Below are 820,784 nucleotides of genomic sequence, written 5' to 3' on the forward strand. Positions count from 1 at the left end.
GGTGGTGGTCTTGTCGCCGGTGTGTGTGAGGTCGTCGATGCCGGCTGACGCGGACGTCATGACGGCCTCGGTGCGCAGCGGGTTGATCTCCGAGACGGCGCCGACGAACGTGGTCTTGCCCACGCCGAAGCCGCCCGCCACCACGATCTTCGCACTGGTGGTTGAGCGGGCAGCACCGCCGCTAGAGCTTGCGAAGTCCACTGAGCACCCTTTCGAGCAGTGTCACGTCTGGCTGGCCGCCGGCGGTCTCGTCACCGCCGGGCTGGTGGATGGCGACGAGTCCGGCCTCGGCCAGGTCGGCTACGAGGATCCGGGCGACGCCGAGGGGGATGGAGAGGAGTGCCGAGATCTCGGCTACCGACTTGATCTCGAAGCACAGCCGGCAGATCCGCTGGTGCTCGGGCAACTGCCCTTGCAGCCGCGCGGGATCGGCCGTGGTGCTGACCAGCGCCTCGATGGCGAGCTGGTAGCGGGGCCGGGTCCGGCCGCCGGTCATCGCGTACGGACGCACCAAGGGGTTGCTGCCGCCCGACGCGGAAGCCGGCTCCGGGGCCTGGCGGGGATTCGCCGGACGGCTCCGGGGCCCCTGCGGCTGGTGGTACGACGGGTCGTACGGCTGCTGCGGCCGCTGGTAGGGCTGGGGACCACCGCCCCTGCTCGGTGAAGAGGGGAAGTTGAAGCGGTTCTGAGCGTGCTGACCCGGAGACTGCCGGGCCCCTTCGTATGGGTGTCCGCCTGGTGGTGTTGCCACGATTCCTCCTCCGAGTGCCCTACGCCGGTCCGTGTCCCTGTGGAGCCGCGCCACCGCACCCTATGGTGCGGTGGCCGCGAACGCACTGCCGTTCAGCTAGTTGAGAAGACTTCCCTGGAGTTCGGCGCGCAGGTCCGGGGTGAGGACGGTGCCTGCGCGGTCGACGAGGAGGGCCATCTCGTAGCCCACGAGGCCGATGTCCGCGTCCGGGTGGGCGAGTACGGCCAGTGAGGAGCCGTCGGAGATGGACATGATGAAGAGGAAGCCGCGTTCCATCTCCACGACGGTCTGGTTGACCGCGCCTCCTTCGAAGATCCTGGACGCCCCCGCGGTCAGCGAGGTCAGTCCGGACGCCACCGCCGCCAGCTGGTCGGCGCGGTCGCGCGGAAACCCTTCGGACATCGCCAGCAGGAGTCCGTCGGCGGAGACCACCACGGTGTGGGACACCCCGGGGGTGTTGTCCACGAAGTTGGTGATCAACCAGTTCAGATTCTGCGCCGCCTGGCTCATCGGGCTCACACTAACGCTCCTGGTTGTAGGTACTGCCCGGGCCGAAGCCCGATCCGTTCGTGTCCGTTCCCGCGCTGCGTCCCCGCTGGACGCCGCGCCGCAGGTTGCTCAACCTGCCACGCACGTCCTCAGGGGCGCGGGACACCTGAGGGCCGCTCTGCGGGGTCTGCTCCGCCGTGCCCTCGATCAGATTGGCCTTGGGAACCCGGCGGGGAAGCCCTGACGAGGTGACTCCGCCGGCCGCAGGCTTGCGGAGCTTCTCGGCCCGCTGCCAGCGCTCGTCGTTCCTCGAGCGCCACTCGTCGGAGCCGTCCGCCTCCGTGCCTCCGGCCTGGGCCGGCTGGGGGGCCTGCTCGGCCTGTCCCCCCGCCCGGCCGCCGCCGGCGGTGGAGGACTGCCACTGCGCTCCCTGCTGCGCCGGCTGTCCCTGCTGTCCTGGCTGGCTGCTGCCGCGGCGCGGCAGACCGGCGTCGGTCATCTGGTGGCCGGAACCGGTGGCCGGACCCGGACGTTCGAAGCCTACGCGCTCAGCGCCGTTCGCGGGAGCGGGGGGAGCAGATTCCGCATCCGGCCGGTACTCCGGCTCGTACGCCTCCTGGTACGTGCTCCGGTCCGTCCACTCCCCCTGGCGGGACCGGGAGGCGTGGCCGTTGCCGTACTCCGGTGCGGAGCCCTGCGGACCATCGTACGAGGCTTCCGGATACGCCTGCTCCCGGTGCTCCGGGTAACCGCCGGAAACCTGGAACTCGCCGGTGTTCTCGAAGCCGTTGGCGTCGTAGCCGTTCCGGCCGTAGCCGCCGCGGTCGTAGCCGTCGGGCTCGTAGCCGTTCTGCTCGTACCCGTTCTGCTCGTACGAGGGCTGCCGCTCCTGTGCGTAGCCCTGCTCGTACTGCTCCTCGGCGTAGCTCCCCTGATCCGCGTAGCCCTGCTCGGTGTCCTCGTGGAACGGCGGGTGGTCGCCGCCTGTCTGCGCCTCCAGCACGGCACGACGTTCCTCGCGCATCAGCGACCGGTTGACCGGGTCCAGCTCACGGGAGCCGCCGTCCGGCTGCTCCTCGTAGCGGGAGTCGTCGAAACCGAGTTCCGCGGCGGTGAGCGCCGGAGCGGTGTCGAAGGACGGCTGCGCCGGGATCATCTGGGAGACCGTGAAGTCGTCCTCCGGGACCTCCTCGCCACCGCCACCGTGGGTGATCGCGTCCGGGAGCATGACCAGCGACGTCGTACCGGCCTGCTCGCCCGAGGGGCGGAGCTGGACGCGGATGCCGTGGCGGTCGGACAGCCGGCCGACCACGAAGAGGCCCATCCGCTGCGAGACGGCGGCGTCCACCGTCGGCGGGTTGGCCAGCTTGTGGTTGATGTCGGCGAAGTCCTCGGCGGTCAGGCCGATGCCCTTGTCGTGGATCTCGACCATGACCCGGCCGTCGGGCAGCCGCGTCGCGGTGACACGGACCTTCGTCTGCGGGGAGGAGAACGTCGTGGCGTTCTCCAGCAGCTCGGCGAGCAGGTGCACCAGGTCGGTCACGGCCCGGCCGTGGATCTCGGTCTCCGGGACGCCGGTGAGTTCGATGCGCTCGTAGGACTCCACCTCGGAGGAGGCGGCCCGGAGCACGTCGACCAGCGGCACCGGCTGGTTCCAGCGGCGGCCGGGCTCCTCGCCGGCCAGCACGAGGAGGTTCTCGCCGTTGCGTCGCATACGGGTCGCCAGGTGGTCCAGCCTGAAGAGGTTCTCCAGCTGGTCCGGGTCGGCCTCGTTGTTCTCCAGGTCGGTGATCAGGGTCAGCTGCCCCTCGATCAGGGACTGGTTGCGGCGCGACAGATTGGTGAAGATCGCGTTGACGTTGCCGCGGAGCATGGCCTGCTCGGCGGCGAGCCGCACGGCCTCGCGGTGGACCTGGTCGAAGGCGCGGGCGACCTCGCCGATCTCGTCCCGGCTGTCGATCGGGATCGGCTGCACACGGGTGTCCACCCGGCCAGGCTCGGTGCGCGAGAGCTGGTCGACCAGCATCGGCAGGCGCTGCTCGGCGATACCGAAGGCGGCGGTGCGCAGCCGGTGCATCGAGCGGCTCATCTGGCGGGCCACCATGCCGGCCAGGATGAACGCGGTGAACAGGGCGACGACGACGATCAGACCGTTGACGAAGGCGTCGGTCCTGGCCTCGTCGGAGATCCGCGCCGCCTCGGCCACGGCCTTGTCGACGAGTTCCTTCTCGACCTCGCTGTAGCCCTCGAACTTGGCGGTGGCGGCGGGCATCCAGACGTCCTTGGTGACGCCGATCTCCGCGAGCTCGTCGGGGTCGGCACCGGTGCTGATCGCACCGACCATGCCGCCGAGGACCGAGCCGTCCTCGTCCTTGGGCGGGGGCTGGAAGTCCTGCCCCGAGGCGGCCGCGGCGGTGGCGGCGGCGGCCAGCGCCTTCCGGCCCTCCTCCGTCTTCTTGGCCATGACCTCCCTCAGCCTGTCCACGTCCGCCTGAGTGCCACCGGACTGGTACTCACCGAGTGCGATGGCCTCGAGGTAGGCGTAGGAGGTGAAGGCGATGGTCTGACCGGTCCTGATGTCCTGCTTCTTGCTCGGGCGGACGAGCAGTTCCATGCCGATCGAGCGCTGGAGCGACTCGGCGGCCTTGGCCAGCTGGATCGCGTACACCATCCGGCCGTAGCTCGTGACGTTGCCGGTGCCGAGGCCGAGTTCGTTGGCGAACTCCATCAGGTAGTGCTGGACGCCGACGTAGCTCTCCTGGGTGGCGACCGGGCCCCGCAGGTCGTCGGACGGGTCGTCGGGGTCCTCGCCCTCGGACTTGGCAGCCGTCTCGAACTGGGTCGTGTAGGCGGCCTCGCGCAGCTGCTCGAGGCCGGGTTCCGCTGCACGGAACAGGTTCAGGCGCCGCTGGAGGCCCTCCTTCGGCGGCATGTCCTCGACGGCCTCGTCGAACTTCCGCTTGGCGGCGTCCGTGGCGGCTCGCGCCTCCGTGACGACCCTGCTCTCCCTGTCGCCCTTCAGCAGGGGCTCCGCGGTGAGGTCCCGCTCGTTGAGGAGGGCCTGGCCGTACTCCGACGCGGCGCGGACGATGAGCGCCGTCTTCTCGGCGTCCTGGGCCTCGTTCCAGGTGTCGATCGACCCCTTCACCTGGAAGCCGCCCATGACGAGGCCGACCAGCACGGGTATGAGGAGGATCGCGTTCAGCCGGGTCGGCACACGCCAGTTGCGCGGCGACAGCCTGCTGGAGCTGCCACCGGCGGTGGCGGGCTCCGCGGGCTGCGCCTCCGGGGGCGACGCTGCGCGCAGGGGCGGGGTGAAGTTGCCCCGCGACTGCTGCTCCGCGGAGCTCGTCTTGCTTCGCCTCACTCGACCAACAACCTCTCGGCGTCGGCACCTAGGTTGTGCCGATAATTGTTCAGGGCCGTACTACTCATGAGTTCGTTGATTTCAGCACGCCGGGGGGGTCGGCTCCAAACAGCGGGAACCGGCCGATCCGGGCTCGTCGAACCGGAGATAAAACGGGCATAAATAGCGAGCCCCGGCAAAAACAGGGGCTTGCGTGAGCACAGCGATACCAGCCGGATGCGTCGGGTGTCCGAGCCCTCCGAATTCTCTGTCGAAACGTTATGAACATGGAGGCGGGCCGTGTCGAACAACACGGCCCGCTCATCAAGGTCTACGACAACTGCCTTGTGATCACTTCTACTTGAGGCGGGCCATGAGTGCGTGTTCGACGAGGGTGATGAGGGCGCTCTTGGCGTCGGCGCGGTGGCGGGCGTCGGTGGTGATGATGGGTGCGTCGGGTCCGATCTGGAGGGCTTCGCGGACTTCGTCGGGGGTGTAGGGCTGGTGTCCGTCGAAGCCGTTGAGGGCGATGACGAAGGGGAGGCCGCTGTTCTCGAAGTAGTCGACGGCGGGGAAGCAGTCGGCGAGTCTGCGGGTGTCGACGAGGACGACGGCGCCGATGGCGCCGCGGACGAGGTCGTCCCACATGAACCAGAAGCGGTCCTGTCCGGGGGTGCCGAAGAGGTAGAGGATGAGGTCCTGGTCGAGTGTGATGCGGCCGAAGTCCATGGCGACCGTGGTGGTGGTCTTGTCGCCGGTGTGTGTGAGGTCGTCGATGCCGGCTGACGCGGACGTCATGACGGCCTCGGTGCGCAGCGGGTTGATCTCCGAGACGGCGCCGACGAACGTGGTCTTGCCCACGCCGAAGCCGCCCGCCACCACGATCTTCGCACTGGTGGTTGAGCGGGCAGCACCGCCGCTAGAGCTTGCGAAGTCCACTGAGCACCCTTTCGAGCAGTGTCACGTCCGGCGTTCCGCCGGCCTCTCCGTTACCCGGCTGGTGGATCGCCACCATGCCGGCCTCCGCCAGGTCCGCCACCAGGATCCGCGCCACGCCCAGCGGCATCGACAGCAGCGCCGACACCTCGGCCACGGATTTGACCTCCCGGCAGAGATGGCAGATCCGCTGGTGCTCGGGCAGCAGCGTCGACAGGTGCGCCGGGTCGGCCGTCGTGCTGACCAGCGCCTCGATGGCGAGCTGGTAGCGGGGCCGGGTCCGGCCGCCGGTCATCGCGTACGGACGCACCAGCGGCTGGTCGCCTTCATGACCGTAGTCGGTGTCCATGGGGACACCGTACGGATCGTGAGAGGCGGGGGGCGGGGTCATGAATCCTCCGGGCGTGACAGCAAGTGGTCGGCTGTGCCGTCTGGGTGGGCCGGGTGGGGGCCGGTTGGGGCGGCCGGGCGGTGAGTGGACGGTTGAGGGGTGCCTGGGGCGCATCCCGCGGGCGGCGGGCTCGCCGACGGTTCCTAGTGAAGAAGGCTCCCCTGGAGTTCGGCGCGCAGGTCCGGGGTGAGGACGGTGCCTGCGCGGTCGACGAGGAGGGCCATCTCGTAGCCCACGAGGCCGATGTCCGCGTCCGGGTGGGCGAGCACGGCCAGTGAGGAGCCGTCGGAGATGGACATGATGAAGAGGAAGCCGCGTTCCATCTCCACGACGGTCTGGTTGACCGCGCCTCCTTCGAAGATCCTGGACGCCCCCGCGGTCAGCGAGGTCAGTCCGGACGCCACCGCCGCCAGCTGGTCGGCGCGGTCGCGCGGAAACCCTTCGGACATCGCCAGCAGCAGTCCGTCGGCGGAGACCACCACGGTGTGGGACACCCCGGGGGTGTTGTCCACGAAGTTGGTGATCAACCAGTTCAGATTCTGCGCCGCCTGGCTCATCGGGCTCAACTAACGCTCCTGCTGGTGAGTGGGGCCGACGTTGAAGCTGCCGGTGTTTCCGGAGCCGCCCGCCTGACGCCCCTGCTGGATGCCCCGGCGGAGATTGGTCAGCCGGCCCCGCACGTCGTCCGGCGCGCGGGACACCTGCGGACCGGCCTGGTGGGGCTGCTCCTGCGCGGTTCCCGGCACGAGGTTGGCGCGCGGGACCCGCCGGGGCAGACCCGAGGTGGTGACACCGCCGGCCGCGGGCTTGCGGACCCGCTCGGCCTGGCGCACCAGCTCGTCGTTGGGCGAGGTCCGCCACGAGGCGGCACCCGCGTTGTGCTGGCCGTCCTGGCCCGGCCGGCCCTGGTCGGCCCCCGGGTGGCGGGACGGACCCGACGGGGCGGGGCGCCCGGCCGGCTGGGACTGCGGCGGCGCGGCCGGGGGCTGCCCGGCTCCGTTCGCCCCGCCGCCCTGGCTCTGGTGGAACCAGTTCGTCTCCAGTGTGTCGTACAGCGGAGTGCGGCCGTCGCCGGGGCCGGACGCCGGCGGCAGTGCCTCCGGCTGCGGCTGGGCGGGCAGGCTGCCCACGGCCGGACGCGGGGCGCCGAAGTCGGCACCGCCGCGGCGCGGACGCGGGGCTCCTGGCCGGCCGTCGCCCGCCGCGGGCGGACGCGGGGCGCTGAAGTCGGGACGCTCGAACTGCTCGGTGGCCGCCGGGTCCTGGGCCGGGGGCCGGCCCCCGTAGCCGTAGCCGTCGCCGCCGGGCGCGGCGAACCGGCCCGTGGACTCCGGGTCCTCGTGGCCCCGCGGCGCCTCCTGGGCGGAACGCGACTGCTCCCCGCCCCACTCGACGGGCTGCGGGCGCTGCTGCCGGCCGCCGCCGGGCAGTTCGGCGCGCGGCCCGCCGCCGGGCGCCGGGCGCCCGGAGTCACGGCCCGGCTCGCCCCGACCGCGGTCCTGCATTCCCGGTCCGGGTGTACGGCCGCGCCCGGGGTCCGCGCCGAACGGGGCGAACGTACCCGTGGAGGCGCCGCCCTGCCGGGAGAAGTCCTGCCGGGAGAAGTCCTGTCCGGGGAAGTCCTGTCCGGCGAAGTCCTGCCCGGGGAAGTCCTGCTGTGCGGGCCCCTGGGCCGGACCGCCCTGCTGCGGGCCGCCGTCGCGGCCGGGGAGCGCCGCACGGGGAGCCGACCCCGCGCCGACCTGCCCGCGCTCTCCGCCCGGGGCGGGGCGGCCGCCCGGACCGGCCTGGGGGCCGCTGCCGAGACCGGGGCGTCCACCGCCGGCGGGAGCCTGCGGAGCGCCGTTCTGGCCGCCCGCACCGGGCTTGCCCGGCGCCCGCTTGCCGCCGTGGGCGACGTCGACGGGGAGCATGACCAGCGCGGTGGTGCCACCGGAGTCGGAGGGGCGGAGCTGGATGCGGATGCCGTGCCGCAGGGACAGCCGGCCGACCACGAACAGACCCATGCGGCGGGACACCGAGACGTCCACGGTCGGCGGCGAGGCCAGCCGCTCGTTGATCGCGGCGAGGTCCTCGGGGGAGAGGCCGATACCGGTGTCGTGGATCTCGACGAGCACCCGGCCGTCGGGCAGCGCGTGGCCGGTCACGCGCACCTTGGTCTGCGGGGAGGAGAACGACGTCGCGTTCTCCAGCAGCTCGGCGAGGAGGTGCACGAGGTCGTTGACCACACGGCCCGCGACCTCCGTCGCCGGGACGGAGGCCAGCTCGATGCGCTCGTACTGCTCCACCTCGGAGGCGGCTGCCCGGAGCACGTCGACCAGGGGGACGGGCCTGGTCCAGCGGCGGCCCGGCTCCTCGCCCGCGAGGACGAGGAGGTTCTCGCCGTTGCGTCGCATACGGGTCGCCAGGTGGTCCAGCTTGAAGAGGGAGGAGAGCTGGTCCGGGTCGGCCTCGCGGGACTCCAGCTCGGAGATCAGCGACAGCTGACGCTGGATGAGACCCTGCGAACGGCGCGACAGGTTGGTGAACATCGCGTTGACGTTGCCTCGCAGGAGGGCCTGCTCGGCGGCGAGGCGGACCGCCTCGCGGTGCACGTCGTCGAAGGCCGCGGCCACCTGCCCGATCTCGTCCCGGGAGTGCACGCCCACGGACTCGACCGTGGTGTCCACGTCCTGCGGGTCGGTCTCGGAGAGCTGCCTGACCAGTTCGGGCAGGCGGTCCTGGGCGACCCTGGTGGCGGTGTCCTGCAGCCGGCGCAGCGAGCGGATCATCGACCGGGCCACGACGAAGGCGCCGACCAGCGACACACCGAGCACCAGCAGGATGAGCGCACCGTTGATGATGGCGTCCTGCTGCGACTCCTGCTTGAGTTCGCGGGCCTTGCTCTCCATCTCACCGAGAAGCGTCTTCTCGATGGTGTTCATCGCGTCGATCTTGGTGTCGGCCTGGTCCGTCCAGTCCTTGTAGCCGCGGCGCTCGGCACCGGCCAGGCCGCTGGGGCGGCCGAGGACGCGGGTGGCGTACTCGTTCGCCTCCTCGATCTCGGAGTTGCCGTCCACCAGCGGGGCGGTCAGCTCCTCGGCGTTGCCGCCGAGAGAGGCGTAGGTGCGCTTGAACGAGGCGAGGGCCTGCTTCTCGTTCTCGGCGGCGTCGTCGCCCGTGAGGCGGTCGTTCTCGCTCATCTCGCCGGCGGACTTGGCGTTGGCCGGGAGCGCGGCCGCGATGATCGCGCGCTGGATGGACGCGTACTCCTTGGCGGCGGAGAAGGCCGCCAGGGCACGCGTGCGCTTGATCATCTCGGGGTTGTTGGTGGCCTGGGCCATGTCCTGGGACAGCGTGAGCAGCGACGTGATCAGCCGGTTGTACCGGTTGACCGTCTGGGTGGTCGAACCCTCGCCGTCGTAGGCGGTGCCCCGGATCTTGGCGATCGTCGTCACCTGCTGGGCGATCTGGCTGACGTTGGCGTGGATGCTCTCCAGCGCCTCGTCGCCCGAGGTGTCGCCGATGGAGACGGTCGCGGCGAGGAAGGCCTCCCTCCGGCGGTCCGTCTCCCGGCGGGGCTGGGCGACCTCGAAGGCGTCGGCGTTGCCGTTGTTCGCCAGCGGACCGGCCGCGTGGTCGCGCTCCTCCTGGAGGGCCTCGGCGAGGGCCGTGGCCTCCTTGGTCAGCTTGGTGAGCAGCTGCATGTGGTCCAGCTGCTCGATGTCGCTCATCGACTCGTTGATACGCAGGCCACCCAGGGTGGTCGCCGCGACGACGGGGAGCGCGAGCAGGGAGACCAGCCGGGTGCTGATGCGCCAGTTGCGCAGGGCGATACGGGAGCCCGTGTCGGAGGGGCTCTTGGCCTTGGGGCGGTCCGCCGGTTCCGCGGCGGCCGGGGCCGCGCCATGGCGCGCTCCGCGTTCACCGCCGTCGCCTGCCGGCCCCTGGTTCTGGGCGTGCTGGGGCGAGGGGCCGCGGTCGCCCGCGCCGCGCGGCTCCTTCTCAGCGGCAGCTTCCCCTTGGCCCTTGCGGGCCTGGGGACGCCCCATGCCATCCCTCTTGAAACGTCCCTGCACTAGCGTCGCAACCTCTGGACCAGGCGTCCCCCGCGGTACGGAAGGACGGTGTCGGCGTCATAGGGGCGGTGGAGGCGCCCCCAGGTGGTCGTGGACCGGCGCTTCCCCCCTTCTCCGCCGCCACTCGGCGCTGCGTTGCGCCCCCTGCGCGCCGGTCGTAACCCGCGGCGGTGCGTGGAATTCCAGCACAGTGCCGGATCTCCAACAAGGGCCGTGTACCGGCCTGTGACCTGAGTGACGGGGTGTGAGGGGAACGTCACAAGGTGTAGAAACGGATCGCGGAGGAATCGGGCGTTTATTGACGAGTCACTTACGGGCGGGGGGTGTCCCAGTCGCGATGATCGGGAGCGGAATGGCGTGTTCAGGTCCGCGATGTCCGTTTCCGAGCGAGCGTTCGGTTGCCTGGAATGACGGAATTGCGCTCGACTGCGTGAGCAAACTCACACGTAGATCGTTGGCTCTTCCGTGCTTTCGCAGGGAAATCGCTGCTTAGCCTGACGCTTTACAAGCACCGGTACACCGACTAGGCGAGCGATGAAGACGACGACGATGTTCCGCAACATAGCCAACCCCCGCCGCACGACCCTGGCGCACCTCGACGACGCCGGCGAGTTGCAGCCGGAGGCACGGCCGGAAGCGTCCGCCGCCCTCCCCGCCCAGACGGCCAACCCCCGCCGCACGACCATCGTGGACGCCCCCGCGGCGTTCTGACCCGGCGGGACGGCCCTCTCCCGCGCGTTAGCCTGGAGCGTCAGACTCCGGCCAGCGGATACAGAGGGGCGCGAGGCACCCGTGCGGATCGCCAGATTCTCCATCGACGGCAATGTCGCCTTCGGCGCGGTCGAGGGCGAGGGGACCGGCGATCCGGCCGGCCTCGTCCTGGACGTCATCAAGGGCGTCCCCTACGGCGACTTCGAGCTCTCGGGCACGAAGATCCCGGTGAGCGGGGTCAGGCTGCTGCCGCCCGTCCTGCCGAACAAGGTGGTGGCCATCGGCCGCAACTACGCGGAGCACGCCGCGGAGCTGGGCAACGAGGTCCCCGAGGCGCCGGTCGCCTTCCTCAAGCCCACCACCTCGGTGATCGGCACCGGTGACGCGATCGAGTACCCGTCCTTCTCCGAAGAGGTGCACCACGAGGCCGAACTCGCCGTCGTGATCGGCCGGATGTGCCGCGACGTCCCGCGCGACCGGGTCAAGGACGTCATCCTCGGCTACACCTGCGCCAACGACGTCACCGCCCGCGACGCCCAGCGGCGCGAGAAGCAGTGGGCCCGGGCCAAGGGCTTCGACACGTCCTGCCCGCTCGGCCCCTGGGTGGAGACCGGCATCGACCCGGCCCGCGCCGGCGACCTCACCATCCAGTGCACGGTCAACGGCGAGCAGCGCCAGCTGGGCCGCACCAGCGACATGATCCGCTCCGTCGAGGACCTGGTCGTCCACATCACCGAGGCCATGACGCTGCTGCCCGGAGACGTCATCCTCACCGGCACACCCGCCGGGGTCGGCCCCCTCAACGTCGGCGACGAGGTCGCCGTCACCATCGAAGGCATCGGCACTCTCACCAACAAGGTGATCAAGCGTGGCTAACGGACCCTCCCCCCTGCTCTCGGCTCCGCTCGGGCAGGGGGTACCCCCCCGCGTACGTTTCTGTCCCTCGCCGACCGGCAACCCCCATGTGGGTCTGGTCCGCACCGCCCTGTTCAACTGGGCCTTCGCCCGGCACAACAAGGGCACCATGGTCTTCCGCATCGAGGACACGGACGCGGCGCGCGACTCCGAGGAGTCGTACGACCAGCTCCTGGACTCGCTGCGCTGGCTGGGGCTCGACTGGGACGAGGGGCCCGAGGTCGGCGGGCCGCACGAGCCGTACCGCCAGTCGCGGCGCATGGACCTCTACCGGGACGTCGCCGGGAAGCTGCTGGCCGGCGGGTACGCCTACCGCTGCTACTGCACGGTCACCGAGCTCGACGAGCGCCGGGAGGCCGCCCGCGCCGCCGGCCGGCCCTCCGGCTACGACGGCCACTGCCGCGACCTGCCCGACGACCGGAAGGCCGCCTACGAGCGGGAGGGCCGCGAGCCGATCATCCGGTTCCGGATGCCCGACGAGCCGATCACCTTCACCGACCTGGTCCGCGGCGAACTCACCTTCACCCCGGACAACGTGCCGGACTACGGCATCGTCCGGGCCAACGGCGCGCCCCTCTACACCCTGGTCAACCCGGTCGACGACGCGCTGATGGACATCACCCACGTGCTGCGCGGCGAGGACCTGCTCTCCTCCACCCCCCGCCAGATCGCGCTCTACGGGGCGCTGATCGAACTCGGCGTCGCCCACCGGATCCCCGCCTTCGGGCATCTGCCGTACGTCATGGGAGAGGGCAACAAGAAGCTCTCCAAGCGCGACCCGCAGTCGTCCCTCAACCTCTACCGGGAGCGCGGCTTCCTGCCGGAGGGCCTGCTCAACTACCTCTCCCTGCTCGGCTGGTCCTTCTCCGCGGACCAGGACGTCTTCTCCGTCGCCGAGATGGTCGGAAGGTTCGACATCGCGGACGTCAACGCCAACCCGGCCCGCTTCGACCTCAGGAAGGCCGAGGCGATCAACGCCGACCACATCCGCCGGCTGGACGTGAAGGCCTTCGCCGAGGCCTGCGAGCCGTGGCTGCGGGCCCCGCACGCGAACTGGGAGCCCGAGGACTTCGACCGGTCCGCGTGGGAGGCCGTCGCCCCGTACGCCCAGACCCGGCTGACGGTCCTCTCCGACATCACCGCCAACGTCGACTTCCTCTTCCGCAGGGAGCCGGTCGAGGACGGGGCGTCCTGGCAGAAGGCCATGAAGGAGGGCTCCGGCGCCCTGCTGCGTACGGCCCGCGAGAAGCTCGCGGCCGCCGACTGGGCCCACCCGGAGGCGCTGAAGGAGGCGGTCCTGGCCGCGGGCGAGGAGCACGGCCTCAAGCTCGGCAAGGCGCAGGCCCCCGTACGCGTCGCGGTCACCGGCCGCACGGTGGGCCTGCCGCTCTTCGAGTCGTTGCAGATCCTGGGCCGCGGGAAGTCGCTGGCGCGCATCGACGCGGCGCTGGAGAAGCTCGGGGCGTAGCCCCTCGCCGTGCGTACCCGGGGCGGCGGCCGCGTGCCGCCGCCCTCCGGGCCGCCCGCCGCGTCCTTTCCCGGCCGGGCGGCCGCCCCTTCGGCGTAGCCTCGGACCATGCCGATCCGAGCCGTCCTGTGGGACATCGACGACACGATCTTCGACTACGCCGGAGCCGACCGCGCGGGCATGGGGCGGCACCTCCGGGCCGAGGGCCTGGCCGAGGCCTACGCGTCCGTCGACCGGGCCCTGGCCCGCTGGAAGGAACTCACGCTGATCCACTGGCGGCGCTTCGAGGCCGGGGGAGTGGACTTCGAGGCCCAGCGGCGCGACCGGGTCAGGGACTTCCTCGGTCAGCCGGCCATGAGCGACGCCCTGGCGGAGGAGTGGTTCGCCCGCTACGTCGCCCACTACGAGGCCGCATGGCGGCTGTTCCCCGACGCCGTGCCCGCGCTGGACCGGCTGGCGAACGGCTTCCGGCACGCCGTGCTGTCGAACTCCTCCCTCCGCAACCAGCACCGCAAGCTGACGGTGCTGGGCGTCCGCGACCGCTTCGAGGCGGTCGTCTGCGCCGCGGAGCTGGGCGTCGCCAAGCCCCGGGCCGCCGCCTTCCACGCCGCGTGCGACGCGCTCGGGCTGCCCCCGGGGCAGGTGGCGCACGTCGGCGACCACCCGGACATCGACGCCCGGGGAGCCGTCGCCGCCGGGCTCGCCGGCATCTGGCTGGACCGCGTCGGGGCGGGCGGCCGGCCGGAGCTGACCAGGATCACCGGTCTCAGCGAGCTGCCCGCCCTGTTGCGGGGCGATACCCGTTTTGGAGCGCCGTCCTCCTTCGGGTAATGTTCTTCCTGCGCCGAGGGAAGCGGGCCGAAAGGCCGAAACCGGAAGCGCACAACCTGAACGAAACCCCCGCAGGGGGGTTGAGTTTTGGTGGCCTATGGTGTAATTGGCAGCACGACTGATTCTGGTTCAGTTAGTCTTGGTTCGAGTCCAGGTAGGCCAGCTCGCAGAGCTCATCTGCAAAGCCCCCGTTGTGTAGCGGCCTAGCACGCCGCCCTCTCAAGGCGGTAGCGCCGGTTCGAATCCGGTCGGGGGTACAGATCCTTCCCGTGTGATCACCGGGTCGCTCCCGGTGGTCCCGCAGTGAAAAAACATCCGGTTCCAGCCGGGTGGGGATCGTCCAGGCCCCCGTTGTGTAGCGGCCTAGCACGCCGCCCTCTCAAGGCGGTAGCGCCGGTTCGAATCCGGTCGGGGGTACCAACTGGTCTAAACCACCAGTGGCCTATGGTGTAATTGGCAGCACGACTGATTCTGGTTCAGTTAGTCTTGGTTCGAGTCCAGGTAGGCCAGCTGATCCGCCTTCGACGGATCAAGATCTTGCCCCCGTTGTGTAGCGGCCTAGCACGCCGCCCTCTCAAGGCGGTAGCGCCGGTTCGAATCCGGTCGGGGGTACACCGAGGAGAGGTCCTCCCGTCCGGGAGGGCCTCTCCGTCTTTCCCGCTGTTTTCCCGCTCGGCCGTTCCCTGCTGTTTCCTGCTGTTTCCTGCCGTTCGTCCCTTCCTGTTCCTGCCTTCCTGCTCGGCGGGTCCCCTCCCGGTCAGCCGAAGCGCCGGTTCGACTCCTCGGCCTGGGCCAGCCTGCGCAGTCCGAGCAGCACCGGCTCGTAGAGCACGGTCAGTGCCACCGCCGCCTCCACCTGTTCCTCCCCGGGCTCGTACCGCTCCACCAAGTCCAGGTCCGTGACGGCCAGTTCGGCCGCGCTCCGGCCGTACGGCAGCAGCTGGCCGACATCGCAGGGATATCCGAGGCGCACCATCGTGGCGATCCCGGAGACCACCATCCGGTAGGCGGGTGACTGCGCGCCCGCCTCCCGGCCGAACGTCCAGCCCAGCTGGTCCAGCAGGGCGTCCACCGCGCGGCGTGCCTCGTCGGCGGCCGGGTCGTCCTCGCCCTGCTCCGGGTCGTCCGGGATGGCCCAGACGGCCGCGCCGAGCCGCCTGTGGGGGTCGAGGCCGTCGTCGGCGACTGCCGCGAGCACCTCGCGCGCCGTCGCCACCGGCATCCGGCCGACCTGGATCAGCGCGCGGACCAGGCGGAGCCGGCGCAGATGCCCCTCGTCGTACTCGGACTGCCTGGCGCTGACCCGCCGGCCGGGCGGCAGCAGCCGCTCACGCAGGTAGTACTTGATCGTCGGTATCGGCACCCCGCTGCGTTCGCTGAGCTCCGCGAGCCTCATGCACTTGCGCCCCTTCTTGGAGAGTGTCACTATCCAAGCATGGATAGCAGAACTATCCAAGGTGAGTCCAAGGGGAAACAGCGATGGGCAGCACTCCGATCCAGGGTCGTATGACCGCCGATGCGCAGGGCGACGTGATCGTCTTCCTCATCGGGATGCGTATCAACAGCTTCCGCGCGGTGCGGAGTTGGTGGCCGGTGTTCCGGGCCATGACGCGGATGCTCAAGGAACTGTCGCGGGACGAGGGGGGCGGGCTGCTCGGCCACCGGCTGCTGCTGGGCGGGCCGCGTGTCCTGTTCGTCGTCCAGTACTGGGACAGTGTGGAGAAGCTCTTCGCCTACGCGGCGGACCAGGACAGGGGGCACCGCCCGGCCTGGGCGGCGTTCAACAGGCGGATGCGCGAGGGCAGGGGCCGCGTCGGCTTCTGGCACGAGACCTACATCGTGCCGGCGGGCTCGTACGAGAACGTCTATGTGAACATGCCCGCGTACGGGCTGGGGGCGGCGACCGGTGTCGTCCCCGTCGCCCGCCGCGGCGACCGGGCGGCGGAGCGCCTGCGCTCCGCGTGATCGCGGGGCGCCCGGCCGTGCGCCCCGCCACCGCCGGAGGGGGCCTGCTCTTCGGGCGCGGCGGAAGGGCTCCGCCCGCGCCTGGGCCCACGCCGGGCACGGGAGCGGGAGCGGGCACGGGACGGCCGCCGGAGTGTCCGACTGCGGCCACACGTTCCGGCCGGGCGCGGGCGCGGGGCGGCCGCCGGGGGAGCGCCGAGGCGGGAGAGGTGTCAGCCGGAGCGGCGCAGGGCGTCGGACAGGCGCGCCGCCGCGTCGATCACGGCCTGGGCGTGCATCCGGCCGGGGTGCCGGGTGAGGCGCTCGATCGGTCCCGAGACCGAGACGGCGGCGACGACCCGGCTGGAGGGGCCGCGCACCGGTGCCGAGACGGAGGCGACGCCCGGCTCGCGCTCGCCGATCGACTGCGCCCAGCCCCGGCGCCGTACGCCGGACAGCGCCGTCGCCGTGAAACGGGCCCCCTGCAGCCCCCGGTGCAGTCGCTCCGGCTCCTCCCACGCCATCAGGATCTGGGCCGAGGAGCCCGCCTTCATGGTGAGCGTGGAGCCGACGGGTACCGTGTCCCGCAGTCCGGACAGCCGCTCGGCGGCCGCCACGCAGATGCGCATGTCTCCCTGGCGCCGGTACAGCTGCGCGCTCTCGCCCGTGACGTCGCGCAGATGCGTCAGCACCGGCCCGGCCGTGGCCAGCAGCCGGTCCTCGCCCGCCGCGGCGGCCAGCTCCGCCAGTCGCGGGCCGAGGATGAACCGGCCCTGCATGTCCCTCGCCACCATCCGGTGGTGTTCCAGAGCCACGGCGAGGCGATGGGCCGTGGGTCGTGCGAGCCCTGTCGCCGCGACCAGCCCGGCGAGGGTGGCCGGACCGGACTCCAGGGCGCTCAGCACCAGAGCTGCCTTGTCGAGAACGCCGACACCGCTAGAGTTGTCCATGCAACGATACTCACGTCTCACTCTGTGAAACGCAAGTTCACATTCCCCGAGAAGTTGCGACTCTGGAGGTGTGCCCGCACAAGGGCCCGTGCTCTCCGCCCGGCCCGACATGCGGACGGAGGTGCAATCGATCTCTAGTTGGTGCCCGGCGGCGCTGCCGGGCCGGAGGGAAAGCGATGGGCAGGACACTCGCGGAGAAGGTCTGGGACGACCATGTCGTCCGGCGCGCCGAGGGCGAGCCAGACCTCCTCTTCATCGATCTCCATCTCCTGCACGAGGTGACGAGCCCGCAGGCGTTCGACGGTCTCCGCCAGAACGGCCGGCGGGTGCGGAGGCTCGACCTCACCATCGCTACCGAGGACCACAACACCCCGACGCTGGACATCGACAAGCCCATCGCGGACCCGGTGTCCCGGGCCCAGCTGGAGACCCTGCGCAAGAACTGCGCGGAGTTCGGGGTCCGGCTGCACCCGCTGGGCGACGTCGAGCAGGGCGTGGTGCACGTGGTGGGGCCGCAGCTGGGGCTGACCCAGCCGGGTACCACGGTGGTCTGCGGCGATTCCCACACCTCGACCCATGGCGCTTTCGGCGCGCTGGCGTTCGGGATCGGCACCTCGCAGGTCGAGCACGTGCTGGCCACCCAGACGCTGCCCCTGACGCGCCCCAGGACGATGGCGATCACCGTCGAGGGGGAACTGCCCGAAGGGGTCACCGCCAAGGACCTGATCCTTGCCATCATCGCCAGGATCGGCACCGGCGGCGGCCAGGGCTACGTCCTGGAGTACCGGGGCTCCGCCATCGAGAAGCTCTCGATGGAGGCGCGCATGACCGTCTGCAACATGTCGATCGAGGCCGGCGCCCGGGCGGGCATGATCGCCCCCGACCGGACCACGTTCGACTACCTGGAGGGACGCGACCACGCACCCAGGGGCGCGGAGTGGGATGCCGCGGTCGCCTACTGGGAGACCCTGCGCACCGACGACGACGCGGTCTTCGACGCCGAGGTGTTCATCGACGCCGCCGAACTGTCCCCCTTCGTCACCTGGGGCACCAACCCCGGCCAGGGCGCACCGCTGTCCGCCAGTGTCCCCGACCCGGCGTCGTACGAGGACGCATCGGAGCGCCACGCCGCCGAAAAGGCCCTGGAGTACATGGGGTTGACCGCCGGGCAGCCGCTGCGCGACATCCGGGTCGACACCGTCTTCGTAGGCTCCTGCACCAACGGCCGTATCGAGGACCTGCGCGCCGCCGCGGACGTCCTCGGCGGCCGCAAAGTCGCCGACGGCGTGCGGATGCTGGTCGTCCCCGGCTCGGTACGCGTCGCGCTCCAGGCCGTCGAGGAGGGCCTGGACAAGGTCTTCAAGGCGGCGGGTGCCGAATGGCGGCACGCGGGTTGCTCGATGTGCCTGGGCATGAACCCCGACCAGCTCGCTCCCGGGGAGCGCTCGGCCTCCACCTCCAACCGCAACTTCGAGGGGCGCCAGGGCAAGGGCGGCCGCACCCATCTGGTCTCGCCGCAGGTCGCCGCCGCCACCGCGGTCCTCGGCCACCTCGCCTCCCCCGCCGACCTGACCGACGCGTCCGCCACGCCCGCACCAGCCGGAGTCTGACCGCCATGGAAGCCTTCACCACCCACACCGGCCGGGTCGTCCCGCTGCGCCGCAGCAACGTCGACACCGACCAGATCATCCCCGCGCACTGGCTGAAGAAGGTCACCCGCGACGGGTTCGAGGACGGACTGTTCGAGGCCTGGCGGAAGAACGACGACTTCGTCCTCAACCAGCGCGAACGGCAGGGCGCGACCGTCCTGGTCACCGGCCCCGACTTCGGCACCGGCTCGTCCCGGGAGCACGCCGTGTGGGCCCTGCAGAACTACGGCTTCAAGGCGGTGATCTCCTCCCGCTTCGCCGACATCTTCCGCGGCAACTCCCTCAAGAACGGCCTGCTGACCGTGGTCCTCCCGCAGGGCACGGTGGACCGGCTGTGGGAGCTGACCGAGGCCGACCCCGGCGCGGAGATCACCGTCGACCTGCATGCCCGGGAGGTCCGCGCCCAGGGCCTCACCGCCGCCTTCGAACTCGACGAGAACGCCCGGTGGAGGCTGCTGAACGGACTCGACGACATCAGCCTCACCCTTCAGAACGAAGCGGACATCGCGGCGCACGAAGCCTCCAGGCAGTCCTTCAAGCCCCGCACGATGGAGGTCTGAACAGCGGTTTCCCGGCGCTGCGCCCCTCACCGCCCGGTGGGGGGCGCAGTCGTGTGTTGAGGCCCCCCGGGGCGACAACTCGCCCCAGATGGCACAATCGGTGCATGGAACGCGACAGTCAACTCGAGCTCTACGAGGCGGTCGCTGCCCGACTGAAGGAAGCGCACACAAGGGTGCGCGAACTGCATGTTCCGGAGAGCGTGCGGCTGGCGCTGTCCCGGAAGCTGCTGGCGGTGACGGCCGTGGCGAAGCACGATCTCGCAGACGCCGCAAGGCGCCTGGACCGGCTGATGAAGGACCTCGATGAAGGTCGATTCCCCCAAGGCGACTGACCGTCCGGCGGCGGGGCCGATATGCGACGCGGTCGCGTGCCGCGACGGTCGACTTCGTTGCGGCACTAGGGTGATTAGCCCGTTTCGTGTTTGATTTGCGGTATATATCTGCCTAACGTGCGAAATAGCTTGAACAGTTTCGTTCCGGCGATGTCTCCGAAGGGGAAGACGTGAACAAGGCGCAGCTCGTAGAAGCGATTGCCGACAAGATGGGCGGCCGGCAGCAGGCCGCCGACGCTGTCGACGCGGTCCTCGACGCGATCGTCCGCGCGGTTGTCGGCGGCGACCGGGTTTCGGTCACCGGCTTCGGCTCGTTCGAGAAGGTGGACCGTCCGGCCCGCTACGCCCGCAACCCGCAGACGGGCGAGCGCGTGCGGGTCAAGAAGACCTCGGTGCCGCGATTCCGCGCGGGCCAGGGCTTCAAGGACCTGGTGAGCGGCACGAAGAAGCTCCCCAGGGGTGGCGAAGTGTCCGTCAAGAAGGCTCCCAAGGGCAGCCTCCAGATGGGAGCCGCCGCGAAGAAGGCCGCAGCCAAGAAGGCGACGGCGAAGAAGGCGGCGGCGAAGAAGACCACCGCCAAGAAGACCACGGCGAAGAAGGCGGCGGCGAAGAAGACCACCGCCAAGAAGACCACGGCGAAGAAGGCGGCGGCGAAGAAGACCACCGCGAAGAAGACGGCCGCGGCGAAGAAGACCGCTCCCGCCAAGAAGGCGGCGGCCAAGAAGGCGCCGGCGAAGAAGGCCAGCGCGCGCAAGACCTCCGCCAAGAAGGCCACCGCCCGCAAGAAGTAGGCGGCGCAGCAGTTCAGGGCCACTCACGCGACGGGCCGGACTCCCCTGGGGGAGCCCGGCCCGCGGCGTTTCCCGGATCGCCCCGTACCGTCCCGTCCGGGGCGGGTCACAGCGTCTGCAGGGTCACAGCGTCTGCAGGGTGACCAGGGTGATGCGGAGATCGCCGCCCTCGCCCTCGGTCTCGATACGGACCCGCTGACCCGGGCGCAGCAGCAGAAGCCCCCCGGCGTCGAACGCCGCGGTGCCGAAGTCCACCGGAGTCCCGTCGTCGAGCAGCACGCTCCCGCTGCGGGTCGATGGGTCGTACGTGTACGCGGTCGCCTGCATGCCCCGAGCCTATCCGGCGCCGGCGGAGGACGTTCCGCCCCGGTCCGGGCCCGGTTCCGGGCAATCCCGGCCGTCCGGGACCGGCGGCGCGGGTTCAGCGGCACCAGGCGGCCGGTGCCGCGGCGCACCGGGCGGCGGTTCGGGGACCGACGCCCAGCGCGAGGGCCGCCCGCAGATCGTCCCCGGTGTCCACGTCGCGGCGCACCGAGTCCACCGCGTCCAATTCGATTTCCACGGCACCCGAGGCCGAATGCCGGTGCCGCGAGGGACCGCCGAATGCGGGACGCAATTCCGTGCCGGGTGCCGCCGACAGGAATGTCGTGCCAATTCCGGCGGCATCCGCCAGGAAAGCCCTGGGGAATTTCCGGGCCGCGGCGAGCACCCGTTCCAATTCCGCCGGGCGCAGGGCCGGCAGGTCCGCGTTGAGCGCCGCCACCGCGGCGGCCGGCCGCCGCGCACGCACCTCCGCGGCCCCGTGGGCCAGTGCCGCGTTGAGCCCGGCGCCCGGCGCGTCCGGGACGGTGCGCGCGCCCAGCGCGGCCAGCTCGGCCGCCGCCAGCGGATCGTCGGTGACGACCAGCACGTCCCGCACCGCACGGCAGCGCAGCGCCCCGGAGACCGTGTCCTGCGCGAAGGCGAGCGCGAACCGCGGGCGCATCGCACCGCCCGCGGCCTCCGACAGCCGGCTCTTGGCCAGTGCCAGCGGTTTCAGGGGGACGACCAGTGACCAGTGCACGGGCACATTGTCACCCGCGCCCGTGGCGGCCCGGCGGCCCGGTGTCACGGGCGGGGCGTACGGTGTCCTCGACAGACCAGGGGCCCGGGGCGACACTTGACCCCCAGCAGCCGGGCACCAGCCGGGCGGCCGTCAGGTCCGAAGAGGAAGGTGTCCGAGTGTCCCGCCGCAGAATCGGCTTCTGGTACCGCCTTGCAGCGGCCATCGCGAAACCGCCGCTGGTGGTTCTGTTCAAGCGGGACTGGCGGGGAATGGAGCACATTCCGGCCGACGGCGGATTCATCACCGCGGTCAATCACAACTCCTACCTGGACCCGCTGTCCTACGCGCACTACCAGTACAACACCGGACGCGTCCCGCGCTTCCTCGCGAAGGCCGGGCTCTTCGAGGGCTCCTTCGTCGGCATGATGCTTCGCCGAACAGGCCAGATCCCCGTCTACCGGGAGACGACGAACGCCCTCGACGCCTTCCGGTCCGCCGTCGACGCCATCGAACGCGGCGAGTGCGTCGCGTTCTACCCGGAGGGCACGCTGACCCGGGACCCCGCGATGTGGCCGATGGCCGGCAAGACCGGCGCCGCCCGCGTCGCGCTCCTCACCAAGGCCCCGGTCGTCCCCGTCGCCCAGTGGGGCGCCAACCTGGCGATGCCGCCGTACGCACGGGAGGACAAGCTGCGGCTGTTCCCCCGCAAGACCCTGATCGTGCAGGCGGGACCGCCCGTGGACCTGTCCCGTTTCCACGGTGTGGAGCCCACCCCCGACGTCCTGCGCGAGGCCACCGAGGTCATCATGGCCGCGATCACCGCGCAGCTGGAGGAGATCCGCGGTGAGCTGGCCCCGGCCATGCCGCACGACCACCGCGGGGCGCGGGCCGATCAGCGGCGCGACGCCGCGGGGGAGGGGACGCAGTGACTCGTTCCGTCAAAGCCGCCGTCTTCGGCACGGGCTCCTGGGGCACGGCCTTCTCGATGGTCCTGGCCGACGCCGGCTGCGAGGTGACCCTCTGGGGCCGCCGCGCCGGGCTCGTCGACGCCGTCAACAGCACCCGCACCAACCCCGACTACCTGCCGGGGGTCCTGCTCCCCGAGGCGGTCCGGGCCACGACCGACCCCGCCGAGGCGGCCCGGGACGCCGACTTCACCGTCCTCGTCGTCCCCTCCCAGACCCTGCGCGCCAACCTCACGGAATGGGCGCCGCTGCTGGCCCCCGGCACCGTGCTGGTCTCGCTGATGAAGGGGGTCGAACTCGGCACCGCCAGGCGGATGAGCGAGGTCGTCGAGGAGGTGGTCGCCAAGGCGCCCGCCGGGGGCGCCCCGGACGACGTCAGGCGGAGGGTGGCCGTCCTCACCGGGCCCAACCTGGCCAGGGAGATCGCCGCCCGCCAGCCCGCCGCCGCGGTGGTGGCCTGCGCCGACGAGGACGTCGCCCGGCGCCTCCAGTCCGCCTGTATGACCCCGTACTTCCGCGCCTACACCAACACCGACGTCGTCGGCTGCGAACTCGGCGGCGCCGTCAAGAACGTGATCGGCCTGGCCGTCGGCATCGCGGACGGCATGGGTCTCGGCGACAACTCCAAGGCCACCCTCATCACCCGCGGACTCGCCGAGACGACCCGCCTCGGACTCGCCATGGGCGCCGACCCGATGACGTTCTCGGGCCTCGCCGGCCTCGGCGACCTCGTGGCCACCTGCTCCTCGCCGCTCTCCCGGAACCACACCTTCGGCACCAACCTCGGCCGCGGGATGACGCTCCGCGAGACCATCGCCGCGACCAGGCAGACGGCCGAGGGCGTGAAGTCCTGCGAGTCCGTCCTGGATCTGGCCCGCCGGCACGGCGTCGACATGCCCATCACCGAGACGGTCGTGTCGATCGTCCACGAGGGCAAGCCACCGGTCGTCGCTCTCAAGGAGCTGATGTCCCGCAGCGCCAAGCCCGAGCGCCACTGAGGAGAGGCAGCCGGATCCTGCTCTTCCGTTCGGCGGCCGCGCGCCCCTTCGACCCGGCGGAGGCGCAGGGTACGCTCGTCGCGATATGAGCGAGAACCAGTCCCAGAGCACCGGCCCTGCCCCCACCGGCGGCGAGGCGCTCCGCAAGCCGCGCGTCGCGGTCGTCTTCGGCGGCCGAAGCTCCGAGCACGCGATCTCCGTCGTGACGGCCGGCGCCGTGCTGCGCGCCATCGACCGCACCAAGTACGAGGTCCTGCCCATCGGCATCACCGCGGACGGCCGCTGGGCGCTCACCGCCGACGAGCCCGGCCGGATGGCCATCGCCGACCGGCGGCTGCCGTCCGTCGACGACCTCGCGGAGTCCGCCGAGGGCGGTGTGGTCCTCTCCGTCGACCCCGCCAACCGCGAGGTCGTCTACAGCGAGCCGGGCTGCGTCCCCAAGGCCCTCGGCGAGGTCGACGCCGTCTTCCCCGTGCTGCACGGCCCGTACGGTGAGGACGGCACGCTCCAGGGCCTGCTGGAACTCGCCGGAGTCCCGTACGTGGGATCCGGCGTCCTCGCCTCGGCCGTCGGCCAGGACAAGGAGTACATGAAGCGCGTCTTCGCGTCCTTCGGACTGCCGGTCGGCCCCTACACGGTGATCAGGCCCCGAGAGTGGGAGCAGGACCCTTCCGCCGCCCGCAGGAAGGTCGTCGACTTCGCCGGCGAGCACGGCTGGCCGCTGTTCGTGAAGCCCGCCCGCGCCGGTTCCTCGATCGGCATCACCAAGGTCGACGGCCTCGACGGGCTGGACGAGGCCGTGCGGGAGGCCCGGCGCCACGACCCCAAGGTCATCGTGGAGGCACTGCTGCGCGGACGCGAGATCGAGTGCGGTGTGCTGGAGTTCGAGGACGGCCCCCGCGCCAGCGTCCCGGCCGAGATCCCGCCCGTCTCCTCGCACGACTTCTACGACTTCGAGGCCAAGTACATCGACTCGGCCACCGGGCTGGTGCCCGCGCCGCTCACCGACGGGCAGACCGCCGAGGTGCGGCGCCTCGCGGTCGAGGCGTTCGAGGCCGCGTCCTGCGAGGGGCTGGTCCGCGCGGACTTCTTCCTCACCGAGGCGGGCGAGTTCGTGATCAACGAGATCAACACCATGCCGGGCTTCACGCCCATCTCCATGTACCCGCGCATGTGGCAGGAGTCCGGAGTCGACTACGCGGAACTCGTCGACCGCCTCCTCCAGGCGGCGCTCCGGCGTTCCACCGGCCTGCGCTGAACCGCCTCCCCCGCACCCGCCGGCGGGTGCGGGGGAGGCGGTTCACACCGAACAGGGCAGAGGCCGGGAGCCGGCCGGCCCCGCCGACCCGGGACCACTTCGCTGCGGCGGGGCTGCGCCCCGCGTTCGCCGAGGACGGCACGCGCGCCGGCGGACCCCCGAGCCCGGCGGGCCGGTCCGGACACCGCGTGGCCGGCCGGGCGCACTCGCCGGCCGTCGGCGCCTGCGGTCCTCGCCGGTCCGGCACCACCCCGGCGCCCTGCGGCCGACCGGGGCGCGCAGTCACGGCGGACGAACTGGCTCCCCGGCTAGGGAGTCCCGGTGAAGCGCGGCGGGACGGCCCCGGCGACCGGTTCCGCCAGGTCCGTCAGCGGCCCCATGTCCGTGAACCGCTCCGAGAGCGTCACCTCGACATACGTCCTGCGGTACGTGGTGGTGAACCTGGCGCCGTCCGCCAGTTCCTCGGAGAACCAGCCGACGCCGTTCACCTCCACCCCGTCCGCCTGCGCGCTCTGCATCCCCGCGGGGCGGGGGACGCCGCAGCGCAGTACGATCGCGGCGTCCCCCCACCCGGCGGTCAGTTCGGAGCGGGGCTCGGGATCCCGGCGGCTCTCACCGGCCACCGACTCCGGCAGCGCCTTGTGCAGCGCCAGGCACAGGGCCTTCTCCTCGGCGGGGGGAGCGGGAACGGCGACCGGCCGGGCGGCGTCCGCGGAGGAGCAGCCCGCGGCGGCCACCAGCACGGCGGCGAGGGGCAGGAACGGGAGCCGGCGGTGAGACGTCACCGGCCAAGCGTAGACGGGGGCTAGAGGTGCACGACGGGGCAGGTGAGCGTACGGGTGATGCCGTCCACTTGCTGGACCTTGGCGACCACCATCCGGCCCAGTTCGTCGACGGTGTCGGCCTGCGCGCGCACGATCACGTCGTAGGGACCCGTCACGTCCTCGGCCTGGATCACTCCCGGGATCTTGGAGATGGTCTCGGCGACCGTCGACGCCTTGCCCACCTCGGTCTGGATGAGGATGTACGCCTGTACCACGGAACCTCCAGGGCGGCTACGAGGATCATGTGGGGAGAAGGGACGCCACGGTATCGCGTCGTCGCGGGCCGCGGGGAGACCCGCGCGCCCCGGGGCGCGCGCAGCGTGGCGTACCGGGCACGGAAGTTGACGGCCGACGGGGCCTACTCGACGGTACCGACAGCGGTGACGGCTCGCGACCGCACGGACAGCAGGTGGGCCGGGCCGTCCGGCGGCACCGCGGCGACGAAGGGCATGACGAGATGAAGGGCACTGTGGGCGAGCTGGGGGAGTTCGGGCTCATCAAGGAGCTCACCTCCAGGCTCACCTCCACCCCCGCGGTACGGCTCGGACCCGGCGACGACGCCGCGGTCGTGTCCGCACCCGACCGCCGGGTCGTGGCCAGCACCGACCTGCTGCTGGAGGGGCGGCACTTCCGGCGTGACTGGTCCACCGCCTACGACGTGGGCCGCAAGGCCGCCGCGCAGAACCTCGCCGACATCGCCGCCATGGGAGCCGTGCCGACCGCGCTGCTGCTCGGCCTGGTGGTGCCCACCGACCTGCCGGTCACCTGGGCCACCGAGCTGATGGACGGCATCCGGGACGAGTGCCAGGTCGCCGGCGCGGCCGTCGTCGGCGGCGACGTCGTCCGCGGCGACACGATCACCCTGGCGATCACCGCTCTCGGCGACCTCCGCAACCACGACCCGGTGACCAGGGCAGGGGCCCAGCCCGGCGATGTCGTCGCCTACACCGGGTGGTTGGGCTGGTCCGCCGCCGGTCATGCGGTGCTGTCGCGCGGGTTCCGCTCGCCGCGCGCGTTCGTCGAGGCGCACCGGCGCCCCGAACCGCCGTACCACGCGGGTCCCGCCGCCGCCGGACTGGGCGCCACGGCCATGACCGACGTCAGCGACGGCCTGGTCGCCGACCTCGGCCACATCGCCGAGGCCAGCAAGGTCCGCATCGATCTGCGCTCCGGACTGATCGACATCCCCTCGCAGATGAACGACATCGGCCAGGCCGTCGGCGTCGACCCCCTCCAGTGGGTGCTCAGCGGCGGCGAGGACCACGCGATCGTCGCCACCTTCCCGCCCGACGCGAAGCTGCCCGCCCGGTGGAAGGTGATCGGCGAGGTGCTCAACCCGTCGGCGCTGCCCCAGGTGACCGTCGACGGCGCGCCCTGGACCGGCAAGGGCGGCTGGGACCACTTCGGGGCGGAGGCGTGACGCGGCAGGCACCGCCGAGGGTGCTCACCGTCGCCGGATCCGACTCCGGCGGCGGCGCCGGAATCCAGGCGGACCTCAAGGCCATGCTCGCCCTCGGCGTGCACGGGATGAGCGTCGTCACGGCCGTCACCGCGCAGAACTCGCTCGGGGTGCAGGGGGCCTGGGAGCTGCCGGCCGAGGCGGTACGGGCCCAGTACCGGAGTGTCGTGGACGACATCGGGGTCCAGGCCGTGAAGACCGGGATGCTCGCCTCCGCGGGACTCGTCGAGGCCGTGGCGGACCTGCTGGCCGGTACGGACGCCCCCGTGGTCGTCGACCCGGTCGGCGTCTCCAAGCACGGCGACTCCCTGCTGGCCGCGTCCGCCCTCGAGGCCGTCCGGCGGGAACTGCTGCCGACGGCCACGGTCGCGACCCCCAACCTCGACGAGGTCGCCAGGCTCACCGGTGTGCGCGTGGAGAGCGAGGACGACCTGCCCCGTGCGGCGGACGCGGTGCTCGCGCTCGGGCCGCGCTGGGCGCTGGTCAAAGGCGGCCATCTCGCCGGGGACGCGGTGGACCTGCTCACCGACGGCGCCGCGACGCACTGGCTGCGCGCCCCGCGGCACGACAACCGGCACACCCACGGGACCGGCTGCACCCTCGCCTCGGCCGTCGCGGCGGAACTCGCCAAGGGGCTGGACGTCCCGGAGGCCGTCGCGGCCGCCAAGGCGTATGTGACGGGCGCGATCGCCGCCGGTTTCCCGCTCGGCGGCGGGATCGGGCCCGTCGACCACGCCTGGCAGCGGCGCCGGCCGGGCGGCTGACGGCGCCGCGGGCCGGGCACGCCCCGCGCCGGGGGCACGCCCGTACGCTCGTACGCCCGCGCACCGGTACGCCCGCGCCGGTGCCCGGCAGCCCCGGCCCGCCCGGTCCGGCCCCCGGCCAGGCGGCGCCGCGAGCGCTGAAAAGCCGGCCCACCGAGAGGTGGACCGGCTTTCAAGGCAACCGGAGGGCTGCGCTACGACGGAGCGTCGGCGGGATCATCCCCGCACGAGCGCGGGGAGCATCACTTAGCGCGAGACCTTGCCGGCCTTGATGCACGAGGTGCAGACGTTGAGCCGCTTCGGCGTCCGACCGACCACGGCACGCACACGCTGGATGTTCGGGTTCCAGCGACGGGACGTACGGCGGTGCGAGTGGGAGATGTTGTTGCCGAAGCCCGGCCCCTTGCCGCAGACGTCGCAGTTGGCAGCCACGGGTCACTCCAAAGACTTCAGATGCACTTACGGTGAAATCCGGCGTGCCGGAATCAGTGGTCTGAAGTGGCTTGCCGGGGGAATGGCCCGATTCTCATCGGGCAACCGGAGCAGCATACAACGGCTGCGTCCGTAGAACGAAACTACCACGGTCGTCAGCGCCCCCACCCCGGCTCCGGGCCCTGCCCGGGTCTACCCTGCGGTGCAGCCCAGCCTCCCCGCCCACGTCCGCCCCGCGGTGTGGCGGGACCGCCGAAGGAGGACCTCGTTGCCCCAGCCCCTCGATGCCCTGGCGGTCCGCACCTGGTGCTCGCTCGCGCTGGACGCACTGGGCCGGGAGCGCGAGGAGATCGACGCGATCAACGTCTACCCGGTCGCGGACGGTGACACCGGAACCAACCTCTATCTGACCGTCGAGTCGGCGGCCACCGCCGTGGAGGCGGTGTTCGCGGCGTACGAGACCGGCTCGGCCGCGCCCGCGCTCGCCGACACCGTGCGGGCCATGGCGCACGGCGCGCTGATCGGGGCGCGGGGCAACTCGGGAACGATCCTGGCGCAGCTGCTGCGCGGTATGGCCGAGGTGCTCGGGGAGAGCGGCGGCGGGGCCGCCGGCGCGCTCCGGCGGGCCGCGGAGTCCGCGCACCGGGCGGTGGCGCACCCCGTGGAGGGCACGATCCTGAGCGTCGCCTCCGCCGCCGCCCGGGCAGCGGGCGGCACGGCACCCGGCGACGACGCGGCGGCCGTCACGGCGGCCCACGCGGCCGCCCGCCGCGCCCTGGAGGAGACTCCGGGGCAGCTCGACGTGCTGGGGCGGGCGGGCGTGGTGGACGCGGGCGGGCAGGGTCTGGTGGCGGTGCTGGGCGCCCTGGCCGAGGCCGTCACGGGAGAGGCCCCGCTACGCCCCGCACCACGGGCCCACCCGGGCGTGGCGACGGCCGCCGGGGGGTGCGCCGGCGGCGGGCCCGCCTTCGAGGTGATCTTTCTGCTGGAGGCCGGCGACGACGCCGTGGCCCGGCTGAGGGCCCGGCTCGACGCGCTCGGCGACTCACTGGTCGTGGTAGGCGGGGATGGCCTGTGGAACGTCCACGTCCACGCCGACGACGCGGGCGCGGCGGTGGAGGCCGGTGTGGAGGCGGGCCGGCCGTACCGGATCCGGATCTCCCACCTCGCGGCGGCCGGGCACCCCGAGCCGCGGGAGCGCGTCCAGCGGGCCGTCGTCGCCGTGGTGCCGGGGGAGGGGCTGGCCGGGCTCTGCGCCGAGGCCGGTGCGACCACGCTGCTGGCACGGCCGGGGGAGCCGCCCGCCAGCGGCGAACTCGTGGAGGCCATCCGGCGTGCGCACGCCCGCGAGGTGGTGCTCCTCCCGAACGACACCGAGCTGCGGCACACCGCCGCGGCGGCTGCGGAACAGGCCCGGCACGAGGGTGTCCGGGTCGCCCTCATCCCCACCCGCTCCGCGGTCCAGGGCATCGCCGCGCTCGCCGTCCACGAACCCGGGCGCCGCTTCGACGAGGACGTCGTCGCCATGACCTCGGCGGCGGGGGCCACGCGCTACGGCGAACTGGCCGTCGCCGAACGGCAGTCCTTCACCTCCGCCGGCGTCTGCCAGGCGGGCGACGTGCTGGGGCTCATCGAGGGCGATGTGGCGGTGATCGGCGCGGACCTCGCGACCACCGCCGAAACGGTTCTGGACCGGATGCTCTCGGCCGGCGGCGAACTCGTCACCCTGGTCCTCCCCGAGGACGCTCCGCCGGGGCTGGGCGAGCGGCTGGAAGCGCATGTGCGCGCGGGCCACCTGGCGGTGGACACGGTGATCTACCACGGGGGAGCGGGAGCCCCGCTCCTGGTGGGTGTGGAGTGACCGCCCGCCCGCGGACGGTGGCGCCCCGGCGCTCCCGGCGGTCTGCGGGACGCCCCGGCTCCGGCCGCGGGCCATCCGCGCCTCCCCGCGCTTCCGGGGGCGCCGCGCACAGGAGGCGCACAGGAGGCGCCCGGGAGGGCGTGCAGGAGGGCCCACAAGAGGGCCCACAAGAGGACACACAAGAGGGCACGGTGCACGCGGGTCGCTCCCGGCCGGGAACGGCCGGTCGCGGAACGCGCCGTTCGAGCGGGCGCGCGACGGTTGTCGGTGCCGTGGTGTGCAATGGACGGCGTGCTGGACGAACCGCTGACCAAGACGCTCGGCCCCGCGACCGCCAAGGTCATGGCCGAGAACCTCGACCTGCGCACCGTCGGTGATCTGCTGCACCACTATCCCCGCCGGTACGAGGAGCGCGGACAGCTGACCCGGCTCGCCGAGCTGCCGCTGGACGAGCATGTGACCGTCGTCGCACAGGTCGCCGACGCCCGTGTGCTCACCTTCAACGGCGGGCGGGGCCGGCGGCTGGAGGTCACCGTCACCGACGGCAGCGGACGGCTCCAGCTGGTGTTCTTCGGGCGCGGCGTCCACCGGCCCCACACGGACCTGCTGCCCGGCACCCGCGCCATGTTCGCGGGCAAGGTCTCGGTGTTCAACCGCAGGCTCCAGCTCGCCCACCCCACGTACGAGCGGCTCGACGCCGACAGCGGCGAGGGCGCCGTCAGCGCCTTCGCCGGAAGGCTCATCCCGATCTACCCGGCCTGCAAGGGCCTGGAGTCCTGGAAGATCGCCAAGGCCGTCGACGCCGTCCTCCCGCACGCGACGGAGGCCGTCGACCCGCTGCCGCCCGCGCTGCGCGAGGGCCGCGGTCTCGTCCCTCTCCCGCAGGCCCTGCTGAAGATCCACCGCCCGCAGACCAGGGCCGACGTGGAGGCCGCGAGACAGCGGCTGAAGTGGGACGAGGCCTTCGTCCTCCAAGTCGCCCTCGCCCGGCGCCGGTACGCGGACGCGCAGCTCCCCGCCGTCGCCCGCAGGCCCGTGCCGGACGGACTGCTCGACGCCTTCGACGCGCGGCTGCCGTTCACCCTCACCGAGGGCCAGCGGGAGGTCTCCGCCGAGATCTTCGGCGATCTGGCCACGGAGCATCCGATGCACCGGCTGCTCCAAGGGGAGGTCGGCAGCGGCAAGACCCTGGTCGCCCTGCGCGCCATGCTCGCCGTGGCGGACGCGGGCGGGCAGTCGGCGATGCTGGCGCCCACCGAGGTCCTCGCCCAGCAGCACCACCGGTCCGTCGCCGAGATGATGGGCGACCTCGCCGAGGGCGGGATGCTCGGCGGCGCCGAACGCGCCACCAAGGTCGTGCTGCTCACCGGATCGATGGGGGCGGCCGCCCGCCGCCATGCTCTGCTCGACCTCGCCACCGGCGAGGCGGGGATCGTCATCGGCACGCACGCCCTGATCGAGGACAAGGTGCGGTTCCACGACCTGGGCCTGGTCGTCGTGGACGAGCAGCACCGTTTCGGCGTCGAGCAGCGCGACGCCCTGCGTGGCAAGGGCAGGCAGCCGCCGCATCTGCTGGTGATGACCGCCACCCCGATCCCCCGCACGGTGGCCATGACCGTCTTCGGCGATCTGGAGACGTCCGTGCTGGACCAACTGCCCGCCGGGCGCTCGCCGATCGCCTCGCACGTGGTCCCCGCCGCGGACAAGCCGCACTTCCTGGCGCGGGCCTGGGAGCGGGTGCGCGAGGAGGTGGAGACCGGTCACCAGGCGTACGTCGTCTGCCCGCGCATCGGCGACGACCTCGACGGCTCCGCCGAGGCCCGGCCGAAGTCGCCCGAGGACGAGGCCGAGAAGCGGCCCCCGCTGGCCGTGCTGGACGTGGCCGGGCAGCTGGCGGCCGGACCGCTGAAGGACCTGCGGGTGGAGGTGCTGCACGGCCGGATGGCGCCCGACGACAAGGACGCGGTCATGCGCCGCTTCGCCGCGGGCGAGGTGGACGTGCTCGTCGCCACGACCGTCATCGAGGTCGGCGTGAACGTACCCAACGCCACCGCGATGGTGGTCATGGACGCCGACCGTTTCGGCGTCTCCCAGCTCCACCAGCTGCGGGGCCGGGTCGGCCGCGGATCGGCTCCCGGACTCTGCCTGCTCGTCACGGAGATGCCCGAGGCGAGCCCCGCACGCGCCCGGCTCGGCGCGGTCGCCGCGACCCTGGACGGCTTCGAGCTCTCCCGTATCGACCTCGAACAGCGCCGCGAGGGGGATGTGCTGGGCCAGGCGCAGTCGGGGGCGCGCTCCTCGCTGCGGGTCCTCGAGGTCATCGAGGACGAGGAGATCATCGCCGCGGCCCGTGAGGAGGCCGCGTCCGCGGTCGCCGCCGACCCCGAGCTGGCGGCGCTCCCCGGACTGCGGACCGCCCTGGGCGCCCTGCTGGACGAGGACCGCGAGCAGTACCTGGACAAGGGCTGAGCCGACGGGCCGCGCGGGATGCGCCCGCGGCTCCGGTCCGGTCCGGTCCGGGCGTCCTTTCCCGGGCGGGCCCGGACGGGAGGGGGCCGCGGCCGCGCGCAGCCCATATCGTGGAGACGACCGGATCGGTCCGACCGCCTCGACCAGGCCGGCGAGCCGATCGAGCGACGTCTTCGCGAAGGACCCAGATGACCCGCGTGATCGCCGGTGCGGCCGGCGGACGCCGCCTGGCCGTGCCGCCGGGCGACGGCACCCGCCCCACCTCCGACCGGGCCCGTGAGGGGCTGTTCTCCACCTGGGAGTCGCTGCTCGGCCCCCTCGGGGGACTGCGTGTCGCGGATCTCTACGCGGGCTCGGGCGCCGTCGGCCTGGAGGCGCTGTCCCGCGGCGCGTCCCACGCCCTGCTCGTGGAGGCCGACGCCCGCGCCGCCCGCACCGTCAGGGAGAACGCCGGGACCCTGGCCCTGCCCGGAGCCGAGGTCCGGTCCGGCCGGGCCGAGCGGATCGTCCAGGGGCCGCCGCCGGCGGAACCGTACGACCTGGTGTTCCTCGACCCGCCGTACGCCGTCACGGACGACGATCTTCGCGAGATTCTCCTCACACTCCGCTCCGGGGGCTGGCTCGCGGAGGGCGCCGTCGTCACCGTGGAGCGCAGCACCAGGGGCGGGGAGTTCGCCTGGCCGGACGGGATCGAGCCGTTGCGGGCCCGCCGCTACGGCGAGGGGACGCTTTGGTACGGTCGCGCCGCCGCCGCGTGCGAAGACGCACCATGACCGGACCGGAGAGCGAGGGAGTTCAGTTGCGCCGCGCCGTCTGTCCGGGGTCGTTCGACCCCATCACCAATGGACACCTCGACATCATCGCCCGCGCCTCCAAGCTGTACGACGTGGTGCACGTGGTGGTGATGATCAACCAGTCCAAGCAGGGGCTGTTCACCGTGGACGAGCGGATCGGGCTGATCCGCGACGTGACCGCCGAGTACGGCAACGTCGAGGTCGAGGCGTACCACGGGCTGCTCGTCGACTACTGCAAGGAACGGGACATCCCCGCCATCGTCAAGGGCCTGCGGGCGGTCAGCGACTTCGACTACGAGCTGCAGATGGCCCAGATGAACAACGGCCTGTCGGGTGTCGAGACGCTCTTCGTGCCGACCGGCCCGACCTACAGCTTCCTGTCGTCCTCGCTGGTCAAGGAAGTCGCGGCCTGGGGCGGGGACGTCTCCCACCTGGTGCCGCCGGCCGTCCTCGCGGCGCTCACCGAACGGCTACCGGGGAAGCGGCGCGGGTGACGGGCCCGACGCCGCGTCCGGCGTACCGCTGACGTTCCGTCACCCGCTGTCGGACCGGCACCGGCTGCCCTTACAGTCGTTGCGTCCGGCTCCAAAACGGCTGTAGTGACTGTAGAGAGTGGCGAGCACACGGTGGACGTGCAGAAGAAGCTCGACGACATCGTCGAGGCGGTCGGGAACGCCCGGTCCATGCCCATGTCGGCCTCCTGCGTGGTCAACCGCGCCGAACTGCTCGCGCTGCTCGAAGAGGTCCGGCAGGCGCTGCCCGGCTCCCTCGCCCAGGCCCGGGAGCTGATCGGCGACCGCGAGCAGATGGTCGAGCAGGCCCGCCAGGAGGCCGACCGGATCATCCAGGCCGCCCACTCCGAGCGGGGCACCCTGCTCTCCGGCACGCAGATCGCGCGGCAGTCCCAGGGGGAGGCCGACCGGATCCTCGCCGAGGCCCGCCGGGAGGCCGAGGAGATCCGTGCCGAGGCCGACGACTACGTCGACTCCAAACTCGCCAACTTCGAGGTCGTCCTCAACAAGACCATCGGCTCCGTGGACCGGGGCCGCGAGAAGCTGCTCGGCCGCGGCCCCGGGGCCGCCGACCCCGCCGACGACGACGCCCCCGAGTACAGCGCGGACCCGCAGACCCTGGTCCGGCGCGCGGACGACTACGTGGACGCCAAGCTCAGCGCCTTCGAGGCGGTGCTCTCCAAGACGCTGGAGGCTGTCGGCCGGGGCAGGCAGAAGCTGCACGGCCGGATCGCGACGGACGATCTCGGCGCGCACATGGCGGCACAGGAGTCCGCCGGCACCGTGCAGCACACCAGCGACGCCGACTACCTCGCCGGGCTGGCGGCGCTGGCGGACCCGGAGCCGCAGCAGCAGGCCCGGCAGCCCCTCGTCCCGGCCCAGGCCGAGCCGTACCACTACCAGCCCGCGGCGGCCCAGGCCCAGGACGGGTACGCGTACCCGCAGGACCCCTACACCGGCGGCTACGGGCAGCAGCAGGGCTACGACCAGACGTACGCCGGGGGCTACGGCCAGGGGTACGACCAGGGCTCGTACCCCGGAGGCTACGGCGCCCGGCAGCAGACCGATCAGGGCCATGCCCAGCCCGCCCCGCTGGACGAGACCAGCTTCTTCGACACCAGCATGATCGACATGGAGCGGCTGCGGCGCTACGAGCAGGGCGGCTGATCCGGTACGGACCGGATTGGGCCTGGAGCGAACGGTCAAGTATCCTGGCTCTTCGGTCGCGGGAGCGTTGCTTGACGCTGCGCTGGAATCGCGGCCCCCCACATTCGATCCGAAAGCAGGAAGAGCCCTGAACGCCCGCCTCGACCACCGCAACCCCCTCGTGTTCGACACGCACGAGCTGGGCCGGCGGCCCGGTGCGCTCCAGCGGCTCTCCCGTTCCGTGCCGGCGCCCGCCGCGCCCGCGGTCCTCGGCATCGAAGGGGTCATCGGCGTGCCCGAGGGCGCGCCCGTGGAGCTGGAGCTCCGCCTCGAGTCCGTGATGGAAGGGGTGCTCGTCACGGGCACCGCCGGTGCCGCGGCCGAGGGGGAGTGCGTAAGGTGTCTGGAGCCGCTGCGCCAAGAGGTCGAGGCGGACTTCCAGGAGATGTTCTCGTACCCCGACGCCGACGACCGGGGCCGCGCCAGGGAGCCGGCGCCCGGCGACGACGCCGAGGACGAGGGCGTGGTCTTCCTCGAGGACGGACTGTTCGACCTCGAGCCCGTGCTGCGCGACGCGGTGGTGCTCGCACTGCCGATGCAGCCGGTGTGCCGGGAGGACTGTGCAGGGCTGTGCTCCGAATGCGGGGCCGACCTGAACGCCGAACCGGACCACCACCACGACGCCGTCGACATCCGTTGGGCGGCACTGCAGGGACTCGCCGATTCACTCGGAACCGGTGAGAAGGACAAGAAGAGCGGCGACGCGCCTCGATCAGCACGCGTCGACGAGAAGCAGGAGAAGTAGCCGTGGCTGTTCCGAAGCGGAAGATGTCGCGCAGCAACACGCGCCACCGCCGGTCGCAGTGGAAGGCTGCGGTCCCCACCCTGGTTTCGTGTGAGCGCTGCCAGGAGCCGAAGCAGCAGCACATCGCGTGCCCGAGCTGCGGTACCTACAACAAGCGCCAGGTCCTCGAGGTCTGAGCGGCTGGTGAGAGGCGCGATGTCCGACAGCATCAGTTCGGCCTCGTCCCACACGCTTCTGGAAGGGCGGCTCGGGTATCGGCTCGAGTCCGCCCTTCTGGTGCGTGCGCTGACCCATCGCTCGTACGCGTACGAGAACGGCGGTCTGCCCACCAACGAGCGGTTGGAGTTCCTCGGGGACTCGGTGCTCGGCCTGGTGGTCACCGACACGCTGTACCGAACCCACCCCGACCTGCCCGAGGGCCAGCTGGCCAAACTGCGGGCCGCGGTGGTCAACTCGCGTGCGCTGGCGCAGGTCGGCCGGAGTCTCGATCTCGGGTCCTTCATCCGCCTCGGCCGGGGCGAAGAGGGCACGGGCGGGCGGGACAAGGCGTCCATCCTCGCCGACACCCTGGAAGCGGTGATCGGCGCGGTCTATCTCGACCAGGGCCTCGACGCGGCGTCCGAGCTGGTGCACCGGCTCTTCGACCCGCTGATCGAGAAGTCCTCGAACCTCGGTGCCGGCCTGGACTGGAAGACCAGCCTCCAGGAGCTGACGGCCGCCGAGGCGCTCGGAGTGCCTGAGTACCTGGTCTCCGAGACGGGCCCGGACCACGAGAAGACCTTCACCGCTGCCGCCCGCGTCGGTGGTGTCTCGTACGGCACCGGCACCGGCCGCAGCAAGAAGGAAGCGGAACAGCAGGCGGCGGAGTCCGCGTGGCGGGCTATCCGGGCCGCGGCGGACGAGCGTGCCGCGGCGGCGCAGGCCGCCGAAGCCGCCGGAACCACCGGGATCGCGGAGGCCGAAGGGGCCGCCGACACCCCTTCGTCCCGCGCCACGGCCTGACGGTCCGCTTCCCGGCCCCGCCGTGCCCCGCACGGCGGGGTCCTCTCCTTCCCGCCGGTCCCCGTCCCCGCCCGTCCCCGCCGGTCCCCGTGCCCGTCTCCGCCCGTCTCCGCCCGTCCCCGTCCTGTCCCCGGACCGGCCGGGGAGCCGTAGGCCCGCGTCTCCGTGCGGCGGCCGTCCGGTGAACCGGCCCGCGGCCCGTCGGAAGGCGGCGCGGAGGTACGCTGCGGGCGTCGAGTCGGTCGAGATCCGGAGGAGACACGTGCCCGAGCTGCCCGAGGTGGAAGTCGTGCGCCGGGGACTCGAGCGATGGGTCTCGGGGCGGACCGTGGGCGGCGTGGAGGTCCTGCACCCGCGGGCCGTACGCCGGCACATCGGGGGCGGGAGCGACTTCGCGGCCAGGCTCCTCGGCTGGCGGATCGGGACCGCCCGGCGGCGCGGGAAGTACCTGTGGCTACCGCTGGAGGACGGCGCCGGCGCCGTCCTGGGACACCTCGGGATGAGCGGGCAACTGCTGGTCCGGCCGGAGGCGGCCGTGGACGAGAAGCACCTGAGGATCCGGATCCGCTTCGGAGACGGCCTCGGCACCGAACTCCGCTTCGTCGACCAGCGCACCTTCGGAGGTCTGTCGCTCCACGACACCAGCCCGGACGGGCTGCCCGACGCCATCGCCCACATCGCCCGGGACCCCCTCGACCCCGAGTTCGACGACGCCGCCTTCCACCGGGCGATCCGGCTGCGCCGGACCACGGTCAAGCGCGCCCTGCTCGACCAGTCCCTGGTCAGCGGCATCGGCAACATCTACGCCGACGAGGCCCTGTGGCGCGCTGCGCTCCACTACGACCGGCCCACGGCCGGCCTCACCCGTGCCCGGTCTGCCGAACTCCTCGGCCATGTAAGGGACGTGATGAACGCCGCCCTCGCCGTCGGAGGTACCAGCTTCGACAGCCTCTACGTCAACGTGAACGGCGAGTCGGGCTACTTCGACCGCTCGCTCGACGCGTACGGACGCGAGGACGAGCCCTGCCGCCGCTGCGGTACGGCGATGCGCCGGCGCCCCTGGATGAACCGCTCGAGCTACTTCTGCCCGCGCTGCCAGCGCCCACCGCGGCCGTCCCGGCGGCCGCGTTCGCTCCCGCACGCCACCTCGTAGCGTCCGCGTACGGCCGGCGCATCGGGTGTCCCCTGCGCGGGTGAGCAGCCGCTCACCGGGTGCCCGTCCGTGCCGGTGAGCCCGCGGGCGTCCCTTCCACTCCCACCGGCACGCGACGCCTGCACGGGACCCGAACGACGGACGGACGACCCGGGCGATACCGCGATACCGCGGTGACGTGCTGTCCAGGTGTCGAGGTGTCGAGGCGCCCGAGATGACGCCCCTGGTCGGCACCGTACGGGTGGCCAACCGGGCGGACCTCACGAGTCGGCGGCGGGCAGGCGGGCGGGCCGCCGCGAGGTGGGTCGGGTGCGGCACACGGCCGCCGCGAATGCCGACGACGGCCCCGGGGCTGCCCGGGAAGTCACGCGGGTCGCCGGGGTGCGGCCCGCCGGGTCGGGGCTCGCTCCTGGAGTGGAAGCCGATGAGGTGAAGGCCCGGGTTTCCGACCTGCGGCCGTGCTCTTGACCGACGCCGCAACCTGCGATCCGGTTGTCGCTGATGGTCAGTGTTGGTCGCCGTTGCGCGCCCTCGAACGGCCCCGGACGGCCTCGACACTCGCAGCGACGTACTCGCTTGAGCCTTGATCGACGACCGTTCAGGCTGGTACCGACACCCCCTGGTGTACGAAGTGAGCAAACAACGAGACGACGACCGTATTGATCCCATAGCGTGACCGCCGGAGGTTTGAATGGCCCGCTTGCAGTACGTGGTTCTGGCTGAGTATGCGCGTGTTGATGCTGGCGGCCTTCTGACCGTCGCCGGTGCCGGCTTCGATCGCATCGTCGTCAACGCACTGCCTGGTCAAGTGCCTCTGGCGTGCGCCATGAGGGTCCTTCTCGCCGAGCCAGAGAAGGATGCCCGCCTGGCTGTGGCCTTGCGCCCGCCGAGCGGTGTGGGGTTGCGGTTGGAAACCGTACTCACGCCGCCTCCGGAAGCGAAGTCTCACGAAGGGCTCATCGGCGTAGCGTTTGCCGCGACGTTCGGCTTGCCGGTGTCATCGCCGGGTACGTATGTCCTCGAGGTCTCGGTCGACGACGCTCCTGCAGAGCGAATCTCCTTCGAGGTGGAGGTTCAGCGGCCTCCGGGGCAGGCCGATGTGTAATGGTCCTGACGTACACGTACCATGCACGGCAGCGGATGCGTCGTCGGCGGGTTGCCGAAGCTGATGTAGAGCATGCTCTACGCCATCACGTGGAGCGCGTGACGACGCCGAAGGACAGCATCAGGTATCGCGGTCCGGGCGTGAACGGGGGGATACTCAAGGTCTGGGTTGTCCCCGATGCGGGCCTGACTGCTGACAAGATCATCAAGAGTGTTGCCTGGGATGGAGTTGGTGATGACTGAGTCAATGATTCAGGTCGAGATCGACCCCGTCGCCGCCCTTGCGTACGTGGAACTCGGGCACGGCGACGTGGCTCGTACGGTCCAGTTCACCGATGAGGTCACGATTGACCTGGACCCGTACGGCATGGTGCTCGGCGTTGAGTTCCTGACGCTGACTGCCGACCTGGATCCGGACCTGCGGGCACGGCTCGAGTCCCAGTACCACGTTCCGTCTCAGGTGCTTGACGTGTTGCCCGCCGCGCTGGCCGCTGTGGCCAACTGGAATCGGCAGGCTGCCTCGCGTCGTGTCGCGCGGGAGCAGAGCCGCCGCCCCTCCTATGGAGTGCTCCGGCCGACTGCCGTGCTGACTGAGTCCAGCAGCTGATCGCTCGACCGCCCGAACGCCTCAGACTCCCCAGACGGAACCGTCCGGTCTCGGGGTGCCTTGCTGCGTAGAGCCGCGGAGCCGACCGCCCCGGCCACACGGGGGTTCACCCCATCCACCCCTCGCCCGGCTGGCGTGCCGGCCGGCGGCCGGGCCGGAGCGGGGCGGAGACGGGAGCGCGGCCCGAGCCGCCGGGCCGTGCGATGCCGCGCCGTGCGCGGCGGGGGCGCCTTGACGGTGGGGGCGCCTTGACGGTGGGGAAACCTGTAGCAGGTCTTGGCCGCTCCAGTGCGGTTTCGTGGTCTGCCCGGCGGCTTCGTGGACGGATCGTGGTCGGGCTGTTGCCTGGGGTGGCGTCTGCGCCGGTGGGACCGGGGACCGGCGCGGCAGTCTGGCCGCGGTCACGGGAAGCCCCATGCCCCGGGCTTCACCCCGCGGACCTGCACGCGCCTGATGCCGCCGAGCGGGACGCGTGCGCGAGCCGCTGTCGACGCAGTCCGGACCGCCTCGGTCGCCGACTGCGGCCCCGAGACGGCCCAGGGCAGCTGCAAGGTCGCCGACCTGCGGCTATCTCAGAAGCCGAAGTCCTGGGTCCACCACGGGCCGCCCTGGGCGAAGGAGACCCCCACACCCAGCGTCCGGTAGTCGCAGTTGAGGATGTTCGCCCGGTGACCGTCGCTGTTCATCCAGGCGTTCATGACGGTACGCGCGTCGGCCTGGCCGCGGGCGATGTTCTCGGCCCCCAGTCCGCTGACGCCCGCCTGGGCGGCGCGGTCCCAGGGGCTGTCGCCCTCCGGGTCGGTGTGGTCGAAGAAGTTCCGCGCCGCCATGTCGGAGCTGAACCTGCCGGCGAGGCGGGCCAGGGACGCGTCCGGGTGCACCGGGGCGCAGCCCACCTTCGCGCGTTCCTTGTTGACCAGGGCGAGGACCTCGGCCTCCGCCGCGGTCTCGCCGGACGGCGCCTTGGGCCGGGGCTCGGCCGGGGCGGGTGCGGCCCGGTGTTCGGGGGTGCTGCCGCTGCCCTGCGCGGTGCCGCTCCCGGGAGTCACGGCTTTCTCCGGCGCCGCCGCCTTCGACCCGGGTGCCTTCTTCGCGGGTGCCTCGGCCGCCGCCGGCTTCTCTGCGGGTGCCGTCGGCTTCTCTGCGGGCGCCTTAGCCGCCGGTGTCCTCGTCGCCGGCGGCTTCGTGCCCGGCACGGCGGTCGACGGCGAGTCCTTCCCCGAGGTCGAGGACAGCCCCTTCGACGGGCTGGGGGCCGGCTGGGCCGAGGAGCGCCCGGTCGGGGAGGGGGAGGGGGAGGGGCTGCCCTGGGCCTCCTTGCCGCCGGCGGCCACCTCACGCACCTGCTGGGCGGTGGTCTCGCCGTCTCCCGCGGTGAGCACGCCGCCGCCCGGCAGCAGCCCGGCCGCGACGGCCACGGCGCCCACCGCGGCAGCGGCGGCGATCCCGAGCAGCCCGTTGCGTACGGGCCCGGGAACCCGCTTCTTCCGGCGGTGGCGTCCCATCCGCTCGCCCTTCCGGTCTCGACTTCGTCTGGATCAGTGGAAGGACTCGCCCGAACGGGCGAAGTCCGTTGCGTCGCGACTGTACGCGATGTCTGGAGTGGGCGATGTGACCCGAGTGGCGTTCCCCGGTGCACGTCCGTGTAGGTTTCGCGCATGCATGAGCACGCACGGATGACCGCATGGGTGCGCGGCCGCGTACAGGGAGTCGGCTTCCGTTGGTTCACCAGGGAAAACGCCCTGGAGATCGGCGGCCTCCGCGGGTTCGCGCTGAACCTCGACGACGGCAGGGTGCAGATCGTGGCGGAGGGTCCGCGTGAGAATTGCCACCGTCTCCTGAAGTGGCTGCGGTCGTCCGACACGCCCGGTGCCGTTGCCGGTGTCACCGAGATCTGGGGCCGCCCGCGCGGCGGTTACGACGGATTCGCGATCCGCTGATCCGCGGACCCGGCCCACGGGTACGTGATGTGCTCATCCGACTGCCCACTGCGTGCGTGTTCGAGTGAAACGCGCTGGTGGTTGCCAATACCGGGTCCGTCGTGCCAGGCTGCGCCAGTAGCGATGATCTCCGGCCCCGCGGGCCTCCACGAGAGCCGCCGCCGTGTGCGCCACGGCCGCCGGCCCGCGCCCCGTCGCCGATACGGGGTGTGATCGTGTTGACCGTCAAACTTTTTGGTGAGACGCTGGAAGCCCCGCGCACCCTGGCTGTTCGGTGGCAGGAAACGCAGTGAACACAAGCGCTGCCGAGCACCGCGGGTGCGGAAATCCCTCACGACCCACACCGCATCGGTCGGTCACTCAGTGTGGAGGACCATCCATCATGGCAAAGGCGCTTCTCGGTTACGTCGGCGGTTCCGACCCGCGACTCCTCGCCGAGATGCGACGGCTTCAGCAGCGCGTCCAGGACCTGGAATCCGAACTCGTACGGATCCAGACCGAGAACGACGCGCTGAGCGCTGCCGCCGCACGGCACCATGGCGAGTCGTTGCTCGAAGGCATCGACATCGACGTACCCAAGGGCGAGCCGGCGCTCACCTGATTCCCGATCCCATCGGGATCCGGTGAGGAACTCTCTCGCACGGCAGGTATGTATGCAAGGGACGCTTCGGCGTCCCTTCTTTTTGTTTCCCCCTCTGTAGCGCGTTGCCTACCGTCTGATGTGCCCTGCATATTCAGCGATGAAACCGCCGCGCCTTCGGCGATGAAACCGCGGCGCGTTTCCATCGCGCCGCTTCGGGGGAACTGCGCCGCCCGCGATCTCCGGGTGCCGGGGGGTAGAGTCCGGCGGCGTGCACCTCAAGGCCCTGACCCTCCGCGGGTTCAAATCCTTCGCCTCGGCGACGACGCTTCGCTTCGAGCCCGGTATCACCTGCGTCGTGGGGCCGAACGGCTCCGGCAAGTCCAACGTCGTGGACGCGCTGTCCTGGGTCATGGGCGAGCAGGGGGCGAAGTCCCTGCGCGGCGGGAAGATGGAGGACGTGATCTTCGCCGGGACGACCGGGCGCCCGCCGCTCGGCCGGGCGGAGGTATCCCTCACGATCGACAATTCCGACGGGGCGCTCCCGATCGAGTACGCCGAAGTCACGATCACGCGGATCATGTTCCGCAACGGCGGCAGCGAATACCAGATCAACGGGGACACCTGCCGGCTGCTGGACATTCAGGAACTTCTCTCCGACTCGGGTATCGGGCGTGAGATGCATGTCATCGTCGGGCAGGGCCGGCTCGACTCCGTGCTCCACGCGGACCCCATGGGACGCCGGGCGTTCATCGAGGAGGCCGCGGGCGTCCTCAAGCACCGCAAGCGCAAGGAGAAGGCCCTGCGGAAGCTCGACGCGATGCGGGCGAACCTTGCTCGCGTCCAGGACCTCACGGACGAACTCCGGCGGCAGCTCAAGCCGCTGGGCCGGCAGGCCGCCGTTGCGCGCCGGGCCGCGGTCATCCAGGCCGACCTGCGCGACGCCCGCCTGCGCCTCCTCGCCGACGACCTCGTGCGCATGCGCGAGGCGCTCAGGACCGAAGTCGCCGACGAGGCCGCGCTCAAGGAGCGCAAGGAAGCCGCGGAGGCGGAGCTGAAGAGGGCCCTGGCCCGGGAGGCGGACCTGGAGGACGAGGTGCGCCGGCTGGCGCCCCGGCTGCAACGGGCCCGCCAGACCTGGTACGAGCTGTCCCAGCTGGCCGAGCGGGTGCGTGGCACGGTGTCGCTGGCCGAGGCACGGGTGAAGAGTGCCACCTCGGTGCCCGCGGAGGAGCGGCGCGGCCGCGACCCGGAGGACATGGAACGCGAGGCCGCGCGGATCCGCGAGCAGGAGGCCGAGCTCGAGGCCGCGCTGGAGGCCGCTGAGCGCGCGCTGGAGGACACCGTCGCCCACCGAGCCGAACTCGAGCGTGAACTGGTGGCCGAGGAAAGGCGGTTGAGGGACGTGGCCCGGGCGGTCGCCGATCGCCGCGAAGGACTTGCCCGGCTGAACGGGCAGGTCAACGCCGCCCGTTCACGCGCCGCCTCGGCCCAGGCGGAGATCGACCGGCTGGCGGCCGCCCGGGACGAGGCGCGCGAGCGGGCCACCGCGGCCCAGGAGGAGTACGAGCAGCTCAGGGCGGAGGTCGACGGGCTGGCGGTGGACGACGCCGCGCTGGCGGAACGCCACGACGCGGCGAGGCGTGAACTGTCGGAGGCCGAGGAGGCCCTGTCGGCCGCCCGGGAGGCGGCCACGGCGGCCGAGCGCGAGCGTGCCGCGGTCGCCGCACGCCACGACGCCCTCGCGCAGGGGCTGCGCCGCAAGGACGGCACCGGCGCGCTGCTGTCCGCCCGGGACCGGCTCGCCGGAGTGCTGGGCCCCGCCGCGGAGCTGCTGACGGTCGCCCCCGGTTACGAACTCCCGGTGGCGGCCGCCCTCGGCGCGGCCGCCGACGCCGTCGCCGTCGCGGACCCCGCCACGGCGGCGGACGCCATCCGGCTGCTCCGGAAGCAGGACGCGGGCCGTGCGTCCCTGCTGCTGTCCGCGCCGGTTCAGGGCGTTCCTCGTCCCGGGTCCTCCCGCTCGAACCCGGGCAGCTCTCCGAGGCGGAGATCATGGCCCGGCTCTGCCTGATCGCCGCCGGCCAGGGCGCCGACGCCGACCCCGCCGCGGTCGACGAGACGGTGCTCGGCGAACTCCTCGGCGCCGGGGTCCAGATCCCCGGCTCCCCCTTCGAGGGCATGGAGGTCGCCGAGGCCCGCGCCCTGCTCGACGGCGACAGCGGCCCCGAGCTGATGCTCGACGCGATGCTGCGCCTCGGCCCGTACGGGCTCTCCCTCGCCGAACTGCGGGAGCACCCCCACGGGATCGACCTCGGCCCGCTCGAGCCGCGGCTGAAGGAGGTGCTCGGCACGGAGTCGGGACTCGTCCGGCTCGCCCCCGCCGAGCTGGGCGGGGAGATCGGCCGGCTGAACGAGCGGCTCGCCGCCCCGGCCCCGCCGATGGTGCTCATCGGCAGGCGCCAGCTCCGCTCCAACAACAGCTGGCTGCACAACATCCCGTCGCTGACGGGCGGCAGCAACCGGTGCACGCTGCACATCCACCCCGACGACGTGGCCCGGCTGGGTCTGGACACCCACGCGAGGATCGTCTCCGCAACCGGCGACCTGGTCGTGCCCGTCGAGCCCGTCGACCGCATCATGCCGGGCGTCGTCAGCCTGCCCCACGGCTGGGGACACGCCGGGTCGGCGCAGCGCACCGCCTCGCTCCACCCGGGCGTGAACGCCAACGCCCTCACCGACGACTCCGTGACCGACGCACTTTCCGGCAACGCCGTCTTCAACGGCGCCCCGGTCACGGTCGCCCCCGCCCCGGCTCCCGCCGGCACCGACGAGACCGCCGCCCCGCAGCGGGTCCCGCTCCCGGTCGTCACGGCCTGAGGCCGTTCCCGCGTTCCGCCCCGATCCCCCGACTGGAGGACCCATGCATCCCGCCCCGGACGACACCGTCGTCATCGAGGCATGGCTGTCCGAGTTCCCGTTCCCCGACTTCCTGGAGCCGATCCGGGAACGCGCCCGGGAGTTCGAGAAGGCCCACCCCGGGCACCGGATCAACATCCGCGGCTTCTCCTACCAGGAGCTTCCCGACGCGATCGCCCGGGCGGCCGCCGCGGGCCGGGCCCCCGCGGTCGCCACCTACTACGCCGGAGCCTCGCAGCTGGCGCGCGACGCCCGCGCCCAGGACGGCAGCCCGCTCTTCGTCTCCGTGGAGAAGGCCGTCGCCGGACGCACGGAGATCCTCGGCGAGGCGGTCGTCCTCGACGACTTCCTGCCGGGCGTCCGCGAGTACTACACCGTCGACGGCGACTTCACGACGATGCCGCTGACCCTCTCGACCATGCTGCTCTACGCCAACACCACCGTGCTGCGCCGCGCCGGGGTCGCCGCCGCGCCCCGGACCTGGGAGGACACCACGGCCGCGTGCGAGGCCGTCGCCCGCCTCGCCGACGGCCCCCGGCACGGCATCGCCTGGCCCGTCGACGGCAAGTTCCTGCAACACGCGGTCGCCCAGCAGGGCGCCCCGCTCGCCGACGCGGGCAACGGGCGACACGGCCGGGCCACCCGCATCGACCTGGCCTCCGACGCGGTGAAGGCGTACGTGGACTGGTGGCGCGGCCTGCACCGGGCCGGGCACTACCTGCACACCGGCGTGCAGGAGGACTGGGCCGGCACCTTCAGGGCCTTCGCCGACCAGGAGGTGGCCCTGCGGCTGAGCTCGTCCTTCGACGCCAACTACATGGTGCGGGCGGCGGCCGCCGCCGGCTTCGACATCGAGGTCGGCGTCCTGCCCCGCAACGGTGCCCTGCCCTGCGCCGGCAACTGGATCGGCGGGGACTCGCTCTGGCTCGCGGACGGCCTGGACGAGGCGACCCGGGACGGCGCGCTGGCGTTCATGCAGTACCTGAACAGCCCCCGCGCGGCGGCCGCCTGGCACAAGGCCAGCGGCTCCGCCCCGGCGACGTACGGGTGCATCGCCCTGCTGGAGGAGGAGGGCTGGTTCGACGCGCACCCGCACCACCGGGCCACGAGCGAGCAGCTCGAACTGCGCGCCGGCCCGCCCGAGGCCCACGGCGCGGTGCTGGGCGCGTTCCATGCGGTGCAGATCGTGTTCATGGCCGCGATGGAGGAGATCCTGGCCGAGGGCGCCGACCCGGACGCCCGCCTCGCCCGGGCCACCGCCGAAGCCCAGGGGCACCTCGACGCGTACAACGCCTACGCGCTCGGGACCGGCCCGGAGACCCCCGACTGCCTCACGGTCCGCATCTGACCGGCGCGGCTGTTCCGCACGGCGATCGCCATCTCGGGTGGTCAAGTGAACGTGCGGCACAGCGGGAGCAGAGGCGTGCGGGCAAGTAGGTCACGCTCGACGGTAGCGCCGCATCCGGCGACGTTCGCCCCGTCGCGACGCCCACGGCAGGCTCGGCGAATCGCTGCGTTGCCGAATCAACCGAGGCCCACGACGAGGCCGATGCGGCGCCTTGCGATGCACCGCATCGGACGCCGCTCACCGACGGGCAAACCGTTCCTGACGTAGTGCTAGCTACTTGGTGGTCTGGCTGGGCGGCAGGGTGCGGCGACGGCGGCGAACGGTGGCTTCCGTCGCGTGTGGGGCGCTGACGGTGCAGTCCTGCGGGATGCCGCGGATGGCGAGGGCGACGCCGCTGGTGATCTGACATCGACGGCCGATAGCGACGCCGGGACCGATGCTGATGCTGTTGCCGGTCTGGGTGTCGTCGCCGATGACAGCCCCGAACTGGGTTGTTCCACAGCGGTAGAGGCCGAGGCCAGTGCGGATGATGACCTCGCGGTCGGGCCTGCGCATGTCGGTGGTCATATTGATGGCGGCCACGGTGACGCTCGCGGAGAGGTGCGCTCTCGCTCCGATGATCGTCCGGTTCACGCCGATCCGGTGTCCCAAGACGGCGTCCTCTCCCACGAATGCCGCGGTGACCTCGCAGTTGAAGCCGACTTGCGCCCCAGCACAGAGGACGCTGCCTTTGCGGACGGTGGTGAACTCGTGGACTTTGACGTTCGGGCCGATGATCACGTCTTCCCCGATGATCGCCGTGGGGTGGATGGACGCACTCGGATGGATGCGCTGGTCTTCGCCGAGCATGGTCAGGGCCTCGTGCTGGAGGCCCCGCCACCGGGCCAGGAAGTCGGCCAGTCCGAACTTCTCCAGCCCCCGGTAAGTAGTGGTGGCGATGGCACCGACGGTGGGGGCGGTGATGTAGTTGCCGAGGACGATGGGATCCATGTGTGAGCCTTTCGGATGAGTGCGGCAGCAGGTTTCGGCCGGGATAGGCTCGCCGTTCACCTAATGCTGGCTTGAGGGAAGTGGTGATGGTCTTGACCCGGCCGCGTGTGGGTGTTGCCGTGCTGACCATGGGCGACCGCATGCCTGAGCTGCTGGCCTTGCTGGAGTCGGTGGCCAAGCAGGACGAGCCCGCCACCAGGGTTGTCGTCGTCGGGAACGGGACGGCTCTCATGGGGTTGCCGGACGGCGTGATCGCGGTGGAACTGGATGAGAACCTCGGGGTGCCAAGTGGCCGCAACGTCGCTTGGCAACGGCTGCGCGAGTTCGGTGACGTGGACGTGCTCGTGGACCTGGACGACGACGGGCTCCTGATCGACACAGGCGTGTTCCGGCGGATCGCGGACCTGTACTGGGAGGACCCCCATTTGGGCATCGTCAGTTTCCGGATCGCGGACGAGACCGGCACGACCCAGCGGCGCCACGTGCCCCGCCTGCGGGCCAAAAATCCGATGCGGCCAGGTCTTGTGACGACGTTCCTGGGCGGCGGGCACGCACTGTCGATGCCTATGCTGGAGCAAACCGGTGGCTGGCCGGACGCGTTCTTCTTCACACATGAGGAGACCGATTTGGCCTGGCGTGCAATCGACCGGGACTGGGACGTCCTCTACGAGCCGCGACTCGTTCTCCAGCACCCGAAGACCTCGCCGGCCCGGCACACCATCTACCACCGGATGACGGCACGGAACCGGGTGTGGCTTGCCAAGCGGCATCTGCCTGCGCCTCTCGTGCCGGTCTACCTCGGGGTGTGGGTGGTGCTGACCGTGGTCCGTGCGAAGTCCCTGGCGGGATTGCGGGCGTCGTTCGGCGGGTTCGCCGAGGGCATCCGGACCAGCGGGGGCCCTCGGCGTCCCATCAGGTGGTGGACGGTGTGGCGGATGTCCCGACTGGGCAGACCGCCGGTCGTCTAAGCCGCCGTGGACTCCCGCAGCCAGCCGGGGGCGGCGGCCGGGGTGTCCCTCAGCCAGTTGACGTAGCGGGCCACGCCCTGGGCGACGGTGACCTTCGGCTTCCAGCCCAGGATGTTCTCCATCCGGCGGGTGGCCGCGTACCCGCCGAGCGGATCGCCGGCGGGCAGTGGGGTGTCCAAGAAGCCCGTGTTCGGGTAGTGCTCACGGACCAGTTCCGCGACCTGGCGGACGCTGGTCGGGATGCCGGTCCCGATGTTCACGGTCTCGGTGTGGGCACGCGGGCTGACCAGGGCCCGCAGTGTGCCCTCGGCGATGTCATCCACGTGCACCATGTCCCGCATCTGTCGGCCACCTCCATTGAGGTGCAGGGGAAGCCCCAGATGAGCGCGGGCGGCGAACCAGGCGACCACCCAGGAGTGCGAGTTCGGCTTGACAGTCTGCGGTTCGCCGTAGACGGAGAAGTACCGGACGATCGCGTACGAGGTCCCTACCTGGCCGAGGATGAGAGAGGTCTGTTCCTCGCCCCATGCCTTGGTGTTCCCGTAGACCGACACTGGCCGACGGCGGGTGAACTCGTGGAACTGCGGCGGGATGCGGCCGAGCACCGACTCCAGCAACTGCCGCATGGTCAGCAGCTCGGGAGTGTCGGTCTCCTCCGGGTTGCCGTCGCCGTAGACGCTCGCGGAGGAGACGAACACCATGCGCCGGATACGGTCCGTTGCGGCAACAGCGTCCAGGACACTCTGGGTGCCGGCGATGTTGGTGTCGATGGCGGCCAGCGGTTCACGGGTGCACGCAGCCACGTCCGCTAGAGCCAAGGCCGTTCAGTTTGCGGATGGGTGGGGTTGTCCAGGGTCCGTAAGCTGCGGTTTCGCGGACATGAGGAGCGGAGCCCCGGTAGAACTGGCAGTCGACCAAGACAAGCCGTTCACAAGGACCGGAGGCTCCGCTGTCCGGACAGTGTGCCATCACTCGTGTCGTCACGGTGGCCGGAGGCCGGTTCGCACCCGGTCATCTCGGTGAACTCACCCAGTGCATCCCCTTCGAAATGGTCGACGAGGCATTGAAGGCCACGGGCAGGGTCCAGGAGCGGCTGCGGGACCTGCCATCCCGGGTGGTCGTCTACCTGCTGCTGGCCGGGTGCCTGTTCCCGGAGGTCGGATACCTCGGGGTCTGGCGCAAGCTCACCGGCGCTCTGGCCGGTCTGCCACTGGCCGCGCCGTCGGCAAGCGCGCTGGCCCAGGCCCGCCGCCGTATCGGCGCCACACCGCTGAAATGGCTGTTCGACCTGCTGAAAGGCCCGGTGGCCGGGCCACGGACACCGGGAGCATGGTGGCACGGTCTGCTGGTGATCGCGCTCGACGGCACCACCCTGACGGTCCCCGACACCCCTGCCGTCCTGACCCGGTTCACCAAGCAGGCGGGCAACCACGGCGGGACCGGCTACCCGCAGGTCCGCCTGCTGACCCTGGTCGCCTGCGGCACCCGCACCCTCATCGACGCGGTCTTCGGACCCACCACATCGGGTGAGACCACCCACGCCCCGCGCCTGCTGCCCAGCCTGCGGCCGGGGATGATCCTGCTGGCCGACCGCAACTTCGCCGCCCAGGGGCTGATCAACGACATCGCGGCCACCGGGGCCGAGGTCCTGGTCCGGCTCAAGAACGGCCGCCGGATGCCGATCCTGGCCCGCTACCGGGACGGCTCCTACCTCTCCGCCCTCGGCCCGGTACCCGTGCGCGTCGTCGACTGCGAGATCACCATCACCACCACCGCCGGGAAACACACCGGCCTCTACCGGCTCGCCACCACTCTGCTCGACCACCACCGCCACCCCGCCGGTGAACTGGCCATGCTCTACCACCAGCGCTGGGAGATCGAAACCGCCTACCTGGAACTGAAATCGACCATCCTCGGCGGCCGGGTCCTGCGCGCCCGCACCCCCGAGGGCATCGACCAGGAGATCTACGCCCTGCTGGTGGTCCACCAACTGCTGCGGACCGCCATGGCGGACGCCACCAGCACCCAGCCCGGCACCGACCCGGACCGGGCCGGCTTCTCCATCGCCTGGCAGGCCGCCCGCGACCAGCTCGTCCTGGCCGCGGGCATCATCGCCGACCCGGTCGTCGACCTCGTCGGCATCATCGGTCGGCACGTCCTGGCCGGCCTGCTGCCCCAGCGGCGGCTACGGGTCAGCCCCCGCATCGTCAAACGCGCCATCTCGAAGTACCAGGCACGAGGGCCCTGTATCGACCGGACCAGCTACAAGGCCACCACCGGCATCGAGATCCTCGCAGCCGCAGGCCCTTGACGACACGGCCCAGCCGCAAACTTCACGGCCTTGCCGCTAGAGCGGCAGCGTGGATCACGTAGTCCGAGTCGGAGACGAGCTTGCGGACCAGCGCCGTGTCCCGGATATCGCCCAGGACCACATCGGGGTCCGACACGTGGACCCCGAACAAGTCGGCGTATACGCGCTCGGGGTAGGCGCTCATGGTGCACAGAGCGACGGGGCGGGCGCCCAGAACCCGGAGCTGGGCGACGATCCGGGAACCGATGAGGCCCGCGCCGCCGGTCACCAGCACGGTGCTGCCGGCCAGGGCGGATAGGTCTGAGGGGTGGTGCACGATGCCTCCAGAAGCTGGTTCGGGTGGAACTCGCGACGGTTCGGGCGGCCAACTCGTCGGCCGCGGGTCGAGGGGCTGGTTTTGCGGGCCCCAGGGGGCGGACAGTGGACGCCGCTTCGGTGTCCGAGGCTGAGGCGGCGACAGCCGCGTGTGGGACATCAAGCCCGGTGGCGGAGCGTTTCTACAGGCGACCCTCGTCAGGGGTCGGCGTCGTGGGTGCTGAGCGCGGGGTCCACGGTCAGGCCGTGGACGGTGTCGTGCTCGCCGTGGGTGAGCAGGCCGAGCAGGGTGGGCCTGGTTGCGGCCCCGAGCGTCCAACACCCACGACAGGAGGAGGGGCTCCAGGAGGTCGGACAGGGCGGGGGCTCACAGGCCCTGTGCCCCGGCGTCGAGCCCCCTCTGCCGCCGGTCGATGGCTTGGGCGAGCTGGATGCTGAGGAGTTCCACTCGGCCTGGCTCCACCCTCATGACTGTGGGGAGGCGGGTTCCGCCGCGGAAATGGACCTCTACCGGCATCAGCATCTCGTCGCGGGTGCCGTCGTAGCGCAGGTCCCGGGCGATCGGCGCGATGTGGGAGACGAACGGCAAGGTGTCGGTGGCGACTTCATCGGCTGCGGCGCGGTGTGACATCTCCCCGTCCGTAGGCGGCGGTAGGGCCTCGCGGACGCTGGAGTTGTGGGCGGGCGTCGTGGCCATCGTTGCTGTCCTTTCGCCGGGCAGGCGCAGATCGGCCCTGATCAGGGCCGATCTGCGCCAATCGAGATTGGAGTGGGTGATGTTCAGTCAACGGCGGTTCGTGATTCGAGGACAGGGCCCACGATGTAGTCCTGCGTAATCCCGCGTAATCCAGGTGGGGAGGGTGACAGGGTGCCGAGGAATCCGGTCGTCGCGGAATTGATCAGCCAGGCGTGCGAGACGAGGGGCTGGGGGCCCTCCGAGCTTGCCCGCGCTCTCGGTATGGCTGAGAGTGGTGATCCCCGCCGCTTACAACGCCAGCACGCTCGCCGCTGGATGATCGGCGAGCGGAGCCCGGAGCACTGGTGGCCGTACATCGCCCAGGTCCTCAACCTGGACCCGGAGTCGATCAACCTTCCCGAGACCGGGCCGGGTGAACTCCTCACGGATACCGTTGCATCAGTCCTATGCCTGGGAAGGAGCGATGTGGACCGCCGGATCTTCATCACCGCGTCCAGCGGATATGCCCTGGCGGCCCTTGGTCTGCCCGACCCCGAGAGCATCATCCGCCGCACCCGCGGCACCCCAGCCGGAGCGGTCCGCGTAGGCAGGGGCGAAGTGGCTGCCGTCAAGCAGATGGTCAAGGCTCTGGGCGACTCCGCTTCCGAACTCGGCGGAGGCCACGCTCGCCATCTGGCCGTGCGCTACCTCACCGAAGACGTCCGCCCTTGGCTGAACGGGCGGTTCACCGCAGCCACCGGCCGAGAGCTGTACGCCGCGGCCTCCCAGCTCGTCCACCTGGCCGGATGGATGGCCCAGGACGAGGGCGACACCCCACATCTGCGGGGGCTCGCCCAGGGCTACTACGCGCATGCCTTCCGTCTCGCCGCCGAGGCCGGGGAGCCCGAGTTGTCCGCCACTGCCTTGCGGGGACTCGCAGTGCAGTGCGTCGAGCTGGGCTTCCGGGCGGAGGCCGTGCAACTCGGCGAAGCCTGTGTCGAGTACGGCGGTCACGTACGCAACGGCCGCGCCGTCGCCTACTACGAGGCCACCCTCGCGAACGCCGCCGCCCAGGACGACGACCGCAGGACGGCCACCCGGCATCTGGGCCTGTCCGAGACGGCGATCGGCAAGCCGACCGCGACCGGCGGCGAGTCTTGGGCGGCTCACTACTCGCCCGGCCGGTGGGCCCACGAGTCCGGGATGATCCTCTCCCGGCTCGGCGACCTCGATGCCGCCGAGGAACACCTCCATCTCGCTCTGGAGATCCACGGTGTGGACCGGCGTCGCACCCGTGCCATCGTCCTGGCCGACCTCGGCTGCGTTCGCCTCCGCCAAGGCGACGTGGACGGTGCCCTCGACACCTGGAGCGACTTCGTCGAGTGTGCCGACGGCATCCAGTCGGTGAAGGTACAGGCCGCTCTGCGAGACATGCGCGTACGGTTGTGCCGCTTCCAGAGCCTGCCCCGGGCCCAGGACCTTCGCGAGCGGGCCGGCCGCATCGACGGCTGACAACCTCCCTCCTCCACCCGGGACGACGCCCACCGGCGCGAGGGCGAACCGTCCTCGGCCCCGCCCGCCCGCTACGCCGCCGCCGTCAGTCCGGCCGCGCGGGAGGAGGGCCGGGCGGGAGCGGGGTAGAGGGCGTCCACGCAGGCCGTCGCGAGGGCGTCCAGGCTGGAGACCGTCGCCGCCGCGGGCAGCCCGGACGCGTCGTAGGCCAGCGGAAGTTCCGTGCACGCGGTCAGCACCGGCAGGCGCTCCTCGCGCCACAGCGGGCGGACGGCCGACGCGAGCAGCCGCCCGCCCTCGTCCGTACGGCCCGCCTTGACCAGGACGGCGGCGTGGTGGATCCGCGCCCGGACCGCCGGGCCGGGGACGGCCAGCCGGTAGCCCAGCTCCGCGGCCCGCCGCTGGTAGAGGCCGCTGGCGACGGTACCGGTGGTGGCGGCCAGCCAGCCGCCCTCCGGGCTGAGGGCCATCGCCGCCCGCAGCGTCGCGTCGACGATGTGGACGACGGGGACCGGCAGTTCCGCCCGGATCCGGTCGATGTACACGTGCGCGGTGTTGCACGGCACGGCCAGCAGGTCGGCGCCCCAGCGGGCCAGGGTCGCCAGTCCCTTCCGGATGGCGGGCAGCGGGGCGTCGCCGCCCTCCAGCAGGGCGGTGGACCGGTCGGGGACCGACGGGTCGGACAGCATGACGATACGGGGATGGTGCTGGTCATCCGCCGCCGGCACCCGGGCGGCGAGCAGCCGCAGGAACTCGGCTGTCGCGGCGGGCCCCATCCCGCCGAGGACACCGAGTGTCCCGGCGGGCGTCGGCGCCGGCGCCGAAACCGGTCCGGGCTCGGGCACCCGCTCCGGCTCCGGTCCCGGGGCCGTCATGGTGCCGCTGGGTCCGCGGCCGCCGTCAGCCGGCGCGCCACCCGCTCGGGTACCGCGGCGGCGAGCAGCCGGCCCCGCGGGCCGGGCGGGCACCACCAGTCCAGGTGGAGCACCCCCTGCCGGACCACGCCGCTGACCGTCACCGCGTCCCGGCCGGTCCCGGGCAGGACGGTGAAGTCGGCCTCGTCCGCGGCGACGAGCGCGAAGGGGGAGCCGGCCGGCAGCAGCGCGGCGAGGTCGCCGAAGTGCTCGTAGCGGATCGGTGCGGGCGCGCCGGACGACGGGGCCTGTGCCAGGGCCCACCGGCCGATGCCCCGGGGCCCGTCCTCGGCCGTGTGGTCGAGGACCTCGACGCCCGGCTCGTCGCCCAGGTCGGCGAGGACCGCCGACAGCGCCGCGGCCACCCGCGTCGCGCTCGCGGGCGCGCCGCAGTCCGTCCGGATCCGTACCGGCTCCCGTGCGCCGGCGTCCGCCGCCGGTGACCGCGCCGGGCCCGGACCCGGGCGGCCGAAGCGGTCGGCCGCGCCCGGCGCGACGGCCGCCGCGCGGTGCAGAAACGACTCCGTCGGCGGGAGCGGCGTCTCTCCGCCGGCTGCCCAGAGAGCGGACAGGTCCCGCAGCAGCGTCCGCCAGGAGCGGATGTCGGCCAGCAGTTCGTGCACGACGAGGAGCAGCCGGGCCGGGAGCGGACCGCGGTCGACCAGGGCGAACTGCAGCAGCGGGCCGTCGGTGAGGCTGATCCGCGACCGCAGCCGGTCCACGGCCGCGTGCAGCAGCCCGGCCTCCGCCGGGGCGTCCCGCCCGGAGGCGTCCAGGCGCAGCACGGGAAGGGCACCGGACACCCCGGCGTCGTACTGCTCCCACCCGCCGTCGCGCTCGGCGAACCGCAGCCGCAGCGCCTCGTGGTGCAGCAGGAGCGCCAGCGTCGACCGGCGGGCCAGGGCGGAGTCGGCCGGGTCCTTCGCCTCGAGGAGCAGGGCCCTGCCCTGGCGGCCGGGGGTGTTCCCGGCGCGGGCCAGCACCTGCCGCTGAGCGGGCGTCAGCGGCGTGCGGCGCCCGTCGGCCGCGGAGACGGTGGCGGCCGCGGAGTCGCCGTCGGCCGTGGAGGCAGTGGCGGCCGTGGGGGCAGTGGCGGTCGCGGGCAGGGTCCGTTCCGCCGCCGGGGCACCGGCCGCGGGGCGGACCGTCCCCGCCTCGGGGAGCGGGTAGCCGATCCGCAGCAGCATCTTGCGCACCCGCGGGGTCGCGGCCGGCATGCGCAGTTCCTCGTCCGCCTCCGCCCGCTCCAGGTGCCCGAGGCGCACCTCCCAACGGGTGGGCGCCTCGTAGTTGTGGAAGCCGCGCTCACGGGTGTGCACGAGGACACCCGCGTCGTTGATCATGCAGTTGGAGCTGCAGAAGCCGGTGTCGCCCGGCTGCGCCCACAGGTCGGAGCGCTCGTGCAGCAGCGCCCGGATGCCGTCCTTGGTGACGTCGGAGTACCGGTAGTAGTCGACGACCTCGACGGAGTCGACCACCTCGGGGGCGATGCCCCCGCCTGCCTGGTGGTAGACCCGGCGGCCCTCTTTCAGACCCGGCTCGATCTCGGCCGGGTCGAAGATGCCCTGACGGTGGAACCAGGACAGCCGCTCGTCCATGATCTGACCGCGCGACAGGCCCGTGACGATGGTCGGGATGCCGAGGTCGTGGGCGTGCCGGGTGCTCAGGTCCAGCAGGGAGCGGAAGCAGCCGTTGCACACGCTCTTGTGCTGCTGGAGGCTGCGCAGGAAGACCCTGTCCTGGTCGGCGTGGGTGGCGGTGACGTGCTCGATGCCGAGTTCGGAGGTGATCTTCTCCACGTTGCGCAGGGCGGTCCTGGAGATGAAGCCGTTGTCGAAGGTGAAGGTCCGCACGCGCAGGCCGAGATCGATCAGCCGGTACAGCACGTACGAGCTGTCCTTGCCGCCGCTGTAGAGCAGCAGGCAGTCGACGTCGGAGCCGCGCTCCGCGGCCCGGGCGCGGACCAGCGAGACGAATCGCTCCACGTCGCCGAAGTAGGCGTCGATCTCGGTCCCGTGGCGCTCGTACATCGTGCACAGGTCGCAGATGCCGGCCGCGTCGAAGGCGATGCCGGGGTAGCGGCCGCTGATCCCGCAGCGGGCGCAGGCCCGCTCGGGGGTGCCGGTGCCGGTCTCGGCCGCAGCGGTGGTCGCAGGAGCGGGGTGCGTGGTCATCGGAGATCCGGTCCCTGGATGGCGAAGAGGTCGTCGAGTGGCGCGTCGGCTGCCAGCAGCTCCTTCTCGACCGCCGCTGCGAGGCCCGCGACCGTCGGCGACAGCAGGAAGTCCCGCAGCGGCACGGTGACCGCGAAGGTCTGGTTCACCAGGGCGAGCAGCGAGACGACGAGCAGCGAGGTGCCGCCCGAGGCGAAGAAGTCGTCGTCCCGGCCGGCACCGGAGACGGGCAGGGTCCGGAGCCACAGCACCGCCACCGTCCGCTCCGTCGTGGTACGGGGCGGCTCGCCTGCGGTGCGGTCCGCGGCGCGGGGCGAGGGGGCGGGCAGCGCACGCCGGTCGATCTTGCCGCTGAGGGTGCGGGGAAGCTCGGCGAGCGGGACGAACCGCGCCGGCACCGCGCTGTCGGGCAGCCGTTCGCGCAGATAGCCGCGCAGCTCCCTGTCGAACGCCTCGGGCGCGGCGCCGGCCGGGGCGTCACGGAGTTCCAGGTATGCGCGGAGATGGGCCGCGCCGGCCTCCTCGACGGCGACCACGGCGGCGTCCGCGACGGCCGGATGGTCGCGCAGTACGCACTCGACGCCCTCCAGCTCGACCCGTACCCCGCCGATCTTGACCTGGTGGTCCTTGCGGCCGAGGAACTCCAGGGCGCCGTCGTCGAGCAGGCGGCCGTAGTCCCCGGTGCGGTAGACGAGGTCGGTTCGGTCGCCGGTGACCGGGTGGGGCACGAAGGCCCGGGCGGTCTCCCGGGGGTGGCCGTGGTAGCCCAGGGACCGGTGCGGGGTGCGCAGATGGATCTCGCCGACCGTGCCGGGCTCGGCGGGCCGCCCGTGCTCGTCGACGAGCAGCACCTCCGCGTCCGGGATCGGGCGGCCGACGGGGATCGACGGGCGGGCGAGGTCCTGGCGGGTGACGACGTGGAAGGTCTTCGTCATCGTCGTCTCCGACGGCCCGTACAGGTTCAGCAGCCGGATCCGGTCACCGTACCGGCCGAAGAGGAGTTCGGCGTCCGAGGTCGCGAGCCGCTCACCGGACAGGGCCACCCAGCGCAGCGAGCCGAGCGTGCGGTCCCCGGCGATCGCGGCCGAGACCAGGCCCCGGAACAGCGACGGGACGGTGTGCACCAGGTCGATGCGCTCCTCGTCGGTCCAGCGGGCCAGGGCCGCCGGGTCGAGGACCGTCTCCGGGGGCGGGACGACGATCGTGCCGCCGGTGGTCAGCGGGACGAACAGGTCGCGCAGCACGGCGTCGAAGGACGGGGAGACCAGCTGGCTGACCCGCCAGCCCGGCTCCACGCCCAGCAGCCCGGTCTCCCACCGGATGTACGGCGCGATGGAGCCGAGCCGGCCCACGATGCCCTTGGGGCGGCCCGTGGTGCCGGAGGTGAAGAAGACGTACGCCGGGTCGTCCGCGCCGGAACGGTGGTGCTCCCGGCGGACTCCGGGGGAGGCGGCGGGACCGGCGGTGACGGTACGGGCGGTGGGCGCGGCCTCGGACAGCGCCTGGAGCGCGGCCGGGTCGGCGGGGGAGCCGACGACGGCCCACTCGGGCGCGACCTCGAGGAGCGTCGCCCGCAGCCGGGTGGGTGGGGCGGCCAGGTCCAGGGGGACGAAGACGCCGCCGATCCGCAGGATGCCGAGCACGGCGGCGACGAGGTCGCGGCGGTCCCGGACCAGGACGGGGACGAAGGCGCCGGCGCCCGCCCCCGCGGCCTTCAGGGCGTCCGCCACATGTGCGGCGCGCGCGTCCAGTTCCGCGTAGCCGAGGGCCCCCTGCGGGGTCTCGACGGCCACCTGGTCCGGCGATCGCCCGATCGTCCTGCCCACCAGGTCGTGGATGGCTTCGAACGTCATCAGTGTTCCTTACGAGTGGTCCGGCAGGGAGAAGGTGTCCAGGAGGATTCCGAAGGTCAGGACGGTGAGCAGCAGGTCGTCGCCGTAGTGGGGATGGACCTCGAAGCCGTCGCCGGTGTAGCGGGCCCGGAGCCTCTCCACGGCCGCCGGGTCGAAGTACCCCTGCCGCCTGATCCGCGCGGGGGAGAGCATGTCGCCGACCCATTCGACGCCGGCGCGCAGCAGCGCCGGGCTGCCCGGCGCGCGGAAGCCGAACTTCTCGCGGTCGATGATCTCCGGGGGCACCAGGCCCTGCGCGGCCTGCCGCACGACGTACTTCTCACCGAGCGGGTGCACCTTGAGATGGGCGGGGACCCGGGTGGCGAACTCCACGACCTCCCGGTCCAGGAAGGGGTAACGGGCCTCCACGGAGTGGGCCATCGCCATCCGGTCGCCGTGGTCGGAGAGCAGATGGTCCGACAGCCGCAGCCGGAAGTCGAGATAGGAGCGCTGGTCCAGCGGGTCCCGTCCGGCCAGCCGGGCCCGGTCCACGGGAGGCAGGCGCAGGCAGTCCACTTCGCGGAACGCCTCGCGGACCCCCGCGGAGTAGATGCCGAGCTTGGCCTCGCGCCAGGCGTGGTAGCGGCGTTCGTAGAACAGGCCGGCGTCGCCCCACAGCCGCCGCCGCACGTCGTCCTCCAGCGCGTCCGCGAGGTCGTCGCCGGAGCTGCCGGCGCCGCGGCCGAGCCGGTCGAAGCGGTAGCCGACATAGCCGCCGAAGAGTTCGTCGGCGCCCTCGCCGGTGAGGACCACCGTGGTGCCGCTCTCGCGGACCTGCCGCGCCAGCGCCAGTGAGCAGGTGTTGTACGTCTCCTTCACCGGCGTCTCGGCGTGCAGCACCATCCGGTGCAGGCCCTCGGCGATGTCCGCGGTGGTGAACCGCACCTCGTGGTGGCGGGAGCCGGCCTTCTGGGCCATCAGGCGCTGGTAGCCCGACTCGTCGATCTCCGCGTCGGGGAAGGTGACGGAGAACGAGTCGGCCGGGGGCGCCAGCTCCCCGACGAGACCGGCGATGAGCGAGGAGTCGAGCCCGCCGCTGAGGTAGAAGCCGACCGGCACGTCGGCGTCCAGCCGGCGCCGTACCGCCTCGGTCAGCAACTCGCGCAGCCGCTCGGCGTAGTACGCGTCCGGCCTCGGCGCGAGTTCGCCGGCGCGCGGGTAGTCGAGGTCCCAGTACGGCACCTCCCGTACGGCACCGTCCTCGACGAGCAGGTAGTGGCCGGCGCGCAGGCTGCTGACGCCCTGGAACATGGTCCGGGGGCTGACCAGGCCGGGGAAGGTGAGCACCTGGTCGAGGCCGGTCAGGTCCACCGCGCGGTCTACGCCGGGATGTTCCAGGACGGCCTTGGCCTCCGAGCCGAAGACGAAGTGGTCGGCGGTCGTCGCGTAGTGCAGGGGGAGGATGCCGGCATGGTCGCGGGCGAGGAAGAGACGGCGCCTCGGCCGGTCGAGGATGGCGAACGCGAACTGCCCGTTCAGCCGGTGCAGCAGCTCGGTGCCCTCCTCCTCGTAGAGGTGTACGAGGACCTCGACGTCGCAGTCGGTGCGGAAGCGGTGTCCCCTGCCGACGAGTTCGGCGCGCAGCCGGCGGTGGTTGAAGATCTCGCCGTTGCACACCATGACGACGGCGCCGTCCTCGCTGGACATCGGCTGGGCGCCGCCGTCGAGGTCGTTGATGCTCAGACGGCGGAATCCGAGCCCGACGCCGTCCTCGGCGAACACCCCGTCGGAGTCCGGACCCCGGTGCAGCAGGGTCGCCGTCATGCGCGCGAGCGCCCGGGAGTCCACCCCCACACCGTTGCGCAGGCCCATGGCCCCGGCGATGCCGCACATGTGACGGATCCTCCTTCATCGGACAGCCGAGCACCGGGCAGGGAAGAGCGGAACGAAGGAAGAACCGGCCGGCGCCGCGGCGCCGGCCCACGGGCTTCCCGCAACAAGTAACACGTGCCCGGGCCGCGGCCACAAGCGAATCCCGGGCGCACCCCGGCCTTGAGCAATCTGGAAGAACGGGCCGGCGCGGGCGATGCGCACGGCGGGAGAAGACATCCGCGGCACGCCTCGTTCACGCTGGTGGCGGCCCCGGGCCGGGCGGCCCGAGCGGGCCCCCGGCCGCCCGCCCCGATGGAGGAACGACGTGACCGAGACGGACATCCCCGCCTTCGCAGCCGCCACGATCACCGCGGACGACCCGCGGTACCCGAGCCTGGTCCTGGGGACCAACCACCGGTTCCCCGGCCGGCCGGACTACGTCCGGGTGGTGACCACGACCGCGCAGGTGGCGGCCGCGGTGACCGAGGCCGTGGCGGCCGGCCGGCGGATATCCGTGCGCAGCGGCGGGCACGGCTTCGAGGACCTGGCCACCAACGGCGTCGAGGTCCTCCTCGACATGTCCGAGATGACCGAGGTGCGTTACGACGAGGAGCGGCGCGCCTTCGCCATCGAGGCCGGCGCGACGCTCGGCCACGTCTACCGCGTGCTGTTCAAGGGCTGGGGCGTGACCATCCCGGCCGGCGAGTGCCCCGAGGTCGGGGTCGGCGGGCACATCGTCGGCGGGGGCTACGGCCCGCTGTCCCGCAGCCTCGGCGCGGTGGTCGACTACCTGTACGCGGTGGAGGTCGTCGTGGTCGGCGAGGACGGCGTCGCCCGGGCCGTCGTGGCCACCCGGGAGGACGGCGATCCGCACCGCGACCTGTGGTGGGCCCACACCGGGGGCGGTGGCGGCACCTTCGGCGTGGTGACGCGCTACTGGATGAGGGCCCCCGGTGCCGACTCCGGCTCCGACGACCCGGCGGAGCTGCTGCCGAAAGCTCCCGCCGCCTGGCGCAGCGGGATGGCCGTGTGGTCCTGGGAGACGATGACGGAGGAGTCGTTCGCCGCCCTCCAGGCGAACTTCGGCGCCTGGTTCGAGCGCAACAGCGACCCCGACTCGCCGTACGCGGCGCTGGCCGGGTTCTTCCACGGCACCCACCGCTCCGGCTTCGGACTGACCGTCGGCGCCCACATGGACGACGCCACCGCGGACGCCGAGCGCCTGATGACCTCGTTCTTCGAGGAGATCACGGCAGGCGTGGACGCCCGGCCGCTCTTCGTCGACCAGCAGGTCAGGCCCTGGCTGTACATGTCGTCCTATCCCGGCTGGGGCGACCCGGGCGACCCGTTCACCCGCCGCATCAAGATCAAGGCCGCGTATCTGCGCAAGGGGTACTCGGCCACGCAGACGGCGGCGCTGTACCGGCATCTGACGGCCGGTGAGGCCAGCCCCGTCCAGCTCATCCTCATCGGGTACGGGGGCCGGGTGAACGCCGTCGCCCCGGACGCCACCGCCGCCGCCCAGCGCGACTCGGTCCTGAAGGCCGCGTACATGGCCGTGTGGGGGGCCGAGGCCGACGATGAGACGAACATCCGGCGGGTGCGGGAGATGTACCGCGAGGTGTACGCGGAGACCGGCGGGGTGCCGGTGCCGAACGACGCCAACGACGGCTCGTACGTGAACTACGCCGACACCGACCTGGCCGACCCGGAGTGGAACACCTCGGGTGTGCCCTGGCACACCCTGTACTTCAAGGACAACTACCCGCGCCTGCAGCGGGTCAAGAAGCGCTACGACCCGCGGAACGTGTTCCGCCACGCCCTGTCCGTCGGACTGCCCGGTTGAGGCAGCGCGTGCCGGTGCCCGGGCCCCGCTCAGAGCGGGGCCCGGGCACCGGCACGCGGCTGGCGGTCAGGCGTCCGCCACGGCGGGCAGCACCCGCTCGCCGACCAGATCGATCCCGCGCACCTGGTCCGGACCCTCAAGGATGCCGATCACCCGTGTGACGCCGGCACCGGCGATCGTGCGCAGCACCCCGGCCAACTCGTCCGCGGAGGCCGTGTCGCCGGCCGTGAACGGCATGATGCAGGTCTTCTCGATCGCGTCGTAGTCCCGTCCCTCCGCCTCGCAGTGCCGGCGCAGGACCGCCAGCTTGCCGCCCAGGTCGGGGCCCGGGTAGAGGTTGCAGGCGTCCGCGTACCGGGCGACCAGGCGCAGGGTCTTCTTCTCGCCGCCGCCGCCGATCATGATCCGGGGACGGGTCAGGTTCTGCGGGACGTTCAGCGCCCGGTCCACGCGGTGGTGCCGGCCGGTGACCGGCTTCTCGCAGCCCCTCTCGCCGTCCCACATGCCCAGGCAGATCCGGACGGCCTCCTCGAGCCGCTCGAACCGCTCGGCCACCGGCGGGAAGTCGATGCCGAGGCCGCGCGCCTCCTCCTCGTACCAGCCGGCCCCGATGCCCAGGTCCGCGCGGCCGCCGGAGAGGACGTCGAGCGTGGTGACGGTCTTCGCCAGCAGGCCCGGGGCGCGGAAGTGGACCCCGGCGACCATCGGCATGAGGCGGATGCGGCGGGTGTGCGCGGCGATGGTGGCCAGCGTGGTGAAGCACTCCAGCATCGGCTGCTCGGCCCCGCCCATGTGGGGGCCCTGCCAGACGTGGTCGGCGACGCCGATGACGTCGAAGCCGGCGTCGTCGGCGGAGCGGGACATCGCCGCCAGGGTTTCCGCCATGCGCACCGCTCCGCCCTCCCAGGCGTAATCCGCGAATGCCAGACCGATTTTCATGGCCGATCTCCCAACAGGTGCTCGATGACGGTGGGTGGTGGGTGGTGGCTGTGCGCCCGCTGCGAGGTCGTCGGGCGGGCGACCGGACAAGTCGGCGGGGCAACCGCAGAATAGGGCGGATGCCCCCTCTCCCCATTCTTCGATCGTGCTCGATGGGGGCGAACCCGGAGAGGCGGGCGACGCCGTGGAGAGGGCAATCACCGAGATGCGCGGGGCAGCGGCCGACGGAAGCATGACGGGATGGACCATCGTGAGCCCGAACAACCGACGGCGCCGGCGGACGGGCGGGCCGGACACCCGGTGTCCGGCCGGCCGAGTCACGCCGCAGGCGCTCATCCCGTGCCGCTTCTCGACGAGACGATAGGCGCCAACCTCCGGCGGTCGGTCGCCTCCTTCCCCGACCGGGACGCACTGGTCGACCGCGCGGGCGGCGGCCGCCGCTGGAGCTACGCCGAACTCGACGCGCAGACCGACGCCCTCGCGGCGGGGCTGCTGGACCTGGGCGTCCGCGCGGGCGACCGGATCGGACTGTGGTCCCCCAACAACGCCGAGTGGGTGCTCACCCAGTACGCGGCGGCGAAGATCGGGGCGATCCTGGTCAACATCAACCCCGCGTACCGGACCTACGAGCTGGAGCACGTGCTCGGTCACTCCGGTGTCCGGGTCGTGGTGGCCGCGCCGGCACTGCGCACCGGCGACGCCGCCGCCATGATCGCCGAGGTCGCGCCGCGCTGCCCCTCCCTGCGCCACACGGTCCTCATCGGCGGCGCGGAGTGGGACTCCCTGCTGACCCCGCCCGACGCGTACGGCGCGCGCCGGCTCGCCGAGGCCGGGACCTCGCTCCACCCCGACGACCCGATCAACATCCAGTACACCTCGGGGACGACGGGCTCGCCCAAGGGCGCGACCCTGACACACCGCAACATCCTCAACAACGGCTTCTTCACCGGTGAGCTGCTGGAGTACACGCAGGCCGACCGCGTCTGCCTGCCCGTGCCCTTCTACCACTGCTTCGGCATGGTGATGGGCACCATCGCGGCGCTCAGCCACGGCGCGTGCGTCGTCATCCCGGGCCCGTTCTTCGACGCCCGCGCGACCCTGGAGGCGGTCGAGGCGGAGCGCTGCACCTCGCTGTACGGGGTTCCCACGATGTTCATCGCCGAGCTCAACCACCCCGACTTCGGCTCCTTCGACCTGTCCCGACTGCGGACCGGCATCATGTCCGGCACCCCCTGCCCGGTCGAGGTGATGCGGCAGGTCGTCGACCGGATGCACATGGCGCGGGTGACGATCTGCTACGGCATGACCGAGACCTCCCCCGTGGCCTGCCAGACCCGGCCCGGCGACTCGCTCGAACGCCGGGTGTCCACCGTCGGCCGGGCCGGCCCGCACGTCGAGATCAAGATCGTCGACCCGGAGACGGGGGAGACCGTGCCGCGCGGCACCCAGGGCGAGTTCTGCACCCGCGGCTACTCGGTGATGAGCGGCTACTGGCGGCAGCCCGACAAGACCGCCGAGGCCGTCGACGAGGACGGCTGGATGCACACCGGGGACCTCGCCGTGATGGACGACGACGGGTACGTCGGCATCACCGGCCGGATCAAGGACATGGTCATCCGGGGCGGCGAGAACATCTACCCGCGCGAGGTCGAGGAGTTCCTCCACACCCACCCCGACATCCTCGACGCGCAGGTCGTCGGCGTCCCCGACCGGTACTACGGCGAGGAGCTCATCGCCTGGATCCGCCTGCGGGACGGCGCCGCGCCGATGTCGGCCACCGAACTGTGGGCGTACTGCGCCGGCAGGCTCGCCCACTTCAAGATCCCGCGCTATGTGGCGGTCACCGACTCGTTCCCGATGACCGCCAGCGGCAAGGTCCGCAAGGTCGAACTGCGCGAGCGGAGCGCCGCCCTGATCGCCGGCCGCCTCGCCCCCGCCGCCTGACGGCACACCGAAGGGGCCCCACCGGTGCAGGGCCCCTTCGGCGTCGCCCCGTACCGGTCAGGCGGCGGCCGGCAGCCCCAGGCCGCGGGCGATCAGCATCCGCTGCACCTCGCTCGTGCCCTCGCCGACCTCCAGCACCTTGGCGTCGCGGTAGAAGCGGGCCACCGGGTAGTCGTTGAGGCAGCCGTAGCCGCCGAAGATCTGCGTCGCGTCCCGGGCGTTGTCCATCGCCGCGCCCGAGGAGACGAGCTTCGCGATCGACGCCTCCCTGCCGAACGGCTCCCCACGCAGCATCCTCGTCACGGCGTGGTAGTACGCGAGCCGCGCGCTCTGAGCCCGTACCTCCATGTCCGCGATCTTGAACTGGATCGCCTGGTTGGCGCCGATGCTGCGCCCGAACGCCGCGCGCTCCTCGGCGTGGCGCACGCTCTCGTCGACACAGCCCTGCGCGACGCCCGCGCCCACCGCGGAGATGGCGATCCGGCTCTCGTCCAGCACCGACAGGAACTGGGACAGGCCCCGGCCCTCCCGTCCGAGCAGGTTCCCGGCCGGCACCCGCACATCGGTGAAGGCCAGGCCGCGGGTGTCCGACGAGTTCCAGCCCGCCTTGGAGTACTTCGGCGCGACCTCGAGGCCGGGCGTGCCCGCGGGCACGACGATGGTCGAGGCCTCCTGCCGGCCGTCCGCGCGCACCCCCGTCACAGCCGTGACCGTGACCAGGCGGGTGATGTCCGTGCCGGAGTTGGTGATGAACGACTTGGCGCCGTTGATCACCCATGCGCCACCGTCGCGCACGGCGGTCGTGGTGAGCGCGGCGATGTCGGTGCCGCCGCCGGGTTCGGTCAGCCCGAACGCGCTGAGCGCCTCACCGGAGCACAGCCCCGGCATCCAGCGCTCCTTCTGCTCGGGCGTGCCGAAGCGGTGGATCGGCATGGCCCCCAGCGAGACCCCGGCGGAGAGTGTGATCGCGACCGAGGTGTCGACGCGGGCGAGTTCCTCCAGTGCCACGCACAGGGCCAGGAAGTCGCGGCCCCCGCCGCCGTACTCCCGCTCGAAGGGCAGACCGAACAGGCCCATCCGGCCCATCTCGGCCACCAGGGTGTAGGGGAACTCGTCGCGTTTGTAGAGGTCGCCGATGGCCGGGGCCACGGCGGTGCGCGCGAAGTCCTCCACCCTCTTGCGCAGGACCTCGTACTCCTCGTCGAGCCGGAAGCCGATCACGGTACTCCTTGTGGTCACGCGCCCCGCAGGGGGCGAGGGGGGAAGGCCCGGCCCGAAGGCCGGTCAGCCGGTCAGCCGGCGGCCGGCGGCCGGCGGACGATGGCCGGCGGACGATGGGCGGCGGGCGGCGGGCGGCGGGCGGCGGGCCGGTCCGGTCGTCAGGCCGGGACGGAGCCGACGAGGCCGCCGTCGACGACGAACTCCTGCCCGGTGACGTACGCCGCCCGCGGCGAGAGCAGGAACAGCACCGTCTCGGCGATGTCCTGCGGGGTGCCGAGCGTGCCCAGCGCGACCTGGCCGCGGAAGAAGTCGCGGACCTCCTCGACCGGGGCGACCGCATCGAACATCTCGGTGCGGATGTGGCCCGGGGTGACCGCGTTGACCCGGATGCCGCGCTCGGCCAGGTCCGGGGCGAGGGTCTGCGGCAGGTTGAGCACGGCCGCCTTGCTGGCCGCGTAGACCGAGCCCGGGCCCATGCCGCGGTGCACCAGCCAGGACGAGTTCAGCACCACCGAGGAGCCCTCGGCGAGCAGCGGTAGCGCCTTCTGCACGGTGAAGAACGCGCCCTTGAAGTTGGTGCCGACGACCCTGTCGAAGTCCTCCTCGGACACGTCCGCGGTACGGGCGTTGAGGCCGACACCGGCGTTGGCGAAGACGCCGTGCAGGCTCCCGAAGCGGGCGCTGACCTGCTCGAAGGCCGCTTCGAGCTCGGCCGGGCGCGCCACGTCCAGGGCCACGGCGAGCACCCGGTCGCCGCCGTCCAGCTCCTTGACGGCCCGGTCGAGGCGGTCGGCGTCGCGGCCGGCGATCACCACGTTGGCGCCCTCGTCGAGCAGACGGCGGGCGGTGGCGAAGCCGATGCCGCTGCCGCCGCCGGTGATGAAGTACGTCTTGTTCGCGAAGTCAGTCATGCGGTCAGCGTCGGGGCCGCGTACCGGCATGCGCATCTCCCGGATTGCGCATGGCCCCGCGTGCCGCTCGGACCGCCAGGGGCGCGAGCCGACCGGGCACGGGTGAGCAATATGGAAGATGCGCAGGGCCCGTGGGGCCGGGGAGGCTGGAGGTGTGGACACCACGCCTGCGCGCAACGCCGTCGTCGTGGAGTGCACCGGACCACGCAGACAGTCACGCACTGAAGGAGAGCCCCATGGCTCAGTTCGCGGTTTTCATCTACGAGGCGGAGATCCCCGGTGGTTGGGAGAACGCCCCCAAGGAGCTGCTGGAGGCCCACGAGGCGTTCCCGGGCAAGGTCGAGAAGCTCGGCGCCAAGATCCTCAACGGTCTGGCACTGCAGCCGGCCGGTACCGCCAAGAACGTCCGTGACGGCGCCGTCGGCGACGGACCGTTCGCCGACACCCGCGAGTCGATCGGCGGCGCCTTCGTGCTGGAGGCCAAGGACCTCGACCACGCGCTCGAGGTCGCCAAGGTCGTCCCCGTCAACGACGGCGGCGTCGAGGTCCGCCCCCTGTTCGACGCTCCCGAGGCGTGACCGTGGCGGACACGGCGGCCCTGAACGAGATCACCGTCACCCGCGTCCTCGACGCCCCCCGCGCCGCGGTGTACCGCGCGTGGACCGAGCCCGGGCAGTTCGCCCGGTGGTGGGGGCCGCGCGGCTTCACCACCGACCCGTCCACGGTCGAGCTCGACGTGCGCGTCGGCGGCACGTGGAAGGCCACCATGGCCGCCGAGGGCATCGGCGAGTTCCCGTTCACGGGTGTCTACCGCGAGGTCGTGCCGGACGAGCGTCTCGTGTTCACCCTGGTCGACCCGAATGACGAGAACGTCGCGGCGCGCGCCGAGCGGGGCGAGGCGGAGGAGCTGACCACGGTCACCTTCGCCGACCACGAGGGAGGCACGAAGCTCTCCTTCCAGCAGGTCGGTCAGGTCGAGCCGGAGAAGACCGCGGAGGTCGAGGCGGGCTGGAACAGCTTCCTCGACTGCCTGGCGGACCACCTGGCCGGCGCCTGAGCCGAACGGCGGGCACGACGAGCACGACGAACACGGGGAGCGTGACGATCAGGCGAACACGGGGAGCGGTACGGGTCCTGGGGCCCGTACCGCTCCCCGTCGCCGCTCCCGGCCGTCCACCGGCGTACCCCCTCCCCGGCCGCCCCCGGCCAACACCGCAATACGCAAGATGCGGCCCCTCAGCGGCCCCCGGAACCCTGGTCCCGTCTCTTCGCTGATCAGGGGGTCGGTCCGGTGGCCATCACCACAACCAGATCTCCCGAGGCCGTCAGCGGCACCCGCACCACCGAGCGCCGGTTCTTCCCGGAACTCGAGGGAATGCGCGGGGTCGCGGCCATGGGAGTGCTCGTCACACACGTCGCGTTCAGCTCCGGCATGGTCGGATTCATGGACAAGGAACCCAACGGGTTCCTCGGCGTCATGCTCCAGCAGCTGCACGTGAGCCTGCCCATCTTCTTCGTGCTCTCCGGCATGCTGCTCTACCGGCCGTTCGCCCTCGCGACGATCGCCGGCACCCGCAAGCCCGAGATCAAGCCCTACTTCTGGCGTCGCGCGCTGCGCACGCTGCCCGCCTACTGGGTGCTGGTCGCCGTCGCGCTGCTCACCCTCAACCGCGAGGCCGTCCACGGAATCTGGCAGGTCGTCAGGCCCGTGCTGCTGCTGCAGGTCTACCAGATCGACGCCCGCCTCGTCGGCCGGGGCCTCGAACAGACCTGGACCCTGGCGACCGAGGTCGCCTTCTACGCCGCCCTGCCGCTGCTCGCCTGGGCGCTGGACAGGTTCGCCCGCCGCACCGCCGACCCGGGCGCACGTGTGCGCCGCATCCTGTGGGGCCTGAGCCCGCTCGTCGTCATCGGCTTCGCGTACGCCGCCTACACCTTCCTTCCCTCCATGGGCGCGTACCCCATCCAGAACGAGTGGCCGCCGAAGTGGCTCGGGTTCATCGCCGTCGGCATGGGCCTCGCCGCCCTGTCCGCGGGCGCGGACACCGCCCCGAAGAGCGTCCCGGCGTTCTACCGCTTCGTCCAGAACAAGCCGGTGTGGTGCTGGGTCCTCGCGGCCTCCGTCTACCTCGTCGCCTGCCTCCGCCCGATCGGCCGGCCCGGCCACGCCGACTACCCGTCGATGGCCGGCGGCATGACGGAGCACCTCCTGTACACGCTCTTCGGCCTGCTCCTCGTCGCCCCGGTGACCGTGCCCAACCCCTCGCGCTTCGTCGTCGCCGTGATGAGCAACCCGGTGATGCGCTTCCTCGGCCGCATCTCCTACGGCCTGTACCTGTGGCACATCGCCGTCATCTACTTCTGGCACGGCAGCCTCTTCGAGGCCGGCGGCTTCCTGGAACTGCTCGCCGTCACCCTGGGCGGCTCCGTGGTCCTCGCCACGGCCAGCTACTACCTCGTCGAGAGCCCCGCCATGCGGCTGCGTGAGCGCCTCGGCAAGGCCTCGGCCAAACCCAGCGTCGAGACGATCTCCTCGTGAGCTGGATCCGCACGCTGCGGACCGCTCCCCCGGGAGCGGTCCGCCTGGTGTGCCTTCCCCACGCGGGGGGCTCCGCGCACGCCTGGATCCCACTGGCCGAGGCACTCGGACCGGGCGTGGAGGTGCTGGCGGCCCAGTACCCGGGCCGCCATGACCGGCTGGCCGAACCCCCGCTCGGCGACCTGAAGCTGATGGCCGGTCATATCGTCGCCTCGCTGCTTCCGCTGCGTGATGCGCCGCTGGCCCTGTTCGGGCACAGCCTCGGTGCCGTCCTCGCGTACGAGATCGCCGCCCGGCTGCAGGCGACCGGCCCCGCCCCCCGCCATCTCTTCGCCTCGGCGATGCTCGCGCCCTCGCGACACCGCCACGAAGGCGTGCACCTGCGCGACGACGACGGAATCCTCGCGGAGGTCGACCGACTCAGCGGCACGCCGACCCGCTCGCCCGGCGAGGAGATGCTGCTGCGCCTGCTGCTGCCGGCGATCCGCGGCGACTACCGGGCGTTCGAGACGTACACCGACCCGGGGCACGTGCTGTCCTGCCCGGTCACCGTCTTCCTGGGCGACGCCGACCCGCTGGTGCAGGCCCGGGACGCCCACGCGTGGGCCGAGCACACCACCGGCCCCAGCACCCTGCGGGTGCTGCCCGGCGGCCACTTCTACCTGACCGAGCCCGGGAACACGGCGGAGATCGCCCGTGCGGTGTCCGGGCAGCTCACGGGCCCCACGGAGCCGGCCCGGCATTCCGTGTCCGCCCCATCCTGAGAAAGGACCCCGCACATGACCCACCCCACGACGTCCCCGGCGGTCGCCGACCTCCTCGCCGCCTTCGTGGCGGCCCCGGACGAGCGGCTGGAGGAGGAGTTCCTGCGTCTGGCCGGCACGGTGTGGTCGGCCGACGGCCCCGTGGGCGGCGCGGCGGAGCACACCCCCGCCCTCGTGGCGGCGCTGGACGGCGCCGATGCCCGGCGCACCGGCCACCTGGCCGTCCTGCTGGGCCTGCTCGCCGAGTCCGAGTACCGGGAGCACCCGGCCGGTGACGGTCCCGTCCGGACCGCCGTCCATCGGGGCCTGGACCGCTACCTGGAACTCCTCGCGGGCAGTGGCGCGGGAACTCCCCTGACCACCGCCCTGCTGTACCTGCTCGCCCACTTCCCCGAGGACCGTGCGCGGATCCTCACCGCGGCCAGCGTCGACGAGCTCCTGCTCGACGAGCACGACCTCACCCGCCTCGAACGCGCCCTGCGCGCGCTCGACCCCGACGACCCCGACCTCGGCCGCTGCTGGCCCTCGCCCGCGGCCTGGAACCTCAACGAGGACGAGCGCGGCTTCGACAAGGCGTCGATCAAGGCGCTCGCCCCCGAGCAGATCGTCGCCAACTGGAACAACGACACCCGCACCGTACTGGCCTACGCGGGTATGAAGGCCTACTGGGCCGTGCGCCACGGCGCGGCCCTGGAGACCTCCTACCCGGCCCCCGCCGCCCAGTCCGCCGAGGCCGCCGCCGAACTGGGCCCGCAGGCCTTCGCCCGCCATGCCGACGCCCTGCGCTGCCCCTCCTGCGACGGCGGCCTCGACTACACCGACGGCGTCCGCTGCGCGGCCTGCGCCACCGCCTTCCCCCTCGCCCAGGGCCTGCTGGACCTCTCCCGCGGCGCGACCGGCTCGCAGGCCTCCGAGGAGGACGACACCGCCGACCTGTTGCAGAAGCTCGCCGCGATGCCGAGCATGGGCGTCTACTACGAGACGGTGCTGCGCCCGGCGTTCCTCCGCATCGCCGGACTGAACTGGGACGACGCCGTCACCCCGGCCGACGAGGACGCCTACCTCCTCGCCCGCACCCGGCCCGTCGACGGCCCCGTGCTCGACCTGTGCGCGGGAGCCGGCCGCTGGACCGCCGTCCTGGAGCAGGCCGTCGGCACCGATCGGCTCATCGCACAGGACCTCGGCCTGCCCATGCTCACCGCCCTGCGCCGCGCCCTGCCCGAGGTGCCGGCCGTCGTCGCCAGCGCTCTCACACTGCCCTACGGCGACGCCACCTTCGGCGCGGTCAACTGCTGGAACGCCCTGCAGGCCTTCCCCGAGCAGGCCGGCATCGCCATCGCCGAGATCGGCCGGGTCCTCAAGCCCGGCGGCACCTTCACCCTGCTGACCTTCCGCTGGGCCGACGACCCCGTGGACCGCTACTTCCAGGGGTCGCACTTCTTCCCGAGCCGCCCCGCCGGCATGCTCCTGTTCGAGCTGGACGAGATCGCGAAATGGCTCGCCGACGCGGGCCTGACGATCCGTGAGCAGTCGGGCACCGGCTCCTTCGTCTTCATCACCGCCGAGCGCACGCCCCAGGGCTGATGCCGCGTCAGGCGACGTTCGCCCCGTCGCGACGCCCGGCACGGCGACTCGCCGCGTCGCCGAACCAACCGGGCAGGCCCACCAAGAGGCCGACCCGGCGCCTCGCGACGCACCGCACCGGACGCCGCTCCGCGCCGCCGCCGACGGGCAGACCCCGCCTGACGCGGCACCGGCACCGCCCGTCCCACGGCACGGCCGGCCCGCACCCCCGCCCGGGTGGGCGGGCCGGCCTTCCCGGCACCCACCACCCGTGGAGGAACCACCCATGACCACCCTCGACGAGCACCCCGCGGACTTCGCGCGGCGCGGGGAGGCGGCCTACGAGGCGGCCACCCGGGTGTTCAACCTCTTCGCCCCCGTGGCCCCCGCGGCGGCCGTCACCGCGCGCTCCACCGCGGAGATCCGCGCCGCGGTCACCCGTGCCCGCGCCCGGGGACTGGGGGTGCGGGTGCACACGACCGGCCACGCCTCCGCGACCGCCCGCCCCATGCGGGACGCGCTGCTCATCCGCACCGAACCGGCCGGCGGCGTCGAGATCGACCCGCGGCGCCGGATCGCCAGGATTCCCGCCGGTACCCGCTGGGGCGCGGTCGTCGAGGCCGCCGCCCCGTACGGACTGGCCGCGCCGCACGGCTCCTCGCCGGCCGTCGGCGCCGTCGGCTACCTGCTGGGCGGCGGCCTGAGCATGTACGCCCGCCACACCGGCCTCGCCGTCAACAGCGTCCGCGCGGTCGAACTCGTCACGGCCGACGGCGAACAGCGCCGGGTCGACGCGGACAGCGACCCGGAACTCTTCTGGGCGCTCCGCGGCGGCGGCGGCGGATTCGGCGTCGTCACCGCCGTCGAGGTCGCCCTCTTCCCGGTGACGGGCGTCGTCACCGGAGCCGCCTTCTGGCCGGCCGCGCAGGCCGCCCGGCTGCTGCCCCGGTGGCGGGCATGGACCGAGCGGGCCCCCCGCGAGGCGACCACGTCCGTCCGGGTGATGAACCTGCCCGAACTCCCCGAGGTGCCCGCGGTCCTCAGCGCCGGGCCCGTCCTGTGCCTGGACGGTGTCGTCGTCGCCCCGGGCGGCGACGACCTCGCCGGAGCCCGACGGCAGGCCGGCGAACTGCTCGCCCCGCTGCGCGCGCTCGCCGACCCGCTGATGGACACCTGGCACGAGGCCGGCCCGCTCGCCGTGCCCGAGACGCACATGGACCCGCCCGAGCCGGTTCCCGTCCTCGGCGACCACCTGCTCCTGCGCGAACTCGGCGACGAGGGCGTCGCCGCGTTTCTGCACGCCACCGTGGACCGCCCCCACTGCGCGCTCACCGTCGCCGAGCTGCGCCAGCTCGGCGGCGGCCTGAGCACCCCCGCACCCGGGGCCGGGGCCCTCGGGCACCTGGACGCGCGCTTCGCCTACTCCGGTGCCGGCGTACCGGGGTTCGGCGGCCCGGAGGAGGAGATCCGCGCCCACTGCGCGGACGTACGCCGCGCGCTGAGCCCCTGGGACACCGGCCGGACCGCCCCCACGTTCGTCGCGAGCCTCGAACAGCCCCAGGGGCACCTCGACGCCGACGCCGTCCTGGCCGCCGACCGGGTGCGCGCGCGGGTCGACCCCGAGGGACTGTTCCGCGGCGACATCGCCCCCGGCTGCTCCGCCGTCCGCTGACCGGGGCCGGCCGGCGGCGAAGGGCCGCCGGCCGGACGCATCCGCCGGCCCCGCGTCGTACACCCACGGCACAGGGCCGGCCGGCGACCTCGACCCGGCGGTCACACCACGGCGCGCACGCTACCCGCGCGGCCGAGACGACCGCGCAGCCGAGACGACCACGCGGCCGTCGTCGCGCGCCCGCGGGGTTCACGGGACGGAACACCCAAGGCGCCCGCGAACACGCGCCACTACGCGTCCGCCTTGCGGTCGAAGCTCACCCGGCGGGCTCGGGGGACCGGGAACGGCGGCCGCCGTACATCCGGTCCTGGCCGCGGCGCCCGGTCCGCTCGATCCACCAGTGGACGAGGAGGAGGTTGCCGACCCAGCCGACCCATCGGGCCGCCTCCGAGACGTATGTGACGTCGACGGCGACCGGCAGGCTGAAGAGCGCCATGCCGATGACGAAGCCCCAGACGGTCTGGCCCCAGACGATCGCGAAGCTGTACAGCATCCAGCGGCGGTGCTCGGCGTACCGTCCCTGCCGTGCCCGGACCCAGCCGACCACCGAGGTCACCGCCCACAGGATCCCCGACATCAGCACGGCCACGCTGCCCGGCTTGAAGGCGAACGGGAACAGGACCAGCGCCAGCAGTGCCGAGGGAAGCGCCCCGCCGAACACGTAGAGCAGACCGCTCCAGCGGTGCACCGCCGGGTGGTTGCGGCGCAGCCACGGCCAGAGCTGGAGGACGAGCGTCACCATCGTCACCCCACCGGTCAGCACGTGCGCGGCCAGGATCGCGTAGTGCAGGGGGAACTGCGAGGCGATGTGCGTACGGGACGGGTCCAGTGTCAGGTACGGCGGCAGCTGGTACAGCAGGTAGGCCGCGGCGGCCACGGCCAGCGGGATGATGTAGTTGCGGCCGAACCAGCCCCGGCGGACCGGGCGACCGTTCCGGGCGGACGATCCGGTCGCCGGACCGTCCGCGCGGATCGGCGGGGCTCCTTCGGTCGGGGGGAGGGGTCTTTCTGCGCTCTGGGTCTGGGTCACGGCGGGGTGCTCCCGTTCGGCGGACGGATCACGGAGGAGGCGGATGTCGGAGAAGACGGGTCACGGAGAAGACGGGTCACGGAGAAGACGGGTCACGGAGGTGGCGGACGACGGAGGAGACGGGTCAGCGCGGGGCGACCACGGTGCCCGTGTGCGCGGGGAGTCCGCCGGCGATCAGTAACCGGTATGTGTCGACGAGGGCCTCCGGCCCGGACCGCCGGGTGATCGAGAGCCATGACCGGGCGTTCTCTACGAGGGCGTTCTCGGCCTGCTGGTAGCGGGTCCGGTAGGCGTCCTCGCCCTCCTTCTCGATGAGCCGCTGCTCCTCGGACGGTGTGAAGAAGATCCACGGCTCGGGGGCGGTCAGTCCCTCCGGCGGTTCGATCTCGGCGCCGGGGTGGGTGTAACCCACGAGCAGCGCGTCCTTCAGCGCGGTGCCGAGCCGCTCGTACACGGAGAACAACCGCCCGGCCTCGCCGGTGAAGTCGACGAGTACGACGGGCTCGGGGACCTCGCCCCAGGCCGGCTCGTCATAGGTGGTCACCATGTCGTAGTGCCCCAGGCCCCGGACGAAGCCGAGGTTGCCCTGGGAGGTCACCCCGAGCGTGGTGATGCCCTCCTGGCGGGACAGCAGCGCGGCCAGTCCCACGGCGGTCTTGCTGGAGGCGCTGGTGATCAGGACGGCGGCCGTGGGGTGCTCGCGCACGAGGAACTCGGCGAGGTTGAAGGACGCCGGGTAGAGCGGCTTGAGCAGCAGCCGGTGGTCGTCCTGCGGGTCGAGTTCCCCGACGCGCAGATAGCCGCGGTACCACGGATGCAGAAAGTCGCGCTCGGGCGCGACGTCGTCGAAGCCCCGCTCGGTCGGCTCGGCGGCGAGGGTGACATGCGTCGACAAGGGCAGGAAGCCGAAGTAGCGGGCTCCGACGGGGATCTCGGGGCGGCGCGACTCCTCGACCCGGGCGTAGCCCCAGGTCGGGACGCGACCATAGCCCTCCGGGCCGGCGAAGGCGTCGAAGAAGGGGAGTTCCGACTCGCCCAGACGGGCATAGGTGGCCGTGATGGCGGTCAGGGCGAACCTCTCCGCCGCCAGCCGCACCTCACCCGGACGCAGTGGGGCCGCCGGAGCCTGCCGTACCTCGGCCGCCGTGAGGTCGTCCCGTCGGACCATCAGATCCCAGTTGTCCTGAACAGGCACGTCCGCCTCCCCATCGTCATCGCCGCGGCGGCCCGGTTCGGCCCGCACGGGCCATGGTCGGCATCGGGCTGCACGTGACGCATCTCCTGGAGTGCGGTCATGGTCCGGTTCCCGCCTGGAGGGCGGCCTGACCGCACATCAGGCAATTTCGAAGATGCCTGGCAGAAAGGGGAGTTGGCACCCTCGCGGGGATCTGATCCGGCCAGACGCACGGGAAAGCGAGCCCCATGACAGACCGACCGAAGAGACCCGGGAGCGGCACCGCCGAAGCGCCGTCCCGGCTTCCTGCGCTGACCGGGATGCGGTTCGTCGCCGCCGCGCTGGTCTTCTTCTTCCACGCCAACTACCAGGGCTTCTTCGCCGACCCGGACAGCGCGTCCGTCTTCGAGTCGGCCGTCTACCAGGGCGGCTGGACCGGCGTCGGCTTCTTCTTCATCCTCAGCGGTTTCGTCCTCGCCTGGTCGGCACGTGCCGACGACACCGCCCCGGCCTTCCTGCGCCGCCGCTTCTTCAAGATCTACCCGCTCCACCTGCTCACGTTCGTCGTCGCGGCGGTGCTCCTGGTCCAGGTGGCCGGCATGCCCTTCGACGGCGGGACCGCGCTCCTCCAGGTCCTTCTGCTGCAGTCCTGGTCCCCGGACATCTTCGTCCGCGGCAGCTTCAACGGCGTGGCCTGGTCGCTCTCCTGCGAACTGCTCTTCTACGCGCTCTTCCCGCTCCTGCTGCGGCTGATCAGCCGCATCCGGCCCGAGCGGTTGTGGGCGGCGGCCGGTGCCGTGGTGGCCCTCGTCTTCGCCGTGCCGTTCCTCGCCCGCTTCCTGCCGGACCAATCGCCGATCCCGATGGTGGACATCAGCTCCGCGGAGATGTGGTTCGTCTACCAGTTCCCGGCGACCCGGCTCCTAGACTTCGTCTTCGGGATCATCCTGGCACGCATCGTCGCCGAGGGACGCCGCCTGCCGCTCGGCTTCGGCAGCGCGCTGCTCCTCACCGTCGCCGCGTATGTCGTCGCCCCGTACTTCCCGCCCTCCCACCACCTGGTGGCCGTCATGCTCGTTCCGCTGGGCCTGCTCATCGCCGCCGCCGCCCGCGCGGACACGGAAGGCCGCCGCACCTGGTTCTCCGACCGGGGCATGGTCAGGCTGGGCGAGGTGTCCTTCGCCCTCTACCTCACCCACCAGCTCGTCCTCGGCTACGGCCATCGCCTCCTGGGCTTCGGCGAGAGCTGGGGCACCTTGAGGGCCGTCGGCACGCTCGCCCTGCTGTTCGCCGCGACCCTGCTGGTGTCGTGGCTGCTCTTCACACTGGTCGAGCGCCCGGTGATGCGGCGCTTCGGCACCTCCCGGCGCAGGGCAGTCCGTGTCGCTCAGGCGATGCAGGCGGCGGGGCCGGTCCCGGTACGGATCGTCGGGAGCGCCGAGCCGGCCGAGGAGCGGCGGCCGTCCCTGGTCTGAACCGCTCGTACGGTGCGTGCCGCCCGGTCTCGCCGTCCGCGGGACCGGGCGACAGGCACCATGAGGGGCTGTCAGCCCCCGGAGGCCGTGACGGCGGCCGGCTCGGCGCGCGCGTCGGTGCCGTCCCCGGGCCCGTTCCCAGGTCCGTCCCCGTCCCCGTCCCCCGACTCGGGCCCGGTGGGCACGGTGTGTGCCGCCCCGCCGAGCGGCGGCACATGGCGCAGCACACGCGCGACCAGCACGGCCAGGCCCGAGAGAAGGACGGCGGTGAGGGCCACGACCGTGTGCATACCGGTCGTGAACGCCTCGGCGGCCGGGCCGAGGACCCGCGCGGCGAGCCCCTCCGGCAGCGCCCTGCCCGCGGCCACGGCGCCCGCGACGCTCTCCCGGGCGGCGTCCGCCACTCCGGCGGGCAGACCAGCGGGCAGGGCCCCGGCCATCTCGTGGCGGTACACGGCGGTGCCGAGGGTGCCGACGACGGCGATGCCCAGGCCGTAGCCGAACTCGTTGCTGGTCTGGGAGAGCGAGGCGGCCGAACCGGCCTTCTCCGGCGGGGCGGAGCCGACGACCAGGTTGGTGCCGAGCGACACCAGCGGACCGCCCCCGATCCCGTTCAGCGCCCATCCCGCGATCAGCCAGGCGGTCCCGGACGCCGCGTCGGCCTGGAACAGCAGGACGAAGCCGACGACCACCACGGCGAGGCCGCCCGCGATGAGATACGCGGGCCTGATCCTGCGGGCCAGGACCGGGGCGAGGGTGATGCCCGCGATCGACCCGGCCATGCCCGGCAGCAGCCCGAGCCCGGCCGCCAGCGGGGTCATTCCGTCGACCGCCTGGAAGTACTGGGTGAGGAACAGCATCGTCGTGCCGGTCAGCATGCTGTAGAAGAGCATGCTCACCAGCGCCGTGCTGAAGGAGGCATCGCCGAACAGGGTGAGGTCGAGGAGGGGGTCTTTGAGGGTTTTCTGTCGGCGGACGAAGAGGATGGCGATGAGGATGCCGGTGATGAGGGCGGTGAGGGGGAGGGGTTCGGGTCCTTGGCGGGCGGCTTCTTTGAGTCCGTAGATGAAGGGGAGGACGGCGGCGAGGGAGAGGGCGACGCTGGGGAGGTCGAGGCGGCCGGCGTCGGGTGCTTTGTATTCGGGCAGGAGGGTGGGGCCGAGGATCAGGAGGAGGATCATGACGGGGACGCCGATGAGGAAGACGGAGCCCCACCAGAAGTGGTTGAGGAGTGCGCCGCCTGCGATGGGGCCGATGATGGCGCCGATGGAGAAGCTGCCCGCCCAGATGCCGATGGCGGTGCCCATCTGCTTGGGGTCGCGGAACATGTTGCTGATGAGGGCGAGGGTGGAGGGTGCGAGGGTGGCGCCGGAGATGCCGAGGAGGGTGCGGGCGGCGATGAGCATCTCGGGTGTGGTGGAGAAGGCGGCGAGGAGCGAGGCGAGTCCGAAGACCACGGCGCCGATGAGCAGCAGGCGGCGGCGGCCGATGCGGTCGCCGAGGGTGCCCATGGTGACGAGGAAGCCGCCGACCATGAACCCGTAGATGTCCATGATCCACAACTGCTGGGTGCTGCTCGCCCCCAGGTCCGAACTCAGCTGAGGCAACGCCAGCAGTATGGCGAACACGTCGAACGAGACGAGAAGGGTGGGCAGCGTCAGGATCGCGAGACCCATCCACTCCCGGCGCCCCGCCCGGGGCGTGGTGTCTGTCGTCACGGACTGGTTCCTCTCGGGAAAGGGAAGGAGGCCGCGGCGTCAGCCACGGCCTCCACGGTGTCGTCGCGGTACGGGTCAGCCCGTGGTCGAGGGGAGGGGTGCCTCCTGCTCGCCGGACTGCTCGCCGGACTGCTCCGCGGACGGGTCGCCCGGCGCATCCGGGCCCTGACCGCCGCCGCCCTGCGGGGCGCCGAAGGCGGGGACCTGCCGCAGCAGCACGATGACGGTGACGACGATGACACTCATGAGGATCATCGCCGTCAGGCCCACGGCGCTGACCCCGCTGGCGAACGCCCCCCGGGCGGCGGACAGCAGCGCGTCACCCGCGCCGCCGGACAGCCTCGCGGCCTCCGACACGGCGCCCGCGAGGCTCTCCTCGACCGCGGCGACCGCACCGGCGGGCAGACCGTCCGGCATGGCGTCGGAGATCTCGTCGCGGTAGACGGCCATCCCCAGGGTGCCGACGACGGCGATGCCCAGACCGGCGCCGAACTCGTTGCTGGTCTGGGAGAGCGAGGCGGCCGAACCGGCCTTCTCCGGCGGGGCGGAGCCGACGACCAGGTTGGTGCCGAGCGACACCAGCGGACCGCCGCCCAGGCTCGCCAGGGCGAAGCCGGCCATCAGCAGCGCCGGGCTGGAGTCGGCCTCCGCCAGGAAGTACAGCAGGTAGCCGACGATCGAGAGCACCAGGCCGCCCGCGATGAGATACGCGGGCCGGATCGTACGCGCCAGAGCCGGGGCGAGCGACATGCCCGCGATGGACACGACCAGACCCGGCACCAGCGCCAGGCCCGCCTGCAACGGCGTCAGCCCGGAGACGAGCTGGAAGAACTGACCGAGGAACAGCAGGCTCGCGCCACCGAGCATGCTGAAGGCCAGCAGGCTGACCAGGGCGCCGCTCAGCGCCTTGTTGGAGAACAGGGTGAGGTCGAGGAGGGGGTCTTTGAGGGTTTTCTGTCGGCGGACGAAGAGGATGGCGATGAGGATGCCGGTGATGAGGGCGGTGAGGGGGAGGGGTTCGGGTCCTTGGCGGGCGGCTTCTTTGAGTCCGTAGATGAAGGGGAGGACGGCGGCGAGGGAGAGGGCGACGCTGGGGAGGTCGAGGCGGCCGGCGTCGGGTGCTTTGTATTCGGGCAGGAGGGTGGGGCCGAGGATCAGGAGGAGGATCATGACGGGGACGCCGATGAGGAAGACGGAGCCCCACCAGAAGTGGTTGAGGAGTGCGCCGCCTGCGATGGGGCCGATGATGGCGCCGATGGAGAAGCTGCCCGCCCAGATGCCGATGGCGGTGCCCATCTGCTTGGGGTCGCGGAACATGTTGCTGATGAGGGCGAGGGTGGAGGGTGCGAGGGTGGCGCCGGAGATGCCGAGGAGGGTGCGGGCGGCGATGAGCATCTCGGGTGTGGTGGAGAAGGCGGCGAGGAGCGAGGCGAGTCCGAAGACCACGGCGCCGATGAGCAGCAGGCGGCGGCGGCCGATGCGGTCGCCGAGGGTGCCCATGGTGACGAGGAAGCCGCCGACCATGAACCCGTAGATGTCCATGATCCACAGCTGTTGGGTGCTGCTCGCCCCCAGGTCCGAACTCAGCTGAGGCAACGCCAGCAGCAGCACGAACATGTCGAAGGAGACGAGCGTCGCCGGGAGAGCGAGGATCGCGAGACCCATCCACTCCCGGCGCCCCGCCCGGGGCGTGGTGTCTGTCGTCACGGTCCAGTCCTTTCGTTGTCGGGCTGCCGCTGCCCGTCTGTCTTGATGCGCATGGTTCTCTGGGTCCCGGACGTCAGCGCGGCTCGTCGGCGGGCGGGATGTTGCTGTTCCGGCGGAACAGGTTCGTCGGGTCGTACGCGCGCTTGACGGCACGCAGCCGCTCCCAGGTCCCCGCCGGGTACGCCTCCCGGATGCGGGCCTCGCTGTCCTCGGCGAGGAAGTTGACGTACACGCCGGGTACGCCCTTCTGCAGCGCCGCGGTCAGCTCGTCGGCCCAGCGGGTGTGGAGCTCGGCCTCTTCGGGTTCCTGGTACATGGCCGCGACGTTGATGAGGATCTTCCGGTCGCGGTGCGCGAACGCGGTCGCGTCCGCGGGCACCCGGGCCATCGCGCCGCCGAGCACCCGCAGCTGGACCGCCGGCATGGCGGCGCTCGAGGAGGCGATCTGTTCCAGGACCAGCTTCGCGTCGTCGACGCCGAAGCTGTCCGTGAACAGGCTGCGGGCGGCGGCGACCGGGTGGAAGCCCTCCTCCTCCGGCGGGTAGACGCCCGGGAACGGCATCGCCTGTATCATGTCGGCGATCGGCGCCGCCAGCCCGCGGAACGGCGCGAGAGCCGCCTCGGCCGCCTCGCCCTCGCCCGCGTAGACCAGAATGGCCAGGACGATGGGCGTGCCGTGCAGTTCCTCGGGCACGAACGGCATCGGCGGCGACGGCATCACGTTGGCGATCGTGGACAGCTCCTCCGGGGCGTTCTCCGCCGCCTCGACGAAGCCGGCGACGACCTCCGGGGTGGCCGGCAGCAGCAGCAGACCGCCGGTGACGGTGCCCAGCTCGTGCAGCCGGAAGTTCAGCCGCGTCACCACGCCGAAGTTGCCGCCGCCGCCGCGGATCGCCCAGAACAGGTCGGGCTCGTGCTCGGCGTCGACCTGCAGCAGCCGGCCGTCTGCGGTGACCACCTCGGCCGCCAGCAGGTCGTCGACGGTGAGCCCGTACTTGCGGACCAGATAGCCGATGCCGCCGCCGACGGTGATTCCGCCGATGCCGACACTGCCGGTGTCGCCGAAGCCGGTGACGAGGCCGTGCTCGGCGGCGGCCTTGGAGTACTCGCCGGCGTTCAGGCCCGCTCCGGCCCAGGCCGTACGCGTCTCGGGGTCGATGTCCAGGTCGCGCAGGGACGACGTGTCGAGCACGATGCCGCCGTCGTTGAGGCAGAACATGCTGTGCCCGCCGCCCTTGACGGCCAGCGGCAGCTCGTCCTCCCGGGCCAGTGCGACGACCCGTGCCACGTCCCCGGCGTCGGCCGGCTGCACGATCACCGCGGGGCGCTGGTCCATCCCGCCCAGGTAGACGGTGCGCGCCTCCTCGTAGTCGGCGTCGCCGGGCACCAGGACCCGGCCGCTTACCAGGGCGCGCAACCGCGCGACCGGCACGGTGCCCCGCTCGATGCCCGTGTTGGTGTCCACCATGAAAGGTCTCCTCATTCGTGCTGCGCCACCGCACGGCGAGCGAACCGGCCATGACAGGCCGTCGGACGCTCCACGTGGGGGGTCAGGGATGTCCACCGCCATCCTGGTCCGCCGACGGGCTTCGGCGCATCTTCCGTATTGCTGTCTGCGATGCGAACACCGTCGTCAGCGCGGCTTGCGGGCACAGGCGACGACATAGCCGATCTGGTCCCTGCGGGGCGCGAAGAACCCTCGGTGCAGGCGGGAGAACTCCGCGATGTCCGCCTCGCCGAACTTCCCGGCCACCCCCTCGCGCCGGTCCATCGCGGCCTGGAGGTACTTGCTCTTCATCCCGAACACCCGCGGACCGCACTGGGTGTACTCCTCCACGTCGAAGCCGGCGGTACGCAGATACGACAGCCACTGCGGGAGGGTGGGCAGCACGGGCAGCTTCAGCGTCGTCATGAACTGCTCCACCCGCTCCGGCTCGGCACCCGCCTTCTCCAGGCTGAAGTCCGAGAAGGCGAGCCGGCCGCCCGGCCGCAGCACCCGGAACAGCTCCCCGAGCACCTGCCCGAGGTCGGGCGCGTTCTGCAGCGACTCCAGGGCCAGGACGGCGTCGAAGGACCCGTCCTCGAACGGCAGCCGCATGTAGTCGCCGTACCCGAAGCCGGCCACGTCGGCGAGGCCCGCGGCCACGGCCCGCTCGCGGGCCCGGTCGAGCTCGTACTCGCTCACCGTCACGCCCGTCACCCGCACGCCGTGGCGGCGGGCCAGATACAGCGACGCCTCACCCGAACCGCACCCGGCATCCAGGACGTGCTCCCCGGGACGCAGGCCCAGGACGTCGGTGACCTTGCGGGTGATGCGGTGGACGGCCTCCGGCAGCGGGGCGTCGTCGTCGCGGTCGTACCAGTACCACATGTGCAACTGGCCGCCGCGGAACTCGTCGCCGATGGGCGCCCGCTCGTCGTAGTGCCTTCCGATCTCCGCAGAGCCCGTCACGTCGAGCATGAACCGTCAACTCCCCTCATGGCGCCACACTCTTCGAGCGGCACGGCGGCCCATCCTTCGGCCTACTCTCCGACGAACGCATCTCTGCCGTTGCTTGGTCTGCCGAAGTCGCTCCGGGAGCCGGACGGAGCACGATCGGATAAGGGGCCCGGGGGCCGCCGGTGCCACGATCGGACCGGGCCCTCCGCGCCCGCGGGCGCGGAACGCCCGGTGTGCCGTCCCGCGCACCGGTGAACCGACGAGGGGAAGACATGCTCAAGCGACGTGTGCTGCTGGGAGCCGGTGGCGTGGTGGCGACCGGTGCCGCCCTGGCCTGGCCCGTCCGGGTGGCGAGCCGCCCGGCCGCGACCGCGGCCGCGGACGCCCACGCCCACCCGGCGTCCGAGCACATCCTGCGCATGGGCAGGGCCGCGATGGCCTCGCCCCGGCAGGCCGCCCAGCCGTTCACCGTGCGCATGCCCGTGCCGCGGGTGGCGACGCCCGTCCGCAGGACCGCCGACACCGACGTCTACACACTCGCCCTCCGGCCCGCACAGGTCGAGATCCTGCCGGGTACGACCACCGCGGCGCTCACCTACGGCGGGACCTTCGTCGGCCCCACCATCAAGGCCAGGACCGGCCGCAAGGTCCAGGTCACCTACGTCAACGCGCTCGACAAGCCCGCCAACGTGCATCTGCACGGCGGCCACGTCCCCCCGGAGAGCGACGGCTACCCGATGGACCTCATCGCCGTCGGCGCCTCGCGCACCTTCGACTACCCCAACCGGCAGGCCGGCTCCACGCTCTGGTACCACGACCACACGCACCACATGGAGGCCGAGCACGTCTACCGCGGCATGCACGGCTTCTACCTCGTCGAGGGCCCGCAGGAGCGCCGCCTGGGCCTGCCGCGCGGACGCCACGACGTCCCGATCATGTTGCGCGACGCCCACTTCGACGCCACCGGCGGTCTGATCCTCGACGTCGAGCACCCCGAGGCCCGCTCCACGCTGCTGGCCAACGGCCGCCCGCTGCCCTACTTCCCGGTGGACGCGGCCGGGTACCGGCTGCGGCTGCTCAACTCCTCCATCCACAGGATATTCCGGCTCGACCTCGGCGGCGTGGAGATGGTGCAGATCGCCTCGGACGGCGGTCTGCTGCCCGAGCCCGTCCCCCGTACCACGCTCACCCTCGCACCCGCCGAACGCGCCGAGATCGTCGTCGACTTCGGCAGGCACGCGATCGGCAGCAAGCTCGTCCTCTCCGACGCCAAGGGCCCCGTGATGCGCTTCGACGTCACCCGCCGCGTCCCCGACACCAGCCGCGTCCCCTCCACGCTGCGCACGCTGCCCCCACTGCCGGCCTCCCCGACCACCCGCCGCATGAAGCTCGGCGTCGCCCCCTCCAAGACGGCGTACGCCATCAACGACCTGACCTGGGACGCCGACCGTGTCGACGCCCGGATCACCGAGGGCACCAGCGAGATCTGGGAGATCTACAACGCGGACACCGTGGACTCCGAGTTCGGCGGCATCGACCACACCTTCCATCTGCACCTCGTGCAGTTCCGGGTCCTCGACCGCGACGGCGGGCCCCCGCTGCCGGGCGAGTCGGGCTTCAAGGACACCGTGCTCGTACGGCCCGGCGAGCGGATGCGGATCCAGGCCACCTTCACGGGCTGGCCGGGCCGGTACGTCTACCACTGCCACATGCAGGAGCACAACGTCGCCGGAATGATGGCCCAGCTCGAGATCGTCCGGTAGCCGGTCAGCGCGCCGAACGGAGACCCCACCATGACGACGAGGACGATCGTGCGGGCCGTACTGCGGGGCTCACTGCGCGACATCCACCATGTGCAGGCCGTTGCCCCGGGCCGCGCCCGGGGGCTGACCGCCGCCGTGTACACCCAGGCCGAGCGGGAGTTCGGGGTGATCGCACCGCCGCTGGCGCTGCACTCCGCCTCCCCGGGCCCGCTCGCGGCGAGCTGGCTGCTGCTGCGCGAGACCCTGCTGGTCGAGAGCCGGGTCGACCGTGCGGCCAAGGAGGCCGTGGCCACCGAGGTGTCCCGGGCCAACTCCTGCTCGTACTGCGTCGACGTCCACCAGGCCACCGCGGAGACCCTGCCGCCGCCCCCGCCCGGGGCACCGGGCGCCGACGCGGCCGCCTGGCTGCGGGCCGGGCCGGGCGACCGCGGCCCGGCCCCCTTCACCGCCGAAGAGGCACCGGAGATCCTCGGGGTGGCGCTCACCTTCCACCACCTCAACCGCATGGTCGGCCTCTTCCTCGACGACTCGCCCGTACCCGACCGGGCGCCGGCCGGCCTGCGCGGCCCCATCCTGCGCACCGTCGCCCGGACCATGCGCCCCGTCGCGGGCCCCCTCGAAGCCGGCGCCGCCCTCGGCCTGCTGCCCGCCGCCCCGCTCCCGCCGGAGCTGGCCTGGGCCGCGCCCAACCCGGAGGTGGCCCAGGCCCTGGCCCGCGCCCGCGCCGCCGTCGACCGCGCGGCGCACTGGGTGCCCGAACCGGTCCGCGAGCTGCTCGGCGACCACCTCGACACCTGGGACGGCACCCCGCCCGGCATCAGCCGCGCCTGGCTGAACTCCCCGCTCACCGCCCTGCCTCCGGCCCACCACCCGGCGGCCCGCCTCGCCCTGCTGACCGCGCTCGCCCCCCACCAGGCCACCGGCGCCGACGTCACCGCCTTCCGCGCCCACCACCCGACCGACCGGGAGCTGATCGACCTCACCTCCTGGGCGGCCCTGACGACCGCGGTCGCGCTGACGGCCCGGCTGGCCGCGCCACCGCGCGCCTGAGGCCCGTACGGCCATGGCCGGGGGCGTCCCGCCCCGATGGGGGTGGGACGCCCCCGGCGCTGCCCGCGGACGCCGCGCGTCCGGACGGCGGCCCCGTACCGGGCAGTCCGCCGGCCTCCGCCGAAGCGGCAGGGCGCTCCAGGGCCCGCGGCCGTACCGCCCGGGGCCCGGACGGTGCGCCCCCCTGAATCTCCGCCCCCGGGCACCCCGGCAGGGGGCGGCGGCCGCAGAGTTCCCTCGCCGCGGGTGAACCCCCGCGCACGGCGCCGACTTACCGAAGACGCACCGAGGCCCGGACGGCCGTTCTCGACGCCGGGGGCGAGTAGGTATCGTTGCGTCAGACGCCGGGACAGGACTCGGTCGGGAGCCCTGCCCCTCTCCGGACGCCGTCGGCCCGCGCACGCGGTGTGCGGACGTTCGGTCGCGTGCGGTCCGTCGTCCGCGGCTGGTCGGAGCGCCGTCCGTGGTCCGTCGCGTGCGGTCGGCCGAGACTAATCCGGCAGTTCCGTAGGCATGCGGTACCGGGTGACCGCGCACGCGCCCTGCACGGCGAGGATGCGGCAGAGCGCCACGTGGTCGTGCAGATCACCCGTATCCATGGTCACCAGGGCCCGGCCGCAGCCGCCCGCGCGCAGTTCGGCGAGGGCTGCGGTGAGCAGGGAGAGGCCGATGCCGAGTCCCCGGAAGGCGGGGGCGACGGCGAGTTCGAGCACGCGTCCCTCCCAGCCCGCGGCCCGTGCCAGGACGTACCCCGCGGGACGGCCGGACACCTCCAGCAGCAGCGCCGCGCCGCCCGCCTCGCGGAGCTCGCGCAGGCGGGCGCGGAAGGCACGCGCGTCCTCGGTCCGGGGAGCCGAGGTCCGGCTGCGCAGGTGCACCGCGTGCAGAGCGCCGTCGTACACATCGGCCCGCCGGATGCTTCCCTCGTCGGGCGGCAGCGGCGGCAGGGGCGGTACCGACAGGTCGATGTCGAGCTGAGCCGCCGTGAAGTCGGGGACGAACCCGGCCAGCCTCAGCACGGGAGGGACCACGGGGTCGCCGCTGAGCACACCGCTCACGGTTAAGCCTAACCGCCTGCCGTGCTGCGCGATGAGCTCGTCGGCCCGGTCCAGCAGAAGGCACATCAGAGCCCGCGCCGCGCTCTCGCCGTGCCGGCCCGCCAGTGCGGTCAGCGTGCCGTCGAGGGTGTCGCCTCGCGGTGTCAGCGACGCCCAGGCGACCACCTCGTCATCTGCTCCGGTCAGGCACCAGTTGTTCATCCCGTACCCGGGAGCGGCGGTGTGGGACAGGATGTCCTCCCGGGTACGCATGGCCCTCCCCGTGATGCTCTTCTCATGGGACCTCACCAGGCGTACCAGACTGTCCACAGGGACCTCGGCGGCGCTCTTGGCGGTGAGCCGTCCGTGCATGGTCATGAGTTCGTGTCGCCCTTCCCGGCGAGTCGGCTCCGGCGGTCGGGCCGGAGTGGCCGGGACCCCCCGTGCCTGGTCGGCGGCACGGGCGAATCGTCGGCGAGCGGAACCCCGGAAGGCGAAACGACTGGGGAGACGAATGCGCTGGAACGGATTCTCACGGGTACTCACAGCGCTCCACCTTTCCCCTTCGACGGTCGCTCACGCTGCCGATCGGGTTTCTCTGACAACGTCTTCCGGATGCTACTTGCCGCCTCCCCGGCGGGCGTTCTCCGAGAATGCTGTCCCGGTTCGTCCACCTTCCGAAGACCGCACGAACCGGGATGCGCACAAACCGAGATGCGCGCGGACCGCCACGTGGACGACGCTTCCTCACCGAGGCCCGGGCCAAGGGCGGGTGCAAGGGGGTGGTGCGCGCATGCTCAGCGACGTCATCGAGGCGGAGCCGGAGGCGGCATTCCCACCCGGCCGCGCCCGCCGGCGGAAGCAGCCACAGGGACGCCCCGCCACCGCGGACACCCTCGTCCCCGGGCTCGCGGCCGCCGTACTCCGGCACCGGAACGAACTGCTCTCGGTCCTCACCCGCGTCGCCACCGCCCAGGCCGCCACCGACGAGATCCTCCGGTCGCTGCGCGCCCTGTCCGGTGCCCCGTGGGAACTGCTGCGCAACGCCCCCCGCCGGCTCGGACGGCTGGCGACGTTCCTGCCGTCCAACAACCTGCTCTACTCCTACGTCCTGTTCGGTGTGATCCCCTCGCTCTACGCCGACGAGGTGCTACTCCGCCCCTCGGCCCGGGTGGCGCCCGCAGCCCTGAGCGTGCACGAGATCCTCCAGCCGCACCTGCGCGGCCGCGGCAGCGGACGGATCACCATGGCCCCCGCGACGCAGAGGGAGTTCCTCGCCGACTGCGCACGCTCCGACGCCGTGGTCTTCACCGGGAAGCCGGACAACGCCGAGACGGTCGCCGCCCACCTGCCCGGCGACACCCTGCTGCTCACCTTCGGATCCGGCCCCAACCCGGTGGTCGCCGGCGCCGGGGCGGACCCCGACGTGGTCTGCCGCGCCGTACTCGACTCCCGGCTGTACAACGCGGGCCAGGACTGCCTGTGCACCGACATCGTCTTCGTCCACCGCTCGCTCACCCGCGAGGTCGTCCCGCGGCTCGCCGACGCCCTGGCCGCCGTCCCCGTCGGCGACCGCCGCGACCCCGGCACCAGGGTCGCGCCGCTGGTCTACCCCGACGCGGTGGAGGGCGCGGCCCGGTTCCTCACCCGGCACCGCGAGTTCACCGTCCGCGGCGGGCGGGTGGACCCGGCCCTCGGCACCGTGCAGCCGACACTGCTGCACCTGCCGTGGCAGGAGGCCTTCCACCCGCCGGAGTTCTTCTCCCCGATCGTCCTCACGATGGAGTACGACGATCCCCGGCAACTCACCGGCTGGCTGCACTCCGCCGAGGAGACCGCCCGCGGCATGTACCTCTCCACCTTCGGCGAACCGGCCCTCGCGGGAGCCGCCCGGATCGCGACCAGCGTCGTCTGCGAGGAGCGGATCACCTTCGACGCCGAGGACGGCAACCGGCCGTTCGGCGGCTACGGCCCGCGCTCCGGCGCCGTACGCCGCCACGGCACCACCACCGGCCGCCCGCTGCTGCTCTCCGCCGAGGCGGCCGCCGGAGCGGGCGCCGGAGCCCAGCCATGAACCCCCGCCCCCGCCCGGTCCGTGAATCCCCCCTCCGCCCGGCCGGTGGCCGAACCATCCCCACCACCCCCCGAGGAGCAGCCGTGAGCGACATCCGTCCCTGGCACGTCGCCGCCCTTACCCTCGCCGACGCCGGGTGCGACGTCGTCGTGGGCCTCCCCTCCGACGAGCCCGGGCTGATGGACGCGGCGCGGTCCGTGCCCGGCCTGCGGGTCCTGCGGGTGCGGGACCAGCGGGCCGGGGCCTGCGCGGTGATCGGCCACGCGGCCGTCTCCGGGCGGCCCGCCGTCCTCGCCGTCACCTCCGGCCCGAGCTTCGCCAACGCCCTCACCGGCCTGCTGGAGGCGTCCTCCCTGGGTGCCCCGGTCGTCGTCGTCACCACCCGGGTACCCGTCCTGGGCATCGGCCGCGGCGGCTTCCAGCACACCGACCAGGCCGCCATGGCCGGCCCCCTGACGAAGTGGAACGTCCTCGTGGAGGACCCGCGGCAGCTGACCTGGGCGCTGCGCCGGGCCGTCCACCTCGCGGTCAACGGAGGCCCCGGCGTGGTCCTGGTGGAGATCGCCGACGAGGTGCTGCGAGGCCCGGCGCCCGAGCACCGCCCCGCCCGGCCCGTACGCCGCCTGCGCTGCGCCGCCGACAGCGAGGAGGTGCGCCGGGCCGCCCGGCTGCTCGCCGCGGCCCGGCGGCCCGTCGTCGTCGCCGGCGGCGGCTGCAAGCCCGCCGGCGCGGGCCCCGCCCTGCGGCGCCTGGCCGAACTGCTGGGCGCACCCGTCTTCACCACCGCCGCCGGACGAGGCGTCCTCGACGAGGAACACCCCCTGGCCTGCGGCCTGGTGGGCCTCTACACCACACCCCCGGCGGACGGCCTGCTCGCCGAAGCCGACGCGGTCCTCGCGATCGGCTCCCGACTGGAGGAGACCGCCCGCATGGGCTGGGACGCCCTCGCGGAGACGACACTCGTGCACGTCGACATCGACCCGGCCGCCTTCTTCACCGCCCTGGAACCCGAGGTCGCCCTGCTCGGCGACGCCGCGGTGGTCGCCGGTCAGCTCGCCGCCGAACTCCAGGCGGACCCGCCGGCCGCGACCGAGGCAGGCGCCGCCCGCCTGGCCGAAGTGGCCTCCGTACGCGCGCAGATGCACACCCGCCACCTCGCACCCGCCGCCCCGGATGACCCGGACGCCCCGGACGGCGGGGGGCTGACCGCTCCCGAGGCGCTGCGCCTGCTCCAGGAGGCGGTCGGACGCGACGCCACCCTCGTCCAGGAGAACGGCCTGCACGACATGTGGGCCTACCACCACCCCGTGGTGTCCGTCGGCGCGCGGGCCCGCGTCATCACCCCCGGCGAGCAGACCATGGTCGGCTTCGGGCTGCCGGCCGCCGTCGGCGCGGCGCTCGCGGACCCCTCCCGGCGCACCGTCCTCGTCTGCGGCGACGGCGCGCTCGAGATGGGCCTGGCCGCGCTGCCCACCGCCGTCGAAGAGGGCCTCGGCCTGACCGTCCTGGTCCTGGACAACGGCGGCTACGGCTGGCCCCGCTTCGTGCGCGCCGAGGAGGGGGCACCCGACACACTCACCCGCTTCACCGCCCCGGCGCACACCGCGGCCGCCGTCCGCGCTCTCGGCGGCCGCACCGCCCGCTGCACCTCAGCCGAGGACCTCGCCAACGCCCTTGACGACGCGGCCAAGACCCACGCCGAGGGACGCGTCACCGTCCTCACGGTCCCGGTCCGCGACGCCGACGTGCCCGTCGGTGTCCGCCGTGTGTTCGCCACCACCCCACCCGCCGGAGCCGCGGCGTGACCCGACGCCCGGGAACGCCCCCACTACCGCGCCTGACCGTCGACGGGGCGCACGTCCCGCCCTCCCACCTGGCCCGGCTGGCGACCCGTACCGCCCGAGAACTCGCCGCGACCGGAGCCCGGCCCGGCCGGGCCGCCGCGCTCGCCTGCGACCACCCGCTGACCGCCGTCGTCACCGCGCTTGCCGCGGACGCCGTCGGCGCGCCCCTGCTGCTCGACGGCCCGGCCCCCGCCCGCCGCATCGCCCCGGCGGCCGTCGTGCGCACCTCCACCTCCGGGGAGCCCGTCGTCACCGGCACGCGAGCGAGGCCGCTGGACCTCCCCGAGGAGACCGCTGCCGTCTTCTGGACCTCCGGCAGCTCCGGCGACCCCAAGGCGGTCGCCGTGTCCGCCGCCGCCCTCGCCCATCAGGGCCTGGCCACCGCAGCCCGGATGGGGGTCACCGCCGGCGACCGGCTGCTGCTCCCGCTGCCGCTGCGCCACGCCTACGGCCACAGCGTCCTGCGGGTGTGGCGGTCCACCGGCGCGCAACTGTACGCCGAGTCCGGATTCCACCTGCGCGGCCTGCTCTCCCGCCTCGCAACCGAGGGCATCACCTCACTGGACGGCGTGCCCACCATGTACCGGATGCTGGCGGCCGAGGCGGTCAGGGACCCCGAGACGGCCCGGCTGCTGGCCGGCCCCCGGATCCGCGGCTGCGGCGGCGACGTCCTCACACCCGCCCTGTACGGCGACTTCCTCACGGCCACCGGCGCGCCCCTGCACGACGGCTACGGGCTCAGCGAAGCCGGTCCGAACGTCGCCCTCAACGCCCCCGGCGACCTGTGTCCCGGCACCGTCGGGCGGCCCCTCGACGGGGTCCGCGCCCGGGTGACCGGTCCCGCCCGCGAGATCGAGATCGACAGCCCGAGCCTGATGCTCGGCTACCTCGACCCGGTCCGCGGCACCCTCGACCGCACCGCGTTCACGCCGGACGGATGGCTGCGCACCGGGGACACCGGCGCACTCACGGCCGACGGACGTCTCACCGTCGGCGGCCGCGTGAAAGAGGTCCTCGTCGTCCACGGCGAGACGGTCGCCCCCGCCCTCGTCGAGGACGCGGTGCGCACGGCGGCCGGTGTGGCCGACGCCGCCGTCGTCGGTGTCCGCCAGGGCGACCGGGGCGACACCGTCTGGGCGTTCGTGGAGAGCCCGGACGGCGACCCGGCAGCCGTGGCCGGCCGCGTCACCGCCGCGTGCCGCCACCGGCTCCCGCCGCACGTACGCCCGCGCACCGTCCGCGTCATGACCGCCCTGCCACGCACCTCAACCGGCAAGCACGATCGCGTACGCCTCCGCGCCTGGGCCGCCGCCGACCGCCTGGCGGCGGCCGCCTGACACCTCGCCGCCCGGCGGCCCCGGCCCACCTGCCCCCGGCGGTATCCGCGGCGGGACTCAGGCGACGGCCCCCAGCACCGGCGTACGGGCAGCGCTCCGGGCCCTGCCCAGCCACACCGCCTGGGACACCATCTCGATCAGCCGCGCCGCGTCGGTACCGGGCTCCGCACCGCCCGCGGACGGCTCCGCCGGCACCTGGGCGACGGCCACCCCCACCGGCGTCGGCCAGCCGCGCAGCGCGTGTCCGACCGTGCGGAGCGTGGTCAGCGTCGAGACCGCGCCCTGCGCGCCCGCGCCCACCGCGACCGTGCCGATCGCGCGCCCCTCCAGATACGGCAGCGGACCGCCCATGTCGTTGACGTAGTCCAGGGCGTTCTTCAGCAGCCCCGACACGGACGCGTGATACGTCGGCGACACCAGGATCACGCCGTCGGCGGAGCGCAGTTCGCCGAGGAGGGCGGCCGCGCCCTCGTGCGTCTCGGCCAGACCCGGCCGGTACGCCGGGAAATCGACCTCCGCACCGGTGAAAACACGTGTCGTTGCACCCTGTTCGGCACACCGGCGGGCACACCACTGCGCCACCTGGTCCGAGGTCGATCCCGTGCGCAGCGATCCGCTGATCAGCACGATGTGCGGCGGTCTCATGGCGGTGTCCCCCTTCTCCGTACTGACGGTGGTCGTCGGACCCGGTTGCCCGGTCCGGGCCGGACGCCGGGGACGCGGCCGCCAGCCGAGGACGTCGGCGAGCGCCGTGTCCTGGCGGCCCGCGGACTTCGTCCACGTGCCGCGCCGTTCCGCGCCCGGGCGGTCCGCGCCGGGGTCCAGCGCGCCCAGACGGCGCGAGGCGAGCACCACCGCAGCCGCCCGGTCCGTCCGCTCCGCCGCGTACGCGGCGAGGGCGCCCGGGACGTCGGCCGACGACGCCAGCACCTCGGCGAGCACGGCCGCGTCCTCCAGTGCCATGTTGGCGCCCTGGCCCAGGGCCGGGACCATCGGGTGCGCGGCGTCGCCGAGCAGTACGACCCGTCCGTCCACCCAGCCCGGGACGGGGTCGCGGTCGTGGATGTCGGTGATGACGAGGTCCTCGGGTTCGGCACCCGCCACCAGGTCGACGACGGGCCCGTACCAGCCGTCCAGGGCCTCGAGCAGGGCGCTTCGGGCCCCGGCCGCGCTCAGGGCGGGCCACACCCCGGGCGGAGCGGTGATCTCGGCGGTCCAGTACAGGGCGTCCCCGCCGACCGGGGCGATGAGCAGCCGGATGCCGTGACCGTTCACGACATGGCCGCGCTGCCCGAGGACGGAGCCGCGGGTGCACCCCCGCACCGACGTGTAGCCGCGGTACTGCGGAGGACCGTCACCCAGCATCCGCGCCCGGACCGCCGAGTGGATCCCGTCCGCGCCCACCAGGGCCTCGCTGTCGACCGTCTCCCCGTCCGACAGCTGCACGGTGACCGAGTCGCCGACCGGCGTGTAGTCCGTGACGGCCGTCGCCAGACGCACGGCCACCCCCGCGGTGAGCGCCTCGTCGAGAAGCACCCGGTGCAGGGCGGAGCGCAGCACGGGGACCTGCGGGGCGCCCAGCGCCTCGGCAGCGGCGCCGATCTGCTCCTCGGCGAGCACCGTGCCCTCGGCGTCCATCAGCACGCGGACCTCGCCGGGCCCGGTGACATGGCCGGCGGCCCGGATCCGGCCGCCGAGCCGCTCGCTCAACGCGTCAGCGGCCCTCACCCCGTTCGAGTAGATCACCAGCCCGGAACCACCGGCTCCGATCCGCCCCGCCCGTTCCACGACGGTGACGTCGATGCCGCGGACGGCCAGGCCCGCGGCCGCCGCGAGGCCCCCGATCCCGCCGCCCGCCACCACCACGGAACGTCTTCTGGCCATGCGTCATCCCTCCCCGCGGCGGCCGCCGCGGTCCGTGTCCCGCCCGCGCCCGCCAGGTGGCCAGCAATCCTTCCGAAACGTCAGAAGCCCTGTACTCCCGTGGCGGGTGGGCCGCGCAGGCATCGGAGCGCGGTACGCCCTCCCGCCACGGGAGGGGAGCCCGGCAGCGGCCGGACGGGGCCCCGGCCGGGCAGGACGGCGCCGATCACATCACGTGCCGAAGCCCACGGCAACAGGCCTCGTCGTCGCACGGCGACTTCACCAACTCGGCCCGCGCGGCGGAGCAGCGGGCACCGGACCGACGTGTTCAAGCATCACCGGATCCGCCGCCGCTTCCGACACTCGGCCAAGTCCGCTTGCGGGCCGACGGTGGCCGCGGATCTCATGCGCCCCATGACGAAACGGCTGTTCACCTCGGAGTCCGTGACCGAGGGTCATCCTGACAAGATCGCTGACCAGATCAGTGACACCATCCTCGATGCGTTGTTGCGGGAGGATCCGTCTTCCCGGGTTGCTGTGGAGACGTTGGTCACTACCGGTTTGGTGCATGTTGCCGGTGAGGTGACGACGAAGGCGTGGGCGGATATTCCCACGTTGGTGCGGGGCAGGATTCTGGAGATCGGCTACGGGCCTTCAGTTCGTCGTCTGACACTGCCGATTTTGGTTGTTCTGAGCAGCGTAGCATCGGCACGCGAAGCGATCCGCCACAGCCAGCGCAACCGAAGATCGTAAGCGTTTCGAAAGCTGGCTTGCAGGAAAGGGGGTGTTTGTATGTGGGCGGCCCTGTATGTACGTACCTGGTCATACCCGCTGCTCGGTCCCGCCAGGCGCCCTCCGGGCGTCAACCGTCCTGCACCTGGTCAACTCTCCCATGTCCCCAGAGGGGCCCCCTAGCGGCTCCGACTACGGCGCGGACACTCCCGACGCTGGACGCAAAAAAGGCCGGCGATCCGCACGGCCTTTATATTTTTCGTTACCTTTTCGTTACTCCGGATAGAACTCCGGCGACAGAACCTGCTCGGGCGTCCACGGCCACTGCTCGGGGAACACGTCCAGGCCAGTCTCGTCCACGGCCGCCGAGACCGCATCCGCCCAGATCTCTTCCTTCCAATCCGGATCAGCCAACATCGGCTGCAGGCTGGGCGTCCGATGCAGCCGCGCCAGAATTGCGCGACGCTGCTCCTTGACCGTGCGCTGCCAGCTCGAACCCCGACGACCCGGCTGATATTGCCACTTGAGCAAATGCGCCAGCAGTACCGCCATGCGGCTTGCCAACTCCCGCTGTTCGCTCTTGCCCACGTCCTCAATCTCCTCCGCGATGTGCCGAATGTCGATGTCTGAAAGCTTGCCGGACCGCAACAGTGCCGCCTGCTCCCTGGCCCACGCCACCACGTCCACTTCGTAGCTCGTTCCCATGACGCGCTCCCTCTGATAACCACGCCATTTTACGTTATGTGTTACGCCTGCCGCCGCGTCATCGCGGCAATCAACTGCGCGAGCTGGTTATCGGTCACCTTCGTGTTGCCAACAACACCATCCTTCCAGGATATGCCCTCGCGGATATCCAGCAGAGCAGACTTCGAGCGTGCCTTGGCCGCCTGCGAAAGCAGATCCACCATCGCGGCGAACGAGACCGGATTTCCGTTACTCGGCGTAACGGATTTTTCCTGCAGCAGCCGCTTCTTCAACTGAAGGACCTCGCGACCCAGTTCTTCGGCCTTGTCACGCTGCTCACGCATCCCGCGCCAAGCAATGTCCTTCTCACGGCGAACCTCATCGAGCTGCGCGACCACCTGGTTATGCGCCTGCACTGTCTCCGCCAGCTCAAAGCGCAAGGCGTCAACCTGTTCCTGGCAATCGTCATAGGCGTCCACCTCAGCAACCTTTTTCGTTACCGTAACGCTCCGATCGGAGGGCTGTTCAGCCTTGCGGCGAGCCCGGAAGGCTGCCTGACGCTCCGCATTGGTCATGGCGTGCGCCTTGCGTGGACGACCACGGCCGCGCTTTTGCTCCATCCCCGGCAGATCGACCGTCACATTATCCGTTACGTCACGCATATTCGGCTCCCGATTTGATGATTCCATTTTACGTTACTGGTAACGAAAATTCAATTATCGTTACAATTTAGTTCGTAACGGGAATTTCGCGAGCAGCCCCGGCGCTAGACGCCCTCAGCGGGCTTTGGAGCCGTTTTTTCTGGCTGGGCGGTCGCAGGGGCCAGCTGCGCCGAAATTGGCTCCTGCGCCGCTTGTGGCTCGCGGTAGGGGTCAAACGGCGGCTTTCTGATCCACTCCCGACACTGCATGTCATCGAGGCCGGCATCCGTGCCTTGGGCCGTGTAGCACGTGCACCTGGTCGACGTGCAGGCACCGCCGATCACCGTCGGCATCGACCGAATCTGGCGCAACTGCGCATAGGCCGGCGCTGTCTCAGGCCGGCCAGAGACAGCAGGGACAAACGCCGCGAGGATCTCCGCCCCGTCCGTCGCCGCGGCGGACGGACCCGCCTTGACCGCTACCGCTGGAGCTGACGCCACACCGCCCCTGCCCTGCTCGGCCGCAACAGGCTTAGCCGGAGTCGCCGTCGTCAACTGGCCGGTACGGTAGTAGACCCGGTACGCCAGGAACGCCGCGATCAGCACGCAGGCGATGAACAGCATCAGCACAGGCGGCACGGTGTACTTGCGCTTGATGTGCAGACTGGAGGACTTGTACAGGCCAAAGCTGGACTTCGGCAGGCTCCACTTCTTCTTGATCGGCGCAGTGTTGAACGTCTCCGGGTTCGCGCACTCCGGCCATTCGTAGTACCAGCGTCCGAGCAAGCCAGCGTCCCGCAGGTGGACATGCTGCCCCACCAGCTTGCGGATATGACTGTCCAGGAACGTCGGGTTCTGCGTGATCAGAACAAACGTCACGCCGGTATGCCGCACCGTCTCAAACGCCGCCACGTGGTCAGGCACCTTAGACCCGGCCGTGCGGACGCGAAACACCCGCTGCGCCTCATCCAGCACGATCAGCGAGTTCGGCGGGAAGGTGAAGTACGGCAGCATCATCCCTGGGTTTTCAGGGTCTTCGCGCAGCTCCGTCCAGTCCGAAACCGCCGGCGTCGGGATATACGGCAGCTTCAGCTCCGGGATGCCCATGACGAAGAGCGGACGCCCCTGGTCGACGGCTGCCTTCATCATCTGGACCGCCAACGCGGTCTTCCCGCCACCAGGCGTCGCCGTGATCAGCGTGATCGGTTGCGTTGCGCTCATGTCAGCTTGCCCAGCCGCTTCAGAGTGATCATGGAGATGCGCGCGGTGATGCCGCCGGCGATGATCGACAGCCCGGTAAAGACACCGCCCCGCGCCAGGATGGCCGCAGCAACGGCAGGCATGCCGGCCAGACTACTCTTGGCCGCGCCCAGGGCAGCGCTCACCGCCGCATCCAACCCGACATAGGTGATCAGACCGATCCCGAGCGACACCAGTAGCTGACGCGCGAGTGGCCCAACGAGGGCCATGAGAAAGCCGGCGAGCGGCATCATTCTTCCCCTTTACGGCCTACGCCGATGACGATCAGCGCAGCGCCCAACCATGCGCACGCGATGATGACCGGGCGGAACATGTCAGCACCGTCACAGACCGGTTTGAGCGACCAAGAGATCGGCATGCCGTGAATGGACGCGGTTAGATCAGACGGACACGGTGCGGTATCTGCGCCCCAACCGCTGTCCGGCGTGACCTTCACGTTGACCTGCTGCTCCTTGAGATCGGGACCATCCGGTATCTCGCCTTGCTCGATACAACCCATGCGCGTCTCATGGCCCGAGCACTGGTCGTCCTGCTTCTCCGGAGCCTTGCCGTTACCAGTCGCCGGATCCGTCGCCGGATTGCCGTTCGCATCCACCTCCTGCTTACCTGTCGTCAACGTGGCTGTCTTGCCATCGGAATTTGGCGTGACCGTAGCAACATCGCGATAACGCTTACCTGTAACGGGATCAACGTATGGGTCGCTCAGATTGACGTTGACTGGAGTGGTGGACGGCGTGAGTTTCACCGGAATCGGCACCTTAGCTGCGGACATATCGCTAGCAACAGCAGCGGGCAGCGGATACGTCAACGCCTTATTCCAATCAGCATCCGACGCCCCCTGCTTCGGCGCATTGGGATCGGACTTGCACGCACCATCGGTCACAACATAGCCGGTCACACACGTCGATTGCCGCGAAACACCAGCGTCAAACGAAAAACTCCCGTTGGAATCATTGGCAGTACAGACGTACGACTCAACCGATGCCCCCTGCCTACACCCCGCAAAAACAGCATCAGAATGCGTAGCAATACATGCCTGTCCAGCAGCTATAGGGCTATCAAAATAGCCAGCGCACGAACGCCACTGATAGCCGTTGAAACCAAGGTCGCCCGAATTCGCACTCAGCTTCGACGTGCACCACGTACCATCCAAGCACTTCTGGATGCCGATCTGCGCCAAGTACGCCAACGTTGTTGCAGTCGCAATCGCGGGCATCGCACGAAGCGCGGCAAGCGCAACAGCAGCAGCCCCTTCACCCACCGTCATCGTTGCGGCGATCGTGGCGGCACCTGCGCCAACCGCGGCACGCATCTCGGTAGCCGTCGCAACTTCAGACAGCGTCACAGCACCAGTCGTGACATACCCAGTCCCCGTCAACACGATGTTCGGCGGCGGAATCAACGGGATGGTCGAAGCCCACGCGGACGACGCCCACCAGCAGAGCAGCAGCACGAGCACGCGCATCACACCCCCCTGAAAATGATTACTGCCGGCAGAACCGGCAGCAGGAATCCGGCCCAGAGCCAGAAATCGATCGCGAGCATCACAGCCCCTTTTTCATCACCACCAGCGCCCAGGCCGCCACCATCGCGGCAACGACGCCCCACCCCATCGTCATGCCATCCTTGAAGCTCTCTTGCGGGTCACATGCCGGAAACGACAGCGACGGCAACGACGCATCGGTCAGCGTGCCGACGCTCCCATCACTGCCCACCTGGTACCGCCGCAGCACCCACCCGCCCGTCGTCTTGACGAACTCAGACAGATAGGTGACTGCCCCAGGTGTCTGCGACGGAGCGACGGCGCTGTAGTAGGCGTCCGTGGCCATGCCCACATCGGCAAAGCACCGTGCGCCCACCAACGCGCCGTCAGCAGCCATCACACGCTCCGACGCATGTACTTGAACGTCGCAATGCCGATCACGATGATCAGCGCCAGGCCCGCCAGCGTGGCGGTGTCCGCCTTCGAATCGGACATGGCGGTAGCAACGTCGGTCGGCACCGCAGCCATCGCCGAACCGGCCAGTGCGACGGTACCCGCGGCAACAGCAGCCGCCTTGCTCTTGATGCTCTTGAACATGGTTTTCTCCTTGAGATGGAGGTTGAGAAAAGCTCCGGGCCGTTCAACTCCCAGAGCCAGGGAACGCATCACGCCTTCTTGGGCTCGGCCTCGGCACGCTGCAGCGGCTTGATGCTCGTGACGACCTTCTGACCGCCCTTATCCTTGCCGTTGCTCGTCTCGACCATCGAGACTTCCGCGATGAACGGGAACGGGTTGTGGATGATCGCCTTCACAACCGCAGAGCTCTCGCACTTCAGCTCCTGCGTGCAGGTGCCCTTCGAGTCTTCGCCACGCAGCTCCACATCCGTGTAGATCTTCCCGGTGTCCAGCTGCTTGCCATCCATGTTGCCAACCCACGTCTTGGCGCCCCGGATGGTCACGCGTGCAATCATTTCCATGGTTTCACTCCTCAGGTTTCGGCACTGGATCGTGCGTGCCGTACACGTGCCTCGCCAGGGCGGATTTATGCAGCTGAGCCGGTACGCCCTGACGGCGTATCGCGACAACCAGCGCGGCGATGTCTTCCTCTGTGCAGCGCAGCTCGTAATCGACCGTGGGGCCGAACTGCGTCTGGATGTGCTTGAGCTTGCGTTCGCGGATGGTCTCGTCCTGAAGCTCCAAGGCCTTGACCTGGTCAGTAGGAACGCGCTGCGGATCCGCAGCCATGAAGGCCTCCAGGGCCTTGTACGCACCAGCGAAGTACTGGTCGCGCTTGATGAGAATCTCGTGCGGGATCACGCGATCCTTGGCTCCAAACTCGATCTCCAGACGCACCCACTCGCTATCCTGATTGCCGAGCTGGCGGCCCTTCTCGTAAGCCCGCAACATCTTGCCGTTCGCCCGACGGCCAATCTCGAACGTCGTACCGCGACAGCCCTTGCTGCCCGCTACGCCGCTCTCGATCTTGCGATACGTCGGAATACGCCCGCCCGCGTTGAAGTCGCCGGCGTAGTACAGCTCTTCCATCTGCGCGATGCTCACCTCGCCCTGGCAGAAGTCCATCGCAAGGTCGCAACGCGTGATCCGCGCGTCGAGGTCCTGCACCATCGCGTAGACGGCTTGCCAGTCGCCAATCGCGGTGCAGCCCTGCCCCGGCCAGTCCACCAGGATCGTGCCGCCAACGTGCTCGCCGCCACAGGCAACGATCCCGAGCTTCATCGTCTCGCCGTTGATGAACGCCAGCAGGTCGTAGCTGAACTCATACCGGCGGAACCCTTTGCCCGCAGGCTTCATCGTCACCGGCACCGAGAACACCAGCTGGAAGTACCTGCGCAGCTGCTCCAGGGCGTCGCTGATGCTGCCGTCGGGCAGGAACGTGAACTTGAACCAGTCCACGATCGCACCTGCCTTGCGTTCGGGACTTTCCCCGGGTTTTACCGGACCCGGGGAACGGCCTGTCGGCCGCCCAGCCTCGCTCCGCTCGGCCCGGTCGGCCGCCATGCCGTTCTCGCGTGCGAGCGCCGGCCCATGAACTCCATACGCAATGCCAGTGCGATCAAGATGACGAGACGGGGTAGGACGGACGCGCATCAGCGTGCGCCCTCGCGGCGATACCAGTTCGCCAGCTCGGCCTGGCGCGAGTTCTTGAGAAGGTCATCAATGCGATGCATCGCAGGACGCGATTGCAGGCAGCAGGCGCCGCGCAGAACGGCAGCCATCACGATGGCCAGCTGCGCACCGTGCGGGTGGAGCACGTCGCCAATCAGGTCCAGCTGCCGGTGATCCCTCTGCTGCATCGTTTACCCCCCCACCCGGGTTAACCGGGTATATTTCGGCGTAATCACATTACGTGATTCATCACATGGCATGATTATCATCACGCATCGTAATAAGTCAAGCGGGAGGCGCTTAAATGAGAGTTGAAAAATACTTAGATGACGCGATCGCGCGGCACGGCCTGAAGAACGACACGGCACTCGCCAAGCTGCTGGGTGTAAAGCAAAACGCCGTCAGCCAATACCGCAGCGGCGCGCGAACAATGGACAACGAAATGTGTCTGCGCCTGGCACAACTGCTCGACATGGAGAACCCGCTGCCGATCATCATGGCCGCCGACATGGACCGCGCCGAACGTGCTGGCCAGCACTCTCTCTGGGAAGTTTTTTCGACGAGGATGGCAGCCAGTAACGCGACAGCCGCCCTCCTCCTGGTACTGGTCGCGAGCGCAACAAATTTTGTTGCGCCCTCTCCCGCCGAAGCCGCGCCGTTGAGCCATTCGACAGGTCAACGATTTATCTTATGTAAAATCGCTCGCCGACTTCGGGAGCGCCTACAGCAAGTGCTGCGTGCAGTCCAAACAAGCCGGCGGGCTCGTAGGGACTCTGCTGCGGCGGGGGCGCCGGGTGCTGCTGCCCCCCGGGCCGCTGCTGGGCATGCGGCTGCTGGGCGTGCGGCTGCGGGGGCGGGGGCGGGGAGAGCATCCAGTCGTCGTCACCGGCGCTCAGCGGCTGCTGCGGAGGAGCCGGGACGGCCTGCGGGAAGCCGGGAGGCGCCGGCGGGCCGGACGGGTACCCGTACTGCGGCTGGGCCGCCGGCCGGCTGAACTCGGGCGGGCCGGCGGGGCGCTGCTGCCCGGGCGCGGTGAGGTAGGGCCTGCCACGTCGGATTGCACGCTTCCGGTTCGCGCGCGCCGCGCGGGCGCGGGCGCGGAGCCGGACTCGAACCGGCACGGCCCGGAGGCCAGGCGCGCGCCGCGCGGGCACGGGCGCGGTCGGACAACCGCACCGAGAACAGCGCCTCGGCGACGCGCGCGCCGCGCGGGCGCGGTGACCCGCACCGGTCAGACGCGGCCTCGGCACAACTCCAGCAGCGTCATGGCCAGCGCGGTCCCCGGCTTGCCGAGTGCGTCCCGGTAGCGGCCGAGCACCTCCATCTCGCGGGAGAGGTTCACCCGGCGGCCCCCGGACGTGATCCGGGCCTCCTGGATGGCGGCCGAGACGGCCGTCCGTTCCCGGATCAGCCCGATGATCCGTTCGTCGAGGGCGTCGATGCGCTCACGGGCGCCGGTGATCAGGTCCGCGGCGTCGTCGGTGCGGGCGCCGGTGTCGGGACGGGCGCCGGTGTCGGGGCGGGTGGCGTCGTCGGCGCGGGTGGCGGTGTCCGGGCGAGTGGCGGCGTCCGGACGGGCTGCGGTGTCGGTGGCGGGCACAGGGGCTCCTCGGGGTGCGGGTGCCCCGGAACGGCCGGACCCGGAAACGACAGGACGCCCCGGGCCTTGCCGGCCCGGGGCGCCTGGGAAGTCGCTTGTCAGTTGCTCAAGCGGCACGACCACGGCAGCCGGCGGGCCGGTTGCCATAGGTAAAGACGAAGGTCGTGTGCTTGCGCATGGGGGAAGTATGGCCCTGCTGCCCCGGCGGGGCCAACGCGGGCTCGGATGCTGAGACGGGGGGCGCCGCCCGGCGCCGGTAGAATCGACGGACAGAGCCCCCTCCTCCCACCGCCGGAAGGCCGCCGTAGTGTCATCAGCGTCTCCCGCTGCCGCGCCCGACGTCACCAACCCGGACACGACCCCGGACGTGGTCCTCGTTGTCGACTTCGGCGCACAGTACGCCCAGCTCATCGCCCGCCGCGTCCGTGAGGCGCGGGTCTACAGCGAGATCGTCCCGTCCACCATGCCGGTGCAGGAGATGCTGGCCAGGAGGCCCGCGGCGATCGTGCTCTCCGGCGGCCCGTCCTCCGTGTACGCGGAGGGCGCCCCGCGCCTGGACCGCGCGCTGTTCGAGGCGGGAGTACCCGTGTTCGGCATGTGCTACGGGTTCCAGCTGATGGCGCAGGCGCTCGGCGGCACCGTCGACAACTCCGGCGCCCGTGAGTACGGCCGCACCGACCTGCACGTCAGCAAGGCCGGCTCCACGCTCTTCGAGGGCACCCCGGCCGAGCAGCAGGTCTGGATGTCGCACGGCGACGCCTGCTCCGCCGCCCCCGAGGGCTTCACCGTCACCGCGTCCACGGCCGTCGTGCCCGTGGCCGCGTTCGAGAACGACGAGAAGAAGCTCTACGGCGTCCAGCACCACCCCGAGGTGATGCACTCCACCTACGGCCAGCAGGTGCTGGAGCACTTCCTCTACCGCGGTGCCGGCATCGAGCCGAACTGGACGACCGGCAATGTGATCGAGGAGCAGGTCGCCGCGATCCGCGAGCAGGTCGGCGACAAACGCGCCATCTGCGGACTGTCCGGCGGCGTCGACTCCGCCGTCGCGGCCGCGCTGGTGCAGAAGGCCATCGGCTCCCAGCTGACCTGCGTCTACGTCGACCACGGCCTGATGCGCAAGGGCGAGACCGAGCAGGTCGAGAAGGACTTCGTCGCCGCGACCGGCGTCTCGCTGAAGGTCGTCGACGCCGAGCAGCGCTTCCTCGACGCGCTCGCCGGGGTCTCCGACCCCGAGGAGAAGCGGAAGATCATCGGCCGGGAGTTCATCCGGGTCTTCGAGCAGGCGCAGGCCGAGATCGTCGCCGAGGCCGGTGAACACGGCGGGCAGCCGGTGCAGTTCCTCGTACAGGGCACCCTCTACCCGGACGTGGTGGAGTCCGGCGGCGGTACGGGCACCGCGAACATCAAGTCGCACCACAACGTCGGCGGCCTCCCCGAGGACCTCGAGTTCGAGCTGATCGAGCCGCTGCGGAAGCTGTTCAAGGACGAGGTCCGGATGGTCGGCCAGGAACTGGGCCTGCCGGAGGAGATCGTCCAGCGGCAGCCCTTCCCGGGCCCGGGACTCGGCATCCGCATCGTCGGCGAGGTCACCAGGGAGCGCCTGGACCTGCTGCGCGAGGCCGACGCCATCGCCCGCGAGGAGCTGACCGCCGCCGGCCTCGACCGCGACATCTGGCAGTGCCCGGTGGTGCTGCTCGCCGATGTCCGCTCCGTCGGGGTGCAGGGCGACGGCCGCACCTACGGCCACCCGATCGTGCTCCGCCCGGTGTCGTCCGAGGACGCGATGACGGCGGACTGGACGCGCATGCCCTACGACGTGCTGGCGAAGATCTCGACCCGCATCACCAACGAGGTCGCCGACGTCAACCGCGTCGTCCTCGATGTGACGTCGAAGCCGCCGGGCACCATCGAGTGGGAGTGACCTGACCGCCCTCCGCGGGCCGGGCCTTCGCGGACCGGGCCTTCGCGGACCGGGCCTTCGTGAGTCGATCTTCTGTGAGTCAACCCGACGCCGTCGCTCATTCGTTTGAGCGGCGGCATCGGCGTTTCCGCCGGGTCGTCTGATCGCACGTACCAGACTCACGCCCATGGGAGCACTCGTGAGCGCGGAGATCTCGCACCACTGGCCGGTGCCACCGCGAGAGGGCTACACCGTGGAGGACCTGCTCACCCTGCCCGACCTCCCGCCGCACACCGAGTTGATCGACGGGACCCTGGTCTTCGTGAGTCCGCAGTGCTGTTTCCACAGCCTCGCGATAGACCTGCTGGTGCAGGGTCTGCGGAGCACGGCGCCGCCCGAGCTGAGGGTCGTCCGGGAGATGACCGTCGTGGTCGACGGGCGCAACGGACCCGAGCCCGACGTCTCGGTGGTCCGGGCCGCCGCCGCGCGGAGCCGGGAGCAGACCTACTTCCAGGTCAGGGACGTGCTGCTGGCGGTCGAGGTGGTCTCGCCGGACTCCGAGGCGCGTGACACCGACACCAAGCCGCACAAGTATGCGGGCGCGGGCATCCCCTACTTCTGGCGCGTCGAGATGGCCGCCGACGAACGGCCGGTGGTCCATGTCTTCGAACTCGACGAGGAGAGGCGCGTATATGTGCCGGGCGGCACGTTCCGCGACCGGCTCAAGGTCTCCGTCCCCTTCGGCATCGACATCGACCTCGCGGAAATCGACCGCCTCTGAGCCCGGCCGTCACGGCGGAGCCACGCGCCCGCCGCTCACCCCTCCTCCAGCGTGAAGTCCTCGAAGTGGAAGCCCGGCGATACCACGCAGCTCACCAGGACCGGTTCGTCGCCCGCCGGTTCGGCCGACTGCCAGGTGCCCGCCGGGACCAGCAGTTGGGGCCGTTCACCGGATTCGACGCCGGGGCCCAGGACCAGGGGCGTGGTGGAGCGGTCGGGCCCCTCGCCGGTGCCGGCCAGGGACAGCCGGAGCGGTCCGCCGCGGTGCCAGAGCCACACCTCGTCGGAGCGGACCCGGTGCGGGCGGGAACGTTCGCCCGGGTGGAGCAGGAAGTAGATCCCGGTGGCGTAGGCGCGCTCGCCGGGATAGCCGGGCGGGGCGGTCGAGCCCTCCGTACGCCATGTCTCGCGGAACCATCCGCCCTCGATGTGCGGTTCCAGGCCGAGTAGTTCGACGAGCGGGGAGGTCGGGTGCGTGATGGGGTGCGTCATCGGGTTCTCCTTCGTGGACACCCTCGGCTTCAGCCGGGGGAGGGGAACGAAGCTGCTGCGGAGCAGGGCGGGGAAAGCCGGTTCGCCGCCAGGGCGGACCGGCGTCCACCTCCGACAGCCTTCACCGCGTCACCAAGTGATGGGCGCATTCTCCCCGGTGATGTGCCGGGTGTGCGCCGCGGGCGGCCGGTCGGCGCATCCCGAGGTGTTGTTGGGACCGGCGCCCGTGTGGCGGGACCGCCGCAGCCGTTCCTGACCCATATCGTCGTACGTCAATTCGATCGTGCGTAAATCACCCTCCCATCGGGTCACCGGTGCGTGCGCGGCACCGCCGGTACGGCACAATTCCTTTGAATTGCAAGGTGGTTGCCGAAGCCGCCTACCGGGGAAGGGTGCGTCGCCGTGGCGGTGCAGGATGCGGGACAGAGCGTGCACGGAGGCGGCTGCACCTGCGGCGACTGCCCGCACGGCCGACGTGAGGGACACCGGAGGGCCGTCGCCCGGTTCCTGGCCAGGCGGGACGAACTCGCCGGGGGGCGGGGGCTGCCCGCCCAGGTCGCCTCCTCCGCGGGAGGGACCCGCCAGTGGATCTCCGACGAGCTGACCGAGTCGGCCCGGGTCGTCGCCGAGCGCAGCCGGGCCGCGGGCGAGTCATGGCTCGCCCGGGTCTGGCGGCGCACCCTGCTGGTGCTGTGGGGCGGGGTCGTGCTGCTGCTCCTGGCGCAGACCGTGACCGCGATCGACTCCGGCTGGTCCGTGGCGCGCACCGCGGGACTCGCCGCCGCGGCCTGCCTCGCCGGGCTGCTGACGGCCGCCGCCCGGCTCCACCGGGCGCACGGCGGGCTGCTCGCACCGCTCGTCGGCGAGGACAACCGGCTGTCGACCTCCCGGGCCGTGGCCGCCGTGTGGGTGCTGTTCGCCGCCTACGCCGTGCTGTTCCTGGCCTTCCGGCTCGCCGCTTCCGCGCCCGCCGGGCTCGGCCTCGCCCAGGGGGCCGGACTGCTCACCGTCGTGGCCGTCGTCTGCCTGATCGCGGTCGTGGTGCGCCGTGTGGTCGCCGTGCGCATCATCACCCAGCGGCTGCAGAAGGTGGGGGCGGACCGGCCCCGCCCCGCGGACCTGGTCTGCGATGACGCCGGTCGCGGCAGCTTCCCGGACGCGCAGTACGTGCTCGTCGGCGCCGTCGCCCTGGTGTGCGCGGCGGTGCTGCTCGCCCGCCGGCCGGACCGGCTGCCGGAGCTGCCGTGGGGCCTGACCGCGCTGGTCCTGGTCTCCGCGGCGGTCTACCTCGCCGGGAAGTACGCGGAGGGCGGCCGCCCGGTCGTCCTGTCCGTCGTGCGGGCCCGGGAGCCCGGCGGTCTCGACGGCCCCGTGCGCATCGGGGACGACATCGAGATCCGGGGCGCCGGGTTCGTGCCACCCGGTGCCGGGAGCCCCGACCGGCTGGCTCTGATGACCGTCCGGATCGGTGCCGTGCACGTCCATGTGCCGCTGGTCCCGGTCCCCGGCGGATTCACCAGCCCCAGTGATACGAGCATCACCGTCCCGGTGCCGGCCGAGGTCGAGCCCGGCCGGGTCGAGGTGCAGGTCGTGACGGCGGCGGGCGCCGAGTCGAACCGGGTGGCCGTCGACGTCGTCGACTGACAGCGCTCGGCCGTACGGCAGACCGGGCTGAGCCGTACGGCCGTCGCCCCCGTATTCGCGGAGACGGGACGTGGGGACAATCGTCCCAGCCGGGTGAGACACGGAGGCGACGATGACGCATGTGGACCGGACGACGGCGACCTACGCGTCCGACGACGTGAGCACCGACCGGAGGGAGCGCACGGCGCAGTACGCGCTTCTGCCGCTGCGGCTGTTCCTCGGAGTGACCTTCGTCTACGCGGGGCTGGACAAGCTCTTCGACAGCGCGTTCCTCTCGGCGACCGGGACCGGCTCGATCGGCGAGCTGATGAGTAGTGTGCGGAACACCTCCGCCGTCCCCGCACTCGTGGACATGGCCCTGAAGAGCCCCGAGGGCTTCGGCTATGCGATGGCCTTCGGCGAACTGGCCGTCGGCCTGGGTACCCTGCTGGGCCTGCTCGCCCGGCCGGCCGCCCTCGGCGGCGCGCTGATCTCGCTGAGCCTGTGGCTGACCGTCAGCTGGCAGACCGAGCCGTACTACTACGGAAACGACCTGGCCTACCTGATCGCCTGGCTGCCGCTGGTGCTCGCCGGGGCCTCCGTGTTCTCGCTGGACGCGGCCGTCGCGGAACGGCGCCGACGCAGCCGGTAGTGGACGGCGGTGGCGACCGCGGCCAGGGCCAGACCGCCGGACATCACCGGCAGGGCGGTGAACCACGGAATCCGCCAGGCCCCGGCGGCGCCCCCCAGATAGGCGGCCGCGGTCCCCAGGGCCGCGGCGCCCGCTATCAGCCTGCCGGGACGGAACTCATGGCGCAGCACGGGTGACCTCCACCTCTCCGAGCGCGACCGCCAGATCGAGGTCGAGCGTACCCGCGGGCCCCGCGCCGGGTGGCGGAGCGAGCGTACGTGTGCGGCTGCCGTCCGGGGCGACGTCCACCTCGTCCACCGGATCCCCCGGCAGCCGGACGTCACCGATCCCCGCGTGCGCCCGGATCCGCACCACGGCGTCACCGGGCAGCACCACCCGCAGCCGGCCCGCCCCGACCTCCGCCGCGGTGCTCACCGTGCGTTGCGGCGGCACGGCCACCCGGCTCAGGTCGAGCGTGGCCATGCCCGAGCCCAGCTCGTACCGCGGGGCGACGGCGGCGGCCGTCGCGGGCCGCCACTCCGCCCGTACCCACCGCGTGTCGATCTCCTCGGGCAGCAGCGAGGCGCCCACCAGCAGCCCGGCCGTGACCAGGGACAGCAGGATCGTGCCGAAGCCGATCCGGCCGAGGAGACTGCCCGTCGCCAGGCCGAGCCCGAACACGGCCAGCGCGCAGGCCAGCCCGATCTGCAGGCTGGTGCCGAGCGGCTGCGACTCCCAGGACAGCCCGGTGCCGAGTCCGCCCGCGAGCAGAGCCAGCAGGAAGACGATCCCGGCGATCCCGGCGATCCCGGTGACGCCGTGGGGGCCGTGGGGGCCGTGGGCCCGGGGCGCCGCGGTTGCGGCCCGCCGGTCGCGGGGGAGCGGCGCGGCGCCCGCTGACGCGTCCGGCGGGCCCCACAGATAGCCGGTCGCCACCGGCCCGGTGGTGCCGTCCTTGACGATGGGATCGCGCCACCAGGAGGGGCTGTCGGGAGTGGGGGGCGCCTTGGCTTCCGGCGGGGCCTCCGCCACGGTGTGCGCGCTCGCCCCGTCCGGCGTCCCGCCCTCCGGGGCGGCCGCGGTACGCCGCCGCGACCACACGGCGGCGCCCGCGACGGCGAGCGACAGCAGCGCGGAGAACGCCAGCGTCCCGTCGTTGCCCAGCATCGAGAGGAACAGCCCGCAGCCGAGCAGCGCCAGCAGCACGGCCACCAGGGCTGCCCCGTCGACCCGGCCGGACAGGGCGCGCCGTGCCTCGTTCTCCTCCTCGCCCTCCAGCGGGATCAGCAGCCAGGCGAAGCCGTAGAAGATCAGGCCGATGCCGCCGGTCGCCGACAGCACTCCCACGGCGATACGGAAGATCACCGGGTCCACTTCGCAGTACCGGCCGAGCCCGCCGCAGACGCCGCCGGCGACCTTGTGCCGCGCGGTCCGGCGCAGCAGCGCGGGCGGCGGCCGGTGCTCCGGCGGCGGCGCGGTCGGCGGGGCGGTCGGCTGAGTCATGCCTCCATGGTGACGGGCCGCCGCCGCGTGCGGCAGCGGTCCCGACCCTGGCCCGTCCCTGATATCGCACCCCGGTATCGCCCACCGGTACTGCCCACCGGTGGGGCCCGCCGGTGGGGCCCGTCCCACCGCGACGCGGCGCCGTGCGCCCGAGGCCGGTGGCGGTGGTGGTGGCGGTGGCCGAGGCCGGTGGCGGTGGCGTGCGCCCGAGACCGGTGGCGGTGGTGGTGGCGGTGGCCGAGGCCGGTGGCGGTGGCGTGCGCGCGAGGCCGGTGGCGGTGGCCGTGGAGGGGGCTGCGGAGTCCTACGGCACCTGGGAGTCAGGGTCTCTCTCAGGGACGGCCCTGATGACCCCGCGGACGGGCCCGTGTGACCATCGGGGGCATGCCCGTCGCCGCCGCCCGCCCGCCCGAGGCCGAAGAGCCCCCCGTCCGCAGGCTGTACCGCAGCGCGGAGGGCCGGTGGCTGGGCGGTGTGGCGCGCGGCCTCGCGGGGCATCTGGGCCTGCCGGTGACCTGGGTCCGGCTCGTCTTCCTCGGGCTCTTCATGGCGGACGGCCTCGGCACGCTGCTTTACGCGGTGTTCTGGATCGCCGTGCCGCTCGGTGTCGGGGGCAGGTCGGCCGAGCCCAGACCGGTCTTCGAGACCGCCCCGGACGGCAGACGGCGGCTGCGCAAACCCGACAGGGGGCAGCTCTTCGCGCTCGTCGCCCTGCTGGTCGGCGCCGTCGTGTTCGTCGCCAACACCGACCTCGGCGGCCCCGCGAACCGCTATGTCTGGCCGGTGCTGCTGACCGGCGCCGGTGTCGTGCTGGTGTGGCGGCAGGCGGACAACGCCCGTCGGGCGCGGTGGACCGGCGACGGCAGGCGCCGCAGGCTGCTGCCGCTCGCGCGCGGACTGGCGGGGGTCGCGCTCGTCGGCACGGGACTCACGGTCTTCGTGGTGGTCCGGGGCTCCGCGGCGCAGCTCGGCAATGTCCTTACCGCCGCCCTGGCCGTTATCGTCGGCGTCGCCCTGCTGGCCGGCCCGTGGCTGGTGCGGATGACCCAGGACCTCTCCGAGGAGCGCCTGATGCGGATTCGTGCCCAGGAGCGCGCCGAGGTCGCCGCCCATGTCCACGACTCCGTACTGCACACCCTCACCCTGATCCAGCGGAACGCGGACGACGCGGGCGAGGTGCGCCGGCTCGCCCGTGCCCAGGAGCGCGAGCTGCGCAACTGGCTGTACCGGCCGGAGGGCACCGGCAAGGACGAGGCGGAGGAGCCCGCCACGTTTGCGGACGCGGTGAAGCGGGCCGCCGCGGAGGTCGAGGACAAGCACGGTGTCCCGCTGGAGGTGGTGGTCGTGGGGGACTGCCCGCTCGACGAGCGGCTCACGGCCCAGTTGCAGGCCGCGCGCGAAGCGATGGTCAACGCCGCGAAGTACGGTGGCCGGGGAGGCGCCGTGCAGGTCTACGCGGAGGTCGAGGTCCGTACGGTGTTCGTCTCGGTGCGCGACCGGGGTCCGGGGTTCGACCCCGGCGCGGTACCGGAGGACCGCATGGGCGTACGAGAATCGATCGTCGGCCGTATGCAGCGCAACGGGGGGACGGCGCGGCTGCGGTCCGTGCCCGGCGGGGGCACCGAAGTGGAGCTGGAGATGGAGAGGGCGGACGGATGACCGAGCAGACCGACGCAACCGGCGGCACGGAGCGCCGGGTGAGGGTCGTCCTCGTCGACGACCACCGGATGTTCCGTGCGGGGGTGCAGGCCGAGATCGGGAGGACCGAGGAGACGGGCGTGGAGGTCGTCGGCGAGGCCGCCGACGTCGACCAGGCCGTCGCCGTGATCACGGCGACCCGGCCCGAGGTGGTGCTCCTCGACGTGCATCTGCCCGGTGGCGGGGGAGTGGAGGTGCTGCGCCGGTGCGCCGGGCTGGTGGTGGCCCCCGAGCACCCGGTCCGCTTCCTGGCGCTGTCCGTGTCGGACGCCGCCGAGGACGTCATCGGGGTGATCCGCGGCGGAGCCCGCGGCTATGTGACGAAGACGATCACCGGTGCCGATCTGGTCGACTCGGTCTTCCGGGTCCAGGAGGGGGACGCGGTGTTCTCGCCGCGGCTGGCGGGGTTCGTCCTGGACGCCTTCGCCTCCACGGACGCTCCCCCCGTGGACGAGGACCTCGACCGGCTCACCCAGCGGGAGCGCGAGGTGTTGCGGCTGATCGCCCGCGGATACGCGTACAAGGAGATCGCCAAGCAGCTCTTCATCTCGGTGAAGACGGTGGAGTCGCATGTGTCGGCGGTGCTGAGGAAGCTTCAGCTGTCGAACCGTCACGAGCTGACGCGCTGGGCGACGGCACGCCGGCTGGTCTGAGCCCGGCTGCCGGGCGGCCCGGCGGCCGGCCTCTCGGTCCGCTTGCCCGGCCGTGACGGCCGGACCCTTGGCGACCAGGGTCGTGACGGCCGGACCTGTGGCGCCCCGGGTCGCCCCCGCGAACGGCATCCGGACCGTGGCCGGCGAACTCAGCGGGTGCACCAGGGTTCCGCTTGCCCGGGTCGTGACGGCCGGACTGGGCGACCCGGGTCGTGACGGCCGGACCCTGGGCGACCCGGGTCGCCCCCGCGAACGGCATCCGGACCGTGGCCGGCGAACTCAGCGGGTGCACCAGGGTCCCGCTTGCCCGGGTCGTGACGGCCGGACTGGGCGACCCGGGTCGTGACGGCCGGACCCTAGGCGACCCGGGCCGCCCCCGCGAACGGCATCTGGTCGATGGGCGCGATCCGCACGGGCGCTCCCGGGCGAGGTGCGTGGATCATCCGGCCCCCGCCGATGTAGAGCCCGACGTGCGAGACCCCGGAGTAGAAGAAGACCAGGTCTCCCGGCGCGAGCCGTGACCTGGGCACCCGCTGTCCCGCGTTGATCTGGGTGTACGTGGTGCGGGGCAGCGTGACCCCGGCGGAGCGCCAGGCGGCCTGGGTCAGCCCCGAGCAGTCGAAGGCGGCCGGCCCGGTGGCGCCCCAGACGTAGGGTTTGCCGAGCGCTCCGTAGGCGTAGGCGACCGCCTGCGCGGCCCGGGGGTTGGGCGCGGGGGCGGCGGGCGCGCGGCGGACGGCGTCGCGGTGCGCGCGGTCCGCGGGGGCGTCGTCCCGGCCGGAATAGGCGGCGCGCTCCTCGGCGCTCAGCCGTGTCAGCATGGCCTCGGCGGCGGCGAGCTTCTCCCGTACCGCCGCGCGGTGCCTTTCCGCTCGTGCCCGCTGCCTCTCCAACTCGGCCAGCCGTCGGCCGGCTTCGGCCCGCACCTGCTCGAGTTCCCTCATCTGCCGGCGCACCGCCGCCACGGCCGAGGCCTGGCGGTCCCCGACCCACTCGGTCAGTTCGGCGCCGGCGAGGTAGCGGGAGGGGTCGGAGTCGAGTACGAGCCGGAGGGCGGGGTCGAGGCCGCCCGCCCGGTACTGCGCGGTCGCGAAGGAACCCAGCGCGTTGCGGGAGGTGTTCAGGCGCTCGGTGCGCCGGGCGGCCTCGTCGCGGAGTTCCCCGGCCTCCCTGCGCGCCCTCTCGGCCCTCTCCCTCGCCCCGTTGTACTTCTCCGTCGCCGCCTCCGCCTCCCGGTGGAGGCGGTCGGCCCCGGCCCGTACGTCGTCCGGTGCGGGTGCGGGTGCGGGTGCGGGGGCGGCGTGCCCGGGGCCCTCGAAGGCGGTGGCGGTGGCCGCGCCGGCGAGTGCGAGGGTGGCGGAGAAGCGTGCGGCGGTGCCGGGAAGCGTGCGCTGCCTGGGCTTGCGGTGCGCTGCCACGAGGGCCAGTCCTTCCGTCGGGGCCCGCCGGTGCGGCCACCGGTGGCGGACCGTGCAGGGGGAGCGGTCCACCACCGGCTCTTCCGGCGGGGGCGGCCGGGAGCAGCCGCCCGGACACGGACGGCGGTGGAACCGGCCACCTGGGGGAGGACGCTAAGCCTTCGGGTTGCGACAAAGGGGTGTTATGACCGGAATTGGCCGTAGAAGGACCGCCGCGGATCGCCTGGGACCGTACGGCTAGGCTCCGGTGCCATGGACGTACTCATCAATGTCTTTGTCGCCCTTCACATCATCGGAATCGCCGCGCTGCTCGGCGGCTTCCTCACGCAGATGAAGGCGATGGGGGAGGGCACGGCGCGCTTCACCCCGGGGATGCTGCACGGCGCGCTCACCATGCTGGTGACGGGCGTGGCACTGGTGGGACTGAACCAGGCGGACGGCCAGCCCGTGAACAACCTCAAGGTCGGTGTCAAGCTGGCCGTGCTCGTGGTGGTCCTGGCACTGGTCTACGTCAAGCGGGACGAGGAAGCCGTGGACAAGCGGGCGTTCGGGGCGGTCGGCACTCTGACCTTGGTGAACATCCTGATCGCGACGCTCTGGACATGATTGACCCCCGCACCGGGTGCGGGAGCCCGGTGTACGTGACCGCGTGAGGGGCTCCCGCGTACGCGCGGGGATCCCTACCCGTACGCCTGCTCCGGGTCCTCGTCGATCGGGGCTCCCGCGTACGCGCGGGGATCCCCACATAGCCCGAGTTGGGGCGCAACCGGCACTCGGGGCTCCCGCGTACGCGCGGGATCCCGGGGCGCGGGGATCCCGGGGTGTGCTCAGTCACGGCGGTGCGGGGATGCCCTGGGCATGGCCGCACTCGCCGAGCACGGCGCACCCCGCACCCGCCGAGCACGGCGCACCCCGGGCCCGCCGAGCACGGCGCACCCCGGGCCCGCGTGCCGCTCCCCCACGGGTCCGGGATTCGCCGGAGCGCACGGACCCGAGCGGCCCCGGAGCCTCGTTCCGGAGAGGGACCCGGGCCCTTCCCCGGCTGCACCGCAGGACCGCCGCCCCCGCACGTACCGGTCCTGCGGCCGGACGCGGCGGCGCTACGCGGGGCGGACGCTGCCGTGGACCGGCATGTAGTAGATCGACTCCGCGCGGACGTTCGCGCCCGGCTCGGGGGCGTGGATCATCATGCCGTCGCCCGCGTAGATCCCGACATGGCTGATGTCGTCGTAGAAGAAGACCAGGTCACCGGGGAGCAGATCGGCCGTGGCCACTCGCTGCCCGGCCCCCATCTGGTCCCAGGTGGTGCGGGGCAGATCGACGCCCGCCGCGCGCCAGGCCGCCTGGGTGAGCCCCGAGGAGTCGTACGAACTCGGGCCGGTCGCGCCCCGGACGTACGGCTTGCCTATCTGGGCGTGCGCGAAGGACAGCACCTTCTCGGCCTTGGCCGCGTATGTGCCGCCGGCCGTCGCGGAACCGCCCTCCCTGCCCGTCGCAGTGCCCGTGCCCGTCGCGGTGCCCGTGCCCGTGCCGCCGTCCGTCCCTTCCCATGCCTGCCGCTCGCGCTCCTGGAACCGCCACTCGACCTCGGCCACCGTGCCGGCCGAGGCTTCGGCCTCCGCCCTGGCCTCCGCCTTCCGGCGGGCCTGCTGCTCCTTCGCGCGCTCGACTTCGGCGAGCCGCGTCCGGTCATCGGCGGTCAGCCGCGACAGCAGCTCCCTCGCCCCCGCGAGCTTCTGCTGGGCGGCCTGCTTCCTGGCGCGCAGCGGCTCCTGCGAGTCCGTGAGCGGCTCCAGGTTCCCGGCGGCCTGCCGGGCCTGCCCGGGTCGCTCGGCCTGCTCGGCCTGCCCGGGTCGCTCGGCCTGTTCGGCGGCCTCGGCCGACCGGGTCCGGTGCTCGGTGACGGCGCCGTGCTGCTGCCCGGCCGGCAGGTCCACCGGCTGCGCCTGGTCGGTGTGGACCCGCGGGTCTTCGGCGAGCAGCAGCGCGGTGGCCGGGGCGACGGCGCCCGTGCGGTCCGGGGTCGCGGCCTGGACGCCCAGGGCGCGCCGGGACTCGCCGAACGCCTCCGTGCGCGCGGCGGTTTCGTCGAGGGAACGGTCCACCGTGCGGCGCTGCTGCCCGGTGGCCTCCTTCGCCCTGCCGTGCTCCTTCGCCCTGCCGAACTCCTGGTTCGGCGAACCCGCCTGCCGGTAGAGGTCGTCGACCTTCTTCTGGACCTCCTCGACGGTGGGCTTCGTGCCGGCTGTCGCGTTCTGGGCCGAGAGGAGCGAGACTCCCGCTATGGCGGCCGTCGTGAACCCGACGGCGGGTGTGCTGGTACGTGTGCGGCTGCGCGGCTTGCGGTGCGACGCCAAGGCCGGCATCTCCTTCCGTGGAACGCCTACCGGGTTAGCTGTCGGGTTCGGACGGAACGGAAGGCTGCCCTACGGGCCGGGTGAAGGCCGGCCCGATTCACCCCGGTTGTGCTTGATGAGTGGGTCCCCGGTTCCGAACTCCTTTGCAAGAGCAACGGATTCGGCGCGGCTGCCCGGCTGGCGTGGTTCGCCGAAGGGGGTACGGGCCGCCTGGGCGAGCACGCTAGCCAAAGTGTGGTGCTGCTGTGAAGGAGGGTGTTCGATATGCCCGATACATTTCCGTTACCTTGGCGCTGCGTGTCCGTGTCATGACCAGAGGTGTCCGGTACTGATTCCCCGGAAGGCGGCGGCGGACCGTCAGTGGGGCCGCCTAGACTCGGAGAGCGATGAGCAGCCTCTTTGACGACAGTTTCCTGGCGGACCTCCGGCGGACCCCGGTCCCGGAGGAGCCCCCGCCGCCGGAGGACCACGAGCACCTTCCGGCGGAGGAGGTCCCGCACGACCTCTTCGAGGGCGGGTTCGACGAGCCCGGACCCGGTGACGCCTTCTACCGGGACGGCGCCCCGCGCCCGGTCATCGACCCGGCCGCCCTGCTGAGCGGGCTGAACGAGCAGCAGCGTGCCGCCGTCGTCCACACCGGCTCCCCGCTGCTCATCGTCGCCGGTGCCGGCTCCGGCAAGACCCGGGTGCTGACCCACCGGATCGCCCATCTGCTGGCGACCCGCGAGGTGCACCCCGGCCAGATACTGGCGATCACCTTCACCAACAAGGCCGCGGGCGAGATGAAGGAGCGCGTCGAGCAGCTCGTCGGCCCGCGCGCCCGCGCCATGTGGGTCTCCACCTTCCACAGCGCCTGCGTCCGCATACTGCGCAGGGAGAGCAAGAAGCTCGGCTTCACCTCGTCCTTCTCGATCTACGACGCCGCCGACTCCAAGCGGTTGATGGCACTGGTCTGCCGCGATCTGGACCTCGATCCGAAGCGCTACCCGCCGAAGGCGTTCAGCGCCAAGATCTCGAACCTGAAGAACGAGCTGGTCGACGAGGAGGCCTTCGCCGCCGAGGCCGGGGGTGCCGGCCGGTCCGACGGCTCCGGGGGAGGCTTCGAGCAGACGCTGGCCGAGGCGTACCGGATGTACCAGGCCCGGCTGCGCGAGGCCAACGCGCTGGACTTCGACGACATCATCATGACCACGGTCCATCTGCTGCAGGCGTTCCCGGAGGTCGCCGAGCACTACCGGCGCCGGTTCCGCCACGTCCTGGTCGACGAGTACCAGGACACCAACCACGCCCAGTACACCCTCGTGCGCGAGCTGGTCGGCACGGGGTACGACGACCTCGGCCCCGCCGAGCTGTGCGTGGTGGGCGACGCCGACCAGTCGATCTACGCCTTCCGCGGTGCCACCATCCGCAACATCCTCCAGTTCGAGGAGGACTACCCGGACGCGACCACGATCCTGCTCGAGCAGAACTACCGCTCGTCCCAGACGATCCTCTCCGCGGCCAACGCGGTGATCGAGCGCAACGAGAGCCGCCGTCCCAAGAACCTGTGGACGAACGCGGGCGCGGGCGCGCGGATCACCGGCTACGTCGCGGACACCGAGCACGACGAGGCCCAGTTCGTCGCCGACGAGATCGACCGGCTGGCGGACGCCGGCGAGGCCAGGGCCGGCGAAGTGGCGGTCTTCTACCGGACCAACGCGCAGTCCCGTGTCTTCGAGGAGATCTTCATCCGCGTCGGCCTGCCCTACAAGGTCGTCGGCGGTGTGCGCTTCTACGAGCGCAAGGAGGTCCGGGACGTCCTGGCGTACCTGAGGGTCCTCGCCAACCCCGAGGACAACGTGCCGCTGCGGCGCATCCTGAACGTACCGAAGCGCGGCATCGGCGAGCGCGCCGAGGCGATGATCGACGCCCTCGCGCTGCGGGAGCGGATCACCTTCCCGCAGGCGCTGCGCCGAGTCGACGAGGCGTACGGCATGGCCGCCCGCTCCGCCAACGCCGTGAAGCGCTTCAACACGCTCATGGAGGAGCTGCGCACCGTCGTCGACTCGGGCGCCGGTCCCGCGGTGGTGCTGGAAGCCGTGCTGGAGCGGACCGGCTATCTCGCCGAACTCCAGGCGTCCACCGACCCCCAGGACGAGACCCGTATCGAGAACCTCCAGGAACTCGCGGCGGTGGCCCTGGAGTTCGAGCAGGAGCGCGGCGCCGAGGAGGGGTCGGGCACCCTCGCGGAGTTCCTGGAGCAGGTCGCGCTCGTCGCCGACTCCGACCAGATCCCCGACGACGAGGAGGGCGGCGGCGTCATCACGCTGATGACGCTGCACACCGCGAAGGGCCTGGAGTTCCCCGTCGTGTTCCTCACCGGCATGGAGGACGGCGTCTTCCCGCACATGCGGGCGCTCGGCCAGACCAAGGAACTGGAGGAGGAGCGCCGGCTGGCGTACGTGGGGATCACCCGTGCCCGGGAGCGCCTCTATCTGACGCGTTCCTCGATGCGCAGCGCCTGGGGCCAGCCCGCCTACAACCCGCCCTCGCGCTTCCTGGAGGAGATCCCCGACGCCCACCTGGAGTGGAAGCGGACGGGCCGGACGGCGGCGCCCGCCGGGCCGGCGCCCGGCGTCGTCTCGGCACTGTCGTCGTCCCGGTCCCGCTCCGGCCCGTCCGGCTTCGCGACCCGGCGGACGACGGACAAGCCGGTGATCGCCCTGGCCGTCGGGGACCGGGTCACCCACGACCAGTTCGGGCTGGGCACCGTGATGGCGGTGACGGGTTCGGGTGGCGACGCCCAGGCGACGATCGACTTCGGCGACGCCAAGCCGAAGCGGCTGCTGCTGCGGTACGCGCCGGTGGAGAAGCTCTGACGAGCCGGGAGGCCGCGCGCCCGGGGCCGTTCCGCGGGGAACTTCCGCGGGGCCCGGGCCGGTGCCGGTACGCCCTCCGGGTGAGCGGGCACGAGTAGGGCGGGCCGGCGCGAGTGGGACGCGTGCGTCGGGCGTGCCGGCGCGAGTAGGGCGGGCGTGCGTCGGGCATGGGCGGACGCGCGTCGGGCATGGACGGGCCGGGGCGGGCCGGCTGGGAGCCGGACCGCGCCGCTGCCGGGGGGATCAGGCGGGGCTCAGGCCGTGGCTGCGCAGCCACGCGAGCGGGTCGATCGCCGACCCGCCGCCGGGCCGCACCTCGAAGTGGAGATGCGGGCCGGTGGAGTTGCCCGAGTTGCCGGAGTACGCGATCACGTCACCGGCCTTGACCTGGCCGGAGCGGATCTTGGTGCTGCTCAGATGGCAGTACCAGGTCTCCGTGCCGTCGGCGGCGGTGACGATGGCCATGTTGCCGTAGGCGCTGTTCCACTGCGTCCGCACGGTGCCGTCGGTCGCGGCCATCACCGGCGTACCGTACGAGACCGGGAAGTCGATCCCGGTGTGCATGGACATCCAGTTGACCCCGGCCTGACCGTAGTAGGCGCTGAGGCCGCGCTGGGCGACGGGGAGGGCGAACTTCGGCCGCAGTTTCTCGCGGAGGACGGCCTCCTCCTCGCGCTTCTTGCGCTCCGCCTCCTGACGCGCCTTGAGGTCGATGCGCTCCTGGGTCCGGCTCGCGCGGTCACCGAAGTCGCGGGCGTCGGCGCTGAGCGCGGCGAGCTGGGTGTCGAGCGCGTTGTTGGCGACGACGGGCTTCACGGCCGGCTTGTCGGCGGCCGTGACCGCGGACTTGCCGTCCTGCGGCTGGTCGCCGTCGGTGAGCCCGCCGACCGAGGCGGCCGCCACACCGGCGACCCCCATCACGCAGACGGACGGTACGGCGACGGTGAGCAGTGCCGAACGCTTGGCGGGGGTGCGGCGGCGGCCGCGGGCGCCGCCCGCCCTGCGCACGGGGCGGGCCGGGTCGGCGGAGGCGAGGGTGACGGCCGGTGCCGTGACGGTGGCGGCGGCGGCGATCAGCTCGGCCTCGTGGTCATGACCGGAGGGCACGTCCTCGCCGTACGCGTCCGCCGCCGACCGCTGCGGCTCGTACTCGGCGTACTCCGCGTGCTCTTCGGTGGTCCCGGTCCCGCCGACGGCTCCGGTCTCGGTCCAGGTCGCTGTCTCGGTCTCGGTCCAGGTCGTGGTCTCCGCGACGGCCCCGGTCTCGGTCCAGGTCGCGGTCTCGCCGCCGAGGCCGGCTTCGGTCTCCCAGCCGTTCCCGGTGCCGTTCCCGGTGCCGGGCCGCGTCGCCTGCGGTGCGCCGAACTCGGTGGCGGGAGAGAACTGTTCGGGGATGAACGCCGAGGCTTGATCGTGCGGATCCCCGTGCACCGCGTACCCGGAGTGCTCGGGTTCCGGCGTCTGCCCGGCGTGGTCGCCGTACGGGGGGTGGACGGCGGTGGTGTCGGCTCCCGCGGAGTTCCACGCGGTGGCGTCGTAGGCACCGGTCTCGTACGACGTCGCCGCGGCGTGGCCGGTCGCCGTCCAGTGGCCGCCCGTGTCGTAAGGCTGCGACTGCGGCTGCAACTCGAACTGCTCGGCCGTGAACTGCCCCGCCTCGTTCCAGGCGTTGGCGTCCCACTGGCCGGTCGCGTCGTACTGGCCGTTGGCCTCGTGGTGGCCGGCTGCGTCGTAGTGGCCGGAGGCGTCGTACTGCGCGGTGCCGAAATGCGTTGCGTCGTACTGCTGCCCGTACGCATGCTGGGGGTTGCCGTAGTCGTCGTAGCCCGTCGGGGGGCCGGCCGGCCACTGCTCCGTGCCGTACAGCCCGCCGTGGGCGAGGTGAGCGTCCTCGGGACCGCCGGGCAGGGCGCCGAAGAGAGGGTCGGTGCCGAAGCCGCCGGTGGCGTACGCGTCGTACCCGGCGTGGGGGTGCTGGTCGTTCACCAACTTCTCTCTCGCCTCGACAGCAGGACCAGATCCGGGGTCACCCTGCGCGGGTTCGCCCGAGGCAACGCAGTGGCGCGACTGTACCCGGCGGTTTGCGACGCCGACAATCTTCGGCAGGTTTTGTGAGAGCGGGAAACGGGCATTCGGCGGTGTTTCGGCGGACTGTAGGCCGAGCTTTGGCCTTACGTTCGACTGTTGTTCGACTTCATGCCGCCGGAACGGCACCGGCCGGCGGGATCTCCGCGCCGGAGATGTCGAGAGCCTCGCGGATGCCCGCCGCGACCGCCGGGTGGACCGGGAGCGCCAGATGCCCGATCCCGCTCACGCGGACGTTCCGCACCGTCAGATCGGGATGCGCCAGCCGGGCGGTCTCCAGGGGCACCATGATCTGGTCCAGATCGCTCCAGAAGCTGACGAACCTGGTGCGGCAGCCCGGGGCGGGCAGTGCCAGCTCTTCGATCACGGCGGACCCCGGGCGCATCTGGCGCACGATGGGGTGCGCGCTGGCGAGCGGGGCGACGCTGGTGCCCGTGTGGGGTGTGCCGAGCGTGACCAGCGTCCGCACACGCCGGTCACCGCCGAGCCGCTGGACGTAGTACCGCGCGATCAGTCCGCCGAGGCTGTGGCCGACGACGTCGACGCGCCGCCGGCCGGTGCGGGCGCATATCTCCTCGACATGACGGCCCAGCAGCTCCGCGGCTGCCCGGATGTCGCAGGTCAGCGGCGAGTAGTTGAGCGACTCCACATGGCGGCCGTCCTGGCGGACCAGGGACCGGCGCAACAGGACGAAGACGGACCGGTTGTCCGCGAAGCCGTGGAGCAGGACGGCCGGCGGGCGCGACGGCGACGGCGCCGGGAGGGCCGACGGCGCCGCCGGGGTGCTGTGCCCGGCCGTGAGGCCGTGGGCTGCGGAGGAGTCCTGGGGCGGCGGACCGGTGGGGGCGGGCCCGGAGGCCCGGCGCTCCGGGATCAGGCCCGACGGGTACACGACCATGTGCGCGGCCAGGACGGCCAGCTCCAGGGCGGTGGCACGCAGCAGGGCGACCGGCATCCCCGTCCGCAGCGGCGGCAGGAAACCCATGGCCGACCTCCCGACCGGCGCACGGGGGGCGGCTCCGTCCCCCGTGCGCCCTCATGGGGCTGCCCACGGTCGGGACCGCAGGGCCGCGCGGCGGGCGGCACGGTGATCACGGCGACCGAACAGCGGCTCCCTCGCGCGGTCCCGACCGCTGCCCGGGGCACTTCGGCGGGTACGGCGCGTAGCGAATATGTCCCACATGTGATTTCCCCCTCGCTCTCCACCGCGAAACCGCGGCTTGCGGGATGCTGTAGATCTGTGGATAACGTTCGTTCACCTCCCGGGCGCGTGTCGGCCCGGGGCGCGGCACGGGATCCGTGCCACGGCGGCGCACCGCGCGCGTCGGTCGGCGCGCCTGGGCGCCAATGAGGGCACAGTGCCAATGGCGGCACCGTCGGTATGTGGAGGCAGTGATGGGTGTGACCGGTCCGATCCGCGTGGTGGTGGCCAAGCCGGGTCTCGACGGCCACGATCGCGGCGCGAAGGTGATCGCACGGGCCCTGCGGGACGCCGGTATGGAGGTCGTCTACACCGGGCTGCACCAGACCCCCGAGCAGATCGTGGACACCGCGATCCAGGAGGACGCCGACGCGATCGGCCTCTCCATCCTCTCCGGCGCGCACAACACCCTCTTCGCGAAGGTGATCGAGCTGCTGAAGGAGCGCGACGCGGAGGACATCAAGGTCTTCGGCGGGGGCATCATCCCCGAGGCGGACATCCCGCCGCTGAAGGAGAAGGGCGTCGCGGAGATCTTCACCCCGGGTGCGACGACGGCGTCGATCGTCGACTGGGTCAACGCGAACGTCCGCCAGCCGGCGTAGGGCCGGAGGCCGCGTCCGCGTTCACCGTCGCCCCTTCCGCCGGGCGGCGCCTCAGGCATCGTGCCGCGGGAGGCCGCACGCCTGGTGCCCGGTGCTCGTACGCGGCCTGGTGCCTGGTGCCTGGTGCTTGCGTGGCACTCGGGCGCGCGGTGCTCGGGCGCGCGGTGCTCGCGTGGCGCTTCGGCGCGGGCGGCTTCGGCGGTGCGGCGGAAGCGCCCGGTCCGGGAGTGCGGCGCCGGTCGTTGCGCACGGAGTGCCCGAACGTCCCGGCACGGGAGCGCGAGCCCTCTGGTACGGGGCTCGCACACCCTGGGCCGGGAGCCCGAGCGTCCTGGTGGGCGCGGGGTGCGCCGGCGAGCCGCGGCTACGCCGACAGCTCGGCCTGCATCGCCGCACGCAGCCGGAGCGTCGAGACCAGTCGGCGGAAGGCCTCGGACCAGTAGCCGCCCGCTCCCGGTGACGCACCCTCGGGCTCGTCGGGGGTGGCGGTGAGGAGTTCGAGCCGGCTCGCCTCACCGGGATCGAGGCAGCGCTCCGCCAGCCCCATGACTCCGCTGAAGCTCCACGGATGGCTTCCCGCGTCCCGGGCGATGTCGAGCGCGTCGACCACCGCACGGCCGAGCGGCTCCGCCCAGGGCACGGGGCAGACGCCCAGCAGCTGGAACGCCTCGGAGAGGCCGTGCGCGGAGACGAACCCGGCCACCCATTCGGCCCGTTCCCCCGCCGGGAGCGTCCCGAGCAGACTCGCCCGCTCGGCGAGCGAGGACGCGCCCGGGCCCCTCGCGGTCGGCTGGGAGGACACCCCCAGCAGCGCACGGGCCCAGTGCGGGTCGCGCTGCCGCACCGCCGCACGGCACCAGGCGGCGTGCAGCTCGTCGCCCCAGCCGTCGGCGGCAGGCAGGGCGACGATCTCCTCCGGCGTCCGGCCGCCCAACCGCTCCGGCCAGACGGCGAGCGGGGCCGCCTCCACCAGCCGGCCGAGCCACCAGGAACGTTCGCCACGCCCTGAGGGGGGCGCCGGGGCGACTCCGTCACGCTCCATTCCGGCGTCGCACGCGTACGGCGCCTCGACGGCGATCGCCGCGACCTTCGCCATGCGGTCCAGGCCGACGCACTCTGCCGCGCGGGCCGCCATCCGCCCGGCGAGCGCGGAACCCGGAAGCGCGGACAGCAGTTCGGCCGCTGTCGCCCGGACGTTGCGGCTGCGGTCGGACAGGGCCTGCTCCAGGAACGGCTCGTCCGCGTCGGAGAGCCCCGTGCGCAGGGAGTCCAGGAACATCAACCGGTCCTCGGCCCGTTCGGTCCGCCATGTCTCCGACAGCAGCGCCACCGCCGCACCCGGGTCGTGCGCGCGTACCGATCCCAGCAGGGCGACCCGCTCCGCGAACAGGCCCTCCTCCCACAGCCGGCGGACGGCGGGCCCGTCCCCGGGCGCCGGCAGAGCCGTGCCCGCCGCGGTGCCGCGGAGGGCGAACCTCCACTCGGCGTTGTGACCGGCCAGCCAGATCCCGCGCGGTCCGGCGAAGCGCAGCGCCAGGGGCCGCAGATCGGTGCGGGCGCGGGCGGCGTCCAGCAGCGCGGGCAGTGCCGAGGCCGGTGCGCGGTAGCCGTGCGCCTCGGCGGCGGCGAGCCACTGCGGCAGCAGTTCGGTCAGGTCCGGCGCGGCTCCCCGCCGCCCGGCGGAGCCCGCGGGCGCGACCCGGTCGGCGAGCAGTGCGGCCAGCCGCCGCCGAGCGGGCCCGGGCAGCTCCCGCCGGTCGTCCCGCGGCGCGGGATCCGGCCGGGGCCGCGCCGTCGACGGCCGCAGCCCGGCTCGACGCCGCACCGTGTGGACCGCTGCGGCGTCGAGCAGCGCCAGGGGCGCCTGGCTGCCCGGTGCCGGCGCACCGTCCGGCGGGGTGCGCCGGTCGGTGCCGAGCATCGCCGAGGTGACGAGGTCGTCCCAGGTCGTCGTAGGAGTGGTGCGGGACATCGGGCCCTCCGGGTGCGTTCGGCGTGATCCTTCGGGGAACCTCCGGGCCTTCGGGCCCGGGAGCGTCCCGGTCCGAGCCGGCCGGTGCGGAGCGCCGCCGCATCGCCCGGTGCCGTTCAGGACAGCGCGGTCGAGGTGAGGGCGACCGTCTCGGGGCTGTCCCCGGACCAGGCCGCCAATGGAGCGAAGCCCCGGTGGCCGCATTCGCCGAAGACCGTGACCGGGCCGCCGCCGGAGACGGCGAGGAGTCTCCACAGCCCGGACCGGAACCCTGCGGCGGGCGCGACCGGCAGCGCCGACGGCCCTCGGGCGTCGGCCAGTTGCCAGCCGTCGTCGGAGGGCACCGGCACCACGTCCTCCAGCGTGACCGGCCACGCGTCCAGCCAGGGATCGTCGCGCAGCGCCCTCCCGTACGCCGCGAGCGCCTCCTCCGTGGAACCGCCCGGCGGCGGCGCCTTGACGGGCACCGGGGTGCCGAACCGCTCGCGCAGTTCGGCCCGCAGCCGCCCCGCGCCCCCGTAGGGCACGATCTCGGCGTCGATCACCAGCCCGGGGGGCAGCGCGAGCCCTGGCGCGCGGCCGGCCGCGCCGTAGGAGAGCAGCAGCGCCGTACGGCCCGTCTCCCGGCCGCGCAACCAGATCCGGCGGGTGGTCAGCTTGGCGTCCGCCGAGTCGTACTGCGCCAGGACCAGCCAGTCGTCGCGGACCGCCGGGCCCCCTGCCGTGGCCGTCAGGCCCACTCTGGTGCGCACGACGGCGGCGAGTGGTTCCGGAAGCCGGTCGATCTCCAGCCAGGCGCGGTCAAGCAGGTGCACCAGCGCGGACTCCTCCAGCAGCCGGGCCGGCCAGCCCTGGCCGGAGCCGGCCAGGGCACCCAACTCCCGGACGCGTGCGGCAAGTCCGGGGGCCTGTGCGTCCACCATACGCGCGGCCGTCTCCTCCCACGGCCCGTACCCGGACTGCGCGGCGGAAGCCAGTCCGCCGCGGAGCAGATCCGCGAGCCGCTGCTCGAGCTCCCGCGCTCCGGCGGTGATCCGGGCGGCCCGGCGCTCCGCCCGCCGCCGGGCCGCCCCCGCGTCACCCGCCGTCGTGTCACCCGCCGTCGTGTCCGCCGCCGTCGTGTCCGCCGCACTCGTGGACGGCCCGCCGTGAGCCGCCCGCTCCTCCCGTCGCCGGGCGGGACTGCTCCGCCCGGCCAGCCACTCCTCGGCCCAGCCGGGCGCCTCGGCGTCCGGCACCGCCCCCGCGCCGCCGGCCCAGAGCAGCAGCAGCCCGAGCGCGTGCTTGCACGGGGCCCGCCGGCTCGGGCAACTGCACCGGTAGGCCGGACCGGTTGAGTCGACGACCGTCCGGTACGGCCTGCCGTCGCTGCCCCTGCACAGGCCCCAGACTGCCCCGGTGCCGCTGCCGCCCGTCTCCGACCACGGGCCGGGCAGGCCCAGTCCGCTTCCCGCTCTGCGCGACGCCGCGTCAGGAGCCAGGGCAAGCACCTGTTCAGCCGTCCAGCGCACCCCCTGCTGATTCATGGCGACGACGCTACGGGCAGGCACTGACAATCGCCTCCCACCTGCGTGAACGGGCTGTTGTCAGTGCCGTGGTGCACGGTGGGAACGTATTCGGCAGGCGATCCGGAGGGGGATCCATGACCGTGCCCGGAACCGGAGCGGAAACCGGAGCAGAGGATGCCGGAGCAGACGGAGCCGGAGCGGTGACCGGAGCCGGCACCGGCACCGGCACCGAAGTCCTGCGCCCGCACGCGGAGGACGCCTTCGCCGGCGAACTCGGGGCGCTGGCCCGGGCCGACGACCGGCCCCGCCCCGCCCGCTGGCGGTTGTCGCCATGGGCGGTGGCCACCTATCTGCTCGGCGGCGCACTGCCCGACGGCACGGTGATCACCCCGAAGTACGTGGGACCGCGCCGGATCGTCGAGGTCGCCGTCTCGACGCTCGCCACCGACCGCGCGCTGCTCCTCCTCGGTGTGCCCGGCACGGCCAAGACGTGGCTTTCGGAGCATCTGGCCGCGGCGGTCAGCGGCGACTCCACCCTGCTGGTGCAGGGCACCGCGGGCACACCGGAGGAGGCGTTCCGGTACGGGTGGAACTACGCGCGGCTGCTCGCCCACGGTCCCGGCCGCGACGCCCTCGTGCCCGGCCCGGTGATGCGGGCGATGTCCGAGGGCATGACCGCACGGGTCGAGGAACTCACCCGCATCCCCGCGGACGTGCAGGACTCGCTCATCACGGTCCTGTCCGAGAAGACCCTGCCGATCCCGGAGCTGGGGCAGGAGGTCCAGGCGGTCCGCGGGTTCAACCTCATCGCCACCGCCAACGACCGCGACCGCGGCGTCAACGACCTGTCGAGCGCGCTGCGCCGCCGGTTCGGCACCGTGGTGCTGCCGCTGCCCGCGACGGCCGAGGCGGAGGTCGACATAGTGTCCCGGCGCGTCGGCCAGATGGGGCGTTCGCTGGACCTGCCCCCCGCGCCGGAGGGCATCGACGAGATCCGCCGGGTCGTCACCGTCTTCCGCGAACTGCGGGACGGTGTCACGTCGGACGGGCGCACCAGGCTCAAGTCGCCCTCGGGGACCCTCTCCACCGCGGAGGCGATCTCCGTCGTCACCAACGGGCTGGCGCTCGCCGCGCACTTCGGCGACGGAGTGCTGCGGTCCGGAGACGTGGCGGCGGGCATCCACGGAGCCGTCGTCCGGGACCAGGCCGCCGACCGGGTGGTCTGGCAGGAGTACCTGGAGACGGTGGTCCGCGAGCGGGACGGCTGGAAGGACTTCTACCGGGCCTGCCGGGAGGTGAGCGCATGACGGGGCGGACGGAGTCCCCGCCCCGGGCGCCCGGCGGCGCGGGACACCCGGACCGGGTGTGGCCCTGCGACGGGCCCCTGGTGCTCGGCGTGCGGCACCACGGGCCGGGCTCGGCCAGAGCGGTGCTGGCCGCGCTGGACGCGGCGGAGCCGGGGGCCGTACTGATCGAAGGCCCCCCTGAGGCGGACGCGCTGCTGCCGCTCGCCGCCGACGCCGGGATGGTGCCGCCCGTGGCCCTGCTGGCCCATGCGGTGGACGACCCGGGGCGCGCGGCCTTCTGGCCGTTCGCCGGGTTCTCCCCGGAGTGGGTGGCGCTTCGCTGGGCGCTGGCCCACGACGCGGCGGTGCGGTTCATCGACCTGCCCGCCGCCCACACCCTGGCCGCCGACCCCTCATGGGGCGACGAGGCGGACGCCGCTCCCGGTGCCGAGCCGCTGCCGCGTGCCGACCCGATCGGCGCGCTCGCCGAAGCCGCCGGGTACGACGACCCGGAGCGCTGGTGGGAGGACGTGGTCGAGCACCGCACCGGCCCGGGCGGGACGGGAAGCCCGGGCGGGACGGGAAGTGCCGGCGGGACGGGAAGCGCGGGCGGGACGGGGAGTGCCGGCGGGACGGGAAGCACGGGCGGGACGGGAAGCGCGGGCCCGGCGGGTCGCGTTCTCGCACCGTTCGCCGCCGTCGGGGAGGCGATGGCCGCCCTCCGCGAGCGGTACGGCCACGGAGGCCGTCCCCGGGACCTCGTCCGCGAGGCCCATATGCGGATCCGGCTGCGGGCGGCACGGCGGGAGTTCGGGGACGAGGTGGCAGTCGTCTGCGGCGCCTGGCACGTGCCGGCGTTGACGGCCCCGTCCACCGCCGCGGCGGACCGCGCCCTGCTGAAGGGCCTGCCGAGAGTCAGGACCGAGGTGACCTGGGTGCCCTGGACCCACCGCAGGCTCGCCCGCCGCGGGGCACCCCCGGGGCCGGGCTCCGCGGGAGGATACGGGGCGGGTGTCGAGGCACCGGGCTGGTACGCCCATCTGTTCGACGCCCCCGACCGGCCCGTGGAGCGCTGGATCACCAGGGCGGCCGGGCTGCTCAGGGACGAGGACCGGATGGTGTCCTCGGCCCATGTCATCGAGGCCGTCCGGCTGGCCCGGACCCTCGCGGCCCTGCGCGACCGCCCGCTCGCCGGGCTCGGGGAGACGACCGACGCGATCCGGGCCGTGATGTGCGACGGCTCGGACGTCGCCCTCGCGCTGGTGCACGACAGGCTCACCATCGGGGACGTTCTCGGCGAGGTCCCGGACGCGGCCCCCGCGGTGCCGATGCAGCGCGATCTGGCCCGCCTCCAGCGCAGCCTGCGGCTCCGACCCGAGCCGTCCGAGCGGGAGCTGGAACTCGACCTGCGCAAGGACAACGACGCCGCCCGCAGCCGGCTGCTGCACCGGCTGCGGCTCCTCGGTGTCGGCTGGGGGCGCCCGGAGGCGGGCCGCGGCTCGACCGGCACGTTCCGGGAGACCTGGCGGCTGCGCTGGGAGCCCGAGCTGCACGTCCGGGTCGCCGAGGCGGGTGTCTGGGGGACCACCGTGCTCTCCGCGGCCACCGCCAAGGCGGAGTCGGAGGCGGCATCGGCGACCGCCCTGGCCGACGTCACCGCCCTGGCCGAGCGGTGTCTGCTCGCCGGACTCCCCGCGGCCCTCCCGGTGGTGATGCGGGCGGTCGCCGACCGGGCCGCGCTGGACGCGGATGCGGGCCGTCTCGCCGAGGCCCTGCCCGCGCTCGCCCGCTCGCTCCGGTACGGGGACGTACGTGCGACGGACACCGCGGCGCTCGGTGAGGTGGCCACCGGACTCGCGGAGCGCGTCTGCGTCGCCCTGCCGCCCGTGTGCGCCGGGCTCGACGCCGACGCCGCGGCCCGGATGCGCGACCGGCTCGACGGAGTCCACCGCGCGATCGCACTGCTGCCGCAGGCGGCGGGGTTGGGCGGGCGCTGGGCGGACGCGCTGCGCGGAATCGTCCGGCGGGACACCGTGCCCGGGCTGATACGGGGCCGTTCGGCCAGGCTGCTGCTGGACGACGGACGTCTCGAGGAGGAGGCGGCGGCCCGGCTGATGGGCCTGGCCCTCTCGCCCGGTACCCCGCCCTCCGACGCGGCAGCGTGGATCGAGGGCTTCCTCGGCGGCGCGTCGGGAGGTGGGATGCTCCTCGTCCACGACGAGCGCCTCCGCGGCCTCGTCGACGCCTGGCTGACCTCGGTCCCGGCCGGCGCGTTCACGGCCGTCCTCCCGCTGCTGCGCCGCACGTTCTCGGCGTACGAGGCCGGTGTGCGCCGCACCCTCGGGGAACTGATACGGACGGGGCGCGCGGCCTCGGGGCCGGTGGGGGAGGGGGCCGGGGCGCCCGGCTTCGGGGCCGGGCTCGACGAGCGGCGGGCCGACGCGGTGCTGCCCGTGCTGCGGCTCATTCTGGAGGGGGAGCGGGTGTGAGCGGGACGGAGGCGGCGGCGGGCGCCGCGGGAGCGGGGACGGCGCCCGACGAGAGGCTGCGGCGCTGGCGGCTGGTGCTCGGCGGAGGGCCGGCGGAGGGCACGGGCCGCACACTGACGGGACCGGACCGGGCCATGGACGGTGCGCTCGCCTCGCTCTACGGAAGCTGCGACGGCAAGGAGCAGGGCAGCGGCGGACGTTCGGCCGGGCCGGCGGGCTCCGCGCCCTCCGTCGTCCGCTGGCTGGGCGACATCCGTACGTACTTCCCGAGTTCCGTCGTCCAGGTCATGCAGCGGGACGCCGTCGACCGGCTCGGGCTGTCCGCGCTGCTGCTGGAACCCGAGATGCTGGAGGCCGTCGAGGCCGACGTCCATCTGGTCGGCACGCTGCTGTCGCTCGGAGAGGCGATACCGGAGACCACGAGGGAGACCGCTCGCGCCGTCGTCCGCAAGGTCGTCGGGGAGCTGGGGAAGCGGCTGGCGACACACACCCGCGCCACGCTCACCGGCGCGCTCGACCGCGGCGCGCGCGTCGGCCGGCCCCGGCACCGGGACATCGACTGGGACCGCACGATCCGGGCGAACCTCGGCAACTACCTTCCCGAGTACGCCACGGTGGTGCCCGAGCGGCTCATCGGGCACGGCCGAGCCGCCCGCTCCGTGCGCAAGGACGTCGTACTGTGCGTCGACCAGTCCGGGTCGATGGCGGCGTCCGTCGTCCACGCCTCGGTGTTCGGCGCGGTCCTCGCCTCCATACGGGCGATCACGACCCGGCTCGTCGTCTTCGACACCGCGGTCGCCGACCTGACGGACCTGCTTGACGACCCCGTCGACCTCCTGTTCGGCACCCGGCTCGGTGGCGGCACGGACATCGACCGCGCGCTCGCGTACTGCGAGTCGCGGATCACCCGGCCCGCCGACACCGTCGTCGTGCTGATCAGCGATCTCCACGAGGGCGGTGTACGCGGGGGGATGCTGAAGCGGGTCGCCTCGATGAAGGCGTCCGGTGTGCAGTTCATCGCCCTGCTCGCACTCTCGGACGAGGGGACGCCGGCGTACGACCGCGATCACGCGGCGGCGCTGGCGGCCCTGGGCGCACCCGCGTTCGCGTGCACGCCCGACCTGTTCCCCGACGTCATGGCGGCTGCGATCGAGAGGAGGCCGCTGCCGGTTCCGGCCGGCATATGAGCGCCCCGGCCCGGCGACCGGCCCGGCGACCGGCCGGTCGACCGGCCCGGCGACCGGCCCGCCGGGTGGTTCCTTCGCCGGGTGGTTCCGGGGGCCCACCGGTTGGTGCCAGGGCCCGTCGGGTGGTTCCGTGGCTCGTCGGGCTGCGCGCGGCCGCCGGGTTCGGGTCAGTGTGAGGACGGTCCGGCGTGCGCACCCGCTTCGGGTCCGAACGCGCTCGCGCCTCGTCGTCCAGGCGGTGTTCCGACGGCCGGTCCGGTGCCCGGGGGTGACCGTGCTCCGCGCCGTTCCCGGCCTGCCGGGAGGATCGCGTCCCGCCGGGTGGTGTAGGGGATCAGGACGGCGGAAGCCGCAGGTCGGAGACGGTGACTCGGCCGGATTGGATGTTCAACCCGTTTCAGCGGGACGCTTCGTGGGTTGCCGTCCCCACGGAGATCGCCATGGGCCTCGAACCGGAACGTGGAGCACTTGATCACCTACACCACTTCGCGGGGCACGACCGCCGGGAGGGCCGGGCCCGCGCGGACGCCCGGTCGCCGTGGGTCCTCGGTGCCGGACCGTGCCGGCATGCGGCCGCCCCGTAACCCCGGGTTCCCTGGTGCGCGCGATCTGTGACAGGTATCACCGCCCGGTTGTGATCCGTGATTTAGGGAGCCACGGCCCACGGGGATAACCTGCAAGGCGGACATGCCGCGTGCCCGGACACCGTGTACGCCTCCCCAGTGACCGCGCAGTCACGCTGCCCTTCGCGGCACGCCCATGCAGACAACGAACCGCGGATCACTACTGCGACGATGAGAAGCAAAGGGACGGACGCGCGTGGACCTGTTCGAGTACCAGGCGAGGGACCTCTTCGCCAAGCACGGTGTACCGGTGCTGGCCGGTGAAGTCATCGACACGCCTGAGGCGGCGCGCGAGGCGACCGAGCGACTGGGCGGCCGTTCGGTCGTCAAGGCGCAGGTGAAGGTCGGCGGCCGCGGCAAGGCCGGCGGTGTCAAGCTGGCCGCCACGCCGGACGAGGCCGTCGCCCGCGCGACGGACATCCTCGGCATGGACATCAAGGGCCACACGGTCCACAAGGTCATGATCGCCGAGACGGCTCCCGAGATCGCCGAGGAGTACTACGTCTCCTACCTGCTCGACCGCGCCAACCGCACCTTCCTGGCCATGGCCTCGGTCGCGGGCGGCATGGACATCGAGGAGGTCGCCGCGACGACCCCCGAGAAGCTCGCCAAGATCCCCGTCGACGCCAACGAGGGCGTCACCGCCGCGAAGGCCCGTGAGATCGTCGAGGCCGCGCAGTTCCCGGCCGACGTGGCCGAGCAGGTCGCCGAGATCCTCGTGACCCTGTGGAAGACCTTCGTCGCCGAGGACGCCCTCCTCGTCGAGGTCAACCCCCTCGCCAAGGTCGCCGACGGCCGCGTCATCGCGCTGGACGGCAAGGTGTCGCTGGACGCCAACGCCGAGTTCCGCCAGCCGGAGCACGAGGCGCTCGAGGACAAGGCCTCGGCCAACCCGCTCGAGGCCGCGGCCAAGGCCAAGGGCCTCAACTACGTCAAGCTCGACGGCGAGGTCGGCATCATCGGCAACGGCGCGGGCCTGGTCATGTCGACCCTCGACGTCGTCGCCTACGCGGGTGAGAAGCACAGCGGCGTCAAGCCCGCCAACTTCCTCGACATCGGCGGCGGCGCCTCCGCGGAGGTCATGGCCAACGGCCTGGAGATCATCCTCGGCGACCCGGACGTGAAGTCCGTCTTCGTCAACGTCTTCGGCGGCATCACCGCTTGCGACGCGGTCGCCAACGGCATCGTGCAGGCCCTGGAACTCCTCGAGGCCAAGGGCGAGGCCGTGACGAAGCCGCTGGTCGTGCGTCTCGACGGCAACAACGCGGAGCTGGGTCGCCAGATCCTCGCGGACCGCAACCACCCGCTCGTCGAGCGTGTGGACACCATGGACGGCGCGGCCGACAAGGCCGCCGAGCTGGCTGCGAAGTAAGGGACGAGGGACACCACACCATGGCTATCTTCCTCACCAAGGAATCCAAGGTCATCGTCCAGGGCATGACCGGCTCCGAGGGCCAGAAGCACACCAGGCGCATGCTGGCCTCCGGCACGAACGTCGTCGGTGGCGTCAACCCGCGCAAGGCGGGCACCACCGTCGACTTCGACGGGTCGGAGATCCCGGTCTTCGGGTCCGTCAAGGAGGCGGTCGAGCAGACCGGCGCCGACGTCACCGTCATCTTCGTGCCGGAGAAGTTCACCAAGGACGCGGTCATCGAGGCGATCGACGCCGAGATCGGTCTCGCCGTCGTGATCACCGAGGGCGTCGCGGTCCACGACACCGCGCAGTTCTGGGCACACGCCGGGGCCAAGGGCGGCAAGACCCGCATCATCGGCCCGAACTGCCCGGGCCTGATCACCCCCGGACAGTCCAACGCCGGCATCATCCCCGCCGACATCACCAAGCCCGGCCGCATCGGTCTCGTGTCCAAGTCCGGCACGCTGACCTACCAGATGATGTACGAGCTCCGCGACATCGGTTTCAGCTCCTGCGTGGGCATCGGCGGTGACCCGATCATCGGCACCACCCACATCGACGCCCTGGCGGCCTTCGAGGCCGACCCGGACACCGACCTGATCGTGATGATCGGCGAGATCGGCGGCGACGCCGAGGAGCGTGCCGCCGACTTCATCAAGGCCAACGTCACCAAGCCGGTCGTCGGCTATGTCGCCGGCTTCACCGCTCCGGAGGGCAAGACCATGGGCCACGCCGGCGCCATCGTCTCCGGCTCCTCCGGCACCGCTCAGGCCAAGAAGGAGGCCCTGGAGGCCGCGGGCGTGAAGGTCGGCAAGACCCCGACCGAGACCGCCGAGCTGGCACGGGAGATCCTGATCGGCTGATCCCGTCGGGGAGCGGCCGCGACGGCCGCCCCTGCGGGAAGGCGTGCGACTGGGCCCGCACCCCGGATCTCCGGGGTGCGGGCCCAGTCGCATCCCCCGCCGACCCCGGGAGCCCCTGCGCCGACGCCCGGGCTCACGTGACGTGAACTCGACGTCTGCGTCCCGCCTGCGTGACGTCTGCGTCCGGGCTTACGTCCGCGTCCGGGCCCGCGTCCGGGCTTACGTCCACGTTCGGGCTTACGTCCACGTTCGGGCTTACGTCCACGTTCGGGCTTACGTCCACGTTCGGGCTTACGCCCGCGTTCGGGCTTACGCCCGCGTCCGGGCTCAGCGGGCCAGTGGGACGAGGCGGGCCGGGCCCGCGGCGGGGTGGGAGCGGAGCTGGACGCGAAGGCGGTGGTCCTCCTTGGAGTACGGCTCCGGTCCGTGTCTCGGCGGCACTCCGCCGACCCGCTCACCGGGTGCCTGCGGCGGTTCGTAGTGATCCTCGGTGACGGCCATGGTGACGGCGGCGGCTCCCAGGATCAGCACGGTGAGTCCGATCGCGGCGCGCGTCCACAGCTCGGCACGGCGCTCGCTGCCGCCGCGCACGGAGTGGGCCGGGGAGAGCCGCGGCGTCGCCAGGTTCTCCACCAGATCGCTCAGCTCGTGCTGGAGCGCCTCCGGTTCGGCCAGTTCGGGGATCTGCTCGGCCATCGCGGCGCGGGCGTTCAGCAGCCGGTTCGCGGCGGCCGGTGTGCTCGCCTCCGTCTCGGCCGCGGTCTCCGGGAGGTCGAGGCCCAGGCCGTCGTACAGCAGCAGCGTGCGGCGGTACGACGGCGGCAGCCCGAGCAGGGCTTCGCGGAGCGTCCGCCCACCGGGGTACGCGACCGCGGCCGGACGGGCCGACGCGACCGGGTCCGGGCGGCGGTGGGCGCGGCGCAGACCGTGCCAGGGCGACAGTGCGTAGTCGTAGGCTGCCGCGCGTGCCCAGCCGCCGGGATCGCGGTCCACGGCGACCTCGGGCCAGCGCTGCCAGGCCAGGTGGAAGGCGCGTTCCACGGCCTCAAGCGAGAGTGACTCCCGCCCGGTGAGCAGCAGCGTCTGGCGGGCGAGGCCGGGGGCGGTGCGGTCGTACAGCTCGTCGAACGCCTGTTCCGCGGTGAGCGCGGCCCGGTCCCGGGCGGGGGGCGGGGCGGATTCCGGGGGTCCACCGGGGCGGGACGGCCCGGTGGGGCACGAAGTGCCGGAGGGCGGCGTGGGGCGGGCGGTTCCGGCCGACTCAGCGGGGCGCACTCGGCCGGCGGCCTTTCCCCGGCTCTGCTCCTGCTCCCGTCCCCGGCTCTGTTCCTGCTTCTGCCCTCGACTCTGCCCCTGCTCCCGTCCCCGGCTCTGTTCCTGCTTCTGCCCTCGGCTCTGCTCCTGCTCCCGTCCCCGGCTCTGTTCCTGCTTCTGCCCTCGACTCTGCCCCTGCTCCGGCTCTTGGCCCTGGCCCTGGCTCTGGCCATGGCGCTGTTCCCGGCCCGTGCGCCGGGCGCTTGCCGCCGACTCCTCACGCTTGCCTTTGCGTCCGCCGCCGGCCTTGCCTCCGCGTTCGCCTTCGCGCTGGGTTCCGCACCGGGCTTGGCGCGGTCCTTCGTACTGCTCGTCGGCGGCCCGGGCGAGAGCCGTCCCGGGGTACGGACGCGGGGGCTCCAGGGGAGGCGGCGGCACGGGGGCCCCGGACGGGTGGGCACCCGCCTGCCGGTAACCGGGCGCGGCGCTTCCGGCGCTGCTCTCGGCCGGTCCTCCGGTGGCGGCGGGGTCCGCGGTGGGGCCTCCGGCGGTGTGCTCCCCGGCCCGGGCGGGGCCTTTGTCGACGGGAGCCCCGGTGGCGGTGGTGCCGGTGCCCCCGGGCGCCGGGCCGGTCGCCGCGTTCCCGGCGGGTTCCGCTCGTCCGGGACGCCGGACGGCGCCGGGTCGGCCCTCCGGTGGGAGCGCGGGACGTCCCCACGGCTTCCGGCCCGCGTGCCCGGTCTCGCCCGCGTGCCCGGTCCGGCCCGCCTGCTCGGCCCCGCCCGCCCGCCCGGGCTGGTACGAGGAATCCGCGCCGTGGTCCTCGTCCGTGCCGGGCTTCCGGGGCGACGACTCGGCCTCGTATGCGGCGAGCAGCTTCGCGTACGCTTCGCGCTTGCGGCCGCGAGGATCACCGCGGCCCGTCTCCCAGGCCCTGACCGTCGCCTTGGTGACGCCCAGAACCTCCGCCAGCTCGGCCTCGGACAGCGCCTTGGCCTCGCGCAGTCTGCGGCGTTCCTTGGGCGGTGGCAACGGAGGAACGGCCTCTTCGGTGCTGTCCGCGGTGCTCTTCGTCATGAAGACCTCTCGGGGAGGGCGTAGCGAGCCGAAAAGTACATAAGAGTATTTTTAGCGACACAGCGAGCAATCTCCTGTTACGCGGATAAAGCGCGTGTCGTTGGCAGCATGGCCGGGTGAACCAGACGACCGATCGCGGCCCCGGCTCCGTGGCCGTGCAGGGTGGCCCTTCCGCAGCCGCGTTGGTGGCGGGCCTGATGCGCGGGGCGATCGCCGCGGGCCTCGGGCTCGGTGCGATCGCCGCACTCGTGACGGTGATGTGGATCAGCTCGCCCTACCCGGACAGTGGGCCCGAGGGAGCACTCCACGCCGCGGCCGCCCTGTGGCTGCTCGCCCACGGGACGGAGCTGATCAGAGTCGAGACCCTGTCCGAGGCGCCCGCGCCCGTCGGGCTCGTGCCACTGCTGCTCGCGGCGATGCCGGCCTTTCTGGTGTACCGGGCGGCGCGCGATGCCGTCGAGACGGCGGAAGGCTGGCGGCAGCCGTCAGCGAGCACCGCACTCATCGGGGTGAGCTGCGGATATCTGCTTGTGGCGGCCGGTGCGGTGCTCTACTCCGGAGGCGGCGAACTCGCCGCGGAACCCCTCAGCGCGCTGCTGCACGTACCTCCGCTGGTGGTGCTCATGGCCGGGGTGGGGGTGTGGACGGCGTACGGGCGCCGGGTCGGGCCGCTGCCCCCGTGGGTCCCCCGGGGGGTGCGGATCGCGCTGGCCCGCTCCTGGGCGATCGTGGCGTTGCGGGCCGCGGGGCTCGCGGTCGCGGTGCTGCTCGGCGGCGGAGCGCTGATCGTCGGCGCCTCGCTGGTGGGGCATGCGGACGCTGCGCAGGAGGCGTTCGCGCGACTCGCGCATGACTGGCAGGGCAGATTCGCGCTGCTGCTGCTCTTGCTGGCCCTGATGCCGAACGCGGCGGTCTGGGCGGCCTCGTACGGACTGGGCCCGGGTTTCGTGCTCGGCGCCGGGGCGACCGCCACCCCGCTGGGAATCGCGGGGACGCCGGCTCTGCCTCCCTTCCCGCTGCTCGCCGCGGTACCGCTCGACCGCGCGGGGGCTCCGGTGGGCCTTGCCACGGCGGTGCTGCCGGTCGCGGCGGGACTGGCGCTGGGCTGGTGCACGGCCCCGCGGGCGGAGTCCCCGGAGCCGGCTGCTGTACGGGCTGCGGGGGCCCGTGCCGCGACTGTCCCGGCGACAGTCCCGGCGACGGGGACGCCCGCCGGGGCGCCCGCCGGGGAGGCGCCGGTGAGCCGCCGTGCCACCGTGCTCACCGCGCTGCTGGCGGCGGTCGTGTGCGGGGCTCTGATGTCCCTTCTGGCCGCGGTGTCCGGCGGGGCGCTCGGTACGGGCGCCCTGGCCGCCCTCGGTCCCGTCTGGTGGCTCACGGGCCCGGCAGCGTTCCTCTGGACGGGCGCGGTGGGGGTACCGGTGGCCCTGGCGCTCCGCGTCTGGCGCTTCCGCGACGCCGACCGGCCGCTGAGGGTCCCCCGCTGGGAGGCCATCAAGCAGGCGTCGGGCGGTCTGATGGCGGCGATCCCGTCTCCGTCACCGGCCGTGTCGTCACCCGCCGTGTCGTCCTCGGTCTTGCCTTCCTCGGTCGCGTCGTCCCCGTCGGCGAGCCAGGCGGGTCCGGACTCCGCCCGTCCGGACCCGGCCGGTCGGGCCACTCCCGAGGCACCCGGCGAAGCCGCTTCCCCGACCGGAGCCGGGCTGGATCCGCCGGGGGCGGGCCTCCTGCCCGGTGCCGACGTCTTCCACGACGAGGCCGGCCCGAACGGCTTCACCGGCCTCACCGACCCGACCGGATCAAGCGGCCCGACCGGATCAAGCGGCCTGATCGGATCAAGCGATCCCACCGAATCGAGCGGCCCGACCGGATCAAGCAGCCCGACCGGATCAAGCGGCTCGACCGGCCCGGCCATTCCCGGTGGGTCGATCCGCGCGCCCCGTCCGACCTCCGCGACAGTCCCCGAGCCGTCCCCGGCCGTGCCCAAGGAACCGGACGCGGGCCTGTTTCCCCGGCTCGCGATGCCCGTCGGAGGCCCCGGAACCAACGGGGGCGCCTCGGGCGACCTTCCGCTCGTCCTCGCGAAGTCCGGCCGGGCACTGGCAGGGCCGGGCGCGGTATCCGCCGGGCCGGGCCGGGAGGCGGCTCCGTCGCCTGGCCACCCGGGCACCGCCCCGGAGACCCCGGCTGAAACCGCGTCGGGAGCGCCCGCGCCCGCACCGGATCCCGGAGCGGGCAGCTCCGTAGAAGCCGTACCCGGTCCCGGCGGTGACCCAGCGGGACTCCGGGCACCTGCGTCCGGCCCGGTAGGCCCGGTAGGCGGCAGCGGACTCGGCGACTGGCAGGGTGTCTCCGGCACGCGGACGCAGGGGCCCGACCGTTCCGTACCCCCCGTGGAACCACGCGCTGAGGACGCGCCCCCGGGCGGCGACGCCGCACCGTTGCGGGAACCCGACGCACTGTGACAGGTGCCCACGGGCGACCGCGTCCGCACCTCCCGCGCGGGCGGCCGTGCCGGCCTGTCCGGACCGGAGCGCCTGGGATCGACCGGGCATCGATGCGGTCGACCTGCCGACCGCATCGATGCCCGGTGGATCTCCAGTGGATCGATCGGATCGATCGGATCGATTGGATCGATTGGATCGATGTCCGGTGGACCGGCGGAAACCGGACCGGGCCGGGCGGTCGGCCGTGACATCCGCACAGACCGGGGGTGTCCCCGTCCCACCGGTGTGGTTGCCGCTCCCGCCGGCGCGGTTGCCTTCCCTCCGGCGCCCGGCTACTCCTTGACGCCGATGACCCCGCGCAGCGGCTCCGGCAGCAGGTTGTTGCAGGACACCTGGCCGGCGTTGGTCAGCGAGTCGGACACACAGGTGTAGAAGTCGCGGTAGACCAGCTGCATCGTGAACGTCATCGCCACGATCGTGAGCGCGACCACGGCCATCACCAGTCCGCTCACCGCGGCCGTCACCTGCGGCCGGCCGGCCGGCTGTCCCGGGGCCCCCGGCGACGGAGTGGCCTGGGGCGCCGCCGCTCCCTGTCCAGGGCGGCGGGACTTGGCGCGCAGTGAGCTGCCGCCCCAGTAGATCGCCAGTGCCCCGAGGAGCAGGGCGATCTCGGGGAAGTCGAAGAGGGCGAAGAAGAAGGCCCACATCCCGCCGAGCAGTGCGTACCGGGCGCGGCGCTGCACCGGGTCCGTCGGGTCCCAGCGCAGGCCGGTGCCCTGGCCGGGGCCCTTCTCCGGGCCGCCCTGGCCGCCGCCGCTTCCGCCCTCGCCGCCCGACCGGCCGCCGAAGCCGCCCTGGGAACGGCCGGGCTGGCGGCTGCTCCACTTGCCGCCCCGGGAGCCACGTCCCTCGCCGCGCTCGCCGTCGTCATCCGGACCGCGCCCTTCCCGGCCCGACGAGGAGTCGTCCTCCGCCCCGTGCCTCGGGTGCCACGGCCGGTCCGGTGACCCCTCCGGCGGAGGTGCGAACGGATTGCTCCCGTCCTTGGGTGATTCCGTGGGCTCCGCGGACTGGCGTTCCCGCAGCAGCAGGGAGCCCCGCTCGGCGGAGAGCGGGGGGCGGAGTGCCGTGCGGCGGCGACGGTCCGGCATGGTGGTGAACTTCTTCCCCTCTTGTACCTCGGTACGCGGGTACTCCGTCTGGGGACGGGCCCTGCCCCCAGACGCTACCTCCCGGCCAGGCCCCCGTCCCGCGGGGGCCGCTCGGTGTGCCGGTATCGTTGCCGACGGTCGACGGCTTCGTAGAGTTCCCCCATCGCCGGACTCATTTCATTCGTACGACCATACAAACAGGAACCGCAACGCGAAAAGAGTCCCCCGTGGCTGCCGCCCGCCTCGTCGTCCTGGTCTCCGGATCCGGCACCAATCTCCAGGCGCTGCTCGACGCCATCGGCGGCGATCCCGAGGGCTTCGGCGCCCGGATCGTCGCCGTGGGCGCGGACCGGGACGGCATCGCCGGTCTCGAGCGGGCCCGGGCCGCCGGGATTCCCACCTTCGTGTGCAGGGTCAAGGACCATCCGACCCGCGAGGAGTGGGACCGCGCGCTGGCCGGGGCCGCGGCCGCGTACGAGCCGGACCTCGTCGTCTCGGCCGGCTTCATGAAGATCGTCGGCAGGGACTTCCTCGCCCGCTTCGGCGGCCGGTTCGTGAACACGCACCCCGCCCTGCTGCCCAGTTTTCCCGGTGCCCACGGTGTGCGCGACGCGCTCGCGTACGGGGTGAAGGTCACCGGCTGCACCGTCCACTTCGTCGACGACGGCGTCGACACCGGACCGATCATCGCCCAGGGCGTGGTCGCGGTCCGCGGTGAGGACGACGAATCCGCTCTTCACGAGCGCATCAAGGAAGTCGAGCGCCAGTTGCTCGTCGAGGTCGTGGGGCGTCTGGCCCGCAACGGCTACCGCATTGAGGGACGAAAGGTTCATGTCGGTGAATAAGCCCATCCGTCGCGCGTTGGTCAGTGTCTACGACAAGACGGGGCTGGAGGAGCTCGCCCGAGGGCTCCACGAGGCCGGCGTCGAGCTCGTCTCCACCGGTTCCACCGCGGGGAGGATCGCCGCGGCGGGCGTCCCGGTGACCGGTGTGGAGGAGCTGACCGGCTTCCCCGAGTGCCTCGACGGCCGCGTCAAGACGCTGCACCCGCGCGTGCACGCCGGGATCCTCGCCGACCTCCGCCTCGACGCGCACCGCGAGCAGCTCGCGGAGCTGGGCGTGGAGCCGTTCGACCTGGTGGTCGTGAACCTGTACCCGTTCCGGGAGACGGTGGCCTCGGGGGCGAGCCCCGACGAGTGTGTCGAGCAGATCGACATCGGCGGCCCGTCGATGGTCCGCGCGGCCGCCAAGAACCACCCCTCGGTCGCGGTCGTCACCAGCCCGGCACGCTACGCCGACGTACTCACCGCGGTCACGGCGGGCGGCTTCGACCTCGCCGCGCGCAGGCGCCTCGCCGCCGAGGCGTTCCAGCACACGGCCGCGTACGACGTGGCCGTCGCGACCTGGTTCGCCTCCTCGTACGCCCCGGCCGGCACGGCGTCCGGCAGCGGTTCGGCCGCAGGCGCGCTCCCCGACTTCCTGGGCGCCGTCTACCACCGCTCGAAGGTCCTGCGCTACGGCGAGAACCCGCACCAGGACGCCGCTCTCTACGCCGCCGAGCAGGGGGGCGGGCTCGCCCAGGCCGAGCAGCTGCACGGCAAGGAGATGTCGTTCAACAACTACACCGACACGGAGGCGGCCCGCCGTGCCGCGTACGACCACGGTGAGCCGTGCGTGGCCGTCGTCAAGCACGCCAACCCGTGCGGCATCGCGGTCGGAGCCGATGTCGCCGAGGCGCACCGCAAGGCCCACGCCTGCGATCCGCTGTCGGCGTTCGGCGGGGTGATCGCGGTCAACCGCCCGGTGTCGGTGGCGATGGCCGAGCAGGTCGCCGAGATCTTCACCGAGGTCATCGTGGCCCCGGACTACGAGGACGGCGCCGTCGAGGTACTGGCCCGCAAGAAGAACATCCGTGTGCTGCGCTGCCCCGACGCCCCGTCAGAGCGCTGGGAGATCAAGCCGATCGACGGCGGAGCACTGCTCCAGGCCGCCGACCGCCTCCAGGCCGAGGGCGACGACCCGGCCGGCTGGACCCTCGCCACCGGTGAGCCGCTCCCGGCGGACGAACTCGCCGAACTCGCCTTCGCCTGGCGGGCCTGCCGGGCCGTCAAGTCCAACGCGATCCTCCTCGCCAAGGGCGGGGCGAGCGTGGGCGTCGGCATGGGCCAGGTCAACCGGGTCGACTCCGCGAGGCTCGCGGTCGAGCGGGCCGGTGAGGACCGGGCGGCCGGGGCCTACGCGGCGTCCGACGCGTTCTTCCCGTTCCCCGACGGGCTGGAGATCCTGACCGCGGCCGGCGTCAAGGCCGTGGTCCAGCCCGGTGGTTCGGTCCGAGACGAGCAGGTCGTCGAGGCGGCACGCAAGGCCGGCGTGACGATGTACTTCACGGGTACGCGTCACTTCTTCCACTGACACCGGTCCCGGAGTGTCCGGTCCCGGGGTGTCCGGTCTCGGGGGTCCGGTCCCGGGGTGTCCGGTTCCGGGGGTCCGGTCCCGGGGTGTCCGGTCCCGTCCGTGGTGCGGTGCTCGTGTCCCCGCCCCTCCCGGCGGAGGGGGCTGCGGCCGCTGCTTGTGCCGCGCGGGGTGCCGGGCGCCCCGCCGGGTGCGCGCCCTGCCGAAGGACGCCACCGCGCCACCGTGCCACCGCGCCACCGCGCCACCGCGCCACCGCGCCACCGCGCCACCGTGCCACCGCGCCGCGGGGCCGGGTGCGCGAAAGGGAAAGGCCGTGGCGCCCGCGGTCGAGCGAGCGTCACGGCCTGGAGTCGGCGGCTGGGCGAACGGGCCTCAGTACCACCTTCGGGGACGAACGAATCTCAGTACCGCGGGCGGTTGAACCACGCTGCTCCGTCGGCCTTGCCGACGAACACGGCGACGAGGACGGCGAGCACCGTGTGGACGAGGCCGACGAGGACGAAGGGGTAGATCCCGAGGACCGCCGTGATGACGCCGAAGACCAGGGCGGCGATCCGGATGCCGTTGCCGCCGTTGCCGAACTTGGCGCCGAGAACGATCGCGAACGCACCCCAGCCGAGTATGAGCAGTGTCACGAACCAGAGTCCGCCGGCCGACCAGTCGGCGATCTCCTGGAACTGGATGTCGTCCCGCAGTGTGGGGTCGCTCTTGGCCGCGCTGATGCCCACGGCGGTGAGCGCGGCGAAACCGGCGCCGAGCACCTGGAGGCCGCCGATGACGAAGAGCATCACGCGCGCGGCCTTCACGCCTCCCGGCATCTCCGTCATCAGCGCACCGGGGTAGCCGGCTCCGTAGGGGTGGACGGGCGGGGCCTGGGGATAGCCGTAACCGGGCTGGGGCGGCTGGTGCTTGCCCTGCGGGTAGCCGTAGTCCGGCCGGCCCTGCTGCTGGCCGTACGGGTTGTTCGGGTCGCCGAAGCTCATGGCGGGTTTCCTCCGTCGGGGTTCTGCGGGGACGACGCGGGCCTGACCGGAGGAACGTCACAGCCAACCAAGCGGTCTGCCCCCCGACACTGCCGCGACACTGCGGGGTTAATCGTGGTGTTGCCATCGACTTCTTGTCCAGTCGAAATGCGAACGTGTTGTGCGAGTGCAACCTTGTGTACCGCCGGGCGAGCCACGCGGCGGCATGCCGGGAGGATCCGGGCATGGCCGGTGCGAACTCCGCCGGCCCGTACCGTGGCGGGGCCCCGTACGGCGCCGGTGCCCCGTACCGTGCTGGTGCCCCGTACGGCGCCGGTGCCACGGACGCCGGTCCGCGCCGTGCGGCTGCCGCCCGCGCCGTGCCGCCGCCGCCCGCGCCGGCACGCGGGCGGCGCCCGGCCGCCCCGAGCGAACCTGATTGGAACCGGGGCGGGGTCATCCGCGAGGATGGGGGCATGACCGCCCAGATTCTCGATGGCAAGGCCACCGCGGCCGAGATCAAGTCCGAACTGGCCGCCCGGGTGGCGGCGCTCAAGGCGAGGGGAATCAGGCCCGGCCTCGGGACCGTCCTGGTCGGCGACGACGTCGGCAGCCGCAAGTACGTGGCCGGCAAGCACCGGGACTGCGCGGAGGTGGGCATCGGCTCCATCCAGCGCGAACTGCCGGAGACCGCCACTCAGGAGGAGATCGAGGCGGTCGTCCGCGAACTGAACGAGAACCCGGAGTGCACCGGCTACATCGTGCAGCTGCCGCTGCCGAAGGGCATCGACGAGAACCGGGTGCTGGAGCTGATCGACCCGGTGAAGGACGCGGACGGCCTGCACCCGACGAACCTGGGCCGCCTCGTGCTCAACGAGCCCGCACCGCTGCCGTGCACACCGAACGGCGTGATCCGGTTGCTGCGCCGGTACGAGGTGGAGCTGAACGGCGCACATGTGGTCGTGGTGGGCCGGGGCACCACCATCGGTCGCTCGCTGCCGCTGATGCTCACCCGCCGCTCCGAGAACTCCACGGTCACCCAGTGCCATACGGGGACGCGGGACCTCTCCTCGCATCTTCGCCAGGCCGACATCATCGTGGCCGCGGCGGGCTCGGGGCATCTGGTCCGTCCCGAGGACGTCAGGCCGGGGGCGGCCGTGCTGGACGTCGGCGTCAGCCGCGACGGCAACGGGAAGATCGTCGGCGACGTCCACCCGGATGTCGCGCAGGTCGCCGGCTGGCTCTCGCCCAACCCGGGCGGGGTCGGTCCGATGACCCGCGCCATGCTCCTCGTCAACGTCGTCGAGGCGGCCGAGCAGGCGGCCGCGGACTGAGATCCATGGACTCCCCCTCTTCCGGCGACCACGCCGACTCCGCTGCCGGCCGCCGACCGGCCCGACCGGCCCGACCGGCCCGTACGGCTAAGACGGCTAGGACGGCCAAGACGGACGGTACGGCCAGGACGGACGGTACGGCCAGGACGGACGGTACGGCCAGGACGGACGGTACGGCCAGGACGGACGGTACGGTCCGGGGCCCGCGGGACGTGCCGTCGGGTGCTCCGGGCACAGCCGGTACCGCCCCCTCGGCAAGCGGCGCCGACCGCACGGAGGACCGCACGATGAAGACGGACGGGGCCCGGCCCGAGGCGCCCGCCGAAACCGCGGCGCGGAACGGCGCGGGGCCCGCCCGGCGTGACGGAGGCGGCCCGGCCCGCTCCGCCCGTACCGGGGACCGTACGGCGTCGAACCGCTCGGCGGACGGCGAGAACCGTACGGCGTCCAACGGCCCGGCGAGTGCCGGGGGGCGTGCCGGGGCGAACGGACCGGCGAGCGGCGGGGAACGGGCGGCCGCATCCGGCGGCGCGGTGGATGCAGCCGGTGAGCCGGAACCGCCGAGCGGTTCCCGCCCGGGGTCCGCAGGAGACCCGGGAGGCGTGCGGGAGAGGGCCGCCGGCCGGTCGCGGCGCCCGCCCACCGTCACCCGCGACACCGCGCGCCCCGAGGGCGGCGGACGCGCAGCGCCCGGTGACGCGCCTGCTCCCGCACGTCAGTGGCCGCTGTTGACGGTGCTCGGGCTCGCGACCCTCGGTCTGCTGATCGTCGGTGCGGACCCGTTCGAGCAGGCCTTCAGGATCGGCACGATGCTCGTGGGCTCCGCCCTGCTCACCGGAGCGGCGCTGCGCCGGATGCTGCCGTCCGTGGGCATGCTGGCGGTGCGCTCGCGCTTCACCGACATGGTCACCTACGGCGTGCTCGGCACCGTCATCGTGCTGCTCGCCCTGATGGTCCAGCCGAGGCCGTGGCTGGAGGTCCCGTTTCTCGAGGAGGCGGTGCGCTTCACCGTGCGATAGGGCACCCGGGCGCACCGGCCCGGTCCGAGTGCGCGGGTCCCGCACCTCCCGGTGGGTGCGGAGACGTCTCCGCCCTGCCCGCGCGACCGCTGCGCGCAGCCCGCTCCGGCCCATGGCGGCCGGCCCAGGGCCGCCGGTCCGCACCGGCCGCTCGTCCGCGCCCGCCCGGGTGCCTGGTGCGCGGGTGCCTGGTGCGCGGTGACGCCGACCGCCGCGTATGAGGCGCCGGCCGGCGGGCGCGAGGCGGCGGCCGGTGGGCGCGCGGGTGACGGGCACCCCGACCTCGATATCACCGAGCACGGGCTCGGCGGCCGGCGGGCGTGCGGGTGACGGCGGCCGTCCCCTCCCCCGAGGAGGACGGACACCGCCGCCCGATTCAGGGTCATGCACGTGCCAAACAGTCACAAGGGAATTTCGGTGTCTGTGGCACGGAAGTGACCGTTCCGCCATGGTGTGATCGCCGGGCAGCGGATGCGAGACTGAGGCCGGCTTTCGGAACGGCGGCGCACAGCGGGTTACGGCATCGTCCCGAATGCCCCCGTGCGCCCCGGAGCCAGGAACTGTCATCCTGGCTTCGCGCATCCCTCCGGGTAGTCCACAGGACGCGGACCCGTAGGCGTGGCGGGGGGCACCACGGCGCGGGGCACATCAGGCACGTATTTCGGGGGACAAGGGGGAGGCAATGCCTCGTTGGAAGGCGCTACCGGAAGAACTCGATCCGCAGGTCAGGGAGTTCGCGGGCCAGTTGCGCAGGCTCGTCGACCGCAGCGGGCTGAGCATCGCCGCGCTCTCGGACCGCACCGGATACAGCAAGACGTCGTGGGAGCGCTTTCTGAACGGACGGCTCCTCGCGCCCAAGGGCGCGATCGTCGCCCTGGCCGAGGTCACCGGCACCAACCCGATCCACCTCACCACCATGTGGGAGCTGGCCGAGCGCGCCTGGAGCCGCGCCGAGATGCGCCACGACATGACGATGGAGGCCATACGGATATCCCAGGCGCGGGCCGCTCTGGGTGAGTCCGGCCCGAACGGGCCGGCCGCCCCGTCCGGCCGCGGCGCCGGGCTGACCACCGCCCTGCCGGGCGGGGATGGCCCGCGCGAGCGGCCTCGGGTGCCCACCCAGCCGAGCAGCGGGTCGGGACGGGCCGCCGGGCGCCGGTCGGACACCCCGCACGCCGGTGCCCCGTCCGGCGGCCCTGGCCGGGGGCGGGGACGGGGCAGGGCGGCGGTGTTCGTGGCGGGGCTCGTCGGCGCGCTGCTGGTGATCGCGGCCGCGGTGCTGCTGACCGACCTCGGCGGGGCCGGCGACGAGCCGGGGGCCGACGTCGCCAAGTCGCCCTCCGCGGCGCCCGAGACCAGCGAGCCGGCGCTGCCCGTGGGGGTGAAGTGCTTCGGCCCCGACTGCACGGGCCAGGACCCGGAGAGCATGGGGTGCGGCGGACAGTTCGCCACGACCGCCTCCAGGACGACCGTCGGCACCGCCCTCGTCGAGGTGCGCTACAGCAGTACGTGCGGGGCCGCGTGGGCGCGGATCACCCAGGCGACACCGGGTGACAAGGTGCGGATCAGCGCCGGTGGCGAGAGCGGGGACGGACTCGTCAACGCGGACAAGGACGCCTACACCCCGATGGTCGCCGTGGCCGCCGAGTCCGAGGCGAAGGCGTGCGCCACGCTGATGACGGGGGACGAGGGGTGCACGACGGAGCAGTAGCGCGCTCCAGTGAGCCGCACCACAGGGTTCCGGGGGTTCCGGGGGGCCCGGGTCGGATAGCCTGACCGCTGGATATCTCTTCACGTCGAGAGATCGATCACCGCGATCATCCACCGCGGTCACCGCGGTCCGTGCGACCGGTACCGACCGGTACCGACCCGTGTCGGCCCGTGCCGGCCCGGCTGGGTGGGCGCCGATCGCGTGCATCGCGCCGATCGGGGTGGTGCCGATCACTACGGTGGAGATGTCCAGCACCAGGGGCAGGGACCCCCACCGCCAGCTGTCTTACGGAGATCGCCATGACCCGCACTCCCGTGAATGTCACCGTCACCGGCGCCGCCGGCCAGATCGGCTACGCGCTGCTCTTCCGCATCGCCTCGGGCCAACTGCTCGGCGCGGACGTGCCGGTCAGGCTGCGCCTCCTCGAGATCCCGCAGGGTTTGAAGGCCGCCGAGGGCACCGCCATGGAACTCGACGACTGCGCCTTCCCGCTGCTCCGGGGCATCGACATCACCGACGACCCGAACACCGCCTTCGACGGTGCCAACGTGGCACTGCTCGTCGGCGCCCGCCCGCGTACCAAGGGCATGGAGCGCGGTGACCTGCTGGAGGCCAACGGCGGCATCTTCAAGCCGCAGGGCAAGGCCATCAACGACCACGCGGCGGACGACGTCAAGGTTCTCGTCGTGGGCAACCCCGCCAACACCAACGCGCTCATCGCGCAGGCCGCCGCCCCGGACGTACCGGCGGAGCGCTTCACCGCGATGACCCGCCTCGACCACAACCGCGCGCTGTCGCAGCTGGCCGCCAGGACCGGTGTCCCGGTCTCCGAGATCAGGCGCCTCACCATCTGGGGCAACCACTCCGCGACCCAGTACCCGGACGTCTTCCACGCGGAGATCGCGGGCAAGAACGCCGCGGAGGTCATCGACGACCAGGCCTGGCTCGCCGACACCTTCATCCCGACCGTCGCCAAGCGCGGTGCCGCGATCATCGAGGCCCGCGGTGCCTCCTCGGCCGCATCCGCCGCGAACGCGGCCATCGACCACGTCCACACCTGGGTCAACGGCACCGCCGAGGGCGACTGGACCTCCATGGGCATCCCGTCGGACGGCTCCTACGGCGTCGCGGAGGGGCTGATCTCCTCCTTCCCGGTCACCTGCAAGGACGGCACGTACGAGATCGTCCAGGGCCTGGACGTCAACGAGTTCTCCCGCACCCGCATCGACGCGTCGGTGAAGGAACTCGAGGAGGAGCGCGAAGCGGTCCGCGGCCTCGGCCTGATCTGACGGCCGGCACCGGTCAACGCCTGTGGGGCGCCGCACGAACGTGCGGCGCCCCACAGGCGTTTCACTCCGGCCTTTCCTCGGGCGCGGCACGGCGCGGCACGGCAAGGGGAAGGGAAGGGACGGCGCGGCAAGGGACGGGACGTGGCCGGGCAGGGGCGCCGCGGTGCGCGGATGCCGCGTCCGGTCGGCGGGCTCGGCGGATGCCAAAGGCTCGACGGGCTCGACGGGCTCGAGCGGGAAAGGCTCGACGGGCTGCGGGCTGCGGACCGCGGGGCTCGGCGGGCTCGGGTTGGAGGGCTCGGCAGGGGATACCGGAACACGACGTGCCGGAGCGCGATATGTGCCGGAACACGACAGTCCCCGGTGATCCGGGCGGATTCCCACGCGCCGGTCGTCGCCGGTCGCGCTGGTCCTCGCACTTCTCGCCGGGGGCCTGGCCAGAGCCGAGGGGGTCACGCCCTTCGGCAGGACGTCTCCTCCGACGGGGCGCGGCTCTCTGCGGTTTTCTGGTGTAATGCCCAGTTTCCTCCCGATTCGGTGGAAGTCAAGAGTGCTCGGCGACGGCCTGCGGTCCGTCGTGCGCCGTCCCGGCGCGATGCCGTCCGGGGCGCCACCGGCTCACCTTCCGTGACGAGTCGCTACGCGACTCCCTCCTCTCCCCGCGGAGTGACACGCGTTACTTCCGGCCATCCGTCGCGCATGCTTTCCGATCCCCGGGGCAGGCGACCCGCTCGCCAGTCCTTACTGGTGAGAGACATAACGGGAACGGAAGGCGAAACGCGACGTGTCGGCACAACTGACCATCCACGTGGCCGGAGAATGGCGCAAAGCCGTCTCCGGGGCCACGCGCGAGATCCTCGACCCCGCTGACGCCACGCCCTTCGCCGTCGTGGCCGAAGGCGGGGCCGAGGACACCGACGCCGCGATCGCCGCCGCACGCGAGGCGTTCGACCGGGGGGACTGGCCCCGCACGCCGGTGGCCGAGCGGGCGGCGCTGCTGCGCCGCGTCGCCGGGCTGCTGGAGCGTGACCGCGAGGAACTCGGGCGCCTGGAGAGCCGCGACGCCGGAAAGACCGTGGAGGAGGGCCGTGTCGACGTCGACTGCGTCGCCGACGCCTTCCGCTACTTCGCCGACCTCGTCGTCAACGAGAACGGCCGCGTGGTGGACGCCGGCTCCCCCGACATCCACAGCGTGGTCGTGCACGAACCGGTGGGCGTGTGCGGTCTGATCACCCCGTGGAACTACCCGCTGTTGCAGGCCAGCTGGAAGATCGCCCCGGCCCTGGCGGCCGGGAACACCTTCGTCGTCAAGCCGAGCGAGATCACCCCGCTCAGCACCGTCGCGCTGATCCGCCTCCTGTCGGAGGCCGGACTCCCGGACGGCGTCGCCAACCTCGTCACCGGCCCCGGTGACCCGGTCGGGGCCCGACTGGCGGACCACCCCGACGTCGACCTCGTCTCCTTCACCGGCGGGCTCGCCAGCGGCACCAAGGTCATGCGGGCCGCCGCCGACACGGTCAAGAAGGTCGCCCTCGAACTCGGCGGCAAGAACCCCAACGTGGTGTTCGCCGACGCCTGCACCGACGACGAGAGCTTCGACACCGCCGTCGACCAGGCACTGAACGCGGCGTTCATCCACAGCGGCCAGGTCTGCTCCGCCGGCTCCCGCCTCATCGTCGAGGAGTCCCTCCGCGAGCGCTTCGTCGCCGAACTCGCCCGCCGGGCCGAGCTGATCCGGCTCGGCCCCGGATCGGCCGACGGCGTCGAGTGCGGACCGCTCGTCTCCGCGCGGCAGCTGGCGAAGACCGAGGACTACGTGGCCTCCGCGCTCGCCGAGGGCGCGGTGCTGCGCGCCGGCGGCAAGCGGCCCGACGGGCCCGGCTACTTCTACCGGCCGACCGTCCTCGACCGGTGCGACCGCACCATGCGCGTGGTGCGCGAGGAGGTCTTCGGCCCGGTGCTCACCGTCGAGACCTTCCGTACCGAGGACGAGGCCGTCGCGCTCGCCAACGACACCGAGTACGGGCTCGCGGGCGGCGTCTGGAGCGGCGACCCCGGACGGGCCCGGCGGGTCGCGGCACGGCTGCGCCACGGCACCGTCTGGATCAACGACTTCCACCCGTACCTGCCTCAGGCGGAGTGGGGCGGCTTCGGCAGGTCCGGCATCGGCCGGGAACTCGGCCCCGCCGGGCTGGCCGAGTACCGCGAGACCAAGCACATCTATCAGAACCTCGCCCCGCGCCCCGTGCGCTGGTTCGCGGGCTGATCACGGGGAGCAGGAGCAACCACCACCATGACCGAGCACGAGTACAAGCACGAGCACGAGCACGAGTACGACTACGTCGTCGTCGGGGGCGGCACCGCCGGATCGGTGATCGCCTCCCGTCTGACGGAGGACCCGGACGTCACCGTGGCCGTCATCGAGGGCGGCCCGAGCGACGTGGACCGCGAGGACGTCCTCACCCTGCGCCGCTGGATGGGCCTCCTCGGCGGGGAACTCGACTACGACTACCCCACCACCGAACAGCCGCGCGGCAACTCCCACATCCGGCACAGCCGCGCCCGGGTGCTCGGCGGTTGCTCCTCGCACAACACCCTCATCGCCTTCAGGCCGCTGCCGTCCGACTGGGACGAATGGGCCGAGGCGGGCGCCGACGGCTGGGACGCCGCCGCGATGGACCCGTACTTCGGCAGGCTGCTGAACAACGTTGTCCCGGTCGACGAGGCCGACCGCAACGCCATCGCGCGGGACTTCGTGGAGGCCGCCCAGGCGGCGCTCGGCGTGCCGCGGGTCGAGGGCTTCAACAGGAAGCCCTTCCACGAGGGCGCCGGCTTCTTCGACCTCGCGTACCACCCCGAGAACAACAAGCGCTCGTCGGCGTCGGTGGCCTACCTCCATCCGGTGATGGACGACCGGGCCAACCTCACCCTGCTGCTGGAGACCTGGGCGTACCGGCTGGAGCTGGACGGCACCCGGGCCCGCGGGGTCCACGTCCGCACCGAGGACGGCGGGGAGCGGCTGCTCCGGGCCCGCCGCGAGGTGGTCGTCTGCGCCGGGGCCGTGGACACCCCGCGGCTGCTGATGCACTCCGGCATCGGGCCCAGGGCCGATCTGGAGGCCCTCGGCATCCCCGTGGCCCACGACCTGCCGGGCGTCGGGGAGAACCTGCTCGACCATCCCGAGTCGGTGATCGTGTGGGAGACCCACGGGCCGATTCCGGAGAACTCGGCGATGGACTCGGACGCCGGTCTGTTCGTGCGCCGCGACGACACCGAGCGCGGCCCCGACCTGATGTTCCACTTCTACCAGATCCCGTTCACCGACAATCCGGAGCGGCTGGGCTACGAACGGCCCCCGCACGGCGTGTCGATGACGCCGAACATCCCCAAGCCGCGCAGCCGCGGCCGCCTCTACCTGACCAGCGCGGACCCGGAGACCAAGCCCGCTCTGGACTTCCGCTACTTCACCGACGAGGACGACTACGACGGCCGGACCCTCGTCGACGGCATCCGGCTCGCCCGGCAGATCGCGCGGTCCGAACCGCTGGCCGGATGGCTCAAGCGGGAGGTCTGCCCGGGACCGGACGTCACCGGCGACGAGGAGCTGAGCGAGTACGCGCGCAAGGTCGCCCACACCGTGTACCACCCGGCCGGAACCTGCCGCATGGGCTCCTCCGCCGACGAACTGGCCGTGGTCGACCCGGAACTGAGGATCAGGGGACTCGACGGGATCCGGATCGCCGACGCGTCCGTCTTCCCGACCATGCCGGCGGTCAACCCGATGATCGGGGTGCTGATGGTCGGCGAGAAGTGTGCGGATCTGCTCAGGCCGACGGGAGACGAGGCGCGATGAACGGCGACACCATGGAGACGACCGGCGCCGGGACCAAGTCCGAGGCCAAGGCCGGGGCCAAGGCCGGGACCACGGCCGGGACCAAGGCCGCCGCCCCGGCGGGTGACGACGGCACCGGGCACCCGGAACCGCCCGTGTTCGCGGTGCGCGACCTGTGGAAGGTGTTCGGCCCCAAGGCCGACCGCGTGCCCGCCTCGGCCGAACTCGCCGCGCTGAGCCCCACCGAACTGCGCGAGCGCACCGGCTGCACGGCCGCCGTGCGGGATGTCGGCTTCGACGTCCGCAAGGGGGAGGTCTTCGTCGTCATGGGCCTCTCCGGTTCCGGCAAGTCCACCCTGGTGCGCACGCTGACCCGGCTGATCGAGCCCACCTCGGGCTCCATCGCCATCGACGGCGAGGACGTGCTCTCGATGGACAAGGCCCGGCTGCGCGAACTGCGCCGGCACCGCGCCGCCATGGTCTTCCAGCACTTCGGTCTGCTGCCGCACCGCACCGTCCTCGACAACGTCGCCTACGGGCTGGAGATCCAGGGCGTGGGCAGGACCGAGCGGCGCGCCAGGGCCGCCGAGGTCGTCGCCAAGGTCGGCCTCGGCGGTCTGGAGGAGCGCCGCCCCGGCCAGCTCTCCGGCGGCCAGCAGCAGCGCGTCGGCCTCGCCCGGGCCCTCGCCGTCGACCCCGAGGTGCTGCTCTTCGACGAGCCGTTCAGCGCGCTCGACCCGCTGATCCGCCGCGACATGCAGGAGGAGGTGATCCGCCTGCACCGCGAGGAGGGCCGCACCATGGTCTTCATCACCCACGACCTGAACGAGGCGCTGCGCCTCGGCGACCGGATCGCCCTGATGCGGGACGGGCGCATCGTCCAGCTCGGCACCCCCGAGGAGATCGTCGGCTCACCCGCCGACGACTACGTACGGGACTTCGTCCGCGACGTGCCGCGCGAGCAGGTCATGACCGTCCGCACGGCCATGCGCCCCGCGGACGGCCGGGCCGAGGCCGAGCACGGCCCCGCGGTCGCCCCCGGCGCGACGGTCTCCGAGGCGATCGAGGCGGTCGCCCGCTCCGGCGCCCCGGTCCGGGTCGTCGAGGGCGGACGCTGCCTGGGCGTCGTCGACCACGCCGCGCTGCTCGCGGTCGTGGCGGGTGTCACCGCCCAGGAGGTCGCGGCATGAGACAGACCCGCACCACGGGGCGGCGCCCCGCGCGCGAACCGGCCCCCGGCACCGGCGGGTGGGGCCGATGAGCGCCACCGCCACCACCGTCTCCAAGCCCGGGACCGCCGCGGGCGAGACCCGGGCCCGGCACTCCGGCGGCGGACTGCGCGACGCCGTACGGCGCCGCCGCGGGCTGCTCACGGGCGGCGGGGCGCTCGCCGCCCTCCTCGTCCTCGGCGCCGTACTGCTCGGCGGCGGCACCTGGCCCGCCGGGCTGACCGCCGACATATCGGCGCCGCTCGACGCGGCCAACGAATGGGTCGTGGACAACCGCGACTCCCACCCGCTGTTCCTGTACTTCCTGCTCCACCTCTCCAATACCGCCACGGACGCCGTCGACGCCGTCTACCAGGGCCTTGACGCCCTCGGCTGGCTCGGTGTCGCGGCCGCCGCCGTGCTCGTCGCCTGGCGGGCCGCCGGCCTGGGCCGGCGCGGGCTGCGCGTCGCGCTCACCGCGCTCGGCGCGTTCGCCGTCTGCGGGCTGCTCGGGATGTGGGACGCCACGCTCCTCACCATCGCCCTGATGGTGGTGTCCGTCGCGGCCGCGGCAGTGCTCGGCACGCTGATCGGTCTCGCCGCGGGCCTCTCGGACCGGGTGGACCGGGCGCTGCGCCCGGTGCTCGACACCATGCAGGTGATGCCGGCCTTCGCCTACCTCCTGCCGTTCGTGCTGGTCTTCGGCACCGGGACCCCGGCCGCGCTGTTCTGCACCGTCATCTACGCCGCCCCGCCGATGGCCCGGCTCACCGCGCTCGGGCTGCGCGGCGCGGACCCGGCGGCGCTGGAGGCCGCGGTGTCGCTCGGCGCGAACGGCCGGCAGCGCCTGTGGACCGCGCGGCTCCCGCTCGCCCGCAGGCAGATGCTCCTCGGACTCAACCAGACGATCATGTTGGCGCTGTCCATGGTGGTCATCGCCGCGCTCGTCGGCGCCGGCGGTCTCGGCGAGGAGGTGTACTCCGCGCTGGCGACCACGGACGTCGGCAAGGCGTTCGCCGCCGGCCTGCCGATCGTGCTCATCGCGGTCTGGCTGGACCGTACGACGGCGGCCGCGGGCGACGCCATCGGCACGTCCGCCCCCGCCGGGGGCTGGCTGCACGGCGGCCGGGCCTGGGCGCTGGTGGCGGCCGCGGTCGCCGCGGCGGCAGCCGTGCGCACCGCCGGCTGGCCCGAGGCCTGGACGTACGACATCTCCGCACCGGTCAACCGGGCGCAGGAGTGGATCACCGCGAACCTGACCTTCACCGAGGTCTGGGCGCGCGAGTTCACCCTGTGGCTCCTCAACCCGCTGCGCGACGCGCTGCTCTGGCTGCCCTGGTGGTCCGTCCTGCTGCTGGTCGCCGCCGCGGCCCGGCTCGTCGGCAACTGGCTCTCCGCGGTCACCGCGACCGCGGCGATGGCCGCGATCGGCGTGCTCGGCGTGTGGACCAAGTCCCTGAACACGCTCTCCCAGGTGCTCGCCGCGCTGGTGGTCACCCTGGTGCTCGGCTTCCTCGCGGGTGTGCTGTGCGCACGCGCCGGGCGCCTCGAACGATGGGTGCGGCCGCTGCTGGACGCCATGCAGACGATGCCGCAGTTCGTGTACCTCATCCCGGTCGTCGCGCTGTTCGGCGCAACCCGTACCTCGGCGATCGTCGCGGCCGTCGTCTACGCGCTGCCCGCCGTCGTCCGCATCACCACCCAGGGCCTGCGCGAGGTCGACCCGGCGGCCGTGGAGGCGTCCCGCTCGCTCGGCGCCTCCACGCGCCAGCAGCTCTTCGGCGTCCAGCTGCCGCTGGCCCGTCCCGCACTGCAACTCGCCGTCAACCAGGGCGTGGTACTGGTCCTCGCCGTGGTCGTGGTCGGCGGGCTCGTCGGCGGCGGCGCGCTCGGCTACGACGTGATCAAGGGGCTGTCCCGGGGCGAGATGGGCCTCGGCATGACCGCCGGAATCGCGATCGTCTGCCTCGGGCTCGTCCTGGACCGCGTCACCCAGCGGACCTCCCGCACCGCCCGCTGAACCCGACCCCTTCCGCACCGCCCGCCGACCCACCGCTTCCGCACCGCCCGCCGACCCAATCCCTTCCGCCCCACCCGACAGGAGCACCATGCGCACCGCCAGAACCCTCCGTACCGCCGTCGCCGTTGCCGGAGCCCTCGGCGTCCTCTCCCTCACCGCCTGCGGAGCCGCCGACACCGGCAAGAGCAGCGCCGCCGGCGGCGACAAGACCGTCAAGCTGACCGTGCCGTCCTGGGTCGGCGCCCAGGCGAACGTCGCCGTGGCCGAGCGGATCCTCGAGGAGGAGCTCGGCTACCAGGTCAAGACCCAGCAGATGGGCGAGGTCCTCGCCTGGGACGCGCTGTCCAAGGGCGACATCGACGCGATCCTCGAGGACTGGGGCCACCCCAAGGAGGAGGAGCAGTACGTCGAGACCAAGAAGACCGTCGTCAAGGGCGGCGACCTCGGCGTCACCGGCCACATCGGCTGGTTCGTCCCGAAGTACTTCGCGGACGAGCACCCCGATGTGACGGACTGGAAGAACCTCAACAAGTACGCCGAGGAGTTCCGGACCGCGGAGAGCGGCCAGAAGGGCGAACTGCTGGAGGGCTCGCCCGACTACGTCACCCACGACGACGCCATCATCAGCAACCTGAAGCTGAACCTGAAGACCAAGTACGCGGGCTCCGAGGCCGCGCAGATCACGGCCATCAAGAAGTACGCGAAGGCGGAGAAGCCCTTCCTGACGTACTGGTGGACCCCGCAGTGGCTGAACGCCGAGGTCGACATGGTCGAGGTCAAGCTGCCGGAGTACAAGGAGGGCTGCGACGCCGACCCGGAGAAGGTCGCGTGCGCCTACCCGAACACACCGCTCCAGAAGTTCCTCAACGCCGACTTCGCGAAGGACGGCGGCGAGGCCGCCGAGTTCCTGAAGAACTTCAACTGGACGACCGAGCAGCAGAACGAGGTCGCGCTGATGATCGCCGGCGAGAAGATGTCGCCGGAGGCCGCGGCGGAGAAGTGGGTGAAGGAGAACGAGGCGACCTGGAAGGCCTGGCTCCCCAAGAAGTGACGCGGTACGGCGGGGCCCCCGCGCCCGGAGGCCGGGCCGGGTGCGGGGGCCGCCCCTGACCGTCAGGGCAGGCGCAGCGCACCGGGGCTCGCTCCGGGCCGGGCCGCGGCGTCGCCGGGCCGTGTTCCCCGGCCGGCGGGTCGTGCTCCCCGGCCGGCGGCCGTGCGGCCGCCGCGCACCCGCGGAGCGCGGCGAACCGCGTGGGAGGACGCCGCTTCCGCGGAAGGCGCTTACCGCCGGGCGCTCGGCGCTCGGCGCTCGATCCGACCGGTGCTCGGCACTCCGGCCGGCCCGGTGCTGAGCGCCTGGACCGGCCTGGTGCTGAGCGCCCGGACCGGCCCGGTGCTCAGCGCTTGAACTGGCCGGGCGTGTAGTGGCCCGGCACCATCCGCGTCGTCACGGCGAAGCGGTTCCAGGCGTTGATGACGGTGATCGCCGCGATCAGCTGCGCCAGCTCCGCCTCCTCGAAGTGCTTCGCGGCCCTCTCGTACACCTCGTCCGGGACGAAACCGTCCGTCAGCACCGTGACGGCTTCGGTCAGTTCGACGGCCGCGATCTCCCTGGCCGTGTAGAAGTGCCGCGACTCCTGCCAGGCGCTCAGCTGGATGATCCTGTCCACCGACTCGCCCGCGGCGAGGGCGTCCTTGGTGTGCATGTCGAGGCAGTAGGCGCAGTGGTTCAGCTGCGACGCGCGGATCTTCACCAGCTCCAGCAGCGTGGGGTCGATCCCCTTCCGGGCGGCCGCGTCCAGCCTGACCATGGCCTTGAACACCTCGGGAGCGTGCTCGGCCCACTGCATGCGCGGGTTGTGCTCGTGGTTGCTGACGTCGTTCCTGGTCTCGGTCATACCGTCGATCGTACGTGGTGCAAGGCACCTCGCTACGGTCCATTTCCATGGCGAAAGAGCGGGCCGCTCTCCCGTCCGGTACCGGCGCCGACCTCCACGTCGACCTCCGCTTCGACCTCAACGTCGACCTCCGCTTCGAGCCGCGCGGAACCGGACTGCGCAGCGGGCTGACGGACGCGCTGCGGGACGCCGGCGGTACGCAGTCCGGGCAACGGGTGCCGCCGCACTGGCACTTGGGCCACCTGAGTGCGTCGCCAGGGGCAAGGTCCGCCCCCTCCGACTCCATCTCGCTCTTCTGCACCACGAGAACGCCCTGACTGCCGAAAGCACCGGTCAGGAGGGAAGGAAACCGTCGTGCTTCGCCGCGCTTCACGGCCACCGGGGCACCTCCGGAAGATCAACCCCCATGGTGGCCGGTACGAGGGTCTGACGACGCCGTTGCCGCCGCGCTTCTTCCCGTCGCTCGTGAGCGATCAGATACGGGCGGACGAGCCCCACGTCCTCACCCCTCAGCGGGGCCACACGGGGCTTTCCGGCGTCCGGGGCGTCCGGGGCGGTCGGGGCCGGCCGTAGGGCTTACGCCGCCCGGTGACGCCCCTCAGCAGGCCGTAAGTCCCGAAGTGTTGGACCTGTTCCCGTCGGCGCGCTCCAGGGACCGGGCCCGGAGCGGGTGGCGTACCTCGGTACGGCGAGCAAGTCGCCGGCTCCCGGCCCGCGGCCGGCGTGGATGGCCGTCCCGGAGGCGCTGGTGGGTGAAGTGGTGTCCGCCAAGGGGGAGTCGGACCGGGGCTCGGGCGTGCTGGACCAGCTGACCCTGGCCGAGTTCATCTCCTCCGGCGCCTACGACCGGCATGTGCGGGCCATGCGGCTGCGCTACCGGCGCCGGCGCGACCAACTCGTCGAGGCGCCGGCGGAGCGCGCCCCGGGGTCCGGGTGAGCGGCATCGCGGCCGGGATGCATGCGGTGCTGGAACTCCCGCCGGGCACCGAGCGCGCGGTCGTCCAGGCCGCGGCCTGGCAGGGCCCGGCCGTCGAGGGCCTCGGCCGTCTCCACCACCCCTCCGCACCCCCGGGCCCCGACGCCCTCGTCGTCGGCTACGGAACCCCCGCGGACAGCGCGCGGTCGGGGGCGCTGGACGCCCTGTGCCGGGTGCTTCCCTGATCCCTGATCCCTGATCCCTGATCCCCGGTCCCTGATCCCCGGTCCCTGATCCCCGGTCCCTGATCCCCGGTCCCTGATCTCTGCCCCTGATGTCTGCCCCCTGCTCCCAACCCGCCCACAGGACGACCCCGCGACGACCCGGCACGACCCCGCCACGACCCCGGACGGGGACGGTTCCCGGCCCGGCTTACGGACGGCCCGCGATGGCATCTAGTCTGTCCGGCGGCCGGTCGACGGCCGGAACTGCTCGAACGCCCAGGGGGAGGCCCGGAGGATGGCACGTGGCAGGTTGAGGTCGAGCACCGTGGTGCTCGGCGGTATGGGCGTGCTCGCGGCGACGATCACCTCGTGCGGTTCGGAACCCGACCGGCGTTGTGTCGATCCGATCAGCCGTGACGTGCTGCCGAGCTACGAATGCGACGACGGCAAGGGCACCGGAAGCGGTACCTACTACTACGGCGGCAGCAAGTCGGGCGGCAAGGTCTCCGGTGGCAGCTTCGACAAGGCCGCGGTGGAGCGGGGCGGTTTCGGCTGCTCCGGCTCCGGCGGCGGCTGAGCGGCCGGCGGTATGAAGCGGCACACCACCGAACCCCGCCCCGGCTGGCAGCGGATCGTCGAGGAGCAGGGTCTCGTCTACCCCCTCACCCGCTATCCGGACGGTTCGCTGCGGCCGTACTGGGACGAGAGCGCCTACTACGAGTTCTCACTGCCGGAGGTCGAGGCGCTGGAGGAGGTCGTCGAGGAACTGCACGCCATGTGTCTCGCCGCGGCGGCGCACATCGTGGAGCACGGCCGTTTCGCGGACCTCGGCATCACCGATCCCCGGCTCGCCCGACTCGTCGCCCAGTCCTGGCACCGGCGCGCCGAACTCCCCTCCCTGTACGGGCGCTTCGACCTGCGCTACGACGGTGCCGGACCGGCCAGGATGCTGGAGTACAACGCCGACACCCCCACGTCGCTGGTTGAGGCGGCCAGCCCCCAATGGTTCTGGATGGAGGACCGCTTCCCCGGCGCCGACCAGTGGAACTCGCTGCATGAGCGCCTGGTCGACGCCTGGCGGCGGCAGGCCCCGCTGCTGCCGCCCGGCCCGCTGCACTTCGCGCACTCCGACGGCGACGAACTGGGCGAGGACCTGATGACGGTCGCCTATCTGCGCGAGACCGCCCAGCAGGCGGGTCTGACCACCGAGGCGCTGTCCGTGGAGCGGATCGGCTGGGACCGGTTGTCGGGCCGTTTCGTGGACGAACAGCTCCGCTTCATCCGCAGCTGCTTCAAGCTGTATCCCTGGGAGTGGCTGACCACGGACCGCTTCGGCCCGTACGTCCTGGACACCCTGGACAACGGCGGCGGCACCGGCAGCACCTGCTGGATCGAACCCGTCTGGAAGATGCTGCTCTCCAACAAGGCGCTGCTCGCGGTGCTGTGGGAACTCTATCCGGGACACCCCAATCTGCTGCCGGCCTATCTCGACGGTCCGCGTGAACTCGCCGCTTCCACCGGCTGGGTCGCCAAACCGCTCCTCGGCCGGGAGGGCTCGGGCATCACGGTCCATCGGCCGGGGGCCTCCCCCGAGCCGCGTGACGAGCCCTGCTGCTACCAGCAACTGGCGCCGCTGCCCGACCTGTCGGCGACCCGGGGCGACGGCTCCGGGGGAGGGAACCGGGTGGTGCTCGGCGCCTGGGTCGTCGGGAACGAGGCGGCCGGGCTCGGCATCCGCGAGTCCTCGGGACTGGTCACGGACGAGTACGCCCGCTTCCTGCCGCACGTGATCCTCTGACGGTCCGGCTGACGGCCCGGCTGACGGCCCGGCTGGCGGCCCGACCTGCCGGGTGCGACCGCGGCGGTGGCCCGGCCCGGCAGCGGCGCGCCCGGGGGCTGCGACGGCGTCACCCGGGCCCGTACCGGAACCCCGCCTCGGCCCTGCGCCGGCTCCGGCCACGCCCCGCCTCGGCCCCGCGCCGGCTTCGGCCGCCCCCGCCCCCCGTACCCACACCGCCACGGACCGGACCACCCCTTTCTGCGGTCCGCACCCGGGTCAGGCCGGGCGCCCTCCGGGACCCCGCTCCCACCACCCGCTCACGCGCCCGCCAGCACCTCGCGCAACCGGTCGAGCCCCCAGTCCAGGTCCTCCTTGCCGATCACGAGCGGCGGGGCGATCCGGATCGTCGAGCCGTGGGTGTCCTTGACCAGGACACCGCGGTCCATGAGCTTCTCGGAGATCTCCCGGCCGGTGCCGTGCGAGGGCGCGATGTCGACACCGGCCCACAGCCCCCGCCCGCGCACCGCGTCCACCGCGCCGCCGCCCACCAGCAGCCCGAGTTCATGGTGCAGATGGTCGCCCAGTTCGCTCGCCCGCTGCTGGAGTTCGCCGGTGCGCAGCATCGCGACGACCTCCAGCGCCACCGCGCAGGCCAGCGGGTTGCCGCCGAACGTCGAACCGTGCTCGCCCGGCCGGTAGACCCCGAGGACCTCGGAGGAGGACACCACGGCGGACACCGGGACGACACCGCCGCCGAGGGCCTTGCCGAGGACGTACATGTCCGGGACGACGCCCTCGTGCTCACAGGCGAAGGTGCGTCCGGTGCGGCCCAGGCCGGACTGGATCTCGTCGGCGATGAACAGCACGTTCCGTTCGCGGGTCAGCTCCCGCACCCCGGCGAGATAGCCGGCCGGCGGCACCAGCACCCCGGCCTCGCCCTGGATCGGCTCCAGCAGCACCGCCACCGTGTTCGCGCTGCACGCGGCCTGGAGCGCGGTGAGATCGCCGTACGGCACGATCTCGAAGCCCGGTGTGTACGGACCGAAGTCGGCGCGGGCCTCCTGGTCCGTGGAGAAGCTGACGATCGTCGTCGTCCGGCCGTGGAAGTTGTTCGCCGCGACGACGATCTTGGCCTGGCCGGGCGGGACGCCCTTGACCTGGTAGCCCCACTTGCGGGCGGTCTTCACCGCGGTCTCCACCGCTTCCGCCCCGGTGTTCATCGGCAGCACCATCTCCATGCCGCACAGCTCGGCGAGCTGGGTGCAGAAGTCGGCGAAGCGGTCGTGGTGGAACGCCCGCGAGGTCAGCGTCACCCGCTCCAGCTGGGCTTTCGCGGCGTCGATCAGGCGCCGGTTGCCATGGCCGAAGTTGAGCGCCGAGTATCCGGCGAGCATGTCGAGGAAGCGCCGGCCCTCGACGTCGGTCATCCAGGCGCCGTCCGCCGTCGCCACGACGACGGGCAGCGGGTGGTAGTTGTGGGCGCTGTGCGCCTCCGTGGAGGCGATGGCTCTCTCCGTTGCGGACACGGGGTCTCCGTTCGTACTGCGGCATGGCTCCGCTGCGGCGGGGCCGCCCGGTCGGACCGGGGCCGGGGTGCGTGGCCCCTTTCTATCGTCGCTCGCCCACCGGCCGGAGAAACATCGGGATTCCGGTGGGGTTCGCCGTTCCCCGGCCCTTCGCGCACCCCGCCGGCATCGCCGTCGCCCCGCACGGGGCGGCCCCGCCGGGCGCGCGAGGACGGCGGGGCTGGACCGGTGACTTCAACGACGGGTACAACGGCCCCGGCGGGCGCGCGAGGACGGCGGGCACTTCATCCCCGTCCGTCGGCCGGCGCCCACGGCCCGGCCGCGCCCGCGAGGACGGTGGGCGCACTGTGTTTCTCGTCTCATCGGTTCGGCTCGGTTCGGCTCGGTTCGGCCTCGCTCGGCTTCGCTGGGCTCGGCTTCGCTCGGCTCGGCTTCGCCGCGCGGCGCGAGCGCCCGGCCCGGCGACGGCGGGTCCGCCCCGGCCGCCCCGGCCGCCGTGGACCGGCCGGGGCGTCAACCACGACAAGAGCCACCGCCCCCGGCGGCAGGACCGGCCCGAGGACTTCCTGGAGACCGGGGCCGCCTACGCCATGGACGCCCGGGCCTTCCGCGTCCAAGGGCACCGCTTCTTCGGGCGAACCGCGCTCGTCGAGACCGACCCCGCCCGGGTCCTGGAGATCGACGATCCACACGACCTCACCCGTGCCCGTGCCCTGGCGCCGCTGCTCGACACGGTGGACGTCCCCACCCGCGCGGACGTGGACGCCGTCGTCCTCGACCGTCCAGCTCGTAGGTGTGAACCGCGGGGAGGCCGTTTCCGTCCTCGATGCGCCAGAGATGACGGATGCCCGCGACGGCGGGTCCGCCCCGGCCGCCCCGGCCGCCGTGGACCGGCCGCGCCTTTCCGGGACCGGAGCCCGGCGGGCGGTACGCACCGGAGCGGGCGCACCGCCCCGCACCTCCGTGCCGGAGCCGACTGCGCAGGCCAACGCCGCCCTCGGTGCCCCCGCGGTCCGCGCGCCCACCCGCTCCGCACACGGCCAGGCCCCGTCGGGGCGCACCCGAGCGACCACCTCGGCCCCGGCGGCGGCGGCCGGGGTGCCGCCCCTTCCGGGTCCCCCTCCCGTCCGCCCGCACCACCCGTGCACCGCGCGTCGGCCATCGGTTCCCGACCTGTCGGCGGCACCTGCGAGAATGCTGGACATGGTCTCTGAACGTCCTCGTGTGCTCTCGGGAATCCAGCCCACCTCCGGCTCGTTCCACCTCGGCAACTATCTCGGCGCGGTCCGCCAGTGGGTCGCGCTGCAGGAGACCCACGACGCGTTCTACATGGTGGTCGACCTGCACGCGATCACGATCCCGCAGGATCCGGCCGAGCTGCGCGCCAACACCCGCCTCGCCGCCGCACAACTGCTCGCCGCGGGTCTCGCCCCGGAGCGCTGCACGCTGTTCGTCCAGAGCCATGTCCCCGAGCACGCCCAGCTGGGCTGGGTGATGAACTGCCTCACCGGCTTCGGCGAGGCCTCGCGCATGACGCAGTTCAAGGACAAGTCCGCCAGGCAGGGCGCGGACCGGGCCACCGTCGGCCTGTTCACGTACCCGGTCCTCCAGGTCGCCGACATCCTGCTGTACCAGGCCGACCAGGTCCCGGTCGGTGAGGACCAGCGGCAGCACATCGAACTCACCCGCGATCTCGCCGAGCGCTTCAACACCCGCTTCGGCCCGACGTTCACGCTCCCCGCGCCGTACATCCTGAAGGAGACGGGGAAGATCTACGACCTTCAGGACCCGCAGATCAAGATGAGCAAGTCGGCGTCCACCCCCAAGGGCCTGGTCAATCTGCTCGACGAGCCGAAGGTGACCGCGAAGAAGGTCAGGAGCGCCGTCACCGACACCGACACGGTCATCCGCTTCGACCCGGTGGAGAAGCCCGGCGTCAGCAATCTGCTCACGATCCAGTCCACCCTCACCGGGACGAGCGTCGCGGAACTGGAGCAGAGGTACGAGGGCAAGGGGTACGGCGCGCTCAAGTCCGACCTCGCGGAGGCCATGGTCGACTTCGTCACCCCGTTCCGGTCCCGCACCCAGGAGCTGCTGGACGACCCGGAGACGCTCGACTCCCTGCTCGCCAAGGGCGCGGAGAAGGCCCGCGCGGTCGCCGCGGAGACCCTCGCCGAGACGTACGACAGGGTGGGGTTCCTGCCCGCCAAGCACTGAGACCGGGGGATCCCGCCGGGCACCGGCGCGAAAAGGACCCTGGCGGGACCACAGCCGCAGGCGCCACACTGGCGCCTGCGCAGACCGCGAGAAGCCGGAGGAGGAGAACGACGTGGGGACCGTAACGCTGGGCGTTTCGATCGCGGTCCCGGAGCCCTTCGGCGGCCTGCTCCAGGAGCGGCGCGCGGGCTTCGGGGATCCCGCCGCGCACGGCATCCCCACGCATGTGACGCTGCTCCCGCCCACGGAGGCCGACGCGTCGGTCCTGGCCGAGGTCGAGGCGCATCTGGCGGAGGTCGCGGCCGCGGGCCGGCCGTTCCCCATGAGGCTGTCCGGCACCGGCACGTTCCGCCCGCTGTCGCCCGTGGTGTTCGTCAGGGTGGTCGAGGGCGTGGAGGCCTGCACCCGGCTCCAGCAGCAGGTACGGGACGAGTCGGGGCCGCTCGTGCGCGAGCTGCAGTGGCCGTACCACCCGCATGTGACCGTGGCGCACGGTATCGCGGAGGACGCGATGGACCGGGCGTACGAGGAACTGGCCGGCTACGAGGCCGCCTGGACGTGCTCCTCCTTCGCGCTCTACGAGCAGGGCGCGGACGGAGTGTGGCGCAAGCTGCGCGAGTACGCCTTCGGCGGTGCCGCCGCGGGTGTCCCACCGCAGAGCGCACCGCTGGACGAGCCGGCCGCCACACACCACTGACCCCGCGGCGGCCTGTCCGCGTCCGCGGTCTCCGCGCTCGACCGCGTCGGGGGCCGACGCGCGCCACGGGCCCGGGGTTGGGCGCGCGTGGCTCGTGCGCCCCGGGGCGGCGCGGGCGTGGCTCGCGGGGGCCCGGGGTTGGGCGGGCGTGGTTCGTACGGCCCCGGTGCGGGGCGCCTCAGGCCCGGGTCGTCCCCGTCGCCGGCACGCTTCGGGAGGCACGGCGGGGGAGAGCCCCGGGGGCGGCCCCCTGACACCAGGGAGAGACCGTACGGTCCCGGGCCGCCCGGTCGCGGCGAGACCGCATCGGTCCGCGAGGTCCCGGTGGACGCCGGCCGCTCAGACCGGGAGGCGGCGGAACAGCGGGCGGGGGACGTGCCGCAGCGCCGACATCACCACCCGCAGCACCCCCGGAACCCACACGGTCTCGGAGCGCCGCCGCAGCCCCCTCTCGATCGCCCGCGCCACCTGGTCGGGCGTCGTCGCCAGCGGTGCCTCCGCCATCCCCGCCGTCATCCTCGACCGCACGAAGCCCGGTCTGACGACCATCACGTGCACCCCCGTGCCGTGCAGGGCGTCACCGAGTCCCTGGGCGAAGGCGTCGAGCCCGGCCTTGCTCGAACCGTAGATGAAGTTGGCCCGCCGGGCCCGCTCGCCCGCCACCGACGACAGCACGACGAGTGAGCCGTGCCCCTGTGCCTGCAGCGCACCGGCGCAGATCAGCCCGGAGGACACCGCACCGGTGTAGTTGGTCTGGGCGACGCGGACCGCGGCGAGCGGCCTGGCCTCGTCGTGCGCCTGGTCGCCCAGCACACCGAAGGCGAGCAGCACCATGTCGATGTCCCCCTCCGCGAACACCTTGCCGAGGAGTTCCTCGTGCCCGGACGGGTCCAGGGCGTCGAAGGGCACGGTGCGCACGTCGGCACCGAGTTCGCGCAGTCCGTCGGCGGCTGAGTCCAGCGAGGGGGAGGGGCGGCCGGCGAGCCAGACCGTGCGGGCGCGGCGGGCCACCAGCCTACGGGCCGTGGCCAGGCCGATCTCGGACGTGCCGCCGAGGACGAGCAGGGTCTGGGGAGTGCCGAATGCGTCCTTCATGGTGCGTGCTCCTTCATGGTGCGTGCTCCTTCGTCCCGCGGGTGGGGCCGGCGGAGGGTCACAGGGACAGCCGGCGGGCCAGGTCGGACACGAACACCCCGCGCGGGTCGATCCGTGCGCGCAGTGCCCGGAACCGGTCGAGGCCGGGGTACATCACGGTCAGCAACTCCGGCCGCAGCCGGGAGTCCTTGGCCAGGTAGACCCGCCCGCCGGCGTCGGCCACCACCTGGTCGAGCCCGTCCAGGAACGCATCGAGGCCCGGAAGCCCGGCCGGTACGTCGAGGGCGAGCGTCCAGCCGGGCATCGGGAACGACAGCCAGCCCGGGTCGCCCTCGCCGAACCTCTTCAGCACGGCGAGGAAGGACGGGCACCCCCGCCCGGCGACGCGCCGCACGACCTCGCGCAGCGCCTCCTCCCGCCCGTGGCCGACCACGAACTGGTACTGGACGAAGCCCCCCCGGCCGTACACGCGGTTCCAGTGGGGGACGCCGTCGAGCGGGTGGAAGAAGGCCGGGATGCCCTGCATCCGCCCCCGGCGGGCGCGCGGGGCCCGGCGGTACCAGAGTTCGTTGAAGACGGACACCGACGTGCGGCCGAGCAGGCCTCCGGGGACGGGCCCGGGCGGTGCGGGGAGCCGGCGGGGGCGGAACTCCAGCGGCCGGCGCCGTGCGCGCGCAGGGAGCGCGTCGAGCGGGGCGTGGTCCCCGCGGGTGAGCACCGCGCGGCCCGTGGCCGCCCCGCGTGCGAGCAGGTCGATCCACGCGACCGAGTAGCGGTAGCGGTCGTCGCCGGTGGTCAGACGGGCCATCAGGTCGTCCAGATCGGTGGTGCGTTCGGTGTCCACCGACATCAGCGACGTCTGGACCGGGTGCAGCCGGAGCGTGGTGGAGAGGACGACGCCGGTCAGTCCCATACCGCCGGCCGTCGCGTCGAACAGCTCGGTGCCGGGGAGTACCGTGCGCACCTCGCCGTCGGCGGTCAGCAGCTCCAGCGACAGGACGTGGCGGGAGAAGGAGCCCGACACATGGTGGTTCTTGCCGTGGATGTCGGCGCAGACGGCACCGCCCACCGTGACGTAGCGGGTCCCCGGCGTGACCGGCACGAACCAGCCCAGCGGCAGCAGCACCTCCATCAGCCGGTGAAGGCTGACCCCGGCGTCGCAGACCACTACGCCGCCCTCGGCGTCGATGGTGCGGATGCGGTCCAGCCCGGTCATGTCGAGGACCGCCCCGCCGGCGTTCTGCGCCGCGTCGCCGTAGGCCCGGCCCAGTCCGCGGGCGATCGCACCCCGGCTGCCGCAGTGGTGGACGGCCGCCACGGCCTCGTCGTGGGTGCGGGGGCGCATCAGCAGCGCGGCGGAGGGCGCGGTGCGCCCCCAGCCGGTCACCGGCACCGGCAGGTAGCCGTCCCGGCCGGCGGTCGGAGCGGGCGTCACGGGCGTCACGGGCGCGGGCGGCGCGGTGTGTTCGGTGGGGGTGGCGGGGGCGCGCTCGGCAGACATGCGCGCGACGGTATCGCCCTCTATGGGGGATATTCGATCAATGTCCCTGACTCGCCGAAACGGGTGATTAAACGAGTGTCACAAAATATGACCGCACATTTCGGCCCCGCGTTGAGAAGAGTCGCTTCCGTCCCATCGAAAGGGGCGGCAGATGCGCGACGCCGACAGGACACCCGGGCCGAACCGGCCGAACCGACGTGATCGGCCGAACCGGCTGAACCGGCCCGACCCGTCGGACCCGTCGGACCCGTCAGAGCCACTCCACCCGCTCGCTCCGCACGCTCCGCTCGCTCCGCACGGCGGGCACGGCGGGCAGCGCCGGTGGGAGCGGTCCGGCTGGACCGCCGCCGAGCGGCGGCTGCTGGCCGTGTTGCGCGGCTGCGGTGACGACCCCCGGGTCGCCGCCGCAGCCCGCACGCTCTCGCACGGCGGCGAGCACGCCGCCGTCTGGCTCGCGGCCGGCCTGGTCTGCTCGGTGGCGGACCGCGAGCGGCGGGTCGGCTGGCTGCGCGGCACCGCGCTGGTGGCGGCCGCCCATCTGACCAGCGTGGGGGTCAAGCAGCTGGTCCGACGCCCCCGGCCCCTGCTGTCCGTCGGCGAACCGCTCGTCCGCACCGCGGGACGGCACTCCTTCCCCAGCTCGCACGCCGCCTCGGCCGCTGCCGCGGCCGTGACCTTCGGGGTGCTGCGCCCGGCGGGCCGCGCGGTGGTCCGGCCGCTCGCGGCCGCCATGTGCGTCTCCCGCCTGGTGGCCGGGGTCCACTACCCCACCGATGTGGCGGCGGGGGCGCTGCTCGGCGGACTGCTGGCCCGCGGCGGAGCGGCGTGGCTGTCCGGCGGCGTGCGTCCGAGCGGCGCGGGGCGGGCGGGCGCAGATCTGCCCGGTCGCGTACGTACGCCCGGCCGAGTCCGTACGCCCGGTCGCGTACGTACGCCCGGCCGTGTCCGTACGCCGGGCCGTGTCCGTACGCCGGGCCGTGTCCGTACGCCCGGTGCGGGCCGGTCCGGTCGGGGGCGCCGTGTCTGAGCGCAGCACCGCGCTGCTGGAGCAGCCGGGAGAGCCCGGGCGGCCACCCACGTCCGGCGGGGGCGCCCGGGTACGCCGGCGGCTGAGCCTGCCGATCGGCCTGGCCAGGACCGCAAGACCCCGCCAGTGGATCAAGAACGTGCTGGTCGGGGCGGCTCCCGCCGCGGCCGGCGAGCTGGTGTCCCGGCATACCGCCGTCCAACTCGCGCTCGTCTTCGTCCTGTTCACCGCGGCCGCGTCCGCCGTGTACCTGATCAACGACGCGCTGGACGTGGAAGCCGACCGCGCACACCCCCTGAAGCGCCTGCGCCCGGTAGCCCGCGGGGACGTGCCGGTGCCCGTCGCGTACACCGCCGGGGCGCTGCTCGCCGCGCTGTCGACCGCCTCCGCCGCCGTCCTGTGCAACGCCATGACGGCCGTGCTGCTGACGGCGTACGTGGTGATGCAGCTCGCCTACTGCGTCCGGCTCAAGCACGTCCTCGTGGTCGATCTCGCCATCGTCACCACGGGGTTCCTGATGCGCGCCGTGGTCGGCGGGGTGGCGCTGTCCATTCCGCTCTCCCGCTGGTTCCTGATCACCACCGGCTTCGGAGCGCTGTTCATGGTGGCCGCGAAACGCTACTCCGAGGCCGTCCAGACGGAGGGCTCCGGCGGTGCGACCCGGGCCCTGCTCAGCTCGTACTCGAGCGGCTACCTCCGCTTCGTGTGGCAGCTCGCGGCCGGTGCCGCGGTCCTCGGCTACTGCCTCTGGGCGCTGGAAGGCGGCGGGCCCGCCGACGGTTCGCTACTGCCCTGGCGCCAGCTCTCGATGATCGCCTTCACCCTGGCCGTCCTGCGGTACGCGGTGTTCGCCGACCGGGGCGCCGCGGGCGCCCCCGAGGACGTCGTCCTGCGCGACCGACCGCTCGCCGTCATCGGACTGGCCTGGTTGGCCATCTACGCGATGGCGGTCGCGGACCTCTGACCGGGCCGCCGTACCGCGCCCTCTGCCCGTCCGGCCTGCCGTATCGCACCCCTGCCCGTCCGGCCAGCCGTATCGCACCCCCTGCCCGTCCGGCCCGCCCGGCGATCCGGGGACTCGTGCAACCTTCCCCGGATCAAGCGCGCCGACCGGGGAAGGCGTACCCCATGGACTGGCTGACCCGGCTTCCCGTCATCGGACCGCATGTGCGGCGCCTGATGCGGACGCACGCATGGCGTTCGTACGAAACCCTCGAGGAGGCGCGCTGGACCCGGCTGGCCGCGGCGATCACGTTCATCAGCTTCCTCGCGCTGTTCCCGCTGATCACCGTCGCCGCCGCGATCGGCGCGGCGCTGCTCAGCCAGGAGCAGCTGCGGGCGCTTCAGGACAAGCTCACCGAGCAGGTGCCGGGCATCTCCGACCAGCTCGACCTCGGAGCGCTGGTGGACAACGCCGGCACCGTCGGTCTGATCGCCGGTGCGCTGCTGCTGCTCGCCGGTATCGGCTGGGTCGGCTCGCTTCGGGAGTGCCTGCGGGTCGTCTGGGGTCTCGACGACAAGGAGCAGGGCAACCCGGTCGCCCGCAAGGGCAAGGACGCCGTGGTCCTGCTCGGCCTGGGGGGCGTGGGGCTCGCCTCGGCCACCGCGTCGGCGCTCGGCTCCAGCGCCGTCGGCTGGACCGCTGACCGGGTCGGCATCGGCGGCGGCGGGGCCGGCGGGGTACTGCTCCAGACCGCCGCCGTCGCCGTCGCCGTCGTCGCCGGCTTCCTGATGCTGCTGTACGTGCTGACACTGCTGCCCGGCGTCCATCCGCCGCGCCGGCGGCTGATCGTGGCCGCGCTGATCGGGGCCGTCGGCTTCGAGATGCTGAAGCTGCTGCTCAGCGGCTATATCTCCGGTGTGGCGGCGAACTCGATGTACGGCGCGTTCGGGGTACCCGTCGCCCTGCTGCTGTGGATCAACTTCACGGCCAGGCTGCTGCTGTACTGCGCGGCGTGGACGGCGACGGGCAGCGGCTCGGACGCGGAGCGGCCCGTCAGCGACGCGGCCGGCGACGGGCCGGATCGGGCAGCGGCCACCGCCGGTTGACCAGGAACCCGGCCACCGCGAGCAGCACCAGCACGACGATGGCCACCGAGACCGCCACGCCCGCGCCGGTGGTCCCGCCCCGGCTCGCGGCGGACGCCTCGTCCGGGCCGTACGGCTCCTTCCCGCTCTGCCCGCCACCCGGAGCCGACTCGTCCGCATCACCCCTCGCACCGCCGTCGGAGTCGCCCGATGAGCCCGTGTCCGCCGACCTGGGGGGCACCAGCTCGCCGACCGGCTCCACCTTCCCGGCCGCCGCGAAGCCCCAGTCGAGCAGGCGCGCGGTCTCCTTGTAGACCGCGTGGCCCTCCTTCGACGACGGGTTCATCACGGTGACCAGCAGCACCTTGCCGTCGCGCTCGGCCACCCCGGTGAAGGTGGAGCCGGCCATCGTGGTGGTGCCGTTCTTCACCCCCGCCATGCCCTGGTAGGGGGCGACGCCGAAGTCGCCGGTGAGCAGCCGGTTGGTGTTCTGGATCTGGAACGACTCGCGCTTCTTGCCGGGCTTCTGCTCACCGGGGAACTGCGCGCGGGCGGTCGCGCAGTACTCCCGGAAGTCCTTCTTCTGCAGACCGCTCCGGGCGATCAGCGTCAGGTCGTACGCGCTCGACACCTGGCCCTGCTCGTCGTACCCGTCCGGCGTGACGACCCGGGTGTCGAGGGCCTGCAACTCCTCCGCGTGCTCCTGCATCTCCCGCACGGTCCGCGGGATGCCGCCGTTCATCGCGGACAGCACGTGGACCGCGTCGTTCCCCGAGCGGAGGAACACGCCGAGCCAGAGGTCGTGGACGGAGTAGGTCTGGTCCTCCTTGATGCCGACGAGGCTGCTGCCCACGCCGACACCGCCGAGTTCGCCGCGGGTGACCGTGTGCTGCTGCTCCCTGGGCAGCTTGGGCAGCACCGTGTCCGCGAAGAGCATCTTCAGCGTGGAGGCGGGAGGCAGCCGCCAGTGCGCGTTGTGCGCGGCCAGCACCTCGCCGCTCTCGGCGTCCGCGACGATCCAGGAACGGCCCGTGACGTCCTTGGGGAGGACGGGGGCGCCCGCCGCCAGCCTGACCTGGGTGCCGGGCCTGCCGAGCTGGGCGCCGCCGACGGTGGACATCACCGCCGGGGGCTTGGGGGCCTTCTCGTCCGTCGTGCCGGCCTCGGCCGCGGCGGCCGCGGGTGCGGCGGTGAGCGCGGGCAGCAACGCGACGGCGACCGCCCATGCGGTTCTCCTCGAAGCAGACACGGACGAGAACGTACAGGGACCCGGCGGGGGGTCCGACACCGGGCGGGTGACCCGCCGCGAGCTCCGCCGGTACAGCCCAGCCCGGTCCGCGACGGGTCCGCGCGCCCCGGAACCGCCCGCCGCGGGCCTGTTCGCCGCGGTCCTGCCCGGCTCGGAACCGTGCGCCCCGGACCTGCCCGCCCCGGACCCGGTTGGTGTGGAGCCGGTGGGTGTGGAGCCGGTGGGTGCGGAGCCCGTTGGCGTGGAGCCGGTGGGCGTGGACCCGGCGGACGCGGACGCCGCGTGCGGTGCCACCGGACCCCGTCGCCGCGAGGAAGGGGACTGCGGCGATACTGATTCCATGAAGCTCAGTCGCCCCGTCTCCTGGTTCCTGCTCGCGTTCGGGGTGTGGAGCTGGGTCATCTGGGTCACTTTCGTGAGGAACCTGTGGCAGGACGCCAGCGGGCTCGCCTTCGACGACGCCGGTGACCCGACCGCGTACTTCTGGGTCCATCTGCTGCTCGCCGTCACGTCCTTGCTCCTGGGGACGGCGATCGGCGCGATCGGGTTCCGTGGCGTACGCGCCCTGCGCCGCGACCGTGGATAAGGGGAACGCTGCCGTGCTGGTCGTCCTGCTTGTGATCGCTGCCGTCCTCACCCTGCTGGTGGCGGTGCACTGGTACGTATGGCGGCGCCTGGTCCGCGACACCACGGCGGGGCCCGGTGCGGCACGCCGCGCGGGCACTGCCGCCGTGATCGTGCTGCCGCTGCTCACCGTCGGCGCGTTCACCGTCGGCCGGGCCGACGCACCCTTCTGGCTCAAGCAGACCTTCGCATGGCCGGGCTACTTCTGGCTGGCCATGCTGCTCTACCTGACGCTCGCCCTGTTCGCGGGCGAGGCGGTACGCCCCCTCCTGCGCCGCGCCCTGGACCGCCGGGCGGCGCGCCGCCCGGCGGCTCCCGGGGAGCCCCTCGCCGCCGGTGCGGAGGCGGACGCGCCTCCGGCGGACGCGCTTGCGGCGGACGGAGCAGCCGCCGGGGCGGTTCCGCCCACCCACGGCCGGCCGCCCGCCCCGTCGGGTGGCGGCGCACCGTCCGGGGACGCCGTCGCGGTCTCCCCGGCCGGCTCCCCGACGTCCGCTCAGACGTCGCAGACGTCCGCACAGGGGGCCGTGGAGGCGTCCGCGCAGGGGGCCGTGAAGGGGGCCGTGGAGGCGTCCGCGCCCGGCTCCGGTCAGGAAGCCGCGACGACCGCGGTCGCCACGCCGGCCGTGGAGAGCCCCGGCGCCGCCGGGCGCGCCGCCGGGCCGGCCCCCGCGACGGCCGAGGTCCCCGCGGCGGCCGAGGCCCCCGGCGCACCGGTGACGGCGGACGTCTCGCCTGCGGACGGGCGCCCGGCGGGCGGTGTGACGCGCAGGCTGTTCGTCGCGCGGGTCGTCGGAGGGGCGGCCGCTGCCGCCGCCGCGGGGACGGTTGGCTACGGGACGTACGGCGTCCTCCGCGGACCGAGCGTCAAGCGGGTCACCGTGCCGCTGGCGAGGCTCCCGCGCGCCGCGCACGGCTACCGGATCGCGGTCGTCAGCGACATCCACATCGGGCCGGTCCTGGGCCGCGCCCACACGCAGCGGATCGTCGACGCGATCAACGCCACGCAGCCCGACCTCGTCGCCGTCGTCGGCGACCTCGTGGACGGCAGCGTGGCGGACCTCGGCAGCGCCGCCGAACCCCTCGCCCGGCTCCGTGCGCGCGACGGCTCGTTCTTCGTCACGGGCAACCACGAGTACTTCTCCGGCGCCGACGCCTGGGTCGACCATGTGCGCGAACTCGGTCTGACCCCGCTGCGCAACGACCGTGTGGAGATCGGCGGTTTCGACCTCGCCGGGGTCGACGACGTGGCGGGCGAGCGGGAGGGCCAGGGGCCGGACTTCGCACGGGCGCTCGGCGACCGGGACCGCGCCCGCGCCGCCGTGCTCCTCGCCCACCAGCCGGTCGTCATCCACGAGGCGGTACGCCACGGAGTGGACCTCCAGTTGTCCGGTCACACCCACGGCGGTCAGCTCTGGCCCGCCAACTACCTGGCGGCCATGGCCAATCCGACCCTCGCCGGCCTGGAGCGGTACGGCGACACCCAGCTCTACGTCTCGCGCGGCGCCGGGGCCTGGGGCCCGCCGGTGCGGGTAGGTGCCCCGTCCGACATCACCGTGGTGGAACTCGCCTCCCGCGACACCTGACGGCTGCCGGGAGCCGAGGGGAAGCGACTCCGGTCGCGCACCTCGGGTGACGGGCTGACCGCCGCACGAACAGGGCCGGGCGGGAAGGGCATTCGGGCGATGCCCTCGATCCGGGGCATGCGTCCACGGGAGCCCGGCCCGGTACGACGCCCTCGCACCACCCCGGTGGCCCGGCCGGTCGAGCGGTCCGACCACCCCGGCGGCCCGACCACCCCGGCGGCCCGACCACCTGGGCGGTGCGACCACCTGGGCGGTGCGGCCGGTCGTGCGGTGCGGCCACCTGGGCGGTGCGGCCGGTCGTGCGGTGCGGCCACCTGGGCGGTGCGGCCGGTCGAGCGGTACGGCCACCCGGGTGGTGCGGCCACCCGTGCGGTGCGGCCACCCGTGCGGATTCATGCCGTGGTGCCGCGCTCCCGGCGTTCGCGGCCGCCGGCGCCCGGGCCGGCGCCCGTGTCGCCTCCGTAGCCGCCTCCGTAGCCGCCCCTGCCACCCGGCGGGGCCGAGGAGCTGCGGTCCGCCGCCCGCCCGGGCTTGCCCGAGGCGGCCATCCCCGCGGCCGTCGGCATGAAGTCCCTGAGCAGCTCGTGGGTCTCCTGCACGAGGGGGCGCAGGACACGGAACCGGGAGAGCGAGATCGCCCGGGCGGTGACCGGCGCGAGCCGCTCCACGAGGCGGCGGCTGTTGGCGCAGCCCTCGGAGCGGTCGTACACCCAGAACAGCACGAGCCCCATCTGCTGGAGCCAGAGCAGCCGCGGCAGCGCGTCGGCGAGTTCGGGGTCGACCTTGACGGCGGCCCCGGACAGCACCCGCCGGTGGACGTCGACGGCCGCCTCCCGCGGCCCCTCCGACTCGGGTGAGAAGGGGCTGAGCGGGCTGTCCGGGTCGGCCGCGTTCTTGAAGAACTGGGACGCGAACTCGTGGTACGGCTCGGCGATGTCCAGCCAGCCGAGCAGGACCCCGCGGATGCGCCTCGCGAGGTCCTTCTCGCCGCCGTCCAGGACCTCCGCGACGGCCGCCTGGTGCTGTTCGGCGATCCGGTCGTAGAAGCCCTGGACGAGGTGTTCCTTGGAGGAGAAGTAGTAGTAGGCGTTGCCCACGGAGACCCCGGCCTCCTGGGCGATGGCCCGCATCGTCGTCCTGTCGTAGCCGCGTTCCTGGAAGAGCCGGAGTGCGGTCTCGAGGATGAGGGTGCGGGTCTGCTCGCTCTTCGCGGGCTTCGCGGCGCGGCCCTGCTTCTCGTCCGTCGCGTCGTTCACGGTGAGCGAGCCTAGCCGGGCGGTGCCGGTACCTCGCACCGCCCTTCGCAGGGGGCGGCCGTGAACTCGCGGTACTTCGCCGCGGCGAGGACCGCCACCCTGGCGAACGGCTGCCCGGCGGGGGTGCTCAGCCAGTGCGCCCTGGGCCGGTGCTCGGCCAGCGCCCAGAGGCAGACGATCCACGCGGCGGCGGACCGGTACACCTGGCCCCGGTCGCCGATCACGGTGATCTCCCGCAGGGTGCTCCCGTGGTCGAGGTCCGGGAAGCGGCGCCTGGCCTCCGCGGAGGCCGCCGGGACGAGGTCGAGCGGGACGAGCTGACGCTGTCGCAGCAGCCAGTGGCGCAGATGGACGCAGAGCGGGCACTGCGCGTCGTAGAGCACCGTCAGCCGCTGCACGGGGACCCCCACGGTGTTCACGCGCCTGTGGCGGGCGCTGTCCAGGGCCCCTGGCCGGCCGGCCCCGTCCAGCCCTGCGGCGGGACCGGCGGGGTCTGCTCGCGCTCCATCACTCCGCGCCGGCGGATCCGGTTGAGCACGTAGACGTTGGCGAGGTGCATCACACCGAGGACGAGCAGGACGACCCCGAGCTTCACCGAGAGGGCCTCGAACAGGCGTCGGGCGTCGGCCACGGCGTCGTCCTGGCCGAGGTGGAGGGCGACGAAACCGAGGTTGACGAGGTAGAAGCCCACCACCAGCAGGTGGTTGACGGCGTCCGCGAGTTTCTCGTTCCCGTGCAGGACGTCGGCGAGGAAGATCCGTCCGTTTCTGCTGAGCGTACGGGCCACCCAGACGGTGAGGGCGACGCTGATCAGCAGGTAGACGACGTACGCGACAACAGTGAGGTCCATGCCCCACCCTCCCTTGAACGTGTTCAAAAGGCGTGTCCACGACTGTAGCGGCCCTCTTGAACACGTTCAAGTCGGCAGGGGCGGTGGGATGCCGGCGGGCGGAGTGGGCTCGGGGTGCATAGGCCCGGCCGGATGACACCCGCCTACGACGCGGCGGGGGACGGCCCGGCGGTGGCGCTCCCGCGTTCCCCGGTCTGCGACCGCCGGATGTGGGACGGACAGCGGGACGCGCTGACCGAAGCCGGATACCGCGTCGTGCGACCCGGCTTCAGGGGCCTCGGCGGGCTTCGGCGGGCCTGGGCGGGCTTTGGGCGACACCCCGGCCCAGGCCGTGCGCCCCTACCGCGACGCGGACGGCGTCCCCGCTCTTCCGGACACCCTGGGGATCGGGCGGGCGGCCCTCGCCGGGGCCTCGTTCGGGGGCGGCGTCGCCGTCGAGACCACCGCGCGGTGCCCGGAGTGGGTGTCGGCGCTCGCGCTGCTCCGCGCCGGGCTGCCGGGCCGTGAACCGGGCCCGGATCCGCCGGCCTTCGACGGGGAGGAGGACGAACTCGTGCGCGCGGGCGGCCTCGACGCTACGGTCGAGCTGAACGGGAGGACCTGGCTGGGCCCGGAAGCCGGTGGGGCCGTATGCCTCTGCGCGGCCGTACAACGGCGGGTACGGGCCGTGCGGCGGTACGCCTTCGAGGGCCGGCTCGCCGCGGACGCCGAGGCGGAGCGGGCCCGTGCGGCGGGACAGGCAGGTGCGGCGGAGCGCGCCCGTGCGGCGGGACAGGTCGGTGCGGCGGAGCAGGTCGGTGCGGGGCCCGGGGACGGCCTCGGCCGTCGACCCGGCCGCGATCGGCGCACCCGCCCCCGTGGTGTCGGGCGGTCAGGACCTCGGGGACTTCCGGGCCGTGTCGGGGCGCGTCGCCGAACTGGTCCCGGCGGCCCGCTCCGTGGTGCTTCCGCGGGCCGGGCACCCGCCCTCACCGGAGTGGCCGGCCGAAGTGGCGGACCTGCTCGTCGGCTTCCTCCGGGATCCGGCTCCCGCCCCGGGGAAGGCGCCGAGGGAGCCCGTAGGCCCCGGGCGGGCCGGGCTGGCCCGGGCGTTCCCGGCGGGACGCGGGCCGGACGCGCCCCGGTCGGCGGGTTCCCGCACAGGGAGCCGTGAGCCGTGCGCCCCGTGCGGCCGGCGGCTCGCGGTCTCGATGTCGCCCGGTGGGCAACCGCCGACCGTGCGCCCCGTGCGGCCGGCGGCACGCGGCGGACGGACCGCCCGTCGGGACGTGGTGCCCCGGAGCCCCGGACCGGCCCGCCGGTCCGGACAGCCGTCCGGACCGGGCGAACCGGTGGCTCAGACCAGGTGGACCGGAAGCTCAGACCGGGCGAACCGGCGGTTCAGACGAGCTGGACCGGAAGCTCAGACCGGGCGAACCGGTGGCTCAGACGAGCTGGACCGGAAGCTCAGACCGGGCGAACCGGTGGCTCAGACGAGCTGGACCGGAAGCTCAGACCAGGTGGACCGGAAGTTCGTACAGGTCGTTCTGGGTGACGACGGGCTTGTTGCGCAGCTCCTTGGGGTGCACGGCCAGCCTCAGTTCGGGGAATCGCGCGTAGAGCGCGGGCAGCGCCACCCCCGCCTCAAGCCGGGACAGCGCGGCGCCGGGGCAGACATGCGGGCCGTGGCCGAAGGCGATGTGCCGGTTGGGCGAGCGGGTGATGTCGAAGACCCCGGCCGTGGGGCCGTGCGCCTGCTCGTCGCGGCCGATCGCCGCGTAGGAGACGATCAGGGCGTCCCCCGCGGGGATCACCCGGTCGCCGACCGGCACGTCCTCGGTGGCGAACCGGATCAGGACGTGCGAGGTGGGGGTGGACCAGCGGAGCGTCTCCTCGACCACCGCGTCCCAGCCCACCTCGCCGGAGCGGACGAGCGCGAGCTGCTCGGGGTGGGTGGAGAGGTTGACCACGGCGTTCACGATCAGCGAGATGGTGGTCTCGTGACCGGCGGCGATCATCAGCTGGAGGGTGTTGACGATCTCCTCGTCGGTCAGCCGGTCGCCGTCCTCCGAGGCCTGGATCAGGGCGCTGGTGAGGTCGTCGCCGGGTTCGGCGCGGCGGGCTTCGACGATCCGGCTCATCATCCCGCCCAGCTCGCTGAGGGTGGCGACCACCTCTTCCGGAGGCGTCTGGGTGGAGAAGAAGCGGTCGAAGAGCACCTTGAGCCGGGGGTGGTCCTCGCGGGCGATGCCCATCAGTTCGCTGACGACGTTCATCGGCAGCGGATAGGCGAACTCGGCCTTCAGGTCGACGACGTCACCGGGGCCGTGGGAGGCCAGCCCGTCGAGCAGCTCCTCCGTCATTTCGCCGACGCGGTCGCGCAGCAGCTCCACCCGGCGGGGGGTGAGGGCCTGGGCCACCAGGGTCCGCAGCCGCCGGTGGTCCGCTCCGTCCACGGTGAGCATGGAGCGGCCCGGGTTGGCCAGGCCGATCAGCGGCCAGTCCGCGGGTATCTCGCCGCGCCGCCACGCCCCCCAGACCTCGATGTCCTTGACCAGCCGGGGGTCGGTGAGGAGGCGGCGCGCCTCGGCGTGGTGCGTGACCGCCCAGACGGGGACCCCGCCGGGGAGTTCCACCCCGGCGAGCGGCCCTGCGGCACGCAGCAGGGCGCTCTCCGCCTCCAGGTCGGTGACGAAGGGGTCGAGGGCGATGCGTTCGGCGCTGCTCTGGGTCATCTTCCGGCGTCTCCAAGTACGGGGGTGGGGGTGAATCGCACGGGCAGTGAGGTCAGGCCGCGCAGCCACGGGGACGGCCGACGGGTGAGGGATTCGGCGGGGACGGCGAGATCGAGGTCGGGCAGTCGGTCGAGCACCACTTCGATCCCGGTCCTCGCGATCACCTCCGCGACCTCCTGGGCGGCGAACGGGCAGCGGTGCTCGCCGTGGCCGAAGGAGAAGAAGGCGTTGTTGCCGCCCGTGAACGCCGCGCCGTCGACGCGGACCTGGGGGTCGGAGTTGGCCGCGGCGAGGCCGAGCAGCAGCAGGTCACCGGACCTGATGTGCCGTCCGCCGAGCACGGTGTCGCGGGCGGCCCAGCGGCCGGCCACGTTCTGGGTGGGGGTGTCCTCCCACAGGACCTCGTTCATCGCCTCGGCGACGCTGTGCCGGCCGCCGAACAGGGACGCGGCGAAACGGCCGTCGGTGAGCATCAGCCGCAGCGAGTTGCCGATCCAGTCGGCGGTCGGCTGGTGGCCCGCGGCCATCATCACCATCAGGTCCTGCATGATCTCTTCGTCGGTGAAGCCGGAGTCGTCCTCCAGCATCCGGGAGATCACGTCGTCGCCGGGCTCGGCGTGCTTCTCGGCCAGCAGGCGCTGCATCGACCCCGCCAGATGGCTCTGTCCGGCCAGCGCGCCCTCCCTGCCGTTGATCATGTCGTTGAGGGCGGTGACCAGGCCCGGCCCCTCCTCGTCGGGGAAGCCGTACAGCCGTGCCAGCACCCGCAGCGGCAGCAGCATCGCGTAGTCGCCGATGACCTCGGCCGATCCCTTGTCGCAGAAGGAGTCGACCAGTTCGTCCGCGAAGCGCTCGGCGTGGCGGATGAGTTCGGTCGCCTCGACCCCCTCCAGGGCGTTGCCGATCATCGCCGCGCGCTGCCGGTGGCGCTCGCCGACGGTGTAGAGGATGGACGGCTGCTTGCGGCCGATCATGGGCAGCAGGGGCCAGTTCTCGGGGACGGCGTCCCACTGGTTCCACAGGTCGGAGTCACGGCTGAAGAGCGCCGGGTCGCCGGTCACCTGGTGCAGCTCGCGGTAGCCCAGCACCAGCCATGCGGGTATGTCGCCGTCGAGGAGCACGGGGACCACTGAACCGTGGTCCCGCCGCATCTCCCGGTACAGCTGGGCGGGTTCGGTCTGGAAACGGGGGCCCGACAGGGGGACGGCCGTATGTCCGTCGGGGCTGGTCAAGGGGCGCTCTCCTGGGTGGCGTACAGGGACTGGACATGCTGGGCGAGAGAGATGAGGACGTTCTTGCTGGAGCCCCGGGATCGGGCGTCGCAGCTGACCAGCGGCACCGCGGGGTCGAGGTCGAGTGCCTCGCGCACCTGCTCGTGGCTGTACGGCGTACCGCCGAAGTCGTTGCAGGCCACGATGAACGGGGTGCCGTGCGCCTCCAGTCGGTCGATCGCGTACCAGGAGTCCGCGATCCGGCGGACGTCCACCAGGACCACCGCGCCGAGCGTGCCCGAGAAGAGCCGGTCCCACAGGAACCAGAAGCGCTCCTGGCCGGGCGCGCCGAAGAGGTAGAGGACGTTGTGCTCGTCCAGGGAGATGCGGCCGAAGTCGAACGCGACGGTCGTGGAGGTCTTGGCGCTGACCTCGGTCGTGTCGTCGACGGACTCCCCGGCGAGGGTCATCGTCTCCTCGGTGTTGAGGGGACGGATCTCGCTCACGGAACGGACCATCGTGGTCTTGCCGACGCCGAAACCCCCGACGATCACGATCTTGATGCCGTTGTCGGAGGTGGCGTGCAGTGCGGGGCGTGCTGACGGCTGGTCGACGGCCGGCCGGTCAGAGGTTGCGGAGGCCAACGAGCACCTGCTCCAGGAGGTCGGGGGCGGGAAGGCGGTGAGTCGGGTCGGCCGGGCGGGGGTGCCGGGCACTGACGTGCCCGACGTCCAGCAGGTCCGACAGCAGCACCCGGACGATGCTCACCGGGAGGCGCAGCTCGGCGGCGATCTCCACCACGGCCGTGGGGCGCTCGCACATCCGCAGGATCACGGCGTGCTCGGACTGCATCCCGGGCGCCGGCGCGCGGTCCGCGACGATCAGCGTCACCAGGTCGAGCGAGTCCGACCCTGCGCTGCTGCGGCCCCCGGTGAGTGTGTACAGCCGCTCCGGTGAATCGTCTCTGCCGGGACGGCTCATGACCCGCCGGCCGCACGCGGGGCGGCGCGCAGGTAAACGCCGATCTGCTCCACCAGTTCGCTGACGTTGTGCCCGATGAGTCCGGCGTCGGCGTCCTCGGCGGCCACCACCGCGAGATGCGCGCCCTCGCCCGCCTCCACGATGAACAGGATCCCCCCGTAGAACTCCGTCATGGCCGAGCGCACCCCGCCGGAGCCGTCACCGAACTCGATCGACGCGCCGTGGGACAGCGACTGGATGCCGGCGGCTATCGCGGCGAGCTGGTCGGCCTGGTCCACCGACAGCTCCGGGGTGCGGCAGAGCTTCAGGCCGTCCCTGGAGAGGACGAGCGCGTGCCGGGTGCCGGGTGTCCGCTCCAGCAGGTTGCCCAGCAGCCAGTCCAGGCTCTCGTCGGTGGTCGCGGTGGGGTTGTGGGCGGTAGTGGTCATCGGGGGGTGTCGCCTTCCGGGTGCGAGGACGTGGCCGGGGCCCGGCCGGGAAGCGTGGTGGGGGCGATGTCGTCAGGGTCCGGGGGTGCCGTGGTGTCGTCGCCGGGAGCAGTCCGTACGGCCTGCCGGAAACTGCTGAACCTGGCGATGCCGGACTTCACGTCGCGGGGTGGGGAGGTCTCGGGGTCCGGAGGCGCGGGCCGGGTGCTCTCGGCCGCCGCCAGGGTCTGCCCGCGGCGGCGGCGGGGGAGCCGGCCGGGGTCCGCGGCCGCGGGCTCCGGCGCACCCGCGGGCGCGGGCTGCGGCCGGACCGGGGGCGCGGGCCGCCGGTCGTCGGAGGAGCGCGCCTGCGCGGGGACGGCCGCGCCGGGCAGGGCACGGCGCTGTGCGGGGACCGTGACCGGGAGGGCGCCGGGGGTGGAGCGGGGCGCCCGGGAGGCGACCGAGGGGGCGCCGGGGGCGGCGCCGACCCGGCCGTCGCGCCCGGCGGGCCGGCTGAGCAGTTCGTGCGGGATGAGCACCAGCACACCCGTGCCGCCGCGTGCGGAGGGACGGAAGGAGACCGTCAGCCCGTGCTTGCGGGCGAGGCGCCCCACCACCGCGAGGCCGAGCCGGGTGCCGGACAGACCCCCGAGGTCGGTCACGTCCCCGCTCACGGCGTGCATGGCGCGGCGCAGTTGGACCTCGCCCATCACCAGGCCGCTGTCTTCCACGGAGACGATGGCCCCGGCCGGCACCTCCTCCACGTACACATGGACCTCGGCGGTCGGGGGCGAGAAGTTCGCCGCGTTGTCGAGGAGTTCGGCGATCGTGTGGATCACGCCCTCGGCCGCGTGACCGGCCACGGCGACCTCGCTCACCGAGTGCACCCGCACCCGCTGGTAGCCGGCGATACGGCTCATCGCGCCTCGCAACACGGATTCCATTCCGATCGGCCTGGCCCAGCGGCGGCCCGATCGCGAGCCGGTCAGCACGGCGATGGAGTCGGCCAGACGGCCGGCCTGCGCGGCCCGGTGGTCGAGATGGAGGAGGTCGCCGAGGGCCCGCTCGTCGGTGTGGCGCTCCTCCATCTCGCGCAGGTCGGCGAGCATGCTGGTGATCAGAGCCTGCATGCGACCGGCGGACTTGGCGCAGGCGGAGAGCGCGGACGCGCGGTCGGCCACGGCGCGGCGGGACTGGGCGACGAGCCGTGCGTTCTCCTCCGCCAGCGTCTCGCGTTCGCGGGTGTGCTCCTCCAGCATGCGCTCGCGTTCGCGGGTGTGCTCATCCACCAGTTGCCTGCGCTCCCTGGTGTGGTCCTGCATCAACTGGCCCCGCTCCAGCACGTGTTCGGCGTTGATGCGGTCCCGTTCACGGATGTGCTCGGCGGTCAGCCGCTCACGCTCCGACCTGAGCTCCTCGGCGAGGCGCGCGTGCTCCCGGGTCAGTTCCTCGGTGCGCCAGGACAACTCGCCGGTCAGCCGCGACCGTTCCTTGGCCATCTCCGCGGACAGGGCCTCCCGGTCGCGGCGCAGCCCGTCGGCGTCCTGGGCGGTGGCCATCAGGCGGAGTTGGAGGATGCGCGAGGACTGGACCGCATGGGTCGCCAACGCGACCGCGCAGCACAGCAGCACCGCGCCGGCGCCCATGGCCCAACCGAGCGCGGAACGGGCCTCTTCCGGGGCGGCGGCGGTGGCGAAAACCACTGTCGCCGAGCTGACCAGGGCTGTTGCCAGGAGGGCAAACAGGGACGCCCTCAGGGGGCCTCGTTCGTCGTCCATGGCGGGAGGGGCAGGCGACGCCGTCATCAGTGTCCTTGGAGTGGCTCGCGGCACCGGGCTCACTGAGGCGTCGTCGAGCATGACCGTCACACCACGGCCATTAGGCGGCAACTATAAGTGATGAGGTGACAGTTATGGAAAGCCGATGACCGTCGAATTTTCTCCCTGTGCCAAACCTGTGAGAGAAGACGGAGGTTGGAGCGACTTTCGGCCACGGAATGCCGGCGGGGGCGGCGGGCCTCTCCCGAGGGTACCCCCAACTCAACGCATCTGAACGGCTGTTCGGTTGCCGGGGGGCTCCCGCGAGAGGTATGACGGGGAGCCGGGCACTCGCCGGCCGATCCGCGCGCTCGTCCTCCCTGCGCGCTCACCGTCCTCCCGGCGCGCCGACGCCTGCCCTGAGGGCGTTCGCCGTGGTGGAGGACCAGGGAACGCGGAGCCTGTTTCCGGGATGGCCGACGGCGGCGCCGCGACGAACGCACTGCTGTCCGGTCCGCGCGAAGGCCGCCTGCCGTCTGCCGCCTGCCGTCTGCCACCTGCCGCATGTCACCTCCCGTCTGCCGTCTGCCACCTCCCAGCTGCCGTCTGCCGTACGTCCGGTGCCTCTCGGCGCGTCCGGCTCCGGGGTGCCCGAGGCGGGGTGCCCGAGCCGGGGTGCCGGCACCACCCGGCCGCAGCGGTGTCCCTCTCGCGGGTGGCGGCGCCGTCGGCGTTCCGGGCCCGCCCTCGGAAGAGGCCGCGCCCTCAGAAGAAGTGGCGCAGGAGGCGGGACTTCAGGGTGGTGAAGGGCGGGTAGGCGAGTCGGAGGGGGTCGGCGAGCAGGGGCTTGTCGAAGACGGCCTTGGTGTGGCTGAAGGTGTCGATGGAGTACTCCCCGTGGTAGTGGCCGAGACCGCTTTCGCCGACGCCGCCGAAGGGGAGGCCGGGTACGGCGAGGTGGACGATGGGAGCCCCGAACGACAGGGCGCCCGAGGAGGTTTCCGAGGCGAGGCGGCGCTTGGACGCCGCGGAGGCGGTGAAGGCGTACAGGGCGAGGGGCTTGTCCCGGGCGGTGATGAAGTCGATCGCGGCGTCGAGGTCGGGGACGCGGATGATCGGCAGTACGGGGCCGAAGATCTCCTCGCTCATCAGGGGCCCGTCGGTGTCGACGTCGGTGAGGACGGTCGGGGCGAGGTAGCGGGTGGCGCGATCGTGGTCGCCGCCGGTGACGATCCGGCCGTCGCCGAGGAGGCCCGTCAGGCGGTCGAAGTGGCGCTCGTCGACGATGCGGCCGTAGTCGGCGCTCCCAGCCGGATCGGCGCCGTACATCTCGCGAATCGCGGTGGTCAGGTGCTGTTCGAGCGCGGTCGAGGTCTCGCCGACGGCGAGGACGTAGTCGGGGGCGACGCAGGTCTGACCGGCGTTCATGAACTTGCCCCAGGCGATGCGGCGGGCCGCGGTCGCGAGGTCGGCGCCCGGCTCCACGACGGCAGGGCTCTTACCGCCCAGTTCCAGGGTGACCGGGGTGAGGTGGCGCGCGGCGGCGGTCATGACGACGCGGCCGACCTTGCCGTTGCCGGTGTAGAAGACGTGGTCGAATCGCTGTTCCAGCAGGGCCGTCGTCTCCGGTACGGCTCCCTCGACCACGGTCACGGCCTGCGGGTCCAGCGTGCGGGGCAGCCAGTGGGCGAGCGCGGCCGACGTGGCCGGGGCCAGTTCGCTGGGCTTGACCACCGCGGTGTTGCCCGCGGCGATCGCGCCGACCAGCGGAGCGAGGGCGAGCTGAAGAGGGTAGTTCCACGGGGCGATGACCAGGACGGTGCCGAGCGGCTCGCGCACGGTGCGGGCGCGGGCCGGCCGCAGCCCGAGGGGCACCGAGGCGCGCCGCGGGCGCAACCAGCGGTCGAGATGGCGCAGGGTGTGGTCGATCTCGTTGATCGTCGACGCGATCTCGGTGGTGTACGCCTCGGTGGCGCTCTTGGCCAGGTCGGCATGGAGCGCGGCGGTGAAGACGTCCGTCTGCTCGACGAGCAGGCGTCGCAGGGCGCGCAGCTGGGTCTTTCGCCAGGCGGTGGACTTGGTGCGGCCGGTGGCGAAGGTGGCGTTCAGTCGGGCGACGAGGTCCGCCGCGCCGGTCGGGGTGAGGGTCTCGACGTGTGTGGGAGCGCTCATGCCGACGAGCATATATGAAACGGAATGTTTTCGTTTCGTTGTCCGGTATCATCGCGGCATGACCCGCACCACCCCTCCGGCCCCGCAGCCCGACGCAGCCCCGTCCGCTCGGCGGCGAGGACGCCCCCGCGACGCGGCGCGGGATCGGGCGCTGCTGGACGCGACGCTTGCCGTGCTGGTCGAGAGCGGCTTCGGCGGGCTGACCACGGCCGCCGTCGCCACCCGTGCGGGGGTCTCCACCGCCACCCTCTACCGGCGCTGGTCGTCCAAGGAGGAACTGGTGGTCGCGGCCGCGGCCACCTGCACCGAGCCCCACGAACCGCCGGCCACCGGCACCCTCGAAGGCGACCTGCGGGTGGTGCTCCGGGACAAGGCCGCCGCCATGACCGGCGAGGGCGGTCGGCTGATGCGGGCCCTGGTCGGCGAGGCCGCACACAACACGGCCCTCGCGCAGGCGCTGACGGCCGCCGTTCTCGAACCGGCGTACCGGAGGGTCGCCGACGTCGTGCGAAGCGCGGTCGAGCGGGGCGAGATCCCGCCCGTGGAGGACCTGGGCCTCCTCGGAGACGTGGTGCTCGGTCCCGTCATGAGCAGTTTCTTCTTCACCTCCCGGCTGCCGGAGCACATCGGCCCGGCCGCCGCGCGGGAGCGGGCGGACCGCCTTCTGCCCTTCGCCCTGAGCGCCGTCGGCGGCGGGCGGCCCCCGTCTCGCGACGCGTCCACCGGGTCGGCGGACGCCGACGCCGGGGGCGGCGGCGCCGAGTCGCTGCCACGGGAGCCGCTGCCGCCGCCGGGCGCGGCCCGGACCTGAAGAGTGAAGAGCGCCAAGCACGGCTCGCCCGGTCCGGTCCGTTCCGGTTCGATTCGGTCCGGTTCGGTTCGGCACGACCTGGCCCGGTCTCGCGCGGGTCGGCGAGGACCGGTGAGGTGTGCGCCCGTGGGGCGAGGACCGGTGGGGCGAGGACCGGTGGGGCGAGGACCGGTGGGGCGAGGGCCCGTGGGGTGAGGGCCCGTGGGGTGAGGGCCGGTGAGGCGTGCGCCCCTGGGGCGAGGACCGGTGGGGCGAGCGCCCGTGGGTGAGGGCCGGTGCGGCGAGTACCGGCGAGGAGAGGGCGCGGCCACCGGAGAGCGGTGGCCGGGGCGGGCCCCCTCGGGCGGAGGTCCGGGTCGCATGTGAGGTCCGGGCGCCGGGAGCGGCGGCGCGGTACCCCGGGCGGGGCGCCGGGGGAGCGGGCCGAACGGCTATGCGCTCAGCAGGCGCGCATGGGCGACCTGCCCCATGACCCAGTACAGGGTCTCCGGACCGGTCGCCGGGATCAGCGTGGTGTGGTGGCGGCCGCCGCCGGCGACGCCGACCTGGACGTAGCCGGTCGTCCGCCGCTCCTTCATGAGCAGGAAGAGCAGCCCGAGGAGGCAGAAGACGGAGAAGACCACCGCCAGCACGATGGCGTGCGTGGGGGTCTTCTCCTCGGTGCGGGACAGGTCCGTCACGTTCCACACCGCCCCCTTGAGGGGCAGCGTCCCGTTCGGGGTCATGACGGAGTCCTGGACGACGGTGATGTCGCCGATCATCAGCGGGGGTGAGCCCGGAAAGCCCGGAAAGCCCGGAGCACCCTGGGCGCCCAGTGGCGCGGGCGGTGCCGGGGCGAAGCCGTGACCGTACTCGGCCGCGTCCGGCGGGTACGCCGGGCCCCACCGGTAGTCGCGGCCGTCCTGGTAGTCGCGGCCGTCCTGGTAGTCGTGGCCGTCCTGGTAGGGGTTCGGCTTGTCCATCGGTCCCCGCTCTCGCATCACAGAAGCCGGCACGGCAGAAGCACGTGTGACGGAAACAGCGGCCAAGGGCCCGTTTCCGCACTGCGAGCGTACAGAAACGGGCCCTTGACGGGGCGTCTGACTCCGCGCTCAGAAGCGGCGGGTGATCAGCGCGCGCTTGACCTCCTGGATCGCCTTGGTGACCTCGATGCCGCGCGGGCAGGCGTCCGTGCAGTTGAACGTCGTGCGGCAGCGCCACACGCCGTCCTTCTCGTTGAGGATCTCCAGGCGCTGCTCGCCCGCCTCGTCACGCGAGTCGAAGATGAAGCGGTGCGCGTTGACGATCGCCGCGGGGCCGAAGTACTGCCCGTCGTTCCAGAACACCGGGCAGGACGACGTGCAGGCGGCGCACAGGATGCACTTGGTGGTGTCGTCGAACCGCTCGCGGTCCTCGGCCGACTGCAACCGCTCGCGCGTCGGCTCGTTGCCGGTGGTGACCAGGAACGGCATGACGTCCCGGTACGCCTGGAAGAACGGCTCCATGTCCACGATCAGGTCCTTGAGGACCGTCAGGCCCTTTATGGCCTCGATCGTGATGGGCTTGTCCGGGTTGATGTCCTTGATCAGCGTCTTGCAGGCGAGCCTGTTCTTGCCGTTGATCCGCATCGCGTCGGAGCCGCAGATGCCGTGGGCGCAGGAGCGCCGGAACGTCAGCGTGCCGTCGACATCCCACTTGATCTTGTGGAGGCCGTCGAGGACGCGCTCCTTGGGGTCGATCTCGATCCGGAAGTCCTCCCACACGGCCTCGGCGGAGACCTCGGGGTCGAAGCGGCGGATCCGGAAGGTGACCGTGATGTACGGGGAGGCGGGCTGCGCCTCGGCCTCGGCCTTGTCCAGTACGGGGGTAGCCATCAGTACTTACGCTCCATCGGCTGGTAGCGGGTCTGGACGACGGGCTTGTAGTCGAGACGCACGGTCTCGGTGCCGTCGGCGCCGACCTCGCGGTACGCCATGGTGTGGCGCATGAAGTTGACGTCGTCGCGGTTCGGGAAGTCCTCGCGGTAGTGGCCGCCGCGCGACTCCTTGCGGGCCAGCGCGGAGACGGCCATGACCTCCGCCAGGTCGAGCAGGTTGCCCAGCTCGACGGCCTCCAGCAGGTCCGTGTTGAACCGCTTGCCCTTGTCCTGGACGGACACGTTCTTGTAGCGCTCGCGCAGCTCGGTGATCTTCTCGACGGCCGTCTTGATGGTCTGCTCCGTACGGAAGACCATCACGTTGGCGTCCATCGTCTCCTGCAGCTCGCGGCGGAGTTCGGCGACCCGCTCGCCGCCGGTGGAGTGCCGCAGGCGCTCGATCTGCTCCTCGACGAGGGCGGCGGGGTTCTCCGGCAGGTCGACCCACTCGGCCTCCGCCGCGTAGTCGGCGGCGGCGATCCCGGCGCGCTTGCCGAAGACGTTGATGTCGAGGAGGGAGTTGGTGCCGAGGCGGTTGGCGCCGTGCACGGACACGCAGGCGACCTCGCCCGCGGCGTACAGGCCCGGCACGACGGTGGTGTTGTCCGCCAGGACCTCGCCCTCGACGTTGGTCGGGATGCCGCCCATCGCGTAGTGCGCGGTCGGCTGGATCGGGATCGGGTCCGTGTAGGGCTCGATGCCGAGGTAGGTGCGCGCGAACTCGGTGATGTCGGGGAGCTTGGCGTCCAGCTGCTCCGGCGGGAGGTGCGTCAGGTCCAGGAAGACATGGTCGCCCTCGGGGCCGCAGCCGCGGCCCTCGCGGATCTCGGTGTAGATCGAGCGGGAGACGACGTCGCGGGAGGCGAGGTCCTTCATGACGGGCGCGTACTTCTCCATGAAGCGCTCGCCGTCCTTGTTGCGGAGGATGCCGCCCTCGCCGCGGGCGCCCTCGGTGAGGAGGATGCCCATGCGCCAGATGCCCGTCGGGTGGAACTGGAAGAACTCCATGTCCTCCAGCGGCAGGCCGCGCCGGTAGCAGGCCGCCTGGCCGTCGCCGGTGAGGGTGTGCGCGTTGGAGGTGACCTTGAAGAACTTGCCGGTGCCGCCGGAGGCGTAGATCACGGACTTCGCCTGGAAGACGTGGATCTCGCCGGTGGCCAGCTCGTATGCGACCACTCCGGCCGACTGCCTGACCCCGTCGACCTCGGTGATCAGCTGGTCCAGGACGTAGAACTCGTTGAAGAACTCCACGCCCTCCTTGACGCAGTTCTGGTACAGCGTCTGGAGGATCATGTGACCGGTGCGGTCCGCCGCGTAGCAGGACCGGCGTACCGGGGCCTCGCCGTGGTTGCGGGAGTGGCCGCCGAAGCGCCGCTGGTCGATGGTGCCCTGCGGCGTCCGGTTGAACGGCAGGCCCATCTTCTCCAGGTCCAGGACCGCGTCGATGGCCTCCTTCGCCAGGATCTCGGCGGCGTCCTGGTCGACCAGGTAGTCACCGCCCTTGACCGTGTCGAAGGTGTGCCACTCCCAGTTGTCCTCCTCCACGTTCGCCAGCGCGGCGGCCATGCCGCCCTGCGCGGCGCCCGTGTGGGACCGGGTCGGGTAGAGCTTCGTCAGCACGGCGGTACGGCTGCGCTTCGTCGCCTCGATGGCGGCGCGCATGCCGGCGCCGCCGGCGCCGACGATGACGGTGTCGTACTTGTGAATCTTCATGGTGTGGAACCTCAGCCCCGTGCCTAGCGGATGTTCGGGTCGAAGGTGAAGATCACCAGCGTGCCCAGAAGGATGGTGAACACCGTGGCGGTGTACAGCAGGCCCTTGAGCCACAGGCGCGTGTTCGGCCGCTCGGCGTAGTCGTTGACGACGGTACGCAGGCCGTTGGCGCCGTGCAGCATCGCCAGCCACAGCATCAGCAGGTCCCAGGTCTGCCAGAACGGGGACGCCCAGCGGCCCGCGACGAACGCGAAGCCGATCTTGGAGACGCCGCCGTCCAGCACGAGCTGGATCACCAGGTGGCCGATGACCAGCACGACGAGCACCACGCCCGAGAGGCGCATGAAGAGCCACGCGGCCATCTCGAAGTTGCCGCGGGTCGACCGGGGGGTCCGGCCGGTCCGCTTGCGCGGGGGCTCGATGTACGGCGCGGGGTTGTCGGGACCGTAGGCGGCGCCCTCGACGGCGCCGATCGCGGAAGGGGTCTCAGCGGACATGTCTGGCGTCAGCTCCCGAACAGTTCACGTGCGGCGTGGCCGAGCACCGGGTAGACGGCGCCGGCCATCAGGACGACCCAGATGCCCATGACGGTCCAGAGCATCTGCTTCTGGTAGCGGGGGCCCTTGGACCAGAAGTCCACGGCGATGACGCGAAGGCCGTTCAGCGCGTGGAAGAGGATGGCGGCCACCAGGCCGTACTCCAGCAGCGCGACGATCGGCGTCTTGTACGTCGCGACGACCTCGTCGTACGCCTCGGGGGAGACGCGGACGAGGGCGGTGTCCAGCACGTGTACGAACAGGAAGAAGAAGATGAGGACGCCGGTGACTCGGTGAGCCACCCAGGACCACATACCTTCCCGGCCGCGGTACAGCGTTCCAGCCGGCACGGAAAAACCCTCCGGGAGCGGGGATTGGAGCCGGCCGCCAGCGTCCTTTCAAGGTGACAGCTCTGTCGGTCTGGCCCGGCCGGGTACGGTCCACCGGCCCTCGCCATCGTAGCGACGACTTGTCGGTTCCCTCGCCCGGGGTCCGCCGGTGTGATCAAACAGGCACGGACGGGCTACCGGGCCGACTGCCGGGCAGGCTCCCGGGTCGACTGCCGGGCAGGCTCCCGGCTCGACTAGCGGGCCGGCTGCCGCGGTGGGTGCCGGGGCGGCTGCGGGGGGCGGCCGGAGTCGGGCTCTCCGGGGCGGTCGGCCACCATGCCCGCCAGCCGGGCCCGGGCCAGCCGGCGCAGTTCCTCGGCCGCGACCGCCCGCTCCTCGTCGGGGTCGTTGGTGAGCCTCGCGCGGATCCCGGCCAGCACCCGGTCGGGCCGCTCGTCGGCGCGGACGCCGTCCAGGCAGATCACGAAGGCATGGCCGAAGCCGGCCTCGTAGGCGGCGTGGGCGGCCCGCAGGGCGGTGTGCGCGGCCGCCGGGGCGGCGGGGTGCAGCTCGGAGGACGACTCCGCGGCGAGTGCCTCGTCCAGGTCGGCGGAGGACAGGTCGTACCCGGCCTCGTCCGCGGCGGCGAGGAGGGCGGCGAGGTCGGGGTAGGGGCGGTGGGCGGCGAGCCGCAGGGCCCAGCGGCGGCTTCCGCAGCAGGACAGGAGGGCCGCGCTGGCGGCGGTGCGGGCGGCGGTGTTGAACCGCTCCAGTCCGGGCAGGGGTGCGCCGGCGGCCGGGCGCGGGCCGGGAGCGGACGCCGGGGACGCCGGGGACGCCGGGGAGGCCGGTCCGGCGGGGGCGGGGATCCGCACGACCGGGGGAAGCGTGGGTGGTCGCTGCGGGAGGCCGGTGTGCGGTTCGCGGGACAGCATGGACTCCGGGGCGACTGGGAAGCGTGGGGTCTTTGGGCCGCAACGCTATCGAGGCGCGCCGGAAGGTGTCCGAAGGATGCGCGAATTTCACCCGAACGGGAGAGTTTGAGTGCGTCCGGTGGACGACTGGGCTGGAATGGGCCGATGGGCCAGTGTTTGTCATACTTCTCCGGGAAGAGGAGGTTGGTTCTGTGATGTGGCTGTCCGGGCGAACGCGGCGAGCGGTCCCCGCCGTCGCGGCCGCCGTGGCCCTGTCGGCGGCCCTCTCCTGCTCGGCAGGCGGGTCCGGGGGAGCACAGGCCCGGGAGGCCGGCGGGGACCGGGCCGCCCCGGCCCCGTCGCCGGCGGCGTCCTCCCCGGAGTCGGCCCCCTCCCCGGAACCCTCCTACCCGCTGTCCGGCGAGCCCCGGACCATCCCCTCCGTCCGCGATCACGAGGCCGCCCGCGGACCGGGCTGGCGCCCCGCGGCGGGCAGCGCCGTCGTCGTCGCCAAGGGGAGCGAGGCACTCGCCGACGAGGGCAGGCTGCTGGCCGGGGAGCTGAAGACCGGCTTCCGCGGCAACGGGCCGGTGAACGCCGGCGACGTGGAGCTGTCGCTCGACCCGGCGGGCGGCGGCACGCCCGAGTCGTACACCCTCACCACGCGAGACGACCGCGTCCGGATCACCGGGCCGGACGAGGCGGGGGTGTTCTACGGCACCCGCACCCTGAAGCAGGCCGTGCGCGCCGGCGGTGCGATGCCCGAGGGCGTCGTCCGCGACCGTCCCGACCGGCCGCAGCGCGGCCTGAACGTCGACATCGCGCGCAAGCACTTCTCCGTCGGCTGGCTCGAGGCGCGGCTGCGCGAGATGGCCGACCTCAAGCTCAACATGCTCGGACTGCACTTCTCCGACGACCAGGGATTCCGGATCGCCTCCGACACCCACCCCGAGGTCGTCTCCCGGGACCACCTGAGCAAGGCCGAGGTGCGCCGGATCCTCGCCCTCGCCCGGAGCCTGCACATCACCGTCGTCCCCGAGATCGACTCCCCCGGGCACCTCGGCGCGGTCCTGCGGGCGCACCCCGGACTCCAGCTGCGCGACGCCCGGGGCGTGCCCCGGCAGGGCGCCATCGACATCTCCGACCCGGAGTCCGCCCGGATCGTCGACGACCTGCTGCGGGAGTACGCGCAGCTCTTCCCCGGCCGCTGGTTCCACGTCGGCGCCGACGAGTACCAGGCGCTGACCGTGCGCGACCCGCAGGCCTCCTACCCGCGGCTGGCCCGGGCGGCCGTGGCGAAGTACGGGCCGAACGCCACCGTGCGGGACCTGGCGACCGGCTGGCTCAACGACCGGGCCTCGGTGGTGCGCGCCGCGCAGAAGCAGCCCAAGGCGTGGAACGACGGCTTCTTCCGCGGCGGCGCGGTCTCCCCCGACAAGGCCATCGAGGTCGAGTACTGGACGGGCAGGGAGATCGGCGCCCGGCAGCCCGTCGAGTACCTCGCGGAGGGCCGCAAGGTCGTCAACCTCAACGACGAGTACCTCTACTACGTGCTCGGCGAGCCCAACGAGTTCACCTACCCGACGGGCCGGCGCATCTACGAGGAGTGGACCCCGCTGGTGCTGCGGGGCACGACCCCCGTCCCCGCGCGCTACTCGGACCAGATCCTCGGCGGCCGCCTCGCCGTCTGGGGCGACCGCGCCCAGGCGCAGACCGAGGACCAGGTGGCGGCGGGCATCCGCATGCCGCTGCGCGCGGTGGCCCAGAAGCTGTGGACCCCGGGGCCGCCCGCGCTCTCCTGGGCGGACTTCAGCGCGCTGGCGGACAGGCTCGGCTGAGGCCGGGGGCTGCCCCGTGGAACCCGGGGGAGCGGCGCCCGGCGCCGGGTGCGGTGCGTCCCACGGCGGAGGGCCGCCCTCACGGCGGGCGCCGCACGGGGGCGGTCCGTCACCACGGCGGGCGCCGCACGGAGGCGGTCCGGCAGCACGGCGCGGTGCCGCACGGAGGCGGTCCGTCACCAAGGCGCGGTGCCGTGGCCCTCGGCGCGCGCCCGCCGGGGGTTCCGGGGCGGCCCCGAGGGTCCGGGGGCGGCCGTTCTCGTAGGGTTGTCCGGTGCGCTGCCCCGGGGAGGGGCGCGCCTCCGGTCTTCGTGTCACCTGGGGAACGTCCTTGATGCCGCACACGCCCGTGCCCGGGCCCGTACCGCCGGTGCACGCACCCGGCCGCGCACTCCGCTCGCCCGTCGGGCTCTCGTACGCCGTCATCGCGCTGCTCGGCGTCGTGATCGTCGCCGATCTCCTGATGGTCGCGGCCTCGGTCGACATGCGGTCGTTCCTCAACGGCGCCGCCTCGGGCTCGGCCGGCTTCGACGAGGACGAGGCGAACCGCGCCGACTACGCGATGGCCGGATCTGGTGGGCTGTACGTCGCCGCGCTGCCGGCGGTGGCCACGCTCTTCATCATCTGGTTCCACCGGGTCCGGTGGAACGCCGAGGTCTTCGCGCCCGACACCCAGCGCAGGACCCCGGGCTGGGCGATCGGCGCGTGGTTCATCCCGATCGCCAACCTGTGGATCCCGCGGGGCATCGCCGCCGACGTGCTGCGGGCGAGCCGCACCGACCCCTACGGCGGCGCGCCGGTGGGCCGCGGTCTCCTCAACGCCTGGTGGGGCGCCTGGGTCTGGGCGGTGGTCTTCGACCGGTACGCGAGCAGGATGTACGACAGGGCCCAGGGCGCCGACGCGATCCACTACGCCGCGGGGCTGATGACGGCCGGCGCCGGGTTCGACCTGCTCGCCGCGGTGCTGGCCGTTCTCTTCGTGCGCAGGCTGACGGCCATGCAGCACGCCAAGGCCCTCGCGGTGCGGACCGTGCCGCCGGGATGACCCCCGGACGAGCGGGCGTCATCCGGGCGGTTTTCGGCCGCGGGGGTGACGTTTTCCGGCCACTCGGCGCTGTATGTGACGTACGCGAACGCACAGTCGGGGAGCGGGGAGGCGTCGATGGGCCTGGTGCAACTGATCGCGGAGGCCGACGGGCGGAGCCTGGCCGCGAGTGGTCTCGCGTGCCTGGACCGGTGCCGGCCCCTGCTCGACGAGGAACCCGACGTGCTCCGGCCCCTGTGGGCGGGCATCGCCGAGGGTGAGGAGAGCTGGGCGGGCCGGCTGGCCGCGGTGCGGACGGCACTGGAAGCGGCGCCCGCCGACGAGGCGTCGAGCGAGGACTGGGCCCCGGTGCGGAAGATGATCGCCGCCGCTCCGTCGGAGTGGGCCGCAGGCCCGCTCGGCGAGTGGGCGGCGGCGTGCTCCGGCCTCGCACTCGAACTGCACCGGGAACTCGACCCGGTGCGCGGCCCCCGCGGCCCGCTCGCCGCCGGCGAGGAGCGCCGGCAGGTCCAGATCCTCGAACTCCTCGCCGCCAACCCGGACGGTGCCGCGCTCCGCCGCGCCCTGGACCTCTCGACGGAGGGCCGTCGCGTGCTGCGCGCGGCCCTGTCCCGGCGGGCGAGGGGCGGGGCGGACCCTTCCTGACGGCTCAGCCCCTGACGGCTCTGCCCCTGCCGGCTCAGCCCCTCCTGCCGACTCTGCTCTTCCTGCCGGCTCAGCCCGGGCGGGTGCGGGGCCGGGGCCGGCCCGGCCGCTCCGGCTACCCGGCGGGCGGGGCCGCCCCGTTCCCGGGCACCGTGAGCCCCGGCGGCCCGCCGCTCGCGATCACCTCGTGCCCGTCGAGGAGATCCCCGTAGCCGTCGCCGTCCGGGTCCGCCACGGTCAGAGCCCCGGCGTCCGCGCCCACCGCGAGCGCGGGCGCCCCCGCAGTGCTCAGACCGGTCGCCGAACCGTGGTACGTCACGATCCCCCGCCCGGTGGACACCGCCAGGTCGTCGAACCCGTCGCCGTTCACGTCGCCCGAGGCGAGGGCGGATCCGCCGGCGCCCATCAGGACGGTCGGCGAGGCGGTCCCGCGCCCCCGCCCGGGACCGCTCAGCACGACGAGCGCGAGGGCCCCCTCCGGTGTGCGGAAGGCGACCGCCAGATCCCCGTCCCCGTCCCCGTCGAAGTCACCGCCGGCGGAGTCCTGTTCCACGGCGCCGTCCGGTACGACCGCCGCCGTTTCTGCCCCGGGGGCCGGCGGCCAGGGCGACCCGGAGGGCTCCGGCTCGCCGGCGCCGGACCCGTCGCCCGGTGCCGCGGCGGACCGGCGGACGGCGGGCAGGTCGGCGTAGAGATGGGCGCCGGGGCACTCGGTCCGGTACGCGTCGCGGTGCCCCGGCAGGCGCGGCAGGACGACGCGCTCCCCTCGCCGGAACTTGCCGTTGTCCGCGGACGCCGTGAGCGTCGTGGTCCCGTCGACGGCCAGGCCGTAGAGGCCGAGCTTCCAGGCGGCGAGTCTCGCCACGGCGTCGCGGGCCGCGGGCGTGGTGGCCGCGGTGCTGTAGTCGCCGATCACCGACACACTGCTCGTGTCGACGTTGAAGCCGTATGTGTGGGCCCCCTGGACCGGCCGGTCGATGCCGCCGGCCCGGCCCTCGAAGATCCTGCCGCACTTGTCGACCAGGAAGTGGTATCCGATGTCGTTCCACCCCTGGCCCTCCACGTGGTAGGTGAAGACGGCCCGCACGATCGCGGGCGAGTCGGCGCACTGGTAGGTGTTCGACCCGGCGGTGTGGTGGACGAACACCGCCTTGGTGGTGGAGTTGTACGTGGGCGGCCCGCCGACCTTGGACTCGTCCGCGCCCCAGCCGGCCCGCATGGTCATCGGCGGAGCGTCCGCCGGCGCCTCCGCACGGGCGGACGGCGGTGCCGTGACGCCGTCCTGGGGGTCCACGAGCTCGACGCGCAGCCCGCGGGGCAGCGCCGTCCCCTCCGCCCGCAGCTCCACCCCGTCCGAGGGCCCGGTCCACAGCGGGAGGCTGCCCGCCCGCAGTCCGGCGGAGGCCGCCCCGGGGCCGGCCTCGGACGTCCGTACGTCCACCTCGAGCGCGTGCCAGGGCGACCACAGGCCGGTACGGCTGTCCCGGGTGCGGACTTCGGCGGTGCCCGGGAGTTCCGCGTCCGGGTCGTCCCAGGTGATGCCGACCAGGCTGAACGGTTCGGTGGTGCGCGCCGGGAGTGTCCGCCGTGCCGGGTCGCTGCCGGGGACCGGCACGCTGTGGATCTCTCCGGCACCCGGCGACGGGGACGCGCGCCCGGTCACGGCCTCGGACCGGAACGGAAAAGGGGGGAGCGGTGAGTGGGGTGAGGAGGGGAACGGGGAGCCGGAAGCCGGGAGGGGCGCGGCGGCCGTGAGGCCGGTGAGACAGATGGCGGCGGTGCACACGGCGGTGAAGGCCATGGGGCGGCATCTCATGGGGCCGGAGCATAGGGAAGCAGCGGGCATATGGTGTGCAATGACGCTACGGCCGGGACGGTGACACCGGGAACGAACGGGTGACTGACGGGCTGTCCGAAAACACTCGCCCGAACTGCCGTTCCGTCGGCGTTGGTACCGTCCCGTCATGGCCGTTGATCAGGCGTCGGACCTTTCGGACGCATCAGAGGAAACGACGAGAACACCCGTTACCGCCGACGACGTGCAGCACGCCGTCCGGCTGGCGCTCACCACCCTGCGGGCCGGCCTCGGCGCCGACTGGGACACCAGGGCCGGCCAACTGGATTGGACCTGCTGGGAGACCGTCGAGCATCTCGCCGACGACCTCTTCGCCTACGCCGCACAGCTCGGGCCCGAGTCCCCTCCGCTGGACGGCGATGTTCCCTTCGACTGGAGGACGCGTCGCACCGGCGGACCGGCGAACATCACCTTCGCCGACCGGGCCGCCGGGCCCCGGGGGCTGCTCCTGATGCTCGACGCCTGCGGAGGCGTGCTCACGTCGATGGTGCGCACGGCCCCCGCGGAGGCCCGTGCCTACCACACCTTCGGGACGTCCGATGCCGAGGGCTTCGCCGCCATGGGTGTGGTCGAGACACTCGTCCACACCCATGACGTGGCCCAGGGCCTCGGCCTCCCCTGGTCCCCGCCGGCCGGCCTGTGCGGCCGTGCCCTCGTCCGTCTCTTCCCCCACGCCCCGGCGGACACGGACCGCTGGCAGACGCTCCTCTGGGCCACGGGCCGCGGCGAACTGCCGGGCCGGGGGCGCCTGGAGTCCTGGCGGTGGTACTCGGCCGTCGCCCGCTGATGTCCGGCCCGCGCCCGACCGCGGACGTCGCGCGGATCGCCCCGGTGGTCCACCGTGTGCCGGACCGTGTGCCGGACCGTGTGCCGGGGTCGGGGTCGGGGTCGGGGCCGGGGCCGGGGCCGTCCCGGATCCGCCCGACCCGCATCCTGCCGGACCCCCGGGAACCGGCCGTCGCGCCCCTGGCCGACCGCGTGCAGGCGGCCGGCGGCAACCGTCAGCGGAGGGAGGCGACCGTCAGCGGAGGGGGCGGGTGTCCGACGGGGGTGCGCGGTGCCGGCGCGGCGGACGGCCGGAGGTGGGGACCGGCGAGACCGCCGGGGTGTGCCGAGCCCGCGCTCACACGAGACGACCGGGGCCGCCACCCCCCACAGGAGAGGCCCCGGTCGTCGTCCGCGAGGGCTGCGAAGCGGCCCTGTACTCCTCTCAGCGCCACGGGTGCGCTTTCTGTCACACCGAGCCTCCACAGCACAATGTTGCAAGTTGTACTAGACGTGGACGCGGCCCCCGTGGAGGACGTAGCGTGGCGCTGCGCGCTGGGCCGTGCGGCGGTGATGACCAGCCGCGATAACGAACGGGTAGTGGGAGTGCTGGGGGACGACGCGGAGCTGACCGCCGCGGTGCGCGCGGCGCAGGACGGACACGAGGACGCCTTCCGGGCCGTGTACCGCGCCGTTCACCCGCGGCTGCTCGGGTACATCAGGACGCTGGTCGGCGAGGCGGAGGCCGAGGACGTGGCGTCCGAGGCCTGGCTCCAGATCGCCCGGGACCTCGACCGGTTCAACGGCGACGCCGACCGCTTCCGCGGCTGGGCGGCACGTATCGCGCGCAACCGCGCCCTCGACCACATCCGGATGCGCGGCAGGCGCCCGGCGGTCGGCGGGGACGAGACCGAACTGACCGGGAGGGCCGCCGAGTCCGACACCGCCGGCGAGGCCATGGAGGCCCTGGCGACCGGCCGTGCCATGGCCCTGATCGCCCAGCTCCCCCAGGACCAGGCGGAGGCCGTCGTACTGCGAGTGGTCGTGGGCCTCGACGCGAAGAGCGCGGCGAAGACCCTGGGCAAGCGGCCCGGCGCGGTGCGCACCGCGGCCCACCGGGGTCTGAAGCGCCTCGCGGAACTCCTGGGAGTGGAGCAGGAAGGGGCGCATGAGGCCCCGGCGGGGGACGAGACGGGGCTCGGCGCGGTACCCTCCCCGCGCACTGCTCGCCCCGGCGCGGCCCGCTCCACCGGTGTGACGCATTCGCGTCTGCGGACGCAGAAGGACATGTGATGGCCGACGAGCGTGACAACTGGCTCGACCAGGAGGCCGCGGAGCGGTTGCTCCGAGGTGAACCGGTCGAACCCGTCGGCGTCGACGCGCGTCACCAGGCCCTTCTGCTGGCAGGGCTGCTCGACGAGGCGGCCGCGCGCGGCCCGGTGACCGAGCCGCTGAGAGGTGAGGACGCCGCGCTCGCCGCGTTCCGCAAGGCGCGTGACGGCGGCGCGGCGGAGCTGCTGCCGACGGTGCGGCTGACGCCGGAGGCCGGCCCCGTCCCCTGGGCCCGTTCGGTGCACTGGGGGCTGGCGGCCTCGCTGGCCGGACTCGCGGTCGGCGGCGTGGCCGTCGCCGCGGGGACCGGGGTGCTGCCGACCCCGTTCGGAGCCCCTCAGCCGGCGCCCGCCTCCTCCGTCCCGGGTGCCGTCACCCCCGGGCCGGTCACCTCCGAGTCCCCGGCCGACCGGCTGCGCAGCCCCGACGCGCCGTCCCCCGCGGGCACCTCCTCCTCGCCGAGTGCTCCGGCGGTTCCCGGCGCCACCCGAACCCCGGGCGCGGACAGGTCGGGAGCCGGTCAGGGCGACGCGTCCGCGGCGCCGCGGGACCGCCGCACGGAGGACACCGGTAGCGGGGACTGGTACGGCAAGACGGTCCAGGCCTGCCGCGACTACCGCGACGGCACGCTGGACGAGGAGCGCAAGCACACACTGGAGGCCGCGGCGCAGGGCGTGGACCGGGTGAAGCGGTTCTGCGACCGGATGCTGACCGCGAACATCGACGGCGACGGCGACCGTGACGGCGACGGCGACCGTGATGCTGACGGCGACGAGGGCGGCGGTCAGAACGGCGGTCAGGGCGGCGGCGACAGCCAGGACGACGATGACGATGACGACGACGACGATGACGACGACGACGGCGGCGGCTTCGATTCGGGTGGCTTCCCGCGCTCCCCGTTCCTGCCCCCCGCCTCCGTACGCCCCGCTCCCGCCGGGCGGCCGCTCGTGCCGCCGGCGGATGTGTGGCGCGTCTCCGGGTTCGAGGTTCCGGCAGTGTCCCTCGCTGCCCTCTAGAGTCGCGTCAGGCGACGTTCGCCCCGTCGCGACGCCCGGCACGGCGACTCGCCGCGTCGCCGAACCAACCGGGTAGACCCACTACGAGGTCGATCCGGAGTCTTGTGATCCACCGCACCGGACGCCGCACCCCGACGGGCGAACCCCGCCTGACGCGGCACTGGTTCCCGGGAGCCCTCCGCGGCCGGCCGCGGTTGGCCCCACCGACTTGACCTGCGGTTCTCCCCGTCCCGGAAAGTTTTCCGGCCAGGTGTGACGTTTTTCGGCTGAGTGGCGCAGTAGTAAGTGAGCCGACTGGTCATCGGCGATGCCTGAGCCGGGGTTCCCCCCGTACCCACGGCTCAGAGCACACAGGCGCGGGCGGGACACGTTCCCCCGGTCCCGCCCGCGCCCTCACTCCCCACTCCCCACTCCCCACTCCCCACTCCCAATTTCTCACTCCCCACTTCTCACCTCGTCCGCCCGGGCCGGCCGCTCCGCCCCGTGCGGCGGCCCCGCCCCGCCGTGCCCTTCTGCGGGAGCGCGCCGCCTCACCAGTGGACGACGACCTTGTCGCCGACCTTCACCTGGCCGAACACCGAAGCGATCTTCTTCCTGTCCCGGACGTTGACACAGCCGTGCGAGGCGCCGCTGTAGCCGCGGGCGGCGAAGTCCGGTGAGTAGTGCACCGCCTGGCCACCGCTGAAGAACATCGCGTACGGCATGGGTGTGTGGTAGAGCGTCGACTCCCAGTCCTCTGCCTTCCAGCCCACGCTGAACGTTCCCTCACGGGTGGGCGTGTTCTCCGAGCCGAAGCGCACGTCCATCGCCGCCACCACCGTGCCGTCGATCATCCATGCGAGTGTCCTGCTCTCCTTGCTGATGCAGAGCACGCGCCCCTTCAGGCACCGGGGGTCGGGTTCGTCGAGTTCCTGGGTCGTGGCGGGCCGCAGTTCGTCGCCGGTCGGCGTGCGGGTCACCGCGAGCAGCCGCCGCCAGGTGGTCCCGTCGACCGACCCGGTCTCCGCGAGCCCCCGCTTCCGCTGGAAACCGCTGACCGCCTCGGCCGTCATCGAGCCGTAGAACGCGGTCGGACTGCGGTGGAAGTGGCCGATCTGGCGCAGCCGCGCCTGTAGTTCGCGGACCTGCTCGCTCTCGCTGCCCTCCGTCATCCGCACCTCGGGCTCCGCCGTCCGCAGCTCGGGCTCCGCCGTCCGGGCGTCCGGCGTCCCGGGGGAGGGGGCGGGGGGCTTGGCGTCGTCGGCCGCGGCGGTCGCAGGGGTGGGGGTGGGGGTGGCGACGGTGGCGACCGGGGCCCGCGAGGGTTCGCCCGGGACGGCCGGGACGGCCGGGGGCTCGTCGCTCCCCCCACCGGTCCCCCGACCGGTGCACCCGGCGGCCAGGGTCAGGGCCAGGGACGCGAGGACCAGGAGCGGTCTGCGGAGAACGGACGTACGGTGCATAGGTGTGCCCCCCCAAGGATCGTGTGTGAACGGGGATGCTTCGCAGCCCCGCCTGGTTGCGGCCGAAGGAGCATGCTGTGAGCAAGGTCTCAGTCGAGGGCACGCCGTTGCTCGCGGACCCGCCGGTGCGGGCCGCCGCGAGGGTTGCGTACCAGCGAGTATTCGTACCGGGAGGCACACCGCATGGCGCGCGAGTCGGAGTCGGGTCTGCCCATCGAGCCGGTCTGGGGACCGGACGACCTCGAAGGGTGGGATCCCGGCGAGAAGCTGGGTGAGCCCGGTTCGTACCCCTTCACCCGGGGTGTCCATCCGACCATGTACACGGGCCGCCTGTGGACCATGCGACAGTACGCGGGCTTCGGCACGGCCGCCGAGTCCAACGCCCGCTACAAGCAGCTCATCGAACACGGCACGACCGGCCTGTCCGTCGCCTTCGACCTGCCGACGCAGATGGGGCACGACTCCGACGCGCCGATCGCGCACGGCGAGGTCGGCAAGGTGGGCGTGGCCGTCGACTCGATCGACGACATGAGGACGCTGCTGGACGGCATCCCGCTGGACCGGGTCTCCACGTCCATGACGATCAACGCGCCCGCCGCTCTGCTGCTCCTCCTCTACCAACTGGTCGGCGAGGAGCAGGGGGTGCCGGCGGACCGGCTGACCGGCACCGTCCAGAACGACGTGCTCAAGGAGTACATCGCCCGGGGCACCTACATCTTCCCGCCCAGGCCCTCGCTGCGGCTGGTCGCCGACCTCTTCGGCTACTGCAGGACCGAGATCCCCCGGTGGAACACGATCTCGATCTCCGGCTACCACATGGCCGAGGCCGGGGCGACGCCCGTGCAGGAGGTGGCCTTCACCCTCGCGGACGGCATCGAGTACGTCCGTACGGCCCTGGCGGCCGGACTGGACGTGGACGACTTCGCGCCCCGGCTGTCGTTCTTCTTCGTCGCCCGCACGGCCCTCCTGGAGGAGGTCGCGAAGTTCCGCGCCGCGCGCCGCATCTGGGCCCGGGTGATGCGCGACGAGTTCGGCGCGCGGAACCCGAAGTCGCTCATGCTGCGCTTCCACACCCAGACCGCCGGGGTGCAGCTCACCGCCCAGCAGCCCGAGGTGAACCTGGTGCGGGTCGCCGTGCAGGGCCTGGCGGCCGTCCTCGGCGGCACCCAGTCGCTGCACACCAACTCCTTCGACGAGGCGATCGCGCTGCCGACCGCCAAGTCGGCCCGGCTGGCCCTGCGCACCCAGCAGGTCCTCGCGTACGAGACCGACGTCGCCGCCACCGTCGACCCGTTCGCCGGGTCGTACGCGGTCGAGAGCATGACGGACGCCATGGAGGCGGCGGTACTGGAACTGATGGGCAGGGTGGCGGACCTCGGCGGCGCGGTGAACGCCATCGAACGCGGCTTCCAGAAGGGCGAGATCGAGCGCAGCGCCTACCGCGTCACCCGGGAGACGGACGGCGGCGAACGCGTCGTCGTCGGCGTCAACCGCTTCACCCTCGACGAGGAGGAGCCGTACGAGCCGCTGCGCGTCGACCCGGCGATCGAGGCACGGCAGGCCGAACGGCTGGCGGAGCTGAGGGCCGGGCGCGACCGGGCCGCCGTCGACGCGGCCCTCGGCGGTCTGCGGGACGCCGCGTCCGGGACGGGCAACGTGCTGTACCCGATGAAGGAGGCGCTGCGGGCGCGTGCCACGGTCGGCGAGGTGTGCGGCGCCCTGCGCGAGGTGTGGGGCACCTACGTCCCGAGCGAGGTGTTCTGATCACCTTTCCGCGTTCTGATCGGCTTTCCACCATCCGGAACGCAGAGGTGGGGAGTCGTACCCGTGTGCGACACTCCGCCTCATGCTGGGTGTCACCGATCTGCCGACGTATCTCGCGGGACTTGTCCTGATCATCCTCCTCCCGGGGCCGAACTCGCTCTATGTGCTCTCGGTCGCCGCCCGCCGGGGTGTGCGCACGGCATACCAGGCCGCCGCGGGTGTGTGGTGCGGCGACACCGTGCTGATGGTGCTGTCGGCGGCGGGCGTCGCCTCGCTGCTCCAGGCCAACGCCGTGCTGTTCTCGGCGGTGAAGTTCGCGGGCGCGGGCTATCTGACCTGGCTCGCCATCGGCATGCTGCGCGCCGCCTGGTCGATGTGGCGCTCGCGCCGGGAGCTGGCGGAACCCCTGGACGGGCAGGCGGCGGACGCGTCCGCGGCGGGTGAGCGGCCGTTCCGCAGGGCCCTGGTGATCAGCCTGGTCAACCCGAAGGCCATCCTCTTCTTCATCGCCTTCTTCGTGCAGTTCGTGGACCCCGGCTACGCCTATCCGGCGGTGTCCTTCGCCGTGCTCGGCGCTCTCGCCCAGCTGGCGAGCTTCCTCTACCTCACCCTGCTGATCTTCACCGGCACCCATCTGGCCGCCGCCTTCCGCCGCCGCCGGAGGCTGTCGGCCGGTGCGACGTCGGCGGCGGGCGCGCTGTTCCTCGGCTTCGCCGTGAAGCTCTCGCTCAGCAGCGCCTGACCCGGCGGACGGACGCGCCCGCCGGGGGTGGTCCGCTGCCTGCGGGCGAGTCCGCCCGCCGTGAGGCGAAGGCGGTTGCCGTGAGGCGAGTCCGCCCGCCGTGAGGTGAAGGCGGCTGCCGCGCAGGCAAAGCGGCTGCCGTGAGGCGAAGGCCGCCGACGTCCACCCGTTGGGTATCCAGCCGTGCCGTCGGCCAGGCCACCCGCTCGGCGTCCAACCCGCGCCGCCGTCCACCTGTCGGGCGCCCTCCCCTCGGCCTTCAACGGACCGTCGACGCCTCGTGAGCCGAACCGGGCGGTCGCATACCCGCAGCGCCCTCTCCGGGCAGTTCGCACCAGACGGTCTTGGTACCGGGCCCCTCGTCCACGCCCCAGCGCACGGCCACGGCATCGAGCAGGGCGAGGCCGCGGCCGGTCTCGTCGTCGGCGGCAGCGGCCCGGCATCGGACGGGCGAGGCGCGCGGGGCCGGGTGGTTGACCTCCAGCCGCGTACGACCGCCCACGGCGGCGCGGGTTACGCGGATCGTGACCGGCACCCCGTCCCCGAGATGCCGGATGACGTTCGTGAGCAGCTCGCTCACACACAGCTGGAGGTCGGCGCAGGGCACGCCGCCGAGGTACTCGCGCACGGTGCGGCGCACGCCGGGTACGGCCTCCGGCGTCGCGAGGAGATCCAGAGTCAGCCGTCGCATCGGGCAGCCCCCTTGCGGAGGGCCGCGACCAGCGCTCGGGCGGTGGTCAGGTTGCAGTTGCCCAGCGAGATGAGGGGCCGGCCGGGGCCACGGGCCGCGAAGCTCGGCAGGTCGATGCCGAGAGACGGCAGCGTGATGCCGTGGGCGGCGAGGGCGGCGCGGAGCTGTTCGGTGCACTCGTCCGCGTCCGTCGCGTCGTACATGGGGGGCATGCCTTCCTGTGCGCTCTGTGACGAATCACTCACACACTGGCGTGGCGGGCCTACCGTGAAAGAGGTTCGGGTTCCCGGCCGTGAACGGCGTGCATACCACCGGCAGGTGGGAAAGAACGGTGAACGATGGCGCGACGCAAGCACATCGACGGCTCGGAGGGTGTCCCCACCTTCTACGGCAAGGAATTGCGTTGGCAGCGGGAGCAGGCCGGGCTCACCCTCCAGCAGCTGGTCGAGGGCAGCTTCTACGGCCCCAGCCACCTGAGCGAGATCGAGCGCGGCGAGCGGCGGATGCCGGCGGAGCTGGCGGAACACGCGGACCGGGTGCTCAAGACGGACGGCTTCTTCAAGCGGCGGTGCGAGGACGTGAGGAAGGCCAGACGGCGGGGGCACGCGCAGTACTTCGAGCGCGTGCTGGAGGCGGAGAAGCACGCGGAGACGATCGAGGAGTGGAGCCCGACGCTGATTCCGGGCCTGCTGCAGACGGAGGCGTACGCGCGGGCGGTGGTGCGCGCGACGCACCCGCTGGCGCCAGACGAGGAAGTGGAGGAGAGGGTCAACGCCCGCATGCCGAGGGCTCATCTCTTCGAGACCGACCACAAGATCCCGATGTACTGGGTGGTTGTGTCCGAGGCACTGCTCCGTCAGCCGATCCTCTCGCCCGAGGAGATGGCCGAACAGCTGAATCGTGTCGCGGCGTTGGCGCGCCGTCACCGGATCGTTCCACAGATCCTTCCGTGGAACCGCGGCCCGCATCCCTTCATGCTCGGCACTGCCATGATCATGACCTTTCCGGACGCACCGCCCTTGGTTTACACCGAGGCGCTGCACACCGGCGACACCATCGACGATCCGGCCCTCGTGAAGGAGTACCGCCGGTCGTACGATCTGCTCAGGGCCGCCGCACTACCGCCCGAGGCGTCCCTCGCCCTGATCGAGGAAGCGGCTGATGACTACCGAAACGGCAAGCATCCGGATTGACTTGAGCACTGTCGCGTGGCGCAAGAGCAGCTACAGCAACGGCAGCGGAGGCAACTGTGTCGAGGTCGCGGAAGGGTTCCTCGGCGCCGCCCGCTGGCGCAAGAGCAGCTACAGCAACGGCAGCGGAGGCAACTGCCTCGAGGTCGCGGAGGGCTTCCTCGGCGCCGCCCGCTGGCGCAAGAGCAGCCACAGCAACGGCAGCGGAGGCGATTGCGTCGAGGTCACCGACGGCCTCGCCGGCGTCGTCCCCGTCCGTGACTCCAAGCTGCCCGACGGCCCCGTCCTCGTGGTCCCGGCCCGCGCCTGGGCGTCATTCGTCAGGACCCTCAAGGAGGCGGTCGAGTAGGCCATGTGGAGAGTGCGGTGTGCTGTCACATGATGCGGCACCCGGGTCGAGCCGGCTGTTCGCTGTGCCGCCTGGATGATGAGGCGATTGACCCCGAGGGTGGGGTTTCTGCGCGCGGATGTGGAGCGGCCGGGCCGGTCGGCGGTGGAGGCGACGACTTCGGCGGGTGCCTCCTCGGGGTTGTCCAGGAGCCTTCCCCGGAACTGCACGGTGCCGACCTGAATACCGTAGCCGGGCTGCGCTCTCGCACCCCGGCGCCCCATCGCCCGCCGCCGCGCGGCGCGGTCCAGCAGTAAGGAACCGGCCATCTGCCCGCCGTCCGGTGCGGCGCTGAACATGCCGCAGCCGGGGCGCTGTTCGTCACTCGGGAACGCCGCCGGACCCCGCCCTTCTGTGCTCTGCGTCCTGTGGTGCCGGACGGCGCTCACCATGAATCGTGTGATCGGGCACCACGCTCTCGGGGGCCGCCGGGTAGGCGTGGAGGCCCCGAGTTGGTCGGTGGGGGCGCGTGTGCGCGCGATCAGCGCCCGGAGAGGGGGAGTTGCTGCCATTCTGGTCGTGGATGTGGCGGCTTGGATCGTGGGGGAAGTATGCGGCGAGGTCTTCGGTGGGTGGTGGCGGGACTGGTCACGGCCGTGGCGTTCACGGTGCCTACGTGGCTGGGCGGGGCGGTGTTCCTGCCGTCGGCGGTGACGGATGACGCGATCCGCTGGTCGCTGTCCTCGGCGCTCGGGGTGGTGCTGGCCACGCTGGCCGGAGCATGGGGCCAGGGCTTCGCCACCCGTACGCCTCGTCCGGACGACGCGTCAGCCCCGTCGCCCGATGGTCCGGTCACGGCGTCCGGCCCGCGCAGTGTCGCCGTCAAGGGCGATCCGACGGGCCCCATCTCCACGGGTGACACCGTGGTACGCGCCGCCCCGGACGGCTCTGCGGGCCGCCCGGAACCCGACTCCCCGAACACCCCCGCACCCGCCCCCGCCCCCGCCCCTGCACCGGAACCCGCACCGGAACCCGCACCGGAACCGGCTCCGGGATCGTCTCAGCCCCGGCCCGAACCGGGGGGTCGGCCGGGTTCGGTGACGGCGTCCGGGGAGCGGTCGATCGCCGTCGACGGCAACCCGCGGGGCGGCATCTCCACCGGCGACCACCTCGGGCAGGACCCCGCGTGAAGTGGTCCTTCAGGAAGCGGACCGCGAAACCACGAGCGCATCAGCCCGACGGTGTCCCCAGCGTGGTCGAGGCGTCCGGAACCCGGTCCGTCGCGATTGACACCGGCGGCGGGGCCCTTCTGGGCAGCGTGCTCACCGGGGACAGTGCCACCGCGATCCAGTTACCGCCCGAAGCGTTCGTGCCCCCGGCCCATGTCCCGGCCCCACCGGGGTTGGACAACCTCCCGGCGCGCCCGGCGCTGTTCGTGGGACGGGCCCGCGAGTTGGAGCGTCTGGACGCCGCGCTCGCCTCGCAGGGTCAGGCGGTGGTCCAGGCGGTGCACGGGCTCGGCGGGATCGGCAAGAGCGCCCTGGCCGCGCACTGGGCCGCCACCCGCCCCCACGGCCACACACCCCTCCGTTGGATCACCGCCGACAGCGCCGCCGCCGTCCAGCAGGGCCTGGCCGACCTCGCCACCGCCCTGCAACCCGCCCTCGCCCGCGCCCTGACCGCCCAGGAACTCGCCGAACGCGCCGCGCAGTGGCTGGCCACCCACACCGGCTGGCTGATCGTCCTGGACAACGTCAACGACCCCGCCGACATCGCCGCCCTGACCGCCCGCGCCCGAGGCGGACGCTTCCTGATCACCAGCCGCCTCGCCACCGCCTGGACCCACGCCACCACCGTGGTGCGCCTCGACATCCTCACACCCGCAGAGTCCCTGGCCCTGTTCACCCGCATCACCACAGCCCAGCACCCCGGACGCGACCTCGACGGCGCCACCGAACTGTGCGAGGAACTCGGCCATCTCCCCCTGGCCATCGAACAAGCCGCCGCCTACCTGGCCCAGAACCCGCTCACCACCCCCCGCACCTACCTCCACTTCCTCGCCCGGCATCCCGCGGACATGTACCGCCACACCGCCGCCACCACCCCCACCGAACACACCATCGCCCGCACCTGGAACATCACCCTCCACCGCATCACCACCCTCCAACCCCACGCCGCCCACCTGCTACGCACCCTCGCCTGGTACGCCCCCGATCACATCCCCACCACCCTGACCGGACCCGCCGACCCGCCCACCCGCGACGCGGCACTCGGCCTGCTGGCCGCCTACAGCATGATCACCCCCGATGCCCCGACCGGCACCGTCGCCGTCCACCGCCTCGTCCAGGCCCTCACCCGCACCCCCGACCCCCACGACCCCCACCGCACCCCCGAACTCGTCGACCAGGCCCGCCAACAAGCCACCACCAACCTCCACACCGCCCTCCCCGACACCTGGAGCACCCCCGCCACCTGGCCCACCTGGCGCACCCTCCTCCCCCACATCGACGCCTTCACCGAGCACACCACCCTCGACACCGACACCACAACCACCGCCTACATCCTCAACAAAACCGGACTCTTCCTCGACAACCAGGGCCAGCCCGGCCGCACCATCACATACCTCCAACGCGCCCACGTCGACTACCTGCGGGTGCTGGGCGAGGACCACCCCGACACCCTGACCTCCCGTAACAACCTCGCCTACGCCTACCGGTCGGTGGGGGATCTGGGGCGGGCGATCCCGTTGTTCGAGCGGACCCTCACCGACCGCACCCGGGTGCTGGGCGAGGACCACCCCGACACCCTGACCTCCCGTAACAACCTCGCCTACGCCTACCGGTCGGTGGGGGATCTGGGGCGGGCGATCCCGTTGTTCGAGCGGACCCTCACCGACCGCACCCGGGTGCTGGGCGAGGACCACCCCTCCACCCTGACCTCCCGTAACAACCTCGCCGGCGCCTACGAGTCGGTGGGGGATCTGGGGCGGGCGATCCCGTTGTTCGAGCGGACCCTCACCGACCGCACCCGGGTGCTGGGCGAGGACCACCCCTCCACCCTGGCCTCCCGCAACAACCTCGCCTACGCCTACGAGTCGGTGGGGGATCTGGGGCGGGCGATCCCGCTGTTCGAGCAGACCCTCACCGACCGCACCCGGGTGCTGGGCGAGGACCACCCCGACACCCTGACCTCCCGCAACAACCTCGCCGGCGCCTACGAGTCGGCGGGGGACCTGGGGCGGGCCATCCCCCTGTACGAACAGACCCTCACCGACGCCGAGCGGGTGCTGGGGCAAGAGCATCCGATCACGGTGACGGTCCGAGGCAATCTCACTGCAGCCATCGCCGAGCGCGAAGGCCGCGCCAAGCCGTCGTGATCACGGCGTCACAACCATGGATGTGACACAGGAGCAGAGCCGTCGGCGCGTGATCACGTTCCCGCAGGTCGCCCTGTGTCGCCCCACCGGGGCGGGCGAAGCGGGGCGCCAGGCTTCGTTACCAGCGCGCTCGCTCCCGCCGGGGAAGCCCCGTCAACCGAGCGCGGCGCGCTTGATGCGGCGGACTCGGCGGGCCACGCGGCGGATCGCGGCGTGCCGGGGGACCGGGAGACCGCCGGGGAGGCCCAGGACCGTCAGGCGGCGGCGCTTGAAGTAGCGGGCGTTGCCGTCCGTGAGACGGGCCGTCAGATACGCCTCCGCCGCAGGGCGCAGATCCGCCCGGATCTGCGGCTGCATGGCGAAGCCGACCGCCCGGACCAGCCCCGACAGTTCCCCGTCGGCGGGGCACGGGGCGCCGGGGCGGCCGCTCTCCAGGTCCGGGATCAGCGCGTCGACCAGTGTCACCGGAACCCGGTTGCTGTTCTGGTACGGCTTCAGCCGGTCGAGCAGCGGCGCCGTCCCGACCCGCGCGACCGGGATGCCGTAGAAGGTGCTCGCGGTCATCAGTGCCGTGGAGAAGCACCCCACCACCAGCGCGGGCCTGAGCTGCCGGTACAGCACCTCCGCCAGCACCGGCCGGTCCACCAGGGTCAGTTCGGCGCCCAGCTTCTCCGCCTCGCGCTCCAGTGCCCGCGACCACGCCGAGGGCGCCACCGGGTGCGGTTTGAAGACCAGCCGGCGATGGCCGTGGGCGACCGCGCCCCGGACCATCCGCAGATGCAGGGCCTCCTCCTCCTCGGCGGTGAGGATTCCCAGGGACGCGAGGTACTGCCCGAGCAGTAGCGCGGGCTGCTCGCCGGGACGGTCGGCGGAACCGTCGGAGGCGCGGTCGGAGGCGCGGTCGGAGGCGCCGGCCGTGGCGCCCGCTGCATCGAGTCCGGCGAGTCCGGCGAGTTCGGCGAGTTCGGCGAGTTCGGTGGGGTCGGTGGGGTCGGCGAGTTCGGCGGCCACCTTGGTGAACGCCTCGGTCGGTACCGTTTCCGGCCGGGCCCCGAATTCCTCCAGCAGCAGCGGCGTCAGCCCCGGCACCAGATCGAGGTGCAGCAGCCTGCGCACCCGCTCGCCCACCAGCGGGTCGATCTTGTTGCGGGTCGGGCCGTAGCTCATCAGCCCGTCCGCGTACACGTCGAGACGGGCGTCCGGGAACAACTGGGCCACCGCGAGCGCCGGATTGACCTGGATGGATTCCAGGGCCAGCTCGATCCGGTCGTCGCCCAGGTCCCACAGCATCCGCAGATACCGCTCCCACATCGGTGCATCAACCGGGCGGGGCGACCAGCCGCCCGGATGGAAGGGGGCGATCGCCTCGTTCCACGACAGCACTCCGTCGAAGCGGCCGCGCAGCCGCTCGAAGCCCGGCATCCGGTCGACCGGGGTCGCCGTCTCCGGGGTCGCCGCGTTGTTGCTCACCAGCAGTAGCCGCCGGTCCGCCGGGGCGAAGCAGCCGCTGTCGAGCGCGGCCGCCAGTGTCGCCGCGCCGTACAGGGTGGAGGCGAAGAAGATCTGCGTGGTCCGTGCGGTGTTCGTGCCCGGGGCGGTGGCTGTGCGCGGCGCGGTGTTCGTACCAGGGCCGGTGTTCGTGCCAGGGCCGGTGTTCGTGTGCGGGGCGGCGCTCGTGTCCGGGGCGGTGCCCGTGCCCCGGACCGTGTTGGTGTCCGTACGCATCAGGCCGCTCCCGCCATGGCGGAGGCGGAGACCGCCGGTGCGCCGGCCGGGCGCCTGCGCAGTCTGCGCAGCCGGGAGGAGCGTTCTCGGTCCATGCCGTCGAGTGCCTTCCCGAGAATGTCCTGCGGCATTCTGCGCAGGGCGTCCGCGCTCATTGCACGCAGTTTCCGGGCCACGGCCGGTTCGAATCTCTCGATCGATCCCAGGTGATGGGAGATGACGGCGCAGTAGGTCCGGACGGCCTTCGGCAGCAGCCGCTCGGATTCCGGGTCGTTCGCGGTCTCCTCGATTACCTGGTCGAATGCCCTGATGAAATCGAGCTGCCGTACGTCGCCGATCTGCGTCAGCGACGAGGCGACCCCCCGGCGGTAGAAGACCCCCAGCAGGCCGACCGCGGCGAAGGACTCCGCCTCGCGGTGCAGCCGCCATATCCAGGGCCGGTCCTCGGCGGTGCGCAGCCCGTCCGTGAAGTGCAGCAGTCCCCGGTCCAGCAGCTCGCGCCGGTAGATCCCGGCCCAGGCCATCGGGTAGTCGACGGAGGTGGACCGGTCGGCGGGCAGGATCGCGTCACGCGGCCGGAGCACCTCGTTCCGGCGGCCGACGGGCACCCGGAAGACCTTGCGTTCCCGGCCGGTGCACTGCACATGGTCGGTGCGGAGGAAGTCGGTGCCGAGTTCCTCGGCCGCCGCGAGCAGCCGCGCGTAGTAGCCCGGAGCCAGCCAGTCGTCGCCGTCGAGGAAGGCGATGTAGTCGCCGCGGGCGGCGTCCAGGCCGGTGTTGCGGGCCGTGGCCAGCCCGCCGTTCCGCTCGTGTCTGATGAGCACCGCCCCCGGTACCTCGCGTTCCGCACGCTCCAGGACCTCCGGCGTCCCGTCCGTCGAGCAGTCGTCGACGAGCAGGAACTCGAAGTCCTCGCGGGCGTTCGCCCGGAGGCTTCCCAGAGTGTCGGGCGCAAATGCCTGGACGTTGTAGAAGGGCACGATGACCGAGAGCTTGACCACCCGCCGGACCTTAGGCGCGGGCCCCGTCATCCGTTCTGACCGCCGAAAGGACGGCGGGTGAACAAGGTGCGGCAAAACCGTTAACCCGGACGCCTCCCGTGCCTTTCCCGGGCGCTTTCGCCTTCCGTCGACGCGCTGTTAACCATCTGTTGCTGCCGAGTTGGGCCGCCGAGCCGAATGCCTTTCTAACGTCCTCGGCGTGCCGTCACGTACCAGTCAGCCGCCGCGCGTCGCCGTGCTCGCCGACTCCGATACCCGGTGGAAGTGGGGCGCGCTCACCGCGCGCCGCATCGCCGCCGCGGACCGCCCCGACCGCCCCGATCACCCCGGTCGCCTCGGCCACCCCGACCGCCCCGACCGCCTCGGCCACCCCGACCGCCCCGACCGCCCCGGCCAACCCGTCGAACCGGCCGGGTTCCTGCTGCGGGGGAGGGCGACGCCCACCGCGCGGCAGCTCACCGAGGTCGGCGTCGGGACGGACTCCGTGCGCGAGGTCACCGGCGCCCGGTTCCTCCGCGCGATCCGCGAAGAGGGGTACGACGTCGTCGTCCTCGCCCTCGTCGGCGGCGCCGTGCAGGCCATGCTCCACGGCATCGCGGCCCTGCGGCTGCCCCGCCGGCCCGTGCTGGTCACCGGCTACGTCGGCGTCGTGTACGAGAAGCTCGCCGACGGGCTGCTGCTGCGGCACGGCGCGGACGTCGTGCTCGCCAACTCCCGCCACGACGCGGACCGGTTCCGCGCCGTGTACGAGGGTGTCGGTGCCGACGCCTCGGCGGTGACCGAGGCCGCGCTGCCGTTCCTCGGCGGTTCCCCGTACGAGCGGCGGGAGGGCCGGGACACGGTCGTCTTCGCCGTCCAGCCGTCCGTTCCGGAGAGCCGGGCCGACCGGATGTACCTGCTCGGCAGGCTCGCCGGGCACGCCAGGCTCCACCCGTCCCGCGAGGTGCTGCTCAAGCTCCGCTCCCGGCCCGGGGAGCACACCACGCACCTGGAGGAGCTGCCGTACCAGCGGCTCGCCGAGCGGCTCCCCGGCGGGCTGCCGCCGAACCTCGGCCTGGTGTACGGGCACATGGGCGAGGTCCTGGACCGGACCGACCTGCTGGTCACCGTCTCCTCGACCGCCGCGCTCGAAGCGCTCCACCGGCGCGTCCCCACCGCGATCCTCACCGACCTCGGTGTCCGCGAGGCGCTGGGCAACCACCACTTCCTCGGCTCCGGCCTGCTCACCTCCTGGGACCGGCTCGACGCCGGGCACCGGCCCGAACCGGACGGGGAGTGGCTGGCCAGGCAGGGCGTCGCCGCCGACGGGACGTACGAGAAGGCCTTCGACGCGGCCCGTGAACGCGTCGCCGGGCTGCTGCGGCAGCCGGAACTCCCGCCCGTCGCCCCCTACTACACCCCCGCGACCGCGCCCGGCTATCTGCCGGGGATCCTCGCCCGCCACCGCCTCGCCGCGGACGGCGGCCCGCTGCCCGGAACCGCACCGGCCGACGAGCCCACGGGGGTGCGCCGGGTCCTGCGCGAAACGGTGCGCCGCGCGGCACGCGGCGCCTACCGCCACGGTGTGCAGCGCGTGGCGCCCGCCATCCGCCGGATGGGCGAGCTGTGACCGATCCGAAGGACCGAAGGAGTCCCACCCCATGACCACCGTCCTCGCCGTGATCCCCGCGAGGGGCGGCTCCAAGGGCCTGCCCGGCAAGAACCTCGCCGCGGTCGGCGGCGTCCCGCTCGTCGCGCGGGCCGTACGGGCCTGCGTCGGATCGGCCCTGGTCACCGATGTCGTGGTGTCCACCGACGACCCGGCGATCGCGGACGCGGCGCGGGCGGCCGGGGCGGCCCTCGGCGCGGCCGGCCGGGTGCACTGGGTCGACCGTCCGGCGGACATCGCGGACGACACCGCGACCAGCGAGTCCGCGGTGCTCCACGCCATGGACGCCTACGAGGCGGCGCACGGCCGCACCGTCGACGTCGTCCTCCTCGTCCAGTGCACCAGCCCCTTCCTGACCTGCGACGACATCGACGGGGTCGCCTCGGCGGTGGCCAAGGAGGGGGCCGACACCGCGGTCACGGTCGCCCCGTTCCACGCCTTCGTGTGGCGCCGCGGGCCGGCGGCGGGCACTCCCGCGTCCACCACCGCCCCCGCGTCCACCACCGTCCCCGCGTCCACCACCGTCCCCGCGTCCGCCACCGTCCCCGCGTCCGCGGGCGGTGGATCGGCGGGCGCCACCCTCGCTCCCACCGCCGTTCCCCCCGGCACCGCCGTTCCCCCCGGCACCGCCGGGGACGGCGGCCGGGGCGTCAACCACGACAAGAGCCACCGCCCCCGGCGGCAGGACCGGCCCGAGGACTTCCTGGAGACCGGGGCCGCCTACGCCATGGACGCCCGGGCCTTCCGCGTCCAAGGGCACCGCTTCTTCGGGCGAACCGCGCTCGTCGAGACCGACCCCGCCCGGGTCCTGGAGATCGACGATCCACACGACCTCACCCGTGCCCGTGCCCTGGCGCCGCTGCTCGACACGGTGGACGTCCCCACCCGCGCGGACGTGGACGCCGTCGTCCTCGACTTCGACGGCACCCAGACCGACGACCGCGTCCTCGTCGACTCCGACGGCCGCGAACTCGTCGCCGTGCACCGGGGTGACGGCCTCGGCGTCGCAGCCCTGCGCCGCGCCGGGCTGAAGCTGCTGATCCTCTCCACCGAGCAGAACCCCGTCGTCGCGGCCCGCGCCCGCAAGCTCAACCTCCCCGTCCTGCACGGCGTCGACCGCAAGGACGCCGCCCTGAAGCGGTGGTGCGAGGAGAGCGGGGTCGCGCCCGAACGGGTCCTCTACGCCGGCAACGACGTCAACGACCTGCCCTGCTTCGGGCTGGTCGGCTGGCCCGTCGCCGTCGCGAGCGCACACGACTCCGTGCGTGCCGCCGCGCGTGCCGTCACCACCACCCCCGGTGGCGCCGGCGCCGTCCGGGAGATCGCCACCTGGCTTCTCGGTCCCACCCTCGCCACCCCCACCCAGTAAGCCGAACCGTGAGGAACCCCCTGATGAACTCCCGTCTGCGCACCCTCGGCAGCAGGACCGCCGGCCCCGGCCGGCCCGTCTACGTCACCGGTGAGATCGGCATCAACCACAACGGCGACCTGGACAACGCCCTCGCGCTGATCGACGCCGCCGCCGACGCGGGCTGCGACGCGGTCAAGTTCCAGAAGCGCACCCCGGAGATCTGCACCCCCCGCGACCAGTGGGACATCGAGCGGGACACGCCCTGGGGCCGGATGACGTACATCGACTACCGCCACCGTGTGGAGTTCGGCGAGGACGAGTACCGGGCCATAGACGCGCACTGCCGCGAGCGCGGCATCGACTGGTTCGCCTCCCCGTGGGACACCGAGGCCGTCGCCTTCCTGGAGAAGTTCGACGTCCCCGCCCACAAGGTGGCCTCGGCCTCCCTCACGGACGACGAACTGCTGCGCGAACTGCGCGCCACCGGCAGGACGGTCGTCCTCTCCACCGGCATGTCGACGCCGAAGCAGATCCGGCACGCCGTGGAGGTCCTCGGCAGCGAGAACATCCTCCTCTGCCACGCCACCTCGACGTACCCGGCCAGGGCGGAGGAACTGAACCTCCGGGTCATCAACACCCTGATGCGGGAGTACCCGAACATCCCGATCGGCTACTCCGGGCACGAGACCGGGTTGCAGACCACTCTCGCGGCCGTCGCGCTGGGCGCCGCGTTCGTCGAGCGCCACATCACCCTCGACCGCGCCATGTGGGGCTCGGACCAGGCGGCCTCCGTCGAGCCCGGGGGGCTTCAGCGCATGGTTCGCGACATCCGCACCATCGAGGCCGCCCTCGGCGACGGCGTGAAGAAGGTCTACGACTCCGAACTCGCCCCGATGAAGAAGCTCCGCCGAGTCCCCGGCGTCGTCGCCCAGTCCCAGTCCCAGTCCCAGTCCCAGTCCCAGCCCCAGTCCGATTCCGATTCCGATTCTGGTGCTGGTGCTGGTGCTGGTGCTGGTGCTGGTGCCGGAGCCGGGGCCGGAGCCGAGTCCGGTGCCGGTGCCGAGTCCGAGTCCGAGTCCGGTGCCGAGGCCAGCGAGCGGGCCGAGCCGGTCGCGGTCTGACGGCATGGACCTCGCCTTCGTCGAGAGCCCGGTCCAGCTGCTGAACGTCCTGGAGTGGGCACACGCGCCCGCCCCGGCCGCGGCGCCCGCCCAGCCGGGGCCGGACGCGGCCCGGGGCGCGGTGGTCCGAGGCGGCGACCTGACGGTCGTCGTGCTCTCGCCCACCGACCCCATGTCCCGCGGGCAGCTCCGCCGGATGGCCGAGCTGGCCCGCGACGAGGGGATCGCGGTGCGCTGGCAGGAGGCCCGGGGCGGCGTGCACGCGGTGGTGCGGACCGTGCGCGCGCTTGGCCCCCTGCTGCGGCGGGCCGAGCGCATCGTCATCGGCGACCCGTTCTCCCGCTATGTGCAGCTTCTGCTCACCCTGGTGGGAACCCGGCGGCTGACCGTGGTCGACGACGGCACGGCGACCATGGAGTTCGTGGCGCAGCTGGCCCGTGGCGAACGGCTGGTGCGCTGGCACCGGCGGGGCCGCCGCGGCCCGCGCGAGCTGCTGCTCGCGCCGGTCTCGGCGGCCGCCCGGCGCCGGCTCGACCCGTGCGGCGGCCGCGAGGTCGAGCTGTTCACGGCGATGCCCGTGGAGGAGGAGGCGCCGGAGGGCGTCACCGTCGCCCCGAACCGCTTCCGGTGGACCCGCTCGCGGTTCGGCCCGCCGCTGCTCACCCGGGGTGCGGACCTGGTGGGGACGTCGCTGGTGGAGACCGGAGTGGTCGGTCCCGGGCCCTATCTTGAGGCCGTCGCCATGCTGGCCCGGACCCATGGTGCCCACCGCTACTTCGCCCATCGCCGGGAGGGCGCCGACAAGCTGCACCGGCTGGCGGCGGCCACCGGTCTGGAGATCGTCCGGCCCGATCTCCCGCTGGAGCTGATCGCCCGGCGCGGGCCGGTCGCACGCACGGTGCTGAGCTTCCCCTCCACCGTCGTGCACACGCTGCCGCTCGCGCTGGCGGGCACCGGTGTGACGGTGGCGGTCTGCGACATCGCCCCGGAGTGGCTCAGGGACACGGCGTCCCCCCGGGCCCGGGGCTTCCTCGCAGGGGTCACCGGAACGGCGCGGCACGTGCACCGGCTCTCGGCGCCCGCCTGACCCGCGGCCGGGAACGGTGGCGGAGGGCCTGCGGGTACGGGTGGGCCCGCCTCTCGGGGGCCGGCCCGCCACGGAGGGACATGCCGGGGGAGCGTTCGCCCCACGGCTGAGCGCACCGGCGGGCGCCCGCCGGAGCTGGGGAGAGCCGTGGAGCCGCGCGAAGAGACGAAGAGCCGCGCGGAAGACACGCGGAAGACAGGTGGGCAGCCGTGGAGCCGTGCGAAGACACGAAGAGCCACGCGCAACCACGCGCAACCGTGCGGAGCCGTGCGCAACCACGCGCAACCGTGGGGAGCCGTGCGCAACCACGCGTAACCACGCGCAACCGTGGGGAGCCGTGCGGAAGGAGGCGTACCGCGGGGAGCCGTACGTTCCCGCCGCCCGGCCCGGGGTCACCCGTACGGTCGACCCGGACGCGACAGGAGGCCGGAGAGTCCATATCGTGGTCAGAAGCGGGTGAGCTTACCCACACCGAACGTCGCCCAAGCTTCGTCAGACGCATTTTCTTCCCCCTGTAGGGCTGAACTTTTGTTGATCTCGAGTTAGTTGGGCCTGGAAGGGGCCTACTCTTCAACGGGTGAACCAGTTGATGTCCCGCGAGCCCGACGCCGGCCTCCCCGGCGAGTCCGAGCTGCCCGGCGGCCACGTTCTGCCCGGCACGCTGCCCGACGCCCTGCGCACCGAACTCATCGCCTTCCGCCGGGACTTGCACATGCACCCGGAACTCGGGAACCAGGAGTTCCGCACGACTGCCGCGATCAGGACGCGGCTGGAGGCCGCCGGCCTCCACCCGCAGGTGCTCTCGACCGGCACGGGACTCGTGTGCGACGTGGGTGCCGACCGGGTGCGGCCCATGCTCGCGCTGCGCGCGGACATCGACGGGCTGCCGATCCCGGACACCAAGGCGGGGGTGCCGTACCGCTCGACCGTGCCGGACCGGGCCCACGCCTGCGGCCACGACGTTCACACCACGGTGGTGCTCGGCGCCGGGCTGGTGCTCGCCGACCTCGACCGGCAGGGGCTGCTGCCCCACCCGGTGCGGTTGATCTTCCAGCCGGCGGAGGAGGTGCTGCCGGGCGGCGCGGCCGACGCGATCGAGTCCGGGGTGCTGGACGGAGTGGGCCGGATCATCGCGGTGCACTGCGACCCGCGGGTCGACGCCGGCCGGATCGGACTGCGCGCCGGTCCCATCACCTCGGCGTGCGACCGGCTGGAGATCACCCTCGACGGCCCCGGCGGCCACACCGCCCGCCCGCATCTGACCACGGACCTGGTCACGGCCGCCGCCAAGATCGTCACCGAGGTCCCCGCGCTGTTGGCCCGCCGGGTCGACACCCGTTCCGGACTCGCTCTGACCTGGGGCCGCATCGAGTCCGGGCACGCCTGCAACGTGATCCCGCAGCACGCGGAACTCGCGGGTACCGTCCGCTGCCTGGACCTGCCGGCCTGGCGGGAGGCCCCGGACCTGGTGCACGCGGCGGTCGACGAGATCGCGACCCTGCACCGGGCGAAGTCCCAGATCAACTACATCCGCGGGGTGCCGCCCGTGGTCAACGACCCCGTGGTCGCCGAGCTGCTGCACGACGCGCATGCCGCGCGGCGCGGATCGCAGGCGATCGAGGACACCGAGCAGAGCCTCGGCGGTGAGGACTTCTCCTGGTACCTGGAACACGTCCCGGGCGCCATGGCGCGCCTGGGCGTCCGTGCCCCTGGGTCGGGCACCCGCCTCGACCTGCACCGGGGCGACTTCGATGTGGACGAGGAGGCCATCCGTGTCGGCGTCGAACTCTTCACCGCGGCGGCGCTGCTCGACGACCACCGATCGTAACCGGACAGTTCACCTTGTGTTCGCCGAACGCGACGATCCGATAACGGCTGTCGAACACGTCTTTACCTGACATCTACGCGCGTTACGATCGCCGCAAAACCAGCGCCGGAAGTGGCGCTTTCGGTCAGGTTTATAAGGAGCCTCTCAGTGCGCCGGATCACCAGGATCGCCACCGTGGGCATAGCGTCCGCGGCTCTCGCGCTGTCCGCCACCGCGTGTGGCGGCAAGACCTCGTCCGAGACCGGCTCGGACGGTGGTACCAAGGCCGCCATCGCCTACGACATCGGCGGTCGCGGCGACCAGTCGTTCAACGACGCCGCCTACACGGGCCTCGCCAAGGCCGAGAAGGAACTCGGCGTCAAGGGCACCGAGGCCGAGCCCAGCGAGGGCGAGGCGGACCCGGACAAGGTCCAGCGCCTCACGTCGCTGGCCCGCGCCGGCAACAACCCGGTGATCGGCGTCGGCTTCGCCTACGCTCCGGCCATCGCCGAGGTCGCTCCGAAGTTCCCGGACACCACCTTCGGTCTCATCGACGACACCTCCAAGACCGGCAAGAACATCGCCAACCTGGTCTTCAACGAGGAGCAGGGCTCGTACCTGGCCGGTGTCGCCGCCGCCAAGGTGACGAAGTCCGACACCGTCGGCTTCATCGGCGGCGTCGAGACCCCGCTGATCAAGAAGTTCGAGGCGGGCTACGTCCAGGGTGTCAAGGACACCAACAAGGACGTCAACGTCAAGGTCCAGTACCTGACCCAGCCGCCGGACTTCGGCGGCTTCTCGAAGCCGGACCTCGGCAAGGCCGCCGCGCAGGGCCAGCTCGACGCCGGCGCCGACGTGATCTACGCCGCCGCCGGTCTCGCGGGCTCCGGCTCGATCGAGGCGGCTGCCAAGGCCAAGAAGTGGGCCATCGGCGTCGACTCGGACCAGTACAACCAGCAGGGCCTGGCCGCGTACAAGGACTTCATCCTCACCTCGGTGACCAAGGACATCTCGGACGCCGTCTTCAACCTGATCAAGTCGGTCAAGGACGGCAAGCCGCAGTCCGGTGAGATCCGCTACGGCCTGGACAAGGACGGCGTGGGCCTGGCCACCTCCAACCCGGCCTTCACCAAGATGACGGACGTCGTCGCCGCGGTCGACAAGGCCAAGGCCGACATCATCGCCGGCAAGATCGACGTCAAGTCCGCTCCGTAGCCGAGCGGTCCGATCCGATGGTCCCCGGGTCCGGAAGGGCGGTGCGAGCCGCCCTTCCGGACCCCGGGCCGGGTTCTGGCCGTCGGTTTTCGCTATTCGATATCGCTACGCGCGTAGAGCCCCTGTGGGCGCGGTAACTTCGCCCCACTCCCTGCCCGCGACACCCTTGTGGCGTCCGCCCTGCCCACTGCTTCTCGCTCCTTCCCCGCCAAGGAGAGTGCGTCATCAACGCGTCCAGTCCGTCAACGCCGCCGGCTGTAGAACTGCGCGGCATCACCAAGCGCTTCCCCGGCGTCGTCGCCAACCACGACATCGACATCACCATCGGCAAGGGCACGGTCCACGCTCTCGTCGGTGAGAACGGTGCCGGCAAGTCGACCCTGATGAAGATCCTCTACGGCATGCAGAAGCCGGACGAGGGGACGATCACGATCGACGGCGGGCAGGTCGGCTTCCACAGCCCGGCCGACGCCATCGCGGCCGGCATCGGCATGGTCCACCAGCATTTCATGCTGGCGGACAACCTCACCGTGCTGGAGAACGTCGTGCTCGGCGGCGAGAAGCTGTACGGGATCGGGGCGAAGGCCCGCGACAGGATCAGGGAGATCTCCGACGCGTACGGGCTGAACATCCGCCCCGACGTCCTCGTCGAGCAGCTCGGTGTCGCCGACCGCCAGCGCGTCGAGATCCTCAAGGTGCTCTACCGCGGCGCCCGCACCCTGATCCTCGACGAGCCGACCGCGGTGCTGGTGCCCCAGGAGGTCGACGCGCTCTTCGACAACCTCCGCGAGCTCAAGGCCGAGGGCCTGACCGTCATCTTCATCTCCCACAAGCTGGGCGAGGTGCTCTCGGTGGCCGACGAGATCACCGTCATCCGCCGCGGCACCACCGTCGGCACCGCCGACCCGCGCGGCACCACCCCGAAGCAGCTCGCCGAGCTGATGGTGGGCAGCGAGCTGCCCTCGCCGGAGACCCGCGAGTCGACCGTGACCGACGTTCCGATGCTGGACGTCGACGGGCTGCGGCTGACCGCGACCGACCCCGACGGCGTCGTCCGGGAGGTCCTCGACGGCATCACCCTCACCATCCACAAGGGCGAGGTCATGGGCATCGCCGGTGTCGAGGGCAACGGCCAGACCGAGCTCATCGAGGCGCTGATGGGCATGCGCGACCCCGACGGCGGCGTCATCACCCTCGACGGGACGGACATCTCCCGTGTGCCGACCCGCAAGCGCCGCGAGGACGGCATCGGCTACATCCCCGAGGACCGCCACCGCCACGGACTGCTGCTCGAGTCGCCGCTCTGGGAGAACCGCATCCTCGGCCACGTCACCGAGCGGCCCAACAGCGTCAAGGGCCTGCTCGACCTCAAGGCGGCCCGCAAGGACACCGAGCGGATCGTCCGCGAGTACGACGTCCGCACCCCCGGCATCGAGGTCACGGCCGCGTCCCTGTCCGGCGGCAACCAGCAGAAGCTGATCGTCGGCCGCGAGATGAGCCACAACCCCAAGCTGCTGATCGCCGCCCACCCCACCCGGGGCGTGGACGTCGGCGCGCAGGCGCAGATCTGGGACCAGATCCGCGAGGCGCGGCGGGAGGGCCTGGCGGTGCTGCTGATCTCCGCCGACCTGGACGAGCTGATCGGGCTCTCCGACACCCTGCGGGTGATGTACCGCGGCCGGCTGGTCGCGGACGCCGACCCCGCCACGATCACCCCCGAGGAGCTGGGTTCGGCCATGACCGGCGCTGCCACCGGGCACCTCGAGCACAACGAGAACGGTGAGGGCCGATGAAGAAGTTCGACAAGGACCGGCTGCTCCTCGGCCTCGCCGGCCCGGGCCTCGCCCTGGTCGTGGCGTTCCTGCTCACCTCGGTGGTGCTGCTCGTCTCGGACCGCGACCCGATCGAGCCGTACCGCCTGATGTTCCAGACGGCCGAGTTCACGGACGTCCAGGTCAACATCGTCAACCAGGCCGGCACGTACTACCTCGCCGCGCTCGCCGTGGCCGTCGGCTTCCGGATGAACCTGTTCAACATCGGTGTGGACGGCCAGTACCGCCTCGCCGTGATGCTCGCCGCCGTCGTCGGCGCGTCCGTCGAACTGCCCGGCCCCCTGCACATCCTGCTGATCGTGATCGTCGCCATGCTGGTCGGGGCGCTCTGGGCCGGTATCGCCGGAATCCTCAAGACCACCCGCGGGGTCAGCGAGGTCGTCTCCACGATCATGCTCAACGCGATCGCCACCAGCCTGATCGCCTGGATGATCCTCCCCGCCAACCTCGGCGAGCAGCTGCCCGGCTCGAACGACCTGACCACCGGCGAGATCGCCGAGTCCGGCTGGTTCCCCGGCCTGTCGATGGAGGGCGGCACCATCTACGGCTTCACCCTCGTCGCCTTCGCCCTCGGCATCGTCTACTGGTTCACGCTCAACCGCACCCGCTTCGGCTTCGACCTGCGCGCCACCGGCGCCAGCGAGTCCGCGGCGCAGGCGAGCGGTGTCGACTCCAAGAAGATGATCCTCACCGCCATGCTGATCTCGGGCGCGGTGGCCGGTCTCGTCGGCATGCCGCTGCTGCTGGGCCAGACCCACACGTACAGCCTGAGCTTCCCGGCCGGCGTCGGCTTCACCGGCATCACCATCGCCCTGCTGGGCCGCAACAACCCGATCGGCATCTTCTTCGCCGCGCTCCTCATCTCCTTCATCGAGAAGACCTCGGCCGACCTGGACCAGTTCGGCTACGAGAAGGAGATCGCGACGATCATGCAGGGGCTCATCGTGATCTCCGTCGTCGTGTCCTACGAACTCGTCCGCCAGTACGGGCTCCGCCGCCAGCAGCAGAAGGTCGGCGAGGAACTCGCCGCCCAGGCCCGCAGGAACAGGGAAGAGGTCGCGCTGTGAGCGACGCGCGCGCGGCCGCCGGGCCGCAGACGACGACGAAGGCCGCGGCCCTGCGCCGCGGGAGCGGAGAACGGGTCACCGCCCAGGCGTCAGCGCCGGGGGAGAACGAAATGAGGACGGCATGAGCGAGTCCACGAGCACGGTCTCGACGACGAGCACCGCGCCCCGGAAGGGCGGTGGACGCCCCACGCTGTCGCTGCCCGTCATCCTGCTGGCCGTCGCGGCCGGTCTCGCGCTGTTCTCACTGGTCCGAGTGATCAGCGGAGCCAACGACCTGACCTCGGTCGGCCAGGTCTCCGGAGCCCTGCAACTGGCCGTGCCGATCGGCCTCGCCGGTCTCGGCGGCCTGTGGGCCGAACGGGCCGGTGTGATCAACATCGGCCTCGAAGGCATGATGATCATGGGCACCTGGTTCGGCGCCTGGGCCGGGTTCCAGTGGGGCCCCTGGTCCGGTGTCCTGATGGGCGTCGTCGGCGGCGCGCTCGGCGGCCTGCTGCACGCGATCATGACGGTGACGTTCAACGTGAACCACATCGTCTCGGGTGTGGCCATCAACATCCTCGCCGTCGGCGTCACCCGCTACCTGTCGAACTTCACCTTCGCCGAGGAGCCCGGCGGCTCCTCGAAGCAGTCCCCGCGCATCGACGAGATCCCCGAGATCACCATCCCCGGGCTCTCGGAGGCCCTGGCGGACCTCCAGGCCAGACACTGGTTCTTCGTATCCGACCTGGCGGGCGTGCTCGGCGGCCTGGTCACCGACCTGTCCCTGCTGACGGTGATCGCACTGCTGCTGGTGCCCGCCACCTGGTTGATCCTGTGGCGCACCGGCTTCGGCCTGCGGCTGCGGTCCTGCGGTGAGAACCCCGTCGCCGCCGAGACCCTCGGCGTCAACGTCTACAAGTACAAGTACATCGCGGTGATCGCCTCCGGCGGGCTCGCCGGACTCGGCGGCGCCTTCCTCGTGATCGTCTCCACCGGCATCTACCAGGAGGGCCAGACCGGCGGCCGCGGCTACATCGGTCTCGCCGCGATGATCTTCGGCAACTGGATGCCGGGAGGAATGGCACTCGGAGCCGGACTGTTCGGCTTCACCGACAGCCTCAAGCTGCGCGGCGGCGCCGAGAACGTCCACGCCATGCTTCTGCTGCTGGCGATCCTGCTGGTGCTGGCCTTCGCCTGGCAGCTGTACAAGAAGAAGTACTGGCAGGGCGCGATCTCCCTCGCCGTCGCCGGCATGCTCTTCACCTGGTACGGACTCACCGACGCGCTGCCCAGCCAGTTCGTGGACGCCGCTCCCTATGTCACCACCCTGCTGGTCCTCGCGCTCTCGGCACAGCGCCTCAGGCCGCCGAAGGCCGACGGTCAGCCGTACCGGAAGGGGCAGGGCAAGTGACGCCCGGCCCCGCCCCGGCCGCCGAGGCCGGAGCCGCCGACTGGGCGGCCCTGCGCGAGGCCGCACGGGACGCGATGTCCCACGCGTACGTCCCCTACTCGGGCTACCCGGTCGGTGCGGCCGCCCTCGTCGACGACGGCCGCACCGTCAGCGGCTGCAACGTCGAGAACGCCTCGTACGGCCTGTCGCTGTGCGCCGAGTGCGGACTCGTGTCGCAGTTGCAGGCCTCGGGCGGCGGCCGGCTCACCCACTTCACCTGTGTGGACGGCAACGGCGACGTGCTGATGCCGTGCGGCCGCTGCCGCCAGCTCCTGTACGAGTTCGGCGGGCCCGCCCTGCTGCTGGACACCGAGGCGGGCATCCTGCCCCTCTCCGAGATGCTGCCCCTGGCCTTCGGCCCGCAGAAGCTGGGCCCCGGCGGGCCCGGCCCGGACCGGCCGGGGTCGCAGGAACCGGGCCCGGAGAAATCCGGCCCGGAGGGATCCGGCCCGGAAGGGCTCCGCTAGCGCCCGGAGGGCACCGGGCCCCGCGGGCCATGACCCGGCGGCCCCTCCGCCGCTCCGGCGGAGGGGCCGCGCCATCTTTCGCACCACCTCGTTCGCACCCGGAAGGACCCCACAGCACATGGACGCCATCTCCGTCATCCGCACCAAGCGCGACCGAGGCGAACTCTCCCCCGAGCAGATCGACTGGGTCATCGACGCGTACACCCGCGGCGAGGTCGCCGACGAGCAGATGTCGGCCCTGGCGATGGCGATCCTGCTCAACGGCATGAACCGCACCGAGATCGCCCGCTGGACCGCCGCCATGATCGCCTCCGGCGAGCGCATGGACTTCTCGTCGCTGTCCCGCCCGACCGCCGACAAGCACTCCACCGGCGGCGTGGGCGACAAGATCACGCTTCCGCTGGCACCGCTGGTCGCCGCCTGCGGCGCCGCCGTGCCGCAGCTGTCCGGCCGCGGCCTCGGCCACACCGGCGGCACCCTCGACAAGCTGGAGTCCATCCCCGGCTGGCGGGCGCTGCTGTCCAACGAGGAGATGCTGCGGGTCCTCGACACCACCGGTGCGGTCATCTGCGCCGCGGGCGACGGGCTCGCCCCCGCCGACAAGAAGCTCTACGCGCTGCGCGACGTCACCGGCACGGTCGAGGCGATCCCGCTGATCGCCTCCTCGATCATGTCCAAGAAGATCGCCGAGGGCACCGGCTCGCTCGTGCTGGACGTGAAGGTGGGCTCCGGTGCCTTCATGAAGAACGTCCGGGACGCCCGGGAACTGGCCTCCACCATGGTCGGCCTCGGCACGGACCACGGCGTGAGGACCGTGGCGCTGCTCACCGACATGTCCACCCCGCTCGGCCTCACCGCCGGCAACGCCCTGGAGGTCCGCGAGTCCGTCGAGGTGCTGGCGGGCGGCGGCCCCGCCGACGTCGTCGAGCTGACCCTCGCGCTGGCCCGCGAGATGCTCGACGCGGCCGGCGTCGGGGACGCCGACCCGGCGAAGGCCCTGGCCGACGGTTCGGCGATGGACGTATGGCGCCGCATGGTCGCCGCGCAGGGCGGAGACCCGGACGCCGCGCTCCCGGTCGCCCGCGAGCAGCATGTGGTCACGGCAACGGCCTCGGGCGTGCTGACCCGCCTCGACGCCTACCGGGTCGGCGTCGCGGCCTGGCGCCTGGGCGCCGGCCGGGCCCGCAAGGAGGACCCCGTGCAGGCGGGCGCCGGCGTCGAACTGCACGCCAAGCCCGGCGACGAGGTCACCGCGGGCGCCCCGCTGATGACCCTGCACACGGACACCCCCGAGAAGTTCGACTACGCCCTGCGGTCCCTGGAGGGCTCCTTCGACATCGCCGCACCGGGCACCGCCCACGAGGCGACCCCGGTGGTGCTGGAGCGCATCGCCTGATCCGGGCTTGCGCGTCACCCGTCCCCGACGCGTTCCGGGGCGGTGACGTCCTCCCGGTCGCCGACCCGTTCCCGGTCGGCGACTTCCTCCGGGTGAACGGGACCGGCGGTGGCCGCCGGTCCCGTTCGGCATGCTGCTGGACTCGGTGACGCACCGGCAGAGGAGACCGCCATGAGCGCACTCAGCGTCGACCCACCGGCCCCTCACGGCCGGGAGTGGGACGACCTCGTCCGACTCCGGGAGGAGACGGACGCGCCCGAGGGCTGCAAGGCGGAGATCGTCGAGGGGATCGCCACCGTGTCACCCACGCCTGCGAACAGCCACAACAGCGTCGCCCAGCGGGTCCAGCGGCAGCCGTACACGGTGATTCCCGAGGACTGGGGCGTCTACCAGACCCTGGCCGTGGCCATTCCCTCTCGGCTGGGCATGTTCGTTCCGGACCTGGTCGTGGCGCCCGAGGCGGCTCTCGGCGAACCCGGCCACCACATCCCCGCCGCGGCCGCCCTGCTCGTCGTCGAGACCACCTCGAAGTCCAGCGCCGACCACGACCGGATCGAGAAGCTGCACGGCTGCGCGACGGCCGGAGTGCCCTTGTATCCGCTGCTCGACAGCCGGCACTCGGGGCGGCCCACAGCGACCCTGTACGGACATCCCGGGAACGCCACGTACCGCGTACTCGACACGGTGGAGTACGGAGAAGGGCTGCACATCTCCGCCCCCTTCGACCTCACGATCGACACCGGCGCCTTCCCCGCCGGCTGACAGCGCGCGCGGACTTCCCTGCCCGCCCCTGCCCGCCTCGCGCGGGTTGTGACCGCGCCGCTCCGATGAGTTGCCGCGGCGGGCGCGGTCTCCTCTCCTATGGACAGCATCGAGCAGCCCGTCGTTCTGGAACTCAGCGGCCGGATCACCCCGGCCGATGTGCCGTTGCTGTGCGCCCGGCTGTGGAGACACACCGCCGCCGGAGGTGCCGGCGGGGAGATCGTGTGCGACGCGGGCCGGCTGGCCGTCGCCGATCTGACGGCCGTGCACGCCGTGGCCCGGCTGCGGCTGACCGCGCGGAGACTGGGCCGGGAGCTGCGGCTGGTGAACGCCGGTCCCGAACTGCTCGCCCTGCTCGACCTCACCGGGCTGGGCGGCGACGACCCGGGCCGGGCGGCTCCGGTCAGCCCCCGGTGCTGAGCCGCTGTGCACTCAGCCCCCGGCGCTGAGCCGCTCCGGCACTCGGCCCCCGGCGCTGAGCCGCTCCGGCAGCCCGAACAGCGGGAACCACCGCTCGGTGTCGAGGAAGAAGTCCATCGCGCCGATCCGGCCGCCGGTGACCTCCAGGACGATCAGCGCCCACGGCGTGTAGCCCTCGCAGTCCCGGCCGCGGTGGTACTGCGCGAAGGCCGGCGAACCGTTGGCCACCGTCGGGAGCAGCTTCGAGCCGCGGCACACCTCCCCGGGACCGAGCATCCAGCCCGTGATGTCGTCGTGGCCGCGCAGCCACAGGTCGTACGGGGGCATGGACATCGTGGCGTCCTCGTGGAGCAGCGCCGTCAGCGCCCGCATGTCGTACCCCTGGAAGGCGGCGACATAGCGCTCCAGCAACTGCTGCTGCTCCTCGTCGAGCGGGTCCGCCGCATCGGAGTCCGAGGGGTCGTAGTCGGCGAGGGAGGCGCGGGCCCGCTGGAGCGCGCTGTTGACCGAGGCGGTGGACGTGCCCAGGAGTTCGGCCACTTCGGCGGCCTTCCACGCCAGCACCTCCCGCAGGATCAGCACCGCGCGCTGCCTCGCGGGCAGGTGCTGGAGCGCCGCGACGAACGCCAGCCTGATCGACTCGCGCTCCACCGCCGTGTCGGCCGGGTCGGCCACGGACGGCAGCACCCGCCCGTCCGGCACCGGCTCCAGCCAGGTGATCTCCGGACGGGCGGTGAGCCGGGCCCGCGCCACCGGGGTGGCCTCGGTCAGGTCCATCGGACGGGCCCGGCGGTTGCCCGCCTGAAGCATGTCCAGGCACACGTTGGTGGCGATGCGGTACAGCCAGGACCGCAGCGAGGACCTGCCCTCGAACTTCCCGAGGTTCTTCCAGGCCCGCACCATGGTGTCCTGGACCGCGTCCTCCGCCTCGAAGGCGGAGCCGAGCATGCGGTAGCAGTATCCGGTCAGCTCCCTCCGGTGGCCCTCCAGCCTGGATTCGAGGTCCCGTGCCGTCGCCTGATCATCCATGGGTCTGTCCTGTCGCCGTCCGCTCCAGCCCTCGGGACGCTACAGGGCGGCACTGACAGAGGGCCTCAGGTGCCGGGCTTGCGACCGTAGACGTGCACGTCGTCCCCGTTCCTGAGCAGGTTCCAGTACGCCTTGGCGTCCGCCGGCCGCATATTGACGCACCCTCCGGAGCCGGGCGGGTTGTACATGCTCTTGGTGACCGAGTGGAACGCCTGCCCGCCGTCGAAGAACTGCGAGTGCGGCATCCACACCTTGTAGATCGTCGACCAGTGGTTGGCGCTGCGGTAGTAGATCCGCTTCGCGCCGGTCCGGGTCTCCGCGCCGTCCCGCCCGGTCCGCACCGGGACCGGCCCGTACGTCAGCTTCGCCCCGTCCTGGATCCAGCTCAGCTGCCTGGTCAGGTCGACGCAGGCGATGCGCCCCTTGGTGGTCGGGCAGACGCCGGCCTTGTTCGGGGTCGTGCCCGCGGCCCGCTGGGCGAGGATGGTGCTCATCGTGCGCCAGGTGACCGGACCCGCGTAGCCGACGGTCGGGGTGATCCCGTGCCACCGCTGGAAGGTCTGGATCGCCTTGCAGTCCGACGGCGACTGCCGCCCGTCGACCTTCAGGCCCATGAACTTCTCGACCTCCTTCTGGTAGGGCCCGGTCGACGTCGTGCACGACGCCGCCTGGGCCGGCGCGGCGCCGAGCGCCAGGCTCAGCGGCACCACCAGCCCGGCGGCGCCGAGGGCGACGCCACCCCGTCTCCGTATGGTCCCCCACTGCCCTGTGCGTCCCACGGTCACCAACTCCCCTGCACGCCCGGTGCGGTTGCCTTGAACCTTGGACGCGTACGGGCGAGCCGTGGTTGTAGGGAGGAGGGCACGGATTCGGCAGAACCGCCGGGGCCGGGCCGGGGGTCGGGGCGAGGGCCGGGGCGGGATGCGGTGGGGCCGGGGTGGGGCCGGGGTGGGGCCGGGGTGGGACTCCGCCACCGCCGTCACAGCAGCCTCAGTGGCCCACCGCCGCCGCGGAGAGCACGGGACGGCGTTCCCGCACCCGCGCCGCGTACGAGCCGTACAGCGTGATCGACACGACCCCGAGCACCGCCAGCAGCCCCAGCAGGACCGTGCCCGCCCAGCCCCCGGAGTGGAAGGCGACGGCGCCCAGCGTGCCGCCCGCGCTGCTGCCCAGGTAGTACGCGGACTGGTAGAGGGCAGAAGCCTGCGCGCGGCCCGTCGCCGCGGTACGGCTGACCGAGGAGGAGGCCACCGCGTGCCCCGCGAAGAAGCCCGCCGTGATCAGCACCAGGCCCGCCAGCACCGCGGTCAGCGAGTCGGCGAGCGACAGCAGCAGACCCGCCGCCGTCGTGCCGACCGCCAGGTACAGCGCACCGCGCCGGCCCAGCCTCCCCACCAGGCGGCCCGCCGCGGCCGACGACACCGTACCGACCAGATAGACCAGGAAGACGGAGCCGACGACCCCCTGGGACAGCCCGAACGGGTCGGCCGCGAGGCGGTAGCCGATCACGGTGTACACCGCGCCGAAGACCGTCATGAACAGCGCGCCGATCCCGTACAGCCGCATCAGCAGCGGGTCCGACAGATGACCGCGGACGGTGCGCGCCAGCGCGCCCGGGTCCAGCGGGCCGGGTGCGAAGTGCCGCGCCTTCGGCAGCAGCAGCCGGAACGCCACGGTGCAGACCACCGCCATCAGCCCGACCGCGGCGAGGGCCGCCCGCCAGCCCCACAGCTGCGCGACCCAGCCCGTCACGATCCGGCCGCTCATCCCGCCGACGCTGCTGCCCGCGACGAACAGCCCGATCGCCCCGATCAGCGCCTTCGGGCGCACCTCCTCCGCCAGGTACGCCATCGCCGAGGCGGGGATGCCCGCCAGCGCCGCGCCCTGCACCGCGCGCAGGGCCACCAGCCACTCCGGGCCGGGCGCGAACGGGACCAGCAGCCCGAGGGCCGTCGCCACCACCAGGGACACCGTCATCAGCCGCACCCGGCCGAACCGCTCGGACAGCGCGCTGAGCGGCAGTACGCACAGGGCGAGCGCCCCGGTGGCCGCGGAGACGGTCCAACTGGCCGTGCTCGCGGTCACGCCGAACTCGGCGGACACGGCGGGCAGCAGGGCCTGGGTGGAGTAGAGGAGGGCGAAGGCGGCGACACCGGCGGCGAAGAGCGCGAGGTTCATCCTCCGGTAGCCGGGGCGCCCGGGGGCGAGCCGGGGCGGGGCGGGTTCGGGGGACGGCGAGGAGAGGGCACCCACGGTGGCGGGCGCCCCGGTACTGGCGGAAGGCATACCCCGAAGGTAGGCACGGTCTTCTGATGCGTCCAATGCATAGAACGGCTTTAATCGTTCCCATGGTGCATGACCGCAGTCCACGGCCCCGCCTGTCACCGAGCAGTTACGAAGAAGACATGCGTCTGCTGCTCGCGCCGCGACTCGCGTACTTCGCCGGGGTCGCCCGCCACGAGCATGTGACCAGGGCCGCACAGGAACTCGGCGTGCCCCAGTCGACGCTCTCGCGCGCCATGGTCCGTCTCGAACAGGACCTGGGCGTGGTGCTGTTCGCCCGCAAGGGCCGCACCGTGTCGCTGACACCCGCCGGCCGCGACTTCCTCGCCTCGGTGGAGCGGGCACTCGGCGAGGTCGAGCGGGCGGCGGAGTCGGTACGCGCGGACGCCGACCCGTCCGGGGGCAAGGTCGCCTTCGGATTCCTGCACACCATGGGCTCCGAGACCGTGCCCGAGCTGATCCGGGCGTTCCGCGTCGACCACCCCCGGGTCCGCTTCACGCTGGTCCAGAACTACGGCGAGGCCATGATCGAACGGCTCCGGGCCGGCGAACTCGACCTCTGCCTCACCTCACCGGTCCCCGACGCGCCCGACCTGGTCGCCCGGCGCCTCGACGAGCAGCGGCTGCGGCTCGTCGTGCCGGACGACCACCGGCTCGCCACCCGCAGGCGCATCCGGCTGGCCGAGGCCGCGGACGAGACGTTCGTGACCCTCGAACCCGGCTACGGGCTGCGCCGCATCACCGACGCGCTCTGCGCCGAAGCGGGCTTCTCACCGCGCGTCGCCTTCGAGGGCGAGGAGGCGGAGACACTCCGCGGCCTCGTCGCCGCCGGCCTCGGCGTCGCCCTGCTGCCGCCGCCGGCGGTGCCGCGCCCCGGGGTGGTCGAACTGACCGTGACGGCACCGCGGGCGATCCGGGAGGTGGGGGTGGCGTGGCTCGACGGGCACCCGGACACCCCGCCGGTGGCGGCGTTCAAGAAGTTCCTGCTGTCGCGCCGGGGGAAGCTGCTCCCGGACTGAAGCTGCTCCCGGACCGAAGCCGTCGGGGGAAGCTGCTCCCGGACCGAGCCGCGCGAGCCGGGACTGCCCGCCCGGCGGGGACGAGGGCGCTCCTGCCCGCGGGCTCCCATGACCGTACGCCTGACCGGCTCGGCTCGGCTCGCGCCCGCAGCCGGGCCGTACGCCGGGGGCTGCGCCAGTACGCCCGGCCGGGCTTGTGCCCGCCCGGCTCGGCGTCCGCACGCTCAGCCCGTGCGCCCGGCTGGATTTGCGCACGCCCGGCTCGGCGTCCGCACGCCGGCGTGCGGGAGGGCTTTCCGTACCGCCGCCGCAACTCCGGGCACGCACCGGTTCTCCGGAGCCCCCGCGCCGTCAGTGCCCCCCGCGCCGTCGGTGTCGTCAGTGCCCCTCGTGAGGCCAGCACCGTCAGCACCATCAGTGCAGTCAGCACCGCCGGCACCGCCGGCACCGTCAGTGCCGTCAGTGCCGCAACGCCCGCCCGAAGCCCGCCGCCAGGGGCATGCGGAGGCCCAGCGGCGGGGGAGCGGCGAGCGCGTCCGCGACGGGACGGGCGTAGGCGCGCGAGAACAGCGAGCCGAGGACGAAGTCCGCTGCCAGCGCCTGTACTTCGGCCTGGTACTGCCGCAGCGCGTGCCCGTCCGAGTGGACCTCGAACCGGCAGGTGTCGCGGTTGGTCTTCTTCGCCCGTTCCGCCAGCCGGTACGACAGTTCCGGAGCGCTCCTGGCGTCGTCGGTGCCGTGCACGATCAGCACCCGGCGGCCCACGAGCTGCTTCACCGGTTCGGGGTCCGCCGCCGTGTCGCCCTCCGGCAGCCAAGGGGCGAGTGCCAGCACCGAGTTGACGGCGTTGTGGCCGGCCGCGTACAGCGCGGCGCGGCCTCCCATGCCCTGGCCGGCCAGGCACACGGGGACGTCGCCGTAGCGCCGTACCGCCTCGTCCACCGCCCGGGACGCGTCCCCGGCGAGCCGGGCCTCCGCGCCGTTCCAGCCGCGACCGCGGTAGCGCACCACATGCGCGGCGAGACCGTCCGCGCGGCCGGCCCGGGCGAGTGAGCGCGCCAGCGGCAGCGCGAAGGCGCGGGAGAGTGCGGAGGGGCCGCGTGCCGACCGGGGATCGCCGTCCGGAAGTACCAGCACCACTGCGGTGACGACCCCGTCCGCCGACTCCCCGAACGTCCGGACCGCGCGGCCCAGCCCGGCCCGCGCATCGCCGTCGCCTTCCCGTTCCTCCCGCACCGCGCTTCCCTCGAACCGTGCGCGGACCGACCCCGCCGCGCCCGCCATACGCCCCCACCACCGGGGCAGTGCCTGGTGTGCCATCCCAGAACAGTCTCAGAAGGGCAGGTGTACGCCACCCGTCCGCACGGTCACCGTTGCGTATCGACAGTCGATTCGTGCAGATGCCTTCTACGCGCGTAGGTAATAGAGTGCGGAGATGACGAGCCAGAAACCCCACGCGTCCTCCGGGGGAAGCGCCCCCGGGCACCAGGGGCCGACCGCGGAGCAGATCCGCCGCGCCCCCAAGGTTCTTCTGCACGACCACCTCGACGGCGGGCTGCGCCCCGGGACGGTCATCGACCTCGCCCGAGCGGTCGGCTACGACAGACTGCCCGAGACCGAGCCGGACAAACTCGGCGTCTGGTTCCACGAGGCCGCCGACTCCGGCTCGCTGGAACGCTATCTGGAGACGTTCGCGCACACCTGTGCCGTCATGCAGACCCGGGAGGCCCTCGAACGCGTCGCCGTCGAGTGCGCCGAGGACCTGGCCGAGGACGGCGTCGTCTACGCCGAGGTGCGCTACGCGCCGGAGCAGCACCTCGAAGCGGGGCTGACCCTGGAAGAGGTCGTCGAGGCCGTCAACGAGGGATTCCGTGAGGGCGAGCGCCGCGCCCGGGCCAACGGCCACCGCATCCGGGTCGGCGCCCTGCTGACCGCCATGCGGCACGCCGCCCGTGCCCTGGAGATCGCCGAGGTCGCCAACCGCTACCGCGACGAGGGCGTCGTGGGCTTCGACATCGCGGGTGCCGAGGCCGGCTACCCGCCCACCCGCCACCTGGACGCCTTCGAGTACCTCAAGCGGGAGAACAACCACTTCACGATCCACGCCGGGGAGGGGTTCGGGCTGCCGTCCATCTGGCAGGCCCTGCAGTGGTGCGGCGCCGACCGGCTCGGTCACGGCGTCCGCATCATCGACGACATCGAGGTCGCCGCCGACGGCGGTGTGAAGCTGGGGCGGCTGGCCGCGTACGTCCGGGACAAGCGGATCCCGCTGGAGCTGTGCCCGACGTCCAATCTCCAGACCGGTGCGGCGCCCTCGTACGAGGAGCACCCCATCGGGCTGCTGCGCCGGCTGCACTTCCGGGCCACCGTCAACACGGACAACCGGCTGATGAGCAACACGAGCATGAGTCGTGAATTCGAGCTGCTGACCGAGACGTTCGGCTACACGCTCGACGACATGCAGTGGTTCACCGTCAATGCGATGAAGTCGGCGTTCATTCCTTTTGATGAGCGACTCGCGATGATCAATGATGTCATCAAGCCGGGATACGCTGAACTCAGGTCCGAGTGGCTCTTTCGGCAGACGGCCACGACCAGCGGTTCCGGCTCCGAACAGGGCTGAGTCGAGGAGACGGGAAAACGGCCGGGATTGTCAACCCCCCGGTCCTTTTCCTGTTCCCGGGTGTTTGCGGGTCCGGGGAAGTGCTGGCTAGCTTGCGAAGCCGTGTCATTCTCCTCTCCCCCCTCACCAAGGAAACCCACCTGATGAAGCAAGCTGCTGCCAAGACCCTCGGTGCCGCCGCCCTGGGCGCCGCCTTCGCCGCTGCCGCCGCCGGTTCCGCGTCGGCGACGACGGCCCTCCCCGACGTCGGCACACCGCTCGACGCCCTCTCCGCCGTCCAGCCGGCCGCGCTGCCCGCCGTCCAGGACCTCGCCGGGCGGAACCTCGCCGGGCAGTCCGGCCCCCGGCTCCTGCCCGCGCCCGCCCCGGCCGGCGGCCTGCTGGGCGGTCTGCCGGTCGGCGCGACGCCGCTGAACGGCCTCCCGCTGAACGGTCTTCCGCTGCCCATGTAACGCGGGTGAGCGCCCGTGCGGCGCGGGTGTGGTGCCCGTGTGGCGCGGGTGGCGCCTGTGCGGCGCGCGTGTGGCGGGCGGGCGCCGAGGGATCCGCCGGGCACCGGTCGGGCACCGGACGAGCCGAGCCCTGGATACACGGGGCGCGCACCCGGCAACGGGGTGCGCGCCCCGCTCCTGGCCGCGGCGGCCGTCACCAGGTGGTGGACGCGGGCTTCTCCGCCGGCAGCAGCAGCCACAGCGCCAGATAGAGCAGGAACTGCGGGCCGGGCAGCAGACAGGACACCAGGAAGATCACGCGCACGGTGGTCGCGGAGATGCCGAAGCGCCGTGCCAGCGCCGCGCACACTCCGCCGATCATCCTTCCCCCACTCCTCCGGAGCGGGCGGTGCCCCCAGTCACGGGGTCGGGTGAGTGCGGCCATGGTGGGCTCCTTCGCGAGTCCTTCGGGGAGCCGTTCCGTCGGGCTCCCGATGACTCCATCGTCTCCCGGAACAAGCGGAGCAAGCGTCGCTCTAGGGGGCGATCCCGACCCTGGGAATCGTCGGGGTGGGACCCTGGGGGACGTCGTCCCGGAGCACACGCCCCCGCCCTCCGCCGCGGCCCGCCGGACGGCGTCCGGAACCCCCGCGCCGCAGCCGGGCCCGCCCGGCGGGGACGACGAGGAGATGGGCCAGCGCCACCCCCGCGGTGTTGAGGAGCAGCGAGTCCACGTCGACGACCCGGCCCGGTACCGCGGTCTGGAGCAGTTCGATACCCAGGGACATCAGCGCCCCCGCCGCGACCGTACGCGCCAGCGAGGCCCACGGTGAGACGGCGATCCTGCCGCCCGCCATCGGAAGCAGTATCCCGAGGGGCGCCAGGAGCAGCAGCCCCTCGCCGATCCGGCGTGCCGCCTGGACGGGGCCCGCCGCGAGGTCCGCCTTGATGCCCGCCAGCGGCTCCAGATTCGCCGCCGTCACCCACGGCACGTCCAGTGGGCGGAGCGTCAGCCACGCCACGACGGCGAGATGTGCGAAGAGGAGGACGCCTCCCGCCACGCGGAAGCGGATGGCGGCACTGCCGCCCGAACCTTGACGCTGCACGCCCCCCAAGACGCGATGGCCGGTGGGATCGGTTCCGCACGGACGCACCCGTGTTGTGAGCCCCGCCGAAGCCGCCCCGGCCGTCCTGCTCGGCGGTTCACCCGCACGGGACGTCCCCGGCGGCCCTGCTCGGCAGTCCTGCTCGCCGGTCCTGCTCGGCAGTCCTCGCCGGGAGCGCTGCTCAGGAGGCCGGGGCAGGGGCCGGCAGGGCGGTGGTCGGCAGGGCGCTGTCGGGCCGCTGCCTGACCGAGTCCGTACAGCGGTAGCCGCGCGGTGCGTCGTCGCCCGGTCCGGCCAGGACCACCGTGCCGCTCTCGGCCGCCGCCGGGCTTTCCGCCAGCGTGCACACGACCTGCGCCAGTGCCGCCGCGGCCAGGTCCTCGGGCCGGCGGCTCAGTCGCAGCGTGCCCGCCGGATCGCCGTCGCGCGGTGCGGAGACGGTCAGCGCCCCCCGTACGAGGCTCGCGAACCCGGCTTCCCGCTCGGTCGCCGAAGGCTGCTCCAGCAGCTCGCCCAGGAGGATCCCGGCGGTGCGCACCCGGTCGCCGGTCCGTCCCTCGGAGACCGTGACGGTGCGCTCCACCGCCTTGAGCGCCGAAGCGCACACCAGGTACACGCGCACCGGCATCTGCTGCGGTGCCGGGGCGGTGGTCTCCTTGCCGGCGAGCGTGCACGGCACCCGGGAGGGCGCCGGGCCCGCGTCGACCGGCACCGCGGTCGTCCTGATGCCGCAGCCGGCGGCGGCAGCGAGGGCGACCGCGGCCGCCAGGGCCGCGGCCGCCCGGCGTGCCCTGGGCCGGGGGGCGCCGCGACCCGGCCCGGCGGGTCCGGAGTCCGCCGTCGCGTCCGCCGCGGGGGGTCGCTGCTGCCCGCGTCCTCGGATCACCGCGCGTCGCCCGCCTCTCCCTGACCTGTGTCGTGCGCTGAGTCGGACTCCGGGCCGGACCCTGTGTCGCGGCCTGGGCCGGACCCTGTGTCGTGCCCTGGGCCGGACCCTGGGCCGGACCCTGTGTCGCGGCCTGGGCCGGACCCTGTGTCGCGGCCTGAGCCGGACCCTGTGTCGTGCCCTGGGCCGGACCCTGTGTCGTGCCCTGGGCCGGACCCCGGGCCGGACCCTGTGTCGCGGCCTGGGCCGGACCCTGTGTCGTGCGCTGAGCCGGACCCCGGGCCGGACCCTGCGTCGTGCCCTGAGCCGGACCCCGGGCCGGACCCTGCGTCGTGCCCTGAGCCGGACCCTGCGTCGTGGCCTGTGTCGTGCGCTGAGCCGGACCCTGTGTCGTGCGCTGAGTCGGACCCCGATCCGGCCCGCCCGTGGTCCTCGGGGGTGATGCCGGAGGCGTCGCGGGGCAGCCGCAGTACGAAGACCGCACCGCCGTCGCCGTCCGCCGAGTTGGCCGCGGTGATGCCGCCACCGTGGATCAGGGCGTTCTCCATCGCGATGGAGAGCCCCAGTCCACTGCCCTCGGACCGCGGCCGCGAGGCGCTGGCCTTGTAGAACCGGTCGAAGACGTGCGGCAGGACCTCCTCCGGGATGCCCGGCCCGTGGTCCCGCACCTCGATGAGCAGTTCCTCGCCCTCCGTGCGCACCGCCACCCGCACCGGCGACCCGCCGTGCTTCAGCGCGTTGCCGATCAGATTGGCGAGTATGACGTCGAGGCGGCGCGGGTCGAGGCGGGCCATGATGCCGCGCTCCGCGTCCAGTTCGACGGCGTCCAGCCAGGCCCGGGCGTCGATGCAGGCGGTGACCTGGTCGGCGACGTCGACGTCGTCGAGGACCAGCCGGGCCGTGCCCGCGTCGAAGCGGGTCACCTCCATCAGGTTCTCCACCAGGTCGTTCAGCCGCCGTGTCTCGCTCACCACCAGCTCCACCGCCGGGGCGATCATCGGGTCGAGGGCGTCCTGCTCACCCTCCAGGATCTCCGTCACCGCGGTCAGCGCGGTGAGCGGGGTACGCAGTTCGTGCGACATGTCGGCGACGAAGCGGCGGCTGGACTCCTCCCGCGCGCTCATGTCCGCCATCTTCTTCTCCAGCGACTCCGCCGCCCTGTTGAAGGTCCGGGACAGCTCCGCCAGTTCGTCCGTGCCGGACACCTGGAGCCGGGTGTCCAGTTTGCCCTCGCCGAGCTGTCTGGCCGCCTGCCCGAGCCGCTGGACCGGCTTGAGCACGGTCGTCGCCGCGGCCTGTGCCAGCAGCGCCGAGCCGGCCAGGGCCAGGGCCGTGGCGATACCCAGCGACCAGGCCAGCGAGTTGAGGTCCTGCCGCTCCTGGTCGAGGGACTTGAGCAGATAGCCGGTGGGGCCGCCGCCGACGACCCGGGTACCGGCCACCAGATAGGGGGTGTCGCCGCGCTGGGTGCGCACCCAGAACAGGTGCGGTTGCTCGGCGACCGCCTTCCGGAGCTCCGCGGGCACGTCGCGGAGTGTGAAGACGTCCGGGTCGGAGGCGCCGACGACGGGCCTGCCGGCCGCCCGCTCGCCGAGCAGCAGCACGCTGTAGCCGGCGTCGCCGCCGGCCATCTGCTCGGCGGTCGTCCGGAGTTCCCCTTCCGTGGGCCGCGCCGGCAGCGACGCGGCACGGTTCTGCATCTGCTGCCGGAAGTCGCCGAGCGCCGCGTCCTGCGTACGGGTCAGCACGGCCTCGCGGTTCAGCCAGTACGCGATGCCGGAGGCGGACACGGCGGCGGTCAGGGCGACCAGGCCGAAGACGACGACGAGGCGCAGTCTGAGACTGGTCCAGCCGAGTCCCGCGAGTATGGCCCGCTTCGCGGCACCGCTCACTGGGGCGTGTCCAGCCGGTAGCCCACACCTCTGACCGTGCGGATCAGCGTCGGCGAGGACGGTACGTCCTCCACCTTCGCCCGCAGCCGCTGGACGCAGGCGTCCACCAGGCGGGAGTCGCCGAGGTAGTCGTGCTCCCAGACCAGGCGCAGCAGCTGCTGGCGCGACAGGGCCTGGCCGGGACGGCGGCTCAGCTCCAGCAGGAGACGCAGCTCGGTCGGCGTGAGTTGCAGATCCTCGCCGTTCTTGGTGACCGTCATGGCTGAGCGGTCGATCACCAGCGAGCCGAAGGTCGCCGAGTCCGTGGACTCGCGCTCACCGCGCCGCAGCACGGCTCGGATCCGGGCGTCGAGGACCCGCCCCTGCACCGGTTTGACGACGTAGTCGTCGGCGCCCGACTCCAGGCCGACGACGACGTCGATGTCGTCGCTGCGCGCGGTCAGCAGGATGATCGGCAACTGGTCCGTGCGCCTGATCCGCCGGCACACCTCGAAACCGTCGATGCCGGGCAGCATCACGTCCAGCACGATCAGGTCCGGCCGCTGCTCGCGCAGCAGCTTCAGGCCGTCCTCGCCCGTCGCCGCGGTGGCCACACGGTGGCCCTGGCGTGACAGCGAGAGTTCGAGGGCCGTGCGGATGGCGTCGTCGTCCTCGATCAGCAACAGGAAAGGCACGGCATTCATTCTGGCCCATGCGGCCCCGACAGTTCGACCGCCGGACCGCCGCGACCCGGCCGCCGGACCGCCGCCGCCCCTCCCACCGGCGAAGAGGGGCCTGTGACAGGTCTGTGACAGTCGGCGGACAGCGGTGTGAAGTCCCCCGGGCAGAGTCTTCACCACGAGATGGGAACGGACTCCAGCCGACGGGGGGCGCGAGATGAACTCACCGCACAGCACCGCTTCGAGCGCGGTTGTCACGCGTCTCCACGACGTCGTGCGGAACACCGAGAAGTCCGGCGCCGTGAACGTGCGGGGGTGCGCTCGCGGCGCCGGGCGTCAGCACAAGCCGTCAGCCGCGGAGCAGGGGCGTACGTCCTGGATGACGGTCGTTGACGCGAAGGCCGAGGGGGGCCACGGGGGAAGCGCGTACGGGGAGGGGCCGGGGGAGCGGAGCCGTCCGGAGGGGCGGGCGGACGCCGAAGCGGCGTTCACCGCCTACGTCCGGGAGCGCCGGGCCTCCCTGTACGCGGCGGCGTACCACCTGACCGGTGACCGCTACGAGGCGGAGGACCTGCTGCAGAGCGCGCTGTTCTCCACCTACCGGGCCTGGGACCGGATCAGCGACAAGGCGGCGCTCGGCGGCTACCTGCGCAGGACGATGACGAACCTGCACATCAGCGCGTGGCGCCGGCGCAAGATCGACGAGTACCCGACCGAGGAGCTCCCGGAGACGGTGGGCGACACGGACGCGATGCGCGGCACGGAACTGCGGGCGGTCCTGTGGCAGGCCCTGGCCCGGCTTCCCGAGTTGCAGCGCACGATGCTGGTGCTGCGCTACTACGAGGGGCGCACGGATCCGGAGATCGCGGACATCCTCGGCATCAGTGTCGGCACGGTGAAGTCGAGCATCTGGCGCTCCCTGCGCCGGATGCGCGAGGACGGGGCCCTCAGCTTCGGCCGTGACCAGGAGGAGTCCTTCGGCGAGCTGGTGGCCTGAGGGCCGGGTAGCTCCTGCGGGGCGAGCCTGTACGGGCGGGTGACCTCGGTCGGATAGCGGGGGCGCGGGGGACCCGCGCGGGCCACGGGGGAGTTGTTGCGGGGGCCCTCGGGAACGACGGGGCCCTCGGGAACGACGGGGTCCCCGGGAACGACGGGGGAGGGAAACGGGGGACCGCGGGGGAAGGCGGGGCGGGGCTGTACGGGACCGGGGGGTCCTGCACAGCCCCGCTTCGCGTGCCCGCGGCCGCGGCCGGAGCCGTGTGCCGCGGCCGCAGGCGCGTGCCGGACGGGTCAGCCGGGAGGGGCGCGGCGCCGGATGCCGTGGTCCCGCCGGGCCCTGGGCCCCAGCGAGCGGGCCGTCTCGGTCGGGCAGCCGGGTCCCCGGGCCGCTGTGAGCGGGCCGTCTCAGTCGGGCAGGAGGAGGTTGACGTCTCCGAACTCGCCCCACAGGTAGCGTTCGGCGCGCGCCTGCGCGTAACAGGCGGTGAGCAGCTCCGCTCCGGCCAAGACCTCCAGAAGCCTCAGATGGGACGCCTCGGCCTGGTGCAGCCCGGTGAGGAGACCGGAGACCGTCCGGATCGCCCGTCGCGGGCCGATGACGAGATCGGTCCAGCCGCGGGCCGCTCGCACGCCGCCTCGCGGGTCGGCGGCGGACTCGAGGGCACGGACGGCGGTCGTACCGACGGCGATGATCCTCCCGCCGGATGCACGCACATGGTTGATCAAGTGTGCCGTGGCCGGGGGAACCGCGAACAGCTCCGGGCCGGGCGGCCGGCTCGGGGCACCGGGGGTCGGCCGGGTGTGGAGTTCGATCGGTGCGATCACCACGCCCCGCGTCACCAGGGCGGTCACCAGCTGGTCGGTGAAGGGACGGGCCGCGCTGGGCAGCTCCGCGGACTGGTGGGTGGGCGCTCCCGACGCCACTTCCGCCGCCTCGGCGAAGACCGTCTGCTGCGCGGACGGCGGATGGCAGTCCCCGGCACCCTCGTGGAACGGGCGTCCCCGGAGCCGGAGACGCTCCGTCGCGGGCCCCGACGCCAGGAAACGTGCCAGCCACAACCGGTTCGATCCCGGCTCCAGCCTGTGGTCGAGCACCACCCGGACCCGGGCGTGGTCGTCAACGGCGACCACGGTCCCGGGCACACAGGTGCCGGCGGGCGTACCGCCCTCCGCGGAGGACAGCTCCACCACCCAGCGGCCGTCGTCCAACCGGGTGGAGAACCGCAGGGTCACCGGTTCCGATCCGGCCCGGCCGTCGACCTTGGGGGGTGCGGTCGCGGAGGTGTTCACCACCAGGACGTCCAGCGGGCGCAGCAGGCGGGGCAGTTCGGAGAAGTGATGGTGGGTCACCTCGCCCGACGCCTTCCTCCCCACCAGCAGCCTCACGTCGCCACGGTCGACACCGTGCTCCTCCGGCGGCACGTTCGCCTTCAGGTTCGCGGGTAGGGAGAAGTTCCCGCGGGAGAGGCCGGTGCTCCCGCGGGCCGGTGGCCTCCGCCCGCCGCGCTGCGTATCGGGAGCGGAGGCGGAGGTGCCGTCGGTGGGGCCGGTGCCGTTGGTGCCGTTGGTGCCGTCGGTGGGGCCGGCGGGGTCGGTGCTGTTAGTGCCGTCGGTGGGGCCGGTGGGGCCGGTGGGCAAGGAGGTTCCCGCCCCGGCGCCCCGGAGGATCTCGGCCGTGTCGTAGTGGCCGGACGGGGCGCCGTGCTCCAGCAGCTCCAGCAGGGCGGGGACCTGCGTGTGGTCGTCGGAGTCGACGGTCCAGACGCGCACGAGCGGTTCCTCGATCGCGATCTCGGCCGCCAGCCGGTCCAGCGCCGCCTTGACCGCGTCGTACCCGCCGTGGGGGCCGCCGGGCTCCGCGCCGGTGTGGGGGCTGACGGCCGCAACGACGCCTCGCGACTCCCGCAGGAGCGGCAGAGCCGTGCGGAGCAGACCGAGGGGTGCCAGTACGGTCACGTCCAGCAGGCGGCGGAACGCGTCGGGTGGCTGGTCGCACAGCGCGAGCGGCGGCCGAACTCCGGCGTTGCTCACCAGGAGGTCGAGCCCTCCGAGGCCGCGGGCGGCCTCGACGAGCGCCGTCTGGTGGCTCTCGTCGCGGACGTCTCCGGCCAGCGCGGTCACGGGAGTCCTCGCCGAGGCTCCGACGCCGTCCACGGCACCGGCGTCGGCGGTGTCCAGCACCAGCGACCAGCCCCGGCCGTGCAGCCGACGGGCCAGCTCGAGAGTCGGCGCGTCCAGGGAGCCCGCGATGACCGCAGTGCGCATGCCACTCTCCAGACTCTGCGCCCCGCTTCTCATCGTATGCCCCTCCCGGGCGGTTCGTGGGCGGTGCTCCGTCCACCGACGATCCTGGAAGGCCCGCGGCGGCCACGTGCCCGCGTCGCCGAACCGATTGCGCGGCGGCCCCTGGGGCGGGACGCGCCACCGGCCCCGCCGTGCGGTGGGCCGGCGTCCCTCCGGTCCCTGCGCCGTCGGTCCCTGTGCCGTGCCGGGCCGACCGCGTACCCCGCGGGCAGGTCGCCCGCTGCGGGTTCCGCGAGCCGCCGGACCCTCCGGTCACGGCAGGGGTGCCGCCCCGGGCCCCGGCCGCCCGCCGCCGCGTCGCCCCGCGTCGCACTCGGCGAGCGGCCCCGGGTAGGCGCAGCCCCGGGCCCCGGCCCCCGCCGCCCCGGCGGACGGCGGATCCCGCCGGGACGCCCCCGCTCCCCGGCTCTCCCGTTCCCCGGCTCTCCCGTTCTCCGTGTCGTCCGGGCGCCCGTGCCACAGGGGCACCGCGGCCAGCGCGCGACGCGGGCCTCGGTCTTGTCGAAGACGTCTACACCGTCTCCCCGGCGGGCACGCGGCAGTTGCCGAGCGTGGCGGTGGCGAGGCGGACGAGTGCCTCGTCCGCGGCACAGGGGTGGGCGCCGAGCGCCGCCTGGCGCGCGACGATGCCGCGCTCCGCGCGCATCAGCCGCCAGCCCCGCCGGAGCAGGAAGGGCACGGACTTGCGGCCTTCGCGCAGATCCCGCACCAGGCGGCGGCGGAAGGTCGTCGAGGGCCGTCCGCGCAGGCACAGGGCGTCCGCGAGGAGGCCCAGCTCCCGGCAGCGGTCCACGATGTCCGCGGCGAAGATGCCCTCCGCGACGAAGAGCGGGGTGCGGGAGATGTCGACGGTCTCGCGGCCGGTCCGGGAGCTGGTGGCGATGTCGTACACGGGGACCGTCGTCCGCCCCGTGCGGCACAGCTCGGCGACCGCGCGGACCGCGGCGTCGGCGTCCCAGGAGGCGGGGGAGTCCCAGTCGACGGCCGCGGTGCCGGCCATCAGCGGGAGGCTCGGGTCGTCGCCCTCCTTGTAGAAGTCGTCGAGGCGCAGCACCGGGAGGCCGGAACGCGCGGCGAGGGACGATTTTCCGGAACCGGAGGGCCCGGACAGCAGGACGACGCGCGTCGGCGGGGGTTGGGAACTCACGGGACACCAGTGTGAGGCATTGACCCGTGCGTGGGATCCCCCGGAGGTCCGGTTGGTATCGAGCGTCACATCGCAACTACGCTGCGTCGTCGAACGGTTACTTCTGGAGGCAGGATTCCCATGGCAGGCACGAAGTTGCTCAGGGCGGCCGGGCTGACCGTGACCGCGCTGGGCGCGGCGCTCGGCGCCGGGGCCGCACCGGCCCAGGCGGCGCCCGCGGACGGCCACGGCCCGGCGGCGGTGAACGCCCTCGCGGACACCGTCGGGTACGTCGGCGCACCCGTCGAGAGCATCCCGCTGAACCCGCTCGCGCACACCGGTGTGGACCCGCTCGACAACGGGGTCGGCACGCAGGTCGCCGACTTCCAGGCGCTGGACACCCGGTATGTCACCGGCTCGCTGGGCAGCCCACGGGAGATCCCGGTCGCCGGTCCGCTGCTCGGCGGGCTGATCCCGGGCTGATCCGGGGCTGGTCCGGGGCTGGTCCCCGGCTGGTTCCGGGTCGATCCGGGGCCGATCCCGGGCTGGTCCCCGGCTGGTTCCGATCCGGGGCCGATCCCGGGCTGGTCCCCGGCTGGTTCCGATCCGGGGCCGATCCCGGGCTGGTTCCGGGTCGATCCGGGGCCGGTCTCTCGGCGGGTTCCGGGTCGGTGGTGAGGATGCGCCGTGGCTTCGGCGGTGAGGACGAGCGGTCGCTGCGCCGCCGGGTCCGCACCATGGCCGACGGGGAGCGGCACGGCGGGCCCGCGGGGGCTCGCCCCCGCGGGCCCGCCGCCGTGCGGCGGGACGCGCGGCAGGTGCGCCGCGCGTCCCGCCGACGGGGACGCGTCAGTAGGCGGAGCCGGAAGCCCCCAGTGAACCCGTCGGGTGCCAGACCGTCTTGGTCTCCAGGAAGGCCGTCATCCGGTCCGTGCCGGGATCGGCCGTCCAGTCCTCCGCGCGGGGCCGCAGCACCCGCTTGAGGTTGTCCGCCGCGGCGACCTCCAACTCCCCGGCGAGCTGCGCCCCGGCCCCGGAGAGGTCGATCGCGTTGACGTCCTGGTGCGCGGCCAGCGGGGCGGCGATCTCCGCCGTGCGGCCGGACAGGATGTTGACCACCCCGCCGGGAAGGTCGGACGTGGCCAGCACCTCGCCCAGCGACAGCGCGGGCAGCGGCGCCCGCTCCGAGGCGACGGCCACGACCGTGTTTCCCGTCGCGATCGCGGGGGCGATCACCGAGACCAGCCCGAGGAGGGACGACTCCTGCGGTGCGAGCACGGCGACGACACCGGTCGGCTCGGGCGTCGACAGGTTGAAGTACGGGCCCGCTACCGGGTTCGCCCCGCCGGCGACCTGGCCGATCTTGTCCGTCCAGCCCGCGTACCACACCCAGCGGTCGATCGCGGCGTCCACGACCGCGCCCGCCTTGGACTTCGACAGTCCCTCGGCGGCGGCCACCTCGCGGACGAACTGCTCCCTGCGGCCCTCCAGCATCTCGGCGACGCGGTAGAGGACCTGGCCCCGGTTGTAGGCCGTGGCACCCGACCAGCCGCCGAACGCCTTGCGCGCGGCGACGACCGCGTCCCGGGCGTCCTTGCGGGAGGAGAGGGGCGCGTTGGCCAGCCACTCGCCCTCGCCGGAGCCCTCGCCGGCGACCCCGCTCTTGCCCTTGCCCGCCGCGCCGGCGGCTGATGTCGCCCTGGTCACCTCGTACACCCGGCCGCTCTCGCTGCGGGGGAACCTGCCCCCGACGTACAGCTTGTAGGTCTTGAAGACGGACAGACGCGTCGGCTCAGACATCGAGGTAGGCCTCCAGACCGTGGCGGCCGCCCTCGCGGCCGAAGCCCGACTCCTTGTATCCGCCGAACGGCGAGGTCGGGTCGAACTTGTTGAAGGTGTTGGCCCACACGACTCCGGCGCGGAGCCTGTTCGCCACCGCGAGGATGCGCGAGCCCTTCTCCGTCCAGATGCCCGCGGAAAGGCCGTACTGGCTGTTGTTGGCCTTGGCGACGGCCTCGTCCGGGGTCCGGAACGTCAGCACCGAAAGCACCGGGCCGAAGATCTCGTCCCGGGCGACGGTGTGGGCCTGGGTGACGTTGGTGAACAGCGTCGGGGCGAACCAGTAGCCGGCCGACGGCAGTTCGCACGGGGCCGTCCAGCGCTCGGCGCCCTCCGCCTCACCGGTCTCGGCGAGGGCCGTGATCCGGGCCAGCTGCTCGGCCGAGTTGATGGCGCCGATGTCGGTGTTCTTGTCCAGCGGGTCCCCGAGGCGCAGGGTCGACAGCCGCCGCTTGAGGGAGTCCAGCAGCTCGTCGTGTACCGACTCCTGGACGAGGAGGCGGGAGCCCGCGCAGCAGACCTGGCCCTGGTTGAAGAAGATGCCGCCGACGATGCCCTCGACGGCCTGGTCGAGGGGGGCGTCGTCGAAGACGATGTTGGCGCCCTTGCCGCCCAGTTCCAGCGTGAGCTTCTTGTCCGTGCCGGCGACCTCGCGGGCGATGGCCTTGCCCACCGCGGTGGAACCGGTGAAGGCCACCTTGTTCACGTCCGGGTGGGCGACGAGAGCCGCGCCCGCGTCGCCGTAGCCGGGGACGATGTTGACGACGCCCTTGGGCAGTCCGGCCCGGCGGCAGACGTCGGCGAAGAAGAGCGCGGACAGCGGGGTGGTCTCGGCGGGCTTGAGGACCACCGTGTTGCCGGTGGCGAGCGCCGGGGCGATCTTCCACGCCAGCATCAGCAGCGGGAAGTTCCAGGGGATGACCTGGCCCGCGACGCCGAGCGGCCGCGGCTCGGGCCCGTACCCCGCGTGGCCGAGCTTGTCCGCCCAGCCCGCGTAGTAGAAGAAGTGCGCCGCGACCAGCGGGAGGTCGGCGTCGCGGGTCTCCCTGATCGGCTTGCCGTTGTCCAGCGTCTCCAGGACGGCGAACTCGCGCGAGCGCTCCTGGATGATCCGGGCGATGCGGAAGAGGTACTTGGCGCGCTCGGAGCCCGGCAGCGCGGACCACTTCGCGAACGCCCTGCGCGCCGCCCCCACCGCGCGGTCGACGTCCTCGGCGCCCGCCCGGGCGACCTCGGACAGGACCTCCTCGGTGGAGGGCGAGACGGTCTTGAAGACCCTGCCGTCGGCGGCGTCGGTGAACTCGCCGTCGATGAAGAGCCCGTACGACGGGGCGATGTCGACGACCGACCGCGACTCGGGCGCGGGTGCGTACTCGAACGCCGAAAGCTTGTCCATGGTCATGGGTCTCAGTCCACCGTCACGTAGTCGGGGCCGGAGTAGCGGCCGGTCGCCAGCTTCTGGCGCTGCATCAGCAGGTCGTTGAGCAGGCTGGACGCACCGAACCGGAACCAGTGGTTGTCCAGCCAGTCCCGGCCCGCGGTCTCGTTGACGAGCACCAGGAACTTGACGGCGTCCTTGCTGGTGCGGATGCCGCCGGCCGGCTTCACCCCGACCTGCACGCCGGTCTGCGCCCGGAAGTCGCGGACGGCCTCCAGCATGAGCAGGGTGTTGGCCGGGGTCGCGTTGACGGCGACCTTGCCGGTCGACGTCTTGATGAAGTCCGCTCCGGCCATCATGCCGAGCCAGGAGGCGCGGCGGATGTTGTCGTACGTGGAGAGCTCGCCGGTCTCGAAGATGACCTTCAGCCGGGCCGGGCCCGAGGCCTCCTTCACGGCGCGGATCTCCTCGAAGACCTTCAGATAGCCGCCCGCGAGGAAGGCACCGCGGTCGATCACCATGTCGATCTCGTCGGCCCCGGCCTCGACGGCGTCGCGGGTGTCCGCGAGCTTGACGTCCAGCGCGGCGCGGCCGGCGGGGAAGGCGGTGGCGACGGAGGCGACCTTCACGTCCGTCCCGGCCAGCGCGGCCTTGGCGGTGGCCGCCATGTCGGGGTAGACGCAGACGGCGGCGGTCGTCGGCGTGGTGCGGTCGGTCGGATCGGGATGGACGGCCTTGGCGGCGAGCGCCCGGACCTTGCCCGGGGTGTCCGCGCCTTCGAGCGTCGTCAGGTCGATCATCGAGATGGCCAGGTCGATGGCGTAGGCCTTGGCCGTCGTCTTGATCGAGCGGGTGCCGAGAGACGCGGCGCGCGCTTCCAGGCCGACAGGATCGACCCCGGGCAGCCCGTGCAGGAAGCGGCGCAGTGCGCTGTCGGACGAGGTCACGTCAGCGAATGCGGGTGCAATGGTGGGCATGGTCACCAGACCAGCATATCTACGCGCGTAGCAACATGTACAGGGGGCACCGGGGACTCGTCACCGGCCGCACCGGCCCGCCCTGGCCCGGGCCCTGGCCCGCACCGGCCCGCGCCCCGACCCGCACCGGCCCGCGCCCCGACCCGTACCGGCCCGCCAGGGGCCCATGCGGCAGAATCGTGGGCATGGACAACCCCCAGCAGCCGACCGCCGAGCCGGTCCACGCCGACCGCGCCTACCGTTCGCTTTCCGGTATCGCCGCCGGTGTGCTGCTGCTCGCACTCACCGGCTGGATCGGCGGTGACGCACTCGTCCGCGGCGAGGGGCTGACCCCGTGGGTCGCGTTCGCGGGGCTCCTGGTGCTGGTGCCGCTGATCGTCGCCTTCACGCTGCGGCCCGCGGTCTTCGCCAACGACGACCGGCTCCGCGTCAGGAACCCCTTCCGCACCATCGTCCTGCCCTGGCAGACGGTCGCGGACGTGCGCGCCGGGTACTCCAGCGAGGTCCTCACCGAGGACGGTGCCACGTACCAGCTGTGGGCCGTGCCGGTGTCGCTGCGGCAGCGCAAGACGGCCGCCCGCAGGCAGTCGAGGGCCGCGGCCGGGCGCGATTCCGACCGCACCCGGCCGGGAGGCGCCCTGGCCGGCGGCGGCGCGCCGCACGTGGCGCCCGGTGACCGGACGATCGCCGAACTCAGGGAGCTCTCGGAGCAGGCCGGGCACCGGCCGACCGCCGGAGGAGAACGGCGGGTGCGCTGGGCGTACGAGATCGCCGGCCCGGTCGTGGTGGGATCGGTCGCCCTGCTGGTCCTGCTCGCCGTCGGCTGACACTCCGCTCGCCGGTACCTCGCCGGTACCTCGCCGGTACCTCGCCGGTACCTCGCCGGTACCTCGCCGGTACCTCGCCGGTACGGCTGCGGGCGGGGTCGTGCACCCGTCAGGGCGGCCCCTGCCACACCAGTAGCAGATGCCCGCCCAGCCAGGCCGAGGACAGCACCGCCCCGCCCAGGACCAGCAGCGCCGCCGCCCTGCGGGCCCGCGCCACCGCCAGCGCGACCGGCAGCAGCAGCGGGAAGGCGGGAAGCAGGAACCGGGCCCGGGGGAAGTAGACGCCACCGCTGCCGAGGACGACGAGCAGCAGCACACCGGTGAACACCACCAGCACCAGCGGCTGCCGGTCGGCCAGGCACAGCAGGAACAGCCCGGTGGCCAGCACCAGGACCACGGAGACGAGCACCATCAGCAGATGCGGGTCCGCGTCGTACGCCAGGTGCCGGGTCAGTTCCTCCAGCGTCGCCCTTCCGCCGTCCCACACGTTGGTCCACCGCTGCTGCACGGCGAAGTAGCCGTCCCAGCGCCCGAGGCGGAGCCCCACCCAGGCCACATAGCCGCACCATCCCAGCGGGGCCAGCAGCGCCCCCGCGAGCGCACGCCGGCCGCGGGTGCGGACGAACGCGGTCAGCCCGGCCACCGCCACCGCCGCTGCGATCGCGACGCCCGTCGGCCGGGTGAGCCCGGCGAGGGCCGCGAGCCAGCCCGCCCAGAGCCAGCGGCCGGTGAGTGCCGCGTACAGCGACCAGGCCGCCAGCGCCGTGAACAGCGACTCGGTGTAGCCCATCCACTGGACGACGGCCACCGGCATCGCGCCCCAGAGCACCGCCAGCACGGTTCCGGTCCGCCGTCCGTGCAGCCGGTCGCCGACGGCGAAGACGCCCCACGCCGCGGCGAGTGACGCCACCACGGCGATGGCCAGGGCCGCCGAGGCGGGGCTGCCCGGCGTCACCGCGGAGACGGCCCTCACCAGCAGCGGGTAGAGCGGGAAGAACGCCAGGTTGCTGGTGTTCGGCGCGGTGCCCAGCTCGTGATGGTAACCGCGGTCCGCGATGCCCAGGTACCACTGGCTGTCCCAGGAGGCGGCCAGCGCCGGCCAGAGGCTCTCGCCCTTGAGGTGCGCCCACCGCGCGAGCACCAGAAGCCCCGTCAGCCGCACCGCGAGATAGCCGAGCAGTGCCGGGGCAGCCCGGTCCAGGGCGCGGAGCAGCCTGCTCTGCCGACCGGGAGCGGCGCCGCCTCCCGAGCCGGGGCCGCGGCGGGAGGCGGGGACGGTGGCGTGGTGGGTCGCGGTCGGGGGCACGGGGACTGCTCCGGTGTTCGGCGGGCGCTGGGGCGTGTGGCGAAGGTCCCTCCTGGCCCGCGGCGCCCGGCACGTACTCCCCCGTCACCCGGGCACGGGAGGTGCCCACGCGCCGCTCTGCCGGAGTCGTCCGAGTACGTCCGGTGCGAGGATGATCCTCCGGACCCTCCGTCTCGCGATCGCACGCACCGGACGCCGCAGGCCCCGCCCTGCGGGCGGACGGAGCCACCTTCCCAACACGCCCTTACCGCCACCCTCGCCCGCCGGGTACGGAGGGGCAGGGGCCGGTAGGTCGGTTGCCGTAGGGAAATCACCCGCAGGAACACCCCGCCCGGGTACGGCTCCTGCCCGACCCGACCCGACCCGACCCGACCCGACCTGATCTGACCCGGCTCGGCCCGCCGCGTATGCTCCGCCGCCGCGTGCGGTGCCCCGCCCCCGCCCCGCGCCCGGCCCTCTTCGTGCCCGGGTTCCGCACCTGCCCGGGTTCCGCACCTGTTCCGCACCTGCCCGGCTCCCGCCCGCGCCGGTCGCAGGCCCGCGCCGCATCGGTCCGGGTCCGGGTTCGTGTGCGCGCCCGAGCCCGAGCCCGCGCCCGTGCCCGTGCCCGTGTGCGTGTCCGCGTCGGTACGACACGCGCGCCCGGTCCGCGCCCGGTCGGAACCCGCGTACGGTGCCCCGCTTCCGGACCCGAAGGGCCGTCAGATCCCGGCGGCCCGCGCCAGGTCCCGCTTGACGGCCGCGAGGACCTCGGCGGCACGGGCCCGCGCGGCCGGCAGCCCGCTCGGCCCGGCGACCGGCACCACGACCTCCAGGTAGCACTTGAGCTTGGGCTCGGTGCCGCTGGGGCGGACGATGACCCGGGCGTCGTACTCGCCCTCCAGGTAGTACCTCAGGCCGTCCGTGGGCGGCAGTGCCCCGGAGCCCTCCGAGAGGTCCTCCGCCGACGCCACGCGCAGACCGGCCAGGGCCGCGGGCGGCTTGTCCCGCAACCGTCGCATGGCCTCCGCGATGACGCCCGGATCCTCCACCCGTACCGACAGCTGGTCCGTGGCGTGCAGGCCGTGGGCGACGGCGAGGTCGTCCAGCAGGTCCGTGAGGGTGCGGCCCTCGGCCTTGAGTTCCGAGGCCAGTTCGGCGACCAGCAGTGCGGCGGTGATGCCGTCCTTGTCGCGTACGCCGTCCGGGTCGACGCAGTAGCCGAGGGCCTCCTCGTAGCCGTACCGCAGGCCCTCCGCCCGGGAGATCCACTTGAAGCCGGTCAGCGTCTCCTCGTAGCCGAGTCCCGCCGCCCGGGCGATCCGGCCGAGCAGCGACGAGGACACGATCGACGTGGCGAACGTGCCGCTCGCCCCCACCGCCGGGACGCCGTCCGACGTGCCGTCCGACGCGCTGTCGGAAGCCCCGTCGGAAGCCCCGTCCGAAGCGTGCGCCGACCCGCCCTTGCGGACGAGGTGCGCACCGAGCAGCACGCCGACCTCGTCGCCGCGGAGCATGCGCCAGCCGCCGTCCGCGGTCCCGTCGGGGACCGCCACCGCGCAGCGGTCGGCGTCGGGGTCGTTGGCGAGGACGATGTCCGGACCGGCCTCGCGCGCCTTCGCGAAGGCGAGGTCCATCGCGCCCGGCTCCTCCGGGTTGGGGAAGGCGACGGTGGGGAAGTCCGGGTCGGGCTCGGCCTGCTCGCCGACGAGTACGGGGGCGGGGAAGCCGGCCCGCTCCCAGGCCGCCAGCACCACGTCGGTGCCGACGCCGTGCAGGGCCGTGTGGACGACGCGGGCCGTCCGCGGCGAGTGCGGGCTGAGGACCGCGTCGGTGCGCTCCAGATAGGACCGCAGGACCTCGTCCCCGAGCGTCTCCCAGCCGTTCTCGGGACGCGGCAGGTCGTGGATGCTGCCGACCGCCTCGATCGCCGCGGCGATCGAGGCGTCGGCCGGGGGCACGATCTGCGCGCCGTCGCCGAGGTAGACCTTGTAGCCGTTGTCGCGCGGCGGGTTGTGGCTCGCGGTGACCTCGACACCGGCGACGGCGCCCAGGTGCCGGATCGCGAACGCGAGCACGGGTGTGGGCAGCGGGCGCGGCAGCAGCGCTGCGCGCAGCCCGGCGCCGGTCATCACGGCGGCGGTGTCACGGGCGAAGTCCGCCGACTTGTGGCGGGCGTCGTAGCCGATCACGACCAGACCGCCGGCGTGGCCCCGGGCCTTGAGGTACGCGGCCAGCCCGGCTGCCGCGCGGATCACGACGACGCGGTTCATCCGCATCGGCCCGGCCCCGAGCTCGCCGCGCAGACCGGCCGTGCCGAACTGCAGCGTCCCGGCGAACCGGGCGCCCAGCTCCGCCGTGTCCCCTGCGTCGATGATCCGGGCCAGCTCGTCCCGGGTCTCCGCGTCGGGGTCCTCGGCCAGCCAGGTCCGGGCCTGCGCGATCAGGTCCTGCGCCACGGTGATGTGCCTCTCTGAAGTCGTCGTGAGCGTGGGCGGCGCCGGCTGTGTCCCCTCCGGCGCCGGTGCCTGCGCCTGCCCGCCCGTCCCGGGCGGCGGCGGATTCCTCTGCGTCCCGGCCCGCCGCCGGGGCGCCGGGGGTGCGGGTCCGCGCCCGGCGCCGCTCCGGCTCCGAGGCGGGGACCCGTCAGATCCTGGCCAGTACCCGGGTCAGCAGCTCGCCCATCCGGGCCGCGGAGTCGCGTCCGGCCTGGAGCACCTCCTCGTGGTTGAGCGGCTCGCCCGAGAGCCCGGCCGCGAGGTTGGTGACCAGGGAGATCCCGAGCACCTCGGCACCGGCCTCACGGGCCGCGATCGCCTCGAGCACGGTGGACATGCCCACCAGGTCGCCGCCCATCACCCGGACCATGTTGATCTCGGCGGGGGTCTCGTAGTGCGGGCCTGGGAACTGGACGTAGACGCCCTCCTCGAGCGTCGGGTCCACCTCCTTGCACAGCGCCCGCAGCCTCGGCGAGTACAGGTCGGTCAGGTCCACGAAGTTGGCGCCGGCGATCGGGGACGCGGCGGTGAGGTTGATGTGGTCGCTGATCAGGACCGGCTGCCCGGGCCGCATGCCCTCGCGCAGACCGCCGCAGCCGTTGGTCAGGACGACGGTCTTGCAGCCGGAGGCCACCGCGGTGCGCACACCGTGCGCCACGGCGGCGACGCCCCGGCCCTCGTAGTAGTGCGTGCGGCCGAGGAAGACGAGTGCGCGCTTGTCGCCGATCCGGTACGAGCGGACCTTGCCGCCGTGGCCCTCGACCGCCGGGGGCGGGAAGCCGGGCAGCTCGGTGACCGGGAACTCGGCCTCGGGGGCGCCGAGGGCGTCGACCGCCGGCGCCCAGCCCGAGCCCATCACCAGGGCGACGTCATGGGTGTCGGCGCCGGTCAGCTCTCGCAGGCGCGCGGCCGCGGCGTCGGCGGCGGCATGGGGGTCCGGGGTAAGGGAAACGTTCACGGGAAAAGCCTAGCCTGAGAAACCCTACGCGCGTAGATGAGGATGTTCACGACTCCGCAACCCTTTCCTCGTGGAAACGCACAAGGAGTGTGCGGGGGCCCGCGCCGCGCCGTCCGCCGGTCGCGGCGGACCGGCTCCGCGCCCGGTCCGGACGCCCGGTCGCGGGGGCTCCCGGGGTCAGCAAGGACGCTTGCGCAGCTCCATCACATAGTCGTGCGGGGCGCCCGCCGACTCGGCCGCGTCGGCGATCTCGCCGAGGTAGCGGGCGGAGGGCAGGCCGCCCTCGTACCCGTTCAGTACGTACACCCAGGCCGGCTCCTCGCCGTCCAGCGTGTGCACCCGCAGGCGCATGCGCCGGTAGATGTCGAGCCCGACGCCCTCCCAGCGGTCCATCGAGTCCTCGTCGAGCGGGGCGATGTCGTACAGCGCGACGAACACCTGCGAGCGGGGGGCCTCCACGATCGTGGCCAGCGCCCCTTCCCAGCCCATCTGCTCGCCGCCGAAGGTCAGCCGCCAGCCGTTGAGCCAGCCCGTGCCGCGCAGCGGGGAGTGCGGTGCGCGGCGGGTCATCAGCCGCGCGTCGAGGTTGCCGGCGTACGCGGCGTAGAGCGACATGGGATCGAGGGTACGGGAGGGGAAGCCGTGGCCGCCCGCCCCGATGCCCCGGGGCGGGCGGCCGGGATACGTCGGCCCGGGGCGTGTCCGGGCGGGGGTGCGCGCGGGTGCGGGAGGGCGGGGACGGCCTGAGGTGGTCGGGGACGGCCGGGAACGGGCGAAGGCGGCCGGGAACGGCCGGAGGTGGTCGGGGACCGGCCGGGGGTCGTCGCCGTCGGGTCCGTGGGGGTCTTGGTCGGGGCGGGGTTGCGGGGAGGGGTTGCGGGGAGGGCGCTTCGGCGGGTGCGGGCGGTCGGGTGCGTCCGGGCGGGTGTGCGCGGACCGGCCGGGCAGCGAGGAGTACCTCGACTCGGAGAGGTGCGTCCGGGCGGGTGTGCGCGGACCCGGCGCGGCCGGGCGGGACCCGTCGCCGGGTCGCCCGCCGCGCTCCTCGCCCCGGAGAGCCCCCGGGGCGAGGCGGGCTCCGGCGTGCGGGAGAATGGGTGGGACGGACACCCGGCAGAGCGAGAGCGCGAGGCGTAACCCCAGTGACCCGGATCGTGATCATCGGTGGCGGACCCGGCGGATACGAGGCGGCTCTGGTGGCCGCCCAGCTCGGCGCGGAGGTGACCGTCGTCGACTGCGACGGCCTCGGCGGAGCGTCCGTCCTCACCGACTGCGTACCCTCCAAGACCCTGATCGCCACCGCCGAGGTGATGACCAACTTCGACTCCTCGCACGAGGAACTCGGCATCATCGTCGCGGACGACACCCCGCACATCGACCAGCCCGCCCGGATCGTGGGCGTCGACCTCGGCAAGGTCAACCGCCGGGTGAAGCGGCTCGCGCTCGCCCAGTCCCACGACATCACCGCCGCCGTGACCCGCGCGGGCGCGCGGGTCATGCGCGGCCGCGGCCGGCTGGAGGGCGGGCAGGCGCGCGACGGCTCCCGCAGGGTGGTCGTCACCGCCGCCGACGGCGGCGAGGAGACGCTCACCGCCGACGCCGTGCTGATCGCCACCGGCGGGCATCCGCGCGAGATCCCCGACGCGCAGCCCGACGGCGAGCGGATCCTCAACTGGACCCAGGTGTACGACCTGGACGAGCTGCCCGAAGAGCTGATCGTGGTCGGCTCGGGCGTGACGGGTGCCGAGTTCGCCGGTGCCTACCAGGCGCTCGGTTCCCGCGTCACGCTGGTCTCGTCCCGCGACCGGGTGCTGCCGGGCGAGGACCCGGACGCCGCCGCGGTCCTCGAGGACGTCTTCCGGCGCCGCGGCATGAACGTCATGGCCCGCTCCCGCGCCCAGTCCGCCAAGCGGGTCGGCGACCGGGTCGAGGTGACGCTGGCCGACGGCCGGGTGATCACCGGCACGCACTGCCTGATGGCCGTCGGCGCCATCCCCAACTCCGCCGGCATGGGCCTGGAGGAGGCCGGGGTCAGGCTCACCGAGTCCGGGCACGTCTGGACCGACAAGGTCTCGCGGACGACCGCGCCGGGGGTGTACGCGGCCGGCGACGTCACCGGTGTCTTCGCGCTGGCGTCGGTGGCGGCGATGCAGGGGCGTATCGCCGTGTACCACTTCCTCGGCGACGCGGTGACCCCGCTCAACCTCAAGACCGTGTCCTCGAACGTCTTCACCGACCCGGAGATCGCGACGGTCGGTTACACGCAGGCGGACGTGGACGGCGGAGTCATCGACGCCCGGGTCGTCAAGCTGCCGCTGCTGCGCAACCCGCGCGCCAAGATGCAGGGCATCAGGGACGGCTTCGTGAAGATCTTCTGCCGGCCCGGCACCGGCATCGTGGTCGGCGGAGTGGTCGTGGCCCCGCGGGCCTCGGAACTGATCCATCCCATCTCGATCGCGGTCGACAACAACCTGACGGTGGAACAGATCGCAAACGCCTTCACCGTGTACCCGTCGTTGTCGGGCTCGATCGCGGAAGTCGCCCGCCAGTTGCACACCCGGAAGGCGACGGGCGAGGCATAGCGCGGGATCCGCGGGACCAACCCCGGCAAGCCGGGACGATAGGGCATGGCGCCTATACCACTACCGGTACCCCGCTGTTGGCAACTTCTCGTATTCGGCGCAAAGTGCTGAAAAGCATCAACGGCTGGGGTTACTGTCAGTTCCGTGTTCGCTGCAGAACGTCGTCAATTGATCCTCGAAATGGTGCGCGCCAACGGAGCCGTATCGCTCCGTGAGCTCGCCCGTGTCGTCCAGACCTCCGAAGTGACCGTACGGCGGGACGTGCGGGCCCTGGAGGCAGAAGGACTGCTCGACCGCCGGCACGGCGGTGCGGTGTTGCCGGGCGGATTCACGCGAGAATCCGGCTTCCCGCAGAAATCCCATCTCGCGACCGCGGAGAAGACGGCCATCGCCGATCTCGCCGCGGGCCTGGTCGAAGAAGGCGAGGCCATCGTGGTCGGCGCCGGCACGACCACACAGGAGCTGGCCCGCCGGCTCGCCCGGGTCCCCGGGCTCACCGTGGTCACCAACTCGCTGCTCGTCGCGCAGGCCCTGGCGCACGCCAACCGGGTCGAGGTCGTGATGACCGGCGGCACACTGCGCGGGTCGAACTACGCGCTGGTCGGCAGCGGGGCGGAGCAGTCCCTCCAGGGGCTGCGGGTCTCCCGCGCCTTCCTGTCCGGCAGCGGCCTCACGGCCGAACGCGGGCTGTCCACCTCCAACATGCTGTCGGCGAGTGTGGACCGGGCATTGGTGCAGGCGGCCTCGGAGGTCGTGGTGCTGGCCGACCACACCAAGCTTGGCACCGACACGATGTTCCAGACCGTGCCGACCGACGTGATCACCCGCCTGGTCACGGACGAGCCGCCCCCGCACGACGAACGGGCGGCAACGGAGTTGCAGGCGCTCGCGGACCAGGGGGTCGAGGTCGCCGTGGCGGGCGCGGCGGTCGACGCGGCCCATCCGCGCCGTGAGGTCCCCCTCCCCGGCCAGCGCCGCACCGCCCACCCGACGACCCCACTCCGTCAGGCCGCGGCCCTCACCGCCGAACCCCCGGACCGGCGCGTGGCGGACCTGCGCCGCCGCTGAGGGCCGCGGCCGGGCGGACCGGATGCCCAGGGCCGGTCGCGGCTCCGCGCCCGGCGGTCGCGGGCCACGCCCCGCCCGGGCCCGGTGCACGGCCGCCGGGCGCGCGGGCAGGCGGGCAGGCGGGCAGGTCGGTCCCTGCGGGGCGGCGGCCGGACCGCGACGGCGAGCCGCGCGCGGGCACGGCCCGCAGGTGCCTCCGAGCGGGGACCGGCCTGCGGCCGCGCGCCGGGCCGTCCCCGCGGCCTCTGCCGCCCCTGTTGCTGGTGCCGCTCCTGTTGCCTCTGCCGACTCGGCCGTCTGCGCCGTCTGGGCCGTCTGGGCCGTCTGCGCTGTCTGCGCTGTCTGGGCGGCCCGCGGCTTTCGCGCCTTCCGCGGTTGTCCCGGTCCGTGGGGCCCCCGGTCCGCGTGCCTGCGGGTCGGTGCGTCTGCGTCTGCGGGTCTGTGTGCCTGCGGGGCTGTGTGCCTGCGGGGCTGTGTGTCTGCGTCTGCGGGTCTGTGTCCCTGCGGGGCTGTGTGTCTGCGGGGCCTTGGGTTCCGGGACTTCTGATGTTGTCGGGGGTGTCGGGGGTGTCGGGGGTGTCGGGGGTGTCGGGGGTGTCGGGGGTGCCGGGTGCACTGGGTGTATCGGAAGTGCCGGGGTTTCCCGAGGCGGGAGCGGAGCCCGCGGTCCGGAGCCGTTGGGGCGGGTTCGGCGGTCGCCGCCACGAGCCCCTGCCACCAGAAGGCGACGGGCGCCGCGAGTGCCGCGCCGGGTGCCGGCGCTCCGGCGGGCGGTACTCGGTTTCGGCGGCCGCGACCCCTCCCTCTGCCCCAGCCTCTGCCCCCTGCCCTCTGCCTCGGCCCCTGCCCCCTGCCTACGCGGCCCGCGCCTTTAGACCGCGCAGTGTCAGCGTCAGCAGACGGTCGGCGAGTTCCGGGTCGGCGGGGGCCTGCTCGGCGGCCAGCGCGATGGCGTTGGTGAGCTGGAGGAGGTCGGTGATGGACACGTCCTCCCGGACCGCGCCGGCCGCCTGGGCGCGGGAGAGCAGCCGGGAGCCCGCCTCGCGGAGCGGCACGCTGCACTGGGAGAGCGCGGAACCGCTGTCGTGCGAGGCCGACATGAGGGCCCGGGCCACCCCGCGGTATTCACCCGCATGAGTGATGAGGGCGCGTAGCCATTCCACGAGTGCGCCGCACGGCCGGTCCGCCGAGGCCAGTTCCGCGGACCGGGTGAGCAGTGACGCCAGCGCGTCCTGGAAGACCGCGTTCATCAGCGCGTGCCGGTTCGGGAAATGGCGGTACAACGTGCCGATTCCCACGCCCGCCCGCCTGGCGACGTCCTCCAGGGACGCGTCCGTGCCGTGCTCGGCGAACGCCCTGCGCGCCTCGGCCAGCAACCGCTCGTAGTTGCGGCGTGCGTCGGCCCGCATCGGCCGTACCGCGCCCGCCGCGTCGCCGGCCGCCGTACTCGTCGTCATGGCACCCAGCATGCCATCGGTGCGGGGGCGCGGGGCCCGCCCCGTCCGCGAGCGGCCGAGGGGCGAGGTCAGTCCTTGATCTCGCAGATCACCGCGCCGGACGTGATCGACGCGCCGACCTCGGCGCTGAGGCCCTTCACGGTGCCGGAGCGGTGCGCGTTGAGCGGCTGCTCCATCTTCATCGCTTCCAGGACGACGACGAGGTCGCCTTCGTCGACCCGCTGGCCCTCCTCGACGGCGATCTTGACGATGGTGCCCTGCATCGGCGAGGCGAGGGTGTCGCCGGAGGCGGCCGGGCCGGACTTCCTGGCGGCACGGCGCTTGGGGCGGGCACCGCCGGCCGCGGCGGTCCGGGCCAGCGTCATGCCCAGTGAGGACGGCAGTGAGACCTCGAGGCGCTTGCCGCCGACCTCGACGACGACGGTCTCGCGGCCCGGCTCGTCCTCGGCCTCGGTGTCGGCCGGGGCGGCGAAGGGCCTGATCTCGTTGGCGAACTCGGTCTCGATCCAGCGGGTGTGGACCGTGAACGGGGTGCCGTCCGCCGGGGCGAACGCCGGGTCGGTGACGACGGCGCGGTGGAACGGGATCGCGGTCGCCATGCCCTCGACCTGGAACTCGGCCAGGGCGCGGGCGGCTCGTTGCAGAGCCTGCTCACGGGTGGCGCCGGTGACGATCAGCTTGGCGAGCAGCGAGTCCCACGCGGGGCCGATCACACTGCCGGACTCCACGCCCGCGTCCAGCCGGACACCCGGCCCGGAGGGCGGGACGAATGAGGTGACCGTGCCGGGCGCGGGAAGGAAGTTGCGGCCCGGGTCCTCGCCGTTGATGCGGAACTCGAAGGAGTGGCCCCGCCGCGGCGGGTCGTCGTAGCCCAGCTTCTCCCCGTCCGCGATGCGGAACATCTCCCGCACCAGGTCGATGCCGGTGACCTCCTCGGTGACCGGGTGCTCGACCTGGAGCCGGGTGTTGACCTCGAGGAAGGAGATCGTGCCGTCGTTGCCGACGAGGAACTCCACGGTGCCCGCGCCGACGTAGCCGGCCTCCTTGAGGATGGCCTTGGACGCCCGGTACAACTCGGCGTTCTGCTCCTCGGAGAGGAACGGCGCGGGGGCCTCCTCCACCAGCTTCTGATGCCGGCGCTGGAGCGAGCAGTCACGGGTCGACACGACCACCACGTTGCCGTGCTGGTCGGCCAGGCACTGGGTCTCGACATGGCGCGGCCTGTCCAGGTACCGCTCGACGAAGCACTCGCCGCGGCCGAACGCCGCGACGGCCTCGCGCACCGCCGAGTCGTACAGCTCGGGGACCTCCTCCAGCGTGCGGGCGACCTTGAGACCGCGCCCGCCGCCGCCGAAGGCGGCCTTGATCGCGATCGGGAGGCCGTGCCCCTCGGCGAAGGCGACGACCTCGTCCGCGCCGGACACCGGGTCGGAGGTGCCGGCCACCAGCGGGGCGCCGGCGCGCTGGGCGATATGACGGGCCGCCACCTTGTCGCCCAGGTCGCGGATCGCGGCGGGCGGGGGGCCGATCCAGGTCAGGCCGGCGTCGATGACCGCCTGGGCGAAATCGGCGTTCTCGGAGAGGAAGCCGTATCCGGGGTGGATGGCGTCCGCGCCCGAGTCCGCTGCGGCCTGGAGGACCTTGCCCATGTCCAGGTAGCTGGCGGCCGGGGTGTCACCGCCCAGGGCGAACGCTTCGTCGGCCGCGCGGACGTGCAGAGCGTCACGGTCCGGGTCGGCGTAGACGGCTACGCTCGCGATCCCGGCGTCCCGGCATGCACGGGCAACGCGGACAGCGATCTCGCCTCGGTTGGCGATGAGCACCTTGCGCACGATGGCTCCCTCCTTGCTGTTGTCCGGGTGTAGACGTCCCGGTTTGCGGCTACGCCGCGGGCCGGTCCCCGTCCGGGCGCGCCGGCCGGAGCACTCGGCGGGTCACCGCGCCGAAGACTTCGCTGAAACACGCTGAGTTTAGGGACTGCCGACACGGCCTTTCGACCCGTTCCCGGTCGTGAGCTTCCCCACACGGAGGGTGATCCGGGGCGTGGCCGTGCGGTGTATTCCCTTGTCGCACCACGGTACGTCGGTTTTCTCCTGTGCAGAGTAGCCGTCACGTGTGGTCAAGGTCTCTGCCCCGGCGGCCAGCGGCTTCGCGCGTTTCTTTGTGGAGTCCCTACGAATGGCCGAATGGTTCTTTGCCTGTGCCCGGACCCTTGTCCGGGGGTTTACCCGTTAGTAGCGTTCGCCGTGTCGCTCGTAGTGCCGTTCGCCGTGTCGCTCGCAGTGTCGTTCGCAGTGTCGTTCGTACCGCTGGTAACTGAGAGCTGGGAAGCCCGAGGGGGGTGGGTGCCGTGGTGCGCAGAACGGTGGCCGTGGTCGCCGCGATCGTGCTCTGCCTGGAAGCCGTCGGCATCGTGGTGATCAACGGCATCATGGCCACCTTCGTGAACAACCAGAACATGTCCCTCGACGGCCTCGATCCCGATCTCATGGCCGCCGGCACCTGGGCGTTGGGCGGGGTGTCCGGGCTCTTCCTCGCCGTCTGCGGCGCCCTCTTCCTCGTCGCCGCGGCGCGCGACCGCGGCCCGGGCCGCTGGGGACGGGTGCTCCTGGTCGGCTGCGCGGTGGTGCATGGAGTGCTGGGCGCGCTGGTCGTGGGGCCGGTCGGCTGGCAGGCGTTCGCGTTCCTGATGTCGGTACTGGGGCTGGTCGTGTTCGCCCTGTTGCAGTACGGCGGGACGGAGCCGGCTGGAGGCGCGGAAGGCGCCCCGCCCGCCGGCGAGGCTCCTCCGACATCCCCGGACAAGGGGCCCGTCGTCGGCGACGGGCCGGCCAGGGCCTGACGAGACCGCCGTACGCGTCTCCGGCGGCGCGCGGTCACGTCCGCCGTCACGGCCGACATCACGTCCGCCGTTACGTCCGCCGTCACGGCCGCGGTCACGGCCGCGGTCACGGCCGCGGTCACGGCCGCGGTCACGGCCGCGGTCACGGCGCGGGCCGCGAGGCCGCCGCACGCGTCCCCGGCGGTGTCCGGAGGAGGGCGCGGGCCGCCCGGTTTCGGCGTACCGGCCGCATCACGCCCAGAGGTCGGTGATGCCGATCCCCAGGTCCGCCAGCAGCCGGCGCAGCAGCGGAAGGGACAGCCCGATCACATTGCCATGGCTGCCCTCGATCGAGTCGACGAACGGGGCGGACCTGCCGTCCAGGGTGAACGCGCCCGCCACGTGCAGCGGTTCGCCGCTCGCCACGTACGCGGCGATCTCGGCGTCCGTGGGGTCGCCGAAGCGCACGGTGGTGGACTCCGTGGCGGACGCCCGGCGGCCGGTCGCGGTGTCGACGACGCAGTGGCCCGTCAGCAGCGCGCCCGCACGGCCGCGCATGGACTTCCAACGGGCGGTCGCCTCCTCCTCGTCCGCCGGCTTGCCGAGGGCCTCGCCGTCGAGTTCGAGTACGGAGTCGCAGCCGATGACGAGCGCGCCGGCCGCCTCGGGGCGGGCGGCGACCGCGTCCGCCTTGGCCTCGGCGAGGACGAGGGCCAGCGTGCCGGGGTCGGGGGCGGTCAGCGCGTCCTCGTCCACACCGCTGACGACGACCTCGGGGGCGAGCCCGGCAGCGCGCAGCAGTCCCAGGCGGGCGGGTGAGGCGGAGGCGAGGACGACACGGCGGCGCTGATCGGTCATGCGGGCCATCGTAGGCGGCCGGGGCGGTGTCCCGGAGTCCGCTGCGGCAGCCCGCCCGTTCCGGGGGCGCCCCCACGGCACGGCGGCCGCACGGTCCCCGCACGCCCGCTCGCATGTACGGCCCTCCCCGCATGCCTGCTGGCATGTACGGCCCCGCGTCCGCCGCGACCGCTGCGACCTCGTATGCCCGCTCGCATGTACGGCCCTCCCCGCATGCCTGCTGGCATGTACGGCCCCGCGTCCGCCGCGTCCGCTGCGACCTCGTATGCCCGCTCGCATGTACGGCCCTCCCCGCATGCCTGCTGGCATGTACGGCCCCGCGTCCGCCGCGTCCGCCGCGACCTCGTACGCCCGCTCGCATGTACGGCCCTCCCCGCATGCCCGCTCGTATGCCCGCTCGTACGCCCGCGCGCATGTTCGTCAGCGCGGATGTCCCCCGCGCGCACAAGGCCCTCAGCGCGCGCCCCTGCGGCTCCGCCCGAACCGTCGCACCCGCGCTCCGCCCGCGGCGGCCGTCAGCGCAGCCCCACGGTGATCATCGCGACGACCATGGCGAGCGCCACCAGGACGCCCACACGGCGCATCATCGCCTGCGTCTCGCGCATCTCCTGCGGAGGTTCGTTCTCCGGGTCGGACCACAGCATGGTTCCGATCGTGGTGGCGGCAGGCACCGCGGCGCCTGAGTACGGATACTCAGGCGCCCCGGTGCCTTTGGACCAGTCACGGGCCGGCGGGGGCCGTCGTGCGCCCCCGCCCGCGTGCTCAGCCCGGCCAGTACGTGCGGGACCACGACCGCGGCCCGGGCCGCAGCGCCCGCGCCCGCGCGATACGGGCCGGGTCCGACCACTCCTCGGGCGGCAGCGGCGCGCCGGACACGGCGGAGGCCGTCGCCGCGGCGCGGGCCTGGACCACCGCCAGGGCGGCGGCCAGCTCCTCCGGGGTGGGGTTACCCCGTACGACCTTGATCATCGGTACTCCTCGGGGCCCTCGGGGTCTACAGGGGGATGTTGCCGTGCTTCTTCGGGGGCAGGTTCTCCCGCTTCGTCCGCAGCTGGCGCAGGCCCTTCACGATCTGGGCGCGGGTGTCGGACGGCATGATCACGGCGTCGATGTAGCCGCGCTCGGCCGCGATGTACGGGTTGAGGAGGGTGTCCTCGTACGCCGTGACCAGCTCGGCCCGCAGCTCCTCCCGGGCTTCGGCGTCCTCGGCGGCGGCGAGGGTGCGACGGTGCAGGATGTTCACCGCGCCCTGCGCGCCCATCACCGCGATCTGCGCGGTCGGCCAGGCCAGGTTCAGATCGGCGCCCAGGTGCTTGGAGCCCATGACGTCGTACGCGCCGCCGAAGGCCTTGCGCGTGATCACGGTGATGAGCGGGACGGTCGCCTCGGCATAGGCGTAGATCAGCTTGGCGCCGCGCCGGATGATGCCGCCGTACTCCTGGTCCACACCCGGCAGGAAGCCGGGAACGTCGACGAAGGTGATGACGGGGATGTTGAACGCGTCGCAGGTGCGGACGAAGCGCGCGGCCTTCTCGCTCGCGTCGATGTCGAGGCAGCCCGCGAACTGCATCGGCTGGTTGGCGACGATGCCGACCGGGAAGCCCTCCACCCGCCCGAAGCCGGTGACGATGTTCGGCGCGAACATCGCCTGGGTCTCCAGGAACTCGCCGTCGTCCAGCACGTGCTCGATGATCGTGTGCATGTCGTACGGCTGGTTGGCGCTGTCCGGCATCAGCGTGTCCAGCTCCCGGTCCTCGGCGGTGAGGTCCAGGGAGGCGTCCTCGGGGTAGGACGGCGGCTCGGACAGGTTGTTGGACGGCAGGTACGACAGCAGCGACTTGACGTACTCGATCGCGTCCTTCTCGTCGCCGGCCATGTGGTGGGCGACACCGGACGTGGCGTTGTGTGTGCGGGCACCGCCCAGCTCCTCGAAGCCCACGTCCTCGCCGGTGACCGTCTTGATGACGTCGGGGCCGGTGATGAACATGTGCGAGGTCCGGTCGACCATCACCGTGAAGTCGGTGATCGCGGGCGAGTACACCGCGCCGCCCGCGCAGGGTCCCACCACGAGGGAGATCTGCGGGATCACCCCGGACGCGTGGGTGTTGCGGCGGAAGATCTCGCCGTACATCCCCAGCGCGCTGACGCCCTCCTGGATGCGCGCGCCACCGGAGTCGTTGATCCCGACGACCGGGCAACCGGTCTTCAGCGCGAAGTCCATCACCTTGATGATCTTCTGGCCGAACACCTCGCCCAGCGCCCCGCCGAAGACCGTGAAGTCCTGCGAGAAGACGGCCACCGGCCGGCCGTCCACGGTGCCGTAGCCGGTGACCACGCCGTCGCCGTAGGGGCGGGTCCTCTCCAGGCCGAAGTTGGTGGAGCGGTGCCGCGCGAGTTCGTCCAGCTCGACGAACGACCCCTCGTCGAGGAGGAGTTCGATCCGCTCGCGGGCGGTCAGCTTGCCCTTGGCGTGCTGCTTCTCGACCGCGCGCTCGGAGCCCGCGTGCGTCGCCTCGTGGACACGGCGCTGGTAATCCGCGAGCTTGCCAGCGGTGGTGTGGATGTCGATCTCCTGGTGCTCTGCCGGCTCGGACATCGGGATGCGGCTCCCTGCCTGGTCACGGGGGTTGGCTACGTAAAGAGCGGTGGGCTACTGATTCGTAGCGTATCGGCGCGGATACCGTTCGGCAGTGCGGCGTTGGCCACACCCCGGAGCGCTTGCGCACACGGCTCGGCACGGCTCGGTCTCTCCGCGGTACGGTACGGCTTGGCTCGGTCTCTCGGCGGCTCGGCACGGCACGCCTCGGCTCCGTCTCCCCGCGGTTCGGTACGGCTCGGCTCGGTCTCTCGGCGGCTCGGCACGGCACGCCTCGGCTCCGTCTCCCCGCGGTACGGCTCGGCTCGGTCTCTCCGCGGTTCGCCTCGGCACGCCTCGGCTCGGTCTCCCCGCGGCTCGGCTCGGCTCGGTACGACACGGTCTCCCCGCGGTTCGCCTCGCGCGGACGGAAGGGGCCAAGCTGTGCGGTATGACGCCTCATGACACCCCCGGCGGTCCGCTCGGCGGTCGCGGAACCTCCGGCGGTCCGCTCGGCGGTCGCGGAAGCCCCGGCAGCGCCTCCGGCCCCTCCGCCGGTGGGCGCTGGTCCGATCTCGACCGCCCGCCGCTGAACGCGGCCGCCCTGCGCCGCGCACTGATCCGCCCCGGCGGGCTGTGGACCTCGCTCGACGTCGTCGAGCGCGTCGGCTCCACCAACTCCGACCTGGTGGACCGGGCCGCGGAACTCGGCGAGGGGGCCGTGCTCGTCGCCGAGGAGCAGACGTCCGGTCGCGGCCGCCTCGACCGCAGCTGGACCGCGCCCCCGCGCTCCGGACTCTTCCTCTCCGTCCTGCTGAAGCCCTGTGTGCCCGTCGCCCGCTGGGGGTGGCTGCCGCTGCTGACCGGCGTCGCCGCGGCGACGGGCCTGGCCCGGGCGGCCGGTGCCGACTTCGCCCTGAAGTGGCCGAACGACCTGATGGTGAAGGTCGGCGGGGAGGAGCGGAAGGCCGGCGGGATCCTCGCCGAGCGGGTGGGCGGCGATGGCGTCGTCATCGGTATCGGGGTCAACGTCACCCTGCGCGAGGACGAGCTCCCCGTACCGCAGGCGGGCTCCCTGGCCCTCGCGAACGCCGTCTCCACCGACCGCGACCCCCTGCTGCGGGCGCTGCTGCGCTCCCTGGAGGACTGGTACGGCGTCTGGCGGGCGGCGAACGGCGACGCCCGTGCCTCGCGGCTTCAGGAGACGTACGCGGCCGGCTGCTCGACCCTGGGCCTCACGGTACGCGCAGAGCTCCCCGGCGACCGGAGCCTGATCGGCGAGGCCGTCGCGATCGACGGCGACGGACGGCTGGTGGTGACCACCCCCGACGGAAGGGACCACCCCGTCGGGGCCGGGGACATCGTCCACCTGCGGCCGGACGGCCGGTGACCGGGGTGCGCCCGCCCGGTGTGCTCGGCCGGACACCCCGGAGCGGCCGCGCCACCGGGACGTGAGCCAGGGCACACCTGCCGTATCGTTGAGGCCGCGCCGGGCTTCCCGCGGCCGTACGCGGACCGGCAGGCACCACAGATCGGCAGGGCAGTGCGCAGGGAACGGGCAGGAGGCGGCCGGTGACCGTCGACGACAGCGCATCCGGCGCGGACGCTTCCGGCGGGGACTCCCCGGGCGGGGACTCCCCGGGCGGGAGCGTGCCGGGGACAGAACCCTCCGGCGGGGGCTCGTCCGCCCGGGCCGACTCCTCCGGGGGCGGCCCGGGCCGCAGGCAGACCTCCGACGTCCATCCGACGCCGCACCACGATGTGGACCACACCGCCGAGCCGACCAAGGACCCGCTGGCCATCCGGCTGGAACAGCTGATCCTCGGCGCGGACCGCCGCTACACCCCCTTCCAGGCGGCCCGCACCGCCGGGGTCTCGATGGATCTCGCGTCCCGCTTCTGGCGGGCCATGGGTTTCGCCGACATCGGCCAGGCCAAGGCCCTCACCGAGGCCGATGTGCTCGCGCTGCGCCGGCTGGCCGGTCTGGTCGAGGCCGGGCTGCTCAGCGAGCCGATGGCGGTCCAGGTGGCGCGGTCCACCGGCCAGACCACCGCGCGGCTCGCCGAGTGGCAGATCGACTCCTTCCTGGAGGGCCTCACCGAGCCGCCCGAGCCGGGCATGACCCGGACCGAGGTCACCTATCCCCTGGTCGAGCTGCTGCTGCCGGAGTTGGAGGAGTTCATCGTCTATGTGTGGCGCCGCCAGCTCGCCGCCGCCACCGGCCGGGTCGTGCAGGCCGCGGACGACGAGGAGATGGTCGACCGGCGGCTCGCCGTCGGCTTCGCCGACCTCGTCGGCTTCACCCGGTTGACCCGGCGCCTGGAGGAGGAGGAGCTGGGCGAGCTGGTCGAGGCGTTCGAGACCACCTGCGCCGACCTGGTCGCCGCGCACGGCGGACGGCTGATCAAGACGCTCGGTGACGAGGTGCTGTTCGCGGCGGACGACGCGGGGACGGCCGCGGAGATCGCGATGCGGCTGATCGAGACCCTGGCGAACGACGAGACGATGCCCGCGCTGCGGGTCGGCATCTCCTTCGGGACGGTCACGACCCGGATGGGAGACGTGTTCGGCACGACGGTGAACCTGGCGAGCCGGCTGACCTCGATAGCACCGAAGGACGCCGTCCTGGTGGACGGGGCGTTCGCCAAGGAGCTGTCGCGCACCGGCGACGCGCCCGTGTCGGAGGCCGAGGCCGCGGAGGCGGCGGCCGCGGCCGAGAAGGAGGGCGAGGAGCCCCCGTCGTACCGCTTCGCGCTTCAGCCCATGTGGCAGCGGCCGGTGCGCGGGCTCGGAGTGGTGGAGCCCTGGCTGCTGACGCGCCGCCCGGCCTAGGATTCCCGCCGGTGAACCGTCGTTAACCGGGAGGTCGTCGATCATGTCCGAGGTCAGGTCCCAGGTCAGGTCCCAGGTCAGCCCCGAGAGCGGGTCCGAGGGTGGGTCCGAGGGTGGGTCCGGAGTCGGGTCCGAGGGTGGGTCCGAAGGTGGGTCCGGAGTCGGGTCCGAGAACGGGTCCGAGGGTGGGTCCGAGAGGCCGGCCGAGCAGCGCTTCGGGGAGTTCGTCGCCGTACGCCGCCACGAGGCCGGGCACGTCGCCGAGCTGGTGCTCGACCGGCCCAAGGCCATGAACGCGGTCTCCACGGAGATGGCCCGCTCGATCGCCGCCGCCTGCGGCGCCCTGGCGGCGGACCGGTCCGTCAGGGTGACCGTGGTGACCTCGTCGAACGACCGGGCCTTCTGCGTCGGCGCGGACCTCAAGGAACGCAACTCCTTCACGGACGCGGAGCTGCTCCGGCAGCGGCCGACCGCCCGTGCCGCGTACACCGGGGTGCTGGAACTGCCGATGCCGACGATCGCGGCGGTGCACGGCTTCGCCCTGGGCGGCGGGTTCGAACTGGCGCTGTCCTGCGATCTGATCGTGGCCGACGCGACGGCCGTGGTCGGGCTGCCGGAGGTGTCCGTCGGAGTGATCCCCGGCGGCGGTGGCACACAGCTGCTGCCGCGGCGGGTGGGGGCCGCGCGGGCGGCCGAGCTGGTGTTCACGGCCCGTCGGGTGGAGGCGGCCGAGGCGCGGGAGTTGGGGCTGGTGGACGAACTGGCCGGCGACGCCCGTCCCGCCGCCCTCGCCCTGGCCGCCCGGATGGCCGCGAACTCCCCGGTCGGCCTGCGGGCCGCCAAGCGGGCGCTGCGGCTCGGCCAGGGCCTGGACCTGCGGGCGGGGCTCGAGGTCGAGGACGCCGCCTGGCGTTCGGTGGCGTTCTCCGGAGATCGGGCCGAGGGTGTCGCGGCCTTCAACGAGAAGCGGACGCCGGAGTGGCCCGGCGAGTGAAACGCCCGTAAAAATCCCTAAGCTGGGGTGATGGGTGAGGATGTCCGGTTGCGTGCCGTCGTCGCGCTCGCGCAGGCGATGGCGGCCGCACGCACACCGCGGGAGCTGTGGCGGGGCGCGGCGGTGGCCGCCTGCGACGCGCTGGGCGGGAGCTTCGCCGCACTGTCCGTCTGGGAGCGGGACCGGGGTCGGCTGAAGGTGCTGGTGAACGCCGGGGCCCGTGCACCGGACGAGGAGGAGTTCCCCGACGGCGAGACGTACCCGGTGCACCGCTTCCCCGAGATCACCGAGTTCCTTCACGAGCAGTGGGCCGGGGGCGGTGCCCCGCGCGCCTGGGTGGAGACGGCCGACGGCCCCGCGGAGGGCGGGCACGGCTACAGCCACCAGCGGGTCGACGCGCTGCGACGGCGCGGACGCGGCTGCTGCGTCGTCGCGCCGATCGTGCTGCACGGCCGGGCCTGGGGCGAACTGTACGTGGCCAGGGCCGCGGGCGAGCCCGTGTTCGGCCGGGACGACGCCGGTTTCGCGACCGTGCTGGCCCAGGTCGTGGCGGCCGGGATCGCCCAGCAGGAGCGGCTCGAGGAGGTCCGCAGGCTCGCGTTCACCGATCCGCTGACCGGGCTCGCCAACCGGCGGGCCGTCGACGTCCGCCTCGACGAGGTGCTGGAACGGCATCGGGCGGACGGCACGGTGGTGTCCCTGGTGGTGTGCGACCTCAACGGCCTCAAGCGGGTCAACGACACCCACGGCCATGCTGCGGGGGACCGGCTGCTCGAGCGCTTCGGCTCGGTGCTGTCGCTGTGCGGCGCGATGCTGCCGGGGGCACTGGCCGCCCGGCTCGGGGGAGACGAGTTCTGCCTGCTCACCGCGGGTCCGTCGGCCGACGACGTGGTCGGGGTCGCCGAGGAGCTCTGCGAGCGGGCGGGCGGGCTGAAACTGGGGGAGGGGGTGGCCTGCGGTGTCGCGTCGACGGGCGACCCGATCGGCGCGGTGCGCTCCGGCCGCAGGCTGTTCCGGCTCGCGGACGCCGCGCAGTACCGCGCGAAGGCCGCCCGGGCGACGGGGCCGGTGGTCGCGGGCCGGGACGACTCGGTCCTCCCGCTCGCCGACACGCCTCCGCCGTCACCGCAGGACCGCCGCCGCTTCCGCGACGCCCGCGGCTGAGCCGGCGGTGCCGTCTCGGCGCGGTGGGTGCGGGGGTGCCGCCTCGGCGCGATGGGTGCGGTCGGCGCCGCCGAAACGCCGAAACGCCGAAACGGCGGAGGGACGGAGGAGGCGGGGGAGTTCCTGTGCCACTCGCGGCTGAGGGGCGGCGGGGCTCCCGCGCCACTCGCGGCCCGAGCGGTGCCGCCGCCGGTCGGTGCCGCGCCCGAGCGGTGCCGCCGCTTCCGCGCGGCCGCGCTGCCGGACCGTCCCCGTGCCGGGCCGTCCCCGTGCCGGGCCGTTCCCGTGCCGGGCCGTTCCCGTGCCGGGTCGTTCCCGTGCCGGGTCGTTCCCGTGTCGGGTCGTTCCCGTGCCGGGCCGTTCCCGTGCCGGGCCGTCCCTGTGCCGGGCCGGGACCGGCGCCGAGCCGCAGCCCGTGTCGGGTCGTTCCCGTGTCGGGTCGTTCCCGTGCCGGGCCGTCCCTGTGCCGGGCCGGGACCGGCGCCGAGCCGCAGCCCGTGTCGGGTCGTTCCCGTGTCGGGTCGTTCCCGTGCCGGACCGTTCCCCTGCCGGGCCGTCCCTGTGCCGGACCGTTCCCGTGCCGGGCCGAGACCGGCGCCGAGCCGCAGCCCGTGTCGGCGGTGTCTGCCGGCGTATGGCGTTGTCTGTCAGCGTCTGTCGGCGTCTGTCGGCGTCTGTCAGTGTCTGCCGATGTCTGTCGGCGTCTGCCGGTGCCCGCCCCGATCGCGGCCGGCCACCCCGTGACAGAGAGGGATTCAATCCGTAGGGTGCTGAATATGGATATGCACACTGTCGTGGTGGGGACGTCCGGGACCACCGCCGAAGACGTCATCGCCGTGGCTCGCGGCAACGCCCGGATCGAGCTCTCCGGTGACGCGCTCTCCGCGCTCGCCGCCGCGCGCGCGATCGTGGACGCCCTCGCCGCGAAGCCCGAGCCGGTGTACGGGGTCTCGACCGGGTTCGGCGCCCTGGCGACCCGGCACATCGGTCACGACCTGCGCACCCAGCTCCAGCGCAACATCGTCCGCTCGCACGCCGCCGGCATGGGCCCCCGGGTCGAGCGGGAGGTCGTCCGCGCCCTGATGTTCCTCCGGCTGAAGACGGTGGCGTCCGGGCACACCGGCGTACGCCCCGAGGTCGCGCAGACCATGGCGGACGTCCTCAACGCCGGGATCACACCCGTCGTGCACGAGTACGGCTCCCTCGGCTGCTCCGGCGACCTCGCGCCGCTGTCGCACTGCGCGCTGACGCTGATGGGGGAGGGCGACGCCGAAGGCCCCGACGGCACCCTCCGCCCCGCCGGCGAACTCCTCGCCGCCCACGGCATCAAGCCGGTCGAACTGCACGAGAAGGAGGGCCTCGCCCTCCTCAACGGCACCGACGGCATGCTCGGCATGCTGATCATGGCTCTCGACGACCTGCGCAGGCTCTACACCTCCGCCGACATCACCGCCGCCCTCACCCTGGAAGGGCTGCTCGGCACCGACACCGTGCTCGCGCCGGACCTGCACGCCATCCGCCCCCACCCGGGACAGGCCGCCTCCGCCGCCAACATGCGCGCCGTCCTGCACGGCTCCGAGCTGACCGGCCACTACCAGGAGGAGGAGGCTCCCCGGGTCCAGGACGCCTACTCGGTGCGCTGCGCGCCGCAGGTCGCCGGCGCCGGCCGGGACACCATCGCCCACGCCGCACTCGTCGCCGAACGCGAACTCGCCGCCGCCATCGACAATCCGGTGGTGCTGCCCGGAGGCACCGCCCCGGACGGGGGCTCCCGGGGAGGCCGGGTCGAGTCCAACGGCAACTTCCACGGCGCGCCCGTCGCATACGTGCTCGACTTCCTCGCCATCGCCGCCGCCGACCTCGGCTCCATCGCCGAACGCCGCACCGACCGGCTGCTGGACAAGAACCGCTCCCACGGCCTGCCGCCCTTCCTCGCCGACGATCCGGGCGTGGACTCCGGCCTGATGATCGCCCAGTACACGCAGGCGGCGCTCGTCAGCGAGATGAAGCGGCTCGCCGTACCGGCCTCCGCCGACTCCATCCCCTCCTCCGCCATGCAGGAGGACCATGTCTCCATGGGCTGGTCGGCCGCGCGCAAACTGCGCACCGCCGTCGACAACCTGACCCGGGTCATCGCGGTCGAGCTCTACGCGGCGGCCCGCGCGATCGGGCTGCGCCGGGGGCTCACCCCGGCACCCGCCTCCCAGGCGGTCATGGCGGCCCTGCGCGCGGCTGGTGTGGACGGCCCCGGGCCGGATCGTTTCCTCGCCCCGGACCTGGCGGCCGCCGAGGCGTTCGTCCGGGACGGGCGGCTGATCGAGGCCGTGCAGCCGGTGACCGGTCCGCTGGCGTAGCGCGGAACACGCCGCAGGCGCCCCAGACCGCCAGACCGCCCGACCGCCCGTTCGGAAGTTCGGAAGTTCGGAAGTTCGGACGTTCGGACGTTCGGACGTGCTGCGTGCCACGCCGCCCGACCCCGCCCCACCCCCCACCGCAAGGCGGGGACGGGACGGGGTCGGGCAGGTGCGCGAACCTGCCGCACCAACGACAGCCGGAATCGAGGGACCGTTCCCAAGCCGAAGCCCGCACGCTCTGGTGGTGTGGCGGACCTTCCGGCCCGGAGTACCCGGAGTACCCGGAGTACCCGGAACACCGAGGCCTGACTACGGTCTCGGCAACGGCCGCTCAGTGCGTACGCGGGTGCCGAGGGCCCCTTCGGCGGCCCGTCCGAGGGGCCCGGTGCCGCGGGCCGGACCGTCCCCTGGGCTCAGCGTCGAGGCGAACCGGTATCCCTGGGCCATGTCGTGCGCGGGACGGGCGGCCGCCGTGCGCACGGTGGCCGGCCCCGGAGCGCCGGGTGGCGGCCGGTGCCGGACCCGCGAGGCGCCGGGCACCGCCCCGAAGCGGGGCGCGGCAGCCGGCCCGTCGGCTCCGGCCGGCCCTGGCCCTGGACCCGGCCCCGGCGCCTGCGCCTGCGCCGGCCCCGGGTCCGGCAGACTGACCTCCACCTGCCCGGCGCCGGCCCTGCGGCGCTGCCCGGCCCAGTCCTCCACCTGGCTGCGGCAGGCGAGGTCGAGGTGGGTCGCACCGCTGAGGTCCACATGGACGCGGGGTTCGGCGGCCACCGACTCCAGCGCGTCGATCAGGCGGGGCAGCCGCAGGAAGGTCGCGTTGCCGCTCAGTGTCAGGCGGGTGACGCCGTCCGCCGAGGTGATCCGGGCCGTCATCCGGGACATGCGCACGGCTGCCAGGACGATGGCGACGGCCAGGCCCGCGAGCACGCCCTCCAGGAGGTTGGAGACGACGATCGCCACGGTGGTGATCACCATGACGACCCCCTCGCCGCGGTCGGTCCGCCACATCCGCGGGAAGGCCCCCGGGTCGAAGAGCTTCCAGCCGGCGTGGACGAGTATCCCCGCGAGCACCGCCACGGGGACGAGGCCCAGCAGCCCGGGGAGCAGCAGCCCGAAGGCCAGCAGCCAGCCGCCGTGCACCACTCGGGAGACCTTGGTCCGCGCACCGGCCTGTACGTTGGCCGAACTCCGGGCGATCACCGCGGTGATGGGCAGTGCGCCCAGCAGCCCGCACAGGGAGTTGCCGACGCCCTGCGAGACCAGTTCGGCGTTGTACCGGGTTCGGGGCCCGTTGTGCATCCGGTCGACGGCCGCCGCGCTGAACAGGGTCTCCGCCGAGGCGATGACGGCGAAGGTGACGACCGTGGTGAGCACCCCGATGTCGAGGAGCCCGGCGAAGTCCCCCGGATCCGGCACCGCGACCGCGTCGCGCAGGTCGCCGAAGGAGACGCGCTGGACGTCGAACCCGGGGAAGGTCGCCACGACCGTGCCGATCACCACCACGGCCAGCGGGGCGGGCACCTTGCCGACCGGGCCGGGGACCTTCCGCCACGCGAAGCACAGGGCGACCGACAGCACCCCGAGCAGGAGCGCGGCGCTGCGGTGCGGCTCGGCGAGCGTGCGGCCGAGGAGGTCGGGGAGGCCCGCAAGGTTCCCCAGGGCCGATCCGGTCTGCGAGGAGTCCGCGAGGGCGTAGGTCTGACTCAGTATCAGCGGAAGGCCGATTCCGGCGAGCATGCCCTGGACGACGGCGAGCGAGATGGACTGGAAGGCACGTCCCATCCGCAGTGCCCCGAGCAGCACCTGGAGCAGGCCCGTGGCCAGGACGACCGGCCCCAGCAGGCCGATCCCGTGCTCGCCGACGAACTCCAGTACGAGGGCCGCGAGTCCGGCCGCCGGACCACTGACCTGGATGCTGCTGCCGGGGAGGAATCCGACGACCAGTCCGCCGACGATCCCGGAGACGATGCCCAGGGCCACGGGCACGCCGGAGGCCACCGCGATTCCGATGCACAGGGGCACGGCGACCAGGAAGACCACGAGCGAGGCGAGGAGGTCCGTACCGAGCGAGGACATGCCGCCGCCGGCCGGTGCGGAGGGCCGCGGTGCCCGGTACGCGTGGCGCGGCGGCTGTTTCCGTGAGAGGGGGAGCGTTGACACGATGGTCCTTTCGCGCGCACCGCTGGCCGGTGCGCGCCGGGAAGGGCGTGGGGGGCGCGGTTTCAGCAGCGGCGAGGGTCGCCGAACACCGCGGTGATCTCCTTCACCTCGCCGGTGTCGACGCGGTAGTACCAGGCGTGCAGTCCGAGGCGGCCCGCGGCGACCGCGCGCTCGATCTGCGGGTAGCCCCGCAGCGCCTCGACCTGGGCCGCGACATGGCACTGGACGTGGGCCTCCAGTTCGGCGTCGTCCGGTGCGGCGCCGCGCAGCGACGACAGCGCGGGGCGGGAGGGTTCGAGCCAGGTCGCGACGCTGGGCAGCGTGCTCAGGTCGTCGCCGCGGGCCAGCGCGGCCACCGCGCCGCAGTGCGAGTGGCCGCAGACGATGACGTCGCGCACCCGCAGCACGTCGATCGCGTACTCGATGGTGGCGGCCTCCGCGCACCTCGCCTCGGCCGTGTACGGGGGGACGACATGTCCGGCGGTGCGCAACTCGAAGAGTTCGCCCGGATGCGCGTCGGTGATGAGGCACGGCACCACGCGGGAGTCGGAACAGGTGATGAACAGCGCGGCGGGGGCCTGGCCGGCGGCGAGACTGCGGTAGTAGCCCCGGTCGCGGACGATCCGCTGCCGGAAGGACCGGGCGCGTTCGAGCAGGTCGTTCACTGGTGGTTCTCCTGTGCGGCGGGCGTCCCGGGCGGACGCCGTTCGCGAGAAGCCTGCAAGGGCGGTATGAGCCGGGTGTGAGCCGGCGATGAGAGAGGCCTCACCGACGGCCCGGACGCCGCCCGGGTGGAGCGCGAGGGGCGGCGCCGGGCCGGACCGAGCCTCCGTCGCGGCGGGGTCAGCCCGCGCAGATGCGCCTCCGCGCTCGTGGGAGCCCGTGCATGTGCGCTTCCGTGCTCGGGTGCTTCCGTGCTCGGGCGCCCGCGAGGACCGTTCGGGTGCGAACCGCTCGTGTACGGCCCGTTCGTGTACGGCCCGTTCGGGTACGGACCGTTCGAGTACGGACCGTTCGAGTACGGCCCGAACTCAGCGCGTGCCGCTCGCCCTCGCTGCCGGCGGCGGCGGTGGCACGCAGGCACGCAGCCGGTAGCCGACGCCGCGTACGGTCTCCAGCCGTTCGGCGCCCAGCTTGCGGCGCAGGTAACGCACGTACACGTCGACGATGTTCGAGCCCGGGTCGTAGTCGAACCCCCACACCCGGGACAGCAGTTGCTCGCGGGTCAGCACATGGTCGGGATTGCGCAGGAACACCTCGGCCAGGCCGAACTCCCGGGAGGACAGTTCCACGGCACGGCCGTCCACATGGGCCCGGCGGGTACGCAGATCGAGGGCGAGGTCCCCGGCCCGCAGCAGGGACGCCTCGGGGGCGCTCTCCCTGCGCAGCCTCAACCGCACCCGCGCCAGCAGTTCCTCGAACACGAAGGGCTTGGACATGTAGTCGTCGGCGCCGCCCTCCAGCCCCGCGACCACGTCGGACACGCTGTCGCGGGCGGTCAGGATGATCACCGGGAGCGCCACCCTGCTCTCCCGGAGCTTGCGCAGCACGGTGAAGCCGTCGCAGGACGGCAGGCCCAGGTCCAGGATCACCAGGTCGCAGGCGCCCGACCGCGCGTGCTCGTAGGCGTCGAGACCGTCAGCGACGACCGTGGTCACGAAGCCGTTGCAGCGCAGGCCTTTTTCGACGAACGAGGCGATCCTTGGCTCGTCCTCCGCGATGAGTATCCGGTTCATGGTCACCTTCCACGTACGGGGTCCGCAGGGGCAGGTCCATGACGAAGCGCGCGCCCCCGGTCCGCACGTCCTCGACCCTCGCCGTGCCTCCGTGCGCCTGGGCGATCTCGAGGACGATCGCCAGTCCGAGCCCGATACCGGCGCGGGTGGCGTCACGGGCACCCGAGCGGACCGCCTGGGCGAAGCGGTCGAAGATCCGTTCCCGGTCGTGGGGACCCACTCCGGGGCCGGTGTCGCGCACCCAGAGCAGCACCCGGTCACCGCGTACGAGGGAGCCCATCTCGATCAGGTCGCCGTTCTCGGTGTGGCCCACGGCGTTGGAGGCGAGCTGCATCAGCGCCTGAGTCACACGCTGGCCGTCGAGCAGCACCGTGGCCTCGGACACATGGGCGACCATCCAGTTCCGCTGCCCCAGGGCGCGGGCCTTGGCCACGGCGTCCACCACGAGATCGGTGAGATGGGTGCTCCCCACGGTGAGGAAGTCGGGCCTCTCCGCCTTGGCCAGTAGCAACAGGTCTCGCACGATCCGGCCCATCCGGTCGAGTTCGTCCACGACGAGGGCCCTCGTGGCCCCCTGCTCGGCCGCTCCGCCGTCCATCAGCTCCAGGTGGCCGCGGATCACGGTGATCGGCGTGCGGAGTTCGTGCGCGACCTCGTCGAGGAAGCGGCGCTGAGCGGTGAAGGCGTTCTCCAGCCGGTCCAGCATGCGATTGAACGTGTGTGCCAGCGCGGCCACGTCGTCGGAACCCGACACCTCCAGGCGCCGTCGCAGATCGTCCTCGCCGATGCGTTCCGCGGTCCTCCGCACCAGCCGGATCGGGGCCAGGACCCGGCCGGCGACGAGCCAGCTGGCCAGACCTGCCAGCACCAGGGCCGCGGCCCCGGCGCCGAGCAGCATCCGGGCCACACGGTGCTCCTGGTGCTGCTGGCGGTCCCTGAACTCCAGCACCACGAGGCGCACATCGCGGGGGTCACCCGACACACGCACGGGAATCACCCCGTACCGCACCCTTCCGACCGGCGAGTCGACCCAGCCGATCGCGGTACCGGGGACTGCGGCGAGCCGGGCCACCAGGGCGGGATCCTTGTCGAGCCTGGTCGGCGGGTCGGCCGGGCTGCGCCGGTCCGCCCGGCCGTCGACGATGCTGAACAGCGTGGCGTCACGGCGCGGCAGGTTGACGGACATGTACGCGGTGAGCAGCGCGGCGCCGTCGGAGTACGGCCGCCCCGTGCCCGGCTCCCGGGCGGCCCCGGCGAACCTCCTCAGCTCGTCGGCCTCCTGCCGCAACTGCTCGTCCACCTGGGCGTCCAGCTGCCGCTGCCACACGGTCGTGATACCCACGGCCGGTACGGCCAGGGCGGTGGTGACGAGGAGCATCATCCAGCCGACGATGCGCGATCGTGCGCTGGGCGCATAGCGGATCCACTCCCGGATCCTCCCCACCGTCACCGCCCTCGCCGTCCCCGCTGTCGCCGCCGCCCCTGCCGGCCTCTCTCCTCCCGCGGCCCTCGCCGTCGCCGTCCTCGTCCCCTCCCTCGCCGTCGCCGTCGTCCCCCCTGTCTCCGTCCTCGTCGTCTTCGTCGTCCCCGTCGTCTTCGTCGTCCGGGTCGGCCACCGCGCCGCGACCGTCCCCCCAGCCGCCGCCCGACCCGTCCTCAGGCACGCCCGAGTCGTCACTGCGCGGAGGAACCGGCGGCGGCACGGCCCGACCGCCGGGGACCCGGGCGGACGGGCCGGAACGGGGCGGTGAGTGCGAGGGCCGGGGCGCGGAAGCCGTAGGAGCCTGCGACGGGGACGAGGACGGGGACGGGGACGGCCGGACCACCGACGGCGCGGACGGTCCGCCGACAGCGCCGTCGGTGCCGTGGGCCGGGACGAACACCTCCGGCCCCAGGGACGGAGCCCCCTCCGCACCCGTCCACACCCGACCGACCGTCATACCGGCAACTACGCAGAAGCACACGGCGACGTTCAGCGCACCGATTCTTCGTATACCCATTCGGCCAGTCTGGTGCGCCCGTCCCCGGGGCGACCCGAAGAGGAGAAGACTCTCATCCGGACGGTCGGCGGGCCGCCGGGAGACCGGGGCCGGGCCCCGCGGTCCGGCTCAGACCGGCCGGCTGCCGCTCCTGCGGGACGCATGGCTCACGAACCCGGCACCGACCACGAGGAACAGCGTGCCTCCGACCAGATACGGCGTCGTGTCCACGCTGCCCGTGTCGGCCAGCGCCAGGCCCTGCTCTTCGCCCCGCGGTTCCCCGGCGCCCGTCGGCGCACCGTCCGCGGCCGGGACGTCCCCCGCCACACCGGAGGGGGACACGGCCGGGGAACCGCCCGCCGCACCCGCGTCGCGTGCGCCGTCTTCCCTGCCTCGGCCGCCTTCCCCGCCTCCGGCGTCTTCCCCGCCTCCGCCGCCTCCGCCGCTTTCGCTGCCTTGGCCGCCTTCCCCGCCTTCGGCGCTCTCGCCGTCCTCGGCACTCTCCTCGTCTTCGGCAGTCTCGGCGCGTTCGCCGTCTTCGACGCCGGAAGCGGAAGCTCCGGACCGGGATTGATCCGGCTGTCCGTACTCACCGTCCGCCGTCGCGTTCGCCGAGGGCACGAACCACAGCGCGCAGAGCAGGGAACCGGCGGCTGCGGCGGTCAGCAGCGGTCGGAGGGCGACGGACACGGGAAAACGATCCCCCTTGTGGCAGCGGTGAGTTGACCGCGTGAGGCGATACTCCGGCGATGCTAATGAACACAGCGGGTCGCAGGAAAGTCGGGAGGCCCCGCACTCTAGTCTCCGTCGTATGACCCCTTCTGAGACATCACGCTATGTGCGGCTACACGTCGAATTGGTGCTGGAGGTGGCCGAACCGGAAGAGCTGACCGGGGCGGCCCTCGACCGTGTCGAGACCGACGAACTCATGCCCGAGGAGGAGCGTGCGCACGCCTCGTCGTCGGTGCGCGACGACGCCGCGGAGGCCCTCGCGTATCTCGTCGACCCCTTCGACCTGATCGGCGACGTTCCCGGCGTGGAACTCGCCCAGGCCTCGTGGAGCTGCGAGCAGGTCGACTACGACCCCGATGCCGGCGACTGGGATATCGACGAGGAAGATGGGGAGACGGACGAGGACGGTCGGGGCGACGGGACGGAACCCGCACGCCACCCGTGAGGTGACGGGACGTGACGCAACTGGACCTGACGAGCCTGATGAACCTGACGGTCCGGATGAACCAGGTGAACCGGATGAATCGGGTGGACCGGACGAACCGGACGAACCGGACGGATCGGATGGGTCGTATGCATCAGGCGGATCAGGCGGATCAGATGGATCAGACGGACCAGATGGACCAGACGGACGGACCAGACGGATGGGCCACGCGGTTCAGCCGGGCCAGGCGGGCATCGGGCGCCGAGGGTGGCGAAACCGGGCCCGCTCCCCGTACGGCCCGCGGGGCGGCGGTGAAGGGCCGCCGGGGCGGGAACGCAGGGTGCAACCGCAACCGACGCGCCCCCGGCTGCGTCGATGAGTGGTGTTGCCCACAAAAACCGCCGGGAGTGGAACCAGGCCGGGCGGTTTGGGTCTTCTTGACAGAGATCGCAGGTCAATCGGTGACGATGGAGAAGCGTGTGATGACGGACAGCAAGCGGCGCGGACGACTGGCCGTGTCCGCCCTGCTCGGTGGAGTACTGGTACTCACGGGCTGCAGCAGCGCCGATGCCGACGGCTCTGCCGCCGAGAGCTCCACGAAGTCGCAGGAGCAGGTGGACGAGGCGGCAGCCAAGGAAACCTCGGACGCCCGAATAGTCATCTCGCCCAAGAACGGCGCGGCCAACGCCGGCATCAACAACGACGCGAAGGTCACCGTCAGCGAGGGCAAGCTCACCAAGGTGACCATGACCACCGCCGACGGCGGCGCCGTGGAGGGCACGCTCGCCGGCGACGGCAGGAGCTGGAAGCCGAACGGCCAGCTGGAGCGCGCGACCGTCTACAAGATCTCGGCCACCGCCGAGGACGCGAAGGGCCGCGAGGCGCACGAGAACTCCTCGTTCACCACGGTCTCGCCCGACAACAGCTTCATCGGCAACTTCACCCCCGAGGACGGTTCCACCGTCGGCGTCGGCATGCCCGTCTCGATCAACTTCAACAAGGCGATCACGGACCGCAAGGCCGTGCAGTCCGGCATCACCGTCTCCTCCAGCAGCGGCCAGGAGGTCGTCGGCCACTGGTTCAACTCCCAGCGGCTCGACTTCCGCCCGGACGACTACTGGAAGGAGGGCTCCACCGTCACGCTGAAGCTGGAGCTGGACGGCGTCGAGGGCGCCGACGGAGTCTTCGGCGTGCAGCAGAAGACGGTGTCCTTCACCATCGGCCGCAACCAGGTCTCCACCGTCGACGCCGCCGCGAAGACCATGACGGTCACCCAGGACGGCAAGACGGTCAAGACCATCCCGATATCCGCCGGCTCGCCCGAGAACCCGACCTACAACGGTCAGATGGTCATCTCGGAGAAGTTCAAGGAGACCCGGATGAACGGGGCGACCGTGGGCTTCACGGACGACGACGGCAAGGGCGAGTACGACATCAAGGACGTCCCGCACGCCATGCGGCTGTCCACCTCCGGCACGTTCATCCACGGCAACTACTGGGGCGCCGACTCGATCTTCGGCAGTGCCAACACCAGTCACGGCTGCGTGGGCCTGAACGACGTCAAGGGCGCCGACGACCCGAAGCAGCCCGGTGCCTGGTTCTACGACAACTCGATCATCGGTGACGTCGTCGTCGTCAAGAACTCCAAGGACAAGACGATCCAGCCCGACAACGGCCTCAACGGCTGGAACATGAGCTGGGCGGACTGGAAGGCCGGCTCGGCGGTCTGAGCCCGCCCGGAGGTCTGAGCCCGCCCGGCGGGGAATGCCGGCTTCCGAGCCCGCCCGGCTGCCGACCGGCGCCCCGCTGACCCCGGCGCCCCGCTGACCACCGGCGCCCGGGCCCCGAACACACCGGCGGCGTCGACGTGACCCGGTCCCTCAGGACCGGGTCACGTCTGCGTCCCGTGCTCGGCGGCCGCCGGGTACGCCTCCTCGTCGACGCCCCACTTCGCCAGCAGCCCCAGTGACTCCTCGGACGCCGAGCCCGGCTCCGCGTGATAGGTCACCAGGGACAGATCGTGGTCGTCGGGGACCCTCAGCGTCTCGTAGGACAGCGTCATCCCGCCCACCAGCCGGTGATGCAGCCGCTTCGTCCCGTGCCCCTTCTCCTGCACCGTGTGAGCCGCCCACAGGGTGCGGAAGTCGTCGCTCTTCACCGACAGCTCGCCCACCAGCGAGGAGAGGTCGCGATCGTCCGGGTAGCAGCCCGCGCACAGCCGCAGCGCGCTCACCACCTCGACCGCCTTGCACTCCCAGTCCACGTACAGATCGCGCGTGCCCGGGTCGAGGAACACCATCCGTGCGAAGTTCCGCCGCTCGGGCGGCCGGGCCGCGAAGTCCCCGAACAGGGCGGACGCCATCCGGTTCCAGCCCAGGACCTCCATCCGGCGCCCGAGGTACAGGGCCGGTACCGCGTCCATCGCGTCGATCAGCACCTGGAGCTGAGGCCGCAGCGTATGGCCCGGTCGCGAGGACCTTTTCTTCTTCTTCTGGTTCGGCTTCGCCAGATGTGTCAGATGGTCGCGCTCGGTGTCCGAGAGCCGCAGGGCCCGCGCGATCGAGTCGAGCACCTCGAAGGACACGTTCTGCCCGTGGCCCTGCTCGAGCCGGGTGTAGTACGCCACGGACACCCCGGCCAGCTGCGCCAGCTCCTCCCGGCGCAGCCCGGGCACCCGGCGGTGGCGGCCGAAGTCGGGCAGGCCGACGTCCGCCGGCTTCAGCCGGGCCCGGCGCGAGCGCAGGAATTCACTGAGTTCGGCACGCTGGTCCATACGTCAAGTATTCAGGCTCCGGACGGCGGCAGGCGTGCCGAGCCTGACCCTGCCAGTGGTAGGCACGGCGGACGTACGAAGAACAGAGGGCTGGGTGATCCCGGGGAGAGGCGTCAGCCTCGATCCATGAGCACACAAGCGACCACTGTTCCCGCCTACGCGGCACCCGCCGCGAAGGCCCCGCTGGAGCGCACCGCCATCCCGCGGAGGGCGGTCGGTGAGCACGACGTCCTGATCGAGATCAAGTACGCCGGCGTCTGCCATTCGGACATCCACCAGGCCCGCGACGGCTGGGGCGAGGGCATCTTCCCGATGGTCCCCGGCCACGAGATCGCCGGCGTCGTCACCGAGACGGGCCCCGGGGTCACCGGGTTCGCCGTCGGGGACCGCGTCGGCGTCGGCTGCATGGTGGACTCCTGCCGGGTCTGCGACAACTGCCGGGCCGGGCTTCAGCAGCACTGCGCCAACGGCAGCGTCATGACGTACAACGCCCTCGACAGGAGCGGGGAGCCCACGTACGGCGGCTACTCCACGCACATCGTCGTGGACGAGGCGTTCACCGTGCGGATCCCCGACGGGCTCTCCCTCGACGTGGCCGCACCGCTGCTGTGCGCCGGGATCACGGTCTACTCCCCGCTGCGCCACTGGAACGCGGGGCCCGGCGTGAAGGTCGCCGTCGTCGGGCTCGGCGGCCTCGGCCACATGGCCGTCAAGATCGCCAACGCGCTGGGGGCGGAGGTGACCGTGCTGTCCCAGTCGCTGCGCAAGAAGGACGACGGGCTGGCGCTCGGCGCCCGGCACTACTACGCCACCAGCGACGACGCCACCTTCGAGGCCCTCGCCGGCACCTTCGACCTGATCATCAGCACCGTCTCGGCGCCGCTGCCCCTCGACAGGTTCCTGGGCCTGCTGAGGACGGACGGCACGATGGTGAACGTCGGCGCCCCCGAGGAGCCCGTCTCGCTGAACCTCTTCTCCCTGATCGGGGGCCGCAAGGCCCTCGCCGGCTCCACGATCGGCGGCATCCCGGAGACCCAGGAGATGCTCGACTTCTGCGCCGAGCACGGCCTGGGGGCCGAGATCGAGGTGATCCGCGCGGACCAGGTCAACGAGGCGTACGAGCGGGTGCTGCGCAGTGATGTGCGCTACCGGTTCGTGATCGACACCGCCACGATCTGACCGCCGTCGCCCTGAGGGGCCGTGCCGCCGGAGGACCGGCCGCACGGCCCCGAGTGCTGCGGGTACCGCGGTCCCGAGCCCTGCGGGTACCGCGGTTCCGAGCCCTGCGGGTACCGAGTGCTGCGGGTACCGCGGTTCCGAGCGCCGCGGGTATCGAGCGCCGCGGGTACCGCGGCCGGGCGGACCTGCGGGGCCCGGCACACGCACCGGCCCGTACGCCCCCGGCCGCCGCTCCGGCTCACCCGCGCGGCCCACCGCCCGGCATGGTACGAATCGGACAGTGGTCTCACGGGGCACGGCGAGTGGAGCACGCGTGATCCGGGTAATGGTGGTCGACGACGAAGCCCTGATCCGCACGGGCTTCCAGCACATCCTCGACGCGGCCGACGACATCGAGGTGGTGGCCGCGGTGCCCGGCGCCGAAGCCGTCCGGACCGCCGAGGAGACCCGCCCCGACGTCGTGCTGCTGGACATCCGGATGCCGGACGTCGACGGGATCACCGTCCTCGGCGGCCTGCGCCGCCTGCCGCACCCTCCCGTCGTCGCCATGCTCACGACGTTCGACATGGACGAGTACGTGGCCACCGCCCTGCGGGCCGGCGCCGCCGGCTTCCTGCTCAAGGACACCGACCCCGAGGCCCTGCCGTTCCTCGTGCGGACCCTCGCCGACGGGGGTTCCGTCCTGTCCTCCAAGGTCACCAGGACCGTCGTCGACGGCTACCTCGACGCGGGCCCCGAGGAGACCGCCGTACGCGGAATCGCCCGGCTGACCGACCGTGAGCGCGCCGTGCTCGTGCTGATCGGCGAGGGACTGTCCAACGCCGACATCGCCGCCCGTATGCACCTGGGCACCGGCACGGTGAAGGACCACGTCAGCGCCATCCTCACCAAACTCGAAGTGGCGGGCCGCGTCCAGGCCGCCCTGCTCGCCGAGCGGGCCGGCCTGCTCAGGCAGCCCAGGGACCAGGAGGCGCCATGACCTCCCGTCGAGTACCGCCCCCGCTGACAGACGCCGTGCTGGTCGTCGTGGCGCTGCTCGACGTCTGGGTCAACGTCACCCCGGCCGAGCCGTTCCGCATGGGCTTCGCCCTGGCAGCCGCGTTCGCGCTGGCGCTGCGCCGCCGGGTGCCGCTGCTCGTCTTCCTGATCACGCTGCCCGCCGTCGCCCTGAGCGACGCGATCTTCGCCGGACTGGCCGCCCTCTACACCCTGGCCTCGCTGTCCCGCCGCCGGACCCTGCTCGTGCTCTGCGCGCTGGCCTTCACGCTCTGCGACATGACCTCGCTGCCGTCCCCGGAGTTCGACCTGACGAAGACCGCCACCCTCATCACCCTCGGCTACACCGCCGCCACGGCGGCCGCCCCCGTGTTCCTCGGCCAGCTCGTCCAGACCCGGCGCGACCTGTCGCTGCGGCTGGCGGAGATCTCCGAGGCCCGGGACCACGAGCGGCTGCTGACCACCCAGACCGTCCTCGCCAAGGAACGGGCCCAGCTCGCCCGCGAGATGCACGACGTGGTCTCCCACCAGGTCAGCCTGATCGCCGTACGGGCCGGAGCGCTCCAGGTCGGCACCGGAGACCCGGAGGTCAGGGACGCCGCGAGCACGATCCGCAGGCTGAGCGTGCAGACCCTGGACGAACTGCGCCACATGGTCAGCGTGCTGCGGGCCTCCGGCGGGCGGCTCGCCGAACTGACCCCCCAGCCGTCCCTGGCGGACCTTCAGCGGCTCGTCGACGGCAGCGGTATCGAGGCCGAACTGCACACGGACCTGCCGTCCCCCGGAAACCCGCCGCACCCCCTCGCGGAACCGGGCGGGAACGGCACCGGCCCCGGTCCGGCCGACGGCACGCGGGACCCGGACGGGCTCCCGCCGACCGTCCAGCGCGCCATCTACCGCACCGTCCAGGAGGCCCTGACCAACGTCCGCAAGCACGCCCCGGGCGCCACCGCCACGGTCCGGGTGCGGCGCGACGGCGGCGCGGTCCGCGTCACGGTCACCAACACCGCCCCCACCCGGCCCGCCCTGCCCCTTCCCAGCGCCCATTACGGTCTGGTCGGCCTGCGCCAGCGTGCCGAACTCCTGGGCGGCACGTTCGACTCCGGCCCGACCGCGGACGGCGGCTACGAACTGCGGCTGGAACTCCCGGCACAGGACCGCCGCTGAGCGGGTCCGCTTGCGGGGGACACACCTGTTCGGCGGAGTGCGGCCGCCGCACCGGGCCGCGGTGCGCCGGCCGCACCGCGGCCGGCGACCGAGGAGCAGGCCGTCGCGCGCCCCGCGCCCCGCGCCCCGCGCGCGCCGTTCGGACGGCTGCCCTTCGCCCCCTGCGTGTACGAGCGGCGCTTCGCGGCGCAGAGGCTAGGTTCGGTGGCGGGACAACGCCCGAGACGTGGCGGGACAACGCCCGAAATGAGGTCGGCTTGTGGTGGTACTGCTCCAGGGGCACGCCTGGGTGGCCGGAGTCGTCGTCGTACTGGGAACCTCCGCCGCGGGCCTGGGGCTGCTGTTCCTCGTCCGCCGTGCCTCCGCCAGGAAGCCGTACGAACCGCACAACGCCGTGCTCGCGGGTTGCCTGGGGTTCGTCGGGACGATCTACGCGATCACCTCTGTCTTCACCATGTTCCACGAGCTGGGCGGCTACGACCGGCTTCGTCAGGACCTGCGGAAGGAGGCCTTCGTCGTCGCGTCGATCGCGATGGACAGCTCGGTCATGGGAGGCGCCGCACAGCGGGGCATCGAGGAGGCGGTCCGGTCCTACAACGAGACGGTGCTCGCCGAGTGGCCGCGCACGGCCCGCGGCGAGTTCAGTACGAGGGTCGAGACGGCGCGGAAGCAGTTGATGGGCGAACTGGCGGAGTTGCGGCCTCGGACGGAGGCGCAACGGACCTACGTCAGCGAGTCACTCAAGGCGGTCCAAGAGGCCACGGCGGGGCAGGAGTACCAGCTGTTCGTCGCCCGGAGCGGTCTGCTGGAAGCCGTCGTGTGGTGCGCCCTCCTCGTCTCGGCCGCCGCGGCACTCCTCTTCTGCTGTCTCTTCCGCCTCCGGGAATGGCGGTTGCAGGCCCTCCTGGTGGCGGTGATCGGCCTCGTCGTGGGAAGCAACCTGTTTCTCGTCCTGGACCTGAGCTATCCCATGGCCGGTCTCCTCTCGGTCAGTCCCGACGGGTACGCCGAGGTGATGCATCTCTTCCTCAGGCGGTGAGGGACCCGAGAGCGCCGGCAACCGCCCACGGACCCGGCCGCCCCTGCCGGGCCCTGCGCCCCGCACGACGGTCGCGGGACGTGCTGCGGGACACGGCGAGCGCGAGCCGCTCCGCCGACCGCTCCGTATGGTGACCGCAGTCGGGGGCCATGAGCATGTGATGTCTGCTGAAGGCGGCCCGGACACCGGTCGGATCGCAGCCGCGATCGTAAGACGGCCACGGCTCGGTGCTCCTGGCCGGTCGGGTCACTCGTCGGCTGTCGGCGCCGACGCGACGCCGACCGGGCAGGAGACCCCCGTGCCGCCGATGCCGCAGTAGCCCGCCGGATTCTTGTCGAGGTACTGCTGGTGGTATCCCTCGGCCGGGTAGAAGGGCCGGCCCTCCGCGGGCAGGATCTCCGTCGTGATCGTGCCGTGGCCCGCGCCCGTCAGCACCTTCTGGTAGGCGTCGCGCGAGGCCTCCGCGGCGCCGGCCTGGGCCGGGGTGCGGGTGTAGAGCGCCGAGCGGTACTGCGTGCCCACGTCGTTGCCCTGGCGGAAGCCCTGGGTCGGGTCGTGGGCCTCCCAGAAGACCTTCAGCAGCTGTGCGTAGGAGACGACGGACGGGTCGTACACCACGCGCACGGCCTCGGTGTGACCGGTCAGGCCCGAGCAGACCTCTTCGTACGTCGGGTTGGGGGTGTGGCCGCCCTGGTAGCCGACGAGCGTGGTCCACACGCCCTCGGTCTGCCAGAACTTGCGCTCGGCGCCCCAGAAGCAGCCCAGTCCGAAGTCGGCGACCTCAAGGCCCTCGGGGTAGGGGCCCAGGAGGGGGTTGCCGAGGACGGTGTGCCGGGCGGGGACGTCGAACTCGGGGGTTTCGCGACCGCGCAGGGCCTGGGCGGGGGTGGGCAGCTCAGGGACGCGGCGGTTCAGGAACATGCGAATCTCCTCCGGGAGTGGTTGCACACACCACAACGCGCACCGGGCCCGCGGGATTCCCCCCTCGGGCCCGGTACGGCAGTGTCGCGCGGCTGCCGGCCCTCCCTCGGGCCCGGTGCGGCAGCGTCGCGCGGCGGCCGGTCCCCGCGCCGTCAGTGCGGCAGCGTCGCGGGGCTGCCGCCGTTCGCCTCGTAGCCGGCGACCGCGAGCGCCCGGAAGACCGCGTACTCCCCGGCCGGGTCGCCGCCGTGGGTCCAGGGCAGGGCGCCGACATGGCCGTCGACCCGGACGAGCTGGTGCATGGCCTCGGCCCAGCGCTCGGACCTGACCAGGAAGAAGATCAGCAGATGGCGGACGTGTGGGAGGACGGGGTGGTCCTCGGGCGCGTGGTGCGCGGCGTGCAGCGCGCCCTCCACGGCCCTGCCGACGACCGCGCTCTGGTAGAAGCCGGACACCAGGTTGACCTCGGGCAGGTGCTCGAAGACGGCGAACAACGGCAGCGCGGAGAGCAGCGAGCCCCTGGGCGCGCGGGCCGCCGAGGTGGTGGCGAAGTGGTCGGCCTCCTCGCGGGAGCCGTGCCACTTCTCGCACCAGTAGTGCAGGGCGGCCAGGTGGGCGCCCATGTGCGCGGGGGCACGGTCGATCACCTTCGCCCAGAGCCGGTCGAACTGCTCCGGGGAGTAGCCGAGCCCGCGGGCCACGGCCAGTTCCACGATGTAGGGGACGGGGTCCCCCGGTGCCAGCAGGGCGGCCTCCCCGCAGACCGAGCGGGCCTCCTCCAGGATGATCCGGAAGTCGTCGCTGCCGACCCCACCGGACGCCCGCCAGGCCTGCTGCACCAGGAACTCCGCCTGGACGGCGGCGCCGCCCGCGTCCTTCGGAGACTCCGAACGCCAGGACCGCAGCCATGATCCCCCTGACCCGGGCTGCTGCTGGAGTTCCAGGGCGGCGGCGCCCGCGAACGCCTGCACCCGCTGCCAGCGCCGCTCGCTCTCCTTCCCGGTGCCCGCGAGCAGCTGGGACGCCGCCCGCCAGTCCTGGGTGCGCTGCACCAGGTCGAGTACGTCGAGGAGGTCCTGGTCGGGCCCGGGCAGCCGCAGGTCGAGTTCCTCCTGGCGGACGAATCCGTAGGTCGCGGGGTCGGCGGCGTCGGGCGAGCCGGGCATGACCTGCCGTACGGCGTGGCGGCGGCGCATCACGAACGGGCCGATCGCCGCGGCCAGCAGCCCCAGCGCGATCAGGAACCAGAGAATCTCCATGGGGCCATTGTCCCGGACGGCGACGCGGTGCGAACGAGCCGGGGAGCGGGGTGGGAACGAGTGGGGGAGCGGGGCGGTGCGAACGAGCCGGGGAGCGGGCGGGCCCCCGGGTGCGGGCAGGGCGGCGGGAACGAGCCGGGCAGGGTGCCGGGAACCGGTCGGGCAGGGCCGAGGGCCCGATGGGGGACTACCCTCGAGTCGCATGACTGACCAGCACGGTTTTGAGACCCTCGCCATCCACGCGGGCAACACCGCCGACCCGCTGACCGGCGCGGTCGTCCCGCCCATCTACCAGGTGTCCACCTACAAGCAGGACGGTGTGGGCGGACTGCGCGGCGGTTACGAGTACAGCCGCAGCGCCAACCCGACCCGGACGGCGCTGGAGGAGAACCTCGCCGCGCTGGAGGGCGGCCGGCGCGGCCTCGCCTTCGCCTCCGGACTCGCCGCCGAGGACTGCCTGCTGCGCGCGCTCCTTGCGCCGGGGGACCATGTGGTGATCCCGAACGACGCCTACGGCGGAACGTTCCGGCTGTTCGCCAAGGTGGTGCAGCGCTGGGGCGTGGAGTACTCGGTGGCGGACACCTCCGACGCCGCCTCGGTGCGCGCCGCCCTCACCGACCGTACGAAGGTGATCTGGGTCGAGACCCCGTCCAACCCGCTGCTCGGCATCACCGACATCGCCGCCGTCGCGGACGTCGCCCGTACGGCCGGGGCGAAGCTCGTCGTGGACAACACCTTCGCCAGCCCCTACCTCCAGCAGCCGCTCGCGCTCGGCGCGGACGTGGTCGTCCACTCGCTCACCAAGTACATGGGCGGGCACTCGGACGTCGTCGGCGGGGCGCTGGTCGCGGCCGACGCCGGTCTCGGCGAGGAACTGGCCTACCACCAGAACGCGATGGGCGCGGTGGCCGGGCCGTTCGACTCGTGGATCGTGCTGCGCGGCATCAAGACGCTCGCGGTCCGGATGGACCGCCACTGCGAGAACGCGGCCCGGGTCGCCGAGATGCTCGGCGGTCACCCGAAGGTGGCGCGTGTGCTGTACCCGGGGCTGGAGGAGCACCCCGGGCACGAGATCGCCGCCAAGCAGATGAAGGGCTTCGGCGGGATGGTCTCGTTCCAGGTCCACGGCGGCGAGGAGGCGGCCGTGGAGGTCTGCGACCGTGCCAGGCTGTTCACCCTCGGCGAGTCCCTGGGCGGTGTCGAGTCCCTGATCGAGCACCCGGGCCGGATGACGCACGCCAGTGTCGCCGGCTCCGCGCTGGAGGTCCCGGCGGACCTGGTACGGCTGTCGGTGGGCATCGAGTCGGCGGACGACCTGCTGGCCGACCTGCACCAGGCGCTCGGCGGTTGAGCGGCCGGGCCGTGTGTCCGGGCGGCGGGTCCGGATGGCGGGTCCGGGCCGTGTGTCCGGGCGGCGGGTCCGGGCTCCGGCCTCCCGCGCGTCCGGGCGCCCGGTCCTCCTCGTGGCGGGGGTGAACGGCCGGGCACGCGTGCCCGGCCGGCCGGGTGGGCGGCCCGGTTGCCCCGCCGGGATCGGCTCGGGTGGCCTGTCCGGCTTGAGCGGACGGTCGGCTCGGGTGGGCGGCCCGGTCCGAGCGGACGGTCGGCTCGGGTGGTCTGTCCGGCGCTTCCGCCCGGTCCGCTTCCGCCGCCCGGTCCACCCGGGTGGGCGGCCTCCTGCGTGATGCGGTGTGCGGGCGGGCGTCGCTGACCGTGTGTCAGGCGCCGGCCTTCTCCTCCTCGAGGATTCCGCGTATCTGCTCACGGAGTTCGGGCGACTCCGGGTGGCCGTGGACGGAGACGGCGTGGTCGGTCGCGGCCCGCAGGACTTCGTCCTCCTCGCCCGAGATGGTGAGGGTGCAGCCGGTCTCGCTCGGGAACTTGCGGCAGTCGGCAACTTTTCTGGTCATGGCGACCTCCTGGTGCTGAGGCGTTGCGCCGCTGGTTCCAGGATAGGTCCGGCCGCTCCGGCCGCTCCGGTCGCTCCGGTCGCTCGGGTCGTTCCGGTCGTCGGGTCGTTCCGGTCGCCGCGACCGCCGCGGTCGTCCGGCCGCCCCGCTCGCACGGCCGGTCCGGCCTCCACCGGCGCCCACCGGCGCCCACCGGCCTTCACCAGCCGTCGATCTCCGGGGTGGTCGCCGAGGGTGGTGCGACCCACGGCTCGACGGCCGCCGCCCACAGCGCGAAGCCGATCGCCGCCGCCAGCAGCAGCGCGCAGCCCAGGTGGTGGAGCGTGCGGCGACGGCGGCGCAGCCGGGCCCCGCGGCGGGCCGCGCGGACGTGCAGGTCGGCCGGTACCGGCGGGTGCGGGAGGTCCAGCATGCGCCGGACCTCCTCCTCCTTGCGTCCCGGGCGGTTCATCGGGTGTCCGCCCGGTCGCCGGTCCAGCGCGGTGCGCGCAGCCGGGGCGGCCGGGTGCTGCGCAACAGGGAGACCGCTCGGGTGCCGAGCGCACGGACCCGCTCCGGTGGAAGCCCCAGCAGTGCGGCCGTCTGCTCCTCGGGCACCCCCTCGTACAGCGTCAGCACCAGGACGAGGCGTTCCTGCGGACCGAGCCGGGCCAGCACCCCGTACTCCGCGCCCGTGTCCCAGGTGCGGGCGCGCCGGTGCGGGTGCCAGGCGCCGCGTGCGAAGCGGGCGACCAGCTCCTGGCGGGTGCGGTCGTAGGGGTCCTCGTCCCGCAGCCGGTCCCACTGCGCGTACAGCCGGGCCAGCGCGCCGACCAGCAGCCGCTGCGCCCGCGGGCACCGGGCGGAGGGTTCCGCGGTCAGCAGGGTCGCGACGTGCAGCAGCCGGCCACCGGCCCCCGCGACGAACGCCTCGAACTCGCGGGCGCGGCGACCGGTGAGCGTGGACTGCCGGCTCTCGCGCACGTCCTCATACCAGGGCAGGCGGGGGTCCCGGTCAAGAGGCCGGGGGCGCCTCCGCCGCTTCCGGGGGCGGTCCGGCCTGCCGAGCGGAGAGCGCCGAGTTGAAACGGGTGAGCAGGGTGCAGAACGACTCCCGCTCCTCCGGCGTCCAGTCGTCCGTCACCCAGGCCATCAGCGCGCGCCTGGAGGATCGGACCTCCTCCAGGCGGGCCTGGCCGCGGGGGGACAGCTGGAGCACGACGGCGCGGCCGTCCTCCGGGTGGGACGTGCGCTTCACCAGGCCGGTGTCGACGAGCGGCGCGACCTGGCGGGTGACGGTGGAGGAGTCGATGCCCATGCCGGCCGCGAGGGCCTTCACCCCCATCGGGCCTTCCTGGTCGAGCCGGTTGAGCAGCAGATAGGCGGCTCGGTCCATCGAGTTGCGGACCTGGCCGACGCCGCCCAGTCTCGTCTGCTCGGCTCTGCGCGCGAAGACGGCAACCTGGTGCTGGAGGGCATCGAGGAGGCCGGCGTCAAGATCAGTCGTCATGTCCTGAGATGTGGGCATGGCTGCGGGGCTCTCTCGTGCGGCGGTCGTTTGGTGGGGGACAGAGTACGCGGAGGCGGGCTGGTGCGTACCGGCCCTTCGGAAACCGGTGGGAGCCGGTTCCCCGGGGCTGGCCCGGGACCGCCCGGGGGCCGCTGAGCTGCGAGACTGCTGTCATGAGCTTCCGTACCACTGGCCCCTTTCACCCCGTCATCCTCGATGATGTGCGAGGGGCGCAGAAGATGCTCTCCGGGGTCGCGCGGCTGACGCCGATGGAGGGCAGCCGCCACCTGTCGGGACTGGTGGGTTCCCCGGTGCACCTGAAGTGCGAGAACCTCCAGCGGACGGGCTCGTTCAAGCTGCGCGGCGCCTATGTGCGGATCTCCGGGCTGCGGCCCGAGGAGCGGGCCGCCGGCGTCGTCGCCGCCTCGGCGGGCAACCACGCGCAGGGCGTCGCGCTCGCCTCCTCGCTGCTCGGTGTGCGCTCCACGGTCTTCATGCCGAAGGGGGCCCCGCTGCCGAAGGTCGCCGCGACCCGTGACTACGGCGCCGATGTGAGGCTCCATGGGCATGTCGTCGACGAGACCCTGGCCGCGGCGCAGGAGTACGCGCACCGGACGGGCGCCGTCTTCATCCACCCCTTCGACCACCCGGACATCATCGCCGGGCAGGGCACGGTGGGGCTGGAGATCCTCGAGCAGTGCCCGGAGGTGCGGACGATCGTCGTCGGGCTGGGCGGCGGCGGTCTCGCCGCGGGGATCGCGGTCGCGGTCAAGGCGCTGCGGCCCGACGTGAGGCTGATCGGGGTCCAGGCGGAGGGGTCGGCCGCGTACCCGCCGTCGCTCGCGGCGGGGCGGCCGGTGTCGATCGAGTCCCCGGCCACGATGGCCGACGGCATCAGGGTGGGCCGGCCCGGGGACGTCCCGTACGCGCTGGTCGAGGAGTTGGTCGACGAGGTGCGCACGGTCCCCGAGGACGCGCTGTCCTCGGCGCTGCTGCTGTGTCTGGAACGGGCCAAGCTGGTGGTCGAACCGGCGGGGGCGAGCCCTGTGGCGGCGCTGCTGAGCGACCCGCAGGCATACGGGGGGCCGGTCGTGGCGGTGCTGTCGGGCGGCAATGTGGACCCGCTGCTGATGCAGCGCGTGCTGCGGCACGGTATGGCCGCCGGGGGCCGCTACCTGTCCCTGCGGCTCCGCCTTCCGGACCGGCCCGGCGCGCTGGCGACCCTGCTGGGCGTGCTGTCGGTGGCGGACGCGAACGTGCTGGACGTCGGGCATGTGCGGACCGACCCCGGGCTCGGACTGACGGAGGTCGAGGTGGAGCTCCACCTCGAGACGAAGGGCCCGGAGCACTGTGCGGAGGTCTCCTCGGCGCTCCGCGAGGCGGGCTACCGGGTCACCGGCTGACCGAGGGGCGGGCGTGTGGGTCACCTGCTGATCGAGGAGCGGGCTACCGGGCCATCGGTTGACCGAGGGGTGGGCCTGTGGGTCACCTGCTGATCGAGGGGCGGGCTACCGGGCCATCGGTTGACCGAGGGGTGGGCCTGTGGGTCACCTGCTGATCGAGGGGCGGGCCCGTGGGTCACCTGCTGATCGAGGAGCGGGCTTGCGGGTCGCCGGCTGACCGAGGGGCGGGCCCACGGCTCGCGTGCCGGGCAGGGCACTCGTGCCCCGGGGGTGCGGGCGGTCCCCCGGCGCACCCGGGGAGGCTGGCGAATCGCGATGTATCGCGTTACAGTGCGTCCCGGTCGTAAATTCACCTGCGTCGGCGATCGTTGAAACCTAGGCTTGCGCAGCGATCGTCTGAATCAGGCAGGCGACAGCAACCACCTCCACCACGTGACTGGGAGTACCCACATGCCAGGCGCCATTTACGCCGAGGGTCTGGTCAAGACCTTCGGCGAGGTACGGGCTCTGGACGGAGTTGATCTCGACGTTCCCGAGGGCACCGTCCTCGGCCTCCTCGGCCCGAACGGCGCGGGCAAGACCACCGCCGTGCGCGTCCTGACCACCCTGCTCCGCCCCGACAGCGGCAGGGCCGTCGTGGCGGGCATCGACGTCCTCCAGCGCCCCAACGACGTCCGGCGTTCCATCGGGCTCTCCGGCCAGTTCGCGGCGGTCGACGAGTACCTCACCGGCCGCGAGAACCTGCAGATGGTCGGCCGGCTCTACCAGATGAACGCGAAGGCGGCGAAGGCCAGGGCGGGCGAGCTGCTGGAGCGGTTCAACCTCGCCGACGCCGCCGACCGGCCGGCCAAGACCTACTCCGGCGGTATGCGCCGCCGTCTCGACCTCGCCGCCGCGCTGGTCGTCTCCCCGCCCGTGATGTTCATGGACGAGCCCACGACGGGTCTCGACCCGCGCAACCGCCAGGCCCTGTGGGAGGTCATCAAGGAACTCGTCGGCGGCGGTACGACCCTGCTGCTGACCACCCAGTACCTGGAGGAGGCGGACCATCTCGCCGACGACATCTGCGTCGTCGACCACGGCAGGGTCATCGCCCGGGGCACCGCGGACCAGCTCAAGGCCCGCACCGGCGGGGAGCGCGTCGAGGTCGTCGTCCACCGGCCCGAGGAGATCGCCCCGGCCCGAGGCGTCCTCCGGCGCTTCGGCGCGGAGGGGGAGGACGCGGGCGACATCGCGGTCGACGAGCACACCCGCAGGCTCACGGTTCCGGTGACCGGCGGGGCCAAGCTGCTCGCCGAGGTGATCCGTGAGCTGGACGCCGTCGGCATCGAGATCGACGACATCGGCCTGCGCCGCCCGACCCTCGACGACGTCTTCATCTCCCTGACCGGCCGCCATGCCGAACAGGACGCCGAGGAAGGCGCGGATGAGGGCGGCGAGGTGCCGACCGCCCGGCAGGACAGGGGCCGCAAGGCCGGAAAGGAGGCCGTGAAGTGACCACCGTCCAGGAATCGGCGGAGCGCGTGGCGGCGCCCCGCCCGCACGGCGGCATCGCGCAGTCGGTGAACGACTCGCTCGTCGTCGCCAAGCGCAATCTGATCCGGATGACCCGGATTCCGGAGATGATCATCTTCGGGATGATCCAGCCGATCATGTTCGTGGTGCTGTTCAGCTACGTCTTCGGCGGATCCATGCAGATCGGCGGGTCGACTTCCCCGTCCGTCTACCGGGAGTTCCTGATGGCGGGCATCTTCGCCCAGACCGTCACGTTCGCGACCGCGGGAGCCGGGGCGGGCATCGCCGACGACATGCACAAGGGCCTGATCGACCGCTTCCGGTCGCTGCCCATGACGCGCGGCGCGGTCCTCACCGGCCGTACCCTCGCCGACCTGGTGCAGACCGCGCTCACGGTCGTGGTCCTCGCCGTCGTCGCCCTGCTGGTCGGCTGGCGGGTCCACGAGGGTGTCCTGAAGGCGCTGGCGGCCTTCGCCCTGCTGCTGCTGCTCGGTTACGCCTTCTCGTGGATCGGCGCGCTGATCGGCCTGTCGGTCCGCACGCCCGAGGCGGCCACGTCCGGCGGGCTGATCTGGCTCTTCCCGGTGACGTTCATCTCGAACGCGTTCGTCGACTCCAGCAAGATGGTGCCGTGGCTCCAGACCCTCGCGGAGTGGAACCCGTTCAGCGCCACCGTCCAGGCCTGCCGCGAACTCTTCGGCAACCCGGGGGTCTCGACGTCCGACGCCTGGCCCATGCAGCACCCGGTACTCGCGTCGGTGATCTACTCCATCCTGATCATCGCGGTCTTCCGCACCCTCGCGGTGCGCAAGTACCGCTCGGCGGTCTGACACCGCCACGTCCCTCGTGCCGTGCCGCCCCGCGGACGCCGGAAGGCCCCGGCAGCGTCGATCGCTGCCGGGGCCTTCCGGCGCACGGGGCCGGGGTGCGGTGTGTCAGCCCCGGTAGGGCTTGGCCTCGAGGACCCTCACCATGGCCGTCCTGCCGTTCGGGAGCTCGTACTCGGCGTCCTGGCCGACCTTCTTGCCGTTCACGCCCGCGCCGAGCGGGGACTGCGGCGAGTACGTCGAGATGTCGCCCGACGCGTACTCGCGGGAAGCGAGCAGGAAGGTCTCGGTGTCGCTCTCGTCACCGCCGAAGGCGACGGTCACCACCATGCCGGGGGCCACCGTGCCGTTGTCCGCCGGGGCCTCGCCGACCTTGGCCTTCTCCAGGAGCTGGGTCAGCTGGCGCACCCGGAGCTCCTGCTTGCCCTGCTCCTCCTTGGCCGCGTGGTACCCGCCGTTCTCCCGCAGGTCGCCCTCCTCACGGGCCGCCTCGATCTTCTTCGCGATCTCGACGCGCGCGGGACCAGACAGGTGCTCCAGCTCGGCCTTGAGCTGGTTGTACGCCTCCTGGGTGAGCCAGGTGACGTTCTCGCTGGTCTGGGTCACAGGTGCTCCTCGTAGGTACTGGGATACAAAGCATCGCCCTACCCAGAAGGATGTACCTCCAGGAGTGGGCGAAACCACGAGCCTAACAATTGGCGGCGGAGAGGGGGAGGACCGAAAGCCCCCGAATTGCGTGAGCGCAGGTCAGGGCAGGCCAGGGCAGGGCGGGGCGGTTCGGTGCGGTTCGGGCGAAGCGGGCCGGTGCGGCTCGGTGAGGCTCGGTGAGGATCGGTGCGGCTCGGTGTGGATCGGTGCCGTTCGGGCCGGTGCGGGGCAGGCCGGTGCCGGTCGGTGCCGGTCGGCGCGGGTAGGCACCGGCGGGGCCGGGAGGCGTCAGCCGTTCGGCCCGGGGTCCGCCGTGCAGCCCAGGAGTTCGGCACTCGTCGCCCTGGCCGTCGTGCGCACCGTGACCACCTGGTCCACCCGCGTCTCGGGCATGTCGAAGCGGACGTCGCGCCGACCGACCTCGGAGCCGTCCTCGGCGCGTGAGCGCAGGGTGCAGTAGCCCTGGGCGTCGCCGTCCTTCCGGACCTCGAGGTGCACCTGTACGCGGTCCTGACCGCTGATGTCGAACTTGATGATCTCGGCGCTGATCCGCTGGCCGCTGACGTGGTCGTAGCCGAACCAGGCGATCATGGCGACGAAGCCGGCGCCGAGCACCGCGCCGATGATCCTGAGCCTGCGGTCGGCGCGCTCGTCCGCCGAGCGCCCGTAACGGCCCTCGGGGAGCCCCTCGCGCACCGCGCCCATGATCGTCCTCACCTTTCCGAAAGACTCCGGAATTTTCGCCCCCCGGTTTCCGTCACTATAGAAGCCGTCCGATGCGACACATCACCGAGGATCGAGTCTTGACTGAGCAGCTGCGACTGATGGCCGTCCACGCCCACCCCGACGACGAGTCGAGCAAGGGCGCGGCCACGATGGCCAAGTACGTGTCCGAGGGGGTGGACGTGCTGGTCGTGACCTGCACGGGAGGAGAGCGCGGCTCTGTCCTCAACCCCAGGCTCCAGGGTGACCGGTACATCCGGGAGAACATTCACGAGGTACGCCGCAAGGAGATGGACGAGGCCCGCGAGATCCTGGGCGTGCGGCAGGAGTGGCTCGGCTTCGTCGACTCCGGCCTGCCGGAGGGCGACCCGCTGCCCCCGCTTCCCGAGGGCTGCTTCGCGCTGGAGGACGTCGACAAGGCGGCGGGCGAACTGGTGCGGAGGATCCGCTCCTTCCGCCCGCACGTCGTCACCACGTACGACGAGAACGGCGGTTACCCGCACCCCGACCACATCATGACCCACAAGATCACGATGGTGGCCTTCGAGGGCGCGGCGGACACCGAGAAGTACCCGGAGTCCGCGTACGGCCAGGCCTGGCAGACCCGGAAGCTCTACTACAACCAGGGCTTCAACCGTCCGCGCACCGTCGCCCTCCACGAGGCGCTGCTGGCACGCGGTCTGGAGTCCCCGTACGGCGAGTGGCTGGAGCGCTGGAAGGAGTTCCAGCGTGCCGAGCGGACCCTCACCACGTACGTGCCGTGCGGCGACTTCTTCGAGACCCGTGACCGGGCGCTGATCGCCCACGCCACCCAGATCGATCCGGACGGCGGCTGGTTCCGCGTCCCGATGGAGATCCAGCGGGAGGTATGGCCGACCGAGGAGTACGAGCTGGTCAAGTCCCTCGTCGACACCTCCCTGCCCGAGGACGACCTGTTCGCCGGAGTCCGCGAGAGCGCCTGAACCGGCCCTCCCCCCGCTGCCGCCCCTCCCCCTCCCGGCCCTCCCTCCCCCGGCCCCGGGTGGGCCGGGGGAGGACGGCTCGTACGCCCGGGTATGGTCGGTACATCCACCCAAGGAGCGACCGATGAGCAGCACAGGCCTGGCGATGACGCACCTCGTCCCTCTCGCCAAGGAGCTCGACGAGAACAAGGTGACGCCCGGCGTCCTCGGATTCATCGTCTTCGCGGTGATGGCGGCCGGCGTCTGGCTGCTGATGAAGTCGATGAACCGCCATATGAACCGGGTGAACTTCGAGCAGGCCCCGGCGCCGAAGGCGCCCGCGGGCACCGCGTCCCCGTCGGCCGGTGCCGAGCCGGCGAAGGGCGAGTAGAACCCGTCCCCGGAAACGGTTCCGCAAGCGGCCCCGGTGCCCCGAAGCCGGGGCCGGGGCCGGGGCAGATCAGGGGCAGGGGCAGGGGCAGGGGCAGCCGGCGGCGCGGACGGCGTGGACGATGCCGGTTGGCGCCGGTTGGCGCCGATGAGCGCCGATGGGCGCCGGGGTGCGCCCGGGCCGGCCCGGACGGGATTCAGTCCACGGGTACGCCCATCACCTCCCTGGCGTGCCGGCCGGGCACCATGCCCAGCGGCCACGCCTGCCAGCCGTCCTCAAGACGCACTCCGCGCTCCAGGACCAGGCCGAACGCCTCCACGCAGCCCTCCAGGCGGGCGTCGCGGGCCGGGTGGGACCCGGCCCGCAGAGCCGCCAGCTCCTCCTGTGCGACCGCGGTGCCCACCTCCACCCCGCCCGCCGACGCGTACGGCAGCAGTGTGCAGCGCAGGAAGGCGGCCCAGTCCGCGCCCCGGCGGTCGCCGTACGAGGCGAACAGCGCCGCGGCCTCGTCGCAGAGCGCCAGCGCCTGCGCGGAGCGGCCGTTGCCGGCGTCGACCACGGCCAGCTCCAGGCAGGTCCACGCCTCCCCGTGGGCCACGCCGATGCGCTGGAAGTCCGAGCGGGCGTCGACCAGGAGCTGGCGGGCGAACCCGGAGTTGCGCAGGTTGCCGGTCTGCGCGGCGCGCTGGTCGCGGGTGGCGCGCCCGGAGTGGTGGCGGGCGCAGGCCAGCCCGTACACATCCCGCATCCGGGAGAACATCGTCCGGGCGCGTTCCAACTCGCGCACCGCCCGGTCGCGTTCGCCCCCCTCCTCCAGCGCCTGCCCCAGGTAGTACAGGGTCCACGCCTCACCGCGCGCGTCCTCGTTCTCGCGGTGCCGGGCGAGGGCCCCGTTCAGCTGCTCGACCGCCGGCGACGGGTCGCCGGCCACCAGCCTGGCCCGGGCCAGCTGGGTCAGCGCCCACGCCTCCCCCCGCTCGTCCTGGGTGCGCCCGTACAGGTCGAGCGCCAGCCGCAGGGAGGACTCCGCCTCGGGCACCCTGCCCAGGCGCAGATGCACCTGCCCGAACTGGAAGTGGGACCAGGCCTCGCCGTGCAGCGACTCGCTCTCCCTGTGCAGCCGTACGGCGGTGGTGAGCAGCGCCAGGGCCTCGGCGATGTTCGCCCGGTCCCGCTCCACCGCCGCCAGCGCGTGCAGGGTCCACGCCCGGTCGGCGGCCAGTTCCCCGGACGACTGCAGCTCGATCGCCTCGCGCAGCCTCGCCGACGCCTCGGTCAGATTGCCCTGGTGGTGCAGGGTGATGCCGAGGGAGCACAGGGCCCGGGCCGCACCCGCGTCGTGCTGTGCCTCGCGGTACAGGTCCACCACGGAGGTCAGGGTGGTGCGCGCCTTGTCCAGCTCGCCGAGCTGCCGGGCGGCGATACCGGTGCGCCACTGCACAGAGCGGACCAGCAGGCCCTGGTCGACGGCCTGCGTCAGTTCGCTGATCTCCCCGAGCCGGTAGAGGTCGCCGCGCAGCAGGCAGTAGTCGCACAGGGCGCCGAGGAGGTTCAGTACGGCCCGCTGGTCCACGCCCTCGGCGTGCCGGAGTGCCGCCGTGATGAAGCTCGACTCGTCGTCCAGCCAGCGCAGCGCCGCGTCCAGCGAGGTGAAGCCGTGGCCGGCGGAGGTCCGGGCGAACATGTCGGCACGGGTCGAGGTCTTCCCGTCGACCAGCCGGATCACCGTGTCGGCGAGCTCCGCGTACCCGATGATCAACCGCTCCTGGGCGGCCGTGCGCTCGGCCTGCTCCTCCTCGTCCAGCAGCCGCGCCTGGGCGAAGGCGCGCACGGCGTCGTGCAGCCGGTAGCGCTCCCCGCCTCCTTCCCCCGCGGCCCGCGGACGCGGCGGGGCTCCCGGCGGAGCGGCGGAACCGCCGCGCACACGGTCCAGCAACCCGGCGCGGGCCAGCTCCGACAGCTGCCGCTGCGCCTCGGACTCGTCCGTGCCCAGCAGCGCCGACGCGGCGGCGGCACCCAGGGAAGCCCGGCCCGCGAGGGCGAGCCTGCGCAGCAGCCGGCGGCCCTGGTCCGGCAGATCCGTGTAGCGCAGCCAGAGCGCCCGCTCCACCGGGCTCACCGGGCCGTGGGAGGCGAGTCCGGCGGCCAGTGACTGCGGGGTGCGGGCGCCCAGGGAAGAGCCCGCGATCCGCAGTGCCAGCGGCAGCCCGCCGGACAGGTCGCGGATCGCGTCCATCGCCCGGGAGTCGTGCGGGCCCGCGGGGGGCTCCCCGGCGGACGCCGCGAGCAGTTCCCCGGCGCCCGCCGCGTCCAGGGCCTTCACCGGCAGCCGGTACACCCACGCGGGGACGTCCGCCGGGAGCTCCAGCGGCTCGCGGGCCGTGACCAGCACCAGGCTGTCCGAGCGTTCCGGAACGAGGGCCCGCACCTGCCGGGGGTCGCTCGCGTCGTCCAGTACGACGGTGACGGGCAGCCCGGTCAGATACCGGTGGTACAGCTCGCCGAGGCGGCGCAGCTGCTGCTCGGGCGACGACCGCTCCCGGAACAGCAGCTGCTCCCGGGGCGCGCCGAGCCGGTTCAGCAGATGCAGCAGCGCTTCCCGCGTCGAGAGCGGCTGCTCGTCGGACCCGCCGCGCAGGTCCACCAGGCACGCGCCCCGGAACTGGTCCCTCAGCTCGTGGGCCGCCCGCAGCGCGAGGGTCGTGCGGCCGGACCCGGGCTCGCCGTGCAGCACCACGACCGTCGGCCTGGTCTCCGTCGACGCCCGCGCGGCGTGCACCCACTGCGCGATCTGCGCCATCGCCTCCCGGCGCCCGGCGAACGGCCCCCCGGGCCGCGGAAGATGGGTGAACGACTGCTCCAGCACACTGCGCCTGCGCGCGGCCTGGCTGCGGTCCACCGCGCGCAGCGGCGGGCCCGCCGCCTTCCTCGGCGGGCGGGCGGTGGCGGCCGCCAGAATCCGCTGCTGGTCCAGGAAGGGGCGGACACCCCGGACCTCGAGTGCCGTCAGCCACTGCAGCCTCAACTGCTCGGGGCCACCCGGCTGTCCGAGCGCACCGGCCCTGCGATGGGCCGCCGGCCAGTGGGCGGCCGTCACCCTGGCGACGGTCGCCGCCGCTCCCGCCACCGCGACCACGGCCCCGGCGCCGAGCGCCGTGCCCGTCGCCGTGCCCAGGGCCATGTCGGCGCCGACGGCGGCGGCCGCCGCGACCGCGGTGACCAGCAGGGGGGTCGACACCGCCTGCCGGCTGAACCGCTCGGTCAGGGACGAGCGCCCGGCCTCCGCCTCCTCCAGCGCGCCGAGGTACGCCGTGTACTCCTCGCCGGCGCTCGCCGCCATCGCGTCCAGTGCCTCGCGGCCGCGTGCGAGCATGGCCGCCGGATCCGTTCTGCCGCCCGAGCGGCGCGCCTCCTCCTCGACGGCCCGTACCAACAGCCGCTCGGCTTCCGCCCGGTGGCCGTCCCGCATGTGGTCCCCCTCCGACAGCTTCCGCGTCCCTTTCCGGTGCCAGTGTCCTGCGGGACGCGCGCCCGCGCGAGGGAGTCCGCCGATCAAGCCCCTTCCGGGGTGGTCCCGCCGTGTACTCCGGAACTCACCCTTCAAGGGATATCACCCTATTGGCGGGCGTTTGTCCTGACGGGGCCCGGGCAGCCGCTCGATGACGGACTCGGCGGCCACGAAGGGAGGGCCCCCTGGCAGACATCCAAGTCCCTTGTCCCGACTGCGAGGAGGAGGACGCCACGAGCAGAAGAAGCCTCAGTTGAGTGGCGGCTCCGGGTGGTTCCGGCGAAGTCCCGCTGCGCTGCTTCCCGCCGACCGCCACCCGGAAGCCGCCGCGGCCGCCGGACGGCAGCCGAGCCCGCCGTCGCGCCGGGCCGCCGACACCCGGCCCGGCGGGAGCGGGGAGGGACGCGGGTCTCTCCCCGCTTCGCCGTGTCGCGGCCCGGACACCGTCGCCGGCGCCCGCCGGGCGGCACCGTGTGCCGTGCGGGGAGTGCCGACCCCGGACCGCCGCGATCTCCGGATCACCCTGCAGCAGTCCCGTGACGGGCATGAAGCGGGGGCGGCTCCCCACGCGGCTCGTTCCCGGCGAGAACATGCAGGTCGGCACCTGGTTTGAAGCTCTGCATCCTCTCTTCGGACCGCCTACGACGGCTCCGGGCCGAGCCGCGGGTCGATGCCCAGAGGCCCCCGGTTGCGGACATGTCTTCGCCCACAGGACGTCGGAGCCGCCGAGGGCGCGGGCGATTCCTCGTCGCTCACAGGGTCCCGAGGTCGACCGTGACAGGGAACGGCGCGGTGGCCTTCACGGTGCCGGTGAACACCTCGCCGTCCCGGTAGGCCCTGTTGGCCGGGTCGAGGACGTAGGTGTACACGATCGGGACACCGGTGGCTGCCTGCTCGACCCGCCAGTAGAAGGCGATGCCGGCCTTGGCGTACTGGTCAACCTTCACGATCCGGTCGGTGGTCTCTGACCCCGGGGAGACGACCTCGACGACCAGGAGCACGTGCTCGGGGCGGGTGGGCGTGAGGTCGACGGTATCCGACCGGTACACGATGACGTCCGGACGGCGGTTGGTGAGCGGCACGTCCTGCAGGCGGACGTCGAAGTACGTGTCGGCGTTCCAGTCCGGGCCTGCGGCTGCGTCCAGGGCGTTGGCCAGGATCCGCGCCAGCCGGTTGTGCCGCTTGGAGGCGCTCGGGCTCACAACGACCATCCCGTCCACGATCTCGATGCCGGCGCACTGCTCCTCGGACCAGGAGTCGTACTGCTCCGCGCTGATCTGCGAGTGCATCCACGCGGGCGCCACCATCTCGGCGGTCATGGAGTACCTCCTTCGAGGATGCGATGCTGCTCGACTCAGCGTACTGCCCGCTTCCAGTCGGGCACCGGCTTCGGGTCAGGGCGGAACTTCCAGTGTCCGCAGGGCGACCTGGATGGAAAAGGGGCGATCCGCCTTCACCACGTGAGGGCGTATGAGTGCGAAAACGGCCGAGTGGGGCGGGGGCTTGCGGGCTGAACCGGCAGGGCCGTGTCGGCATGAGAGCCTGGGCCGTATGAACCGGTTGGCTGGTGTGACCTCGCCGTATCTGCTTCAGCATGCCGACAACCCGGTGGACTGGTGGCCCTGGCAGCCGGAGGCGTTCGACGAGGCGAGGCGGCGCGACGTACCCGTGCTGCTGTCGGTCGGCTACTCGGCGTGCCACTGGTGCCACGTCATGGCGCACGAGTCCTTCGAGGACGACGGCACCGCCGCGTACATGAACGAGCACTTCGTGTCCGTCAAGGTGGACCGCGAGGAGCGGCCCGACGTGGACGCGGTCTACATGGAGGCCGTGCAGGCCGCCACCGGGCAGGGCGGCTGGCCCATGACCGTGTTCATGACGCCGGACGGGGAGCCGTTCTACTTCGGGACCTACTTCCCGCCGGAGCCCCGCCCCGGGACGCCGTCCTTCCGGCAGGTACTCGAAGGCGTCCACGGCGCGTGGACGAGCCGGCGCGACGAAGTGGGCGAAGTCGCCGCGAAGATCACCAGGGACCTTGCCGGGCGCGAGCTGAGGACCGGGGACGCCGGGTTGCCCACCGACGAGACCCAGGCCATGGCGCTCCTCCGGCTGACCCGGGACATCGACCCCGCGACCGGCTGGTTCAGGGGGGACACCAGGTTCCCGCCGTCGATGGTGATCGAGTTCCTGTTGCGCCACCATGCGCGGGCCGGCTCCGTGGCGGCGCTGGAGATGGCGGAGGGGCTGTGCGGCGCGATGGCCCGTTCGAGCCTGTACGACCAGGTGGGCGGGGGGTTCCACCGCTACGTACTCACGCCGGCGCCCGGTGCGCCCCTGGTGCCCCACTTCGAGAAGATGCTCTACGACAACGCCCTGCTCTGCCGGGTGTACGCCCATCTGTGGCGGCTCACCGGCAGCGCCCCGGCCCGCCGGGTCGCCCTGGAGACCGCCGACTTCATGGTGCGGGAGCTGAGGACCCCGGAGGGCGGCTTCGCCTCCGCGCTCGACGCCGACAGCGCGCTGCCCGACGGTTCCGGGAAGCACGCCGAGGGCGCGTACTACGTCTGGACGCCGGGCGGGCTGAGGGAGGTGCTGGGCGAGGAGGACGCCGAGTTCGCCATGCGGTACTTCGGTGTGACCGAGGAGGGCACGTTCGAGCACGGCTCCTCCGTGCTCCGGCTGCCGGGGGACGCGGAGGACGCGGGGGACGCCGGGGACGCCGGGGACGCGAGGGATGCCCGGGACACGGGGGATGCCGGGGACGCGGGGGACGCCGGGGATGCGAGGGATGCCGGGGACGCGGGGGACGCCGGGGACGCCGGGAGGGTCGCGTCGGTGCGCGGGCGCCTGCTGGCCGCGCGGGAGGAGCGCCCGCGCCCGGGCCGCGACGACAAGATCGTCGCCGCGTGGAACGGTCTGGCGATCGCCGCCCTGGCCGAGGTGGGCGGGTACTTCGACCGGCCGGACCTGGTCGAGCGGGCCACCGAGGCGGCCGACCTGCTCGTCCGGCTCCACATGGACGACGCCGCCCGGCTGGCCCGTACCTCCAGGGACGGCCGCGCCGGTGCCAACGCCGGAGTGCTGGAGGACTACGCCGACGCCGCCGAGGGCTTCCTCGCCCTGGCCTCCGTCACCGGCGAGGGCGCGTGGCTGGATTTCGCCGGTCTTCTGTTGGATGGCGTCCTGGAGCGGTTCACCGGTTCCGAGGGGCAGTTGTACGACACGGCCCAGGACGCCGAGCGCCTGATCCGGCGGCCGCAGGACCCCACGGACAACGCGGCCCCCGCCGGCTGGACGGCCGCCGCGGGGGCGCTGCTCTCGTATGCCGCGCACACCGGATCCCGGGCGCACCGCACCGCGGCGGAGCGGGCGCTTGGCGTGGTGCGGGCCCTCGGCCCGCGTGCCCCACGGTTCATGGGCTGGGGGCTCGCCGTCGCCGAGGCGCTGCTCGACGGGCCGCGGGAGGTGGCGGTCGTCGGGACGCCCGGGGAGGCCGGGATGCGGAAGCTGCACCGGGCCGCGCTGCTGGGGGCCGCGCCGGGCGCGGTGGTCGCCGCCGGGGGACCGGACAGCGGCGAGTTCCCGCTGCTGGCGGACCGCCCGCTCGTCGACGGGAAGCCGGCGGCCTATGTCTGCCGGCACTTCGTCTGCGCCGCCCCCGTCACCGAAGTGGACGCGCTGCGTGAGGAGTTGACTCCCGGGGCGTGACCGCCGTCGGGCGGTTTTCGGCGACCTGCCCGAAACGCGCCATTCATCGAAAGAGGCGTACGTCGGTCACACAATCCTCCTATTCTCTTCAGCGCTGACACGGCAGCTGTGCGTGCGGCGGATCCGTACGGCGGTTCCGCCTGCCCGCGCAGGGGGGTTCCAGGGGGGAGCAGCGCGGTGGGCGAGGGGGCCCGCCGCGGCGGTCGCCCCTGTCGTTGGGGGGCACATTGCTCATGTCCTTGCTCATCGGCGCCATCTCCTTGGCGCTCTTCTGGATGGCGGCGTTCACGCTCTGGTGGCAGATGCACGCCTGGCGCACGCCGGAGACGCTCGCGTCGACCCGCTTCGAGAGCCCGGCGGGCGGGGAGCGGCTGTCGTTCTCCCTGCTGCTTCCCGCCCGGCATGAACAGCTGGTGCTCGAGCACACGATCGACAGGCTGCTGGAGTCCGGCCACCGGGACTTCGAGATCATCGTCATCGTCGGGCACGACGACCCGGAGACCGCGGACGTCGCCGCCCGGGCCGCGTCCCGCGACCCCGGCCGGGTGCGGGTCGTCGTCGACACCCATGAGACCAAGAACAAGCCGAAGGCGCTCAACACGGCCCTCCCGCACTGCCGCGGGGACGTCGTCGGCGTCTTCGACGCCGAGGACCAGGTCCACCCGGAACTCCTGGCCCATGTCGACCACGCCTTCACCGCCACCGGCGCCGACGTCGTCCAGGGCGGCGTCCAGCTGATCAACTTCCACTCCTCCTGGTACGCGCTGCGCAACTGCCTGGAGTACTTCTTCTGGTTCCGCTCGCGTCTCCACCTGCACGCCGCCAAGGGCTTCATCCCGCTCGGCGGCAACACCGTCTTCGTCCGCACCGACGTGCTGCGCGAGGCCGGCGGCTGGGACCAGGACTGCCTGGCCGAGGACTGCGATCTCGGGGTGCGCCTGTCGAGCCGGGGCCGCAGGGTCGTCGTCGCCTACGACGCCGACATGGTCACCCGCGAGGAGACCCCCGGCACGCTGATGTCGCTGCTGAAGCAGCGCACCCGCTGGAACCAGGGCTTCCTTCAGGTGTACCGGAAGCGGGACTGGCGGCAACTGCCCACGCTCGGGCAGCGGATGCTCGCCCGCTACACGCTGATGACCCCGTTCATGCAGGCCTTCACCGGCGTGGTCATCCCCGTCAACGCCGCCGCCGCGCTGCTGCTCGACGTGCCCGTCGGTGTCGCCTTCCTCAGCTTCCTTCCGCTGGTCACGGCCGTGATGACCTTCGTCTTCGAGATCGTCGGTCTGCACGACTTCGGAACCCAGTACGGGCTGCGGGTCCGCTTTCCGCACTATCTCAAGCTCATCGCCGGCGGCCCCCTCTACCAGGTGCTCCTCGCGGGCGCGGCCGTCCGGGCCGTCTGGCGCGAGCAGCGCGGCCGCAACGAGTGGGAGCTGACCAGCCATGTCGGCGCGCACCTCACCCGAGAGGACGTCCCCGCGTGACCTCCACCCTCACGGCGGCGCCGGTGCCGGCGGCCGCCCGCTCCGCCGACCCCCGAAACGGGCCGGCCGTCCGGCCCGCCGTCCGCTTCCGGTCCTCCCGGCCCGATCTGCTGCTCTGCGGCGCGCTGCTGACCGCCATCCTGGTCGTGCAGGGCTGGAACATCGGGCACTTCCCCACCCTCAGCGACGACGAGGGCACCTATCTCGCCCAGGCCTGGGCCGTCCAGCAGGGCCAGGGCCTCGCCCACTACACCTACTGGTACGACCATCCCCCGCTCGGCTGGATCCAGCTCGCCGGGCTGACCTGGATCCCCTCCCTCATCGCGCCCGACGCGATGACGGTCGCCACGATGCGCGCGGCGATGCTGCTGGTCAGCGCGGCGAGCGCGGTGCTCCTCTACGTCCTGGCGCGCCGGCTGTGGCTGCCCCGCTGGGCCGCCGGGCTGGCCATGGCCCTCTTCGGGCTGTCACCGCTGTCCGTGGTCCTGCAGCGGGAGATCTTCCTCGACAACCTCGCCGTGATGTGGATCCTGCTGGCCTTCTGCCTCGCGGCCTCGCCCAGGCGCCACCTCTGGCACCACTTCGGGGCCGGGATCGCCGCCGCCACCGCGGTGCTCACCAAGGAGACCATGCTGGTCGTCCTGCCCGCACTGCTGGTGACGATGTGGCGCTTCAGCCACCGGGACACCCGCAAGTTCGCGGTCACCGGCGCCGTCGCCGCCTGCGCGCTGATCGGCTTCTCGTACCCGCTGTTCGCGCTCCTCAAGGGCGAACTGCTGCCCGGCGAGGGGCATGTGTCGCTGTGGGAGGGCGTCGCGTACCAGATGAGCCGGCCCGGCTCCGGGTTCGTCCTCGGCGAGGGGACCGGCTCGAACGGTGTGCTGCGGTCCTGGCTCTACTACGACCGGGTGCTGCCGGTCGGAGGTCTCGCCGCCGCCGCTCTGCTGCTGCTGACACCGCGCTGGTCGGTGACCGCGCGGGCGCTCGCCGGGCCCGCGCTCGCGGTGGCCGTCCTGGCGGTCGTGGCCCTGCGCCCGTCGGGCTACCTCCCGGCGATGTACGTCATCCAGGCGCTGCCGTTCCTGGCGCTGGTGCTGGCCGGCGTCGCCGCGAGCGCCGGGCACGCGGTGCTGCGCAGGTGGCGGCGCCCCGGCGAGGCGCGGCCGCTCGTCCTCGCCAGGCGGGCCGCGGCCGTCGCGCTCGCGCTCGCCGCGGCCGGGTACGTCGGACCCCGCTGGTACGACGGCGACCGCACCGCGATGACGGCCGACGCCAACGTCCCGTACCGGGCCGCCGCGGCGTGGCTGAGCACCGAGGTGCCCGAGCCCTCCCGCACCCGGGTGCTCGTCGACGACGCCCTCTGGCTCGACCTGGTGCACGCCGGGTACCGGCCGGGGCTCGGGGCCATCTGGTTCTACAAGGCCGACCTGGACCCGGCGGTGGCGAAGACCATGCCGCGCGGCTGGCGGGACCTCCACTACGTGGTCGCCTCACCGACGGTCCGCCGCGACGCCCGCGACCTGCCCACCGTGCGGGACGCGCTGGAGAACTCCGCGCCGGTCGCCGTGTTCGGGGCGGGCGAGGACCGCATCGAGATCCGCGAAATCGGGGGAGCCGACCACACATGACGAGCCATCACACACCCTCGGCGGACGGGCTGGGGTACAGCCCCGGAGCGCTGGAGGACACGCTCGGCGAGACCGCGGGCCTCGCCGAACCGGCGGCCGTCACCGTCGTGATCCCCACCTTCAACGAGTCCGCGAACATCCGCGAACTGCTGCACCGGCTCACCGACTCGGTGCCGGCGCGCCTCCCCTGCGAGGTGGTGTTCGTCGACGACTCCTTCGACGACACCCCGGCCGTGATCGCCGAGGCCGCGCAGGACTGCCCGTTCCCCGTCACCGTCATCCACCGGGACGTGCCCGACGGCGGGCTCGGCGGCGCGGTGGTGGAGGGCATCAAGGCCGCCGGGTCCGGCTGGATCGTGGTCATGGACGCCGATCTCCAGCATCCGCCGTCCCTGATCCCCGAACTCGTCGCCACCGGCGAGAAGGAGTCCGCCGACCTCGTCGTCGCCAGCCGCTATCTGCCCGGTGGAAGCCGCGCGGGGCTCGCGGGCGGCTACCGGGTGGCCGTCTCCCGGGGGGCGACCTGGCTCGCCAAGGGGCTCTTCCCCCGCGCCCTGCGCGGCATCAGCGACCCCATGAGCGGCTTCTTCGCCATCCGCCGGTCGGCGGTGGCCGCGGAGGCGCTGAAGCCGCTCGGCTACAAGATCCTGCTGGAGCTGGCCGTACGCTGCCGCCCGGGAGAGGCCGCGGAGGTGCCGTTCGCCTTCCAGGACCGGTTCGCCGGCGAGTCGAAGTCGACGGCCAGGGAGGGGCTGCGCTTCCTGCGCCACCTGGCCGGGCTGCGGAGCGCCTCCCCGTTCGCGCGGATGGCCGCCTTCGGGCTCATCGGGCTCACCGGCTTCGTCCCCAACCTGCTGGCGCTGCACGCGCTGGTGACCGCCGGGCTGCACTACCTGCCCGCCGAGATCATCGCCAACCAGGCCGGCGTGCTGTGGAACTTCGCCCTCATCGAACTGCTGCTGTTCCGCGACCGGCGCCACCACCGGCACTGGGCGGACCGGGTGGGCCGCTTCGCGCTGCTCGCCAACGCCGACCTGGTACTGAGAATCCCGCTGATCGCCCTGCTCGTCGGGCAGTTCCGACTGGCCGTGCTGCCCGCCACCACGCTCGCGCTGCTGACGACGTTCGTGCTGCGTTTCGCCGGGACCGAGGCGCTCGTCTACCTGCCGCGCAGAGGCGGTACGGCAAGGAGCCGTACCGCGAGGAGCCGTACGGCAAGGAGCCGTACCGGTACCGCGAGGAGCACCAGTTGAGACCACCCGGGCGTACCCGCAGACCCATCCACCCCACCCGACTCATCCACATCAGCCGACTCATCCGGCCCGCCCGACGCACCCGACCCACCCGACCCACCCGACGTACCCACTCCACCCTTCAGTCCCGTAGGACGACCGCCCTGCTCGCCGTCGCCGCCATGACCACGGGACTGCTGCTCGCCGCCCAGCAGCCGGCCGCGGCGGGACCCAACCTCGTCAAGAACCCCGGCTTCGAGACCCCCGGCAGCGGCGACATGCCGTTCTGCTGGGCGAAGTCGGGCTGGGGCGACAACGACTTCACCTTCACCACCACCACGGACGCGCACACCGGCTCCGCCGCGATGCGGGTGGAACTCACCCGCCGGCTGGACGGCGACCGCAAGGCGCTCATCACGGAGTCCGCCGCCTGCGCCCCGCACGTCGTCCCGGAGCGGCAGTACGACCTGTCCTTCTGGTACAAGTCGACGACCCCCGACACCGCCCTCACCCTCTTCCGCCACGACACCAACTCGGGCTGGCAGTACTGGACCGACCTGCGCACCCTCCCCGTGGAGGGCGACTGGACCCGCAGCGAGGTCCGCACCCCGGTCATCCCACCCGACACGGACCAGATCACCTGGGGCGTCTCCGTCTTCGGCACCGGCAGCGTCACCACCGACGACTACGCGATGGAGGAGGTCGCCCCGCCGCCGCCGGAGCCGGAGTGCACGGCCACCGCGGAGGAGTGCGCCAAGGGCCGCTGGGACGTGCTGCCCACCAGGAACCCGGTGCGCTCGGTGCACTCGGTGGTGCTCCACGGCGGTACCCCCACCCGGGCCGGGGGCTCCGGCGGAGGCAAGGTGCTGCTGATCGCCGGTTCCGGGAACGACCCGGCGATGTTCGAGGCGGGGACGTTCACCACCGCCTTGTACGACCCGGTGACCGGGACCTACAAGGACATCCCGACGCCCGCGGACATGTTCTGCGCCGGACACGTCCAACTGTCCGACGGCCGGGTGCTGGTGATGAGCGGCAACAAGGGCTACCCGTCGGCCGACGGCTCGATCGGCTACCAGGGCCTGAAGGACTCGTACATCTTCGACCCGGTCACCGAGACGTACACGAGGACCAACGACATGAACGGGGGCCACTGGTACCCGTCGGCGACGATCCTCGGCAACGGCGACGTCATCTCCTTCGGCGGGCTGAAGGAGGACTCGACGGGCAATGTGACGGCGGAGAAGTTCTCGGCCGCCGAGAACCGGTGGCTGCCGCTCCACCAGGTCAACCAGACCTGGTCGTTCTGGGGCCTGTACCCGTCGATGATCCTGATGCAGGACGGCCGCCTCTTCTACTCGGGCAGCCATGTCTTCGGCAACGGCACCCCCGGCACCGGCGCCTCGATCTACGACTACGACGCCAACACCGTCACCGACGTGCCGGGTCTGCGGAACAAGGACCAGCGCGACGAGAGCGCCAGCGTGCTGCTGCCCCCGGCGCAGGACCAGCGGGTCCTGACCATCGGCGGCGGCAACAACGAGACCAACCCGGCGGCCAACCGGACCACCGACATCATCGACCTGAAGCAGCCCGACCCGCGGTACACGGCGGGTCCGCCGCTGCCGCAGGGCCTCGTCGACCAGGGCCAGGGCAAGCGCCCGCAGACCGGTGACGAGGGCAAGATGTACGTCTCGGCGGTGCTGCTGCCCGACGGCAAGGTGCTGGAGACCGGCGGCGGGCTGCACGACCGGGCCGACCCGGTGTACGAGGCGTCCTTCTTCGACCCGGTGACCGACACCTACGAGGAGGGCCTCGCGGCCGACCCGATCCCGCGCACCTACCACTCGTCGGCGTTCCTGCTGCCGGACGGCCGGGTCATGGCCGTGGGCGACAACCCCGGCAACGGCACCTACAACCACAACGTGTCCGTCTACACCCCGCCGTACCTGCTCAAGGGCCCCCGCCCGCGGATCACCTCGGTGGCCGAGGGCGAGTGGCGGTACGGCGACACCCAGCGGATCACGGTGGACCGGCCGATCGTCCGGGCGGAGCTGATCCGCCCGGCCGCGGTCACCCACTCCTCGGACCCGAACCAGCGGTTCGTGGACCTTCCGATGAGCGTGGTGGACGACACGACGATCGACCTCAACGTCACCGGCAACCCCAACCTCGCCCCGCCCGGCTGGTACATGCTCTTCGGAGTGGACGCGGCCGGAATCCCGTCGGTGGCCGAGTGGGTGCACCTGGGGGACCCGTCCGCCGCGGCGGGGGCCGGGCACGGCGCCGCGTCCGGGCATGACGCCCCGTCCGGGCACGGTGCCCCGTCCGCGCATGACGCCCCGTCCGCCCATATCCACGACTTCGCCGGGGATCTCGGCAGGTCCCCGAAGAAGAACGGCGAGAAGCGGTCCTCGGCTCCGGTCAGCCCGAAGATCGCGGGCTGCGACCGCAACTACGGCACGGCCGGCGTCTGCGTGCCGCTGGCCTTCCCGGCTCCGGTGAAGGCCACCACCGGGTCCCGCTGCGACTGGCTCGCCGCGCACGGATACGGCCGGCTGAAGGTCAACGGCAAGCACGACCCGCTCCGGTTGGACCCGGACCGGGACGGCCGCGCCTGCGGGAAGGGCGACCTGAGGAGGCAGCGGGGCCGGTAGCCCCGCGCACCGGGCCCTGCCGGAGCCGTCGCCGTCGGAGCCGTCGGCCCCGCCCCGTCCGGACCCGTTCCGGCCCGTCCGAGCCGTCGAGCCCGGTCGGCTCGCCGGGGGTCCGACGGGTGGGTCAGACGGGTCCGGCAGAGTCGGACGGGGCGGGGGCCGGTGGGCAGGACGGCGCGCTCCGGCGCCGACCGACCGGCGCCGACCGACCGGCGCCGACCGGCGGCCCCGTGCCGCGTGTCCCGTGCCGCGTGTCCGGTGCCGCGTGTCCGGTGGCTCGCTGTCCCGTGCCGCCTGTCCGGTGGCTCGGCGGTTCCACCAGCCGGGCAGGGGCCCGCCCCGGGCCCCTGCCCTCCGGAGCGCCTTCGTCCCCGGGTGCGTCGGCCGGTAAGGCCCGCCGGCCTTACCGGCCGACGCACCCGGGGCGGCCGGTCCGCGTCAGGGTGCCCGCGGGCCGCCCCTTCCCCGCGCCTCAGGAGTGCTGGTAGGCGACCAGGGAGATCCCCACGTAGTGGACGACGAAGGCGGCCAGGGTGAGGGAGTGGAAGACCTCGTGGAAGCCGAACCAGCGCGGCGACGGGTTCGGCCGCTTCATCCCGTAGATCACGCCCCCGGCGCTGTACAGGAGCCCCCCGACGATCACCAGCACCAGGACGGCGATGCCGCCCGTGCGCAGGAAGTCGGGCAGGAAGAACACCGCGGCCCAGCCCATCGCGATGTAGCAGGGCGTGTACAGCCACCGGGGCGCGCCCACCCAGAACACCCGGAAGGCGATTCCGGCGACCGCTGCCGCCCATACCGCCCACAACAGCACTCGTCCGGTGGAGTCCGGCAGGAGCAGCAGGGTCAGCGGGGTATACGTACCGGCGATGATCAGGAAGATGTTGGCGTGATCCAGCCGGCGGAGTACGGCCGTCGCGCGGGGGCCCCAGGTGCCCCGGTGGTAGAGCGCGCTCACACCGAAGAGCAGACAGGCGGTGAGCACGTATATGCCGCAGGCGATCCTGCCGCGGGTCGAGTCCGCGAGGGCGGTCAGCACGATCCCCGCGACCAGCACGGCGGGGAACATCCCCGCGTGCAGCCAGCCCCGCAACCGCGGCTTCACCGGAGGTGGATCGATCTCGGTCTCATCGGTCGCGTCGGGCCGCGCTGCAGTCATGGCGGCATGCTATCCACGGGCCCGCAGGGGGCCGACCCCGAGTGGCAATGCTCACGTGAGGGGTCCTCTGGACAGATGGGCGCCGGGCGCGGATGATCAGATGAGTGCGGTCGGCACCGGATGAGCGGCTACGAAGCGTCCGGGTCGCAGCCCCCACGGGGCGACAACCTCAAACCCCTCATTTAGGAGCAATCGTGGCGCGCGACATCGCGGCTCCCGGCAACGCCCCCACCAACCACCGGGAACTGATCGCCTGGGTCGACGAGATCGCGGAACTGACGCAGCCGGACCGGGTGGTCTGGTGCGACGGTTCCGAGGCCGAGTACGACCGCCTGGCCGAGGAACTGGTCGCCAAGGGCACGTTCCGCAGGCTGGACCCGATCAAGCGCCCCAACTCCTACTACGCCGCCTCCGACCCCACGGACGTGGCGCGCGTCGAGGACCGCACCTTCATCTGCTCCGAGAAGGAGGAGGACGCCGGCCCGACGAACCACTGGAAGGCCCCCGCGGAGATGCGGGAGGTCTTCTCCGGCGAGAAGGGAGTCTTCCGCGGTTCGATGAAGGGCCGGACGATGTACGTCGTCCCCTTCTGCATGGGCCCCCTCGGCTCGCCGCTCTCCGCCCTGGGCGTCGAGATCACCGACTCCGCCTACGTCGCCGTCGCCATGCGCACCATGACCCGGATGGGCCAGGCCGTCCTGGACGAACTCGGCTCCGACGGCTTCTTCGTGAAGGCCGTGCACACCCTCGGCGCACCGCTGGAGCCGGGCCAGGAGGACGTTCCGTGGCCGTGCAACTCCACCAAGTACATCTCGCACTTCCCCGAGTCCCGTGAGATCTGGTCCTACGGCTCCGGCTACGGCGGCAACGCCCTCCTGGGCAAGAAGTGCTACGCCCTGCGCATCGCCTCCGTGATGGCACGCGACGAGGGCTGGCTCGCCGAGCACATGCTCATCCTCAAGCTGACCCCGCCGCAGGGCGAGCCGAAGTACGTGGCCGCGGCCTTCCCCTCGGCCTGCGGCAAGACCAACCTGGCCATGCTGGAGCCCACGATCTCCGGCTGGACGGTGGAGACCATCGGCGACGACATCGCCTGGATGCGGTTCGGCGAGGACGGCCGCCTTCACGCGATCAACCCCGAGGCCGGCTTCTTCGGCGTCGCACCCGGCACCGGCGAACACACCAACGCCAACGCCATGAAGACCCTGTGGGGCAACGCGGTCTTCACCAACGTCGCCCTCACCGACGACGGCGACATCTGGTGGGAGGGCATGACGGAGGACACTCCGGCCCATCTGACCGACTGGAAGGGCAACGACTGGACGCCGGAGTCCGGCACCCCGGCCGCCCACCCGAACGCCCGCTTCACCGTCCCGGCCGCGCAGTGCCCGATCATCGCGCCGGAGTGGGAGGACCCGAAGGGCGTGCCGATCTCGGCGATCCTCTTCGGCGGGCGCCGCGCCTCCGCCGTCCCGCTGGTGACGGAGTCCTTCGACTGGCAGCACGGCGTCTTCCTGGGCGCGAACGTCGCCTCCGAGAAGACCGCGGCCGCCGAGGGCAGGGTCGGCGAGCTGCGCCGCGACCCGTTCGCGATGCTGCCCTTCTGCGGCTACAACATGGGCGACTACATGGCCCACTGGATCAAGGTCGGCAAGGACGCCGACCAGTCCGCGCTCCCGAAGATCTACTACGTGAACTGGTTCCGCAAGAACGACGCCGGCGAGTTCGTGTGGCCGGGCTTCGGCGAGAACAGCCGCGTGCTGAAGTGGATCGTGGAGCGTCTGGAGGGCCGGGCCGAGGGCGTCGAGACGCCGATCGGCATCCTCCCCACCCGGAAGTCCCTGGACACCGACGGCCTGGAGCTGTCCGACGAGGACCTGGACTTCCTGCTCAAGGTCGACGCGGACGTCTGGCGCGAGGAGGCCGCGCTGGTCCCGGAGCACCTCAACACCTTCGGTGACCACACCCCGAAGGAGCTGTGGGACGAGTACCGCGCACTGGTCGCCCGACTGGGCTGAACCCCCACTCGGAGCCGGGGCCGGGGCCCGCACCGTACAACGGCGTACGGAGCGGGCCCCGGCCCTTTCCGGCGATGGCGTCCCGCCGGGTGTCCGCCGGGTGGTGCAGCCGATCGGGGCACCGGCGGCGGTGCGAGGCGGCCGGCTTCCTGCCCGGGACGGGCGAGTGGCGCCCGGTCCGCGCGTCTCCTGGCACGCGGACCGGGGCCGTCAGGGGGCGCCGACCAGCCGCGCGTCTCGCAGGGCGGCGGTGTGCGCGTCGATCCGCTCGGCGGACAGGATCGCGACGGCGGTGTCGGCGCGGGAGGCGGCCACCACCAGGGCGCGCCCGGCCAGTGCCAGGGCGCGGCGGTGGAGGGCGGCCGGGTCGGCGCCGCTGAGCCCGGCGTGGCGGGCGGGCGGGGCGCCGCGCAGCCGGGCGACCTGCCCGGCGATGCGTTCCGCCTCGGCGTCGAGTCCGAGTTCGTCGGTGACGGCGAGCAGCGCGGCGAGGTGCCCGGCGAGCTGGATGTCCAGCTCCTCCTCGCGGCTGCGGTGGGGGAAGTCGCACTCGCCGGCCATCGAGTGCACCGACTTGGAGCGGATCGGTTCGTACATGGGACGGCCTCCTGCAATAGCTCTGGAGCCATCCTAGCTTAGATCGCGTCTAAAGTTGAGTGCTGTCCGGAAGGTGGGGTGGCCGGCCGGTCCGTGCGAACTCCGTACCCCCGCCGCATCAGGGCTGGCTGTAGCCGTCCAGGAAGCTGCCGATCCGGGTGACCGCCTCCGACAGGTCCGTCACGTTCGGCAGGGTGACGATCCGGAAGTGGTCCGGCTCGTGCCAGTTGAAGCCCGTCCCGTGGACGACCATGATCTTCTCGGTGCGCAGCAGGTCCAGCACCATCTGCCGGTCGTCCTTGATCTTGTAGACCCCCGGGTCGAGCCGCGGGAACAGGTAGAGCGCGCCCTTGGGCTTCACGCAGGTCACGCCCGGGATCTGCGTCAGCAGGTCGTATGCCGCGTCGCGCTGCTCCAGCAGCCGTCCGCCCGGAAGGACCAAATCCTCGATCGACTGCCGCCCCTGGAGCGCGGCGGCCACCGCGTGCTGCGCCGGCATGTTTGCGCACAGCCGCATGTTCGCCAGGATCGTCAGGCCCTCGATGTACGAGGTCGCGTGGGCCTTGGGCCCGCAGACCGCGAGCCAGCCGCTGCGGTAGCCCGCGACCCGGTAGTTCTTCGACATGCCGTTGAAGGTGAGGACCAGCAGGTCCGGCGCGATCGCGGCGGTCGGGGTGTGGGTGGCCCCGTCGAAGAGGATCTTGTCGTAGATCTCGTCCGAGCACACCACCAGCCCGTGCCGGCGGGCGACGTCCGTGAGCTGCCGCAGCATCTCGTCGTCGTAGACGGCGCCGGTGGGGTTGTTCGGATTGATGATCACGATCGCCTTGGTGCGGTCGGTGATCTTCCGCTCGATGTCGGCGACGTCCGGCATCCAGTCGGACCCCTCGTCGCAGCGGTAGTGCACGGCGGTCCCGCCGGAGAGTGACACGGCGGCCGTCCAGAGCGGGTAGTCCGGCGCCGGGACCAGCACCTCGTCACCGTCGTCGAGCAGCGCCTGCATGGACATCTGGATCAGCTCGGAGACCCCGTTGCCGAGATAGACGTCGTCGACGGAGAGCGCGACGCCCTTGGTCTCGTAGTGGCTCATGATCGCCCGGCGTGCGCTCAGCAGGCCCTTCGCGTCGCCGTAGCCGTGGGCGTCGCCCACGTTCCGCAGCACGTCCTCGAGGATCGCCGGGGGGCACTCGAAGCCGAAGGCGGCCGGGTTCCCGGTGTTCAGCTTGAGGATGCGGTGACCGGCGGCCTCCAGCCGCATCGCCTCCTCGAGCACCGGACCGCGGATCTCGTAACAGACGTTGGCGAGCTTGGTCGACTGGATCACCTGCATGACGCGAGCTTACGGGCCCGTGGCGGGCCGCGCTCCGTGTTTTGGGCCACCCCGGTCGTGTGCCGGTTCCGGTTCCGGTGCCGGTGCCGGTGCCGGTTCCGGTGGTGCCCGTACCCGTACCCGTGTCCGTGTCCGTGGCGGGGGCGGTGCCCGTGCCGTGCCGGGGCGAGCAGCCGGGGGTGGTCCCGGCTTCGCGTCGAATAGCTCATGTGTTCGGTTTCTGGGTACTGTGGAGGCATGCCAGTCCACCTCCAGGGTTCGCTCTTCGACCAGAGCGACGAGATACGGCTCGGCCCGCTGACCGGTGTCCGCCGTACGGTGCTCGGGCAGGGCGCCTGGCTCGACGTGCTGCCGGGCTGGCTCGGCGGCGCCGACGCGTTGTTCCGGGAGCTGGCGGAGGGGGTCCCCTGGCGGGCGGAGCGGCGCCGGATGTACGAGCGCGAGGTCGACGTGCCCCGGCTGCTCGCCCACTACCGCGAGGGCGAGGCACTGCCGCACCCCGTTCTCGCCGAGGCCCGCGACACGCTGACCGCGCACTACGCCGCCGAACTCGGCGAGCCCTTCGCGACGGCCGGGCTCTGTTACTACCGCGACGGCCACGACAGCGTCGCCTGGCACGGCGACCGCATCGGCCGGGGAGCCCGCGAGGACACGATGGTCGCCATCCTCTCCGTCGGCACCCCGCGCGACCTCGCGCTCCGGCCCGTGAACGGCCGCGGCGCCACGGTACGGAAGGCCCTCGGCCACGGCGATCTCGTCGTCATGGGCGGATCCTGCCAGCGGACGTGGGAGCACGCCGTCCCCAAGACCGGCCGGGCGGTGGGAGCCAGGGTCAGCGTCCAGTTCCGGCCGCGCGGGGTGAACTGAGGGGCCGCCCGTCCGGTGCGCGGCCCCGGGCGGCTGCCCGGCGGCGTGCCGCCGCGATCCCCGACGACCCGGTCCGGTACGAGGAGCACCAGGGGCCGGGTCCGGTACGAGGAGCACCAGGGGCCGGGTCCGGTACGAGGAGCACCAGGGGCCGGCCGCTCGTGTCGAGCGGCCGGCCCCTGCCGTGACTCCTCCCGCGCGGTCCGCGCCGCAGCCGGGATCAGGTCAGTTTCAGACGGGTGTGCCCACGACGTGAGCGAACCCGGGTGCGCACGCGGAGGCGATGGTCGACTCGGTGAGCGGCACTCCCGGTGTGACGTCGCACCGGGCCTGGTAGATGTGCCCGCTGCCGGCCAGCAGGGTGATGAGGAACTCGCGCGTGGCCGAGCCGGCGTCGCCGTCGGCGGCGGTGACGTCGAGGTCCTCGGTGCACTCCGGGGCCCCCGGGACGTACCGGAGGGGGATCCAGACGCCGGGGTTGGCGCTGTCGTAGAGGTAGGCGTTGCCCTTGCGGTCGGTCGTGGCCTTCACCTCCCTGTCCGGCACTCCTGTTGCCGAGTCGCCCACGACGGCGGCGCTGACGTCGCGCTCCGCGATCCGGCACCGCTTGCCGTTGTCGTCCCCGAGCGCGAGGCCGCTCACCTCATGGGCGATGGTCATGGCGTCGGGCATGGCCTCGGGCATGGTGTCCGCGGCCGCGGACGGGGCCATCACCGCGCCGGCGAGCACGGCCCCCGTGACTGCCGCAAGGCCCTTGGTGGCCCAAGCGAGCTTCTTCATGCTTGCGTTCCCTTTCGACGAGTGCGAGGTCCGTCGAATGCCGGGAGGGTGTGGAGCCCTGCCGCCTCCGCCGCCGCGTGCCCCGGGCGGAGCTTGCCGATGCGCCCGTGGACGGCGGCCGAGTCCGGCGTTACGCCCTTCCCCTCATCAGTGCGTGGCGGACCTTCCCGCACTCGAATATCCACGCGGGCGGGAACGCGCCCGTGTGCCGCGCCGGGCCGTCACCCGGCCGGGCGCCGTCGTGCGCCGAACGGTCCACGGCGCGCTCGGGCGGGAAACGGTCCCGGGTGCGCTCTGCCGTGCCGGGAGCCGGGAGCCGGAAGCCGGAAGAGCGGGGGGAGAGGGGGGAGCGGGGGAGCCGGGAGCGGGGTGAGGGGTGAGGGGGAGCGGTGGAGCGGGCGACGGGGTCCGCGCCCCGCCCGGACCGGGAGACGGGTTTCCGCCGTGCCGGGAGTGGACGACGGGGTCCGCGCCGCACCGGGTCCGCGCCGGGTCCGCGCCGCACCGGGAACGGGCCCGGGCGGAGCGGAAGCCTGCCCTCGCGGTGCTCAGCCCCGCCCGGCGGGGTGCAGCCGGCAGCGCGCCGGCCCCTTCGGGCGCAGGGTGATGCCCGCGTCGACCGGGACCCGCTGGTCCACCGCCTCCAGTTCGTACGCGCTCAGCACCATGGCCAGCGCGAGTACCGACTCCAGCATCGAGAAGTGCTGGCCGATGCAGGCCCGCGGCCCGCCGCCGAAGGGGAACCAGGCGTAGCGCGGGCGGTCCTTCTCCGCGCCGGGGGCGAAACGCTCCGGGTCGAAGCGGTCCGGGTCCTCCCAGTAGCGTGGGTGCCGGTGTGTCACCCACGGCGCCACGACCACGTCCACCCCGGCCGGGATGGTGTGCCCGTCCACGACCGCGTCCGCGACCCCGCGGCGGCCGACGACCGGCGCGGCCGGATAGAGCCGCATCGCCTCCTTCAGCACCTGGGTGAGGTACGGCAGCGCGTCGAGGTCGCACGCCTCGGGCGTACGGCCTCCCAGGACGCGCACCGCCTCCGCGCGTGCCCGCGACTGCTGCTCCGGATGCCGGGCGAGCAGATGGAGTGCGAACGCCAGCGAGGTGGCCGTCGTCTCGTGCCCCGCGAGCAGGAAGATCAGCACCTGGTCCCGGATCTCGGAGGCGTCCAGGGCGTCGCCCTCGGGGCCTTCCGCGGATCCCGACGCCCGGGCGAGCATGGTGAGCAGGTCGTCGCCCTCCGCCGCGTCCCCCTCCGCGCGCCGCTCCTCGATGATGCGGTCGCAGACCCCGTACAGCTCCTCCATCGCGGACGCGGCCCGGCGGTTGCCGGGGGTGGGCCAGTCGCGTGGCGGGTTGGCGGGGGAGTACCCGCGCCGTAACGTGTACTCGCCGATGACCGGGAAGCAGCGCTCGACGACGGGCACCGCCGCCTCGACGTCCGTGCCGAACAGGATGCGGGCCACCGCCCGCAGCGCCAGTCGGGTCATCTCGTCGACGACGTCCACCGTGCCGCCGGGGGCGGTCGACCACCGGTCGAGGAGCCCGGCGGTCTCGTCGGTGACGGCGGCGGCGTAGCAGTCCACCCGCTTGCGGGTGAACAGCGGCTGCATCAACCGCCGTTGCCGGAGGTAGTCCTCGTCCTGGCTGGTGAGCAGCCCGTTGCCGAAGGACTCCCGGATCTCCTGGTAGAAGGCGCTGTCCTTGCGGAAGTTGGCCGAGTCGGTCGCCAGGATCTGCTGGGCGCCCTCCGCGGAGAACACCGCGTACAGCTCCATCCGCAGCCCCGGCGGCCCCGCGGTGAAGCGGACGACGTCGCCGTGTGCCCGGCGGGCGGCGAGATAGGTGCCGAGGGAGTCCCGCTTGAGGTCGAACATCGAACCCAGCAGAGGCAGACCGGCCGGACCGGGTACGCGCGTGCTCGTCGTCATGCCCCGACACCGCCCAGGAACCGCGTCCACGCGGCACCGGCGACGGCGAAGCGCGGGCCGTCCTCGCCGAGCTTGGAGTCGCGGATGTGGACGGTGTGGGGGCAGGCGGCCATCTCGACGCAGGCGCCGCCCTGGTCATCGCTGTAGCTGGACTTGCGCCAGTCGAGGGCGACTTCGACGCAGTCGCCGCCCTGGCTGTCGCTGTAGCTGGATTTGAACCACGTGAGTATGTCGCTCATAGCTCGTCGGCCACCTTTCTGATGAACTCGGCTGAGTCCTCAATGCAGAGGGCGTGCCTGCGGATCATGTCATGACGCTGGGTCAGCTCACTGATCTTGGCGGTTTCGGCGTGGAGCGCGCTGGTCGTCTGTACCTCGGAATAGGCGTAGTGCTCATGCTCCGGAGTCTCCAGCAGGACCAACGGGCCTGCCAGTGCCAGGCCGCTGCATCGGCCCATGGGCAGCGCCTGGACGGAGACGTTCCGCATTTCGGCTGCTTCGAGTAGCCGTTGGAGCTGGAGTTTCATCGACTCGCCGCCGCCCACCATGCTGCGCAACGCCGCCTCTTGCAGTACAAAACTGAACATGGTGCTCGACCTGCGCGACAGTGCCTCCTGCCGCCGCAGCCTGGCCCCCACCCGCTCTTCGACCGTCTCGTCGTCCAGCGGCGGGCAGCTCTCGCTGATCAGCGCTCGGGCGTACTCCTCGGTCTGCAGCAGCCCGGGGATCAGCAGGGGCTCGTACCAGTGGAGTGCGATCGCTTCGGCCTCGATCGCCATGTACTCCTGCGAGCGGGCCGGAAACGGCTCGGGCTTCAGGAACTCCAGCGCCGCCAGCAGCTTCCCCTGCGCCCCGCACATCTGGTCCGCCACCTGGAGCAGCCTGGCGCTCGGCTTGCGGCGCCCCTGCTCCATCGACTTCACCGTCTCGTACTCGTAGTTGGCCTCCTTGCCGAGTTCCTCGCGGCTGACGCCCGCCTCCGTGCGCCACAGTTTGATCTGGTTGCCGCAGTACCGCCAGGTCTCCGTCATGGTGCGTCGCCCTCCCCGTCCCGGATGTACGCGTCGGGTACAACCACCGTGCGTACTCATGTCGTTACTTCATCAGGCCGGGGCGGCGCCAGCAGCGTATGAGCCATGATTCAGCACATCGAGTGGCGGCTGCCCCGCAGCCCGCGCAGTGCGGGCCGGGCCCGCACGTTCCTGGCCGAGCAGTCGCGGGAGTGGAAGCTCCCCGACGAGGTGGCGGAGACGGCCGTGCTGCTGCTCAGCGAGCTGGTGACGAACGCCTGCCGGCACGCCCGCGTCCCGCCCGGCCGCCAGGTGCGGGCGCGGTGCGTACTGGGGAGCGACGGTGTGCTGAGGGTCGAGGTGTCGGACGCGAGCGAGGTGCTGCCGTGCCCGCGTACCGCCGGGCCGGACGACGAGTCGGGGCGCGGACTCGCGCTGGTCGCGGCGCTCGCGGACGCGTGGGGCGCCCACCCGCGGGAGTGCGGCGTCGGGAAGACGGTGTGGTTCGAGATCGGCGACGGCGTGCGGGGGCGTCCCGGGTGTGCTGATCTGGGGGGACTGGAGGGAGCGGACGACGCGCGTCACGACCCGGGTCCGCCGGAAGGCGGGCCCCGGCCCGCCGCCACGGTTCCCGCGACCGTGGACGGCGGGCCGTGGCAAGGAGGAGTCATGTCCGACCCGGCGAAGCCGTCCCGGCACCTGAGCGGTATGCGGGACGAGAGGTACGGCGAGGTCGTGCTGATCTCGCCCGACGGGAACGGCGGCCTCAGGGGAGCCGTCTACACCACCTACGGCCTCAACGACTGCCCGCCCGACAAGTGGAACGCACTGGACGCGGGCGCCCTGGCGGCGCGGTTCGGCGTCCCCGCCGTCTTCCTCAACGGGCCCCGGTTCTGGACGATCGACGAGGTCACGACCTACGACTGGGGCGGCGTCGAGCTGTTCGACGGCCTGGAGGCCCGCTGGGCCGCCGATGTCCGCATCCCGCCGGACGTCGACTTCTCCGCCGGGGCCGGCGGGAAGCACTATGTGCCCACCACCGTGGACCGGGACACCGAGTACGTGCTGAAGGCCGGCAGGCCGGTGTACACCCTGGAGGACCCCGACGGCCGGACGTTCGTGCTCCAGGCGTACTCCCACACCGTGGACCCCGGCCTGACGGCGGACTCCCTGGCCTCCCTCGGCGACCGGCTGCGGCTGCCGGACGGCTGGCGGTTCCGCACCCACACCCCGGATGAGGACCTGCACGTCAGGACGGCGGACAACAAGGCGACCGTCGTACAGGACGAGCTGGAGAACACGTACATGCTCCACGCCCGCTGAGCCGACCCGGCCCCGCCCCCGGCTGGTCCGTCCGGCCGTCCCGGCTTCCCCGGCCTCGACATCGGTAGGCGTCGTTGATCGTGTGGTCGATGTTCGGCTGAACGCTGTCGTGGATGGGGAGCCGGGTGTCAGTGGCTGTGGTCGCGTCCGTCCCGTGGGGCGAAGGCCGCGAGGGCGTCGGCGTCGGTCGCGCGAGCGTGCAGGAAGTAGTCGGCCCATTCGGTGATGCCGGGGTAGGACGAGTCCTGGTTGAGCTGGGTGGCTGCGGCTTGGAGGTCGAAGTGCGTGGTGCGGAGTTCGACGCCCGGGCCCAGGAGGGCCCAGTGTGCTCCGGTTCGTCCGTAGGGCATGCCGATGCTGCCGGGGTTGATCACGAGTCGGCCGTGGGCGAGGCGGACGAACGGCATGTGGGTGTGGCCGCAGACCACGGTGCGGGTGTCGGTGTCGAGTCCCTCGAAGACTTCCTTCCAGCGGTCGAGGCGGGAGTCGACCAGGACCACCTCCTCGTCGTCGCGGGGGGTGGCATGGCAGAACAGCACCTTTCCCAGGCCGTTCACGGACAGGGAGAGTGATCGTGGAAGTGAGCTGAGAAGGTCGAGATGGTCCTCTCGGAGCTGTTCGGCTGCCCAGGGGGCGATCGGGTCGGGGATCGTGTCGCGTTGCCCCCGGCGGTATTCGAGGAGTTCGCGATCGGCGTTGCCGCTGATCCAGATGACGCGGTCGTCGAGGCTGGTCAGCAGGTCGAGAACCTGGGCCGGTTGCGGACCGGCGGTGATGTCGCCGGTGAGGACGATGCGATCGGCGGTGCTGACGTCTGGTTCGGCGAGTACTGCCTCCAGGGCCGGCAGGACTCCGTGGATATCGGACAGGACGGCTACTCGGTTCAGCATGGTCACCACTGTGGGGTGAAGACGGTCGAGCGGTGTGGTCTTTCGCCCGGCGCGTAGTCCAAGGGGGCCGGTCAGCGTGTGTGGTCGCCGGGCGCGTGGTTCTCTTCCAGGGGGCTCCGGCTTCGGCGGCGATACGGGTGGTGCTCTTGTCGTGGCAGCCCAGTGCCCGGGCGATGACGGGCGCCGGGGCTTGGAGGACGAGCCGGCGGATGGCGGACGTGCGGCCTTTCCCGGCCGGGACGCCGCGTTTCCGCAGTGCGTCGCGCGACGTGCCCGGGGTTCATCGGCCGGCTCGGGCGTCGGCCAGGGAAGAGCCGGGGCGAGTTCTGGTCGATGGCAAAAGGGTGTTGGCGGGCAGGGCCCCGAGGTAGTCGAGCAGGAGGGCCGCCAAGGGCGCTGTAGGCTCGGCAGTCCTTGTGACCCGGCTGCGTGCCCCGGCTGCGATCCGGCGCCGGCCGGCCGGCCTGGTGGGGACGGAACTGCTGCTCATGTGGATGCGGAGTGCGACCGGCGCGCGCCGGCTGGGGACGGCCGGGGCGCTGGCCGTCGCGGCCGGGGGCACCGTCGCCGGAGCCCTGCCGGTGCGCGAGCCCTGGGGGCTCTGGGCCGGCTACGGGCCCGCGGCGACCACGGCGGGCGCCGTCCTCGCGTACACCGGGCTGACGCTGCTGGTGCTCGCCTGGTGGACGTACGGCAGGCTGCTCGCCGGTGGCCGGAGCCCGGGCGTCCGGTACACCCTCGTCACCCTCGGCTGCTGGGCCGCGCCGCTCCTCCTCGCGCCACCGCTGCACAGCGCCGACGTCTACAGCTACATCGCCCAGGGCGCGATGGTCCTCGAAGGCCACGACGTGTACGCGCACGGGCCGTCGGTGCTCGGCCCGGACTCGTCCGGCGCCGACGCGGCGGCGAGCGTCGGCGGGCACTGGACGGACACCCCGGCGCCGTACGGACCGGTGTTCCTGCTGCTGGCGAAGGCCGTGGTGGCGGGCACGGGCGGCATCCTCGTGCCCGCCGTGCTCGGGATGCGGCTGCTCGCCGTCGCCGCGCTCGTCCTCGTCGCCTGGGCGGTACGGGGGCTCGCCGCCGAGTGCGGGGCGGATCCGTCCCGGGCGCTGTGGCTGGCCGTGCTCAACCCGCTTCTGCTGCTGCACGTCGTCGGCGGCATGCACAACGACGGCCTGATGATCGGTCTCATGCTGACCGGGGTGCTGCTGGCGCTGCGCGGGCGGCCGCTGACGGGCAGCGCGGTGGTCGCCCTCGCCGTGATGGTCAAGTCCCCGGCGGTGCTCGCCCTGCTCTTCATCGGGCTGATCGCGGTACGCCGGAGCGAAGGACCCCTGGCACGGCGCCTGGTGAAGGGCCTGACCGGACCCGCGCTGGTGGCCGCCGCGGTCGTGGCCGCGGCGTCGCTGCTCGGCGGCACCGGCTTCGGCTGGCTGCTGACGCAGGGCGTCGCCGGGACCATACACACGCCCCTGTCGCTCACCAGCGACCTCGGCCAGGCCGCGGGCCTCGCCGCCCGTGCCCTCACCGGTGCCGAACTCACCGCCGTGAAGGGCGCGGTGCAGACCCTCGGCCTCGCCGCCGCGCTCGCGGTGATCGCCTTCCTCTCCTTCCGGACGCTGTACCCGTGGCGCGGCCGCCGGGCTCTCGATCCCGTGTACGGCCTGGGGTTGGCGCTCCTCGCGCTGGTCGCGCTGTCGCCGATGGTGCAGCCCTGGTACCTGCTGTGGGGGACGGCAGCCGTCGCGGCGACGGTACCCGCTGGGGACTCCGGGCTCGTCCGGGTGCTGACGGTGCTCTCCGCCGGGCTGGTGTACGAGACGGCCCCCTCGGGCCACACCCCGCCGTACGGCTTCGTGCTGGGGGCGCTGGCCTGCGCGGTGGCTCTCGTCGCCCTGCGCCGACGCCCCGCGAGTCCGGTACTCACCGGCCCCGGCGGGGTGACCGTCCCGCCAGGGCGTCCGTCCGTTTCCCGTCCTCGATGAACCGGGGTGCCGTCGATCAGGACGTGGACACGGGGGCGCCCTGCCGGTGACGCCCGCGAGCTCTTCCGCCCGCTCGCGGTGTCCACTCGCCGACCACTTGATCCGTCCGGCGCACCGGCGCCGGCGGACCGAGCTGACGGTACAGCCCCTACCGGCCCGCGGCGGGGCCGGCGAGCTGCCAGTGCCAGGTGCCGCCCCGGCAGGTCAGGACCGTGCCGCCGTCGCTCACGTACAGGACGTCCTCCTGTTCGTCCCAGGCCATGCGCAGCAACTCGTCCTGGGAGTCGCCGCGCAGTACCCGCTTCCACAGCGGGTCGGCCGGGGCCCCGGCGGTGTCCATGCTGATGGAGTGCACGCCGTGCAGAACCAGTGACACGGGCCCGAGCGGCCGGTACGGCGCCGACTCGGACTCCGTGTAGGCAGCGGAGAACGCCAGCTCGATACGCAGGGAGCCGTCCGCGGGCAGCACGGACATGCGGTAGCCCTCCGACTCGACGTCCATCTCCCCGATGCCCGGAAGCTCCCAGCCGGTGATCTCCCGTCGGGGCGGGTCGAGTTCCGCGCCCAGGACCGGGGTACAGCCATCCCACATGGCGCTACCTTTCCTCTCTCAGCGGATCAGCTGGCCACAGTACGATCCGGAACCGCGTCGTGATATCCGCAGGCACATCTCTGCTGTTCACCAACTCTCGCAACTCGGCGGCCTGTTCCATGGAGAGTTCCACACCGAGACCCCCTGCCACATAAGATCAAGTAATGCTGACGGAATCATAAGACACTAGTGCTCTCCCGGGAACGATCGAGATGGTCAATTCAGAAGCCGAATGGCCACTCGGTCGGGGAGTGTCTTGCTTAGCTCTCTGCATCGATAACTCTGAGACTCGTCGCGCCAGCTCTGCGAGCTGATTCTACGAGGTCATTGCCTGTCAAATCGCCCATGGCTACCCACACGGGACTACTGATACCCGAAGCGGAGAAGAACTGCTCGCCCTCGACCCAAGATTCACAGCCGATCACGCGGTGGGCGAGCAGCGAGAAGGATCGGCGATCACCGTCATTGGTCAGGTGCAAGTCACAGCCCATATAGGGATCTTGCTGACGCAGCAGCCTAGTGAGGAAACTGGTCCGACTGGGCGGGGTGGCCGCATCTCCTCTTGACCGCAGGGTGGTGAACGCCTCCCGTGCATCGCCAACCAGGTCATCTTCGTTGTCGACATAGAGGTTGATTGTCGTCCTTGCTTTCCGCAGCGCCAAGGCCTTTCCTAGATGCTGGAGGAATATCTCCATGTCGATTTCATTCTCGGCCGTTATGAGCACTCTAATTCCTCCGATCCGCTCCCTTTGGTAGGCGCGGACTGTGCGGGTGCTGAGAATTATCCGCACAGTCCGCGCCTTTCGCGGCGACGTGGTCAGTGATGCCGCTTACCGGCTCCGCCGACGGAGACCCAGCCTCACCCGTGCGGGCGGGCGCCTGCCCAGCGGCGTCCGCGCGCTTCCCGTGCTCGATGCCGGACGCGCCGTCGATGGCTATGTGCCGTCGATCGGGGCGCACGGCATGCAGGTCGGTGAGGCGGTGGGGCGGTGGGGCGGGGCGGGGCGGCCGGGTGGCCCGGTGAGGTGGCCCGATGGGGCGGTCAGAAGAAGGTGCGGATGAAGTCCGTGACGCTCCCGTCGGGCTCCACCACCGGGATCAGCTGCCACTTGTCGAACGACGTGCACGGATGAGACAGGCCCATGCCGACCCAGTCCCCGACCTCCAGGTCCGCGTCCGCGTCCGTGGTCAGCCAGGCGTGCTGGTCCGACAGCCGGGTGACGGTGATGCCGGAGGCGGGGCGCACCGAGCCGTCGCGGGCGTCCCGGACGACCTGGGCCTCGGGGAGGTGGAGGTCGTGCGCCGCGTCGCGCTTGCCCGCGTTGACGAACGCCTGGTGCCCGGTCGGCCGGGACACGACCTGGGCCCAGAGCCGGAACGCCGGCTCCAGCGCGCCCTCCTCGGGCACCCGGTTGAACGGCGTCAGACGCCGGTACTGGCCGTCGTCGTGGGAGACGTACGCGCCGGAGCGCAGCAGCTTCAGCACCGGGCGGGACAGCGCGGGAAGCTCCGCGAACACCTCGGCGACGGTGTCGAACCACGCGCTGCCGCCGGCGCTCACCACGATCTCGTCCGTGTCCGCGAAGCGGCCGTCCCTGTCGAAGGAGACGGCGAGCGAGACGAGCCGGTGCAGCCAGTCGCGTACCCGCTCCGGGGTCGCGTCCGGCACCTCGCCCTCGTAACCCGCGACACCGACCAGCCGCAGGGTCGTCGTCGCGGCGACGGCTTCGGCGACGGCGGTGCAGTCGGCCTCGCTGCGGGCGCCGGTGCGCGCGTCCTCGCCTGCGCCGAGTTCGACCACGACGTCCACGGGCCGGGCGGTACCGCCCAGCGCCTCGTCCATCAGCTCCACGCCGCGCACGGAGTCGACGTAGCAGACGAACCGGAAGTCCGGGTCCCGTTCCAGCTCGGCGGCGAGCCAGCGCAGCGCCACCGGGTCGACGAGCTCGTTGGCGAGGAAGACGCTCCGGATCCCGTGGGCGCGGTAGACGCGGAGCTGGTGCGGGACGGCGGCGGTGATGCCCCAGGCCCCGCGCTCCAGCTGCCGGGCGAAGAGCTGCGGCGACATGGAGGTCTTGCCGTGCGGGGCGAACGCCAGGCCGTGGCGCTCGGCGTAGGTCTCCAGCAGGGCGAGGTTGTGCTCCAGGGCAGCCGCGGAGAGGGCGAGCACGGGAGTGGTGAAGCCACCGGTGAAGAGGTTGCGCCGCTGCGCTGCGAGTTCGCCGACGGTGAGGCCCTCGGCGTCCGGGGGGAGCCCCTTGAAACGGTGGTCGACGGTCTCGCGGTCGAGCCGGTCGAGCCGGTCGAGCCGGTCGGACCGGTCCGATCGGTCGAGCCGGTCGGGGCCTTCGACGGTGCTGTCGGCGGTGCTGTCGGCGGGCATGGTGTGCCTCCTCCGCGTGCGGTCGTGTGCAGCGCGGAGCGCGTCGATCGTCGATCGTCGCGCGGCACGCTCGGACTGGCCGGTGTCCCGGCCGGGTGCCGGGGCAGTGGACCCATCAGACCAGGCCGCGCCCGCGGGAAGCACGTCAGGGGGCCGCGTGCGCCGCAGTGGGCGGTTGGGGCCGGGTGCGGGGTCCCGCCGGCGGGACCCCGGTTCCGTATCCGCTCTCGTGCCGCCGCTTTCGTACTGCCGGTCTCGTGCCGCCGCTCTCGTGCTGCGGCCCTCGCGTACGAGGTCCGTACGAGGTCCGTACGAGGTCCGTACGAGGTCCGCACCCCGTCCCCACGCGGTCCGCACCCGGCCGTCCGTATGCGGCCCGCGACCGCTCGGCGCTCGGCCCGCGTCGATGCCCGTGGCCCGTGCGCACCCGGACCGACCCGTCCCCGTGGGGGCGTGCGGAGAGGAAGAGCAAGGGGCGCAGGCCCGGCGGGAACCCGCCGGGCCTGCGCCGTCACCGCCCGCTCGGGCGGATCGTACGGTTCAGGAGCAGTACTGCTGCTCCTTGCCGATCGAGCGGTACATGCAGTCCGCGTTCTCCAGCAGTTGCAGCACCGCGTCGCGGTTGCGGCTGGTCTCCCGCTCGATCACCTCGTCGGGCGGGTAGAAGCCGCCGCCGATGAAGCTCCTCGGGTACAGCTCGAAGGTGTAGCCGAAGATCCGCTGGTCGCCCCACAGCCAGTCGTCGATCGACCCGTCCGTGATGTACAGGTCGCTGGACTGCTCGGGGGTGTACCCGTTGCTCGCGGCCATCTTCTGGCCGACGGCGGCGAAGGCGTCGCGGTCGTCCTGGGTCATGCCCGGGGCGGTGTCGGCCTTGGTGTAGCCGTACGGCCACAGGATCAGCTCGCTGTAGGTGTGGAAGTCGATGCCCGCCGTGATCTGCTGCTCGCCTCCGACGACGCGGGAGCGCACGAAGTCGGCGACGACCTTCACCTCGGGGGCGGACTCGGCGGACTTGCCGCGGTAGGTGTCCGAGCTGGGGGAGCCGGAGGAGCCGCCGCAGCAGCCGAACTTGTAGTCCCAGTTGCGGTTCAGGTCCGTACCGACGGCCGACGAACCGGAGTTGGGCTGGCGGTTCTTGCGCCAGCTCCGGTAGGAACCGGTGGCGATGTCGTACTCGCCGCCGTCCGGGTTGAGGTCCGGCACGATCCAGATCTCCCGGCTGTCGACCGCGTTGGTGATCCGGGAGTCGGAGCCGTAGTCGTCGCCGAGTTCGCGCAGCAGGTAGAGGGCCATCTCCACGGTGAGGTGCTCACGGGCGTGCTGGTGGTGGGTGAAGAGGACCTCGGGCTCGTTCTCGTCGGTGCCGACATTGTCGCTGATCTTGATGGCGACGATGTCCCGGCCCTGGTACGACTTGCCGATCACCCGTTTGCTCATGATGTCCGGGTGCGCGGCGACGCGCTGGTCGATCTCCGCGGTCATCTCGGCGTAGTTGTGGTAGCGGGAGTCCGCGGGCGGGAAGTCGAACGGCTGCACCGCGACGCCCGCCGTCTTGCGGGACGGCGGAGCGGGCAGCGGTTCGAGGTCGTGGCCGAGGGCGCGGAGCCGCTCGGCCTGGGCGGTGTCGGCGCTGACCACGACCGTGTGGTCGTGGACCTCGTCGAGGGAGACGCCGGTGGCCGCGATGGCGGTGCGCTCGGCGACGGTCGACGGCCCGTGGATCTCGTACTGGCGGGTCCGCTCGTCCGCTGCGGTGGTCGCGGGGGCCGACGGTTCGGGGGCCGGTGAGGCGGTCGCCGTGAAGGGCGCGGCCACGGCGAGTGCCAGCAGGCCGGCGAGGGTGGCGGACCGGGTGGCGGATCTCCGGCCGTGGCGCCCGCCGGCGCGGCCGGGGATGCCGGAGCCGCGTGTGCGAAGTCGCATGCTGTCTCCTGGGTGGGGAGTGTGGGGGTTGCTGGATGCGACGTGCGGATGTGCTGACGGTTGTTCGGGTGTGTCGGGCACATGGTCGGGGTATGGCATGCCCCGGTCAATAGCACAGGCCGGTCACTCTTCGGCTGACCGGCGGGACGCACGGCACGAACGGGAAGGCAGGACCACACGCATGGCGGACACGGTGGAGGAGCCGGCAGGACGGACGGCGGGCCCGGTGACGCGCAGGGCCGGTTGGCGGCACATCGGCCCCGGCATCGTCGTCGCCGCGACCGGCGTCGGCGCGGGCGACCTCGTCGCGACCCTGATCGCGGGCAGCAAGTTCGGCTACACGCTGCTGTGGGCGGCGGTCGTCGGCTGCCTGGTGAAGATCTCACTGGCCGAGGCGGCGGGGCGCTGGCACCTCGCCACCGGCCGAACCCTCTTCGACGGCTGGCGCAGCCTCGGACGGTGGACCACGATCTACTTCATCGGGTACGTGGTCGTCTGGGGCTTCGTCTACGGAGCAGCGGCGATGTCCTCCAGCGCGCTGCCGCTCGGCGCGCTGTTCCCGGACGTGATGGACCTCAAGTGGTGGGGCATCCTCTGCGGGCTGGCCGGACTGGCGTTCGTCTGGTTCAACCGGTACGCCGTGTTCGAGAAGGTCATGACGGTCATGGTGGGCGTGATGTTCGTCATCACCGTCTATCTGGCGGTGCGCGTCGCACCGAACCTCGGCGACGCCTTCGCGGGCCTCGTCCCGGTCCTCCCGGAAGGCTCACTCGTGTACACACTCGGCCTGGTCGGCGGAGTGGGCGGCACCATCACGCTCGCCGCGTACGGGTACTGGGTCAACGCCAAGGGATGGAAGGACAGCGGCTGGATGAAGGTGATGCGGCTCGACAACCGCGTCGCCTACCTCACCACCGGGGTCTTCGTGGTCGCGATGCTCTTCGTCGGTGCCGAGCTGCTGCACGCCTCCGGAGTCGCGATCGCCAAGGGCGACAAGGGCCTGCTGGACCTCGGCACGATCCTGGCGGACCGCTACGGTGCCGCCACGGCGAAGCTCTTCCTCGTCGGCTTCTTCGCCACCTCCTTCACCTCGCTGATCGGCGTCTGGCACGGTGTCAGCCTGCTGTTCGCCGACTTCGTCGCCCACTACCGCCCGTCGCCGGCGCCGGCCGGGACACCGCGGGACAGGTCACGGGCCTTCCGCGGCTACCTGCTGTGGCTCACCTTCCCGCCGATCTCGCTGCTCTTCCTCGACCAGCCCTTCGGCCTCGTCATCGCCTACGGCGTGATCGGAGCCTTCTTCATGCCGTTCCTGGCGCTGACCCTGGTCTGGCTGCTCAACTCGGAGCGCGTCCGGCGGGAGTGGCGCAACGGCCCGCTGAGCAACGGCATGCTGGGCGCGGCGGGACTGCTGTTCATCGTGCTGTGCGTGCAGCAGGTGCGTGAACTCCCGTGGTGAGGGACCTGTCGCAACGGCCGGTGCGGCTTGCGGCGGAGCACCCGGCGGAGCATCCGGCGGTGGAACCGGCGGCGCAGCGGCCGGTACGGCGCACGGCGGCCCCCGCGTAAGGCCGCTCCTGGCACGCGGCGCGGTCCGCGCCACGGGCGGCACGGCACGCGGCGGCGGTACGGCAGGCTTCAGGCGGCACACGGCGGCGGTATGGCAGGCGGTAGGAGGTAGGCGGTACGGCGCACGGCAGGCGGCGGCGGTACGGCCGTCGGGATTCGGCCGGCCGGCCGGCCCGCGCCCGAACGGCGGCAGCGCCACCGGTGGGGACGGTGGCGCTGCCTGTCCGGGGGACAGGGACGGCCGGGAGGGGGCGCGAAGGGAGGGAAGAGCCGGGTGCGCAGCCGCGCGGCGGGCGGCGGGGGACCAGCCGGACGGATCAGGGCAGGCTGTGGACGTGCGGTCCGACCGCGTCGGACCAGGTGCTGCCGGCCGTCGCGTCCCAGTTCGTCGACCAGGTCATCGCACCGCGCAGGGCGGGGTACGTACGAGCCGGCCTGAACGAGCCGCAGTGGGTGCCGCGGGTCAGGCAGTCCAGCGCGTTCCGCACGATCTGCGGATCGACATAGCCGCTGCCGGCCGCCCTGGGCGACGCGGGGACCCCGATGCCCACCTGGGACGCGTCCAGCCCGCCCTCGAGCTGTATGCAGGCGAGCGCGGTGATGAAGTCCACCGTTCCCTGCGAATGGACCTTCCGGTCGCAGCCCAGCATCGAACCGCTGTTGTAGTACTGGGTGTTGACGACGGTGAGGATGTCCTTCACGGCGAGGGCGGTCCTGAAGTACTCCGTCCCGGTGCTCTGCATGTCGATGGTCTGCGGGGCCATCGTCAGTACCAGCGAGGGGCCGGCACGGTGCGACAACCGCCTCAGTGCCTTGGTCAGATACTCCGCGTTGATGCCGTGCTCGAGGTCGATGTCGATACCGTTGAAGCCGTAGCTCCGCATCAGGGAGTACGCGCTGTCGGCGAAGGCCGTCGCGGAGGCGTCGCTGTTGATCACGACATTGCCCCGCTCACCGCCGACGGAGAGGACGACCGACTTCCCGGCGCGCTTCTTGGCGGCGATGTCGTTCCTGAACTCGTCCACCGAGCCGTAGCCGACGGCCGGGTCCAGGTTGAAGGCGATCTCACCTGCGGTCGCCGTGGAGTCGGCGAACGAGACCGCGATGATGTCGTACTGCGCCGACACGTCCCGCAGTCTCTGCACGGTCGCGCCGTTGTCGAAGTTCTGCCAGTAGCCGGTCAGCGCGTGCCTCGGCACCGAGGGGCCGCCGGGGTCGCCGCCGCCCGACGTGGTCGCGGTCACCGCCGCCGACTTCGCCGACTCTCCGGCCGCGTTCGCGGCGGACACCTGGAAGCGGTAGGACGTCGAGGCGGTCAGCCCGCTCACGGTCGCGGAGGTCCCCGTGACCGACAGGACCCTGGTGCCGTCCCGGTACACGTGGTAGGAGGCCGCGCCGGGGGAGGCCGACCAGTTGAGCGCCACGGACGAGGAGGTCACCGCGCCGGCGGTGAGTCCGGCCGGGACCGGGGGGACCACCGGGTCGGGGTCCCCGCCGCCGCCCCCGTCGGGCCCGAACACCGAGACGTCGTCGGCGTGGTAGGCGGGCTGCCCGTACCAGCCGTGCAGGTAGACCGTCACCGACGTGGTGCCGGGGCCCGTGGTGAAGGCGGTGCTCAACTGGGACCAGCCGGAGCCCCCGGGAGTCCAGGTCGACACATCGGTCGTGCCCGTCCCGCTCGCGCCGAGGTATACGTACGAGCCCTGCACCCAGGCGCTGAGCCGGTAGGTCGAGCCGGGTCGCACGGACACCGTCTGCGAGCACCTCGCGTTGTCCTGCCCGGAGGGCGTGCCCCGGAGTGCCGCCGCCCCGGTGCGGACCGGTGACGACACGGCGGCTCCGCTCCCGGCCGAGCACGTCCAGGCGGTCAGCCCCGACTCGAACCCGGCGTTCCGCGCGTTGTTGACATCGGCGGCCAGGGCGGTGCCGGCCCCGCCGGTCAGCCCCAGCCCGGCGCCCATGGCAAGCGCCAGCACTCCGCGGAGCCAGCCGCGTCTGCGTCTGCGTGTGGTGCGGTCCACTTTGTCGCCTCCGTGGGGGAGTGGGGGGAGCCAGGGGAGTTGGGGGAGCCAGGGGAACGGGGAGCGGAGGAGGTGCGGAGGTGCGGAGGTGCGGAGGTGCGGAGGTGCGGAGGTGCGGAGGTGCGGAGGTGCGGAGGTGCGGAGGTGCGGAACGGTGGCCACCGCACGACCAAGTTGGTCCAGACCAATAGGGATGTCAATACCTCCGGCTGAAGCCCGCACGCGCCGGGGGCAGGTCTGCCACGGCCTCGGTCTGCCACGAGTTCGGTCCGCCGCGCTCGGTCCGCCATGCGCTCGGTCTGCCACGCGCTCGGTCTGCCGCGGGGCCGTTGCGCCGCAGGGTCGTCGCGCCGCGAAGCCGTCGCGCCGCGGGGCCCGCGGGCGGACGGTGTGTGGCGAGGCGTGCACTCCGGTGATCAACCCACAGGAGCCAGCCGGCGAAACCCTGTCGCTGATACGGGAGTTAAGCTCTGGCGGCTTCGTCCCCTTTGGCCGGTGAGTATTGCGTGAGGGTTGGGTTTCCGGGTTCCGAAAGCAGTTCTCCGAACCGGTCGGACGTGGCTAAAGTGCTGATACACGGGGAGCACGAAGAACAGGGGACCTGCGGCCGCCGTCCCTGCGGCGGCCGGAGTCGAACGGGGAATCAGCGTGCCGACCGCGATTGCTGTGACCAGCGCCGACCTGGTGCTGCCGCCGACGGACAGCCATACACCCACCGCGGCGCTGCTGCACGCGCCGGACGCCCAGCCGCTGGAGGCGGCACTCGCCGACATGCAGGTCCTGGTGGAGCAGAACGGCTATGTGGTCGCCCTATACCCCGCGTCCATCCCCACCTCCCACGAACGCAGACTGCACACGGTCCGCTCCGTCCTGGAAAGCGACCGGATCGCTCTGCTGAAGCTCGATCTGCCGCCACTCGGGGTGGCCGTGCTGGCCAGGCAGCTGCGCCAGCTGTCCGTCTGCGACTTCAGCGCCGGAGTGGTCGCCTCGGCCGCCAGGCTGCTGTCCCACTACGTCTGGGCGGGTGCCCTGCTCAACTCGGTCACCAGACTCGACCGCGTGCCCGTGGGCCTCAAGTCCCACGCCAGGTCCTGGGTTCCCGGGGCGCAGTTCGGGGTCGTGGCCAACCCCGAACCCCAACTGGTCAGGATCGGCCATGGCGAGCTGACCGGGCCCCAGTTCGCCACCCGGCTCATGGTGGCCCGGGGGCAGTTGCAGTCGGAGTGGGTGCACACGGCCCTCGCCCCCGGCTGGCAGGTCCGGGGGATCGAGGAGACCGACCTGCCTGCCGACTCCCCCCAGTGGTGGGGCACTTCGCGGCTGGTCGAGTTCGCCGCCTTTCTCGCCGACATCTCCGTGGTCTACCAGCTGGTCTCCTCGGTGCGGCGGGAGGTGTGCACCTGGTGCCGTATCGAACTCATCGGTGACCGCTGCGGTTTCTGCTCGGCGCCACTGGCCCCGGCCGGACACCGGACGCGCTCCGCAGGCGCCCTCGGTGAAGGAACGCCGATGCGCCAGGGACCGTAGTGCACCGCCGGCGCGGTGGGCGCGGACCGACGGCGGCCCGGACGTATGCCCACCCCACCGTACGCACCAGTCCGCCGTCCGCCGTCAGCCCACGTCTTCCATCGAGGTTGCCCCGCTCATGAATTCACGCCAACGCCGTGGCGTCGTCCTGCTGCTCCTCTCGGTCCTGTGTGCCCTCGGCGCGTTCGCCGGCGTGCTCTCGGTGATCAGTGACGTGAATTCCAAGGTCGGACCCGAGGTCGCCGCATACCGGGTGAAGTCCGATGTCGTTCCGTACCAGGCGCTGCGGCCGAACCAGTTCGAGAAGATCACCATGCCGGAGCGCTGGCTCTCCGAGAACGCGGTGACCGATGTCTCGGTCGTCGACGGGAAGGTGGCCGTCACCCGGCTCAAGAAGGGTTCACTGCTCCAGGACGACATGTTCGTCACACGCCCGGCACTCGAACGCGACGAGCAGGAGATAGCCATCATGATCGACGCCGCCACGGGCGTGGCGGGCAAGATCAGGGCCGGTGACTCCGTCAACATCTACGCCACCTTCGCAGCCGACGACAAGGACCGGACGCAGGCGCAGTCCCGCGTCATCGTCCCCAACGCCCGGGTGATCGACGTAGGCCGGCTCACCGCCCTCGAGCCCGGGCAGGACGACAGGCGGCGCAGCCTGCGCGAGGCCGTCCCGATCACCTTCGCGCTCACCACCAGGGACGCCCAGCGCGTCGCGTACGCCGAGTCGTTCGCGGTCAACGTGCGGCTCGCGCTGCTCGCCGACGGCGGTTCGACCGAGCTGCGCGCCGGGGAGGGTACCTACACCCTCGAAGGCGACAAGTGAGAGACGGATGACGACCAGAATCCTCCCGGCCGCCGGCGACGCCGACGCCGCCCGGTCCGTGACCACCCTGCTCAGCCAGCTCCCCGACGCGGAGCCGGCGGGGCCGGTCGGTGACTCGACAGCGCTGATCGACACCCTGGCACGGCTGGCCGCGGAGTCCGTGGACGAACTCCCCGAGGTCGTCGTCGTACACGAGCGGATCGGTCCGGTGCCCGTCCTCGAACTGATCCGGGAGGTGGCGCTCCGCTTCCCCGCGGTGGGGGTGGTCCTGGTCACCGCGGACGTGAGCCCCGGCCTGTACTCGGCCGCGATGGACTCCGGGGCCCGCGGGCTGGTCGGTCTGCCCCTGTCCTACGAGGAGCTGGCCCAGCGGGTGCAGGCCGCGGCAGCGTGGTCGGCCGGCGTCCGGCGCCATCTGGGCACCGGCGGGGACGTGTTCACCGGCCCCGGCGGCACGGTCGTCACGGTCAGCGGAGCCAAGGGCGGTGTCGGCGCCACGGTCACCGCCGTCCAGCTCGCGCTCGCCGCCAGAGCGGGCGGGATGACCGTTGCCCTCGCCGACCTCGACCTGCAGTCGGGCGACGTGGCCTCCTACCTCGACGTCCAGTTCCGGCGCTCCATCGTCGACCTGGCCGCCATCCAGGACATCTCTCCGCGCGTCCTCCAGGACGCGGTCTACGCCCACGAGACCGGGGTCGGTCTGCTGCTCGCCCCCGGCGAGGGCGAACGGAGCGAGGAGATCACCGACCGCTCCGTGCGCCAGATCGTCAGCGCCCTGCGCAACCGCTACGAGGTCGTGGTCGTCGACTGCGGCAGCTGGATGAACGGCGCCAACGCGGCGGCGATCGAGATGGCCGACACGACACTGCTCGTCACCACACCGGACGTGGTCGCCGTACGCGCGGCCAAGCGGATGGTGAAGCTCTGGGACCGGCTCCAGATCCGCAAGGCGGAGGAGACCGTCACCGTACTCAACCGGTACACGCGCAACACGGAGATACAGCCTCCGCTCGTCGAGCGGATCACCGCCACCCGCGTCTCCCGGACCGTGATCCCCGCCAACTTCAGGGAACTCCAGGCGCTCGTCGACGCGGGCCGGATGCAGGACCTGGAGGCCAGGTCCACGGTCAAGCAGGCTCTGTGGGGACTGGCGGGAGAGCTCGGACTCGTGAAGCAGAGCGAAGCACCGCGAAAGCAGGGCAGGCTGAAGAGCGACCGGGGTGCCCCGGGCATCAGGAAAAGGTCCTGAGGAGCCGGAGACCGAGGGGGCGAGCTGAAGCGATGCATGTTGCGGCAGGTATCGACCGGAGGGCTACCGGCCGGCCCCGGGTCGGCGTGCGGGCCGTCCGGGGCCGGATGACGGGCCGGTGGATGGCCGGCCGACGGGTCGCCGGCCGGTGGATGGCCGGGGGACGGCGCACGGTGGGCGGGGCGGCCGTCCGCAGCCGGGGCGTGCCGAGCCGGAACGTCCTGAGGGGGACGGTCCTGAGCCGGACCTCGGTGAGGGACGACCGCGGGCAGACCGCGGTGGAGTTCACCGGCATGGTGCCGATCATCCTGGCGACGCTGGTCCTGCTCTGGCAGGCGGCCCTCGTCGGGTACGCGTTCGCGCTCGCGGGAAACTCGGCGGACGAGGGCGCACGGGCGGGTGCGGCGGCCGGACCGGGGGGCGGGGCCCAGGCGTGCGAGACGGCGGCACGGAAGAACCTGCCGGACTCCTGGGAGGCCGAAGTCGCCTGCTCGGTCGGCGGCGACCTGTACGACGCGGAGGTCGGCGTGGTCGTCCCGGTCCTGTATCCGGGCTTGATCGACTTCTCGTTCACCGCGCCCGGGCGGGCCTCCGCCGTGTGGGAGGACTGAACCATGCGGAAGTGCATGTTCCGGCGGAGGGGTGCCGACCGGCACGAGCGTGTCGGACCGGCCGCCCGCGGGCGTCGCGACCCCGTCCGCGGGCGTCGCGACCGGGGTCAGACCGCGATCGAGTACCTCGGCTGGATCCCGGTCCTGCTGCTCGTCGCACTCGCCGCGATCCAGCTCGGCATCGCCGTGTACGCGGTGCAGCAGGCCGGGACGGCGGCACGGGCGGCGGCGCGTACGTACTCGATGCAGAACGGCGACGCGGTGGGAGCCGGAAAGGCGGCGATGAGCGGCTGGCTGGCCGACGGCACCGAGATCTCGTCGGGCGGCGCCGGTTTCGAGGAGATCACCATGACCGCTCGTGTCTCGATCCCGTCCGTCGTCCCGGGCATCCAGGACTTCGGCCGGGCCACCCGCTCCGCGACCATGCCCGTCACCGACCGCTGACCCCCGACTGCTGACCCCCGACCGCTGACCCCCGACTGCTGACCCCCGACCGCTGACCCCCGGTTGCCGAATGCCGACCGCGGAATCCCGAATCCCGAATCCCGACTGCCGACCCTCGACCGCCGACCCCCGGCCGCTGATTCCGGCCGCCGCCGTCCGGACCCGCCGGGTCCGGTCAACCTCGTGAAGGAGCCGAGCACATGAGCCTCCGGGCGCGTATGAGCAATCCCGACCCGAGCCCCGGCCACGGTTCGGACGCCCGGCTCGTCGGGACATACCGCGCCAAGCTCCTGGAGGAGATCGACCTCGCGGAGATGTCCACGCTGCAGGCCGCCGAGCGGCGTGCGCGGCTGGAGCGGGTGCTCGGCCACATCATCAGCCGTGAGGGGCCGGTGCTCTCGTCGGTCGAGCGTTCGCAGCTCATCCGCCGGGTCGTCGACGAGGCCCTGGGCCTCGGCATTCTGGAGCCGCTGCTCGAGGACGCCTCCATCAGCGAGATCATGGTGAACGGCCCCGAGCAGGTCTTCGTCGAGCGCCGCGGCCGACTGGAACTGCTGCCCATGCGGTTCAGCTCGAACGAGCAGCTCATGCAGACCATCGAGCGCATCGTCTCGACCGTGAACCGCCGCGTCGACGAGGCGAACCCGATGGTGGACGCCCGGCTGCCCAGCGGCGAACGAGTCAACGTGATCATCCCGCCGCTCTCGCTCAGCGGCCCGATCCTCACCATCCGGCGCTTTCCGCACGCCTTCTCGCTCCACGAGATGATCGAACTCGGTTCCCTCGACGAGCAGATGACGATGCTGCTCTCCGGCCTCGTCCGGGCGAGGTTCAACGTGATCGTCTCCGGGGCCACCGGTACCGGCAAGACCACCCTGCTCAACGCCCTCTCGGGGCTCGTCCCCGACGGGGAGCGGATCGTCACCATCGAGGACTCCGCGGAACTCCAGCTCCAGCAGAACCATGTGATCACCCTGGAGAGCCGACCCGCGAACGTCGAGGGCAAGGGCCGGATCACCATTCGGGACCTGGTTCGCAACTCGCTCCGCATGCGCCCCGACCGCATCATCGTCGGTGAGGTCCGAGGCGGCGAGACCCTCGACATGCTCCAGGCGATGTCGACCGGTCACGACGGCTCCCTCGCCACCGTCCACGCCAACAGCGCCGAAGACGCGTTGATGCGCCTGCAGACCCTGGCCTCCATGTCCGAGGTCGAGATCCCGTTCGTGGCGATCAGGGACCAGATCAACAGCGCCGTCGACGTGATCGTCCAGCTCACCCGGCACGCCGACGGATCCCGCCGGATCACCGAGATCGCCATCCTGGACTCGCACGGCCGGGAGGAGTACCGCATCGTCACGGTGTGCCGGTTCAACGCCCGGCCGATGTCCGCCGACGGGCTGGTCCACGGCGCCTTCGAGTACCTGCCGCTGCCGCGCCGGGTCGCCGAGCGGCTGTACCTGAAGAACGAGCCCATCCCGCCCGCCTTCGGCGTCGCCGACTCGGAGGACCAGCTCATGCTCCGCAGGGCGGTGGCATGAGCCCGATGCGCCAGCAGACGGCCCTCCTGGTCCCGCCGCGTCCCACAGGCCCCGAAGTCCGCCCGGCGCGCGCCTCGACGGCCGGCCGCCGCGAGGACACACGTACCGTCCCCGACCGCTACGGAAGGTTCAGCCCGTGGCCGATCTCCCCCTCCTGACCATCGGTGTCGCCCTGCTCGCGTGCCTGCTCGGCGTCATCGGCGTGCACGTCTACGCCTCGGGCAAAGCCCAGCGGCAGGCGCTCCTCGACCGGATGTCCCAGACCGGACAGCTCGCCCCGCCCGCGGGCCGGCGGCGCCGCTTCCGAGGCGTCGACCGGCGGCTGCGCGGCACCGCCCTCGGCAGACGGATCGAGCGCAAGATCGCCATGACCGGCCTGCCCCTCACCCCGGGCGAGTACGTCGTGTACGTGATCGGCGCCCTGCTCGCCGTCTACTTCAGCGTCGGGGCCGTCTTCGCGCCGTTCTTCGGCGTCCTGGCCGCCGTGATCGGCCTCTGGGGTGCCGACGCCTATCTCGACTGGCAGCGGGCCAAGCGGACCGAGGCGTTCATCAACCAGCTCCCCGAACTCACCCGCGTCCTCGCCAACGCCACCCAGGCCGGACTCGCCATGCGCACCGCGCTCGCCATGGCCGCGGAGGAACTGGACGACCCGGCCGGGGAGGAACTCATGCGCGTCGCCGACCAGCTCACCCTGGGCCACAGCCTCGACGACGCGCTGGGCGCGCTGGCCGAACGCCTGCCCTCCCGCGAACTGGTCGTCCTCGTCACGACGGTCGTCCTCTCCAACCGGGCGGGCGGCCAGGTCGTCAGCTCACTGCGCAACCTGACCGAGACGCTCGAGGAGCGCAAGGAGACCCGGAGGGAGGTCACGACCCTGCTCTCGCAGGTGAAGGTGACCGCGCTAGCCGTTCCGCTCCTCGGACTCAGCTTCCTGCTGCTGATCAACGGAATGCGCCCGGGCGCCCTGGACAGTATGACCGCCTCGGTCGCCGGCCAGTTCGCGGTCGTCGTCGCCTTCGGCATGTACGCCGTCGGTTTCTTCCTCATCCGCCGGATGTCCCGGATCCGGGTGTGAGAACGCACCAGGGGACGGAGACCAAGGGCACCGCGGACCGGGTTGAGAGGGATCGGGACCGGGGCCGGACGGACCGGATTCAGATGGACCGGGATCGGGATCGGGACCGGGGCCGGACGGACCGGATTCAGATGGACCGGGATCGGGATCGGGATCGGGACCGGGGCCGGACGGACCGGATTCAGATGGACCGGGATCGGGAGATCAGGGAAACAGGGGACATCTCATGGGACTTCTGCTGGCAGCCGTCTTCGGCCTCGCTGTGTACGGGGCCTTCCACGGCGTCCGGATGTACCGGGCCGACGCCAAACTTCCCGCCGACCTCGCGGTGGCACTCGAGGTCGGCGCGACCCGCACCACCGCGGTCGGCTCCGGCATCGACCGCATCGGCATGCGCTTCGCACCGACCGTGCTCTCCATGATGGGGCCGAAGCGCGTCGACTCCCTGCGCCACAGGCTCGACATGGCGGGCAACCCCGGCGGTATGACCGTCGACCGCTACGCGGCCCGCCGCGCCGTCTACGGCATGCTGGGCGGGGCCGCCGCCCTCTCCCTCCTCCTGCGCGGGCAGGCGGCCATCGGCCTGATGGCGCTGGTGTACGGGCTCGTCTGGACCGACGTCCTGCTGCGTCTGGCGATCCGCCGCCGACGCGACGATATCGAGCGCACCCTGCCCGACTTCCTCGACGTGCTCGCCGTCGTCGTCTCCGCGGGGCTCAACTTCCGGCAGGCACTGGAGCGGGTCGCCGAGAGGTACCAGGGACCCTGGGCAGACGAACTCCGCATCACCCTGCGCCAGATGGACATGGGCGTCAGCCGCCGCGACGCGTTCGAGCAGCTCCGCAGGCGGAACTCCTCCGAGCAGGTGTCGATGTTCGTCACCGCCCTCCAGCAGGGGGAGGAACTCGGCGCCCCGATCGTCGACACGCTCATCCAGATCGCGACGGACATGCGGCGGACGGACGCGCAGAACGCCCGGCGCTCCGCGTCCAAGGCCATCCCCAAGACGACGCTCGTGGTGACGATGGTCATGCTCCCCGCGACCATGATCCTGATCGTCATGAGCTTCTACTACGGCTCCGGGGTGGACTTCGCCGGCATCCTGGGCGGTGGCTGACCGCGCCGGCACGACGGGAGAACCGCGGTAGGGGCACCCCGGCACCGTCTCGACGAAGCGGGACCGCACGGCCGCCACGGCCACGGCACAGCGGAGCAGTACCGGAAGTACGAACACGACGGAGCGGGACGCGACCGGCGGAGCGGGACCGCACCGCGAGGTACCGGCACCACGCGGGCGCGAGCGACCGGAACAGGAGGTGACCCGCATGGGTCTGAGGACCACCGTCACGGGAGGACGCGGCGGCACCGGACCCGGCAGCGGACCCGGCACCGGACCCGGTGGCGGCAGCGGGACCGGCAGCGGCAGCGGACCCGGCTCCGGTGGCGGCAGCGGACCCGGCTCCGGACCCGGCCACGGGATCGGCGAACAGGTCGGCGAACAGGTCGGTGGCAAGGCCTCTGGCAAGGTCGGCGACCAGGCCCGTTGCGAAGCAGGTGGCCGACGCCGGGGCGGCGCCGACGCGGAGATCGGGGACGGAATCGACGGCGGTGATCCCCCGCAGGCCGCTGCCGCCGGTCCCGAGCAGGCGCCGCCGCTGCCCATCCAGGTCAGTGCCCTCCAGGCGCTCTGCCGGCAGGTCTTCGGCTTCCGGCTGGCCACGATCGCGCTGGCCACGCCGTTTGCACTGGACAACACCCCGCCGGGGCTGGGCACCTGGCTCGTCGGCTCCGCCGTGATCGTCACCTTCATGGTGTCCTACATCCCGCTACGGGACTGGGAGCGCTTCGGACCCTTCCTGCTCCGGCACCCCGCCCTTCTCGCGGTGGACTCGCTCTTCGGCGCGCTGCTCCTGGCCACCGCCTCGCCCGAGTCGATCCTCGCCTACGTCACCCTCTGCACCCCGCTGCTCGCCGGACTCGTCTACGGCTGGCGCGGGGCGGCGGTCTTCGCCGTGCTCCAGTCGCTCGTCATCGGCGGCGCGTTCGCGGTCAACCCGGTTGCGGACGCCGGAATCGGCGATCTGCTGCTGCCCGGACTGTGCGTCATCGCAGGAGCGGCCGGCAGCACCCTGCGCAACCTCCTGCTCGGCTTCGGCACCGCCGCCCAGGCCCTCACCGAGGTGCGCGCCCGGCTCGCCTCCAACGAGGCGGTGGAGGAGGAACGCGCCCGCCTCGCACGGGAGATGCATGACTCGCTGGCCAAGACGCTCCACGGTCTGGCGCTCGCCGCAGAGGGCCTGGCCGGCTCGGCGGGCCGGCTGGATCCACTCACCGTCAAGCACCAGGCGGAACTCGTCGCCCGCTCGGCGCGCCGGGCGGCCGCCGAGTCCCGGGAGCTGCTGTCCGACCTCCGCCGCCAGTCCGGCCTCGACGGCGGGGTCGATGTGCTCTCCGAACTTGCCGCGCGCACCGCGGACTTCGCCCGACGCTGCGAAGTGCGGGCACGATTCCGCCGACTGGGCCCGGACCCGGTGGCCACGGTGCCCCAGGTCGTCGCGCGCCAACTGCTCACCATCGCGTCCGAGGCCATGGAGAACGCCCACCGCCACGGGCACCCCGCGCAGCTCGACGTCTCGGCGGGCGTCGTCGGCGGCGTGCTGCGCATCAGTGTCTACGACGACGGGGAGGGCCTGCCCCCTGGCACCACACTCGACGGCCTCCGCCGTGCCGGCCACTTCGGCCTCGTCGGCATGGTCGAGCGCGCCGCGTCCATCGGGTCCCGCATCCGCGTCGGGCGGGGTCCCCACCCGCGAGGGACGGAGGTACGGCTAGAGCTGCCGCTGACCGCCGTCGCCCCGGATCCGCTGGACGTGCTCCCCGGACAGCAGCGCGAGACCCCGCTCCTCAACTGACCGCGCACGGGCCCCCGGACGGGCATCGACCGCCCTGTGACCGGGCGCCGTCCACGTCCACGCTCCGGCCCTCCTGAGTCCCTTGATACCAACCCCGGTCATCCATATGAACCTGCATGCCGACGGAATCGTCCAAGTCCGCGACGACTCCACTCCGAGTCCACACTGAATCCGCTCCGAAGCCACCCCGCCCACTCCGCACCCACTCCGCACCCACTCCGAAGCCACTCCGAGAGGAGGCCGCAACCATGCCGGACGACACCTCCCGAACGTCGGGACGGCGACCGACAGGGCAACCCCACGTGCCGCGGCGCACGCCCTCACGATCCACGCCGCTCGCTCCCGACCCTTCCTCCGCACCGTCCGTCTTCTCCGCTCCCCGGGGGCCGGGGAGCGCGGCATCCGGTGACCACACGGCGCTGCCCGTCCCCGTGGCGTCCGCCCCCACGCTCAGGGTCGTCGTCGCCGACGACAACCCGGTGGTGCGAGCGGGGCTTACCGTGCTGCTCCAGGGCCGCCAGGACATCCGGGTCGTCGCCGAGGCCGCCGACGGACGTCAGGCGTACGATGCGGCCGTACGCCACCGGCCGGACGTGATCCTGCTCGACGTGCGGATGCCCGGAGTCGACGGCATCACCGCCCTTCCGCACCTGGTACGGCTCGCGCCGGTGCTGATGACGACGTACAGCCGGAGGAGCGAGGTCGTCCACGAGGCCCTGCGCCGCGGCGCGAGCGGCTATCTGGTGCACGGCGAGTTCACCGTGGACCAGCTCGTCGCCGCCGTCCTCGACACCAGGAAGGGCCGGCCCTCCTTCACCTCCTCCGCCTCCGGTGCCCTGCTCGCGGCGGCGCGCGCTGCCACCGGCCCAGCGGAACGGCCACGGTCAACCCTGCCGGACGGTCCGGAGACGGCGTTAGGGGAAGAGCCTCGCCAGCGCCACCACGAACCGTCTGCAACCGCACACGGAGTCAGCCCTTCACCCTTCGGCACATCATCAACAAATAAGCAGTACAGCTCAGTTGACCGCCAAGGCACTGTGCAAAAATTCAACTTCCACTCTTCGCTTTCGCAAGCGGATGTGGCACATTCTTCTCCAGGGGCGGTCTTCTCGGGGACCGTCCCGGAGGCAGGTCCCGGGGGACTGCCGACCGGGCTGAGTCAGCGGGAGGGGGAAGTGATGGACCTGATCGCATCGGGCATGACGAATCAGCAGATCGCCGCCACCTGCTTCATCAGCCAGAAGACCGTCAAGAACCACATCAACCGCATCTTCGCCAAGCTGGACGCCGGGAGCCGCGGCGAGGCCATCGCCATCTGGCACCGCCTGGCCCGAAGGGTGGCGGCGAGTCATGGCTGACACGACCGGGATCACGGGCCCTCCCAGCGCCCAATCTCCAGAACCGGCCCTCGGTTGGGCCCTGAGACCCATGCCGAGTGGTGCTCTTCCCCCGTACCCTTCGCATGCCGCCGCCGAGGCCGCCCGGGAGGAAGCCGGAGCCGCGAGTGGCACCGAGGACCCGTACGAGCCGGTCGGCAAGCGGCCGGCCGTCCCAGGAGGGGAACACCATGTCGAACAGCACTCCCAGCGCCGCGACCAACGCCCGTGTCCGCGCGGGCAACTGGGCGAAGACGACAGCCGAGGCGATCCGTCGCCGGGGCGACCGGGGCCAGGGGGCCGTCGAGTACGTGGGTGTGATCGTGCTGGTCGCGCTGATCATCGCGGCGCTGGTGGGCTCGGGCGTGGCGGAGACGATCGCGAACGGACTGACGACACAGGTCGGCAACATCCTGGGCGGTTGATACAGGGCAGTTCTCGCGAGGAAGGGCAGGTCGCCCCCGCCTATGTGGTGGTGGTTGCGAGCCTGCTCTTCCTTGCGCTCGCGTTCTTCGCGGTCGGCCAGGCCGGCGCCACACGCAATGGCGCACAGACGGGCGCCGACGCGGCCGCACTCGCGGCGGCCAAGGAGTCCCGGGACCAGTTCGAGCTGGAACTGCAGGCCGGCCTCGACCCGGCGTTCCTGGCCGCGGTCTTCAATCTGGGGCAGTTCGGGAGCTTCCGCGGCTGTGAGGAGGCCTTCCCCATGGCCGAGCAGAACGACACCGTGGTGACGGCGGGTGGGTGCCGCCCCGCCCACAACGGCGGTTGGGCCTTCACCGTCGAGGTCGAGACAAGGAAGCCGGTGGGGGACACCGTGCTGCCGGGGACCGAGACGAAGAAGGCCACGGCCGACGCCACGGCCGCACTCACATCCCGATGCCGTTACACGCCCGCCCCCGAGCCGCTGGGGACGCTGACGTGTGAGGGGACCGTCCCATGGCTGGTGGGCGAAGGCCCGCCGCCGGAAGGGCCTGACCTCTTCGACATCCGGCTGGCCGAGAACTGACCGCGAACGAACGCAGAAGGAATGACACGCATGAGTCATCGCTACGGAGTGACCACGCGAAGGGCGGTCGCCGCCGCCTTCCTGGCCGCGGTGCTGCCCCTCTCGCTCACGGCCTGTGGCGGGGACGACGCAGAGTCGGCGAAGGGCAAGGGGAGCAGCAGCTCGGCACCCGCCAACTCGGAGAGCAGCAAGACCCAGGACGGGGCCAACACCGTTCCGGACACAACCACGACTCTCGCAACCATCAAGGGCAGCAATGGCTTCCACTTTGTCATCCATGGGGCCGTCCGCGATCAGGGCGGCTTCCTGACGGTCACAGGTACGCTTAGGAACACCTCTGGCAAGAGGGCATTCGCACCCATCGAGTGGAACGGTCAGGAGACCAGCGTGCGCCGCACCGGCCGTTCCCTCGCGGGAATGACGCTGGTCGACAAGGCCGAGAAGAAGCGCTACTACGTCCTTCGTGATACGGAAGGATTTCCGCTTACGACCACGGGGATCACCGGCGTCGATGCCGGAGACAACGGCATCTCGTTCTTCGCCCAGTTCCCCTCGCCACCCGAGGAGACCACTCAGGTCGACATCCAGATCCCCCTCATGCCCACCGCCACGATTGAGATTTCCTGATGACCGCCTCCACGCCCCGCATGCGGAGGGGCGCGGCCTCGGCCCTCGCAGCGGCCGCGCTGGTCGTCAGCATGCAGTTCGCCGCCGCCGGTGGCGTCCGGGCGGACGAGACACCCGCTCCGGGCACACCTCCGGGTACGGAGTCGACCTCGCCGCCGCCCGAGGTCGACGGCAACTCGCCGGGGCTCAAGCTCCGTGACGGCGCGACCCTCGCGTCCGCCCGGGTGCTCGACATCGTTTCCGTCGTCGAGTCCGAGGGCGGCGAGGAGCGCCGTGAGGAGACCAGTTCCAACCTGAAGTTCGCGCTTCAGGCAGAAGTACTCTTCGGCAAGGACAGCGCCAAGCTGTCCGGTGCCGCCAATACCCGCATCGCCGAGATCGCCTCGGAGATCCGCAACCAGGGCGCCAAGAGGGTCCGCGTCTTCGGCTTCACCGACAACCTGGGCTCGGCCGCCCACGGTGACGTGCTGTCCAAGCAGCGGGCGGACGCCGTGCACAAGGTCCTGTCGCGGCAACTCAGCGGCTCGGGAATCAGTTACGAGATCCGTGGCTATGGCGAGGACTACCCGATCGCCGACAACGGCACCGAGGACGGCCGCAAGAAGAACCGCCGGGTGGAGGTCTCCTTCCCGCGTGGCGAGGGGGGTTCCGCACAGAGCTGAGCCCGTGTCCTGCGCGGGAGACCGTCCCACCGTGCCTCGATGCCCCGGGGTGGACGCCTCCCCCGGCGTCCGCCCCGGGCCCCCGCTCCGGGCGAGCTGACGCTGTCCGGAGACGTCGGCATGTCAGCCCGGCATGGGCGAGGAGATGGCGAGGAGACCCGGCCCGGCGTGCCGCGAAACCAACTCGGTTGCCGTCGGCAGCAGGGCTGCACCGCACCGAAACGCGGAACTCCCCCGTCCCCCGTCCCCCGTTTCCCCCTTCCGGCAGGCGGTCTCTCGGCCTTCCTCGCCCTCCCCCGTGCGATCAGATCCTTCCAGGCGTGCGGTCCCGTTCGCGTTGCCGACCACCGGCAGTCTTTACGTATCCTCGATGCCTGCCGCCGTTCGCCGGAAGGGGTGCCAGCCCGGTCCCCGGCGTCGGGAGGTCGTCTTCGGCGTGCCGGAAGCGGGAAACGGGGGAACGGGTTGTGACGGTGCTTGATACCGCGTCGTATCTGGAGGGGTACGCCGAGGTGCTGTCCGGTGCCTGTGCCACCAGCCGGAGGCTCACCCGCGACGAACTCGCCTCACTCCGCGCCCAGGGGGAGCGCGCCGCGGAGGCGGGTATCGGACTGCGCACCATGGTTCGGGCCCACCTGGCCGCCGCGCGTGCGATACGTCCGGGACTGAACGCGGCGGCGGCCGACCACCTTCTCGCCGCGACCGAGCAGGCCGTGGACGCCTTCGCCGAGGGTCATGAGCGGGCGCAGCGTCTCGCGGTGCGGCAAGAGGAGGCGGCGCGACGGGAGTTCGTCGACGATCTGCTCTACGGGCGCAGCGACCTCGGCCGGCTGGCCGAGCGGGCCGTACGCTTCGGGCTGCTGCTTTCCCAGGCCCATGCGGTGGCTGTGGCCCAGGGCCCGGAGTCGTACGACGACGGCCATCCTCTCACCCGCCGGATCGGCGCCTCGCTCGTCGCCCGCTTCGGGGACCGTCACATCCTCCTCACCACGAAGGACGGTCGGTTGATCTGCATCGCGCCGGGTGACCAGTCCGACGTCCTCGGCTACTTCGCCAAGCAGGCGTACGCGGCGACGGATGGCGGGCGAGTGGCCGTGGGGCGCGCCCATCCCGGTGCGGGCGGGGTGGTCCACTCCTATGAGGAGGCACTGAACGCGCTGGACCTGGCCGATCGCATGGGCCTGGACGATCCGGTGCTGCAAGCGTCTGACCTGCTGGTGTACCCGGTGTTGACGCGCGACCGGCAGGCCATGGCCGACCTTGTGCTCAGCGCCCTCGGCCCGCTCAGGCAGGCCCGCGGCGGAGCCCGGCCGCTGCTCGACACCCTCGCGGCGTATTTCGACACGGGGTGCGTGGCGGCCGAGGCGGCGCGGCGGCTCAACCTGAGTGTTCGGGCTCTGACATACCGGCTCGACCGTATACACCGGCTCACCGGTGCCGATCCGGGCGATCCCGTGCACAGATACACCCTTCAGACGGCGGTCATCGGGGCCAGACTGCTCGACTGGCCGCGGCAGGAGATCTGACGACGTATCGGGGGCGAGGTCCGCTCCGCGCGGCCCGGCGGCCGGCCCCCGTCTGCGGCCCGCTCTGCGCCTTCCGGCCTTCGCCTTCCGCTCTTCGCCTTCCGGCCTTCGCCTTCCGGCCTCCCGCCTCCCGCGGAGGTGGGCGTTCCTCCGCGTGGTACGCCTCCGCCCTCTCGCTCTCCGGCGCCGGGCCGCAGCGGTGCCGGTCGCCGGGCCGGTACCAGTAGCGGTAGCGGTACCAGCCAGGCGGGCGGGCCCGTCCGCCTGGGGAAGCCCCCGAATCCGTCGCCCGGTACCGTCCTCACTACTGGACCCCCTGGACCCCCGGATCCCGGACCCCGGCGCGTGAGCGGGCGCGGGCAGGCGTGGGCAGGGGCGGCGCGAGGGCGGTCCCTTCGCCCGGCGATCGGTCGCTCCCGACGCGCGGCGATAATCGGGCGCATGTCCGACCGGTCCGTGTCCGCACCACGGGGTGACCATCCGCGCAGCGCGCCCCCGCCTCCCGGGATATCCCGTGCCGCCCCCGCGCTGCTGGGGTACGCGGCGGTCCGGGCGCTGGGAACGGCGATCCTCCTGGTGGCCGCCGCGGCGCAGGGGAAGGACGCCCTGCACAGGCTGAACGGACGCTGGGACTCCGTCTGGTATGTCCGGATCGCCGAGAACGGCTACGGATACGACGTGACACTGCCCGATGGCGGCGTCCATTCCGATCTGGCCTTCTTCCCCCTGCTGCCCGCACTGGAGCGGGGGGTGTCCGAGGTGCTTCCGGTCGGCGCCGCCACGGCGGGACTGGCGATCGGCTGGCTCGCGGCCTTCGCCGCCGCCTGGGGCATCCACGCGGTCGGTGCGCATGTGGCCGGACAGCGGGCCGGGGTGCTGCTGGCCGTGCTGTGGGGTGTCTACCCGACCGCCTTCGTGCAGTCGATGGCGTACACCGAGACGCTGTTCACCGCGCTGGCCGCCTGGTCCCTGTACGCCGTGCTGACCGACCGCTGGATCGCCGCCGGGACGCTCTGCGCGCTCGCCGGACTCACCAGGCCCTCGGCCGTCGCGCTCGTCGCAGCCCTCGGCGTGACCACGCTGGTACGGCTGTTCCGGAGGGACCTGACGTGGCGGACGGTCTTCGGCGTGGCCATCGCGCCGCTCGGATGGCTGGGTTACGTCGCCTTCGTCGCGGTGCGCCGGGGCGGCCCCACGGCGTACTTCGAGGTCCAGGCCGCCTGGGGCAACGAGATCGACGGCGGGGTCGCCCTCGCCCGTTTCGTCGGCGGGCACCTGACCGGGCCCGCCCCGCTCGCCGGAGCCGGGCTCGTCGCCGTGATCGGGTTGCTCGGTTGGGTGCTGTGGCTGTGCGTGAAGCAGCGCCAGCCGCTGCCGCTGCTGGGGTACACGGCCGGGATCGTCGTCATCTCGCTGATCGGCGCCGCGTACTTCGGATCCCGCCCGCGGTTGATCATGCCCGCGTTCCCGCTGCTGCTGCCCGCTGCTACCGCCCTCGCCGGGCCCGCCCGCCGGTCCGCCGCCGTCGTGGTGGTGGCCCTGCTCGCCGTCGCGTCGGGGGTGTACGGCGCGTTCACCCTGCTCGGTACGGGGCCGCCCTGATGCAGGGTGCCGGAGGCAGCGGGCCGCGGTCGTCAGCTCGTGGCACCGGGCGCCGCGAAGGCGCCGCGAAGGCGGTGCGACGGTCCGGCCTGTCCGGCCTCTCAGGTCTCTCAGGACTGTCGGGACTGTCGGGACTCTCGGGCCTGTCCGGTCTGTTCGGCCGGTCAGGCCGCCGGGCGCTGCGGCGGTCCGATCGCGAGCCGGACCCCCGGTCGTACGCCCCACCGCGCCATCGCGCCCGCCTCCGCCTCCAGGACGTGCCGGCTGCGCGGCCTCGGCAGCCCGAGCCGTCCGGGGCGCATGGTGCGTACGTCCAGGACGCGCAACTCCTTGTCGAGGTAGGCCACATCGATGGTGAATCGCATCCGGAAGGTGTGCACACTCGCGCACGGCGTCAGCATGAGCGCGCCGTGCAGACCGTCTCGGCCGAGAAGGCCGCGATAGCGCGCGCCGTACGACGCGGCGATCAGAAGGTCGACGGGACCCTCCTCCCGGCCGGGGACCGTCAGCGTGCCGTTGCCGTCCTGCCATGCGCCCATGGGCCAGGACCGTAGCGGGAGTCGGGAGGGTATGGGCCCCGGTTTCCGGCGAGTGGGCCCGTGGACCCATGACCGCCCGCCGCCCACCGCCCTAGGGTTCGGACCGTGGAGTACGCGTACGTGACGCTGATCGCCGCCGCGGCGTGGGGGACCGCGGCCGGTGTGCTCGTGCCGCGCCCCGCCTATCGGATGTCCGTCGAGCCGGGGGAGGCGTGGCGGACCGCCTGCCCCGCCGGGCATCCGATCACCGGGCCCGCGCGCGGCTGGTTGGGGCCCGCGCGCTGCCCGCGCTGCGGGCCACCCGAGCCCGGGCGGCCCGCGGTCGCGCCCGTCGGGGTGCCGGGGGCCGGGGGACTGGAAGCGCCCGGTGCCCGGGGCGGTGCGGCCGGTTCGGCGGACGCGGAGGGGCGGGGTGGCGCTAACGGGCCGGGTGGTGTGGGTCGATCGGACGGTGTGGCCGGGGTGTCAGCGGCCGGGGTGCCAGGGCGCGGGCCGGGTGGTGCGCGTCGACCGGACGGTGTGGCCGGGGTATCAGCGGCCGGGTCGGGTGTCGCGTCCGCGCCCGAAGGCGCGGACGCCCGCGGGACCGCCGCCTTCCGATGCCCGCTCCTCGTGCCGGCGGCCACCGCGCTCTCCTGCGCGGCACTCGCCGCGGCCGTCGGGCCCCGGCCGGAGCTGGTGGTGTGGCTGCTGCTCGTGCCTGTCGCCGTCCTGCTCGCCCTGGTCGACCGCAATGTCCACCGGCTCCCGGACCAGCTGACGCTTCCGCTTGCCGCAGCGGCCGCCGTACTGCTCGGTGGTGCGGCGGCTCTGCCCGGCGCAGGCGGGTCGTGGACGACCGCGCTGCTCGGCGGTCCCGTGCTGGGCGCCGGGTACCTCGTGCTCTTCCTCGTCCATCCGAACGGCATGGGCTTCGGCGATGTGAAGCTGGCCCTGTCGCTCGGTGTGGTGCTCGGCTGGTACGGCTGGGAGGTGCTCTTCGTGGGGGCCTTCGCGGGGTTCCTGCTCGGCGCCGTGTACGGGCTCGGTCTCGTCGTCCTCCGCGGGGCGAGGCGCGATACGGCCATCCCGTTCGGGCCGTTCATGGTCTCGGGCACGCTGGTCGGGCTGCTGCTGGGCGGGCTCGCCGCAGCCTGAGCGGTGCGCGGCGCGTGCGTGCCGGTTCACCGGTTCCGCGCGGCGGGAGGCCGGGGAGGCCGGGGAAGGCGGGCCCGTGCGCCTACCGGGCGTGCCCCGCGGCACCCGGTCGTCCCGGGCAGACTGGGGGCCATGGACCTCACACCCGTCAACCTGACCGAGGCACTCGCCTCTTTCGGCGATGTGTACAGCCCCCGCGTCGTCGCCCGGATGAACGACTACGACGTACGCGTGGCGCACGTGGCCGGGGAGCACGTCTGGCACGTCCACGAGGACACCGACGAGTTCTTCCTCGTCCTCGACGGCCGCTTCGACATCGCGATGCGGGATGCCGACGGAGTCGAGAGCACCGTCGGACTCCGCAAGGGGGACGTGTTCGTCGTGCCGAGGGGCACCGAGCACAAGCCGTCGTCGCCGGGCGGCTCGATCCTGATGTTCGAGCCGGCCGGCACGAAGTCCACAGGCGACCGCCACGAGGGGGAGATCCCGGCCCATGTGGACAGCACCACAGGTCACGCCCTCTAGCATGCGGACGCATGCGGACATTCTCTGACATTTCGGCGGTCTCGCGTGCGCAGTCGAAGCCGGTTGCGGCTTCCGCGGACGACCGGCCGACGGAAGGTCCCTCCGCCGCCCTCCTCCCCTGGGGTTGGGCGGCGGTCCTGTCCCTGCTCTACGCGACCGTCGCCGTGCGCCGCCACCAGCTCCTCCGCACCACGGGCTACGACCTGGGCATCTTCGAGCAGGCGGTGAGCGCCTACGCCCGGCTCCAGGCTCCCGTCGTCCCGTTGCGCGGCGACGGCTTCAACCTGCTCGGCGACCACTTCCATCCGCTGCTCGCCGCCCTCGCCCCGCTCTACGGGCTCTGGCCGTCCCCGCTCTGCCTGCTCGTGGCCCAGTCCGCCATGCTCGCCCTCGCCGTCGTCCCGCTGGCCCGCTGGGCGGTCCGGACGCTCGGCCGCCGCGCCGCGCACGTCGTCGCGTTCGGCTACGGCGTGAGCTGGGGCATCGCCTCGGCGGCCGCTTTCGACTTCCACGAGGTGGCCCTGGCCGTACCGCTCCTGGCCTTCGCCCTCGAGGCGCTCGGCCGGCGGCGCTGGGGGCCGGCCGTCGCCTGGGCCGCGCCCCTGCTGCTGGTCAAGGAGGACCTGGGGCTGACCCTGGCGGCCGTGGGCGCCTATGTGGCGTGGAAGGGGCCCCGGAGGCTGGGGATCGCGACGGCCGCGGCCGGGCTCGTCGGTAGCGCCGTCGAGATCAAGCTGCTGCTGCCGGCCTTCAACCCCGGCGGCGGGTACGCCCACGGAGGCAACCTCGCCGACGGGCACGGCTCGCTCCTCGCCACGCTGGCCTTCGCGCCGCTCGACGCGCTGCGCCCCGACGTCAAGGCCATGACCCTCGTGCTGGTGTTCGCCCCCGGCGCGCTCCTGGCCCTGCGGTCGCCGCTGTCGCTGATCGCCGTGCCGACGCTCGCCTGGCGGATGCTCTCGGAGAACGCGTTCCACTGGGGGACGGCCTTCCACTACAGCGCGGTGCTGATGCCCGTCGTCTTCGCCGGGCTCGTCGACGCCCTGGACCGCTACCGGCAGTCCGGTGATCCGCTCGCGGCCCGCCATGTGCGCGCCTCCCTGGTCACGGTCCTCGCCGTGGCGGTGGTGATGCTGCCGTCCTTTCCGCTCGCACAGCTGGCGCAGCGGGCCACCTGGCGCACCACCCCGCACATCGAGGCCGCCCGGTCGCTGCTGAAGCGGATCCCGGACGGGGTGACGGTCGCCGCCTCCAACCGGCTCGCGCCCCAGCTCACCTCCCGCTGCCACGTCGTGCTCTTCCCGACCTGGCCGGTCGAGGGGCGGCTGTACGAGTACGACGGGAAGCGGACGCCCCGGCCCACCGCGGAATGGATCATCCACGACAGCAGGGCCCCGGAGGCGTGGCCGTACCGTACGGGCCACTGGCCCTATCCGCCCGAGCGGCAGCTGGCCGAACTGGACGCGGCGCAGCGGGCGTACGGCTACGAGCGTGTCGCGGCCCTCGACGGCATCACGCTGCTGAGGCGCACCCGGTGACCCTCGCCTCGGGCGCGGGTCCGGCCGGCGCGGGCCGGGGAGGCGGGCGGGCCGCCTGGTGGCCCTCTGGCGCGGGGCCGGTGGGAGCCGCCCGTACCGCAGTCCGCCCGGCCTCTCGTGGGCGGCATGGCCGCGTCGCCGGGCGCGGCCGTTCGGCGCGGGCCGCGTCAACCGGGTGCACGCTGGGCCGTTCCCCCGTAGGGAGTACGGGTCGCACTCCGTGCGGAGGCCCGACCCGGCCGCTGCCCAGGGCCTTTGCCCTTTCCGCAGTGCAGTCGCCCGACTCCGGAGAGTAGTGACCGCCTGCCGTGGCGCGCGGTCGCCTGCGGGAAGGGTTATGGTGGAACTCCCCCCCTCGGGCCGGTCCGTATCCCCCCCACGGACCGGCCCGTTTCTTTGCCCCCGCGTCGGAGCCCGCGTCGGCCCCCGCTTTCGGAGCCCGAGCGGCCCCGAGAGCCGTTCGGGCTCCCCGGACAGAACATCCAGGGCACTCGGGCTACCCCGAGGGCCCCCGTGCCCCGTGCCCCGTGCCCCCGGCGCCCCCAGCGCCCTCGGGTGGGCCGGGGCGCGGGCATCAGCCGCGGTCGGCCCAGATGTTCGTCCCCGCGGTGTCCACCGCGAAGACGTCGATCTCCTTCAGCTCCTCGTCGGTGAGCGGCGCCGCGTGGAGCGCGGCCACGTTCTCCTCCAGCTGGCCGACACTGCTCGCGCCGATCAGGGCCGAGGTCATCCGGTCGTCGCGCAGCACCCAGCCGAGCGCCAGCTGGGCGAGCGTCTGGCCGCGCCGCCGCGCTATCCCGTCGAGGCCCCGCAGCCGGCGCAGCACCTCCTCGGAGAGCAGGTCCGGGTCGAGGGACTTGCCCTGGGCCGCCCGCGAGCCCTCCGGTACGCCGGTGAGGTACTTGCCGGTGAGGAGCCCCTGGGCGAGCGGCACGAAGGCGATGCAGCCCATACCCGCAGCCTCCAGGGTGTCGAGGATCCCGTCGTCCTCGATCCAGCGGTTGATCATCGAGTAGGACGGCTGGTGGATGAGCGCCGGGACGCCCATCTCCCTCAGCAGCCGTGCCGCCTCGGCGGTCTGCTCGGAGTTGTACGAGGAGACGCCCACGTAGAGGGCCTTGCCCTGCTGGACGGCGGACGCCAGGGCGCCCATCGTCTCCTCCAGCGGGGTATGCGGGTCGAAGCGGTGCGAGTAGAAGATGTCGACGTAGTCCAGGCCCATCCGCTTCAGCGAAGCGTCCAGCGAGGACATCAGGTACTTGCGGGAGCCCCACTCGCCGTAGGGCCCGGGGTGCATCAGATAGCCGGCCTTCGTGGAGACGACCAGTTCGTCGCGGTACGGCGCGAAGTCCTGGGCGAAGATCTTGCCGAAGTTCAGCTCGGCCGAGCCGGGGGGCGGCCCGTAGTTGTTCGCCAGGTCGAAATGGGTGACGCCGAGGTCGAAGGCGCGGCGCAGGATCGCCCGCTGCGAGGCGAGCGCGCGGTCGTCGCCGAAGTTGTGCCACAGGCCCAGGGAGATCGCGGGCAGCCTCAGCCCGCTGCGGCCGGTCCGGCGGTACTCCATCGAGGTGTAGCGGTCCTCGGCGGCACGGTAATAGGGGGAGTCGTTCACGCTTCCCTGCCTATCACGGACTTGTGACAGACCGGGTTGGGTGCGCCCGGCCGCTCCGCAGTAGTGTGACGGGCGTCGGGGGGCCAGCCACAGCACGGAGGGGTTAAGGACTGTGAACCTGCGCGACCTGGTGTACGGGCTCTACGCACGCCGGGTGGAGGGTCGCCTCGACCACGACCAGGTGCCCAAGCACATCGGTGTCATCCTCGACGGCAACCGGCGCTGGGCGAAGGCGTCGGGTGGCACGGCCGCGGAGGGGCACCGGGCCGGGGCGGAAAAGATCTCCGAGCTGCTGGGCTGGTGCGCCGAGACCGACGTCGAGGTGGTCACGCTCTGGATGCTGTCCACGGACAACTTCGACCGGCCGGAGGAGGAGCTGCGCCCGCTTCTCGGCATCATCGAGAACACCGTGCGCAACCTGGCCTCCGACGGCCGGTGGCGGGTGCACCACGTGGGCACCATGGACCTGCTTCCCGACGGGACCCAGTCGGTGCTCAAGGAAGCCCAGCAGTCGACCGCCGGCATCGACGGGATACTGGTCAACGTCGCGGTGGGCTACGGCGGTCGCCAGGAGATCGCGGACGCGGTGCGCTCCCTGCTGAACGAGCACGCCGCCAGGGGGACGACCTTCGAGGAACTCGCGGAGATCGTCGACACCGACATGATCGCCTCCCACCTCTACACGCGCGGGCAGCCCGACCCCGACCTGGTGATCCGCACGAGCGGCGAGCAGCGTCTGTCGGGCTTCATGCTCTGGCAGAGCGCGCACTCCGAGTACTACTTCTGCGAGGTGTTCTGGCCGGCCTTCCGCAAGGTCGACTTCCTTCGCGCACTCCGCGACTACGCGGCCCGCCACCGCCGCTACGGGGCCTGACGCCGGGCCGCGCCGGCAGGCCCTTCCGCCCGGGCCTTCCGCCCGGGCCTTCCGTCGGGGCCTTCCGCCCGGGCCCTCGGGGCCGTGTCCGCGCGGGGCCGCCGGTTCCGTACGGGGCCGCCGCACCAGTGCCTGTCCCGTGGGGGGTCCACCGTGGGGTGTCCACCGTGGGGTGCCGCTCGGGACGAGGGCCCTTCCCCACCGCCTCTGACCGGAATCCCGCTGCGGTGGTGCCGGACGTCGGTGCCGGGTCGCGGACGTCGGTGCTGGGTCGCGGACGTTGGACGTCGGGTGCCGGGGTGCCGGGGTGCCGGGATGCCGGACGCCGTGTGGCGGACGTCGGATGCCGGGATCTTGACGACCCGTCCCCCGTTCGGCGCAGGAGCAGTGGGCCGGCCGGGTGGCGGCAGGGCACTCCTGGGAGTGGTCCCGGGCAGGGACACCGCATGTTCGTCGACACGTCGTCATATGCCATGGCATGGCGGCGCTTGTTCGAGGGAATATCCCTGACAGGTCGACATCCGGACACCCGCTCCGGATGCCGTTCTACAGCGCGCGGCACCGAGCCGCTCGCCCGGGAGGCCCTTTGCGCCAGGACGACCGTGCGGCCAGCACGGAAGGAACGGGGGGCCGGTGCCCGGCCCGTGCATCGTGGCCGGAGACCGGTCCGGTCCCCTGCCGTTCGGTGGGGAGACCCCCAGCCCGCGACGCCGTCGCACCCCGATCTCAGCCGAGGGGGTACGTCCTTCCGTGGTGAACAGCACAAAGCGCCGCATGTCCGACAGGCGCACCTACGTCATCGACACCAGCGTCCTGCTGGCCGACCCCAACGCCGTCTCGCGCTTCGACGAGCACGAGGTCGTGCTCCCGATCGTCGTCGTGACGGAGCTGGAGGCCAAGAGACACCACCCGGAGCTCGGGTACTTCGCCAGGCAGGCGCTGCGCCTGCTCGACGACTACCGGGTCCGGTACGGCCGCCTGGACGCACCCATCCCGATGGGCGACCTCGGCGGCACGCTGCGCGTCGAGCTCAACCACTCGGACCCCGGTGTGCTTCCCGCCGGCTACCGGCTGGGTGACAACGACTCACGGATCCTCGCGGTGGCACGGAACCTCCAGGCGGAGGGGTACGACGTCACCGTCGTCTCCAAGGACCTGCCGCTGCGCATCAAGGCGTCCTCCGTCGGCCTCCTCGCCGAGGAGTACCGCGCGGAACTCGCGGTCACGGATTCCGGCTGGACCGGGATGTCCGAACTGGCGCTGTCCGCGGAGCAGGTGGACATCCTCTTCGAGGAGGAGCACCTGCAGGTGCCGGAGGTGTCCGGCCTGCCCGTCCACACCGGACTCGTCCTCCAGTCGGAGCGGGGCAAGGCCCTCGGCCGGGTCGCCTCCGACGGAGGCGTCCGGCTCGTCCGGGGCGACCGCGAGGCCTTCGGTATCCGCGGCCGCAGTGCCGAGCAGCGCATCGCCCTCGATCTGCTGCTCGACCCGGACGTCGGCATCCTCTCGCTGGGCGGCCGGGCGGGTACCGGCAAGTCGGCGCTGGCGCTCTGCGCCGGACTGGAGGCCGTGCTGGAGCGCCGGCAGCACCAGAAGGTGATGGTCTTCCGGCCGCTGTACGCGGTCGGCGGGCAGGAGCTGGGCTATCTGCCGGGTACCGAGGCCGAGAAGATGAGCCCCTGGGCCCAGGCGGTCTTCGACACGCTCTCCGCGGTGGCCGGACGCGAGGTCATCGAGGAGGTCCTCGGCAGGGGCATGCTCGAGGTGCTGCCGCTGACCCACATCCGCGGACGCTCGCTGCACGACGCGTTCGTCATCGTGGACGAGGCCCAGTCCCTGGAGCGGAACGTCCTGCTGACGGTGCTGTCCCGGATCGGGGCCAACTCGCGGGTCGTGCTGACCCATGACGTGGCGCAACGGGACAATCTTCGCGTGGGCCGCTACGACGGGGTCGTCGCCGTCGTCGAGAAGCTGAAGGGGCACCCGCTCTTCGCGCACGTCACGCTCACCCGGTCCGAGCGCTCGCAGATCGCCGCGCTGGTGACCGAGATGCTGGAGGACGGGCCGATCTGACGGGCCCCGTCCGGCCCGGAAGCCGACGCCGCCCGGCGAAGCGCAGGAGCTTAGCCGGGCGGCGCCGTGCTGCGCCGCCCTTTCCACAAAACTCCTGGCACAAACGGCATGTGAGCTTTCACACGCGGCCATGAATTGCCTTGCGGCATCCGCGTCCGGCAGAGTCTGGGTTCCGTCAGGCCCCGCATACGGCACAGCTGCACCCTCGGGGGTGCGGTACCACACAACTCCACAGACGCCGCCGTATGCCGCCCGAGCACCACGCGGCACTCCCGCAGGGGAGCGCCCACCGGGCCCGTGCCTCCCGTGACCTAGCAACAGGGAGTGCCAGTGCCAGGGGCACGATTGCGCCCGCGAGGTCACCTGTGCGGGCGGTGCTGGAAGGAAACCTTGTGAGCCGGATCTCGGTCCGGGGATTCGCAGTGGCGTCCGCCACCGCGGTCACCACTGTCGGCGCTGTCGTGGGTGTTGCCTCGGGCAACTCCCTTCCCGCGAACGGCGACAACCTGGAGACGACCGCGGCGGACGCGACGCTGCTCGCGGACATCCCCGTCGGTGAGCAGGCCCAGGTTCAGGTCGCGTCCCTGACCCAGCAGGCCGACGCGCAGGCGGCCGCCGCCGACGCGGCCGCGAGGAAGTCCGCGGAGGAGGCGGCTCGCCTCCAGGCCGCCAAGGACGCCGAGGCGAAGAAGGAAGCGGCCGAGGAGAAGGCGCAGGCTGAGGCCGAGGCCGAGGCCCGGGAGGCCAAGGAGGCCGAGGAGCGCGCCAGCCGCTCCGCCGTCCGGGAAGCCTCCAGCTTCTCGACGCAGTCGTCGTACAGCATCTCCGAGGTCCAGGCGATCGCCCGCCAGATGGTCCCCGGCGACCAGTTCCAGTGCTTCAGCAACATCGTGGACCACGAGTCCACCTGGAACTACCGGGCCCAGAACCCGTCCTCGGGTGCGTACGGCCTCGTCCAGGCGCTCCCGGGCTCCAAGATGGCGTCCGCCGGCGCCGACTGGCAGACCAACCCCGCCACCCAGATCAAGTGGGGCCTGAGCTACATGAACGACCGCTACGGCAGCCCCTGCGGCGCCTGGTCGTTCTGGCAGGCCAACCGCTGGTACTAGTGCCGCGTCAGACAGGGTCCGACCCGCCGCGACGGGGCGGACCCTGCCCGCCAGGGCACTAGCCTGTTCCGGCCGATGGCCCGCGCCGGCCGGACCCGGGATCCGGGATCCCGGAGCGTCCCTGCCGCCCGACTCCGCTGAGCCCCTCACCGTCCGACGGTGGGGGGCTCGGCCCGTGTACGGTCGGGACGGACCTTGGGGGGAGAGGGAAGCACGAGATGTCGAAGACACCGGCGTGGCTGGGTCGGCTGGGGGCCGGACTGTCCCGGCTCGGGGCGCGGTTCGAGGAGCGGCGGGCCGCCGCCGAGGCGGCGGGGGACCCCGGCGGTGAGCCCGGTGACGGGCATCCGGGCGCGCCGAACCCTCCCGACCGGGACCGGGTGCCACCACCGCCCGCCTACGCCCCCGCCGTTCCCGCGCGACCCCATCCGGTCGAGGCCCTCCCCTGGGGGATGAGGGTCGCGGCCGAGGCGGGCTGGCGGTTGCTGGTCCTGGCCGGCACGCTCTGGGTGCTGATGCGCGTCATCAGCTCGGTGCGGCTCGTGGTGCTCGCCTTCGTCGCCGCCCTCCTGGTCACCGCGCTGCTCCAGCCGACCGTTGCCCGTCTGAGGGGGGCCGGGCTGCCGCGCGGGCTCGCCACGGCCGTCACGGCGGTCCTCGGCTTCGTCATCATCGGCCTCGTCGGCTGGTTCGTCGTCTGGCAGGTGACGGACAACCTCGGTGATGTCGCCGACCGGGTGAAGGACGGCATCGAGGAGCTCAAACGCTGGCTGCTCAACAGCCCGTTCCATGTGACCGAGCGCCAGATCAACGACATCGCGAACAACCTCCAGGACAGCATCGGCACCAACACGCAGGAGATCACCTCCGCCGGGCTCCAGGGCGTGACCGTGATGGTGGAGATCCTCACCGGGATACTGCTGGCGCTGTTCTCCACCCTCTTCCTGCTCTACGACGGGCCGCGGATCTGGCAGTGGTCCCTGAAGCTGGTGCCCGCCGCGGCCCGCCCCGGTGTCGCCGGCGCCGGTCCGCGTGCCTGGCGTACCCTCACGGCGTATGTACGGGGCACGGTGGTGGTCGCCCTCATCGACGCCATCTTCATCGGCCTGGGCATCTACTTCCTCGACGTGCCGCTGGCCGTCCCGCTCGCCGTCTTCATCTTCCTGTTCTCCTTCATCCCCCTGGTGGGCGCGGTCGTCTCGGGTGCCCTGGCGGTCGTCGTCGCCCTGGTCACCCAGGGGGTGTTCACCGCCTTCATGGTGCTGCTGGTGGTGCTCGCCGTGCAGCAGATCGAAGGGCATGTGCTGCAACCGTTCATCCTGGGCCGCGCGGTCCGCGTCCATCCGCTGGCCGTCGTCCTCGCGGTCGCCACGGGCGGTCTGACGGCGGGGATCGGCGGCGCGGTGGTCGCGGTGCCGCTGGTGGCGGTGACGAACACGGTGGTCACCTACCTCCGTGCGTACGGTCAGGGCCAGGGGGGCCGGATCGGCCCCGCTCCGCACGGGGCGACGGCGATGGCCCTGGCTCCGACCCCGGCCTCGCCCCCGCCCTCCTCCTCTCCGTCCTCACCCCCCGCGACCCCGCCCTCGACCCCGCTTCTGCCTCCGGCCGCGCCGAAGTCCGAACCCCCGCCCCCGGAGGGCGAGGGGCGCACCTGACGCGCCGGCCGCGGCCGGCGGCCGGGGGAGCGGTGCCGGCCCTGGTACGGGCGGGCCGGCGCGGTGGCCGGGGGAGCGGTTCCGCCCGCCCGCTTCCGGCGATGCCGGGCCTGGCCGCCCGGTGCGCGGGCAGGCACCCCACCGGGTCCGCCGACGAGGGTGCCGCACCCGGTCCGCCGACAAGGGCGCCCCGCCCGGTCCGCCGACGAGGGTGCCGCACCCGGTCCGCCGACAAGTCCACCCCACCCGGTCCGCCGGCGAGGGTGCCGCACCCGGTGCGCCGACGAGGGCGCCCCACCCGGCACGCGGCCGGGCGGGGCGCCCTGTGCACGATCCGGCCGTCCGGCCGATACGTCGCTACCCGGCCAGCGCGGCTTCCGCGTCCAGCGTCGTGCCGACGGCCTGGATCACCGAGGCGATCTTGAAGGCCTCCTGGATGACGTCGCGCTCGACGCCCGCCTTGCGGAGCACCTGCTCGTGCGAGTCGAGGCACTGACCGCAGCCGTTGATCGCGGAGACGGCCAGCGACCACAGCTCGAAGTCGGTCTTCTCGACACCGGGGTTGCCGATGACGTTCATCCGCAGACCGGCGCGCAGCGTCCCGTACTCGGGGTCCGACAGCAGGTGCCGGGTCCGGTAGAAGACGTTGTTCATCGCCATGACCGCGGCGGCGGACTTGGCGGCGGTGTACGCCTCACCGGACAGGTTGGCCTTGGCCTCGGGCTCCAGTTCGCGCAGCACGATCGACGAGCGGGAGGCGATCGCGCAGGCCAGGACCGTGCCCCACAGCTGCTGCTGCGGGAGGTCGCTGTTGCCGATCACCGAACCGAGGTTCAGCTTGAGGTCCTTGGCGTAGTCCGGCAGGGCGGACTTCAGCTCGGCGAGCGCCATCCTCACTCACCGGCCAGGAGCTTGGCCGCGTCCAGGGTGTCCTCGCCCTTGGACCAGTTGCAGGGGCAGAGCTCGTCGGTCTGGAGGGCGTCGAGGACCCGCAGCACCTCCTTGGGGTTACGGCCGACGGAGCCGGCGGTCACCATGGTGAACTGGATCTCGTTGTTCGGGTCGACGACGAAGACGGCGCGCTGGGCGAAGCCGTCCTCGCCCTCGATGCCGAGGTCGCGCATCAGCTCGTGCCGGGAGTCGGCCATCATCGGGAAGGGCAGGTCACGCAGGTCGGCGTGGTCCTTGCGCCAGGCGTGGTGGACGAACTCGGAGTCGCCGGAGAAGCCGAGGACCTGGGCGTCGCGGTCGGCGAACTCGTCGTTCAGCTTGCCGAACGCCGCGATCTCGGTGGGGCAGACGAAGGTGAAGTCCTTGGGCCACGCGAAGACGACCTTCCACTTGCCCTCGTAGGACTTGTGGGTGATCTGCTCGAACTCCTTGCCGCTCTCCAGCGAGACGCAGGCGGTCAGCTCGAAGGTGGGGAACTGGTCACCGACAGTGAGCACGCGCTCTCCTTGCAACGGGAAGTCCCTCGTGGGGGCTTCCGGGGATTGGACGGAACCCCACCCTGGCACAGAGTGCATTGATCACAGAAATAGCTAGACTGGGTCGCCGTGATCGGAGGTGCTTATCAGTGAGAGGGGCGAATCCGGTGAATCGGGGCAAACAGCCCAGCTTGTCTCAACTTCGTGCCTTCGCCGCCGTCGCCGAGCATCTGCACTTCCGGGACGCGGCCGCCGCGATCGGGATGAGCCAGCCCGCGCTGTCCGGAGCCGTGTCGGCGCTGGAGGAGGCGCTCGGTGTCCAGCTGCTGGAGCGTACGACGCGGAAGGTCCTGCTGTCGCCCGCGGGCGAGCGGCTCGCGGTCCGCGCCAAGGCGGTCCTCGACGCCGTCGGCGAACTGCTGGAGGAGGCCGAGGCGGTGCGCGCGCCCTTCACCGGAGTGCTGCGGCTCGGAGTGATCCCGACCGTCGCTCCCTATCTGCTGCCGAGCGTGCTGAGGCTCGTCCGCGAGCGGTACCCGGAACTCGATCTCCAGGTCCACGAGGAGCAGACGTCGTCGCTGCTGGAGGGGCTCTCGGCGGGCAGGCTCGATCTGCTGCTCCTCGCCGTACCGCTCGGGGTGCCCGGGGTGACGGAACTTCCGCTGTTCGACGAGGACTTCGTGCTGGTGACGTACGGCGACCACTGGCTCGGCGGCCGCGAGGGCATTCCGCGCGACGCGCTCAGGGACCTTCCGCTACTGCTGCTCGACGAGGGCCACTGCCTGCGCGACCAGGCCCTCGACATCTGCCGGGAGGCGGGCCGCTCGGACGGGGCGCCGGTCACCACCACCGCCGCCGGACTGTCCACCCTGGTCCAGCTGGTGGCGGGCGGACTGGGCGTCACCCTGCTGCCGCACACCGCCGTCCAGGTCGAGGCAGGCCGGAATCCGGCCCTGGCCACCGGCTACTTCGCGGACCCGGCCCCGGCCCGCCGGGTCGCCCTGGCGATGCGCGCGGGGGCCGCCCGCCAGGGGGAGTTCGAGCAGTTCGCGGGCGCGCTCCGGGAGGTGCTCAAGGACCTCCCGGTACGCGTGCTCCACGACGGCGGGGGTCCTCCGCCGGGAGTCCTGCCGGGCGCAACGGGCGCAACGGTCGCAACGGTCGCGCCCGGCGCGTCTGCGGGCTGAGGCTGCGGACTGGGGCTGCGGACTGGGGCTGCGGACCACCGCCGGGGGCGTGGTGCCGACGCCCGCCGCGCCCGCCACGGTCCCTCGGTGGTACCGGCTCCGGCCCCTCGGCGGCACCGGCTCCGCGTGCCGCCCGGCCGCAGCTCCCGGTTGCAGCTCCCGGCCGTAGCGCCCGGCCCTTGCGGAGTGCCGGAGTGCCGGAGCGCCGGAGTGCTGGGGTGCCGGCCCGGCACCTGCGGCTCCGGCTTCGCGCCGGTCTACCCGGAGAAAGAGAAGAGTCCGGCTACTCCCCGGACGGCTCCTTCGCTGTCGGCGGCCGTCCCCGGCGGGGGATCGGCTTGACGCCGCCGGGGAGCCGGCCCGCCTCCGACAGGGCCCGGCGCAGCAGGAACTCGATCTGGGCGTTGGCGCTGCGCAGTTCGTCCGACGCCCAGCGCGCCAGCGCCTCGTAGACCGACGGGTCGAGCCGCAGCAGCACCTGTTTCCGTTCGGAGGGAGTCACTGGTAGAGCGTGCCGGTGTTCAGGACGGGCTGCGCCGCGCGGTCCCCGCAGAGCACCACCATCAGGTTCGAGATCATCGCCGCCTTGCGCTCGTCGTCCAGTTCCACCAGGCCGTCCTCGGTGATCCGTGCCAGTGCGGCCTCCACCATGCCGACCGCGCCGTCCACGATCTGCCGGCGGGCCGCGACGACGGCCCCGGCCTGCTGCCGCTGGAGCATCGCCGAGGCGATCTCGGGAGCGTACGCGAGGTGGGTGAAGCGCGACTCGACGATGTGGACGCCCGCGGCCTCCACCCGGGCGCGCAGTTCCAGGGCCAGCTTCTCGGTGATCTCCTCGGCGTTGCCGCGCAGCGACAGCCCGTCCTCGTCATGGGCGTCGTACGGGTACTCGATCGCGATGTGCCGCACCGCCGCCTCGGTCTGGGTGGAGACGAACTCCCGGAAGTCGTCCACCTCGAACATCGCCTGCGCGGTGTCCTCGACCTTCCACACGACCACCGCGGCGAGTTCGATCGGGTTGCCGTAGGCGTCGTTGACCTTGAGCACCGCCGTCTCGTGGTTGCGGATCCGGGTGGAGATCTTCGCCCGGGTGGTCAGCGGGTTGACCCAGCGCAGCCCGTCCGTGCGGACGGTGCCCCGGTAGCGGCCGAAGAGCTGCACCACCCGGGCCTCGCCCGGGGCGATCATGTTGAGCCCGAACATCGCGACGGCGGCGGTGACCACCACCAGCACTCCGCAGAGGATGAGCAGGGCCTTCGCTGCCCCCGCCGCCGAGGCGCCCGCCGTCATCAGCAGCACACCGGCCGCGAGTCCGGCCAGGCCGAGCAGCAGGGCCAGGCCGCCGCCGATGCTGTGTGCGGCGAACTCCCCGACTCTCGGCCCGGGCATCTCCGGTGCGTCGTGGTGGTGGAGAGATGTACCGGTAGCAGGCATGTGCGCCCCCCGTTCCGCGGGCCGCGACCGCGGCCCCAGTGACTAGCAATGTGATTACACATTAATCCGACTCGCAACCCTGCGCACCCCTCGTGAGTCGGTTCCTTCGAGACGGGTGCTGATTCTCACGTCCGGAAAAGACCGGATCGGTAGCCCTTTGTCTGGACGGCCGGTGTTAGCTTTCAGAGCTGATCTGGCGGCAACCGCCGGTGTGCGGCACGGCGGCGGCCGGCGGACGGCGGCCGACGGCCGGCGACGAGCGCGGAACAGAGAGCGGGGCAACGGAGCGATGGGCCGAGCGGAAGCGCGGAGGGCCCGGCAGCGCGACGCGCGCCGGGAGGGCAGGGCCGGGGGCATACGGGGCTTCCTCACCGTGAGGAGGCTGCTGGGCACCTTCCTCACGGTCTGCCTGCTGGGCGTGGGCGCGCTCTTCGTCGTCTATCTGCTGGTGCCGGTCCCCACGGCCAACGCGCAGGCCGAGAAGGAGAGCAACGTCTACAAGTACGCGGACGGCTCGCTCCTCGCCCGCACCGGAACGGTCAACCGCGAGATCGTCGGCCTTGACAAGATCCCGGACGACGTGGAGAAGGCCTTCGTCGCCGCCGAGAACAAGACCTTCTACAAGGACTCCGGCATCGACCTGAAGGGCACCGCCCGCGGTGTGTTCAACACCCTGACCGGCGGGGGCAGGCAGGGCGGCTCGACGATCACCCAGCAGTACGTCAAGAACTACTACCTCAACCAGGACCAGACGGTCACCCGCAAGCTCAAGGAGCTGGTGATCTCACTGAAGGTGGACCAGCAGAAGGGCAAGGAGGAGATCCTCGCCGGCTATCTGAACACCAGCTACTACGGGCGCGGCGCCTACGGCATCCAGGCCGCGGCCCAGGCGTACTACCGCAAGGACGCCCAGAAGCTCACGGTCGCCGAGGGCGCCTATCTCGCCGCCCTGCTCCAGGCCCCCAGCCAGTACGACTGGGCGGTCGCCTCGCCGACCGGCAGGAAGCTGGTGAGCGAGCGCTGGAACTACGTCCTGGACAACATGGTCGGGCAGAACTGGCTGGACGCGTCGACCCGTTCGGGCCTGGAGTTCCCCGTGCCGAAGGAGCCGAAGGCCGCCCCGGGCATGGAGGGGCAGACCGGTTACCTCGTCAAGGCGGCCAACGCCGAACTCGCCAGGCGCGGTGTCAGCGAGGACCAGATCGAGGCAGGCGGCTGGACCATCACGCTCAGCATCGAGAAGAAGCGCCAGGACGCCCTCGTGGAGGCCGTCGACGAGCAGCTGGAGAAGAAGCTCGACCGCGACGGCGACGAGGGCGACGCGACCGTCCAGGCCGGCGCGACCTCGGTCGACCCCGGCAGCGGCAAGGTCGTCGCCCTGTACGGCGGGGTCGGAGCGACCGAGCACTGGATCTCCAACGCCACCCGCCGTGACTACCAGCCCGCCTCCACCTTCAAGCCCGTCGTGCTCGCCACCGCCCTGGAGACCGGGGCGCAGACCCAGGACGGCCGGCCGATCGGACTGGAGACGATCTACGACGGCACCAGCAAGCGCCCGGTGGAGGGCGGCGACACGCCGTTCGCGCCGGAGAACGAGGACGACCGCAGCTACGGGCCCGTCACCGTCCAGAAGGCCACCGACAGCTCCGTCAACTCGGTGTACGCGCAGATGATCGTGGACGTCGGTCCCGGCAAGGTGAAGGAGACCGCGCTCGGCCTCGGCATGCAGGACGGGGACGGCTGGCCGGTGCGGCCCGCGATGTCGCTGGGCACGATGGGCGCCTCGACCTGGGACATGGCCGCGGTCTACGCCACCCTCGACAACCACGGAGAGAAGGTCACGCCGTCGATCGTGAAGGACGCCACGCACCGGACCCGCGAGGTGGCGGCCGCACCCGAGGGCGGTGACCGGGTCATCAGCAGGGAGGCCGCCGACACCGTGACCAAGGCCATGACCGGCGTGGTGCGCGACGGCTCCGGCCGCAACGCCCGGGGCGACTACCACGCGGCGGGCAAGACCGGTACCTCGGAGAACAACCGCTCGGCCTGGTTCGTCGGCTACACGCCCGAACTCGTCACCGCCGTCGCGCTGTTCGGCGAGAACCCCGAGGGCGGCCAGGTCACGCTGACCGACACCGTCAACGCGGGCCGCGCCAACGGCGGTGGTGTGCCCGCCCTGATCTGGCAGCAGTACACCACCGGCGCCCTCGGCGGCGGCTCGGACAAGCGGTTCGACCTGGAACTCCTGAGGCCGGTGCCGGAGGAACCGCCGGCGAGCCCGAGCGGGACGCCCTCCGGGAGCGAGGAGCCCGAGGAGCCCTCGGAGGAGCCGTCGCAGCCGGAGGAGCCGGACGACCCCCCGAGCGACTCGCCCGACCCGTCGCCGTCGGACGACCGGCCCACCCGGCCGGGCGACACGGCCGGCACCACGGAGGGCACCGACAGCGGTACCACCGAGGGCGGCGGGACCGACTCGGGCACCACGGAGGGCGGCGAGAGCGACGGCGGTGCCGCCAACGCGGGCACCGCGGAAGGGACGACGGAGGGGACGACGGCCGGCGTACAGCCCCGGCCGAGGGCCTCCTGAAGGGAAGCGGCCGGGCCGCGCGCACCGGAGCCCGGCCGGGCTCCACGCAGCACAGGTGGAGCCCGGCCGGGCTGCACGCAGCAGCGGCCCGGCCGCGGTCTTCGCGCCGGGCGCGCCGGGACCTGCGGCCGTCCCCGGCCCCGGGCCCGGCCCCGGCCCCGGGCCACTTCCGGCTCTGGGCGTGGCTCCGCCGCTGCCCGGCCTCCGGTCCCGGGCGCGTCCCCGGCCTTCGCGCCGCCGCCGCCGGCGCCGGCGGCGCCGGCGATCAGCCTCCGTTGACCTCCCGGGAGATCCGGTCGCCGATCTCCTTGTCGACGTTGCGCCAGTACTGCACCGCGCGGTCCAGCACGGGCCGTGAGACGCCCTGCTTCAGATGGCCGCTGACGTTCGACACCAGCCGCGAACGGGCGGCGTCGTCGAGGACGTGGCGGACCATCGTGCCCGCCTGCCCCCAGTCGTCGTCCTCACGGTGCGGCCTGTACGCCTCGCGCACCATCTCGCCGGCCGTCGCCCACCCCGCGGGGTCGCCGAAGCGCGCGAAGTCGGCGTCCGGGCCGCCGTAGGAGTTGGGGGCGTACGGCCGGGCCGGGTACGAGGGCGCGTACCGCATCGGACCGTCCTTGGCGTACGAGTTCACCGGCGCGTGCGGCCGGTTCGGCGGCAGCTGGGCGTAGTTGGGGCCGATCCGGTACCGGTGGGTGTCCGGGTACGAGAACAGCCGGCCGAGCAGCATCTTGTCCGGCGAGGGGCCGATGCCGGGAACCATGTTCGACGGCTCGAAGGCGGCCTGCTCGATATGGACGAAGTAGTCCTCCGGATTCCGGTTCAGCGTCATCCGGCCCACGTCGATCAGCGGGTAGTCCCCGTGCGGCCACACCTTCGTCAGGTCGAAGGGGTTGAAGCGGTAGTCCGCGGCGTCCTCGAACGGCATGATCTGGACCTTCAGCGACCACGAGGGCGCGTCCCCGGCCTCGATCGACTCGTACAGGTCGCGCCGGTGCCGGTCGGCGTCGGAACCGGCGAGGTCGTCGGCCTCCTCCTGGGTGAGGAAGTCGATGCCCTGGTCGGTCTTGAAGTGGTACTTCACCCAGAACCGCTCACCGGCGCCGTTGATCCACATATAGGTGTGGGAGCCGTAGCCGTTCATGTGCCGGTAGGTCTTGGGGATGCCCCGGTCGCCCATCAGCCAGGTGACCTGGTGTGCCGACTCGGGGGAGAGGGTCCAGAAGTCCCACTGCATGTCGTTGTCGCGCAGCCCGGTGACCGGATGGCGCTTCTGCGACCTGATGAAGTCCTGGAACTTGATCGTGTCGCGTACGAAGAAGACCGGCGTGTTGTTGCCGACCAGGTCGTAGTTGCCGTGCTCGGTGTAGAACTTCAGCGCGAACCCGCGCGGGTCGCGCCAGGTGTCCGGGGAGCCCTGCTCACCGGCGACCGTCGAGAAGCGGGCCAGCATCTCGGTGCGCCGGCCCGGCTGGAAGAGGTCCGCCTTGGTGAACTGGCCGACGTCGTTGGTGACTTCGAAGAAGCCGTACGCGCCGGAACCCTTGGCGTGCACCACCCTTTCGGGCACGCGTTCCCGGTTGAACTGGGCCATCTTCTCGATCAGGTAGTGGTCCTGGAGAAGGATGGGGCCGTCCGGCCCCACCGTCAGTGAGTGCTCGTCGCTCTCCACGGGAATGCCGTGGCTGTTCGTGGTGTACGGCGCTTCGGGGGGTGACTCGGTCACGAGCGTCCTCCCGTCGATCGTGGGAATGTGGTCGCATCGGCCGTGTGCCCCAGTCAACTCCTCACATGCGAGGACGGCAACATCTGGACCCGGTCCGGAACCGGCCCGGGTCCGAACCGGCTGGACGGTCCTCAGGTGGCCAGCTCGAACCACACGACCTTGCCCGACGACAGCCGGGTCGCTCCCCACCGTCTGGCCAGCCGGTTCACCAGGAACAGCCCGCGGCCGCCCTCGTCCGTGTCCCTGGCCCGCCGCTGGCGCGGCAGCTGCGGGGAGTCGTCCCCGACCTCGCAGCGCAGCACGTCGGTGCGCAGCAGCCGCAGCGTCACCGGTCGCTCCGCGTATCGCACCGCGTTGGTCACCACCTCGCTGACCAGCAGCTCAACCGAGTCGGACAACTCCTCCAGACCCCAGCGGGCCAGTGCCCTGCGGGCCAGCCGGCGGGCCCGGCCGGGGGCGGAGTCCTCCGGGTCCAGGAACCAGTAGGCGACATCACTCGGTGCGATCCCGTCGAAACGGGCCGCGAGCAGGGCGATGTCGTCGTCCCGGTCGCCCGGGCCCAGCATGTCCAGCACGTCGTCGCAGAGCGCCTCCAGCGGCGGCGGGTGGTCGGGCCCGGTGAGCTGCGCCGTCGCGGCCAGCCGCTCCCTCAGCTGCTCGATTCCGGTCCACACGTCCCGTAGCCGCGACTCCACCAGCCCGTCGGTGTAGAGCAGCAGGGTGGCCCCGGCGGGCGCGTCCAGCTCGACGGCCTCGAAGTCCACCCCGCCCACGCCGATGGGGGCGCCCGGCGGCACCCGCAGTACCTCCGCCCGGCCACCGAGGTGCAGCAGTACCGGCGGCGGATGGCCGGCGTTGGCGATGGTGATGCGGTGCGAGACCGGGTCGTAGACCGCGTACAGGCAGGTCGCCATGCGGTCGGTGCCGAGCCGCTGCGCCTGCTCGTCGAGGTGGTGCAGCACCTCCTGCGGCGGCAGGTCCAGACCGGCCAGGGTCTGGGCCGTCGTCCGCAGCTGGCCCATGATCGCGGCAGATGTCATGGAGTGGCCCATGACGTCGCCGACGACCAGCGCGACCCTGCTGCCGGGCAGCGGGATGGCGTCGTACCAGTCGCCGCCGACCCGGGCCGTCTCGGCGGCCGGGAGATACCGGGAGGCCAGCCGTACCCCGGTCGGCTGCGGCAGCCCCTCGGGCAGCATCGTGCGCTGCAGCTCGTCCGCGATGTAGGCCTCACGGCCGTACAGCACCGCCTTGTCGATGCCCAGCGCGGTGTGCGTGGCCAGCTGGGCGGCCACGAGGAGGTCGTCCGGCTCGAAGGCCGGCCGGTCGGGACGGCGCAGGAAGATCGCGGCACCGGTGACCCGGCGACGGCCGCGCAGCGGGGCCAGGATCGACCGGTGCCCCGCGGGCAGGGTCCTGCCGTCGCCCAGCAGCTCGGGCAGGGCCGCCCGGGCGGCGGCCGAGTCGCCGAAGACGGGACGCACGCCGCGCAGCACCTCCGCCAGCGCGCCGCCCGCGGTCACCTCGCACAGCGCGCCGCCCGCGGTCACCCCGCACAGCTCGGCGGCCGACGCGACCTCGGCCGGCGCACCGAGCACCGGCACCTGGAAGCCGCCCAGCAGGGCGCCGTCGGTGTCCTCGTCTGCTAAACGCAGCCTGTCGGTCCGCCGCAGCCGCAGCACGAACGGCTCGACGGGCCGCTCGTCGCCCACCGGCAGCGGATCCCGCAGGTAGACGAGGATCGCGTCGGAGAACGTGGGCACCGTGGCCCGGCACAGCCCGAGCACGATCTCGTCCAGGTCTATTCCGCGGGCGATCCGCCGGGTCGCCGCACCGACGAACCGCAGCCGGTCGCCCTCACGGCGGGCCGGCCCCGCGGCGTCCTGCGGCGGCTCCGCGGGTGCGGGCGGCTGCGGCGGGACCGCCGCCGCCGGCCGCGCCGCGGGGCATGGGCGGCGGCCTCCTGCCGCGGCCGGGTGCGCTCCTGCGGCCGGGCGGCGACAGGCTGCCGGCCTTCGTGGGAGGTGGGATGCTCCGTCACGCCTGGGATTCCGTCCGTCCGGGCCGGTGGTACGAGGCTGGGAACCGTCCTGCCGACCCTGCCGGGCACGGCACGACCGCGACCGCGGCGGCGCCCGGCTTCCCGGGTGCCACCGGGCGCCTCCGGGGGCGGTGACGATCGCGGCTGCGCCGCGGTTCCCGGGGCCGCCGGGCGAACGCACCCGGGTCCCGGGGCGGCAACGCCCCTGGAAGGTCGATATAGCCCATACCCAATCCGGGCGAGGCATCGACAGGTCGGGGGGCGTCCGGGCGCACATCCGGCACGGTTCGGTCCCCCTTGTGATGACTTGCGGTCAGTTCTCGTACGGCGAGCAGTGTTTGATGCGACGTGGTGTTGCGGAGGACGATCCTACGTTTGAACCCCGGGGGCGCATCAAGGGTCTCACGCGGTCCTCATGCGGACGTGGCCGCCCGGGTCCGGTTCCAGTCGGCCGGCAGCTCCGGCACAGGCCAGCGGGGATCGGGCCGCCAGTCCTCCCAGCCGTCGGAATACGGCGGACCCCAGTCCCTGATCAGCGCGACCGCGTCCAGACCCGCCGCACGAACCCGCCGCGCCTGCTCCTCGGCCATCAGCCCGGCCGACCGGGCCTGGTCGAACTCGTCCTCGTCCAGCCAGCACCAGCTGCGGTCCGGCTGCACGGCGATGTCCAGGAAGTGGTCTTCGGAGTCGATCCCCCCGGACCAACGCAGATGCGGCTCCTCCAGGTTCACGTACCAGTTCCTGAACCGCCAGCCCTGCTCCCAGAAGAGCCACACCGACCACGCGTCGCCGGGCCGGGCGAGCTTCAGCACACCCGTGCCGGACCAGCGGGCGCGCACGGTCGTCCGGGGCGCCGTGTAGCGCGTGGCGAGCGGTTCCTCGTGCACCGGCGTCCCGTCGGCGAGCACCGGCTTGACGCACTCGGTACCCGGGGCCATCCACACCGCCAGCAGCTCCTCGGTGTCCCGGACCACGGTAACGGGCCGGCAGATGTGCACCTCGGAGGAGCCGTTGCCGCGATACCGCCAGAGGATCTGCTCCCCCGGCGCCCAGTGCTCGAAGCCCGCCGATCCCGCCATGCGGAGATCCTAGTGCCGCGGCCGGCGGCGCCGGCCCGTCGGGCGGCACCGTGCGGGGTGGTGCGGTGCGTCCCCCGCGGTGCGGCCGGTGCGGGGTGGTGCGGCGCGGGGTGGTGCGGGGTGGTGCGGTGCGGGGCCGGCCGGCGCTCCCGGCGGCGGAGGGCACACGGCTCGCGGCCGGCGCGGCGAGCGTGCGCACCGGGAGGCCTCTTCCCGGGCCCTCTCCCCGGGCCTCTTCCCGGGGGCCTCTTCCCGGGGGCACCGCGGTGCCCCCGGGAAGAGGCCCCCGGTGCGGGGCTGCCGGGGTGGGAGGGGCCCCGGGCGCGGCGGGGAGCGCTGCGCTGCGCGGCAGCCGGCGGCCCACCGGGACCCGGCGGCCGAGCGGCCTCAGGGACGCGTCATCCGCAGCACGTCAAGCGCCTCGTCCAGCTGCTCCACCGTCAGGGCCCCGCGTTCCACGTAACCGCCCTCCAGCACCACCTCGCGGATCGTCTTCCGCTCCGCCAGGGACCTCTTGGCGACCCTCGCGGCCTCCTCGTACCCGATGTACCTGTTGAGCGGGGTGACGACGGACGGCGACGACTCGGCGTACTCGCGGGCCCGGTCCTCGTCGGCGGTGATCCCGTCCACCGTGCGGTCGGCGAGCAGCCGGGACGCGTTCGCGAGGAGGCGCACCGACTCCAGCAGGTTCTTGGCCATCACGGGGAGCATCACGTTCAGCTCGAAGTTCCCCGCGGCGCCCGCCACCGCGACCGTCGTGTCATTGCCCATGACCTGCGCGGCCACCATGAGGACTGCTTCGGGGACGACCGGGTTGACCTTGCCGGGCATGATCGAGGAACCCGGCTGGAGGTCGGGCAGCCGGATCTCGGCGAGGCCGGTGCGCGGGCCGCTCGCCATCCAGCGCAGATCGTTCGAGATCTTGGTCAGCGAGACGGCGACCGTCCGCAGCTGGCCGCTGGTCTCCACGAGTCCGTCGCGTGCCCCCTGCGCCTCGAAGTGGTCCCGCGCCTCCGTCAGCGGCAGCCCGGTCGCGCGCGCCACCTCGGCGATGACGGCCGCCGGGAACCCCGGCGGCGTGTTGATGCCCGTGCCGACCGCCGTACCGCCGAGCGGGAGTTCGGCGAGCCGGGGGAGCGAGGCCTTGAGCCGTTCGATCCCGTACCGGATCTGCGCTGCGTAGCCGCCGAACTCCTGGCCGAGGGTGACCGGTGTCGCATCCATCAGATGGGTGCGGCCGGCCTTCACCACACCGGCGAACTCCGCCGCCTTGCGCTCCAGCGCCTCCGCCAGGTGCTCCAGCGCCGGGACGAGATCCCGCGTCACGGCGGCCGTCGCGGCGATGTGGATCGACGAGGGGAAGACGTCGTTGGACGACTGCGAGGCGTTGACGTGGTCGTTCGGGTGGACGTCGCGGCCGAGCCGCTCACCGGCGAGGGTGGCCAGCACCTCGTTCATGTTCATGTTGGACGACGTCCCCGAACCGGTCTGGAAGACGTCGACGGGGAAGTGCTCGTCCCAGAGGCCCTCGGCGACCTCGGCGGCCGCTTCCCGGATGGCCCCCGCGATGTCCTCGTCGAGCACGCCGAGTTCCGCGTTGACCTTGGCGGCACCCTCTTTGATCCGGGCCAGGGCCTCCACATGGGCGCGTTCCAGCCGCAGCCCGGAGAGGGGGAAGTTCTCCACCGCACGCTGGGTCTGGGCACGCCACTTCGCGTGCTCCGGCACGCGCACCGATCCCATGGAATCGTGTTCGATCCGGTGGCGGCCTGCGTTCTCGCTCATGTCGGGCATCGTCGAAACCTCCTGGTCAGGGTCAGCCCCCCTCTGGTAGCGGGTATTCCCGGGCGCCCCGGCTTACGCCCGGGTGCTCCGGCGGTCCGGGCGTGGCGCGGTCCGGGCGTGCGGCGGTTCCGGCGTACGGCGGTCGATGCGTGCGGCGGTCCGGCGGTCCGGGCGTGGCGCGGTCCGGGTGTACGGCGGTCCCGGCGTACGGCGGTCGATGCGTGCGGCGGTCCGGCGGTCCGGGCGTGGCGCGGTCCGGGTGTACGGCGGTTCCGGCGTACGGCGGTCGATGCGTGCGGCGGTCCGGCGGTCCGGGCGTGGCGCGGTCCGGGTGTACGGCGGTTCCGGCGTACGGCGGTCGATGCGTGCGGCGGTCCGGCGGTCCGGGCGTGGCGCGGTCCGGGCGTGCGGCGGTTCCGGCGTACGGCGGTCGATGCGAACGGGGGCCGGTGGAACGCGCGGTGCGGGCGGGCGCTCATTCCCGCATTCCCGGGTTCCCGGGCCTACCACCGGAGAGCGCCCGCCCGTCCCTCCGGGGTCCCCCGTCCGGGGACGGGCAGGCCCTCTCGGGGCGGCGGCAGGTTGTGCGGGGCCCGGCTCCGCCGCGCGGCCCCGGAGGCGTCCGGGAGGAATCGGGAGGAATCGGGAGGATTCCAGAGCCCCGGGTTCAGGCCTGACCGGGGCCGCGGACCGGGATGGAGGTGAAGGTCGGCGCGGGCGCGGGGTCCTGGAAGAAGTCGCCGCCCTTGTCGTCGACGACGATGAACGCCGGGAAGTCCTCGACCTCGATCTTCCAGACGGCCTCCATGCCGAGCTCCTCGTACTCGACCACCTCGACCTTCCTGATGCAGTCCTGGGCGAGGCGCGCCGCGGGGCCGCCGATCGAGCCGAGGTAGAAGCCGCCGTGCTCCTTGCAGGCGTCCGTGACCTGCCTGCTCCGGTTGCCCTTGGCCAGCATGACCTTGGAGCCGCCCGCCGCCTGGAACTGCTCGACGTAGGAGTCCATCCGCCCGGCCGTCGTCGGGCCGAAGGAGCCGGACGCGTAGCCCTCCGGGGTCTTCGCCGGACCGGCGTAGTAGACCGGGTGGTCCCTGAGGTACTGCGGCATCGCCTCTCCCGCGTCCAGCCGCTCCTTGATCTTGGCGTGCGCGATGTCGCGGGCCACGACGAGCGGGCCGGTGAGCGAGAGCCGCGTCTTGACCGGGTACCTGGTCAGCTCGGCGAGGATCTCGTCCATCGGCCGGTTGAGGTCGATCCTGACCACGTCGCCGCTCTCGTCGAGCTGCTCGCCGGTGGTCTCCGGCAGGAAGCGCGCCGGGTCCGTCTCCAGCTGCTCCAGGAAGACGCCCTCGGCGGTGATCTTCGCGACCGCCTGGCGGTCGGCGGAGCAGGACACGGCGATCGCCACGGGGCAGGACGCGCCGTGCCGCGGGAGCCGCACCACCCGCACGTCGTGGCAGAAGTACTTGCCGCCGAACTGCGCGCCGATGCCGATCCGCTGCGTCAGCTCGAAGACCTTCTGCTCAAGCTCCTTGTCCCGGAAGCCGTGCCCGAGGCCCGAACCCTCCTGCGGCAGCTCGTCCAGGTAGTGCGCGGAGGCGTACTTGGCGGTCTTCAGCGCGTACTCGGCCGACGTGCCGCCGACGACGACCGCCAGGTGGTACGGCGGGCACGCGGCCGTGCCCAGCGAGCGGATCTTCTCCTCCAGGAATTTCATCATGGCGGCCTCGTTCAGGACCGCCTTCGTCTCCTGGTAGAGGAACGACTTGTTGGCGGAGCCGCCGCCCTTCGCCATGAAGAGGAACTTGTACGCGCCGCCGTCCGTCGCGTACAGCTCGATCTGCGCGGGCAGGTTAGTGCCGGTGTTCCTCTCCTCCCACATGGTGACCGGCGCCATCTGGGAGTAGCGCAGGTTGAGCCTGGTGTAGGCGTCGAAGACGCCGCGGCTCAGGGCCTCCTCGTCGCCGCCCTCGGTGAGGACGTTCTGCCCGCGCTTGCCCATGACGATCGCCGTGCCGGTGTCCTGGCACATGGGGAGCACGCCCGCCGCCGCGATGTTCGCGTTCTTCAGCAGGTCCAGCGCGACGAACTTGTCGTTCGCCGACGCCTCGGGGTCGTCGATGATCCTTCGCAGCTGGGCCAGGTGCGCGGGGCGGAGGAAGTGCTGGATGTCGTGTACGGCCTCCTCCGCGAGCCTGCGCAGCGCCTCCGGCTCGACCTTGAGGAACGTACGCCCGTCGGCCTCGAAGGTGGAGACGCCCTCGGCGGTGACGAGGCGGTAGGGGGTGGTGTCCTCCCCCAGGGGCAGCAGATCGGTGTAGGCGAACGCAGGGTGGGTCGGGTGGGAATCGGCAGGGTGGGTCGGGCGGGAATCGGCAGGGTGGGTCGGGTGGGAATCGGCAGGGTGGGTTGGGCGGGAGACAGGGGGCATTACGGCCATTCCTCACTCGGCAGACGGCGGCTGGCATCCTCGGGCAGCGCGCCCACAAGGGTAAGACGCCCGTTGCCGTCCGGGCTTGTGAGGTAGGGCTCAGTCGGAGCCCGGAGCCCGGAGCCCGGAGCCCGGAGCCCGGAGCCCGGAGCCCGGAGCCCGGAGCCCGGAGCCCGGAGCCCGGAGAGCCGGAGCCCGGAGAGCCGGAATCGGAACCGCCGGATCCTTCCGGGATCGGTATCGGGACGGGGCCTATGCCGGGGATCGATTCGGGGGTCGGTGTCGGTGTCGGGGCCCGGCGCCCGGGGGCGTGTGCCGGGGTGACGGGCCGGGCGGGCTCGGGAGAGCGGTGCGTGGTCCGCGTCCGGGTCCGGGTGCCCGTGCGCGCGCCGTCGGGGCACGGAGTGCCAGGGCGGGGTCGTCTGCGGGGTGGGGGCGTGACGGTGTGCGTTCCGTCGCGAGGTCGCGGCGCGTGCGCTCGCCCCGGAGCTGCCGCGCGCGGCCACTAGTCGCGATCTATCGCGTATCGCTAGGGTGTCGGTGTGGACCTCGACAAGCACGACTCAGCGGACCCCGGGCGCCGACAGCCCCAGACTCCGGTCGCGCCCGCGGACCCCGCCGGGGCCGTTCGGGCTTCCGACGCCGACCGCGACCGGACGGCGGACATCCTCCGGGAGGCCCTCGCCGAGGGACGGCTCGACGCCGAGGAGCACGCCGAGCGGATCGACGCGGTCTACCGCGCCAAGACCGTCGGCGAGCTGGAGCCGATCGTCCGCGACCTCCCGGCGGGCGGCTCGCCCCGCTCGGAGTCCGCCTCGTACGCCCACGGCTCCGATGCCGCCGCCGGCCCCGCGGAGAACCTCGTCGCCGTCTTCTCCAGTTCCACCCGCAAGGGGCGTTGGCGGGTAGGCGCCCGGACCCAGGCGTTCTCGCTCTTCGGCAACATCGAGATCGACCTGACCGAGGCCATGTTCGGCCAGCGGCTCAGCGTCATCAACGCCACCTCGATCTTCGGCAATGTGGAGGTCCGGGTCCCCGAGAACATCTCGCTGCGCGGCAGCGGTACGGGCGTCTTCGGGAGCTTCGAGGTCGTCACGCTGGAGGCCGCCGACCCGGAGGCCCCGGTCGTGGTCGTCAACGGCTATTCCGTTTTCGGCAATGTGGAGGCGAAGCCGAAGCGCGGCAAGCGCGTCGCGGACCTCCAGGACCGGCTGCGCAAACATCCGGGGCACTGACGGCGGCAGCGGCCGGAGCGGCCGCCTGCGGTTCCGGCCCGCGGAACGCGATGCCACTCAGTGCATAGGCGCGCGTACAGCGGGTAGGCCTTGCTGCATCGTCTCTCGCTCGCGAAGCCGTCGTCAGGAGTAGACCGTGCTGCAACTGCCGCATCAGTCCCTGCAGGTAGCCGTTCCTCCCCAGCGTTCCGCCGCTCGGGAAGACCAGGACGCGCCCTGGCACACGGAGGCCGTGTGCCGCCGGGACGAGGCCGGACTGTTCTTCGCGCCCTCCAAGGAACCGACGGCGGCGCGGCTCTCGCGCGAGGACGCCGCCAAGCGGGTGTGCGCCCGCTGCCCCGTCATGGTCGAGTGCCGGGAGCACGCACTGCTCCAGCCCGAGCCCTACGGTGTGTGGGGCGGGCTGACCGCGGCCGAGCGCCGGGTCGTCCTGGCCCGTCGCCGCAGGCGCGAGACGGAGATCAAGAAGGCGGCTTCGGCGGCCTGACGGAGACCGCGGCATCCTGACACACGGACGGGGGCGCCCCACCGCACATGGGGCGCCCCCGTAAGTGTGTGCCGGGATGCCGCGGTCGCGACCCGTGCCCTACTTGGCGCGGTCGAAGTCGATGGCGCTGTAGGCGCGCAGCTTCGACAGGCGATGGCTCGAGTCGATCTGCCGGATGGTGCCCGACTTGGAGCGCATGACGAGTGACTGGGTGGTCGCGGTCGCGGAGCGGTAGCGCACCCCGCGGAGCAGCTCGCCGTCCGTGATTCCGGTCGCGACGAAGAACACGTTGTCGCCGCTGACCAGGTCGTCCATGAGAAGCACACGGTCCAGGTCGTGGCCGGCGTCGACGGCGCGCTGCCGCTCCTCCTCGTCCTTCGGCCACAGCTTGCCCTGGATGGTGCCGCCGAGGCACTTGATCGCGCACGCGGCGATGATGCCCTCCGGTGTGCCGCCGATGCCCATCAGCATGTCGACGCCGGTGCCCTCGCGCACGGCCATGATCGCGCCCGCGACATCGCCGTCCGAGATGAACTTGATGCGGGCGCCCGTCTCGCGGATCTCCTTGACGATGCCCTCGTGGCGGGGGCGGTCCAGGATGACGACGGTGACGTCCTCGGGGGAGGAGCTCTTCGCCTTGGCCACCCGGCGGATGTTCACCGAGACCGGGGCGTTGATGTCGACGAAGTCGGCGGCCTCGGGGCCGGTGACCAGCTTGTCCATGTAGAACACCGCGGACGGGTCGAACATGGTGCCCCGGTCGGCCGCCGCGAGTACCGCGATCGCGTTCGGCATGCCCTTGGCGGTGAGCGTGGTGCCGTCGATCGGGTCCACGGCGATGTCGCACTCCGCGCCCGTCCCGTCGCCGATCCGCTCTCCGTTGAACAGCATCGGGGCCTCGTCCTTCTCGCCCTCCCCGATCACTACGACACCGTTCATCGACACGGTGCTCACGAGGGTGCGCATGGCCTTGACGGCCGCGCCGTCGGCGCCGTTCTTGTCACCGCGGCCGACCCAGCGTCCGGCGGCCATGGCGGCGGCCTCGGTGACGCGTACGAGCTCCAGGGCGAGGTTGCGGTCCGGGGCCTCGGGCGAGACCTCGAGCTGGGACGGAAGATGATGCTCGGTCATCGGAGCGCACCTTTCTGTACGACGACGGCCGGGATGAAGAGGGTGCTGTGACTCTATCGGTACGTCGACAAAATGAGCAGAGGGGCCCACGTCTGAGCGGACGGCCTTGATGCGACGATAGTGCGGTGGCAGGCAAGCGTGGCAACCAGACAGTGCGCGGAATGATCCAGTCGATGGCGGTCATCTGCGCGTTCGCAGGCGTCATCTACCTCTTCATCCCGCACGACGACTCCCTGGACCCGATCCAGCCCGTCGACTACAGGGTGGAACTGGTGACGGCCCGCCGGGCGGCACCCTATCCGGTGGCGGCCCCCGCGGGGCTGCCCGCCGACTGGAAGCCGACCTCGGTCACCTTCCGGCGCGAGGACGGCCACGCCTGGCACCTCGGCTTCCTGGACCCGGACGGGCAGTACGTGGCGGTCGAGCAGTCCACGGAGGCGCCGCGGCAGTACGTCCCGAGGGTCACTCAGCAGGCGGCCCCGACCGACACCACCCAGTCGGTCGGCGGAGAGAGCTGGCAGCGCTGGGAGGGCCCGAAGTACGACGCTCTGGTCCGCACCGACCAGGGCTCGACGACGGTGGTGACGGGGACGGCCTCGTACGAGCGGCTCGCGCAGATGGCCGCGGCGCTGGAGTCGGAGTCCGGCGCCACGCCGTCGCCGGTGCCGTCCGCCGCCGCCTCCTCCTGACCCGGGCCCCGTGCCGGACGCAGGGCCGGACGCCGTGCCGGACGCAGGGCCGGACGCCGTGCCGGGCCCGTGCCGGACGCAGGGCCGGACGCAGGGCCGGACGCCGTCGACCCGCACGCCGGCCTGATCGGCCCGCCGGGCAGGCCCGGCTCCGGAGCGCGCACCTGTTGCCGCGGCTTCGCCGCGTTCGGGGCCGCCCGAACCCCTGAGCGCGGCGAAGCCGCCGCACCGGACGGTGCGGCGGCCCGTGTGCCGCGGTGGCCCCGGCGGCGGGCGGCGCTTCCACCGCGGCAACGGCGTGGCGGCGCGCGGTGCGGAGATGCGTGCGGCGTGGCGGCGCGCGGTGCGGAGGGGTGTGTGGAGGGGCGGCGCGCGGTGCGGAGGGGCGTGTGGAGGCGCGGAGGGGTGCTCAGACGGTGGTGACCACGTCGTCGAACGGCAACCGCGGCGACCGCGGGAACCAGGCGTGCTCGCCCGGCCTGCCGATGTTGACCACCATCAGCGGGGTGTGGTCGTCGTCCAGGAACTCCTTCTTCACACCGGCGGAGTCGAAGCCCGTCATGGGGCCGGCGGCCAGACCGGCTGCGCGGACCCCGATGATGAAGTACGCGGCCTGGAGCGCGGCGTTCAGCGCGGCGGACTGCTCACGGACCGGGCGCTCGGCGAAGAAGGCGTCCTTCGCCTGCGGGTAGTGCGGGAACAGCGCGGGCAGCTCCTGGTGGAACTCGTTGTCGGCGGCGAGGATCGCCACCAGCGGAGCGGTGGACGTCTTGGGGCGGTTGCCTTCGGCCATGTGCCGCACCAGACGTTCACGGGCCTCGGCGGAGCGCACCAGGACGACGCGCAGCGGGGACTGGTTGAAGGCCGTGGGCCCGTACTTGACCAGGTCGTAGACCGCCTGCACCTGCTCCTCGGTCACCGGCTCGTCGGTGAAGGTGTTGGCGGTGTGGGCCTCCCGGAAGAGGAGGTCCTGGGCGGTGCGGTCGAGAACGAGGGACATGGTGCTTGCCTTCCGGATGGGCTGGGGGGTCGGGCCGATGGCTCACCGTACGACCGAGATAGGTGAAGATTCAACTAAATCGGACTCCGGGTGAGTCAAGTCACGCAACTTTCAATAGCTCAAGGTTCAACTAAATTGGCTGCGCGGTTATGCCCCGCTCTGCTCCTGGGTATCCGGAACCGTCGTCCCCGGCGGTGCGGGCGGCCTCGGCGTGGTCGCCCGCACCGCCGGCCCGGTGTCGGCCCGGTGTCGGCCCGATGCCGCCCCATGCGTCCGGCCGTCCGCCGGCCGGTGGTGCGGTGCCACTGCGGCCTGCCCGCTCAGGCTTCGCACCCGGCCCCGTCCGTGCTTCCCCCGTGGCCCGGCGTCCGATGGCCTGGCGCTCGATGGGCTGACATCCGAAGGCCTGACATCCGAAGGCCCGGCTGCCTCAGCGGCCCGGTCCGGCCTCGCCCCCGCCGACGTCCCCGCTCACACCGTCGCTGCCGCTGCCGCTGTCCGCGGTCGTCCTGGCAGCGCCCGGAGCACCCTGGCCCCCGGGCTCGTCCCGCTCCGTCAGCGCCGCGTCCAGCCGTGCGCGGGCGCCGTCGAGCCAGCGGCGGCACACCTTGGCCAGTTCCTCGCCGCGCTCCCACAGCGCCAGGGACTCCTCCAGCGTCGTGCCGCCCGCCTCCAGCCGGCGCACGACGTCGATCAACTCGTCCCTCGCCTGTTCGTAGCCGAGTGTGCCCTTGTCGGTCCTGGCCGTCATGTCTCCACCCTAGTTCCCCACCCGGCAAGCACTGCCGTATCGATCCGGCCAGGCAGGCGCCCTCGCCGTGCCGGCCGGGAAACCCCGTCGGCTCCGCCGCTCGGACGTCCTCCGGCCCTGCGCTGCCGGCGCGCACCGGGCGACGCCCCCGACGGGCTGAGATCGCCGGACGCGGAACCGGAGCCCGCCGGTGCCGCCGTCGCCGATGCCGCCGTCCGGCCGTGCCCGTAGAGGCCGGCCGCACGGGGCCGCGAGCCGTGGCCCCGCCTGCCGCTCAGCCGCCCGGCAGGCGACCGCCCAGCCGCCCAGCCGCTCAGCCGCCCGGAAAGCCGACGCGGGCCGCTCAGTCACCCGACACCCGTACCCGGAACCCGCCCTCCGCGACCCGCGCCCGCAGTTGCTCGTCCGCCGACACCTCTCGGGCCGCGCGCACCACCGTGCCGTCCTCGCGTTGCAGCACCGCGTACCCCCGCTCCAGCGTCGCCGCGGGCGACAGCGCGACGACGCGCGCGCGGGTGTGGGACAGCTCGGAGTCAGCGCGGTCCAGCAGATGCCCCAGAACCCGGCGGCCCCGGGCCGCCAGGGCGTCCGTCTCCTGCTCGCGGTCCTCCACCATCCGATGCGGATGCTCCATGACACGCCGGTGCAGGCAGTGCTGCAGTCCCCGCTCCTCGCGCTCCAGCAGGCCGCGGACCGTCCTCAGGGCACGGTCCCGCAGCGTCCGCACCCGGTCCAGCTCCTCGCCGACGTCGGGCACGACCTTCTTCGCGGCGTCCGTCGGTGTCGAGGCCCGCAGATCGGCCACCAGATCGAGCAGCGGGGAGTCGGGCTCGTGCCCGATGGCGGACACCACCGGAGTGCGGCAGTCGGCGACCGCGCGCACCAGCTGCTCGTCGGAGAACGGCAGCAGGTCCTCCACGCTGCCCCCGCCGCGCGCCACGATGATCACGTCCACGCCCGGGTGCTCGTCCAGCTCCTGCACCGCCTGGATCACCTGCGGCACCGCGCGCACCCCCTGGACGGCTGCGTTGCGCACCTCGAACCGGACGGCGGGCCACCGCCTCCGCGCGTTCTCCAGGACGTCCCGCTCGGCGGCGGAGGCCCGCCCGCAGACCAGGCCGACCAGTTGAGGCAGGAACGGCAGGGGCTTCTTGCGGTCCGGCGCGAACAGGCCCTCGGCGCCGAGCGACCGCTTCAGGCGCTCCAGCCGCGCCAGCAGCTCACCGATGCCGACGGGCCTTATCTCGGCGGCCCGGAGCGAGAGCTGCCCGCGCGGGGCGTACCACTCGGGCTTGGCGTGGACGACCACGCGCGCGCCCTCGGCCACGGCATCCGCGACCGCGTCGAACACCTGCCGGTAGCAGGTGACGCTCACCGAGATGTCGTACGCGGGATCGCGCAGGGTCAGGAAGACCACCCCGGCGCCGGGACGGCGGGACAGCTGGGTGATCTGCCCCTCGACCCAGACCGCGCCCAGCCGGTCGATCCACCCTCCGATGAGCCGTGACACCTCGCCCACGGGCAGGGGGGCTTCGGCTGACGTAGTGAGACCCATGCCCGCGAGCGTAACGGCCGCCTATGACACGACCGGCCCTGCGGCACCGCTCCCCGCCCCGCACCGGGCCGTACCGCGTCGGGCAGCCATCCCCGCCCCGCCCCGCACCGGGCCGCCCCGCACCGGGCCGCCCCGCCCGGGGCGGCACCGCCCCGCGCATCCCCGCTCCGCCCTGCGCCGAGCCGCTCGCGGAGATCCGGCGTCGGGACCGCCGGCCGTAGCCACCGACCCGGAGCATTGGCCCGCACCGGCTCCCGTGCCTGCACCGGCTCCCGCGCCCGCACCGGCTCCCGCGCCCGCACCGGCTCCCGCGCCTGCACCGGCTCCCGTGCCTGCACCGGCTCCCGCGCCCGCGTCGCCTGTCGACCTGAGGCCTTCCGTCCGGCACGCCCCGCCCGCGAGGGGAACGACCACGCGCGCACGTGGCCGCGGGGTGACCTGAGCACGTCCGCCAGTTGGGCCCGGGAACGACCACGCGCGCACGTGGCCGCGGCCACCCGCATCACCGGCGACGTGGAGGACGGAGGAACGACCACGCGCGGCCGCGGGATCCGCGTGACGCGGAAGCTCGGCGGCGCCGAGGGACCCAACGACCACGCGCGGCCGCGGGATCCGCACCCGGATCAGCCCCGTGGGCGATCGTTCGCCCGTCCGGGGCGCCCTTACGATGGGGGCATGACTGCAACGAACGCCCGCCGCGTCCTCCTCGCCGCACCCCGTGGCTACTGCGCGGGCGTGGACCGTGCCGTGATCGCCGTGGAGAAGGCCCTCGAGCAGTACGGCGCGCCGATCTACGTCCGCCACGAGATCGTCCACAACAAGTACGTGGTGCAGACCCTGGAGAAGAAGGGCGCGATCTTCGTCGAGACGACGGAGGAGGTGCCCGAGGGGTCCATCGTCATGTTCTCGGCGCACGGCGTGGCCCCGGTCGTCCACGAGGAGGCCGCCGAGCGGAAGCTGGCCACCATCGACGCGACCTGCCCCCTGGTCACGAAGGTCCACAAGGAGGCCGTGCGGTACGCGAAGGACGACTTCGACATCCTCCTCATCGGCCACGAGGGCCATGAGGAGGTCATCGGCACCACCGGCGAGGCCCCGGAGCACATCACCCTGGTGGACGGTCCCGACGACGTGGACAAGGTCGAGGTCCGTGACCCGTCCAGGGTCGTCTGGCTGTCCCAGACCACGCTGTCCGTCGACGAGACGATGGAGACCGTGGACCGGCTGAAGACCAAGTTCCCGCTGCTGGTCTCCCCGCCGAGCGACGACATCTGCTACGCCACGCAGAACCGCCAGATCGCGGTGAAGCAGATGGGTGCCGAGGCGGACCTGGTCATCGTCGTCGGCTCGCAGAACTCCTCCAACTCCAAGCGGCTCGTCGAGGTCGCCCTGGGAGCGGGCGCCCGCGACGCCCACCTCGTGGACTACGCCCGCGAGATCGACGAGGCCTGGCTGGAGGGCGTCTCCACCGTGGGCCTCACGTCGGGTGCGTCGGTGCCGGAGGTGCTGGTCGACGAGGTCCTCGAGTGGCTGTCGCAGCGCGGGTTCGAGGACGTCGAGATCGTGAAGGCGGCCGAGGAGTCGATCACGTTCTCGCTGCCCAAGGAACTCCGCCGGGACCTGCGGGCCGAGGCGTCGTCACTCGTCGACGACTGACGCGCCGCGCCGCCCCGCCCCCCCGGCCCGGTCGGCTCGCCGCGGTCCGGAGGGGCGCGGGCGGCCGGGGGAGGGAAGTCCGGCGCGGGCCCCGCCGTCGGGGAGTGGCGGTCAGATCTTCCTCGTAACGTTGTGCCCATGAACGTCTTCGGAGTGGACATCGGCGGATCGGGGATCAAGGGCGCCCCCGTGGACCTGGACCGCGGCGAACTCGCCGAACCCCGTCACAAGGTACTCACCCCGCACCCGGCCGGGCCCGAGCCGGTGGCCGACTGCGTCGCGGAGGTGGTGCGGCACTTCGGCTGGTCGGGCCCCGTCGGGGTCACCTTCCCCGGAGTGGTCACCGGCTCGGTCATCCGTACGGCCGCCAACGTCGACAAGAACTGGATCGACGTCGACGCCGCCGAACTGCTGCGCGAGCGGCTCGGCGTCCCGGTGACCGTGCTGAACGACGCTGACGCCGCGGGAGTGGCCGAGATGACCTTCGGGGCCGGCAAGGGCCGCAAGGGCACGGTGATGCTGCTGACCCTGGGCACGGGTATCGGCAGCGCGCTCTTCATGGACGGCAGCCTGGTGCCGAACACGGAACTCGGCCATCTGGAGCTGCACGGCCACGAGGCCGAGAAGCGGGCATCGACCAAGGCCAAGGAGGACGAGGGGCTGAGCTGGGAGCACTGGGCCCGCCGGGTCCAGAAGTACCTGGCCCACCTGGAGATGCTGTTCTCGCCCGAACTGTTCATCCTCGGCGGCGGGGTCAGCCGCAAGGCGGACAAGTTCGTTCCGCTGCTCCATCACATCCGGGCGGAGATCGTCCCGGCCCAGCTGCGGAACAACGCGGGAATCGTCGGAGCGGCCATGACGGCGGCCCGGCACGGCTGAGCCGCCCCGCCGGGCACGCGGACGCGGGGGAGGCGCCGTCGCACCGCTGACGGGGACCTCCCCTCAGACGCGGCGCGGCGGCCCGGAGGGCCGGCGGGCACGGCGCCGGGCCGCCATCAGCCGGATCTTCCGCACGGTCGCGATCAGCCCGGCGACCAGCGTGCCCCCGTACAGCCAGCCCGCCTGCACGGCCAGCGCGGTGACGACGGCCATGACCTCGACACCGATGCCCCCGGGCCCGCCGGTCCCCGCCGAACCGCCGGTGATCGGTACCAGCCCCACGGCGAACGCGATCGGCACGCTGATCGGTGCGGTGACCAGGTCGGCGCTGCGTACCCAGAACCCGGTCAGAGCGCTGACCGGCAGGAACAGCACCCCGTAGACGACGGCGGAGCCGTCGAACAGGAGCTGGTCGACTGAGCCGATCACCAGCATCAGGGTGCAGGCGAACAGCCCGGCGCCCAGTCCGGTCAGCCGCGGGTTGGGCAGTCTGCGCAGGGCGGCCACCATCGGAGGACCCTGGCGCGCGGGCCGCTTCCCGGTCCGCTGGGGGGTGTCCGGCTGCCCGGGTCCACCGGGCCGGGCCGCGACCCGCTGGACCGAGGCGCCCTCGATGAGAGCGCCCTTGGAGAGGGGGGCCTGCTGCGAGAGAGGGGCCTGCGGCCGCGGCTGCCTCGAGGGGGTACCAGTCCTTTGCTGCTCCACGTGACCAACGTAGGTCGCGATGTGCGATCAGCACGTCACAGGACACGCCCTTTGGGGGAGCTTGGTCGGGAGTTCGAGGCGTCGCACGCGTGACGTACTCCGGCGGCCCGCCCGTAAACTGGGGGATCGGCCCACCCCCGGGCCCGGCAACCAGCCGGTCCTCACTCCAGGAAGTCGCCAACGTGTCGCTCACGATCGGAATCGTCGGTCTGCCGAATGTCGGCAAGTCGACCCTGTTCAACGCCCTGACCAAGAACGACGTGCTGGCGGCCAACTACCCGTTCGCCACCATCGAGCCCAATGTGGGCGTCGTCGGCGTCCCCGACGACCGGCTCGGCAGGCTGGCCGAGATCTTCGGCTCCCAGCGGGTCCTTCCGGCGACGGTGGACTTCGTCGACATCGCGGGCATCGTCCGCGGCGCCAGCGAGGGTGAGGGCCTGGGCAACAAGTTCCTGGCGAACATCCGCGAGTCCGACGCGATCTGCCAGGTCATCCGGGCCTTCGAGGACGAGAACGTCGTTCATGTCGACGGCAGGGTCTCCCCCCGGGACGACATCGAGACGATCAACACCGAGCTGATCCTGGCCGACCTCCAGACCATCGAGAAGGTCCTGCCGCGGCTCCAGAAGGAGTCGCGGATCAAGAAGGACGTGGCCCCGAAGGTCGCGGCGGTCGAGGCGGCCAGGGACATCCTGGAGAAGGGCGACACCCTCTTCTCCCACGGCATCGTCCAGGGCTCGGAGAACGCCGAGCTGCTGCACGACCTGCACCTGCTGACCACCAAGCCGTTCCTCTACGTCTTCAACGTCGACGAGGACGAGTTGACCGACGACGCGTTCAAGGACGAGCAGCGCGCGCTGGTCGCCCCGGCCGAGGCGATCTTCCTCAACGCCAAGCTGGAGGCGGACCTCGCCGAACTCGACGAGGAGGACGCCCTGGAACTCCTCCAGTCCGTCGGCGCGGAGGAGCCCGGCCTGACGACCCTCGCCCGCGTCGGCTTCGACACCCTCGGCCTCCAGACCTACCTCACGGCGGGCCCCAAGGAGTCGCGCGCCTGGACCATCAAGAAGGGTGCGACGGCTCCCGAGGCGGCCGGTGTGATCCACACCGACTTCCAGAAGGGCTTCATCAAGGCCGAGGTGATCTCCTTCGCCGACCTCGTCGACACCGGCTCGGTCGCCGAGGCCCGCGCCAAGGGCAAGGCGCGCATGGAGGGCAAGGACTACGTGATGCAGGACGGGGACGTGGTGGAGTTCCGGCACGGAGGAACGTCTGGGAGTGGCAAGAAGTAGCCGCCGAACCGGCGCCGCAGGCCGGCACCACGATTCATGGTTCGCGAATCAGAAAACAGATGTCAACCACCCGGTTGATTGCGTGCACTTGGGAGAGCGCTGGGATCACATCCACCGGTGAGGTCCGCCCCGAACCGGGCGGATCGCTCAGGGAGTGAGGTCGAGCACCCGGACTTCGGCCCCGTCCCAGGCCTTGGGCTGGACGGTGGCGACGCGTGCCCCATCCAGGCGCTCGGGGCCGGGCATGGCCACATGGTGGGTGTGGCACCAGCCCAGAGACCGCTCGTGGCCCGAGGCGGCCAGGACTGCGGCGAGATCGAGCGGATGGAAAACCACCTGGTCGAGCATGCCGAGGTGGCTGGCGAGTCCGGTGCGTATCCGGTCCGCTTCAGCGAGTGCGGCCAACGCGACGTGGACGCGCCAGGCCCCGGTCCCAGCGGCCTGGTACAGAAGGCGGGAGGCCAGGACGTTGCCTGAGCCCAGAGCGAGCAGCGCGCTGCCGTCGAGGACTACGTCGACGGGGGCGACAGGGTTCACGCGGCGCTGCCGAGCCGGCGCGTGAGCTCATCGTCCGCTGTGCGATCCTGCTCGGGGTCCGGGGCGTAGCCGGAGAGCGCGTGCAGGACTTCGAGGGTCTTCGCGACCTGCTCGTCCCGCTCGCTCTGCGTGAGGGTGTGGGTGGCGAATTCGCCGACGAGCCCCGCGATCGTGGTGTTCTTCTCGGCGGCCAGGATCGCCAGCCGGTCCCGGATGCTGCTCTCGACCTTGATCGTTGTGTGTGCCATGCCGGACAGAATACATCGGGTATACCCGCCCGGGGGGTGATGTGGCGTCGCTGCTTGCGCCTCCTCGGTCAGGGGCCGAGGGGTGCGCTGTGTGCTTCGTCGAGCAGGCACCTCGGCAGGGGTTGAGTTCGAGCGAGCCCGGCCCCTTCTGTGTTCCCGTGCTGACTGGTGCCGGATTCCAGTTGGCCCGTGGCGGGCTGAGCTTGTCGAGATCCAGGCTGATCTCGAAAGGCACAGGGCGCTTCAGGGTGCCCCGGAAGATGCCGGCAGGCGCGTAGACGCCGGTCGGTCCGTCGAGTTCATAGGCGTGGACGACGGGGAGGCCGCCCTCGTCCTCGATGCACCACGGGGCCGCGGGTGTGGCACGTTGGGGCGGGGGAAGGGGGTGCGACCGGAGGGGCGGGGTGGGGGGAACCTCATACGATCTTTATGTGACGTGCATCACCGGTGCTCCGCCCGGTTCGCTCATGGCGAGTGATCGAATCGGATAGACGGGCTCCGGTACGTGGTTCACGGCTCCGGATGAAGTGGGCATGCCGGGCGGACGGTGGGCGGGTGTGCCGCTGATCTTCGGTTCGGCCGTTGCTCCCTGTCATCAAGGCCGGTTGGTGCCCCAGGGTGAGCGGATCCGTCGAACCTTGACGGAAGCACACGGGTGACGTTGACTCGACCCCCGCTGTGACCAGCCGGTGACCACGGGGTGGGGGATATGGGAACGGGGAGGGCGCCTCGGTGCGCCCGGAGACAGTTGGTCGGTGCTGCCGCGGTCGCGGTTTCCGCGCTGTTGGCCGCGACGGTGCTCACGGTGCCCGTTGCCCGGGCGGCTGAAGGCTCCACCTGGGACGCGCGGGCCGCGTCGCCCGGGGGCGGAAGCGCACAGCAGGGCGAGGGGCGGACGGCGCTTGCCGAGGCCGAGGAGTCGGGGGAGCGCGTCGAGGTTGCCGGTGAGCGGTCGGAGCGTTCGACCGTGTACGCCAACCCGGACGGCTTCACGTTCACTCTGGAGGAGTCGGCGGTCCCGGTGCGGGTGGCCGAGCCCGGCGGAGGATGGCAGGCGCCGGACGCCACGCTGATTCGGCGTCAGGACGGGTCGGTGGCGCCGAAGGCGGCAGCAGTGCAGATGGTGCTTTCCGGTGGTGGGGACAAGAGTCCGCTGGTGTCGATCGCCGATGCGGGCCGGTCGTTGGCGCTGGCCTGGCCCGGGCAGCTTCCGTCGCCGGAGTTGGACGGGGCGAGCGCGCTGTACCGGGAGGTGCTGCCGGATGTGGACCTGAAGGTCACGGCGACACCGGAGAGTTTCCAGCATGTGCTCGTCGTCAAGACGCCTGAGGCAGCGGCCGACCCGAGGCTGAAGAAGCTGACCTTCGGGCTCACGTCTCGAGGGTTGTCGGTCCGCAAGGGCCTGGCGGGCAGTCTGGCCGCGGTCGACGCGGACGGCAGGACCGTCTTCCGCGCTCCGCCGGCACAGATGTGGGACTCGGCCGGAAAGGCGAAAGCAGCACAGCCGGCGACCCCGCAGCGGAAGTCCGCACTGCTTGGGGCGGCAGGGGCCGGTCCGGTCGCTTCCATGAAGCAGTCCGATTCACCCGCGGACGAGGCGGAGGTCGCCGAGTCCGGGAAGGGGCTGGAGCCCGGTCAGGGCGACAAGGTCGTCAGGATGGACGTGCAGTTGGGCAAGGACGCCCTGACGGTGGTGCCCGACCCGGACATGCTGACCAAGACTCCGGCGTCGGCGTTCCCGCTGTTCATCGACCCGACGGTGACGTGGGGGGAGTCGGAGCGGACGCTGCTGCGCAGCGATGGCTATGAGTCCTACAACTGGTCCAACGGGGACGACGGCCTGGGCAAGGGCGTCGGCAAGTGCGGTACGTGGGGCGGGTACTACTGCGGACCGGGCTATGTGCAGCGGCTGTACTTCGAGTTCTCCCCGGAGAACCTCAAGGGCAAGAACGTGCTGGACGCGACGTTCCGGGTGACCGAGCCGTGGGCGTTCCAGTGCGATCCGCGCTGGGTCGATCTGGTGCGTACGAACAACATCTCCTCCTCCACCACCTGGGCGTCCCGTCCCGGGAGGCTGGACCTGATGGGCGATCGGCATGTGTCCGCTGGGCGGGGTTCGCTGTGCGATCCGGACTCCCCGGACGCGCCGATCGAGTTCAACGACAACCCGGCCGAGTCGGATGAGAACCTCACTCCGACGGTCAGGAGCTTCGCGGCGGGCAAGTTCTCCCGGCTGACCCTGGAGATCCGCGCGCATGACGAGTCGGACACATCGGCGTGGAAGCGGTTCAAGAACGACGCGGTGCTCTCGGTGAAGTACGTGGGGCTGCCGGCGCTTCCCGCGGAGGTCGGGCTGGTCGCCGGATCGGGCCTGGTGTGCTCGACGAACGAGAACGACCCGGCCGTCGTCTCCGACCCGACTCCGCTGGTGACGGGCAAGCCGAAGACCGCCGTGGGCGGCTCACCGGGGGCGAACCTGCGGATCCGGTGGCGCACGGACCGGTGGAACGGATCGTCCTGGGTGACGGCCCACACGGATGTCGACAGCCCCACCTCCGGGTACGTCGGGAACCTGGTCAAGCAGTCCAGGAGCCTGCCGACCCTGTCCGAGGGGACGAAGTACCGGCTGAAGGCGCTGACCCTGTCGTACTACGAGGACGGCTCGAACCGGCTCAACACCGGCTACACCACGCCGTGCTACTTCACCGTCGACCCCACCGCGCCGAAGGCCCCCGAGATCACGGTCGGCAGCCCGTACACCGAGTGCACGCCCAACGCGTGCGCCTCGGGAGGCGGCCCCGGCAAGCGGGGCACGTTCACCTTCCGCCCGGCCGACGGGGACACCACGAACGTCGCCTACCAGTACCGCCTCACCGACGGCGCGGCCTGGAGCGACGCCGAGAAGGTCTGCAAGTCCGGTACACCGGTCTTCGTGTGCGAGGTCGCTCCTCCTACCTCGGGCTACGTGATCGGGTGGCAGGCGGCGATCACCCCTGACCGCTCGGGGACGTTTCGGCTGTATGCGCGGGCGAAGGACGAGGTGGGTCGCTGGGGAGCCCAGCAGGTCGTCGACTTCCTGGTCGCCGCGGGTGAGGGGCCGGTCGGACGCTGGCACTTCGACGAGGCCGGCGGTCCGGCCGTCGACTCGGCCACGGCCGGCGGGGCGAGCCGTCATGACGCCACGCTCGCCGGTACCGCGGTCCGCGACGACCGAGGCCGCCGCGGACTGCTCACGCACGACGCCGACGGCGTCCCGTTGGAGACGCCGGTGACCGACCGGGGACTCATGCTGGACGGCAGCGGCGCGTACGCCGCCACGAGTGGGCCCGTGCTGGAGACCCGGTCGGCCTATACGGTCTCCGCGTGGGCCCGGCTGGGAAGTAACGCCCAAGACGGGATCGTCCTCTCCCAAGACGGCGCGAACTACAGTTCACTCCTCCTCTGGTACGAGAAGTCCTACGACACCTGGGTGTTCGGCGTGAAGGAGAAGGACGAGGACAACGGGCAGGCTTACTTCGGTGTGCAGGCGAAGGTCCCGGCTACCGTCAATGCCTGGACGCATCTCGCCGGCAGCTACGACCCGGCCACCCAGGAACTCCGCTTCTATGTCAACGGTGTGCTGCAAAGTACGCGTACCGTTCCTGGCTCCTGGTCCTCGACAGGCCCGTTCAACATGGGCCGCTACCTGTGGGCGGGTAAGCGCTACTGGGCCTTCGACGGTTCGATCGACGAGGTGGCAGCCTGGCAGCGGAAGCTGAGCGACGCGGAGGTCGCCGACGAGGCGAGGCTCCTGACGTCGGAGGGCTTCGCGGGGGCGGAGCTGATCGCGGACTGGTCCGCCGCCGGTGCCTCGGGCACCACGGTCGCCGACACGACCTCCGGCTACGGCAGGGCGCTCTCCCTGTCCGGAGGGGCGGCCATCAAGGACGGTGAGATCGTGCTCGACGGCGTGGATGACGCCGCCACGGCGACCGGCCCGCTCGTGGACGACACGGGATCCTTCACCGTCACTACGCTGGCCGCCCTGGACGGGGCCGCGCTCGCGAAGAACGACGTGGGCTACACCGGGCAGGTCCTCGGCCAGCGCACGGCGGACGGCTCTGCCTGGGGCTTCTGGTACCAGCTGACCGGTAAGGACACCGTGCTGGACGAGGAGACACTCGAAGACCGCACCGTGCCGGTCGGCAAGTGGCATTTCGGGCGGCTCAACGCCGACGGCACCTTCTCCTCGGTCGTCTCCGACGAGGTCGCTGAACTGGACGGGCTGGTGCGTCTGACCGGGCTCCATGACGCCCAGGCGGGAACGATCAGTCTCCATCTGGGCCACAACCAGACCGGCGATGCGCAGGTGTTCACGGCCAAGACCGGTTCGGGTGACTTCGCGATCGGCAAGGGCTTCACCTCGGGCGGCTGGAAGCACTACCTGCCTGCCCGGATCGCGGAAGTACGACTGTGGGCGGGTGCGATGGCCAGCCCGGAGCAGATCGAGACGCGCGTGGGCGACTGACGGACCGAGTGCGGGCAGCAGCGCGTGGCTGCTGCCTGCTCCGCGGCCGCGAGCGGCCGCAGCGACGACCTTTTGTGGACCTTGCACTTCCGGACGGGTGGGGCGGAACCGATGGCTGTTGGCATAGGCACTACAAGCAGGACTCCTCGCAGTGCGCGTCGAGGTCGAAGACAGCTGCTGATCCATTCCCTGGCCTTGGCGCTGATCGCCCCTCTGGGCGTGGCGGCGGCCGCGCCGACCGTGAACGCCGCGGGTGGTCTGGGCCGGCCCGAACTCCCCGAACAGCGGGTCAGCAAGGTCAGGCCGGTCGACTCGCTGGGGGCGAAGGAGGCTCGCGAGAGGGTCGCAAGGGACAGGAAGGCCAACGCCGCGCAGGCCCGGCGCGCTCTGGCGGAACAGAAGGGCACTTGGCCCCGGCAGGGCAAGGCGACCGTCAAGCTCACCCGCGGCAAGGCGGGCAAGGCCGGTCCGGGCGGCGTTCCGGTCTCGGTGACGGTGGCGCCCGGCAAGCGGGCCGGGACGACGGCGCCCGCGCCGTCCGAAGCCCGGATCACGGTCCTGGACCAGAAGGCCGCGCAGAAGGCCGGCGTCACGGGTGTCGTGCTGACCGCAGACGCTGATGCCGCGGGTGAGGCCGACCTCACCGTCGACTACTCCGGCTTCGCCTCCAAGCTGGGCGGCGGCTGGGCGCAGCGTCTGCGGTTGGTGCAGCTTCCCGCGTGTGCCCTGACCACGCCGCAGAAGCCCGCCTGCCGCAAGCAGACCCCGCTGAAGTCGCAGAACGACGTCCGTGGACAGTCGGTCTCAGCCCAGGTGACGCTGCCCGAGAGCGCAGGCGGTGTCTCGACGCAGCTCGCCTTCGCGGCCACGGGCGCGGCGACGGTTCTGGCCGTGACGGCGACCGGTTCCGGATCCGGTGAGTCTCCTTCGGGCACGGGCGACTACTCGGCGACGCCGTTGTCGGAGTCCTCCGCCTGGCAGGCCGGCGGCAATTCGGGCGCGTTCACCTGGAGCTACGACTTCACCATGCCGCCCGCGGCCGCCGGCCCTGTGCCGACGCTGTCGCTCTCCTACGACTCGGGCAGCATCGACGGCCGTACCGCGAGCACCAACAACCAGGGAACCTCGGTCGGTGAGGGCTTCTCCCTGACCGAGTCCTACATCGAGCGCACCTACGGCTCCTGTGATGACGACGGCCACAAGGACGTCTTCGATCGCTGCTGGAAGTACGACAACGCCCGGCTGGTCCTCAACGGCAAGTCCTCCCGGCTGGTGAAGGACGGCGACGGCACCTGGCGGCTGGAAGGGGACGACGCCTCCAAGGTGGTCCGCTCCACGGGCGCCGACAACGGTGACGACGACGGCGAGTATTGGACCGTCATCACCGGCAACGGCACCAGGTACGTCTTCGGACGGGACAAGCTCGACGGCGCCACCACTCAGCGCACCAACTCCACTTGGACGACGCCGGTCTTCGGTGACGATTCCGGCGAACCGGGTTACTCGAAGGGCACCAGCTTCTCCGGCCGGTCACTGGACCAGGCATGGCGCTGGAATCTCGACTATGTCGAGGACGTTCACGGCAACGCCTCCACCTACTGGTACGCCAAGGAGACCAATTACTACAAGAAGAACAAGTCCGCCACCGCCAATGCCTCCTACGACCGCGGCGGCTATCTGAAGGAGATCACGTACGGTCTGCGCAAGGGCGCGCTCTTCACCGACGACGCCGACGCGAAGGTCACGTTCGGATACGCCGAGCGGTGCACCGCGGCGGACTGCACCTCGCTGACCGAGAAGACCTCGGACAACTGGCCTGACGTTCCGTTCGACGCGATCTGCTCCAACGGGGACGACGAGTGCCTGGGGTCCGCGCCGTCGTTCTTCTCCCGCAAACGCCTCACCGCAGTGAACACCTACTCCTGGTCCGCTGCCGGCAGCACGTTCGAGCCGGTGGACTCCTGGGCCCTGACCCAGAAGTACCTGGACGGCGGCGACATCGGCGACACCAGCGACCACGTCCTGACCCTCCAGTCCCTCAAGCAGACCGGAAAGACAGCCGCGACGGACATCGCACTGAACCCGATCTCGTTCACCTACCAGATGCGGCCCAACCGGGTCGATGCCACCGACGACATCCTGCCGCTCACCAGGCCCCGCATCTCCACCGTCACCTCGGAGACCGGAGCGATCACCACGGTGACTCTCTCCGCGCCGGAGTGCGTGCGCGGCGAGGTCACCGGCGCGGCCGAGGACACCAACACCCGCAACTGCTACCCGCAGTACTGGAACATCAACGGCGCCGAGAACGCCTCGGTGGACTGGTTCCACAAATACCGGGTCCTCGCCGTCACGGTCTCCGACCCGGCCGGGCAGAACGACACCGTCGAGCACGCATACGAATACGCCGGCGCGGCCTGGCACCACAGCGACGACCCCTTCACACCGAAGGACGAGCGGACCTGGTCCGACTGGCGCGGCTACCGCCAGGTGACGGCGTACTCCGGCGCGAAGGACACCACCCGCTCCAAGACCGTCTCCCTCTACCTGCAGGGCATGCACGGGGACAAGAAGAAGGATGGCACCACCAAGAGCGTCTCCCTGGCACCTCTGTCGGCCCCGAGTCTCGGCATGTCGACCATCCAGGACAGCAACCAGTACGCCGGCCAACTGCGGGAGAAGGTCACCTACGACGGCGCCACCGCCATCAGCGCCGAGGCTTACGAGCCGTGGTCGAAGGAGACCGCACGCCAGACCGGCGTACCCGATGCCGGCGACCACGTCGCCCGGTTCGTCCGCACCAAGTCGACCACCACCTACACCTATCTGACGGTCCCGAAGTCCTGGCGCGCCCGCACGGTCACCACCGGCTACGACGACTACGGCATGCCGTCCACGGTCGAAGACCGCGGCGACGACGCCAAGACCGGCGACGAGACCTGCACGAACACCTGGTACGCCCGCAACGACACCGCAGGGCTGACCACACTCGTTTCCCGCACACGGGTGGTGGGCAAGGCGTGCGGCGTGGCCGACAGCGGGCTGGACCTGCCCGCGGACTCCTCCCGCCGCGGCGACGTACTCTCCGACACGGCCACCGCCTACGACGGCGCCACCACCTGGTCGCCGACGATGAAGCCGACCAAGGGCCTGGCGACGTGGACCGGCCGTGCCGAGGCATACGGTGCCACGGGGGCAGTGACTTGGCAGAAGACCGGCACCACCGCGTACGACGTGCTGGGCCGCCTGCTGTCCGTAGCCAACGCTGACGGGAAGGCGACCAGCACCGCCTACACACCGGCCGAGGCCGGGCCGCTGACCAAGACGATCGTCACCGACCCCAAGGGCTTCAGGAAGGTCAACTTCCTTGACCACCGGCGCGGGTTGCCGGAGCGTGTCTACGACGCGAACCTGAAGAAGACCGAGCTGGTACACGACGCTCTCGGCCGCCTGACCGAGGTGTGGCTGCCCAACCGGAACAAGGCCGCCGGCTACAGCGCCAACAGCAAGTTCGCCTACCACCTCAGCAACACCGGGCAGTCCTGGGTGTCGACCTCCACGCTGAAGAAGGACGGCACCACCTACAACACCAGCTACGCGATCGCCGACTCCCTGCTGCGGCCGCTGCAGACCCAGTCACCGACCCCGCAGGGCGGCCGGCTGCTGACCGACACCCGCTACGACTCCCGCGGCCTGGCGTATGAGACGTACGCCGACATCTTCGACACCACCTCCACCCCGAACGGCACCTACACCCGCGCCGAGCACGGGGAGGCGCCCACCCAGACCGGGACCGTCTTCGACGGAGTGGGACGGGCCACCACGAACACGCTGTACGTGTACGGCGTCAAGAAGTGGTCCACCCCCACCGGCTACACCGGCGACTCCACCGCTACCACCGCGCTCCAGGGCGGCAGCGCCACCCGGACCATCACCGACGCCCGCGGCCAGACCGTCGAGACCCGCGAATACGCGGGCGCCGACCCCGCCGACACCCAGTACGGCTCCGGCCTGGGCGCCTCGTACACGTCCACGAAGTTCGCCCACACGTTGGACGGTAAGCAGACCTCCATCACCGGCCCGGACGGCGCCAAGTGGACTTACGGCTACGACCTGTTCGGCCGCCAGACCAGCGCGGACGACCCGGACAAGGGCACGGCGACCACTGTCTTCAATGCACTTGACCAGGCCGTCAAGTCCACCGACTCGCGCGGCAAATCGGTCCTGACCGACTACGACGAGCTCGGCCGACCGATCGGTACCTGGTCCGGCACGAAGACCGACGCCAACAAGCTCACCGCCCACACCTACGACACCCTGCTCAAGGGCCTCCCCGTCACCGCCACCCGCTACGTCGGCGGCAAGACCGGCCAGGCATACGCCAAGACCGTCACCGCCTACGACAGTCTGTCCCGGCCGGTGGGATCCACGCTCCAGCTCCCGGCCGACGACCCGCTGGTGAAGGCAGGCGCCCCGGCGACGCTGGAGTACTCCAGCTACTACAACATCGACGGCACCCTGCAGAACAGCAAAGAGCCGGCCATGGGCGGCCTGGAATCGGAGATCATCGGATACGGGTACGACAACCTGGGCAACGTCACCTCCATCGGCGGCTCCACCGGATACCTGCTCGACGTGGACTACTCCGCTCTCGGCCAGGCCCAGCAGCTCACCCTCGGCACGGCCAGCGTCGCGGGACACAAGAAGACCTACGTCACCAACACGTACGAGGAGGGAACCGGCCGTCTGACTCGCAGCCATGTCACGGACCAGACCCACCCGTACATGCTGCAGGACCTGAACTACACCTTCGACGAGGCCGGCAACGTCACCTCGATCGCCGACCCGACCACTCTCGGGGGCACGTCTTCGGCCGAGACCCAGTGCTTCACCTACGACGGGCACCGCCGCCTGTCCGAGGCCTGGACCCCCGCCTCACACAAGTGCAGCGACGCCCGCAACGCGTCCAGCCTGTCCGGCCCCGCGCCCTACTGGACCAGCTACACCTACAACCAGGCCGGCCAGCGCACCGAGGAGACGATCCACAAGACCGGCGGTGACACCAAGACCACCTACTGCTACCAGGGCAACCAGCCCCACACCCTCACCGGCACCAGCACCAAGGCCGACTGCACCAACCCCGAGCGGGCCTACGGCTACGACGCCACCGGCAACACCACCAAACGCCCCGGCAAGACCGGGAACCAGGACCTCGCCTGGTCCGAAGAGGGCAAACTCGCCAAGCTCACCGAATCCGGCAAGTCCACCGACTACCTCTACGACGCCGACGGCACCCTGTTGATCCGCGCGACAGCGGGCGGCGAGCGGATCCTGTACGCCGGAGCCACCGAACTCCACCTCCGCGCCAACGGCACCACCTGGGCCCAGCGCCACTACACCGCAGGCGACCTCACCGTCGCCGTCCGAACCAACGCAAGCGGCACCAACAAGCTCACCTACCTCACCGGCGACCACCACGGCACCCGGAACCTGGCCATCTCCACCGACAGCGCCCAGACCTTCGGCAAGCGGTACTCCACCCCCTTCGGCGCAGAACGCGGCACCCCCACCGGCACCACCTGGCCCGACGACAAGGGTTTCCTCGGCAAGACCGACGACAAGACCACCGGGCTCACCCACATCGGCGCCCGTCAATACGACTCCGCCATCGGCCAGTTCCTCAGCGCCGACCCGCTGCTCAGCCTCGGCCAGCCCGGCTCGCTGAACGGCTACAGCTACGCCAACCAAAACCCCAAGACCGCCAGCGACCCGACCGGCCTGGAAAGCTGCTACCCCGTCAACTGCTCTGGCAGCAACGGAACCTATGGCGAATACAAACCACCCAAACGACCCAACACCGCTGTCTCCGGAGGAAATCCAGGAAGCCCCGGAAACTCCGGATCTTACGTACCCTATTCTCCAGGCCAGAAGAAGAAGACCCTTGCCGACTCAAGTAAAGGCCGCTACAACGTCTACGGCCACCAGGGGCGCAATTCCTACGGCCCCAACCACGTCTACACCCAGGCCCAATGGGACGCTGATCATGGCCGTGCCCAGCGCCTCCAAGGTCAGGCTGACGCGGAGCGGCGGGCCCGAGAGAGCGCGGAGCGGACGCAGGCGGAACGAGGCTTCTGGGGTTGGTTCGGAGAAATGGCCCAGAATACTGCGAAGTCAGCGAAGAAATGGATAAAGGATCACGAGACCTTTCTCCTTGGTGCAGCTGCTGGTGTGGGCTGTGCGATCGCCGTTGCAAGTATTGCCGGGGCAGGTGTGTGTGCCGTTATTGCTGGCGCAGTTGTGGGTGCTGGAGCATGGCAGTACAAGAATCCCGGATCCACGGACACGGACCAGGCGTTCTCCTACATGGGGCAGGGGGCTGCTGGAGCCGCGATGGGGCTTGCTCAGGGTGCCCCTCTTGTGGCTACGGTAAGGGGTGTTCTTGTTCGACGTGCAGAGCGGGAAGCGGCGAGGGTGGCGGAGCGGGAAGCGGCGAAACGTGAGGATGAATTCTATCGGTACTACATGTGAGTGTCTGGTGAACGAAAACGACGGGTCTTATTGGTTGGAGGGAAATGAATGAATCGGGCCGTTGATTTCTCCTTCGGTGTCATGATTGGGGTCGTTTGCGCAGTGATGGTGGTCGAGCTGTGTCAGCGAAGGGATAAACCGTCCCTAGGGCCACTCAGGGCTGGGATGTTCGCCAGCGGTTTGGTTTTCCTGGTGCTTTACATCGTGTATCCCTGACGCTGGCCCAGTGTCACTTACCTTAAGGTCATCTGTGTGTTTTCTGTCATGCTGCCGGCGTCAGTTCTTGCGTAAAGTTGCCCTGTGTCCATAAGTATTGACGGGGTGTCATCGGCTTGGCTGCAGGAGTTCATGTCATTGGGGGTGCTGGCCTCGGAGCTGCCCAGAGAGGCGGTGGACGAGGTCGTCGCCGCGCACAGTAAGCAGCCCAGACGACGGGGTTCCAAACTGCCTGCACACGTGATGGTGTACTTCGCGCTTGCGCTGGGGCTGTGGTCCGGTGACGACTACGAGCAGGTGATGGCTCAGCTCACGGACCGGCTCGGGGGCCTGGGTGGCTGGGAGGCCGACTGGCAGACCCCGACCTCGGGCGGGATCACCAAGGTCCGTCGGCGGCTGGAGCCCGGAGTACTCGCGGATTTGTACGAGCGACTGGCCGAGCCGGTCGCGGAGATCCTCACCCCGGGGCCTGGGCCGGGAGACGGCGGCTTGCGCCCGTGGACGGCACCTTGGTCGACCTGCCCGACACCCCCGCCAACGACGCGTACTTCGGCTGGCCGGGCAACGCCGCCGCGCCGGGCCCGTTCCCACAGGCCAGGATCTTGGCACCGGCCGAGGTCGGAAGGCGCAGTGACCTGCACGCCCGTCAACACCCTGCTCCAGGAGCGCCGCCCCGAACACCCGGGGCGACGCTCGTGCGGGCCCACGGCGGCAGCCGGAAGGAGACCGCCCCGACTCCTGGCGGGCGGGACCGCTCCGCCGGGGATGCTTCGGCCCGGCCGTCGGTGCGTGGATCGCGACCGGTGGGGTGGCGGGCCGGTCGCGGCCCGGCGCCCGCCTCGTCAGCGGCGCACCCCTCTGCGGAGTTTCAGCAGGGCGCCGATCGCGCCGCTGCCGCGGGCCAGGCGGTCGTAGACGTCGGTGAGCGCCGTGTGCCAGGGGCCGTCGGCGTAGCCGGGGTAGGGGTGCACGGTGCGGGCGTAGTCGGACGGGGTCCAGCCCCGGCGCACCGCGGCCGCCAGATGGGCGATGGTCTCCCCGGCGCGCGGCGACACCACCGTGGCCCCGACGATCTTCCCGCGCGGCCCCAGCACCAGGGTGGTGAAGCCCTCGGTGCGGCCGTCGGCGACCGCCCGGTCCAGCCGGTCGTTGCCCAGGGTGTGCACGCGTGCCGTGTCGCCGTACCTCTCCCATGCCTCGTCGGCGGTCAGGCCGACGCGGGCGATCTCCGGGTCGGTGTACGTCACCCAGGGCACCGCGCGGTAGTCGACGGGGCGGCGGACCCCGAGGAGCGCGTCGGTGGCGGCCGCACCGCCCTGTGTGCCCCCCAGATGGGTGAAGGCGGATCGGCCGGTGACGTCTCCGGCGGCGTAGATCCGATGGTTGCCGGTGCGCAGCCGGCGGTCGGTGCGGACATGGCCCGCCGCGGTCAGTTCCACCCCGGCCGCGTCCAGGGCGAGCGTCCGGGTGTTGGCGCGCCGGCCCGTGACGGCGAGCAGCGCGTCATACGGGATCGCACCGCCGGGCCCGTGGACTGCCCCCGCGTCGACCCTCTCCGCCCGGTAGCCGGTCAGCACGGTCACGCCCTCGGCCTCCAGGCGCTCCCGCAACACCTGGGAGGCGCGTGGTTCCTCACGGGGCACCAGCCGGTCCATCGCCTCCACGAGCGTGACCTGTGAGCCGAGGCGGGCGAACGCCTGGCCGAGTTCGCAGCCGATGGGCCCGCCGCCCAGCACCACCAGCCGGTGCGGGAGCCCGGACAGCTCCCACACGGTGTCGCTGGTCAGCGGCCCGGCCTCCGCCAGACCCGGAACCGGCGCCAGGGCAGGCGAGGAGCCCGTGGCGATCACCGCGTACCGGAAGGAGACCTCCCGGTCGCCCGCCGCCAGGGAACGCGGGCCGGTGAAGGCCGCCGCACCGTACGCCACCTCGACGCCGAGCCGGGCGAGCGCCTCGGGCGAGTCATGCGGCTCGATCGCGCCGATCGCACGCTTCACCTCGCCCATGGCCGCAGCGAGATCGGCCCGGTCCGGCACCGGCGGGAGCCCGTAGGCGGAGGCGCGGCGGGCCGCCTGGACGTCGGCGGCCACATGGAGCAGGGCCTTGCTCGGCACACACCCGGTCCACAGGCAGTCGCCGCCCAGCCGGTCCCGCTCGACGAGCAGGGTGCGGGCGCCGAAGCGCCCGGCGGTGCGGGCCGCGGTCAGCCCGGCGCTGCCGCCGCCGATGACCACCAGATCGTACGTACTCATGCTGTTCGGGCTCTTTTCGCTAGGCGCACGCTCCCGGGACGTGAGGGAAACCCGGCGCCACGGCCGGAGCCTTCCCGTCTGCCGTGCACGATCCCGTACGGCGACGGCCTTCGCATACGTCCTGGGAACGTCCTCGGGGGTGCTCGGGGTGTTCAGGGTGTTCGGGATGTTCGGGTTGTTAGTGAATCTTTGGGAGGTTTTCATCGGGTTTGCCCTTGGGGCTGTCCTTCGGGTGGACATGTTCGGCAGGGCCGGACGGGAGGGGCCGTACGGCAGGAAGTCCTTCGGGAGGGCCGTTCGGGAGGGCCGTTCGGCCGGGAGCGCGGTCGGACGGGAGGGTCCGGGAACGCCGCGCGGGAACATCCCCACCGAAGCGGAGGGCCGGACGCGGAATGCGGGGCCAACCCGGCAGGGTTCCCGGCGGCAGCGGCAGCGGCAGCGGCAGCGGCAGCGGCAGCGGGCACAAGGCACAAGGCACAAGGCAGCGGGTCGGCGGGCCCGTCGACCCGCTGCCGCCGTGGATCCGGCGGGAAGCGACGAGGGAGAGAAGAGGTCCGGATGGACGAACCGGATTGGCGGCGCTTCGTCGCCGCCTACCACCACGCACATCCGGCCATCACCGAGCGCCTCTTCGCCCTCGCCGACGCCTCCCCGTACGCCTGGCTGGCCGAACCCCTGCGGGACGCCCGCGGCCCGGTCCTCGACCTGGCCTGCGGTTCGGCCCCCGTCCGCGCCGAACTCCCGGACGCCGACTGGGTCGGTATCGACCTGTCGTCCGCGGAACTCGCCGAGGCGGCCCGCCGGGGCCGCGGACCGCTGGTCCGGGCCGACGCGGGAGTCATTCCGGTCGCCTCCGGCAGCGTGCGGGCCGTCTGCGCGGCCATGTGCCTGCCGGTCGTCACCCCCCTGCCCGACGTCCTCGGGGAGATCCGGCGCGTGCTGCGTCCCGGAGGGACACTCGCGGCGCTGGTGCCCTCCCAGACCGGGCTGTCCCCCTCCGGGACGCTCTCCTGGGTCCGGGTGATGGCCGCCCTGCGAGCCGTACGCCAGCCGTGGCCCAACCCGCAGGCCCGTGACGGACTCGCCGCCCTGCTGCGCACGTCCGGGTTCCGCGTCCGCTCCGACGAGCGGCGCGTCTTCCGTCTCGCCGTCGACTCGGCCGACGCCGCGCAGCTGCTGGCCGACGCCCTCTACCTGCCCGCACTGACCCCCCGCCGCGCCGAAGCCGCCGGGCGGTCCCTCGCCCGGTGGGCCGTTCGGGGACGACACCTCGAACTGCCGCTGCGCCGCGTGGTGGCCGACCTACCGACCGGACGAACGCCACAGGAGCCGACATGAACCATCCGGCAGTCCCCCCGTCAACGCCCCGGCGACCGCCCTCGACGGCCGCCCGGGAGACCGACCCTCCGCCGTCCGCCGGGGCTGAGCGGCCGCCCTCCGACGCGACTCCGGGGGCGGCCTCGGGCGCGCTCCCGGGCACGGCCTCGGGCCCGGCCTCGGGCGTGACACCGGACGCGATCCCGGGCACGGCCTCGGACGCGACTCCGGACGCGACCTCGGGCATGATCCCGGGCGTGACCGGGCACGCGACCCCGGGCACGACCTCGGACGCGCCCCCCGCCGGAACCGGGCCCGCGCGCACGGCGTGGACCAGGCTGGCCGTCCTGGTGGTACTGCTGGCGGCGCTCGCGTCATGGGTGGCGCTGGGCGGCGCCGACCTGCTGCGCGACGTGCGCCAGTGGGTCGACTCGCTCGGTCTGTGGGGGCCGGTGGTCTTCGCGGTCTGCTACGCCCTGGCGGTGACGGCGCTGCTGCCCGGCTCGGTCCTGACCGCGTCCGCGGGAGCGCTGTTCGGGCTGACGGTGGGGACCTCGGCGGTACTCGCGGGAGCGACGGCGGGTGCCGCGCTGTCGTTCGGCCTGGCCCGCTGGCTGGGGCGGCCGGCGGTGGCCCGCTACGCCGGCTCGGGGCGACTGGCCCGGCTCGACTCGTATCTGACGCGACGCGGGTTCGCGGCCGTGCTGCTGGTGCGCCTGGTGCCGCTGTTCCCCTTCTCGGTGATCAACTACGGGGCGGGGGTGGCCGGTGTGCGCTTCTCCTCCTATCTGGCCGCGACGGCCCTCGGGATCATTCCGGGCACAGTCGTCTACACCGGGCTCGGCGGGTCCCTGGGCGACCCCGCCTCGCCTGCGCTGTGGATCGCGCTGGGCGGACTGCTGGTGCTGAGCGCCGGCGGCTGGTGGACCGCCCGGCTGGTCCGCTCCCGCAGCGGGGAACTCACCTGAGCCGCCGGTAGCCGGTGACGACCCGGTGGGCCGCGGTGGCGCCGACGACCGCGGCCCACACCCAGGCGACGATGTGGGCGGAACCGGGATGCAGGCACCAGACGGTGTGTACGGCGATGGTCTCGGTCCCCTCGGCCAGACCGCCGACGAAGTTCAGCGAGCGGCCCCGCGAGAGGCGGTCCTCGTCGCGCCGCCTGCCGGTGCGCTCGGCGATGGAGGAGAAGGCCAGGAAGACCGTCCCGTTGACGTAGTAGGCGAGCAGTACGAGCAGGAACGGCAGCGCCGGGCCGCCCACGCCGACGGCGACGCCGACGACGAAGGCCCCGTAGACGAGGAAGTCGGCGCTGATGTCGAGGAAGCCGCCGGCGCCGGAGGTGTCGGCCGTGCCGCGGCGGCGGGCGAGCGGCCCGTCGAGGCCGTCGGCGAGCCGGGACAGCAGCCACAGCGCCGCGGCGGCCGGCCACCAGCCCGCCGCCGCGCAGCCGGCCGAGGCGAGGCCCGTCAGCGCGCCGAGCGCGGTCAGCCGGCCGGGTGTGACGGCGGGGCGATCGAGTATCGCGGCGGCCCGGTCCAGCGGGCCGCCCAGCAGGGCCCGCGCTCGCACGTCCAGCATCCTCGGCTCCTTCCGTCGTACCGGCACCGTGCCGGTGGGACACAGAGGGAAGCCCGCGGGCACCCGGCCGTGTTCCTTTTCCGCAGGACGGATGTCCGGGGTTCCGCAGGACGGGTGCCCGGGTCCGGCAGGACGGGTACTCCTGGGTTCCGCATGTGGGGTAGGCCCGGGTCCCGCACGACGGATGTCCGGGTCCCGCACGACGGATGGCCGATGGCCCCGCCGTGCGGGAGGCGCAACGCAACGGGATCGACAGAACGAAACGGACGAAGGGGCGGCACGCATGGGGATACGGACACGGCACACCGGGAGGCGTTTCGCCAGGGTCACCGCCCTCGTCGCGGCGGCAGCCGCGACCGGGCTGCTGACGGCCGCCTGCTCGGGCACCGGCGGCGGCCGGGCGGAACCGCCGGTGAAGGACTGGGCCGCGCTGCGCGCCGAGGCACGCGGCCAGACGGTGAACCTGTTCATGTACGGCGGGGACGAGGGGGCCAACTCCTTCGTCGACGGCGAGGTCGCCCCGGCGGCGGAGAAGCTGGGGATCACGGTCAGGCGCGTTCCCGTGGCCGACACCCAGGACGCCGTACAGAAGGTCCTCGGCGATCAGCGGGCCGGCAAGGACAGCGGCGGTGCCGTGGACCTGGTGTGGGTCAACGGGGAGAACTTCCGCACGGGCAAGCAGGCGGACCTGTGGCTGTGCGGATACACCGGCCTGATGCCCAACCAGAAGTACCTGGACCGCTCCGACCCCACGCTCACGCACGACTTCGGCACGCCGGTCGACGACTGCGAGACCCCCTGGAACCGCGCCCGGTTCGCCTTCGTGTACGACTCGGCCAGACTGCCCGAACCTCCGCGCACCACGGCCGCCCTGATCGAGTGGATCAAGAAGAACCCCGGGCGCTTCACCTATCCCGCACCCCCCGACTTCACCGGCTCGGCCTTCGTGAGGCAACTGCTCGCGGCCGGCGTACCCGGCGCCGGGCCGGTCCCCGCGGAGTACGGCGAGGAAGCCTACGACGCCGTCGCCCCCGCACTCTGGAAGGAACTGAACGCGCTGAAGCCCGCCCTGTGGCGCCAGGGGACCACCCACCCCAAGGACCAGCCGGCACTCGACGACCTCTTCGCCGACGGCGAGGTCGACATGACGATGACCTACAACCCCGCGGGTGTCCCGGCACTCGTCGACAAGGGCCGCTTCCCGGCGACCACCAGGGTGTTCGTGCCCGAGGACGGCAGCCTCGGCAACACCAGCTATCTGGCCGTGCCCGGGAACGCCGCCCACCGTGAGGCCGCGCTCGTACTGTCCGACCTGATGCTCTCGCCCGAGCTCCAGCACGCCAAGGCGCGGCCCGGCGGCTGGGGCGCCTACCCGGTACTCGACCGGGACCGGCTGCCCGAGCAGTGGCGGCGCGAGTTCGCCTCGCTGACCACGCCGGAGACGACGCTTCCCGCCGGGGAACTGTCCCGGAACGCCCTGCCGGAGCTGAGCGGCGACTGGGTGGGCCCGCTCGACAAGGGCTGGAAGCGGGAAGTCGCCGCCGCCTCGTGACCGCTCGTACGCAGCCGCGCCGGCGGGGGCTGCTGCTGGCCGCGCCCGCCCTCGCCGTCGTCGGCTTCGCAGCCGCCGCACTGCTGCTCGCGGCCCGGGGCAGCCTCGCCGACGGTCTGGGCCGCGGCTGGGGCCTCTCCGCCTACGCCGACCTCCTCCGCGATCCCGCCCTCGACGGCTCCCTGCCGCTCAGCCTGGAGATCGCGGCGCTCAGCACCGCGGTGTCGGCCGCCGCCGCCCTCGCCGTCGTCGGCGCGGTGAGCGGCTCCCGGCGCGGCCGGGCCGCCCTCGACGCCGCCGCGCGGGCCACGCTCGCGGTCCCGCACCTGCTTGCCGCCGCCGCGTTCGGTCTGCTCCTCTCGGGAGCGGGACTCCTCTCCCGCCTCGCCCGCGCCGCCGGGTGGACCGACGGGCCCGCCGACTTCCCCGCCCTCGTCGGCGGCCCCGGCCACACCGCCGTCCTGCTCACCTACGTGTGGAAGGAAGCGCCCTTCGTGACGGTCATGCTGCTGGCCGCCTACACCCCGGCCGTACGCGACCTGGAGACGGCGGCGCGCACCCTGGGCGCGGGACGGCTGAGCCGGCTCAGGCACGTCACACTGCCGCTGCTCGCCCCGGCGCTCACCGAGGCGTGCCTGCTGGTCTTCGCGTTCACCTTCGCGGCGTACGAGATCCCCGCGCTGCTGGGCGCCACCGCACCGCGGGCCCTGCCGGTGGAGGCCGTCGGCCTCTACCGGTCGGTGGAACTCGGCGACCGGCCGGGCGCCCTCGCCCTCGCGGTCGTCATCGGCCTGGTGATCGCCCTCGCGGCGACCGCCGCCGCCGTCGTCTCCCGCCGGCTGCTGCGCGCCAGGACCGGTCTGTGAGGGGGGCACTGCGCCTCACGGGCGTCGCGCTGCTCGCCGGCTGGGTCGCGGCCCCCCTGCTGCCGCTGCTGGTCTGGGCCTTCACCGGGAGATGGGTGTACCCGGCGCTGGTGCCCCAGGAGCTCTCGGCCCGCGCCTGGGCCCGGGCCGCGGACCCGCACCAGCAGGTGATCGCCGCGACGGGCACCTCGCTGGGGCTCGCGCTGGCCACCGCCCTGGCCGCCACCGCTCTCGGGGCGCTGGCGGCGCGGGGCCTGGTCCTGTACCGGCCGCCGGCCGCCGGGCTGATCCGCCTGGTGCTTCTCGCTCCCGTCCTGGTACCGCCGTTCGCCCTGGCCGTCGGCGTGCAGGAGGTCTTCGTACGGGCCGGGCTCGCCGACCGGCCGGCCGGGGTCGCGCTCGTCCACCTGGTCCCCGCCCTGCCGTACACGGTGCTCGTACTGATCGGCGGATACGCCGGCTACGACCTCCGCATGGAGCAGACGGCGCGCACCCTCGGGGCTTCGCGGTACGCGGTGCTCCGGCACGTGACCCTGCCCGCCCTCGCCCCGGCCCTGCTGGCCGCGGCGACACTGGCCTTCCTGGTGTCGTGGAGCGAGTACCTGATGACCGTGCTGGTCGGAGGCGGGGTGGTCACCACACTGCCGCTGCTGCTGTTCGCCACCGCGGCAGGCAGCGGGAACCAGGCACTCACCGCCGTCCTGGGCATCCTCACCTTCGTTCCGCCGGTCGTGCTGTTCGGCGCGACCGCGGCGATCATGCGGCGCCATCGGGCGGTCTGGGCCGAAGCCGATCCGGCGGCCGCCGTCCCCGGTTCCGGTTCCGCCTCTCCTTCCGGCTCCGGCTCCGGCTCCGGTTCTGGCTTCGGTTCTGGTTCCGATCCCGGTTCTCCTTCGGGTTTCGTTCCCCGTTCCCGTTCCCGTTCCCGTTCCGGTTCCGGTTCCGGTTCCCGTTCCGGTCCTGGTCCCGGTCCTGCTTCCTCCGCAGCCGTTCCCGACCCCAGTCCCTCCGCCACCACTCCCGGAATCGACCGCTGACCGCCATGAGTAGCTCGTCCCCCGCCTCCTCCCCCGGCCTGCGACTGGAAGGGATCACCGTCACCTATCCCGGGCACCGTTCGCCCGTCCTGGACGGCCTCGACCTCGACGTCGCCGACGGGCGGCTGCTGGCCCTGCTGGGCCCGTCCGGATGCGGCAAGACCACCACCGTGCAGGTCGCCTCCGGCCTCCTCGCACCGACCAGCGGGGCCGTCCATCTGCGTGGCACCGATGTCACCCGGACCCCACCGGAGCACCGCGGCGCCGCGGTGGTCTTCCAGCAGCCCATGCTCCTGCCGCACCGCACGGCACTGGACAACGTGGCCTTTCCCGCCCGCGTCCGCGGCCGGACCCGCCGGGCCGCCCGCACGAGCGCCCTCGAACACCTGCGGCGCGTCGGCCTCGACGCACTCGCCGACCGCTATCCCCGCCAGCTCTCGGGAGGGCAGGCCCAGCGCGTCGCCCTCGCCCGGGCCCTGGCCGCCGAACCGGCCGTGCTCCTGCTCGACGAGCCGTTCAGCGCCCTCGACCCCGGCCTGCGGCACACCATGCGCGACCTGCTTGCCACGGTCCAGCGGGAGTTGGCCGTGACCACCGTCCTGGTCACCCACGACCAGTCGGAGGCGGCCGCGGTCGCCGACAGCGTCGCCCTGCTCGGCCACGGCAGGCTCCTCCAGCAGGCACGCCCCGCGGACCTCTACGCCCGGCCGGCCTCCCTCGCAGTGGCGCGCTTCCTCGGTTGTGCCACCGCGCTGCCCGGCAGCGTCACTCCGCAAGGACGGTTCGCGTGCCCGCTGGGGGAACTGGAACTGCCCGGCGCGGTCACCCACCGGGGCACCGGACACCTGGTGATCCGTCCCGAGGCCGTCCGGCTGGACACCGGCCCGGACACCGTGCCCGCCGTGGTGCGCAGCGTGCGCCCGGAAGGCCCGTTCACGGCTCTCGTCGCCGACACCGCCGCCGGGCCCGTCCACGCACTTCTGCCGCCGGGGCCCCAGCCCGCCGCAGCGGAACACGTCCGGCTGCACCTGCCCGTCGCGCACCGCTGGGTCGTCGCCGGCTGACGCTCCCCACCGGGGCGAGCGGCACGGCCGTGGCGCGGCCGTGGCACGGCTCGACTCCGGCCGCGGTCGTCGCGCCGTCCGCTCCGAACCGCCCTCTCAGACCCGCCCTCTCAGACCCGCCCTCTTCGAAGCGTCCGCTCCGAACCGTCCGCTCCGAACCGTCCGCTCCGAACCGTCCCGTCCTCTATCGCGGTCGTCTCCGCATCGTCCCTTCAACGGGTGGGACCGCCCGGGCCGGGGTGGGCGATGCGGTGGGCGTAGCGCCGCAAGCGGACCGACGGGAGGGAGGAGGGGGCGCGCCGCGGGGTGCGCCGCAGGGACGTCTTGATCAGGTGGAGCAGTTGCAGGCTGCCGCTGCACGCCCAGCAGCGGGAGATGTGAGCCGCCACCTCGGCCCGGCGCGCACCCGTGAGTTCGCCGTCGGCGTACGCCTCGACATCGCCGCGCAACCGCAGATGGCGTAGCCTCTCCCGGCACTCGGCCCACATCTGCTCGGGTCCGGGGGCGCGCCGCTTCCTCATGGGGCGGGAACCCGGTCGGCGGCGCGGGACATTCCACCGTCGGCGGCGCGTCCGCGCGAGCCTCCCGTCCCGCGTCCTCGCCCTACGTCCCGCGTCCGCGCGAGCACTCCGTCCCGCGTTCCCGCCTCCCGTCCCGCACGCACGCACGCGCTCAGGGAAGCGGACGACGGCGGATGGGCGTGAGGGAATGCTCGGCGCCGCACGGAGGGTTCCCGTCGTGTGGAAGACGAAGTGACAGCGGCGCCGGACCCGGCCGACGCGCGGGGGAGGGCGTTCGCCACCCATGTGCTGCCAGAGGTGGAAGTGCTGCTGAGGGTGGCGACGACCCTGACCGCGCAGCCCGCCGACGCCGAGGACCTGGTGCAGGAGACGCTCCTGCGCGCCTACCGGTCCGTCGACCGCTTCGACGGCAGGCATCCCCGTGCCTGGCTGCTGACGATCATGCGCAGGGCCGAGATCAACCGGCATCGGCGCCGCCGCCCGAACTTGCTCGACGATCCGGACGCCGACCTGGACCGGCTCAGCTCGACGGGCTCGGCCGGGTCCGCGGAGGAGGTGGTCGTCGGCGAGGCCTTCGACGAGGTGGTGGACTCCGCACTGTCCGGCCTGCCGGACAAGCACCGGCAGGTGGTGCAGCTGGTCGACATCGACGGCCTCACCTACGCCGAGGCCGCCCATCTGCTGGACGTGCCCGAGGGCACGGTGATGAGCCGCTTGCACCGGGCGCGCAAACGGATACGAGCCCGCTTGGTGGCGGCCGGACTGGCACCGAAGCGAGGTGTGATGTGAAGAAGCGTTCATGGTGGCGCCGACCCGCGGGCGAGCGCAGGATGAACTGTCTGCAGGTCGCCCGGCTGCTGCAGTCCTACCTCGACGGGGAGACGGACGAGGTCACCGCGCGCCGGGTCGCGGCGCATCTTGAGGACTGCCGCCGCTGCGGCCTTGAGGCTTCGGTGTACGCGGAGATCCGCGACGCGCTCTCCCGCCGGGGGACGCCGGACGCCGAGGCGGTCGCGCGGCTGCGCACCTTCGGCGAAGCGCTGCTGAGTGACCCGCCTGCCGCTGACGATGGCGGGGACCGCGGCGCGCCGCCGTCGGCGGGCGCCTGACGGCCACCCTTTCCCGGCAGGCGCTCGGTGGGGACTCGGCAGGCGCTCGGTGGGCGCTCAGTGGGACTCGGTGGGGACTCGATGGGCGCTCGGCGATGGGGGCTCCCCGGCCACTGTGCCCCGGCCACCGCTCCCCGGTGGCGTCTGACGGCGGGTGCTTGACGACGGCTGCTTGACGACGGTCCCCGACGCCCGGTGACGCCTCGGACGACCGGACGACCGGACGCCCCGGCGCCCCGGTGCCCGAAGGCGGTCCGTGATGACCGGGCGGGGGTGCGGATGCCGAGCAGGTCACGCGCCGGGCGCGAGCCCCGTCTTCGCCCCCGCCCCGCACAGCGGCACCACTGCCGTGCGGTCCCCCAGGCCGTGCGCGCCGACGGCCGCCCAGCAGGCCGCGCCGGTGGGTTCGACGAACAGGCCGCGGGCGGCGAGGTCGAGCTGGGCGGCGCGGATCTGGTCGTCCGTCACCGTCAGGAAGGTGCCGCCGGAAGCCCGTACCGCGGACAGGATCTGACGGGCCCTGGGCGGGCGGGGGACGGCGATGCCCTCGGCGAGGGTGGGCGCCGCCGCCGACGGGGTGATGTCCTCCCGTCCGGCGCGGAACGCGGCGGCCAGCGGGGCGACCGCCGCCGCCTGCACGGCGATCACGGCGGGACGCCGTGCGATCAGGCCGTGCGCGTGCAGTTCCGCGACGGCCAGATGGGCGCCGAGCAGCAGGGTGCCGTTGCCGGCGGGCAGTACCAGGACGTCGGGCAGCCGGCCGTCGAGGTCCTCCCACACCTCGTACACGTAGGTCTTCGTGCCGTGCAGGAAGTACGGGTTGTGGGAGTGCGAGGCGTAGAAGGAGCCGTCCTCGTCCGCGGCCGCGTGCGCCCTGCGGGCTGCCGCCTCGCGGTCGCCGGGCACCAGCTCCGGGCGGGCGCCGTGGGCGGCGATCTGCTCGATCTTCTTCGGGGAGGTCGCTTCCGGGAGGTACACGGTGCAGTCGAGGCCGGCACGGGCGCAGTACGCGGCGATCGAGGTGCCGGCGTTGCCGCTGCTGTCGGCGATCACCCGGCGCGGCCTCAGGCGCCGCGCGAGTTCGGCGAGCATCACCGCGCCGCGGTCCTTGAAGGACAGGGTCGGCATGAGGAAGTCGAGCTTGGCGGTGACGGCGGCGGTGAGGGGCACCAGCGGAGTCCTTCCCTCGCCGAGCGAGACGGTCCCGGGGCCGCCGCCCGTGGCCCCGGTAGCGGCGAGCGGCAGTGCCTCCTCGTACCTCCACAGTGAACCGGCCCTCCCGGCGCAGGAGTTGCGGGGCACCGGGCCGGCGGTGAAGTCGAGGTCCCAGGGGCCGTGGCAGCGGGGGCAGCACCAGGCGAGGGACTCGACGGGGGAACGCGCGCCGCACACGGCGCACCGATAGTCCGTCATGTGATCCAGGATGGCGGTCGTGTGACCCGCGTGTGACGGTCCTACGCGCACTCTTGTGGGATTCCTATGGATCAGCCAACCTTTCGGGACGGCAGTGGTGCGGCGAGAGACGCGGCCACCCACCGCATTGTCTTTGTCATGCCCCTGCCGTATTCCCCCACGGAAACGCACCACTGATGAGGAGGATCCCTCACATGTTCGTGATGCGTCACTCGCGGAGAAGGCTGTCCGCGGCCAGCGCGACAGCCGTCGCCGCACTCGCCCTCGGTACCGTCTCCGCACTCCCGGCCACCGCCGCAGAGCCCGTGCCGGTGGGCGTGATCGAGAACGCGGGTGCCCCCGGCGCCGTCGCCGGCAGCTACATCGTCACCCTCGACGAGTCGGCCGCCGACGCCGGTTCCAAGGCGGGCAGGGCCCTCGCCGCGGAGTACGGCGCGAAGATCAAGAAGACCTACCGCGCCGCACTCAACGGATACGCCGTCGAGCTCTCCGAGGCCCAGGCCAGGAAGTTCGCCGCTGACCCCGCCGTCGAATCCGTCGTGCAGAACCGGGTGTTCACCATCTCCGGCACCCAGCCGAACCCGCCCTCCTGGGGACTGGACCGCATCGACCAGCGCGCGCTGCCGCTCAACCAGAGCTACACCTACCCCGACTCGGCGGGCGACGGCGTCACCGCGTACATCATCGACACCGGTGTGCGGATCACCCACTCCGACTTCGGCGGCCGCGCCTCGTACGGCTACGACGCCGTCGACAACGACAACACGGCGCAGGACGGCAACGGCCACGGCACGCACGTCGCCGCCACGGTCGCCGGCGGCTCCTACGGCGTGGCGAAGAAGGCGAAGGTCGTCGGCGTCCGGGTGCTCAACAACTCCGGTTCCGGCACCACCGCCCAGGTCGTCGCGGGCATCGACTGGGTGACGCAGAACGCGGTGAAGCCGGCCGTCGCCAACATGAGTCTGGGCGGCGGCGGTGACACGGCGCTCGACACCGCGGTCCGCAACTCGATCGCCTCCGGCATCACCTACGCCGTCGCGGCGGGCAACAGCAACGCGAACGCCTCCAACTACTCGCCCGCGCGGGTGTCCGAGGCCATCACCGTCGGGTCCACCACCAGCTCGGACGCCCGCTCCAGCTTCTCCAACTACGGCAGCGTGCTGGACCTGTTCGCTCCCGGATCCTCCATCACCTCGGCCTGGCACACCGGTGACAGCGCGACCAACACCATCTCCGGCACCTCGATGGCCGCCCCGCACGTCGCCGGTGCCGCCGCGCTCCACCTGGCGGACAACCCCGCCGCCACACCGGCGCAGGTGTCCTCTGCCCTGACCGCCTCGGCGACCCCGAACGTGGTCGGCAATCCCGGCTCCGGATCGCCCAACCGGCTGCTGTACGTCGGCACCGGCTCCACCCCGCCCCCCGGACCGAAGTTCGAGAACACCGCCGACTACGCCATCAACGACCACTCCACCGTCGAGTCGCCCGTCACCGTCAGCGGCGTCGCGGGCAACGCACCCGCCGCGCTGCAGGTGCCGGTCAACATCGTGCACACCTACATCGGTGACCTCCAGGTCCAGCTCGTCGCCCCGGACGGCAGCGCCTACACGCTGAAGTCGTACGGCACCGGCGGCAGCAGCGACAACATCAACACCACCTACACCGTGAACGCGTCCTCGGAGGCCGCGAACGGCACCTGGAAGCTGCGGGTGAGCGACAACGCCACACGGGACACCGGCAAGATCGACTCCTGGGCACTGCAGTTCTGATCCCCGGACCGCCGGACCCTGCCGGGTCCGGCGCCTGACCCGGAGCCGAGTCGAGGGGCGGCCGCGCCGAGCGGCCGCCCCTTCCGCGTCATCCGGTCGCCCGCCGGGGCGCGACCCGAGGAGCCGGCGCGACCCGAGGAGCCGGCGCGACCGTAGGGCCGGGAGGAGCCGCAGCCCGGCGGCGGCACGACGGTCTGAGGCCCGCTTCGCCCGGCCCGCGGGCCGGGCTTCGCGCGGGAGGCAGCCGGCCCGGATGCGATGGCGTCCGGGCACCGGGGCGTCCAGGCGTACGCGTGTCCGGGTATCTCCGCGTCCCGGCGTCCCGGCGTCCCGGCGTCCCGGCGTCCGGGCACCGGGGGTCTGTGCACCGGGGGTCTGTGCATCGGGCCTCGCCGTCCACGCGACGCACGCGGGCGAGGCCCGCTCCTCCCCGCCGGGCGCTCACCGGAGCGGTTCCCACCGCGGGAAGACGCAAGCCCGAGGGCGATCGTCGCTCTGCGTAGTTCGTTGGCTTATGCTTGCGGGGATCAACTGTCGGTTGCCACGCTGTTGCTGTCTGTCAACCTGTTGGGAGTGGCCAGTGACATTCGGTGAGCAGCCCGCCTATCTGCGCGTTGCGAGCGATCTCCGCCAGAAGATCGTCGATGGCTCGCTGCCGCCGCACACCCGCCTTCCCTCGCAGGCCCGGATCCGCGAGGAGTACGGGGTCTCGGACACCGTCGCGCTGGAGGCGCGGAAGGTGCTGATGGCCGAGGGGCTGGTCGAGGGCCGTTCCGGTTCGGGGACGTATGTGCGGGAGCGCCCGGTGCCTCGGCGCATCGCGCGCTCGGGATACCGGCCGCCCGCCGGTGCCAGTCCCTTCCGCCAGGAACAGGCCGCGGAGGGTGCCCGCGGGACCTGGGAGTCGAGCAGTGAGCAGGAGCCGGCCAGCGCCTCCGTCGCGGGCAGGCTGGGCGTCGCCCCGGGTGACCGTGTGATGCGTACGAGATACGTCTTCCGGGACTCCGGCGAGCCGGCGATGCTGTCGACCTCCTGGGAGCCGCTGTCGATCACCGGCCGCACGCCGGTGATGCTGCCCGAGGAGGGGCCGCTCGGCGGCTGCGGTGTCGTCGAGCGGATGGGGGCCATCGACGTCGTCGTGGACAACGTGGTCGAGGAGGTCGGTGCCCGGCCGGGGCTGGCGGAGGAACTGCTCATGCTCGGTGGGGTGCCCGGCCATGTGGTGATGGTCATTCAGCGCACCTACTACGCGTCGGGGCGCGCCGTCGAGACGGCCGACGTGATCGTACCGGCGGACCGGTTCCGCCTCGCGTACCACCTTCCCGTGCGCTGAACTCGCCGCCGACCCGCGGTGCGCGCCGGCCGTCGGCGCGACGCCTCGCCGCGTGCCGCACGGCTCTCCGACCCGCGGTGCGGGGGTGTCCGCGTGACGCGGTTCCGGTGCGGAGAGCGTCCGTGCCCGCACCGGCGGTCCGCGTGCCGCGTCCTGCGTGCGCCCTCCGGGCCGGTGCTCCGCTGCCGGAAGTGCCGGGCACGGGGCGTGTCGGGAAGAGTCCCGGAGGAGGCGGGCGGAGGTGAGCGGCCTCGGGGCCGCTGCCGGACCGGTCCGGGTTCCGGGCGTGCCGTACCGGAACCGCGCTCCGCCGTCGCGCGCGGCGCATCCGCGGCGTGACCCCCGCCGGTGCGCGGACGGCCGGCGGGGCCGCGCGGTGTGCGGAGAGGCCCGCGGCGCCCCGGTGAGGGCGGACTCGCGCCGACACGGGCGCCGTTGACCCGCCTGGCCCTTCCCGAACGGCGGGCCGCCCGGTCGGCCTGGCACGCCCGCGCCCTTCCCGCCGCTCGCCGTGCCATCAACCGCCGCGCTCGCCGTGCCCGCTGCCCCGCCGCGCCGTTCACCGTGCCGCTCGCCGTGCCCGCTGCCCCGCCCCGCCGTTCACCGTGCCGCTCACCGCGGTGTTCACCGCTCCGTTCCGCCGCGTCGTTCACGCCCTCGCCCGCAGCTCCGGCGGCGCACTCACGCCGTGCTCGGCGGACTCCACCCGACGAGCTGTGGTATGACCGGACCACCTTCGGATTCGGGTGCCATGCAGGGGGCGCACTCGGCCAAGTGCGCCCCTTGTGTGTGAGGGGATGCTGGCCGGATCCGTCTCTCTTCGTGAAAACGCGTATCCGCTGAGTGAAGGTCAGGCGTAGGCTCGGGCATATGCAGAGTGCGGTTTCCTGGGGATGGTTAGAGATGTGCAGGCCGGCGGCGGGAGAGTCGCGATGACCGATGGCGGCGCGATGCTGCCCTGGCTGGTGATCCGCCAGGACGACAACGGCAATCGCTATCGCGTGGGCAGTTACGCCACGCAGGACGAGGCGCAGAGGATCGCGGACAGTCTCGGTGGCCGTGGCCCCGAGCGGCTCTACTGGGTGGAGCGCATGGGGCAGGCCGCGCCCTCCTGAGTCGGCTACCCGCGGCCCCCCGTGGCTTCCCGTCGGCGGGTCCCGTAGGAGGCTCCGTATCGGCGGCGCCCCGGACGGCGGCTCATCGACCGTGTGCCGCCGTGGTCCACCCGGTGCCGCACGGCTTCCGCGTCGCCGCGCACATGCCACCGGGTGCCTGACGCGTGCCGCGTGCCGCCGCGCGGCTGTTCGCGCGCCGTTCGCGCCGCCGGCGTGCGCTGCCCGTGCGTCGGAGCGTCTCCGGGTCGTCGGGACGGTTGCACGGGGCCGCCGTTCTGGGGCGTCCGCCGGTCCGCGGTCGTCGCCGCGCACATGCCACCGGGTGCCCGACGCCCGACGCCCGACGCGTGCCGCCGCGCGGCCGTTCGCGCGCCGTTCGCGCCGCCGGCGTGCGCTGCCCGTGCGTCGGAGCGTCTCCGGGTCGTCGGGACGGTCGCACGGGGCCGCCGTGCTGACGCGTCCGCCGGTCCGCGGTCGTCGCCGCGCACATGCCACCGGGTGCCTGACGCCTGACGCCCGACGCCCGACGCGTGCCGCCGCGCGGCCGTTCGCGCGGCCGTTCGCACGCCGGAGCGCCTCCGGCGTGCGCCGTTCGCACCGCGGCGCGCCTGCCCCCGCGGCGGGGTCGTGCATTCCCGGCGCCTGCCCCGCGCCGCCGCCCGCCCGCCGGAGGCTCCCCCTTCGCGCGTTACGCTCCCGCGCATGACAGATCGTGTGAACGACCGCGTCGTCGTGGCCGGGGCGCTGTACGACCGGGGGCGGTTGCTCGCCGCTCGCCGCAGTGCGCCGCCCGAGTTCGCCGGACGCTGGGAGCTGCCCGGCGGCAAGCTCGAACCCGGTGAGTCGCCCGAGCAGGCCCTCGTTCGCGAACTGCGCGAGGAGCTGGGTGTGGAGGCCGAGCCGGTCGAGCGCGTGCCCGGCGAGTGGCCGGTCGGCCCCGGCTGTGTGCTCCAGGTCTGGACGGCGCGGCTGATCTCGGGTCAGCCGCGCCCGCTGGAGGACCATGACGAGCTGCGCTGGCTCGCGGTCGACGAACTGGACGCGGTGGACTGGCTGCCCCAGGACCTCCCCGCGGTCCGGGAGGTCGCACGCCGGCTGCCGCGGGAGAGCCCGGGAGGCGCAGGCGGCTGAGGCGGCTGGAATCCCGCGCTCTTCGTGCCATCACGCGCCCCCCTTGGGGGTACGTCATGCCAAATATCGGGTATGTCCTGATTGCCGCCCCGAAGAGGGCGGGACTCCGTGGCAGGTCCGGGAAGTGGTCTGCGTGATCCACACCGAAGGCGCATGCGCCGAGTGGACCTTCCCTGCCGAGCCGGACTCCGTGCGCTCCGCCCGCCACGCCGTCGGCGACGCCCTGCGGCAGTGGGGTTTCGGTCCCGCCGTGGTCGATGTGACGGTACTCCTGGTCAGTGAGCTCGTGACCAATTCCCTCCGGTACACCTCCGGACCCATCGGGGTGCGCCTGATCCGGCCGGCCGTCGACGGGACCGCCCCGCCGCGGTCCCCGGCGCTGGTCGTGGAGGTCTCCGATCCGCTTCCGGATCCACCCCGGGAGCGTCTTGCCGGGCCCGATGACGAAGGTGGGCGGGGGCTGCAACTGGTGGCCTGTGCGGCCCGCCGCTGGGGGACGCGACGAGGCAGAACGGGTAAGACCGTGTGGTTCGAGCTGCCCGTGCCTGGTTAGGAGTGTGGGGGGACGACGATCACCGCGGGCCCGGCTCGAATCGAACGAGACCGTGCTGTGATCGTGAACGCCGTGCCGCCAGGCGCCGTAGTGCTGAATACTGCGGGCATGGCCGGTCCGGTGCGGTGAGCTGGAGGGGACGGTCGCGTGAGCGAGATACCTGAGACGGCGAGCGGCGTGGTGTGGCAGAGCAGTCCGCCCGGCTCCATCTACGACTACATCAAGGTCGCGTCGTTCTCGATCGGTCCCGACGGGCTGGTCGACCAGTGGAGCCGCCGGGCCGCCGAGCAGTTCGGCATCGCCGCCGAGGACGTCAGGGGCAAGGACCCCGTCGTCGTCTTCATCCCCCCGGAACTCCGCCCCCGGAGTCACCGCAGGATCGCCGAGATCCTGGACGGCAAGGAGTGGACCGGCCTCGTTCCCTTCCGCCTGCCCGGTGAGCGCGGCGCGCACGGGCTGGCCGAGGTGTACGTCATGCCGAGTGAGACGGAGAACGGCGAGCGTGCCGCGCTTTGTATCGTCGTCGACGTACGCGCCCTACGGCGGATCGAGACGGACCTCGCCGCCTCGCAGGCGATTTTCGGTCAATCTCCATTTGGCTTTCTTCTGTTCGACCCCGACCTGACCGTGCTGCGGGCCAACGAGCGTTTCGCGACCGTCTTCGGCGGATGCGCGGAGGACCACCGGGGCCGGACCGTACACGACTACCTCTCCCGCCCCGAGGCGGATCGGATGACCGCGGCCCTCCAGCGGGTCCTGGAGACGGGGCAGCCCGTCACCGAACTCCAGATCGTCGGCAGCGCCCCGGGCGCCTCCGACCGGCGGCACTGGTCCGTCAACCTCTACCGCGTGCACAGCGGTTCCGGCCGGCCCGTGGGGGTCGCGGGGCTGGGCGTCGATGTGACGCGCCGTCAGATTGCCGCGCGTGAGGCCGCGAGCGCCCGCCGCAACCTCGCGCTGCTCAACGAGGCAAGCGCCCGGATCGGCAACTCCCTCGACCTCGAGACCACCGCGCGCGAACTGCTGGACGTCGCCGTCCCCGGCTTCTGCGACCTCGCCTCCGTGGACCTCTACCAGGGGCTGCTCACGGGCGACGAGGCCCCGCCGGGGCGCTGGGGCCCGGCCCCGGAGAGCTACGGCGGCAGCGCGGAACTGCGCAGGGTCGCCTTCGCCAGCACCGTCTCCGACGCCCTGCTCGGCGCCGCCTCCGGGGCGGGCGTTCCGGCGGGCCCAGAGGTCGGCGCGGTGCACCACTACCCCTTCAGCTCCGCCTGCGCCGACGCGCTTCGCACGGCCAGGGTCCGCCTCATCCCCGGCGAGGACGGCAGTCTCGTCCAGTCCACGCTGGCCGTGCCGATGGTCGCCCACGACACGGTCGTGGGCCTCGCCCGGTTCTCCCGGGCCAAGGGCAGCGAACCCTTCGGCGAACGGGACCGGGCGCTCGCCGTCGAGCTGGCCGCACGTGCCGCGGTCTGCATCGACAACGCCCGCCTCTACCGCCGCGAGCACGAGCGCGCACTCATCCTCCAGCGCAGCCTGCTGCCGCCCGGCGACCCGGAGGCCGCCGGTCTCGACATCGCCTGCCGCTACCTCCCGGGCAACACCGCCACCGAGGTCGGCGGCGACTGGTTCGACGTCATCGAACTCCCGGGCCACCGCACCGCACTCGTGGTCGGCGACGTCATGGGGCGGGGGCTGCGCGCCGCCGTCGCCATGGGCGAACTCCGCACCGCGGTGAGGACGCTGGCGCTGCTGGACCTGGAGCCCGCGGAGGTGCTCTCGGCGCTCGACGAGATCGCCCGCGGCCTCGGCGCGCCCAGCGGCGCGCAGCAGGCTTCCAGGGTCGTCCACAAGTCCCGCGGGCCCGAGCTCTCCGAGGTCTACCTGGCGACCTGCGTCTACGCCGTCTACGACCCGGTGACCCGGCGCTGCACCTTCGCCAACGCGGGCCATCTGCCTCCGGTGCTCGTCGAGCCGGGCGAGGAGGCGCTGATGCTCGACGTGCCGCCCGGGATGCCCCTCGGGGTCGGCGGCGAACCCTTCGAGGAGGTCCAGGTCGAGCTGCCGGAGGGCGCGCTGCTCGCGCTGTACACCGACGGGCTCGTCGAGTCGCGCGACCATCCGCTGGACGAGGGGCTCGGTGCCTTCCGCCGCGCCCTGACCGCGCCGGCCCGCCCGCCGGAACCCCGTGCACCCGGCGGTCCCGCCGGGGCACCGCACGGCGGGACGCCCGTCCCCCCCGACGGCGGATCCCGCTCCCGTTCGCTCGAGGACGTCTGCGACCATGTGCTCGCCACCCTCGACACCCGGCACGGCGAGGACGACATCGCGCTGCTGATGGCCCGCATCCAGGGCCTGGCGGCCGAGGCCGTGGGGGACTGGCGGCTGCCGCGCGAACCCCGGTCGGTCGGCCGCGCCCGCGAGCTGGCCCGGGCGCAGCTCAGCGCCTGGGACCTCGACCCGCTCGTGGACACGGTCGAACTGCTCGTCAGCGAGCTGGTCACCAACGCCTTGCGGTACGGCGAGGGCGAGATCCGGCTGCGGCTGCTGCGCGACCGCACCCTCGTCTGCGAGGTGTGGGACGCCGGCCTCGTACAGCCGCGGCGCAGGCGGGCCCGGGACACCGACGAGGGCGGGCGGGGGCTGCAACTGGTCGGCCTGCTGAGCGCCGCATGGGGCTCGCGCCGCACCCCCCGGGGCAAGACGGTGTGGTTCGAACTCGCGCTGCCTGACGGGGACTCCGCGGCGGAGCCCAGCGTGGAGCAACTGCTGAGCATGTTCTGAGCCGCGGCGGGGCGGCCCGTCCGCGGCGTCCGGGCCGCCCCGCGAAGCGCCGACGCCGGTGCGTGACGCGGACGCCGGTGCGTGGCGCGGACGCCCGCCCCGCGGCGCGCCCGTCCGTGCCCGGACGCCCGTGCCCGTGCCCGGAGGCCCGTCCGTGCCCGGACGCGGACGCCCGGGCACGGACGGGCGGAGCCCGCTATCCGGTGTGCTCCCCGCGGCGGCGGATCTTGCTGCCCAGCCACACCAGCGGGTCGTACTTCCGGTCGACCGCGCGCTCCTTGAGCGGGATCAGCGCGTTGTCCGTGATGTGGATGCCCTCGGGGCACACCTCCGTGCAGCACTTGGTGATGTTGCAGTAGCCCAGACCGTGCTCGTCCTGGGCCGTCCGCCTGCGGTCGAGGCCGGACTCGGCCGCCGCGTCCAGCGGGTGCATGTCGAGTTCGGCCACGCGCATCAGGAAGCGCGGCCCGGCGAACGCCGCCTTGTTCTCCTCGTGGTCACGCACCACATGGCAGGTGTCCTGGCACAGGAAGCACTCGATGCACTTGCGGAACTCCTGTGAGCGGTCCACATCGATCTGCTGCATCCGGTACTCGCCCGCCGCGACGCCCTGCGGTGGCACGAAGGACGGCACCTCACGGGCCTTGGCGTAGTTGAACGACACGTCCGTGACCAGGTCCCGCACCACCGGGAAGGCGCGCATCGGGGTGACCGTGACGGTGTCGTCACGGTCGAAGACCGACATCCGGGTCATGCACATCAGCCGGGGCCGGCCGTTGACCTCCGCGCTGCACGAGCCGCACTTGCCGGCCTTGCAGTTCCAGCGCACCGCGAGGTCCGGGGCCTGGGTCGCCTGCAACCGGTGGATGATGTCGAGGACGACCTCGCCCTCGTGGACCTCGACCGTGAAGTCCTCGAGGCCCCCACCGCCCCCGTCGCCCCGCCAGACCCTGAACCGAGCGTCGTACGTGCTCATTCGTACAGCTCCTCTTCGGCGAGGTACTTGACCAGCTCCTCCTTCTCGAAGAGGGCGAGCAGGTCGGGGCGGATGGGCGCGGCGGTCTTCCGCGCGAGGTCGATCTGGCCGCGTACCGGGTCGGCCGGCGGTGCGCCGGGCTCCACCGGCCCGAAGGACGCGGAGCGGTCGGCGAGCCGGCACAGCAGATTGATCCGGCGCCACTCCCGCTCCATGGCGGGGTTGTCCTCGCGGGTGTGGCCGCCGCGGCTCTCGGTGCGCTCCAGCGCGGAACGGGCGACGCACTCGCTGACCAGCAGCATGTTGCGCAGGTCCAGGGCGAGATGCCAGCCTGGGTTGAACTGGCGGTGGCCCTCCACGCCCGCCCGCCGGGCCCGGACCCGGAGGTCGGCGAGCCTCTTCAGCGCCTGCGCCATCTCGGCCTCCCGCCGGATGATGCCGACGAGGTCGTTCATCGTCTGCTGGAGTTCCTGGTGGAGCGTGTACGGGTTCTCCGGCGGGGTGTCCGGCTCGGGGGCCCCGGCGCTGAACGGCCGCAGCGCCTCCGCCGCGGCCGCGTCGATCTGCTCCTCGGCCACGGCGGGCAGCCGCCCGTCGAGGTCCGCGGCGTACTCGGCGGCGTGCAGTCCGGCGCGCCGGCCGAAGACCAGCAGGTCCGAGAGCGAGTTGCCGCCCAGTCGGTTGGAGCCGTGCATACCGCCGGCGACCTCGCCCGCGGCGTACAGGCCCGGGACACCGGCCGCGGCAGCCGTGTCCGAGTCGACCGCGATCCCGCCCATCACATAATGGCAGGTCGGCCCGACCTCCATGGCCTCCGCGGTGATGTCCACGTCCGCCAGCTCCTTGAACTGGTGGTACATGGACGGCAGTCGGCGCCTGATCACCTCGGCCGGCATCCGGGTCGAGACGTCCAGGAACACCCCGCCGTGCGGTGAGCCGCGGCCCGCCTTCACCTCGGCGTTGATGGCCCGGGCGACCTCGTCGCGGGGGAGCAGCTCGGGGGGACGCCGGTTGCCGTCCGGGTCCTCGTACCAGCGGTCGCCCTCCTCCTCCGACTCCGCGTACTTCTCCTTGAAGACGTCGGGGACGTAGTCGAACATGAAGCGCCTGCCCTCGGAGTTGCGCAGCACCCCGCCGTCGCCGCGCACCGACTCGGTGACGAGGATGCCCTTCACCGAGGGCGGCCAGACCATCCCGGTCGGGTGGAACTGCACGAACTCCATGTTCAGCAGCGGTGCCCCGGCCAGCAGCGCCAGCGCGTGCCCGTCGCCGGTGTACTCCCAGGAGTTGGAGGTCACCTTGAAGGACTTGCCGATGCCTCCGGTGGCCAGGACGACGGCCGGCGCCTCGAGCACGAAGAAGCGGCCGGACTCGCGCTCGTAGCAGAACGCGCCCGCGACCCGGTCGCCGTCCTTGAGCACCCGGGTCACCGTGCACTCCTGGAAGACCTTCAGCCGGGCCTCGTAGTCGCCGGACTCCCGCTCGTCCTCCTGCTGGAGCGAGACGATCTTCTGCTGGAGGGTCCGGATCAGCTCCAGCCCGGTCCGGTCGCCGACGTGCGCCAGCCGCGGGTACTCGTGGCCGCCGAAGTTGCGCTGTGAGATCTTCCCGTCCCCGGTGCGGTCGAAGAGCGCGCCCCAGGTCTCCAGTTCCCAGACCCGGTCGGGGGCCTCCTGGGCGTGCAGCTCGGCCATCCGCCACTGGTTGAGGAACTTGCCGCCGCGCATGGTGTCGCGGAAGTGGACCTGCCAGTTGTCGCGGGGGTTCACATTGCCCATGGAGGCGGCGATCCCGCCCTCCGCCATCACGGTGTGAGCCTTGCCGAACAGGGACTTGCAGATGACGGCCGTACGAGCGCCCGCCTCGCGCGCCTCGATGGCGGCCCGGAGCCCCGCACCACCCGCGCCCACGACGACAACGTCCCACTGCTGCCGTTCGAGCTCAGTCATGGTTCAGCACCTTTCCCCTAGAAGAAGCGCGGATCGGCGAAGGCGCCGGAGGCGAGCAGGTAGACGTAGAAGTCGGCCACCGCCACGCTGATCAACGAAGCCCAGGCGAGCAGCATGTGACGCTCATTCAGCTTGCCGACGAGACCCCACATCCGATAGCGCACCGGGTGCCTGGAGAAGTGCCGCAGCCGGCCGCCGATGATGTGCCGGCAGGAGTGGCAGGACAGGGTGTACGCCCAGATCAGCACGATGTTCACGAGGAAGACCAGGGTGCCCAGGCCCATATGGCCCCAGGCGTAGTCCTCGTCGCGGAAGGCGAGGGCCGTGTCGTAGGTGAGGATGACCGCCACCGGCAGCGCCGCGTAGAAGAAGTAGCGGTGGATGTTCTGCAGGATCAGCGGGAAGCGGGTCTCGCCCGTGTACTTCGTGTGCGGCTCGGCGACCGCGCAGGCCGGCGGCGAGGCCCAGAAGCCGCGGTAGTAGGCCTTGCGGTAGTAGTAGCAGGTCAGCCGGAAACCCAGCGGGAAGACCAGGATCAGCAGGGCGGGGGACAGACTCCACCAGCTGCCGAAGACCTCCCAGTTGGGCCCGCCCTTCATGGGTACGCAGTTCTCGGCGAGACAGGGCGAGTAGAACGGCGAGACATAGGGCGCCGCGTAGTAGTCGCTGTTCGCGAAGGCCCGCCACGTCGAGTAGACGATGAAGGCGAGCAGGCCGCCGGCGGTCGCGGCGGGCGCGAGCCACCACCGGTCGGTCCTGAGGTGGCGGGCGGCGATGGCGGCGCGCGTGGCGCCGCGTACGCCTGTGTCGGTACGAGGTTCGGTGCCTGTGGCCAACGAAGCTCCTAGGGCGCGTGCCGGTCGCGCGCACCCAGGCCTTCGTCGTCCGAGTCCGTCCACAGCGAACTGTCGTACGGGGTGTCGGGAATGGTGACCAGGTCTCTCGGGCGGTCGGCCGGCTGGGTCCGGGATGCGTCCCCGCGCTTGGGCGCGAGGCTCCGCTCCAGCCGTTCGACCGTGCGGGTCAGGTCGTCGAGACGGCGCTTGACGTCCGTCAACTCGTCCTGCAGGGACATGAACTGCCCTCACTTCCGCGGTCGCGGTGGCATGCGGGTGTCTGGGGTGGTCCCCCAGAGGGCTGTGTGCGCCTGCGAGTGTCGCGCGTCACGTCCCCGCTTGTGAAGGGTGCGTGCACCCATTCGCGGTACGCGCCACCCGTTAGGGGCTCTCCGCTGGGCCGTGTGGGTGGGGTTTTCGGACCGCTCCGCCGTGTCGGCGCCGCTCCCCGCCCTCCGTCCTTTTCAGTGGAGGCGCAATAGGTGTGATCATCGCCAGAATCCACCGGATGCCCGGTCAACCGGACGAAGGGGTATATGTCATGTCCGAGGTCGACGCCCCGCGCGGGAGGACATGCTCCCGTACGCCGCGCCTGCGCACCCCCGGTGCCCTTCCCGGCCGTGTCCTTCCCGGCCGCGCCCGCACCCTGCGCTCGGTGGCGCTCCTCACCAGCGGCGTGCTGGTGCTGCCGGTGCTGGCCGGCTGCACGTCCGGGGCAGGCCGCTCCGACGCCGTGGCGGTCCCCTCGGACATCGGCCACACCGGGCGCGACCGGGTGGAGAAGGGCGGCACCCTGCGATGGGCCGTCGACTCCGTACCCACCACACTCAACGCGTTCCAGGCCGACGCGGACAGCGCCACCAGCCGGGTCGCCGGAGCCGTCCTCCCCACCCTCTTCACGCTGGACCGGCGAGGCCGCCCGCAGCTCAACCCCGACTATCTGGAATCGGCCGAACTCGTCGACCGCGAGCCCAAGCAGGTCGTCCTCTACAAGCTCAACCAGGAGGCGGTCTGGACGGACGGGAGGGAGATCGGCGCACCGGACTTCGTCGCCCAGTGGCGGGCGCTCAGCGGCAGGGACACGGCGTACTGGACCGCGCGCAACGCCGGCTACGAGCGGATCGAGAAGATCGAACGGGGCAAGAGCGACCTGGAGGTCCGGGTCACCTTCGCCAGGCCGTACGCCGACTGGCGCTCGCTGTTCTCCCCGCTCTACCCGAAGGAGACGATGGGCACCCCGGCGTCCTTCAACGACGGGGCCCGCTCGGAACTCCCCGTGACCGCGGGGCCGTTCGCCCTGCAGAAGGTCGACGGTGAGGGCGGCACCGTCACCCTCGTCCGCAACCCGCGCTGGTGGGGGGATCCGGCCAAGCTCGACTCGATCGTGCTGCGGGCCGTGCCGCGCGACCGGCGCGCGGCGGCGCTCGCCACGGGCGACGTCGATCTGGCCGAGATCGACCGGGGCGTCGCGGACCGTATCGCGGTGGCGCATGAGGACCCGAGCGACGGGAGCGACGGGAGTGGCGGGAGTGGCGGAAGCGGTCCGGGGGCGGCTTCCGCGGCGGCCGGGGAATCCGGCGGCGGCCCGGAGCGGGAACGTTCCGCCGGAGGATCCGGGCAGACCGCGGACGGGGGCAGCGGGCCGATCGCGCGGGAGCGCGGCGACGCCGGGCCGGCGGGGTTCAGCAGCGATCAGACCGGGCTGCGCGGATTCGTGGTCCGCAAGTCCCTGGAGCCCGCCTACACCCAGCTCGCCCTCAACGGGGAGTCCGGACCGCTCGCGGACGAGCGGGTACGGCGTGCCGTGGCACGGGCGCTGGACCGCCGGGCGCTCGCCGAGACCGTGCTGAAGCCGCTCGGACTGCCCGCGAAGCCCGTCGGCAGCCATCTGGCGCTCGCCGGGCAGCCCGCCTACGCGGACAGCAGCGGTGCGCTCGGCGGGCAGGACACCGAGGAGGCCCAGGCACTGCTCGCCGACGCGGGCTGGACCCCGGAGGGCGCCCGGGCGGCGGATTCCGGTACGAAGGCGGGCCCCGAGCAGACCCCCGCGGCCGGGAGTCCGGCGGCCGGGAGCCCGGTGGCGGGGAGTCCGGCGGCCGGGAGCCCGGTGGCGGGGAGTCCGGCGGCCGGAAGTCCGGTGGCGGGGAGCCCCGCGGGTGGTCCGGCGGTGAGTGGCCCGGTGGCGGGGAGTCCGGCGCCGCAGGCGCCCGGTGCGCAGAGCCCGTCAGCGGTTGCCCAGCCCCCCGCGGCCCACGCGGCCCCCGTGCCCCCCGCGGCCGCCCCCGGCACCGGGGGTGACGACAAGCCGGGCGCCCGCGGTCCCATGGCGCTTCCCGCCGGCAGCGACGGGGACAAGGCGATGCCCGAGGCGTACGGGAGGGAAGGCGGAGTCCCGGGCGCCTATGCGCCGGTCGGCACCAGGGCCCCGGGCCGGAACCCGGTCGCGGGACCGCTCGGCAAGGACGGCCAGCCGCTCAGCCTGCGCTTCGTCCTCCCCTCGGGCCCGGGATCCGAACCGCTGCGCACGGTCGCGGACCGCATCCGCACGATGCTGGACCGGATCGGGATCAGTACGGAGGTGCGGAAGGTCGCGGACGAGTCCTTCTTCAGGGACCACATCGCCTCGGGGCACTACGACCTCGCCCTCTGGTCCTGGCCGGCGACGGCCTACCCGGCGACCGACGCCCGCCCGATCTACGCCAAGCCGCAGCCCGCGACGGACGGGTCGCTGCTGGTGGAGCAGAACTACACCCGGGTCGGTACGGACCGTATCGACCAGCTCTTCGACGAAGCCGTCTCCGAGCTGGACGAGAGGAAGGCCCGCGATCTGATGAAGCAGGTCGACTCCCGGATCTGGGCCGCGGCGGCCTCCATCCCCCTCTACCAGCGTCCGGAGCTGGTGGCCGTGAAGTACGGCCTGGTCAACGCGGGCGCCTTCGGCTTCTCGGCACCGCGCTACCAGGACATCGGCTTTGTGAAGGCGGAGCCGGCGCACGGGGCGGAGCGGGACTGAGCGAGTGGCTGCCCGCCGCGCGGCGAGGAGCCGGCCGGCCGGCGGGTGCGGGGCCGAGCCCGCCCGTGGCCGCTCCTTGACCGCCCCACCGTCCACCGACGGGAGCGGAGGGTCACGCTCCGCCGGTCGGGTCGGGTCGGGTCGGGTCGGGTCGGGTCAGGCCCGGGGTCGGCTCCGTGCGGACCCGTAGGGGAAGTCCCGGTGCCCGGCGCCGCCGGGTGCGGCCGGCTCCGTGCGGGCCGGGCCCCGGGGCGGCCCCGGGTGCCCGGTTGCGCGTGCGGGGAGTCGGAAGCGCGCGTCGCGCGGTCTGCCGCACCCGTTGCGGAACCCTCCGCTCCGGTGAGCCGGACCTCAGATGCCGCTCAAGTCCCTTGCGTGCCGGAGGTCCCGGCGGGCAAGGTCGTGCCGGGTCGGATCGGCCCGGGAAGCCCCTTGCGCGGTGGCCCCGTACCATGGACACAGCCGTGGCGCGTCCGCCCGGCGGGCGTAAGAGGAAACAGACGCCGCATCCCACGACCCGAGAGAAGCGCAAGCCACCCATGCCCACGCGCCACGACATCCGCAACGTCGCCATCGTCGCCCACGTCGACCACGGCAAGACGACCATAGTCGACGCCATGCTGAAGCAGGCCGGAGCCTTCGCCGCGCACCAGCTCGACTCCGTCGACGACCGGGTCATGGACTCGAACGACCTGGAGCGTGAGAAGGGCATCACGATCCTCGCGAAGAACACGGCGGTGAAGTACCACCCCAAGGACGGTGGGTCGCCCATCACCATCAACATCATCGACACCCCCGGCCACGCCGACTTCGGCGGCGAGGTCGAGCGGGGTCTGTCGATGGTCGACGGCGTGGTGCTGCTGGTGGACGCCTCCGAGGGCCCGCTCCCGCAGACGCGTTTCGTGCTCCGCAAGGCGCTCCAGCGGCGGATGCCGGTCATCCTGTGCATCAACAAGACCGACCGCCCGGACTCCCGGATCGACGAGGTCGTCAACGAGACCTACGACCTGTTCCTCGACCTGGACGCCGACGAGGACCAGATCGAGTTCCCGATCGTCTACGCCTGCGGCCGTGACGGCGTCGCGTCGCTGACCAAGCCGGAGGACGGCACCGTCCCGGCCGACAGCGAGAGCCTGGAGCCGTTCTTCTCCACCATCCTGGCGCACATCCCGGCCCCGACGTACGACGAGGGCGCTCCCCTCCAGGCCCACGTCACCAACCTCGACGCCGACAACTTCCTCGGCCGCATCGCGCTGCTCCGCGTCGAGCAGGGCGAACTCCGCAAGGGCCAGACGGTGGCGTGGATCAAGCGCGACGGCTCGGTCGCCGGCGTCCGCATCTCCGAGCTGATGATGACCGAGGCGCTCACCCGCAAGCCCGCCGAGGTCGCGGGCCCCGGTGACATCTGCGCCGTCGCCGGCATTCCCGACATCATGATCGGCGAGACCCTGGCCGACCCGGAGAACCCGGTTGCGCTGCCGCTGATCACGGTCGACGAGCCGGCGATCTCCATGACCATCGGCACCAACACCTCCCCTCTCGTGGGCCGGGGCGCCACCGGCAAGGGCGCGGACAACAAGGGCGGTGTCAAGGACCGCAAGGTCACCGCCCGCCAGGTCAAGGACCGCCTCGACCGGGAGCTGATCGGCAACGTCTCGCTGCGGGTCCTCGACACCGAGCGCCCCGACGCCTGGGAGGTCCAGGGCCGCGGCGAGCTGGCCCTGGCGATCCTCGTCGAGACCATGCGCCGGGAGGGCTTCGAGCTGACCATAGGCAAGCCCCAGGTGGTCACCAAGGAGGTCGACGGCAGGCTGCACGAGCCGGTCGAGCGCATGACCATCGACGTGCCCGAGGAGCACATGGGCGCCGTCACCCAGCTCATGGGCGTGCGCAAGGGCCGTATGGACAACATGTCCAACCACGGCTCCGGCTGGGTCCGCATGGAGTTCGTGGTGCCGTCCCGCGGCCTGATCGGCTTCCGTACCGAGTTCCTGACCAACACCCGCGGCACCGGGATCGCCCACTCGATCCACGAGGGCCACGAGCCGTGGTTCGGCAACCTGCAGACCCGCAACAACGGCTCGCTGGTCGCGGACCGGTCCGGTGCCGTCACCGCCTTCGCCATGACCAACCTCCAGGAGCGCGGTGTGCTCTTCGTCGAGCCGGGCACCGAGGTCTACGAGGGCATGATCGTCGGCGAGAACTCCCGCTCCGACGACATGGACGTGAACATCACCAAGGAGAAGAAGCTCACGAACATGCGCTCCTCCACGGCCGATGTCGCGGAGTCCATCGTGCCGCCGCGCAAGCTGTCGCTGGAGCAGTCGCTGGAGTTCTGCCGCGACGACGAGTGCGTCGAGGTGACCCCGGAGGCCGTGCGCATCCGCAAGGTCAACCTGGACGCCCGCGAGCGTGCCCGCGCCGCCTCGCGTGCCAAGCACGGCTGAACCGCGCCACCTCCTCGGCAGAGGCCCGGCTCCCCCGGACACGGAGGAGTGCCGGGCCTCTCGTCAACCTCATTTCGGCCACCGGCTCTGGCTGTCGCGTTCGTTTATCGGATGCCGTTCCCCGGAACTTGTGTCAAGGGTCCGTTTCGCGGGTGTCTGTCTCTGATCGCTTTGTCCGGATTTCGGGCCGACCGACTCCGCCGATGTTGTCAAAACGAGACCCTTTAAGTGTGGTTTACGGCCCTCGCCTCCTTAATAGTTGGCTCCGTTGAGCTCGGGTCAATGGGTCAAGCGCGGTGGGGAGCGCCGGCTCACGAGCACACTCGCGGTACTTGACGGGCGCGCTGTCAGGGGTGTCAGCGCGCGTAGACAGAGTGCCCTTCTTGTAGTGACTAGTGGACTCATGAGGAGGAACCCATGCGCGGTGCCAAGAGCGCCAAGTGGGTGGCCGGTGCGATCGTCGTCGCGATGGCGGCCACCGCCTGTGGCGGTGGCAGTGGTGACGAGGGCAAGAAGAGCCCGTCGGGCAAGCCCGAGGGCTACGTCTCGATCGACGTCGGCGAGCCGCAGAAGCCGCTGATCCCGGCCGACACCAACGAGAGCCTCGGCTCCTACGTCATCCAGTCGCTCTTCACTCAGCTGCTGGACTTCGACTCCAAGGGCGAGATCGTCTACACGAACGCCGAGTCCGTCACCACTACCGACTCGAAGACCTGGACCGTCAAGCTGAAGTCCGGCTGGAAGTTCCACAACGGCGAGGCCGTCACCGCGCAGTCCTACGTCGACGCGTGGAACTGGTACGCCAACGTCAAGAACCAGCAGCAGAACAGCTTCTGGTTCTCGGACATCGCCGGCTACGCCGACGTCCACCCCGAGAAGGGTGAGCCGAAGGCCGACAAGATGTCGGGTCTGAAGGTCGTGGACGACACCACCTTCACCATTACGCTGACCGAGAAGGTCCCGTACTTCAACTACAAGCTGGGCTATGCCACCTTCGCCCCGCTGCCGAAGGTCTTCTACGACGACCCGAAGGCGTTCGGCAAGAAGCCGATCGGCAACGGTCCGTACAAGTTCGAGAAGTGGACCCACAAGAAGCTGATCCAGGTTGCGGCCAACCCTGACTACCAGGGCCCCAACAAGGCGAAGAACAAGGGCATCCAGTTCAAGAACTACGCGACCGTCGAGGCCGCGTACCAGGACGTCGTCTCCGGCAACCTGGACATCATCCGCCAGGTCGGCCCGACCGACCTGCCGAAGTACAAGCAGGACCTCGGCGAGGGCGCCATCGAGCAGCCGTACGCGGCGATCCAGACCCTCGTCCCGGCGTTCTACACCTCGACGTTCAAGGACATGGACCCGAAGGTGCGCCAGGGTCTGTCCATGGCGATCGACCGTGAGACGATCACCAAGACCGTCCTGAACAGCACCCGCACCCCCGCGACGAGCTTCGTGCCGCCGCAGGTCAAGGGCAACCAGGACCTGGGCACCGACGTGTTCACGTACAACCCGGCCAAGGCGAAGCAGCTGGTGACCGAGGGCGGCGGCGTCCCGGGCAACAAGGTCCTCATCCAGTACAACTCCGACGGTGGCCACAAGGAGTGGGTGACCGCCGTCTGCGAGTCCATCCGCAACGCGACCGGTGTCGACTGCGTCGGCGACGCCAAGCCGGACTTCGCCACGGACCTCGAGGCCCGCGACAACGACCAGGTGAAGTCGATGTACCGCGGCGGCTGGGTGGCCGACTACCCGGTCAACGTGAACTTCATCAAGGAGCTCTACCACTCCGGCGCCGAGGCGAACAACGGTCGCTTCAAGAACGCCGCCATCGACAAGATGATGGCGGAGGCCGACAAGGCCAACTCCCTCGAGGAGTCCGTGAAGGGCTACCAGGAGGTCGAGAAGAAGCTGCTCGAGGAGATGCCGGCGATCCCGCTGTGGTACTACCGGATCAACGGTGGCCACGGCAAGGGCGTCGACAACGTGGAGGTCGACTTCCACGGTGACCTCGAGCTGACCGGAGTCACCGTCAAGTAACCCTTGACGGGTCCCAACCCCACTCGGCCATCACCCGCCGCCGTCGGTCATCCGGCGGCGGCGGTGGTCCGGGGCGTGTGTGCTGCGCATCAGCGCCCCCGGACCGGTAAACCCCTCACGGAGGCACATATGGGGCGCTACGTCGCACGACGACTGCTCCAGATGATCCCGGTGTTCATCGGGTCAACTTTTTTGATCTTCGCCATGATGTACGCGCTTCCCGGCGACCCCGTCAGAGCGCTCATGGGAGACCAGGCTTTCGACCCCGCCGTCCTCGAGGCGAAGCGGCACGAGCTCGGTCTCGACCTCCCCCTGTGGCAGCAGTACGTGAACTACCTGACCGGCCTGCTGCAGGGCGACTTCGGTACGGAGATCGGCAGTGGTCGTCCCATCTCCGAGATCATCGGCCAGGCGTTCCCCGTCTCCGTGCGGCTGACGCTGTTCGCCTTCGCCTTCACGGTGATCGTCGGTATCGGACTCGGCATCGTGGCGGGCCTGAGGCCCGAGTCGGTCCGCGACCGCGGCCTCCTCGGCCTGACCCTGGTGCTGATCTCGATGCCCTCCTTCGTGCTGGGCTATCTGATGCAGTACCTGTTCGCGTTCCAGCTGGGGCTGACCACCCCGACCGTGCAGGACTCCGAGAGCTTCGGCGACCTGTTCCTGCCGGCGATCGTCCTCGGCTCGCTCTCCCTGGCCTACGTGGCCCGTCTGACCCGTACGTCGATGGCGGAGAACCTGCGCGCCGACTACATGCGCACCGCGGTGGCCAAGGGCCTGCCGCGCCGCCGCATCGTCGGCGTCCACCTGATGCGCAACTCGCTCATCCCGGTGGTCACCTTCCTCGGTACCGACATCGGCAACCTGATGGCCGGGGCGATCGTCACCGAGGGCATCTTCAACGTGCAGGGTGTCGGTGACGCCATCTACGAGGCGCTGTTCCGCCGCGAGGGCGCCACCGTCGTCGGCATCGCCTCACTGATCGTCCTCGTCTATCTGCTCGCCAGCCTGCTCGTCGACCTGCTCTACGCGGTCCTGGACCCGAGGATCCGGTATGCCTGAGAAGACCGCAGCCACCGCGGTGTCCGCCGAGACCGAGGTCAGCGCCACCGCACCGGACGACGCCCCCGCGGCCGTGACCGCCAAGCCGGAGAAGGCGCGCAGCCTCTGGTCCGACGCCTGGGGCGACCTGCGCCGCAACCCGCTGTTCCTGATCTCCGCCGGGCTCATCCTGGTGCTGCTGGCCATCTCGGCCTTCCCGGGCCTGTTCACCTCGGCCTCGCCGCGTGACGCCGACCTGGCCAACCACTACCTGCAGCACCCCAACTGGGGCCACTTCTTCGCCCCGGACTGGTTCGGCTACGACGGCCAGGGGCGTTCCATCTACGCGCGGGTCATCTACGGCGCCCGTGCCTCGATCATGGTGGGTGTCGGCGTCACCGCGCTGGTCACGATCATCGGGACCATCATCGGCATGGCGGCCGGCTACTTCGGCGGCCTCACCGACTCGCTGCTGTCGCGCGTCACCGACATCTTCATGGGCATCCCGTTCCTGCTGGGCGCGCTCGTCGTGCTGACCGGCTTCGAGAACCGCTCCATCTGGGTGGTCATCCTCGCCCTGGTGTTCCTCGGCTGGACCGTGATCGCCCGTGTCGCCCGCGGCGCGGTCATCAACATCAAGCAGGCCGACTACGTGGTGGCCGCCAAGGCGCTCGGCGCCTCCACCAGCCGCATCCTGATCCGGCACGTCCTGCCCAACGCCCTCGCCCCGATCATCGTCGTCGCCACCCTCGCCCTGGGCGGCTACATCGCGGCCGAGGCGACGCTGTCGTTCCTCGGCGTCGGTCTGGCCGAGCCCACCGTGTCCTGGGGCGTCGACGTCTCCAGCGGACGCGAGCAGCTCCGAAACGCGCCCCACGTCCTGATCATCCCCTCGGTGATGGTCTCGATCACGGTGCTCGCGTTCCTCATGTTCGGCGATGCGGTACGCAACGCCCTCGACCCCAAGCTGCGCTGAGGGAGGCGTACATGACCATCATCGAAACAACGGCGGACGTCCCCGCCCCCCGCGGCGGTCGGCAGCACGAAGGCCCGCTGCTCGAAGTCCGCGACCTGCATGTGGAGTTCCACACCCGGGACGGCGTCACCAAGGCCGTCAACGGGGTGAACTACTCCGTCAGCGCCGGTGAGACGCTCGCCGTGCTCGGCGAGTCCGGCTCGGGCAAGTCCGTGACGGCCCAGGCCGTCATGGGCATCCTGGACATGCCTCCGGGGCGTATCCCCAAGGGTGAGATCCGCTTCCGCGGGCAGGACATGCTCAGGATGTCCGCCGAGGAACGCCGTGCGCTCCGCGGCCGCAAGATCGCGATGATCTTCCAGGATGCACTGTCGTCCCTGAATCCGGTGCTGTCGGTGGGCTACCAGCTCGGTGAGATGTTCAGGGTGCACGAGGGTCTGTCGAAGAAGGAAGCCAAGGTCAAGTCCATCGAGCTGATGGACCGGGTGAAGATCCCGGCAGCCGCGGCCAGGGTCGGCGACTACCCGCACCAGTTTTCCGGCGGTATGCGCCAGCGCATCATGATCGCCATGGCACTCGCGCTGGAGCCGGATCTGATCATCGCCGACGAGCCGACCACCGCGCTCGACGTGACCGTCCAGGCGCAGGTCATGGATCTGCTGGCGGAGCTTCAGGCCGAGTACAACATGGGCCTGATCCTGATCACCCACGACCTCGGTGTGGTCGCGGACGTCGCGGACAAGATCGCGGTGATGTACGCGGGTCGGATCGTCGAGACCGCGCCGGTCCACGAGCTGTACAAGCGCCCGGCCCATCCGTACACCCGGGGCCTGCTCGACTCGATCCCCCGCCTGGACCAGAAGGGCCAGGAGCTGTACGCGATCAAGGGCCTTCCGCCCAACCTGACGCGCATCCCGACCGGTTGTGCGTTCAACCCGCGCTGCCCGAAGGCCGATGACGTCTGCCGCACGGATGTCCCGGCTCTGCACCAGGTGACCGAGCAGGACGGCGCCGAGCTCCCCGGCCGCGGAAGCGCGTGCCACTTCTGGAAGGAGACGATCCATGGCTGAGCTCCGAAAGGCCGCCCCGTCGGCCGAGGGCTCGACCACGGACTCCGTGGGCGCGACGCCGAACGCGACCGAGACCGGGAGGGGCGACTCTGCCATCGAGGCGGGGGCCGCTGTCGGCCTTGACGTGTCGGCTGACCGCGGCGAGCCGATCCTCCGGGTACGCAATCTGGTCAAGCACTTTCCGATGACCCAGGGCATCCTGCTCAAGAAGAAGATCGGTGCGGTCAAGGCCGTGGACGGCGTCTCGTTCGATCTTCACCAGGGCGAGACCCTCGGCATCGTCGGCGAGTCCGGTTGCGGCAAGTCGACCGTCGCCAAACTGCTGATGTCGCTCGAGACCGCCACGTCCGGTGAGGTCTTCTACAAGGGGCAGGACATCACCCGACTGTCCGGGCGTGCGCTGAAGGCCGTCCGCCGGAACATCCAGATGGTCTTCCAGGACCCGTACACCTCGCTCAATCCCCGCATGACGGTCGGCGACATCATCGGGGAGCCCTTCGACATCCACCCCGAGGTGGCCCCCAAGGGCGACCGGCGCCGCAAGGTGCAGGAGTTGCTGGACGTCGTCGGCCTGAACCCCGAGTACGTCAACCGGTACCCGCATCAGTTCTCCGGCGGTCAGCGGCAGCGCATCGGCATTGCCCGGGGCCTCGCGCTGAACCCGGAGATCATCGTCTGCGACGAGCCGGTGTCGGCGCTCGACGTCTCCGTCCAAGCGCAGGTCATCAACCTGATGAAGAGGCTTCAGGACGAGTTCAACCTCTCCTACGTCTTCATCGCACACGACCTGTCCATCGTCCGGCACATCTCCGACCGTGTCGGCGTGATGTACCTGGGCCAGATGGCGGAGATCGGCACGGACACGCAGATCTACGACCATCCGACACATCCGTACACCCAGGCTCTGCTGTCCGCGGTGCCGGTGCCCGACCCCGCGTCGCGCGATGGCCGGGAGCGGATCATCCTCTCGGGGGACGTCCCGTCGCCGGCGAACCCGCCGTCGGGGTGCCGCTTCCGTACCCGGTGCTGGAAGGCTCAGGAGAAGTGCGCCACCGAGGTGCCGCTGCTGGCCGTTCCTGAGTACTTCGCGGGCCAGGACACTCCCGCCGCACACGAGTCGGCCTGCCACTTCGCCGAGGAAAAGGACGTCGTGCACGCGGGTTAGACCGCGGCCGACCCCTCCGGACGCTGAACTCCAGGGCTCCCCTCAGGGCGGGCCCTGGAGGGCGCTGTGCGCGGAACGGGCGACAGCCCGGCGCGAGTCACTTCGGGGTAGGATGTGAAGCTGGCCTCGAGACCGTTCTGCGACGAACGTGCCTGGGCTGATCTCTCGAACCGCCCAGGGCGGGAAGGTCTGCATCCCGATCGATCCGAAGGCGCTCATGCGTCTGATACGTATCCGGGGACTGACCCTGCGTCAGTGGAGACGTGCCGTGCACGAATGCATCGCGAATTGCCTGTCGACCGGAATTCAGACCGCCAACTTGCCCGGGGCGGGGGCGCCGGTAGCCAGGCCGCGAGTGGGATCTGCCAACCGCTCCCCGTCTCAGGATTCACCCGCCCCCCTCCCGTGGTACTGAGATGCCCCGCTCGTTCGGGGTGCCAGTGGCGGCCTCGCCCACGGATACCGACCCGACGGATCGTCGGTTTCGAGCCATGCCCGAAAAAACCTATTGATCGACAATCGTGGCGACGGGGTATGCTCGCGGGTGTGTAGAGGCCCGAAACCTCTTGCGTGTAGGGGGTCGGCCCTTCCAGGTAGGAATATGAGCTGCTGTATTGCTGCTCAGCTCTTGTTCTTCACAGAGAGGCTGAATGGTACAGGTATGAGCATTCACAAGAAGAGTTCCCTCGCGGGCATTGCGGGGTTGACGTCCACCGCTGTCGCGGCGCTCGTCCTTGCTGTACCCGGGGCGGCGCAGGCAGCCCCGGCCGCTTACTGGAGTGTGGACTGCGACAAGTGGGCGGCCAGCGGCGACCCGGGCTCCCACGACATGGTTGCGACGATCTGGCGGTCGAGCGACTCCACCAAGGCCGCTCGCGCGTCCTTCAAGGGCAACGGAGAAAAGCTGTCCATCAGTAACTGGTCGGGAGCCATGATGGGCTACAAGCTCCAGTGGGCAACCGCAAGCGGCTCCAAGATCGAGAGGACATGGGAGTTCGACCTCGGCTCCGGAAGCTCGAAGAGCGTGGACTTCGATATCCCCGAAGGGCGCACGGTGTACCTCTCCGTCGGAACCCCGGGCGGGAGTACGGCGTACTGCTCGGGTAAAGCGTAGGGATCGACCCTTCGCGCCACCGGACCGGCCTGGCCGACAGGTGGCGAGTCAAGGGCTCGCGTGGGGCGAAGGGTTGCTACCGCTCCAGGCTCCTGGAGCGGTAGTGCCTCTGGTTGAGCCGAGGGGTTGTCGCCCATCGGCTCTCCCAGCCCCGTGCGTGACGAGTGCGCGTTATGCGGTTGTGGTCGTGAGGGGCGACGTTGCACGTACATGCTCGACGGGGCCTACGCGTTTCTCCAACGCAGGGTAGGGCTACGTCCCGTGTATTGATCAGAAACTCATAGGGTGCACTCGTCGGCGATATAGCGGACGAGCAGGGCGCCGAAGTGGCCGCGCGCGATGTGGGGTGGCCTTGTCGGCGGGGGAATAACCCGGGTATTTCGGCGCGGGTTCGTTCTCGGGCTGCGGGGCGCCGCGAGTCGTGCCATCCGCACGGCGAGTCGTTGCCGAGGTGGCTCAGGTCCCGGCGGGGACTATCTTCGGTGTGTGCCATCCGGTGGATCGTGCACAGCATCTGGCTGTGCTCAGCAGCCTGGCTTGATTCTGTCGGGGATCTTGAGGATTCCCGGCGGGGCAGCATGATCAGCGGGCATGCTCGGCGCTGTTCAAGGACCGACGCAGTTGTCGAGGTGCCCGTTGTCTCTTCGCCCCCGTTCCGGTGAGCACGTTCCGCCTCTGACCGTGCAAATCGCGCGGTGCGAGCAATCCGGCCGGAACGACGGCGATATGGGTGCGCGACGACCGGGTGGTCTGTGGTGCGACAAGGACTTCGCCGACTGGTACCCGCGCGACGGCCGCCCGGGGCTCTCGCCTGCTCGGCTGGCCACCGTTTGTGTGCTTCAGTTCCTGCTCGGCCTGTCGGACTGGCAGGCCGCCGAGGTGGTCCGCTGCCGCATCGACTTCACATACGCCATGGCCATGGGGCTGGACGAACGGGCTTCCACCACAGCGTGCTGGCCGACTTCCGTGACCGTCTCGCTGAAGGCGACCGTCCCGACCGCCTCCGAGAACTCACGCCCGCGCGTCTCAAGGAGACCGCCGGACTGGTGCGCGAGCGCACCACGCAGCGCACCGACTTCACCCGGGAAGGCACATATCCAGCACGTCCTGACGGCCATCGCCGTCAACATTGAGCGACTCAGCGGACTGCCACCGGCTGAGGAAACCCTCATGCCCGACGACCGACCGCCTTCCAGCACTACCTCGACCAGCGCGAGATACCCCGGCTGAGGTCCTGGCGAGCCCTGGGCACCTGACGTCGGCAACTCCAGGATCCCCGACAGAATCAAGCTAGCACCACGAGCCCGCCACGCTGCCGGTGCGACGGCAGTCGGCCCACGTCCGGCAGGATCGTTGGCACCTGCGATGCACCTCCGCTGCCGTGACCGGTGGACTCGTTCGGCGTATCGGACAGGCGCCCGTACGGCCCGGCGATGCACCCGTTGAGCGTAAGCCAAGGTGTGCTTCTCTTCCGGCCGTCAACACATGAAGTGCCCAGGCCGCAGTCGCGATCATCCGGAGGCACCCCATGCGCGGAGCCGCTCACGTCACCCGGGCCGCCTGCGCGGCCGCCGTCGTCCTCGCGGCCGGCGCGTGCGGCGGCGGGGCCCCGGCCGGCGGGCCCGACGGGATCGTCACGTCCTCCTGGGGCGACCCCCAGAACCCGCTGGAACCGGCGAACACCAACGAGGTCCAGGGCGGCAAGGTCCTCGACATGATCTTCCGGGGCCTGAAGCGCTACGACCCGAGGACCGGCGAGGCCCAGGACATGCTCGCCGAGCGGATCGACACGGACGACTCCGTCAACTTCACCGTCACCGTGAAGAGCGGCTGGACCTTCTCCGACGGCGAGCCCGTGACCGCGAAGTCGTTCGTCGACGCCTGGAACTACGGCGCGCACCTGGAGAACAACCAGCGCAACGCCTACTTCTTCGGCTACATCAAAGGGTACGACCAGGTCCATCCCGCCTCCGGCCGGCCCACCGCGCAGACCATGTCCGGACTGAAGGTGACGGGCGAGCGGACCTTCACCGTCGAACTCGCCCAGAAGTTCTCCACCTGGCCGGAGACCCTCGGCTACGCCGCGTTCGCGCCGCTGCCCAGCAGCTTCTTCAGCGACCGCGACGCCTGGCTGGCCCGCCCCGTCGGCAACGGACCGTACGCCGTCGACAGCTACACCAGGGGCGCCCGGATGTCCCTGCGCCGCTGGGACGGCTATCCGGGCGACGACAAGGCGCGCAACGGCGGCGTCGACCTCAGGGTCTACACCGACAGCAACACCGCCTACACGGATCTGACGGCGGGGCACCTCGACCTGGTCGACGACGTGCCGGCGGCCCAGCTCCGCAACGTCAGGGCCGACCTCGGCGACCGGTACATCAACGCTCCGGCCGGCATCATCCAGACCCTCGCCTTCCCCTACTACGACCCGGACTGGAACAAGCCCGGTCAGGAGAAGGTCCGCCGGGGCCTGTCCATGGCCATCAACCGGCAGCAGATCACCGAAACGATCTTCCAGCGGACCCGTACCCCCGCCAAGGACTGGACCTCGCCCGTGCTCGGCCCGGACGGCGGCTACGACGAGGGGCTGTGCGGCGTCGACTGCACCTACGACCCCGCCCGGGCGAGGAAGCTGATCGCCGAGGGCGGCGGCATCCCGGGCGGCCGGTTCCGGATCACCTACAACGCCGACACCGGCTCCCACCGGCAGTGGGTCGACGCCGTGTGCAACTCCGTCAACAACGCGCTCGGCGACGACCGGGCCTGCGTCGGCAACCCCGTCGGCACCTTCGCCGACTACCGCAACCAGATCACGCAGGCGAAGATGAGCGGCCCCTTCCGGGCCGGCTGGCAGATGGACTACCCGCTCATCCAGAACTTCCTCCAGCCGCTCTACTACACCAACGCCTCCTCCAACGACGGCGAGTGGAGCAACGGCACCTTCGACCGGCTGGTCGACCAGGCGAACGCGGAGACCGACCCCGCCAAGGCGATCGAGACCTTCAAGAGGGCGGAGGGCGTCGTACGGGACCAGATGGCCGCCATCCCGCTCTGGTACCAGAACGGCAGCGCCGGCTACTCCGAGCGGATCTCCAACGTCTCACTGAACCAGTTCAGCGTCCCCGTCTACGAAGAGATCACCGTCGGCTGACCCCAGTCGGCAGGCCGACCGGCAGGCCGACCAGTCGGACAGACAGATAGACAGACAAGCAAACAGCCAGACAGCCAGGCAGTCACCCAGCCAGGCAGTCACCCAGTCACCCACGCAACCACCTGCCTGTCCGCCCGGACCCGTGGAGCGCATCATGGGACGTTATGTGACCCGGCGTCTGCTCCAGATGATCCCGGTGTTCGCCGGAGCCACCCTGCTGATCTTCCTGATGGTCAACGTGATGGGCGACCCCGTCGCCGGGCTCTGCGGCGAGCGGGAGTGCGACCCGGCCACCGCGGCCCGGCTGCGCGCGGAGTTCGGCCTCGACAAGCCCGTCTGGCAGCAATACCTGACCTATATGGGCAACGTCTTCACCGGGGACTTCGGCACCGCCTTCAACGGGCAGCCGGTCATCGAGCTGATGGCCGACGCCTTCCCGGTCACCATCCGGCTCACCCTGGTCGCGATCCTCTTCGAGATCGTCATCGGCGTCGGCCTGGGCATGCTCACCGGGCTCCGCCGCGGCCGCCCCGTCGACACCGGCGTCCTGCTGGCCACCCTGGTCGTGATCGCCGTCCCGACCTTCGTCACCGGACTGCTGCTGCAACTGCTGCTCGGGGTGAAGTGGGGCTGGATCCGGCCGTCCGTGTCCGCCGAGGCCCCGCTCGACGAACTGATCGTGCCCGGGCTCGTCCTCGCCGCCGTCTCGCTCGCCTACGTCACCCGGCTGACCAGGACCTCCATCGCCGAGAACCGCCGCGCCGACTATGTGCGCACGGCCATCGCCAAGGGGCTGCCCCGCCGCCGCGTCATGACCCACCACCTGCTGCGCAACTCACTGATCCCGGTCGTCACCTTCATCGGCGCCGACGTCGGCGCCCTGATGGGAGGCGCCATCGTCACCGAGCGGATCTTCAACATCCACGGCGTCGGCTACCAGCTGTACCAGGGCATCCTCCGCCAGAACACCCAGACCGTCGTCGGCTTCGTGACGGTGCTGGTGCTGGTGTTCCTGCTGGTGAACCTGCTCGTCGATCTGCTGTACGCCGTACTCGACCCGAGGATCCGCTATGCCTGAGGCCCAGTACGACGACGGAGCGGCCATCGCGCCGACCGGTGGCGGCGGCGCCATGGACCTCGCCACCGCCGAGGGCGGGACCCTGGAGCAGGCCCCCGCCGGCCCTCCCGGGTCCGGCCCCGCCGGCAGGCCGCGCAGCCTGTGGTCCGACGCCTGGCACGATCTGCGCCGCAACCCCGTCTTCGTCGTCGCGGCCCTCGTCATCCTCTTCCTCGTCGTCATCTCGGTCTGGCCGCAGCTGATCGCCCCGGGCAACCCCCTCGACTGCGACCTCGCCAGGGCGCAGCAGGGCTCCCGGCCCGGCCATCCCTTCGGCTTCGACGGCCAGGGCTGCGACGTCTACACCCGGACCGTCCACGGCGCCCGGACCTCGGTGACCGTCGGCGTCTGCGCCACCCTCGGCGTGGCGCTCGCCGGCTCCGTCCTCGGCGGGCTCGCCGGCTTCTTCGGCGGCGTCCCGGACGCCCTGCTGTCCCGGCTGACCGACGTCTTCTTCGCCATCCCGGTCGTACTCGGCGGACTGGTGCTGCTGTCCGTCGTCACCAGCGACACCGTCTGGCCGGTGATCGGGTTCATGCTGCTGCTGGGCTGGCCGCAGGTCTCCCGGATCGCCCGCGGTTCGGTGATCACCGTCAAGCAGAACGACTATGTGCAGGCCGCCCGGGCCCTCGGCGCCTCGCCCGCGCGGCTGCTGCTGAAGCACGTCATGCCGAACGCCGTCGCGCCGGTGATCGTCGTGGCCACCATCGCGCTCGGTACGTACATCTCGCTGGAGGCGACCCTCTCGTACCTCGGGGTCGGGCTGCGGCCGCCGGCGGTGTCCTGGGGAATCGACATCTCCGCCGCGTCCCCGTACATCCGCAACGCCCCGCACATGCTGCTCTGGCCGGCCGGCGCCCTCGCGGTGACCGTGCTCGCGTTCATCATGCTCGGCGACGCGGTGCGCGACGCCCTCGACCCCAAGCTGCGCTGAGGAGCACCGCCATGAGCACCGGCACCCCGCCCGAAGGGCCCGGCACCCCGCCCCCCACGACCCCCGGCCCGGGTACCCCGCCCCGCGGCCCGAGCAGCCCGCCCGGCGGTCCGGGCAGCCCGCCCGGCGGCCCCGGCTCGCGCGCGCCCGTGGCCGGCACCCCGCCCGCGGGTCCGGGCACGCTGCTGGAAGTCCGGGACCTGCACGTGGAGTTCCGCACGCGGGACGGGGCCGCCAGAGCCGTCGACGGCGTCTCCTGGTCCGTCGCCGCGGGCGAGACCCTCGCCCTGCTCGGCGAGTCCGGGTCGGGGAAGTCCGTCACCGCCCAGGCCGTCATGGGCATCCTCGACACCCCGCCCGGCCGGATCACCGGCGGGGAGATCCTCTTCCGGGGGCGGGACCTGCTGAGACTGAAGGAGGACGAGCGCCGGAGGATCCGCGGTGCCCGGATGGCCATGATCTTCCAGGACGCGCTGTCGTCGCTGAACCCGGTGCTGACCGTCGGCGACCAGCTCGGCGAGATGTTCACCGTGCACCGCGGCATGTCGCGGAAGGACGCCCGGGCGAAGGCCGTCGAGCTGATGGACCGGGTCCGCATCCCGGCCGCGCGGGAGCGGGTCGGCCAGTACCCGCACCAGTTCAGCGGCGGGATGCGACAGCGCATCATGATCGCCATGGCGCTGTCGCTGGAGCCGGACCTGATCATCGCGGACGAACCCACGACCGCCCTGGACGTGACGGTCCAGGCGCAGGTGATGGACCTCCTCGCCGAACTGCGCAGCGAACTCGGCACGGGGCTGGTCCTCATCACCCACGACCTCGGCGTCGTCGCGGACGTCGCCGACCGGATCGCCGTGATGTACGCGGGCCGGATCGTCGAGACCGCCCCGGTCCACGACCTCTACAAGGCCCCGGCCCATCCGTACACCCGCGGACTGCTCGACTCGATTCCCCGCCTGGACCGCAAGGGCGAGGAGCTGTACGCCATCAGGGGCCTGCCACCGAACCTCACGGCCGTCCCGCCGGGGTGCGCCTTCCACCCCCGCTGCCCGATGGCCCGGGACGTGTGCCGGACGGCCGAACCGGAGCTGGCCGGGGTGAGCCGCGAGCGCGGGAGCGCCTGCTTCTTCTGGAGGGAGTGCCTCCGTGACTGAACCGACCCGGCCGGCCGAGCCGATCATCGAGGTGCGGGGCCTGCACAAGCACTACCCGCTCACCCGGGGCGTCGTGTTCAGGAAGCAGGTGGGGGCGGTCAGGGCGGTCGACGGCGTCGACCTCGACCTCTACGCCGGTGAGACGCTGGGCGTGGTGGGCGAGTCCGGCTGCGGGAAGTCCACCCTCGCGAAGCTGCTGGTCAACCTGGAGCGGCCGACGAGCGGGGCCATCCGCTACAAGGGGGAGGACATCACCCGGCTGTCGGCTCGGGCGCTGAAGGCCGTCCGCCGCAACATCCAGATCGTGTTCCAGGACCCGTACACCTCGCTGAACCCCCGGATGACCGTCGGCGACATCGTCGGCGAGCCGTACGAGATCCACCCCGAGGCGGCGCCGAAGGGCGACCGGCGGCGGCGGGTGCGGGAACTGCTGGACGTCGTCGGCCTCGACCCCTCCTACGCCAACCGCTATCCGCACCAGTTCTCCGGGGGGCAGCGCCAGCGCATCGGCATCGCACGGGGCCTGGCACTGCGGCCCGAGGTGATCGTGGCGGACGAGCCCGTGTCCGCCCTCGACGTGTCGGTCCAGGCACAGGTGGTCAATCTGCTCGAGCGGCTCCAGAGGGACTTCGGCCTCAGCTATGTGTTCATCGCCCACGACCTGTCGATCGTCCGGCACATCTCGGACCGGGTCGCGGTGATGTACCTGGGACGAGTCGTCGAGACGGGGAGGGAGGCGGAGATCTACGACCATCCGACGCACCCCTACACGCAGGCCCTGCTGTCCGCGGTGCCGGTGCCCGATCCGTCGGCACGCGAGCGGGGCGCGGCCGGGGGTGGCGCGGGCGGGGCAGGCCCGAACGGCGGGGACCGTGGCGGGGAGGGTGGGGAGAGCGGGGACGGCGGCGCGGAGGCGGGGGGAGGCCCGAACGGTGGGGGCGGGCCGAACGGCGGGGAGCGCGTGCACGGCGGGGGAGGCGGGCGGATCATCCTCTCCGGCGATGTGCCCTCGCCCGCGAACATCCCCACCGGCTGCCGGTTCCGCACCCGCTGCTGGAAGGCTCGGGAGCGGTGCGCGAGGGAGGAGCCCGAACTGGCGGTGCCGGAGCGGTTCACGGACGCCGGGGGACCGGTGCGGCACGACTCGGCGTGCCACTTCGCCGAGGAGCAGCGGGTGGTGCCGGGCGGCCACCGGCCGCCCGGGGACTGACGGCCCCGCCCGGAGGGGCGGGCGACCGGCCGGGTACCGGCGGTCCCTTCCGGAAGGCCGGGGCCCGCCCGCTTGCCTTGGGGCGCCCCCGGCAGTGGTCCTGCCATCCGTCATCGCCCACCCGCTGGTGCCGGGTGTCGTCGCGACGATCATCGGAACCCAAGGTGCCCGGGTCGGGGCGGAGCGGGGCCCGACGGGGCAGGGTGCGACGGGGCGCGACGGGGCGCGACGGGGTGCGACGGGGCGGGGCTACCTCAGTGCCTCGGCCGTCTCCCGGTGCAGGATCGCCAGCCGGGCCCGCTTCTCCGGGATGAACACCTCGGGCAGGTCGACCTCCGGAAGGACGATCTCCGGGCCGATCTCGAAGCCGGTGCGCCGCAGCCGCTCGATCGCCCCGGTGTTGCGGGCGTCCGGCTCGGCGATGATGCGCCGGACATCCCCGTCGGCCAGGACATGGCCGACGAGCACTCCGAGCAGCGCTGCCGTGAAGCCCGACCGCGGAGCCCCCTTGGCCGGGCCGACCATCAGATGGACCCCGATGTCGCCGGGCTCGACCCCGTAGCACTCGCTGACCCGGTCGGCCGCCGGCTCATAGGTCTGGAAGAGCATCACGGGTTCGTCGCCGAGGAGGACCAGGAAGGCATGGTGCGTGGTGAGCGAGTCCAGGTGCTCGTAGATCTCCCGCACCTGATCGCGGCTCGTCTCGCGCATGCCCCAGAATCGGGCCCGTTCCTCGCGGACCCAGGAGTGGACGACGTCCGTGTCCCGCGCCGGGTCCAGGCGCCGCACGTGCACGGTGCCCAGCCCTTCGGCGCTCTCCCGGAACAGCGCCTCGGCTGTGCCCGATCCGGCGGCGGCTTCACTGGTCATGTCTCTCCTCGGTGCGGTGCTCGGGGGTGAGCAGGTCGAAGTCGGTGACGACGGGGACGAACTCACCGCGCAGCCACAGCGGCAGTTGGTCGCGGTGGTGCGCGTCGCCGGGGATGCCCCGGGCGCCCAGCGGGACCACCCAGAGGCTGTCCTCCCGCCGGGCGAGGTCCCACACATAGCGGGCGGAGGGGGCGCGTGCGCTCAGGTCGGTGACGCCGGGGACGCTGGAAGTGGCCAGTACGCAGTCGTGGTCGCCGGGCAGTCCCGGCCACTCCTCGCCGCCGCGGGCGGGCAGTGCCCGCCAGGGCGCGAGGCGGTGGCGCTCCCCCCAGGTGGTCTCCGGCCCATCGGCGGCGGCGACCTCCTCCACGGCGTCGCGGACGAGCGAGGCCCGGTCGATGCCCGGCAGCCGGTCGGTCGTGAGCAGCGTCTCCAGGGCGTAGCCGGTCTTCGTCGGCAGATGGAGCCAGGGCAGGAACACCTCGGGGTACCGGAACGGACCGCGCAGCGGTTCCAGCGCCGGGTGGGCCGCGAGCCGCCGTGCCACGGCCGAGCGGACGGCCGCGAACAGCGCGGCGTCGGTGCTGCCGGCCTCCATCCGGCGGTCCCATCCCAGCAGCCGGGCCCGCAGCGCCGAGGCACCGGGGGTGATCCGGTCCTCCTCCAGCGCGGCCACCAGCTCCAGCAGGGGTGCGGCGGACGCCAGCCGGGTGTCGGTGTGGACGGCCGCCATTCCGGGCGCCGTCCAGCTCTTGGACTCCCGGAGCAGCGCCGCGATGCGGTCGGCCCGGTGCGGGGGCGCGAACTCCACGCCCAGAGGGGTGGCGATACCGCGGGCGTTCGCCATCACGGCGAAGTCCCCGACCTCGGCACGGGGCGTCTCGTGCCATCCGCGCCACTCGTACCCGGGCTCCCACGCGGGCACCACTCGCAGCCGGTTGTCCTCGTGCCGTACCGGGACGCGGCCGGCGACCCGGTGCAGCAGCCCGCCCTCGGTGTCCGCCGCCTGCACGACGTTGACCGGCTCGACCCAGCTGTCGCAGGCCCGGTCGACGTCGCCGACGGTGCGGGCCCTCAGGAGCGCCGGGATCGCCTCGAAGCCGAGGGCCGCGGTGACCCGTGGCGGATAGCGGAGGCTGACGGCCTCCGACACGCCGGCGTCCCCGCCCGGTGGTGGAACGTCCCCGCCCGGCAGCGGGACGTTCCCGGCGATCACCGGGCCCCGTCCGGTCTCGATCACGTCGACGGTGACCGGGGCGCCTCCCGCCACCTCGATCGTCTCGCGGTGGTGGGCGACCGGGCGCCAGCCGTCGGGACCCTCCGCCTCGATCCCGTCCGCGGTGCGCCGCAGGCGCTCGCGGTACAGGTCCTGGTAGTCGGCCATGGCGCTGGTGATCGCCCAGGCGACGGAGCCGGTGTGGCCGAAGTGGGCGACTCCGGGGACGCCCGGCACCGCCATGCCGACGACGTCGACGCCCGGGCACACCAGGTGGATCTGCTGGTAGACGCCCGGGTCCTCGATGAAGCGGTGCGGGTCCCCGGCGATCAGCGGGGCTCCCGTCTCCGTCCGGGCGCCGGTGACCAGCCAGCCGTTGCTGCCCGTGGTGCCGGGGCCGTCGGTGGCGAACAGGTCGGCCAGGTCGTCGCCGAGCCGTCGTGCCACCTCCTCCCGCCACAGCTTGGCCGGGAACCCGGCGAACAGTATGTGGGCGGCGATCCAGATGCCGAGTGGCACCCAGGGCTCCCAGCGGCCGGGTTCGAGACCGGTGGCCGCGAACTCCGGTGCGTTCCGTGCGCCTTCGGCGAGGCCCTCGCCGACTCCTTCCGTGTAGGCGGCCACCCAGGCCGCCGTGTCCGCGTCCAGGGCCGCGAAGCAGCGACGGGCGGTGTCCTCGAGCCGGGCCTGCCGGGCGAAGCGGTCCCACACCACGGCCTCCGCGCCGAGGAACGCGGCCGTCGTTCCCCGTACCCGGTGCCGCTCGACCTCGATCTGCCAGGCGCGGTCGGTGGCGGCGTTCCGCCCCTGGGCCCGGGCCAGTCCCAGGGCGCTCGTGGCGCGCAGATGCGGGATGCCCCAGGCATCCCGATAGACCTCGGTGACCTCGGTCGTCACACTGTCCCCACTCTCCTACTGGACGTGCCCCTAGGTTAGGCTTCCCTAACCTTAGTCGGCGCGCGGGGAGGAGACGGCAGTGGGGCATGGCTGGGAGGGCGTGGTCCTCAAACTGTTCAGGGGCAGGGACTTCGAGTTCACGGTGACCGGCGCGGAGCAGGTGACCGACCACTACCGCCGGATCCACCTGGCCGACGGCGGCATGCTCGCCGCCGCGGGAGTGCACCCCACCATGTGGGTGCGCCTCTGGTTCGACGACGCTGGCAAGCCGCACCAGCGGGCCTTCACCCTCGTCGACCCCGATCCCCTCCAGGGCACGTTCAGCATGGAGTTCGCGCTGCACGAGGGCCGTGCCAGCGACTGGGCGCGCGACGCCAAGCCCGGCGACAGGATCGAAGCCACCCTCCAGGGGAGCGGGTTCACCGTGCCCGACCCGCCGCCCTCGCGGCTGTTCGTCGTGGGGGACGCGGCCTCGCTGCCCGCCGTCAACTCCCTGCTCGACGTGATGCCGGAGGTGCCCGCCACCATCTGGTTCGAGACCCGGCACCCCTCGGACGCCGAACTGCCCCTGCGGGCCGGCGCGGCGCACCACGAGCTGCGGCCGGTCTCGCGGCAGGACGGCGGCGCGGCCCTGGTGGCGGAGGTGAAGGCCGCGCTGCCCGGGCTGCTCGGCGACGACCGGTCGGACGCGTTCGTCTGGATCGCCTGCGACACGGCGACGACCCGGATCCTCGCCGCGTACGTCCGCAAGGAGCTGGGCCTGCCCAAGGACCGGGTGAACGCGCTCGGATACTGGCGACCGGAGAAGCCCGGGGCGCGGTGAACGGCCGTCGGTTTCGTTAACGGCAGGGCAACGTGATCGAGGCGGCACCGACACACGGGGACGTCACCCTGAATCCCGTGCGGCCGTGCGGGTGCCGTAGACCGGCCGGGGCGCAGGCCGCTCCCGGCCGGTCGTGCGCGCTCTGCCGCAGGTGACCGGTACTCCGCGGGCTCCGCGGCCGAGGGGTGCGGACACCGCCCCCGCGGCGCCGGTGCGCGGACGCCGTGGCAGGGGAGCCCCGGGGCGGTGGCAGGGGGGTGCCGGGGTACCGGAGCGGACTGCGGCCGCGCGTCACCGTCCGCTACCCTGAGGCGTGGCCGGAGGATCCACGGCCGGGACGCGTACCCGGTGCCGGTGCCCCGGCCCGGGAAGTCGGTCCCCTCTCCTCCGTGGCCCCGCGGCGCCGTCTGCCGCAGAAAGCGCTCGCCGTGCTCCGTGCCTACCTGCTGCCCGTCGAGGTCGCGGTCGTCGTGTTCCCGCTGGTCGCCGCGCTGATCGTGGTCCCGGTCGCGATCCGCGGGTACCGCCGGCGGGGGCGGGCCGGCGGCTGGCCCGTGCTGGTCTTCTACAGCTTCGTCTTCTACCTTCTGGCCACGCTGCTTCAGACCGTCGTGCCGCTGCCCGCCGACACCGACGGCCACTGCGCGGTCACCCGCTACGCGGAGAGTCCCCAGCTTCAGCCGCTCGCCTTCCGCAGCACGGTCTCCACGGCCGCGGCCGGCGACTGGGCCCCCGCCAACCTGGTCACGCTGGCTCCGGCGTGGACCACTCTGCTCAACGCCGTGCTCCTGCTGCCCCTCGGTGTCTATCTGCGCTACTACCTGCGCCGGGGGTTCCTCTCCAGCGCGGTGCTGGCGTTCGCCACCTCGCTGTTCTTCGAGACCACCCAGTACACGGGACTGTGGTTCGTCTACGCCTGCCCCTACCGCCAGTTCAACGTTGACGACCTCATCCTCAACACCGCGGGGGCCATTGCCGGATGGGTCGTCGCCGGGCCGCTCGCCCGCCTGCTCCCGGTCAACAACCCCGCCTCCGAACGCAGTCGCTACGGCGCCCGGGTCACCCTCACCCGGAGAGCCCTGGCCTTTCTGACCGACATGGCCGGCTGGCTCGTCGTCTGGACCCTGTTCGCGGGCCTGCTCGGTGTCGCCGCGGACTGGCCCACGGGCCGGCGCCACGCACTGCCGGCCGGGGCCGTCCTCGGGCTGCTGTGGTTCTGGCTGCTGCCCGCCGCCATGGCCACCACCGTCGGCAAGCGCGCCCTGCTGCTCCGTGTCACCCGCCCCGACGGCAGCCCGCCGGGGGCGCTGAGGATGGCGGTGCGCACCGGAGTGCTCCACCTCCCGCTCGCCATGCTCTGGCTGACCCTGGTCCACGAGACGGGGACCCTGGCCATGCCCGGTCCGCTCGGCTCGGTGCTGCCCTACGCGACCGTGCTCGGGGCCGTGGTGCTGTGGGGGGCTCCGCCGCTCGCGGCGCTGCTCCGGCGAGACGGCCTCGCTCCGCACGAACGCTGGTCCGGCACCGTGAACCGGGCCGTGATGCCGGTGGAGGCAGGCGGTCCCGGACTGCCGGTTCCCGAGGCGGCCGGGGACCGGGCGCGGTGAGCCGGGGCGGATCCGTCAGCGGGTCCCCAGGGCGCGCTTCAGGAAGTCCACCTGGAGCAGCAGCAGGTTCTCCGCGACCTGCTCCTGGGGTGTCATATGTGTGATGCCGGTGAGCGGGAGTAGTTCATGGGGGCGGCCTTCGGCGAGCAGCGCCGATGACAGCCGGAGGCTGTGTGCCACCGCCACATTGTCGTCCACCATGCCATGGATGATCATCAATGGCCGGGCGGGCTCGGCCGGCTCGGTCAGTCCGCCTTCGACCACGAGGGAGTTGGCCGCGTACCGCTCCGGGTGCTCGTCCGGGTGGCCGAGGTAGCGCTCGGTGTAGTGGGTGTCGTACAGCCGCCAGTCGGTGACCGGCGCTCCCGCGACCGCCGCGTGGAAGACGTCCGGTCGGCGCAGCACCGCGAGTGCCGCGAGATAGCCGCCGTAGGACCAGCCGCGGATCGCCACGCGGCCGAGATCCAGCGGGAACCGTCCGGCCAGGGCGTGCAGTGCCTCGATCTGGTCCTCCAGGGTGACCAGCAGATCGCCCTTGATCGCCTTCTCCCAGGCGGGTGAGCGGCCCGGTGAGCCGCGCCCGTCCGCGACCACCACGGCGAATCCCCGGTCCGCGAACCACTGGGAGGTGAGGTGCGCATGGTGCGCGGCGACCACCCGCTGACCGTGCGGCCCCGCGTAGGGATCCAGCAGTACCGGAAGCGGTCCGTCCGATTCCTGATAGTCGTACGGGAGGAGCACGGCGCACGGAATTCGCCGTGCGCCCCCCTCAAGAAACCGTGCGCGGGAGGAGATGCCGGGCTTCTCCGCGTACGAGGCGATTTCGGCGAGCGGCTCGCCGTCCCTCAGTACCCGGACCGCCGTGCCGGCCGCCTCCCCGGGCCGCGCCGACGCGAGCACCGTCACCGCCCCCGAGCGCACCGCCCCGTGCACCCCCGCGCCCTCCGAGACCCGCTCCGCCCCGTGCTCGCCGACCCGGTACACATGGATCTCGCCGGTCTCCGGCTCCGCCGCCTCCTCGCCCGCCGACGCCGAGACCAGCACGTCCGTGTCGCCGATGTCCAGCACCGCCCTGACGTGCAGCCGCGGTCCCGTCAGCGGCCGGCCGCCCACCGCCAGCACCCGGGCCCCGCCCTCGTCCGCGATCCGCACCAGCCGTCCGCCCGGCGCCCATCCGGGCACCCCGTCCGGCAGTTCGACCCACGCCGGGTCCTCGTCGACGTGCACCGTGCGCGTCGCGCCGCTCTCCGTGTCGACGGCGAGGTGCAGCGCCGTGCGCTGGTCGCGGGTCTGGACGAGGAGCAGCGGCGGTCCGGACGGCGACCAGTGCACCCGCGCCAGGTACGGATACCGCTCGCGGTCCCAGACCACCTCGGTGCGCGTGCCGTCGAGCCCCGTGAGCAGCAGCCCCACCGCGGCGTTCGCCGTCCCCGCCGAGGGGTACGCGGTCCTCACCGGCTCCCGCTCCGGATGCGCCGGATCCGTGATCCACCAGCGGCGCACGGCGGAGTCGTCCACCCTGGCCACCAGCAGCCGGTCCGACCCTGGCGACCACCAGAAGCCGCGCGAACGGCCCATCTCCTCGGCCGCGATGAACTCCGCCACCCCGTACGACGTGTGCGCGCCGTCCGGTTCGGCGAGCGCCCGGTCGCCGTCGCCCTCCGCGCCCACGACGCGCAGCGCGCCGCCGGCCGCGTAGGCGACCACACGCCCGTCGGGCGACGGCCGAGGGTCGATCACCGGTCCGGCGACCGGCAGTTCGCGTGCGGTACCGGCCCTCAGCTCGGCCGTGAACAGCCGCCCGGACAGCGCGAACGCCGCCAACTCCACCTCGCGGTCCACCGCGTAGCCGACGATGCCCCCGGAGCCCTCGCGGCTGCGCTCCCGCCTCGAGCGCTCCTCCGCCGGCAACTCCTCGTCCGCGCCGCCCAGCAGCACCCCGGGATCCGCGGCCACCCGCTCGCGGACCCCGCCCTCCAGATCCAGCACCCAGAGCCGGTTCGAGCGGTCCGTTCCCGAGGAGGACCTGAGGAACACCACCCGGGAACCGTCCGGGGCCACCGTGAACGCGCGGGGGGCACCGAGGGTGAAGCGCTGCGTCCTGGCGTACTGGCGGGGGAAGGAGAAGTGCTGCTTCGAGGTCATGGACCCGAACCTAGCCGAGCCGGTCCGCGGTTCTCCCCCGACGTAACCGGGGAGCTGCGGCCGTGCGCCCCCGCGTGCTGCCGTGCACCGATCGATGCGGCCGAACGGATAGTTATGATCCGTAGCGCCAGGTGGGTAGGAACCTTCCGGCACATGCATGCTGCCCGTTCCCGACCGAATATCTGTGGAGGTGAGCCGCCGTGGCACTCTCGATTTCGGCGGTGGTGCTGCTGGCGATCGTCGTCTTCCTGCTGGTCCGGAAATCCGGACTGAAAGCCGGACATGCGGCGGTTTGCATGCTCCTCGGGTTCTACCTCGCCAGCTCCTCGATCGCGCCCACCATCACCGAACTCACGACCAACGTGGCGGGCATGATCGGCGGGCTCAAGTTCTAGTGCCGCGTCAGGCGGCGTTCGCCCCTTCGCGACGCCCGGCACGGCGACCCGCCGCGTCGCCGAGTCAACCGGGCAGGCCCACCACGAGGCCGGTCCGGCGCCCTGCGACGCACCGCGCCGGACGCCGCTCCGCGCCGCCGACGGACGAACCCCGTCTGACGCGGCACTAGGCCGCGGCCTCGTAGGCTGGGAACCATGACGGATCTCCCAGCCCGTCGTCTGCTCCTGGTGCACGCGCACCCCGACGACGAGTCGATCAACAACGGCGCCACGATGGCCCGGTACGCCGCCGAAGGCGCCCTGGTCACCCTGGTCACCTGCACTCTCGGCGAGGAGGGCGAGGTGATCCCGCCCGCACTCGGGCATCTCGCCGCGGACGAGGAGGACGCCCTCGGTGCGCACCGGGCCGGGGAGCTGGCGGCCGCGATGCGGGAGCTGGGCGTCCACGACCATCGGCTGCTGGGCGGCCCCGGACGCTTCCGCGACTCGGGGATGACGGGAGTCCCGCAGAACCGCCGCCCCGGCGCCTTCTGGAACACACCCGTGGACGAGGCCGCACCGCACCTCGTCGAGGTGATCCGCGGTGTACGGCCGCAGGTTCTGATCACATACGACCCGCAGGGTGGTTACGGGCATCCCGACCACATCCAGGCGCACCGCGTCGCCATGCGCGCCGCGGAACTCGCCGCGGACCCGGACTTCCGGAGCGAACTCGGCGCCCCGCACCCCATCGCCAAGATCTACTGGAACCGGGTGCCGCGCTCGGTGGCCGAGGAGGGTTTCGCCCGGCTGCGCGCCGCGGACGTGCGGTTCCCGGGCGTCGCCGCGGTCGGCGACATCCCTGGCGTGGTCGACGACGAGGAGGTGACCGCCGAGATCGACGGCACGCGTCACGTCGCGGCCAAGGCCGCCGCGATGCGCGCCCACGCCACGCAGATCGCCGTCGACGGGCCCTTCTTCGCGCTCTCCAACGACCTCGGGCAGCCGCTGTTCACCACGGAGTACTACCAGTTGGCGCGGGGAGTTCCGGGCGCACCGGCGGGCGAGCGCGAACGCGACCTGTTCGCGGGGGTGGACACCGGCGGCGCGGCGGGCGGCCCGGCCGGACGGACCCGGACCGCACAGCCGTCCCGGACCCGGCCGACCGGGACCGCGCAGCCGGCCGAGACGACACGGGGGACACAGCCGGCCGAGACGACACGGGGGACACAGCCGGCCGAGACGACGCGGGAGACGCGGCCGGCCGAGACGACGCGGGAGACGCAGCCGGCCGAGACGACACGGGAGACAGGGCGATGAGCGGCTCCGGAGCATGGCCGGCCAGGCCCCCGAAGGCGGTGCGCATCGCCGCCTACGTCGGTCTCGCCGCCCTCGGGGTGGCGGTCGGAGCCGCCGGTTCGCTGGTCCAAGCCGCCTGGTTCCCGCTCGGGTTGCTCCTGGCGCTGCTCGGCGCGGCGGCGCTCTTCTACGGCGGGCTGCGCGCCACCGGCACCCAGCTCGGCGTCGTCGCGCCCGCAGCGGGCTGGGTCGCCTCCGTGCTGCTGCTGAGTGCCGGACGGCCGGAAGGCGACGGTCTGTTCACGGGCGGTCTCGGCGAGATCGTCTTTCTGTTCGGGGGGGCCGCCCTGGCTGTGATGTGTGCCACCATGACGCGGTTGCCGCAACCGGGCGGATCCTCCGGCCGACTTGGCAAGTGACGTGTCCCATCTGAGGCCGAATTGCCCGCGCTCGTCGGGCCGGCCGCGGGCCGCCGCTTCCAGCGGTCGCCGGATACGGCCAGGCGGCGGCCAGTATGGTGGTGCGCGCCGCCGAGCCGCCCGCAGCAACGAGAACCAGTAATAACGGGCGGCGGAGCCAACCGGGAGAACCTGCTTTGAGCCGTGAAACTGACAGTTCGCCCTCCGGCCCCCAGGGGCGCGGCGGGGCCGCTTACCCCTCGGGGACACCGCCGTACGGATCCCGCCGGTATCCGTCGCTGCACCCGACGCAGGACGCTCCGGAGGAGAGAACCGAACCCGCGCCCGAGCGGCGGCCGGACGAGCCCAGGACCGAGACGACGCTCACGACCCGCATCCGGATCAACATCCCGGGGTCTCGTCCGATCCCGCCGGTGGTCATGCGCACGCCGATGAGCGACCTGGACAAGAAGGGCGCCCCCGCGACCCGCGAAGGGGCGGCCGAGCGCACGGGCGGCACACCCCGCCCGCCCGCGCCCACCGGGTCCGCCACGGCGGCCACCGAGGCGGGACGGGTCGCGGGGAGCCCCGAGGCGCCGGCGAAGCCGGCCGGCGAGAAGACGAGCGACTGGTTCGCCCCGCGCAGGACGGCCGGCACCGCGCCCCCGCCGGCCTCCCTCCCGTCCCAGGCGAACGGCCCCGGCCCCGGCCCGAACGCCGTACCGGGACCGCGCCCGGAGGACACCGGAGCGCACCGGGTGCCGGGCGCGCCTGCTCCGCGGAACGGGCCGGCGCCCGCCTCCCCCGGATTCCCCGACGTACAGGGCGGCGCCGGAAGCCCGCCCCGCAGCGCTCTGGACGCGCTGTCGCCGGACCAGCAGGCCCCAGGCCGGACGGCACCGGGGCAGCGGCCCCCGGGCGCCGGTCCGGCGGGCCCCACCACCGGACCCGCCCCGGGCGCCTCGCCGTTCGCCCCCGCAGCCCGTATGGGCGGGGTGCCGGGAGCCGGTGCGCCCGGTGGCGTCAACGGGACGGGCCCGGCCGGTGCTCCGCGGACGAGCGACGACACCGCCGCCCTCACCCCGCAGCATGCCGTGCCGGAGGCCGGCGCGGGTGGACCGGGCCTGCCCGGCGGCCCCGGCGGCCCCGGCGGCAACGTCTCGAGCGACACGCTCACCAGCGGCCTCCCCGTGGTGCCACCGGAGCACCGCTCACCGTTCCAGCCGGCGGGCCCCGACGGCGCGGCCTCCCCGTGGCCCTCCGGGCCGGGCGGCGCCGACTTCTCCGTGCCCGGCTTCCCGGACCCCGCCACCTCCCGGCAGTCCGAGTCCGGAACCGGGTCGTCGCCGTCCTCCCCGCGGTCCTCCGCGCAGGTGCCGTCCGGCCCCGCGAAGAAGGGCCGGTCCAAGGTGGTGCTCGCCGGTGCCGGGGTGTTCGGCCTGCTCGCCGTCGCCTACGGTGCCGGGCTGCTGCTGAACCACTCCGAGGTGCCCAAGGGCACCACCGTCCTCGGCGTGGACATCGGCGGCGGCACCAGGGAGGAAGCGCAGGCGAGGCTGGACGCGGCGCTCGGCGAGCGTGCCACCTCCCCGCTGCGGCTCGTCGTCGCCGGCCGGAAGACCCAGCTCGCGCCGGACAAGGCCGGTCTCACCCTGGACAGCCAGGCGACCGTCCGCGGGGCCGCGGGCAACGACTACAACCCCGTGTCCGTCATCGGTTCCCTCTTCGGCGGCGAGCGGGTGGCGCAGCCGGTCATCCCGGTCGACGAGGAGAAGCTCGGCGTCGCCCTGACCGATCTGGCGGGCACGTCGGGGTCTGCCTCGGAGGGCACCATCAGGTTCGAGCCGGGCAGGGCCGTCCCGGTTCCGGGCAAGGCGGGCAGGGCGCTGGACGTCCGGCAGTCGATGATCTCGGTGCGGGACGCGTTCCGCGCCCAGGTCGAGACGGGACGCGTGAACGACGTCGAACTGCCCGTCGCCACCCGGGAGCCGGCGATCACCCGGGCCGAGCTGGACCGGGCCATGAAGGAGTTCGCGGAACCCGCCATGTCCGGCCTGGTCACGATCAGGGCGGGCGAAAAGGAGATCCAGTTCGGGCCGGCGAGGTCCCTGCCGAGGATCCTGTCGATGAAGGCGGTCGACGGACGGCTCGTCGAGGTCTACGACAAGGAGGCCATCACGGAACTGCTGGACGGGGTCTTCGACGGCATCCTGGTCACCAAGGGCGACGGGAAGCAGTACCCGGTGTCCGCGGACGACGTCGCCTCCGCGATGCAGAAGGCACTGCTCGGCAGGACGCCCGAGGAGCGCATCGGGACGATCGAACTCGACGGACAGGGCTGAGCCGGCCGCCGCGCCGTCCCGATCCCCCGTCAGGCCCCTTTGTGCCCAGCCCCCGCCCCGGTCCTGCGGGGACGCTGCCGGCGGTCCTGCGGGGACGCTGCCGGCGGTCCTGCGGGGCCGGGGCTCGGGTGTCCCGGGCCGTCTGCGGGCGGGGGCTCGGGTGTCCCGGGCCGTCTGCGGGCGGGGGCTCGGGTGTCCCGGGCCGTCCGCGGGCCGGGGGTTCATCACCTTCGGGGCCGTGTGAGCGGCGCGGGCCGGGGCGCACCACCCCGCCTTGCGCACGGTTTCTCCGGCCCGGGGGTGGCGTCGACGGTGCCCGCTGCTCGCCGCCCCTTCGGGACGTGCGCCCGGCCCGGGGGCGTGGGCAGGGGACGGGCTCAGGCAGGGGAGCGCCCGGCCCTCGCCCGGTAGCGCCCGGCCCTCGCCCGGTACCGCCCGGCCCTCGCCCGGTACCGCCTGGCCCTCGCCCGGTAGCGCCCGGCTCTCGCCCGGGCGCCCGGTCCGGGGCCGCCCGGTCCGCTCTCGGCAGGGGTGCCCCGGCCCATCCCGGGCTGTACGCACGGCCTGGCCCGGCCCGCCCCGGCCTGCCCCGGGCTCTTACGCACGGGCCCCCCTCAGCCCGGCCCGCCCCCGGCCGTACGCACGGCTTGCGCGACCGCGCGCGCCTGAGCGTCGCGGCCGTACGGCTCGGCCCGTCCACCGCTCAGTTCAGCATCGACCTGGCCGCGTGCGCCTTCCGCCGGATCGCCGCCGCCGTCGACGGTTCGACCGCCGAGACGACGTCCGCGTACGCATCCATCTCCGCCGCCCCCGCGAGGAAGTCGCCTCGCTGGACCAGGAGTTCGGCCCGGTCGTAGCGGAGGCGGGCCGGGTGCGAGGGGAGGAGGAGGGAGAGTTCGACGGCCCAGAGGGCTACGGCCGTGTGCTCGGGGCGGCCGGAGGCCCAGGCGCGGATGTTGTTGAGGACGCGGAGGACGATCTCCAGCGGGCCCGCCGGGGTCATCGCCGAGGGGTCGAGCGGGGTGCCCGTGGTACCCGCGACGAGGAGTTCCGCGTCCGGTCCCGTCAGCAGGCGGCCGCCCGCGAAGGGGTCCGCCATCACCGGGTTCCCCGGGTCGCCGAAGCCGACCACGAAGTGGCCCGGGAGGGCCAGTCCGTACACGGGCGCGCCGGCGCGGCGGGCCACCTCCATCCAGACGACCGAGAGCAGGATCGGCAGGCCGCGGCGGCGGCGCAGTACCTCGTGCAGGAGCGAGGACTCCAGCCGCTGGTAGCAGTCGGGGGTGCCGTGGAAGCCGCAGCGCTCGCCGAGCAGTGACGACAGCGCTGCCACCCAGTTGTACGGGCCGGTGATCCCGTAGGGCAGCAGTCCCGCGAGCCGGTCCAACTCGATCCCGGCGGCGTCGAGTTCCGCCTCGTCCAGCCGCGGATCGGCCTCCGCGCCCACGAGCAGGCAGAGCGTTGCCAGGTCGGGCCGTTCGGAGCGGGCCTCCTCGGCGAACCGGCGACGCCGGTCCGCGGCCCCGGGGTGCGGCGGTCGCATATGCGTCTCGTACCCGCTCAGGAAGATCGGGAGTATCGGAAGTGGTGGTAGAGGTGGTGGATCGTGAATCCCATCCCCTCGTACAGGGCGCGGGCCCCGTCGTTGTCCGACTCGACCTGCAACCACGCCGCCGAGGCCCCCTCGGCCATTGCCCGTCGTGCGAGTGCCGCCATCACGGCCCTGGCGAGCCCCTGCCTCCGCTGCGCCGGGTCCACCTCCACCGCCATGAAGCCGGCCCATCGTCCGTCGACGACACACCGGCCGATTGCCGCCGGGGTATCGGACTCACCGGGAATGGTGGCGAACCACACTGACGGTCCGCTCCCCAGTACTTTCAGCACATGTGGGCCCGGCACACTGAACCGCTGGTAACGCCTCAGCCAGAGTTCGTCCGGCGAACGGGCCAGCCGCACCCGCGCCACGTCCGCTTCCAGATCGCCCACCTGCGCCAGCCCACCGACGCGCAGTTCGGCGCTCACCTCCCGCTCCCAGCCCCGTTCCGCCAGTCCCGCGCAGAGCCGCTCCTGGGTCCCCTCCGCGCCGGTCGCCGTCTGGACGTACGCCGAAAGCCCGCGTCGGGCGTACCAGTGGCGTACCCGCGTCAGGGCGCCGTCCAGGGGTATCCCCGGGTCGCCGAGCGGCAGCACCGAGTTCGCCCGGCGGGTGAAGCCGGACGCCGCGCGCAGCACCCACTCGCCCAGCGCCTCGGTCTCGACCGGCTGCCAGGCGCGGGCCGAGACATGCGCCAGCTCCTCGAAGGACGCAGCCGGCACACCCCGCCGACGGGCCGGCGCCGCGGGCACGACCTTGCCGGCGACCAGCGAGGATTCCGGGATGCGGACGGTCTCCCCGGTCCTGCGGGTGATCAGCAGCACACCCCCGGTCCACGATCCGAGAACGCCGACCACGTCGGTGAACCTCGCCGACTCGTCCGACGATTCGGCGCGCCGCCGCACCGATACGCGTTTTCCCACGTCAGAAGGGGTGATGCGGACCTCCAGTCGTCCGCGTGCAGAGAATTCCACAGCTCAGGCCTCCCCTCCTGTTCGGATCATCCCCGGGAACGGAGATACTAGGTGCGGGCATCGACGACGCCGCGCTCCCGCGCAGCCCCGCGGCGAGCCGCAGACCGGACGCCGCGCCCTACCGAGGAGGAACGACAGCGTGACCTACGTCATCGCGCAGCCTTGTGTCGACGTCAAGGACAAGGCATGTATCGAGGAGTGCCCCGTCGACTGCATCTACGAGGGCCAGCGGTCCTTGTACATCCACCCGGACGAATGCGTCGACTGTGGTGCCTGTGAGCCGGTCTGCCCGGTCGAGGCGATCTTCTACGAGGACGACACTCCCGAGGAGTGGAAGGACTACTACAAGGCGAACGTCGAGTTCTTCGACGAGCTCGGCTCGCCCGGTGGCGCCTCCAAGCTGGGTCTGATCGAGCGCGACCATCCCTTCATCGCCGCGCTGCCGCCGCAGAACGGCTGACCGCACGTCCCCGGTCCCGTACGGTGCGTCCGCCGTGCGGGACCGCGGCGTTTGCGCCGGCCGCCGAGGCCCGGCGCGCCGCGGAGCCGATTCCGCCGCCGCGGAGCCGATTCCGCCGACGTGGAGCCGATTCCGGAACCGCCGGAACCGCCGGCACGGCGGCACGGCGGCCGGTACGCCGCGGCCGGCGTGCACCGGTCGGCGTACCGCCGTACGAAACGAGAGAGTGAGCACCGTGTCCGCCGTATCGTCCCGACTCCCCGACTTCCCGTGGGACAAGCTGGAGCCGTACAAGGCGGCTGCCGCGGCCCACCCGGACGGCATCGTCGACCTCTCCGTCGGCACACCCGTCGACCCGGTCCCGGAGCCGGTCCGGCAGGCCCTTGTCGAGGCCGCGGACTCCCCCGGCTATCCGACGGTGTGGGGAACGCCCACGCTGCGGGACGCGCTGGTGTCGTGGTGTGAGCGGCGGCTCGGCGCGGTGTCCCTCGCCCACACCAATGTGCTGCCGGTCGTGGGGTCGAAGGAACTGGTGGCCTGGCTGCCGACCCAGCTCGGTCTGGGTGCCGGCGACAGGGTCGCCTACCCGCGCCTGGCCTACCCGACCTACGAGGTCGGAGCGCGACTCTGCGGGGCGGAGCCGGTCGTCTACGACGACCCGGTCGCCGACCTCGACCCCGCCGGTCTGAAGCTCCTGTGGCTGAACTCGCCGTCCAACCCGACCGGCCGGGTCCTCGCCCGGGAGGAGCTGGTCCGGGTCGTCGCGTGGGCGCGCGAGCACGGCGTGCCGGTGTTCAGCGACGAGTGCTATCTGGAGCTGGGCTGGGAAGCGGAGCCGGTCTCCGTGCTGCACCCCGATGTCTGCGGCGGTACGTACGAGGGGATCGTCTCCGTCCACTCGCTGTCCAAGCGCTCCAACCTCGCGGGCTACCGCGCGGCCTTCGCCGCAGGCGACGCGGCCGTGCTCGGGGAGCTGCTGAAGATCCGCAAGCACGGAGGGATGATGACGCCCGCACCGGTGCAGGCGGCCACGGTCGCGGCCCTCGGCGACGACACGCACGTCGCCGAGCAGCGCGCCCGGTACGCGGCCCGGCGTCGCGCGCTGCGCGAGGCCCTGCTGAAGCACGGCTTCCGGATCGAGCACAGCGAGGCGAGCCTCTATCTGTGGGCGACGCGGGACGAGCCGTGCTGGGACTCGGTGGCACACCTGGCGGAGCTGGGCATCCTGGTCGCGCCCGGCGACTTCTACGGCGAGGCGGGGAAGCGCTTCGTACGAGTCGCCTTCACGGCGACCGACGAGCGGGTCGAGGCGGCCGTCAAGCGTCTCGGCTGACGGGCAGGGCTACGGGCACCGCTACCGGCACGGGCACGGGCACGGGCACCACCCGGCACGGGGACGGGCGGAGACAGGCGCGGGACGGGCACCGCTACCGGCACCGACACGGCTACAGGCACGGGCGGAGACGGGCACCGGCACGGCTACAGGTACGGGCGGAGACCGGCACGGGCACTACCGGTACGGGCGGAGACGGGGCCGGGGCACGGGGCCGGGGAACCGGTACCAGGTACCCGGCGGCGGACGTCCCGGTCACGGCCCACCGCTCCCGGGGGGACGGCGGGCGCCGGCGGCGTGTGGATGCCGGTCGGCCTGCCCGCACCGGTGCCGTGCGTACCGGCGTCGTCCCGCGGGCACACAGGGCGGTGCCGTGCGGCGACCGGTGCCGCACGAGCCGGCCGTCGGCAGCGGCGGAGCCGGTACGGCCCCGGGGCATACGGCAGGGCCCTCGGGAGCGTGCACCGCTCCCGAGGGCCCTGCCGTACGCGGGGGACCGCCGGGTGGATCAGAGGGGCAGCCCCTGCATCGGCAGCCCGCCCACCGGAAGCCCGCCCACCGGCAGCGCGGCACCGGTGTCCGGGAGGCCGCCGCCGGCCAGCCCCTGGGCGGCGGGCAGCCCCTGGGAGGCCGCCGAGGTGGCGGTCTCGCCGAGGACGCCGGCGGTGCCGCCCGCGGCCTGCCCGGCGGTCTCCTGGGCGGCCGGGAGCCCGGTCCGGGCCGCGCCGCCCAGGGTGCCGGCGGCGGCCGGGAGCGTGGTGCCCACCACCTTGCCGCCGGCCTCGTTGGCGGTGCCGGCGGCCTCGCGTGCGGTGCCGTCGACGGCGGAGCCGGCCGCGTCTCCGTCGAGCTGGGTCAGGCCGCCGTTGCCCAGGTCGCGGGTGGGGAGGTCCACGGCGTTCGCGGAGCCGGCCGCACCGACCACGGGAGCTGCCCCGGCGGCGACGAGCAGCGCGGCACGGGCGATCCGGCGGGTCAGGGGGAGGGACATGATGCTCCTTCGACGAGAGAACGTTGGGTGGTGACCGAGGTCGGTGTCCGGCGATCGGACGCACTGACAACCGCTCGGAGGGCCGGGAAGGTTGCGGTGACGCAAGGTAAAGAGTTTGCAATGCATCGCATTATCTGCTGTGGACAAAGCCGGGCGAACAATATGCCCGCGAACGGTCTGCTGAACCGTCACTTCGCCGATGCTGCAAGGGAATTGCCGCTGCGGGGCGCATTGGTCCGAACGCTTGGGAAAATCTCACTGCGGTGTGCGCCGCATTACCCGTAAGGGTGGTCGTTAGGACGGTTGCGCTATCGGGAGAGGCGTGTTCATGACCGGAATACGCCTCTTGCCGCCACCGGGCCGGACGCGTGGCGGCCCCGCCGCCCCGGCACCGGGGCGCCGCCCTGGCCCCCTCGGAAACCCTCGTGTTCCCCGGAGCGGTCCCGGGCCGGGATGCGGGCACCGGGCCCGCGGTTCAGCGCGCGAGCCGGAGCCATGGCCATGCACACGGATCGACCCGTGCGGCCTCCCGCGAGCCATGGCCATGCACACGGATCGGCCCGTGCGGCCTCCCGCGAGCCATGGCCATGCTCACGGTCCAGCCCGTGCGGCCTCCCGCGGTTCAGCGCGCGAGCCGGATCCGTACCCCCGTGCCGTCCGGCCCCTCCGTGCGCCAGCCCTCGCCGGCCTCCTCGGCGTTCCAGATCCTTCCGGCGAACGCGACCTCGGAGATCCCCAGTTCCGACGCCTTCGCCACGGCCCAGTGGGCCAGCTCCCAGCCGCGGCGGTCGGCGTCACCGGCGTCACCGGAGTCGCCGGAGTCCTCGGCGGCCGAGGTGACGGGAACCGTCAGTTCCGTGGTCTGCACGGAACCCGCCCGGCCCTTGCCGTCGGCTGCGGGAAGGACCCCCGGGCCGAAGGAACGCCTCAGCTCGGAACGCAGCTTCGCCGGGTCGCCGGTCTTGGCCGGGGGCGCCGCCGTGCAGGTCAGGGAGGCCGAGGCGCGTCCGGTGAGGGCCGCGGAGAGCAGCGCGGCATCCGGCTCGTGCTTGGCGTAGGCCTGCGGGAAACCGCTGCGCTGGACTCGCTGGGCGGCCACCGTGAGCGGCAGCCTCGAGTAGCCGGGCACCTCGGCGAGGTGGTCGTAGAACGCCCCGGCGGAGAAGACCGGGTCGAGGATCTGCTGCGGGGTCCCCCAGCCCTGCGAGGGGCGCTGCTGGAAGAGCCCCAGGGAGTCGCGGTCACCGTGCCGGATGTTCCGCAGCGCGGACTCCTGGAGGGCCGTCGCCAGGGCGATGGTGACCGCCCGTTCCGGCAACCCCTTGGTGGTGCCCACCGCGGAGATCGTGGCGGCGTTGGCGGCCATCTCCGGGCTGAGTCGGTACGAGGCGCCGCCGCCGCCGCCGCCGTCCGTCCCGTCCGCGCCGGGGCGGTCCGGGTCCGCTGCGTCGCCGGAGCGGACCACGCAGCGCGGCGCGCCGTCGCGGCTCACGTAGTGCACGACCACATAGGCGACCAGGCCCAGCAGCACGGCGAACGCGGCCGCCAGACGAAGGGCGCGGCCGCGCCGGGCGGGGGAGGCGGTCTCGGTCACGGCGCCCACCGTACTGGAGCGCCGGGGGCGCCCGGGCGGGCACCTCGTACGGCCTTCGGCGGGCCGGTGGGGCCCGCGGCGCGGAACCGGGGCCGTAAGGGCGCGTCCTGCAGCCGTCCCGCAGTCGTCCCGCAGTCGTCGGGCCGCGCGGTGCCCGCCCGGCCCGGGCCCCCTCGGGCGCGCCCAACCCCACAGCGGCGCACCCGCCCGAGGCCCGGCGGCGCACCGCCGTCCGGCAGGGGCGCGGCGCGGGCCGCCGAGGACTGCCCCGCCATCCCCGGCGGGCGCACGGCGACGGCTGCGGCACCTCGTCGCGTCGTCCAACCGTCCGGACCCACCCGGCACGAGGACGACCCTCCGCCTCGCGGCGCCCCGCGCCCCGCGCCTGGCGCCGCGGGCCGCGCCACCGGGATACCCGGACACCGCGTCTGGCGCCGCGGCCGGGCTATCGGGACACCGCGCCACCGGGGCAGGCCTTAGGGTCGGGACCATGCCCCAACGCGCGCTCGACCTCACCCTCGACGGCCCGGCACTCACCGCGCTGCTCGTCGACTTCCCGTCGGTCAGCGGAGACGAGAAGCCCCTCGCCGACGCGATCGAGCAGGCGCTCCGCGCCCTGCCCCATCTCACCGTCGACCGGCACGGCAACAACGTGGTCGCCAGGACGAACCTGGGCCGGGCCGAACGCGTCGTCCTGGCCGGGCACATCGACACCGTGCCGATCGCGGGCAACGTCCCCTCCCGGCTCGACGACGACGGCGTCCTGTGGGGCTGCGGTACCTCGGACATGAAGTCGGGTGTCGCCGTACAGCTGCGGATCGCCGCGACCGTTCCCGAGCCCAACCGGGACCTGACGTTCGTCTTCTACGACAACGAGGAGGTCGCGGCACACCTCAACGGTCTCGGGCATATAACGGCCGCCCACCCCGATTGGCTGGAAGGCGATTTCGCCGTGCTGCTGGAGCCCTCCGACACCCAGGTGGAGGGCGGCTGCCAGGGAACACTGCGTGTCCATCTCCGTACGACGGGAGAGCGCGCACACTCCGCACGCAGCTGGATGGGGTCGAACGCCATCCACGCCGCAGGTCCGATCCTGGCCCGGCTCGCCGCCTACGAGCCCCGCCGTCCCGTGATCGACGGGTTGCGGTACCACGAGGGGCTCAACGCGGTCGGGATCGAGGGCGGTGTGGCCACCAACGTCATCCCCGACGAGTGCACCGTGGTGATCAACTACCGCTACGCCCCCGACCGGACCATGGCCGAGGCCGAGGCCCATGTCCGCGAGGTGTTCGCCGACTGCGCCGTGGCCGAGTTCATCGTCGACGACCACACCGGCGGGGCGCTGCCGGGTCTCTCGCATCCGGCCGCCGCCGCGTTCATGAAGGCCGTCGGCGGTGTCCCGCGGCCCAAGTTCGGATGGACCGACGTGTCGCGCTTCAGCGCGCTGGGCGTCCCCGCGGTCAACTACGGACCGGGCGACCCGATCTACGCCCACAAGCGGGACGAGCATGTGGCCGTCGACAGGATCACGCACTGTGAGGAGCGCCTGCGGCGGTGGCTCACCGTGTGACGGCGGGCGCCCGCTCCACCGCGCGGATCGGGGGCGGGCCACCCCGTGGCGATCACCGGATGAACCGCCGCGCCCGGACTTCCCCGTATCCGACCACCGGAATTTCGCTCGTGTCCACCTCCGGCGACCTACCCTGACCTGGAACGTGCACCACAGCGGAGGGAGCAGGTCATGGGCAGGCCCGGGGAAGCACGGCCGGAGGAGCAGCGGCTGGGTCCGGTGGTGCGGCGCAGGGATCAGATCCAGCCGGGCACCACGGACCAGCGCCTGCTGGACACCGAGGGGGACTCGCAGTGGGTGCATACCGATCCGTGGCGGGTCATGCGCATCCAGTCGGAGTTCGTGGAGGGCTTCGGTGCCCTTGCCGAACTGCCCAGTGCCATCAGCGTCTTCGGATCCGCCCGGACGGCCCCCGGCACCCCCGAGTACGACGCCGCCGTACGCATCGGCAGGACCCTGGTGGACGCCGGCTTCGCCGTGATCACCGGGGGCGGGCCGGGGGCGATGGAGGCCGCCAACCGCGGCGCCCGGGAGGCCGGCGGCATCTCGGTCGGGCTGGGTATCGAGCTGCCCTTCGAGCAGGGCCTCAACGCGCACGTCGACATCGGAGTGAACTTCCGCTACTTCTTCGTCCGCAAGACGATGTTCGTCAAGTACGCGCAGGGCTTCGTGGTCATGCCGGGCGGCTTCGGGACGCTCGACGAGCTGTTCGAGGCGCTCACCCTCGTCCAGACCGGGAAGGTGACGCGCTTCCCGGTCGTGCTCTTCGGGTCCGAGTACTGGTCCGGCCTGGTCGACTGGCTGCGCGGGACGGTCGTGGCGGAGGGCAAGGCGTCCGCTCGCGACCTGCTGCTCTTCCATGTGACGGACGACGTCGACGAGGCAGTCGCCCTGGTCACCAAGGAGACCGGACCGCCGCCGCCGCCGATCCCCTACGAGGGCTACGAGGCCTGACCGGGTCCGCGTCCGGCCGCCCTGGTCCGGTGTCCGCCCACCCGCCCGGGGCCGGCGGCGGTGGCACGGGCCAGGGGGTGGACGCCGCCGGTCCGGGGCGCGCCGCGCGGCCCCCTGCCCGCCACCGGCACCGCCTCCGCCACCGGCCCCCGGCGGGCACCGGCCCCCGGCGGGCACCGGTCCGGGGCGGCGCGGGGCTCAGGCGAGTCCCCGGCGGGCGACCGCCGGGGGCCGGTGCCCGGCGATCGACGCCACCATCTCCAGCACCTGCCGGGTCTGTGCCACCTCGTGCACCCGGTACACCCGCGCACCGAGCCACGCCGACACCGCGGTCGCGGCCAGCGTGCCGGTCAGCCGCTCCTTGACCGGGCGGTCGAGGGTCTCGCCGACGAAGTCCTTGTTGGACAGGGAGACCAGCACCGGCCAGCCGGTGTCCGTCATCTCGCCGAGCCGGCGGGTCGCCTCCAGCGAGTGGCGGGTGTTCTTCCCGAAGTCGTGCCCCGGGTCGATGAGGATCCCGTCCCGGCGCACACCGAGTCGCAGCGCCCGCTCCGCCAGCCCGGTCGTCACCCGCAGGATGTCCGCCATCACGTCGTCGTACGCGACCCGGTCCGGCCGCGTCCGCGGCTCCGCCCCGCCCGCGTGCGTGCAGACCAGCCCGGCACCGTACCGGGCGGCCACCTCGGCCAGTGCGGGGTCGACGCCGCCCCAGGCGTCGTTCAGCAGGTCGGCGCCCGCCTCGCAGACGGCGGCACCCACGTCGTGCCGCCAGGTGTCGACACTGATCACCACGTCCGGGAAGCGCCTGCGCACCTCCGCGACGAAGCCGACCGTGCGGCGCGCCTCCTCCTCGGCGGTCACCTCCTCGCCGGGCCCGGCCTTCACCCCGCCGACGTCGATGACGGCCGCGCCCTCGGACACCGCCTGCTCGACCCGGGCGAGCGCCGGCTCGTCGTGGAACGTGGCCCCCTGGTCGTAGAACGAGTCCGGCGTCCGGTTCACGATCGCCATGATCACTGGCTGGTGCGCGCCGAACTCGCGCCTCCCCAGTCGCAGAGTCCCGTCGTGCATCCCCTGCATCCGCTGTTTCCTCCTTGCGGTCGGCCGCCTGCGACCCTAACCGTCGGTGGCTCATGGCACGATCGGCTGCGGACGGTTTCCTGCTCCGGGGAGAGGCGCGCTGTGTTCTGGTTCTTGCTGATCGCGATGGTCGTGGTCGTCGCCGCGGTCACCCTGGCGGTGGTCGGCGGCGGTGACAGGGCGGTGCTCCCCGAAGTGGCGCCGGAGCGACTGGTGGACCCGCTGCCGGTGGCGCGCCCCGTGGGCCGCGCCGACATCGAGGCGCTGCGCCTGCCCGTGACGGCGCGGGGGTACCGGATGCTCGACGTCGACGAGGTCCTCGGGCGGCTGGGCGCGGAACTCGCCGAGCGGGACGCCCGGATCGCCGAGCTGGAGTCCGCGCTGGTCGGCCGGCAGGCGGCGGAGGCCGGCCGGGGCGGGCTGCTCGCCGAGCGGCCCGAGGACGGGCCGGGGGAGCGGCCCGGGTCCTTCCCGGAGACCGGTGGGGTCCGCCGGTCGGGGGAGAGCGTCCCGGGCGGGCAGGATCCCGCGGACGCCCCGCCCGGGCTCCCCGACCTCCCCGGTGACCGGACCGGACGGGACGACGAAGGGCGGCGGCGATGAGCGGCGGAGCCGTGGCGGGCCCCGACGGGCGGCTGCGCTGCCCCTGGGGCCTGTCGACCGAGGACTACGTCAGGTACCACGACGAGGAGTGGGGCCGCCCCGTCCGCGGGGACGACGCGCTGTTCGAGCGGCTCGCGCTGGAGGCGTTCCAGTCCGGGCTCTCCTGGATCACCATCCTGCGCCGCCGCGAGGGCTTCCGGGAGGCGTTCGCGGGCTTCCGCATCGCCTCCGTCGCGGCCTTCACGGACGGCGACGGGGAGCGCCTGCTCGCCGACGCGGGCATCATCCGCAACCGTGCCAAGATCGAGGCGACCATCGCCAACGCCCGGGTGCTCGCGGGCTGGGCGGAGGGCGAACTCGACGCCCTGATCTGGTCGTACGCACCGGATCCGGCCGTCCGCCGGGCGCCGCGCACACTCGCGGACGTCCCGGCGGTCACGGACGAGTCCACGGCCCTCGCCAAGGACCTCAAGAAGCGCGGTCTGCGCTTCATCGGCCCGACGACGTCCTATGCGCTCATGCAGGCCTGCGGTCTGGTCGACGACCATCTCGCGGACTGCGTGGCCCGCGGAGGCCGCTGATCCGGCCGGTCGCACCCGTCCCCTCGCGCGCTGTCCCCCGTACGGCAGGCGGTACGTGAGGGCGTGCGCCCACCCCGATCCCTCGCGCGCGCCGCCCCCCGGGGGGTGACCGGCCGCCGGAGCGCGCCCGCCGCCGCAGGCGGACCGCCGCCGGCCGGCCGGTCGGTGCGAGCGCCTCAGCGGCCCACGTACGCCGGCTTCTCCTTGGCGATGAAGGCCTGGACCGCGATGGCGTGGTCCTCCGAGGCACCGGCCCTGCTCTGGAGCTCGTCCTCCTTCTCCAGGGTCTCGGCCAGTGTGTGGCCCGCCGCGTAGGCGAGGGACTCCTTGATCGCGGCATAGGCGAGCGTCGGGCCGCCGGCCAGGGCGCGGGCGACCGCCGAGGCCTCCGCCGCCAGATCGCCGGCCGGTACCAGCCTGTTCACGAGGCCCAGGTCGAACGCCTCCTGCGCCGTGATCGACCGGGGGAAGAGCAGCAGGTCGGCGGCCCTGCCGGGACCGACGAGCCGAGGGAGCGTCCAGGAGACCCCGGAGTCCGCCGTCAGCGCCACCCCGGCGAAGGACGTGGTGAACGTGGCGGTGTCGGCGACCACCCGGTAGTCGGCGGCCAGGGCGAGGCCCATGCCGGCACCCGCGGCGACGCCGTTCACGCCCGCCACCACGGGCTTGGGCATCTCGGTGATCGCGCGCACGACCGGGTTGTAGTGGTCGCGCACCGTGTGCATGGTGTGGCTGGTGCCCGACTCGCGGTCGGAGGCCAGCAGGGTGATGTGCTCCTTCAGGTCCTGGCCCACACAGAAGGCGCGCCCCGTCGCCGTCAGCAGGACCGCTCGTACGCCGGTGTCCGCCCCGGCCGCCAGGACGGCGTCCCGGAGGGCGACCTTCGCCTCCACGTTCATCGCGTTCATGGCCTCGGGCCTGTTGATCGTGATCGTCGCGAGTCCGTCGCTCACCTCGTACAGCACGGAGTCGGCCATGGAGTGTCCCCTTAGCACCTCGGTCAGTGTTGTCGAGCCCAGCATGGCGGAGGCCGACGGGGCCGACCTACCCCCCGGTATGTGACCTGCGTCAAAGAAATCCCGGAGTCCGGGTTCCGGCGCCGGTGTCGGACGGGGGCGAAGTATCGCAGGTGGATCCCCGAATTAGGTGGTTTTGCGAAAGCGCGTTGCGCAAGCGATGCCGAGCGATGTTGGTCATCGGGTCCCGCGATGCGGGATAATGGCCGGGAAGCAATGTGTTCGATGCCGGTGACGTGTGCCCATCCGGGGGCCGTCGGCTGAGGATGAGCTGGTTTCAGGAAGGGGAACGAGCATGGCGGCCATGAAGCCGCGGACGGGCGACGGCCCGCTCGAGGTGACCAAGGAGGGGCGGGGCATCGTCATGCGCGTTCCGCTCGAAGGCGGCGGTCGGCTTGTCGTCGAGCTGACTCCGGACGAGGCCGACGCCCTCGGCGATGCCCTCAAGAAGGTCGTCGGCTGACGCGGAAGCGCCCGCACCTTTCTGTACCGCCCCGGCACGGCATCCGCTGCGCCGGGGCGGTGCCGTTGCCGAGGGGCCGCCCGAGCCCGTGGGGGCCGCCGGAGGGCTCGTACGGTCCCATCCGCCTCCCGGGTGTCCCGTCCGGCCCGGTGCTTCCGGGGAGCCCGGGCCGTGCCCGGCCCCGGGTCCGCGGACGCTCCCCATGGAGATGACCGGTACCGCGCTGACCCCGACGCCCGGCCTCGGGTCCGCGGACGCTCCCGGGCGTACGGTCCCGCGGACACTCCCCGGCCCCCGGTCCCGCGGACGCTCCCGGGCGCCCCGCCCTCCGGGCCCTCAGGCGGGCCTCAGCCGCGCCGCACCGCGCAGAGCAGCCCGTCTCCCACCGGGAGCAGCGAGGGCAGCAGCTCCTCGCTCTCCCGCACCGTGCGCAGCAGCTCCCGCACCCGCAGCACTTCGCCCGGCTGGGCCGCCGAGTCGACGGTGCGGCCGTCCGCGAAGACGCCCTCGAAGCACACGAGGCCCCCGGGGCGCAGCAGGCGCAACGATTCAGCTAGGTAGTCCAGTGACTCCAGCCGGTCGCCGTCGCAGAAGACGAGGTCGTACCCGCCGTCCGCGAGGCGGGGCAGCACGTCGAGCGCGCGGCCGGGGATGAAGCGGGCCCGGTTCGCGGCGAAGCCGGCCGCGCGGAACGCCGCGCGCGCGAACTGCTGGCGCTCCGGCTCCGGGTCGACCGTGGTCAGCACGCCGTCCGGCCGCATGCCCTGGAGCAGGTAGACACCGGACACGCCGGTGCCCGTGCCGATCTCCGCCACCGCCTTGGCCCCCGCCGTCGCGGCCAGCAGACGCAGGGCCGAGCCCGTGCCGGGCGACACCGAGGGCAGCCCCGTCTCCCGGGCCCGGTCGCGGGCCCAGCGCAGTGCTTCTTCCTCGGCGACAAAGGCGTCGGCGAACGCCCAGCTCGTCTGCCGGTTGGCGGTAATGACCCTCTCCTGTCCCCGTAGTCGGCGCAACCGTGACTGTATCCGTTGCGCACGGGAACCCGCAGATGGGACCGGGCGTTATGGAAGAGCGGGGGAAAGTGCCGGGCGAGCGGCACCGTTCCCAAATTCGCGTAAAGATTCTTATCCGGAGCTAACGGGCGAGGTGGCTATGGTAGGGGCTCCACTGGACACCACCAGAGCCGACAGGGGAGGTGCGGCTGCGCCTGTGGATCGGCGAGGGGTGCTGAGGCGCCTCCTCCGGTCGGCGGGTGAGCCGAAATCCGTGACCGACACCGCTGACGCCCGTTCCGGCCAGGCAGACTCCGTACCCACCGCGAGGTTCGCACCGGATGCGGAATCGCAGGCGTGGACACCTCCCTCGTGGGAGGACATCGTCAGCACGCACAGCGCAAGGGTCTACCGCCTCGCCTACCGGCTGACCGGCAACCAGCACGACGCCGAGGACCTCACCCAGGAGGTCTTCGTCCGTGTCTTCCGCTCCCTGTCGACGTACACGCCCGGCACCTTCGAGGGCTGGCTGCACCGCATCACCACGAACCTGTTCCTCGACATGGTCCGCCGCAAGCAGCGCATCCGCTTCGACGCCCTGGGCGACGACGCGGCCGAGCGGCTGCCCAGCCGGGAGCCGTCCCCGCAGCAGGTCTTCAACGACACCCACTTCGACGCGGACGTCCAGCAGGCGCTCGACACCCTCGCTCCCGAGTTCCGCGCCGCCGTGGTGCTCTGCGACATCGAGGGCCTGTCGTACGAGGAGATCGCCGCCACGCTCGGCGTCAAGCTCGGCACCGTCCGCAGCCGGATCCACCGCGGCCGCTCCCACCTGCGCAGGGCCCTGCAGCACCGCTCCCCCGAGGCGCGTGCCGAGCAGCGTGCCCTCGCGGGCGTGGCGGGGGAGGGCGGGGCGCCGTGAGCGGCACGATTCCGACCCCCGCGGAGCAGCACCTGGGGGACCGGCTCGCCGCCCTGGTCGACGGCGAGCTGGAACACGACGCGCGCGAGCGCGTCCTGGCCCATCTCGCGACCTGTCCCAGGTGCAAGGCCGAGGCCGACGCACAGCGCAGGCTGAAGAGCGTCTTCGCCGCGGCCGCACCGCCGCCGCCCTCCGAGGGCCTGCTCGCACGGCTCCAGGGGCTGCCCGCGGGGCCGCCCGGAGGTGATGACGACCGGCGGGGAGGTCCGCTCGGCCGGGGACGTCCCGGCGATGGCGTCCTCGGGGTGAACGCGAGCGGCTTTGGACTCGTCCCCGGCGGTCACGGCCTGCCCGGGGGCGGACCGGAGTCCGGCTTCCGCATCCACGATGTGGCACGGCACGAGGCGGAGCGCTCGATGTGGCGCGGACGGAGGTTCGCTTTCGCCGCGGCCAGCGCGGTGTCGTTCGCCGCGATCGCCCTGGGCGGGGCGCTGCCGCTGGCGGCCACCGGCGACGGCTCGGCCCGCGGGGACAACCGGGGCAACAACGTGACCCCCCTGCGCACGGCGACCGGCGCCGCGGAGGCCAACCGCAGACGGGCCGCCGGCACCGGCGCGACCGGGGTCAGCAGCACTCCCGTCGTGGCGGTGGCCCCGCACACGCTGGTGCACACATGGCCGGCGGCTCACCCCTTCGTGGCGTCGTCGCTGCTCAGCGGTGGTTTCACCGCACAGGCGAGGCCGACCGCATCCGCGTTCCAACTGGTCAAGGCCCCCGGGTCCGGCCCGTCCGCGTCGCCGCTGCCCAGCCGCCTCGTCGCCCCGCCTCCGCGCTGACCCGCGGCGATCGGTCCCTGGGCCGGGCGCACTGTGGGACGCCATCCGCAAACCTGATTGAATCCGGGGGACGGTGCCGGCGGGGCACACGGAGCGGCGGTTGCGGGGAGAGCATGGAGAACGGGAAGCCGACGGGTCCCAGGCCGAAGTGGTGGAGCCGTCCGGCCCGCCCCGAGCCGTCGTCGCTCCCCGGCGCGGCCCGCACGGCGCCCGCGGCGGGAGCGACGGCGGACGACGGCGGAGCGGTCGCGGCGCCCGTCGACGACCGGCCCGAGTACCCGCTTCCGCCACCGGCTCCGGCGGCGCGGCACACCCCGGCGGACGGCGGGTCCGGAAGCGGGCCGGCCGGTCCCCTCACCGAGGCGGCCCCGACCGCCCCGCAGCCGCCCGGGGGAACGCCCGCGGAGGGGGAGCGGCCCCGGGAACCCGCGCCGGACGGCACCCGCGCGGGCGATCCGCCCGCCGCGGCGTACGGCGCGGCGGGCCTCGGGGGGGACGGCCCCGCACGCGACCCCGGTGGCCCGCACCCGGCCCGGGACGGCGCGCCCGACGTGGCCGTCGAGCCCCCGCCGTACCAGGCGGAGGCGGCCGTCGAGCCCCGGCACCGTCCGGCGGAGGCGGCCGTCGATAACCCGTACCGCCCGGCGGAGGCGGCCGTCGAGCCCACGCCGTACGAGGCGGAGGCGGCCGTCGAGTCCCGGCACCGTCCGGCGGAGGCGGCCGTCGATAACCCGTACCGCCCGGCGGAGGCGGCCGTCGAGCCCACGCCGTACGAGGCGGAGGCGGCCGTCGAGTCCCGGCACCGCCCGGCGGACGCTCCGGCGGCCGGGTACACGGGCGAGGCCATGCGGCCCCTGCACGAGCCGGACGAGCACCACACGCCGCCGTACGGCGACCCCGGCCCGTGGGCCCCCGCACCCCCGGTGCAGCACCCCGCCGGGGCAGGCGGCACACCACCGGGCTACCCGGCCGGCGGCGGCTTCCCCGGCTCCGCACCCGAGCCCGCGTCCGCCCCGGGCCCCCTGCCGCAGGCCGCCCCGGCAGCGGGGCAGTGGCGGCAGTACGACCCCTGGGGCGCGTCCGGCGCGCCTCTGATCGGGACCGGGGAGCCGCCGCGGAGGAAGTCCCGGCGGGGCACGGCCTTCGCCGCCGGGCTGCTGTTCGCGCTGCTCGCCGGAGTCCTCGGCGGGGGTGTCGGCGCGTACCTGGAACGCAACGGGGGGATCACCACGGTCGAACTGCCGCAGGCGGGGCCGGAGAACACCGACCGCGCGCCCGGCAGCGTCGCGGGAATCGCGGCCAGCGCCCTCCCCGGGGTGGTGACGCTGCACGTCAGCGGAGGCGGTGAGCAGGGCACCGGGACCGGCTTCGTCCTGGACGCGCAGGGACACATCCTCACGAACAACCACGTGGTCTCCCCGGCCGGCAGTTCCGGCGACATCTCCGTCACCTTCAGCGGCGGGGAGACGGCACGCGCCACCCTCGTGGGCAAGGACAGCGGCTACGACCTCGCCGTGGTCAGGGTCCGGGGGGTCTCCGGCCTCAGGCCGCTGCCCCTGGGCAACTCCGACAACGTCCGGGTCGGCGACCCCGTCGTGGCCATCGGCGCGCCCTTCGACCTCCAGAACACCGTGACCGCGGGAATCATCAGCGCCAAGGAGCGCCCGATCACCGCCGGCGGGGAGAAGGGCGACGGCAGCGACATCAGCTATGTCGACGCCCTCCAGACCGACGCACCGATAAACCCCGGCAACTCGGGCGGACCGCTCGTCGACTCCAAGGCGCGTGTCATCGGCATCAACAGCGCCATCCGCGCCGCGGACGGCGGCTCCGGCCCCGACTCGGGCTCCGGGCAGGCCGGCTCCATCGGTCTCGGCTTCGCCATTCCCATCAACCAGGGCAAGCGGGTGGCCGAGGAACTGATCAACACCGGAAAGGCCACCCATCCGGTGATCGGGGTCAGTCTCGACATGCAGTACTCCGGAGACGGCGCCCGTGTCGGCGAGAAGGGCAGGGACGGGGCCCCGTCCGTCATCGCCGGCGGTCCCGCCGCCGAGGCGGGCATCCGTCCGGGCGATGTCATCACCAAGGTCGACGGTCAGCGGGTGCACAACGGCGAGGAACTCATCGTCAAGATCCGCGCGCACCGGCCCGGCGACCGGCTGGAACTCACGTTGCTCCGCGACGGCGGGGAGCGGACCAGGACGGTGACACTCGGTTCGTCGACGGGCCCGTGACCGGCGGGTGACGGGTGCGGCGGAGGCGTCGTCCGGGTGCCCGGGTGCCCGGGTGCCCGGGTGACGGGCGGGCGCATGGGTGACGGGTGACGCGTGCGCGGGCGTACGGGTGACTGGCGCGCGGATGACGGGTGCGGCGGAGGTGGCGTTGCGGTTCGCGGGCGGGCGTGTGACGGACATCCCGAAGGTACCGTCGGGACTGATTCGCCGGGTACCGTGGAGCGGTCCCGCTCGTCCCGGGCTGCGGGCACGGCGAACGAGAACACAAGGAGCGGCAGGGTGTTCAACGACATAGGCGCACTCGAACTCGTGACGCTCGTGGTCCTCGCCGTGCTGGTCTTCGGCCCGGACAAGCTGCCCAAGGTCATCCAGGACGTCTCGCGCTTCATCCGCAAGGTCCGTGACTTCTCCGACAACGCGAAGCACGACATCCGCAGCGAACTGGGACCGGAGTTCAAGGACTTCGAGTTCGAGGACCTGAACCCCAGGGCGTTCATCCGGAAGCAGCTCACGGAGAACGAGGACGTCAAGGAGATCCGCAGCAGCTTCGATCTCAAGAAGGAGATCAACGAGGTCGCGGACGCCGTGAACGGCAAGGAGCCGGTGGACTCGGTGCCGGCCGGCGTCGCAGGCTCGCCGGGCGGCGCGGTCCCGGACCTCCTCAGGAAGCGCGAGGCGCCCGACCGGGGCGAGCGGCCGCCCTTCGACGCGGACGCCACCTGAGGCCCCGGACCGCCGTCAATCCCGACGAGCCGCCGGCGGGTGGCTATCCTCCATCTGTCCGGGATCGAGGACGCCCGCGGGGGGCGGGCCGTCCCGGACCTCGCTGACCAAGGAGGCGGCCGGGTAGATGGAGACGACGAGTCGGCTAGGGGCGCAGGATCCGCCCAGCAGTTCCACCGCTGAAGGGGCGCCCGCAGACCGGCGTACCGTCGACGGCTATCTGCGTGCTCCCTTCCCCTGGTACGGCCTGGACGAGGCGTTCACCGGGCCGCGCTGGCTGACGCAGGTCGGCACGGCCGCAGACGGCTCCGTGCAGCATGGCTCCCTGGGGCACGGCGACGAGCCGTCGATAAAGTCCGACGCCGCGGTCGGGGAGAGGGAGCGCTTCGCCGTGGCCGTCACCGTCGCGTCGAGCCCGGTGCGCCGCACCGGCGACGGTACGGGTGTCCTGGACGCCACGACCGTGTCCTCGGCGGCCTGGCTGGCGGGCTCGGGCCTGCTGGCCTGCACCTGGCCGGCGCAGCTGGACCACTCCCGGCGGGACGACTGGCTGGACCAGCAGACCGAGACCGCCTTCGAACTCGCCCACGACCTAGCCGGAGCCCCCTGGTCGGAGCTGTCCCTGCCGGTGGACGGGGTGCCGGTGCCGTTCCACTACCGCGAGTCCGAGTTCGGCTGGGTGCTCGCCGGTTCCACCGGGAACGGGGTGCACATCGGGGCCTACGGGCGCGGGATGAGCGCGTACGGGCTCGGCTTCTCCGTGGTGCAGGACCTGGGGGCGTACGCGCAGACGACCGGATAGCGCGGGCCCCTCCGGCCCCCGGTGACGACGACTGCCCGCAACCCCGGGGGGATTGCGGGCGGTTCCGTACCCGTCGTTCACGTCGTGCCGCCTCCGGGGAGCGTGCGGTCGTGCCGCCTCCGGGGAGGGTGCGGTCGTGCCGCCTCCTGAGAGGACGGTGTCAGAACTTGTTGCGCGGGGTGATGCCGAGCGACATGCCCGAAAGGCCCCGTTGCCGGCCGCCGAGTTTGCCCGCGATGGCCCGCAGGGCGGCACCGGCGGGGGAGTCCGGGTCGGTCAGGACGACGGGCCTGCCGTCGTCGCCGCCCTCCCGGAGCCGTACGTCGATGGGGATCTGGCCGAGCACCGGCACCGAGGCGCCCGTGGTCTTCGTCAGCCCGTCGGCCACCAGCTGGCCGCCGCCGGTGCCGAAGACGTCGACCATCTCGTCGCAGTGCGGGCACGGCAGACCCGACATGTTCTCGACGACACCGACGATCTTCTGATGGGTCTGGACGGCGATGGAGCCGGCCCGCTCCGCGACCTCCGCCGCCGCCTGCTGCGGGGTGGTGACGACGAGGATCTCGGCGTTCGGCACCAGCTGGGCCACGGAGATGGCGATGTCACCCGTGCCCGGCGGCAGGTCGAGCAGCAGCACGTCCAGGTCGCCCCAGTAGACGTCCGCGAGGAACTGCTGAAGCGCCCGGTGCAGCATCGGCCCACGCCAGACGACCGGGGCGTTGCCCGGGGTGAACATGCCGATCGAGATGACCTTCACGCCGTTCGCCGACGGCGGCATGATCATGTTCTCTACCTGGGTGGGGCGGCCGTCCGCGCCCAGCATGCGCGGCACGCTGTGACCGTAGATGTCGGCGTCGACGACCCCGACCCTCAGCCCGTCGGCGGCCATGGCCGCCGCGAGGTTCACGGTCACGGAGGACTTGCCCACACCCCCCTTGCCGGAGGCGACCGCGTAGACGCGCGTCAGCGAGCCCGGCTTGGCGAACGGCACCTCGCGCTCGGCGGCCGTTCCCCGCAGCGAGGCCGCGAGTTCGCGGCGCTGCTCGTCGCTCATCACGTCCAGGGTGACCTCGACGCCGGTGACGCCCTCGACGCCCGAGACCGCGTCCCTGACGCGCTGGGTGATCGTCTCGCGCATCGGGCAGCCGGAGACGGTGAGGTAGACCGTGACGGCGACCTCGCCGCCGGACCCGATCTCCACCGACTTGACCATCCCGAGGTCGGTGATCGGTTTGTTGATCTCGGGGTCGTTCACCGTCGCCAGCGCGTCGCGCACCGCGTCTTCCGTAACCATAAGCACGATGGTACGGCGCGGAATCCCACCCCGGGGGCTCGCGTCAGCGGTCGCCTTCGTCACGTCCGCCCGGGCGCCCGGCGGGCGGGAACGCGGTGGGTGGGAACGCGGTGGGTGGGAACGCGCCCGCCCCGGGGCGCCCGGGCGGATCCTCCTCCGCGCGGGCCCCGGCCGCCCCGGACCGTGCGCCCCCGGAGTCCGGTATCCCGTACCCGGCCTCCCGCCAGCGGTCGGGCAGCAGACGGTCCAGCACGGCGTCGACGGTGACCGCGCCCAGCAGGGCCCCGCCGCCGTCCACCACGGGCGCCGCGACCAGGTCGAAGGCGGTCAGGCAGCAGCTGACCGCCGGCAGCGGGGTGTCCGGGGCGAGCGCGGGCAGCTCGGTGTCGAGGAGAGACGCGACCGGCATGACCGGCGCGACCGGTGAGTTCCGCAGCAGCCGCTGGACCGGCACGGTGCCCAGATAGGTGCCCGTGGGCGGCTCGCCGGGAGGCCGGCAGACGTACACCTGGGCCGCCAGCGCCCCGATCAGCTCCCGCTCCCCGATCCGGGCCAGGGCCGCCGCGACCCCGGCCTCCGGCGGCACCACGACCGGCCCGGCCCCCATCAGGGCGCGCGCCGTGCGCTCCCACCCGGACTCCCCGCCCTCCCGCACCGACTCCTCGACGCCCTCCGCCCCGAGGCCCGTGTGATCCCGCACCCGGGCCGGCGCGGGCTCGGCGGGCGGCAGGCCCCGAACCGCCGACCAGTCCACGGCCAGTGCCTCGCCCCGGTGCCGCGCGGGCCCGCCCCGGTCCCGGCGTGCGCAGACCCGGTCGGCTTCCCACCGCCCGCGCTCCGGGCGGTGGCGCACCTCGACGTCGAGGACGGTGACCTCCTCGCCCGAGTCCGCCAGCCGTACCCGCCGGTCCAGCAGCTGGCCGAGGACGAGCCGCTCGCCCGGCCCCGGGCGGAAGCGGCGCATGCTCACGGCGCCGGTAACGGTGACCTGGCCGGACTCGAGCCCGGTCAGCCGGGACGCGGGCACGAAGACGGGGCCGTGCCCGCGCACCCCTACCACCAGCCCCACCAGCCGTGGCGGCCGGCCGGCCGGGAAGGCGGCCACCAGGTCCCGTACGCGTCCCACCGGGACGCCGCCGGAACCGAAGACCGGGACTCCGGCGAGGTGCGAGACGAAGAACCGAGGGCCGTCTGCCGTCATGCTCGGAGCCTCCTCCACCGCCGCGGCGGGCACCGGGGGCCGGACCACCGCCGGGATCGTACGAGGGGCGAACCGGATTGCTCGGAAATGGCATCGTTCAACGGCTTCAGGCTAGCCCGTACCGATCCGCGGCGCTGGTGCCGCCGGTCCGGACGGCTGCCTTCCGGACCGCCCGCCGGCCCCCGGTACGCTGCGGTCTGCCACCCCCCACGCGTATGAGAGGCAGTGCGCTTGTGACCGCTCTCCCCCCGGGTCCGGCAGCCCCAGCGCGCCGGGCCGCGCTCCCCGTCGCACTGTGCGCGGCGATGGCCGCCGCCCTCGCCGGGTGCGGCGAGGACCCGGACGCGGGAACGAACGGCGTCGGCAAGCTGGAGGCGACCGCCATCGAGAAGAAGGCCAAGACCGCGGCCGACGCGGCGGACGCGGTGCGGGTGGCGGGCACGCTGGTGTCCAAGGGCGGCACGTACAAGCTGAACATGCGACTGAAGAAGACCGGCGGGGTCGGCTCGGTGACCTCGAAGAACTCCACCTTCGAGCTGCTGAGGGTCGAGGACGCCCTCTTCCTCAAGGCCGACGCGGGCTTCTGGGTGCACGCCGGCTCCGACGGTGAGGGCGGTGAGGGCGGGGAGGACGGGGAGGACGGGGACGCGCAGCCCGGCGAGGAGGACCAGGCCGCGGCCGAGAAGCTGGACGACAAGTACGTGAAGGTGCCCGAGGACGACCCGGCGTACAAGCAGCTGCGCGGCTTCACCGATATGGACCTGCTGCTCGACGGGCTGCTGGGGCTGCACGGCAAGCTCAGCAAGGGCGACCGCAGCACGATCGGCGGCGTCCGCACGATCAAGATCATGGGTGACGGGGGCAACGGAGGGACGCTCGCCGTCTCCCTGGAGGGCACGCCGTATCCCCTGCAACTGGACCGGGCGGGCGACGCGGGCGTCCTCACCCTGGGGGAATGGGGCGGGGACTTCCCGCTTGAGGCCCCCGCCAAGGAGGAGACGGTCGACTACGGTCGCCAGCTCCCGCGCGACAGCACATAGCCGGAGCGTGTCGCGAAGGCGGCTCCGCCCGCCTGCCCGCAGGGCGGGGCCCGCGGCGTCCGGTGTGTGCGAGCGCAAGGCGGAGGATCCGGAGGATCCGGAAGATGCGGAGGATGCGGAGGATGCGGAGGACGCGGAGGATGCGGAGGATCATCCTCGTACCGGACGTGGACCTACCCGGATGCCTGCGGCAACGCGGCACGGGGGCACCTCCCGTGCGCGAAGGGCGACGGGGGAGTGCGGGCCGGGCGTCGTTCGGCGACAGAGTCGCCGTCGCGGGCAAAGCGCCGTGGGCCCAGTAGTCGCGGGCCGGGCGCCGCCGCCCAGGAGCGACTTCCACCAACGCCCTGGGGCCTTCCGCGCCCGGCGCGCCCCGGTGTCTCCCGCCGAGGGGCGGACGGTCGGCGCGCCGGGGGACGTGCGGCCGACCGGCGCGCCGGGCCGGCGTGGGGAGCCCGCCTCCCCGGCTGCGGCGTACCACCAGCGGATAGCGGATAGCGGATAGCGGATCTCGGTTCCGGGGCACCGGCGCGCCGCAGCGACCGGACCGGGTTCTCGGCGGCGCCTGCGGCCTCAGCCGCCTCAGCCGTCTCAGCGGCGCCTGCGGCCGAGGCCCAGCAGCCGGGGCAGCGCCGCCGGAGCGGGCCGCCTGGTGGTGGCCGGAGTGGGCAGCGGTACGGCGGCCAGCGAGCCCGCCGGGTGGTCGGTGGTCGACTCGCGCGGCTCCAGCCGCAGGACCCGGCACTCGCGGCCCCAGCGTTCGGTCATCCGCTCGCCGTCGGGGGCGTTCAGCCGCTTGCCCTTCAGCTCGCCGACGGCTGCCTCCCAGGCCTCGGAACCGGGCGTCAGCTCGGTCACCGCGGCGGTCCACGACACCAGCCGGCCGCCCTTGTCCTTGCTGCGCACGGTGACCTCGGCGGTGGACCCGCCGGCCAGTCCGGGCAGCGGCTGCTCGCCAGGGCCGTCCCCGACGACATGTGCGGCACCGTCGTGCCACGCATGCCACAGCGCCCGGTCCGGGCCGGTGCCGCGGACCCAGATGAGGCCGGACTTCTTGGTGGCCTCCTCCACGAGGGCCGGCCCGAGCAGGGCGTCCCCGGTGGGGTGTGCGGAAGCTTCGCTCATGCCCCGCAGCCTATTAGAGCCAGCCGTTGCGCTTCAGGGTGCGGTGGATGGTGAGACAGGCCCCGACGATGCCGACGAGCACCATGGGGTAGCCGTACCGCCAGTGGAGTTCGGGCATGTGGTCGAAGTTCATGCCGTAGATCCCGCAGACCGCCGTCGGGACTGCGATGATCGCGGCCCAGGACGTGATCTTGCGCATGTCCTCGTTCTGGGCGACGGTGGCCTGTGCCAGATTGGCCTGAAGGATCGAGTTCAGCAGCTCGTCGAAGCCGATGACCTGCTCCTGTACCCGGGCCAGGTGGTCGGCGACGTCGCGGAAGTACTTCTGGATGTCCGGGTCGACCAACCGCATGGGACGCTCGCTCAGCAGCTGCATCGGCCTCAGCAGCGGCGTCACCGCCCGCTTGAACTCCAGCACCTCACGCTTGAGCTGGTAGATCCGCCCGGTGTCGGTGCCCCGGGTGCTGCCCTTCGACGGCGCGGAGAACACGTCGATCTCGATCTCGTCGATGTCGACCTGCACGGCGTCGGCGACCGCGATATAGCCGTCCACCACATGGTCGGCGATGGCGTGGAGCACCGCGGAGGGGCCCTTGGCGAGCAACTCCGGGTCGTCCTGGAGCCGGTGGCGGAGGTTGCGCAGGGACCCCTGCCCGCCGTGCCGGACGGTGATCACGAAGTCGGGCCCGGTGAAGCACATCACCTCGCCGGTCTCGACGACCTGGCTGGTCGGCGTCAGCTCGGTGTGGTCCACGTAGTGGACCGTCTTGAAGACGGTGAACAGGGTGTCGTCGTACCGCTCCAGCTTGGGCCGCTGGTGGGCGTGTACGGCGTCCTCGACGGCCAGCGGGTGGAGCCCGAACTCGGCGGCGATGCCGGAGAACTCCTCCTCCGTCGGCTCGTGCAGGCCGATCCAGGCGAAGCCGCCGCCCTGGCGCACCCTCAGCATCGCCTCGCGCGGGGTGAGGCAGCCGGTTCCCTCCAGGCGCTTGCCGTCGCGGTAGACGGCGCAGTCCACGACGGCGGTGGAGGCCGACGGGTCTCGGGTGGCGTCGTACGCGCTGTACGGGCCGCCGCTCTTCCGCCGCGCGGGGCGGACGACTTGGCGCAGGTCACGGATCATCGACATGGCAGGCTCCTTCACGGCGGAGGCCGCCGCTGCGGGGCGTGGCGCAGCCCGGAATGAGGACGTGTCTCGATACGTCCGCAAAGCGGGCGGCACCGCGGGAAGCGGTGGCGGCATTCGCTACAGACAGTCAGGCAGGCGAGTCGTGCTCTTCCGTCATGCGCGGTGCCGTGGAGCCGCCGGTGCGGGGGTCCTCAGCGGAAGGAGGGAAGGAGTCGCGCGGAAGAGCGGTTGGTACTGCACGGTCGACTTCGATCCATCGCAGCCCCACCTCCTCCGGCCGGTCCCCCGTGGGGGAAGACGTCTCGTCGGGATCCGAGAACCATGCTTCCGCATGTTGTCCCGAGCAGGCGGCCAAGCCTATCAGCCGACCGAGGGCCAATCCCTTCCCATGCCCGTTCCTGGCGCGACCTATGCTCGTCGGATGGGAGAAGTTCTTGCTCTGGTCGAGGCACGGCTGCGCAGCGCGCTGGGCGAACCGGACGCGCGCGCCGCGGTCACCTTCCTCGGCGCGGACCGGATCGAGGTGCTCCGCTTCATCGGCGGTGGCGTCGTCAGGTACGCCACGCTGGGCATGTCGGCGCATCCGATGACCGACCCCGGGGACGCCTTCGCCGATCCGGTGAAGGGGCCGCGGGCCGAGCTGGTCCTGTCGGTACGCGCAGGTTCGGCGGACACCGGCGAGGTGCTGCGGCCGCTCGCCGTCCTGGCCTCGTCCCCGCAGGTGGAAGGGGTGGTCGTGGCCCCCGGGAACTCCATGGACCTGGGCGGGCCGCTGTGGCCGGGCGCCCCGTTCACCTCGGTGCTGGTCGCCGAGTCCGGCGGCCTGGTCGGGGACCTCGGTCTCGGCGGCTCCATGGACCCGGTCCGCTTCCTGCCGCTGCTGCCGATGACGCCGAACGAGGCCGCGTGGAAGCGGGTGCACGGCGCGGAGAAGCTCCGGGAGCGGTGGCTGAAGTACGGCACGGACCTCCGCGATCCGCTGAGGCGGTCCGTCCCCCTGACGTGATGTCAGCCAACCGTGCGGCACGCGTGAAGTGACGTATCTCATGGCCGGGTTGACCGGCCGGACCGCTTCCCGGCCGGACCGCTTCCCGGCCGGACCGCTTCCCGGCCGGACCGTCCGGGGGCCGTGCCGTTTTCGTGCCGGTCCGCCTCCACGCCCTGCCGCCTCGATGCCGGGGGCCGGACTGTCCGGGTGCCTGGCCGCTTCGATGCCGGGCCGGCTCCGGACCGCGCCGTTCGGGAGCCGGCCGTTCCCGGGCCCGTTCCCGGGCCCGTTCCCGGGCCCGTTCCCGGGCCCGTTCCCGGGCCCGTTCCCGGGCCCGTTCCCGGGCCAGAGCCAGAGCCAGAGCCAGAGCCAGAGCCAAGCCAAGGCCAGAGCAGGGGCCGGACGGCGTCGGACCGGGCCCCTGGCCGCGGGCAGTCGCCGCCGCCTTCGCGGGACCGGGCCCCGACGGGCCCGCGACCCGCCCGCCGCCGCAGCGCCGGCCCTCCCGTCCGCCGTCGTCGCCGTGCGTGCGGTGGACCGGGAACGCGAGCGGGCGCCCGCCGTACGCCCCCTTCCTGCTGAGGGCGGGTGAAACCGCCGTGCGGGACGGGTGATCGTCCTTGACGCGGCGCCGGACGGGTAGGACCGTTGAGCGCTATGAGGGGCGAACCCAGTTGCCCGAAGTGCGGTGGCCGGGTCAGGGCGCCCGGTCTCTTCGCCGACACATGGCAGTGCGATGTGCACGGCTCCGTCTACCCGCTGCAGCCCGTGATCCCGCCGAGTGTCGAGGCCCTCAGCGTGGTGGTGGCCCGCGCCGAGGTCCCCGTGTGGATGCCGTGGCCGCTCCCGGTCGGCTGGCTGTTCACCGGCGTCGCCTACGCCGGCGACGACCGCAGCGGCGGCCGGGCCACGGCCGTGGCCTGCTCGGGGCCCGGACCACTGGGCGGTGTGGGGGAGTTGCTGCTCGTCGCCGAGGAGCTCGGCGTCGGACTGGGCGCCCGGTTCGCGGGGATCGACGGGCCCGACCCGGGGCCGCACATGACCGTCGACACCTCACCCCAGGCCAAGGTCCTCGCCGCGGGCAGGCCGACGCCGCTCTGGCACGTCAACGACGCCCCGGAGGACCGCGCGGTGTTCGCGGGCGAGGCGCGGGGGCTGTGGCTCTGGGCGATCGTCTGGCCCGAGTCGACCGGGCTGCTGATGTACGACGAGCTGATACTGACCGATCTGCGCGACGCCGGCCAGGAACTCGAGCTGCTGCCCTGCGGGGCGCTGTCGCCGCGCCTTCTGATGTGACCGGCGGGCGGTCCTCGCCCGGATCCCGGAGCGGTCGGGCCGGGCTGACGCGGGGCCGCCTGTCGGGGCCGGGTCTGCCGTACGGCGCGCCGATCGGACCGGGCCGGCGGCGGGTGCCGCCGAACGCGGCCGGTACGCCTGCCCTCGGGTCTCGTGTGCACGGCGAGGGCGGCACGGGGTGACCACGGCGACGCGCGGCCCGTGCGGGACCCCGGCCCGGCCCGGGCAGGCGCGCGGGTTGCCCACCCCCGCGGCCACCGGCTACGCCGCCGAGGCCGATCCGGGCAGGCGCGCGCGGGTTGCCCCCGGGAAACCCGCACAAGCTCTACACGAGAGGGGCCAGGGCAGGCGCGCGCGGGTTTCCCCGGCCCGTGAGGCGTGCACCCCGCGCGGGTTGCCCCGGCCCGTGAGGCGCGTGCCCCGCGCGGGTTGCCCCGGCCCGTGAGGCGCGTGCCGGGCCACGCGAGTACTCCCGGCCCGCGAGGCTCGTACGGCCGGTGACGGTTTTCACGTGACGAGCCGGCCGGGGCGGTGTCCGGGCCACCGTTACGATGGAGCGTCACCCCGTCCGCCCCGAGCCCTGGAGCAAGCGTCGTGCGCATCGACCTGCACACCCACTCCACGGCCTCCGACGGCACGGACACCCCGGCGGAACTCGTCCGCAACGCGGCCGCCGCCGGACTCGACGTCGTGGCGCTCACCGACCACGACACCGTGGGCGGCCACGCCGAGGCGATCGCCGCACTGCCCGAGGGCCTGACCCTCGTCACCGGCGCCGAGCTGTCCTGCCGCACCGGCGGTGTGGGCCTCCACATGCTGGCGTACCTCTTCGATCCCGAGGAGCCCGAACTGGCGCGCGAGCGCGAGCTGGTGCGCGACGACCGGGTGCCGCGCGCCCGGGCCATGGTCGGCAGGCTCCAGGAGCTGGGTGTGCCGGTGACCTGGGAGCAGGTCTCCCGGACGGCCGGCGGTGGTTCGGTGGGCAGGCCGCACGTCGCCGCCGCGATGGTCGAACTCGGCGTCGTCCCCGACGTGTCCGCGGCCTTCACTCCCGACTGGCTCGCGGACGGCGGCCGGGCCTACGTCCGGAAGCACGAGCTCGACCCGTTCGAGGCCGTCCGCCTGGTGAAGGCGGCCGGCGGGGTCACGGTCTTCGCCCACCCGCTCGCCGTGCGGCGCGGCGAGGTCGTCTCGGAGGACGTCGTCGCCCGGCTGGCCGCCGCGGGTCTGGACGGCATCGAAGTGGACCACATGGACCACGACGAGCCGGCCCGGGCCAGGCTGCGCGGACTCGCCGCGGAACTCGGCCTGCTCGCCACCGGCTCCAGCGACTACCACGGCAGCCACAAGACCTGCCGGCTCGGCGACTTCACCACCGACCCCGAGGTCTACGGCGAGATCACCCGCCGTGCCACCGGCGCCTTCCCGGTCCCGGGCACGGGCGGAACGCCCGGCCGCCGGGTCTGACCGCGCCTCTCCGTCCGGGGCCCCCGGCTCCGTAGCTCCCGTGCGTGTGCCGCCCGGCCCGCCGCGGCTCGCGCGCCCGCGTGCAGACGGACCTCGCGGTGCCGCCCTCCTCGCGCCCCCTCGTCCATCCCCGGTTCTCCGGGATCCCTCCCCGTCCCACACCCGCAAGGCCTCAACGTGTTCGACTCCGCCGTCTTCGGCTCCCTGTTCCTCACCCTGTTCGTGATCATGGATCCCCCCGGAATCACCCCGATCTTCCTGGCTCTGACGTCCGGCCGGCCCGCCAGGGTCCAGCGCCGGATGGCGTGGCAGGCGGTCGCCGTGGCCTTCGGCGTGATCACCGTCTTCGGGATCCTGGGCCAGCAGATCCTCGACTACCTGCATGTCTCGGTGCCCGCACTGATGATCGCGGGCGGGCTGCTCCTGCTTCTCATCGCGCTCGATCTGCTCACCGGGAAGACCGATGAACCCAAGCAGACCAAGGACGTCAATGTGGCGCTCGTGCCGCTGGGCATGCCGCTGCTCGCGGGGCCCGGCGCGATCGTCTCGGTCATCCTCGCGGTGCAGGACGCCGGCAGCGCCGCCGAGCAGATCTCGGTCTGGGCCGCGATCGTCGCGATGCACGCCGTCCTCTGGCTGACCATGCGCCACTCGCTGCTGATCATCCGCTTGATCAAGGACGGCGGTGTGGTGCTGGTCACCAGGCTGGCGGGCATGATGCTCTCGGCGATCGCCGTGCAGCAGATCGTCAACGGGATCACCCAGGTGATCCAGGGTTCCTGACGCCGTGGCGTGCCGTGGCGTGCCGTGCTGTGCTGTGGCGTGCCGTGCCGTTGTGCCGGAAGGCCTTACGAAGCCGAGGCCCCGGCCGGCCGGATGTAGATGCGCTGGCCGATCGCGGCGGCCTGCTGCACCATTCGGCCCACGGAGGCGGCGTCCACGACGGTGCTGTCCACCGCGGTGCCGTCGACATCGTCGAGTCGCATGATCTCGAAGCGCATGGAAGAACTCCCCTCTGGCCGTCTGTGTATGTCCCCTTCAACGGGATGTCGCCTACAAACATTCCCTACGCTAAGGAAATTTTTTGGATGGCTAACTACTGGCAGGTCGTCCCCGGCCCGCTCACAATGGGGGCGTCATGAACGACTCCGAGCTTTCCGAGATGAGCGCCCGCCTGGAGCGCACCAACGAGCTGCTCCAACGCATGATCGCCGAGGTCGCCAAGACCCCGTCCACGCATGCCATCTTCGTCGACGCCGGTTACGCCTATGCTGCGGCCGGGTTGCTTGTGGCGGGTACCGAGGACCGGCGCTCGTTCGACCTCGACGCCGAAGGGCTCATCGAGGCGTTCATCGACAAGGCCCGCACGATCTTCGCGGACAGCAGGCTGCTCCGCGTCTACTGGTACGACGGCGCGCGGCGCCGCATCCACACGGCCGAGCAGCAGGCCATAGCCGAACTGCCCGACGTCAAGGTCCGGCTCGGCAATCTCAACGCCAACAACCAGCAGAAGGGCGTCGACTCCCTCATACGCAGCGACCTGGAGTCACTCGCCCGGCACCGGGCGATCAGCGACGCGGCGCTCGTCGGCGGCGACGAGGACCTCGTCTCCGCGGTGGAGGCGGCCCAGGGCTACGGCGCCCGGGTCCACCTGTGGGGCATAGAGGCGGCCGAGGGCCGCAACCAGGCCGAACCGCTGCTCTGGGAGGTCGACAGCCAGCGGACCTTCGACCTCGACTTCTGCCGGCCGTACGTCACGCGCCGGCCCGTCACGACCTACGAGGACGACAGCCCGCCCCCGTCCCGTGACGACGTGCGCTTCGTGGGCGCGCAGATAGCCGCCACCTGGCTGGCCGAACGCGGCCGGGAACCGCTGGCCGCACTGCTGCCCGGTCATCCCTACCTGCCCGGCCCCGTGGACCAGGACCTGCTCAATGAGGCGGAGAAGCTGCTGAAGCACTCACTGCGGGGCTACGCACATCTGCGGCGTGCGCTGCGGGACGGCTTCTGGGAGCACCTGCAAGGCCGTTTCTGAGGCCGCAGGACCGGCTCCGGGGAGCGGAACCGCGGAGCCGGCCGGGGGGCCTTCGAGGGGACCGGAGGAGACCCCTGGTGGGGCCTGGTGGGGCCTGGTGGGGCCTGGTGGGGCCTGGTGGGGCCTGGTGGACCTGGTGGACCTGGTGGACCTGGTGGGACTGAAGGGACCTGAGCGGGCCCGGTGGGGCCGAGGGGGCCTGGCGGGACCCCTGAGGAGGCAGGACCCTCAGTGCCGGGACCAGAAGTCCACCAGGGCCGCGGCGGTCTGCTCCGGGCGGTCCGTGTTCGGCGAGTGCTCGGCCCCCTCGATCACCGTCCGGACCGCCCCCAGCCGCACGGCCATCTCGTCGAACTGCGGCACCGGCCAGGCGTCGTCCCGATCGCCCGACAGCACGTGCATGGGCAGCGGCCGCACGGCGGCGAGTTCGTCGACCCGGTCCGGTTCCTCGGTGAGCTGCCCGCCGGTGGCCCGCAGCTGGGCGGCACGGTGACGCAGCCACCGGCGCCGCATCTGCTCGCCGTCGGTGGCGGCCTCCTCCGGCGGGTCGAGGGCGCGCATGGCCTCCCACACCTCGCTCATGTCCATCACTGCCAGCGCGTCGTTCAGCAGCTTGATCCTGTGCTGCTGGGCGGGGGCGATGCGCGCCGGGCCGGACGACATCAGCGTCAGGGTCCGGAACGGGCGCGCGTCGACGAGTACGGCGGCACGGGCGATCTGGCCGCCCAGGGAATGCCCGACGAGGTGCACGGGCGCGTCGCCGATCGCCTCCGCCTGCGCGAGTACGTCCCGCGCCAGTTCGGGCTGCGCGTAGGCGGACTCGTCGTCGGGGCCGTCGGTCTCGTACTGGCCGCGTCCGTCGACGGCGACGGCCCGGAACCCGGCCGCGGCGATCGGCTCCAGCAGCGCGACGAAGTCCTCCTTGCTGCCGGTGTACCCGGGCAGCAGCAGTGCGGTGCCCTTGCGGTCGCGCGCGTCCCCGTCCGGCTCGGCGTCCAGCACGGCGAACTCCCCGCGGCTGGTGCGCAGCGCGTAGGCGCGGGCACAGGCGGGCGGGCGGAAGGTGGGTGGCCGACTCATGCGGACGAGAGTACCGGCGCGTCCGGCCGGTGGCTCCGCCCGGGCCGCCGTCGCACGGGCGAGGGCCCGCCCCGGTCCCGGGTGGGACGGGGCGGGCCCTCGGTGAACGGCTCAGGCCTCCGGCTGGGTGGCCTTGGTGCGGGTGCGGCGTCGGCGTGGTGCGGCGGGTTCCCCGGCGGTGGCCTCGGTGCCGGTGCCGGTGCCGGTGGCCGGTGCCGCTGTGGCGGGTGCCTCGGTGGCGGTCTCCGGCTGGGCGGCCTTGGTGCGGGTGCGGCGTCGGCGTGGTGCGGCCGGTTCCCCGGCGGTGGTGCCGGTGGCGGGTGTCTCCGCGGCCGGTGCCTCCGCGGCGGGTGCCTCGGTCGCCGCGGCGACCGCCGCGGCGCTCCCGCCCACCCGGGTCCGCCGACGACGGCGCGGGGTGCGCGGCGCCTCCGCCGTCTCCTCCGCCGTCCCCTCCGCGGTGGCCGGGGCCGAGGCGGTCACGGCCGCCTGCGCCTCTACCGAAGCGCCGCCGCGGGTGCGCCGCCGCTGGCGCGGGGTGCGGGTGCGGGCGGGGGACTCGGAACGGTCTGCCGCCTTCGCACGCGCCCCGCGGCCGCCGGGCTCACCCAGATCCTCGAGTTCCTCGGCCGCCAGACCGGCCCGGGTGCGCTCGGCACGCGGCAGGACGCCCTTGGTACCCGCCGGGATGCCCAGCTCCTCGAACAGGTGCGGAGACGTGGAGTACGTCTCGGCCGGGTCGTTGAAGTTCAGGTCCAGCGCCTTGTTGATCAGCTGCCAGCGCGGGATGTCGTCCCAGTCCACCAGCGTCACCGCGGTGCCGGTCGCGCCCGCCCGGCCGGTGCGGCCGATGCGGTGGAGGTATGTCTTCTCGTCCTCCGGGGTCTGGTAGTTGATCACATGCGTGACGCCCTCGACGTCGATGCCGCGCGCGGCGACGTCGGTGCAGACCAGCACGTCGACCTTGCCGTTGCGGAAGGCGCGCAGCGCCTGCTCGCGGGCGCCCTGGCCCAGGTCGCCGTGTACGGCGCCGGAGGCGAAGCCGCGCCGGGCGAGCTGGTCGGCGATGTCCGCCGCCGTGCGCTTGGTACGGCAGAAGATCATCGCCAGGCCGCGGCCCTCGGCCTGCAGCATGCGGGCAACGAGTTCGGGCTTGTCCAGGGAGTGCGCCCGGTACACGCGCTGTGTGATGTTCGCGACGGTCGCGCCCTGGTCGTCCGGCGCGGTGGCGCGGATATGCGTGGGCTGGGACATGTAGCGGCGCGCGAGACCGATCACCGCCCCCGGCATGGTCGCCGAGAACAGCATGGTCTGGCGCCGCACCGGGAGCAGCTGGATGATCTTCTCCACGTCGGGCAGGAAGCCCAGGTCGAGCATCTCGTCGGCCTCGTCGAGGACGAGCGCCTTGACGTGCGAGAGGTTCAGCTTCTTCTGCCCCGCGAGGTCCAGCAGCCGGCCGGGAGTGCCGACGACGACGTCGACGCCCTTCCGCAGGGCCTCGACCTGGGGCTCGTAGGCGCGGCCGCCGTAGATCGCGGTCACCCGGACGTTGCGCACCTTGCCGGCCGTGAGTAGGTCGTTGGTGACCTGGGTGCACAGCTCGCGGGTGGGAACGACCACGAGCGCCTGCGGTGTGTCGGTCAGTTCCCCGGGCTCCGCCCGGCCCGCCTCCACGTCCGCGGGCACGGTGACCCGCTCCAGCAGCGGAAGGCCGAATCCCAGCGTCTTGCCCGTGCCGGTCTTGGCCTGGCCGATCACGTCGGAGCCGGAGAGCGCGACCGGAAGGGTCATCTCCTGGATGGGGAACGGTGTGGTGATGCCGACGGCCTCCAGGGCCTCGGCGGTCTCGGGGAGGATCCCGAGCTCTCGGAAAGTCTTGGCCTGCGTAGTCAGGGTGTTGCCTCTTCTGTGAGACGCGGCGCGAGGCGAACGCCGGGGGTCCCACCGCGCCTGGGTACGGGTGCCGGTCGTTGATCGGCCGGAAGGCGCGGGACCACTGCGTCGCTCGAGCGCTCGTGCCGCTGAGGGCCCCTCATGTGGCGGAATGCGCACAGAGGGCTGTCGGGTCGGAGCCGATCGGGCCACCGACCGGGCATCCTCATTCAGAGGGCCCGCCGAGATGTCCGGCAGGCTTAATACCACTGTACCCCGGATTCGCGCATCTGTGTTGTCCGAATTCCCGGGAGCCGTGTCGCGACGGGGCTGACCAGGCCCTTCCCCACGGACGGCGGCGGGCTATTGTGCGCTTCATGGAGACGCCTGACAACGCCACCGCGCCGGCCGCCGACACGGCCGAGGAACCGACCGGGATCGCCGCCCAGGACTGGGCCGCGGCCTCCGCCGACCCCCAGTACCGCGCCGCGGTCGTGGATCTCCTCGGCGCGCTCGCCTACGGGGAGCTGGCGGCCTTCGAGCGGCTTGCCGAGGACGCCAAGCTGGCACCGACGCTGGCCGACAAGGCCGAGCTGGCGAAGATGGCCTCCGCCGAGTTCCACCACTTCGAGCGGCTCCGCGACAGGCTGGCCGCGATCGAGACCGAGCCCACGGAGGCCATGGAGCCGTTCGCGGCGGCGCTGGACGGGTTCCACCGCCAGACCGCCCCGTCCGACTGGCTGGAGGGCCTGGTCAAGGCGTACGTCGGTGACTCGATCGCCAGCGACTTCTACCGTGAGGTGGCCGTGCGGCTGGACTCCGACACCCGCGCCCTGGTGCTCGCGGTGCTCGACGACACCGGTCACGGGAACTTCGCCGTGGAGAAGGTCCGCGCCGCGATCGAGGCCGATCCGCGGGTCGGCGGCAGGCTCGCGCTGTGGGCGCGCCGGCTGATGGGCGAGGCGCTGTCCCAGGCCCAGCGGGTCGTCGCGGAGCGCGACGCGCTGTCCACGATGCTCGTGGGCGGGGTGGCGGACGGGTTCGACCTGGCGGCGGTCGGCGAGATGTTCACCCGGATCACCAAGGCGCACACCAGGCGGATGGCCGCGCTGGGGCTCGCCTCGTAGCCTCCGGGAGGCGTGGGCGTGGGCGTGGGCGTGGGCGTGGGCGTGGGCCGGGGTGCGGGTGCGTCCGGCCGCGGCCCGGGGGATCCGGGTCGGTGGCCGCCGCCTCCGTCCTGTGCGCGGGAGCGTGCGGGTACCCGGCGCTCAACCCCGCCGCCCACATCCCTCGGCGTCGCCTCCGTCCTGTGCGCGGGAGCGTCCGCTCCGGCTGCCTCGGGAAGGGCGGGGACGACCTCGTCCCCCGGCGCGGGTGCGTCCGGCGCGCGGCGGCGTGCGTCAGGCGGCGGCTGATCGCCGCAGCCGCCGAGGTCCCGGCCGGATCAGCAGCGACAGCGTGACGGCGGCGACGAGCACGGCGCCGAGGAGGGTGCCCGGCAGATGGCCGGAGCCGAGGGCGGTGTGCGTCAGGTAGGCCCCGAACAGGGCACCGAGGGTGCCTGCCGGGTACACCACCCGCCGGGCCGGGAGCCGGTCCGCGAGCCGCCGCAGAGCTGCCCAGGAAAGCGCGAGGCCGAGCAGGACGGAGCCGAGAGCCTCCAGGATCACCACGGATCACCTCACGGGCGGCGGGCGGCGGATGCGGTCGTAGCCCGTCCTACCCGGACCGGTCGGCGAACAACCCTCCGCTCCACCCGGTCACCGCTGGACACAGCGGCCGCCACGGGCCGAGCGGGCGGAGACGCGGAAGGGCCCCGCGGGTGACGACCCCCTGAGCCCGAGGGCTCGGAGCGTCGCCCGCGGGGCCCTTCCGGCAGTCGGTGCCCGGTGCCGCGACCGGCGGTACCCTCCCTGTCGGGCGGGCATCGCCGGTCGAGGCACGAGGGCGTGTCGCGAAAGCAGCTCCGTCCGCCCGCAGGCCGGGAGGGACTCTCCCAACCCGCCCTGGTCGACCCGCCCTAGAGCGCGCCGAACCCCACGCGGCGCGTGGCCGGCTCGCCGATCTCGACGTAGGCGACGCGGTCGGCCGGTACCAGCACCTTGCGTCCCTTGTCGTCGGTCAGGCTGAGCAGCCGCGCCTTGCCGGCCAGCGCGTCGGCGACCGCCTGTTCGACCTCCTCGGCGCTCTGACCGCTCTCCAGAACGATCTCCCGGGGCGCGTGCTGCACGCCGATCTTGACCTCCACGGCTATGTCCCTCCGAACGGTCAGCGATGCGCGGTCAGCCGCGCCGTACGCAGCACACATTAGCCCGGTGAGGCGATGTCGTACGGCTCGGCCGTGCACGCCCGCAGCGAACAGCGGAGGGCCGGGCCGTCACTGGCCGCTGCCGTGGCCCTCGGCCGAGTGCAGCGGGAAGCCGGCGATACCGCGCCAGGCGAGCGACGTCAGCAGCTGAACCGCGGTGTCGCGCGGGATGCCCGAGCTGCTGGAGAGCCAGTACCGGGCGACCACCTGGGAGACGCCGCCGAGCCCCACGGCCAGCAGCATCGACTCCTCCTGCGACAGCCCGGTGTCCTCGGCGATCACCTCGCAGATGGCCTCCGCGCACTGCAGCGACACGCGCTCGACCCGCTCGCGCACGGCGGGGTCGTTCGTCAGGTCCGACTCGAAGACCAGCCGGAACGCGCCACCCTCGTCCTCGACGTACGCGAAGTACGCGTCCATCGTGGCGGCGACCCGCTGCTTGTTGTCCGTCGTCGACGCCAGCGCGCCGCGCACGGCCTGGAGCAGCGACTCGCAGTGCTGGTCCAGCAGCGCCAGGTAGAGCTCGAGCTTCCCGGGGAAGTGCTGGTACAGGACCGGTTTGCTGACGCCGGCCCGCTCCGCGATGTCGTCCATCGCCGCCGAGTGGTAACCCTGGGCGACGAAGACCTCCTGGGCCGCGCCGAGGAGCTGGTTGCGTCGGGCACGGCGCGGCAGGCGGGTGCCTCGCGGGCGCGCCGCCTCTGTCTGCTCGATGGCTGTCACGCCGCCTCCCACGTTCGATGTCACAAGCACAGTGTTCCGTGCGTGCGCTCTGCGCCCGCGCCCGCCATCGTACTTTCGGGTAACCGTGGTGTGCGCGCCGCGGGCGCAGAATTTCACGTACCGGACGCCCGCGGTAGGTGGTGGCTCGAAGAAGACGAACAGATCAGCGGTAGTCCTCCTCGTCGAGGGCCACCACCCTGGCCTGCTCCAGAGCGTCCGCCTCGTTCGCTCCGGCCGGGTCGATGCGCGTGAGCGGCTCGTCGTCGACCGGGCTCACCTCGGCGTGCTGCTCGGCGGCGTCGGCCTCGGGCGTCTCCTCGGGGAGCCGCTTCAGCTCCTCGCGTTCGTTCGGTGCCCCCTGGTCGTCCTCCGTGAAGGTGTCCGGGTCCGTCGGGTCGGCAGCCATCTGGATCGATCCCCCTTCCTCTGCGGAGTTCGGCCAGGTGCGGGTACCCCGTAAACCGAGCGTAGGAGCATGCCCGGCCGGACGCTATGCGGTGTGTGATGCCGAACACAGGTTCCGCCGCGTGATCGTCTCGTAACATTGCCCCCATGTCTTCGACCGAGCTGCCGGGAACCCGCGCCGCCGATCCGGCCGGGCGGACCCGTTCCGTGCGGGTCGCCGAGGGGGAGGAGATCCGCTCCGCGGCGCTCCCCGGGCTGACGCTCACGGTGCGGGCCCGTCCGCCCGCCCGCTCCGGACTGCCCCCGGCGCTCTTCGTCCACGGACTCGGCGGCTCGTCGCAGAACTGGACGTCGCTGATGGGTGCGCTGCGGGACGCGGTCGACGGCGAGGCCGTCGACCTGCCCGGCTTCGGTGACTCCCCGCCGCCCGACGACGGCGACTACTCGGTCACCGCCCATGCCCGTGCGGTGATCCGGCTGCTCGACGCGAGCGGCCGCGGTCCCGTCCATCTGCTCGGGAACTCGCTGGGCGGCGCGGTCGCCACCCGGGTCGCGGCCGTCCGCCCCGACCTGGTGACCACCCTCACGCTGGTCTCGCCCGCGCTGCCCGAGCTCCGGGCCCAGCGCGGCGCCTGGCCCACCGCGGCGCTGGGCCTGCCGGGCGTCGCCTCGCTCGCCCGGAGGCTCACCCGGGACTGGACGCCCGAGGCGAGGGTCCGCGGAGTGATGGCCCTCTGCTACGGGGACCCGGGGCGGGTGACGGACGAGGCTCTGCTGCACGCCGTCGAGGAGATGGAGCGCCGGCTGGCCCTTCCCTACTTCTGGGACGCCATGACCCGCTCCGCACGGGGCCTGGTTGACGCGTACACGCTAGGGGGACAGCACGGGCTGTGGCGGCAGGCGGAGCGGGTGCTCGCGCCGACGCTGCTGGTGTACGGCTGCCGGGACCGGTTGGTCTCCTACCGCATGGCGCGCCGGGCGAGCGCCGCCTTCCGCGACTCGCGGTTGCTGACCCTCCCGGACGCGGGCCATGTCGCCATGATGGAGTATCCGGAGACGGTCGCAGCGGCCGTACGGCAACTGCTCGACGACAGCACGAGGAGCTGATCCGGGGCGTGGGACGACACAGCCGCAAGGGCCCCGCACCCAAGGCCGCCACCACCGACGACACCACCGCCAGTGCCTCCACCACCGACGACACCGCCACCGGCGCCCCCACCGGCGGCGGCGCGGGCGCTCCCCGCAGGCCTCGACCCCCAACGCCGCCAGTACCCATGAACACGACGCGCCCCCTCGCCCGGCATCACGGTCGGGCAAGGGGGCGCTTTCGTGCGTCCGAGGTCAGGCGCGTGGCTGCTCGATGCCGATCTCGTAGGCGATCTCCCACCGAACATCCGCGACGGTGATGCCTGCGGTTTCCACCGGCCGCCCCTCCGTGTCGTAGTACGTCCGCTCAATCTCTGTGATCAAGTCGCCGACGGAGATGCCAAGGAGGTTCGCCTGCTCCTGGGCGAGTCGGGCCAGGTCGACGGGCTCACCCCGTTCGGCACCTTCTGGCGGCTGATCCTGCCGCTCGCCCGCCCGGGCAGCAGCCGGCCGCCCCGGCCGGCGCCCCGCGGCCGCCCATCGGCGCGGGTGCCCGCATCCCGGGCCCGCGCCGGGAGTTCGTCGAGGCCTTCGACCCGCCGCCGCCCGGCGACCGTGCCCCGGGCGCGGGGACCGAACCCGGCGACGGCGACGAGCCCTCCGCCAGGCACATGCGCGGCCGCACGGTCACGGGCGTCGCGGCCGCGGCCGTGACGACCGTGCTCGCGGTCGTGGTCGCCGGGCAGGTCGCCGACGCCGGGCAGGGGGGCACCGCCACCGAAGCGGCCGAGGGAGCCGAGCGGATCACCGAGGACGACACCTCCCGCTCCGACCAGCGCGTCCAGCCTCCCCCGCAGGCGGCACCGGCCGCCCCGGCGGCACCCACGTACGCACAGCTGCTGGCCCGGCAGTTCCCGTTCGACCCCGAACTCAAGGGCCCGGGGAAGTTCGAGGCGGTCCCGGGCCTGGACCGGGCGCCCGGCGAGGGCCGGAAGATCCGCTACCGGGTGGACGTCGAGCAGGGACTCGGCCTGGACGGGGCGCTGTTCGCGGACGCCGTCCAGCGGACCCTCAACGACGAGCGCAGCTGGGCACACGGCGGCGCCATGAGCTTCGAGCGGATCCCCTCGGGGGAACCGGAGTTCGTCATCACCCTCGCGAGCCCCGGCACCACCGCGGTCTGGTGCGCCAAGTCGGGTCTCGACACCACCGTCGACAACGTCTCCTGCGACTCCGCCTCCACCGAGCGAGTGATGATCAACGCGTACCGCTGGGCCCGGGGCGCTGAGACGTACGGCGCCGAGGCGATGCTGGCGTACCGCCAGATGCTCATCAACCACGAGGTCGGCCACCGCCTCGGCCACGGCCATGTGAACTGCCGCACCTCCGGAGCCCTGGCCCCCGTGATGCAGCAGCAGACGAAGTCGCTGGACATCGGCGGGATCAAGTGCCGGCCCAACCCCTGGGCGCATCCCGGTGGTTGACGGCGCCGGGCCGTCCGGTGGCGGTCGGTACGGAGGCCCGCCGTTCGGCGGCAGGCCGCCGAGGGAGCGCGGGCCGTACCGGGGGCCGTGACCGCGGCGTCCGCGCGCGGCACCGGCGCGCGCCCCTGCCGTGCCTCCGGGAAGCCCTGCGGGCGTGTGGCGGCAACCCCGGGTCCCGCGCTCTTGCTTGAGCACGGGCGCCGGGCACCTCGCGGGCGTGTGGCGGCAACCCCGGGTCCTCCGCTCTTGCTTGAGCACGGGCGCCGGACGCCTCGCGGGCGTGTGGCGGCAACCCCGGGTCCTCCGCTCTTGCTTGAGCACGCGCGCCGGACGCCTCGCGGGCGTGTGGCGGCAACCCCGGGTCCTCCGCTCTTGCTTGAGCACGCGCGCCGGGCACCCCGCGGGCGTGTGGCGGCAACCCCGGGCCCCGCGCTCTTGCTTGAGCACGCGCGCCGGACGCCTCGCCGGCGTGTGGCGGCAACCCGCCCGGCTCGGCCCGCACGTGCCGGAGGACACATGTAGCGCGACCAAACGCCACGGGAGCTGGAAAGTTACGTGCATTCACCCCTTCCGGTGGCGCGATGGACAACCGTCCGTCGCTCCACCGACATCTCCGCATAGGTTTTCTGCGCTGCGGGCCGCCGGACGGAAGGCGCCCGCCCACAGGAGATCGGGGGTGCGCTCATGCGGATCGGGTTGCTCACGGAAGGTGGCTATCCGTATGCGACGGGTCAGTCCGGGCTCTGGTGCGACCGGCTCGTGCGCGGGCTCCCGCAGCACGACTTCGACGTCTACGCCCTCAGCCGCTCCGCCCACCAGGAGGACCAGGGCTGGATGGAGCTGCCGCGCCACGTCCAGCGCGTGCGGACGGCGCCGCTGTGGGCGCCCGAGGACGACGGACGCACCTACGGGCGCCGTGAACGGCGCCTCTTCGCCGCCCACTTCGCCTCCCTCGCCGCCGCCGTGTGCTCCGACGGCGACCGCGAGGCGTTCGCCGAGGGGCTGTACGGACTCGCCGGTCTCGCCCGCGAGCGCGGCGGTCTGCACGCGGCACTGCGCTCCGAACTCGCCGTACGCACACTGGAGTCCGCCTGCCGCGCTCCCGGCGCACGCCGTGCCGTGCACACCGCCGCGGTACCGGACCTCCTCGCCTTCACCGACGAGATCGAGCGCGCGCTGCGCCCGCTCTCCCTCGACTGGTACGGGGACGGTTCCCTCGGCGCGGCAGACCTCTGCCATGCCGCGTCCGGCGGCACCGCGGCCGTGCCCGGCCTTCTGGCCAAACGCTTCTTCGGGGTTCCGCTGCTGGTCACCGAGTACGGCGTACAACTGCGCGCCCGCTATCTCGCGGCCCACGGCACGCCCCTCGCCGTGCCCGTCCGCGCCCTGCTCGCCGCCTTCCACGGCTGCCTCGCCTCGGAGGTGTACCGGCAGGCCTCCGTGATCACCCCCGGGAACACCCATGCCAGACGCTGGCAGGAGAGGTGCGGGGCCGACCCCGCCCGGCTGCGCACGGTCTACCCCGGTATGGACGCGGAGCGCTTCACCGCGGTGGGGGAGGGGGACGACCCGGGCGACCCGTACACCCTCGTCTGGGTGGGCAGGATCGAGCCGGCCAAGGACCTCATCTCGCTGCTCCACGCCTTCGCGAGGGTGCACCGGGAGGAGCCCGGGGCGCGGCTGAGGATTCTGGGTCCCCCCGCCACGGGGCCCGAGTCCGGCGCCTACCTCGCGCACTGCACGGCCCTGGCCGCGCAGCTCTTCCCCGACGAGGCCGCGGACGCGCACGCGGTCGGCGAGAACCCCGTCTCGTTCGAGGAGATAGGCGGCCCGGAGGCCACGGATCTCGCCGACGCCTACGCCGCCGGGGCGGTGATCGTGCTGTCGAGCGTCGTCGAGGGCTTCCCGATCAGCCTGGTCGAGGCGATGTTCTGCGGCCGGGCGACCGTGTCCACCGACGTCGGAGCCGTCGTCGAGGTCATCGGCGGCACGGGGCTCGTGGTTCCCCCGCGCAACCCCCGGGCGTTCGCGGACGCCTGCCTGGCACTGCTGCGCGACCCCGAACGCAGGCGACGGCTCGGCGCGGCGGCCCGCGCCCGGGCGCTCGAACTCTTCACCGTCGAGCAGAACATCGCCGCCTTCCGCGGCATCTATCTGGAGCTGATCTCCCACAGCCCGGTCCACCGCGACTCGGACGCCGTCGACGGCGACGGGGCGCCCGTCCCCTTCGCCACCCCGGCGGAGGCCCATGTCCCCGGTCACTGGACCGGCGGCCGCAGCCGCCCCCGCTGGGCGGACTCCGCTCCCATCAGCACCGCGGCCGCACCGGGAGGGCCCGATGCCTGACTCCAGAGACACAGGCACAAGCACAGACGCAGGCACAGGCCCAAGCACAGGCACAGGCACAGACGCAGGCACAGGCACAAGCACAGGCACAGACCTCGCCGCGGCCGGCGGAACCGTCACCGCACGGCAGCCCGGCCCCGGGCGCGGCCCGGTCGCCGCGCCCGACACCCACGGGCGGACCACCGGTGCCGCGGCCCGTGGCGCCGGCCCGCGGGAGCCCGCGACCGAGGCGCGCCCCACGACGGGGGCCGCCACGGCCGCTCGGGCCCGGACCGGCCGTCGCGGGCCCGCCGACCCGGTGAAGGCCCTGATGCACCGCCACCGGGAACTGTGCGAACGCGCTGTGGACCCGCTGGAGATCGCCGCTGGCCTGGAGGCCCACGGCGTCACCGACCGGACCGCCGCCCGCTTCCGGCACCGCGATGTCTTCTCCCTCGCCGAGGAGTTGTACGCCCGGGTGCCGCGCGGCGAGGAGACCCCGCAGCCCCAGGCGGACGGGGACGCCGCCGCACGTCCCGCACACCTGGTGTCGGCGATGGCGCCGGGAGCCGTCGCCGTCGCCACCGCGGTCGGCCTCCGCCTCACCGACGGCGGAGCCGGGCTGGGAGTGGGGGCCGCCGGAGCCGTCGCGCTGGCCGTCGCGCTCGCCTGGAGTCTGCGGCGCGGTCCCCTGCGCGCGCCCGGGCGTACGCCGCGCGTGACGCGCCATCTGGTGTGCTGGCTCGCGGCGTACTCGCTCGTCGGCGACGGGCTGCTGGCCGAGCTGGCCGCCGGCGGCCCCCACGGACCGTGGCCGCTCACGCCCGGTCCCCTCCTCGGTCTCGCCCTCTCCGTGGCGCCCGCCGCGTGGGCCGCGCGGCTGTTCTCCGTCCGGGCGCGGCGCAGGCTCGGCGGCAGCAGAGGGCTGGAGGAGTTCGCCGCCGGCACCCGGCCCCTGCTGCTGGGCTGCGTCGCCCTCCACACCGGAGCCCTCATCGCCCTGCTCGTGCCGGCGTCCCTGCTGCTGCCCGTGGCCGTCGCCCCGGCCGTCGCCCTCGGTCTGCTGCTCTTCCTCGCCCGGTTGCTGACCGTGCACGGCTATCCGCAGGCGGCGGTGGCCGGTCTCGCCGCCGCCTGCGCCGGCGAGGCCGTGGCGCTGGCGGCGGCTCTCGGCGGCCGTCTTCCCGGCTGCGGATTCCTCGCCCGGCCCGTCGAGGCCGCGGTGCACACCTGGGGTGCCGCGGCCGTGCCGGCTCTCGTGTGCGGCGCCGCCGCCCTCGGACTGCTGGTCCATGCGACCGCGGCCCTCTCGCGGGCCTCTGCACACAGCACTTGACGCCACTTGACGGCACTTGCAACCACTCCCCCTGCCCCCACTTGACACTAATCGACCATGTTCGCCCCTACCTGAAGCCATCTGACACCACTCGACCGTTCACGTGCCCCATGTGACCCCCGCCTCCCGCGGAGCCGACGCCGCGGGCGTATCCCGCCACCGCACCATCCCGAGGAGACAGACGACGATGACCCCGCACCACCCAGCACCGGCCCGTCGGCCCCGAGGGGCCGCGCGATGAGGGTGCTGCTGCTCGGAGCAAACGGATTCCTCGGCCGGTTCGTCGCCGACCGGCTACTGGCCGACCCGGCCGTCCATCTGACCGCGCTGGGGCGCGGCGACGACGCCGACGTACGGTTCGACCTCGCGGGCGGCAGCCCGGGAGCACTCACCCGGTTCCTGGACGCAGTCCACCCCGGAGTAGTGATCAACTGCGCGGGCACCACCCGCGGAGGCGCCCGCGACCTCACCCGGCACAACACCGTGGCCGTAGCCACCGTCTGCGAGGCCATGCGCCGCAGCGGCTGCGACGCCCGGCTCGTCCAGCTCGGCTGCGCTGCCGAGTACGGGCCCTCGCAGCCCGGTTCCTCGACCGCGGAGGACGCGGTGCCGCGCCCCGGAGGGCCGTACGGGGTGTCCAAGCTCGCCGCGACCGAGCTGGTCCTCGGGTCCGGACTGGACGCCATCGTCCTCCGGGTGTTCTCGCCGGTCGGTCCGGGAACCCCGGCCGGCTCACCGCTCGGCCGCCTGGCCGAGGCCATGCGCCGCGCGATGCAGTCCGGCGACGGCGAGCTGAAGCTGAGCGGCCTGGGCGTCCAGCGCGACTTCGTCGACGTGCGGGACGTGGCGCGCGCCGTGCACGCCGCCTCACTCTCCGCCGCGCAGGGCGTCGTCAACATCGGAACCGGCCGCTCCGTGCGGCTGCGTGACGCCGCCGCAGTGCTCGCCCGGGTCGCCGGGTACGCGGGGACCCTGCACGAGCTGGACGGACCGCCCCCACGCCCCGGTCATCCCGTGATCGGCGCTCCACGGGGCCCGGAGCCCGTCCCGGAACAGCTGGGCACCGCGCCCTACCCCTACCCCGACGGCTGTGGCAGCTGGCAGCAGGCGGACGTGCGAACCGCCCGCGACCGGCTGGGCTGGCGGCCGCGGATCAACCTCGAGGAGTCCCTCGCGGACATCTGGATGGAGGCGGCATGCCGCATCTGATCAGCACGGACCGCGCACTCTCCGCCACGGGCGCCGACCGGCTCGGTCTCGGTGTCCCCGGCTACGCACACCCCCTGGTCGCCCCGGCCGAATGGGCCGAGCTGGCCAGACCGGGCACCCCGCTGCACTGGGCCGTCCTCGATGTCGCGGACGGCCCGGGCAGCAGACCCGACCCCCACTGCCTGGAGGCGGCCGGCAGGCTCACCAACGCCGGAGTCCGGGTGCTGGGCCGCATCGACCTCGCCCGCGGCGACCGGATGTTCGGTGAGATCGTCTCCGACGCCCATCGCTACCTCGGCTGGTACAAGGTCGGCGGATTCCTGCTGGACCGCTGCCCGGTCGAGCAGGCCGACCTGTCCCGGGTACGCCGTGCCACGGCCACGCTGGAGGCCGTTCTCGGCGGCGGGCACATCGTCCTGGGCCACGGCGCGCACCCGCACCCCGGATACGCGGAGGTGGCCGACCAGCTCGTCACCTTCCGCGGCGCCTGGACCGACTACCGCTGGTCGCAGGTGGCGCAGTGGACCGCCGACCATCCGCCGGAGCGCTTCGTCCACCTCGTGCACGGGGTACCCCGGACGCATCTGGACGAGGCCATGAGAATCGCCCGCTGGCAGGGAGCGGGAACGATCTTCTTCACCGACCGCTCCGGCCCGAGGTGGGGACAGATCGGGGCATTCGACTCGTTGCCCGGCTACTGGGACGAAATCGTCTCGCGGATTGGACCGGGTGTCTCGGAATGAGAGGGCGCGTGGCAGTGTTACAGCGAGCACAACCGTATTGACGCAACCACCAACGACGGAGTCCCCGTGTCGCTGCCACCCCTGGTCGAGCCGGCCGCCGAGCTCACCGTAGACGAGGTCCGCAGGTACTCCCGCCACCTGATCATCCCGGATGTCGGGATGGACGGGCAGAAGCGGCTGAAGAACGCAAGGGTGCTCTGTGTGGGTGCCGGTGGTCTGGGCTCGCCGGCGCTGATGTACCTGGCGGCGGCCGGCGTCGGCACGCTCGGCATCGTCGAGTTCGACGAGGTGGACGAGTCGAACCTGCAGCGCCAGATCATCCACAGCCAGTCGGACATCGGCCGGTCCAAGGCCGAGTCCGCCCGCGACAGCGTCAAGGGCATCAACCCGTATGTGGACGTCGTCCTCCACGAGGAGCGGCTCGAGGCCGACAACGTGATGGACATCTTCGGCCGGTACGACCTGATCGTCGACGGCACGGACAACTTCGCCACCCGGTACCTGGTGAACGACGCCTGCGTGCTGCTCGGCAAGCCGTATGTGTGGGGGTCGATCTACCGATTCGACGGCCAGGCCTCGGTGTTCTGGTCCGAGCACGGCCCCTGCTACCGCTGCCTCTACCCGGAGCCCCCGCCGCCCGGCATGGTGCCGTCCTGCGCCGAGGGCGGCGTACTGGGCGTGCTCTGCGCCTCCATCGGCTCCATCCAGGTCAACGAGGCCGTCAAGCTGCTCGCCGGCATCGGGGAGCCGCTGGTCGGCCGGCTGATGATCTACGACGCACTGGAGATGCAGTACCGCCAGGTGAAGGTCCGCAAGGACCCCGACTGCGCGGTCTGCGGAGAGAACCCCACCGTCACCGAACTCATCGACTACGAGGCGTTCTGCGGCGTCGTGTCCGAGGAGGCACAGGAGGCCGCGCTCGGTTCCACGATCACTCCGAAGCAGCTCAAGGAGTGGATCGACGACGGCGAGAACATCGACATCATCGACGTCCGCGAGCCGAACGAGTACGAGATCGTCTCGATCCCCGGGGCGCGGCTGATCCCGAAGAACGAGTTCCTGATGGGCGGCGCCCTCCAGGACCTCCCACAGGACAAGAAGATCGTCCTGCACTGCAAGACGGGCGTCCGCAGTGCGGAGGTCCTCGCGGTCCTCAAGTCGGCCGGTTTCGCCGACGCCGTGCACGTCGGCGGTGGCGTGATCGGCTGGGTCAACCAGATCGAGCCTGGGAAGCCGGTCTACTAGGGGTGTCGCGAAAGTAGCCCCGTCCGCCCGCAGGGCGGGGCCCGCGGTGTCCGGCACGCGGCTCCCGTCGCCCTTCGGGCACGGGAGCCGCCCCGGCGCCGCGCTGTCGGAGTCATCCGAGTGAATCACTTCACACCGGTCACCTGGAGCGGACTTCCAGCGGACTTCCAGGGGAGCCGGCCGTCGAGGCCGGCCCCCTCGCCGCACCCGGCCCCGGACTGGCGGATGACCGGGAGGACCGTCGTCCCGACCGTGCTGCCCGCCCGCGGCCGTCCGGACCCGTACCCGGGTGGCGCTGAGCGGGCGCGGGAGCGGGCGTCTAACCGCAGGTCACGCCGTCCTCCGGAACCTTGCCCTCCAGCAGGTAGCCGTCGACGATGCCTGTCACGCATCCGTTCGACGGGGTGTAGCCGCCATGGCCCTCGCCCTTGTTGGTGAGCAGGACGCCGACGCCCTCGCCCAGTTCGTCCGCCATCCGCCGGGCCCCCTCATAGGGGGTCGCCGGGTCGCCGGTCGTGCCCACGAGCAGGATCGGGGCCGCGCCCTTCGCGCTGGTATCGGGGGTCCCGTCCTCACCGGGGACCGGCCAGTCGGCACACCATCCCGCCGTGTCCCAGGCCAGGAAGGGTCCGAACACCGGGGATATCCGCTCGAACTCGGGCAGCAGGGCCTTCGCCTCGGCGGGGGTCGGGCGCTGCGCGTCGTCCACGCACGATATCGCCCGCTGCGAGTGACTCTGCGTACCGTAACCGCCGTCCGGCCCACGGTCGTTGTAGGAGTCGGCAAGAGCCAGCAGCTTCGTTCCGCGGCCCCGCCCCTCCGCCTCGTCGAGGGCCGCCGTCAGATCGGGCCACATGCTCTCGGAGTAGAGGGGAAGCACGATTCCGGTGAGTGCCAGGCTCTGGTTCAGCTCGCGGCCGTAGCCCGCCGGCAGTGGCTCCTCGTCGATCCGCGCCAGCAGCGCCGCTATCCGGGCCGTGCCCCGCCGAGGGTCCTCGCCCCTGCTGGTCAGGTAGTTGTCAAGGGCGCGCTGGAAACCGGTGGTCTGGTTGCGGGCGTGCCCCACCGTGTCAGCCGTCGGGTCGACCACGGCGTCCAGCACCATCCGCCCCACGTTCCCCGGGAAGAGATGGGCGTATGTGCCGCCGAGCTGGGTGCCGTAGGAGATGCCGAAGTAGTTGAGCCTGCGGTCGCCCAGGACATGGCGGAGGACATCCATGTCCCGCGCGGCGTTCGCCGTGCCGACATGCGCGAGGAGTTCCCCGGAACGGCGCTCGCAGCCCTTGCCGAAGTCCCTGGCGTCCGCGAAGTAGGCCGCTTCCTCCGCTGCCGTGTCGGGGGTCAGGTCGACGCGGTCGGCGGCCGCCTCCATGTCCTCGTCGTCGCGGCAGACCACGCCCGAACTCGCCGACACCCCGCGCGGGTCGAAACCCACCAGGTCGTAGCGCGAGTTGAGCTTCTCGTACTCCGCTGCGGCCCGGGGCAGCAGGCCGACGCCGGACACTCCGGGGCCGCCGAAGTTGAACAGCAGCGAGCCGAGCCGCCCGCCGTCGCCCCGCGCCGGGCGGCGGACCAGTGCGATGGAGATCGTCTTGCCGTCCGGGGCGGCGTAGTCGAGCGGGACCCGCACCGAGGCGCAGGTCCAGCCCTCCGCATCCGCGCAGGGCGCCCACCGGGGCCGCTGGTTCGCGAGCGAGCCGGGAAGCCCCACGGCCGCGTCGCCAGGCCTCACCGGGACGGACGCGGAGGCCGCGGGGCGGCCCCTGCCGTCCCCGCCCGCACCACCTTCCGCGTCACAGGCGACCGCCGCCCCGCCTGTCAGCACCAGCGCCACCGCCGCCGCGGCCGGTCCCGTACGCAATGACATCCGTGCCCCCGTGCATCTCCCGATCCGTTCCACCTGCTGCGCCATCCTAGGCGCCGTCACTGACAGTGACCATGGGTGCCGTCCGTGGACGCGGCCCGGCCGGCCGTCAGCGGCAGACGGTCCCGGATGCCGGTACCTTCCCGTTCAGCAGATACCGGTCCACCGCTTCCGCCACGCACTTGTTGCCGCTGTTGTAGGCACCGTGTCCCTCGCCCTCGTACGTCAGCTCGACCCCGACCCCCTCGCCGAGCGCCTCGGCCATGGCCCGGGCGCCCTCGTACGGGGTCGCCGGGTCACCGGTGTTGCCGATGACGACGATCGGGGCGGCGCCGGGCGCGCTGACGTCGGGCGTCTCCCACTGCCCGGGCACCGGCCAGTGCTTGCAGCCCATCAGGCCCCAGCCCAGGTAGTCGCCGAAGACCGGCGACGCCTTCCGGAACTCGGGGAGCCGCGCCTTGGTCTGGTCCAGGGAGTAGCGCTCCTTGAAGTCGACGCAGTTGATCGCGGCGTTGGCGGCCTGGAGATTGCTGTACTGCCCCTCCCTGTTGCGTCCGTTCATCGCGTCGGACAGCGCGAGCAGCAGGGAGCCGTCACCTCCGTCCGCCTCGTCGAGCCCCTGCTCCAGCAGCGGCCAGTACTCCTTGGAGTACAGGGCCTGGGCGATGCCGTTGGTGGCCTGGGTCTGGGTGAGTTCACGGTCGCCGATGCCCGGGATAGGCTGCTTCTCCAGCCGGTTCTGGAGGTCGATGACGAACTGCTGGATCTCCTCGGGGGTGCCGCCCGGCAGCTGGCAGGCGTCCCCACGCGCGACGCAGTCCTCGGCGAAGTTGGTGAACGCCAGCTGGAAGCCCCTGGCCTGGCCGAGCGAGCCCTCCACCGCGGTGCTGGTCGGGTCGACTACGGCGTCGAACACCGCCCGTCCGACGTTCTTCGGGAAGAGGTGGGCGTAGACGCCGCCGAGTTCGGTTCCGTAGGAGATGCCGAAGTAGTGCAGCCTGTCGTCACCGAGGACCCGGCGCATCAGATCCATGTCCCGGGCGGCGTTGGTGGTGCCGACGTAGGGCAGGTCCGGCCCCGAGTTCTCCTCGCAGGCGGAGCCGTACCGGCTCAGGTTCTCGCTGTACGCCTTCTCCTCGGCGCTGTCGTCCGGGGTGGCGTCCTGGGCGTAGTACGCGTCCAGCTCCTTGTCGTCGAGGCACTCGACGGGCTGGCTGCGGCCCACCCCCCGAGGGTCGAAGCTCACCAGGTCGTAGCGGGCGCGCAGCCGCTCGAAGTCCGCCGCCGCCGCGGGCAGGGTGCTGACCCCCGAGCCGCCGGGCCCGCCGAAGTTGAAGATCAGCGAACCGATCCGGTTCGCCTGGTCTCGGGCCTTCGCCCGGATGAGGGCCAGCTCGATGGTCTCGCCACCGGGCTTCGCCCAGTCGCGCGGAACCTCCATGAACGAGCACTCCCACGCGGTGCCGCCGGGCAGTGGCGAGGGCGCGGTGCCGCCGCCCTCGGCCTCCGAGGGCGCGGGGCACGGCCTCCAGTCGAGGCTCTGGCCGGCGAGATCCCGGTCACCCTGCTCCCCGTTCCCGCCTCCTCCGTCACCCTCCGAGCAGCCCGCGGTGACCAGGAGCGTGGTGGCGATGCCGGCGGCGAGCAGGGTCCCGACGCGCCGCGCGGCTCCGCCGCGGCGTCCGGGACTCCCGGTGAGATGGGTGATGACCGGCGCCCCCTGCGCGGCGCCGTCCCGGCGAGGGGGGGCAGCGGACCGGTGCGGGCCGGGCGCCTCCGGAGGGCCCGGGGCGTCGTGGTCCCGGCCGTCGCCGCCGGGATCGGGGCCGGCAGCGGGACGACCGGCGGGGGAGGTCGGCATGCCCCCATCCTGCGGCCCGGCGCGGCGCTCCGCCTGTCGGCGGCGGCCCGCCGGGGCCGGGCGGGCGGCACCCCGGCCCACCGGAGGGCTCCGGCGGAGGCCCTCCGGTGGGCCGGCGAGCCCCCGGACGAGGGGTCACCCGGCAGCCCCCTCGTCCGGGGGCTCGGCGTACGCCTGGTCAGCCGGTCGGGCGGGCGGCACCTGGTGAGACGGGCAGCCGGTCGGGCAGTCGGGCGGTGAGCCGGTGAGCCGGTGAGCCGGTCGGGCGGTGAGCCGGTGAATCGGTGAATCGGTCATGTCGGCCGACCGGCTGGCTCGGGCTTCGCCGGAACTCGAAGCTCCGGGGCCCTACCCGGTCTGCGGTGGCCTGCCGGCACCCCCGGAGAGGACCACCGGCAAGCGAGGCTCGGCCACCGAGCCCGGCCCGGGAACACGCCCGGGCCGGGTCCGGGTCCGGTGCCGGCGCCGGCCCGGGCTCCCCCGACGCCGGCCACCCGGACGGGAGCGCCGGTCACCAGGACGGGAGCGCCGGTCACCAGGACTGATAGGGCGAGGGGTGCTGTCCGGAGGACGGGTAGGACGACGGGTACTGCCCCGGCTGCTGTGCCGGGGTGCCGGTGCCCGGGCCGGGACCGTGCGGTCCGGAGGCCGGCCGGTCCCAGCTGTCGCGGTCGCGGTCGCGGTCGTTGTCGTTGTCGTTGTCGCCCAGCATCATGTCGGGGTCGAACATGACGATCACGGCGGCGACCAGGAGCGCGGCGAGCGGACCGGCGAGCATGAGCAGGAGAAAGCCCATCAGACCCGTGGGTGACTGCGAGGCCACGGTCTGGCCGTCGAGGTGGACGGAGACCGCGGCCATGCCGGTGTAGTGCATGCCGGTCACGGCCACTCCCATGACCAGGCTCGCGCCCAGGCTCGCCCACAGTCCGTGGATGGAGACCGCCGCCCACAGCGCCGCGGTGGCGGCCACGACGGCGATCACGACCGACAGCACCACGGTGGGGGTGTCGTAGTGGAGGGCGCCTGCGGTGTGCATCGCGGACATACCGAGGTAGTGCATGGCCGCCACACCGAGTCCGGTGATCGTACCGGCCACGGCCAGGTTCACCGGTGAGCCGCCCCGGTAGCCGACGAGGAACACGCCGACGGCGACGACCGCGATGGCCACCGCCAGGCTGAGCAGCGTTCTCGTGGTGTCGTAGCTGACCAGCGCCCCCTGGATGCTGAAGCCGATCATGGCGACGAAGTGCATGGTCCAAATGCCGCAACCGATCGACACGGCGCCCAGTGCCAGCCACTTGGCTCGGCCGCGCGGTCGCCGCAGTGAGCGTGTCGTGCACCGCAGCCCCAGCGCCGCGCCGAGGCATGCCATCAGATAAGCGGATACGGGGGTTATCGCGCCGTAGTGGAAGTTGGAGATCGTGGCGGTCATTCAGGGTCCTCCCCATATATGTGACGGCGGGATGTGTATGGCGGGCGGATGGGGGCGGCGGCGGGAAGTGTGCGACGCGCGATGTATGGGGCGGCGGGTGGCACCGCCGATGAGGTGTCCCGGCGCGAGGGTGCGGCGTGTGCTCCTGCCGGGCCCCGACGGGGCCGGGTCCGGCCGCGGGTGGGAGAAGGGCGCGCGGGTCTCCGGTCGGAGAGCCGCAGCGGCTGGGGATCGATCGCCAGGTCCTCCACCCAGGTGTTCGCGTCAGCTCGGCCGGTGATGCCGAACCGCACACAAGTCGAGCCAGGCAAGACGAGAACTAGTCAAAGAACGATCAGATCCCGCCATCTGGCCGAGTTGTGGGCTATTCAAGCACAGAATGTGCACACCTCCTCCTCGTTCGGTCATCACTTAACCGAACTGAGAGGGTCGGCCGTGCCGGGTGCCGGGTGCCGGGTGCCGGGTGCCAGATGCGGGGTGCGCGGGGTGCCGGGTGCGGGGAGGGCGGGGAGGACCCCGTGTGACTGCCGCCGCGCTGTCCCGCACAAGGAGGGCGACTGCGGTACCGCCGCCGCGACCCCCGTTCCCGCCGCCGTCGGTGGCTCCGAGAGCGGCCGACGTCTTCCGCCGAGGGCCGGGCGTCGTCGAGTTCCGGGCGTTCCCGGGTGCGGTGCGGCAGCCGGGCGCCGTCGGTTCCGGGACCGCTGCTGTGATCCGGCGGCCGCAGGGTCCGACGGCGCACCGACCCGCTACGTGCGTTGGGCGCGACTCGCCCGAGCCGGCGCACCGAGGTCGGGGGAGCGGGGGACCAGCTACGCGCGCGGGCGCGACCCTCCACCTCCACCATCCGCAACGGCACGGTGACCGGATCGGCTACGCGCGCGGGCGCGACCCTCCACCTCCACCATCCGCAACGGCACGGTGACCGGATCGGCTACGCGCGCGGGCGCGACCCCGGCGGGATCCAGCCGAAAGAGGCCTGGGTGGGACCCGCTACGCGCGCGGGCGCGACCGGGGAACGGATGTGCGTCGGAAGGCGCGGGGGTGGAACCCGCTACGCGCGCGGGCGCGACTCGCGACGTTCGCCGAGGTGTGCGCCTCGGCTTCCGAACCCGCTATGCGCGCGGGCGCGACGGCAGTGTTCCCGGTGGCGGGGTCCGGTGGCGGGGTCGCGCGGGATCCGGCCCGACCCCGCCGCCCAGCCGAACCGCCCGATCGAGGCGCACCGCCGCACCGCTGGCCGCACCGAGCCGCACCGATCGCACTGCCGTCTCGGCGCGGTCAGGTCGTGCGGTCGGGTCGTGCGGTCGGGTCGTGAGGGCACGCATGGTCGCGGCCGCCTCGCGCGGCCTCGCAGGCGCCGGGAGGGATCGGTCATCCGCAGCTCGTCAGAGCGCGCCCTTCCGGGTGAGGTGGTTGAACGACAACCACCCCGGCAGCACCGGAAGCCAGAGCGTCAGCAGCCGGTACAGCAGCACGGCCGGCGCCGCGACCTCCGGCGGCAGCCCCACGGCGATGAGCCCCAGGGTCAGCGCGCCCTCCACGGCGCCCACACCACCGGGTGTCGGGGCAGCCGACCCCAGGGCGTTGCCGGCCAGGAAGACGACGGCGATGCTGGCGTAGCTGAGTTGCTGGTCGCCGTTGTCGAAGGCCCGGATGGAAGCGTCCAGGCACATCACGAAGGAGCCGGTGAGCAGCAGCATGCCGCCGATTCCGGTGATCAGCTTCCCCGGCCGCTGGAGCACGTCCAGCATGCGCGGGACGACCCCGGCGAACAGGGACCGCAGCCGGGTCGCCACGAACTTCCGCAGGAAGGGGATCGCGGTCACCACCAGCACCAGCACCGCGACCGTCAGCAGTCCCGCGATGACGGTCCTCGACGGCGTGAGTGACGAGGTCTTCTCCGTGCCGGTGAGGTAGCCGAAGGCGAGCAGTAGCAGGATGTGCGCGCCGAGACCGAAGAGCTGCGAGGCGCCGACGCTCGCCACGGCGAGCCCGGGGCGGACCCCGGAGCGCTGTAGGAAGCGGGTGTTCAGCGCGACACCGCCGACGGCCGCGGGCGCGACGATCTTCACGAAGGAGCCGGCGACCTGCGCGACGACCGTCCGCGGGAACGGCACCCGCTCCGGCACGAAGCCCAGCAGGCTCATCGCGGCCGCCATGTAGCTGAGCGCCGAGAACAGCACCGCCGCGGCGACCCAGCCCCAGTGGGCCTGGCTGACCACGGTGAGGTCGGTCCGAGTGATCTGCGACAGCAGGAAGTACGCGGCGATCGCCCCGGCGATCAGACTGACCAGTGTGCGCGGCCGGATCCGCTCCAGCCGGGCGGGCTCCACCGGCGCCTGCGGACGGATCAGCAGTACCTGGTGGCGGATCTGGGCGAGCAGGTCCTCCTCCCGTGCCTCGTCCAGTGCCTCGCCCATGGCCCGCTTCTCGGCCTGTCTCTCGGCGCGCAGCGATCTGCGGACGGCCCTCCTGTCGTCATCCGCCCCCTGCGTGCCCTGCTCGGCCCTCTCCCGCCGCGCCGACTCGGCCGCGGCAAGCACCGCCTCCCGCTCGCGTTGCGCCCGCTCCCGGGCCAGTCGGCGCAGCGTGGCCCGGGTGGAGCGGCTGAGCGCGATGGGCTGAAGCAGCGGCAGGCAGTCCGCGACTCCGTCCGGTCCCAGCACCTCGACGGCCGCGGCGACCGCGCGCTCGGCTCCCACCCGCAGACCGAGCGTCGTCAGCAGCTGCGCGATGTCCATGCGCAGTACCACGTCGCCCGCCGCGATCTCGCCGCCGCGCAGGTCCGTCAGCACCACCCTGCCGGAACGATCCACCAGGATCGCGTCGCCGATGAGCCTGCGGTGCGCGATGCGGCGCGACTGCAGCGCCCGTACCTGCCGGAACGCGCCGTGTACCACCTTGTCGGTGATCTCCCCGTCCGACAGGGAGTCCAGCGAGCGGCCGCCGAGGTGCTCGTACACCAGCATGACGGCGTCCGGGCCCAGCTCGGACGTGGCGATCAGCCGGGGCGCGTTGGCACCGGCGGCGATGGCGGCGTAGGCGAGCAGTGCCTCCTGTTCCAGGGCCTGGCGCAGCGACTGGTTGGAGCGGCGGGTGGTGATGCCCCGCAGCGTCAGCCGGCGCCACACCCGGTAGAAGTAGCCGTGCGCCTGCTGCTCGCGGTCGACGACGGTGACGTCGAGCGGCGGGCCGTCTTCCAGGGTGACGAGGTACCGTCTGCCCCGGTCGCCCTGGTCGGCGTAGTCCGGTGTGTCCTCGGCACGCATGGCCGTCACCGGGCGGAAGCCGACGTGCCGCAGGCCCGCCAGGAGTGTCTGGCCGGTCGGCCGCACGTTCGGGGAGCCGACCGCGTACAGCGTTCCGTACGCGACGGTCCAGCCGATCAGCACGGTCAGGATGATCGAGAACGGTGTGGTGTAGCCGGCGACGAGCATCGCGAAGGCGTCGAGCAGCAGCACACCCCACAGCGCGACGCGCCAGCGCGGCCTTCGCGCCATGCCGACCGCCGTCATATAGGCGATCACGGGTGCGAGATAGCCGTGTACCGGGTCGGTGAGCCCGCCGCCCGAGGCGGGCTGGGTGAGTGCGTCCTGGATCTGGGCCGGGGCGGCCTCGGCGACCCACAGGTCGGTGGCGAGCGTCACACCGTGCGCGAGGACGGCCGCGAGCACACCGTCGGCGATCCGCAGTCCGTCCCGTTTGATCAGCCGCTCGATCGCGAAGGCGACGGGGACGAGGAGCACCGCGATGCTCGACATCAGCCCGGCGAGTTTCACCAGCAGGTCGGGGGCCTGACCGGTGCCCTTGGAGATGTCCGACTCGAGGCCGGTGGTGGTGCCGTGGGCGAAGGCGGCGAGACCCAGGACGACGACGATCGCCAGGATGCCCGCCAGCAGCCGCGTCAGGTCGGAGGGGCGGTGGACACGAGCAGGCAGCAGGGGCTCGTCGCCGGAGAGGCGGTCGATGTGGGCCACGTCGTCGCCGTCGCCGGCCGTGCGCCGGCGCTCGTGCTCCGGCACCCGGCGGCCGGACTCGGCAGGAGGCCGGATCGGCGTGGTGGGCCGGCCCTGCTCCCCGCGACCCTCGGCCGGGGCGGAACCCTCGGAGGTGTCCCGGGAGGAGCCTGCGGCGGGGTGGGTGGGGTCGGCCCTCAGGCCCCGCTCCGGGTCCCGGTCCCGCTCCGGATCCTGGCCTTGCTCCTGCTCCGGATCCCGGTCCCGCTCCGGGTCCCGGTTCTGCTTCGGGTCCCGGTTCTGCTTCGGGTCCCGGTTCTGCTCCGGATCCCGGTCCTGCTTCGGGCCACGGTTTCCGGCAGGGTCCCGGGCGTGGTCCTGGTCCTGGTGCTGTCCGGCCGGGTCCGGGGCGGGGTCCGGGGCGCGGTTCTGGCCTGCGGCCGGGTCCGGGGCGGGGTCCTGGTGCTGTCCGGCGGCTCCGGCGCGCGACTCGGGGCCGGAGGTGCTCGCCGCCGCGGGAGGCTGCACGCCCAGCTCCTTCGTCGTGTCGGTCTCTTCTTGATCTCGTATCACCAGTCACCGCCCGGACGATGGTGGCATGGCGAACCGACAGCGGGTGGCATCAGGGTGCGGCGCGAAGGTGCGCGCTGTCCCTCCTGCCCCTGTTTCGCTTGGTATATGCAATATGCCGCGATCTCGGTCCGCTGTCGGTGGCATGGGGCAGGATGGTCCGGATGAGCGATGAGGTACCGGAGCTGCGGGAGCCGCCGGAACTGCCGGAGTACGCGGAGAGGGTGCTCGGTGTCGCCGAGCACATACCACCCGGCCGGGTCATGACGTACGGGGACATCGCCGAATGGCTGGGTGAGGGAGGGCCGCGCCAGGTCGGCAGGGTGATGGCGCTCTACGGGGGAGCGGTTCCCTGGTGGCGGGTGGTGCGCTCCGACGGTGCCCTGCTGCCCGGTCACGAACTGCGGGCACTGCGGCACTACCGGGCCGAAGGCACCCCGCTGCGGCAGGCGCCGCCGGGCGCGGTGGGCCATGTGCCCCGCCTCGACATGAGGCGGGCCCGATGGGACGGCGTCACCCGTGCTGCGGACGGGACGGGCGGAGGGACTCACATCTGACAGCTTCCGCCATTCGAAGGCGCGATGAGACGTCCGGAGCCCGCCGCCGGTGCCCGCGACGGTTCCGGGCGGTCCGTCCGCGGCGCGGGAGCCCGCGGGCGTAGCGTCTTCCCCACCGCCGGGGGTGCTCGCGCCGCCGGCGGCCCCTCCCACCGGCCCCCGGGCCCCTCCGCCCCGCCCGTGCCCCCGCACCGGGCCCTTCGTCACCACTGTCAGCACACCCACCAGGACCGGCGATCCACGTGAGTTCCTCCTCTTCCACCGGGCGTACACCGCACCGTCGGGTACGGCAGGGGATCCCCCCGGGCCCGCAAGGGCGCAAGGGGCGGGCCCCGGGCGCGTACCGACTTGTGCGTACCTCGCCGGGCCCGGTGGATCCCCCTCTCCTGGACGCCTCGCAGCGTGCCGTGGTTGACCATGGGCGCGGCCCGCTGCTCGTGCTCGCGGGACCGGGCACGGGTAAGACGACGACCCTGGTCGAGGCGGTCGCCTCCCGGATCGAGCGGGGTGCGGACCCGGAGCGGCTGCTGGTGCTCACCTTCAGCCGGAAGGCGGCGGTCGAACTGCGCGACCGGATGGCGGTGCGGCTGGGGGGCCCGCGGGCGCCGCAGGCAACCACCTTCCACTCCTACTGCTACGCGCTGGTGCGGGCCCACCAGGACGCGGACCTCTTCGCCGAGCCGCTGCGCCTGCTGTCCGGTCCAGAGCAGGACGTGGCCGTCCGTGAGCTGCTGGCCGGACAGCTCGACCTGGAGCAGGAGTCAAGGGCCGGGGCACGCTGGCCCGCCGAACTGCGGGCATGCCTCACCACCCGCGGCTTCGCCGACGAGGTGCGGGCCGTGCTCGCCCGGAGCCGGGAACTCGGGCTCGGCCCGGACGCGCTGGCGGCCTTCGCCCGGCGTACCGGGCGTCCCGACTGGGGTGCCGCCGCTGCCTTCCTCGCCGAGTACCTGGACGTCCTGGATCTGCAGGGCGTCCTGGACTACGCCGAACTCGTCCACCGGGCGTCGCTCCTCGCCGAGCGGCCGGGGACGGGCGACCACATCGCCCAGCGGTACGACGCGGTCTTCGTCGACGAGTACCAGGACACCGACCCGGCTCAGGTCCGCCTGCTGCGGGCGCTGGCGGGGGACGGCCGCACCCTGGTCGCGTTCGGCGACCCCGACCAGTCCATCTACGCCTTCCGGGGCGCGGACGTGAACGGCATCCTCGACTTCCCCACCGAGTTCCGGCGCGGCGACGGGCGCCCGGCCCCGGTCGCGGTGCTGAGGACGTCCCGTCGCTCCGGGACGACCGTGCTGTCGGCGACCCGTCTGCTCACCCAGCGGATGCCCCTGCCCCGGCTGCCCTCGGACCGGGTCCGGGCCCACCGCGAGCTGACCGCCGCCCGCTCGGGCGGTCGCGTCGAGGTCTACACGTATCCGACCGCCTCGACGGAACTCGGCAACGTCGCCGACATCCTGCGGCGCGCCCACCTGGAGGAGGGCGTGCCGTGGCACGACATGGCGGTCCTCGTCCGCGCGGGCAGTCGCAGTCTCCCGTCGACACGGCGCGCGCTCACCATGGCCGGCGTGCCGGTCGAGACGGACGGTGACGACGTCCCCCTGCGCCACGAGGCCGCGGTGACGCCCCTGCTGGCCGCACTGCGGACCGCGGCGAGGCCGTTCGCACCGGGACACACCGCGGCCGGGGAGGGCCGGGACGGTGGCAGCGGGGCAGAGGGCGGCGGGGCAGAGGGCGGCCGGGCAGAGGGCGGCGGGGACGGTGGCGGCGCGGGAGCGCACACCGGGGACGGCGGCGGGCGGCCAGAAGGCGCTCGGGAAGGCGGTCGGCACGCCTTCCCCGTACCCCGTTCCCTCCTGGACGAAGGTTCCGGTTCCGGCACCGGTTCCGGCACCGGCTCCGGTGCCGCGGACCACGGCCCCGTAGGTGCCGACCACGCAGACCCCGGTACTGCGAATTCCGGTCCCACGAATTCCGGTCCCACGGATTCCGGTCCCACGGATTCCGGTCCCACGGATTCCGGTCCCACGGATTCCGGTACCGCTCCCGGCTCGGTGCGTCAGGAGCAACCTCCGATCGATGCCGACACCGCGGCGACTCTCCTCACATCCCCCCTCGGCGGTATGGACACAGCCGACCTCCGCCGCCTCGGCCGCGCCCTCCGCGACGAGGAGCGCGCGGCCGGCGACCGCGTGCCACCCCCCTCCGACGTGCTCATCGCCCGCGCCCTGGCCGAACCCGAGCGGCTCACCGTGCACGACCCCGCCTACGCCCGCCCTGCCCAGCGGCTCGGTGTCCTGCTGCGCAAGGTCCGTGACCTCCTCGACGGCGGCGGCACGGCCGAGGAGGCCCTCTGGGAGCTGTGGACCGGCACGTCCTGGCCGCAGCGCCTGGAGCGGACCGCCCTCCGCGGCGGTCCGGCCGGCCGCAACGCCGACCGCGACCTCGACGCCGTCTGCGCGCTGTTCGAGACCGCGGCCCGAGCGGAGGAGCGCACCGGCGGCCGGGGCGCCCTGAACTTCCTCGACGAACTGGAGGCCCAGGACATCGCCGCCGACACGCTCGCGCGCCGGCCCGAACGCCCCGCGGCCGTCCGGCTGATGACCGCCCACCGTTCCAAGGGCCTCGAGTGGGGCCTCGTCGTGGTCGCCGGCGTACAGGAGGGCCTCTGGCCGGACCTGCGCCGCCGCGGGTCGCTCCTGGAGGCCGACCGGATCGGCCGCGACGGACTCGCCGAGCCCCTCACTCCCGGCGCCCTGCTCGCCGAGGAGCGCCGTCTGTTCTACGTCGCCGCCACCCGCGCCCGGGACCGCCTCGTCGTCACCGCCGTCAAGGCCCCCGCCGACGACGGTGACCAGCCCTCGCGTTTCCTCACCGAACTCGGCGCCGAACCGAGCGACATCACCGGCCGGCCGCGCCGCCCGCTCGCCGTCGCCCCGCTGGTGGCCGAGCTGAGGGCCACCACCGTCGACCCCGAGGCCTCCGACGCGCTCCGCGACGCCGCCGCGCGACGGCTCGCGCGTCTCGCAGCGCTCACCGACGACGAGGGACAGCCCCTCGTGCCCGCGGCGCACCCCTACCGCTGGTGGGGACTGCAGGAGCCGACGCACAGCGGGGTGCCCCTCCGCGATCGCGACCACCCCGTCACCCTGTCCGGCAGCGCCCTCGACCAGCTCGCGAACACCTGTGCGCTGCAGTGGTTCCTGGGACGGGAGGTCAGGGCGGACGCCCCGGCCACCGCCGCCCAGGGTTTCGGCAACGTCGTGCATGTCCTCGCCGACGAGGTCGCCTCCGGCCGTACCCCCGCCGACCTGGCCGTCCTCATGGAACGGCTCGACTCCGTGTGGGACGCCCTCGCCTTCGACGCGCCCTGGAAGTCCGCACAGGAGAAGGAGCACGCGCGTGCGGCGCTCGAACGCTTCGTCCGCTGGCATGTGACGGACCGCGGCGGCCGCACCCCCGTCGCCACCGAGCACGACTTCGACGTCACGCTCGAGGCCGGCCCGTACGAGGTGCGCATCAGGGGTTCCATGGACCGCGTGGAGCGGGACGAACGAGGCCGGGCGTACGTCGTCGACTTCAAGACCGGCAAGCAGGCCCCGACCAGGGGCGAGGTCGAGCGCCACCCCCAGCTCGCCGTCTACCAGCTCGCCGTCCGCGAGGGCGCCGTCGACGAGTTCTTCGACGGTGACCGGCCCGAGCCCGGCGGCGCCGAACTCGTGCATCTTCGCCAGGCAGCCCCCAAGAAGGAGGGCGGGGAGGCGGTGCCCCGCGTCCAGTCCCAGGAACCCCTCTCCGGCGAATGGGTCGGTGATCTGCTCGCCACCGCCGCGGGCCGGGTCCTCGACGAACGCTTCACCCCCAGCACCGGCTCCCAGTGCGAGCACTGCGCCTTCCGCTCCTCGTGCAGCGCCAGGCCCGAGGGGCGTCACATCGTCGAGTGACGGCGGGACGGTACGCCGCCGCCCTGCCGCCCTGCCGCCCTGCCGTGCCGCCGTGCCCGCGCGGCCCGCGCCGCCGCCCTGCCGTGCGCCGCCTCGCCCTGCCGCCCTCCGCCGGCCACGCCGCGCTGCGCTCCCGCATCGGCTATGTCACCCAGGCCCCCTCCGTCTACGACGACCTGACCGTCCGCCAGAACCTCGCTTATTTCGCCGCGGTCCTCGACCCGGGCCGCGCCGCCGCCGAACGTCGACGGCACCAGGTCTCCCAGGCCCTCGCGGACGTGGACCTCACGGCGCACGCCGGCGCGCTCGCGGGCAGGCTCTCCGGAGGGCAGCGCAGCCGCGTCTCCCTCGCCGTCGCCCTCCTCGGCACGCCCGACCTGCTCGTCGTATGCGACGCAACGGCGAGAACCTCCTCGTGCTGGCCGGCGAGGACGCCGTCCGGCCCGGCTCGCGGGCCAGGCAGCGCCCGGCCGCCCCGCCCGGCCCGCCCCGTGGGCCACCGGTGGGCGGTGCTGTCGGTGGTCGCCGCTAGCCTCTCTGAGGTGTCCGCACGCATCACCGACCCCGAGCAGCTCAAGGAACTGCTGGGGGTCCCGTTCACCCCGGAGCAGACGGCCTGCATCACCGCGCCGCCCGCACCGCAGGTCATCGTGGCCGGGGCCGGATCCGGGAAGACCACGGTGATGGCCGCCCGGGTGGTGTGGCTGGTGGGCACCGGCCAGGTGGAGCCCGAGCAGGTCCTCGGGCTGACCTTCACCAACAAGGCCGCCGCCGAACTCGCCGAGCGCGTGCGCACCGCCCTCGTCCGGGCCGGGATCACCGACCCGGACGTGATCGACCCGGACGCCCCGCCGGGAGAGCCGAGCATCTCGACCTACCACGCCTTCGCCGGACGCCTCCTCACGGACCACGGACTCCGACTGGGGCTGGAGCCGACCTCCCGGCTGCTCGCCGACGCCACGCGCTACCAGCTCGCCGCACACGTGCTGCGCGAGGCCCCGGGCCCCTACCCCGCACTGACCAAGTCCTTCCCCTCCCTGGTCGGTGATCTGCTCGCGCTCGAGGCCGAACTGGCCGAGCACCTGGTGGCGCCCGAGGACCTCCGGGCCCACGACTCCGCGCTGCTGCGCGAACTGGAGGGCGTCGTACTGGGCAACGCCGACCTGCGCAAGGTCCCCGAGGCGGCCGCCGCCCGCCGGGAACTGCTCGACCTCGTCGTGCGCTACCGCGAGGCCAAGCGGTCCCGCGACCTCCTCGACTTCGGCGACCAGATCGCGCTCTCCGCGCGGCTCGCGCTCACCCGCCCGGAGGTCGGCCGCGTCCTGCGCGACGAGTTCCGGGTGGTTCTGCTGGACGAGTACCAGGACACTTCCGTGGCCCAGCGCCTGCTTCTCGCCGGTCTGTTCGGTCGGGGAGCGGCCCCGGGCGGCGCACCGGCCGAGGGCGCGGGCCATCCCGTGACGGCGGTGGGCGACCCCTGCCAGGCGATCTACGGGTGGCGCGGCGCGTCCGTCGCCAACCTCGACGACTTCCCCCGGCACTTCCCCCGCGCCGACGGCCGCCCGGCCACGCGCTTCACCCTGAGCGAGAACCGCCGCAGCGGCGGGCGCCTCCTCGACCTCGCCAACGGCCTGGCCGAGCCGCTGCGCGCGCGCCACGAGGGCGTCGAGGCGCTCCGCCCCGCGCCCGGCGCGGAGCGGGACGGAGCGGTGCGGCTCGCGCTGCTGCCGACCCACGCGGAGGAGATCGCGTGGCTCGCGGACTCGATCGCCCATCTCGTCCGTACGGGCAAGGAGCCCGGCGAGATCGCGGTGCTCTGCCGCACCGCCGGCGATTTCGCGGCGATCCAGGGCGCGCTCGTCGTCCGGGACGTCCCCGTGGAGGTCGTCGGACTCTCCGGGCTGCTGCACCTGCCGGAGGTCGCCGACCTGGTCGCGGTCTGCGAGGTGCTCCAGGATCCGGGTGCGAACGCCTCGCTGGTCCGCCTCCTCACCGGACCGCGCTGGCGCATCGGGGCACGCGACCTGGCCCTGCTCGGCCGCCGGGCGCGCCTGCTGGTCCACCGCCCCGACGACGGGGAGGCGGATGCCGACCAGCGGCTCGCCGCGGCCGTCGAGGGCACCGACCCGGCCGAGGTCGTCTCCCTCGCCGACGCCCTCGACACGTTCCTGGAGCAGACCGGACCGGACGACGGACTGCCGTTCTCCGCCGACGCCCGGGTCCGCTTCGCCCGTCTCGCCACCGAGCTGCGCGACCTGCGGCGCTCCCTCGCCGATCCGCTCATGGACGTCCTCCACCGCGTCCTCGCCACCACCGGACTCGACGTGGAGCTCTCCGCCTCGCCGCACGCCCTCGCCGCCCGCCGCCGCGAGACCCTCGCCGGCTTCCTCGACGTCGCCGCGTCCTTCGCCTCCCTCGACGGCGAGGCGACACTGCTGGCCTTCCTCGGTTTCCTGCGGACGGCCGAGCAGTACGAGAAGGGTCTCGACAACGCGCTGCCAGGCGGCGAGAACACCGTGAAGGTGCTCACCGCCCACAAGTCCAAGGGGCTGGAGTGGGACGTCGTCGCAGTGCCCGGTCTGGTCGCCGACCAGTTCCCCAGCACCCGCCCCCGCGAGTCCTGGACCTCACAGGCCAAGGTGCTTCCGCACGTACTGCGGGGCGACGCCGCCACGCTGCCCGGCATCACCTCCTTGGACGCGAAGGGCCTCAAGGCATTCAAGGAGGAGATGAAGGCGCATCAGCACACGGAGGAGCTCCGGCTGGGCTACGTGACGTTCACCCGGCCCCGCTCACTGCTCCTCGGCTCTGCGCACTGGTGGGGCCCCACCCAGAAGCGCCGCCGCGGCCCGTCGGAGTTCCTGGAGGCGTTGTACGGCCACTGCATCGCGGGCTTCGGGGAGATCGAGGCATGGGCCGACGAACCGGAGGAGGGCGCCGAGAACCCGGTGCTGCACGCCGCGAAGGCGGAGCAGGCGTGGCCGCTTCCGCTGGATCCCGTGGCGACCGCGCGCCGGCGGGAGGCCGCGCAAACGGTCCTGGCCCACCTTGCGTCGATGACCGGCGCCGGAGCCGTGGCGGTGCCGGGCTGGTCCGGCGCCGCGCCCGGCGGCGCCTTTCCGGCCCGGCCCCACGACCGTGAAGGGGTCCCCATCGGCGGATCCGCGCCGGGCGGCCCCCGCCGGGAGACACCTTCCGGCGACGACCTCTGGCCCGGGGAACTCACGGAGCCCGGCGGTGAACCGTGGCCGGAGGACCTCTGGCCGGAGGACGACTGGCCTGAAGACGACCGGCCCGAGGACGACTGGCCGGAGGACGACCGGCCCGAGGACGGCCGGCCGGGCGGGAGTCACGCGCCCGCCGGCAGCGCGACAGCAGACCCGGAAAGGCCGACGGGCCCCCGGCCCCCGCGCCTACCGTCCGCTGACGCCGCTGACGCCGCTGACGCCGCTGACGCCGCTGACGCCGCTGACGCCGGAGCCGCCGACGGGCCCCCGGTCTCCGAGCCCGGCCGCCCGGGGCATGTCGCGAACGTCCCTCCCGGCCCGCGACGCCTGTCACGCTCGCTCGCCGCGTTGTCGGAGCCGTCCGAGTCCGTCCCGCACGAGGATGATCCTCCGGATCCTCCGCCTTGCGATCGCACGCACCCGACGCCGCAGTCCCCGCCCTGCGGTCGGACGGAGCTACCGTCGCGACACGACCCGGCGCCCCGGGAAACCACGGCCGCCGGTGCCGCGTACGACGGGGAGGTTCCCGTCCCGGACACCTCCGCTCCGGTCCGCCGACGGCTGCCCGCACAGCGCGCCGAGCCCCTCACTCCCGAGGACGCCCGGGCCGTCGCCTCCTGGGACCGCGACCTCGAAGCCCTCACCGGTGAACTCCGCCGCGCCCGCGGATCCGTGCGGGAGGTTTCCCTGCCGGCCTCGCTGTCGGCGTCCCAGCTGCTGCGGCTCGCCGCCGACCCGGACGGCTTCGCGCGGGAGCTGGCGCGCCCGATGCCCCGTCCGCCCCAGCGCGCGGCGCGCCGGGGCACCCGCTTCCACGCCTGGGTGGAATCCCGCTTCGAGGAACTGCCGCTGCCCATGCTGGGGCCGGACGAACTGCCGGGGGGCGACCCCGACGAGGCCGGTATCGAGGACGAGCGCGAGCTTGCCGCGCTCAAGGAGGCGTTCGAGCGCACGCCGTACGCCCGCCGTGTCCCGTACCGGCTGGAGGCTCCCGTCCAGGTCACCCTGGCGGGCAGGGTCATCAGGGGCCGGATCGACGCCGTCTACCGCGACGGTGCGACGGGCGCCTTCGAGATCGTGGACTGGAAGACCGGCCGCGGCCGGGACGCCGATCCGCTGCAACTCGCCGTCTACCGTCTCGCCTGGGCCGAGCAGCACGGCCTCCCGCCCGAGTCGGTCGCCGCGGTGTTCGTCCATGTGCGCACCGGAGAGATCGTCCGCCCCGGCGGACTGCCCGGCAGGGCGGGCCTGGAGCGGATCCTCCTGGACGACCGGCCGCCGCGCGGCGGCCCGGGGCCCGATGACGGCGGGGCCGGTCCCCCGGGGTCCCGCGGCCCGGGTCCGACGACGGTGCACGGGCTCGACGACGGTGCACGGGCTCGATGACGGTGCACGGGTCCGTCGGGGGTGCCCGGGTCCGCTGAGGCAGCCCGAGGCCCGAAGCCCGAGGCCCGGCGCCCGGCCCGGTTACGGGGCCGACCACGGATGGCCGACGGCCCGGCGGCGCCGTCCGCCCTCTGTCCGGCCCCCGTCCTGTGCCGTCCTGCGCCACCCGGTCCCGGCCCGGCCCGGCCCGTTTCCGCCCGGCCCGTCCCCGACCGGGCGGTCGGCGGGACCGCTCCCGGGGCCGGATAGGCTCAAGGCCATGAGCGACACCCCGGACAACGCCGTCCGTACGTACATAGCGGAGCACCGCGCGGCCTTCCTCGGCGACCTCGCCGAGTGGCTCCGCATCCCGTCCGTCTCCGCGCAGCCGGAGCACGACGGGGACGTACGGCGCAGCGCGCGGTGGCTGGCGGCGAAGCTCCGGGACACCGGCTTCCCGACCGCCGAGGTCTGGGAGGTCCCCCCGGCCCTGCCGGGTGCCGCACAGGGAGCCCCGGCCGTCTTCGCCGAGTGGCCGTCCGGCGACCCGGACGCTCCCACGGTGCTCGTCTACGGCCACCACGACGTGCAGCCCGCATCCCGGGAGGACGGCTGGGACACCGACCCCTTCGAGCCGGTCGTGAGAAACGGGCGGATGTACGGCCGAGGCGCCGCCGACGACAAGGGCCAGGTCCTCTTCCACACCCTCGGAGTGCGCGCCCACCTGGCCGTCACCGGCCGCACCAGCCCGGCGGTGAACCTCAAGCTCCTCGTCGAGGGCGAGGAGGAGTCCGGCTCACCGCACTTCCGTGCCCTGGTCGAGCAGCGCCGGGACCGGCTCGCCGCCGATGCCGTGGTCGTCTCCGACACGGGAATGTGGTCGGAGACGACCCCCACCGTGTGCACCGGAATGCGCGGTCTCGCCGACTGCGAGATCGCCCTGTACGGACCTGACCAGGACATCCACTCCGGTTCCTTCGGCGGTGCCGTGCCCAACCCGGCCACCGTCGCCGCCCGGCTCGTCGCGGCGCTGCACGACGAGAACGAGCGGGTGGCGGTCCCCGGGTTCTACGACGGTGTCCGCGAGCTGACCGCGACCGAGCGCGAACTCCTCGCCGAGTTGCCGTTCGACGAGTCCGGGTGGCTGCGCACGGCAAGGTCGTACGGGACGCTCGGCGAGGCGGGCCATACCACCCTGGAGCGTGTCTGGGCCCGCCCGACCGCCGAGGTCAACGGCATGGGCGGCGGCTACCAGGGGCCGGGAGGCAAGACGATCATTCCGGCCTCGGCCCGGCTGAAGCTCTCCTTCCGGCTGGTCGCCGGCCAGGATCCGGACCGGGTGGAGGACGCGGTGCGCGCCTGGGTCGCGTCCAGGATGCCCTCGGGTATCCGCCACGAGATCGCCTTCGGCGCGGCGACCCGGCCCTGCCTGACGCCCCTGGACCATCCCGCCCTGCGGTCGCTCGCCCGGTCGATGAGCCGTGCCTTCGACGGGCAGAAGGTCCGCTTCACGCGTGAGGGCGGGTCGGGGCCCGCCGCAGACCTCCAGGACGTGCTCGGCGCCGCGGTCCTGTTCCTCGGCGTTTCCGTGCCGTCCGACGGTTGGCACGCGCCCAACGAGAAGGTCGAGCTGGCCCTGCTGCTGAAGGGCGCCGAAGCCGCCGCGTACCTGTGGGGCGACCTGCCCGGCGCCCTTCGCTGACAGTCAACCGGTTCATGCGCAGAGAACCGGTCATGCGCAGAGAACCGGCCGAGAACCGGTCAATCCGGGGGAGTGGGAAGCACCTGTGAGCACCTTCGACCATGTCGCCGACGGCCGTCCCATCGGCCTCACCGCACCCAGTGGCATCGACCGCGCCGCGCACCACCGACTCGACGAGGCCTGGCTGGCGGCGGCGTGGAGCCATCCGACGACACGGGTGTTCGTCGTCTGCGGCGGGCAGGTGCTGGTGGACGACACTCCCGACGGCCGTACCGAGCTGGTCACCACCCCGGCCTTCGAGGCACCCCCCACCGAGACCCACCGGTACTTCCTCGGCACCGACGAGGACGGTGTCAGCTACTTCGCGCTGCAGAAGGACTCGCTGCCCGGTCGTATGGACCAGTCCGCCCGCCCCGCGGGGCTGCGCGAGGCCGGTCTGCTGCTGCCCCCCAGGGACGCGGGACTGATGGTCCACGCGGTGGCCCTGGAGAACTGGCAGCGGCTCCACCGTTTCTGCTCCCGCTGCGGCGAGCGGACCGTCATCGCGGCCGCCGGGCACATCCGCCGCTGCCCGGCCTGCGGCGCCGAGCACTACCCGCGCACGGACCCCGCCGTGATCATGCTCGTCACGGACGAGGAGGACCGGGCGCTGCTCGGCCGGCAGGTCCACTGGCCGGAGGGCCGCTTCTCCACGCTCGCGGGCTTCGTCGAGCCCGGTGAGTCGATCGAGCAGTCGGTGATCCGGGAGGTGTACGAGGAGGCCGGCGTCACGGTCGGCGAGGTCGAGTACGTCGCGAGCCAGCCGTGGCCCTTCCCGTACAGCCTGATGCTCGGTTTCACGGCCCGGGCCACCTCGTCCGAGGTCTCGGTGGACGGCGAGGAGATCCAGGAGGCCCGCTGGTTCTCCCGGGAGGACCTGCGGGCGGCCTTCGAGTCGGGGGAGGTCCTCCCTCCGTACGGGATCTCGATCGCCTCCCGGCTGATAGAACTCTGGTACGGCAAGCCGCTGCCGAAACCGGGTACCCCCGCCTGACTCCGTGCGCGTTCGGCCGTGCGCGTTCGGCCGTGCGCTCTGAGGCCGCGCCCCGGGCCCGGCCTCCCGCCCGGGCCGATCGCCTCCGTACCCCGGCGGCGGGGGCGTCCGTCCGGCGGAGAGGCTCCGGCACGGCGACGCCCCCTCCGGTCCGTGCCCGAGGGGGCGTGACGGGTGCGGGCCGGTGCGTCAGATCGCGAGGGCCTGCTTCACCTGGGCCAGGCTGGGGTTCGTCATGACGATGTTCTCCCCGCCGTTCGGCGGCACCACGAGGACGGTCGGGACGGTCTGGTTGCCGTTGTTCGCCTTCTCGACGAACGCGGCCGACTGCGGGTCCTCCTCGATGTTGATCTCGACGTACGAGATCCCCTCGCGGTCCAGCTGGCTCTTCAGCCGCCGGCAGTAGCCGCACCAGGTGGTGCTGTACATCGTCAGAGTGCCCTGCATGTCTCTCTCCCGCTTCTCTGGGCCGGTGGGGGTGGGTGTCCCACAGGGTTTCCGGGTGGTGAACGTACGCGGCCGCGCCGCCATTCCCCATACGGGCACCCCGGGTGCTTCCGTGCCGGTCCCAGGGGTGCTCCTGTACCGCTGGGACCGCTGGGACCGCTGGGACCTCCGGGGCCTCCGGAACCGCTGCCACACCTCTGCCACCGGTACGACCAATGCCCTGCCGCTGTGGACAACCGTCCCGGTGATCTCGCGGTACCTGGCAGCATGGCGGGGTGACAGCAGCAACGCACTCCTCTCTCTTCCCTCCGGTCCCCGAGTCCGCGGACGCGGTGCTGGACGGGCTCGACCCCGAGCAGCGGGCGGTCGCGACGGCCCTGACCGGCCCGGTGTGCGTCCTGGCCGGCGCCGGCACGGGCAAGACACGGGCGATCACGCATCGCATCGCCTACGGGGTGCGGGCCGGGATACTCCAGCCGGCGAGTGTGCTGGCCGTCACCTTCACCAACCGTGCGGCGGGGGAGATGCGCGGCCGGCTGCGGCAGCTCGGCGCAGGGGGAGTACAGGCCCGCACCTTCCACTCGGCGGCGCTGCGGCAGCTCCAGTACTTCTGGCCGAAAGCCGTCGGCGGGGAGGTGCCGAGGCTGCTGGAGCGCAAGATCCAGCTCGTCGCCGAGGCGGCCGCTCGCTGCCGTGTCAGGCTCGACCGCAATGAGCTGAGGGACGTGACCAGCGAGATCGAGTGGGCCAAGGTCACCCAGACCGTCCCCGCCGACTATCCGGCCGCCGTCGCCAAGTCCCTCAGGGACGCCCCGAGGGACCCTGCGGAGATCGGCCAGATCTATGCGCTGTACGAGCAGCTGAAGCGCGACCGCTCGGTGATCGACTTCGAGGACGTGCTGCTGCTCACGGTCGGCATCCTCCAGGACCGGCACGATGTCGCCGACCAGATCCGCCGTCAGTACCAGCACTTCGTGGTGGACGAGTACCAGGACGTGTCGCCGCTCCAGCAGCGGCTGCTGGAGCTGTGGCTCGGCGACCGGGAGAGCCTGTGCGTCGTGGGGGACGCCAGCCAGACGATCTACTCCTTCACCGGAGCCACCCCCGACCATCTGCTGAACTTCCGCACCCGCCACCCCCGGGCGACGATGGTGAAGCTGGTGCGGGACTACCGGTCGACCCCCCAGGTGGTCCATCTGGCCAACGGCCTGCTGGGACAGGCTCGCGGTCGCGCCGCCGAGCACCGGCTGGAGCTGGTCTCGCAGCGCGACCCCGGCCCGGAGCCGTCCTACACGGAGTACGCGGACGAGCCCGCCGAGGCCGAGGGCACCGCCGGCCGTATCCGCGACCTGATCGCCGCCGGTGTCCCGGCCGGTGAGATCGCCGTGCTGTTCCGGGTCAACGCCCAGTCCGAGGTCTACGAGCAGGCCCTCGCCGACGCGGGCGTGCCCTACCAGCTCCGCGGAGCGGAGCGGTTCTTCGAGCGCGCCGAAGTCCGGGAAGCCGGCGTCGCGCTCCGGGGAGCCGCCCGCGCCGGGGGGAACGACGCCCTGCTGGACCACGCGGAGGACCTGCCGTCGCAGGTTCGGGCCGTGCTGTCCACCAAGGGCTGGACCAGCGAGCCGCCCGCCGGTTCGGGTGCGGTGCGCGACCGCTGGGAGTCGCTGGCCGCCCTCGTCCGGCTGGCCGAGGACTTCGCGCGCGGCAGGCCCGGGGCCGGACTCGCCGAGCTGGTCGCCGAACTCGACGAGCGCGCCGCGGCCCAGCACGCCCCGGCCGTCCAGGGGGTCACCCTGGCCTCGCTCCACTCGGCCAAGGGACTGGAGTGGGACGCCGTGTTCCTGGTCGGGCTCACCGAGGGGATGATGCCGATCACCTACGCCAAGACCGAGGAGCAGGTCGAGGAGGAGCGCCGGCTCCTGTACGTCGGTGTCACCCGCGCCCGGCTCCATCTGTCGCTGTCCTGGGCGCTGTCCCGCTCACCCGGGGGACGTGCCTCCCGCCGCCCCACCCGCTTCCTGAACGGGCTCAGGCCCGGCTCCGCGGCCCCCGGCTCCCGAGCGGCCGGCGGTGCCGGAGGTGCCGAGCGCGGCGACACGGGCCGCCGGAAACGCCGCGGCCCGGTGCTGTGCCGGGTGTGCGGCAAGACGCTCACCGACGCCGGCGAGATGAAGCTGATGCGCTGTGAGGACTGCCCCTCCGACATGGACGAGGCACTGTACGAGCGGCTGCGCGAGTGGCGCTCCGGGCAGGCCAGGGAACTGGGCCAGCCGGCGTACTGCGTCTTCACCGACAAGACCCTCATGGCGATCGCCGAGGCCGTACCCGGCAGCGAGCGGGAGCTTGCCGCGATCTCGGGCGTGGGGGGACGCAAGCTGGACCGTTTCGGTGCCGATGTCCTGGCCATCTGTGCAGGCCAGGAGGCTGGTGGTGGCGTGGAGGAGGACTGATGCGAACTCGTCGGGAAAATAGTTTGCGCGCGCGCCAGTCGTCCCCATAGGTTCTTAACCACGGGAACGGCGGCTTCTCCGAAGCCCTGTTGCCGTGCTGTACTTGTCCGAATACATGTGACCGGCCCCGGCCGGTCCCCCGAGACGCCGAGAGGAGGCGATTCCAGTGATCAGCATCTACACCAGCATTCTCCGCGCCACCGCCGAAGTGACCGATCGCTCGGTCGTCTCCGCCTGCTCGCTCGGCCTCTCCGGCTCGGCGTTCATCGGCACTGGTGTGTCCTGCTCCGCGGCCGCCCTTCCGGTCGTCCTCGGCGCCGACCTGCCTGTCCGGGAGCGCAACGAGCGACCGACCGGGGCACTGGAAGCAGCAGCAGTGGCGGCAGAGGCCGAGGCCTATGCCCTCGTGGCGGCCAGTGCCGGAACCAAGAAGCAGACGACGCAGCACCACACGATGTGGGCCTTCCGTGGGCTCGAACCCTGGAGTGATCCAGCCTGATCCAGGATCAGGCCGGCGCCTTCAGGGCCGCGGAACCCCACCAGGGATCCGCGGCCCTTCTGTTTTCCCGATGAGGAAACGGAGCGAAGGGGCCTCGGGACCAGCAAGACCCGGTACCAGCCGAAGCCCGGTCCACCGACCGGACAGAACAGACGAGGAAGACACCACCGTGCAACTCGAAGCGCACGCCCCGTCCGTACCGCCTTCCCAGACGATCCCCCCGCCCGGCCCCACGGAGGACTCCACCTTGACCCCCCTCACTACGCTCACCGCGCTCGACGACGCCATCGAGAGCCTCGGCGCACCCGTCCCCTGCCGTTCCTACGACCCGGAGGTCTTCTTCGCCGAGTCGCCGGCGGACGTCGAGTACGCCAAGTCCCTCTGCCGCACCTGCCCGCTGGTCGAGGCCTGCCTCGCCGGTGCCAAGGATCGGCGTGAGCCCTGGGGCGTCTGGGGCGGAGAGCTTTTCGTCCAGGGTGTGGTCGTCGCCCGCAAGCGGCCGCGTGGCCGCCCGCGCAAGAACCCGGTAGCGGCATGAGCGCGCATCCGGGAACCGTCGACCGACCCCTCACGCACGATCCCCAGAAGCAGGCCCCGATGACCTCTTCCACCAGCGAGCCGTCCGGTTCCGCGACCCCGTACGTCACCACCATCGGCGCGAACGCCTCGCGTCAGAACAGGACCCGTGAGATGCAACTCATCCCAGAAGCCCTGGCCCGTGCGCATATGCACGAGCGCCTTCGTGCAGCGGAAGCGGAGCGCCGGGCCGTGCGCCTGGCGGCCGCTCGGCGGATGCAGCGGCGTGCCGAGCGCGCGTCCCTGCGCGCCCGCCGCGCGCTGGCCATGGCCGTCATGCAGTAATCCGGTCGTCAGGCCTCCGCAGCCGACGCAGGCACGGTCGTCGGCATCGCCGGCGCCAACGATGGGGGCCGGTCCGCGGGCCGGCCCCCACCGGTGCGTTGTCCCGTCCCGGGCACCGCCCGGGGTTATCGTCACGTGGTGGACGAACAGACTCCTCACCCTGCTCAGCCGGGTGCCGAGAACGTCGTGTGTTCCCGGTGCGGCGCGGTCGCCGAGGGCACTCCTCCCACCTGGACCTGCTCCGTGGAGAGCGGACGCCGGCACTACTTCTGCGACGAGTGCGCTCGGGCCAACATCAGGTCCATCGAGGGGCGGCTCGACTCGTCCTGGTGGTGACCGGACGCCCCCGGCCGGGCCATCCCGCTCCCGGCCGGACGGTTCCCGCCTGCTGGGAGGACTGGGCCGGCGCCGCCTCCGGGAACGGGCCGGCCGAGGTCAGACCTCCGCCGCAACGTCGCCGGTCTCGGCACCTGCCTCACCGCCGGTCGGGGCACCGCTCTCGCCGCCGCTCTCGCCGCCGGTCTCGGCACCGGCGAGGAAACCGGGCAGCCAGCTCTCGAGTTCGTCCCGGAGCCGCACGGTCGCGTTCAGCTGGCAGAGCACGCCGATCGTGCTCAGTGTCACACGGTGGATCAGCAGATAGGCCGGCGGCAGATTGAGCTGCCTGCCCAACTGGTGTGCGGGGGAACGGGGATCCGCTATCCGGGCCGCCTGGGCGCGCATCCAGCCGCGAGTGAAGGTGAACCGGTCCGCTTCCGCGGGTTCGATGATCGGCAGCAGGTACTCCAGCACCGCGTCGGGGTCGAGGTCGATCGACTCCTTGACGAAGCCCTCCTCGCACAGCACCCCGTAGACCGCGTCGGCCTCCCCCGCCAGAGTCATCCGGAGCGAATCGCCGATCGTCCGGGGGAGTCCGCCGGGCAGCCGGTCCACCGTGCCGAAGTCCAGGACGCCGAGCCGACACCGGGTCGGATCTCCTTCGCCCTCCTCCGCACCGGCCGCGGAGAGCAGCCGGAAGTTGCCCGGGTGCGGATCGGCGTGCAGCAGCCCTGTCCGGGCGGGGCCGGAGAAGAGGAACCGGGCCAGCAGCTGGCCGGCCCGGTCCCGCTGTTCCCGCGTGCCGTCGCTGATCACCTCTGCCAGCGGAGTGCCGTCCATCCACTCGGTGACCAGCACCCGGTCGGCCTGGTGGACCACATCGGGCACCACCACGTCGGGGTCGCCCGCGAACTCCGCGGCGTGCTCCCGCTGGGCCCGGGCCTCAAGTGCGTAGTCCAGCTCTTCCGCCACCCGGTCGTGGAGTTCGGCGATCAGTGGCTTGACGTCCATTCCCGGGATCAGCGGTCCCAGCAGCCTGGCGAACCGGCTCAACTGGGACAGGTCCGACAACAGTGCCTCTCCTGCCCCCGGATACTGGACCTTCACCGCGACCTCGCGCCCGTCGTGCCAGACCGCTCGGTGTACCTGGCCGATGGATGCGGCCGCCGCGGGCCTGTCCTCGAACTCCAGGAAGAGCCCGCGCCAGTCCCCGCCCAGCCGCTCCGCCAGCGCCTCATGGACCGTGCGGGCGGGCATCGGGGGCGCGGCGTCCTGGAGTCTGGTGAGCGCGGCCCGGTAGGGCCCGGCCACCTCCTCGGGCAAGGCCGACTCGAAGACGGACAGGGCCTGCCCGAACTTCATCGCACCGCCCTTCAGCTCACCTAGCACCCTGAACAACTGCTCGGCCGTGCGCTGCTGCAACTCGCGCGCCACGATCTCCGCGGACCTGCCGCCGATCCGCCTGCCCAGACTCCAGGTGGCGCGGCCGGCGAAACCCAGTGGCAGAGTGGCCAACTTGGCCGTGCGGGTGACCGCCTTCCGGGGAAGATCAGACATGCGCCCCTCCAATTCCCAGCTGCCGCGCCGCGTCCACCATCCGGAACTGCTCCGTCGGCGCCGCTGCCCCGGCCATTGTGTCGTGCGGCGTCCCCGCCCCCGAGGCGCACTCCCCCCGAGTCTGCCCAGCCGCGCCGCAGGGACAGTCACGGTGGGCCCGGATCCGCCGCGATCGCCACTCGAGCAGCGGCAGTGACACCTCCCAGCGGGTGCCCGCGCTGGTCGGCAGTTCACCGTCCAGGAACGACAGGGCGTGCGAGGCCGCCGTGCCGGCGACCGCCGTGGCCAGTCCGAGGTCGCACGGACCCGGGTTCGTCCCCTGGCGGCGGGGCGTACGCCACTGGGCCGCCATCCGCGGCCACACCGGGTCCCGGTCGGCCCGCCCCAGTGCGAGACAGCCGGCGCACGCCGAGCCTCCCGGCAGTACCAGCGGGCCCACCACTCCGGACGCCTCGACCACACCCGCATACAGGTGGGGGGTGCCGGTGGCCATCCAGTTCTCGGCCGCCACCGGATCCGGGGCGTATGCGGGGAAGCCGTCACGGGGGGCGACGACCACCAGGGAGAGCGGTGGTGGTTCCGGCGGTGCGCCGTCGGACCGCCGGGCCGTCCGCCGCCCCCGGCCGGGCGCGGACCTGAGCACCAGCCGCTGGGCGGAGACGGCCCTGCGTTCCCCGACGGCCTCCGGGGGCACCCCGCCGGGCGCCACGTCCCACGGCTCCACACGACCTCCGTCCAGCACGTCGACCCGGCCCACCCCGGAGGCGGACAGCAGGGCGGCGAGTGCGGCACCGACCCGGCCCGCGCCCCGCACCTGTACCCGCATCGCGCTGCGGGCAGCCAGCCGGGCCGCGCCGCCGCCCGGTTCGGAATGGACCACCGACAGCGACGCCAGGTCCGGGCGCAGCCGGTCGTACGCTTCCTTCCGTTTCCGCAGAGCGGAGGCCGCCGGACCCCCACCCGTCACGTCGTCCACCAGGCCCGCCTCTCCCAACCGCTCCAGGAGAGCGTCGACATGGCCGTCGGGGAGCCCTATCGCCCGGGCCTCCTCACGCAGCCGGGGCAGCCCCCGTGTGCCGTCGATGAGCGACATCAGGCTGCCGGTCGCCGTGTCCACGGGCCCCATCACCACCGCATGGGCCGCCGTCACCCCGAACTGCACATGACGCAGATCCCGCCACGCCTGCCGCAGTGCAGGCTTCACCACCGGATGCACAACAACCCCCGTTCGCAGACGAATTACTGAGCACGCGGCCCAACTCTCCGCGTTTGACGTTCGTTGGATCTCACCGGGCCCCGTCGGTGCGCGATCAGGGGAGTCCCGGCGGCCCATCGGGTGAGACCGATTCCGTGCGGCATCAGAATGCCCGCCCCCGCCGGAGCGCGGAAAAAGTTGTCCACAGGTATGGGGTATTGGTCATTCGAATCGTGCGCCGTGCGCCGTGCGCCTTGGGACAGGGCGCTATCGTTTCCCCGTCCGGCCCCGAACCGCCCGGGGCGGGACTTCCCCCGCTCCAGCCGGTACCGTCGGGGCGTGTCCGCCGACCGACCGCTCCCCGCCCCGAGCCAACACCGCAGCACGACCGCCCAACCGCCCCGCCCCGCCGCGACGAGCGCGGTCGAGGTGCGGCGCAGCGCCAGGCGCCGCCGAACGGTCTCCGCGTACCGCGACGGCGACCGGACCGTCGTGCTGATCCCCGCCCGGATGAGTGAGGCGGAGGAGCAGCGCTGGGTGACGGTGATGCTGGACAAGCTCGCGGCCCAGGAGAGCAGGCGCGCGCTCGGCGACGGAGAGCTGGCGGAACGCGCCCGCCTGCTCTCCGGGCAGTACCTCGACGGACGCGCGCGGCCGGCGTCGGTGCGCTGGGTGACCAACCAGAACACCCGCTGGGGGTCGTGCACTCCCGCGGAGGGCAGCATCCGCCTCTCGCACCGGCTGAAGGGCATGCCGGAGTACGTCGTGGACTACGTGCTCCTCCATGAGCTGGCCCACCTTCTGGTGCCCGGACACGGGCCCCGCTTCTGGCGGCTCCTGGACGCCTACCCGCGCACCGAGCGCGCCCGCGGCTACCTGGAGGGGGTGGTCGCCGCGGACCGCCTGCCGCACCTTCCGGCCGCCCGGGGCGGGTGACTTGCTCCGATCCCGTACCGAAAGCGTCCCGGCTCGGCCCGATGTCACCGCAAGCCGTTAGCCTGGCTCGACGCAATCGCAAGTCGTCGGGACGGGGGGACGGTCGTTACGCATGGCCAGGGAATTCCAACGCGGCCACAAGGCCAGGATCAGTGACCTGACACCGGGGACCGATCTGTACGTGGGTGTGCAGATCTCCGCCCCCGGGCTGAGCTTCGACATCAGCTGCTTCGGTCTCGACGCCGACGAACGGCTGTCGGACGAACGCTATTTCGTCTTCTTCAACCAGCCGAAGTCGCCCGAGGAGTCGATTCAGCTGCTCGGTGCGCAGGCCGGCGACACGGAGTCGTTCCGCGTCACGCTGGACCGCCTTCCCGCGCATATCCACCGGCTGTCGTTCACCGCGACCATCGACGGCTCAGGTCACATGTCGCAGATCGGCCCCGGATACATCCGGATCGTCGCGGGCGGTGAGGAGGTCGTCCGCTACGCCTTCACCGGCTCGGAGTTCTCCACCGAACGCGCCGTGATGCTGGGCGACTTCTACCTCAGGGACGTCTGGCGGTTCGCCGCCGTCGGCCAGGGCTTCGACGGCGGCCTCGACGCGCTGCTGAAGAACTTCGGCGGCGAGGTGGCCGAGGAGGAGCCCGCTCCGCAGCAGCCGCAGGCCGTCCCCGGGTTCGCCCCGCCGGCCGCTCCGGCCCCGGCTCCGGCGCCCTCGTTCGGGGTCCCCGCCGGGCCCCCGGCCCCGCCGGCCGGACCGCCGCAGCCGCCGCCCGGGTTCGGCGCGCCCGCCCCGCAGCCGCACGCGGCGCCGACGATCGCCGCCCCGATGAGCCCGCCCGCCGGTACGGTGCCGCCCCCTGCCCCGCCCCCGTACGGGCAGCCCCCGCAGCAGCCTCGGTTCGGACGGGTCCCGGGCCCGCCGACGGGGCAGGTACCCGCGGCGCCGGCCCCCTACGCGCAGCAGCCCGCCCCGTACGGCGTGCCCGGGGTGCCGCAGGGCGTCCCCCAGGGCGTCCCGGGGACCGGTCCGGGCCTTGAAGCGGCCCTTCAGCCGTACGAGGAGCTGCCCACCGGCCAGCGGTGGACCCCGCAGAACCAGCAGCTGATGCGCGTCGACCTGGCCGTGGGCGGCACACCCGTGCTGGCCCGCCAGGGCAGCATGGTCATGTACCAGGGCAAGGTCGACTTCGGCTACAAGGGCGCCGGCTTCTCCGGTCGGCTCGTCGGGAACGCCACGGGCCAGGAGATGCAGCTGATGCGGTGCAGCGGCCGCGGCCAGGTCTTCCTCGCCGAGGACGCCGCGCAGCTGCACCCCGTCGAACTCCAGGGGGACGCGATCTGCGTCTCCGCGGAGAACGTGCTCGCCTTCGACGAGTCGCTGCAGCACGAGGTCCGCCGCATCGAGGGACACGGCATACCCGGCGGGGCACTGTTCACGATGCAGTTCCAGGGCACCGGCACGGTCGTCGTCAAGACCCGCGGAGTCCCGGTCGTCCTCCCGGTCACGCCCACCACGTTCGCCGACGCCAACGCCGTCGTGGCCTGGTCGGCGGCCTCCCAGGTGATCCTCTCCAGCCAGGTGCGGCTGCGCCGCAACGCCTTCCCGGGCCACAGCGGAGAGACCGTGAACCTCCAGTTCCGGGGAGCCCCCGGCAACTTCGTCGTCGTCCAGCCCTACGAGGTCTGAGGGAGCCCGGAGAATGAACCAGCAACTCGCGGGCTTCGCCCCGACGCCCGCGGTGGCCCGGATGGAGAACCACGGCCGCACGATGCTCAAGGTCGCCATGGCCTCCGGCCGGGACCTGTTCGCCCGGGCCGGCTCCATGGTCGCCTACGAGGGCTTCATCCAGTACGAGCCGAACCCGCCCGCCGTCCGCCGGATCGCCGGCCAGTGGGTCACCGGCGAGGGCGCGCCCGTCATGAAGTGCTCCGGTGACGGACTGCTGTATCTGGCCGACTACGGGGCCGACGTCGTGGTCGTCAATCTCGACGACGACTCGATCTCGGTCAACGGCACCAATCTGCTGGCCTTCGACGCGCATCTGCAGTGGGGCGTCGAGAGGGTCAAGGGCCTCGCCAAGTTCGCGGGCCAGGGGCTGTGGAACATCACGGTCTCGGGCACCGGCTGGGTCGCCCTCACCTCGCGCGGTACACCGGTCGTCGTGGAATGCGGCCGCGGCGAGGACGAGACCTACGTCGACCCGGACGCCCTCGTGGCCTGGTCGCCGAATCTGAGGGTGAAGGGCAAGCGCAGCTTCAAGGCGTCCTCCCTGATCGGGCGGGGCAGCGGAGAGGCCTTCCAGATGGCCTTCTCCGGCCAGGGCGTCGTCGTCGTACAGCCGAGCGAGGACAGCACCGACCGACTGCGGGTCCGGGGCTGAGGGGGAGCGAGAACACATCATGCAGAGCCCGCTTTTCAGCCACACGGAACAGCAGTCCCAGGAGCGCTATGCCGTGCAGAACCCGCAGCTCCTGCGGGTCTCGCTCAGCGGAGACGACGACGTCCTCGCCCGCAAGGGCGCGATGGTCGCCTACCAGGGACTGATCGACTTCGACGGCGAGTACGAATCGCCGGGCCGGCGCGGCGCCCGGGCCCGCACCGGCGAGGGCCTCGATCTCATGCGCTGCTCGGGCCAGGGCACGGTCTACTTCGCCAACCTCGCCCAGTACGTCCACGTGGTGGACGTGGACCAGGAGGGCATCACGGTGGACAGTGCCTATGTGCTGGCGCTGGATTCCGCACTGCACACGGAGGTCGTCGCCGTGGACAGCCGGTACGGCATCTCCGGCTCCGGGAAGTACCAGACCAGCATCACCGGGCGGGGGAAGGTCGCCCTGATGACCTCGGGGCAGCCGCTGATGATGCAGGTCACCCCGGACAGGTACGTGAGCGCGGACGCCGACGCGATCGTCGCCTGGTCGTCCTCGCTGCGGGTGCAGATGCAGGCGCAGACCCACTCCGCCGGGGTCTGGCGCCGCCGGGGCGACACGGGCGAGGGCTGGGAACTGAGCTTCCTCGGGCAGGGTTTCGCACTCGTCCAGCCCAGTGAGGTCCTGCCGCCGCAGCACGCGCAGGTGGGTCAGGGTGTGAGGGCCCAGTTCGGTGCCGGCCAGCATGGATCCCGCGGCCAGAACCAGCACAACGTCTGGGGTTGAGCACACGGCGACCGGTCGGGGGCGGTCCGTCGGTCGCGGACCGCCCCGATGCCGCCTCACGCGCCCCGGTGCCGCCTCTGATCTGACCCGCCCCGGTGCCATGCCGGAGCCACCCGGTGCCGCCCTGCCCGCCCGGCTCTGCCCCCCCGGCCCTGATCGCCTGGCTCGGTCACCCGGCCCCGTCATCACCCGGCCGGCTCTGATCGGCCGCCCCGAACCGACCGGGACGGTCTGCCGATCTGCCGAACGGATCCCGGGCCGTCCGGGGCATGGAGCAGAGGGGGCGGCTCGGCGCACCCGGCGCCGCGCCGGTACCCGGGGAATGCCTGGCCGGGACAGCCGCCGAAGCCGGGCCGGTGCGGGCGGAAGGCGGGCCGAGACCGCATCGGAGCCGGGCCGAAACCGCATCGCAGCGGGGCCGGTGCCCGGCTCTGCCCGGCACCGGCCCGGCTAGAGCCTGGCGCGGGTCCGCTCCAGAAGACGGACCACCGACGCGTCCGCGACATCCGCCACCTCCGCGTAGCCGAACCAGCGCAGGTCGAGTGACTCGTCGCTGATCGCCGGAGCCGAGTCCGGCGCCGCCAGCGCCGCGTACTGCACATCCAGGTGCCATTGGCACGGTGCCGGGATCGCGTGCCGGTCCAGTGCCACGGGACCTCCGGGCAGCAGACCCAGCCCGGCGATGCCCGATTCCTCGGTCGCCTCGCGCAGCGCCGCGTCCGCGAGCCCGGCGTCCCCCGGCTCGCAGTGGCCGCCCATCTGCAGCCACATGCCGAGCTTCCTGTGCAGGGTCAGCAGCACCCGCTCCCGCGCCGGGTCCACGACCAGGGCGCTGGCCGTGATGTGCCCGGCCCGGCAGGCCTTCCACACGCCGTCGGGGCGGTCCGCGAGATGGTCCAGATAGGCCCGGCGCAGCTCCCGCTGTCCGCCGTCGTAGCCCTGGAGCACGCGGACCGCGTCGTCGTACAGACTCACTTCTGGGTGTCGTCCCCGTCCCGGCCCTCGGCCGCGTCGCCGAGCATCTTGTCCAGCTCCGAGAAGTCGAGCTGCTCACGGTGGACGAACCCGTCCGGGTCGTCGAGATCGTCGGCCGTCGGCAGCATGTCGGGGTGCGCCCACAGCCCGTCGCGCCCGTCGACACCGCGTGCGTCGGTGAGCGACGCCCACAGCCGGGACGCGTCCCGCAGCCGGCGTGGACGCAGCTGGAGACCGATGAGGGTGGCGAACGTCTGCTCCGCGGGACCGCCCGAGGCGCGGCGGCGGCGAAGCGTCTCGCGCAGGGCGTTCGCCGACGTCAGCCTGTTCCCGGCCGCGTCGTGCACCACGGCGTCCACCCACCCCTCGACCAGGGCCAGCGCGGTCTCCAGACGGGCCAGCGCGGCCTTCTGCGCGGGGGTCTCCTCCGGCTGGAACATGCCCTGCTGAAGCGCCTCCTGCACCTGCTCGGGGTGCGCGGGGTCGAACTGGCCCACCACGTCCTCGAGCTTGGACGTGTCGACCTTGATCCCGCGGGCGTAGCCCTCGACCGCGCCGAACAGATGCGAGCGCAGCCACGGAACGTGGGCGAAGAGGCGCTGGTGGGCCGCCTCGCGCAGCGCCAGATAGAGCCGGATCTCGTCCTTGGGGACGCCAAGGTCCTTGCCGAACGCCTCGATGTTCAGCGGGAGCAGCGCGGCCTTCCCGGCCGGGCCCAGGGGCAGGCCGACGTCCGTCGAACCGACGACCTCGCCCGCGAGCACGCCGACGGCCTGGCCGATCTGCTGGCCGAACATGGCGCCGCCCATCGAGCGCATCATGCCGATCAGCGGACCCGCCACGGCCTGCATCTCCTCGGGCAGTACATCGCCCATGGCGACACCCACGCGCTCGGCGACCGGGTCGACGAGCTGCCGCCACGCCGGAAGGGTCGACTCGACCCACTCGGCGCGGCTCCACGCCACGGCGGTGCCGGCCCCGGACGGCAGGGACGTGGAGCCGTCGAGCCACAGGTCGGCGAGGCGCACGGCCTCCTCGACCGCGGCACGCTCGGCGGGGCCGACGCTGGAGTCCCTGGTGCCGTCCGGAGTGCCCTGGGAGACGGTCTGACGTGCGATCTGCTTCGCCATGTCCCAGTTCACCGGGCCGCCCTCGTAGCTCAGCATCTGGCCGAGCTGCTGGAAGGCCGCCCCGAGGTCGGTCGGGTTCAGCGAGCCGAAGATCGCGGCGAACGGGTTGTCCCCGCCGCCGGGCCCCTGCCCGCCCCCGGGGAAGCCGAATCCGAAGGGGTTGGCCGGGCCGCCCTGGCCTCCCTGGCCGCCCCCGGAGCCCTGCCCGCCTCCGGCAGGGTCCTTCTTCTTGCCCTCGTCGCCGCTCTCCGGCTCCTCCGGCGGAAGGCCGAATCCGAATGGGGTGTCACTCACGGGTTTCCTCGGCTCGTAGGGCCACCGGCTTCCCGCCGGCGGCGAATGCCCGACAACACCACCAGCCTAAGCGTCGCCCGGCCGGCGGCGGAGGCGTCGACATGTGCGGCCGGACATGGGCTGGATGCTCCACCGGCTCACTGCCTGCGGCAGGATGGACGCCACCTCGTACGTACACGACGGTCCGCGCACGTACTGAAGACAACCGCTGGAGACGCCCGGTGAGTTCCCCAGACCCGCAGGTTCGCGCAACGCGAAACCCCTCGACCCCGGCCCCGGGGCGCGGCCCCGTGGTCGCGGTGACCGGCGCCGCCTCCGGCGTCGGCGACCTGCTGACCAGGCGCCTCGTAGCGTCGGACGACATCGGCCGGGTCGTCGCGGTCGACGAGCGCCGGGGCGACGTCCCCGAGGCGCACTGGCACGTCCTGGACGTCCGCGACCCGGCGATCGCCGAGAAGTTCCGCGGAGCCGACGTCGTCGTGCACCTGGCGCTCGACCTCGACCTCGAGACCGACTCCGCGGCACGTAGCGCGTACAACGTGCGCGGTACGCAGACCGTGCTCACCGCAGCCGCGGCCGCGGGTGTCCGCCGCGTCGTGCTGTGCACCTCGGCGATGGTGTACGGGGCCCTGGCCGACAACGACGTCCCGCTCTCGGAGGACGCGGAGCTGCGTGCCACGGCGGAGGCCACGGCCGTCGGCGATCTGCTGGAGATCGAGCGGCTGGGCCGCCGCGCTCCTCGCGCCCACCCCGGCCTGAACGTGACCGTCGCCAGGCCCGCCGTGCTGGTCGGCGGCACCGACACGGCGCTCACCCGCTACTTCGAGTCGCCGAGACTGCTCGTCGTCGCGGGTTCCCGTCCCACCTGGCAGTTCTGCCATGTCGAGGACCTGGTGAGCGCGCTGGAGTACGCGGCCCTCGAGAAGGTCGACGGGGAGTTCGCGGTCGGCTGCGACGGCTGGCTGGAACAGGAGGAGGTCGAGGAGTTCAGCGGTATCCGGCGCATGGAGCTGCCCTCGGCGGTCGCCCTCGGCGCGGCGGCGCGACTGCACCGCATCGGCCTCACCCCCTCGCCGGCGGGCGACCTCGCGTACACCATGCATCCTTGGGTCGTCAGTGTCGGCAGGCTGCACGACGCCGGCTGGCGTCCCCGGTGGACCAATGAGGAGGTGCTGGGCGCCCTGCTCGAGGAGGTCCAGGGCCGGCACACGGTCGCAGGGCGCCGGCTGGGCCGCAAGGACGCCACCGCGGCGGCGGGCGCGGCGGGCGCGACCGTCGCTCTGCTGGGCACGGCGGCCCTCGTCCGCCGCGCCCGCAAGCGCCGCGGGCTCTGAGGCGGGCTCGCGCCGGGGCCCGGAAGCGGCCCCGCGGCGGCGGCGCTCGTGCTCCGGTGGCGGTTCTCCCGCCCGGGGTGCCGCCTGTGGGTCCGTGCCGGGATCTGAGCCGGGATCTGAGCGGGGATCTGTCCTGGGATCTGAGCCCGGACCTGTGCCCGGACCTGTGCCGGGACCTCTCCTGGGATCCCTGCGATCTGAGCCGGGACCTGTCCTGGGATCGGTTCCGGGGACTGCCCCGGTTCGCGTTCCCGGTGTGCCTGGGGAACCCCCTTCTCCTGACCGGGAGAAGGAACCGGAGTGCGGTCCCCGGCCTCTGTAGAAGACTCCAACCTCCTTCGCCGCCGCCCGGTCGAATGCGCTATTCCGGGATGTCGGCGGTGTGCGGCACGATGGCTCCATGGGACGCATTGACGATCACCCGGGTGAGCAGGCGGCGGAGGACCCGATCCGGTTGCTGGCGATCAGGGACACCCCGCTCTCCGTGGACGAGGTGTTCCGTGCCGTGGGCGATGCGGCGGCCGGTGGCACGGCGCTGTTCGTGGGCACCGTGCGGAACCACGACGGCGGCGCGGACGTCGAGGCGCTCGGCTACTCCTGCCATCCCACCGCCGAGGCCGAGCTGCGCCGTGTCGCGGAGAAGACCGCCGCCGAGTACCCGGTCCGGGCCCTGGCCGCCGTCCACCGCGTGGGCGACCTGGAGGTCGGGGACCTGGCCGTGGTCGTCGCCGTCTCGTGCCCGCACCGGGGTGAGGCCTTCGAGGCGTGCCGCAAGCTGATCGACGACCTCAAGCACGAGGTCCCGATCTGGAAGCACCAGCAGTTCTCCGACGGCACCGAAGAATGGGTCGGCGCGTAGCGCCGTCGTTGTGGGGTGGTGGTCGGGTGGCGGGTGGGTGGGTCGGTGTGTAGCGCCGTCGTTGTGGGGTGGTGGTCGGGTGGCGGGTGGGTGGGTCGGTGTGTAGCGCCGTCGTTGTGGGGTGGCGGGCGGGAGGGTCGGCGTGGAGCGGTGTCGTACGGCGACCGATGGCCCGATTTGCGTAACCGCCCCCCGGGCACCAGCGTTGAAGCGGCACTCGGTTAATCTGCTGATCGGTCGGCTGCACAGGCAGTGGTTCCAGCTTCTGGGGTAGGGAGGTCGTGATGGCGGCGCTAGCTTGGTTGCTGATCCCGCTTTTCGCCGTCGTCGGCGCGGCGATATGGGGGAGATGGGCATCGAGGAACCGGACCACCGGCGATATCGCGGAACTCGCCGGCTACGCGCGCTTCCGTGACGCGATGGAGAGGTCCCACTCCGGGACGGACGCGGTCTGACGCGGCGGGTCGCCGAGGCCCCTCACGGGGAGCGTTGCCGTCTCCCCCGGGCGTCTGATGTGCCCTTGTGCGGTGCTCTGCCCCGGGCCCCGTACGGACCGGCCCGACAGGTGCACTGACAGTCCGGTCCCGTACTGTCGTTCCATGCCACGCCGCACAGCGACGATGCTCGCCTCCACCCTGGTCCTCATCGTGCTGCTCTGCGTGGGTGTGCTCATGACTCCGCCGTACTCGGAGATGACGCCCGGGCCCACGGTGAACACCCTCGGCGACTCCGGTGGCGAGCCGGTCCTCCGGATCTCCGGCCGCAAGACCTATCCGACCTCCGGTCATCTCAACATGACGACGGTGCGGGTCACGGGCGCGGACTACCGGATGAACCTGGCGGAGGTCGTGTACGGCTGGCTGGCGCACGACAACGTCGTGGTGCCGCATGAGACGCTCTATCCGGACGGCAAGACCGAGGAGCAGTCGAACCAGGAGAACGCGGAGGAGTTCAGCCAGTCCCAGGAAAGCGCCAAGGTCGCGGCCCTGCGCGAACTGGGGATCCCGGTGAGTTCCCGCGTCGTCGTCTCCTCGGTCCGCAAGGACAGCCCGGCGGAGGGCGCCCTGCACGCGGGCGATGTGATCAAGGCGGTCGACGGCACGCCGGTGAAGCGGCCGGACGACGTCTCCCGGGCCGTGGTCAAGCACCGGCCAGGCGACAGGGTGGCCTTCACGATCGTCCCGGCGAAGGAGGCCGCGGCGGCGGAGAAGGCCGGCAGGGAGCCCACGGCGTCCCAGGACGTGCAGGTCGGCACGGTGCGGTCGGAGCAGGCCGACCGGACGATCGTGGGCATCACGGCCGGTACGGACCACACCTTCCCGTTCTCCGTCGACATCAAGCTGGCCGACGTGGGCGGCCCGAGCGCGGGGCTGATGTTCGCTCTCGGCATCGTCGACAAGCTGAGCCCGACCGACCTCACGGGGGGCGCGTTCGTCGCCGGTACGGGGACGATCGACGACCGGGGCGTGGTCGGCCCCATCGGCGGCATCGAGATGAAGCTGGTCGGCGCGCGGAACGCGGGGGCGAAGTACTTCCTGACGCCGAGCGCCAACTGCGCCGCAGCGGCCGCCGGTGTCCCCGACGGCCTCACGCTGGTCAGGGTGAAGACGATCGGCGACGCGACGAAGTCGCTGGAGAAGATCCGCACCGGGAAGACCGCCGGTCTGCCCGGCTGCTCCGAGGGCTGAGAGGTCCTTCCCGGGAAGCGCGGCACCCGCACCGGCCGGGCCCGACGGGGCGCCGGGCCCGACGGAGCGCCGGGCCCGACGGAGCGCCGGGCCCGACGGGCCGACGGGGCGCCTGGCTCCCGCGTGGGGCGTGAGGGGGGAGTGCCGCCGGACCGTGAGGGTGCGTGCCGCGACCACGACACGCGCCCTCACGCCCGCTCCACGCCCTCGGCGCTGCTACACGCCGTTACGCCTCGAAGGTCGCCGAGAGGGCCTCGGCGAGTCCCGGCACCAGGTCGGCTCCGGTGAGCACCTCGGTCGCGGTGTCCTTGTCCCGGAGCCGCAGCGCCGACTCCCGGGCGCCGTCCCGCAGCACCGCCACGGTCATCCGGACCTCCTGGCGGTCCGGGTGCGCCGCCACCCACTCGGCGAGGCCCGCCTCGTCGAGGCCCTCGGGGACGGAGGCCTCCGCGGACGGCGGCAGCATCAGCCGCTCCACGGTGAGCGCGCACCCCGCCACGGCGTCGGGCCAGGCGATCGTCGCGAGGAACTCGTCCAGCGGGGCGCCGGAGGGGATCTCGTCCTGCTCGACCGGGGTCAGCGGCGCGGCCGCGCCCGCTCCGTCGGGGTCGCCGGGTTCGTCGAGACCGAGCTGGGCGGCGAGAGCCGGCTCCTGGGCGCGCAGCTTCGCGGTGTCGACGAGGGCGAAGAGCCGGGCCGGCTGGTCCCAGCCGAGGCCGGAGGCGTACTCGTCGATTTCGAGCACCGCGCGGGTGAGCGGGCTCGCGGCCATCGGGGGGCCGCCGGGGGAAACGTTGGACATGCTCAATATCCTGCCTCCTCCGGCCCCGGAGTCGGGAACTAGGTAAAGCTTCAGTAAGTTGCATGAGTGGGCCCTACGATCGCGTGGGCCCGCAGCAGAGGTGCCGGACGCATGGGACGGCACCCGAAACAACGCTTACACAACCGCGAACTCGAGGGGCGCACGTTGGCTTTCCAGATGCCGGACCGCGGCGGAGGCCCGACCGGGCCACGGATGAGAGTGGGCCGGCCGTCCCGGCGCGTACGGACGCTGCTGATGACGCTCGGCGTGCTGGCCGTGCTCGCCATGGCCTTTGTCATGTTCGCCGGGTTCTGGACCGACTGGCTCTGGTACCGCTCGGTGAAGTACTCGTCGGTGTTCAGCACCACCCTCTGGACCAAGATCGGTCTGTTTGCGGTCTTCGGCCTGCTGATGGCCGCATCGGTCGGGCTGAACATCTGGCTGGCGCACCGGCTGAGGCCGCCGCTGAGTGCGATGTCGCTCGAGCAGCAGAGCCTCGACCGGTACCGCATGGGCATCGCCCCGTACAAGAAGTGGGTGCTCCTCGGGATCACCGCGCTCGTCGGGCTGATCGCCGGAGCGTCCGCCTCCTCCCAGTGGCGCACCTGGCTGACGTGGATCAACGGTGTGCCGTTCGGCCAGAAGGACCCCCAGTTCGGGATGGACGTGGCGTTCTACGCCTTCGACCTGCCCTGGTACCGCTTCCTGCTGGGCTTCGGCTTCGCCGCCGCGGTGCTCTCCCTGATCGCCTCGGTCCTCACCCACTACCTGTACGGGGGGCTGCGGGTCACCAGCCCCGGGGCGCGGGCCACCGCAGCGGCGACCGGCCATCTGTCGGTGCTGCTCGGGATCTTCGTCGCGCTCAAGGCCGTGGCGTACTGGCTGGACCGGTACGGCCTGGCCGTGAAGTCCAGTGACTTCAAGGCGGCGGGCAACTGGACGGGCCTGCGGTACGTCGACGCGAACGCCTATCTGCCGGCGAAGACGATCCTGTTCTGCATCGCGGTCATCTGCGCCGTGCTGTTCTTCGCGACGCTCTGGCGGCGCACCTGGCAGCTCCCGGTGATCGGTTTCGGGCTGATGGTGCTCTCGGCCATCCTCATCGGCGGCCTCTACCCGGCCATCGTGCAGAAGTTCCAGGTCCAGCCGAACGAGCAGGCCAAGGAAGCGCCGTACATCAAGAAGAACATCGACGCCACGCGCGAGGCGTACGGCATCGACGCGGCGAAGTCCGAGAACTACGGCGGCAGGGGCGACCCGAAGCGGAAGGCCCAGCAGCGCGAGCAGGCCGCCACGGCGGCCAGCTACCGGCTCGTGGACTCGAACATCGTCTCGCCCGCCTTCCAGCAGCTCCAGCAGGAGCGGAAGTACTACCAGTTCCCCGCGACCCTCGACGTGGACCGGTACACCGGCCCCGACGGGAAGCCGCAGGACACGGTCATCGGTCTGCGCGAGCTCAACATCAAGGGCATCCCCAAGCGGAACTGGATCAACGACCACTTCACCTACACCCACGGCTTCGGCGCGATCGCGGCCAAGGGCACCAACACCATCACCGACGAGGACCAGGGCACGGTCGGCGCCCCGGACTTCATCGAGTCCGGCCTGCCCACCGAGGGCCAGCTCGGCACGTACGAGCAGCGGGTCTACTACGGCGAGAAGACCGAGCAGTACTCGATCGTCGGCGGCCCGCAGAAGGAGCTGGACTACGAGAAGAACGGCGAGGTGACCACCAGCTACAAGGGCAAGAGCGGGGTCGACCTCTCCGGTGCCTTCAACCGGGCCGCGTACGCGGTGGCGCTCAGCGAGCCGCAGATCCTCTACTCGGGAGCGATCGGCGACGGTTCGCGGATCCTCTACAACCGCACGCCCAAGGAGCGCGTCGAGGCGGTGGCCCCCTGGCTCACCATCGACGGGGACGCCTACCCGGCGGTGGTCGACGGCCGGATCAAGTGGGTCGTCGACGCCTACACCACGACGAACGGATACCCCTACGCGTCGCGCACGACGCTCGGGGACACCACGGCCGACTCGCTGACCGACAGCCAGCGTGCCGTCGTCGCGCAGCAGAACCAGGTCAACTACATCCGCAACTCGGTGAAGGCCACCGTCGACGCCTACGACGGCACGGTGGACCTGTACCAGTGGGACACCCAGGACCCGGTCCTGAAGACCTGGATGAAGGCCTTCCCGGACACGGTCAAGCCGAAGGGCGAGATCGGGCCGGACCTGCTGGCCCACCTCCGGTACCCGCAGGACATGTTCAAGGTCCAGCGTGAGCTGCTCACCCGGTACCACGTGACGGACCCCGACCAGTTCTACACCGGCAGCGACGCCTGGCAGGTGCCGAACGATCCGACGCAGAAGGACGGCAGCGCGGTCCCGCCGTACTACCTGAGCCTGAAGATGCCGGGCGAGCAGGAGCAGAAGTTCTCGCTGACCACGACGTTCACGCCCAGCGGACGGCCCAACCTGGGCGCGTTCATGGCCGTCGACGCCGATGCCAACAGCAAGGACTACGGCTCGATCAGACTGCTGAGGGTGACCTCCACCGTGCAGGGCCCCTCGCAGGTGCAGAGCGAACTCAACAGTGTGCCGGAGGTCGCGACGTTCGTCCGCGACCTGCGGGGCACCGATTCGGAGATCGACTACGGCAATCTGCTCACGGTCCCGCTGGACGGCGGTTTCCTGTACGTCGAGCCGGTGTACGCCCGAGGCGGTGCCGCCAACTACCCGCTGCTGAAGAAGGTGGCGGTGTCGTACGGCGGCAAGCCGGTCTTCAAGGACAGCCTCGACGAGGCGCTGAACGCGGTGTTCGGGGTGGACGGCGAGGAGCCGCCGGCCACGCCGCAGCCGCCGGCGGAGCCGGGCGACGACACCACGCCGCAGCCGCCGGCTACGGGCAGCGCGGCGCTGAAGCAGGCCATCGCGGACGCCCAGAAGGCGTACGAGGCGGGCCAGGAGGCGCTGAAGAAGAACGACTGGACGGCGTACGGCAAGGCCCAGGCGGAGTTGCAGGCGGCGCTGGACCGGGCGGCGGCGGCACAGTCGCAGGCGGCTCCCGGGGCACCGTCGCGTAAACCCGGAGGCTGACCGAACGGGTGGTTCACCGGACGGACTCCACTCCGCACCGTGGTACGGTAGGTGCACAACGACGCGGGGTGGAGCAGCTCGGTAGCTCGCTGGGCTCATAACCCAGAGGTCGCAGGTTCAAATCCTGTCCCCGCTACTGAGATCGAGGGCCCGGATCCAATCAGGATCCGGGCCCTCGGCGTGTGTGGAGAAAGTTCTTCCCGAAGTCTGTCCCGATTCGGACGGGTTGGATCCGGCGCCCCGGAGTGACACGTGTTTGGCTTGTCTCTCTGTGGGCATGTCGACAAAACGCTGAAGTGACCTCACTGGCTGCGGTATACCAGGTGTACGCGGGTTGCGGGTGGTGCGACGATGGATTTCATGGGGGACGGGACAACTCTGTTGGAGATGGGACGGTTTGCGCACGAGCACGCCGTCACCGCCGTGGCGGCGGTGGGTCTGGCCGATGCGGCGGCCGTGGACGCCGTGGACGCCGAGGACCCGCTCGAGTCGCTGACCTCTGCGGATCCTCTGCCCGTCACCGACGCCGAGACCGACGCCGAGACCGACGCCGTCACCGACGCCGGGGCCGAGAGCGAGGCCCGGCACCGGCGCGCCGCCGAGGCGGGCGACGTGGCCTCCATGAGCGTCCTCGGGGCGATGCTCCTGCGCCGGGGCGATCTCGACGGAGCGGAGCCGCATCTGCGTGCGGCCACCGCGGAGGGGGACCGCGCCGCCGCGAACAACCTCGGTGTCCTGCTGCACCAGCGCGGTTACGCCGACGAGGCGGCCGGCTGGTGGCGGATCGCCGCGGTCGCCGGCTCCGCCGCCGCGGCGCACGCGCTCGGCCGGCACTTCCGGGAGCGCGGCGACGAGCCGGCCGCCGAGTACTGGCTCCGCCAGTCCGCCGAGCAGGGGCACGCCCTCGGCGCCTACGCCCTGGCCGATCTGCTGGAGCACCGCAGCGAGCCCGACGCCGAACGCTGGCTGCGCGCGGCCGCCGAGCAGGGCCACCGCGAGGCCGCGTACCGGCTGGCGCGTGCGCTCGAGCGGCGTTCGCCGGGCGGGGGCGCTCCGGAGGCCCGCCGCCCCGCAGAGGCCTCCGCAGTCAGGGGGCTCCGCAGGTGCGGTGGCAGCCGTGCGGCCGTGGCCGGTACGGCCCGCGGCGCGGCGGGGCTCGAGGGTGCGGCGGGGCTCGAGGGTGCGGCGGGGCCCGAGGGTGCGGACGGGCCGAAGCCCGCGATCAGCTCCCGGGCGAGTTCTCCCCACATGGGCCGGGCCCTGGCGAGGTAGGCCGCGGGGAGACCGCTGGTGGCGAACAGCTGGCCCGCCAGCGCCATCAGGTGGTCCCCGACCAGCATGGCAAGTGACCGGGCGGCGGCGTTCGCCCGGGGGCGGCCGGTGACGGCGGACCGCAGCGCCATGTGCGCCGTGGGCAGATGGTGGCGCAGCGGGCTGTCGTCGATGAGGTCGTCGTGGACGATCGCCGCGGCGTGGACCAGTTCCATCGAGCGCGGCATAGGTGTCCGAAGCCGTACGGAGGCGACGTGCCGAAATGATCAGGAGCGTAGCGCTGAGCGGCGCTGCGGCCGCCGTCATCCCCGCCCCGCGCGGCGCCGCCGAGCCGTTGGCGCCGGCCGCGTCCCCGGCGGACGGCCCCGCCGCGTACACGGCGTCCTCTGCATCCTCGGCGTACACCGCGTCCTCGCCGTACACGGCGTCCTCGGCGCCCGGGGAGTCCGGACGCCGGGACGAGGCGGAGCAGTGGTACCGGCAGGCAGCCGCCCGCGGGCACCGCCGGGCCGCGCTGCACCTCGGCGGCATCCTGGAGCGCCGGGGCGAGCTGAAGGAGGCCGCGCGCTGGTACCTCACCGCGGCCGGGGACGGCGAGGCGCGTGCCGCCTGCGCCCTGGGGTTCCTGCTGAAGGACACCGGCGACGAGGAGGGCGCCGCCGTCTGGTGGCTGCGGGCCGCCCAGGACGGCGACGGCAACGCCGCCAACGCGCTGGGCGCGCTGCACGCCGCCCGCGGTGAGCACCAGTCCGCCGAGCGCTGGTACCGCGCAGCCCTGAACGCGGGTGATGTGAACGGGGCGTACAACCTCGGTCTGCTGTGTGCCGCCCAGGGCCGTACCGGTCAGGCCGAGCAGTGGTATCGCCGTGCCGCGTACGCCGGGCACCGCGAGGCGGCCAACGCGCTCGCCGTCCTGCTGCTCCAGGCAGGGGACCCGGCCGGTGCCGAGCCCTGGTTCTCCAAGGCCGCCGAGGCGGGGAGCGTGGACGCCGCGTTCAACCTCGGGATCCTCCATGCGGGCCGGGACGAGGACCGCGCGGCGCTGCGCTGGTACGCACGGGCGGCGGCGGCAGGGCACACGGAGGCCGCCCTGCAGGTCGGGATGGCCTGTCTGCGCGACGGGGACGAGCACACCGCCGAGCGGCATCTGCGCTGCGCCGCGGGCAGCGGAAGCGCCGAGGCGGCGTTCCGGCTCGCGACGGTGCTGGACGCGCGCCAGCCGCCGCCGGGCGCGCCCGCGCTCGGTGAGCCGATGGGGGAGAAGACCGAGTGCGAGGAGTGGTACGAGCGGGCCGCCGCGCAGGGGCACCGCCGGGCGCAGGTGCGTATCGGCATGCTCGCCGCGGCCCGCGGCGAGCATGCCGAGGCCGCCCGCTGGTACCGGGAGGCGGCGGAGGCGGGCAGCCGCAACGGCGCCTTCAATCTGGGGCTGCTGCTGGCCCGTGAGGGCAACGAGCGTGAGGCCGCCCTCTGGTGGGCCCGCGCGGCCCGGGCGGGCCACGGGCGTGCGGCGCTCCGGCTCGCCCTGCTGGCCGCGCGCCGCGGGGAACTGGCGGAGGGCCAGCGCTGGTGTGCCCGCGCGGTGGAGCTGGGGCCCGCCGAGGTGGCGGATCGGGCGGCCGCGCTCCGCGAGGCGCTGCACCAGGAACTCACGGCCTGAGGCGCGCGTCACACCGCCCGGCGGCCCGAACGGGTTGTCGGGCGAGCCGCTCCGTCAGCGGTGAGACCTGCTGGAACCCCGGATTCCATGGTGCGTTGGCAGCGGGTCGGTCGGCTGATCTCCGGCAATCACGTGGCCTGCCGGAGGGACCGTTGGACTGAGGCCGCGTGCGTGCGGACCAAGCCGGTCGTCTCGAGCGTCTCGCGCCAGCGGTCGATCGGGATGTGCCGTGCCGTCCCGGCCTACCGGCCGACGGCGCGCAGGGTCTCCTCGACCACCCCGGTTTCCCGTATCGAACGTCGTCGCCGGATCGACCCAAGCCTGGTCCACCGGCATGTTCCCGGGCCAGTCCGGCCGCCGGTGTTCTGGGGCCTGGCCGGGCCCGTGGCAACGCGTGCGCCGGGCCGTGGAGCCTTCTCTGACCGGGCGTGCCACCTGTCATCGCAGGTGGTTGTACGCCTGGTCGGCGTCGGCTACGGCCTCGGGGTGGACGTCGTGGGCGGCGCGGCCGTCGGCGATCTTCTGCCAGTTGGTCCGGGCGAGCACCCGTTGGACCGCGAGCACCTGGGCGGCTCGCAGACGTGCCCGGATGCCTTCGCCGAGGGCGTCCGCCAGTGCTCGCTCGTCCTCGAGCTGGTACTGCGTGAGCCGTCCCGCCAGGCTCGGTGTGGTGAACACCAGCCGGTGGAACGCCACCACCTCGGGATGGTCGTTGAGGCCGGTGACTGGGTCGTACCGATCGAGGCCGGCCCGGAAGTGCCGGTGCAGAGCCGTCACCGGCGTGATATCGGACCTGCGGTCACGTACGACGCGTGCCGCCTCGCCCTGGTGGTCCGCGAACCGGTGCAGCACCAGGTCTTCCTTGGTGGGGAAGTACCGGAAGAGGGTTGGCTTGGAGATCTCGGCCGCCGCGGCGATGTCGTTGACCGAGACGCGGTCGAAGCCGCGCTCCAGGAACAGCGAGACGGCCGCGTCGCCGATGGCGTGGCGCGTCCGCTCCTTCTTGCGGGCCCGCAGTCCCGTCGGCTCGCTCATCCGACTACCGTAACATTCATGACTGAGTTGCCTTTTTAACCGAGTAACGTTTTCATGGGTGGCATGAATCAGGCGAACATTCCTCCCGTGCTCGTCACCGGGGCGACGGGGCGGATCGGCCGCGTCGTCATCGACCAACTCCTCCACGCGGGAGTGCCGGTCCGCGCCCTCACCCGTCGCACCGAGGCGGGGGCGACGCTGCCGGCGAAGGTCGAGGTCTTCACCGGAGACCTCGCCGCGCCCGAGACGCTCGACCCGGCGTTGAACGGCGCCGGTCCGGTCTTCCTCGTCTGGACCGCCCCGCCTCAGACCGCCGCGGCAGTCGTCGAGCGGCTGGCAGCCCATGTGCAGCGGGTCGTCTTCCTCTCCTCCCCGCATCGGACGCCGCATCCATTCTTCCGGCAGCCGAATCCCATGGCGGTGCTGCACGCCGACATCGAGAGGCTCATCGCGGCCACCGGACTCGAGTCGACGATCATCCGGCCGGGGATGCTCGCGTCGAACTCGCTGGCCTGGTGGGCGCCCGCGATCCAGACCGGCGAGGTCGTCCGGTGGCCTCACGGTGCTGCCGAGACGGCACCGGTCGACGACCGCGACATCGCAGCCGTCGCGGCGCGGGCGCTCTACCAGGACGGACACGTTGGAGCCGACTATGTCCTCACGGGCCCCGAATCGCTGACCCAGGCCGCGCAGGTGGACGCCATCGCTGACGCCCTGGGGCGCCAGATCGCCTTCGAGGAGATAACGCCGGACGAGTTCCGAAGACTGTCGGAGGGTATGGTGCCCAGCTCGGTTGTCGACATGCTGCTCGCCGCGTGGAGTGCGGCGGTCGGACGGCCCGCGTATATCACCGCTGCGGTGGCCGACATCCTTGGGACGGCACCGCGAACGTTTCGTCAGTGGGCCGCCGACCACGCCACCGTGTTCACGGAGGGTTCGCAGCCGAGTGCGACGTCGAGGTGAACCGCGTCGTGATGCTGGTGAGCCACCGGTCAGGTGAGGGCTGCACTGCGTCCACGAGGACGGACAGCCGAGAAGCTTCCCGGGATCGGCCACCGTTGACCGCAGGGGCTGCTCACGCAGACAAGAACCTCCACGGTCGACAGGAACCTCCACGGTCGACAGGAACCTCCACGGTCGAAGGGATGCGGATTTGCTCAGGTCCGCGGGGTGACGTACTGTTGATCAGGCCGACGCGGGGTGGAGCAGCTCGGTAGCTCGCTGGGCTCATAACCCAGAGGTCGCAGGTTCAAATCCTGTCCCCGCTACTGAAGGCCGTAGGCCCGGATCCAATCAGGATCCGGGCCTACGGTGCGTTGTGGGCCGTGTCGGCGGTGGGCGCTCCCCAGCGCCCACCGCCGACGACGGTGACGGTGACGCGCGGCACCCGTTCCCGGCCGTGGACGGTACGGCCGGGGGCCGGGTGGGCGGCGCGGCGGACGGCGCCGGGTGGGCGGCTGGACGGGGTCCTCGAAGGCCGGCGCGCCGTGGACGGGGTGCGGTCGACGGGAAGGCGCTGTTGACGGAAAGGGCGCGTCGGCGGAAGGGGCGCGTCGGCGGAAAGCCGACGGAAGCCGGTCGAAGGGGACGGCCGGGCCGCCGTGGTCCGGCCGTGAACGGCCGCGGGGCCTCGCCCCGCGTGGGGGCTAGGCGCTCGCGCAGCTCGGGCAGAGGCCCCGGTAGGTGACCTCGACGTCCGAGATCGTGAAGCCGAAGCGCTCCGAGTCGGGCAGGTCCGTCAGCGGATTGCCGTTGGGGTGGACGTCCCGGATCGCGCCGCAGCGCCCGCAGACCAGGTGCTGGTGTGGGCGGTGGGCGTTCGGGTCGTACCGCTTGGCGCGGTGGTCCGTCGCCACTTCCAGGATCTCGCCCAGTGAGACCAGCTCACCCAGGGTGTTGTAGACCGTGGCCCGGGAGATCTCCGGCAGTCGTTCGACCGCGCGGGCGTGCACCTCGTCGGCGGTCAGATGGACGTGCTCACCGTCGAGGACCTCGGCCACTACGCGCCGCTGCGCGGTCATGCGCCAGCCGCGTCCGCGCAGGCGTTCCAACAGGTCGCTCATGCGTATCAGCCTAACAGTCGGGGGAGTAGCTCCCGAACGGGTGTGACTTTGGATGTACGTTTGACTTAGACGTTGTCTATTGTAGGATCGTGGTCATCATTAGCCAAGGGACAGGACTGACAGGCGATGACGCAGTTTTCGCAGGAGGCGCACATGTCGCAGGGACCGCTCACCACGGAGGCCGGTGCTCCGGTCGCGGACAACCAGAACAGCGAGACCGCGGGCGTCGGCGGACCTGTCCTGGTCCAGGACCAGCTGCTGCTCGAGAAGCTCGCGCACTTCAACCGTGAGCGCATCCCGGAGCGGGTGGTGCACGCCCGCGGCGCCGGCGCCTACGGCACCTTCACGGTGACCGCCGACGTCACCCGCTACACGCGGGCGAAGTTCCTCTCCGAGGTCGGCAAGCAGACCGAGACGTTCCTGCGCTTCTCCACCGTCGCGGGCAACCTCGGCGCGGCGGACGCGGTGCGCGACCCCCGCGGGTTCGCGCTGAAGTTCTACACCGAGGAGGGCAACTACGACCTCGTCGGCAACAACACCCCGGTGTTCTTCGTGAGGGACGCCGTCAAGTTCCCCGACTTCATCCACACGCAGAAGCGCGACCCGTACACGGGCAGCCAGGAGGCGGACAACGTCTGGGACTTCTGGGGTCTCTCGCCCGAGTCGACCCACCAGGTGACCTGGCTGTTCGGCGACCGCGGGATCCCGGCCTCGTACCGGCACATGAACGGATACGGCTCGCACACGTACCAGTGGAACAACGAGGCGGGCGAGGTCTTCTGGGTCAAGTACCACTTCAAGACCGACCAGGGCATCAGGAACCTCACCCAGGCCGAGGCCAACCGGCTCGCCGGTGAGGACCCGGACAGCCACCAGCGCGACCTGCGTGAGGCCGTCGAGCGCGGTGACTTCCCGTCGTGGACGGTGCAGGTCCAGATCATGCCCGCGGGGGACGCCGCGACCTACCGGTTCAACCCGTTCGACCTCACCAAGGTGTGGCCGCACGAGGACTACCCGCCGATCGAGATCGGCAGGCTGGAGCTCAACCGCAACCCGGAGAACATCTTCGCGGAGGTCGAGCAGTCCGTCTTCAGCCCCGCGCACTTCGTGCCGGGCATCGGCCCCTCCCCGGACAAGATGCTCCAGGGCCGCCTTTTCGCGTACGGCGACGCCCACCGCTACCGCGTCGGAGTCAACGCCGACCACCTCCCGGTGAACCGCCCCCACGCCACCGAGGCGCGCACCCACTCCCGCGACGGCCTGCTCTACGACGGCCGCCACAAGGGCGCCAAGAACTACGAGCCGAACAGCTTCGGCGGCCCCTTCCAGACGGACCGGCCGCTGTGGCAGCCGGTCCCGGTCTCCGGCGGCACCGGGAGCCACGAGGCCCCTTCGCACGCGGAGGACGACGACTTCGTCCAGGCCGGCAACCTCTACCGGCTGATGTCGCAGGAGGAGAAGGGGCGCCTGGTCGAGAACCTGGCGGGCTTCATCGCCAAGGTCTCCCGCGGTGACATCGCCGAGCGGGCGATCGGAAACTTCCGTCGGGCGGACGAAGACTTCGGCAAGCGGCTGGAGGCCGCGGTCCAGGTCCTGCGCGGCTGACGAAACCAGCACTGGACCGCTTGCCGTGGCGGAGCGGGCCGGATCTCCCCGGGGGGAGGTCCGGCCCGCTCGTGTCTGCGCGGTCAGCCCGGTCTGCCGCGTCAGCCCGTGAGCGTCTCCTCGGTCCGGTGCCGGAGCCGGTGCCGGGCGGGTGCCCAGCAGCGGATGATGTCGCGTACCGAGACGACGCCGACCGGTCCCTGGGCGTCGAGCACGATGAGATGGCGGAAGTCGCCGTGGGCCATGGCGTCCGCGGCCTCCTCCAGGGTCCAGGTGGGGGCGGCGAAGACGACGTCGTTGGTGGTGTGGGCGGCGGCGGATTCGAGGTCGGGGTCCTGGCCGGTGCCGAGCGAGACGAGGACGTCCCGCTCGGTGAGTATGCCGAGGCCGCTGGTGTCGGGGTCGAGGACGACGGCCGCCCCGACACGCCGCGCGGCCATCAGCCGAGCGGCCTGCCTCAGGGTGTGTGCGGGGCCGATGGTGAGGACCACCGTGCTCATGGCGTCACGGACGAGCATGGATGGAGCCACCTCCTTGATGAATCCTTCAACGAGAAGGGATTCACAAGTTCACAAATGGGGAGGCTCTCAGAGTCGCAGCGATCGGGCGGGCCAACAAGGGGGAACGCGGCGCCCAAGGGGGGAGCGCGGGAGGCGAACCGGCCGGTAACCGCCGTGGGCGGCCCTTCGCTCAGCCCCGGTTGAGGTACTCCAGCAGCTCCTCGTGGAGCAGCCCGTTGGAGGCCGCCGCGTTTCCGCTGTGCGGTCCGCGGACCCCGTCGAGGCCGGTGAACGCCCCGCCCGCCTCCTGTACGACGATCGCGTTGGCCGCCATGTCCCACAGCGATAGCTCCGGCTCCGCGCAGATGTCCACCGAGCCCTCGGCCACCATCATGTACGGCCAGAAATCGCCGTACCCGCGGGTCCGCCAGACCGCCCGGCTGAGGTCGAGGAAGCCGCCGAGCCGGCCCCGCTCCTCCCAGCCGTCGAGCGAGGAGTAGGCGAACGAGGCGTCGGACAGCTCCGCGACTCTGGAGACGTGCAGCCGGGTCGCCGAGGACAGGCTTCGCCCGGTGTAGGCGCCCGCGCCCTTCGCCGCCCACCAGCGGCGGCCCAGCGCGGGCGCCGAGACCACGCCGACCACCGGCTGGTAGCCGCCCTCGCCGGCCTCCATCAGGGAGATCAGCGTCGCCCACACGGGAACCCCGCGGACGTAGTTCTTGGTGCCGTCGATCGGGTCGACGACCCAGCGCCTGGGGCCGGTGCCCTCGAGGCCGTACTCCTCGCCGAGGATCGCGTCGCGCGGCCTGGCGCGCTGGAGCTGGTGGCGGATCAGCTCCTCGGCCGCCTTGTCGGCCTCGCTCACCGGGGTCATGTCCGGCTTGGTCTCGACCTTGAGGTCGAGTGCCTTGAACCGGTCCATGGTCGCCGCGTCGGCGGCGTCCGCGAGGACGAGGGCGAGACGCAGATCATCGTGGTAGTCGGCCATGCCCGCACTCTATCCCCGGGGCCCGCCCGGCCGGTCCGCCTGGCCGTCCCGTCCCACCTGTCCAGTCCCGCCTGTCCGCCCGGCCCGTCCGTCTGTCCGGCCCGTCCGCCCGGCCCGTCCGTCTGTCCGGCCCGTCCGCCCGTACGCCCGTACGCCTGGCCGGACCGCCCCGTCCGTCCGCCCGTACGCCTGGCCGGACCGCCCCGTCCGCCCGTCCGGTGCCACCGGGCCCGAAGGCGTCCGCGACTCCGCCCGCACCCTTGACAGCAGGTGCTCGCGCGCCAACTCTGAGTGAGAGCCACGGGGCCGTCAAGGGCCCCGCCCGGGAGGACCACGATGTCCACAGCGCGCGAAGCCCTGCTGAACGCCGCTCACACCGCACTCGCCGACCGGCCCTGGCCCGCCGTCCGCATGATCGACGTCGCCTCGGCGGCGGGCGTCTCGCGGCAGACGCTGTACAACGAGTTCGGCGGCAAGGACGGTCTCGCCCGGGCCCTGGTGCGGCGCGAGGCCGATGCCTACCTCTCCGGTGCGGAGCGGGTGCTCGCGGAGCCGGCCGCGGCCGGCGAGCAGCTGGTCCGGCTGGCCGAGTGGACCGTGGCGGAAGCCCGTTCCCGGCCGCTGCTGCGCGCCCTGCTGACCGGTGCGTGGAGCGACCGGCTCCCCGCGCCGACGCCCGCCGGCCGGTCCGCCGCGGGACCGGCCGTTCCCGCCCAGCGGCGCGCGGACGCGGGCCACCCCGCCCCCGGAGAGCTGGTGGCGGCGGTACGCGACCGGTCGCTCGCCGCGCTGGAGCCGGGCACCGGTCGCCGCGCGGAGGAGGAGGCCGAGGCCGGGCGACGCTGCGAGCTGGCCGTGCGGCTTGCGCTGTCCTGTGTGGTCGCGGGTCCGCCGGAGGGCGTCGGCCGACTGGTCCGTACGGCTCTCAGTGGGCCGGGCCGGAGAGTTGCAGGCCGATGACCCCCGCGACCACCAGCGTGATCGAGACGATCTTCAGGGTCGAGGCGATCTCCCCGAGGAAGACCATTCCGTAGATGGCCGTGCCCGCCGCCCCGATGCCCGTCCACACCGCGTAGGCGGGCCCGACGTCGAGCTTCCGCAGGGCGAGGGTCAGCAGCCCGAAGCTGCTCACCGCGAACACCGCGAACCCGATGGTCGGCCAGAGCCGGGTGAAGCCGTGGGACAGCTTCAGGCAGATGGCGAACCCCGTCTCGAGGAATCCGGCGACGACCACGAGTAGCCACGCCATGTCAGTGCCTCCCGCGTCCCCGAGCCCGCGTACCGCGCAATGCGACCGCTTGCCTTGCTTGGTGCGAATTATGCACTCACCGCGGTCGCCCGTGCGGACGGCGGGCTGCTGACAGCTGACAGCTGACAGCGGGCAGGCGGGCAGCGGGCAGCGGGCAGGCGGGCAGATGGGCAGATGGGCAGGCGGGTCAGTCGCCCTCGCGCCGCTCCCGGGTCGCCAGCAGCCGCCGCAGGGAGTACAGCCGTGCCGGATCGGCGTGCCCCCGCGCCACCCAATCGTCCAGGGCGCAGCCCGGCTCGTCGTGCGAACATGCGCGCGGGCAGTGCTCCATGCCGGGCTCCAGATCGGGGAAGGCGTGGATGACCCGGGACGGGTCGACGTGGTGCAGCCCGAAGGACCGCACGCCCGGAGTGTCGATCACCCAGCCTCCCGCGCCGGCCAGCGGCAGGGCGAGCGCGGAGGTGGTGGTGTGCCGGCCGCGGCCCGTGACGGCGTTGACCCGGCCGGTGGTGCGCCGCTTCCCCTCCGGCACCAGCGCGTTGACCAGCGTGGTCTTCCCGACGCCGGAATGGCCGACGAAGGCGGTGATCCGGTCGTCGAGGTGCTCGCGCACCACGTTCGCCGCCTCGCCCGCGTACAGCTCGTCGCGTGAGGTCACGACGTACGGGATGTCGAGCGCGCCGTACAGGTCCAGCAGTGCCGACGCCGGGGCCAGGTCCGACTTGGTCAGTACGAGCAGTGGTTCCAGGCCGCCGTCGTAGGCCGCGACCAGGCAGCGGTCGATCAGCCGCGGGCGGGGCTCCGGATCGGCGAGGGCCGTGACGATCGCCAGCTGGTCGGCGTTGGCGACGACGACCCGCTCGTAGGGATCGTCGTCGTCGGCGGTGCGCCGCAGCAGGGAGGCGCGCTCCCCGATGCGGACGATGCGGGCGAGCGTGTCCTTGTGCCCCGACAGGTCGCCGACCAGATCCACCCGGTCGCCGACCACGGCCGCCTTGCGGCCCAGCTCCCGGGCCTTCATCGCCACCACGGTGCGGTCGTCCACGAGGCAGGTGAGCCGGCCCCGGTCCACGGTCAGGACCATGCCCTCGGCGGCGTCCTCGTGCTTCGGGCGGATGCTCGTACGGGGCCGGTTGCCCTTGCGGTTCGGGCGGACCCGGACGTCGTCCTCGTCGGTGTGCTTGCCGTAGCGGCGCATCTCGTGCCGTCCCGCTCAGTTCCCGGCGAGCATGTCGGTCCACATCCTCGGGAAGTCGGGGAGGGTCTTGGCGGTGGTCGCGACGTTCTCGACCTCCACGCCCTCGACGGCCAGGCCGATGAGCGCACCGGCCGTGGCCATCCGGTGGTCGTCGTAGGTGTGGAACACCCCGCCGTGCAGCGGGCGCGGCCGGATGCGCAGGCCGTCCTCCGTCTCGGTGACATCGCCGCCGAGTTCGTTGATCTCCTTGGTCAGGGCGGCGAGGCGGTCCGTCTCGTGGAGCCGCAGATGCGCGACGCCGCGCAGCGTGGAGGGGGAGTCGGCCAGTGCGGCAACGGCGGCGATGCCCGGGGTCAGCTCGCCGACCTCGCCCAGGTCGACGTCGATGCCGTGGATCCGGCCGGAGCCGGTGAACGTCAACCCGGCCTCGGTCAGCTCGCACGAACCGCCCATTTCGGTGAAGATCCCCCGCAGTGCGTCACCGGGCTGGGTGGTGCGCTCCGGCCAGTCCGGAACGGTCACCCGTCCGCCGGTGACCAGCGCCGCGGCCAGGAACGGCTGGGCGTTGGAGAGGTCCGGCTCCACGGTCAGGTCCCGGCCCAGCAGCGCGCCGCTGCGGACCCGCCAGACGTCCGGCTCGCCGCCGGTCTCCGGCTCGTCGACCTGCGCGCCGACCGCGCGGAGCATGTCGACGGTCATCCGGATGTGCGGCATGGACGGCAGCCGCGAGCCCCGGTGCCGGACCTGCACGCCCTGGTTGAAGCGGGGGGAGGAGAGGAGCAGAGCGGAGACGAACTGGGAGGAAGAGGACGCGTCGATCTCCACCTCGCCGCCGTCCAGCGCCCCGCGGCCGTGCACGGTCATCGGGAGCGCACCGCGGCCGCCGTCGTCGATCCGGGCACCCAGGGTCCGCAGGGCGCGGATCACCTCGCCGAGCGGACGCTCGTGGGAGCGGGGGTCGCCGTCGAAGCGGACGGGCCCGTCGGCGAGTGCGGCGACCGGCGGCAGGAAGCGCATCACCGTGCCCGCGTTGCCGACGTCCACCGCCGCGGGTCCGTGCAGCCCGGCCGGGATGATCCGCCACGCCTCGCCGCTGTCGGGGCCGCCGGTCGCGGTGGAGCTGGAGGAGACCTGCTCCTCGATGCCGACGCCCATGGCGCGCAGCGCATCCGCCATCAGCAGGGTGTCCCGGGACCTCAGCGGGCGGCGCAGCCAGCCCGGCTCCGCCGCCAGCGCGGCGAGCACCAGCGCGCGGTTGGTGACCGACTTCGATCCGGGAACGGTGACCGTCGCGTCGACGGGCCCACTCGCGTGGGGGGCGGGCCAAAGGGCGGTGTGCACGGGGCTCTCGGTCATGGCCCTCACTTTAGTGGCCCCGCGGAGGCCCGGTCGCTCGCCGGCCGGTCGCCCGGCACCCCGACCCGTCAGGGATCGAGCAGCCGGAGGCCGCCCCCGATCAGGGAGCACAGCGACACGGCGTGGAAGAGGAACAGCCACATCGCGGGCGGGACGTGCGTCATCCTCGCCAGCTGGTCCGCGTCCGAGTCCGGCGCACCCCCGTGCCGGCGCTTCACCTGTAGCTCGAAGACCGGCCGGACGCCGCCCAGCAGCAGGAACCACACGGCCGCGTAGGCGAACGCCGCCTGCACCTCCGGTTCGGTGAGCCAGGACACCAGCAGGAAGGCGGCGCCGGTGAGGACGACGGTGAGTGCCCCGTACGCGTTGCGGATCATCACCAGCATCGCGATCAGCAGCGCGGTGGCCACCCACAGCAGCAGGGTGATGCGGTGCGAGGCGAGCAGCCAGGCGCCGCCGAGCCCGAGCAGCGGCGGGGCGGTGTAGCCCGCGGCCGCCGTGAGGATCATGCCGGGTCCGGTCGGCCGGCCGCGGCTGACCGTCAGTCCGCTGGTGTCGGAGTGCAGCCGGATGCCCTCCAGCCGCCGGCCGGTGGCCAGGGCGATCAGGCCGTGCCCGCCCTCGTGGGCGATGGTGATGGCGTTGCGGGACAGCCGCCATATCGCGGACGGGGCGACCGCGGCCAGGGCGAGCACGGCCGTGCCTATGACCAGCCAGCGGTCGGGGGCCGGCTGGGTCGCGAAGATCTCGGGTGTGACCATGTCCGGGGTGGCTCCTCGGGGGGTTCGGGGCGTGGCTGTCCGGTGCTCGGATGCGGACGGTAGCTGAGACGCCGGCGTGGCAGCGATCGTTCCCGGTGGCAAACGTGAGGCTCGCAGGCAGACGTGAGGCTCGCAGGCCAAACGTGAGGCTCGCAGGGCGGGAGCCGCGGGGTGCTCCGGACCGGGCCGGACCGGGCCGGACCGGTCCGCTGGCACGACCGGAGCGCGAGACGGCCGGCTCGCGGCGTGGCGGCCCGGCCATGAGGGGCGACCGTGAGGCGGCGGCCGGTCGCCCCGCGGAAGCGGCCTGGGTACGCCACGACCGCGCCCGGCGGCGGTCTGGCACTCTTGGACGTGCCCCGGCGACGGGGGCACAGGACCAAGGACAAGGCGGAATCGCGCGGCCGGCACCTCGCCCGGGGGCGCCACACGCCCGGCGGTCGGGGTGCCGCATGCGGCGCCGCCCCGGCGCCGTACCGGCCGGTGCCGATCGGTTCCGACCGGTGCTGACCGGTGCCGACCGGAGCGGCACGCCGGTGCTGACCGGAGCGGCACGGTCCAGCGTTTCCGCGGCTCGGAGGGGTGGTTTGAGATGTGCGGACGGTACGCGGCGAGCCGGAGGCCCGAGGACCTCGCGGGGCTCTTCCGGGTCGAGGGGTGGGAGCCGTCGGAGGCGCTGGCCCCCGACTGGAACGTGGCCCCCACCAAGGAGGTCCTCGCGGTGCTAGAACGCCCCCTGAAGGACGCGGACGATCGCCGTCCGGTTCGTCAGCTGCGGAGGCTCAGATGGGGCCTCGTCCCGTCCTTCGCCAGGAACCCTGAGGGCGCGGCCCGGATGATCAACGCCCGAGCCGAGACCGTCCACGAGAAGCCCTCCTTCCGCCGGCCCTTCCGGTCCCGTCGCTGCATCCTCCCCGCGGACGGTTACTACGAGTGGGTCACCGGCACCGAGGAGCGGGAGCTGGAGGTGAAGGGGAGGAAGAAGCGGCCCCGCAAGCAGCCGTACTTCGTCACCCCGGCCGACGGCTCCGTCTTCGCCATGGCCGGGCTCTACGAGTTCTGGCGCGACCCGACCCTGCCGGACGACCACCCCCGGTCCTGGTGGGTGACCTGCTCCGTGATCACGACCGAGGCGGAGACCGGGCCCCTGGGGGTGGCACCCGCCGAAGGCCCCCGCTCGCTGTCCGACATCCACCCGAGGATGCCGCTGATGCTCACGGAGGACCGCTGGGACGCCTGGCTCGACCCGTCCCGTACCGACCCGGACGAGCTGCGCGGGCTGCTGGCGCCGCCGCCCACCGGACTGATGCGCGCCTACCCCGTGGGCACGGCCGTCTCCAACGTCCGCAACAACGGGCCGGAGCTGGTCGAGGAGCTGGCCGCCCCCGAGGTCGGCACGCTCTTCTGACTTCCCTCGGCCCCCCTCGACTTCCCTCGGCTCCCCTCGGCCCCCCCTCGGCTCCCCTTGACTCGCCTTGGCTCCCCGCGATTCCCGGGCCCCGGTGTGACACTGCTGTCGTGACGGAGAGCGAGATCGTCGGTACACCCGCCGGGGACGCCCGCATCACCTGGCACCCGGCCCCCGGCCGGGCCCGCCTGGTGCTGGCGCTGAGCCATGGCGCCGGCGGCGGCGTCGATGCCCGGGACCTGCGGGCCCTGGCGGCCGGGATGCCCGCCGCCGGGGTCTCGGTGGCCCTGGTGGAGCAGCCGTGGCGGGTCGCGGGGAAGAAGATCGCGCCCGCGCCGAAGACTCTGGACACCGCCTGGCGGGGCCTCTGGCCCGCCCTGGCGGAGAAGGGGCTGCCGATCATCGCGGGCGGGCGCAGCGCCGGGGCGCGCGTGGCCTGCCGGACCGCCCGCGAGCTGGGGGCGCGTGCCGTCCTCGCGCTGAGCTTCCCGCTGCATCCGCCGGGGAGGCCCGAGAAGTCCCGTGCGGACGAACTCCTCGGCGCCGGGGTGCCGGTTCTGGTCGTCCAGGGCGGCAGTGATCCGTTCGGCAGGCCGGAGGAGTTCCCGGACGGCGCGTACGAGCTGATCGCGGTGGACGCGGCCGACCACGCGCTCTCGGTGCCCGAGCGGGCCGCCGTCACCCAGCGGGAGGTACTGGGGAGCGTCGTCGACGGCGTACGGAGATGGATCACCGCCCTGGTGTGATACCGGGGGCGGTTCCCGGCGGTTCCGTGGAGGTTCCCGGCGGTGTCCGGCGTTTCCCGGCCGTTCCGTGGCGGTTCCCTGTCCGTGAGCGGCCCCGTCGCCGTCCGGGAAACCGCCTGGTTGCCGTCTGGGAGCGGTGCGGTTCCCTGTCCGTGAGCGGCCCCGTCGCCGTCCGGGAAACCGCCTGGTTGCCGTCTGGGAGCGGTGCGGTGGCCGCCCGGGAGCGGCCCGGTTCCCGCCCGGGAATAGCGGAGGGCGCGTTCCCCGTTGTGCAGCACGTCAGCACAGGAGAGTGGAGAGGGAGTCCGTCGCATGGGTTCGACCATCTGCCCGGGCCGGTCGCAGGCCGCCGACCTGGACTGGACCGTGCTGCCCGCACCGAAGGCGGCGACGACTCGGGCGGCGGGCGGAGCGGTTGGTCGTCTATCCTCCGATTCGAGTGGGTCCGGTCTCGGTCCCGCCACAGCGTTGGAGGAGGTGGGTCCGGTCACTGGGACCGACGACGGCCGCACGGAAGAGACCGCCGCCGAGCGCAACGCGCGATTCGAGCGGGACGCACTCGGCTACCTCGACCAGATGTACTCGGCCGCGCTGCGCATGACACGCAATCCGGCCGACGCCGAGGACCTCGTGCAGGAGACGTACGCGAAGGCCTACGGTTCGTTCCACCAGTTCCGCGAGGGCACGAACCTCAAGGCGTGGATGTACCGCATCCTCACGAACACCTTCATCAACTCCTACCGCAAGAAGCAGCGCGAACCTCAGCGCAGTGCGGCGGAGGAGATCGAGGACTGGCAGCTCGCCCGAGCCGAGTCGCACATGTCGACCGGTCTGCGCTCGGCCGAGTCCCAGGCGCTCGACCACCTGCCGGACTCCGACGTCAAGGAAGCCCTGCAGGCGATCCCCGAGGAGTTCCGCATCGCCGTCTATCTCGCCGACGTCGAGGGCTTTGCGTACAAGGAGATCGCGGACATCATGGGGACGCCCATCGGTACGGTGATGTCCCGACTGCACCGCGGCCGCCGCCAGCTGCGCGGAATGCTGGAGGACTACGCCCGTGAGCGCGGGCTCGTTCCCGCGGGCGCCGGGGAGTCGACGAACGATCGGAAAGGCGCGGGCTCATGAGCTGCGGAGAGCCGCACGAGACTGACTGCGCGGAGGTACTCGACCATCTGTACGAGTTCCTCGACCGTGAGATGCCCGACGCCGACTGCACCAAGTTCGAGGTGCACTTCGAGGAGTGCTCCCCCTGCCTCGAGAAGTACGGCCTGGAGCAGGCGGTGAAGAAGCTCGTCAAGCGCTGCTGCGGCCATGACGACGTGCCGGTGGACCTTCGGGCGAAGGTCATGGGACGGATCGAGCTGATCAGGGCGGGCGAGGCCGTGCCCGACCACGATGTGACGGCGGGCCCGGCGGATGTGCCCAGCCCGGCCGAGTAGCAAGCCCGGTCGAATAACCGGCCCGGTTGAGTAGCCGGCCCGGCCGGCGGACCCGGGAGTGCGGCCCCTTGGACACGCCGGGGGTCGCGCCTGTGCGCTGTACCCGCCCCGGTGTCGCCCGCCCCCACCGCGCGCCCGTCTACGCACACACACGCGCGCCTGTCACCCGATGGTGCCAATCGTCCGCGACCGAACGTCCGGACGCGGACGACTCGTTAGCCTGACGCTCTGTTCTGGGGGCTGCCGAGGAGGCTGACGGCGGGTGAGACGCATTCCCCGACCGGCGCGCGCGTACATCCTGTGCGCGGTGGTCGGCGCCGGAGCGTGCGCCCTGCCCGCGCTGCGCCCGGGAGCGGACACGCCCTGGACCGCCGTGGCGCTGCTGGCCGGGCTGTACGCCCTGAGCGAGGTGCCGGGGCGCCGCGGGGTCCTCGGACGGCTGTTCGGCGGGTCCGCCCCGGTCGGCTCCGGATCGTTCGGATCGTTCGGATCGTTCCTCCCCGTCCTGTTCGCCGCCGCGCTGCTGCTGCCGCCCGCCGGGGCCGCGCTGGCCGCGGTGCCGGCTGCCCTGCTCGGACGGGTGGACCGGAGCACGGGGGGTGCCCGCCGCGCCTGGCGGGCGGCCCGGCTCGCCCTGGCGGCGGCGGCCGCGTCCGGCGCGGCGGCGCTGTGCGGCGGTCCAGCCGCCCTGGCGGGCCCCGCACTCCCGTACGCCCTTCTCCCGGCCGGTGCCGCGGCGCTGGCGTTCTGCCTGGTCGTGACGGCCCTGGACGGGGGCATCCTCGCCACCGCCGAGCGGGTGCCGCTACGGACCGCCTGGCGCGGGCTGCTGCCCGGGGCACTCGGACCGCACCTCGTCCACGGGCTGGCCGGGCTGATGGCGGCCGTCATATGGCGGAGCCCCTACGGTCCGCCGGCCGCGCTCCTCGTGCTGCTGCCCGTGTACGTCGCCGGCCGGGTCTTCGCGCAGTGCCATCGTGAGCAGGGCGCCCACCGGTCCACCATCCGCGCCCTCGTCCAGGCCGTCGACATCAAGGACCGCTACACCCGGGGGCACAGCGAACGGGTGGGGCGGGCGAGCGCGCTGATCGCCCGCGAGCTGGGCATGGACGGGGAACGGCTGGACGTGCTCCGCTTCGCCGGCATCCTCCACGACGTGGGCAAGCTCGGCGTGCCCACCCGGGTGCTGCGCAAGGACGGCCCGCTGACCCCCGAGGAGCGCCGGGTGATCGAGCTGCACCCCGAGTACGGGCACGAGATCGTCCGGGGCATCGGCTTCCTCGGCGAGGCCCGGGACGCGATCCTCCACCACCACGAGCGGCTCGACGGCACCGGCTACCCCCACGGCCTCGCCGGCCGGCAGATCCCCGAGGCCGCCCGTGTCGTCGCCGTCGCCGACGCCTTCGACGCCATGACCTCGACCCGCTCCTACAGCAGGGCGCGGCCGGTGCACACCGCGGTCGAGGAGCTCAAGCGTTGTGCGGGCACCCAGTTCGACCCGCGGATGGTCCGGGCCCTCGTCCGCGCCCTGGAACGCCACGGCTGGGAGACCGCCGTGACCGCGGGCACCGCCGGCGGGCCGGCCGTGCCCGTACAGCCGGCCCGGGGAGGCGGCGGCGCGCCCGCCCCGCACGACGCGGGGCCGCCCGCCCCGAAGGACGCGGAGCCGCCCGCCCGGCACCGGCGGGGCGGATGAGGCCGGCCCCACCGGGCACCGTCACCGCCGTGAACGCGGCGGCCGCCCTGCTCGCCGCGGCCGGACTCGGGTGGACCGGGTGGCGGGGGCTCGCCGAACCCGCGGTCGCCCTGGCGTTCGGCCTGATGATCGCGGTGGGCGAACTCGCCCGCCGGGAAGCCCGGCCGGGGGAGCGGGAGCCCGCCCCTCTCGGTGCCGCGAGCGCGTTCGCCTACGCCCTGCTCGGCGCGAACGCCGGGCAGCCCACCTCGCACGGCGTTCCCCAGACCGTCGCCGTCGTCACGGCCGGCGTTCTCGCCGGTGCCGTCCCGCATGTCGCCCGCGGCCGGGGACCGGCGCTCGACCATGTGGCCCGCAGGGTGGTCACGGTCGCCTTCGCCGCGGTCTGCGTCCAGCCCCTCCACGGTCCGGGCGCACCCGCGGAACGGCTTGCCGCCGGCCCCGGCCACGCCGCGGCGATGCTGCTCGTGCTGGTGCTCACCGCCCTGTGCGACGCCGTCCTCGCGTCCCTGCTGGTGCGGGCGCGCACCCTCCCCCGTGGCGCCGAGCGCACGGGAGGCGCCCCCGTACCCTTCGGGCCGCTGCTGCGCGACGAGCTGCGCTCGCTCCCCGGCATCGGCTGCGCGGTCTGCGCGACCGGTGCCCTGATGGCGCTCGGCACGGCCGTCGCCGGGCTCTGGGCGCCGCCGGTGTTCTGCCTGCCGCTGCTGCTCACCCAGTTGTCGCTACGGAGGTCCGCCGCGGCGCGGACGACGTACCGGCAGACCGTCGCCTCACTCGCACGGGCGACCGAGATCGCCGGCTACACCCCGCACGGGCACGCGCGCCGGGTCGCGGCCCTGAGCGCCCTGGTCGGCCGCGAGATGGGGCTCTCCGGTCCCGATCTGACCGTGCTGGAGTACGCGGCGCTGATGCACGACATCGGCCAGTTGTCGCTGGTGGATCCCGTCCCGGAGGGTGCGACCGCCCTGCTTCCCGTGCCGGAGCAGCGCAGGATCGCCCTGCTGGGCGGTTCCGTCGTCCGCCGGACCGGGGTTCCGCCGGCCGTCGCGGTGGTCGTCGAGCGGCAGGCCGACCCGTACCGCGAGCAGCCGCTGCCCGCCCGTATCGTCCGCGCCGTCAACGCGTACGACGATCTGACCGGTGAAAGTGCGGGGAACGCGCTTTCCGCGATGGAACGGCTCCGGCTGGGGACCGCGCACGACTACCAGCCCGAGGTCGTGGAGTCCCTGGCCCGGGTGCTGTCGCGCGGGGGTCTCGGGCCCGCTCAGCCCGGGTAACCCATGGGTAATGAGCGGGCGTCCGACCGGGCATGGTTGGATGCGAAAGAAGGAGCACCGAGAGATATCGGCACACGGTCATTCGGACGGTGTGCGGGGGCAATGACCCGAGCGACCGGCAGGCGGGAATCGTGAGGATCTTCGGGAAGGTACGGCATCGGCCCTCCGCCTCTTGGCGGCAGGCCACCGACCGCGCGTTCACGCTGATCGGTGACGGCCGGTACGAGGACGCGGGCGCGCTGCTGACGCGCGCGGCGGACCTGGAGCCCTGGCTCTCGGAGTCCTGGTTCAACCTCGCCCTCCTGCACAAGTTCCGCCACGACTGGGAGCAGGCCCGCGCCGCGGGCCTGCGGGCCGTCGCCCTCCTGGACAAGGAGGCGGGCGCACCCGACTGGTGGAACGTGGGGATCGCCGCCACCGCCCTCCAGGACTGGCCGCTCGCCCGGCGCGCCTGGCAGGCCTACGGGCTGAAGGTGCCCGGTCGCCCCAGGGCCGCGGGCGGCGGGGCGGCCGCGGAGCCCGTCGGGATGGAGCTGGGCAGCGCGGCCGTGCGGCTGTCGCCCGAGGGGGAGGCCGAGGTCGTGTGGGGGCGCAGGCTCGACCCCGCGCGGATAGAGGTGCTGTCGATCCCGCTGCCGTCGTCCGGCAGGCGCTGGGGCGAGGTCGTCCTGCACGACGGTGTTCCGCACGGCGAGCGCACCACCACCGCGGGGCACAGCTTCCCCGTCTTCGACGAGATCGAGCTCTGGGCGCCCTCGCCCGTGCCGACCTGGGTGGTGCTGCTGGAGGCCGCGACCGAGGAGGACCGGGACGCGCTGGAACAGCTCGCCGCCGACGCCGGGTTCGCGGCCGAGGACTGGTCCTCGTCGGTGCGGCTGCTGTGCCGGGCCTGTTCCGAGGGGGTGATGCCGAGCGCCGAGGGGGAGGGGGAGCATCTGGACCCGCACGACCACAGCGAGCCGGGCCATCCGGGCCCGCTGGGCCACCGCACGGCCGGCGAGCTGTGGGTGCCGGAGCGGGAGTGCGGGATCGCCGCGCCCGCCGCGCTGGTGCGGGGACTGCTCGACGGCTGGGTGGCCGACAGCCCCGACAGCCGGGAGTGGCGCGATCTCGAGGAGGTCTGCTGACCGCCGCCGCAGGGCCGTAGGCTGTACGGGTCATCGGGACGGTTTTGAGGAAGGCTTACGGCGGAAATGGCGCAGCAGGAGACGGACGAGCAGATCAACGACGGTTTCGCCGTCGACACGGAGGACTGCGAGGAGCGCGAGCGGACCCACCGCGAGCGCGGCAGCGCCCGTCCCATCACCGTCGTCGGCAACCCGGTGCTCCACCGGGAGTGCCGGGACGTCACCGAGTTCGACGACAAGCTCGCGGCACTGATCGACGACATGTTCGCCAGCCAGCGGGCGGCGGAGGGCGTGGGCCTGGCCGCCAACCAGATCGGTGTGGACCTGAAGGTCTTCGTCTACGACTGCCCGGACGACGAGGGCGCGCGCCACGTGGGCGTCGTGTGCAACCCGGTGCTACAGGAACTGCCGCCGGAGCGCAGGGCCCTCGACGACTCCAACGAGGGCTGTCTGTCGGTCCCGACCGCGTATGCGTCGCTCGCCCGCCCGGACTACGCCGAGGTGCACGGCCAGGATGCCGACGGCAAGCCGATCAAGGTGCGCGGAACCGGCTACTTCGCGCGCTGCCTGCAGCACGAGACGGACCATCTGTACGGCCGGCTCTACATCGACCGGTTGTCGAAGCGGGACCGCAAGGACGCGCTGCGGCAGATGGACGAGGGCACGCCGCGCTACGAGACCGTGCCCAACGACTGAGCGCGCCGGCGGGGCCGTCCGGCGTGTGACGGCGGTCCGGCGTGCGACGGCCGTCGTGCGTCCGACGGCCGTTCCCGTGTCCGACGGCCGTTCCGGAGCGCCGTGAGCCGGTCAACCCGCCCCGCCCGGCCCACCGGTGCGGGGCGCGGTCATGACCGCCGACGGACCGGTGAGTGGGATCTCGCCATGCCCTGTTGGCGCGCCTGGACCGTCGGGCCGGTCTCCGGCGTGCACTTCCCATCCGGTCCTCGGCCACCGCGGGGGCCGCTTCCGGCCGGCGTCCAGCCGCGGGATCCGGGCGGACGGGGCGGACGGGGCGCCCTCGCCCGCGCGGGCGGCACACGACGCGGGCGGGCGCCCGGACCCGTCGGTGGTCCGGGCGCCCGCCCGTCCGCGTCCCCAACCTCACCGGGCGTTACACCTGGTCGCAGGCCCTCCCCGGAGGCCCTCCCCGGAAGCCGGGGCAGAGGCGGCGCGGGAGGCCGGGGCCGCAGCAGGCGTCGGAGACCCGCGCCGGAAGCCCGCGCCGGGGACCCGCGCCGGAAGTCCTCGTCAGAAGCCCTCGTCAGAAGTCCTCGTCCAGGTCGACCGTGCCCTCGACGGCGACCTGGTACGCCGACGGCCGGCGCTCGAAGAAGTTCGTCAGCTCCTGCACACCCTGCAACTCCATGAAGGAGAAGGGGTTCTGCGAGCCGAACACCGGGGCGAAGCCCAGCCGGGCCAGCCGCTGGTCGGCGACGCACTCCAGGTACGCGCGCATCGACTCGGTGTTCATTCCCGGCAGCCCGTCGCCGCACAGGTCGCGGGCGAACTGCAGCTCGGCCTCGACCGCCTCCTTCAGCATGTCCGTGACCTGCTGCCCGAGCGCGTCGTCGAAGAGTTCGGGCTCCTCCTTGCGGACCGTGTCCACGACCTCGAAGGCGAAGCTCATGTGCATGGTCTCGTCCCGGAACACCCAGTTCGTCCCGGTCGCCAGCCCGTGCAGCAGACCCCGCGAACGGAACCAGTACACATAGGCGAACGCCCCGTAGAAGAACAGCCCCTCGATGCAGGCCGCGAAGCAGATCAGGTTCAGCAGGAAGCGGCGGCGGTCGGCCCGGCTCTCCAGCCGGTCGATCTTCTCGACCGAGTCCATCCACCGGAAGCAGAACCGGGCCTTCTCCCGGATCGACGGGATGTTCTCCACCGCGGCGAAGGCCGCGGCGCGGTCGTCCGGATCGGGCAGATAGGTGTCGAGCAGCGTCAGATAGAACTGGACGTGTACGGCCTCCTCGAAGAGCTGCCGCGACAGGTAGAGGCGCGCCTCGGGGGAGTTGATGTGCTTGTACAGCGTGAGCACCAGGTTGTTCGCGACGATCGAGTCGCCCGTCGCGAAGAAGGCGACCAGACGGCCGATCAGGTGCTGCTCGCCCGGGCTGAGCCTGGCGAGGTCGGCGACGTCCGAGTGGAGGTCGACCTCCTCCACCGTCCAGGTGTTCTTGATGGCGTCCCGGTAGCGGTCGTAGAAGTCCGGGTAGCGCATCGGGCGCAGTGTCAGCTCGAAGCCCGGATCGAGCAGGTTCTTGTCGTTCATAGCAGTCGGCGCGGGGCGCCGTCCTCCAGAGGTGGGGTGCGGATGGCGGGGCGGAGTTACTGGCAGGCCTCGCAGGACTCCGGGTTCTCCAGGGAGCAGGCGACGGCCTCGGGGTCGGCGGCCTGCTGGACGGGGATGGTGGCGTCCGGGATGGTGGCGGCCGGGGTCGTGCCCGAGGCGGCCGGGGTCGTGCCCGAGGCGGCCCGGGCGATCCGGGTCGCGGGGCGGGACCGCAGGTAGTACGTGGTCTTCAGGCCCTGCTTCCAGGCGTACGCGTACATCGAGGAGAGCTTGCCGATGGTCGGCGTCTCCATGAACAGGTTCAGCGACTGCGACTGGTCGAGGAACGGGGTGCGGGCCGCGGCCATGTCGATCAGGCCGCGCTGCGGGATCTCCCAGGCGGTCCGGTACAGCTCCCGCACCTCGGCCGGGATCCAGTTCAGGCCCTGCACCGAGCCGCCGGAGTCGCGCAGCGCCTCCCTGGTCTGCGCGTCCCACACGCCGAGCCGCTTCAGGTCGTCCACCAGGTAGGAGTTCACCTGGAGGAACTCGCCCGACAGCGTCTCGCGCTTGAAGAGGTTGGAGACCTGCGGCTCGATGCACTCGTACACACCCGCGATCGACGCGATGGTGGCGGTCGGCGCGATGGCGAGCAGCAGCGAGTTGCGCATGCCGGTGTCCGCGACCCGTTCGCGCAGCGCGGCCCAGCGCTCGGGCCAGGCGAAACGCGCGTCGTAGTGGTCGGGGTGCAGCACACCCCGGGCGGTGCGGGTCCGCTCCCAGGCCGGGAGCGGACCGTGGCGCTCGGCCAGGTCGCAGGACGCCTCGTAGGCGGCCAGCATGATCCGCTCGGCGATGCGCGTGGACAGGGCCTTCGCCGCGGCGGAGTCGAAGGGCAGGCGCAGCTTGAAGAAGACGTCCTGGAGGCCCATCGCGCCGAGGCCCACCGGGCGCCACCTGGCGTTGGAGCGGCCGGCCTGCTCGGTCGGGTAGTAGTTGATGTCGACGACCCGGTCGAGGAAGGTCACGGCGGTGCGGACGGTGTCGTCCAGCCGCGCCCAGTCGATCACCTCCTCGCCGTCGGCGGCGTCCCGCACGACGAACGCGCCGAGGTTCACCGAGCCGAGGTTGCAGACGGCGGTCTCGCCGTCGTCGGTCACCTCGATGATCTCGGTGCACAGGTTGGAGGAGTGGACGACGGTCCCGGGCTCCGCGGTCTGGTTGGCCGTGCGGTTGGACGCGTCCTTGAAGGTCATCCAGCCGTTGCCGGTCTGTGCGAGGGTGCGCATCATGCGCCCGTACAGCTCGCGGGCGGGGATGGTGCGGCGGGCGAGCCCGGCGGCCTCCGCCCTGCGGTACGCGGCGTCGAAGTCGTCGCCCCAGAGGTCGGCGAGTTCCGGTACGTCGGCGGGGGAGAACAGCGACCAGTCGCTGTCGGCGTTCACCCGGCGCATGAACTCGTCGGGGATCCAGTGCGCCAGGTTGAGGTTGTGCGTGCGGCGCGCCTCCTCGCCCGTGTTGTCGCGCAGCTCCAGGAACTCCTCGATGTCCGCGTGCCAGGTCTCCAGGTACACGCACGCCGCGCCCTTGCGCCGGCCGCCCTGGTTGACGGCGGCCACCGACGAGTCCAGTGTGCGCAGGAACGGCACGATTCCGTTGGAGTGGCCGTTGGTGCCCCGGATGAGCGAACCGCGGGAGCGGATCCGGGAGTACGACAGGCCGATGCCGCCGGCGTGCTTCGAGAGCCGCGCCACCTGGTGGTAGCGCTGGTAGATGGAGTCCAGCTCGTCGAGCGGGGAGTCCAGCAGGTAGCAGGACGACATCTGGGGGTGCCGGGTGCCGGAGTTGAAGAGGGTGGGGGAGGACGGCAGGTAGTCGAGGCGGCTCATCAGCCCGTAGAGGGAGGCCACTTCCTCCAGCGCGCGCGGGGTGTCGTCCTCGGCGAGACCGCAGGCGACGCGCAGCATGAAGTACTGCGGGGTCTCGACGACCTTGCGGGTGATCGGGTGCCGGAGCAGATAGCGGCTGTAGAGGGTGCGCAGGCCGAAGTACCCGAAGCGGTCGTCGGCGCCCGGGTCGACCAGCGCGTCGAGGCGCCGGGCGTGCGTCTGGACGAAGACGGCCGTGCGGTCCGCGATCAGCCCCTCGCGGTGGCCGACGGCGATCGAGCCGGAGAACGCGGAGGCGCCCTGGCCGGCCGCCTCTTCGGCGATGGCGAGGGTGAGCAGTCGTGCCGCGAGCCGGGAGTACGCCGGGTCCTCGGAGATCAGGCCGGCGGCCGCCTCCGTGGCCAGTTCGCGCAGTTCGGCCTCGTCCGATCCCGCGTGACGGCCCCGGAGGGCGGCCCCGGCCACCCGGCCGGGGTCGGTGTCGGGCAGGTCGGAGGTGAGTTCGGTCAGGGTCCGCAGAAGCGCGGTGCCTGGTCCGTCGGCGAGCTGCGCTGAAGCAGGATCGGGCGGCGCGATGGTCACGGGGTGCTCTCCCTCGCTCGGCTGGGGGCCGGCGGGGCAGGGGCACGGACGCACACCCGGGCAGGGCGGACCGCGTCCACCGGCCTGTTCCGCGAGGCCCGGACGTCTGGGCACCCGGGCCGGACGGTCCGGGCGCACCGCCGGCAGGTTCTCGGACTCACCCGGGCGTGCGGGTCCTGGTCTCGGACCAGCGCACACCGGTACACCGTTGCGGGACAGTTCCGGATTCCCACCGGATTCCCCTGCGTCGACAGCGAGGATGAGCATACATGTAGGGGGGGTGAGTTGAGGTACCCCCCACATCTTGTGTCGTGACCCGCTCAGAGCTTCAGGCGTGGCTGAGCGGGGGCGGCAGCCCGGGCACGGGTCTCCCGCCTCCGTCCCGTGCGGGGAAGGGGCACGCGGACGGGCCTCCGGCCCTCCCCGGGGGAGGCGCGGAGGCCCGTGGACGGCCGGCCGGACCGGGTGCTCAGCAGCAGCGGAATCCCTTGCGGGGGTCGGCCTCCCGTTCGTCCGTGCGGCGGCGTTCGAACTCGCGGCGGGACATCACCTCCGCGTCGGGGTCGTGCGCCCGGGTGTGGGCCACATAGCGGTCGTACACCGACTCGCCCGAGACCTCGCGCACGTACCAGCGGACCCAGCGCACCGCGCGCCGTACGCCGCGCACCACCGCCGCACCCGCCCTGCCCGCCGTACCCGCCGTACCCGCCCTGCCCGCCGTACCCGCCCGTCCCGCCGTACCCGTCATGCGCGCCCCACCCGTCCTGTCATACCCGCCGTACCCGCCCGTCCCGTCCCGCCCTGCCCGCCCCACCCGTCATGCGCGCCACGGTGCTCACGTCCTGCCGCTTCCGGCGGCCTCCCGGTCCGGGGCGCCGGCGCCGGCGCCGACCGCCGCGAGTTCCGCCTTCTCCTCCTTCGTGGCGAACAGTCCGGCGGGTGCGACGAGCTTCGACTCGACGTACGGGACCTCGGCGAGCCGGACGGTCTCCGGCCTGCTGATCGCCCGGAAGCAGACCCGGGCGGCGTCCGCCAGGACCACCACGATGAGGAGGGCGAACAGTGCCGAGAGCACACCGTCGACGGTCGAGTTGGTGACGATGGTGTGCATGTCGTCCATCGACTTGGCCGGGGCCAGCACCTCGCCGGAGTCGATGCCCGCCCGGTACTTCTCGCGCTGGGAGAAGAAGCCCACCTTCGGGTCGCCGGAGAAGACCTTCTGCCAGCTCGCGGTGAGGGTGACCGTGGCGTCCCAGGCGAGCGGGACGGCCGTGACCCACGCCCACTTGAGGCGTCCGGACTTCACCAGCAGCGTGGTGCAGACCGCGAGGGCGACGGCCGCGAGGAGCTGGTTGGCGATGCCGAAGAGCGGGAAGAGCTGGTTGATGCCCCCGAGCGGGTCGTGTACGCCGACCCAGAGGAAGTAGCCCCAGCCGCCGACGACGACCGCGCTGGCGAACCAGACGCCGGGCTTCCAGCTGATGCGCTTCATCGGCTGGTAGACGTTGCCGAGCGAGTCCTGCAGCATGAACCGCCCCACGCGGGTGCCGGCGTCGAGCGTGGTGAGGATGAAGAGCGCCTCGAACATGATCGCGAAGTGGTACCAGAACGCCTTCATCCCGGCGCCGCCGACGACCGCGGAGAAGATCTCCGACATGCCGAGCGCGAAGGTCGGCGCACCGCCGGTGCGGGAGAGCAGGCTCGCCTCCTCGACGTCCCCGGCGGCCTGGGTGAGTTGCTCGGGGGTGACGGTGAAGCCGAGGTCGGCGACCGCCCGGGAGGCGGACTCGACCGTCGTCCCGATGGCGCCGGACGGGGAGTTGATCGCGAAGTAGAGACCGGGGTCGAGGATGCAGGCGCAGATCATCGCCATGACCGCGACGAACGACTCGGTCAGCATGGCCCCGTAGCCGATCATCCGGATCTGGGTCTCCTTCTGGATCATCTTCGGGGTGGTGCCCGAGGAGACCAGGGAGTGGAATCCGGAGAGCGCGCCGCACGCGATGGTGATGAAGACGAACGGGAACAGCGAGCCCGCGAAGACCGGCCCCTGGCCGTTGCCGGCGAACTCGGTGACGGCCGGCATCTTCAGCGTCGGCATCGCGATGACGACGCCCAGGGCCAGCAGCACGATGGTGCCGACCTTCATGAAGGTCGAGAGGTAGTCGCGCGGGGCCAGCAGCAGCCAGACCGGGAGCACGGAGGCCAGGAACCCGTAGGCCATCATCCAGACGACCAGGGTGCCCGGCTCCAGGGTGAAGAACGCCGCGAGCGAGGAGTCCGCGACCCAGCCGCCCGCGATGATCGCGAGCAGCAGCAGCGCGACGCCGATGACGGACACCTCGCTGACCCTGCCCGGCCGCAGGATCCGCAGGTAGACGCCCATGAACAGGGCGATCGGGATCGTCATGCCGATGGAGAAGACACCCCAGGGGGAGTGCGCCAGGGCGTTGACGATCACGAGTGCCAGCACCGCCAGCAGAATGATCATGATCGCGAAGACGGCGATCAGGGCGGCGACGCCGCCGACGGGGCCTATCTCGTCCCGTGCCATCTGGCCGAGCGAGCGGCCGTCCCGGCGGGTGGAGAAGAACAGGGTGACCATGTCCTGAACGGCACCGGCGAAGATCACTCCGACGATGATCCAGATGGTGCCCGGCAGATAGCCCATCTGGGCGGCGAGGATCGGGCCCACCAGCGGGCCCGCTCCCGCGATGGCCGCGAAGTGGTGGCCGAACAGCACCCGCCGGTCGGTCGGGTGGAAGTCGACACCGTTGTCGAGCCGCTCCGCGGGGGTGGCGCGGGTCCTGTCGGCCCGGAGGACGCGGTACTGGATGAAGCGCGCGTAGAACCGGTAGGCGATGGCGTACGAGCCGAGCGCGGCCGCCAGCATCCAGGCGGCGGAGACCTCCTCGCCCCGCGAGAGGGCGAGTAAGCTCCAGCCGACCGCGCCCACCAGCGCGACGAGTGCCCATACTGCGATGGCCCGCGGAGTCATGCTCCGCCGGGATGTGCTGGATGGTGCAGGCTCGGCCATGGTGTGGCTCCCGTCCCCTGATCCCCTGGTGATCGCCGGTAACGCGCGAGCAATCTAGGCGACCGCCGCCTCGGGCGTCACCCCCGGTTCGCATCTCGGTACGGCAAAGACTGCGAGGGCGGCGTCGGGCACGGGACTGCTCCACGACCCCCGGCGGGGCCCCGGCTGAACTCCGACAGAACTCCGAGGGGGCTCCGGCTGAACTCCGACAGAACTCCGGCAGGGCTCTGGCAGAACCAACTCCGACAGAACTCCGGTAGAACTCCGGCAGGGCTCTGGCTGAACTGCCCGGTAGGGCCCCGGCAGAACTCCGGCAGGGGCCGAGCCCGGGCTCGGCGGGCCGTCAGGAGGTCCCGGGGCGCCGGAGTCTGGCCACGAACTTGTAGCGGTCGCCCCGGTAGACCGAGCGGACCCACTCCACGGGCTCGCCGCCGGCGTCGCGCGAGTGCCGGGAGAGCATCAGCATCGGCAGGCCGACGTCCGTGCCGAGCAGTCCCGCCTCGCGGGGGGTGGCCAGGGAGGTCTCGATGGTCTCCTCGGCCTCGGCGGGACGGACGTCGTACACCTCGGCCAGCGCGGTGTAGAGGGAGGTGTACTTCACCAGGGACCGGCGCAGCGCCGGGAAGCGCTTCGCGGACAGGTGCGTGGTCTCGATCGCCATCGGCTCGCCGCTGGCCAGCCGCAGGCGCTCGATGCGCAGCACCCGTCCGCCCGGTGCGATGTCCAGCAGCCCGGCGAGCGTGTCGTCGGCCGTCACATAGCCGATGTCCAGCAGTTGCGACGCGGGTTCCAGGCCCTGGGCCAGCATGTCCTCGGTGTAGGAGGTCAGTTGGAGCGCCTGGGAGACCTTGGGCTTGGCGACGAACGTGCCCTTGCCCTGGATGCGCTCCAGCCGTCCCTCGACGACCAGTTCCTGGAGCGCCTGGCGGACGGTGGTGCGCGAGGTGTCGAACTCGGCGGCGAGCGTGCGCTCCGGGGGCACGGGCGTGCCGGGCGGCATGGTCTCCGTCATGTCGAGCAGGTGCCTTTTGAGGCGGTAGTACTTGGGTACGCGTGCGGTCCGGGCCGCCGTCCCGTTCTCCGGCCCGGTGCCTGACCCGTCCGTGGTCATGGCCTGCCTTCCCGACTCGTGTGGTGCTGCCGTCACCGGCTCCTCCGTTGGTTGCGGCTCACATGGTGGCACGGTCCGGTCACGGGTCGTCGCCCTCCCTCGGGTGTCGGTCCGGTAACGGACGCGACAGCCCTTCTTATACACCCTTGACACCCCTAAAGGTCTAGGCCAAGCTCGCGGTACTGGTCTAAACCATTTAGGGCCATGTCCCGGCCCCACGGGCGGTCTCGGCGTACGACTCCGTGTTCCTCGCGGTGGACGGGGGGTGCAGCATCCCTGAGGAGGGTGGCGTGAAGCGCAAGCTCATCGCGGCGATCGGCGTCGCGGGCATGATGGCCGGCCTCGCCGCGTGCGGTTCCGGCGGCGGGGACGAGGCCGGGGCGGACGTCGGGGAACTCACCGTCTGGCTGACGGTCGACGCCCAGAACAACTGGCCCGAGCTGGTGAAGGCGGCCGACGACGCGGTCACCGGAAAGCACCCCGGCCTCAGGATCAGGCACGAGTACTACGGCTGGCCGGACAAGAACGCCAAGCTCGACGCCGTCCTCGCCACCGACAAGGCCCCCGACGTCGTCGAGATGGGCAACACCGAGATGCTCGGCTACATGGTCAAGGGCGCCTTCGCCGAGGTCGACCCGAAGCGCTTCGACCGGTCCGACGCCTGGCTCGACGGCCTGCGGGAGTCCGTCACCTACGAGGGCCGGACCTACGGCGTCCCCTACTACGCGGGCGGCCGCGTAGGCAACTGGCGCAAGGACGTCGCCGCCGAGGCCGGGGTGGAGACCCCGCCGGGGACGTACGCGGAACTGACCGCCGCCCTGGACGCGATCCAGAAGAAGAAGGGCCCCGGGTTCAGCGCCTGGTACCAGCCCTCGCCGGACTGGTACGCCGCGATGTCCTTCGTCTACGACGCGGGCGGCGCCATCGCCGAGCAGGAGGGCGGCCGGTGGAGGGCCACCCTCTCCTCGCCCGAGTCCCTCAAGGGCCTGAACGAGTACAAGAGGGTGCTCGACACCTATATGAAGGCCGACAAGACCAAGGACGAGTCGGACCGCCACATCGTGTACGGCCAGGGCAACGCCGGCATGATCTTCGGCGCTGCCTGGGAGGGCGCGACCGCCGAGGATCCCGGGAACGACAAGACCGGCAAGCTCAGGGGCAACCTCGAGAACTTCGTGATGCCCGGCCCGTCCGGCGGCAACATGCCCGTGTTCCTGGGCGGTTCGGACCTGGCCATCCCGGTCAGGTCGAAGGCGCAGGACGTCGCCGCTGAGTGGATCAACGCCTTCACCGGCGCCCGCGGGCAGCAGGGCCTGCTCGCCAAGGGCAACCTGCCCAACAACAAGACGGACCTGGCGGCCCTGAAGGGCGATCCGAAGACGGCCGTACCGGCCACCGCCGCCGAGTCCAGCTGGTTCGTCCCGATGGCACCGGGCTGGGGCCGGGTGGAGAAGGCCCAGACCCTGAAGACCATGCTCCGGCAGATCGGGACCGGGAAGAAGTCGGTCGAGGAGGCCGCGAAGTCGGCCGACGAGGCGATCGACAAGGTCATCAACACCAAGTGACCCTCCGGCAGGGCCCCGTCACCGACGGCGGGGCCCTGCTCCCGTACCAGGAGAAGGACGGCTGGGAGCGCCCGATGAGTGCCGCAGACACGACCACTGCCAAGGTGCCGCCGACGCGGCCGCCGGCATCCCATGGAGCCGGTGGAGGGACCGGTGGAGGCGCCGGTCAGGGGACCGGTGAAGGGACCGGTGGAGGGACCGGTGGAGGCGCCGGTCAGGGGACCGGTGAAGGGACCGGTGGAGGGACCGGTGGAGGGACCGGCGGAGGCGCCGGTGAAGGGACCGGTGAAGGGACCGGTGGAGGGACGGGTGGCGGCGCCGGTCAAGGGGCCGGTCAAGGGGCCGGCGGAGGCGCCGGCGGGACCGGTGCGGCGGGGCGGCCGGCCCGGCAGCGGCGCCGGCCCGCAGGTGGCGGGGCCGCGATCCCGTGGGCGCTGCTCGCTCCCTGCCTGCTGGTGCTGCTGCTCGTCCTCGGCTATCCGCTGACCCGGCTGGTGGCCCTCTCCTTCCAGAAGTTCGAACAGCCCCAGCTGTGGGGCTTCCAGCAGCCCGAGCAGGTCGGCCTCGCCAACTTCACCAGGATCCTCGGGGACGGGGAGTTCTGGGCCGTCGTCGTCCGCACCGTCCTCTTCGCCGGTGGCGCGGTGACCCTCACCATGGTGCTCGGCATGCTGACGGCCCTGCTGCTGCAGCGGGTGTCCGGCTGGGTGAAGGTACTGGTCAACATCGCGCTCGTGGCCGGCTGGGGCATGCCCGTCATCGTCGCCACCGCCATCTTCAAATGGCTTTTCGACACCGACTACGGAGTGCTCAACTGGCTGCTGAGCAGGCTCCCCGGTGTCGACATGATCGGGCACAACTGGTTCGCCGGCGGCCCGCAGGGCCTCGCCGTCATCATGCTGCTCGTGGTCTGGGGCGCCGTCCCCTTCGTGGCCATCACGCTCGGCGCGGGGCTCACCCAGGTGCCCAGGGAACTCGAGGAGGCCGCCCGGCTCGACGGCGCCGGCTCGTGGGGCGTGTTCCGCTACGTCACCCTGCCGGTCCTCAAACCGATCATCGTGATGCTCACCACGCTCTCCGTGATCTGGGACATGGGTGTCTTCCCGCAGGTCTTCGTGATGCGGAACGGACATCCCGAGGCGGAGTTCCAGCTGCTGACGACCTACTCGTACGACAAGGCCTTCGTGGTCAACGACTACGGCGGCGGCTCGGCGATCGCCCTGGTCACGGTCGTGCTGCTGCTCGGCGTGGTCGCCGTCTACATGCGCCAGATGCTCAGGATCGGAGAAGTCGGGTGAACGCCGTGACCGGGAACGTTGCCCCGCTCGGCCGCCGCGGGACCGGACGCGGCAGGCTCGGCTGGAACCTGCTCGGCCTGCTGGTCTTCGCCACCGCGGGCTTCCCCGTCTACTGGATGCTCAACACGGCCCTCAAACCCGCGAGGGACGCGATCGACCCGGACCCGCTCTTCTTCCCCCGGACGTTCACCCCGGAGAACTTCGCCCGCGCCTTCGAGGTCGCCGACTTCTGGGGCCCGGTCGGCCGCAGCCTCGCCGTCTCGCTGGTCGTGGTGCTCATCGGCATCACGGTCGGCATGCTGGCGGCGCTGGCGATATCGCGCTTCGCCTTCCGCGGCCGCAAGGTCGTGATCGTCGGCATCCTGGCCGTCCAGATGGTCCCGCTGGTCGCGATGATCATTCCGGTGTTCCTGCTCCTGAACGACCTCGGCCAGTACGACAGGCTCACCGGTCTGATCATCACCTACCTCACCTTCGTCCTCCCCTTCACGGTGTGGACGCTGCGCGGGTTCATCGTCAACATCCCGAAGGAGCTGGAGGAGGCGGCCATGGTCGACGGCTGCACCCGTACCGGCGCCTTCGTGCGGGTGGTCCTCCCGCTGCTCGCCCCGGGCATGGTGGCCACGTCCGTGTACGCCTTCATCCAGGCGTGGAACGAGTACCTGTACGCCCTGATGCTGATGAGCCAGCAGAACCAGACCGCCACCGTCTGGCTCGGCAACTTCACCACCAAGCACGGCACCGAGTACGCGCCGATGATGGCCGGTGCCACGATGATGGCCGTCCCCGTCGTGATCCTCTTCCTCCTCGTCCAGCGCAGGATGGCCGCGGGTCTGACGGCCGGCGCAGTGAAGGGATGAACCCTCCCATGACCACGCTCGTGGACCGCACCGACTCGCTCACCCGCGACGCCCTGGCCGTGCTGCAGCCCGGCTTCGCCGGCACCACCGCCCCCGACTGGCTGCTGCGCAGGATCGGCGAAGGACTCTCCTCCGTCGGGCTGTTCGGCCGCAACATCGCCTCGCCCGGCCAGCTCGCAGCCCTCACGGCCCGGTTGCGGGCGGAGCGCGAGGACGTCCTCGTCGCGATCGACGAGGAGGGCGGCGACGTCACGCGCCTGGAGGCCCGCACCGGCTCCTCCTTCCCCGGCAACTACGCGCTCGGGTCGGTGGACGACGTGGAACTGACCCGGGCGGTGGCCGCCGCACTCGGCCGCCGGCTGGCCGGGTGCGGGGTCGACCTCAACTGGGCCCCCTCGGCCGACGTCAACTCGAATCCGGACAATCCAGTCATCGGGGTGCGTTCCTTCGGTGCGGATCCCGCCCTGGTCGCCCGGCACACCGCCGCGTACGTCAGGGGCCTCCAGTCCGCGGGCGTCGCCGCATGTGCCAAGCATTTTCCGGGACATGGTGACACCGCCGTCGACTCCCACCACGCCCTGCCCCGGATCGATGTGGAGTCGGCCACGTTGCACTCGCGTGAGCTGCGGCCTTTCCGCGCGGCCGTCTCGGCCGGTTCCAAATCCGTCATGAGCGCGCATATCCTGCTACCCGCGCTCGACCCGGATCGTCCGGCCACCCTGAGCCCGCGGGTCCTCACCGGACTGCTGCGGCAGGAGCTGGGCTACACCGGACTGATCGTCACCGACGGCATGGAGATGCGGGCCGTCTCCGCCGTCTACGGCATCGAGCGCGGCAGCGTCCTGGCGATCGCCGCCGGTGCCGACGCGATCTGCGTCGGCGGCGGCCTGACCGACGAGGACACCGTGCTTCGGCTGCGCGACGCGCTGGTCGCCGCGGTGCGCCGGGGCGAACTGCCCGAGGAGCGACTGGCCGACGCGGCGGCGCGGGTGCGCGCGCTCGCGGACTGGACCAGAGGGGCCAGGGGGGCCAGGGGGGCGGCATCGGAGCCGGGCGCGGCTTCACAGGAGGGGACCGCGCCCGGCACCGAGATCGGTCTGGCGGCCGCCCGGCGGGCCGTGCGCGTGACGGTGGCGGAGTGCCGCACCGAGCCGCTGACCACCGCGCCGTACGTCGCCGCCTTCACCCCCGTGGCGAACATCGCCGTCGGCGGTGAGACCCCTTGGGGGGTCGCGGCGGAACTGGCCCGCCGCCTCCCGGGCACGGAGACCGGCAGCTACCCGGACGCCGCCGTCGACGACGTCCTCCTGGCGGCCGGTGGCCGCCGCATCGTGGCCGTCGTGCGCGACGCCCACCGCCACCCGTGGATGTCGCGGTCCCTGGACGCCCTCGTGGCGGCCCGTCCGGACACGATCGTCGTGGAGATGGGCCTCAACACCGCCCCGCCGAGGGGGTCCCTCCATGTGGCCACCTACGGCGCGGCGCGGGTCTGCGGGATCGCGGCGGCGGAGGCCGTGACCGGGGCCTGAGGGCGAGGGGGTACGCGCCCCCGGTGGCACCGGCGGGGTCCCGGCGGACGGGTCCGGCGGCGCACGGCCGCCCCGCCGGGCCGCCGGCAGGTAGTACCACCCGGCCGGCCGGGTGGTACTACCTGCCGACGGTCCTCACGGAAGTCACCCCGAAGATGCGGATCCACCACGAGGAGGCCTTCGGCCCCGTCGCGACCGTCTACCGCGTCGCCGATCTCGACGAGGCCGTGGCGGTCGCCAACGACTCGCCCTTCGGGCTGAGTTCGAACATCTGGACAAGGGACGCGGGCGACATGGAGCGCTTCGTCCGGGACATGGAGGCGGGCGGGATCTTCTTCAACGGGATGACCGCCTCCCATCCGGCGATGCCCTTCGGCCCAGGTCGCGGTGGGGGAGAAGAGCAACGAGATCCCCGCCGCCCGCCGTTGCCGAGGGTCCCGGCGCACCGGCGACCGCGACGCCGGAGCGGAGCGGGACGGGCGCGCGCCGGCCGTCGAGCCCGGTCGCGAAGACGGCGACACCGGTCCGCGGGCGCTGCGCGCGGACCGGTGTCGCCGCCGTGTGCGTGATCGGTTTGCGTGTGCGTGTGCGGCGGCAGGTGGTCGCGGGGCCCGCGCCGCGCGTTACAGCCCCTGCCAGGCCGGTTTGCGGGCGTACGCGTGACGGAAGTAGCCCGCCAGCTTCAGTTTCGAGGCCGCCGCCTCGTCGACGACGACCGTCGCATGCGGATGCAGCTGCAGCGCCGAGGCGGGGCAGACCGCCGCGAGGGGGCCCTCCACGGTCGCCGCGACCGCCTCCGCCTTTCCCTCGCCGGTGGCCAGCAGTACCAGGTGCCCGGCCTCCAGGATCGTGCCGATCCCCTGGGTGATGACGTGCTGCGGCACCTGCTCGATGTCGCCGTCGAAGAAGCGGGAGTTGTCCGCGCGGGTCCGCTCGGTCAGCGTCTTGATCCTCGTGCGCGAGGCGAGCGACGAGCAGGGCTCGTTGAACCCGATGTGCCCGTCCGTGCCGATGCCCAGCAGTTGCAGGTCGACACCGCCCGCCGCCGCCAGGGCCGCCTCGTACGCCGCGCAGGCGGCGCGGACGTCCTCCGCGGAGCCGTCCGGGCCGATGAACGACTCCGGGCTCAGCCCGAGCGGCTCCACCACCTCGCGCAGCACCACCGAGCGGTACGACTCGGGGTGCCCGGCCGGCAGGCCCACGTACTCGTCGAGCTGCGCGATCCGGGCCCGGGAGACGTCCGCCGTCCCGGCCCGGACCCGTTCTGCCAGGGCCTCGTAGACGGGCAGCGGCGTCGACCCCGTGGCCACCCCGAGCAGGGCGTCGGGCTTGCGGCGGAGCAGGTCCGCGATGCCCTGCGCGACGAGTTCCCCGCCGGCCCCGGCGTCCTGGACGATGACGACTTCCACTCTGGGCCTGCCGATCGATTGAAAGGTCATGTGGTATAGACCAATATAGCAGAGCGTGGGCGGCGCCCCGGTGAGTCCCGGTCGCCGCCACCGCAGCGGTTGCCGGGTCCGCAGCCGGGTCCGGGAACGCGCCCGGAGCGATGCCGCCGAGTGCCCGCCGCGCATGGCGACCCGCCGCGTCCCGACGGGTCCGGGTGTGGGTCCGGGTCCGGGGCCGGGTGCGGATGCGGATGCGGGTCCGGCGAGGCCCCGCCGCACGCACCCTGCTCCGGCCCCGGCGGGCTCGACCGGCTGCCCGGCGGCGCCGCCGCGCCCCTCCCCTGCGCGGGGGCCTGGCGACCGGCCGGTCGAGGGGGGTCTGGGGGGCGGGCTCCGTGCCGCCCGTCGGGGGACGGCGGAGCGCGTCCTGCCGAAACCGGAGTGCCCGGGATGCTCACGGCCCCGAAAGACCCGCGGGCCGCGGCGCCGGGACGGGACCCTCAACCCGTCCGGCACCGCAGCCCGGAGTTGCCCGGCCGGCGGGGTGTGCGGCCCCGGTCGGCCGTGTGGAGGCCCGCGGCGCAGTCAGGGCAGAGAGCGCCGGGTCCTCGGTCCACCCTCCTGTGCGGGGAGGGTGGAGGTCTTCTGCTGTCAGCCGTCCGGGGCGGGTCCCGGTACGACGATGTCATCATTCTGGGCTGGACCGTTCCGCGCTGTCCATCCGTCCGCACACACTGTCTTCCGGGCCCATCCTCCCCTACGGAGGCCCGTCCCGTCAGGTTCTCGCCAAAGGTACGCTCACAACGTGCCCTCCATGAACGACCTCGTACGCCAGCACACCGCTCTGAGCGAGTCCGACCTCGAGTGGCTGCACCTGCTGGTCTCGGAGTGGCAGCTGCTCTCCGACCTCTCCTTCGCGGACCTCGTCCTGTGGGTTCCCACCCTCGACGGCACACGCTATGTCTCGGTCGCCCAGATGCGGCCGAACACCGGCCCCACCTCCTACCAGGACGACATGGTCGGGCATCTGGTCCCCCGCGGCCGCCGCCCGCTGCTGGACGCCGCGCTCGACGAGGGCCGCATCGTGCGCGAGGGGGACCCCGAGTGGCGGGAGGAGGTGCCGGTACGGGTCGAGTCGATCCCCGTACGGCGCGACGGGCGGGTCCTCGGGGTGATCGCGCGCAACACCAACCTGCTCACCGTGCGCACCCCCAGCCGGCTCGAGCTGACCTATCTGCAGTCCGCGTCCGACCTCGCCCAGATGATCGCCGCCGGCGCCTTCCCGTTCCCCGAGCAGCAGGTCGACATGGACGCCTCGCCGCGCGCCGGCGACGGACTGATCCGTCTCGACGCCGACGGCGTCGTCCAGTACGCGTCCCCGAACGCGCTGTCCGCGTACCACCGGCTCGGTCTCGCCGCCGACCTGGTCGGGCAGCACCTGGGCCAGATCACCGCCGAACTGGCGCCGTCCCGGGGGCCGGTCGACGAGGCCCTGGTCAAGCTCGCCAGCGGATACGCACCCCGGGAGACCGAGGTCGAGGGCAACGGCGGCGTCATCCAGCTCCGCGCCATCCCGCTGAAGCCCAAGGGCGCCCGTATCGGCTCCCTCGTGCTGCTCCGCGACGTCACGGAACTCCGGCGCCGCGAGCGTGAGCTGATCACCAAGGACGCCACCATCCGGGAGATCCACCACCGGGTGAAGAACAACCTCCAGACGGTCGCGGCACTGCTGCGCCTCCAGTCCCGGAGGATGGACTCCGTGCGCGGCCGGGAGGCCCTCGACGAGGCGGTCCGGAGGGTCGGGTCCATCGCCATCGTCCATGAGACGCTGTCCCAGAACCTGGACGAACGGGTCGAGTTCGACGAGATCGCGGACCGGGTCCTCGCCATGGTGGCGGAGATCTCCCCCGGCAAGGTGGACTGCCGGCGCAGCGGCCGCTGCGGAATCCTCGACGCCGAGGTCGCCACCCCGCTCTCCATGGTCCTCACCGAGGTCCTGCAGAACGCGCTGGAGCACGCCTTCGCGCCGGGGGAGCACGGCACCGTCGAGGTGTCGGCGGTGCGCAGCGGCCCCCGGTCCGCCGAGCGGCTGCTGATAACCGTGCAGGACGACGGCCGGGGGCTGCCCGAGGGCTTCGACGCGAAGACGGCGGGAAACCTGGGGCTCCAGATCATCAGGACGCTGGTGGAGGGGGAGTTGGGCGGCACCTTCGACATGAAGCCGGCCGCCGGGCGGGGGACGCGGGTGGTCCTGGACATTCCCGTCCGGAGCCAGAAGTAGCCCCGGCAACCGGGCGGGACGGCTCCGGGCATCCGGGCGGGACGGCCCACGGGCCTTTCGCCGAGCGGCTTCGGGCAGCCCTCCGGAGCGGCTTCGTGTAGCCCTCCCGAGGGGCTTCGCGCAGCCCTCCGGAGCGGCTGCTCCGGGCGGCACGTGTGGGGCGGCTCCTCCGGGGGCGTGCGGGGCGGACGCGGGAGGGATCCGCTGCGGCCGGTGGGCCGCCGGGCCGGTGCGGGAACGGGCGTGCCTGCCCGCGGTGCGCGACAGCGAGCCCCGGACCGCTGGAGATGGTCCGGGGCTCGAAAGCTGCGGGATACTGCTGCGCGCTGCGGCTCGGGGGCGGTGAGTGCGTACTCGCCGTACGCGCCGCCGGGCTCAGGCTGTTGGCAGGGGGCTCAGGCGCTGGCGTTGCGTGCCCGGTTGCGGGCGGCGCGGCGCTTCATGGCGCGGCGCTCGTCCTCGCTGAGGCCACCCCAGACGCCGGAGTCCTGGCCGGACTCGAGCGCCCACTGCAGGCACTGCTCCATGACGGGGCAGCGACGGCAGACGGCCTTGGCTTCCTCGATCTGCAGCAGCGCAGGACCGGTGTTGCCGATGGGGAAGAACAGCTCGGGGTCTTCCTCGCGGCAAACGGCGTTGTGACGCCAGTCCATGGCTGCTACCTCTCTTGGTATTACGTGCAAGTTGCTTGTGAATGTGAACGCTTTCACGAATCCCCCCGCAAGGGAAGGGCCTGCATCCAGATGAACTGGCTGCGGTCCTGGCTGAGGAGGGGTTCTGGCTCTCAGCGGAGGCCGGTCCTGCGGGCCGTCCCGAGCGCCACGTAGAGATTCGCAAACCTCGGCGGCGGATACAACCCCTTCCGGAAAGTTTTTTTTGATTCCTCGGTGTCGACTAGGTCACAGCCGTACTTCCATGGGGTGGATCCGCGCCTAAACGTTCGAGTGGAAGGACTTTTGCCCGTTCCGCTCACACAATCACACGCAGTGCACGGCGTACGCCTGTGAACGTCACGCTGCTGCGCAGTCCGAGGTGGTCACCATCCATCTGGAAGGGGAGTGAGACCTTCGAATGCAAGGTGAAGTCCGTGAGGTCGTGAAAAGAGGCCACATGCCTGCCGCGCGGCCCGCGGTCCGGGGTCGAGGTGAGCAGCTGGGTCGCGTAGCGGGCCAGCGCGGGGGTCGACAGCCGGCTCAGCCCGAGCACGTCCAGGGCGCTGTCGAAGGACGCCGCCGGGGTCGCGTACACCGGGCGGTTGCCCAGGTAGGTCCAGGGGGAGGCGTTGCAGACGATGGACAGCACCAGCTCGCGCACGGGGTCCGCCCCGGGGCGTTCCAGGGTGATCGCACCGCTGCGGCGGTGCGGGTCCGCGAGGAACTGCCGCGCCGCCTGGCGTATGTAGAGGGAGTGCGTCGAGATCCGGCCGCGCTCCCGCTGCTGCTCGACCCTGCCGACGACTCCGGCGTCGAAGCCGAAGCCGGCGCAGAAGGTGAACCAGCGGGGCGGAACGCCCTCGTCCGGTGTGCCCGGTGTACCGGCCGCTATGCCGAGCCCCACCGTGCGGCCGCTCCCCGTCTCCAAAGCGTCCAGGATGGCGCCGGTGGCCTCCACGGCGTCGTTCGGCAGCCCCAGGGCGCGGGCGAAGACGTTCGTGGAGCCGCCGGGGACGACCGCGAGCCGCGGCAGGGCGTCGGGGTCCGGGCCAGCGTGCAGCAGCCCGTTCACGACCTCGTTGACCGTGCCGTCGCCGCCCAGCGCCACGACCATGTCGATGTCGTCGGAGTCGGCGGCCCGTCGGCCGAGGTCGCGCGCGTGGCCCCGGTACTCGGTGGTGACGGCCTCCAGCTTCATCTCGCTCGCGAGTGCGTGGATCAGGACGTCGCGGGTGCGGGCACTGGTGGTGGTTGCCGCCGGGTTGACCACGAGGAGTGCGCGCATGGCCGCCAGGGTACCTACCGCGCGGTACACGGCCCAGTCCGGGGCGTGCGCCCCGGCCCCCCGTACGCCCTGCGGGCCGGACCGGGCGCGGGGCTACCCTGCATGGGTGAGCGGTGCAGAGCAGACTCCCGAGACCGTCCCCGGCGCCCCCGTGGGGCGGCGGCCCGGCAGGCCGGCCGCGGCGGCCGCGCTGTGCGGCTTCCAGGCCCTGGCGCTCTTCGTCGGCGGCCTCTACATGCTGGTCTCGGGCCTGACCGGCGACCCGGAGAGCACCTCGCAGGCCGGGACGGGCGGGGTGACGCTGATCGCGCTGGGCCTCATCCCGCTGCTCGCCGCACGCGGACTGCTGCTGGGGCGCGGCTGGAGCCGCGGCCCCGCGATCATCACCCAGATCATGGCGCTGCCGGTGGCCTGGACCCTGCTCCGCGCGTCGGGCGCGCTGATCCCCGCGGGCATTCTGCTGGCCGCCGTGGCCGTCACCGCGCTGGTGCTGCTGCTCGACCCGCGTACGGCGCAGGCGCTGGGCATCCGAGGCCGTGCATAGCCTCCGAAGGCGGCGCCCCCACGCGTCGTCTCCGTGCAGCGCCGCCCACGGCTGCCCGCCGGGAGCGGTGGCCGCGCGCAGCCGTCGTCTCCGGCGGCCGGGGAAGCCGGGGAAGCGGGGGGATCGACCGCCCGGCGTGGACGGACCGTCCGGCGTGGATCGACCGCGGAGTGGGATCGGCGGCCCTGCGTGGGATCGACCGCGGAGTGGGATCGACGGCCCTGCGTGGGATCGACCGCCCGGAACCGCCGGAGGGTCACTCCTCGACCAGCAGCTTCTCGCGGAGTTGTGCGAGCGTGCGCGCGAGGAGGCGGGAGACGTGCATCTGGGAGATCCCGACCTCCTGGGCGATCTGCGACTGCGTCATGTTGCCGAAGAACCGGAGAAGGAGAATCCGCTTCTCCCGGGGCGGCAGATCCTCCAGCAGCGGCTTCAGCGACTCGCGGTACTCGACGCCCTCCAGCGCCTCGTCCTCGGCACCCAGGGTGTCGGCGACCGCCGGGGACTCGTCGTCGGTGTCGGGGACGTCCAGCGAGAGCGTCGAGTACGCGTTGGCGGACTCCAGGCCCTCAAGGACCTCCTCCTCGGAGATACCGAGCCGCTCGGCGAGTTCGTGGACCGTGGGGGAGCGGCCGTACTGCTGGGACAGCTCCGCGGTCGCCGTGGTCAGTGCGAGCCGCAGCTCCTGGAGCCGCCGGGGGACCCGCACCGCCCAGCCCTTGTCGCGGAAGTGCCGCTTGATCTCCCCCACGACCGTCGGCGTCGCGTAGGTCGAGAACTCGACGCCCCGGTCGGGGTCGAACCGGTCCACGGACTTGATCAGCCCGATCGTCGCGACCTGGGTGAGGTCGTCGAGCGGCTCGCCGCGGTTGCGGAAGCGGCGGGCCAGGTGCTCCACCAGGGGCAGATGCATCCGCACCAGCTGGTTCCGGAGTTCGGCACGCTCGGGGGAGCCCTCCGGAAGTCCGCGCAGCGCGATGAACATCGAACGCGCCTCGCTCCGGTTGTTCGGAGCGTGGTGCCCGTGTTCCCTGAGGTCGTGCTCGTGGTCGCTCATGGCCGCCCTCTGCCAGTGCCTCGCCCGGGAGGTACCACCCCCAGCCTGCTTCTGCTCCGCCGCGGCCGGGAGGCCGTCACGCTCGTCCACCGGGTGCGGCCTGGCCTGCTGCTCCGGGATGCCCGCCGGCGCGCCGGCCGGCTCCGCCGGGGCCGTGGGCCCGCCGTTCCGCGTTCCGGAAATCCGCTCCTCGTCGCGCACCGGACCGTCCCCGTCCCTCACGCCGGCCCGGGTCCCGCGCCGCGCTGCTTGTACAGGCTGATGGAGACCGTGCGGTCCTCCGCCACGGAGGAGTCGACCTTGCCGGCCAGTGCGGAGAGCACCGTCCAGGCGAAGGTGTCGCGCTCCGGGGCGCGGCCGTCGGTCGTCGGGGCCGAGACCGTGACCTCCAGGGAGTCGTCGACGAGCCGGAAGACGCAGCTGAGGACGGATCCGGGGACGGCCTGCTGTAGCAAGATCGCACACGCCTCGTCGACCGCGATGCGCAGGTCCTCGATCTCGTCGAGGGTGAAGTCCAAGCGCGCCGCGAGGCCGGCCGTGGCCGTACGCAGCACGGACAGGTAGGCACCCGCAGCCGGCAGCCGGACTTCCACGAAGTCCTGGGTCCCGGGCTCGCCTGCGATGTCGGACACCCTCACCTCCAAGGTGGCACAAGGTCGATCGAGGCTCCGGGAGGGCGTCCCGGAGTCGAGTGCTGCGCTTCGGTGCGCAGCCAGTACCTGGACTGGCGACGCTATCGCGATCCATGGTGCCGTGTCGCCGGGGACCCCTACCCGGCGCTGTCACTCATGGTAAGCCCATGGGTACGCACAGTGGCTAGTGTTCTGCGGCCCTCAATTGCGAGAAGTCGGCGGAGCTTTGACGTACCCGGACGTCAGACGATCGAACCGTCCGCGAAGCACCATCGCCAGCTCTCACCGTGCTCCAGGGTGCGCATCACCGGATGTCCCTCCTGCTCGGCGTGGTGGAAGGCGTGCCGGCCCGGTGACGAGTCGCAGCACCCCACGTACCCGCACGTCAGGCAGATCCGCAGCTGCACCGGGTGCGTCCCCTCGGCCCGGCACACGAGGCAGGTGTCGCTCAGGCGCCCGGGTTCGGGGCGCGGCAGGTCGAGAACGTGCGGGCACTCGCTCATGATGGCCAGGTTACGACGCGGGCGGCTGAGGAGCGGATCATGGATGCGCTGTCGGTGGTGGCGCTGGTCGCGGCGAGTGCCGCGGTCGCCGGGATCGCCCGCAGGACGGTGGTGCCCGCGCCGCTGCTCCTCGTCGCGGCCGGTCTGGTCGCCTCGTACCTGCCCGGAGTCCCGGCGTACACCCTGGACCCGCACATCGTGCTGCCGCTGATCCTGCCGCCGCTGCTGCACATCGCCGCGCTGGACAGCTCGTACCTCGACCTGCGGGCCAACATCCGCCCCATCGCCCTGCTCTCCGTCGGCTACACCCTCTTCGCGACCCTCGTCGTGGGATGGGCGGCGCACCTGGTGATCCCCGGCCTCCCGCTGACCGCCGCACTCGTGCTCGGCGCGGTGGTCGCCCCGCCCGACGCGGTGGCGGCGACCGCGGTCGCCCGCAGGCTCCGCCTGCCCGGCCGGATCACCACGATCCTCCAGGGCGAGTCCCTGGTGAACGACGCCACCGCCATCACCGCCTACCGGGTGGCCCTGGCGGCCGCGGTCGGCGAGGGCATCACCTGGGGCGAGGGCGTCGGGATGTTCCTCGTCGCCGCGGCCGGGGGCGTCGGCGTCGGCCTGGTGCTGATGGTGCCGATCCACTGGCTGCGGACCCGTCTCGGCGAACCCCTGCTCCAGAACACCCTGTCCCTGCTGATCCCCTTCGTCGCCTACGCCGCCGCCGAGCACGTGCACGCCTCCGGCGTGCTGGCCGTCGTGGTCGTCGCCCTCTTCCTCGGGCACCGGTCCTGGCAGGTCGACTTCGCCACCCGGCTCCAGGAGGAGGCGGTCTGGCGGATGGCCGCCTTCGTCCTCGAGTCGGCCGTCTTCGCGCTGATCGGGCTGCAACTCGCGCCGGTCGTGGGGCAGATCGGCTCGTTCTCGGCCCAGGAGGTCGCCGGGTACGCCGTCCTCGTCTTCGGCGTCGTGGTGGCGTCCCGCTTCGTGTGGGTCTTCCCCGCCACCTTCGTCCCGCGGATGCTGTCGCGGCGCATCCGGGAGCGCGAGCCCGGTGTGGACTGGCGGGCCCCGGTGATCGTCGGCTGGGCCGGGATGCGGGGCGTGGTGTCCCTGGCGATCGCGTTCTCCATCCCGGTCCTCACGTCCGCGGGAGAGCCCTTCCCGGCGCGCAACCTGATCCTGTTCCTCACCTTCACCACGGTGATCGGCACCCTGGTGGTGCAGGGGCTCACCCTGCCCGCGCTGATCCGTGCCCTGAAGCTCCCCGAGCGCGACCCGCTGAGCGTCACCCTGGCCGAGGCGCAGGCCCAGAGCGAGGCGTCCCGCGCGGCGGAGCGACGGCTGGAGGAACTCGTCGCCGATCCGGCCAACGCCCTCCCGGGTCCCCTCCTCGACCGGCTGCGCACGGTCCTCGAACACCGCAGGAACTCGCCGTGGGAGAGGCTCGGGGCGGTCAACCCCGTCACGGGCGAGTCCGCCGACGGCACCTACCGCCGCCTCACCCGCGAGGTGATCCAGGCCGAGCGCGCGGTGTTCGTGCGGCTCCGCGACGAACGCCGGATCGACGACGAGATGATGCGGGCGCTGCTGCGGCGGCTGGATCTCGAGGAGGCGGCCGCCTACCGCGAGGCCTCGGGCTGAGGCCCGCCGGTGATCACCGCCGCCACGGCCGTTTCCGGCGGGAAGGCGCCCTCGCCGGCGAGGGCGACGAGTCCGTAGAGCATTTTGGCGACATAGAGACGCTCCACGGGCAGCCCGTGGCGTGCCTCGAAGTCCCGCGCGAAGGCCTCGAGAGCCGGTGGGACGCGGGCGTACCCGCCGAAGTGGAACCGCTCGTCGAGCGACCAGTCGCCGACCTTCGCCCCGAAGGCCTCTCTCTGGAGGGCGGCCGTCCGCTCGCCCAGGAAGCCGCCCTTGAGCACGGGCACTCCGAGTGCCCGCGCCCCGTCACCGAGTCCGGCGGCGGGTCCGTGCCCCAGTCCGGCGGCGGGCCCGGCGGCGGGTCCGGCGGCGGGTCCGGCGGCGGGTCCGTCCCCGAGTCCGTAGGCGAGCCCGGCGGCAAGCCCGGCGAGCGTCCCTCCCGTCCCGCACGCCACGGCGGCCACATCGGCCACGCCCCGCAGCTCGCGGCCCAGCTCCGTACAGCCCCGCACCGCGAGAGCGTTGCTGCCGCCCTCCGGGACGACCCGGCACCCCTCCGGCGCCCCGCAGCGCTCCAGCAGCTCCGCGAGCACCTCCGGGTCGGACACGCGGCGGTACGTGGCCCGGTCCACGAAGTGCAGCCGCATCCCGTCGGCGGCACAGGCGGCGAGCGAAGGGTTGAGGGGTCGCGCGGCGAGTTCGTCGCCCCGGACGACACCGATCGTGGGGAAGCCGAGCAGCCGCCCGGCGGCGGCCGTGGCGCGCAGATGGTGGGAGTACGCGCCGCCGAAGGTGAGCACGGTCCGGCCGGCCGCCGCACGCAGGTTCGGTGCCAGCTTGCGCCACTTGTTGCCGGGCAGCTCGGGGTGGATGAGGTCGTCCCGCTTGAGCAGCAGCCGCAGCCCGTGCCGCGCGAAGCGCTCGTCCCGCACCTCCTGCAAGGGGGAGGGCAGCCGGGGCCGGAGTGCACGGTCGAGGTCTACGGGCTGGCTCACCCGCCCATTGTCGCTTCGCCTTCTCGCCGTCCCGTCACGGCGTCCGGGGCACTCCCCGGCCCCACAGCTCCTCGGCGTGCTCCGCGAACCGGTCGAACATTCCGCCGTCTCGCCGGCGGCGCGGATGGAGGAGGGGTGAGCCGTGGCCGGCGAGCGGGGCCGGGTGGGGCGTCACGAGCGCGTCATGATCGAACCTGAACAGCCTTGGGCCAGATCACGTCTTCATTCACCTTCAGCGCCCGGCACGCGTCGACGCGGTTTCCTGCATGCGGTACGAGTTCGGCGCCGGTCAGCCACCGTTCCACCGTCCTGGGCGCCACACCGATGCGCGTGGCAAGCCTCCGGGGCGTGAGCTTGGCGTCTTCCACAGCTGATCGTAGAGCGGTGTCCAAGACTTCCCCCGGCGACATGTGGGCGTTCTTGAACCGTGGTGCGCAACGGTACGACTGTCCCTGATTCGGGGAGGGATACGTCCTCCATCCTGGGGCACGGAGCATCACGGCCATCACGGCCATCACGGCCGTCACGAATCCGGACACGACCATGGACCCGGCCCCGCATCTCCTGTTCGGCCCGGAGCCTCCGATGCCGGTGGCGGACCGCGACGTGTGCCAGGACACCCCCGGGTCATCCCTTCGACAGGGGGCAGACAGCCGTACCGGGCCCGGAGGCCAGGCACCCCGTTTCAGGGCCACGAGAAGGGTAACGGGGGAAGGGAGGCAGCCGGGGCCGGATGTGTTCCCCCCGTCGTTCACCCGGCCGTTGCCCCCGTCGTTCCCCGGCCGTTCTCGCCGCCCCGGCCCGGCCGGGGCCCGGCCGGGTGCCGCCGAGGACCGGTGCGGGGTGATACCCGCGTCGGCGGGAAGCCTGCTCTGGTGGCTCCCCGCCGCGCTCGCCGCGTTCACACGGTGCTTCTGTCCGAGCGGCGGGGCCCGCTCGCGCGGGCAGCCCGCCGCCCCGCGTGGCGGGAGCACGGCCCGGCCGTGCTCCCGCCTGCTCGGTGGGGGTGTCGGCCCGGTGAGTCCGCCGGCCGCGACCGCCGGCACACCGGCCCGCGCGGGCCGCGCTCGCGGGGCCCCCGTCAGGCGAGCCGTTCGGCGATCCGGGCGCGCATGGAACTCATGGTGAATCCCCGTGGGTCGATCTTCCCCGGCTGCCACTCCAGGTGCCCGATGACCGAGGGCGCGCCCCACCCGTGGCGCCGGCAGACGGCGGCGGCCGCTCGCTCGATCGCCTCCAGCTGGACCCGCGGCCACGGGTCCCTTCCGTCACCGAGGTTCTCGCACTCGAATCCGTAGAAGTGCGGGTTCCCGTCCGTGTTCGCCTCGTCGTCGGGGGGCAGCGCCGTCTCGGCGATGACGGCGCGCAGGACGTCGTCGTCGCCCGGCCCGGCGTGGTTGGTCCTGCCGTACCCGACGAGGTGGACCCTGCCGTCCTTGGCGATGACGCCGTGGCACAGCGGGCCCGGCAGGCCCTGGTAGCCGTCACGGCAGAGGCGCACGGTGTCCGCGGTGCCCGAGGTGGCGGTGTGATGGATCATCACCCCGTGCACGGGGCCCCAGGGGCCGATGTGGTCGCGGTTGTGGGTGCGCCAGGCACCGACCTGGACGATCGTCAGCCCCTCGCCGAGCAGGGCGTCGAGGAAGCTGTCCGCGGACATGGGTGGGGCCATGGCCGACTCCTTCACGGCTGGATGTGTGGGTATGGAGCTTTTACCCGCAACTCCCCGGCGAGGCGGCCCGTTCGCACGATGTGCGAGCCGATCCGGCCAGCGCGCCGAAACGCTCGCGCCCGCGCTTCGCACATCATCGTTCAGTCCCACTCATTTGTGTGATGGCGCGTGCACGCACCGTGCTGAAAGGCTCTTCGTCGCAGGTCAACCCATGATTACGAAGGAGCCCCATGTCGGTTGGTACGGACGGTCCGCTCGGTGACGAGGTGCGCGAGAGCGGCCAGGACGCGGCACCGCCGCAGCAGAGTCTGGGTACGGCCGCTGCGCGGAACCTGGCGACCACCACCAAGTCGGCCCCCCAGATGCAGGAGATCACCTCACGGTGGCTGCTGCGGATGCTGCCCTGGGTCCAGGTGCAGGGCGGTACCTACCGGCTGAACCGCCGGCTCAGCTACGCGGTCGGCGACGGGCGCGTCACCTTCGTCCAGACGGGCAGCCAGGTCGAGGTCATCCCGGGGGAGCTCGGCGAACTGCCTCCCCTGCGGGGATACGACGACGAGGCCGTGCTGCGCGAACTGGCCCAGCGCTGCCGGCAGGTGCGGTTCGCGCCGGGTGACGTGCTGGCGGCGAAGGGCGAGGCGACGGACCGGGTGTTCCTCCTCGCGCACGGCCGGGTGGAGCAGATCGGCACCGGGCCCTACGGCGACGAGGCCGTGCTCGGCGTCCTCGCCGACGGCTCCTACTTCGGCGAGAGGTCGCTGGTCGACGGCGACGCCGTATGGGAGTTCACCGTCCGGGCCGACACGGCCTGCATCGCGCTGGAGCTCACCCGGCAGGACGTGCTGACCCTCGCGGACCGCGCCGAGTCACTCTCCGGACATCTCCGGTCCGTGGTGTCGGTCCCCCACCAGCGGACCAACAAGTACGGGGAGGCCGCCATCGACCTCTCGGCCGGCCACGTCGGAGAGGCGGTCGTCCCGCACACGTTCGTCGACTACGAGGCCGCACCGCGCGAGTACGAGCTGAGCGTCGCACAGACCGTGCTGAAGGTGCACAGCCGGGTCGCCGACCTCTACAACCAGCCGATGAACCAGACCGAGCAGCAGTTGCGGCTGACGGTCGAGGCGCTGCGCGAGCGCCAGGAGGACGAACTCGTCAACAACAAGGACTTCGGCCTCCTGGCCAACTGCGACTACGGACAGCGGCTCCAGCCGCACGACGGCGTGCCCGGCCCCGACGACATGGACGAGCTGCTCTCCCGCCGGCGCGGCTCCAGGCTGTTCCTGGCCCATCCGCGGGCCATCGCGGCCTTCGGCAGGGAGTGCAGCAGGCGCGGCGTCTACCCGGACACCGTGGACATCGGGGGCAGCCGCATCCCCTCCTGGCGCGGTGTGCCGATCTTCCCGTGCAACAAGATCCCGATCTCGAAGGCCCGTACCACCTCGATCATCTGCATGCGTACGGGCGAGGACGACCAGGGCGTGATCGGTCTCCACCAGGCCGGCATCCCCGACGAGATCGAGCCCAGCCTCTCCGTCCGCTTCATGGGCATCGACGAGCAGGCCCTCATCTCCTACCTGGTCACGGCCTACTACTCGGCGGCGGTCCTGGTGCCCGACGCACTGGGCGTGCTGGAGAACGTCGAGGTGAGCCGCTGGCACTGACGCCCGGCGCCGCCACCGGCGGGGGCGGCACGCCGCCGCTCCCGCCCCGCCCCTGCCGTCAGCCCTGCCAGCCCCGTCACCCCTGCCAGCACCTCCTTCACCCCTGTCGCCCCTGTCACCCCTGTCACCCCCTTTCAGCAGAGGACGAGACCGTGACCATCACCAGAGCGGACACCGCGGCCACCGACGCACCCGAGGCGGCCCGGCTCCTGGAACGCACCCGCAGCGCCGTCGACCCCCGGCTGCGGGACACCGTCGGGTCCCTTCCCGCCTCCATACGCCGTGTCGCGATGTACCACTTCGGCTGGGAGCACGCCGACGGCACTCCCGCCGCCGGGCCGGCCGGCAAGGCGATCAGGCCGGCCCTGGTGCTCGCAGCGGCCCGGGCGCTCGACGGGGACCCGCACCAGGCGCTGCGCCCGGCCGCGGCCGTGGAACTCGTACACAACTTCACCCTGCTCCACGACGACGTCATCGACGAGGACGCCACCCGCCGGCACCGGCCCACCGCCTGGACGGTGTTCGGCACCCCGGACGCCATCGTCGCGGGTGACGCGATGCAGGCCCTGGCGCTGCGGCTGCTCGCCGAGGACCGGCATCCGGCCGCCGCGGCGGCCTCCGCGCGGCTGGCGGCCTGTGTGATCGAACTCTGCGCGGGCCAGCAGGCGGACTGCGCCTTCGAGCAGCGCGGGCCCGGGGAGGTCTCCCTCGACGAGTGCATCGCCATGGCCACGGCCAAGACCGGGGCGCTGCTGGGCTGCGCCTGTGCCCTCGGCGCGCTGTACGCGGGGGCGGGCGAGGAGGAGACCGCCGCGATGGACGCGTTCGGCAGGGAGGCGGGACTCGCCTTCCAGCTGATCGACGACCTCATCGGCATCTGGGGCGACCCTGACCGCACGGGCAAGCCGGCGGGCGCCGACCTGGCCGCGCACAAGAAGTCGCTGCCGGTGGTGGCGGCCCTGGGTTCGGGCACCGAGGCGGGGGCGGAACTCGCCGAGCTGTACGCCGGGCCGATGGGCCCGGGGGCGGTCGCCAGGGCCGCGGACGCGGTGGAGCGCGCCGGGGGCCGGGACTGGGCCCAGCTCCAGGCGGCGGACCGGATGGGCCGGGCCGTGCAGCAGCTCTCCCGCGCCGTGCCCGACCTCGGGGCGGCGGGGGACCTGCTCGCGCTGGCCGAGTTCGTCACACGCCGGAGCCGCTGAGCCGGGACCGAGCCCGGGTGGGCCGGTGCGTGCGCCGTCCGGGCCGCAAACCTAGGATCGCAGCGGCCAGTTGACGATCGCGGAGAGGCGGCCCGGACATGGGCGTACGGATTCGGCAGGCGGGAGAGCGGGACCGAGAGGCGGTGGTGCGGCTGCTCGACGAGGCGTTCATGCACGACCCGGTCAGCGGTTGGGTCTTCCCCGACGAGGCCCACCGCCGCCGGGTGCACGGCGTCTTCCTCGGTGTCTTCCTCGACACCGCGCTCGCCGAGGGGCGGGTCGATCTGATCGAGGACGGGACCGCGGCCGCTCTCTGGCTCCATGTGCCCGCGGAGGCGCCCGAAGAGGAGGACGACACCCCCGCCCGGATGCGGGAGACCGCCGACCCGGACAACGAACGGGCCGAACTCATCGGTCGGCTGACCGGTGCGGTCCATCCGCAGGGCAGGGCGCACGAGTACCTGCTGCTGATCGCCGTCTCCCCGGACCGCCAGGGCGAGGGGCTCGGCACCGCTCTGCTGGGGCCCGCCCTGGAGCGGTGCGACCGGGAGGGCCTGCCCGCCTACCTGGAGGCGAGCAGTGCCCGCAGCTGCCACCTCTACCGGCGGATGGGCTTCGCGTTCACGGACAGCGCCATCCGGCTCCCCGACGGCCCGCAGATGTGGCCCATGTGGCGGGAGCCCGGCGCGCGGGGGAGCGGGGGCGTGGGGCGGGACGCGGGGCGGACCCCCGCTCCGTAGGGCGGATCCCGGTCCTTGCGCGGCACACGGTCCAGAGGGCGGACCCCGGTCCGTACGCCGAACCCCGCGAGGCACCGGTCGTCTCGAACCCGGCGAGGCACCGGTTCGCGCCGAACCCCGCGGAGGACCGGGCCGCGCCGGACCTGTTCCACCCGAAGCCCGGCCCGTCGGGTCTCGGGGACGATCCGGTTGACCACGGTGCCCACCAGTTCGTCCGCCTCCCGGCGGGAGCGCACGTCGGGCAGCGTGAAGTGCTCCGGCGGCGGCCCGGTCACGGCCGGACGAGCCGGCCGGGACTCGGGAGAGGGAGGTGTGCGGCGAGGCCGAGCGAGGGGCCGACCGGGGCCCGTTCGCCTGAACGGACCTGCGGAGGACCGTTCGAGAGCCGACCGGCTGTGCAACCCGACCCCTCGTACCGCTACAGTCCGCGCCATGTCAACGGAGTCGACGGACGTGTGGACCGGCTGGTACCGGGACCGCCGCGGAGCGGAGGCGATCGCCCTGGCGACCGCCTCGGGCGGGCACAGAGTGAGCACCCGCATCAGGGGAGTCGAGTACGCGGGGCCGCAATTCGCCGCCCTGGCCGCGGTGGAGTCGGGCGAACGCCTCTCCGGCTGCGTACTGGAATGGGACATGGCGCTGCCCGTCACTCTGGACGGAGCGGCGGACCAGGCCACCCTCGCCTGTCTGCTGGCACTCGGCGAAGCCGGGCCCGAGGGCACGCCCGGCCGGGTGGACCTGAACCTCACCCTGCTCTTCGGCGGGGCGGCGTACGAGTCCGGGGTGGCCGGAGGCGACTTCGACGCGGCGCTCGGGCGCATCCGGCGGCAGTTGCCGGAGGGTGCCGAACTGGGCGGGAGGCTGCTGGAAAGCGCCTGAGCGGCCCGCCGGGTGGCCGGGTGGCCGGACTCGGGCGGCGCGCCCCCTTCCGGAGGCGGCCCCGCATCCGCTGCTCGGGGCCGGCCGGGTCGCCCGCCCGGCCGGGTCGCCGACCACCGGGTGACGGGCCGTGGCCTGCGCGCACACGGCCCCGGCGTCCGGCTCCGGCGTCCGGCTCCGGTCTCCGGGCGCCGCGGGGGCGCCCTCGCGTTATCGGGACACGACCATCAGGCCCTGCGGGGAGAGACCCTGCGGGCCGGTGGTCCTGCTGGGTCCTGCGAGGGTGCGAAGTCCGGGGCGGCGGGCCTCGCCCGGGTGACTCCGGTGAGATGGGGCGGATCTCGGTGGGGCGCGGACTCCGAGGAGGCGGGCCTTGAGCGGTCTGCGCGGGCCGGGGACGCCATCCGGGCGCGGGCCCGCCGTCGGCCGCGCACGGCCGGGCCGCCCGCGTGGGCTCAACGCACCGCCCTTCCCCACAAGAAGTGGATCAGAACCGATCACGCCGACCACCTGCGGGATGCCGATCGGCCGCCAACGGCGGACGATCACAGGGCATTGACACACGCCTGCTCTGCCGAGTCGGGCCGACGACGGCTTCACCGACGTCGCGATGACCGCAGAGGGGGAGACGGTACCGGCCGCACCGCCGCCACGGTCTACGCCCCGCTGGGCTGACCGACCCGTTCGTTCCCGTCTCCCTCCCGGTGCCCGCCCGGCGACCGGGCCCCTGAGCGGGCACACGGCGGCTGCCGTTCGCCCGGGTGGGTGATGACGGGCTCAGCCCGGTTCCTCCGAGCTGTCCTGGCCGTCGGCCCCGGGGCGGGTCAGGGTTCCGGTGAATCCGCCGTTCCCGGACCACTGGAGCTGATCGCCGGCTTCCAGCTGGATTTCGAAGGCGTTCGGGCAGTAGGGGCGGCGGCCGCTGAGCATGGTCTCCGGCCAGAAGGACGGTGAGGGCACACCGAACGTGAGGGGTCTGCCGGGGGGTTGGGTCGGTTTCCCGAGTTGTGCGGTGCAGGTGGCCAGGTTTCCGACGACGATCTTCCCGCTCAGCGAGTCGGATGTGACCGGGCCACGGCCCGGCGCGCGGGTGATGGTCAGGGAGACGGCGCGTTCCTGTGATCCGTCGGGGCTGCTGACGTTTCCCCGCCAGGTGCCGAGCAGGGCGACCGGGTCGCTGGCGGGGGTCGCCTCGGGCGTGGGTGAGAGGTCCGGTGCGGTGGTGTCGGAGCGGACCGCGAAGTCCACGAAGAGTCCCTTGACGGCGGCGTTGCCGGTGCCCAGGGCGGCGAGGACCACCGTGTGGCCCTTGATGGTCGCGGCGGAACTGAGCAGTCCCTCGTCGCCGAAGGTCGGGAGCCGCCGGGAGGACCACTCCTGGCCGTCCTTCGACTCCCAGATCGTCGGATGGGACTTGTTGAGGAGGATGACCCTGCCCAGCGCCAGGAAGGAGCCGTCCGCGTGGACCATGCGGTCAACCATCGCGGAATTGGGCAGGGCGGGCGGCTCCACCGGCAGCGGGGTGGCGGGAGACCAGCTCACGCCGCCGTCGAGTGAACGCGCGACGACCAGCCGCATGTTGCCGGCGGTGTCCTCTCCCGGTCCGGTGTCCTCTCCCGGCCCGTTGTCCTCTCCCGCTCCGGCGTCCTCTCCTGGTCCGGTGTCACCACCCGGTCCGGCGCCGTCACCCGGCCCGGTGTCACCACCTTCTGATCCCGCTCCACTTGAGGACCCCGTGGCGTCATCAAGGTCCGCGAATCCCGCCGCCACCAGGGTCTCACCGTTCCTGGCGACCCCGGCGGTCTCGTAGAGCAGCCGTGGACGGATTCGGGAACTCACCTCGTTCACCTCACCCCGCTCGTCAATGGTGAGGATTGCCGGCCGGATACGCGGTTCGGCCCCGGCCTCGACTGTCTCGCCGGGGATGTCGTCGGAGCAGTGGCCGTAGGCGACGAGGCCCGGCCCGCCCGGGCCGGCGTCGTGCTCGTAGGAGCAGAGTTCGAGGCCCTGGAGAGGGAACTCCTCCCACTCCGAGCCGTCCGGTGTCAGCCTCCACATGGTGCTTCCGCCGAGGTTCGAGTAGACGTTGACGCTGTCGGAGTACAGCGTGGGCAGGTTGAAGAGGGAACCGTCGTGCGGGGGAATACTGACGCGTTGCCAGTTCTTCCCGTCCGGGGAACGCCAGGCGGTCGTTCCCAGCCAGCTACGCACCCCCTGGGTGCTGGTGCGCGCGCCCACGGCGAAGAACCCTCCGCCCCAGTGGGTCAGTCCGGAGACCAAGGAGTACTCACCTGGGGCGCGACTGTGGGAGATGAGGTCACCGGTCTGCCATTGCAGCCCGTCGGTGGTGTACCAGGCGTTCAGGTCCGGGCTGGTGTCACCCTTGTCGAGGGCGTTTCCGACGGCAACCATGGTCTGTCCGTCGCTGCTCAGGAACTGCGGATGGAAGGGGGCGCCCTGGACGGGTACCTCGTCTATCGGGAGGTAGGTCCACTGACGGGCGGTGGGTTCCCTGTCTCCGCCCAGTCGGTCGCAGGCGTAGAGCGATGCTGCGAGGGCGCCCACCAGGAGGACCACGGCGGCGCCGATCACCAGCGGGGTCCTTCGCGTGGCCGGAGTGGTGGTCACCGCTTCGCCTCCGTCAACGAGCACGAGTTCACCGTGCGGGTGGACGTGTCGAGTAGCTTCCGGCCGCCGCCCACCGTCTCGATGTCGTAGATCGGGACACCGCGGACGCCGCCCACCGAGCGGAACGGCCCTTCGCGGTGCGTCCTGCGTTCGCCGTTCTCGGTGTAGGTGATATCGAGGACCCATTCGTAGTACGCCGAGCAGCTGTGCACGGCGAAACTGGCGTGGAGCGGCTTCTCCTTGCTCACGCTCGTGCCGGTCAGCAGGGAACCACCCGGTGCGTCAAGCCGTAGCTCCTTGCCGTTGACCACGGTCACCATCCGCTTTCGGTCAAGGTCGAACACGAGTGATCGAACGGTGCTGGTGGCACCGGTCTCGCCACCGCCGCATCCGTGCCGCTTGTGGAGCACCCAGTCGAGCGGAACATGCTTCTGCCGGCTGAGGATCCGTGGCTGTGCCGAGTGGACGTGGACGGGGTCGCCACCGGTGGTGGTGAAGGCCAGCGTCAGGGTGCCGACCTCCCAGGAAGCGGCGCCTTCGGCCGCGGCGATGTCGCGGGGGTCCTGGTCGAACTTGTCCAGGTCGAGGTCGTGAACCGCCAAACCCCCGGCGGGCATGGCGACCGCGGTCTGCGTGCCGCACCCTTCGGCTTCCGCGGGCCAGGCCGCGTGCACCACCAGCTTGCGGTCCTCCTCGAACAGGCCGTAGAAGAAGGACGTGACACGCGGCACCACGTCCTGCGCCACCAGCAGGAAGATCGTCAGGGCAAGGCCGGTGAGTGCTCCCGCGGGCCCCAGCCACCGGCCACGCCAGCTCGTCGAAGGGTGGTCTCGTCGGCTTGGCTGCTGTCTACGCCGGTATCCGTGCACCGGGACTCTCCCCTCAGTGGGTCCCTGGCCAGCATGAGAGATCAACTACCCTGTGTGGTGGAGTAATTGTATACGGTGACGGCTCGTGTTGTGCCGGACTGCCGTGAGCGCCCATGCCCACGGCGCTCCCGGTGCTCCGGAGCAGCTGATCGCGCGAACCAGGCCAACGGGTGGGTGGACCCGGGGGCCTGTGAATTCGGCGACCAGATCCCCGAGGCGGGGCTCGGCGACTTCGGCGGCGGCATCGGGTCGGCGGACATCGCCTTCGACGCGGTGGCGTTCGCGCCGGGCACGTACAACGGCCGCAGGCCGAACGGCGATACGACGGTAGACCCGACCGCTCCGCAGCAGGCGCGGGTCGAGCCGGACGAGGACGTCACCGACGGCCTCTTCTCCGCGGCCGGCAGCTCCTCGACGGACACCGCCACGACGGACACCGCCTCGACGGCGCTGATGCACGGCGTCGCGGCCTCACGACCAGACAAGTCGCCCATCGACAACGGAACAGACCGGATAGTCCCCCGCGCCGATCCTCGTCAGCATCTCCGCCACGGAGTCGAAGTAGTGAGCCAGTGACGCGTACTCGCCGGTGACCGTGGGCGCACCAACGAACCATCTGCCGATACGTCCGTCCCTCGCGTCGATGAACCGTCCCGCCCAGCTGTCCCGATCCGACAGGAACGGGATCCACTCCTCGCGCCACTCGCCCCCACCGGACAAGGGGTGGTTCGCGTAGAGCTTCTCCATCGCCCGGATGCCCAGAAAGAAGCTCGTCTCGTCCGGGAACCCGGCGTAACCGCAGCAGGCCACGTCGTCGTCCACATCGTCCTCGGGAAGATCCGGGTTGTTCTGCAGCAGCCACGCCCGCAGGTCCTGAGGCAATGAGACACCCATGCGCTCCTCGGCGGCCGCGAGTACCGGCTCCGGGGCCGGGCCGGGCAGGTCCGCGTGATCGGCTGGAGCATGCTCCCGCAAGAGATCCACTACGCGGGACCAGCTCTCCACGACACTCATTCCCCGGTGCCCCTCTCTGGACGGATTCGTCATGCCACTCAGCGGGCTCACCTGTTGTAGCCGGATAGCGCGGTGGGCCGGTCAAAGCGCCCTCGGGCTGCTGGAGCCCACGCTCTCACACGCTCTCCGCGGTTTATGCCGCTTGCGCCGGCTGCCGTGCGGCCTGTTCCGGTCCTGGGCCGACGTCACCTCGCCGTACGCCTCTCCGAGGAGGGGCTCTTCACCATGGAGGAGGGCGAGCACCTCAACTACCGGCGCTGGACCACCAGGTGGAAGAACTGGAACTGCGCTCGCAGGGTCCTCCAAGCGGCCGGGAGCGAGTTCGCCGGACGCGAGGGCCGCAAGCCCGTCGGGCTGCCGCACGCGGTGACCCGCGCCCCGCGGCACTACTGCGCCTTCGCGCTCCTCGCGCTCCTCGCCGGCGGCGCGAGCGTCCAGCAGGTGCGGCTCGTCCTCGGGCACGCGTCCGCCGTGATCACGCTGCGGATCTCCGCCCGCCCGCGGCCGGGCGGAGACGACCGCACCCGGTCCGCCGTGGACGCCGTGTTCGGCGGCCTGCGGGCCGGGTGCGGACAGCCGGGCGGCGCCGATCGCGAGCGTGCGGATCGGGCAGCCCGGGTGGGGATCAGGCCTTCTTGGTCTCCCAGAAGATCCGGTCGATCTCGGCGATGAGCTCCAGGGCCTTCTCGCCCGTCTTCGGGTCGGTCGAGGCCTTGGCCGCGGAGAGCGCCTTGAGGGTCTCGTTGACCAGCTGGTGCAGCTCCGGGTACTTCTCGAAGTGCGGGGGCTTGAAGTAGTCGCTCCAGAGCACCGACACGTGGTGCTTGGCGAGCTCCGCGCGCTGCTCCTTGATCACCGTGGCACGGGACTGGTAGTGCGGGTCGTCGTTGGCGGCCATCTTCTCCTGCACGGCCTTGACCGACTCGGCCTCGATACGGGCCTGGGCCGGGTCGTAGACGCCGCAGGGCAGGTCGCAGTGTGCGCTGACCTTCACCTTGGGGGCAAACAGGCGGGAGAGCATTGAGCTGTCCTTCCTCGTGATCGTCTTCTCAGGTGGGAGATTACTCCGTGAGAGGCGCGTTTTCGCGGGTGCCCCCTGGGGCTTGGGTCAAAAGTCCAGGGTGATCGCGGAACGTGCGGTGGAACGTACCGAGAGACGGAGGTGGCCCATGACGGGGCTGGGCCGGGAGCCGGGTGCGCCCTTCGGAGTCGCGGAGGTGACCGGGCCCTCCATGCTCCCCGCGCTGGCGCACGGGGACCGGCTGCTGGTGCACTACGGCGCCGCCGTGCGGGCCGGGGAGGTGGCCGTGCTGCGGCATCCGCTTCAGCAGGACCTGCTGATCGTGAAGCGGGTGGCGGAGCGGCGCGAGGAGGGCTGGTGGGTGCTGGGGGACAACCCGTACGCCGAAGGGGACAGCCGGGTGTTCGGCGCGGTGCCCGACGATCTGGTGCTGGGCCGGGTGCGGGCGCGCTACCGTCCCCGTCCGCGGGGTCCGAGGTCGGCGCTCGGGCTGCTGGTGTGGGCGTTCTCCGCGGTGCGGCCCGTGCTGTCGGACCGCTCGGTCTCCAGGCGCTTGCGGGCCCGGTAGGCGGCCACGTTGGCGCGGGTGGCGCAGCGGTCGGAGCAGTAGCGGCGCGAGCGGTTCGTGGACGTGTCCAGGTAGGCGTTGCGGCAGGGCGCGGCCTGGCAGAGGCCGAGCCGGTCGACGCCGTACTCGGTGAGGTGGAAGGCGAGTCCCATGGCGGCGATCGCGGCGTAGCCGGAGGTCGCGTTGGACGGGTGGTCGGCGAGGTGCATGTGCCAGCGCGGCCGGCCCTCCTCGTCGAGGAAGTCGTGGCCGGAGACCTGCGGGCTCACCGGGAAGTCCAGGAGCAGTGAGTTGAGCAGGTCGACGGCCTGGGTCTGGTCGCCCGAGTCCGCGGCGGTGAAGACCGCCCGGAGCCTGGTCCGCACCGACCGGAACCGGGTGACGTCCGCGTCGGTGGCCCGGCGCGCCATCGGGGACGCGCCGAAGAGTTCGCGGACGGCTTCCACCGATGTGAGCGCGTCCTTGCCGCGGGCCGGCTCCTCGGTGTTGACCAGACGCACGGCGTAATCCGAGTAAGAGGCCAGTTCCACTTGTAGTCCTTACGGATGAGGGCTAGTGTCGGCGATGGATGAGGTAAGTAATGCTCTCAGTCCGAGGGTATTACGGATCGGAGGAGTGCGGATGACCGAGAGCGCGGCCGCGACCGGAACCGACTGGCGGGCCTGGCAGGACAGCTGGGACCGCCAGCAGGAGTGGTACATGCCCGACCGCGAGGAGCGGTTCCGGGTGATGCTGGACATGGTCGAGGCCTTCGCCGGCCCCGAGCCGAGGGTCCTGGACCTCGCCTGCGGCACGGGGAGTATCACGGACAGACTGCTCAAGCGCTTCCCGAAGGCGGAGAGCGTCGGCGTCGACCTCGACCCCGCCCTGCTGACCATCGCCGAGGGGTACTTCGCCGGGGACCGGCGCGTCACCCTCGTCACCGCCGACCTCGCGGACCCGGACTGGACCGCGGCCCTCCCGTACTCCGAGTACGACGCCGTACTGACCGCCACCGCGCTGCACTGGCTGCGCGCCGAGCCCCTCGCCGCCCTCTACGGGCAGCTCGCCGACCTGGTCGCGGACGGGGGCGTCTTCATGAACGCCGACCATATGAGGGACGACACCACCCCGCGCGTCAACGCGGCCGAGCGCGCCCACCGGCAGGCCGCCAGGGACCGGGCCAAGGCCGCGGGGGCGCTCGACTGGGCCGACTGGTGGGCCCTGGCGGCCGCGGACCCCGTCCTGTCCGGTCCCACCGCCCGGCGCTTCGAGATCTACGGAGAGCACGCGGAGGGCGACATTCCGTCCGTCCGGTGGCACGCCGACACCCTGCGCGCCGGGGGCTTCGCCGAGGCGCGGCCGGTGTGGGCGTCGCCCTCCGACGCGCTGGTGCTCGCGCTGAGGTGACCCGGCCCGGACGACCGGAAGCCGGGGGCGGCAGGGCGTGCCCTGCCGCCCCCGGCTTCCGGTGCGGCGTTCCACAGGAGCGTTACAGCACCTTGGAGAGGAAGGCCTTGGTGCGGTCGTGCTGGGGGTTGGTCAGCACGTCGCGGGGGTTGCCGGACTCGACGACGACGCCGCCGTCCATGAACACCAGGCTGTCGCCGACCTCGCGGGCGAAGCCCATCTCGTGGGTGACGACCACCATCGTCATGCCGTCCTCGGCGAGGCCGCGCATGACGTCGAGGACGTCGCCGACGAGTTCGGGGTCGAGGGCGCTGGTGGGCTCGTCGAAGAGCATCAGCTTGGGCTCCATCGCCAGCGCGCGGGCGATGGCGACGCGCTGCTGCTGCCCGCCGGAGAGCTGGGAGGGGTAGTTCCCGGCCCGGTCGGACAGTCCGACGCGGTCCAGCAGCTTCAGGGCCCGCTCGCGGGCGACGGCCTTGCTCTCGCCCTTCACCTGCACGGGTGCTTCCATGACGTTCTCGACGGCGGTCATGTGGGGGAAGAGGTTGAACCGCTGGAACACCATGCCGATGTCGCGGCGCTTGAGCGCGACCTCGCTGTCCCTGAGCTCGTAGAGCTTGGCGCCCTTCTGGCGGTAGCCGACGAGTTCGCCGTCCACCCAGAGCCGCCCCGCGTTGATCTTCTCGAGGTGGTTGATGCAGCGCAGGAAGGTGGACTTGCCCGAGCCCGAGGGCCCGATCAGGCAGAACACCTCGCGGGGGGCGACTTCGAGGTCGATGCCCTTGAGGACTTCGATGTGGCCGAACGACTTGTGGACGCCTTCGGCCTTGACCATGGCGGTCATGCCGCGACTCCCTTCGGGCGGCGCACCGAGAAGACGGTGGCCCTGATCTTCTGCAGGGGTGTGGGCGGCAGGCTGCGGCTGGAGCCGCGGGCGTAGTAGCGCTCGAGGTAGTACTGGCCGACGCTCAGCACCGAGGTCATGATCAGGTACCAGGCGGCCGCGAGGAAGAGCATCTCCACCGGGGCGCCGGAGGTCTGGCCGATGTCCTGGGCCTGGCGGAGCAACTCGGAGTACTGGACCACCGACACCAGCGAGGTGGTCTTCAGCATGTTGATGACCTCGTTGCCCGTCGGGGGCACGATGACGCGCATGGCCTGGGGGATCACCACGCGCCGCAGGGTCTTGGTGTGGCTCATGCCCAGCGCGTGCGAGGCCTCGGTCTGCCCTTCGTCGACCGCGAGCAGGCCGGCGCGGCAGATCTCGGCCATGTAGGCGGCCTCGTTCAGCCCCAGGCCGAGCAGCGCGGTCAGGAACGGGGTCATGAAGTCGGACCACTCGTCCTTGTAGAACGGCCCGAGGTTGATGAACTCGAAGACCAGGCCCAGGTTGAACCAGACGATGAGCTGGACCAGGACCGGGGTGCCGCGGAAGAACCAGATGTAGAACCAGGCGATCGACGAGGTCACCGGGTTCTTCGACAGGCGCATCACCGCCAGCAGGATGCCGCCGACGATGCCGATGGCCATCGACAGGGCGGTCAGCAGCAGGGTGTTCCCGACGCCTTCGATGATGCGCGAGTCGAAGAAGTTCTGCGGGATCGCACCCCAGTTGATCTTGCCCTGGGAGAAGGCGACGACGATCGCCGCGAGCAGCGCGATCGCCACGACGGCGGCGACGTACCGGCCGAAGTGCCGCACCGGGATGGCCTTGATGGCCTCCGGTCCGGCCTCCGGCGTCGGCGGAGTGTCCTCCGGACCCGTCTTGTCGATATCGACAGTCACGTGGAGCCTTTCCGTGCTTCAGTGCCGAGGTCTGGGTCCCGATCCGGGTCAGGAACCGCCGTTGATCTTCGCCTCGGTCACCGCACCGGCCTGGACGCCCCACTTGGCGATGATCTTCTCGTACTCGCCGTTCTCGATGATGGCGGCCAGCGCGGCCTGGAGCGCGTCACGCAGCTCGGTGTTGCTCTTGGCCACCGCGATGCCGTACGGGGCCGCCTCGACCTGCTCGCCCACGAGCTGGAAGTCGTTGCCGCCGCCGGAGGTCTTCACGGCGTAGGCGGCGACCGGGAAGTCGGAGGAACCGGCGTCCGCTCCGCCGGCCCGCAGACGGGTCTGGGCCTGCTGGTCGTTGTCGAAGGGCTCGATCGCGATCTTGCCCTTGTCGTCCTTCAGGCACTTGGCGTTCTCGGCCTTGGCGAGGTCCTCGGACACCGTGCCGCGCTGCACGACGATCTTCTTGCCGCACAGGTCGGACCAGGTCTTGATGCCCTGGTCGTCGCCCTTCTTGGTGTAGATCGAGACGCCGGCGGTGAAGTAGTCGACGAAGTCGACTCCCTCGCCGACCTTCTTGCCGGTCTCGGAGTCCACGCCGTCCTGGCGGGCCTTGGTGTCGGTCATGGCCGACATGGCGACGTCGTACCGCTTGGAGCGCAGGCCGGTGATCAGGGTGTCGAAGGTGCCGTTCTCGAACTCGAACTTCACGCCGAGCTGCTTGCCCAGGGCGTCCGCGATGTCCGGGTCGATGCCGACGACCTTGCCGGAGTCGTCCTTGAACTCGACGGGCGGGTAGGCGATGTCCGAGCCGACCTTGATGACGCCCTTGTCGCGGACCGACTGCGGCAGCTTGTCCGCCAGCGGGGCGGCGGAGGCGTCCGCGGAGTCCTTCTCCTTGGTGCCCGATCCGGAAGTCGTCTGGTCACCGCAGGAGGTGAGCAGCAGGGCACCGGCGACCGCGATCGCGCTCACCGCGGCGATCCTGGACTTGGCGGCGGTCGAGCGGCGGGTGGTGCTTGCGGTCATGATCGTGGTCCTCCGGCAGGTGTGGGGTTGCCAGGCATCGCGCACTCGTCTTCGAGTGTCGACCTTGTGTGTTTCCGGCATCTTGCCATTCGGACTAGCCCATTCAGTGGGCTACGCATGTCAAAATCGGATAACGGGTGATCCCCGAAGCGCTACGGGCCGGTACGCCAGGGCCCTGTCGGCCGCATCATCTGCGGCCCTTCCTTCTTTCGGCCGGAAGATCTTCGGATCGTCTCGGGATGTGGACGGCATTAATCATGCTGTTCACCAGGTGTTCCTACCTTGTCAGCATATGTCGCCACAAGTCGGATACCTGGGCGGTCACGGGCGGGCCGATGGGCTCGTCTCCGGTGCCGTCCGTCCGGTAAGAAGGATCCTTACACCCCTCATCCGGGGCTCAGGGCGCGTTGTGCGGCGCGCCCGCGCGTACGTACCTCCCCCTGTCGCGGCGGGCCGACCGCCGGCGACGGGGAACGAACGCGGTGCCCGCCCACCCCTCCTCAACCAGGAGCGGCCACCCTCAACTGATGAAGACTTAAGGGGTCAAACGAACATGGCAGCGGAGATCGTCAATCCCGGCAGCGTCGGCGGGACGGAGAGCGCACCCGGGGAATCCGGGGAACCCTTCGATCCGGCCTTCGCGCTGCACCGCGGCGGCAAGATGGCCGTCCAGGCCACGGTGCCCGTCCGGAACAAGGACGACCTGTCCCTCGCGTACACACCCGGTGTCGCCAAGGTGTGCACCGCGATCGCCGAGAAGCCCGAGCTCGTCCACGACTACACCTGGAAGTCGCAGGTGGTCGCGGTCGTGACCGACGGCACCGCGGTTCTCGGACTCGGAGACATCGGACCGGAGGCCTCGCTCCCCGTGATGGAGGGCAAGGCGATCCTTTTCAAGCAGTTCGGCGGCGTGGACGCCGTTCCGATCGCCCTCGCGACCACGGACGCCGACGAGATCGTGGACACGGTCGTGCGGCTCGCCCCGTCCTTCGGCGGAGTGAACCTGGAGGACATCTCGGCGCCCCGGTGCTTCGAGATCGAGCGCAAGCTCCAGGAGCGGCTCGACATCCCGGTGTTCCACGACGACCAGCACGGTACGGCCGTGGTCACCCTCGCCGCCCTGCGCAACGCGGCCAGGCTGACCGGCCGGGGCCTGGGCGACCTGCGCGCCGTGATCTCGGGCGCGGGCGCGGCCGGTGTCGCCATCGCCAAGTTCCTCCTCGAGGCGGGGCTCGGCGACGTGGCGGTGGCCGACCGCAAGGGCATCGTCAGCCGTGACCGCGACGACCTGACCTCGGTCAAGCGGGAACTCGCGGAGATCACCAACCGGGCCGGACTCAGCGGCTCGCTGGAGACGGCGCTGGCCGGCGCGGACGTCTTCATCGGCGTCTCGGGCGGTACGGTGCCGGAGCCCGCGGTCGCCTCGATGGCGCCGGGAGCCTTCGTCTTCGCGATGGCCAACCCGAACCCCGAGGTGCACCCGGACGTGGCGCACAAGTACGCCTCGGTCGTGGCCACCGGCCGCAGCGACTACCCCAACCAGATCAACAACGTGCTCGCGTTCCCCGGCATCTTCGCGGGCGCGCTGCAGGTGCGGGCCTCCCGGATCACCGAGGGCATGAAGATCGCGGCGGCGAACGCGCTGGCCGACGTGGTGGGCGACGCGCTCGCCCCGGACTACGTCATCCCGTCGCCGTTCGACGAGCGGGTCGCCCCGGCGGTCACCGCGGCGGTGGCGGCTGCGGCGCGGGCGGAGGGCGTGGCCCGGCGCTGACGCCGTTCGCCGCCGGGGCCCGGACCCAGGCCCTCGAACCCCTCCTCGCGGCCCCGGACGCGCGCGACGCGTCCGGGGCCGCGCTGTGCCTGCGGGGTGCCCGCGCTGTGCCCGCGGGGTGTCTTTGGCGTGCCTGCGCTGTGGCAGCTCCGTGCCTGCGGCGTGTCTGTGGCGTGCCTGCGCTGTGGCAGCTCCGTGCCTGCGGTGTGCCCGTTCCGTGCCTGTGGCGTGTCTGTGCCGTGTCTGCGGCGTCTGCGGCGTGCACGCGCTGTGCCCGCTCCGGGGGCGCGGCGCGTCCGCTCTGTGCCCGCCGCGCGCCGGTGGGGCGGGCCCCGCCGGCCTCCCACCGGACCGGGAGCCGTCCCGGAGACGAAGGGCCGCTCCCGGTCCGGACGAGGGCCCAGGGACGGTCCAAGGACGGTCCGGACGAGGGCCCAGGGACGGTCCGGACGAGGGCCCAGGGACGGTCCGGAGGACGGTTCAGGGACGCAGGGACGCGTGTCACACCGGAGCGTGGTTCCGCCCGCGCACCGGCCCGCCCTACGCTCACGGTCATGTTCGCCGCATACGCCGCCCGCATCGACCGCGACCAGCCGCTCAACGGACTGGAGCTGGGTGACCGCCCGGCCCCCGGGGACCGTCCCGGCTGGACCACCATCAACGTCAGGGCCGCCTCCCTCAACCACCACGACCTGTGGTCGCTGAGGGGAGTCGGGCTCCCCGAGGACAGGCTGCCGATGATCCTCGGCTGCGACGCCGCCGGTGTCGACGCGGACGGGAACGAGGTGGTGCTGCACTCGGTCATCGGCCAGAGCGGCCACGGGGTCGGTCCGGACGAGCCGCGCTCCATCCTCACCGAGAGGTACCAGGGCACGTTCGCCGAGCAGGTCGCCGTCCCGACCTGGAACGTCCTGCCCAAGCCGAAGGAACTCTCCTTCGAGGAGGCCGCGTGCCTGCCGACCGCCTGGCTCACCGCCTACCGCATGATCTTCACCAACGCCGGTGTCCGGCCGGGCGACTCGCTGCTCGTCCAAGGCGCCGGCGGCGGAGTCGCCACCGCCGCGATCGTCCTCGGCAAGGCGGCCGGTCTCCGCGTCTTCGCCACCAGCCGCGACGAGGCCAAGCGCAAGCGCGCCGTGGACCTGGGCGCGGTCGACGCGTTCGAACCGGGTGCCCGGCTGCCGCAGCGTGTCGACGCGGTCATCGAGACGGTGGGCGCCGCCACCTGGTCGCACTCGGTCAAGTCGCTGCGCCCCGGGGGCACCGTGGTCATCTCCGGTGCGACGAGCGGCGACCGGCCCTCGCACGCCGAACTGACCAGGATCTTCTTCCTGGAACTCAAGGTCGTCGGCTCCACCATGGGCACCCGGGACGAACTGGAGGACCTGCTCTCCTTCTGCGCCGCGACCGGTGTGCGGCCGGTGATCGACGAGGTCCTGCCGCTGGACCGGGCGCGGGAGGGCTTCGAGAGGATGGCCTCGGGCGGGCTCTTCGGCAAGATCGTGCTGACCGGCTCCTGAGCCCGAGGATCCGCCGAATCCGCCGAATCCGCCGACGGGGCTCCGGCACGGCCGTCGCGGCACCGTGCCGGAGATCCCGTCCGCGCCACCCGTCCGCCGTACCCGTCCACCCGCTCCACCCGCTCCACCCGCTCCACCTTCCGGGCGGGTGGACGGGCGCCCGGTCGGTCGCGGCGGGTCCGGACGGCCCACCACGCCGCCCGCACGGGAGCGCGACACAGGCCGGAAGGAACGCCGGATCGGGATCGGTGCAACCGCCCCCACGGGAACCCGGGAACGCGGGGACCCGGGAACGGGTGGACCCGCCCCACGGGAACCCGGGAACGGGTGGACCCGCAGGCGCGGCGGGGCGCTCAGCCGCCCACGCGCAGCAGCGCCGAGATGTGCGCGGCCGCCGTCGACAGATGGCGGCGGGCCTCGGCGAGCTGCGCCGAGGTCACCCCGTGGTCGCGGGCCGCGTCCCGGATGTCGTCCCGGAAGCGGTCCAGAAGCCGCTCGAGGTCGCGCGCCGGGTCACCGGACTCCGCCGTGTTCTTCGCCCACCGGGGCTCCTCGCCCGCCGGGCCGGGCTTGGCCTGCTGCCGCTGACCCGCCGCGCCCCGTGAGGCCAGTCCCCCCAGTTGCGCGGTGAGTTCGGAGAGCCCCTCCCGTACGCCCGCCGGCCAGTCGCCACGGGCGAAGTGCCCCTGGACCTGGTCCTGGACCTGGCGGGCGATCCGCTGGACCTCGTCCCGCGCCCGGTCCTGAGCCTCCCTGGCCTGGCGGCGCGCGGTCTGAGCCTCCTCACGGGCCCGGCGGGACTCGTCCTTGGCCCGGCGCGCCTGCTCCTTCCACTCCTGCTTCGCGCGGCGCATCTCCTCCTTCGTCGCCTGCCAGGCGTCGTCGGCGGCGTCCGGGCCGGTGGCGCTACGGCTCTCCGTCGCCGCGGCGCGCATCTCGCTGCGCAGCTTGCCGGCGGCGCCGCGCACGTCGTCGCGGATCTCCGCGGCCAGTTCCGAGACGGACTCGCGGATCTCGAGTTCGAGGTCGGCCAGCTCCCCGCCGCGGCCGGCGAGTTCCTCACGGCCGGCGTCGGTGATGGAGTACACCTTGCGGCCGCCCTCGGTGGCGTGGGTGACCAGTCCCTCGGCCTCCAGCTTGGCCAGGCGGGGGTAGACGGTGCCGGCGGAGGGCGCGTAGAGCCCCTGGAAGCGCTCCTCCAGCAGGCGGATGACCTCGTACCCGTGGCGCGGCGCCTCGTCGAGGAGCTTCAGCAGGTACAGGCGCAGCCGGCCATGGGCGAATACGGGGGGCATGTCAGAGCACCTTTCCCGTCTCGTCCTCGTACGGTTCGCCCGCGCGGGGCGGGCGGCGCAGGAGGGCGATCGACCCGGACACGGTGGTGGCGCGCAGGGAACCGCTGCCCGCACCGAGAGTGCCGGTGATCTTCTTGGCGCCCCACTGGCCGCTGACGCGGAGGCCCTCGAAGGCGTTCGAGACCGCGCCGCTCGCGGTGTTGGCCTCGACGCGCGCGTCCGCGGGGTGCGGCAGCCGGATGGCGACCTCACCGGAGACGCTGGTGAGGCGGATGTCCGTGGGCGCTCCGTCGAGGTCGATCGCCATGTCGCCGCTCACGGAGTCGGCCTGCACGGACGATCCCGCGCCCTCGATCACGGTCAGATCGCCGGAGACGGAGTGGAAGCGCAGGTCGCCGGTGACGGCCTGGGCCTCCAGGCTGCCGGAGACGGTCTCGGCCCGGACGGTGCCGGAGAGCCCCACGAGCGTGGTGTCGCCGGTGACGCCCCGTACGTTCGTGCGGCCGCGGATGCCGGAGACGACCGCACCGGCGCCCACGACACCGACCTCGACGGACGCCTCGGCGGGCACCGCGAGGGACACCACCGCGTGCCGTTGCCGTTCCCTGCGGTCGAGCAGCTTGAGGAAGCCCTTCCAGGGAAGGTCCTGGTAGGCGACGCTGACCGTGGCGCCGGTCCTCGTGACGACCAGCGGCGGGCCGTCGATCTCGGAGACCTCCAGCCGGGCGGAACCCTCGTCGGTGCCGACGATGTTCACCGTCCCGTCGACGATGCGCACGCTGAGGGACTTCACGGGCTCGTCGAAGGCGAGCTTGGTCGGCTCGGCGACTTCCCATGTCGAGTCGGGCATGGTGCTGACCTCCCGGGGCCTGCCTGGGACGCAATATATCGCGTCTTGTTGCTAACACGATATATCGCGGACAGGGGAAGTCAAGGGGTGCCGCGAAGGGTGGCGGCGAATGCGGACGCAGCGGCCTGGCGTGGGGCGTATGCACGCGACTTCAGCAGCAGCGCTGCTGCTCTGCCGGGCCGGGACCGGAGCGTGCCCGTGCCGGAGGGAGAGCCCTGGCCGAGCGACGAGGAACCCTCGACCGGTCACTCTCCCGCTGGGCCGCGGCCCTCGCCCCGCGCCGGACACCGACGCCCGCGCCCGGCCGACGCCCGGCTGACGCCCGGCTGATCGGACTCGTCGCGATCCTGACCCGGACCGGCCTCGCCCTGCCCGGCGGCGTCGCACCGGGCGCGGACCCGGACGGCCTCCGCGCAGCGGCCCGGTCCACCGCCGTACGGGACGGAGCCGCTGCGCGCACGCCGCGTACCGCGCACGCCGCGTACCGCGCACGCCGCGTACCGCGCACGCCGCGTACCGCGCACGCCGCGTACCGCACACCGTCGGTCACCGGTCACCGGTCACCGGTCACCTGACACCGGCCCCCGGCCGCCGCGGTCCGGCGTCGCGGCCTTCGCGCCGCTCGCCGCGGGCTTCCCGCTGACGGGGTCTGGGGCCTCGCCCGCCGCAGCGCGGGGTGGACGGCCGCCCGTGCCGTACCGCTCGCCCACGGCCCCCCGGCGCCGGCCCGCGACCGGGCGCCGGCGCGGTGACGGCACGGGGTCGTGTCCCCCCGTCGGGGTGTAGCCGATCACGGTCCGTCGCCTCCGCTTCGGAGCCGTCCGGTACGTGCCGCTGCGGTCCGTCGTGCGATCACCGCTGGTCCCGGCTCGGCGAGCCCCAACAGGGCCGCCGGCGACGGCGATTCGGGCCGCGACCTGCGGATTCCGCCAGCTTGATCGGCTACACCACTCGGCGGACACTCGGCGGGACGCCTTCCAGCACGGCCGAACGGCCGGACGGCCGGACGGCCGGACGGCCGGAACCGCCCCGCTACTCCTCGTCGTCCTCGTCGTCTTCGAGCCGCGCCAGCCAGGTGGCCAGCCGCTCGACCGGGACCTCGAAGTCCGGGTTGAGATCGACGAACGTACGCAGCTGCTCGGCGAGCCACTCGAAGGTGATCTCCTCCTCGCCGCGCCGCTTCTCCAGCTCCTCGATGCCACGGTCGGTGAAGTACATGGCCACCAGCCTAATCCGGTCCCGTCGGTGGTCCGTCGGTGGTCGGTGGTCGGTCGGTCGGTGGTCCGTCGGTGGTCGGTCCGGCGTCTGTGCGGTCGTCCCCACGAACGTCTCCGGCGGCCGCCGGGCGGGCCGGCGTGTCCGGGGGGTCGTGCCGACCCGCGCGGCCGGTCATGACAGGCGGGCGGCACCAGGGCGCCTGACGGTGATGGGCGGGGTGGGACGCCGAGGCCCTCCGCGACCTCGCGGCGACGCTTCGAGCCCGGCACGTTCCCACGGTGTCCGCCCGTCCACGCAACCGGCGGCGAAACAGGCCGGCACCCGGGACACCGCGGCGTGACGGGTCCGTGTCCAGCCTCCCAGGTCGATCACCCCTTCCACGGTATCCGCGGCCGCGGGGGAGCGATCGCGTGGAACGGGCAGCCCGGCCTCGGCATGGGTGACGGGGCGGCCGGGGCGGCGGGAGAGGGCCGGCGGTGGCGCGTGGACCGGCTCGCACCCGCCGCCGAGGTCGCCACGCATGCCCGAGGGCCCGGCCCCTCGCGATCGTTCGCGCACGGGGCCGGGCCCTTTTCCGGTGTGTACCGCCGCAGCGGTCCTGGGGCGTCCTGAGGCGTCCTCGGTTGTCCTCAGGCCTCGAAGACCTCGTCGACCAGCTGCTGCTGCTCCGCCTGGTGCCGCTTCGCCGAGCCCACCGCAGGGGACGACGAGTGGGGGCGGGAGATGCGGCGCAGGCGCTCGCCGTGCGGGATGTCCGCGCCGACCGCCAGGTCCAGATGGTCGATCAGGTTGAGTGCGATGAACGGCCAGGCACCCTGGTTCGCCGGCTCCTCCTGAGCCCAGAGGTACTTCTCGGCGTTCGGGAACCTGGCGATCTCGGCCTGCAGTTCGGCACCCGGCAGCGGGTACAGGCGCTCCAGGCGGATGATCGCCGTGTCGGTGGCACCGCGCTTCTGCCGCTCGGCGTCGAGGTCGTAGTAGACCTTGCCGGAGCAGAAGACGACCTTGCGGACGTCGGCGGCGTTCACCGCTCCCGAGTCCACCCCGGTGTCCCCGATGACCGGGCGGAAGCCGCCGGTGGTGAACTCCTCCACCTTGGACGCCGCGGCCTTCAGACGCAGCATCGACTTCGGGGTGAAGACGATCAGCGGCTTGTGGTGCGGGTTGTGGACCTGCCAGCGCAGCAGGTGGAAGTAGTTCGACGGCAGGGTCGGCATCGCGACCGTCATGTTGTTCTGGGCGCACAGCTGGAGGAAGCGCTCCGGGCGGGCGGAGCTGTGGTCCGGGCCCTGGCCCTCGTAGCCGTGCGGCAGCAGCAGCGTGACGCCGGAGGTCTGGCCCCACTTCTGCTCGGCCGAGGAGATGAACTCGTCGACGACGGTCTGGGCGCCGTTGACGAAGTCGCCGAACTGGGCCTCCCACATGACCAGCGACTCGGGGCGGGCCAGCGAGTAGCCGTACTCGAAGCCCATCGCCGCGTACTCGCTGAGCAGCGAGTCGTAGACGTTGTAGCGGGCCTGGTCCTCGGACAGGTAGAGCAGCGGGGTGTGGTCCTCGTTGGTCTCCTGGTCCACCAGCACCGCATGGCGCTGGCCGAAGGTGCCCCGGCGGGTGTCCTGGCCGGCGAGCCGGACCGGGGTGCCCTCCATCAGCAGCGAGCCGATGGCGAGGGTCTCGCCCATGCCCCAGTCGATCGTGCCGTCCTCGACCGAGGCCGCGCGGCGCTGCAGCTGCGGCAGCAGCCGCGGGTGGACGGTGATGGTTTCGGGGACGTTGACCTGCGACTCGGCGATCCGCTTGACGATCTCCTGGGAGATCGCCGTGGTGACGGACACGGGGAACTCGGCCTGGGCGTCGGGGACCTGGGCCGGGGCCGGGTGGCTGGTGGCCTCGCGGACCTCCGCGAAGACCTTCTCCAGCTGGCCCTGGAAGTCCTGCAGCGCCTGCTCGGCCTCTTCCAGCGTGATGTCGCCGCGACCGATGAGCGACTCGGTGTAGAGCTTGCGCACCGAGCGCTTCTTGTCGATCAGGTTCACCATCTGCGGGTTGGTGAACTGCGGGTTGTCGCCCTCGTTGTGACCGCGGCGGCGGTAGCAGATGAGGTCGATCACGACGTCCTTGTTGAACGTCTGGCGGAACTCGAAGGCGAGCCGCGCCACCCGGACGCACGCCTCCGGGTCGTCGCCGTTCACATGGAAGATCGGCGCCTCGATCATGCGGGCCACGTCGGTCGCGTACATCGACGAGCGCGACGACTCCGGGGCGGCGGTGAAGCCGACCTGGTTGTTGATGACGACGTGGACCGTGCCGCCGGTGCGGTACCCGCGCAGCTGCGACATGTTCAGGGTCTCGGCGACGACGCCCTGTCCGGCGAAGGCCGCGTCGCCGTGCAGGGCGACCGGCAGGACGGTGAAGTCCGTGCCGCCCTTGTTGACGATGTCCTGCTTGGCGCGGACGACGCCCTCCAGGACCGGGTCGACGGCCTCCAGGTGGGACGGGTTGGCGACCAGCGACACCTTGATCTGCTCGCCGTCCAGGCCGGTGAAGGTGCCCTCGGCGCCGAGGTGGTACTTCACGTCGCCGGAGCCGTGCATCGACTTCGGGTCGAGGTTGCCCTCGAACTCGCGGAAGATCTGCGCGTACGACTTGCCGACGATGTTCGCCAGGACGTTCAGCCGGCCGCGGTGGGCCATGCCGATGACGACCTCGTCGAGGCGGGACTCGGCGGCCGAGTCGATGACCGCGTCGAGCAGCGGGATGACGGACTCCCCGCCCTCCAGCGAGAAGCGCTTCTGGCCGACGTACTTGGTCTGGAGGAAGGTCTCGAAGGCCTCGGCGGCGTTCAGCCGGCGCAGGATGCGCAGCTGCTCCTCGCGCTCCGGCTTGGCGTGCGGGCGCTCCACCCGGTCCTGGATCCACTTGCGCTGCTTCGGGTCCTGGATGTGCATGAACTCGATGCCGGTGGTGCGGCAGTACGAGTCGCGCAGCACGCCGAGGATGTCGCGGAGCTTCATCATCGACTTGCCGCCGAAGCCGCCGACGGCGAACTCGCGCTCCAGGTCCCACAGGGTGAGCCCGTGCTCGGTGATGTCGAGGTCGGGGTGCTTGCGCTGGCGGTACTCCAGCGGGTCGGTGTCGGCCATGACGTGGCCGCGGACCCGGTAGGAGTGGATCAGCTCGAAGACCCGGGCGGCCTTGGTGACGTCGTCGTCGTGCGAGGCGTCGATGTCCTTGAGCCAGCGGACCGGCTCGTAGGGGATGCGCAGCGCCTCGAAGATGTCGTCGTAGAAGCCGTCCTCGCCGAGGAGGAGGTTGGCGACGATCCGCAGGAACTCGCCTGACGCGGCGCCCTGGATCACCCGGTGGTCGTAGGTCGAGGTCAGGGTCATGACCTTGGAGACGCCCAGCTTGTTCAGGGTGTCCTGGGAGGTGCCCTGGAACTCGGCCGGGTAGTCCATGGAGCCGACACCCATGATCACCGACTGTCCGGGCATCAGCCGCGGCACGGAGTGCACGGTGCCGAGGCCGCCGGGGTTGGTCAGCGAGACGGTGACGCCGCTGAAGTCGTCCATCGTCAGCTTGTTGCTGCGGGCGCGGCGGACGATGTCCTCGTAGGCCTGCCAGAACTCGAAGAAGTTCATGGTCTCGGCCTTCTTGATGGCCGCGACGACGAGCTGCCGGTCGCCGTTGGGCTTCACCAGGTCGATGGCGAGGCCGAGGTTCACGTGCGGGGGCTTGACCAGGACCGGCTTGCCGTCCTTCTCGCCGTACGACCAGTTCATCGACGGCATGGCCTTGATCGCCTGCACCATCGCGTACCCGATGATGTGCGTGAAGGAGATCTTCCCGCCCCGGGCGCGCTTCAGATGGTTGTTGATCACGATCCGGTTGTCGAAGAGCAGCTTCACCGGGACGGCGCGGACGGACGTGGCCGTCGGCAGCTCCAGCGAGGCGTTCATGTTCTTCGCCACGGCGGCGGAGGGGCCGCGCAGCGGCAGCATCTCCGGGCCGCCGGCCGCCTCGGTGGTGCCGGCCGCCTTCGCGGCGGGCCTGGCCGGAGCGGCGGCGGGCTGCGCGGAAGCGGCGGGCTTCACCGGTGCCGGTGCCGGTGCCGGTGCGGTGGCCGGTGCCGCGGCCTTCGCCGGTGCGGCCGGTGCCGGTGCGGCGGGGGCCTGCGGGGCGGGTGCCTGTGCGGCGGGAGCCTGTGCGGGGGCCTGCACGGGGGTCGCGGGCGCCGGAGCCTGTGCGGTGCCCGGCGTCTGCGCGGCCGTCGTGCCCGCCGAGGCCGGCGGCGTCGCCGCGGCCTCGCCGGTGGCCCCGCCGCCCGGCTTGTAGTCGGCGAAGAAGTCCCACCAGGCGCGGTCGACGGAGTTCGGGTCCTGGAGGTACTGCTGGTAGATCTCGTCGACGAGCCACTCATTGGCCCCGAACGCGGCAGCGGGGTTCTTCCCCTGCCCGTCGGGGTCGGTCGACGTACTCGAGTTACTGGGGGACTGAGACGACACGGCGGCAACCGCCCTCTTCCGCTTCACAAGGTGATGGACAGCGGAAATAAAGGCTACGCCTACGCGGTGGGGAGGTGCAGGCCGGGCGTGGTCTTCGTCGCCTAAGTCACACCTGGCAACCGGTTTCGGCGCAGGAATTGGCGGGAAACAAACACGGTTTCCCTGCGGATGGGGTACGGCGGAACGCGGCCGCGGCCCGCCCGGCCGCACCCGTGCCCCGCTCCCCGAACACCTGGACGCGGGACGCGCCCGTCCGGTTCGCCACGGGCCTCGCTCCTCTTCGAACCCTACGTCAACCGTGTGACGAGGGGATTCCCGGGAGGGTCACCCTGATGCGGCATCCGCGCGTCGATTCGGCCACCCCGATGCCGCCGCCGTGCAGCTCCACCGCCCAGCGCGCGATGGCCAGGCCCAGACCGGTGCCCCCGTCGCTGCCCGGACCGTGCTGCGAGGGGGCGCTGCCCCGGTTGAACCGCTCGAAGACCCGGTGCCACTCCGACTCGGGGATCCCCGGGCCCTCGTCCTGGACCTCCAGGTCCAGGGACTCGGCCTGTGCGCCCCGGCGGGCACGGACGGTGACCCTGCCGTGCGGCGGCGAGTGCTTGACCGCGTTGTCGATCAGGTTCGCCACGACCTGGTGCAGCCGCTCCGCGTCCGCGTGCGCGGTCAGCTCCGGCGGCGAGACGTCCAGGTGGAGATGGACGTCCTTGCGGGTGTGGTTGCCGGAACCCGAGGGCAGCCCTCGCCGCCCGGCGGCGAGGTTGGCCTCCTTCAGCACTCCCGACAGATAGGGCCAGACCTCGAAGCGCCGGGCCCGGAGCGTGACCACCCCGTTGTCCAGCCGGGAGAGGTCCAGCAGCGTCTCGACCAGCCGGGACAGCCGCTCCGTCTGCTTCAGGGCGGTGCGCATCGTCTCGGGGTCGGCCGTCGATACCCCGTCCACGACGTTCTCCAGTACCGCGCGCAGGGCCGCTATGGGGGTGCGCAGCTCGTGGGAGACGTTGGCGACCAGCTCCTTGCGGTGCCGGTCCACGGCCTCCAGGTCGTCCGCCATGCGGTTGATCGTGGAGGCGAGGTCGCCGAGCTCGTCGCGGCGGCCGTCGCCGCGCACCCGGCGGCTGAAGTCGCCGTGGGAGATCGACTTGGCGACGGTGTTCATCTCGTCCAGCGGGGCGGTCAGCCCGTGCGCCACGAACTGGGTGATCAGCAGCGTGGTGATCATGGCGAAGACCGTGATGTAGCGCAGCTCCGCCCCGGTGCGGAAGGCGACCAGCGCCAGCCCGGTCGTGATCAGCACCGCCATCACGACCAGCGCGCCGAGCTTGGTCTTGATCGAGATCTCCACCGCACCCAGCCGGGACCGGAGCCGGCTCGGCCGGGTCATGGAGCCGGGGTCTCCAGGGCGTACCCGACGCCGTGGACCGTCCGGATCCGCTCGGCTCCGATCTTGCGCCGCAGCGCCTTGATGTGGCTGTCGACCGTGCGGGTACCGGAGGCGTCCGCCCAGTCCCACACCTGGGCGAGCAGCTGCTCCCGGGAGAGGACCGCGCGCGGTGTGTTCGCCAGGCAGACCAGCAGGTCGAACTCGGTCGGCGTGAGGTGCACGTCCCCGTTCCGGACGCGTACGCGGCGCTGGGCGTGGTCGATCTCCAGGTCGCCGAGGCGCAGGATCCCGCTGCGCGGCGTCACGGCGGCCAGCGCGGCGCGCTCCACCCGGCGCAGCAGCACGTGCACCCGGGCGGCCAGCTCGCGCATCGAGAACGGCTTCGTCATGTAGTCGTCGGCGCCCACGCCGAGCCCGACCAGCATGTCGGTCTCGTCGTCACGCGCGGTGAGCATCAGCACCGGGACGGGGCGCTGCGCCTGGACCCGGCGGCACACCTCGAGGCCGTCGAAGCCGGGCAGCATCACGTCGAGGACCATCAGGTCCGGCTGCCACGCCTCCGCGGCGTCCACGGCCGAAGGGCCGTCGGCCGCGGTCTGGACCAGGAATCCCTCGGCGCGCAGACGGGCCGAGACGGCGTCGACGATGGTGGTGTCGTCCTCGACGACCAGCACCCGGCGCTGGGCACTTCCGGTCGGGTGTGCCGCCGTGCCGTTGCCGCCGGTGTGTGTCTGCTCCATCGCCCCGCCCCTGTCGCGCACTGCGAGCTGCGTGTAGATCGGTGTGTCAGTTAGGCAGCGTAAGGGCACCGCCCAGGTCCCGGCTACGCAGGGCGAACTGCCAGGTGGACCACGTCGGGAACGCCTCGTGCAACCGCGATCTCTTCGGTTCTTACCCCGCTGAATCCGGCATTCCGCAACGTCCGCTCGAAATTCTCGGAGGGCTGCGCCGACCAGACGGCGAGGACCCCTCCGGGGCTCAGGCGCCGGGCGCAGGCCCGCAGCCCGTCCGGTGCGTAGAGGCTGCTGTTGTCCTCGGTGACGGTCCAGTCGGGGCCGTTGTCGATGTCGAGGCAGAGCGCGTCGTACGTGTCCGAGGTGTGACGCAGATACGCCATCAGGTCCGTGTGCAGGACGGTGGTGCGCGGATCGGCCAGTGCCGCGGCGGAGACGCGCCTCAACGGGCCCGTCGTGTGCCAGTCGATGATCGCCGGCTCCCGTTCGGCGACGGCGATCCGGGACCAGCCGGGCTCGGCCGCCGCGTGGGCCAGGGAGAAGCCGACTCCCAGCCCGCCGATCAGCACGGACGGGTCAGGACGGCCGGCGAGGGCCGTGTGGGCGGCGTCCACGAGCAGCCGCTCGGAGCGGCCGTCCGATGTGTCCATCAGAAAGCAGCCGTTGGCGATGATCTCGTGGATCTCCCCGCCGGGACCCCGGCGTTCGCGCAGCACGACCTCGCCGTACGGGCCTTCGCGCCGGTCGAGGGTCCGGGGGGCGGCGTCGCCGCTGAGGGGGTCCATGGACGCTCAGGCTAGTGCGCCTCGGGCGGGGTTCGCCCGTCGCGACGGGGTGAACGGTGCCCGAGGCGGCCCTGGGGGCTGCGGCCCGATCCCGGCGGCCGGGCGCGCGCCCCGGGATCGCGGACCCCCGTGGGAGCCGGCCGGGCCCGCGGGCCCGGGCGCGGGGCCGGTGCCGGCTCATCGGGATCGGGGGCGGGGGGCCGGGCTCCTCGGGATCGGGGGTGGCGCCGGCTCCTCGGGCCCTGGGCGGGGTGGGCCGGGGGAGCGGGCCGCGGGGTCGCCTACCTCGACGAGAGGTATCGCTCACAGCGAACACCTGCCCGGGAACATCGAAGACCTCCTCTGCATTGAGTCGATGTAACTCAACTTGACTGCCGAAGGGGAGATCATGGCTCCGACGCCCGCACCGCTCACCCTGCCTGTGCTTCCGCTCGACGACGAGGTCGTACTGCCCGGGATGGTGGTGCCGCTCGACCTGTCCGACAACGAGGTACGGGCCGCGGTGGAAGCCGCCCAGGCAGCGGCGCGAGCGGAGCCGGGAAAGCCGCGGGTGCTGCTCGTCCCCCGGATCGACGGCACCTACGCCGCCACCGGTGTGCTCGGCACCGTGGAACAGGTCGGACGGCTCTCCGACGGAGACCCCGGCGCCCTGATCCGCGGCCGCAGCCGGGTACGCGTCGGTGCCGGTACGACCGGTCCCGGCGGCGCCCTGTGGATCCACGGCACCCTCATCGACGAGACGCTGCCCGACCCGCTGCCCGGTTCGGTCACCGAACTCGTGAAGGAGTACAAGGCCCTCGCCACCAGCTGGCTGCGCAGGCGCGGGGCGTGGCAGGTCGTGGACCGCGTCCAGCAGATCGACGACGTCCCGGCGCTCGCCGACAACGCCGGCTACTCGCCCTTCCTGTCCACCGCGCAGAAGGTCGAGCTGCTGGAGACCAGCGACCCGGTCGCCCGGCTCAGGCTCGCCACCGAGCAGCTCCGCGAGCACCTCGCCGAGCAGGACGTGGCCGAGTCGATCGCCAAGGACGTCCAGGAGGGCGTCGACAAGCAGCAGCGCGAGTTCCTGCTGCGCCGCCAGCTCGACGCGGTCCGCAGGGAACTGCGCGAACTGGGCGGCGAGTCCGACGGCGAGGAGTCCGACGACTACCGCGCCCGGGTCGAGGCCGCCGACCTCCCGGAGAAGGTCCGCGAGGCCGCTCTGAAGGAGGTCGACAAGCTCGAGCGCGCCAGCGACCAGAGCCCCGAGGGCTCCTGGATCCGCACGTGGCTCGACACCGTCCTCGAACTGCCCTGGAGCGAACGCACCGAGGACGCCTACGACATCAGGGGAGCCAGGGCCGTCCTGGACGCCGAGCATGCCGGCCTGGACGACGTGAAGGAGCGGATCACCGAGTACCTCGCGGTCCGCAAGCGGCGCTCCGACCGCGGACTCGGCGTGGTCGGCGGCCGGCGCGGCGGCGCGGTCCTGGCGCTCGTCGGCCCGCCCGGCGTGGGCAAGACCTCGCTCGGCGAGTCCGTCGCGCACGCGATGGGACGCAAGTTCGTCCGCGTCGCGCTCGGCGGCGTCCGGGACGAGGCGGAGATCCGCGGCCACCGGCGCACCTACGTCGGCGCGCTGCCCGGCCGGATCGTCCGCGCCGTCAAGGAGGCCGGCTCGATGAACCCGGTGGTCCTCCTCGACGAGATCGACAAGGTGGGCTCCGACTTCCGGGGCGATCCCGCGGCGGCGCTCCTCGAAGTCCTCGACCCGGCACAGAACCACACGTTCCGCGACCACTACCTGGAGGTCGAACTCGACCTGTCGGACGTGGTCTTCCTGGCCACCGCCAACGTCCTGGAGGCTGTTCCGGAGGCACTGCTCGACCGGATGGAGCTGGTCAGGCTCGACGGCTACACCGAGGACGAGAAGGTCGTCATCGCCCGGGACCACCTGCTCCCGCGCCAGCTGGAGCGAGCCGGCCTGGAGCCGGGCGAGGTGGCCCTGGAGGAGTCGGCACTGCGCAGGATGGCGGGCGAGTACACCCGCGAGGCGGGCGTGCGGAACCTGGAGCGTGCGATCGCCAGGCTGCTCCGCAAGGTCGCGGCCCAGCACGAGCTGGGCCGGCGGGAGCTGCCCTTCACCGTCGGCGACGGCGACCTGCGCGCCCTGATCGGCCGGCCGCACCATGTGCCCGAGTCCGCGCAGGACCCGTCGGAGCGCCGCACCGCCGTGCCGGGCGTGGCCACGGGGCTCGCGGTCACCGGTGCCGGGGGCGACGTCCTCTACGTCGAGGCGTCGCTGGCCGACCCGGAGACCGGTGCCTCCGGACTCACCCTCACCGGTCAGCTCGGCGACGTCATGAAGGAGTCCGCACAGATCGCACTGAGCTTCCTCCGCTCGCACGGTGCGGAACTGGAGCTTCCCGTCGGCGATCTGAAGGACCGCGGCGCGCACATCCACTTCCCGGCGGGAGCGGTCCCGAAGGACGGGCCGAGCGCGGGCATCACGATGACGACCGCGCTGGCGTCGCTGCTCTCCGGCCGCCCGGCCCGCACGGACGTGGCGATGACCGGTGAGGTGTCGCTGACCGGGCGGGTGCTGCCCATCGGCGGTGTGAAGCAGAAGCTGCTGGCCGCGCACCGCGCCGGGATCACCACGGTCGTGATCCCCAAGCGCAACGAGGCCGATCTGGACGACGTCCCCGCCGAGGTCCTGGAGAAGCTGGAGGTGCACCCCGTGACGGACGTCCGCCAGGTCCTCCGGATCGCGCTGTCCCCGGCCGAGGTGCCGGTGCCGGCCGCGGCGTGAGCGCGGGGCACCGTCCCGCCGGTCGCCGTCTGGCCGGTCGCTGTCTGGCCGGTCGCCGTACGCCGCCCCGCGCCCGAGCGGGCGGCATACGGCGACCGGCCGTTCCGGCTTTCCGCGCGTCGTGGCGATGGCCGTTCCCGCTCCCCGCGCGTCGTGGCGACGGCCGTTCCCGCTCCCCGCGCGTCGTGGCGACGGCCGTTCCCGCTCCCCGCGCGTCGCCGTGACCGGGTCGGGAGGTGGAGCCGGTGCCTGCCGTCGGCCGGTGCCTGCGAAATACTGGGTGAGCTGCGGTGACGGCGGTCGCCGAAGAGGACTCTCGTCTCCGGGAGAGCGCGTGAAGGGTGCTGACGTGCACGGAAGCGGTAGGGGGAAGGACACCGGGCCGAGGGGAGGCGACGGCACGGACCAGGAGTTCCATGAGTTCCTGTCCCTGGAGCGGGAGTTGGCCGTCTTTCTGCGCCGGGCCCGGGCCAGCTCCGGCGAGATGGCCCGCGAGGTGCATCCCGGACTGGAGCCCTCGGCGTACGGACTGCTCGTACGGCTGGACGAGTCCGGCGCTCAGCGTGCCACCGATCTCGCCGGGTACTTCGGCGTCGGCAAGGCGACGATGAGCCGGCAGCTGCGCGCGCTGGACGAGCTGGGCCTGGTCACCCGGGAGCCCGACCCGGCCGACGGCCGCGCCTCCCTCGTCCGGCTGACCGACGAGGGACGCACCCGCTTCCGGGCCGTACGGAAGGCCCGGCGCGACCGCTATGTGCGCAAGCTGGCCGGCTGGGATCGCGGGGAGGTCGCGGAACTGGCCCGTCTGCTGCACCAGCTCAACGCCCGGTCCGAGGAGGGCTGAGAAGGGCTGAGGAAGGCCGCGATGGGCCGAGGAGGGTCGCGATGGGCCGCGAAGGGCCGAGGAGTCCCGGCTCGCCGGCCCGGATCTTGTCCCCCCTCGCACGGGGCCCTGCTCTTCGGCCCCCGGCCCTGGCCGCTGTCCCGGCTCCCGCCCGGCTCCCCTGCGGCACCTTCCCGGCTCCCGCCCGGCCCCACTCCCGGACCCGCCCGGCCCTGGCCGCTGTCCCGGCTCCCCTGCGGCACCTTCCCCGCTCCCGCCCGGCCACACTCCCGGACCCGCCCGGCCTCACTCCCGGCCCCCGCCCGGCCCCGCCCGGCCCCCTGCAAGTACCTCTACTACCACCCTCCCCGCCTTCTCCTGGCCTTCTCCTGGCCTCCGCCTGGCCTCCGCCTGGCACCGACCCGGGCCCGCGGTGCCCTCGGCGGCGCCCGGCAACCCGGCGCCCGCCTCTCCTCCGCTCCCGGGTCCGGCCCGGACCGGCCTCGTCCCGCGAGCGCGGCACGCTCGTCGCCGAGACGCCGCACGCAGGTCCCCGCCGTAAGGGATTCAGGCCCCCGGGGGTCCGACCGGGTCCTGGAACTCCGCGTACACCGCGGTCGCGTCGTCGTGGATCTTCCAGCGCTTCCCGCCGCCCCGGCCGGCGTCCGCCGTCTCCAGCGCCCGCACCCGGCCGACCAGCCCGTGCGGCCCCTCCTTGCGCAGCAGCCCCATGAGTTCCGCCCAGCTCCCCTCCGAGAAGAGGTCGGTCCAGCGGGACGCCCCGTCGGTGAGGGCGGCCACCGCCCGAACGTCCCCACGCGGAGTCGTGCCCGTGACCGCCCGCGCCGCCACCCCCGGGTCCGCGGCCGCCGTGAAGAAGCCGCCGTCCTGGTTGCGCAGGGCGTCCGTCGCGCTGACGGAGCGGAGGACCTCCCTCGGGATGCGGTCGAGCCGGTCGTCCAGCACGGCGTGCACGACCCCGTTCGGCGACTCCAGCAGAAGCGTCGAGTCCGAGAGGACCAGGTGCTCGACCGACTCGCCGTCCCAGCGAACCGCGACCACCGTTGCCTGAGGCGTACGGGCGTGAGAAAGGTCACAGCTCTCGCGGTGGGTGTCGGCGGTACGCCGGATGGACAGGGCCAGCACCTCGGACAGGGGCATATCCCTGCGCGAACCGGACAGTTCGAGAAGCGCGCCGCCCAGGTGCGAGGTGAACCAGGGGACGCCGTGCACACAGCCGTCGCCGCCGCGGGGCGGCGTCACCCCGTCGAGGACCACGAGCGATCCGCCCTGGCCCGTGGCCGGGAGGGAGAGTGACGCCCAGTCCTCGTTCGGGCGTTCGGCGGTGCCGGGCACGGAGGCGAGCTCGAAGCGCATGGCCCCCAGTCTGCATGAGCCGACACGTTTTCTTCACGAAGCCTGCAAGGGCGTGGAATTGGTCTCCACCAGCGGCTCGACCTGGGTGTTCTCGGCGGAACCGGCGGCCCCGTGGAGCTGCGGGCGGGCATCTTGCCAAAGCGCGGGCCGAAGGTCCAACTGATCCTCTGTGCACAGGGAAAGTGCAATTGCGAACGGGTTGTTTGCCAACTCCGGAGTCGTGTTCACTCGTTCGTGTGGCGGAGCGGCCGATGAGCGCCCCCCTCTTGAAGCCGCTGGGATGGTCGTGGATCGTGCCAGAGGTGGGGGACTCGCGTGTGATGACCGGTCGTCACCTCTGCTTCATGGGCGGACGAGTCAGGAATGCGAGCACCGGTGCAGAAGAAGCGGCCTCGGGGCAAGGGCAGCACGGACGGTACGGCCTCTTCGGGGCCCGCGGCACCGCAGGTGCCCTCGTCGCCCGCGATCCCCTCGGCGACGTCGGACGGTCGTGCGGCTGCCGTGCCCCCGGCGTACACGGGACCCTCGGCCGAGGCCCGGGCGGCCTCCGACCCCGCGCTCCTCCCCGGCGGGCGCCCCGTACGGGTACGCCGCCGGCTGGTGGCGGGCGTCGCCGCCATCACCCTCACGGTCGCGGCCGCCGGTGCTCCGGCGATCCTCCTCGCCTCCGACGACCTGACCGAGTCCCAGCGGCTCGTCACCCTCGCCGAGCTCAACCGCCAGGCCGTCACCCTGGCCCACTCCCTCGCCGACGAGCGCGACGAGGTCACCGCGTACATCGCGGCAGGCCGCGAGGACCAGCAGGGCGACAAGAAGGACCGCCGCGAGATCTCCGGCAACCGCAGCGCCCGAGTCGACCGGCAGATAGACGAGATCCGGGGCAACGTCCCGGCCGACCACGCCGACCTGCGCCGTGGCCTCGGCACCGTGAACTCCGTCCGGCGCGCCGCGCTCACCGGCGAGGGCGCCGCCATCGAGGCGTACAAGGCGTACACCGACATCATCGAAGGGCTGCACGCTCTCGCCGGGGAACTCGCCGAGACGACGCCCGCCCGCGCCGCCGAGGCCACCCGCGCGCCGGCGGCCCTCGGCCTCGCGGTCGAGCAGGCGTCCGCCACCCGCGGCCTGCTGCTCGCCGCGCTGTCCGTGCCCGGCCAGACGAGCGACGGCCCCTCCTACGACCCGATCACGGGGCTGCCCGTCGAGAACGAGGACGACGCCCGAACCGAGGCCGCCCGCGACGTCCTCAGCGCTGCGGCGCAGCAGGCGCGCGTCCGCGAGCTCGCCGCGCTCGCCGACTTCGACCAGGTGGCGGGAACCGAGGCCCGCGGCCGGCTCACCGGCACCGTCACCGGCCCCGACGTCAAGACGGCCGAGGCCTATCTCACCCGCCTCACGGACCAGCCCGAACTCTCCGAGAAGGACCGCGCGTCCAACCGCGAGAAGCTCGAGGCCTCGCTGTCCGCCAGGATCGAGCAGATGCGCGGCGTCGAGTCCGCGCTCGCGTCCGCCCAGGTCGAGCGCCTGGAGCAGCTCCGCGACGACGACGTCACCGCCCTGGAACTGCGCATCGCCCTGCTCGGTGGCTGCCTGCTCGTCGCCATCGGCGTCTCCGCGGCCGTCGCCCGCACCCTCACGCGCCCGCTGGCCGTGCTCCGTATCGGGGCGGCCCGCCTCGCGGGGGCGCCCGAGGGTGAGGAGCCGATCCGTTTCACCGGCCGCAACGACGAGTTCGCCCAGGTCGTGCGGTCGCTCAACATCCTGCATGGCAAGCTGGTGGACCTTGCCGCCCGCAGTCGGCACCTGGACACCGAGAGCGGTGAACCGGACTCCTCCCGGCAGGAGTTCACCGCCCAGCGGGCCGAACTCCAGGAGCGCACGGCCGAGGTCACGGAGCAGCTGGCCAAGCTGCGCCGCACGGTGGGCCACACCTTCGTCAACCTCGCCCTGCGCACCCTCGGTCTCGTCGAGCGCCAGCTGGGGGTCATCGAGGGCCTGGAGGAGCGGGAGCAGGACCCGGACCGCCTCGCCACCCTCTTCAAGCTCGACCACATGGCCACGGTGATGCGCCGCCACAGCGAGAACCTGCTGGTCCTCGCCGGAGCCGAGCACGGCCACAGCCACCCCGGCCCGGTGCCGCTGGTCGACGTCATGCGCGCCGCGGTGAGCGAGATCGAGCGGTACGAGCGCGTCACCATCCAGTCCCTGCCGCCGCACGCCCACATCGCCGGGTTCGCAGCCGACGACCTGAGCCACCTCGTGGCGGAACTGCTGGAGAACGCCGCGTCCTTCTCGCCCCCGGACGCCCAGGTCCAGCTCTCCGGATGGCTGCTGGAGAGCGGCGAGATCATGCTCTCCGTCCAGGACGAGGGCATCGGGATGGCCCCTGACCGGCTCGAGGAAGTCAACACGCGCCTGGCGTCCACCGAGCGGGCGGACGACCTCGACCCCGCTGAGAACGGCGAGGGACTGGGGCTGCAGGTGGCCGGCCTGCTGGCCCGTCGCCACGGTGTGCGGGTCCAGCTGCGAGAGCAGAAGGGCGGCGGAATCGCCGCCGTGGTGGTCCTTCCGCAGGGACTGCTGCCGGAAGGCCCGGCGACGGCCTCGCGGCAGACCGTTCCCGTGCCCGGTGCCGGTCCGGCGGTGAGCCTCCCCGGCTCGGTCGCGGAGGCCAACTCCAACGCACTGCCCGGCCGGCGCGTCCCCGTCGGCGACCCGCTGGTCGCCGCGGCCGAGCAGGCCGTCCAGGACGCCGGAGTGGACGGGGCGGGGACCGGGTCCGCCGTGCCGGGGCCCCGAACGCCCTCCGAGCCGGCGAGCGGCGCGGCGAGTGGGACGGTGAGCGGGGCGGTCAGCGGCGCGGTGACTGGGACGTCGAGCGGGGCGGTCAGCGGCGCGGCGAGTGGGACGGGCACGGAACACGGGGCCACGACGTCCGGTGCAGGGTCCTTCGCGCCGGGGCCCGCCGTGGGGCAGACGGGTGGCGACGCCGGTGCCGCTCCCGGGTCTTCGCCCTTCGGGCCTGAGGCGTCTCCCGGCCGTTCCCCCTTCGCACCCGAACCCTCGAACGCTCCTGCCGCCTTCGTGACCGAGGCCGAGCAGCCGCACAGTCCGGACGGCGAGCCCGTCCCCGGCAGCGGGTACGGCCGAGACGGCGAACACGGGCGTGGTGAGCAGGGCCACGGCGGTGAGCAGGGCCACGGCGGTGAGCAGAGCCACGGCGGTGACCATGGGCACGGCGGCGAGTACGGCCTTGACGGTGGTCAAGGCCGCGGTGCTGACCACGGGCACGGTGCTGACCACGGGCACGGTGCTGACCACGGGCACGGCGGTGAGGGCGCCGGGGAGCCCGCCGCGTCCACCCCGGAGACCACCCTCCAGGTCCGTCTGCCCCACCCCGCACCGGAGCCCGACGCCCATGAGCGCGACGGGACGGGGGCCGCACCCGGCAGAAGGCACGGAGCGAGCGGCCCAGACTCCGCCACCGACCCGGCCACCGACCCCGCCACCGCCCTCGCCATCGACCCCGCCGCCGACCCCGCCCCAGACCAGGGCGGCGCGGCCGCGGACGGCCACCGCACCCCGGAGGCCGAGGCCGCCGCGGAGCCCGGCGACGCCGAGGAGATCGTCACCGACAAGGGTCTGCCCAAGCGGACGCCCAGGGTCGTCGCACCGCTCGGCGCGCCCAAGGAGCGCCGCAGGTCCGTCGACGCCGAGGAACTCCGCCGGCGCCTCGGCGGATTCCACCAGGGTGCCAAGGAGGGTCGCCGCGACGTGGAGGCGGAGTTCGCCGAACCTGCCCGGCCACACGGCGCGGAACAGACGTCACAGAGCGAGGAATCGGGGGACACCGTCGAGGAGGCACGCAGTTGACCGCGACAGGAACCTTCGGGCTGAGCAGCGAAGCCCGTAACCTTCACTGGTTGTTGGGCAACCTCGTCGAGGAGGTACCGGGAGTGCACTCCGTCGCCGTCGTCTCGTCCGACGGACTGCTTCTGCTCTCCTCCGACCCGGCGCACAACGCCGCGTCCAGCGCGTCACCCCGCCAGGACGGCCCGCGTGGTTCCAGCGCAGACCTCGCCACCGTCGTCTCCGGCATCGGCAGCCTGACCATCGGCGCGGCCAAGCTGATGGACGGCGGCGGCGTCAAGCAGACCATGGTCGCGATGGAGGAGGGCAGCCTCTTCGTGATGTCGATCAGCGACGGCTCGCTGCTCGGCGTGCACGCCACCGCGGACTGCGACATGACCGTCGTCGCCTACCACATGGCGCTCTTCGTGGGTCGCGCCGGACACGTACTCACCCCCGAAGTCCGCAGTGAACTGCGCAAGTCGTTGGAGAGTGCCAAGTGACCGCCGCCCAGCCCGCCCCCCGGCTCCCGGTACGGGGGGACGGAAAACGTCCCGCCCGCGTCCGCCCCTACTCGCTCACCGGAGGCCGCACCCGCTTCGGCCATGTCCTCCTGGTCGAGACGTTCGTCGCGGCCCTGGAGGCGGGCGACGACCGGAAGGAGCTGACGAACGGCAACCTCACGTCCCGGGTGATGCCCGAGATGCGGGCCATCGTCGAACTCTGCCGCCGGATGCGGACGGTCGCCGAGATCTCCGCGCTGCTGAAGATGCCCCTGGGCGTGGTCCGGGTGCTGATCAGCGACCTCGCGGACCAAGGAATGATACGTGTGTACGGCACCGGGCACGGCGACGGCCGCCCCGACCGCGCGCTGCTCGAAAGGGTGCTGAGTGGACTCCGTCGTCTCTGACCTCGCCACCGCCGCGGAGGACGAGAACATACAGCCCTGGCAGAACGACCACACCCGTGCACCGATCGCCACCAAGATCGTCGTCGCGGGCGGTTTCGGCGTGGGCAAGACGACCTTCGTCGGGTCGGTCTCCGAGATCACGCCGTTGCAGACCGAGGCGCTGATGACGCAGGCGAGCGAGGAGACCGACGATCTCACCGCCACGCCGGAGAAGCAGACCACGACCGTCGCGATGGACTTCGGACGGATCACCCTCGACGACGATCTCGTGCTGTACCTCTTCGGCACCCCGGGCCAGCAGCGGTTCTGGTTCATGTGGGACGACCTGGTGCGGGGCGCGATCGGCGCGATCGTGATGGCCGACACCCGGCGGCTGAAGGACTGCTTCCCGGCGCTGGACTACTTCGAGAGCTGCGGCATCCCCTACGTCGTCGCCGTCAACCACTTCGAGGGAACCCCGTCCTACGAGGCCGACGACGTGCGGGAGGCCCTGACCGTACCCGCGCACGTCCCAGTGGTGATCATGGACGCGCGCCGGCGGACCACGGTGGTCGAGTCACTGCTCACGCTCGTGGGCCACGCGCTCGACGTCACTCCCGAATAGCCTCCCGCCGCCCCCCACATCCCGTACGTCTCCATCCCCGTACATCCAGAAAGAGACGAGTCATGCGGAAGATCCTGATAGTCGGCGCCGGTCAGTCCGGTCTTCAGCTCGCCCTCGGCCTCCAGGCGCAGGGCTACGCGGTCACTCTGATGTCCAACCGCACGGCGGAGGAGATCCGGTCCGGCCGGGTCATGTCCACCCAGTGCATGTTCCACACCGCGCTCCAGCACGAGCGCGATCTCCAGATCAACTTCTGGGAGTCGCAGGCCCCGAAGATCCAGGGACTCGGCGTCTCCGTGGCCGGTCCTGACTCGCAGCGGGCCGTCGACTGGCTCGGACGGCTCGACGGCTACGCCCAGTCGATCGACCAGCGGCTGAAGATGGCCGGCTGGATGGAGACCTTCGCACAGCGCGGCGGCCAGCTCGTCATACACGGCGCGGCCGTCTCCGACCTCGACTACTTCGCCCGCGCCTACGACCTGGTGCTGGTGTCGGCGGGCAAGGGCGAACTCGTGTCGATGTTCGGCCGCGACGCCTCCCGTTCCCCGTACAGCGAGCCCCAGCGCGCCCTCGCGGTCGCCTACGTCCACGGCCTCGGCCCGCGTCCCGAGCACCCCGATCTGGACGCGGTCCGCTGCAACCTGGTCCCGGGGGTCGGCGAGCTGTTCGTCATGCCCACGCTGACCCTTTCGGGGCGGGCGGACATCCTGTTCTGGGAGGGCGTTCCGGGCGGCCCGCTCGATGTCTTCCAGGGGCTGAAGGACCCCGCCGAGCACCTCTCCCTCACGCTGGACCTGATGAGGAAGTTCACGCCGTGGGAGCACGCCCGCACGGCCGAGGTCGAACTGACCGACGCGGGCGCCACCCTGTCCGGCCGTTACGCCCCGACCGTGCGCAACCCGGTCGGCCGGCTGCCCGGCGGCGGCCTGGTGCTCGGCGTCGGGGACGTCGTCGTGGCGAACGACCCGGTCACCGGGCAGGGCTCCAACTTCGCCTCGAAGTGCGCCGCCGCCTACCTGGCATCGATCGTGGAACACGGCGACCGGCCCTTCGACGAGCACTGGATGCGGGCGACGTTCGACCGCTACTGGGAGATGGCGCAGCACGTCACCAAGTGGACCAACGCGATGCTGGGCGTCCCGCCCGAGCACGTGCTCGGCCTGATCGGCGCGGCGGGCCGGCTCCAGCCGGTCGCCGACCGCTTCGCGAACGGCTTCAACGACCCTTCGGACTTCGAGAACTTCTTCTTCGACCCCGAGAAGACGGCCGCCTACCTGGCCTCGGTCGGCGGCACGGCGGCCTGAGGCCGACGGCTGACGTGACGGTCCCGCCCCGGCCTGCGAGGTGCGGGGCCGGGGCGGAGTCTCCTCCCCGGGCGCCTCACGGATCGCACTGCACCGCCGGCCCACGGCGGCATCCGCGCGGCCTCCCGCCCCCGCTGCCGGCCGCCGGGGACCGCGTCCGGCTCGCCGCGCGGGCCTCGCACCGGGCAGGGCGCCGTGCGGGACGCCGTGCCGAATCGGACGCCGCGTGGAGCGGGTAGAGCGGGTAGAGCCGGTGCCGTACGCCGTGGACACCGAACGCTGCCTCCGTGGACACTGCCGGTGCTCGGTGCTCGGTGCCCGAGCCGCTCGCCTGTCCCGTACGTCCCGTGTGTCCCATACGTCCCCGCATGGCCGCGCACGGCCTCCGTACGCCCCCGTACGGCGCCGCGCTCGCCGTCGAGCTATCGGGCCCGCTTCGGCTTCGACCAGGGCCAGTCGAGCCTGCGGCGCTCCCGCCCCTCCGGGGCGTACTCGTACCTCCAGCCGCGCGGCAGCCCGAGCCGCCTGGTGTGCCCGGCGACGACCCGCCGGTAGGCGTACACGGTGTTCGGCCCGCCGTCCTCGGCCGGCACCGGCACCTCGTACCAGGGGGGAGGGTTGCCGGTGGGGCCGACCAGGACGGGCAGCACCCGTCCGTCGAGCGGGCCTCCGACGAAGGGGGTGTTCTCGCTTCTCACCCGTCCAGTCTCGCTCAGCGCCGCCGTCCCGTCCCTTCCGGGGCGGTGGCGCTGCCGTGCGGATCGGGGCCGTGCCGTGCGACCCGGGCGCTGCCGTGCGATCCGGGCGGTGCCGGTGCACCCGCACCCGTGCACTTCCGGGGCGGACTACCCGGCGAACCCGTCCCGGAGCAGGTGGCCCGCGTCGTCCGTCAGGGGCAGTACCTGACGGGCGAGCGTGCCCACCGGACCGGCCGGGGTCTCCAGCGCGAGCAGCTCCCGGACGACGTGCGCGGTCTCCTCGTCGGTGGCCGCCGTCGCCGTGAGCAGGGCGACGAGATGGCCGATCAGCCAGTCGCGGAGTTCTCCGGGGGACGGGTGCTTGTCCTCGTCCAGCCAGATCAGCGAGGCCGCCTCCACCGCGGCGATCCAGGTGCGGACCATCAGGCGTAGGCGCAGGCGCGGGCCCGACCCCGGGACGCCGAGGTGCACCAGGATCTGCTCGGCGGCCGCCCGTCGCACCTCGTCCACGATCGCGCTGGTACGGGACGTCTCGGCGACGCTGCCCCCGCGCATCAGCGCGCTGAACCCGGCGTCGTGCTTGTCGACGAAGTCGAGGTAGCGGTCCAGCACCCGGCCCAGCCGTTCGCTCGGCGGACCGGTGGGCGGTTCGGTGAAGCACAGTACGAGTGCGTCGGCGGAGCTGCGCAGCGCGGCCTCGTACAACTGCTGCTTGCCGCCGGGGAAGTACCGGTAGACGAGCGGCCGGGACACCCCGGCGGTCTCGGCCACGTCGTCGAGTGACACGTCCTCCGGCGCCCGGTGTGCGAACAGCGTGAGGGCGGCACGGAGGAGCTGGCCGCGCCGCTCCTCCACGCTGAGGCGCCGGTACGCGCGCTGCGTCTCGGGGGCACTGGAGGTCATACCGGCAGCCTAACGGCCGCCTTCCGGCGCGGGGACCCGTCTCCGGCGGCTACCGGGGAACGCCGGATCGGGGAATGCCGGATCGGGGAACAGCGGCATGGATCCCACGACCGAGGCGCCATCAACGCACGCCGCCCGCCTCCCGGGCCGGGAGCCGCCCCGTCCTGCGCCGCCCGCCACCCCGGCGCACTCAGGCGTACTCAGGCGCACCCCGGCGCACTCAGGCGAGGAGCCCCGAACTCCGCCACAGCCGGCGGCCCGGGCCCCTCAGGACGCCGATGTCGTCGAGGAAGTCCGTCAGGCGTCCGGCTCCCGACCGCATCACCTCGCGGCGGTGCCCGCTCGCCTTCACCTGGGCGACGGCCTCGCGCCGGTCCAGGCCGACGCTGCCGTAGACCTCGGGGTTGACGAAGCAGACGGAGAACACCCGGGCGGCCTCGCCGCAGCTGAGCCGGGTGAGTTCCCGCTCCCAGCGCGGTGCGGTCACCATCTGGCGGCGCAGCTCCTCGCGCGCGTACCGGACGTGCCGCGCCTCCTCCGCCACGTGGATCCGTGTCACACCGCGGATCAGGGTCTGCACGCGTTCGTCGGGGAAGGCCAGGCGCTGCATCCAGTCGAGGATCTCCTCGCCGAGGAGCGTGGCGGCGAAGGAGCCCGGGGTCGTGGAGACGGTCTTCAGTACGCGGGCGAGGTTGTGGTAGAGGCGCGGTACCGGGTAGACGGGGGTGCCGCCCTTCCTGATCATCCTGGCGAACATCATCGAGTGCCGGCACTCGTCCGCTATCTCGGTGAGGGCGTAGCGCACGTGATCGCTGGTCACGGGTTTGTCGTAGATGTGCCGCACCAGCAGCTGCATCAGGATGACCTCGAACCAGATGCCGAGGGAGGCGAGGGAGGCGGCCTCGTGCCGGGCCAGCTCCATCCGCTGTTCCTCGGACATCCGCCGCCACAGCGGGGTGTCGTAGAGGGACACCAGTTCCGGTGGCCAGAACCACTTGCCCTCCTCGAACGGGGCGTCCCAGTCGAGTTCCCTGTCGGGGTCGAAGGAGTGCCTGGCCGAGGACTCGAGCAGTCGCGCGGCGACCTGTTCGCGGTCCCGCAGGGGCCCGAGGGCGTCGCGGATCGGCGTGAGATCGCGTTCGGTCACGGTCGTCATGCGACTTATGAGACTGTGCGTCAGCAAGACCGTCAATCCCTTGTGCGTCACTTGTTGACTGCGCGTCTACCAGCGTGTGAGCCTGCCAGCAGACCGTCAGTTCGTCAGTGCGAGGCGAGGGAGCCTTTCGTGTCGACGTATGACCGCTACACCAGCCCGCCCCAGGAACCCGTCTGGTCCGTACCGGCAGCCGGCCACGCCCGCTTCAGCTGGGAGTACGACGACGGTCGCGACCGCCTGCTCGCCCTCTACCAGAAGGGCAAGGACAAGCAGTGGGACGGCGCCAGGCGCATCGACTGGGATCTCGAGGTCGACCCGTACGACCCTCTCGGCACCCCCGACGAGGCCCTCAGCCTCTACGGGACCCGCCACTGGGCGAAGATGACCGAGAAGGACAAGGGGGAGCTGCGCCGGCACTACTCCTCCTGGCAGTTCAGCCAGTTCCTGCACGGGGAACAGGGCGCGATGGTCTGCGCGGCGCGGATCGTCGAGTCCGTCCCCGACCTCGACGCGAAGTTCTACTCCGCCACCCAGACCATGGACGAGGCGCGGCACGCGGAGGTCTACGGCCGCTTCCTGCACGAGAAGATCGGGATGCTCTACCCGATCAACGACAACCTCCAGGGCCTGCTCGGCGACACCCTCCGCGACTCCCGCTGGGACATGCCGTACCTCGGCATGCAGGTGCTCATCGAGGGCCTGGCGCTCGCCGCGTTCGGCATGATCCGCGACACCACCGACAAGCCGCTGCCGAAGCAGATCCTCGCCTATGTCATGCAGGACGAGGCCCGGCACGTCGCCTTCGGGCGCATGGCGCTCCGCGACTACTACCGGCAGCTCACGGACGCCGAACTGCGCGAGCGCGAGGAGTTCGTCATCGAGGGCTGCTACCTCATGCGGGACCGGATCCGCGGTCTCGAAGTCCTGGAGGACTTCGGCATCCCGCCCAGGGAGGCCGAGGAGTACACCGAGCAGTCCGAGTTCCTGCACCTCTTCCGCAAGCTGCTCTTCAGCCGGATCGTGCCCTGTGTCAAGGACATCGGGCTCTGGGGCGAACGGCTCCAGAAGGCCTACGTCGACATGGGCGTCTTCGAACTCGGCGACTCCAACCTCGACCTGCTGATGACCCAGGACGAGGAACTCGCCGAGCACCTGGACCGGGAGCGCTTCGCGGCCGAGGAGGCGGCACGGGTGGCCGAGGTGGCGGAGGCGATCGCGGACGGGAGCGAGGGCGGGAGCGGGGACGGGGGCGCGGACCCGGCCGCGGACGGGGCGTGAACGCGGACGGGGCATGAACGGGGGCGGGGCCGGACCGGCCTGACGTGCGCCGGGCGCCGCCCAGCGAGCGATGTCACTCGTTCGGAGAAAGCCCGCAGGTTGTCGCTGGGTACGCTGGTCTCACCAGGCAGCCTCTGTCGCATGGGAGCGATCATGAGCGCCGGACGCGAGTACGGGCTGGATGACCAGTACGAGTGGGCCCGCCCGCCGGCCGGAGGGTGGACGGCGGACGACCTGGACAGGCTTCCGAGTCTTCCTCCGCACACGGAGTTGATCGACGGGAGCCTCGTCTTCATGAGTCCGCAGACTCGATTCCGTACGCGTGCCATGCGTCTTCTGGAGAACGCGCTCATGGACCAAGCGCCGGATGATCTGGAGGCCATCCGGGAGATGACCGTCAGACTGGACCGGCGGAACCGGCCGGAGCCCGATGTCCTGGTGGTTCCGGTCGAGGCGGACACCGGTCCCGGTCAGACCTGGTTCAGGCCCGAGGACGTCGTCCTCGCGGTCGAGGTCGTCTCGGCCGATTCCCTGGAGCGCGATCGCGAGGTCAAACCCCGCAAGTACGCCCAGGCCCGCGTGCCGCACTTCTGGCGCGTCGAGCAGAGGGACGGACTGCCCGTGGTGTACGTGTACGAACTCGACCCGGCCACCCTGGCGTATATGCCGGTCGACATCTTCCACCAGCGGCTCAAGGTCGACCGTCCGTTCCCCGTCGAGATCGACCTGACCGCGGTCAACCGGCGCGAGCCCCGCGCCTGAACGGCCGGCACCGGTCAGCCGGTCGAACGCGGTGGCCCGCGCCGGGCCCGCCGCCCAGGACGCCCCGGCTTCAGCGGCTCGCCTCCGGCTTCAGCGGCTCGCCTCCGGCTTCAGCGGCTCGCCTCCGGCCTCAGCGGCTCGCCTCCGGCTTCAGCGGCTCGCCTCCGGCCTCAGCGGCTCGTCTCCGGCTTCAGCGCCTCGACCATCACCGCCCGTGCGATCGGCGCCGCGTCGCCGCCGCCGCTGATCTCGCCGCCCGCCGCCTCCGGGTCCTCGACGACCACCGCGACGGCCACCGCGGGCCGGGGCGCGCCGCGGTCCTGGGCCCAGGCGATGAACCAGGCGTACGGAGTGCCGGCGTTGCCGACGCCGTGCTGGGCGGTGCCGGTCTTGCCGCCCACGGTCACCCCGTCGATCAGTGCCCGCGTGCCCGTGCCCCGCTCCGCCGCCTCGACCATCATCCGCCGCAGTTCGTGCGCGGTCGCCGGGAACATCGCGCGGCGGTAGGACCGGCGGGGTGTCTCCCGTACCGTGTCCCCGTCCCAGGTGGTCGTGCGCTCCACCAGATACGGGTAGGCCAGCTCGCCCCCGTTGGCGACCGCCGCGGCCACCATGGCCATCTGCAGGGGCGTGGCCGTGGTGTCGAACTGGCCGATGGACGACAGCGCCAGCTGGTCCACGCTCATGCGCCGGTCGAAGCCGGACACCGCCACACCGGACGGGATTCGCAGCGAGTCGTCGTTGAAGCCGAAGCGGCCGGCGGTCCCGAGCATGCCCTCCAGCCCCACCTTCACGCCGAGGTTCGCCATCACCGTGTTGCACGACCACTTGATCGCGTACACCAGGGACGCGCGCCGGCAGCCCGGCACCGGGTTCGGCAGGGTGGTCCTGGTGCCGGGGATGACGAACGGGTCCGCCGTGTCCGTGGGGGCGTCCGGGTCCGTGACCACCCGCGCCTCCAGCGCGGCGGCGGCTGTGACGATCTTGAAGGTGGAGCCGGGCGGATAGGTCTGCCGGATCGCCCGGTTGAGCATCGGGTGGCTCTCCGCCGCGTTGAGTCGGCGCCATGCCTCGGTGACCGCCGGGCTGTTGCCGGACAGCAGCCCGGGATCGTACGAGGGGCTGCTGACCAGCGCCAGGATTCTCCCCGTCGCCGGCTCGATCGCGGCGACCGCGCCGCGCCTGCCGTTCAGGCCCCGGTAGGCGGCCTCCTGCGCGGACCGCCTGATCGTGGTCAGGACCCGGCCGCCGGGCTGCCGGGAGCGAGTGAACTCGTTCCAGAACGGCAGCGGGGCGAGCGCCGGGTCGGTACCCGAGAGCACGCCGTCCTCCGCGTGCTCGAGCAGGGTCGTGCCGTACTTCTGCGAGGAGTAGCCGGTGACCGGCGCGTACAGGGGGCCGTCCGGATAGGTGCGCTCGTACCGCAGTTGCTCTCCGGTGTCCTTCGAGCCCGTGACCGGTCTGCCGCCGGCGAAGACGTCCCCGCGCGGTTCGCCGTAGCGTGCGATGGCCGGACGCCGGTTCGCCGGACTGCCGTTGAGGTCCTCGGCCTGTAGCACCTGGACGCGTACGGCGTTCACCAGCAGCGCGGCGAGCAGGAACAGGCTCAGACCGGCCGCGCGCCGGATGTACCGTCTCACCGCGCGCCCTCCGCTGCGGCCGGTCCCTGGGGGCCGGCGCGTCCCTGCTGCCCCGCCGGGTCCGCGGCGGGTGCGATCACCCCGGACTCGACCGGCTCCGGGTGCGGCTCACGCGCCGAGTCGCTGAGCCGGATCAGCAGCGCCACGATGATCCAGTTGGTGACGACGGACGAGCCGCCCTGCGCCAGGAACGGCATCGCCATCCCGGTCAGCGGGATGAGGCCGGTGACCCCGCCCGCGACGACGAAGACCTGCACGGCCAGGATCGCGGCGAGGCCCACGGCGAGCAGCCGGCCGAAGGGGTCGCGCAGATCGAGTCCGGCCCGGTAGCCCAGCGCCACGAGCAGGCCGTACAGCAGGAAGAGCGCCGTCAGCCCGGCCAGCCCCAGCTCCTCGCCGGCGGTCGCCAGGATGAAGTCGGACTTCGCCGCGAAGCCGATCAGGATGGAGCGCCCCGCGCCGAGACCGCTGCCGAGGACCCCTCCCGAGGCGAAGGAGAACATCGACTGGGCGAGCTGACTCGGCCCGTCACCCGCCGCGATCGACGCGTACGGATCGATCCAGGACTCGACCCGGCCGCGCACATGCGGTTCCAGGGTGCCCGCGGCGAACGCCCCGGAACCCGCGAGCAGCAGCCCCACCACGATCCAGCCGGTCCTCCCCGTGGCGACGTAGAGCATGACCACGAAGAGCCCGAAGAACAGCAGTGAGGTACCGAGGTCCCGCTCCAGCACCAGCACCGCCACGCTGATCAGCCAGACGGCGACCACCGGGCCCAGCACCCGGCCCGCGGGCAGCTGCACGGGGCCGATCCGACGGCCGGTGTGGGCGAGGGCGTGGCGGTTCGCGGCCAGGTACGCGGCGAAGAACACCGCCAGCAGGATCTTGGCGAACTCGCCCGGCTGGAAGGAGAGGCCGCCTGCCCGGATCCAGATCCGGGCGCCGTTCACCGCGGGGAAGAGGATCGGCACGGTCATCAGGACCAGCGCGGTGGCGACCGAGAGGTACGCGTAGCGCCGCAGCACGCGGTGGTCCCGCAGCAGCACGACCACCGCGATGAACAGCGCGACGCCCAGGGTGGACCAGATCAGCTGGGCCGGCGCGGCACGGTCGGCCGGGGTCTCCAGGTCGAGGCGGTAGATGAGGACGAGGCCCACGCCGTTGAGGAGGACCGCGATCGGCAGCGGCAGCGGGTCCGCGTACGGCGCCCTCAGCCGCACGGCGAGATGGGCGAGCAGGGCGAGCAGACCGAGTCCCGCACCGTAGGCGAGCGCGTCCGGGGGGACGGCTCCGCTCCTGGCCATACCGACGCCGGCGTAGCCGTAGACGGAGATGAGGACGGCGCAGACGAGGAGGGAGAGTTCGACGCCCCGCCGCCGCGCCGGGCGCGGCCGTTCGGGTGGGGGAGCCTCCGCTGCCGTTGCGGTCATGCGTCGCAACGTAGCAAGCGGGGGTCTTATGTCCGCTTATCCCCGGATTCGGTGTGCGGCATGTCGGTGCCCTCGTCGCGGTGCGCGGCGGGTGCGGATGGGGCTACGGGGACCTCGGGGGCTGTGGGGACCCAGGGGGCTGCGGGGGTTTCGGGGGCTGTGGGGGCTGTGGGGGTTTCGGAGGCTTCGGCGGGGTCGGCCGGTGCGGTTCCTTGCGGTGCGGTTCCGTGCGGTGCGGCTTCTTGCGGTGCGGCTCCGTGTGGGGCGTTCGTTGCCGGTGCGGCTCCGTGCCTGCCGGGTGCCGCCGGGGTGGCGCCGTGCGTGGGGGGTGCCGCCGGGTCCCCGCCGTCCGGGCGGTCGGCGGGAGGGGCGTACTCGGGCAGCGTCAGCCGGGCGAGCGCCCCGCCGCCGGGCGCGTCGGCGAACTCCAGCTCCGCCCCCAGCACCGCCGCCTGCCCCACCGCGATCGTCAGCCCGAGGCCGTGGCCGCTGCCACCCGACTCGGTGCGGAAACGCTGCGGGCCGTGCTCCAGCAGATACCGCGGATACCCCGGCCCGTGGTCCCGGACGGACACCACCGGCCCGTCCACCGAGACCACCACCGGACGCGCACCGTGCCTGTGCGCGTTGCTGATCAGATTGCCGAGCACCCGCTCAAGCCGCCGCCTGTCCGTCTCCACCCTCGTGCCGCGCACGACCGTCAGATCCGTCCCCGAACCGACGGTGCCGGCCGTCCGCACCACCCGCTCGGCCAGCGGCGCCAGTTCGTGGACATCGAGGTCGACCGTCTCCCGGCCGGCGTCCAGCCGAGATATCTCCAACAGGTCCTCCGTCAGCGCCCGCATCCGGTTGACCCGGTCCCGCACCAGCTCCGCCGGGCGCCCCGGCGGCAGCAGTTCGGCCGCCGCGGACAGCCCGGTCAGCGGGGTGCGCAGCTCGTGCGCCACATCCGCGGTGAACCGCTGCTCGCTCAGCAACTTGCCCTGGAGGGTGGCGGCCATCGTGTCCAGCGCGCCGGAGACCGCGGCCACCTCGTCCTCGCCGCGCGCAGGGTCCCTGGTGCGGGGGTCGTTGACGCGCGCGTCCAGATCGCCCCCGCTGATCCGCCGCGCCACCTGGGCGGTCAGATGGAGCCGGCGCGTCACCCGGGTCACCGAGAAGGCCCCCGCCAGCAGTGTCGCGCCGATCGCCAGCGCGGAGGAGCCGACGATGGCCCGGTCCAGGCCCGCGATGGTCTGCGCGCTCAGCGTGTAGTCGATCCGCACCGCCAGCGCACCGCCGTCCGCGGGGCCCGCGGCCCACATCGTCGGCCGGCCGCCGGTGTCCGAGACCATCGTGCCGCGCTGCCCGCTCAGCGCCAGCTCCCGCAGCCCGGGCGGCAGTCCCGGCGGGTCCACCGCTCCGGAGCCGTCCGCCGCCTCGCCCGCCTCGTACGCATCGGTCACGGCCTCCAGCTTCGACAGCGCCTTCTCGCGGGCCTGGTCCACCGTCTGGCGGGTCACCGACACATGCACCAGCGCACCGAGCAGCGCCGCCAGCGCGCAGCACATCACGGTGATGAAGACCGCGGCCTTCCACGTGAGCGTGGCGGTCCAGGCCGGCCCGCGCAGTAGCGGAAGGCGCCGCCACCGCCGGGCGGGGCGTACCGGGGCGGGGCGTGTCATCGTGCGTCCGCCGACGGCTGGGGTGCGGTCCCGGGCGGCCTCGCATGGATGATCTCGTCCCGCTCGGGGAGCATCGCCCGCTGCTGTCCGTCCCAGGACCAGACCGTGCGGTACTCGTAGCCGGGGATCCCCGCGGACACGGCGCGGAGGACCAGGTCGCGGCCGGCGAGTTCCACGCCGACGATCGCCTCCGTGTCGGACATGATGCGCGTCAGCCCGCCCCGCTCCGGCGTGTACACGAGGATCGCCGTCTGCTGCCTGGGCATGGTGATGCCGACGATCAGCTCGTCCTTTCCGTCGCCGGTGAGGTCCCGGTAGTACGGCTTCAGTACGGGGCACTGCTGCGGTCTGGTGCCGCACTCCCGGATCTGCCGGGCCGTCTGCCCGTCCAGTCCGTCCAGCCCTTCCGGCCCTTCCGGCCCGTCGGGTTCGGAGACCCGGCCGGGGTGGGCGGCCATGTCCGCCTGGACGACGGCGACCGGGTCCACGGCGTGGACGTCGCCGCCGGGGACCTTCACGCCCTCGATGTGCTCGGTGCGGTTCTCGCCGTAGTCGACCGGGGGTGCGGATATCTCCGGGAGCTCCGGCCACAGCCGCACCGGCCCGGTGGCGGTCGGTGTGGGCCCCGCGCTCTCCAGTCCGCCCGCGTCGTCGCAGCCGGCGAGCAGCGGCGCGGCGGCCGTGACGGCGACGGCGACGGCGATGGCGACGGCGGCCGGCGCGGAGCGGGGCGTGCGGTGACGGGGCACGGGGGGTCCTGGGTGGGGTCGATGCGAAAGCGGGCCGTCCTCCAGGGTACGGAAGTCGTTTTTGCGTCATACGGGTGATCTGTGAACGGTCCGCACGGGTGCTTGCACGGTCCCGTTCCGGCGGCACGGGCACCGCTTCCGCCGTCCGGCCTCGGCCTGGTCCGGCGGCGCCCGGCACCCGGTACGGGCGGCCCCACCGGACGTCCTGCGCCCACCCACCGGGACGCCGCCGCGGCACCCCGGTGTCCCCGTGCCCGCCTGAGTGCCGCGGTGCTTGTCGCGGGTGGCGGTGTCACGTACGGCCGCGGAGCGCCGTAGGGCAGAGGGTGAGCAGGCGTCCCCGTGCCCGCCCGAGCGCCTTGCGGCGGAGCGCCGTAGGGCAGAGGGCGCCCCGGTGTCCCCGTGCCCGCCCGACCGAGTGCCGCGGTGCTTGTCGCGGGTGGCGGTGTCACGTATGACTGCGGAGCGCGGTGTCACGTACGGCCGCGGAGCGCCGTACGGCAGAGGGCGAGCAGGCGCTCGTCCTGCTCGATGTCGTGGCTCCCGGAACCCCCGTCCAGCACGTTGTGCCGCCGCGGGCGCGAGAGTTCCGCACGCAGCAGCGGCACCGCCGGTTCCGCCGAGGGGCCCATCTCGGCGAGGCACTCGGCGATCTCGACGCGCCCGTAGCGGTTCTCCTCCCACGCGGTCCGCAGCACCGGCAGTGAGTCCCCGGCCGCGCCCGTGACCCGCCACAGCGCCACCGCCGCGTCCATCCGGAGCCAGCGTTCCGGCGAGGCGAGCAGCTCGCGCAGGGCGGGCGCCGCGCCGGCCGCCGCGCGGCCCACCGAGCCCAGCGCGGCCGCCGCGGCGCGTCGCTCGTCGGGGCCGTCCGCCGCGAGCAGCTCGCGGAGCACCGGCAGCACCGTCGCGGCGTCCCCGGTCGCCGCCCACAGCGCCCGCGCCGCGGCCGCGACGACCGACGAGGACGGCTCCGTGGACGCACCGCCGAGCAGCGCGCGCAGGGCCGGCGCCGCGGGCACGGCGGCTGCCCCGAACGACGTGAGGGCGCGCAGCGACGCCTCGGTCACCCACTCGCCGCCCCGCGCCGGCGCCCCGTGCAGCACTCCCAGCACCTCGGGCAGCGCCTCGGCCGCACGCACTCCGGCGAGCCCGGTCAGCAGGGGCACCGCCCGGTCGGAGAGCCGCTCGTCCAGAGCCACCTCGGCGAGCCGCCGCCGCAGCAGCGGCACCAGGGGTGCCGCCAGATCGCCGAGGTACGGCACCGCGAACGCCACGTCGCGCGGCAGGTCAGGCTGTTCCAGGGCGCGGGCGAGCGCCGGGACTGCACGTGGGTCGCCGAGTCTCGCGAGCGCGATGAGCGCGCGGTGGTCGGCCTGCCGGTCCCCGCCGGTGGCCCCCACCCGCTCCGCGAGAGCGTCGGCCGCGGGCAGCGCCAGCCCGAAGAGGCTCTCCAGGAGGCTGACCGCGGCGCCGTGCAGCAGCGGGTCGGGGTCGTCGAGCTGGGCCCCGACGAGCCGCACCACCTCGTCGTACGGCCCGCGCCAGGCCCTGATCAGCCCGTGGCACATCCACACCGCGTCCGTGCGCTGTGCCGGATCGGCGCTGCTCAGCTGGCCGGTGAGCAGCGCGATCCGGTCGTCGACGCGGTCGCCGAGTGCGGAGTGGAGTGTCCGCAGCAGGTCGTCGGCCCACGGTGCGCCCGGCCCGCCGCCGTTGCCCTGCGCCGACGGGGCACCGGCCCCGGCGGCCCTCGTCTCGGCGGCCCTCGTCTCGGTGGCGCTCGTCTCAGTGGCCCTGGCTTCGGCTGCCCTCGCTTCGGCGGCCCCGGCGGCCTTCGCCCTGGGCCCGGTGGCCCCGGCCCCGGCCCCGGCCCCGGCCCCGGTCCCGGGCCCTGGGCCGGTCCCGGCCGCGGAGCCGGCCCCGTCCGCGGCCCGCAGCAGCGCGGTCGCGGTGGACGCGATGTCGTCGGGCAGGAGGCCGGGGGCGCAGCGCGCCAGCTGGGTCAGGGCCGAGAGCCGCAGCCCGGGCGGCCGGTCGGCGGCGAGCAGCGTGGTCAGCCAGGTGACCGATTCGGCGCGCAGCGCCTCGTGGCGCAGGGCGATCCGCCCCACCGCCTCGACGAGCGCGAGCCTCACCTCCGTGTCCTGTTCCGACTCCAGCCGTTCGCGCAGGAGGGCCAGCACCCGGGCCGGGTCGCCGTGCAGCATCGCCAGGGCGCACGGTGCGGCGAGCCGGACCCCGGCGTCCGCGTCGTCGAGCAGCCCGACGAAGACGTCGGCCCCCGAGGCGACCGCGGCGGCGGCCATCGCGTAGTTCGCGGCGTCCTCGAACTCCTCGTCTTCCGGGTCGAGTTCGTCGTCGTCGAGGTCGATGCCGCCGATGCTGGTCAGCAACTCCACGATGGCGCCCCGGTCCTCCACCTCGGGACTGGCGGCGAGTTCCAGCAGGAAGGGGATGCAGGCCAGTGTGGAGTCGTACACGTCGCCCTGGTGGTGGACCGCGGTGTACAACCCGTCGAGTGCGGTCTCCCGCTCGGCCGGATCCGTCGAAGCGAGCCCCCTCAGCAGCCCCGGCACGTCGTCAGCCGGACCGTACGCATGTCCCATCGAGGCCCAGTCGACCTCGTCCATCCCCGTGAACACGCCGTTCCCTTCGGTGAGCCGGATGCCTGGGGAGAGTGTGCACCAGGACTGCGGCAACCCACCCCGCGCAAGTGAGCCGGATGAACGGCCGCTCTTGGGCGTGCCGCACAGTACGCCACCCTTCCGGAGCGGTGACCCCGAGGCACCGGGGCGCCGCATCTCGAAGGTACGGGGACCTCCGGGCGCCGCACCTGCGGGGTGCGGGGACTCACGGGGTACGGGGACCTCCGGGTTGCGGGGGAATCCACGGGTTACGGGGGAATCCACGGGTTACGGGGGGACCCGCGGGTTGCGGCGGACCTCCGAGCCTCCGGGGCACCGCACGGCTTCGCGGTGGCAGGCGTAGGCGTATGCGTACGGCCCCGCCCGCAGCCGTGTCGGACGGCTGCGGGCGGGGCCGAGGGGTCGCGGAGCGTGGCCGCTCAGCGCAGGTTGTCGCCCCAGCCGTTCTGCATCATGGTCTGGAACGCCCATCGCCCGTCCCGTTTGACCAGGATGTCGGCGTACCGCAGCTGCCGGGTGGTGCCGCCCGCCGTCATGGTGGAGTCGCTGAAGACGACGGCCATCGCGGGGCCGAGGAACACGGGTGTGCGCACCGACTCGAAGGTCGTGTCCTCGCCTCCGTCCCCCATGACCTCGGTCATGGTCCGGACGAACTGCTCGCGGTCCCACTGGGCGGAGGCGCCGCTGCCCGTGGAGTCGTCGCTGACCAGGTTGAGCGGGAAGACGGCCAGGTCCGCCATCCGCTCGATGTCGCGTCGTGCGGCGGCGGCGTCGTAGTCGGCGAACCAGGCTTGGACGGAGGCGAGTTCGTCGGAGGTCGGGCGGTATCCGGTGTCGGGCAGCTGGGGCATGCGGACTCCTCTGGCAGACTCATCAAACTTGATCAGTTGGGGAGGGTACTCCCCGCCCTCCGTGTGGTCAAACTTGATTAATGAGGTCGTCCCGAAGCCGGTGGACCGTGACGACGGTGTGCCGGGTGGTGCCGCGCATGACCTCGGCCAGCAACCCCGGTTCCACCGCGCGGTAGGGCACCTCGCCGAGGCCGATCGCCCTCGCCGTCCGGGGCGCCCCCTCGGGGTGCTCCGCGGTACGACCCGAGAGCAGTTGCCCCGCGCGCGCACGCAGGGCCGGCGGCAGCGGGCCGGACACCACCGGGGTGTCGTCGTCGGGAAGCACCAGGACCAGTGCGGCCGGGCGGCCCGGCGGCCCGGTGAAGCCGGTCACCGCCGCGTCGCGCAGTTCCGTGTGGCGCAGCTTGCGCCAGTCGCGCGCGCCGGACCGGTACGGACCCGCCAGGTGCTTCACCACCAGCCCTTCGATCCCCGCCTCGGGAAGCGTCTCGAACCAGGTCTCGGCGAGCCGGGGGTCCGTGGTCATCGGTACCGGCTGGAGCGGCGGTCCGAGGGGCGCGAGCAGTGCGCTCAGCCGCCCCCTGCGCCGCTCGTACGGGGCGGGGCGCAGGTCCTCTCCGCGCTCCCAGAGCAGGTCGAACGCCGCGTAGGAGGCGGGCAGCCGGCGGGCGAGGAGCCGGGCCCGCGCCGCGGTGGCGGCCGCCCGGCGCTGTACGGCGGCGAAGTCGGTCCGGCCCCCGGTCCAGACGACCGCCTCGCCGTCCACCACGGTGCCGTCCGGCAGGGCGAGCGCGGCCTCCGCCAGGTCGGGGAAGGCGGTGGTGACGATGCGTCCCGAGCGGGCCTGGAGCACGGCGCTGCCGTCGATCTTGAAGAGCAGTATCCGGTGGCCGTCGAACTTGGGCTCGTACGCCAGCCCCTCGCCGCGTGGCAGTGCGGCCACCGGCTGCGCGAGCGCCGGCTTCACCGGAGGCCTCGGAGGCCTCGGCGGCCTTGGTGGCCTCGGTGGTCCTGCTGGTCCTGCTGGTCCTGCTGGGCCATCGGCGCGGGGGTTCAAGGCAGCACACCCGCCGACGCCGGGTCGGCGAGCGGCGCGAGCAGGTCCCCGTGCCGTTCGAGCCTCCCCGGCATGTCGCCCAGGAGCAGAACCAGGTCCCCGGGTGCCCCGCACCCCTCGACCTCGTCCCAGGTGACGGGCGCGGACACGGTCGGCTCGGCGCGGGCGCGCAGGGTGTACGGCGTGGCGGTGGTCTTGGCCGCGGCGTTCTGGCTGTGGTCGACGAAGACCTTCCCCGGGCGCAGAGCGCGGGCCATCCGGTGCACGACCAGCCCCCCGAGTTCCGCCTCCGCCTCCACGGCCAGGCCCCTGGCGTAGGCCGAGACCTCCGCCGAGGGGGCCGGGTCCAGCGGCACCAGCAGGTGCAGCCCCTTCGAGCCCGAGGTCTTCGCGTACGCGTCCAGACCGTCGGCGGCCAGTCGTTCCCGCAGCCACAGCGCCACCCGGCAGCACTCCACGACCGTCGCGGGGGCCCCGGGGTCGAGGTCGAGGACCATCCGGTCGGCCCGGGCGGGCCGGTCGATCCGCCACTGGGGGGTGTGGAACTCCACGACCAGGTTCGCCGCCCACATCAGCGAGGGCAGGTCCTGTACGACGACCTGCTCGCCGGTCTCCCGGGAGGAGCGCGGCACCTCCGCGACCTGCACCCAGTCGGGCGTGCCGGGGGGCGGGTTCTTGGTGAAGAACAGCTGGCCCTCGGGGCCGTCGGGGTAGCGCAGGAAGGACAGCGGCCGGTCCCGCAGATGCGTGAGGATCGCGTCCGCGATGCCGGCGTAGTAGTGCAGCACCTCGCCCTTGGTGGTCCCGGTGGCCGGATGGAGGACCTTGTCCAGGTTGCTGAGGGCCAGGCGCCGCCCCTCCACCTCTGTGATGGGCGTCATACGATGAGAATCCCATGAATCCCTGCATATTGAATGAAAGGGATAGAAGGTGCGATCCATTTGGAACGGTGCGATCTCCTTCGGGCTGGTCAGCATTCCGATCAAGCTCGTGAACGCCACGGAGAGCCGCTCGGTCTCCTTCCGCCAGATCCACACCCGGGACGGCGGGCGCGTCCGGTACCGCAAGGTCTGCGAGCTGGACGACCAGGAGGTGCCGCAGGCGGAGATCGGGAAGGCGTACGAGGACGCGGACGGGACGATGATCCCGATCACCGACGAGGACCTCGCCTCGCTGCCGCTGCCCACCACGAAGACGATCGACATCGTCGCCTTCGTCCCGGCCTCGGAGATCGACCCGATCCAGATCGCCGGCGCGTACTACCTCGCGGCGAACGGCGTGCCCGCGGCCAAGCCGTACACGCTGCTGCGGGAGGCACTCAAACGGAGCAGGAAGGTCGGACTCGCCAAGTTCGCCCTGCGGGGGCGGGAGCGGCTCGGCATGCTCCGCGTCGTCGACGACGTCATCGCGATGCACGGCCTGCTCTGGCCGGACGAGGTCCGCCGGCCCGAGGGGGTCGCGCCGGACACGGACGTCACGGTCCGCGACGCCGAACTCGATCTGGCCGACGCGCTGATGGACACGCTCGGCGACGTGGACGTCGACTCGCTGCACGACGACTACCGGCAGGCGGTGGAGGAGCTGATCGCCGCGAAGGCGGAGGGCGTCGAACTGGAGCCGCAGCCGGCGCCGGCGGGCGGCGGAAAGGTCATCGACCTGATGGCCGCTCTGGAGAGCAGCGTGCGGGCGGCGAGGGAGGCTCGCGGCGACGAGGCGGCTGAGGCCTCCGCGCCGGTGACGGAGCTGAAGCCCCGTGGGAAGGCGGCGCCGGGGAAGAAGGCGGCGCCCGGGGGGAAGACGGCGAAGGGGGCCGCGACGGCCGCCGCCGAGCCGGCTGCCGGGAAGGCGGCCGCCAAGAAGGCGGCCGCGGGGAGGGCACCTGCGGGGAAGGCGCCCGCCGACCGGGCGACGGCCAAGAAGGCGACGGTCGAGAAGGCGCCCGCCGACCGGGCGACGGCCAAGAGTGCGACGGCCAAGAGTGCGACGGCCGGGAAGACGGCGGGCAGGACGGCGGGCAGGACGGCCGCGTCCTCGAAGGCGGCCTCCCCGAAGCCCGCGGACGGGAAGGCGGGCGCGAAGAAGACCGCCGCCCGCAAGCGCGCGTCCTGAGGGCCCTTACCGCGGTCGCTCGCGGATGCCCGGGCGGGGTGGAGGCGAGGGCGGCGGATGCCCGGGCCGGGTCCGGCTGGACCGGCCTGACGTGCGGACCGGGTCAGGGTCCCCCTGCGGCCCCGCCCCGGCGCGGACCCCTGCGTGGACCCTGACGTGGACCCCGGCCAGCACCCGGCCACCCCTCCGCCCTGCCGCTGACGGGCGCGCTCGTCAGCCCCGCCCGCCCGTCCACTCCCGCCCGACCTGCCCGGCCGCCCTCTCCCGCCCGCCCGGCCGCCCTCTCCCGCCCGCCCGGCCGCCGCCCGCCCGCCGCCCGCCCGCCGGACGGCGCCCGGGGCCGGCGCGGGCCCCGGATGGCACAATCGGGCACGGCGGGCGCCGCCCGCCTCCGGTGCCCCGGATCCGCCTCCGGTGCCCCGGATCCGCCTCCGGCGACCCGGATCCGCCGCCACGACCCGCAGGGACGCCTTGAGTACGTACCGCGACTTCGCCCACCGGGGCTCCGCCCGGGCCACCGTCCTGCGGACCGTCGGCCCCCGGGAGCGGCGCTCGCACCTCACCGCGCCCCGCGTCCCCACCGTGGGTATCGACATCGGCGGCACCAAGGTGATGGCCGGTGTCGTCGACGCCGACGGCCTCATCCTGGAGAAGATCCGCACCGAGACCCCGGACAGGTCCAAGAGCCCCAAGGTCGTCGAGGACACCATCGTCGAACTGGTCCTCGACCTCTCCGACCGGCACGACGTGCACGCCGTGGGTATCGGCGCCGCCGGCTGGGTGGACGCCGACCGCTCCACGGTGCTCTTCGCCCCGCACCTGGCCTGGCGCAACGAGCCGCTGCGGGACTCGCTCCAGAACCGTCTCGCCGTTCCCGTCATGGTCGACAACGACGCGAACACCGCGGCCTGGGCCGAGTGGCGCTTCGGCGCCGGCCGGGGCGAGGACCACCTCGTCATGATCACCCTCGGCACCGGGATCGGCGGGGCGATCCTGGAGGACGGCCGCGTCAAGCGCGGCAAGTTCGGCGTCGCCGGCGAGTTCGGCCATATGCAGGTGGTGCCCGGCGGACACCGCTGCCCGTGCGGGAACCGCGGCTGCTGGGAGCAGTACAGCTCCGGAAACGCCCTGGTCCGCGAGGCGCGCGAACTCGCGGCCGCCGACTCGCCGGTCGCGTACGGCATCATCGAGCGGGTCAAGGGCAGCATCCCCGACATCACCGGCCCGCTGATCACCGAGCTGGCCAGGGAGGGCGACGCCATGTGCGTCGAACTCCTCCAGGACATCGGGCAGTGGCTGGGCGTCGGCATCGCCAACCTCGCCGCCGCCCTCGACCCGTCGTGCTTCGTCGTCGGCGGTGGCGTCAGCGCCGCCGACGACCTCCTGATCGGCCCGGCCCGGGAATCGTTCCGCCGCCATCTCACCGGTCGCGGCTACCGGCCGGAGGCCCGCATCGCCAGGGCCCAGCTCGGCCCGGAGGCGGGTATGGTCGGCGCGGCCGACCTCGCCCGGCTCGTCGCCCGCCGGTTCCGCCGCGCCAAGCGCCGCCGTGTCGAGCGCCACGAGAGATTCGAGCGCTACGCCCAGGTCCTCCGCGGCGCCGGCGGACCCGGCGACACCGGCGGCGGCGACCGTCCCACCCACCAGGACCCCGAGTGAAGATCTCGCCCCGGCAGACGGCACCCGTGGAGCACAACGTGCGCCCCCCCGAGGGCCGCCGGCACATGGTCTGGCGCCGCGCGCTGACCGCGGTCGTCATCGTGCTGCTCATCGGAGTCCCCGCCGGATACCTGGTGACCTCCGCCGAGCAGAGCAGGGAGAGCGGCCGGGACAAGGAGGCCGAGTCGTCGGCGACCGGGCTGCGCGACAACTGGCCGTCCAGGATGAAGCGCCGCGTCTTCGAGGTGCCCATCCCCGCCCGGTCCACCGAGGTCGCCTACTACGAGACCAGCAACTGGAAGTCGAGCCGGCTGTACGTCAAGTTCCGGACGACCGCGGACGGACTCGACGCCTTCCTGAACGACATCGGTACCAGCCGTGCGCGGCTGAGGACCGGAGCGGTGCCCGTCGGCGCGCGCGACGCCGAAACCGTCGGCTGGGTGTTCGGGCCCGACGCGGCGTGGGCCGGTGCCTCGCACCGTCAGCCCGGCCCCCGCCCCAGCCAGGACATCGCCGTGGACCTGACCGACCCGTCCGCACCCATGGTGTTCGTGGTCTCGACCGCGACCCCCTGATCCGGTGCCGCGATCGCGCGGCCCGGCACCTGTCGTAGAAACCGTCCACGGGCGTCCAGTTGGTCCGGGGCGAGTGCGTAGGCCCCGTCATCGCCGTGTGGTGTGGTTGCGTCCGCGATGTCGGTGACACGCGGGTGATCGCTCGCGACATGTGAGGACCCCCGTGCCGGCGAAGCCGGCGGCGCGGATCCGGCAGGCGGCGGAGTGCACCGGCCACATGGCCGGAGTACGCCGCCCCCGGAGCGGGGCGAGCCGCCGACCGCGGCCGTGAGCCGCCGCCCGCTTCTTCGGGCGCGGGGGACGGGACGCAGCCGGGCACGGCCGGGCCGGCGCACCAGACCACGGCCGGCGGCCTTCTCCGACGGCGGCCACCCCCCGACGGGACCGCCCTCCCGGCTCACGCGGTGCCCCTGGCGCCGCGCGGAATATGTACCTTGGCTCTCGCCGGCAGGCCCGGCAGCGCCGGAGCGGGACAAGGCCCGCTGATCCACCCCGGCGATGTGACGTCCCGTGACGGATGAGAGGCTCAGGCGGGTGAGTGAGACACCACCGAACACCCTGCAATACCGCTTCGACGGGCCGGAAGACGCCCCGGTCCTGATCCTGGGTCCCTCACTGGGTACCACCTGGCACATGTGGGACCGGCAGGTGCCGGAGCTGTCGCGGCGGTGGCGGGTGCTGCGCTTCGACCTGCCGGGGCACGGCGGCGCCCCGGCCCTCCCGGCCGGGTCGGTGACCGAACTCGCCGACCGGCTCGCCGCCACACTCGACGAACTCGGTGTCCAGCGCTTCGGCTACGCGGGCTGCTCCATCGGCGGCGCGGTCGGCATCGACCTGGCGCTGCGGATCCCGCACCGGATCGCCTCGCTCGCCCTGGTGGCCGCGTCACCGAGGTTCGGCACGGCGGACGAGTTCCGCCAGCGCGGTGTGATCGTCCGCACCAACGGTCTCGACCCGATGGCGCGGGCGGCGCCCGAGAGCTGGTTCACCCCGGGCTTCGCCGCCGCGCAGCCCGCCATCGTGGAGTGGGCCGTCCAGATGGTGCGTACCACCGACCCCGGCTGCTACATCGCCGCCTGCGAGGCGCTGGCCGCCTTCGACGCACGGGCCGAGCTGGGGCGGGTGGGTGTGCCGACGCTGGTCCTGGTCGGTTCCGACGACCAGCTGACCGGGCCCGCCGAGGCGCGCACGCTGGTCGCCGGGATACCGGACGCACGGCTCGCCCTGGTCCCCGGAGCCTCGCACCTCGCGCCCGTGGAGCAGCCGGCGGCGGTGACCGACCTGCTCGTACGGCATTTCTCCCTGGCCTGGCAGGACACCCTCCAGACGGCCCCCGCGCCGCAATCCGCCCCCTCCGCCCCGTCCGTTTCTTCCGCCGTGTCTGCTCCGTCTGCTCCTTCCGCTCCTTCCGTCCCCTGCGCCTCAGCGCCCGTGACCCCCGTCGCCGAGATCGCCCCGGCCGCCGAGCAGCCCCACCCCGAGGGCGCGATGCGGCCCGACCCCTACGAGGCCGGGATGAAGGTCAGGCGCGCGGTGCTCGGTGACGCGCACGTCGACCAGGCGATGGCCGCGGGGGACGAGTTCACCGCGGACTTCCAGGAGCTGGTCACGCGCTACGCCTGGGGGGAGGTCTGGTCCCGGGAGGGCCTCGACCGGCGGACCCGCAGCGTGGTCACCCTCACGGTCCTGGTGGCCGGCGGTCACCTGGAGGAACTGGCCTTCCACACCCGCGCAGCCCTGCGCAACGGCCTCACCCCCACGGAGATCCGCGAGATCCTCATCCAGGCCGCCGTCTACTGCGGCGTCCCGGCGGCGAACGCCGCCTTCCGGGTCGCCCGGTCTGTGATCCTGGAGGAGACCACTCCGCGCGACTGAGCGCCCGGCGCCGCGCGCCCCGCACTCCCCGCCCGGTTCCTCCCGCCCGGTCCCTCCCGTGCGCGCCGTCCCGGCCCGCGCCCGGGGGCCGCACCCCGTTCGGGAAGGGGCGGGTGACGAAGGGGCGGCGACGAAGGGGCGGGAGGAGCAGGGCCGGCCCGGGGAACCGGGTGCACCCCCGTCGCGCGGGGCCCGGACGCGAGAGGAAGGCCGTCCCCGTGAAGCTCACCAAGAAGTCGCACGCCTGCATCCGCCTGGAGAAGGCCGGGCGGACACTCGTCATCGATCCCGGGGTCTTCAGCGAGCCCGACGCCGCCGCCGGGGCCGACGCCCTGCTCGTCACGCACGAGCACCCGGACCACTTCAGCGAGGAGCGGCTCCGGGTCGCGCTCGACGCCGACCCCGCCGTCGAGGTCTGGACCCTCCGCAGCGTCGCCGGGCAGCTCTCGGCCGCCTTCCCCGGCAGGGTGCACACCGTCGGCGACGGCGACGCCTTCACCGCGGCCGGCTTCGACGTGCGGGTGCACGGCGAACTGCACGCCGTGATCCATCCGGACCTGCCGCGGATCACCAACGTCGGGTTCCTCGTGGACGGTTCGGTGTTCCACCCGGGCGACGCCCTCACCGTCCCCGGCGAGCCGGTGGACACGCTGATGCTCCCCGTGATGGCCCCGTGGAACAAGGTCGCGGAGGTCATCGACTACGTCCGCGAGATCGGACCGCGGCAGGCGATCGACATCCACGACGCCCTGCTCACCGACCTCGCCCGCCCCGTCTACGACACCCACATCCAGAACCTGGGCGGCGCCGGGCACCGCCGGCTCGCCTCCGGGGAGTCCACCGGGATCTGAGGCCCGCCGGTGCAGGCCGCCCCCGGGCCGGGCGCGCCCGGCTCCGGTGGGGGACCCCCGGTTCGCCCGTGGCTGTCCGACCCCGTGGCTGTCCGACCCCGCGGCTACGCTTGACGGCATGCGCATCGCCACCTTCAACGTCAATTCGATCACCGCCCGCCTGCCGCGGCTGCTGGCCTGGCTGGAGGGCAGCGGCACGGACGTGCTGTGCGTCCAGGAGGCCAAGTGCACCGCCGAGCAGTTCCCGGTGGACGCCCTCAAGGAGCTCGGCTACGAGTCCGCGGTCAACGCCGACGGCAGGTGGAACGGTGTGGCGGTGCTCTCCCGGGTGGGCCTCGAGGACGTCGTGAAGGGCCTCCCCGGCGGCCCGGAGTACGGCGGAGTGCAGGAGCCCCGGGCGGTGAGCGCCACCTGCGGCCCGGTCCGCGTCTGGTCGGTGTACGTGCCGAACGGCCGCGAGGTCGCCCATGAGCACTACGCGTACAAGCTGGCCTGGCTGGAGGCGCTGAGGGCCGCGGTCGCGGAGGACGCGGCGTCCGGCCGCCCGTTCGCGGTGCTCGGCGACTACAACATCGCGCCGACCGACGACGACGTGTGGGATCCGTCCTTCTTCGAGGGGATGACCCATGTGACCGGGCCGGAGCGCGCCGCACTGGCCGGGCTGCGCGAGGCGGGCCTCGCCGACGTGGTCCCGCGCCCGCTGAAGTACGACCACCCGTTCACGTACTGGGACTACCGCCAGCTGGGCTTCCCCAAGAACCGGGGTATGCGCATCGACCTGGTGTACGGCAACGAGCCGTTCACCGCGGCCGTCAAGGACAGCTATGTCGACCGCGAGGAGCGCAAGGGCAAGGGCGCCTCGGACCACGCCCCCGTGGTGGTCGACCTCGATCTCTGAGCGGCGCCCTCCAGCGCCCGGGGCACACTCTCCGGTCGGCGTCCGCGCGCCCAGTGGTGTGCCCGTCCACGGGAATGCGAGGCTGATCGGTATGAACATCCCATTCTTGGACGGCTGGCGCAGAAGGCACGGCGGCCCCCGGGGGCAGTCGCCGGTGTCCGCGCCCGGGGGCGATCCGGAGGGTGTGGCGGAGCTGCTGTCCGAGTGCGCGCTGCTGCGGGCGACGGTGGGCCGGCAGGGGCTCGAACTCGACGACACCCCTTCCTCGTTGGAGGCGCTGGACCAGTTGCCCCCGCGCTGGCGGGACGACCCGGAGGAGCTTCCCTGGCTGGGGAACGACGCGGGGCTCTACCTGGGCACGGTGATCGTCCGTACCGTGCGGGGCGCCGCCTGGCACGTCTGGCCGGGCGGCCACCCCGTGGTGCGGCTCGCCTCCGGGCGCGAGGTCAACGTGGTGGAGGCGGGGCTCGACTGGGCGGTGCACGGATCGCCCGAGCTGTCCCAGGTGTACGCGGAGGCGGCCGAGGCCTGACCCGACTTCGATCCCTTTAGATGGCTATTACCGCTTTTGTCCTATCCGGTGCGTGTCGGGTCGTGAAGTGCCTTGCCGGGCTGGATAGTTTGCGCTGACCTCGACACCACCGAGATTGGGGCAGAGCAGCGTATGGCCGTCGATCCGCTGATCGAGTTGAGTGATGTCGTCATGGAGCGCGTGTGCGTCGCGCGTCCCCCGGAGCCGGGCGGTAGCTCGTAGAGCCGTGCCCGGCTCGGCGCCGGCCGGAGATCACTGCTCGCGCAACGGGACCGACACATATACGAGGGGTCGGTCGCGGGTGAGGAGAAGGTCAGCCGTGCGCCGGACGGGTTGTGCTCGATGCAGAGCGGGTCGACTGTGTCGACGACCGGGGCCGGGCGATGGCCGGCCGGGACGTCGTAGGCGGTGGAGAACAGCTCCAGGTCTACGGGGAACGGCTTGCCCGGAGTCCGGCCGTGGAACGTGTCCGGCGCATGGCCGACCGGCTTGCCGAGGCCGAGCGGCCCCACGTCGTGGAGGTAGGCGACGAGGGTGCCGCTCTCCTTGGTGTCGGAGACCGTGGTGTGGGGCTTCGCCGCGCCACTGATCCGCCGGGGGGTGCCGTAGCGCTCGGACCGCCGGACTGCGTCGAACCACCGGGGGAGGAGCGGGATCGAGGGGGAGGAACGGGAACGAGGGGGAGGAACGGGAACGAGGGGGTGGGGGCGGTCCCGCGAAGCGGTCCAGGGTGCCGGGGAGCCTCGGCCGTTCCCCTCCGGCCCAACGTCGGCCGGGACGACCCGGTCAAGGCGAAACCGCGATGCGATGCAGAGCCTGTGACGCCGGGACGTGTCATCCCCGAAAGAGGCGAGGCCGCAGCGGATCTGGCCGGCACCGGGGCGCCGGCGGGACCCGTACGCGTCGGGGCCCGTACGCGTCGGGGCCTGGCCGTGGCGGTGACGCGGCCCGGCCGTCCGCCGCCACGGGGAGGTGCGTCACGGCGCCGGTGCCGGGTCCGGCTCGCCGGCCGCGACCGGCGTCTGCGCGGCGCGGGTCACGTCGGCGACCAGTTCGACGACATCGGGCCCGTACGCCTGGGTGTTGACGACCTTCAGCAGCAGGACGAATGAGTCCGAGCCGTGCTTGCGGGCGAGCCTCTCGTGATGGCGGGCCAGATAGCGCGTCGCGGCCTGGTTGGTGATGGCGCGCTGACCGCAGAAGAGGAAGACCGGCCGGCCGCCCTCGCCCTTGGTCAGCCGGGCCAGGAGCACGTACTCGGTGCTGCCCGCCTCCAGCTCGTAGCGCTCGGTACCGACCCGGAACGCGGCGCGTTCCGGGCCTGTCGCCGCTTCCGTGTCGATCCTCACTCCCGGCAGCAGACTGCCCAGATGAGCCGCTGTGCGGCGGTTGGAGAAGGGTCCACCGACGCAGAACTCGGTGCGCTCGCCGAAGCCGAGCTGGGCGATGTCGTGCCGGAGTATCTGCGCCCGCGCCCCGCAGTCCTTGATCAGCGCGGAGAGTTCCAGCAGCGCGAACACGTCGAAGCGGTGCACGGCCCCGTCGGCGTCGGAGTCGCGGTTGACCACGAGCAGGCACTCGGAGTTCCCGGGGAGCCCGAAGAAGGCCCGCTTCCGGCGCAGCCTGCGCCGCCAAAGATGGGTCCGGAACGCCCAGCCGAGGTAGGCGCTGACACCGGCGGCCACCACACCGAGCACGATATTGCGCAGGTCTTCGCTCATGGGCGCGCATGCTAGCGGCCGGGGCGGAGCGATGGTCGATGTCGTTCCGATCCGGTCTCGACGGGCCCCTGAACCGGTCCCCGTGCCGTCGTGAGCCCGTCGCGGGACCGCCGTGAGTCGGTCCCGAGGCCATCCCGGGCCTGTCGTGGGTCCGCCCCGAGCCGGTCCCCGTGCCGTCGTGAGGCCGTCGCGGGACCGCCGTGAGTCGGTCCCGAGGCCATCCCGGGACCGCCGTGAGTCGGCCCCGAGGCGGTCCTGACGGCCGGTGCGCGGTGGCGTTACGCTGCGCGGACGTCCGCCGGATGGAGGTACGCATGGGTCGCAGAGTCGCCCGTCACGCTCCGCTCACCGTGGTCTTCACCGCCCTGCTGGCCGTGCTGACGGCCGGCGCCGCCGCGCCGCCGACGCCACCGCGGGCGCCCGACCCGGTGGCCGCACCGGTGAAGGAGCCCGTGGCCACCGGGTACGGCGGTGCCGTCGCGAGCGTCGACGCCGACGCCTCGGCGGTGGGCATCGAGGTGCTGAGGCGCGGCGGCAACGCCGTGGACGCGGCGGTCGCCACCGCGGCGGCGCTCGGGGTCACCGAGCCGTACTCCGCGGGCATCGGCGGTGGCGGCTACTTCGTCTACTACGACGCGGGCAAGCGCAGGGTCCACACCATCGACGGGCGCGAGACCGCCCCGCGCTCGGCCGGCGCCGCACTGTTCCAGGAGAACGGAAAGCCCATCCCGTTCGCGGAGGGCGTGACCAGCGGTCTGGGGGTGGGCACCCCCGGCACCCCCGCGACCTGGGAAGCGGCGCTCGCCGCCTGGGGCAGCCGTCCGCTGGCTCAGCTGCTGAAGCCCGCGGAGCGGCTGGCGAGGAACGGCTTCACCGTCGACGAGACCTTCCGCAGCCAGACCCGGGCGAACGAGGCCCGGTTCCGGGACTTCCCGGCCAGTGCCGAGCTGTTCCTGCCGGGCGGCCGGCTGCCGGAGCCCGGATCGGTCTTCAGGAACCCCGATCTGGCCCGCACCTACGCGGAGATCGGCCGCAAGGGCACCCGGGTGATGTACCGGGGCGGCGTCGCCCGCGACATCGTCGGCACCGTGCGGGCCCCGGAGGTGCGCGAGGGCGCCACCCGCGTCGTCCGGCCCGGCGATCTGACGCTCCGTGACCTCGCGACGTACGAGACGGTCCGCAGGCAGCCGACGAGGGTGGCGTACCGGGGGCTCGACGTCTACGGCATGGCCCCGTCCTCGTCCGGCGGCACCAGCGTCGGCGAGGCGCTGAACATCCTGGAGCGGACCGACCTCGCCGGGCTGTCCGAGGCGAAGTACCTGCACCGCTTCATCGAGGCGAGCCGCATCACCTTCGCCGACCGGGGGCGCTGGGTCGGCGACCCGGCCTTCGAGGACGTGCCGGTACGGGAGCTGCTCTCCCAGCGGTACGCGGACAGCCGGGCCTGCCTCATCCGCGACGACTCCGTCCTCACCAGCCCCCTCCCGCCCGGCGATCCGCGCTCCCCCCGGCCGTGCGGATCGGAGGGCCGCGCCGTCCCGACGACGTACGAGGGCGAGAGCACCACCCATCTCACCGTCGCCGACCGGTGGGGCAACGTCGTCGCCTACACCCTGACGATCGAGTCGACCGGCGGCAGCGGCATCACGGTGCCCGGCCGGGGCTTCCTGCTCAACAACGAGTTGACGGACTTCTCCTTCGCCCCGGCCGACCCGGCCGTGCACGACCCGAACCTCCCGGGCCCCGGCAAGCGGCCGCGCTCCTCCATGTCCCCGACGATCGTCCTGGACGACCGGTCCCGGCCCGTGCTGGCGCTCGGCTCCCCCGGCGGGGCGACGATCATCACCACCGTCCTGCAGACGCTCAACGGCGTCGTCGACCGCGGCCTGCCCCTGGCCGACGCGATCGCCGCCCCGCGAGCCAGCCAGCGCAACCAGACCACCACCGAACTCGAGCCGGAGCTGTGGAACAGCCCGCTGAGGGCGGAGCTAGAGGCCCTGGGCCACGCCTTCCGCCAGAACCCGGAGATCGGCGCCGCGACGGGGGTGCAGCGCCTGCCGGACGGCCGCTGGGTGGCCGCGGCGGAGAAGGCGCGGCGCGGCGGCGGCTCGGCGATGGTGGTGCGCCCCGCGGGCCGGTAGCGCGGGCCGGTGGCGCGGGCCGGTGGCGTGGGCTTGGCGTGCGGGTCGGTGGCGCGGGCCGGTGGCGTGGGCTTGGCGTGCGGGTCGGTGGCGCGTGCCGGTGGCGCGGGCTTGGCGTGTGGGCCCGTAGCGCGGGTCGGTGGCGCCGGCCGCCACCGCGGGGGTGCGCGGCTAACGGCCGCGGCGGGCAGCCGGGTTCACCCTCACGGGCGGCCCCGGTGGCGCTCCGCCGCCCTCCCGCTGCTTGCTGGAAGGGACAGAAAGCGAGCAGGCCATGGATCCGAGCAGGGAGCGACTGCGCACCCCCCGCGCCGCGGGGCTGGCCGGGATCGTGTTCGCGGTGCTGCTGGCCGCCGCGATCGTGCTGATGCGGCTGGCGATCCCCGAGGGTGCCACCGATCTCGGCGCTGAGGCCCTCAGCCCCGACCGGCGGCGCGCGGTGCGCGCGGCACTGGAGCTGGTCCCGTTCGCCGGGATCTTCTTCCTGTGGTTCATGGGCGCACTGCGGGCCCAGGTGGGGGAGCGGGAGGACAAGCTCGTCGCGACGGTGTTCCTCGGCAGCGGCCTAGTGTTCGTGGCCACCATCTTCGGGGCCGCGTCGGCGGCGGGCAGCATCCTCGCCGACCAGCAGCCCTCGGAGTTCGGCCGCGACTTCGCGTACACGCTGCTGACCACGTACGCGATGCGGATGGCGGCGGTCTTCATCTTCGCGACCTCGACCATCGGCCACCGGCTCGGCGTGATCCCCCGGCCGCTCACCGCCGTCGGATACGCGGCAGGCCTGGTGCTGCTGTTCGCGGGCCCCAGCTTCCCATGGTCGGAACTGGTCTTCCCGGCCTGGTCCGCGATGATCGGCGCCCATCTGCTCAGGCTCCGGATGAGGTCCCGGCCGCAGCCGGCCGACCTGCCGTGAACGGCGGCCGGCGGTTCACGGCAGGTCGCGGCCCGGGCCGCCCGCCGCGGTGTCCCGGTCTCGCCCGCCGGCCCGCTCGTGCGGCCGGATCCCGGCCCCGTCCGCTCACTCCTCCGGCACGCCCCGGCGAGCGGGACGGCCCCGGCGCCCGCATGCTGGTTCGGGGGAGTCACAAGGCAACGGGAAGGGCTGATCCGTCGTGAGAGTTGTCGTCGATCTCAACCGGTGCCAGGGGTACGCGCAGTGCGCCTTCCTCGCCCCGGACGTCTTCGAAATGCACGGCGAGGAAGCGCTGCTGTACAAGCCCCGGCCCGACGAGGCGTTCCGGGAGGACGTGGCCCGTGCCGTGGCCGCGTGTCCCGTACAGGCCATCCTCGTGGACCGGTCCGACGAGACCGTGACCGCCGGGGAGGCGTGCGATGCCCGCTGACGGACACCTCGAACGGTTCAAGCGCGAAGGGCGCATCGTCGTCGTCGGCGCCTCCCTGGCCGGTCTCAGGGCCGCGGAGACCCTGCGGTTGGAGGGCTTCGCCGGCACACTCACGATGGTCGGCGACGAGCCCCACGAACCGTACGACCGGCCCCCGCTCTCCAAGGGGGTCCTGCTCGGCAGGACCACTCCGGACCACACCGCCCTGCCCCGGCGCGCGGCCCTGGAGGCCGACTGGCGGCTCGGCACGGCCGCCACCGGGCTCGACATGGCCGCCAAACGCGTCCGGCTGGCCGACGGCGAGGAGGTCGAGTACGACCGGCTGCTGATCACCACCGGGGTCCGCGCCCGGCCGTGGCCGCACGACGGCGAGGCCGCGCTCGACGGGGTCTTCGTCCTGCGGACCCGTGACGACGCGACCGCGTTGCAGAAGCACCTCGCGGACGGGCCCCGCCGGGTGCTCGTCATCGGCGCGGGCTTCACCGGCTCGGAGATCGCCTCCGCCTGCCGTGAGCGGGGCATCCCCGTGACGGTCGCGGAACGCGGAGCCGCGCCCCTCGTCGGCGCGCTCGGCGGCGTCGTCGGCGCGGTGGCCGCCGAACTCCAGCGCGAGCACGGGGTGGATCTGCGCACGGGCGTGATGGTGACCGGGCTCGAGGGGGACTCGGCCGGTCGGGTGCGGGCCGCCCATCTCTCCGACGGCTCCTCGGTCGAGGCCGACGTCGTGGTCGTCGCGCTCGGCGCGACGCGCAACACCGAGTGGCTCGCCGGATCGGGGCTGGGGGCCGGCCCCCGGGGCATCGCCTGCGACGCCGGCTGCCGGGCGTTCGACATCCGGGGCATCGTCACCGACGACGTCTTCGTCGCCGGTGACGTGGCGCGGTCGCCGCATCCGCTGTTCGGGTACCAGTTCCTGTCGCTGGAGCACTGGGGCAACGCCGTCAGCCAGGCCGAGACCGCCGCGCACAACATGCTCTGCGACAGCGTCGACCGCCGCCCCCACATGTGGGTCCCGGCCTTCTGGTCCTCCCAGTTCGGCGTCAACATCAAGTCGGTTGGAGTGCCGTCCATGGGCACGGAACTCCTGGTCTCCCAGGGCTCGCTCGCCGAGCGGCGGTTCGTGGGGGTGTACGGGTACCAGGACCGCGTCATCGGCGCCGTCACCTTCGACCAGGCGCGCTGGCTGCCGTTCTACGAGCATCTCATCGAGACGACGGCGCCGTTCCCGCCGCCGTTCCCGACGGTCGACCGCCGGCCGGAGGGAGCACGTCCCGTACCGGCCGACTTCCCCGACCCGTCGCTGCCCACCCACGGACCCACCGTCACCCTCAGCGGCTACTCGCCGGCCGACCGGCGCATGACCTTCACCCCCGGCCGGCACTGACGCCGTGAGCGAGCACAAGGAATCCGCCATGACCCAAGGCAGCCTGCTGCGGCAGATCCTCGAGTACGAGAACCGCCACGACCCGTACCCCCTGTACGCGGAACTCCGGAAGACGCCCGTGCTGAACGAGGACGACGGCGCCTACGTCGTGAGCACCTACGACGAGGTCCTGACCCTTCTGCACGACCCACGGGTCAGCTCCGACTCCCGCAACATGACCCGGCCGTCGGGCATCGACGTGCAGGACCAGCAGCAGGACGAGGAGACGACGCTGCCGCCCAGTTTCATCCGGCTCGACCCGCCGGAGCACGACAGGCTGCGCCGCCTGACGAACACCTCCTTCGGACCGCCCCACGAGCCCCACCGGGTGCACGAGATGCGCGGCGAACTGGGCGGAATCGTCTCGGACCTGATCGGAGGCATCGGCGGCACCGACCGGATCGACCTGGTCGAGCAGTTCTCGTACCCGTTCCCCGTGACCGTGATCTGCCGTCTGCTCGGGGTGCCGCGCGAGGACGAGCAGCGCTTCCACGGCTGGGCCGACACCCTCGCGGCCAGCCTGGACCCGATGCCGGGCCAGGACCCGACCGAGCGGGACAGGATCACCCAGCAGGCCCGCACCGAACTCGGCATGTACCTGGCCGGGCTGATCGAGGAGCGGCGCCGGAACCCGCAGAAGGACATGCTCTCCGAACTGGCCACCCTCAAGGGGCCGGACGGTTCGATGTCCACGATGGAACTGCTCAGCACCGCCGCGCTGCTGCTGGTCGCCGGTCACGAGACCACCGTGAACCTGATCACCAACGGCATGCTGACGCTGCTGCGCAACCCCCAGGTGCTGGAGCGCCTGCGCGCCGACCCCGACCTGTCCGTGCCGCTCGTCGAGGAACTGCTGCGTTTCGAACCCCCGGTGCAGCTGGTGCCGAACCGCACGACCCTCGCCGACATCGAGATCGCCGGGGTGACCATCCCGAAGGGCGCCTCCCTGTGGCTGGTGGTGGCCGCGGGCAACCGCGACCCGCTGCGCTTCGAGGACCCCGACCGCTTCGATCCCGACCGCGAGGACATCCGGCACCTGGGCTTCGGCAGCGGCGTGCACAGCTGCTTCGGCGCGCCCCTCGCCCGCCTGGAGGCCCAGATCGCGCTGAGCGAACTCGCACGCCGGCTGGTCAACCCCCGGTTGCTGGAGGACCCGCCCGAGTACCGCGGGAACGCGGTGCTGCGCGGGCCCCGCCATCTGCCGATCGCCTGCGACGACATCAGGCCGTGAGCCCGGGGCGCCCGGCCCCGGGACCGGGCTGCCCTGACCGCGGGCCCGGGGCCGCCCCGGGCGGCGCGGACGGGGCGGCGCGGACGGGGCGGCGACGGAGCGCGCCGCGCGCTCGTCCATGCCTGAGGGAATGGGGCCCGGCCCGGCCGGCACCGCGGCACGGCTCCGGCTCCGTGCCCCGGACCGCGCGAGTCCGGCCCGGGGCACCGGGCCCGCGCCGCGGGGCGTAGTCTCGCGCCCGTGGACCTCCAGGAGCTCGACCGCGCCAAGTACATCAGCCTCACCACCTTCCGCAAGGACGGGACGGGCGTCGCCACGCCCGTGTGGTTCGCCGCCGAGGGCGGTGAACTGTACGTCTGGACCCGCTCCGACTCGTGGAAGGTCAAGCGCCTGCGCCGGGACGACCGGGTCACGGTGGCCCCCTGCGACGTGCGCGGCAGGGTCGGGGAGGGAGCCGAGACCGCGGAGGGTACGGCACGACTGCTGGAAGAGGCCGATCTCGGGAGGGTCAGGAAGCTGCTGAGCCGCAAGTACGGCTGGCGGTTCCGGCTCGTCGACGTCCCCGCCGCGGTCGTGCGTCTGGGCAAGCGCCCGCACACCGGCATCGCGGTGAAGCTCCGGGCACGTTGAGCGATCCGCACCGCTTTCGAAAACCGCCCGTAGCCGTCCCGTAACACGGCTGGGGTCGAATGCCTGCGAACCCGAGGCGGAGGGCGGGCAGACGATGGCGGCGCAGCAACTCCCCGACCGGATGGGGGACTTCGCGCGATACCTCGGTACGGTGGTGGAGCGCCTGGACCCGCAGAGCGGCTGGTGCGCGGTCTTCTGGCGGCGTGACCCCGACGGGCTGACGGCCTGTTTACGAGGGGCCGAGGTCCCACCGTGGGACGTGGTGGAGTCCCTCCTCCAGGACCTCGCGGCGGACGACGGGGAGACGGCGCACGCCCGCGGGCTGCACGCTGCGGCGGCGACCGCCCACGACCGCCGCCCGGGCGGGCCGAAGCCCTCGGAGCGCTGACCTGATGCGCCGCGAACAGGCCCGGGTGCGGGCGCGGGCCGGGAGCTGAATCGCCGCTGGCCGCCGTGCCCGAGCATCCGCCGCGTACGGGACCTGGCCCGCGACCTCTCCTGGGCCGAGGACGACCACATCCGCGCGACCTCGCGATGCGCCGAACTCGCCGCCCGGATCGCCGCGCTCGCATCCCTCCCGGGCCTCCCTCGGCCCGGCACCCACGACCGGGACCCGCATCAGGCCCCATCGCACGTCGGCAGCCGAGCGTTCGCGCGCACGCCTCGGCCCGGACCGGGCCACGGCGCCGATCGGGGCGCGGCGTCGGGAGCCGCGACGGTGAACCGGTGGCGTGGGCGGGGCGTGGGCATCGCCGGCGCCCGTCGACGCGGAGGTCCGGCCGAAGCGCCGGAGGCCGGCGCCGAGTCGGCGGACGGCGGGTGGCGGGCAGCCGCGGCCGTGGCGGCGCCGCTGCCCGGGGCGCTTCCGATCACGCGGGCGGGCCGGAGCGGGGCGGAGCGGACGCCGGGTTCGGGGCGCCGGTGCGTGGTTCCGTCCACGGGGACGCCGAGGCGGCGGACGACGGGCGGCGAAGGCCCGCCGCGACCGGCGGGGCAGGACCGGGATGGGAACGGAAGTCCGCGGCGCCCGCGCGCCCGCAGACCCCGGCGCCTCAATGCCCGTGACGCCGGGGCGGGGCGCGCCGAGGCGGCGGGGCGAGAGCCGCGGCCGCCCGGCAGCGGCCGCCCGGAAGCCGTTCACCCGGAAGGGACCGCCCGGCGCCGGGCGTGAAGCGCACCGAGGGAGCAGGCGGCGGCCGCGCGGGGCGCGCTACGCCTGGCTCGACGGCGGGGCGGACGACGGCGGGGGCGAGCCGTCCGGTGCCCGGCGTGCCCGAGTGCCCGTCGCCGACGGCGCGGCCGCGCGGCGCACGCTTCGGCGGGGAGACGGGACGCGGAGCCGGCCGGCGCGACGGGCCGGCGGGCGGGCGCCCCGTCGGCGAGGACGATCGCCGCGCGGCCCTGGCGACCGTCGCCACGCTCAGCCGGCTGCGCGCGGAGGGCCGCGGCGGAGAGGCCATGTGCTGCTGTGCGAGGCCGCGTCGGGGCCCGCCGCCCGGTGCCGTGCTCGCCGCCGAGCTGCACCGCTCGGGGCTGGCCGCGCGACTGGCCCACCCTCTCTGGAGGTGGCTCGCTGCCGCCGGATCGGCTCGCCGAGGCCGCCGCCGCCACTCGCCGAGGCGGCCGCACGAGGACTGGCGGCCGACTGCTCCGCCAGGGCGTCGCCCGCCCACCGACGAGATCGCGGACGCCGTGTTCGCCCGCGCGACGCGGGGGGCCGCCGCGAGGCGGACGCGCTGCTCGCGGCCTTCTCCGGGTCGCACGCCGGAGGAAGGGCGCGATCGCCGCGGCCGACCCAGCCGCTCGCCACAACTGCTCTCCGCCGCCGCGCGGTGTCGCCCGGGCGGGAACGCGATCTGGTCCATGCGCTGCGCGTCGCCGGTCTCATCAGCGCCTGAAAAAATACGGTATAGGCTGTATGCCGACCGCTCGGGTGCGAAACATGATCGACACTGCGGGTTCACGACGATGGTCTTGCCCCCGTGTGTGACGGGGCTTACCTTCTCCTCCTACGCATCGCGTCTACGGGCGTAGAGGCTTCGACGTCTTGTCGAAGGAGCAGCTCATGACCAACGGTCGTTCGCGCCGCACTCGTTCATGCCACCTGGACCGGCGACACCGAATCCATGATCGCCAAGCATGAGGAGCACGGCCCGTGAGGCGGCCGGCAAGGCGCCAAGGTCATCGGTTTCCAGGAGGTCTTCAACGCCCCGTACTTCTGCAGGTGCAGGATCCGGAGCACTACCGCTGGGCCGAACCCGTCCCGGACGGCCCCGGTGCCCGCATGAGGGACCTCGCCGGGAGACTGGAATGGTGATCGTCGTCCCCGTCTTCGAGGTGGAGGGCTTCCGGCCGTCTACTAACAACCGCCGCGGTGGATCGACGCCGACGGCAGCTATCTCGCAAGTACCGCAAGCACCACATCCCCCAGGTCAAGGGATTCTGGGAGAAGTACTACTTCAGGCCCGGCAACGCGGGCTGGCCGGTCTTCGACACCTCCGTCGGCAAGGTGGCGTCTTCATCTGCTACGACCGCCACTTTCCCGGAGGGCTGGCGCCAAGTCGGCCTCGCCGGAGCCAGTTGGTCTACAACCGTCGGCCACCTCCGGGCTGTCCGCCTACCTCTGGCAGCTGGAGCAGCCCGCCGCGGCCGTCGCCAACGAGTATTCATCGCCGCCATCAACCGGGTCGGCCAGGAGGAGTTACGGCGAGCAACGACTTCTACGGCACCAGCTACTTCGTCGACCCGCGCGGACAGTTCGTCGGCGCGTCCCAGCGACAAGCAGGAGGAACTGGTCGTCAGGGACCTCGACTTCGGCCTCATCGACGAGGTGCGGCAGCAGTGGCCTCTACCGCGACCGGCGGCCCGACGCCTACGAGGCTGGTCAAGCCGTGAAACGACCTGTACGGGCGGCACCGCCCGGCTCATCCCGACTGGGTCGTGCTCTACTACGGCAGCCGTCGAATCACCCACGGGGAGGGCCGGCACGTCTGGGCGCGGACGGCAACCGCTACTCCTGACTTCTTCGGCGGCATCCTGACCACCATGACCGCCACGCCTGCCCGAGGTCACCAAGGCGGTCAGCGAGCAGGCCGGCCGGATCATCCACTCCTCGACCTCTACCTCAACCGCCCATGGTGGAGCTGGCCGAGCGAATCGCCGCCCTGTCCCATATCCCCGACCCCCGGGTTTCTTCACCACCCCGCAACCGCGGCCGCAACGACACCGCCTGCTGCTGGCCACCGCTACCGCAGGTCCGGGCAGATCCTGGCGATGCGCAACAGCTACCACGGCCGTTCTTCTCGGCGTGTCCATCACCGCAACCGCTCCTGGTCACGACGGCCCTCTCCCCGGTGGCAGACCCTGTACGTGCACGGGGGCATGCGCACCCGCGCCCTACGCAGGGCTCTCCGACGCCCAGTTCATCGAGGCGTGCGTCGCCGACCTGGAGGACCTGCTCGGCCACACCCACGAGTGGCCGCGCTGATCGCCGAGCCCATCCAGGGCGTCGCGGCTCACCTCCCGCCGGACGGCTTCTACGCGGCTTCCGCGAAGTCCTCGACCGGCACGGGATCCTGTGGATCGCCGACGAGGTGCAGACCGGCTGGGGCCGGACGGAGAGCACTTCTGGGGCTGGCAGGCGCACGCCGAGAACGGCCCCGGACATCCTCACCTCGCCAAGGGATCGGCAACGGCATGTCCTCGCGGCGTCGTCGCCCGGCCGAGGTGAGAACGCATCGACGCCAACTCCATCTCCACGTTCGGCGGTCCCGTCACCGCGGCCGCGGCCTCGCGAACCTCTCGTACCTCCTGGAGCACGATCTGCAGGCAACGCGCGGCGGGTCGGCGGACTGCTCATCGAGCGGCTCCGCGCCGTCGCCGCCGGGATCCCGCCGTGCGCGAGGTTACGCGGACGGGGACTGATGATCGGCGTCGAACTGGTCCGGGCACGACGACGGCGTCCGGAGGCGGCCGCGCGCGCTCGAGGCGCCCGCGAAGGCGGACTGCTCATGCGGCAAGGGCGGCGGACACAACACCAGCGTCTGCGGATCGCGCCACCGATGTCCTCACCGTCGCCGAGGCGGAAGAGGGCGCCTCGATCCTCGAACGCACCCTGCGCAGCCTCTAGTCCACGCGAGGGAAGACCATGAGCCACCGCACCCTGATCCGAGGCGGACTCGTCCTGACCGCCGCCGACGAGACCCACGCGACGTCCTGGTCGAGGACGGCCGCGTCGCCGCCCTCGCCGCCCACGGCTCGGCCGCCGCGGGAGCTGGACCGCCGACCGCACATCGACGCCACCGGGAAGTACGTCATCCCGGGCGAGTCGACGCCCACACCCACATGGAGCTGCCCTCGCGGCACCTTCGCGTCGACACCTTCGAGACGGGCACCCGGGCCGCCGCCTGGGGGCACCACCACCATCGTGGACTTCGCGTCCAGGCCAGGCCCAGAGCCTGCGCGAGGGATCGACGCGTGGTACGCCAAGGCCGACGGCAACTGCGCATCGACTACGGCTTCCACATGATCCTCTCCGACGTCACGAGTCTCCCTGAAGGAGATGGACCTGCTCGTCGAGGAGGGCGTCCCCTCCTTCAAGCTGTTCATGGCCTACCCCGGCGTCTTCTACAGCGACGACGGCAGATCCTGCGCGCATGCAGCGCGGCACCGCAACGGCGGCTGATCATGATGCACGCGGAGACGGCATCGCGATCGACGTCCTCGTCGAACAGGCCTGGCCGCGGCGAGACCGACCCCCGCCACCACGCGAGGTCCGCAAGGTGCTGCTGGAGCCGAGGCCACCCACGGGCCGTCCAGCTCGCCGGGTCGCGGGGCGCCGCTGTACGTCGTGCACGTCTCGGCCGAGGAGGCCGTCGCCGAACTGCCGCCGCCCGGACAAGGACTGCCGGTCTTCGGCGAGACCTGCCCGCAGTACCTGTTCCTGTCCACGCGACAACTCGCCGAACCGGGTTCGAGGGCGCCAAGTACGTCTGCAGCACACCGCTGCGGCCCAGGGAGCACCAGGCCGCGCTGTGGCGCGGGCTGCGGACGCGAACGCCTCCAGGTCGTCTCCACCGACCACTGCCCGTTCTGCTTCTCCGGCCAGAAGGACCTCCGGCCGCGAGACTTCTCCAAGATCCCAACGGGCTGCCGGCGTGGAGAACCGGATGGACCTGCTGCATACAGGCGGTCCTCGACGGCCACATCTCCCGCCGCCGCTGATCGAGATCGCCTGCGCCGCGCCCGCCCGGATGTTCGCCTCTACCCGAAGAAGGGACCATCGCGCCGGCGCCGACGCCGACATCGTCGTGTACGACCCGCGCGCGGGAGGTCTCTCGCCGAGACCCACCACATGAACGTCGACTACTGGCCTACGAGGGCAGAGCGGATCACCGGACGGGTCAGACCGTGCTGTCCGCGCGGTGAAGTCGTCATCGACCGCCGGGAGTTCACCGGCCGGTCCGGCCACGGCGTGTTCACCCCCCGCTCGACCTGCCAGTACTGAACTAGAACCAGCGGAACCCGACCCAGGAGGTCCCGTGGACTTCGGACTCGTCTGCAGACGGACCCGCCGCCTCGGCGTCGTCGGCCTGATGCGGCGCGCGGAACGCAACGGCTTCCGCTACGGCTGGACGTTCGACTCGGCGGTGCTGTGGCAGGAGCCGTTCGTCATCTACAGTCAGATCCTCGAGCACACCGGCAGATGCACGTCGGTCCATGGTCACCAACCCGGGACCGGACGGGGAGTCACGGCCTCGACCTTCGCCACCCTGAACGAACATGTTCGGCAACCGCACCGTCTGCGCATCTCGGCCGCGGCGACTCGGGATGCGGGTGGCCGGCGGCAGGCCAACACCTGGCCGGCTCGGCGAGGCGATCGACGTCATCCGCGATCTCGCCGAGGGCCGCGAGGCGTCGTCGACGGCAACCCGATCCGCATTCCCTGGGTGCGGGACGGCAGACTGCCCGTGTGGATGGCGGCGTACGGGCCGAAGGCCTGCCCCTCGCCGGGCAGAAGGCGACGGGTTCATCCTCCAGCTCGCCGACCTCTACCTGACCGAGTGATGGTCAGGCGGTCCGCGAGGCGCGGCCGACGCGGGCCGCGACCGGAGGCGATCACGATCTCGTGGCCGCGCCGGCGTATGTGGGCGACGACCCTCGCGCACGCCCGCGACAGTGCGCTGGTTCGGCGGATGGTCGGCAACCACGTCGCCGACCTGGTCTCGCGCTACGGGGAGCATCGGCCATGGTGCGGAGCGCTGACCGCGTACATCAAGAGCGGCAGGGGTACGACTACAGCCACCACGCCGGGCCGGGAACCCGTCACGGACTTCGTGCCGACGAGATCGTCGACCGCTTCTGCCTGCTGGGCCCGCCTCCGCGCACATCGAGAAGCTGCGGGCGCTGCGCGAGCTGGGAGTGGACCAGTTCGCCGTCTACAACATGCACGACGCGCAGGAGGCGACGATCGACGCCTACGGCGGAGATCATCCCGCACTCGACGACTGAACCGGCACCGGACACCCCCCACGCGACCGCCGACCTCCGCTGAAGGTCATGGCCATGACCGCGATCGTCCCCCCGGCATCCTCCCCGTCCCCCTCCGATCCCGGCCGGCCCACCGACACGCAGGACCGGGTGGAACTCGCCCCCGGCGCGGTGCCCGCCGGCGGCCGGTTCGTCAACGACGACCTGCTGCCCGTCCCGCTCGCCGAACGTCGCTGGACCACGTACAACTTCGCCGCGCTGTGGATCGGGATGGCCACAAATACCGTCCTGGCTGCTCGCTCCGGGCTCGTCGCGCTCGCATGGACTGGAAGCAGGCGGTGTTCACGATCGCGCTGGCGAATGTGATCGTGCTCTTGCCGATGCTCTCACCGGTCACGCCGGCCCGAAGTACGGCAATCCCCTTCCGGTGCTGGCCCGCGCCTCTTTCGGGCTGCGTGGCGCAACCTCCGGCGCTGATCGGCCGGCGTGGCCTGCGCCGGTTCGGGCATCCAGACTGGATCGCGGCCAGGGCAGTCTTCGTCCTGCTCGGCACTCTCTCGAGCTGGGCGACGCGTCCCGGATCGCCGGCCAGCCCTGGACGCTGTGGCTCTGCTTCATCGTGGTCTGGGCGTTGGAACTCGCCATCATCTACCGGGGCATGGAGACGCTGCGCCGCTTCGAGAACTGGCGGCGCGTTCGTCATCGTCGGCGCACTGGTGCTGCTGGTCTGGATCGCGTGAAGGCGGGGCGGCTTCGGCCCGCTGCTCGACCAGCCGTCCAGGCTCGCTGGGCGAGGACTTCTGGCCGGTGTTCTTCCCCCCCTCAGGGATGAATGCCTTCTGGTCCACACTGTCGCTGAACATCCGGACTTCACCGGTCGGTGCCGGCAAGCGCGCCAGGTCTGGGCCAGACGCTGGGACTGCGACGACCATGACCCTGTTCGCGCTGCTGTCGGTGTTCGTCACTCCGGTTCCCAGGCCGTGTACGGCGTGCCGATCTGGGACCCGGTGCAGCTCGCCGCGAAGACGGACAACGTCTTCGGTCTGCTGTTCGCCCTGGTGACCGTGCTGATCGCGACGATCTCCGTGAACATCGCGGCGAACGTCGTGTCCCCGGCGTACGATCTCGCGAACCTCGCCCCGCGGTTCGTCGACTTCCGCACCGGGGCGCTGATCACCGGAGTGGTCGGTGTCCTCATCATGCCGTGGAAGCTGACCGAGACCCCGGAGCGCTGACGGTCGCCCCCGGTTACGAACTCCCGGTGGCGGCCGCCCTCGGCGCGGCCGCCGACGCCGTCGCCGTCGCGGACCCCGCCACGGCGGCGGACGCCATCCGGCTGCTCCGGAAGCAGGACGCGGGCCGTGCGTCCCTGCTGCTGTCCGCGCCGGTTCAGGGCGTTCCTCGTCCCGCGTCCGCCGCGTCCGCCGTGCCCGCCGTGCCCGCCGTGCCCGCCGTGCCCGCCGCGGGCGGCGTGCCCGCGGCCGGGATCCCGGCTCCCGCCCGGCCGCCCGCCGTCGGTGCCGCGGCTTCCGGGGGCCCCGCGCACCCCCTCGGGCAGCCCGCGGTTCCGGTCGGGGCGCCGGACGGCTGCCACGGCGCGGCCGCCGAGGCGACCGTCCCGGTCGGCGGCGGCGAAGGAGCGGTGAGGGCGCCCCGGGTCGCGGACCTGGTGCGCGGGCCGGAGGAGCTGATGCCCGCCGTGGCCGGGCTCCTCCGGGACATGGTGGCGGTCGGGACCCTGGAGGACGCGGAGGATCTGGTCCGCGCGCAGCCGGGACTTGTGGCGGTGACCGCCGAGGGCGACCTCCTCGGCGCCCACTTCGCCCACGGTGGCTCCGCGGGCGCGCCGAGCCTCCTGGAAGTACGGGCGTCGGTCGACGAGGCCGCCGCCGAACTGGAGGAACTGGCCGTACGGTGCGGCGGACTCGCGGCGGGGCAGCATGAGGCGGCCGAGCGGCGCACGGCGTGCGCCTCCCTCGTGGAGGAGCTGGGCGAGCGGAGACGGGCGGCCGAGAAGGAGAAGGCCGGCGTCGCCCAGCAGCTGGGCCGGCTGTCCGGGCAGGCCCGCGGCGCCGCCGGGGAGGCCGAGCGCACCGCCGCGGCGGCCGAGCGGGCCCAGGCCGCTCTGGAGAAGGCGCGGTACGAGGCGGAGGAGCTGGCCGAGAGGCTCGCCGCCGCCGAGGAGGCCCCCGTCGAGGATGAGCCGGACACCTCGGCGCGGGACCGGCTCGCCGCCGACGGCGCCAACGCGCGGCAGACCGAGATGGAGGCCCGGCTCCAGGTCCGTACCCACGAGGAGCGGGTCAGGGGGCTCGCGGGGCGTGCCGAGGCGCTGGACCGCGGAGCACGCGCGGAACGCGAGGCGCGGGCGCGTGCCGAGCGGCGTCGCGCCAGGCTCCGCCATGAGGCCGCCGTCGCCGAGGCGGTGGCGAGCGGTGCCCGACAGCTCCTGGCCCATGCCGAGGTGTCCGTCGTCCGTGCGGAGCGTGAGCGTGCCGCCGCCGAGGCGGCCAGGGCGGAGCGTGAGCGTGAGCTGACCGCTGCCCGCGCGCAGGGCCGGGACCTCAAGAGCGAGCTGGACAAGCTCACCGACTCCGTGCACCGAGGCGAGGTCCTCGGAGCCGAGAAGCGGCTGCGCATCGAGCAGCTCGAGACGAGGGCGCTGGAGGAGCTGGGCGTCGAACCGGCCGGGCTGGTCGCCGAGTACGGTCCCGGCCGGCCGGTGCCGCCGTCGCCGCCGGCCGAGGGGGAGGAGCTTCCCGAGGACCCCGGGCACCCGCGCAACCAGCCGCGGCCGTTCGTCCGCGCCGAGCAGGAGAAGCGGCTGAGGTCCGCCGAACGGGCCTACCAGCAGCTCGGAAAGGTGAATCCGCTCGCCCTGGAGGAGTTCTCGGCTCTGGAGGAGCGCCACAAGTTCCTGTCCGAGCAGCTCGAGGACCTGAAGAAGACCCGGGCCGATCTGCTCCAGGTGGTGAAGGAGGTCGACGAGCGGGTCGAGCAGGTGTTCACGGAGGCGTACCGGGACACCGCGCGTGAGTTCGAGGGGGTGTTCTCCCGGCTCTTCCCGGGCGGTGAGGGCCGGCTCGTACTGACCGACCCCGGCAGCATGCTCACCACGGGAGTGGACGTGGAGGCCCGGCCCCCGGGCAAGAAGGTGAAGCGGCTGTCGCTGCTCTCCGGTGGTGAGCGCTCGCTGACCGCCGTGGCGATGCTGGTGTCCATCTTCAAGGCCCGGCCCAGTCCGTTCTATGTGATGGACGAGGTCGAGGCGGCACTCGACGACACCAACCTCCAGCGGCTGATCGGCATCATGCAGGAACTCCAGGAGAGTTCCCAGCTGATCGTCATCACGCATCAGAAGCGGACGATGGAGGTGGCGGACGCGCTCTACGGCGTCTCCATGCAGGGCGACGGTGTGTCCAAGGTCATCAGCCAGCGGCTGCGCTGAGCCGCCCGCTCCCTCCCACCCGCAGCGGCGGGGCAGGCCCCTGGTCAGATCCGGTAAGACGGGGGAGTCGTTCCAGTCTTCAATACTTGTATGTTCCCCTGAGGAAGTGACGTTTCTCTGTGCTGCCAGGCGAGGGCTTGACTTCGAGACTTGAATGAATAGTCTCTTCAGCGTTGCTTTTACCTTCAAGTGGTGGGCGGCCTTATGTTGTGCGCCACTTGAAGGGCTCGCCCCCACCCCCCGGCGCCGTCGCCGGGTGGCCCCTGGAGTTCACCGTGACCAGCACACCGCAGGCGCAGGCGCCCGAAGGCCGCAAGGCCAGGCCGGAGCACCTCAGCCATGTCGTCTTCATCGCGGCGTCGGCCGCGATGGGGGGCTTCCTCTTCGGCTACGACAGCGCGGTGATCAACGGAGCCGTCGTGGCCATCCGCGACCGCTTCGAGGTGACCTCCGAAGTACTCGCGCAGGTCATCGCGGCCGCCCTGATCGGCTGTGCGATCGGCGCGGCCACCGCCGGCCGGATCGCCGACCGGGTCGGGCGCATCCGGGTCATGCAGATCGCCGCCGTGCTGTTCGCCGCCAGCGCGATCGGCTCCGCGCTGCCGTTCGCCCTCTGGCGCATCGTCGGCGGCGTCGCCATCGGCATGGCCTCCGTCATCGCCCCCGCCTACATCGCCGAGGTGTCCCCGTCCGCCTACCGCGGCCGGCTCGCCTCCTTCCAGCAGGCCGCCATCGTCACCGGCATCGCCCTCTCGCAGCTGGTCAACTGGACCATCCTCACCATCGCGGACGGCGACCAGCGCGGTCGCATCGGCGGACTGGAAGCCTGGCAGTGGATGCTCGGCATCGAGGTCGTACCGGCCGTGCTCTACGGGGTGCTGTCCCTCCTCATCCCCGAGTCGCCCCGGTACCTGATCTCGGTCGGCCGCCGCACCGAGGCGCGCAAGGTGCTCCGCGACGTCGAGGGCCGGTCCGTGGACCTGGACAAGCGGGTCGTCGAGATCGAGGAGAACATGCGCCACGAGCGCAAGCCCTCGTTCAGGGACCTGCTCGGCGGCAGGTTCCTCTTCCTGCCGATCGTCTGGATCGGCATCGGCCTGTCCGTCTTCCAGCAGCTCGTCGGCATCAACGTCATCTTCTACTACAGCTCGGCGCTGTGGCAGTCGGTCGGCGTCAACCCCGCGAGCTCGTTCCTCTACTCCTTCGAGACGTCGATCGTGAACATCGTCGGCACGCTGATCGCGATGGTCCTCGTGGACCGGATCGGCCGGAAACCGCTGGCCCTCATCGGCTCGGGTGGCATGTCCGTCTCGCTGGGACTGGCCGCCTGGGCCTTCTCGTACAAGACGGAGGTCGGCGGCGAGGTCTCGCTCCCCGGCCTGCAGGGCACCGTCGCCCTCTTCGCAGCCAACTTCTTCGTGCTCTTCTTCGCGCTCTCCTGGGGCGTGGTGGTCTGGGTGCTGCTCGGCGAGATGTTCCCCGGCAGGATCCGCGCGGCCGCGCTGGGCATCGCCGCCTCGGCCCAGTGGGTCGCCAACTGGCTGATCACCGTGACGTTCCCGACGCTGTCGGACTGGAACCTCTCCGGTGCCTACGTCATCTACACGGTCTTCGCCGTGCTCTCGATCCCGTTCATCCTCAAATGGGTGCCCGAGACGAAGGGCAAGGCGTTGGAGGAGATGGGCTGAGTCCCCGCTGCCCCGCTCCTCTCGGCCGACCGGCCACGGCACCGCCCCGGCTCATCCCCGAGCCGGGGCGGTGTCGCTTCCGGGAGCGCCCCGGCGCCCCGGCGGGCGAGACCGCGGCGATGCCTCGGCGTGCCGCAGCGGACCGCGGAGCGCGCCCACGACGGCGCCACGGTCCACGCGATCCGGAAGGGGCACCGCCGGCCCGGAGGGAGCAGCGCGGCGTCTCCTGCGATAGGCCCAAAAAGGTCGCAACTCCTTCCGCGGTCCTCCCGCCGGGCCGGTCCCCGGTGCACGTGGCCGATACTGGGTGGCGTTATGGAAATCGTCATCCTTGCTGTAGTCATCGCCCTGGTCGCGGTCGGCGCGATCAGCGGGCTCGTGGTCGGCAGCCGTAGGAAGAAGCAGCTGCCGCCCTCGGCGCCGTCGAGTACGCCGACCATCACAGCTCCGCCAGCCGAGCCGCACGTCGGCGAGGAGGCGGAGGCCCCGCGGGAGGAGCCCCGCCGCACCATCGAGGAGGTCGGCCTCCCGTCCGCGGAGCAGGCCGTCGCCGAGCCCGCGGCCGTCGAGGATCCGGTCGTCGCCGAGCCCGCGGCTCCCGCGATCGAGATCCCGGAACCGGCCGCGGGACGTCTCGTACGGCTGCGCGCCCGTCTGGCCCGCTCCCAGAACACCCTGGGCAAGGGGCTGCTCACCCTGCTGTCCCGTGAGCACCTCGACGAGGAGACATGGGAGGAGATCGAGGACATCCTCCTCACCGCGGACGTCGGCGTCACGGCGACCCAGGAGCTGGTCGACCATCTACGGGAGCGGGTGAGGGTCCTCGGCACCCGCACCCCGGACGAGCTGCGTGGGCTGCTCCGCGAGGAACTGCTGCGGCTCATCGGCACGGACGCGGACCGCGCGGTGCGGACCGAGAGCGGTCTGGACACCCCCGGCGTCGTGCTGGTCGTCGGCGTCAACGGCACGGGCAAGACCACCACCACCGGCAAGCTGGCCCGGGTGCTCGTCGCGGACGGGCGCAGCGTCGTCCTCGGCGCCGCGGACACCTTCCGCGCGGCCGCCGCCGACCAGCTGCAGACCTGGGGTGAGCGGGTCGGCGCCCGCACCGTCCGCGGACCCGAGGGCGGCGACCCGGCCTCGATCGCCTACGACGCGGTCAAGGAGGGCATCGCCGAGGGGGCCGACGTCGTCCTCGTCGACACGGCGGGCCGGCTGCACACCAAGACCGGTCTCATGGACGAGCTGGGCAAGGTCAAGCGCGTGGTCGAGAAGCACGGCCCGCTGGACGAGGTGCTCCTCGTCCTCGACGCCACGACGGGCCAGAACGGCCTGGTCCAGGCCCGGGTCTTCGCCGAGGTCGTCGACATCACCGGCATCGTCCTCACCAAGCTCGACGGCACCGCCAAGGGCGGCATCGTCATCTCCGTGCAGCGCGAACTCGGTGTGCCGGTCAAGCTGGTCGGCCTCGGCGAAGGCCCGGACGACCTGGCGCCCTTCGAGCCGGAGGCCTTCGTCGACGCCCTGATCGGGGACTAGCGATTAACACCAGTCACCTAGTGCCGCGTCAGGCGGCGTTCGCCCCGACGCGACGCCCGGCACGGCGACTCGCCGCGTCGCCGAGTCAACCGGGTAGGCCCACTGCGAGGCCGATCCGGCGCGTTGCGACGCACCGCACCGGACGCCGCTCCGCGCGGCTGCCGACGGGCAGACCCTGCCTGACGCGGCACTGGCCAGGGCGTGTCGCGAAACCCGTCCCCGGCCCAGGCCGGCCGGCCGGCGGACGGAGCTGCTCTCGCGACACGCCCTGGCCGGGAGGGGAGGGCTCCCCGACCGGCTGCTGTCCGCCGCGTGGCGTTACCCGCAGCGGTTCCGCGCGGCGCGGCGGACGTTGATCGCCGCGCGGCGTTCCTTGCGGCGCTCCGCGCGGCGCGGCGGACCGGCTTCGGGGCCCGTGTCCCGCTGGGCGGGCCGAGGCGCCCGGCGCCCTGCGCGGCGCCGCCCGGTCGGAGCCGTTTCACGGAGGGCCCGGCGGCTGCGGCCGGCCGCGGCCCGCGGTGAACGCTCGACCGGCCGGACCGTCCCTGCCCGGGCCGGGACGGCGGGGCGAGGCGGGGCGGGGCGGGGCGGGTGTCGGCGCACCCCTCCATGGGCACGCCGGTTGTTCACGGGCACGCCGGCAGCGGGTGTCCTCCGGGGCCGCCCGCCGCCGGCCTGCCCGGGCAGGCCGACGCCGATCAGGGGGCGGTGGAGCGGTGGCAGATGTAGGCGAGCGTCCCCAGCAGCAGCCGGGCCTGCGGCGGGGCCTCGCCGGAGCCGAGAGCCGGCGGCCGGAGCCAGCGTGACGAGCCGAGACCGGCATGGTCGGAGGGCGGGGCCGTCACATAGTGGCCCGCGCCGAGGCAGCGCAGGTCCAGCTCGGCGTCGTCCCAGCCCATCCGGTAGAGCAGGTGCGGCAGCTCCCGGGCCGCGCCGGGGGCGACGAAGAACTGCGCGCGGCCCGTCGGCGTCGCGGAGACGGGCCCGAGCGGCACTCCCATGCGCTCCAGTCTCACCAGGGCGCGGCGCCCGGCGGTCTCGGAGACCTCCAGGACGTCGAAGGTGCGGCCCGCGGGAAGCAGGGCCGAGGCGCCGGGCACCTCCGCCCACGCCTTCGCCACCTCGTCGAGGGTGGCGCCCGCCGGTACCTCGGGCACGAACTCCAGGGGGTGCGCGCCCGGGGCCGGGCAGTCCGCGTCTCCGCAGGAGCAGCGGCCCGCCATGGCCCGCGCGCCCGGGGCCACGTCCCAGCCCCACAGTCCTGTGCACTCGGCGACCGCCGTGCACGCAGTCGTGCGGCCGCGGCGCCGTGAGCCGGGCCGGATCTCCCGGACCCGGGAACCGCCGATCGTGAAGCCCATGCCCCCTCCAACGGGTCGAATACACCGATGGTTACGAAAAGGAGTCTGCCGGTAACTCTGCGTCGCCGTCGCCCCGGCTCGCGGGTGCGATGGGTCGCTCGGGGTGGTGCGGCTGGATCCGCGCGCCCTGGCGCGCAACGCTCCGCCGACTCCTGGCCGTCGTGTGCCCAGTGAATCGCGCCTGGCCGCAGGGGAGTTCATTCGAAGGGGTGGCGAATGGTGGCGTTTCCGGAATCGCCATGGCGAGACCGGTGATCGTAGGATTACTTTCGGTGCACGGGTCCTGGGGCGCGCCGGTTCCACGCGTATGCCGGAGGCAAGCCGACTTCCTGTTCGAAGGAGGGCGGTCGTCGGACGGAGAGCCGCGATCCACGGCATTCTGCTAGGGGTTCGGACGCCGCTCCGCGGGGCAGGGCACCCCGGCGGGACTCGCGGCACGACATGCAAAGGACAAGGCGGATGGGGGCGTTCCTGTGAGCGGCAGCGACGCGGACGGCACGGGCCACGGCAAGCGCCCGAACGAGCAGCTCGGCTCGTGGTTCGTACGCAGCGGCTGGTCGAAGGGCGAGCTGGCCCGGCAGGTCAACCGCCGGGCGCGGCAGATCGGCGCGCACCACATCAGCACCGACACCTCACGCGTCCGCAGATGGCTCGACGGCGAGCAGCCGCGCGAGCCCATCCCGCGCATCCTCGGCGAACTGTTCTCCGAGCGGTTCGGCACCGTCGTCGCCATCGAGGACCTGGGGCTCCGGACGGCGCACCAGTCACCCTCGGTGTCCGGTGTCGACCTCCCCTGGGCGGGCCACCAGACCGTGGCGCTCCTCAGCGACTTCTCGCGCAGTGATCTGATGCTGGCCCGCCGGGGGTTCCTGGGGACCTCCCTCGCCCTCTCGGCCGGGCCGGCCCTCGTCGAGCCGATGCAGCGCTGGCTGGTGCCCACCCCGCCGTCCGGCCCCGATCCGGCCGACTCGGCGGGCGTCCGGCGGCCCTCCCGGCTCTCCGAGCCGGAACTCGGCCTCCTCGAGTCCACGACCGCCATGTTCCGCCAGTGGGACGCCCAGTGCGGCGGCGGGCTGCGCCGCAAGGCCGTCGTCGGCCAGCTCCACGAGGTGACCGACCTGCTCCAGGAACCGCACCCCGCGGCCGTCTCCGGAAGGCTGTTCACCTGTGCCGCGGAACTGGCCGAGCTGGCCGGCTGGATGAGCTACGACGTGGGGCTCCAGCCCACCGCGCAGAAGTACTTCGTGCTCGCCCTGCACGCCGCCAAGGAGGCCGGGGACAAGCCCCTCGGCTCGTACATCCTCTCGTCCATGAGCCGGCAGATGATCCACCTGGGCCGGCCCGACGACGCACTGGAACTCATCCACCTCGCGCAGTACGGCAGCCGCGAGTGCGCGACCCCGCGCACCCAGGCGATGCTGTATGCGATGGAGGCCCGCGCCTACGCCAACATGGGTCAGCCCAGCAAGACCAAGCGGGCCGTCCGCATGGCCGAGGTGACCTTCGCCGACGCGCTCGAGACCCGAGAGCCCGAGCCCGACTGGATCCGCTTCTTCTCCGAAGCCGAACTCAACGGCGAGAACGCCCACTCGTACCGGGACCTCGCCTATGTCGCAGGCCGCAGCCCCACCTACGCCTCGCTCGCCGAGCCCGTCATGGAACGCGCCGTCGAGCTCTTCAGCGAGGACACCGAGCACCAGCGCTCGTATGCACTCAACCTCGTCGGCATGGCGACGGTGCATCTGCTGAAGCGGGAGCCCGAGCAGTCCACCCGGCTCGCCGAGCAGGCACTGCACGTCGCCAGACGGGTGCGCTCCGAGCGGGTCAACACCCGGCTGCGCAAGACGGTCGACACGGCGGCCAGGGACTTCGGTGACGTCCCCGAGGTCGTACACCTCACGGACCTCATCACCGCACAGCTGCCCGAGACCGCGGAAGCGGTCTGAGCGGCCCTCCACAGAACCCCGGCGCGACGGCCGCCCCTACCGCCCGACTCGGCTCCCCACGCCAGGTCAACCGGGTGGCCGTCGCGCCGGTCCCGCTTCTCGCGGAGGATACGCGCGTGACCTTCCCGTGACCCTTCGCTTCATGGGCGTGTAACACGCCCGCCCGCTTCGTCACCGCGGCGAAACACCGTGCGGCATCGGCGGAAACCCCGGCGCGCCAACCTCGTGCCCCATAACGGGCCGACTTCCCGGGCGGCCGTGCCGGATCCAGCCGGACCGGCCGCCGGCAGCCCAGGCTCCCGCCCCCCGCACAGGCCGCACGACGACGAGGAGACGCCGATGCCCCCAGGCATCACACTTGCCGCAGACGCCCCCGGGCTGTCCGCCGCCAACACCGGCTTCATGCTCATCTGCTCCGCGCTGGTGATGCTGATGACGCCCGGCCTGGCCTTCTTCTACGGAGGCATGGTCCGCGTCAAGAGCACCCTGAACATGCTGATGATGTGCTTCATCAGTCTCGGGATCGTCACCGTGCTGTGGGTGCTCTACGGCTTCAGCCTCGCCTTCGGCACCGACTCCGGCTCCCTCATCGGCTGGTCCGCCGACTACGTCGGCCTCAGCGGCATCGGGATCAACCAGCTCTGGGACGGCTACTCCATCCCCGTGTACGTCTTCGCCGTCTTCCAGCTGATGTTCGCGATCATCACCCCCGCGCTGATCAGCGGCGCCCTCGCCGACCGGGTCAAGTTCACCGCCTGGGCCCTGTTCGTCGCGCTGTGGGCCACCGTCGTCTACTTCCCGGTCGCGCACTGGGTCTGGGGCTCGGGCGGCTGGCTCTTCGAGATGGGCGTCATCGACTTCGCCGGCGGCACCGCGGTCCACATCAACGCGGGAGCCGCGGCCCTCGGGGTGATCCTCGTGATCGGCAAGCGCGTCGGCTTCGGGAGGGACCCGATGCGGCCGCACAGCCTGCCCCTGGTGATGCTGGGTGCCGGTCTGCTGTGGTTCGGCTGGTTCGGCTTCAACGCCGGCTCGTGGCTGGGCAACGACGACGGCGTGGGCGCGGTCATGTTCGTCAACACACAGGTCGCCACAGCCGCGGCGATGCTCGCCTGGCTCGCTTACGAGAAGATCCGCCACGGTTCCCTCACCACCCTCGGCGCCGCCTCCGGCGCGGTCGCGGGCCTGGTCGCCATCACCCCCTCCGGCGGCTCCGCCTCCCCGCTCGGCGCCATCGCCATCGGTGCCGTCGCCGGTCTGCTGTGCGCCATGGCCGTGGGCCTCAAGTACCGGTTCGGCTTCGACGACTCCCTGGACGTCGTCGGCGTCCACCTCGTCGGCGGGGTCGTCGGCTCGCTGCTGGTCGGCTTCTTCGCCACCGGCGGCGTCCAGTCCGACGCCAGGGGCCTCTTCTACGGCGGCGGATTCGAGCAACTCGGCAAGCAGGCCGTCGGCGTCTTCGCGGTCCTGGCCTACTCTCTGGTCGTCTCCGCGATCCTCGCCCTCGTCCTCGACAGGACGATCGGCATGAGGGTCGGCGAGGACGACGAGATCTCGGGCATCGACCAGGTCGAGCACGCCGAGACCGCGTACGACTTCAGCGGGGCGGGCGGCGGCGCGGGCTCCCGCAGGACCGCTTCCGTACCCGCCGGAACCGCGGCGGCCGCACCGCAGACCAGGAAGGTGGACGCATGAAGCTCATCACCGCAGTAGTGAAGCCGCACCGGCTGGACGAGATCAAGGAGGCCCTCCAGGCCTTCGGGGTCCAGGGGCTCACGGTCACCGAGGCCAGCGGCTACGGGCGGCAGCGCGGCCACACCGAGGTCTACCGGGGTGCCGAGTACACCGTCGACCTCGTCCCCAAGATCCGGATCGAGGTCCTGGCCGAGGACGACGACGCCGACCAGCTCATCGAGGTGGTGGTGAAGGCGGCCCGCACCGGGAAGATCGGCGACGGCAAGGTGTGGAGCGTGCCGGTCGACACCGCCGTCCGCGTCCGGACCGGCGAACGCGGCCCGGACGCGCTGTAGACGGGAGTTCCGGGTGACGAGCGTCGATCTGACCACGGAAACCGGGGGCCCGGGACCCAGCGGCTACGCGGCGGCCCGGCTGCGCCTCCTCCAGGAGGAGACGCGGTCCGGGCCGTCGCGCCGCGCCGCACTGGCCCGGCTTACCGACGACTGGCTCGCGGCACTGTTCACCGCGGCCGGGAAGGACACCGGGGTGCGCGGCGCCGCTCTCCTCGCCGTCGGCGGCTACGGGCGCGGCGAACTCTCGCCCCGCAGCGACCTCGACCTCCTCCTGCTGCACGACGGCGATGCCGACCCGGGCGCGCTCGCCGCGCTCGCCGACCGGATCTGGTACCCGGTGTGGGATCTCGGGCTCGCGCTCGACCACTCGGTCCGGACCCCGGCCGAGGCCCGCCGGACGGCCGGCGAGGACATCAAGGTGCAACTGGGGCTGCTCGACGCCCGCGCCGTCGCCGGAGACCTCGGCATGGCCGCCGGACTGCGCACGGCCGTCCTCGCCGACTGGCGCAACCAGGCGCCGGGACGGCTCCCCGAACTCGGCGAGCTCTGCCGTGAGCGCGCCGAACGCCAGGGCGAGCTGCAGTTCCTGCTGGAACCCGACCTCAAGGAGTCCCGGGGCGGCCTCCGCGACGCGACGGCCCTGCGCGCCGTCGCCGCGTCCTGGCTCGCCGACGCCCCCCGCGAGGGCCTGTCCGAGGCCCGCCGCGTCCTCCTCGACACCCGAGACGCCCTCCACCTCACCACCGGGCGGGCCACCGACCGGCTCGCGCTCCAGGAGCAGGACCAGGTGGCCCGGGCCCTCGGCCTGCTGGACGCCGACGCACTGCTGCGCCGGGTGTACGAGTCCGCGCGGACCGTCTCGTATGCCGCCGACGTCACCTGGCGCGAGGTGAACCGGGTGCTCAGGGCCCGGTCCGGGCGGCGCCGGCTGCGCGGGATCCGGGGCGGGCGCCGCCCGGACCCCGAGCGCACCCCGCTCGCCGAGGGTGTCGTCGAGATGGACGGCGAGGCCGTCCTCGCCCGTTCGGCCAGACCGGAGCGCGACCCGGTGCTGCCGCTGCGCGCGGCCGCCGCGGCGGCCCAGGCCGGCCTGCCGCTCTCCCCGCACGCCGTACGCCACCTGGCCGCCGCGGCCGGGCCGCTTCCCGTGCCCTGGCCCGCCGAGGCACGGGAGGAACTCGTCACCCTGCTCGGGGCGGGCGAACCGGCCGTCGCGGTATGGGAGGCCCTGGAGGCCGAGGGCCTGGTCACCCGGCTGCTGCCCGACTGGGAACGGGTCCGCTGCCGGCCCCAGCGCAACCCCGTGCACACCTGGACGGTCGACCGCCACCTCGTCGAGGCCGCCGTCCGCGCCGCCGCGCTGACCCGCCGCGTCGGCCGCCCCGACCTGCTCCTGGCCGCGGCCCTGCTCCACGACATCGGCAAGGGCTGGCCGGGCGACCACTCCGTGGCCGGCGAGACCATCGCGCGCGACGTCGCCGCCCGCATCGGTTTCGACCGGCAGGACACGGGAGTGATCGCCACCCTGGTCCGCCACCACCTGCTGCTCGTCGAGACCGCCACCCGCCGCGATCTGGAGGACCCCGCGACCGTGCGGGCGGTCGCGGACGCCGTCGGCACGCCCGGCACGCTGGAGCTGCTGCACGCCCTCACCGAGGCCGACGCCCTCGCGACCGGGCCGGCGGCGTGGTCCGCCTGGCGGGGATCGCTCGTCGCGGACCTGGTCGAACGGGTCGCGGGACTCCTCTCGGGCCAGGGACCCGGCGAACCGGAGCCCGCCGTGACCAGCGCCGAGCAGGAGCGCCTGGCCGTCGAGGCGCTGCGCACCGGCGGACCCGTGCTCGCCCTGCACGCCGCCCAGGCCGAGACCCCGCAGGCGGACGGCAGGCCCGAGCCCGTCGGTGTCGAACTCCTCGTCGCCGTGCCCGACCAGCCGTCGGTACTGCCCGCGGTGGCCGGCGTGCTCGCGCTGCACCGGCTCACCGTCCGCGCCGCCGACCTGCGCGCGGTCGAACTCCCCCGTGAGGTGGGGCCGGCGACCGTCCTCGTGCTGAACTGGCGGGTCGCCGCCGCCTACGGCTCGCTCCCGCAGGCCGCCCGGCTGCGCTCCGATCTCGTACGGGCCCTCGACGGCTCCCTGGACGTGGCCGCCCGCCTTGCCGAGCGGGATGCCGCGTACCCGCGCCGGCGGGGGGTCGAGGCGCCGCCGCCGAGGGTCACCGTGGCCCCGGCCGCGTCCCGGCTGGCCACGGTCATCGAGGTCCGCGCCCAGGACGCTCCGGGGCTGCTGCACCGGATCGGCCACGCCCTGGAGTCCGCGGCGGTCAGCGTGCGCAGCGCGCGGGTCTCGACCCTCGGAGCGAACGCCGTGGACGCGTTCTACGTCACAGGTCCCTCGGGAGCCCCGCTGCCGCCCGAGGAGGCCGTGGACGTGGCGCGCGCCGTGGAGGCCGCGCTGCGGACCGGCTGAACGCCCAGGACCGGGGCGGGGGCATCCGTCCGGCCGCGTGTATAGGGGGCAGACCCCATCCCACGCGGCCGGATACCCTTGGGTGGCATCCGTCCGCCCGCCCCCGAGACCCGAGGATCCGCGACCACCGTGTTCGACACCCTCTCCGACCGCCTTGCGGCGACATTCAAGAACCTCCGGGGCAAGGGCCGCCTGTCCGAGGCCGACATCGACGCCACGGCACGTGAGATCCGCATCGCGCTGCTCGAGGCCGATGTGGCGCTGCCCGTCGTGCGCGCCTTCATCAAGCAGGTCAAGGAGCGCGCCCTCGGCGCCGAGGTGTCCCAGGCGCTGAACCCCGCCCAGCAGGTCATCAAGATCGTCAACGAGGAGCTCATCGGCATCCTCGGCGGCGAGACCCGCCGGCTGCGCTTCGCCAAGCAGGCGCCCACGGTGATCATGCTCGCGGGTCTCCAGGGCGCCGGCAAGACGACCCTGGCCGGCAAGCTCGGCCGCTGGCTCAAGGGCCAGGGCCACTCCCCGCTGCTCGTCGCCTGCGACCTGCAGCGGCCCAACGCGGTGAACCAGCTGGCCGTCGTCGCCGAACGCGCCGGCGTCGCCGTCTTCGCGCCCCAGCCCGGCAACGGTGTGGGCGACCCGGTGCAGGTCGCCAAGGAGTCGATCGAGTACGCGAAGTCGAAGGTCCACGACGTCGTCGTCGTCGACACCGCGGGCCGGCTCGGCATCGACCAGGAGATGATGCGGCAGGCCGCGGACATCCGTGACGCGGTCGGCCCCGACGAGGTCCTCTTCGTCGTCGACGCGATGATCGGTCAGGACGCGGTCAACACCGCGGAGGCGTTCCGCGACGGCGTCGGCTTCGACGGGGTGGTGCTGTCCAAGCTGGACGGCGACGCCCGCGGCGGTGCCGCGCTCTCCATCGCGCACGTCACCGGCAAGCAGATCATGTTCGCCTCGAACGGCGAGAAGCTGGACGAGTTCGACGCGTTCCACCCGGATCGCATGGCGTCCCGCATCCTCGGTATGGGCGACATGCTGTCGCTGATCGAGAAGGCCGAGCAGACCTTCAGCCAGGCCGAGGCCGAGAAGATGGCGGCCAAGCTGGCGAAGGGCCCCAAGGAGTTCACGCTCGACGACTTCCTGGCCCAGATGGAGCAGGTCAGGAAGATGGGCTCCATCTCCAAGCTGCTCGGGATGCTGCCCGGCATGGGCCAGATCAAGGACCAGATCAACAACATCGACGAGCGGGACGTCGACCGGACGGCGGCGATCATCAAGTCGATGACGCCCGGTGAGCGCACCGACCCGACGATCATCAACGGCTCGCGGCGGGCCCGCATCGCCCGTGGTTCCGGTGTCGACGTCAGCGCGGTGAAGAACCTGGTGGAGAGGTTCTTCGAGGCCCGCAAGATGATGTCGCGCATGGCCCAGGGCGGAGGCGTGCCGGGCATGCCGGGCATCCCGGGCATGGGCGGCGGCCCGGGCCGTCAGAAGAAGAAGCAGAAGCAGGCCAAGGGCAAGCAGCGCTCCGGCAACCCGATGAAGCGCAAGGCCGAGGAGCAGGCCGCCCAGGCACGCCGTCAGCAGGCCGGCCAGGGGAGCCCGTTCGGCCTGCCGCCGGGCGGCCAGGGCGCTCAGGACTTCGAGCTCCCGGAGGAGTTCAGGAAGTTCATGGGCTGACGGGCCGGCCGCCGGCATCCCGGGGCCCCGCGATCACCCGATCGCGGGGCCCCGGGCCGTCCCGGACCACGGCGGCCGGGCAGCCCGTCCCACCGCGGCCCGCTCCGGGTGGCAGCGTGCCCTGTTCTGTGCGCTCATGGGCAGAGATCGGGAGCAGCCGAGGGACCGGAGGGCAGGCCGTGGCCAATTCCGTACCCCCGCGCGACCGCACCGACCAGCCCTGGCGGTCGGAGGGGGCACCGCCGCCCGCGCCGCCGCGCAGGAGGCCGCCCGGTGGCTGGGTCGTGCTCGCCGCGACCGCCGCGGCCCTCTTCCTCGTCGCCTACGGGATCCTGTCGTACTTCGCCGGGGGCGGCGAGCAGACGATCTCCTACACCGAGTTCAGCAAGCAGGTCGAGGCCGGCAACGTCACCAAGATCTACGCCAAGGGCAGCACGATCGAGGGAGAGCTGAGGACACGGCAGCCGGTCCCCGGCGGCGAAGGCGACTACACCACCTTCCGGACCGAGCGGCCGGAGTTCGCCGAGGACGACCTCTGGCGGCAGCTGAGCCAGAAGGGCGTGACCGTGACGGCCGAACCGGTCGTCGTCCAGCGCAGCCTGCTGGCCAATCTGCTGCTCTCCCTCGCGCCGATCGTGATCCTCGTGCTGCTCTGGGTGGTCCTGGCCAGACGCCTGGGGCCACGGCTGGGCGGCGGCCCGCTGGGCCGCAAGGCGCCTCCCCGCCCCGTCGAGCTGGAACCCCACCGGCGCACCACCTTCGCCGACGTGGCGGGGATCGACGAGGTCCAGGGCGAACTCGACGACGTCGTCGACTTCCTCAAGAACCCCGACGTCTACCGGGCCATGGGGGCGCGCATGCCCGGCGGTGTCCTGCTCGCCGGCCCGCCGGGAACCGGCAAGACGCTCCTCGCACGGGCCGTCGCGGGCGAGGCGGGGGTGCCGTTCTTCTCCGCGTCCGCGTCGGAGTTCATCGAGATGATCGTGGGCGTCGGGGCCTCCCGCGTCCGCGAGCTGTTCGCCGAGGCCCGCAAGGTGGCCCCGGCCATCGTCTTCATCGACGAGATCGACACCATCGGGCGGGTGCGCGGTGGCGGCGCGACCGTCGGTGGGCACGACGAGCGCGAGCAGACCCTGAACCAGATCCTGACGGAGATGGACGGCTTCACCGGCTCCGAGGGCGTCGTGGTCATCGCCGCGACCAACCGCGCGGACGTCCTCGACCCCGCGCTCGTCCGGCCCGGGCGCTTCGACCGCATCGTGCACGTCAGCCCGCCCGACCGGGCGGGCCGCGAGGCGATCCTCAGGATCCACACCCGGGACATCCCGCTCGCACCGGGCGTCGACCTGGCCCAGGTGGCCCGTACGACACCGGGTATGACGGGTGCCGAACTGTCCAACCTCGCCAACGAGGCCGCGCTGCTCGCCGTCAAGCGGCGGCAGGGCGGGGTGACGCAGCGGGACCTCTCCGACGCCCTGGAGAAGGTGCAGCTCGGCGCGGAGCGCGCGCTGGTGATGCCCGAGGGCGAGCGCCGCAGGACCGCCTACCACGAGAGCGGTCATGCCCTGCTCGGCATGCTCCAGCCGGGCGCCGACCCCGTCCGCAAGGTCACGATCGTCCCGCGCGGCCGGGCCCTGGGCGTCACCCTCTCCACCCCCGACGCCGACAAGTACGCGTACACCGAGGAGTACCTGCGCGGCAGGATCATCGGCGCGCTCGGCGGCATGGCGGCGGAGCACATCGTCTTCGGGATCGTCACCACCGGTTCGGAGAACGACCTGGAGCAGGTGACCCGGCTGGTCAGGGGCATGGTCGGACGCTGGGGGATGAGCGAGCGCGTCGGCCGCTTCACCGCGGTGCCGGGGGACGGGCAGGAGCCGTACGGGCTCGCCGCGGCCCCGGCGACGCTGGACGCGGTGGACCACGAGATGCGCAGGATCGCCGAGGAGTGCTACGAGAGCGCCTGCCGGCAGCTCCGCGACAACCGCGACCGGCTGGACGCACTGGCCGAGGCGCTCCTCGCCGGCGAGACGCTGGACGAGGAGGAGGCGTACCGGGCCGCGGGCATCTCCCGGCTGAGGAAGGACGCGAACGGCCACTGACACCGGGACCCTCGGCGGACCCTGACACCGGGAGCCGGGCGGCAGGCTCGGGCGGCGAGTCCGAAGCTCGGGCTCGAACCACGGGCCCGAGTCGCAGCGGGCACCCGGGGCTCGGGACTCGAACCACGGGCTCGAGCCGCAGCGGGCACCCGGGGCTCGGGGCTCGGGGCCTGCGGCTCGGGGAGCGCGGAGCGCCTGCGTGCCGGCCCCGTGCCGTGGGTCCGCTGGTCGCGGACCCGGGTCGCCAGGCCCGGATCGCCACGCCCGGCCTGCCCGCGGACGCCCGGATTCCGGGGCGGCCTCACGGGACAGGCGCTGTAGTGGGCCCGCCGGCGGGGGCAGGCCCCGTCACGGCGTACGCGCTATCAGATACCGGAAGACGTTGGGCATCCACACCGTCCCGTCGGCCCGCACATGGGGATGGAGCGCCTCCCTGACCTCCTTCTCCACCTGCGCCGGGTCCGTCGCCCGTACCGCCGCGTCGAACAGGCCGGTCGACAGCAGTCCGCGCACTGCGCTGTCCGGATCCGCGTAGCCGAAGGGGCACGACACCCGGCCCGAACCGTCCGGGCGGATCCCCGCCCGGGACGCCACCTCCTCCAGGTCGTCCCTGAGCGTCGGCCGCCAGCCGCCGTCCGAGCGCAGCCGCTCGGTGAGCCTGCTCGCCACCCGCAGTACGGCCGCGGTGGCACAGCGCTCCGGCGGGCCCCAGCCGGCCAGCACCACGGGGCTGCCGCGCTCGGCGAGCGGAACCGCGGCCTCCAGCGCGGGCACCAACCCGTCGGAGTCGCCGGCCGTACACCCGATCGGCTGAAAAGCCGTGATCATGTTGAACCGCGGGCTCCGGGGATCGACGGCCTCCGCCGGCCCGCCCTCGACCACCCGGGCGCCGGGCGAGGCCCCTGACCCGGAGTGCTCCCGCCCGCAGGCGAGCCGCTCGCGCGCCAGCGCCGTCCTCGCCCGGTCCGTGTCGACGCCGGTGACGCCGGCCCCGCGCCCCGCCGCCATCAGCAGGGCCAGGCCGGTGCCGCAGCCGAGGCCGAGGACGCGGGCGCCGGGGCCGACCTCCAGGTGCTCGTACACCGCCTCGTAGAGCGGCACCAGCATCCGCTCCTGGATCTCGGCCCAGTCGCGGACGCGCCGCCTGCCATCCGCCGCCGGGGGCGCTGAGGAGGGCCGAGGGTGGTGCGGGACGAGCGTAGGTGTCATCGAAAGCGCCCCAATCCGCCGAGAGGTCAGCCTTGCCCTGCTGGACAGCCCCCGTGTCGTGTCGCTCGCGCCCCCCGTATGCCAGGGAACTGCGCTTCGCTCGGTACGTCCAGAGGTCGCACCGCAATGGCTCGGATGCCCCGGTCGTGCGCCCCCGCGCCCGGAACTTCTCCGCATCCAGAGTGCCGCCCCCTCACGATTCCCGCCATGGCAGAGCCGCGGGCCGCTTGCCGCAGGGGGAGCGCCGTCTCCGCTGCGCCCAGGCCCCGGCCGGCGGAGCCGTGGCCGGGGTCGGGGCCGTGGCCGTGGCCGGAGCCGGAGTGTGGTCGGGGCCGGAGGACGGCGGCCCCACGCTCGGGACGACGGAGATCGCCCCGCCCGGCTGCGGGCCCGGTGCGTCCGCGGCGGAAGTCCGGGGCGGAAGTCCGGGGCGGCCGGGGTGGGAGCCGGCCGCCCGGTGCGAGAAGTCCGGGGCGGCCGGGGCGTGCCCCGGCATCCGGCCGGGCGTGGTTCCCCGCGGCCGGGAGGGGCGGCGGCCGGGAACCGCGGCCCTCCCGGTACGCTCGCGAGCGTACCGCGCACCCGGGGGCGGACCGCGCGCCCCGGACCGGTCGGCGGCGGTACGGAACGCGTGAGCGCACGCGGGCGCGCGCTCACGAGGCGACGCGCCCCTGCCGGGGGTGCCCGCCCGGGCGCGCGGCGCTCGGCCGGGTATCCGGTCCCGCCGGTGTCGCGTTGCTGTACGGACGCGTGACTACGTACCACCTTGTTGTGAGCTGCGAGGCTTCTCCGCAGATCAGCGCACCCGCCCTCGTCAGGACGCATCAATGCCAACTGACGGGTACGTGCAAATTATTTGGGATGCCCCGGAATGGAACCCGGGGAGCGTCCGGCTCGTTGTCACGACGTGAGCACGACACCACCTGTTCTCGCCGCAGAGCTGGCACAGGCGTGGGCCGACATTCAGCGGCACCACCCCGAGCTGCCCGATCTTGCCGCGCCAGAGTCACTGATCGGAGAGTCCTCGTCGGCCTGCGGGCACGAACTCTCCTTCGAGCGACTGCTCCACGAGGCAGTCCACGGTATCGCCGCCGCCCGGGGAGTCCGCGACACCTCGCGCGCCGGCCGCTACCACAACCGCCGGTTCCTGGCGATCGCCGAGGAGATGGGCCTGGACCACCCGGAGGAGCCACACCCCAGCAGCGGCTTCTCGCTGGTCACGCTCACTCCCGAGGCGAAGCGGCGGTACCGGCCGACCATCGAGCGGCTGCAGCGCGCCCTCGCCGCGCACACGGTCGCCACCGCATCCGACACCAAACGCACCTTCCGCGGCCCGGCGGCCCGCCACGGCTCGTCCGGCGGCGGCGTCCGGGTCAAGGCGGTCTGCGACTGCGGGAGAAACGTCCGGGTGGTCCCCTCGGTCCTCGCCCAGGCGCCGATCGTCTGCGGCGGCTGCGGCAAGCCGTTCCGCATCCCCGAACCGGTGGCGGCGGCGAGCTGAGCGGGACCCGCCCCCGACCGCACGCCGGGAGTGACCGGCCGGCCCGGCCCGGGGCCCACGGCCTCGGGTCGGCCGGGCGGTGTCCGTGTGGCACAATGTCCAGCTGTACTCGACAGTCGCACAGGACCCCTCTCTCCTCCGGCTGACGCGTCCATCGGGCCATCGGGTACCGCAACCCCACGCGGCATCCCGTCATGCCCAACCACGTCAAAACCAGGAGATCCCACTCCCGTGGCAGTCAAGATCAAGCTGAAGCGTCTGGGCAAGATCCGTTCGCCTCACTACCGCATCGTCGTCGCCGACTCCCGTACCCGCCGTGACGGCCGGGCCATCGAGGAGATCGGCCTGTACCACCCGACGTACAACCCGTCGCGCATCGAGGTCGACTCGGAGCGCGCCCAGTACTGGCTGTCCGTCGGCGCCCAGCCGACCGAGCCGGTCCTCGCGATCCTCAAGCTCACCGGCGACTGGCAGAAGCACAAGGGTCTGCCCGCCCCGGAGAAGCCGCTCCTCGTCCCGGCCACGAAGGAGGAGAAGCGCCGCTCCTTCGACGAGTTCGCCAAGGCTCTCGAGGGTGAAGAGGGCAAGGGTGAGGCCATCACCCAGAAGTCGAAGAAGACCGAGAAGAAGGCGGACGAGGCTGCGGCCGCCGCCGAGTCCACCGAGGCCTGAGCATGCTCGAGGAGGCTCTCGAGCACCTCGTGAAGGGCATCGTCGACAACCCCGAGGACGTGCAGGTCGCCTCACGCAACCTGCGTCGCGGCCGGGTGCTCGAGGTCCGGGTGCACCCCGACGATCTCGGTAAGGTGATCGGCCGCAACGGCCGCACCGCGCGCGCCCTGCGCACCGTCGTGGGCGCCATCGGCGGCCGTGGTATCCGGGTCGACCTCGTCGACGTGGACCAGGTCCGCTGAACAAGTTGATCACCGGCGCGGGCCGGGGAGGGCCGGTCGGCCCGCCCCGGCCCGTCGTCGTACGACAGGAGCTTTGAGCGTGCAGCTGGTAGTCGCGCGGATCGGCCGCGCCCACGGCATCAGGGGCGAGGTCACCGTCGAGGTGCGTACCGACGAGCCGGAACTGCGGCTCGCCCCCGGAGCCGTCCTGGCCACCGAACCGGCCTCCGCGGGCCCGCTGACCATCGAGACGGGACGGGTGCACAGCGGCCGGCTGCTGCTGCGCTTCGCAGGCGTCCGGGACCGCGGCGGCGCCGAGGCCCTGCGCAACACCCTGCTGATCGCCGAGATCGACCCGGAGGCCCTGCCGGAGGAGCCCGACGAGTACTACGACCACCAGCTCATGGACCTGGACGTGGTGCTCGCGGACGGCACGGAGATCGGCCGGATCACGGAGATCTCCCATCTGCCGTCGCAGGACCTCTTCATCGTCGAGCGGCCCGACGGGAGCGAGGTCATGATCCCGTTCGTCGGGCAGATCGTCACCGAGATCGACCTGGCCGGGCAGAGGGTCGTCATCGACCCGCCTCCCGGCCTCGTCGACGACCGTGCGGAGACCGCCTCGCGGCGGGACGCGGACGCCGGGGACGGGAACTGATGCGGCTCGACGTCGTCACCATCTTCCCCGAGTACCTGGAGCCGCTGAACGTCTCCCTCGTGGGCAAGGCCCGGGCACGCGGGCAGCTCGACGTCCACGTCCACGACCTGCGGGACTGGACGTACGACCGGCACGGCACCGTCGACGACACCCCTTACGGCGGCGGACCGGGCATGGTCATGAAGACCGGGCCCTGGGGCGAGGCACTGGACGAGGTCCTCGCCTCCGGCTACGAGTCGGGCGCCCGCGCACCCGCCCTGGTGGTGCCGACCCCGAGCGGCCGCCCGTTCACCCAGGAACTCGCCGTCGAACTCTCCGAGCGCCCCTGGCTGGTCTTCACCCCGGCCCGCTACGAGGGCATCGACCGCCGCGTCGTCGACGAGTACGCGACCCGCATACCCGTCCACGAGGTCTCCATCGGCGACTACGTGCTGGCCGGGGGCGAGGCCGCCGTCCTCGTCATGACGGAGGCCGTCGCACGGCTGCTGCCCGGTGTCCTCGGCAACGCCGAATCCCACCGCGACGACTCCTTCGCGCCCGGCGCCATGGCCGACCTCCTGGAGGGGCCCGTCTACACCAAGCCGCCGCTCTGGCGCGGCCGCGGCGTCCCGGACGTGCTGCTCAGCGGCCACCACGGCAGGATCGCCCGATGGCGCCGGGACGAGGCCTTCCGGCGGACCGCCCTGCACCGGCCTGACCTGATCGAGCGCTGCGACCCGTCCGCGTTCGACGGGAAGGACCGGGAGACCCTGTCCGTCCTTGGCTGGACGCCGTCCCCCGACGGCCGATTTTGGCGCAGGCCGCGGGCCGTGGAAGAATAGGCCGCTGCCGTTCGTCCGGCGTGCGCCCCTGCCACGGGGGGACACGACGCCCGCCCCGACGCCGCGGCTCCTCCGCCATCACCCCGGATACCGTCGATGACCTGTGGCATCGGCGAAGAAAGCAGACGAACATGTCGCATGTGCTCGACGCCGTCAACGCCGCCTCGCTGCGGACCGACCTCCCCGCCTTCCGCCCCGGTGACACCGTGAACGTCCACGTCCGTGTCATCGAGGGCAACCGCTCCCGTATCCAGCAGTTCAAGGGCGTCGTCATCCGCCGCCAGGGTTCGGGCGTCAGCGAGACCTTCACGGTCCGCAAGGTCTCCTTCTCCGTCGGCGTCGAGCGCACCTTCCCGGTGCACAGCCCGATCTTCGAGAAGATCGAGCTGGTCACCCGCGGCGACGTCCGCCGGGCCAAGCTGTACTACCTTCGCGAGCTGCGCGGCAAGGCCGCGAAGATCAAGGAGAAGCGCGACAACTGAGCCGCGGCTCACACCCGTGCCCTGCTGAGGCCTCATACGGTTCTTACGGCGGCCGGATAGCATCTGGCCCCGATGGACACCGAAGCACTGCACACGGAGCGCGACCGCTCCTCCGCCCCCGGGACCGACGGGTCCGGCGCCGGAGAGGGGTCGCGCTCCGTGTGCTTCCGGCGGCGGCCCGGCTGGCGGCGGGCCGCCGCCCTCGTCGGCGCCTGCGCCGTGTTCCTGCTGCTGCTCAGCCAGTTCGTGATGCAGCCGTTCCTGATCCCCAGCACCTCCATGCAGCCCGCCCTCGAGGTCGGCGACCGGGTGCTGGTGAACAAGCTGGCATACCGCTTCGGCTCCGAGCCGAGGCGCGGTGACGTGGTCGTGTTCGACGGCGCCGGCTCCTTCGTGCCGGAGGACGCGGCGGGGAACCCCGTCAGTGCCGCCGCCCGGGAGGGCCTCTCCGCGCTGGGGCTCACGGAACCGTCCGACACCGATTTCGTCAAACGTGTGGTCGGCGTGGGCGGCGACCGCGTGGTCTGCTGCGACAAGGGGGGAAGGCTCGAGGTGAACGGCGTACCGGTCGACGAGAGCTACCTGTACGCCGGCGAGACCGCGTCGCACGTCCCCTTCGACATCGTGGTACGGCAGGGGACCCTGTGGGTCATGGGCGACCACCGCAGCAGGTCGCGGGACTCCCGCGACCACCTGGGCGAGCCCGGCGGGGGCACGGTGCCCCTCGACAGGGTGATCGGACGCGCGGACTGGATCGGCTGGCCGGCCGACCGCTGGTCCCCGCTGCCGCCGACCGGCGCCTTCGACCGCGTGACCGCGCCGGACGGCGCCCATGGGTAGCCGCGGACGCCGCGCGAGCCACCGGGCCGACACCAGGTTGCCCACCGGCACCCGGCCCACCGACGGCGGCCGGACGCTCCCCGGACGCGCCGAGCGGCGCAGGCTCGCCAGGAAGGTCAGGAGACGGCGCCAGCGCTCGGCGGTCAAGGAGATCCCGATCCTGATCACGGTGGCGCTGATGATCGCCCTGGTGCTGAAGACGTTCCTGGTGCAGGCGTTCGTCATCCCCTCGGGCTCGATGGAGCAGACGATCCGCATCGACGACCGGGTACTGGTCGACAAGCTGACGCCCTGGTTCGGCTCCAGGCCCGAGCGCGGCGACGTCGTCGTCTTCAAGGACCCCGGCGGCTGGCTCCTGGACGAGCAGACGCCGCGGCCGGACGACCCGATCGTCGTCAAGCAGGTCAAGGACGTACTGGCCTTCATCGGCCTGCTGCCGAGCGACGACGAGCAGGACCTGATCAAGCGGGTCGTCGCGGTGGGCGGCGACTCGGTGAGGTGCTGCGACCAGGAGGGCAGGGTCACGGTCAACGACGTCCCGTTGGACGAGCCGTATCTGCGCCCCGGCAACGCCCCCTCGAAGCTGCCGTTCGACGTGCAGGTCCCCGAGGGCCGGCTCTTCGTGATGGGCGACCACCGGTCGAACTCGGCCGACTCCCGGTTCCACCTCGACGAGGAGTACAGCGGCACCGTCTCCGAGGAGGAGGTCGTCGGACGCGCCGTGGTCATCGCCTGGCCGCTCGACCACTGGAGCGGACTGGAGGAGAGGGGAACGTACACCTCGGTCCCCGATGCGCGCGCCGGGGCGGCCGCCGCTGGTGGGCCGTCGCATAGTGTGTCCTCCCGGGATCACAAAGGAGTGGTCCTGCTCCCGAGCCCTGCGGAACTCCCGCTCGTTATGGGAGTGGTGGGCCTGCGCCGTCTCGGGCGCGGGCGGTCGCACGGAGTGAGGAGTGGATGTGGGGGATTTGGCGGTGGGCGCACGTTCCGGACACGAGGAGCCCGAGGAGCGGCCCGAGCGGGACGCGAGGCCTTCCCCCGGTTCCGGCAGCTCCGGCGGCCTTCCCCCACAGGGCGACGGCGGTTCGGGAGACGGTGAGGCGGCGGACGGCGGCGGCTCGTCCGGTACCGGCGCGGCCGGGCAGCGGTCCTTCTGGAAGGAACTGCCGCTGCTGGTCGGCATCGCGCTGGTGCTGGCGCTGCTGATCAAGACCTTCCTGGTGCAGGCGTTCTCGATCCCGTCCGACTCGATGATGAACACGCTGCAGCGCGGCGACCGGGTGCTCGTCGACAAGCTGACGCCCTGGTTCGGCTCCGAGCCCGAACGCGGCGAGGTCGTGGTCTTCCACGACCCGGGCGGTTGGCTGGACGACACCCACACCCCCGAGCCCAACCTGGTGCAGCGGTTCTTGAGCTTCATCGGCCTGATGCCGTCGTCGGAGCAGAAGGACCTGATCAAACGCGTGATCGCGGTCGGCGGTGACACCGTCTCCTGCAAGAAGGGGGGCAAGGTCATGATCAACGGCAAGGCCCTGGACGAGACGTCGTACATCCGCCCGGGAAGCACGCCCTGCGACGACAAGCCGTTCGGTCCGATCCGGGTGCCCGAGGGCCGGATCTGGGTGATGGGCGACAACCGGGACAACTCCCTGGACTCCCGCTACCACCAGGAACTGCCCTACAACGGCACGGTCAGCAACGAGGACGTCGTGGGGCGGGCCGTGGTGGTGGCCTGGCCGTTCGACCGCTGGTCCACGCTGCCCGTTCCGGACACCTTCGACCAGCCGGGGCTGAACTCGGCGGCGCCGGTCGGGGGGACCGCGGTGCCCGGCGCACTGGCCGCGGCGGGCGTGCTGCCGACCGTGCTCGTCCGCCGCAGGAGGCTGACCGGCGGGCGAACCGGCCGGTAGGGTGCCGCTCGGATCAGCGATCGCCGGTCCCGGGAGGAGGGGAGCGCTGCGATGAGCGGAACAGGACGTACGGACCGCGGCCGCCGCCTCGGCGGTGTGCTGTCGGGGCTCGCCGTCGCCGTCGGCTGTGTGCTCTTCCTCGGCGGCTTCGTCTGGGGGGCGCTGCTCTACCAGCCGTACACGGTGCCGACGGACTCGATGTCCCCGACCGTGGCGCCTGGGGACCGGGTGCTCGCGCAGCGGATCGACGGCTCCGAGGTCCGGCGCGGGGACGTCGTCGTCTTCACCGACCGCGTGTGGGGCGACGCCCCGATGGTGAAGCGCGTGGTCGGGACCGGCGGGGACGAGATCGCCTGCTGCGGCACCGACGGCCGGCTGACCGTCAACGGCAGGGCCGTCGAGGAACCGTACCTGCGCGGCGACGGGCCCGCTTCACCGATCGGCTTCACCGTCTCGGTGCCCGAGGGGAAGCTCTTCCTCCTCGGCGACGAGCGCAGGAACTCCGTGGACTCCCGGTCCCACCTTCAGGAGGCCGGCCGGGGCACGGTGCCGGCGGGATCCGTCAGCGCCCGGCTGGACGCCGTCGCCTGGCCTCCCGGCGGATTCCTGGAACGGCCGCGGAGCTTCGCCGCACTGCCGGGAGGAGTCTCCGAGCCGGGGCCCATCCGGCCGGTTCTGGTGTCGGTGCTGCTCGGTGCCGTGCTGATCCTCGGCGGCGCAGCCTGGGGACCGCTCGCCGGGCTCGCCGCACGGCGGCGGGCCACCGGGCGGAGCGGGGCGGCCGCCGATGCCTGAGGAACCCGGGGGCCCCGGGGCACCCGGGACGGCCGCGGACGGACCCGCGCTGCGCCGGGTCTCCCGGGTGATCCTGCTCGATCCCGACGACCGCGTGCTGCTGCTGCACGGCTTCGAGCCGGACGACCCGGACCGCGACTGGTGGTTCACACCCGGTGGCGGGGTCGAGGGCACGGAGTCCCGGGAACGGGCAGCGCTGCGCGAACTGGCCGAGGAGACGGGGATCACCGCAGCCGAACTGGGGCCGGTGGTCTGGCAGCGGCAGTGCTCCTTCCCGTTCGACGGCCGCCGCTGGAACCAGGACGAGTGGTACTACCTGGCGCGTACCCGGCAGACGGCGACCAGCATGACGGGGCTGACCCGGCTGGAGCGGCGCAGTGTCGCCGGGCTGAGGTGGTGGACCTGCTCCGAACTGTCCGCGGCCCGTGAGACGGTGTACCCGACCAGGCTCGCCGAGCTGCTGCGTACGCTGCTCGACGAGGGGCCTCCGAGTGCGCCTGTGGTCCTGGCCCGGGAAGTCGCCTGAGGACGCGGGGGCCGGCGCACAATAGGGGGGGACGCACGGCTGAAGGGGAACATGCCATGAGCGCCGAGGACCTCGAGAAGTACGAGACCGAGATGGAGCTGAAGCTCTACCGGGAGTACCGCGACGTCGTCGGCCTGTTCAAGTACGTGATCGAGACCGAGCGTCGCTTCTACCTCACCAATGACTACGAGATGCAGGTGCACTCGGTGCAGGGTGAGGTCTTCTTCGAGGTCTCCATGGCAGACGCCTGGGTGTGGGACATGTACCGGCCCGCCAGGTTCGTGAAGCAGGTCCGGGTGCTCACGTTCAAGGACGTGAACATCGAGGAGCTGAACAAGAGCGATCTGGAGCTTCCCCAGGGCTGACCATCCGAACGGGTGGCGCGGTTTTCCACAGCGAGGCGGTTGTCCACCAAGATCCACCCGCTGGGGCCGCTCGCGTCAGAGTCGGTGCCGGAGGTGGTGCCGAGATGAACGCGACGGGGGCACTGGGGCGGTACGGCGAGGAGCTGGCGGCCCGGCGGCTGGCAGCGAGCGGGATGTCCGTGCTCGCCAGGAACTGGCGATGCGGACGGGCCGGCGAGATCGACATCGTCGCCCGGGACGGCGACACGGTGGTCGTGTGCGAGGTCAAGACGCGCAGGGGCGGTCCGGCGGGGCGGGCGCCCTTCGAGCATCCGATGGCCGCGATCACCACGGCCAAGGCGGACCGCCTCAGACACCTGGCCGCATGCTGGCTGGAATCCCATGAGGGGCCACCGCCCCGGGGCGGGGTGCGGATCGATCTCGTGGCGGTGCTGCTTCCCCGGCGGGGCGCTCCCCGGGTCGAGCACGTGACGGGGGTGGCCTGATGGGATTCGCCCGCACCTGCTCCGTGGCCCTGGTGGGCGTCGAGGGCGTGGTCGTGGAGGTCCAGGCGGACCTCGAACCAGGGGTCGCGGCCTTCGCCCTGGTCGGGCTTCCGGACAAGAGCCTCGTGGAGAGCCGCGACCGGGTCCGGGCGGCCGTCGTCAACTCCGGCGCCGAGTGGCCGCAGAAGAAGCTCACGGTCGGGCTCAGCCCGGCGTCCGTGCCCAAGGGCGGCAGCGGGTTCGACCTGGCTGTCGCGTGCGCGGTCCTGGCCGCCGCGGAGCGCATCGATCCCGGCGCGATCGCGGATCTCGTGCTCCTCGGCGAGCTGGGTCTGGACGGCCGAGTGCGGCCGGTGCGGGGAGTCCTGCCCGCGGTCCTCGCCGCGGCCGAGGCGGGATACCAGCAGGTCGTCGTGCCCGAGCGGACCGCCGGCGAGGCCTCGCTCGTACCCGGCGTCTCGGTCCTCGGCGTGCGCAGCCTCCGCCAGCTGATCGCGGTACTGAACGACGAGCCGGTGCCGCGGGAGGAGCCCGAAGGCGACGGCCGGCCCGGCGCCATGCTCGCGGGGCTGGTGGTGCCGGGCGCCGGGCTGGGCACGGGACTCGCCACCGACCCGGGACGGGCCGGGGGCCCCCTTCCCGACCTGGCGGACGTCGCCGGTCAGCACGGGGCGCGGACCGCGCTCGAGGTCGCCGCGGCAGGGAGGCACCACCTGCTGCTCCAGGGCCCTCCGGGCGCGGGCAAGACGATGCTCGCCGAGCGGCTTCCGTCCGTGCTCCCGCCACTCACCCGCAAGGAGTCCCTGGAGGTCACCACCGTCCACTCGGTCGCGGGCACCCTGCCGCCCGGCGAACCCCTGGTGCGCACGCCGCCCTACTGCGCCCCGCACCATTCGGCGACGATGCAGTCCCTCGTGGGCGGCGGACAGGGCATGCCGAGGCCCGGAGCGGTCTCGCTGGCCCACCGGGGCGTCCTCTTCCTGGACGAGGCCCCGGAGTTCTCCGGCAAGGTGCTCGACGCCCTCCGCCAGCCGATCGAGTCGGGTCACGTGGTCGTCGCGCGCAGCGCGGGCGTGGTCAGGCTTCCCGCTCGGTTCCTCCTGGTGCTGGCGGCCAACCCCTGCCCCTGCGGGCGCCACACCCTGCACGGCATGGGATGCGACTGCCCCGCCTCGCTGATCCGGCGGTACCAGGCGCGGCTCTCCGGCCCGCTGCTCGACCGGGTCGACCTGCGGGTCGAGGTGGAGCCCGTCAGCCGGGCCGAGCTGCTGGGCCGGGGCGTCCGCGGGGAGCCGTCCGCCGCCGTCGCCGCGCGGGTCGGGGAGGCGCGCGACCGGGCGGCCGCACGGCTGTCCGGCACCCCTTGGCACGCCAACAGCGAGGTGCCCGGCCACGAGCTGCGCACCCGCTGGCACACCGCGCCCGGCGCACTGGCAGCGGCGGAGCGGGACATGGAGCGGGGACTGCTCACGGCCCGGGGCATGGACCGCGTGCTCCGGGTCGCCTGGACGGTCGCCGACCTAGCGGGCCGCGACCGGCCCCACGCGCGCGATGTCGACCTGGCGCTGCAACTGCGCACGGGTATCGCCCGCGGTGTCCCGGCGGGTTTCGGAACCGAGCGATGAGCGCCGGGCGGGCCGCCGGGCCCCCGGTCCCGGCGAAGGGAGTCCGGCCATGACCGCCGCCGGCGCGGGTGAGGAGGAGCGGAGGGCGCGTGCGGCGTTGACGAGGGTCGTCGAACCGGGTGATGAACGGGCGGGCGGATGGCTGCGCCGATACGGCCCGGTGGAACTGCTGACCCGCCTCACCGTGCCCGCCCGGACCGAGGACGCCCTCCCGGGTGCCGGGCAGATGAGGATGCAGGGCTACCGGACCCGGGCAGGGGCGGCCCGCCCGGAGCGCGATCTGGAGCGGGTGGCCGAACTGGGTGGCCGCTTCGTCTGCCCGGGGGATCCGGAGTGGCCCGGCCAGCTGGACGACCTCGGAGACGCAAGGCCGGTCGGGCTCTGGGTGCGTGGACGCGCCGACCTGCGGATATGGGCTCTGCGCTCGGTCGCGGTGGTGGGCGCCCGAGCCTGCACCCCATACGGCGCGCATGTGTCCGGCAGACTCGCCTCGGGCCTCGCCGAGCGCGGCTGGGTCGTCGTCTCCGGCGCGGCGTACGGGATCGACGCCGCAGCCCACAGGGGCGCCCTGTCCGCGGGCGGCGCGACGGTCGCCGTGCTGGCCTGCGGGGTGGACACCGTCTACCCCCGGGGGCATGCCGAGTTGGTCCGCCGCGTGGCCGAACAGGGACTGGTCGTCGCGGAGTTGCCGCCCGGCAGCCATCCCACCCGCAGCCGGTTCGTGCTGCGCAACCGGGTCATCGCCGCCCTGTCCCGGGGCGCCGTCGTCGTGGAGGCCGAGTACCGGAGCGGTTCCCTGTCCACCGCGCGCGCCGCGGATCGCCTGGGCCGCTTCACCATGGGCGTTCCCGGGCCGGTGACCAGCGGGCTCTCCTCGGGAGTGCATGAACTGCTGCGCAACGGGGCGGTGCTGGTGACCGACGCCGACGAAGTGGTGGAACTGGTCGGTGACATCGGGGAACTCGCCCCGGAACGCCGTGGACCGGTGCTCCCGAGAGATCTCCTCGCACCCGGGTGCGCACGGGTTCTGGAGGTCCTCCCGGCCCGCGGCGCCCTCGACGGCCGGGAGGTCGCCGCCCGAGCCGGCAGCACGCCCGACGAGGCGCTCGCGAGGCTGTACGAACTGCACTCCCTCGGCTTTGTCGAACGCCGTGGTGACCGCTGGCAGTTGGCCACGGGCGCCACAACCGGATCGAACGCACGGCGAGGCGATGCTTGACCCGGGGCATTCGGGTGACAAGGTGAGCCCGATGGCCCCGGCCGCGCCTCCGCGACACCCCGGGGGCCGCTGCCCGCTGCCCCGGACCCCGTTCGAAGATGCGGCCGAAGGTACACACTCACCGAGGCGCGATCCGCCGCCGTTCGCGCACCGCCATCCGCCAGTCACGCTACGCTCACCAGGTTCACCACCCGGCCACCGGCCCAGACAACCCGTCCCATCACGCTCCACGGCAGAACGGCTCAAAGGCAACGCATGCCCCAGCACACCTCCGGGTCTGACCACGCGGCAGTTCCCCCCGCTGCCCGGGGTTCCGTGCGACCGCCCGCGCCCTCGTCGCTCGAAGAGCTGTGGCGGTCGTACAAGGCCACCGGTGACGAGCGGTTGCGGGAGCAGCTGATCCTTCACTACTCACCGCTGGTGAAGTACGTCGCGGGCCGGGTGAGCGTCGGGCTGCCGTCCAACGTCGAGCAGGCCGACTTCGTCTCCTCCGGAGTCTTCGGACTCATCGACGCGATCGAGAAGTTCGACATCGAACGTTCGATCAAGTTCGAGACATATGCGATCACCCGCATCCGGGGCGCCATGATCGACGAGTTGCGGGCCCTGGACTGGATCCCGCGCTCCGTGCGGCAGAAGGCCCGGAACGTCGAGCGCGCGTACGCCACGCTCGAGGCTCAACTGCGGCGTACCCCCTCCGAGAGCGAGGTGGCCGCCGAGATGGGCATCTCCCTCGAAGAACTGCACTCCGTCTTCAGCCAGTTGTCCCTGGCGAACGTCGTCGCCCTGGAGGAGCTGCTCCATGTCGGGGGTGAGGGCGGTGATCGGCTGAGCCTCATGGACACCCTGGAGGACACCGCCGCGGACAACCCCGTGGAGGTGGCCGAGGACCGCGAGCTGCGGCGCCTTCTCGCCCGAGCCATCAACACCCTCCCCGACCGGGAGAAGACCGTCGTCACCCTCTACTACTACGAAGGCCTGACCCTGGCCGAGATCGGCAACGTCCTGGGCGTCACCGAGAGCCGGGTCAGCCAGATCCACACCAAGTCCGTGCTGCAGCTCAGGGCCAAGCTGGCCGACGTCGCCCGGTGAGTCCGACGCCGCCCGCCGGTACCGCTCCCGTCGGCGAGCCGGGGGCAGTGCCGGGACGATCCGGCACTGCCCCGCCCGTGCGCACCTTCCTCGCCGTAAAGTGGTTCCGTGCCAAGGATTCGAGCGGCCTCCGTGGCCGAGCACCGGACCATGCAGCGCGCGGCTCTGCTGGACGCCGCACGTTCCCTGCTGTCCGAGGGGGGGACGGAGGCTCTCACCTTCCCTGCCCTCGCCGAGCGCACGGGCCTGGCCAGATCATCCGTCTACGAGTACTTCCGTTCCCGCGCCGCGGTGGTCGAAGAGCTGTGCGCCGTCGACTTCCCGGTCTGGGCGGCGGAGGTGGAGGCCGCCATGGCGGCCTCCACCTCCGCCGAAGGCAAGGTCGAGGCCTATGTGCGCCGTCAGCTGGAACTCGTCGGTGACCGCCGTCACCGGGCCGTCGTCGCGATCTCGGCGAGCGAGCTTGACGACGGCGCCAGGGAGAAGATCCGCGCCGCGCACGGCGCGCTGATCGCCATGATCGTGGAGGCACTCGGGGAACTGGGTCACCAGCAGCCCCGACTCGCGGCCATGCTCCTCCAGGGGGTCGTGGACGCCGCGGTGCGCCGTATCGAGCTGGGCGCCGCGGAGGACCCGCCCGTTATCGCGGAGGCAGCGGTCTCGATGGCGCTCCGCGGGGTTCTGGGCGCCTGAACCCGCACCCGCCGATGCCGGCCCGGGCCTGTCCTGAGCGGGTCCCGGTCGCGACGGCTGTGTGTGCCCCGCCCGCCCCAAGCACACATCGTGCCTGCGGCTCCCCGCACCGAGCCCGTGCCCCGGCCCATGCGTCCCGCCGATGCCTCCGCACCGGCGCCGTGCCGGACTGCGCTGCTGCCGTCCCGTGCGGTGACCGGCGCTGCTCCGGTCGCACGCGGTGACCGGGCGCTGTGACCGGGGCGCGCCGTGCCGTTTCCGCTCCCGTGCCGTTCCCGTCTCCCACCCGTGCCGTTCCCGTTTCCGCTCCCGTGCCGTTCCCGTCTCCCACCCGTGCCGTTCCCGCCTCCACCCGAGCCGTGCCCGCTCCCGTGCCGCTCCCGCCCCTGCGCCACAGCCCCTGCCTGGTTCCGCAGCGTGGCTGAATCCGCCCAGGCCCCCAGGGGCACCTTCCGCTCCCCTCGCTCCCCTTCCCCATCTCCGTCCTCCCTCCCCGTCCTCCTCCGGTCCTTTCCCACTCCATCTCTCCTCCCCCTTCCCTTCCGCGCCCTTCTGTCGCCTTCCACTGCTTTCTGCCCCTCCCTCCTGTCTTTCCGTCCCTCCCCCTGCCTCCTTCTGCGGGTCAGGCCGCCGCCGGCGGTGCGAGACGCCCCGCGGGAGGCGATCGCCGCCACCGCGAGCAGCAGGGCCTGGACCGCGTCCGCACCCGCCCGGGACGGAGCCGCCGATGCCTCGGCGAACCCCGGCGGGGCTCCCCCCGGGTCCGTCGACGGCCCGGGCACGCCGAAGACCGGAAGCAGCCGGGACGGGCCGCGGCGCAGGGCCGACGCGGGCAGGAGGGCCAGTGGGTCGAGGTACTCCTCCCCGCGCAGGAGCCCCCAGTGCAGACAGCCCGTCGGACAGTGCGACGAACCCTCCGCCACCACCGCCACGACCTGCCCCTCGGCCACCAGGGCGCCCGGGCGGACCAGCGGGCGCACCGGCTCGTAGGTCGTCCGCAGCGGCGGTTCGCCCGTGCCCGCGAGTTCGATCGACAGCACTCCGCGCCCCGCCACCGGCCCGGCGAAGGCCACCCGGCCCGGCGCCGCGGCACGCACCTCGGTGCCCGGGGGCGCCGCCAGGTCCACCCCGCGGTGGCCCCGCCCGTACGGGGACGGCGGCGGTTCCCAGCCCCGCACCACCGAGGGGCGGGGTGGGCCCACCGGCCAGACCGCCGCCCGGGCGGCCACCGGCGAGACCAGCACCAGCAGCATCGCTGCCAGCGCCGTTGTCACGACTCGTCGTCCGAGATCCATGACGCCGACGGTCCCGCATCCGGCCGTCGCTGCGCTGATCATGGTCGGGATCTGTGGACTACCGACCGGTTGTGGACATCGCCGTCACCCGGCACCCCGGCGGTCCCGTACACTTCTTCTGGCGATCCGGGTCACCCGGGTCGACTTCGCACGCCCCGCCACCACCCTCATTCTCGGTCGGTGGCCGCGCCTCTCGGTCCCTTGCGGCACGGCGCGCCGGGGCGTCAGGACACAACCGGGAAAACTCAAGGAGATACGGCCATGGCCGTCGTCACGATGCGGGAGCTGCTGGAGAGCGGCGTCCACTTCGGTCACCAGACCCGTCGCTGGAACCCGAAGATGAAGCGATTCATCTTCACCGAGCGCAACGGCATCTACATCATCGACCTGCTCCAGTCGCTGTCGTACATCGACCGCGCCTACGAGTTCGTCAAGGAGACCGTCGCACACGGCGGCTCCATCATGTTCGTCGGCACGAAGAAGCAGGCGCAGGAGGCCATCGCCGAGCAGGCGACCCGCGTCGGCATGCCCTACGTGAACCAGCGCTGGCTCGGCGGCATGCTCACCAACTTCTCCACCGTCTACAAGCGCCTTCAGCGTCTGAAGGAACTCGAGGCGATCGACTTCGAGGACGTGGCCGCCTCCGGTCTCACCAAGAAGGAGCTCCTGGTCCTCTCGCGCGAGAAGGCCAAGCTGGAGAAGACCCTCGGTGGCATCCGCGAGATGCAGAAGGTGCCCAGCGCCGTCTGGATCGTCGACACCAAGAAGGAGCACATCGCCGTCGGTGAGGCGCGCAAGCTCCACATCCCGGTCGTCGCGATCCTCGACACCAACTGCGACCCGGACGAGGTCGACTACAAGATCCCGGGCAACGACGACGCGATCCGCTCCGTCACCCTGCTCACCCGAGTGATCGCCGACGCCGTCGCCGAGGGCCTCATCGCCCGCTCCGGCGTCGCGACCGGTGACTCGAAGCCGGGTGACAAGGCCGCCGGCGAGCCGCTGGCCGAGTGGGAGCGCGACCTGCTCGAGGGCGAGAAGAAGGCCGACGAGACCCCGGCCGCCGAGACCGAGAAGCCGGCCGAGGCCGAGAAGCCGGCCGAGGCCGCTGCCGAGGCTCCGGCCGCTGCCGAGGCTCCGGCCGCGGACGCCGACAAGGCCTGACGCCCAGGTTCCGGTAGCCGGCGGCGGGGGCCCATGAAGCCCCCGCCGCCGGCCCGTAGACCGTTCGACCTCAGCTCTTCGACTTCAGAGAGATTCACAGACATGGCGAACTACACCGCCGCTGACGTTAAGAAGCTCCGCGAGCTCACCGGCGCGGGCATGATGGACTGCAAGAAGGCGCTCGACGAGGCCGACGGCAGCGTCGACAAGGCCGTCGAGGCCCTGCGCATCAAGGGCCAGAAGGGCGTCGCCAAGCGTGAGGGCCGCTCCGCCGAGAACGGCGCCGTGGTCTCCCTCATCGCCGACGACAACACCTCCGGTGTCATCGTCGAGCTGAAGTGCGAGACGGACTTCGTCGCCAAGGGCGAGAAGTTCCAGGCCGTCGCGGGCGCGCTCGCCGGCCACATCGCCGCCACCGGCCCGGCCGACACCGAGGCTCTGCTCGCCTCCGAGATCGAGCCCGGCAAGACCGTGCAGGCCTATGTCGACGAGGCCAACGCCAACCTCGGCGAGAAGATCGTCCTGGACCGCTTCGCCCAGTTCTCCGGTGCCTACGTGACCGCGTACATGCACCGCACGATGCCCGACCTGCCCCCGCAGATCGGTGTCCTCGTCGAGCTCGACAAGCCGAACGCCGAGGTCGCCAAGGGCGTTGCCCAGCACATCGCCGCCTTCGCGCCGAAGTACCTGTCCCGTGAGGACGTCCCGGCCGAGGTCGTCGAGTCCGAGCGCCGCGTCGCCGAGGAGACCACCCGCGCCGAGGGCAAGCCCGAGGCCGCCCTGCCGAAGATCGTCGAGGGTCGCCTCAACGGCTTCTTCAAGGACGCCACCCTCCTGGGCCAGCCGTACGCGCTGGACAACAAGAAGTCCGTCCAGCAGATCCTGGACGAGGCCGGTGTCGCCCTGAAGCGCTTCTCGCGCATCAAGGTCGGCATCTGAGCCGGTGGAGCGATCGACACGGGAGCCCGATAGGGTTCTCCCGCAGTCGTCGGCCGCGTGACACCGGACGACCGCAGATCTGACGAGGAGGCCATTGCCGCAGGGACACCAGCACCCACCGGCGATGGCCTTCTTCGTATGTGCACGAGGAGATCTCCATGAACAAGGGCGCGGACGCCAATCCGGCCGCCGACGACAAGAGCGACCGCACCGGCACGAAAGCCGGCCGTTTCATGCTGAAGCTGTCAGGAGAGGCCTTCTCCGGCGGCACCGGCCTGGGCGTCGACCCCGACGTCGTCCATGCCATCGCGAGGGAGATCGCCGCGGTCGTCCGCGACGGCGCGCAGATCGCGGTGGTCATCGGCGGCGGCAACTTCTTCCGCGGAGCCGAGCTGCAGGTGCGCGGCATGGACCGGGCGCGCTCCGACTACATGGGCATGCTCGGCACGGTCATGAACTGCCTCGCCCTCCAGGACTTCCTGGAGAAGGAGGGGATCGACTCCCGCGTCCAGACCGCCATCACCATGGGCCAGGTCGCGGAGCCGTATATTCCGCTGCGGGCGGTGCGCCACCTCGAGAAGGGGCGCGTCGTCATCTTCGGCGCCGGTATGGGCATGCCGTACTTCTCCACCGACACCACTGCCGCCCAGCGCGCCCTGGAGATCGACGCCGAGGCGCTGCTCATGGGCAAGAACGGGGTCGACGGCGTCTACGACTCGGACCCCAAGGCCAACCCGGACGCGGTGAAGTTCGACGCGCTGGAGTACGGGGAGGTGCTCGCCCGCGACCTCAAGGTCGCTGACGCCACCGCCATCACCCTCTGCCGCGACAACGCCCTGCCGATCCTCGTCTTCGAACTGCTCGCCGCGGGCAATATCGCTCGGGCCGTCCGGGGTGAGAAGATCGGCACGCTCGTGAGCGACCAGGGCACCCGGGCCTGACTCCCCGGGCACCGCCCCGGGATGGACAAAGCCCTGCCGGTCGGACACCGTGCAGGGGCGCCGCCAACTTTCGCAGGCGTCGTGCGCGTGGCACGGACCGGGCCGCGGACCCGCACCAGGGGGCCGGGCCGGGGCGTCGTCGCTCGTACACGCCGGGACTACCAAGACACGCAGGAGCAAGTGGTGATCGAAGAGACCCTCCTCGAGGCCGAGGAGAAGATGGAGAAGGCCGTCGTGGTCGCCAAGGAGGACTTCGCCGCGATCCGCACCGGGCGTGCGCACCCGGCGATGTTCAACAAGATCGTGGCCGACTACTACGGTGCGCTGACGCCGATCAACCAGCTGGCCTCGTTCTCGGTGCCGGAGCCGCGCATGGCCGTGGTGACCCCGTTCGACAAGAGCGCTCTGCGCAACATCGAGCAGGCGATCCGCGACTCCGACCTGGGCGTCAACCCCAGCAACGACGGAAACATCATCCGGGTGGTGTTTCCCGAGCTCACCGAGGAGCGCCGCCGCGAGTTCATCAAGGTCGCCAAGGGCAAGGCCGAGGACTCCCGCATCTCGATCCGCTCCGTGCGCCGCAAGGCCAAGGAGGCCATCGACAAGCTGATCAAGGACGGCGAGGTCGGCGAGGACGAGGGCCGCCGTGCGGAGAAGGAGCTCGACGACACCACCGCGAAGTACGTCGCGCAGGTGGACGAGCTGCTCAAGCACAAGGAAGCCGAGCTGCTCGAGGTCTGATGAACGACTCTTCCTGGGGGGCCCCGACGCGCATCGGCTACTGGGGCCCGCCCGACCAGGGGGCTGCCTCGGCGGGTCCCGCATACGATGAGCCTGTTGCCCAGCAGACTCGGCCCATGCCCATCGTGCCGGGTGATCCCGACGCAGGGAGAGACGCCGCACACCGCGATGACCGTGACCGGGGGGCCGCTCGGCCGAGCGGCCCCCCGGCCCGCGACGAGATGCCGCAGGAGCCCATGCCCAGCCCTCCGCCGCCTGCGGCCCCCCAGCCGCCGGAGCCGCAGCCGCCGCAGAAGAAGCGCGCAGGCCGTGATCTCCGTGCTGCGATAGGGGTCGGCGTCGGGCTCGGTGCGGTGATCGTCGCGGCGCTGTTCGTCGTCAAGTCCGTGTTCGTGGGCGTGGTCGCCGTCGCCGTGGTCGTCGGGCTGTGGGAACTCACCTCCCGCCTCCAGGAACGCAAGGGCATCAGGGCGCCCCTGGTGCCGCTCGCGGTGGGTGGCGCGGCGATGGTCGTGGCCGGATACGTCCGGGGTGCCGAGGGCGCGTGGGTCGCCACCGCCTTCACCGCCCTGGCGGTGCTGGTCTGGCGGATGACCGAACCACCCGAGGGCTACCTCAAGGACGTCACGGCCGGGCTCTTCGCGACGTTCTACGTGCCGTTCCTGGCCACGTTCGTCGCCATGATGCTCACCGCGGAGGACGGCCCGCAGCGGGTCTTCACGTTCCTCCTGCTGACCGTGGTGAGCGATACCGGCGCGTACGCGATCGGCTGGCGTTTCGGCAGGCACAAACTGGCGCCGCGGATCAGCCCCGGTAAGACCCGTGAGGGACTGCTGGGCGCCGTGGCGTTCGGCATGGGGGCGGGCGCCGTCTGCATGCCGCTCCTGATCGACGGCGGCACCTGGTGGCAGGGCCTGGTCCTCGGCCTCGCGGTCGCGGTCAGCGCGACCCTGGGCGACCTCGGTGAGTCGATGATCAAGCGGGACCTGGGCATCAAGGACATGGGCACCCTGCTGCCCGGCCACGGGGGCATCATGGACCGGCTCGACTCGCTGCTGCCCACGGCGCCGGTGGTGTGGCTGCTGTTCGTGGTGTTCGTCGGCGCCGGCTGATCCCGGGGATCACCGGCCCGGACGCGGCGTGAGCGCCGTCCGGGCCGGGAACGGACCATGCCGGTTCCGGTTCGATGCCGGGCAGGCCGGCAGCGCGGGCCTGCGTCCCGGTGAGCGGCCGGATCGGCCGAGGTGCCGGAGCCGCTTCTCGGCAGGGCCGGACGGGGCCGGACAGGGCCGGAGCCCGGTCCCGTCGGCGGGGCGTGTCCGGACCTCGGGCCCGGCCGCCCTCGGGGAGGACGGCGGCCGCCCGACGCCGACCGGCCGCTCGGGCCTCTCCCCGTACGGCGCCGCCCGCAGCGCTACCGGTCCGGATGGCACCGGTCCGGGTGGCACCGGTCGGAAACCCCGGCCTGGCGCGTACACCGCTCACTGCCTTGAGCCGTCCGACCCGGGCGGTCTCCTCCTCGGCCTCCCGCGGCCGTCGCCGGCTCTTCTGCCGGGAGTGCCGTGCCGGCACGCCGGTGCCGCGTCGCGCTGCGGGTATTTTCCCGTGCAGACTCGATAGCCAAGTATCTCAATCATTGAGACACTCCCCGTGCTCCCGTTGGCGACGGCCGACGGGGCCGGTATCGAAGTGTCATGTGCACGTCAATCGATTGGGAAAGGGTGACATCGTGCTACCAGCATCCGTACGTGCCGTACTCATGCCGCTCGTGCTCGCGGCGGCGCTGCTCGTCGGCGCACCCATCTCGTCCGCAGGCGCACAACCGAGCGCGGCGGACGCTGACCCGTCCGCGCCCGGTTCGTTCGCTGTGGGTTACACCGACCTGACCGTGTCCGCGTCCGGCCGCTCGTTCGGCGCGCGCGTCTGGTACCCGAGTACGTCGGCCGGCGCCGACACGCCCGTCGCTCCCGGTGCCCACCCCGGGCTCGCGTTCGGGCACGGCTTCTTCCAGGACATCTCCAAGTACCAGAGTCTGCTGCGGCACTACGCGTCCTGGGGGTTCGTCAGCGTCGCACCCAAGAGCCAGGGAGGGCTGTTCCCCAGTCACTCGGGATTCGCGGACGACCTGGCCGCTTCCCTGACCTGGCTCACGGCGCAGAACGGAACCCCTGGATCACGTTTCGCCGGTGCCGTCGACGTCGCTCGCCTCGGTGTCTCGGGGCACTCCATGGGAGGCGGCGCCGCGCTGCTCGCGTCCGCCCGCAGCACGGCGGTCAAGACCGTCTCCACCCTCGCGGCCGCCGAGACCAGCCCGTCCGCGGTCGCCGCCGCCGGCGCCCTGGGCATACCGGCCCAGTTCGTCGGCGGTAGCGCCGACTCCATCGCCGGGGTGGCCGGTCACCAGCAGAAGATGTACGACGCGAAGCCGGCCCCCACCCAGCTCCGCGTCATCACCGGCGGCTTCCACTGCGGTTTCGTCGACACCTCCGGCTTCGGTTGCGACAGCGGGTCGATCGACCGGGCCACCCAGCAGCGGCTCGTACGGGGCGTCACCACGGCGTATCTGCTGTACACCCTCGCCGGTGACCGGACCTGGCACGAACAGGTCTGGGGTCCGGCCGCGCAGAACCTTCCCGGCGTCGTCTACTCCGCGAAGCCGTAGCCGGCCGTCCCTCGGTACGGGGCCGGCCTGCCGGAGCGCCCCGGCGCCCCGGCAGGCCGGCCCGGCGGTCCGCGTCGCGGCCGTCGCACGGGGTGTGCGGAACCCCGTGCGACGGCCGGGGCGGACGGTCAGTCGCGGGTCCAGACGGTGACGCTGTCCGTCTCGAACACGGTGAACACGGCCTCGTTGCGCTGGGGCCTGCGACGGTCGAGATCCGTCACCACGGCGCCTCCCGCCTGACCGGTGCCGGTGGCGAGGACATGTGTCTCGAACGTGCGGTCGGCCCTCTGCTCCAGCCAGAACAGCCGGTCGTCGCCGTCGCCGGACACCAGCAGGTCGATGTCGCGGTCGCCGTCCAGGTCACCGCTGCCGAACACGCCGGGTGCCCCCTGACCGGCCCGGCCGCGTGCGGTGATGCCGCTCGAGAGGCGAGTCGGGGTCCACCGGGAGCGCGGGTCGGCGGGAACGTCGAAGGAGACCACCTGCGAGTCGGGGTCGGTCGAGCCCGGAGGGAAGACGGTGTTGGTGTGGTTGGAGCCGACCCAGACCGTCCGGCCGTCGCCGTGCAGGTCGCACACCGGCCGCAGCTGGATGGCCTTGCCCTGGGTGGTGTCGATGACGTGGGACGTGAACCGGCCCATCGGGTGCTCCCGGCTCGCGGCCGCCGTGCGCTCCAGCCAGACGAACGCGGCTCCCGGCTCGAAGTACTGCGCGGAGGCGAGGTCCAGATCGCCGTCGGAGTCGACGTCCGCCACGACGGGGAGGGCACCGCCGCCCGGGGCGAGGTCGATCGGCTCGCGGCTGAACGGCTCGGGGCCGTCCGTGCCCCGGAAGACCTGGAACCAGGCGCTCGCCGGTGGCCGGCCCTCGATCCTGGAGACGGGTTGCAGGGACTCCCCGACGGTCACCAGGTCCTTTCGGCCGTCGCCGTCGAAGTCGACCAGGAGGGCGCGGTGGTAGAAGAGAGGCGAGCTGCCCGGCGGCACGATGTCGTGGCGGCGCCATGTGCCGTCCGCGCGATGCTCCCACCAGGTCAGGGATCCGCACTGGGACGGGCAGGCGAAGAACCCGCCCGGGACGACGATGTCGCGGTCGCCGTCGTGGTCGACGTCGGCCACGCTCGGCTCGTTGGGGAAGGGGATCCGGGCGTCGGTGTCGAACACCAGCTGCTTCGACCAGGAGCCGAGGCCGTGCCCGCGCTGCTGGTACAGGGCGAGCCGGCCGGCTGCCGGGGGTGTCGGCGGGCCTCCCGGCACGGCCGTGAAGTGGCCGAACCCCGTGGCGACGATCTCCCGGCGGGAGTCCCCCCGGATGTCGCCCGCCACGGCGAAGGCCGCGCCGGGCAGGTCCCCGTCGACCGTGTGGGGGGAGAAGGAGACGGCTGCGGGAGCGGCCGCCGGCGGCCGGTCGGGGGAGGCCATGCCCAGGGGCGGCAGGGCGATCGCCACAGCCAGTGCGGATCGGAGCAGTGCATGCATCCAGCACCTCGATTTGTGGTGTACATGACATTCACTTGAAGCCTAGCCGAGGGGGATGCCGGGCTCCATGCCGCGGGGGCTCTCAGGGGCTCTCAGGGGCTCTAAGGGGCTCTAAGGGGCTCTCAAGGGCTCCGTCCTGCCCCCGGCTCCGCGCCCCGGTTCAGCCGCCTCCCCGGCCGCCGAGGGGACGAGCCTCCGACGTCGCCGGGCGTCGGGGGCCGTCGCGGTCAGACTCGCGGACCACCCGATGCGCGACGAGCGCACCGGCCCCGGTCAATCACCGCGGGCAGCCGGCGCCCAGAGCCGCTGCGCCGCCCGGGCGCGCCCCACTGCCCAGGGCGCACCCCACCGCCCGGGACGCCATCGCGCAAGGGACGCAGCCGAGCGTCAGCCGACCCCGTGCCGCCAGCTGTCGCCCCTTGCCTCCCGAGCGGCGGGTCGCGCGGTGCTTGGGCCGCCTGCCCGCGCCCGACCACTCCGGCGGCATCGTTTCGGCCTCGCGCCCTCCGTGCCGGACGTACGGTGGCGGGCCGACCGCGACCCGGCCCAGCCCGGGTCGCGGCTGCCGCCACAGCAGGGCGGGGCGTTCCCACATCCGCAGGCTGCGCGTGGTCACGCGAAGTCGGCACTGCGGCCCTTCGTGAGCCGCCGACGGAGTGTGCTCGGTGTGCCGAGGGCTAACGGTGTGCGAAGGGCGAACGGTGTGCGAAGGGTGAACGGTGTACGTGCCGAGCATCGACTCCTCGCGCTCCAGGACCGGTTGCCGACAAGGGCGAACGGTGTGCGAAGGGCGAACGGTGTACGTGCCGAGCATCGACTCCCCGCGCTCCAGGACCGGTTGCCGACACCATCCTGTCCGTCGAAGCCTCTCACCGGCGAGCCAGTGAAGACCGCATGGCGGTCATGAGTTCCCTTCGTGCGTCCCGGAAGGCGCGCCGCGCCGTGGCACACTCAAGATCGTCACGTAGGTGCCCGGCGGCCACCGCGTCGCGGTACAGGAGCAGTCGGTAGGCCGTATCCCCGGCGACCCGACCCACCTCCGGCGTGGCCACCAGCTCGAGTTGGTACTGCTTCGCGTGCACGCCGTGGGCCAGGATGCTCGCGCGTGCCAGCTCGGCCCGTTCGTCCACCGGCAGGTGCCCCGACCGACTGGCATCACTGATGGCGTCGCGCGCCCCGGTCAGGGCCTCCAGGAACTGCGCGGACACCGTGCGCAGGGTCTCTCTGTCGCGCTCGCCCGTGTCCCGTCGCCAACGCACCCGGTCTGCGACGAGCGTGCTGCACACACCGATAGCCGCACCCACCACCGTGCCGACCAACGCGGTCCACTCCATGGCCCGGAGACTACGAGCAGGCGGGGGCCGTCGACCAGGGGCCCCGGGCGCGCGGTGTGCCGCCCCGCAGCCGCAGGTCACCCGAGTTGATCTGCGACACTGGTACGACCATGCCCAAGCCCGGAGAACTCACCTTCGTCGCCCCCCGCGGAGCCAAGAAGCCCCCGCGGCACCTCGCCGACCTCACGCCCGCCGAGCGGAAGGACGCCGTCGCCGCGATCGGCGAGAAGCCGTTCCGGGCGAAGCAGCTGTCGCAGCACTACTTCGCGCGCTATGCGCACGACCCGGAGCAGTGGACCGACATCCCGGCCGCCGCGCGCCAGCGGCTGGCGTCGGAACTGCTGCCCGAGCTGATGTCCGTGGTCCGGCACGTCTCGTGCGACGACGACACCACCCGCAAGACGTTGTGGCGGCTCCACGACGGCACGCTCGTCGAGTCGGTGCTGATGCGCTACCCGGACCGGGTGACGATGTGCATCTCCTCGCAGGCCGGCTGCGGGATGAACTGCCCGTTCTGCGCCACGGGACAGGCCGGTCTCGACCGGAACCTGTCCACCGCCGAGATCGTGCACCAGATCGTGGACGGTATGCGTGCTCTGCGCGACGGCGAGGTTCCCGGAGGCCCCGCCCGGCTGTCGAACATCGTGTTCATGGGCATGGGCGAGCCGCTGGCCAACTACAACCGGGTCGTCGGGGCCATCCGCCGGCTCACCGATCCCGAGCCCGACGGCCTCGGCCTGTCGCAGCGCGGGATCACCGTGTCCACCGTTGGCCTCGTCCCGGCGATGCGGCGGTTCGCCGACGAGGGCTTCAAGTGCCGTCTCGCCGTCTCCCTGCACGCGCCGGACGACGAGTTGCGCGACACCCTCGTACCCGTCAACACGCGCTGGAAGGTGCGGGAGGTCCTGGACGCGGCCTGGGAGTACGCGGAGAGGTCCGGTCGCCGGATCTCGGTCGAGTACGCCCTGATCCGCGACATCAACGACCAGGCCTGGCGCGGTGACCTGCTCGGACGCCTCCTCAAGGGCAAGCGGGTGCATGTCAACCTGATCCCGCTGAACCCGACTCCTGGCTCCAGGTGGACGGCCTCCCGGCCCGAGGACGAGAAGGCGTTCGTCGGGGCCATCGCCGCCCACGGCGTCCCGGTCACCGTCCGGGACACCCGCGGCCAGGAGATCGACGGAGCCTGCGGACAGCTCGCCGCCGCCGAGCGGTAGGCAGGCCGCAGACGAGCCGCAGACGAGCCGCAGACAGGCCGCAGCCAAGCCGCTCACAAGCGGTGGGCGGGCGGCAGGCGAGCAGTAGGCGAGCAGCAGGCGAGCGCCCGCCGGGTTGAAGCGTCGGCCGGGTGAACGGGCGGCCGGTACCGGGACAGCCCCGGCCCTGGGGAGCGCTCGGTGCGCCGCTGTACGCTGGCCCGGACATCTGCATATTCCGACAGGGGAGCGCCACAGCGCTGAGAGTGCGGTGACCGTCAGACCGCAGACCCTCTGAACCTCGCCCGGGTCATTCCGGGTAGGAAGTTCGGACGAGACTCAAGCTGTTGCGCCCTGCCCGGTCGCCGGATCCCCGGGGTCCCGCGACCGGGCAGGGCCGCGTCTCTTCCTGGTCATGTCCAGGAGGAATCAGTGAGTACCACCAAGAAGATCGCCGTCACCGCGCTGTCCGCGCTCCTCGGCGCGAGTACCCTCGCCGCCTGCGGAGGCGGCTCGGGGGACGGCTCCGCCGGGGCGGACGGCGGCGGCTCCAGGACCGTGACGCTGGTCGCCCACGACTCCTTCAACGCCTCGCCGGAGGTGCTCGAGGAGTTCACCGAGGAGACCGGCCACACGGTCAGGGTGCTGAAGAGCGGAGACGCCGTCGAGGCGCTCAACAAGGAGATCCTCACCAAGGGCTCCCCGCAGGGCGACGTGTTCTTCGGCGTCGACAACACCACGCTCTCCCGGGCCCTCGGCAACGACCTCTTCACCCCGTACGAGGCCGAGGGACTGGAGCGGGTCCCCGAGGCCGTCCGGCTCGACCCGGGCAGGCACCGGGTCACACCGGTCGACAGCGGTGACATCTGCGTCAACTACGACAGGAAGTACTTCGCCGACCGCGACCTCGCCCCGCCGCAGACCCTCGACGACCTCGCCGAGCCCGCCTACCGGAACCTTCTGGTCGTCGAGAACCCCGAGCGCTCCTCCCCGGGCCTCGGCTTCCTCCTCGGCACCGCCGCCGCCTACGGGGACGACGGCTGGCAGGACTACTGGAAGAAGCTGCGGGCGAACGGCGTGAAGGTCGTCGACAGCTGGGAGATCGCCTACAACCAGGAGTTCTCCGGTTCCGCGGGCGGCCGGGCGGCCAAGGGCGACCGGCCGCTGGTCGTCTCGTACGCCTCCAGCCCCCCGGTCGAGGTGCTGTACGCCGAGCCCCGGCCGAAGACGGCGCCGACCGGTGTCTCCACCGGCACCTGCTTCCGCCAGATCGAGGCCGCGGGCCTGCTCGCGGGCGCCCGGAACGAGGCCGGCGGCAGGGCCCTGCTGGACTTCCTGATCAGCAAGAGGTTCCAGGAGGACATGCCGCTGAACATGTTCGTGAACCCGGTGGCCGAGGACGCGGAGCTGCCCCCGCTGTTCGCCGAGTTCGGCGAGGTGGTCGCCGAGCCGCGGACGATGGCTCCGGAGAAGATCGCGGAGAACCGCGACCAGTGGATCCAGTCGTGGTCCTCGCTCGTCCTGAGGTAGCCGAGGCGCCCGCCGGGAACGCCGGCCCGCGCGGGAGGAGCCCCTCGCGCGGGAAGGCGTTCCCGCGCGGCGCCGCGGCGCGGGCGGCCCTGCTGGCCCTGCCCGTCGCGTTCTTCGCCCTCTTCTTCGCCTTTCCGGTGGCGTCGATCGTCGGCCGCGGGCTGCGGGCGGGGGACTCCTGGCACCTCGGCCGGATCGCCGAGGTCGTCGGCCGCCCCGACATCCTCGGGGTGCTCTGGTTCACCCTCTGGCAGGCGCTCGCCTCCACGGGGCTGACCCTGCTGATCGCGCTGCCCGGCGCCTACGTCCTGGCCCGCCTCGACTTCCCCGGGAAGGACCTCCTGCGGGCGGTCGTCACCGTGCCGTTCGTCCTGCCCACCGTGGTCGTCGGTACCGCGTTCCTGGCCCTCCTGGGCCGCGGCGGGCTCCTCGACGCCCTGTGGGGTGTACGGCTCGACGCCACGGTCTGGGCGATCCTCCTCGCCCACGTCTTCTTCAACTACGCCGTGGTGGTGCGGACGGTCGGCGGGCTGTGGGCCCAGCTCGACCCCCGCCAGGAGGAGGCGGCCCGGGTCCTCGGCGCGGGCCGCTTCACGGCCTGGCGGCGCGTCACACTGCCCGCGCTGGCCCCGGCCGTGGCCGCCGCGGCGCTGATGGTGTTCCTCTTCACCTTCACCTCGTTCGGTGTCGTGCAGATCCTCGGCGGCCCCGCGTACACCACGCTCGAGGTGGAGATCTACCGGCAGACCGCCCAGGTGCTGGACCTGCCCACGGCCGCGGTGCTGACCCTGGTGCAGTTCGCCGCCGTGGGCGCGATCCTCGCCGTGCACGCCCGGACCGTGCGGCGCCGGGAGACCGCGCTGCGGCTCGTCGACCCGTCGCACACCGCACACCGCCCGAGGGGCGCCGCCCAGCGGGCCCTGCTCGGCTCCGTGCTGGCCACGGTCGGACTGCTGATCGCCGCACCGCTCGCGGTGCTGGTGGAGCGGTCGTTCGGCGGCCCCGGCGGGTACGGCCTCGTCTTCTACCGCGCGCTGCAGTCGGCCGAGGCGAGCGGCGGCACGTTCCTCGTCCCACCGCTCGAGGCCGTGTGGAACTCCCTCCGGTACGCGCTCGCCGCCACCGCGATCGCGCTCCTCGTCGGCTCCCTCGCGGCCGCGGCGCTCGCCCTCCCGAGGTCCGCCTCCGGGAAGGCCTCCACGGCGGGCCGGGTCGTCCGCGGCTTCGACGCGCTGCTGATGCTGCCGCTCGGAGTCTCCGCCGTCACCGTGGGCTTCGGGTTCCTCATCACGCTCGACGAACCGCCCCTCGAACTGCGCACCTCGTGGATCCTGGTGCCACTGGCCCAGGCGCTCGTCGGGGTGCCCTTCGTGGTGCGGACGATGCTGCCCGTGCTGCGGGCCGTCGACGCGCGGCTGCGGGAGGCCGCGGCCGTGCTGGGTGCCTCACCGCTGCGCGTATGGCGCGAGGTCGACCTGCCGCTGGTACGCCGGGCGCTGCTCGTCGCCGCCGGTTTCGCCTTCGCCGTCTCGCTCGGCGAGTTCGGCGCCACCGTCTTCATCGCCCGGCCGGACAACCCGACGCTCCCGGTCGCCGTGGCCCGGCTCCTCGGCCGCCCCGGCGAACTCAACTACGGGCAGGCGATGGCGCTTTCGACGATCCTCATGCTGGTCTGCGCGGCGGCCCTGCTGCTGCTCGACCGGCTCCGCCCCGACCGTTCCGCAGGGGAGTTCTGATGCTGGCGCTGGAGGGCGCGACCGTACGCTTCGGGCGGCGGGCGGCGCTGGACGCGGTGGATCTGGAGGTGGCCGACCACGAGATCGTGTGCGTCCTCGGGCCGAGCGGCAGCGGCAAGTCGACCCTGCTCAGGGCCGTCACCGGACTGCAGCCGCTGGACGGCGGCCGGGTCCTGCTCGGCGGCGCCGACCAGGCCGGGGTCCCGGTGCACCGGCGCGGGGTGGGCCTGATGTTCCAGGACCACCAGCTCTTCCCGCAGCGCGACGTCGGCGGCAACGTCGCCTTCGGCCTGCGGATGCACGGCGTGGCGAAGGGGGAGCGGCGGCTGCGGGTGGAGGAGCTGCTGGAGCTGGTCGGCCTCCCCGGCGCCGCGGGGCGGGCCGTCGGCTCGCTGTCCGGAGGCGAGCAGCAGCGCGTCGCCCTCGCCCGTGCGCTGGCGCCCCGGCCCCGGCTGCTGATGCTCGACGAGCCGCTGGGCCAGCTCGACCGCACCCTCAGGGAGCGGCTCGTCGTCGAACTGCGCGCGGTGTTCCGCCGGCTGGGCACGACGGTGCTCGCCGTCACCCATGACCAGGGGGAGGCCTTCGCGCTCGCCGACCGGGTCGTGGTCATGCGGGACGGGCGCGTCGCCCAGTCGGGCACCCCCCGGGACGTGTGGCGGCGGCCCGCCTCGGAGTTCGTCGCCCGGTTCCTGGGCTTCGCCAACGTGGTGCCCGCGACGGTGACCGGTGGCACCGCCGCCACGCCCTGGGGCCGCGTCCCGGTGCCGGCGGGCTCGTCCCAGGGGGTGTGCCGGCTGCTGGTACGGCCGTCCGGGGTACGCATCGGGCCGAGCGGCGCGGGACTGCCGTGCGTGGTGGAGTCGCTGACCTTCCGCGGTCATCATGTCGCGGTGCGGCTGCGGCCGCACGGCGCGCCGCCGCTGGAGGCCGAGTGCGGGCTGCGGGACGCGCCGGAGGCGGGAGCGGAGGTCGGGGCGGTGTTCGCCGCCGAGGACGTGGTGGTCCTGGGGCCCGGCAACGGCGGCTGATCCGGCTGTGGGGCGTCCGCGGTCCGGGAAGGCCGCCTCCGTCCCCCGTCCCGGGCGTCAGTGCCGCAGCGGCAGGGCGGCCAGTTCCGCCACCGCCCAGGTGAGCGGGGCGAAGACCGCGAGCAGGACCACGGCCCGGAGCAGGGCGGTGGCCTGGAGCAGGGCCGCGGGGGCGCCCAGTTCCAGCAGGCCCGCCCGGGTGGCCGCGCGGTCCTGCCGCGCCTCCACCGCCGAGGTGAGCAGAGTCGCCGTGGTGCAGGCGGCGACGAGCATCGCCCCGAGAGCGGTGAGCGGGCCGAAGGGCTGCGGTCGTTCCCCGGCGAGCGCGGAGGCCGCGATGACGGCGGACACCACGGCGCACACGACCCCGAGCGGGCGGCCGATCCGGCGTGCGTCGTCCATCAGCGCCCGCCCCGCGAGCAGGCGCATCGCCCCGGGCCGTACGGACTGCAGTACCCGCCCGCACAGATGGACGATTCCGGGGCCGGCCATCGCGAGCCCCACCGCGGTCAGCGTCCAGCCCGCGAGCACCCCGCCGGGGGTGCCGCCCGTCCCCTCCGTGCCCCGGGCCGTGTACGCCTCGACCGCGACGCCCACGGCCGTCAGCGCGACTCCCCAGGGGAGGCCGGTGGGAGCTTCCGTGCTGTGCTCGGGCTCGTCCCCGGGAGGTTCGCCGGTCCTCCTGCGGGGCGGGCGGAAGGCGAGTGCGGCCGCCCCGGCACCGAGGACCGGGACGAGCGCGAGGAGCAGGAGCACCGCCCCCAGCGGCAGCGGCTCACCCGCGGCGAGCAGTTCCGCCGCATCGCCGTCGAACGGTGTTCCGCTGAGGTCGCCGCGCAGGTGCAGGAAGAACAGCAGCGCCACCGCGCTGCCCAGGACTGCGGACACGGCGGTGGACGCGGCGGCCAGCGCGCTCATCCGCACCGGTCCCAGTCCGACGGCGGACAGGCCCTGACGTGGCCGGGTGCCCGGATCCGTACGCGCCACCGCCACGGCCAGCTGAACGGTGGCTGCCAGCGGGGCGAGGCACCAGGCCAGCCGCTGCGCCGCCGGGTCGGCGGGGTGCGGACCGGTCACCGCGTAGGACAGCGTGCACAGGAGGAGGAAGCCGACGCCCGCCGAGGCCGCCGCCAGCAGGAGGCGGCGCAGCAGGACCAGGGGGTGGGAGCCGCGGCTCAGACGGAGAGCGAGCACTCGGCCCGGCCTTCCGTGTCGGTGTCCTGCGCCGGGGTGACGCGCCGGCCGTCCACCAGCGTCACCCCGCGGTCGGCGAGGGTGGCGACCTCCTCGTCATGGGTCGCGAGCACGAGGGTGATGCGGTGGGACCGGGCCGCGGTGGTGAGGGTGCGCAGCACCTGGGCCCGGTCGGCGCTGTGCAGCGTCGCGGTCGGCTCGTCGGCGAACAGCACCGCGGGAGTGGTGACCAGGGCGCGGGCGAGAGCGATGCGCTGCCGCTGCGACTGGAGCAGGGTCCGGGGGCGGTTGCGGGCGCAGCGGCCGATGTCGAGCCGCTCCATCCACTCCAGGGCGGCGGTCCTGGCCTTGCGGTGCGAGGAGCCGCGCAGCAGCAGCGGCAGCGCCGTGTTCTCCCAGGCGGTCAGTTCGGGCACCAGCTGGGGCTCCGGGCCGATCCAGCCGAAGCGCTCGCGCCGCAGCCGCTCGCGGTTCAGCGCCCCCATGGTGTGGACGGGGGTGCTGTTGAACCACACTTCGCCCTGCTGCGGCACGATCTGGCCCGAGAGGCAGCGCAGCAGGGTCGTCTTCCCGCTGCCGCGCGGGCCGTTCACGGCCAGGATCTCGCCCTCGCGCACCCCGAGGGAGACTCCGCGGAGGGCGGGGGAGCCGCCGAAGTCGTGGTTCAGGGACCTCGCCCACAGCACATCGTTGTCCGGCGGGACCACCATGGCGTGCACCTCGGTTCAGATCCGTGGGTTTCCGTTCCGCCGCACGGCGAACGGTCCCGATGCCGATCGGTCACAGCACCGTAGGGACTCCGGGGCGGGTACGGGCACGGCACGCGGCCCGGACGCCTCCCTTCTCACCCGAAGGGAGGCGTCCGGGCCGCGAGGGCCGTCGGCCGGGCGGCGCGGGGCGCGCCAGCGGCCACCGGGGCGGTCCGGGGACCCGGTCCTACAGCTTCGACCAGGCCTCGCTGAGGACGCCGCGCAGGATCTGCTCGATCTCGTCGAAGGTCTGCTGGGTGGAGATCAGCGGCGGGGCGAGCTGGACGACCGGGTCGCCGCGGTCGTCGGCGCGGCAGTACAGGCCGGCGTCGAACAGCGCCTTGGAGAGGAAGCCGTAGAGGACCCGCTCGGTCTCCTCCTCGTTGAAGGACTCCTTGGTGTTCTTGTCCTTCACGAGTTCGATGCCGTAGAAGAAGCCGTTGCCGCGGACGTCGCCGACTATCGGCAGGTCGTGCAGCTTCCGGAGCGTGGAGTGGAAGGCGTCCTCGTTGTCCAGGACGTGCTGGTTGAGCTTCTCGCGCTCGAACAGGTCGAGGTTGGCGAGGCCGACGGCCGCGGAGACCGGGTGGCCGCCGAAGGTGTAGCCGTGCAGGAAGGTGTTGTCGCCCTTGTAGAACGGTTCGGCGAGCCGGTCGGAGACGATGCAGGCGCCGATCGGGGAGTAGCCCGAGGTCATGCCCTTGGCGCAGGTGATCATGTCGGGCACGTAGCCGAACTTGTCGCAGGCGAAGGTCTTGCCCAGGCGGCCGAAGGCGCAGATGACCTCGTCGGAGACCAGCAGTACGTCGTACCGGTCGCAGATCTCACGGACCCGCTGGAAGTAGCCGGGGGGCGGCGGGAAGCAGCCGCCGGCGTTCTGCACGGGCTCCAGGAAGACCGCGGCGACGGTGTCGGGGCCCTCGAAGAGGATCTGCTGCTCGATCTGGTCGGCGGCCCAGCGGCCGAAGGCCTCGGGGTCGTCGCCGTGCAGCGGCGCGCGGTAGATGTTGGTGTTGGGGACCTTGTGCGCACCCGGCACCAGCGGCTCGAACGGGGCCTTCAGCCCCGGCAGGCCGGTGATGGACAGGGCTCCCTGCGGGGTGCCGTGGTAGGCGACCGCGCGGGAGATCACCTTGTACTTGGTGGGCTTGCCGGTGAGCTTGAAGTACTGCTTGGCGAGCTTCCAGGCGGTCTCGACCGCCTCGCCTCCGCCGGTGGTGAAGAAGACCTTGTTGAGGTCGCCGGGGGCCTCGCCCGCGAGGCGCTCGGCCAGTTCGACGGCCTTCGGGTGGGCGTAGGACCACACGGGGAAGAAGGCGAGTTCCTCGGCCTGCCTGGCGGCCACCTCGGCCAGCTCCCGGCGGCCGTGGCCCGCCTGGACCACGAACAGGCCGGCGAGGCCGTCGAGGTAGCGCTTGCCCCTGTCGTCGTAGATGTAGGTGCCTTCACCGCGCACGATGGTGGGCACGGGGGAGTTCTCGTACGACGACATGCGGGTGAAGTGCATCCACAGGTGGTCGTAGGCGGACTTGGAGAGGTCGCTGCGGTCCTTGCTCACGGCTATCGGGTTCCCCACATGTAGGTCTGCTTCTTGAGCTTGAGGTAGACGAAGCTCTCGGTGGAGCGCACACCGGGGAGGGTGCGGATGCGCCGGTTGATCACTTCAAGCAGGTGGTCGTCGTCCTCGCAGACGACCTCCACCATCAGGTCGAACGAGCCCGCCGTCATGACGACGTACTCGCACTCGGACATGGCGGTGAGCGCGTCTGCCACCGGGTCCAGGTCGCCCTCGACGTTGATCCCGACCATCGCCTGGCGCCGCAGGCCCACGGTGAGCGGGTCCGTGACGGCGACGATCTGCATCACGCCCTGGTCGAGCAGCTTCTGGACGCGCTGCCGGACGGCCGCCTCGGACAGGCCCACGGCCTTCCCTATGGCGGCGTAGGGACGGCGTCCGTCCTCCTGCAGCTGCTCGATGATCGCCAGGGAGACGGCATCGACAGTGGGGGAGGTGCCGCCCCCGGTCCTGGAGTCCGCGCTTCGACTTGCCACGTGCACACTGTGCACCGGAGTCGTGGATTCTGCAACCTATGAGCGATGAAATTCGTTGTTTGAGGTTGGAGAAGTTACCGATTTCGAAGTCGAGTGGTGTCGGGTCTGTCGAAAGCGTCGCTCGTCGGGCTAGCCTGGGCCGCGTAGTGTGGGGCTGTCTCACCCATCGGACATCTGAGGAGGGGTGGCTGTGACCACCGAACTGCGTCGTCTGCGCAACTACATCGACGGAGAGTTCCGGGACGCCGCTGACAGGCGGACCATCGAGGTGGTCAACCCGGCCACGGGCGAGGTGTACGCGACCTCCCCGCTGTCCGGCCGGGCGGACGTGGACGCCGCCATGGCCGCCGCCGCCGCGGCGTTCCCCGGCTGGCGCGACACCACGCCGGCCGAGCGCCAGAAGGCCCTGCTGAAGATCGCGGACGCCTTCGAGGAGCGGGCCGAGGAGCTGATCGCGGCCGAGTCGGAGAACACCGGCAAGCCGCTCGGGCTCACCCGCAGCGAGGAGATCCCCCCCATGGTCGACCAGATCCGCTTCTTCGCGGGCGCGGCCCGGATGCTGGAGGGCCGCTCCGCGGGCGAGTACATGGAGGGGCTGACCTCCATCGTCCGCCGTGAGCCGGTCGGCGTCTGCGCGCAGGTCGCCCCGTGGAACTACCCGATGATGATGGCCGTGTGGAAGTTCGCCCCGGCCCTGGCCGCCGGGAACACCGTGGTGCTGAAGCCGTCGGACACCACCCCGGCCTCCACCGTCCTGATCGCCGAGATCATCGGCTCGATCGTCCCGAAGGGCGTCTTCAACGTCATCTGCGGCGACCGCGACACCGGCCGGATGATGGTCGAGCACCCGGTTCCGGCGATGGCCTCCATCACCGGCTCGGTGCGGGCCGGCATGCAGGTCGCCGAGTCGGCTTCGAAGGACCTCAAGCGGGTGCACCTGGAGCTGGGCGGCAAGGCCCCGGTCGTCGTGTTCGAGGACACCGACATCGCGAAGGCCGTCGAGGACATCTCCGTCGCCGGCTTCTTCAACGCCGGCCAGGACTGCACGGCCGCGACCCGCGTACTGGTGCACGAGTCCATCCACGACGAGTTCGTGAGCGCGCTGGCCAAGGCCGCTCAGGAGACCAGGACCGGCATGCCCGACGACGAGGACGTGCTGTTCGGCCCGCTCAACAACGAGAACCAGCTGAACCAGGTCTCCGGCTTCATCGACCGGCTCCCGGCCCACGCGAAGGTCGAGGCCGGCGGCCGGCGGGTCGGCGACAAGGGCTACTTCTACGCCCCGACGGTCGTCTCCGGCCTCAAGCAGGACGACGAGATCGTCCAGCAGGAGGTCTTCGGGCCGGTCATCACGGTCCAGTCCTTCACCGACGAGGCCCAGGCCGTCGAGTACGCGAACGGCGTGGAGTACGCCCTCGCCTCGTCGGTCTGGACGAAGGACCACGCGCGCGCGATGCGCATGTCCAAGGTCCTGGACTTCGGCTGTGTGTGGATCAACACCCATATCCCGCTGGTCGCCGAGATGCCGCACGGCGGCTTCAAGAAGTCCGGATACGGCAAGGACCTGTCGGCGTACGGCTTCGACGACTACACGCGCGTCAAGCACGTGATGACGTCCCTCGAAGGGTGACCGGACCCCGCGGGCGGGCCACCCGCCCGCGGACTCCTCACCGGGCCACCCGGGCCACGCCCGGGTGGCCTCGGGCGCGTCAGGGGCCTCGCAGTCGTCTTCCGCCGGACGGCCGCCCGCCTCGTACCGGCAACGACCGCGTCGAGGACCTCTCGCCCGGAGACGTCCTCGCCCGCCGGGCCCGCCCGGGCGGCGCCATCCGGCCCGAGGCCGGCGACGACCCGTGCCCCGGAACCCGTCCGTGCCGTGCGGGAACCTGTCCGGCCGACGGCCGGGGCGATGCCCGCGCGGCCCGGTCCGTGGTCCCGGACGCGGGACCCGGGGGCGGCGCGGTCGCGGATGCCGTGCCGTCCGGTGCGCCCCGGACCGCTCACGACCCGCGCCCCGGCCCTGCCGCGCCCTTCCGCGGACCGCCCAGGACACGCTTCAGCGCGTCCACCCGGTTGGTGGTGATCGAGTCGACCCCGCGGGCCACCAGTCTGCGCATCGCCGCACGGGTGTCCGCCGTCCACACCGACAGCAGATAGCCCTGCGCGTGGACCTCCTCGGCCAGTTCCCGGCTCACCAGCCCGAAGCGGTAGTTGAGCCAGCGCGGCCTCAGCGCCGCCAGCAGCACGGGACGCGGCGGTGCGAGCGTGGTCCAGGTCAGCGCGATCTCCGCGTCCGGGTCGGCGTCCCGGACCGCCAGCATGCCGGCGGGGCCGCCCGTGTAGTAGACCCGGTCGTCGGCGCCGCCCTCGCGGACCGCGCCGACGACCGCGCGCACGGACGACGCGTCCGCGCCCGGCAGATCCAGCATGAGGCGGTGGCCGCCGGCCGCGGCCACCGCCGCGGCGAGCGTGGGCACCCCGCCGCCGGTCAGTTCGCCGAGCCGTGCGTGGGAGAGCCGGGACAGCGGCAGGTCGTGGCCCCACAGGCGGTTGAGGGTGTCGTCGTGGAGGAGTACCGGCACCCCGTCACGGGTCAGCCGGACGTCGACCTCCACGGCGTCCGCGCCCCGCTCGATCGCCGCCCGCAGCGAGGGCAGGGTGTTCTCGCGTGCGACGTACGGGTCGCCGCGATGCCCTACGACCGTGACAACGCGCATCGGCCGCGCCTCACTTCGCGAGCCACCGCTCGGTGTACGCGTCGATCTCGCCCGCGATGCGCGCCTTTCCCGCGGGGTCGAGGAACGACGCCTCCACGGCGTTCGCGGCGAGAGCGGCGACGCCCCGCTCGTCGAGGTCCAGCAGCCGGGCGGCCACCGCGTACTCGTTGTTGAGGTCGGTCCCGAACATCGGCGGATCGTCGCTGTTGACGGTGACGAGCACGCCGGCCGCGACCATCTCCCTGATGGGGTGCACGTCGAGCGTGGCGACGGCCCGGGTGGCGATGTTGGAGGTCGGGCAGACCTCCAGCGGGATCCGGCGCTCGGCGAGGTGGGCGAGCAGCTCCGGGTCCCGCGGGGCACTGGTGCCGTGTCCGATGCGCTCGGCCCGCAGGTCGTTCAGCGCGTCCCAGATGGTCCCCGGGCCCGTGGTCTCGCCGGCGTGCGGGACGGACCGCAGCCCCGCGGCTATGGCGCGGTCGAAGTAGGGCTTGAACTGCGGCCGGGGCACACCGATCTCGGGCCCGCCGAGACCGAACGACACCAGACCCTCGGGGCGCAGGTCGACGGCGAGCCGGGCGGTCTCCTCGGCGGCGTCGAGGCCCGCCTCGCCGGGGATGTCGAAGCACCAGCGCAGTATGACGCCGAGTTCGGCCTCGGCGGCCTTGCGGGCGTCCTCGATCGCCTCCATGAACCCCTGCTCGGGGATGCCGCGGCGGGTCGAGCTGAACGGGGTCACCGTGAGTTCCGCGTACCGGATGTTCTGCCGGGCCATGTCCCGGGCGACCTCGAACGTCAGCAGACGGACGTCGTCGGGGGTGCGGACCAGGTCCACGACCGACAGGTAGACCTCGATGAAGTGCGCGAAGTCGGTGAAGGAGAAGTACTCGGCGAGCGCGCCCGGGTCGACGGGGACCTGTGAGTCCGGGTGCCGCGCCGCCAGTTCGGACACGATGCGCGGCGACGCCGAGCCCACGTGGTGGACGTGGAGCTCGGCCTTGGGGAGGCCCTGGATGAAGGGAAGCAGATCGGTCACCGGGTCCTCCGCGTGTGCTGTCCGTACCGGTCAGGGATCATCGTATGCGGGGCGGGCGCGTGCCGAGCGGGCCCGTAGCATGACAGGACCACGATGGGGGAGGCACATGTCAGACCAGAGCGACCGGCGGCCGGGTGGGAACGGCCACGAGGACCCGTGGGCTCCGCCCGGGCACCGCACCCCGCGGGACGGGGTGGACTGGAGCAAGCGGGGCGGGACCGGCGGGGGTACGCCGCAGAGCGGACCTCCCGGTGCCCACGACCAGCCGACGGTCACCTCCGTGCCGGGCGTCGATCCCTTCGCGGCCCCCGGCGCGGGCGCCGGAGACGGCGGGGGAGCCGTCCCCCCGCCGCCGATCGCCCCGGGCGGACCCGGGCAGACCGCGCCGGGCCCGTACGGCCATCCCGCCGGGGTGCCGGGCGGCTCGTTCGGCACCCCGGCGGGATGGCCGTACGGCGGCCACACCGGGTACCCGGGCCACTCCGGCTACGGCGCCGGCGGCTGGGCGCCGGCCCCGGCGAACGGCATGGGCATCACCGCTCTGGTGCTGGGCATCATCGCCGTCGCCGGTTTCTGCCTGTACGGCCTCGGGATCGTCCTCGGCGTCCTGGCGCTGGTCTTCGGCTTCATCGGGCGTGCCCGTGCGCGGCGCGGGGAGGCGGACAACGGCGGGATGGCGCTCGCCGGGATCATCCTCGGCGCCGTCGGCGTCGTGGTCGGCGCGGCGTTCCTCGGCCTTCTGGCCTGGGCCGTCGTCAACGATCCGGACTTCGGCGAGGGGTCCGAAGAGGACCCCTGGTCGGCGTCACTCACCGTGGCAACGGCGGCGCGCTGAACCGGGCGGCCCCCGCGCCGCCCGGTCCCGCCCGTCCCCGCGCCGCCCGTCCCGGACACGACCGCGTCGCTCGTCCCGGACACGACCGCGTCGCTCGTCCCGGACACGACCGTGCCGCTCGTCTCTGACACGACCGTGCCGCCCGGTTCCGCCCGCCACCGTGCCGCTCGTCCCGGACACGACCGGGGCGGGCGGGGCACCTCACTCCGTCCGGCCCGCCCTCAGCCGCTCCCGGACCTCCATCAGCGCCAAGCCCAGCAGGTTCGGCCCGCGCCGGCGGGCCGGGTCGTGCGCCCGCTCGTCGCCCGCCGCGAGGCCGATGCCCCATATGCGGTCCGTCGGGCTCGCCTCCACCAGCACCCGCCCCCCGGTGACCAGCAGGAACGAGGCCTCCTCCGGGTGCTGTGAGGACTTGTGGGCGTTTCCCTCGACGACGATGCCGAAGCGCTCCCGCTCCCAGGTCGCGTCGCTGAAGCCGCGCACCAGCCGGCCCGCCTTCTTCGCCTGGGCGGGGCCCGCGGCCGCCACCGCCCTCGCCTCGGCCTTCCCGTCACCGAACAGGCGGGCCTTGCGGGCCATCATCCGGTGCTCGGCCGTCGCGTACTCGATTCCGTCCACGGTGAGCGGCGCCGGCCACCACTGGCTCAGGCAACCGGCGCCCACGGCACCGCCGGATGCCGGCCGGTGTCCCCGGAAGTGCAGATACGCGACCCGTCCACCCCGGCTGATCCGCTCTGTCAGCCTCTCGACCGGCACGTCGGTCATCCCCATGCATGCGAGCCTGGCATCCACCACTGACAATCCGTACGGGAATTCCCTCCCGATGCGACACATGGTCCACCGAATCCGTCGCGTAACCAAAAGGCAACTACGGAATCACTTGTTGGGGAACTCTGCCTCTGTCAGGATCGGCATTCACTTCGATCTGGAACTACGGAGAGCGTCATGGGCAACCGCTTCCAGGTGCGGGACCGTTTCAAGGACGGCGCACAGTACATCGACGGAAGGCTGCGCCCCGGCACATCGGGACATAGTCACGCAATCGTAAACCCCGCCACCGGCGAGCAGCTGCTCGCCTACGACCTGGCGGGCGCCGAGGACGTCGACGCCGCCGTCGCCGCGGCCCGGGCCGCCTTCCCCGGCTGGGCGGGTGCGACGCCCGGCGAGCGATCCGACGCCCTGCACCGGTTCGCGTCCGTGCTCGCCGAGCAGGCCGAGGACCTCGCCGACGCGGAATCCCTGCAGTGCGGTAAGCCGATCAAGCTGAGCCGGGAGTTCGACGTCCCCGGCACCGTCGACAACGCCGCGTTCTTCGCCGGCGCCGCACGCCATCTCCAGGGCCAGTCCGCGGGCGAGTACAGCGGTGACCACACGTCGTACGTACGCCGGGAGCCGATCGGCGTCGTCGGGTCCGTCGCACCCTGGAACTACCCGCTCCAGATGGCCGCCTGGAAGGTCCTCCCGGCCATCGCCGCGGGCAACACCATCGTCCTCAAGCCCGCCGAGACCACGCCCCTGACCTCGCTGATGTTCGCCCGGGCCGCCACCGAGGCGGGCATCCCCGACGGCGTCCTCAACATCGTCACCGGCACCGGCGGGGACGCGGGCGAGCACCTCGTCGGCCACCCCGGCGTCGCCATGACCTCGTTCACCGGCTCGACGCCCGTCGGCAGGCGGGTCGCCGAGGTCGCCACGGCCACCGTCAAGCGGCTCCATCTGGAACTCGGCGGCAAGGCCCCGTTCGTCGTGTTCGACGACGCGGACCTCGACGCCGCCGTCCACGGGGCCGTCGCCGGCGCGCTGATCAACAGCGGCCAGGACTGCACCGCGGCCACCCGCGCCTACGTCCAGCGCCCGCTCTTCGACGCCTTCGTCGCCGGGGTCGCCGACCTGATGGCGACCGTACGGCTCGGCGACCCCTTCGACCCGTCCACCGACCTCGGCCCGCTCGTCTCCCACACCCAGCGCGACCGGGTAGCCGGCTTCGTCGACCGGGCCCGCTCGTACGCCACCGTCGTCACCGGCGGCAGGGCTCCCGGCGGCGACCTGGAGAAGGGCGCCTACTACCTGCCCACGCTGATCGCGGGCGCCGCGCAGGACAGCGAGGTCGTGCAGTCGGAGATCTTCGGACCCGTCCTGGTGGTCCTGCCGTTCGACTCCGACGACGAGGGCATCGCGCTGGCCAACGACACCCCGTACGGCCTCGCCGCCTCCGCCTGGAGCCGCGACGTGTACCGGACCGGCCGCGCCACCCGCGAGATCAAGGCGGGCTGCGTATGGGTCAACGACCACATCCCGATCATCAGCGAGATGCCCCACGGCGGATACCGGGCCAGCGGCTACGGAAAGGACATGTCGGTGTACTCGTTCGAGGAGTACACGCAGGTCAAGCATGTGATGTACGACAACACCGCGGTGGTCCGCAAGGACTGGCACCGCACGATCTTCGGAGACCGATAGCAGCCTCGGCCGTACCACCGGCGGCGGCCCATCCCGAAAGGCAACACAGCGCATGAAGCAGTACCAGCCCGAGCGCCTCTCGGAGGCCCAGCTGGCCGCTATGCGGCGGAGTCTGAGCAGCGGCCGCGGCGCGCTGTCCCGCCGCTCCCTGCTGCGGGCGGCGGGCATAGGGGCTCTCACCATAGGTGGCACGGGCGCGCTGAGCGCGTGCGGAATCCCGCCCGCCAAGCGCGCCGGCGAAGGGGCCGCGGCCTCCGACGACCACTCGGCCGAGGAGAAGCGGATCACCTTCTCCAACTGGACGCAGTACATCGACATCAGCGAGGACGAGAAGAGCCACCCCACGCTCGACGCGTTCACCAGGCGCACCGGGATCAGCGTCAAGTACACCGAGGACATCAACGACAACGTCGAGTTCTTCGGCAAGATCCGGCCGCAGCTCGCCGCCGGCCAGGACACCGGGCGAGACCTGGTCAACGTCACCGACTGGCTCGCGGCCCGCATGATCCGCCTCGGCTGGGTGCAGAAGCTCGACCCCGCCAACCTGCCGAACGCCTACGCCCGTCTGTCGCCGCAGTTCCGCAGCCCGGACTGGGACCCCGGACGGGCCTACTCCTACCCCTGGACCGGCATCTCCACCGTCATCGCCTACAACTCCAGGGCGACCGGGGGCCGGAAGGTCGAGAGCGTCTCCCAGCTGCTCGAGGACAAGGCGCTGCGCGGCCGCGTCGCCTGCCTCTCCGAGATGCGCGACACCGTCGGGATGACCCTGCTCGACATGGGCAAGGACCCCGGGAAGGTCACCGGCGACGACTACGACGCGGCGATATCCAAGATCCAGCGGGCCGTCGACACCCGGCAGATCCGCCGCTTCACCGGCAACGACTACACCTCCGACCTGGACAAGGGCGACATCGCCGCCTGTCTGGCCTGGGCCGGGGACCTCGTCCAGCTCCGGGTCGACAACCCCGACATCCGGTTCGTCGTCCCCGACGCCGGCTATATGACCTCCAGCGACAACCTGCTGGTCCCGGCCAAGGCCCGGCACAAGGCCAACGCCGAGAAGCTCATCGACTACTACTACGAGCTCCCGGTCGCGGCCCAGCTCGCCGCCTACATCAACTACGTCTGCCCGGTCGAGGGCGTCGGCCCCGAACTCGCCGAGATCGACCCGGCACTCGCCGAGAACACGCTGATCCTCCCGGACAAGGCCATGGCCGCGAAGTCCCATGCCTTCCGCTCGCTCAGCAGCGAGGAGGAGACGGCGTACGAAGAGAAGTTCGCCAAGCTCATCGGCGCCTGACCGTCCTGCTCCCCTGCTCCCCCTCGACACCTGGGACCGCGCTCCATGACTGACAAGACAGCGGGCGGAGACGTCCGCCTCACCGGGATCGGCAAGACCTACGGCTCGTTCACCGCCGTGCACCCGCTGGACCTGACCGTGCCCGAGGGCTCGTTCTTCGCCCTGCTCGGCGCCTCCGGCTGCGGAAAGACCACCACCCTGCGCATGATCGCCGGACTGGAGGACCCGACCACCGGCTCCGTCTTCCTCGGCGACCGGGACGTCACCGACCTCCCGCCGTACAAGCGGCCGGTCAACACCGTCTTCCAGAGCTACGCCCTCTTCCCGCACCTCACCATCCACGAGAACGTCGCCTTCGGTCTCCGCCGCCGCGGCATCAGGTCCGTGAAGAAGCAGGTCGACGAGATGCTGGAACTCGTCCAGCTCGGCGACAAGGCCAGGCACAAGCCCCACCAGCTCTCCGGCGGCCAGCAGCAGCGCGTCGCCGTCGCCCGCGCGCTCATCAACCACCCCCAGGTGCTTCTGCTGGACGAGCCGCTCGGCGCCCTCGACCTCAAGCTGCGCCGCCAGATGCAGCTGGAGCTCAAGCGCATCCAGACCGAGGTCGGCATCACCTTCGTCCACGTCACCCACGACCAGGAGGAGGCCATGACCATGGCCGACACGGTCGCGGTGATGAACGGCGGCAGGGTCGAGCAGCTGGGTGCGCCCTCCGACCTCTACGAGAACCCGCAGACGACGTTCGTCGCCAACTTCCTCGGCACCTCCAACCTCATCGAGGCCCAGGTCGCCGAGGTCGCGGGCGGCGAGGTGGCGGTGACCGCGGCCGACGCCGGACTGCGGCTTCCCACCGCCCGCTGCGCCACGCCGCCCCGCACCGGCGGCAAGCTCCTCGTCGGTGTCCGCCCCGAGAAGATCTCCCTGGCGCACGCCGACGACGCCGATGGCATAGCCGAGGGGCGCAACCGGTTCACCGGGAAGATCGCCGACTCCAGCTTCATCGGCGTCTCCACCCAGTTCGTCGTCGACAGCCCGGTCTGCCCGGAGCTTGAGGTGTACGTGCAGAACGTCGAGCGGGACCCGCGCCTCGTCCCCGGCGCCGAGGTCGTCCTGCACTGGAACCCCGAGCACACGTTCGGCCTCGACGCCGCCATGGACATCGACGCGGGCGTGGAGACGGTGGAGGAGACAGCATGACCGTCACCGAGGCACCACCCGCCTCACCCGCCCCCGCCGGTACGGGCCCGGTGCCGCGCAAACAGCCGGCGCGCCGCAAGCTCGTGCCGTACTGGCTGCTGCTGCCGGGCATCCTGTGGCTGCTGGTCTTCTTCGCCCTGCCGCTCGTCTACCAGGCGTCGACCTCCGTGCAGACCGGCTCGCTGGAAGAGGGCTTCGAGGTCACCTGGCACTTCCGGACCTACTGGGACGCGCTCGGCGAGTACTACCCGCAGTTCCTGCGGTCGGTGCTGTACGCGGGCACGGCCACCATCCTGTGCCTGCTGCTCGGCTATCCGCTGGCGTACCTCATCGCGTTCAAGGCGGGCCGCTGGCGCAATCTGCTGCTGGTGCTGGTCATCGCGCCGTTCTTCACCAGCTTCCTGATCCGGACGCTCGCGTGGAAGACGATCCTGGCGGACGGCGGACCGGTGGTGGACGTCCTCAGCACCATCGGCTTCCTCGACGTCACCGGCTGGCTCGGGATGACCGAGGGGAACCGGGTGCTGGCCACCCCGCTCGCCGTGGTCACCGGTCTCACGTACAACTTCCTGCCCTTCATGATCCTCCCGCTCTACACCTCGCTGGAGCGGATCGACCCGCGGCTCCACGAGGCGGCCGGAGACCTCTACGCCAGGCCGTCGACCGTCTTCCGCAAGGTGACGTTCCCGCTGTCGATGCCGGGTGTCGTCTCCGGGACGCTGCTGACCTTCATCCCGGCCAGCGGCGACTACGTCAACGCCGAGCTGCTCGGCTCCACCGACACCCGGATGGTCGGCAACGTCATCCAGTCTCAGTTCCTGCGGGTGCTCGACTACCCGACCGCGGCCGCGCTGTCGTTCATTCTCATGGCCGTCGTGCTGATCATGGTGACGGTCTACATCCGCCGGGCCGGTACGGAGGATCTCGTCTGATGCTGCGACTCTCGACAACGTGGATACGCCGCAACCTGGTGGTGATCGCCGGCCTGCTCACGCTGGCGTACCTGGTCCTGCCGAACATCATCGTGATGGTGTTCTCCTTCAACAAGCCGGCCGGGCGCTTCAACTACTCCTGGCGGGAGTTCTCCACCCACGCGTGGCAGGACCCCTGCGGCGTCTCCGGCATGTGCGACTCGCTCAGCCTGTCGCTGTGGATCGCGCTCTGGGCCACGATCGGCGCCACGGTCCTCGGCTCGATGATCGCCTTCGCGCTCGTCCGCTACCGGTTCCGGGCCCGCGGGGCGATCAACTCCCTGATCTTCCTGCCGATGGCGATGCCCGAGGTCGTCATGGCGGCCTCGCTGCTCACCCTCTTCCTCAACCTCGGGGCGGAACTCGGCCCTACGACGATCCTCATCGCGCACACCATGTTCTCCCTCAGTTTCGTCGTGGTGGCGGTCAAGGCACGGGTGATGTCGATGGATCCCCGGCTTGAGGAGGCCGCCAAGGACCTCTACGCGGGGCCCGTGCAGACCTTCCTGCGGGTCACGCTGCCGATCGCGGCACCGGGCATCGCCGCGGGCGCGATGCTCGCCTTCGCGCTCTCGTTCGACGACTTCATCATCACCAACTTCAACTCGGGAAACACGGTCACCTTCCCGATGTTCGTCTGGGGCTCGGCCCAGCGCGGCACACCCGTCCAGATCAACGTCATCGGTACGGCCATGTTCGCCCTCGCCGTCATCGTCGTCGTCGCGGGCCAGATCATCAGCGGCCGGCGGCGGAAGACCGCACTGTCCGAGTAGCCCCGAGTAGCCCCGAGCGGTGCCGAGTGGTGCCGAGTGGCACTGAGCGGCCCTGAGCGTCGCAAGTGGTACCGAACAGTGCCAACCAGTACCGAGTACCGAATCGCCCCGAGTGCCGAATCGCGCCGAGCGCCGAGTTGAACCGAGCAACACCGAGCAGCGCCACGAAGGAGTGGAAACCATGGCCCCAGCAGCCATGACCTTTGCCTCATCACTCTCCGACGCCCAGCCCGTCCCCTTCTGGCTGGAAGACCCCGGCAAGCCCGCCGCCCTGCCCGCCCTCACCGGCGACGAGAAGACCGATCTGCTCGTCGTCGGCGGCGGCTACAGCGGACTGTGGACCGCGCTCCTCGCCAAGGAGCGGGACCCGCGGCGGGACGTCGTCCTGGTCGAGGGCCGCGAGGTGGGCTGGGCCGCCTCGGGCCGCAACGGCGGCTTCTGCGCCGCTTCCCTGACCCACGGCCTCGCCAACGGCCTGGCCCGCTGGCCGGAGGACATGGCCAGGCTGGAGGAGTTCGGGGCACGGAACCTCGACGCCATCGAGGCCGCGGTCGCCCGGTACGGCATCGACTGCGACTTCGAGCGCACCGGCGAGATCGACGTGGCCACCGAGCCGTACCAGCTCGACGAACTCCGCACGTTGCACGAGGAGGCCGGCCGGCTCGGCTTCGGCGGTCTCGAACTGCTGGACCGCGACGCCGTGCGCGCCGAGGTCGACTCCCCGACCTTCCTCGGCGGCCTCTGGGACCGTGAGGGGGTGGCGATGCTCCACCCGGCCAGGCTGGCCTGGGGCCTCAAGCGGGCCTGCCTCGGCCTCGGCGTACGGATCTACGAGAACACCCGGGCGCTCGAGCTGTCCCCGGCAGGCGCCGGAACAGCCGTGCGCACGCCCTACGGCCGGGTCTTCGCCCGGCGGGTCGCGCTCGGCACGAACGTCTTCCCGTCGCTCGTCAGGCGGATCCGCCCGTACACCGTGCCGGTCTACGACTACGCGCTGATGACCGAACCGCTCTCGTCCGCCCAGCGCGAGTCGGTCGGCTGGCACAACAGGCAGGGCCTCGGCGACAGCGCCAACCAGTTCCACTACTTCCGGATCACCGGCGACGGCCGGATCCTGTGGGGCGGCTACGACGCCGTCTACCCGTACGGCGGGAAGGTCAGCGCCGAGATGGACCACCGGCCGGAGACCTATCTGAAACTGGCGGGTCAGTTCTTCGCGTGCTTCCCGCAACTGGAGGGCCTGCGCTTCACCCACGCCTGGGGCGGCGCGATCGACACCTGCTCGCGTTTCTCGGCGTTCTTCGGCGCGGCGCACGGAGGGAGGGTCGCCTACGCGGCCGGATACACCGGCCTCGGCGTCGGCGCAACCCGCTTCGGCGCCGAAGTGATGCTCGACCTGCTCGCCGGCGAGCGCACCGAGCGCACCGAGCTGACGATGGTCCGCAAGAAGCCGCTGCCCTTCCCGCCGGAGCCGGTGGCCTGGGCGGGGATCGGCCTCACCAAGTGGTCGCTGGCTCGGGCCGACGCCCGCGGCGGCCGACGCAACCTGTGGCTGAGGACGATGGACCGCCTCGGTCTCGGCTTCGACAGCTGACACCTCCGCTCACGGCCGGCGGCCGCGCGCCACCGGGCGCCCGGCCGTCGGCCGTGCCGTGTCCCCCTCGGCCGTTCCGGCTTCGGGCTTCCGGCCTCGGGCACCGGTGTACGAGTGCTCTGCTGCTTGCCCTCTGCCGCAGGCCCCGATCCCGGCTGCCCGGTCCCGGCTGCCTGGTTCCGGGTCCTGGCTCCCGGGTCCCGGGTCCCGGGTCCCGGGCGGGACTTTCCCGCAGGCCGCCCGAACCGGCGTCATAGCGCGCGCGGTTCCCGCTCTCCAAAGGCGGACGCAAGGACCGCGCAGGCGGCGAGGCGCACGGAAACGGAGGCTGGAGAGATGGCGGTAACCGGGGGACAGGGTGCTGGTGCGGCGGTGCGGTGGCTGGTGTCGGCGGCGCCCGACCCCGACGGCCGGCTCAGGCGGTGGGAGAGCGACCCCAGAGGGCTGGTGCTGCTCCCGGCGGGGCGGCACTGGGACGTGCTCGTCCTCCCCGGCAGGATCGCCGGCCCGACGCTGGAGGTGCTGAAGCGGCTCACGAGCCGGCCGGGGCCGGTCCTGGCCCACTTCGGTGCCGTCCGGCACGGCCCCGCCGCGGCGCCGCGCATGGGCTTCTTCGTGCCGCCGGGAGTCTCGGAGTGGTGGGTGGCCACGGGTACGCACGCCGCGGGGCCCGGTGCCTGGGTGGTGCTCCCGTACCCCGGCCGGACCGCGGGGGGCGTGCGCTGGCTGGTCCTGCCGGACGGATCGGGCACACTCACCGATCCCGCACTGCTGGAGCTGGCCATGCACGAGGCGGCCGCCCTGGTCGCCGACGAGGAGAGGCAGTGACGGAGGGGTAGGTCAACCGGGGCCGGTCCGGCTGCCCGACGCTGCGCCGGGGCACCGGCTCCCGCCCCCGGAGCCGGCCGCGACCGCACCGGCCAGCAGCACCCCGCAGAGGGACCAGCTCGCGAGGACGTCAAGCGGCCAGTGGTGGCCGCGCAGCACCAGAGCGATGCCCGTCGCCGCCGTGAGCAGCACGGCGACGGGCATCAGCCGTCTGCTGACGAGCAGGGCGGCCCCGGCGTACGCCACCATCGCGGTCGCGGCGTGGCCCGAAGGGAAGTACCCCGTCTCCGGGGTCAGCGGCCCCGGCCGGTCCGTCAGCGCCTTCAGCGGAGCCACCAGCGCCGGTACGAGGGCCATGGCGGCGGCGACCGCCGCCGCGGGGGCCCAGCGCCGGCGGTGCAGCGCCAGGCCGGCGGCCGCGGCCAGTACCGGCAGTGCGACCTGCGGGCTGCCGAGGTCGGCGAGGAACTCGGTGAGGTGCGTGGGGCCGCTGCCCACGACCGCGCGGTCGATGTGCTCGTCAAGCGCGCGCAGCGGACCGTTGACCGCGACCTGCCAGGTGATCAGAGCGAAGAGGACGGCGCACACCGCCGCGACGGCGGCGGGGCCGGCCGGCCGTTTGGGGACCCGGGGGAACCCGGGGAGTCCGCGGAATCGGGGGAGTCCGGGCAGGAAGGACGGTCGCCCCGGAACAGGGGGGTTTGTTCCGGGGCGACCGCGAGGACCGGTGCGCCGCGCGCCCCGGGGGGTTTGGGGCGGGCGGCCGTCCGATCGGAGAGGAGAACCCGGGCACGAGGACCCGGTGGTGTGCGCGAAGGCACGCCCATGGCGGGACCGGGGAGGCCACGCCATGGAGTCACCCGCAGTCCCCTGCGAGCGGGGTGTTTCTCTCATCTGCGGAAACCGTACGGCAGCAGGAGGGGGGCCGACAGCGGGTGGTGCCATCCCGCCATCGCCCCCCCACACCTTCTTCACAGAGCGGGCGCGGTGCCGCAGGGTCGCAGCCCGCTCGGCCCGCTCGGCCCGCTCGGCCCGCTCGGCCCGCTCGGTCCGCGCATCTCCGCGTGTCCCGGTCAGACGGCCGCGAGCGCCGTCTCGATGACGTCCAGTCCCTCGTTGAGCAGGTCCTCGCCGATCACCAGCGGAGGCAGGAAGCGGAGCACGTTGCCGTAGGTGCCGCAGGTGAGCACGAGGACGCTCTCGGCGTGGCAGGCCCTGGCGAGCGCGCCGGCGGCCCCGGCGTCGGGCTCCTTGGTGGCGCGGTCCTTGACCAGCTCGATCGCGATCATGGCACCCCGGCCTCGGATGTCGCCGATGACGTCGAACTTCTCCGCCATCGCGGAGAGGCGCCGCTTCATGACCTCCTCGATGCGCCTGGCCTTGCCGTTGAGGTCCTGCTCGCGCATGGTCTCGATGGCGCCGAGCGCACCGGCGCAGGCGACCGGGTTGCCGCCGTAGGTGCCGCCGAGGCCACCCGCGTGCGCGGCGTCCATGATCTCGGCGCGGCCGGTGACGGCGGACAGCGGCAGGCCGCCGGCGATGCCCTTGGCGGTGGTGATCAGGTCCGGGACGATGCCCTCGTCCTCGCAGGCGAACCACTGGCCGGTGCGGCAGAAGCCGGACTGGATCTCGTCCGCGACGAAGACGATGCCGTTGTCCCGGGCGAACCGCGCGACCGCCGGGAGGAAGCCCTTCGCCGGCTCGATGAAGCCGCCCTCGCCGAGGACCGGCTCGATGATGATCGCGGCGACGTTGTCCGGGCCGATCTGCTTGGTGATCTGGTCGACGGCCTGGGCGGCGGCCTCGGGGCCGCAGTTGTCCGGGCCGGTGGGCCAGCGGTAGCCGTAGGCGACCGGGACGCGGTACACCTCGGGGGCGAACGGGCCGAAGCCGTTCTTGTACGGCATGTTCTTCGCGGTCAGCGCCATGGTGAGGTTGGTGCGGCCGTGGTAGCCGTGGTCGAAGACGACGACGGCCTGGCGCTTGGTGTACGCACGCGCGATCTTGACGGCGTTCTCGACGGCCTCGGCGCCCGAGTTGAACAGCGCCGACTTCTTGGCGTGGTCGCCCGGGGTGAGTTCGGCCAGGGCCTCGCAGACCTCGACGTAGCCCTCGTAGGGCGTGACCATGAAACAGGTGTGGGTGAAGTCCGCGAGCTGTGCGGAGGCACGGCGTACGACGGCCTCGGCGGAGGCGCCCACGGTGGTCACGGCGATACCGGACCCGAAGTCGATCAGGCGGTTGCCGTCGACGTCCTCGATGATGCCGCCGTCGGCACGCGCGGTGAACACCGGCAGCACGGAGCCCACGCCGCCCGCGACCGCGGAGAGGCGGCGGGCCTGCAGCTCCTGCGACTTGGGGCCGGGGATGGCGGTGACGACGCGGCGCTCCTGCGGAATTGCGCTCATGAGGGCTCCTGGGGGGTGTTTCCGGACGCACTTCTTCCTTCCTCGCAGGCTAGGTCCGGTCCGGCAGGTCCGGCATGCTCCGTTCGGTAGTGATGGGGGCGTGTCCTTGTCCGCGGCGGACATAGGGCGCGGAGGGTGCGGCGGGGCGGGCCCGGCCCGCCGACCGGGGCGTGCCGCGGGGCCGCGACCGCCGTACTCGGCCGCCGTTCGCGGCCGCGCCGGGCCGCGCCTCCTCCCGCGGGCCCCGGCGGGGTGGCGGCCGCGGCCGCCACCCCACTCCCGCCACCCCACTCCCGCCACCGGCCGTACTCGCCGCGCCGGATCGCTGAACTCCCCGTCGGCGGGCACTAGATTGACGGTGGCACAGACGCGCGGGCCTGGCTGGTCAGGGGGCAGGGGTTCATGGAGATGGAAGGCACCTACGACGCACGCGGAGCCCGACCGGGCGGCACCGGCAGCGCGCGGCCCGTCCCGCGTCCCGCGGGCCCGCCGCCGATGCCGCCCGCCGTCCCGCCGGTCCCGGCCCACGCCCCGGCGGCGACCGGCACCTCACTCGCCGACTGGCTGCGCACCCCGCGGCCCGAGGCCGACCCGGGCGTCTGGCGGCTGGGACACCGGCCGCGGCCGGAGGAGGAGCCGGAGCCGGTCCCGGCCGGAAGGCTCTTCGCGGGGGCGCTCATCGCCCTGCTCGCCGGCTGGCTGCTGTGGTCACTGCTCTGGAACGGCTATCTCGGCCGCTACTGGCTCTGGCCGCTGCTCGTCCTCACCCCTGACTCCTGGCGGGCCGACCCGCCGCTGTGGGCCATGGTGAGCTACGCGTACTACGCCCTCGTCGGCGGCGGACTGCTCTTCCTGTTCGCCAGGATCGGCCATGTGCCGGAGATCTGGCGCCGGTACCGGCATTCCCGGAAGAAGGACGCTCCCGTCCCCCCGCCCCCGCCGGAGGACGACCCCGCGGACTGGCCCGACCTGCGCGCCGCCGGGCTGGGCGACACGGCCCGCACCCTGGCCGAGGCGACCCGCACGGGATCGCTCGGCGACGTCGACTACGCGCGGATCCGCCGCGCCTGGCAGGGAGTGCAGACCAGGCCCGAGCGGTTGGCGGCCTTCGCGGACGTGGTCCGCGCCGAGGGCGCGGCGGCCTGCGCCCATCCCTCCGGGGTACGGGATCTGCCGGTGCGCGCCGCCGTACACGACCTCGCCACCAGCCAGGTCAGGATCGGCACCGCCGCCGACCACCCCCGCAACCCCTACGCCCGCCGCACCACGGGCGTCGCCCTCGAACCCGCACTGCTCGGCACCTCGCTGCTCGCCGTCGGGCCGTCCGGGTCGGGCAAGACGGTGCGGCTGATGCGTCCCGTCGTGGAGTCCATGTGCCTGCAGGCCCTCGCGAACCGCGCAGCGGTCGTGGCCGTCACCGCGCACGGCACGGCGCTCGCCCCCGACGACGCCTTCGACCTGGTCGTCTCCCCCGGCCGGCCCGACTCCACCCACGACCTGGACCTGTACGGCGGCAGTGACGACCCCGACGAGGCCGCGCGCGTCCTCGCCGAGGCGCTCGTCGGGGACCTGACGGCCGACGGCCGGCGGGCCGCCACCGCGCTCGCGCAGCTCATCGGGCCGTACCGCGGCGTCCACGGCCACTTCCCGGCCGTACCCGAACTGCGCGACCTCCTCGGTGGCGCGCCCGGCGCGCTGGACGGGCTGCGTACCGCACTGCAGGCCGCGGGCGCGACGGCGCAGCTGCGGGAACTCGACGCGCGGGCCCGGCAGTCCCAGCGCGCCGACGACGTCGGGGCGCTGCTCGCGGATCGGATCGCCTTCCTCGACCGGCCCGCGTTCGCCGGGTTCTTCCGCACCGCAGAGCCCGGCCGGCAGTTCTCGCCGCGGGCCGTCGAGCACCCGCTGCGGGTCCGGATCGACCTCCCGGAACGCGGCCACGCCGAGGCGTCACGGATCATCGCCCGGCTGGTGCTGGCCCAGTTCACCGAGGCCGTGCTCAGCCGCTCGGACCGTTCGCTGTTCGCCTGCCTGGTGCTGGACGACGCCACCCACACGGTCACGCCCGACTCGGTCCGGGCGGTGCAGCGGCTGCGTTCCGCGCACGCGGGGGTGGTGCTGGCGCTGCGCACCCTGGAGGACGTGCCGGAACCGCTGCGCGGGCCGCTGCTGGGCGCGGTCGGCTGCCGGATGGCGTTCGCCGGGCTCGGGCCGTGGGACGGCGGCCGGTTCGCCGAGTCCTGGGGCAAGGAGTGGGTGCAGACCAGGGACGTGACCAACCGGCAGATCATCTCCGACGAGCCGCTGACCAAGGCGCTGCACTTCGTGCGCCGGGTCGTGACGGGGCGGGCCGCGACGGCCGAGGCGGTGACGGTCCGCGAGGTCGAGCGGGAGCGCTGGTCGGCCTCCGAGCTGGCGCACTCCGTGCCGGCCGGGCACGCGGTGCTCTCCCTGGCGTCGGTGCGCGGCGGGCACACCCCTCCGCTCCTGGTGGACCTGAGGAACTGAGCAGCGCATCCGTACGCGGTGGCAGAATCGACGTACGCCGTTCATACGGGACGGCGAAACAGACCGAGTAGCACTCGTCCTCTCCCGAAAGCCCGCGGTCCCATGCCGGTCACCCTCGCGTCCCTCGTCCAGCACTCCGCGCTCAAGCTGACCGTCCGCGCGGGGGAGGACCGCCTGGACACCCCCGTGCGCTGGGTGCACGCCAGCGAGCTGGCGGACCCCGTGCCCTACATGGAGGGGGGCGAACTGCTGCTCGTCACCGCGATGACGCTCGACGCCGCCGACGGGGAGGCGATGCGGCGCTATGTGCGGCGGCTCGCGGGAGCGGGCGTCGCGGGACTGGGCTTCGCCGTCGGGGTGAACTACGACGACATCCCCGGCGCTCTTCTGGAAGCGGCCGAGGCCGAGGACTTCCCCCTGCTCGAGGTGCCGCGGCGCACGCCGTTCCTGGCCATCAGCAAGGCGGTGTCGGCGGCGATCGCCGCCGACCAGTACCGGGCCGTCACCGCGGGCTTCGAGGCCCAGCGGGAGCTGACCCGCGCGGCGCTCGCCGAGGGCCCCGCGGCCCTGCTCGCCCGGCTCGCCTCGTACGTCGACGGCTGGGCCGCGCTCTACGACACCTCCGGCGCCGTCGTCGCCGCCGCCCCCGACTGGGCCGTCCGGCGCGCCGCCCGGCTCACGGGGGACGTGGAGCGCCTGCGCGAGCGCCCCGCGCCCGCCAGCGCGGTCGTCGGCGGGACGGAGGACCGCGTCGAACTGCAGTCCCTGGGCACCGGGCGGCGGGTCAGGGGTGCCCTGGCGGTCGGTACGGGCGCGCCGCTCGGCACCGCCGAGCGCTACGCCGTGCACTCCGCGGTGGCCCTGCTGACCCTGACGACGGAACGGTCGCGCTCGCTGCAGGCCGCGGAGCAGCGGCTGGGGGCGGCGGTGCTGAGGATGATGCTCTCCGGCCAGCCGGACCCCGCCAGAACGGTCGCCGGGGATCTCTACGGCGGACTCCTGGACGCTCCGTTCCGGCTGCTCATCGCCGAACCGGGCGGGGAACCGGACCCGGGGGCCGAACACCCCGCGCACGCCCTCGCCGAGGCGCTGGAGTCCGCCGCCTCCCGGGCGGCTGAGTCCGTGCTGACCGTGTGGGAGAGCGACGACCGGCTCGTCGTCCTCGCCGCCGACGGGGGAGCGGTCGCGCTCGCCTGCGAGCCCTACACCGAACGCGAGACGGAGGAGGCGGGGGTCGTCGTCGGCATGTCGGCGTCGGCGGGTCCGGTCTCGGCGGCCGCCGCGTACAAGCAGGCCGAGCAGGCGCTCTCCGTCGCCCGCAGGCGGGGCCGGGCGCTCGTCGAGCACGAGGAGCTCGCGGCGGGCTCCGTGCTGCCGCTGCTCGCCGACGACGCGGTGCGCGCCTTCGCCGACGGGATGCTGCGAGCCCTGCGGGAGCACGACGCGACCGGCCGCGGCGACCTCGTGGCCTCCCTGCGCGCCTGGCTTTCCCGCCACGGCCAGTGGGACGCGGCCGCTGCCGATCTGGGCGTCCACCGCCACACCCTTCGTTACCGCATGCGGCGCGTCGAGGAGATCCTCGGCCGCTCGCTGGACGATCCGGACGTGCGGATGGAACTCTGGCTGGCTCTCAAGGCGACCGAGGCCCCGTTGCCGGCCCCGGCCCCGACGTCGGGGCCGGGGCCGGTTCCGAACCCGGCTTCGGAACGGGGCCCTCTGCCGTGATCGCGACAGGGTCCGTTTCCGGTCCCGTCCCCGGTCCGTTTCCGGTCCCGGTCCCGGTCCCGGTCCCGGTCCCGGTCCCGGTCCCGGCCCGTTTCCGGTCCCGTCCCGGTCTCGGTCCCGTCCCCGGTCCGTTTCCGGTCCCGCCGCGGCCGTGAGAGGGGCCCGTCCCCGCACGGGCCAGGCGTCGGCTACGTCGTGTGGGGTTCCACGTACCTCGGCATCCGCGTGGTGGTGGAGACCATGCCGCCGTTCCCGTCGGCCGGTGCGCGCTTCGTCACCGCCTGCCTGTTCCCGGCCGTGACATCGCCCGGCGGCAGGGTCCGTCCGCGCTCCGCGCCACCCCCGCCCCGTCGCTCTCGGGCTGCTGCTGCTCCCGGACGGCAGCGGACTGGTCGTCCCGGCCGAGCCCGCCGTCCGGTCGGGACGCACCGTACCCCTCGTTCCGCTGGTCCTCGGGGGCGGCCGGCCTGGCCCATCGCCGTCGGCGGCGCGGTCGTCGCGCCCGGCGTCTGACCGATCGCCGGTACCGAACGCCGCCGCTGACAACCGACGGAGCCCGCGCAGCCGGGAGGGCGGCGACCGGACACCTCGTACCCGCCGAAGCGGCACGAAGTCGCCCCCCGCGCACCCTGAACACGGCAGGGCGGTCCGCTCGGCCACTCCACTCCACTCCACGCCGCAGGAGCAGGGCGGCGTCGTCCCCCGCGCACCCGCCAAAGCGGCAGGGCGGTTCGGCCGACCACTCCACGCCGGACAACCCGCGATCCGGCTCCGCCGCCCTACCGTGTGAGAAGAGGCAACCCAACTACTTCGGAAGGGCCGGGACCCCCAATATGACTTCCACCCACGCCTTCTGGCTCGCCGGCCGCCAGGCCACCGGCGAGGCGACCTTCGACGTGACCTCCCCCTGGGACGGCCGCCTCGTCGGCACGGTCGCCGTCCCGACCGACGCCCAGGTCGAGGAGGCCGTCGCCGCGGCCCACGCCGTCGTGGACGAGTTCGCCGCGACCCCGGCCCACGTGCGCGCCGCCGCCCTCGACCATGTGTCGAAGCGCCTCGTCGAGCGCACCGAGGAGATCGCCCAGCTGATCTCGGCCGAGAACGGCAAGCCCGTCAAGTGGGCCCGCGGCGAGGTCGGCCGCGCTGTCTCCGTCTTCCGCTTCGCCGCCGAGGAGGCCCGCCGCTTCAACGGCGGCGACGCCCAGCGTCTCGACACGGACCTCGGCGGCCAGGGACGCCTCGCCCTCACCCGCCGCTTCCCCAAGGGTGTCGTCCTCGGCATCGCGCCGTTCAACTTCCCGCTGAACCTCTGCGCCCACAAGATCGCGCCGGCCATCGCCGTCGGAGCGCCGATCATCCTGAAGCCCGCTCCCGCCACCCCGCTGTCCGGTCTGGTCCTCGGCGAGCTGCTCGCCGAGACCGAACTGCCCGTCGGCTCCTGGTCGGTGCTTCCGGTCCCGAACGACAGGATGCCCGCCCTGGTCCAGGACGAGCGCCTCCCGGTCATCTCCTTCACGGGCTCCGACAAGGTCGGTTACGCGATCATGGACTCGGTGCCGCGCAAGCACTGCACCCTGGAGCTCGGCGGCAACGGCGCGGCCGTCGTCCTCGCCGACTTCGCCTCCGAGGAGGACCTGGACTGGGCGGCGACCCGGATCGCCACCTTCTCCAACTACCAGGGCGGCCAGTCCTGCATCTCGGTGCAGCGGGTGATCGCCGACACCTCGGTGTACGAGCGGCTGCTGCCGAAGATCGTCGCGGCGGTCGAGGCGCAGCACACGGGTGACCCCGCCGACCCGTCCACCGACGTCGGCCCGCTGGTCAGCGAGGACGCGGCCAAGCGTGTCGAGTCCTGGGTCGACGAGGCCGTCGAGGCCGGCGCCCGGCTCCACACCGGCGGCAAGCGCGACGGCGCCTCCTACGCACCCACCGTGCTCACCGGCGTGCCCGCGCACACGACGCTCGCCGGCGAGGAGGTCTTCGGGCCGGTCCTCACGGTGCAGAAAGTCGACGGCGAGGCCGAGGCCTTCGCGGCGGTGAACGACTCCAAGTACGGCCTGCAGGCGGGTGTGTTCACGCACGACCTGCAAACCGCCTTCCGCGCCCATCGGGCGCTGGAGGTCGGTGGCGTGGTCGTCGGCGACGTCCCGTCCTACCGTGCCGACCAGATGCCCTACGGCGGTGCCAAGCAGTCCGGAGTGGGCCGCGAGGGCGTGAGGTTCGCGATGGACGACTACACCTACGAGCGGGTGCTGGTCCTCACCGGACTCGCCCTGTAGTACGTCCCGGACCGGCACCGCCGTGTCCGGGAGCAGACGGCCGGAGCCCACTGTGCGGGGGTTCCGGCCGTCCCCCTTTCCCCCTTCCTCCCTGTTTCCCCTGTTTCCCCTGTTTCCCCTGTTTCTCTTTGCCTCCCTTCCCTCATCCCGTCCGTTCGCCCCGCCCCCCCCCGATCCCCCCGTTCGCCCGGTTCCCCCGTCCCGCCCGACCGGCGAAGACGGCCGGATCAGGGGGTCGATATGGGCGGCGCGAGACCGGGGCGCGGCGGTGGAAGCCGCGGTGCGGGGCCGCGGCGGTGCGTTCGTGGTAGGGGGGCTCGGATCCACCCGGCTGCCCCGCAGGACTGGTGAGGCGGTCGGTATTCGGGTAGATACGGACGAGTAGCACCGGTCGGTAGTCCCCGGTCCGGCCGCCCTCCGACAGCGGCGAGGTGAGTTCCTCATGTCCGCACCATCCACTCCCCAGGACGCCCCGAAGGCCACTGTGTCCCCAGAGACCACAGGGGCACCAAAGGTCACCGAGCGCGAGGCACGACAGGTCGCCGAGGCCGCGCGTGAGCAGGGCTGGCGCAAGCCCAGCTTCGCCAAGGAGCTGTTCCTCGGCCGTTTCCGGCTCGACCTGATCCATCCCCATCCGCTGCCGGCCTCCGAGGACGTGCAGCGCGGCGAGGAGTTCCTCGCCAAACTGCGCGACTTCTGCGAGACGAACATCGACGGCGCGCTCATCGAGCGCGAGGCCCGGATACCGGACGAGGTGATCGAGGGTCTCAAGGAACTCGGCGCCCTCGGCATGAAGATCGACACCAAGTACGGCGGTCTCGGCCTCACCCAGGTGTACTACAACAAGGCCCTGGCCCTGGTCGGCTCGGTGAGCCCCGCCATCGGCGCGCTGCTGTCCGCGCACCAGTCGATCGGCGTACCGCAGCCGCTGAAGATCTTCGGCACCCAGGAGCAGAAGGAGACGTTCCTGCCGCGCCTGGCCCGCACCGACATCTCGGCGTTCCTGCTCACCGAGCCCGACGTGGGCTCCGACCCGGCGCGCCTGGCCACCACGGCCGTGCCCGACGGCGACGACTACGTGCTCGACGGCGTGAAGCTGTGGACGACCAACGGCGTCGTCGCCGACCTCCTCGTCGTCATGGCCCGCGTCCCCAGGTCCGAGGACCACCGGGGAGGCATCACCGCCTTCGTCGTCGAGGCGGGCGCCGAGGGCATCACGGTCGAGAACCGCAACGCCTTCATGGGCCTGCGCGGCATCGAGAACGGGGTGACCCGCTTCCACCGGGTCCGGGTGCCCGCGGCGAACCGCATCGGCCCCGAGGGCGCCGGGCTGAAGATCGCCCTGACCACACTGAACACCGGCCGCCTGGCGCTGCCCGCGATGTGCGTCGGCTCCGGCAAGTGGTGCCTGAAGATCGCCCGCGAGTGGTCCGCCGTCCGCGAGCAGTGGGGCAGGCCGGTCGCGGGACATGAGGCCGTCGGCGCGAAGATCTCCTTCATCGCTGCCACCACCTTCGCCATGGAGGCCGTCGTCGACCTCGCGTCCCAGATGGCCGACGAGGACCGCAACGACATCCGCATCGAGGCGGCCCTGGCCAAGCTCTACGGCTCCGAGATGTCCTGTCTCATCGCCGACGAACTGGTCCAGATCCGCGGCGGACGGGGCTTCGAGACCGCGGAGTCCCTGGCCGCCCGCGGCGAACGGGCCGTTCCCGCCGAACAGTTGCTGCGCGACCTGCGCATCAACCGCATCTTCGAAGGCTCCACCGAGATCATGCACCTGCTGATCGCGCGCGAGGCGGTGGACGCACACCTCTCCGTGGCCGGCGACATCATCGATCCCGACAAGTCCTTCGGCGACAAGGCCAGGGCGGGCGCGGCGGCCACCGCGTTCTACGCCCGCTGGCTGCCCAGACTGGTCGCGGGCCCCGGCCAGCTGCCCCGCTCCTACGCGGAGTTCCACCCCTGCGGGCACACGGACCTCTCCACCCATCTGCGGTACGTGGAGCGCACCTCGCGCCGGCTCGCCCGCTCCACCTTCTACGCCATGTCCCGCTGGCAGGGCCGGATGGAGACCAAACAGGGCTTCCTCGGCCGCGTCGTCGACATCGGAGCCGAGCTGTTCGCGATGAGCGCCGCCTGTGTGCGGGCCGAACTCCTGCGCAGGACCGGGGAGCACGGCCGGGAGGCCTACCGGCTGGCGGACGCCTTCTGCCGGCAGTCCCGCATCCGGGTCGAGGAGCTCTTCGGGCGGCTGTGGACCAACACCGACGACCTCGACAGGTCGGTGGTGAAGGACGTTCTCGCCGGCTCGTACACCTGGCTCGAGGAGGGCGTCCTCGACCCGAGCGGCGACGGCCCCTGGATCGCGGACGCGTCCCCCGGCCCGTCGGCGCGGGAGAACGTCCACCGCCCGTTCCGCTGACCGGCCCCGGTGCGGGGCCCCGCCGGGAGGCGGCGCCCCGCACCCGCGGTCCGCGGGGACGCGCTGTCGGGACCGGCGGGGACTGCGGCCACAATGGGGGCATGAGCGACAGCCCAGCCCCCCTCGCCGATCCGCACATCGCCTTCGACCCGTCCGAAGGCCGCCGGGACATCGTCGTCCTCGGCTCCACCGGGTCCATCGGCACGCAGGCCATCGACCTGGTCCTGCGCAATCCCGACCGCTTCCGCGTCACCGCGCTCGCCGCCTCCGGAGGGCGGGCCGCCCTGCTCGCCGAGCAGGCCCACCGGCTGCGGGTCCGCTCGGTCGCCGTCGCCCGCGAGGACGCCCTCCCCGCGCTCCGGGAAGCCCTGGACGCGCGGTACGGAACGGGCGAGCCGCTCCCCGAGATCCTGGCCGGGCCCGACGCGGCGACCCTGCTCGCCGCCTCCGAGTGCCACACCGTACTCAACGGCATCACCGGATCCATCGGCCTCGCTCCCACCCTCGCCGCGCTCCGGGCCGGCCGCACCCTCGCGCTGGCCAACAAGGAGTCGCTGATCGTCGGCGGTCCGCTGGTCAGGGAACTCGCGAAGCCCGGCCAGATCATCCCCGTCGACTCCGAGCACGCGGCGCTGTTCCAGGCCCTGGCCGCCGGCACACGCGCCGATGTGCGCAGACTCGTCGTCACCGCGTCCGGCGGCCCGTTCCGCGGCCGCTCCCGGGCCGAGCTGTCCCGGGTCACCCCCGAGGACGCCCTCGCCCACCCCACCTGGGCGATGGGGCCGGTGATCACGGTCAACAGCGCCACCCTGGTCAACAAGGGCCTGGAGGTCATCGAGGCGCACCTCCTCTACGACATCCCGTTCGACCGCATCGAGGTCGTGGTCCACCCCCAGTCCTACGTTCACTCGATGGTGGAGTTCACCGACGGCTCCACGCTCGCCCAGGCCACCCCGCCGGACATGCGCGGTCCCATCGCCATCGGCATCGGCTGGCCCGGGCGGGTGCCGGACGCCTCACCCGCCTTCGACTGGTCGACCGCCTCCACCTGGGAGTTCTTCCCGCTCGACGCCGAGGCCTTCCCGTCCGTGGCCCTGGCCCGGCACGTGGGGGAGCTGGGCGGCACCGCCCCGGCGGTGTTCAACGCCGCGAACGAGGAATGCGTCGACGCGTTCCTCGCGGGACGGCTGCCGTTCAACGGAATCATGGATACGGTCACTGCAGTCGTCGGCGAGCACGGCACCCCCCGCGGGGGAACCTCGCTGACGGTCCAGGACGTCCTGGAGGCGGAGACCTGGGCGCGCGCCCGCGCCCGGGAACTGGCCGCACCGGCGGAGAAGGCGACAGCGGAGGCTCGCGCATGACGATTCTGTTGACGGTCCTCGGCATAGTGCTCTTCGCCGTCGGGCTGCTCTTCTCCATTGCCTGGCACGAGCTCGGACATCTCTCCACCGCCAAGCTCTTCGGCATCCGCGTGCCCCAGTACATGGTCGGATTCGGCCCCACGATCTGGTCGCGTCACAAGGGCGAGACCGAGTACGGGATCAAGGCGATCCCGGCCGGCGGCTACATCCGTATGATCGGGATGTTCCCGCCCGGCCCGGACGGGCGGATCGAGGCCCGCTCCACCTCGCCCTGGCGGGGCATGATCGAGGACGCCCGCACGGCGGCCTTCGAGGAGCTCAGGCCGGGCGACGAGACCCGGCTCTTCTACACGCGCAAGCCGTGGAAGCGCGTCATCGTGATGTTCGCGGGCCCCTTCATGAACCTGGTGCTCGCCGTCGCGATCTTCCTCGGCGTCGCGATGTCGTTCGGCTTCGCCACCCAGACCACCCAGGTCGCCGGCGTGCAGCAGTGCGTCATCCCGCAGAGCGAGGAACGCAGCACCTGCACGTCCACGGACCCCGAATCGCCGGCGGCGGCCGCGGGACTGCTCAAGGGCGACCGGATCGTCGCCTTCGACGGGGTGCCGGTCAGCGACTGGAGCGAACTGTCCAACCGCATCCGCGAGACCATCGGCCCCGCCGCCATCACCGTCGAACGCGGCGGTGAGGAGAAGGTCCTCCAGGCCACCCTGCTGAAGAACATGGTCGCCAAGAAGGACGCGGACGGCCAGGTCGTCCCCGGCGAGTTCGTGCCGGCCGGCTACCTCGGCTTCGCGGCGCGGACGGAGATCGTCCCCCAGACCTTCGGGCAGTCCATGGACCGCATGGGCGACATGTTCGAGAACGGCGTCCAGGCGATCGTCTCGCTCCCCGCGAAGGTGCCCGACCTGTGGGCGGCGGCCTTCAACGACGGAGAGCGCAAGGACGACTCCCCGGTCGGCGTGGTCGGGGCGGCCCGGATCAGCGGCGAGGTGCTCAACCTCGACGCCCCCACCCAGAACATCGTCGCCACGTTCCTGATGCTGCTGGCCGGCTTCAACCTCTCGCTCTTCCTGTTCAACATGCTGCCGCTGCTGCCCCTGGACGGCGGGCACATCGCGGGAGCGCTCTGGGAGTCCCTGCGGCGCAACCTCGCCCGGCTCTTCCGCCGACCCGATCCGGGTCCTTTCGACGTGGCGAAGCTGATGCCGGTGGCCTATGTGGTCGCGGGGATCTTCATCTGCTTCACGTTGCTCGTGCTGGTGGCGGACATCGTCAACCCGGTGAAGATCACGTAGGGACTGCCGGCGGCTCCCCGGCGGTTTCGGGGGCCGGGCCGAGCCGAACGAGGCGTGCCCCGGGTGACACGGCGCGGACCCCGCCGGGCCCGCGCCGGAACCGCCGGGCCCGCGCCGGACTCCCCGCGCCCGCGCCGGAACCGCCGGGCCCGCGCCGGACTCCGCCGCGCCTGTGTCCGGAACCGGCCCGCCCCGCGCGTGGGACCTCGGCGTTCCGCCCGGTCCGAGCCGGGGCCGGAACCGGTTCGCGGGCGTCCGGCCGGCTCGTGGCCCGTGTCCGGGACCCGCTCGGAACCGCTGCGCCTCAGCGTGGTCTCGCCGGCAACCGGCCCGGCCCGCGTGGGGGCCCCGGCGTGGGCCCGAGCCCGTCCCCGGCCCGGCCCGCGCCGGGCCCGCGTCCGCCCCTGTCCGGCCCCCGCCCGGACCCCGCCGGGACCGGGCGGACCGCGCCCGGGCGCCGTGTGGCGTCCGGCCGCGTCCCTTCGGGTGGTTCGCCGCCGCGGTGTGCCGGGCCCCGGGCCCGTGCCGTAATCTCGAAGGCTGGAGCCCGCCCTCTCAGGGCCTCGATCCACACCTTGGGGTTGCACAGCAGATGACCGCGATTTCTCTCGGAATGCCGTCCGTTCCGACCAAGCTCGCCGACCGAAGGGTCAGCCGCAGGATCCAGGTCGGCTCGGTCGCCGTCGGCGGCGACGCGCCCGTCTCGGTGCAGTCGATGACGACGACGCGGACCTCCGACGTCGGTGCCACGCTGCAGCAGATCGCCGAGCTGACCGCGTCGGGCTGCCAGATCGTCCGCGTCGCGTGCCCCACGCAGGACGACGCCGACGCGCTCCCCACCATCGCCCGGAAGTCGCAGATCCCGGTGATCGCGGACATCCACTTCCAGCCGAAGTACGTCTTCGCGGCCATCGACGCGGGCTGTGCCGCGGTCCGCGTCAACCCCGGCAACATCAAGCAGTTCGACGACAAGGTCAAGGAGATCGCCAAGGCGGCCGGGGACGCCGGCACACCCATCCGGATCGGTGTGAACGCGGGCTCGCTCGACCGCCGGCTGCTCCAGAAGTACGGCAAGGCCACCCCCGAGGCACTCGTCGAGTCGGCGCTGTGGGAGGCCTCGCTCTTCGAGGAGCACGGCTTCCGCGACATCAAGATCTCGGTCAAGCACAACGACCCGGTCGTCATGGTCAACGCCTACCGCCAGCTGGCCGCCCGGTGCGACTACCCGCTCCACCTCGGCGTGACCGAGGCCGGCCCGGCCTTCCAGGGCACCATCAAGTCCGCCGTCGCCTTCGGCGCACTGCTCAGCGAGGGCATCGGCGACACCATCAGGGTGTCGCTGTCCGCTCCCCCGGCCGAGGAGGTCAAGGTCGGCATCCAGATCCTGGAGTCGCTCAACCTGCGCCAGCGCCGGCTGGAGATCGTCTCCTGCCCGTCCTGCGGCCGCGCCCAGGTCGACGTCTACAAGCTGGCCGACCAGGTCACCGCGGGCCTCGAGGGCATGGAGGTGCCCCTGCGCGTCGCCGTCATGGGCTGCGTGGTCAACGGCCCGGGCGAGGCCCGCGAGGCCGACCTCGGTGTCGCCTCCGGCAACGGCAAGGGCCAGATCTTCGTCAAGGGCGAGGTCATCAAGACGGTGCCCGAGTCGAAGATCGTCGAGACCCTGATCGAGGAGGCGCTGAAGATCGCCGAGCAGATGGAGAAGGACGGCGCGGCCTCCGGCGAGCCCGAGGTCTCCGTCGGCTGACAACCCGCCCGAGGGCCGGTCCGCGCGGGCGGCCCGGCCCTTTCCCGTGAGGGGCTTGGACCGGGGTATGCAGGTAAAGTGCACAGACCGGCAGGCCGTACACCACCAGGGACGTGCGCAGGGCCGGGCCGACCGAGCGGCACCTGTCGTTGCCCGCAAGGAGTGATGGAGGGCCCTCTCGTGTTGACGCAGACGACCAGCCGGGTCCTCGGCCCCGACGACCTCGGGGCCGCCCTCGCGGTCCTGGAGAGCGAGCCCGTCGCCAACGCGTTCGTCACCGCCCGCGTCCAGGTCGCCGGACTCGACCCCTGGCGCCTCGGCGGCGAGATGTGGGGCTGGTACGAGGGCGGCCGGCTGCGCTCGCTCTGCTACTCCGGCGCCAACCTGGTCCCCATCTGCGCCACCCCCGAGGCCGTCCGGGCCTTCGCCGACCGCGCCCGCAGGGCCGGGCGCCGCTGCTCGTCCGTCGTCGGCCCGGCGGAGGCCACCGCCCTGCTGTGGAAGCTGCTGGAGCCGGGTTGGGGCCCGGCCCGCGAAGTCCGCGCCCACCAGCCGCTCATGGTCACCGAGTCCGTCCCCCCGGACATCGAGCCCGATCCGTGTGTGCGGCGCATCGGCAAGGACGAGATGGAGGTGATCATGCCCGCCTGCGTGGCGATGTTCACCGAGGAGGTCGGCGTCTCCCCGATGGCCGGCGACGGCGGGCTGCTCTACCAGGCCCGGATCGCCGAACTCGTCGGCACGGGCCGCTCCTTCGCGCGGGTCGACGACGGCAAGGTCGTCTTCAAGGCCGAGATCGGCGCAGCCACCCCGCTGGCCTGCCAGGTTCAGGGCGTCTGGGTCGCCCCCGAGTACCGCGGGCGGGGACTGTCCGAGACCGGGATGGCCGCCGTGATCCGCTACGCCCTCGCCGATGTCGCACCGGTCGTCAGCCTGTACGTGAACGACTACAACACCGCGGCCCGCGCGGCGTACCGCAGGGTGGGGTTCCGCGAGGTCGGTGCGTTCATGAGCGTGCTGTTCTGAGCGGTCGGCGGAGAAGTAGGGTTCCCGCATGGAACACGAGATCGAGGTGGCGCCGGTCAACCTCGCGGCGCGCGTGGACGACGCCCTCTCCGTGCAGGCCCTCGCCTTCGGCCTGACCGAGGAGGAGGTCGGGATCCGCCGCCACATCGTGCTCCGGCACCTGCTCTGCCCCGGCGCCCACGCCCTCGGCGCGACGACCCCCGGGGGCCGTCTGGTGGGCTTCGTGTACGGGATGCCGAACGACCGCACCCACTGGTGGTCCACGGTCGTGGAGCCCTACCTGCGCGGCAACGGCGCCGACGACTGGCTGGACGACTCCTTCGTGATCACCGAACTCCATGTCCACCCCGCCTACCAGGGACGCGGCATCGGCCGGCGGCTGATCACCACCATCACCGACGGCGCCGCGCAGTCCCGCTCCATCCTGTCCGCGATCGACACGGAGAGCCCGGCCCGCGGGCTGTACCGCGCCCTCGGCTACCGGGACCTCGCCCGCCGGGTCCTCTTCCCCAGCGCCCCGAAGCCCTACGCGGTGATGGGGGCCCCGCTGCCGCTGCTGCGCGGCGCCTGAGCGCCCTGCCGTGGGCACGGCCGCCGCTCCATCCCGAGCAGTCGGAGGCAGACGGTCCACACGGTCCCGCCGCGGGCACGGGGGCCGCTCGGGGCGGAACTGATTTCCGCCCGCCGGTGCCACCCGGCTAACCTCCTGGGCATCACCCTTTCTTGTACGCACGTGTACGCAGGAGACAATCCATGGCAGCCCAGGTCCAGCGCATGTCCCGTCTGATGGCCAAGACACTGCGCGACGACCCCGCGGACGCCGAGACCCTCAGCCACAAGCTGCTGGTGCGCGCCGGCTACGTCCGGCGGAACGCGGCGGGCATCTGGAGCTGGCTGCCCCTCGGCATGCGGGTCCTGGAGAACGTCGCCAGGGTCGTCCGCGAGGAGATGGACGCCATCGGCGCCCAGGAGGTGCTGCTGCCCGCGCTGCTGCCCAAGGAGCCGTACGAGGCGACCGGGCGCTGGGACGAGTACGGCGCCGAGCTCTTCCGCCTGAAGGACCGCAAGGGCGCGGACTACCTGCTCGGGCCGACGCACGAGGAGATCTTCACCCTGCTGGTGAAGGACCAGTGCACCTCGTACAAGGACCTCCCGGTCATCCTCTACCAGATCCAGACGAAGTACCGCGACGAGGCCCGTCCCCGCTCGGGCATCCTGCGCGGCCGCGAGTTCCAGATGAAGGACTCCTACTCCTTCGACACCACCGACGAGGGGCTGGCGGAGTCGTACCGGCTGCACCGCGAGGCCTACATCAAGATCTTCCGGCGCCTCGGTCTGGAGCACCGCGTCGTCTCCGCCGTCTCCGGCGCGATGGGCGGTTCGGCGTCCGAGGAGTTCCTGGCCCCGGCCCCCGCCGGTGAGGACACCTTCGTCCACTGCCCTTCCTGCCACTACGCGGCGAACACGGAGGCCGTCACCTTCGCGGTCGCGCCGGCCACCGGGGAGCACGGCCCCGTCGAGGAACTGGACACCCCCGACACCCCGACCATCGAGACGCTCGCCGACCACCTGGGGGTGCCGGCGTCCGCCACGCTCAAGAACCTGCTCGTGAAGGTCGACGGAGAGATCGTCGCCGTCGGCGTGCCCGGTGACCGAGAGGTCGACCTCGGCAAGCTCACGGACCGTCTGGCCCCGGCGGCCGTCGAACTGGTCACCGCCGAGGACTTCGCCGGCCGCCCCGACCTGGTGCGCGGATACGTCGGCCCGCAGGGCCTGGACAAGGTCCGCTACCTCGCCGATCCGCGCGTCGCCCCGGGCACCGCCTGGATCACCGGTGCCAACAAGCAGGACAAGCACGCCCGGAACGTCGTCTCCGGCCGCGACTTCGAGGTCGACGAGTACCTGGACGTGGTCGTCGTCGAGGACGGGGACCCGTGCCCCGCCTGCGGTGCCGGGCTGAAGCTGGACCGGGCGATCGAGATCGGCCACATCTTCCAGCTGGGCCGCAAGTACGCGGACGCCTTCCAGCTCGACGTCCTGGGCCAGAACGGCAAGCCGGTCCGGGTGACCATGGGCTCGTACGGCATCGGCGTCTCCCGCGCGGTGGCCGCCCTCGCCGAGCAGCACGCCGACGAGCAGGGCCTGTGCTGGCCCGCCGAGATCGCCCCGGCGGACGTCCACGTCGTCGCCGCGGGCAAGGCGCTCCAGACCGGGTTCGCCCTCGACGTGGCCGAGAAGCTCGGCGCGGCGGGTGTGCGGGTGCTCGTGGACGACCGGGCCGGTGTCTCCCCGGGGGTGAAGTTCACCGACGCCGAGCTGATCGGTGTACCGAAGATCCTGGTGGCGGGCCGCCGGTCCGGCGAGGGCGTCCTGGAGCTCAAGGACCGCCGCACGGGCGAGCGCGAGGAGCTGACGGCGGAGGAGGCCGTCGCGCGCCTCACCGCCTGAGCGAGGCGCGGGCCCGCGTCAGGCCCCGGGGCCGGGAAGGCAGTACGCCTCCCCGGCCGGGAGGCCGGGGAGGCGGCGCGGGTTCCGGGCCGGTGGACCGCGGTGCAGGCACCGGCTCGTGGAGTGGTGGGTCGCGCACCGGCCTGCCCGGGGCTCGGCGAGGGCGGTGGGACGCAACCTGCTGCCCCGTTCCCGCGGCCCCGCTGACCACCGGCCCCCTCCCGCCACCCGCCGTGCCCGCGTCCTTCGGCCCTCCCGCCCGCGCGGGTCCTGCTCTTGCCCGGGATGCCGCGGAGCCGGCGGTGTCGGTGAGGTACGGATCCTGCGGGTCCTGCCCTCGCGGGGGACGCCGTTCACGCCGGGTGGGAGCCGCCCGGTGTGCGGCCGCCGGTGCCCCGGGCGGCCGTTCACAGCCAGCCGGCGAACTCCAGCGACAGCTCGCCCTCGGAGTGCCGGCCCGCGGCGATCGCCCGGGTACCCGACTCCACCGCGCGGAACAGCGTCCAGCCGCGCAGCCGGTCGCGGTCGACGTCCAGCGAGTCCGCGAGCCGGTTCACCCGGCGGCGGGCCGCGGAGGCGCCCGAGGCGGCGGCGACCAGGTCCTCGACCCGGTCCCGGGCCAGTCGCGCCAGGTCGTACGCCCGCTCGCCCACCAGCGGCTCCGGCCCCACGGCCAGCCATGGAGCGCGGTCGCCGGCGAGCACCTTGCTCTGCCGGAAGTTGCCGTGCAGCAGCAGCGACTCGGGGGCGCCCGCGAGCAGTTCCCCGCGCGCGGTCAGCGCCGCCTCGAGCAGCGCCCGCGGCGCCGTACCCGCGCGGTCCGACAGCGCCGACACCTGACGTGCCGTGCGCTCGGCCACGGTCTCGAAGGCATGGCCGGGGGGCGGCTCCACCCACAGCCGCCGCACCGTGCCCGCGGCCTCCAGCAGCGCCTTGGCCTCCGGGAGCGAGCGTACGGACTGCTCGGGGTGCAGCCGCTCCAGCAGCAGCGCGCCTCCGGAGCCGCCCAGCAGCCGCACCGCCCCGAACCCGTCCCAGTGCGCGAGGGCCGCCCGCTCCAGCTCCGGCGCCGCGAGGGACGGCACCAGCTTGAGCGCCGCCGGGGTGCCGTCCTGCCGCCTCACAAGGACGACCAGGCTGCTCCGGCCGCCGGGCACCATCACCCGCTCGACCTCCAGGCCGCCGCGGGCGGCCGCCTGCTCCACGAGTTCCGGGAGCCGCCCGGTCCACTCGTCGTCGCCCAGTGCCCGCACCAGCCGCCGGGGCGGTTCGAAACCCATGTGCGCGTCGTTCCCTTTCACTGAGTCGCGGCTCGCTCGACCAGGCCCGGGAAGGCCACGCCGGCGCCGCGCCATCGCGCCGCCCGCACCGCCGCCTCGCGCAGCGCGGCGGCGGCGTCCTGCCGCAGCGGGCCTCGCGCGGCCCGTACCAGATCGGAGTAGACGGCCGCGATCCGGTCCTCCAGTACCGCGGCGAGCCGTGCCGCGGCCGCCGGGTCGGGTACCGCGAACGGCAGAGTGTAGGCGGCCCGCGCGGCTGCGGGCCTTCCGCCGAGGTCGCGGACCGTGCGCTCCAGGGTGTCCCGGCGGGCCCGGTGCGCCGCGAGGGCCGCCAGGGCATCGGGGCGGCGGGTCTCGCCGGCCCGGCCCCCGACCACGCCGTAGCCGTACACGGCGGCGTGCTCCGCCGCCAGGGCGGCCTGCGCCGCGACCAGCGCGTCGCTCATCAGCGGGACCCTTCCGTCAGCAGATAGGCGTGGACCGCGCCGGCGGCGGCGACCGACGCCAGCAGCCGGGCGTACTCCGGTGGGGCGGCGCTCAGCGCGGCGGCGTGCCCGTCGGCGGTCCTCCGCTCGGCCGCGGCGAGTTCGCGCACGGCCGCCCCGGCGTCGGCGCACCGGGGCAGCGGGGGCCGCCGGGGGACGACGCGCGGACGCGCCGGCCCGGAGCGGCCGGCGCCGGGGGAGACCGGGAGGGGGGAGACCGGCGCGGGGGGGCACGCGCGGGGGAGGACCTGGCGGGGACGGCGGCCGGGACGCCGAGGGGGCGGGCCGGGTCCGGGGCGGGAGCCGCGACCCGGTCGGTGCGAGCGCCTCGACATGCCGCACGACCTCGGAGCGCAACGGCGACAGGCGCGCGGCCAGGGCGGGATGCGCCGTCAGCACCGCGTCGTAGCGCAGCAGCAGGGCGCCGCTCAGCTCGGCTCCGCGCTCGCGCAGCACGGTCTCCGCCGATTCGCTCCGGAGCGTCGCGCGCCGCGGGCCGGACTCGTTCGGCGAACACCCGGTCAGCGCCGCGGCGGCGGCCGCCCCGGCGGCCAGGAGCGCACGTCTGGCCGTCGTACCCGTGCGGTCCACCTGGTCTCTCCTCGGGCCGTGGGGCGCGGTCACCCGATCGGGTGGATGCCGCCTTGATGTGATCACCGCAGGCGAGCGTACCTGCGGGTCATCGGCGGGTGGACGGCAACACCCCCCGCGACCGGTTACCCTTTGTGCGGACACACGACGAAACCCACAACAGCACACGCGGCCGAGGAGTCACCCGGATGAGCACCACCCAGAGCGAGAGGCTGCGCGGACTGCTCGAACCGCTCGTCAGCGCCGCGGACCTGGATCTGGAAGAGATCGAACTGTCCCGGGCAGGCCGCCGCCGTGTGCTCCGCGTCGTCGTGGATTCCGAGCAGGGCGTCGATCTCGACGCCTGCGCCGAGCTGAGCCGCGCCATCTCCGACCGGCTCGACGAGAGCGACGCCATGGGCGAGGGCGAGTACCAGCTCGAAGTGACCTCCCCCGGGGCCGAGCGCCCGCTCGAGGAGCACCGCCACTACGTGCGCGCCAGGGGCCGGCTCGCCCGGTTCCACCTGACCGCCCCGGAGGGCGGCCCCGGTGGGGAACTGGTCGCCCGGATCCTCGACGTCGACGACGAGGGCCTCGACCTGGAGGTGCCGGGTGTGAAGGGGCGCAGGCCCACCTCCCGCAGGCTCGCCTTCGGCGAGATCGCCGGGGCGCGCGTGGAGCTGGAGTTCAACCGCAAGGACACCGACGGCGTTCAGAAAGAAGAGGAGGCGTAGCCATGGACATCGACGTGAAGCTCCTGAGGGGCTTGGCGCAGGAGAAGGAGATTGCCTTCGACCTGCTGGTCGACGCCATCGAGTCGGCCCTCCTCATCGCGTACCACCGCACCGAGGGCAGCCGCCGGCACGCTCGGGTCGAGCTGAACCGCCAGACCGGTCACGTGACGGTGTGGGCCAAGGAGGACCCGTCGGAACTCGAGGAGGGCCAGGAGCCACGCGAGTTCGACGACACCCCGCACGACTTCGGCCGGATCGCGGCCTCCACCGCCCGCCAGGTCATCCAGCAGCGGCTGCGCGACGCCGAGAACGACGTCACCTTCGGTGAGTACGCCCGCCGCGAGGGCGACATCGTGGCGGGTCAGGTCCAGCAGGGCAAGGACCCGAAGAACGTGCTGGTCAAGCTGGACGACAAGCTGGAGGCCATCCTGCCGGTGCAGGAGCAGGTGCCGGGTGAGGAGTACTCCCACGGGCTGCGGCTGCGCACCTACGTCGTACGGGTGGCCAAGGGGGTGCGCGGTCCTTCCGTCACCCTGTCGAGGACGCATCCCAACCTGGTGAAGAAGCTCTTCGCGCTCGAGGTACCGGAGATCGCCGACGGTTCGGTCGAGATCGCGGCCATCGCCCGCGAGGCCGGACACCGGACCAAGATCGCCGTGCGGTCCACCCGCAGCGGCCTGAACGCCAAGGGCGCGTGCATCGGCCCGATGGGCGGCCGGGTGCGCAACGTCATGGCCGAGCTGCACGGCGAGAAGATCGACATCGTGGACTGGTCGGACGACCCGGCGGAGATGGTCGCCAACGCGCTGTCCCCGGCCCGGGTCTCCAAGGTCGAGGTCGTCGACCTCGGCGCCAGGTCCGCCCGGGTGACGGTCCCCGACTACCAGCTGTCACTCGCCATCGGCAAGGAGGGGCAGAACGCCCGGCTCGCCGCCCGGCTCACCGGCTGGCGGATCGACATCCGGCCGGACACCGAACAGTCTGCCGGGCAGCCCGCCGGGCAGAGCTGATCCGGGCCGTGGCCGTCCGGGGGCGGAGCGCGGGTCGCTCCCTCCCCGGTCCGGTGCGCCGGGGAACGGATCGGCGCGCGGACTCGTTCCGTAGCCGGGGGATCGCCGAGAGTTTTGAGCCATCAGATGTTCGATTCTTGCCCCGGAGGGGTGGGGTCGGTACGGGGAGGTAGACTTGGACGTGTCTGGTCGGACGCCTGTCCGCGCATGCCCCGAGCGAACCTGCGTGGGGTGTCGGGAGCGAACGGCCAAGCGCGATCTACTGCGCATCGTGGCGGTCGAGGGTGTGTGCGTCCCCGATCATCGCGGTACGCTGCCCGGCCGGGGTGCTTATGTGCACCCCGCCTCGGTCTGTCTCGACCTGGCGGTTCGCCGTCGGGCGTTCCCGAGGGCCCTCAGGGCCCGGGGGCCGCTCGACACCGCGGACCTACGCCGTGCCGTCGAGGCGGCGGCGGCCCAGGCCGCACCGTAGGAAGAAGCACGAAGCAGCACCGCACGGATCCCCGTGCGGTCAGGTACCTCGCGAGTCGGAAGTAGGTCGAGATTGCGATGAGCACTCGATGAGTACGCGATGAGTACGCCCATGAAGTAGCGACGGTCCGGCGGTAACCCGGACCTAAAAGGAGCGAAGTGGCTAAGGTCCGGGTATACGAACTCGCCAAGGAGTTCGGTGTGGAGAGCAAGGTCGTCATGGCCAAGCTCCAGGAACTCGGTGAATTCGTCCGTTCGGCGTCCTCGACGATCGAGGCGCCGGTTGTACGCAAACTGACCGACGCTTTCCAGCAGGGTTCCGGGGCCGCCCCCGCGAAGCGCTCTGCCGGGAAGCCCGGGGCGCCGCGCAGGCCCGCGCCCGCGAAGCCCGCCCCGGCGGCGGAGGGCCGCGCGGGCGGTGCCCCCGCGCCCTCCCCGGCGCAGGCGGCGCGTCCCGCCGCCCCCAAGCCCGGCGCACCGGCCCCCAGGCCGGCGGCGTCCGAGGCTCCCAGGAGTGTCCCCGCGGCACCGGCCCCCGGCCCGCGGCCGACCCCGGGCCCCAAGCCCGCGGCGGCCCCGAAGCCGGCTCCGGCCGCTCCGGCCGCCCCGGAGTTCACCGCGCCCCCGGCCGCCCCGGCTGCCGGCCCCCGGCCCGGTGCCACTCCCGGCCCGCGTCCGGCCGCACGTCCCGGCCAGGGCCAGGGTGGCGGCGGTGCCCGTCCCGGCGCCCCGCGCTCCGGTGGCGAGCGCCAGGCTCCGCGTCCCGGTGCCCGCCCCGCGGGCCCGCGTCCGGGGAACAACCCCTTCACCTCCGGTGGCTCGACCGGTATGGCGCGCCCGCAGGCGCCCCGTCCGGGCGGTGCCCCGCGTCCGGGCGGTCCGGGTGCCCCCGGCGGTCCCCGTCCGCAGGGCGCCGGCCAGGGCGGTCCCCGTCCGCAGGCGCCCGGTGGCTCCCGTCCCACCCCCGGCGGCATGCCGCGTCCGCAGGCTCCGCGGGGAGCCGGCGGCCCCGGCGGCCCCGGTGGTAACCGTCCGAACCCGGGCATGATGCCGCAGCGTCCCGCCGCCGGCCCGCGCCCCGGTCCCGGCGGCCGCGGTCAGGGCCTCCGGCCGGCTTCGCCGGCCGTCCCGGTGGCGGCGGTGGCGGCGGTCGCCCCGGTGGCGGCGGCGGTGGCGGCTTCGGCGGCCCGCGTCCCGGTGGCGGCGGCGGCTTCGGCGGTGGCGGCGGTGGCCGTCCCGGCTTCGGCGGCCGTCCCGGCGGCCCCGGCGGCCGCGGTGGCACGCAGGGTGCGTTCGGCCGCCCCGGCGGTCCGGCGCGCCGCGGCCGCAAGTCGAAGCGGCAGAGGCGCCAGGAGTACGAGGCCATGCAGGCCCCGTCGGTCGGCGGTGTGATGCTGCCCCGCGGCAGCGGCGAGACCGTCCGTCTGTCGCGCGGTGCCTCCCTGACCGACTTCGCGGAGAAGATCAACGCCAACCCGGCGTCGCTCGTCGCCGTGATGATGAACCTCGGCGAGATGGTCACCGCCACGCAGTCCGTCTCCGACGAGACGTTGCAGCTCCTGGCAGGCGAGATGAACTACACGGTTCAGATCGTCAGCCCGGAGGAGGAGGACCGCGAGCTGCTGGAGTCGTTCGACATCGAGTTCGGCGAGGACGAGGGCGGCGAGGAGTTCCTGGTCGCGCGTCCGCCGGTGGTCACCGTCATGGGTCACGTCGACCACGGCAAGACCCGGCTGCTGGACGCGATCCGCAAGACGAACGTCGTCGCGGGCGAGGCCGGCGGTATCACCCAGCACATCGGTGCGTACCAGGTCTCCACCGAGGTCAACGACGAAGAGCGCCGCATCACCTTCATCGACACCCCGGGTCACGAGGCGTTCACGGCCATGCGTGCCCGCGGCGCCAAGTCGACCGACATCGCGATCCTCGTGGTGGCGGCCAACGACGGTGTGATGCCGCAGACGATCGAGGCGCTGAACCACGCCAAGGCGGCCGACGTGCCGATCGTGGTCGCGGTCAACAAGATCGACGTCGAGGGCGCCGACCCGACGAAGGTGCGCGGTCAGCTGACCGAGTACGGCCTGGTGGCCGAGGAGTACGGCGGCGACACCATGTTCGTCGACATCTCCGCCAAGCAGGGCCTGAACATCGAGAACCTGCTGGAGGCCGTGGTCCTGACGGCTGACGCCGCCCTGGACCTGCGGGCCAACCCGGAGCAGGACGCGCAGGGCATCGCGATCGAGTCCCACCTCGACCGCGGCCGCGGTGCCGTCTCGACCGTCCTGGTCCAGCGGGGCACCCTGCGCATCGGTGACACCATGGTCGTCGGCGACGCGTACGGCCGGGTCCGGGCGATGCTCGACGACAAGGGCAACAACGTGGACGAGGCGACCCCGTCGACTCCCGTCCTCGTCCTGGGTCTCACCAACGTCCCGGGTGCCGGCGACAACTTCCTGGTCGTCGACGAGGACCGCACGGCCCGCCAGATCGCCGAGAAGCGTGCCGCCCGTGAGCGCAACGCCGCGTTCGCCAAGCGCACCCGCCGGGTGTCCCTCGAGGACCTCGACAAGGTGCTCAAGGCGGGCGAGGTCCAGCAGCTCAACCTCATCATCAAGGGCGACGCGTCCGGTTCGGTGGAGGCCCTGGAGTCCTCGCTGCTCCAGCTGGACGTCGGCGAGGAGGTCGACATCCGGGTGCTGCACCGGGGTGTCGGTGCGGTCACCGAGTCGGACATCGACCTGGCGACCGGCTCCGACGCCATCGTGATCGGCTTCAACGTGCGCGCCGCCGGGCGTGCCACGCAGATGGCCGAGCGCGAGGGTGTGGACGTCCGCTACTACTCGGTCATCTACCAGGCGATCGAGGAGATCGAGGCGGCCCTCAAGGGCATGCTCAAGCCGGAGTACGAAGAGGTCGAGCTCGGCACGGCGGAGATCCGCGAGGTCTTCCGCTCGTCCAAGCTGGGCAACATCGCGGGTGTGCTCATCCGCTCCGGCGAGGTCCGGCGCAACACCAAGGCGCGCCTCATCCGCGACGGCAAGGTCGTCGCGGAGAACCTCACCATCGAGGGTCTGCGTCGCTTCAAGGACGACGTCACCGAGATCCGCGAAGGCTTCGAGGGCGGTATCAACCTCGGGAACTTCAACGACATCAAGGTCGACGACGTCATCGCGACGTACGAGATGCGCGAGAAGCCCCGCGGCTGACGCGGCTCGGCTGACCACGCACACCGTGCTCGGGGCCGGTCGGCGGGAGGTAATCCCGTCGATCGGCCCCGGCCGTGCGTGTACGGTTTCTTGATGTACCTGCCAAGAGCGGGCAGGACGCCTACCGAACCCGTACCGGCGGGACATCCGGACACACATGTTCGTGGGGACGCTGTCCTTCGACCTGCTCCTCGGCGACGTCCACTCGCTGAAGGAGAAACGCTCCGTCGTCCGCCCGATCATGGCCGAACTCCAGCGCAAGTACGCGGTGGCGGTGGCCGAGGTCGGCGGGCAGAACCTGCACCGCAGGGCCGAGATCGGCCTCGCGGCGGTGTCCGGGGATCCGGGACACCTCACAGACGTGCTGGACCGGTGCGAGCGCCTTGTCGCCGCCCGGCCCGAAGTGGAGCTGCTGTCGGTGCGACGGCGGCTGCACGGAGACGATGATTGAGACTGCACCGTCCGGGGGCTGCCCCCGGACCACCGCACGAAAGAGGAGAAGGACCGGTGGCCGACAACGCGCGGGCCCGCAAGCTGGCCGATCGCATCCAGGTCGTGGTCGCGGAGACCCTGGACCGGCGAATCAAGGATCCGCGGCTGGGCTTCGTCACGATCACGGACGCCCGGGTCACCGGCGACCTGCGGGAGGCCACGGTCTTCTACACGGTGTACGGGGACGACGAGGAGCGCGCGGCGTCCGCCGCGGCGCTGGAGTCCGCCAAGGGCGTCCTGCGGTCCGAGGTGGGCCGTCAGACGGGGGTCCGCTTCACGCCGACCCTGACGTTCGTCCCGGACGCCCTCCCGGACAACGCCCGGACCATCGACGACCTGCTCGACAAGGCGCGGGCCAGGGACGCCGAGGTCCGCCAGGCGTCCACGGGCAAGACGTACGCGGGCGGGGCCGACCCCTACCGCAGGCCGGAGGACGGGGACGACGAGGCGGGCCCGGACGAAGGCAGGGACGAAGGCAGGGGCGAAGGCGAAGGCACGGGCGAGGGCGGGGGCCGGGGTCGAGACGAGGGCAGGGACGAGGGCACGGCCTCCGCATGAGCCAGCACAGCAACGCCGCCCCGGCCGCCGGCGGGGGCGGCACCCCGGACGGCCTGGTCATCGTCGACAAGCCGGCCGGCTTCACCTCGCACGACGTCGTCGCCAAGATGCGGGGCATCGCGCGGACCCGCCGCGTCGGTCACGCGGGCACGCTGGACCCGATGGCGACCGGAGTGCTCGTCCTGGGCGTCCAGCGGGCCACCAAGCTCCTCGGCCATCTGGCGCTCACCGAGAAGGAGTACCTCGGCACGGTCCGGCTGGGCCAGACCACGGTCACCGACGACGCGGAGGGCGAGGTCACCTCGTCCGCCGACGCCTCCGGCATCCCCCGGGAAGCGATCGACGCCGGGGTCGCCGCACTGACCGGCGACATCATGCAGGTGCCGTCGAAGGTCAGCGCCATCAAGATCGACGGGCGGCGGTCCTACGCACGGGTCCGCGGCGGCGAGGAGTTCGACATCCCCGCCCGTCCGGTGACCGTCTCGCGGTTCACCGTCCACGACGTCCGCGAGGGCCTCGCCGAGGACGGCACCCCCGTCACCGACCTCGTGGTCTCGGTGGTCTGCTCCTCCGGCACCTACGTCCGCGCCCTCGCCCGCGACCTCGGCGCCGGACTCGGCGTCGGCGGGCATCTGACCGCACTGCGCCGCACCCGCGTCGGGCCGTACCGCCTCGGGGCGGCCAGGACCGTCGACCAGCTCCAGGAGGAGCTGACGGTCATGCCGATCGGCGAGGCCGCGGCGGCGGCGTTCCCCCGCTGGGACGTCGACGAAAGGCGCGCCCGGCTGCTGCTCAACGGCGTACGCCTGGACATGCCGGAGTACGGCGGACGGGGCCCGGTGGCCGTCTTCGGGCCCGAGGGGCGGTTCCTGGCACTGGTCGAGGAGCACCGGGGCAAGGCGAAGAGCCTCGCCGTCTTCGGCTGACGCCCACGGGCGCAGGCCCCACCGGGGCCGCCCGCCGGGCCGTGCGGGGAGTCCCATCGTGGAGCGGGCAGGGCCGCTGCCCGCTCCACGATCCCCCTCGGATGGTGTCTGTCCGTCCCGCACCGGGGATTCACCCCGACGGGCAGGCGCTCGGAGTGCACGGGGGGTGCACTCGGGGGCGCGTTCGTCCGGTGCTCTTCTCTCCGTGATCAACTCCGGCCTACCGTCGGAGCCATGGGACGCGAGGACCTGGCGACGCTGGTGCGCATCTGTGATCCGGCGGGCCGGCCGCGCGGGACCGGCTTCGCCGCCGACGACCGGGGCACGGTCGTGACCAGCCATGAAGCAGCCTCCGGGATCGACCGGATCGTGCTGAGCGTGCCCGGCGGGGAAACCCGCGCCGCCGACGGCGTCACCCTCCTGCCGGAGGCCGGTCTCGCGCTGGTCCGCACCAGCGGGCTCCATCTGACACCACTGCCGGCAGCCGTCCGGGACCTGCCCGGGGCCGGCGCGTACGTACGCATCCCGGCCGGTCGCTGGCGCGAGGCCCGCGTCCTCGGCGAGATCCCGGCCACCTACACCGCGGACGGCCGCGCACACCACCTCCACGGCGCCCTCGAGTTGGCCGTCGGCACCGGGGGAAGCGACGCCCTGGGGCCGGGCGGCACGGCCGGCGGCGGTCCGGTCGTGGACACCGGAACCGGGTCCGTGGTGGCGGTCCTCGCGGGCACCGCGCCGGACACCGCGCATCCCGCGGCGGGCCTCGCCGTACCCCTGCGCACGGCGGCCGCCCGCGACCCCGGCGGGCCGCTCGGGGCACTGCTGCGGCGCAACGCCCGCACCGTTCCCGGCTTCGGGGCCGACCTCAATCTCGCCGGAGCCCGGCGGCTGGCCGCGGTGTCCCTCGGCCCCACCGGGCCGGTCCGCGCCCCCGGCACCCGTACCGAGCCCGTCGAACGCCCGCATGTAGTAAGGGAGTTCGCCGAGTTCGAGGCTTCCCCGGCGCATGTCCTCGCCCTCACCGGAGCCCTCGGCAGCGGCCGTACCACCGAACTCGCCGCGCTCGCCGCCCGGCGGGCCCGGGGCGCCGAGGCGGGCGTCTCGATCCGGCTGCGCGGGGCCGACCTCGCGGCGGGCGACCGCGGCCTGGCGGACGCGGTCGCCCGCGTTCTGGTGCGCTCCGGCCGGGTCGTGGCGGGGATCACGGCCCACCGCAGCGGCCCATGGGCCGTCCCGGCGGCGGGCGCGGAGGCCGCACCGGAGCACGTGGCCCGCGTCGCCCGCGAGGCCGGGAGGCCGCTGTTCGTCCTCCTCGACGGCCCCGAGGAGATGCCCGCCGCCCTGGCCGCCCGGCTCCCCGAATGGACGGCGGAGACCGCGCACTGGCTGCGTGACCACGGCGTACGGCTCGTGGTCGCCTGCCGGCCCGCCTACTGGGAGCAGGCCGCGGCTCTCTACCCCGAGGCCCGGTTGCACCGGCCGGCGCTGCACCTCGGCCCGCTGACCGCGCGGGAGGCCGAGCAGGCCAGGGCGCGCCTCGGGCTCCCGGCCGGTGCGACGGCCGCGGCGGACGCCCGCCATCCGCTGACCCTCGGGCTCCTCGCGGAGGTCCGGCAGGCGACTCCCGGCAAGGTGCCGGGCCGGCCGTCACGCGAGGACGTCCTCACGGCGCACACGGACCTGATGTGCCTGCGTGCCGCGACGCGGATCGCCGAGACCGCGGGGCACGGGCACGACGGGGCCCGGGTGCGCCTGCTGGCGGCGCGGGTGGCCGCGCGGGTCCACGAGGCGGCGCGGCGCTGCCTCGGCCCGGGCGAGGGAGGTCTCGACCGCGAGGCCTTCGGGGACATCTTCCCCTGGCGGACCGGATGGGCGTCCGCGGTGCTCGCCACGGGTCTGCTGGTGCCCGCGGGCGGCGGCTACCGCTTCGCCCACGAGGAGGTCGCCGAATGGCTCCAGGCCGGTCACCTCGACGTGGACGCGGTCCTGCATCCGCTGCTGCACCGCGGCAGTGCCTCGGCGGTGGACGCGGGCACGCCGGCGCTGCCCCGGCACCGGATGGGTACGGTCGTCGAGGCGCTGCTCCTGCTGGACCGCTGCTCCGGGGAGGCCGCTCTGGCACCCCGGCTCACGGCGCTGGTCGAGGTGCTCGACGGCCTGGACGCGCCCGGCGGTCCGGACGCGCCCGGCGGTCTCGGCGGCGTCGACGTACCCGACGGCATCGGTGTTCTCCCCGGCCTTGATGTGACCGGCGGTTCCCACGGTGTCTGCGGTGTCTGCGGTGTCTGCGGTGTCGGCGGTGCCGGCGGTGCCGGCGGTGCCGGCGGCTCGCATGGCGTCGGCGGTTCCGGTGGTCCTGACGGCTCTCACGTCCCCCGCGACGCTCACGTCTCCCATGACTCTCACGGCTCCGGTGGTCCCGGCGGCTTCCGTGGTGCCGGAGGCTCGGGAGGCTCGCATGGCGCCGACGGCTGCCGTGAACTCGGCGGTGCCGGCGCCTCCGATGACGCCTGCGGTCCTGCCGGTTCCGGTGGTCCTGACGGCTCTCACGTCCCCCACGTCCCCCAGGGCTCTCACAGCTCCGGCGGTCCCGGTGGTCCCGGTGGTCCCGGCGGCATCGACAACTCTTGCGGACTCGGCGGACTCGGCGGACTCGGCGGACTCGGCGGTTCCGGCGGTTCCGGCGGCGTCGGCGCACCCGGCGCGGGAGAGGCGGCAGTCGCGGACATCCGCTGGTGGGCCGCCGGACTCCTCCGGGAGACGCTGCTGCGCTTGCCGCGCGCCCGCGGATACCTCGGTGTGCTGCGCACCCTCGCCGACCGCGTCACGCGACGCGCACTGCTGCCCGGCGGGCCGCGCCGGACGCCCGGTCTCGCGGAGTTCGGCCCCTCCTTCTGGCAGGCGCTGCACCTCGGCGAAGCAGAGCGCATGGACCTGCTGCGCCGCCTCGTCCCGGCGGACGGCCCGCCGGAGCGCACCGGGAGCGGCCGATGCGGCGCGCGGAGTGCCACCGGTCCCTCGACCGGCGGGCGCTGCCCGGAGGATCCCGGTGCACGCCGGCCGCCCCGCTTTCTGGACGCCGTCGCCGAACGGCTGGCCAGGTCGCCGCGGTCCGTGCAGCCGCTGCTCTGCCGGTGGTTCACCGACGACAGGCCGCTGCCCGCGACGCCCGGCGCGGCCATCCGGCCCACCGTCGCCGCGGCGGCCCAGGCGCTCCTGCACACCCACCGCGGGCGGGCCGTCGACGATCTCTGCGAGGCGCTCGTCAGCACCGCCCACCCCCGTGCCCGGGAGCTGCTGACCGCGCTCACCGAGGACGAGCCGTCCGCCGTCTGCCGGGCCGTCGACCGCTGGGCCCACGACGACACCCGCCCCGCGCGCCGGCTGGCCGCTGCCGCGTACGCGCCTGCCGTGGCGGCCCGTGTCACCGCCCGGGCCGACCGCGACCTGCTGAGGTACGCGGCGCTGGCACTGCTCGCCCGGCCCGCGGACACCGCCCTGCACGGAGCCGCGCTCGCCGTCCTCGTCCGCGATCCGCGGACCCGGCCGAGCTACCTCGCGCGGGCCCTGGAGGCGTACCGCGATCATGCCCCGGGGGTGTCCGCCGAGGTCCTCGCCGCCGCGGCACAGACCCACCCGGAGCCGGTGTTCGCGGCGTTCCGCGCCGCGCTGCGCCGCCCGGGCGGCGGGGCGGGCGACGTGCTGCGGGCGCTCGCGGGACTCGGCACACCCGCGCTGGCCCGCCGTGCGGCCGCTCTGGTGAGCGAGTACGTGGGGCTGCGGCCCTCCGGCGCCGCGCACGCGGCGGCCTTCGTCGCGCTCCGGCTGCGGCACGGCGTGCCGGCGCGGGCCGTCCTGCTGCCGCTCGTGATGGACCTGCTCCGCGACCGGCCCGCGCCGGTGCGGTGTGCGCTGGCCGCCGTGCTCGGGACACCCGGGAGCCCGGCTTGCGAGCCGCTGCGCACCGAGTTGCTGGGCGTCCTCCTGGAACACGAGCGGTACGCGGGCGGCGACCCGGAGGTCCTGGACACGGTGCTCCAGAGCGCCGTTCGCGCCCCCGGTGTGCGACCCTCGGATCCTCGCGTCCGCGAGCTGGTCCACCGTGTCGGCCTGCTCCTCGTTCGCACCCCGCAGGGTGCGAACGGCTTCGACCGCCGCCTGGTCGAGCTGGCCCGCCAGGTGCCCGGATTCGCGGCCGAGGCGGTGTCGTGGCAGGCGGAGGCGCCGCTGGAGTGGGCGGTGGTGGTCGGCCCCAGCACACGCCGGACGCTGGAGGCGCTGGGCAGCCAGGTGCCGATGCCCACGGCGCTGCGCGGGCATGGCAGTCTTAGACCTGCGTAGGGAGTCATCGTTGCGCACGCAGGTTCGATGTTTCGGGTTCGGGCGAGGAGCGGTCACAGTGCAGCGCTGGCGTGGCTTGGAGGACATCCCCCAGGACTGGGGGCGCAGCGTCGTCACCATCGGTTCCTACGACGGCGTGCACCGCGGCCACCAGCTGATCATCGGGCGGGCCGTGGAGCGGGCGCGGGAGCTCGGAGTGCCGTCGGTCGTGGTCACGTTCGATCCGCACCCGAGCGAGGTCGTCCGTCCCGGCAGCCACCCGCCGCTGCTGGCCCCGCACCACCGGCGCGCGGAGCTGATGGCGGAACTCGGCGTGGGCGCGGTTCTGATCCTTCCGTTCACCTCCGAGTTCTCCAAGCTGTCGCCGGCCGACTTCATCGTGAAGGTGCTGGTGGACAAGCTCCACGCCCGTGCGGTGATCGAGGGCCCCAACTTCCGCTTCGGCCACCGGGCGGCGGGCGACGTCGACTTCCTGACCGAACTCGGCCGCACCTACGACTACGAGGTAGAGGTCGTCGACCTGTTCGTGCGCGGCGCTGCGGGCGGCGGCGAGCCCTTCTCGTCCACGCTGACCCGGCGGCTGATCGCGGAGGGTGACGTCGAGGGGGCGGCGGAGATCCTCGGCCGGCCGCACCGGGTCGAGGGCGTGGTCGTCCGCGGTGCCCAGCGGGGCCGCGAGCTGGGCTACCCGACGGCCAACGTGGAGACGCTGCCGCACACCGCCATCCCCGCGGACGGCGTCTACGCGGGCTGGCTCACCGCCGCCGGGGAGCGCATGCCCGCCGCGATCTCCGTGGGCACCAATCCGCAGTTCGACGGCACGGAGCGGACCGTCGAGGCGTACGCCATCGACCGCGTCGGCCTCGACCTGTACGGGCTGCACGTGGCTGTCGACTTCCTCGCCTATGTGCGTGGGATGGCCAGGTTCGAGTCTGTCGAGGCCCTTCTCGACGCCATCGCCACCGATGTGAAGCGCGCGCGTGAACTGACGGCGGAGTACGACGCTTGAGGGCTGTCCCGTCGTCCCCGGGGGTCGGCGCGCGGCGTCGGATGCGGTGCATCGCAAGGCGGTCCACCGGAGGGCGGTCCACCGCGAGGCGGAGGTTCGTCCTCGTGCCCGGCGTATCCGGGCGACAGCGCGACGCGGCTAGTGCCAAGGCCGTGAAGTTTGCGGCTGGGCCGTGTCGTCAAGGGCCTGCGGCTGCGAGGATCTCGATGCCGGTGGTGGCCTTGTAGCTGGTCCGGTCGATACAGGGCCCTCGTGCCTGGTACTTCGAGATGGCGCGTTTGACGATGCGGGGGCTGACCCGTAGCCGCCGCTGGGGCAGCAGGCCGGCCAGGACGTGCCGACCGATGATGCCGACGAGGTCGACGACCGGGTCGGCGATGATGCCCGCGGCCAGGACGAGCTGGTCGCGGGCGGCCTGCCAGGCGATGGAGAAGCCGGCCCGGTCCGGGTCGGTGCCGGGCTGGGTGCTGGTGGCGTCCGCCATGGCGGTCCGCAGCAGTTGGTGGACCACCAGCAGGGCGTAGATCTCCTGGTCGATGCCCTCGGGGGTGCGGGCGCGCAGGACCCGGCCGCCGAGGATGGTCGATTTCAGTTCCAGGTAGGCGGTTTCGATCTCCCAGCGCTGGTGGTAGAGCATGGCCAGTTCACCGGCGGGGTGGCGGTGGTGGTCGAGCAGAGTGGTGGCGAGCCGGTAGAGGCCGGTGTGTTTCCCGGCGGTGGTGGTGATGGTGATCTCGCAGTCGACGACGCGCACGGGTACCGGGCCGAGGGCGGAGAGGTAGGAGCCGTCCCGGTAGCGGGCCAGGATCGGCATCCGGCGGCCGTTCTTGAGCCGGACCAGGACCTCGGCCCCGGTGGCCGCGATGTCGTTGATCAGCCCCTGGGCGGCGAAGTTGCGGTCGGCCAGCAGGATCATCCCCGGCCGCAGGCTGGGCAGCAGGCGCGGGGCGTGGGTGGTCTCACCCGATGTGGTGGGTCCGAAGACCGCGTCGATGAGGGTGCGGGTGCCGCAGGCGACCAGGGTCAGCAGGCGGACCTGCGGGTAGCCGGTCCCGCCGTGGTTGCCCGCCTGCTTGGTGAACCGGGTCAGGACGGCAGGGGTGTCGGGGACCGTCAGGGTGGTGCCGTCGAGCGCGATCACCAGCAGACCGTGCCACCATGCTCCCGGTGTCCGTGGCCCGGCCACCGGGCCTTTCAGCAGGTCGAACAGCCATTTCAGCGGTGTGGCGCCGATACGGCGGCGGGCCTGGGCCAGCGCGCTTGCCGACGGCGCGGCCAGTGGCAGACCGGCCAGAGCGCCGGTGAGCTTGCGCCAGACCCCGAGGTATCCGACCTCCGGGAACAGGCACCCGGCCAGCAGCAGGTAGACGACCACCCGGGATGGCAGGTCCCGCAGCCGCTCCTGGACCCTGCCCGTGGCCTTCAATGCCTCGTCGACCATTTCGAAGGGGATGCACTGGGTGAGTTCACCGAGATGACCGGGTGCGAACCGGCCTCCGGCCACCGTGACGACACGAGTGATGGCACACTGTCCGGACAGCGGAGCCTCCGGTCCTTGTGAACGGCTTGTCTTGGTCGACTGCCAGTTCTACCGGGGCTCCGCTCCTCATGTCCGCGAAACCGCAGCTTACGGACCCTGGACAACCCCACCCATCCGCAAACTGAACGGCCTTGCGGCTAGTGCCGCGTGAGGCGGCGTTCGCCCCGTCGCGACGCCCGGCACGGCGACTCGCCGCGTCGCCGAACCAACCGGGTAGGCCCCCTGCGAGGCCGATCCGTCGCCCTGCGATCCACCGCACCGCGCCGGACGCCGCACCGCGCCGCCGCCGACGGGCAGACCCCGCCTGACGCGGCACTGGGCCCGTCCTCCGCACGTCACTCGGACGAGTGAAGATCGAATGCACTACTCGCCCAGCTATGGGCTGGTTTTCCCCTCCGGCTTGGCGTCCACAACGTGAGATATTGTCCTCGCCGCCAGCCGGCGATCGACATCTTCCCCCATGTGCGGAGGATGGGACTAGGTGCCGTAGCCGTCCTGGTGCGCCCGCCGGGGGCTGCGGGACATGCCTCGGGCCGCGGCGGCGCCGTGCCCGGCCCAGGGCGCCCGGACACAACCGCGCGGGGCGTCCCCTCGGGACGCCTCACGCCCCCGACGGACCTGCCCCGGCCTCCGTGCCCTCGCCGCTGCCGTCCCCGGCCTCCGTGCCCTCGCCGCCGCTGTGCCCGGCCTCCGGGCCCTTGCGGCTGCCGTCCGCGGAGGTCCTGCCGGTCCGTTCCGCCCAGTGGCAGGCCACCGCACCCGTGGAGCCCCCGGCGAGGACCGGCGGGTCCTCCGTACGGCATCGGTCGGCGACACCGTCGGCGGCGCCCGAGGCGAGGACCTGGCAACGGGGGTGGAACCGGCAGCCGGGCGGTACGCGCGACGGGTCCGGCGGCTCGCCCGCCAGGACCACCGGCGGCGCCGCCGACTCCGGCAGCACCGACAGCATCGCCTGCGTGTAGGGGTGCTGAGGGCGTGTCAGCACCTCCTCCGCCGTTCCCGTCTCCACGATGCGGCCCAGGTACATCACGGCCACCCGGTCCGCGATGTTCCACGCCAGACCCAGGTCGTGGGTCACCACCAGCGCGGAGAGGCCCAGTTCGTCGCGCAGCCGCAGCAGCAGGGCCAGGATCTCGCCGCGCACCGAGGCGTCCAGGGAGGCCACCGGCTCGTCGGCCACGATGAGTTCGGGCCGCAGCACCAGCGCCCCCGCGATGACCACCCGCTGGCGCTGGCCGCCGGACAGTTCGTGCGGATAGCGCAGGAAGAACCGCTCCGGCGGGCGCAGACCCGCGCGCGAGAGCGCCTCCGCGACCGCCGCCGCCTCCTCGTCGCCGCCGCAGCCGTGGATCCGCAGCCCCTCCGACACCGCGTCGTACACGGTGTGCCGGGGGTTGAGCGAACCGCTCGGGTCCTGCAACACCAACTGGACCCGGCTGCGGTACTCCTTCAGCGCTCGCGAGCCGTACCCGAGGGGCACGCCCCCGAACGACACCCGCCCCGCCTCCGGACGCACCAGACCGAGCAGCGCCCTGGCCAGGGACGTCTTCCCGCAGCCGGACTCGCCGACCAGCGCGACGATCTCCCCGGTGCCGACGTCCAGGTCCACGCCGTCCACGGCGCGCGCCGACGCGGCGCCGCGCCGGCCCGGGAAGGACACCCGCACACCGGTGGCCGACAGCAGGGGGACGGCGGCGGCATCCGGGGAAACCCCGCTCCGGTCCGTGCCGGTCTCGTCGACAGCGCTCACGCTTCCTCCCGCACACCCACACCCACACCCACACGCACACAGGCCGCGAGCCGGTCCGGTCCCGCCTCGCGCAGTTCCTGGTCGTCACGGCCGCACACCTCCAGTGCCACGGGGCAGCGCGGGCTGAACGCACAACCGCCCGGCAGTGCCGACGGGTCCGGAGGATCACCGGGCAGCCCGCGCGGGGACAGCCGCGAGGCAGGGTCCCCGACCCGCGGGAACGCCGCCGACAGCGCCCGGCCGTAGGGGTGCTGCGCCGCGTCGTACACGGCCCGGGCGGGTCCCTCCTCCACCACCCGGCCCGCGTACATCACGGCGAGGCGGTCGCAGGTGTCGGCCAGCACCGCCAGATCGTGGCTGATCATCAGCAGCGCGATGTCCTGCCCGGACACCAGCCGTTCGATCAGCCGCAGGATCTGCGCCTGGACCATCACGTCCAGCGCCGTCGTCGGCTCGTCGGCGACCAGCAGCCGCGGTTCGCAGGCCAGCGCCATCGCGATCATCACGCGCTGGCGCTGTCCTCCGGACAGCTCGTGCGGGTACGCCGTCGCGCGCGACGCCGGCAGCCCCACCTGCTCCAGCAGCTCACCGGCCCGCCGCCGCGCGGCCGCGGGTGTCGCCCGGCCGTGCACGAGCACCGGCTCCGCGATCTGGTCGCCGATGCGGTGCACCGCGTTCAGTGCGTGCATGGCCCCCTGGAAGACGACGGACGCCCCCGCCCATCGCACCGCCCGCAGCCGGCCCCACTTCATGGCGAGCACGTCCTCGCCGTCCAGCAGGATCTCGCCCGACAGCCGGGCCGACGCGGGCAGTAGCCGCAGCAGGGCCAGGGCCAGCGTCGACTTCCCGCAGCCCGACTCGCCCGCCACCCCGAGCTTCCGCCCGGCGCCGAGGGTGAGGTCGACCCCGCGCACGGCCGGGACGGCGGATGCCCCGGACCCGTACGTCACCCGCAGTCCCCTGATCTCCAGCAGACTCAACGGGACACCCCCAGACGGGGGTTGAGGACGGACTCGACGGCCCGCCCGCACAGTGTGAACGCCAGAGCCACCAGTGCGACGGCGATTCCGGGCGGTGCGAGGTACCACCAGTGGCCCGACGACACCGCGCCCGCCTCCCGTGCGTCCTGGAGCATGCCGCCCCAGGACACCACCGACGGGTCGCCGAGCCCGAGGAAGGCCAGCGTCGCCTCGGTGAGGATGGCCGCGGAGATGCCGAGTGTCGTCTGGGCCAGCACCAGCGGCATCACCTGGGGCAGCACATGGCGGGTCATGATGTGCCGGTGACCGCCGCCGAGGGCTCTCGCACGCTCGATGTACGGCCGCGACTCGACCGCGATCGTCTGCGCGCGCACCAGCCGCGCCGTCGTCGGCCAGCTCGTGACCCCGATGGCCAGGACCACCGTCCACACACTCCGCGAGAGCACCGTGGCCAGCACGATCGCCAGGACCAGGGTCGGCATCACGAGGAACCAGTCGGTGACCCTCATGAGGGCCGTGGAGATCCAGCCGCGGTAGTGCCCCGCGACGATGCCCACCAGCGTACCGATGGCCACCGACAGCGCGGCCGCCAGCAGCCCCACGGTGAGCGAGATCCTGGAGCCCCAGACGAGCAGGCCGAGCAGGGAGCGGCCGAACTGGTCGGTGCCGAGGGGGAAGGCACCGCTCGGCGGCTCCAGCGCGCTGCCGGGCGCGTGGGTGACGCTCTGGACGTCGCCGCCGACCAGCCACGGCGCGGCCAGGGCGATCAGGGCGAGCAGCGCGAGGCCGGCGAGGCCCACGACCCCGGCGCGATGGGCGCGGTACCGCCGCCAGAAGCGCGCGGCCGAGGCACGACGGCGAGCCCAGCGCAGCGACCCTGCCGACCTCGCTTGTCTCGTCTGCCTCGTCTGCCTCGTCTGCCTCGTCTGTCGTGTCTGCCTCGTCGGCTCCGCCTGCTTCGTCGGCTCCGTCGACCTCGTTGGATTCTTCGACCTCGTCGGCTTCATCGGCCTCGTCATCGGCCCACCCTCGGGTCGAGCAGCGGATAGAGCAGGTCGGCCAGCAGGTTCATCAGGATCATCGCCCCCGCGAACACCACGAACAGCCCCTGCACCAGCGGCAGATCGGGAACACTGAGGGCCTGGTAGAACAGCCCGCCGAGCCCGGGCCAGGAGAACACCGTCTCGACGAGGATCGACCCGGCCGCCACATGGCCGAGGTTGATGAAGACCATCGTGACCGTCGGCAGCAGGGCGTTGGGGACCGCGTGCCGGCGCCGTACGTCGTCGTCCCGCAGCCCCTTCGCCCGGGCCGTCGTCAGATAGTCGCCGCCCATCTCCTCGAGCAGCGAGGAGCGCATCACCAGCAGCGTCTGCGCGTAGCCCACGGCCACCAGGGTCAGCACCGGCAGCACCATGTGGTGCGCGACGTCCAGGACGTACGCGACGCCGGACGTGCCGCCCGACTCCATCCCGCCCGTCGGGAACATGCCGGGCACCGGCCCGATCCCCACCGAGAAGGTGATGATCAGCAGCAGGCCCAGCCAGAACGACGGCACCGACCACAGGGTCAGCGCCAATCCCGTGTTCAGCCGGTCGCCGAGTCCGCCGTGCCGCCAGGCCGAACGGGTACCGAGCCAGAGCCCCAGCGCCGAGTAGAGCACCACGGCCACACCGGTGAGGAGCAGGGTCGCCGGGAGCTTCTGGGCGATGAGTTCCCCGACCGGCGCCCGGAACTGGTATGACATGCCGAGATCGCCGGTCAGCGCTGCGGCGGAGTAGTCGGCGAACTGCCGCCACAGGGGCAGGTCGAGACCGAACTGCCGCCGCAGCGTGGCCAGTTGCGCGGCGCTGGTCGGCATGCCGTGCGTCATCGCCTTGACCGGGTCACCGGGGACGATCCGGAAGAGGAAGAAGCTGGTCACGAGGACGGCGAGCAGCGACACCAGGGCGCCGCCGAGTCTGCCGGCCACATAGAGCGGATAGACCGGGAAGGCCGGGTACGCCTCCTTCGCGCCCGTCGTCCGGCCCGGCCGGGCGCCGGGGGAGCCGGGAGCCGGTGCGGCGGCCTTCATCTCGATCCCGGGGGCCCCGGGCGGGTCGGTGCCCGCCGGGGCGTCCGGCACGTCGGGTGAGGAGCCGGAGGGCCTCGCGGTGCTGCTCACCGGCTACTCGCGGTCGTCGGCGGTGGCGCGGCGGCGCCGACTGGTGAGGATGCCGACCGCTATGACCAGGACGACCGAGATCCCGATGCCGATGGCCACGGCCGCGGAGGATCCGCCGCCGTCCGAGGCCGCCCGGCCCGCGGCGGCGGGCTCGGCGGACCACCAGCTCCAGTAGCCGTCCTGACCGTAGAGGTTGCCGGCGGCCTCGGGCATCGTCGTGATGGACTTGATCTGGTCGGTGCGATAGGCCTCGAGCGCGTTCGGATACGCCATGACGTTCATGAAGCCGGTGTCGTACAGCCGGGACTGCATCTGCCTGACCAGGTCCCCGCGCCTGGCCGCGTCGTACTCCACCGCCTGCTGCGCGTACAGCCGGTCGTACCGCTCGTCGCAGATGAAGTTGTCGGTCGCACCGGTGTCCGCGGCGGTGGCGGGCAGGGCGGAGCAGGTGTGGATGGACAGGACGAAGTCCGGGTCGGGATTGACCGACCATCCGTCGAACGCCAGGTCGTAGTCACCCTTGAGCCAGGGGTCGGACACGTTGTCCAGGCAGTCGACCTTCAGCCCGATCCCGAGTTCTCCCCACCACTCGCGTAGGTACTTGCCTACCGCCTTGTCGTGCGGGTCGGTGGCGTGGCACAGGATGCGGAAGTCCAGCGGCCGGCCGTCCTTGCCCCTCCGCTTACCGCTGCCGTCCCTCCGGTATCCGGCCTCGTCGAGCAGTGCGGCCGCCTTCGCCGGATCGTGCGCGATCCGCTGGGCGGCGGCCGGCTTCCAGAAGTACGCGGTGAAGCGGGGCGGGATGTACCCCTCGCCCTCCGCCGCGTGTCCCTGGAACACCTTGTCGACGATGGTCCGCCGGTCGACCGCGTGGAACAGCGCCCTGCGCACGGCCGGGTCGAGCAGCGCCGGGTGACCGCTGCCGAACCTGCCGCCGTCCCTCGCCCGCGCGCCCGGGTTGGCGGCGAGCGCGAAGAAGCGGCGGCCCGGGGCATCGTTGACCTGGATGTTGTCCGCGTCCTTCAGCGAATCGGCCTGCGCCGGGGTGAGATCGGGGACGAAGGAGACCTCGCCCTTGCGCAGCGCGGCGACCGCCGCATCACCGTCCTTGTAGTACCGGAACACCAGCTCGTCGAACTTCGGTGGGCCGCGCCAGAAGTCCTTGTTGGGCCTCAGCCGGATGTAACGGTCGACCTTGTAGTCGGTCAGTACGAAGGGCCCGTTGCCCACGATCGGGAACCGGGCGTCGTTGTTGAACGCGGAGAGGTCGCCGACCTTCTCCCAGACGTGCTTCGGCACGATCGGGACGTCCAGTGCCGCCATGTTGGCCTGCGGCTTCTTGAGCCGGATCACCAGTGTTCCGGGGGCCGGGGCAGTGACCTCGGCGAAGTTGGCGGTGAAACTGCCGTTGGCGGTCGCGGCGCCGGGGTCCTTCATCATCGTGTTGAAGGTCCAGGCCGCGTCCGCGGCGGTGACCGGCCTGCCGTCTGACCAGGTGGAGTCCTTGCGGATGGTGTATGTCCACGTCAGCTTGTCGGATGACGGAGTCCAGGCGGTCGCGAGTCCCGGGACCGGTCGCGCGTCCTTGGGGTCGTAGTTCGTCAGGTACTCGTAGATCAGCCGGTGGACGCTGGTGGAGACCAGCCGCTGGGCGAGGAACGGGCTGAGGGAGTCGACGCTCTGCGAGACGGCCACGGTCAGGACGTTGTCCGCCCCGTCTTTGCCGTCGTCCTCGCCGTTGTTCTTGCCGTCGTCCGTGTGCGCGCCGATGCCGTGCGCGCCGATGCCGTCCGCGCTCGTCCGGGCTTCCGTGAGCCGCTCGGCGGCGCGTACGGCACTCGGTGCCTGTGCCTGTGCCTGTGCCTGTGCCTGTGCTTCCGCCTGCGCCTCTGCCCGGGGCGGGACGGCGGAGAGCGCGGAGGCGGCGATGCCGGAGGCGAGCAGCAGCCGCAGCAGGCGGCGAGGGCGGCGTTCCGTCCGCGAGCGGAGGGAGGGGTTCGGGCCGGGGGAGCGGTGCGGAGCCGTTGTGATCATAGGACGTTGACCTCGCGTCGTAGCTCGCTTGGAGGAGGCACGTGGATCTTCTGGGCGCCAACTGGTGATGCGAAGGTCTATCAGCGTGGTCCAGACGAGTCAACGATGTGGTGACGCCGCGTCAGATCGCCTTTGGGCTGCGCGAACACCGAAGGGCTCGCACCGTGGAGCACGGTGCGAGCCCCAATTGGTCTGAACCGCCGGCGCCTACTGCGGAGAGGCCGGCGGTGCCTGCGGCGGCTGCGGCCGGGGGTGGCCGTAGCCGTTGCCGCCCGGGGGCGCGTGACCCTGGGACCCGCCCTGATCCGGCTGACCGGGCGCCTCGTCCCGCGTCGGCGGCCGACCCGGTTGCGAGGGCTGTGCCGGAGCTGTGCCCGGTTGCGCCGGCTGTCCCGGGAAGGCGGCGCCGCCCGGCTGCGGCATCGACGGTGCCCGGGACGGAGGCACTTGCTGCCATTGCTGCTGCATGCCCGGCAGCGGTCCGCCGCCCGGCTGCGGGCCGCAGTGGCCGGCCTGTCCCCCGAACGGGGGCTGACCACCCGGCTGACGGGGTTGACCGGGGTGCTGCGGAGGCCGGACTCCCCGCTGCGGCGGGCCGACCGGCTGACCGGGGTGGTACGGGGGCTGACCGGGGTGCTGCGGCTGCCCGGGGCTCGGCGCGTACGCCGGCCCGGGGTGCGGCGGCCCGGGGTGCGGCGGCCCCCCGTACGGCTGGTGGGGCATCGGCGGTGCCATGTGCGGCGGCTGGTGGCCCTGGCCGGCGGACGTCCACAGGCCCTGTGCCTGCTGGGCCCTGGCGAAGTCCTCGGCGACCATCGCCGACAGGGTGAAGTACGCCTCGCGCGTCTTCGGGCGCATCATGTCGAGGTCGACCTCCGCGCCCGCGGACAGGTGCTCGTCGAACGGCACGACCACCACACCGCGGCAGCGGGTCTCGAAGTGCTGGACGATGTCCTCCACCTTGATCATCTTGCCGGTCTCCCGGACCCCGGAGATCACGGTGATCGACCGCTGCACCAGCTCCGCGTAGCCGTGCGCCGACAGCCAGTCGAGCGTCGTGCTCGCGCTGCTGGCGCCGTCCACGGACGGTGTGGAGATGATGATCAGCTGGTCGGCGAGGTCCAGCACGCCGCGCATCGCGCTGTAGAGCAGACCCGTGCCGGAGTCGGTGAGGATGACCGGGTACTGCCTGCCCAGCACGTCGATCGCCCGGCGGTAGTCCTCGTCGCTGAACGCCGTCGACACGGCGGGGTCCACATCGTTGGCGATGATCTCCAGACCGGAGGGCGCCTGCGAGGTGAACCGGCGGATGTCCATGTAGGAGTTGAGGTACGGGATCGCCTGGACCAGGTCGCGGATGGTCGCGCCGGTCTCGCGCCGCACCCGCCGCCCGAGCGTGCCCGCGTCCGGGTTGGCGTCGATCGCCAGGATCTTGTCCTGGCGCTCGGTGGCCAGGGTGGCGCCGAGCGCGGTGGTGGTCGTGGTCTTGCCGACGCCGCCCTTGAGGCTGATGACCGCGATCCGGTAGCAGGACAGCACCGGGGTGCGGATCAGTTCGAGCTTGCGCTGCCGCTCCGCCTCCTCCTTCTTGCCGCCGATCCGGAACCGGGCCGAGGGGTTGCGGCTCGACCGGGCCTTGGGCTTGGTGTTGCGCAGCAGACGGTCGGAGGACAGTTCCACCGCCGCCGTGTAGCCGAGCGGTGCACCCGGCACGGAGCGCTCGCGCTGGTCGGGCGCGACCGGCTGGGGCCAGCCCGCACCCGTGCGGGGGTCGACCGGGTCGGCCGGGGGCTGCTGAGCCTGCCCACGGGGGTGAGCCTGTCCCTGCGTCCGGGCCTGCCGGGCCGGCGGCTGAGGAGCGGCCGGGCCGGGGACGTGCGGTGGCTGCCCGCCCCGGGGCGCCTGGGGCGGTATCGGCCCCGGGCCGCCGGGCTGCCGGGTCGCCGGCGGGAAGCCGTGACCGCCGTGCGGGAATCCGTAGCCGCTCTGCGGAGGCAGGGGCTCGGGGGCCGGCGCGGCCGGTGGCAGCGGAGCACCGGGCTGCCAGTGGGACGGGCCGGGGCCGTAGGCCGGCGGAGGGAACCCGTAACCGTCCGGGGGCGCGGCCGGGTCGGGATGCCGGGCGCCTTGCCGGGGCTGCGGGGGCTGGTGCTGGTGTTGGGGCTGGTCTTGGTGGGGCTGGGGCTGGGGCTGGGGCTGGTGCTGCGGGGGCTCGGGGAACCCGTGGCCGCCCTGCGGGTCCGCGGGCTGCGGGTGCTGGGTGCCCGGCGGAGGGAAACCGTGGCCGGTGGGCTGTTCCGGTACCCCCGAGGGGGACGCCGACTGCTGGTGAGCCGCGGCCGCGGGCAGATCCGCGGGCTGCGCCTGTACGGGCCACTGGGGCGCGGCCGTCGGCGCGGCGGGCGGGAAGGCAGGCGGCAGCGGGGGCAGGACTCCGTCGGCGTCCTGCGTGGCGCCGGGCGCCGGGGCCCAGGGGTGTGCGGCGGCCGGCAGCGGGTGAGTGCCCTGCGGTGCGGCGGTGGGACCGCCGTCCTGCGGCAGCGCGGCCTCGGGGACGGAGTCTCCGGGTTCGGGTGCGGGTGCGGGTCCGGGTTCGGGCGTGGTTCCGGACGGAACCGCACCGGACGGTTCGGCGGACGGCGCGGTGCCTGCCGGTTCGGCGCCGGGCGCGGCCTCGGAAGGTTCGGCGCCGGGCGTGGTTCCGTACGGTTCGGCGCCGTGCCGGGTGCCGGACGACTCGTCCGTCCCGCGCAGGTCCTGGGCGGCGTCCGCGCTCTCGCGCTCGCCGTGGGAAGCTCCCTCGTACCGGCCCGCGGCCGCCGGGCCGGCCTGGGCGGTGCCCTCGTCGCCGTGCCGCTGCCCGGCAGCGGGAGCCTCCTGAGCGGCGCCGGCCGCGGTGCCTTCGCCGCTGCCCTCGGCACTCGCCCCCTCCGCGCCCGAAGGCCCTCCGGGCGCCTCGGGTTCGTTCACGGCCGCCGGCTCGTCCACGCGGTCGGCTCCGGCGGCGGGGGGCGGAGTGCCACCGGCCGTACCCCTCTCCTCCTGCGACGCCGAGGGGGCGGCCGCCTCCTCGCGCTCCGCGCTCTCACGCCTGAGAGCGGCGGGGGAGATACGCATCGTCGCGCCGCTCTCGACATCGCCGCCGCCGAACGGCTGCGGCGCCCCACCGTCCGGAGCTCCGGGCGCCGTGCCGCCCGGAGCGTCCCCGGCCGCCGGGTGGGCGGGATCGTGAACCGGAGCCTGCGCCGCGACCGGTCCGGGCGTGCGGGCCGGCGCCGGCCCGGTGGACGGCGTGTTCGTCTCGTGGTGCGCCGGGGTGGACGGCGTGTTCGTCTCGTGGTGCGCCGAACCGGGCGCCGAGACAGGCCGGTCCGGCTCGAACCCACTGCCCTGAGGAAGACCGGGCACGGCGACGGGCGCCCCGGACGGCGGCGGGGAGGTCGCCCCCTGCACGGCGGAGCCCCCCGATGTAGCCCCCGACGCGTTCTGCGTGTACCAGGCGGGCGGGGTGTAGTCGATGGTGAACTCACCCGTCAACTCTGCGGGCTCCGCGTCGGACTGATCGTCGACGGGCGTGCTCCAGCCCCCGCGGATCTCGTCCCGATCGCCGTTCACTTTGCCTCCTGTGGTCGAGCACCCTCATGCCGTGGTGGGCAGGGGCGACCGTGTCCGCCGTCGGCCCGCCCGGCTCTCCCCCGTACGGCGCCGCGCACCTGCCCGCAGGTTCCGCCGAGCCCCCGGCCCACCCTAATCGCCGACACCGACGGTACGGCAGGCCGGAGCGCGCCCGGTGCCCGTCCCCTGCGTCGCCCGCCGCCGCGGCGCCGGCCCAGGTGACAGACGGGCGGCGCGGGGTGACGGGCGAAACCGGAGATTCCGCGGGAGACGGGGCTGTTGGGGCTGTCGGGGCGTCACGGGATCGGCACGTACCGCCTACCGCCTACCGCCGCGAGCCGCCTGACGCCCCTACCGCCTGCCGCCCCTGCCATCGGCCACCGCGTACCGTCGGCCACCGCGAGCCGCCGGCCGCCGAGTCCGGCGCACCTCGCCCGCACCGGCCCGAGCCGCCCCGTACCCCGGCACCCCCCGCCACGCCGCCTCCGGCGCCGGCCCGCGGATCGCCCGGGCCCGTCAGGATCTCAGCGCAGGTCGAACTCCCCGTCCCGGGCGCCGAGTACAAAGGCCCGCCACTCGGCCTCCGTGTAACGCAGCACGGTCTCCGGGTCCAGCGACGACCTCATCGCGACCGCGCCGCCGGGCAGATGAGCGATCTCGACCCGCTCCTCGTCAGGGCTGGTGCCGGGCGCACCGTGCCACTCGACGCCGGAGATGTCGAGGGCGTACAGCTCTTCCTTCTCCTGGGCGCTCCCCATGCGTCATGCTTCCTTTCGATGGTGCCGAGTCGAAGTGACCCGAAGGGGCCGGGCCGTGGACCTGTTCCCCCGCGAGAACCCGGAGAGGGCCGCACGCGCTGATGTCGCCCGGGTCACACCGGCATCCTAGCGAGCGCCGTTCAGGTCCACAGCCGACCGCCGACCGCCGACCGCCGACCGCCGACCGCCGACCTGTCGCACCATCGCCCGTGCACCGCCGCCCACCGGTGGCGGTGACGTCAGTCGACCCGGCGGGCCACACCCAGCAGGCCGGTCTCGGCGTCGGTGCCGCTCGTCATCACCCAGTGGCGCTCACGCCCCGAGACCCACAGTGTCACCCCGTCGGCCAGGGTCGGAAGGGCGTCGCTCTCCGCCCGGCCGAGCCCGAGGATCCGGCCGATCTGCCCGGCCTCCTGAGGCGACACCCGCTGCACTCCGACCAGCGTGGCGTCTCGCAGCAGCCGCGGTGCCACGGGGCTCAGATAGGGGAGCAGCGTCAGCACCGACTGCCACGGCGAGGACACCACGCGCCCCCGCGGAGGCCGCATGCCGCAGTCCCTGACGACCACCACCGGACTCCCCACCGTGGCGCCCATCGGCGGCACGCGCCCCACGTCGTGGAGCGTGATGCACTCCAGGCCCGCCCCGGCCGCCTGCGCCAGCGCCGTCCACGCCTGCGCCCGGCCGGTCTCCACCGCCACCCGGGCACCCGTACCGGCCGCACGCAGTGCCAGCACCTGCGCCGTCCAGAGGCCGCCGATCAGCAGCACCTCGTACGGAGCCGAACGGTGGAAGCCCACCATCCGGGGCCGGCCCCCGGCGTCGTCGCCGATCACCACGCCGTCGTCGCCCACCGGCAGCAACAGGGCACCGAGGTCCTCCGCCGCCATGGTGTGTCCCGGGTGCCGGGGGCCGAGCAGCCCCCTCCGTGCACGTGGGGAACCCGTGCCCGCGCCCGTCATCGGGTGCCTCCCAGCGGCATCGTCGCCAGTGCCCCGGGCAGCTGCTCGCGGTCCAGCCGCAGCAGACCCACCCCGGCCGACCGCGCGGTCTGCTCCAGTTCCCTTCGCACCGCGACCAGTTCGGTGTCCGAACCGCCGGTGATCCGCACGTGCCCGTGCATCACCAGCGCTCCCCGCCGCGCACCGCGCCGCAGCGAGAGGCTGAAGGTGGTCGCGTAGGCCGGGGCCGAGGTCAGCGCCGACACCAGCGCGGGCAGCGGCTGCGCGCCGCGTCCCAACCCGGGCCAGCGGCCCACGGCGTACGTCGTGTGCCAGCGGTCGTCGCAGCGCCAGACCCGCGAGGTCTCGGCGGTGCGGCGCTGGGCCGCCGCACCGGTCCGGCCCGCGAGGGCCGCGGCACTCGGGCTGGCACAGACCGCGGTCGCGACCGCGGAGTTGAACTCCTCCTGGTCCAGGACCACCGACTGGAACCCGGCCCCGGTGAGCCGGCTCGCCACATGGTCGACGACCCGCACCAGGCAGCGCTGCGCGCCCTCGACACCGCCGCCCCTGGCCTCGACCGCCTCCCGGCAGAGTTCCGGGTCCAGCCTCACGGCCACCCACGTCATCCTCAGCGCGGGAGCGCCCGTCCGCTCCTGCAACGGGCCGTAGGAGAGCCGTGCGACCGACTGCTGCGGCAGATGCGGCGCGGGCGCGGAGCGCACCTGCTGGACCAACTGCACCGACTCCGCGGTGATGTCGTCGACCCGCAGGGCTCCGCCCAGCAGCGCCATCGGCAGGGCCCGGGCCCCGAAGGCGGGCCGCAGCCCGGAGCCACTCGCCTCGACCCGTACGGCGGCCGTCAGGAACGAGCCGTCCCCGAGCATCCCGACCGTGCGGCGATCGCGGCCCACGTAGGTGAACGGGCGTACACCGGGGGCGGCTTCCGCGAGAGGCGCCAGAGACGGATCGACGTCCGGGCCCGCGGGCCCGGCGGCCCGGCGGCGTGCCCGCAGCCCCAGGGCCGTGGACAGCCAGTCCGGCAGTGCGTGACCGCGCCGCCTCAGCACCGCGAGCAGCAGCAGGGCCGCGGCGAGGGCGCAGGCGGGGACCAGCCACAGACCGCCCGGCGCGGCGCCCGCCAGGACCAGCGCGAGCGCCAGCTCCACGAGAACCAACTGCCGCAACGAGAACGGGCCGACACGGCCCGCACCGGCGAGGGGCCGCGGAGTGGCCGCGGCCGGTGCGTCGTCGCCGGTCGGGGCGGCATCACCGGCCAGAGCGTTGCCGCGTTGCCGCCGGGAAGTCTCCGGGGCCCCTCCGGAAGTCCGCCCCCGGCGACAGCGAGTCGCCGTACCCATCGCTGCGTTGCCCCCTCGCGTCCGTGTTCGCCGACCCCACAGGGGCGTTGACCGGGCGATAACCCTACCTGAGCGGTGGGGCGAAGGCGCCGGCAGGCATAGTGGGGGGCTGTGCGGCGGCGGGCCCCGGCACGGGGGTGGCACAACCCGGCCGCCCGGCGGGGAGAGGGGCAGCGGACAGATGGCATCACGTCGGGACGAACTCAACGCGTACACCTTCGCGAAGCGGAGACTGGTCGCGCAGTTCGTACAGCCGAACACGACGGGGTCGGAGGAGGGCGCGCCCCGCCCCCTGCGCGCGGTGGTTCCCGGAGCCGTCGTGGCCGTGGTGATCCTGGCCGTCTTCGGAGCGTGGGGCATGTTCAGGCCGGTGGCCCCGCAGAACTGGGACACCCCCAACGAGAACGTCATCATCGCCAGCAGGTCGACCACCCGCTACGTCGTGCTGAGGACCGACGGGAAGAAGCAGCTCCACCCGGTGCTCAACATGTCGTCCGCGAAACTGCTCCTCGACCCCGGCAAGGGCAGGGTCGTCAACGTCGACGAGTCGGTCCTCGACAACGGCACGATCCCGCACGGCGCCACCCTCGGCATCCCCTACGCCCCCGACCGGCTCCCCGACGCCGAGGAGGCCGGGTCCGCCAAGCGCTGGGCGGTCTGCGAACGGCCCGGCGAAGGCGGCCGCGCCATCCAGAAGGCCGCCTTCGTCCTCGCCGAGCGCGAGGAGCGCAGGACCGAGGGCGCCGGCCGGCTGCGCGGCGGGGAACTGCTCTACGTCGAGGGCCCCGACGAGACCCGCCACATCGTCGACGCCGCCGGCACGGCCTACCCCGTGGACGAGGACGAACTGCTCCTGCGGGTGCTCGTCGGCCTCGGACGGGCACCCCAGCGCGTCTCCGCCGCCTGGCTGGACACCCTGCACAAGGGCGACAGGATCGCCTTCCCCGCGGTGCCGGGCGCCGGTGCGGACGCCGGGGTCCCCGGTGGACTCCCGGACGCGGTGAACAAGGTCGGCATGGTCCTCGAGGCCACCGACGGCACCCGGGTCCAGCAGTACGTCGTACTGAGCGGCCGGGTGGCGCCCGTGACCGACTTCACGGCCAAACTGCTGCTCGGCAGCCGCGAGTTGATCGAACTCGACCAGGACGGCCGCGCCGAGTCCGTCAGCCCCGCCGCCATCCGGCCGGGCCGGGCCTTCGGCAAGGACAAGGAGTGGCCCGAGCAGGCCCCCGAGCCCGTCAACTCGGCCGGCACGGACGAGGGAAGCCGCGACACCGTGTGCAACGTGCTCCGCGAGGTGGACGGCGACGGCTCGACCACCCTCAGCACCTGGGCCGGCGCCGGGTTCCCCGCCACACTCCCCACCGGTTCCAGCAGCGCCTACGTCACCCCCGGCTCCGGTCAGCTCTTCCGCCAGTTCAAGGGCTCTCGTACGGACTCCGGCTTCCTCTTCCTCGTCACGGACACCGGACTGCGCTACGCCATGCAGTCCAACGGCGACAGCGCGGCGGACGACTCCGGGATCGGGGCCTCCGGATCCGGCAGGGAGCGGGAGGCCCGCCGGCAGGAGGCGCAGCAGGCCCAGAACCGCCTCGGCTACAAGAACGTCGAGCCGGTGCCGGTACCGGCCGCCTGGTCCGCCTTCCTGCCGACCGGGCCCCGTCTGTCCACGGGTGCCGCGCGCCAGCCGCAGGGCTCCTGAGGCGGGGACCCGGACCGAGATGACGCACATGTACCGGCGCCTCCTCGCCGCCCCGGCGGCCGCCGCGCTCTCCCTCGTCGCCGTCGCGTCCGCCCCCGCGGCGGCGGACGGTACCGACCGGTGCACCTACCCGGGCAACACGTACGAGGGCCGCCCCTGGGCGCTGCAGCGCGTCCTGCTGGACGAACTCTGGGAGCAGTCCACCGGGAGGGGCGTGCGGGTCGCCGTCATCGACACCGGGGTCGACGCCGGGCACCCGCAGCTCGGCCCGGCGGTCGACGCCGCGAGCGGCCGGAACTTCCTCGACCGGGACCTGAAGGACGCCGACGGCAACGCACTCGAACGCGGCAGCGAGGACGGCACCACCGACACCGTCGGCCACGGCACCAAGGTCGCCGGCATCATCGCCGCGCGCCCGGCCGAGGGCACCGGATTCGTCGGCCTCGCCCCCGAAGCCACGATCATCCCGATCCAGCAGAACGACGCCGAGGGGCACGGAACCGCAGAGACGCTCGCGCGGGCCGTCGACCACGCGGTGGCCGAGGGAGCCGGGGTCATCAACATCTCCCAGGACACCGCCGACGCAGTGGAACCCACACCCCTGCTGAAGCAGGCCGTCGACAGGGCACTGGACAGGGAGATCGTGGTCGTCGCCGCTGCGGGCAACGACGGCACGGGCGGCAACGTCAAGAAGACCTACCCGGCCTCCTACGAGGGCGTCCTCGCCGTCGCCTCCTCGGACCGCAACAACGAGCGGGCGGCGTTCTCCCAGTCCGGGGACTTCGTCGGCATCGCGGCCCCCGGTGTGGACGTCGTCTCCACGGTCCCCGGCGGCGGTCACTGCGCCGACAACGGAACCAGCTTCTCCGCTCCCTATGTGGCGGCCGTCGCGGCGCTCATCAGGAGCAAGCACGAGGACTGGACGCAGGAGCAGATCGTCGCCCAGATCCAGCAGACCGCGGAACGCTCCGTCGCGGGCCGCGACCGCCTGGTCGGCTGGGGCGTCGTCGACCCGGTCCGGGCCCTCACCGAGGACGACGAGCCGGTCTCGGAACCCGTCGCCGAGGAGGGCCTCACCGGCGCAGAGGCCCCGACGCCCGCCGAACTCCACCTCGGCGAGACCGCGGACGAACGCAACGCGCGGCTCGCGACGTACGTCGTGGTGGGCTGCGCGGTCCTGGTCGCCGCGATCGCCGGCGGCGCGGTGACGGTCCGCGACGCCAGGCGCCGGGCCGCCGGCCCGGAACCGGGATCGGGGACCTGACGGCGGCCCGACGAGGATCCGGCCGGGTCTGAGTACTTCTACGGATGCGGCCCCTCGTCGCGGCCGCATAGGGTCGCGGTGCGCCCGGCGGTGCCGGGGTGCCGGGATGCCGGGTAAATCGTCTGACGAATAAGGCACTTGGGACTGTCGGCGGCAGTGACTACAGTGACAAGCGAGTATCGGTGAATGACAGTTGGATGACGAGTCACCACGAGCCACCACCGCACGGTGTGAATTCGTTGTGACGACTCTTGACGGGGAGGGTCGGTCGTAATGCTGCCAGCGGACGGTGGCGGGGGCGGCGCCGCGAGAGATCTCGAGCGTGGTGCGGGTGCACTGAAGCGCTTCCAGGAGCGGGTGAACGCGCTTCTCGCGGAATTCGAGGAGGGCGAGGCCGGCAGGTCCAAGCTGGCCACTCAGGCGGTGCCCCGTAGCTCCTTCAGTGCCCCCGGAGCGGGCTTTCTCGAAGCTGACGGCCTTCACGCGCAGTACGACCGGGTTCATTCGGAAATCGTCAGGCTCTCCAGGTCGCTGGGCGATCAGATCGAGATGCTGAGCATTGCAGTCCGTGGCGCGGAGATCGGGTTCGACAACCTGGAAGAGAACCTGCGGCAGCGTTTCCACTCGATCCAGACGCGTGTTGTGGAGGAGCAGCGGGCCCAGGAACTCCGGACGGCGCAGCACAGGCTCGACAGCGCCCCCGACGAGACCGGCCGGGTCGGGCAGCCCCGAGACGACAGCAAGCGGTCCGGTGACGGGGACCTGGGGTGATCGCAGATGAGTGAGAACGAGCAGCCGTTGACCCCCGAGCAGCAGCAGGCCGAGGACTCCACACAGATCCGCGCGCGGTTCGGCGCGACAGACGCCCTCGAGCGCTTCGCGACGATGATGGACGACATCGGCTTCGGCAGCGGCTCGGGCGGGTTCTTCGGCAGGACGGACTTCGAGTCGAGGAGGCTCAACGAGATGCTCGATCTCGTCGGGAACTCCAATCCCGCCGATCTGGAGCGTGCGGGCGAGGCCCTCGTCGGAGCGAAGACCGCCCTCAACAGGGCCGCGAGGGAACTTTCCGACTACGTCAACAGGGTCGAATGGAAGGGCGAGGCCGCAACCGAGTTCCGGCGTTTCGGAAACGCCCTGGCCAAGCATGCCTATGCGTTGGCGACCTTCGCCAACGCAGCCGGTACCCAGATGACGGCCGCGAGCACGGGCCTGACCTCTGTCCGGAACTCCATGCCGCGGGAACGCGACAACCGCCAGGTGCCGAGGACGGTCGAGGACTTCGCGCTGACCCCGGCCAAGGAGAACGATCCGGAGTATCTGGAGGCGGTCAGGGTCGAGAGGAACCGCCAGGAGGCCATCAACCAGATGAACCGCCTGGCATCCTTCTACGCGGTGTCGGAGGAGTCGCTGGCCGCGCAGCAACCGCCGGCGTTTCCAGCGGCGTTGAGCGCGGATGTGCCGCGGCCCACGGTGATGAGGAGAGGGAGCGACTCCCAGGTGAACCCGGCGCACGGTGCCGGGTCCTCGAGCGATGTCAGTCGGCCAGGCGCTGACCAGGGTGGGACGAGAGCCACAGGCGGCGGCTCCCGCGCTGGGGAGTTCGGTACGGTCCCGTCGGTGACGGAGCGGCAGACGGCCATGGAGATCGACGGAGTGGCGACACCCCCCGCCCCGACCGCGACGTCCGGTGGAGCACCGCACTCACCGGCCACGGGCAGTCCCGGTAACCCAGGAGGCCCGCACTCCTCCACGCCACCGGTCCTCGCCGCTCCCGTCCAGGGGTTGCCACCCCGAGCCAGGGGTACCTCGGCCGCGCCACGGGTGGGTGGAAGTGCCGGCGGAAACGCGGTCGGCCGCCCCAGCGCGACCGGCAGCGGTGCCCCGGCTGCTGGACGCGCCGGAGTGGCCGGCCGCACGGGTGCCGTGGGAAGCCCCACCACGCCGGGCGCCCGGGGCATGCTCGGTCGCCCCTACGGGCCCACGGGAACAGGCGGTGCCGCAGGGCGAGCAGGTGCCGTGGGCGCGTCCGGGCAGGGCCCTGCTGTCGGCCGGCCGGCCGCTGCGGGCCAATCCCCAGCCGGCCGTACGAGCCGTGCACCGACGGCAAGTGGACGTGCCGGTCACTCGAGCGGCGTCATCGGAGGAACCCCTCAGCGTGCAGTCCCCGGAAACGCCGGTTCGCGTACGCCCAAGGGCACCGTCGTCGGTGCCGAGACTTCCCCCCATGGCCGTAGCCCTGGGGCAAGGTCGAATCAGTTCGGCGCGATCGGTGCGGGTGAAGGCAAGGCTGTGCCTCGGACAACGGGAAAGGGCACGCCGACTGTCGATGGAGTCCTCGGCATGCCACGCAACGGTGCCCAAGGCGTGGGGTCGGCTTCGGGAGCTGTGTCCGGAGCCAAGGCCGGTCAACGACAGCCAGGTCGCCAGGACCAGGAACGCGAGGAGGCCGCGCGTCCTGACCACCTGACCGAGGACGAGCAGACGTGGAAAGTACAGCGACGGGGTGCTGTACCACCAGTGATCGACTAGGCGCAGGGAAGGTTCGGAAGTCGGGATGACAGCAGGAACGAGCCGGAGGTGGGGCCGCGCCTCCCGGCGCCCTCTCACATTCACCATGGCATTGGTCGGAGCGTGTGCCGTCTCCCTGATCAATATGGCCCCGACCGCTGCCGCGGGGGACATGCGCTCCAGGCAGTGGTACCTGGACGCGATGCATGCCGACGAGATCTGGAAGAAGACGACCGGCGAGGGCATCACCGTTGCCGTCATCGATACAGGAGTGAATCCTTCGATACCATCCCTGAAGGGGAAGGTCCTGAAAGGTCTGGATGCATCGGACACCAAGGGCGATGCCACGGACGACTACAACGGTCACGGTACGAGCATGGCTGAACTGATCGCCGGTTCGGGTGAAGGCGGTGGCTTGAAAGGGCTTGCCCCAGGGGCGAAGATCCTGCCCTTGCGGATCTCTGACACTGATCTGCAGAACAGGGTAGCGGTGAACGCCCATGATGCGGAAGAGGCCATTCGGTTCGCCGCGGACAGTGATGCGCGGATCATCAGCATGTCCTTCGGAAGCAAGTACTTGAGTCCTCAGGAGATTGAAGCGGTCAAGTACGCCGAGGAAAAGGGCAAGTTGTTCTTCGCCGCTGTTGGCAATGATGCAAAGAACGGTAACAAGCCCGAGTACCCTGCCAACTATCCGGAGGTGGTCGGTGTCGCAGCAACGGACAGGGAGGGGCGGGTCGCCGATTACTCCCAGCACGGTGACTTCGTCGATATCGCCGCGCCCGGCAACGACATCCCCGGCTGGTGCGACACCACCTTCACGCGCTATTGCGACGGTGACGGCGGCACCAGCTCGGCAACAGCGCTCGCCTCTGCCTCCGCCGCCCTGATCTGGTCCCTCCATCCGGAGTGGACCGCGAACCAGGTCCTCCGGGTCATGTTCGAGAGTGCGGCCAAGCCCGACGGCTCCGGGGACGGCACCCTCAGCAACTACCTCGGCCACGGAATCGTGCGCCCCAACGCACACATCAACCGAGGCCTCGGCAAGCCGGGAGACCCCGACATCAGCCCCCTGACCAACGAGAGGACGGGCGGCGCCCCCGCAGACCCGGCGGCCCCTTCCACTCCGGCCGCGTCACAGCCGCCGAAGGAGAAGCCCGTCTCCGAGGCATTGACGGAGGGCTCGAGCAAGAAGACCCAGGACGACGGCCATTTGGGCCTTGTCCTGGGCGGAGCAGCAGTCGTCGCGGTCCTCGCGGGCATGGCCTTCACCGTCGTCCGTCAGCGGCGCGCTGCCTGACCGCACGGCCGGGGCAACGAATCCGGACAGAGGTCTTCACCTTGAGCATCGCCTTGCTGCTGTCTGGCGAGGCGCGATCCAAACCAGTCACACGAATTCAGAAGGGAACGCAACTGTGTCACAGGGCCAGCGGCTTTCGGACCAGCAAGTCATTCAGCTCGAGAGGCAGCTCACCGAGAAGTTCGACTCGATCAAGGGCCAACTGCGGCAGATCCAGGGCACGATCGACAGCCTCGAGGGCCAGTGGAAGGGTATCGGTGCCGGGGCCTTCAACGCGAAGCAGCAGGAGATCAACACCTCGATGGTGGGTCTCGGCAACATCCTCGCGAAGTTCATCGAGGCCATGAGCACTTCGAGGAGGATCAAGGACGGCACCGAGGACGACGTCCGCGCCGCCGTGCAGGCGATCAACGTCGATCTCGGTGCCGGTGGCAGCGCCGCCCCCAGGTCGGGCCTCGCCGGTCTCTAGGAACACCGAGCTACTCGACTTCGGCTGTCATGGCCGATCATCACCAAACGCGAGATGAGGGAATCATGGGCATGAACTCGGGAGACGAGCTCGTCGTCAGGTACGGCGGTCTTGAACTGGCGGCGACCACGCTCGGCAACCAGGCCAGGAAGCTCGAGGAGGACCTGCGGGAGATCAAGGCGGCCATGGCCACCGTGGCCGCCGGCTGGGAGGGCGAGGCCCACAACGCCTACGTTCAGGAGCAGGCGAAGTGGGACAAGGAGGCAGCGGACATCCATCGCGCGCTCATGCAGATCGGTCAGGTCGTGGCGAACGCGGGTGGCGACTACATGGGTGGTGACAGGAAGGCCGCCGGCTACTTCGCCTGACATGCTCGGCTGCGGCGGACGGCTCGGGGTGCTGATGAGGGGTGGGCACGCGCGAGGGGTGCCCACCTCTTCGTCAGCTCCGATGCCAGAGATCCGGGGAACCGGGAAACGGTTATCGGGATCTTTGCTGCATGCCCGGGTGTAACGGAATCAGCAGGTCCTATGACGCAGTTCCCCTGCATGCCGCGGAGTCGGCAACAGACCTCGCGTAGGCGAGCAGCAGGTTCTTGGCCGCATGGATGTCTGAGAACTTCTTGTCGTAGATGAGCACTCTGACGAAGAGCTGGTTCATGTCAGGATGCTCCTTGGCCGCCGCTGGGCATGAGATGAGACGTACCCCGCCCTTGCTACTCCAGGCGTACGTCCCGTCCTCGCTTCTCTGGCCGTCGAGTTCGATGTACGGGTTGCTGCCGGCCACCGTGGCAATGGAGGCATCTCGTTTCCACTCCGAGAACGCGCTCAACACGGTCTTGCCATCGACGGAAACCTTGCAGTGGGTGCGCCCTACCTCCCTTGACTGTGCGTCCGCTTTCACGGTGCTGCCGCTCCTGGGCAGCACCGCGTCCAGCGAGGCGGTCGGCACCGGTGTTCCGCAGAGTTCCGACGGTACGGTGAAGGACCGCTTCTCCTCTGGATCCGAGCAGGCAGTGAGAATCAGTGCGAGCTGTGCGGCCATCATGAGTGCGGTGCACTGTCGTGCTGATCGCCGCTTCGGGTTCCGGCTCTTCTGCCGGGCAGTCCTAGCGGAGGCGGTAGTCGTACTCGAATGTCTCATTCTGCGGGAACCTCCGTGGTCAGATGGTCTGACATGTGTCTGACGTTTGCGGCGGCATCCGAGAATCCGTCGTCGCGGCCCTTCAGGGCCCAATCAGCCGCTCGGTCAGGATTGGAGAGACCATGAGCCTTGGCCGCGTCGGCGGCTGCCATTTGTCCGTGCTCCGCGCTCTGCTCCCTACTCGTCTCCCATAGACTGCCCGCCTCTTGGCCGGCATCGTTCAGGACATCGGTCTCAGACTGCTGAAAGATGTGCTCGAGGAGCATGCCGCTGACGGTAGTCGCGGCACCGCCGACCACGGCACCGCCCACCGGTGTGGCGATGAAACTCACACCGGCTCCGATGCCCGTTCCCACGGCCCCGGACCACGCGTTCTTCTGCTGCGCGACCGAGTCCGAGAACTCTTTGGCCTCCTTGGCGGCTGGTCCCAGCACGGCTTCTTGTACGCCGATTGAGAGCGTGCCGCTCACCTCACCCGAACGACGGGTGATCGCCTCAACCGTGTCCTGGGCCGAGTGCGGATAGCGCTGGTCCGCCGGGAGGTCCGGATTGAGGTGGTAGTCCATGAGGTCAGCCATGTAGGCCTTTTGGCCCACTTCGATAGCAGCGTATCCTTGAGGATTCTGACCCACGGTCACGAGGAACGACGAGACGTCCCTATGATGGAGATCGGCTTGGGTGCCCGCCAGAGGGAACAGCTTGTCAGTGCTCCCGTGCGGGTCGTCCGCGATCGCACGGTTGATGTCGGGCAGGTATTCCGAGGCGATCTGCCCGATACTGTCGGACATATAGCCGTTGTCTGTGAGTCGTTTGGGGTTCTCCGCAACAGAGGCGACGATGTCCGACATAAGTTTGGCCTGTACATTCGAGTGCGGTGGGAGGTCGGCGGTCGGCATCTCGCCCGCCGGATGGCCGGTCGTCGCGGCTTCCAGCGCCATCGCCAGGTTGTTCCGTCCTGCGATGCTCTCCTCGCGAGCCTCGTCGTAGTCGTGGGGCCAGTCGCGCTCCTCGAAGAAGTATTCGAAGTTGCTCAGAGAGCGCCGGTCGTCCTTGCCGTCCACCTTGAAGTCGTGGTCCTCGTCCTTCGCGAGGAAGGTGGCGCCGAAGAAATCGGTGGCTGCGTCGGGGTTGTTGGCAAGCGCCTTGAAGTAGCCGGTCATCGGGTCCCAGCCGGTATCGGTTCCCGTGTGGTTCAGCTGCGGATCAATGCCGAGGGGCTGCCAGGCGGCATGGCCACCGTTGTGTGTGAGCTTCTTCTCCGCGGCGACGAGCTTGTTGCCGAACTCGTGCAGGAACTTGTCGTCGTAGTCGCCCCACCGCATGAGGTTGCTCATGATCTGACCGCCGAAAGGCATTCCGCCGTGCTTCTCCAACGGCCTGTCGGTGAGGGCTACGACATCCCGCCTCCATGTCTCCATGGCGGTCGTGTCACTTTGGCTGGCCGTGGCCAGCGTGAGGCCGAAGCTTCTCTGGAGGCCGGCCATCTGCTCGCGCCGCTCATGCATGAGTTCCGGATTGGCCATGGGCCTGTTCAGATCGGCCCAGAACTCCAGGGTTCCCTTGCCGCCGAGGTTTGCGGCGAACCGCTCGGCGAACAGGGCGTCGCCGGCGAATCTCCTGAGGCCGGCGTTCAGCCGGTCGAACTGCTCGACCGTGAGCGCCTCGGGGTTCTTCTTCGCCAGCTGCGCCAGAGCGTCTGCTTGTCTGAGCGCGTCAGCGGCAGTGTCCCGGTCGGCATAGTCGACGTCGGAGAAGCCGAGCTTGCTCTGGTCGACGAGTGCCGTCAGGACCCTGGTCGCGGAACTGTCGCTCTGGGTCGCGCCGTCGAGGATTCTCTGCACCTCATCCCGCAGGGCGGTCACATCCGCGTCGGTGTGAGAGGGGAGGCTCGTCCCCCGCGCGGCCCGGTCGGGATGGATGTTCATGCTCACCGTGAAGCCGCCGCCCGCTGTGGAGACGACGGTGAGGTTCCTCTCGAGCCCGCGCGCGATCGCGTCGTTCAGTCTGGCCTGGTAGTCCTTCAGCTCGCCGCAGGTGTCCCTCAGGATGTTGCGGATCGACACGGCCTGGGCGTGGGCGTCCGCGAACTCGCCTGCCGTTCTTCCGATGAACTGCTTGGAGATCTTCTCGTTCTCACCGGTCCAGTTCGCCTGGTTCGCCTGTTTGCGCAGCCCGTCGTCGGCGTCCCTCTTCAAGATCGCGAGCTTGCCCGTCAGGGTCGTCCAGTCGGCGACGGATTCTTCGAGCAGGCCGAACCTGGCGAAACGCAGAGTCTCGAGATCCATGGCTAGTCCTTGCCCTTCTCGCTCTTCCTGCTGTCGCCGTAGATCGTGTTCTTCTCGCCCGGCTCCCCGACGCGTTCGTCGAATCCCCCGTCCAGGGTGGCGATGCTGCTCAGCTGCCCGGTGATGCGGTGCTCGTCGTCCTGGTGGATCCTCTGTGTCACTCGCATGTGGTTCGAGATATGGGAGCAGGCGTCCCGGAGCGTGCCGAGCTGTTCGTCCCAGCGCCTGGCCACGTGGGCGAGCCCGTTCCCGAGGTCGAAGCCCTGGCGCCTGAGGTCCTCGGCCGCCTTGGAACTGCTGGGGCCGGCCACACGCGCCTCGTCCCACAACCGGTTGAACAGCGTGAACGCGTTGGTTCCGATCTCCGCGAGATCGGTTTCGGAGACGGCGAGGTCGCCGTAGGCGCCACCGCCCCCGCCTCCCTCGTCGGGCACCCGGTTCAGCTGCATCCGCTCCGGATGGCGCCCGGCTGCCTGCGTCTTCAACCGCTCCCACTCATCCCATGCCATCGAGTGGCTCCTTTCCCCCGTGTGGCGCCGGTCGCGGCGTTCGTTCCCTCAACCTATTGAGCGTGCGCGATCACCTGCAAGAACCGTCCGCGGGCCAGTTGTGGCGCTGTACATCAAACGCCCGATCGCGTGGGCCATTTCGGACCGGCGGGGCAGTGGACCGGCGGGGCAGTGGACCGGCGGGGCAGCGAGGCAGAGGTGTCGCGGTGCCGTGGTGCCGCGGTGACCCGTGGGACGACTCGTTTCGTTCACCCGTGGCGCTCCACGTCCCCAGGCTCGTGGAACCAGGGACACCAGGGGTCCTCTCCCGGCCCTCACGCACGGTGGATCGACGGGGTCACGCCACGAACCCCTCGCACTCGGCCCGACACGCTGTCACGGCCGCCGCTCCTCTCCGTCTCGCGGACGCGCACCGCGGACTCGAGACGGACGAGTGTCTTCGCCCGGCCCGGCCCCGTCTCGAAGGCTCCCGCGAAGTGGAGCAGGCCTACCGCCGGCCGGCACCCAGAAACGCGGCCACGCAAGCGAGGGCCACGCAGCGGGCCGTGAAAGGGGCCGCCGCCGACGGCTCAGGGGCCTCCGGACGCCCGACGCACGGTGCCCCGAACCGCCACCGGAGCTGTCGGGGGGCGATGCCCGGCGCGGAGGCGAGGACCGCCACCGCGAAGACGCCGGCGAAGGCGGCCGCACCCGATCACCGCGCCTCCCCGAGCACGTCCGGCATGAGCCCCGTCTGCACCAGCGGCTTCCCGCGCTGGCGGGTGACGAAGATGCCGCGCCCCGGGGGCATGGGCCGCATCCGGGCCCCGAGCACCTCGCCCTCCGCCGGGTCGCCGGACAGCAGCAGTCCCTGTGCGCCGAGTTCCATCATCCGCTGGAGGAAGGGCTCGTACGCCGCGCGGCTCGCTCCCGCCGAGTTCCGCGCGATGACGAACCGGACACCGACGTCGCGCGCGAAGGGCAGCTGCTCGGTGAGTCTGCCCAGCGGGTTGCCGCTCGACGTCGACACGAGGTCGTAGTCGTCGACGACCACGAAGACGTCGGGGCCCTGCCACCAGCTCCGGTCGCGCAGTTGCCGTGCCGTCACCTCGGCGGACGGCGCACGGCGCTGCATCAGGTCCGCCAGGGCGTCGACATGGTGTTCCATGTTGTTGGACATCGGCACGTACTCGGCCAGGTGCGAGGCCGGGGTGGCGTCGAGCAGCGCGCGCCGGTTGTCGATCACGAAGAACTTGGCGGCGTCGCCGTCGTACCGTTCCGTCAGCTGCTTGACCAGCAGGCGCAGCAGGTTCGACTTTCCGGACTCGCTCTCGCCGAACACCAGGAAGAACGGGTCGCGGTCGAAGTCGGCGAACACGGGCTCCAGGTCGTTCTCGTCGATCGCGAACGACACACCGCGCCGGGGCTCGGCGGATCCCGCGGGGAGCCGGTGGCTCGGGAGTTCGCGAGGGAGCAGGCGTACCTTCGGGGCGGTCGCGCCTGTCCAGTGGCGGCTCGCCTCCCGCACCATCGCGGTGGTCGCCTCCGACAGGTCGCTGTCGGAGTTGATGCCGTCGATGCGCGGCACCGCGGCCATGAAGTGCAGCTTCTCCGGCGTCAGACCGCGCCCCGGCACTCCGGTGGGCACGTTCACCGCGGCCCTGCGGTCCAGTTCGGAGTCCATGGTGTCGCCGAGCCGCAACTCCAGCCGGTTCATCAGCTGGTCCTTGATGTTGGACCGCACGTCCATCGACCGGGACGCGGTGAGGATCACATGGATCCCGTAGCCCAGTCCGCGCACCGCCATGTCGACGACCGCCGGCTCGAGCCCCTCGTGGTCGGAGCGGAAGTTCCCCCAGCCGTCGACGACCAGGAACACGTCGCCCCACGGCTGCTCCGCCACGGAGATCTCCCCGCGCGCCCGGAGCCTGCGGTAGGTGGCGACGGAGTCGACGCCGGTGCTGCGGAAGTACTCCTCCCGGCGGGTCATGATGCCGTGGACCTCGGCCACCGTACGGCGGACCTTCTCGGGGTCGAGGCGTGAGGCGACACCGCCGACGTGCGGCAGGCCCGCGACCGCCGACAGACCGCCGCCGCCGAAGTCGAGGCCGTAGAACTGAACCTCGTGCGGGGTGTGGGTGAGCGCGAAGCCCGAGACGATCGTCCGCAGCAGTGTCGACTTGCCGGACTGCGGGCCGCCGATGATCTGCATATGGCCGGCCGCGCCGGAGAAGTCCCGGTAGAGGGTGTCCCGGCGCTGCTCGTACGGCTTGTCGACGACACCGAGCGGAACGACGAGGCGCCCGGCGCCCTCGAATCCCGGCTGCGTCAGCCCCCGGCCCTCCACCGGCGACAGACCGGGCAGGAGCTCGTCCAGCGGCGGTGGGTTGTCCAGCGGCGGCAGCCATACCCGGTGGGCCTGGGCGCCACGGCCCTCGAGTCGCCGCACGACGACGTCGAGCACCGAGTCGGCGAGTGCGTCGTCCTCGGGCTCGCGCGCCTCGGGCACCGCGGCCCGTGCCGCCGACTCGACGTACCGGAGCGGCACGGGTGCGGCCGTGAACGGCACCGGCCTGCGGTCCACCGGCAGCGGGCCGCCCGGTGCGACCGCGTGCTGCCCGTCCGCCCGGTACGCCCCGGAGACGTAGGCCGCCTTGAACCGCACCATCTCGTCGGTGCCGAACTTCAGATAGCCGGAACCCGGGACGTTGGGCAGGTGGTACGCGTCGGGTACGCCGATCGCCGCGCGTGACTCGGCAGCCGAGAACGTGCGCAGACCGACCCGGTACGACAGATACGTCTCCAGTCCGCGCAGCCTCCCCTCCTCCAGGCGCTGCGAGGCCAGCAGCAGATGGACCCCGAGGGACCGGCCGATGCGGCCGATCTGCACGAACATCTCGATGAAGTCCGGCTTGGCGGTCAGCAGTTCGCTGAACTCGTCGATGACGAGCACCAGCGACGGGATGGGCTGCAGCGGGGCACCCGCCGCCCGTGCCTTCTCGTAGTCGTGGATGTTGGCGTGGTTTCCGGCGTCACGGAGCAGCTCCTGACGGCGGTTCAGCTCGCCGCGGATGGAGTCGCCCATCCGGTCGACCAGGGTGAGGTCGTCCGCCAGGTTGGTGATCACGGCCGCGACGTGCGGCATCCGCGACATCCCGGCGAAGGTCGCGCCGCCCTTGAAGTCCGCGAGGACGAAGTTGAGCGTCTCCGAGGAGTGGGTCACCGCGAGTCCGAGCACCAGGGTGCGCAGCAGCTCGGACTTGCCGGACCCGGTCGCCCCGACGCACAGGCCGTGCGGGCCCATGCCCTCCTGCGCGGCCTCCTTGAGGTCGAGCATGACCGGCGAGCCGTCCTCGCCCACACCGATCGGCACCCGGAGCCGCTCGGCCTGCGAGCGGGGCCGCCAGCTGCGGCCGACGTCCACGGAGGCGGCGTCGCCGATGCCGAGCAGCTCGGTGAACTCGAGGTTGGCCAGCAGCGGTTCGTCGTCGTTGCCGCCCAAGGCGACGCGCAGCGGCGCCAGCTGCCGTGCGAGGGCCTCGGCTGCCTCGATGCTCAGCCGGTCCGGTGCGCCGTCGTACACCAGGCCGTGCCCCGACTCCAGGCGCAGGGAGTCCGGGTGCACCACCACGGACAGTCCGCCGCGCGGGGTCGCCATGTCGCCGGGGACGACCTCGACCAGCGTCACGCCCTGGAGGCCTTCGGCTGCGGCGAGCGGCGACATCGGCGGCACGGACCGGCCGTCGAGTACGACGACGAGGTGGGGCTGGTCGAGCAGCGGGTTCCGGGGGCCCTGGAAGCGCGGGCGCCCCTCGAGGCGGCTCGCGAGCATGTCCTGAAGGTCGCGGGCGTCGGTGGTGATCAGGCGCCGGCTTCCCGCGCCGTCGCCCGGGCCCTGCGCCTGCACGTGCGGCAGCCACTTCGCCCACTCCCAGTGCCCCGCGGCGGCGGGCTCGGCCGCGATCGCGACGACCAGGTCCTCGGGGGAGTGGAGCGAGGCGAGCGAACCGATCACGGCCCGCGCGGCGGACCGGACCGACTCCGGCTCGCCGCTCACCGTCAGGTGGTAGAAGGCCCGCAGGGAGAGCGCCATCGGCAGGCCGTCGAGCGTGCCGTGGGCCGTGATGAACTTCTGCATCGCGCCCGCGGTCAGCGGCTCCAGTTCGTCGACGGGCGCCGTGTCGGGCGCCACCAGGGGGGTCGCCAGCTGCTGGCTGCCGAGCCCGATGCGCACCTGCCCGAAGTCCTCGTCGGCGACCCGGCGCTCCCACACCCGGCTCCCCTCGGCCACCAGCGCCCACAGCTGTTCGGGCGACGGGTGCAGGTAGAACTGGGCGTCGCGCTGCGCCCGGGCGGTCCGGAGTACCGTACGCCGGGTCTGCGTCAGGTACTTGAGGTAGTCGCGGCGCAGCCCGGCGAGTTCTCCCTGGGTGCCCCGCCGGTAGCGCACCAGCATGGCGATCGCCATGGCGACGGTGGACGCGATCATCACCATGCCCATGATCCGCATGACGGGGTTCGGCGTCATGAAGAAGAAGACGACGGAACCCCCCATGCCGAGCATCGGCAGCAACTGCACGAGGGCGCCCTCCTGCTGACCTCTCGGCAGCTCGGGCGGTGGTTGCAGCTGCACCGGTTCGCCGGGCACTTCGGACGGCAGGACCCGTGGTGGGCGCTTGACGACGATCTGGCTCACAGCTCACCGATTCCCTTGCCGGACGGCGATGTTCCGATCGGCGCCCCCGTGGCGACGGGTTCCGTCCGCGGGGAGGGATCCTACTTGCGAGGGGCCGGCGGGCCGGGCGGTAGGGTGTCCCGACGCGTTTGCGCACGCGTGGACCACCGCTTTGCGTACGCGTGGACCACCGCAGGAGGAGGGCCGTTCGGAACGCGGTTCCGACCCGGCCGCCGGACCGGAACGCGGCTCCGGCCCGACGGCCCGGCCGACTCACGAGGGGATGCAGCAGGTGAGTATGACGGCCCCAGCGGCGGCCACCGGGGCCGGCCGGCCGGCCCCCGCGACTCCGTCCGGCAACGGGACCGGCTTCTGCCGGATCACGGTCGTCGCGCCCGACGGCCGCGTGGACGTGGCGCTGCCCGAGGACGTCCCCCTCGCCGACCTCCACCCCGAGATCCTGAGGCTGTCGGGGCAGAGCCCGGCGGAGGGCGCCCCGGTCGGGTACCACCTGGTACGCCGTGACGGCACCGTGCTCGACGGCGCGCGCTCCCTCCTCTCCCAGCGCATCCTCGACGGGGAACTGCTGTCGCTGCGGCCTTTCGCCGAATCGCTGCCCCCGGCCGTCTTCGACGACGTGTCCGACGCCGTTGCGTCCGCGGTCGCCCGGGACCGCACCCTGTGGACCGACGGCCTGATGCGCGGCGCCGGACTCGCCGGCGGCTCGGTGCTGCTCGTGCTGCTCGCCTTCGTGCTGTGGTCCGCCGACCCCCGCCGCGACACCCACGGCCTGCCCGGTGTCCTGGCCGGCGTCGCCGGCGCCCTGCTGCTGGCGCTCGCGTGTGTGCGTGCCCGGGTGTACACCGACCGCGGCTCGGCCGTCGCCCTCGGTATCGGAGCGATGGCGAACGCCGCCGTGGCGGGGGCCGGGCTGCTGCCCGTGGCGTCGGGCCAGGGCGTCGGCCGGCTGCAGTTCCTGCTCGCCTGCGCCGCCGTGCTGGTGGTCTCGGTGATCCTGACGGCCGTCGCGCCCGGCGGGGACGGGCCGTTCGTCGCGTTCGCCTTCGCCGCCGCCGTCGGCACGGCCGCCACCTTCGTCGCGACCACCACCGGGATGGAGCCGTCCGAGACCGCGGCGGTGTGCTCCCCGCTAGCCGTCGGGGCCCTCGCCTTCCTGCCGGGGCTGTCCACCCGCCTCGCCCGTCTCCCCGTCGGCTTCGAGCCTCCGCGCACCGCGGCCGGCGGCTACGGCGCCGACCAGGCGCCCCGGGGCCCCGTCGACGCCGAGCGCATCGCCGCACAGGCCCGCCGGGGCCACGAACTGCTCGTCGGCCTGGTCGGCGGCTGTGCCCTGCTTGCCGTCGGCTCGGCCGCCGTGCTCGGGTTCTCCGGGGACGTCTGGGGCCGGCTGCTCGCCCTGGCCACCGGCGTCGCCATGCTGATGCGCGCCCATCTCTTCCGCTATACGGCCCAGGTCGGCTGCGCCCTCGCGGCCGGCCTGGTCTCGCTCGTCCTGCTGGGGCTCGGACTGAGTCTGAACCCGCCCGCGGAGCTCCTCGCCGCGGCCCTGAGGGGTGACGAAGCGGGCCTCGGCGTCCGGACGGTGTGGCTGTCGGTCGCGGTCGCCGCCGCCGGCGCGGTGGTATTCGCCATCGGCCTGATCGTCCCGCGCAGGGGCGTCACCCCCTTCTGGGGGCGCTTCCTGGAGGTCGCGGAGACGTTCGTGCTGCTCACGCTGGTACCGCTGTGCCTGGCGGTCTTCGGCGTGTACCACTCCATCCGGGCTCTGACGTCCTGACCGGACGGTACACCGGCCCTGTCCGCGGACCGGCCCGCGACCGGCCCCGGCCGGGGTCCGCTCCGGGTCCGTTCCGGGTCCGCGTCCGGACGGGGTGCGGGGAGCTGGTACTCTGTGTGACGGCCGTTTGTGTACGCGCCCCCGGAGCCTCGCAGACTCTGGGAGCAGCGCCCATCGAGCCCTCGCCTCCGAGTCACGGAAGCCCCCCTGAGAACGAGACCAGGGGCACTCGCAGGCGCATCGAACACCAAGAGGAGTACCGAGTGTCTCTCGACGCCGCCACGAAGAAGCAGATCATGTCCGAGTTCGGCACCAAGGAGGGCGACACCGGCTCCCCCGAGGTCCAGGTCGCCATGCTCTCCCGCCGTATCTCGGACCTGACCGAGCACCTCAAGACCCACAAGCACGACCACCACTCCCGCCGTGGTCTGCTGATCCTGGTCGGCCAGCGCCGCCGCCTGCTCCAGTACCTGGCCAAGAAGGACATCCAGCGCTTCCGCACGCTGGTCGAGCGCCTGGGCATCCGCCGCGGTGCCGCGGGCGCCAGGTAGGACGCCGTGAAGGGAGCGGTTCCCACTTCCAGGGGGCCGCTCCCTTCGCCGTACGTGCGGAGTGTCACCGACGCTTTGTAGTCTGGTCGCACAACGCCATACCGGAAACGAAACACCGAACGAGGAGGAGCGCCCCTCCGCCGCCGGTCCTCGGTAGTGGCCCCCGGAAGCCTGACGACCGGGTGCTTCGATCGAAGACCGGCCCGCACGCAAGGCGCGCTTCTCCGCCACCGTCCTCCCGCCATGCGGGCCGGAGGACGCAGACGAGGAGATATCGCTGGTGGAGAACGAGACCCACTACGCCGAGGCCGTCATCGACAACGGCTCCTTCGGCACCCGTACGATCCGCTTCGAGACGGGCCGCCTGGCCAAGCAGGCCGCCGGCTCCGCCGTCGCGTACCTGGACGACGACACCATGGTGCTGTCGGCCACCACCGCGTCCAAGCACCCCAAGGACCAGCTGGACTTCTTCCCCCTGACGGTCGACGTCGAGGAGCGGATGTACGCCGCGGGCAAGATCCCCGGCTCCTTCTTCCGCCGCGAGGGCCGGCCGTCCGAGGACGCGATCCTGACCTGCCGCCTGATCGACCGGCCGCTGCGCCCGTCCTTCAGGAAGGGCCTGCGCAACGAGATCCAGATCGTCGAGACGATCATGGCGCTCAACCCCGACCACCTGTACGACGTGGTCGCGATCAACGCCGCCTCCTGCTCCACGCAGCTGGCCGGCCTTCCCTTCTCCGGCCCGATCGGCGGCACCCGCGTCGCGCTGATCGACGGCCGGTGGGTCGCCTTCCCGACCCATTCGGAGCTGGAGAACGCCGTGTTCGACATGGTGGTCGCCGGGCGCGTCCTGGAGGACGGCGACGTCGCGATCATGATGGTCGAGGCCGAGGCCACCGAGAAGACGGTGGAGCTGGTCAAGGGCGGCGCCGAGGCGCCGACCGAGGAGGTCGTCGCCGCCGGCCTCGAGGCCGCGAAGCCCTTCATCAAGGTCCTGTGCAAGGCCCAGGCGGACCTCGCCGCGAAGGCCGCCAAGCCGACCGGTGAGTTCCCCGTCTTCCTCGAGTACCAGGACGACGTCTTGGAGGCCCTCACCGCCGCGGTCAGGAGCGAGCTCACCCAGGCGCTCACCGTCGCCGGCAAGCAGGAGCGCGAAGCCGAGCTGGACCGCGTGAAGGCGCTCGCCGCCGAGAAGCTCCTGCCGGAGTTCGAGGGCCGCGAGAAGGAGATCTCCGCCGCGTACCGCTCGCTGACCAAGTCCCTGGTCCGTGAGCGCGTCATCAAGGAGAAGAAGCGCATCGACGGCCGAGGCGTGACGGACATCCGCACGCTCGCCGCCGAGGTCGAGGCCATCCCGAGGGTGCACGGCTCGGCCCTGTTCGAGCGCGGTGAGACCCAGATCCTGGGCGTCACCACCCTCAACATGCTCCGCATGGAGCAGCAGCTGGACACCCTTTCCCCGGTGACCCGCAAGCGCTACATGCACAACTACAACTTCCCGCCGTACTCCGTCGGCGAGACGGGCCGCGTGGGCTCCCCGAAGCGCCGCGAGATCGGCCACGGCGCCCTCGCCGAGCGCGCCATCGTGCCGGTGCTCCCGAGCCGCGAGGAGTTCCCTTACGCGATCCGCCAGGTGTCCGAGGCCCTCGGCTCCAACGGCTCGACGTCCATGGGCTCCGTCTGCGCCTCCACCATGTCGCTGCTGAACGCCGGTGTGCCGCTGAAGGCCCCGGTCGCCGGGATCGCCATGGGCCTGATCTCCCAGGAGATCGACGGCCAGACGCACTACGTCGCCCTCACCGACATCCTCGGCGCGGAGGACGCCTTCGGCGACATGGACTTCAAGGTGGCCGGCACCAAGGAGTTCGTCACCGCCCTCCAGCTCGACACCAAGCTGGACGGCATCCCGGCCTCCGTCCTGGCCGCGGCCCTGAAGCAGGCCCGTGACGCGCGCCTCCACATCCTCGACGTGATGATGGAAGCGATCGACACCCCGGACGAGATGTCCCCGAACGCCCCGCGGATCATCACCGTGAAGATCCCCGTGGACAAGATCGGCGAGGTCATCGGCCCCAAGGGCAAGATGATCAACCAGATCCAGGAGGACACCGGCGCCGAGATCACGATCGAGGACGACGGCACCATCTACATCGGTGCCGCCGACGGACCGGCCGCAGAGGCCGCCCGCGCCACGATCAACGGCATCGCCAACCCGACCATGCCGGAGGTCGGCGAGCGCTACCTGGGCACGGTCGTCAAGACCACCACCTTCGGCGCGTTCGTCTCCCTGCTCCCGGGCAAGGACGGCCTGCTGCACATCTCGCAGATCCGCAAGCTGGCCGGCGGCAAGCGCGTGGAGAACGTCGAGGACGTGCTCGCGGTGGGCGCCAAGGTCCAGGTCGAGATCGCCGAGATCGACCAGCGCGGCAAGCTGTCCCTCATCCCCGTGGTCGCGGACGAGGACGGCGCCGACGAGGGCGAGAAGAAGGACGACACCGACAAGTGACGTCCCGTAGTCCCAGGACGACGGCCCGCACCTCCTCGGAGGCGCGGGCCGTCGCCCGTACCCAAACACTCCTCAAGGGCGAGCACGGCATCGGCACGGTCCGCAAGACCACCCTCCCGGGCGGGCTGCGCATCGTCACCGAGACCCTGCCGTCCGTACGCTCCGCCACCTTCGGCATCTGGGCGCTTGTCGGCTCGCGCGACGAGACCCCCTCGCTGAACGGCGCCACCCACTATCTGGAGCACCTGCTCTTCAAGGGCACCCGGAGGCGCTCCGCCCTCGACATCTCCGCCGCGGTCGACGCGGTCGGCGGGGAGATGAACGCCTTCACGGCGAAGGAGTACACCTGCTACTACGCGCGGGTGCTCGACACCGATCTGCCGCTGGCGATCGACGTCGTCTGCGACATGCTCACCGGCTCGCTGATCCTCGACGAGGACGTGGACGCCGAGCGCGGCGTCATCCTCGAGGAGATCGCGATGACCGAGGACGACCCCGGAGACGTGGTGCACGACCTTTTCGCGCGCACCATGTTCGGAGACACCCCCCTGGGCCGCCCGGTGCTCGGCACCGTCGACACGATCAACGCGCTGAACCGCTCGCAGATCGCCCGCTTCTACCGCAGGCACTACGACCCGACCCATCTGGTCGTCGCCGCCGCCGGCAACGTCGACCACGCGACGGTGGTACGGCAGGTCCGCAGGGCCTTCGAACGGGCGGGCGCCCTGACCCGGACGGACGCCCTCCCGACGGCCCCGCGCGACGGGCACCGCAAGCTGCGTACCGCCGGCCGGGTGGACGTCCTCGACCGCCGGACCGAGCAGGCGCACGTCGTCCTCGGCATGCCCGGCCTCGCCCGGACGGACGAGCGGCGCTGGGCGCTCGGCGTGCTGAACGCCGCCCTCGGCGGCGGCATGTCCTCACGGCTGTTCCAGGAGGTCCGGGAGAAGCGCGGCCTCGCCTACAGCGTGTACTCGTACACCTCGGGCTTCGCCGACTGCGGACTCTTCGGCGTCTACGCCGGCTGCCGCCCCAGCCAGGTCCACGACGTGCTGAAGATCTGCCGCGACGAGCTCGACCGGGTCGCCCGCGAGGGGCTGGCCGACGACGAGATCGACCGTGCCATCGGCCAGCTGTCCGGCTCGACCGTCCTGGGGCTGGAGGACACCGGCGCACTCATGAACCGCATCGGCAAGGGCGAGCTGTGCTGGGGCGCGCAGATGTCCGTCGACGACATGCTGGCGAACATAGCCGCGGTCACGCCCGACGACGTGCGCGCCGTCGCCCGGGAGGTCCTGGGGCAGCGGCCCTCGCTGTCGGTGATCGGCCCGCTGAAGGACAAGCAGGCGAGCCGTCTGCACGAAGCGGTCTCGTAGTCTCGTGGTCTCGTGGTCCCGCCGTCTCCCCGCCGACCCGCCGTCCCCCTAGAGAGAGCAGAGCAATGAGCAAGCTGCGTGTGGCCGTCCTCGGTGCCGGGGGCCGCATCGGCTCCGAGGCCGTGCGAGCCGTCGGAGCCGCCGGCGACATGGAGCTCGTCGCGGCACTCGGACGGGGGGACAAGCTGGAGACCCTCGTCGAGAGCGGTGCCCAGGTGGCGGTCGAGCTGACGACCCCCGCCTCGGTCATGGGGAACCTCGACTTCTGCGTGCGCCACGGCATCCACGCGGTCGTGGGTACCACCGGCTGGACCGACGAGCGCCTCACGCATCTGCGTACCTCGCTCGCGGCCTCGCCGGAGACGGGTGTGCTGATCGCGCCCAACTTCTCCATCGGCGCCGTCCTCACCATGAAGTTCGCCGCCCAGGCCGCCCGCTGGTTCGAGTCGGTCGAGGTCGTGGAACTGCACCACCCGAACAAGGCGGACGCTCCCTCCGGCACGGCGACCCGCACGGCCCAGCTGATCGCCGCGGCCCGGGCCGGGGCCGGCTGCGCGCCCCAGCCCGACGCCACCGTCACCGCACTGGACGGGGCGCGCGGAGCGGACGTCGACGGGGTGCCGGTCCACGCCGTACGGCTGCGCGGCCTGCTCGCCCACCAGGAAGTCCTGCTCGGAGGTGAGGGCGAGACCCTCACCCTGCGCCACGACTCCCTGCACCACAGCAGCTTCATGCCGGGCATCCTGCTGGGCGTCCGCCGTGTGGTGGACACGCCCGGGCTGACCTTCGGCCTCGAGAACTACCTCGACCTCGGCTGAGGGTCCCCGGTGCGCGCCAAGATCTCCTATGCCGTCACCGCCGCCGTCCTGGTCGTGTACCTCGTCCTGGCCGGCGGCCGCGGGGTACTGCTCATCCAACAGGGCACCCTGCTCACCGTGGCCTTCGGAGCGGCGGTCCTGATCCTCCCGGTGATCGGCCTCTGGTTCCTGTGGCAGAACACCCGGTTCGTCAGGAAGGCCAACGCCCTGGCGGCGGAGCTCGACGCCGAGGGGGGACTGCCGGTGGACGACCTGGTCCGCACCCCGGGCGGGCGCATCGACCGCGACTGTGCGGACGCCGTCTTCGCCGAGCGCCGTGCGGAGACCGAGGACTCTCCGGACGACTGGCGCTGCTGGTTCCGGCTCGCCGTCGCCTACCACGACGCCCGGGACACGCCGCGGGCCCGCAGGGCGATGCAGCGCGCGATCGCCCTCCATGCGGGAAGGCCGCCCGCGGCCTGACGCGCTCTCCCGGCGCGGCGCCTTCACGTGCCCGGTGCCGGTGCCGGTGACGGCGCTTTCGGCCCGTGGCCGGCCGCTCGGGGCGTGCGCCGGAACGGGCCCGCGGGGCGGGGTGGGGTGGCTGGGGCGGCGTCCGCGCGGCCGACGTCGTACCCCGTCCGGACGACGGGCCCCGCCTCGTGTGCCGGCACACGAGGCGGGCTGGCACACGAGGCGGGGTCGGAAGACCGCCTCAGCGCTGAGCGCCGTACTCCGCGCCCCAGGCCTCGATGGTGTCCGCCGCGCGCTCGAACGCCTCGACGCGCGAGAGGAAGTCCCCGTTGTGATCGGTGAGCAGGGTGAGCGGCTCGTCACGCTCGCGTACGAGGACCAGCGCCTGCCCCTGGACCGTCCGCGGCAGCCCGAGCCACCGCACCGGCTGCTGCGCGGTCCGCAGGGCCTTCACCTCCGCCCACGGCAGGGTGGTGGTCGAGAGCAGGGCCACATGCCGCAGCCCGTGCCCGCTCACCCAGGCGCCCATGCGCAGGATCCGCAGGGCCCCGCAGATGAGCAGTGCGGCGATGCCGAGGCAGCCGGCGGCTCCGGCCAGTGCTCCGGCGAAGGCGATGACCATGGCCGCGAGCAGCACGAACGAGGCCAGCAGCAGAAGCAGTGCCGCACCTCCGACCCGCCAGGGGCCCGGGCGGTACGGACGCCGCCACAGATCGTGGTCGTCGAACGGCAGCGCGACGTCGTCGTCCGCAGCGTCAAAGGCACGGTCCGCCGTCAGAAAGGGCAGGGGCACGGCTGGTCCTCACTCGTCACCACGTCGGGGGTTGTGACCGGTGAGGCTACCTAGGCGACCGTCGACCAGCCACCCCAGGGGGGCCATGGGGGTGCCTCCTCCGTGTCCACCGGCCGGGGGTCGGGCGTGTTGTCAGCGCCCCTCGGACTCCTGCGCCTGACTCGGGGCCTTCGGGGAGACCGGGGCCTCCAGCGCCGGCAGCCCGAAGAGCAGGGACCCCACCAGCCCGGCCGTCACGGTCAGGCCGATCAGCGTCCGGCCGGCGAGTTCGGATGCGCTGGGCCGCTGCCGGGGCGGGGGAGCGACATTGCTGCGGAAGCGGTCGGCCTCGGCGACGAACGCGAACGGGACGGCTTCTCGCCGGCGGAACATGGTGCGGGCCCCCTCGGGGTGTGAGACGAAACGCGGCTACCGGTACAGACGCGTGTGACCCGGATTCGGTGCCCGAATCCAGCGAATCGGGAGGGGGAGACCGGGACGGTCCGCCCCGCCGATCGTTGAAGCAGGCGACCGTTGGAGAATGGGCGCCGCCCGAGCGACACGACTGGAAGGACCCCCGCCGGTGACCCGGAACCCCGAAGACATCAAGCCCAGCCTACGCAGCGATGTCACCGTCGAGCTGGTGAAGCACACCGCCGGCGACTCCGACGTGCTGTGGGCTGCCCGGGTCTCCACCGCGGGCGAGCAGTCGCTGGACGAACTCGCGAAGGACCCGGAGCGGTCGAAGGGACTGATCAACTACCTGATGCGGGACCGCCACGGCAGCCCCTTCGAGCACAACTCGATGACCTTCTTCATCAGCGCCCCGATCTTCGTCTTCCGCGAGTTCATGCGCCACCGCGTCGGCTGGTCCTACAACGAGGAGTCCGGCCGGTACCGGGAACTCCAGCCGGTCTTCTACGTCCCGGACGAGTCGCGCAGGCTGGTGCAGGAGGGGCGTCCCGGCCGGTACGTGTTCGTGGAGGGCACCCGGGCCCAGCAGGAGCTGACCGGACGGGTGATGCAGGACTCCTACCGCCATGCCTACGAGGCCTACCAGGAGATGCTCGACGCGGGCGTCGCCCGTGAGGTCGCCCGCTCGGTGCTGCCGGTGGGCCTCTACTCGTCGATGTACGCGACCTGCAACGCCCGCTCGCTGATGCACTTCCTCGGGCTGCGTACCCAGCACGAGATGGCCAGGGTGCCGTCCTTCCCGCAGCGGGAGATCGAGATGGTCGGCGAGCAGATGGAGGAGCACTGGGCCGGGCTGATGCCGCTGACCCACGCGGCCTTCAATGCCAACGGCCGGGTGGCCCCGTAGGGGACCGATGTACGGTCAGCCTTACTCGGTGTCCGTATTGCGGCGTTTCGAGAAGTTCATCTAGGCTGATCAAACGGACCCGGCACTGCCTGAACCCCCGAGCAGGCAGTGCCGGGCTCCACTGGGCAGGGATACGTCACGTCCCCCAAGGGGACCCTCCGCGCAGAGCAGCGAGTAGCGTGTTACCCATGGCTCCGATCTCGACTCCGCAGACCCCCTTCGGGCGGGTCCTCACCGCCATGGTCACGCCGTTCACGGCGGACGGCGCGCTCGACCTCGACGGCGCGCAGCGGCTCGCCACCCACCTGGTGGACGCAGGCAACGACGGCCTGATCATCAACGGCACCACCGGTGAGTCCCCCACCACCGGCAACGCGGAGAAGGACCAGCTCGTCCGTGCCGTCCTGGAGGCCGTGGGCGACCGGGCGCACGTGGTCGCCGGGGTCGGGACCAACGACACCCGCCACAGCATCGAACTGGCACGTGCCGCCGAGCGCGCAGGCGCGCACGGGCTGCTGGCCGTCACCCCGTACTACAACAAGCCCCCTCAGGAAGGCCTGTACCGGCACTTCACGGCCATCGCCGACAGCACCGGACTCCCGGTGATGCTGTACGACATCCCGGGCCGCAGCGGCGTCCCGATCGACACCGAGACGATCGTGAGCCTCGCGGCCCACCCGCGGATCGTCGCGAACAAGGACGCCAAGGGCGACCTCGGCCGTGCGAGCTGGGCCATCGCCCGCAGCGGACTCGCCTGGTACTCGGGCGACGACATGCTCAACCTCCCGCTGCTGTCCGTGGGCGCCGTCGGTTTCGTCTCCGTGGTCGGCCATGTCGTCACCCCGGAGCTCCGTGCCCTGGTGGACGCCTACACCGCGGGCGACGTGCAGAAGGCCACCGAGATCCACCAGAAGCTGCTTCCGGTCTTCACCGGCATGTTCCGCACCCAGGGCGTCATCACCAGCAAGGCCGCCCTCGCCCTTCAGGGCCTGCCCGCGGGCCCGCTCCGGCTCCCGCTGGTCGAGCTCGGTGAGGCCGAGACCGCCCAGCTGAAGATCGATCTCGCGGCCGGCGGGGTACAGCTGTAACCACAGACTTCACAACTGAATACGTTCAACCGAATAAGAACGACCGGACGACAACAGCAAGTGCACGAATGTCATGCGCGCCACGTGCCCAAGCGGTACGTGGCGTGTGTAGCGAGGAGAGTCTTTTGAGTCATCCGCATCCCGAACTCGGCGCTCCGCCGAAGCTTTCCAAGGGTGGCCTGCGCGTCACACCGCTCGGCGGTCTCGGCGAGATCGGCCGCAACATGACCGTCTTCGAGTACGAGGGCCGGCTCCTGGTCGTCGACTGCGGCGTTCTCTTCCCCGAGGAGGAGCAGCCCGGTGTCGACCTGATCCTGCCGGACTTCACCACCCTGGTGGACCGGCTCGACGACGTCGAGGCGATCGTGCTCACGCACGGGCACGAGGACCACATCGGGGGGGTGCCCTACCTCCTCCGCCTCAAGCCGGACATCCCGCTGATCGGCTCCAAGCTGACCCTCGCCCTCATCGAGGCCAAGCTCCAGGAGCACCGCATCCGTCCCTACACCCTGGAGGTCGCGGAGGGGCGGCGCGAGGACTTCGGCCCCTTCGACTGCGAGTTCGTCGCGGTCAACCACTCCATCCCGGACGCGCTCGCGGTCGCCATCCGCACCCCGGCCGGGCTGGTCGTGCACACGGGCGACTTCAAGATGGACCAGCTCCCGATGGACGGCCGTCTGACGGACCTGCACGCGTTCGCACGTCTGAGCGAGGAGGGTATCGACCTCCTGCTGTCCGACTCCACGAACGCCGAGGTACCCGGCTTCGTACCCGCCGAGCGGGACATCTCGAACGTGCTGCGCGGGGTCTTCGCGAACGCCCGCAAGCGCATCATCGTCGCCAGCTTCGC

660 protein-coding genes, 7 tRNA genes, 22 pseudogenes, 1 CRISPR repeat array and 2 riboswitches (2 of these 692 cut by a window edge) are annotated in these 820,784 nt (G+C 72.6%); of the genes and pseudogenes, 406 read left to right on the forward strand and 283 right to left on the reverse strand.

Annotated elements, in window-relative coordinates:
• The 8 genes from DDQ41_RS20635 to DDQ41_RS20670 all read right to left on the reverse strand — a co-directional run.
• Nucleotides 1-201: the 5' portion of a GTP-binding protein gene (locus tag DDQ41_RS20635; RefSeq protein WP_026165101.1), read on the reverse strand. It extends 381 nt beyond the left edge of the window; the window shows 201 of its 582 coding nt (coding positions 1-201); the start codon lies at nucleotides 199-201; the stop codon falls past the left edge of the window.
• A complete protein-coding gene (locus DDQ41_RS20640; protein WP_109295817.1) occupies nucleotides 182-751 on the reverse strand; it encodes a DUF742 domain-containing protein in 570 nt (189 codons plus the stop codon). Before DDQ41_RS20640 ends, DDQ41_RS20635 begins: the two co-directional genes overlap by 20 nt.
• Nucleotides 752-847: 96 nt before the next feature.
• On the reverse strand, nucleotides 848-1,261 hold the full coding sequence (locus DDQ41_RS20645) for a roadblock/LC7 domain-containing protein (RefSeq protein WP_030980891.1): 414 nt from the start codon (nucleotides 1,259-1,261) through the stop codon (nucleotides 848-850).
• A gap of 10 nt (nucleotides 1,262-1,271) precedes the next feature.
• The gene (locus tag DDQ41_RS20650; RefSeq protein WP_109295818.1) at nucleotides 1,272-4,607 is read right to left on the reverse strand and encodes a sensor histidine kinase; all 3,336 of its coding nucleotides are present in this window, start codon (nucleotides 4,605-4,607) and stop codon (nucleotides 1,272-1,274) included.
• A gap of 336 nt (nucleotides 4,608-4,943) precedes the next feature.
• Nucleotides 4,944-5,525, reverse strand: coding sequence for a GTP-binding protein (locus DDQ41_RS20655; protein ID WP_026282171.1), 582 nt, complete (start codon nucleotides 5,523-5,525; stop codon nucleotides 4,944-4,946).
• On the reverse strand, nucleotides 5,506-5,913 hold the full coding sequence (locus DDQ41_RS20660) for a DUF742 domain-containing protein (RefSeq protein ID WP_026165243.1): 408 nt from the start codon (nucleotides 5,911-5,913) through the stop codon (nucleotides 5,506-5,508). Before DDQ41_RS20660 ends, DDQ41_RS20655 begins: the two co-directional genes overlap by 20 nt.
• A gap of 143 nt (nucleotides 5,914-6,056) precedes the next feature.
• Nucleotides 6,057-6,470, reverse strand: coding sequence for a roadblock/LC7 domain-containing protein (locus DDQ41_RS20665; RefSeq protein WP_017947585.1), 414 nt, complete (start codon nucleotides 6,468-6,470; stop codon nucleotides 6,057-6,059).
• A gap of 9 nt (nucleotides 6,471-6,479) precedes the next feature.
• Nucleotides 6,480-9,944, reverse strand: a complete 3,465-nt coding sequence (locus DDQ41_RS20670; protein WP_109295819.1) for a nitrate- and nitrite sensing domain-containing protein — start codon at nucleotides 9,942-9,944, stop codon at nucleotides 6,480-6,482.
• A 561-nt stretch (nucleotides 9,945-10,505) separates the two neighbouring features.
• Between DDQ41_RS20670 and DDQ41_RS31725 the strand changes: the two genes are divergently transcribed.
• The 9 genes from DDQ41_RS31725 to DDQ41_RS20710 all read left to right on the forward strand — a co-directional run bounded on the left by DDQ41_RS31725 (nucleotide 10,506) and on the right by DDQ41_RS20710 (nucleotide 14,508).
• Nucleotides 10,506-10,682, forward strand: coding sequence for a hypothetical protein (locus DDQ41_RS31725; RefSeq protein WP_167450269.1), 177 nt, complete (start codon nucleotides 10,506-10,508; stop codon nucleotides 10,680-10,682).
• An 81-nt stretch (nucleotides 10,683-10,763) separates the two neighbouring features.
• Nucleotides 10,764-11,558: a fumarylacetoacetate hydrolase family protein gene (locus DDQ41_RS20675; protein ID WP_109295820.1), complete on the forward strand. Its 795-nt coding sequence runs from the start codon at nucleotides 10,764-10,766 to the stop codon at nucleotides 11,556-11,558.
• Nucleotides 11,551-13,065, forward strand: coding sequence for a glutamate--tRNA ligase (gene gltX / locus DDQ41_RS20680; protein ID WP_172607722.1), 1,515 nt, complete (start codon nucleotides 11,551-11,553; stop codon nucleotides 13,063-13,065). The genes DDQ41_RS20675 and gltX overlap by 8 nt, the downstream gene beginning before the upstream one ends.
• Nucleotides 13,066-13,173: 108 nt before the next feature.
• Nucleotides 13,174-13,896, forward strand: coding sequence for an HAD family hydrolase (locus DDQ41_RS20685; protein ID WP_109295821.1), 723 nt, complete (start codon nucleotides 13,174-13,176; stop codon nucleotides 13,894-13,896).
• Nucleotides 13,897-13,987: 91 nt separating this feature from the next.
• Nucleotides 13,988-14,059 (forward strand) — tRNA-Gln (locus tag DDQ41_RS20690).
• A gap of 21 nt (nucleotides 14,060-14,080) precedes the next feature.
• Nucleotides 14,081-14,153, forward strand: a tRNA-Glu gene (locus DDQ41_RS20695).
• 87 nt (nucleotides 14,154-14,240) lie between these two features.
• Nucleotides 14,241-14,316: transfer RNA gene (locus DDQ41_RS20700), tRNA-Glu, on the forward strand.
• 18 nt (nucleotides 14,317-14,334) lie between these two features.
• Nucleotides 14,335-14,406: transfer RNA gene (locus DDQ41_RS20705), tRNA-Gln, on the forward strand.
• A 29-nt stretch (nucleotides 14,407-14,435) separates the two neighbouring features.
• A tRNA-Glu gene (locus DDQ41_RS20710) sits at nucleotides 14,436-14,508 on the forward strand.
• 145 nt (nucleotides 14,509-14,653) lie between these two features.
• Here the strand turns inward: DDQ41_RS20710 and DDQ41_RS20715 are convergent.
• Entirely contained in the window at nucleotides 14,654-15,292 is a 639-nt protein-coding gene (locus DDQ41_RS20715) for a MerR family transcriptional regulator (protein WP_172607735.1), read from the reverse strand.
• Nucleotides 15,293-15,375: 83 nt separating this feature from the next.
• On the opposite strand from DDQ41_RS20715, the gene DDQ41_RS20720 reads away from it, so the two are divergent.
• Complete coding sequence (locus tag DDQ41_RS20720; RefSeq protein WP_245991270.1) at nucleotides 15,376-15,861, forward strand: DUF4188 domain-containing protein; 486 nt, start codon at nucleotides 15,376-15,378, stop codon at nucleotides 15,859-15,861.
• Between the two features lie 212 nt (nucleotides 15,862-16,073).
• Here DDQ41_RS20720 and ndgR read toward each other — a convergent pair whose 3' ends face one another.
• Nucleotides 16,074-16,790, reverse strand: coding sequence for an IclR family transcriptional regulator NdgR (gene ndgR, locus DDQ41_RS20725; protein ID WP_109295824.1), 717 nt, complete (start codon nucleotides 16,788-16,790; stop codon nucleotides 16,074-16,076).
• Between the two features lie 176 nt (nucleotides 16,791-16,966).
• On the opposite strand from ndgR, the gene leuC reads away from it, so the two are divergent.
• The 4 genes from leuC to DDQ41_RS20745 all read left to right on the forward strand — a co-directional run bounded on the left by leuC (nucleotide 16,967) and on the right by DDQ41_RS20745 (nucleotide 20,122).
• The gene (gene leuC / locus DDQ41_RS20730) at nucleotides 16,967-18,400 is read left to right on the forward strand and encodes a 3-isopropylmalate dehydratase large subunit (protein WP_109295825.1); all 1,434 of its coding nucleotides are present in this window, start codon (nucleotides 16,967-16,969) and stop codon (nucleotides 18,398-18,400) included.
• 5 nt (nucleotides 18,401-18,405) lie between these two features.
• On the forward strand, nucleotides 18,406-18,999 hold the full coding sequence (gene leuD / locus DDQ41_RS20735; protein WP_109295826.1) for a 3-isopropylmalate dehydratase small subunit: 594 nt from the start codon (nucleotides 18,406-18,408) through the stop codon (nucleotides 18,997-18,999).
• A 104-nt stretch (nucleotides 19,000-19,103) separates the two neighbouring features.
• Nucleotides 19,104-19,331 carry an SCO5555 family protein gene (locus DDQ41_RS20740; protein WP_109295827.1) on the forward strand — a complete coding sequence of 76 codons (228 nt, stop codon included), beginning with the start codon at nucleotides 19,104-19,106 and terminating at the stop codon, nucleotides 19,329-19,331.
• Nucleotides 19,332-19,501: 170 nt separating this feature from the next.
• The gene (locus DDQ41_RS20745; protein ID WP_109295828.1) at nucleotides 19,502-20,122 is read left to right on the forward strand and encodes an HU family DNA-binding protein; all 621 of its coding nucleotides are present in this window, start codon (nucleotides 19,502-19,504) and stop codon (nucleotides 20,120-20,122) included.
• Between the two features lie 123 nt (nucleotides 20,123-20,245).
• Here DDQ41_RS20745 and DDQ41_RS20750 read toward each other — a convergent pair whose 3' ends face one another.
• Complete coding sequence (locus DDQ41_RS20750; protein WP_109295829.1) at nucleotides 20,246-20,449, reverse strand: hypothetical protein; 204 nt, start codon at nucleotides 20,447-20,449, stop codon at nucleotides 20,246-20,248.
• 94 nt (nucleotides 20,450-20,543) lie between these two features.
• The gene (gene cofC, locus DDQ41_RS20755) at nucleotides 20,544-21,185 is read right to left on the reverse strand and encodes a 2-phospho-L-lactate guanylyltransferase (RefSeq protein ID WP_373995469.1); all 642 of its coding nucleotides are present in this window, start codon (nucleotides 21,183-21,185) and stop codon (nucleotides 20,544-20,546) included.
• Nucleotides 21,186-21,343: 158 nt separating this feature from the next.
• Between cofC and DDQ41_RS20760 the strand changes: the two genes are divergently transcribed.
• The 3 genes from DDQ41_RS20760 to DDQ41_RS20770 all read left to right on the forward strand — a co-directional run bounded on the left by DDQ41_RS20760 (nucleotide 21,344) and on the right by DDQ41_RS20770 (nucleotide 24,388).
• Entirely contained in the window at nucleotides 21,344-22,096 is a 753-nt protein-coding gene (locus tag DDQ41_RS20760; protein ID WP_109295831.1) for a lysophospholipid acyltransferase family protein, read from the forward strand.
• Nucleotides 22,093-23,130, forward strand: coding sequence for an NAD(P)H-dependent glycerol-3-phosphate dehydrogenase (locus DDQ41_RS20765; protein WP_109295832.1), 1,038 nt, complete (start codon nucleotides 22,093-22,095; stop codon nucleotides 23,128-23,130). Before DDQ41_RS20760 ends, DDQ41_RS20765 begins: the two co-directional genes overlap by 4 nt.
• Before the next feature lie 85 nt (nucleotides 23,131-23,215).
• The gene (locus tag DDQ41_RS20770; protein ID WP_109295833.1) at nucleotides 23,216-24,388 is read left to right on the forward strand and encodes a D-alanine--D-alanine ligase family protein; all 1,173 of its coding nucleotides are present in this window, start codon (nucleotides 23,216-23,218) and stop codon (nucleotides 24,386-24,388) included.
• A 308-nt stretch (nucleotides 24,389-24,696) separates the two neighbouring features.
• Here DDQ41_RS20770 and DDQ41_RS20775 read toward each other — a convergent pair whose 3' ends face one another.
• Both DDQ41_RS20775 and DDQ41_RS20780 read right to left on the reverse strand, forming a co-directional pair.
• Nucleotides 24,697-25,173, reverse strand: coding sequence for a DUF3515 domain-containing protein (locus tag DDQ41_RS20775; RefSeq protein ID WP_109295834.1), 477 nt, complete (start codon nucleotides 25,171-25,173; stop codon nucleotides 24,697-24,699).
• A 20-nt stretch (nucleotides 25,174-25,193) separates the two neighbouring features.
• Entirely contained in the window at nucleotides 25,194-25,427 is a 234-nt protein-coding gene (locus DDQ41_RS20780) for an Lrp/AsnC family transcriptional regulator (protein WP_028802415.1), read from the reverse strand.
• Nucleotides 25,428-25,669: 242 nt separating this feature from the next.
• Between DDQ41_RS20780 and DDQ41_RS20785 the strand changes: the two genes are divergently transcribed.
• Nucleotides 25,670-26,632, forward strand: coding sequence for a thiamine-phosphate kinase (locus DDQ41_RS20785; RefSeq protein ID WP_109297850.1), 963 nt, complete (start codon nucleotides 25,670-25,672; stop codon nucleotides 26,630-26,632).
• Complete coding sequence (gene thiD, locus DDQ41_RS20790) at nucleotides 26,629-27,435, forward strand: bifunctional hydroxymethylpyrimidine kinase/phosphomethylpyrimidine kinase (RefSeq protein ID WP_109295835.1); 807 nt, start codon at nucleotides 26,629-26,631, stop codon at nucleotides 27,433-27,435. Before DDQ41_RS20785 ends, thiD begins: the two co-directional genes overlap by 4 nt.
• Nucleotides 27,436-27,681: 246 nt before the next feature.
• Here the strand turns inward: thiD and rpmB are convergent, their stop codons facing one another.
• Nucleotides 27,682-27,867 carry a 50S ribosomal protein L28 gene (gene rpmB, locus DDQ41_RS20795; RefSeq protein ID WP_003957616.1) on the reverse strand — a complete coding sequence of 62 codons (186 nt, stop codon included), beginning with the start codon at nucleotides 27,865-27,867 and terminating at the stop codon, nucleotides 27,682-27,684.
• A 268-nt stretch (nucleotides 27,868-28,135) separates the two neighbouring features.
• On the opposite strand from rpmB, the gene DDQ41_RS20800 reads away from it, so the two are divergent.
• The 11 genes from DDQ41_RS20800 to DDQ41_RS20850 all read left to right on the forward strand — a co-directional run bounded on the left by DDQ41_RS20800 (nucleotide 28,136) and on the right by DDQ41_RS20850 (nucleotide 39,320).
• On the forward strand, nucleotides 28,136-29,728 hold the full coding sequence (locus DDQ41_RS20800) for a DAK2 domain-containing protein (RefSeq protein ID WP_109295836.1): 1,593 nt from the start codon (nucleotides 28,136-28,138) through the stop codon (nucleotides 29,726-29,728).
• A gap of 282 nt (nucleotides 29,729-30,010) precedes the next feature.
• Nucleotides 30,011-32,197: an ATP-dependent DNA helicase RecG gene (recG, locus tag DDQ41_RS20805; protein ID WP_109295837.1), complete on the forward strand. Its 2,187-nt coding sequence runs from the start codon at nucleotides 30,011-30,013 to the stop codon at nucleotides 32,195-32,197.
• A 188-nt stretch (nucleotides 32,198-32,385) separates the two neighbouring features.
• Nucleotides 32,386-32,970: a 16S rRNA (guanine(966)-N(2))-methyltransferase RsmD gene (rsmD, locus tag DDQ41_RS20810; RefSeq protein WP_109295838.1), complete on the forward strand. Its 585-nt coding sequence runs from the start codon at nucleotides 32,386-32,388 to the stop codon at nucleotides 32,968-32,970.
• A complete protein-coding gene (coaD, locus tag DDQ41_RS20815) occupies nucleotides 32,967-33,485 on the forward strand; it encodes a pantetheine-phosphate adenylyltransferase (RefSeq protein ID WP_109295839.1) in 519 nt (172 codons plus the stop codon). The genes rsmD and coaD overlap by 4 nt, the downstream gene beginning before the upstream one ends.
• A 132-nt stretch (nucleotides 33,486-33,617) precedes the next feature.
• The gene (locus DDQ41_RS20820) at nucleotides 33,618-34,670 is read left to right on the forward strand and encodes a cell division initiation protein (RefSeq protein WP_109295840.1); all 1,053 of its coding nucleotides are present in this window, start codon (nucleotides 33,618-33,620) and stop codon (nucleotides 34,668-34,670) included.
• A 160-nt stretch (nucleotides 34,671-34,830) separates the two neighbouring features.
• Nucleotides 34,831-35,454, forward strand: a complete 624-nt coding sequence (locus DDQ41_RS20825) for a YceD family protein (protein WP_109295841.1) — start codon at nucleotides 34,831-34,833, stop codon at nucleotides 35,452-35,454.
• Between the two features lie 2 nt (nucleotides 35,455-35,456).
• A complete protein-coding gene (gene rpmF, locus DDQ41_RS20830; RefSeq protein ID WP_026165248.1) occupies nucleotides 35,457-35,630 on the forward strand; it encodes a 50S ribosomal protein L32 in 174 nt (57 codons plus the stop codon).
• A gap of 19 nt (nucleotides 35,631-35,649) precedes the next feature.
• Nucleotides 35,650-36,456 carry a ribonuclease III gene (gene rnc, locus DDQ41_RS20835; RefSeq protein ID WP_109295842.1) on the forward strand — a complete coding sequence of 269 codons (807 nt, stop codon included), beginning with the start codon at nucleotides 35,650-35,652 and terminating at the stop codon, nucleotides 36,454-36,456.
• A 262-nt stretch (nucleotides 36,457-36,718) separates the two neighbouring features.
• Nucleotides 36,719-37,609, forward strand: a complete 891-nt coding sequence (gene mutM / locus DDQ41_RS20840; protein WP_109295843.1) for a bifunctional DNA-formamidopyrimidine glycosylase/DNA-(apurinic or apyrimidinic site) lyase — start codon at nucleotides 36,719-36,721, stop codon at nucleotides 37,607-37,609.
• Between the two features lie 691 nt (nucleotides 37,610-38,300).
• Entirely contained in the window at nucleotides 38,301-38,714 is a 414-nt protein-coding gene (locus DDQ41_RS20845; protein ID WP_109295844.1) for a DUF6941 family protein, read from the forward strand.
• 234 nt (nucleotides 38,715-38,948) lie between these two features.
• On the forward strand, nucleotides 38,949-39,320 hold the full coding sequence (locus tag DDQ41_RS20850; protein ID WP_162602714.1) for a DUF2283 domain-containing protein: 372 nt from the start codon (nucleotides 38,949-38,951) through the stop codon (nucleotides 39,318-39,320).
• A 572-nt stretch (nucleotides 39,321-39,892) separates the two neighbouring features.
• Here the strand turns inward: DDQ41_RS20850 and DDQ41_RS20860 are convergent.
• Nucleotides 39,893-40,825 carry a CAP domain-containing protein gene (locus tag DDQ41_RS20860; RefSeq protein WP_109295846.1) on the reverse strand — a complete coding sequence of 311 codons (933 nt, stop codon included), beginning with the start codon at nucleotides 40,823-40,825 and terminating at the stop codon, nucleotides 39,893-39,895.
• A gap of 153 nt (nucleotides 40,826-40,978) precedes the next feature.
• Here DDQ41_RS20860 and DDQ41_RS20865 point away from each other — a divergent pair, with 153 nt between their 5' ends.
• The 5 genes and pseudogenes from DDQ41_RS20865 to DDQ41_RS20890 all read left to right on the forward strand — a co-directional run bounded on the left by DDQ41_RS20865 (nucleotide 40,979) and on the right by DDQ41_RS20890 (nucleotide 46,107).
• Nucleotides 40,979-41,260, forward strand: a complete 282-nt coding sequence (locus DDQ41_RS20865; protein WP_109295847.1) for an acylphosphatase — start codon at nucleotides 40,979-40,981, stop codon at nucleotides 41,258-41,260.
• A gap of 382 nt (nucleotides 41,261-41,642) precedes the next feature.
• Complete coding sequence (locus tag DDQ41_RS20875; RefSeq protein WP_109295849.1) at nucleotides 41,643-41,861, forward strand: hypothetical protein; 219 nt, start codon at nucleotides 41,643-41,645, stop codon at nucleotides 41,859-41,861.
• A 250-nt stretch (nucleotides 41,862-42,111) separates the two neighbouring features.
• Nucleotides 42,112-43,848 (forward strand): annotated as a pseudogene (locus DDQ41_RS20880) (chromosome segregation SMC family protein); the annotation flags it as partial.
• Nucleotides 43,849-43,895: 47 nt separating this feature from the next.
• The gene (locus DDQ41_RS20885) at nucleotides 43,896-44,720 is read left to right on the forward strand and encodes a molybdopterin dinucleotide binding domain-containing protein (RefSeq protein ID WP_109295850.1); all 825 of its coding nucleotides are present in this window, start codon (nucleotides 43,896-43,898) and stop codon (nucleotides 44,718-44,720) included.
• Between the two features lie 43 nt (nucleotides 44,721-44,763).
• A complete protein-coding gene (locus DDQ41_RS20890) occupies nucleotides 44,764-46,107 on the forward strand; it encodes an extracellular solute-binding protein (RefSeq protein WP_109295851.1) in 1,344 nt (447 codons plus the stop codon).
• A gap of 273 nt (nucleotides 46,108-46,380) precedes the next feature.
• Here the strand turns inward: DDQ41_RS20890 and DDQ41_RS20900 are convergent, their stop codons facing one another.
• The gene (locus DDQ41_RS20900; RefSeq protein ID WP_109295853.1) at nucleotides 46,381-47,097 is read right to left on the reverse strand and encodes an LbetaH domain-containing protein; all 717 of its coding nucleotides are present in this window, start codon (nucleotides 47,095-47,097) and stop codon (nucleotides 46,381-46,383) included.
• Nucleotides 47,098-47,183: 86 nt separating this feature from the next.
• On the opposite strand from DDQ41_RS20900, the gene DDQ41_RS20905 reads away from it, so the two are divergent.
• Entirely contained in the window at nucleotides 47,184-48,065 is an 882-nt protein-coding gene (locus tag DDQ41_RS20905; RefSeq protein WP_174720304.1) for a glycosyltransferase family 2 protein, read from the forward strand.
• Here DDQ41_RS20905 and DDQ41_RS20910 read toward each other — a convergent pair.
• A complete protein-coding gene (locus DDQ41_RS20910) occupies nucleotides 48,062-48,883 on the reverse strand; it encodes an NAD-dependent epimerase/dehydratase family protein (protein ID WP_262508519.1) in 822 nt (273 codons plus the stop codon). The two genes, DDQ41_RS20905 and DDQ41_RS20910, sit on opposite strands and share 4 nt — an antisense overlap.
• A gap of 167 nt (nucleotides 48,884-49,050) precedes the next feature.
• Here DDQ41_RS20910 and DDQ41_RS20915 point away from each other — a divergent pair, with 167 nt between their 5' ends.
• The gene (locus tag DDQ41_RS20915; protein ID WP_109293153.1) at nucleotides 49,051-50,376 is read left to right on the forward strand and encodes an IS4 family transposase; all 1,326 of its coding nucleotides are present in this window, start codon (nucleotides 49,051-49,053) and stop codon (nucleotides 50,374-50,376) included.
• A gap of 22 nt (nucleotides 50,377-50,398) precedes the next feature.
• Here the strand turns inward: DDQ41_RS20915 and DDQ41_RS20920 are convergent, their stop codons facing one another.
• Both DDQ41_RS20920 and DDQ41_RS20925 read right to left on the reverse strand, forming a co-directional pair.
• Entirely contained in the window at nucleotides 50,399-50,692 is a 294-nt protein-coding gene (locus DDQ41_RS20920) for an NAD-dependent epimerase/dehydratase family protein (RefSeq protein ID WP_109295855.1), read from the reverse strand.
• A 366-nt stretch (nucleotides 50,693-51,058) separates the two neighbouring features.
• Nucleotides 51,059-51,388, reverse strand: a complete 330-nt coding sequence (locus DDQ41_RS20925; RefSeq protein WP_109295856.1) for a hypothetical protein — start codon at nucleotides 51,386-51,388, stop codon at nucleotides 51,059-51,061.
• A 261-nt stretch (nucleotides 51,389-51,649) separates the two neighbouring features.
• On the opposite strand from DDQ41_RS20925, the gene DDQ41_RS20930 reads away from it, so the two are divergent.
• Nucleotides 51,650-52,879, forward strand: coding sequence for a tetratricopeptide repeat protein (locus DDQ41_RS20930; protein ID WP_262508520.1), 1,230 nt, complete (start codon nucleotides 51,650-51,652; stop codon nucleotides 52,877-52,879).
• A 71-nt stretch (nucleotides 52,880-52,950) separates the two neighbouring features.
• Here DDQ41_RS20930 and DDQ41_RS20935 read toward each other — a convergent pair whose 3' ends face one another.
• The 4 genes from DDQ41_RS20935 to asnB are packed head-to-tail and all read right to left on the reverse strand — an operon-like array spanning nucleotide 52,951 to nucleotide 59,692.
• Complete coding sequence (locus tag DDQ41_RS20935; protein ID WP_262508676.1) at nucleotides 52,951-53,724, reverse strand: cysteate racemase; 774 nt, start codon at nucleotides 53,722-53,724, stop codon at nucleotides 52,951-52,953.
• A gap of 26 nt (nucleotides 53,725-53,750) precedes the next feature.
• A complete protein-coding gene (locus DDQ41_RS20940) occupies nucleotides 53,751-55,967 on the reverse strand; it encodes a condensation domain-containing protein (protein ID WP_109295858.1) in 2,217 nt (738 codons plus the stop codon).
• On the reverse strand, nucleotides 55,964-57,820 hold the full coding sequence (locus DDQ41_RS20945) for an amino acid adenylation domain-containing protein (RefSeq protein ID WP_109295859.1): 1,857 nt from the start codon (nucleotides 57,818-57,820) through the stop codon (nucleotides 55,964-55,966). The genes DDQ41_RS20940 and DDQ41_RS20945 overlap by 4 nt, the downstream gene beginning before the upstream one ends.
• Before the next feature lie 9 nt (nucleotides 57,821-57,829).
• Nucleotides 57,830-59,692 carry an asparagine synthase (glutamine-hydrolyzing) gene (gene asnB / locus DDQ41_RS20950; RefSeq protein ID WP_109295860.1) on the reverse strand — a complete coding sequence of 621 codons (1,863 nt, stop codon included), beginning with the start codon at nucleotides 59,690-59,692 and terminating at the stop codon, nucleotides 57,830-57,832.
• Between the two features lie 304 nt (nucleotides 59,693-59,996).
• Between asnB and DDQ41_RS20955 the strand changes: the two genes are divergently transcribed.
• Complete coding sequence (locus DDQ41_RS20955; RefSeq protein ID WP_245991483.1) at nucleotides 59,997-61,517, forward strand: FAD-binding protein; 1,521 nt, start codon at nucleotides 59,997-59,999, stop codon at nucleotides 61,515-61,517.
• A 66-nt stretch (nucleotides 61,518-61,583) separates the two neighbouring features.
• Here DDQ41_RS20955 and DDQ41_RS20960 read toward each other — a convergent pair whose 3' ends face one another.
• A complete protein-coding gene (locus DDQ41_RS20960) occupies nucleotides 61,584-62,456 on the reverse strand; it encodes an LLM class F420-dependent oxidoreductase (protein WP_109295862.1) in 873 nt (290 codons plus the stop codon).
• A gap of 240 nt (nucleotides 62,457-62,696) precedes the next feature.
• On the opposite strand from DDQ41_RS20960, the gene DDQ41_RS20965 reads away from it, so the two are divergent.
• Complete coding sequence (locus tag DDQ41_RS20965) at nucleotides 62,697-64,400, forward strand: AMP-binding protein (RefSeq protein WP_109295863.1); 1,704 nt, start codon at nucleotides 62,697-62,699, stop codon at nucleotides 64,398-64,400.
• Between the two features lie 57 nt (nucleotides 64,401-64,457).
• Here DDQ41_RS20965 and DDQ41_RS20970 read toward each other — a convergent pair whose 3' ends face one another.
• Together DDQ41_RS20970 and DDQ41_RS20975 are read right to left on the reverse strand one after the other, a co-directional pair.
• Nucleotides 64,458-65,621 (reverse strand): acyl-CoA dehydrogenase family protein, encoded by a 1,164-nt coding sequence (locus tag DDQ41_RS20970; RefSeq protein ID WP_109295864.1) that lies wholly within the window; start codon nucleotides 65,619-65,621, stop codon nucleotides 64,458-64,460.
• Nucleotides 65,622-65,779: 158 nt separating this feature from the next.
• Nucleotides 65,780-66,532, reverse strand: coding sequence for an SDR family NAD(P)-dependent oxidoreductase (locus DDQ41_RS20975; protein ID WP_109297853.1), 753 nt, complete (start codon nucleotides 66,530-66,532; stop codon nucleotides 65,780-65,782).
• 236 nt (nucleotides 66,533-66,768) lie between these two features.
• On the opposite strand from DDQ41_RS20975, the gene DDQ41_RS20980 reads away from it, so the two are divergent.
• From DDQ41_RS20980 to DDQ41_RS21005, 6 genes are all read left to right on the forward strand, one after another.
• Nucleotides 66,769-67,110 (forward strand): YciI family protein, encoded by a 342-nt coding sequence (locus tag DDQ41_RS20980; protein ID WP_109295865.1) that lies wholly within the window; start codon nucleotides 66,769-66,771, stop codon nucleotides 67,108-67,110.
• Entirely contained in the window at nucleotides 67,107-67,589 is a 483-nt protein-coding gene (locus DDQ41_RS20985) for an SRPBCC family protein (protein ID WP_109295866.1), read from the forward strand. Before DDQ41_RS20980 ends, DDQ41_RS20985 begins: the two co-directional genes overlap by 4 nt.
• A 234-nt stretch (nucleotides 67,590-67,823) precedes the next feature.
• Entirely contained in the window at nucleotides 67,824-69,071 is a 1,248-nt protein-coding gene (locus DDQ41_RS20990; RefSeq protein ID WP_109295867.1) for an acyltransferase family protein, read from the forward strand.
• Entirely contained in the window at nucleotides 69,068-69,835 is a 768-nt protein-coding gene (locus tag DDQ41_RS20995; RefSeq protein ID WP_109295868.1) for a thioesterase II family protein, read from the forward strand. Before DDQ41_RS20990 ends, DDQ41_RS20995 begins: the two co-directional genes overlap by 4 nt.
• Before the next feature lie 15 nt (nucleotides 69,836-69,850).
• Nucleotides 69,851-71,419, forward strand: a complete 1,569-nt coding sequence (locus DDQ41_RS21000; RefSeq protein ID WP_109295869.1) for a class I SAM-dependent methyltransferase — start codon at nucleotides 69,851-69,853, stop codon at nucleotides 71,417-71,419.
• Between the two features lie 265 nt (nucleotides 71,420-71,684).
• Entirely contained in the window at nucleotides 71,685-73,070 is a 1,386-nt protein-coding gene (locus DDQ41_RS21005; RefSeq protein WP_109295870.1) for an FAD-binding oxidoreductase, read from the forward strand.
• 256 nt (nucleotides 73,071-73,326) lie between these two features.
• Here DDQ41_RS21005 and DDQ41_RS21010 read toward each other — a convergent pair whose 3' ends face one another.
• Nucleotides 73,327-74,100, reverse strand: a complete 774-nt coding sequence (locus DDQ41_RS21010; RefSeq protein ID WP_217364447.1) for a DUF2306 domain-containing protein — start codon at nucleotides 74,098-74,100, stop codon at nucleotides 73,327-73,329.
• A 124-nt stretch (nucleotides 74,101-74,224) separates the two neighbouring features.
• Complete coding sequence (locus DDQ41_RS21015; protein WP_109295871.1) at nucleotides 74,225-75,295, reverse strand: DUF2855 family protein; 1,071 nt, start codon at nucleotides 75,293-75,295, stop codon at nucleotides 74,225-74,227.
• Nucleotides 75,296-75,522: 227 nt separating this feature from the next.
• Here DDQ41_RS21015 and DDQ41_RS21020 point away from each other — a divergent pair, with 227 nt between their 5' ends.
• Entirely contained in the window at nucleotides 75,523-76,749 is a 1,227-nt protein-coding gene (locus tag DDQ41_RS21020) for an acyltransferase family protein (protein WP_109295872.1), read from the forward strand.
• A gap of 71 nt (nucleotides 76,750-76,820) precedes the next feature.
• Here the strand turns inward: DDQ41_RS21020 and DDQ41_RS21025 are convergent, their stop codons facing one another.
• The 4 genes from DDQ41_RS21025 to DDQ41_RS21040 all read right to left on the reverse strand — a co-directional run bounded on the left by DDQ41_RS21025 (nucleotide 76,821) and on the right by DDQ41_RS21040 (nucleotide 82,635).
• Entirely contained in the window at nucleotides 76,821-78,467 is a 1,647-nt protein-coding gene (locus DDQ41_RS21025; RefSeq protein ID WP_262508521.1) for an MFS transporter, read from the reverse strand.
• Between the two features lie 75 nt (nucleotides 78,468-78,542).
• A complete protein-coding gene (locus DDQ41_RS21030) occupies nucleotides 78,543-80,132 on the reverse strand; it encodes an MFS transporter (protein ID WP_109295874.1) in 1,590 nt (529 codons plus the stop codon).
• 115 nt (nucleotides 80,133-80,247) lie between these two features.
• Nucleotides 80,248-81,642: an FAD-binding oxidoreductase gene (locus tag DDQ41_RS21035; RefSeq protein ID WP_109295875.1), complete on the reverse strand. Its 1,395-nt coding sequence runs from the start codon at nucleotides 81,640-81,642 to the stop codon at nucleotides 80,248-80,250.
• A 165-nt stretch (nucleotides 81,643-81,807) separates the two neighbouring features.
• The gene (locus DDQ41_RS21040; RefSeq protein WP_109295876.1) at nucleotides 81,808-82,635 is read right to left on the reverse strand and encodes an SAM-dependent methyltransferase; all 828 of its coding nucleotides are present in this window, start codon (nucleotides 82,633-82,635) and stop codon (nucleotides 81,808-81,810) included.
• A gap of 251 nt (nucleotides 82,636-82,886) precedes the next feature.
• Here DDQ41_RS21040 and DDQ41_RS21045 point away from each other — a divergent pair, with 251 nt between their 5' ends.
• Both DDQ41_RS21045 and DDQ41_RS21050 read left to right on the forward strand, forming a co-directional pair.
• Nucleotides 82,887-84,377: a multicopper oxidase family protein gene (locus tag DDQ41_RS21045; RefSeq protein WP_109295877.1), complete on the forward strand. Its 1,491-nt coding sequence runs from the start codon at nucleotides 82,887-82,889 to the stop codon at nucleotides 84,375-84,377.
• 30 nt (nucleotides 84,378-84,407) lie between these two features.
• Nucleotides 84,408-85,427 (forward strand): carboxymuconolactone decarboxylase family protein, encoded by a 1,020-nt coding sequence (locus DDQ41_RS21050; protein WP_109295878.1) that lies wholly within the window; start codon nucleotides 84,408-84,410, stop codon nucleotides 85,425-85,427.
• A gap of 491 nt (nucleotides 85,428-85,918) precedes the next feature.
• Here DDQ41_RS21050 and DDQ41_RS21055 read toward each other — a convergent pair whose 3' ends face one another.
• Complete coding sequence (locus DDQ41_RS21055; RefSeq protein ID WP_109295879.1) at nucleotides 85,919-86,842, reverse strand: GNAT family N-acetyltransferase; 924 nt, start codon at nucleotides 86,840-86,842, stop codon at nucleotides 85,919-85,921.
• A gap of 415 nt (nucleotides 86,843-87,257) precedes the next feature.
• Here DDQ41_RS21055 and DDQ41_RS21060 point away from each other — a divergent pair, with 415 nt between their 5' ends.
• The 3 genes from DDQ41_RS21060 to DDQ41_RS21070 all read left to right on the forward strand — a co-directional run bounded on the left by DDQ41_RS21060 (nucleotide 87,258) and on the right by DDQ41_RS21070 (nucleotide 91,719).
• On the forward strand, nucleotides 87,258-88,538 hold the full coding sequence (locus DDQ41_RS21060; protein ID WP_109295880.1) for an aldehyde dehydrogenase family protein: 1,281 nt from the start codon (nucleotides 87,258-87,260) through the stop codon (nucleotides 88,536-88,538).
• Nucleotides 88,539-88,621: 83 nt separating this feature from the next.
• Nucleotides 88,622-90,343 carry a thiamine pyrophosphate-binding protein gene (locus DDQ41_RS21065; RefSeq protein ID WP_262508523.1) on the forward strand — a complete coding sequence of 574 codons (1,722 nt, stop codon included), beginning with the start codon at nucleotides 88,622-88,624 and terminating at the stop codon, nucleotides 90,341-90,343.
• Nucleotides 90,340-91,719 (forward strand): class I adenylate-forming enzyme family protein, encoded by a 1,380-nt coding sequence (locus tag DDQ41_RS21070; protein ID WP_109295882.1) that lies wholly within the window; start codon nucleotides 90,340-90,342, stop codon nucleotides 91,717-91,719. Before DDQ41_RS21065 ends, DDQ41_RS21070 begins: the two co-directional genes overlap by 4 nt.
• A 57-nt stretch (nucleotides 91,720-91,776) precedes the next feature.
• Here the strand turns inward: DDQ41_RS21070 and DDQ41_RS21075 are convergent, their stop codons facing one another.
• Entirely contained in the window at nucleotides 91,777-93,603 is a 1,827-nt protein-coding gene (locus DDQ41_RS21075; RefSeq protein ID WP_109295883.1) for an NAD(P)H-dependent oxidoreductase, read from the reverse strand.
• 393 nt (nucleotides 93,604-93,996) lie between these two features.
• Between DDQ41_RS21075 and DDQ41_RS21080 the strand changes: the two genes are divergently transcribed.
• Entirely contained in the window at nucleotides 93,997-94,335 is a 339-nt protein-coding gene (locus DDQ41_RS21080) for an S-adenosylmethionine synthetase N-terminal domain-containing protein (RefSeq protein WP_262508677.1), read from the forward strand.
• 252 nt (nucleotides 94,336-94,587) lie between these two features.
• On the opposite strand, the gene DDQ41_RS21090 is transcribed toward DDQ41_RS21080, so the two are convergent.
• The 12 genes from DDQ41_RS21090 to DDQ41_RS21150 all read right to left on the reverse strand — a co-directional run bounded on the left by DDQ41_RS21090 (nucleotide 94,588) and on the right by DDQ41_RS21150 (nucleotide 102,108).
• Complete coding sequence (locus DDQ41_RS21090; protein ID WP_010889950.1) at nucleotides 94,588-95,019, reverse strand: DUF29 domain-containing protein; 432 nt, start codon at nucleotides 95,017-95,019, stop codon at nucleotides 94,588-94,590.
• A gap of 41 nt (nucleotides 95,020-95,060) precedes the next feature.
• Nucleotides 95,061-95,660 carry a hypothetical protein gene (locus DDQ41_RS21095; RefSeq protein ID WP_223259741.1) on the reverse strand — a complete coding sequence of 200 codons (600 nt, stop codon included), beginning with the start codon at nucleotides 95,658-95,660 and terminating at the stop codon, nucleotides 95,061-95,063.
• 104 nt (nucleotides 95,661-95,764) lie between these two features.
• Complete coding sequence (locus DDQ41_RS21100; protein ID WP_064820707.1) at nucleotides 95,765-96,859, reverse strand: zonular occludens toxin domain-containing protein; 1,095 nt, start codon at nucleotides 96,857-96,859, stop codon at nucleotides 95,765-95,767.
• A complete protein-coding gene (locus DDQ41_RS21105) occupies nucleotides 96,856-97,131 on the reverse strand; it encodes a DUF2523 family protein (RefSeq protein ID WP_015984160.1) in 276 nt (91 codons plus the stop codon). The genes DDQ41_RS21100 and DDQ41_RS21105 overlap by 4 nt, the downstream gene beginning before the upstream one ends.
• The gene (locus DDQ41_RS21110; RefSeq protein WP_071623619.1) at nucleotides 97,128-98,363 is read right to left on the reverse strand and encodes a virulence factor TspB C-terminal domain-related protein; all 1,236 of its coding nucleotides are present in this window, start codon (nucleotides 98,361-98,363) and stop codon (nucleotides 97,128-97,130) included. The genes DDQ41_RS21105 and DDQ41_RS21110 overlap by 4 nt, the downstream gene beginning before the upstream one ends.
• A gap of 79 nt (nucleotides 98,364-98,442) precedes the next feature.
• The gene (locus DDQ41_RS21115) at nucleotides 98,443-98,778 is read right to left on the reverse strand and encodes a hypothetical protein (RefSeq protein WP_010889942.1); all 336 of its coding nucleotides are present in this window, start codon (nucleotides 98,776-98,778) and stop codon (nucleotides 98,443-98,445) included.
• Nucleotides 98,778-98,978 carry a major capsid protein gene (locus DDQ41_RS21120; protein WP_063612215.1) on the reverse strand — a complete coding sequence of 67 codons (201 nt, stop codon included), beginning with the start codon at nucleotides 98,976-98,978 and terminating at the stop codon, nucleotides 98,778-98,780. Before DDQ41_RS21120 ends, DDQ41_RS21115 begins: the two co-directional genes overlap by 1 nt.
• Before the next feature lie 68 nt (nucleotides 98,979-99,046).
• Complete coding sequence (locus DDQ41_RS21125) at nucleotides 99,047-99,358, reverse strand: hypothetical protein (RefSeq protein WP_010889944.1); 312 nt, start codon at nucleotides 99,356-99,358, stop codon at nucleotides 99,047-99,049.
• Nucleotides 99,359-99,362: 4 nt separating this feature from the next.
• Nucleotides 99,363-100,295 (reverse strand): replication initiation factor domain-containing protein, encoded by a 933-nt coding sequence (locus DDQ41_RS21130; RefSeq protein ID WP_111354837.1) that lies wholly within the window; start codon nucleotides 100,293-100,295, stop codon nucleotides 99,363-99,365.
• Between the two features lie 194 nt (nucleotides 100,296-100,489).
• Nucleotides 100,490-100,696, reverse strand: coding sequence for a hypothetical protein (locus DDQ41_RS21135; protein ID WP_015984155.1), 207 nt, complete (start codon nucleotides 100,694-100,696; stop codon nucleotides 100,490-100,492).
• A 134-nt stretch (nucleotides 100,697-100,830) separates the two neighbouring features.
• Nucleotides 100,831-101,046: a hypothetical protein gene (locus tag DDQ41_RS31400; protein WP_162602715.1), complete on the reverse strand. Its 216-nt coding sequence runs from the start codon at nucleotides 101,044-101,046 to the stop codon at nucleotides 100,831-100,833.
• A 693-nt stretch (nucleotides 101,047-101,739) separates the two neighbouring features.
• Nucleotides 101,740-102,108 carry a chorismate mutase gene (locus tag DDQ41_RS21150; RefSeq protein ID WP_109295885.1) on the reverse strand — a complete coding sequence of 123 codons (369 nt, stop codon included), beginning with the start codon at nucleotides 102,106-102,108 and terminating at the stop codon, nucleotides 101,740-101,742.
• Between the two features lie 307 nt (nucleotides 102,109-102,415).
• Here DDQ41_RS21150 and guaA point away from each other — a divergent pair, with 307 nt between their 5' ends.
• Together guaA and DDQ41_RS21160 are read left to right on the forward strand one after the other, a co-directional pair.
• On the forward strand, nucleotides 102,416-104,032 hold the full coding sequence (gene guaA / locus DDQ41_RS21155) for a glutamine-hydrolyzing GMP synthase (protein WP_172607757.1): 1,617 nt from the start codon (nucleotides 102,416-102,418) through the stop codon (nucleotides 104,030-104,032).
• A 166-nt stretch (nucleotides 104,033-104,198) separates the two neighbouring features.
• The gene (locus DDQ41_RS21160; RefSeq protein WP_109295887.1) at nucleotides 104,199-104,792 is read left to right on the forward strand and encodes a Uma2 family endonuclease; all 594 of its coding nucleotides are present in this window, start codon (nucleotides 104,199-104,201) and stop codon (nucleotides 104,790-104,792) included.
• Nucleotides 104,793-104,827: 35 nt separating this feature from the next.
• Here the strand turns inward: DDQ41_RS21160 and DDQ41_RS21165 are convergent, their stop codons facing one another.
• Nucleotides 104,828-105,283: a cupin domain-containing protein gene (locus DDQ41_RS21165; RefSeq protein ID WP_172607758.1), complete on the reverse strand. Its 456-nt coding sequence runs from the start codon at nucleotides 105,281-105,283 to the stop codon at nucleotides 104,828-104,830.
• Between the two features lie 402 nt (nucleotides 105,284-105,685).
• Between DDQ41_RS21165 and DDQ41_RS21170 the strand changes: the two genes are divergently transcribed.
• The gene (locus DDQ41_RS21170) at nucleotides 105,686-106,927 is read left to right on the forward strand and encodes a hypothetical protein (RefSeq protein WP_373995481.1); all 1,242 of its coding nucleotides are present in this window, start codon (nucleotides 105,686-105,688) and stop codon (nucleotides 106,925-106,927) included.
• 112 nt (nucleotides 106,928-107,039) lie between these two features.
• On the forward strand, nucleotides 107,040-107,558 hold the full coding sequence (locus DDQ41_RS21175) for a DoxX family protein (RefSeq protein WP_109295888.1): 519 nt from the start codon (nucleotides 107,040-107,042) through the stop codon (nucleotides 107,556-107,558).
• 156 nt (nucleotides 107,559-107,714) lie between these two features.
• Here the strand turns inward: DDQ41_RS21175 and DDQ41_RS21185 are convergent, their stop codons facing one another.
• Entirely contained in the window at nucleotides 107,715-109,040 is a 1,326-nt protein-coding gene (locus tag DDQ41_RS21185; protein WP_109295890.1) for a PspC domain-containing protein, read from the reverse strand.
• Nucleotides 109,041-109,424: 384 nt separating this feature from the next.
• Here DDQ41_RS21185 and DDQ41_RS21190 point away from each other — a divergent pair, with 384 nt between their 5' ends.
• Together DDQ41_RS21190 and DDQ41_RS21195 are read left to right on the forward strand one after the other, a co-directional pair.
• Nucleotides 109,425-110,699 (forward strand): ATP-binding protein, encoded by a 1,275-nt coding sequence (locus DDQ41_RS21190; RefSeq protein ID WP_109297857.1) that lies wholly within the window; start codon nucleotides 109,425-109,427, stop codon nucleotides 110,697-110,699.
• On the forward strand, nucleotides 110,696-111,391 hold the full coding sequence (locus tag DDQ41_RS21195) for a LuxR C-terminal-related transcriptional regulator (RefSeq protein WP_109295891.1): 696 nt from the start codon (nucleotides 110,696-110,698) through the stop codon (nucleotides 111,389-111,391). The genes DDQ41_RS21190 and DDQ41_RS21195 overlap by 4 nt, the downstream gene beginning before the upstream one ends.
• A gap of 356 nt (nucleotides 111,392-111,747) precedes the next feature.
• Here DDQ41_RS21195 and DDQ41_RS21200 read toward each other — a convergent pair whose 3' ends face one another.
• Nucleotides 111,748-112,809, reverse strand: a complete 1,062-nt coding sequence (locus DDQ41_RS21200) for a C40 family peptidase (protein WP_109297858.1) — start codon at nucleotides 112,807-112,809, stop codon at nucleotides 111,748-111,750.
• A gap of 252 nt (nucleotides 112,810-113,061) precedes the next feature.
• Here DDQ41_RS21200 and DDQ41_RS21205 point away from each other — a divergent pair, with 252 nt between their 5' ends.
• Nucleotides 113,062-113,415, forward strand: coding sequence for a hypothetical protein (locus DDQ41_RS21205; RefSeq protein ID WP_109295892.1), 354 nt, complete (start codon nucleotides 113,062-113,064; stop codon nucleotides 113,413-113,415).
• A gap of 494 nt (nucleotides 113,416-113,909) precedes the next feature.
• Here the strand turns inward: DDQ41_RS21205 and DDQ41_RS21210 are convergent, their stop codons facing one another.
• The gene (locus DDQ41_RS21210) at nucleotides 113,910-115,175 is read right to left on the reverse strand and encodes a C40 family peptidase (RefSeq protein ID WP_174720305.1); all 1,266 of its coding nucleotides are present in this window, start codon (nucleotides 115,173-115,175) and stop codon (nucleotides 113,910-113,912) included.
• Nucleotides 115,174-115,342: riboswitch (cyclic di-AMP (ydaO/yuaA leader) on the reverse strand. It overlaps the preceding gene by 2 nt.
• Before the next feature lie 210 nt (nucleotides 115,343-115,552).
• Between DDQ41_RS21210 and pcrA the strand changes: the two genes are divergently transcribed.
• Nucleotides 115,553-118,024 (forward strand): DNA helicase PcrA, encoded by a 2,472-nt coding sequence (gene pcrA, locus DDQ41_RS21215; RefSeq protein ID WP_109295894.1) that lies wholly within the window; start codon nucleotides 115,553-115,555, stop codon nucleotides 118,022-118,024.
• A gap of 243 nt (nucleotides 118,025-118,267) precedes the next feature.
• Here the strand turns inward: pcrA and DDQ41_RS21220 are convergent, their stop codons facing one another.
• On the reverse strand, nucleotides 118,268-120,010 hold the full coding sequence (locus DDQ41_RS21220; protein ID WP_109295895.1) for a M23 family metallopeptidase: 1,743 nt from the start codon (nucleotides 120,008-120,010) through the stop codon (nucleotides 118,268-118,270).
• 208 nt (nucleotides 120,011-120,218) lie between these two features.
• Nucleotides 120,219-121,094, reverse strand: a complete 876-nt coding sequence (locus tag DDQ41_RS21225; RefSeq protein ID WP_109295896.1) for an esterase/lipase family protein — start codon at nucleotides 121,092-121,094, stop codon at nucleotides 120,219-120,221.
• Between the two features lie 410 nt (nucleotides 121,095-121,504).
• Here DDQ41_RS21225 and DDQ41_RS21230 point away from each other — a divergent pair, with 410 nt between their 5' ends.
• The gene (locus tag DDQ41_RS21230) at nucleotides 121,505-121,912 is read left to right on the forward strand and encodes a cobalamin B12-binding domain-containing protein (protein WP_109295897.1); all 408 of its coding nucleotides are present in this window, start codon (nucleotides 121,505-121,507) and stop codon (nucleotides 121,910-121,912) included.
• 364 nt (nucleotides 121,913-122,276) lie between these two features.
• Here the strand turns inward: DDQ41_RS21230 and DDQ41_RS21235 are convergent, their stop codons facing one another.
• Complete coding sequence (locus tag DDQ41_RS21235; protein WP_109295898.1) at nucleotides 122,277-123,884, reverse strand: DUF5691 domain-containing protein; 1,608 nt, start codon at nucleotides 123,882-123,884, stop codon at nucleotides 122,277-122,279.
• 116 nt (nucleotides 123,885-124,000) lie between these two features.
• Nucleotides 124,001-125,395 carry an SWIM zinc finger family protein gene (locus tag DDQ41_RS21240; protein WP_109295899.1) on the reverse strand — a complete coding sequence of 465 codons (1,395 nt, stop codon included), beginning with the start codon at nucleotides 125,393-125,395 and terminating at the stop codon, nucleotides 124,001-124,003.
• Nucleotides 125,396-125,526: 131 nt separating this feature from the next.
• Between DDQ41_RS21240 and DDQ41_RS21245 the strand changes: the two genes are divergently transcribed.
• The 5 genes from DDQ41_RS21245 to sucD all read left to right on the forward strand — a co-directional run bounded on the left by DDQ41_RS21245 (nucleotide 125,527) and on the right by sucD (nucleotide 133,254).
• Complete coding sequence (locus DDQ41_RS21245) at nucleotides 125,527-126,699, forward strand: ATP-binding protein (RefSeq protein WP_245991036.1); 1,173 nt, start codon at nucleotides 125,527-125,529, stop codon at nucleotides 126,697-126,699.
• Nucleotides 126,696-129,167, forward strand: a complete 2,472-nt coding sequence (locus DDQ41_RS21250; protein ID WP_109295901.1) for a DUF5682 family protein — start codon at nucleotides 126,696-126,698, stop codon at nucleotides 129,165-129,167. The genes DDQ41_RS21245 and DDQ41_RS21250 overlap by 4 nt, the downstream gene beginning before the upstream one ends.
• Complete coding sequence (locus tag DDQ41_RS21255) at nucleotides 129,164-130,354, forward strand: VWA domain-containing protein (protein ID WP_109295902.1); 1,191 nt, start codon at nucleotides 129,164-129,166, stop codon at nucleotides 130,352-130,354. Before DDQ41_RS21250 ends, DDQ41_RS21255 begins: the two co-directional genes overlap by 4 nt.
• An 819-nt stretch (nucleotides 130,355-131,173) precedes the next feature.
• Nucleotides 131,174-132,349, forward strand: coding sequence for an ADP-forming succinate--CoA ligase subunit beta (gene sucC, locus DDQ41_RS21260; RefSeq protein ID WP_109295903.1), 1,176 nt, complete (start codon nucleotides 131,174-131,176; stop codon nucleotides 132,347-132,349).
• 20 nt (nucleotides 132,350-132,369) lie between these two features.
• A complete protein-coding gene (sucD, locus tag DDQ41_RS21265; protein ID WP_109295904.1) occupies nucleotides 132,370-133,254 on the forward strand; it encodes a succinate--CoA ligase subunit alpha in 885 nt (294 codons plus the stop codon).
• A gap of 327 nt (nucleotides 133,255-133,581) precedes the next feature.
• Here the strand turns inward: sucD and DDQ41_RS33070 are convergent, their stop codons facing one another.
• Entirely contained in the window at nucleotides 133,582-135,585 is a 2,004-nt protein-coding gene (locus DDQ41_RS33070) for a sigma factor-like helix-turn-helix DNA-binding protein (RefSeq protein WP_394342152.1), read from the reverse strand.
• Between the two features lie 116 nt (nucleotides 135,586-135,701).
• Between DDQ41_RS33070 and DDQ41_RS21280 the strand changes: the two genes are divergently transcribed.
• The gene (locus tag DDQ41_RS21280) at nucleotides 135,702-138,050 is read left to right on the forward strand and encodes a cell division protein PerM (RefSeq protein ID WP_109295905.1); all 2,349 of its coding nucleotides are present in this window, start codon (nucleotides 135,702-135,704) and stop codon (nucleotides 138,048-138,050) included.
• A 314-nt stretch (nucleotides 138,051-138,364) separates the two neighbouring features.
• Here DDQ41_RS21280 and DDQ41_RS21285 read toward each other — a convergent pair whose 3' ends face one another.
• Entirely contained in the window at nucleotides 138,365-139,183 is an 819-nt protein-coding gene (locus DDQ41_RS21285) for a hypothetical protein (protein ID WP_109295906.1), read from the reverse strand.
• Nucleotides 139,184-139,410: 227 nt separating this feature from the next.
• On the opposite strand from DDQ41_RS21285, the gene purN reads away from it, so the two are divergent.
• Both purN and purH read left to right on the forward strand, forming a co-directional pair.
• Complete coding sequence (gene purN, locus DDQ41_RS21290) at nucleotides 139,411-140,028, forward strand: phosphoribosylglycinamide formyltransferase (RefSeq protein WP_109295907.1); 618 nt, start codon at nucleotides 139,411-139,413, stop codon at nucleotides 140,026-140,028.
• The gene (purH, locus tag DDQ41_RS21295; RefSeq protein ID WP_109295908.1) at nucleotides 140,015-141,595 is read left to right on the forward strand and encodes a bifunctional phosphoribosylaminoimidazolecarboxamide formyltransferase/IMP cyclohydrolase; all 1,581 of its coding nucleotides are present in this window, start codon (nucleotides 140,015-140,017) and stop codon (nucleotides 141,593-141,595) included. Before purN ends, purH begins: the two co-directional genes overlap by 14 nt.
• Before the next feature lie 404 nt (nucleotides 141,596-141,999).
• Here the strand turns inward: purH and DDQ41_RS21305 are convergent, their stop codons facing one another.
• Nucleotides 142,000-142,581: a hypothetical protein gene (locus tag DDQ41_RS21305; protein WP_109295910.1), complete on the reverse strand. Its 582-nt coding sequence runs from the start codon at nucleotides 142,579-142,581 to the stop codon at nucleotides 142,000-142,002.
• Nucleotides 142,582-143,036: 455 nt separating this feature from the next.
• On the opposite strand from DDQ41_RS21305, the gene DDQ41_RS21310 reads away from it, so the two are divergent.
• The 9 genes from DDQ41_RS21310 to DDQ41_RS21350 all read left to right on the forward strand — a co-directional run bounded on the left by DDQ41_RS21310 (nucleotide 143,037) and on the right by DDQ41_RS21350 (nucleotide 156,024).
• Entirely contained in the window at nucleotides 143,037-143,894 is an 858-nt protein-coding gene (locus tag DDQ41_RS21310) for a bifunctional methylenetetrahydrofolate dehydrogenase/methenyltetrahydrofolate cyclohydrolase (RefSeq protein ID WP_109295911.1), read from the forward strand.
• Between the two features lie 602 nt (nucleotides 143,895-144,496).
• A complete protein-coding gene (locus DDQ41_RS33075) occupies nucleotides 144,497-144,913 on the forward strand; it encodes a DUF3017 domain-containing protein (RefSeq protein ID WP_373995438.1) in 417 nt (138 codons plus the stop codon).
• 682 nt (nucleotides 144,914-145,595) lie between these two features.
• Complete coding sequence (locus DDQ41_RS21320) at nucleotides 145,596-146,624, forward strand: XRE family transcriptional regulator (RefSeq protein WP_109295913.1); 1,029 nt, start codon at nucleotides 145,596-145,598, stop codon at nucleotides 146,622-146,624.
• Between the two features lie 299 nt (nucleotides 146,625-146,923).
• Nucleotides 146,924-147,913 carry a malate dehydrogenase gene (locus DDQ41_RS21325; protein ID WP_109295914.1) on the forward strand — a complete coding sequence of 330 codons (990 nt, stop codon included), beginning with the start codon at nucleotides 146,924-146,926 and terminating at the stop codon, nucleotides 147,911-147,913.
• Between the two features lie 784 nt (nucleotides 147,914-148,697).
• Nucleotides 148,698-150,179: an aldehyde dehydrogenase family protein gene (locus DDQ41_RS21330; RefSeq protein WP_109295915.1), complete on the forward strand. Its 1,482-nt coding sequence runs from the start codon at nucleotides 148,698-148,700 to the stop codon at nucleotides 150,177-150,179.
• A gap of 27 nt (nucleotides 150,180-150,206) precedes the next feature.
• The gene (locus DDQ41_RS21335; RefSeq protein WP_109295916.1) at nucleotides 150,207-151,766 is read left to right on the forward strand and encodes a GMC family oxidoreductase; all 1,560 of its coding nucleotides are present in this window, start codon (nucleotides 150,207-150,209) and stop codon (nucleotides 151,764-151,766) included.
• Nucleotides 151,763-152,935: a quaternary amine ABC transporter ATP-binding protein gene (locus DDQ41_RS21340; RefSeq protein WP_262508525.1), complete on the forward strand. Its 1,173-nt coding sequence runs from the start codon at nucleotides 151,763-151,765 to the stop codon at nucleotides 152,933-152,935. The genes DDQ41_RS21335 and DDQ41_RS21340 overlap by 4 nt, the downstream gene beginning before the upstream one ends.
• Nucleotides 152,936-153,002: 67 nt before the next feature.
• Complete coding sequence (locus DDQ41_RS21345; RefSeq protein WP_109295917.1) at nucleotides 153,003-154,973, forward strand: ABC transporter permease; 1,971 nt, start codon at nucleotides 153,003-153,005, stop codon at nucleotides 154,971-154,973.
• A gap of 88 nt (nucleotides 154,974-155,061) precedes the next feature.
• Nucleotides 155,062-156,024 carry an ABC transporter substrate-binding protein gene (locus tag DDQ41_RS21350; protein WP_109295918.1) on the forward strand — a complete coding sequence of 321 codons (963 nt, stop codon included), beginning with the start codon at nucleotides 155,062-155,064 and terminating at the stop codon, nucleotides 156,022-156,024.
• A 346-nt stretch (nucleotides 156,025-156,370) separates the two neighbouring features.
• Here DDQ41_RS21350 and DDQ41_RS21355 read toward each other — a convergent pair whose 3' ends face one another.
• A complete protein-coding gene (locus DDQ41_RS21355) occupies nucleotides 156,371-156,871 on the reverse strand; it encodes a carboxymuconolactone decarboxylase family protein (protein ID WP_109295919.1) in 501 nt (166 codons plus the stop codon).
• Nucleotides 156,872-156,918: 47 nt separating this feature from the next.
• On the opposite strand from DDQ41_RS21355, the gene DDQ41_RS21360 reads away from it, so the two are divergent.
• From DDQ41_RS21360 to DDQ41_RS21375, 4 genes and pseudogenes are all read left to right on the forward strand, one after another.
• Complete coding sequence (locus DDQ41_RS21360) at nucleotides 156,919-157,188, forward strand: hypothetical protein (RefSeq protein ID WP_109295920.1); 270 nt, start codon at nucleotides 156,919-156,921, stop codon at nucleotides 157,186-157,188.
• A gap of 317 nt (nucleotides 157,189-157,505) precedes the next feature.
• A pseudogene (locus tag DDQ41_RS21365) lies at nucleotides 157,506-158,032 on the forward strand (PLP-dependent aminotransferase family protein); the annotation flags it as partial.
• A gap of 274 nt (nucleotides 158,033-158,306) precedes the next feature.
• Nucleotides 158,307-158,588: a hypothetical protein gene (locus tag DDQ41_RS21370; protein WP_109295921.1), complete on the forward strand. Its 282-nt coding sequence runs from the start codon at nucleotides 158,307-158,309 to the stop codon at nucleotides 158,586-158,588.
• A 12-nt stretch (nucleotides 158,589-158,600) separates the two neighbouring features.
• Nucleotides 158,601-159,809, forward strand: a complete 1,209-nt coding sequence (locus tag DDQ41_RS21375) for a glutathionylspermidine synthase family protein (protein ID WP_109295922.1) — start codon at nucleotides 158,601-158,603, stop codon at nucleotides 159,807-159,809.
• Nucleotides 159,810-160,108: 299 nt separating this feature from the next.
• Here the strand turns inward: DDQ41_RS21375 and rocD are convergent, their stop codons facing one another.
• Complete coding sequence (gene rocD / locus DDQ41_RS21380; RefSeq protein ID WP_109295923.1) at nucleotides 160,109-161,317, reverse strand: ornithine--oxo-acid transaminase; 1,209 nt, start codon at nucleotides 161,315-161,317, stop codon at nucleotides 160,109-160,111.
• A gap of 503 nt (nucleotides 161,318-161,820) precedes the next feature.
• On the opposite strand from rocD, the pseudogene DDQ41_RS32605 reads away from it, so the two are divergent.
• The 3 genes and pseudogenes from DDQ41_RS32605 to DDQ41_RS21395 all read left to right on the forward strand — a co-directional run.
• Nucleotides 161,821-162,123 (forward strand): annotated as a pseudogene (locus tag DDQ41_RS32605) (transferase); the annotation flags it as partial.
• Between the two features lie 397 nt (nucleotides 162,124-162,520).
• The gene (trpS, locus tag DDQ41_RS21390) at nucleotides 162,521-163,534 is read left to right on the forward strand and encodes a tryptophan--tRNA ligase (protein ID WP_109297860.1); all 1,014 of its coding nucleotides are present in this window, start codon (nucleotides 162,521-162,523) and stop codon (nucleotides 163,532-163,534) included.
• A 112-nt stretch (nucleotides 163,535-163,646) separates the two neighbouring features.
• A complete protein-coding gene (locus DDQ41_RS21395) occupies nucleotides 163,647-164,231 on the forward strand; it encodes a 2'-5' RNA ligase family protein (RefSeq protein ID WP_109295924.1) in 585 nt (194 codons plus the stop codon).
• 339 nt (nucleotides 164,232-164,570) lie between these two features.
• On the opposite strand, the gene DDQ41_RS21400 is transcribed toward DDQ41_RS21395, so the two are convergent.
• Nucleotides 164,571-165,326 carry a decaprenylphospho-beta-D-erythro-pentofuranosid-2-ulose 2-reductase gene (locus DDQ41_RS21400; protein WP_109295925.1) on the reverse strand — a complete coding sequence of 252 codons (756 nt, stop codon included), beginning with the start codon at nucleotides 165,324-165,326 and terminating at the stop codon, nucleotides 164,571-164,573.
• Between the two features lie 58 nt (nucleotides 165,327-165,384).
• Nucleotides 165,385-166,827, reverse strand: a complete 1,443-nt coding sequence (locus DDQ41_RS21405; protein ID WP_262508526.1) for an FAD-binding protein — start codon at nucleotides 166,825-166,827, stop codon at nucleotides 165,385-165,387.
• Nucleotides 166,828-167,185: 358 nt separating this feature from the next.
• Between DDQ41_RS21405 and DDQ41_RS32610 the strand changes: the two are divergent.
• From DDQ41_RS32610 to DDQ41_RS21420, 3 genes and pseudogenes are all read left to right on the forward strand, one after another.
• Nucleotides 167,186-167,674, forward strand: a pseudogene (locus tag DDQ41_RS32610) (phosphatase PAP2 family protein); the annotation flags it as partial.
• A gap of 172 nt (nucleotides 167,675-167,846) precedes the next feature.
• Nucleotides 167,847-168,818, forward strand: coding sequence for a decaprenyl-phosphate phosphoribosyltransferase (locus tag DDQ41_RS21415; RefSeq protein ID WP_109297862.1), 972 nt, complete (start codon nucleotides 167,847-167,849; stop codon nucleotides 168,816-168,818).
• Between the two features lie 164 nt (nucleotides 168,819-168,982).
• Nucleotides 168,983-169,903, forward strand: coding sequence for a YihY/virulence factor BrkB family protein (locus DDQ41_RS21420; RefSeq protein ID WP_109295927.1), 921 nt, complete (start codon nucleotides 168,983-168,985; stop codon nucleotides 169,901-169,903).
• Here DDQ41_RS21420 and DDQ41_RS21425 read toward each other — a convergent pair.
• Nucleotides 169,851-171,131: a D-alanyl-D-alanine carboxypeptidase family protein gene (locus DDQ41_RS21425; protein WP_262508678.1), complete on the reverse strand. Its 1,281-nt coding sequence runs from the start codon at nucleotides 171,129-171,131 to the stop codon at nucleotides 169,851-169,853. The two genes, DDQ41_RS21420 and DDQ41_RS21425, sit on opposite strands and share 53 nt — an antisense overlap.
• Before the next feature lie 340 nt (nucleotides 171,132-171,471).
• On the opposite strand from DDQ41_RS21425, the gene DDQ41_RS32615 reads away from it, so the two are divergent.
• Both DDQ41_RS32615 and DDQ41_RS21430 read left to right on the forward strand, forming a co-directional pair.
• Entirely contained in the window at nucleotides 171,472-171,717 is a 246-nt protein-coding gene (locus DDQ41_RS32615) for an SCO4848 family membrane protein (protein ID WP_245991052.1), read from the forward strand.
• Between the two features lie 13 nt (nucleotides 171,718-171,730).
• Complete coding sequence (locus DDQ41_RS21430) at nucleotides 171,731-173,341, forward strand: metallophosphoesterase (protein ID WP_109295929.1); 1,611 nt, start codon at nucleotides 171,731-171,733, stop codon at nucleotides 173,339-173,341.
• Between the two features lie 392 nt (nucleotides 173,342-173,733).
• Here the strand turns inward: DDQ41_RS21430 and DDQ41_RS21435 are convergent, their stop codons facing one another.
• From DDQ41_RS21435 to DDQ41_RS21490, 10 genes are all read right to left on the reverse strand, one after another.
• A complete protein-coding gene (locus tag DDQ41_RS21435; protein WP_109297864.1) occupies nucleotides 173,734-174,597 on the reverse strand; it encodes a TetR family transcriptional regulator in 864 nt (287 codons plus the stop codon).
• 11 nt (nucleotides 174,598-174,608) lie between these two features.
• On the reverse strand, nucleotides 174,609-174,995 hold the full coding sequence (locus DDQ41_RS21440; RefSeq protein WP_109297863.1) for a thiol-disulfide oxidoreductase DCC family protein: 387 nt from the start codon (nucleotides 174,993-174,995) through the stop codon (nucleotides 174,609-174,611).
• Between the two features lie 17 nt (nucleotides 174,996-175,012).
• A complete protein-coding gene (locus DDQ41_RS21445; RefSeq protein WP_109295930.1) occupies nucleotides 175,013-175,447 on the reverse strand; it encodes a hypothetical protein in 435 nt (144 codons plus the stop codon).
• Between the two features lie 1,490 nt (nucleotides 175,448-176,937).
• Nucleotides 176,938-178,161 (reverse strand): cytochrome P450 family protein, encoded by a 1,224-nt coding sequence (locus DDQ41_RS21455; protein ID WP_109295931.1) that lies wholly within the window; start codon nucleotides 178,159-178,161, stop codon nucleotides 176,938-176,940.
• A complete protein-coding gene (locus DDQ41_RS21460) occupies nucleotides 178,158-179,393 on the reverse strand; it encodes a cytochrome P450 (RefSeq protein WP_109295932.1) in 1,236 nt (411 codons plus the stop codon). The genes DDQ41_RS21455 and DDQ41_RS21460 overlap by 4 nt, the downstream gene beginning before the upstream one ends.
• The gene (locus tag DDQ41_RS21465) at nucleotides 179,390-180,016 is read right to left on the reverse strand and encodes a GTP-binding protein (protein WP_109295933.1); all 627 of its coding nucleotides are present in this window, start codon (nucleotides 180,014-180,016) and stop codon (nucleotides 179,390-179,392) included. Before DDQ41_RS21465 ends, DDQ41_RS21460 begins: the two co-directional genes overlap by 4 nt.
• Complete coding sequence (locus tag DDQ41_RS21470) at nucleotides 179,997-180,353, reverse strand: DUF742 domain-containing protein (protein WP_109295934.1); 357 nt, start codon at nucleotides 180,351-180,353, stop codon at nucleotides 179,997-179,999. The genes DDQ41_RS21465 and DDQ41_RS21470 overlap by 20 nt, the downstream gene beginning before the upstream one ends.
• Entirely contained in the window at nucleotides 180,350-180,781 is a 432-nt protein-coding gene (locus DDQ41_RS21475) for a roadblock/LC7 domain-containing protein (protein WP_109295935.1), read from the reverse strand. Before DDQ41_RS21475 ends, DDQ41_RS21470 begins: the two co-directional genes overlap by 4 nt.
• Entirely contained in the window at nucleotides 180,778-182,541 is a 1,764-nt protein-coding gene (locus DDQ41_RS21480; RefSeq protein ID WP_109295936.1) for a sensor histidine kinase, read from the reverse strand. Before DDQ41_RS21480 ends, DDQ41_RS21475 begins: the two co-directional genes overlap by 4 nt.
• Nucleotides 182,542-183,285: 744 nt before the next feature.
• A complete protein-coding gene (locus DDQ41_RS21490; protein ID WP_262508527.1) occupies nucleotides 183,286-184,692 on the reverse strand; it encodes an aldehyde dehydrogenase family protein in 1,407 nt (468 codons plus the stop codon).
• Between the two features lie 58 nt (nucleotides 184,693-184,750).
• Between DDQ41_RS21490 and DDQ41_RS21495 the strand changes: the two genes are divergently transcribed.
• Complete coding sequence (locus DDQ41_RS21495) at nucleotides 184,751-185,503, forward strand: TetR/AcrR family transcriptional regulator (RefSeq protein ID WP_109295939.1); 753 nt, start codon at nucleotides 184,751-184,753, stop codon at nucleotides 185,501-185,503.
• 431 nt (nucleotides 185,504-185,934) lie between these two features.
• Here DDQ41_RS21495 and DDQ41_RS21500 read toward each other — a convergent pair whose 3' ends face one another.
• From DDQ41_RS21500 to DDQ41_RS21525, 6 genes are all read right to left on the reverse strand, one after another.
• Nucleotides 185,935-186,465, reverse strand: coding sequence for a hypothetical protein (locus DDQ41_RS21500; protein WP_109295940.1), 531 nt, complete (start codon nucleotides 186,463-186,465; stop codon nucleotides 185,935-185,937).
• A gap of 129 nt (nucleotides 186,466-186,594) precedes the next feature.
• Nucleotides 186,595-187,356 (reverse strand): succinate dehydrogenase iron-sulfur subunit, encoded by a 762-nt coding sequence (locus tag DDQ41_RS21505; RefSeq protein WP_109295941.1) that lies wholly within the window; start codon nucleotides 187,354-187,356, stop codon nucleotides 186,595-186,597.
• Nucleotides 187,356-189,110: a succinate dehydrogenase flavoprotein subunit gene (sdhA, locus tag DDQ41_RS21510; RefSeq protein ID WP_109295942.1), complete on the reverse strand. Its 1,755-nt coding sequence runs from the start codon at nucleotides 189,108-189,110 to the stop codon at nucleotides 187,356-187,358. The genes DDQ41_RS21505 and sdhA overlap by 1 nt, the downstream gene beginning before the upstream one ends.
• 23 nt (nucleotides 189,111-189,133) lie before the next feature.
• A complete protein-coding gene (locus tag DDQ41_RS21515) occupies nucleotides 189,134-189,607 on the reverse strand; it encodes a succinate dehydrogenase hydrophobic membrane anchor subunit (RefSeq protein WP_109295943.1) in 474 nt (157 codons plus the stop codon).
• Nucleotides 189,608-189,615: 8 nt separating this feature from the next.
• Nucleotides 189,616-189,996, reverse strand: a complete 381-nt coding sequence (gene sdhC, locus DDQ41_RS21520; protein ID WP_026165064.1) for a succinate dehydrogenase, cytochrome b556 subunit — start codon at nucleotides 189,994-189,996, stop codon at nucleotides 189,616-189,618.
• A gap of 233 nt (nucleotides 189,997-190,229) precedes the next feature.
• Nucleotides 190,230-190,850: a 2-oxo-4-hydroxy-4-carboxy-5-ureidoimidazoline decarboxylase gene (locus DDQ41_RS21525; protein WP_109297865.1), complete on the reverse strand. Its 621-nt coding sequence runs from the start codon at nucleotides 190,848-190,850 to the stop codon at nucleotides 190,230-190,232.
• A 254-nt stretch (nucleotides 190,851-191,104) separates the two neighbouring features.
• Between DDQ41_RS21525 and DDQ41_RS21530 the strand changes: the two genes are divergently transcribed.
• The 3 genes from DDQ41_RS21530 (at nucleotide 191,105) to DDQ41_RS21540 (ending at nucleotide 194,417) form a co-directional block, all read left to right on the forward strand.
• The gene (locus DDQ41_RS21530; protein WP_109295944.1) at nucleotides 191,105-192,727 is read left to right on the forward strand and encodes a beta-N-acetylhexosaminidase; all 1,623 of its coding nucleotides are present in this window, start codon (nucleotides 191,105-191,107) and stop codon (nucleotides 192,725-192,727) included.
• Nucleotides 192,728-193,061: 334 nt separating this feature from the next.
• Nucleotides 193,062-193,772, forward strand: coding sequence for a DUF4328 domain-containing protein (locus DDQ41_RS21535; RefSeq protein ID WP_109295945.1), 711 nt, complete (start codon nucleotides 193,062-193,064; stop codon nucleotides 193,770-193,772).
• Between the two features lie 117 nt (nucleotides 193,773-193,889).
• On the forward strand, nucleotides 193,890-194,417 hold the full coding sequence (locus DDQ41_RS21540; protein ID WP_109295946.1) for a hypothetical protein: 528 nt from the start codon (nucleotides 193,890-193,892) through the stop codon (nucleotides 194,415-194,417).
• A 115-nt stretch (nucleotides 194,418-194,532) separates the two neighbouring features.
• On the opposite strand, the gene DDQ41_RS21545 is transcribed toward DDQ41_RS21540, so the two are convergent.
• Nucleotides 194,533-196,080 (reverse strand): N-acetylmuramoyl-L-alanine amidase, encoded by a 1,548-nt coding sequence (locus tag DDQ41_RS21545; protein WP_262508528.1) that lies wholly within the window; start codon nucleotides 196,078-196,080, stop codon nucleotides 194,533-194,535.
• Between the two features lie 376 nt (nucleotides 196,081-196,456).
• Between DDQ41_RS21545 and DDQ41_RS21550 the strand changes: the two genes are divergently transcribed.
• The 3 genes from DDQ41_RS21550 to DDQ41_RS21560 all read left to right on the forward strand — a co-directional run bounded on the left by DDQ41_RS21550 (nucleotide 196,457) and on the right by DDQ41_RS21560 (nucleotide 199,385).
• Entirely contained in the window at nucleotides 196,457-197,059 is a 603-nt protein-coding gene (locus DDQ41_RS21550; RefSeq protein WP_174720306.1) for a maleylpyruvate isomerase N-terminal domain-containing protein, read from the forward strand.
• A gap of 584 nt (nucleotides 197,060-197,643) precedes the next feature.
• The gene (locus DDQ41_RS21555) at nucleotides 197,644-198,330 is read left to right on the forward strand and encodes an RNA polymerase sigma factor (protein WP_109297866.1); all 687 of its coding nucleotides are present in this window, start codon (nucleotides 197,644-197,646) and stop codon (nucleotides 198,328-198,330) included.
• Nucleotides 198,330-199,385 carry a hypothetical protein gene (locus DDQ41_RS21560; RefSeq protein WP_109295949.1) on the forward strand — a complete coding sequence of 352 codons (1,056 nt, stop codon included), beginning with the start codon at nucleotides 198,330-198,332 and terminating at the stop codon, nucleotides 199,383-199,385. The genes DDQ41_RS21555 and DDQ41_RS21560 overlap by 1 nt, the downstream gene beginning before the upstream one ends.
• A gap of 530 nt (nucleotides 199,386-199,915) precedes the next feature.
• Here the strand turns inward: DDQ41_RS21560 and DDQ41_RS21565 are convergent.
• The gene (locus tag DDQ41_RS21565) at nucleotides 199,916-200,827 is read right to left on the reverse strand and encodes a L,D-transpeptidase family protein (RefSeq protein WP_262508529.1); all 912 of its coding nucleotides are present in this window, start codon (nucleotides 200,825-200,827) and stop codon (nucleotides 199,916-199,918) included.
• Nucleotides 200,828-201,010: 183 nt separating this feature from the next.
• Between DDQ41_RS21565 and DDQ41_RS21570 the strand changes: the two genes are divergently transcribed.
• A complete protein-coding gene (locus tag DDQ41_RS21570) occupies nucleotides 201,011-202,591 on the forward strand; it encodes an acyl-CoA mutase large subunit family protein (protein ID WP_109295950.1) in 1,581 nt (526 codons plus the stop codon).
• 82 nt (nucleotides 202,592-202,673) lie between these two features.
• Complete coding sequence (gene leuE / locus DDQ41_RS21575; RefSeq protein WP_109295951.1) at nucleotides 202,674-203,333, forward strand: leucine efflux protein LeuE; 660 nt, start codon at nucleotides 202,674-202,676, stop codon at nucleotides 203,331-203,333.
• 259 nt (nucleotides 203,334-203,592) lie between these two features.
• Here leuE and DDQ41_RS21580 read toward each other — a convergent pair whose 3' ends face one another.
• Nucleotides 203,593-204,024 carry an ATP-binding protein gene (locus tag DDQ41_RS21580; protein ID WP_109295952.1) on the reverse strand — a complete coding sequence of 144 codons (432 nt, stop codon included), beginning with the start codon at nucleotides 204,022-204,024 and terminating at the stop codon, nucleotides 203,593-203,595.
• Nucleotides 204,012-204,227 carry a hypothetical protein gene (locus DDQ41_RS21585; protein WP_109295953.1) on the reverse strand — a complete coding sequence of 72 codons (216 nt, stop codon included), beginning with the start codon at nucleotides 204,225-204,227 and terminating at the stop codon, nucleotides 204,012-204,014. The genes DDQ41_RS21580 and DDQ41_RS21585 overlap by 13 nt, the downstream gene beginning before the upstream one ends.
• Before the next feature lie 135 nt (nucleotides 204,228-204,362).
• On the opposite strand from DDQ41_RS21585, the gene DDQ41_RS21590 reads away from it, so the two are divergent.
• The 4 genes from DDQ41_RS21590 (at nucleotide 204,363) to DDQ41_RS21605 (ending at nucleotide 208,918) form a co-directional block, all read left to right on the forward strand.
• The gene (locus DDQ41_RS21590) at nucleotides 204,363-205,217 is read left to right on the forward strand and encodes a helix-turn-helix domain-containing protein (protein WP_109295954.1); all 855 of its coding nucleotides are present in this window, start codon (nucleotides 204,363-204,365) and stop codon (nucleotides 205,215-205,217) included.
• A 1-nt stretch (nucleotide 205,218) separates the two neighbouring features.
• Nucleotides 205,219-205,563: a DUF397 domain-containing protein gene (locus tag DDQ41_RS21595; protein ID WP_316683572.1), complete on the forward strand. Its 345-nt coding sequence runs from the start codon at nucleotides 205,219-205,221 to the stop codon at nucleotides 205,561-205,563.
• A gap of 611 nt (nucleotides 205,564-206,174) precedes the next feature.
• Nucleotides 206,175-206,732: a hypothetical protein gene (locus DDQ41_RS21600; RefSeq protein WP_162602596.1), complete on the forward strand. Its 558-nt coding sequence runs from the start codon at nucleotides 206,175-206,177 to the stop codon at nucleotides 206,730-206,732.
• Complete coding sequence (locus tag DDQ41_RS21605) at nucleotides 206,729-208,918, forward strand: tetratricopeptide repeat protein (protein ID WP_109295957.1); 2,190 nt, start codon at nucleotides 206,729-206,731, stop codon at nucleotides 208,916-208,918. Before DDQ41_RS21600 ends, DDQ41_RS21605 begins: the two co-directional genes overlap by 4 nt.
• A gap of 153 nt (nucleotides 208,919-209,071) precedes the next feature.
• On the opposite strand, the gene DDQ41_RS21610 is transcribed toward DDQ41_RS21605, so the two are convergent.
• Both DDQ41_RS21610 and DDQ41_RS21615 read right to left on the reverse strand, forming a co-directional pair.
• Nucleotides 209,072-210,643: an alpha-2,8-polysialyltransferase family protein gene (locus DDQ41_RS21610; protein ID WP_262508530.1), complete on the reverse strand. Its 1,572-nt coding sequence runs from the start codon at nucleotides 210,641-210,643 to the stop codon at nucleotides 209,072-209,074.
• Nucleotides 210,643-211,644 (reverse strand): glycosyltransferase family 2 protein, encoded by a 1,002-nt coding sequence (locus DDQ41_RS21615; protein WP_109295958.1) that lies wholly within the window; start codon nucleotides 211,642-211,644, stop codon nucleotides 210,643-210,645. Before DDQ41_RS21615 ends, DDQ41_RS21610 begins: the two co-directional genes overlap by 1 nt.
• 199 nt (nucleotides 211,645-211,843) lie before the next feature.
• On the opposite strand from DDQ41_RS21615, the gene DDQ41_RS21620 reads away from it, so the two are divergent.
• The 13 genes and pseudogenes from DDQ41_RS21620 (at nucleotide 211,844) to DDQ41_RS21680 (ending at nucleotide 227,249) form a co-directional block, all read left to right on the forward strand.
• Entirely contained in the window at nucleotides 211,844-213,253 is a 1,410-nt protein-coding gene (locus DDQ41_RS21620) for a DUF6716 putative glycosyltransferase (RefSeq protein WP_262508531.1), read from the forward strand.
• 31 nt (nucleotides 213,254-213,284) lie between these two features.
• Nucleotides 213,285-214,661 (forward strand): acylneuraminate cytidylyltransferase, encoded by a 1,377-nt coding sequence (locus tag DDQ41_RS21625; RefSeq protein WP_109295960.1) that lies wholly within the window; start codon nucleotides 213,285-213,287, stop codon nucleotides 214,659-214,661.
• A 23-nt stretch (nucleotides 214,662-214,684) separates the two neighbouring features.
• Nucleotides 214,685-215,584: pseudogene (locus DDQ41_RS21630) on the forward strand (N-acetylneuraminate synthase family protein); the annotation flags it as partial.
• Between the two features lie 184 nt (nucleotides 215,585-215,768).
• Nucleotides 215,769-216,851: a hypothetical protein gene (locus tag DDQ41_RS21635; RefSeq protein WP_109295962.1), complete on the forward strand. Its 1,083-nt coding sequence runs from the start codon at nucleotides 215,769-215,771 to the stop codon at nucleotides 216,849-216,851.
• A 589-nt stretch (nucleotides 216,852-217,440) separates the two neighbouring features.
• Nucleotides 217,441-218,679, forward strand: a complete 1,239-nt coding sequence (locus DDQ41_RS21640; RefSeq protein WP_109295963.1) for an amidohydrolase — start codon at nucleotides 217,441-217,443, stop codon at nucleotides 218,677-218,679.
• A gap of 147 nt (nucleotides 218,680-218,826) precedes the next feature.
• The gene (locus tag DDQ41_RS21645) at nucleotides 218,827-219,873 is read left to right on the forward strand and encodes a BMP family lipoprotein (protein WP_109295964.1); all 1,047 of its coding nucleotides are present in this window, start codon (nucleotides 218,827-218,829) and stop codon (nucleotides 219,871-219,873) included.
• Between the two features lie 224 nt (nucleotides 219,874-220,097).
• Nucleotides 220,098-221,666, forward strand: coding sequence for an ABC transporter ATP-binding protein (locus DDQ41_RS21650; protein ID WP_109295965.1), 1,569 nt, complete (start codon nucleotides 220,098-220,100; stop codon nucleotides 221,664-221,666).
• Entirely contained in the window at nucleotides 221,663-222,772 is a 1,110-nt protein-coding gene (locus DDQ41_RS21655) for an ABC transporter permease (RefSeq protein ID WP_109295966.1), read from the forward strand. The genes DDQ41_RS21650 and DDQ41_RS21655 overlap by 4 nt, the downstream gene beginning before the upstream one ends.
• Nucleotides 222,773-222,893: 121 nt before the next feature.
• Complete coding sequence (locus DDQ41_RS21660; protein ID WP_109295967.1) at nucleotides 222,894-224,165, forward strand: ABC transporter permease; 1,272 nt, start codon at nucleotides 222,894-222,896, stop codon at nucleotides 224,163-224,165.
• Nucleotides 224,162-224,671 (forward strand): cytidine deaminase, encoded by a 510-nt coding sequence (locus tag DDQ41_RS21665; RefSeq protein ID WP_109295968.1) that lies wholly within the window; start codon nucleotides 224,162-224,164, stop codon nucleotides 224,669-224,671. Before DDQ41_RS21660 ends, DDQ41_RS21665 begins: the two co-directional genes overlap by 4 nt.
• Before the next feature lie 118 nt (nucleotides 224,672-224,789).
• Entirely contained in the window at nucleotides 224,790-226,067 is a 1,278-nt protein-coding gene (locus tag DDQ41_RS21670; protein ID WP_109295969.1) for a thymidine phosphorylase, read from the forward strand.
• A 171-nt stretch (nucleotides 226,068-226,238) separates the two neighbouring features.
• Complete coding sequence (locus tag DDQ41_RS21675; RefSeq protein ID WP_109295970.1) at nucleotides 226,239-226,829, forward strand: Uma2 family endonuclease; 591 nt, start codon at nucleotides 226,239-226,241, stop codon at nucleotides 226,827-226,829.
• A gap of 99 nt (nucleotides 226,830-226,928) precedes the next feature.
• On the forward strand, nucleotides 226,929-227,249 hold the full coding sequence (locus tag DDQ41_RS21680; protein ID WP_109295971.1) for an STAS domain-containing protein: 321 nt from the start codon (nucleotides 226,929-226,931) through the stop codon (nucleotides 227,247-227,249).
• Nucleotides 227,250-227,261: 12 nt separating this feature from the next.
• Here the strand turns inward: DDQ41_RS21680 and DDQ41_RS21685 are convergent, their stop codons facing one another.
• The 3 genes from DDQ41_RS21685 to DDQ41_RS21695 form a co-directional block, all read right to left on the reverse strand.
• Nucleotides 227,262-228,278 (reverse strand): sigma-70 family RNA polymerase sigma factor, encoded by a 1,017-nt coding sequence (locus tag DDQ41_RS21685; protein WP_109295972.1) that lies wholly within the window; start codon nucleotides 228,276-228,278, stop codon nucleotides 227,262-227,264.
• A gap of 65 nt (nucleotides 228,279-228,343) precedes the next feature.
• A complete protein-coding gene (locus DDQ41_RS21690) occupies nucleotides 228,344-229,030 on the reverse strand; it encodes a L,D-transpeptidase family protein (RefSeq protein ID WP_167450327.1) in 687 nt (228 codons plus the stop codon).
• A 238-nt stretch (nucleotides 229,031-229,268) separates the two neighbouring features.
• The gene (locus tag DDQ41_RS21695) at nucleotides 229,269-230,564 is read right to left on the reverse strand and encodes an MFS transporter (RefSeq protein WP_167450271.1); all 1,296 of its coding nucleotides are present in this window, start codon (nucleotides 230,562-230,564) and stop codon (nucleotides 229,269-229,271) included.
• 62 nt (nucleotides 230,565-230,626) lie between these two features.
• Here DDQ41_RS21695 and DDQ41_RS21700 point away from each other — a divergent pair, with 62 nt between their 5' ends.
• Nucleotides 230,627-231,580, forward strand: a complete 954-nt coding sequence (locus DDQ41_RS21700) for a LysR family transcriptional regulator (RefSeq protein ID WP_109295974.1) — start codon at nucleotides 230,627-230,629, stop codon at nucleotides 231,578-231,580.
• 459 nt (nucleotides 231,581-232,039) lie between these two features.
• Here DDQ41_RS21700 and DDQ41_RS21705 read toward each other — a convergent pair whose 3' ends face one another.
• Nucleotides 232,040-232,864, reverse strand: coding sequence for an alpha/beta hydrolase family protein (locus DDQ41_RS21705; protein WP_109295975.1), 825 nt, complete (start codon nucleotides 232,862-232,864; stop codon nucleotides 232,040-232,042).
• Between the two features lie 151 nt (nucleotides 232,865-233,015).
• On the opposite strand from DDQ41_RS21705, the gene DDQ41_RS21710 reads away from it, so the two are divergent.
• On the forward strand, nucleotides 233,016-234,203 hold the full coding sequence (locus tag DDQ41_RS21710; RefSeq protein WP_109295976.1) for an adenosine deaminase: 1,188 nt from the start codon (nucleotides 233,016-233,018) through the stop codon (nucleotides 234,201-234,203).
• Between the two features lie 143 nt (nucleotides 234,204-234,346).
• Nucleotides 234,347-234,655: a hypothetical protein gene (locus DDQ41_RS21715; protein WP_109295977.1), complete on the forward strand. Its 309-nt coding sequence runs from the start codon at nucleotides 234,347-234,349 to the stop codon at nucleotides 234,653-234,655.
• Between the two features lie 193 nt (nucleotides 234,656-234,848).
• Here DDQ41_RS21715 and DDQ41_RS21720 read toward each other — a convergent pair whose 3' ends face one another.
• From DDQ41_RS21720 to afsQ1, 5 genes and pseudogenes are all read right to left on the reverse strand, one after another.
• Nucleotides 234,849-235,079 carry a PspC domain-containing protein gene (locus DDQ41_RS21720; RefSeq protein WP_109295978.1) on the reverse strand — a complete coding sequence of 77 codons (231 nt, stop codon included), beginning with the start codon at nucleotides 235,077-235,079 and terminating at the stop codon, nucleotides 234,849-234,851.
• A 91-nt stretch (nucleotides 235,080-235,170) separates the two neighbouring features.
• Nucleotides 235,171-235,740, reverse strand: a complete 570-nt coding sequence (locus tag DDQ41_RS21725; protein WP_109295979.1) for a VanZ family protein — start codon at nucleotides 235,738-235,740, stop codon at nucleotides 235,171-235,173.
• Nucleotides 235,741-235,921: 181 nt separating this feature from the next.
• On the reverse strand, nucleotides 235,922-236,626 hold the full coding sequence (locus tag DDQ41_RS21730; protein WP_109295980.1) for a hypothetical protein: 705 nt from the start codon (nucleotides 236,624-236,626) through the stop codon (nucleotides 235,922-235,924).
• 436 nt (nucleotides 236,627-237,062) lie between these two features.
• Nucleotides 237,063-238,518 (reverse strand): annotated as a pseudogene (locus tag DDQ41_RS21735) (ATP-binding protein); the annotation flags it as partial.
• The gene (gene afsQ1 / locus DDQ41_RS21740; protein WP_026165053.1) at nucleotides 238,515-239,192 is read right to left on the reverse strand and encodes a two-component system response regulator AfsQ1; all 678 of its coding nucleotides are present in this window, start codon (nucleotides 239,190-239,192) and stop codon (nucleotides 238,515-238,517) included. The pseudogene DDQ41_RS21735 and the gene afsQ1, both read right to left, overlap by 4 nt.
• Before the next feature lie 202 nt (nucleotides 239,193-239,394).
• On the opposite strand from afsQ1, the gene DDQ41_RS21745 reads away from it, so the two are divergent.
• Complete coding sequence (locus tag DDQ41_RS21745) at nucleotides 239,395-240,174, forward strand: SigE family RNA polymerase sigma factor (protein WP_109295982.1); 780 nt, start codon at nucleotides 239,395-239,397, stop codon at nucleotides 240,172-240,174.
• A gap of 407 nt (nucleotides 240,175-240,581) precedes the next feature.
• Here the strand turns inward: DDQ41_RS21745 and DDQ41_RS21750 are convergent, their stop codons facing one another.
• Together DDQ41_RS21750 and DDQ41_RS21755 are read right to left on the reverse strand one after the other, a co-directional pair.
• Complete coding sequence (locus DDQ41_RS21750; protein ID WP_162602716.1) at nucleotides 240,582-242,441, reverse strand: SDR family NAD(P)-dependent oxidoreductase; 1,860 nt, start codon at nucleotides 242,439-242,441, stop codon at nucleotides 240,582-240,584.
• 550 nt (nucleotides 242,442-242,991) lie between these two features.
• The gene (locus DDQ41_RS21755; protein ID WP_109295984.1) at nucleotides 242,992-243,696 is read right to left on the reverse strand and encodes a uridine kinase; all 705 of its coding nucleotides are present in this window, start codon (nucleotides 243,694-243,696) and stop codon (nucleotides 242,992-242,994) included.
• Nucleotides 243,697-243,747: 51 nt separating this feature from the next.
• Here DDQ41_RS21755 and DDQ41_RS21760 point away from each other — a divergent pair, with 51 nt between their 5' ends.
• Complete coding sequence (locus DDQ41_RS21760; RefSeq protein WP_109295985.1) at nucleotides 243,748-244,089, forward strand: hypothetical protein; 342 nt, start codon at nucleotides 243,748-243,750, stop codon at nucleotides 244,087-244,089.
• A gap of 366 nt (nucleotides 244,090-244,455) precedes the next feature.
• On the opposite strand, the gene DDQ41_RS21765 is transcribed toward DDQ41_RS21760, so the two are convergent.
• Genes DDQ41_RS21765 through deoC form a run of 3 tightly spaced genes read right to left on the reverse strand, consistent with a single transcriptional unit; the run spans nucleotide 244,456 to nucleotide 247,800 of the window.
• Entirely contained in the window at nucleotides 244,456-245,406 is a 951-nt protein-coding gene (locus DDQ41_RS21765) for an aldehyde dehydrogenase family protein (protein WP_109295986.1), read from the reverse strand.
• Nucleotides 245,399-246,841, reverse strand: a complete 1,443-nt coding sequence (locus DDQ41_RS21770) for an aldehyde dehydrogenase family protein (RefSeq protein WP_172607660.1) — start codon at nucleotides 246,839-246,841, stop codon at nucleotides 245,399-245,401. The genes DDQ41_RS21765 and DDQ41_RS21770 overlap by 8 nt, the downstream gene beginning before the upstream one ends.
• A gap of 11 nt (nucleotides 246,842-246,852) precedes the next feature.
• On the reverse strand, nucleotides 246,853-247,800 hold the full coding sequence (gene deoC, locus DDQ41_RS21775; protein ID WP_109295988.1) for a deoxyribose-phosphate aldolase: 948 nt from the start codon (nucleotides 247,798-247,800) through the stop codon (nucleotides 246,853-246,855).
• A 185-nt stretch (nucleotides 247,801-247,985) separates the two neighbouring features.
• On the opposite strand from deoC, the gene DDQ41_RS21780 reads away from it, so the two are divergent.
• Nucleotides 247,986-248,627: a PH domain-containing protein gene (locus tag DDQ41_RS21780; protein ID WP_109295989.1), complete on the forward strand. Its 642-nt coding sequence runs from the start codon at nucleotides 247,986-247,988 to the stop codon at nucleotides 248,625-248,627.
• Between the two features lie 109 nt (nucleotides 248,628-248,736).
• Here the strand turns inward: DDQ41_RS21780 and DDQ41_RS21785 are convergent, their stop codons facing one another.
• From DDQ41_RS21785 to DDQ41_RS21800, 4 genes are all read right to left on the reverse strand, one after another.
• Nucleotides 248,737-249,933 carry a mannosyltransferase family protein gene (locus tag DDQ41_RS21785; RefSeq protein ID WP_109295990.1) on the reverse strand — a complete coding sequence of 399 codons (1,197 nt, stop codon included), beginning with the start codon at nucleotides 249,931-249,933 and terminating at the stop codon, nucleotides 248,737-248,739.
• A gap of 701 nt (nucleotides 249,934-250,634) precedes the next feature.
• Nucleotides 250,635-252,371 (reverse strand): phospho-sugar mutase, encoded by a 1,737-nt coding sequence (locus DDQ41_RS21790; protein ID WP_174720307.1) that lies wholly within the window; start codon nucleotides 252,369-252,371, stop codon nucleotides 250,635-250,637.
• 187 nt (nucleotides 252,372-252,558) lie between these two features.
• Nucleotides 252,559-253,368, reverse strand: a complete 810-nt coding sequence (locus DDQ41_RS21795; RefSeq protein ID WP_109295992.1) for a purine-nucleoside phosphorylase — start codon at nucleotides 253,366-253,368, stop codon at nucleotides 252,559-252,561.
• A gap of 177 nt (nucleotides 253,369-253,545) precedes the next feature.
• Nucleotides 253,546-253,983 (reverse strand): gamma-glutamylcyclotransferase, encoded by a 438-nt coding sequence (locus DDQ41_RS21800; protein ID WP_017946401.1) that lies wholly within the window; start codon nucleotides 253,981-253,983, stop codon nucleotides 253,546-253,548.
• Nucleotides 253,984-254,510: 527 nt separating this feature from the next.
• On the opposite strand from DDQ41_RS21800, the gene DDQ41_RS21805 reads away from it, so the two are divergent.
• A complete protein-coding gene (locus DDQ41_RS21805; protein ID WP_109295993.1) occupies nucleotides 254,511-255,950 on the forward strand; it encodes an NAD(P)H-quinone dehydrogenase in 1,440 nt (479 codons plus the stop codon).
• 144 nt (nucleotides 255,951-256,094) lie between these two features.
• Nucleotides 256,095-257,018 carry a DeoR/GlpR family DNA-binding transcription regulator gene (locus DDQ41_RS21810; RefSeq protein ID WP_109295994.1) on the forward strand — a complete coding sequence of 308 codons (924 nt, stop codon included), beginning with the start codon at nucleotides 256,095-256,097 and terminating at the stop codon, nucleotides 257,016-257,018.
• Nucleotides 257,019-257,872: 854 nt separating this feature from the next.
• Here the strand turns inward: DDQ41_RS21810 and DDQ41_RS21815 are convergent.
• Nucleotides 257,873-258,475, reverse strand: a complete 603-nt coding sequence (locus DDQ41_RS21815; protein WP_373995441.1) for a TetR/AcrR family transcriptional regulator — start codon at nucleotides 258,473-258,475, stop codon at nucleotides 257,873-257,875.
• A 68-nt stretch (nucleotides 258,476-258,543) separates the two neighbouring features.
• Nucleotides 258,544-260,307 carry an acetyl/propionyl/methylcrotonyl-CoA carboxylase subunit alpha gene (locus DDQ41_RS21820; RefSeq protein ID WP_109295996.1) on the reverse strand — a complete coding sequence of 588 codons (1,764 nt, stop codon included), beginning with the start codon at nucleotides 260,305-260,307 and terminating at the stop codon, nucleotides 258,544-258,546.
• A gap of 509 nt (nucleotides 260,308-260,816) precedes the next feature.
• Between DDQ41_RS21820 and DDQ41_RS21825 the strand changes: the two genes are divergently transcribed.
• A complete protein-coding gene (locus DDQ41_RS21825) occupies nucleotides 260,817-261,317 on the forward strand; it encodes a hypothetical protein (RefSeq protein WP_109295997.1) in 501 nt (166 codons plus the stop codon).
• 231 nt (nucleotides 261,318-261,548) lie between these two features.
• Here the strand turns inward: DDQ41_RS21825 and DDQ41_RS21830 are convergent, their stop codons facing one another.
• From DDQ41_RS21830 to DDQ41_RS21840, 4 genes are all read right to left on the reverse strand, one after another.
• Entirely contained in the window at nucleotides 261,549-262,163 is a 615-nt protein-coding gene (locus DDQ41_RS21830; RefSeq protein WP_174720308.1) for a nucleoside triphosphate pyrophosphatase, read from the reverse strand.
• Nucleotides 262,164-262,669: 506 nt separating this feature from the next.
• Nucleotides 262,670-262,798, reverse strand: a complete 129-nt coding sequence (gene mmpB, locus DDQ41_RS32620; RefSeq protein ID WP_262508532.1) for a morphogenic membrane protein MmpB — start codon at nucleotides 262,796-262,798, stop codon at nucleotides 262,670-262,672.
• Between the two features lie 118 nt (nucleotides 262,799-262,916).
• Nucleotides 262,917-263,123 (reverse strand): acyl-CoA carboxylase epsilon subunit, encoded by a 207-nt coding sequence (locus DDQ41_RS21835; protein ID WP_109295998.1) that lies wholly within the window; start codon nucleotides 263,121-263,123, stop codon nucleotides 262,917-262,919.
• A gap of 25 nt (nucleotides 263,124-263,148) precedes the next feature.
• Nucleotides 263,149-264,750 carry an acyl-CoA carboxylase subunit beta gene (locus tag DDQ41_RS21840; protein WP_109295999.1) on the reverse strand — a complete coding sequence of 534 codons (1,602 nt, stop codon included), beginning with the start codon at nucleotides 264,748-264,750 and terminating at the stop codon, nucleotides 263,149-263,151.
• Nucleotides 264,751-265,180: 430 nt separating this feature from the next.
• Here DDQ41_RS21840 and DDQ41_RS21845 point away from each other — a divergent pair, with 430 nt between their 5' ends.
• From DDQ41_RS21845 to hutH, 5 genes are all read left to right on the forward strand, one after another.
• The gene (locus tag DDQ41_RS21845) at nucleotides 265,181-266,119 is read left to right on the forward strand and encodes a biotin--[acetyl-CoA-carboxylase] ligase (protein WP_172607639.1); all 939 of its coding nucleotides are present in this window, start codon (nucleotides 265,181-265,183) and stop codon (nucleotides 266,117-266,119) included.
• Nucleotides 266,120-266,301: 182 nt separating this feature from the next.
• Complete coding sequence (locus DDQ41_RS21850) at nucleotides 266,302-267,561, forward strand: adenylate/guanylate cyclase domain-containing protein (protein ID WP_109296000.1); 1,260 nt, start codon at nucleotides 266,302-266,304, stop codon at nucleotides 267,559-267,561.
• A gap of 43 nt (nucleotides 267,562-267,604) precedes the next feature.
• Entirely contained in the window at nucleotides 267,605-268,555 is a 951-nt protein-coding gene (locus DDQ41_RS21855) for an enoyl-CoA hydratase/isomerase family protein (protein ID WP_109296001.1), read from the forward strand.
• 30 nt (nucleotides 268,556-268,585) lie between these two features.
• A complete protein-coding gene (locus DDQ41_RS21860) occupies nucleotides 268,586-269,719 on the forward strand; it encodes a GGDEF domain-containing protein (protein WP_109296002.1) in 1,134 nt (377 codons plus the stop codon).
• A 782-nt stretch (nucleotides 269,720-270,501) separates the two neighbouring features.
• Complete coding sequence (hutH, locus tag DDQ41_RS21865) at nucleotides 270,502-272,073, forward strand: histidine ammonia-lyase (protein ID WP_109296003.1); 1,572 nt, start codon at nucleotides 270,502-270,504, stop codon at nucleotides 272,071-272,073.
• A gap of 309 nt (nucleotides 272,074-272,382) precedes the next feature.
• Here hutH and DDQ41_RS21870 read toward each other — a convergent pair whose 3' ends face one another.
• From DDQ41_RS21870 to DDQ41_RS21890, 5 genes are all read right to left on the reverse strand, one after another.
• On the reverse strand, nucleotides 272,383-274,233 hold the full coding sequence (locus tag DDQ41_RS21870) for a SulP family inorganic anion transporter (protein ID WP_109296004.1): 1,851 nt from the start codon (nucleotides 274,231-274,233) through the stop codon (nucleotides 272,383-272,385).
• A 62-nt stretch (nucleotides 274,234-274,295) separates the two neighbouring features.
• Nucleotides 274,296-274,898 (reverse strand): carbonic anhydrase, encoded by a 603-nt coding sequence (locus DDQ41_RS21875; protein ID WP_109296005.1) that lies wholly within the window; start codon nucleotides 274,896-274,898, stop codon nucleotides 274,296-274,298.
• Nucleotides 274,899-275,264: 366 nt separating this feature from the next.
• On the reverse strand, nucleotides 275,265-275,969 hold the full coding sequence (locus tag DDQ41_RS21880) for a response regulator transcription factor (protein WP_109296006.1): 705 nt from the start codon (nucleotides 275,967-275,969) through the stop codon (nucleotides 275,265-275,267).
• A complete protein-coding gene (locus tag DDQ41_RS21885; protein WP_109297872.1) occupies nucleotides 275,872-277,350 on the reverse strand; it encodes a sensor histidine kinase in 1,479 nt (492 codons plus the stop codon). The genes DDQ41_RS21880 and DDQ41_RS21885 overlap by 98 nt, the downstream gene beginning before the upstream one ends.
• Before the next feature lie 727 nt (nucleotides 277,351-278,077).
• On the reverse strand, nucleotides 278,078-278,638 hold the full coding sequence (locus DDQ41_RS21890; protein WP_109296007.1) for a hypothetical protein: 561 nt from the start codon (nucleotides 278,636-278,638) through the stop codon (nucleotides 278,078-278,080).
• A gap of 121 nt (nucleotides 278,639-278,759) precedes the next feature.
• Between DDQ41_RS21890 and DDQ41_RS21895 the strand changes: the two genes are divergently transcribed.
• Both DDQ41_RS21895 and DDQ41_RS21900 read left to right on the forward strand, forming a co-directional pair.
• The gene (locus tag DDQ41_RS21895; RefSeq protein WP_245991073.1) at nucleotides 278,760-279,125 is read left to right on the forward strand and encodes a hypothetical protein; all 366 of its coding nucleotides are present in this window, start codon (nucleotides 278,760-278,762) and stop codon (nucleotides 279,123-279,125) included.
• A 446-nt stretch (nucleotides 279,126-279,571) separates the two neighbouring features.
• Nucleotides 279,572-280,834: a L,D-transpeptidase gene (locus DDQ41_RS21900; protein WP_109296008.1), complete on the forward strand. Its 1,263-nt coding sequence runs from the start codon at nucleotides 279,572-279,574 to the stop codon at nucleotides 280,832-280,834.
• Nucleotides 280,835-280,995: 161 nt separating this feature from the next.
• Here the strand turns inward: DDQ41_RS21900 and DDQ41_RS21905 are convergent, their stop codons facing one another.
• Nucleotides 280,996-281,877 (reverse strand): helix-turn-helix transcriptional regulator, encoded by an 882-nt coding sequence (locus DDQ41_RS21905; RefSeq protein WP_109296009.1) that lies wholly within the window; start codon nucleotides 281,875-281,877, stop codon nucleotides 280,996-280,998.
• Nucleotides 281,878-282,003: 126 nt separating this feature from the next.
• Between DDQ41_RS21905 and DDQ41_RS21910 the strand changes: the two genes are divergently transcribed.
• The 4 genes from DDQ41_RS21910 (at nucleotide 282,004) to DDQ41_RS21925 (ending at nucleotide 286,258) form a co-directional block, all read left to right on the forward strand.
• Entirely contained in the window at nucleotides 282,004-283,056 is a 1,053-nt protein-coding gene (locus DDQ41_RS21910) for an NAD(P)-dependent alcohol dehydrogenase (RefSeq protein ID WP_109296010.1), read from the forward strand.
• A 313-nt stretch (nucleotides 283,057-283,369) separates the two neighbouring features.
• The gene (locus DDQ41_RS21915) at nucleotides 283,370-284,035 is read left to right on the forward strand and encodes a response regulator (protein WP_172607641.1); all 666 of its coding nucleotides are present in this window, start codon (nucleotides 283,370-283,372) and stop codon (nucleotides 284,033-284,035) included.
• Nucleotides 284,032-285,219: a sensor histidine kinase gene (locus tag DDQ41_RS21920; protein WP_109296012.1), complete on the forward strand. Its 1,188-nt coding sequence runs from the start codon at nucleotides 284,032-284,034 to the stop codon at nucleotides 285,217-285,219. Before DDQ41_RS21915 ends, DDQ41_RS21920 begins: the two co-directional genes overlap by 4 nt.
• Before the next feature lie 259 nt (nucleotides 285,220-285,478).
• The gene (locus tag DDQ41_RS21925; RefSeq protein ID WP_109296013.1) at nucleotides 285,479-286,258 is read left to right on the forward strand and encodes a bestrophin-like domain; all 780 of its coding nucleotides are present in this window, start codon (nucleotides 285,479-285,481) and stop codon (nucleotides 286,256-286,258) included.
• A 246-nt stretch (nucleotides 286,259-286,504) separates the two neighbouring features.
• Here the strand turns inward: DDQ41_RS21925 and msrA are convergent, their stop codons facing one another.
• Together msrA and DDQ41_RS21935 are read right to left on the reverse strand one after the other, a co-directional pair.
• On the reverse strand, nucleotides 286,505-287,179 hold the full coding sequence (gene msrA, locus DDQ41_RS21930) for a peptide-methionine (S)-S-oxide reductase MsrA (RefSeq protein WP_109296014.1): 675 nt from the start codon (nucleotides 287,177-287,179) through the stop codon (nucleotides 286,505-286,507).
• Between the two features lie 152 nt (nucleotides 287,180-287,331).
• The gene (locus DDQ41_RS21935) at nucleotides 287,332-288,438 is read right to left on the reverse strand and encodes a hypothetical protein (protein ID WP_109296015.1); all 1,107 of its coding nucleotides are present in this window, start codon (nucleotides 288,436-288,438) and stop codon (nucleotides 287,332-287,334) included.
• A 202-nt stretch (nucleotides 288,439-288,640) separates the two neighbouring features.
• Between DDQ41_RS21935 and DDQ41_RS21940 the strand changes: the two genes are divergently transcribed.
• On the forward strand, nucleotides 288,641-289,789 hold the full coding sequence (locus tag DDQ41_RS21940; RefSeq protein WP_109296016.1) for a cystathionine gamma-synthase: 1,149 nt from the start codon (nucleotides 288,641-288,643) through the stop codon (nucleotides 289,787-289,789).
• 367 nt (nucleotides 289,790-290,156) lie between these two features.
• Here DDQ41_RS21940 and DDQ41_RS21945 read toward each other — a convergent pair whose 3' ends face one another.
• The 4 genes from DDQ41_RS21945 to DDQ41_RS21960 all read right to left on the reverse strand — a co-directional run bounded on the left by DDQ41_RS21945 (nucleotide 290,157) and on the right by DDQ41_RS21960 (nucleotide 291,855).
• On the reverse strand, nucleotides 290,157-290,348 hold the full coding sequence (locus DDQ41_RS21945) for a DUF1059 domain-containing protein (protein WP_109296017.1): 192 nt from the start codon (nucleotides 290,346-290,348) through the stop codon (nucleotides 290,157-290,159).
• A gap of 199 nt (nucleotides 290,349-290,547) precedes the next feature.
• Nucleotides 290,548-290,799 (reverse strand): hypothetical protein, encoded by a 252-nt coding sequence (locus DDQ41_RS32065; protein ID WP_109296018.1) that lies wholly within the window; start codon nucleotides 290,797-290,799, stop codon nucleotides 290,548-290,550.
• Complete coding sequence (locus DDQ41_RS21955; RefSeq protein ID WP_109296019.1) at nucleotides 290,796-291,311, reverse strand: sigma factor-like helix-turn-helix DNA-binding protein; 516 nt, start codon at nucleotides 291,309-291,311, stop codon at nucleotides 290,796-290,798. Before DDQ41_RS21955 ends, DDQ41_RS32065 begins: the two co-directional genes overlap by 4 nt.
• A 31-nt stretch (nucleotides 291,312-291,342) precedes the next feature.
• Nucleotides 291,343-291,855 carry a MarR family winged helix-turn-helix transcriptional regulator gene (locus DDQ41_RS21960; protein WP_167450272.1) on the reverse strand — a complete coding sequence of 171 codons (513 nt, stop codon included), beginning with the start codon at nucleotides 291,853-291,855 and terminating at the stop codon, nucleotides 291,343-291,345.
• Nucleotides 291,856-292,010: 155 nt separating this feature from the next.
• Between DDQ41_RS21960 and ilvA the strand changes: the two genes are divergently transcribed.
• From ilvA to DDQ41_RS21975, 3 genes are all read left to right on the forward strand, one after another.
• Nucleotides 292,011-293,240 (forward strand): threonine ammonia-lyase, encoded by a 1,230-nt coding sequence (gene ilvA, locus DDQ41_RS21965; protein ID WP_109296021.1) that lies wholly within the window; start codon nucleotides 292,011-292,013, stop codon nucleotides 293,238-293,240.
• Nucleotides 293,241-293,690: 450 nt separating this feature from the next.
• Entirely contained in the window at nucleotides 293,691-294,737 is a 1,047-nt protein-coding gene (locus tag DDQ41_RS21970; RefSeq protein WP_109296022.1) for an ATP-binding cassette domain-containing protein, read from the forward strand.
• Entirely contained in the window at nucleotides 294,734-295,585 is an 852-nt protein-coding gene (locus tag DDQ41_RS21975; protein WP_109296023.1) for an ABC transporter permease, read from the forward strand. The genes DDQ41_RS21970 and DDQ41_RS21975 overlap by 4 nt, the downstream gene beginning before the upstream one ends.
• Nucleotides 295,586-295,690: 105 nt before the next feature.
• Here the strand turns inward: DDQ41_RS21975 and greA are convergent, their stop codons facing one another.
• Both greA and DDQ41_RS21985 read right to left on the reverse strand, forming a co-directional pair.
• Nucleotides 295,691-296,188, reverse strand: coding sequence for a transcription elongation factor GreA (gene greA / locus DDQ41_RS21980; protein ID WP_109296024.1), 498 nt, complete (start codon nucleotides 296,186-296,188; stop codon nucleotides 295,691-295,693).
• Nucleotides 296,189-296,518: 330 nt separating this feature from the next.
• Entirely contained in the window at nucleotides 296,519-296,935 is a 417-nt protein-coding gene (locus tag DDQ41_RS21985) for a DUF4307 domain-containing protein (RefSeq protein ID WP_109296025.1), read from the reverse strand.
• Nucleotides 296,936-297,033: 98 nt separating this feature from the next.
• Between DDQ41_RS21985 and mca the strand changes: the two genes are divergently transcribed.
• Complete coding sequence (gene mca / locus DDQ41_RS21990; protein ID WP_109296026.1) at nucleotides 297,034-297,915, forward strand: mycothiol conjugate amidase Mca; 882 nt, start codon at nucleotides 297,034-297,036, stop codon at nucleotides 297,913-297,915.
• A gap of 124 nt (nucleotides 297,916-298,039) precedes the next feature.
• A complete protein-coding gene (locus DDQ41_RS21995; RefSeq protein WP_109296027.1) occupies nucleotides 298,040-298,285 on the forward strand; it encodes a hypothetical protein in 246 nt (81 codons plus the stop codon).
• Between the two features lie 196 nt (nucleotides 298,286-298,481).
• Here the strand turns inward: DDQ41_RS21995 and DDQ41_RS22000 are convergent, their stop codons facing one another.
• The gene (locus DDQ41_RS22000; RefSeq protein WP_109296028.1) at nucleotides 298,482-301,754 is read right to left on the reverse strand and encodes a tetratricopeptide repeat protein; all 3,273 of its coding nucleotides are present in this window, start codon (nucleotides 301,752-301,754) and stop codon (nucleotides 298,482-298,484) included.
• Between the two features lie 791 nt (nucleotides 301,755-302,545).
• Nucleotides 302,546-303,112 (reverse strand): Uma2 family endonuclease, encoded by a 567-nt coding sequence (locus DDQ41_RS22005; protein WP_109296029.1) that lies wholly within the window; start codon nucleotides 303,110-303,112, stop codon nucleotides 302,546-302,548.
• A gap of 232 nt (nucleotides 303,113-303,344) precedes the next feature.
• Here DDQ41_RS22005 and DDQ41_RS22010 point away from each other — a divergent pair, with 232 nt between their 5' ends.
• The 5 genes from DDQ41_RS22010 (at nucleotide 303,345) to DDQ41_RS22030 (ending at nucleotide 312,502) form a co-directional block, all read left to right on the forward strand.
• Nucleotides 303,345-305,501, forward strand: a complete 2,157-nt coding sequence (locus DDQ41_RS22010) for a thioredoxin domain-containing protein (protein ID WP_109296030.1) — start codon at nucleotides 303,345-303,347, stop codon at nucleotides 305,499-305,501.
• A 233-nt stretch (nucleotides 305,502-305,734) separates the two neighbouring features.
• Nucleotides 305,735-306,985: a glycosyltransferase gene (locus DDQ41_RS22015; RefSeq protein WP_373995443.1), complete on the forward strand. Its 1,251-nt coding sequence runs from the start codon at nucleotides 305,735-305,737 to the stop codon at nucleotides 306,983-306,985.
• Nucleotides 306,982-308,613, forward strand: coding sequence for a phospholipid carrier-dependent glycosyltransferase (locus DDQ41_RS22020; RefSeq protein ID WP_109296032.1), 1,632 nt, complete (start codon nucleotides 306,982-306,984; stop codon nucleotides 308,611-308,613). Before DDQ41_RS22015 ends, DDQ41_RS22020 begins: the two co-directional genes overlap by 4 nt.
• Nucleotides 308,610-309,866, forward strand: a complete 1,257-nt coding sequence (locus DDQ41_RS22025) for a glycosyltransferase (RefSeq protein WP_109296033.1) — start codon at nucleotides 308,610-308,612, stop codon at nucleotides 309,864-309,866. Before DDQ41_RS22020 ends, DDQ41_RS22025 begins: the two co-directional genes overlap by 4 nt.
• Before the next feature lie 161 nt (nucleotides 309,867-310,027).
• The gene (locus tag DDQ41_RS22030; protein WP_109296034.1) at nucleotides 310,028-312,502 is read left to right on the forward strand and encodes a galactose oxidase early set domain-containing protein; all 2,475 of its coding nucleotides are present in this window, start codon (nucleotides 310,028-310,030) and stop codon (nucleotides 312,500-312,502) included.
• Nucleotides 312,503-312,974: 472 nt separating this feature from the next.
• Here DDQ41_RS22030 and trhA read toward each other — a convergent pair whose 3' ends face one another.
• Complete coding sequence (gene trhA, locus DDQ41_RS22035; protein ID WP_109296035.1) at nucleotides 312,975-313,661, reverse strand: PAQR family membrane homeostasis protein TrhA; 687 nt, start codon at nucleotides 313,659-313,661, stop codon at nucleotides 312,975-312,977.
• A 194-nt stretch (nucleotides 313,662-313,855) separates the two neighbouring features.
• On the opposite strand from trhA, the gene DDQ41_RS22040 reads away from it, so the two are divergent.
• Nucleotides 313,856-315,679 carry a phosphoenolpyruvate carboxykinase (GTP) gene (locus DDQ41_RS22040; RefSeq protein WP_109296036.1) on the forward strand — a complete coding sequence of 608 codons (1,824 nt, stop codon included), beginning with the start codon at nucleotides 313,856-313,858 and terminating at the stop codon, nucleotides 315,677-315,679.
• A gap of 210 nt (nucleotides 315,680-315,889) precedes the next feature.
• Here the strand turns inward: DDQ41_RS22040 and DDQ41_RS22045 are convergent, their stop codons facing one another.
• Both DDQ41_RS22045 and DDQ41_RS22050 read right to left on the reverse strand, forming a co-directional pair.
• A complete protein-coding gene (locus DDQ41_RS22045) occupies nucleotides 315,890-316,276 on the reverse strand; it encodes an SCO4983 family protein (protein ID WP_109296037.1) in 387 nt (128 codons plus the stop codon).
• A 118-nt stretch (nucleotides 316,277-316,394) separates the two neighbouring features.
• Nucleotides 316,395-317,606: a pyridoxal phosphate-dependent aminotransferase gene (locus DDQ41_RS22050; RefSeq protein ID WP_109296038.1), complete on the reverse strand. Its 1,212-nt coding sequence runs from the start codon at nucleotides 317,604-317,606 to the stop codon at nucleotides 316,395-316,397.
• Nucleotides 317,607-317,843: 237 nt separating this feature from the next.
• Between DDQ41_RS22050 and DDQ41_RS22055 the strand changes: the two genes are divergently transcribed.
• Complete coding sequence (locus DDQ41_RS22055) at nucleotides 317,844-318,473, forward strand: alpha-ketoglutarate-dependent dioxygenase AlkB (RefSeq protein WP_109296039.1); 630 nt, start codon at nucleotides 317,844-317,846, stop codon at nucleotides 318,471-318,473.
• 231 nt (nucleotides 318,474-318,704) lie between these two features.
• Here DDQ41_RS22055 and DDQ41_RS22060 read toward each other — a convergent pair whose 3' ends face one another.
• From DDQ41_RS22060 to DDQ41_RS22075, 4 genes are all read right to left on the reverse strand, one after another.
• Entirely contained in the window at nucleotides 318,705-319,253 is a 549-nt protein-coding gene (locus tag DDQ41_RS22060; RefSeq protein WP_109296040.1) for a hypothetical protein, read from the reverse strand.
• 548 nt (nucleotides 319,254-319,801) lie between these two features.
• Complete coding sequence (locus DDQ41_RS22065) at nucleotides 319,802-321,181, reverse strand: cytochrome P450 (RefSeq protein WP_109296041.1); 1,380 nt, start codon at nucleotides 321,179-321,181, stop codon at nucleotides 319,802-319,804.
• On the reverse strand, nucleotides 321,178-321,420 hold the full coding sequence (locus DDQ41_RS22070; RefSeq protein ID WP_109296042.1) for a DUF397 domain-containing protein: 243 nt from the start codon (nucleotides 321,418-321,420) through the stop codon (nucleotides 321,178-321,180). Before DDQ41_RS22070 ends, DDQ41_RS22065 begins: the two co-directional genes overlap by 4 nt.
• On the reverse strand, nucleotides 321,417-322,211 hold the full coding sequence (locus DDQ41_RS22075) for a helix-turn-helix domain-containing protein (RefSeq protein WP_109296043.1): 795 nt from the start codon (nucleotides 322,209-322,211) through the stop codon (nucleotides 321,417-321,419). The genes DDQ41_RS22070 and DDQ41_RS22075 overlap by 4 nt, the downstream gene beginning before the upstream one ends.
• Before the next feature lie 105 nt (nucleotides 322,212-322,316).
• Between DDQ41_RS22075 and DDQ41_RS33080 the strand changes: the two are divergent.
• Nucleotides 322,317-322,703, forward strand: a pseudogene (locus tag DDQ41_RS33080) (ATP-binding protein); the annotation flags it as partial.
• A 938-nt stretch (nucleotides 322,704-323,641) separates the two neighbouring features.
• On the opposite strand, the gene DDQ41_RS22090 reads toward DDQ41_RS33080, so the two are convergent.
• A complete protein-coding gene (locus DDQ41_RS22090) occupies nucleotides 323,642-324,403 on the reverse strand; it encodes a metallophosphoesterase family protein (protein WP_109297875.1) in 762 nt (253 codons plus the stop codon).
• 488 nt (nucleotides 324,404-324,891) lie between these two features.
• Between DDQ41_RS22090 and mptB the strand changes: the two genes are divergently transcribed.
• Nucleotides 324,892-326,391, forward strand: coding sequence for a polyprenol phosphomannose-dependent alpha 1,6 mannosyltransferase MptB (gene mptB / locus DDQ41_RS22095; RefSeq protein ID WP_109297876.1), 1,500 nt, complete (start codon nucleotides 324,892-324,894; stop codon nucleotides 326,389-326,391).
• A 148-nt stretch (nucleotides 326,392-326,539) separates the two neighbouring features.
• On the opposite strand, the gene DDQ41_RS22100 is transcribed toward mptB, so the two are convergent.
• From DDQ41_RS22100 to DDQ41_RS22110, 4 genes are all read right to left on the reverse strand, one after another.
• Nucleotides 326,540-326,983 (reverse strand): hypothetical protein, encoded by a 444-nt coding sequence (locus DDQ41_RS22100; RefSeq protein ID WP_109296044.1) that lies wholly within the window; start codon nucleotides 326,981-326,983, stop codon nucleotides 326,540-326,542.
• Between the two features lie 260 nt (nucleotides 326,984-327,243).
• Complete coding sequence (locus DDQ41_RS31410) at nucleotides 327,244-327,708, reverse strand: hypothetical protein (protein WP_147317689.1); 465 nt, start codon at nucleotides 327,706-327,708, stop codon at nucleotides 327,244-327,246.
• Between the two features lie 317 nt (nucleotides 327,709-328,025).
• Nucleotides 328,026-329,366 (reverse strand): amino acid deaminase, encoded by a 1,341-nt coding sequence (locus DDQ41_RS22105; protein WP_262508534.1) that lies wholly within the window; start codon nucleotides 329,364-329,366, stop codon nucleotides 328,026-328,028.
• 540 nt (nucleotides 329,367-329,906) lie between these two features.
• Nucleotides 329,907-331,292, reverse strand: a complete 1,386-nt coding sequence (locus DDQ41_RS22110) for a M14 family metallopeptidase (RefSeq protein ID WP_109296045.1) — start codon at nucleotides 331,290-331,292, stop codon at nucleotides 329,907-329,909.
• A 181-nt stretch (nucleotides 331,293-331,473) separates the two neighbouring features.
• Here DDQ41_RS22110 and DDQ41_RS22115 point away from each other — a divergent pair, with 181 nt between their 5' ends.
• Nucleotides 331,474-332,751: an Nramp family divalent metal transporter gene (locus DDQ41_RS22115; RefSeq protein ID WP_109296046.1), complete on the forward strand. Its 1,278-nt coding sequence runs from the start codon at nucleotides 331,474-331,476 to the stop codon at nucleotides 332,749-332,751.
• 427 nt (nucleotides 332,752-333,178) lie between these two features.
• On the opposite strand, the gene DDQ41_RS22120 is transcribed toward DDQ41_RS22115, so the two are convergent.
• Nucleotides 333,179-334,882, reverse strand: coding sequence for a chitinase (locus DDQ41_RS22120; protein WP_109296047.1), 1,704 nt, complete (start codon nucleotides 334,880-334,882; stop codon nucleotides 333,179-333,181).
• Between the two features lie 666 nt (nucleotides 334,883-335,548).
• Between DDQ41_RS22120 and DDQ41_RS22125 the strand changes: the two genes are divergently transcribed.
• The 16 genes from DDQ41_RS22125 to DDQ41_RS22205 all read left to right on the forward strand — a co-directional run bounded on the left by DDQ41_RS22125 (nucleotide 335,549) and on the right by DDQ41_RS22205 (nucleotide 351,875).
• On the forward strand, nucleotides 335,549-336,409 hold the full coding sequence (locus tag DDQ41_RS22125) for a hypothetical protein (RefSeq protein ID WP_109296048.1): 861 nt from the start codon (nucleotides 335,549-335,551) through the stop codon (nucleotides 336,407-336,409).
• A 118-nt stretch (nucleotides 336,410-336,527) separates the two neighbouring features.
• The gene (cpaB, locus tag DDQ41_RS22130) at nucleotides 336,528-337,238 is read left to right on the forward strand and encodes a Flp pilus assembly protein CpaB (protein WP_109296049.1); all 711 of its coding nucleotides are present in this window, start codon (nucleotides 336,528-336,530) and stop codon (nucleotides 337,236-337,238) included.
• Between the two features lie 7 nt (nucleotides 337,239-337,245).
• Nucleotides 337,246-338,487: an AAA family ATPase gene (locus DDQ41_RS22135; protein ID WP_109296050.1), complete on the forward strand. Its 1,242-nt coding sequence runs from the start codon at nucleotides 337,246-337,248 to the stop codon at nucleotides 338,485-338,487.
• A 251-nt stretch (nucleotides 338,488-338,738) separates the two neighbouring features.
• On the forward strand, nucleotides 338,739-339,098 hold the full coding sequence (locus DDQ41_RS22140) for a TadE/TadG family type IV pilus assembly protein (protein WP_262508535.1): 360 nt from the start codon (nucleotides 338,739-338,741) through the stop codon (nucleotides 339,096-339,098).
• Between the two features lie 3 nt (nucleotides 339,099-339,101).
• The gene (locus DDQ41_RS22145) at nucleotides 339,102-339,542 is read left to right on the forward strand and encodes a TadE family protein (RefSeq protein WP_109296051.1); all 441 of its coding nucleotides are present in this window, start codon (nucleotides 339,102-339,104) and stop codon (nucleotides 339,540-339,542) included.
• Between the two features lie 200 nt (nucleotides 339,543-339,742).
• Nucleotides 339,743-341,083, forward strand: coding sequence for a CpaF family protein (locus tag DDQ41_RS22150; RefSeq protein ID WP_109296052.1), 1,341 nt, complete (start codon nucleotides 339,743-339,745; stop codon nucleotides 341,081-341,083).
• Between the two features lie 136 nt (nucleotides 341,084-341,219).
• The gene (locus tag DDQ41_RS22155; protein ID WP_109296053.1) at nucleotides 341,220-342,161 is read left to right on the forward strand and encodes a type II secretion system F family protein; all 942 of its coding nucleotides are present in this window, start codon (nucleotides 341,220-341,222) and stop codon (nucleotides 342,159-342,161) included.
• Between the two features lie 226 nt (nucleotides 342,162-342,387).
• Nucleotides 342,388-343,278 (forward strand): DUF5936 domain-containing protein, encoded by an 891-nt coding sequence (locus DDQ41_RS22165; protein WP_109296054.1) that lies wholly within the window; start codon nucleotides 342,388-342,390, stop codon nucleotides 343,276-343,278.
• Between the two features lie 208 nt (nucleotides 343,279-343,486).
• Nucleotides 343,487-345,073 (forward strand): sensor histidine kinase, encoded by a 1,587-nt coding sequence (locus DDQ41_RS22170; RefSeq protein ID WP_262508536.1) that lies wholly within the window; start codon nucleotides 343,487-343,489, stop codon nucleotides 345,071-345,073.
• A gap of 248 nt (nucleotides 345,074-345,321) precedes the next feature.
• Nucleotides 345,322-346,431 (forward strand): response regulator transcription factor, encoded by a 1,110-nt coding sequence (locus DDQ41_RS22175; RefSeq protein WP_109296055.1) that lies wholly within the window; start codon nucleotides 345,322-345,324, stop codon nucleotides 346,429-346,431.
• Nucleotides 346,432-346,640: 209 nt separating this feature from the next.
• Nucleotides 346,641-346,874 (forward strand): hypothetical protein, encoded by a 234-nt coding sequence (locus tag DDQ41_RS22180; RefSeq protein ID WP_109296056.1) that lies wholly within the window; start codon nucleotides 346,641-346,643, stop codon nucleotides 346,872-346,874.
• Nucleotides 346,871-347,458 (forward strand): pilus assembly protein TadG-related protein, encoded by a 588-nt coding sequence (locus DDQ41_RS22185; protein ID WP_262508537.1) that lies wholly within the window; start codon nucleotides 346,871-346,873, stop codon nucleotides 347,456-347,458. Before DDQ41_RS22180 ends, DDQ41_RS22185 begins: the two co-directional genes overlap by 4 nt.
• Before the next feature lie 30 nt (nucleotides 347,459-347,488).
• On the forward strand, nucleotides 347,489-348,085 hold the full coding sequence (locus DDQ41_RS22190; RefSeq protein ID WP_109296057.1) for a hypothetical protein: 597 nt from the start codon (nucleotides 347,489-347,491) through the stop codon (nucleotides 348,083-348,085).
• Entirely contained in the window at nucleotides 348,085-348,747 is a 663-nt protein-coding gene (locus DDQ41_RS22195; protein WP_109296058.1) for an OmpA family protein, read from the forward strand. Before DDQ41_RS22190 ends, DDQ41_RS22195 begins: the two co-directional genes overlap by 1 nt.
• 467 nt (nucleotides 348,748-349,214) lie before the next feature.
• Nucleotides 349,215-350,273 carry a PucR family transcriptional regulator gene (locus DDQ41_RS22200; RefSeq protein ID WP_109296059.1) on the forward strand — a complete coding sequence of 353 codons (1,059 nt, stop codon included), beginning with the start codon at nucleotides 349,215-349,217 and terminating at the stop codon, nucleotides 350,271-350,273.
• A 441-nt stretch (nucleotides 350,274-350,714) separates the two neighbouring features.
• Nucleotides 350,715-351,875, forward strand: coding sequence for a mannosyltransferase family protein (locus DDQ41_RS22205; RefSeq protein WP_109296060.1), 1,161 nt, complete (start codon nucleotides 350,715-350,717; stop codon nucleotides 351,873-351,875).
• 164 nt (nucleotides 351,876-352,039) lie between these two features.
• Here DDQ41_RS22205 and DDQ41_RS22210 read toward each other — a convergent pair whose 3' ends face one another.
• Nucleotides 352,040-352,414, reverse strand: a complete 375-nt coding sequence (locus DDQ41_RS22210; protein WP_109296061.1) for a DUF192 domain-containing protein — start codon at nucleotides 352,412-352,414, stop codon at nucleotides 352,040-352,042.
• Nucleotides 352,415-352,519: 105 nt separating this feature from the next.
• On the opposite strand from DDQ41_RS22210, the gene DDQ41_RS22215 reads away from it, so the two are divergent.
• From DDQ41_RS22215 to DDQ41_RS22225, 3 genes are all read left to right on the forward strand, one after another.
• Nucleotides 352,520-353,551 (forward strand): prepilin peptidase, encoded by a 1,032-nt coding sequence (locus tag DDQ41_RS22215; protein ID WP_109296062.1) that lies wholly within the window; start codon nucleotides 352,520-352,522, stop codon nucleotides 353,549-353,551.
• A 132-nt stretch (nucleotides 353,552-353,683) separates the two neighbouring features.
• A complete protein-coding gene (locus DDQ41_RS22220; protein ID WP_109296063.1) occupies nucleotides 353,684-354,076 on the forward strand; it encodes a cupin domain-containing protein in 393 nt (130 codons plus the stop codon).
• Between the two features lie 11 nt (nucleotides 354,077-354,087).
• Nucleotides 354,088-355,614 (forward strand): DUF2079 domain-containing protein, encoded by a 1,527-nt coding sequence (locus tag DDQ41_RS22225; RefSeq protein ID WP_262508538.1) that lies wholly within the window; start codon nucleotides 354,088-354,090, stop codon nucleotides 355,612-355,614.
• A gap of 574 nt (nucleotides 355,615-356,188) precedes the next feature.
• On the opposite strand, the gene mgrA is transcribed toward DDQ41_RS22225, so the two are convergent.
• Entirely contained in the window at nucleotides 356,189-357,226 is a 1,038-nt protein-coding gene (gene mgrA / locus DDQ41_RS22230) for an L-glyceraldehyde 3-phosphate reductase (RefSeq protein WP_109296064.1), read from the reverse strand.
• Between the two features lie 112 nt (nucleotides 357,227-357,338).
• On the opposite strand from mgrA, the gene DDQ41_RS22235 reads away from it, so the two are divergent.
• From DDQ41_RS22235 to DDQ41_RS22250, 4 genes are all read left to right on the forward strand, one after another.
• Nucleotides 357,339-358,100: an isoprenyl transferase gene (locus tag DDQ41_RS22235; protein ID WP_109296065.1), complete on the forward strand. Its 762-nt coding sequence runs from the start codon at nucleotides 357,339-357,341 to the stop codon at nucleotides 358,098-358,100.
• Between the two features lie 750 nt (nucleotides 358,101-358,850).
• Nucleotides 358,851-360,173: a PhoH family protein gene (locus DDQ41_RS22240; RefSeq protein ID WP_109297881.1), complete on the forward strand. Its 1,323-nt coding sequence runs from the start codon at nucleotides 358,851-358,853 to the stop codon at nucleotides 360,171-360,173.
• A 392-nt stretch (nucleotides 360,174-360,565) separates the two neighbouring features.
• The gene (locus tag DDQ41_RS22245; protein WP_109296066.1) at nucleotides 360,566-361,282 is read left to right on the forward strand and encodes an aggregation-promoting factor C-terminal-like domain-containing protein; all 717 of its coding nucleotides are present in this window, start codon (nucleotides 360,566-360,568) and stop codon (nucleotides 361,280-361,282) included.
• 218 nt (nucleotides 361,283-361,500) lie between these two features.
• A complete protein-coding gene (locus DDQ41_RS22250; RefSeq protein ID WP_109296067.1) occupies nucleotides 361,501-362,940 on the forward strand; it encodes an AI-2E family transporter in 1,440 nt (479 codons plus the stop codon).
• Between the two features lie 357 nt (nucleotides 362,941-363,297).
• On the opposite strand, the gene DDQ41_RS22255 is transcribed toward DDQ41_RS22250, so the two are convergent.
• A complete protein-coding gene (locus DDQ41_RS22255; protein ID WP_109296068.1) occupies nucleotides 363,298-363,831 on the reverse strand; it encodes an alkyl hydroperoxide reductase in 534 nt (177 codons plus the stop codon).
• A 2-nt stretch (nucleotides 363,832-363,833) separates the two neighbouring features.
• Complete coding sequence (locus DDQ41_RS22260; protein ID WP_109296069.1) at nucleotides 363,834-364,388, reverse strand: peroxiredoxin; 555 nt, start codon at nucleotides 364,386-364,388, stop codon at nucleotides 363,834-363,836.
• Between the two features lie 170 nt (nucleotides 364,389-364,558).
• Here DDQ41_RS22260 and DDQ41_RS22265 point away from each other — a divergent pair, with 170 nt between their 5' ends.
• Nucleotides 364,559-365,554 (forward strand): LysR substrate-binding domain-containing protein, encoded by a 996-nt coding sequence (locus DDQ41_RS22265; protein WP_394342153.1) that lies wholly within the window; start codon nucleotides 364,559-364,561, stop codon nucleotides 365,552-365,554.
• A 283-nt stretch (nucleotides 365,555-365,837) separates the two neighbouring features.
• Here the strand turns inward: DDQ41_RS22265 and DDQ41_RS22270 are convergent, their stop codons facing one another.
• Together DDQ41_RS22270 and DDQ41_RS22275 are read right to left on the reverse strand one after the other, a co-directional pair.
• Entirely contained in the window at nucleotides 365,838-366,107 is a 270-nt protein-coding gene (locus DDQ41_RS22270; RefSeq protein ID WP_373995451.1) for a hypothetical protein, read from the reverse strand.
• Nucleotides 366,053-366,943 carry an SPFH domain-containing protein gene (locus DDQ41_RS22275; protein WP_109296071.1) on the reverse strand — a complete coding sequence of 297 codons (891 nt, stop codon included), beginning with the start codon at nucleotides 366,941-366,943 and terminating at the stop codon, nucleotides 366,053-366,055. Before DDQ41_RS22275 ends, DDQ41_RS22270 begins: the two co-directional genes overlap by 55 nt.
• Before the next feature lie 334 nt (nucleotides 366,944-367,277).
• On the opposite strand from DDQ41_RS22275, the gene DDQ41_RS22280 reads away from it, so the two are divergent.
• The gene (locus DDQ41_RS22280; RefSeq protein ID WP_109296072.1) at nucleotides 367,278-369,575 is read left to right on the forward strand and encodes a transglycosylase domain-containing protein; all 2,298 of its coding nucleotides are present in this window, start codon (nucleotides 367,278-367,280) and stop codon (nucleotides 369,573-369,575) included.
• A gap of 265 nt (nucleotides 369,576-369,840) precedes the next feature.
• Here the strand turns inward: DDQ41_RS22280 and DDQ41_RS22285 are convergent, their stop codons facing one another.
• From DDQ41_RS22285 to DDQ41_RS22310, 5 genes are all read right to left on the reverse strand, one after another.
• Nucleotides 369,841-371,304, reverse strand: coding sequence for a catalase (locus tag DDQ41_RS22285; protein ID WP_109296073.1), 1,464 nt, complete (start codon nucleotides 371,302-371,304; stop codon nucleotides 369,841-369,843).
• A 131-nt stretch (nucleotides 371,305-371,435) separates the two neighbouring features.
• Nucleotides 371,436-373,592 (reverse strand): SpoIIE family protein phosphatase, encoded by a 2,157-nt coding sequence (locus tag DDQ41_RS22290; RefSeq protein WP_394342154.1) that lies wholly within the window; start codon nucleotides 373,590-373,592, stop codon nucleotides 371,436-371,438.
• A 166-nt stretch (nucleotides 373,593-373,758) separates the two neighbouring features.
• The gene (gene fomD, locus DDQ41_RS22295; RefSeq protein ID WP_109296074.1) at nucleotides 373,759-374,424 is read right to left on the reverse strand and encodes a cytidylyl-2-hydroxypropylphosphonate hydrolase; all 666 of its coding nucleotides are present in this window, start codon (nucleotides 374,422-374,424) and stop codon (nucleotides 373,759-373,761) included.
• A 387-nt stretch (nucleotides 374,425-374,811) separates the two neighbouring features.
• Nucleotides 374,812-376,218, reverse strand: a complete 1,407-nt coding sequence (locus tag DDQ41_RS22300; protein ID WP_394342155.1) for a class II fumarate hydratase — start codon at nucleotides 376,216-376,218, stop codon at nucleotides 374,812-374,814.
• Between the two features lie 658 nt (nucleotides 376,219-376,876).
• The gene (locus tag DDQ41_RS22310; protein ID WP_262508541.1) at nucleotides 376,877-378,640 is read right to left on the reverse strand and encodes a fumarate hydratase; all 1,764 of its coding nucleotides are present in this window, start codon (nucleotides 378,638-378,640) and stop codon (nucleotides 376,877-376,879) included.
• Between the two features lie 542 nt (nucleotides 378,641-379,182).
• Between DDQ41_RS22310 and DDQ41_RS22315 the strand changes: the two genes are divergently transcribed.
• Nucleotides 379,183-379,875 (forward strand): DUF1707 SHOCT-like domain-containing protein, encoded by a 693-nt coding sequence (locus tag DDQ41_RS22315; RefSeq protein WP_109296076.1) that lies wholly within the window; start codon nucleotides 379,183-379,185, stop codon nucleotides 379,873-379,875.
• A gap of 136 nt (nucleotides 379,876-380,011) precedes the next feature.
• A complete protein-coding gene (locus DDQ41_RS22320; protein WP_078503542.1) occupies nucleotides 380,012-380,362 on the forward strand; it encodes a WhiB family transcriptional regulator in 351 nt (116 codons plus the stop codon).
• A 99-nt stretch (nucleotides 380,363-380,461) separates the two neighbouring features.
• Here DDQ41_RS22320 and glpX read toward each other — a convergent pair whose 3' ends face one another.
• Nucleotides 380,462-381,493 carry a class II fructose-bisphosphatase gene (gene glpX, locus DDQ41_RS22325; RefSeq protein ID WP_109296077.1) on the reverse strand — a complete coding sequence of 344 codons (1,032 nt, stop codon included), beginning with the start codon at nucleotides 381,491-381,493 and terminating at the stop codon, nucleotides 380,462-380,464.
• A 125-nt stretch (nucleotides 381,494-381,618) separates the two neighbouring features.
• On the opposite strand from glpX, the gene DDQ41_RS22330 reads away from it, so the two are divergent.
• Entirely contained in the window at nucleotides 381,619-382,182 is a 564-nt protein-coding gene (locus tag DDQ41_RS22330) for a DUF4245 domain-containing protein (protein ID WP_109296078.1), read from the forward strand.
• A 409-nt stretch (nucleotides 382,183-382,591) separates the two neighbouring features.
• Here the strand turns inward: DDQ41_RS22330 and DDQ41_RS22335 are convergent, their stop codons facing one another.
• From DDQ41_RS22335 to xseA, 3 genes are all read right to left on the reverse strand, one after another.
• Nucleotides 382,592-383,182 (reverse strand): malonic semialdehyde reductase, encoded by a 591-nt coding sequence (locus DDQ41_RS22335; protein WP_109296079.1) that lies wholly within the window; start codon nucleotides 383,180-383,182, stop codon nucleotides 382,592-382,594.
• 430 nt (nucleotides 383,183-383,612) lie between these two features.
• Nucleotides 383,613-383,933, reverse strand: a complete 321-nt coding sequence (locus DDQ41_RS22340) for an exodeoxyribonuclease VII small subunit (protein WP_109296080.1) — start codon at nucleotides 383,931-383,933, stop codon at nucleotides 383,613-383,615.
• Between the two features lie 343 nt (nucleotides 383,934-384,276).
• Nucleotides 384,277-385,488, reverse strand: coding sequence for an exodeoxyribonuclease VII large subunit (xseA, locus tag DDQ41_RS22345; protein ID WP_109296081.1), 1,212 nt, complete (start codon nucleotides 385,486-385,488; stop codon nucleotides 384,277-384,279).
• A 675-nt stretch (nucleotides 385,489-386,163) separates the two neighbouring features.
• On the opposite strand from xseA, the gene DDQ41_RS22355 reads away from it, so the two are divergent.
• Nucleotides 386,164-387,144, forward strand: coding sequence for a 4-hydroxy-3-methylbut-2-enyl diphosphate reductase (locus DDQ41_RS22355; protein WP_109297884.1), 981 nt, complete (start codon nucleotides 386,164-386,166; stop codon nucleotides 387,142-387,144).
• Between the two features lie 138 nt (nucleotides 387,145-387,282).
• Nucleotides 387,283-388,023 carry a polyphosphate--glucose phosphotransferase gene (gene ppgK / locus DDQ41_RS22360; RefSeq protein ID WP_109296083.1) on the forward strand — a complete coding sequence of 247 codons (741 nt, stop codon included), beginning with the start codon at nucleotides 387,283-387,285 and terminating at the stop codon, nucleotides 388,021-388,023.
• A 63-nt stretch (nucleotides 388,024-388,086) separates the two neighbouring features.
• Here the strand turns inward: ppgK and DDQ41_RS22365 are convergent, their stop codons facing one another.
• Nucleotides 388,087-388,728 carry a DUF6542 domain-containing protein gene (locus tag DDQ41_RS22365; RefSeq protein ID WP_109296084.1) on the reverse strand — a complete coding sequence of 214 codons (642 nt, stop codon included), beginning with the start codon at nucleotides 388,726-388,728 and terminating at the stop codon, nucleotides 388,087-388,089.
• A 182-nt stretch (nucleotides 388,729-388,910) separates the two neighbouring features.
• Between DDQ41_RS22365 and ychF the strand changes: the two genes are divergently transcribed.
• Entirely contained in the window at nucleotides 388,911-390,020 is a 1,110-nt protein-coding gene (gene ychF, locus DDQ41_RS22370; RefSeq protein WP_109296085.1) for a redox-regulated ATPase YchF, read from the forward strand.
• Nucleotides 390,021-390,167: 147 nt separating this feature from the next.
• Here ychF and DDQ41_RS22375 read toward each other — a convergent pair whose 3' ends face one another.
• The 3 genes and pseudogenes from DDQ41_RS22375 to DDQ41_RS32625 all read right to left on the reverse strand — a co-directional run.
• A complete protein-coding gene (locus tag DDQ41_RS22375; RefSeq protein ID WP_109296086.1) occupies nucleotides 390,168-390,557 on the reverse strand; it encodes a PIN domain-containing protein in 390 nt (129 codons plus the stop codon).
• Nucleotides 390,554-390,805 (reverse strand): hypothetical protein, encoded by a 252-nt coding sequence (locus DDQ41_RS31415; protein ID WP_147317690.1) that lies wholly within the window; start codon nucleotides 390,803-390,805, stop codon nucleotides 390,554-390,556. Before DDQ41_RS31415 ends, DDQ41_RS22375 begins: the two co-directional genes overlap by 4 nt.
• A 187-nt stretch (nucleotides 390,806-390,992) precedes the next feature.
• Nucleotides 390,993-391,151, reverse strand: a pseudogene (locus DDQ41_RS32625) (Uma2 family endonuclease); the annotation flags it as partial.
• Nucleotides 391,152-391,514: 363 nt separating this feature from the next.
• On the opposite strand from DDQ41_RS32625, the gene DDQ41_RS22385 reads away from it, so the two are divergent.
• The 3 genes from DDQ41_RS22385 to DDQ41_RS33085 all read left to right on the forward strand — a co-directional run bounded on the left by DDQ41_RS22385 (nucleotide 391,515) and on the right by DDQ41_RS33085 (nucleotide 402,971).
• Nucleotides 391,515-395,312: a LamG domain-containing protein gene (locus DDQ41_RS22385; protein WP_109296087.1), complete on the forward strand. Its 3,798-nt coding sequence runs from the start codon at nucleotides 391,515-391,517 to the stop codon at nucleotides 395,310-395,312.
• Nucleotides 395,313-395,423: 111 nt separating this feature from the next.
• A complete protein-coding gene (locus DDQ41_RS22390) occupies nucleotides 395,424-401,840 on the forward strand; it encodes an RHS repeat domain-containing protein (RefSeq protein WP_262508542.1) in 6,417 nt (2,138 codons plus the stop codon).
• A 348-nt stretch (nucleotides 401,841-402,188) separates the two neighbouring features.
• Nucleotides 402,189-402,971, forward strand: a complete 783-nt coding sequence (locus DDQ41_RS33085; protein WP_109296088.1) for a transposase domain-containing protein — start codon at nucleotides 402,189-402,191, stop codon at nucleotides 402,969-402,971.
• On the opposite strand, the gene DDQ41_RS22400 is transcribed toward DDQ41_RS33085, so the two are convergent.
• A complete protein-coding gene (locus DDQ41_RS22400; protein ID WP_109296089.1) occupies nucleotides 402,899-404,308 on the reverse strand; it encodes a dihydrolipoyl dehydrogenase family protein in 1,410 nt (469 codons plus the stop codon). The two genes, DDQ41_RS33085 and DDQ41_RS22400, sit on opposite strands and share 73 nt — an antisense overlap.
• Before the next feature lie 558 nt (nucleotides 404,309-404,866).
• On the opposite strand from DDQ41_RS22400, the gene DDQ41_RS22405 reads away from it, so the two are divergent.
• Complete coding sequence (locus DDQ41_RS22405; protein ID WP_109296090.1) at nucleotides 404,867-405,646, forward strand: class I SAM-dependent methyltransferase; 780 nt, start codon at nucleotides 404,867-404,869, stop codon at nucleotides 405,644-405,646.
• Between the two features lie 236 nt (nucleotides 405,647-405,882).
• Nucleotides 405,883-406,593 carry a TVP38/TMEM64 family protein gene (locus DDQ41_RS22410; protein ID WP_262508543.1) on the forward strand — a complete coding sequence of 237 codons (711 nt, stop codon included), beginning with the start codon at nucleotides 405,883-405,885 and terminating at the stop codon, nucleotides 406,591-406,593.
• Here DDQ41_RS22410 and DDQ41_RS22415 read toward each other — a convergent pair.
• Nucleotides 406,586-407,206, reverse strand: coding sequence for a CDP-alcohol phosphatidyltransferase family protein (locus DDQ41_RS22415; RefSeq protein ID WP_109296091.1), 621 nt, complete (start codon nucleotides 407,204-407,206; stop codon nucleotides 406,586-406,588). The two genes, DDQ41_RS22410 and DDQ41_RS22415, sit on opposite strands and share 8 nt — an antisense overlap.
• A 283-nt stretch (nucleotides 407,207-407,489) precedes the next feature.
• Here DDQ41_RS22415 and DDQ41_RS22420 point away from each other — a divergent pair, with 283 nt between their 5' ends.
• Genes DDQ41_RS22420 through DDQ41_RS22435 form a run of 4 tightly spaced genes read left to right on the forward strand, consistent with a single transcriptional unit; the run spans nucleotide 407,490 to nucleotide 411,725 of the window.
• Nucleotides 407,490-408,758, forward strand: coding sequence for an ABC transporter substrate-binding protein (locus DDQ41_RS22420; protein WP_109296092.1), 1,269 nt, complete (start codon nucleotides 407,490-407,492; stop codon nucleotides 408,756-408,758).
• Nucleotides 408,755-409,624: an ABC transporter permease subunit gene (locus tag DDQ41_RS22425; RefSeq protein WP_109296093.1), complete on the forward strand. Its 870-nt coding sequence runs from the start codon at nucleotides 408,755-408,757 to the stop codon at nucleotides 409,622-409,624. Before DDQ41_RS22420 ends, DDQ41_RS22425 begins: the two co-directional genes overlap by 4 nt.
• The gene (locus DDQ41_RS22430) at nucleotides 409,621-410,661 is read left to right on the forward strand and encodes an ABC transporter permease (protein WP_109296094.1); all 1,041 of its coding nucleotides are present in this window, start codon (nucleotides 409,621-409,623) and stop codon (nucleotides 410,659-410,661) included. The genes DDQ41_RS22425 and DDQ41_RS22430 overlap by 4 nt, the downstream gene beginning before the upstream one ends.
• Before the next feature lie 5 nt (nucleotides 410,662-410,666).
• Nucleotides 410,667-411,725, forward strand: a complete 1,059-nt coding sequence (locus DDQ41_RS22435) for an ABC transporter ATP-binding protein (RefSeq protein ID WP_109296095.1) — start codon at nucleotides 410,667-410,669, stop codon at nucleotides 411,723-411,725.
• Between the two features lie 212 nt (nucleotides 411,726-411,937).
• Here DDQ41_RS22435 and DDQ41_RS22440 read toward each other — a convergent pair whose 3' ends face one another.
• Nucleotides 411,938-412,246, reverse strand: a complete 309-nt coding sequence (locus tag DDQ41_RS22440) for an anti-sigma factor family protein (RefSeq protein ID WP_109296096.1) — start codon at nucleotides 412,244-412,246, stop codon at nucleotides 411,938-411,940.
• Nucleotides 412,247-412,465: 219 nt separating this feature from the next.
• Between DDQ41_RS22440 and DDQ41_RS22445 the strand changes: the two genes are divergently transcribed.
• Nucleotides 412,466-413,035 carry an RNA polymerase sigma factor gene (locus tag DDQ41_RS22445; RefSeq protein ID WP_245991100.1) on the forward strand — a complete coding sequence of 190 codons (570 nt, stop codon included), beginning with the start codon at nucleotides 412,466-412,468 and terminating at the stop codon, nucleotides 413,033-413,035.
• Nucleotides 413,032-413,355: an anti-sigma factor family protein gene (locus DDQ41_RS22450; protein WP_245991103.1), complete on the forward strand. Its 324-nt coding sequence runs from the start codon at nucleotides 413,032-413,034 to the stop codon at nucleotides 413,353-413,355. The genes DDQ41_RS22445 and DDQ41_RS22450 overlap by 4 nt, the downstream gene beginning before the upstream one ends.
• Nucleotides 413,356-413,646: 291 nt before the next feature.
• On the opposite strand, the gene DDQ41_RS22455 is transcribed toward DDQ41_RS22450, so the two are convergent.
• Nucleotides 413,647-414,768, reverse strand: coding sequence for a threonine synthase (locus tag DDQ41_RS22455; RefSeq protein ID WP_109296098.1), 1,122 nt, complete (start codon nucleotides 414,766-414,768; stop codon nucleotides 413,647-413,649).
• 194 nt (nucleotides 414,769-414,962) lie between these two features.
• Between DDQ41_RS22455 and DDQ41_RS22460 the strand changes: the two genes are divergently transcribed.
• The 6 genes from DDQ41_RS22460 to DDQ41_RS22485 all read left to right on the forward strand — a co-directional run bounded on the left by DDQ41_RS22460 (nucleotide 414,963) and on the right by DDQ41_RS22485 (nucleotide 423,453).
• Complete coding sequence (locus DDQ41_RS22460; RefSeq protein WP_109296099.1) at nucleotides 414,963-416,537, forward strand: S8 family peptidase; 1,575 nt, start codon at nucleotides 414,963-414,965, stop codon at nucleotides 416,535-416,537.
• A gap of 580 nt (nucleotides 416,538-417,117) precedes the next feature.
• A complete protein-coding gene (locus DDQ41_RS22465; protein ID WP_109296100.1) occupies nucleotides 417,118-417,870 on the forward strand; it encodes a GntR family transcriptional regulator in 753 nt (250 codons plus the stop codon).
• Between the two features lie 932 nt (nucleotides 417,871-418,802).
• The gene (locus tag DDQ41_RS22470) at nucleotides 418,803-418,985 is read left to right on the forward strand and encodes a hypothetical protein (RefSeq protein ID WP_109296101.1); all 183 of its coding nucleotides are present in this window, start codon (nucleotides 418,803-418,805) and stop codon (nucleotides 418,983-418,985) included.
• 702 nt (nucleotides 418,986-419,687) lie between these two features.
• The gene (locus tag DDQ41_RS22475) at nucleotides 419,688-420,116 is read left to right on the forward strand and encodes a (deoxy)nucleoside triphosphate pyrophosphohydrolase (protein WP_172607644.1); all 429 of its coding nucleotides are present in this window, start codon (nucleotides 419,688-419,690) and stop codon (nucleotides 420,114-420,116) included.
• 124 nt (nucleotides 420,117-420,240) lie between these two features.
• Nucleotides 420,241-420,669, forward strand: coding sequence for an ATP-binding protein (locus DDQ41_RS22480; protein ID WP_109296103.1), 429 nt, complete (start codon nucleotides 420,241-420,243; stop codon nucleotides 420,667-420,669).
• 147 nt (nucleotides 420,670-420,816) lie between these two features.
• Entirely contained in the window at nucleotides 420,817-423,453 is a 2,637-nt protein-coding gene (locus tag DDQ41_RS22485) for a SpoIIE family protein phosphatase (RefSeq protein WP_109296104.1), read from the forward strand.
• A gap of 196 nt (nucleotides 423,454-423,649) precedes the next feature.
• On the opposite strand, the gene DDQ41_RS22490 is transcribed toward DDQ41_RS22485, so the two are convergent.
• The 4 genes from DDQ41_RS22490 to DDQ41_RS22505 are packed head-to-tail and all read right to left on the reverse strand — an operon-like array spanning nucleotide 423,650 to nucleotide 427,453.
• Nucleotides 423,650-424,429: a succinate dehydrogenase/fumarate reductase iron-sulfur subunit gene (locus tag DDQ41_RS22490; RefSeq protein WP_109296105.1), complete on the reverse strand. Its 780-nt coding sequence runs from the start codon at nucleotides 424,427-424,429 to the stop codon at nucleotides 423,650-423,652.
• Nucleotides 424,426-426,378: a fumarate reductase/succinate dehydrogenase flavoprotein subunit gene (locus DDQ41_RS22495; RefSeq protein WP_109296106.1), complete on the reverse strand. Its 1,953-nt coding sequence runs from the start codon at nucleotides 426,376-426,378 to the stop codon at nucleotides 424,426-424,428. The genes DDQ41_RS22490 and DDQ41_RS22495 overlap by 4 nt, the downstream gene beginning before the upstream one ends.
• 17 nt (nucleotides 426,379-426,395) lie before the next feature.
• A complete protein-coding gene (locus tag DDQ41_RS22500) occupies nucleotides 426,396-427,214 on the reverse strand; it encodes a hypothetical protein (protein ID WP_109296107.1) in 819 nt (272 codons plus the stop codon).
• A gap of 8 nt (nucleotides 427,215-427,222) precedes the next feature.
• Nucleotides 427,223-427,453, reverse strand: coding sequence for a hypothetical protein (locus DDQ41_RS22505; protein WP_109296108.1), 231 nt, complete (start codon nucleotides 427,451-427,453; stop codon nucleotides 427,223-427,225).
• Between the two features lie 302 nt (nucleotides 427,454-427,755).
• Between DDQ41_RS22505 and DDQ41_RS22510 the strand changes: the two genes are divergently transcribed.
• The 14 genes from DDQ41_RS22510 to DDQ41_RS22575 all read left to right on the forward strand — a co-directional run bounded on the left by DDQ41_RS22510 (nucleotide 427,756) and on the right by DDQ41_RS22575 (nucleotide 447,637).
• Entirely contained in the window at nucleotides 427,756-430,227 is a 2,472-nt protein-coding gene (locus DDQ41_RS22510; RefSeq protein ID WP_109296109.1) for an ABC transporter family substrate-binding protein, read from the forward strand.
• Nucleotides 430,228-430,766: 539 nt separating this feature from the next.
• Complete coding sequence (gene typA / locus DDQ41_RS22515; RefSeq protein ID WP_109296110.1) at nucleotides 430,767-432,674, forward strand: translational GTPase TypA; 1,908 nt, start codon at nucleotides 430,767-430,769, stop codon at nucleotides 432,672-432,674.
• A 417-nt stretch (nucleotides 432,675-433,091) separates the two neighbouring features.
• Nucleotides 433,092-434,708: a peptide ABC transporter substrate-binding protein gene (locus DDQ41_RS22520; protein ID WP_109296111.1), complete on the forward strand. Its 1,617-nt coding sequence runs from the start codon at nucleotides 433,092-433,094 to the stop codon at nucleotides 434,706-434,708.
• A gap of 129 nt (nucleotides 434,709-434,837) precedes the next feature.
• The gene (locus tag DDQ41_RS22525; protein ID WP_167450273.1) at nucleotides 434,838-435,767 is read left to right on the forward strand and encodes an ABC transporter permease; all 930 of its coding nucleotides are present in this window, start codon (nucleotides 434,838-434,840) and stop codon (nucleotides 435,765-435,767) included.
• Nucleotides 435,760-436,722 (forward strand): ABC transporter permease, encoded by a 963-nt coding sequence (locus tag DDQ41_RS22530; protein ID WP_174720311.1) that lies wholly within the window; start codon nucleotides 435,760-435,762, stop codon nucleotides 436,720-436,722. Before DDQ41_RS22525 ends, DDQ41_RS22530 begins: the two co-directional genes overlap by 8 nt.
• Before the next feature lie 11 nt (nucleotides 436,723-436,733).
• Nucleotides 436,734-437,792, forward strand: a complete 1,059-nt coding sequence (locus DDQ41_RS22535) for an ABC transporter ATP-binding protein (protein ID WP_109296112.1) — start codon at nucleotides 436,734-436,736, stop codon at nucleotides 437,790-437,792.
• Complete coding sequence (locus tag DDQ41_RS22540) at nucleotides 437,785-438,957, forward strand: ABC transporter ATP-binding protein (RefSeq protein ID WP_109296113.1); 1,173 nt, start codon at nucleotides 437,785-437,787, stop codon at nucleotides 438,955-438,957. The genes DDQ41_RS22535 and DDQ41_RS22540 overlap by 8 nt, the downstream gene beginning before the upstream one ends.
• A gap of 703 nt (nucleotides 438,958-439,660) precedes the next feature.
• On the forward strand, nucleotides 439,661-440,071 hold the full coding sequence (locus DDQ41_RS31420; RefSeq protein ID WP_162602717.1) for a hypothetical protein: 411 nt from the start codon (nucleotides 439,661-439,663) through the stop codon (nucleotides 440,069-440,071).
• Between the two features lie 726 nt (nucleotides 440,072-440,797).
• On the forward strand, nucleotides 440,798-441,301 hold the full coding sequence (locus DDQ41_RS22550; protein ID WP_262508544.1) for a transposase: 504 nt from the start codon (nucleotides 440,798-440,800) through the stop codon (nucleotides 441,299-441,301).
• A gap of 298 nt (nucleotides 441,302-441,599) precedes the next feature.
• On the forward strand, nucleotides 441,600-443,222 hold the full coding sequence (locus tag DDQ41_RS22555) for a peptide ABC transporter substrate-binding protein (protein ID WP_109296115.1): 1,623 nt from the start codon (nucleotides 441,600-441,602) through the stop codon (nucleotides 443,220-443,222).
• Between the two features lie 154 nt (nucleotides 443,223-443,376).
• A complete protein-coding gene (locus DDQ41_RS22560) occupies nucleotides 443,377-444,300 on the forward strand; it encodes an ABC transporter permease (protein ID WP_109296116.1) in 924 nt (307 codons plus the stop codon).
• A complete protein-coding gene (locus DDQ41_RS22565) occupies nucleotides 444,293-445,273 on the forward strand; it encodes an ABC transporter permease (RefSeq protein ID WP_109296117.1) in 981 nt (326 codons plus the stop codon). The genes DDQ41_RS22560 and DDQ41_RS22565 overlap by 8 nt, the downstream gene beginning before the upstream one ends.
• An 11-nt stretch (nucleotides 445,274-445,284) precedes the next feature.
• A complete protein-coding gene (locus DDQ41_RS22570; RefSeq protein WP_262508545.1) occupies nucleotides 445,285-446,427 on the forward strand; it encodes an ABC transporter ATP-binding protein in 1,143 nt (380 codons plus the stop codon).
• Nucleotides 446,420-447,637, forward strand: coding sequence for an ABC transporter ATP-binding protein (locus DDQ41_RS22575; RefSeq protein WP_109296118.1), 1,218 nt, complete (start codon nucleotides 446,420-446,422; stop codon nucleotides 447,635-447,637). Before DDQ41_RS22570 ends, DDQ41_RS22575 begins: the two co-directional genes overlap by 8 nt.
• A gap of 249 nt (nucleotides 447,638-447,886) precedes the next feature.
• Here DDQ41_RS22575 and DDQ41_RS22580 read toward each other — a convergent pair whose 3' ends face one another.
• Nucleotides 447,887-448,507 (reverse strand): GNAT family N-acetyltransferase, encoded by a 621-nt coding sequence (locus tag DDQ41_RS22580; protein ID WP_109296119.1) that lies wholly within the window; start codon nucleotides 448,505-448,507, stop codon nucleotides 447,887-447,889.
• Complete coding sequence (locus DDQ41_RS22585) at nucleotides 448,497-450,620, reverse strand: penicillin acylase family protein (RefSeq protein WP_109296120.1); 2,124 nt, start codon at nucleotides 450,618-450,620, stop codon at nucleotides 448,497-448,499. The genes DDQ41_RS22580 and DDQ41_RS22585 overlap by 11 nt, the downstream gene beginning before the upstream one ends.
• A gap of 79 nt (nucleotides 450,621-450,699) precedes the next feature.
• Here DDQ41_RS22585 and DDQ41_RS22590 point away from each other — a divergent pair, with 79 nt between their 5' ends.
• On the forward strand, nucleotides 450,700-451,443 hold the full coding sequence (locus DDQ41_RS22590; RefSeq protein WP_109296121.1) for a siderophore-interacting protein: 744 nt from the start codon (nucleotides 450,700-450,702) through the stop codon (nucleotides 451,441-451,443).
• A 389-nt stretch (nucleotides 451,444-451,832) separates the two neighbouring features.
• Complete coding sequence (locus DDQ41_RS22595; RefSeq protein WP_245991106.1) at nucleotides 451,833-453,050, forward strand: VanZ family protein; 1,218 nt, start codon at nucleotides 451,833-451,835, stop codon at nucleotides 453,048-453,050.
• Between the two features lie 15 nt (nucleotides 453,051-453,065).
• Here DDQ41_RS22595 and DDQ41_RS22600 read toward each other — a convergent pair whose 3' ends face one another.
• Nucleotides 453,066-455,195, reverse strand: coding sequence for a S9 family peptidase (locus tag DDQ41_RS22600; RefSeq protein WP_109296122.1), 2,130 nt, complete (start codon nucleotides 455,193-455,195; stop codon nucleotides 453,066-453,068).
• A gap of 200 nt (nucleotides 455,196-455,395) precedes the next feature.
• On the opposite strand from DDQ41_RS22600, the gene DDQ41_RS22605 reads away from it, so the two are divergent.
• The 4 genes from DDQ41_RS22605 to DDQ41_RS22625 all read left to right on the forward strand — a co-directional run bounded on the left by DDQ41_RS22605 (nucleotide 455,396) and on the right by DDQ41_RS22625 (nucleotide 459,608).
• Nucleotides 455,396-455,590, forward strand: a complete 195-nt coding sequence (locus DDQ41_RS22605; RefSeq protein WP_093652482.1) for a DUF2304 family protein — start codon at nucleotides 455,396-455,398, stop codon at nucleotides 455,588-455,590.
• A gap of 195 nt (nucleotides 455,591-455,785) precedes the next feature.
• Complete coding sequence (gene mshB, locus DDQ41_RS22610; RefSeq protein ID WP_262508546.1) at nucleotides 455,786-456,889, forward strand: N-acetyl-1-D-myo-inositol-2-amino-2-deoxy-alpha-D-glucopyranoside deacetylase; 1,104 nt, start codon at nucleotides 455,786-455,788, stop codon at nucleotides 456,887-456,889.
• Entirely contained in the window at nucleotides 456,886-457,287 is a 402-nt protein-coding gene (locus DDQ41_RS22615; protein WP_109296123.1) for a DUF6113 family protein, read from the forward strand. The genes mshB and DDQ41_RS22615 overlap by 4 nt, the downstream gene beginning before the upstream one ends.
• 176 nt (nucleotides 457,288-457,463) lie before the next feature.
• On the forward strand, nucleotides 457,464-459,608 hold the full coding sequence (locus DDQ41_RS22625) for a hypothetical protein (protein WP_174720312.1): 2,145 nt from the start codon (nucleotides 457,464-457,466) through the stop codon (nucleotides 459,606-459,608).
• A gap of 703 nt (nucleotides 459,609-460,311) precedes the next feature.
• On the opposite strand, the gene DDQ41_RS22630 is transcribed toward DDQ41_RS22625, so the two are convergent.
• Both DDQ41_RS22630 and DDQ41_RS22635 read right to left on the reverse strand, forming a co-directional pair.
• Complete coding sequence (locus DDQ41_RS22630; RefSeq protein WP_109296125.1) at nucleotides 460,312-461,151, reverse strand: transglutaminase family protein; 840 nt, start codon at nucleotides 461,149-461,151, stop codon at nucleotides 460,312-460,314.
• Between the two features lie 17 nt (nucleotides 461,152-461,168).
• Complete coding sequence (locus DDQ41_RS22635; protein ID WP_109296126.1) at nucleotides 461,169-462,176, reverse strand: GNAT family N-acetyltransferase; 1,008 nt, start codon at nucleotides 462,174-462,176, stop codon at nucleotides 461,169-461,171.
• A 139-nt stretch (nucleotides 462,177-462,315) separates the two neighbouring features.
• On the opposite strand from DDQ41_RS22635, the gene fdxA reads away from it, so the two are divergent.
• Together fdxA and dapC are read left to right on the forward strand one after the other, a co-directional pair.
• The gene (gene fdxA, locus DDQ41_RS22640; RefSeq protein WP_010474859.1) at nucleotides 462,316-462,636 is read left to right on the forward strand and encodes a ferredoxin; all 321 of its coding nucleotides are present in this window, start codon (nucleotides 462,316-462,318) and stop codon (nucleotides 462,634-462,636) included.
• Nucleotides 462,637-462,871: 235 nt separating this feature from the next.
• The gene (gene dapC / locus DDQ41_RS22645) at nucleotides 462,872-463,969 is read left to right on the forward strand and encodes a succinyldiaminopimelate transaminase (protein WP_109297891.1); all 1,098 of its coding nucleotides are present in this window, start codon (nucleotides 462,872-462,874) and stop codon (nucleotides 463,967-463,969) included.
• Nucleotides 463,970-464,477: 508 nt separating this feature from the next.
• Here dapC and DDQ41_RS22650 read toward each other — a convergent pair.
• Together DDQ41_RS22650 and DDQ41_RS22655 are read right to left on the reverse strand one after the other, a co-directional pair.
• Entirely contained in the window at nucleotides 464,478-464,960 is a 483-nt protein-coding gene (locus DDQ41_RS22650) for an ATP-binding protein (RefSeq protein WP_109296127.1), read from the reverse strand.
• 622 nt (nucleotides 464,961-465,582) lie between these two features.
• On the reverse strand, nucleotides 465,583-466,554 hold the full coding sequence (locus DDQ41_RS22655) for a hypothetical protein (RefSeq protein ID WP_449451399.1): 972 nt from the start codon (nucleotides 466,552-466,554) through the stop codon (nucleotides 465,583-465,585).
• Between the two features lie 490 nt (nucleotides 466,555-467,044).
• On the opposite strand from DDQ41_RS22655, the gene dapE reads away from it, so the two are divergent.
• Nucleotides 467,045-468,124 carry a succinyl-diaminopimelate desuccinylase gene (gene dapE, locus DDQ41_RS22660; protein ID WP_109296129.1) on the forward strand — a complete coding sequence of 360 codons (1,080 nt, stop codon included), beginning with the start codon at nucleotides 467,045-467,047 and terminating at the stop codon, nucleotides 468,122-468,124.
• A gap of 171 nt (nucleotides 468,125-468,295) precedes the next feature.
• Nucleotides 468,296-469,078, forward strand: a complete 783-nt coding sequence (locus DDQ41_RS22665; RefSeq protein WP_109296130.1) for an LOG family protein — start codon at nucleotides 468,296-468,298, stop codon at nucleotides 469,076-469,078.
• Between the two features lie 198 nt (nucleotides 469,079-469,276).
• Here DDQ41_RS22665 and folP read toward each other — a convergent pair whose 3' ends face one another.
• Nucleotides 469,277-470,149: a dihydropteroate synthase gene (folP, locus tag DDQ41_RS22670; protein ID WP_109297892.1), complete on the reverse strand. Its 873-nt coding sequence runs from the start codon at nucleotides 470,147-470,149 to the stop codon at nucleotides 469,277-469,279.
• A 111-nt stretch (nucleotides 470,150-470,260) separates the two neighbouring features.
• On the opposite strand from folP, the gene DDQ41_RS22675 reads away from it, so the two are divergent.
• Both DDQ41_RS22675 and DDQ41_RS22680 read left to right on the forward strand, forming a co-directional pair.
• Entirely contained in the window at nucleotides 470,261-470,761 is a 501-nt protein-coding gene (locus DDQ41_RS22675; protein WP_109296131.1) for a hypothetical protein, read from the forward strand.
• Nucleotides 470,758-471,342 carry a DNA-3-methyladenine glycosylase I gene (locus tag DDQ41_RS22680; protein ID WP_109296132.1) on the forward strand — a complete coding sequence of 195 codons (585 nt, stop codon included), beginning with the start codon at nucleotides 470,758-470,760 and terminating at the stop codon, nucleotides 471,340-471,342. The genes DDQ41_RS22675 and DDQ41_RS22680 overlap by 4 nt, the downstream gene beginning before the upstream one ends.
• A gap of 176 nt (nucleotides 471,343-471,518) precedes the next feature.
• On the opposite strand, the gene chcB is transcribed toward DDQ41_RS22680, so the two are convergent.
• Entirely contained in the window at nucleotides 471,519-472,319 is an 801-nt protein-coding gene (chcB, locus tag DDQ41_RS22685; protein ID WP_109296133.1) for a 2-cyclohexenylcarbonyl CoA isomerase, read from the reverse strand.
• Between the two features lie 334 nt (nucleotides 472,320-472,653).
• Here chcB and DDQ41_RS22690 point away from each other — a divergent pair, with 334 nt between their 5' ends.
• Nucleotides 472,654-472,821, forward strand: coding sequence for a DUF3117 domain-containing protein (locus DDQ41_RS22690; RefSeq protein ID WP_003966491.1), 168 nt, complete (start codon nucleotides 472,654-472,656; stop codon nucleotides 472,819-472,821).
• 347 nt (nucleotides 472,822-473,168) lie between these two features.
• Here DDQ41_RS22690 and DDQ41_RS22695 read toward each other — a convergent pair whose 3' ends face one another.
• Entirely contained in the window at nucleotides 473,169-473,834 is a 666-nt protein-coding gene (locus DDQ41_RS22695; protein ID WP_109296134.1) for an O-methyltransferase, read from the reverse strand.
• Between the two features lie 139 nt (nucleotides 473,835-473,973).
• Between DDQ41_RS22695 and sigE the strand changes: the two genes are divergently transcribed.
• From sigE to DDQ41_RS22720, 5 genes are all read left to right on the forward strand, one after another.
• Nucleotides 473,974-474,735 carry an RNA polymerase sigma factor SigE gene (sigE, locus tag DDQ41_RS22700; RefSeq protein ID WP_172607646.1) on the forward strand — a complete coding sequence of 254 codons (762 nt, stop codon included), beginning with the start codon at nucleotides 473,974-473,976 and terminating at the stop codon, nucleotides 474,733-474,735.
• Nucleotides 474,732-475,571 carry an anti-sigma factor family protein gene (locus DDQ41_RS22705; protein WP_109296135.1) on the forward strand — a complete coding sequence of 280 codons (840 nt, stop codon included), beginning with the start codon at nucleotides 474,732-474,734 and terminating at the stop codon, nucleotides 475,569-475,571. The genes sigE and DDQ41_RS22705 overlap by 4 nt, the downstream gene beginning before the upstream one ends.
• 113 nt (nucleotides 475,572-475,684) lie before the next feature.
• Entirely contained in the window at nucleotides 475,685-477,808 is a 2,124-nt protein-coding gene (locus DDQ41_RS22710) for a trypsin-like peptidase domain-containing protein (RefSeq protein ID WP_109296136.1), read from the forward strand.
• Between the two features lie 279 nt (nucleotides 477,809-478,087).
• On the forward strand, nucleotides 478,088-478,531 hold the full coding sequence (locus tag DDQ41_RS22715) for a sec-independent translocase (RefSeq protein WP_109296137.1): 444 nt from the start codon (nucleotides 478,088-478,090) through the stop codon (nucleotides 478,529-478,531).
• A gap of 127 nt (nucleotides 478,532-478,658) precedes the next feature.
• A complete protein-coding gene (locus tag DDQ41_RS22720; RefSeq protein WP_172607647.1) occupies nucleotides 478,659-479,333 on the forward strand; it encodes a hypothetical protein in 675 nt (224 codons plus the stop codon).
• Nucleotides 479,334-479,493: 160 nt separating this feature from the next.
• Here DDQ41_RS22720 and DDQ41_RS22725 read toward each other — a convergent pair whose 3' ends face one another.
• Nucleotides 479,494-480,627, reverse strand: coding sequence for an Mrp/NBP35 family ATP-binding protein (locus DDQ41_RS22725; protein ID WP_109296138.1), 1,134 nt, complete (start codon nucleotides 480,625-480,627; stop codon nucleotides 479,494-479,496).
• 43 nt (nucleotides 480,628-480,670) lie between these two features.
• Complete coding sequence (locus DDQ41_RS22730; protein WP_262508547.1) at nucleotides 480,671-481,828, reverse strand: hypothetical protein; 1,158 nt, start codon at nucleotides 481,826-481,828, stop codon at nucleotides 480,671-480,673.
• A gap of 233 nt (nucleotides 481,829-482,061) precedes the next feature.
• Between DDQ41_RS22730 and DDQ41_RS22735 the strand changes: the two genes are divergently transcribed.
• Entirely contained in the window at nucleotides 482,062-482,868 is an 807-nt protein-coding gene (locus DDQ41_RS22735) for a hypothetical protein (protein ID WP_109296139.1), read from the forward strand.
• A 591-nt stretch (nucleotides 482,869-483,459) separates the two neighbouring features.
• On the opposite strand, the gene DDQ41_RS22740 is transcribed toward DDQ41_RS22735, so the two are convergent.
• Nucleotides 483,460-483,993, reverse strand: coding sequence for a hypothetical protein (locus tag DDQ41_RS22740; protein ID WP_109296140.1), 534 nt, complete (start codon nucleotides 483,991-483,993; stop codon nucleotides 483,460-483,462).
• Between the two features lie 13 nt (nucleotides 483,994-484,006).
• Entirely contained in the window at nucleotides 484,007-485,122 is a 1,116-nt protein-coding gene (locus DDQ41_RS22745) for a magnesium and cobalt transport protein CorA (RefSeq protein ID WP_109296141.1), read from the reverse strand.
• A gap of 421 nt (nucleotides 485,123-485,543) precedes the next feature.
• Here DDQ41_RS22745 and DDQ41_RS22750 point away from each other — a divergent pair, with 421 nt between their 5' ends.
• The 4 genes from DDQ41_RS22750 (at nucleotide 485,544) to DDQ41_RS22770 (ending at nucleotide 489,656) form a co-directional block, all read left to right on the forward strand.
• Nucleotides 485,544-486,128, forward strand: coding sequence for a suppressor of fused domain protein (locus DDQ41_RS22750; protein ID WP_109296142.1), 585 nt, complete (start codon nucleotides 485,544-485,546; stop codon nucleotides 486,126-486,128).
• Between the two features lie 639 nt (nucleotides 486,129-486,767).
• Nucleotides 486,768-487,406 (forward strand): DUF6758 family protein, encoded by a 639-nt coding sequence (locus tag DDQ41_RS22760; protein ID WP_026165182.1) that lies wholly within the window; start codon nucleotides 486,768-486,770, stop codon nucleotides 487,404-487,406.
• Nucleotides 487,407-488,000: 594 nt separating this feature from the next.
• Complete coding sequence (locus DDQ41_RS22765; protein WP_109296144.1) at nucleotides 488,001-488,873, forward strand: PHP domain-containing protein; 873 nt, start codon at nucleotides 488,001-488,003, stop codon at nucleotides 488,871-488,873.
• Between the two features lie 177 nt (nucleotides 488,874-489,050).
• Nucleotides 489,051-489,656, forward strand: a complete 606-nt coding sequence (locus tag DDQ41_RS22770; RefSeq protein WP_109296145.1) for a MarC family protein — start codon at nucleotides 489,051-489,053, stop codon at nucleotides 489,654-489,656.
• A 65-nt stretch (nucleotides 489,657-489,721) separates the two neighbouring features.
• Here the strand turns inward: DDQ41_RS22770 and DDQ41_RS31735 are convergent, their stop codons facing one another.
• Complete coding sequence (locus DDQ41_RS31735) at nucleotides 489,722-489,874, reverse strand: hypothetical protein (protein WP_167450274.1); 153 nt, start codon at nucleotides 489,872-489,874, stop codon at nucleotides 489,722-489,724.
• Nucleotides 489,875-490,035: 161 nt separating this feature from the next.
• Here DDQ41_RS31735 and DDQ41_RS22775 point away from each other — a divergent pair, with 161 nt between their 5' ends.
• Nucleotides 490,036-490,908: an NYN domain-containing protein gene (locus tag DDQ41_RS22775; RefSeq protein ID WP_109297895.1), complete on the forward strand. Its 873-nt coding sequence runs from the start codon at nucleotides 490,036-490,038 to the stop codon at nucleotides 490,906-490,908.
• A 228-nt stretch (nucleotides 490,909-491,136) separates the two neighbouring features.
• On the opposite strand, the gene DDQ41_RS22780 is transcribed toward DDQ41_RS22775, so the two are convergent.
• Entirely contained in the window at nucleotides 491,137-491,988 is an 852-nt protein-coding gene (locus DDQ41_RS22780) for an alpha/beta fold hydrolase (RefSeq protein ID WP_109296146.1), read from the reverse strand.
• Between the two features lie 111 nt (nucleotides 491,989-492,099).
• A complete protein-coding gene (locus tag DDQ41_RS22785; protein WP_109296147.1) occupies nucleotides 492,100-493,779 on the reverse strand; it encodes a DEAD/DEAH box helicase in 1,680 nt (559 codons plus the stop codon).
• 458 nt (nucleotides 493,780-494,237) lie between these two features.
• On the opposite strand from DDQ41_RS22785, the gene DDQ41_RS22795 reads away from it, so the two are divergent.
• Nucleotides 494,238-494,987, forward strand: a complete 750-nt coding sequence (locus DDQ41_RS22795; protein WP_109297896.1) for a ferritin-like fold-containing protein — start codon at nucleotides 494,238-494,240, stop codon at nucleotides 494,985-494,987.
• Between the two features lie 273 nt (nucleotides 494,988-495,260).
• Here the strand turns inward: DDQ41_RS22795 and DDQ41_RS22805 are convergent, their stop codons facing one another.
• From DDQ41_RS22805 to DDQ41_RS22820, 4 genes are all read right to left on the reverse strand, one after another.
• Complete coding sequence (locus DDQ41_RS22805; protein WP_109297897.1) at nucleotides 495,261-495,530, reverse strand: hypothetical protein; 270 nt, start codon at nucleotides 495,528-495,530, stop codon at nucleotides 495,261-495,263.
• A gap of 350 nt (nucleotides 495,531-495,880) precedes the next feature.
• Nucleotides 495,881-496,108 carry a DUF3107 domain-containing protein gene (locus DDQ41_RS22810; protein WP_216365060.1) on the reverse strand — a complete coding sequence of 76 codons (228 nt, stop codon included), beginning with the start codon at nucleotides 496,106-496,108 and terminating at the stop codon, nucleotides 495,881-495,883.
• 129 nt (nucleotides 496,109-496,237) lie between these two features.
• On the reverse strand, nucleotides 496,238-496,891 hold the full coding sequence (locus DDQ41_RS22815; protein ID WP_109297898.1) for a TetR/AcrR family transcriptional regulator: 654 nt from the start codon (nucleotides 496,889-496,891) through the stop codon (nucleotides 496,238-496,240).
• A 163-nt stretch (nucleotides 496,892-497,054) separates the two neighbouring features.
• On the reverse strand, nucleotides 497,055-497,297 hold the full coding sequence (locus tag DDQ41_RS22820; RefSeq protein WP_109296151.1) for a hypothetical protein: 243 nt from the start codon (nucleotides 497,295-497,297) through the stop codon (nucleotides 497,055-497,057).
• A gap of 146 nt (nucleotides 497,298-497,443) precedes the next feature.
• Between DDQ41_RS22820 and DDQ41_RS22825 the strand changes: the two genes are divergently transcribed.
• Nucleotides 497,444-498,403, forward strand: a complete 960-nt coding sequence (locus DDQ41_RS22825) for an alpha/beta fold hydrolase (protein ID WP_109296152.1) — start codon at nucleotides 497,444-497,446, stop codon at nucleotides 498,401-498,403.
• Nucleotides 498,404-498,637: 234 nt separating this feature from the next.
• Here the strand turns inward: DDQ41_RS22825 and DDQ41_RS22830 are convergent.
• Nucleotides 498,638-498,817, reverse strand: a pseudogene (locus DDQ41_RS22830) (GntR family transcriptional regulator); the annotation flags it as partial.
• Between the two features lie 236 nt (nucleotides 498,818-499,053).
• Between DDQ41_RS22830 and DDQ41_RS22835 the strand changes: the two are divergent.
• The 6 genes from DDQ41_RS22835 to moeZ all read left to right on the forward strand — a co-directional run bounded on the left by DDQ41_RS22835 (nucleotide 499,054) and on the right by moeZ (nucleotide 506,724).
• Nucleotides 499,054-499,866 (forward strand): DUF3152 domain-containing protein, encoded by an 813-nt coding sequence (locus DDQ41_RS22835; RefSeq protein WP_394342156.1) that lies wholly within the window; start codon nucleotides 499,054-499,056, stop codon nucleotides 499,864-499,866.
• Between the two features lie 684 nt (nucleotides 499,867-500,550).
• Nucleotides 500,551-502,212 carry a GT4 family glycosyltransferase PelF gene (gene pelF / locus DDQ41_RS22840; RefSeq protein WP_109296153.1) on the forward strand — a complete coding sequence of 554 codons (1,662 nt, stop codon included), beginning with the start codon at nucleotides 500,551-500,553 and terminating at the stop codon, nucleotides 502,210-502,212.
• Nucleotides 502,205-503,527: a hypothetical protein gene (locus tag DDQ41_RS22845; RefSeq protein ID WP_394342157.1), complete on the forward strand. Its 1,323-nt coding sequence runs from the start codon at nucleotides 502,205-502,207 to the stop codon at nucleotides 503,525-503,527. Before pelF ends, DDQ41_RS22845 begins: the two co-directional genes overlap by 8 nt.
• Nucleotides 503,528-503,764: 237 nt before the next feature.
• Nucleotides 503,765-504,736 (forward strand): NAD-dependent epimerase/dehydratase family protein, encoded by a 972-nt coding sequence (locus tag DDQ41_RS22850; RefSeq protein ID WP_109296154.1) that lies wholly within the window; start codon nucleotides 503,765-503,767, stop codon nucleotides 504,734-504,736.
• Nucleotides 504,724-505,479: a spherulation-specific family 4 protein gene (locus tag DDQ41_RS22855; protein WP_109296155.1), complete on the forward strand. Its 756-nt coding sequence runs from the start codon at nucleotides 504,724-504,726 to the stop codon at nucleotides 505,477-505,479. The genes DDQ41_RS22850 and DDQ41_RS22855 overlap by 13 nt, the downstream gene beginning before the upstream one ends.
• A gap of 66 nt (nucleotides 505,480-505,545) precedes the next feature.
• On the forward strand, nucleotides 505,546-506,724 hold the full coding sequence (moeZ, locus tag DDQ41_RS22860) for an adenylyltransferase/sulfurtransferase MoeZ (protein ID WP_109296156.1): 1,179 nt from the start codon (nucleotides 505,546-505,548) through the stop codon (nucleotides 506,722-506,724).
• Nucleotides 506,725-507,043: 319 nt separating this feature from the next.
• Here the strand turns inward: moeZ and DDQ41_RS22865 are convergent, their stop codons facing one another.
• The 4 genes from DDQ41_RS22865 to DDQ41_RS22890 form a co-directional block, all read right to left on the reverse strand.
• Nucleotides 507,044-508,591: an alpha/beta hydrolase gene (locus tag DDQ41_RS22865; protein WP_245991115.1), complete on the reverse strand. Its 1,548-nt coding sequence runs from the start codon at nucleotides 508,589-508,591 to the stop codon at nucleotides 507,044-507,046.
• A 106-nt stretch (nucleotides 508,592-508,697) separates the two neighbouring features.
• Entirely contained in the window at nucleotides 508,698-510,449 is a 1,752-nt protein-coding gene (locus DDQ41_RS22870; RefSeq protein ID WP_109296157.1) for an alpha/beta hydrolase, read from the reverse strand.
• A 532-nt stretch (nucleotides 510,450-510,981) separates the two neighbouring features.
• Nucleotides 510,982-511,881 (reverse strand): MHYT domain-containing protein, encoded by a 900-nt coding sequence (locus DDQ41_RS22880; RefSeq protein ID WP_109296159.1) that lies wholly within the window; start codon nucleotides 511,879-511,881, stop codon nucleotides 510,982-510,984.
• Between the two features lie 807 nt (nucleotides 511,882-512,688).
• Nucleotides 512,689-513,015: direct repeats of the CRISPR family, unit length 24 nt; unit sequence ACCCGCTACGCGCGCGGGCGCGAC.
• 254 nt (nucleotides 513,016-513,269) lie between these two features.
• A complete protein-coding gene (locus DDQ41_RS22890) occupies nucleotides 513,270-515,936 on the reverse strand; it encodes a lysylphosphatidylglycerol synthase domain-containing protein (RefSeq protein WP_116427446.1) in 2,667 nt (888 codons plus the stop codon).
• A gap of 638 nt (nucleotides 515,937-516,574) precedes the next feature.
• Between DDQ41_RS22890 and DDQ41_RS22895 the strand changes: the two genes are divergently transcribed.
• From DDQ41_RS22895 to nudC, 5 genes are all read left to right on the forward strand, one after another.
• The gene (locus tag DDQ41_RS22895) at nucleotides 516,575-516,967 is read left to right on the forward strand and encodes an MGMT family protein (RefSeq protein WP_109296162.1); all 393 of its coding nucleotides are present in this window, start codon (nucleotides 516,575-516,577) and stop codon (nucleotides 516,965-516,967) included.
• Between the two features lie 242 nt (nucleotides 516,968-517,209).
• A complete protein-coding gene (locus DDQ41_RS22900) occupies nucleotides 517,210-520,914 on the forward strand; it encodes an ATP-dependent helicase (RefSeq protein ID WP_109296163.1) in 3,705 nt (1,234 codons plus the stop codon).
• Nucleotides 520,911-525,527: a UvrD-helicase domain-containing protein gene (locus DDQ41_RS22905; protein WP_162602719.1), complete on the forward strand. Its 4,617-nt coding sequence runs from the start codon at nucleotides 520,911-520,913 to the stop codon at nucleotides 525,525-525,527. The genes DDQ41_RS22900 and DDQ41_RS22905 overlap by 4 nt, the downstream gene beginning before the upstream one ends.
• A 259-nt stretch (nucleotides 525,528-525,786) precedes the next feature.
• On the forward strand, nucleotides 525,787-527,208 hold the full coding sequence (locus tag DDQ41_RS22910) for a dipeptidase (RefSeq protein WP_109296165.1): 1,422 nt from the start codon (nucleotides 525,787-525,789) through the stop codon (nucleotides 527,206-527,208).
• Between the two features lie 85 nt (nucleotides 527,209-527,293).
• On the forward strand, nucleotides 527,294-528,241 hold the full coding sequence (gene nudC / locus DDQ41_RS22915; RefSeq protein WP_109296166.1) for an NAD(+) diphosphatase: 948 nt from the start codon (nucleotides 527,294-527,296) through the stop codon (nucleotides 528,239-528,241).
• 189 nt (nucleotides 528,242-528,430) lie between these two features.
• On the opposite strand, the gene DDQ41_RS22920 is transcribed toward nudC, so the two are convergent.
• Nucleotides 528,431-528,688 (reverse strand): mycoredoxin, encoded by a 258-nt coding sequence (locus DDQ41_RS22920; RefSeq protein ID WP_026165177.1) that lies wholly within the window; start codon nucleotides 528,686-528,688, stop codon nucleotides 528,431-528,433.
• Between the two features lie 275 nt (nucleotides 528,689-528,963).
• On the opposite strand from DDQ41_RS22920, the gene DDQ41_RS22925 reads away from it, so the two are divergent.
• The 5 genes from DDQ41_RS22925 (at nucleotide 528,964) to DDQ41_RS22945 (ending at nucleotide 532,834) form a co-directional block, all read left to right on the forward strand.
• Nucleotides 528,964-531,138 carry an ATP-dependent DNA helicase UvrD2 gene (locus DDQ41_RS22925; protein WP_109296167.1) on the forward strand — a complete coding sequence of 725 codons (2,175 nt, stop codon included), beginning with the start codon at nucleotides 528,964-528,966 and terminating at the stop codon, nucleotides 531,136-531,138.
• A 166-nt stretch (nucleotides 531,139-531,304) separates the two neighbouring features.
• A complete protein-coding gene (locus DDQ41_RS22930) occupies nucleotides 531,305-531,637 on the forward strand; it encodes a hypothetical protein (protein WP_109296168.1) in 333 nt (110 codons plus the stop codon).
• A gap of 169 nt (nucleotides 531,638-531,806) precedes the next feature.
• Entirely contained in the window at nucleotides 531,807-532,175 is a 369-nt protein-coding gene (locus DDQ41_RS22935; RefSeq protein ID WP_109296169.1) for a WhiB family transcriptional regulator, read from the forward strand.
• Nucleotides 532,172-532,498, forward strand: a complete 327-nt coding sequence (locus DDQ41_RS22940) for a hypothetical protein (RefSeq protein ID WP_109296170.1) — start codon at nucleotides 532,172-532,174, stop codon at nucleotides 532,496-532,498. Before DDQ41_RS22935 ends, DDQ41_RS22940 begins: the two co-directional genes overlap by 4 nt.
• Nucleotides 532,499-532,636: 138 nt before the next feature.
• A complete protein-coding gene (locus DDQ41_RS22945) occupies nucleotides 532,637-532,834 on the forward strand; it encodes a hypothetical protein (protein WP_373995449.1) in 198 nt (65 codons plus the stop codon).
• A gap of 99 nt (nucleotides 532,835-532,933) precedes the next feature.
• Here the strand turns inward: DDQ41_RS22945 and DDQ41_RS22950 are convergent, their stop codons facing one another.
• Both DDQ41_RS22950 and DDQ41_RS22955 read right to left on the reverse strand, forming a co-directional pair.
• Nucleotides 532,934-534,373, reverse strand: a complete 1,440-nt coding sequence (locus DDQ41_RS22950) for an ABC1 kinase family protein (protein ID WP_109296172.1) — start codon at nucleotides 534,371-534,373, stop codon at nucleotides 532,934-532,936.
• Nucleotides 534,366-535,589, reverse strand: coding sequence for a ThiF family adenylyltransferase (locus DDQ41_RS22955; RefSeq protein ID WP_109296173.1), 1,224 nt, complete (start codon nucleotides 535,587-535,589; stop codon nucleotides 534,366-534,368). The genes DDQ41_RS22950 and DDQ41_RS22955 overlap by 8 nt, the downstream gene beginning before the upstream one ends.
• A gap of 318 nt (nucleotides 535,590-535,907) precedes the next feature.
• Between DDQ41_RS22955 and DDQ41_RS22960 the strand changes: the two genes are divergently transcribed.
• From DDQ41_RS22960 to DDQ41_RS22975, 4 genes are all read left to right on the forward strand, one after another.
• On the forward strand, nucleotides 535,908-536,504 hold the full coding sequence (locus tag DDQ41_RS22960; RefSeq protein ID WP_109296174.1) for a M48 metallopeptidase family protein: 597 nt from the start codon (nucleotides 535,908-535,910) through the stop codon (nucleotides 536,502-536,504).
• 112 nt (nucleotides 536,505-536,616) lie between these two features.
• Nucleotides 536,617-538,197, forward strand: a complete 1,581-nt coding sequence (locus tag DDQ41_RS22965; RefSeq protein ID WP_109296175.1) for a TerD family protein — start codon at nucleotides 536,617-536,619, stop codon at nucleotides 538,195-538,197.
• A gap of 13 nt (nucleotides 538,198-538,210) precedes the next feature.
• The gene (locus tag DDQ41_RS22970; protein ID WP_109296176.1) at nucleotides 538,211-538,891 is read left to right on the forward strand and encodes an AIM24 family protein; all 681 of its coding nucleotides are present in this window, start codon (nucleotides 538,211-538,213) and stop codon (nucleotides 538,889-538,891) included.
• Nucleotides 538,892-538,910: 19 nt separating this feature from the next.
• Complete coding sequence (locus DDQ41_RS22975; protein WP_109296177.1) at nucleotides 538,911-539,666, forward strand: AIM24 family protein; 756 nt, start codon at nucleotides 538,911-538,913, stop codon at nucleotides 539,664-539,666.
• A 450-nt stretch (nucleotides 539,667-540,116) separates the two neighbouring features.
• On the opposite strand, the gene DDQ41_RS22980 is transcribed toward DDQ41_RS22975, so the two are convergent.
• Both DDQ41_RS22980 and DDQ41_RS22985 read right to left on the reverse strand, forming a co-directional pair.
• On the reverse strand, nucleotides 540,117-540,641 hold the full coding sequence (locus tag DDQ41_RS22980; protein ID WP_109296178.1) for an NUDIX hydrolase: 525 nt from the start codon (nucleotides 540,639-540,641) through the stop codon (nucleotides 540,117-540,119).
• Nucleotides 540,638-542,065 carry a zinc-dependent metalloprotease gene (locus DDQ41_RS22985; protein WP_109296179.1) on the reverse strand — a complete coding sequence of 476 codons (1,428 nt, stop codon included), beginning with the start codon at nucleotides 542,063-542,065 and terminating at the stop codon, nucleotides 540,638-540,640. The genes DDQ41_RS22980 and DDQ41_RS22985 overlap by 4 nt, the downstream gene beginning before the upstream one ends.
• A 221-nt stretch (nucleotides 542,066-542,286) precedes the next feature.
• Here DDQ41_RS22985 and DDQ41_RS22990 point away from each other — a divergent pair, with 221 nt between their 5' ends.
• The 4 genes from DDQ41_RS22990 (at nucleotide 542,287) to DDQ41_RS23000 (ending at nucleotide 545,946) form a co-directional block, all read left to right on the forward strand.
• Nucleotides 542,287-543,399 (forward strand): SDR family oxidoreductase, encoded by a 1,113-nt coding sequence (locus DDQ41_RS22990; RefSeq protein WP_109296180.1) that lies wholly within the window; start codon nucleotides 542,287-542,289, stop codon nucleotides 543,397-543,399.
• Between the two features lie 400 nt (nucleotides 543,400-543,799).
• A complete protein-coding gene (locus DDQ41_RS22995; RefSeq protein WP_109296181.1) occupies nucleotides 543,800-544,258 on the forward strand; it encodes a molybdenum cofactor biosynthesis protein MoaE in 459 nt (152 codons plus the stop codon).
• A 284-nt stretch (nucleotides 544,259-544,542) separates the two neighbouring features.
• On the forward strand, nucleotides 544,543-544,713 hold the full coding sequence (locus DDQ41_RS31750) for a hypothetical protein (RefSeq protein ID WP_167450275.1): 171 nt from the start codon (nucleotides 544,543-544,545) through the stop codon (nucleotides 544,711-544,713).
• A gap of 144 nt (nucleotides 544,714-544,857) precedes the next feature.
• Nucleotides 544,858-545,946, forward strand: a complete 1,089-nt coding sequence (locus DDQ41_RS23000; protein WP_174720313.1) for a YlbL family protein — start codon at nucleotides 544,858-544,860, stop codon at nucleotides 545,944-545,946.
• Between the two features lie 226 nt (nucleotides 545,947-546,172).
• On the opposite strand, the gene DDQ41_RS23005 is transcribed toward DDQ41_RS23000, so the two are convergent.
• Nucleotides 546,173-546,748, reverse strand: coding sequence for a PPA1309 family protein (locus tag DDQ41_RS23005; protein WP_162602720.1), 576 nt, complete (start codon nucleotides 546,746-546,748; stop codon nucleotides 546,173-546,175).
• Nucleotides 546,749-546,925: 177 nt separating this feature from the next.
• Between DDQ41_RS23005 and DDQ41_RS23010 the strand changes: the two genes are divergently transcribed.
• The 3 genes and pseudogenes from DDQ41_RS23010 to DDQ41_RS23020 form a co-directional block, all read left to right on the forward strand.
• A complete protein-coding gene (locus DDQ41_RS23010; protein WP_172607662.1) occupies nucleotides 546,926-549,841 on the forward strand; it encodes a UPF0182 family membrane protein in 2,916 nt (971 codons plus the stop codon).
• Between the two features lie 62 nt (nucleotides 549,842-549,903).
• Nucleotides 549,904-549,977, forward strand: a tRNA-Met gene (locus tag DDQ41_RS23015).
• A gap of 251 nt (nucleotides 549,978-550,228) precedes the next feature.
• Nucleotides 550,229-550,879, forward strand: a pseudogene (locus DDQ41_RS23020) (tetratricopeptide repeat protein); the annotation flags it as partial.
• A gap of 176 nt (nucleotides 550,880-551,055) precedes the next feature.
• Here the strand turns inward: DDQ41_RS23020 and DDQ41_RS23025 are convergent.
• Nucleotides 551,056-551,331 (reverse strand): annotated as a pseudogene (locus DDQ41_RS23025) (polyprenyl synthetase family protein); the annotation flags it as partial.
• A 233-nt stretch (nucleotides 551,332-551,564) separates the two neighbouring features.
• Here DDQ41_RS23025 and DDQ41_RS23030 point away from each other — a divergent pair.
• Nucleotides 551,565-552,773 (forward strand): annotated as a pseudogene (locus DDQ41_RS23030) (tetratricopeptide repeat protein); the annotation flags it as partial.
• 438 nt (nucleotides 552,774-553,211) lie between these two features.
• Here DDQ41_RS23030 and DDQ41_RS23035 read toward each other — a convergent pair.
• Entirely contained in the window at nucleotides 553,212-553,808 is a 597-nt protein-coding gene (locus DDQ41_RS23035) for a TetR/AcrR family transcriptional regulator (RefSeq protein ID WP_109296184.1), read from the reverse strand.
• Nucleotides 553,809-553,871: 63 nt separating this feature from the next.
• On the opposite strand from DDQ41_RS23035, the gene DDQ41_RS23040 reads away from it, so the two are divergent.
• Nucleotides 553,872-554,771: an NAD(P)H-binding protein gene (locus DDQ41_RS23040; RefSeq protein ID WP_262508550.1), complete on the forward strand. Its 900-nt coding sequence runs from the start codon at nucleotides 553,872-553,874 to the stop codon at nucleotides 554,769-554,771.
• A gap of 231 nt (nucleotides 554,772-555,002) precedes the next feature.
• Nucleotides 555,003-555,076 (forward strand) — tRNA-Met (locus DDQ41_RS23045).
• Between the two features lie 378 nt (nucleotides 555,077-555,454).
• Here the strand turns inward: DDQ41_RS23045 and DDQ41_RS23050 are convergent.
• Entirely contained in the window at nucleotides 555,455-555,871 is a 417-nt protein-coding gene (locus tag DDQ41_RS23050) for a Fur family transcriptional regulator (protein ID WP_109296186.1), read from the reverse strand.
• 126 nt (nucleotides 555,872-555,997) lie between these two features.
• On the opposite strand from DDQ41_RS23050, the gene DDQ41_RS23055 reads away from it, so the two are divergent.
• The gene (locus DDQ41_RS23055) at nucleotides 555,998-557,476 is read left to right on the forward strand and encodes a catalase (protein ID WP_281278227.1); all 1,479 of its coding nucleotides are present in this window, start codon (nucleotides 555,998-556,000) and stop codon (nucleotides 557,474-557,476) included.
• Between the two features lie 101 nt (nucleotides 557,477-557,577).
• Here the strand turns inward: DDQ41_RS23055 and DDQ41_RS23060 are convergent, their stop codons facing one another.
• The gene (locus DDQ41_RS23060; RefSeq protein WP_109296188.1) at nucleotides 557,578-557,994 is read right to left on the reverse strand and encodes a CBS domain-containing protein; all 417 of its coding nucleotides are present in this window, start codon (nucleotides 557,992-557,994) and stop codon (nucleotides 557,578-557,580) included.
• A 172-nt stretch (nucleotides 557,995-558,166) separates the two neighbouring features.
• Nucleotides 558,167-558,964, reverse strand: a complete 798-nt coding sequence (gene hisN / locus DDQ41_RS23065; RefSeq protein WP_109296189.1) for a histidinol-phosphatase — start codon at nucleotides 558,962-558,964, stop codon at nucleotides 558,167-558,169.
• 336 nt (nucleotides 558,965-559,300) lie between these two features.
• Between hisN and DDQ41_RS23070 the strand changes: the two genes are divergently transcribed.
• Nucleotides 559,301-559,924: a TetR/AcrR family transcriptional regulator gene (locus DDQ41_RS23070; protein ID WP_109296190.1), complete on the forward strand. Its 624-nt coding sequence runs from the start codon at nucleotides 559,301-559,303 to the stop codon at nucleotides 559,922-559,924.
• On the opposite strand, the gene DDQ41_RS23075 is transcribed toward DDQ41_RS23070, so the two are convergent.
• From DDQ41_RS23075 to DDQ41_RS23090, 4 genes are all read right to left on the reverse strand, one after another.
• Nucleotides 559,890-560,213: a DMT family transporter gene (locus tag DDQ41_RS23075; RefSeq protein ID WP_109296191.1), complete on the reverse strand. Its 324-nt coding sequence runs from the start codon at nucleotides 560,211-560,213 to the stop codon at nucleotides 559,890-559,892. The genes DDQ41_RS23070 and DDQ41_RS23075 overlap by 35 nt on opposite strands.
• Nucleotides 560,214-560,400: 187 nt before the next feature.
• A complete protein-coding gene (rsgA, locus tag DDQ41_RS23080) occupies nucleotides 560,401-561,411 on the reverse strand; it encodes a ribosome small subunit-dependent GTPase A (protein ID WP_109296192.1) in 1,011 nt (336 codons plus the stop codon).
• 15 nt (nucleotides 561,412-561,426) lie between these two features.
• On the reverse strand, nucleotides 561,427-562,767 hold the full coding sequence (aroA, locus tag DDQ41_RS23085) for a 3-phosphoshikimate 1-carboxyvinyltransferase (protein ID WP_109296193.1): 1,341 nt from the start codon (nucleotides 562,765-562,767) through the stop codon (nucleotides 561,427-561,429).
• 68 nt (nucleotides 562,768-562,835) lie between these two features.
• Nucleotides 562,836-563,528 (reverse strand): M50 family metallopeptidase, encoded by a 693-nt coding sequence (locus DDQ41_RS23090; protein ID WP_109296194.1) that lies wholly within the window; start codon nucleotides 563,526-563,528, stop codon nucleotides 562,836-562,838.
• Nucleotides 563,529-564,120: 592 nt separating this feature from the next.
• On the opposite strand from DDQ41_RS23090, the gene DDQ41_RS23095 reads away from it, so the two are divergent.
• The 8 genes from DDQ41_RS23095 (at nucleotide 564,121) to def (ending at nucleotide 571,920) form a co-directional block, all read left to right on the forward strand.
• Nucleotides 564,121-564,936 carry an SOS response-associated peptidase gene (locus tag DDQ41_RS23095; protein WP_109296195.1) on the forward strand — a complete coding sequence of 272 codons (816 nt, stop codon included), beginning with the start codon at nucleotides 564,121-564,123 and terminating at the stop codon, nucleotides 564,934-564,936.
• A gap of 110 nt (nucleotides 564,937-565,046) precedes the next feature.
• Entirely contained in the window at nucleotides 565,047-565,682 is a 636-nt protein-coding gene (locus DDQ41_RS23100; RefSeq protein WP_109296196.1) for an alpha/beta hydrolase family protein, read from the forward strand.
• 477 nt (nucleotides 565,683-566,159) lie between these two features.
• The gene (locus tag DDQ41_RS23105; protein ID WP_017947123.1) at nucleotides 566,160-566,807 is read left to right on the forward strand and encodes a sigma-70 family RNA polymerase sigma factor; all 648 of its coding nucleotides are present in this window, start codon (nucleotides 566,160-566,162) and stop codon (nucleotides 566,805-566,807) included.
• A complete protein-coding gene (gene rsrA / locus DDQ41_RS23110) occupies nucleotides 566,804-567,121 on the forward strand; it encodes a mycothiol system anti-sigma-R factor (protein ID WP_017947122.1) in 318 nt (105 codons plus the stop codon). The genes DDQ41_RS23105 and rsrA overlap by 4 nt, the downstream gene beginning before the upstream one ends.
• A gap of 262 nt (nucleotides 567,122-567,383) precedes the next feature.
• Nucleotides 567,384-568,817, forward strand: coding sequence for an HD-GYP domain-containing protein (locus DDQ41_RS23115; RefSeq protein WP_109296198.1), 1,434 nt, complete (start codon nucleotides 567,384-567,386; stop codon nucleotides 568,815-568,817).
• Nucleotides 568,814-570,097, forward strand: a complete 1,284-nt coding sequence (locus DDQ41_RS23120) for an HD-GYP domain-containing protein (protein ID WP_109296199.1) — start codon at nucleotides 568,814-568,816, stop codon at nucleotides 570,095-570,097. The genes DDQ41_RS23115 and DDQ41_RS23120 overlap by 4 nt, the downstream gene beginning before the upstream one ends.
• A gap of 131 nt (nucleotides 570,098-570,228) precedes the next feature.
• On the forward strand, nucleotides 570,229-571,224 hold the full coding sequence (locus DDQ41_RS23125; protein ID WP_109297901.1) for a tetratricopeptide repeat protein: 996 nt from the start codon (nucleotides 570,229-570,231) through the stop codon (nucleotides 571,222-571,224).
• Between the two features lie 66 nt (nucleotides 571,225-571,290).
• Complete coding sequence (gene def, locus DDQ41_RS23130; protein ID WP_109296200.1) at nucleotides 571,291-571,920, forward strand: peptide deformylase; 630 nt, start codon at nucleotides 571,291-571,293, stop codon at nucleotides 571,918-571,920.
• 565 nt (nucleotides 571,921-572,485) lie between these two features.
• On the opposite strand, the gene DDQ41_RS23135 is transcribed toward def, so the two are convergent.
• The 5 genes from DDQ41_RS23135 to DDQ41_RS23155 all read right to left on the reverse strand — a co-directional run bounded on the left by DDQ41_RS23135 (nucleotide 572,486) and on the right by DDQ41_RS23155 (nucleotide 580,112).
• Nucleotides 572,486-573,493, reverse strand: a complete 1,008-nt coding sequence (locus tag DDQ41_RS23135; RefSeq protein ID WP_109296201.1) for a ribonucleotide-diphosphate reductase subunit beta — start codon at nucleotides 573,491-573,493, stop codon at nucleotides 572,486-572,488.
• Between the two features lie 56 nt (nucleotides 573,494-573,549).
• Nucleotides 573,550-575,964 carry a ribonucleoside-diphosphate reductase subunit alpha gene (locus tag DDQ41_RS23140; protein WP_109296202.1) on the reverse strand — a complete coding sequence of 805 codons (2,415 nt, stop codon included), beginning with the start codon at nucleotides 575,962-575,964 and terminating at the stop codon, nucleotides 573,550-573,552.
• 125 nt (nucleotides 575,965-576,089) lie between these two features.
• Nucleotides 576,090-576,237, reverse strand: a riboswitch (cobalamin riboswitch).
• A gap of 196 nt (nucleotides 576,238-576,433) precedes the next feature.
• On the reverse strand, nucleotides 576,434-576,631 hold the full coding sequence (locus DDQ41_RS23145; protein ID WP_109297902.1) for a YbdD/YjiX family protein: 198 nt from the start codon (nucleotides 576,629-576,631) through the stop codon (nucleotides 576,434-576,436).
• A gap of 168 nt (nucleotides 576,632-576,799) precedes the next feature.
• On the reverse strand, nucleotides 576,800-579,001 hold the full coding sequence (locus tag DDQ41_RS23150; protein ID WP_172607651.1) for a carbon starvation CstA family protein: 2,202 nt from the start codon (nucleotides 578,999-579,001) through the stop codon (nucleotides 576,800-576,802).
• A gap of 343 nt (nucleotides 579,002-579,344) precedes the next feature.
• The gene (locus tag DDQ41_RS23155) at nucleotides 579,345-580,112 is read right to left on the reverse strand and encodes a GntR family transcriptional regulator (protein ID WP_109296204.1); all 768 of its coding nucleotides are present in this window, start codon (nucleotides 580,110-580,112) and stop codon (nucleotides 579,345-579,347) included.
• Nucleotides 580,113-580,402: 290 nt separating this feature from the next.
• Here DDQ41_RS23155 and DDQ41_RS23160 point away from each other — a divergent pair, with 290 nt between their 5' ends.
• From DDQ41_RS23160 to DDQ41_RS23185, 5 genes and pseudogenes are all read left to right on the forward strand, one after another.
• Nucleotides 580,403-581,677, forward strand: coding sequence for an extracellular solute-binding protein (locus tag DDQ41_RS23160; RefSeq protein ID WP_109296205.1), 1,275 nt, complete (start codon nucleotides 580,403-580,405; stop codon nucleotides 581,675-581,677).
• A 422-nt stretch (nucleotides 581,678-582,099) separates the two neighbouring features.
• A complete protein-coding gene (locus tag DDQ41_RS23170) occupies nucleotides 582,100-582,975 on the forward strand; it encodes a carbohydrate ABC transporter permease (protein ID WP_109297903.1) in 876 nt (291 codons plus the stop codon).
• Between the two features lie 5 nt (nucleotides 582,976-582,980).
• Nucleotides 582,981-583,835 carry a carbohydrate ABC transporter permease gene (locus DDQ41_RS23175; protein WP_394342158.1) on the forward strand — a complete coding sequence of 285 codons (855 nt, stop codon included), beginning with the start codon at nucleotides 582,981-582,983 and terminating at the stop codon, nucleotides 583,833-583,835.
• 8 nt (nucleotides 583,836-583,843) lie between these two features.
• Nucleotides 583,844-585,364, forward strand: coding sequence for a glycoside hydrolase family 3 protein (locus tag DDQ41_RS23180; protein WP_109296207.1), 1,521 nt, complete (start codon nucleotides 583,844-583,846; stop codon nucleotides 585,362-585,364).
• Nucleotides 585,365-585,471: 107 nt separating this feature from the next.
• Nucleotides 585,472-585,759, forward strand: a pseudogene (locus tag DDQ41_RS23185) (aldehyde dehydrogenase family protein); the annotation flags it as partial.
• Between the two features lie 228 nt (nucleotides 585,760-585,987).
• On the opposite strand, the gene nagB reads toward DDQ41_RS23185, so the two are convergent.
• The gene (nagB, locus tag DDQ41_RS23190; protein WP_109296208.1) at nucleotides 585,988-586,773 is read right to left on the reverse strand and encodes a glucosamine-6-phosphate deaminase; all 786 of its coding nucleotides are present in this window, start codon (nucleotides 586,771-586,773) and stop codon (nucleotides 585,988-585,990) included.
• A 793-nt stretch (nucleotides 586,774-587,566) separates the two neighbouring features.
• Between nagB and DDQ41_RS23195 the strand changes: the two genes are divergently transcribed.
• On the forward strand, nucleotides 587,567-589,033 hold the full coding sequence (locus tag DDQ41_RS23195; RefSeq protein ID WP_109296209.1) for a sensor histidine kinase: 1,467 nt from the start codon (nucleotides 587,567-587,569) through the stop codon (nucleotides 589,031-589,033).
• Nucleotides 589,034-589,428: 395 nt separating this feature from the next.
• On the opposite strand, the gene DDQ41_RS23200 is transcribed toward DDQ41_RS23195, so the two are convergent.
• Both DDQ41_RS23200 and DDQ41_RS23205 read right to left on the reverse strand, forming a co-directional pair.
• Complete coding sequence (locus DDQ41_RS23200) at nucleotides 589,429-589,686, reverse strand: WhiB family transcriptional regulator (protein ID WP_003953983.1); 258 nt, start codon at nucleotides 589,684-589,686, stop codon at nucleotides 589,429-589,431.
• A gap of 316 nt (nucleotides 589,687-590,002) precedes the next feature.
• A complete protein-coding gene (locus DDQ41_RS23205; RefSeq protein WP_109297904.1) occupies nucleotides 590,003-590,971 on the reverse strand; it encodes a diacylglycerol/lipid kinase family protein in 969 nt (322 codons plus the stop codon).
• 106 nt (nucleotides 590,972-591,077) lie between these two features.
• Between DDQ41_RS23205 and DDQ41_RS23210 the strand changes: the two genes are divergently transcribed.
• On the forward strand, nucleotides 591,078-591,515 hold the full coding sequence (locus DDQ41_RS23210) for a hypothetical protein (RefSeq protein WP_109296210.1): 438 nt from the start codon (nucleotides 591,078-591,080) through the stop codon (nucleotides 591,513-591,515).
• Between the two features lie 256 nt (nucleotides 591,516-591,771).
• On the opposite strand, the gene DDQ41_RS23215 is transcribed toward DDQ41_RS23210, so the two are convergent.
• The 3 genes from DDQ41_RS23215 to DDQ41_RS23225 form a co-directional block, all read right to left on the reverse strand.
• Nucleotides 591,772-592,794 (reverse strand): RNA polymerase sigma factor SigF, encoded by a 1,023-nt coding sequence (locus DDQ41_RS23215; RefSeq protein WP_109296211.1) that lies wholly within the window; start codon nucleotides 592,792-592,794, stop codon nucleotides 591,772-591,774.
• Nucleotides 592,791-593,204 (reverse strand): ATP-binding protein, encoded by a 414-nt coding sequence (locus tag DDQ41_RS23220; RefSeq protein WP_017947099.1) that lies wholly within the window; start codon nucleotides 593,202-593,204, stop codon nucleotides 592,791-592,793. The genes DDQ41_RS23215 and DDQ41_RS23220 overlap by 4 nt, the downstream gene beginning before the upstream one ends.
• Nucleotides 593,205-593,446: 242 nt before the next feature.
• Complete coding sequence (locus tag DDQ41_RS23225; protein ID WP_109296212.1) at nucleotides 593,447-593,707, reverse strand: UBP-type zinc finger domain-containing protein; 261 nt, start codon at nucleotides 593,705-593,707, stop codon at nucleotides 593,447-593,449.
• Nucleotides 593,708-593,746: 39 nt separating this feature from the next.
• Here DDQ41_RS23225 and DDQ41_RS23230 point away from each other — a divergent pair, with 39 nt between their 5' ends.
• Nucleotides 593,747-595,345, forward strand: coding sequence for a Na+/H+ antiporter (locus DDQ41_RS23230; protein ID WP_109296213.1), 1,599 nt, complete (start codon nucleotides 593,747-593,749; stop codon nucleotides 595,343-595,345).
• Here DDQ41_RS23230 and DDQ41_RS23235 read toward each other — a convergent pair.
• From DDQ41_RS23235 to DDQ41_RS23245, 3 genes are all read right to left on the reverse strand, one after another.
• Complete coding sequence (locus DDQ41_RS23235) at nucleotides 595,324-596,340, reverse strand: 1-aminocyclopropane-1-carboxylate deaminase/D-cysteine desulfhydrase (RefSeq protein ID WP_109296214.1); 1,017 nt, start codon at nucleotides 596,338-596,340, stop codon at nucleotides 595,324-595,326. The two genes, DDQ41_RS23230 and DDQ41_RS23235, sit on opposite strands and share 22 nt — an antisense overlap.
• Before the next feature lie 182 nt (nucleotides 596,341-596,522).
• Nucleotides 596,523-596,708, reverse strand: coding sequence for a helix-turn-helix domain-containing protein (locus tag DDQ41_RS32635; RefSeq protein ID WP_245991121.1), 186 nt, complete (start codon nucleotides 596,706-596,708; stop codon nucleotides 596,523-596,525).
• Between the two features lie 713 nt (nucleotides 596,709-597,421).
• On the reverse strand, nucleotides 597,422-598,012 hold the full coding sequence (locus tag DDQ41_RS23245) for a peptidoglycan recognition protein family protein (RefSeq protein ID WP_172607652.1): 591 nt from the start codon (nucleotides 598,010-598,012) through the stop codon (nucleotides 597,422-597,424).
• Between the two features lie 230 nt (nucleotides 598,013-598,242).
• Here DDQ41_RS23245 and DDQ41_RS23250 point away from each other — a divergent pair, with 230 nt between their 5' ends.
• The 4 genes from DDQ41_RS23250 to DDQ41_RS23265 all read left to right on the forward strand — a co-directional run bounded on the left by DDQ41_RS23250 (nucleotide 598,243) and on the right by DDQ41_RS23265 (nucleotide 602,497).
• Nucleotides 598,243-599,676, forward strand: a complete 1,434-nt coding sequence (locus DDQ41_RS23250; RefSeq protein WP_109296216.1) for a family 2B encapsulin nanocompartment shell protein — start codon at nucleotides 598,243-598,245, stop codon at nucleotides 599,674-599,676.
• A gap of 158 nt (nucleotides 599,677-599,834) precedes the next feature.
• The gene (locus DDQ41_RS23255) at nucleotides 599,835-600,878 is read left to right on the forward strand and encodes a family 2 encapsulin nanocompartment cargo protein polyprenyl transferase (RefSeq protein ID WP_373995452.1); all 1,044 of its coding nucleotides are present in this window, start codon (nucleotides 599,835-599,837) and stop codon (nucleotides 600,876-600,878) included.
• 98 nt (nucleotides 600,879-600,976) lie between these two features.
• A complete protein-coding gene (locus DDQ41_RS23260) occupies nucleotides 600,977-601,618 on the forward strand; it encodes a GNAT family N-acetyltransferase (RefSeq protein ID WP_109296218.1) in 642 nt (213 codons plus the stop codon).
• Nucleotides 601,619-602,050: 432 nt separating this feature from the next.
• Nucleotides 602,051-602,497, forward strand: a complete 447-nt coding sequence (locus tag DDQ41_RS23265; RefSeq protein WP_172607653.1) for a DUF6304 family protein — start codon at nucleotides 602,051-602,053, stop codon at nucleotides 602,495-602,497.
• A 777-nt stretch (nucleotides 602,498-603,274) separates the two neighbouring features.
• On the opposite strand, the gene DDQ41_RS23270 is transcribed toward DDQ41_RS23265, so the two are convergent.
• Both DDQ41_RS23270 and DDQ41_RS23275 read right to left on the reverse strand, forming a co-directional pair.
• Entirely contained in the window at nucleotides 603,275-605,125 is a 1,851-nt protein-coding gene (locus DDQ41_RS23270; RefSeq protein WP_109296220.1) for a sialidase family protein, read from the reverse strand.
• Nucleotides 605,122-605,871 carry a hypothetical protein gene (locus DDQ41_RS23275; RefSeq protein ID WP_109296221.1) on the reverse strand — a complete coding sequence of 250 codons (750 nt, stop codon included), beginning with the start codon at nucleotides 605,869-605,871 and terminating at the stop codon, nucleotides 605,122-605,124. Before DDQ41_RS23275 ends, DDQ41_RS23270 begins: the two co-directional genes overlap by 4 nt.
• A 297-nt stretch (nucleotides 605,872-606,168) precedes the next feature.
• Here DDQ41_RS23275 and DDQ41_RS31425 point away from each other — a divergent pair, with 297 nt between their 5' ends.
• Nucleotides 606,169-606,570 carry a hypothetical protein gene (locus tag DDQ41_RS31425; RefSeq protein ID WP_147317691.1) on the forward strand — a complete coding sequence of 134 codons (402 nt, stop codon included), beginning with the start codon at nucleotides 606,169-606,171 and terminating at the stop codon, nucleotides 606,568-606,570.
• On the opposite strand, the gene DDQ41_RS23280 is transcribed toward DDQ41_RS31425, so the two are convergent.
• Nucleotides 606,466-606,888, reverse strand: a complete 423-nt coding sequence (locus DDQ41_RS23280; RefSeq protein WP_245991124.1) for an SMI1/KNR4 family protein — start codon at nucleotides 606,886-606,888, stop codon at nucleotides 606,466-606,468. The two genes, DDQ41_RS31425 and DDQ41_RS23280, sit on opposite strands and share 105 nt — an antisense overlap.
• Nucleotides 606,889-607,164: 276 nt before the next feature.
• On the opposite strand from DDQ41_RS23280, the gene DDQ41_RS23285 reads away from it, so the two are divergent.
• The gene (locus DDQ41_RS23285) at nucleotides 607,165-607,680 is read left to right on the forward strand and encodes a hypothetical protein (RefSeq protein WP_262508551.1); all 516 of its coding nucleotides are present in this window, start codon (nucleotides 607,165-607,167) and stop codon (nucleotides 607,678-607,680) included.
• On the opposite strand, the gene sodN is transcribed toward DDQ41_RS23285, so the two are convergent.
• Nucleotides 607,634-608,029, reverse strand: a complete 396-nt coding sequence (gene sodN / locus DDQ41_RS23290) for a superoxide dismutase, Ni (protein ID WP_109296223.1) — start codon at nucleotides 608,027-608,029, stop codon at nucleotides 607,634-607,636. The two genes, DDQ41_RS23285 and sodN, sit on opposite strands and share 47 nt — an antisense overlap.
• Before the next feature lie 148 nt (nucleotides 608,030-608,177).
• Between sodN and sodX the strand changes: the two genes are divergently transcribed.
• Nucleotides 608,178-608,597: a nickel-type superoxide dismutase maturation protease gene (gene sodX / locus DDQ41_RS23295; RefSeq protein ID WP_109296224.1), complete on the forward strand. Its 420-nt coding sequence runs from the start codon at nucleotides 608,178-608,180 to the stop codon at nucleotides 608,595-608,597.
• Here the strand turns inward: sodX and DDQ41_RS23300 are convergent.
• On the reverse strand, nucleotides 608,480-609,127 hold the full coding sequence (locus DDQ41_RS23300) for a CGNR zinc finger domain-containing protein (protein WP_116427391.1): 648 nt from the start codon (nucleotides 609,125-609,127) through the stop codon (nucleotides 608,480-608,482). The genes sodX and DDQ41_RS23300 overlap by 118 nt on opposite strands.
• Nucleotides 609,128-609,218: 91 nt before the next feature.
• Here DDQ41_RS23300 and DDQ41_RS23305 point away from each other — a divergent pair, with 91 nt between their 5' ends.
• Nucleotides 609,219-609,986 (forward strand): class I SAM-dependent methyltransferase, encoded by a 768-nt coding sequence (locus DDQ41_RS23305; protein ID WP_109296225.1) that lies wholly within the window; start codon nucleotides 609,219-609,221, stop codon nucleotides 609,984-609,986.
• A gap of 82 nt (nucleotides 609,987-610,068) precedes the next feature.
• On the opposite strand, the gene DDQ41_RS23310 is transcribed toward DDQ41_RS23305, so the two are convergent.
• The 3 genes from DDQ41_RS23310 to DDQ41_RS23320 are packed head-to-tail and all read right to left on the reverse strand — an operon-like array spanning nucleotide 610,069 to nucleotide 612,791.
• Nucleotides 610,069-610,830: an amino acid ABC transporter ATP-binding protein gene (locus DDQ41_RS23310; RefSeq protein ID WP_109296226.1), complete on the reverse strand. Its 762-nt coding sequence runs from the start codon at nucleotides 610,828-610,830 to the stop codon at nucleotides 610,069-610,071.
• The gene (locus tag DDQ41_RS23315) at nucleotides 610,827-611,771 is read right to left on the reverse strand and encodes an amino acid ABC transporter permease (protein WP_109296227.1); all 945 of its coding nucleotides are present in this window, start codon (nucleotides 611,769-611,771) and stop codon (nucleotides 610,827-610,829) included. The genes DDQ41_RS23310 and DDQ41_RS23315 overlap by 4 nt, the downstream gene beginning before the upstream one ends.
• A gap of 48 nt (nucleotides 611,772-611,819) precedes the next feature.
• Nucleotides 611,820-612,791, reverse strand: a complete 972-nt coding sequence (locus DDQ41_RS23320) for an ABC transporter substrate-binding protein (protein WP_109296228.1) — start codon at nucleotides 612,789-612,791, stop codon at nucleotides 611,820-611,822.
• 553 nt (nucleotides 612,792-613,344) lie between these two features.
• Between DDQ41_RS23320 and DDQ41_RS23325 the strand changes: the two genes are divergently transcribed.
• Together DDQ41_RS23325 and DDQ41_RS23330 are read left to right on the forward strand one after the other, a co-directional pair.
• A complete protein-coding gene (locus DDQ41_RS23325) occupies nucleotides 613,345-614,565 on the forward strand; it encodes an NAD(P)-dependent malic enzyme (protein WP_109296229.1) in 1,221 nt (406 codons plus the stop codon).
• A gap of 554 nt (nucleotides 614,566-615,119) precedes the next feature.
• Nucleotides 615,120-616,085, forward strand: a complete 966-nt coding sequence (locus tag DDQ41_RS23330) for a zinc-binding dehydrogenase (RefSeq protein ID WP_109296230.1) — start codon at nucleotides 615,120-615,122, stop codon at nucleotides 616,083-616,085.
• 353 nt (nucleotides 616,086-616,438) lie between these two features.
• Here the strand turns inward: DDQ41_RS23330 and DDQ41_RS23335 are convergent, their stop codons facing one another.
• The 7 genes from DDQ41_RS23335 to DDQ41_RS23370 all read right to left on the reverse strand — a co-directional run bounded on the left by DDQ41_RS23335 (nucleotide 616,439) and on the right by DDQ41_RS23370 (nucleotide 626,856).
• Nucleotides 616,439-617,380 carry a PadR family transcriptional regulator gene (locus DDQ41_RS23335; protein ID WP_109296231.1) on the reverse strand — a complete coding sequence of 314 codons (942 nt, stop codon included), beginning with the start codon at nucleotides 617,378-617,380 and terminating at the stop codon, nucleotides 616,439-616,441.
• 1 nt (nucleotide 617,381) lies between these two features.
• Nucleotides 617,382-618,230: a DUF4097 family beta strand repeat-containing protein gene (locus DDQ41_RS23340; RefSeq protein WP_109296232.1), complete on the reverse strand. Its 849-nt coding sequence runs from the start codon at nucleotides 618,228-618,230 to the stop codon at nucleotides 617,382-617,384.
• Nucleotides 618,231-619,262: 1,032 nt separating this feature from the next.
• Complete coding sequence (locus DDQ41_RS23350) at nucleotides 619,263-619,448, reverse strand: DUF6104 family protein (protein WP_109297905.1); 186 nt, start codon at nucleotides 619,446-619,448, stop codon at nucleotides 619,263-619,265.
• Between the two features lie 629 nt (nucleotides 619,449-620,077).
• Complete coding sequence (locus DDQ41_RS23355; RefSeq protein ID WP_109296233.1) at nucleotides 620,078-623,953, reverse strand: multifunctional oxoglutarate decarboxylase/oxoglutarate dehydrogenase thiamine pyrophosphate-binding subunit/dihydrolipoyllysine-residue succinyltransferase subunit; 3,876 nt, start codon at nucleotides 623,951-623,953, stop codon at nucleotides 620,078-620,080.
• A 292-nt stretch (nucleotides 623,954-624,245) separates the two neighbouring features.
• Nucleotides 624,246-625,337, reverse strand: a complete 1,092-nt coding sequence (locus DDQ41_RS23360; RefSeq protein WP_109296234.1) for a HAMP domain-containing sensor histidine kinase — start codon at nucleotides 625,335-625,337, stop codon at nucleotides 624,246-624,248.
• A complete protein-coding gene (locus DDQ41_RS23365; RefSeq protein ID WP_109296235.1) occupies nucleotides 625,334-626,077 on the reverse strand; it encodes a response regulator transcription factor in 744 nt (247 codons plus the stop codon). The genes DDQ41_RS23360 and DDQ41_RS23365 overlap by 4 nt, the downstream gene beginning before the upstream one ends.
• A gap of 83 nt (nucleotides 626,078-626,160) precedes the next feature.
• Nucleotides 626,161-626,856, reverse strand: a complete 696-nt coding sequence (locus DDQ41_RS23370) for a spermidine synthase family protein (protein WP_109296236.1) — start codon at nucleotides 626,854-626,856, stop codon at nucleotides 626,161-626,163.
• A 388-nt stretch (nucleotides 626,857-627,244) separates the two neighbouring features.
• Between DDQ41_RS23370 and lon the strand changes: the two genes are divergently transcribed.
• Both lon and DDQ41_RS23380 read left to right on the forward strand, forming a co-directional pair.
• Nucleotides 627,245-629,647: an endopeptidase La gene (gene lon / locus DDQ41_RS23375; RefSeq protein WP_109296237.1), complete on the forward strand. Its 2,403-nt coding sequence runs from the start codon at nucleotides 627,245-627,247 to the stop codon at nucleotides 629,645-629,647.
• 334 nt (nucleotides 629,648-629,981) lie between these two features.
• Nucleotides 629,982-630,491, forward strand: coding sequence for a MarR family winged helix-turn-helix transcriptional regulator (locus tag DDQ41_RS23380; RefSeq protein ID WP_172607654.1), 510 nt, complete (start codon nucleotides 629,982-629,984; stop codon nucleotides 630,489-630,491).
• A 546-nt stretch (nucleotides 630,492-631,037) separates the two neighbouring features.
• On the opposite strand, the gene DDQ41_RS23390 is transcribed toward DDQ41_RS23380, so the two are convergent.
• Nucleotides 631,038-631,847: a protein phosphatase 2C domain-containing protein gene (locus DDQ41_RS23390; protein WP_109296238.1), complete on the reverse strand. Its 810-nt coding sequence runs from the start codon at nucleotides 631,845-631,847 to the stop codon at nucleotides 631,038-631,040.
• A 375-nt stretch (nucleotides 631,848-632,222) separates the two neighbouring features.
• On the opposite strand from DDQ41_RS23390, the gene DDQ41_RS23395 reads away from it, so the two are divergent.
• From DDQ41_RS23395 to DDQ41_RS23415, 5 genes are all read left to right on the forward strand, one after another.
• A complete protein-coding gene (locus DDQ41_RS23395) occupies nucleotides 632,223-635,720 on the forward strand; it encodes a sensor histidine kinase (protein ID WP_174720315.1) in 3,498 nt (1,165 codons plus the stop codon).
• The gene (locus tag DDQ41_RS23400; protein ID WP_109296239.1) at nucleotides 635,717-636,199 is read left to right on the forward strand and encodes a roadblock/LC7 domain-containing protein; all 483 of its coding nucleotides are present in this window, start codon (nucleotides 635,717-635,719) and stop codon (nucleotides 636,197-636,199) included. Before DDQ41_RS23395 ends, DDQ41_RS23400 begins: the two co-directional genes overlap by 4 nt.
• Nucleotides 636,196-636,606, forward strand: a complete 411-nt coding sequence (locus DDQ41_RS23405) for a DUF742 domain-containing protein (protein WP_109296240.1) — start codon at nucleotides 636,196-636,198, stop codon at nucleotides 636,604-636,606. Before DDQ41_RS23400 ends, DDQ41_RS23405 begins: the two co-directional genes overlap by 4 nt.
• Nucleotides 636,587-637,210, forward strand: coding sequence for a GTP-binding protein (locus tag DDQ41_RS23410; RefSeq protein WP_109296241.1), 624 nt, complete (start codon nucleotides 636,587-636,589; stop codon nucleotides 637,208-637,210). The genes DDQ41_RS23405 and DDQ41_RS23410 overlap by 20 nt, the downstream gene beginning before the upstream one ends.
• Before the next feature lie 62 nt (nucleotides 637,211-637,272).
• Nucleotides 637,273-638,514, forward strand: coding sequence for a styrene monooxygenase/indole monooxygenase family protein (locus DDQ41_RS23415; RefSeq protein ID WP_109296242.1), 1,242 nt, complete (start codon nucleotides 637,273-637,275; stop codon nucleotides 638,512-638,514).
• Nucleotides 638,515-638,936: 422 nt separating this feature from the next.
• Here DDQ41_RS23415 and DDQ41_RS23420 read toward each other — a convergent pair whose 3' ends face one another.
• The 3 genes from DDQ41_RS23420 to DDQ41_RS23430 form a co-directional block, all read right to left on the reverse strand.
• Nucleotides 638,937-639,212 carry a hypothetical protein gene (locus DDQ41_RS23420; protein WP_109296243.1) on the reverse strand — a complete coding sequence of 92 codons (276 nt, stop codon included), beginning with the start codon at nucleotides 639,210-639,212 and terminating at the stop codon, nucleotides 638,937-638,939.
• A 147-nt stretch (nucleotides 639,213-639,359) separates the two neighbouring features.
• A complete protein-coding gene (locus tag DDQ41_RS23425) occupies nucleotides 639,360-640,115 on the reverse strand; it encodes a TetR/AcrR family transcriptional regulator (RefSeq protein ID WP_109296244.1) in 756 nt (251 codons plus the stop codon).
• 220 nt (nucleotides 640,116-640,335) lie between these two features.
• Nucleotides 640,336-641,271, reverse strand: a complete 936-nt coding sequence (locus tag DDQ41_RS23430) for an AurF N-oxygenase family protein (protein WP_109296245.1) — start codon at nucleotides 641,269-641,271, stop codon at nucleotides 640,336-640,338.
• Between the two features lie 129 nt (nucleotides 641,272-641,400).
• On the opposite strand from DDQ41_RS23430, the gene DDQ41_RS23435 reads away from it, so the two are divergent.
• Together DDQ41_RS23435 and DDQ41_RS23440 are read left to right on the forward strand one after the other, a co-directional pair.
• A complete protein-coding gene (locus DDQ41_RS23435; protein ID WP_109296246.1) occupies nucleotides 641,401-642,549 on the forward strand; it encodes a ferritin-like domain-containing protein in 1,149 nt (382 codons plus the stop codon).
• 153 nt (nucleotides 642,550-642,702) lie between these two features.
• Complete coding sequence (locus tag DDQ41_RS23440; protein ID WP_109297908.1) at nucleotides 642,703-643,311, forward strand: Uma2 family endonuclease; 609 nt, start codon at nucleotides 642,703-642,705, stop codon at nucleotides 643,309-643,311.
• Between the two features lie 170 nt (nucleotides 643,312-643,481).
• Here the strand turns inward: DDQ41_RS23440 and DDQ41_RS23445 are convergent, their stop codons facing one another.
• The 8 genes from DDQ41_RS23445 to ligD all read right to left on the reverse strand — a co-directional run bounded on the left by DDQ41_RS23445 (nucleotide 643,482) and on the right by ligD (nucleotide 654,231).
• On the reverse strand, nucleotides 643,482-644,951 hold the full coding sequence (locus tag DDQ41_RS23445; protein WP_109296247.1) for a penicillin-binding transpeptidase domain-containing protein: 1,470 nt from the start codon (nucleotides 644,949-644,951) through the stop codon (nucleotides 643,482-643,484).
• On the reverse strand, nucleotides 644,948-646,381 hold the full coding sequence (locus DDQ41_RS23450; protein ID WP_109296248.1) for an FtsW/RodA/SpoVE family cell cycle protein: 1,434 nt from the start codon (nucleotides 646,379-646,381) through the stop codon (nucleotides 644,948-644,950). Before DDQ41_RS23450 ends, DDQ41_RS23445 begins: the two co-directional genes overlap by 4 nt.
• A 26-nt stretch (nucleotides 646,382-646,407) precedes the next feature.
• A complete protein-coding gene (locus DDQ41_RS23455; protein WP_109296249.1) occupies nucleotides 646,408-648,045 on the reverse strand; it encodes a sensor histidine kinase in 1,638 nt (545 codons plus the stop codon).
• Nucleotides 648,042-648,794: a hypothetical protein gene (locus DDQ41_RS23460; RefSeq protein WP_109296250.1), complete on the reverse strand. Its 753-nt coding sequence runs from the start codon at nucleotides 648,792-648,794 to the stop codon at nucleotides 648,042-648,044. Before DDQ41_RS23460 ends, DDQ41_RS23455 begins: the two co-directional genes overlap by 4 nt.
• Before the next feature lie 473 nt (nucleotides 648,795-649,267).
• Nucleotides 649,268-651,439 (reverse strand): HEAT repeat domain-containing protein, encoded by a 2,172-nt coding sequence (locus tag DDQ41_RS23465; RefSeq protein ID WP_109296251.1) that lies wholly within the window; start codon nucleotides 651,437-651,439, stop codon nucleotides 649,268-649,270.
• Between the two features lie 422 nt (nucleotides 651,440-651,861).
• Nucleotides 651,862-652,293: a nuclear transport factor 2 family protein gene (locus DDQ41_RS23470; protein ID WP_109296252.1), complete on the reverse strand. Its 432-nt coding sequence runs from the start codon at nucleotides 652,291-652,293 to the stop codon at nucleotides 651,862-651,864.
• A gap of 67 nt (nucleotides 652,294-652,360) precedes the next feature.
• A complete protein-coding gene (locus tag DDQ41_RS23475) occupies nucleotides 652,361-653,260 on the reverse strand; it encodes an ATP-dependent DNA ligase (RefSeq protein ID WP_109296253.1) in 900 nt (299 codons plus the stop codon).
• A gap of 86 nt (nucleotides 653,261-653,346) precedes the next feature.
• Entirely contained in the window at nucleotides 653,347-654,231 is an 885-nt protein-coding gene (gene ligD / locus DDQ41_RS23480; RefSeq protein WP_109296254.1) for a non-homologous end-joining DNA ligase, read from the reverse strand.
• A 49-nt stretch (nucleotides 654,232-654,280) separates the two neighbouring features.
• On the opposite strand from ligD, the gene ku reads away from it, so the two are divergent.
• The 7 genes from ku to DDQ41_RS23515 all read left to right on the forward strand — a co-directional run bounded on the left by ku (nucleotide 654,281) and on the right by DDQ41_RS23515 (nucleotide 661,849).
• Nucleotides 654,281-655,459 carry a non-homologous end joining protein Ku gene (gene ku, locus DDQ41_RS23485; RefSeq protein WP_109296255.1) on the forward strand — a complete coding sequence of 393 codons (1,179 nt, stop codon included), beginning with the start codon at nucleotides 654,281-654,283 and terminating at the stop codon, nucleotides 655,457-655,459.
• 471 nt (nucleotides 655,460-655,930) lie between these two features.
• Nucleotides 655,931-657,118: an ROK family glucokinase gene (locus DDQ41_RS23490; RefSeq protein ID WP_109297909.1), complete on the forward strand. Its 1,188-nt coding sequence runs from the start codon at nucleotides 655,931-655,933 to the stop codon at nucleotides 657,116-657,118.
• Between the two features lie 65 nt (nucleotides 657,119-657,183).
• Nucleotides 657,184-657,693 carry a hypothetical protein gene (locus DDQ41_RS23495; RefSeq protein WP_109297910.1) on the forward strand — a complete coding sequence of 170 codons (510 nt, stop codon included), beginning with the start codon at nucleotides 657,184-657,186 and terminating at the stop codon, nucleotides 657,691-657,693.
• 534 nt (nucleotides 657,694-658,227) lie between these two features.
• Nucleotides 658,228-659,568 carry a bifunctional 3-oxoadipate enol-lactonase/4-carboxymuconolactone decarboxylase PcaDC gene (pcaDC, locus tag DDQ41_RS23500; protein ID WP_109296256.1) on the forward strand — a complete coding sequence of 447 codons (1,341 nt, stop codon included), beginning with the start codon at nucleotides 658,228-658,230 and terminating at the stop codon, nucleotides 659,566-659,568.
• A 218-nt stretch (nucleotides 659,569-659,786) separates the two neighbouring features.
• A complete protein-coding gene (locus DDQ41_RS23505; protein WP_109296257.1) occupies nucleotides 659,787-660,419 on the forward strand; it encodes an MBL fold metallo-hydrolase in 633 nt (210 codons plus the stop codon).
• A gap of 118 nt (nucleotides 660,420-660,537) precedes the next feature.
• A complete protein-coding gene (locus DDQ41_RS23510) occupies nucleotides 660,538-661,317 on the forward strand; it encodes an exodeoxyribonuclease III (protein WP_109296258.1) in 780 nt (259 codons plus the stop codon).
• A gap of 91 nt (nucleotides 661,318-661,408) precedes the next feature.
• Nucleotides 661,409-661,849 (forward strand): DUF6278 family protein, encoded by a 441-nt coding sequence (locus DDQ41_RS23515; protein WP_109296259.1) that lies wholly within the window; start codon nucleotides 661,409-661,411, stop codon nucleotides 661,847-661,849.
• Nucleotides 661,850-662,101: 252 nt separating this feature from the next.
• Here DDQ41_RS23515 and DDQ41_RS23520 read toward each other — a convergent pair.
• Both DDQ41_RS23520 and DDQ41_RS23525 read right to left on the reverse strand, forming a co-directional pair.
• A pseudogene (locus DDQ41_RS23520) lies at nucleotides 662,102-662,508 on the reverse strand (CocE/NonD family hydrolase C-terminal non-catalytic domain-containing protein); the annotation flags it as partial.
• Between the two features lie 318 nt (nucleotides 662,509-662,826).
• The gene (locus tag DDQ41_RS23525; RefSeq protein ID WP_109296260.1) at nucleotides 662,827-663,570 is read right to left on the reverse strand and encodes a hypothetical protein; all 744 of its coding nucleotides are present in this window, start codon (nucleotides 663,568-663,570) and stop codon (nucleotides 662,827-662,829) included.
• A gap of 314 nt (nucleotides 663,571-663,884) precedes the next feature.
• On the opposite strand from DDQ41_RS23525, the gene ggt reads away from it, so the two are divergent.
• The 15 genes and pseudogenes from ggt to ftsY all read left to right on the forward strand — a co-directional run bounded on the left by ggt (nucleotide 663,885) and on the right by ftsY (nucleotide 683,502).
• Nucleotides 663,885-665,711 (forward strand): gamma-glutamyltransferase, encoded by a 1,827-nt coding sequence (gene ggt, locus DDQ41_RS23530; RefSeq protein WP_174720316.1) that lies wholly within the window; start codon nucleotides 663,885-663,887, stop codon nucleotides 665,709-665,711.
• Nucleotides 665,712-665,985: 274 nt separating this feature from the next.
• Nucleotides 665,986-666,624 (forward strand): hypothetical protein, encoded by a 639-nt coding sequence (locus tag DDQ41_RS23535; RefSeq protein ID WP_109296262.1) that lies wholly within the window; start codon nucleotides 665,986-665,988, stop codon nucleotides 666,622-666,624.
• 199 nt (nucleotides 666,625-666,823) lie between these two features.
• Nucleotides 666,824-667,054, forward strand: a complete 231-nt coding sequence (locus DDQ41_RS23540) for a ferredoxin (protein ID WP_109296263.1) — start codon at nucleotides 666,824-666,826, stop codon at nucleotides 667,052-667,054.
• A complete protein-coding gene (locus DDQ41_RS23545; protein WP_109296264.1) occupies nucleotides 667,044-668,438 on the forward strand; it encodes an NAD(P)/FAD-dependent oxidoreductase in 1,395 nt (464 codons plus the stop codon). Before DDQ41_RS23540 ends, DDQ41_RS23545 begins: the two co-directional genes overlap by 11 nt.
• A 28-nt stretch (nucleotides 668,439-668,466) precedes the next feature.
• Entirely contained in the window at nucleotides 668,467-669,708 is a 1,242-nt protein-coding gene (locus tag DDQ41_RS23550; RefSeq protein ID WP_109296265.1) for a cytochrome P450, read from the forward strand.
• Nucleotides 669,709-669,948: 240 nt separating this feature from the next.
• Nucleotides 669,949-670,338, forward strand: coding sequence for a PPOX class F420-dependent oxidoreductase (locus DDQ41_RS23555; RefSeq protein ID WP_109296266.1), 390 nt, complete (start codon nucleotides 669,949-669,951; stop codon nucleotides 670,336-670,338).
• A gap of 94 nt (nucleotides 670,339-670,432) precedes the next feature.
• Entirely contained in the window at nucleotides 670,433-670,726 is a 294-nt protein-coding gene (locus DDQ41_RS31430; RefSeq protein ID WP_174720317.1) for a hypothetical protein, read from the forward strand.
• A 1,986-nt stretch (nucleotides 670,727-672,712) separates the two neighbouring features.
• On the forward strand, nucleotides 672,713-673,378 hold the full coding sequence (locus tag DDQ41_RS32640; RefSeq protein WP_162602721.1) for a nitrilase-related carbon-nitrogen hydrolase: 666 nt from the start codon (nucleotides 672,713-672,715) through the stop codon (nucleotides 673,376-673,378).
• Nucleotides 673,279-674,467 (forward strand): annotated as a pseudogene (locus DDQ41_RS23570) (aminotransferase class III-fold pyridoxal phosphate-dependent enzyme). Before DDQ41_RS32640 ends, DDQ41_RS23570 begins: the two are co-directional and overlap by 100 nt.
• Before the next feature lie 18 nt (nucleotides 674,468-674,485).
• Nucleotides 674,486-675,844, forward strand: a pseudogene (gene hydA, locus DDQ41_RS23575) (dihydropyrimidinase).
• Nucleotides 675,845-675,878: 34 nt separating this feature from the next.
• A pseudogene (locus DDQ41_RS23580) lies at nucleotides 675,879-676,848 on the forward strand (TIGR03842 family LLM class F420-dependent oxidoreductase).
• A gap of 54 nt (nucleotides 676,849-676,902) precedes the next feature.
• Nucleotides 676,903-678,056, forward strand: a pseudogene (locus DDQ41_RS23585) (cytosine permease); the annotation flags it as partial.
• A 2-nt stretch (nucleotides 678,057-678,058) separates the two neighbouring features.
• Nucleotides 678,059-680,275: pseudogene (locus tag DDQ41_RS23590) on the forward strand (chromosome segregation protein SMC); the annotation flags it as partial.
• Nucleotides 680,276-680,550: 275 nt separating this feature from the next.
• The gene (locus DDQ41_RS23595; RefSeq protein ID WP_109296267.1) at nucleotides 680,551-681,963 is read left to right on the forward strand and encodes a sugar porter family MFS transporter; all 1,413 of its coding nucleotides are present in this window, start codon (nucleotides 680,551-680,553) and stop codon (nucleotides 681,961-681,963) included.
• A 315-nt stretch (nucleotides 681,964-682,278) separates the two neighbouring features.
• Nucleotides 682,279-683,502 carry a signal recognition particle-docking protein FtsY gene (ftsY, locus tag DDQ41_RS23600; RefSeq protein WP_109296268.1) on the forward strand — a complete coding sequence of 408 codons (1,224 nt, stop codon included), beginning with the start codon at nucleotides 682,279-682,281 and terminating at the stop codon, nucleotides 683,500-683,502.
• 698 nt (nucleotides 683,503-684,200) lie between these two features.
• Here ftsY and DDQ41_RS23610 read toward each other — a convergent pair.
• The gene (locus DDQ41_RS23610; protein ID WP_109296269.1) at nucleotides 684,201-684,863 is read right to left on the reverse strand and encodes a bifunctional DNA primase/polymerase; all 663 of its coding nucleotides are present in this window, start codon (nucleotides 684,861-684,863) and stop codon (nucleotides 684,201-684,203) included.
• A gap of 473 nt (nucleotides 684,864-685,336) precedes the next feature.
• Here DDQ41_RS23610 and nsdA point away from each other — a divergent pair, with 473 nt between their 5' ends.
• The 6 genes from nsdA to ftsH all read left to right on the forward strand — a co-directional run bounded on the left by nsdA (nucleotide 685,337) and on the right by ftsH (nucleotide 695,091).
• Complete coding sequence (nsdA, locus tag DDQ41_RS23615) at nucleotides 685,337-686,809, forward strand: transcriptional repressor NsdA (protein ID WP_109296270.1); 1,473 nt, start codon at nucleotides 685,337-685,339, stop codon at nucleotides 686,807-686,809.
• Nucleotides 686,810-687,148: 339 nt separating this feature from the next.
• On the forward strand, nucleotides 687,149-688,504 hold the full coding sequence (locus DDQ41_RS23620) for an ammonium transporter (RefSeq protein WP_109296271.1): 1,356 nt from the start codon (nucleotides 687,149-687,151) through the stop codon (nucleotides 688,502-688,504).
• On the forward strand, nucleotides 688,501-688,839 hold the full coding sequence (locus DDQ41_RS23625) for a P-II family nitrogen regulator (protein WP_017947625.1): 339 nt from the start codon (nucleotides 688,501-688,503) through the stop codon (nucleotides 688,837-688,839). Before DDQ41_RS23620 ends, DDQ41_RS23625 begins: the two co-directional genes overlap by 4 nt.
• 13 nt (nucleotides 688,840-688,852) lie before the next feature.
• The gene (locus tag DDQ41_RS23630; RefSeq protein ID WP_109296272.1) at nucleotides 688,853-691,309 is read left to right on the forward strand and encodes a [protein-PII] uridylyltransferase; all 2,457 of its coding nucleotides are present in this window, start codon (nucleotides 688,853-688,855) and stop codon (nucleotides 691,307-691,309) included.
• A gap of 129 nt (nucleotides 691,310-691,438) precedes the next feature.
• Nucleotides 691,439-692,989: a signal recognition particle protein gene (ffh, locus tag DDQ41_RS23635; RefSeq protein ID WP_109296273.1), complete on the forward strand. Its 1,551-nt coding sequence runs from the start codon at nucleotides 691,439-691,441 to the stop codon at nucleotides 692,987-692,989.
• 179 nt (nucleotides 692,990-693,168) lie between these two features.
• Complete coding sequence (ftsH, locus tag DDQ41_RS23640; RefSeq protein WP_172607721.1) at nucleotides 693,169-695,091, forward strand: ATP-dependent zinc metalloprotease FtsH; 1,923 nt, start codon at nucleotides 693,169-693,171, stop codon at nucleotides 695,089-695,091.
• Nucleotides 695,092-695,439: 348 nt separating this feature from the next.
• On the opposite strand, the gene DDQ41_RS23645 is transcribed toward ftsH, so the two are convergent.
• Nucleotides 695,440-696,300 carry a class I SAM-dependent methyltransferase gene (locus DDQ41_RS23645; protein ID WP_172607720.1) on the reverse strand — a complete coding sequence of 287 codons (861 nt, stop codon included), beginning with the start codon at nucleotides 696,298-696,300 and terminating at the stop codon, nucleotides 695,440-695,442.
• A gap of 907 nt (nucleotides 696,301-697,207) precedes the next feature.
• On the opposite strand from DDQ41_RS23645, the gene DDQ41_RS23655 reads away from it, so the two are divergent.
• The 17 genes and pseudogenes from DDQ41_RS23655 (at nucleotide 697,208) to DDQ41_RS23735 (ending at nucleotide 710,205) form a co-directional block, all read left to right on the forward strand.
• Nucleotides 697,208-697,801 carry a hypothetical protein gene (locus tag DDQ41_RS23655; protein ID WP_093653554.1) on the forward strand — a complete coding sequence of 198 codons (594 nt, stop codon included), beginning with the start codon at nucleotides 697,208-697,210 and terminating at the stop codon, nucleotides 697,799-697,801.
• A gap of 231 nt (nucleotides 697,802-698,032) precedes the next feature.
• Nucleotides 698,033-698,473: a 30S ribosomal protein S16 gene (gene rpsP / locus DDQ41_RS23660; protein ID WP_109296277.1), complete on the forward strand. Its 441-nt coding sequence runs from the start codon at nucleotides 698,033-698,035 to the stop codon at nucleotides 698,471-698,473.
• Between the two features lie 2 nt (nucleotides 698,474-698,475).
• Nucleotides 698,476-698,715: an RNA-binding protein gene (locus DDQ41_RS23665; protein WP_017947632.1), complete on the forward strand. Its 240-nt coding sequence runs from the start codon at nucleotides 698,476-698,478 to the stop codon at nucleotides 698,713-698,715.
• Nucleotides 698,716-698,794: 79 nt separating this feature from the next.
• Complete coding sequence (rimM, locus tag DDQ41_RS23670) at nucleotides 698,795-699,352, forward strand: ribosome maturation factor RimM (RefSeq protein ID WP_109296278.1); 558 nt, start codon at nucleotides 698,795-698,797, stop codon at nucleotides 699,350-699,352.
• Nucleotides 699,352-700,173, forward strand: a complete 822-nt coding sequence (gene trmD / locus DDQ41_RS23675) for a tRNA (guanosine(37)-N1)-methyltransferase TrmD (RefSeq protein WP_109296279.1) — start codon at nucleotides 699,352-699,354, stop codon at nucleotides 700,171-700,173. The genes rimM and trmD overlap by 1 nt, the downstream gene beginning before the upstream one ends.
• Nucleotides 700,174-700,304: 131 nt before the next feature.
• Nucleotides 700,305-700,655, forward strand: a complete 351-nt coding sequence (gene rplS, locus DDQ41_RS23680; RefSeq protein ID WP_093653557.1) for a 50S ribosomal protein L19 — start codon at nucleotides 700,305-700,307, stop codon at nucleotides 700,653-700,655.
• A gap of 72 nt (nucleotides 700,656-700,727) precedes the next feature.
• Nucleotides 700,728-701,495 carry a signal peptidase I gene (lepB, locus tag DDQ41_RS23685; RefSeq protein ID WP_109296280.1) on the forward strand — a complete coding sequence of 256 codons (768 nt, stop codon included), beginning with the start codon at nucleotides 700,728-700,730 and terminating at the stop codon, nucleotides 701,493-701,495.
• A 178-nt stretch (nucleotides 701,496-701,673) separates the two neighbouring features.
• Nucleotides 701,674-702,180 (forward strand): annotated as a pseudogene (gene lepB / locus DDQ41_RS33090) (signal peptidase I); the annotation flags it as partial.
• A 283-nt stretch (nucleotides 702,181-702,463) separates the two neighbouring features.
• Nucleotides 702,464-703,405: a signal peptidase I gene (gene lepB / locus DDQ41_RS32645; protein ID WP_109296281.1), complete on the forward strand. Its 942-nt coding sequence runs from the start codon at nucleotides 702,464-702,466 to the stop codon at nucleotides 703,403-703,405.
• Nucleotides 703,406-703,456: 51 nt separating this feature from the next.
• Nucleotides 703,457-704,200, forward strand: coding sequence for a signal peptidase I (gene lepB / locus DDQ41_RS23700; protein WP_109296282.1), 744 nt, complete (start codon nucleotides 703,457-703,459; stop codon nucleotides 704,198-704,200).
• Nucleotides 704,193-704,726, forward strand: coding sequence for an NUDIX hydrolase (locus DDQ41_RS23705; protein WP_109296283.1), 534 nt, complete (start codon nucleotides 704,193-704,195; stop codon nucleotides 704,724-704,726). Before lepB (DDQ41_RS23700) ends, DDQ41_RS23705 begins: the two co-directional genes overlap by 8 nt.
• A 56-nt stretch (nucleotides 704,727-704,782) precedes the next feature.
• Nucleotides 704,783-705,091, forward strand: a complete 309-nt coding sequence (locus DDQ41_RS23710; protein ID WP_017947641.1) for a DUF2469 domain-containing protein — start codon at nucleotides 704,783-704,785, stop codon at nucleotides 705,089-705,091.
• A 104-nt stretch (nucleotides 705,092-705,195) separates the two neighbouring features.
• On the forward strand, nucleotides 705,196-705,576 hold the full coding sequence (locus tag DDQ41_RS23715; protein WP_109296284.1) for a YraN family protein: 381 nt from the start codon (nucleotides 705,196-705,198) through the stop codon (nucleotides 705,574-705,576).
• Nucleotides 705,576-707,201: a YifB family Mg chelatase-like AAA ATPase gene (locus DDQ41_RS23720; protein ID WP_109296285.1), complete on the forward strand. Its 1,626-nt coding sequence runs from the start codon at nucleotides 705,576-705,578 to the stop codon at nucleotides 707,199-707,201. The genes DDQ41_RS23715 and DDQ41_RS23720 overlap by 1 nt, the downstream gene beginning before the upstream one ends.
• 49 nt (nucleotides 707,202-707,250) lie before the next feature.
• A complete protein-coding gene (gene dprA / locus DDQ41_RS23725) occupies nucleotides 707,251-708,420 on the forward strand; it encodes a DNA-processing protein DprA (protein WP_109296286.1) in 1,170 nt (389 codons plus the stop codon).
• A gap of 255 nt (nucleotides 708,421-708,675) precedes the next feature.
• Entirely contained in the window at nucleotides 708,676-709,512 is an 837-nt protein-coding gene (gene whiG / locus DDQ41_RS23730) for an RNA polymerase sigma factor WhiG (protein WP_026281956.1), read from the forward strand.
• A gap of 132 nt (nucleotides 709,513-709,644) precedes the next feature.
• Nucleotides 709,645-710,205 carry a TetR/AcrR family transcriptional regulator gene (locus DDQ41_RS23735; RefSeq protein ID WP_109296287.1) on the forward strand — a complete coding sequence of 187 codons (561 nt, stop codon included), beginning with the start codon at nucleotides 709,645-709,647 and terminating at the stop codon, nucleotides 710,203-710,205.
• Between the two features lie 905 nt (nucleotides 710,206-711,110).
• On the opposite strand, the pseudogene DDQ41_RS32650 reads toward DDQ41_RS23735, so the two are convergent.
• Nucleotides 711,111-711,542: pseudogene (locus DDQ41_RS32650) on the reverse strand (peptidoglycan DD-metalloendopeptidase family protein); the annotation flags it as partial.
• A 219-nt stretch (nucleotides 711,543-711,761) separates the two neighbouring features.
• Here DDQ41_RS32650 and rpsB point away from each other — a divergent pair.
• The 6 genes from rpsB (at nucleotide 711,762) to DDQ41_RS23770 (ending at nucleotide 717,947) form a co-directional block, all read left to right on the forward strand.
• Nucleotides 711,762-712,664 carry a 30S ribosomal protein S2 gene (rpsB, locus tag DDQ41_RS23745; RefSeq protein ID WP_109296288.1) on the forward strand — a complete coding sequence of 301 codons (903 nt, stop codon included), beginning with the start codon at nucleotides 711,762-711,764 and terminating at the stop codon, nucleotides 712,662-712,664.
• A gap of 102 nt (nucleotides 712,665-712,766) precedes the next feature.
• Nucleotides 712,767-713,603 (forward strand): translation elongation factor Ts, encoded by an 837-nt coding sequence (tsf, locus tag DDQ41_RS23750; RefSeq protein ID WP_109296289.1) that lies wholly within the window; start codon nucleotides 712,767-712,769, stop codon nucleotides 713,601-713,603.
• Between the two features lie 158 nt (nucleotides 713,604-713,761).
• On the forward strand, nucleotides 713,762-714,544 hold the full coding sequence (gene pyrH, locus DDQ41_RS23755; protein ID WP_037734681.1) for a UMP kinase: 783 nt from the start codon (nucleotides 713,762-713,764) through the stop codon (nucleotides 714,542-714,544).
• 183 nt (nucleotides 714,545-714,727) lie between these two features.
• On the forward strand, nucleotides 714,728-715,285 hold the full coding sequence (frr, locus tag DDQ41_RS23760; RefSeq protein WP_026165253.1) for a ribosome recycling factor: 558 nt from the start codon (nucleotides 714,728-714,730) through the stop codon (nucleotides 715,283-715,285).
• Complete coding sequence (locus tag DDQ41_RS23765) at nucleotides 715,285-716,397, forward strand: phosphatidate cytidylyltransferase (RefSeq protein ID WP_109296290.1); 1,113 nt, start codon at nucleotides 715,285-715,287, stop codon at nucleotides 716,395-716,397. The genes frr and DDQ41_RS23765 overlap by 1 nt, the downstream gene beginning before the upstream one ends.
• Nucleotides 716,398-717,014: 617 nt before the next feature.
• The gene (locus DDQ41_RS23770) at nucleotides 717,015-717,947 is read left to right on the forward strand and encodes an alpha/beta hydrolase family protein (protein WP_245991268.1); all 933 of its coding nucleotides are present in this window, start codon (nucleotides 717,015-717,017) and stop codon (nucleotides 717,945-717,947) included.
• A gap of 128 nt (nucleotides 717,948-718,075) precedes the next feature.
• Here the strand turns inward: DDQ41_RS23770 and DDQ41_RS23775 are convergent, their stop codons facing one another.
• The gene (locus DDQ41_RS23775) at nucleotides 718,076-719,425 is read right to left on the reverse strand and encodes an FG-GAP repeat domain-containing protein (protein WP_109296292.1); all 1,350 of its coding nucleotides are present in this window, start codon (nucleotides 719,423-719,425) and stop codon (nucleotides 718,076-718,078) included.
• An 869-nt stretch (nucleotides 719,426-720,294) separates the two neighbouring features.
• On the reverse strand, nucleotides 720,295-720,759 hold the full coding sequence (locus DDQ41_RS23780; RefSeq protein ID WP_109296293.1) for a hypothetical protein: 465 nt from the start codon (nucleotides 720,757-720,759) through the stop codon (nucleotides 720,295-720,297).
• A 110-nt stretch (nucleotides 720,760-720,869) separates the two neighbouring features.
• On the opposite strand from DDQ41_RS23780, the gene rlmN reads away from it, so the two are divergent.
• The 4 genes from rlmN (at nucleotide 720,870) to DDQ41_RS23800 (ending at nucleotide 726,252) form a co-directional block, all read left to right on the forward strand.
• Nucleotides 720,870-721,976: a 23S rRNA (adenine(2503)-C(2))-methyltransferase RlmN gene (gene rlmN, locus DDQ41_RS23785; RefSeq protein WP_109296294.1), complete on the forward strand. Its 1,107-nt coding sequence runs from the start codon at nucleotides 720,870-720,872 to the stop codon at nucleotides 721,974-721,976.
• A gap of 411 nt (nucleotides 721,977-722,387) precedes the next feature.
• Nucleotides 722,388-723,485 carry a thiamine ABC transporter substrate-binding protein gene (locus DDQ41_RS23790; RefSeq protein WP_109296295.1) on the forward strand — a complete coding sequence of 366 codons (1,098 nt, stop codon included), beginning with the start codon at nucleotides 722,388-722,390 and terminating at the stop codon, nucleotides 723,483-723,485.
• The gene (locus DDQ41_RS23795) at nucleotides 723,461-725,221 is read left to right on the forward strand and encodes an ABC transporter permease (RefSeq protein ID WP_109296296.1); all 1,761 of its coding nucleotides are present in this window, start codon (nucleotides 723,461-723,463) and stop codon (nucleotides 725,219-725,221) included. The genes DDQ41_RS23790 and DDQ41_RS23795 overlap by 25 nt, the downstream gene beginning before the upstream one ends.
• Complete coding sequence (locus DDQ41_RS23800) at nucleotides 725,221-726,252, forward strand: ABC transporter ATP-binding protein (protein WP_109296297.1); 1,032 nt, start codon at nucleotides 725,221-725,223, stop codon at nucleotides 726,250-726,252. Before DDQ41_RS23795 ends, DDQ41_RS23800 begins: the two co-directional genes overlap by 1 nt.
• A 57-nt stretch (nucleotides 726,253-726,309) precedes the next feature.
• Here DDQ41_RS23800 and DDQ41_RS23805 read toward each other — a convergent pair whose 3' ends face one another.
• The 4 genes from DDQ41_RS23805 to DDQ41_RS23820 all read right to left on the reverse strand — a co-directional run bounded on the left by DDQ41_RS23805 (nucleotide 726,310) and on the right by DDQ41_RS23820 (nucleotide 730,247).
• Entirely contained in the window at nucleotides 726,310-727,446 is a 1,137-nt protein-coding gene (locus DDQ41_RS23805; RefSeq protein ID WP_109296298.1) for a hypothetical protein, read from the reverse strand.
• The gene (locus DDQ41_RS23810) at nucleotides 727,428-728,156 is read right to left on the reverse strand and encodes an ABC transporter ATP-binding protein (RefSeq protein ID WP_109296299.1); all 729 of its coding nucleotides are present in this window, start codon (nucleotides 728,154-728,156) and stop codon (nucleotides 727,428-727,430) included. The genes DDQ41_RS23805 and DDQ41_RS23810 overlap by 19 nt, the downstream gene beginning before the upstream one ends.
• 226 nt (nucleotides 728,157-728,382) lie before the next feature.
• Nucleotides 728,383-729,771: an aspartate aminotransferase family protein gene (locus tag DDQ41_RS23815; protein ID WP_162602722.1), complete on the reverse strand. Its 1,389-nt coding sequence runs from the start codon at nucleotides 729,769-729,771 to the stop codon at nucleotides 728,383-728,385.
• Nucleotides 729,756-730,247: an Lrp/AsnC family transcriptional regulator gene (locus DDQ41_RS23820; RefSeq protein WP_172607718.1), complete on the reverse strand. Its 492-nt coding sequence runs from the start codon at nucleotides 730,245-730,247 to the stop codon at nucleotides 729,756-729,758. Before DDQ41_RS23820 ends, DDQ41_RS23815 begins: the two co-directional genes overlap by 16 nt.
• 190 nt (nucleotides 730,248-730,437) lie before the next feature.
• On the opposite strand from DDQ41_RS23820, the gene DDQ41_RS23825 reads away from it, so the two are divergent.
• Nucleotides 730,438-731,877: a gamma-aminobutyraldehyde dehydrogenase gene (locus DDQ41_RS23825; RefSeq protein WP_109296302.1), complete on the forward strand. Its 1,440-nt coding sequence runs from the start codon at nucleotides 730,438-730,440 to the stop codon at nucleotides 731,875-731,877.
• A gap of 370 nt (nucleotides 731,878-732,247) precedes the next feature.
• On the opposite strand, the gene DDQ41_RS23830 is transcribed toward DDQ41_RS23825, so the two are convergent.
• The gene (locus tag DDQ41_RS23830) at nucleotides 732,248-732,964 is read right to left on the reverse strand and encodes a glycerophosphodiester phosphodiesterase (RefSeq protein ID WP_109296303.1); all 717 of its coding nucleotides are present in this window, start codon (nucleotides 732,962-732,964) and stop codon (nucleotides 732,248-732,250) included.
• 10 nt (nucleotides 732,965-732,974) lie between these two features.
• Nucleotides 732,975-734,000 (reverse strand): adenosine deaminase, encoded by a 1,026-nt coding sequence (locus tag DDQ41_RS23835; protein ID WP_109296304.1) that lies wholly within the window; start codon nucleotides 733,998-734,000, stop codon nucleotides 732,975-732,977.
• 106 nt (nucleotides 734,001-734,106) lie between these two features.
• On the opposite strand from DDQ41_RS23835, the gene DDQ41_RS23840 reads away from it, so the two are divergent.
• Nucleotides 734,107-734,835 (forward strand): DUF4190 domain-containing protein, encoded by a 729-nt coding sequence (locus DDQ41_RS23840; protein ID WP_109296305.1) that lies wholly within the window; start codon nucleotides 734,107-734,109, stop codon nucleotides 734,833-734,835.
• A gap of 201 nt (nucleotides 734,836-735,036) precedes the next feature.
• Here DDQ41_RS23840 and DDQ41_RS23845 read toward each other — a convergent pair whose 3' ends face one another.
• Nucleotides 735,037-735,606: an NADAR family protein gene (locus DDQ41_RS23845; protein ID WP_109296306.1), complete on the reverse strand. Its 570-nt coding sequence runs from the start codon at nucleotides 735,604-735,606 to the stop codon at nucleotides 735,037-735,039.
• A gap of 174 nt (nucleotides 735,607-735,780) precedes the next feature.
• Between DDQ41_RS23845 and DDQ41_RS23850 the strand changes: the two genes are divergently transcribed.
• The 7 genes from DDQ41_RS23850 (at nucleotide 735,781) to DDQ41_RS23880 (ending at nucleotide 743,961) form a co-directional block, all read left to right on the forward strand.
• Nucleotides 735,781-737,295: a gamma-aminobutyraldehyde dehydrogenase gene (locus DDQ41_RS23850; protein WP_109296307.1), complete on the forward strand. Its 1,515-nt coding sequence runs from the start codon at nucleotides 735,781-735,783 to the stop codon at nucleotides 737,293-737,295.
• A gap of 52 nt (nucleotides 737,296-737,347) precedes the next feature.
• Nucleotides 737,348-738,598: an ABC transporter substrate-binding protein gene (locus DDQ41_RS23855; protein WP_109296308.1), complete on the forward strand. Its 1,251-nt coding sequence runs from the start codon at nucleotides 737,348-737,350 to the stop codon at nucleotides 738,596-738,598.
• A gap of 45 nt (nucleotides 738,599-738,643) precedes the next feature.
• Complete coding sequence (locus DDQ41_RS23860) at nucleotides 738,644-739,795, forward strand: ABC transporter ATP-binding protein (protein WP_109296309.1); 1,152 nt, start codon at nucleotides 738,644-738,646, stop codon at nucleotides 739,793-739,795.
• Nucleotides 739,792-740,727 (forward strand): ABC transporter permease, encoded by a 936-nt coding sequence (locus tag DDQ41_RS23865; RefSeq protein ID WP_109296310.1) that lies wholly within the window; start codon nucleotides 739,792-739,794, stop codon nucleotides 740,725-740,727. Before DDQ41_RS23860 ends, DDQ41_RS23865 begins: the two co-directional genes overlap by 4 nt.
• Nucleotides 740,727-741,539, forward strand: coding sequence for an ABC transporter permease (locus tag DDQ41_RS23870; protein WP_109296311.1), 813 nt, complete (start codon nucleotides 740,727-740,729; stop codon nucleotides 741,537-741,539). The genes DDQ41_RS23865 and DDQ41_RS23870 overlap by 1 nt, the downstream gene beginning before the upstream one ends.
• 181 nt (nucleotides 741,540-741,720) lie before the next feature.
• Nucleotides 741,721-743,133, forward strand: a complete 1,413-nt coding sequence (locus tag DDQ41_RS23875; protein ID WP_167450276.1) for an NAD(P)/FAD-dependent oxidoreductase — start codon at nucleotides 741,721-741,723, stop codon at nucleotides 743,131-743,133.
• Nucleotides 743,134-743,469: 336 nt separating this feature from the next.
• Complete coding sequence (locus DDQ41_RS23880) at nucleotides 743,470-743,961, forward strand: bifunctional DNA primase/polymerase (RefSeq protein ID WP_109296313.1); 492 nt, start codon at nucleotides 743,470-743,472, stop codon at nucleotides 743,959-743,961.
• A gap of 12 nt (nucleotides 743,962-743,973) precedes the next feature.
• On the opposite strand, the gene DDQ41_RS23885 is transcribed toward DDQ41_RS23880, so the two are convergent.
• The gene (locus DDQ41_RS23885; protein WP_109296314.1) at nucleotides 743,974-744,549 is read right to left on the reverse strand and encodes a phosphatase PAP2 family protein; all 576 of its coding nucleotides are present in this window, start codon (nucleotides 744,547-744,549) and stop codon (nucleotides 743,974-743,976) included.
• A gap of 485 nt (nucleotides 744,550-745,034) precedes the next feature.
• Nucleotides 745,035-746,369 (reverse strand): 4-aminobutyrate--2-oxoglutarate transaminase, encoded by a 1,335-nt coding sequence (gene gabT, locus DDQ41_RS23890; RefSeq protein ID WP_109296315.1) that lies wholly within the window; start codon nucleotides 746,367-746,369, stop codon nucleotides 745,035-745,037.
• A gap of 408 nt (nucleotides 746,370-746,777) precedes the next feature.
• Between gabT and DDQ41_RS23895 the strand changes: the two genes are divergently transcribed.
• The 10 genes from DDQ41_RS23895 to DDQ41_RS23945 all read left to right on the forward strand — a co-directional run bounded on the left by DDQ41_RS23895 (nucleotide 746,778) and on the right by DDQ41_RS23945 (nucleotide 763,189).
• Nucleotides 746,778-748,877 carry a type IV secretory system conjugative DNA transfer family protein gene (locus DDQ41_RS23895; protein WP_109296316.1) on the forward strand — a complete coding sequence of 700 codons (2,100 nt, stop codon included), beginning with the start codon at nucleotides 746,778-746,780 and terminating at the stop codon, nucleotides 748,875-748,877.
• A 102-nt stretch (nucleotides 748,878-748,979) separates the two neighbouring features.
• Nucleotides 748,980-750,602 carry a PucR family transcriptional regulator gene (locus tag DDQ41_RS23900; RefSeq protein ID WP_109296317.1) on the forward strand — a complete coding sequence of 541 codons (1,623 nt, stop codon included), beginning with the start codon at nucleotides 748,980-748,982 and terminating at the stop codon, nucleotides 750,600-750,602.
• Nucleotides 750,603-751,435: 833 nt separating this feature from the next.
• The gene (locus tag DDQ41_RS23910) at nucleotides 751,436-752,881 is read left to right on the forward strand and encodes an aldehyde dehydrogenase family protein (protein ID WP_109296318.1); all 1,446 of its coding nucleotides are present in this window, start codon (nucleotides 751,436-751,438) and stop codon (nucleotides 752,879-752,881) included.
• Nucleotides 752,882-753,323: 442 nt separating this feature from the next.
• Nucleotides 753,324-755,306: an acyl-CoA dehydrogenase family protein gene (locus DDQ41_RS23915; RefSeq protein ID WP_109296319.1), complete on the forward strand. Its 1,983-nt coding sequence runs from the start codon at nucleotides 753,324-753,326 to the stop codon at nucleotides 755,304-755,306.
• 101 nt (nucleotides 755,307-755,407) lie between these two features.
• On the forward strand, nucleotides 755,408-756,670 hold the full coding sequence (dxr, locus tag DDQ41_RS23920) for a 1-deoxy-D-xylulose-5-phosphate reductoisomerase (RefSeq protein WP_109296320.1): 1,263 nt from the start codon (nucleotides 755,408-755,410) through the stop codon (nucleotides 756,668-756,670).
• Nucleotides 756,667-757,968, forward strand: coding sequence for a M50 family metallopeptidase (locus tag DDQ41_RS23925; protein WP_109296321.1), 1,302 nt, complete (start codon nucleotides 756,667-756,669; stop codon nucleotides 757,966-757,968). Before dxr ends, DDQ41_RS23925 begins: the two co-directional genes overlap by 4 nt.
• 592 nt (nucleotides 757,969-758,560) lie before the next feature.
• The gene (gene ispG, locus DDQ41_RS23930) at nucleotides 758,561-759,715 is read left to right on the forward strand and encodes a flavodoxin-dependent (E)-4-hydroxy-3-methylbut-2-enyl-diphosphate synthase (RefSeq protein WP_109296322.1); all 1,155 of its coding nucleotides are present in this window, start codon (nucleotides 758,561-758,563) and stop codon (nucleotides 759,713-759,715) included.
• Nucleotides 759,716-759,895: 180 nt separating this feature from the next.
• Nucleotides 759,896-760,741 (forward strand): GNAT family N-acetyltransferase, encoded by an 846-nt coding sequence (locus tag DDQ41_RS23935; protein ID WP_109297912.1) that lies wholly within the window; start codon nucleotides 759,896-759,898, stop codon nucleotides 760,739-760,741.
• 28 nt (nucleotides 760,742-760,769) lie between these two features.
• Nucleotides 760,770-761,312 (forward strand): GNAT family N-acetyltransferase, encoded by a 543-nt coding sequence (locus DDQ41_RS23940; protein WP_109296323.1) that lies wholly within the window; start codon nucleotides 760,770-760,772, stop codon nucleotides 761,310-761,312.
• 182 nt (nucleotides 761,313-761,494) lie between these two features.
• Nucleotides 761,495-763,189 carry a proline--tRNA ligase gene (locus DDQ41_RS23945; protein WP_109296324.1) on the forward strand — a complete coding sequence of 565 codons (1,695 nt, stop codon included), beginning with the start codon at nucleotides 761,495-761,497 and terminating at the stop codon, nucleotides 763,187-763,189.
• 407 nt (nucleotides 763,190-763,596) lie between these two features.
• Here the strand turns inward: DDQ41_RS23945 and DDQ41_RS23950 are convergent, their stop codons facing one another.
• From DDQ41_RS23950 to DDQ41_RS33095, 3 genes are read right to left on the reverse strand one after another with little or no spacing between them, the layout of a single operon-like run.
• Nucleotides 763,597-764,469 carry an aminoglycoside phosphotransferase family protein gene (locus DDQ41_RS23950; RefSeq protein WP_109296325.1) on the reverse strand — a complete coding sequence of 291 codons (873 nt, stop codon included), beginning with the start codon at nucleotides 764,467-764,469 and terminating at the stop codon, nucleotides 763,597-763,599.
• 17 nt (nucleotides 764,470-764,486) lie between these two features.
• Nucleotides 764,487-764,915: a DUF4439 domain-containing protein gene (locus tag DDQ41_RS23955; RefSeq protein WP_109296326.1), complete on the reverse strand. Its 429-nt coding sequence runs from the start codon at nucleotides 764,913-764,915 to the stop codon at nucleotides 764,487-764,489.
• Entirely contained in the window at nucleotides 764,915-765,064 is a 150-nt protein-coding gene (locus DDQ41_RS33095; RefSeq protein ID WP_394342159.1) for a hypothetical protein, read from the reverse strand. Before DDQ41_RS33095 ends, DDQ41_RS23955 begins: the two co-directional genes overlap by 1 nt.
• 669 nt (nucleotides 765,065-765,733) lie before the next feature.
• Here DDQ41_RS33095 and rimP point away from each other — a divergent pair.
• The 9 genes and pseudogenes from rimP to DDQ41_RS24005 all read left to right on the forward strand — a co-directional run bounded on the left by rimP (nucleotide 765,734) and on the right by DDQ41_RS24005 (nucleotide 778,271).
• On the forward strand, nucleotides 765,734-766,258 hold the full coding sequence (gene rimP, locus DDQ41_RS23965) for a ribosome maturation factor RimP (RefSeq protein WP_109296327.1): 525 nt from the start codon (nucleotides 765,734-765,736) through the stop codon (nucleotides 766,256-766,258).
• Nucleotides 766,259-766,260: 2 nt separating this feature from the next.
• The gene (gene nusA / locus DDQ41_RS23970) at nucleotides 766,261-767,268 is read left to right on the forward strand and encodes a transcription termination factor NusA (protein ID WP_109296328.1); all 1,008 of its coding nucleotides are present in this window, start codon (nucleotides 766,261-766,263) and stop codon (nucleotides 767,266-767,268) included.
• 181 nt (nucleotides 767,269-767,449) lie between these two features.
• Nucleotides 767,450-767,740, forward strand: coding sequence for a YlxR family protein (locus DDQ41_RS23975; RefSeq protein ID WP_109297913.1), 291 nt, complete (start codon nucleotides 767,450-767,452; stop codon nucleotides 767,738-767,740).
• Nucleotides 767,741-767,898: 158 nt separating this feature from the next.
• Nucleotides 767,899-770,945 (forward strand): annotated as a pseudogene (gene infB, locus DDQ41_RS23980) (translation initiation factor IF-2).
• Between the two features lie 157 nt (nucleotides 770,946-771,102).
• Entirely contained in the window at nucleotides 771,103-771,396 is a 294-nt protein-coding gene (locus DDQ41_RS23985) for a DUF503 domain-containing protein (RefSeq protein WP_109296329.1), read from the forward strand.
• Nucleotides 771,397-771,452: 56 nt separating this feature from the next.
• Entirely contained in the window at nucleotides 771,453-771,995 is a 543-nt protein-coding gene (gene rbfA / locus DDQ41_RS23990; RefSeq protein ID WP_262508552.1) for a 30S ribosome-binding factor RbfA, read from the forward strand.
• A complete protein-coding gene (gene truB / locus DDQ41_RS23995; RefSeq protein ID WP_109296330.1) occupies nucleotides 771,992-772,921 on the forward strand; it encodes a tRNA pseudouridine(55) synthase TruB in 930 nt (309 codons plus the stop codon). Before rbfA ends, truB begins: the two co-directional genes overlap by 4 nt.
• Nucleotides 772,922-773,155: 234 nt before the next feature.
• Nucleotides 773,156-777,262, forward strand: coding sequence for a serine protease (locus DDQ41_RS24000; RefSeq protein WP_109296331.1), 4,107 nt, complete (start codon nucleotides 773,156-773,158; stop codon nucleotides 777,260-777,262).
• A 58-nt stretch (nucleotides 777,263-777,320) separates the two neighbouring features.
• Entirely contained in the window at nucleotides 777,321-778,271 is a 951-nt protein-coding gene (locus DDQ41_RS24005; RefSeq protein WP_109296332.1) for a bifunctional riboflavin kinase/FAD synthetase, read from the forward strand.
• Between the two features lie 178 nt (nucleotides 778,272-778,449).
• Here the strand turns inward: DDQ41_RS24005 and DDQ41_RS24010 are convergent, their stop codons facing one another.
• The 10 genes from DDQ41_RS24010 to eccE all read right to left on the reverse strand — a co-directional run bounded on the left by DDQ41_RS24010 (nucleotide 778,450) and on the right by eccE (nucleotide 793,414).
• Nucleotides 778,450-779,775 carry an IS4 family transposase gene (locus DDQ41_RS24010; RefSeq protein ID WP_109293153.1) on the reverse strand — a complete coding sequence of 442 codons (1,326 nt, stop codon included), beginning with the start codon at nucleotides 779,773-779,775 and terminating at the stop codon, nucleotides 778,450-778,452.
• 637 nt (nucleotides 779,776-780,412) lie between these two features.
• Nucleotides 780,413-781,561 (reverse strand): ABC transporter ATP-binding protein, encoded by a 1,149-nt coding sequence (locus DDQ41_RS24020; RefSeq protein WP_109296334.1) that lies wholly within the window; start codon nucleotides 781,559-781,561, stop codon nucleotides 780,413-780,415.
• Nucleotides 781,558-782,541 (reverse strand): ABC transporter ATP-binding protein, encoded by a 984-nt coding sequence (locus tag DDQ41_RS24025; protein WP_109296335.1) that lies wholly within the window; start codon nucleotides 782,539-782,541, stop codon nucleotides 781,558-781,560. The genes DDQ41_RS24020 and DDQ41_RS24025 overlap by 4 nt, the downstream gene beginning before the upstream one ends.
• Nucleotides 782,538-783,560: an ABC transporter permease gene (locus tag DDQ41_RS24030; protein ID WP_394342160.1), complete on the reverse strand. Its 1,023-nt coding sequence runs from the start codon at nucleotides 783,558-783,560 to the stop codon at nucleotides 782,538-782,540. Before DDQ41_RS24030 ends, DDQ41_RS24025 begins: the two co-directional genes overlap by 4 nt.
• Nucleotides 783,557-784,705 carry an ABC transporter permease gene (locus tag DDQ41_RS24035; RefSeq protein ID WP_174720318.1) on the reverse strand — a complete coding sequence of 383 codons (1,149 nt, stop codon included), beginning with the start codon at nucleotides 784,703-784,705 and terminating at the stop codon, nucleotides 783,557-783,559. Before DDQ41_RS24035 ends, DDQ41_RS24030 begins: the two co-directional genes overlap by 4 nt.
• A gap of 3 nt (nucleotides 784,706-784,708) precedes the next feature.
• Nucleotides 784,709-786,739: an ABC transporter substrate-binding protein gene (locus DDQ41_RS24040; protein WP_262508553.1), complete on the reverse strand. Its 2,031-nt coding sequence runs from the start codon at nucleotides 786,737-786,739 to the stop codon at nucleotides 784,709-784,711.
• A 207-nt stretch (nucleotides 786,740-786,946) separates the two neighbouring features.
• Nucleotides 786,947-790,354, reverse strand: a complete 3,408-nt coding sequence (locus DDQ41_RS24045; RefSeq protein WP_109296336.1) for an SCO5717 family growth-regulating ATPase — start codon at nucleotides 790,352-790,354, stop codon at nucleotides 786,947-786,949.
• A gap of 524 nt (nucleotides 790,355-790,878) precedes the next feature.
• Nucleotides 790,879-791,112 (reverse strand): DUF397 domain-containing protein, encoded by a 234-nt coding sequence (locus DDQ41_RS24050; protein WP_109296337.1) that lies wholly within the window; start codon nucleotides 791,110-791,112, stop codon nucleotides 790,879-790,881.
• A 239-nt stretch (nucleotides 791,113-791,351) separates the two neighbouring features.
• Nucleotides 791,352-792,074: a hypothetical protein gene (locus tag DDQ41_RS24055; protein WP_109296338.1), complete on the reverse strand. Its 723-nt coding sequence runs from the start codon at nucleotides 792,072-792,074 to the stop codon at nucleotides 791,352-791,354.
• Entirely contained in the window at nucleotides 792,071-793,414 is a 1,344-nt protein-coding gene (gene eccE, locus DDQ41_RS24060) for a type VII secretion protein EccE (RefSeq protein WP_174720319.1), read from the reverse strand. The genes DDQ41_RS24055 and eccE overlap by 4 nt, the downstream gene beginning before the upstream one ends.
• Before the next feature lie 181 nt (nucleotides 793,415-793,595).
• Between eccE and eccB the strand changes: the two genes are divergently transcribed.
• The 3 genes from eccB to DDQ41_RS24075 all read left to right on the forward strand — a co-directional run bounded on the left by eccB (nucleotide 793,596) and on the right by DDQ41_RS24075 (nucleotide 797,151).
• Nucleotides 793,596-795,116 (forward strand): type VII secretion protein EccB, encoded by a 1,521-nt coding sequence (gene eccB / locus DDQ41_RS24065; RefSeq protein WP_109296340.1) that lies wholly within the window; start codon nucleotides 793,596-793,598, stop codon nucleotides 795,114-795,116.
• A gap of 19 nt (nucleotides 795,117-795,135) precedes the next feature.
• Nucleotides 795,136-796,380: a type VII secretion-associated serine protease mycosin gene (gene mycP / locus DDQ41_RS24070; protein WP_109296341.1), complete on the forward strand. Its 1,245-nt coding sequence runs from the start codon at nucleotides 795,136-795,138 to the stop codon at nucleotides 796,378-796,380.
• A gap of 273 nt (nucleotides 796,381-796,653) precedes the next feature.
• Nucleotides 796,654-797,151: a hypothetical protein gene (locus DDQ41_RS24075; protein ID WP_109296342.1), complete on the forward strand. Its 498-nt coding sequence runs from the start codon at nucleotides 796,654-796,656 to the stop codon at nucleotides 797,149-797,151.
• 380 nt (nucleotides 797,152-797,531) lie between these two features.
• On the opposite strand, the gene DDQ41_RS24080 is transcribed toward DDQ41_RS24075, so the two are convergent.
• On the reverse strand, nucleotides 797,532-797,741 hold the full coding sequence (locus tag DDQ41_RS24080) for a hypothetical protein (RefSeq protein WP_109296343.1): 210 nt from the start codon (nucleotides 797,739-797,741) through the stop codon (nucleotides 797,532-797,534).
• A 1,256-nt stretch (nucleotides 797,742-798,997) separates the two neighbouring features.
• Here DDQ41_RS24080 and DDQ41_RS24085 point away from each other — a divergent pair.
• From DDQ41_RS24085 to DDQ41_RS24095, 3 genes are all read left to right on the forward strand, one after another.
• A complete protein-coding gene (locus tag DDQ41_RS24085) occupies nucleotides 798,998-800,191 on the forward strand; it encodes a S8 family serine peptidase (protein WP_316683719.1) in 1,194 nt (397 codons plus the stop codon).
• Between the two features lie 115 nt (nucleotides 800,192-800,306).
• Nucleotides 800,307-800,660 carry a WXG100 family type VII secretion target gene (locus DDQ41_RS24090; protein WP_109296345.1) on the forward strand — a complete coding sequence of 118 codons (354 nt, stop codon included), beginning with the start codon at nucleotides 800,307-800,309 and terminating at the stop codon, nucleotides 800,658-800,660.
• A 65-nt stretch (nucleotides 800,661-800,725) separates the two neighbouring features.
• Nucleotides 800,726-801,028, forward strand: coding sequence for a WXG100 family type VII secretion target (locus DDQ41_RS24095; protein ID WP_109296346.1), 303 nt, complete (start codon nucleotides 800,726-800,728; stop codon nucleotides 801,026-801,028).
• A 160-nt stretch (nucleotides 801,029-801,188) separates the two neighbouring features.
• On the opposite strand, the gene DDQ41_RS24100 is transcribed toward DDQ41_RS24095, so the two are convergent.
• The 4 genes from DDQ41_RS24100 to eccCa all read right to left on the reverse strand — a co-directional run bounded on the left by DDQ41_RS24100 (nucleotide 801,189) and on the right by eccCa (nucleotide 809,272).
• Nucleotides 801,189-801,707 (reverse strand): hypothetical protein, encoded by a 519-nt coding sequence (locus DDQ41_RS24100; RefSeq protein ID WP_147317753.1) that lies wholly within the window; start codon nucleotides 801,705-801,707, stop codon nucleotides 801,189-801,191.
• Between the two features lie 92 nt (nucleotides 801,708-801,799).
• Nucleotides 801,800-804,088, reverse strand: coding sequence for a DUF6571 family protein (locus DDQ41_RS24105; RefSeq protein WP_109296348.1), 2,289 nt, complete (start codon nucleotides 804,086-804,088; stop codon nucleotides 801,800-801,802).
• 2 nt (nucleotides 804,089-804,090) lie between these two features.
• On the reverse strand, nucleotides 804,091-804,597 hold the full coding sequence (locus DDQ41_RS24110; protein WP_109296349.1) for a hypothetical protein: 507 nt from the start codon (nucleotides 804,595-804,597) through the stop codon (nucleotides 804,091-804,093).
• Nucleotides 804,598-805,291: 694 nt separating this feature from the next.
• Complete coding sequence (gene eccCa, locus DDQ41_RS24115; RefSeq protein WP_109296350.1) at nucleotides 805,292-809,272, reverse strand: type VII secretion protein EccCa; 3,981 nt, start codon at nucleotides 809,270-809,272, stop codon at nucleotides 805,292-805,294.
• A gap of 277 nt (nucleotides 809,273-809,549) precedes the next feature.
• Here eccCa and eccD point away from each other — a divergent pair, with 277 nt between their 5' ends.
• The 6 genes from eccD to DDQ41_RS24145 all read left to right on the forward strand — a co-directional run bounded on the left by eccD (nucleotide 809,550) and on the right by DDQ41_RS24145 (nucleotide 816,762).
• Nucleotides 809,550-811,049: a type VII secretion integral membrane protein EccD gene (gene eccD / locus DDQ41_RS24120; protein ID WP_109297917.1), complete on the forward strand. Its 1,500-nt coding sequence runs from the start codon at nucleotides 809,550-809,552 to the stop codon at nucleotides 811,047-811,049.
• A gap of 263 nt (nucleotides 811,050-811,312) precedes the next feature.
• Nucleotides 811,313-811,600 (forward strand): 30S ribosomal protein S15, encoded by a 288-nt coding sequence (rpsO, locus tag DDQ41_RS24125; protein WP_109296351.1) that lies wholly within the window; start codon nucleotides 811,313-811,315, stop codon nucleotides 811,598-811,600.
• A 280-nt stretch (nucleotides 811,601-811,880) separates the two neighbouring features.
• The gene (locus tag DDQ41_RS24130; RefSeq protein ID WP_109296352.1) at nucleotides 811,881-814,106 is read left to right on the forward strand and encodes a polyribonucleotide nucleotidyltransferase; all 2,226 of its coding nucleotides are present in this window, start codon (nucleotides 811,881-811,883) and stop codon (nucleotides 814,104-814,106) included.
• On the forward strand, nucleotides 814,103-815,482 hold the full coding sequence (locus DDQ41_RS24135; protein ID WP_109296353.1) for a M16 family metallopeptidase: 1,380 nt from the start codon (nucleotides 814,103-814,105) through the stop codon (nucleotides 815,480-815,482). Before DDQ41_RS24130 ends, DDQ41_RS24135 begins: the two co-directional genes overlap by 4 nt.
• 65 nt (nucleotides 815,483-815,547) lie before the next feature.
• On the forward strand, nucleotides 815,548-816,300 hold the full coding sequence (dapB, locus tag DDQ41_RS24140) for a 4-hydroxy-tetrahydrodipicolinate reductase (RefSeq protein ID WP_109296354.1): 753 nt from the start codon (nucleotides 815,548-815,550) through the stop codon (nucleotides 816,298-816,300).
• A 9-nt stretch (nucleotides 816,301-816,309) separates the two neighbouring features.
• A complete protein-coding gene (locus tag DDQ41_RS24145; protein WP_109296355.1) occupies nucleotides 816,310-816,762 on the forward strand; it encodes a hypothetical protein in 453 nt (150 codons plus the stop codon).
• Nucleotides 816,763-816,994: 232 nt separating this feature from the next.
• On the opposite strand, the gene DDQ41_RS24150 is transcribed toward DDQ41_RS24145, so the two are convergent.
• Together DDQ41_RS24150 and DDQ41_RS24155 are read right to left on the reverse strand one after the other, a co-directional pair.
• Nucleotides 816,995-817,546, reverse strand: coding sequence for a hypothetical protein (locus DDQ41_RS24150; protein ID WP_109296356.1), 552 nt, complete (start codon nucleotides 817,544-817,546; stop codon nucleotides 816,995-816,997).
• A 132-nt stretch (nucleotides 817,547-817,678) separates the two neighbouring features.
• Nucleotides 817,679-817,918, reverse strand: a complete 240-nt coding sequence (locus DDQ41_RS24155) for a hypothetical protein (protein WP_109296357.1) — start codon at nucleotides 817,916-817,918, stop codon at nucleotides 817,679-817,681.
• Between the two features lie 148 nt (nucleotides 817,919-818,066).
• Between DDQ41_RS24155 and thyX the strand changes: the two genes are divergently transcribed.
• The 3 genes from thyX to DDQ41_RS24170 form a co-directional block, all read left to right on the forward strand.
• Nucleotides 818,067-818,846 (forward strand): FAD-dependent thymidylate synthase, encoded by a 780-nt coding sequence (gene thyX / locus DDQ41_RS24160; protein ID WP_373995528.1) that lies wholly within the window; start codon nucleotides 818,067-818,069, stop codon nucleotides 818,844-818,846.
• Nucleotides 818,847-819,034: 188 nt separating this feature from the next.
• Nucleotides 819,035-819,934 carry a 4-hydroxy-tetrahydrodipicolinate synthase gene (gene dapA, locus DDQ41_RS24165; protein ID WP_109296359.1) on the forward strand — a complete coding sequence of 300 codons (900 nt, stop codon included), beginning with the start codon at nucleotides 819,035-819,037 and terminating at the stop codon, nucleotides 819,932-819,934.
• Nucleotides 819,935-820,059: 125 nt separating this feature from the next.
• A protein-coding gene (locus DDQ41_RS24170; protein ID WP_109296360.1) for a ribonuclease J crosses the window boundary here: on the forward strand, nucleotides 820,060-820,784 show its start. Its footprint extends 961 nt past the window's final position; only the first 725 of its 1,686 coding nucleotides appear in the window; the start codon lies at nucleotides 820,060-820,062; the stop codon falls past the right edge of the window.

Origin of the sequence: Streptomyces spongiicola (assembly GCF_003122365.1) — a bacterium.
Lineage (GTDB): Bacteria > Actinomycetota > Actinomycetes > Streptomycetales > Streptomycetaceae > Streptomyces > Streptomyces spongiicola.

Bases quoted from the DNA above. Each gene is read 5' to 3' on its own strand.
- DDQ41_RS20645 (WP_030980891.1), bottom strand. From the start codon at position 1,261: ATGAGCCAGGCGGCGCAGAATCTGAACTGGTTGATCACCAACTTCGTG.
- DDQ41_RS20660 (WP_026165243.1), bottom strand. From the start codon at position 5,913: ATGACCCCGCCCCCCGCCTCTCACGATCCGTACGGTGTCCCCATGGAC.
- DDQ41_RS20665 (WP_017947585.1), bottom strand. From the start codon at position 6,470: ATGAGCCAGGCGGCGCAGAATCTGAACTGGTTGATCACCAACTTCGTG.
- DDQ41_RS20670 (WP_109295819.1), bottom strand. From the start codon at position 9,944: ATGGGGCGTCCCCAGGCCCGCAAGGGCCAAGGGGAAGCTGCCGCTGAG.
- DDQ41_RS31725 (WP_167450269.1), top strand. From the start codon at position 10,506: ATGAAGACGACGACGATGTTCCGCAACATAGCCAACCCCCGCCGCACG.
- DDQ41_RS20685 (WP_109295821.1), top strand. From the start codon at position 13,174: ATGCCGATCCGAGCCGTCCTGTGGGACATCGACGACACGATCTTCGAC.
- DDQ41_RS20715 (WP_172607735.1), bottom strand. From the start codon at position 15,292: ATGAGGCTCGCGGAGCTCAGCGAACGCAGCGGGGTGCCGATACCGACG.
- DDQ41_RS20720 (WP_245991270.1), top strand. From the start codon at position 15,376: ATGGGCAGCACTCCGATCCAGGGTCGTATGACCGCCGATGCGCAGGGC.
- ndgR (WP_109295824.1), bottom strand. From the start codon at position 16,790: ATGGACAACTCTAGCGGTGTCGGCGTTCTCGACAAGGCAGCTCTGGTG.
- leuC (WP_109295825.1), top strand. From the start codon at position 16,967: ATGGGCAGGACACTCGCGGAGAAGGTCTGGGACGACCATGTCGTCCGG.
- leuD (WP_109295826.1), top strand. From the start codon at position 18,406: ATGGAAGCCTTCACCACCCACACCGGCCGGGTCGTCCCGCTGCGCCGC.
- DDQ41_RS20740 (WP_109295827.1), top strand. From the start codon at position 19,104: ATGGAACGCGACAGTCAACTCGAGCTCTACGAGGCGGTCGCTGCCCGA.
- DDQ41_RS20750 (WP_109295829.1), bottom strand. From the start codon at position 20,449: ATGCAGGCGACCGCGTACACGTACGACCCATCGACCCGCAGCGGGAGC.
- DDQ41_RS20770 (WP_109295833.1), top strand. From the start codon at position 23,216: ATGAGCGAGAACCAGTCCCAGAGCACCGGCCCTGCCCCCACCGGCGGC.
- DDQ41_RS20785 (WP_109297850.1), top strand. From the start codon at position 25,670: ATGAAGGGCACTGTGGGCGAGCTGGGGGAGTTCGGGCTCATCAAGGAG.
- recG (WP_109295837.1), top strand. From the start codon at position 30,011: ATGGACGGCGTGCTGGACGAACCGCTGACCAAGACGCTCGGCCCCGCG.
- rsmD (WP_109295838.1), top strand. From the start codon at position 32,386: ATGACCCGCGTGATCGCCGGTGCGGCCGGCGGACGCCGCCTGGCCGTG.
- coaD (WP_109295839.1), top strand. From the start codon at position 32,967: ATGACCGGACCGGAGAGCGAGGGAGTTCAGTTGCGCCGCGCCGTCTGT.
- rnc (WP_109295842.1), top strand. From the start codon at position 35,650: ATGTCCGACAGCATCAGTTCGGCCTCGTCCCACACGCTTCTGGAAGGG.
- DDQ41_RS20845 (WP_109295844.1), top strand. From the start codon at position 38,301: ATGGCCCGCTTGCAGTACGTGGTTCTGGCTGAGTATGCGCGTGTTGAT.
- DDQ41_RS20850 (WP_162602714.1), top strand. From the start codon at position 38,949: ATGACTGAGTCAATGATTCAGGTCGAGATCGACCCCGTCGCCGCCCTT.
- DDQ41_RS20860 (WP_109295846.1), bottom strand. From the start codon at position 40,825: ATGGGACGCCACCGCCGGAAGAAGCGGGTTCCCGGGCCCGTACGCAAC.
- DDQ41_RS20865 (WP_109295847.1), top strand. From the start codon at position 40,979: ATGCATGAGCACGCACGGATGACCGCATGGGTGCGCGGCCGCGTACAG.
- DDQ41_RS20875 (WP_109295849.1), top strand. From the start codon at position 41,643: ATGGCAAAGGCGCTTCTCGGTTACGTCGGCGGTTCCGACCCGCGACTC.
- DDQ41_RS20885 (WP_109295850.1), top strand. From the start codon at position 43,896: ATGGCCCGGCTCTGCCTGATCGCCGCCGGCCAGGGCGCCGACGCCGAC.
- DDQ41_RS20890 (WP_109295851.1), top strand. From the start codon at position 44,764: ATGCATCCCGCCCCGGACGACACCGTCGTCATCGAGGCATGGCTGTCC.
- DDQ41_RS20900 (WP_109295853.1), bottom strand. From the start codon at position 47,097: ATGGATCCCATCGTCCTCGGCAACTACATCACCGCCCCCACCGTCGGT.
- DDQ41_RS20905 (WP_174720304.1), top strand. From the start codon at position 47,184: ATGGTCTTGACCCGGCCGCGTGTGGGTGTTGCCGTGCTGACCATGGGC.
- DDQ41_RS20925 (WP_109295856.1), bottom strand. From the start codon at position 51,388: ATGGCCACGACGCCCGCCCACAACTCCAGCGTCCGCGAGGCCCTACCG.
- DDQ41_RS20930 (WP_262508520.1), top strand. From the start codon at position 51,650: ATGGCTGAGAGTGGTGATCCCCGCCGCTTACAACGCCAGCACGCTCGC.
- DDQ41_RS20940 (WP_109295858.1), bottom strand. From the start codon at position 55,967: ATGACCACGCACCCCGCTCCTGCGACCACCGCTGCGGCCGAGACCGGC.
- DDQ41_RS20945 (WP_109295859.1), bottom strand. From the start codon at position 57,820: ATGACGTTCGAAGCCATCCACGACCTGGTGGGCAGGACGATCGGGCGA.
- asnB (WP_109295860.1), bottom strand. From the start codon at position 59,692: ATGTGCGGCATCGCCGGGGCCATGGGCCTGCGCAACGGTGTGGGGGTG.
- DDQ41_RS20960 (WP_109295862.1), bottom strand. From the start codon at position 62,456: ATGAAAATCGGTCTGGCATTCGCGGATTACGCCTGGGAGGGCGGAGCG.
- DDQ41_RS20965 (WP_109295863.1), top strand. From the start codon at position 62,697: ATGGACCATCGTGAGCCCGAACAACCGACGGCGCCGGCGGACGGGCGG.
- DDQ41_RS20975 (WP_109297853.1), bottom strand. From the start codon at position 66,532: ATGACTGACTTCGCGAACAAGACGTACTTCATCACCGGCGGCGGCAGC.
- DDQ41_RS20980 (WP_109295865.1), top strand. From the start codon at position 66,769: ATGGCTCAGTTCGCGGTTTTCATCTACGAGGCGGAGATCCCCGGTGGT.
- DDQ41_RS21000 (WP_109295869.1), top strand. From the start codon at position 69,851: ATGACCCACCCCACGACGTCCCCGGCGGTCGCCGACCTCCTCGCCGCC.
- DDQ41_RS21005 (WP_109295870.1), top strand. From the start codon at position 71,685: ATGACCACCCTCGACGAGCACCCCGCGGACTTCGCGCGGCGCGGGGAG.
- DDQ41_RS21020 (WP_109295872.1), top strand. From the start codon at position 75,523: ATGACAGACCGACCGAAGAGACCCGGGAGCGGCACCGCCGAAGCGCCG.
- DDQ41_RS21030 (WP_109295874.1), bottom strand. From the start codon at position 80,132: ATGGGTCTCGCGATCCTCGCTCTCCCGGCGACGCTCGTCTCCTTCGAC.
- DDQ41_RS21035 (WP_109295875.1), bottom strand. From the start codon at position 81,642: ATGGTGGACACCAACACGGGCATCGAGCGGGGCACCGTGCCGGTCGCG.
- DDQ41_RS21040 (WP_109295876.1), bottom strand. From the start codon at position 82,635: ATGCTCGACGTGACGGGCTCTGCGGAGATCGGAAGGCACTACGACGAG.
- DDQ41_RS21045 (WP_109295877.1), top strand. From the start codon at position 82,887: ATGCTCAAGCGACGTGTGCTGCTGGGAGCCGGTGGCGTGGTGGCGACC.
- DDQ41_RS21050 (WP_109295878.1), top strand. From the start codon at position 84,408: ATGACGACGAGGACGATCGTGCGGGCCGTACTGCGGGGCTCACTGCGC.
- DDQ41_RS21055 (WP_109295879.1), bottom strand. From the start codon at position 86,842: ATGACCATGCACGGACGGCTCACCGCCAAGAGCGCCGCCGAGGTCCCT.
- DDQ41_RS21060 (WP_109295880.1), top strand. From the start codon at position 87,258: ATGCTCAGCGACGTCATCGAGGCGGAGCCGGAGGCGGCATTCCCACCC.
- DDQ41_RS21075 (WP_109295883.1), bottom strand. From the start codon at position 93,603: ATGGCCAGAAGACGTTCCGTGGTGGTGGCGGGCGGCGGGATCGGGGGC.
- DDQ41_RS21080 (WP_262508677.1), top strand. From the start codon at position 93,997: ATGACGAAACGGCTGTTCACCTCGGAGTCCGTGACCGAGGGTCATCCT.
- DDQ41_RS21090 (WP_010889950.1), bottom strand. From the start codon at position 95,019: ATGGGAACGAGCTACGAAGTGGACGTGGTGGCGTGGGCCAGGGAGCAG.
- DDQ41_RS21095 (WP_223259741.1), bottom strand. From the start codon at position 95,660: ATGCGTGACGTAACGGATAATGTGACGGTCGATCTGCCGGGGATGGAG.
- DDQ41_RS21100 (WP_064820707.1), bottom strand. From the start codon at position 96,859: ATGAGCGCAACGCAACCGATCACGCTGATCACGGCGACGCCTGGTGGC.
- DDQ41_RS21105 (WP_015984160.1), bottom strand. From the start codon at position 97,131: ATGATGCCGCTCGCCGGCTTTCTCATGGCCCTCGTTGGGCCACTCGCG.
- DDQ41_RS21110 (WP_071623619.1), bottom strand. From the start codon at position 98,363: ATGCGCGTGCTCGTGCTGCTGCTCTGCTGGTGGGCGTCGTCCGCGTGG.
- DDQ41_RS21115 (WP_010889942.1), bottom strand. From the start codon at position 98,778: ATGGCTGCTGACGGCGCGTTGGTGGGCGCACGGTGCTTTGCCGATGTG.
- DDQ41_RS21120 (WP_063612215.1), bottom strand. From the start codon at position 98,978: ATGTTCAAGAGCATCAAGAGCAAGGCGGCTGCTGTTGCCGCGGGTACC.
- DDQ41_RS21125 (WP_010889944.1), bottom strand. From the start codon at position 99,358: ATGGAAATGATTGCACGCGTGACCATCCGGGGCGCCAAGACGTGGGTT.
- DDQ41_RS21135 (WP_015984155.1), bottom strand. From the start codon at position 100,696: ATGCAGCAGAGGGATCACCGGCAGCTGGACCTGATTGGCGACGTGCTC.
- DDQ41_RS21160 (WP_109295887.1), top strand. From the start codon at position 104,199: ATGGGAGCACTCGTGAGCGCGGAGATCTCGCACCACTGGCCGGTGCCA.
- DDQ41_RS21165 (WP_172607758.1), bottom strand. From the start codon at position 105,283: ATGACGCACCCCATCACGCACCCGACCTCCCCGCTCGTCGAACTACTC.
- DDQ41_RS21175 (WP_109295888.1), top strand. From the start codon at position 107,040: ATGACGCATGTGGACCGGACGACGGCGACCTACGCGTCCGACGACGTG.
- DDQ41_RS21185 (WP_109295890.1), bottom strand. From the start codon at position 109,040: ATGACTCAGCCGACCGCCCCGCCGACCGCGCCGCCGCCGGAGCACCGG.
- DDQ41_RS21190 (WP_109297857.1), top strand. From the start codon at position 109,425: ATGCCCGTCGCCGCCGCCCGCCCGCCCGAGGCCGAAGAGCCCCCCGTC.
- DDQ41_RS21195 (WP_109295891.1), top strand. From the start codon at position 110,696: ATGACCGAGCAGACCGACGCAACCGGCGGCACGGAGCGCCGGGTGAGG.
- DDQ41_RS21205 (WP_109295892.1), top strand. From the start codon at position 113,062: ATGGACGTACTCATCAATGTCTTTGTCGCCCTTCACATCATCGGAATC.
- DDQ41_RS21210 (WP_174720305.1), bottom strand. From the start codon at position 115,175: ATGCCGGCCTTGGCGTCGCACCGCAAGCCGCGCAGCCGCACACGTACC.
- pcrA (WP_109295894.1), top strand. From the start codon at position 115,553: ATGAGCAGCCTCTTTGACGACAGTTTCCTGGCGGACCTCCGGCGGACC.
- DDQ41_RS21225 (WP_109295896.1), bottom strand. From the start codon at position 121,094: ATGGGTTTCCTGCCGCCGCTGCGGACGGGGATGCCGGTCGCCCTGCTG.
- DDQ41_RS21230 (WP_109295897.1), top strand. From the start codon at position 121,505: ATGGGTGTGACCGGTCCGATCCGCGTGGTGGTGGCCAAGCCGGGTCTC.
- DDQ41_RS21235 (WP_109295898.1), bottom strand. From the start codon at position 123,884: ATGTCCCGCACCACTCCTACGACGACCTGGGACGACCTCGTCACCTCG.
- DDQ41_RS21245 (WP_245991036.1), top strand. From the start codon at position 125,527: ATGACCGTGCCCGGAACCGGAGCGGAAACCGGAGCAGAGGATGCCGGA.
- DDQ41_RS21250 (WP_109295901.1), top strand. From the start codon at position 126,696: ATGACGGGGCGGACGGAGTCCCCGCCCCGGGCGCCCGGCGGCGCGGGA.
- sucD (WP_109295904.1), top strand. From the start codon at position 132,370: ATGGCTATCTTCCTCACCAAGGAATCCAAGGTCATCGTCCAGGGCATG.
- DDQ41_RS33070 (WP_394342152.1), bottom strand. From the start codon at position 135,585: ATGACGAAGAGCACCGCGGACAGCACCGAAGAGGCCGTTCCTCCGTTG.
- DDQ41_RS21285 (WP_109295906.1), bottom strand. From the start codon at position 139,183: ATGCCGGACCGTCGCCGCCGCACGGCACTCCGCCCCCCGCTCTCCGCC.
- purH (WP_109295908.1), top strand. From the start codon at position 140,015: ATGTCGGTGAATAAGCCCATCCGTCGCGCGTTGGTCAGTGTCTACGAC.
- DDQ41_RS21305 (WP_109295910.1), bottom strand. From the start codon at position 142,581: ATGAGCTTCGGCGACCCGAACAACCCGTACGGCCAGCAGCAGGGCCGG.
- DDQ41_RS21310 (WP_109295911.1), top strand. From the start codon at position 143,037: ATGACCGCCCAGATTCTCGATGGCAAGGCCACCGCGGCCGAGATCAAG.
- DDQ41_RS21320 (WP_109295913.1), top strand. From the start codon at position 145,596: ATGCCTCGTTGGAAGGCGCTACCGGAAGAACTCGATCCGCAGGTCAGG.
- DDQ41_RS21325 (WP_109295914.1), top strand. From the start codon at position 146,924: ATGACCCGCACTCCCGTGAATGTCACCGTCACCGGCGCCGCCGGCCAG.
- DDQ41_RS21335 (WP_109295916.1), top strand. From the start codon at position 150,207: ATGACCGAGCACGAGTACAAGCACGAGCACGAGCACGAGTACGACTAC.
- DDQ41_RS21340 (WP_262508525.1), top strand. From the start codon at position 151,763: ATGAACGGCGACACCATGGAGACGACCGGCGCCGGGACCAAGTCCGAG.
- DDQ41_RS21345 (WP_109295917.1), top strand. From the start codon at position 153,003: ATGAGCGCCACCGCCACCACCGTCTCCAAGCCCGGGACCGCCGCGGGC.
- DDQ41_RS21350 (WP_109295918.1), top strand. From the start codon at position 155,062: ATGCGCACCGCCAGAACCCTCCGTACCGCCGTCGCCGTTGCCGGAGCC.
- DDQ41_RS21355 (WP_109295919.1), bottom strand. From the start codon at position 156,871: ATGACCGAGACCAGGAACGACGTCAGCAACCACGAGCACAACCCGCGC.
- DDQ41_RS21360 (WP_109295920.1), top strand. From the start codon at position 156,919: ATGGCGAAAGAGCGGGCCGCTCTCCCGTCCGGTACCGGCGCCGACCTC.
- DDQ41_RS21370 (WP_109295921.1), top strand. From the start codon at position 158,307: ATGGCACGTGGCAGGTTGAGGTCGAGCACCGTGGTGCTCGGCGGTATG.
- DDQ41_RS21375 (WP_109295922.1), top strand. From the start codon at position 158,601: ATGAAGCGGCACACCACCGAACCCCGCCCCGGCTGGCAGCGGATCGTC.
- trpS (WP_109297860.1), top strand. From the start codon at position 162,521: ATGGTCTCTGAACGTCCTCGTGTGCTCTCGGGAATCCAGCCCACCTCC.
- DDQ41_RS21400 (WP_109295925.1), bottom strand. From the start codon at position 165,326: ATGAAGGACGCATTCGGCACTCCCCAGACCCTGCTCGTCCTCGGCGGC.
- DDQ41_RS21405 (WP_262508526.1), bottom strand. From the start codon at position 166,827: ATGTCTGCCGAGCGCGCCCCCGCCACCCCCACCGAACACACCGCGCCG.
- DDQ41_RS21420 (WP_109295927.1), top strand. From the start codon at position 168,983: ATGGACTGGCTGACCCGGCTTCCCGTCATCGGACCGCATGTGCGGCGC.
- DDQ41_RS32615 (WP_245991052.1), top strand. From the start codon at position 171,472: ATGAAGCTCAGTCGCCCCGTCTCCTGGTTCCTGCTCGCGTTCGGGGTG.
- DDQ41_RS21445 (WP_109295930.1), bottom strand. From the start codon at position 175,447: ATGGACCTCACTGTTGTCGCGTACGTCGTCTACCTGCTGATCAGCGTC.
- DDQ41_RS21455 (WP_109295931.1), bottom strand. From the start codon at position 178,161: ATGACCCAGAGCAGCGCCGAACGCATCGCCCTCGACCCCTTCGTCACC.
- DDQ41_RS21470 (WP_109295934.1), bottom strand. From the start codon at position 180,353: ATGAGCCGTCCCGGCAGAGACGATTCACCGGAGCGGCTGTACACACTC.
- DDQ41_RS21475 (WP_109295935.1), bottom strand. From the start codon at position 180,781: ATGACCACTACCGCCCACAACCCCACCGCGACCACCGACGAGAGCCTG.
- DDQ41_RS21480 (WP_109295936.1), bottom strand. From the start codon at position 182,541: ATGGACGACGAACGAGGCCCCCTGAGGGCGTCCCTGTTTGCCCTCCTG.
- DDQ41_RS21490 (WP_262508527.1), bottom strand. From the start codon at position 184,692: ATGAGCGCTCCCACACACGTCGAGACCCTCACCCCGACCGGCGCGGCG.
- DDQ41_RS21495 (WP_109295939.1), top strand. From the start codon at position 184,751: ATGACCCGCACCACCCCTCCGGCCCCGCAGCCCGACGCAGCCCCGTCC.
- DDQ41_RS21500 (WP_109295940.1), bottom strand. From the start codon at position 186,465: ATGGACAAGCCGAACCCCTACCAGGACGGCCACGACTACCAGGACGGC.
- DDQ41_RS21505 (WP_109295941.1), bottom strand. From the start codon at position 187,356: ATGGCTACCCCCGTACTGGACAAGGCCGAGGCCGAGGCGCAGCCCGCC.
- sdhA (WP_109295942.1), bottom strand. From the start codon at position 189,110: ATGAAGATTCACAAGTACGACACCGTCATCGTCGGCGCCGGCGGCGCC.
- DDQ41_RS21515 (WP_109295943.1), bottom strand. From the start codon at position 189,607: ATGTCCGCTGAGACCCCTTCCGCGATCGGCGCCGTCGAGGGCGCCGCC.
- DDQ41_RS21530 (WP_109295944.1), top strand. From the start codon at position 191,105: ATGTGGCTGTCCGGGCGAACGCGGCGAGCGGTCCCCGCCGTCGCGGCC.
- DDQ41_RS21535 (WP_109295945.1), top strand. From the start codon at position 193,062: ATGCCGCACACGCCCGTGCCCGGGCCCGTACCGCCGGTGCACGCACCC.
- DDQ41_RS21540 (WP_109295946.1), top strand. From the start codon at position 193,890: ATGGGCCTGGTGCAACTGATCGCGGAGGCCGACGGGCGGAGCCTGGCC.
- DDQ41_RS21560 (WP_109295949.1), top strand. From the start codon at position 198,330: ATGGCCGACGAGCGTGACAACTGGCTCGACCAGGAGGCCGCGGAGCGG.
- DDQ41_RS21565 (WP_262508529.1), bottom strand. From the start codon at position 200,827: ATGCACCGTACGTCCGTTCTCCGCAGACCGCTCCTGGTCCTCGCGTCC.
- DDQ41_RS21570 (WP_109295950.1), top strand. From the start codon at position 201,011: ATGGCGCGCGAGTCGGAGTCGGGTCTGCCCATCGAGCCGGTCTGGGGA.
- leuE (WP_109295951.1), top strand. From the start codon at position 202,674: ATGCTGGGTGTCACCGATCTGCCGACGTATCTCGCGGGACTTGTCCTG.
- DDQ41_RS21580 (WP_109295952.1), bottom strand. From the start codon at position 204,024: ATGCGACGGCTGACTCTGGATCTCCTCGCGACGCCGGAGGCCGTACCC.
- DDQ41_RS21585 (WP_109295953.1), bottom strand. From the start codon at position 204,227: ATGTACGACGCGACGGACGCGGACGAGTGCACCGAACAGCTCCGCGCC.
- DDQ41_RS21590 (WP_109295954.1), top strand. From the start codon at position 204,363: ATGGCGCGACGCAAGCACATCGACGGCTCGGAGGGTGTCCCCACCTTC.
- DDQ41_RS21610 (WP_262508530.1), bottom strand. From the start codon at position 210,643: ATGCGTACGGACACCAACACGGTCCGGGGCACGGGCACCGCCCCGGAC.
- DDQ41_RS21625 (WP_109295960.1), top strand. From the start codon at position 213,285: ATGACCACCGTCCTCGCCGTGATCCCCGCGAGGGGCGGCTCCAAGGGC.
- DDQ41_RS21635 (WP_109295962.1), top strand. From the start codon at position 215,769: ATGGACCTCGCCTTCGTCGAGAGCCCGGTCCAGCTGCTGAACGTCCTG.
- DDQ41_RS21640 (WP_109295963.1), top strand. From the start codon at position 217,441: ATGTCCCGCGAGCCCGACGCCGGCCTCCCCGGCGAGTCCGAGCTGCCC.
- DDQ41_RS21655 (WP_109295966.1), top strand. From the start codon at position 221,663: ATGAAGAAGTTCGACAAGGACCGGCTGCTCCTCGGCCTCGCCGGCCCG.
- DDQ41_RS21660 (WP_109295967.1), top strand. From the start codon at position 222,894: ATGAGCGAGTCCACGAGCACGGTCTCGACGACGAGCACCGCGCCCCGG.
- DDQ41_RS21670 (WP_109295969.1), top strand. From the start codon at position 224,790: ATGGACGCCATCTCCGTCATCCGCACCAAGCGCGACCGAGGCGAACTC.
- DDQ41_RS21675 (WP_109295970.1), top strand. From the start codon at position 226,239: ATGAGCGCACTCAGCGTCGACCCACCGGCCCCTCACGGCCGGGAGTGG.
- DDQ41_RS21680 (WP_109295971.1), top strand. From the start codon at position 226,929: ATGGACAGCATCGAGCAGCCCGTCGTTCTGGAACTCAGCGGCCGGATC.
- DDQ41_RS21685 (WP_109295972.1), bottom strand. From the start codon at position 228,278: ATGGATGATCAGGCGACGGCACGGGACCTCGAATCCAGGCTGGAGGGC.
- DDQ41_RS21695 (WP_167450271.1), bottom strand. From the start codon at position 230,564: ATGCCTTCCGCCAGTACCGGGGCGCCCGCCACCGTGGGTGCCCTCTCC.
- DDQ41_RS21700 (WP_109295974.1), top strand. From the start codon at position 230,627: ATGGTGCATGACCGCAGTCCACGGCCCCGCCTGTCACCGAGCAGTTAC.
- DDQ41_RS21705 (WP_109295975.1), bottom strand. From the start codon at position 232,864: ATGGCGGGCGCGGCGGGGTCGGTCCGCGCACGGTTCGAGGGAAGCGCG.
- DDQ41_RS21710 (WP_109295976.1), top strand. From the start codon at position 233,016: ATGACGAGCCAGAAACCCCACGCGTCCTCCGGGGGAAGCGCCCCCGGG.
- DDQ41_RS21715 (WP_109295977.1), top strand. From the start codon at position 234,347: ATGAAGCAAGCTGCTGCCAAGACCCTCGGTGCCGCCGCCCTGGGCGCC.
- DDQ41_RS21720 (WP_109295978.1), bottom strand. From the start codon at position 235,079: ATGGCCGCACTCACCCGACCCCGTGACTGGGGGCACCGCCCGCTCCGG.
- DDQ41_RS21745 (WP_109295982.1), top strand. From the start codon at position 239,395: ATGAACTCACCGCACAGCACCGCTTCGAGCGCGGTTGTCACGCGTCTC.
- DDQ41_RS21750 (WP_162602716.1), bottom strand. From the start codon at position 242,441: ATGCGCACTGCGGTCATCGCGGGCTCCCTGGACGCGCCGACTCTCGAG.
- DDQ41_RS21760 (WP_109295985.1), top strand. From the start codon at position 243,748: ATGGCAGGCACGAAGTTGCTCAGGGCGGCCGGGCTGACCGTGACCGCG.
- DDQ41_RS21765 (WP_109295986.1), bottom strand. From the start codon at position 245,406: ATGTCTGAGCCGACGCGTCTGTCCGTCTTCAAGACCTACAAGCTGTAC.
- DDQ41_RS21770 (WP_172607660.1), bottom strand. From the start codon at position 246,841: ATGGACAAGCTTTCGGCGTTCGAGTACGCACCCGCGCCCGAGTCGCGG.
- deoC (WP_109295988.1), bottom strand. From the start codon at position 247,800: ATGCCCACCATTGCACCCGCATTCGCTGACGTGACCTCGTCCGACAGC.
- DDQ41_RS21780 (WP_109295989.1), top strand. From the start codon at position 247,986: ATGGACAACCCCCAGCAGCCGACCGCCGAGCCGGTCCACGCCGACCGC.
- DDQ41_RS21800 (WP_017946401.1), bottom strand. From the start codon at position 253,983: ATGTCGCTCTACGCCGCGTACGCCGGCAACCTCGACGCGCGGCTGATG.
- DDQ41_RS21815 (WP_373995441.1), bottom strand. From the start codon at position 258,475: ATGACGACGAGTACGGCGGCCGGCGACGCGGCGGGCGCGGTACGGCCG.
- DDQ41_RS21830 (WP_174720308.1), bottom strand. From the start codon at position 262,163: ATGGCCCGCATGACCGATCAGCGCCGCCGTGTCGTCCTCGCCTCCGCC.
- mmpB (WP_262508532.1), bottom strand. From the start codon at position 262,798: ATGCTGTGGTCCGACCCGGAGAACGAACCTCCGCAGGAGATGCGCGAG.
- DDQ41_RS21835 (WP_109295998.1), bottom strand. From the start codon at position 263,123: ATGATCAAGGTCGTACGGGGTAACCCCACCCCGGAGGAGCTGGCCGCC.
- DDQ41_RS21840 (WP_109295999.1), bottom strand. From the start codon at position 264,750: ATGTCCGAGCCGGCAGAGCACCAGGAGATCGACATCCACACCACCGCT.
- DDQ41_RS21845 (WP_172607639.1), top strand. From the start codon at position 265,181: ATGACGCCTCATGACACCCCCGGCGGTCCGCTCGGCGGTCGCGGAACC.
- DDQ41_RS21855 (WP_109296001.1), top strand. From the start codon at position 267,605: ATGTCCGAGGTCAGGTCCCAGGTCAGGTCCCAGGTCAGCCCCGAGAGC.
- DDQ41_RS21860 (WP_109296002.1), top strand. From the start codon at position 268,586: ATGGGTGAGGATGTCCGGTTGCGTGCCGTCGTCGCGCTCGCGCAGGCG.
- hutH (WP_109296003.1), top strand. From the start codon at position 270,502: ATGCACACTGTCGTGGTGGGGACGTCCGGGACCACCGCCGAAGACGTC.
- DDQ41_RS21880 (WP_109296006.1), bottom strand. From the start codon at position 275,969: ATGAACCGGATACTCATCGCGGAGGACGAGCCAAGGATCGCCTCGTTC.
- DDQ41_RS21885 (WP_109297872.1), bottom strand. From the start codon at position 277,350: ATGATGCTCCTCGTCACCACCGCCCTGGCCGTACCGGCCGTGGGTATC.
- DDQ41_RS21895 (WP_245991073.1), top strand. From the start codon at position 278,760: ATGACCCCTTCTGAGACATCACGCTATGTGCGGCTACACGTCGAATTG.
- DDQ41_RS21900 (WP_109296008.1), top strand. From the start codon at position 279,572: ATGGAGAAGCGTGTGATGACGGACAGCAAGCGGCGCGGACGACTGGCC.
- DDQ41_RS21905 (WP_109296009.1), bottom strand. From the start codon at position 281,877: ATGGACCAGCGTGCCGAACTCAGTGAATTCCTGCGCTCGCGCCGGGCC.
- DDQ41_RS21910 (WP_109296010.1), top strand. From the start codon at position 282,004: ATGAGCACACAAGCGACCACTGTTCCCGCCTACGCGGCACCCGCCGCG.
- DDQ41_RS21920 (WP_109296012.1), top strand. From the start codon at position 284,032: ATGACCTCCCGTCGAGTACCGCCCCCGCTGACAGACGCCGTGCTGGTC.
- msrA (WP_109296014.1), bottom strand. From the start codon at position 287,179: ATGTTCCTGAACCGCCGCGTCCCTGAGCTGCCCACCCCCGCCCAGGCC.
- DDQ41_RS21935 (WP_109296015.1), bottom strand. From the start codon at position 288,438: ATGGAGATTCTCTGGTTCCTGATCGCGCTGGGGCTGCTGGCCGCGGCG.
- DDQ41_RS21940 (WP_109296016.1), top strand. From the start codon at position 288,641: ATGACTGACCAGCACGGTTTTGAGACCCTCGCCATCCACGCGGGCAAC.
- DDQ41_RS21945 (WP_109296017.1), bottom strand. From the start codon at position 290,348: ATGACCAGAAAAGTTGCCGACTGCCGCAAGTTCCCGAGCGAGACCGGC.
- DDQ41_RS32065 (WP_109296018.1), bottom strand. From the start codon at position 290,799: ATGAACCGCCCGGGACGCAAGGAGGAGGAGGTCCGGCGCATGCTGGAC.
- DDQ41_RS21960 (WP_167450272.1), bottom strand. From the start codon at position 291,855: ATGCCCACATCTCAGGACATGACGACTGATCTTGACGCCGGCCTCCTC.
- ilvA (WP_109296021.1), top strand. From the start codon at position 292,011: ATGAGCTTCCGTACCACTGGCCCCTTTCACCCCGTCATCCTCGATGAT.
- DDQ41_RS21970 (WP_109296022.1), top strand. From the start codon at position 293,691: ATGCCAGGCGCCATTTACGCCGAGGGTCTGGTCAAGACCTTCGGCGAG.
- DDQ41_RS21985 (WP_109296025.1), bottom strand. From the start codon at position 296,935: ATGGGCGCGGTGCGCGAGGGGCTCCCCGAGGGCCGTTACGGGCGCTCG.
- DDQ41_RS21995 (WP_109296027.1), top strand. From the start codon at position 298,040: ATGAGCAGCACAGGCCTGGCGATGACGCACCTCGTCCCTCTCGCCAAG.
- DDQ41_RS22000 (WP_109296028.1), bottom strand. From the start codon at position 301,754: ATGCGGGACGGCCACCGGGCGGAAGCCGAGCGGCTGTTGGTACGGGCC.
- DDQ41_RS22005 (WP_109296029.1), bottom strand. From the start codon at position 303,112: ATGACCGCCGAGATGGTGGCGCCCGCGTGGATGCACTCGCAGATCAGC.
- DDQ41_RS22010 (WP_109296030.1), top strand. From the start codon at position 303,345: ATGAACCGGTTGGCTGGTGTGACCTCGCCGTATCTGCTTCAGCATGCC.
- DDQ41_RS22015 (WP_373995443.1), top strand. From the start codon at position 305,735: ATGTCCTTGCTCATCGGCGCCATCTCCTTGGCGCTCTTCTGGATGGCG.
- DDQ41_RS22025 (WP_109296033.1), top strand. From the start codon at position 308,610: ATGACGAGCCATCACACACCCTCGGCGGACGGGCTGGGGTACAGCCCC.
- DDQ41_RS22030 (WP_109296034.1), top strand. From the start codon at position 310,028: ATGACCACGGGACTGCTGCTCGCCGCCCAGCAGCCGGCCGCGGCGGGA.
- trhA (WP_109296035.1), bottom strand. From the start codon at position 313,661: ATGACTGCAGCGCGGCCCGACGCGACCGATGAGACCGAGATCGATCCA.
- DDQ41_RS22045 (WP_109296037.1), bottom strand. From the start codon at position 316,276: ATGTACGAACCGATCCGCTCCAAGTCGGTGCACTCGATGGCCGGCGAG.
- DDQ41_RS22050 (WP_109296038.1), bottom strand. From the start codon at position 317,606: ATGCAGGTGATCCAGTCGACCAAGCTCGCCAACGTCTGTTACGAGATC.
- DDQ41_RS22055 (WP_109296039.1), top strand. From the start codon at position 317,844: ATGCCAGTCCACCTCCAGGGTTCGCTCTTCGACCAGAGCGACGAGATA.
- DDQ41_RS22060 (WP_109296040.1), bottom strand. From the start codon at position 319,253: ATGAAGAAGCTCGCTTGGGCCACCAAGGGCCTTGCGGCAGTCACGGGG.
- DDQ41_RS22065 (WP_109296041.1), bottom strand. From the start codon at position 321,181: ATGACGACGAGCACGCGCGTACCCGGTCCGGCCGGTCTGCCTCTGCTG.
- DDQ41_RS22070 (WP_109296042.1), bottom strand. From the start codon at position 321,420: ATGAGCGACATACTCACGTGGTTCAAATCCAGCTACAGCGACAGCCAG.
- DDQ41_RS22075 (WP_109296043.1), bottom strand. From the start codon at position 322,211: ATGACGGAGACCTGGCGGTACTGCGGCAACCAGATCAAACTGTGGCGC.
- DDQ41_RS22090 (WP_109297875.1), bottom strand. From the start codon at position 324,403: ATGCTGAACCGAGTAGCCGTCCTGTCCGATATCCACGGAGTCCTGCCG.
- mptB (WP_109297876.1), top strand. From the start codon at position 324,892: ATGTGGATGCGGAGTGCGACCGGCGCGCGCCGGCTGGGGACGGCCGGG.
- DDQ41_RS22100 (WP_109296044.1), bottom strand. From the start codon at position 326,983: ATGTGGGATGGCTGTACCCCGGTCCTGGGCGCGGAACTCGACCCGCCC.
- DDQ41_RS22105 (WP_262508534.1), bottom strand. From the start codon at position 329,366: ATGCCCGCCGACAGCACCGCCGACAGCACCGTCGAAGGCCCCGACCGG.
- DDQ41_RS22110 (WP_109296045.1), bottom strand. From the start codon at position 331,292: ATGCGACTTCGCACACGCGGCTCCGGCATCCCCGGCCGCGCCGGCGGG.
- DDQ41_RS22115 (WP_109296046.1), top strand. From the start codon at position 331,474: ATGGCGGACACGGTGGAGGAGCCGGCAGGACGGACGGCGGGCCCGGTG.
- cpaB (WP_109296049.1), top strand. From the start codon at position 336,528: ATGAATTCACGCCAACGCCGTGGCGTCGTCCTGCTGCTCCTCTCGGTC.
- DDQ41_RS22135 (WP_109296050.1), top strand. From the start codon at position 337,246: ATGACGACCAGAATCCTCCCGGCCGCCGGCGACGCCGACGCCGCCCGG.
- DDQ41_RS22145 (WP_109296051.1), top strand. From the start codon at position 339,102: ATGCGGAAGTGCATGTTCCGGCGGAGGGGTGCCGACCGGCACGAGCGT.
- DDQ41_RS22150 (WP_109296052.1), top strand. From the start codon at position 339,743: ATGAGCCTCCGGGCGCGTATGAGCAATCCCGACCCGAGCCCCGGCCAC.
- DDQ41_RS22165 (WP_109296054.1), top strand. From the start codon at position 342,388: ATGGGACTTCTGCTGGCAGCCGTCTTCGGCCTCGCTGTGTACGGGGCC.
- DDQ41_RS22170 (WP_262508536.1), top strand. From the start codon at position 343,487: ATGGGTCTGAGGACCACCGTCACGGGAGGACGCGGCGGCACCGGACCC.
- DDQ41_RS22175 (WP_109296055.1), top strand. From the start codon at position 345,322: ATGCCGGACGACACCTCCCGAACGTCGGGACGGCGACCGACAGGGCAA.
- DDQ41_RS22180 (WP_109296056.1), top strand. From the start codon at position 346,641: ATGTCGAACAGCACTCCCAGCGCCGCGACCAACGCCCGTGTCCGCGCG.
- DDQ41_RS22190 (WP_109296057.1), top strand. From the start codon at position 347,489: ATGAGTCATCGCTACGGAGTGACCACGCGAAGGGCGGTCGCCGCCGCC.
- DDQ41_RS22195 (WP_109296058.1), top strand. From the start codon at position 348,085: ATGACCGCCTCCACGCCCCGCATGCGGAGGGGCGCGGCCTCGGCCCTC.
- DDQ41_RS22205 (WP_109296060.1), top strand. From the start codon at position 350,715: ATGTCCGACCGGTCCGTGTCCGCACCACGGGGTGACCATCCGCGCAGC.
- DDQ41_RS22210 (WP_109296061.1), bottom strand. From the start codon at position 352,414: ATGGGCGCATGGCAGGACGGCAACGGCACGCTGACGGTCCCCGGCCGG.
- DDQ41_RS22220 (WP_109296063.1), top strand. From the start codon at position 353,684: ATGGACCTCACACCCGTCAACCTGACCGAGGCACTCGCCTCTTTCGGC.
- DDQ41_RS22225 (WP_262508538.1), top strand. From the start codon at position 354,088: ATGCGGACATTCTCTGACATTTCGGCGGTCTCGCGTGCGCAGTCGAAG.
- DDQ41_RS22250 (WP_109296067.1), top strand. From the start codon at position 361,501: ATGTCGAAGACACCGGCGTGGCTGGGTCGGCTGGGGGCCGGACTGTCC.
- DDQ41_RS22255 (WP_109296068.1), bottom strand. From the start codon at position 363,831: ATGGCGCTCGCCGAGCTGAAGTCCGCCCTGCCGGACTACGCCAAGGAC.
- DDQ41_RS22275 (WP_109296071.1), bottom strand. From the start codon at position 366,943: ATGCCCGGGCCGAGAGTCGGGGAGTTCGCCGCACACAGCATCGGCGGC.
- DDQ41_RS22280 (WP_109296072.1), top strand. From the start codon at position 367,278: ATGGGCCGAGCGGAAGCGCGGAGGGCCCGGCAGCGCGACGCGCGCCGG.
- DDQ41_RS22290 (WP_394342154.1), bottom strand. From the start codon at position 373,592: ATGCCTCGCCCGGATTGGGTATGGGCTATATCGACCTTCCAGGGGCGT.
- fomD (WP_109296074.1), bottom strand. From the start codon at position 374,424: ATGGCGGGATCGGCGGGCTTCGAGCACTGGGCGCCGGGGGAGCAGATC.
- DDQ41_RS22300 (WP_394342155.1), bottom strand. From the start codon at position 376,218: ATGCCCGACATGAGCGAGAACGCAGGCCGCCACCGGATCGAACACGAT.
- DDQ41_RS22310 (WP_262508541.1), bottom strand. From the start codon at position 378,640: ATGCCCCCTGTCTCCCGCCCAACCCACCCTGCCGATTCCCACCCGACC.
- glpX (WP_109296077.1), bottom strand. From the start codon at position 381,493: ATGACCGAGCATCATCTTCCGTCCCAGCTCGAGGTCTCGCCCGAGGCC.
- DDQ41_RS22335 (WP_109296079.1), bottom strand. From the start codon at position 383,182: ATGTCCCTCGTTCTCGACCGCACCGCCCAGGACCTCCTCTTCCGGGAG.
- DDQ41_RS22340 (WP_109296080.1), bottom strand. From the start codon at position 383,933: ATGACGGCCAGGACCGACAAGGGCACACTCGGCTACGAACAGGCGAGG.
- xseA (WP_109296081.1), bottom strand. From the start codon at position 385,488: ATGGGTCTCACTACGTCAGCCGAAGCCCCCCTGCCCGTGGGCGAGGTG.
- DDQ41_RS22355 (WP_109297884.1), top strand. From the start codon at position 386,164: ATGACTGCAACGAACGCCCGCCGCGTCCTCCTCGCCGCACCCCGTGGC.
- ppgK (WP_109296083.1), top strand. From the start codon at position 387,283: ATGAACGTCTTCGGAGTGGACATCGGCGGATCGGGGATCAAGGGCGCC.
- DDQ41_RS31415 (WP_147317690.1), bottom strand. From the start codon at position 390,805: ATGGCACACACAACGATCAAGGTCGAGAGCAGCATCCGGGACCGGCTG.
- DDQ41_RS22385 (WP_109296087.1), top strand. From the start codon at position 391,515: ATGGGAACGGGGAGGGCGCCTCGGTGCGCCCGGAGACAGTTGGTCGGT.
- DDQ41_RS22390 (WP_262508542.1), top strand. From the start codon at position 395,424: ATGGCTGTTGGCATAGGCACTACAAGCAGGACTCCTCGCAGTGCGCGT.
- DDQ41_RS33085 (WP_109296088.1), top strand. From the start codon at position 402,189: ATGTCATTGGGGGTGCTGGCCTCGGAGCTGCCCAGAGAGGCGGTGGAC.
- DDQ41_RS22400 (WP_109296089.1), bottom strand. From the start codon at position 404,308: ATGAGTACGTACGATCTGGTGGTCATCGGCGGCGGCAGCGCCGGGCTG.
- DDQ41_RS22405 (WP_109296090.1), top strand. From the start codon at position 404,867: ATGGACGAACCGGATTGGCGGCGCTTCGTCGCCGCCTACCACCACGCA.
- DDQ41_RS22415 (WP_109296091.1), bottom strand. From the start codon at position 407,206: ATGCTGGACGTGCGAGCGCGGGCCCTGCTGGGCGGCCCGCTGGACCGG.
- DDQ41_RS22420 (WP_109296092.1), top strand. From the start codon at position 407,490: ATGGGGATACGGACACGGCACACCGGGAGGCGTTTCGCCAGGGTCACC.
- DDQ41_RS22435 (WP_109296095.1), top strand. From the start codon at position 410,667: ATGAGTAGCTCGTCCCCCGCCTCCTCCCCCGGCCTGCGACTGGAAGGG.
- DDQ41_RS22440 (WP_109296096.1), bottom strand. From the start codon at position 412,246: ATGAGGAAGCGGCGCGCCCCCGGACCCGAGCAGATGTGGGCCGAGTGC.
- DDQ41_RS22455 (WP_109296098.1), bottom strand. From the start codon at position 414,768: ATGACGGACTATCGGTGCGCCGTGTGCGGCGCGCGTTCCCCCGTCGAG.
- DDQ41_RS22460 (WP_109296099.1), top strand. From the start codon at position 414,963: ATGTTCGTGATGCGTCACTCGCGGAGAAGGCTGTCCGCGGCCAGCGCG.
- DDQ41_RS22470 (WP_109296101.1), top strand. From the start codon at position 418,803: ATGACCGATGGCGGCGCGATGCTGCCCTGGCTGGTGATCCGCCAGGAC.
- DDQ41_RS22475 (WP_172607644.1), top strand. From the start codon at position 419,688: ATGACAGATCGTGTGAACGACCGCGTCGTCGTGGCCGGGGCGCTGTAC.
- DDQ41_RS22490 (WP_109296105.1), bottom strand. From the start codon at position 424,429: ATGAGCACGTACGACGCTCGGTTCAGGGTCTGGCGGGGCGACGGGGGC.
- DDQ41_RS22495 (WP_109296106.1), bottom strand. From the start codon at position 426,378: ATGACTGAGCTCGAACGGCAGCAGTGGGACGTTGTCGTCGTGGGCGCG.
- DDQ41_RS22505 (WP_109296108.1), bottom strand. From the start codon at position 427,453: ATGTCCCTGCAGGACGAGTTGACGGACGTCAAGCGCCGTCTCGACGAC.
- DDQ41_RS22510 (WP_109296109.1), top strand. From the start codon at position 427,756: ATGTCCGAGGTCGACGCCCCGCGCGGGAGGACATGCTCCCGTACGCCG.
- typA (WP_109296110.1), top strand. From the start codon at position 430,767: ATGCCCACGCGCCACGACATCCGCAACGTCGCCATCGTCGCCCACGTC.
- DDQ41_RS22520 (WP_109296111.1), top strand. From the start codon at position 433,092: ATGCGCGGTGCCAAGAGCGCCAAGTGGGTGGCCGGTGCGATCGTCGTC.
- DDQ41_RS22525 (WP_167450273.1), top strand. From the start codon at position 434,838: ATGGGGCGCTACGTCGCACGACGACTGCTCCAGATGATCCCGGTGTTC.
- DDQ41_RS22530 (WP_174720311.1), top strand. From the start codon at position 435,760: ATGCCTGAGAAGACCGCAGCCACCGCGGTGTCCGCCGAGACCGAGGTC.
- DDQ41_RS22535 (WP_109296112.1), top strand. From the start codon at position 436,734: ATGACCATCATCGAAACAACGGCGGACGTCCCCGCCCCCCGCGGCGGT.
- DDQ41_RS22540 (WP_109296113.1), top strand. From the start codon at position 437,785: ATGGCTGAGCTCCGAAAGGCCGCCCCGTCGGCCGAGGGCTCGACCACG.
- DDQ41_RS22550 (WP_262508544.1), top strand. From the start codon at position 440,798: ATGGGTGCGCGACGACCGGGTGGTCTGTGGTGCGACAAGGACTTCGCC.
- DDQ41_RS22555 (WP_109296115.1), top strand. From the start codon at position 441,600: ATGCGCGGAGCCGCTCACGTCACCCGGGCCGCCTGCGCGGCCGCCGTC.
- DDQ41_RS22560 (WP_109296116.1), top strand. From the start codon at position 443,377: ATGGGACGTTATGTGACCCGGCGTCTGCTCCAGATGATCCCGGTGTTC.
- DDQ41_RS22565 (WP_109296117.1), top strand. From the start codon at position 444,293: ATGCCTGAGGCCCAGTACGACGACGGAGCGGCCATCGCGCCGACCGGT.
- DDQ41_RS22570 (WP_262508545.1), top strand. From the start codon at position 445,285: ATGAGCACCGGCACCCCGCCCGAAGGGCCCGGCACCCCGCCCCCCACG.
- DDQ41_RS22580 (WP_109296119.1), bottom strand. From the start codon at position 448,507: ATGACCAGTGAAGCCGCCGCCGGATCGGGCACAGCCGAGGCGCTGTTC.
- DDQ41_RS22600 (WP_109296122.1), bottom strand. From the start codon at position 455,195: ATGACCTCGAAGCAGCACTTCTCCTTCCCCCGCCAGTACGCCAGGACG.
- mshB (WP_262508546.1), top strand. From the start codon at position 455,786: ATGACGGATCTCCCAGCCCGTCGTCTGCTCCTGGTGCACGCGCACCCC.
- DDQ41_RS22615 (WP_109296123.1), top strand. From the start codon at position 456,886: ATGAGCGGCTCCGGAGCATGGCCGGCCAGGCCCCCGAAGGCGGTGCGC.
- DDQ41_RS22630 (WP_109296125.1), bottom strand. From the start codon at position 461,151: ATGCGACCGCCGCACCCCGGGGCCGCGGACCGGCGTCGCCGGTTCGCC.
- DDQ41_RS22650 (WP_109296127.1), bottom strand. From the start codon at position 464,960: ATGTCCCTCCCCCTGACCCGCCGGATCGCCCGTGCCGCGCTGCTCGTC.
- dapE (WP_109296129.1), top strand. From the start codon at position 467,045: ATGCCCCAACGCGCGCTCGACCTCACCCTCGACGGCCCGGCACTCACC.
- DDQ41_RS22665 (WP_109296130.1), top strand. From the start codon at position 468,296: ATGGGCAGGCCCGGGGAAGCACGGCCGGAGGAGCAGCGGCTGGGTCCG.
- folP (WP_109297892.1), bottom strand. From the start codon at position 470,149: ATGCACGACGGGACTCTGCGACTGGGGAGGCGCGAGTTCGGCGCGCAC.
- DDQ41_RS22680 (WP_109296132.1), top strand. From the start codon at position 470,758: ATGAGCGGCGGAGCCGTGGCGGGCCCCGACGGGCGGCTGCGCTGCCCC.
- chcB (WP_109296133.1), bottom strand. From the start codon at position 472,319: ATGGCCGACTCCGTGCTGTACGAGGTGAGCGACGGACTCGCGACGATC.
- DDQ41_RS22690 (WP_003966491.1), top strand. From the start codon at position 472,654: ATGGCGGCCATGAAGCCGCGGACGGGCGACGGCCCGCTCGAGGTGACC.
- sigE (WP_172607646.1), top strand. From the start codon at position 473,974: ATGGTAGGGGCTCCACTGGACACCACCAGAGCCGACAGGGGAGGTGCG.
- DDQ41_RS22710 (WP_109296136.1), top strand. From the start codon at position 475,685: ATGGAGAACGGGAAGCCGACGGGTCCCAGGCCGAAGTGGTGGAGCCGT.
- DDQ41_RS22720 (WP_172607647.1), top strand. From the start codon at position 478,659: ATGGAGACGACGAGTCGGCTAGGGGCGCAGGATCCGCCCAGCAGTTCC.
- DDQ41_RS22725 (WP_109296138.1), bottom strand. From the start codon at position 480,627: ATGGTTACGGAAGACGCGGTGCGCGACGCGCTGGCGACGGTGAACGAC.
- DDQ41_RS22730 (WP_262508547.1), bottom strand. From the start codon at position 481,828: ATGACGGCAGACGGCCCTCGGTTCTTCGTCTCGCACCTCGCCGGAGTC.
- DDQ41_RS22740 (WP_109296140.1), bottom strand. From the start codon at position 483,993: ATGAGCGAAGCTTCCGCACACCCCACCGGGGACGCCCTGCTCGGGCCG.
- DDQ41_RS22745 (WP_109296141.1), bottom strand. From the start codon at position 485,122: ATGTCGATGATCCGTGACCTGCGCCAAGTCGTCCGCCCCGCGCGGCGG.
- DDQ41_RS22750 (WP_109296142.1), top strand. From the start codon at position 485,544: ATGGGAGAAGTTCTTGCTCTGGTCGAGGCACGGCTGCGCAGCGCGCTG.
- DDQ41_RS22760 (WP_026165182.1), top strand. From the start codon at position 486,768: ATGAGGGGCGAACCCAGTTGCCCGAAGTGCGGTGGCCGGGTCAGGGCG.
- DDQ41_RS31735 (WP_167450274.1), bottom strand. From the start codon at position 489,874: ATGCGCTTCGAGATCATGCGACTCGACGATGTCGACGGCACCGCGGTG.
- DDQ41_RS22775 (WP_109297895.1), top strand. From the start codon at position 490,036: ATGAGCGCCCGCCTGGAGCGCACCAACGAGCTGCTCCAACGCATGATC.
- DDQ41_RS22780 (WP_109296146.1), bottom strand. From the start codon at position 491,988: ATGAGTCGGCCACCCACCTTCCGCCCGCCCGCCTGTGCCCGCGCCTAC.
- DDQ41_RS22785 (WP_109296147.1), bottom strand. From the start codon at position 493,779: ATGACCCTTCCGGTCGCGCTCTCCGGCTCCGACGTGATCGGCCAGGCC.
- DDQ41_RS22795 (WP_109297896.1), top strand. From the start codon at position 494,238: ATGGAGACGCCTGACAACGCCACCGCGCCGGCCGCCGACACGGCCGAG.
- DDQ41_RS22820 (WP_109296151.1), bottom strand. From the start codon at position 497,297: ATGGCTGCCGACCCGACGGACCCGGACACCTTCACGGAGGACGACCAG.
- DDQ41_RS22825 (WP_109296152.1), top strand. From the start codon at position 497,444: ATGTCTTCGACCGAGCTGCCGGGAACCCGCGCCGCCGATCCGGCCGGG.
- DDQ41_RS22835 (WP_394342156.1), top strand. From the start codon at position 499,054: ATGCGCGGCCGCACGGTCACGGGCGTCGCGGCCGCGGCCGTGACGACC.
- pelF (WP_109296153.1), top strand. From the start codon at position 500,551: ATGCGGATCGGGTTGCTCACGGAAGGTGGCTATCCGTATGCGACGGGT.
- DDQ41_RS22845 (WP_394342157.1), top strand. From the start codon at position 502,205: ATGCCTGACTCCAGAGACACAGGCACAAGCACAGACGCAGGCACAGGC.
- DDQ41_RS22850 (WP_109296154.1), top strand. From the start codon at position 503,765: ATGAGGGTGCTGCTGCTCGGAGCAAACGGATTCCTCGGCCGGTTCGTC.
- DDQ41_RS22855 (WP_109296155.1), top strand. From the start codon at position 504,724: ATGCCGCATCTGATCAGCACGGACCGCGCACTCTCCGCCACGGGCGCC.
- DDQ41_RS22865 (WP_245991115.1), bottom strand. From the start codon at position 508,591: ATGTCATTGCGTACGGGACCGGCCGCGGCGGCGGTGGCGCTGGTGCTG.
- DDQ41_RS22870 (WP_109296157.1), bottom strand. From the start codon at position 510,449: ATGCCGACCTCCCCCGCCGGTCGTCCCGCTGCCGGCCCCGATCCCGGC.
- DDQ41_RS22880 (WP_109296159.1), bottom strand. From the start codon at position 511,881: ATGACCGCCACGATCTCCAACTTCCACTACGGCGCGATAACCCCCGTA.
- DDQ41_RS22895 (WP_109296162.1), top strand. From the start codon at position 516,575: ATGAGCGATGAGGTACCGGAGCTGCGGGAGCCGCCGGAACTGCCGGAG.
- DDQ41_RS22910 (WP_109296165.1), top strand. From the start codon at position 525,787: ATGAGCGACACCCCGGACAACGCCGTCCGTACGTACATAGCGGAGCAC.
- DDQ41_RS22920 (WP_026165177.1), bottom strand. From the start codon at position 528,688: ATGCAGGGCACTCTGACGATGTACAGCACCACCTGGTGCGGCTACTGC.
- DDQ41_RS22940 (WP_109296170.1), top strand. From the start codon at position 532,172: ATGAGCGCGCATCCGGGAACCGTCGACCGACCCCTCACGCACGATCCC.
- DDQ41_RS22950 (WP_109296172.1), bottom strand. From the start codon at position 534,373: ATGTCTGATCTTCCCCGGAAGGCGGTCACCCGCACGGCCAAGTTGGCC.
- DDQ41_RS22965 (WP_109296175.1), top strand. From the start codon at position 536,617: ATGGCCAGGGAATTCCAACGCGGCCACAAGGCCAGGATCAGTGACCTG.
- DDQ41_RS22970 (WP_109296176.1), top strand. From the start codon at position 538,211: ATGAACCAGCAACTCGCGGGCTTCGCCCCGACGCCCGCGGTGGCCCGG.
- DDQ41_RS22975 (WP_109296177.1), top strand. From the start codon at position 538,911: ATGCAGAGCCCGCTTTTCAGCCACACGGAACAGCAGTCCCAGGAGCGC.
- DDQ41_RS22995 (WP_109296181.1), top strand. From the start codon at position 543,800: ATGGGACGCATTGACGATCACCCGGGTGAGCAGGCGGCGGAGGACCCG.
- DDQ41_RS31750 (WP_167450275.1), top strand. From the start codon at position 544,543: ATGGCGGCGCTAGCTTGGTTGCTGATCCCGCTTTTCGCCGTCGTCGGC.
- DDQ41_RS23000 (WP_174720313.1), top strand. From the start codon at position 544,858: ATGCCACGCCGCACAGCGACGATGCTCGCCTCCACCCTGGTCCTCATC.
- DDQ41_RS23005 (WP_162602720.1), bottom strand. From the start codon at position 546,748: ATGTCCAACGTTTCCCCCGGCGGCCCCCCGATGGCCGCGAGCCCGCTC.
- DDQ41_RS23010 (WP_172607662.1), top strand. From the start codon at position 546,926: ATGCCGGACCGCGGCGGAGGCCCGACCGGGCCACGGATGAGAGTGGGC.
- DDQ41_RS23035 (WP_109296184.1), bottom strand. From the start codon at position 553,808: ATGAGCGAGCCGACGGGACTGCGGGCCCGCAAGAAGGAGCGGACGCGC.
- DDQ41_RS23040 (WP_262508550.1), top strand. From the start codon at position 553,872: ATGAATCAGGCGAACATTCCTCCCGTGCTCGTCACCGGGGCGACGGGG.
- DDQ41_RS23050 (WP_109296186.1), bottom strand. From the start codon at position 555,871: ATGAGCGACCTGTTGGAACGCCTGCGCGGACGCGGCTGGCGCATGACC.
- DDQ41_RS23055 (WP_281278227.1), top strand. From the start codon at position 555,998: ATGACGCAGTTTTCGCAGGAGGCGCACATGTCGCAGGGACCGCTCACC.
- DDQ41_RS23060 (WP_109296188.1), bottom strand. From the start codon at position 557,994: ATGCTCGTCCGTGACGCCATGAGCACGGTGGTCCTCACCATCGGCCCC.
- hisN (WP_109296189.1), bottom strand. From the start codon at position 558,964: ATGGCCGACTACCACGATGATCTGCGTCTCGCCCTCGTCCTCGCGGAC.
- DDQ41_RS23070 (WP_109296190.1), top strand. From the start codon at position 559,301: ATGTCCACAGCGCGCGAAGCCCTGCTGAACGCCGCTCACACCGCACTC.
- DDQ41_RS23075 (WP_109296191.1), bottom strand. From the start codon at position 560,213: ATGGCGTGGCTACTCGTGGTCGTCGCCGGATTCCTCGAGACGGGGTTC.
- rsgA (WP_109296192.1), bottom strand. From the start codon at position 561,411: ATGCGCCGCTACGGCAAGCACACCGACGAGGACGACGTCCGGGTCCGC.
- aroA (WP_109296193.1), bottom strand. From the start codon at position 562,767: ATGACCGAGAGCCCCGTGCACACCGCCCTTTGGCCCGCCCCCCACGCG.
- DDQ41_RS23090 (WP_109296194.1), bottom strand. From the start codon at position 563,528: ATGGTCACACCCGAGATCTTCGCGACCCAGCCGGCCCCCGACCGCTGG.
- DDQ41_RS23095 (WP_109296195.1), top strand. From the start codon at position 564,121: ATGTGCGGACGGTACGCGGCGAGCCGGAGGCCCGAGGACCTCGCGGGG.
- rsrA (WP_017947122.1), top strand. From the start codon at position 566,804: ATGAGCTGCGGAGAGCCGCACGAGACTGACTGCGCGGAGGTACTCGAC.
- DDQ41_RS23120 (WP_109296199.1), top strand. From the start codon at position 568,814: ATGAGGCCGGCCCCACCGGGCACCGTCACCGCCGTGAACGCGGCGGCC.
- def (WP_109296200.1), top strand. From the start codon at position 571,291: ATGGCGCAGCAGGAGACGGACGAGCAGATCAACGACGGTTTCGCCGTC.
- DDQ41_RS23135 (WP_109296201.1), bottom strand. From the start codon at position 573,493: ATGAACGACAAGAACCTGCTCGATCCGGGCTTCGAGCTGACACTGCGC.
- DDQ41_RS23150 (WP_172607651.1), bottom strand. From the start codon at position 579,001: ATGGCCGAGCCTGCACCATCCAGCACATCCCGGCGGAGCATGACTCCG.
- DDQ41_RS23155 (WP_109296204.1), bottom strand. From the start codon at position 580,112: ATGACCACGGACGGGTCAGGCACCGGGCCGGAGAACGGGACGGCGGCC.
- DDQ41_RS23180 (WP_109296207.1), top strand. From the start codon at position 583,844: ATGACCACGCTCGTGGACCGCACCGACTCGCTCACCCGCGACGCCCTG.
- DDQ41_RS23195 (WP_109296209.1), top strand. From the start codon at position 587,567: ATGAACGACCTCGTACGCCAGCACACCGCTCTGAGCGAGTCCGACCTC.
- DDQ41_RS23200 (WP_003953983.1), bottom strand. From the start codon at position 589,686: ATGGACTGGCGTCACAACGCCGTTTGCCGCGAGGAAGACCCCGAGCTG.
- DDQ41_RS23205 (WP_109297904.1), bottom strand. From the start codon at position 590,971: ATGCGCGCACTCCTCGTGGTCAACCCGGCGGCAACCACCACCAGTGCC.
- DDQ41_RS23225 (WP_109296212.1), bottom strand. From the start codon at position 593,707: ATGAGCGAGTGCCCGCACGTTCTCGACCTGCCGCGCCCCGAACCCGGG.
- DDQ41_RS23230 (WP_109296213.1), top strand. From the start codon at position 593,747: ATGGATGCGCTGTCGGTGGTGGCGCTGGTCGCGGCGAGTGCCGCGGTC.
- DDQ41_RS23245 (WP_172607652.1), bottom strand. From the start codon at position 598,012: ATGGCCCCACCCATGTCCGCGGACAGCTTCCTCGACGCCCTGCTCGGC.
- DDQ41_RS23250 (WP_109296216.1), top strand. From the start codon at position 598,243: ATGTCGGTTGGTACGGACGGTCCGCTCGGTGACGAGGTGCGCGAGAGC.
- DDQ41_RS23260 (WP_109296218.1), top strand. From the start codon at position 600,977: ATGGGCGTACGGATTCGGCAGGCGGGAGAGCGGGACCGAGAGGCGGTG.
- DDQ41_RS23265 (WP_172607653.1), top strand. From the start codon at position 602,051: ATGTCAACGGAGTCGACGGACGTGTGGACCGGCTGGTACCGGGACCGC.
- DDQ41_RS23280 (WP_245991124.1), bottom strand. From the start codon at position 606,888: ATGGGTGTCTCATTGCCTCAGGACCTGCGGGCGTGGCTGCTGCAGAAC.
- sodN (WP_109296223.1), bottom strand. From the start codon at position 608,029: ATGCTCTCCCGCCTGTTTGCCCCCAAGGTGAAGGTCAGCGCACACTGC.
- sodX (WP_109296224.1), top strand. From the start codon at position 608,178: ATGACGGGGCTGGGCCGGGAGCCGGGTGCGCCCTTCGGAGTCGCGGAG.
- DDQ41_RS23305 (WP_109296225.1), top strand. From the start codon at position 609,219: ATGACCGAGAGCGCGGCCGCGACCGGAACCGACTGGCGGGCCTGGCAG.
- DDQ41_RS23310 (WP_109296226.1), bottom strand. From the start codon at position 610,830: ATGACCGCCATGGTCAAGGCCGAAGGCGTCCACAAGTCGTTCGGCCAC.
- DDQ41_RS23320 (WP_109296228.1), bottom strand. From the start codon at position 612,791: ATGACCGCAAGCACCACCCGCCGCTCGACCGCCGCCAAGTCCAGGATC.
- DDQ41_RS23325 (WP_109296229.1), top strand. From the start codon at position 613,345: ATGGCAGCGGAGATCGTCAATCCCGGCAGCGTCGGCGGGACGGAGAGC.
- DDQ41_RS23330 (WP_109296230.1), top strand. From the start codon at position 615,120: ATGTTCGCCGCATACGCCGCCCGCATCGACCGCGACCAGCCGCTCAAC.
- DDQ41_RS23335 (WP_109296231.1), bottom strand. From the start codon at position 617,380: ATGCCCCCCGTATTCGCCCATGGCCGGCTGCGCCTGTACCTGCTGAAG.
- DDQ41_RS23340 (WP_109296232.1), bottom strand. From the start codon at position 618,230: ATGCCCGACTCGACATGGGAAGTCGCCGAGCCGACCAAGCTCGCCTTC.
- DDQ41_RS23350 (WP_109297905.1), bottom strand. From the start codon at position 619,448: ATGTACTTCACCGACCGTGGCATCGAGGAGCTGGAGAAGCGGCGCGGC.
- DDQ41_RS23360 (WP_109296234.1), bottom strand. From the start codon at position 625,337: ATGACCCGGCCGAGCCGGCTCCGGTCCCGGCTGGGTGCGGTGGAGATC.
- DDQ41_RS23365 (WP_109296235.1), bottom strand. From the start codon at position 626,077: ATGGAGCAGACACACACCGGCGGCAACGGCACGGCGGCACACCCGACC.
- DDQ41_RS23370 (WP_109296236.1), bottom strand. From the start codon at position 626,856: ATGGACCCCCTCAGCGGCGACGCCGCCCCCCGGACCCTCGACCGGCGC.
- lon (WP_109296237.1), top strand. From the start codon at position 627,245: ATGGCTCCGACGCCCGCACCGCTCACCCTGCCTGTGCTTCCGCTCGAC.
- DDQ41_RS23390 (WP_109296238.1), bottom strand. From the start codon at position 631,847: ATGCGCTTCGAGCTCGCCTCCGTGCCCGGCACCGCCGAACGCCCGAAC.
- DDQ41_RS23415 (WP_109296242.1), top strand. From the start codon at position 637,273: ATGCGGAAGATCCTGATAGTCGGCGCCGGTCAGTCCGGTCTTCAGCTC.
- DDQ41_RS23425 (WP_109296244.1), bottom strand. From the start codon at position 640,115: ATGACCTCCAGTGCCCCCGAGACGCAGCGCGCGTACCGGCGCCTCAGC.
- DDQ41_RS23430 (WP_109296245.1), bottom strand. From the start codon at position 641,271: ATGACGACCGTGACCGAACGCGATCTCACGCCGATCCGCGACGCCCTC.
- DDQ41_RS23440 (WP_109297908.1), top strand. From the start codon at position 642,703: ATGAGCGCCGGACGCGAGTACGGGCTGGATGACCAGTACGAGTGGGCC.
- DDQ41_RS23450 (WP_109296248.1), bottom strand. From the start codon at position 646,381: ATGACCGCAACGGCAGCGGAGGCTCCCCCACCCGAACGGCCGCGCCCG.
- DDQ41_RS23455 (WP_109296249.1), bottom strand. From the start codon at position 648,045: ATGACACGCCCCGCCCCGGTACGCCCCGCCCGGCGGTGGCGGCGCCTT.
- DDQ41_RS23470 (WP_109296252.1), bottom strand. From the start codon at position 652,293: ATGCCCCAGCTGCCCGACACCGGATACCGCCCGACCTCCGACGAACTC.
- ligD (WP_109296254.1), bottom strand. From the start codon at position 654,231: ATGACGCCCATCACAGAGGTGGAGGGGCGGCGCCTGGCCCTCAGCAAC.
- DDQ41_RS23495 (WP_109297910.1), top strand. From the start codon at position 657,184: ATGGTCTGGCGCCGCGCGCTGACCGCGGTCGTCATCGTGCTGCTCATC.
- DDQ41_RS23510 (WP_109296258.1), top strand. From the start codon at position 660,538: ATGCGCATCGCCACCTTCAACGTCAATTCGATCACCGCCCGCCTGCCG.
- DDQ41_RS23515 (WP_109296259.1), top strand. From the start codon at position 661,409: ATGAACATCCCATTCTTGGACGGCTGGCGCAGAAGGCACGGCGGCCCC.
- DDQ41_RS23525 (WP_109296260.1), bottom strand. From the start codon at position 663,570: ATGAGCGAAGACCTGCGCAATATCGTGCTCGGTGTGGTGGCCGCCGGT.
- ggt (WP_174720316.1), top strand. From the start codon at position 663,885: ATGGGTCGCAGAGTCGCCCGTCACGCTCCGCTCACCGTGGTCTTCACC.
- DDQ41_RS23535 (WP_109296262.1), top strand. From the start codon at position 665,986: ATGGATCCGAGCAGGGAGCGACTGCGCACCCCCCGCGCCGCGGGGCTG.
- DDQ41_RS23545 (WP_109296264.1), top strand. From the start codon at position 667,044: ATGCCCGCTGACGGACACCTCGAACGGTTCAAGCGCGAAGGGCGCATC.
- DDQ41_RS23550 (WP_109296265.1), top strand. From the start codon at position 668,467: ATGACCCAAGGCAGCCTGCTGCGGCAGATCCTCGAGTACGAGAACCGC.
- DDQ41_RS31430 (WP_174720317.1), top strand. From the start codon at position 670,433: ATGGCGGCGCAGCAACTCCCCGACCGGATGGGGGACTTCGCGCGATAC.
- ftsY (WP_109296268.1), top strand. From the start codon at position 682,279: ATGGAAATCGTCATCCTTGCTGTAGTCATCGCCCTGGTCGCGGTCGGC.
- DDQ41_RS23610 (WP_109296269.1), bottom strand. From the start codon at position 684,863: ATGGGCTTCACGATCGGCGGTTCCCGGGTCCGGGAGATCCGGCCCGGC.
- DDQ41_RS23620 (WP_109296271.1), top strand. From the start codon at position 687,149: ATGCCCCCAGGCATCACACTTGCCGCAGACGCCCCCGGGCTGTCCGCC.
- DDQ41_RS23625 (WP_017947625.1), top strand. From the start codon at position 688,501: ATGAAGCTCATCACCGCAGTAGTGAAGCCGCACCGGCTGGACGAGATC.
- DDQ41_RS23645 (WP_172607720.1), bottom strand. From the start codon at position 696,300: ATGACACCTACGCTCGTCCCGCACCACCCTCGGCCCTCCTCAGCGCCC.
- DDQ41_RS23665 (WP_017947632.1), top strand. From the start codon at position 698,476: ATGCTCGAGGAGGCTCTCGAGCACCTCGTGAAGGGCATCGTCGACAAC.
- trmD (WP_109296279.1), top strand. From the start codon at position 699,352: ATGCGGCTCGACGTCGTCACCATCTTCCCCGAGTACCTGGAGCCGCTG.
- rplS (WP_093653557.1), top strand. From the start codon at position 700,305: ATGTCGCATGTGCTCGACGCCGTCAACGCCGCCTCGCTGCGGACCGAC.
- lepB (WP_109296280.1), top strand. From the start codon at position 700,728: ATGGACACCGAAGCACTGCACACGGAGCGCGACCGCTCCTCCGCCCCC.
- lepB (WP_109296282.1), top strand. From the start codon at position 703,457: ATGAGCGGAACAGGACGTACGGACCGCGGCCGCCGCCTCGGCGGTGTG.
- DDQ41_RS23705 (WP_109296283.1), top strand. From the start codon at position 704,193: ATGCCTGAGGAACCCGGGGGCCCCGGGGCACCCGGGACGGCCGCGGAC.
- DDQ41_RS23710 (WP_017947641.1), top strand. From the start codon at position 704,783: ATGAGCGCCGAGGACCTCGAGAAGTACGAGACCGAGATGGAGCTGAAG.
- DDQ41_RS23715 (WP_109296284.1), top strand. From the start codon at position 705,196: ATGAACGCGACGGGGGCACTGGGGCGGTACGGCGAGGAGCTGGCGGCC.
- DDQ41_RS23720 (WP_109296285.1), top strand. From the start codon at position 705,576: ATGGGATTCGCCCGCACCTGCTCCGTGGCCCTGGTGGGCGTCGAGGGC.
- dprA (WP_109296286.1), top strand. From the start codon at position 707,251: ATGACCGCCGCCGGCGCGGGTGAGGAGGAGCGGAGGGCGCGTGCGGCG.
- whiG (WP_026281956.1), top strand. From the start codon at position 708,676: ATGCCCCAGCACACCTCCGGGTCTGACCACGCGGCAGTTCCCCCCGCT.
- rpsB (WP_109296288.1), top strand. From the start codon at position 711,762: ATGGCCGTCGTCACGATGCGGGAGCTGCTGGAGAGCGGCGTCCACTTC.
- tsf (WP_109296289.1), top strand. From the start codon at position 712,767: ATGGCGAACTACACCGCCGCTGACGTTAAGAAGCTCCGCGAGCTCACC.
- pyrH (WP_037734681.1), top strand. From the start codon at position 713,762: ATGAACAAGGGCGCGGACGCCAATCCGGCCGCCGACGACAAGAGCGAC.
- DDQ41_RS23765 (WP_109296290.1), top strand. From the start codon at position 715,285: ATGAACGACTCTTCCTGGGGGGCCCCGACGCGCATCGGCTACTGGGGC.
- DDQ41_RS23775 (WP_109296292.1), bottom strand. From the start codon at position 719,425: ATGCATGCACTGCTCCGATCCGCACTGGCTGTGGCGATCGCCCTGCCG.
- DDQ41_RS23780 (WP_109296293.1), bottom strand. From the start codon at position 720,759: ATGGAGTGGACCGCGTTGGTCGGCACGGTGGTGGGTGCGGCTATCGGT.
- rlmN (WP_109296294.1), top strand. From the start codon at position 720,870: ATGCCCAAGCCCGGAGAACTCACCTTCGTCGCCCCCCGCGGAGCCAAG.
- DDQ41_RS23800 (WP_109296297.1), top strand. From the start codon at position 725,221: ATGCTGGCGCTGGAGGGCGCGACCGTACGCTTCGGGCGGCGGGCGGCG.
- DDQ41_RS23810 (WP_109296299.1), bottom strand. From the start codon at position 728,156: ATGGTGGTCCCGCCGGACAACGATGTGCTGTGGGCGAGGTCCCTGAAC.
- DDQ41_RS23830 (WP_109296303.1), bottom strand. From the start codon at position 732,964: ATGCGCGTTGTCACGGTCGTAGGGCATCGCGGCGACCCGTACGTCGCA.
- DDQ41_RS23840 (WP_109296305.1), top strand. From the start codon at position 734,107: ATGTCAGACCAGAGCGACCGGCGGCCGGGTGGGAACGGCCACGAGGAC.
- DDQ41_RS23845 (WP_109296306.1), bottom strand. From the start codon at position 735,606: ATGGGGATGACCGACGTGCCGGTCGAGAGGCTGACAGAGCGGATCAGC.
- DDQ41_RS23850 (WP_109296307.1), top strand. From the start codon at position 735,781: ATGGGCAACCGCTTCCAGGTGCGGGACCGTTTCAAGGACGGCGCACAG.
- DDQ41_RS23855 (WP_109296308.1), top strand. From the start codon at position 737,348: ATGAAGCAGTACCAGCCCGAGCGCCTCTCGGAGGCCCAGCTGGCCGCT.
- DDQ41_RS23860 (WP_109296309.1), top strand. From the start codon at position 738,644: ATGACTGACAAGACAGCGGGCGGAGACGTCCGCCTCACCGGGATCGGC.
- DDQ41_RS23865 (WP_109296310.1), top strand. From the start codon at position 739,792: ATGACCGTCACCGAGGCACCACCCGCCTCACCCGCCCCCGCCGGTACG.
- DDQ41_RS23870 (WP_109296311.1), top strand. From the start codon at position 740,727: ATGCTGCGACTCTCGACAACGTGGATACGCCGCAACCTGGTGGTGATC.
- DDQ41_RS23875 (WP_167450276.1), top strand. From the start codon at position 741,721: ATGGCCCCAGCAGCCATGACCTTTGCCTCATCACTCTCCGACGCCCAG.
- DDQ41_RS23880 (WP_109296313.1), top strand. From the start codon at position 743,470: ATGGCGGTAACCGGGGGACAGGGTGCTGGTGCGGCGGTGCGGTGGCTG.
- gabT (WP_109296315.1), bottom strand. From the start codon at position 746,369: ATGAGCGCAATTCCGCAGGAGCGCCGCGTCGTCACCGCCATCCCCGGC.
- DDQ41_RS23895 (WP_109296316.1), top strand. From the start codon at position 746,778: ATGGAAGGCACCTACGACGCACGCGGAGCCCGACCGGGCGGCACCGGC.
- DDQ41_RS23900 (WP_109296317.1), top strand. From the start codon at position 748,980: ATGCCGGTCACCCTCGCGTCCCTCGTCCAGCACTCCGCGCTCAAGCTG.
- DDQ41_RS23910 (WP_109296318.1), top strand. From the start codon at position 751,436: ATGACTTCCACCCACGCCTTCTGGCTCGCCGGCCGCCAGGCCACCGGC.
- DDQ41_RS23915 (WP_109296319.1), top strand. From the start codon at position 753,324: ATGTCCGCACCATCCACTCCCCAGGACGCCCCGAAGGCCACTGTGTCC.
- dxr (WP_109296320.1), top strand. From the start codon at position 755,408: ATGAGCGACAGCCCAGCCCCCCTCGCCGATCCGCACATCGCCTTCGAC.
- DDQ41_RS23925 (WP_109296321.1), top strand. From the start codon at position 756,667: ATGACGATTCTGTTGACGGTCCTCGGCATAGTGCTCTTCGCCGTCGGG.
- ispG (WP_109296322.1), top strand. From the start codon at position 758,561: ATGACCGCGATTTCTCTCGGAATGCCGTCCGTTCCGACCAAGCTCGCC.
- DDQ41_RS23940 (WP_109296323.1), top strand. From the start codon at position 760,770: ATGGAACACGAGATCGAGGTGGCGCCGGTCAACCTCGCGGCGCGCGTG.
- DDQ41_RS23945 (WP_109296324.1), top strand. From the start codon at position 761,495: ATGGCAGCCCAGGTCCAGCGCATGTCCCGTCTGATGGCCAAGACACTG.
- DDQ41_RS23950 (WP_109296325.1), bottom strand. From the start codon at position 764,469: ATGGGTTTCGAACCGCCCCGGCGGCTGGTGCGGGCACTGGGCGACGAC.
- DDQ41_RS23955 (WP_109296326.1), bottom strand. From the start codon at position 764,915: ATGAGCGACGCGCTGGTCGCGGCGCAGGCCGCCCTGGCGGCGGAGCAC.
- rimP (WP_109296327.1), top strand. From the start codon at position 765,734: ATGAGCACCACCCAGAGCGAGAGGCTGCGCGGACTGCTCGAACCGCTC.
- nusA (WP_109296328.1), top strand. From the start codon at position 766,261: ATGGACATCGACGTGAAGCTCCTGAGGGGCTTGGCGCAGGAGAAGGAG.
- DDQ41_RS23985 (WP_109296329.1), top strand. From the start codon at position 771,103: ATGTTCGTGGGGACGCTGTCCTTCGACCTGCTCCTCGGCGACGTCCAC.
- truB (WP_109296330.1), top strand. From the start codon at position 771,992: ATGAGCCAGCACAGCAACGCCGCCCCGGCCGCCGGCGGGGGCGGCACC.
- DDQ41_RS24000 (WP_109296331.1), top strand. From the start codon at position 773,156: ATGGGACGCGAGGACCTGGCGACGCTGGTGCGCATCTGTGATCCGGCG.
- DDQ41_RS24030 (WP_394342160.1), bottom strand. From the start codon at position 783,560: ATGACGAGGCCGATGAAGCCGACGAGGTCGAAGAATCCAACGAGGTCG.
- DDQ41_RS24040 (WP_262508553.1), bottom strand. From the start codon at position 786,739: ATGATCACAACGGCTCCGCACCGCTCCCCCGGCCCGAACCCCTCCCTC.
- DDQ41_RS24050 (WP_109296337.1), bottom strand. From the start codon at position 791,112: ATGGGGAGCGCCCAGGAGAAGGAAGAGCTGTACGCCCTCGACATCTCC.
- DDQ41_RS24055 (WP_109296338.1), bottom strand. From the start codon at position 792,074: ATGACGGGCGCGGGCACGGGTTCCCCACGTGCACGGAGGGGGCTGCTC.
- eccE (WP_174720319.1), bottom strand. From the start codon at position 793,414: ATGGGTACGGCGACTCGCTGTCGCCGGGGGCGGACTTCCGGAGGGGCC.
- eccB (WP_109296340.1), top strand. From the start codon at position 793,596: ATGGCATCACGTCGGGACGAACTCAACGCGTACACCTTCGCGAAGCGG.
- mycP (WP_109296341.1), top strand. From the start codon at position 795,136: ATGACGCACATGTACCGGCGCCTCCTCGCCGCCCCGGCGGCCGCCGCG.
- DDQ41_RS24075 (WP_109296342.1), top strand. From the start codon at position 796,654: ATGCTGCCAGCGGACGGTGGCGGGGGCGGCGCCGCGAGAGATCTCGAG.
- DDQ41_RS24080 (WP_109296343.1), bottom strand. From the start codon at position 797,741: ATGGCCTCCTGGCGGTTCCTCTCGACCCTGACCGCCTCCAGATACTCC.
- DDQ41_RS24085 (WP_316683719.1), top strand. From the start codon at position 798,998: ATGGCATTGGTCGGAGCGTGTGCCGTCTCCCTGATCAATATGGCCCCG.
- DDQ41_RS24095 (WP_109296346.1), top strand. From the start codon at position 800,726: ATGGGCATGAACTCGGGAGACGAGCTCGTCGTCAGGTACGGCGGTCTT.
- DDQ41_RS24100 (WP_147317753.1), bottom strand. From the start codon at position 801,707: ATGATGGCCGCACAGCTCGCACTGATTCTCACTGCCTGCTCGGATCCA.
- DDQ41_RS24105 (WP_109296348.1), bottom strand. From the start codon at position 804,088: ATGGATCTCGAGACTCTGCGTTTCGCCAGGTTCGGCCTGCTCGAAGAA.
- DDQ41_RS24110 (WP_109296349.1), bottom strand. From the start codon at position 804,597: ATGGCATGGGATGAGTGGGAGCGGTTGAAGACGCAGGCAGCCGGGCGC.
- eccD (WP_109297917.1), top strand. From the start codon at position 809,550: ATGACGGCCCCAGCGGCGGCCACCGGGGCCGGCCGGCCGGCCCCCGCG.
- dapB (WP_109296354.1), top strand. From the start codon at position 815,548: ATGAGCAAGCTGCGTGTGGCCGTCCTCGGTGCCGGGGGCCGCATCGGC.
- DDQ41_RS24155 (WP_109296357.1), bottom strand. From the start codon at position 817,918: ATGTTCCGCCGGCGAGAAGCCGTCCCGTTCGCGTTCGTCGCCGAGGCC.
- thyX (WP_373995528.1), top strand. From the start codon at position 818,067: ATGGGCGCCGCCCGAGCGACACGACTGGAAGGACCCCCGCCGGTGACC.
- dapA (WP_109296359.1), top strand. From the start codon at position 819,035: ATGGCTCCGATCTCGACTCCGCAGACCCCCTTCGGGCGGGTCCTCACC.